General features: G+C 32.6%; 766 protein-coding genes, 10 tRNA genes, 3 pseudogenes, 2 CRISPR repeat arrays and 3 riboswitches (2 of these 784 only partly in view). Of the genes and pseudogenes, 544 read left to right on the forward strand and 235 right to left on the reverse strand.

Features of this window, described 5'->3' with window-relative positions:
- The 6 genes from HPY57_06995 to HPY57_07020 all read right to left on the reverse strand — a co-directional run.
- Nucleotides 1–7, reverse strand: partial view of a 4Fe-4S binding protein gene (locus HPY57_06995; GenBank protein NPV11519.1) — the 5' portion only. 197 nt of this gene lie to the left of the window's left edge; the window shows 7 of its 204 coding nt (coding positions 1–7); its start codon is at nt 5–7; its stop codon lies beyond the left edge, outside the window.
- Nucleotides 8–121: 114 nt separating this feature from the next.
- Nucleotides 122–901, reverse strand: coding sequence for a hypothetical protein (locus tag HPY57_07000; protein ID NPV11520.1), 780 nt, complete (start codon nt 899–901; stop codon nt 122–124).
- 120 nt (nt 902–1,021) lie between these two features.
- A complete protein-coding gene (locus HPY57_07005) occupies nt 1,022–2,962 on the reverse strand; it encodes a PAS domain S-box protein (GenBank protein NPV11521.1) in 1,941 nt (646 codons plus the stop codon).
- Between the two features lie 9 nt (nt 2,963–2,971).
- The gene (locus HPY57_07010; GenBank protein ID NPV11522.1) at nt 2,972–3,505 is read right to left on the reverse strand and encodes a lamin tail domain-containing protein; all 534 of its coding nucleotides are present in this window, start codon (nt 3,503–3,505) and stop codon (nt 2,972–2,974) included.
- On the reverse strand, nt 3,495–4,427 hold the full coding sequence (locus tag HPY57_07015) for a hypothetical protein (GenBank protein NPV11523.1): 933 nt from the start codon (nt 4,425–4,427) through the stop codon (nt 3,495–3,497). The genes HPY57_07010 and HPY57_07015 overlap by 11 nt, the downstream gene beginning before the upstream one ends.
- 9 nt (nt 4,428–4,436) lie before the next feature.
- Nucleotides 4,437–5,261 carry an MgtC/SapB family protein gene (locus tag HPY57_07020; GenBank protein NPV11524.1) on the reverse strand — a complete coding sequence of 275 codons (825 nt, stop codon included), beginning with the start codon at nt 5,259–5,261 and terminating at the stop codon, nt 4,437–4,439.
- Between the two features lie 145 nt (nt 5,262–5,406).
- On the opposite strand from HPY57_07020, the gene larE reads away from it, so the two are divergent.
- The 14 genes and pseudogenes from larE to HPY57_07090 all read left to right on the forward strand — a co-directional run bounded on the left by larE (nt 5,407) and on the right by HPY57_07090 (nt 20,969).
- Entirely contained in the window at nt 5,407–6,225 is an 819-nt protein-coding gene (gene larE, locus HPY57_07025; protein ID NPV11525.1) for an ATP-dependent sacrificial sulfur transferase LarE, read from the forward strand.
- Nucleotides 6,222–6,983, forward strand: a complete 762-nt coding sequence (larB, locus tag HPY57_07030) for a nickel pincer cofactor biosynthesis protein LarB (protein NPV11526.1) — start codon at nt 6,222–6,224, stop codon at nt 6,981–6,983. The genes larE and larB overlap by 4 nt, the downstream gene beginning before the upstream one ends.
- A gap of 12 nt (nt 6,984–6,995) precedes the next feature.
- The gene (gene glgA, locus HPY57_07035) at nt 6,996–8,465 is read left to right on the forward strand and encodes a glycogen synthase GlgA (GenBank protein NPV11527.1); all 1,470 of its coding nucleotides are present in this window, start codon (nt 6,996–6,998) and stop codon (nt 8,463–8,465) included.
- A gap of 72 nt (nt 8,466–8,537) precedes the next feature.
- Nucleotides 8,538–9,464, forward strand: a complete 927-nt coding sequence (locus HPY57_07040) for a phosphate/phosphite/phosphonate ABC transporter substrate-binding protein (GenBank protein ID NPV11528.1) — start codon at nt 8,538–8,540, stop codon at nt 9,462–9,464.
- Nucleotides 9,461–10,237 carry a phosphonate ABC transporter ATP-binding protein gene (phnC, locus tag HPY57_07045; GenBank protein NPV11529.1) on the forward strand — a complete coding sequence of 259 codons (777 nt, stop codon included), beginning with the start codon at nt 9,461–9,463 and terminating at the stop codon, nt 10,235–10,237. Before HPY57_07040 ends, phnC begins: the two co-directional genes overlap by 4 nt.
- Entirely contained in the window at nt 10,237–11,310 is a 1,074-nt protein-coding gene (gene phnE, locus HPY57_07050; protein NPV11530.1) for a phosphonate ABC transporter, permease protein PhnE, read from the forward strand. The genes phnC and phnE overlap by 1 nt, the downstream gene beginning before the upstream one ends.
- Before the next feature lie 463 nt (nt 11,311–11,773).
- The gene (locus tag HPY57_07055) at nt 11,774–11,935 is read left to right on the forward strand and encodes a hypothetical protein (protein NPV11531.1); all 162 of its coding nucleotides are present in this window, start codon (nt 11,774–11,776) and stop codon (nt 11,933–11,935) included.
- Between the two features lie 225 nt (nt 11,936–12,160).
- Nucleotides 12,161–14,221 (forward strand): methionine--tRNA ligase, encoded by a 2,061-nt coding sequence (gene metG, locus HPY57_07060; GenBank protein NPV11532.1) that lies wholly within the window; start codon nt 12,161–12,163, stop codon nt 14,219–14,221.
- 20 nt (nt 14,222–14,241) lie between these two features.
- Nucleotides 14,242–16,224: a hypothetical protein gene (locus HPY57_07065; GenBank protein NPV11533.1), complete on the forward strand. Its 1,983-nt coding sequence runs from the start codon at nt 14,242–14,244 to the stop codon at nt 16,222–16,224.
- A 76-nt stretch (nt 16,225–16,300) separates the two neighbouring features.
- On the forward strand, nt 16,301–17,092 hold the full coding sequence (locus HPY57_07070; protein ID NPV11534.1) for a peptidyl-prolyl cis-trans isomerase: 792 nt from the start codon (nt 16,301–16,303) through the stop codon (nt 17,090–17,092).
- On the forward strand, nt 17,089–18,366 hold the full coding sequence (locus HPY57_07075; GenBank protein NPV11535.1) for a parvulin peptidyl-prolyl isomerase: 1,278 nt from the start codon (nt 17,089–17,091) through the stop codon (nt 18,364–18,366). The genes HPY57_07070 and HPY57_07075 overlap by 4 nt, the downstream gene beginning before the upstream one ends.
- A gap of 7 nt (nt 18,367–18,373) precedes the next feature.
- On the forward strand, nt 18,374–19,357 hold the full coding sequence (locus tag HPY57_07080) for a MoxR family ATPase (protein NPV11536.1): 984 nt from the start codon (nt 18,374–18,376) through the stop codon (nt 19,355–19,357).
- 9 nt (nt 19,358–19,366) lie between these two features.
- A complete protein-coding gene (locus tag HPY57_07085; GenBank protein NPV11537.1) occupies nt 19,367–19,501 on the forward strand; it encodes a 30S ribosomal protein THX in 135 nt (44 codons plus the stop codon).
- 286 nt (nt 19,502–19,787) lie between these two features.
- Nucleotides 19,788–20,969, forward strand: a pseudogene (locus tag HPY57_07090) (ATP-binding protein).
- A gap of 16 nt (nt 20,970–20,985) precedes the next feature.
- Here HPY57_07090 and HPY57_07095 read toward each other — a convergent pair.
- From HPY57_07095 to HPY57_07120, 6 genes are all read right to left on the reverse strand, one after another.
- Nucleotides 20,986–22,041 carry an AI-2E family transporter gene (locus HPY57_07095; GenBank protein ID NPV11538.1) on the reverse strand — a complete coding sequence of 352 codons (1,056 nt, stop codon included), beginning with the start codon at nt 22,039–22,041 and terminating at the stop codon, nt 20,986–20,988.
- Nucleotides 22,042–22,055: 14 nt separating this feature from the next.
- Nucleotides 22,056–22,292 carry a NifU family protein gene (locus tag HPY57_07100; GenBank protein NPV11539.1) on the reverse strand — a complete coding sequence of 79 codons (237 nt, stop codon included), beginning with the start codon at nt 22,290–22,292 and terminating at the stop codon, nt 22,056–22,058.
- Nucleotides 22,293–22,299: 7 nt separating this feature from the next.
- Nucleotides 22,300–23,400: an iron-sulfur cluster carrier protein ApbC gene (gene apbC, locus HPY57_07105; GenBank protein NPV11540.1), complete on the reverse strand. Its 1,101-nt coding sequence runs from the start codon at nt 23,398–23,400 to the stop codon at nt 22,300–22,302.
- 203 nt (nt 23,401–23,603) lie between these two features.
- Nucleotides 23,604–25,601: a ferrous iron transporter B gene (locus HPY57_07110; protein NPV11541.1), complete on the reverse strand. Its 1,998-nt coding sequence runs from the start codon at nt 25,599–25,601 to the stop codon at nt 23,604–23,606.
- Nucleotides 25,602–25,610: 9 nt separating this feature from the next.
- Nucleotides 25,611–25,838: a ferrous iron transport protein A gene (locus tag HPY57_07115; protein ID NPV11542.1), complete on the reverse strand. Its 228-nt coding sequence runs from the start codon at nt 25,836–25,838 to the stop codon at nt 25,611–25,613.
- The gene (locus HPY57_07120) at nt 25,819–26,301 is read right to left on the reverse strand and encodes a transcriptional repressor (protein NPV11543.1); all 483 of its coding nucleotides are present in this window, start codon (nt 26,299–26,301) and stop codon (nt 25,819–25,821) included. Before HPY57_07120 ends, HPY57_07115 begins: the two co-directional genes overlap by 20 nt.
- A 118-nt stretch (nt 26,302–26,419) precedes the next feature.
- Between HPY57_07120 and HPY57_07125 the strand changes: the two genes are divergently transcribed.
- The 11 genes from HPY57_07125 (at nt 26,420) to HPY57_07175 (ending at nt 31,667) form a co-directional block, all read left to right on the forward strand.
- Nucleotides 26,420–26,626 carry a hypothetical protein gene (locus tag HPY57_07125; protein NPV11544.1) on the forward strand — a complete coding sequence of 69 codons (207 nt, stop codon included), beginning with the start codon at nt 26,420–26,422 and terminating at the stop codon, nt 26,624–26,626.
- Between the two features lie 17 nt (nt 26,627–26,643).
- Nucleotides 26,644–27,126, forward strand: coding sequence for a redoxin domain-containing protein (locus HPY57_07130; GenBank protein ID NPV11545.1), 483 nt, complete (start codon nt 26,644–26,646; stop codon nt 27,124–27,126).
- An 81-nt stretch (nt 27,127–27,207) separates the two neighbouring features.
- Complete coding sequence (locus tag HPY57_07135; protein NPV11546.1) at nt 27,208–27,702, forward strand: hypothetical protein; 495 nt, start codon at nt 27,208–27,210, stop codon at nt 27,700–27,702.
- Nucleotides 27,703–27,710: 8 nt separating this feature from the next.
- On the forward strand, nt 27,711–28,169 hold the full coding sequence (bcp, locus tag HPY57_07140) for a thioredoxin-dependent thiol peroxidase (GenBank protein NPV11547.1): 459 nt from the start codon (nt 27,711–27,713) through the stop codon (nt 28,167–28,169).
- Nucleotides 28,170–28,640, forward strand: a complete 471-nt coding sequence (locus HPY57_07145) for a rubrerythrin (GenBank protein ID NPV11548.1) — start codon at nt 28,170–28,172, stop codon at nt 28,638–28,640.
- Between the two features lie 42 nt (nt 28,641–28,682).
- Entirely contained in the window at nt 28,683–29,267 is a 585-nt protein-coding gene (locus tag HPY57_07150; GenBank protein NPV11549.1) for a DUF3501 family protein, read from the forward strand.
- Nucleotides 29,264–29,677, forward strand: a complete 414-nt coding sequence (locus tag HPY57_07155; protein ID NPV11550.1) for a 6-carboxytetrahydropterin synthase — start codon at nt 29,264–29,266, stop codon at nt 29,675–29,677. The genes HPY57_07150 and HPY57_07155 overlap by 4 nt, the downstream gene beginning before the upstream one ends.
- Nucleotides 29,674–30,240 (forward strand): GTP cyclohydrolase I FolE, encoded by a 567-nt coding sequence (gene folE, locus HPY57_07160; protein NPV11551.1) that lies wholly within the window; start codon nt 29,674–29,676, stop codon nt 30,238–30,240. Before HPY57_07155 ends, folE begins: the two co-directional genes overlap by 4 nt.
- Nucleotides 30,240–30,644: an SDR family NAD(P)-dependent oxidoreductase gene (locus tag HPY57_07165; protein NPV11552.1), complete on the forward strand. Its 405-nt coding sequence runs from the start codon at nt 30,240–30,242 to the stop codon at nt 30,642–30,644. Before folE ends, HPY57_07165 begins: the two co-directional genes overlap by 1 nt.
- The gene (locus tag HPY57_07170; protein ID NPV11553.1) at nt 30,641–30,961 is read left to right on the forward strand and encodes an SDR family NAD(P)-dependent oxidoreductase; all 321 of its coding nucleotides are present in this window, start codon (nt 30,641–30,643) and stop codon (nt 30,959–30,961) included. The genes HPY57_07165 and HPY57_07170 overlap by 4 nt, the downstream gene beginning before the upstream one ends.
- Nucleotides 30,954–31,667, forward strand: a complete 714-nt coding sequence (locus tag HPY57_07175; GenBank protein ID NPV11554.1) for an SDR family NAD(P)-dependent oxidoreductase — start codon at nt 30,954–30,956, stop codon at nt 31,665–31,667. Before HPY57_07170 ends, HPY57_07175 begins: the two co-directional genes overlap by 8 nt.
- A gap of 101 nt (nt 31,668–31,768) precedes the next feature.
- On the opposite strand, the gene HPY57_07180 is transcribed toward HPY57_07175, so the two are convergent.
- Nucleotides 31,769–32,272 carry a Spy/CpxP family protein refolding chaperone gene (locus HPY57_07180; GenBank protein ID NPV11555.1) on the reverse strand — a complete coding sequence of 168 codons (504 nt, stop codon included), beginning with the start codon at nt 32,270–32,272 and terminating at the stop codon, nt 31,769–31,771.
- Between the two features lie 178 nt (nt 32,273–32,450).
- Between HPY57_07180 and def the strand changes: the two genes are divergently transcribed.
- The 4 genes from def (at nt 32,451) to HPY57_07200 (ending at nt 35,243) form a co-directional block, all read left to right on the forward strand.
- On the forward strand, nt 32,451–33,014 hold the full coding sequence (gene def / locus HPY57_07185) for a peptide deformylase (protein ID NPV11556.1): 564 nt from the start codon (nt 32,451–32,453) through the stop codon (nt 33,012–33,014).
- 144 nt (nt 33,015–33,158) lie between these two features.
- Nucleotides 33,159–33,231: transfer RNA gene (locus tag HPY57_07190), tRNA-Phe, on the forward strand.
- Between the two features lie 308 nt (nt 33,232–33,539).
- On the forward strand, nt 33,540–34,289 hold the full coding sequence (locus HPY57_07195) for an SDR family oxidoreductase (protein ID NPV11557.1): 750 nt from the start codon (nt 33,540–33,542) through the stop codon (nt 34,287–34,289).
- A 54-nt stretch (nt 34,290–34,343) separates the two neighbouring features.
- Complete coding sequence (locus HPY57_07200; GenBank protein ID NPV11558.1) at nt 34,344–35,243, forward strand: phosphoribosylaminoimidazolesuccinocarboxamide synthase; 900 nt, start codon at nt 34,344–34,346, stop codon at nt 35,241–35,243.
- Nucleotides 35,244–35,262: 19 nt separating this feature from the next.
- Here the strand turns inward: HPY57_07200 and HPY57_07205 are convergent, their stop codons facing one another.
- A complete protein-coding gene (locus HPY57_07205) occupies nt 35,263–36,627 on the reverse strand; it encodes a cysteine synthase (protein NPV11559.1) in 1,365 nt (454 codons plus the stop codon).
- Nucleotides 36,628–36,850: 223 nt separating this feature from the next.
- Between HPY57_07205 and HPY57_07210 the strand changes: the two genes are divergently transcribed.
- Both HPY57_07210 and HPY57_07215 read left to right on the forward strand, forming a co-directional pair.
- Nucleotides 36,851–39,529 carry a hypothetical protein gene (locus HPY57_07210; GenBank protein NPV11560.1) on the forward strand — a complete coding sequence of 893 codons (2,679 nt, stop codon included), beginning with the start codon at nt 36,851–36,853 and terminating at the stop codon, nt 39,527–39,529.
- 9 nt (nt 39,530–39,538) lie between these two features.
- A complete protein-coding gene (locus HPY57_07215; GenBank protein NPV11561.1) occupies nt 39,539–39,811 on the forward strand; it encodes a hypothetical protein in 273 nt (90 codons plus the stop codon).
- Nucleotides 39,812–39,814: 3 nt separating this feature from the next.
- Here the strand turns inward: HPY57_07215 and rnhC are convergent, their stop codons facing one another.
- The 3 genes from rnhC to HPY57_07230 all read right to left on the reverse strand — a co-directional run bounded on the left by rnhC (nt 39,815) and on the right by HPY57_07230 (nt 42,951).
- The gene (gene rnhC, locus HPY57_07220; GenBank protein ID NPV11562.1) at nt 39,815–40,741 is read right to left on the reverse strand and encodes a ribonuclease HIII; all 927 of its coding nucleotides are present in this window, start codon (nt 40,739–40,741) and stop codon (nt 39,815–39,817) included.
- A gap of 282 nt (nt 40,742–41,023) precedes the next feature.
- Nucleotides 41,024–41,608 (reverse strand): pseudouridine synthase, encoded by a 585-nt coding sequence (locus tag HPY57_07225; GenBank protein ID NPV11563.1) that lies wholly within the window; start codon nt 41,606–41,608, stop codon nt 41,024–41,026.
- Nucleotides 41,609–41,625: 17 nt separating this feature from the next.
- The gene (locus tag HPY57_07230; protein NPV11564.1) at nt 41,626–42,951 is read right to left on the reverse strand and encodes an FAD-dependent oxidoreductase; all 1,326 of its coding nucleotides are present in this window, start codon (nt 42,949–42,951) and stop codon (nt 41,626–41,628) included.
- Nucleotides 42,952–43,142: 191 nt separating this feature from the next.
- On the opposite strand from HPY57_07230, the gene HPY57_07235 reads away from it, so the two are divergent.
- From HPY57_07235 to rplS, 46 genes are all read left to right on the forward strand, one after another.
- On the forward strand, nt 43,143–46,184 hold the full coding sequence (locus HPY57_07235) for a T9SS type A sorting domain-containing protein (protein NPV11565.1): 3,042 nt from the start codon (nt 43,143–43,145) through the stop codon (nt 46,182–46,184).
- 13 nt (nt 46,185–46,197) lie between these two features.
- The gene (locus HPY57_07240; protein NPV11566.1) at nt 46,198–48,936 is read left to right on the forward strand and encodes a choice-of-anchor D domain-containing protein; all 2,739 of its coding nucleotides are present in this window, start codon (nt 46,198–46,200) and stop codon (nt 48,934–48,936) included.
- A gap of 127 nt (nt 48,937–49,063) precedes the next feature.
- Nucleotides 49,064–49,618, forward strand: coding sequence for an RNA polymerase sigma-70 factor (locus tag HPY57_07245; GenBank protein NPV11567.1), 555 nt, complete (start codon nt 49,064–49,066; stop codon nt 49,616–49,618).
- 9 nt (nt 49,619–49,627) lie between these two features.
- Nucleotides 49,628–50,425 (forward strand): hypothetical protein, encoded by a 798-nt coding sequence (locus HPY57_07250; protein ID NPV11568.1) that lies wholly within the window; start codon nt 49,628–49,630, stop codon nt 50,423–50,425.
- A 454-nt stretch (nt 50,426–50,879) separates the two neighbouring features.
- Nucleotides 50,880–52,322, forward strand: a complete 1,443-nt coding sequence (gene sufB / locus HPY57_07255) for a Fe-S cluster assembly protein SufB (protein NPV11569.1) — start codon at nt 50,880–50,882, stop codon at nt 52,320–52,322.
- 29 nt (nt 52,323–52,351) lie between these two features.
- Nucleotides 52,352–53,116, forward strand: coding sequence for a Fe-S cluster assembly ATPase SufC (gene sufC, locus HPY57_07260; GenBank protein NPV11570.1), 765 nt, complete (start codon nt 52,352–52,354; stop codon nt 53,114–53,116).
- 16 nt (nt 53,117–53,132) lie between these two features.
- Nucleotides 53,133–54,500, forward strand: coding sequence for a Fe-S cluster assembly protein SufD (sufD, locus tag HPY57_07265; GenBank protein ID NPV11571.1), 1,368 nt, complete (start codon nt 53,133–53,135; stop codon nt 54,498–54,500).
- Nucleotides 54,501–54,502: 2 nt separating this feature from the next.
- A complete protein-coding gene (locus HPY57_07270; GenBank protein NPV11572.1) occupies nt 54,503–55,756 on the forward strand; it encodes a cysteine desulfurase in 1,254 nt (417 codons plus the stop codon).
- Nucleotides 55,756–56,208, forward strand: coding sequence for an SUF system NifU family Fe-S cluster assembly protein (locus tag HPY57_07275; protein ID NPV11573.1), 453 nt, complete (start codon nt 55,756–55,758; stop codon nt 56,206–56,208). Before HPY57_07270 ends, HPY57_07275 begins: the two co-directional genes overlap by 1 nt.
- A gap of 3 nt (nt 56,209–56,211) precedes the next feature.
- Nucleotides 56,212–56,607, forward strand: a complete 396-nt coding sequence (locus tag HPY57_07280; GenBank protein NPV11574.1) for a DUF59 domain-containing protein — start codon at nt 56,212–56,214, stop codon at nt 56,605–56,607.
- Nucleotides 56,608–56,653: 46 nt separating this feature from the next.
- A complete protein-coding gene (locus HPY57_07285) occupies nt 56,654–57,196 on the forward strand; it encodes a BrxA/BrxB family bacilliredoxin (protein NPV11575.1) in 543 nt (180 codons plus the stop codon).
- A 6-nt stretch (nt 57,197–57,202) separates the two neighbouring features.
- Nucleotides 57,203–57,691 (forward strand): Rrf2 family transcriptional regulator, encoded by a 489-nt coding sequence (locus HPY57_07290; protein ID NPV11576.1) that lies wholly within the window; start codon nt 57,203–57,205, stop codon nt 57,689–57,691.
- A 214-nt stretch (nt 57,692–57,905) separates the two neighbouring features.
- Nucleotides 57,906–58,517, forward strand: a complete 612-nt coding sequence (gene thpR, locus HPY57_07295) for an RNA 2',3'-cyclic phosphodiesterase (protein NPV11577.1) — start codon at nt 57,906–57,908, stop codon at nt 58,515–58,517.
- Nucleotides 58,518–58,544: 27 nt separating this feature from the next.
- Nucleotides 58,545–59,600, forward strand: a complete 1,056-nt coding sequence (gene recA / locus HPY57_07300) for a recombinase RecA (protein ID NPV11578.1) — start codon at nt 58,545–58,547, stop codon at nt 59,598–59,600.
- A complete protein-coding gene (locus HPY57_07305) occupies nt 59,597–60,214 on the forward strand; it encodes a regulatory protein RecX (GenBank protein ID NPV11579.1) in 618 nt (205 codons plus the stop codon). Before recA ends, HPY57_07305 begins: the two co-directional genes overlap by 4 nt.
- A 32-nt stretch (nt 60,215–60,246) precedes the next feature.
- Nucleotides 60,247–61,017, forward strand: a complete 771-nt coding sequence (locus tag HPY57_07310; protein NPV11580.1) for a hypothetical protein — start codon at nt 60,247–60,249, stop codon at nt 61,015–61,017.
- Nucleotides 61,017–61,511: a hypothetical protein gene (locus tag HPY57_07315; protein ID NPV11581.1), complete on the forward strand. Its 495-nt coding sequence runs from the start codon at nt 61,017–61,019 to the stop codon at nt 61,509–61,511. Before HPY57_07310 ends, HPY57_07315 begins: the two co-directional genes overlap by 1 nt.
- Before the next feature lie 100 nt (nt 61,512–61,611).
- Nucleotides 61,612–62,070 carry a dUTP diphosphatase gene (dut, locus tag HPY57_07320; protein NPV11582.1) on the forward strand — a complete coding sequence of 153 codons (459 nt, stop codon included), beginning with the start codon at nt 61,612–61,614 and terminating at the stop codon, nt 62,068–62,070.
- 9 nt (nt 62,071–62,079) lie between these two features.
- The gene (locus tag HPY57_07325) at nt 62,080–63,279 is read left to right on the forward strand and encodes an AI-2E family transporter (protein NPV11583.1); all 1,200 of its coding nucleotides are present in this window, start codon (nt 62,080–62,082) and stop codon (nt 63,277–63,279) included.
- A gap of 147 nt (nt 63,280–63,426) precedes the next feature.
- Nucleotides 63,427–66,945 carry a DNA polymerase III subunit alpha gene (gene dnaE / locus HPY57_07330; protein NPV11584.1) on the forward strand — a complete coding sequence of 1,173 codons (3,519 nt, stop codon included), beginning with the start codon at nt 63,427–63,429 and terminating at the stop codon, nt 66,943–66,945.
- Nucleotides 66,946–67,010: 65 nt separating this feature from the next.
- Nucleotides 67,011–67,826 carry an SDR family oxidoreductase gene (locus HPY57_07335; GenBank protein NPV11585.1) on the forward strand — a complete coding sequence of 272 codons (816 nt, stop codon included), beginning with the start codon at nt 67,011–67,013 and terminating at the stop codon, nt 67,824–67,826.
- Nucleotides 67,827–67,862: 36 nt separating this feature from the next.
- The gene (locus HPY57_07340) at nt 67,863–69,002 is read left to right on the forward strand and encodes an acyl-CoA dehydrogenase (protein ID NPV11586.1); all 1,140 of its coding nucleotides are present in this window, start codon (nt 67,863–67,865) and stop codon (nt 69,000–69,002) included.
- Nucleotides 69,003–69,019: 17 nt separating this feature from the next.
- Nucleotides 69,020–69,349: a thioredoxin gene (trxA, locus tag HPY57_07345; protein NPV11587.1), complete on the forward strand. Its 330-nt coding sequence runs from the start codon at nt 69,020–69,022 to the stop codon at nt 69,347–69,349.
- Nucleotides 69,349–70,935 (forward strand): phosphoglycerate dehydrogenase, encoded by a 1,587-nt coding sequence (locus HPY57_07350; GenBank protein ID NPV11588.1) that lies wholly within the window; start codon nt 69,349–69,351, stop codon nt 70,933–70,935. The genes trxA and HPY57_07350 overlap by 1 nt, the downstream gene beginning before the upstream one ends.
- A 114-nt stretch (nt 70,936–71,049) precedes the next feature.
- Nucleotides 71,050–72,765, forward strand: coding sequence for a T9SS type A sorting domain-containing protein (locus tag HPY57_07355; GenBank protein NPV11589.1), 1,716 nt, complete (start codon nt 71,050–71,052; stop codon nt 72,763–72,765).
- Nucleotides 72,766–72,866: 101 nt separating this feature from the next.
- Nucleotides 72,867–75,830, forward strand: a complete 2,964-nt coding sequence (locus tag HPY57_07360) for a TonB-dependent receptor plug domain-containing protein (GenBank protein NPV11590.1) — start codon at nt 72,867–72,869, stop codon at nt 75,828–75,830.
- Between the two features lie 21 nt (nt 75,831–75,851).
- Nucleotides 75,852–79,265, forward strand: a complete 3,414-nt coding sequence (locus HPY57_07365; protein ID NPV11591.1) for a T9SS type A sorting domain-containing protein — start codon at nt 75,852–75,854, stop codon at nt 79,263–79,265.
- Between the two features lie 19 nt (nt 79,266–79,284).
- Entirely contained in the window at nt 79,285–80,310 is a 1,026-nt protein-coding gene (locus HPY57_07370) for a PorV/PorQ family protein (protein ID NPV11592.1), read from the forward strand.
- 76 nt (nt 80,311–80,386) lie between these two features.
- The gene (locus HPY57_07375; protein NPV11593.1) at nt 80,387–81,751 is read left to right on the forward strand and encodes a GWxTD domain-containing protein; all 1,365 of its coding nucleotides are present in this window, start codon (nt 80,387–80,389) and stop codon (nt 81,749–81,751) included.
- An 8-nt stretch (nt 81,752–81,759) separates the two neighbouring features.
- On the forward strand, nt 81,760–82,626 hold the full coding sequence (locus HPY57_07380) for a hypothetical protein (protein NPV11594.1): 867 nt from the start codon (nt 81,760–81,762) through the stop codon (nt 82,624–82,626).
- Nucleotides 82,614–83,651: a glycosyltransferase family 9 protein gene (locus HPY57_07385; protein ID NPV11595.1), complete on the forward strand. Its 1,038-nt coding sequence runs from the start codon at nt 82,614–82,616 to the stop codon at nt 83,649–83,651. The genes HPY57_07380 and HPY57_07385 overlap by 13 nt, the downstream gene beginning before the upstream one ends.
- 23 nt (nt 83,652–83,674) lie before the next feature.
- Nucleotides 83,675–84,562 carry a M23 family metallopeptidase gene (locus HPY57_07390; protein NPV11596.1) on the forward strand — a complete coding sequence of 296 codons (888 nt, stop codon included), beginning with the start codon at nt 83,675–83,677 and terminating at the stop codon, nt 84,560–84,562.
- Nucleotides 84,559–84,915 carry a polymer-forming cytoskeletal protein gene (locus HPY57_07395; GenBank protein NPV11597.1) on the forward strand — a complete coding sequence of 119 codons (357 nt, stop codon included), beginning with the start codon at nt 84,559–84,561 and terminating at the stop codon, nt 84,913–84,915. Before HPY57_07390 ends, HPY57_07395 begins: the two co-directional genes overlap by 4 nt.
- Before the next feature lie 3 nt (nt 84,916–84,918).
- Nucleotides 84,919–85,170: an AtpZ/AtpI family protein gene (locus tag HPY57_07400; protein NPV11598.1), complete on the forward strand. Its 252-nt coding sequence runs from the start codon at nt 84,919–84,921 to the stop codon at nt 85,168–85,170.
- Between the two features lie 366 nt (nt 85,171–85,536).
- Nucleotides 85,537–86,385, forward strand: coding sequence for a F0F1 ATP synthase subunit A (atpB, locus tag HPY57_07405; GenBank protein ID NPV11599.1), 849 nt, complete (start codon nt 85,537–85,539; stop codon nt 86,383–86,385).
- 21 nt (nt 86,386–86,406) lie between these two features.
- Nucleotides 86,407–86,634: an ATP synthase F0 subunit C gene (gene atpE / locus HPY57_07410; GenBank protein NPV11600.1), complete on the forward strand. Its 228-nt coding sequence runs from the start codon at nt 86,407–86,409 to the stop codon at nt 86,632–86,634.
- Nucleotides 86,635–86,667: 33 nt separating this feature from the next.
- Complete coding sequence (locus HPY57_07415) at nt 86,668–87,195, forward strand: F0F1 ATP synthase subunit B (GenBank protein NPV11601.1); 528 nt, start codon at nt 86,668–86,670, stop codon at nt 87,193–87,195.
- 1 nt (nt 87,196) lies between these two features.
- Nucleotides 87,197–87,751 carry an ATP synthase F1 subunit delta gene (gene atpH / locus HPY57_07420; protein ID NPV11602.1) on the forward strand — a complete coding sequence of 185 codons (555 nt, stop codon included), beginning with the start codon at nt 87,197–87,199 and terminating at the stop codon, nt 87,749–87,751.
- A 21-nt stretch (nt 87,752–87,772) separates the two neighbouring features.
- Nucleotides 87,773–89,323, forward strand: coding sequence for a F0F1 ATP synthase subunit alpha (locus HPY57_07425; GenBank protein ID NPV11603.1), 1,551 nt, complete (start codon nt 87,773–87,775; stop codon nt 89,321–89,323).
- Nucleotides 89,323–90,219, forward strand: coding sequence for an ATP synthase F1 subunit gamma (gene atpG, locus HPY57_07430; protein NPV11604.1), 897 nt, complete (start codon nt 89,323–89,325; stop codon nt 90,217–90,219). Before HPY57_07425 ends, atpG begins: the two co-directional genes overlap by 1 nt.
- A 72-nt stretch (nt 90,220–90,291) precedes the next feature.
- The gene (ffh, locus tag HPY57_07435) at nt 90,292–91,617 is read left to right on the forward strand and encodes a signal recognition particle protein (protein NPV11605.1); all 1,326 of its coding nucleotides are present in this window, start codon (nt 90,292–90,294) and stop codon (nt 91,615–91,617) included.
- A gap of 21 nt (nt 91,618–91,638) precedes the next feature.
- Nucleotides 91,639–92,049 carry a 30S ribosomal protein S16 gene (rpsP, locus tag HPY57_07440; protein ID NPV11606.1) on the forward strand — a complete coding sequence of 137 codons (411 nt, stop codon included), beginning with the start codon at nt 91,639–91,641 and terminating at the stop codon, nt 92,047–92,049.
- A 70-nt stretch (nt 92,050–92,119) separates the two neighbouring features.
- The gene (locus HPY57_07445) at nt 92,120–92,356 is read left to right on the forward strand and encodes a KH domain-containing protein (protein NPV11607.1); all 237 of its coding nucleotides are present in this window, start codon (nt 92,120–92,122) and stop codon (nt 92,354–92,356) included.
- A 13-nt stretch (nt 92,357–92,369) separates the two neighbouring features.
- Complete coding sequence (gene rimM / locus HPY57_07450) at nt 92,370–92,885, forward strand: 16S rRNA processing protein RimM (GenBank protein ID NPV11608.1); 516 nt, start codon at nt 92,370–92,372, stop codon at nt 92,883–92,885.
- Nucleotides 92,875–93,525 (forward strand): tRNA (guanosine(37)-N1)-methyltransferase TrmD, encoded by a 651-nt coding sequence (gene trmD, locus HPY57_07455; protein NPV11609.1) that lies wholly within the window; start codon nt 92,875–92,877, stop codon nt 93,523–93,525. The genes rimM and trmD overlap by 11 nt, the downstream gene beginning before the upstream one ends.
- A 22-nt stretch (nt 93,526–93,547) precedes the next feature.
- Nucleotides 93,548–93,886, forward strand: coding sequence for a 50S ribosomal protein L19 (rplS, locus tag HPY57_07460; GenBank protein NPV11610.1), 339 nt, complete (start codon nt 93,548–93,550; stop codon nt 93,884–93,886).
- A 69-nt stretch (nt 93,887–93,955) separates the two neighbouring features.
- Here the strand turns inward: rplS and HPY57_07465 are convergent, their stop codons facing one another.
- From HPY57_07465 to HPY57_07490, 6 genes are all read right to left on the reverse strand, one after another.
- Nucleotides 93,956–95,140: a phosphoglycerate dehydrogenase gene (locus tag HPY57_07465; protein NPV11611.1), complete on the reverse strand. Its 1,185-nt coding sequence runs from the start codon at nt 95,138–95,140 to the stop codon at nt 93,956–93,958.
- 17 nt (nt 95,141–95,157) lie between these two features.
- Nucleotides 95,158–96,819, reverse strand: a complete 1,662-nt coding sequence (hutU, locus tag HPY57_07470) for a urocanate hydratase (protein ID NPV11612.1) — start codon at nt 96,817–96,819, stop codon at nt 95,158–95,160.
- Between the two features lie 2 nt (nt 96,820–96,821).
- A complete protein-coding gene (locus HPY57_07475; protein NPV11613.1) occupies nt 96,822–97,157 on the reverse strand; it encodes a hypothetical protein in 336 nt (111 codons plus the stop codon).
- 1 nt (nt 97,158) lies between these two features.
- A complete protein-coding gene (locus HPY57_07480; protein ID NPV11614.1) occupies nt 97,159–98,247 on the reverse strand; it encodes an adenosine deaminase in 1,089 nt (362 codons plus the stop codon).
- 193 nt (nt 98,248–98,440) lie between these two features.
- A tRNA-Pro gene (locus HPY57_07485) sits at nt 98,441–98,515 on the reverse strand.
- A gap of 113 nt (nt 98,516–98,628) precedes the next feature.
- Complete coding sequence (locus HPY57_07490) at nt 98,629–99,945, reverse strand: HAMP domain-containing histidine kinase (protein NPV11615.1); 1,317 nt, start codon at nt 99,943–99,945, stop codon at nt 98,629–98,631.
- A 477-nt stretch (nt 99,946–100,422) separates the two neighbouring features.
- Here HPY57_07490 and HPY57_07495 point away from each other — a divergent pair, with 477 nt between their 5' ends.
- From HPY57_07495 to HPY57_07535, 9 genes are all read left to right on the forward strand, one after another.
- On the forward strand, nt 100,423–101,442 hold the full coding sequence (locus HPY57_07495) for a hypothetical protein (GenBank protein ID NPV11616.1): 1,020 nt from the start codon (nt 100,423–100,425) through the stop codon (nt 101,440–101,442).
- Between the two features lie 3 nt (nt 101,443–101,445).
- Nucleotides 101,446–102,837, forward strand: a complete 1,392-nt coding sequence (locus tag HPY57_07500; GenBank protein ID NPV11617.1) for a sigma-54-dependent Fis family transcriptional regulator — start codon at nt 101,446–101,448, stop codon at nt 102,835–102,837.
- Entirely contained in the window at nt 102,834–103,562 is a 729-nt protein-coding gene (locus HPY57_07505) for a response regulator (GenBank protein ID NPV11618.1), read from the forward strand. Before HPY57_07500 ends, HPY57_07505 begins: the two co-directional genes overlap by 4 nt.
- Before the next feature lie 182 nt (nt 103,563–103,744).
- Nucleotides 103,745–103,969 (forward strand): hypothetical protein, encoded by a 225-nt coding sequence (locus HPY57_07510; protein ID NPV11619.1) that lies wholly within the window; start codon nt 103,745–103,747, stop codon nt 103,967–103,969.
- The gene (locus HPY57_07515; protein ID NPV11620.1) at nt 103,966–104,658 is read left to right on the forward strand and encodes a sigma-70 family RNA polymerase sigma factor; all 693 of its coding nucleotides are present in this window, start codon (nt 103,966–103,968) and stop codon (nt 104,656–104,658) included. Before HPY57_07510 ends, HPY57_07515 begins: the two co-directional genes overlap by 4 nt.
- Nucleotides 104,659–104,662: 4 nt before the next feature.
- A complete protein-coding gene (locus HPY57_07520) occupies nt 104,663–105,520 on the forward strand; it encodes an HDOD domain-containing protein (protein ID NPV11621.1) in 858 nt (285 codons plus the stop codon).
- Entirely contained in the window at nt 105,517–106,824 is a 1,308-nt protein-coding gene (locus HPY57_07525; protein ID NPV11622.1) for a hypothetical protein, read from the forward strand. The genes HPY57_07520 and HPY57_07525 overlap by 4 nt, the downstream gene beginning before the upstream one ends.
- Nucleotides 106,802–107,194, forward strand: coding sequence for a response regulator (locus tag HPY57_07530; GenBank protein NPV11623.1), 393 nt, complete (start codon nt 106,802–106,804; stop codon nt 107,192–107,194). The genes HPY57_07525 and HPY57_07530 overlap by 23 nt, the downstream gene beginning before the upstream one ends.
- The gene (locus HPY57_07535; GenBank protein NPV11624.1) at nt 107,191–107,847 is read left to right on the forward strand and encodes a response regulator; all 657 of its coding nucleotides are present in this window, start codon (nt 107,191–107,193) and stop codon (nt 107,845–107,847) included. The genes HPY57_07530 and HPY57_07535 overlap by 4 nt, the downstream gene beginning before the upstream one ends.
- Here the strand turns inward: HPY57_07535 and HPY57_07540 are convergent.
- Nucleotides 107,842–109,032, reverse strand: a complete 1,191-nt coding sequence (locus HPY57_07540) for an aminopeptidase P family protein (protein NPV11625.1) — start codon at nt 109,030–109,032, stop codon at nt 107,842–107,844. The genes HPY57_07535 and HPY57_07540 overlap by 6 nt on opposite strands.
- Before the next feature lie 77 nt (nt 109,033–109,109).
- On the reverse strand, nt 109,110–109,574 hold the full coding sequence (locus HPY57_07545; protein NPV11626.1) for a YbhB/YbcL family Raf kinase inhibitor-like protein: 465 nt from the start codon (nt 109,572–109,574) through the stop codon (nt 109,110–109,112).
- Between the two features lie 209 nt (nt 109,575–109,783).
- Here HPY57_07545 and HPY57_07550 point away from each other — a divergent pair, with 209 nt between their 5' ends.
- Nucleotides 109,784–110,719, forward strand: a complete 936-nt coding sequence (locus tag HPY57_07550) for a DUF4097 family beta strand repeat protein (protein NPV11627.1) — start codon at nt 109,784–109,786, stop codon at nt 110,717–110,719.
- Nucleotides 110,720–110,916: 197 nt separating this feature from the next.
- On the opposite strand, the gene queE is transcribed toward HPY57_07550, so the two are convergent.
- The 4 genes and pseudogenes from queE to HPY57_07570 form a co-directional block, all read right to left on the reverse strand.
- Entirely contained in the window at nt 110,917–111,555 is a 639-nt protein-coding gene (gene queE / locus HPY57_07555) for a 7-carboxy-7-deazaguanine synthase QueE (protein ID NPV11628.1), read from the reverse strand.
- 10 nt (nt 111,556–111,565) lie between these two features.
- Nucleotides 111,566–112,999, reverse strand: a complete 1,434-nt coding sequence (locus HPY57_07560) for a GHKL domain-containing protein (GenBank protein NPV11629.1) — start codon at nt 112,997–112,999, stop codon at nt 111,566–111,568.
- On the reverse strand, nt 112,992–113,681 hold the full coding sequence (locus HPY57_07565; GenBank protein NPV11630.1) for a response regulator transcription factor: 690 nt from the start codon (nt 113,679–113,681) through the stop codon (nt 112,992–112,994). The genes HPY57_07560 and HPY57_07565 overlap by 8 nt, the downstream gene beginning before the upstream one ends.
- A 14-nt stretch (nt 113,682–113,695) precedes the next feature.
- Nucleotides 113,696–116,594: pseudogene (locus HPY57_07570) on the reverse strand (glycosyl hydrolase).
- Nucleotides 116,595–117,509: 915 nt separating this feature from the next.
- Between HPY57_07570 and HPY57_07575 the strand changes: the two are divergent.
- The 4 genes from HPY57_07575 (at nt 117,510) to HPY57_07590 (ending at nt 123,247) form a co-directional block, all read left to right on the forward strand.
- Complete coding sequence (locus HPY57_07575) at nt 117,510–119,288, forward strand: T9SS type A sorting domain-containing protein (protein ID NPV11631.1); 1,779 nt, start codon at nt 117,510–117,512, stop codon at nt 119,286–119,288.
- A gap of 15 nt (nt 119,289–119,303) precedes the next feature.
- Nucleotides 119,304–119,693, forward strand: a complete 390-nt coding sequence (locus HPY57_07580; protein NPV11632.1) for a hypothetical protein — start codon at nt 119,304–119,306, stop codon at nt 119,691–119,693.
- Between the two features lie 131 nt (nt 119,694–119,824).
- Nucleotides 119,825–121,033: a T9SS type A sorting domain-containing protein gene (locus HPY57_07585; GenBank protein ID NPV11633.1), complete on the forward strand. Its 1,209-nt coding sequence runs from the start codon at nt 119,825–119,827 to the stop codon at nt 121,031–121,033.
- A 69-nt stretch (nt 121,034–121,102) separates the two neighbouring features.
- Entirely contained in the window at nt 121,103–123,247 is a 2,145-nt protein-coding gene (locus HPY57_07590; protein ID NPV11634.1) for a T9SS type A sorting domain-containing protein, read from the forward strand.
- A 531-nt stretch (nt 123,248–123,778) separates the two neighbouring features.
- Here HPY57_07590 and HPY57_07595 read toward each other — a convergent pair.
- The 3 genes from HPY57_07595 to HPY57_07605 are packed head-to-tail and all read right to left on the reverse strand — an operon-like array spanning nt 123,779 to nt 127,864.
- Nucleotides 123,779–125,758, reverse strand: coding sequence for an oligopeptide transporter, OPT family (locus tag HPY57_07595; GenBank protein NPV11635.1), 1,980 nt, complete (start codon nt 125,756–125,758; stop codon nt 123,779–123,781).
- A 19-nt stretch (nt 125,759–125,777) separates the two neighbouring features.
- The gene (gene radA / locus HPY57_07600; protein ID NPV11636.1) at nt 125,778–127,136 is read right to left on the reverse strand and encodes a DNA repair protein RadA; all 1,359 of its coding nucleotides are present in this window, start codon (nt 127,134–127,136) and stop codon (nt 125,778–125,780) included.
- Entirely contained in the window at nt 127,136–127,864 is a 729-nt protein-coding gene (locus tag HPY57_07605; protein NPV11637.1) for an ABC transporter ATP-binding protein, read from the reverse strand. Before HPY57_07605 ends, radA begins: the two co-directional genes overlap by 1 nt.
- A 227-nt stretch (nt 127,865–128,091) precedes the next feature.
- On the opposite strand from HPY57_07605, the gene HPY57_07610 reads away from it, so the two are divergent.
- The 5 genes from HPY57_07610 to HPY57_07630 are packed head-to-tail and all read left to right on the forward strand — an operon-like array spanning nt 128,092 to nt 137,956.
- Nucleotides 128,092–130,761: a TonB-dependent receptor gene (locus tag HPY57_07610; GenBank protein ID NPV11638.1), complete on the forward strand. Its 2,670-nt coding sequence runs from the start codon at nt 128,092–128,094 to the stop codon at nt 130,759–130,761.
- A 2-nt stretch (nt 130,762–130,763) separates the two neighbouring features.
- Nucleotides 130,764–131,966, forward strand: a complete 1,203-nt coding sequence (locus tag HPY57_07615) for a DUF4876 domain-containing protein (protein ID NPV11639.1) — start codon at nt 130,764–130,766, stop codon at nt 131,964–131,966.
- Entirely contained in the window at nt 131,963–133,477 is a 1,515-nt protein-coding gene (locus HPY57_07620) for a hypothetical protein (GenBank protein ID NPV11640.1), read from the forward strand. The genes HPY57_07615 and HPY57_07620 overlap by 4 nt, the downstream gene beginning before the upstream one ends.
- 10 nt (nt 133,478–133,487) lie before the next feature.
- Nucleotides 133,488–135,734, forward strand: coding sequence for a T9SS type A sorting domain-containing protein (locus HPY57_07625; GenBank protein NPV11641.1), 2,247 nt, complete (start codon nt 133,488–133,490; stop codon nt 135,732–135,734).
- A 14-nt stretch (nt 135,735–135,748) separates the two neighbouring features.
- Complete coding sequence (locus tag HPY57_07630) at nt 135,749–137,956, forward strand: HEAT repeat domain-containing protein (GenBank protein NPV11642.1); 2,208 nt, start codon at nt 135,749–135,751, stop codon at nt 137,954–137,956.
- A 70-nt stretch (nt 137,957–138,026) separates the two neighbouring features.
- Here the strand turns inward: HPY57_07630 and HPY57_07635 are convergent, their stop codons facing one another.
- A complete protein-coding gene (locus HPY57_07635; GenBank protein ID NPV11643.1) occupies nt 138,027–140,945 on the reverse strand; it encodes a T9SS type A sorting domain-containing protein in 2,919 nt (972 codons plus the stop codon).
- A 339-nt stretch (nt 140,946–141,284) separates the two neighbouring features.
- On the opposite strand from HPY57_07635, the gene rplM reads away from it, so the two are divergent.
- From rplM to pta (HPY57_07685), 10 genes are all read left to right on the forward strand, one after another.
- Entirely contained in the window at nt 141,285–141,725 is a 441-nt protein-coding gene (gene rplM, locus HPY57_07640; protein NPV11644.1) for a 50S ribosomal protein L13, read from the forward strand.
- Between the two features lie 13 nt (nt 141,726–141,738).
- Nucleotides 141,739–142,125 carry a 30S ribosomal protein S9 gene (rpsI, locus tag HPY57_07645; protein NPV11645.1) on the forward strand — a complete coding sequence of 129 codons (387 nt, stop codon included), beginning with the start codon at nt 141,739–141,741 and terminating at the stop codon, nt 142,123–142,125.
- Nucleotides 142,126–142,247: 122 nt separating this feature from the next.
- Nucleotides 142,248–142,997: a 30S ribosomal protein S2 gene (rpsB, locus tag HPY57_07650; protein ID NPV11646.1), complete on the forward strand. Its 750-nt coding sequence runs from the start codon at nt 142,248–142,250 to the stop codon at nt 142,995–142,997.
- Nucleotides 142,998–143,017: 20 nt separating this feature from the next.
- Complete coding sequence (locus tag HPY57_07655; protein ID NPV11647.1) at nt 143,018–143,884, forward strand: elongation factor Ts; 867 nt, start codon at nt 143,018–143,020, stop codon at nt 143,882–143,884.
- Nucleotides 143,884–144,615, forward strand: coding sequence for a UMP kinase (locus HPY57_07660; GenBank protein ID NPV11648.1), 732 nt, complete (start codon nt 143,884–143,886; stop codon nt 144,613–144,615). The genes HPY57_07655 and HPY57_07660 overlap by 1 nt, the downstream gene beginning before the upstream one ends.
- A 14-nt stretch (nt 144,616–144,629) precedes the next feature.
- Nucleotides 144,630–145,187, forward strand: coding sequence for a ribosome recycling factor (gene frr / locus HPY57_07665; protein ID NPV11649.1), 558 nt, complete (start codon nt 144,630–144,632; stop codon nt 145,185–145,187).
- A 178-nt stretch (nt 145,188–145,365) separates the two neighbouring features.
- Nucleotides 145,366–146,583: a pyridoxal phosphate-dependent aminotransferase gene (locus HPY57_07670; GenBank protein ID NPV11650.1), complete on the forward strand. Its 1,218-nt coding sequence runs from the start codon at nt 145,366–145,368 to the stop codon at nt 146,581–146,583.
- Entirely contained in the window at nt 146,580–148,244 is a 1,665-nt protein-coding gene (gene pckA / locus HPY57_07675; protein ID NPV11651.1) for a phosphoenolpyruvate carboxykinase (ATP), read from the forward strand. Before HPY57_07670 ends, pckA begins: the two co-directional genes overlap by 4 nt.
- Before the next feature lie 99 nt (nt 148,245–148,343).
- Complete coding sequence (locus tag HPY57_07680) at nt 148,344–149,447, forward strand: peptidoglycan DD-metalloendopeptidase family protein (protein NPV11652.1); 1,104 nt, start codon at nt 148,344–148,346, stop codon at nt 149,445–149,447.
- A gap of 25 nt (nt 149,448–149,472) precedes the next feature.
- A complete protein-coding gene (gene pta, locus HPY57_07685) occupies nt 149,473–151,731 on the forward strand; it encodes a phosphate acetyltransferase (GenBank protein ID NPV11653.1) in 2,259 nt (752 codons plus the stop codon).
- 87 nt (nt 151,732–151,818) lie between these two features.
- On the opposite strand, the gene porQ is transcribed toward pta (HPY57_07685), so the two are convergent.
- From porQ to mscL, 5 genes are all read right to left on the reverse strand, one after another.
- The gene (gene porQ, locus HPY57_07690; GenBank protein NPV11654.1) at nt 151,819–152,742 is read right to left on the reverse strand and encodes a type IX secretion system protein PorQ; all 924 of its coding nucleotides are present in this window, start codon (nt 152,740–152,742) and stop codon (nt 151,819–151,821) included.
- 130 nt (nt 152,743–152,872) lie between these two features.
- Nucleotides 152,873–153,919, reverse strand: a complete 1,047-nt coding sequence (locus HPY57_07695) for a hypothetical protein (protein NPV11655.1) — start codon at nt 153,917–153,919, stop codon at nt 152,873–152,875.
- The gene (locus tag HPY57_07700) at nt 153,916–155,928 is read right to left on the reverse strand and encodes a TonB-dependent receptor (protein ID NPV11656.1); all 2,013 of its coding nucleotides are present in this window, start codon (nt 155,926–155,928) and stop codon (nt 153,916–153,918) included. Before HPY57_07700 ends, HPY57_07695 begins: the two co-directional genes overlap by 4 nt.
- 98 nt (nt 155,929–156,026) lie before the next feature.
- Nucleotides 156,027–156,209, reverse strand: a riboswitch (cobalamin riboswitch).
- A 39-nt stretch (nt 156,210–156,248) separates the two neighbouring features.
- On the reverse strand, nt 156,249–157,379 hold the full coding sequence (locus HPY57_07705; protein ID NPV11657.1) for a DUF1624 domain-containing protein: 1,131 nt from the start codon (nt 157,377–157,379) through the stop codon (nt 156,249–156,251).
- Nucleotides 157,380–157,591: 212 nt separating this feature from the next.
- The gene (gene mscL, locus HPY57_07710) at nt 157,592–157,951 is read right to left on the reverse strand and encodes a large-conductance mechanosensitive channel protein MscL (GenBank protein NPV11658.1); all 360 of its coding nucleotides are present in this window, start codon (nt 157,949–157,951) and stop codon (nt 157,592–157,594) included.
- Nucleotides 157,952–158,016: 65 nt separating this feature from the next.
- On the opposite strand from mscL, the gene HPY57_07715 reads away from it, so the two are divergent.
- Together HPY57_07715 and HPY57_07720 are read left to right on the forward strand one after the other, a co-directional pair.
- Nucleotides 158,017–158,298, forward strand: a complete 282-nt coding sequence (locus tag HPY57_07715; protein NPV11659.1) for a hypothetical protein — start codon at nt 158,017–158,019, stop codon at nt 158,296–158,298.
- Between the two features lie 238 nt (nt 158,299–158,536).
- The gene (locus HPY57_07720; GenBank protein ID NPV11660.1) at nt 158,537–159,640 is read left to right on the forward strand and encodes an ATP-dependent 6-phosphofructokinase; all 1,104 of its coding nucleotides are present in this window, start codon (nt 158,537–158,539) and stop codon (nt 159,638–159,640) included.
- 2 nt (nt 159,641–159,642) lie between these two features.
- Here HPY57_07720 and HPY57_07725 read toward each other — a convergent pair whose 3' ends face one another.
- The 4 genes from HPY57_07725 to HPY57_07740 are packed head-to-tail and all read right to left on the reverse strand — an operon-like array spanning nt 159,643 to nt 164,962.
- Nucleotides 159,643–161,595: an ABC-F family ATP-binding cassette domain-containing protein gene (locus HPY57_07725; protein ID NPV11661.1), complete on the reverse strand. Its 1,953-nt coding sequence runs from the start codon at nt 161,593–161,595 to the stop codon at nt 159,643–159,645.
- A gap of 8 nt (nt 161,596–161,603) precedes the next feature.
- The gene (locus HPY57_07730) at nt 161,604–161,849 is read right to left on the reverse strand and encodes a DUF3276 family protein (protein NPV11662.1); all 246 of its coding nucleotides are present in this window, start codon (nt 161,847–161,849) and stop codon (nt 161,604–161,606) included.
- An 18-nt stretch (nt 161,850–161,867) separates the two neighbouring features.
- Nucleotides 161,868–164,090, reverse strand: a complete 2,223-nt coding sequence (locus HPY57_07735) for a hypothetical protein (GenBank protein NPV11663.1) — start codon at nt 164,088–164,090, stop codon at nt 161,868–161,870.
- A gap of 38 nt (nt 164,091–164,128) precedes the next feature.
- A complete protein-coding gene (locus tag HPY57_07740; GenBank protein NPV11664.1) occupies nt 164,129–164,962 on the reverse strand; it encodes a PHP domain-containing protein in 834 nt (277 codons plus the stop codon).
- Nucleotides 164,963–165,140: 178 nt separating this feature from the next.
- On the opposite strand from HPY57_07740, the gene HPY57_07745 reads away from it, so the two are divergent.
- Nucleotides 165,141–165,464: a hypothetical protein gene (locus tag HPY57_07745; GenBank protein NPV11665.1), complete on the forward strand. Its 324-nt coding sequence runs from the start codon at nt 165,141–165,143 to the stop codon at nt 165,462–165,464.
- Here HPY57_07745 and HPY57_07750 read toward each other — a convergent pair.
- The 3 genes from HPY57_07750 to HPY57_07760 are packed head-to-tail and all read right to left on the reverse strand — an operon-like array spanning nt 165,457 to nt 169,544.
- Nucleotides 165,457–166,239: an RNA methyltransferase gene (locus HPY57_07750; protein NPV11666.1), complete on the reverse strand. Its 783-nt coding sequence runs from the start codon at nt 166,237–166,239 to the stop codon at nt 165,457–165,459. The two genes, HPY57_07745 and HPY57_07750, sit on opposite strands and share 8 nt — an antisense overlap.
- 48 nt (nt 166,240–166,287) lie before the next feature.
- Nucleotides 166,288–167,796 (reverse strand): hypothetical protein, encoded by a 1,509-nt coding sequence (locus HPY57_07755; GenBank protein ID NPV11667.1) that lies wholly within the window; start codon nt 167,794–167,796, stop codon nt 166,288–166,290.
- Nucleotides 167,797–167,798: 2 nt separating this feature from the next.
- Nucleotides 167,799–169,544: a hypothetical protein gene (locus HPY57_07760; GenBank protein ID NPV11668.1), complete on the reverse strand. Its 1,746-nt coding sequence runs from the start codon at nt 169,542–169,544 to the stop codon at nt 167,799–167,801.
- A gap of 132 nt (nt 169,545–169,676) precedes the next feature.
- Here HPY57_07760 and HPY57_07765 point away from each other — a divergent pair, with 132 nt between their 5' ends.
- Entirely contained in the window at nt 169,677–171,899 is a 2,223-nt protein-coding gene (locus tag HPY57_07765) for a hypothetical protein (GenBank protein ID NPV11669.1), read from the forward strand.
- Nucleotides 171,900–172,070: 171 nt separating this feature from the next.
- On the opposite strand, the gene HPY57_07770 is transcribed toward HPY57_07765, so the two are convergent.
- The gene (locus tag HPY57_07770) at nt 172,071–173,120 is read right to left on the reverse strand and encodes a glycosyltransferase family 9 protein (GenBank protein NPV11670.1); all 1,050 of its coding nucleotides are present in this window, start codon (nt 173,118–173,120) and stop codon (nt 172,071–172,073) included.
- Between the two features lie 111 nt (nt 173,121–173,231).
- Between HPY57_07770 and HPY57_07775 the strand changes: the two genes are divergently transcribed.
- Genes HPY57_07775 through HPY57_07790 form a run of 4 tightly spaced genes read left to right on the forward strand, consistent with a single transcriptional unit; the run spans nt 173,232 to nt 176,918 of the window.
- Complete coding sequence (locus HPY57_07775; GenBank protein NPV11671.1) at nt 173,232–174,137, forward strand: hypothetical protein; 906 nt, start codon at nt 173,232–173,234, stop codon at nt 174,135–174,137.
- A complete protein-coding gene (locus tag HPY57_07780) occupies nt 174,127–175,077 on the forward strand; it encodes an NAD(P)-binding domain-containing protein (GenBank protein ID NPV11672.1) in 951 nt (316 codons plus the stop codon). The genes HPY57_07775 and HPY57_07780 overlap by 11 nt, the downstream gene beginning before the upstream one ends.
- Nucleotides 175,078–175,090: 13 nt before the next feature.
- On the forward strand, nt 175,091–176,305 hold the full coding sequence (locus tag HPY57_07785; GenBank protein NPV11673.1) for an acetate kinase: 1,215 nt from the start codon (nt 175,091–175,093) through the stop codon (nt 176,303–176,305).
- A gap of 22 nt (nt 176,306–176,327) precedes the next feature.
- A complete protein-coding gene (locus HPY57_07790; protein NPV11674.1) occupies nt 176,328–176,918 on the forward strand; it encodes a MarC family protein in 591 nt (196 codons plus the stop codon).
- On the opposite strand, the gene HPY57_07795 is transcribed toward HPY57_07790, so the two are convergent.
- On the reverse strand, nt 176,919–177,431 hold the full coding sequence (locus HPY57_07795; GenBank protein ID NPV11675.1) for a DUF2179 domain-containing protein: 513 nt from the start codon (nt 177,429–177,431) through the stop codon (nt 176,919–176,921).
- 513 nt (nt 177,432–177,944) lie between these two features.
- On the opposite strand from HPY57_07795, the gene HPY57_07800 reads away from it, so the two are divergent.
- The gene (locus HPY57_07800; GenBank protein NPV11676.1) at nt 177,945–178,394 is read left to right on the forward strand and encodes a hypothetical protein; all 450 of its coding nucleotides are present in this window, start codon (nt 177,945–177,947) and stop codon (nt 178,392–178,394) included.
- A 57-nt stretch (nt 178,395–178,451) separates the two neighbouring features.
- Nucleotides 178,452–179,294, forward strand: coding sequence for an amino acid aminotransferase (locus tag HPY57_07805; GenBank protein ID NPV11677.1), 843 nt, complete (start codon nt 178,452–178,454; stop codon nt 179,292–179,294).
- A gap of 11 nt (nt 179,295–179,305) precedes the next feature.
- On the opposite strand, the gene HPY57_07810 is transcribed toward HPY57_07805, so the two are convergent.
- The 3 genes from HPY57_07810 to HPY57_07820 form a co-directional block, all read right to left on the reverse strand.
- Complete coding sequence (locus HPY57_07810) at nt 179,306–180,178, reverse strand: rubrerythrin family protein (GenBank protein NPV11678.1); 873 nt, start codon at nt 180,176–180,178, stop codon at nt 179,306–179,308.
- 20 nt (nt 180,179–180,198) lie between these two features.
- On the reverse strand, nt 180,199–181,275 hold the full coding sequence (prfA, locus tag HPY57_07815; protein ID NPV11679.1) for a peptide chain release factor 1: 1,077 nt from the start codon (nt 181,273–181,275) through the stop codon (nt 180,199–180,201).
- Nucleotides 181,276–181,346: 71 nt separating this feature from the next.
- Nucleotides 181,347–182,336: a hypothetical protein gene (locus tag HPY57_07820; protein NPV11680.1), complete on the reverse strand. Its 990-nt coding sequence runs from the start codon at nt 182,334–182,336 to the stop codon at nt 181,347–181,349.
- Between the two features lie 284 nt (nt 182,337–182,620).
- On the opposite strand from HPY57_07820, the gene HPY57_07825 reads away from it, so the two are divergent.
- Nucleotides 182,621–184,438: a dihydropteroate synthase gene (locus tag HPY57_07825; GenBank protein ID NPV11681.1), complete on the forward strand. Its 1,818-nt coding sequence runs from the start codon at nt 182,621–182,623 to the stop codon at nt 184,436–184,438.
- 91 nt (nt 184,439–184,529) lie between these two features.
- A complete protein-coding gene (locus HPY57_07830; GenBank protein ID NPV11682.1) occupies nt 184,530–187,727 on the forward strand; it encodes a hypothetical protein in 3,198 nt (1,065 codons plus the stop codon).
- Nucleotides 187,728–187,747: 20 nt separating this feature from the next.
- Here the strand turns inward: HPY57_07830 and HPY57_07835 are convergent, their stop codons facing one another.
- The 4 genes from HPY57_07835 to HPY57_07850 form a co-directional block, all read right to left on the reverse strand.
- Entirely contained in the window at nt 187,748–188,032 is a 285-nt protein-coding gene (locus HPY57_07835; GenBank protein NPV11683.1) for a transcriptional regulator, read from the reverse strand.
- A 7-nt stretch (nt 188,033–188,039) separates the two neighbouring features.
- Nucleotides 188,040–188,987: a sodium-dependent bicarbonate transport family permease gene (locus tag HPY57_07840; GenBank protein NPV11684.1), complete on the reverse strand. Its 948-nt coding sequence runs from the start codon at nt 188,985–188,987 to the stop codon at nt 188,040–188,042.
- 52 nt (nt 188,988–189,039) lie between these two features.
- Nucleotides 189,040–190,080, reverse strand: coding sequence for a Holliday junction branch migration DNA helicase RuvB (ruvB, locus tag HPY57_07845; protein ID NPV11685.1), 1,041 nt, complete (start codon nt 190,078–190,080; stop codon nt 189,040–189,042).
- A 94-nt stretch (nt 190,081–190,174) separates the two neighbouring features.
- A complete protein-coding gene (locus HPY57_07850) occupies nt 190,175–190,558 on the reverse strand; it encodes a DoxX family protein (protein ID NPV11686.1) in 384 nt (127 codons plus the stop codon).
- Nucleotides 190,559–190,768: 210 nt separating this feature from the next.
- Here HPY57_07850 and HPY57_07855 point away from each other — a divergent pair, with 210 nt between their 5' ends.
- Nucleotides 190,769–192,259, forward strand: a complete 1,491-nt coding sequence (locus tag HPY57_07855) for a T9SS type A sorting domain-containing protein (protein NPV11687.1) — start codon at nt 190,769–190,771, stop codon at nt 192,257–192,259.
- A 50-nt stretch (nt 192,260–192,309) separates the two neighbouring features.
- On the opposite strand, the gene HPY57_07860 is transcribed toward HPY57_07855, so the two are convergent.
- The 3 genes from HPY57_07860 to HPY57_07870 form a co-directional block, all read right to left on the reverse strand.
- Nucleotides 192,310–193,143 (reverse strand): class I SAM-dependent methyltransferase, encoded by an 834-nt coding sequence (locus HPY57_07860; GenBank protein NPV11688.1) that lies wholly within the window; start codon nt 193,141–193,143, stop codon nt 192,310–192,312.
- Nucleotides 193,144–193,190: 47 nt separating this feature from the next.
- Nucleotides 193,191–194,210, reverse strand: coding sequence for a class 1 fructose-bisphosphatase (fbp, locus tag HPY57_07865; protein NPV11689.1), 1,020 nt, complete (start codon nt 194,208–194,210; stop codon nt 193,191–193,193).
- Nucleotides 194,211–194,419: 209 nt separating this feature from the next.
- Nucleotides 194,420–194,493, reverse strand: a tRNA-Arg gene (locus HPY57_07870).
- Nucleotides 194,494–194,610: 117 nt separating this feature from the next.
- Between HPY57_07870 and HPY57_07875 the strand changes: the two genes are divergently transcribed.
- The 12 genes from HPY57_07875 (at nt 194,611) to dnaA (ending at nt 207,538) form a co-directional block, all read left to right on the forward strand.
- The gene (locus HPY57_07875; GenBank protein NPV11690.1) at nt 194,611–196,896 is read left to right on the forward strand and encodes a TonB-dependent receptor; all 2,286 of its coding nucleotides are present in this window, start codon (nt 194,611–194,613) and stop codon (nt 196,894–196,896) included.
- Nucleotides 196,897–196,929: 33 nt separating this feature from the next.
- On the forward strand, nt 196,930–198,408 hold the full coding sequence (gene crtI, locus HPY57_07880; GenBank protein NPV11691.1) for a phytoene desaturase: 1,479 nt from the start codon (nt 196,930–196,932) through the stop codon (nt 198,406–198,408).
- Entirely contained in the window at nt 198,392–199,234 is an 843-nt protein-coding gene (locus HPY57_07885; GenBank protein NPV11692.1) for a phytoene/squalene synthase family protein, read from the forward strand. Before crtI (HPY57_07880) ends, HPY57_07885 begins: the two co-directional genes overlap by 17 nt.
- Nucleotides 199,231–199,767: a hypothetical protein gene (locus HPY57_07890; protein NPV11693.1), complete on the forward strand. Its 537-nt coding sequence runs from the start codon at nt 199,231–199,233 to the stop codon at nt 199,765–199,767. Before HPY57_07885 ends, HPY57_07890 begins: the two co-directional genes overlap by 4 nt.
- A complete protein-coding gene (locus HPY57_07895) occupies nt 199,764–200,432 on the forward strand; it encodes a lycopene cyclase domain-containing protein (protein NPV11694.1) in 669 nt (222 codons plus the stop codon). The genes HPY57_07890 and HPY57_07895 overlap by 4 nt, the downstream gene beginning before the upstream one ends.
- Nucleotides 200,429–201,904 (forward strand): phytoene desaturase, encoded by a 1,476-nt coding sequence (gene crtI / locus HPY57_07900; protein ID NPV11695.1) that lies wholly within the window; start codon nt 200,429–200,431, stop codon nt 201,902–201,904. Before HPY57_07895 ends, crtI (HPY57_07900) begins: the two co-directional genes overlap by 4 nt.
- Nucleotides 201,901–202,554 carry a hypothetical protein gene (locus HPY57_07905; GenBank protein ID NPV11696.1) on the forward strand — a complete coding sequence of 218 codons (654 nt, stop codon included), beginning with the start codon at nt 201,901–201,903 and terminating at the stop codon, nt 202,552–202,554. Before crtI (HPY57_07900) ends, HPY57_07905 begins: the two co-directional genes overlap by 4 nt.
- The gene (locus tag HPY57_07910; GenBank protein ID NPV11697.1) at nt 202,554–203,666 is read left to right on the forward strand and encodes a glycosyltransferase; all 1,113 of its coding nucleotides are present in this window, start codon (nt 202,554–202,556) and stop codon (nt 203,664–203,666) included. Before HPY57_07905 ends, HPY57_07910 begins: the two co-directional genes overlap by 1 nt.
- Nucleotides 203,633–204,271 (forward strand): carotenoid biosynthesis protein, encoded by a 639-nt coding sequence (locus HPY57_07915; GenBank protein ID NPV11698.1) that lies wholly within the window; start codon nt 203,633–203,635, stop codon nt 204,269–204,271. Before HPY57_07910 ends, HPY57_07915 begins: the two co-directional genes overlap by 34 nt.
- 289 nt (nt 204,272–204,560) lie before the next feature.
- Nucleotides 204,561–205,082, forward strand: a complete 522-nt coding sequence (locus tag HPY57_07920) for a DUF4402 domain-containing protein (GenBank protein ID NPV11699.1) — start codon at nt 204,561–204,563, stop codon at nt 205,080–205,082.
- Between the two features lie 131 nt (nt 205,083–205,213).
- Nucleotides 205,214–205,768 carry a methyltransferase domain-containing protein gene (locus HPY57_07925; GenBank protein ID NPV11700.1) on the forward strand — a complete coding sequence of 185 codons (555 nt, stop codon included), beginning with the start codon at nt 205,214–205,216 and terminating at the stop codon, nt 205,766–205,768.
- A 288-nt stretch (nt 205,769–206,056) separates the two neighbouring features.
- The gene (dnaA, locus tag HPY57_07930) at nt 206,057–207,538 is read left to right on the forward strand and encodes a chromosomal replication initiator protein DnaA (protein ID NPV11701.1); all 1,482 of its coding nucleotides are present in this window, start codon (nt 206,057–206,059) and stop codon (nt 207,536–207,538) included.
- Nucleotides 207,539–207,604: 66 nt separating this feature from the next.
- Here dnaA and HPY57_07935 read toward each other — a convergent pair whose 3' ends face one another.
- The 8 genes from HPY57_07935 to HPY57_07970 all read right to left on the reverse strand — a co-directional run bounded on the left by HPY57_07935 (nt 207,605) and on the right by HPY57_07970 (nt 217,910).
- Nucleotides 207,605–208,591 carry an NAD(P)-binding domain-containing protein gene (locus HPY57_07935; GenBank protein ID NPV11702.1) on the reverse strand — a complete coding sequence of 329 codons (987 nt, stop codon included), beginning with the start codon at nt 208,589–208,591 and terminating at the stop codon, nt 207,605–207,607.
- Nucleotides 208,592–208,602: 11 nt separating this feature from the next.
- Nucleotides 208,603–210,162: a hypothetical protein gene (locus HPY57_07940; protein NPV11703.1), complete on the reverse strand. Its 1,560-nt coding sequence runs from the start codon at nt 210,160–210,162 to the stop codon at nt 208,603–208,605.
- A 1-nt stretch (nt 210,163) separates the two neighbouring features.
- Nucleotides 210,164–212,524, reverse strand: a complete 2,361-nt coding sequence (locus HPY57_07945; protein ID NPV11704.1) for a hypothetical protein — start codon at nt 212,522–212,524, stop codon at nt 210,164–210,166.
- Nucleotides 212,500–214,068: a cytochrome C gene (locus HPY57_07950; protein NPV11705.1), complete on the reverse strand. Its 1,569-nt coding sequence runs from the start codon at nt 214,066–214,068 to the stop codon at nt 212,500–212,502. Before HPY57_07950 ends, HPY57_07945 begins: the two co-directional genes overlap by 25 nt.
- Nucleotides 214,046–215,401 carry an NAD(P)-binding domain-containing protein gene (locus HPY57_07955; GenBank protein NPV11706.1) on the reverse strand — a complete coding sequence of 452 codons (1,356 nt, stop codon included), beginning with the start codon at nt 215,399–215,401 and terminating at the stop codon, nt 214,046–214,048. The genes HPY57_07950 and HPY57_07955 overlap by 23 nt, the downstream gene beginning before the upstream one ends.
- Nucleotides 215,398–216,009: a tetratricopeptide repeat protein gene (locus HPY57_07960; protein NPV11707.1), complete on the reverse strand. Its 612-nt coding sequence runs from the start codon at nt 216,007–216,009 to the stop codon at nt 215,398–215,400. The genes HPY57_07955 and HPY57_07960 overlap by 4 nt, the downstream gene beginning before the upstream one ends.
- Before the next feature lie 10 nt (nt 216,010–216,019).
- Nucleotides 216,020–216,907: a hypothetical protein gene (locus HPY57_07965; GenBank protein ID NPV11708.1), complete on the reverse strand. Its 888-nt coding sequence runs from the start codon at nt 216,905–216,907 to the stop codon at nt 216,020–216,022.
- Nucleotides 216,908–217,097: 190 nt separating this feature from the next.
- Nucleotides 217,098–217,910, reverse strand: coding sequence for a phosphatase PAP2 family protein (locus HPY57_07970; GenBank protein ID NPV11709.1), 813 nt, complete (start codon nt 217,908–217,910; stop codon nt 217,098–217,100).
- Between the two features lie 144 nt (nt 217,911–218,054).
- Here HPY57_07970 and HPY57_07975 point away from each other — a divergent pair, with 144 nt between their 5' ends.
- The 3 genes from HPY57_07975 to HPY57_07985 are packed head-to-tail and all read left to right on the forward strand — an operon-like array spanning nt 218,055 to nt 220,596.
- Nucleotides 218,055–218,822 carry an enoyl-CoA hydratase/isomerase family protein gene (locus HPY57_07975; GenBank protein ID NPV11710.1) on the forward strand — a complete coding sequence of 256 codons (768 nt, stop codon included), beginning with the start codon at nt 218,055–218,057 and terminating at the stop codon, nt 218,820–218,822.
- Nucleotides 218,823–218,841: 19 nt separating this feature from the next.
- Nucleotides 218,842–219,318, forward strand: a complete 477-nt coding sequence (locus tag HPY57_07980; protein ID NPV11711.1) for a hypothetical protein — start codon at nt 218,842–218,844, stop codon at nt 219,316–219,318.
- Between the two features lie 21 nt (nt 219,319–219,339).
- A complete protein-coding gene (locus HPY57_07985) occupies nt 219,340–220,596 on the forward strand; it encodes a hypothetical protein (GenBank protein NPV11712.1) in 1,257 nt (418 codons plus the stop codon).
- A gap of 5 nt (nt 220,597–220,601) precedes the next feature.
- Here HPY57_07985 and HPY57_07990 read toward each other — a convergent pair whose 3' ends face one another.
- The 6 genes from HPY57_07990 to HPY57_08015 all read right to left on the reverse strand — a co-directional run bounded on the left by HPY57_07990 (nt 220,602) and on the right by HPY57_08015 (nt 226,125).
- On the reverse strand, nt 220,602–221,747 hold the full coding sequence (locus HPY57_07990; GenBank protein NPV11713.1) for a hypothetical protein: 1,146 nt from the start codon (nt 221,745–221,747) through the stop codon (nt 220,602–220,604).
- A gap of 153 nt (nt 221,748–221,900) precedes the next feature.
- The gene (locus HPY57_07995; protein ID NPV11714.1) at nt 221,901–222,671 is read right to left on the reverse strand and encodes a succinate dehydrogenase/fumarate reductase iron-sulfur subunit; all 771 of its coding nucleotides are present in this window, start codon (nt 222,669–222,671) and stop codon (nt 221,901–221,903) included.
- The gene (locus tag HPY57_08000; GenBank protein ID NPV11715.1) at nt 222,671–224,581 is read right to left on the reverse strand and encodes a fumarate reductase/succinate dehydrogenase flavoprotein subunit; all 1,911 of its coding nucleotides are present in this window, start codon (nt 224,579–224,581) and stop codon (nt 222,671–222,673) included. Before HPY57_08000 ends, HPY57_07995 begins: the two co-directional genes overlap by 1 nt.
- Before the next feature lie 2 nt (nt 224,582–224,583).
- Nucleotides 224,584–225,255: a succinate dehydrogenase cytochrome b subunit gene (locus tag HPY57_08005; GenBank protein NPV11716.1), complete on the reverse strand. Its 672-nt coding sequence runs from the start codon at nt 225,253–225,255 to the stop codon at nt 224,584–224,586.
- 280 nt (nt 225,256–225,535) lie between these two features.
- Nucleotides 225,536–225,913: a PIN domain-containing protein gene (locus tag HPY57_08010; protein ID NPV11717.1), complete on the reverse strand. Its 378-nt coding sequence runs from the start codon at nt 225,911–225,913 to the stop codon at nt 225,536–225,538.
- The gene (locus tag HPY57_08015; protein ID NPV11718.1) at nt 225,913–226,125 is read right to left on the reverse strand and encodes a DUF2281 domain-containing protein; all 213 of its coding nucleotides are present in this window, start codon (nt 226,123–226,125) and stop codon (nt 225,913–225,915) included. The genes HPY57_08010 and HPY57_08015 overlap by 1 nt, the downstream gene beginning before the upstream one ends.
- A 429-nt stretch (nt 226,126–226,554) precedes the next feature.
- On the opposite strand from HPY57_08015, the gene uvrB reads away from it, so the two are divergent.
- Both uvrB and HPY57_08025 read left to right on the forward strand, forming a co-directional pair.
- Nucleotides 226,555–228,585 (forward strand): excinuclease ABC subunit UvrB, encoded by a 2,031-nt coding sequence (gene uvrB, locus HPY57_08020; protein NPV11719.1) that lies wholly within the window; start codon nt 226,555–226,557, stop codon nt 228,583–228,585.
- A gap of 13 nt (nt 228,586–228,598) precedes the next feature.
- A complete protein-coding gene (locus HPY57_08025) occupies nt 228,599–229,453 on the forward strand; it encodes an ABC transporter substrate-binding protein (protein ID NPV11720.1) in 855 nt (284 codons plus the stop codon).
- A gap of 117 nt (nt 229,454–229,570) precedes the next feature.
- Here the strand turns inward: HPY57_08025 and HPY57_08030 are convergent, their stop codons facing one another.
- Nucleotides 229,571–231,799, reverse strand: coding sequence for a T9SS type A sorting domain-containing protein (locus HPY57_08030; protein ID NPV11721.1), 2,229 nt, complete (start codon nt 231,797–231,799; stop codon nt 229,571–229,573).
- 60 nt (nt 231,800–231,859) lie between these two features.
- On the opposite strand from HPY57_08030, the gene HPY57_08035 reads away from it, so the two are divergent.
- The 5 genes from HPY57_08035 to HPY57_08055 all read left to right on the forward strand — a co-directional run bounded on the left by HPY57_08035 (nt 231,860) and on the right by HPY57_08055 (nt 237,861).
- The gene (locus HPY57_08035; protein NPV11722.1) at nt 231,860–233,332 is read left to right on the forward strand and encodes an FAD-binding oxidoreductase; all 1,473 of its coding nucleotides are present in this window, start codon (nt 231,860–231,862) and stop codon (nt 233,330–233,332) included.
- Nucleotides 233,333–233,460: 128 nt separating this feature from the next.
- Nucleotides 233,461–234,735 (forward strand): threonine synthase, encoded by a 1,275-nt coding sequence (gene thrC / locus HPY57_08040; GenBank protein ID NPV11723.1) that lies wholly within the window; start codon nt 233,461–233,463, stop codon nt 234,733–234,735.
- Entirely contained in the window at nt 234,725–235,333 is a 609-nt protein-coding gene (locus HPY57_08045) for an NTP transferase domain-containing protein (protein NPV11724.1), read from the forward strand. Before thrC ends, HPY57_08045 begins: the two co-directional genes overlap by 11 nt.
- 3 nt (nt 235,334–235,336) lie before the next feature.
- Nucleotides 235,337–236,140, forward strand: coding sequence for a hypothetical protein (locus tag HPY57_08050; GenBank protein NPV11725.1), 804 nt, complete (start codon nt 235,337–235,339; stop codon nt 236,138–236,140).
- Nucleotides 236,141–236,253: 113 nt separating this feature from the next.
- Nucleotides 236,254–237,861: a peptidase M3A and M3B thimet/oligopeptidase F gene (locus HPY57_08055; GenBank protein NPV11726.1), complete on the forward strand. Its 1,608-nt coding sequence runs from the start codon at nt 236,254–236,256 to the stop codon at nt 237,859–237,861.
- A 23-nt stretch (nt 237,862–237,884) separates the two neighbouring features.
- Here the strand turns inward: HPY57_08055 and HPY57_08060 are convergent, their stop codons facing one another.
- A complete protein-coding gene (locus HPY57_08060) occupies nt 237,885–238,613 on the reverse strand; it encodes a rhomboid family intramembrane serine protease (protein NPV11727.1) in 729 nt (242 codons plus the stop codon).
- Nucleotides 238,614–238,737: 124 nt separating this feature from the next.
- Between HPY57_08060 and HPY57_08065 the strand changes: the two genes are divergently transcribed.
- The 7 genes from HPY57_08065 to HPY57_08095 all read left to right on the forward strand — a co-directional run bounded on the left by HPY57_08065 (nt 238,738) and on the right by HPY57_08095 (nt 248,312).
- Nucleotides 238,738–240,279, forward strand: a complete 1,542-nt coding sequence (locus HPY57_08065) for a YifB family Mg chelatase-like AAA ATPase (protein NPV11728.1) — start codon at nt 238,738–238,740, stop codon at nt 240,277–240,279.
- 234 nt (nt 240,280–240,513) lie between these two features.
- Nucleotides 240,514–243,165 (forward strand): ATP-dependent chaperone ClpB, encoded by a 2,652-nt coding sequence (gene clpB, locus HPY57_08070; protein NPV11729.1) that lies wholly within the window; start codon nt 240,514–240,516, stop codon nt 243,163–243,165.
- A gap of 287 nt (nt 243,166–243,452) precedes the next feature.
- Nucleotides 243,453–244,430, forward strand: a complete 978-nt coding sequence (gene pta, locus HPY57_08075) for a phosphate acetyltransferase (protein NPV11730.1) — start codon at nt 243,453–243,455, stop codon at nt 244,428–244,430.
- Between the two features lie 10 nt (nt 244,431–244,440).
- A complete protein-coding gene (locus HPY57_08080; GenBank protein ID NPV11731.1) occupies nt 244,441–246,039 on the forward strand; it encodes a site-specific DNA-methyltransferase in 1,599 nt (532 codons plus the stop codon).
- Entirely contained in the window at nt 246,029–246,778 is a 750-nt protein-coding gene (locus tag HPY57_08085) for a hypothetical protein (GenBank protein NPV11732.1), read from the forward strand. Before HPY57_08080 ends, HPY57_08085 begins: the two co-directional genes overlap by 11 nt.
- A gap of 9 nt (nt 246,779–246,787) precedes the next feature.
- Nucleotides 246,788–247,660, forward strand: a complete 873-nt coding sequence (locus HPY57_08090; GenBank protein ID NPV11733.1) for a 5-methyltetrahydrofolate--homocysteine methyltransferase — start codon at nt 246,788–246,790, stop codon at nt 247,658–247,660.
- Nucleotides 247,653–248,312, forward strand: a complete 660-nt coding sequence (locus tag HPY57_08095) for a corrinoid protein (GenBank protein NPV11734.1) — start codon at nt 247,653–247,655, stop codon at nt 248,310–248,312. The genes HPY57_08090 and HPY57_08095 overlap by 8 nt, the downstream gene beginning before the upstream one ends.
- Before the next feature lie 72 nt (nt 248,313–248,384).
- Here HPY57_08095 and HPY57_08100 read toward each other — a convergent pair whose 3' ends face one another.
- From HPY57_08100 to HPY57_08110, 3 genes are all read right to left on the reverse strand, one after another.
- A complete protein-coding gene (locus HPY57_08100; GenBank protein NPV11735.1) occupies nt 248,385–249,545 on the reverse strand; it encodes a DUF1460 domain-containing protein in 1,161 nt (386 codons plus the stop codon).
- Nucleotides 249,546–249,560: 15 nt separating this feature from the next.
- A complete protein-coding gene (locus tag HPY57_08105) occupies nt 249,561–249,959 on the reverse strand; it encodes a hypothetical protein (GenBank protein ID NPV11736.1) in 399 nt (132 codons plus the stop codon).
- Between the two features lie 133 nt (nt 249,960–250,092).
- Nucleotides 250,093–251,448, reverse strand: a complete 1,356-nt coding sequence (locus HPY57_08110; protein ID NPV11737.1) for a deoxyribodipyrimidine photolyase — start codon at nt 251,446–251,448, stop codon at nt 250,093–250,095.
- A 204-nt stretch (nt 251,449–251,652) separates the two neighbouring features.
- Here HPY57_08110 and HPY57_08115 point away from each other — a divergent pair, with 204 nt between their 5' ends.
- From HPY57_08115 to HPY57_08190, 16 genes are all read left to right on the forward strand, one after another.
- The gene (locus HPY57_08115) at nt 251,653–255,603 is read left to right on the forward strand and encodes a PAS domain S-box protein (protein ID NPV11738.1); all 3,951 of its coding nucleotides are present in this window, start codon (nt 251,653–251,655) and stop codon (nt 255,601–255,603) included.
- Nucleotides 255,604–255,956: 353 nt separating this feature from the next.
- Entirely contained in the window at nt 255,957–257,792 is a 1,836-nt protein-coding gene (locus HPY57_08120) for a PAS domain-containing sensor histidine kinase (GenBank protein NPV11739.1), read from the forward strand.
- Nucleotides 257,793–257,867: 75 nt separating this feature from the next.
- The gene (locus tag HPY57_08125; GenBank protein ID NPV11740.1) at nt 257,868–258,179 is read left to right on the forward strand and encodes a hypothetical protein; all 312 of its coding nucleotides are present in this window, start codon (nt 257,868–257,870) and stop codon (nt 258,177–258,179) included.
- Between the two features lie 162 nt (nt 258,180–258,341).
- Nucleotides 258,342–259,544, forward strand: coding sequence for a glycosyltransferase (locus tag HPY57_08130; protein ID NPV11741.1), 1,203 nt, complete (start codon nt 258,342–258,344; stop codon nt 259,542–259,544).
- Complete coding sequence (locus HPY57_08135) at nt 259,537–260,667, forward strand: glycosyltransferase (GenBank protein ID NPV11742.1); 1,131 nt, start codon at nt 259,537–259,539, stop codon at nt 260,665–260,667. Before HPY57_08130 ends, HPY57_08135 begins: the two co-directional genes overlap by 8 nt.
- A complete protein-coding gene (locus HPY57_08140) occupies nt 260,654–262,039 on the forward strand; it encodes an oligosaccharide flippase family protein (protein ID NPV11743.1) in 1,386 nt (461 codons plus the stop codon). Before HPY57_08135 ends, HPY57_08140 begins: the two co-directional genes overlap by 14 nt.
- Nucleotides 262,026–263,162 (forward strand): hypothetical protein, encoded by a 1,137-nt coding sequence (locus tag HPY57_08145; protein ID NPV11744.1) that lies wholly within the window; start codon nt 262,026–262,028, stop codon nt 263,160–263,162. Before HPY57_08140 ends, HPY57_08145 begins: the two co-directional genes overlap by 14 nt.
- A gap of 2 nt (nt 263,163–263,164) precedes the next feature.
- On the forward strand, nt 263,165–263,539 hold the full coding sequence (locus tag HPY57_08150; protein ID NPV11745.1) for a response regulator: 375 nt from the start codon (nt 263,165–263,167) through the stop codon (nt 263,537–263,539).
- A gap of 2 nt (nt 263,540–263,541) precedes the next feature.
- Entirely contained in the window at nt 263,542–264,933 is a 1,392-nt protein-coding gene (locus tag HPY57_08155) for a sigma-54-dependent Fis family transcriptional regulator (protein ID NPV11746.1), read from the forward strand.
- On the forward strand, nt 264,930–266,171 hold the full coding sequence (locus HPY57_08160) for a glycosyltransferase family 2 protein (protein NPV11747.1): 1,242 nt from the start codon (nt 264,930–264,932) through the stop codon (nt 266,169–266,171). The genes HPY57_08155 and HPY57_08160 overlap by 4 nt, the downstream gene beginning before the upstream one ends.
- 21 nt (nt 266,172–266,192) lie before the next feature.
- Entirely contained in the window at nt 266,193–266,531 is a 339-nt protein-coding gene (locus HPY57_08165; GenBank protein NPV11748.1) for an STAS domain-containing protein, read from the forward strand.
- A 2-nt stretch (nt 266,532–266,533) separates the two neighbouring features.
- Nucleotides 266,534–268,303 carry a hypothetical protein gene (locus HPY57_08170; protein ID NPV11749.1) on the forward strand — a complete coding sequence of 590 codons (1,770 nt, stop codon included), beginning with the start codon at nt 266,534–266,536 and terminating at the stop codon, nt 268,301–268,303.
- Nucleotides 268,303–269,862 (forward strand): response regulator, encoded by a 1,560-nt coding sequence (locus HPY57_08175; protein NPV11750.1) that lies wholly within the window; start codon nt 268,303–268,305, stop codon nt 269,860–269,862. Before HPY57_08170 ends, HPY57_08175 begins: the two co-directional genes overlap by 1 nt.
- Before the next feature lie 96 nt (nt 269,863–269,958).
- Nucleotides 269,959–270,420 (forward strand): EVE domain-containing protein, encoded by a 462-nt coding sequence (locus HPY57_08180; GenBank protein ID NPV11751.1) that lies wholly within the window; start codon nt 269,959–269,961, stop codon nt 270,418–270,420.
- Nucleotides 270,421–270,516: 96 nt separating this feature from the next.
- A complete protein-coding gene (locus HPY57_08185; protein NPV11752.1) occupies nt 270,517–271,314 on the forward strand; it encodes an inositol monophosphatase in 798 nt (265 codons plus the stop codon).
- On the forward strand, nt 271,314–271,901 hold the full coding sequence (locus HPY57_08190; GenBank protein NPV11753.1) for a phosphatase PAP2 family protein: 588 nt from the start codon (nt 271,314–271,316) through the stop codon (nt 271,899–271,901). The genes HPY57_08185 and HPY57_08190 overlap by 1 nt, the downstream gene beginning before the upstream one ends.
- Nucleotides 271,902–272,389: 488 nt before the next feature.
- Here the strand turns inward: HPY57_08190 and HPY57_08195 are convergent, their stop codons facing one another.
- Together HPY57_08195 and HPY57_08200 are read right to left on the reverse strand one after the other, a co-directional pair.
- The gene (locus tag HPY57_08195) at nt 272,390–273,070 is read right to left on the reverse strand and encodes a DUF2461 domain-containing protein (protein NPV11754.1); all 681 of its coding nucleotides are present in this window, start codon (nt 273,068–273,070) and stop codon (nt 272,390–272,392) included.
- Nucleotides 273,067–275,043, reverse strand: coding sequence for a hypothetical protein (locus HPY57_08200; GenBank protein NPV11755.1), 1,977 nt, complete (start codon nt 275,041–275,043; stop codon nt 273,067–273,069). The genes HPY57_08195 and HPY57_08200 overlap by 4 nt, the downstream gene beginning before the upstream one ends.
- Before the next feature lie 39 nt (nt 275,044–275,082).
- Between HPY57_08200 and HPY57_08205 the strand changes: the two genes are divergently transcribed.
- The 5 genes from HPY57_08205 to secG all read left to right on the forward strand — a co-directional run bounded on the left by HPY57_08205 (nt 275,083) and on the right by secG (nt 279,901).
- Nucleotides 275,083–277,119, forward strand: a complete 2,037-nt coding sequence (locus HPY57_08205; protein ID NPV11756.1) for a S9 family peptidase — start codon at nt 275,083–275,085, stop codon at nt 277,117–277,119.
- Between the two features lie 2 nt (nt 277,120–277,121).
- The gene (locus HPY57_08210) at nt 277,122–278,120 is read left to right on the forward strand and encodes an aldo/keto reductase (GenBank protein ID NPV11757.1); all 999 of its coding nucleotides are present in this window, start codon (nt 277,122–277,124) and stop codon (nt 278,118–278,120) included.
- Between the two features lie 121 nt (nt 278,121–278,241).
- Nucleotides 278,242–279,336 (forward strand): hypothetical protein, encoded by a 1,095-nt coding sequence (locus tag HPY57_08215; protein ID NPV11758.1) that lies wholly within the window; start codon nt 278,242–278,244, stop codon nt 279,334–279,336.
- Nucleotides 279,337–279,461: 125 nt separating this feature from the next.
- Nucleotides 279,462–279,535, forward strand: a tRNA-Met gene (locus HPY57_08220).
- 18 nt (nt 279,536–279,553) lie between these two features.
- Nucleotides 279,554–279,901, forward strand: a complete 348-nt coding sequence (gene secG, locus HPY57_08225) for a preprotein translocase subunit SecG (protein NPV11759.1) — start codon at nt 279,554–279,556, stop codon at nt 279,899–279,901.
- 81 nt (nt 279,902–279,982) lie between these two features.
- On the opposite strand, the gene HPY57_08230 is transcribed toward secG, so the two are convergent.
- Together HPY57_08230 and dacB are read right to left on the reverse strand one after the other, a co-directional pair.
- Complete coding sequence (locus HPY57_08230; protein ID NPV11760.1) at nt 279,983–280,924, reverse strand: hypothetical protein; 942 nt, start codon at nt 280,922–280,924, stop codon at nt 279,983–279,985.
- A 53-nt stretch (nt 280,925–280,977) separates the two neighbouring features.
- Nucleotides 280,978–282,378 (reverse strand): D-alanyl-D-alanine carboxypeptidase/D-alanyl-D-alanine-endopeptidase, encoded by a 1,401-nt coding sequence (gene dacB, locus HPY57_08235; protein ID NPV11761.1) that lies wholly within the window; start codon nt 282,376–282,378, stop codon nt 280,978–280,980.
- Nucleotides 282,379–282,434: 56 nt separating this feature from the next.
- Here dacB and HPY57_08240 point away from each other — a divergent pair, with 56 nt between their 5' ends.
- Nucleotides 282,435–283,139: an SDR family oxidoreductase gene (locus HPY57_08240; GenBank protein NPV11762.1), complete on the forward strand. Its 705-nt coding sequence runs from the start codon at nt 282,435–282,437 to the stop codon at nt 283,137–283,139.
- A gap of 12 nt (nt 283,140–283,151) precedes the next feature.
- Nucleotides 283,152–283,952 (forward strand): TIGR00730 family Rossman fold protein, encoded by an 801-nt coding sequence (locus HPY57_08245; protein ID NPV11763.1) that lies wholly within the window; start codon nt 283,152–283,154, stop codon nt 283,950–283,952.
- Between the two features lie 19 nt (nt 283,953–283,971).
- On the opposite strand, the gene rpsU is transcribed toward HPY57_08245, so the two are convergent.
- From rpsU to HPY57_08260, 3 genes are read right to left on the reverse strand one after another with little or no spacing between them, the layout of a single operon-like run.
- Complete coding sequence (gene rpsU, locus HPY57_08250) at nt 283,972–284,172, reverse strand: 30S ribosomal protein S21 (protein ID NPV11764.1); 201 nt, start codon at nt 284,170–284,172, stop codon at nt 283,972–283,974.
- Between the two features lie 12 nt (nt 284,173–284,184).
- A complete protein-coding gene (locus tag HPY57_08255) occupies nt 284,185–284,574 on the reverse strand; it encodes a hypothetical protein (protein ID NPV11765.1) in 390 nt (129 codons plus the stop codon).
- Nucleotides 284,575–284,583: 9 nt separating this feature from the next.
- Entirely contained in the window at nt 284,584–285,042 is a 459-nt protein-coding gene (locus tag HPY57_08260; protein NPV11766.1) for a universal stress protein, read from the reverse strand.
- A 168-nt stretch (nt 285,043–285,210) separates the two neighbouring features.
- On the opposite strand from HPY57_08260, the gene HPY57_08265 reads away from it, so the two are divergent.
- The 16 genes from HPY57_08265 (at nt 285,211) to HPY57_08340 (ending at nt 311,135) form a co-directional block, all read left to right on the forward strand.
- A complete protein-coding gene (locus tag HPY57_08265) occupies nt 285,211–286,221 on the forward strand; it encodes a phosphoribosylformylglycinamidine cyclo-ligase (protein ID NPV11767.1) in 1,011 nt (336 codons plus the stop codon).
- Nucleotides 286,218–287,204 carry a hypothetical protein gene (locus HPY57_08270; protein ID NPV11768.1) on the forward strand — a complete coding sequence of 329 codons (987 nt, stop codon included), beginning with the start codon at nt 286,218–286,220 and terminating at the stop codon, nt 287,202–287,204. Before HPY57_08265 ends, HPY57_08270 begins: the two co-directional genes overlap by 4 nt.
- Nucleotides 287,205–287,218: 14 nt before the next feature.
- On the forward strand, nt 287,219–289,801 hold the full coding sequence (locus HPY57_08275) for a tetratricopeptide repeat protein (protein ID NPV11769.1): 2,583 nt from the start codon (nt 287,219–287,221) through the stop codon (nt 289,799–289,801).
- 13 nt (nt 289,802–289,814) lie between these two features.
- Entirely contained in the window at nt 289,815–290,318 is a 504-nt protein-coding gene (locus HPY57_08280; protein ID NPV11770.1) for a hypothetical protein, read from the forward strand.
- A 9-nt stretch (nt 290,319–290,327) separates the two neighbouring features.
- Nucleotides 290,328–292,508: a TonB-dependent receptor gene (locus HPY57_08285; GenBank protein NPV11771.1), complete on the forward strand. Its 2,181-nt coding sequence runs from the start codon at nt 290,328–290,330 to the stop codon at nt 292,506–292,508.
- A 79-nt stretch (nt 292,509–292,587) separates the two neighbouring features.
- Nucleotides 292,588–293,595: a hypothetical protein gene (locus HPY57_08290; protein ID NPV11772.1), complete on the forward strand. Its 1,008-nt coding sequence runs from the start codon at nt 292,588–292,590 to the stop codon at nt 293,593–293,595.
- A gap of 99 nt (nt 293,596–293,694) precedes the next feature.
- Nucleotides 293,695–295,092 (forward strand): T9SS type A sorting domain-containing protein, encoded by a 1,398-nt coding sequence (locus HPY57_08295; GenBank protein NPV11773.1) that lies wholly within the window; start codon nt 293,695–293,697, stop codon nt 295,090–295,092.
- A 16-nt stretch (nt 295,093–295,108) separates the two neighbouring features.
- A complete protein-coding gene (locus HPY57_08300; GenBank protein NPV11774.1) occupies nt 295,109–298,102 on the forward strand; it encodes a TonB-dependent receptor in 2,994 nt (997 codons plus the stop codon).
- A gap of 882 nt (nt 298,103–298,984) precedes the next feature.
- A complete protein-coding gene (locus HPY57_08305) occupies nt 298,985–301,087 on the forward strand; it encodes a hypothetical protein (protein NPV11775.1) in 2,103 nt (700 codons plus the stop codon).
- A gap of 5 nt (nt 301,088–301,092) precedes the next feature.
- Nucleotides 301,093–302,076, forward strand: a complete 984-nt coding sequence (locus tag HPY57_08310) for a PorV/PorQ family protein (GenBank protein ID NPV11776.1) — start codon at nt 301,093–301,095, stop codon at nt 302,074–302,076.
- On the forward strand, nt 302,073–302,804 hold the full coding sequence (locus tag HPY57_08315) for a hypothetical protein (protein NPV11777.1): 732 nt from the start codon (nt 302,073–302,075) through the stop codon (nt 302,802–302,804). Before HPY57_08310 ends, HPY57_08315 begins: the two co-directional genes overlap by 4 nt.
- An 8-nt stretch (nt 302,805–302,812) precedes the next feature.
- Nucleotides 302,813–303,517 (forward strand): hypothetical protein, encoded by a 705-nt coding sequence (locus HPY57_08320; protein ID NPV11778.1) that lies wholly within the window; start codon nt 302,813–302,815, stop codon nt 303,515–303,517.
- A gap of 38 nt (nt 303,518–303,555) precedes the next feature.
- On the forward strand, nt 303,556–304,701 hold the full coding sequence (locus HPY57_08325) for a family 10 glycosylhydrolase (protein ID NPV11779.1): 1,146 nt from the start codon (nt 303,556–303,558) through the stop codon (nt 304,699–304,701).
- A 20-nt stretch (nt 304,702–304,721) separates the two neighbouring features.
- A complete protein-coding gene (locus tag HPY57_08330) occupies nt 304,722–306,641 on the forward strand; it encodes a family 10 glycosylhydrolase (protein NPV11780.1) in 1,920 nt (639 codons plus the stop codon).
- Between the two features lie 73 nt (nt 306,642–306,714).
- Nucleotides 306,715–309,435, forward strand: coding sequence for a DUF5018 domain-containing protein (locus tag HPY57_08335; GenBank protein NPV11781.1), 2,721 nt, complete (start codon nt 306,715–306,717; stop codon nt 309,433–309,435).
- 1,172 nt (nt 309,436–310,607) lie between these two features.
- Nucleotides 310,608–311,135: a T9SS type A sorting domain-containing protein gene (locus HPY57_08340; GenBank protein ID NPV11782.1), complete on the forward strand. Its 528-nt coding sequence runs from the start codon at nt 310,608–310,610 to the stop codon at nt 311,133–311,135.
- A 1,308-nt stretch (nt 311,136–312,443) separates the two neighbouring features.
- On the opposite strand, the gene pepT is transcribed toward HPY57_08340, so the two are convergent.
- Entirely contained in the window at nt 312,444–313,691 is a 1,248-nt protein-coding gene (gene pepT / locus HPY57_08345) for a peptidase T (protein ID NPV11783.1), read from the reverse strand.
- A gap of 799 nt (nt 313,692–314,490) precedes the next feature.
- On the opposite strand from pepT, the gene recG reads away from it, so the two are divergent.
- Complete coding sequence (gene recG, locus HPY57_08350) at nt 314,491–316,668, forward strand: ATP-dependent DNA helicase RecG (protein ID NPV11784.1); 2,178 nt, start codon at nt 314,491–314,493, stop codon at nt 316,666–316,668.
- A 132-nt stretch (nt 316,669–316,800) separates the two neighbouring features.
- Here the strand turns inward: recG and HPY57_08355 are convergent, their stop codons facing one another.
- From HPY57_08355 to HPY57_08375, 5 genes are read right to left on the reverse strand one after another with little or no spacing between them, the layout of a single operon-like run.
- Nucleotides 316,801–317,343 (reverse strand): thioredoxin family protein, encoded by a 543-nt coding sequence (locus tag HPY57_08355; GenBank protein NPV11785.1) that lies wholly within the window; start codon nt 317,341–317,343, stop codon nt 316,801–316,803.
- Entirely contained in the window at nt 317,340–318,248 is a 909-nt protein-coding gene (locus HPY57_08360) for a hypothetical protein (protein NPV11786.1), read from the reverse strand. Before HPY57_08360 ends, HPY57_08355 begins: the two co-directional genes overlap by 4 nt.
- Nucleotides 318,245–318,556 carry a DUF1844 domain-containing protein gene (locus tag HPY57_08365; protein ID NPV11787.1) on the reverse strand — a complete coding sequence of 104 codons (312 nt, stop codon included), beginning with the start codon at nt 318,554–318,556 and terminating at the stop codon, nt 318,245–318,247. The genes HPY57_08360 and HPY57_08365 overlap by 4 nt, the downstream gene beginning before the upstream one ends.
- A gap of 39 nt (nt 318,557–318,595) precedes the next feature.
- Nucleotides 318,596–320,674, reverse strand: a complete 2,079-nt coding sequence (locus tag HPY57_08370; GenBank protein NPV11788.1) for a hypothetical protein — start codon at nt 320,672–320,674, stop codon at nt 318,596–318,598.
- Nucleotides 320,671–322,578 carry an ABC transporter ATP-binding protein gene (locus HPY57_08375; protein NPV11789.1) on the reverse strand — a complete coding sequence of 636 codons (1,908 nt, stop codon included), beginning with the start codon at nt 322,576–322,578 and terminating at the stop codon, nt 320,671–320,673. Before HPY57_08375 ends, HPY57_08370 begins: the two co-directional genes overlap by 4 nt.
- Before the next feature lie 295 nt (nt 322,579–322,873).
- On the opposite strand from HPY57_08375, the gene HPY57_08380 reads away from it, so the two are divergent.
- From HPY57_08380 to HPY57_08400, 5 genes are all read left to right on the forward strand, one after another.
- Nucleotides 322,874–323,353 (forward strand): hypothetical protein, encoded by a 480-nt coding sequence (locus HPY57_08380; GenBank protein NPV11790.1) that lies wholly within the window; start codon nt 322,874–322,876, stop codon nt 323,351–323,353.
- Nucleotides 323,354–323,508: 155 nt separating this feature from the next.
- Complete coding sequence (locus HPY57_08385; GenBank protein NPV11791.1) at nt 323,509–325,269, forward strand: site-specific DNA-methyltransferase; 1,761 nt, start codon at nt 323,509–323,511, stop codon at nt 325,267–325,269.
- A 1-nt stretch (nt 325,270) separates the two neighbouring features.
- Complete coding sequence (locus HPY57_08390) at nt 325,271–326,896, forward strand: ATP-binding protein (GenBank protein NPV11792.1); 1,626 nt, start codon at nt 325,271–325,273, stop codon at nt 326,894–326,896.
- 224 nt (nt 326,897–327,120) lie between these two features.
- The gene (locus HPY57_08395; protein NPV11793.1) at nt 327,121–328,284 is read left to right on the forward strand and encodes a Fic family protein; all 1,164 of its coding nucleotides are present in this window, start codon (nt 327,121–327,123) and stop codon (nt 328,282–328,284) included.
- A 2-nt stretch (nt 328,285–328,286) separates the two neighbouring features.
- Nucleotides 328,287–330,929, forward strand: coding sequence for a DEAD/DEAH box helicase family protein (locus tag HPY57_08400; protein NPV11794.1), 2,643 nt, complete (start codon nt 328,287–328,289; stop codon nt 330,927–330,929).
- On the opposite strand, the gene HPY57_08405 is transcribed toward HPY57_08400, so the two are convergent.
- The gene (locus HPY57_08405; protein ID NPV11795.1) at nt 330,915–331,490 is read right to left on the reverse strand and encodes a hypothetical protein; all 576 of its coding nucleotides are present in this window, start codon (nt 331,488–331,490) and stop codon (nt 330,915–330,917) included. The genes HPY57_08400 and HPY57_08405 overlap by 15 nt on opposite strands.
- 434 nt (nt 331,491–331,924) lie before the next feature.
- On the opposite strand from HPY57_08405, the gene HPY57_08410 reads away from it, so the two are divergent.
- The 8 genes from HPY57_08410 to HPY57_08445 all read left to right on the forward strand — a co-directional run bounded on the left by HPY57_08410 (nt 331,925) and on the right by HPY57_08445 (nt 339,706).
- Nucleotides 331,925–332,614, forward strand: a complete 690-nt coding sequence (locus HPY57_08410; GenBank protein ID NPV11796.1) for a glycine cleavage system protein H — start codon at nt 331,925–331,927, stop codon at nt 332,612–332,614.
- 18 nt (nt 332,615–332,632) lie between these two features.
- The gene (locus HPY57_08415; protein NPV11797.1) at nt 332,633–333,409 is read left to right on the forward strand and encodes a 4Fe-4S dicluster domain-containing protein; all 777 of its coding nucleotides are present in this window, start codon (nt 332,633–332,635) and stop codon (nt 333,407–333,409) included.
- An 8-nt stretch (nt 333,410–333,417) separates the two neighbouring features.
- Nucleotides 333,418–334,596, forward strand: coding sequence for a Ni/Fe-hydrogenase cytochrome b subunit (gene hybB, locus HPY57_08420; GenBank protein ID NPV11798.1), 1,179 nt, complete (start codon nt 333,418–333,420; stop codon nt 334,594–334,596).
- Between the two features lie 8 nt (nt 334,597–334,604).
- Nucleotides 334,605–335,294, forward strand: coding sequence for a hypothetical protein (locus HPY57_08425; protein ID NPV11799.1), 690 nt, complete (start codon nt 334,605–334,607; stop codon nt 335,292–335,294).
- 12 nt (nt 335,295–335,306) lie between these two features.
- A complete protein-coding gene (locus HPY57_08430) occupies nt 335,307–335,822 on the forward strand; it encodes a cytochrome C554 (protein NPV11800.1) in 516 nt (171 codons plus the stop codon).
- A gap of 341 nt (nt 335,823–336,163) precedes the next feature.
- The gene (locus HPY57_08435; GenBank protein ID NPV11801.1) at nt 336,164–337,825 is read left to right on the forward strand and encodes a HAMP domain-containing protein; all 1,662 of its coding nucleotides are present in this window, start codon (nt 336,164–336,166) and stop codon (nt 337,823–337,825) included.
- A gap of 9 nt (nt 337,826–337,834) precedes the next feature.
- Nucleotides 337,835–339,178, forward strand: coding sequence for a sigma-54-dependent Fis family transcriptional regulator (locus HPY57_08440; protein ID NPV11802.1), 1,344 nt, complete (start codon nt 337,835–337,837; stop codon nt 339,176–339,178).
- A gap of 3 nt (nt 339,179–339,181) precedes the next feature.
- Nucleotides 339,182–339,706 (forward strand): archaemetzincin family Zn-dependent metalloprotease, encoded by a 525-nt coding sequence (locus HPY57_08445; GenBank protein NPV11803.1) that lies wholly within the window; start codon nt 339,182–339,184, stop codon nt 339,704–339,706.
- Between the two features lie 411 nt (nt 339,707–340,117).
- Here the strand turns inward: HPY57_08445 and HPY57_08450 are convergent, their stop codons facing one another.
- Nucleotides 340,118–340,420: a hypothetical protein gene (locus tag HPY57_08450; protein ID NPV11804.1), complete on the reverse strand. Its 303-nt coding sequence runs from the start codon at nt 340,418–340,420 to the stop codon at nt 340,118–340,120.
- A gap of 51 nt (nt 340,421–340,471) precedes the next feature.
- On the opposite strand from HPY57_08450, the gene HPY57_08455 reads away from it, so the two are divergent.
- The 6 genes from HPY57_08455 to HPY57_08480 all read left to right on the forward strand — a co-directional run bounded on the left by HPY57_08455 (nt 340,472) and on the right by HPY57_08480 (nt 347,214).
- A complete protein-coding gene (locus tag HPY57_08455; GenBank protein NPV11805.1) occupies nt 340,472–340,873 on the forward strand; it encodes a DUF1761 domain-containing protein in 402 nt (133 codons plus the stop codon).
- 16 nt (nt 340,874–340,889) lie between these two features.
- Complete coding sequence (locus tag HPY57_08460) at nt 340,890–342,917, forward strand: S9 family peptidase (protein NPV11806.1); 2,028 nt, start codon at nt 340,890–340,892, stop codon at nt 342,915–342,917.
- A 205-nt stretch (nt 342,918–343,122) separates the two neighbouring features.
- Entirely contained in the window at nt 343,123–344,430 is a 1,308-nt protein-coding gene (locus HPY57_08465; protein NPV11807.1) for a family 10 glycosylhydrolase, read from the forward strand.
- A gap of 195 nt (nt 344,431–344,625) precedes the next feature.
- Entirely contained in the window at nt 344,626–344,961 is a 336-nt protein-coding gene (locus HPY57_08470; protein ID NPV11808.1) for a hypothetical protein, read from the forward strand.
- A gap of 152 nt (nt 344,962–345,113) precedes the next feature.
- Nucleotides 345,114–345,785 carry a response regulator transcription factor gene (locus HPY57_08475; protein NPV11809.1) on the forward strand — a complete coding sequence of 224 codons (672 nt, stop codon included), beginning with the start codon at nt 345,114–345,116 and terminating at the stop codon, nt 345,783–345,785.
- A 130-nt stretch (nt 345,786–345,915) separates the two neighbouring features.
- A complete protein-coding gene (locus HPY57_08480) occupies nt 345,916–347,214 on the forward strand; it encodes a GHKL domain-containing protein (protein ID NPV11810.1) in 1,299 nt (432 codons plus the stop codon).
- A gap of 393 nt (nt 347,215–347,607) precedes the next feature.
- Here HPY57_08480 and HPY57_08485 read toward each other — a convergent pair whose 3' ends face one another.
- From HPY57_08485 to HPY57_08500, 4 genes are all read right to left on the reverse strand, one after another.
- The gene (locus tag HPY57_08485; protein NPV11811.1) at nt 347,608–348,423 is read right to left on the reverse strand and encodes a carbohydrate ABC transporter permease; all 816 of its coding nucleotides are present in this window, start codon (nt 348,421–348,423) and stop codon (nt 347,608–347,610) included.
- Nucleotides 348,420–349,274, reverse strand: a complete 855-nt coding sequence (locus HPY57_08490) for a sugar ABC transporter permease (protein NPV11812.1) — start codon at nt 349,272–349,274, stop codon at nt 348,420–348,422. The genes HPY57_08485 and HPY57_08490 overlap by 4 nt, the downstream gene beginning before the upstream one ends.
- A gap of 103 nt (nt 349,275–349,377) precedes the next feature.
- On the reverse strand, nt 349,378–351,591 hold the full coding sequence (locus tag HPY57_08495; protein ID NPV11813.1) for a T9SS type A sorting domain-containing protein: 2,214 nt from the start codon (nt 351,589–351,591) through the stop codon (nt 349,378–349,380).
- A 9-nt stretch (nt 351,592–351,600) separates the two neighbouring features.
- Nucleotides 351,601–352,146 carry a hypothetical protein gene (locus HPY57_08500; GenBank protein ID NPV11814.1) on the reverse strand — a complete coding sequence of 182 codons (546 nt, stop codon included), beginning with the start codon at nt 352,144–352,146 and terminating at the stop codon, nt 351,601–351,603.
- A gap of 189 nt (nt 352,147–352,335) precedes the next feature.
- On the opposite strand from HPY57_08500, the gene HPY57_08505 reads away from it, so the two are divergent.
- From HPY57_08505 to HPY57_08530, 6 genes are all read left to right on the forward strand, one after another.
- The gene (locus HPY57_08505; protein NPV11815.1) at nt 352,336–353,088 is read left to right on the forward strand and encodes an outer membrane lipoprotein-sorting protein; all 753 of its coding nucleotides are present in this window, start codon (nt 352,336–352,338) and stop codon (nt 353,086–353,088) included.
- Entirely contained in the window at nt 353,085–354,305 is a 1,221-nt protein-coding gene (locus HPY57_08510) for an ABC transporter permease (protein NPV11816.1), read from the forward strand. The genes HPY57_08505 and HPY57_08510 overlap by 4 nt, the downstream gene beginning before the upstream one ends.
- On the forward strand, nt 354,306–355,520 hold the full coding sequence (locus HPY57_08515) for an ABC transporter permease (GenBank protein NPV11817.1): 1,215 nt from the start codon (nt 354,306–354,308) through the stop codon (nt 355,518–355,520).
- Nucleotides 355,521–355,535: 15 nt separating this feature from the next.
- Nucleotides 355,536–356,222, forward strand: a complete 687-nt coding sequence (locus HPY57_08520; GenBank protein NPV11818.1) for an ABC transporter ATP-binding protein — start codon at nt 355,536–355,538, stop codon at nt 356,220–356,222.
- Nucleotides 356,206–357,375, forward strand: coding sequence for a hypothetical protein (locus HPY57_08525; GenBank protein NPV11819.1), 1,170 nt, complete (start codon nt 356,206–356,208; stop codon nt 357,373–357,375). The genes HPY57_08520 and HPY57_08525 overlap by 17 nt, the downstream gene beginning before the upstream one ends.
- A gap of 74 nt (nt 357,376–357,449) precedes the next feature.
- Entirely contained in the window at nt 357,450–358,712 is a 1,263-nt protein-coding gene (locus HPY57_08530; protein NPV11820.1) for an NAD(P)/FAD-dependent oxidoreductase, read from the forward strand.
- A gap of 89 nt (nt 358,713–358,801) precedes the next feature.
- Here the strand turns inward: HPY57_08530 and sucC are convergent, their stop codons facing one another.
- The 8 genes from sucC to HPY57_08570 form a co-directional block, all read right to left on the reverse strand.
- Complete coding sequence (gene sucC / locus HPY57_08535; protein ID NPV11821.1) at nt 358,802–359,965, reverse strand: ADP-forming succinate--CoA ligase subunit beta; 1,164 nt, start codon at nt 359,963–359,965, stop codon at nt 358,802–358,804.
- 141 nt (nt 359,966–360,106) lie between these two features.
- Nucleotides 360,107–361,657, reverse strand: coding sequence for an L-glutamate gamma-semialdehyde dehydrogenase (gene pruA, locus HPY57_08540; protein ID NPV11822.1), 1,551 nt, complete (start codon nt 361,655–361,657; stop codon nt 360,107–360,109).
- A gap of 121 nt (nt 361,658–361,778) precedes the next feature.
- Nucleotides 361,779–362,012 (reverse strand): hypothetical protein, encoded by a 234-nt coding sequence (locus HPY57_08545; GenBank protein NPV11823.1) that lies wholly within the window; start codon nt 362,010–362,012, stop codon nt 361,779–361,781.
- Nucleotides 362,013–362,031: 19 nt separating this feature from the next.
- A complete protein-coding gene (locus tag HPY57_08550; protein ID NPV11824.1) occupies nt 362,032–362,865 on the reverse strand; it encodes a hypothetical protein in 834 nt (277 codons plus the stop codon).
- Nucleotides 362,866–362,876: 11 nt separating this feature from the next.
- Nucleotides 362,877–364,010: a DNA methyltransferase gene (locus HPY57_08555; protein ID NPV11825.1), complete on the reverse strand. Its 1,134-nt coding sequence runs from the start codon at nt 364,008–364,010 to the stop codon at nt 362,877–362,879.
- Nucleotides 364,011–364,183: 173 nt separating this feature from the next.
- A complete protein-coding gene (locus HPY57_08560) occupies nt 364,184–365,440 on the reverse strand; it encodes an asparagine synthetase B (protein NPV11826.1) in 1,257 nt (418 codons plus the stop codon).
- 307 nt (nt 365,441–365,747) lie between these two features.
- The gene (clpX, locus tag HPY57_08565; protein ID NPV11827.1) at nt 365,748–367,025 is read right to left on the reverse strand and encodes an ATP-dependent Clp protease ATP-binding subunit ClpX; all 1,278 of its coding nucleotides are present in this window, start codon (nt 367,023–367,025) and stop codon (nt 365,748–365,750) included.
- 10 nt (nt 367,026–367,035) lie between these two features.
- Complete coding sequence (locus HPY57_08570) at nt 367,036–368,886, reverse strand: tetratricopeptide repeat protein (protein ID NPV11828.1); 1,851 nt, start codon at nt 368,884–368,886, stop codon at nt 367,036–367,038.
- 252 nt (nt 368,887–369,138) lie between these two features.
- Between HPY57_08570 and HPY57_08575 the strand changes: the two genes are divergently transcribed.
- From HPY57_08575 to HPY57_08645, 15 genes are all read left to right on the forward strand, one after another.
- Nucleotides 369,139–369,211: transfer RNA gene (locus HPY57_08575), tRNA-Arg, on the forward strand.
- Nucleotides 369,212–369,260: 49 nt separating this feature from the next.
- Nucleotides 369,261–369,677 carry a 6-carboxytetrahydropterin synthase gene (locus HPY57_08580; protein ID NPV11829.1) on the forward strand — a complete coding sequence of 139 codons (417 nt, stop codon included), beginning with the start codon at nt 369,261–369,263 and terminating at the stop codon, nt 369,675–369,677.
- A 19-nt stretch (nt 369,678–369,696) separates the two neighbouring features.
- Nucleotides 369,697–370,404 carry a 7-cyano-7-deazaguanine synthase QueC gene (gene queC, locus HPY57_08585; GenBank protein ID NPV11830.1) on the forward strand — a complete coding sequence of 236 codons (708 nt, stop codon included), beginning with the start codon at nt 369,697–369,699 and terminating at the stop codon, nt 370,402–370,404.
- 7 nt (nt 370,405–370,411) lie between these two features.
- Nucleotides 370,412–370,774 carry an NADPH-dependent 7-cyano-7-deazaguanine reductase QueF gene (queF, locus tag HPY57_08590; protein NPV11831.1) on the forward strand — a complete coding sequence of 121 codons (363 nt, stop codon included), beginning with the start codon at nt 370,412–370,414 and terminating at the stop codon, nt 370,772–370,774.
- 11 nt (nt 370,775–370,785) lie between these two features.
- Nucleotides 370,786–371,409, forward strand: a complete 624-nt coding sequence (locus tag HPY57_08595) for a L,D-transpeptidase (protein ID NPV11832.1) — start codon at nt 370,786–370,788, stop codon at nt 371,407–371,409.
- Nucleotides 371,410–371,464: 55 nt separating this feature from the next.
- Nucleotides 371,465–371,986: a hypothetical protein gene (locus tag HPY57_08600; protein ID NPV11833.1), complete on the forward strand. Its 522-nt coding sequence runs from the start codon at nt 371,465–371,467 to the stop codon at nt 371,984–371,986.
- Entirely contained in the window at nt 371,979–373,061 is a 1,083-nt protein-coding gene (locus HPY57_08605; protein ID NPV11834.1) for an SDR family oxidoreductase, read from the forward strand. The genes HPY57_08600 and HPY57_08605 overlap by 8 nt, the downstream gene beginning before the upstream one ends.
- 2 nt (nt 373,062–373,063) lie before the next feature.
- Complete coding sequence (locus HPY57_08610; protein ID NPV11835.1) at nt 373,064–375,154, forward strand: BamA/TamA family outer membrane protein; 2,091 nt, start codon at nt 373,064–373,066, stop codon at nt 375,152–375,154.
- 121 nt (nt 375,155–375,275) lie between these two features.
- A complete protein-coding gene (locus tag HPY57_08615; GenBank protein ID NPV11836.1) occupies nt 375,276–377,753 on the forward strand; it encodes a penicillin acylase family protein in 2,478 nt (825 codons plus the stop codon).
- Nucleotides 377,754–377,917: 164 nt separating this feature from the next.
- Nucleotides 377,918–380,386 (forward strand): leucine--tRNA ligase, encoded by a 2,469-nt coding sequence (locus tag HPY57_08620; protein ID NPV11837.1) that lies wholly within the window; start codon nt 377,918–377,920, stop codon nt 380,384–380,386.
- Between the two features lie 117 nt (nt 380,387–380,503).
- Nucleotides 380,504–381,784 (forward strand): serine--tRNA ligase, encoded by a 1,281-nt coding sequence (serS, locus tag HPY57_08625; protein ID NPV11838.1) that lies wholly within the window; start codon nt 380,504–380,506, stop codon nt 381,782–381,784.
- A gap of 135 nt (nt 381,785–381,919) precedes the next feature.
- Nucleotides 381,920–382,531 (forward strand): PorT family protein, encoded by a 612-nt coding sequence (locus HPY57_08630; GenBank protein ID NPV11839.1) that lies wholly within the window; start codon nt 381,920–381,922, stop codon nt 382,529–382,531.
- 264 nt (nt 382,532–382,795) lie between these two features.
- On the forward strand, nt 382,796–385,942 hold the full coding sequence (locus tag HPY57_08635) for a M1 family metallopeptidase (protein NPV11840.1): 3,147 nt from the start codon (nt 382,796–382,798) through the stop codon (nt 385,940–385,942).
- A gap of 223 nt (nt 385,943–386,165) precedes the next feature.
- On the forward strand, nt 386,166–387,077 hold the full coding sequence (locus HPY57_08640) for a patatin (protein ID NPV11841.1): 912 nt from the start codon (nt 386,166–386,168) through the stop codon (nt 387,075–387,077).
- A complete protein-coding gene (locus tag HPY57_08645) occupies nt 387,074–387,847 on the forward strand; it encodes a hypothetical protein (GenBank protein ID NPV11842.1) in 774 nt (257 codons plus the stop codon). The genes HPY57_08640 and HPY57_08645 overlap by 4 nt, the downstream gene beginning before the upstream one ends.
- Before the next feature lie 613 nt (nt 387,848–388,460).
- Here HPY57_08645 and HPY57_08650 read toward each other — a convergent pair.
- The 3 genes from HPY57_08650 to HPY57_08660 all read right to left on the reverse strand — a co-directional run bounded on the left by HPY57_08650 (nt 388,461) and on the right by HPY57_08660 (nt 393,418).
- Nucleotides 388,461–389,300, reverse strand: coding sequence for an aldo/keto reductase (locus HPY57_08650; GenBank protein ID NPV11843.1), 840 nt, complete (start codon nt 389,298–389,300; stop codon nt 388,461–388,463).
- 150 nt (nt 389,301–389,450) lie between these two features.
- Nucleotides 389,451–390,878, reverse strand: a complete 1,428-nt coding sequence (gene pyk / locus HPY57_08655) for a pyruvate kinase (protein NPV11844.1) — start codon at nt 390,876–390,878, stop codon at nt 389,451–389,453.
- A 32-nt stretch (nt 390,879–390,910) separates the two neighbouring features.
- A complete protein-coding gene (locus tag HPY57_08660; protein ID NPV11845.1) occupies nt 390,911–393,418 on the reverse strand; it encodes an AAA family ATPase in 2,508 nt (835 codons plus the stop codon).
- Nucleotides 393,419–393,518: 100 nt separating this feature from the next.
- Here HPY57_08660 and HPY57_08665 point away from each other — a divergent pair, with 100 nt between their 5' ends.
- The 7 genes from HPY57_08665 to HPY57_08695 all read left to right on the forward strand — a co-directional run bounded on the left by HPY57_08665 (nt 393,519) and on the right by HPY57_08695 (nt 402,433).
- A complete protein-coding gene (locus HPY57_08665) occupies nt 393,519–394,274 on the forward strand; it encodes a Mut7-C ubiquitin/RNAse domain-containing protein (protein ID NPV11846.1) in 756 nt (251 codons plus the stop codon).
- Between the two features lie 118 nt (nt 394,275–394,392).
- Nucleotides 394,393–395,523, forward strand: coding sequence for an ATP-binding protein (locus HPY57_08670; protein NPV11847.1), 1,131 nt, complete (start codon nt 394,393–394,395; stop codon nt 395,521–395,523).
- 87 nt (nt 395,524–395,610) lie between these two features.
- Complete coding sequence (locus tag HPY57_08675) at nt 395,611–396,237, forward strand: threonylcarbamoyl-AMP synthase (protein ID NPV11848.1); 627 nt, start codon at nt 395,611–395,613, stop codon at nt 396,235–396,237.
- A 139-nt stretch (nt 396,238–396,376) separates the two neighbouring features.
- Nucleotides 396,377–397,681, forward strand: coding sequence for a glycosyltransferase (locus HPY57_08680; GenBank protein ID NPV11849.1), 1,305 nt, complete (start codon nt 396,377–396,379; stop codon nt 397,679–397,681).
- A 68-nt stretch (nt 397,682–397,749) separates the two neighbouring features.
- The gene (locus tag HPY57_08685; GenBank protein ID NPV11850.1) at nt 397,750–400,281 is read left to right on the forward strand and encodes a YfhO family protein; all 2,532 of its coding nucleotides are present in this window, start codon (nt 397,750–397,752) and stop codon (nt 400,279–400,281) included.
- A complete protein-coding gene (locus HPY57_08690) occupies nt 400,278–401,927 on the forward strand; it encodes a glycosyltransferase family 4 protein (protein NPV11851.1) in 1,650 nt (549 codons plus the stop codon). The genes HPY57_08685 and HPY57_08690 overlap by 4 nt, the downstream gene beginning before the upstream one ends.
- A 284-nt stretch (nt 401,928–402,211) precedes the next feature.
- Nucleotides 402,212–402,433: a hypothetical protein gene (locus HPY57_08695; GenBank protein NPV11852.1), complete on the forward strand. Its 222-nt coding sequence runs from the start codon at nt 402,212–402,214 to the stop codon at nt 402,431–402,433.
- Nucleotides 402,434–402,515: 82 nt separating this feature from the next.
- On the opposite strand, the gene HPY57_08700 is transcribed toward HPY57_08695, so the two are convergent.
- The 10 genes from HPY57_08700 to aroF all read right to left on the reverse strand — a co-directional run bounded on the left by HPY57_08700 (nt 402,516) and on the right by aroF (nt 418,002).
- Nucleotides 402,516–405,227, reverse strand: coding sequence for a T9SS type A sorting domain-containing protein (locus HPY57_08700; protein ID NPV11853.1), 2,712 nt, complete (start codon nt 405,225–405,227; stop codon nt 402,516–402,518).
- A 115-nt stretch (nt 405,228–405,342) separates the two neighbouring features.
- Complete coding sequence (locus HPY57_08705) at nt 405,343–407,469, reverse strand: T9SS type A sorting domain-containing protein (protein NPV11854.1); 2,127 nt, start codon at nt 407,467–407,469, stop codon at nt 405,343–405,345.
- On the reverse strand, nt 407,442–407,777 hold the full coding sequence (locus HPY57_08710) for a hypothetical protein (GenBank protein ID NPV11855.1): 336 nt from the start codon (nt 407,775–407,777) through the stop codon (nt 407,442–407,444). The genes HPY57_08705 and HPY57_08710 overlap by 28 nt, the downstream gene beginning before the upstream one ends.
- Nucleotides 407,778–408,115: 338 nt before the next feature.
- Complete coding sequence (locus tag HPY57_08715) at nt 408,116–409,489, reverse strand: helix-turn-helix domain-containing protein (GenBank protein NPV11856.1); 1,374 nt, start codon at nt 409,487–409,489, stop codon at nt 408,116–408,118.
- Nucleotides 409,490–410,057: 568 nt separating this feature from the next.
- On the reverse strand, nt 410,058–412,637 hold the full coding sequence (locus HPY57_08720; GenBank protein NPV11857.1) for a hypothetical protein: 2,580 nt from the start codon (nt 412,635–412,637) through the stop codon (nt 410,058–410,060).
- A 53-nt stretch (nt 412,638–412,690) separates the two neighbouring features.
- Nucleotides 412,691–413,197 (reverse strand): shikimate kinase, encoded by a 507-nt coding sequence (locus HPY57_08725; GenBank protein ID NPV11858.1) that lies wholly within the window; start codon nt 413,195–413,197, stop codon nt 412,691–412,693.
- On the reverse strand, nt 413,194–414,432 hold the full coding sequence (gene aroA, locus HPY57_08730) for a 3-phosphoshikimate 1-carboxyvinyltransferase (GenBank protein NPV11859.1): 1,239 nt from the start codon (nt 414,430–414,432) through the stop codon (nt 413,194–413,196). The genes HPY57_08725 and aroA overlap by 4 nt, the downstream gene beginning before the upstream one ends.
- A gap of 3 nt (nt 414,433–414,435) precedes the next feature.
- A complete protein-coding gene (locus tag HPY57_08735; protein NPV11860.1) occupies nt 414,436–415,902 on the reverse strand; it encodes a type I 3-dehydroquinate dehydratase in 1,467 nt (488 codons plus the stop codon).
- 3 nt (nt 415,903–415,905) lie between these two features.
- Nucleotides 415,906–416,988 carry a 3-dehydroquinate synthase gene (gene aroB / locus HPY57_08740; GenBank protein ID NPV11861.1) on the reverse strand — a complete coding sequence of 361 codons (1,083 nt, stop codon included), beginning with the start codon at nt 416,986–416,988 and terminating at the stop codon, nt 415,906–415,908.
- Between the two features lie 3 nt (nt 416,989–416,991).
- Complete coding sequence (aroF, locus tag HPY57_08745) at nt 416,992–418,002, reverse strand: 3-deoxy-7-phosphoheptulonate synthase (protein ID NPV11862.1); 1,011 nt, start codon at nt 418,000–418,002, stop codon at nt 416,992–416,994.
- 126 nt (nt 418,003–418,128) lie between these two features.
- Between aroF and HPY57_08750 the strand changes: the two genes are divergently transcribed.
- Nucleotides 418,129–418,962 (forward strand): ABC transporter substrate-binding protein, encoded by an 834-nt coding sequence (locus HPY57_08750; GenBank protein NPV11863.1) that lies wholly within the window; start codon nt 418,129–418,131, stop codon nt 418,960–418,962.
- A gap of 67 nt (nt 418,963–419,029) precedes the next feature.
- Complete coding sequence (locus HPY57_08755; protein ID NPV11864.1) at nt 419,030–421,180, forward strand: S46 family peptidase; 2,151 nt, start codon at nt 419,030–419,032, stop codon at nt 421,178–421,180.
- 104 nt (nt 421,181–421,284) lie between these two features.
- Here the strand turns inward: HPY57_08755 and HPY57_08760 are convergent, their stop codons facing one another.
- The gene (locus HPY57_08760; protein NPV11865.1) at nt 421,285–423,966 is read right to left on the reverse strand and encodes a M6 family metalloprotease domain-containing protein; all 2,682 of its coding nucleotides are present in this window, start codon (nt 423,964–423,966) and stop codon (nt 421,285–421,287) included.
- 54 nt (nt 423,967–424,020) lie between these two features.
- Here HPY57_08760 and HPY57_08765 point away from each other — a divergent pair, with 54 nt between their 5' ends.
- The 6 genes from HPY57_08765 to HPY57_08790 all read left to right on the forward strand — a co-directional run bounded on the left by HPY57_08765 (nt 424,021) and on the right by HPY57_08790 (nt 433,038).
- Complete coding sequence (locus HPY57_08765) at nt 424,021–425,655, forward strand: NAD+ synthase (protein NPV11866.1); 1,635 nt, start codon at nt 424,021–424,023, stop codon at nt 425,653–425,655.
- The gene (gene dsbD / locus HPY57_08770) at nt 425,652–427,373 is read left to right on the forward strand and encodes a protein-disulfide reductase DsbD (GenBank protein ID NPV11867.1); all 1,722 of its coding nucleotides are present in this window, start codon (nt 425,652–425,654) and stop codon (nt 427,371–427,373) included. The genes HPY57_08765 and dsbD overlap by 4 nt, the downstream gene beginning before the upstream one ends.
- An 87-nt stretch (nt 427,374–427,460) precedes the next feature.
- Nucleotides 427,461–429,305, forward strand: coding sequence for a 2-oxoacid:acceptor oxidoreductase subunit alpha (locus HPY57_08775; GenBank protein NPV11868.1), 1,845 nt, complete (start codon nt 427,461–427,463; stop codon nt 429,303–429,305).
- 1 nt (nt 429,306) lies between these two features.
- Entirely contained in the window at nt 429,307–430,335 is a 1,029-nt protein-coding gene (locus HPY57_08780; protein NPV11869.1) for a 2-oxoacid:ferredoxin oxidoreductase subunit beta, read from the forward strand.
- Nucleotides 430,336–430,522: 187 nt separating this feature from the next.
- Nucleotides 430,523–431,530 carry a bifunctional oligoribonuclease/PAP phosphatase NrnA gene (locus tag HPY57_08785; GenBank protein ID NPV11870.1) on the forward strand — a complete coding sequence of 336 codons (1,008 nt, stop codon included), beginning with the start codon at nt 430,523–430,525 and terminating at the stop codon, nt 431,528–431,530.
- The gene (locus HPY57_08790; GenBank protein NPV11871.1) at nt 431,527–433,038 is read left to right on the forward strand and encodes a leucyl aminopeptidase; all 1,512 of its coding nucleotides are present in this window, start codon (nt 431,527–431,529) and stop codon (nt 433,036–433,038) included. The genes HPY57_08785 and HPY57_08790 overlap by 4 nt, the downstream gene beginning before the upstream one ends.
- A 34-nt stretch (nt 433,039–433,072) precedes the next feature.
- Here HPY57_08790 and HPY57_08795 read toward each other — a convergent pair whose 3' ends face one another.
- The 4 genes from HPY57_08795 to gdhA all read right to left on the reverse strand — a co-directional run bounded on the left by HPY57_08795 (nt 433,073) and on the right by gdhA (nt 439,448).
- Entirely contained in the window at nt 433,073–434,572 is a 1,500-nt protein-coding gene (locus HPY57_08795; protein NPV11872.1) for a DUF853 family protein, read from the reverse strand.
- Nucleotides 434,573–434,617: 45 nt separating this feature from the next.
- Nucleotides 434,618–436,648 (reverse strand): DNA sulfur modification protein DndD, encoded by a 2,031-nt coding sequence (gene dndD, locus HPY57_08800; protein NPV11873.1) that lies wholly within the window; start codon nt 436,646–436,648, stop codon nt 434,618–434,620.
- A gap of 2 nt (nt 436,649–436,650) precedes the next feature.
- Nucleotides 436,651–438,003: a DNA phosphorothioation system sulfurtransferase DndC gene (gene dndC, locus HPY57_08805; protein ID NPV11874.1), complete on the reverse strand. Its 1,353-nt coding sequence runs from the start codon at nt 438,001–438,003 to the stop codon at nt 436,651–436,653.
- Between the two features lie 104 nt (nt 438,004–438,107).
- Nucleotides 438,108–439,448 (reverse strand): NADP-specific glutamate dehydrogenase, encoded by a 1,341-nt coding sequence (gene gdhA / locus HPY57_08810; GenBank protein NPV11875.1) that lies wholly within the window; start codon nt 439,446–439,448, stop codon nt 438,108–438,110.
- A gap of 440 nt (nt 439,449–439,888) precedes the next feature.
- Here gdhA and HPY57_08815 point away from each other — a divergent pair, with 440 nt between their 5' ends.
- The 10 genes from HPY57_08815 to HPY57_08860 all read left to right on the forward strand — a co-directional run bounded on the left by HPY57_08815 (nt 439,889) and on the right by HPY57_08860 (nt 453,453).
- Nucleotides 439,889–443,407: an alpha-amylase gene (locus HPY57_08815; GenBank protein ID NPV11876.1), complete on the forward strand. Its 3,519-nt coding sequence runs from the start codon at nt 439,889–439,891 to the stop codon at nt 443,405–443,407.
- Between the two features lie 56 nt (nt 443,408–443,463).
- Nucleotides 443,464–444,630 (forward strand): tetratricopeptide repeat protein, encoded by a 1,167-nt coding sequence (locus HPY57_08820; protein NPV11877.1) that lies wholly within the window; start codon nt 443,464–443,466, stop codon nt 444,628–444,630.
- Between the two features lie 11 nt (nt 444,631–444,641).
- A complete protein-coding gene (locus tag HPY57_08825) occupies nt 444,642–444,971 on the forward strand; it encodes a DUF3467 domain-containing protein (GenBank protein NPV11878.1) in 330 nt (109 codons plus the stop codon).
- Nucleotides 444,972–445,105: 134 nt separating this feature from the next.
- Nucleotides 445,106–445,810: a hypothetical protein gene (locus HPY57_08830; protein NPV11879.1), complete on the forward strand. Its 705-nt coding sequence runs from the start codon at nt 445,106–445,108 to the stop codon at nt 445,808–445,810.
- Nucleotides 445,811–445,921: 111 nt separating this feature from the next.
- Nucleotides 445,922–446,236, forward strand: a complete 315-nt coding sequence (locus tag HPY57_08835; GenBank protein NPV11880.1) for a hypothetical protein — start codon at nt 445,922–445,924, stop codon at nt 446,234–446,236.
- 117 nt (nt 446,237–446,353) lie between these two features.
- Nucleotides 446,354–447,259 carry a T9SS type A sorting domain-containing protein gene (locus HPY57_08840; GenBank protein NPV11881.1) on the forward strand — a complete coding sequence of 302 codons (906 nt, stop codon included), beginning with the start codon at nt 446,354–446,356 and terminating at the stop codon, nt 447,257–447,259.
- A 54-nt stretch (nt 447,260–447,313) separates the two neighbouring features.
- Nucleotides 447,314–448,876: a hypothetical protein gene (locus HPY57_08845; GenBank protein NPV11882.1), complete on the forward strand. Its 1,563-nt coding sequence runs from the start codon at nt 447,314–447,316 to the stop codon at nt 448,874–448,876.
- 11 nt (nt 448,877–448,887) lie between these two features.
- The gene (locus tag HPY57_08850; GenBank protein NPV11883.1) at nt 448,888–450,330 is read left to right on the forward strand and encodes a hypothetical protein; all 1,443 of its coding nucleotides are present in this window, start codon (nt 448,888–448,890) and stop codon (nt 450,328–450,330) included.
- A gap of 137 nt (nt 450,331–450,467) precedes the next feature.
- The gene (locus tag HPY57_08855) at nt 450,468–451,898 is read left to right on the forward strand and encodes a hypothetical protein (protein NPV11884.1); all 1,431 of its coding nucleotides are present in this window, start codon (nt 450,468–450,470) and stop codon (nt 451,896–451,898) included.
- Nucleotides 451,899–451,971: 73 nt separating this feature from the next.
- Nucleotides 451,972–453,453 carry a hypothetical protein gene (locus HPY57_08860; GenBank protein NPV11885.1) on the forward strand — a complete coding sequence of 494 codons (1,482 nt, stop codon included), beginning with the start codon at nt 451,972–451,974 and terminating at the stop codon, nt 453,451–453,453.
- Nucleotides 453,454–453,456: 3 nt separating this feature from the next.
- Here HPY57_08860 and HPY57_08865 read toward each other — a convergent pair whose 3' ends face one another.
- The 5 genes from HPY57_08865 to HPY57_08885 form a co-directional block, all read right to left on the reverse strand.
- Nucleotides 453,457–454,548, reverse strand: a complete 1,092-nt coding sequence (locus HPY57_08865; GenBank protein NPV11886.1) for a YjgP/YjgQ family permease — start codon at nt 454,546–454,548, stop codon at nt 453,457–453,459.
- Nucleotides 454,545–455,921 (reverse strand): YjgP/YjgQ family permease, encoded by a 1,377-nt coding sequence (locus HPY57_08870; GenBank protein ID NPV11887.1) that lies wholly within the window; start codon nt 455,919–455,921, stop codon nt 454,545–454,547. The genes HPY57_08865 and HPY57_08870 overlap by 4 nt, the downstream gene beginning before the upstream one ends.
- 111 nt (nt 455,922–456,032) lie before the next feature.
- A complete protein-coding gene (locus HPY57_08875; protein ID NPV11888.1) occupies nt 456,033–457,766 on the reverse strand; it encodes an AMP-binding protein in 1,734 nt (577 codons plus the stop codon).
- A gap of 83 nt (nt 457,767–457,849) precedes the next feature.
- A tRNA-Val gene (locus tag HPY57_08880) sits at nt 457,850–457,924 on the reverse strand.
- Nucleotides 457,925–457,991: 67 nt separating this feature from the next.
- Complete coding sequence (locus HPY57_08885; protein NPV11889.1) at nt 457,992–458,642, reverse strand: hypothetical protein; 651 nt, start codon at nt 458,640–458,642, stop codon at nt 457,992–457,994.
- A 129-nt stretch (nt 458,643–458,771) separates the two neighbouring features.
- Here HPY57_08885 and htpX point away from each other — a divergent pair, with 129 nt between their 5' ends.
- From htpX to HPY57_08950, 13 genes are all read left to right on the forward strand, one after another.
- Entirely contained in the window at nt 458,772–459,626 is an 855-nt protein-coding gene (gene htpX / locus HPY57_08890; GenBank protein NPV11890.1) for a zinc metalloprotease HtpX, read from the forward strand.
- Nucleotides 459,627–459,638: 12 nt separating this feature from the next.
- Nucleotides 459,639–460,205 (forward strand): hypothetical protein, encoded by a 567-nt coding sequence (locus HPY57_08895; GenBank protein ID NPV11891.1) that lies wholly within the window; start codon nt 459,639–459,641, stop codon nt 460,203–460,205.
- A 38-nt stretch (nt 460,206–460,243) separates the two neighbouring features.
- Entirely contained in the window at nt 460,244–460,993 is a 750-nt protein-coding gene (gene bamD, locus HPY57_08900) for an outer membrane protein assembly factor BamD (GenBank protein NPV11892.1), read from the forward strand.
- Nucleotides 460,994–460,995: 2 nt separating this feature from the next.
- Nucleotides 460,996–461,490: an acyl-CoA thioesterase gene (locus HPY57_08905; protein ID NPV11893.1), complete on the forward strand. Its 495-nt coding sequence runs from the start codon at nt 460,996–460,998 to the stop codon at nt 461,488–461,490.
- Entirely contained in the window at nt 461,435–463,600 is a 2,166-nt protein-coding gene (locus tag HPY57_08910) for a VCBS repeat-containing protein (GenBank protein ID NPV11894.1), read from the forward strand. The genes HPY57_08905 and HPY57_08910 overlap by 56 nt, the downstream gene beginning before the upstream one ends.
- Nucleotides 463,597–465,264, forward strand: coding sequence for a hypothetical protein (locus tag HPY57_08915; protein ID NPV11895.1), 1,668 nt, complete (start codon nt 463,597–463,599; stop codon nt 465,262–465,264). Before HPY57_08910 ends, HPY57_08915 begins: the two co-directional genes overlap by 4 nt.
- Nucleotides 465,257–465,904, forward strand: coding sequence for an ABC transporter ATP-binding protein (locus tag HPY57_08920; protein NPV11896.1), 648 nt, complete (start codon nt 465,257–465,259; stop codon nt 465,902–465,904). Before HPY57_08915 ends, HPY57_08920 begins: the two co-directional genes overlap by 8 nt.
- The gene (locus HPY57_08925; GenBank protein NPV11897.1) at nt 465,901–466,563 is read left to right on the forward strand and encodes an ABC transporter permease; all 663 of its coding nucleotides are present in this window, start codon (nt 465,901–465,903) and stop codon (nt 466,561–466,563) included. Before HPY57_08920 ends, HPY57_08925 begins: the two co-directional genes overlap by 4 nt.
- A gap of 47 nt (nt 466,564–466,610) precedes the next feature.
- Nucleotides 466,611–467,336: a cytochrome c biogenesis protein CcsA gene (ccsA, locus tag HPY57_08930; protein NPV11898.1), complete on the forward strand. Its 726-nt coding sequence runs from the start codon at nt 466,611–466,613 to the stop codon at nt 467,334–467,336.
- Between the two features lie 59 nt (nt 467,337–467,395).
- Nucleotides 467,396–467,491, forward strand: a complete 96-nt coding sequence (locus HPY57_08935) for a CcmD family protein (GenBank protein NPV11899.1) — start codon at nt 467,396–467,398, stop codon at nt 467,489–467,491.
- Nucleotides 467,488–467,877, forward strand: coding sequence for a cytochrome c maturation protein CcmE (locus tag HPY57_08940; protein NPV11900.1), 390 nt, complete (start codon nt 467,488–467,490; stop codon nt 467,875–467,877). Before HPY57_08935 ends, HPY57_08940 begins: the two co-directional genes overlap by 4 nt.
- 15 nt (nt 467,878–467,892) lie before the next feature.
- Nucleotides 467,893–470,289, forward strand: a complete 2,397-nt coding sequence (ccsA, locus tag HPY57_08945) for a cytochrome c biogenesis protein CcsA (GenBank protein ID NPV11901.1) — start codon at nt 467,893–467,895, stop codon at nt 470,287–470,289.
- Nucleotides 470,290–470,386: 97 nt separating this feature from the next.
- Nucleotides 470,387–471,370, forward strand: a complete 984-nt coding sequence (locus HPY57_08950) for a DUF1722 domain-containing protein (GenBank protein NPV11902.1) — start codon at nt 470,387–470,389, stop codon at nt 471,368–471,370.
- Nucleotides 471,371–471,434: 64 nt separating this feature from the next.
- Here the strand turns inward: HPY57_08950 and HPY57_08955 are convergent, their stop codons facing one another.
- The 15 genes from HPY57_08955 to HPY57_09025 all read right to left on the reverse strand — a co-directional run bounded on the left by HPY57_08955 (nt 471,435) and on the right by HPY57_09025 (nt 483,631).
- Nucleotides 471,435–471,707: a YHS domain-containing protein gene (locus HPY57_08955; protein ID NPV11903.1), complete on the reverse strand. Its 273-nt coding sequence runs from the start codon at nt 471,705–471,707 to the stop codon at nt 471,435–471,437.
- A gap of 122 nt (nt 471,708–471,829) precedes the next feature.
- Complete coding sequence (locus tag HPY57_08960; protein NPV11904.1) at nt 471,830–472,387, reverse strand: hydrolase; 558 nt, start codon at nt 472,385–472,387, stop codon at nt 471,830–471,832.
- A gap of 51 nt (nt 472,388–472,438) precedes the next feature.
- Nucleotides 472,439–473,146 carry a bacillithiol biosynthesis deacetylase BshB1 gene (bshB1, locus tag HPY57_08965; GenBank protein ID NPV11905.1) on the reverse strand — a complete coding sequence of 236 codons (708 nt, stop codon included), beginning with the start codon at nt 473,144–473,146 and terminating at the stop codon, nt 472,439–472,441.
- Nucleotides 473,136–473,615 (reverse strand): hydrogenase maturation protease, encoded by a 480-nt coding sequence (locus tag HPY57_08970; GenBank protein NPV11906.1) that lies wholly within the window; start codon nt 473,613–473,615, stop codon nt 473,136–473,138. The genes bshB1 and HPY57_08970 overlap by 11 nt, the downstream gene beginning before the upstream one ends.
- Before the next feature lie 186 nt (nt 473,616–473,801).
- Nucleotides 473,802–475,226 (reverse strand): Ni/Fe hydrogenase subunit alpha, encoded by a 1,425-nt coding sequence (locus HPY57_08975; protein ID NPV11907.1) that lies wholly within the window; start codon nt 475,224–475,226, stop codon nt 473,802–473,804.
- Between the two features lie 36 nt (nt 475,227–475,262).
- Nucleotides 475,263–475,805, reverse strand: a complete 543-nt coding sequence (locus HPY57_08980) for an oxidoreductase (protein ID NPV11908.1) — start codon at nt 475,803–475,805, stop codon at nt 475,263–475,265.
- Complete coding sequence (gene hoxU, locus HPY57_08985) at nt 475,793–476,509, reverse strand: bidirectional hydrogenase complex protein HoxU (GenBank protein NPV11909.1); 717 nt, start codon at nt 476,507–476,509, stop codon at nt 475,793–475,795. Before hoxU ends, HPY57_08980 begins: the two co-directional genes overlap by 13 nt.
- A gap of 9 nt (nt 476,510–476,518) precedes the next feature.
- Nucleotides 476,519–478,114, reverse strand: coding sequence for an NADH-quinone oxidoreductase subunit NuoF (gene nuoF, locus HPY57_08990; protein NPV11910.1), 1,596 nt, complete (start codon nt 478,112–478,114; stop codon nt 476,519–476,521).
- Between the two features lies 1 nt (nt 478,115).
- Nucleotides 478,116–478,616 (reverse strand): bidirectional hydrogenase complex protein HoxE, encoded by a 501-nt coding sequence (gene hoxE, locus HPY57_08995; protein NPV11911.1) that lies wholly within the window; start codon nt 478,614–478,616, stop codon nt 478,116–478,118.
- Nucleotides 478,617–478,654: 38 nt separating this feature from the next.
- On the reverse strand, nt 478,655–479,104 hold the full coding sequence (locus HPY57_09000) for a hydrogenase maturation protease (GenBank protein NPV11912.1): 450 nt from the start codon (nt 479,102–479,104) through the stop codon (nt 478,655–478,657).
- A gap of 14 nt (nt 479,105–479,118) precedes the next feature.
- Entirely contained in the window at nt 479,119–480,408 is a 1,290-nt protein-coding gene (locus HPY57_09005; protein NPV11913.1) for a Ni/Fe hydrogenase subunit alpha, read from the reverse strand.
- Nucleotides 480,398–481,183, reverse strand: a complete 786-nt coding sequence (locus HPY57_09010) for an oxidoreductase (protein ID NPV11914.1) — start codon at nt 481,181–481,183, stop codon at nt 480,398–480,400. The genes HPY57_09005 and HPY57_09010 overlap by 11 nt, the downstream gene beginning before the upstream one ends.
- Before the next feature lie 2 nt (nt 481,184–481,185).
- On the reverse strand, nt 481,186–482,010 hold the full coding sequence (locus HPY57_09015) for an FAD/NAD(P)-binding protein (protein ID NPV11915.1): 825 nt from the start codon (nt 482,008–482,010) through the stop codon (nt 481,186–481,188).
- Nucleotides 482,011–482,041: 31 nt separating this feature from the next.
- Nucleotides 482,042–482,500, reverse strand: coding sequence for a cyclic nucleotide-binding domain-containing protein (locus HPY57_09020; GenBank protein NPV11916.1), 459 nt, complete (start codon nt 482,498–482,500; stop codon nt 482,042–482,044).
- The gene (locus HPY57_09025) at nt 482,501–483,631 is read right to left on the reverse strand and encodes a 4Fe-4S dicluster domain-containing protein (protein ID NPV11917.1); all 1,131 of its coding nucleotides are present in this window, start codon (nt 483,629–483,631) and stop codon (nt 482,501–482,503) included.
- Nucleotides 483,632–483,980: 349 nt separating this feature from the next.
- On the opposite strand from HPY57_09025, the gene HPY57_09030 reads away from it, so the two are divergent.
- Both HPY57_09030 and hydA read left to right on the forward strand, forming a co-directional pair.
- Nucleotides 483,981–484,373 carry an osmotically inducible protein C gene (locus HPY57_09030; GenBank protein NPV11918.1) on the forward strand — a complete coding sequence of 131 codons (393 nt, stop codon included), beginning with the start codon at nt 483,981–483,983 and terminating at the stop codon, nt 484,371–484,373.
- Nucleotides 484,374–484,463: 90 nt separating this feature from the next.
- A complete protein-coding gene (hydA, locus tag HPY57_09035) occupies nt 484,464–485,849 on the forward strand; it encodes a dihydropyrimidinase (protein NPV11919.1) in 1,386 nt (461 codons plus the stop codon).
- A 482-nt stretch (nt 485,850–486,331) separates the two neighbouring features.
- Here the strand turns inward: hydA and HPY57_09040 are convergent, their stop codons facing one another.
- On the reverse strand, nt 486,332–486,559 hold the full coding sequence (locus HPY57_09040; GenBank protein ID NPV11920.1) for a hypothetical protein: 228 nt from the start codon (nt 486,557–486,559) through the stop codon (nt 486,332–486,334).
- Between the two features lie 319 nt (nt 486,560–486,878).
- Here HPY57_09040 and HPY57_09045 point away from each other — a divergent pair, with 319 nt between their 5' ends.
- Nucleotides 486,879–488,234 (forward strand): TrpB-like pyridoxal phosphate-dependent enzyme, encoded by a 1,356-nt coding sequence (locus HPY57_09045; protein NPV11921.1) that lies wholly within the window; start codon nt 486,879–486,881, stop codon nt 488,232–488,234.
- 448 nt (nt 488,235–488,682) lie between these two features.
- A tRNA-Asp gene (locus HPY57_09050) sits at nt 488,683–488,756 on the forward strand.
- A gap of 604 nt (nt 488,757–489,360) precedes the next feature.
- Here HPY57_09050 and HPY57_09055 read toward each other — a convergent pair.
- The 4 genes from HPY57_09055 to HPY57_09070 form a co-directional block, all read right to left on the reverse strand.
- The gene (locus tag HPY57_09055; GenBank protein NPV11922.1) at nt 489,361–492,006 is read right to left on the reverse strand and encodes a hypothetical protein; all 2,646 of its coding nucleotides are present in this window, start codon (nt 492,004–492,006) and stop codon (nt 489,361–489,363) included.
- Complete coding sequence (locus HPY57_09060) at nt 492,003–494,597, reverse strand: N-6 DNA methylase (protein NPV11923.1); 2,595 nt, start codon at nt 494,595–494,597, stop codon at nt 492,003–492,005. Before HPY57_09060 ends, HPY57_09055 begins: the two co-directional genes overlap by 4 nt.
- 119 nt (nt 494,598–494,716) lie before the next feature.
- Nucleotides 494,717–495,814, reverse strand: coding sequence for a Fic family protein (locus tag HPY57_09065; protein ID NPV11924.1), 1,098 nt, complete (start codon nt 495,812–495,814; stop codon nt 494,717–494,719).
- 13 nt (nt 495,815–495,827) lie between these two features.
- Nucleotides 495,828–498,356: a DEAD/DEAH box helicase family protein gene (locus HPY57_09070; GenBank protein NPV11925.1), complete on the reverse strand. Its 2,529-nt coding sequence runs from the start codon at nt 498,354–498,356 to the stop codon at nt 495,828–495,830.
- A gap of 482 nt (nt 498,357–498,838) precedes the next feature.
- Nucleotides 498,839–498,945, forward strand: a riboswitch (SAM riboswitch).
- 213 nt (nt 498,946–499,158) lie between these two features.
- Here HPY57_09070 and HPY57_09075 point away from each other — a divergent pair.
- Together HPY57_09075 and HPY57_09080 are read left to right on the forward strand one after the other, a co-directional pair.
- Complete coding sequence (locus tag HPY57_09075; protein ID NPV11926.1) at nt 499,159–500,640, forward strand: hypothetical protein; 1,482 nt, start codon at nt 499,159–499,161, stop codon at nt 500,638–500,640.
- A complete protein-coding gene (locus tag HPY57_09080) occupies nt 500,628–501,107 on the forward strand; it encodes a hypothetical protein (protein NPV11927.1) in 480 nt (159 codons plus the stop codon). Before HPY57_09075 ends, HPY57_09080 begins: the two co-directional genes overlap by 13 nt.
- Nucleotides 501,108–501,393: 286 nt before the next feature.
- Here the strand turns inward: HPY57_09080 and HPY57_09085 are convergent, their stop codons facing one another.
- On the reverse strand, nt 501,394–501,552 hold the full coding sequence (locus HPY57_09085) for a hypothetical protein (protein NPV11928.1): 159 nt from the start codon (nt 501,550–501,552) through the stop codon (nt 501,394–501,396).
- Between the two features lie 891 nt (nt 501,553–502,443).
- Here HPY57_09085 and HPY57_09090 point away from each other — a divergent pair.
- Nucleotides 502,444–502,629 (forward strand): hypothetical protein, encoded by a 186-nt coding sequence (locus HPY57_09090; protein NPV11929.1) that lies wholly within the window; start codon nt 502,444–502,446, stop codon nt 502,627–502,629.
- 203 nt (nt 502,630–502,832) lie between these two features.
- Nucleotides 502,833–503,680: a CRISPR direct-repeat array (repeat unit 30 nt; unit sequence GTCTCAATTCCACTATGGTTCGATTACAAC).
- A 344-nt stretch (nt 503,681–504,024) separates the two neighbouring features.
- On the opposite strand, the gene HPY57_09095 is transcribed toward HPY57_09090, so the two are convergent.
- From HPY57_09095 to HPY57_09140, 10 genes are all read right to left on the reverse strand, one after another.
- Nucleotides 504,025–505,914 (reverse strand): hypothetical protein, encoded by a 1,890-nt coding sequence (locus HPY57_09095; GenBank protein NPV11930.1) that lies wholly within the window; start codon nt 505,912–505,914, stop codon nt 504,025–504,027.
- Nucleotides 505,915–505,919: 5 nt separating this feature from the next.
- Complete coding sequence (cas2, locus tag HPY57_09100; GenBank protein ID NPV11931.1) at nt 505,920–506,213, reverse strand: CRISPR-associated endonuclease Cas2; 294 nt, start codon at nt 506,211–506,213, stop codon at nt 505,920–505,922.
- A 300-nt stretch (nt 506,214–506,513) separates the two neighbouring features.
- Nucleotides 506,514–507,590, reverse strand: coding sequence for a type I-B CRISPR-associated endonuclease Cas1 (cas1b, locus tag HPY57_09105; protein NPV11932.1), 1,077 nt, complete (start codon nt 507,588–507,590; stop codon nt 506,514–506,516).
- The gene (locus tag HPY57_09110) at nt 507,587–508,210 is read right to left on the reverse strand and encodes a hypothetical protein (protein NPV11933.1); all 624 of its coding nucleotides are present in this window, start codon (nt 508,208–508,210) and stop codon (nt 507,587–507,589) included. Before HPY57_09110 ends, cas1b begins: the two co-directional genes overlap by 4 nt.
- On the reverse strand, nt 508,194–508,655 hold the full coding sequence (locus HPY57_09115; GenBank protein ID NPV11934.1) for a hypothetical protein: 462 nt from the start codon (nt 508,653–508,655) through the stop codon (nt 508,194–508,196). Before HPY57_09115 ends, HPY57_09110 begins: the two co-directional genes overlap by 17 nt.
- Nucleotide 508,656: 1 nt before the next feature.
- Nucleotides 508,657–509,568, reverse strand: a complete 912-nt coding sequence (locus tag HPY57_09120) for a hypothetical protein (protein ID NPV11935.1) — start codon at nt 509,566–509,568, stop codon at nt 508,657–508,659.
- Between the two features lie 248 nt (nt 509,569–509,816).
- A complete protein-coding gene (locus HPY57_09125; protein ID NPV11936.1) occupies nt 509,817–510,950 on the reverse strand; it encodes a hypothetical protein in 1,134 nt (377 codons plus the stop codon).
- Nucleotides 510,950–512,407 carry a hypothetical protein gene (locus HPY57_09130; GenBank protein ID NPV11937.1) on the reverse strand — a complete coding sequence of 486 codons (1,458 nt, stop codon included), beginning with the start codon at nt 512,405–512,407 and terminating at the stop codon, nt 510,950–510,952. The genes HPY57_09125 and HPY57_09130 overlap by 1 nt, the downstream gene beginning before the upstream one ends.
- Nucleotides 512,408–512,429: 22 nt before the next feature.
- Nucleotides 512,430–513,443: a hypothetical protein gene (locus HPY57_09135; GenBank protein NPV11938.1), complete on the reverse strand. Its 1,014-nt coding sequence runs from the start codon at nt 513,441–513,443 to the stop codon at nt 512,430–512,432.
- An 8-nt stretch (nt 513,444–513,451) separates the two neighbouring features.
- Nucleotides 513,452–513,919, reverse strand: a complete 468-nt coding sequence (locus HPY57_09140; GenBank protein ID NPV11939.1) for a hypothetical protein — start codon at nt 513,917–513,919, stop codon at nt 513,452–513,454.
- A gap of 174 nt (nt 513,920–514,093) precedes the next feature.
- Between HPY57_09140 and HPY57_09145 the strand changes: the two genes are divergently transcribed.
- The gene (locus tag HPY57_09145) at nt 514,094–514,603 is read left to right on the forward strand and encodes a hypothetical protein (GenBank protein ID NPV11940.1); all 510 of its coding nucleotides are present in this window, start codon (nt 514,094–514,096) and stop codon (nt 514,601–514,603) included.
- Between the two features lie 74 nt (nt 514,604–514,677).
- Here the strand turns inward: HPY57_09145 and HPY57_09150 are convergent, their stop codons facing one another.
- From HPY57_09150 to HPY57_09205, 12 genes are all read right to left on the reverse strand, one after another.
- Nucleotides 514,678–515,706 (reverse strand): DUF1887 family protein, encoded by a 1,029-nt coding sequence (locus tag HPY57_09150; protein NPV11941.1) that lies wholly within the window; start codon nt 515,704–515,706, stop codon nt 514,678–514,680.
- 1 nt (nt 515,707) lies between these two features.
- Nucleotides 515,708–516,010 carry a CRISPR-associated protein gene (locus HPY57_09155; protein ID NPV11942.1) on the reverse strand — a complete coding sequence of 101 codons (303 nt, stop codon included), beginning with the start codon at nt 516,008–516,010 and terminating at the stop codon, nt 515,708–515,710.
- Between the two features lie 86 nt (nt 516,011–516,096).
- Nucleotides 516,097–516,921 (reverse strand): type III-B CRISPR module RAMP protein Cmr6, encoded by an 825-nt coding sequence (gene cmr6, locus HPY57_09160; protein ID NPV11943.1) that lies wholly within the window; start codon nt 516,919–516,921, stop codon nt 516,097–516,099.
- Between the two features lies 1 nt (nt 516,922).
- A complete protein-coding gene (gene cmr5 / locus HPY57_09165; GenBank protein ID NPV11944.1) occupies nt 516,923–517,312 on the reverse strand; it encodes a type III-B CRISPR module-associated protein Cmr5 in 390 nt (129 codons plus the stop codon).
- A 1-nt stretch (nt 517,313) separates the two neighbouring features.
- Nucleotides 517,314–518,351 (reverse strand): type III-B CRISPR module RAMP protein Cmr4, encoded by a 1,038-nt coding sequence (cmr4, locus tag HPY57_09170; GenBank protein ID NPV11945.1) that lies wholly within the window; start codon nt 518,349–518,351, stop codon nt 517,314–517,316.
- Nucleotides 518,344–519,471 carry a hypothetical protein gene (locus HPY57_09175; protein ID NPV11946.1) on the reverse strand — a complete coding sequence of 376 codons (1,128 nt, stop codon included), beginning with the start codon at nt 519,469–519,471 and terminating at the stop codon, nt 518,344–518,346. Before HPY57_09175 ends, cmr4 begins: the two co-directional genes overlap by 8 nt.
- Nucleotides 519,468–520,556 (reverse strand): hypothetical protein, encoded by a 1,089-nt coding sequence (locus tag HPY57_09180; protein ID NPV11947.1) that lies wholly within the window; start codon nt 520,554–520,556, stop codon nt 519,468–519,470. Before HPY57_09180 ends, HPY57_09175 begins: the two co-directional genes overlap by 4 nt.
- The gene (gene cas10 / locus HPY57_09185; GenBank protein ID NPV11948.1) at nt 520,546–522,342 is read right to left on the reverse strand and encodes a type III-B CRISPR-associated protein Cas10/Cmr2; all 1,797 of its coding nucleotides are present in this window, start codon (nt 522,340–522,342) and stop codon (nt 520,546–520,548) included. The genes HPY57_09180 and cas10 overlap by 11 nt, the downstream gene beginning before the upstream one ends.
- Entirely contained in the window at nt 522,339–523,484 is a 1,146-nt protein-coding gene (gene cmr1 / locus HPY57_09190) for a type III-B CRISPR module RAMP protein Cmr1 (GenBank protein NPV11949.1), read from the reverse strand. Before cmr1 ends, cas10 begins: the two co-directional genes overlap by 4 nt.
- A gap of 76 nt (nt 523,485–523,560) precedes the next feature.
- Entirely contained in the window at nt 523,561–524,436 is an 876-nt protein-coding gene (cas6, locus tag HPY57_09195) for a CRISPR-associated endoribonuclease Cas6 (protein ID NPV11950.1), read from the reverse strand.
- Nucleotides 524,437–524,691: 255 nt separating this feature from the next.
- Nucleotides 524,692–525,549, reverse strand: a complete 858-nt coding sequence (locus tag HPY57_09200) for an ATP-binding domain-containing protein (protein NPV11951.1) — start codon at nt 525,547–525,549, stop codon at nt 524,692–524,694.
- 29 nt (nt 525,550–525,578) lie between these two features.
- Entirely contained in the window at nt 525,579–527,132 is a 1,554-nt protein-coding gene (locus tag HPY57_09205; protein ID NPV11952.1) for a UvrD-helicase domain-containing protein, read from the reverse strand.
- 215 nt (nt 527,133–527,347) lie between these two features.
- Here HPY57_09205 and HPY57_09210 point away from each other — a divergent pair, with 215 nt between their 5' ends.
- Genes HPY57_09210 through HPY57_09225 form a run of 4 tightly spaced genes read left to right on the forward strand, consistent with a single transcriptional unit; the run spans nt 527,348 to nt 533,472 of the window.
- Nucleotides 527,348–530,275 (forward strand): histidine kinase, encoded by a 2,928-nt coding sequence (locus tag HPY57_09210; GenBank protein NPV11953.1) that lies wholly within the window; start codon nt 527,348–527,350, stop codon nt 530,273–530,275.
- A 26-nt stretch (nt 530,276–530,301) separates the two neighbouring features.
- Complete coding sequence (locus HPY57_09215; GenBank protein NPV11954.1) at nt 530,302–531,528, forward strand: ABC transporter permease; 1,227 nt, start codon at nt 530,302–530,304, stop codon at nt 531,526–531,528.
- A 5-nt stretch (nt 531,529–531,533) separates the two neighbouring features.
- Complete coding sequence (locus HPY57_09220) at nt 531,534–532,763, forward strand: FtsX-like permease family protein (protein ID NPV11955.1); 1,230 nt, start codon at nt 531,534–531,536, stop codon at nt 532,761–532,763.
- 1 nt (nt 532,764) lies between these two features.
- Nucleotides 532,765–533,472, forward strand: a complete 708-nt coding sequence (locus HPY57_09225) for an ABC transporter ATP-binding protein (GenBank protein ID NPV11956.1) — start codon at nt 532,765–532,767, stop codon at nt 533,470–533,472.
- Between the two features lie 167 nt (nt 533,473–533,639).
- On the opposite strand, the gene HPY57_09230 is transcribed toward HPY57_09225, so the two are convergent.
- The 6 genes from HPY57_09230 to gcvT all read right to left on the reverse strand — a co-directional run bounded on the left by HPY57_09230 (nt 533,640) and on the right by gcvT (nt 541,104).
- Entirely contained in the window at nt 533,640–534,920 is a 1,281-nt protein-coding gene (locus HPY57_09230; GenBank protein ID NPV11957.1) for an MFS transporter, read from the reverse strand.
- 50 nt (nt 534,921–534,970) lie between these two features.
- Complete coding sequence (locus HPY57_09235; GenBank protein NPV11958.1) at nt 534,971–536,020, reverse strand: flippase-like domain-containing protein; 1,050 nt, start codon at nt 536,018–536,020, stop codon at nt 534,971–534,973.
- Nucleotides 536,007–536,660, reverse strand: a complete 654-nt coding sequence (locus HPY57_09240) for an outer membrane lipoprotein carrier protein LolA (protein ID NPV11959.1) — start codon at nt 536,658–536,660, stop codon at nt 536,007–536,009. The genes HPY57_09235 and HPY57_09240 overlap by 14 nt, the downstream gene beginning before the upstream one ends.
- A gap of 195 nt (nt 536,661–536,855) precedes the next feature.
- A complete protein-coding gene (locus HPY57_09245; protein NPV11960.1) occupies nt 536,856–539,306 on the reverse strand; it encodes a DNA translocase FtsK in 2,451 nt (816 codons plus the stop codon).
- Nucleotides 539,303–540,022 carry a 2-phosphosulfolactate phosphatase gene (locus HPY57_09250; protein ID NPV11961.1) on the reverse strand — a complete coding sequence of 240 codons (720 nt, stop codon included), beginning with the start codon at nt 540,020–540,022 and terminating at the stop codon, nt 539,303–539,305. Before HPY57_09250 ends, HPY57_09245 begins: the two co-directional genes overlap by 4 nt.
- The gene (gene gcvT / locus HPY57_09255) at nt 540,019–541,104 is read right to left on the reverse strand and encodes a glycine cleavage system aminomethyltransferase GcvT (GenBank protein ID NPV11962.1); all 1,086 of its coding nucleotides are present in this window, start codon (nt 541,102–541,104) and stop codon (nt 540,019–540,021) included. The genes HPY57_09250 and gcvT overlap by 4 nt, the downstream gene beginning before the upstream one ends.
- A 247-nt stretch (nt 541,105–541,351) precedes the next feature.
- Here gcvT and HPY57_09260 point away from each other — a divergent pair, with 247 nt between their 5' ends.
- From HPY57_09260 to rsgA, 8 genes are all read left to right on the forward strand, one after another.
- On the forward strand, nt 541,352–541,804 hold the full coding sequence (locus tag HPY57_09260; protein ID NPV11963.1) for an EamA family transporter: 453 nt from the start codon (nt 541,352–541,354) through the stop codon (nt 541,802–541,804).
- A gap of 98 nt (nt 541,805–541,902) precedes the next feature.
- A complete protein-coding gene (locus HPY57_09265; GenBank protein NPV11964.1) occupies nt 541,903–543,300 on the forward strand; it encodes a cysteine--tRNA ligase in 1,398 nt (465 codons plus the stop codon).
- 12 nt (nt 543,301–543,312) lie between these two features.
- Nucleotides 543,313–544,311: a N(4)-(beta-N-acetylglucosaminyl)-L-asparaginase gene (locus HPY57_09270; protein ID NPV11965.1), complete on the forward strand. Its 999-nt coding sequence runs from the start codon at nt 543,313–543,315 to the stop codon at nt 544,309–544,311.
- 68 nt (nt 544,312–544,379) lie between these two features.
- Nucleotides 544,380–545,150, forward strand: a complete 771-nt coding sequence (locus HPY57_09275) for a hypothetical protein (protein NPV11966.1) — start codon at nt 544,380–544,382, stop codon at nt 545,148–545,150.
- Nucleotides 545,151–545,326: 176 nt separating this feature from the next.
- Nucleotides 545,327–546,712, forward strand: coding sequence for a hypothetical protein (locus HPY57_09280; protein ID NPV11967.1), 1,386 nt, complete (start codon nt 545,327–545,329; stop codon nt 546,710–546,712).
- Nucleotides 546,709–547,230, forward strand: a complete 522-nt coding sequence (locus HPY57_09285; GenBank protein ID NPV11968.1) for a hypothetical protein — start codon at nt 546,709–546,711, stop codon at nt 547,228–547,230. The genes HPY57_09280 and HPY57_09285 overlap by 4 nt, the downstream gene beginning before the upstream one ends.
- Nucleotides 547,227–548,639, forward strand: coding sequence for a hypothetical protein (locus HPY57_09290; protein NPV11969.1), 1,413 nt, complete (start codon nt 547,227–547,229; stop codon nt 548,637–548,639). The genes HPY57_09285 and HPY57_09290 overlap by 4 nt, the downstream gene beginning before the upstream one ends.
- Nucleotides 548,640–548,763: 124 nt before the next feature.
- A complete protein-coding gene (gene rsgA, locus HPY57_09295; GenBank protein NPV11970.1) occupies nt 548,764–549,711 on the forward strand; it encodes a ribosome small subunit-dependent GTPase A in 948 nt (315 codons plus the stop codon).
- A gap of 15 nt (nt 549,712–549,726) precedes the next feature.
- Here rsgA and HPY57_09300 read toward each other — a convergent pair whose 3' ends face one another.
- Complete coding sequence (locus HPY57_09300) at nt 549,727–550,635, reverse strand: hypothetical protein (GenBank protein ID NPV11971.1); 909 nt, start codon at nt 550,633–550,635, stop codon at nt 549,727–549,729.
- Between the two features lie 124 nt (nt 550,636–550,759).
- On the opposite strand from HPY57_09300, the gene HPY57_09305 reads away from it, so the two are divergent.
- From HPY57_09305 to HPY57_09365, 13 genes are all read left to right on the forward strand, one after another.
- The gene (locus tag HPY57_09305) at nt 550,760–552,565 is read left to right on the forward strand and encodes a tetratricopeptide repeat protein (GenBank protein NPV11972.1); all 1,806 of its coding nucleotides are present in this window, start codon (nt 550,760–550,762) and stop codon (nt 552,563–552,565) included.
- Nucleotides 552,562–553,329 (forward strand): DUF4292 domain-containing protein, encoded by a 768-nt coding sequence (locus HPY57_09310; protein NPV11973.1) that lies wholly within the window; start codon nt 552,562–552,564, stop codon nt 553,327–553,329. The genes HPY57_09305 and HPY57_09310 overlap by 4 nt, the downstream gene beginning before the upstream one ends.
- Entirely contained in the window at nt 553,323–554,612 is a 1,290-nt protein-coding gene (locus HPY57_09315) for a peptidoglycan DD-metalloendopeptidase family protein (GenBank protein NPV11974.1), read from the forward strand. Before HPY57_09310 ends, HPY57_09315 begins: the two co-directional genes overlap by 7 nt.
- Nucleotides 554,594–555,859 (forward strand): oligosaccharide flippase family protein, encoded by a 1,266-nt coding sequence (locus HPY57_09320; protein NPV11975.1) that lies wholly within the window; start codon nt 554,594–554,596, stop codon nt 555,857–555,859. The genes HPY57_09315 and HPY57_09320 overlap by 19 nt, the downstream gene beginning before the upstream one ends.
- Complete coding sequence (locus tag HPY57_09325) at nt 555,852–556,955, forward strand: glycosyltransferase family 4 protein (GenBank protein ID NPV11976.1); 1,104 nt, start codon at nt 555,852–555,854, stop codon at nt 556,953–556,955. The genes HPY57_09320 and HPY57_09325 overlap by 8 nt, the downstream gene beginning before the upstream one ends.
- Nucleotides 556,945–558,099 (forward strand): glycosyltransferase, encoded by a 1,155-nt coding sequence (locus tag HPY57_09330; protein NPV11977.1) that lies wholly within the window; start codon nt 556,945–556,947, stop codon nt 558,097–558,099. The genes HPY57_09325 and HPY57_09330 overlap by 11 nt, the downstream gene beginning before the upstream one ends.
- The gene (locus tag HPY57_09335) at nt 558,089–559,189 is read left to right on the forward strand and encodes a glycosyltransferase family 4 protein (GenBank protein NPV11978.1); all 1,101 of its coding nucleotides are present in this window, start codon (nt 558,089–558,091) and stop codon (nt 559,187–559,189) included. Before HPY57_09330 ends, HPY57_09335 begins: the two co-directional genes overlap by 11 nt.
- The gene (locus HPY57_09340) at nt 559,170–559,874 is read left to right on the forward strand and encodes a WecB/TagA/CpsF family glycosyltransferase (GenBank protein NPV11979.1); all 705 of its coding nucleotides are present in this window, start codon (nt 559,170–559,172) and stop codon (nt 559,872–559,874) included. The genes HPY57_09335 and HPY57_09340 overlap by 20 nt, the downstream gene beginning before the upstream one ends.
- Nucleotides 559,861–561,309, forward strand: coding sequence for a hypothetical protein (locus HPY57_09345; GenBank protein NPV11980.1), 1,449 nt, complete (start codon nt 559,861–559,863; stop codon nt 561,307–561,309). The genes HPY57_09340 and HPY57_09345 overlap by 14 nt, the downstream gene beginning before the upstream one ends.
- Nucleotides 561,302–562,666 carry a hypothetical protein gene (locus HPY57_09350; protein ID NPV11981.1) on the forward strand — a complete coding sequence of 455 codons (1,365 nt, stop codon included), beginning with the start codon at nt 561,302–561,304 and terminating at the stop codon, nt 562,664–562,666. The genes HPY57_09345 and HPY57_09350 overlap by 8 nt, the downstream gene beginning before the upstream one ends.
- Before the next feature lie 69 nt (nt 562,667–562,735).
- Nucleotides 562,736–568,135, forward strand: a complete 5,400-nt coding sequence (locus HPY57_09355; protein ID NPV11982.1) for a T9SS type A sorting domain-containing protein — start codon at nt 562,736–562,738, stop codon at nt 568,133–568,135.
- Nucleotides 568,132–568,800 (forward strand): T9SS type A sorting domain-containing protein, encoded by a 669-nt coding sequence (locus HPY57_09360; GenBank protein NPV11983.1) that lies wholly within the window; start codon nt 568,132–568,134, stop codon nt 568,798–568,800. Before HPY57_09355 ends, HPY57_09360 begins: the two co-directional genes overlap by 4 nt.
- Nucleotides 568,801–568,851: 51 nt before the next feature.
- Nucleotides 568,852–570,204 (forward strand): hypothetical protein, encoded by a 1,353-nt coding sequence (locus HPY57_09365; protein ID NPV11984.1) that lies wholly within the window; start codon nt 568,852–568,854, stop codon nt 570,202–570,204.
- 230 nt (nt 570,205–570,434) lie between these two features.
- On the opposite strand, the gene HPY57_09370 is transcribed toward HPY57_09365, so the two are convergent.
- Both HPY57_09370 and HPY57_09375 read right to left on the reverse strand, forming a co-directional pair.
- The gene (locus tag HPY57_09370; protein ID NPV11985.1) at nt 570,435–571,088 is read right to left on the reverse strand and encodes an HAD family hydrolase; all 654 of its coding nucleotides are present in this window, start codon (nt 571,086–571,088) and stop codon (nt 570,435–570,437) included.
- 1 nt (nt 571,089) lies between these two features.
- Nucleotides 571,090–572,907, reverse strand: coding sequence for a PQQ-binding-like beta-propeller repeat protein (locus HPY57_09375; GenBank protein ID NPV11986.1), 1,818 nt, complete (start codon nt 572,905–572,907; stop codon nt 571,090–571,092).
- Between the two features lie 1,520 nt (nt 572,908–574,427).
- Here HPY57_09375 and HPY57_09380 point away from each other — a divergent pair.
- The 6 genes from HPY57_09380 to HPY57_09405 all read left to right on the forward strand — a co-directional run bounded on the left by HPY57_09380 (nt 574,428) and on the right by HPY57_09405 (nt 583,988).
- Nucleotides 574,428–576,143, forward strand: a complete 1,716-nt coding sequence (locus tag HPY57_09380; protein ID NPV11987.1) for a hypothetical protein — start codon at nt 574,428–574,430, stop codon at nt 576,141–576,143.
- Complete coding sequence (locus HPY57_09385) at nt 576,143–577,489, forward strand: transcriptional regulator (protein ID NPV11988.1); 1,347 nt, start codon at nt 576,143–576,145, stop codon at nt 577,487–577,489. Before HPY57_09380 ends, HPY57_09385 begins: the two co-directional genes overlap by 1 nt.
- Nucleotides 577,490–577,802: 313 nt before the next feature.
- Nucleotides 577,803–578,198, forward strand: a complete 396-nt coding sequence (locus HPY57_09390; protein ID NPV11989.1) for a hypothetical protein — start codon at nt 577,803–577,805, stop codon at nt 578,196–578,198.
- 1 nt (nt 578,199) lies between these two features.
- Nucleotides 578,200–581,136: a DEAD/DEAH box helicase family protein gene (locus HPY57_09395; protein NPV11990.1), complete on the forward strand. Its 2,937-nt coding sequence runs from the start codon at nt 578,200–578,202 to the stop codon at nt 581,134–581,136.
- 933 nt (nt 581,137–582,069) lie between these two features.
- The gene (locus tag HPY57_09400; GenBank protein NPV11991.1) at nt 582,070–582,798 is read left to right on the forward strand and encodes a hypothetical protein; all 729 of its coding nucleotides are present in this window, start codon (nt 582,070–582,072) and stop codon (nt 582,796–582,798) included.
- 80 nt (nt 582,799–582,878) lie between these two features.
- Complete coding sequence (locus HPY57_09405) at nt 582,879–583,988, forward strand: hypothetical protein (GenBank protein ID NPV11992.1); 1,110 nt, start codon at nt 582,879–582,881, stop codon at nt 583,986–583,988.
- 26 nt (nt 583,989–584,014) lie between these two features.
- Here HPY57_09405 and HPY57_09410 read toward each other — a convergent pair whose 3' ends face one another.
- The gene (locus HPY57_09410) at nt 584,015–584,164 is read right to left on the reverse strand and encodes a hypothetical protein (protein ID NPV11993.1); all 150 of its coding nucleotides are present in this window, start codon (nt 584,162–584,164) and stop codon (nt 584,015–584,017) included.
- Here HPY57_09410 and lepA point away from each other — a divergent pair.
- The 4 genes from lepA to HPY57_09430 all read left to right on the forward strand — a co-directional run bounded on the left by lepA (nt 584,129) and on the right by HPY57_09430 (nt 589,407).
- Nucleotides 584,129–585,922, forward strand: a complete 1,794-nt coding sequence (lepA, locus tag HPY57_09415) for an elongation factor 4 (GenBank protein ID NPV11994.1) — start codon at nt 584,129–584,131, stop codon at nt 585,920–585,922. The two genes, HPY57_09410 and lepA, sit on opposite strands and share 36 nt — an antisense overlap.
- 105 nt (nt 585,923–586,027) lie before the next feature.
- The gene (gene lepB, locus HPY57_09420) at nt 586,028–586,975 is read left to right on the forward strand and encodes a signal peptidase I (GenBank protein NPV11995.1); all 948 of its coding nucleotides are present in this window, start codon (nt 586,028–586,030) and stop codon (nt 586,973–586,975) included.
- Nucleotides 586,976–586,983: 8 nt separating this feature from the next.
- Nucleotides 586,984–588,969 (forward strand): S8 family serine peptidase, encoded by a 1,986-nt coding sequence (locus HPY57_09425; protein ID NPV11996.1) that lies wholly within the window; start codon nt 586,984–586,986, stop codon nt 588,967–588,969.
- Nucleotides 588,970–588,972: 3 nt separating this feature from the next.
- A complete protein-coding gene (locus tag HPY57_09430; protein NPV11997.1) occupies nt 588,973–589,407 on the forward strand; it encodes a hypothetical protein in 435 nt (144 codons plus the stop codon).
- 174 nt (nt 589,408–589,581) lie between these two features.
- Here HPY57_09430 and HPY57_09435 read toward each other — a convergent pair whose 3' ends face one another.
- Nucleotides 589,582–590,169, reverse strand: coding sequence for a YigZ family protein (locus HPY57_09435; protein NPV11998.1), 588 nt, complete (start codon nt 590,167–590,169; stop codon nt 589,582–589,584).
- An 82-nt stretch (nt 590,170–590,251) separates the two neighbouring features.
- Between HPY57_09435 and uvrA the strand changes: the two genes are divergently transcribed.
- The 5 genes from uvrA (at nt 590,252) to rdgB (ending at nt 596,044) form a co-directional block, all read left to right on the forward strand.
- Nucleotides 590,252–593,086 carry an excinuclease ABC subunit UvrA gene (uvrA, locus tag HPY57_09440; protein ID NPV11999.1) on the forward strand — a complete coding sequence of 945 codons (2,835 nt, stop codon included), beginning with the start codon at nt 590,252–590,254 and terminating at the stop codon, nt 593,084–593,086.
- A gap of 10 nt (nt 593,087–593,096) precedes the next feature.
- Nucleotides 593,097–593,603, forward strand: a complete 507-nt coding sequence (locus HPY57_09445) for a DUF3575 domain-containing protein (GenBank protein NPV12000.1) — start codon at nt 593,097–593,099, stop codon at nt 593,601–593,603.
- A gap of 137 nt (nt 593,604–593,740) precedes the next feature.
- Complete coding sequence (locus HPY57_09450; protein ID NPV12001.1) at nt 593,741–594,088, forward strand: carboxymuconolactone decarboxylase family protein; 348 nt, start codon at nt 593,741–593,743, stop codon at nt 594,086–594,088.
- On the forward strand, nt 594,085–595,428 hold the full coding sequence (locus HPY57_09455) for a 5'-deoxyadenosine deaminase (GenBank protein ID NPV12002.1): 1,344 nt from the start codon (nt 594,085–594,087) through the stop codon (nt 595,426–595,428). Before HPY57_09450 ends, HPY57_09455 begins: the two co-directional genes overlap by 4 nt.
- Nucleotides 595,429–595,441: 13 nt before the next feature.
- Complete coding sequence (gene rdgB / locus HPY57_09460) at nt 595,442–596,044, forward strand: RdgB/HAM1 family non-canonical purine NTP pyrophosphatase (protein NPV12003.1); 603 nt, start codon at nt 595,442–595,444, stop codon at nt 596,042–596,044.
- Between the two features lie 186 nt (nt 596,045–596,230).
- On the opposite strand, the gene HPY57_09465 is transcribed toward rdgB, so the two are convergent.
- A complete protein-coding gene (locus tag HPY57_09465) occupies nt 596,231–598,030 on the reverse strand; it encodes a T9SS type A sorting domain-containing protein (protein ID NPV12004.1) in 1,800 nt (599 codons plus the stop codon).
- Nucleotides 598,031–598,414: 384 nt separating this feature from the next.
- Between HPY57_09465 and HPY57_09470 the strand changes: the two genes are divergently transcribed.
- The 6 genes from HPY57_09470 (at nt 598,415) to dnaB (ending at nt 603,701) form a co-directional block, all read left to right on the forward strand.
- Nucleotides 598,415–599,290, forward strand: coding sequence for a YicC family protein (locus tag HPY57_09470; GenBank protein ID NPV12005.1), 876 nt, complete (start codon nt 598,415–598,417; stop codon nt 599,288–599,290).
- Nucleotides 599,283–599,852, forward strand: a complete 570-nt coding sequence (gene gmk, locus HPY57_09475; protein NPV12006.1) for a guanylate kinase — start codon at nt 599,283–599,285, stop codon at nt 599,850–599,852. The genes HPY57_09470 and gmk overlap by 8 nt, the downstream gene beginning before the upstream one ends.
- Before the next feature lie 100 nt (nt 599,853–599,952).
- Complete coding sequence (locus tag HPY57_09480; protein ID NPV12007.1) at nt 599,953–600,240, forward strand: DNA-directed RNA polymerase subunit omega; 288 nt, start codon at nt 599,953–599,955, stop codon at nt 600,238–600,240.
- 21 nt (nt 600,241–600,261) lie between these two features.
- Nucleotides 600,262–601,470, forward strand: coding sequence for a bifunctional phosphopantothenoylcysteine decarboxylase/phosphopantothenate--cysteine ligase CoaBC (coaBC, locus tag HPY57_09485; GenBank protein NPV12008.1), 1,209 nt, complete (start codon nt 600,262–600,264; stop codon nt 601,468–601,470).
- Complete coding sequence (locus tag HPY57_09490; GenBank protein ID NPV12009.1) at nt 601,467–602,198, forward strand: uracil-DNA glycosylase; 732 nt, start codon at nt 601,467–601,469, stop codon at nt 602,196–602,198. Before coaBC ends, HPY57_09490 begins: the two co-directional genes overlap by 4 nt.
- A gap of 3 nt (nt 602,199–602,201) precedes the next feature.
- Entirely contained in the window at nt 602,202–603,701 is a 1,500-nt protein-coding gene (dnaB, locus tag HPY57_09495; protein NPV12010.1) for a replicative DNA helicase, read from the forward strand.
- Between the two features lie 158 nt (nt 603,702–603,859).
- Here dnaB and nfo read toward each other — a convergent pair whose 3' ends face one another.
- Nucleotides 603,860–604,723 (reverse strand): deoxyribonuclease IV, encoded by an 864-nt coding sequence (gene nfo / locus HPY57_09500; GenBank protein ID NPV12011.1) that lies wholly within the window; start codon nt 604,721–604,723, stop codon nt 603,860–603,862.
- A gap of 19 nt (nt 604,724–604,742) precedes the next feature.
- Between nfo and HPY57_09505 the strand changes: the two genes are divergently transcribed.
- The 4 genes from HPY57_09505 to HPY57_09520 are packed head-to-tail and all read left to right on the forward strand — an operon-like array spanning nt 604,743 to nt 608,598.
- On the forward strand, nt 604,743–605,927 hold the full coding sequence (locus HPY57_09505) for an anhydro-N-acetylmuramic acid kinase (GenBank protein NPV12012.1): 1,185 nt from the start codon (nt 604,743–604,745) through the stop codon (nt 605,925–605,927).
- Nucleotides 605,924–606,853 (forward strand): SDR family oxidoreductase, encoded by a 930-nt coding sequence (locus tag HPY57_09510; protein ID NPV12013.1) that lies wholly within the window; start codon nt 605,924–605,926, stop codon nt 606,851–606,853. Before HPY57_09505 ends, HPY57_09510 begins: the two co-directional genes overlap by 4 nt.
- Complete coding sequence (rsmA, locus tag HPY57_09515) at nt 606,850–607,659, forward strand: ribosomal RNA small subunit methyltransferase A (protein NPV12014.1); 810 nt, start codon at nt 606,850–606,852, stop codon at nt 607,657–607,659. The genes HPY57_09510 and rsmA overlap by 4 nt, the downstream gene beginning before the upstream one ends.
- Before the next feature lie 3 nt (nt 607,660–607,662).
- Nucleotides 607,663–608,598: a phosphatase PAP2 family protein gene (locus HPY57_09520; GenBank protein ID NPV12015.1), complete on the forward strand. Its 936-nt coding sequence runs from the start codon at nt 607,663–607,665 to the stop codon at nt 608,596–608,598.
- Here HPY57_09520 and HPY57_09525 read toward each other — a convergent pair.
- Complete coding sequence (locus HPY57_09525) at nt 608,595–608,912, reverse strand: hypothetical protein (GenBank protein NPV12016.1); 318 nt, start codon at nt 608,910–608,912, stop codon at nt 608,595–608,597. The genes HPY57_09520 and HPY57_09525 overlap by 4 nt on opposite strands.
- A gap of 32 nt (nt 608,913–608,944) precedes the next feature.
- On the opposite strand from HPY57_09525, the gene ubiE reads away from it, so the two are divergent.
- The 15 genes from ubiE to HPY57_09600 all read left to right on the forward strand — a co-directional run bounded on the left by ubiE (nt 608,945) and on the right by HPY57_09600 (nt 624,245).
- Entirely contained in the window at nt 608,945–609,697 is a 753-nt protein-coding gene (gene ubiE, locus HPY57_09530) for a bifunctional demethylmenaquinone methyltransferase/2-methoxy-6-polyprenyl-1,4-benzoquinol methylase UbiE (protein NPV12017.1), read from the forward strand.
- A gap of 163 nt (nt 609,698–609,860) precedes the next feature.
- Nucleotides 609,861–610,568 (forward strand): (d)CMP kinase, encoded by a 708-nt coding sequence (locus HPY57_09535; GenBank protein ID NPV12018.1) that lies wholly within the window; start codon nt 609,861–609,863, stop codon nt 610,566–610,568.
- 110 nt (nt 610,569–610,678) lie between these two features.
- Nucleotides 610,679–612,475, forward strand: a complete 1,797-nt coding sequence (rpsA, locus tag HPY57_09540; protein ID NPV12019.1) for a 30S ribosomal protein S1 — start codon at nt 610,679–610,681, stop codon at nt 612,473–612,475.
- An 83-nt stretch (nt 612,476–612,558) separates the two neighbouring features.
- Complete coding sequence (gene mtaB / locus HPY57_09545) at nt 612,559–613,872, forward strand: tRNA (N(6)-L-threonylcarbamoyladenosine(37)-C(2))-methylthiotransferase MtaB (GenBank protein NPV12020.1); 1,314 nt, start codon at nt 612,559–612,561, stop codon at nt 613,870–613,872.
- Nucleotides 613,873–614,580, forward strand: coding sequence for a hypothetical protein (locus HPY57_09550; protein NPV12021.1), 708 nt, complete (start codon nt 613,873–613,875; stop codon nt 614,578–614,580). It abuts the gene before it with no gap.
- Nucleotides 614,581–614,585: 5 nt separating this feature from the next.
- Nucleotides 614,586–615,314 carry a tRNA pseudouridine(38-40) synthase TruA gene (truA, locus tag HPY57_09555; protein ID NPV12022.1) on the forward strand — a complete coding sequence of 243 codons (729 nt, stop codon included), beginning with the start codon at nt 614,586–614,588 and terminating at the stop codon, nt 615,312–615,314.
- Between the two features lie 5 nt (nt 615,315–615,319).
- The gene (locus HPY57_09560; protein ID NPV12023.1) at nt 615,320–616,090 is read left to right on the forward strand and encodes an SDR family oxidoreductase; all 771 of its coding nucleotides are present in this window, start codon (nt 615,320–615,322) and stop codon (nt 616,088–616,090) included.
- Between the two features lie 12 nt (nt 616,091–616,102).
- Complete coding sequence (locus tag HPY57_09565; protein ID NPV12024.1) at nt 616,103–616,546, forward strand: hypothetical protein; 444 nt, start codon at nt 616,103–616,105, stop codon at nt 616,544–616,546.
- A 1-nt stretch (nt 616,547) separates the two neighbouring features.
- Nucleotides 616,548–617,066 (forward strand): hypothetical protein, encoded by a 519-nt coding sequence (locus HPY57_09570; GenBank protein NPV12025.1) that lies wholly within the window; start codon nt 616,548–616,550, stop codon nt 617,064–617,066.
- 5 nt (nt 617,067–617,071) lie between these two features.
- Nucleotides 617,072–617,896, forward strand: a complete 825-nt coding sequence (locus HPY57_09575) for a hypothetical protein (GenBank protein ID NPV12026.1) — start codon at nt 617,072–617,074, stop codon at nt 617,894–617,896.
- Complete coding sequence (locus tag HPY57_09580) at nt 617,893–618,447, forward strand: hypothetical protein (GenBank protein ID NPV12027.1); 555 nt, start codon at nt 617,893–617,895, stop codon at nt 618,445–618,447. Before HPY57_09575 ends, HPY57_09580 begins: the two co-directional genes overlap by 4 nt.
- A gap of 9 nt (nt 618,448–618,456) precedes the next feature.
- Nucleotides 618,457–619,236, forward strand: coding sequence for an enoyl-CoA hydratase (locus HPY57_09585; protein ID NPV12028.1), 780 nt, complete (start codon nt 618,457–618,459; stop codon nt 619,234–619,236).
- Between the two features lie 349 nt (nt 619,237–619,585).
- Nucleotides 619,586–621,361 (forward strand): S8 family serine peptidase, encoded by a 1,776-nt coding sequence (locus HPY57_09590; protein NPV12029.1) that lies wholly within the window; start codon nt 619,586–619,588, stop codon nt 621,359–621,361.
- 17 nt (nt 621,362–621,378) lie between these two features.
- Complete coding sequence (locus HPY57_09595; GenBank protein ID NPV12030.1) at nt 621,379–622,545, forward strand: hypothetical protein; 1,167 nt, start codon at nt 621,379–621,381, stop codon at nt 622,543–622,545.
- A gap of 650 nt (nt 622,546–623,195) precedes the next feature.
- Nucleotides 623,196–624,245, forward strand: a complete 1,050-nt coding sequence (locus HPY57_09600; protein ID NPV12031.1) for a hypothetical protein — start codon at nt 623,196–623,198, stop codon at nt 624,243–624,245.
- Between the two features lie 60 nt (nt 624,246–624,305).
- Here HPY57_09600 and HPY57_09605 read toward each other — a convergent pair whose 3' ends face one another.
- Both HPY57_09605 and HPY57_09610 read right to left on the reverse strand, forming a co-directional pair.
- Nucleotides 624,306–626,351, reverse strand: coding sequence for a helix-hairpin-helix domain-containing protein (locus HPY57_09605; protein ID NPV12032.1), 2,046 nt, complete (start codon nt 626,349–626,351; stop codon nt 624,306–624,308).
- A gap of 7 nt (nt 626,352–626,358) precedes the next feature.
- Nucleotides 626,359–627,159, reverse strand: a complete 801-nt coding sequence (locus HPY57_09610; protein NPV12033.1) for a hypothetical protein — start codon at nt 627,157–627,159, stop codon at nt 626,359–626,361.
- Nucleotides 627,160–627,227: 68 nt separating this feature from the next.
- On the opposite strand from HPY57_09610, the gene HPY57_09615 reads away from it, so the two are divergent.
- Nucleotides 627,228–628,118, forward strand: a complete 891-nt coding sequence (locus HPY57_09615) for a DUF4835 family protein (GenBank protein ID NPV12034.1) — start codon at nt 627,228–627,230, stop codon at nt 628,116–628,118.
- Nucleotide 628,119: 1 nt separating this feature from the next.
- Here the strand turns inward: HPY57_09615 and HPY57_09620 are convergent, their stop codons facing one another.
- From HPY57_09620 to HPY57_09630, 3 genes are all read right to left on the reverse strand, one after another.
- Nucleotides 628,120–628,884, reverse strand: a complete 765-nt coding sequence (locus HPY57_09620; GenBank protein NPV12035.1) for a septal ring lytic transglycosylase RlpA family protein — start codon at nt 628,882–628,884, stop codon at nt 628,120–628,122.
- The gene (locus HPY57_09625) at nt 628,868–629,929 is read right to left on the reverse strand and encodes a GNAT family N-acetyltransferase (protein ID NPV12036.1); all 1,062 of its coding nucleotides are present in this window, start codon (nt 629,927–629,929) and stop codon (nt 628,868–628,870) included. Before HPY57_09625 ends, HPY57_09620 begins: the two co-directional genes overlap by 17 nt.
- 75 nt (nt 629,930–630,004) lie before the next feature.
- Nucleotides 630,005–631,141: an aminotransferase class I/II-fold pyridoxal phosphate-dependent enzyme gene (locus HPY57_09630; protein NPV12037.1), complete on the reverse strand. Its 1,137-nt coding sequence runs from the start codon at nt 631,139–631,141 to the stop codon at nt 630,005–630,007.
- Between the two features lie 163 nt (nt 631,142–631,304).
- On the opposite strand from HPY57_09630, the gene HPY57_09635 reads away from it, so the two are divergent.
- Nucleotides 631,305–632,297: an NAD-dependent epimerase/dehydratase family protein gene (locus tag HPY57_09635; GenBank protein ID NPV12038.1), complete on the forward strand. Its 993-nt coding sequence runs from the start codon at nt 631,305–631,307 to the stop codon at nt 632,295–632,297.
- 7 nt (nt 632,298–632,304) lie between these two features.
- On the opposite strand, the gene HPY57_09640 is transcribed toward HPY57_09635, so the two are convergent.
- Nucleotides 632,305–632,694 (reverse strand): hypothetical protein, encoded by a 390-nt coding sequence (locus tag HPY57_09640; GenBank protein ID NPV12039.1) that lies wholly within the window; start codon nt 632,692–632,694, stop codon nt 632,305–632,307.
- A 147-nt stretch (nt 632,695–632,841) separates the two neighbouring features.
- Between HPY57_09640 and HPY57_09645 the strand changes: the two genes are divergently transcribed.
- Genes HPY57_09645 through HPY57_09710 form a run of 14 tightly spaced genes read left to right on the forward strand, consistent with a single transcriptional unit; the run spans nt 632,842 to nt 647,052 of the window.
- Entirely contained in the window at nt 632,842–633,825 is a 984-nt protein-coding gene (locus HPY57_09645; GenBank protein NPV12040.1) for a flippase-like domain-containing protein, read from the forward strand.
- Nucleotides 633,822–634,970 (forward strand): glycosyltransferase, encoded by a 1,149-nt coding sequence (locus HPY57_09650; protein NPV12041.1) that lies wholly within the window; start codon nt 633,822–633,824, stop codon nt 634,968–634,970. The genes HPY57_09645 and HPY57_09650 overlap by 4 nt, the downstream gene beginning before the upstream one ends.
- A complete protein-coding gene (locus HPY57_09655) occupies nt 634,967–635,602 on the forward strand; it encodes a polysaccharide deacetylase family protein (protein NPV12042.1) in 636 nt (211 codons plus the stop codon). The genes HPY57_09650 and HPY57_09655 overlap by 4 nt, the downstream gene beginning before the upstream one ends.
- Nucleotides 635,586–636,683, forward strand: a complete 1,098-nt coding sequence (locus tag HPY57_09660) for a glycosyltransferase (GenBank protein NPV12043.1) — start codon at nt 635,586–635,588, stop codon at nt 636,681–636,683. The genes HPY57_09655 and HPY57_09660 overlap by 17 nt, the downstream gene beginning before the upstream one ends.
- A gap of 8 nt (nt 636,684–636,691) precedes the next feature.
- Nucleotides 636,692–637,693 (forward strand): radical SAM protein, encoded by a 1,002-nt coding sequence (locus tag HPY57_09665; GenBank protein ID NPV12044.1) that lies wholly within the window; start codon nt 636,692–636,694, stop codon nt 637,691–637,693.
- Nucleotides 637,693–638,550, forward strand: a complete 858-nt coding sequence (locus HPY57_09670; GenBank protein NPV12045.1) for a DUF1207 domain-containing protein — start codon at nt 637,693–637,695, stop codon at nt 638,548–638,550. The genes HPY57_09665 and HPY57_09670 overlap by 1 nt, the downstream gene beginning before the upstream one ends.
- Before the next feature lies 1 nt (nt 638,551).
- Nucleotides 638,552–639,562: a site-2 protease family protein gene (locus tag HPY57_09675; GenBank protein NPV12046.1), complete on the forward strand. Its 1,011-nt coding sequence runs from the start codon at nt 638,552–638,554 to the stop codon at nt 639,560–639,562.
- A gap of 30 nt (nt 639,563–639,592) precedes the next feature.
- Nucleotides 639,593–640,060 (forward strand): hypothetical protein, encoded by a 468-nt coding sequence (locus tag HPY57_09680; GenBank protein ID NPV12047.1) that lies wholly within the window; start codon nt 639,593–639,595, stop codon nt 640,058–640,060.
- Nucleotides 640,057–641,622, forward strand: a complete 1,566-nt coding sequence (locus HPY57_09685; GenBank protein ID NPV12048.1) for a hypothetical protein — start codon at nt 640,057–640,059, stop codon at nt 641,620–641,622. Before HPY57_09680 ends, HPY57_09685 begins: the two co-directional genes overlap by 4 nt.
- Before the next feature lie 41 nt (nt 641,623–641,663).
- Nucleotides 641,664–642,668 carry a hypothetical protein gene (locus HPY57_09690; protein NPV12049.1) on the forward strand — a complete coding sequence of 335 codons (1,005 nt, stop codon included), beginning with the start codon at nt 641,664–641,666 and terminating at the stop codon, nt 642,666–642,668.
- Nucleotides 642,665–643,564 carry a PorV/PorQ family protein gene (locus tag HPY57_09695; GenBank protein ID NPV12050.1) on the forward strand — a complete coding sequence of 300 codons (900 nt, stop codon included), beginning with the start codon at nt 642,665–642,667 and terminating at the stop codon, nt 643,562–643,564. Before HPY57_09690 ends, HPY57_09695 begins: the two co-directional genes overlap by 4 nt.
- Nucleotides 643,561–644,535, forward strand: coding sequence for a GNAT family N-acetyltransferase (locus tag HPY57_09700; protein NPV12051.1), 975 nt, complete (start codon nt 643,561–643,563; stop codon nt 644,533–644,535). Before HPY57_09695 ends, HPY57_09700 begins: the two co-directional genes overlap by 4 nt.
- A 2-nt stretch (nt 644,536–644,537) precedes the next feature.
- Entirely contained in the window at nt 644,538–645,626 is a 1,089-nt protein-coding gene (locus tag HPY57_09705; GenBank protein NPV12052.1) for a glycosyltransferase, read from the forward strand.
- Nucleotides 645,613–647,052, forward strand: a complete 1,440-nt coding sequence (locus HPY57_09710; protein ID NPV12053.1) for an oligosaccharide flippase family protein — start codon at nt 645,613–645,615, stop codon at nt 647,050–647,052. The genes HPY57_09705 and HPY57_09710 overlap by 14 nt, the downstream gene beginning before the upstream one ends.
- On the opposite strand, the gene HPY57_09715 is transcribed toward HPY57_09710, so the two are convergent.
- Nucleotides 647,041–648,177, reverse strand: coding sequence for a glycosyltransferase (locus HPY57_09715; protein NPV12054.1), 1,137 nt, complete (start codon nt 648,175–648,177; stop codon nt 647,041–647,043). The genes HPY57_09710 and HPY57_09715 overlap by 12 nt on opposite strands.
- A 77-nt stretch (nt 648,178–648,254) precedes the next feature.
- Between HPY57_09715 and HPY57_09720 the strand changes: the two genes are divergently transcribed.
- From HPY57_09720 to HPY57_09745, 6 genes are all read left to right on the forward strand, one after another.
- Entirely contained in the window at nt 648,255–648,773 is a 519-nt protein-coding gene (locus HPY57_09720) for a thioredoxin fold domain-containing protein (GenBank protein NPV12055.1), read from the forward strand.
- Nucleotides 648,774–649,195: 422 nt separating this feature from the next.
- Nucleotides 649,196–650,143 (forward strand): T9SS type A sorting domain-containing protein, encoded by a 948-nt coding sequence (locus tag HPY57_09725; GenBank protein NPV12056.1) that lies wholly within the window; start codon nt 649,196–649,198, stop codon nt 650,141–650,143.
- Between the two features lie 182 nt (nt 650,144–650,325).
- Nucleotides 650,326–651,408, forward strand: coding sequence for a hypothetical protein (locus HPY57_09730; protein NPV12057.1), 1,083 nt, complete (start codon nt 650,326–650,328; stop codon nt 651,406–651,408).
- 75 nt (nt 651,409–651,483) lie between these two features.
- Complete coding sequence (locus HPY57_09735) at nt 651,484–652,509, forward strand: T9SS type A sorting domain-containing protein (GenBank protein NPV12058.1); 1,026 nt, start codon at nt 651,484–651,486, stop codon at nt 652,507–652,509.
- Nucleotides 652,510–652,590: 81 nt separating this feature from the next.
- The gene (locus HPY57_09740) at nt 652,591–653,076 is read left to right on the forward strand and encodes a hypothetical protein (protein ID NPV12059.1); all 486 of its coding nucleotides are present in this window, start codon (nt 652,591–652,593) and stop codon (nt 653,074–653,076) included.
- Nucleotides 653,077–654,168: 1,092 nt separating this feature from the next.
- Nucleotides 654,169–654,309: a hypothetical protein gene (locus HPY57_09745; GenBank protein ID NPV12060.1), complete on the forward strand. Its 141-nt coding sequence runs from the start codon at nt 654,169–654,171 to the stop codon at nt 654,307–654,309.
- A 268-nt stretch (nt 654,310–654,577) separates the two neighbouring features.
- On the opposite strand, the gene HPY57_09750 is transcribed toward HPY57_09745, so the two are convergent.
- Nucleotides 654,578–655,528, reverse strand: a complete 951-nt coding sequence (locus tag HPY57_09750; protein NPV12061.1) for an SDR family oxidoreductase — start codon at nt 655,526–655,528, stop codon at nt 654,578–654,580.
- 4 nt (nt 655,529–655,532) lie between these two features.
- Nucleotides 655,533–655,979, reverse strand: a complete 447-nt coding sequence (locus HPY57_09755; GenBank protein NPV12062.1) for a rubrerythrin — start codon at nt 655,977–655,979, stop codon at nt 655,533–655,535.
- A 98-nt stretch (nt 655,980–656,077) separates the two neighbouring features.
- Here HPY57_09755 and HPY57_09760 point away from each other — a divergent pair, with 98 nt between their 5' ends.
- The 43 genes from HPY57_09760 to HPY57_09970 all read left to right on the forward strand — a co-directional run bounded on the left by HPY57_09760 (nt 656,078) and on the right by HPY57_09970 (nt 705,141).
- Entirely contained in the window at nt 656,078–656,917 is an 840-nt protein-coding gene (locus tag HPY57_09760) for a diaminopimelate epimerase (GenBank protein ID NPV12063.1), read from the forward strand.
- 170 nt (nt 656,918–657,087) lie between these two features.
- Nucleotides 657,088–659,256 carry a catalase/peroxidase HPI gene (gene katG, locus HPY57_09765; protein ID NPV12064.1) on the forward strand — a complete coding sequence of 723 codons (2,169 nt, stop codon included), beginning with the start codon at nt 657,088–657,090 and terminating at the stop codon, nt 659,254–659,256.
- 120 nt (nt 659,257–659,376) lie between these two features.
- Complete coding sequence (locus HPY57_09770) at nt 659,377–659,724, forward strand: hypothetical protein (protein ID NPV12065.1); 348 nt, start codon at nt 659,377–659,379, stop codon at nt 659,722–659,724.
- Nucleotides 659,725–659,792: 68 nt separating this feature from the next.
- A complete protein-coding gene (locus HPY57_09775) occupies nt 659,793–660,251 on the forward strand; it encodes a hypothetical protein (protein ID NPV12066.1) in 459 nt (152 codons plus the stop codon).
- A 47-nt stretch (nt 660,252–660,298) separates the two neighbouring features.
- On the forward strand, nt 660,299–662,482 hold the full coding sequence (locus HPY57_09780; GenBank protein ID NPV12067.1) for a TonB-dependent receptor: 2,184 nt from the start codon (nt 660,299–660,301) through the stop codon (nt 662,480–662,482).
- A 629-nt stretch (nt 662,483–663,111) separates the two neighbouring features.
- Nucleotides 663,112–663,588 carry a division/cell wall cluster transcriptional repressor MraZ gene (locus HPY57_09785; GenBank protein NPV12068.1) on the forward strand — a complete coding sequence of 159 codons (477 nt, stop codon included), beginning with the start codon at nt 663,112–663,114 and terminating at the stop codon, nt 663,586–663,588.
- Entirely contained in the window at nt 663,575–664,504 is a 930-nt protein-coding gene (gene rsmH / locus HPY57_09790) for a 16S rRNA (cytosine(1402)-N(4))-methyltransferase RsmH (protein NPV12069.1), read from the forward strand. The genes HPY57_09785 and rsmH overlap by 14 nt, the downstream gene beginning before the upstream one ends.
- Nucleotides 664,504–664,803, forward strand: coding sequence for a hypothetical protein (locus HPY57_09795; GenBank protein NPV12070.1), 300 nt, complete (start codon nt 664,504–664,506; stop codon nt 664,801–664,803). Before rsmH ends, HPY57_09795 begins: the two co-directional genes overlap by 1 nt.
- The gene (locus HPY57_09800; GenBank protein ID NPV12071.1) at nt 664,800–666,893 is read left to right on the forward strand and encodes a PASTA domain-containing protein; all 2,094 of its coding nucleotides are present in this window, start codon (nt 664,800–664,802) and stop codon (nt 666,891–666,893) included. Before HPY57_09795 ends, HPY57_09800 begins: the two co-directional genes overlap by 4 nt.
- Entirely contained in the window at nt 666,893–668,386 is a 1,494-nt protein-coding gene (locus HPY57_09805) for a UDP-N-acetylmuramoyl-L-alanyl-D-glutamate--2,6-diaminopimelate ligase (protein NPV12072.1), read from the forward strand. Before HPY57_09800 ends, HPY57_09805 begins: the two co-directional genes overlap by 1 nt.
- A complete protein-coding gene (locus HPY57_09810) occupies nt 668,383–669,753 on the forward strand; it encodes a UDP-N-acetylmuramoyl-tripeptide--D-alanyl-D-alanine ligase (protein ID NPV12073.1) in 1,371 nt (456 codons plus the stop codon). Before HPY57_09805 ends, HPY57_09810 begins: the two co-directional genes overlap by 4 nt.
- Nucleotides 669,754–669,755: 2 nt before the next feature.
- On the forward strand, nt 669,756–670,865 hold the full coding sequence (locus HPY57_09815) for a phospho-N-acetylmuramoyl-pentapeptide-transferase (GenBank protein ID NPV12074.1): 1,110 nt from the start codon (nt 669,756–669,758) through the stop codon (nt 670,863–670,865).
- On the forward strand, nt 670,865–672,247 hold the full coding sequence (murD, locus tag HPY57_09820) for a UDP-N-acetylmuramoyl-L-alanine--D-glutamate ligase (protein ID NPV12075.1): 1,383 nt from the start codon (nt 670,865–670,867) through the stop codon (nt 672,245–672,247). Before HPY57_09815 ends, murD begins: the two co-directional genes overlap by 1 nt.
- Complete coding sequence (locus HPY57_09825; protein NPV12076.1) at nt 672,244–673,401, forward strand: cell division protein FtsW; 1,158 nt, start codon at nt 672,244–672,246, stop codon at nt 673,399–673,401. The genes murD and HPY57_09825 overlap by 4 nt, the downstream gene beginning before the upstream one ends.
- Nucleotides 673,398–674,501, forward strand: a complete 1,104-nt coding sequence (gene murG, locus HPY57_09830; protein NPV12077.1) for an undecaprenyldiphospho-muramoylpentapeptide beta-N-acetylglucosaminyltransferase — start codon at nt 673,398–673,400, stop codon at nt 674,499–674,501. The genes HPY57_09825 and murG overlap by 4 nt, the downstream gene beginning before the upstream one ends.
- Entirely contained in the window at nt 674,498–674,980 is a 483-nt protein-coding gene (locus tag HPY57_09835; protein NPV12078.1) for a hypothetical protein, read from the forward strand. Before murG ends, HPY57_09835 begins: the two co-directional genes overlap by 4 nt.
- Complete coding sequence (locus tag HPY57_09840; protein NPV12079.1) at nt 674,973–676,352, forward strand: UDP-N-acetylmuramate--L-alanine ligase; 1,380 nt, start codon at nt 674,973–674,975, stop codon at nt 676,350–676,352. Before HPY57_09835 ends, HPY57_09840 begins: the two co-directional genes overlap by 8 nt.
- Before the next feature lies 1 nt (nt 676,353).
- Nucleotides 676,354–677,268 (forward strand): UDP-N-acetylmuramate dehydrogenase, encoded by a 915-nt coding sequence (gene murB / locus HPY57_09845; GenBank protein NPV12080.1) that lies wholly within the window; start codon nt 676,354–676,356, stop codon nt 677,266–677,268.
- Nucleotides 677,265–678,011, forward strand: a complete 747-nt coding sequence (locus tag HPY57_09850) for a hypothetical protein (protein NPV12081.1) — start codon at nt 677,265–677,267, stop codon at nt 678,009–678,011. Before murB ends, HPY57_09850 begins: the two co-directional genes overlap by 4 nt.
- A gap of 1 nt (nt 678,012) precedes the next feature.
- Entirely contained in the window at nt 678,013–679,251 is a 1,239-nt protein-coding gene (gene ftsA / locus HPY57_09855; protein NPV12082.1) for a cell division protein FtsA, read from the forward strand.
- A gap of 27 nt (nt 679,252–679,278) precedes the next feature.
- Nucleotides 679,279–680,652 (forward strand): cell division protein FtsZ, encoded by a 1,374-nt coding sequence (gene ftsZ, locus HPY57_09860; protein ID NPV12083.1) that lies wholly within the window; start codon nt 679,279–679,281, stop codon nt 680,650–680,652.
- Nucleotides 680,653–680,828: 176 nt separating this feature from the next.
- Entirely contained in the window at nt 680,829–681,476 is a 648-nt protein-coding gene (locus HPY57_09865) for an HAD family phosphatase (protein ID NPV12084.1), read from the forward strand.
- Between the two features lie 15 nt (nt 681,477–681,491).
- Nucleotides 681,492–682,253 (forward strand): hypothetical protein, encoded by a 762-nt coding sequence (locus HPY57_09870; protein ID NPV12085.1) that lies wholly within the window; start codon nt 681,492–681,494, stop codon nt 682,251–682,253.
- A gap of 12 nt (nt 682,254–682,265) precedes the next feature.
- Nucleotides 682,266–683,276: a dTDP-glucose 4,6-dehydratase gene (gene rfbB, locus HPY57_09875; protein NPV12086.1), complete on the forward strand. Its 1,011-nt coding sequence runs from the start codon at nt 682,266–682,268 to the stop codon at nt 683,274–683,276.
- Nucleotides 683,277–684,620, forward strand: coding sequence for a nucleotide sugar dehydrogenase (locus HPY57_09880; GenBank protein NPV12087.1), 1,344 nt, complete (start codon nt 683,277–683,279; stop codon nt 684,618–684,620).
- Entirely contained in the window at nt 684,617–685,708 is a 1,092-nt protein-coding gene (gene wecB / locus HPY57_09885; protein ID NPV12088.1) for a UDP-N-acetylglucosamine 2-epimerase (non-hydrolyzing), read from the forward strand. Before HPY57_09880 ends, wecB begins: the two co-directional genes overlap by 4 nt.
- Nucleotides 685,709–685,723: 15 nt before the next feature.
- Nucleotides 685,724–687,112: a hypothetical protein gene (locus tag HPY57_09890; GenBank protein NPV12089.1), complete on the forward strand. Its 1,389-nt coding sequence runs from the start codon at nt 685,724–685,726 to the stop codon at nt 687,110–687,112.
- A 14-nt stretch (nt 687,113–687,126) separates the two neighbouring features.
- Nucleotides 687,127–688,353 carry a hypothetical protein gene (locus tag HPY57_09895; GenBank protein ID NPV12090.1) on the forward strand — a complete coding sequence of 409 codons (1,227 nt, stop codon included), beginning with the start codon at nt 687,127–687,129 and terminating at the stop codon, nt 688,351–688,353.
- Between the two features lie 8 nt (nt 688,354–688,361).
- Nucleotides 688,362–689,537: a glycosyltransferase family 4 protein gene (locus tag HPY57_09900; GenBank protein ID NPV12091.1), complete on the forward strand. Its 1,176-nt coding sequence runs from the start codon at nt 688,362–688,364 to the stop codon at nt 689,535–689,537.
- Nucleotides 689,537–690,976, forward strand: coding sequence for a flippase (locus HPY57_09905; GenBank protein ID NPV12092.1), 1,440 nt, complete (start codon nt 689,537–689,539; stop codon nt 690,974–690,976). Before HPY57_09900 ends, HPY57_09905 begins: the two co-directional genes overlap by 1 nt.
- Nucleotide 690,977: 1 nt before the next feature.
- Entirely contained in the window at nt 690,978–692,246 is a 1,269-nt protein-coding gene (locus HPY57_09910) for an oligosaccharide repeat unit polymerase (GenBank protein NPV12093.1), read from the forward strand.
- Complete coding sequence (locus tag HPY57_09915; protein ID NPV12094.1) at nt 692,243–693,367, forward strand: glycosyltransferase family 4 protein; 1,125 nt, start codon at nt 692,243–692,245, stop codon at nt 693,365–693,367. The genes HPY57_09910 and HPY57_09915 overlap by 4 nt, the downstream gene beginning before the upstream one ends.
- 8 nt (nt 693,368–693,375) lie before the next feature.
- Nucleotides 693,376–694,542, forward strand: coding sequence for a glycosyltransferase family 2 protein (locus tag HPY57_09920; GenBank protein NPV12095.1), 1,167 nt, complete (start codon nt 693,376–693,378; stop codon nt 694,540–694,542).
- A 3-nt stretch (nt 694,543–694,545) separates the two neighbouring features.
- Nucleotides 694,546–695,949, forward strand: a complete 1,404-nt coding sequence (locus HPY57_09925; GenBank protein ID NPV12096.1) for an undecaprenyl-phosphate glucose phosphotransferase — start codon at nt 694,546–694,548, stop codon at nt 695,947–695,949.
- A gap of 257 nt (nt 695,950–696,206) precedes the next feature.
- Nucleotides 696,207–697,310, forward strand: a complete 1,104-nt coding sequence (locus HPY57_09930; GenBank protein ID NPV12097.1) for a DegT/DnrJ/EryC1/StrS family aminotransferase — start codon at nt 696,207–696,209, stop codon at nt 697,308–697,310.
- Nucleotides 697,307–698,029: a polyprenol monophosphomannose synthase gene (locus HPY57_09935; GenBank protein ID NPV12098.1), complete on the forward strand. Its 723-nt coding sequence runs from the start codon at nt 697,307–697,309 to the stop codon at nt 698,027–698,029. The genes HPY57_09930 and HPY57_09935 overlap by 4 nt, the downstream gene beginning before the upstream one ends.
- 1 nt (nt 698,030) lies before the next feature.
- A complete protein-coding gene (locus HPY57_09940; protein ID NPV12099.1) occupies nt 698,031–700,007 on the forward strand; it encodes a glycosyltransferase in 1,977 nt (658 codons plus the stop codon).
- A gap of 2 nt (nt 700,008–700,009) precedes the next feature.
- Nucleotides 700,010–700,960 carry an acetyl-CoA carboxylase carboxyltransferase subunit alpha gene (locus HPY57_09945; GenBank protein ID NPV12100.1) on the forward strand — a complete coding sequence of 317 codons (951 nt, stop codon included), beginning with the start codon at nt 700,010–700,012 and terminating at the stop codon, nt 700,958–700,960.
- Nucleotides 700,960–701,487 carry a hypothetical protein gene (locus HPY57_09950; protein NPV12101.1) on the forward strand — a complete coding sequence of 176 codons (528 nt, stop codon included), beginning with the start codon at nt 700,960–700,962 and terminating at the stop codon, nt 701,485–701,487. The genes HPY57_09945 and HPY57_09950 overlap by 1 nt, the downstream gene beginning before the upstream one ends.
- Complete coding sequence (locus HPY57_09955) at nt 701,471–701,878, forward strand: acyl-CoA thioesterase (GenBank protein NPV12102.1); 408 nt, start codon at nt 701,471–701,473, stop codon at nt 701,876–701,878. Before HPY57_09950 ends, HPY57_09955 begins: the two co-directional genes overlap by 17 nt.
- The gene (gene nadC, locus HPY57_09960; protein ID NPV12103.1) at nt 701,875–702,726 is read left to right on the forward strand and encodes a carboxylating nicotinate-nucleotide diphosphorylase; all 852 of its coding nucleotides are present in this window, start codon (nt 701,875–701,877) and stop codon (nt 702,724–702,726) included. Before HPY57_09955 ends, nadC begins: the two co-directional genes overlap by 4 nt.
- A 9-nt stretch (nt 702,727–702,735) precedes the next feature.
- Nucleotides 702,736–703,647, forward strand: coding sequence for a radical SAM protein (locus HPY57_09965; GenBank protein ID NPV12104.1), 912 nt, complete (start codon nt 702,736–702,738; stop codon nt 703,645–703,647).
- A gap of 24 nt (nt 703,648–703,671) precedes the next feature.
- Nucleotides 703,672–705,141, forward strand: coding sequence for an oligosaccharide flippase family protein (locus tag HPY57_09970; GenBank protein ID NPV12105.1), 1,470 nt, complete (start codon nt 703,672–703,674; stop codon nt 705,139–705,141).
- Nucleotides 705,142–705,233: 92 nt separating this feature from the next.
- Here HPY57_09970 and HPY57_09975 read toward each other — a convergent pair whose 3' ends face one another.
- Nucleotides 705,234–706,187, reverse strand: a complete 954-nt coding sequence (locus HPY57_09975) for a serine hydrolase (protein NPV12106.1) — start codon at nt 706,185–706,187, stop codon at nt 705,234–705,236.
- A gap of 276 nt (nt 706,188–706,463) precedes the next feature.
- On the opposite strand from HPY57_09975, the gene HPY57_09980 reads away from it, so the two are divergent.
- The 56 genes from HPY57_09980 to HPY57_10255 all read left to right on the forward strand — a co-directional run bounded on the left by HPY57_09980 (nt 706,464) and on the right by HPY57_10255 (nt 791,665).
- A complete protein-coding gene (locus tag HPY57_09980; GenBank protein ID NPV12107.1) occupies nt 706,464–713,507 on the forward strand; it encodes a T9SS type A sorting domain-containing protein in 7,044 nt (2,347 codons plus the stop codon).
- Between the two features lie 103 nt (nt 713,508–713,610).
- Nucleotides 713,611–721,770: a T9SS type A sorting domain-containing protein gene (locus HPY57_09985; GenBank protein NPV12108.1), complete on the forward strand. Its 8,160-nt coding sequence runs from the start codon at nt 713,611–713,613 to the stop codon at nt 721,768–721,770.
- A gap of 96 nt (nt 721,771–721,866) precedes the next feature.
- Nucleotides 721,867–724,698: a S8 family serine peptidase gene (locus HPY57_09990; GenBank protein NPV12109.1), complete on the forward strand. Its 2,832-nt coding sequence runs from the start codon at nt 721,867–721,869 to the stop codon at nt 724,696–724,698.
- 15 nt (nt 724,699–724,713) lie between these two features.
- The gene (locus tag HPY57_09995) at nt 724,714–726,720 is read left to right on the forward strand and encodes a M20/M25/M40 family metallo-hydrolase (protein ID NPV12110.1); all 2,007 of its coding nucleotides are present in this window, start codon (nt 724,714–724,716) and stop codon (nt 726,718–726,720) included.
- 18 nt (nt 726,721–726,738) lie between these two features.
- Nucleotides 726,739–729,528 (forward strand): T9SS type A sorting domain-containing protein, encoded by a 2,790-nt coding sequence (locus HPY57_10000; protein NPV12111.1) that lies wholly within the window; start codon nt 726,739–726,741, stop codon nt 729,526–729,528.
- 14 nt (nt 729,529–729,542) lie between these two features.
- On the forward strand, nt 729,543–732,752 hold the full coding sequence (locus tag HPY57_10005; GenBank protein ID NPV12112.1) for a T9SS type A sorting domain-containing protein: 3,210 nt from the start codon (nt 729,543–729,545) through the stop codon (nt 732,750–732,752).
- Nucleotides 732,753–732,801: 49 nt separating this feature from the next.
- Complete coding sequence (locus HPY57_10010; GenBank protein NPV12113.1) at nt 732,802–735,237, forward strand: T9SS type A sorting domain-containing protein; 2,436 nt, start codon at nt 732,802–732,804, stop codon at nt 735,235–735,237.
- Nucleotides 735,234–736,166, forward strand: coding sequence for a methionyl-tRNA formyltransferase (locus HPY57_10015; GenBank protein NPV12114.1), 933 nt, complete (start codon nt 735,234–735,236; stop codon nt 736,164–736,166). Before HPY57_10010 ends, HPY57_10015 begins: the two co-directional genes overlap by 4 nt.
- A gap of 54 nt (nt 736,167–736,220) precedes the next feature.
- Nucleotides 736,221–737,291: an adenosylmethionine decarboxylase gene (speD, locus tag HPY57_10020; GenBank protein ID NPV12115.1), complete on the forward strand. Its 1,071-nt coding sequence runs from the start codon at nt 736,221–736,223 to the stop codon at nt 737,289–737,291.
- A 95-nt stretch (nt 737,292–737,386) separates the two neighbouring features.
- On the forward strand, nt 737,387–738,520 hold the full coding sequence (locus HPY57_10025; GenBank protein NPV12116.1) for a cystathionine gamma-synthase: 1,134 nt from the start codon (nt 737,387–737,389) through the stop codon (nt 738,518–738,520).
- Between the two features lie 10 nt (nt 738,521–738,530).
- Complete coding sequence (locus HPY57_10030; GenBank protein ID NPV12117.1) at nt 738,531–739,823, forward strand: aminotransferase class I/II-fold pyridoxal phosphate-dependent enzyme; 1,293 nt, start codon at nt 738,531–738,533, stop codon at nt 739,821–739,823.
- The gene (gene pgeF / locus HPY57_10035) at nt 739,823–740,554 is read left to right on the forward strand and encodes a peptidoglycan editing factor PgeF (protein NPV12118.1); all 732 of its coding nucleotides are present in this window, start codon (nt 739,823–739,825) and stop codon (nt 740,552–740,554) included. The genes HPY57_10030 and pgeF overlap by 1 nt, the downstream gene beginning before the upstream one ends.
- A 1-nt stretch (nt 740,555) precedes the next feature.
- On the forward strand, nt 740,556–741,473 hold the full coding sequence (locus HPY57_10040; protein ID NPV12119.1) for a DMT family transporter: 918 nt from the start codon (nt 740,556–740,558) through the stop codon (nt 741,471–741,473).
- Nucleotides 741,470–741,832 carry a dihydroneopterin aldolase gene (gene folB, locus HPY57_10045; GenBank protein NPV12120.1) on the forward strand — a complete coding sequence of 121 codons (363 nt, stop codon included), beginning with the start codon at nt 741,470–741,472 and terminating at the stop codon, nt 741,830–741,832. Before HPY57_10040 ends, folB begins: the two co-directional genes overlap by 4 nt.
- Nucleotides 741,829–742,314, forward strand: coding sequence for a 2-amino-4-hydroxy-6-hydroxymethyldihydropteridine diphosphokinase (gene folK, locus HPY57_10050; GenBank protein ID NPV12121.1), 486 nt, complete (start codon nt 741,829–741,831; stop codon nt 742,312–742,314). The genes folB and folK overlap by 4 nt, the downstream gene beginning before the upstream one ends.
- A gap of 3 nt (nt 742,315–742,317) precedes the next feature.
- Complete coding sequence (locus tag HPY57_10055; protein ID NPV12122.1) at nt 742,318–742,986, forward strand: deoxynucleoside kinase; 669 nt, start codon at nt 742,318–742,320, stop codon at nt 742,984–742,986.
- Nucleotides 742,986–743,159 (forward strand): hypothetical protein, encoded by a 174-nt coding sequence (locus HPY57_10060; protein NPV12123.1) that lies wholly within the window; start codon nt 742,986–742,988, stop codon nt 743,157–743,159. The genes HPY57_10055 and HPY57_10060 overlap by 1 nt, the downstream gene beginning before the upstream one ends.
- 7 nt (nt 743,160–743,166) lie before the next feature.
- Nucleotides 743,167–744,267, forward strand: coding sequence for a glycosyltransferase family 9 protein (locus HPY57_10065; protein ID NPV12124.1), 1,101 nt, complete (start codon nt 743,167–743,169; stop codon nt 744,265–744,267).
- Nucleotides 744,264–745,892, forward strand: a complete 1,629-nt coding sequence (locus tag HPY57_10070; GenBank protein ID NPV12125.1) for a Ppx/GppA family phosphatase — start codon at nt 744,264–744,266, stop codon at nt 745,890–745,892. The genes HPY57_10065 and HPY57_10070 overlap by 4 nt, the downstream gene beginning before the upstream one ends.
- Before the next feature lie 43 nt (nt 745,893–745,935).
- Entirely contained in the window at nt 745,936–746,331 is a 396-nt protein-coding gene (locus tag HPY57_10075) for a hypothetical protein (GenBank protein ID NPV12126.1), read from the forward strand.
- Between the two features lie 36 nt (nt 746,332–746,367).
- Nucleotides 746,368–746,955: a septum formation protein Maf gene (maf, locus tag HPY57_10080; GenBank protein NPV12127.1), complete on the forward strand. Its 588-nt coding sequence runs from the start codon at nt 746,368–746,370 to the stop codon at nt 746,953–746,955.
- A 76-nt stretch (nt 746,956–747,031) separates the two neighbouring features.
- Entirely contained in the window at nt 747,032–748,006 is a 975-nt protein-coding gene (locus tag HPY57_10085; GenBank protein NPV12128.1) for a flippase-like domain-containing protein, read from the forward strand.
- A gap of 82 nt (nt 748,007–748,088) precedes the next feature.
- Nucleotides 748,089–748,508 (forward strand): gas vesicle protein, encoded by a 420-nt coding sequence (locus HPY57_10090; protein NPV12129.1) that lies wholly within the window; start codon nt 748,089–748,091, stop codon nt 748,506–748,508.
- Nucleotides 748,509–748,517: 9 nt separating this feature from the next.
- The gene (locus tag HPY57_10095) at nt 748,518–748,913 is read left to right on the forward strand and encodes a DUF948 domain-containing protein (GenBank protein NPV12130.1); all 396 of its coding nucleotides are present in this window, start codon (nt 748,518–748,520) and stop codon (nt 748,911–748,913) included.
- Between the two features lie 137 nt (nt 748,914–749,050).
- On the forward strand, nt 749,051–751,138 hold the full coding sequence (fusA, locus tag HPY57_10100) for an elongation factor G (GenBank protein NPV12131.1): 2,088 nt from the start codon (nt 749,051–749,053) through the stop codon (nt 751,136–751,138).
- A complete protein-coding gene (locus tag HPY57_10105) occupies nt 751,138–751,635 on the forward strand; it encodes an HIT domain-containing protein (protein NPV12132.1) in 498 nt (165 codons plus the stop codon). The genes fusA and HPY57_10105 overlap by 1 nt, the downstream gene beginning before the upstream one ends.
- On the forward strand, nt 751,632–752,978 hold the full coding sequence (locus HPY57_10110) for a UDP-glucose/GDP-mannose dehydrogenase family protein (protein ID NPV12133.1): 1,347 nt from the start codon (nt 751,632–751,634) through the stop codon (nt 752,976–752,978). The genes HPY57_10105 and HPY57_10110 overlap by 4 nt, the downstream gene beginning before the upstream one ends.
- Nucleotides 752,975–755,104 carry a Gfo/Idh/MocA family oxidoreductase gene (locus tag HPY57_10115; protein ID NPV12134.1) on the forward strand — a complete coding sequence of 710 codons (2,130 nt, stop codon included), beginning with the start codon at nt 752,975–752,977 and terminating at the stop codon, nt 755,102–755,104. The genes HPY57_10110 and HPY57_10115 overlap by 4 nt, the downstream gene beginning before the upstream one ends.
- An 81-nt stretch (nt 755,105–755,185) precedes the next feature.
- Entirely contained in the window at nt 755,186–757,030 is a 1,845-nt protein-coding gene (gene mutL, locus HPY57_10120) for a DNA mismatch repair endonuclease MutL (GenBank protein ID NPV12135.1), read from the forward strand.
- Nucleotides 757,031–757,045: 15 nt separating this feature from the next.
- Complete coding sequence (locus tag HPY57_10125) at nt 757,046–758,701, forward strand: methylmalonyl-CoA mutase family protein (GenBank protein NPV12136.1); 1,656 nt, start codon at nt 757,046–757,048, stop codon at nt 758,699–758,701.
- On the forward strand, nt 758,679–759,590 hold the full coding sequence (locus HPY57_10130; protein ID NPV12137.1) for a decaprenyl-phosphate phosphoribosyltransferase: 912 nt from the start codon (nt 758,679–758,681) through the stop codon (nt 759,588–759,590). Before HPY57_10125 ends, HPY57_10130 begins: the two co-directional genes overlap by 23 nt.
- Nucleotides 759,590–760,051, forward strand: coding sequence for a hypothetical protein (locus tag HPY57_10135; protein ID NPV12138.1), 462 nt, complete (start codon nt 759,590–759,592; stop codon nt 760,049–760,051). The genes HPY57_10130 and HPY57_10135 overlap by 1 nt, the downstream gene beginning before the upstream one ends.
- 1 nt (nt 760,052) lies before the next feature.
- A complete protein-coding gene (locus HPY57_10140; GenBank protein ID NPV12139.1) occupies nt 760,053–761,276 on the forward strand; it encodes an HlyC/CorC family transporter in 1,224 nt (407 codons plus the stop codon).
- Complete coding sequence (tgt, locus tag HPY57_10145; GenBank protein ID NPV12140.1) at nt 761,276–762,430, forward strand: tRNA guanosine(34) transglycosylase Tgt; 1,155 nt, start codon at nt 761,276–761,278, stop codon at nt 762,428–762,430. Before HPY57_10140 ends, tgt begins: the two co-directional genes overlap by 1 nt.
- Nucleotides 762,431–762,479: 49 nt before the next feature.
- Nucleotides 762,480–762,734, forward strand: coding sequence for a preprotein translocase subunit YajC (yajC, locus tag HPY57_10150; GenBank protein NPV12141.1), 255 nt, complete (start codon nt 762,480–762,482; stop codon nt 762,732–762,734).
- Nucleotides 762,735–762,810: 76 nt separating this feature from the next.
- A complete protein-coding gene (locus HPY57_10155) occupies nt 762,811–763,233 on the forward strand; it encodes an archease (GenBank protein ID NPV12142.1) in 423 nt (140 codons plus the stop codon).
- Nucleotides 763,230–764,657 (forward strand): RtcB family protein, encoded by a 1,428-nt coding sequence (locus HPY57_10160; protein ID NPV12143.1) that lies wholly within the window; start codon nt 763,230–763,232, stop codon nt 764,655–764,657. The genes HPY57_10155 and HPY57_10160 overlap by 4 nt, the downstream gene beginning before the upstream one ends.
- A gap of 2 nt (nt 764,658–764,659) precedes the next feature.
- Entirely contained in the window at nt 764,660–765,997 is a 1,338-nt protein-coding gene (locus HPY57_10165) for a nodulation protein NfeD (GenBank protein NPV12144.1), read from the forward strand.
- Nucleotides 765,998–766,046: 49 nt separating this feature from the next.
- Nucleotides 766,047–769,508 (forward strand): hypothetical protein, encoded by a 3,462-nt coding sequence (locus tag HPY57_10170; GenBank protein NPV12145.1) that lies wholly within the window; start codon nt 766,047–766,049, stop codon nt 769,506–769,508.
- 7 nt (nt 769,509–769,515) lie between these two features.
- Entirely contained in the window at nt 769,516–769,974 is a 459-nt protein-coding gene (locus HPY57_10175) for an NUDIX pyrophosphatase (protein ID NPV12146.1), read from the forward strand.
- A 204-nt stretch (nt 769,975–770,178) separates the two neighbouring features.
- Nucleotides 770,179–771,090 (forward strand): sugar kinase, encoded by a 912-nt coding sequence (locus HPY57_10180; GenBank protein ID NPV12147.1) that lies wholly within the window; start codon nt 770,179–770,181, stop codon nt 771,088–771,090.
- On the forward strand, nt 771,087–772,094 hold the full coding sequence (mtnA, locus tag HPY57_10185; GenBank protein NPV12148.1) for an S-methyl-5-thioribose-1-phosphate isomerase: 1,008 nt from the start codon (nt 771,087–771,089) through the stop codon (nt 772,092–772,094). The genes HPY57_10180 and mtnA overlap by 4 nt, the downstream gene beginning before the upstream one ends.
- Nucleotides 772,091–772,837 (forward strand): DNA repair protein RecO, encoded by a 747-nt coding sequence (gene recO / locus HPY57_10190; GenBank protein NPV12149.1) that lies wholly within the window; start codon nt 772,091–772,093, stop codon nt 772,835–772,837. Before mtnA ends, recO begins: the two co-directional genes overlap by 4 nt.
- Nucleotides 772,838–772,888: 51 nt before the next feature.
- Nucleotides 772,889–774,385, forward strand: coding sequence for a Do family serine endopeptidase (locus tag HPY57_10195; GenBank protein ID NPV12150.1), 1,497 nt, complete (start codon nt 772,889–772,891; stop codon nt 774,383–774,385).
- Between the two features lie 119 nt (nt 774,386–774,504).
- Nucleotides 774,505–775,161, forward strand: coding sequence for an MBL fold metallo-hydrolase (locus tag HPY57_10200; protein ID NPV12151.1), 657 nt, complete (start codon nt 774,505–774,507; stop codon nt 775,159–775,161).
- A gap of 13 nt (nt 775,162–775,174) precedes the next feature.
- A complete protein-coding gene (locus HPY57_10205) occupies nt 775,175–776,716 on the forward strand; it encodes an acyl-CoA carboxylase subunit beta (GenBank protein ID NPV12152.1) in 1,542 nt (513 codons plus the stop codon).
- A gap of 132 nt (nt 776,717–776,848) precedes the next feature.
- The gene (locus tag HPY57_10210; protein NPV12153.1) at nt 776,849–779,215 is read left to right on the forward strand and encodes a LysM peptidoglycan-binding domain-containing protein; all 2,367 of its coding nucleotides are present in this window, start codon (nt 776,849–776,851) and stop codon (nt 779,213–779,215) included.
- Nucleotides 779,216–779,232: 17 nt separating this feature from the next.
- A riboswitch (TPP riboswitch) is annotated at nt 779,233–779,337 on the forward strand.
- Between the two features lie 54 nt (nt 779,338–779,391).
- On the forward strand, nt 779,392–781,890 hold the full coding sequence (locus HPY57_10215; protein NPV12154.1) for a TonB-dependent receptor: 2,499 nt from the start codon (nt 779,392–779,394) through the stop codon (nt 781,888–781,890).
- Nucleotides 781,891–782,126: 236 nt separating this feature from the next.
- A complete protein-coding gene (locus HPY57_10220; GenBank protein NPV12155.1) occupies nt 782,127–784,448 on the forward strand; it encodes a hypothetical protein in 2,322 nt (773 codons plus the stop codon).
- A complete protein-coding gene (locus HPY57_10225; protein ID NPV12156.1) occupies nt 784,445–785,677 on the forward strand; it encodes an MFS transporter in 1,233 nt (410 codons plus the stop codon). Before HPY57_10220 ends, HPY57_10225 begins: the two co-directional genes overlap by 4 nt.
- On the forward strand, nt 785,658–786,650 hold the full coding sequence (gene dusB, locus HPY57_10230; GenBank protein NPV12157.1) for a tRNA dihydrouridine synthase DusB: 993 nt from the start codon (nt 785,658–785,660) through the stop codon (nt 786,648–786,650). Before HPY57_10225 ends, dusB begins: the two co-directional genes overlap by 20 nt.
- 5 nt (nt 786,651–786,655) lie before the next feature.
- Nucleotides 786,656–787,249 (forward strand): phosphatase PAP2 family protein, encoded by a 594-nt coding sequence (locus HPY57_10235; protein ID NPV12158.1) that lies wholly within the window; start codon nt 786,656–786,658, stop codon nt 787,247–787,249.
- Nucleotides 787,239–788,867, forward strand: coding sequence for a DNA polymerase/3'-5' exonuclease PolX (gene polX / locus HPY57_10240; protein ID NPV12159.1), 1,629 nt, complete (start codon nt 787,239–787,241; stop codon nt 788,865–788,867). The genes HPY57_10235 and polX overlap by 11 nt, the downstream gene beginning before the upstream one ends.
- A 10-nt stretch (nt 788,868–788,877) precedes the next feature.
- Nucleotides 788,878–789,399 carry an adenine phosphoribosyltransferase gene (locus tag HPY57_10245; protein ID NPV12160.1) on the forward strand — a complete coding sequence of 174 codons (522 nt, stop codon included), beginning with the start codon at nt 788,878–788,880 and terminating at the stop codon, nt 789,397–789,399.
- Nucleotides 789,400–789,486: 87 nt separating this feature from the next.
- Complete coding sequence (locus HPY57_10250) at nt 789,487–790,665, forward strand: ATP-binding protein (GenBank protein ID NPV12161.1); 1,179 nt, start codon at nt 789,487–789,489, stop codon at nt 790,663–790,665.
- A gap of 1 nt (nt 790,666) precedes the next feature.
- The gene (locus HPY57_10255) at nt 790,667–791,665 is read left to right on the forward strand and encodes a DUF1028 domain-containing protein (protein NPV12162.1); all 999 of its coding nucleotides are present in this window, start codon (nt 790,667–790,669) and stop codon (nt 791,663–791,665) included.
- A gap of 92 nt (nt 791,666–791,757) precedes the next feature.
- On the opposite strand, the gene HPY57_10260 is transcribed toward HPY57_10255, so the two are convergent.
- The 12 genes from HPY57_10260 to HPY57_10315 all read right to left on the reverse strand — a co-directional run bounded on the left by HPY57_10260 (nt 791,758) and on the right by HPY57_10315 (nt 801,376).
- Nucleotides 791,758–792,786 carry a hypothetical protein gene (locus tag HPY57_10260; GenBank protein NPV12163.1) on the reverse strand — a complete coding sequence of 343 codons (1,029 nt, stop codon included), beginning with the start codon at nt 792,784–792,786 and terminating at the stop codon, nt 791,758–791,760.
- Nucleotides 792,787–792,795: 9 nt separating this feature from the next.
- Entirely contained in the window at nt 792,796–794,028 is a 1,233-nt protein-coding gene (locus HPY57_10265) for a DUF1343 domain-containing protein (protein NPV12164.1), read from the reverse strand.
- A complete protein-coding gene (locus HPY57_10270; GenBank protein NPV12165.1) occupies nt 794,025–794,555 on the reverse strand; it encodes an NUDIX hydrolase in 531 nt (176 codons plus the stop codon). Before HPY57_10270 ends, HPY57_10265 begins: the two co-directional genes overlap by 4 nt.
- 4 nt (nt 794,556–794,559) lie before the next feature.
- Complete coding sequence (gene ndk / locus HPY57_10275; protein NPV12166.1) at nt 794,560–794,976, reverse strand: nucleoside-diphosphate kinase; 417 nt, start codon at nt 794,974–794,976, stop codon at nt 794,560–794,562.
- 10 nt (nt 794,977–794,986) lie between these two features.
- A complete protein-coding gene (sucD, locus tag HPY57_10280; protein NPV12167.1) occupies nt 794,987–795,955 on the reverse strand; it encodes a succinate--CoA ligase subunit alpha in 969 nt (322 codons plus the stop codon).
- Nucleotides 795,956–795,964: 9 nt separating this feature from the next.
- Nucleotides 795,965–797,371 (reverse strand): Asp-tRNA(Asn)/Glu-tRNA(Gln) amidotransferase subunit GatA, encoded by a 1,407-nt coding sequence (gene gatA, locus HPY57_10285; protein NPV12168.1) that lies wholly within the window; start codon nt 797,369–797,371, stop codon nt 795,965–795,967.
- A 3-nt stretch (nt 797,372–797,374) separates the two neighbouring features.
- Complete coding sequence (locus HPY57_10290; GenBank protein ID NPV12169.1) at nt 797,375–797,584, reverse strand: twin-arginine translocase TatA/TatE family subunit; 210 nt, start codon at nt 797,582–797,584, stop codon at nt 797,375–797,377.
- Nucleotides 797,585–797,596: 12 nt separating this feature from the next.
- Nucleotides 797,597–798,280, reverse strand: coding sequence for a phosphoribosylformylglycinamidine synthase subunit PurQ (gene purQ / locus HPY57_10295; protein ID NPV12170.1), 684 nt, complete (start codon nt 798,278–798,280; stop codon nt 797,597–797,599).
- Entirely contained in the window at nt 798,277–798,525 is a 249-nt protein-coding gene (purS, locus tag HPY57_10300; protein ID NPV12171.1) for a phosphoribosylformylglycinamidine synthase subunit PurS, read from the reverse strand. Before purS ends, purQ begins: the two co-directional genes overlap by 4 nt.
- A gap of 3 nt (nt 798,526–798,528) precedes the next feature.
- Nucleotides 798,529–799,266 carry a CDP-diacylglycerol--serine O-phosphatidyltransferase gene (pssA, locus tag HPY57_10305; GenBank protein NPV12172.1) on the reverse strand — a complete coding sequence of 246 codons (738 nt, stop codon included), beginning with the start codon at nt 799,264–799,266 and terminating at the stop codon, nt 798,529–798,531.
- Entirely contained in the window at nt 799,263–799,919 is a 657-nt protein-coding gene (locus HPY57_10310) for a phosphatidylserine decarboxylase family protein (protein NPV12173.1), read from the reverse strand. Before HPY57_10310 ends, pssA begins: the two co-directional genes overlap by 4 nt.
- 233 nt (nt 799,920–800,152) lie before the next feature.
- Entirely contained in the window at nt 800,153–801,376 is a 1,224-nt protein-coding gene (locus tag HPY57_10315) for a hypothetical protein (GenBank protein NPV12174.1), read from the reverse strand.
- A gap of 329 nt (nt 801,377–801,705) precedes the next feature.
- Between HPY57_10315 and HPY57_10320 the strand changes: the two genes are divergently transcribed.
- The 33 genes from HPY57_10320 (at nt 801,706) to HPY57_10480 (ending at nt 835,297) form a co-directional block, all read left to right on the forward strand.
- Nucleotides 801,706–802,032 (forward strand): YbaB/EbfC family nucleoid-associated protein, encoded by a 327-nt coding sequence (locus HPY57_10320; GenBank protein NPV12175.1) that lies wholly within the window; start codon nt 801,706–801,708, stop codon nt 802,030–802,032.
- Nucleotides 802,032–802,631 (forward strand): recombination protein RecR, encoded by a 600-nt coding sequence (gene recR / locus HPY57_10325; GenBank protein ID NPV12176.1) that lies wholly within the window; start codon nt 802,032–802,034, stop codon nt 802,629–802,631. Before HPY57_10320 ends, recR begins: the two co-directional genes overlap by 1 nt.
- Nucleotides 802,628–803,362 (forward strand): class I SAM-dependent methyltransferase, encoded by a 735-nt coding sequence (locus tag HPY57_10330; GenBank protein NPV12177.1) that lies wholly within the window; start codon nt 802,628–802,630, stop codon nt 803,360–803,362. Before recR ends, HPY57_10330 begins: the two co-directional genes overlap by 4 nt.
- On the forward strand, nt 803,359–803,940 hold the full coding sequence (locus tag HPY57_10335) for a hypothetical protein (protein NPV12178.1): 582 nt from the start codon (nt 803,359–803,361) through the stop codon (nt 803,938–803,940). Before HPY57_10330 ends, HPY57_10335 begins: the two co-directional genes overlap by 4 nt.
- Before the next feature lie 22 nt (nt 803,941–803,962).
- The gene (locus HPY57_10340; protein ID NPV12179.1) at nt 803,963–804,442 is read left to right on the forward strand and encodes a hypothetical protein; all 480 of its coding nucleotides are present in this window, start codon (nt 803,963–803,965) and stop codon (nt 804,440–804,442) included.
- Nucleotides 804,443–804,453: 11 nt separating this feature from the next.
- A complete protein-coding gene (locus tag HPY57_10345) occupies nt 804,454–805,866 on the forward strand; it encodes a phosphoglucomutase/phosphomannomutase family protein (GenBank protein NPV12180.1) in 1,413 nt (470 codons plus the stop codon).
- Nucleotides 805,866–806,747, forward strand: a complete 882-nt coding sequence (locus HPY57_10350) for an ABC transporter permease (protein ID NPV12181.1) — start codon at nt 805,866–805,868, stop codon at nt 806,745–806,747. The genes HPY57_10345 and HPY57_10350 overlap by 1 nt, the downstream gene beginning before the upstream one ends.
- Nucleotides 806,748–806,801: 54 nt before the next feature.
- Complete coding sequence (locus HPY57_10355) at nt 806,802–809,987, forward strand: response regulator (protein ID NPV12182.1); 3,186 nt, start codon at nt 806,802–806,804, stop codon at nt 809,985–809,987.
- 152 nt (nt 809,988–810,139) lie between these two features.
- Nucleotides 810,140–811,972 carry a glutamine--fructose-6-phosphate transaminase (isomerizing) gene (glmS, locus tag HPY57_10360; protein ID NPV12183.1) on the forward strand — a complete coding sequence of 611 codons (1,833 nt, stop codon included), beginning with the start codon at nt 810,140–810,142 and terminating at the stop codon, nt 811,970–811,972.
- 15 nt (nt 811,973–811,987) lie between these two features.
- Nucleotides 811,988–813,307 carry a GTPase gene (locus tag HPY57_10365; GenBank protein NPV12184.1) on the forward strand — a complete coding sequence of 440 codons (1,320 nt, stop codon included), beginning with the start codon at nt 811,988–811,990 and terminating at the stop codon, nt 813,305–813,307.
- Nucleotides 813,304–814,248, forward strand: coding sequence for a carbamate kinase (arcC, locus tag HPY57_10370; GenBank protein ID NPV12185.1), 945 nt, complete (start codon nt 813,304–813,306; stop codon nt 814,246–814,248). The genes HPY57_10365 and arcC overlap by 4 nt, the downstream gene beginning before the upstream one ends.
- Before the next feature lie 17 nt (nt 814,249–814,265).
- A complete protein-coding gene (gene argF / locus HPY57_10375) occupies nt 814,266–815,198 on the forward strand; it encodes an ornithine carbamoyltransferase (protein NPV12186.1) in 933 nt (310 codons plus the stop codon).
- A gap of 237 nt (nt 815,199–815,435) precedes the next feature.
- On the forward strand, nt 815,436–816,746 hold the full coding sequence (locus HPY57_10380) for an L-lysine 6-transaminase (protein ID NPV12187.1): 1,311 nt from the start codon (nt 815,436–815,438) through the stop codon (nt 816,744–816,746).
- Nucleotides 816,743–817,414, forward strand: a complete 672-nt coding sequence (rsmI, locus tag HPY57_10385; protein ID NPV12188.1) for a 16S rRNA (cytidine(1402)-2'-O)-methyltransferase — start codon at nt 816,743–816,745, stop codon at nt 817,412–817,414. The genes HPY57_10380 and rsmI overlap by 4 nt, the downstream gene beginning before the upstream one ends.
- A 239-nt stretch (nt 817,415–817,653) precedes the next feature.
- Nucleotides 817,654–817,899 (forward strand): hypothetical protein, encoded by a 246-nt coding sequence (locus HPY57_10390; protein ID NPV12189.1) that lies wholly within the window; start codon nt 817,654–817,656, stop codon nt 817,897–817,899.
- Nucleotides 817,889–818,998, forward strand: coding sequence for a hydrogenase small subunit (locus HPY57_10395; GenBank protein NPV12190.1), 1,110 nt, complete (start codon nt 817,889–817,891; stop codon nt 818,996–818,998). The genes HPY57_10390 and HPY57_10395 overlap by 11 nt, the downstream gene beginning before the upstream one ends.
- The gene (locus HPY57_10400) at nt 818,995–820,710 is read left to right on the forward strand and encodes a nickel-dependent hydrogenase large subunit (GenBank protein ID NPV12191.1); all 1,716 of its coding nucleotides are present in this window, start codon (nt 818,995–818,997) and stop codon (nt 820,708–820,710) included. Before HPY57_10395 ends, HPY57_10400 begins: the two co-directional genes overlap by 4 nt.
- A gap of 9 nt (nt 820,711–820,719) precedes the next feature.
- On the forward strand, nt 820,720–821,391 hold the full coding sequence (gene cybH, locus HPY57_10405; GenBank protein ID NPV12192.1) for a Ni/Fe-hydrogenase, b-type cytochrome subunit: 672 nt from the start codon (nt 820,720–820,722) through the stop codon (nt 821,389–821,391).
- 72 nt (nt 821,392–821,463) lie between these two features.
- A complete protein-coding gene (locus HPY57_10410) occupies nt 821,464–821,928 on the forward strand; it encodes a hydrogenase maturation protease (protein ID NPV12193.1) in 465 nt (154 codons plus the stop codon).
- 322 nt (nt 821,929–822,250) lie between these two features.
- Nucleotides 822,251–823,222 (forward strand): sigma-54-dependent Fis family transcriptional regulator, encoded by a 972-nt coding sequence (locus HPY57_10415; protein ID NPV12194.1) that lies wholly within the window; start codon nt 822,251–822,253, stop codon nt 823,220–823,222.
- Nucleotides 823,223–823,315: 93 nt separating this feature from the next.
- Nucleotides 823,316–823,777: a RidA family protein gene (locus HPY57_10420; GenBank protein ID NPV12195.1), complete on the forward strand. Its 462-nt coding sequence runs from the start codon at nt 823,316–823,318 to the stop codon at nt 823,775–823,777.
- 28 nt (nt 823,778–823,805) lie between these two features.
- Entirely contained in the window at nt 823,806–826,274 is a 2,469-nt protein-coding gene (locus tag HPY57_10425) for a polysaccharide deacetylase family protein (GenBank protein ID NPV12196.1), read from the forward strand.
- An 89-nt stretch (nt 826,275–826,363) separates the two neighbouring features.
- Nucleotides 826,364–826,651, forward strand: coding sequence for a 4a-hydroxytetrahydrobiopterin dehydratase (locus HPY57_10430; GenBank protein ID NPV12197.1), 288 nt, complete (start codon nt 826,364–826,366; stop codon nt 826,649–826,651).
- Nucleotides 826,648–827,217, forward strand: coding sequence for an orotate phosphoribosyltransferase (locus tag HPY57_10435; protein NPV12198.1), 570 nt, complete (start codon nt 826,648–826,650; stop codon nt 827,215–827,217). The genes HPY57_10430 and HPY57_10435 overlap by 4 nt, the downstream gene beginning before the upstream one ends.
- Nucleotides 827,214–828,344 (forward strand): mechanosensitive ion channel, encoded by a 1,131-nt coding sequence (locus HPY57_10440; GenBank protein ID NPV12199.1) that lies wholly within the window; start codon nt 827,214–827,216, stop codon nt 828,342–828,344. The genes HPY57_10435 and HPY57_10440 overlap by 4 nt, the downstream gene beginning before the upstream one ends.
- Nucleotides 828,344–828,823: a hypothetical protein gene (locus HPY57_10445; GenBank protein ID NPV12200.1), complete on the forward strand. Its 480-nt coding sequence runs from the start codon at nt 828,344–828,346 to the stop codon at nt 828,821–828,823. The genes HPY57_10440 and HPY57_10445 overlap by 1 nt, the downstream gene beginning before the upstream one ends.
- Nucleotides 828,820–830,094: a peptidase M64 gene (locus tag HPY57_10450; GenBank protein NPV12201.1), complete on the forward strand. Its 1,275-nt coding sequence runs from the start codon at nt 828,820–828,822 to the stop codon at nt 830,092–830,094. The genes HPY57_10445 and HPY57_10450 overlap by 4 nt, the downstream gene beginning before the upstream one ends.
- A gap of 2 nt (nt 830,095–830,096) precedes the next feature.
- On the forward strand, nt 830,097–831,329 hold the full coding sequence (locus HPY57_10455; protein ID NPV12202.1) for a serine/threonine-protein phosphatase: 1,233 nt from the start codon (nt 830,097–830,099) through the stop codon (nt 831,327–831,329).
- A 59-nt stretch (nt 831,330–831,388) separates the two neighbouring features.
- Nucleotides 831,389–832,201, forward strand: coding sequence for a site-specific DNA-methyltransferase (locus HPY57_10460; GenBank protein ID NPV12203.1), 813 nt, complete (start codon nt 831,389–831,391; stop codon nt 832,199–832,201).
- Nucleotides 832,202–832,810, forward strand: coding sequence for an HNH endonuclease (locus tag HPY57_10465; GenBank protein NPV12204.1), 609 nt, complete (start codon nt 832,202–832,204; stop codon nt 832,808–832,810).
- A 60-nt stretch (nt 832,811–832,870) separates the two neighbouring features.
- Nucleotides 832,871–834,184, forward strand: coding sequence for an NADH dehydrogenase subunit (locus tag HPY57_10470; GenBank protein ID NPV12205.1), 1,314 nt, complete (start codon nt 832,871–832,873; stop codon nt 834,182–834,184).
- A gap of 11 nt (nt 834,185–834,195) precedes the next feature.
- Nucleotides 834,196–834,747, forward strand: coding sequence for a BMC domain-containing protein (locus tag HPY57_10475; protein NPV12206.1), 552 nt, complete (start codon nt 834,196–834,198; stop codon nt 834,745–834,747).
- Nucleotides 834,748–834,847: 100 nt separating this feature from the next.
- Nucleotides 834,848–835,297 (forward strand): DUF2703 domain-containing protein, encoded by a 450-nt coding sequence (locus HPY57_10480; protein NPV12207.1) that lies wholly within the window; start codon nt 834,848–834,850, stop codon nt 835,295–835,297.
- Nucleotides 835,298–835,498: 201 nt separating this feature from the next.
- Here HPY57_10480 and HPY57_10485 read toward each other — a convergent pair.
- The 4 genes from HPY57_10485 to HPY57_10500 form a co-directional block, all read right to left on the reverse strand.
- Nucleotides 835,499–835,573: transfer RNA gene (locus HPY57_10485), tRNA-Pro, on the reverse strand.
- 93 nt (nt 835,574–835,666) lie between these two features.
- Nucleotides 835,667–836,812, reverse strand: coding sequence for a glycosyltransferase (locus tag HPY57_10490; GenBank protein ID NPV12208.1), 1,146 nt, complete (start codon nt 836,810–836,812; stop codon nt 835,667–835,669).
- A gap of 35 nt (nt 836,813–836,847) precedes the next feature.
- A complete protein-coding gene (locus HPY57_10495) occupies nt 836,848–838,092 on the reverse strand; it encodes a glycoside hydrolase family 1 protein (protein ID NPV12209.1) in 1,245 nt (414 codons plus the stop codon).
- On the reverse strand, nt 838,089–838,640 hold the full coding sequence (locus HPY57_10500; GenBank protein NPV12210.1) for a phosphatase PAP2 family protein: 552 nt from the start codon (nt 838,638–838,640) through the stop codon (nt 838,089–838,091). Before HPY57_10500 ends, HPY57_10495 begins: the two co-directional genes overlap by 4 nt.
- Nucleotides 838,641–838,786: 146 nt before the next feature.
- Between HPY57_10500 and HPY57_10505 the strand changes: the two genes are divergently transcribed.
- A complete protein-coding gene (locus HPY57_10505; GenBank protein ID NPV12211.1) occupies nt 838,787–841,063 on the forward strand; it encodes a glycosyltransferase in 2,277 nt (758 codons plus the stop codon).
- Nucleotides 841,064–841,100: 37 nt separating this feature from the next.
- Entirely contained in the window at nt 841,101–842,069 is a 969-nt protein-coding gene (locus HPY57_10510) for a glycosidase (GenBank protein NPV12212.1), read from the forward strand.
- A gap of 116 nt (nt 842,070–842,185) precedes the next feature.
- Here the strand turns inward: HPY57_10510 and bshC are convergent, their stop codons facing one another.
- Nucleotides 842,186–843,811 carry a bacillithiol biosynthesis cysteine-adding enzyme BshC gene (bshC, locus tag HPY57_10515; protein NPV12213.1) on the reverse strand — a complete coding sequence of 542 codons (1,626 nt, stop codon included), beginning with the start codon at nt 843,809–843,811 and terminating at the stop codon, nt 842,186–842,188.
- Nucleotides 843,812–843,935: 124 nt separating this feature from the next.
- On the opposite strand from bshC, the gene HPY57_10520 reads away from it, so the two are divergent.
- The 8 genes from HPY57_10520 to HPY57_10555 all read left to right on the forward strand — a co-directional run bounded on the left by HPY57_10520 (nt 843,936) and on the right by HPY57_10555 (nt 851,203).
- Nucleotides 843,936–844,008, forward strand: a tRNA-Ala gene (locus tag HPY57_10520).
- A 31-nt stretch (nt 844,009–844,039) separates the two neighbouring features.
- Nucleotides 844,040–844,273, forward strand: a complete 234-nt coding sequence (locus HPY57_10525) for a GIY-YIG nuclease family protein (protein ID NPV12214.1) — start codon at nt 844,040–844,042, stop codon at nt 844,271–844,273.
- Nucleotides 844,246–844,325 (forward strand) — tRNA-Cys (locus tag HPY57_10530). The genes HPY57_10525 and HPY57_10530 overlap by 28 nt, the downstream gene beginning before the upstream one ends.
- Nucleotides 844,326–844,329: 4 nt before the next feature.
- Nucleotides 844,330–844,458: a GIY-YIG nuclease family protein gene (locus tag HPY57_10535; GenBank protein ID NPV12215.1), complete on the forward strand. Its 129-nt coding sequence runs from the start codon at nt 844,330–844,332 to the stop codon at nt 844,456–844,458.
- Nucleotides 844,459–844,751: 293 nt separating this feature from the next.
- Nucleotides 844,752–846,134 (forward strand): DUF4397 domain-containing protein, encoded by a 1,383-nt coding sequence (locus tag HPY57_10540; GenBank protein ID NPV12216.1) that lies wholly within the window; start codon nt 844,752–844,754, stop codon nt 846,132–846,134.
- Between the two features lie 8 nt (nt 846,135–846,142).
- On the forward strand, nt 846,143–849,991 hold the full coding sequence (locus HPY57_10545) for a DUF4397 domain-containing protein (GenBank protein ID NPV12217.1): 3,849 nt from the start codon (nt 846,143–846,145) through the stop codon (nt 849,989–849,991).
- Between the two features lie 17 nt (nt 849,992–850,008).
- Nucleotides 850,009–850,788, forward strand: a complete 780-nt coding sequence (gene mazG / locus HPY57_10550; GenBank protein ID NPV12218.1) for a nucleoside triphosphate pyrophosphohydrolase — start codon at nt 850,009–850,011, stop codon at nt 850,786–850,788.
- A gap of 127 nt (nt 850,789–850,915) precedes the next feature.
- The gene (locus HPY57_10555) at nt 850,916–851,203 is read left to right on the forward strand and encodes an HU family DNA-binding protein (protein NPV12219.1); all 288 of its coding nucleotides are present in this window, start codon (nt 850,916–850,918) and stop codon (nt 851,201–851,203) included.
- A gap of 134 nt (nt 851,204–851,337) precedes the next feature.
- Here HPY57_10555 and HPY57_10560 read toward each other — a convergent pair whose 3' ends face one another.
- Genes HPY57_10560 through HPY57_10570 form a run of 3 tightly spaced genes read right to left on the reverse strand, consistent with a single transcriptional unit; the run spans nt 851,338 to nt 855,562 of the window.
- Nucleotides 851,338–852,516, reverse strand: a complete 1,179-nt coding sequence (locus HPY57_10560; protein ID NPV12220.1) for a serine hydrolase — start codon at nt 852,514–852,516, stop codon at nt 851,338–851,340.
- Nucleotides 852,517–852,527: 11 nt separating this feature from the next.
- Nucleotides 852,528–853,370, reverse strand: a complete 843-nt coding sequence (locus HPY57_10565; protein ID NPV12221.1) for a T9SS type A sorting domain-containing protein — start codon at nt 853,368–853,370, stop codon at nt 852,528–852,530.
- Between the two features lie 47 nt (nt 853,371–853,417).
- A complete protein-coding gene (locus HPY57_10570) occupies nt 853,418–855,562 on the reverse strand; it encodes a T9SS type A sorting domain-containing protein (protein NPV12222.1) in 2,145 nt (714 codons plus the stop codon).
- Nucleotides 855,563–855,891: 329 nt separating this feature from the next.
- On the opposite strand from HPY57_10570, the gene HPY57_10575 reads away from it, so the two are divergent.
- The 3 genes from HPY57_10575 to HPY57_10585 are packed head-to-tail and all read left to right on the forward strand — an operon-like array spanning nt 855,892 to nt 859,021.
- Nucleotides 855,892–856,524, forward strand: a complete 633-nt coding sequence (locus tag HPY57_10575) for a glycerol-3-phosphate acyltransferase (GenBank protein ID NPV12223.1) — start codon at nt 855,892–855,894, stop codon at nt 856,522–856,524.
- Entirely contained in the window at nt 856,521–857,729 is a 1,209-nt protein-coding gene (locus HPY57_10580) for a trypsin-like serine protease (GenBank protein ID NPV12224.1), read from the forward strand. Before HPY57_10575 ends, HPY57_10580 begins: the two co-directional genes overlap by 4 nt.
- Nucleotides 857,726–859,021 (forward strand): adenylosuccinate lyase, encoded by a 1,296-nt coding sequence (locus HPY57_10585; GenBank protein NPV12225.1) that lies wholly within the window; start codon nt 857,726–857,728, stop codon nt 859,019–859,021. Before HPY57_10580 ends, HPY57_10585 begins: the two co-directional genes overlap by 4 nt.
- 3 nt (nt 859,022–859,024) lie before the next feature.
- On the opposite strand, the gene HPY57_10590 is transcribed toward HPY57_10585, so the two are convergent.
- The gene (locus HPY57_10590; GenBank protein NPV12226.1) at nt 859,025–859,630 is read right to left on the reverse strand and encodes an HAD family phosphatase; all 606 of its coding nucleotides are present in this window, start codon (nt 859,628–859,630) and stop codon (nt 859,025–859,027) included.
- 125 nt (nt 859,631–859,755) lie between these two features.
- Between HPY57_10590 and bcp (HPY57_10595) the strand changes: the two genes are divergently transcribed.
- Nucleotides 859,756–860,214, forward strand: coding sequence for a thioredoxin-dependent thiol peroxidase (gene bcp, locus HPY57_10595; protein NPV12227.1), 459 nt, complete (start codon nt 859,756–859,758; stop codon nt 860,212–860,214).
- Nucleotides 860,215–860,275: 61 nt separating this feature from the next.
- Here bcp (HPY57_10595) and HPY57_10600 read toward each other — a convergent pair whose 3' ends face one another.
- The gene (locus HPY57_10600; GenBank protein ID NPV12228.1) at nt 860,276–861,814 is read right to left on the reverse strand and encodes an aldehyde dehydrogenase family protein; all 1,539 of its coding nucleotides are present in this window, start codon (nt 861,812–861,814) and stop codon (nt 860,276–860,278) included.
- Nucleotides 861,815–862,087: 273 nt separating this feature from the next.
- Here HPY57_10600 and HPY57_10605 point away from each other — a divergent pair, with 273 nt between their 5' ends.
- Nucleotides 862,088–863,857, forward strand: a complete 1,770-nt coding sequence (locus HPY57_10605; GenBank protein ID NPV12229.1) for a T9SS type A sorting domain-containing protein — start codon at nt 862,088–862,090, stop codon at nt 863,855–863,857.
- A 1-nt stretch (nt 863,858) separates the two neighbouring features.
- On the opposite strand, the gene HPY57_10610 is transcribed toward HPY57_10605, so the two are convergent.
- Both HPY57_10610 and ppk1 read right to left on the reverse strand, forming a co-directional pair.
- Nucleotides 863,859–865,184 carry a T9SS type A sorting domain-containing protein gene (locus HPY57_10610; protein NPV12230.1) on the reverse strand — a complete coding sequence of 442 codons (1,326 nt, stop codon included), beginning with the start codon at nt 865,182–865,184 and terminating at the stop codon, nt 863,859–863,861.
- Nucleotides 865,185–865,284: 100 nt separating this feature from the next.
- Nucleotides 865,285–867,417 carry a polyphosphate kinase 1 gene (gene ppk1 / locus HPY57_10615; protein ID NPV12231.1) on the reverse strand — a complete coding sequence of 711 codons (2,133 nt, stop codon included), beginning with the start codon at nt 867,415–867,417 and terminating at the stop codon, nt 865,285–865,287.
- Nucleotides 867,418–867,631: 214 nt separating this feature from the next.
- On the opposite strand from ppk1, the gene HPY57_10620 reads away from it, so the two are divergent.
- The 10 genes from HPY57_10620 to murA all read left to right on the forward strand — a co-directional run bounded on the left by HPY57_10620 (nt 867,632) and on the right by murA (nt 876,126).
- Entirely contained in the window at nt 867,632–868,441 is an 810-nt protein-coding gene (locus tag HPY57_10620) for a TIGR00282 family metallophosphoesterase (GenBank protein ID NPV12232.1), read from the forward strand.
- The gene (gene folD / locus HPY57_10625; protein ID NPV12233.1) at nt 868,438–869,337 is read left to right on the forward strand and encodes a bifunctional methylenetetrahydrofolate dehydrogenase/methenyltetrahydrofolate cyclohydrolase FolD; all 900 of its coding nucleotides are present in this window, start codon (nt 868,438–868,440) and stop codon (nt 869,335–869,337) included. Before HPY57_10620 ends, folD begins: the two co-directional genes overlap by 4 nt.
- Entirely contained in the window at nt 869,330–870,199 is an 870-nt protein-coding gene (gene deoC, locus HPY57_10630) for a deoxyribose-phosphate aldolase (GenBank protein NPV12234.1), read from the forward strand. Before folD ends, deoC begins: the two co-directional genes overlap by 8 nt.
- A complete protein-coding gene (locus HPY57_10635) occupies nt 870,200–870,427 on the forward strand; it encodes a hypothetical protein (protein ID NPV12235.1) in 228 nt (75 codons plus the stop codon). It begins immediately after the preceding gene.
- Nucleotides 870,427–871,020: an RNA methyltransferase gene (locus HPY57_10640; GenBank protein NPV12236.1), complete on the forward strand. Its 594-nt coding sequence runs from the start codon at nt 870,427–870,429 to the stop codon at nt 871,018–871,020. The genes HPY57_10635 and HPY57_10640 overlap by 1 nt, the downstream gene beginning before the upstream one ends.
- Before the next feature lie 10 nt (nt 871,021–871,030).
- Complete coding sequence (ugpC, locus tag HPY57_10645; protein NPV12237.1) at nt 871,031–872,122, forward strand: sn-glycerol-3-phosphate ABC transporter ATP-binding protein UgpC; 1,092 nt, start codon at nt 871,031–871,033, stop codon at nt 872,120–872,122.
- An 81-nt stretch (nt 872,123–872,203) separates the two neighbouring features.
- Nucleotides 872,204–873,637: a T9SS type A sorting domain-containing protein gene (locus HPY57_10650; GenBank protein ID NPV12238.1), complete on the forward strand. Its 1,434-nt coding sequence runs from the start codon at nt 872,204–872,206 to the stop codon at nt 873,635–873,637.
- Nucleotides 873,638–874,054: 417 nt separating this feature from the next.
- Nucleotides 874,055–874,339: a hypothetical protein gene (locus HPY57_10655; GenBank protein NPV12239.1), complete on the forward strand. Its 285-nt coding sequence runs from the start codon at nt 874,055–874,057 to the stop codon at nt 874,337–874,339.
- Nucleotides 874,294–874,509 carry a hypothetical protein gene (locus HPY57_10660; protein ID NPV12240.1) on the forward strand — a complete coding sequence of 72 codons (216 nt, stop codon included), beginning with the start codon at nt 874,294–874,296 and terminating at the stop codon, nt 874,507–874,509. Before HPY57_10655 ends, HPY57_10660 begins: the two co-directional genes overlap by 46 nt.
- 354 nt (nt 874,510–874,863) lie before the next feature.
- A complete protein-coding gene (gene murA / locus HPY57_10665; protein ID NPV12241.1) occupies nt 874,864–876,126 on the forward strand; it encodes a UDP-N-acetylglucosamine 1-carboxyvinyltransferase in 1,263 nt (420 codons plus the stop codon).
- A 75-nt stretch (nt 876,127–876,201) separates the two neighbouring features.
- On the opposite strand, the gene HPY57_10670 is transcribed toward murA, so the two are convergent.
- Nucleotides 876,202–876,480 carry a hypothetical protein gene (locus tag HPY57_10670; protein NPV12242.1) on the reverse strand — a complete coding sequence of 93 codons (279 nt, stop codon included), beginning with the start codon at nt 876,478–876,480 and terminating at the stop codon, nt 876,202–876,204.
- 172 nt (nt 876,481–876,652) lie between these two features.
- Here HPY57_10670 and HPY57_10675 point away from each other — a divergent pair, with 172 nt between their 5' ends.
- Genes HPY57_10675 through HPY57_10705 form a run of 7 tightly spaced genes read left to right on the forward strand, consistent with a single transcriptional unit; the run spans nt 876,653 to nt 885,627 of the window.
- The gene (locus HPY57_10675) at nt 876,653–878,281 is read left to right on the forward strand and encodes a hypothetical protein (protein NPV12243.1); all 1,629 of its coding nucleotides are present in this window, start codon (nt 876,653–876,655) and stop codon (nt 878,279–878,281) included.
- Entirely contained in the window at nt 878,278–879,729 is a 1,452-nt protein-coding gene (locus tag HPY57_10680) for an HD domain-containing protein (protein ID NPV12244.1), read from the forward strand. Before HPY57_10675 ends, HPY57_10680 begins: the two co-directional genes overlap by 4 nt.
- A 26-nt stretch (nt 879,730–879,755) precedes the next feature.
- Nucleotides 879,756–881,105 (forward strand): TolC family protein, encoded by a 1,350-nt coding sequence (locus HPY57_10685; protein ID NPV12245.1) that lies wholly within the window; start codon nt 879,756–879,758, stop codon nt 881,103–881,105.
- A 22-nt stretch (nt 881,106–881,127) separates the two neighbouring features.
- Nucleotides 881,128–882,417, forward strand: a complete 1,290-nt coding sequence (locus tag HPY57_10690) for an efflux RND transporter periplasmic adaptor subunit (protein NPV12246.1) — start codon at nt 881,128–881,130, stop codon at nt 882,415–882,417.
- A gap of 12 nt (nt 882,418–882,429) precedes the next feature.
- Nucleotides 882,430–883,146 carry an ABC transporter ATP-binding protein gene (locus HPY57_10695; GenBank protein ID NPV12247.1) on the forward strand — a complete coding sequence of 239 codons (717 nt, stop codon included), beginning with the start codon at nt 882,430–882,432 and terminating at the stop codon, nt 883,144–883,146.
- Between the two features lie 7 nt (nt 883,147–883,153).
- On the forward strand, nt 883,154–884,377 hold the full coding sequence (locus tag HPY57_10700; protein ID NPV12248.1) for an FtsX-like permease family protein: 1,224 nt from the start codon (nt 883,154–883,156) through the stop codon (nt 884,375–884,377).
- Nucleotides 884,378–884,379: 2 nt separating this feature from the next.
- A complete protein-coding gene (locus tag HPY57_10705; protein ID NPV12249.1) occupies nt 884,380–885,627 on the forward strand; it encodes an FtsX-like permease family protein in 1,248 nt (415 codons plus the stop codon).
- Nucleotides 885,628–885,931: 304 nt separating this feature from the next.
- Nucleotides 885,932–886,697: direct repeats of the CRISPR family, unit length 29 nt; unit sequence GTTGTAATCGAACCATAGTGGAATTGAGA.
- A gap of 204 nt (nt 886,698–886,901) precedes the next feature.
- Here the strand turns inward: HPY57_10705 and HPY57_10710 are convergent.
- Entirely contained in the window at nt 886,902–887,087 is a 186-nt protein-coding gene (locus HPY57_10710; protein NPV12250.1) for a hypothetical protein, read from the reverse strand.
- A gap of 608 nt (nt 887,088–887,695) precedes the next feature.
- On the opposite strand from HPY57_10710, the gene HPY57_10715 reads away from it, so the two are divergent.
- Complete coding sequence (locus HPY57_10715; protein ID NPV12251.1) at nt 887,696–887,977, forward strand: hypothetical protein; 282 nt, start codon at nt 887,696–887,698, stop codon at nt 887,975–887,977.
- A 212-nt stretch (nt 887,978–888,189) separates the two neighbouring features.
- On the opposite strand, the gene HPY57_10720 is transcribed toward HPY57_10715, so the two are convergent.
- The 9 genes and pseudogenes from HPY57_10720 to HPY57_10760 form a co-directional block, all read right to left on the reverse strand.
- Nucleotides 888,190–889,014, reverse strand: a complete 825-nt coding sequence (locus tag HPY57_10720; GenBank protein ID NPV12252.1) for a class I SAM-dependent methyltransferase — start codon at nt 889,012–889,014, stop codon at nt 888,190–888,192.
- Nucleotides 888,998–890,080 carry a glycosyltransferase gene (locus HPY57_10725; protein NPV12253.1) on the reverse strand — a complete coding sequence of 361 codons (1,083 nt, stop codon included), beginning with the start codon at nt 890,078–890,080 and terminating at the stop codon, nt 888,998–889,000. The genes HPY57_10720 and HPY57_10725 overlap by 17 nt, the downstream gene beginning before the upstream one ends.
- Entirely contained in the window at nt 890,081–891,709 is a 1,629-nt protein-coding gene (locus HPY57_10730; protein NPV12254.1) for a hypothetical protein, read from the reverse strand.
- Nucleotides 891,699–893,702, reverse strand: coding sequence for an ATP-dependent helicase (locus tag HPY57_10735; protein NPV12255.1), 2,004 nt, complete (start codon nt 893,700–893,702; stop codon nt 891,699–891,701). Before HPY57_10735 ends, HPY57_10730 begins: the two co-directional genes overlap by 11 nt.
- Nucleotides 893,681–894,274: a hypothetical protein gene (locus HPY57_10740; protein NPV12256.1), complete on the reverse strand. Its 594-nt coding sequence runs from the start codon at nt 894,272–894,274 to the stop codon at nt 893,681–893,683. The genes HPY57_10735 and HPY57_10740 overlap by 22 nt, the downstream gene beginning before the upstream one ends.
- Nucleotides 894,275–894,298: 24 nt before the next feature.
- Nucleotides 894,299–895,282 carry a flotillin-like protein FloA gene (gene floA, locus HPY57_10745; protein NPV12257.1) on the reverse strand — a complete coding sequence of 328 codons (984 nt, stop codon included), beginning with the start codon at nt 895,280–895,282 and terminating at the stop codon, nt 894,299–894,301.
- Between the two features lie 9 nt (nt 895,283–895,291).
- Nucleotides 895,292–895,813 (reverse strand): macro domain-containing protein, encoded by a 522-nt coding sequence (locus HPY57_10750; GenBank protein NPV12258.1) that lies wholly within the window; start codon nt 895,811–895,813, stop codon nt 895,292–895,294.
- Between the two features lie 158 nt (nt 895,814–895,971).
- Nucleotides 895,972–896,184 carry a cold-shock protein gene (locus HPY57_10755; GenBank protein ID NPV12259.1) on the reverse strand — a complete coding sequence of 71 codons (213 nt, stop codon included), beginning with the start codon at nt 896,182–896,184 and terminating at the stop codon, nt 895,972–895,974.
- Between the two features lie 1,272 nt (nt 896,185–897,456).
- Nucleotides 897,457–897,648: pseudogene (locus tag HPY57_10760) on the reverse strand (glycoside hydrolase).
- Between the two features lie 181 nt (nt 897,649–897,829).
- Here HPY57_10760 and asnS point away from each other — a divergent pair.
- The 10 genes from asnS to HPY57_10810 all read left to right on the forward strand — a co-directional run bounded on the left by asnS (nt 897,830) and on the right by HPY57_10810 (nt 909,009).
- Nucleotides 897,830–899,125, forward strand: coding sequence for an asparagine--tRNA ligase (asnS, locus tag HPY57_10765; GenBank protein ID NPV12260.1), 1,296 nt, complete (start codon nt 897,830–897,832; stop codon nt 899,123–899,125).
- 23 nt (nt 899,126–899,148) lie between these two features.
- Nucleotides 899,149–899,664: an NADH-quinone oxidoreductase subunit J gene (locus tag HPY57_10770; GenBank protein NPV12261.1), complete on the forward strand. Its 516-nt coding sequence runs from the start codon at nt 899,149–899,151 to the stop codon at nt 899,662–899,664.
- Nucleotides 899,661–899,963, forward strand: coding sequence for an NADH-quinone oxidoreductase subunit NuoK (gene nuoK / locus HPY57_10775; GenBank protein NPV12262.1), 303 nt, complete (start codon nt 899,661–899,663; stop codon nt 899,961–899,963). The genes HPY57_10770 and nuoK overlap by 4 nt, the downstream gene beginning before the upstream one ends.
- 11 nt (nt 899,964–899,974) lie before the next feature.
- The gene (gene nuoL / locus HPY57_10780) at nt 899,975–901,906 is read left to right on the forward strand and encodes an NADH-quinone oxidoreductase subunit L (protein ID NPV12263.1); all 1,932 of its coding nucleotides are present in this window, start codon (nt 899,975–899,977) and stop codon (nt 901,904–901,906) included.
- Between the two features lie 5 nt (nt 901,907–901,911).
- Complete coding sequence (locus HPY57_10785) at nt 901,912–903,435, forward strand: NADH-quinone oxidoreductase subunit M (GenBank protein NPV12264.1); 1,524 nt, start codon at nt 901,912–901,914, stop codon at nt 903,433–903,435.
- Between the two features lie 166 nt (nt 903,436–903,601).
- A complete protein-coding gene (locus tag HPY57_10790; protein NPV12265.1) occupies nt 903,602–904,882 on the forward strand; it encodes a citrate transporter in 1,281 nt (426 codons plus the stop codon).
- 3 nt (nt 904,883–904,885) lie between these two features.
- Nucleotides 904,886–905,251, forward strand: a complete 366-nt coding sequence (locus HPY57_10795; protein ID NPV12266.1) for a hypothetical protein — start codon at nt 904,886–904,888, stop codon at nt 905,249–905,251.
- A 2-nt stretch (nt 905,252–905,253) separates the two neighbouring features.
- On the forward strand, nt 905,254–906,681 hold the full coding sequence (locus HPY57_10800; GenBank protein NPV12267.1) for an NADH-quinone oxidoreductase subunit N: 1,428 nt from the start codon (nt 905,254–905,256) through the stop codon (nt 906,679–906,681).
- A 1-nt stretch (nt 906,682) separates the two neighbouring features.
- Nucleotides 906,683–908,269 (forward strand): NAD(P)H-hydrate dehydratase, encoded by a 1,587-nt coding sequence (locus HPY57_10805; GenBank protein NPV12268.1) that lies wholly within the window; start codon nt 906,683–906,685, stop codon nt 908,267–908,269.
- Between the two features lie 80 nt (nt 908,270–908,349).
- Nucleotides 908,350–909,009: an energy transducer TonB gene (locus tag HPY57_10810; GenBank protein ID NPV12269.1), complete on the forward strand. Its 660-nt coding sequence runs from the start codon at nt 908,350–908,352 to the stop codon at nt 909,007–909,009.
- Between the two features lie 140 nt (nt 909,010–909,149).
- Here the strand turns inward: HPY57_10810 and HPY57_10815 are convergent, their stop codons facing one another.
- The 5 genes from HPY57_10815 to HPY57_10835 are packed head-to-tail and all read right to left on the reverse strand — an operon-like array spanning nt 909,150 to nt 914,256.
- A complete protein-coding gene (locus tag HPY57_10815; protein ID NPV12270.1) occupies nt 909,150–909,491 on the reverse strand; it encodes a histidine triad nucleotide-binding protein in 342 nt (113 codons plus the stop codon).
- Entirely contained in the window at nt 909,491–910,849 is a 1,359-nt protein-coding gene (locus tag HPY57_10820) for a sigma-54-dependent Fis family transcriptional regulator (protein NPV12271.1), read from the reverse strand. The genes HPY57_10815 and HPY57_10820 overlap by 1 nt, the downstream gene beginning before the upstream one ends.
- On the reverse strand, nt 910,827–911,465 hold the full coding sequence (locus HPY57_10825) for a hypothetical protein (protein NPV12272.1): 639 nt from the start codon (nt 911,463–911,465) through the stop codon (nt 910,827–910,829). Before HPY57_10825 ends, HPY57_10820 begins: the two co-directional genes overlap by 23 nt.
- Nucleotides 911,462–913,111 (reverse strand): acyl-CoA carboxylase subunit beta, encoded by a 1,650-nt coding sequence (locus tag HPY57_10830; protein NPV12273.1) that lies wholly within the window; start codon nt 913,109–913,111, stop codon nt 911,462–911,464. Before HPY57_10830 ends, HPY57_10825 begins: the two co-directional genes overlap by 4 nt.
- Nucleotides 913,108–914,256: an acyl-CoA dehydrogenase gene (locus tag HPY57_10835; GenBank protein ID NPV12274.1), complete on the reverse strand. Its 1,149-nt coding sequence runs from the start codon at nt 914,254–914,256 to the stop codon at nt 913,108–913,110. Before HPY57_10835 ends, HPY57_10830 begins: the two co-directional genes overlap by 4 nt.
- Nucleotides 914,257–914,893: 637 nt before the next feature.
- Here HPY57_10835 and HPY57_10840 point away from each other — a divergent pair.
- The 8 genes from HPY57_10840 to HPY57_10875 all read left to right on the forward strand — a co-directional run bounded on the left by HPY57_10840 (nt 914,894) and on the right by HPY57_10875 (nt 921,523).
- On the forward strand, nt 914,894–916,120 hold the full coding sequence (locus HPY57_10840) for a T9SS type A sorting domain-containing protein (protein ID NPV12275.1): 1,227 nt from the start codon (nt 914,894–914,896) through the stop codon (nt 916,118–916,120).
- A 356-nt stretch (nt 916,121–916,476) separates the two neighbouring features.
- A complete protein-coding gene (locus tag HPY57_10845; protein ID NPV12276.1) occupies nt 916,477–917,379 on the forward strand; it encodes a T9SS type A sorting domain-containing protein in 903 nt (300 codons plus the stop codon).
- 10 nt (nt 917,380–917,389) lie between these two features.
- Complete coding sequence (locus HPY57_10850) at nt 917,390–918,421, forward strand: discoidin domain-containing protein (protein ID NPV12277.1); 1,032 nt, start codon at nt 917,390–917,392, stop codon at nt 918,419–918,421.
- Nucleotides 918,381–918,713, forward strand: coding sequence for an OmpA family protein (locus HPY57_10855; GenBank protein ID NPV12278.1), 333 nt, complete (start codon nt 918,381–918,383; stop codon nt 918,711–918,713). The genes HPY57_10850 and HPY57_10855 overlap by 41 nt, the downstream gene beginning before the upstream one ends.
- A 156-nt stretch (nt 918,714–918,869) precedes the next feature.
- Nucleotides 918,870–919,754: a T9SS type A sorting domain-containing protein gene (locus tag HPY57_10860; GenBank protein NPV12279.1), complete on the forward strand. Its 885-nt coding sequence runs from the start codon at nt 918,870–918,872 to the stop codon at nt 919,752–919,754.
- Between the two features lie 134 nt (nt 919,755–919,888).
- A complete protein-coding gene (locus HPY57_10865) occupies nt 919,889–920,470 on the forward strand; it encodes a hypothetical protein (protein ID NPV12280.1) in 582 nt (193 codons plus the stop codon).
- 199 nt (nt 920,471–920,669) lie between these two features.
- Nucleotides 920,670–921,221, forward strand: a complete 552-nt coding sequence (locus HPY57_10870; protein ID NPV12281.1) for a hypothetical protein — start codon at nt 920,670–920,672, stop codon at nt 921,219–921,221.
- Nucleotides 921,206–921,523, forward strand: a complete 318-nt coding sequence (locus HPY57_10875) for a hypothetical protein (GenBank protein ID NPV12282.1) — start codon at nt 921,206–921,208, stop codon at nt 921,521–921,523. The genes HPY57_10870 and HPY57_10875 overlap by 16 nt, the downstream gene beginning before the upstream one ends.
- Nucleotides 921,524–921,544: 21 nt before the next feature.
- Here HPY57_10875 and meaB read toward each other — a convergent pair whose 3' ends face one another.
- Both meaB and HPY57_10885 read right to left on the reverse strand, forming a co-directional pair.
- Nucleotides 921,545–922,498, reverse strand: a complete 954-nt coding sequence (gene meaB / locus HPY57_10880; protein NPV12283.1) for a methylmalonyl Co-A mutase-associated GTPase MeaB — start codon at nt 922,496–922,498, stop codon at nt 921,545–921,547.
- On the reverse strand, nt 922,495–922,746 hold the 3' portion of the coding sequence (locus tag HPY57_10885; GenBank protein ID NPV12284.1) for an NAD-dependent epimerase/dehydratase family protein. Its footprint extends 669 nt past the window's final position; only the last 252 of its 921 coding nucleotides appear in the window; the start codon falls outside the window, past its right edge — the gene reads right to left on this strand; its stop codon occupies nt 922,495–922,497. The genes meaB and HPY57_10885 overlap by 4 nt, the downstream gene beginning before the upstream one ends.

Consider the following 922,746-nt stretch of genomic DNA (forward strand, 5'->3'; position numbering starts at 1 on the left):
TTTCTATTAAAATCATAGTTTTTTATTAAAATAAAATTTTAACTAAAAATTTGAAATGTGAATAATGAGTGAGATAAAAAAGCTGCTTTCATCAAATGAATGAAAGCAGCTATGAATTTATTTATTGAACACTGGTTAGTTCAATTTCTCTGCCTAATTCGATTACACCAAAGAGATTTGATTTAACAGTGGGTTGGTACTGTTTAACCCACCAATCAATGTCGTCATTTACCCAGATGTATTGAGCCATTTCAAAGCTGTCGAGTTTTTGATTATAAGCATAAACTTCAATATTAATTGAAACTTTGACTTTATAAGCTTTAAAATTTCCAGCTGGAACAGTAATATTTTCAAAACCTTCGTTTTTGCCTTTCATTTCAAAACTTACATTTACAAATACACCGGTATCAACCTGCATTGTGTAAAATCTTTTTGATAGTATTACGTACTCAGCATTGTTACCTTTGCTGAGAAGTAAGCGTGGAAGCCATACATAATTCTGAGCTAATTTTTGTAAAGCGTTTTTAAGATTTGATTTTATATACGAGCTACCTTCAAAGAAATTAGTTGTGTCCGTATATTCATAAACGTCTTTGCCATTAACAACTCGTAAGTAAGTTGTATCAGAATAAAAGGTTGAATAATTAACTGAGACAAAAGCATCATTAACTCCGCCAATGCTTACATTCTTGGCAACGCACTTCTCAGCATAATTATAATATTGATTGGTTCTTCTGTTTAGTGAGTCTAATGAGTATTCGGTAAAGTTATAAATTTTACCAAGCTGAGGCTCAAGCATAAATTGAATGTCTGGTCCTGTGGGACCTTCGTCTTTTTTCTCACAACTTGTTAAGAAAAAGGAAAGGATAAGGATGGTGGAGATAATTAAAAGTTTTTTCATACAGATTTCTCCTAAATTTTGATCATAAATACTAAAATATATGGTAATAAACAAATAAAGAGTTTTTAAGAAATTTTTTTTGTGTTCAATTCTAATTTTTCAAGTGGTGATAGGTAAATCTTAATATTGAATTGGCAGGTAAATTCTAACGGTAGTTCCCCTGTCTATTTCCGAATCAATTTCGATTCTTCCGCCTAAAAGTTCTATCAGTTTTTTGGAAAGATATAAACCAATTCCAATTCCTTCATATTTTCTATCCAGCCCGGAAGATGCCTGAGTGAATGATTCGAAAAGTTTCTGCTTGAATTTTTCAGAGATTCCAATTCCAGTGTCGATTACCTCGATTAAACCCGAAGTTGTTTTGTCTGCATTTTCTACAATTTGAGTTATGATTTTTACACCACCTTTTTCGGTGAACTTAATTGCATTATCAATTAAATTACTTAAAACAAGAGATAATCTTTTGGCATCGGTTAGAGTAACAAAATCATTCTCGTAAATTTTCTCGAGATAAAGATTCTTTTCTTTTGCTTGATTAGTAAATGAATTTACCAGCGGATCAATAATGAGATTAATACTTATTTTTTCAAGGCTTAATTCAGATTTTGAAGATTCAATTAGAGAAATTTCAATAATGTTATCCATTAAGTTAAGAAGTCGCATACCGCCGCGTTTAATGCTTTTTGCGAATTCTGTCAGTTCAGGGAAATTGAGTGCATTTAGTTCTGAAATCAGTAATTCGCTGAAACCTAAGATTGAATTAAGAGGAGTTCTTATTTCATGACTGATATTTAATAGAAAACTGCTTTTGAGGTTATTCAACTCTTCTATTTTTTCTTTCTCTTGTTTTAATAATTCGTACATCATTTTTTGTTCAGTAATGTCTTTGTACAATCCAAAAATTCCAATTCTTTCACCTTTGTGTAAAATTGGATAACCAATTACAAGAACATCAACAATCGAACCGTCTTTTCGCATTCTTTTGGTTTCTGTGATAACCACTTCATCACTGAGAACTTTATCCGAGAGCATTAATCCTTCTGATTTTTTATCTGGTGGGACAATTAATTGATTTAAAGTAAGATTTATAACTTCATCTCTTTTAAAATAAAACAGCTCTTCAAACGCTTTATTTATATCAATAATTTTGTCATTGCGATCTAAAATAACGATGGCTATTGGTGAATTTTCAAAAAGTTGCTTGAAAAATTCTCTTTGAATTTGAAGTTGTTCTTCCGCCTGAACCTTTTCAGTAATATCAAAGATATAACCTTCGAGGTAGATTTCTTTGTTTTCTTTCTCAGTTATTGCTATACCTTGTTCCCAGACCCATTTTATTTTTCCATCTCTGGTTTTTATTCTATAGGTTAATTGAAAAGGTTTGTTCGATTTTATTGTATCGTTTATTTGAAGATAGATTTTTTCTTTATCTTCATCTAAGATTAAATCGCCGAAGTTTACTATGCCCTTAATGAATTCATCTGCCGTGTAGCCAGTAAGTTCAAAACATTTGCTGCTTATTTCAACCATTGTAAAGTCTTTATCGTTTTTGCACTTGAAAATCATCCCGGGCAGATTTTCGACTAATGTCTTAAAACTTTTTTGATAATCAATGAATTGATTTAGTATTTGAAGGTTTTCAGTTATGTCAATTCCAAATGAAAGTGTTCCAATAATTTCATTTCCTTTCTTTAGAATTGAATTCCTCCAGCTAATGAATCTTTCTTTACCATTTTTTGTCAGAATAGGATTTTCGAAAATTTCTACAATTTCACTTTTCTTTTGAAATTCCTCGAAAACTTTCCAGACCTGTGGATATTTATTTTTTGGAACAAGAGTCTCGAACCAATTTTTACCGGTTATCTCTTCTTTTGAATAACCTGTAATTATTTCAACCCCTTTATTTACGAAAACAACATTTCCCTCCTTATCCAAATGTACGATGATAACATTCGTTGTCTGCAAAATTTCATTTGTAAATGATTCGTACCAGCTAAGCTTATTTTCTAATTCTCTTATTTTATTCTGTAAAATCTCAATTTCATTTTTCGAAGCTGACATATTCCAATCTTATTGGTTGAAATTATTTGGTGTTGGATTCATAAATTTCCAGAAATTTGATCCATCAGGAAATCTTCCGAAAGATGTATCAGTTTTTTGAGGACCATAAGTTATTGTATCAATAGCTTCCAATGAAAGAGAAAAGATTCCAAGTTGTTCACCTGCAGCAGAAAGTTTAAAATTAGAATGTAAAATTCCCTGAGCTGAGTCCTCGTCACACCAGATTAGAATCCACTTTTTAGGTTGAATAGATACATTTGGCATTAGCCATTTATTTTTTCTGTTAAAATCATCGGTGAGATAGAATTGATTTAGGTTAATCGTTGTGTCTTCTCCATTGTAGAGTTCAACCCAGTCATCGTATTGATTTTTTTCATCTGCAATTGTGGATTTATTTGAAGCCATAAATTCATTAATGTAAAGTTTTAGTCTTTTGGGTTGATCTTTTTGCTCAGGTTCAGTCGATTTGTCGCAAGCCTGAATAAGTAAAAGTAAAATTATTGCAACGATTAGTTTAAACCATCTATAAAAATTAAAGGACATATGAAACTCCTATGACAAACTTATTATTAAATTTTGATGATTTATTTTCACCTAACCAATTAAGGGAGATTTTAATTGTCTTAGCTGGTTTATAATCAGTTTTTGCTTCAAAGTAGTTTGTGCTTTTCTTTTTAATGTTACTATAGAATTGGCTGAACCTTACCCCAAATATAAATTTATCCAGAGTATATTCAAGTGCGATATATTCGCCGCCGAGAAGAGAATTTGCGTTTTTCCTGCCAATAAGAAATTCCGATGAGAATTTGAGATTATTAATTAGTTCGACTTCAAAATCGAAACCATTTGCGACAAAATATTTTGATGTAAGGGAATCGAATTTTTGTGCTGAGTTAATTCCTATTGAGAAATCTTTATGATTTAATTCCAATCTCTGTACATAAGTTTTTGAATTATTATAATCACCATTTAGATCGCCTTTATTACCGTTAAAAATACCTGCCGAAAAACTGATTCTTATCGTTTTGACTTTAGTATTTAATGAGGCAATCAAACCAATATCCCTTCCAGCATAAGCTAAATCGTCAAATTCTTTCACTACCTTTGTTCTCTCAAAATATTGTATGTTCTTCACCGAAGTTAATCTTTCTCTTGAAAAAGGCATCTTCTGCCTTCCAAGAGATAAACTTAAATATTGGTTTAATTCGAAATTGATATTTGCATCTTTAATTAAATTTTTATCAAGAGGATCAAGTTCAATTTCTGTTTTTACCCAATTTGAAAATTTGCTGTTAAGTCCGATTCGAAATCGATTGATTAAAAATGAGTTATTAGGAATTTGATCGTTTGTGGGCTGCCATTCATAGATCGGCTGCACAAAGCCAAATGCATTAACAACAATATTTGAATTTTCTTGTGCAAATAATGCATTTAGAAAAACCAAAAGTAAAAAAATGAACTTCATTACTCTCATTTAATCACCAATAGATTTTACTAAAAAATAATCACTCACTTTGTCAGCTTTCTTCTCTGTCCACATTACATCAATAACTTCGAATTTTAATTCTCGTAATTTTTGTGTAATTGTGTCTTTCATATCAAGATTATCGAGTACAATTTCATAACTTAGTATAGTCTGTTCAGGGGCAGACTTCTTTTCTTTAGCAGAGACAAATTTGAAATTAAGATTTTCCTTTGTCAACAATTCATCTATATCCTCAATCAAAACTTGAGTGGCAACGCTTGGAACGGAAATCTTTAAATTAAAATTGTGCTTTATATCGAAAAACAAATTCATTAAAAAAGTTGGAAGAAGATTAAAAACATTGAATCCAATTCTAACGAAAATTGTTGCAACAATCGCAAGGGTGTAAAGACCAACTCCGCAAGCCATTCCTATTCCGAGAGAAATAATAAGTGAACTTGCTTCTCTTGGACTGCTCAGACTGTAACGATACCTAACAATTGTCGCTGCCCCCATTAATCCAAAAGCTCGTGCAATTTCTGAACCTATTATCATCATCATCAATGCAGCTGCAAATGCTAAAATGATGTGAGCCTCCATAACGGCAAGTCCATAAGCATCAATTTTTTTTCGATACGAAACAACCGCTCCTAAAAGACCAGCAAGAAGAAATGAAAAGATTGTTAATGATAAACTGTGGCTTCCACCAATTTTTGGCAGAGTATGTTCATCTTGAAAAATTTTTAATATATCATTTTGAGCAAAAGAGGTTACAGTAAGAAAAATGATAATTAAAAATATAAAGCCTGCAAATTTGGGTATGGAGTTTTTCATAATCTCAACTAAAAATTTTTCTTAAATTTATTATTGTTTGAAGTAAAAATGAAATTTTTTTGCAAATGGTTTTATTATTTTGAAGTTATATTTTTCCTTTCAGTAATTATTTATTAATAACTAAACATCATTAACTTGAGTACAAATGATAAACGAAAAAATTAAAAATCTTGAAAAGCTAATTCGATCTTATGGAAAAGTAATAGTAGGTTTTTCAGCCGGGGTTGATTCGACATTGGTTTCTTTTATTGCAAATAAGGTTCTTGGCAATAAAGCTTTGATTGTTCTTGCAAAAACTGAAACAATTTTAGAGGAAGACATCCAACTAGCGAGAGAAATTTCTCAAAAGTTCAATTTTAATTATAGAGAAATCGAATACAACGAACTTGAAATTGAAAATTATGCATCGAACCCAATCAATCGCTGTTATTTCTGTAAGTCAGAACTTTATTCGAGATTAATTCGATTGGCAGAAAATGAAAATGTAAAATACATTTTAGACGGAGCAAATCTTGATGATCTCGGTGATTACCGTCCAGGTAGATTAGCAGCCAAAGAGAAAGAAATAAAATCTCCTTTAATTGAGTGTGGATTTACAAAAAAAGATGTTCGCGAAGCAGCATTTCTATTAGGACTTCCAAATTATGATAAGCCCGCAGCTCCCTGTTTATCTTCCAGAATTCCTTATGGAACAACCATTGATAGAAAATCTCTTGAAATGATTGCAAAAGGTGAAAGATTTTTGAGACAGATGGGATTTGTAAATGTGCGTGTTCGTCATTATGGAAGTAAAGCCAAAATAGAAGTTGATAAAGAGTTGATTGAAATATTGTACCAAAACTTTGATAGAGTTAAAGAATATTTAAATCAGATAGGTTATGAAGAAATAGAAATCGATCCCGAAGGTTTTGCATCGGGCAAATTAAATCAAAACATTATTAATAAAATTGAAATACTGAAATGAAGAAAGATTTAAAAGAAATATTAAAAGATTTGAAAGACTCAAAAATAGATATTGAAGATGCATTAACTTTTATTGAACAAAACCAAAAAACGGTTGAACTTGGTTTTGCCTCACTTGATGTGCATAGAGAAAATAGAACAAACATTCCAGAGATAATTTTCTGTGAAAATAAGACCATAGATAAGATCCTGAAAATTATTAAGACAATTTTGAAAGAAAAAGATTTAGTAATTGGAAGCCGATGTTCAGAAGAAAAATTAAAATTGATCAAAAAGAAATATCCAAAGGGAATTTATTCTTTCGAAGGCCAGGCATTTTTTATAGGCAAAGTAAAAGAGAAAATTCCTGGTAAAGTTGCATTAATTTCGGCAGGAACAACGGATGTTCCAGTTTGTGAAGAAGCAAGTATTGTTTTACAGGCGCTTGGGATTGAACACGAAAAATTTTATGATATTGGCGTAGCAGGGATTCACCGATTATTATCTAGAGCGGAAAAAATCAACAAATGTGATGTTTTAATTGTTGCTGCTGGAATGGAAGGAGCTCTCCCTTCTGTTATTGGTGGAATGTTTTCTCAACCAATTATTGCAATTCCAACAAGCATTGGCTATGGAACTTCCTTGAGCGGTTTTACTGCTCTATTTGCGATGTTGACAAGTTGTTCACCGGGAATTACAGTCGTAAATATTAACAATGGAGTTGGCGCTGCTTCAGCTGCTGTTAAGATATTGAAATTAATCGATAATAAGATTAAATAAAGATTAATAAATATGAAAGTTGCCTTTGTAACTTCTGAGTTGGCGCCATTTGCGAAAGTGGGCGGACTTGCAGATGTTGCTCAGGGTTTGACCAAAGCTTTAAGTAAACTGGGATGTGATATTAAAATTTTCCTCCCCAAGTACTCCACCATCGATCCATGGCGTGACGAGCTCCATTATTGCTTTGATATAAATGAAATAAAATTAAAAATTTCTGAAAAAGAATTTTCGGTTCATACATTTAAAAAAGAAATTGAATTTAATTCGAAATACAGAGTTGAAGTTTATTTTGTCGACTCTCCTTTTCATTTTGAGCGTGATTCTATTTACACTAATGACATAGACGAAGGAGAAAGATTCCTGCTTTTTTCTAAAGCTGTTATTGAAATCATACAAAGATTAAAATGGGCTCCCGATGTTTTTCATATCAATGACTGGCCCACAGGTCTACTGCCCGTAATTCTCAATCAACATTACAGTTGGGATACTTTATTTAAGCATTCAAGATTTCTTTTTACAATTCACAATATCGAGTATCAGGGGAATTTTCAGCCTGAACTTATTTATAATAATCATCTGGATGGGAAATATTTTTACTTAGGCGGTCCTCTTGAATTTCACGGTAAAGTATCTTTTTTGAAAGCTGGTATTGAATTCTCTGATATCATTACAACTGTTAGTGAAAATTATGCAAATGAAATTTTAATGCCCGAATTTGGTGCGGGAATGGAAAATATTCTTCAAACGAAAAAAGATAAACTTTTTGGCATCTTAAATGGAGTCGATTATTCAGAGTGGAATCCAAAAACGGATCAATTCATTCCTTACAAATATTCTGAAAAATCTCTTTATCGAAAAAAATGGAATAAAATTGAACTTCTAAAAACTTTTCATTTACCGGAAGATAAAGAAACACCGTTAATCGGAATTGTCTCAAGACTTGTTTCTCAAAAAGGATTTGATTTAATAATTAATGGTATTGATGAAATTTTAAAGTTGAATTGCCGATTTGTAATTCTTGGTTCGGGTGAAATTAAATATGAAGATTTCTTCAGAAGCTTATCTTATTCTTATCCAGAGAAATTTGGTTTGAAAATTGGATTTGATAATCATCTGGCACATTTGATTGAAGCTGGTGCAGATATGTTTTTAATGCCTTCAAAATATGAGCCTTGTGGACTTAATCAAATTTATAGTTTGAAATATGGGACTGTACCAATCGTTAGAAAAACCGGCGGGCTTGCAGATACTATTCGTGATTGGGATCTATACATAGAATTGAATTTACATTCAGGCAATGGATTTACATTTAATGATTATACGGCAGATTCAATGCTTGATGCAATTAACAGAGCACTTTCGAAGTATAGGGATAAAAAAGTTTGGAAGCAGATACAATTAAATGGAATGAAAGAAGATTTTTCCTGGGATAAGTCTGCAAAAAAATATTTGCAATTGTATCAATTAGCTTCGAAAATTTAATTTTTCTCATTAAAATCCATCCTTGAATTCAAGCTCTATCTTTTCGATATTTGTAAAACCAATGGTAGAGAATTGAGATTTCTAAAATACTTCTTCTATATTCTTCCCACATTAATCTTTATTGTCTTCATTTCGATTAGGGAGACAAAAGGAACACTTGGAACTTTAAAAAATCCTGTTAAGCTTTATTTTACACCCTCAGTTGATGCTGAAAAGATTACTCTCAGCGCCAAACCGTTAATTAAATTTCTTGAAAAAGAAACTGGCTATTATTTTGAGACAGCAGTTCCAACTTCTTACATCGCAGTTGTTGAAGCTTTTGGAACAGACCGGGCAGATATTGCAATAATTAACTCGTTCAGTTATTTACTTGCTCATGAAAAATACGGCGCAAATGCTGTGCTGAGAGTAATCAGAACCGGTAATCAAGCATATTATCGTGGGCAAATAATAGTAAGAACTGATTCCGGAATTGAAAAACTTGAAGACTTAAATGGGAAATCAATTGCTTATGTTGATGCATCATCGGCTTCAGGTTATATTCTGCCAAGTGCACTCCTTCGAAAGAAAGGAATAAAGCCTTCCAGAGAAACTTTTGCGATGAAACATGACAATGTTGTGATTATGGTTTACCAGAAGCAAGTTGATGCAGGCGCCACTTTTTACTCTCCACCACATCCAGTGACTGGCGAACCTCTTGATGCACGATCAAGAGTTAAAAAACAGTATCCAGATGTATTTGAAAAAATTAAAATACTTGCTCTAACTGATTCTTTGCCAAATGATCCTGTGGTTTTTAGAAAAGGAATGCCTCGTGCGATGGTTGAAAGAATTAAAAATGCTTTGCTGAAGTTTGCTAACTCTGAAGAAGGCAAAAAGATTATGCCCGAAATTTATAGTATGGAAGGTTTAATGGAAACACAAGATTCAGATTATGATCTTCTTCGAAAACTTATCAAAGAAGCTGGATTAAATCTTGAAGAAATGGTTAAGAAATAATGAACTCAAATGTAATCGTTGAAGTACGCAACTTACACAAAGTGTATCCAAGTGGAACTCACGCATTGAAAGGAGTTTCGCTTGATGTTTATGAAGGTGAGTTTCTTGTTGTAATCGGTTTAAGCGGTTCTGGCAAAACAACTTTATTAAAATGCATTAATCGACTTGAAGAACCAACGGCAGGTACAGTTAAATTTCTCGGTAAAGATATAACGCATATTAAAGGTAAGGAACTTCGAGAAGTTAGAACACACATTGGAATGGTTTTCCAGCAGTTTAATTTGATCAAAAGAATGAGTGTACTTAATAATGTACTTGCTGGAAAACTAGGATATATGAAAACATTACCATCGATACTTGGCAACTTCCCGCCGCAATGTATTGAAGAAGCTTTAAAGAATCTTGATATAGTTGGTATAAAAGAATATGCATACGAACGAGCTGATAAACTTAGCGGTGGTCAGCAGCAGAGAGTTGCAATTGCAAGAAGTTTAATGCAATCACCAAAACTGTTACTTGCAGATGAACCAGTTGCAAGTCTTGATCCGGCAACTTCAAATTCAATAATGCAATATTTCGAAAAAGTAAATAAAGAACTTGGCGTGACTGTTGTCTGTAATTTACACTTTCTTAGTCTTGTTAGAAGATACGCAACTCGTGTGATTGCTCTAAAAGCCGGTGAGATTGTTTTCGAAGGTTATCCGAATGAAATTGATGAAAAGTGGTTCAAAAAAATTTACGGAGAAGAAGCAGAAGAAGTGGAGATTAGATAATGTTAGAACCAGAATTAGAGTTACATCCTAAGGAAAAAATTTTAAGAAAGAAAAGAAATCAAGAAAAGATTGATCTTGTAAAAGCTATCCTTTTAGATAGTTTCTTTATTTTTTACACAATTCTTGTTTGTCAAAGAGCTATTTATTACAAAGTAATCCTTGATCTTCGAGAATTACCTTTTTCGTGGTCTGAAATTCTCATCTTTGCTATCTTTTCATTAATAGTAGGATTTGTTTGGGGTTACAGCCGCACTTCACTCGGAGCTAAAATTATGGGTCTGGCGAAGGATACCAAATTCGCCAAATGGTCTTCTGAGATTTTTGCATGGACATTATTCAATTTAACCTTTATTGCGGGTTGGTTAGTTACCAAAATTTCGCTGATCGATTTATTCAGCAAAGAAGGAATTGAAGGAGCAAATAGAATATTTCACGCATTATTTACTCCTGAGTTTGGAATTTTTGATGATGCTCTCTTTGCGATAATTGAAACAATTTATCTTGCATTAGTCGCAACTTTATTATCCATTCCACCGACATTAATTATAAGCTTCTTCACTGCTCGTAATCTGATGAAGGATAATTGGTTTACTATGACTATTTATTATGTGTTGAGAATAATTTTAAATTTTGTCCGTTCGATTGAACCACTAATTTGGGCAATTATTTTTTCTGTGTGGGTTGGAATTGGACCTTATGCTGGAATGATCGCGTTACTTGTTCATACAATCGCCGCAAATGCAAAACTTTATTCTGAAGCAATTGAAAGTATTGAAGAAGGGCCAGTTGATGCAATTGAAGCAACAGGTGCGAATAAAATTCAAGTCATATGGTATGCTGTGGTTCCTCAAATAATTCTGCCGTTTTTATCTTTTACTATTTATCGTTGGGACATAAATGTTAGAATGGCGACTGTGATTGGTCTGGTTGGGGGTGGTGGAATTGGTACAATGCTTATGCAGTATCAGGGACTTGCTCAATGGCATGAAGTTGGTTTGATTGTTATTATGATTGCAATTGTTGTATGGATAATGGATTACATTAGTGCAAAGATTAGAGAAGCAATTTATTAATAAACTGAACTGAGTGTGAATACTTATACTGTTTTTGCACCATTTCTAATTGAGTAAAAATTTTTTCAATTATTCTTTCACTTATAATGTCACTCGTTACTTAACCTTTTCTTTTTGGATCTATACTAAGTTTGGCATATAAAGGGTATTGGGTTTAGAATTAAATTTTCAATGGTTATGATTAACATAAATCTTAAGAATTTGTTTTAAACTGTTGCAAAGTGTTTTTTCTTTAGCAAATAAAATTAAATAAAACAAAATCCTGAGGCATCACATGAAAAAATTAATTCTTACTGCTTTTGCTATCATTTTTACATCTTCGATTGCTTTTGGGTAATCAGTCCAAAGTGGGACCTGGTTTGCTGGAGTAAGGGAAGGATTTACTCTTGATAAAGGAAATGGGGAAAGAGTTTTAACCATTTCGGTTGATTTTCCAAATCCGTTTGAGAAAAAACCAATAGTTATGGTTGGCGTCAATCAAATTGATGCTGATAAGACGACAAACCTTCGTTATAAAGTTGAAGCAACAACAGTTTCAAGAGATGGTTTTGCATTAAAAATCACGACCTGGGGCGATACAAAAATTTTTGGGATCGGAGGATTTTGGATTGCGCATCAACCGTAACTAAAAAAATTTTTAAGTCACCCTCTATGAAATTAGGGGGTGGCTTTTTCTTTTTATTTGTTCTCATCAATTATGTATTATATCGCACTTGACTTAAAGAAATCTCTTCGGGCATTAAAGTTTCAATTAAACATTCATTAAAAAAATCAAAAAATACCTTTCTAATTAAAATTTCTCTTGTTTTAAAAATTCTCACTCATAACTTAAATTTGTCAAAAATTTTGGATGGATAACAAGACTTTCAAGCGAACCTTAGTTACAGCCGCATTGCCTTACGCAAACGGACCCATTCATCTTGGACATTTAGCAGGAGCTTATCTCCCTGCCGATATTTTTGTCCGTTTCAAAAGATTGAAGGGTGAAGATATAATTTTTATCTGCGGTTCTGACGAGCACGGCGTTCCAATAACTATTACAGCCGAGAAAGAAGGCGTTTCTCCAAAAGTTATTATTGATCGTTATCACGAAATGAACCGCAAGGCATTTGAAGATTTTGGAATGAGTTTCGATAACTACTCGAGAACTTCTCTCCCGCTTCATCATAAGACTGCACAGGAATTTTTCTTAAAGTATTATGAGAATGGAATCCTCAAACAGAAGAAAGAAATGCAGTATTATGATGAAAAAGCTAAGATGTTTTTGCCAGATAGATATCTTGTGGGCACCTGTCCGCATTGTAAGAGTGAAGATGCTCGAGGCGATCAATGTGAGAATTGTGGTAGCTATCTTAATCCCACTGATCTAATTAATCCGAAAAGTAAAGTAACAGGTGAAACTCCCGTCCTAAAAGAAACGATCCATTGGTATTTCCCTCTCGGAGCTTATCAGGAACGTCTTGAAAAATATATTGCTGAAAAAGATGCTCAGGAAGGATGGAAAGAAAATGTTTTAAATTATTGTCGAAGCTGGTTTCAAGAAGGTTTGCAGGATAGAGCAGTTACTCGTGATCTCGATTGGGGAGTTAAAGTACCAGTTGCAGGATTTGAAAATAAAGTTCTTTATGTCTGGTTTGAAGCAGTTCTCGGTTATATTTCATCGACAAAAGAATGGGCAGAAAAAAAAGGAAACCCAGACGAATGGAAAAAATACTGGCAGGATCCTGAAACAAAATATATTGCCTTCATTGGTAAGGATAATGTAGTTTTTCATTGCATCGTATTCCCAGCAATGTTAATGGCTTGGAATGATTTGAGTGAAGAAAAATACATCCTTCCAGATAATGTGCCTGCGAATGAGTTTTTGAATTACGAAGGATTGAAATTTTCAAAAAGTCGGGGTTGGGGAATTGATTTAAAAGATTTCTTGGAACATTTTCCACCAGACCCATTGAGATATTATTTAGCTTCAATTCTTCCAGAGAACCGCGACACTGATTTTTATTGGCGAGATTTTCAAGCCAAAAACAATAATGAACTTGCCGATATTTTTGGAAATTTTGTCAATCGAACTTTAACTTTTACAGCTAAACATTTTAATCTCCAGGTTCCTGAAATCAAAAAATTAAGACCGATTGATGAGGAACTCCTGAAACAAATTCCTGAATTCAAAAAAAATGTTGAGCATTATTTCGAAAAGATCAGGATCAAAGATGCTTTGACTGAGACAATGAATCTCGCTCGACTTGCAAATAAATATTTTAACGATTCTCAACCATGGAAAACAATCAAAGAAGATCCTGAAGCCTGCGCAACAACAATAAATCTTTCTTTGCAACTGATCAGAACTCTGGCTGTAATGCTTTCACCAGTTATTCCATTTACATCCGAAAAAATATTTAAACTATTGAACATTGAAAGCGAAGAATTAAAAAAATGGGATGGCTGTGAGGAACCAAAACTTCAAGCGGGGCATAAAATCAACCAGCCTGAAATTATTTTCACCAAGATTGAAGATAAAACAATTGAACCTTATCTAAAGAGTCAGGAGAAACAGGAACAGGTTGAATTGAAAAACCGGGAGAATAAAATTGAGATTGATGATTTTAAGAAAATTGAAATTCGAGTTGCAAAGGTAATTGAATGCGAGAATGTTCCTAAATCAAAAAAACTTTTGAAGCTAAAAATAGATCTTGGTTTTGAGAAACGTCAGGTTATAGCTGGGCTTGCCGAGTTTTATAAACCTGAAGAAATGATTGGAAAGAAAGTTTTAGTTGTTTCGAATCTTAAAGAAGCAAAATTAATGAATGAAATCTCACAAGGAATGATACTCGCAGTTGAAGACGAAAATAAAAAACTTAAACTTGTAACTGTTGATGATAATTTACCTCTCGGTGCAATTTTAAGATAATTTAAAAAAGTGGAGGAATGATGAAAGCTTTGAAGCAATTTTCTGTATTGTTAATCTTGATCTTATCAATATTATTGGTTTCTTGTTCGACATCTAAAAAAGAAATAGTTTTAGCTGAATTCGACAAACAAAAAATCACGGTTGATGAATTCGAAAAAGTTTATGCAAAAAACAACGGCGGTTATGAAGCAGCAAAGAAAGACTCACTTCAGAAAAAAAGAAATTTCCTTGACCTTTATGTTAATTTTAAAATGAAGGTTTATGATGCAAAACGAAGAGAACTGGACAAACTTCCAGATGTAGTCGCAGAGTATAATGATTACAAACAAAAAATTGGAGTTACATATTTACTCGAAAAAGAATTAGTTGAACCAAATATCAAAGAACTTTACGAGAAAAGAAAAGAAGAATTAAGAGTAAGCCATATAATGTTCCGGCCTGACTCAGCAGGATTTGAAGGTGCTTATCTTAGAGCTCTCGCTGTTCTTGATTCAATAAAGAATGGTGCTTCATTTGAAGAAATGGCAAAAAAATACAGTCAGGATTATTATTCTGCTCCTTACGGTGGAGATATTTTTTACATAACAGCTGGAGATATAATCCCTTCATTTGAGCAAGCTTGTTATAAATTAAAAGCTGGAGAAGTTTATCCCGAACCAGTTAGAACTCAATTCGGATATCACTTAATTAAAGTTACTGATAGAAGGCCAAGAATTCCTGAAATAAGAGCAAGTCATATTTTAATAGAACTTAAACCCGGATTCACATCTGAAGATTCAGCTAAAGCTCTTGAAAAAATTCAAAAGATAAAAGAGAAAATTAATCTTGGTGAAGATTTTTCAGAGTTAGCAAAAGAATTTTCTGAAGATGAAGGAACTAAAAGTCTTGGTGGTGATCTTGGCTTCTTTTCGAGAAGAATGATGGTGCAGCCATTTGACGAAGCTGCGTTCAATCTAGAAGTTGGTCAGGTTTCTGATATTGTCAAAACACAGTTCGGTTATCACCTGATAAAAGTAACCGACAAGAAACAATTGAAGTCTTTTGAAGAAGAAAAAGATTTTCTTAAGTCGATCTATCAACGAATTAAATATAATGATGATAAGCAGAGATTTCTTGATTCGCTTAAACGAGCATTCAATTATAAAGTGAATTCGGATTTAATTGATCAAATCGCTGCTAAGGCCGATACAATTCAGATTGGTGGACAGTACTGGGTCAGCGATTTAAAAACAGAATTTGGTGATTCAATAATCATTACCTATGCGAAGCAAAAAATTTCAGTCGATACTTTAATGGCTCGAGCTGAAAATCTTGCTGAGTTTATAAACAGACGAATTACAAAATCGACACTCGATAATATTGTTAATAGAATCTCAGAAGATTTGCTGTTAGCCGAAGCTGTTGAGTATCTCCCGGCAAAGTATCCACAATTTGCCGAATTGATGGAAGAGTACAAGAATGGAATCTTAATTTTCAAACTTCAGGAAGAAGAAGTTTGGAACAAAATTCAGATTGATGAAGATAAATTAAGAACTTATTGGGAAGCAAATAAAGAAAAATTCCAGTGGCCCGATCGAGTTGAGTATGCTGAGATATTTGTAAAATCTGATTCTCTCGCACAGGAAATTTATAAAATGTTGAAGGCTGGAGAAATTTTTGATTCTTTAGCTGCTAAGTATACAGAAAGACCAGGCTTCAAAGAAAAGTATGGGTATCATGGTATTAAACCAGTTCTTGATAATGCACTTTCACAAAAAGCCGATCAATTAAAAGAAGGCGAGTTTTCAGAACCATTTAAAAACACAAACGGTTATTCAATAGTTAAATTGATCAAAAAACATCCTGCAGGTTTAAAGACATTTGAGGAGGCTTTGCCAGAGGTTAGCGGTGCAGTTCAAGAAATTGAATCTAAGCGGCTTGAAAATGATTATATCGAATTTCTTAAATCAAATTACAAACCTCGCATTTACTACGATAAACTTAGCAAGGCTTTTATTGATTAGTCAAATTAATTCTCAGTGGATTCTTCGATCTCTCTATAGAAAAATTTTTCGAAGAATCCACTGGGAAACCTTGTTAATGATTTATCTTATTCTGCAATCGGGTTGTTCTGAAGAAAAATTACCTGAAGATTATCTTGCTGTCGTCAATGATAGAATGCTTACTAAAAAGACAGTAAGTTATCTTATCGATTCACTTTATTTTAGTGAAGAAAATCTTGAACAGTTAGTTCAAAATTGGATTGAGATGGAATTATTAACGCAGGCAGCTTTAGACGAAGGTCTCGAAGCCAAAAATGAATTTGCTGTAAGAAATGATATCAATACAAGAAGACTACTCGCTGCAGAATATTTGAAAGAAAAACTTAAAGAAGTAAATACAGTTGTATCAAAAGAAGAACTTGAAGATTATTATCAAAAACATAAGGGCGAGTTTATTCTTAATTACGATATCTACAAAGTAAATCAAATTATAACTACAAATCTTTCGAAGGCAATTGATTTGAGAAACACAACTCTATCGCAACTCGATTTTTCCAAATCAATTCAAGTTACCTTCAGACCAGAAGAAATTATTGATGAACGGTACGCTGTTTATCTCAGAGAGTTTGACGATATGCCATACGAACTTGCAAATGTAATTCAAACACTTACTCCGGGAGAAATTACTTATCCTATTGATATAGGTAATGGTGAATATTTAGTTACTCAACTAATTTCAAGCTATAAAAAAGGCGATGAGCCTTCCATTGAATTTGTAAAAGAATTAATTGAAGAAAGAATTATCTTTGAAAGACAAAAAAAGTATTATCAAGAGCTAATCAATAAACTAGCACAGGAAGCTGATATAAAGGTAAGAGAATTAAAATGAATCAAATTAGAAAAATATTTTTTGTGTTTTTAATTATTTCAATAAATGGTTTTGCTCAGGAAGTTCTGGACAAAGTCGTTGCTGTAGTTGATAATCAATACATTCTGTTAAGCGAGCTTGATTTTCAAACTCAAATTATTGCTTATCAAAGGAAGTTAAATCCCAACGATCCAAATTTGAAAAAAGCAGTTTTAAATTCATTGATTGAAGAAAAATTAATGCTTGTTCAGGCTGAACTTGATTCAATTCGCGTGACTGAAGACGAAGTTAATCGTCAGCTCGATTTTCAAATTGAAAATTTTATTCAACAATTTGGTTCAAAAGAAAAATTGGAGCAGGCATATAATCGGCCATTAGAGAAAGTAAAAAGAGAATTAAGAGATGAAATAAGAAATAACATCTTAATTCAAAAAGTTCAGGATCAAAAATTTGCTCGGTTAGAAGTTAGCCGCTTTGAAGTTGAAAAGTTTTTTGAACAATATAAAGACAGTATTGGTCTTGTGCCTGAAGAGGTTCAACTCTCTCAAATATTTATTCAAGCCAAACTTTCTGATTATGATAAAGGAATTTTGAGGAAAAAACTTCAAACCATTTTAGACTCAATTAAAAATGGCGGCGATTTTGCTGAGTTTGCAAAAAGGTACAGTGAAGATCAAGCGACCGCAAAACAGGGAGGCGATTTAGGTTTTGTTCGTCGTGGTTTATTCTTCAGAGAATTTGAAGAAGTCGTATTCACTTTGAAAGAAGGGGAATTCTCAGATATCATTGAAACTCCAGTTGGATTTCACATTGCTCAACTCGTTGAAAGAAGAGGTGAAACAGTTAGAGTAAGACACATACTTTTGAAACTTCAACCCAGTGCCGAAAGTGAACAGAAAATTATTGAATTTCTTTCAGCAATTAGGGATAGTATTCTCAGCGGAAAAAATTCATTTGCATATTACGCACGTCTTTATTCTGAAGATAAAGCTACTGCTCAATTTGGAGGTGAAATGGGCAAAGTGCCCGTTGCCGAACTTGATCCTGATTTAAGAAATTTAATTTCAAAAATGAAAGATGGTGATGTATCGCAACCAAGAAAACTAACTGTTTCTAAAGATATGTATGGTTATCAATTGATTTTGCTCGAAAAGAGAATTCCTGAACATTATCCAGACATTAATTTAGATTATGATAAAATTGCTCAGCTTGCTCTTTTACAAAAGAAACAAAAGGTGTATCGAGACTTAATTGAACAACTTAAAAAACAAGTTTATTGGGAAATAAGATTATAGGTCGTAAATGTTTAAAAGCGATATCGAAGCAGTTGAGGCTTTAAGTTCAAGCATTAAAAAATTAAAACAGGAAATTAAAAAAGTAATTGTTGGTCAGGATGAAATAATTGAAAATCTTTTAATCGCATTACTTTCAAAAGGACATTGTCTTTTAATTGGAGTTCCTGGACTTGCTAAAACTTTATTGATTAAAACATTAGCTCAGGCACTTGATTTAAAATTCAGTCGAATTCAATTTACACCTGACCTGATGCCCAGTGATATTACTGGAACAGAAATTCTTGAAATTGATCCAGCGACTAATCAAAGAGTATTCAAATTTATCAAAGGACCTATTTTTACAAACATTTTGCTTGCTGATGAAATAAATAGAACGCCGCCAAAAACTCAATCAGCCTTGCTTGAAGCAATGCAAGAACTTCAAGTAACAGCAGCAGGTAATAAATACCAACTCGATGAGCCTTTCTTTGTTCTTGCAACTCAAAATCCAATTGAACAGGAAGGAACTTATCCTTTGCCAGAAGCTCAACTCGATCGATTTATGTTCAACCTCTGGCTTGATTATCCTTCAAAGGATGAAGAAATTCAAATTGTAAAAACTACAACAGCTCAATATAGCCCTGAAGTATCCAAAGTAATGAATAAGGATGAAATAAAATATTTTCAAGAACTTGTCAGAAGAGTTCCTGTTGCAGACAATGTAATTGAATTTGCTGTTCGATTAACTAATATGTCACGACCTGTCGATGGTGCAATTAAGTTTGTTAAAGACAATGTAAGCTGGGGAGCTGGACCTCGAGCATCACAATTTATGATAATTGCTGCAAAAGCCCGGTCGGTAATGAACGGATCTTTTACTCCTACAATTGATGATGTTAAAAGTGTTGCTCTTCCAATTCTCAGACATAGAATAATTCCAACATTTAGTGCTGAAGCAGATGGTATTACTTCAGCCGATATAGTGAAAACATTACTAGAACAAATAAATTAAGGAGATCATATGGGCAAAGGTGATAGACGAACAAAAAGAGGAAAAATCTTTCGTGGAACTTTTGGTAAATGGAGACCACGAAAAAAGAAAAAAAACAAATTAACTCAAGAAGCTAAGCCCGAACAAACTGAGACTAAAGAATAGTTCTTCTTTTTTTGTTTATTTCTTAAACAAAATTTTGTTGATCAACTCCCGCAGATAGCGAATATGATTTGCGGGAGTTTTTTGTTTTTTTATGGGATTTACGGTATAGGAATTTAATAACAACAATCTAGAAATGATGTTTTTGGATTTAGTTGAATGAAAGGTTAGATGTGTTTGATATTTATCGTTTGATTTGAGTATTTATACTCAAAAGATTGAGTAAATTTACTCAATGCATTGAGTAATTTTACTCAATATCTATAAATTTAATTTTCTGGGTTTTGAGATGTATGAAAGAAAACAATTAAAACTTTTGCTTGAAAAAATTTCGTACAAAAAAATTTGACTCAGGTGATTACTGGACTAAGGCAATCCGGTAAAACTACACTTGCAACACAATTAACTAATAAAATAAAAATACCATATCATTTTGTATCGGCTGATGCAGTTCCTTCATCGAATATGATGAGGATTAAACAACAGTGGGATTTTGCAAGAATTCAATATAATCAATCAGGAAGAAATGAGTTTTTATTGTTAATTGATGAAATACAGAAAATTTAAATTGGAGTGAATTAGTTAAGAAAGAATGGGATTACGATAGAAGGCAAAAAATTAATATAAGAGTAATTTTACTTGGTTTCTCAACTCTCTTAATAAATAAAGATTTAAGTGAGTCACTTGTCGGTAGATTTGAATTGATTAAACTGCCACACTGGTCTTTTTTAGAAATGGAAGAAGCGTTCGGACTAAAACCCGAAGAATATGTATACTTTGGTGGATATCCAGTTTCGGTTGATTTTAATAATGATGAATCAAGATGAAAAGATTATATCAGAAACTCTATTATAGAAACCACGATTTCAAAAGATATCTTACAACTTACCAATATTCAAAAACCAGTACTGTTGAAAAATTTTTTCGAGTTAGGATGTATTTATTCTGGCAGATATTATCATATACAAAAATGTTAGGTCATTTAGTAGATGCTTGAAATACAACTACTTTAGCTCATTACCAAAATTTATTAAATGAAATCTGGTTATTGTGTGGAATACAAAAATATTCTGGCTTAAAGATTAAAATTCGCTCTTCGACTCCCAAGTGGTTAACATATAACACGGCACACTTATATCTGTTTATGATGATTTTAATTTTTCCTCGCTTAAGTCAAATCCTGTTGAGTTCGGTCGTCGAGTTGAACAATCAATTGGAGCGTATTTACTAAACTCGGCGCGTGTCCATAACTTTAATATTTATTATTGGCGCGATGCAAATGATGAGGTTGATTATGTAATTCAAAAAGGTAAGACTGTAATTCCAATTGAGGTTAAAATTGGGAAAGTAAAATTTCATCGGGGTTTGCGTCGATTTGCTGAACAGTTTAAAGTGAAAAAAAATTTTAATTTCGGACGAAACATTGGATTGGAAAGACTTTTTAAAAATGAACTTGAACGAACTATTCTGAAAAAAATTTGAGGTAATTATAACTTAACAATTTTGTAGGATTTATAGCCCTGGTAAATTTCTGTGGCTAAAACTCTTAAAATATTTGCAACCGGAACTGCAAGTAAAAGTCCAAGCAAACCAAATAACTCACTTCCAATCAGAATTAAAAGAATTATTACAACAGGATGAATTCTTAAGGATTTAGAATAAATCATTGGTTGAACGAAACCATTATCAATTGTATAAACTATTGCAAATAATATCAAAATGGGTAATCCAAGTGAAAAGTTTCCTACTTGATAATATGAAACAAGAATAGCAGGTACAATCCCAATTATCGGACCGAGATAAGGAATTAAGTGACCAACTCCTGCAAGCAAACCAAGCATTACAAAATTGTTTAGTCCAATAATGTAGAGACCTATCATTACACATAAGCCAACAAACATCGCATCAAAGATCCAACCACGAACGAATTTACCGAGCTCATCAGAAACTTTTTGAAAAACTTCGTAAGCCATCTCAAAATATCTGTTCGGCAGAAGATTTATAATGCCTATTTTAAGATTTCTTGAATCTTTTAAGATGAAAAAAGTAATAAATGGAACTATTAAAATAAAAGCTGCAATAGTGAAAATTTTGGGAATGAAGTTAGAAATATCAGTGACAAGATTTTCAACTCCAGTTTGAACAATTCTTGTAAAGTGTTTTGTAATTTCTCCTCTGCGGATAAATGGAAATGTATTTGAAATTTTTTTCTCTATTTGAGTAATTAAATCTTGAATTCTTAAATCTCTGAATAAAATTAAAAGATTATCAAATTGTGCAGAAATAATTGGAACGAAATAATAAATTAAAAATCCAATAAATCCAACTGCGAAAATTACTGATAATAATGCAGCATAGACTCTTGGAATTTTTAGAAATTCAAGATAGCCAACAAGAGGTTTTAAGATAAAAGCCAAAAGAATGGAAATTGCTAAAAGAATAATGATATTGATTAATTCAAGAACAAAATATATAAGAAGCCCAAATGTTAAAAATGGAAGAGCATAAAGGAGAATTTTTTTTGTAATTCCTTCTCTAAACACTTTTAACTCGGTGGTTAATCAAATACTGCTTCAACTCGTCTAATTTCAGGGATATTTCTAATTAATGCTCTTTCAATGCCGGCTCTTAAAGTCATTTGAGACATTGGACAATTGCCGCAAGCTCCAGTCAAACGGACTTCCACAATTCCATCTTTTGTAACCTGAACAAGTTCAACATCACCGCCATCAGCTTGCAAATATGGTCGAATAGATTGTAATGCATTTTGAACTCGTGTTTGGAGATCTTCCATCTTTCACCTATGAATTTAAAATTTCAATTTTGGGAATTATAGGAGCGTTAATGTTTCTAATGCTGATCTGAGCAGCCATATTTCTAGCAATTTCCATAATCTTTCGAGTCTCTTCACAATCTGGATCGGCAATCACTATTGGTTTGCCGGTATCACCGCCTTCTCGAATTAATGGATTAATTGGTATTTCGCCTAGGAATGGAATTCCCATTTCTTCTGCTGCTTTTCTGCCTCCGCCGTTGCCAAAAATATCATAACGCTTTCCAGTATCTGGCGCAATAAAGTAACTCATATTTTCGACCAGACCTAATATAGTCACATTAACCCTTTCAAACATTGTTATTGCTTTTCTTGCATCAATTAAAGCGACATCTTGAGGAGTAGTTACAACAACTGCACCCGTTAAAGGAATTGTTTGCACTAAAGTCAATTGAATGTCTCCCGTTCCGGGAGGCAAATCAAAAATTAAATAATCCAATTCATCCCACATTACATCGCTCATAAATTGTTTGATTGCACCGCTTGCCATTGGTCCACGCCAGATAACGGGTGTATTATCATCAATTAAAAAACCAATCGACATTAATTTCACGCCGTATCTTTCAAGTGGAAGAAGCTTTACATTATTAGGATCATCTCCAATCATCTTAGGCTGTTCTTTTACACCAAGCATCAAAGGAATACTTGGACCATAAATATCAGCATCAATTAAACCAACATTTGCACCGTCTTTAGCAAGAGCTACAGCTAAATTTACAGCGACTGTTGATTTTCCAACTCCGCCTTTTCCACTTGCTACTGCTATTGTGTTTTTTACGCCAGGCAAAAGTTTTTCTTTAATTTCGTTGATGTGTGTGGTTACTGAAGAACCCATCTCAACTTGAATTGAAAAATCGTTGCCAACAACTTTTTGAATTTCTCTAATACAATCATTTTTAATGTTGTCTTTTAATGGACAGGCGGGGGTGGTTAAATTTACTTTAACAAAAATTTGATTTCCTTCAATCCTGATATCTTTGACCATATTTAGTGTGACTATGTCTCTTCTTAAATCAGGATCTTGAACATTGCTTAATGCTTTCAGAATTAATTCTTTATCGACTTTCATATTTAACCTAAATTTTTTTGCTTTATTTTATAATGCAAATTATGAAAAAAGTTAAGAAAATAAAGTGACCGATTTTGCACTTCAGATTTAATCGAGATTGTAAGTTTAAAATTTTACCAAAAATTTAGAGCAGGATGTAACTAAGTTTAGATTTTTAATAATCTAAAGAGAAAAAGAAATCTTAATGGCTTCATATTGAGTTATTAGATTAAAATATGACTTAAAATTCCCCCAATAACAAATGCAAAAATCCAGGTTCCAGCCCAGATCACTAAACCTTGTTTAATGCCTCTTTCTTTTATCATTACTAAGAATGAAGCAATACATGGAACAAAAAGCGTGATAGTGACAAGCGCAACTACTGTTTGATAAGTTGTCAAACTCATATGAAATAATCCAGCAGCGCCAAAATCTCTTCGAATCATTCCCATAATGAATGCAACAGCAGATTCTTTCGGAAGCTGCAAAACTTTTGTAGTTAATGGTTCAAGCAAATTAATCCAGATGTTTATCAAGTTAGTTGTGTGAAGCAATCCAATTATTGCTGTGCCTAAAAAGAAAAGAGGAGTTGCTTCTTTCATAAATCCAAGTGTTCTGTAATAAGTTTTCCGAATAGTATTCTTCAGATCGGGAAGACTCATTAAAGGTAAATCAAGAATAAGTGGAGAAGATTGTCCAGGAACAATCTTATCTAAAATAGTGCTGGTTAAAATTAAAACTGTAAGTATAGTTAAAACATAAATTGCTATTGCCTGTGGACCTGCGGCACTGAGTAAAACAGTTATTACTGCAAGTTGTGCTGAACAAGGGATTACAAATTGAAGTAACGCAGTCGCTATAGTTTTTTCTCTTTCAGTTCCAAGCATTCTCGTTGTGATAGTAGCCATTGTTACACAGCCGAAACCGAGAATTATTGGGATTATTGCTTTTCCATTTAATCCAAGTTTGGTAAAAGTCCTGTCAGCAAGTGCGGCAAGTCTTGGCAGGTAACCACTATCTTCAAGTAAAGCGAGAGCAAAATAAAAAGAAGTTACTAGAGGAAGCAGAAGGAAAAACAGATAAGTCATAGTCATTGTAATTACACCAAACTCACCAAAAAAGAATTCAACGATTGGATTTTTAAATACGAAATTTATCTCAGTATTTTTATCTTTTAAGAAATCTTCGAATACTTGGTATTCAGCTTTTTCGTTGTTGATGCCTTTTTCGAAGATGAACTTTTTGCTTTCTATTACATTATCTTCATCGTCTAAAACATTTACTTCTATTTCAGTTGGTATCTCAAGCGCAACAAGTTTTTTAATATTGTATTCAATTAAACCTTTGCCAATTGTGTTTTCTGTGAAATCAACTAACCTCTGAGCAACAAGATCGCCAATTAGAAAATAAACCAGTGTCAGAATTAATAATAAAATTGGAATACCAGTCCATGGATTTAAAGCCATTCGACCAAGTTTTGAAAAGAAAAGTCCACCAGGTGTATCGAGGCTTTCAACTTGATCCACTATTTCTTTGACTCTGTTTCTTCTGTGGATATAAATTTCTTCACGGATGTCTTCGACTGGAATTTTGATGTTAGGATATTTCTTCTGAATTTCTCGATCACCTTCGAGGAAAAGAAGAGCTTCAGCTTGATCTGGAATTTCGTTTTTGATGAGATTTAACTTCTCCCTGATGAATTTGTCCTCTTTACCTTGATGAGCTTTTTTAATAGCGTCTTCAAGATTTTCTAAACCCTCGCCTTTTAATGCTGATGTTTCGTAAACTTCTACGCCCAGTAATTCTGAAAGCCTCTTCGAGTTAATAATAAGTTTATGTTTTCTAACTTCATCCATCATATTCAAAATGACGGAAACCCTTTTGCCCATATCAATTAGTTGCAGTGTTAGGAACAAATCTCTCTCAAGATTTAAAGCATTGACAACGCTTAAAACAATATCACTATCAAGGATAATCTCTTTAGCAACCCTTTCTTCATCATTAAAAGATGAAACGCCGTAAATTCCGGGTGTATCGAATATGTTGTAATTCTTATACCAGGCAGATGTTATTGAAACTGTTGTTCCTGGAAAATTTGAAACCTCCACATACATTCCGCTGAGGTGATTGAAAATTAGAGATTTGCCCACATTCGGATTTCCAGCAAGAACAACTTTCTTAAAATCAATTTTAGAATTTATAGGTTGAGAAGATGTATGCATAAAGAGTTTTTAATTTAACATCGTGACTTTGATTTTTTTTGCTAGTTCACTGCCTAAAGCAATTTCTAATCGGTTTTTTTTGAGAATGATTGTCCCTCCAAGAATTTTATCGAGGCAGGTAACTTTTTCTCCTTCAGCTATTCCAAATCGAATTAATTGAAGTTTATAATCATCGTCAGGTAATTGGTCAATAATTAATCTTTGACCTTTTTCGACTTTATCTAAGGTTGTTTTCATTTCCGTTATCTCTATTTAATTTACATTGTTCTGGATTTTTACAATATCCGTAGATATTAAAACTGTGATTAACAGGAATAAATCCAAATTCTTCGCAAATTTTTTCCTGTATCTTGAGAATTTCGTTATTATCAAATTCGATAATTTTCCCGCAATTAAGACAAATAAGATGATCGTGATCTGTGACTCCAAGGATTTTTTCATAGCGGGCTTCTTTGCCCATAAAGTTATGTTTGGCAAGAAGGCCGCAAGAAACGAGCAATTCAAGGGTATTATAGACGGTTGCTCTTGAGATATTTGAGCCTTCGTTTTTCATTGCAAGAAACAACTCATCGGCACTGAAATGTTTTGTCTGCTTAAAAGCAAATTCAAGCACTTCAAATCTTTCGGGTGTAATTCTGTAAGAGCCTTTCTTTAAGAAGTCAGTAAATATTTCTGTTGCGTGAGTAATATTAATAATCATTTTCAATCATTATTTAGACTAAATCTAATTTAGCAATCAAAAAAACTTTTGTCAACATAAACTTTAATCTTTACTTTTTTGTTAAGAAATGCAGAAATTTGAAAAAAAGAGGAATAATATGAGCTCAAGTTCACAATTTGAAAAGAAAATCGTTGTCGGAACGTCTACTAAAAGTATTTCCGACGCAATTGAAAGCGTTGTAAAAGCATACAACGAAAAAAATCCAGTTCTCTGGTTTGAAGTTGTTGAAATTAGAGGCAGAGTAACTCAAACTGGAGAACTTGAATATCAGGTAACAGTAAATTTAGGTCAAAAAGTAAAATAAATATAAATGGAGGAAAAATGTCCGTTAAAGTAGGTGATACTTACAAAAATTTTACTCTAAAAAATCATCGTCTTGAAGATGTAACTTTAAGCGATTTTGTTGGAAAGAAAAATATTGTTTTGTTATTCTTTCCCTTTGTAAATAGTGGTGTCTGTGAGAAGGAATTATGTCAAACACGTGATAGTCTTCAAGATTATCAACAACTTGATGCAACTGTTTTTGGAATTAGTGTAGATAGTCCGTTTGCTCAAAAGTTATGGAATGAGAAATTAAATTTCGGATTTGACTTATTGAGTGATTTTAATAAAGAAGTGTGTCAGTCTTACGGTGTACTTGATGAAAATTGGCTGGCAGGGAAATTTGGTTATAAAGGTGTAGCTAAAAGATCAGCCTTTGTAATTGATAAAAATGGTATCGTTCAATATGTTGAAGTTCTTGACGATCCAGGCAAGGAACCTGATTATCAAAAAATAAAAGAAACTCTTTCAAATCTTAAATAAAAAATTAAATGAGTGCCCATCTTTACAAAATCGTCTCGAAACTTTTACACACAATCATTATTTTTGAAATAAAAAAATAAGATGGGCATTCAATTCTTAAAATATCTGGCAAATATTTTACAGATTGTTTCAATGGTTTTCTGGACAGGTAGTTTAATGATGACGCTTTTTGTTTTTGGTTTCAGAAAAAAAATGGAAAACACTGATCAAAAGCTATTCAGAAAATTTTTAATTGATTTTTACCACAAACTTGAATATGTAATTATATTTTCAATAGTTTTTATTTGGTCAGGGATTTTAATTAACTTTCTAATCTCGGCGAGTAATCCTTTGAAATCGAAATTATATTTACTTTACATATTCCTCACGAGTCTTTTGACTATAATCTCGTTAACAAAGATTTATCTTTTAGAAAAATCAATCATCAGAACTGAAAAAAATATTAAGCTTTATCCTAAACCAGAAATGATTCAATTTCTTGAGCAGAGGATAGAGACTTATATTTCAGGTTATTATTATCTCTCTTTGATAAGTTTACTTATCGCTTTTACTATAATTCTCTTAAATCAATTTTGAGGTGAAAAATGTTAAAAGAAGGTTCAAAAGCACCAGCTTTTACATTGCCAAATCAGGATGGGAAAAAAATATCATTAAAAGATTTTCTTGGTAAAAAAGTTGTCTTATACTTTTATCCTAAGGATATGACATCTGGCTGCACAAAAGAGGCATGTGATTTTAGAGATCATATCAAACTTTTCCATAATAAAGATGTAGTTGTTCTTGGTGTAAGCCCAGATTCCGTTCAATCCCATAAAAAATTTCAAGAGAAATATAACTTGCCATTTGATCTTTTAAGTGATGAAACAAAGAAAGTTCTTGAGAAATACGGTGTCTGGAAAGAAAAAAGTATGTATGGCAAAAAGTATTTCGGCGTTGAACGAACCACTTTTATTATTGATGAAAAAGGAAAAATTAAAAAGATATTTCCACGAGTTAAAGTAGACGGACACATTAAAGAAGTCTTAGAAGCATTGGAAAATTAAATGGTTGAAAAGACACATTTAGATAAAGAAAAATTAAAACAACTTGCTAATTCAAGAACGCTTAAAAACCTTTTTGAAGGATTTGCATTAGAAAGTCAGGCAAATCGCCGTTATCTTTACTTTGCGCAAAAAGCAAAAGATGAAGGTTTTGAAGAAATTGCTAATGTGTTTCTTGAGACAGCAGAAGGAGAGGGCGGTCACGCTTTTGGGCATATAGAATTTCTTGAACCAATTGCCGATCCATTAACGGGCAAAGAGCTCGGTGATACTGAAACCAATTTAAAAGTAGCAATTGAAGGCGAGACCTTTGAATTCAGTGAACTTTATCCTGGCTTTGCCAGAGTTGCCCGAGAGGAAGGATTTGATGAAATAGCTGAATGGTTCGAATTTCTCGCAAGAGCTGAAAAGTCTCATGCTGGAAGATTACAGAAAGCTCTCGAATTATTATTGGATTTAAAAAAGAAAAAATAAATACTTCCTCTCAAGTCATACCAGAACTTTATGAGGTTTTAATTGAAGAAAATTGAACTTAAAGATATTATACCTTATCACGAATATCTAAAAGTAAGAAAAGAGTTTTTACAGAATATTATTAAGCTAAAGAAGAATCGTCGAATCCAAGTTGGTGAAAACATTACCTTTGTTTTTGAAAACAGAGAAACTGTTTTGTATCAGATTCAAGAGATGATAAGACTCGAAAAGATGTTAGATGAAAAATTGATCCAACAAGAACTGGATGTTTTTAATAAATTAATTCCTGATGAAAATGAACTTTGTGCGACCATGCTTATTGAAATTTTTGAACGACAATTCATAAAACCAATTTTGAATTCACTAATTGGAATTCAGGATAATAAAATTTTTCTGAAATTTGATGATGAAGCAATTGCTCCAAAATTCCTTGAAGAAAATCTACCCGATGGAAAGATAAGTGCAGTTCAATATTTGAAATTTAAATTCAATCAAAACCAGATAGAAAAATTTACTAATCCCAAGACCTTAGTTAAAATATCCATTGATCATCCAAATTATAAAGCTGAGACAATACTACCTGAAAATTTAAAATCAAGTTTGTTAGAGGATTTAGTTAAAAAATGAAAGTTTATATTACTAGAAAAGCTCATTTTTCAGCAGCCCATCGTTTATTCAATCCGCAGTTTACTGATGAAGAAAATGTTCGTTTGTATGGGCTATGTAATAATCCGCTTTATCATGGTCACAATTATGTGTTAGAAGTGACTGTCTGTGGTGAAGTTGATCCTGAAACTGGATATTTGATTGATCTCAAGAAATTAAAGGAAATCATTAATGAAAAAATTATCAAATATGTTGACCATAAAAATCTGAATTTAGAAGTTGAATTTTTGAAAGGAATAATTCCTACATCAGAAAATCTCGCAATGGCTTTTTGGAAACAACTTGAAAATGAAATCCCTAATGGGAAATTATATTCAATAAAACTTTATGAAAGTGAAAGAAATATTGTTGAATTTAGAGGTGAAGAATGAATATAGAAAAAACAAAAAACTTAATTCGAGAACTTTTAATTGAAATCGGAGAAGATCCTGATAGAGAGGGTCTAATAAAAACTCCAGAAAGAGTTGCAAAAGCATATGAATTTTTAACGAAAGGTTATCAACAGGATGTTGATGAAATATTGAACAAAGCTATTTTTACAGAAAAATATGATGAAATGGTGATTGTAAAAGATATCGATTTTTATTCGATGTGTGAACATCATATGCTTCCTTTTTTTGGAAAAGCTCATGTTGCTTACATACCAAACGGAAAAATCATAGGGCTGAGTAAAATTCCAAGGCTTGTGGATATTTTTGCAAGACGTTTACAGGTTCAGGAGAGACTGACCCAGCAAATCGCAGATACTTTGAATGAGTATCTTAAACCTGATGGAGTTGGTGTGGTTATTGAAGCAATGCATATGTGTATGATGATGCGAGGAGTTGAAAAACAAAACAGCATCGCGACAACAAGTGCAATGCACGGTTCATTCAAAGAAGATGAACGAACAAGAAATGAGTTTTTACGATTAATTAATTCGAGTATCAGATAATGAAAGAAGATAAAAAAGTTGTCTGGGTAACAGGCGGTTCCAGTGGAATAGGAAAAGCAATCGCCTATAACTTTGCAAAAATTAATTGCAAAGTTTATATATCCGGCAGGAGAAATTCCGAGCTCGAAAGAACAGTAAAAGAATTTGCAAAAGAAAAACTAAAGGTAAAAACTATTCCTTGTAATGTTGCATCAGAAGTAAATGTCAGTCAGGTTGTCAAAACTATTATAAGAGAAGAAGGGAAGATAGATTGTCTAGTTAATAATGCTGGAATTACTGCATTTAAAAATGTAATAGATACATCGAATAGGGAAGCAAAAGAAATCATTGATACTAATTTGCTTGGCGCAATTTACTGCACCAAAAATGTTTTGCCTTATATGATTGAAAAAAATCGGGAATGATAATTAATATAAGTTCTTTTGCTGCAAGAAAGATTTATCCCAAAAGTGCTGTTTACTCGGCATCGAAAGCGGGGCTTGTAGCTTTTGCAGACTGTTTGAGAGAAGAAATTAGAGAATTTGGAATAAAAGTCGTAAATATTCTTCCTGGTCCAACCGAAACTCCAATGTGGGATAAAGAAATTAGAAAAGCTGCTTCAGATAAAATGATGAAACCTGATGATATTGCACATATTGTAGTTTCAGCTTTTCTTCAACCCGATTCAATTGTCAGTGAGGAAATTGTAATCAGACCAATTACGGGAGATTTAAATGTCTGAACTTAATAATAAAAATGTTTTTATTTCTGGATTAAGTAAAGGAATTGGCAAAGCAATCGCAGTTCAACTTGCAAAAGAAGGATACAACATCTTTGGAGTTGCGCGAAATGAATCTGATCTTAAGAAACTAGAAGATGAACTATCACAATTCAATGTTCTTAAAAAATTTTTTCCAGTTGATGTAGGTGATTTCTACAAGCTTAAAGATGTTCTGGATAATTTTTTGAAAGAGACAAAGATTGATATTCTCGTAAATAACGCTGGAATTGGTATGTTTAAAAATTTAGTGGATTACACTTATGAAGAATTTGATAGATTAATAAAAACCAATCTCTATGGTGTGTTTAATTTAACCAGATTAATTCTTCCGTCAATGATTGAAAGAAAAAACGGAGATATTGTTTTCATTTCTTCTCTTGCTGGTAAAAATGTAAATCCCGGAGGAACTGGATATTCGGCTACAAAATTTGCTTTAACAGGATTTGCTCATTCTTTAATGTTGGAAGTTCGTCAATACAATATCAGAGTTTGTTTGGTTCATCCTGGTTTAGTTGATACCGATTTAATAGGCAATTTCAATCCTAATATTGATCGAGATAAAATATTAAAACCAGAAGATGTAGCGGAAGGAGTGCTGGCATTTTTGAGACTACCAAGAAGAGCAATGCTTTCAGAATTTGAGATACGACCTACCAATCCAAAATAATTTTTACCAAAAAAATTCTTTAAAATAAAAGAGCCTCACAGCAGGAGGTTAACTGTGAGGCTTATGGGAATTTTACGCAAGCATGGAGGTTCTATGAGCAATTACTTATCATCCCACCAGGGACCGTAACCCATTCCACAGGGACCTAAACCACGACCAAAACCTGGACGTCTTGGTAAGAATTCCTTTTTAATCTTTGGTCCCCAGAATTTTCCATCTTTGAAAAACTCACTTCGGAATTCGCGGAATTTTTCTTTTTGTTTTTCGTCAAGCAGATTATAAATATCAAACCAGTGATTTAATCTATCCTGACTCATTTTCGTTCGAATTTCATTCATTTTGTTTTGAAGAGATTCGATTTTTTTCTTGTCGGGATTTGAACTTCTCCACTCAGACCTTAAGTCAATAGCTAATTTGCTTAACTCATTTCTGTAATCAGACATTTTTTTCAAATGCTGATCTCTGAGTTTTTCGATTTGAGTAATTTGTTGATCGCTTAGATTTAATTTATCGTAAAAGTAAGGTCTTCGTGGCTGTGCAAACATGCTTCCAGCGAAAACAGCAATCAAAAGCCCGATCAATGCTAAATTAAATTTTGCTTTCATTTTTGTTTCTCCTTTTTTGTTTAATGTTTTCGTGAATTTTGACAAATAAAATTTCAATTAGGTTTAATGAGTTAAATAGATTAGTCTTAGATTTTAAAATTAATCCCCTCAATTGGAACTAATTCATTTTTTTTGTCGTTTTGCAATTGGTAAATTGAAATAAAATTAGGTGAAAAAAATGGCTATACTACCAATAAATATTTATGGTGATGAAATTCTTCGACAGAAGGCGAAGAAGGTGACAAAGGTTGATGATAAACTTTTAAGTTTCATTGAAGATATGTTTGAAACAATGAAAAAGAGCGATGGAATTGGTCTTGCTGCAACTCAGGTTGGTCAACGAGTTCAGATCCTTGTAGCTGATATTTCTGAAATTGAAGGATACGAACATACTAAACCTATGGTTGTAATTAATCCTAAGATTTTATTGACCGATGGTGAATCAGAAATGGAAGAAGGATGTTTATCACTACCGGGTTTGAGGGTTAATGTCAGAAGACCTGAAAAAATTCGCTTGAGATACAATGATCTTGATTTGAAAGAGCATATTGAAGATTTCGAGGGACTTGCTGCTCGTGTTCTTCAACATGAAATTGACCATTTGAATGGTAAATTAATAATAGACTATTTGTCGAAGACCGAAAAAGAAAAAGTTAAACCGTTACTTGATAAAATGATAAAGCGAGAAATTGAGGTTCATTATCCAATTACCGGTTATCAGGTGCTGGAAAAGAGCCGTTAGTTTTTTATAATTCTAATGATATTATAATTAAACTCAATTTGAAATTTTGTCAGTTAACAGAAATTTAAATTTAATTTCACTATTTACCTCAGCTTTAATTTTTAATTCCAATTTTATATTTTTGCATCACCAAATTGAAATTATGGGCAGATAGCTCAGTTGGTAGAGCAATGGACTGAAAATCCATGTGTCGGCGGTTCGATTCCGTCTCTGCCCACACGACCCCGAGAAATCGGGGTTTTTTGTTTTAAATTTTTCACTATCTCGAATGAAATCTTTAAAGAATTAGCTTAAGAATGCTCTTCCGGGAAAAAGTTGGTTGTCTTCATTTTATTAAGTATTAAGGATGCTTTTTTATAGGTTGCTGCTGTACGCTTTAATCGAATTATTATTTATAAATATTCACTACAATTTGTAAGATTAGTTAATGAAGAGATTTTTGCAGCTTAAAAATTATTAGCTTATTTCTCCCAATAAAAATCAAATTCTTATTTTTGAATTGAAAATAAAAAGAAAGGAATATTTATGAACAAAATTGCTCTTATTACTGGTGCAACAAGCGGAATTGGAAATGCGACTTTGAGAAAATTTATTGCAGAGGGTTTTTTTGTTGTGGGAGTTGGAAGAAATCAAAATAAATTAGATGAACTAAAAAATGAATTTGGAGATTCAATTGATGTTTATCGTGCTGATGTTTCTAAAAAAGAAGATAGAATAAATTTGGTCGAATATCTGAAATCAAAGAAATACGAACTTGATGTTCTGGTTAATTCAGCTGGTATTTTAAGAAATGGAACAATTGAAAACACATCCCTCGAAGCCTGGAATGAAATGATTGAAACAAATCTGACATCAACTTTTCATTTAATGAATCTTTGCATTCCGCTTCTTGAAAAGAAAAAAGGTTCAATTGTAAATGTGTCGAGCGTTACGGGACTTCGAAGTTTTCCTAATATTCTGGCTTATTGTGTAAGTAAAGCCGGTGTTGATCATTTAACCCGCTGCGCTGCTCTTGAACTTGCACCTAAAGGTATTCGAGTAAATGCAGTTAATCCTGGTGTTGTTGTAACAAATTGTCATCTAAATTCTGGAATGGATCAAGAAACTTACAATCGTTTTCTTGAGCACAGCAAAACAACTCATCCAATCGGTCGAGTCGGAAAAGCGGAGGAAATTGCAGATTTGATTTTCTTCCTTGCTTCTGAAAAAGCTGGATGGATAACAGGCGAGACAATTGCAATTGACGGTGGAAGACATTTAACCTGCGCCAGATGAGATAAATAATAGATTAACAAAATTTTAATTTCACTTATTAAAAATGTCGTAACAATGAAACAGGAAATAATTCTCGAAACTAATTTTGAAAATCTTAAACTACTTAAAAGAGGTAAGGTTAGAGATATTTATGATCTTGGTGAAAATTTATTAATTGTTTCGACTGACAGAATTTCTGCTTTTGATGTAATAATGAATGATGGAATTCCATATAAAGGAATTGTTTTAACAAAACTTTCAGAATTCTGGTTTAGATTTACAAACGAGATAATTGATAATCATCTTATCACAACAGATGTGAATAAATTTCCTGAAGTGTGTAAGCCGTACCTTGAACAGCTTGCAAATCGTTCGATGCTTGTCAAAAAAACAGAAGTTATTCCAATTGAATGTGTAGTGCGCGGTTATCTTTCCGGTTCAGGATGGGAAGAATACAAAAAGTCACAATCTGTTTGTGGTGTAAAATTACCTTCGGGATTAAAAGAATCGGACAGATTGCCTTATCCAATTTTTACTCCAGCAACTAAGGAAGAATTTGGTAAGCATGATATTAACATTACTGAAGAAGAAGCAAAAAAAATTGCTGGAGAAAAAGAAATCGAATTTATCAAACACAAAGCAATTGAAATTTACAAATCATGTTTTGATTATGCATTCACAAAAGGCATTATTATCGCTGATACAAAAATGGAATTCGGGTGGTTTAATGATAAAATAATTTTAATTGATGAACTACTCACACCTGATTCGAGTCGTTTCTGGCAAATTGAAAAATATCAGCTAGGAAAATCGCAAGAAAGTCTTGATAAACAATTTTTAAGAGATTATTTGATAAGCATAAACTTTAATCGTCAGCCACCTCCTCCAAAATTGCCCAGAGAAATAATTGAGAAAACAAGTCAGAAGTATTTAGAAATTTTTGAAATTATAACAGGTGAAAAATTAAGAATTTGAAATCGTCAGGGATGTCTCTTTAAGTTTCCATTAATTCAATTAAATCATATCTGGTAATTATGTCAATTATTCTACCGAATTCGCTCACAAGTACAGCGTAATCTTTTTTAAGATATTCTTTTACTTCTTCGATTCCAGTGTTTGCTTCAAGAATTTCAAGCGGTTCATCCATAACATCGCTAACTAAAGAATTTTTCAAATCAGGCTTTTCAATTAATTTCATCAACAATCTGTTTTCTCGAATTACACCAATAGATTTTTTGTCCTCAATAACAGGAAGATTTGAAAAACCACTCGATGAAATTAATTCAAGAGCTTTCTCAACTTTATCATCGGGACTTAATTTTACAAGAATCTGATATCCTCGTGATTTTTTAATTTCAGATAAATCCTTTAAGGTTTTTGGTTTATCGAAATAAATTCTATGTTCTCGAAGCCAATCATTATTGTAAAGTTTAGAAAGATATCTTTCGCCGGTATCGCATACGATGAAAACGATCAAATCATTTTCTGAAAGGTTCTCGGCAATTTTTAGTGCTGCATAGAGATTTGTTCCAGTGCTTCCACCAGCAAAAATTCCTTCTTCTCTTGTTAACTTTCTTGCCATTAAAAACGAATCTCTATCACTTACATTTATTATTTCGTCAATCACACTAAAATCAACATTCTCAGGTATACAATCCTGACCAATTCCTTCGACAAGATAAGGTGAGCCTTTAATCAATTCGCCGGTTTCTTTGTAATGTTTAAAAATTGAACCAAAAGGATCAGCACCAATAATTTTTACATCTGGATTTTGTTCTTTGAGAAATTTTCCTGTTCCACTAATTGTTCCTCCAGTTCCAATTCCTGATACAAAATGAGTTATTTTCCCATCTGTCTGATTCCAGATCTCAGGTCCAGTTGTTTTGTAATGAATTTCGGGATTTGCTTTATTGGAATATTGATAGGCAAAAAATGAATTTGGAATTTCTTGATGAAGTCTTTTTGCCAGATTCACATAATAATCTGGATCATCGGGTTCAAGCATTTTTGGAACGATGATTACTTCTGCACCAAATGCTTTTAGGTAATTTATTTTTTCATTGCTGACTTTATCTGTTACAACAAAAATACATTTATATCCTTTAACAGCAGCAGCGAGTGCAAGACCAATTCCAGTATTTCCGCTAGTTGCTTCGATTATAGTTCCACCTGGTTTTAATAAACCTTTTCGCTCTGCATCTTCAATCATTGCTATACCGATGCGGTCTTTAACGCTTCCGCCTGGATTAGCTGATTCAAGTTTTGCAAAAATTCGAGGTTTTAGTCCACGATTAATTTTGTTTAATTCAATTAATGGAGTGTTCCCAATTTGTTCTAAGATATTTTTCTTGAAAATCATTAATAAGCATCCTCAAATGTTTGTGTTCAATCCGCAATTGAATTATAGAGCAGTTGATTGGAGTAACTCTACAATTTCAATTTAATAATCGAATTCAATCAATTAAAGGTATTATTTTTGTTAGAAAATTTTTCGGCTTTGAGTTTTTTATTTTTTTAATTACGGCTAAATTCGATGCAGTTTTATTGACTTTCAAAATTCAATATGATATTATAGTTATCAAATGAAAAAATTTCTTTTTATTTTCTTTGGACTCACGGGATTAGTTGCTGCACAGATTTATAATTTTCATTATTACAATTCCTCTAAGGGATTAACAAGTGCATCAATCACCAAAATTTCGCAGGATGAGAAAGGATACATATGGATAGGTACTAATTCAAATTTATTCAGATACGATGGTTATCAATTTGAAGATGTTAGTAATTGGGATAATGCACTTAAAACAGAAATTGCAGGGATTGCTAATCTAAACAATCAAGTCTGGGTTGCCACTTCTTTTAATGGACTTTTCGTTATAAAAAATCGGAATGAAATTTTAAATGTCAATCAAAGACTTCAATTCCTTCCTAAAAAAATTAAAAAGCTAAGAAGTGAACAGGGGAGATTGATTTTAATTTCTCAGGATAATGAATTTTTTGTTGTCACCAGTGATTCTCAGGCAACTAAAATTTTAGTCGACGCAAATCTTCCACTTACAAATTTCAACGATATTGTTCCAATTGATAATGGTTATGCGATTGCATCGGATAATGGACTTTTAATTTTTCAATACAATCGAATCAAATTCACTTTCAATCAAAAAAAATCAGGTTCAACTTTTCAGGCTAAAGCTGTTGCTTTAGATAAGAATAAGAAGATAATTTTCATAACAAACGATGGAAGCATTTACAGAATTGAAAATTATCAACTTGTTGAATTACACTCTTCAAATAAATTTTACACTCGATTTACTTTAATTGTAGATCAATCAAATGCAATATGGGCTGGCACTGATGATGGAATTTTGAGAATTGAAAATTCAAGGAAAGATTACATTGGCTATGCAAATGGTTTACCGCATAAGTTTGTGACCGATATATTCGAGGATCGAGAAGGAAATATCTGGATTGGTACTCTAAATGGAATCGCAAAACTAAATTCACTTGCCATTCAAAATTATCCTTCTTTATTTCCGAAGGTTACTTCTTCAGTACACAAAATTTTCAAAGCAAAAAGCGGCGTTTATATATTTTCTGACGAAGGAATTTCAATTTTCAATCCGTTTGATAAAACCTATTCAAATATTCAATTAAATTTCTCAAATCAAAATAAAGTCAATTCGGTTTTAGAATTTTCTAATTCAGCAAAACTGATTGGAACGAACAACGGACTTTTTATTTTGCAAGGTAACCGATTAACAAATTCTCCCCTCAATTCACAAATCAAAACAAGAAAAATTCTTTCACTTGCAAAAGATTCGGATAATAATCTTTATGTCGGAACCGACTCGGGACTTTATGTTTTTCAATCCAACAGAATAAAAGATTATTATTCAATTGATGATGTCTTACCTGGCAATGAAGTTAATGCGCTGCATATTACTCAATCAAATGATATTTATATCGGTACTGATAATGGACTTGTAAAAATTTCTAACAACTCAATCCTTGTTCTTAGAACAGGAAATGGATTGATAAACAATTACATAACAGCTCTTTCAGAAGATGATGAAGGAAGGATATGGATTGGTACAAAGAAAGGTCTATCGTCTTTCAAGAATGGAAGGTTTAATAATTTTATTCCAAAGTTCGGAGGTAAAAATGCTGAAGAAATTTTAGAGGTTATTCCTGTTCAAAAAAATGAAGTCTGGATGGCTACACCTGAAGGAATTTTCATTATTAAGAATGGAGTGCAATATTCAACGATAAATTCTAATGATGGAATTCTCTCGAATTTTGTAAATGAACTTGAATACGATCCACAGTCCGGAATTGTTTTTGTTGGGACAAATTCTGGCTTAAGCATAATTGAGTTAAAGTATCTTAAAGAAAATCACTTTTCATATAAAATTTACTTCACTGGATTTTCAACTAACAAGAAATCCTATGATTTGAACAAAATCGAGGTTTCTGATGATGAGGAAATCTTCAAAATAAATGTGTCGCTATTTTCATTCTTTGATGAGAAAAAAATAATCTATCGATATCGAATAAAAGAATTTGAAGATAACTGGAACTATCTTACAGGCAGCAATACAATAACTTATAAAAATTTATCACCCGGTGATTATACTTTAGTTGTTGAGGCTTCTATTGATGGAATTAACTGGTTAAGAGATTCAGCAGAATTAAAATTTTCGGTTAAGTCAAGTTTGTTGAAATATTTAGTTTATGTGATTAGCGTCATCATAGGTTTAATTTTTGTGTACTCAGTTTTTCTGTTTGTCAGCAGCAGAAACAGAAAGAGAAATGATAAAATTGAATTTCCTGAGATAGAGAAGGAAACTAATGCGGATCAAGAAGCAGCACAATTAAAGCAACAGGACTTAGAAACATCATTCGAAATCGAAGAAATTAAAAAACGACTCGAAGAGAAAATAGAAAACTTGAAAAAAATTATTCTTGAAAAAGAGAAAGTAATTGAGCAGCTGAAAGAAGAAAATAAATTGCTGAAAGAGAGAATAGTCGACCTTGAGAGTTCTCCACAAATTAAAAACTCGATTGATGAGGAAGAATTCGTTGAGAAATCCAGAATTGAAATTATTGTAAAGAGTTCTTCGGAAGCTGAAGAGATAAAAAAGTATATAGATGCACTTGAAAAGACAAATTGGAATATACGAGCAGCGGCAAAACTTTTGAACATTCCACATTCAACATTTCATTACCGATTAAAAAAATGGAATTTGTTGAAAAATAAATAGGAGGTTTGAATGGTCACAGTGCGACGAGTTGTATTTTTTATAGTTTCAACAATTATAATTGTTCTATTTGTGAAGTGGGGTTTTGATGGCTTCGAAATCTTTACAAAAATTTATCCATCGTCTGAATTAATTGATGAAAGTACCGGAAGAGTGATTGTTCAGACGAAAAGTTCTTATAAGCTTGGACTTGATATGGTGTTAATAATTTCAATTGGACTTTCAGCGTTGGGTTTGGTAGTAATTAATTTTTTCAAAATATGGTTCGCGGCAAGAGAAGAATAAGATTTAAAGTTCATTCATCGTTTTGAAGTGAGCTTTTACATATTCATAAAGTGTTTCTCTCCCAAATTGTTCAATTATTTTCCTTGCTGTCTCTTTAACCATTTCATTTGCACCTTTCGGAATTTGCATTCCAATTCTTTCTTCGGCTTTTTTAATCCATTCAAGAAAAGCATTTCGTGCAAGAATTGATGCGGCTGCAACACCGATGAATCGCTCGGCTTTTGTTGTTTGAATAAGTTCAATCTGCTTTCCTTCTTTCATCAATGCATTTTTTATATAACTCTCATTCCCAAATTGATCGCAGATAGCAACGGGGACTTTATGTTTTGAAAGAATATTTTCAATGCATCTTGAATGTCCCCAGGCTAATAGTGTATTTAAGTTTTTAATTTTTGAATAAAGTTCGTTGTATTTCTTTGGATAGATTTGAACGATTGTGAAATAATCAGCAAACTTTTCTTTTAGTACGGATGCAATCTCAATTACTTTTTGATCTGAAAGTTCTTTACTGTCTTGAACATTCAATTGAATCAAGTCTTTCTTTATTTCTGGAGTTGTATAAAATCCTGCGATTATTAATGGACCGAAGAAATCTCCTTTTCCAGATTCATCTACACCGATGTAATAATCAGGTTCGTCTGGTTTGTCATTTTTTGAATTATCTGGTTGATTTTCAATAATTGGTGAAAAAATTTTGTTGTGAATTTCGCTGTAAAGTTGAGAATTGGGATTTCCCTGAACAACAATTTTATATCCCTTTTTGCCGTAATAAACAACCACATTTACATTGCTCTTTGGCTTCTTAATTTGAAAATTAAAGTTGTAATTACCTTTTGAGATTCCTGTCACAAAGTAATTTTCTGCTTTGAACTGCTCATTTAATTTTTGAGCAATTTGACTTGCAATTAATTCTGAATTTTTTTCTGGCATCTTAAATATCTTTTGTTTTACTAATCAAAATTAAAGGTTTAGAAGGAAAAATGATTTAAACACTTTATTTGGGTTCGCTTTCATTGAAGAAAATATGTAAAGATGAAAATTAGTGTGTCTAAATATTAAAGTTTTAGTTATTTAAGATATTGTGAAAAGAGCTATTTCAAAATAAGTTGAACTTTGTAAAACTAAAAGTTATCTTTCATGGACTATATTGAAAAAACGAAAATGAAACTCTTCAACTTAAACTAAACTTGAGTAATTGCTGATTTAAGTGCTTCACCGCAAACCACAAATTCTCTTTAACTCTTTTATTTCTTCTTCTTTCAACTCTCTAAACTCTCCAGGTTTTAAATCAAATACTTCTAAAAATTCAATTTTAATTCTGACAAGTCTAAGTGTTGGATAACCAACTGCTGCGGTCATTTTTCTAATTTGGCGGTTTCGCCCTTCAAATAATTCAATTTCGAGCCAGCTTGTAGGAATGCTTTTTCTAAATCGAATTGGTGGATTTCTTTCCCAGAGCCTGGGTTCTTCTGTTAGAATTCGAACATTTGCCTTCCGAGTCTTTTTATTTTCAATGACTACACCTTCTGATAATTTGTCAATTGCATCTGAGTCTGGTATTCCTTCAACCTGAACCCAGTATGTTCTTGAGTGACTGAATCTTGGATCAATTAATTTGTGATGAAGCAGACCATCATTGGTTAAAATTATTAATCCTTCTGAATCATAATCAAGTCTTCCGACCGGATAAACATCTTTTGGCAGAGATAAAAAATCAGAAAGGGTCAACTTCCCTTCAACCGGACTAAATTGACACAAAACTCTATAGGGTTTATTGAAAATGAAATAATATTTCATTTTAGTTTCTGGCAGATTTAAAGAGAGTTATTTTCAAAAAATTTTTTCGAGAGATTGTGTTTAATTTTCAATTGAACCTCTTTTGCTGGTACATCTCTCACTGATGATTTTTTAGATACAGAAATTGCGGCAAGTGCACCGGCTGCTTCGCCCATTGCTGCTGAAGTTGGCATTATTCTTAAAGCACCATGAGCTTTACGAGTTGCTGATACATTTCTCCCAGCGATTAATAAATTTTCAGCATCTTTAACAATCAAAGCTCTGAGAGGAATTTCGTAGTAATCATTCTCAGGCATTTCATCCAGACGGCTTTGTTCATCTTTTTGTCCATGAATATCAATCCCATAGCTTCCTCTTGCAATTGCATCATCAAATTTATGACAATGGATAATATCTTCTTCTGTCACGACATAATCTCCAATACCTCTTCTTGTTTCTCTTACACCAACTTGAATAGCGGTTTCAATCAGGTAAGAGTTTTCAAAACCAGGAATATCATTTTGTAAAACTTTAACAACCTGCCAGACTTGTTCTCTTCCAATTAATTCAGCTTTAGTCAAATCATAAGAAGTAGAACCATCGAGCCCAAGAATATTCGAAGTATTAAAAGAAGCTTCGCCTGAATTTGGCAGAGTTGTGTAAAAAATGTAATTAACATCCTCCGAAAGTCTGCCTTCTGCAATTGCTTTTTTAACTGTACTAAAGTAACCAGCTACTGAAATAATTTTGTTCAAATCGAAATCGTAAGTCATCCATGAGAAGAAATCTTCTTTATGAGTTTTTACATAATCAAGTGCTTTTATGAAATCAATTCCACCCATTCTAAAGAATAAAGTCAATGCTTGAAGTTTTCCTGTTTCTTCATCACCTTTTACATAAGGAAAATTGCCAAGATAAACCAATTGGGCATCGCCTGTTGTATCAATAAAGATTTTGCCTTCAATTTCTAATTCTTCACCAAATAAGAGACAGTGGATACTTTTTATTTTGTTATTAACTCTATTGACTTTTGTGATTATCGTATGAACCAGAACTTTAACACCTGAATTTCTTAAAAGCGTGTAAGAAGCATTTCTAAAAGCACTTGCATAGAATCCGTTATCAATCATACCGTCTCGTTTTCTCATTTCAATTTCAATTTCTTCAAAAATTCCCCGAACGAGAATTTCGTTATCAATAGAATGTTTCATAAACGGTGAAACCATTCCAGCTGTAGACATTCCACCAACGAATCCATATTGCTCAATTAATAAAACTTTAGCGCCTTCACGAGCGGCTTTAACTGCTGCAGAAATCCCAGCAATTCCTCCGCCGGCAACAACAACATCAAATGAAAGATGCATTTTTGTGACCTTTAATTTTTGAAACAAAAATTTGTAAAAAGTAAGATAAAGGCAAGGAGTCATAATAAAAAAAACTGTAATTAAATTTAGTGAATGAATTTCGTTCGATTAAAACATAAAATTTCCCCTTTTGCCTTTTCCCTCTTTTACTTAACTTGTTATTGGTTAGATAAGATAAGGAATCTTTCATCTTGCAATCTTTAATAAGGACTTTTGTCATAACTCTTTTTCTAATTTTCATAACTATTCCAGTTTCCGCGCAGACTCCCTCAGGTGATACTTATCTGCAAGGATTTTATTGGAATGTAATTCCAGGCGGTGTGTGGTGGGATTCTCTTTCTTCACTCGGATCAAAAATTAAAAGTGCAGGTTTTTCTGCGCTTTATATTCCACCGCCATCGAAAGGCGCAGGCGGTGGTTTTTCGATGGGCTATGATATTTACGATCATTTTGATTTCGGGGAGTTTTATCAGAAAGGTTCTACTGAAACACGTTTTGGAAGCAGAGTAGAACTTGAAAGAATGGTTAATATTTTAAAATCAATTGGACTTGATGTCTATGTTGATGTAGTTTTGAATCACACAGCTGGTGGAGAGCTAAAATCAAAAAACAATTGTCGAACCGATTCAGCATATCTGATTTTTAATTATCCATTTGGAAGCAAAAGATTTCCAAAGAATGCAAATTCATTCAATCCGAGTGAAAACAATAACTGCAATCAATCACCACCTTACAATGATAATTTCTTCTCATTTGCTAATGACAACTGCACAGATTGTCCAGATGTTCGAGATAGTTTGATTGTTTGGGGAGCTTACTTAAAAAATCATTTCGGCTTCAGTGGCGCAAGATTAGATGCGGTCAAACATATAAATCCAATTTTCATTTCTCAATTCGTTAATCAAACATTTCCTTCAAGTTACATTGTTGCTGAATACATAGGAAGCGGAGATGAAATTAGAAATTATTACAATCAACTCGCAGCAATGGGTGCAGGTAATGTCTCATTCTTTGATTTTCCACTTCGTTATACTTTGGCTGATATGTGTAATAATTCAGCTGGGACATTCGATATGCGATCACTTGATTATGCGGGGTTAATCTTTGGAAAAGGAATGTCTGGTTTTAATGTTTCTACTTTTGTTGAAAATCATGATTTCGATCGCACAGGCTGGGATGGAACAATTGATACTGCAGTTGGTGGACATTCGCCCGTTTTTAGAGATAAACATTTAGGTTACGCGTTCATACTTTTTTCTGAAGGAAGACCTTCTGTCTTTTTCAAAGATTATTTTGATTATGGTCTTGGACCTTTAATTGATACATTAATTTTTATTCGACATAAATTTTTAGGTGGAAGTACAACTTTAAGAAGTGGACTCGATCCTTATTACATTCGTCAAGATGGAAATCAAGATCAAAATCTTCTAGCTCAAGATATTTATGTTGCAAGAAGAAACGGCTGGCAAAATCAAATTGGAGGCTATATTGTAATAAATGATAATCCATCACAATGGATAGATGTTTGGGTAGATACGGATTTACCAGTTGGCACTGTTTATAAAGATTATACAGGTAAGGATGTAAATAAAGTTGTAGTTGGTCCCAAACCTGGCGGAACAAAAAATAGAATTAAATTGTGGGCTCCACCAAGAAATTTTACGATTTACATTGCTGATACTTCACAACAAATAAATCATTCTCCAGTACTTAATAAAGTTGATAAACTAAACGCTTTTACTTTTTCAGAACTTAAATATCAATTTCGAGCAAGTGATGTAAATAGAGATACATTGTTTTTTACATTCTCAAACCTTCCGATGTGGTTGAATTCAACTTCTCAGGGATTGATTTCAGGAATTCCACAAATTGCTGATACTGGCATTTATCAAAACATTATTGTGGAAGTTAGTGATGGAAAAGGCGGAATTGACAGAGATACTTTTTCAATTCAAGTCTATTTAAATCATTTTCCAGTTATACAAGAACTTGGTGATACAACAATTTTTATTACTGAACGATTGCAAAGACAACTTTTAGCAACTGATCCCGACAATGATACAATCTTCTTTGCTTTTATTCAGAAGCCTAATTGGCTAGGGATAGATACTCTTTCTGGAATTATAGCTGGAATTCCTTCACCTGAAGATACTGGCACTTATCAAATAATTTATCGAGCATATGACAGCAAAGGCGGCGCTGATACTTCATCGTTCAAAATTTTAGTGAAAGAGAAAAAAGATACTGTCATTTACACTTACGGTAAACCAAAGATTGATGGAATTATTTCAATCGGTCAAAACGATTGGTTGCCAGAATGGTTGATTGTTGACGATCCAATCGGTGATTCAAGATGGACGCTGGTCAATGAATTTGACGATTTATTTTTCACTTATGATGCTGATAGCTTTTACATTGGTGCAAAATACACTCTTGTAAACAATACTCTTCAAATTTTTATTGATGCTGGTCAAGAAGATGGTGAAACAGATTTTAATAGTTATCGCGGATATATGGGTGCATTTCCCAGAAATTTCAGATTCAGACAGGAAGATAATATTGATCTATTGATTGCAGCCTGGAACAGAGAAAAACCAAGAATATTCAAAATAGTTGATTCTAATTCTTACGAGATAACTTCAAGTTGCTCGAGAGCTGGCACAACACAAGCTGAAGTCGCAATTGCATGGAATAATATTTATGGACTGGGTCCGGGACTTGTTCCGCCTTACACTAAATTGAAAATTGTCGCTGTTATCTCAGGTGGTGAGAATTGGGGCGCTGGTGACGCAGCTCCATCAAATTGTGATGTAGAATTATGTCCGCCCGGAAGTGATACTCTTTATCAAGGACCTGATAGTTTAATTACTCTTTACATTGCTGAGATTGATAAAAATGGCGATGGTATTCCCGATCCAACCATAACAATTACAACAGTAAGATTTGATAGTAAATTTAATCCTCAGATTGATGGTATCTATATTTCAGAAATTTATCCTAATCCTTTCAATTCCCAATCTAAAATTGATGTAATTATTACACACGAGACAGATCTTGAAATAAAAATTTTTGATATGCTTGGAAAAGAAATTTCTACTATTACAAAAGGTAAATACAGATCCGGGACTTATTCTTTCATAATTGATGGCTCCAATCTCTCAAGTGGAGTTTATTTTCTTAGAATTAAATCAAACGATAGAACTCAAATGAAAAAAATAATATTCATCAAGTAAATGGAGGTGCACAATGAGAAAATCCACTTTATTCCTACTGACAATCTTTTTCGGTGTTTTATTTGCAACAACTTACAATACAATTATCATTGATGGTAATAATGATTTTCAATCTGACGAAACTTTCTCAACTTCATCTTCAGGTTATACAGCTTATGTAACCTGGGATGCAAACAACATTTATCTCGGTTATTCAGGTAATGATATTGGAAGTGGTCAGTCAAGTACAAAATGGATTATCTTTTATTTCGATACTGATGCTCATTTAGATCCGACATATGGTGCAGGAACATTGAACGCAATTGGATTTAATACACAAAATTGGACTTTGCCATTCAGAGCTGATTATATGATTCAAATACAAACTACAGGTGGATTTACAGCATTAAAGAGATATAATGGAACTGCATGGGTAGATGTAACTCCACACAATATGCAAATCTTTGATAACGATGCAGCGAATTTTATTGAAATAAAAATTCCAAAGGCAAGCCTGAATAATCCAGAAAAAATTTATGTTTTAGGATATTTTGTCAATGAGCAAAGCGGCGGCGAGTGGACCTACGCAAGTTTCCCTGATAACTCATTAAGAGGTGGTGATGGTTATAAAAATCCAGGTTACTTTGATCACTGGTATGGATTCGAATTAACGAATAATGTTTCTCCCAACGCTCCAGTACATTATGATAATAAAGAATTTTTGAAATGGGATATACGACTCGGTGCATCTATTACATCGGCCGGATTAACAGATAATAACAACTACGCTGGTCTTGCATTAAACGCAACTGACGGCTATGATCCAAATGTTGATTTAGCAAAACCTCCAGCACCACCATCAAATTATGTTTATCTTGCTTTCCCTCATTCAGATTGGATTAACCAGCTTGGTCCTAATTATTACAGAGATATAAAAGCAAATCGACAACTTGATACTTCAACTGTGAGCTGGGACTTTTTTATTGCAACTGATAAAACAAATTCAACAGTCACAATTTCCGTAAGTGAGTTTAATGATGTACCATCAAACTATGATATATACATAAACGATTTGACAGCAAATGTTTTACATAATGTTAGAACAAGTGGAAACTATAGTTACAATTCAGGTACTGGAGGAACGCGCAACTTCAAGCTGGTTGTTGGAAAGTATGTTCCGAATTTGCAAACAATTACAACATTAAATTTTGGAAATGTTAAGCTTGAATATGATTCAATCAAATCCTTTACTGTTCAAAACACAGGTCTTGAAGCATTAACAATTACCAATCTTCAAATCACCGGTAATTATCAGCTTGTTGGTGCAACAACTCCTATTAATATTCCTGCTGGTGGAAGCACAAATCTTACAGTAAAATTTACGCCTCTCTCTCTTGGAACAAATTCTGGAACATTAACAATCACAAGCAACGATCCTGACACTCCAAATTATTTAGTTCAGCTGACAGGTGAAGGAATAAAACCTACAATAACCAAAAAATTTGCACCAGGCTGGAATCTTGTTGGACTTCCACTTTATCCAGCCAGTCCATTAAAAGACTCTGTTTTTGGATCTTTTTCAACAAGCTATGTTCTTTTTAAATATTCAAATGGAAGTTACATACCTTCTGACTCAGTTTTAATTGGAAGAGGTTACTGGTTAGGATTAGAAGATACAATGTATTTTTCAATGACAGGTATGCCTGTACTTTCAGATACTTTAATTCCTTTAACTACTGGTTGGAATTTGATTTCACTCTTGTATCTGAAAGATCTAAGAAAATCCAATCTTCAAATAAAAAACAACACAACAATTCTTTCGCTTGATGATGCAGTTGCCCAGGGCTGGGTTCAGGGTAATTTGTTTGCATTTTCAAAGGCTACTAATTCATATGTTTCAATCGATACTATGGATCAATTCTTGGGTTATTGGTTCGCTGCACTTGTTAGTGGATTGGAATTGAAATTTGTCAAATCACAAACTATTGGATCATTGCCAAAGATTAAACAAGATTATATTGACGAAAGAAATTGGAAGTTTAATCTTGTTGCAAGTAATTCGCTCTCGAGAGATGATTTATTTTATTTTGGACTAAATGAAAATGCAACAACCGGGTTTGATAATTCATTCGATAATGCAAAACCGCCAATTAATCCAAATGATAGTGCAGTAGAGATTTATTTCAGAAGAAATAATTGGAATCCTTTATTCACCAAATATCTTTCAGATGTTCGAAGATTTTCGGCAAATCAAGTTTATTTATGGGATTTTGAATTCCACTCAAAACGAGCTGAACAATCAACGATTAGCTGGAAAAATCTAAGCGAAAATTTCCCAGCTGAATTTTTAAATCAATATTACTTCTTGCTTATTGATTCAACAAACAACCGAACTGTTAATATGAAAAACACTACCAGTTACACATTCAATCATAATGGAGATGTTACAAAATTTGCCGTAAAATTTGGAAAGCTGACTGATGTTGAGAATAATCCAATAAAATTTGATTATAAACTTTCTCAGAATTATCCTAATCCATTTAATCCAACGACAAAAGTTACTTTTTCTGTAAAAGAGAAATCTTTTGTCAATATCTCACTCTTCAATATGCTGGGTAAAGAAGTCGCAAATCTTGTTTTCGAAGAAAAAAATCCGGGTGAATATGAGATTGAGATTGATGCAAATAAACTTGGTTTAGTAAGTGGAGTTTATTTTTACAAAATGGTATCAAAAGATTTTGTTTCTATCAAAAAAATGATTTATCTGAAATAAGATCCTTTCAAGGCTGTGAAGCTAATATTTAGCGTTCACAGCCTTTCCCCTTAAATTTGCCTTAATATCCGATTTGATAATGTGAAGTAATTTTTCCAATTTTATTTAAAAATGATACAATTAATAAATGAGTAGAGAAAAAAGCTACAACCTGCTTTTCATAGATAGAATTAAGAGCGGTGATGAAGAAGCCTTCAAAGAGTTTTTCTTTGATCATTATAATGATGTGTTTCGTTTTATTTATCGGATGACGCATAATAGAGAAGTAGCAAAAGATTTAACTCAAGATACCTTTCTTAATTTTTATAATTCATTAAATAAACTTAACTCATCAATACCTCCAAATTATTATTTATTCAGGATCGCAAGGAATCTAACTTTGAATTTTTTAACAAGAAAAGAATTAGTTTCAAATTTTGACCCCGATGATGAAAATTCAATAAATGCTTTTTTTGAAAATCCAGAAAATGATTATACATATAACTTTGTTGAAGATGATATTAAAAAGGCAATTGAAACTTTGCCAAATCGTTGTAGAGCGGTTTTTGTTTTAAGCAGATATCATAATTTATCTTATCAAGAAATTTCAGAAACGCTTGAAATTTCGCTTCAAACAGTCAAAAATCAAATCAACAAAGCCATCGCAATACTTCGTAAAAAACTTTCTCATTATCTCGACTGATATTGGTTGATGCCAGAAACTATTAAGTCATTATTAAAATCACTCTCTCCTAAAACTTATAATTCTGTAAAGGGAATTATCTCAGATTATTCTTCTGGTAGTCAAGAATTAAATGAAAAAATTTTACTGTTGCTTTTAAAGTCCCGCAGTGTTAAGACGCTTAAGAATTTAATTTTGATTTTCAGAGAAGTTTTCACGCAATTTGCTGCGATTCTTTATACACTTGGCAAAGTTGAGCAAAAATTAGAAAAGAGCAATCTTGAAGATGTGAAAAGTTATATTCGAGCTCTACTTAATCAACAAGAGTTAAGAATTCAGAAGCTTTACGGTAAATTTAGAAGGAAAATTTCTAAAGGCATTCGAATACTCACTTTTTCAAACAGCTATACTTGCTTTAAGCTATTTGAAAAAATTCAATCAGAAGGATTTGATCCTGAATTTTATATTCCTGTTTCAAATCCAGGTGGTGAGGGGAAATTGCTTTTTATAAAACTAAAACAATTAGGAGCTAAATGCATTTTAATTCAGGATAAAGAAATTGAAAGAGTGATTTCTGAAGTGGATATTGTTATAACTGGTGCAGATAAAATTATTCAGAACAAATATTTTATTAATAAGTTAGGCACCAAGCGACTTGCATTACTCGCAAAGAAGCACTCCAAGCCATTTTATCTTATAGCGTTAAAAGAAAAAGTTCTGAAAGAGGGGATTTTTACTGAGAGTGAAAAAACACCATTAAGAAAGAAAGACAAAATATTATTTGAAAGAGTGGAAATAGCTTTTGTTACGGAAATTTTTATTGCTTAGAGTTGGTTTAAAAAAAGAACTGCCAAGGTGGAGGGCAAACCTTGGCAGTGTAGAGTTACGTTTTAGTGGAGGGCAATAAGGGTAACACAGATAAGGGTAGTAACTTCAACTTTTAGGAGAACTCAAATGATATTTTTAAAGGTCAATATCTGTGCCAGCTAAAAAATTGAGATTTTTTGAGAAAATATTGAGAGTTTAGATTTATAATTCTCAAATATGATAATGGGGTTTTCAAAATTGTGAGAAAATTTTAGAAATCATCATTTCAGCCAAATATTATTTCAATCTTAAATAATTGATAATTGAAGTTCAAAAAGCTAATTAATTTGATTTAGGTGACAAGATTTTGAGAACTTTTTTTGGTAGTATTTGGTTTTAATCTTGACTAAATTGTAAAGATTACCTAAACTTGAATTCCAAAACAATGAAAATTAAACCATATCCGGAGGATAAAATGCAAAACGAAACAGTTGATCTGAATCAACTAGCCCTGCAAGAATATAAATATGGCTTTTACACCGATATAGAAATGGAGACCTTTCCGAAAGGTCTTAATGAGGATATCATTAGAATGCTTTCGGAGAAAAAAGGTGAACCTGAATGGATGACAGAGTGGAGATTAAAAGCATATCGTGCATGGCTTAAAATGGAAGAACCACATTGGGCAAATGTTTATTATCCGCCAATTAATTATCAGGACATCAGATATTATGCTGCACCAAAGAAACGTCCGTTGAAAAGTCTTGATGAAGCAGATCCAGAATTACTAAAGACTTTTGAAAAATTAGGAATTCCACTCGAAGAACAGAAAAGACTTGCCGGGGTTGCTGTTGACGCTGTCTTTGATAGTGTCTCCGTTGCAACTACTTATAAAGAAAAATTAGCTGAACTTGGAATAATTTTCTGCTCAATGTCTGAAGCAATTCGTGAATATCCAGATCTTGTGAAAAAATATCTTGGTTCTGTTGTTCCACCTACAGATAACTTTTTTGCTGCTTTGAACTCGGCTGTGTTTTCTGATGGCTCATTTGTTTACATTCCAAAGGGTGTCAGATGCCCGATGGAACTTTCAACATACTTTAGAATCAATGCTAATGAAACTGGTCAATTTGAAAGAACTTTGATTATAGCTGATGAAGGAAGCTATGTTAGTTATCTTGAAGGTTGTACAGCACCAATGCGAGATGAAAATCAATTGCATGCTGCTGTCGTTGAATTAATCGCTCTTGATAATGCTGAGATTAAGTATTCAACAGTTCAGAATTGGTATCCAGGTGATAAAGAAGGAAGAGGCGGAATTTATAACTTTGTTACAAAACGAGGAATTGCAAAAGGCAAGCATTCAAAAATTTCCTGGACGCAGGTCGAAACAGGTTCCGCTATTACATGGAAGTATCCAAGTGTAATTCTTCAGGGTGACTATTCAGTAGGCGAATTTTATTCAGTTGCAATGACGAATCACCGTCAGCAAGCTGATACTGGTACAAAGATGATCCATATTGGAAAACATACAAGAAGTACAATTGTTTCTAAAGGAATCTCAGCAGGTGAATCAAACAATTCCTATCGTGGACTTGTAAAGATTTTGCCAAACGCTGATCACGCACGCAATTTCTCTCAATGCGATTCTCTTTTAATTGGAGATAAATGCGGCGCTCATACATTCCCATATTTGGAAGTAAATAATCCAACTGCTCGTGTCGAGCATGAAGCAACAACTTCAAAAATTGGTGAAGATCAAATTTTCTATTTAAATCAAAGAGGCATTTCCAAAGAAGATGCAATTAGTTTAATTGTCAATGGCTACTGCAAAGAAGTCATTTTAGAATTACCGATGGAATTCGCAGTCGAGGCTTCTAAGTTGTTAAGCATTAGTCTCGAAGGCAGTGTAGGTTAATTAATAATTAAAGAAAGGGAAAAAGAACAATGTTAAAAATTAAAGATTTAGTTGTAAAAGTTGAGGATAAAGAAATTCTTAAAGGTGTAAATCTTGAAGTTAATGCTGGTGAAGTTCACGCCATAATGGGACCGAATGGATCAGGTAAAAGTACACTTGCAAATGTTATTGCTGGTAAAGAAGGCTATGAGGTTGTATCAGGTGAAATATGGTTTAAGGATATAAATCTTTTAGAGCTTCCTCCAGAAGAAAGAGCTCGTTTGGGAATTTTTATGGCTTTCCAATATCCAGTCGAAATTCCTGGAATTAGCAATGCAACATTATTAAAAACAGCAATCAATGAAATTAGAAAAGCACGCGGTGAAGAAGAACTTGATGCAATGGAATTTCTTACATTGATGCGAGAGAAAATGAAATTACTCGAAATGACCGAAGAGATGTTGAGCCGCTCTGTTAATACAGGTTTTTCTGGCGGCGAAAAGAAACGAAATGAAATTTTCCAGATGTTGATGCTTGAGCCCAAATTAGCTGTGCTTGATGAAACCGACTCGGGACTTGATATTGACGCTCTTAAAATTGTTGCCAATGGTGTAAATCTTTTAAGAAATGATATGACAGATAGAGCAATAATAGTTGTAACTCACTATCAAAGACTTCTGAATTACATCGTTCCTGATTTTGTTCATGTTTTGTATAATGGTCGAATTGTGAAGTCAGGCATTAAAGAGCTTGCTCTTGAGCTCGAAGCCAAAGGTTACGATTGGATAAAATCAGAAGATAAAGTTTCTGTTTAATCAGGAGAATGAAAAAATGGCAGACTTAGTAATTAAGAAAAATAAAATTGAAGTCAGTGATTGGTACTTAAAAAACTTTGAAATTTTAGAAGAACACAATAATGGTTCAATTCCAGATTTTGTAAAAACTTTAAGAAAGGACTCAATTCAAAAGTTAGTTGAAGTTGGTTTCCCTACACAGAAAGTTGAGGATTGGAAGTACACAAACATTCTTCCAATTATTGAGAAGAGTTACAAACTCTCCAACTTTTCTGAAAGCTGGAAGGATGAAAGTGTAATTTTAAAAGCAAAAGAATTAATTGAAAAAGATCCTGTTATATCAGATTTGTCATCAAATCAAATAGTCTTTATTGATGGACATTATATAGAAGCATTAACCAGAATTCAGAATATTGATGAAATAAAAATTGTAAATCTTAAACTTGCACTCAAGGAAACCCCAGACTTTATCAATCAATACTTCAATAAATATAATCGAGTAGAGAATGGTTTTAATGCGCTTAATAATATTTTCTTTAATGATGGTGTATTTATTTCTGTGAAAGATAATCTGGTCGAAGATGAGCCAATCGTGATAATTTACATTCAATCAAATAAAGAAGAACAACTGATCAACCCGAGGAATCTTTTCCTGATTGGTAAAAATTCAAAAGTCAGAATTCTTGAGATCTATCTCTCGTTGGATAATTCAATAAGTTTCACTAATACAATTTCAGAGATTTTCGTTGCAGAAAATTCATTCCTTGAACATTATAAACTTCAAAATGAATCTTTAAATGGATTTCATATTGGAAAAATTCAAGCTCATCTGGAGAGAAATTCAAATTTCACTTCTCATAATTTGTCTTTTGGTTCTTCAATTGCCAGAAACGATATTAATATAATTTTAGATGGCGAAGGTGCTGAATCTCATATGTATGGACTTTACTTTGTTAGAGATAAGCAGCACATTGATAATCACACTCTTGTTGATCACGCAAAGCCACATTGTTTGAGCAATGAATTTTACAAAGGAATTCTTGCTGAAAATTCTCGCGGCGTATTCAATGGGAAAATTATTGTTAGAAAAGGTGCTCAAAAAACAAATGCTTATCAATCAAATAAGAATCTTCTCCTTTCAGGAAGTGCAAAGATAGATACAAAACCACAGCTCGAAATTTTTGCAGATGATGTAAGATGCACCCACGGTGCAACGGTTGGACAGGTTGATGATGATTCATTATTCTATTTAAGAGCACGAGGAATTGATGAGAAAACTGCACGAAGTTTACTTGTGAATGCCTTTGCAAATGATGTTTTAGATAATATGACTTTTGAACCATTAAAAGATAAAATCAGTGATTTTGTTATTCAACAGATGAGCGAAATTCTTCAAAGAAATTAATTATGACGACAAATAATATTTCTGATAAAATCACAATCAATTTTGATGTTCAGAAAATTCGAGAGGATTTCCCGATACTTAAAACTCAAGTTCGTGGAAAACCTCTCATTTATTTTGATAATGCTGCAACAACTCAGAAACCAATTCAGGTAATTGAAAGAATTCAGAAATATTATCTCGAAGAAAATTCAAATGTTCATCGTGGAGTTCATTTTTTAAGCGAACTTGCAACAAAAGAATATGAAAGTGCTCGTGTGACAGTTAAAAATTTTATCAATGCTGATTCGATTGAAGAAATAATCTTTACAAGAGGAACAACTGAAGCAATAAATTTAGTAGCTAACTCATTTGGCAAAACTTTTATAGACGAAGGTGATGAGATTATTATTTCAGAAATGGAACATCACTCTAATATTGTTCCCTGGCAGATTTTATGCGAGGAAAGAAAAGCAAAACTTAAGATTATTCCTTTCGATGACAATGGCGAATTGATTTTGGATGAATTAGAAAATTTAATTACAGAACGAACAAAACTTATTTCTTTAGTTCACATTTCAAATTCACTAGGAACAATTAATCCAATTAAAAAAATTATTGAGATTGCTCACAGTTACGCAGTGCCTGTTCTAATCGATGGTGCTCAATCTATTATGCACAATAAAATAAATGTTCAGGAATTAGGCTGTGATTTCTTTGTTTTTTCAGGACATAAAATTTACGGACCAACAGGAATTGGAGTTCTTTACGGCAAAAAAGATTTGCTTGAACAGATGCTTCCATATCAGGGCGGTGGTGATATGATAAAATCGGTTACTTTCGAAAAAACAATTTATAATGATCTTCCTTATAAATTTGAAGCAGGAACTCCCAACATCGAAGGCGCAATTGGACTTAAAGCTGCAATTGATTATTTAAATACAGTTGGACTTGATCATATCTCAATTTATGAAAATGAATTAATTCAATATGCAACTGAAAGGTTATCTCAAATTCCTCAACTAAAAATTATTGGAACTGCAAAAGAAAAAGCATCTATTATTTCTTTCATTCTCGAAAATATTCATCCTCACGATGTGGGAACCATTTTGGATTTTGAAGGAATCGCGGTGAGAACAGGACATCATTGTACACAACCGGTAATGCAGCATTTCAAAATTCCGGCAACAACAAGAGCTTCGTTATCTTTTTATAACACCAAAGAAGAAATTGATCAATTATTTAATGCAATTCAAAAAGTTATAAAGGTATTTAGTTAATGTCAGATTTAAGAGAACTTTATCAGGAAGTAATTCTTGATCATTCAAAGCATCCAAAGAATTACCACAAAATGCCTGATGCAACACATGTTGCAGAAGGTTTCAACCCACTCTGTGGAGATCATTTTTATCTTTATTTAAAAGTTGAAGATGGAATAATTAAAGACATAAGTTTTGAAGGCGCTGGTTGTGCAATTTCAAAAGCTTCGGCTTCAATTATGACTTCAATCATAAAAGGCAAGACAATCGAAGAAGCAGAGAAGATATTTAAAGATTTTCATCTTTTTGTAACCGGAAAGGCTGATAAAGATTTTGATCCAAATTCACTTGGAAAGCTCGCTGTATTCTCAGGTGTTTCTGAGTATCCAGTCAGAGTAAAGTGTGCGACTTTAGCATGGCATACTCTAATTAATGCGATTAAAAATAAAAATGAAGTTGCTTCAACGGAGTAAAAAATGGAACAAGAAAATTTGAATCAAAATCAATTAACTGAAAATCAAAATCAGAATTCTGAAAAGAATGAAGAGCAAAAACAATCATTGGATTTGAAACAACTTCAACATGATGTAATTCAAACTCTTAAGACCTGTTACGATCCAGAAATCCCAGTTGATATTTATGAGCTCGGATTAATTTACAGAATAGATATTGATGAAGAAGGTTTAGTGGAGATTGATATGACATTGACTTCACCAGCCTGTCCTGTTGCTGGTTCATTACCGCTTGAAGTTGAAAGAAAGATCCGTGATTTGCCCGGTGTAAAAGATGTGATTGTAAATGTTGTCTGGGAGCCAATGTGGAATAAAGATATGATGTCTGATGTTGCAAAAATTAAACTTGGTTTCTTTTAATAATTAATAAAATCTACTAACCCTTTAATAAAAAAGGAGACGCAAAATGTTTGAACAAACAATTCGTAAGCAGCCACTTTATGATCCTGAATCAGTTCAATGGATGAGAGATGAATTAATTTATGTCGGATTTGAAGAGATGTTAACTCCTGAAGCTGTTGAATATCATCTAAGAAAAAATGATGATGAAATAAAACTTGTTGTATTGAACTCAGTGTGTGGATGCGCCGCTGGAAGTGCAAGACCTGGAGTTTGCCTTGCTTTACAAAACGATTTGATCCCGGACAAACTTCTTACCTCTTTTGCTGGGCAGGATAGAGATGCTGTAGATTATTTGAGATCAGAATTCTTAAAAGATTATCCACCTTCTTCACCTATGATGGCTCTTTTCAAGAATGGTCAGGTTATCTACATTATGCATCGTTATCAAATTGAAGGAAGAACACCTGAACAAATTGCTACAGAATTAATCGAAGTTTTTAATAAAGTTTGCAAGAGACAGGGACCATCAATTCCAAAAGAAAAATACGAACAACTTGTTCACGCAAAAGCCTGTGGTCAGGCAATTCCATTAAACAAACAATCGTGATAGGATATGAAATTTAGTGCAGTCGAAGAATACGGTTTAAGATGTTTGATTCAAATTGCTAAAAATGGTAAAGTAAACGGAATCACAATTCCAGAGCTAAGTGAGCTTGAGGGATTATCTGAAGCTAATGTTGCTAAGATTTTAAGAATTTTAAGACTTGCCGGTATTGTCGAAGCTGAAAGAGGACAAACCGGCGGATATAGATTGACCCGCCCACCTGAACAGATTACTTTGAGAGAGATTCTTTATGTTCTGGGAGGAAAACTTTTCGAAAATGATTACTGCAACACATATACTGGCATTACAACAATTTGTACAAATTCGACAGACTGTTCAGTAAGGTCGGTCTGGAAAAATGTACAAAGAGTTATTGATGAAGTTCTGGGCAGATTAACTCTTAAAGATTTGCTTGCACCAGAAAAAGTTGTGGATAAGGTTGTAAGCGAAAAAGTTGAAAATGTAGTAAGTACGATCGAATTAAAAGTTCTTCAGTAGAAATTAATTTTATCCGGTCATTAAAATCAATTTACAATGGGGCTTTGGTTAAAATTTTCTTTTAAGTTACGAAAGTTAAGCTGTCAGGCTCTATGAACGCAGCCTGACAGAAATTTTCATTCTATTCAAATAAAAAATTCCCTCCTGAACAATTATCTCAGAAACTAATTTAGATAGATTGTATTTTTGCAATAACTAATCTCTGGACAATTTTATGAAGCTTAGACTATTCTTTGCTGTTAATTTCGATGATGAGATTAAAAGAAAGTTTTATGAAATTTCTTCGCAACTTCGAAAGTTTAATGAGCCTGTGAAATATGAACCAGTAGAGAAACTTCATCTTACTTTGCTTTTTCTTGGAAATGTGGATGAAAATTTATTGAGCGAGCTTGATAGAAAAGCTCTGGAAATATCTAAAAATTTTTCTTCATCTGAATTATTTTTTGATAAACTTGGTGTGTTCAAAAATTTTCATCAACCACGTGTAATCTGGATAGGTACAAAAGATAATCCAATTTTAAAAGAACTGTCATTTAAATTGAAAATGATGACCAACGATTTGAATATTATGACAGATGAAAAAGAATTTTCTCCTCATATCACACTTGGAAGAGTTAAAGGGAGATTGTCAGAGAAGTTCATTGACTTTTTGAAATCGTTTTCATTTGAACCATTTACTGCAAAAGTCAATTCATTTGAATTAATGGAGAGTAAACTCGAACCTTCAGGATCAAAATATTTTGTAAAAAGTAGTTATATTTTGCAGGTAAAACAAGTGCATTTAATCAGGAGCTTTTTCATTAAAATTTCTAAAAATTACAATTAAGATGAATTAAAAAGCTAAGGAGTTATTATGGCAGACGAAAGAGAAGAAAAACTTAAACTTTTAAAAGAAACACTTAATCTCATTGAGAAGACGCACGGTAAGGGTGCAATAATGAGATTGGGTGACCAACCAGCTCAAACCTACGAAGTGATTTCAACAGGTTCGATTTCACTTGACTATGCTCTTGGCATTGGAGGAGTTCCACGCGGGAGAATTATTGAAATTTTTGGACCGGAATCTTCAGGTAAAACCACAACCTGCCTCCACATAATTGCTGAAGCACAAAAGAATGGTGGAATTGCCGCTTTAATTGATGCTGAACATGCTTTCGATATTAACTATGCAAAAAAACTTGGCGTTGATACGGACAATCTAATTTTAGCTCAGCCCGATTTCGGTGAACAGGCTCTGGAGATTCTTGACTCTCTTATCAGAAGCAATGCAATTGATGTGATCGTAGTTGATTCAGTTGCGGCATTAGTACCAAGAGCAGAAATTGAAGGTGAGATGGGCGATGCACATATGGCGGTTCAAGCAAGATTAATGTCTCAGGCTTTGAGAAAAATTACTGGTGTGACTTCTAAATCAAACACTTGTGTAATCTTTACGAATCAATTGAGAAGTAAAATTGGAGTTGTATTTGGAAATCCCGAGACAACAACTGGTGGAAATGCCTTGAAATTTTATGCATCAGTAAGATTAGATATTAGAAGAATTGGTGCAGTGAAAGAAGGAAATGATGTTGTAGGTAGTCGTGTGAAAGTTAAAGTTGTAAAAAGCAAAGTTGCGCCACCATTCAAAGAAGTTGAATTCGATATTTTATTTAACGAAGGCATTTCAAAAACTGGAGAGTTAATTGATCTTGGAATTGAACATGGTGTAATTCAAAAAAGCGGAGCCTGGCTAACTTTTGATGGTGAAAGATTTCAAGGTCGGGAACAATTGAGAACAAAGCTTAAAGAAGATCAGGATTTGATGGCTAAACTCGAAAAGCAGGTAAAAATAAAATTAGGAATGATCAAGCCGGAGGAAACTCCTCAGGAAGAAACGACAAAGAAATCAAAATCTGAAAAAGCTAAATGATTTTTGTTTCAAAAGTTGAAAGAAAAGGTAACAAAATTCAGGTTACCTTTTCTGATTCAACTGTTTTAAAATTAAGCTCAGATGTCTTTAAAAAATTTCCACTCAATGCTGGAGATGGAGTTGAGAGCAGATTTATTGACTTACTAAAGAAAGAGAACGAATATTTCGAAGCGAAAAAATCAGCATTGAGGCTTTTGTCAATCAGGAATCATTCTTATCAAGAACTTTACAGGAAACTTTCAAAGAAAAAATTTTCAGAAGATATAATTAAGAAAGTGCTTGATGATCTTACAGCTCTTGGATATTTGAACGATAAAACTTTTGCTGAACAATTTTTTAAGGAACTTACTGAGAAGCTTTTTGGTCCTTTGAAAATTAAAAATGAAATGATCAAAAGAGGCGTGGCTAAAGAAGTAGTTGATGAGATTTTAAGTGAATATTTTAATAATGATGAAATGCAGAAAGAGATAATTCAAAAACTTTTAAGCAAGAATAAATTTTCCAAAAAAATATCTAATAGAAATGAGTTACAGAAAATTTATAATTATCTTGTTAGCAGAGGATTTTCCTCTGAAATTGTGATTAATAGTTTGAAGGATAAGTATGAATTTTAATCTTAAAACGAATAAACAAAACGATCTTCATTATGGAAAATAAAGGTTATCTTGAAATAGCCGTTACTGGACGAAAAGGAAATATTGAATTAAGTATTGAGAATTTTGACATCAAAGAGATTTCTTTACTTTTTGAACAGGTGGAAAAACTTCTTTTCCCGAATGGAAGAAAAGAAGGGACTGTTATTAGCTATCAAATTAAAGAAGGTTCTGTTATTAATCGTTTCCAAACGAGTTTACAGTCTATCATTGGTCTAAATGCAATTCTTCATCAGATTAAAGAATATGGTAATATTGATTTTCTTGAACCTAATACTGCGAACGCTATAGAGATCATTCAAGATTTAGCAATGAAAACAAATTATGAATTTGTAGTTTCTACATCCCTTGAAAACACTGCAACATTAAAAATCACCAATGAAACTTTTTATTTCAGAACAACTGAAAACTTTGTTGACGCGGAATTTTATCTATTCGGGAAAATTACAGGTGCGGGTGGTAAAGACAGATCGAGTATACATTTATTAACGGAAGAATATGGGACTCTTGTAATACAGGTTTCAAAGGAATATTTAATGGAACTAAAAAAGAACATTCTTTATAAAGATTACATTATCCGTGCTTCTGGTAAACAAAATTTAAAAACAGGAGAAATTGATAGACAAAATCTTAAAATGATCGAGATGATTGATTACTCAAGCGAATACAACGAAAAATATTTAAAGCTCTTACGAGAGAAGGCTATGAAATGGTTAAAGGATATTGACACCGATGATTATATCAAAAATGTCAGGGGTTATTAATGAATAAAGCTGCTTTACTTGATACTAGTTTTTTTATTCGACTTTTAAAAGAAAATGATCCGCTCTTTAAGAATGTCAATGATTATTTTAAGTTTTTTTTGAAAAACGAAATTACTCTCTATGTTTCAACAATTTCCATTGCAGAGTACTGTGTTAAAGGTAGTATTGACGAACTCCCACTAAAAAATCTTCGTGTTTTACCTTTTAATATTGATCACGCTATTATAGCAGGACAATTTGCTAATATCTTATATGAAAAACGTAAAAAAGATAATTTAATTTCAATCGAAAGACCATTGGTAATAAATGATGCAAAACTCTTTGCTCAAGCTCATAACGAACCACAAATTAATTATTATTGTTCCTCAGATGAACGAAGTTTTCAATTATACGAAGTCATTAATAATGAACTTAACTCAAAATTAAAATTTCAATTTATTAATCTGCGAGAACCTTACTCACAAGTTTTTGGATTGTTGGATTTTAAATCTTAATGACTTTTTACAGAATTTTCAGGATTTGAATATTAGCTCTAAAACTCATTAAAACTTTGGTTATTTCTAAATTAATTTTGGTGAGGATTGATTTTATTTTATGCAATCAAAAATTTTAATCAAATTCAAAAGATTGTCTGAAAAATTTAATGACATACCCTTTCCTTCTTATTCAACAGAAGGCTCATCGGGAATGGATTTAAGAGCTGCAGTTGAAGAGAAAATTACAATCAAACCTTTCGAAACGGCTCTTATCCCAACTAATCTTGCAGTGGAAATTCCCGAAGGATACGAAGGCCAGGTCAGACCTCGAAGCGGACTTGCAGCAAAAAATTTTGTAACCGTTCTTAATACTCCAGGCACAATTGATTCAGATTATCGCGGTGAAATTAAAGTCATCCTGACTAATTTTGGTAAAGAAGATTTTGTAGTTAATCGTGGTGATAGAATCGCCCAGCTCGTGATCACAAAAGTTGAAAGAGCAGAGATTGTTGAAACTAACGAACTAAATTCTACAAAGCGAAATGAAGGTGGATTTGGACATACAGGAATTAAGTAAGAGATAATTATGAAGCTTTTAAACGAACAGAGTGAAAATCTAATAACTATTTTTATTTCGCTATTAAGTTTGATTTTATTCGGATTATTAATTTACTCATCGTCAGCAATTATCTCACCGATATTTCTGTATATTCTTATCTTAATCGTTTTCGCACTGAATAAAAATCAAACTGTTGTTAGAAGTATTTTTATTTTATCAACAATAATTTTCATTGTCTGGTTTATAAATGAATTACTTGCTGTACTTGTACCTTTTATAATTTCCTTTTTAATTGCTTACATAATTAATCCATTGATTATCTATTTTGAAAAGAAAAAAATACACCGAACAACTGGAGCGTTAATTTCTGTTTTGTTGATTTTAATTATTGTTGGATTAGGCATTTCTTTCGTCATCCCGCCATTTGTTTACCAAATTGGATCTTTGATAAGTTTAGCCCCACAAAAGATCTTAGAAGTTGAAAAGTATTTTAGTGAAAACATTCTGCCTGAATTAACTCGACTTGGAATTTTTTTCCCTGATATTCAAAAAACTCTCTCTCCAGAAATTCCCGCAAAATTGCAAAGCATATTGAGCGGGCTTTTAAATGGTTTACTAAACATCTTCAGTGGAATTAGTTTTATCTTTAATCAAATTATAAATGTTGTAGTTATTCCAATTATGACATTTTATTTTCTACGGGATTATGATCGAATATTGAATGCGTTCCTTTATCTTTTTAGTGAAGATCATCGGGAAACAGTTAAAAAAATTGGTGAAAAGGTTAATAGAATTTTTGGCAATTATATCAGAGGTTATTTAATCGTTTCATTGATAAACGGAACTATAATTACAATTGGTCTGACATTGATCGGTGTGCCTTATGCGGTGGTTTTAGGAATTTTATCGGCTCTTTTTAATTTCGTCCCATACTTTGGAATGATTATCAGCGTGACGATTGGATTTTTGATTTCAGTTTTTAGTGGAATTGGCGGAATAAAGCTGCTTCTTGTACCAGTTCTTTATATTGGAGAAAATATCGTTGAAAATTATTTCATTTCACCAAAGATAATCGGAGAAAAAGTCGGGTTACATCCGCTTTTAATTTTATTTGCTCTGTTTGTCTTTGGATATTTTGGTGGATTAATTGGAATGTTAATCGGAGTACCAGTTGCAGCTTTATTGATTTCTTTTATAGATACAAGAGATTATAAAAATTCTGTTTAGAGAGCTAATCACTTTAATTTAATAAAACTGAATTTCCTATAGTCAAAAAATTTTTTTCTCATTGATGTTTTTTTTGAGATTAACTTTTTTGTAGAAAAAAATTCAGTTAAAAGTTTTAGAATTAAATTTTAGGAAGGGGTAAAGTTTATGCCTGAATTTGTTCATCTTCACAATCATAGCGATTATAGTTTACAGGATGGTGCTGCTCGTATTAAAGATCTTGTAAAAGCAGCTGTTGAAAATAAAATGAAAGCTGTGGCTTTAACAGATCATGGAAATCTTTTCGGAGCAGTTAAATTTTATAAAGAGGCAAAAAGCAACGGGATAAAACCAATCATTGGAATGGAAGCCTATATTACAATTGATGGTGATCGCTTCTCAAGACCATCAAGCTCTGATGAAAATGATTATAATGGAAAATCAAAACGACCAAAACATTACAATCATTTAATTCTAATAGCTAAAAATGAAATTGGTTTTAAAAACCTTTCTATTTTATCTTCATTGGGCTATCTTGAAGGTTTTTACTATAAACCTCGAATTGATTTCGAATTGCTTAAAAAATATAGTGAAGGATTAATTTGTCTTTCGGCCTGCGCGGCTGGAATACTCTCTTATCATCTATTAAATAACGATTATGAAAAGGCAAAAAAGATAGCTCATGATTACAAAGAACTTTTCGGGGATGACTTTTATATCGAACTTCAAAATCATTATATGGACATTGACAAAATATTACTTGAAGGTTTGCCAAAGATTGCAAATGAATTAAATATCAAAATGGTTGCTACAAACGATGTTCACTACATTAGGCCTGAACACGCAATCCCTCACAATGTTTTACTTCAGATTTCAAATTCAAGAGGAGAAAGTGATTATAAGACTCTCAGATATGGAACCGACCAGATTTTCTTTAAATCTGCTGATGAAATGGCAAAACTTTTCAAAGGTTATAAAGGTGCAATCGAAAACACACTAGAAATTGCCGAGAAAGTTAACTTCGAATTGAAAAAACAAAAAGATCATCTTCCAGAATTTAAAATCCCTGAAAACGATGAATCAAAAACACTTGATGATTATCTCACTAAATTGACCTACGAAGGTTTACAAAGGAAACTTGGCGCAATTACTCCAGAAGTAAAAGAAAGAGCAGAGTATGAATTGGACATAATTAAGAAGATGGGTTACTCAGGTTATTTCCTGATAGTTATGGACATAATTCAAGCGGCTAAGAAAAAAGGAATATTTGTTGGTCCTGGAAGAGGTTCTGCAGCTGGAAGTTTAGTTTCATACGCACTTGACATCACGAATATAAATCCACTTCGTTATGGGTTATATTTTGAAAGGTTTTTAAATCCTGATAGAGTTTCTATGCCCGATATAGATACAGATTTTGCCGATATAGGAAGAGAGGATGTTATCAATTACATTGTTGAGAAATACGGAAGAGAAAATACAGCTCAGATTGTGACTTTTAATAAACTTAGTGCGAAACAAATTTTAAGAGATGTGGGTCGTGTTTTATCGATCCCTATCCCAAAAATTGAGAGTATTACCAAGTACATTCCAAGAAAATTTGGAAAAGTTTATTCTATTGATAAAGCAATTGATGAAACACCAGAACTCCGTTATTTGAAAACAACCAATGATACCAAAGAAAAAGAGTTAATAGAATATTCAAAGGTTCTTGAAAATATGACCAGAAATATTTCTGTTCATGCTGCGGGAATCGTTATTGCTCCTCAAAAAATTACTGAATTTGCCCCCCTTTGTATAACTCCAGATAAGACAATTGTAACTCAGTTTGATAAAAACGACATCGAAGAGATTGGCCTTGTCAAGATGGATATTCTTGGCTTGAAAACATTGACCATCATTCAAAAAACACTCGAAATGGTAAAGGCCAATCATGGTGTAGAGATCGATATTGATAAAATTCCTCTTGACGATCAATTAACTTATGAACTTTTTGCACAGGGAAAGACAATTGGAGTTTTTCAATTTGATAAGCCTCACACAAGAGAGTATTTAAAAAGATTAAAACCGAATTCTATTGAAGAACTTTCTGTAATGAATGCTCTCAATAGACCAGGACCAATGCAATTTATAGATACTTACATTAACAGAAAGCACGGGAAAGAAACTGTTACTTATATTCACCCCAAATTGGAACCAATCCTAAAAGAGACTTATGGTATCATTGTATATCAGGAACAGGTGATGAGAATTGCTCACGAAGTTGTTGGTTATACTCTCTCAAAAGCTGATTTGATGAGAAAGGCAATGGGTAAAAAAGATGAAAAAATTCTTGCAGCTGAACGGAATGAATTTATTACAAAAGGTGTTGAACAGGGAATTCAACGAGAAATTGTTGAACAAATTTTTAATGAAATATTTAGGTTCAAAGACTACGGCTTTAATAAATCTCATAGTGTTGCATATTCAATTCTTGCATATCAAACTGCTTATCTTAAAGCACATTATCCGACAGAATTTTTAACTGCAAATCTATCTGTCAATAAAAATAAGACAGAAGAAATTTCTCTTTTCCTGAACGAATGCAGAAAAATGGGTATCGAGATTCTCCCGCCAGATGTAAACAAAAGCTTTGTAGATTTTTCAATTGAAAATGGAAAAATAAGATTTGGACTTGCGGCAATTAAAAATGTTGGCGAGAGTGCAGTTGAAGAAATAATTAAAACTCGACAGGAAAAACCGTTCGAAGATATTTACGATTTCTGTATTCGTGTCGATTCTAAGGCAGTAAATAAAAGAGCAATGGAAGGACTAATACTTGCCGGTGCATTTGATAATCTGCATCCAAATCGTGCTTATTTATTTGAGAACCTTGAAGAGATTTTAAAATATAGTGCAAGGAAAAAAGAAAACATTTCACAAGGTTTAATTTCTCTCTTTGGCAGTGCAGATGATAATTTAAAACCTGTCTTGAAAGAAGTCCCTCAATGGAATTCACTTGAGAGAATGAAACAAGAACACAAAGTTCTTGGATTTTTTATTTCAGGTCACCCATTACTCGATTATGAAGTAGTTGTTCGAAGTTTCAGCAATATTCAATTTGCTGATGTTGCCGGTACGAATGAAGAAACCGATGAGGAAATGGAATTTGAAAAAGGTGTGACAGCAATTCCAGAAAGAGTGGGTGTTTGTGTTGTATTGACAGAAATAGAAACTAAAATGTATCGCGATAATCAAACAATGGCTCGTTTAACTGTTTATGATTTAACAGGTGAAGCTGAGTTTATTATGTTTGATAAAGCTTATAATCAATATGGTCATCTTTTGAAAGAATATTCGCTTTTATATATGATTGGTCGAGGTGAAATTCGTGGAGATAGTTTACAGGTAGTTGTTGAGGAAGTTTATCCTATAAGTGAAGTAATTTCACTATTCGGTCAAGCTCTCTCAATTGATATTTACTCAAAGCATACCTCTCATGAAAAAATAGAACAAATAAGACAGGTCTTACATAAGTATGAAGGATTTCAACCAGTCTATATTAATTTAGTTTATTCAGATGGGAAAAATGAATTGTTTGTTTCTGATCTAAAAATAAATTTATGCAATAACATGATTTCTGAACTCTCAAAAGTTATATCAAGTGAGAACATTACCATACTTCAAAAGAACGGGAACAAACGATATTGATTAATCTTTCGATATTTTTTAAGTTATTCAAAATTAATTAACAATAAACAAATGAAAGGAAATGTATGGAAAAAGTTTGGGCACTAATTTTAGGAGCTTCAAGCGGATTTGGAGGTGCATCCGCCGTTGAGCTTGCAAAAAATGGTTACAATATTTTTGGAGTTCATCTCGATAGGCAAATCACAATGCCTCAAGTAAATCAAATAATTAAGAAAATTGAAAAAACTGGTAGGCAGGCTGTCTTTTTTAATATTAATGCCGCAGATCCAATTAAGAGGCAGGAAGTTCTTGATGAAATTGAAGAAAGATTTAAAAAAGATAAAGGTGTGATTAAGGTTTTAATTCATTCTTTGGCATTTGGAACATTAAAACCATTTATCGCCGATTCACCAAATAATGCAATAACTCAAGCGCAAATGGAAATGACCCTTGATGTAATGGCACACACACTTGTTTACTGGACTCAGGGATTGGTATTCAGAAATCTTTTCGCAAATAATGGTAGAATTTTTGCGCTTACAAGTTCCGGCTCTCACACTGTCATTCCAAATTATGGAGCTGTTTCAGCAGCAAAAGCTGCACTTGAATCTCACATTCGTCAGCTTGCTTTAGAACTTGGTCCAAGAGGAATTACTGCAAATGCTATTATGGCTGGAGTAACCGATACACCAGCTTTAAGAAAAATTCCCGGACACGATAAGATGATCGAAGCAGCTAAATTAAAAAATCCTCGCGGCAGGCTAACAACTCCTGAAGATGTGGCAAAAGCTATTGTTGCACTTTGCAGTGATAATTGTGATTGGATTTCTGGTAATGTAATTGGTGTAGACGGCGGAGAAGATATCGTGGGATTTGTAACCGATTTCACCCCAAAGAAATAATCAAACAAAAGTGGAATATGTGGGAGGAATTTAATGATTGAATTTTCGTTTACAGAAGAACAACAAATGCTTCGCGAAATGGTTCGCGATTTTACAAATAATGAAATTAAACCTCTTGCTAAAAAAATAGATGAAGAAGAGAGAATCCCGGAAGAATTAATTAAAAAGATTGCAGAACTTGGTTTGCTTGGTGCGTCATTTCCTGTTGAATATGGCGGCGGTGGATTTGGTGAGATTGGTTATTGTATAATTCAGGAAGAAATTTCGAGAGGGTGTTCTTCAACTGCTACTTTTATTGGTGCGCATCAATCAATTGGAACAAATGCTATTTATCTTGGTGGCAGTGAAGAGTTGAAACAAAAATATGTTGTACCGCTCGCTCAGGGTAAAATGATCGCAGCATTTTGTTTAACAGAGGCTCAAGCCGGTTCTGACTCCTTCAATATCAAAACAAAAGCTCATCTTGAAGGTGATTATTATATTTTGAATGGCGAAAAACTCTGGATCACTAACGCAGGCATCGCTGATGTTCTTTCTGTATTTGCAAGAACCGAAAAAGGTATTAGTGCTTTTGTTGTAGAGACAAAGTGGGAAGGAGTTAAGATTGGACCGCCTGAAAAGAAAATGGGAATTCGTGGAAGCACAACGAATCCAATTTCATTTGAAAATGTTAAAGTCCCTAAAGAAAACTTAATTGGTCAGGAAGGTCGTGGATTTTTACTGGCAATGAAAACTCTTGATGCGGGAAGGCTCGGACTCGGTGCAGCCTGTATTGGTTCAGCAAAAGAATTACTTGAACTTTCAACTAAATATGCGAAAGAAAGAATTCAGTTTGATCAACCAATTAGTAATTTCCAGGCAATTCAATTTATGTTAGCTGAGATGACTGCTTTAATTTATGCAATGGAATCAATGGTTTATCGAACTGCTGCTAAGTATGATAAAGGTGAAAGTGTAACTCGCGAAGCTGCTATAGTAAAACTCTTCTGCAGTGAAGCACTTGATAAAATTGTTGATTATGCCGTTCAAATTCATGGTGGTATGGGTTATTCGAGAGAGCTACCAATTGAGAGAATGTATCGAGATGCAAGAATTAACAGAATATTTGAAGGAACAAACGAAATTCAAAAAGGAATCATCGCAAGGGATATAATTAAAAGAAATGGTAAATTTTAAAAAAGAAAGGAGATAAAATGAAACCAGTTGTTGTAACAGATGATACTTTCCAAAAAGAAGTTCTTGAATCACCAATTCCTGTTTTAGTTGATTTCTGGGCAATATGGTGTGGACCCTGTCGTTTAATTGCACCAGTGGTTGAAGAATTAGCTAAAGAATATGATGGAAAAATGAAATTCGCAAAACTTGACGTTGATGTGAATCAAAAAACTGCAATGGAATATGGTATAAGAAGTATTCCAACTTTGCTGATTTTTAAGAATGGCAAAGTTGTTTCTTCTGTTATTGGTGCAGTTCCAAAACCACACCTTGTTAGTAGAATTGAAGAAGTATTGAAGAGCAATTAATGTCAAAAAAAATTTTAATTACAGATCCTATCGAAAAGAGCTGTATTGAAATTCTTCAATCAGCAGGATTTGAAGTATCTCATAAACCGGGATTAAAAGAAGATGAGATTATTACAGTCATTAAAGATTACAATGTGCTGATTGTAAGAAGCGGTACGAAAGTTACAAAAAAAATTATCGACGCTTCAACAAATCTTGAATTAATTGCAAGAGCAGGTGCAGGTGTTGATAATATAGATGTTAATTCGGCAACACATCGTGGAATAATTGTGATGAATACTCCCGGAGGCAATACTCTTTCGACTGCCGAACATACGATGGCTTTGCTTTTGAGTATGTGTAGAAATATTCCTTCGGCGAATAATGAATTAAAAAGTGGTTTGTGGGATAGAAAGAAATATCTGGGCACAGAACTTTTTGGTAAGACGATTGGAATTATCGGTCTTGGGAAAATAGGTAAAGAAGTAGCAATTCGTTGCAAAGCCTTTGGAATGGATGTAATTGGTTACGATCCTGTTCTGACTCAGGATGCGGCACAAAAGATTGGTGTAAAACTCGTAAGCATTGATGAAATTTTTGCCCAGTCTGATATAATTACTGTTCATGTTCCTCTTTCAAACGAAACAAAAAATTTGATTGATAAAAATGCAATAGATCGTTGTAAGACCGGAGTAAAAATTATTAATTGCGCTCGTGGTGGAATTGTAAATGAAGAAGCATTGCTGGAAGGTTTAAAATCCGGGAAAGTTTCTGCAGCTGCGCTTGATGTTTTTGAAAAAGAGCCTCCGCAATTTCCTAATGAATTAATTGAACATCCGAAAGTTGTTGTTACACCTCACATTGGTGCATCTACAAAAGAGGCTCAGGAAAAAGTTGCAATTCAAATTGCAAATCAAATAATCGATTTCTATGAAAATGGTAATCTGGTAGGTGCGGTTAACGCTTATGCACTTGAAAAAAATATAACTGATGAAATTAGACCGTTCATTGAATTATCAAAACTGCTTGGAAAATTTTTAGCTCAAATTTCTGAAGAAAATATTACCAAATTAAACTTAAAATTTCATGGTTTGCTTTTACAAAAGTATCGTGAACTTTTGACCGCTTCTTTTTTAATTGGATATCTTTCAAAGAAAATTACTGGGACAATAAATTTCGTAAATGCCCAATTGCTCGCTGAAGAAACGGGTATAAAAATTACAGAAACAAATGAATCAGAACATACGACTTATAAAAATCTTATAACAGTATCCTGTAGCCTAAATGGAGAAATAGTAACTTTAAGTGGAACAATTTTCGGAAAGAATGAAATTAGAATTGTACAGGTGAATGAATATTCAATGGATATTCATCCGACAAAATACATGTTGCTTTATGAAAACATTGATAAACCCGGAATGCTTGCATCTGTTGGTGGTGTCTTGGCAAAAAACCAAGTTAACATTGCAGGTTTATCTTTAGGAAGAAAAGAAATTGGTGGCAAAGCATTGACATTAATGAATCTTGATTCTAAATTAGAACCTCAAGTTCTTTTAGAAATAAAAATGATTGATGGTATTGGTAAAGTTTTGATGATTGAAGTGTAAGTGAAGTACTTGACAAAATTAATTTATTTTGTTATTATGATTTTAAACAAAAAAGAATAGAGAGAACTCAAATTAAACAACAACAATCAACCACAAACAAAAAAGGAGAGCGCAATGCTTAAAAAATCATTTACCTTATTTGTTTTCGTTTTAGTTTCCACATCCTTGTTGTTCGCACAATCTGCAACACAAGTATTCGATAAAGCACCGAAGCCAGTATTTGAAAATCTGGCTTTAGATAAGAATCTCCCAGGTTCTAATCCTGTACTTCCTCACAGCGTTAATGCAGTTTTAATTGGTAAAATGTGGAATGCTTATTCAACTCAAGCGTCCTACACTAACCAAATCTTTACTGATCCATTTTCAGGATTAATTTCAGTTGTTCATCGTGTTGATAGAACTGGTCCTGGAAGTGGAAGAATAGTCTATCAAGGTTCCGATGATGGTGGACAAAACTGGACTCCTCAAATTGGTCCAATGAACCTTGCACCATGGATTGCGGGAAGACATCCAAATATTGTTCTTTCAAACCCAACAAAATCAACTACACCAGGTGAACAGGTTCCAGTTGCAAGCTGGGCAGAATTAAGCTCAAGCTGGTATTGGTATCAATTCGCTAAGGATCAATCATTTGGTGCAGCTACTTTTACCCAATATATTGACAGTACATATTATCCTGGTGATGAAATGTTCGTAAATTCACAGGGTCATGTTTTTGCAACAATCGAAAATATTGATCCAATTGCTTATGGTACTGATACAGTATTTTATCATTTGTTTGTTTCAACAGATGCTGGTGCAACCTGGACAAAATATCCGCTTGCTAAAAATGGTGATGTTGATAACTATAATGGAATGAAAGGTTTCATCAATAAAAATGGTGTAGGTTACATTGTATTCGAGGCACAGCAACCAGGTTCAGGCAAATATACATTTGCATACAAGAAAACCACCGATGATGGTGCAACCTGGGATGCTAACTGGACCTGGGTTGATCCATTTACATTAGCACCTCTTGCAGGTAATGTTCATGCATTAAACTATGAAGTTGATGCAATTGTAGATGGAAACGGTAATCTCCACTTTGCCGGTACTTTCGTTGATACAGTTAGTGGTGCAAATACTGGTATTTATCACATCTGGGGCCAGGGAAATACCTGGAATGCAGAATTAGTTGCAAAGGTTAATCGAACTAGTATGTCCTTACCTGGTGGTTTATCAACTTTGAACGAAGTTGAATTTGCAACTAATTGGGATGGAACAATTGGTGTTCTGAAATTCTGTGATGTTCCAACTCCAACCGATACATTATATGATGTATTTATGACTCCGGTCTGGGGCGCACCTAAGAATGTACAGAATATTACAAATACCACGAGTGTCCATGAAAAATACTCACAAATGTCTGCATATGGATATATGCAGGATCAAACTACATTCCGTGTAGATTGTATGTATACAATCTTTGGTAGTGGCGATACTAATGATTTAAATGAATCAGAATTGTGGTATTTGTCAGGAGTTACATTCCAACTTACCTCAGTTAATGATCCAGTTGCTTCACCAAACAGATTTGAATTACAGCAAAACTATCCAAATCCATTTAACCCAACTACAACAATTAGATTTTCTATTCCAGAAAAATCAATGGTTACCTTGAAAGTTTATGATATGTTAGGAAGAGAAATTACAACCTTAGTTAACGAAGTAAAGGACGCTGGTACACATACTGTAAAATTTGCTGGAAAAGATTTACCATCCGGAATGTATCTCTATACATTAACTGCAGGCAATTATAGCGCAACAAAGAAGATGATGCTTGTTAAGTAAAATAAGAGTTCTATGTTGTTTTTTAATTCAGGGGAGCCTCATTTGAGACTCCCCTGTTTTATCTTAAATGTTGCAAGTTAAACAATAGAGAGGGAGAAATAATGAAAAAGTTTTTACTTGTCATCTGGGCAGTTTCCCTGATGTTTAACTATATTTATGCTCAAACATCGACAGGGAAATTAGCAGGTAAAGTAACCGATGCCAGAACTGGTGACCCGCTTCCTGGAGCAAATGTTTTGATTGTTGGTACAGAATTAGGTGCAGCTACAAATGCTAAAGGTGAGTATTTTATCATCAATGTTGTTCCAGGTACTTATGATGTCAGGGTTAGTTTCGTTGGTTATGCAACCCAAATTATTAAAGATGTTCGTATTGTAGCAGGAATTACAAAAGAACTAAATATTGCACTTGAAGAAGCAACAGCCGAATTAAAGGAAATTACGGTAACATCTCAAAGAACATTCTTTGAACAAAAAGCTACAAATACTGTTAAAGTAATCGATAAAGAAGAAATTTCAAGGGTGCCTGTCAGGGGCGTTCAGAAAATTGCTGCTTTGAACGCAGGTGTTGTAATGGCTGAAGGTTCAGGAGGAGTTGATGGAAATGCAACTATTAATGTGAAGGGTGGCCGTGGTAATGAAGTTCTTTATATTATTGATGGAGTTGTTCAAAACGATCCTTATTGGAACACAGCATATACACAGGTTTCAAATTCAGCAATTGAACAGATTTCTTTCCAGATAGGAGGATTTGAAGCAAAATATGGCCAAGCTCAAAGTGGTATCATCAATGTTACAACTAAAAGCGGAAGCTCTCAATATTCTGTTTTTGGCGATGTTTTAACAAGTACATTCACTGATAAATTTGGATATAACCTCTATACCTTAAACATTGGTGGACCATTTGTTCCAAATCAATCAAAACACACTTTCTTCTTATCAGCTGAAAGAGGTTGGTTCTTAGATCAGGATCCACCTGCAATTCCTATAGAATTTAAGACCCCAATTCGAACTGCTGGTGATATAGTGATCGTTGATCCCGTGACAGGAAATAAACAAGTCTGGACTCCAGGAATGGAAATTCCAGCAGGTGCAGATATAAGATGGGAAAATGTCGCTTATAGTAATGGAAAAACTTACGAATACAGACCCCACAATACAAGAGGTACCTGGAGATTTTCAGGAAAAACCTATCATGATTTAGGAATAGTTACATTACGTTTAGGCGCAATTATAAATACAATTAATCGAAGAATCTTTGATTATTCTTATGTTAAGAACAATTCCTATATGAATCCTGTTTATGAGCAGCAGAATTACTCTTATTCAGCAAGAATTAGTCAAAATCTTGGAGCAAATGCATTCTGGAACTTAAACTTTGGTTACAAGATTTTTAAAGACAAACGAACACACCCAATTTTTGGTGATGATTTAGAGAAATGGGGCGATACACTTTACAATCCGTTTATTAAATTGAATGGTTTTTATCAAGGTGCTTTCTTTGATAGTGATTCTATTGGTATTTTCTCCGATGAAGGATCTTTTGACTATGCTTATAGCAAAAACGCAAACTATTCATATCAAATAGATTTTGACTTTACTTCACAAATTGGTAAACATTTAATTGAATTTGGTGTTGGTGCTCAATTGCATGAATTACATAGATATTCAATTTCACCGATGGCTATTGCAAGAAATATTAGAGCACCGGGATTGATAAAAGATAAATTCACCCGTTATAAAGAAAGAATACCATTCTATTGGGGTTATAACATCTATGGTGATTCTTTCACAGAAGGTGACAGCGTAATTCCTCCAAAGAAGCCAATTATTGCTTATGGTTATATACAGGATCGATTTGAATTACCAGACTTAGTTATCAACTTCGGATTAAGATTTGATTATCTTAACTCTAAGAGTGATGTAATTAGAGACCCACAAAATCCATTTAAATTTGGAGATCCACAAAATCTTGATCCCGAAGATTTTGAACCCAAGAAACCAGAGTTTCACATTAGCCCACGTTTAGGCATTGGTTTCCCTGTTACAGCAACAACAGTATTCCACGCCCAATATGGAAAATTTATTCAAGCACCGAGTCTTGCAGATATATTTACCTGGCCAAGACACTTCCAGGTACTCTTGACCGATGGTAATAGATTGGCAAGAACTGGATTAATTTCAAGTGAAGTGACAACTCAATATGAATTAGGCTTCAGGCAGATTTTGGGTGACAATGTTGCTGCATTAGGTTTAACTGCTTTCTATAAAAATACTAAAGGTTTGATTAACTGGACTACAACTGTATTTTATCGACCAACGGGTGAACAAAATACATATTATGGTCCATCGAATGCTGACTTCGGTACAATCAAAGGACTTACTTTAACCCTTGATTTAGCTCGTTATCATTTTATAGCTCTTTCAGTTAATTATACTTATCAGATTGCTGAGGGTACTGGCTCATCAACAAGTTCATCTTATGTTGCAACATTTAGAAACCCGGATAACTCAGTTCCAAAAGTCATTGCTCCACTCGATTTCGATCAGAGACATACCGGAACTGTCATTGTTGATGTCTTTATACCCGAAGGCAAACTTGGAATATTTGAAAGGACTGGTTTGAATATTTTAGCTGAATTTGCAAGTGGACGACCATATACACCACTTGAAGAGCAGGATATTTCACCACAAGGTGGTGGAGAAACAAATTATGGAGATACCAAAGGTTATGTTAACAGCCGATATGGTCCGGGAAGATTCAGAATTGACATGAAATTGGAGAAAACCTTCAAAGCATTCGGAAATATGTTAATCACTCCGTATATCTGGATTGATAACTTACTTGATGCAGATAATGTTATTAATGTTTATCGTTCAACTGGCAGCCCATGGACAACAGGTTATTTGAATACTGCAAAAGGTAAAGCTGTTGCTGATAGCAAGCCATATCCAGATTTATTTAGAGCTGATTACACGACACTGGAAAGAAATCCTGATAACTTTGGTATTCCAAGGATGATAAAACTTGGTCTCAAAGTTAATTTTTCAGGAATTAAATTCTAATAAATGAGGAAGGTAAGAGCTATGAAAAACAAAAGATTAAAAGTTTTAAAATTTGCTGCTGTTTCAATTGTATTACTGGCTTTGTTCTTTGGCTTTACTTCGATTGAGAAATCTGGTGATAAATCCTCAGCTCAAAGATTGAATAAGGTAGTTGGCGCTTATTATATGAATATTAATAACCTTGAAATGCCATTGAATAATGCTGGTGTTTTTGCAGATGTAGCTATCCCACCGAAAACCGCAGGTGGTAAATTTGATGGGCATACATTCTTGTTTTCCGGTGGTTTTTGTATGTCAGGTTATGTTGACTTAGGAACACCAAACGAATTTTTATGGGCAAATGGTGTTGCTACGGCATCAAGAATTCAAGATTATCAACCTGGTCCTGTCGGTTCTGATCCAACTGATCCAAAGAATAAATTATATATTGTTCGTACAGATGAAGAACCATTTAGCGCAAGCTGGCAGGAATGGAAAGATGCTGTTGCATTAGGAGCTGATTTCTACGATGGAGATCATGATGGTAAATATAATCCAGTCGATAAAAATGGAAATGGTCAATGGGATCCAGATGAAGATCGACCTGATCTTCTCGGTGATGAGACAGTCTGGTGCGTAATAAATGATGGTATTCCAGCAAGGGACAGAAGATATACTGATGTACCACCATTAGGAATTGAAATTCATCAAACAGTTTTTGGGTTTGCTTCATCTGGTTTACTTGGAAATATGTTGTTTGTTCGTTATAAAGTAATTAATAAAAATCCAGACGGAAAAGTTCTTGATAGTGTTTACTTCTCCGTTTGGGCAGACCCTGATTTAGGTGATTACACTGATGATTTAGTAGGGTGCGATGTCCCTGCCTCTGCTTCCGGTTATGCAAAGACTCCACCAGAGGGAAGAAATGCTGGATATGTTTATAACCAGGGTTCAGATAATGAATACGGTCCTAATCCACCAACTTACTTAGTAGACTTCTTCCAGGGACCATTTGTTTATACTGGAAATTCTTCAGATACTGCATTTAATATTCGTGGTCCAGTTTTAGGTATTGACACCTTAGTAGGTTACAAGCAACTTGGTATTAGTTCGTTTTTACAGTATTTCCAGTCTCAACCTGTAGAACAGGCAGACCCTGGAAATAGAATTGAGTTAAGATATTATACTCAAGGTTACAATAGACAGGGGAGACCTTTAAATCCATGTACTTGGACATTTGGTAGTGTGGTAGGTGGAGTAAAATGTGATCAAGTAGATCCAAGATTTTTCTACTCCGGTGATCCATTTAAAAATATCGGTTGGTTGCAAACTACAGCCGCTGACGAAAGAATGATGGTGAATACTGGTAAATTCCGTTTAAGGCCATATCAAGACACCGTAGTAATAGTTGCAGCTTTAATAGTCGGAAGAGGAAAATCAGCTCTATCTAGCATTCAAGTTGCTAAAAAAACATCTGACTTTGCACAGATTATCTATGATAATAATTTTAGTTTGCCCCCAACTCCTAAGCAACCACAACCAAAAATTCAAACAACTGAGAATAAAATCAACTTTATTTGGAATACAGCTGAAGCCGTAAATTTTGCTTGGAAAAACTTTAAATTTAATGGTTTTGAACTTTGGACATTTAGAACCAAGAGCATTGCTGATGAAGTTGCTGGAATTCAGAATGCAAAATTACTTGCATCTTGGGATATTAAAGATAAAATTGATGACATACTAGAGCAAGATTTTTCAGGAGAAGTAAAATTACTCCATCCTAAAGGAATTCAGCTCGATAAAAATTTATTTGGTAATCCATTTACTGGATGGATTAATTTTGAAATAACAACTGATCCTTGGACTGGGGGTCCAATTGTCAAAGGTAAGCCATACTACTTTGCACTGATTGGTTATTCAATTAATCATGATGCAATTTCTCCGGTTGATCCAGGTGGATTAACATCTAACTATATAATCGGTGCTTATGCAGGTATTGGTGAAATGGTAAATCCTAAAAGAATTATTGAAGTAATTCCAGGTCAGGATTTAAATGATCCATATGTTTTGAAAAATGATATTAATTTAGTTGGTGTCAGTGAAGCTTCTGCTTATTTCGAAGAAATTGATAAATCAAAGTTGACTGGTAACGAATATGAAATATCATTCTTTAGAAATAAAGATTCTGTAGTCTATTTTATGAATTGGACATTGGTTAATAAAAATACAGGGGATACTCTTGTAAAAAGCTCAAATAGGTACGATAATTTAATAGAAGAAGATTTTAAATATACAATCCCTATAGTAGATGGGTTTGTCCCAAGAATAACTTGGGTACCCGCGGAGATTAAACCGGTAAAAAAATCACTAAATACAGATTGGATTGCAGCTGAACGTTCAAATATATCTGGTGTTTTTTATTTAGGTAAGGATATTATTTCACCTTATATAAGTCCATTTGCAACTCTTGGTAATGAGAGACACAATTTAATAACAGCTGATAAATTGGCTCAAATTGAGATTAGATTCCAGCCTGGAAAAGCATATAGATTTGTAAGTAATACACTTGGTACTCAATACACAAGTGCTGCAGGAACAACTACAGGTATTGGCAAACCTGGTGAATATTTTGTTGATGTTCCATTCCAGGTATGGAAGAAGGATACTCGTAAAGGGATTCAACAAAGATTAGCCTGTGCTTTTGTTGAAACAAGAACTGCCGGCGGTAACCCTGATGGTCAATGGGATCCTTATTTAGATTTGACAAAGACAAGAGAATACATTTTAATTTTTGATCAACCATACGATGAAAATGGTCAACAAATGGAGTATGTTGGTTACCTTCCAACAACTGGTACAAAAACCTATGCTAATTTGAATGGTTGGAATCCACCAGCTGCAGCAGGATTTACACAAGAACAAATTGATAGAGCCAAAGCAAAATGGTTAGGTGCAATTTATGTTGTAGGTTTTGAAAAGGTTGATTCTAACGCAACTTGGAGTTCAAATGATGTTTATACAATTCCGATTTCTTATCCATTAACAACCGCTGATAAGTTCACTTTTAGAACAACAAGAGCTGGTGAAGGTGTAACTCAGGATTATAAGAAATCATTAATGGATCGTGTAACAGTTTATCCAAATCCATTATATGCTTACAATCCAACAGTTGGATACTATTCAGATCCCAATAACCCGAAGAACGATGAGCCATTTGTAACCTTCTCTAACTTACCAACTGAAGTTACAATTAAGATTTATACATTATCTGGACAATTGCTGCGTGTCTTGACAAAGAATGATCCAAAACCATTTATGAATTGGGATCTCAAGAACAAAGATGGATTAAGAGCAGCGTCAGGTGTTTATCTGGCAGTTGTATCATCACCAGGATTAGGTGAGAAAGTATTGAAGTTCTCTATCATTCAACCTCAAAAGCAAATTAAACGATTCTAACAAGATGAGGGATAAAGACATGAAAAAGAGAAGTTTTTTAGTAGTTTTATTAGTATTCTTAGTTAATGTAGCCTTTGCGGGTGATGTTGCCCGCAAAGGTACAAATGGTGCCGAACAGTTGTTGATACCCGTTGGTGCGAAAAGTATTGCTACTGGTGGAGCTTTTATTGGTGATGTTAAAGGTGTTGAAGCAATTTATTACAATCCGGCAGGATTAGATCTTGCGGGTCGTTCGGAAGCAATGTTTAGTTATATGGATTATCTTGCAGATATAAAGGTTTCATATTTTGCTTTGAGTGCTAATCTTGGTGATTACGGAACATTCGGGTTAAGCTTCAAAACATTTAATCTTGGCGATATTCCGATCACAACATTCGATAACCCTGATGGAACAGGCGCAACTTATTCACCATCATTAATGACAGCTGGTTTAACATATTCAAAACAAATTACAGATAGAGTATCAGCTGGAGCAACACTTAAAGTAATTTATGAATCAATTACTAATGTTTCAGCAACTGGTGCTGCAATAGATTTCGGTGTTCAGTATAAATTCCCAAATAATATGAGATTGGGAGTTGCAGTTACTAACATCGGAACAAATATGGCTTATAGAGGACCAGATTTACAGGTAAAAAATCAGATACCAGATAATCCGCCAGGTGCAGGTTTTGGTGTTTATGAACCCTCAACTGAAGAATTCCAAATTCCAAGCTATTTTGAATTGAGCACATCTTATAAATATGATTTCAATCAACAAAACTACTTGATGTTGGCTGGAAAATTCACCAACAATAATTTCTATGAAGATGTGCTTTCATTCGGATTGGAATATGGTTTCTTAAATACATTTTTCTTAAGAGGTGGATATAACTATCTGCTTGGTAGCAAACCAGAAGATAATATTTATGGTTTGACTCTTGGTGCAGGTGTTAGTTACAGTTTCGAGGGAAGTGTATTCTTTGATTTTGATTATGCTTATCGTGCAGTTCGTGACTTCCCAACTGGTGCACAACATGTATTTACGATTAAATTAGGTTTGTAGTAAACAACCAACAAGCTTGAAAGGAAAGGCTACCTGAAGTTGTTTATGCTTCGGGTAGCCTTTAATTTTGTGTACTATGAGAAAGATATTAATAATTTTAATCAGCATTTTAATAGGCAACATTTTCGGTCAAAAACTGACCGAATCAAATGTCTTTTTAGACTATTCGAGATTTAAGTACAACTCAGATAGTGTTTATTTTGAACTTTATTATGGAATATCTAATAAGGCCTTGAAAGTAAGTGATAACATTAACGAAGCTGAGATAAGAGTAATTCTCAAAGATCAAAATGATAATTTAGCTGGATACAGAAATTTTAGAATAGTGAATGAAATAAACGAACAAAACTTTGATGGCGAAAAGTATTTAACTGGCGTTCTTGGATTTAAAGTTCAACCTGGACAATATGCATTAAAGTTTGATGTGATAGATTATTTTGATTCTACAAATTCTATATCAATTTCATTTCCATTAAAAATAAGTTCCATCTCGACAAAGAATTTTGCATTAAGCGATATACAACTTTGCAGTAACATCATAGAAAATTCAGACAACGAGGGCTCGTATTTCTATAAAAACACTTACGAAACTTATCCAAATCCGAGTAATGTTTATGGTGAGCAACTTCCAATATTGTTTTACTATATCGAACTTTATGATTTACTAAAAGGTGAGAATACTAATAACTTAAAATTAATTTCTAAGGTAATTGATGCTCAGGGTAGGGAAAAATATTCCAGAGAAAAACTTATTCAAAGGAAATATAATTCAATTGTTGAAGTTGGAGCAATTAACATAACCAAGTATCCAAGTGGGACTTATACACTTGCTATTTACTTAATCGATTCGCTGAATAACTTTGGACTTGTTTCATCCAAAAAGTTTTACATTTTTAACCCTCAGATAAAAGAAGAAATTGTTTCAAAAAGGACAGATGCTGACCTTCTTTCATCAGAATTTAGTGTAATGACGGAAGAAGAATTAAACTTAGCATTTGAACAATCAAAGTATATTGCTACAAGTGATGAGATAAAACGATGGAACTCACTCTCTGATCTTGATGCAAAGAAAAATTTCTTATTTAATTTCTGGAAACAACGAGACCCCGATCCAAATACTTCAGAAAACGAAAGAAAGATTGAATATTTTGAAAGAGTTAAGAAAGCTGATGAAATGTTTCGAGGTTCGAGAGAAAAAGGTTGGCGCAGTGATCGTGGTAGAGTTTATATAGTATATGGTGAACCTTCCGAAATTGATAGATATCCAAACGAAATGGATGCATATCCGTATGAAATTTGGTCATACAACAACATCGAGGGTGGGGTAATATTTGTATTTGGAGATATTACAGGAACAGGTCAAATGATTCTTATACACTCTACACACAGAGGCGAAATGCATGACGAGAATTGGTTTAGGCGGGTTCAAAAAAGTCGATAAACATTTTGATGAAAAATAAAATCGAGTATTTTTTATTAAGATTACTCTCCTTTGTAATATCAAGATTATCATTAAACTCTTCAAGAAGGCTGGCAAAATTGTTAGCCTTCATTTTTTATTATTTCATACCAATTCGTAAAGATCTTGTCTTTAAAAATTTAAAAATTGCTTTTCCCGATTTAAATGAGAATGAAACTAAGCGAATCGCAAAAAAAACTTACCAGAATTTGTTTATCGTTCTAATTGAAATTTTGTATTTGCCATTTTTGGAAAAAGTTGAAATTGAAAATTTAATCAATATAAAAAATCCAGAGTTAATACATAAAGCCCTTTCCTTGAACAAAGGATTGATTTTTGTTTCTGCTCACTTTGGAAATTGGGAAATACTCGCTTTATCGGCAGCACTTAGATTAAAAACTCAATTCTCTATTGTAACCAAACCGCTTCGAAATCCATTTGTTGATAATTTTATCAATAGCTGGCGCACAAAATTTGGGAATAAAGTTGTTCCTTTAGGTTTATCAGTGAAAAATATTTTCAAGGAATTGCTTGAGAAGAAAATTATAGCATTGCTCGCAGATCAGAGGGCTAGTCAAAATTCTTTGGAATTAAATTTCTTTAACAAACTTACGCATGTTTATGAGGGTCCTGCTGTTTTATCTATCAAAACAGGAGCGCCCTTAATCTTTGCTGTTGCAATAAGACAAAGTGATTTTACCTATACGGTTGAATTACACGAAATTGAACCGCCTGATCAAGAAAATGATCAAGAAAAAATCAAGACTATGAGTGAAAAATATATATCGCTGCTTGAAGATTACATACGAATGTATCCTGAACAATGGCTCTGGTTTCATAATCGATGGAGACATTAATTAAAAATAATTTTGAAAGGATTCTGGTAATTCAAACCGCATTTCTCGGGGATGTTCTTTTAACTTTACCAGTTGCTCATCATCTTAAAAAAATAAATCCAGCCTATAAAGTAACTTTTTTAATTAAGAAAGAATTGCATCAGGTAAAAGATATTTATAGTGGCGTTGACGAGTTTATCTTTATTGATAAATCGAAATATCTATCATCTATCTTTGAAGTAGTCAAAAAAATCGAAAACAAATATGACATTGTGATTTCACCGCATCGTTCGGCTAGAAGCGCAATAATTTCTTTTTTGAGCAAGGCAAAGATTAGAATATCTTTCGATAAATCATCATTAAACTTTCTCTATTCACATATCGTGAATTATAGGCAAGAAATTCATGAAATACAAAGAAATTTGAGTCTATTAAGTTACTTTAATCCTAAATTAGATTGGAAAGAAAAAATTAAACTCAATTTAGATGACTATATTTTCAACGATAAATTCATGTCATGGAAGTCTAATAAGGAATATATTGCTGTTATTGCACCTGGGACTGCCTGGGCGACTAAAAGATATCCGGAGTATTATTATGCTGCATTAACTAAAAAATTAATTGAAGAAGGAATCAAGATAGTTCTAATAGGTTCAAGTGAAGATTTTGAAACTGGACTAAAGATTGAAAAATATGTTAATGCCGAGAATCATCTCCTAAATTTAGTTGGGAAATTAAAACTAAAAGAAAGTATTAGCTTAATTAATTTATCTAATCTTTTAATTTGTAATGATAGTGCACCGACACACATGGGAGTTTTTACTAATACACCTGTTCTGACCATTTACGGTTCTACAATTCCTCAATTCGGATTTTATCCTTTCCGTGATATTGATAGAGTTGTTCAAATAGAAAATTTATACTGTAAACCCTGCGGAATACACGGTTATAAAAAATGCCCTGAAAGTCATTTCAGATGTATGATTGATTTGAAACCTGATATTATTTATCAAAATGCGATTGAAATGATAAAAAAGCTTAATTAAGCATTTTGTAATTTTGTATTGGTATGATGAAGATATTAAAGAAAATTTTTCGATTTGATTACGAGCTACTTTTAGTTCCTAAAGACGCAACAAAGAATCTGAAGACTTATAGATTTAATTCAGTTAAAGCTTTATTATTAATTCTGCTTGTTTTAGTCTTTTCGAATCTGGCTCTTGTGCTTCTTATTACTTATACACCACTTGGTAAAATTTTACCAGATTCACCTTACCTTTCGAAAGAAGATTACGGACAGATTGTAGAATTAAGAGAAAAAGTCCTGGCACTTTCTCGAGAAGTCGATCGAGTGCAAAAAATTAATGAACGACTTCAGTACATAATTGAAGGTAAGCCGATTCCAATTGATCCTCGAGACCTCGATACCAATTATCAAATTGAGAGGATGCGAAGAGACTCACTTAGAATTCTTGGCAAAAGCCGGTTATCAAATAATCTCTATTTTATTTTTTTGAGGTTTCTTCAGGCCTTTCAAGAAGAACAATCTAAAAATTCGAACTCTGAGAAGAATAAAAATGAAATGCTCTTCTTTATCAAACCAGCAGAAGGACTTGTAACAAGGGGTTTTAATAAAGAAATTTCTCATTATGGAATTGATTTTGGTATGCCAATTGGCTCGATTGTCAGAGCTTCAGCTTCGGGAATTGTCGTTTTTGCTGACTATACCATTAACGATGGATACAAAATAATTTTATCACATTCGAAAGGATACATTACTGTCTATAAACATTTAAGTCAGATTTTAAAAAAGGAAAGAGATTTTGTAAAACAGGGAGATATAATTGGTCTTTCGGGAAACACAGGAAAACTGACAACAGGACCGCATTTACATTTTGAAATTTGGAAATATCAAACACCACTCGACCCACAAAAAATATTGGTGGATTTAAAATGAAAGACAAAAGAAATCAAATCGACGAATTATCATTAATTGCCAAGCATATTACATTCAAAGGCAATTTAAATGGCGCTGGAGATTTAAAGATTGATGGAAAAATTGAAGGCGATATCATTCTGGAAGGAAATTTATTTTTGACGGAGGATGCTCAAATAAAAGGTAATATACAGGTAAATAATTTCCAGTGTAATGGAATTGTTGAAGGTAATATACTGGTAAAAGAAAAATTTACAATTGGTTCTAAATCAAAAATTAATGGAGATATCAAAACAAAAATATTGATAATCGAAGAAGGTGCTGAGTTAAATGGGAAATGTTTGGCATCTAAAAGTAATTCCGAATCGGAGTAAGCTTTGTCAGGTAAGTTAATTGACAATCAAAGAAAAATTTTAAATGGTTACAAGAAAGTTGGACCTTATCTTGGATTAGGAACTCAATTGGCTGCAACTGTTATTCTAATGTTTTATCTCGGTTACTGGCTTGATCAAAAATTTAGTACTTATCCTATTTTAATTATAATTTTTTCGTTTTTGGGAGGAGTTGCGGCAATCTATAACTTTATTAAATCGGTTTTGAAACTCACTTCTAAGGATAAAAAAGGTTAGGAATGATTAGTGTTTTAAGGAGTTTGTTTTTATTTAATTTTATTCCGTTCGTTATTAGCCTTTTTATAATTTCTGATTCAAAAATTAAAATGAGTGTGTTCTGGGGGTGGTTAATCGTACTAACAAGTATTGTAGTTGGAATTTTAGCTTTCGAATTATCAAAGAACAAAGACAATAGAAATTTCCTTAAAATTTATTTTGGCGGGATGATTTTAAGGCTTATTTTATTGCTTTTGTTAATATTTCTAGTTTTGAAATACATTAGCATAAGTCCAATCAGTTTCTTATTTTCGCTATTCATTTTCTATGTAATTAACCAGATTATTGAGCTAAATTACATTTCAAAGTCATTGAAAAAGACAAAATATGTTTGATACAACACAAGCATTAAAAGATACCTTGCATGCTAAGGAAAGCTCGAGCAGTAGCTGGATAATTGAGCATATTACGGACAGCAACGTACTTGATTTTGAGCCATTTGGTGTGATCCATCTTCCATCCTTTGATATAAATTTATTTGGAATACATTTTCATTTAGCTGTTACAAAACATGTTGTTTTTCTCTGGCTTGCTGGTTTGATAGTGGCTTTTTTAATGATTTATACTGCAAGGAGCTACAAAAAAAGTTTAGTTCCAAAAGGTCTTGCAAATCTTGTTGAAATGATAATTGAATTCATTAAAGATGAAATTGTTACTCCTACTATTGGTGAAAAATATATCAAAACATTCTTGCCATTTTTGGGAACAATTTTCTTTTTCATTTTAACTTGTAATTTGCTTGGACTTTTACCTTATGGGGCAACAGCCACTTCAAATATTTCTGTAACTGGTTCGCTTGCTTTGTTAAGTTTTATTATGATTCAATTTGCTGGTATGAAAAAAAATGGCGTGATTGGTTATTTCAAAGGTTTAATTCCTCACGGTGTACCAGTTTTCCTTTTGCCTATTATGTTCGTTGTTGAAATTTTAGGTTTATTTACAAAACCATTTGCTTTGATGATCCGTCTTTTTGCGAATATGACTGCAGGTCACGTTGTTATTTTAGCATTGATAGGTTTAATTTTTATATTGAAAACACCCATTATTTCACCTGTTTCAATTCTTTTTGCTCTGTTTATTTATTTACTTGAGTTACTCGTTGCGTTAATTCAAGCTTATATTTTTACAATGTTATCTTCACTATTTATTGGAATGGCAATTCATCAAGAACATTAAACAAAATATGGAGGAAAAATAATGGACCCATTATTGTTTGCATATTTAGCAGCAGGATTTGGAGCTGCATTAACAGTTATTGGTGCTGGATTCGGTATCGGTAAACTTGCCAGTGCGGCAATGGAAGCAAGTAGCCGTCAGCCAGAAGCACTCGGTGATATAAGAACATCGATGATCATTGCTGCTGCTTTGATCGAAGGTGTTTCTCTTTTTGCATTAGTTATTTGTATTCTCTTAGCACTTAAATAAAAGGAAGATAAAATGTTTTCGTTATTAGGGTTGATGAATTTTCTCCTGCTTTACAGCGGCGGTGAAAAAGGCGGTTTGCTTGATGTCAATCCAGGCTTAATCTTCTGGACGATTGTAACATTTATCATCTTGCTTGTAATTCTTAAGAAGACCGCCTGGCAGCCAATTCTCCAGGCATTAAAAGAGAGAGAAGATAATATTCGTTCCTCTCTTGAGAAAGCAGAAAAAGCTCGAAAAGAAGCTGAAGAAATTCTTGAACAGAACAAGAAAAATCTTGCCGAGGCTGAAGAGCAGGTTAGAAAAATTATTAATGAAGGCAGAGAATATGCGAATAAACTAAGAAATGATATTATCTCTAAGGCTAATGAAGAAGCTCAGAAGATGATTGAGTCAGCCAGGCTGGAAATTGAAAGCAAAAAGCAAGAAGCTCTGGGTGAATTAAAAGAAATTGTAGCTGATTTGTCAATTCAGGCAGCGGAGAAAATTCTTCAGGAGACTCTCGATAAAGAGAAACACAAGAAACTTGTCGAAAGATTAATTCAAAATCTTCCAAAAGGTTGAAATGCTGAACACAAAAGTCACAAATAGATACGCAAAAGCTTTGCTTGATTTAGCAGTTAGTGAAAATCTTCTTGATGTGATTGTTAAGGATCTTGAATTTGTCCAGAATAATGTATTATCTCTTCGAGAGCTTTATCTCCTGATTAAAAGCCCAATAGTTAAGCGTGATAAAAAGCGAAAAATATTTGCAGAACTTTTTAAAGATAAAATTTCAGAAACATCCCTGAAGTTTTGTGAACTTATTATTAATCGTCAACGTTCTGATTTGCTTCTGGATATCATCAAAAGATTCTTACAAATGAAAGATGAATATCTAAATATTAAGAGCGTTTTGGTAAGATCCGCATTTGAACTTGATGAGAAACACATTAACGAACTAAAATCGGTTCTTGAAAATAATCTTGGCAAAAAAGTTAATATTAATCTTTTGATTGATAAAAATCTTTTAGGCGGATTTATCGTTCAAATTGACGATACTTTGATAGATGCTTCATTAAAGCATCAGCTCGAATTACTTCGAAAGAAATTTTTATTCGGAACTGAAAAACTGAATTAGAAACAAAAGAGGTGAATTGCAATGGCAGAAGTTCGACCAGATGAAGTTTCAGCAATACTTAGAAAAGAACTTTCAGGTTTTGAATCTGAAGTGGATGTTTATGATGTAGGAACTGTTCTTGAGGTCGGAGATGGTATCGCCCGCATTTATGGTTTATCAAAAGTTATGGCTAGTGAACTCGTTGAGTTTCCCAATGGTGTTTTTGGAATGGTTTTAAATCTTGAAGAAGATAATGTTGGCGCAATCTTATTTGGTGATGATACCTTAATTAAAGAAGGCGATATCGTCAAAAGAACAAAAAGAGTTGCTTCGATCCCAGTTGGGGAAGAATTACTGGGACGAGTTGTTAATCCACTTTGTCAGCCGCTTGATGGCAAAGGACCAATTAAGTCTAAACAATTTTTGCCAATAGAGAGGAAGGCTCTTGGTGTGATTTATCGTCAGCCAGTGAAAGAGCCCCTTCAAACTGGTCTTAAAGCCATTGATGGAATGATACCAATTGGACGAGGCCAACGAGAATTAATTATCGGAGATCGCCAAACAGGAAAAACTGCCATTGCAATTGATACCATTATCAATCAAAAGTGGACACACACCGAAGAAGCAAAAAAATATGGTGTAAAACCAGTTTATTGTATTTATGTAGCAATCGGACAAAAAGGTTCGTCAGTTGCACAAGTAGTCGCTAAACTTGAAGAAGAAGGTGCAATGGATTATACAACAGTTATTCTTGCAAGTGCAAGTGATCCAGCACCTATGCAGTTTATCGCTCCATATTCTGGCGCAACTTTAGGTGAATACTTCAGAGACAACGGAAAACACGCTCTTGTTATTTATGATGATTTATCAAAACATGCTCAAGCTTATCGTCAGGTTTCATTATTGTTAAGAAGACCGCCAGGAAGAGAAGCTTATCCTGGAGATATCTTCTATCTTCACAGCCGTTTACTTGAAAGAGCTTCAAAGTTGAGTGATGAACTTGGTGGCGGAAGCTTAACAGCTCTTCCTATCATTGAAACACAGGCTGGTGATGTTTCAGCTTACATTCCAACAAATGTTATTTCAATTACTGATGGCCAAATTTACCTTGAACCGAACCTCTTCAATGCAGGTGTTAGACCAGCAATAAATGTCGGTATCTCTGTATCAAGAGTTGGAGGTAATGCTCAAATCAAAGCAATGAAAAAAGTTGCTGGAAGATTGAGATTGGATCTTGCTCAATATCGTGAACTTGAAGCATTTGCAAAATTTGGTTCCGATCTTGATCAGGCAACCCAAAGACAATTGAGAAGAGGTCAGAGACTTGTGGAATTATTAAAGCAGGATCAATACAAACCAATGCCTGTTGAAAAACAAGTTGTTTCCATTTTTTATGGAACAGCTGGTTATCTTGACCAGATTCCTGTTGCCGATGTCAGAAGATTTGAACAGGAAATCTTAGAATATATCGAATTGAAGCACAATGATATTTTCCTGGAAATCTTAGAAACAAAAGATCTATCAGATAAATTAATTGCAAGATTAAAACAAATCGGTGAAGAATTCTTAAAAACATTTAAGAAAAGCAGCTAATGGCAACTTTAAGAGAAATTAGAAGACGAATCATTGGAATTAAAAGCACGCAGCAAATCACGAAAGCAATGAAAATGGTTGCTGCTGCAAGATTGAGACGTGCTCAGGAAGCTATTTTAAATTTCAGACCTTATGCTAATACAATTTCTAACTTGCTAGACAATTTTGTTTCTAACATTAATGATTACAATAATCCTTTACTTCATCCAAGAGAAGTAAATCGAGTTACAGTTGTAGTTGTTACAAGTGATCGTGGACTTTGTGGTTCGTTCAATACAAACTTGCTTCGTTATGCAGAAGATTTCATTAAAACAGAATTAAAGAGCTATCTTGACACAAAAAACCTTGATATTGTTTGTATTGGAAAGAAAGGGAATGATTATTTTACTAAAAGAAATTATCCTGTTAAAAAAGGTTATGTTAATTTCTTTGCCAATCTTAATTATGAAAATGCGTTGGGTGTAATTCATTTTCTTGTCAATGAATATTTAATCGGAAATACTGATAAAGTAGTTTTTATCTATAATGAATTCAGATCAGTGATTAGTCAGGTTGTGAAACAGGTTCAAATTTTGCCAATTGTGGTAGAGAAAAAAGAAGAAACGAATCAAGAAAAATATAAACCTATAATCGAGTTTATATACGAACCAACAAAAGAAAAAATTTTAGATACTCTTTTGCCAAAGTATTTAGAAGTTCAAATGTGGCGTATTATTCTTGAGTCAAACGCATCAGAGCAAGGTGCTCGAATGACTGCAATGGATAACGCCACTGAAAATGCAAAAGAATTGCTAAAAATCTTAAGCCTATCTTATAATAGAGCACGTCAGGCGGCTATAACGAAAGAACTTCTGGAAATTGTTGCCGGCGCAGATGCTCTAAAAGAACAAGGGTAAACTTAGCTTCTACAATTATTAAAATTTCGAGCAATTCCTTAATTTTGTAGGCTTTAATCTAACTTTATTTTTATGTTTGAAGAATTAACTCAAAAACTCGAAAGCGCTTTCAAAAAGATTCGCGGTCAGGGAAAGCTAACTGAAAAAAACATCTCTGATGCCCTACGTGAAGTACGTCGTATTTTAATAGATGCAGATGTCAACTATAAAGTTGCTAAAGAGTTTATTGAGAAAGTAGAAAAGAAATCTCTCGGAAAAGAAGTTATTTCTTCGATTACTCCAGGCCAGTTGATCATTAAAATTATCAATGATGAATTAATTGATTTACTTGGAGGAACAACTTCTCCGCTTGTTTTCGCCAACACTCCGCCATCTATTTATTTACTTGCGGGATTGCAGGGCTCAGGCAAGACAACTTTCGCTGCAAAATTTGCTAATTATCTAAAGAAAGCTGGCTTAAAACCATTGCTTGTGGCTTGCGATATTTACCGTCCAGCTGCTGTTGAGCAATTAAAACAATTGGGTAAGCAAATTAATGTTGAAGTATTTCATCAAGATAAAAACGCAGTCGAAATTGCCAAATATGCAATCGAGTATGCAAAAGAAAATGGTTTTAATGCAATCGTAATTGATACCGCTGGCCGTCTTCATATTGATGAAGAAATGATGGAAGAAATTGCAAAGATAAAAGATGTAACGAAACCAACAGAGACATATTTTGTCGTTGATTCGATGACTGGTCAGGATGCAGTAAATACTGCTAAAGCTTTTCATGACAAAATAAATTATGATGGAATTGTCCTCACCAAACTTGACGGTGATACCAGAGGTGGATGCGCTCTTTCGATTCGTGCTGTTGTGAATAAACCCATAAAATTTGTCAGCCTTGGTGAAAAATTAGATTCCATTGAAGTATTTCATCCTGACAGAATGGCATCAAGAATTCTGGGTAAAGGGGACATTGTAACTTTAGTTGAAAAAGCACAAAGCGCATTTGAAGAGAAAGAAGCAAAAAAGTTAGAAGAAAAACTTCGTTCAAACAAATTCGATTTTGAAGATTTTAGAGATCAATTAAGAATTATCAAAAGGCTTGGCTCACTTTCGCAAATTCTCTCAATGATACCTGGATTATCCTCAATACAAAAAAATGTACAGGTCGATGAAAAAGCTTTCGTAAAAGTTGAAGCAATAATAAATTCGATGACAAAAGAAGAGCGACGCAATCCAAGAATTTTGAACGCAAGTCGAAAAAGAAGAATTGCTAAAGGCAGCGGAACAAGTATACAAGAAGTAAACAGATTGGTTAAACAATTTGAAGAAATGCAGAAAATGATAAAAAAGTTAAACAATATGGATTTTAATAAAGCATTTCGTAATTTTAATTTGAAATTAAATTAAGAATCATATGGAGGATAAACTTTGGCAGTAAAGTTAAGATTGCAAAGATTAGGTAAAAAGAAACAACCATTCTATCGAATAGTTGCAGCTGATTCCCGTTCACCAAGGGATGGAAAGTTTATTGAGGTTGTTGGAACATACAATCCTCGAACCAACCCACCCGAAGTGCTTATCAAAGAAGATAAAGCAATAAAGTGGTTAAAAAACGGTGCACAGCCAACTGATACTGTAAGAAGTCTTTTTAGAAAAGAAGGTATTTTGCTTAAATATCATCTAATGAGAAAAAAAGTTGAACCAGAAAAAATTGAAGAAGCTTTACAACAATTCAAAGCAAGACAGGAAGAAAAGCTTAAAAAGTTAGCAGAACAACCAAAAGCTAAAAAGAAAAAGAAAGGTGCATCAGAAGTAAAAGGTGCAGCTTCTGAGGGATAAGGCAGAAGCTGAAATTTTCTGAGCCTCTGCCTGTGCACAGTTATTGCACCCCAATTTGGAGGGAAATACAATGAAAGAATTCGTCGAAATGATGGCGAAATACCTCGTTGATAAGCCGGATGGGGTACAGGTCGAGGAAAAAGAAGTTACTGAAAATAAGATTGTCTTGACCCTTAAAGTTGCAAAAGAAGATATCGGTAAAGTTATTGGAAAGCAGGGCAAGACGGCTCAGGCAATGAGGGTACTTCTTACAGCAGTTGCTGCTAAAGATGGTAAAAGAGCCATCTTGGAAATTGCTGATAAGTAGTCTTTACTTTTAAATGATTTTAATCGGAAAAATTGTTGGTCCTCATGGTATTAAGGGGACTGTTAAAGTAAAACCTTTTACTGATTTTCTGGAAAGGTTTGAAAAAGGTAATCTTGTAAAAATTGAAATTGATAATTCGCTCTTTGAATTTTTGATTGAAGAATCTTTTCCGCATAAAAATTTTATTTGCATAAAATTAAAAGGAATTGACAGTATTGACTCTGCATTGAGGCTGAAAGAAAAAAATATTGTCATTGCTGAAGATGAATTACGAAAGCTGGATGAAGATGAATATTATATCCATGATTTGATTGGGCTTTTAGTGATTGATGAAAACGGAATTGAAATTGGTAAAATTGTGGATGTAATTTCTCTTGCTTCAAATGATATTTATGAAATAGAATTAAGAGATAAAAGGAAAGTTTTTTATCCAGCTGTTAAAGATTACATTGATGAAATTAACATCGAAAAAAAATTTATAAGAATTAAAAACTACGAAGGATTTTTTGATACAAATGATGCGATTTGATTTAATTTCTGCAGTGCCTGAGATTTTGGAAAGCCCTATCAATTATAGTATTATAAAAAGAGCAAGAGAGAAAGGGATAGTTGAAATTCATCTTCATAACTTGCATGATTATGGTATAGGAAGATATCGACAGATTGATGATAAACCTTATGGCGGTGGAAGTGGAATGGTTTTAATGCCGGAACCAATTTATAAATGCGTAAAAAAACTGCAAGCTGAAAGAAATTACGATGAGATTATTGTGACTTCAGCTAAAGGCGAAATTTTTACGCAGAAAGAAGCAAAGAGATTGTCTTTACTGAAAAATGTAATTATCATTTGCGGACATTATAAAGGGATTGATCAGAGAGTAATAGATTTATTTAATGCGAAAGAGATTTCGATCGGAAAATTTGTCTTGAGTGGTGGCGAACTTCCTGCACTGGTGATTGTCGATGCGGTTGTAAGACTTTTACCAGGTGCATTAGGTGACAGCGAATCAGCTTTGACTGATTCTTTCATTGATGATGATTATGTTGAGCCGCCGATTTATACAAGACCGCAAGATTTTTTGGGTTTGAAAGTTCCTGAAGTTTTAGTTTCAGGAGATCATAATAAAATTAGAGAGTGGAAAGAAAAATATTCAACAAAGATTGATTAAAAAATTTAATGGAGATGAGAAAATGAACAAATTAGATAAAGTTAAACAGATGCAGCTTCGGACTGATCTTCCTAAATTCAAACCTGGAGATAGAATTAATGTTCACTTCAGAGTGATCGAAGGAGATAAAGAAAGAATTCAGCAATTTGAAGGAGATGTAATTTCAATTCGTGGAAGTGGAATTGATCAAACTTTCACAGTAAGAAAAATTTCAAGCGGTGTTGGAGTGGAAAGAATTTTTCCAATGCACTCACCAAGAATTGCAAAAATAGAAATTGTCAGAGAAGGAAAAGTTAGAAGAGCAAAACTTTATTACTTAAGAAAACTTTCTGGAAAAGCTGCAAAGATAAAATCAAAGTAACCTGGTATTTAAAAAAGCAAAAGGCTATCAAATACTTGATAGCCTTTTTTGTTTTAAATGGATCAAATATTAAAGAGCTACGTGAGAGACGCTTAAGATATTTTCATTATTTTTAATTTGATTTAACAATTCCTGAGGCAATGGCTCTCTTAATTTCATAGTGCAGCACGCAACAATCCCGCCTTCGAAAATCACATTTTCAATTTCTTCAATATTAATGTTTGCCTCACGAATTATATTTAAGACAGATGCAAGAACTCCCGGTTTATCATAATGTTTAACAACAAGCTGATGCTTTGCATCAGTAATTTTAGCTCGGTTAACCCAATGAGCAATCACACCACTGGTTAAATAATCTTTAATAATTCTTACTGTTTCTTCTGCAACAGCATTTTGAGCTTGCTCGGTTGATGCACCAATATGGTGAGTTACATAAATATTTGGATTTGATTGAAGTTTTGAACTGACTGTGCCGGATTTACTTTCAGGTTCGTCTTTAAATACGTCAAGTGCGGCTCTTATCTTTTTATTTTCAACTGCCCAGAGCAGAGCATCTTCATCAACAATTTCTGCACGTGAGGTATTTATAAACAAAGCACCGTCTTTCATATAACTGAACATTTTTTGATCAAATAAATTTCTTGTCTGGTCAGTAAGTGGAAGATGAACTGAGACAACATCACACATAGGGAGTAATTGATCCATTTCGGAAAAATCTTTAATTGCTACTCCTTCAATTCTTGAAATATCTTTTCCATAAACATTCATTCCAAGAGCAAGTGCTCTTTTTGCAACTTCTTTACCGATATTACCAACACCTATAATTCCAAGTGTCCTTCCATAAAGTCCTTGAGCTTTAGAATATTTATCTTTATTCCAGATTCCATTTCTGAAGTCGATAACATTATCCGGTATCCAGCGATCAAGTGCAATCATAAGTCCAATTGTTAATTCTGCAACAGCAATTGCGTTTTTGCCGGGGCAATTACTTACATAAATTCCTTTTCTATTTGCAGCAGCAATGGCAATATTGTTTACGCCAGCACCAGCCCGAACAATTAATGAAAGGTTTTTGCTTTCGTAAATAGTTTTTTCATTTACTACCGTTGATCGAACAACTAAAATATCAACTTCTTTTGCTGCTTCTGGTAAATCGTTCTCTCCTAATTTAGGATTATAAATTACTTCAAGTCCTAAGTTCTTGAGTTCTTCAATATATTTTTCTGGAAATTTATCAGCTATAAGAACTTTCATTTTAACCTCCCAAGAATTTATTTCAACATTGGAATTTTAATATTAAATTTTTTAGCATTATCAATTGCTCTTTGATAACCTGCATCGGCATGACGAACAATTCCCATTCCCGGATCGTAAGTCAAAACTCTTTGAAGTTTTTCATCCGTTTCTTTTGTTCCATCGGCTACTATAACCATTCCAGCATGAATTGAATATCCCATTCCAACTCCACCACCATGATGAACAGATACCCAACTTGCTCCACCGATTGTATTTAACAAAGCATTGAGTATGGGCCAATCAGCAATTGCATCACTGCCATCAAGCATTCCTTCGGTTTCACGGTTTGGTGAGGCAACAGAGCCACAATCGAGATGATCTCTTCCAATCACAATTGGAGCTTTAACTTTTCCTTCTCGAACGAGTTGGTTAAATATCAATCCCATCTTTGCTCTTTCACCATAACCGAGCCAACAAATTCTTGCTGGTAATCCTTGAAACTTCACATGTTCTTGAGCGAGCTTAATCCATCTCACAAGGGATTTATTTTCTGGGAATGTATTTATGACAGCTTCATCAGTCACATAAATATCTTGCGGATCTCCTGATAATGCTGCCCATCTAAATGGACCTTTTCCATCACAGAAAAGTGGGCGAATACATTCTGGAACAAAACCGGGAATATCGAAAGCGTTTTTCACACCGTTTGCAAACGCTTCTCCGCGAATGTTATTTCCATAGTCGAAAGTTATTGCACCTTTCTTCTGAAATTCAAGCATTGCTTGAAGATGAATCACAATTGACTGCTTTGCCATCTGAATGTATCTATCAGGATCAGTTTTTCTAAGTTTTAATGCTTCTTCATAAGGAATTCCATTGGGAACATATCCATTTAAAGTGTCGTGTGCGGATGTCTGGTCAGTTAAAACATCAGGTATAATTCCTCTTCTTAAAATTTCAGGTAAAACATCAGCTGCATTTCCAAGAAGTCCAACTGATAAAGCTTTTTTTTCTTTTTTTGCTTTTAAAACCAATTCAAGAGCTTCATCAAGATTTTCGCTCATCACATCGAGATATCCTGTTTTCAATCTTTTTTCAATTCTTGCTCTATCGACTTCAACACCTAAAAACGCAGCGCCATTCATTTTAGCGGCGAGCGGTTGAGCTCCTCCCATTCCACCAAGTCCAGATGTGAGTAAAAATTTTCCACTCAAAGTTCCATCAAAATATTTTTCTGCACAGGCTGCAAATGTTTCGTAAGTTCCCTGTAAAATTCCTTGTGTTCCGATGTAAATCCAGCTTCCTGCGGTCATCTGACCATACATAATCAAGCCAAGTGCTTCCAGTCTTCGAAACTCATCCCAGGTTGCCCACTTTGGAACAAGCATTGAATTGGAAATGATTACTCTTGGCGCAAGCGTATGAGTTTTCCAAACTGCAACTGGTTTTCCTGATTGAATTAGTAAAGTTTCGTCATTGTCTAAATTTTTTAATTCGCGAACTATCGCATGATAACAATCCCAATTTCTAGCGGCTTTGCCGATCCCGCCGTAAACAACTAATTCCTCAGGTTTCTCTGCAACTTCTGGATCAAGATTGTTCATCAACATTCTAAGAGCAGCTTCTTGAATCCAGCCTTTTGTGTTGAGTTGAGAACCTCGAGGAGCTCTGATTGGTTCGTATTTAAAATTTGTCATAGCTATTGTTTGAAATGTCTATTTAAGATTGATTCATATTGTTTGAGAAGAGGTTTATAAAGCCATCGTAAAAAGAAAACAGATTTTTTAATTTTTTCTTGTAACAGCTTTGCATTTTCTTTTAATTGAAGTTCTAATCTTTTTACTTCTTCTTTAGTGAGTCTAATTGGTGATTGTGATGAAGCCAATTTGTCACTTAAGCTTTTATAAATTCTAACTTCTGCGATATATCTGTTATCACCTTCAATTTGGCGAAGGATTTGTTTGACCATTGTGGAAAGAAGTTTCTTCTCAGATGAATCAAATTCGAAATTGTAATTTTTAAATAATGGTTTCATATCACTTAAACGCCAATAATTTTTCTCTAACTTTTTGATAGCCAGGTTTAATTACATTATAGATGTAATTTATTCTTTCATTATAATGAATAAATGCGCTTTTCATAGCATTGATTGTGAGTTTTTCCATATCATCTAAAGTCAAACCAAACACCTCTGCGGCAACTTTAAATTCATTTGACATTGTTGTGTTGCTCATTAATCTATCGTCAGTGTTTAAGAAAACACGGAACTTGTTTTTATAGTAAATGCCGAAAGGATGTTGTTCTAGACTTTTTACTGCACCTGTGTGGACATTGCTCAAGAGACAAATTTCTAATGGAATTCTTTTATCCAAAACATATTGAGCTAATGTTCCCATCGCAACGAGTTCACCATCAATTACCGTCATATCTTCAATTAATCGTGTTGCATGTCCGAGTCTATGTGCGCCGCACCATTGCAATGCCTGCCAAATTGATTCTTTCCCCCAGGCTTCGCCCGCATGAATTGTTATATTGAAGTTTGCTCGTTGAATGTACTGGAAAGCCTCAATATGTTTTTTGGGTGGATATCCACCTTCTTCACCGGCAAGATCAAAACCGACTACACCACGATCGCGAAAATCAACAGCGAGTTCTGCCATTTCTAAGCTTAGTTTCATATTTCGCATTGCACAAATAATCAAACCATAACCAACGCCATATTTTTCTTTTCCTTTTTCAAGTCCATTAAGTACTGCTTGAACAACTTCTTCCCAATGCAATCCTTTTTGTGTATGAAATACTGGAGCGAATCTGGTTTCGACGTAAACAACTCCATCGTTGTACATATCTTCAATCATCTCAAACGCAACTCTTTCAAGTGCTTCTTTTGTTTGCATAACTGCGGTTGTATGTTCGAAACCTCGAAGATATTCTGTAAGGCTTCCTTTGTTTGCACCTTCGTGAAACCAGGCAGCAAGTTCTTCTGGATCGTTAGTTGGGAGCTTATTGTATTTAATTTCTTTTGCAAGTTCAATTATTGTTTGAGGTCGTAAACCTCCGTCAAGATGATCGTGTAGTAATACCTTGGGTACTTCACGAATAATTTCTAAAGTTTCTTTTCGCATAAAGCCCTCGATTTAATCTGGATTAATGTGAGATTTAATGAAGTTTGAATAAGCAATTTGTAACCTTTTATTCAAATTTAAAGAAATGATGAAGGTTTTTCAATTTAAAAGAAAAGAATCGTTTAATGACTACATTGATAAAGTTGGAATTTTATGATAGTTCGGTTTAGAAATGATGGCTTTTTTAAGAGTGTCGGGGCGGCCGGATTCGAACCGGCGACCTCCTGGTCCCGAACCAGGCGCTCTAACCGGGCTGAGCCACGCCCCGTTTTTCATCAAATAAATGAACTGATTTTTATTGTAAATCTCATTACAAATATAAAATTATTCTTTTGAAAAATTATTTGAATGATATAAAATTAAAAAGGATAAAATCAGATTTTAATTTTCAATTTCGGAAGGCTTAAGAGTGAAATAAACTCTTGTCCATTTTCCTTCTTCGCTTGCAATCCAGAAATGTTCACCGTGTTTATCAATAATTGCTTTAACAATAAGAAGACCAAGTCCAAGTCCTTTTTCACCTTTTGTACCTCGGGTAGTAAATTTTTTAGTAGAAACAAGCAAGTTCATCAAGATATCTCTGTCAATTCCAATTCCAGAATCCACTACAAGGACAACCAGTTTATTAATTTTTTCATGATAGTGCGTGTGTATTTCAATAGTGCCGCCGGGATGTGAAAATTTTATTGCATTATCCAAAATATTTTTTAGTACTTCAATTATCATAAATTCATCGCCATAAACATAAGTTTCAGGCTTAGAGTTAACTAATATTTTAACATTTTTTGCTTCCGCAATTTTTGACATAGTTTTTACAACAAAATTTATTGTCGAAGATACATCAAAATCAGTCGGATTTAATGCAAATGAAGGTGACTCATATTTTGTCCATTCAATAATTCTGTTTAATGCATTTAATTGTTGTTTGGAAAGTTCGAAAATATTTTCAGCAAATTGTTTTACTTCTTTTTTGTTTTTATACTGACCATCTTTTAGAAGCTGACAATAACCAAAAACACTATTCAAGGGTGTTCTCAAATCGTGAGAGATGATAGAAACTAATTTGTCCCGTTGAAATTTTATTTTTTCAAGTTCAGCTTTAACTTTATCCGTTTCGTTTTGTGGTTGTTCTCTTGTTATAAATTTTGCAATTACAGCCTTACCATTTGTTGGAACCTCTTTAAGATGAGACTGTGAACTTTGAGACTTTAAGATAGTTTCTGTTTCACTAAAACTCTTTTTTTGCTCTCTGGGTGCTTCACTAATTTTATTAGTTTGATGAGTGATCGGTTTAATTTCTGATGCTTTTTTCTCAGGCTCTTTGTATTCAACTGAAGCTTTTGATTGATAATTTGTGTTCTTATAAGAAGGAGAATAAAAATAAGAATTGACTTTTTGTGGAATTTTTCTTTCGTATTTTTTTGTAAGTAGAAATACAAACAATGTAAAGAATAGAATGATAGTTCCGATAAGTGAAATCAATTCAAAAGGTGAAAGTAGATAGAACCCATCCAGAAGTGGTTCAGCATTAATGAAGTCATATAATTGGAAGATGGAAATTCCAATTAGGGCAACAATAATGAAATAAAATCCACTCTTATATTCAGTTTCTTTTGAAAGAATTATTGCAACTATTGCATTAGAAAGATGAATTAAAATCGTGAAAATTATTACTAACGAATATAAATTCCAGCTCACATATATCTCCGACAAAATAGATTCATTTCAGTAACATTATCGAATTATGTCCTGTAATTTTTCAAAAAAACTATTTTAAAGTGAAGTGACCCATTACCGATAATATCGGTGTGATTAAATTACAGAAAAAGTGAAAGAATGTAAGAATTGAAGCAGAAATCTTTTGATCCTCAGTTAGAAAAATCATTTTTACCTGCAAAAAAGATCTCAAAAGATAAAAACACAATTAAAGAAATTGTTTTGTCGAGAATTGAGACAGGATTTTACCACACGGAAGCAATTCAATTAACCACCGTGGAGAAAATAATATCCGATTTGTTCAAAATTCCCTCTAACTAATTAAATTTTATTTAAATCCCACTTCGATAATTAGCGTTTTTTTATCGAAGTTTTTTATGATTTCAACCAGATATTCTAAAAATTTGTAATACTTCACAAAAACACCTACTTTTAACTTAAAAGTAATTGAACAATTAAATGAAGAACCAAGATAATCTATTAATTAAAGTTGCGATACTGGATCAGAATATCTTTATTACTGAAACGATTGAAGAAATATTAAAAAATTATCCTTGTGAGATTAAAAAATTTAAGAACTTATCAGAGGTTCGGGAGATTTGCGATTATTTTATTTTTTATCAGGAGAGTGTAAATGACAAATTTATAGATGAAATTTTCCAGCTTCCTGAGTTTGTCAAAAGGAAAGTTTTAATTTGTGATAAGAATTTTTCAATCCCAACCAGATTGCTCGAAGCTTTGCAGGATATTATTAACATCAAAGAATTGGATTTCCTTCTTAAAGAACTGATGGATTATCATATCTTAATTCATTCAGATAAAACAGCTCAGGAACAGATTGAACTTGTTCAACGATTGATGAATGATTCGTCTCATTACATAAATTCTATGCTTGTTTATTCAGAGGCTTTGAGAAATGCATTATCAAAAAGATCAGGTTTTGATCCAGAATTACTAATTAAATTTGAAAAGATTATAAAAGATTTTGAAGATGAATTTCTAAGCTTTCAAAACTTCATGTTTATTAATAAGATACCATTGCAATTTGAGGACATTAATATATTCCTACAGAGAATCTTAAGGGAGAGGGAAAATGATTTTAAGACTAAGATCAATGAACTGAAATATTTCCCCGACTACACACTTCCAATGGTTAAAATTAATCCAATAGCTCTAAGAAAAATTATTAATAATTTAATTGATATTGTTTTACTTTCGACAAAAGAAATTACGTCAATTGAAATATCAACAAAAAATTACAAGAAAAATTTATCGATAAATTTTAGTATTAATTGTTCGAATTTTGACAAAACTCTGCGCTATCAAATTTATAATCCTTTTTTCCCTCGAAGCATTTTAGAATATGCGTTCGTTAACTATTTTCGTATTAAAATTGAAAGATTACTAAAAATGTCTATTCAAAATTATTTTACTGAGAATAAACTTACTTTTGTAATCAGAATAGATTTTGGAGATTAAGGTATGAAACAAAAAATTTTAATAATCGATGATGATGAATTGGTGACCTCATCGCTTAAAAGAGCATTGGCTCAAAGTGGTTATGAAATTGAAATTGCATCGAGTGGAAAATTGGGCATTGAAAAAGTTGAAAAAGAAAATCCTGATATGGTTCTGCTTGATATTTTTTTGGGTGACCTGAATGGAATGGAAGTTTTAAAGAAAATTTTTCTTATAAATCCCGATTTGCCCGTTGTTATGATAACTGGATTTGCTGATGTTCAGACAGCTGTGAATGCAATAAAAATGGGGGCAATTGATTTTATACTTAAACCTATAAATGTTGATCAATTAGAGCTAATCATAAATAAAACCCTTAAGCATGTCGCTCTTCAAAAAGAGGTTCAAAGATTAAAGTTAATTACCAAAGAAGGTGATATTACAAGAGAAATGTTCGGACAAAGTCGTGCAATTAAATCAACACTTGATGCCGTTGAAAAAATTGCAATAAGTGAAGGCACAACAATTTTAATTGAAGGAGAGAGCGGCGTTGGTAAAGAAATGATAGCTCGATACATACATAATATTTCAAGTCGAAGAGAAGGACCTTTTGTTGCCATTAATTGCGGTGCAATTCCAAAAGAATTAGCTGAGAGTGAATTATTTGGAAGTGAAAAGGGTGCTTACACTGGAGCAAGTGAAAAAACTCGAATTGGAAAATTTGAAATTGCTGATGGTGGAACAATTCTGCTTGATGAAATTGGAGAATTGAGCCTTGAACTTCAAGTAAAACTTCTAAGAGTACTTCAAGAAAAGAAATTCTTCCGTCTCGGTGGAACAAAAGAAATTAGTGTTAATGTCAGAATAATAGCAGCAACAAACAAAGATTTGCGGCAAGCTGTGAGCGAAAAAACTTTTCGGGAAGATCTATATTATAGATTGAATGTAGCAACTATCTATGTTCCTCCTTTAAGAGAAAGAAAAGAAGATATACCATTTTTAGCAATGAACTTTGTTGATGAATTTAATAAGACGTTCAATAAACAAATCAAAAAGATTTCTCCTGAAGCTTTAGACATGATGTTGAATTATTCATGGCCCGGAAATGTTCGTGAACTTCGAAATACAATCGAAAGAGCCGTTCTTTTAATCAGTGGAGATGAACTTAAACCTGAACATTTAAATTTTATTGAAAAAGATAAATCCATACAAAAGATTATCGACGATGAATATATTTTGAAAATCCCGAAGCAAGGAATTAAGATGGATCAAGTTGTTAGAGATTTAATTATCCAAACACTTGAAATTACTGATGGTAATCAAATTCAAGCCGCTAAAATACTTGGTATTTCAAGATCAAAACTTCGTTACAGAATGGAACAACTTAAAATTGAGGTTAAAAAACAGGTAAAATGAATTCATTAACCAAAAATCCAGATTTGACGGTTCTTATAATAGACGACAATCCTCTTGAACTTGGTTTAATTCGACTTGTACTTCAAAAAAATTTTCAAAATGTAAAATGTATTGCCTTAACACGTGTCCCTGAATGGGAGAGTTTCTTAAAATCACAAAAAATAGATGTGGTGATAATTGATTATCGTTTACCAGAAAAAAATGGTATTGAACATATTAAGGAATTAAGAAAAGTGGATAAAAATGTTTATGCATTTTTGATTACTACTCTCGAAAAAGATGAAATTGATCAAGACATAACCAGTTCTGGTGCAACTGATTTTATTGTTAAAGATAGAAGTTACTCAAATTTAATCGCTAAATTAAATAATGTGATATTGAATGAATCAGTCAAACAATTCGAAGATGATCTTAATTCACTCAAATTTATCTTAAACAACCTTACAGATTTAGTTGTATTAAAAATTAATTTTTCAAATGAATGTCTTGAAATCCTGGGTAATAAAGAAAAATTTCAGTCAACCACAAAGATTGAAAATTTGCAATCGGAATGGAAAAAATATTTTGAGGTAATTTTTAACCAACTGAAATCTGAAATCGAGGCCACTGAAAAATCTTATTCTTTTAAGTTTACTGAGATTGTGCTCCAGGACAAATCTTTCAATTTTGAAGTATATCTAATTAAATCTCATTATTATTTTTATCTAACCTTGAGACTTATTTAGACCACCGAAGTTTATCAATATTCCTCAAGTGGCTAAAATTAGCCACATTTTTATTTTAAATTTCGACTTCTATTTTCCCCCTTTTCTTCTAACTTATTGTAATTAAACTACTTAGAGCGACGATATTTTTTCAATCTGATTGGCATTTCGTTTGGATTAATTAGCAAAAAAAGGATTTCGAAATGGAATTAAAGTCAAAAAACAATCAGGAGCTAATTAAGTCGCAGATGATTTCACTTATTATTTCATTCATTTTTTTTAATGCAATTCTTAAAGAGGTTGATTGGTTAGTTACAAGTTCTATCATTCTCCTGATTGTTTTGATTTTAATTGTTCGAATTTGGGGAGGTAAAAATAAAGAGGAAGCAAAATTAGTTAATTCAAATTTTTTGAGGAGGATGTCATGACTACAGCTATGCTCTGGAAAGAATATAAGAAATCTAAATCGTCTCGTTTAAAAGAAGCCTTGATAAAGCAATATCTCCGATTGGTTTATTATGTAATTCATCGAACGGATTTGAAAGGAGCTCATCTATTAAATGATCAAGACTTCTATCAATTTGGGATTCTGGGTTTGAATGAAGCGATTGAGAGATTTGACCCTAATTATGGTGTGAAGTTCGAAACTTATGCAATTCCAAGAATTAGAGGAATGATTTTAGATGAATTAAGAAAATTGGATTTTATTCCAAGATCTTATAAAGAAAATGTGAAAAGAGAACTGGATGAAGAAAACGCAAGACGAAGAGAAAATGATCAATGCGAATTGACACTCACAGATTATTTGAGAGAATATCAGAAGCTTTCACTTTCACAGCAAGTTGGTGAAGAAGAGGATACAATTCTGGATTTACTGCCGGGCGATCAGGAAACTCCCATAGATATTGTTGAAAAGGAAAATATTAAGGAGATCATTCTTCAAGAATTAAATAGACTCCCAGAAAGGCAAAAACTTGTCATTACGCTTTATTACTTTGAAGAGATGAATTATCAGGAGATTGCTGATTTAATGAATATCTCTGTTTCCAGAGTCTCTCAACTGCATACCGAAGTTATCAATCGACTAAGAAAGAAATTAAAGAAAATCTTGAGGTGATCAGATGAATGTTAATAGCAAAATAATAGGTGAACTGGTAAATACAATTGAATATATACCTGTTGATAGATCATATTTGGGATTAAATGTTCTTAATGATGATCATCTCAATCCAACTAAACTGGCAGAGATAATTAATAGAGATCAGTCGCTGGTTGCCCATATTCTTGCAATTGCAAATTCACCGATTTATGGTTTGTCGAGAAAAATTTCTACGATTGAAATGGCAATTTCTATTCTTGGTATCAAAACGATTAAAGATCTTGTCGTTGGTTTTACTGTATTCAATTCAACCTATGAAAAAGGTGATAGATACTTTTTGGCGGAGGAATTTAATCAACATTCTTATTTGTGTGGTTATGTATCTCAACTTCTTGCCAATGATTTTAATTATCCAGTAAAGAGTGAAGCGTTTATTGCTGGTCTCTTGCATGATATTGGAATACCAATCATTCATAGATATATGAATAAAGAATTCAAGTTAATCAGTGAGTTAAAATTTTATAGAAGAATAAGTCAGACCAAAGCTGAAAAATTAATTTTGGGTAAGACACATTGTGAAGTTGGTGGAATGGTTGCATCAAAATGGAATTTCCCTGAAAATCTAATCGATGTTATTCAAAATCACCATTCACCAAAAGAAAGTTTAATAAACAAGAAACTATCTGCAATTGTTCATATTGCCGATTTTATAGCAACAAAAGAAGCTCCACAATTCCTTTTAAGTTCTGAAGATGAACAGCTTGATGAAAGTGTTGTCGAAATATTAAATATCCCTGATTTAAGTTACCTGTATGATGTAATTAATAATGTTTCAGAACTAATAAAATCAGTAAAAATTTTAGAAGATCTAACGAGATGAACCAAACAGCTTATAAAATAGAATTAGAGTCTCGTGAGGTTAATAATTATAATTTGAATTATAATGGAAGATCTAATTCTTACTCCAATAACGTTAGAGACAATTATAATATCTTTGCTGAGCTTTCAAACGGTATTCTTGAGTTGATAAAATCAAATCCTAATTATGAAAGTTTTATTCAAAAATTATTATCTGTTATAAATAAAGTTATAAAAATTGAAGGGTATTCTATTTTTTCAAAAATTAAGGATGAAAAATTACTTGAAGCAAATGAAAATTTTGATCTTCAAATTCAAAAATATTTACTTGATGGAGGATTAATTCAACTTTCGTTGAATGAAAAAAGATCATTATTGATTGACTATGAAGAACAATCTGATGAGAGTAATTCAAAAAAATTACTAATAATTCCAGTCGTTTTTTCGGAAAATGCTTTTATAATCTTTTGTTTACTCGTGTTGGGCTCAAAATCTGAGATTTTTAATTCAATCTTCCCTATAATTGAAGTGCAATTTAATCTTGCAGGGGGCTATCTTTTAAATAGACTTATTGATAATGAGAATAAAAAATTGATGTCAAAACTTTCACTAGTTGAGAAGAATATTCATGAAGAATTAAGTTATTCAACAGCTGGGAAAATTTGTCTGAAGTCTTTTCATAGTTTAAAAAATAAAACGCAGATAATTGTTAGTTCGTTCAATCTTTTAACCAAGCTAATGAATGAGATTAATGACGAAAGGATAGAAAAAATTTTCGGAATTCTCAGCAAAGAAATACCTGAATTTGCCCGCAGCATAAAGTTGATTTCCGATTTCTCTAAAACATTAATTAGTAATAGTAAGCCAGTTTATTTTGAATTCGATCGTTTTGTAGATGATTTAAAAAATATTTATGAGATAACTGGAAATTCAAAAAATCTGAAAATTAATTTTGCATCAAAAATATCTCGCTCGAAATTCTTTGGATATACTCAAAAATTATTTCAGGCTTTTTTGCTGATTCTTTTTGAATTGTCATCGATTGGTATAGAGGAATTATATATTGATAATGAAGAGGATGAGAATAAATTAAGAATTAAATTAAACTTCCCGTTGATTGATGGAATTAAAGAAAATGTTAAGTGTTTGTTAGACGAAAAATCTAATGTTAAATTTGCTCGAATTAAAAATTTATTCGAACAGAATTCATGCTCAGTAATTACAAATTCTGGTAATGAATACTTTGAGATTATAATTTCAATTCCTAAGAGATCAAGTCAATTTAAGCAAAATACTTTCAGTTATGTCAAAGATTTTGATAGTTGAAGATGACCCATTTAATGTTGAGCTTTTCGATTTAATTTTGAAACGACTTGGAAATTTCGAAACAGTTGTTACAGACAATTTCGAAAAAATATTTGAAGAATTAAAAAATGGGTCAGTTGATCTGGTTGTAATGGATGTCAGTTTGGATAATACTTATTATGAAAGAAAAAAAATTGACGGAATTGTTCTTTCTCGGATGATAAAAGAGGATGAACAATTAAAACATATTCCTGTTATTATCGTAACGGCTTATGCAGGCGATGATGATATAAGCCGTATCTTAAGAGAGAGTAGAGCGGAACAATGTATAAAAAAACCAATTATAAATTATCAAGAATTTATTAATCTTATTAAAGGATATCTGAGGTGAAGGATAAAAGACAAATATTAATCGTTGAAGACGAAGAGCATACCAGATATTTACTCGAGCGTCTTCTTGTTGTTAATAATTTTACTGTACGCACTGCCGAAAACGGGATTGATGCCCTTAATACAATGACAACTTTCAAACCTGAAATTATCCTTGCTGATTGGAATATGCCTGAAATGGATGGTGCCGAGCTATGTCAAAGAATAAAAACTAACCCAGATTTAAAACACATTTATTTTATAATGATCACAGCAAAGACCTCAACTCAGGAAAAAGTAATTGGGCTTGATACGGGCGCCGATGATTACATTACTAAACCAGTTGAAAACGAAGAATTGCTTGCCAGAATAAGAAGCGGTCTAAGAATTTATGATCTACAACAAGAAATCAGACAACTTGAACACGAAAAAGCTTTACTCGAAATGGCAGCAACACTTGGGCATCAAATGAATAATCCGCTTAGCGCTGTAAATCTGGCACTTGTATCGTTAAAGAAAAATATTCAGGATAAAAATTTTAAAGAAATTGATGATGATATTAAGTTGATTCAACAATCAGTGCAGCGGATGCAGGAAATAACTCAAAAGTTAATGATGCTTAAAGATCCAAAGTTAGTTACCTATCTCGATAATCTTAAAATGCTCAAACTATGATCTTATGAGATAAATTTCTCGTTGCGGTTCTGATAAAAATTCAACTCCATTTTCTCTTACAACAACTTCTTCTTCAACTGTTGCAATTCCATAGTTTGGGATTGTCAATCTTGGTTCGAGAGTGTAAACTTCATCAATTCCAATTTTTTTGTAAGGAATATCGCCGTATCGTTCCCATCTTGGAGCAAGTATTACACCGCCATCATGAGCTTTTCTTCCTACTTGATGTCCCAGAGCATGTGGATATTCTTCATATCCATTTTCAATAATGTGATTTCGTGCAACTGCATCAACTTCGTAAGCAATTGAACCTGGTTTCATAAATTCCGCTGCCTTTTGAATTGAATCGACAATAACTTGAAAACCTTTTTTAACTTCGGGAGGAGCATCATTTTCGTTATCTCTCAAAATATACCAGGTTCTTTGAAGATCCGAACAATAACCATTGTATTTAACTCCGAAATCAATATTGAGCACATGACCTTTTTGAACCAATCTATCAGTCGGACCTGCGTGAGCACCTGCCGTATCTGGACCAGTGAAAACAGAAGGGCAATATTCTTCATCCCAAGCGGTTTCAAGTCCTCGTTTCTTTACTTCATTTAAAATAAATTCAGCGATTTCTTTTTCAGAGACACCAGGTTTGATGACTTTCCCGGTAAGATCAAAAATTTCAAGGGTAATTTTGATTGCTTTTTTCATTAATTCAATTTCAGTTGCTGACTTTCTGCCGCGCAGGAGTGAGATAATTTCTTCTGATGAAATTAATCGATCAATAAATTGCGTTCCATTAAGTTTCTCATTTAAATCCAGATACATTCCATGAGTTAGTCCATCAGCAAGGTTACTGCTTTTTGAAAAGTTAATTGCAATTTTTTGCGGATTAAGCTTTACAAGAACTTTCAGTAAATCATCCTTGATGCCCTGTACATAACCGATGACTTCGTCGAAAAGATTTTTGGATTTAATATTGGCAACATCAAGACTTCCGACAATGGCGATTGTCTCACCATTCTTTGTAATTATAAAAGCAGATTGCCAGGTGCAATTAGTCCCAAGAATTAAATCGAGTGACGGGTCTCTGATTGTCTCAGTTTCACGAACATAGGTTAGCCACATATCAATGTTTAATTCTTTCAAAATCTGGATAGCTTGCTGAATTTTTTCTTTATAAAGTGATTGCATAGAAGCTCCTTAATTTGAAAAAATTTATAGCAAATTAATAAAAGAGAATTTTATTCAATCCAGTGAATTAAAATTGATTATCTTTTTCTTTGATATTTACCCATCAGTTCGCCTTGAGCAATGATGTGACCTTTCATTGCCTCAAGCAATTGTTTTTTAGTTGCACCTGGAGCAAGGTTTAATTTGGTATCGAGTGCATAAAGTTTGAAAAAATATCTGTGAACACCAGACGGAGGACAAGGTCCACCGTAACCATATCTTTTCCAGTCATTCAATCCATGTATTGAACCATCTTTCAAAATTTTGTCTGGAGGAATATTCTCTTTTAATTCTTTCGTTTCAGGTGGAATGTTATACAAAACCCAATGAACCCAATCACCAATTGGTGCATCAGGATCGTCGCAAATTAATGCAAGTGATTTGGTCCCCTCAGGAACATTTGTCCATTTCAGTGCTGGTGAAATATCTTCTCCATCACAGGTATACTTAGATGGGATAAAATCACCATGTTTAAATGCTGGTGATTCAATAAAAATGCTCATTTTATTTATCCCCATTTTAGTTTGAGATTTTATTTCAGTTAATTGAATTGCTAATAATGAAGAGCAAATAAGAAGAAGTAAATATTTATTTATCATCTTTTCCCCTTCACTCTCTAATTAAAATTATAAAAAATTTTGAAAACTTGTTTATCGATGTTGTAACTTTACAAAGTGAAAGTCGTATTAAATTCAAAAAATGAGTTGAAAAAATGAAAACATTAATCAGATTACTAATGACCTCTCTTCTCGTATTTGGAAATTTCTCCGGATTAAAAGCTTCTAATCCTGATCTGATTAATCTTTATTTAATGAGTGATGTTATATTTAATAAGACTTTCAAAACGACTGAAGGCAAATCATTGATCTTTGAAGGTTCATCAGGTGATGTAAGAATTTATACCTGGGATAAGCAAGAAGTTAGATTAAGAATATTTGGTGACCCAGACGCACTCGATAAACTTGATCTTTTATATTATGAAACTTTATCAGGAATTAAAATAAAAGTTAAAAGAATTTCATCTATCTGGAGTTTTTTCTTTGGCAAAGTTTATGTTGATTATGAATTGACTGTTCCTAAAAAATATAATTTGAATGTTCTTACAAGTGGTGGGGATATCCTTGTAAAAAATCTTACCGGGGATGCAAAGCTAAAAACTTCCGGAGGAGATATTAAATTAGAGAGTATTTCTGGTGATCTTAATGCAACTACAAGCGGCGGGGACATTGTTCTCAAAAACATAAATGGTAAGGTTAATGCAATTACAACTGGTGGTGATATCCGTCTGGAGGAAATAGAAGGAGATGTAAACTGTACAACAACAGGAGGAGATATCAGAATTAAAGTTAGGAATGGTTCGGTTAGCGCAAAAACAACAGGAGGTGATATCATTATTGATTTATACGGTAAAGAAAAAAGAGTTAAAGCTTCGACAGTTGGCGGCGATATTCGAGTAACGCTTGACAATGATTTTCAGGGTTACTTCAGTTTATCTACAATTGGTGGTGATGTTTCTTATGATTTTCATATGACGAATATTTTTTCAAAAAGCTCATCAAAACTTGAAGCTGAGTTTGGTAAATCGGAACCAAGAATTGAATGTAAAACAACTGGTGGTGATATCAAGATATTAAAGAGAAGCAACTGAGCTTGTTGAAATTTTTTAGAATTAAATAATTTTTCTCACATCAGACTTCCATTCTTGAACTCGAAAAACTTTTGATAAGATACAAGTGACGCATAATAAGTACTTCAAATCAATAAGCTCACATTTTTAACAAATTAATATGTGGCTGAAGAGATGATTTAATTACAAAACACAGTACTGATTAGTTTATTTTAAATTTACACACCTCTTTTCTCAGGTTCCCAGATGTATTTATGAAGTTGAATTTGAAATCTTACAGGAAGGTGATCTTCAAGAATCCATGTTGCAAGTTCAAGATTTGATAGTTCGCCAAAGACACAACCCATCAAGATTTTGCATTTGTTTTTTAAGTCATACTTTTCAATAATTTCTTTTGCCCATTCATAATCTTCACGATTTCCAATTACAAATTTTACTTCGTCTTCCTGTTTTAAGAAGTCAATATTCGAGTAAAGATTTTTCTTCATCATCTTTGATGATGGGGTTTTCAAATCCATTATGATAGTAACTCTTTTATCCACATTTTCAATTGAAAGGCTTCCGCTTGTTTCAAGCAGAACTTTGTATCCTTCATCACAGAGTCTCTGCATTAAGTCGAGAGATTCTTTCTGGACAAGAGGTTCACCGCCAGTGACCTCGACTAGATTGCAATTGTATTTTCTAATTTCAGCAAGAATCTCATCGATTGTCATATCTGTTCCTTCATAAAAGGAATATTCGGTATCGCAATATGAACAACGTAAGTTGCAGTAAGTTAATCTGATAAACACGCATGGAAGTCCTGCATAAGTTGATTCACCCTGGATGCTGTAAAATATTTCATTGACTTTTAACATAACTTCACTTTCAAGCAATTTTTAAATCAAAATAAAATTTCGTTCCTTGATTAAGTTTACTTTCGACAAAGATTTTACTCTCATGTGCTTCAATTACGTGTTTTACAATTGCAAGTCCAAGACCTGTTCCGCCAGATTCTCTTGATCTTTCTTTATCCACCCGATAAAATCTTTCAAAAATTCTTGGCAGGTCTTCCTCGGGAATTCCGTTTCCATTATCTTCAACAAAAATTCTTAGAGTAGAATTCTGTTTTTGATAATAAATCTTCACTTTAGTTTTCGGTGGATTATGACGAATTGCATTCTCAATTAGATTTTCAAAAACTTGATATAGTCTTTCCTTATCTCCCCAAACCATCTCTTTGAGGTTATCGTCCGGTTGGAATTCGATGGTGATTTCTTTTTGTTCAGCCAGAATCTTCAGATTATCAACCACTCTTTGTATTAAATCGTTGATGTTGAAATATCGGAAACTGAACCGAAGTTGTTTTGATTCAATTTGTGAGATATCTATTAAATCATTTAATAGACGATTCAGCCGCTCAAGATTTTCATAAGCTTTCTTTAAATACTTTATATTAATCTCGGGATCGTTGAGACCACCATCGATCAAAGTTTCCAAATATGACTGGATAGCGAAAATTGGAGTTCTGAGTTCATGTGAAACATTCCCAAGAAATTCTGATCGATACCTTTCCAATTTCTTTAATTCATTAAAATCAGCCTCGATTTTTTCTATTAGTTTGTTTATCGATTCAGTTAAGAACTTAAATTCCTCGCTTCCTGTGATTTCAATTTTTTGGGGAACACCCGTTGCTGAATATTCTCTTAATGAATTGATGATTTGAGTAATCGGTTGAACTATCTTGTTTGTGAAACTTCTGATTAAGAAAATTCCTGCGATGAATATAAGTAAAGCAGAGATGATAATTTTGGAACTAATATCTGATGAGAAATGGTCAATGCTTGAAAGATCTGTAACTATTGTTATAAACCCGACTTCTCGAACTCCGTATGGTCTGAGATTGATGTTTACTTTTTTTGTGAGATAAATATACTTCTGAGGATTGCCTCGAAATTTTCTAATCTCGACTTTGTAGTTTCCCGACTCAGCCAGTTCAAGAATGCGATAATCACCAGAAGGTTTTTCAAATCCAGATGTGAAATCAAATAAAATATTTTTCTGCTTATCATAAAGAATTATTCTTGCTTTGAGTTGTGAAGATAATTTGTCCAGTCTATTTAAGTGATTGGAGAAATTTGCTCGATCAAGATCGGTCAAGCCAAATTCGATGATATTGACTTCCTTTTTAATTTCGTCGATTAATTGGTACTTAAGCTGATTAACAACAATGTAATTAAAGCTTACTAAGAGCAGAATGACAATAATAGTTTCAATAACGACGAAACCAAATATTAATTTTGAATTCAATGTTTTAAACATCTTCTTTCCTGAATCTGTATCCGACACCTTTTATGGTTTCAATTAAATCAGCATACTTACCAAGTTTTTCACGAATTTTTCTGATATGAACATCAATTGTGCGATGAGTCACAACCACATCATCACCCCAAACATTTTCAAGGAGCTGTTCTCTTCTCACAATTTTTCCACGATTTTTTGCAAGATAAACAAGAGTTTCAAATTCTTTTCGTGGAAATGATATTTTCTGATTTTCTATTTCTACCTGATAGTTATCGAGATCAAGTTTAATTTCTCCCAAGTTCAATTTTTCAGGTGAGGTTGCCAGTTCTTTTCTTCGCAGAACTGAATTAATTCGAGCAAGGAGCTTTTTTATGCTGATTGGTTTAGCAATGTAATCATCTCCTCCAATTTCAAGTCCTTTAACTTCATCAATTTCTGAATCACGAGCAGTCAGAAATATAATTGAGATATTTTGTGTTTCTGGATTTTGTTTCAAATTTCGACACACTTCAAGCCCATCCATGTAAGGCATCATTATATCGAGTAAAACCAGATCAACATCTGAATTTATTTTTTCCAGAGCTTCCTTACCATTATAGGCAGGAATAACTTTATATCCCTCTTTTGAAAGATTATAAACAAGAACATCGACAATATCTCGTTCATCATCACAGACCAGAATAGTCTTGTTTTTTAACATAGACAATTACCTTCTTATTCATCCTCTTTTCTTTCTGCAATTTCTAAAATTACAGAAACTTTTTCTTTACCATCGAAAATCTCCACCGTGTATTTGCCAGGAGCTAAGTAAAAATTCCCATCAGATTTTTTTTGTAAGGTATTCATCAGATTTATTCTGATATTTTTTACCTGAAAAGACTTTTAAGAGAGATGTTGAGTCTGTTGTTAGATTATATGAAAAATAATTTAATCCATAATCAGCCTTCAGTTTTTTAGAAAAGACCGGCACACCATTTTCTGAGGTTATCTTTAACTCAACATCTCTATTCTGATTTGAGTAGAAAGGAATCTTTACTTGTGGTTTAATGTAATCACTCCAGGTATAAGTTTTATTCCCCCAGTTTTTATTAAACCAAATTTTTTCTATTTCGAACAGATAAATTGATTTTGCTAATACATCCTGAGTTAATTGCTGCAAATGTTTAACATCGGCTTTGTAGATTGATCTTCCGTGCGTTGCAATGATTAATTCTTTATCTCTTGGATGGATAACCAGATCATGAACAGGGGCAAAAGGGAGATTATTCGAGATGGGATAAAAATTATTTCCTCCATCGAGCGATGCGTAGGTGCCGTGATCTGTTCCAACATAAATTAGATTTTGGTTCACTGGATCTTCTGCTACTACATTGATTGGCTCATAAGGAAGGTTTTTACCTATCTGTATCCAGCTTTTACCATAGTCAGTTGATTTGAAAAGTAATGGCTCAAAGTTGTCCCATCTATAACCATTTAAAGATACATAAACGGTTGCTGTATCATATTTCGAGGCAACGACTCTACTTACCCAGAAATTTTGAGGAAGTTGGTCAGAAATTCTTTCCCAATTATTCCCTCCATCTTTAGTTACATAAATCAAGCCGTCATCACTTCCAGTATAAATTAATCCAAACTTTAAAGGTGATTCTGAAATAGTCGTTAATGTTCCGTAAGGTACATCGCCTAATTTCCCTCCTTTTGTTAAATCGGGTGAGATTGGTTCAAAACTTTCACCTTTATTGAGTGAGCGATAAAGTCGATTTGCGCCAAAGTAGAGAATATCCTGATTATGTTTTGAAAGAAGAATTGGTGTATTCCAGTTAAATCTCAGCGGTCGTTCTCCAAGTTCATGTCTGGGTTTGATTGGTACTCGTTTACCAGTTATTCGGTCAATTCTGAAATAATTTCCGAACTGATAACCAGTATATATCGTTTTGTTATCCCTTGTATCAACTTCCACCTGCATACCATCACCGCCTAATAAATTTTGATAAGGATATCGTCCTGTTTCATACCATTCATAACTGAATTTATAATTGCTCGGACCATACCATACACCGTTATCCTGCAACCCGCCATATACATTGTAAGGTTTTTCAAAATCAATTTCGATTGAGTAAAACTGCCCAACAGGTGGTGTATTTGCTTTGAAGTAAGTTTCACCATCATCATAAGAAATATTGATACCTCCGTCATTTGCAATAATTATGTGTCCTTTTCGAAGAGGATTTATGTAAATGGCGTGATGATCAACATGAACATTTTCTTTATTGATTGACTTGAACGATCTGCCTCCGTCTGTTGAAATTAGAATAGGTACACCTAAAATGAAAATTTTGTTTTCATCATAAGGGGAAACACGAATTTGACCAAAATAATAACCATATGAATAGTAGAAATCGTCAATAAAATCTTTGTGAGTTTTAGTCCAGCTCTTCCCTCCATCAGTTGATTTATAGACTTCGGCACCAATTACATTTTTTTCGAAGAGTTGTGCATTAGCATCTTCAACGTATTCTACTAAAGTTTGAGGTGTAATCTTATTAGTCTTTACTAAAAATAAAATTGTATCAACGGAATATTTTTTAGGGAAGTTATATTCTTTTAAGTAGGATAGGATTAACTTTTTATCGAGTTTAAGAAATTCTTCTTTTGTAATTTTTCGTAAATCATCTTTGGTTAGTTTTTTTTCTTTAGTTTCCTTTTTTGGTCTTTCAAATTGATTATCTAAGATTGCATAAATGATTTCAGGATTTTTTTGAAAAATTGAAAGGCCGATTCTGCCAACTCCATCACCAGTTGGAAAGCCACTTTCTTTTGTGGAAATTAAAAACCAGGTTTCACCGCCATCTGTGCTTTTATAAATTCCTGAAGTTGAGCCAGCTTCTTCAAAGTTCCAGGCTTTTCTGGTGCGATACCACATTGCTGCGTACAAAATATCTGGATTTGATTGATTGATTTCTAAATCAATACAGCCAGTATTTTCATCGATGTAGAGAACTTTTTTCCATGTTTCACCGCCATCTGTTGATTTGAAAACGCCTCGTTCATCATTAGCTGAGTAGAGATGACCCATTGAGGCGACCCAGATTATATCTGGATTGTCTGGGTGAATAATTATTCTTCCTATGTGATGCGATTCAGAAAGTCCTTTATGTTGAAAAGTTTTACCGCCGTCTGTGCTTTTAAAAATTCCAAATCCTGAATAAGATGAACGGCTTGAGTTATTTTCGCCGGTTCCAACCCATATTAGCTCGTTGTGCTTCCAATCAATTGCGATATCGCCGATTGTCATTGTTATTTGATTATCGAAGATTGGTGTGAAAGAAATTCCATTGTTGGTTGTTTTCCACAAACCTCCAGAAGCATAAGCGACATAGAAATGTGTCGGATCTAAGGGTGAGACATCAATATCTACGGCCCGACCACTCATTATAGTTGGACCAATATTTTCAAATTGAATATTTTTAAATGGAGAAAGTTCTAAAAGTTTTAACTTTTGTTGATACCCCTCAAATCTTTTTGAAGCTGGAGTAAACTCAGGAAAATTATTCTGGGCAAGAATAAGTGGAGTTATAAAAATTACAAATATGAATGAAAGGACTGAACGCATTTCAACCTCTTAAAATTATTTCTGGCTAAACAAATTTAAAGAACTGGGAGATTATAGACTGCTTTTATGTTGGAGAAATTTTTTTTACCTGGCTGCGGGTTTTCAACTATTAAAATTAGTCCCATCAGAAAGATTAAAATTATCGCAGATTAATTTTAGATGATAATTTTATGTTTTTATTTTGACTGGTGATAAGAATTATTTTGTTATTGCAAAAATGAGTTTTATAACTGGAAGTTATTAAATATGTCATACCTTTAGGATTTTCCCGCATTCTTACTTGATAAAATTCTATAAAAATTTCATCCTTTCAGGATTTCTAGTTTAGTTGGATTGTGTAAATTTAGAATAATTTATAATCAATAATATAGCAGATTGAAAATCTATGTTGGATTTCAAATCATTTAATTTTTTGATAACCAATACAGCCCAGTTTTTGCCAAAAACAGTTGTTTAATAAAAGACTAAATTTATAATAATTTGACTTATATCATGCTTTAATAATTTTGGAAATCAATTAATCAAGCATCTGAAAAGATTTTTAGTGCAGATTAGTTATTAAGAATTTTAATTACTTGCTGCTTGAACAAAAGTAATAAACTGCACTTGACAATAAAAACTAATTTTCCTAAAATTTATTGGACTTAATACTAAAAAAATGCTGTATTTATTTGTAAAAATAATTTTAGACTTTACCTATTTTATTCTCTTATTAAACTCAAACCTGCAATACACGGGGGGGGTACTATAGAACTTGTTTACTGAGTTTTTATTTTTCTCTTTTTAATATTTTTAAGTTCATAAAAAAATTTCAAAAATCAGAAATTCTTTTTTACACAACAGGTTTTACATAAAAAGGAAAATGTATAGTTAATTTAAACGACTTCTTCCCCAAAAAATTGAGAGGATAAATTAATGTGCAATAGATTTAAATTTTGTTTTACTTTTATTCTTTTATTATTAACTACTAATATTATTAGTGGTCAGCTGATACAAAGTAAATTAGAAGATAAATCCCATTTTTTAGTTACTTCCCATCCCAGAATTGAATGCTATAAGGTTAACGATGATTTAGTCGTTCTAAAAGATAAAATAACTGGATTAAACAAGTACTTAAGAGTAAATTATCCGCAGGATACACTTTATCCTAATTTAGAAATTTATATATCTACTGTGGATACAATGCATTATGTAAATATGTTAAGGCCTTTTAAAAAGTTAATAAATATAATGCCAGGTTATTTATTAGGTGAAAAAATTATAAATGGACCAATTGGAGATATTAATAATAATGGTAGAATAGAATATTATTGTTTTTCTTTTTCGCCTATAATTTTAGAATACAATCCAATTGACTCTAACTTTAATTTAATTTATAAATATCAAAAGTATTATAATTATATATTCTTTACCCCAAGGAACTTTTTAGACTATGATAATGATGGACTAATTGAAACGTTTGTATTAGGATATGATTCTAAAAATGAAAAACATGCATTATTACAATTAAAGCAAACTAATAGATTCGATTTACCCACAAGAGTTAATTTAATCTATTTTGACTCATTATCAAGTTTTCATTCGCTTTTACCTTTTGATTTAGACGGGGATTCATTGTATGAATTAATCCATTTTTCTTTTGATGAACGTTTGATGAAAATCGCTAAGTATAGTAAAACATTAAATAATTATTATACAGTTTATAGGAGTGATAGTTTATATTTTTTTTATGTGGAGAACTATTTAGTTGATGATTTTGATAAAGATGGTAAAATTAATATTATTACTTCAGATTTTGATGGTTGGATCTATGATCATGAAATGACAGACAATTTTAATTTTAAATTTTCAAAATTTAAAATAAACGATATCAATCTTTTTGATAAATGTATAACAAAAGATTTGGATAATAATGGTTTTGATGAAATCTGGATAGCTTCTTCTTCTTATTTCATATATCCTTTTAGAACGAGATTATATCAATTTGAAGCAAATGGTAATGATAGTTATGTACTTAAATATATAATTCAAATAAATGGAGATTATAAACTTTTTTCTCGTTCAATGATGGCTTATGATATTGATAAGGATGGTAAAGAAGAGATATTGTTTATAACAGACCATATATTTTACATTTTTAAGTATTTAGAGAATGGTAATTTCGATTTATATTATTTTAAAATAATAGATGAATGGCGTCAAAATTTTGTATTTATAGAATTTTTCCTTGGGGATTTAGAAAATGATGGTATCCCAGAAATCTTTTTTGAAACCCAATACTCATATTTTATTACATATAAAAATGATTTTTTAATAAGAAATGGAGAAGAAATAAATTATAGTCCCGATACTGATGCAATAACCCAGATTTATAAGATTAATTTTTTATCTACTGATGTATTATTAGAACCGGTTAAAGAATTTACAATTTATCAAAATTATCCTAATCCATTTAATTCAAATACATTCATTTCATTTGAGCTACCGGAAGAGATATATCTTGAAGTAAAAGTTTATAATTTGATAGGGGAAGAAGTCAGGACTTTAGTTTCATCAATATATAAAGCTGGGCAATATAAAATACAATGGGATGGGAAAGATAACCAGAAGAGGGATTTACCTTCGGGAATTTATCTTATAAAATTCAATTCAAATAAATTCAGTAAAACAATTAAATCAGTTTTATTAAGGTAAATTAAGGAGGAAAAAATGAGAACATTAATTTCTATCGTAATTTTATTAATTTCATTTAATCAGTTGATTGGTCAAAACTGGAATAGTCCAATACAAACCTTTGGAATTGATCAGAATGCGAAAATATCATCATTTGTTGATGGAAGAGGAATACATATTTCTTATATATCAGCTGGTAATTTGAAATACGCATTGTTAAAATCCAATGGACAAATTGTAAAGGTTAATAAAACAGTTTTTTCTAATAATTGTAGTAATTCAGTAATAGTCACTAATGGAGAAACTATATTTGTTTTATTTAAATACGGTAATACTATAAAATTAGCAAAATCAATAAACCTTGGGGATAATTGGTCTATTGATGATGTAATTACAGATGTTAATTATACAATGGGTGATTATTAGATGCAGTTTTAGTTAAATCTATTCAAGATGAGAAGATTTATTTCGTATTAGATGATATCACTAATTATAATTCTTATTTATATTCATATTCTATTATAGGTAAAACTAAAAGCTTTCTTGATAAAGTAAATTTGGATAATGAACCTGGACGATTTCCTTCAATAGCGAGGTCAACTAATAGACTTCATATTTTATATTTTGCTTCAACCAATGCAATCGGTGATGTAAAAGTGCGAGACTTTGATCTTAATGCAAATAGTTTTTATCCTCCCACTCAAGTGCCTAGAATTAATTCAATAATTAATCCACCGGTATGGGGTGGCAGACATTATATAACTACTAACAATAATAGGGTACATATAGTTTATACCTCGTATGTTTCAACCTGGAGTAATGTTTACGAATATGTAGGTCATTTTTCAAGAGGAGTAAATGATACTATCTGGACAGAACATTATTTTAATTGTGAATCTAAAAAAGAGTTGCCTTCTTTATTAACTTCTACTAATGATAACACGATACATTTGATATATTACGACAAGACAAATGGATACTTGCATAAAAAATTTAACGGACAGAGTTGGTTCACAGTAGGTTATGTTTATTATAGTGCCAATGCTACTTTACGTCCAAATTCAAATGATTTGTATTTGCTTTCAGTAAGTCAGAACACAATTGGAAATCCAGATCCATATAGTGTTTATTTAAGGCAATATGACGCAGCGCCACTTGCACCAACAAATTTAAGCGTAAGTGCAAATAGTGGTATACCAAAACTAAGATGGACATTGAATAATGAACCAGATGTAAGAGTAAATAACAATGCTTATAGCATTGAGCGAAGATTGGATTTAATGGGTAATGGTCAATGGAATAATTGGCAATTAATTGGTACTGTGAATGGGAAGAATAATGAATTTATAGATACTTCAATTAACAGCGCAGGTTCTGGTCCAAGCTATGCACAATACAGGGTTAGAGCTCAAGATATTGGAGGAAATTACTCAGGTTATTCATCACCAGTTACCATTAATTATGGTAATGGATTGGAGAAGAGAGTTATAAAAAATTCTAATTTTCAATTAATTGGTAATTATCCGAATCCTTTTAATCCTGAAACAAAAATTGTATTTACAACACCTGAACCTGGCAGTGTTGAGTTAATATTGTATAATTTTATTGGAGAAATGGTTTATAAAACTTCGAATCTCAGTTTGGATGCAGGTGAACATTATTATACCATAAATGCGGATGAATTAGGATTAAAATCAGGAATTTATTTTTATAATGTAAAATTTAAAGGTTCTTCTAAATCTGGTAAAATGATTTTAATTAAATGAATTTATCTTATGTCGTGGGGCTGCTAATAAGTAGCCCCCAAATTATTGTTTATTAAAGTGGTAGTAGCCATGAAAAATATCATTAAAATAATTCTTTTTTATATCTTTCTATACCAAATTTTTCTTTATTCTCAAACAAGTAATTGGTTTGTTTTGAATAAATTTAATACGGGCATTCAACCGTTTTCCTATGCTCCTTCGGTTACAACTGATAAGATTATATATTTTTTTACTGGAAACGGACAATTAATTAAATATGATGGTTTAATTAAAAATATAAAGTTTAATATTCCGGGAATTCCAAACAATTCCATTAGAAAATTAATTATAGATAGATTTAACAATATGTGGTTTTTAACTTATGGTTTTGGTCTGATTAAATTTGATGGTTCTAATTTTATAACTTTCAATACATCAAACTCAGGTTTGACAAATAATGATATTAATGATATTGATTTTGACTTACAGGGTAATCTATGGATAGCTACAAGTGATGGCGGACTTTTTAAATTTGATGGAATTAATTGGGTTCGTTATTGGACAGGGAATTCAAATATACCAGATAATCAATTGACAACAGTGCATATTGATAAACTGAACAGAAAATGGGTTGGAACAAAATTACCAGCAATGGTTGCGTATTTTAACGATACATTATGGGTTACATTCAATCGTACAAACTCTGGTATAAATGGTCAAATTTTTAAAATAGTTTCTGACGATTCAAATGATGTATGGATTGCAACCGGATTGGGTATTTCAAAGTTTGATGGTATTCGGTTTCAGCATTTTTTCTACTCTCGAGGAGATGAATATAGAGATATTGCCATTGATATTCATAAAAGAATCTGGTTTGGTGGTGATAATGTAGTTATTTATGAAAACGGTAATTGGACTAATTTAAGTGATTTGTTTCCCTATTCTTTAGTTAATAAATCAATTATAAATAATTTAATTGTAAATGGTGATTCAGTTTTTTTGGTTACAAAAAATTTAGGACTTTTCAAAGTTTATGACAGTACCTTTGTCCAATTAAGCCAATTTAATACAGGTATTAAAAATAATTATATAAAGACAATTTCAATAGATAAAAACAATGACTACTGGATAGGGACATATGGGAGTGGGCTTATAAAACTTAGAGCGGATAAAGATACACTTGAATGGGATGGATTTTTAGATGATGGGATAATTTATAGTATAAGTTTTGACAGTAGCGGTTCAATTTGGGTTGGCAGTCTTTTTTCAGGTTTATTTAAATATGATGGGAACAGCTGGATTAGACTAACAACTTCAAATTCGCCTTTACCCTCAAATAATATTGTAACAATAAAAACAGATCCATATAATGTAAAATGGATAGGTACATCAAGGGGATTGGTAAAGGTAGAAGGTGATAACTGGACGGTATACACAACGCAGAATTCGGGATTGCCCGATAATACAATTGGGTCGATAGTGATAGATAATCAAAATAACAAATGGTTGGGGACAAACAATGGTTTGGTAAAGTTTGATGGATTAAACTGGGTAGTATATAATACATCTAATTCACCTTTACCTGAGGATGTTATTTTGAGTTTAGAAATTGATAGTCTGGGTAATTTATGGATAGGTACATGGAATGGTGGTTTGGTAAAGTTTGATGGAATAAATTGGACGATATTTAACAAGAATAATTCACCATTGCCGAGTAACCGGATACGAGCCTTAAAGGTGGATCATAATGGAGTTTTGTGGATAGGAACGGAGGTTAATGGAATAGTAAGCTTTGATGGGAACAACTGGCGAATTTTTAATCGATCTAATTCTGGACTTCCTGATGATTTTATTTATGATATAGAAGTTGACAGGTTTAATCAGAAGATAATTGCAACAGGTGGTGGCGTTGCGTTTTTCAAAGAGGATGGGATAGTATTGGAAAATGGAGATGAAGAGGATACAAATCCGGATACTTATGTATTATATCAAAATTATCCAAATCCATTTAATCCGATAACTAAGATAAGATATAAAATAGGAGAAGATGGAATAGTAACACTTAAGGTTTATAATCTGCTGGGTGAAGAGGTAGAGACAATAGTTAATGAATTTATGCGAGCCGGGGAATACGAAGTTGAATTCAATGCGAGTTCATTACCATCTGGGGTATATTTTTATGCACTTCAGGCTGGGAAATTTAAATCCATCAAAAAGATGGTTCTCTTGAAGTGAAAATGCGGGTCAGTTTTGAATTATTTAACGATTAATCTTTTTTATCAATATTGAATTTTAAGCTTTTACACTATAACATTTAAAACTAATAGTCATAAATGATCCCGAATAAGTTATAAATTTTTTCAAAATGGTAATATACTATTCCGAAGAGGTTATATATCTTTCCGAAGAACTAATCTATGAATCCGAAAATTGTATATTCCTTTACGAATAAGTCATATTTGTTTTCGAAACGTTAAAATGTGATTCCGAAAGGGTTATATATGGATCCGAAGAGGTTGTATTTCCATCCGAAAGGGTTATATGTGATTCCAAGTAAGTAATAAATTTCTCCGATTTAGTAATAAACATTTCAGCAAAAGTAATCTTTAATTACTGAGAATTTATAAATTATTCCTGAGTGATAATAAATGTTTTCTAAGTTAATCTAAATTAATACGAAGAAACAGTGAATTATCCCGCTAAAACAAAAAAGCCAGCCGCAGGGGCTGGCTTTTTACACGCTGAATATGAAAGAATTAATTCACTTTAATCTTCTTCTTTTGCTCGCATTGTTTCCCACATCATATAAAGAATGACTAAGGTCAGCATTACCATTCCCAGGATTTCAGCTGATTTTGTTTCAGCCCATTCGGTATTGAACCAGTTAAATCCTGCAAATCTTAGCAATGCACTGAAAACTCCGAATAAAGCTCCGCCGGCAATAAATCCACTTGCTACAAGAGTTCCTCTTGAAAAACGAGCATTGTTTAGTTTTTCGTTATTAGTTCTTGTTTTAGCCCAGTGAGCAATTAATCCACCGATTAACAGCGGAGTATTTAAATCAAGAGGAATGTACATTCCTAACGCGAAAGCCAGCGGCGAAATTTTAAGCCATGTTACAAGTAGAGCTATAACAGCACCAATGAAATAAAGCATCCATGGTGCGGGAATATTTGACATTAAAGGTTTAATCACCGCAGCCATTGCATTCGCCTGAGGAGCAACGAGTGCACCTTCACCAACAAATCCATAAGTTTGATTCAAAATTATTATTACAATTCCAACAGTTGCAGCGGAAACAATTGTACCTAAAAATTTATACATCTCCTGATTCTTTGGAGTGGTTCCAATCCAGTAGCCAATTTTCAAATCTGTGATGAAACCACCTGCCATCGAAAGAGCAGTACAAACAACTCCGCCAATTATCATTGCACTCAACATTCCTGATGCACCGCTAAGCCCAACCTGAACCAGAATGAAAGATGAGAGAATTAATGTCATTAAAGTCATCCCGCTTACAGGATTAGTCCCGACAATTGCAATAGCAGTTGCAGCAACAGTCGTGAAGAGAAATGAGATTATTAAGACAATTAGAAGTCCAACGATTGCATGGTAAAGATTGAAAGTTACTCCAGCATAAAAGAAAACAAAAATCATAAGTGCAGTAAGTATGATGAACAAAACATTGAAAGACATTTTAATATCAAGTTGAGTTCGCGGAACTTTCTGATCATCACCAGATTTTTTATGAAAGATTTCGTTATACGCAAGAGTTACAGCATTTTTAATGATGTTTGAAGAACGAATTACTCCAATAATTCCAGCCATCGCAATTCCACCAATTCCAATGTGACGAACATAATTTCTAAAAATTTCTTCAGCGCTCATTTCTGATATCAACTTTGTAGCGGTTGCACCAAGTGGTGTTGTGAGATATTGACCTATTTCGTTAAATAGTGGAATCAAAACAAACCACGAAAGAAATGATCCAGCGCAAATAATTATTGCATATTTCAAACCTACTATATAGCCAAGTCCAAGAACCATCGTTAGTGAATTGACTTTGAAAACTAATTTGTATTTATCAGCTAAGACTTCACCCAGATGAAAAATTCTTGTGGATATAACTTCTGACCACCATCCAAAGGTTGAGATAATAAAATCAAATAAGCCTCCAACTAATCCGCTGACAGCAAGCACAGAAGCCTGTTTGCCGCCTTTTTCACCTGCAACTAAAATTTCGGTTGTAGCAGTTGCTTCGGGGAATGGAAACTTGCCGTGCATTTCTTTGACAAAATATTTTCTGAATGGAATTAAAAATAAAATTCCTAAAAATCCGCCAAAAAGTGAGGCAAGAAAAATTTGATAGAAATTAACTGGAAGGTTTAAGATATAAAGTGCTGGTATTGTAAAAATTGCACCAGCCACAATTACTCCTGAACTTGCCCCAATTGACTGAATAATTACATTTTGGCCTAATGCATTTTTTTTCTTTGCAAGTGATGAAATTCCAACTGCAAGAATTGAGATTGGAATTGCAGCTTCCATCACCTGACCAATTTTCAAACCTGAGTATGCGGCAGCGGCAGAGAATAATATTGCCATCAATAAGCCCCAGATAACGGAATATGGAGTGACTTCGGGATAAATTTTATCCGGATGAAGAATTGGAATGTATTCTTCTCCCTCTTTCAATTCCCGATATGCATTTTCTGGAAGTCCATTTGAAGTTTTCGGTATTTCCATAACTCTCTCCTGTTTTATTTTATTCTAGTAATTCTTTGATAGCTTCCTTTAAGGTTTTTACCTGAGTTACTTTAATTTTTAATTCATTCAAATTGAAATTTATTTTTTGATTTGGAGTAATGATTTTCTTGAAACCAAGTTTTTGTGATTCTTGAATTCTTTTTTCAAGATTGCTGATACTTCTAATTTCTCCACCGAGCCCTACTTCACCGACTACACAGGTAAGTGAATCAGCTGGAATATCTTTGATGCTTGAAATAATTGCACAACAAACTGCAAGATCAGCTGCTGGTTCATCAATTTCGACTCCGCCAGCTATGTTCAAAAAAACATTTTGTTGACTCAGTTTGAAATTTAATCTTTTTTCAATCACAGCTAAAAGAATTGAAAGCCTTCTCGAGTCAAAACCAGTTGTAACTCGTTGAGCCATTCCATATCCCGATGGAGTAACCAGAGCCTGGACTTCTACTAAAATTGGTCTTGTCCCTTCAATAATCGATGTGACAACTGAACCTGATGCACCGTATTCTCTTTCGGCTAAAAAGACTTGAGATGGATTTTCAACTTCTTTTAATCCATCTTCGTGCATTTCGAAAATTCCAATTTCGTTAGTTGAACCAAAGCGATTTTTAATTGCTCTTAATATTCTAAATGAATAGTTTTTTTCGCCGGAGAATTGGATAACTGTATCTACTATATGTTCAAGTGCTTTTGGTCCTGCTATTAAACCATCTTTGGTGATGTGTCCAATTATGATTATTGCAACATTATTCTTTTTTGCAAAATCCATTAGAGCTGATGTGCATTCTCTAATTTGGCCAATTGTTCCGGGTGAACTTTCAAGTTCATCTCTGTAAATTGTTTGAATTGAATCAATCACTGCAATGGAAGGTTTTTCCTGTTCTAAAATTTCAATTATTTGATTGAGATTTGTTTCAGCCAGAATGTATAGATTTTCGTTTTTCAGTTTTAGTCTTGCTGCTCTTAAACTAATTTGTTCAAGCGATTCTTCACCTGTCACATAGATTACTTTTTCTTTAAGATTTGAAACAGCTTGAAGAACAAGAGTAGATTTTCCAATACCGGGATCACCAGCAATTAAAACTACACTTCCAGAAATTAATCCGCCGCCAAGAACACGATCAAATTCTTTGATATTAGTTTTGAGTTTGAATGCTTTGTTGATTGTTTTTTCATTAATAGTTGAAATATTTACAAGAGTTGTTTCAGATTTCTGTCTGGAGTTTTTACTCTTTTGCTTCTTTTCAAATTCTTCAGCAAATGAATTCCATTGACCGCAGGAGGGACACTTCCCAAGCCATTGAATCGACTCGTATCCGCAATTCTGACATACAAATTTTTTCCTGATTGAATTCATCAATAACCTGTTCGTTTAATAAAATCCTGAATGACTTGATCATCCTGATTTATGAAATCATCAAATTTCCCATCGAAATAAATTTTGCCATTGTGAATCATAGCAACGCGGTCAGAAACTTTTCTCACACTCACCATATCGTGAGTTACAACAATTGAGGTAACTTTTAATTTTTTTGATAAGTCATAAATTAATTGGTCGATAGTGTCGGATGAAATTGGATCAAGTCCTGTAGTAGGTTCATCGTAAAGTATGTATTTGGGATTTGTAACTAATGCTCTTGCAAGTCCGACTCTTTTTTTCATTCCGCCGCTAAGCTCTGCCGGTTTTTTATCATTAATACCAGATAAATTCACGAGTGCAAGTTTTTCGTTAACGATTTTCCTTATTTCGTCTCTTTTCATTTTAGTGTTTTCGATTAGAGCAAGACCGACATTTTCTTCAACAGTTAAGGAATCAAAAAGTGCGGCGCCTTGAAAAAGAAATCCAAAATTTTTTCGAAGCTCGTAAAGTTCATCTTCGGGGAGTTCATTGACAATTTTACCGTCAACCTCGACATAACCTTTGTCGGGTTTGAGAAGACCAATGATATGTTTAATTAAAACACTCTTACCGCAGCCACTTCTTCCAATGATCGCGATTGTTTCACCATCGTGAATTTCCAGATTAATTCCATTCAAGACTTTTTGTTCGCCGAATGATTTATGAAGATCTTTTATCTTAATCATAATTACTCAAATTTAACTTTAATGTAATTTATTTTTCAAAGGAAATTATAACGGAGAATTTGGTTTATCAGTTTGATCAAAATTAAATAAGCATCTTAAAATAGCAGATCGTAAGTGAAAAAATTTGATAGGGATTAACTAATTCACTTTCCAATCGTTTGAATTAACTATCAATCAAATTATATTTGTTCAGCATCGTTATTGATAATCCATCAAAGGAATAAGAGTTGAAGAGAGCAATAATCAAGTTTTCAATTTTATTTGCATTTTTCAGTCATATTCTATTCTCTCAAACGATTGTTTCTACAATCGAAGGGAAAGTTACAGATGAAACGGGTTCACCGCTTCCATTGGCAAATGTTTTTATCAAAGAAACGAATATTGGAACGACAACTGATTCAAAAGGAAATTTTCGACTGATCACGAAACCTGGCAATTATACACTTGAGGTCAGCTATGTTGGATATGAAAAGAAAAAAATTGAGATAAGTTTAAAGCCCGATCAAACACTTCATCTAAACATAAAATTAAAATCCACAACTTTTGAAATTGCTGGAATTGAAGTAACCGCAGAAAAAGAATTTATTCCACTTACTCCCGAAACAAAGTCTGTTATCAAATCTGGTGAAATAGAACACATTCAAGCATCAAGTCTTGGAGATGTGGTAAAATTGATTCCTGGAGTCGATGCAACAAATCCAACATTAAATTATGTTGAAAAAGCTTCGATTAGAAAGGGTGATGCACTTGGGACACAAATTATTATGGATGGAGTTCCAATCTCGAACAATGCCAATCTTCAAATTGGTGTTGGTTATTCAACGGCTAATTCTGGAGTAGATTTGCGTTCAATTCCTGCTGAAAATATTGAAGAGGTGGAAGTTGTTAGAGGAATTGCATCAGCTCAATATGGTGATTTCACTGATGGACTTGTAATAGTTAGAACTAAAGTAAAGCCTGAACCATTAAGGGCAAAATTTAAATACAATCCAAGATTATACGAGTCCAATTTAAGCGGCGGAATAAAATTCGGTGACTGGATAGTAAATGGAAATTTAAACATTGCTTCATCGGAACGAGATATTCGCGTTGAAGGTGATGGTTATACGCGAATAGCAGCGCAAATCTCGGCTGATAAATCTACAGATAATTACTCATTAAAAAATTTCTTTTATATCACAAGAGCATTTGATGAAAGTAAAGAGAAACCAGGATATGCACTTAGAGAAGCCTGGTACAACCGGGATGTGAACATCAAATATTCGGTCAATTACACTCACTTATTTTCATCTTTTACAAAGTTGAACTCAAATATTTCAATCTCTTACACAAAGCAGAATTCATATCAACAACAAATGGTTTCAAGGGATAATATTGTTGTAACTGATAGAATGACCGAAGGAACACAAAAGGGAATTATTGTTTTTGGTTCATATCTCGGTAAAAAATGGATTAAAGGTGATGTGTGGAATATTTATGCTGATGTAAATTATTCTTCAAAATTTTTTACAGGTGAATTTCTTAATAGTTATTTGATTGGTTTGACTTATCGAAATGATTTTAATAAAGGAGATGGGATAATATTTGATCCGCTCTTTCCACCTTCATTATCAATTCCAACTCCAAGACTTCGAAAGTACAGCGATTTACCTCAGTACAATATTTTAAGTATTTACGCTGAGGATAAAATTAATGGTCAATTGATATTTCCATTTACTTTTCAGTTTGGATTTCGATATGAAGCTTATCGACCGTATGGTATCGATTTAAAGGGAATGATTTTCAAATCAGATTTAATTAAAAGCTACAATGGAAGTTTTTTTAATCCCAGATTAAATCTTTCACTCAACTTGAGTAAAAATTCTCAAATCCGATTAGGTTATGGAACTACTTCAAAATCACCGCCAATGGGGATGATTTTCGCTAACAAAGCTTATTTTGATATTGTTGATACTGTCTCTGTAGTAAATCCAATTTATCCCGACAGCAATTTTGCTCTGGTTACGACTTACATTAGAGATCAGGCAAATCCTGTAATTAAAGGTTATATGCAGAAGAAATATGAGGTAAGTTTTGACCAGCAATTTAAAGGTTTTGGTTTTTCAATAACATTATTTCAAAACGACACAAAGAAAATGTTTGAGAGTTTTTCTCAGCCAACGGTTTTGTATAAATATTCTTTCCCGAATTATCCAGATGAATCAACAAAATTTATTAAAGACACATTGCTCGATTCATACAATCAATATCAGAACAATGGTTACCAGAAAGTAAGCGGCATAGAATTCACTTTCAGCACAGTTAGACTTCCAGTTATAAATACTATCCTGAGACTTGATGGAGCTTATTACTTTACAAGAAGCGGCAGAGAAAATGGATTTTATTTTTCATCTCAAAGATATGTAAGTTCTCTTGGGATGCGTGTAATTCCAATGTATCGTTCTTACGAAACTTATCAAAAAGATTTTTTGATTAACTACAGATTTGAAATTCAATCAAAAGAATTGGGAATGTGGGTCACACTTCATATTCAGCAAAAGCTGATTGAGATTGATGGAAGGCGAGGCTACGATGATACACTTGCTATCGGATATTTTACCACAGAAGGAAACTTAGTGATGATTGATGAACAATTTCGTGCCGATCCAAAATACAGGGAAATTCGTCGAAGCATCGAGCCTTATGAGTTAAACGAAGAAAATCGTCCGAACAAATGGTTATTGAATTTGAAAGTTACCAAGTCACTATGGAAAGGCGGAGCAATTTCTTTTTATGTTAATAATTTTTTGAATAACAGACCGCTTTACCGCAGTCAGAGGAGATCACCTTCATCACCATCTTTTGAAATTCGAAATCCTGAATTGTTTTATGGACTTGAGTTAATTACAGGATTATGATGATGAAAAGAATTTTGCAAATAAGTTTATTGTTAATTTCTTCTATTTCAATTTTCTCCTGTTCTCAAATAGTTGATTTTGAAAGCAAACCAGTTGCAATGGAGAGGAAGCAAGTTTTTAGAATTCGTCTGGTTGATCAATCCGGCTATATGATGAGTTTGTTCGGTAGTGATGCAGTAAGGAATGCTCAGGTATTTTTGAAGTCAAATCTTCTGGGTGAAGAATATAATTTGGTAACGGATACGAATGGGGTAGTTGAAATTTCAGGGATTGTTTCGGATAAATACTTAGTCTCAGCATCAAGAATAATGAGTCCTGATGAAATGGAATTGATTACAGGCTACAGAATTTCGAATCATAAACTAATGAATAAAACTGTGAAAATCGTCCAGCTTCGGGCTGATGCTGATGAAATTATTGAAGTTCCAATGGATGTTGTGATTGGTGGCTCACCAATTGTAATAAGTGAAATTTACGCCTGTGGGCCGCCGGGCTCAGGATTGTATTATCATGATAAGTATGTAGAAGTTTATAATCAAACTGATTCAGTGATTTATCTCGATGGGATTATTGTGGCTGTAGTTTATGCGAGCAGTTATCTCGGTCAAAATTATGTTGATGATCCTGAGTTTGTTCATTCTAAAAATGTCTGGATTTTTCCGGGAAATGGGACTGACTATCCGCTTTCTCCGGGTGAATTTGCTGTGTGTGCTGAAGATGCAATTGATCATAGAATTAATGCGCCAAACAGTGTTGATCTCTCAAATGTAAAATTTGAATTCTATAAAGATGATGCACCTGATATTGATAATCCTCTGGTTCCGAATATGATTAAAATTTATCAATCAGCTGGCAATGATTGGTTAATCGGCGGTGAGCAGGGCGCAATTGTAATTGCAAAAATGTCAATCGACTCGCTTCAATGGTTTGGCGATCAACTCTTAATTCCTTATCGATACGTACTTGATGGTGTTGAATATTTGAAAGATCCAATGAAACTTGAAAACAAAATCTTAAATCACTCAATTGATGGTGGCGGAACTGGCGGAATTCAGTTTTATACAGGCAAATCAATGGAAAGAATTGCTTTAAATGTGGAAGGAAGAATGGTTCTAAAAGATGATAATAATTCATCAGTTGATTTTGTTGTGATCAACAAACCTACTCCAGAATTTCACTATACAAAACCAAAGAAAAGAAAATGAAAAAAGTCTTTTACATCATTTTAAGTTTACTTTTGTTTCGTACAGAATTTTTAGTTGCTCAGAACTACATTTACGGTTTTAATCAAATTTCAGTTCAACCAGATACGAGTGTAAAAATTTTTCTTCTCAGTCAAAATCCATCTCTTTTGAATTATGATGAAGATGAAGAATTGTTATACATAAAATCTTCTCAAATTTTTTCAAATGAAAAATTCAACAGATATTTTGATCCCGAAAAAATTAACTTCTATCAGTTTCAATTTTCAGGCAAGAAAAAAATAGGTGAAAATCAAATCTTCAAGGGAGTATTTGGGTTTAATAAGCTCATAAGGAAAAATTGGAATTGGGTTTTCAGCAAAGACTACAATGAAGGAAATCCATTTTTACTTGGAGACAGTTCAAGCGGTAGCTCAACATTTAACGGAATTTTCTTCAATGCGAATTATTTTAATCAGATTTTCAGTAACTCATCAATAGGTGCTGGTATTGAATATTTTGTGGACGAAGGCTTGAAACAAGTTTCTCCCAGACCAACTTCACAACATAGAAATATCAAGTTCATCCTTGGTTTTTCACATTCACCAATTGATTTAATTCAATTTGCATTAGCAGGAATTGTTGAAGACAAAAAAGAAGAAATCTCCTATAAAGAAGATGAAGGTGCAGTATATAAGGAAGTTACATTATTCAAGTTCAGAGGTTTGGATTTTCCAGTTGTAGTGAAAAAGAAAACTGAAACAAGAATTCTCTTCCATAACATTTATGAAATTAATGGAGATTTAATAATTAAACCATCCGAATCGCTTTTAATACTTAATCGAATTGAAAAAGGAATTGAACAAACAATCTCTAAGGAAGAAATTACCAATCCAGTGAATCAGGGATATTTTCAGAACGATTACTTGAAATTTAAGATGAAATCGGAGTTGAAACTAAATAAAAAAGCAAAATACAATTTGAATATTGATTTATTTAAATCGAACAGCTGGTCAAAACATCCAGACTTTAATTCATTAATTTCAGATCAGAATCAGAAATTTTTTAGTTTATCAGGAAATTTTTCATACAGAATTAATGAATCAATAAGTATTCATTCGGGTTTAGGCTTTGGTCAATTCAACTTTAATTTAAATGACTATTACAGCAATGTTTTATTTGATTTGAAATCACAGTTAATCTCTTTTCAAACAGGTCTAAAATTTAATTTCAAAAAATCACTTTCCCTGGAGACAAACTTTTTGATAGAAAATTATAAGCCATTTTACTCATCGGAATATTTTAATAACTCTGGAATTTATTTCATCTCATTTTTAAGGAGAGATTTAGATTATTTCAAGACCGAATTTAATCGATACTGTTTTTCACTTTTATTGACAATGAAATTATTTTCAGGTGAAATTTTATTAATCGCTGATTACAATCACCTTAAAACAAAAAACAATTTGATATGGAATAATTCTTCTAATCAAGAAATCAGAACATCGATTGAATACAGAATAAAAGTTTATTAAGGAGGAGATTATGAAAAATAAGTTATTCATTTTACTTGTGCTTGTTCTTAGTTTTAATGTTTCGGCTCAGAATTTCTACACTGTTGTTTCACCTTTTGTTGAGAGCGAATTAAATGATGTATTCATGGTTAATCAGGATATTGGCTGGATTGTAGGGAATAAAGGCATCATTCTTTATACTTCAGATGGCGGTTTGAATTGGGTAAAGAAATATTCTCAATTTAATTACGACTTATTAAAAGTGTTTTTTATTGATCAAACAAAAGGTTGGATTGGAACAGCAAACGGCAGAATTTTAATTACAACAAACGGAGGAAATGACTGGACTGAAGTAGTTATTTCTCCCGACTTCACATACTTTGATGCAATTTATTTTACAACTCCTGATGTGGGGCATATATCTATTGGTAAATATAAAGCTGTTTATATTATGCGAACAACCGACGGAGGCTTTACCTGGACAAAAAAAGATTCGCTAGTTTCTGCTACAACTGCATCAAGATGGTATGATATAGATTTTTATGATGAAAATCTCGGAGTGATAGTAGGAGATAAGAAAGACGCTCAAAGATATACAACTGATGGCGGGCAGACCTGGCTTAAGTCTACTCCGATTAACGATAATTTTTTCCGTGATCAAAGAACTGTTCACTGGCTAAATTCAACAGATGTAATTTCTTTAGGTGAAGGGAATGAATTCTGGGGAGTGGTTACTCCAATTTATAAATCAACTGATGGCGGGAAAAACTGGATTAAAAAAACACAATATCCACAACCGACTTATGATCGTGTTCGTGATGCTTACTTTAAAAATTCTTCTGAAGGAATCGCAGTTGGTAGTAATGGATTCTCTTTCGCTTACATCACTCGTACAACAGATGGTGGTGAAACATGGAACGCATCTTTTTTAACTTATTCATTTGGATTGAAGGCAATTTCTGGTTATGGTGATAAATTAGTTGTTCTCGGTACAGGCTCTCATATCTTAGTGTCAAATGATTTCGGAAACAGCTGGCAGCTTTATCGTCAATTCACACCGACACCTGTTTATGCAATTCAATTTGTTGGTAATAAAGGTTTTGCCGTTACTCGTTACAGCGATTTTTATTATTCAGAAGATCCTTCAGGTGATATCTGGAATTTTAGATCAATTCCACCAATGTGGGAATCTGTGGCTATGCAATTTCTTGATGAAAACACTGGATTTATATTGAAAGAAAATCGTCATATAGTTAAAACAACGGACGGCGGAGAAAGCTGGAGAACAGTTCTCGAACCCGTGGCCTTCAATGCAAGAAATCGGGTCGGTGGAATTTCCTTTCCGACAAATCAAATTGGTTATGCCTGGATGAGTTTGAATGATTATCCTGAATATTATGTCTATAAAACCACTGATGGAGGAGAAAGCTGGTTTCAATTAAAATTATTAAATGGACCTGGATACATCTCCGGCAACATTGCATTCTTTGATGAGAACACCGGAATTATTGCAGGACCACAACGTTGGATGATGCGAACTACTAACGGCGGAATTGATTGGGATACTGTTTTTAATTTTCATTCGTTCCCTTCTCATTTAACGAAAAAAGATTTTAAAGACATTTTTGTTGTAAATGAAAATAAAGCCTGGGTAGTCGGTATTGGTTATATCTGCTATACAACCGATAAGGGTCTTAACTGGTATTATGTGAATCATAATATCAATGGAATTGATTCAAGCTTTTATACTGTAAACTTTTTTGGAGATACACTCGGTTATGTCGCTTGTTACGATGGGACAATCTTGAAAACAACGGATGGTGGACTTAGCTGGACGGTTGATCTTTCACTAAAAAATTCGGCAATAATTTTTTCTGCAGCTATTAATAATTCTGGCAGAGCGTTTTTTGGAACTTCAGATGGAAGATTGATAGCAACTGAAAAAATTACTTCGGTTAATGAGCCTTATAATGACTTAAAAGATTTTGATTTAAGTTACAATTATCCAAATCCATTTAACTCAACGACAAAAATTAGATTTACAATCCCAGCCGATGGAAACGGTATAAAGAATGTTAAGCTTGAAGTCTTTGATTTGCTTGGCAGAAGAATTTCAACTCTTGTTGATAGACAGCTTCATTCCGGAACTTATGAAGTTGAACTTAATATGGATAATCTGACTTTTTCCAGCTCAGATGAAAAGGCGTCTAATGTTTTCTTTTATCGATTGATGGTAGATAATCGAATTACCACAAAGAAAATGATTTATCTCAAATAGTAAGGTAAAATTTTATGAACAGGTTAAAATTATTTCTTGTAATCTTTATTGTTTCTTGGGGTTTTCTTTATTCACAGATTAAAGTTTTAAAACCGGGGATCAATTCAAATACTTCATTTGCCATTTTTATTGATAATCAAACTTTTGAAAAAGCTTATGATGCGGTTATCAGATATAAAAATTCTATTGAACAAGATAATCTTGCAACTTATGTTTTGATCAATAACTGGCAATCTCCTGAAGAAATAAAAAACGAAATACTTAAGCTTTACAACTCAAAACCAAAACTCGAAGGAGCTGTTTTCATTGGCGAAATTCCAATTCCAATGATCAGAGAAGCTCAACACTTAACTTCTGCATTTAAACTCGATGAGCAAAGATTTTCATGGGATAGATCATCAGTTCCATCTGATAGATTTTATGATGATTTCGATTTGAAATTTGAGTTTATCAAACAGGATTCAGTTCAAAAACTTTACTTTTATTATAGACTCTTACCCGAATCTCCACAGCGAATTGAAAAAGAAATTTATACTGCACGGATAAAACCTTCTCCAGATTCATTGAAATATGAAAAGATAAAAAATTATTTATTAAAAGTTTCCAGCTTAAAAGCCAGCAGAGAAAAGTTAAATAATGTATTGGTTTTTACCGGTCATGGTTATAATTCCGAATCACTCACATCCTGGATAGATGAAACTCAAATCTTAATTGAACATTTTCCTGAAGCATTTAAAGTCGGAGGACGATATAAAAAATATTTTTATGAAATGGATAAAAACATTAAAAAAGTTATTCTTGATGAACTTGAAAATCCTGAATTAGACATTGCAATTTTTCACGCTCATGGTGTTTCAGATGCACAATTACTCTCAAGTTATCCAAAGGCATCGAATGTTAACGAAAACATTGAAAGCATAAAATTTTATTTGCGAAGTAAGTTGAGATCAGCGAAAGAAAGTAATCGTTCGATTGAAGAGACAAAAGAATATTTCAAAAAATCTTTTGGTGTTCCTGATGATTGGTTTGATGGTGCTTTTGATGATGAAGTGATCAGAAAGGATTCAATCTTAAATTACGATCTTGATATACATATTGATGATGTTAGAAAACTATCTCCACGACCGAAATTTGTAATTTTTGATGAATGTTTTAATGGTTCATTTCATCTTGATGAATATATTGCTGGTGAATATGTTTTTGGAAATGGGAATACAGTTGCTGCACTTGCAAATTCAGTTAATGTTCTTCAAGATCTTTTTGTGAATGAACTAATCGGTTTGTTGAATTTCGGTGCAAGGATTGGTCAATGGAATCGTTTTAATAATTACCTTGAATCGCACATAATTGGTGATCCAACATTTCGATTTAGTTCAGATACAAAACTGAAAATAGATGAGTTAATTAATTCGAACGACATAAAAATGTTAACTAAATTATTAAACTCATCGAATCCTGTACTAAGAACTCTGGCTGTCAGAAAATTATTCGAAATAAAGCAAGAAGGATTTTCATCTCAACTGGTGGATATTTATTTAAATGATATTTCGCCAAATGTAAGATTAATGGTATTGAAATGTCTTGCCCAACTAAGAAATAAAAATTTTGAAGAAGTTCTTGTGAAATCAATCAATGATCCGAATGAATTAATTAGAAGGTTTTCTGTCCAATGGATGGGTTTTATAGGGAAAGAAGAATTTTTACCTTTGATCGTTCGTGCTTCGTTTGATGATGAATCGGACAGAGTTAGATATAATGCAAAGTCAGTGATGGAATTAATTAACTCATCTGAGAAAATTGAAATCATCGCTCGAGAAGTGGAAAAGATTTTAAATGAAAAGAAAAAGTATGGTTTTACAAAAGATGATTTTTTTGTGCGCATCCCGGATAAAAGAAGACAGAATGAAATTTTTGAAGTTGTTGAAAATGATACAATTAATCTTCGCAAAAGGATTTTTGAAGTTAGAACTTTCAGAAAGTACATTTATGAAGATGCTGTAGATAAGCTTATTGAAATTGCAAAAAATGTAAAGAAGCCTAAAGAATTACGAAAAGCTGTGATTGAAGCACTCGGCTGGTATTATTTCTCACCTAAAAGATTTGATATTATTAGAGTGTGTAATGAATTAAAAAACAAATCAGAGGATTTGTTAATCAGAGAGGAAGCTATCAGAACAATCAACAGACTTACGCAGGGACCAAATAATCCTTTCACACCTTAAAAATTTTTTTAAAATAAAAAAGGCTGTCTGAAGAGTTCTCAGACAGCCTTTTTGTTTTTCGGTTAATCAATTACTTAAGCAACATCATCTTTTTAATAGAAACATTCTTACCAGCTTCAAGTCTATAGATATAAATTCCTGAAGCAAGTTCGCTGCCATCAAAATTGAAAGTATAAATTCCAGCATTCAATTTTTCATCAACAAGTATTTTTACTTTTCTGCCAAGCACATCATAAAGTGAAAGCTTAACATTCGATGCTTCTGGAATACTAAATTTAATTGTGGTTACAGGATTGAATGGATTCGGATAATTTTGATACAGTGCGAAGTCATACACAATATTTGTTGGTTTAATCTTAAGATGCGTAATATTTCGATCGTTGATAATTAATTTGTCACCAGCTTTCAAAATTTGATTGAGCATTTCTCCATTAATGCAATCCATTATCTGTGCATTAAAGCCTTCCACTTTAATCACAACTGGATAACTTGCAGAATTAATTTCAATTGTCTTAAAATCATTATCAAACAATTCAGTTAATTTGTTGTTCTCGAATCTCACATCAAAAATTCCAGCGGGTGGTTTGGGCGGTAGTTCAAGTGAAGTTAATTTCTGATTTTGAACTAAATAAAGATTTGATGAATTGCCTGCATAATCAGAGATAGAAATCTTTAGTGCATCAGCGAGCAAATTTTGAGTTATATACTGCTTTTTGTTCAAAACAGTTGAGAATGTTAGAGTGCCTGGCTGACTTAATTTTATCCAATAGCCTTTGCCAACTTCCAGAACCTCAGTTGTTTTATAACCTTTATCATATTTGAAGAAAGCAGAAGCCAAAATGTCTGGAGGATTGGTGCTAACATTGCTTATTGGTACATCGAAATCAAATGGTCCAAATAAATTCCATCCTGCTGGAAGTTGTATCGAATAGTTCTGAACTTTTAATCCTATTACATTAACACTACCTGCATCATTAAATTTCAACCAATAACCTTTTCCTGTTTTCAATGTATCTTCAATATAGTAACCTTCATCGTAAGCAAATGCAGAACTGACAGCATCAGGGAATAGCGATGTCTTACGCATATCACTAGAAACGAGAGGAACTGAAAGCATATTCCATCCAGAACTGTAAGCAACCGTTCTTGTTTCCTGTGGAATTGTTGGTAAATATCCTTTTATTATTGCACCATTTGATCCTGATATAAATAGCTTATCACCGGCCATGGAACAATAAAATGAATTTGTCCCGAAAATTCTCGGAACAGATACCCAGCTATTTCCTCCATCATTTGAATAATAAACATAGCCATAGAGATCAGTAACATAAACTGTGCTCGTGTCCTTTACCGCAATACCCCAAACGCTTTGAGTACCCGGATATGTTGTTAGTGGTGTCCAAGTATTTCCCCCATCGGTTGATTTAGATACATAACCAGCGGGAGATAGATAAGAACCAATGTAACCAACATTCTGATAAAATCTAACAATAAAGTAACTTCCTGGAATGCCCACCGATAGAGCTGTCCAAGTTGATCCTCCATCGGTTGTCTTATAAGCTTTTGCACTAACTCCAACAGCAACAACAGTTGAAGCGTCAAGAATTGACATAGTATAAACCGTTGAAGTTCCAAATGGACTTGTAAGTAATGTCCAGTTAGCTCCTCCGTTTGTAGTTTTGAAAATTCTACCACTTGCCCCACAGGCATAACCAAGATTTTCATCGTAGAATTGGATATCCCACAAAGTTGTTGATGTAGTGTAAATCGTTGATTTAGTCCAGGTTAATCCACCATCAGTTGATTTAAATACTAAACTTGAACCAGCTGATGCATAGATAACATTTTCTGATGGAGCTGAAATTGCATAGAGTTGAGTTTTAAAATTATAAGGAAGTTGTGTCCAGGTTTCTCCGCCATCAGTAGTTTTAAGAACATAACCCAAAGAATCAGCAGATGAAGATGAACCTCCGCAAATAAATCCGATATTTTCATTTAAGAAGATTACTCTTCGTTGAAATTCAAGTGCCTGACCAATGTAAGAAAATTTTTCTTCCCAGGTATTTCCATTATTAGTACTTCGATAGATACTTCCTGCATCACCGACTACATAAACATTATCACCATCAATTGCAATTGCTCGGAGTGCTCTCTTTGAAGGAGTGAGATATGGAATCCAATTTAATCCGCCATCAATTGTTATAAATATATAGCCTTTGGAGTCAGATGCAAAACCAACCTGACTATTTTTGAATTTTATATCGTAGATAATATTTGAAAGAGGCATTTGTTGAAGCCAGGTTTGTCCGCCATCATTAGTAAAAAGTATTCCATTTGATGCAGTCCCGAGCCAGCCAGTGGTTTCATTTAAAAAGAATATGGAATATACAGAAGAGCTTAAAGCAGACGAAGTTACTGCAGTCCAAGAATTACCAAAGTCAGTGGATTTAGCAAGCTGTCCGCCTGAATAAGCAGAACCAATTAATACAAGATCTTTACTAATTATTTCGATAGTATAGATTGTGCTTGTTTGGTAATAAGATGTAATCCAATTATTGCCGCCGTCAGTGGTTTTAAGCACGAGTCCACTTGCACCAACAGCAAAACCAGAATCTGGATTTAAAAATTTTATGTCATAAAGTCGGCTTGTTACCCAGGAATTTTGAGCAACCCAGTTTAAGCCTCCATTAGTAGTTTTCATTATCAAGCCGTTTTCACCGCAGAGATATCCGACATATTCATTTAGAAAATGAACAGCCCAGATATCGTTCCGATTTTCATCTAAGAATTCAAGATTATAAGTATTTAAACCATCGTTTGATTTAATATTTGTACCAACAATCCCATAAATTGAAACTTTATTTGGTGCGATTACTTCAACGTCTAACAGGTTGGCTCCTGTTGGTTTTGGATTGACCCATTCAAGAGTAAATTGTTGTGAGTATAAGTAGCTCACAAAAATTAATAGGATGGTAAAAAATTTCCTCATAACGATGCTCCTTTTGTTGGTTAATTACACCTAAATTTAACCATATCCCTATTCTTTTTCAAAGTTTAAATAATCATTTTGGATGAAAATCTTTTAGTCGCTTAACACAAAACTTTAAAAAAGGTTGAGCCTTAAAATTTAGAGTAAATTCGAATTGGAGAAATTGAAATCGATTGTTGATAGAAATATTTTATTGGAAAATAACTTGTATTGAATTCAGGATGAATTAAAAAACTATACGACAAGATTTTCATCACGCTCTTTGACAAAACACTCAATTTTATTTAACTTTGTAAGCTAAATAATGAATAAAAGTATCGATTCATGGAGGATTAATCATTGAAACAGGAAAAAATCACTAAATCTGCTAAAGAAGTGGATGTTGAAAAAAAATGGTATGTAGTTGATGCAAAAGACCAGATTTTAGGTCGATTGGCATCCAAAGTTGCAAGAATTTTAAGAGGCAAACATAAACCAATATTTACTCCACATATTGATTGTGGTGATTATGTAATCGTAATTAATGCGGATAAAGTAAGGCTTACAGGTAAGAGAGAAGAATTAAAAACTTACTTCCGCTATTCAGGATATCCGGGTGGAGCAAAATTCACCACTTTTAAAGAATATATGCAGAAACATCCAGAATTTGTTATTGAACACGCTGTAAAAGGAATGCTTCCAAAAGGAAGATTGGGAAGAAGAATTGTAAAAAAATTAAAAGTTTATGCTGGTGAAAATCATCCTCACCAGGCTCAAAAACCAGAATTATTAACATTATAAGCTGGAGTGATTAATGGTTGATAAAATTGCAGTCGGAAGAAGAAAAACCTCAGTTGCAAGAGTTATAATTAGACCTGGCTCAGGAAAAATTACTGTGAACGGGAAAGATATTAATGAATATTTCCCAACAAAGTTTGATTCAATGAAAGCTATAGAACCTTTAAAGGTTGTCGATGCTGTCGGTAAATATGATTTCTTGGTCAATGTCAATGGTGGTGGAACAACTGGTCAGGTTGGAGCTATTTCACTTGGAATTGCAAGAGCTTTAGTGTTGGTAAATCCAGACTATCGTCCGACGCTCAGGAAATTAGGATATCTCACTCGAGATCCTCGAATGGTCGAAAGAAAGAAATACGGCCAACCGAAAGCTCGAAAGAGATTCCAGTTCTCCAAACGTTAATTTTATTTGTTTAATAATTAAAAGAGCATACTCGTGGATTTATCTGAGTGTGTCCCTGGAAAAAGGGATCTCAGATAAAGATGAAGCGGGTAGAAGTTTAACAACAAAAATAAGGAGTAAAAATCGTGGAAATTGGTTTGCAAGAACTTTTAGCAGCAGGTGCTCACTATGGGCATCTAACCCGCCGTTGGAATCCCAAAATGAAACCTTACATTTTCATGGAGAAGAATGGGATTCATATAATCGATTTAAATAAAACGAAAAGATTACTTGCAGTTGCTGCCGATGCAATGGAAAAAATTGCAGCGGAAGGTAAAAAAGTACTTTTTGTAGGTACAAAGCAACAGGCAAAAGATATAGTTAAAAGAGAAGCTCAAAGATGTGGAATGCACTGGGTTAGTGAACGATGGCTCGGTGGAATGCTTACAAATTTTACTACCATCAGAAAGTCCATTAAAAGACTTCAAAATATTGAAAAGATGATGACTGATGGAACTTTCGACCGAATGATTAAAAAAGAAAGATTAATTCTAACCCGTGAAAAAGAAAAGCTTGAAAAAGTTTTCGAAGGCGTGAGAGATCTTACTCGCTTGCCAGGCGCTATTTTTATTGTTGATATCAAGAAAGAACATATTGCTGTCAAAGAAGCTAATCGACTTGGCATTCCTGTTTTTGCAATTGTTGATACAAACTGTGATCCTGACGGTGTTGATTATATAATTCCTGCAAATGATGATTCAGTCAGAACAATTGATTTGATCGTTCGATTTATGGCTGATAAAATTATCGAAGGTCAACAGAGATCCAAAGAAATTAAAGCTGAAGAAGAATCTGAAGCTGATAAACAAGCAAAAATGTCTGATAAAAATTAATCTTTAAGAGGGAGTTGAAAATGGCTATTACTTCTGAATTAGTGAAGCAGTTAAGAGAAAAAACCGGTGCTGGAATGATGGATTGTAAAAAAGCACTGGAAGAAACTGGTGGCGATTTTGAGAAAGCTATCGAGTATCTAAGGAAAAAAGGTGCAGCTGTTGCTGCAAAAAGAGCAGAAAGAACAGCCAATGAGGGTCTTATTCTTACCAGAATAAGCGAAGATGGCAAAACAGCTGCTATTGTAGAATTAAATTGTGAAACAGATTTTGTCGCAAGAAGTGAAGCATTTACAGAACTTGCAAATAAAATCACAGATCTTGTCTTTGCAAATAACTTTTCAAATCTTGATGAATTGTTAAATGCCCAGATTGATGGATTAACAGTTACAGATTTAATTAACGAGGCAGTTGGTAAGATTGGTGAAAAAATACAATTATCAAGATTTAAAAAAGTTAATGTTGAAAATGGTTCAATCGTTGATTACATACACCCCGGATCAAAACTTGGTGTTCTTGTAATTTTTGAATACACAAAACCAGTACCTGCTGATTTTAAGACATTTGGACGCGATATAGCAATGCAAATTGCCGCAATGAAACCAATGACCATTTCAAGAGATGAAGTTGATAAAGAACTTATCGAAAAGGAAATTGAAATTTATAAAACTCAAGCTCGAAATGAAGGTAAACCAGAACAAGTTCTTGAAAGAATTGCTCAGGGTAAATTAGAAAAATTCTATCAGGAAGTTTGTTTACTTGAACAGGCTTTTGTTAAAGATGGATCTAAGTCAGTAGGTGAATTGATTAAGTCTTATAACGAAGCAAACAATACAGATGTAAAAGTTAAACAATTTATTAGATTTCACTTAGCAGACGAGAAAAAATAATGTCTGAAGTTGCATACAAGAGAATCTTGCTTAAACTTAGTGGTGAAGATCTTTTAGGCGAAAAAAAATTTGGTATTGATCCTAATGTTCTTTCTCGTCTTGCTGATGAAATTATCGAAGTAAAAAATCTGGGCGTTCAAATTGCCATCGTAATTGGTGGTGGAAATATTTTTAGAGGAGTAGCTGGCACTCAACAGGGTTTTGATCAGGTCACTGGCGATCAAATGGGAATGCTGGCTACTCTAATTAACTCTCTTGCTCTTCAAAGCACGCTTGAAAAAAGAAATGTTCACACCCGACTGCTTTCCGCAATACGAATCGAAGAAATAGCTGAACCATATATTCGCAGAAGAGCTATTCGTCATCTCGAGAAAGGTAGAATTATAATTTTAGGAGCTGGAACAGGTCATCCTTATTTTACGACTGATACAGCAGCTGCTTTGAGAGCCATTGAAATTGGTGCTGATGTTATATTAAAAGGCACTAGGGTTGATGGAATTTATGATTCAGATCCTGAAAAGAATGCTGATGCAATTAAATTCACCGAAATTAATTATTCAGATGTGATTAAGATGGGATTGCGGGTGATGGATTTGACAGCGTTTACACTCTGTCAGGAAAATAAAATTCCTATTATTGTATTTAATATGAATGTACCTGGCAATCTCAAAAGAATTATTCTCGGTGAAAAAATAGGAACAAAAGTAGACCTCGAAGTTAAAACTCACTAAAATTTGAGGTTATTATGATTTCCAAAGTTCTAAAAGAAGCTGAAGACAAAATGAAAAAATCCATCGAAGTTGTTCGGCAGGAATTTGCCAAAATAAGAACCGGAAAAGCGACAACGGCTCTTCTCGATGGAATTAAAGCTGAATATTATGGTTCACATGTTCCTCTGAATCAACTGGCAAATATTTCTGTTTCGGATATTCACACTCTTGTAGTTCAACCCTGGGACAAATCAGCATTACAAGCAATCGAAAAAGCAATATTGACATCAGAGTTAGGGCTCAATCCAATAAATGACGGAAATATTCTTCGAATTCCTATTCCACCTTTAACAGAGGAGAGAAGAAAAGATCTTGTAAAACTTTGCAAAAAATTTGCTGAAGATGGTAGAATTGCTGTTCGAAATGTTAGAAGAGATTCCATAGAACATCTAAGAAAACTCGAAAAGGAAGAACATTTTTCTGAAGATGAACGAAAACGGGCAGAAAACGAAGTTCAAAAATTAACAGATAAATATATAAAATTAATTGACGAACTTCTTGAGCATAAAGAAAAAGAAATAATGGAAGTTTAAGTTTATTCCCCTATTTAGTTGAATTTTTACCTGTAGCTGTAAAATTTTTATTTCTTATTTTTGCTTAGAAAAAATTTTTATTCAATTATGTGATTTGAAATTTTAAATTAAATTTTATGAAACTTTTAATTGATCCATCTAAATTTTCCCGCCTAAATAAAAAATCAATGGTGTAATTATGAGTTTAAGTTATATCGCGAAAAACATTCAAGCATCACCAACTCTTGCTTTAAATGAAAAAGCTCAGATACTTCGTGAAAAAGGTGAACCAGTTATTAATTTTAGTGTAGGTGAACCAAAAAGCAGAGCACCTATTGACGCAATTCTTGCTGCAGTTCAGAATTTGAATACAGGTGAAGTTCGTTATGTTCCACCTGATGGCATTCCTGCTTTGAAAAAAGCAATAATTCGATATACAGAGGAATTTTATAACAGATCAGTTGCACCTGAAAATGTAATTGCATCGAGTGGTGCAAAACAGGCGATAATGGTCGCACTTCAAGCAATTTTGAATCCGCAAGAAGAAGTAATTTATCCTGCACCTTACTGGGTCAGTTATCCAGAAATGGCAAAACTTTGTGGTGGAATAGGTGTCCCAGCTTACCCTGAAGATGGCTCATTTTATCCGCGAATTCAGGATATTGAGCAAAGAGTAGGAAGTTATACGAAAGCAGTAATTATTAATTCACCGAATAATCCTTCTGGTGCGATGTATTCAGAAGAATTTATTGCTGATATTGTCGACTTCTGTGAGCGAAGAGATCTTTATCTGATTATGGATGACATTTATCATCGTCTAATTTTTGATGGAAGAAAGCCAATTAATTGCTGGGAATATGCTAAGAAGAAAGATGAAAATTCAAAATTGATTATCATTAATGGTGTTTCAAAACAATATGCAATGACTGGATTCAGAATTGGTTGGGCTGTGGCAAATAAAAAAATCATCGAAGCGATGACAAATATTCAAGGACACCAAACAGGTGGACCTTCCGTGGTTTTACAACTTGCAGCCGTTGGTGCATTAAATGGAATTCAATCGAGCGTTGAAAATTTAAGAGTAACTTTGGAAAATAATAGAAATGTGATGTGCGATCTTTTAAGAACTATTGATGGAGTTAAATTCAAAGTACCTGACGGTACATTTTATTGCTTCGCTGATTTCAGTGCTTATGAAAAAAGTTCTCATAAACTTTCTCAACTTCTAATTGATAAAGTCATGGTTTTAACTGTTCCTGGTGTTGAGTTTGGAATGGAAGGTTATATTAGATTAAGTTTTGCTGGAACAATTAAAGAAATCCAGGAAGGAATTGAAAGAATTAAATGGGCTGTTGATCCAAACGCACCAAACGAACTCTATATTGGCGATAGAAAACTTGTGAGGGACTGGGCATGAGCAAATATCTCGAATTCAATACTCCGGCATCAAAAGAAGCAATGGAACTTGCTTCTGACTTTAGACTGAAACATCAGGGATTGACTTATCTTGATCGAGTTTATTGGAATTTACCCGAAGAAGCTTTGTACGAAGAAGCTGTATTTAGAAATGAAGGTAAGATAGTAAAAGGCGGACCACTTTTGGTTTTTACTGGTAAACACACTGCTCGTGCCGCTGCTGATAAATATATTGTAAAAGAAGAATCAACAGAAAAAAATATCTGGTGGGGAATTTATAACAGACCTTACAGTCTCGAAAAGTTTAATGCGCTTTTTGCACGTTTGCAGGCTTGGGCTCAAGGTGAAGAATTATTTGTTCAGGATGTTTATGCCTGTGCCGATCCTGAATATCGAATGCCGATAAGAATTATAACAGAGAAAGCCTGGCATAGTCTTTTCGCTCGAAATATGTTTATTACTATTGATAATAAAGACGAATTAAAAAAGTTCGTTCCCGAGTTTACTATTATTGCTGTCCCAGGTTTTAAAGTCGATCCAGTAATCGATGGTACTCGAACAGAAACAGCAATTATTATTAATTTCGGTGCAAGACTTGCAATTATTGCAAACACACTTTATGCCGGCGAAATAAAGAAGTCTGTCTTTACTGTTTTGAATTATCTTTTAACTTTCAAAGATGTTCTTCCAATGCACTGCTCTGCAAATGTTGGGCAGGATGGAGATGTCGCTTTATTCTTCGGATTAAGTGGAACTGGAAAGACAACTCTTTCCGCTGACCCAAAGCGAAAATTAATCGGTGATGATGAGCACGGATGGAGTTCTCAAGGCGTATTTAATTTTGAAGCTGGTTGTTATGCAAAAGTAATTCGTCTATCTCCTGAAAACGAACCAGAAATTTATTCATGTACCAAAAGATTCGGGACAATTCTTGAAAATGTAGTTTTTGATCCAGTTTCCCGCCATATTGATCTGGATGACGATAAAATTACAGAAAACACTCGTGCATCATATCCACTTGAATTTATACCAAATATTGTTCCTGAAGGTTATGTTCACTCACATCCAAAAAATATCATCTTCTTAACCTGCGATGCCCAGGGAGTTTTACCACCAATTGCAAGATTAAATCCTGAACAAGCTCAATATCATTTTATTAGCGGGTACACTTCTAAAATTGCTGGAACTGAAATTGGATTAGGAATAGAGCCCGAAATAACTTTCAGTGCCTGCTTTGGTGCACCATTTATGGTTCGTCATCCTTTCGAATATTCAGAAATGTTGAAGCAAAGAATGTTGAAATACAATGTTAAAGTCTGGTTAATTAATACTGGTTGGGTGGGTGGAAAATTTGGTGTTGGTAAGAGAATCAGCATTCGTCACACACGAAATTTACTTAACGCAGCTCTCGAAGGTAAACTTGATAATGTAGAGTACAGAAAAGATAAATTGTTCGGTTTCGAAGTTCCATTAAGCTGTCCCGATGTTCCATCAGAAGTTTTAGATCCTGCATCTTCATGGGGAGATAAAAAAGAATACTGGCGAAAATACGATGCACTTGCAGCACGATTTATTGAAAATTTCAAGCTCTATGCAAAACATTGTTCAAAAGAGGTCATCGAAGCGGGTCCAAAAAGATTAAGTCAGGTTGAGCTTGATTGAGAAAATTTTTACTCAGAAAACTAAAAAGAGAGGGACTAATTAATTAGTCCCTTTTTTATTTTAGGTGAGTTAATAAACATTCAATATTTTTATTTTGAAATGAAATTGAGTTTATTCATTGCATTATTACTGAACATTCTATGTGTTCAAAATTCTTTTGGACAAACCTTTCGTATCCATAGACCAGTTAAAGATAATATTCAGGCAAATGGTTCTTATCTTTATGGTGAACCAAATATTAAAGATCCAAACTATGCTCATCTTGGTCTTGATTACTCGATTTCTTATGATACAGTTTTCTCCGCCACAGATGGGTTAGTCTACTTTGTCGGATATAATCCAAACGATACAATCGGAGGTTATGAACCAAACGGCGGTGGGAATTACGTAATTATTCAATCTCAATTGAATGGAAAGCAATTTTACTTCCTTTATATGCATCTCAAAAGACCACTGGTTGCACAAAATCAAAGTGTATTAAGAGGACAGCCAATCGCAATTAGTGGAAACACAGGTTACTCAACAGGACCGCATTTACATTTTGAAATCAGAGCAGGGTCACCATCCTATAGCTCACCACGTTCAAGAAGAAATCCTGAATTATGGTGCGCAATTAAAGGAATGGGAGCAATCTATGGCAGAATACCAAATGCAGCAAACAGTACAAGAGTAGATATTACGCCAGATCCAAAACCGAGACCGCCTTACACAACATTTTCTTATGCATTGACTTATAATTTTAATGACCCATACATAGGCAACGATGAGGTTTATCAAGAAAACTATGCAATTGGTGATGTAAAGCCCGGAACTTATACAATTACCGCATTAAATGGTTTGTATAGAAGAGTTGTTACCGTTTTGCCCAATCAAATTGTTAACGCTGATCAGGCAACTTTAGTCGAAGAGAGTTTAATTGCTGAAAATGAGTTAACTTTATCACAGAATTTTCCAAATCCATTTAATTCATCGACTGTAATCAAAGTCTATATTCCAGAAAAATTATATCAGCCAAACCTAAAGCTTGAAATCTATGATGTTCTCGGCAGGAAAATTTTTGAATCGGATGAATTAAAAAATGGTTTTAATGAAATCTATTTTGACTTAAATCAATTAAATCTTTCATTATCAAATTCAATTTTGTTTTATAGAATAAACCTGAGTAGTTTCGCTCAGGTAAAGAAGATGATTTATTTAAAATAAAAATTAATTAATACGGGAGAGAATTATGAAAATTCACAAAGAAGATGCTCTCAATTATCACTCTCAGGGCAGAAAAGGAAAAATTGAAGTTATCCCAACCAAGCCCTGTCAAACACAATGGGATCTTTCCCTCGCTTACACACCGGGAGTTGCTGAACCCTGTCTTGAAATCGCAAGAGATGAAGAATTAGTTTATGAATATACTGCTAAGGGTAACTTGGTTGCTGTGATCAGCAATGGTACAGCTGTTCTTGGACTCGGAGATATCGGACCTCTGGCTGGAAAACCTGTAATGGAAGGTAAAGGCGTCTTATTCAAAAGATTCGCGGATATTGATGTGTTTGATATAGAGATCAATACAAAGGATGTGAATGAATTTATACGTTGCGTTCAATTGCTTGAACCAACATTTGGAGGAATAAATCTGGAAGATGTAAAGGCACCAGAATGTTTTTACATTGAAAGAGAATTGAAACGAACTATGAAAATTCCAGTTTTCCATGATGATCAACATGGAACTGCGATTATTAGCGGCGCAGCCTTATTGAACGCAGTTGAATTGGCTGGAAAAGAATTGGATAAAATAAAAGTTGTCTTTAATGGTGCTGGCGCTTCTGCAATTTCATGCGCACATCTTTACACTTTGTTAGGTGTGAAAAAAGAAAACATAATAATGTGCGATACCTCTGGAGTTATTTACAAAGGACGAAAAGAACATATGAATGAATTCAAAGAAATGTTTGCCAGCGATACGACCGCCCGAACTCTTGCTGAAGCTCTGGTTGATGCCGATGTATTTGTCGGTCTTTCAGTTGGAAATGTCGTGACAAAAGAAATGGTCAAATCGATGGCGAAAAATCCTATTGTCTTTGCTATGGCGAATCCCTATCCAGAAATTACTTATGAAGATGCAACTGATGCTCGATCGGATATCATTATGGCAACTGGTAGAAGTGATTATCCAAATCAAGTAAATAATGTTCTTGGATTTCCATTTATCTTCAGGGGAGCACTTGATGTTAGAGCAACAGCAATTAACGATGAGATGAAACTTGCAGCTTCCTACGCTCTCGCAAAACTTGCAAAAGAAGAAGTCCCCGAATCTGTTATTCGAGCTTACGGCGGAGTTGAATTGAAATTTGGTAAGGAATATATCATTCCAAAACCATTTGATCCACGCGTTTTAACTTATGTCGCTCCTGCTGTTGCAAAAGCCGCAATGGAGACTGGCGTTGCTCGTAAACCAATTACAGATTGGGACGAATATGAACATCAATTATTAGAACGACTTGGTATCTCTAAGCAGATTGTAAGAGTCGCGATTGAAAAAGCTAAAGGTAGTATGAAGAGAATTGTATTTCCCGAAGGTAATCAGGTTAAGATTTTAAAAGCTGCTGAAATTCTTGTTGACGATCATATTGCAAAACCAATTCTGCTTGGCAAAGAAAGTGAAATCAAAGAATTAATTGAAAAACATAAAATTAATTCAAGTGAATTTGAAATTATTGATCCAGAAAATTGCAAGCATTATGATAGATATGTTGAAGAATTTTACAAGCTCAGACAAAGGAAAGGAATTACCAGAGTAGAAGCTCAAAAATATATGAAGATGCCAAACTACTTCGGCGCAATGATGGTTAAGATGGGTGATGCCGATGGAATGATTTCAGGTCTAACTTCTCATTACCCAGATACAATCAGACCAGCACTCCAAATTGTAAAGACTGCACCAGGAGTAAAGAAAGTTTCTGGTCTTTACATTATGCTGGTCAAAAACGAAGCCTTCTTCTTTGCTGATACAACAGTGAATGTTAATCCAACTGCAGAAGATCTGGCAGAGATTGCAATTCTGGCAGCGAAAGCAGCAAGACGATTTAATATTGAACCCAAAGTCGCAATGCTTTCATTCAGTAATTTCGGTAATGCACCTTATCCTGAAAGTGAAAAAGTTGCAAAAGCTGTTGAGATAATTCGACAAAAAGAGCCAGATTTAATTGTCGATGGCGAAATGCAGGCAGATACAGCAGTTTACCCGCCAATTCTTGAGCAAGATTTTTCATTTGCTCGAATTAAAGGCAAAGCTAATGTTCTTGTATTTCCAAATCTTGACTCAGGAAATATTGCTTACAAATTACTCTGGCGAATTGGAAATGCCGATGCAATTGGTCCAATATTGATGGGAATGGGTAAACCGATCCATGTCTTGCAAAGAGGTTGTGATGTGAATGATATTGTCAATATGGCTGCTATTGCTGTTGTTGAAGCAAACGAATTAGCCAAATAAATTTTTTGATTGTGAAGATGATAAAAAAGCTGTCGTGGTTTTTACCGCGACAGCTTTTTGTTTTTTGTAAACTCTGTTTAGTTTGAGCTAAAATCTTGTGGAGAGATTTATTCTGTGAAGTGATCCAATTTTGCCAAATGAAGAGATGGCATAATCAAACCTGTAACCGCTTAAATTAATTCCAAGACCTAAATTAAATCCTTCAGTTCCAGTTGTAGTCCCAACTTTGAACTCCTTTCTTTTTTCATTGTTAAAACCAAATCGGAATGTTAATGCGCTTGAAGTGTAGATTTCACCACCAAGAATGAAATTATTAAATCCTGAAAATAATCCGTTATTCGTTTGATTAAGTTTTGTAAATTCTAAATATAATCTGAATGGTGTGTGTTCGAGTTTTTTGCTTAATCCTAAGCGAACATCTACCGGTAGTTTTTCTTTTGAATTATAATAGGCTTTTAATTGTGAACCAAAATTTAATACTGAAAGACCAATTGAAAATTGTTTCGGTGCATTATTATAGAGTAATCCGAAATCACCAGCAAAAGCAATTGAATTGACATTATAAATTGAGGAGTAAATAAATTTCAAGTTAAACCCATAACTTAAATTTTCTCTAACCAGTCCAGAATAATTTGCAACTAAACCTAAATCACCGGCTGAAAAGGAACCGCTGGAATTTCCAAACTCATCAAGTTCATCGAAACTACCATAATTTGTATACATTAGCCCAAAACCAAATTTGCCAAAACCTTCAAATTGCGTCGTATAGCTGGCAAAACCTGAATTGACATCTAATAGATGTTTGAGAAATCCAAAAGAAATACTATTTGACTCAACGAATTGGATTGATGAAGGATTATAAAAAATCGAGTTTGGATCGTCAACATTACTGACAAATGCACCACCCAGAGCGGCTGATCGAGCACTTGCATCGAGTCTTAAAAACTCAAATGCAGTTTGAGAGAATAGATTTGATGAGAGAAAAAGGATGATTAAAATGAACTTTTTCATTTTTGCACCTCTTTGTTTGTTGAAATCTTTTTGAGCTGTAGAAATTCTCTCATCAACCTATTCGCTCCGTTTTGTTTATAATTTTTTCTAAAACTAAAATAACTTTCTTTCAGAATAAATTAAAGCCTTTTTAACGATAAAAGTAAATTGCGCCTGGGTTAATTTTGGTATCAAACTTTTTCAGATAATTTCCATTGCGATCAAATATTTTCACTTCACCATTCTGAGTGAAGTTTTTTGGATTGCCAACATATAATTTCTGATTTATCTCATCGAAAGCGAGTGAATATGCAATTCCGTAAATATCATTTATAGTCATTCCATCAATAAGAACTGTATCAACATTTTTATTAGATAAATTAATTCTGCCAATTCCTCGATCATTTATGTAAAAAAGAAAATTATCTTTTGTCAAAGCAAAATCTTGAGGATGAGATTTCAATAAAATTGAATCAGTGATAGTGAGATTAACCGGGTCAATAAAATAATAACCGCCCAAACCTTCGGAGCTGAAAAAATCTCCCGAGCAACCAATTATAATTCGGTTATCGTTTGAAATACAAACAAATCTTGGATTTTGTCCAACTTGAATTGTTTTTACAACCGAATTTGAATTAAGGTCAATTACCGAAATAGTATTCCCATTACCAAGATCAGAATTAGCAACAAAAAGTTTGAAATTTGCATAGGCAATGCCTTCGGGATATTTTCCTACTGGAATTTCTCGCGTTATGCTGAAACTGGTAGGATTAAACTCAATCACTGAATTTTTACTGAAGCTTGTAACGAAACCACGATTTGAATTTAAGATAAAAATTTCTCTTGGACTTCCATTTTGCCCGAGATCAATTATTCCAAGCGATGATCCATCCTTTAGATCAATGACTTCGATTTTATTGCTTCCATCAACAGCAACATAGCCTTTGTTATCGAAAATGAACATACTATTTGCATTATCGCCGATTATCTTCCCATTTTTTTGAGAATAGAAATTTGTAATTGTTTGGTCTGTTGCTGGATCATAAAAAGTTATTTCACTGTTGTTTTGAAGATATAATCCTTCGTTAATGACAAATACTCCTTTTGTTATTTGTGTGACTGGTTGAGTTGAATTATCCTTTGAACAGGAATAAAAAATTATTGAAAGAAGAGCGATTAAGAGAAATTTGCTTTTCATTTTACCTCCATTTGAATTGTTAAACGATACTCTCTTCCAGGCATCGGAAAAGATTGGATTAATTGATAAGATTTATTGAATAAGTTTTGAATATAAAATTGAGTTGAGAATTTGAGATTAAAAAATTTAAAGTCATAAGAAGTCAGAATGTTTGAAATAAAAACTGGTTCAAGTGAGAATAAAACATCGTTATCTTCAGTAATAAATCTTCTGCTGTAGTAATTTGTTGTGAAATCGAAAGTAAGATTTTTATTTATGTATTGAATTGAAATTGAGGCTTTGTGTTTTGGAATGTAAGGAAGTTGTTTGTTGAATGAATTATCGCTTTCACTAAGCTTAGATTTTTTCAAAGCATTAATTAATGTATAGTTTCCGTTGAGATAAAAATTTTGAAAAAATTGGAGTCCTTCTAAATTAAATTCAATCCCACTGGAATTTATTCTTCCAGAATTTATTGGGCTGAAGAAAGCAACTCTTTGCGGCTGCCAGATGATTTTATTCCTAACATCAAAATTAAAGTATGTTAATTCAAGAGAAATTGATTTTTGCTTAAAACGAATTCCCGACTCGTAATTAATAATTTTCTCTGGTTCCAGTTCACGATTGTTTAATGAGGTCAATTTTGAAAATGTGATTTCATAAAAGTTTGGAATTCGAGTTCCAGTTCCTGCATTTGCATAAAGTGTTAGCTTAGATGAAAATGAATTAATTGAAATGCCAGCTCTCAAATTCGGGAAATGATTGAAGTGATTTAAATTGTTGGATTTATCTTTTACATAGTTCTGTGAAAAAAGGAAAGCTAAATTCAAATTAAAATCATCATTTAAAATTCTCTGGGAATAATTTGAAGTAAAATTAAAGCTGTTTACTTCTCTGAGAAATTTGTTTCTTAAACTTTCATTTTCCCTTAGTTCAAGTCTATCAAAATTTTCAAGCGTTGATATGTATCCAAAAGAAAAACTGAAATCTGATTTTATATAATTAACAAAAAGCTTATAATTAAAAGACTTTTCATTTGTCTCAAAAAATTTTGTTCTAAGATTAATGGAAAGTATTGGATCGTCAATCGAAAGTTTGTTGCTTTGAAATCCGAAAATTCCGTTAATCAGAAAATTGTCAAGAGAAACTTTTGAATTAACTGAAGTTGAAAAATTTTTTTCTCTTTCTCTTGTTCTGCTATCATTATGACGATTGGATGAAACAAAATTTGGCAATCCCATATTTTTATCAAGATAACCAATAAATGAAAGTAATTTCACAGTTTTATTAAAGACAGAAAATTGATTTATAAAAGTAGAATTAATTGATTTCTGGTTAATATCGCTGTTTTTCCTGATACCCTTTTCATTGTTGAAATAATATTCATAATCATTCTTTGCCGATTTATGTGAGAAATTAATTTTATAATAAAGATTATTAAATGAGCCGGTTGTATTTAGATTAATTCCCTTTAAATCAAAACTGCCTCTTTGAATTTTTAGTGAATATTTTGTTGTATCCGATTTTTCAAATGGATTTAATTCAATTACACCGCCAAATGAATTATTATTTAGAGGATCGAAATCATTACCTTTTTTAATAATTAGTTCAGAAATTTCATCGGAAGAAAATTTACTGAAATCAAATACACCATTTAATGAATTGTTGTAGTTTATTCCATTAATAAAGACAGAAGTATATTCCGAACCTGCTCCTCTAATTGAGATTGTTTGAAGGCTGCCCTCTGCACCATAAGATCTGGTAAAAATTCCTGATGTGGATGCGAGCAGGTTCCCGATAGATAGTGAACTTAACTTTTCATTCAAACTTAATTTTCGTGTAAAAGCACTTGAAATTTTTTTGTCAAAAAAATCTGATTTATCTGAAATGATTATTTGTTCTGTGATAAAAGTTTTAAGACTATCTCGTGCTGAAGTCGTATCAGATTTTGTTTTAAAGCTTTCAGAAAGCGCAATTGCACTGTGAAGAAAGATAAAAATGATGAGATATATGATTTTTATTTTTTTCATTTTCAATTCAAATTTTTTAAAACAAAAAACCTCTTCGAGTGAAGAGGTTTAAAAAACTCAATATGAGCTTTAGAAACCTTCCTTTCCCTCGAAGGAAAAAGTTTCGTTACTTTGCTGGCAGGTCTCCTGACTTGTGCAACGCTGCTAACGCCTTCCCATTCCGATTTTAATCGGAACAGTGGCTTTTTGTTAACAGCTATACGCACTCACAGTTGCGGGGCAGTACTGGATTTTCACCAGTTTCCCTTTTAACCAAATGGACCAGCAAAGTTTTCAATGAACTTGTGCAAACTTAAAAAATTATCTTGGTTATAAACAAATTAAGTTATCTCGCCTACAAAAATCTTTTTAAGTTTTGATTTAATTAATGGATAGAGCTGATTGTTATAATAAGTCAATGCTTCTGAAAATAAAATCATTAAAATCCACATTGTGATTACGCCAAGTATAGTTTCACCTACATTACATTTATATCCAAGAAAATCTTTCACTCCTCGATTCCAAGAACTTCCATATAGCATCATTACATGAACAACATAAATCCAGAGTGAATTTTTACTTGCATTGTATAAGAATTTTGGAATTCGTTTAATGTAGAGCGATAAAACAGAAAAAAGACTCCCAAAAATTAAAACCGTCCCAAACCGGGCGTAAAAAAGTGTTGGACTAGTTGTCCAGAATGTGCTCATTCCAAAGAATTTTATTTCAAGGAGATTAATTAGGAAAGCGGATAAAATAAAAATAATGCCAATTTTAAGTTGAATTTTTGTAAGAAGAAGCATATCTGATAAATAATTTTTACGCTGAAAATAAATTCCAACAGCACCACCTAAAAATAAATATGCACCCCAAGGAAAAAGTGGAAACAACGAGCCAGTGCTTTGCGAAAACCAGGATGAAATTTGTATCGGAAATACCTCTTCCCAATCCAAAAGTGTTGCAAGTTGTTTCCCTAACACAAAAAGAATAGAAATGATAATTAAATACCGAGCAGCATCGTATTTGAGTTTTCTTGCCAAGATTTCCATTCCAAGAAAAATGAGCAAGCTCGCACCAATTAATTGAAGAATATCAATCGCAAAAAAGAGCTGAAGCATTTGATAAGTCACATGTTCCCAATCTATAAATGTTGGTGTAGGCGATTTCATCAAGTAACCAATAAAGATTAAAAGCAATGCTCGTCGAATTGTTTTAATTTTTATCTTTCTAAATTTCTCAAGCGAATCGGTCCTTCTAAATCTAACGCCGTAAATAAAACCAGAAGCAAAAAGAAATAACGGTGCAGTTAACCCTCTAAAAAACAGCCAGGTATTAAAACCTAAAGAATCCGGTCGTCTGAATTCTTGACTAAGTAAAACATCAACTGTATGCCCATGAACCATTAAGAAGATCGCACAAAATCGAAGAAGATCTATATAAATAACTCTTTGAGAAGTTAAGTCTCTTGTCACAAAGTCTATCCTTAAATCTTAATCAAAATTAAAAAAAAGAAACTTAATGTTGAAAGTTATTAATTCGAATAGAATCCAAATCTGATGGATAGATAAATGTTTTGAATTCGAATTTTCTGTTTGCATGGAAAAATAAAAATCAAACGAGTCGCAAAGCTTATTTTGATACTTTGCGACTCGATTAGATTAAAAATGATTTAATTAACTTAGTTTTAGTTAGTTTTACTTTCTTTCTTTTCTAATTTTTCTCTCATCGTATTGATTGATTTAACCACTAAAAACAGAGCGAAAGCTATTATTAAGAAATTGATCAATGTTGTGATGAAATTACCGTAAGCCCAGACAACCGCACCAACTTTTCTTGCTTCTTCAAGTGAACTTACAGGTCCACCTTTAATTGTGATAAATAAATCCTTAAAGTCCACTCCGCCAATTAGAAAACCGAGCGGAGGCATTATTATATCATTAACAAGGGAATTAACTACTGATCCGAAGGCAGCTCCTAAAATAATTCCAACTGCCATATCAATCATATTCCCTTTTAATGCGAATTTTTTGAATTCATCTAACATCTGAACCTCCATAATTTTTTGTGGATATTTTTTTAAGTTAAGAATAAAATAAGAAAGGATTTAAAATGAGCAAAATTAAAATCATATTAATTATATCTATGCTCTTCCTTTTTGTGGGCTGTTTTCCAACACAATCAAGTGAAAGAGAAATGCCTGCTGGATTTTTTCTTGGTATCTGGCATGGCTGGATTGCACCTGTTTCACTTGTTTTTGGGCTGTTTGATCCAAATATCAGAATCTATGAGACGAACAATACTGGTTGGTGGTATGACTTCGGATTTTATATGGCTGTAATTTCTGGTTTTGGTGGACTTGCTTTGAAAAGAAGAAAAAAGTATGAGACTTAGTGTTTCTGCTGGAAATAATCTTGTTCTTTTTAATTTTGATTAGTCACTAAAAGTTATATGTAATTCTAACAGTTTATTTATTTCTTAATTCAAGTTTGTCTTTTCTGGTTAATGATGTGATGCAAATGTTGGATCTTTAAAAATAGAAGATTATATGCTGGTTAATATTTGATTTTAATAAATCAAATGTTTCTTTAACTAATTATTTAGTTTTAATTTTGAAAAAATTGGAGTTGAAATGAAAGTAAAACGAATTGGAATTTTGACTGGTGGAGGCGATTGTCCGGGACTTAACGCAGTAATAAGGGGAGTAACTAAACCAGCAATTGAAATGGGAATGACTGTAATTGGAATTGAAGATGGATTTGAAGGACTTGTTGAAGGTAAAATGCATGAATTAACTAACCGTGATGTATCAGGAATTATAAATGTTGGAGGGACAATATTAGGCTCTTCTAATAAAGGTGATCCATTTCATTGGCCCGTAGATGACGGCGAAAAAATTGTAATTGAAAATAAATCTAAACTTGCTGTAAAAAATTATAAAGGCTGGGGATTAGATTGTTTGATTGTTATTGGCGGTGATGGTTCAATGCACATATCGTCTCAATTGATGAAACTTGGATTGAATATTGTTGGTGTGCCTAAAACAATTGATAACGATTTAAATGGTACCGATTTAACATTTGGTTATGACTCAGCAGTGTATGTGGCGACAGAAGCAATAGATCGACTTCATACAACAGCATCATCGCATCATCGCGTGATGGTAATCGAAGTGATGGGAAGATATGGAGGCTGGATTGCCCTCGGTGCTGGAATTGCCGGCGGTGCAGATGTTATTTTGATCCCCGAAATTCCTTTTAAATGGGAAGATGTGGCTGAAAAAGTAATTGAAAGAAGTACGAAAGGAAAACGATTTAGTATTGTCTGCGTAGCTGAAGGTGCTAAACCTTTGGGCGGTCAAATTGTAATTCAAGAAAAAGATAAGAAAAGAACTGATCCAGTTAGATTGGGAGGAATTGGTCATCTTGTTGGGAAAAAAATAGAAGAGATGACCGGACTGGAAACACGAGTAACAATTCTTGGTCATTTGCAAAGAGGCGGCAGCCCAACTCCTTTTGATCGAATTCTTGCAACTCGTTTTGGAACTTATGCAATTGAAATTGCAGCTAAGAAAAAATTTGGTCAAATGGTCGCACTAAAAGGCGATAAGATAACTTCTATCCCAATTAAAGATGCAATTAAAAAGAAAAAGCTTGTTCCTTTAGATTGTCAGATGATAAAGACTGCTGTAAGAGTTGGTACTTCCTTCGGAAATAAAGAAATGACAAAGTGGTGATTTTAATTATCAGTTTCGTTGAAAATTTCTTTTTCAATTCTTTCATATTCGTCAGAGAGATGAGACCATTCTTCAAGATACTGGTCAATTCTCTCTGAAATTTCTTTATATTCCACAAAAATATTCCTCTCGGGAGAAACTTTATCGGGTTGAGAGAAAAGTTGTTCAAGATTTTTCTTTTGCTCTTCAAGTTTTGAAATTTCTTTTTCAAGAAAATTGATTCTTTCTTTGAAGTTCTTTGTTAACGCATAAAATTTTTGTCTTTTTTCTGCTTCAATTCTTTTCTGTAATTTTCTTTGATTAATGTTTTGTTCGTTGAGCTTACCAATAGATTTTGGTTTTCCATTATTTAATGTGTCTTCTTCAGATTTTTTTAGATGAATGAAGTCGTCTAAGTTGCCGTAGTAAAGTTTTATGTTTTTGTTTTTAACTTCTATTACTTTATTTACAATTGGATTGACAAAATCAACATCGTGAGAAACGATCACCAATGTACCATCATAATCAATAAGCGCATCTTGTAAAACTTTTTTTGATTGGCGATCCAGATGATTTGTGGGTTCGTCTAAAATCAAAAAGTTAGATTTTTTGAGTAAGATTTTTAATAAAACTAATCGACTTTTTTCGCCGCCGGACAATACGCTTACTTTTTTGAAAACATCTTCTCCTTCAAAGAGAAAACATCCGAGTAATTTTCTAACCTGAGATTGTGTCTTTTCTGGATCAACATATTCAACTGTTTCTAAAACAGTTTGATTTAAATCTAATTCTTCGATCAAATTTTGTGAATAATAACCTATAATTACGTTGTGTCCATAAGTTTTAATGCCTGAACTGATTGTTTCTACATCAGCAAGAATTTTGGCTAATGTACTTTTTCCAGTTCCGTTTAATCCAACTACAGCAATTTTATCACCGCGATCAATTTGTAAATTTAAATTTGTAAAAACTTCAACTCCATCATAAGATTTTGAAACATTTTCAAGTGTAATAACTACTTTCCCGCTTTTGGGAATATCCTCGAAATTGAAGCTAATTACTTCTTCATCGTCGGGGATTTCAATTGTTTCTATCTTTTCAAGCATTTTGATTCTGCTTTGAACCTGACGAGCTTTTGTTGCTTTGTATCTAAACCGTTCAATAAAGCGTTCGATGTGTTTAATTCTTTTTTGCTGACTTTTATATTCAAGGATTAATTGGTTGCGTTGAGCTTCTTGATATTTATAAAATTCATCAGCATTACCATTGAACATTATTACTTTACCAAAGGAAAAACCGAGAGTTTTATTTGTAACCGAATTTAAAAAATGTGTATCGTGAGAAATTACAAGCAGTGCACCACGAAATTTTTTAAGGTATGAGATTAAAAATTCAAGTGAGTCAAAATCGAGATGATTTGTAGGCTCATCGAGTAAAAGTAAGTCGGCGTTTGATAATAGTAATTTTGCAATTGCGACACGAACACGCCATCCGCCGCTAAACTCGGACAACTTTCGATTGAAATCTTTTTCGGTGAACCCAAGTCCAAGAAGAACCTTAATAATTTCTGATTTATAAGTTTCTGGATTTAGTTGGTGAAGTCGCAGTTGAACAGAGCCTAATCTTTCGATTAAGTTTTTATCTTGATGCAATTCAAGTTTTTTCAACAAATCTTTTTCAAGATTTTCAAGCTCATAAATTTCTTGATTGGCTTTATAAACCTCATCAAAAAGGTATTCATCTGTTACTTCGCTGATGTAATCTTGCGGTAGGTAACCGATTTTGATACCCTTTTGAAAATTAATTGAACCATTTTCGGGTTCAATTTCACCTGCAAGAATTCTTAGTAGAGTAGTTTTACCACATCCGTTTGGACCAACTACTCCAATTTTATCGGAAGGATTAATTTTAAAAGAAACAGAATGAAATAAGTATTCACCAGAGAATTGGACTGAAATATCTTCAACCGAGATCATCAAATAAATTAACTTTTCTTAGAATTATTTTTTTTCGCAAATTCGATTGATTCCTGAAGAGCGTTTAAGAATTTTTCAAAATCTTCTTTGTATAAAAAAATTTTAAACTTCTCTGATGTTTCTTCATTCCGTTTCTTTTCGGTAATGGTTATATAAAATTCGGATGTGTTTTTTGTAGGTCGAACATCAAAGAAATAAGTTCTTCTTCCTGCTTTAATAACCTTAGTGAATACCTCTGGATTAAATTTATCCAAGTTATTACCCTCTCACTTTTATTTTTTAATTACTGCGACTTTCCCAAGTGTTGTTTGTTCACCATCTTCACTATAAGCGACAATAAAATAAATTCCCGTTGGAACAGGATTATTATTTTTGTCTCTGCCATTCCAGAGAGCAATTCGTCCACCGGGAGTTAAAAATTCGTTAACAAAATCACCAGATGAAGTCAGAATTTTTATGGTCGAATTTTTAACTAAACCATCTATCACTAAATTAATGTTTTTTGATTCTTCTACAATAAATGGATTAGGATAAATTTTAAGTTTATCGAAACCTTCCCTGGGTTTAACAGAAAATGAGTTATAGCTTGCCATTCCGTAATCAGTGCCGATGTAAACGGTTCCAGTATTGTTATCAATTGCGATGCTTTTAATGTTGTCGTCAGGAAGCGGTGAATTCTTTGTGTTGAATTGAGCTATGAGACTTGAACCATCAGGACTCAAAACCCAAACGCCAGTTGTTGTTCCAACCCATTTATTGTTAAGTTGATCCACGGCAATGCAATTGATGTATTGAGTTCTCAAAATATAGATACTCGAAATTCTTTCAGTTGGTCTGGTTGGATCTGGAATTACATACATTCCCTGACTTGTTCCCACCCATATTTCATTTCGGAGATCAATGGCTATGCTTGTTGGAGTTGTATTCCCAAATTTATCTCTTGAAATTAATCCCCATGTAGAGGGCATCTTTCCATATTCATTGAAATAAATTAATCCTTCAACCTGTTGATATTGACCAGCTTTTTCGAGCAAGATCCATTTTGTATCGTTTTGATCAATTACAATGTCTTCTGTTACTACAAGATTTGGATTGACTTCATTAACAAAAAATTCCCATGTCGAATCTTTACTTAATTTGATCAGTGAACGATTATCACTTGCACGATAATTCAACATCCAGATATTTCCTTTAGAATCTTCAGCAAGAGAACGAATGACCACAAAGTTTGGATTTTCAATTACACCGTTTAGTCCATTCACATTTGCACGACTGAATCTAACCATTTGAGTATCATTCTTAATTCTAATCACACCATTTCCCCAGCCAAGAGCCCAGATCGTATTGTCTGAAGTTACTTTAATTTTATGAATAGCATTTGAGCTCATTTCAGGAAAATCGCTTGTTGTGAAGTTTTTCCATCCGTCTTTTGATAGACGATAGAAGCCCTTTAATACAACATCTTTACCTGATGCAGCCCAAACATTTCCTTTCTCATCAACAGCAATAGAAGGAAAGAAATTCGAATTTGGTCCCGATGGGTAAATCGTTCGTTCTTGATTACCGTCAGTTTCAATTACACCGTTATTTGAGGCTATAAAGATTTTGTTCTTTTCAACCTGAACATTTCGGAAATTCATTGAATAATTTTCTTTCACAATTGAAAGATTTCCATTGAAATAAAGAGCTAAAATGTTATCAGATAAAATTAAAAGTGAATCGCCTTTGATTTTTAAATCATTAATTTTTTTAGACTGAAAAATGTTTGTGAAGACAACCCGGAAACTGGAATTAACCAATCTTGCAACACCATTAGTCGTTCCAACATAAATTGTGTCTTTGAATTTAATAATTGTCCTGACATCGTTTGATGGTAATCCATTGACTATAGTGAAGTTCCACCAGCTGTTTGGGTCTAAATAATTTGAATATCCAGCCTTCTGAACCGCAATTCCTTTCTCCGAAGCAACCCATAAAGTATCAAGTGGGAGCACATTATAAATTTTTGAGTCGATTCCAAAGGAACCAAGTTTTGTGTAAGTATCTCCAAACGATAGAGAGTTTGCATCAATAATGCTTATTCCGAAATCAGTGCATACATAAATTTTATCACCGTTTGAGATTAGTTTATTAATTTGTTTTTGAGTTTTGTTTGAAAGGGCAATTGTTGTGATTGTTTTTAGTTCATCTTTTTCTGGATTGTATATAGATATATAACCTGATTTTCCACCAATCCAGATTTTACCAGATTGATCTTTTTCAAGTGTATTAATAATCAGGTCTTTTAAACCGCTAAGTAGGTTGAATTGCTTGAAGTAATTCTGCTTTGAATAGAAGAATACTCCGCCGGAAGTGCCAGCCCACAAACCATCGTTTGTGAGTGTAATTGAATTGACATCAGATTGGTTGGTATAGTTTTCCCATTTTCCAATCTGAGCAAAAGAAATATTTAAAAAGAATAATGAACCGAATAAGAATAAGATGAATTGACGCATTTGTATATCTCCTTAATTATGGAGTAAAGGCTGGCTCGCTAACTTCCTCTCTTAAGATTTGTAAGCTCAAATATCTTTTCCATTTGATTTAAATATAAACCAAATTTTCCAAAATTTGAATAATCATTTTTAAGTCCGCCATGAAAATCAGAACCTCCTGATTCAAGTAATGAATATTGAAGTGCAAACTTGTGTAGAAATTCCTGTCTGCTTTTTTTTATTGTTGGATGATAAACTTCAATCCCATCAAATCCTAATTTAATGAGTTCAAAAAGTTTTCCGTCTGATAAATTGTAAGGATGAGCAAGAAAAGAAAGACCACCACATGATTTGATTAATTCAATAACTACCTGAGGGGATGAATGGTGTTTTTTTTCATAAGCGTCTGAATAATCACCAAGATATTTTTGAAAAGCTTCATAATAACTTTTTACAATTTTCTTTTTAATCAAAGCAAAAGCGATGTGCGGTCTTGTAATTGGCTTGCTTTCAGAAAATTGTAAAACTTCGTCAACTGTAAGATTTACTCCGAGCTTTTTTAAATTGGATAAAATCTTCTCTGCTCTTTTTAATCTTTCTTCTTTGAATTTTTGAAGGTAAAATTTTAGATCTGGATTGTGGATATTGATGAAATACCCGAGAATGTGAATTTCCTGACCATCAATTTCGCTGCTGACTTCAACACCTGGAATGTTTTGAATTCCTTTTGCTTCGGCTAAAATAGAAGCTTCGTTTACACCATCAATTGTATCGTGATCTGTTATTGAGATTACTTTTAATCTTTTTTCAACAGCAAATTCAATTACCTCAGCAATTGAATGTTTACCGTCAGAATAATTTGAATGCAAATGTAAATCTGCTTCGATTTTCAATTTCTCTCCTCATCTGAATGATTGACTTGTCTTACATACTTTTCAAATCACAAAAATAATTTACTAATATTAAGAAAATCCTCTTCTTAAACTCTACAGCTTTTTTAGGGGAAATTTTTGTCTTTTATTTCCAATTAAATAAAATTAATTTGATATTGAAAATTAAGAGAGTAGAAAATTGGAACAGAAATCAGATAAACATTTTATGCCCTGTTTAAATGAGAATTGTAATAACTACCATCTGGTAAGCGATGAAGAACTCGAAATTTTTAAGAAAGATAATAACTACATTGACCTATTGCTTTGTGATGATTGTAAATCGAGGAGAAATGTTTTCCACATCCTGCAATGTTTGAGTTGTAAAACAATTTTAGATTTTCTGCCAACATTAGATGATGAAACTCCACAAGTAATCTATGTTGAAAAATGTATGAATTGCGGTGGGTCCATTGAAGATGAAATTAAAATCATAAGTAATCTTCACAAGCATCTCTTTATTTAATTAAATCTCTTCGTCTCAGTTCGTAAAGTATAATTGAAGAGGAAATTGCAAGATTTAGTGATTCGGCATTTCCAAATGAAGGAATTGAAATAATTTCATCACATTTTGACAAAATTTCTTGAGAAATTCCCTGAGATTCATTGCCGAATATTAAAACTAATTTTCCGGGGAAAATAAATTTGGTGATGCTTTTACCTTTAGTTGATGTTCCAATTAATTGAAAGTTATCTTTTTTAAATCTGTCCAAGAATTGAATAAAATCAATCTCGTCATAAATATCTAAATGGAAAATTGAACCCATCGAAGCTCTTATAACTTTTGGATTGGTAAGCTCGACACTATCTTTGCTCAAAACAACTGATTTAAAACCAAACCAATCAGCTGTCCGCAATATTGCACCTAAATTTCCAGGGTCTGAAATTTTTTCAAGTGCCAGAATGAAATTTTCGTATGAGTTTAAGAGCTTATTAATATTAAAATTTTTTTTCTCAACTAATGCCGCAATTCCAGATGGCGTAACCTCGCTGGAAATTTTCTTGAATTCGTTTTCTGAAAGTTCGTAAAACTTTATCCCTTTAATATCCTCATATTTTTTTAGAAGAGAGAGATTAGTCTTTGTTACAAATAATTCTTTAACAGTCCAATCAGAACGAATTGCTTCATCTATAACTTTTTCTGTTTCAATTAAAAAAGTTTGAGTTTCATCTCGATATTTTTTCAGTTTTAGTTTTGATAGCTCTTTTAAATGAGATGAAGTTATTCTCTTAATTTCCATTTCAAAAATTTTTATGATTTGATGAAGAAAAGTATTTAGGATAACGCTTCATTCTTGTTCAACTTTAATGAATTCGAAGATTTGTGATTGATAAGGTTTAACATCTAAGTAAAGTCCATTATAAAACATTTCATTGCCATCTCTTATATATTCTTCGTCGCTTAGTCTGTCTTTAATTAAAAATTTTTTACCTGTTAAATCGAAACTTTCAACTTTAACTTTGCATTGCGATTGATATGGTGAAAGATTTATAACAACTAAATCCTTTCTGAATTTTTCATCTTCATAGAGATAGATAATAAAGTTGAAAAAGCCCGGATTTCCTTCCCAGGCGGCAACTGGTTTAAGTAATTTAAAATATGCTTTTGGTATAGATGAATTTTTAATTGCGTTGAAAAGTTTCTTATAAAAATTTTTTAATTCAGAATTTACTTCCTCATTTTGAAGTCTTCTTAATTGGATTGCATGATGAAACTCTTTCCCCTCAAGCTGCCCATCATAAATTAATTTCATTGATGGTAGTGTGTAAATCAAAGTAGCTGCAGCTTTTAATTTTTCATCCGAGAAAATATGAGCTGATCTTTGTTCATCATGATTTTCAAGAAAAAGAAATCGATTTTTTTGATATGAGAAATTTTTCTTTATGTATTCGTTAATTAAATCGACACGATTATCTATTAAGAGTTCGTAAATTAATTTATCGTACACAAAATCAAACCCAAGTTCAAGTAAATCATTTTCACGATGCCAGTAAACTTCTGCGATGAAAACAAAATCGGGATTTTCTTTTTTTACTTTTGAAATTGCATCATACCAGAATTCTTGTGCAGCAGGTACATAATCTTTTGGTAAAGGATAATCTTTCCAGTTATCGAAAAATATATCTGACAACAAAAGCATAGACATATCACATCTGACACCATCACATTTCTTACTGAGTTTCAATAGCTCTTTTATCATAAAATCTCGAACAGATTTAGAGCGATAATCAAGCTGAAGTGTATCTTTCCAGACAGGGGAATAAGGTTCACGTCCATGAGCAAAAATGTATTCTTTCCCCATTATGTTGATCTTTATGTAATCTTCCGGGCATTTATTCTTTTTATCTTCAGTTGCCTGTATAAAAAATTCGGGATGTTTTTGGACAACTGGACTATCAATTGCCAGATGGTTAGGAACAAAATCTAAGATTGTTTTAAGCTTATAATTTTTTTTGATTTTTTCTCGAAATTTTTTATAAACTTCTTCACCACCGAATTCTTTTGATATCTTATAGGAAGTGATTGCATAAGGTGAACCAATAACATCGTCTTCTTTCCAATCAAGCAAAGATGTTGAATATTTTTTATGTAGCTCAGTCATTGAGATAGAAATTTCTCGACTTGCCTGACTTGGCTCGTAAATTCCAAGAAGCCAGAGAAATTCAACGCCAAGCGATTTTATTTCATCAAAAAATTCTGATGGAAGGTCAAGAAGATTTTTTATTCCTGAATTTTTTGATTTATGTCTGAAGAAAAATTCTCTAATATCAATCTGGTAAACTAACTTGTGATTCATAGCTAAATTGTAAAATATTTTGCTTCTGGATGATGAATGATTATTGCTGATGTACTTTGTTCAGGTACCATTTGAAATCCATCAGTTAAAGTTACTCCAATCCTTTCGGGTTTTAAAAGCTTAAATAGTATTAACTGATCTTCAAGATTTGGACAAGCAGGATAACCAAAAGAATATCTTGAACCACGGTAGCCCTGTTGAAAAAGTTTCTTAATATCTTTCGCATCAGCATAATCGATTTTTAATTCCTCTCTAATTTTTTTATGCCAATATTCAGCAAGCGCCTCGGCAGTTTCTACTGAAAGGCCGTGAAAAAATAGATACTCAGTATAATTATCCGATGAATATAATTGTTTGGAGTGTTCCGTTGCCTGTTCACCGACTGTAACAACATGAAAAGCAACTACATCGAATTTTCCACTTTCGACGGGTAATACAAAATCAGAAATGCAAAGGTTCCGTTTATTTATCTGTCTCGGGAAGGTAAAACGAACATACTCTTCCAACTCGCAGTTGTGTATATCAATATCCCAGATGTTATAAAGATTTTCTTCAGGGAAATTTTTGGGTTTATAAATGATTAAATCATTTTTTTCTGATTGAGCAGGGAAGTATCCATAAACTACTTTTGGAATAAGGAGATTGTTTTCTTTTACTTTTGCTTTAAGATTGTTATAGATAGGCAAAACTTTTTCTTCGACCAATTTATTATAGTCATCGTCAGAGAGTTTTCTTTTTCTGAATTGCCATTGTCCTCTAAATAAAGCGACTTCATTTACATATTTAAAAACTTCATCAAGGGAAATATTCTCAACAATTTTTACACCCCAGAAAGGTGGTTCGGGGATTTCATCAAGGATTGAAACATTTGATTTTTGGAATGCTTTTTCTTCATCAAAGAAAGCGAGTTTTGCATCACTGCCAACAAGTGTATCTAAAATTTCTTCATCATTAATATTATCAAAATTTGTTCTTGATTCGTTAATCAGTTCGTCAAGATTTTTGGATTTAATTTTCTCCATAAATTTCAATCCATCAAAGGCATCCTCTGCATACTCAACATATCCCATGTAAATTTTTTTTAAATCCTGTTCAACATATCTTCTTGTCAAAGCTGCACCGCCAAGCACAACAGGAACTTTCAAATTTCTTTCGTTAAGAACTTCTAAATTTTCTTTCATAATTAGAGTTGATTTAACAAGCAAACCGCTCATTCCTATTGCATCAGCATTTTGCTTTTCAAATTCTTCTATCATTTTTTCAATTGGGCACTTGATACCAAGATTATATACAGTGTAACCGTTATTTGTTAAAATTATGTCAACAAGATTTTTTCCGATGTCGTGAACATCACCTTTAACTGTTGCAAGAATAATTTTCCCTTTTGATTCGCCGGATTTTTTCTCCATAAATTTTTCGAGATAAGCTACAGCTGCTTTCATAACTTCTGCGCTTTGAAGTACGAAGGGTAGCTGCATTTGACCGCTGCCAAATAATTCACCAACTATTTTCATCCCTTCGAGAAGAATTTTGTTAATGATATCGAGAGGCGAATACTTCTGAAGAGCTTCATCTAAATCATCCTGTAATCCAATTTTTTCTCCATCGATGATTCTGTTTTTCAAACGCTCTTCGATTGATAGTGATTTACGATCGACTTTTTCTTTTTCTTCTTCTTTCTTGGTTGAATAATAAGCTATAAGTTCCTGTAATGGATCGTAGACTAATTTTTTTTCTTTTTCCGCCATATTCTTTCTTAATTTTTGAATAATTTAAACAAGCTTAAGCTCAAAATAAATTCAATTTGCTTATAAATAGTTGAGACTAATTAAACTTGAAGTTTATTTCATAAGGGTTCAAAAATATTTATTTTGGGTATTATGAAACGAGTTTTGTTTTTAATTATTTTTCTAGCCTTAAACTTATTTGCTCAAAACAAAGATACTCTTATCATCTTTTCGGAAGTAATGTTTTATAATTCCACTTCGATTTCCAATGGTGAGTTCATTGAGCTATTCAATACAAGTTATACAGATACAATTGATTTAGCGGGTTGGAAAATCAAATATTATACTTCAGCTGCCGATTTGATAGTAGATGCTGGTTTTGGAACAAAAATTCTGCCAAGACAATTTGCCGTAATTTTTGAGAATGACTATTCAGCTGGTTATGTAGTTCCCTCTAATGCCTTAGTTTTAAAGATCAGTGACAATAATTTTGGTTCTTCTGGAATGGCTAACACTACCGATAGGGATGTACATTTTTTGAATGCTCGTAACGATACGATCTGGTCTTATACATATTCTGCAAATAACTCGGCTGGGATTTCAGACGAAAAAATTGTCTTAATTGGGGATAATTCAAATTCGAACTGGGGTAATTCAATTGTAGTGAATGGAACGCCAGGTTCATTTAATTCAATTTCACAAAGAGAATATGATTTAAGTCTTGTGAAAATTTTAACAAATCCAATCTTTCCAAACTTAAACGATAATGTTGAAATAAAAGCGGTTATTAAGAATTTAGGTACAAAAGCAGCTAATAATTTCTTTGTTCAATTTAAATATGATCTTGAAAATGATGGTGTTTATGATTTAAGCTTTTCATCGGGGACAATTTCTTTTCTTGCATCGGGTGACTCGGTTATTATAAGTGCTGATTCTCTAATTAGAAATTTAAGTTCAGTAGTAAAAGTTTTTGCTGAGATTAGTTACTCTGTTGATGAAAATAAATTAAATGATTCCTTAAGTGTAATAATCAAACCTGGTATTCCATCAAAGTCTGTCTTGATAAGCGAAGTGATGTTTGATCCAAGGACAGGTGAGCCTGAATGGATCGAATTATTTAATAATACCAACTCAAGGATAAACTTGAAGGGTTGGAAACTTTCAGATGTTATTTCAACTCCAACAATTGTGACCATTACTAATAATGATTTTTATTTTGAACCGAATTCTCTTCTTGTAATTGCTTCTAATTCTGTGATATACAATTATTATGATTCAATCCCCGCTCCGTTAATCATTGCATCAATTCCATCCTTAAATAACGATAGAGATGGAGTTGTAATTTATGATGAACGTGGAATGGTGATGGATTCTTTATTTTACTATTCGAGCTGGGGCTCAAGTAAAAAATCGCTGGAGAGGATAAGTTATCAACAGCCAACACTTTTACAATCCAATTGGGCTGCTTCAATTGCAGATAGTGGGGGAACACCAGGTTTAATTAATAGTGTGATGAATGCTAAATCTTACCCCGCAGGTTCAGTGATTATCAACGAAATTATGTATGAACCTTTAACAGGTTTTGCTGAATACATTGAGATTTATAATGCTTCAAATGATACTATTAATTTAGCAGGCTGGGCAATTACCGAAGGTGGTGGAAAATCATTCAATTTAGTATCAAAGTCTTTTTATCTGACACCGAATGAATTCTTCCTGCTCGCTTCTGATACCTCAGTTTTTGTTTTGTTCCCTTACGTAAGAGAAACTGATTTTTCACAAAAAGTCAAAATCATAAACACATCTGACCTCTCTTTATCAAACTCAGGTGATATTATTTTACTCAAGGATTTGTTTGGAAATTTAATTGATAGCGTAGCTTATTCTCCCAAATGGCATAATCCCGAGATCGAGGATACGAAAGGTCGTTCTCTTGAAAGAATTAATCCAACTTTAAGTTCAAATGATTCCAAAAACTGGAGTACATCAGTAAATAAATCTGGCGGCACACCTTTACTCCCCAATTCAATTTTTACACCGAAACTTCCATCTCAATCAAAAATTGAAATTTCACCAAATCCCTTTTCGCCCGATAACGATGGCTTCGAAGATTTTACAATTATATCATATCAGCTCCCTCTTCAGACATCAAGTATTCGAATTAGAATTTTTGATAGTGTGGGAAGATTGGTTAGAACTTTGGTTGATAATGAACCAACTTCATCGGTTGGTTCAATAGTTTTCGATGGTCTTGATGATAATAAACAACCATTGAGAATAGGTATCTATATTATTCTATTAGAAGCAATCAATCAGCAGAATGGAGTTGTAGAGAGCGTCAAAAAGCCTGTTGTAATTGCTAAACGATTGAAATAAAAGCAGTTATCCGTTTGAGAATTTAAATCAAAAATTCGATTTTTGAGTAAAAAGGGAGAGATAATAATGAAGACGATTAAGGGTAATCCTTATAAGGAGGTTAAGCTTAGACAAACAAGATATATTATTTTTACTCTTTTAATCGTTATTGCAATTATTATTCTTTTCCAGTTAATCTTTTCTAAAACTCTTTAAAAGTAATAACTTATCAGCAAGTTCGCTTACTTTTTTCCAAGTTATAGAATTTATATTTTGATCGGGGGATTCAATAATAAATTTATTTTTGCCAATCGGAGCCCATTCATAAGCTTTATCCTTTCGAAAGAGGGAAATAAGGATAGTTTCAGTTAAGCCAGCGATATGCATTACACCTGTATCATTCGAAATGAACAAATCACATTCATTAATCAGAGCAGCAAGTTTACGGACTGGATAATTATCAATGATTAAGAAAGGAATTCCCTCGGAAATAAAAGCTTCTTTAATTTTTTCGATAACGATTTTATCCGTTGCTCCGCTGGTAATTAAAAATTTACTTTTCCATCTTTGGTAAAGAAATTTTGAAACTTCAAAAAAATTTTTCCAGTCCCAAATATTATCAATTTTCCCTGCACCAGGATGCAAGCCAATTAAAACTTGAGATTGTGAAAAAGCAGATTTAAGAAGTTCTTTTGCTTCAATTTTTTCGTCGTGAGATAGTTTAAATGTATTATTCAATGCTTCGCTTATGGTGATTTTACAATTTATTTGTTCAATTACCTCAAGGTTTCTGAAAGTTTGATGTGTTTTTTTACTTCCCCATTGGAAATCTTGTTTTATGTTTAATAAAAATGAAAATTTATTTCTTTGATTGTCGACTTTGTTTATACCAATGCGATATTTGATCCCAGCTAAAAAACTGATGATGTTTGACGTTGAAGAAAATCTTATTGTGGATGGGACAATTGCCAGATCAAATTTTTTCTGTCTTAAATTTTTTATTAATTGAAGTTGTTGGTTAATGTTAGATTTTTCATAGATAATAACTTCATCAATGTAAGGATTTAAATCTTTGAATGGTATTGGGTAATTGGTCTTCGATGCGAGTAGAGTGATCTCAGCAAAGGGAAAATATTTCTTTAAAGCATAATACATAGGGACAGATACCAATATATCACCAATTTGGTTATGCTTACGAATAACTAAAATATTTCTGATTTTCTCAGGTTTTATTGAAATCATAAGTATTTGTTAATGTCGTATTAAATTGAATGGCTGAAATAATTTAAGTAATTTTGCAAGAGAAACTTTCAAATATATTGAATATTGATTGATTAAGAGTAAAGTTATTTAATGTCGAGATTTTTTTTTGTTTTAACTATCGGGCTGCTTTTTTTATTAAGTTCTTGCTTAAAAGAAGTATCTCAGCCAATCGAACCTTCAGTACTTAAAAAGCTTCAGTTAATCCCAGCTGATCCAGTTAACGTTATTTATCTTAATTTAAAAAATTTGAAAAAGTCTAAGTATTGGAAAGATTTTTTTGTAAATGATATAGAAATTCAAAGCAAGACAAGAAGTACAATTTTAGATTCCATCGGTATTGATTTTGAAAAAGATATTGACGAAATAATAATTGCAACTGAATGGAATGGTTATAATACTTTCATAATAACTCTTAATAAACCAGCTAAAGATTTAAGATTACAAACAGAATTTAAGGATTACGGAATCTATACTGATGATAAAATTCTATTTATTTCTAATGATTTGAATCGTGTTGAGAAAGTGAAAAATGACGGAGTGGAAAATAATTTTACGAAGAATCCATTGTTTAGAAGGATAATTAACTCAATCCAGTACAAAAATCATTTTTGGTTTGTTACAAGAAATACCTCGCTTTTTTTGAATTTACTCAAAGATGGTTCACAAAATGATGAAAAAATCGAAAAACTTTTTCGATCAATTAATTTCATTAATTTCTCGTTAAAGCTCGAAAAAGATGTGAGCATTAATTCTCATTGGGAGTGTACAGACGAATATAAAGCTAATTTGTTACGAGGTGTGTTGAATGGAATTATATCAGCTATAATTTTAACTGAACCCGATGACCCTTTTGTTAAAGAATTATCCAGAACAGATATATTCTTAGAAAATAATGGAGTTGATCTTCAGCTTAAAATTTCAAGAGAAAAAATTAATGAACTAAGAAAATCAAGTATCGCAAATAAATTAAAGAGAATAACAGAATATGAGCGTTGAAGAGAAAAAAATTAAACTTCAAGATTTAATTGATGAGATGCCGCTGCCTCAAATCGAGTCAGAAAGAATTGAGTCAGTAGGCATCATCGGTGGTGGAATTATGGGCACAGGGATAGCACAAGCAGCGTCTCAAGCAGGTCTTGATGTCATTATTGTTGAAAAAGATGAGGAAAGTGCCGAACGGAGCAAAAAGAGACTTAACGAAAGTATGGATAGGGAAATTCAAAGATGGGGAATGACTATTAGCGAAAAGAAAGCAATACTTCAAAGAATTAAGTGGACTACCGACATCACTGAAGTGAAAGAATGTGATATCATTATTGAAGCAGTTGATGAAGATTTAAAACTAAAACAGGAAATTTTTAGAAAACTCGATTCGATTTGTCCGCCCGAGACAATTTTTGTCTCCAACACTTCAACATTAAGTCTCTCGAAAATAGCGGAAGGAACAAGTCGAGGTCATAAAACAATTGGAATGCATTTCTTAAATCCAGTTCCAAAAATCCCGGTGGTTGAAATTGTTCGAGGAATAGAAACTTCTGATGATACAACCAACATCGCAAAAACATTTGCGAAGAAATTGGGTAAGACTGCAGTAGAAGTTTTTGAGTATCCTGGTTTTATAACAACTCGAGTAATTGTTCCTTTTCTTAACGAAGCAATGCATATTTTAATGGAAGGACTTGCAACAGCCGAAGGTATTGATACGGCTACAAAACTTGGGTATAATCTGCCTATAGGTCCGCTTGAGCTTGCAGACACAATGGGTCTTGATGAAATCTTAGCATGGATGGAATCTCTCTGGCATGAACTTGGTGAACCGAGGTATCGTCCTTGTCCTTTACTTAGAAAATATGTTCGTGAAGGAAAGCTCGGTAAAAAATCGGGCGAAGGTTTCTTTAAATATGATGAACATGGAAGAAAAATAACCGAAAAATGAGCAGGGAATAAATATGAAAGTTCTTGTTTTGAATTGTGGCAGTTCATCCGTTAAGTATCAATTTATTTCAACGGATGATAAAAAAGTACTTGCTAAAGGTTTAATCGAAAGAATTGGTTCTTCAAGTGCAATTTTAACTCATCAAAGATATGATGGCGATACAATTAAAATTACCGGTGAAATTTTAGATCACGACATTGCAATTGAATATGTAATCGCTGTTTTATTGAGCAAGAATCATGGCGTTATCAAAGATAGAAGCGAGATTGAAGCAGTTGGGCACCGTGTAGTTCATGGTGGTGAAGATTTTTCAGGTAGTGTTTTAATTACAGATGCAGTAATTCAGACGCTTAAAGATAATATTGAGCTTGCACCTTTACATAATCCTCCAAATTTAAAAGGTATTGTTGCATGTCAAAAGCACCTGCCTGGAATTCCACAAGTTGGTGTTTTTGATACGGCATTCCATCAAAAAATGCCTCCAAAAGCTTACCTTTATGGTATTCCTTATGTACTTTATAAAAAATATAAAATTAGACGGTACGGTTTTCATGGAACATCTCATCTGTATGTTTCGAAGCGTGCTGCTGAGTTAATGAATGAACCTTATAATAAATTGAAAATTATCACCTGCCATCTCGGAAATGGATGCAGCATTGCTGCAATTGATGGCGGAATCTCAATCGATACTTCTATGGGTTTTACTCCACTTGAAGGTTTGCTGATGGGAACAAGATGTGGCGATATGGATCCTTCCATTCCTTTACATGTAATGGGAAAAGAAGAATTAACTCTTGCAGAAGTGAACACGATGCTGAATAAGCATAGTGGATTAATGGGAATTTCTGGCGTATCGAATGATATGAGAGAAATAATTAAAACGATGAACGAAGGTAATGAAAGATCTAAATATGCATTTGAGGTCTTCTGTTATCGAATAAAAAAATACATTGGTGCTTATGCAGCTGCTCTTGGTGGTCTCGATGCAGTTGTATTCACTGGTGGTATTGGTGAAAATAGTTGGGAAGTAAGAAAGGAAGTTTTGTCTAATCTTCAATTTCTTGGAATTGATCTGGACGAAGAAAAAAATTTACTGAAAGATGGAGAAAGAATTATAACAAAAGAAAATTCGAAAGTTAAAGTCTTTGTAATTCCAACTAATGAGGAACTGGTAATTGCGTTAGATACAGCCCAAATTGTAAGCGAAGTTCGTTCACAGATTAATTAATTTTTTTGATTTGGTGATATCTATGAATTTAAATGATTTTCTTTTAAGCTTTATACCCTTATTTGTTGCAATTGATATAATTGGAACCGCTCCAATTTATCTTGGCTTAACGGAACAATTTGAAAAAAAAGAAAAACGGAGACTTGTAATTCAAGCTGTCATTACTGCATTTGCTCTTGCAATGATTTTCATTGCAACAGGTAAAGTGATTCTAGATTTTATGGGAATTACATTAAATGATTTTCGTATTGGTGGTGGATTAGTTCTATTAATTCTTTCTATAAATGATCTTGTCTTTGCAAGTGATGAAAGTCGTAAACCTCAAGGAACAATTGGAATTGTACCTCTTGGTATTCCATTAATTATGGGTCCAGCGGCTCTAACAACAATTTTAGTTCTGGTGAATAATAACGGAATCCTTCCAACAGTTTTATCTGTATTTATAAATCTTGTGATTGTATTTTTTGTTCTCTACTATGCTGAAAAATTAGTCGATTTAATCGGAGAATCAGGGGCTAAGGCATTTGCCAAAGTTGCCTCTCTCTTTCTTGCCGCAATAGCGGTTATGATGATTCGAGTAGGAATTTTAGAAGTAATAAAAGAATTAAAATAATTAAGGCCTTGTTGGGATATATCCTCGAGAAGGTGTTGCTGGTTGAATGGTTATAAATGCATTTGAATCAATTTTTTCAACTATTGAAAAAAGTTCTTTTTGTCTTTTTCTTGGAATTACACTTACAATGATGGATTGACCTCCACTGCCACCTTCTGCTGGTAATATTGTTACACCAAATTTATTCTTTCTTAATTCATCAGCAATCTTATCAGTATAATATCTGGATATTATATAAGCTTGAATAAATCCCAATCCAAATTTTTGCTCAAGTGTGATTCCAATCACATTTCCAAGTCCAAAACCTGTCGAATATCCAAGAATATTCCAAAGATTATCAATGTGCAGCATTATATGCCGAATAGCGAAAATCCATACTGTAACTTCGATAAAACCAAGTATTCCAGCTATATATTTTCTTCCCTGAACAACCATTAAAGTTCTGATTGTACTTATTGTTACATCAATAATTCTCATACACATTATCATTAATGCACTTAGAAATATTTCCATTTTATCTATCCGTTTTTTTCAAAAATATGAAAAGCATCAGGAATTCTTTTTGAAATTTAAATTGGATAAAGAAAGATTCTCGATGAAATCGGATTGTGATAGACATTTACCTAATATCGATTATGAAAATTGAATTGTAAATCTGTCCGAAGATTTTTTTTATCGAATTAAAGAAAGATAAAAGGGCTTTGGAATATTTCAATAAATTATCATTCGGCCGTAAAAAAGAATGTTTATGAGCTTTTCTGGAAGTGAAGAAAGAAGAAACAAGTATAAATGAGATTAAAAAAATAATTGGAAATATAAAATTTTAGATTTTTTATGAAATTTTTAACCCATTTTCTTCGCTTAATCTTAACTCCTTAGGCTTACTAAGTGGTAAAAATTTTGTAAGGAAAAAACTACAAAATTTTTACAAAAATTTTATTGAAAAAAAGGGGGTTGATAACTAAGTTAAAATATGTTTGCATCTAAAATTTAAGGCATCAATAATTTAAATAATTAAAAAGAAAGATGAAGTTTTTTTTCAAAACGATGAATATAATATATATGGGCTTTATTGTGAGTTCACTTTTAATTGCGGGTATCTCTATATATTTATGGAATTTTGAATTGGAAATTTATACCAACCTATCAATTGCAAAAGTTTTAGTTATAATAATATTTGTTTTGTTGTCAGTAATTCTCTCTCAATATATTTATAAGAAAAATTTGAGCCGCATAAGTTCGAATGATCAATTGATTTTGAAATTGCAGGTATATCAAACAGCCTCAATTTATCGTTTAAGCATTCTTGAATTTACATTAATAATTTCAGCTTTGTTTTTCATTTTCTCAAAAATGTGGGTTATTCTGCTGCTAATTTTCACCTTGTTGATACTTATCTTCTTAAGTCGTCCTTCCAAAAAGTCATTTCTAAATTTATTTCAGATTACTGAAGAAGAGCTTAAATCGGTAGAATAAAAATCTTTTTCAATATTTTACTAAATTCATTCAGTAAAGATATTTTTTAGGCTTTAAATGGAGCAGCCTATTTATTTTGTAAAAGATAAATTTACGGAAAAAAGTAAAGCTCTTATCTCAGTTAATGATCTTGGGCTATTGAGAGCGTATGCTGTGTTTGATTATTTAAAGACTTATTTCGGTATGCCCTTCCATCTTACTGATCATATTAAGCGTCTATTCAAATCAGCTGAATATATTGGTTTAAAAATCCCTTATACTGAGGAAGGAATTAAATCAATAGTCAAAGAATTAATAAAAATAAACAGGTTTAAGGAAGCAAGTATAAGAATAATTGTAACAGGCGGAGATAGTCCTGATGGGAAAAAGAAAGGTGAGCCAAATCTTATAATTACCTGCGAGCCAAGAAATGAAATTGACAAAGAGCTTTATAATAGTGGAGTAAAGATTAAATCAGTTAAGGATTATCGGGAAACGCCAATTGCAAAAACAATTAACTATACAATGGCAATTAAATATCTTAATGAATTTTATCCACAAGGTTACTTTGAAGTTTTATATGTGCATAATTCAAAGATTACCGAATGTACATCAAGCAATATTTTCTTCATTAAAGGCAGAAAATTAATCACACCCAAAGATGAGTTATTACCAGGAATAACCAGACAGGTTGTAATTCACCAGGCGTCTAAAAATTTTGATATTGAAGAACGGGATATTTTCTTCCACGAAATTTATGATTTCGATGAGTGTTTTATAACTTCAACCGATAAAGAAGTTCTTCCAGTGGTATCAATTGATACACATGTTTTTAGAAATGGAAAAGTTGGTGAAAAGACAAAACAAGTTATGAGATTATTTCTTGATTATGTTGAGTCAGGCAGCTGGATTGAAGATTAAAATTCTCCTGATTAAACTTCGATCCCAAGTCCTTCCCTGACCAGAATGCCTATCCCAAAAGTTATTGCAGTAACTACGAGATTTAGAATTACCATTTCTAAAAATCTATGTTTAAACGATAGATCTTTTGCAATAGAGATATAATAATTGAATAAGAAAATAATTAGAATGGCTACACCAATCGTAATAGGTAAAGCAATAAATGGGTTTCCTAATAATAGATATGGAAGAACTAGTAAAATGACCGTGATAATGTATGCTGTGCCAGTATAAAAAGCAGATTTAAGATAGTTTTTATTTTCACCTTCGGCTTTCTCAGAAAGATAATTTGAAGCAGCCATCGAAAAAGAAGCTGCTATGCCGGTAATTAATCCTGCAAGGGCAATGATTGAAGTTTTCTGAATTGCAAAAGTCAATCCAGCCAGTGCACCAGTTAATTCAATCAAAGCATCATTTAATCCAAGTACAATTGAACCAGCGTATTTCAATTTTTCTTCATCCAGCATATCAATTAAAGCATTTTCGTGAGAATTTTCTTCTCCAATAATTTTCTCGGCTTCAGGTATTTGATCTATAATTGTTGAGTAAAATTTTTCAGCTTTTTGTTCACCTTTTTCCATTAGTTTTATGCTAAATGTAATTCCAAAGACACGAGCCACTAAATTGTAAAAATAAACTTTGAGTTTGTTCGGCTTGACTTCTTTTTCGGTATATTTTTTCCAGTAGTGATAGTGAGCCAATTCATCATTAGCGATTTTTTTCAATACTTCTGAATTATTCTTGTCCTTTATTACTCGAGCAAGGTAACTATAAACATAAAATTCAGTGATTTCATTTTTCTGAACGAATAAAAGCTTTTCTCTTAATTCTGGATCAATTTTCATTTGCAACTCCTATTTTAAATTCAGGTAGTTTGAAAACTTTGTTTAAGTTTTTCGGTTCGATCTGCTAATTTAAGCTGCTCGATTAATTCGTCTAAATTCCCATCTAAAATTTCCTGGAGATTATAAAGTGTTAAACCTATTCTATGATCAGTGACTCTATTTTGTGGGAAATTGTATGTTCTAATTTTATCGCTTCTATCACCTTTTCTAACCATTGATCTTCTTTGCTCAGCCATTTCTTTATTTTTTTCTTCCATCTGCAAATCATAAAGTCTCGCACGTAACACTTTCATTGCTTTAATTCGATTTTGAATTTGAGAACGTTCATCCTGACATTGAACAACAATCCCTGTGGGGATATGAGTTATTCTGACTGCTGTTTCAACTTTGTTAACATTTTGTCCGCCAGCACCTCCGCTTCTGAAAATATCAATTCTTAAATCATTAGGATTAATTTCAACTTCTACTTCTTCAGCTTCGGGTAAAACTACCACAGAAGCAGCTGATGTATGAATTCTTCCACTCGATTCAGTTTTTGGGACTCTCTGAACTCGATGCACTCCACTTTCATATTTCATGTTTCCATAAGCACCATCACCCTGAAGCATAAAAATAACTTCTTTTAAGCCGCCAATACCAGTATCATTCATATCGATCAAATCGACTTTCCAACCTTTGTTTTCTGCATATCTTGTATACATTCTAAAAAGATCAGCAGCAAAGAGTGCGGCTTCCTCTCCGCCCGTTCCAGCTCTGATCTCGACGATACAGTTTTTCGAATCGTCAGGGTCTTTAGGTAGAAGTAATAATTTTAATTGTTCCTCCAATCGTTCCAATTCTGGTTCAAGCTCATCGAGTTCAATTTTTGCAAGTTCGACAAGCTCGGGATCCACTTTTGAGTAAATAATTTCTTTATTCCCTTCAATGTTCTTTTTTACTTCTTTGTATTTTTTGTATGTATTTACAATTTCTTCAAGCTCGCTTCTTTCCTTCGTAAGTTTGATTAATTTTTGCTGGTCAGAAACTATCTCTGGTTTTGTGAGCTCTTCGTTAATTTCTTCAAATCTTTGTACAAGTTTCTCTAAATTCTCGAACATAAATTCCTCTTTTCTTACTCAAAAATAGAAAATCTGATTGGTTTATTGAATTGAAGGGTTATGAATAAAATTTACTTATTAAATTTCCTGGAAATTCTAATAATCACTGGTTTAGTATGTACTAAAATATTTGCGTTCAATTTTTCATTCAATTCCAAAATAAAAAGATATATGAATAAAGTGAAAATTATAATTGGGAAAAGAAACAAAACAAAAAACACAATTGAATTTTGAATTTTAATGCCTGTACCAAACACGGGGAATTTATTCGATTGCAAAAGAAAGATTTTATAATCATTATTAAGCCAGCGGAGTGGCGGAAGCTCATTTATTGTAAGATGTTGAATACCCTTAATGAAATATACATTATCGAATAAGGAGAAAACTGAAATATAGTAATTATCCAGTTTGATTTCGTATCTCGTCGGATTGCTATGAATTACTTTGATTGAATCAAAATTTCCTGAATGTACTAAATCGTAAATCTCATCTGAAGATAAAAAATCATTATTATCTTTAAATGAAACATTAAATGTTGGATCTGTGATTACCCATTTTTGTCTTTTCTCATCCCATATTTCAATGGTTGTATGTCTATCAAAAGCATCAAATATTGATCTGCTTATTGTGATGAGTCTTACATTGAATCCAGCAAGATGTAAAATGTAACCGTACAATTTTGCTATTTCACCGCATAACAATGATTTATTCGAAATCATATGCTTTAATAATTTATCAGGATAACGGGAGATCAAAATTGTTGTGTCTTTTCTTTCGGCAAGATTTAATAGTTGAAGTCTAATTTTAATTGCTGTTTCGAGTGTTTTTTCTGAGTTGAGATTTAGGTCGATTTTATCATTGAGTAATTCGATGAAGGCTCGATCGTATGCTTCAGAAAAATTAAAGATCGTAGATGCTGATTTTGTCTTAAACTCATCCTGTTGTATTATTCCGTAACGACTTAAAGTCATAAAATTGTAATGCTTAACAACAACTGGAAAAATTATTTCAAACAGTAAAATCGTGAATAAAAGGTTTATTAGAAATATTTTTCTTTTCATATGACTGCTTGTTTAGACTAATCAAAAGCATTATAGTTTAAACAGTAAATAAAAAATTCAAATCTTATTCCCTGATTAAATTAAAATCTTTTTTGAGTTTTGTCGCTTTATTCTCAATGACTGATAATAATTTTCATACTTGTGGAAAAATTTTCGCACCATATTTAATTAAAAGAGAATGAGAAACGACTTAAGTTTATTCTAAAAATATTTTTAATTTATCAGTAGAAAATGCATTTATAAATAATATTAAGATAAAATTTTTTACAAGGAGTTAATAATAAATGAAAAGATTTTTAGAATTACTCAATGAAAAAGTATTGATATTTGATGGGGCAATGGGCACCAATCTTCAAGCACAAAATTTAAGCGCCGACGATTTTGGTGGAAAAGAATACGAAGGCTGCAATGAATATTTAGTAATTACTAAACCTGATGCTGTAAAAAAAGTTCATCTCGATTTTTTAGAAGCCGGTGCAGATATAATCGAAACGAACACATTCGGTTCGAATGAAGTTGTATTGGCTGAATATAATCTTCAACACTTGTCTTATGAGATTAGTAAAAAAGCTGCAGCACTTGCAAAAGAACTCGCTTTATCTTTCTCAACAAGTGAAAAGCCAAGATTCGTGGCGGGATCAATTGGTCCAGGAACAAAACTTCCTTCGCTTGGGCACATTACTTTTCGTGAACTTGAGAAAGCATATTATCCGCAAATTTCTGGATTGATTGATGGTGGGGCAGATTTACTTTGCATTGAAACCTGTCAGGATATGTTGCAGGTAAAGGCAGCTCTTTCTTCTGCAATGAAAGTTTTCGAAGAAAAGAAAATTAAAATTCCAATCATTGTTTCGATTACAATAGAAACAACTGGGACTATGCTAATGGGAACTGACATCTCTGCTGCTTTAACCACTTTTGAGCCATATGATATAGTCGATGTCATTGGAATGAATTGTGCAACTGGTCCGAAAGAGATGAGCGAAAATGTTCGATATCTATGCCAGAATTCTCCAAAACCAGTTTTTGTGATGCCAAATGCTGGAATTCCAGAAAATATTGGTGGAAAAGCTTGTTATCATTTAAGTCCAGATGAACTAGTACATTGGTTATCACATTTCGTAAAGGATTTAGGCGTAAATATCGTTGGTGGTTGCTGTGGAACTACAAAAGAACATATCAAAAAGCTTGTGGAGAACTTGTCAGGACTTAAGCCTGCTGAAAGAAAATGGAATTATCAGCCTTCGGTGTCGAGTACTTTTATAAGTCAACCTTTGCACTTAGATCCAGCACCAGTTCTGGTTGGTGAAAGATGCAATGCAAATGGTTCTAAACAATTTCGTGAATACCTATTAAAAGATGATTATGAAGGGATGCTTCAAGTTGCCAGGGACCAAATTAAAGAAGGTGCACATATGCTTGACATTTGTGTTGCCTATGTTGGTCGTGATGAAAAGAAAGATATGATTGAATTCGTAAAAAGATTGAATACGCAGATTCAATTGCCATTGATGTTTGACTCAACAGAATATGAGGTAATAGAAGCAGCACTTGAACATTATGCAGGTCGGGCTGTAATTAATTCAATAAATCTTGAAGATGGAGAAGAAAGAGCATCAAAGATTTTACCTCTTGCAAAAAAATTCGGTGCTGCAGTAATTGCTTTAACAATTGACGAAGAGGGAATGGCAAAAACAGCTGAAAAGAAATTAGCAATTGCAAAAAGAATCAGAGACATAGCCGTAAATAAATATAATCTTCGTGAAAGTGATTTAATTTTCGATCCCTTGACTTTTACTCTGGGAAGCGGTGACGAGGAATTTCGAAAAAGCGCAATTGAGACACTGGAAGCAATTAAGCTAATTAAAAAAGAAATTCCAGAATCAAAAACGATTTTGGGAATAAGTAATGTTTCATTCGGTTTAAATCCAAAAGCAAGACATGCGTTAAATTCGGTTTTTCTTTACTATGCTGTTCAGGCGGGTCTTGATCTTGCAATTGTTCATGCGAGTAAAATAATGCCCTTAAATAAGATTGACGAACGTGGAAAACAACTCTGTGAAGAACTGATATTCGACAAAAGAAAATTCGAATATGTTTGAAAAACTAAATCTTTTTATTTGAATTCCGAATATATGCTGGGAGAAGGGAGAGTACATCGTACGAGTTAGATAATAACATTTAAATAAATTAATGACTGTTTATTCATTTAAAATTGCAACGAAGAATTACAGATTTGTTAAGAGCTTAATCTCCCTCTTTGCACTTCTGCTTTTTACCTCATTTCAAATCAACTCTGTAAAATATTATACCACAAGCGATGGTTTGCCTGATAATAGAATTATTGATATCGCTCAAGATAAATTTGGTCAGCTCTGGGTATTAACAGGAAGCTCAGTTTCAATTTTTAATGGAAGCAACTGGAAAAATTTCAGTACGAAGTTTCAACATTTTGATAATCCTTTCAATGATCAATTAATTGATTTTCAAAAAATTCTAATTGATGATGAAGATAATAAGTATTTTTTATCTAATGACGGAAAAATTTTAAAACTCTACAATAAAAGACTTGAAGATTTAATCTCACCACTTAACTCGAAAGGAATCCAGTTCAAAGATTTTGAATTAGTTAGAGAGGGCGAAAAACAAATATTATGGGCAGCTACAGATAACGATGGTCTTGCTTACTACGATAAAACCTGGTTTACTTTTACAACTAAAGAAGGTTTGAATTCAAATAAAATTGTAGCAATTAAAAGCGGTGGTGATTTTCTTCTTGTATTATCAGATCAAGGGTTTCAATTTATTCGTGACCGAAGGGTGATTTACACTTTTAAAGATTTTAATCTTAGAAATTTCAAAAACATTTCATTTGCGTTTGATAATAATTCAAAATTTAGAGAAGACATTAAAGCTTTCTGGATGCTCGCGGATAATCGTCTTTACAAATTTGAAAATGAGAAAGTAAACGATAAAACTTTTAATTTTTTCAATCCATATAGAGAGAATTACTTCAAAATTTTCACAAATGGCGGTGGTAAACTTTATTTGATTAGTGGGGAGTTGATAAAAATAATCAACTTATTGACTGGTGAAATGCAAGTATTAAATAAAGGTAGTGAATTAGATGGAACACCAAAAGTTCTATTTGTTGATCGTGAAAAAAATCTCTGGATTGGTACTGACAAAAGATTAACAAGAATTAACTTTACAAGTGTTTTAAGATTTTCAGAAGAAAATGGACTCAATGAACAAAAAATCACTTCGCTCTTAAAATCAGGCGATGCTTTTTATCTTGGACATCAAAGTGGAAATCTGACTTATCTCAAAGACTTTAAATTTTATCAGATAAATATTCAGAGTCAGATTAGAAATTATCTTAAAGAAATACCTTTCAATTCAATTCAAATAAAAAAGATTCAATCGGCTGGAAATAAGATTTTTTTTCTTGTAGGGCAATCTGGAATTTTTGAATTGACATCGCTTAGAAGTGTAAAACCAGTTTTTTTAATTGGCAATTCAAATGACTTTATTAATGATTTTATTACTCTGCCAGATGGTGGTTTATTACTCTGTGGAAAATTTACAGAAGGCAGAGAAGAAAAAAATATTTTGTTAATTAATTCAAGACAAATTTTACCGAGCAATGAATTATTGAAATCGATTAATCCTGAAAAATTATTTGTGTCGAGAGATGGTTCAATCTGGATTTCTTCGAACGATTCTAAATTGATGAAAATTACTAAGGGTAAAGTTGAGCATTTTAATATCAACGAAGTCTCTAATTCAGAAAAAATAAATTTTATTGGTGAAGACAGGGGCAGCAACATTTTTGTTGGACTTAAAAATGGTTTTATTGTCTTGATGAAAAATGGGGAGATTAAAAATTATAATTTAAGTGAACTCACGAACTCAAATGGAAATGTTGAAGTTTATTCTGTTTACTTTGATGAGTTGAACAATATATGGTTAATGACCAGTAAGGGATTAAAATTCTGGAACTGGAAAGAATTAAAGTCATCTTTTGAATGGAAAAACATAATTCCAGTTCGAGATAATAATCAAGCGATAAGTGAATTAAATGGTAAAATTTTTGTTGCAAGTGAAAATGGTTTATTTGTTCTTTCATCGAGTGAAGATGAGATAAAGGACATATATCCTCAAGTTTATATTCAAGAAATTATTGCAAATGGAAAATCTTATGATGGATTAACAAATATAAAGTTGAAGGGTAAAACAAATCTTTCTATTCGTTTTAATGCAATTTTACTTTCAGCCAATAATATTGAATTCTCTTATAAACTTGAAGGTTATGATAAAGATTGGTCACCGTCAACATACTCAAGAGAGGTTCACTACTTCAATTTGCCTGAGGGGAATTACAAATTTCTATTAAAAGCAAAATCAAGTTTTACTGATTGGACTCAGCCGCTCAGTACAGATTCTATTAATATCAAAATACCTTTTTATGAAAGATTTGATATTATTATTCCAATCATATCGTTTTTAGTTTTAGTTGTGGTTCTGACTTATCTTTTTGTAAATAAAAAGAAATCATTCAATCAGGATTTAATTTCATTAAGAAGACAGGTTGAGGGGCTTGAGAAACAAAATAAACAATTGCGTCAGGAATTTAATAAAGCACTTGAATTGTCAAAATCTCGAATGACTTTTCTGGCAAGTTTATCGCACGAATTGAGGACACCAATAAATTCTTTAATTGGATTTGTTGATCTTTTACTTGATTCTAAAATTAATTTGAGTGAAGAAGAACGACAGAAATATTTAAACTACATCAGTATTAGCAGTAGAAGGCTTCTAATTTTAGTAAATGATATTATTGATCTTGCTAAAATTGACTCGGGAACGATTACATTGGATTATTCTGAAGTAAATCTAAATGCTGAGGTTCGAGAAACAGTTAATCTCTTTCGTGAAAAAATAAAGTCGAAACATCTGGATTTAATTCTTGAACTTGATCCTGAGCTTGAAACTCAATATCTCTATATTGATCGTAATCGATTGCATCAGATAATTTCAAACTTAGTTACAAATGCAATAAAATTTACCGAAGAGGGTTACATAAAATTAACAACACAAAAGGATGGGGATAAATTCATTTTATCGGTTGAAGATACAGGAATTGGAATCCCCGAAGGTGAAATAGATTTTATTTTTGAAGAATTCAGGAGATCATCGAATGCAATCAAGAAAGCAATTGAAGGGACAGGACTTGGACTTTCAATTACAAAAAGATTAGTGGAACTGATGGGGGGTGAAATAAAAGTTGAAAGTCAGGAAGGAATAGGGTCGGTGTTTACTGTAATTTTCCCTTCTCTAAAAGGGTCGACTAAAAAAATAGGAAGCAATATCAATTCAATACGGAACTAATCTCCCTAATTAATAATTTTTTATTCCTCTAAGTTGATTACATCAACATCTGAAACAAAAATCATCATCGCATAATTTTTAGAGTATTTAGTTTTACAGTGATCAATAATTTTTTTGGCAGTTTCTTCGTCGCAGACTATTTCGATTTGTATATTCTGACTTAAAGAAAAGTCACCTTCTCTATTCCCTCTTTTTCCACTTCCACTTACTTCGAAGACTGTGTAACCAGATGTTCCAAGTTCAATTATTTCATCTAGTAAAATTGATTTTAATGTTATTTCCGTGATGATATTTACTAGTTTCATTTTCACCTCAAATTATAATTGAAGCCATCCAATAATAAATAGGAATACCAAAAATCAGGTTAAATGGGAATGTAATTCCTAAGGAAGCAGTGAGATAAAAAGTTGGATTTGCTTCTGGAACAGCAATTCTCATAGCTGCTGGAGCAGCAATGTATGAAGCACTGGCAGCTAAAGTTGCAAGAACAGTTGTACCACCAACTGAAAGTCCAACAATCCAACCAACTAAAGTTCCAATCGTTGCACTAATCAAAGGCATAATTATACCAAAAGCAATCAAAAATATTCCAACCCTTTTCAAATCTTTCAAACGATAAGAGGTTACCAATCCCATTTCAAGAAGAAAAAATGCAAGAAGTCCTTTGAACATATCAGTAAATAAAATTTTTACACTTGCATTTTTTTCTGGGCCGAGAAGATAACCAACAAACATTCCCATCACTAATAAGTATATACTTTTACCGAATAGAACCTCTTTGACCAATTTAGATGCAGAAAATGGTCCTTTACTAGCTTTAATTTTAGCAATTAATATTCCCACTACAATCGCTGGAATCTCAAGCAGTACGAGCAAAACAGTTGTGTAATTTTCATAACTGATTTTGAATTTATCTAAGAAAGCAATTACAACTGCGTAGGTGACAGCACTTACAGAACCGTAGTGAGCAGCAATTGCGGCTGAGTTTGCTCGATCAAATTTCCCAATTTTTCTAAGAATGGTGTAAGCAATTAAGGGTATAACTATACCAATAAAAATACAACCAAGAATGGGTAAAATGATATCGTTCAAATTTGATTCGCTTAGTTGGACTCCACCTTTTAATCCTATTGCAATTAAAAGGTAAATACTTAAAATCTCATAAATTGGTTCTGGAATTTTTAAATCTGTTTTTAAAATTCCGGCAATTAAGCCGATGACGAAAAACAGAATAACCGGATCGAGTAAATTTTCTATCATTTTAATCCCACAATAATTAATGATATTTGTAACTCTACAAGTTCAATCCAGATTAGAATAATTTTTCAGCGTCAAATAAAGTATCAGATAGTAAATCTCTCTTATTCAAATTTAAAACTTTTAGTGCAAGATCAGTTGTCTCGCGCCCTCGAGGAGTTCTTTTCAAGAAACCTTGCTGAATTAAAAATGGTTCGTAGACTTCTTCAATTGTTCCCGGATCTTCGTTTACTGAAACAGCAATTGTGTTTAACCCAACGGGTCCGCCTTTGTATTTTAAGATTATTGTTTTCAAGATTTCTTTGTCCATTTCATCAAGTCCATATTCATCAACATCAAGACTTTGCAGAGCTTTTTTTGCAATTTCAAGATTAATTTTGGTTAATCTTTCGACATCAGCAAAATCACGAGTTCTTTTCAAGAGTCGATTTGCAATTCGTGGAGTTCCACGAGCTCTTCTGGCAATTTCAAATGCTGCATCTTCATCAATTTCAATATTTAAAATTCTTGATGATCTTTTTACTATTTGAAGTAAATCTTCAGCAGTGTAATAATCGAGCCTTGAGTTTATTCCAAAACGATCTCTTAAAGGAGAAGTAAGCAATCCTGCACGAGTTGTTGCGCCAATCAATGTATATTTAGGAAGTTTAATTTGAACAGTTCGAGCATTAGGTCCAGAATCTATCATAATATCAATTTTGAAATCTTCCATTGCAGAATACAAATACTCTTCAACAACAGGACTTAAACGATGAATTTCATCAATAAAAAGTACAGAGTTCTCTTCAAGATTGGTTAAGATACCAGCAAGATCACCTGGCTTTTCTAAAACTGGACCTGAAGTGACTTTAATTTTAACTCCAAGTTCATTTGCTATGATGTGAGCTAAAGTAGTTTTACCCAGGCCAGGAGGTCCTGTCAAAAGAACATGATCGAGAGATTCTTTTCTAATTAGTGCGGCTTCGATAAAAACTTTTAGGTTGTCTACAATTTTTCTTTGACCGACAAACTCATCGAAAGTGAGGGGCCTTAAACTTTTTTCTAGTTCAAGATCTTCATTAAATCTTACTGGTGTTGTGTTTTTTGATTTTCTCATATCGAAATTTACTAAGAAATGAAATCCACTTTCAATAATTGGAAGTGAGGAACTTTGATTAATATGATTCATCTGCCAGAGCAATTTTAGAAAATTATAAACTAAAGGGCCATGGTTTTTGAATTGCAAAGAACATTAAAAGGCTGCCGACTAGAGCCATATTCTTCATAAAATTTATCATCTCAATCATTTTCATCTGTTGATCCTCGACTTTCCAGAAATTGTGCATCATAAATGTTGTAGGAATAAAAAATACGAGTAATAATATTAAGCCTGCATCCGTTTGATATCCTGTTAAGATACTTAATCCACCAAGCAGCAAAAGTAATCCTGTGAAAATGACAGCAAGCTTTGGTGCGGGAACTCCTTTAGACTGGGCATAACCAGTCATCATTGAAAGGTTTGAAAAATGATTGAACCCGTTAAAAACAAAATACAAACCGAGAATTATTCTTCCAATTAAAAATAGTGTTTCCATATTGCACCTCCATTTTTAGTCTCTAACAAAATCTCTGGCAGATGAATCTTCAATTGAAGCAAAATTAATTTTTCATTCACTCGATTGCAAGAAAGTTCTAAGAGCTCAGATACATTCTAAATTGGAAAAATCAAAGAATTTCTTTTGATTTTTTTTTGTTTAGTTTTGAAATGCAAAAATCTAAAATTTAATGAAATATTCGGAGGTCAAATGAAAAATTTATTAACAAATTTTTTTGCCTTAACTTCAATCATTCTTTTGTTTCAATGGCAAAGTGGATTTTCTCAAGTTGGAAATGAATTCCCAATTGAAGTCGGTCCTGACTCTTGTTTTGCATTAGGATATGCTAATGATGATACAAAATATATGATTGTGATGAGAAGAGAAAAAAGTTATGGTGCTGATATTGTTGTTCAATTTCATTCAAAAGCAGATCACTCATTAATTGGAAGTCCAATAGTTCTGGGTTCAACAAATATGACTTTTGAAAATTTTGAAAAATCAATTCCTCAAGTAGCTTTTGATGGGACAAGATATCTTATTGTATGGACAGACGGAAAAAACGGAGGCATAAAATATCGATTTATTCATTCGCAAACATTTGAATTAAGTCAGCTCTATAATGATCCAACTTTACCAATCTATCTTGGTGGAATTAAATCTCTTCATTATAATCCAACAACAAACAAATATTTACTTGTTGGTTCAATCGAGACACAGGGTGGAAGTCTTTATCATATCTACACTTTTATTGGAACCGATGGAGTACTTTATTCATCAAGTCAATTGGCATCTTTTGCTGTCAGGCGTGAATTAAGCGTTTCATATGCTAACGGGAAATATTTGGTTTGCTTTATTAAGAAATCTTCCAATCCTAATTTGAATGATTATGAGGTTGTTGGTCAGTTATTGGATGAAAATGGAAATTTAGTTGGCAGTTCATTTGCAATTGATACTTCACTAGCTCCAAGTGATGATCCACTTTTTGTTCTTTTTGATGGCAAATATCATGTTTGTTTTTATACAGAAGAAGAGCAAACGGGCTGGAAAATTTATGCGAAAAGAATTGATCCTAATGGGAATGTTTCTTCCTCAAGAAGTTTGATTTCAAGTGATGGTCATATTCTTCCATTTGCAATCTTAGGCAATAGTAAAATACTAGTAACCTGGACAAGATTTCCTTATGAAACAACAGTCGGAGCTATAAAAGGGAAGTTTATTAACTTGAACTTAGACCCAATTGGTGATGACTTTTTAATTTTTCAGCATTTAAATAATAAAATACCAGTTGGTTCAATGGGAGTTTTTGCAGATAATAAATTTTTTGTCTATACAACTCGATTAGAGTTGGCTACAATTCTTACGAATGGCGATGTCTATGGAGTTACAATTCTTGATCCAACTGGAGTTGAAGATGAAATTAATTCAGTCCAGACTTATGAATTATATCAGAACTTCCCTAATCCCTTTAATTCTTCAACCAGGATAAAATTTTCAGTAAAAGAAACTCAGAATGTAAGTATTAGACTAATGAATATTCTGGGAGAAGAGATTGCAACTTTATTAAATGAGAATGTTTCATCTGGAGTACATTCTATTGAATTTAATGCTGAGAAGTTTAATTTAAGTGGTGGTGTTTATTTCTACCAGATGAAGGCAGGTGATTTTATATCAACGAAGAAAATGATTTATCTCAAATAACTTCGTTGGGAAGAATTTAGAAGCCTGTCGATGTTAAAACGGCAGGCTTTTTATTTTTTAGCAAAGACATTCATATTTTGACCGGATAAAATTAAAGTAGCCGGCTTTCTAATAAATTCTTTCAACCTTGAGTACTTTGAAGTTTGAAAGTTTATATTTAGCGGAGAAGAGTTTTTTCTCATCAGTTTAAACGGACTTAGAAAAGATTTCTGAATTTTTATTTTCTCAAAGCCTTCTGATCTTAAAAGGTTTTTAATTGATCTGGGTGAGTAATGGAAAAAATGATAAGGCAAACTCCATCCATTCCAATTTTCCCCTTGAATAAATCTATCTAAACTCATCACATTTGGAAGTGAAAGCCAGAGAATTCCATTTGTGTTTAGTAAACTTTTGACTTTTCTAATTGTTTGAAGTGGAGCTGGTAAGTGTTCAAATGAATGATAAAAAGCTATCAAATCATATTTTTGGTCAGTTTGAAATTCCTGTAAATCACCATTAAAAAGTTCAATCTCAAATTTTTCTTTAGCTACTCTGACACTGTAATTTGAAACTTCAACGCCATCAGCATTATATCCGAGTTCACGAAAAGCTTTCACCAAAAGTCCAAATCCAGCACCAACATCCAGAATAGAATTAACTATCCTAAATTGATCAGATATGTAATCCAAATAATATTGAGCAGTTGATTTTACAGATTCAAGATTTATTTCATCTTCATACAAATAATTCTCAAAATATTTTTCATCGTAAAGGTTTTGAGCAGATAAAATTTCTTCAATGTTGTTTAAAAATATCACCTGACAATCTTTACATTTTAAAAGCTCAAAACTTCCAATTGTTTTGAATAAAGTTGTTCTTCGAGAGTTACAAATTTTACAGTTCATAAGTAAATATGTTTAGTTTTTCACTAGTGAATTTCACTTAATATTAGTCATAAATCTCTTTTCCCCTGAACGAATTCTTCAGCAATTCGAACATCATGCGGACTTCCAATAAATAGTGGCGTTTTCTGATGTAATTCATTTGGCTCGATATCCAAAATTCTTTGATAACCATCAGAAGCTTTACCGCCAGCTTGTTCAACTATGAAAGCAAGAGGATTACACTCATACATTAATCGAAGTTTTCCATTTGGATTTTTCTTATCACCGGGATACATAAAAATTCCGCCGTAAAGTAAATTTCGATGAAAATCAGCGACAAGAGAACCAACATATCTTGCCGAATATGGTCTGCCAGTTTCTTTATCATCTTTTTGAAGATATTTAATGTATTTTTTCAAACCATCATCCCAGTAGATATAATTTCCTTCATTGATTGAGTAGATTTTCCCTTTAGTTGGAATTCGTATGTTATCGTGACTGAGTAAAAACTCCCCAACTGCAGGATCGAGTGTAAAACCATAAACTCCGTTTCCAGTAGTATAAACTAAAATTGTACTTGAACCATAAACAATGTAACCAGCAGCAACTTGTTCAGAACCTTTTTGCAGACAGTCTTCCAATGTTCCTGGCCCATTTCCCTTGGATTTTCTTCTGTAAATCGAAAAGATGGTTCCTATGCTGACATTAACATCAATATTTGACGAACCATCGAGTGGATCGAACAGCAACACATATTTACCAATTTTATTTCCTTTTGGCAGATGAATAATATCCTCTTCTTCTTCGGATGCCATTACACATAAGTGCCCGCCATGACTCATTGCGCTTATCAGCATATTGTGTGCATAGACATCTAACTTTTTAACTTCATCGCCGTGAATATTTTTTTCACCAGTAAAACCTAAAATATCTACCAATCCAGCTTTATTTACTTCAAGTGAGATAATCTTTGCTGCAAGAGCAAGGTCGGAAAGTAAATCAGAAAGTTCACCAGTTGCTTCGGGAAATTTTCTTTCGTTTTCTATAATGTGGCGTTCAAGAGTCAAAAATCGTTTAGGAATATTCATAAGAGTTCTCCTATTTGTTAGGTGATAATTTTTTGAAATAATTAATATTCTTAGGGAATGGTAAAAGATTTGTTTGAAAATTTTTCAGGTCAGTTAAATGCAAAAAGAAGAGATTTATAATCTTAATTGAGCAATTAAAAGATTTTTGATAACGCTTCAAAAGATCAATAAATAGATGAATGAAGACTTCGACCCTCCATATTTTTTTGTACCCCCGAGAGGATTCGAACCTCCGACACGCGGTTTAGGAAACCGCTGCTCTATCCTACTGAGCTACGGGGGCAAATTTTTCAAAATTTCCAATGACAATTTAAAAAAATCACCTCTGACTAAAAATTGATTTATCGTTTGAAACTAATTAACATTCGAGGCTTGTTTTAAGAACCAAAAAAGAGGATTTATGAAAAAGTTACTATTAATTGCATTAATAATCTTAATTTCAACATTTGACAGCTATTCACAATCTCAAAACGGCGAAATTAAAGGAAAAGTCATTGAAGCAAATAATAATCTTCCTATTCCATTTGCAAATGTTTTGATTGTTGGTACAAACCTCGGAGCTTCAACTGATTTGAATGGGAATTTTTTAATTAAAAATGTACCTGTTGGTATCTACCAATTACGAGCTTCTGTTATCGGTTACACTCCTCAAGTTAAAAATGATATAATGGTTAAGCCAAATAGAATCACTGAAGTAAATTTTGAACTCGTAACTCAAGCTATAGAAATTGAAAATGTAGTTGTTCAAGCAGATTATTTTGATAAAAATTATTTGGAGCCAGTAAGTGTGAGAAAATTTTCTCAGGAAGAATTGAGAAGAAGTCCCGGTGGCTTTGAGGACGTAGTGCGAGCTTTATCGGTTTTACCTGGCATAGCGCAAGCTGATGCTGGTAGAAATGATTTAGTTGTGCGTGGTGGAGCTCCAAGTGAAAATTTATATGTTGTTGACGGTTATGAAATTCCAAATATTAATCACTTTGGAACTCAAGGTTCTACTGGTGGACCAATAAGCTTTATAAATCTAGACTTTGTTGAAGATGTAAAATTTTCTACAGGTGGTTTCCCGGTTCTATATGGAGATAAGGTTTCTTCTACTTTGACAATTAATCTCAGGGAAGGAGATAAGCAGAAATTTGGCGGTAAAGGTACTTTATCTGCAACACTTTTTGGTCTTGATCTTGAAGGACCTGTTTTAGGTGAAAAATCTTCATTCATTTTTTCTGCAAGAAGAAGTTATCTTGATTTTATCTTTAAGGCTGCAGGATTTTCTTTCGTGCCCGAATACTATGATGTATTTACCAAGTTTGATTATAAAATTGACAACATTAATTCTTTGAATTTTCTTTTTATTGGTGCATTTGATAATGTAAAATTTTTCAATGATACACCAGAGAAAAGAAACAATAATGCCCGAATTTTAGGAAGTGATCAGATACAATATATTTCTGGTATTACCTACAAAAGAGTCTTTCGAGATGGGTTTATGAATTTAAGATACTATCGAAACTTTACTGATTACAACACAAGACAAAGTGATTCGCTTCTAAACCCAATTTTCAAAAACATCTCAAGAGAAGAAGAAAATAATCTTCAACTCGATGTTGTTCATAAATTCTTCAAGAATTTAGAAATGAACTTTGGTACATCATTAAAATTTATTGAGTTCGATGCTCAAATTCTTTTTCCAACTTTTGTGACAAGTTTTAGAGATACATTACCTCAGTTAGATTTCAACCGAACTAAGAATTTTTTCAAAGGAGCAACCTATATCAATTTCAACTATAGACCATTTTCTAAACTAACTTCTAATATTGGACTGCGTTATGACTATTTTAACGCAATAAATTCAAAATCATATTTGAGCCCAAGATTGTCATTATCTTATTTAGTTAATGATTACTTCACATTAAACTTAAGTGCGGGTATTTATAAACAATTTCCATCTTTGATATGGCTGGTTGCTTATGATCAAAATAGAAACTTAAAACCTATTGATGTTAAACAATATATTTTAGGTTTTGATTATTTAATTAGAGAAGATACTCAAATTAAAATCGAAACTTTCATTAAAAATTATTCAGATTACCCAACAAGTTTGACTCGTCCTTATCTTGTTCTTGCAAATACAGGTGCTGGATTTGCAGGAAGCGATGATAATTTTAGTTCGTTTGGTCTTGACCCGCTTGTAAGTGCAGGAAGTGGTTTCGCCCGTGGTGTCGAATTTTCAATTCAAAAAAAGATGTCGGAAATTCCTCTATATGGGATTTTTAGTTTGACTTATTCTAAATCAGATTTCAAATCTCTAGATGGATTTACACGAAGCAGTAATTTCGATCAGAACTGGTTGATAAATCTCAGCGGTGGTTATAGATTTAATATGTATTGGGAAGTAAGTACAAGATTTAGATTCGCTTCAGGAAGACCTTATACTCCATTTGATGACAATGGAATTCAATATGTGAATGATTTGAATTCAAAAAGATTAAAATCTATTCACAGCTTGGATGTGAGAGTTGACAGAAGATGGATTTTCAAGAATTGGACTCTGATTACTTACATTGACATCCAAAATATTTACAATCGTAGAAATTTGAGTGGAATTAGATGGGATCCGCGCACAAGAACAGTTGATGAAACTTCATCAATTGGAATCTTACCTTCAATTGGAATTTCAGCAGAATTCTAACAAAGTTTAATTTTGAACAAATCTGTATTAAAAATGGAAAAATCGGTAATTATAGTCGGTTCAGGACTTGGCGGGCTTTCGACCGCTTTGAGGTTAACGCAGCATAATTTCAAAGTTACAGTCATAGAAAAATATCACCAGCCTGGCGGTAGATTAAATCAACTTAAACTTGATGGTTTTACTTTTGATGTCGGTCCATCTTTTATGAGTATGACTTATGAACTGGATGAATTGTTTAATTACATAAATGAAAAGAATACACTCAAGCTAGAGCCGCTCGACCCGCTTTATAATGTTTTCTTTGAAGGCAGAAAAGAACCTTTTAGATTATGGAAAAATTTGAACAAACTTCAAGAAGAATTTGCAGAGGTCGAACAGAACTTGCCCGAAAAAGTTGAGAAATTTTTAGACCGGGCTTCAAGTTTTTTTCACGATACAATCGACACTGTAGTTAAAAGAAACTTTGACAGTAAATTTGATTATCTCTTACAATTATCCAAACTTCCAAAAAAACATATTCCTTACTTAATCAAGTCAGTCTGGAATGAAGTCTCAAAAACATTTGATAGTAATGAACTTCGAGTAATCTTTTCACTTGTTGCTTTCTTTCTTGGATCGACTCCTTTTAGAACCCCAGCAATTTATACACTTCTTAATTACACAGAAATGCGGCACAATGGTTACTGGAAAATCTCTGGCGGAATGTATCGGCTTGTTGAAGTCATAATGGAAATATTAGAACGCCGAGGAGCTAATTTTATTTTTAATACTGAGATTGTTGATTTTACTTCAAAGAATGGAAGGATTGTTAATTTAATTGATCAAAATGGAAATAAGCATGAGGCGGATATTTTCGTGATAAATTCTGATGCAGCGTTCTTTCGTGGAAAAGTTTTGAAGCGAAAGGGTTTTTCAGAACAAAGACTTGATAAAATGGATTGGACTATGGCTCCTTTCACAGTCTATCTTGGTGTGAAAGGAAAAATAGAAAACTTAGCTCACCATAATTATTTTTTGGGAAATAACTTCAAAGGATACGCAAATAAAATATTTACATCTTCTATCAGTCCTCAAAAACCATATTATTATGTTAATGTTTTAAGCAAATCTGAGCCATCATCAGCACCGCCTGATTCAGAAAATATCTTTATTCTTTGCCCTGTCCCGGATTTAAGATTTAAGCCTGATTGGTCTGATAGTGAAGAATTAGCTGATAATATAATTACGGATTTATCAAATCGAGTTGAGTATGATATTAAATCAAATATTAAAGTAATTAAAATATTAAATCCAATTGATTGGCAGAATGCGTTTAATTTGTATAAAGGTTCGGGACTTGGATTGGCTCATGGAATAAATCAGGTTGGTGCATTCAGACCAAAAAATAAAGATGAAGAATTTCGAAATCTTTATTATGTGGGTGCATCAACGACTCCTGGAACAGGTTTACCAATGGTTATTATCAGTTCCAAACTTGTAACTGAAAGGATACTGAATGATAGAGCTTTATAATAAGGTTTGTTTTGAGACAAGCAAGATTTTTACAAATCGTTATTCTACTTCTTTCAGTCTTGGGATTTTGGCTTTGGATAAAGAATACAGAGACTCAATTTATTCAATCTATGGTCTTGTTAGAATCGCTGATGAAATTGTTGATACATTTCTCGATTCAAATAAGAAAGAGTTGTTAGATAAGCTAAAAGATGATACTTATAATGCGATACGAAATAAACTTTCCTCAAATCCAATATTGCAATCTTTTCAAATAACTGTAAACAAGTACAAAATACCCACCGACTTAATCGATGCATTCTTTCACTCGATGGAAATGGATATCTATCAAGGAAAGTATTCGCGAGGTGAATATGATAAATACGTTTATGGCTCCGCTGAGGTTGTTGGATTAATGTGTCTTAGGGTTTTTGTAAATGGTGATGAAAGCAGGTATAATGAATTAGTTCCTCAAGCGCGCTCGCTTGGTTCGGCTTTTCAAAAAGTCAATTTTCTTCGTGATTTAGGGAGTGATATAAACGAACGGAAAAGAATATACATTCCTGAAGTTTATGATGTAAATGCATTAACAGAAGAGCAAAAACAAAAGCTGATTAAAGAAACAGAACGCGAATTTGAACTTGCTCTGGATGGAATTAAAAAATTACCTGCTGCTGCTAAGCTGGGTGTTTATTCTGCGTATCTTTATTACCTGACATTACTAAAAAAAATTAAAAGAGAACCTGTTCTTACACTTCTAACCAAACGTGTTCGAGTTAATAATTTGCATAAGTTCTTCCTGCTCATTAAAGCTTTTGTTCAGGTCAGATTGTTGAGAGTTGTATGAGAACTCTAATCTTTTTATTAATAATTTTTGGGGGTCATCTGTTCGCTTTCGAAACTAGTGGTAAAAATGAAGTCAGAAAACTTTTTTATTACTCAGTCGAGTCTACAGACTCATTAAAAAAATTTGAGACTGAATTAAAAAAACTTAATTCAAAGATTGATGAAAATTTTTTACTTGCTTATAATGGGGCATACTTAACGCTTGTCGCTAAACACTCAATTAATCCATACACCAAATATTATAAATTGAAGGAAGGTCTTGAGCTTATAGGTAAAGCAATTCAGCGAGAACCAAATAATTTAGAATACAGATTTATTCGTCTTTCAATACTTAATTATGTTCCTTCGTTTTTAGGATTTGATGATTTATTCTTTGAAGATTTCGAAAAAGCAAATCAATTGATAAGACAAAAAGATTATTCAATCGTAGATAAGCAAACTCAAAAAGGAATAATTGAATTTCTCCTGAGAAGCAAAAAATTAAATTCAGTCCAGAAATCAGAGCTTAAAAAACTTTACAAAGACTTTGAATGAAAACTTACTTTATTCTCCTGCTTTCGAGTTTTCTTATTCCCTTTCTTTTTTCATTTGAAAGACAAATTTTTTTTATTAAGAATTTGAAATTTGTCTTCAAGTCTGTTTTTGTTGTCGCTATTCCATATTTAATCTGGGATGAAATTTTTACTTCAAACAAAATTTGGGGATTTTCTTCTGAGCATATAGTAGGATTTAAAATTTTGAATTTGCCCATTGAGGAAATTTTATTCTTTGTCGTTGTCCCTTATGTTATAATTTTTGTTTACGAGGTAATTAATTTTTACTTAAAAGATAAGGTAATTAATCTTCAGAAAAAGATATTCCTTTTTGCATCAATATTAAATTTTGTTCTTGCAATGATTTTAATTGATAAAACTTATACAGCAACTCAGTTAATAGTTACAAGTTTATTCTTTTTCTTTGCTTACTTTTTCGGCTGTAAAACTTTGGAGAGAAAAAATTTCTGGGTTTTGATTTTTATATCTTTTGTTCCTTTTTTTATAGTCAATTATTTCCTGACTTCTTTACCAGTTGTTTGGTACAATGAAAATAAAATTACAGGATTGCGAATTATTACAATCCCCATCGAAGATTTTTTGTACCATTTCACAATGACTTCATTTTACATTTTATCATATAACTACTTCAAACTGAAAAAATGAAAAAGCGAGTTGCAATTATTGGATCAGGTTTTGGCGGACTCTCAGCTGCAATTAATCTGGCTATAAAAGGATTTGATGTATCTATCTTTGAAAAAAATTCAGAATTAGGCGGAAAAGCAAGCGAATTAAGATCTGATGGATTTAGATTCGATACAGGTCCGACTTTAGTAACAATGCCATTTGTAATTGAAAAATTATTTGAAATAGCAGGTGAAAAACTTGAAAAGCACATCTCATTAAAGAAGAAAGATCTTATTTGTAAATATTTTTTTTCTGATGGTACGGTATTTAATGAATATTCTAACAAAGAAAAACTTTTTGATGAATTCGAAAAATTTACGGGGGAAAGCAAAAGCAAATTAAATCGATTCTTAAATTATTCTAAAAGAATTTATGACTTAACGGCTGATCTCTTCTTATTCAACCCATTTTTTAATTTGAATAATTTTTTTAGTCTGAAAGGATTAAGGACATTAATTAATCTTCCTAAAATTGATCCGTTTAGGACAATCCATCAGGCAAATATTTCGTTTTTCGATTCAAAAAATATTATACAATACTTCGATAGATATGCGACTTACAACGGATCAAATCCATTTAAAGCACCTGCTACTTTAAATATTATTCCTTATGTTGAACTTGAGCTTGGGGGGTATTATTCAGAAAATGGAGTTTATCGGCTTGTTGAAAAGTTATCTCATTTAGCTCGAAAGCTTGATGTTGATATATTCATTAATTCGGAAGTCAGAAAAATTTTAATCGATAAAAAAAGAGTCAAAGGATTAGAAATAAATGGAATCAAAGAAAATTATGATCTCGTAGTTTCAAATGCTGATTTGTTTTATACTTATCAAAATCTAATTGGTGATGTAAATCTTAAAGAACCAAAACGATACCTTAATCAAGAACTTTCAACTTCGGCTTTGATTTTTTATTTCGGTGTGAAAGGAAATTCAGATAATCTTGAAATGGATAATATTTTATTCTCCGAAAACTACGAAAAAGAGTTTACACAACTTTTTGTTGATAAAATTATTTCTGATGATCCAACAATTCATATTCACATTTCTTCAAAGAAAAATAGTTCAGACGCACCAGAAGGTTTTGAAAACTGGTACGTAATGATTAATGCACCTTCGACTAAAGAACTAAAGTTCGATCTAAGCCAGGTGAAAAAAATAATTCTGAAAAAAATTAAGAGAATGACCGGCCTTGATATTGAAAATCAAATTGTATTTGAAACTTGCCAGACGCCAGAAATTTTGGAAAACAGAACTTCTGGTTTATTTGGAAGTCTTTATGGTCCTTCTTCAAATAGTCGTTATTCTGCATTTCTTAGACAAAAAAATAAATCAAGTGTATATGAGGGATTATATTTTTGCGGTGGAACAGTTCATCCAGGCGGCGGAATTCCATTAACAATTTTATCTGGGAAAATTACAGCTGAATTAATTGAGCGTTATGAGAAATGATTGAGGCAAAGCACAATAAATTTCTGAGATATCTGTTTAATTTTTATATCAATAATCAATTCAAAAAATTTTTTAATAAGTTCTTTGTGGTTAGTGAATTGCCAAAGAAATTGAATAATAATTCATTGCTTGTCTTACCGAATCATTTTTCGTGGTGGGATGGTTTTTTCGTTGATTTGATTAATAGAAAGTTCTTCTCTGACTATAAAATTTATATGATGGTACTTGAGGAAACTATCAAAAGGTATTGGTTCTTTAATCACATTGGAGCTTTTTCAATTAATCAATCAAAACACAGGGATGTTATACAATCCTTCGAATTTGCAAAATACTTACTGAAGAAGAAAAAAAATTTCGTCGTTATTTTCCCACAGGGAGAATTACAATCTTATAGAACGAATGTGAATATAAAACCTGGAGTTTTTGAATTAATCTTGAAAGATTCTTACGAATTTGATCTTCTTTTTCTGGCGATGAAAATCCAATTTGAGAACGAGAAAAAACCGAATGTCTACTTTAAATTGAGTGATGTTAAGAGCTCAAAAGATTATTCATCCGACTATCAAAAATTAAAAAATGATTTTATTCAAAATTTAGTTGAACTTGAAAATCAACTGTTGATTTCACGGAAATTTGAAATAAAAGTGTAATGATTGATATTTTGTTTATTTTAATTCTAATTGCTCAAATAATTTTTTCATTTATTGTTTTCTATAATTTTTTATCGAACATCACGCTTAAAGATGATTTGAGTCAAAAATTCAATTTCGAAAAGCTTTCAATATTAATTCCGTTCAGAAATGAAGAAAAGAATGTTGAGGAATTCCTTAAAAGTCTTTTAATGCAAGATTTAGAAAATACTGAGATTATCTGTTTGAATGATAACTCAGAAGATAAAACCGGAGAGCTGCTTCAAAAATTTTCAGCAGATAAAAAAAACATTAAAGTAATTAACGGTGAACCGCTTCCAGATGGCTGGATTGGAAAAAATTGGGCTTGTCATCAACTCGCTGAAAATTCAATTGGCGACTACTTGATTTTTATTGATGCTGATGTACGACTAAATAAAAATGCGATTAAAGCTGCTTTTTTAAAAATGAACGATCTGAATGCATCTATGTTGTCTGTTTTTCCATCTCAGATTATGAAATCACTTTCTGAATTTTTAATAGTTCCTTCTATGAACTGGCTGCTTCTCACTTTTCTGCCATTAAAATTTGTATACAAGATTTCAAATCCGGCTTTTGTTGCGGCAAACGGTCAATTTATTATCATTAAACGAGATGCGTATTTCGCAATTGGAGGACACAAAAGTGTTAAAAACAAACCAGTTGAGGATATGGAACTTGCTCGTTTGCTGAAGAAGAATGGTTATAAGATTGTAACTTTACTCGGTGGTCATTTGATCTTTGCAAGAATGTACGAAAGTTTTAATGAGGCATTGAATGGATTTTCAAAAAATTTTTATCCTGGTTTTAGCACCTCTTATTTGAAATTTTCGTTTTTACTTGGAATGATTGCGCTTACATTTTTAGCTCCGTTTATTTTGATGTTTCTTTCGATCAAATATTTTTTAATTGTTGGAGCTATTCTCATACAAAAAATTCTTATTTCAAAAAAGTCAAATCAAAAAATTATACCAAATTTAATTCTTACTCCAATTCAATTATTTATTGTGATTTTTATTGGAATAAGATCAATGATTTTAAGTCATAAAGGTAAACTTGAATGGAAGGGCAGAAAATTAATCATAGGAAATTAACAATTATTTTTCTCGCGACTTTCTATATAGTTGGAATTGTAATTCATCAGTACACAAATTTTTCAAAACTTTTAAGTTTTCTTACACCATTATTTTTATTAGTCACATCGACGATTGTAATTTTTGAGGAAGTACCATCGAAAAGGTTTTTACTTTGGGTGATTGCAAGTTATATTTTTACTTTTTTAATAGAAGTTGCTGGAGTAAAAACAGGATTAATTTTTGGCCAATATCAATATGGTGAAAATCTTGGAATTAAAATTTTTGATGTTCCCTTGATAATTGGTTTGAATTGGGTTGTCCTTATTTTAGCAGCTGTTGGTTTTGTAGAAAATTTAAAGTGGTCAAGTTTTGTAAAATCTGCTTTTGTCGGACTTTTGATGTTTGTTTATGACATCTTGTTAGAAATTGTAGCTCCTAAGCTTAATTACTGGTTTTTCGATGGAGGAATTGCGCCACTACAAAATTATTTATCCTGGTTTATTATTTCTTTCAGTTTTGGATATTTATATTTTTATTTAAATATCAAAAGGTCACTTGTAATTGCCAGGTTCAATTTAATCTTCCAAATTATTTTCTTCTTGTTAATAGAAGTATTAAAATAATTTTATAAATATCTTTCTTCCAAAGTAGGCTAACACTCCATATCATTTCAATTAAAATCATACTCAAATCCAATCAAAAGGGTGAGCTTTAATTAAAAATTACTCACCCGCAAACAAGAAAATCTGTCAAACATTATTCTTCAACTGGCTAATATTAGACATCAACTTTCTGCATAACCTTTAAATTTTTGCTAATAATTAATGTTTTTTAGCTGGCATTTTGCTTGAGTTTATTTACTCAAATGTTATTTGATAATAATCGATAAAACAAAAAACAATGGAGGTTCATATGAAACGTTCAATTCTTCTTTCAGTTCTTTTAATCTTTGTTGCTTCTAATATTTATGCACAATCAAGTGCAAGCGCTACAGCAACTGTTTTAGCACAACTCAAAAAAGGACTTTCAATCTCATTAGTTGGCGGAAATCTTGATTTCGGTGAGATTATATTAAACGGAAGTCCACAAACTCCCAGCATTGCACCATCTGCTGGAGCGAATTTTAGAATTATTGGTCATCCAAATAAGAATGTAACTATTACATTTAACAATGTTACATTGAATAACAATGCTTGGGTCAGCAGCAATGGTGGAACAAACGGAACAATGGTATTCACACCATCAATTAAGCAAACAGGTTCAAGCAGTACATATGAGTCAGCTACTGATGTTGTAAGCGGAAATTCGATTCCGCTGGTAAATGTCTCAGGCGATGGCTATTTATATCTCTGGGTTGGTGGTTCTCTTTCAATTGCTGCAAACCAACCTCATGGAGATTATACAGGAACATTCAGTATTACAGTTGCTTACTAAAATAAAGTTCCTCTCGCAAAAAGCCCCATAACCCCAAGGGGCTTTTTATTTTTAAAATTCTTCAAGCTAATTGAGAAACTAAAAACGAAATAAGATTTTTTAGATGAGTATTTAAATTTTATATTCGCTTTATGAAAAGATTGAACTTAGGATGTGGTAATAAAATACTCGAAGGTTATATCAATTTGGATGTTATAGATTATGGTGGAAATTTAATTCACGATTTGAATTCATTCCCATATCCATTCGAAGACAATACATTCGATGAAATTTTAGCTAGTCATATATTGGAACATCTGCAAAATTTTAATAAAGTAATAACTGAACTCTATCGCATTTCAAAACCAAATGCTATAATAAATGTTTATGCACCTTTTTTTCTGAATACAAAATATTTTGGTGATCCAGATCACAAAATTCCATTTTCAATCAGAACATTTGATAACTACGAATACATAGAAAACAAGAAATTGAAATTTTATGAAAAATGGAAATTGAATCATCGTACGAATTATGAAACAGGTGCAAAATTCGAGATTCTGGAAAAACGTTTTAACGTATCTAATTTCGCACCTTTGAAGTGGCTAAACCCAATTGTGAATCTTGAGCCAGTCATTTATGAGCGGCTTTTTGCAGGTATACTTTCACCTGAAGAAGTCATCTTCAAACTGAGAGTCATAAAATAAATTTGCATAAGAGAGTCATCTTTATTATAATCTTTGAGATGTAAAAGTTCTTTTCAATGAGTGTGGATAAGTTGTGGAAAACGTTTCTCTGTGAAAAGTTTTCACACAATGTAAAAGACACAATAAAGTTTTCCACATCAGCCAGTGTTAATTTTGAATCTAATAAAGCCCTATTTTATTAAAATACAAAGACTTACATAGATTCTCTGATGTGGATAACTTGTGGATAAATTTTTCTTAAAGTAAAACTTTAAAAAAATCAACAAAGTGAAAAAAATAGGTTTTACTATGAGTGTGGATAACTTACAAAATCAAAAAATCCAATTAATAAGTGATAAAAAGAAATTTAATTACAAAAATTCTGAAAAAGCCAAGGAAATATGGAATAACTGCCTTGAAATAATAAAACAAAATATAAATGGATTGACTTTTAAAACCTGGTTTGAACCAATTGAACCCATAGATTTTGAAGGTGAAGAATTAACCATAAAATTACCAAATGATTTTTCATGGGATTACATTGAAGTAAACTTTAATGCTTTACTTAAAAAAGCTTTGCTTCACTCAATCGGAGAAAATGCAAAACTGAAATACATTTTCGATTCAGAAACAAGTCCTGATGAAACTCCCGAACAAAGATATATTAACTACTATAGAAGTCATTTAATTTCAAGTAAAAATTCCGGGTCAAATGGCAGTTCAAGTATAAATGTAAATGAACGAAAGGAACAAGAAGAAGTATTTGAAACAAACTTAAATGAAAAATTCACATTTGATAATTTCATCAAGGGTGAGGGTAATCAACTTGCCAGAGCTGCGGCTTACGCTGTTGCAAATTCTCCTGGTGGAACTTCGTTTAATCCATTGTTTATTTATGGCGGAGTTGGTCTGGGGAAAACACATTTAATTCAGGCAATTGGAAATTTTGTCGTTCAAAATAAAAAAGCCAGAAGAGTTTTATATACAACAGCTGAAAAATTTACGACTGAATTCGTTGAATCAATTAAAAAGGGTAATCCGAATGAATTTACAAGTTTTTATCGCAGTGTTGATATTTTAATTATTGATGATATTCAATTCTTCTCTGGTAAAGAATCAACTACCGACACATTCTTCCACATTTTTAACAGCCTTTATCAACTTGGTAAACAAATAGTTTTATCCTGTGATAAACCACCAAAAAGTTTATCTGGTCTGGATGAAAGATTAATCTCGCGTTTTCAATGGGGATTGTCAGTTGATATCCAGCCGCCAGATTTAGAAACAAGAATTGCAATTTTAATCAAAAAGAGCGAGTCTTATAATCTTGAAATTGATTTAAACATCATCGAATATATTGCGACTAACATAACAAATAATGTTAGAGAACTTGAAGGTGCGCTCATCAAATTGCTTGCAAAAGCTTCACTTGAAGGAAAAGACATTACATTAGAGCTGGCAAAAGAAGTGGTTAAATCCGTCGCAACAGAAAAAAGATCAACACTAACTCTTGATCAGATCCAAAAAATTGTAGCCGATTACTTCGGATTTTCACCAGATGTTTTAAGATCGAAAACCAAGAAAAAGGAATTTGTACAGGCGAGACAAATAGCAATGTATTTCTGTAAAAAATTTACAAATGCATCATTGAAAACAATTGGTTTAAATTTTGGAGGCAGAGATCATTCAACTGTTATACATGCAATTCAAACTGTGGAAGAATTGATGCGAGATGATTCATTTGTTGATATGTTGAGCGCAATCCAAAGAAGGATCGAATATAACTCATAAAGTATTTGGAAATTAATAAGGATCTGATCTGGCATTTAAAGCCAGATTTTTTTTTTCAATAGCAAATCAAATTACTCTACAACCAAGATAATCTTCACAAATTTTTTGCATTGCTATTCTAGTTGAGTTAAACGCCCAGTTGATTGAGCCACCTTTTAATCCTGCAGAAAGGTCACCAACCAGAAATAGTCCTGGAATGTTTGTTTCAAAATTATCTTTGAGAACAGGTTGTTCGCCATTAAATTCAATTCCAATTGCTTTAAGAAAGTTTTTGGGTGTTGTTCCGCCGAGTGCGTAAATAATATAATCAAAGATCATTGGAGGGTAATTGGCTTCTTTGAAGTATACTTCAGGTTTTCCGTTATTGTCTCTAACTTCAATGATATTCGATTCTCTTAAAATTTTGAGTTTGTTTAGTTTTTCAAGAGCCAAAATACTTTCTCGGTTTATGTCATTCATTCTTGTAAAATCTTTTCTTCGATAGCTCAAAGTAACTTCGTTGTCGTTCTGAACAAGGTATTGGCAATATTCGGAAGCTGAATCACCACCACCGACTACAAGAACTTTTGAATTCCGAATTTCTTTTTCAGTTACATCGAAGAAAATTTTATCTTTTAATGAGGCAGGTAATTTATAATCTGGTTTATTTGGTTTGCTGAGAATTCCAATCGCAACTACAACAATTCTGGAATTATATTTAGCTTTCTCAGTAAAAACAGTAAATGTATCATTTTCATTCTTTTCAATCCGATAGACAGCTTCATTATAATGAACTTGAAGATCATTATCTCGAATTGCTTTATCCAGATATGTTAAAGTTTCTTCTTTAGTTGAATCTGAGAGACACATAACGCCGAGACATTTCGCTTCCAATCCTTTGTAATTTGCACTTACAGGTTTTGAATCAGGATAAAATTTTTTGATGGTAAAAGAATGCACTTCCGCTTTTTCAAGTATTAAAATTTTATCTACTGGAACTCCTGCATGTTTGGCTTCAACCGCCATACTAATTCCCGCAGGTCCTGCACCTATGATTATTATGTCGTAGCTCATAATGTAAACCTTTAAAATCTGTTAGTTATATCAAACATTAAAAATTTAGATTTTTCATTATTTAGTTTTTGCTCAATTGTGAGTGAGAGAGATAAATTTCTAAAAATGTTTGCGTATAAACCCAGTTCTAAAAAACGATCTGTGAATAATCTTTGGGTGATATTTTGTCGAAACTCATAAAGTCGAAAATTTAGATTTACCATAAGATCATTAAAAATATTTTTAGAAAAATAACTTGAATAATTTGTACCTGTAACGAAAGGTGTTTGAATTCTATTAAAACCAAAACTTATGGAAGAATAAATTATAGGTAAATAATTAAATCCAATTGTACTTCCGTAATTATTAGATGCTTTTTGGTCACGAGATGTTTCTCTTGTTCCAAAGTGGAAGTTGACGAAAAATAAATTAAATGGTCTGATAAAAGCGGACAATCTAAGACCATGTCTGAGGACATTTTCAAAAAGTGTATCTATTGAATTTTTGAAACTCTCGAGATAATAAATGTTTTTCCTTGAATCATAGCTTATATTAAAGTTGATTTGTCGGATTGGTCTAATTGTAAGAAGAGCATTGATTGATGTTAAATTAAATTTTTTTGAAATCATCCCTTTATTTACAAGAAAGAAATCGAATTCAGTTGAAAAGAAGAAATATGTATTAGGTAATAAATCATTTCGATGCTGGAAATAGATAAATCGCCTATCGGATTTTAAATGATTCGTCTGTTCAATGAACGCAATTGAATTATCAATGGTTCTGGTGCCAAATGAATCAACCCTTGAAAAGAATAATCCACCCTGAAAGAGGTTAATATTAAACCAATAAGAAAAATAATCTGGTCTTGAGCCAAGGAATAATCCAGCCCTATTCTGATTAAATTTATAAGAGTACTGAATTCCATCAATCGAGCCGAGACTTATTATATTAGGATTTATACTTCTGCCAAATATTAAGTTATGATTTTCCCTAAAAGTATAATCAAATGAAAGTTCATAAATCTTGAGAAAGTTTTTAACATCCCTACTATTTAAAGTATTTGAACCTCTATTTGTTGTTACTATAAAATAGGAATTGAAATTTAGATTATTCGTAAAAATGTTTTCTACTGAAGAGTTAAGACTATAACGCAATCTGTTGGTAGAATTATAATTATTCAGATCACCATAACTCTGAATTGACATTCTAAGATTATAATTTTTGGTTGATTTCAACTTATTGTCTGTTGTCAAAATCCCGACGCTATCTATGCCAAAGTTCGATGTTGTATCAATCTTCTCAATATTTTCAAGCTGAACTGGTAAATTAATGAAAGCAAAGATAGTATCACCAATCTGAAGGTTATTAAGGGGTTTAGCTGCAATTGATGTAGAAGACTTGAATTTAACAATTGCTGCAATTGAACCTTTTAAATCATAAAGTGTATCGTCTATATATATTCCTTCGGTAGTACTAAATTTAATGTATTCAAATTGAGAAGATTTAAAAGTGATCACACCAAAAATTTTGCTTTTATCTTGAGCATCTAAGACAACGCATATCAAAAAAATCAAAATGATAAATTTTTTCATTTTAATTCCTTCTAAAGTTATCAATATGCATCAAATTATCACCATTAGGATGGCAGTTATAGCAAGCCTGAGAGTTGTAGACATAACCATTCACATTTCGATGTTTTTGATCCATCGTTGTTTTGTTGTGTTCGTGACAGGTAATGCAAGAGAATACAGCGAAATTACTTGGATTAGTATGACAGATGGAGCAATTAGCCCATTTGTTTTTGTGTTTACCCGAGAAGATAGGGAAATATTGTTGATCGTGATTGAAAGTAGAAGGGCTCCAACCATTTGTAGTATGACACATATCACATTGATGCGGGAATTGTAAACTCACATGATTGGGATTAGTAGTTCCATTAAAATCATTCATATGACATCCCTGACACTGGTTGGGAGTATTATTGTAATTTCCATTATGGCAGGAATTACAATTATTTCTTATTGAATTATGTTGACCTGTCAGAGGATAAAAATTATCGTGAATTGGGAATAGAGCTGGTTTCCAGTTTGGATTTGTTGTGTGACAATTTTCGCAGGTTGTTGGAAGATTAAGAGCAGTATGACTTGGATTTGTAGTTTGATTAAATTGATTTTGATGACAGCTGAAGCATTGAGTAGGAGTTCCAGTAGTTTGACCTTGATGACAATTTGAACAATTGGTTGAAGTGTGAGCACCAGTCAATGGGAAATTTGTATTAGAATGATTAAATGTAGAAGGTGTCCAGGCATTGGTATTATGGCAATTATTACATTGAGTATTTAATCCAATTTGTTGATGATTAGGATTTTGAGTTTGATTGAAGTCATCGATATGACAGGCCTGACATTCGGTTGGAGTATTATTAAAACCATTCTGATGACAGCTATTGCAACTTAAATTAGTATGAGCACCAGTCAATGGAAATTGAGTATTGTTGTGGTCAAAACTTGCCGGCTGCCATGCTTGAGTAGAATGACATTGATCACAATTAGTCGGGAAACCGAGTTGAGAGTGGTTAGGATTTGTAGTTTGATTATAATCATCTTGATGACAGCTTAGACATTGAGTAGAAGTTCCAGTAGTTTGACCTTGATGACAATTTGAACAATTAGTTGAAGTGTGAGCACCAGTCAATGGGAAATTTGTGTTAGAATGATTAAATGTAGAAGGTGTCCAGGCATTGGTATTATGGCAATTATTACATTGAGTATTTAATCCAATTTGTTGATGATTGGGATTTTGAGTTTGATTGAAGTCATCGATATGACAGGCTTGACATTCGGTTGGAGTATTATCAAAACCATTCTGATGACAGCTATTGCAACTTAAATTAGTATGAGCACCAGTCAATGGGAAATTGGTCATATCGTGATTAAAAGCTCCATCTTCACTACCATTTGGATGGCAGTTATAGCAAGCCTGAGAATTGTAGACATAACCATTCACATTTCGATGTTTTTGATCCATCGTTGTTTTGTTGTGTTCATGACAATTTATACAAGAAAATTCTGCATAATTATTTTGATTTGAATGACAATCTGCACAAGTGTTCCATTTCCCTTTATGTTTGCCTGAATAAATTGGAAAAAATTGATTATCATGATCGAATTGAGCATCTTTCCACGAAGTTATTTTGTGACAATTTTCACAATTAGTTGAAAAACCCACTTGTTGATGATTTGGATTTTGAGTTTGCTGGTAATTATCAAGATGGCAGCTGACACATTTAGTATCTAACCCCTGAAATGTTTGTTGATTATGGCAGGTATAACAATTTTTTATTTCATGACCACCAACAAGAGGGAAAAACGCGTGTGTAAAATTCCTTCCACCCCAGCCTTTGGATTCAAATGAATGACATTCTAAGCAATTTGTTGAGAAATTAGCGGATATGTGATCTGGATTTTTAGCTTGTTCAAAATCTTTTCTGTGGCAGGAATAACATTCGATACTCTTTTCTTCGAAAACCAATCTGTTTATTGATTGATGGTAGGATTGACAATTTACATTTTGGTGGATTCCTGTTAACGGGAAACGAGTTTGATTATGAATTTGTCGAATGTTTTTCACAATCCAGGTTTCTGAAGTATGACATCGTTGGCAATCTATTCCAAAAGTGTTCTGATGTACATCGTTATGACATGCTTTGCAGTCATTCTTAGCTTCTTCAAATTTCAAAGTTGAGTGACATTGGCGGCAATTAACCATTTTGTGCTGGCCCGTTAAACTAAAACCAGTTTGATCATGATTGAATTTCATTTCTGTAGATAGAATATTCCAAGATTGCTCTGAGTGACAATCATCGCATTGTAATTTTAAGTTACTTCCATGTGGAGAATTTTGTGCAAAACCTATTGTTAAAAATGTAATTAAGATAAGTGACAATCTGAACATCTTACCCTCCTTATTTTGAATAAAATGAAATTGTCACCATTATCCATCTCGACCTTTGGATGACATTTGATGCATTCTACCCTTTCGTGTGCCCCAGTAAGTTTAAAAGCAGTTTCATTATGGTTAAATAATCCTGGTTTCCAATTATCGAACGTATGACAATTTACACACTCTCCAGATGCATATTGTTTATTATGAAAGTCTTTATGGCAATCCAAACAATCTGACTTTAAGGATTTAAATAGATGAATTTTTTTATTTTGAAATTCTTTTATGTGACAACTTCTGCAATTTGTTTGAGCATGCTTTCCTGAAAGTGTAAACTTAGTTTGATTATGATCAAACTTTATAATAGACCATAAACCAGTATTGTGACAATTTTCGCAATTATTCTGCCCAGCAAATCGAGGAGATATTTCTTGATTATGAACATTGTTATGGCATCCGATACATTGGAATGAATTGAATTTGAATTTCCACTCATCATTTTTATAATGACAGCTTCGACATTCAATTGCAAGATGTGACCCAGTTAATACAAACTTTGTTCTCTGATGTTGTTCTAAAGTAAAATTTGATGGCGTAAATCCATTTTCTGAATGACAATCTTCGCAATCTCTGGGAGTATTTTTAATTGCGAATTGTCCTTTATGATAATCCTGATGACAATCAAGACATTTATTATGTTTAACTGGATCTGTTAATTTATTTTTATGGCATTCATTACATTGTACAAATTGATGCTTACCGTTTAAGGGGAAACCAGTTTTTGAGTGATCAAATCCTTGCTTTGGAACATTTTTGAAAGAGTTGTAATTATGGCATTTCAAACAATTATTCCCAAATTTGTTTTCATGAACATCTGTATGGCAATCAATACATTCAACTTTAGTTTTCGAAACAAACTTTAGAATAGTTGAATTTTCAGTCACACTTTTTTTATGACAGTCTATACAATTAACCTTTTTATGAGCGCCTATTAACTGGAATGAGGTTTTTGAATGGTCGAACTGAATATTTGATGAGAAGGAGAATGTATTATGACATTTTTCGCAATTTCTCCCGGCAGTTTGTTGATGAATATCTTGATGACAGGAAATACAGGTGTTAACTAATCCTAAGAAAGATTTTAATTTCTTCTTTAAAGATGGATCTTTTATAAATTTTTGATTGTGACATTCAGAACAATCAATTGATTTATGTTTCCCTGTTAATTCATATCCAGTTAGTCGATGATCAAACTTAGACTTATTGAATTGAATGATTTGAAAATTTCTGCCGTTATGTTCTGAATGGCAGGTCCAGCATTGTTTGCCTTTAACTTCTTTTGACGAATGGTAACCAGAATTTTTCTCTACCCGCGTTTTAATTTCTTTATGGCAATCTAAACATTTTCCGTTATCTAAACCTTCACCAATGGTATGACATTTCGTGCAGTTGCTCAATCCATCAAACTTAGCATGAAAGCTGCTCAATTCACCTGGAGAAATTTGAGCAAGAAGTATTTTGTTTAACACTAAACTAATTGCGACTAACTTTTTCATTTTTGTGTGATAGAATTACTTCACCAAATTTTTTGGTTATTTTAATTCCAATTTTCTCTAGAAATTGGTTGGGCAGTTCACCACCTATAAATACATACACTAAATCATTCGGAATTTTTAAAAATTCTGAATCATTAATTTTCAACTCAACAAAATCATCAAAAATTTCTTTAACCTGCGAATTAAAAATCACTCTAATCTTCTGTTTTGCGATTGCATCGTGAATTGCCTGAAAGTTTTTTTCTTTTAGTCTTGAAAATTTTTCACTACGATAGGATAGGGTTACATTGTTACCTTCATCGGCGAGAATTAAAGCTGATTCAATTGCTGAATCCCCACCTCCTACTACCAGGACATTTTTATTTTTAATTAATTCAGGGTCAAGAAGTTTATAGAAAACTTTTTGTTTTTCTTCACCGGGAACATTTAGTTTTCTTGGACTGCCTCTTCTCCCAATTGCCAGTAGAACTGATGCAGAAGTATAAATTTTATTATTTGTATAGACTTTAAAAACATTATCCTCCTTTTTTATATCTACAACTTTTTCATTTTCGTTTATCTTTATTGAGTACTTTTGAAATATATTATTCCAGAGTCTTAATAATTCATCTTTAGTTGTTTCGGTCAGTTTTATTTTTCCATAAAGGGGTAAATTCATTGGAGAGGTCATAATTATTTTTTGTCGTGGGAAGCTATAGACAGTGCCCCCAACAGTATCCTGTTCGAGTGTTAGATATTTTAAACCGTAACTTTTAGCAGCAAGCGTTGCCGAAATTCCTGCTGGACCTGCACCAACTATAATAACATCGTAATCTGCATTTGAATGATTACTTAATTTTTTTGAAATGTTATCAATTGCCTGTTTCCCTTGTTCGACAGCATTTTTTATTAATCCCATTCCGCCCAGTTCTCCTGCGATGAAAATCATTGGAATGTTTGTTTCAAATTCTGGTGATATATGAGGCAGTTCAACCCCTCTTTTTTCTGTTCCCATAACAAGAGATATAGCTTCAACTGGGCAAGCATGAAAACAGGCACCGTGTCCGACGCATCTCGATGCATTTATCGTTACTCCTTTACCATTTATTAATCCAAGTATATCTTTTTCTGGGCAAGCTTCAACACAGGCTCCTGTTCCAATACAGATGTCATAATTTATGACTGGATGAAGAGATACAGGTTCAAAAGTTCCAAGTTCTTTTGCCTTTTGAATTTTAGATAAGACATTTTTGTTTGAGCGCCTGACTTTGATCAAATAAATTAGAAGAACCACTCCAACTATCAAAAAAGTGAATAAGTAAAACAATCCTTCAAGCAAATTCTCTTCTGTCATTTTAATATTGCTAATAATTCTTTTGCTTTTTTTGCCTCCTCAGTTTGAGGGAAGCGGTTGATTACATCATTCCAGTATTTTTTTGCTTGTTCTTTTTCTCCCATTGAGGCATTAATTGAACCAAGATTAAAAATTGCACGATATTCATCAGGTTTCTTTTTAAGAATAAGTTTTGTTATTTCTTCAGCTTTCTTATAATTTTTCAAATTATAATAAGCGACTGTCAGATTAAATAAGGATTCGATCGATAACTTGTCTCGAAATTTTTCATAAATTTCAATTGCTTTGCTGTTATCGTGAGCGGCTAAATAAAAATCGGCAAGTTCCGTTGCACTTTCAAGATTATTTGGATTTCTCTTATACTTCATTTCAAGTTCGTGAAGTTTATTGCGAAATGTTTCAGATACATTTTCGCGAGAGGGTGGTGCATTTTGAAATATATTTCTATGAATTGAATCGTCTGGCATATTTTTATGAGGATTTTCCATCCTCATTCCCGAATTTGATATCGGTTTCTGAATTTGGTCGTTTTCTCTAACTATATAGACAACAAATAAAACAGAAATTAAAATTACCATTAAGTAAAAATATTTTATACTTACTTTCATTTTAGTCTCCTTAAAAAATCCACTTTGCTCCAAATAAAATTGCAACAATTATGTGAATGAACATCAGTATGAACATTGATAATGCAAATGGTAAATGAAAAATGTGCCAGTGTCGTAAAAGATTATCGAAGGCATTTAATAAATGTTCTTTTGTTCTTAATGCTAAAATCTGTTCGGAAATTTTTAATAGATATTTTTTGTCTTCAATAGGAATTCTTTGCTGATTTATATAAAACTTTAGTTCCTTTATCTTCTTTTTCCTGATGGAATTTTCTTTGAAAATTAATTTTAAAGAATCAGTTAATTTTTGTGTGGTGAATTCAGCTACATAGTTCTTATTTGATTTTTCATCTAATTCGACTAAAACATTAAGAACTTTTTCTTTTAAATCTGGTGACAGTTTATGAATTAAATCTGAAATATTATTTTCAATATCAGATTTTGAAAGATTTTCACCCTGAAGAGTTTTAGGTAACTGAACATAGATTACTCTTCCAACTATACCGCTTAAAACTACAATAACCATTGACCAGAAACCTATTGAAATAATGCCTCCAAACTTAAATGCAGTGTGAAAAAGCACAAGGATTGGTCCAACCGAGCACATAAAAATATGGAATTCGAGCCAGTGTTTCAGATATCCCAATTTGTTAATTTTTCTCCATCTTTTTCTAATCATATAGCTCAATACACCAATTATCATCATTAAGCTTCCAATAATTCCCAAACCATGACCTAATAATCCACTGGGTTTAAGAATTTGATGTTTCGCACTAAAAACCCTCTCTTCAATTGGTAGTTTGTAATAATCGAAACCATAGATGGACAAGAAGAAAAAACTAAATATCCCTGTAATAAAGTAAAAATATATTGTAAGTTTATGTAATGATCCCTTCATTCTTTAAAACGTAACTCTTAAGATAGATATTCTGTGTTTAATGTAATTGTTAATAACGTTAAAATCAATCAAGAAAATTGGAGATGGATATGTTAAGCCACTGACAAAAGTAAAATTTTAATTAAAATTTCAATTGTGAATTTGAAAGTGAAGAAGAGCTAATTTTTGAGTAATTAGAACTTAAAAATTTTTACTTCAAAAATTTCGAATCAAAATTAATAATTATTGAGAAAGAATTTTGATTAACCGTGTATTTAATATCTTGACTATTTGATACTTTGTGAAGTTTGGGAATAGTGTAACCAATAAGACTTCCAACAACAGCACCAGCAAGAATATCAGTGGGAAAGTGTTTGCCGGAGAAATATCTTAACAAACCAGTTGCTGAAGCGAGTGATAATGATCCAATCCAGACAAGTGTTTTCGCTTCCTCGTCTGAACTGAGCTCTGAGAAAACCGAAGAAAAGAAAACAGCAGAAGCAAAAGATGTTGATGTATGACCGGAGAAGAATGATTTTTTTGTATCGGAATCAAGTTTTTCTGAAATTTCAATTGAGTTATTATAAGCATAGGGTCTAAATCTTTGAAAAATATTTTTGGTAAGATTAGTTATTCCGTAGGTGAGAGTGAGTGTTTCAAGATACATTATTCCAATTTCAATTAAGTCATTTTTGGCTTCATTCATCACTAAAAAACTCGTGGGTAACAAAACTGATGTAATCAGTAAAACATCGCTTGCGAGGCTTAGATTTTTTGAGTAGTAATTAACAGCAGAACGATCAATGAAGTTGATATCATCTTTTTTCAACAATAAAATTTCTTGTGGAGTAATTGACAAATTTTTTTCAAGTAAAATGGAGCTGAGTAGTAAAACACTACCACTGCCAATTAGTATGCTTTCTTTTTCGATTGATGTTTGAAATTTCCCTTGAGCTGTAGCAGAACTTGAATAGAAAAGAAAATTTACAACCAAAAAACTTAAATAAACTTTGAAGTTTTTCATTTTTTTAACTCAATTTTATTTGAAAGTTAAATAAAATCTGAATTATTGAGATATGATTTTTAAGATTTCCAGTTTTGCATCTTTGTGATAAAATTTAAGAAATCAATATTTTGAACATAGAAAATTTGTTTTAAGGAGGTTTAAATGTCTGTAAATGAAATAGTCACGAGCGAAATTCAAAATAAGATTTGTACAATTAGCTTTTTTAATCCCAAAGGGAATTCTCTCACAACTTCACATTTACTCAGGTTAACAAAGGAATTTAATGATGTGAGTTACAATGAGAATATAAATGTTATAGTTCTCAAAAGTGAAGGTAATGGTGCATTTTGTGGCGGTGCTTCAATAGATGAATTGATGCGTTTTGATAGATTTGAAAAAGCTAAAGAGTTCTTTTTCGCATTTGGCAAATTATTACTTACAATGATTAGATGTACAAAACCAATCATTGCAAGAGTTCATGGGAAAATTGTGGGTGGTGGAATTGGTTTAGTGAGTGCTTGTGATTACGCAATTGCTAAAAGAGATGCTTCATTAAGATTAAGTGAACTCACGATTGGAATTGGACCTTTTGTAATAAGTCCATTTTTAATAAAGAAAATTGGTATAAGCGCTTTCACGCATTTAAGTTTAGATACTCAATGGCGAGATGCTGAGTGGGGTAAAATGTTCGGTTTATATTCAAAGGTAGTCCAGACTACCGAAGAGCTTGATAACGAAGTAAATAAATTAACAGCAGATCTTTCAATGTTCAGTTTAAAATCATTAGCTAAATTAAAAGAAATATTCTGGGAAAAAACTGATAATTGGGATCAACTCATTGATGAACGTGCTGAAATTAGTGCACGCTTAATCTTATCTGAAATTGCCAGCGGTAGGTTGCAAAAAATAATGGGGAAAAATGAGAGTTAAATTAATTTTTAGGACGAATATGAAATTTTTTTCAATTACTCTTTTTACTTTTTTCGTTTTTACTTTTTTAAGTTGTTCAAGACAAAAACAACCTTTGCCAGATGAAGTAAATTCACTAATGCTTGTTAAAACAATATCTGGAGAGGAAGCAAAGAATTATATTAATAAACTTCACTTCCAGCCTGTGACAGAAAATGAAAATCTGATCGGTTATTATGAAAATGAATCGGGCAGTGCAATTGTTTATGTGACTATTTATAAAAACGAGAAAGATGCCAGGAACGACTTTGTTAAAATGACTAAGAAAATTTCTCCGGAAAATTCTGTATTCATCTATCCACAGTTTTTTGAACACAAGGGCAATCAAATCTATAAATGTTTTGGAATGGGAATGACCCATTTTGTTTTTTCACTTAATGATAAACTATACTGGATTTCTGTGGATACTCACCTTTCAAAAAACTTTTTCAATGAGTTTTATAATAAAGTGAAGTAATTCAAATAGTCTTTTAAATATATGGACAGAATGTATTTTGTTGTAATTCTGAGGGCAGCTATTTTTTTACCCTCTTTATTTTTAATTGAATATTATTTTTTTAGAGTTTTACAAAGGGCACTTGTTGATTTAAGTATATTTAAGGATAAGCGAAAACTCCAGAGAATAATTTTATTTTTTCTAGTTTATGTAAATCTTTTTCCAGTTGCTCAATCACTTGCCGGTGTTTATTCGGCGATTTATCCTCAAACTGATTTTGAAATGCCAAAAAATTTTCTCGTCGACTATTTCTTTAGAGTGCCTTCCTGGTATGTAATTTTGATAATGGTTCAAATTATTCTTTTATTTTTACCAATTCATTTTATTTTCTTTGTCATAAAGAAAATTAGTCGTTTCAGGTATGATCAAATTAAGAAATATCTTTGGCGATATTTAGTTTTTCTTTCAATTTTCTTTGCTGCTTATGTTCCTCTAAGAGCTTACTATGATTATAAGAATGTTCGAGTTGATGAGAGGATTTATTACTTAAATACCTCTAAAAAAGATCTTAATGATTTTAAGATTGCTTTCTTTTCCGATATTCAATTTGATAGGTTTAACAAAACAGAGCGTGTGCAGAATTACATTAATAAAATAAATGATTTAAATGCAGATATAGTTCTTGCTGGCGGTGATTTTATCTCAGGTGATGATAGTAATTATATTCCAGTGGTTGCCTCACTTGCTGGAAAAATTAAATCAAATTATGGAGTGTACTCCGCTATAGGTGACCATGACTTTTCAGCTTTCAAGAAAATGTATTTTAAAAGTCTTGATTCGGTAAAGTCAGCCCTTAAAGCAAATAATGTTAATATGATAGATAATGGAAATTTGCTTCTTTATGTAAATGAGAGTCTTATAAAAATCACATTCTTATCAAATACTTACATTAAATCCTTCGATGAAAATGTTTTTGATAGCCTTGCCAGTTCAAATTTAGACGCTGATTTGAAAATTTTAGTTGCTCATCAACCTGACGAATTTGTTGCAAGAAAAGCTGCGAAATATGGTTACAATATTTATTTAGCTGGACATACCCATGGCGGGCAGGTGAATTTTATTTTTCCAATTAAAAAAATTACACCTGTTATGTTTGAGACAAAATTTATTTATGGTGATTTCTGGTTCGATGGTTTATTAATGATTGTAAATCGTGGACTTGGAATGTCCACGATGCCTATCAGATATCATTCAATCCCCGAGATTTCATTGATAAAAATCAAAACTCGGCAAGAATAAAATTGTTAGAAAAGATTGTATTGAAGAGTTAGAGCCAGGCCTAACTGAGTTTTTTGATCGCCTAATTTTTGAACTGAAGTAGTGAAGCCATAGTAAAGTTCGTTTTCAAGATAGTAGAGAAATGAAGTCTGAAATATATGATCAATTGAAATTTTTGATTGTTGGTATACTTTTTTGGAAACCAATCTATAGTTTGCAACAAAATTAATTCTATTGCTTAATTCATAAATAAAGTCAAGGTTTAGATTGGTTGTTACCTGTCGGAAAAACATAGAGTCCATTGGTGTAAAAGTTTCGAATGAACCATTGATCTGAAATCTCCATCCAAATGGATAACTATATCTGCCGGAAATGCTGAGATTTGGTGAGCCGACATTAGATTTATCAGATGTGCTTAAAACAAATTTTGAACCTACATTGATATCATAACCAAAGTATCTATTATTAACTTTTTCGTTAATATTAAATAAAACCTGACGCATTCTTAAAATACCAATTGCCCCAACATGATTACCGATTAATTTGCCTGAAGCTCTTATTTCATTCTCAATATCAAATAACCAGAAATTCTCATAGGTCTCACCATAAATATTTATGTATTCTGATTGTCTGTCAATTATGTTTGCAATTTTAATCATAGTTTCTTTTGGCAGATTATCTGTAATGATTTTTTCTCTTAACAAATGTTCCTCAATTCTAACAGCTTTAGCTAAGGCTGTTGCATCGATGTATCTCCCGTAACCAGCTCCGAGAGTAAGATTTGATGCAATTTGTTTGTAGTAATCTTGATGAGACATATCCAGACCAGCAAAAGCAAAGTAGTCCCTTTCATCCCAGATATATTTTCTGGCGCTTGTAGATATTTTTACTGAATGCTGATACTTGGCAAAGTTTTTACCTCCACTTAAATCAGCATCTAAAAACCATGCAAAGGGGAGTGAAGAATAGAATTGTCTATAAATTACTCCTGCTGCAGCTGCATTATTAATCACCGAATCACCAACTTGATTCCAGTTCCAGAAGCCGTTCATTCTCAAAAGTCTTGCTCGACTGATCGGAACCTGATAATCTTCAACTTTAACGTTTTGAGAGAAAAGTTCAGTTGAAAAAATCAAAAGAGCGATTAAACAAGTTGTAAATTTCAATTTCATTTTTAACCTATAAGTTTTGATGCAATATATAAAAGTTAATGAGCTAATTTGCATAGTCAAATGTAGTATTGAAAATTTTTAAAATTCAAGCATATAAAAAACAAAAAAGCCATCCGTTTTGGGGATGGCTTTTAATTTTGAAGTGGGTGAATGTTAATCTTCTACATTTGAGAGAAATCTTGCTCGATAAAATTCTCTATTTAATCTGGCAATGTTTGTAATTTTAATTTCTTTTGGACATTCAGCTTCGCAGGCACCGACATTTGAACAATTTCCAAATCCGAGTTCATCCATCTTTGCGACCATTTTTTGAACTCGAATTTCTCTCTCAGGGAGTCCTTGCGGCAGAAGAGCAAGATGAGAAACTTTTGCACTTACAAAAAGCATAGCTGACGCATTTGGACAGGCAGCAACACAGGCACCGCATCCAATACAGGCTGCCGCGTCCATTGCAAGCTCAGCATTTTCTTTTTTGACCGGGATAGTATTTGCTTCAGGTGCGCTTCCAGTATTAACTGAAATAAATCCGCCAGCTTGAATAATTTTATCGAAAGCTGATCTGTCAACAATTAAATCTTTGATAACTGGAAAAGCTTTTGCTCTAAATGGTTCGATATAAATTACATCGCCGTCTTTGAAATGCCGCATATGAAGCTGGCAGGTAGTAATTCCCTGAAGTGGTCCATGTGGTCTTCCGTTAATCACCATTCCACAAGTTCCACAAATTCCTTCACGGCAGTCGTGTTCATAAGCAATTGGTTCTTCTCCTTTTGCTTCGAGTTCTTCATTAACAATATCTAACATTTCAAGGAATGATGCATCGGGCGAAATGTTTTTCGCATAATAAGTGACAAATTCACCTTTTGCATCAGGTCCAGCCTGTCGCCAGACTTTCAAGGTCAAATTTAATTTTCCGCTGCTCATTACTTGTAACTCCTTGTGGATGGTTTGACATATTCGAATACAAGTGGTTCCTTGTGAAGCTCCCAATTACCAACATCTTTGAATTCCCATGCAGCAACATAGGCAAAGTTTTCATCATCACGCTTAGCTTCGCCATCTTCTGTTTGATATTCTTCTCTGAAATGTCCACCGCAAGATTCGTTTCTATGAAGTGCATCTATTGCCATTAATTCACCAAGTTCTAAGAAATCAGCTACACGCCCAGCTCTTTCAAGAGTTTGATTCAAATCCATATCATTTCCAGGGACTTTCACATTTCTCCAGAATTCTTCTCTTAAATCTCTAATCATTTGAATAGCTTTTTTCAATCCCTGTTCGTTTCGAGACATTCCAACATAATCCCACATAATCTTGCCGAGTTCCCTGTGAATATCATCGACTGTTCGTTTACCATTAATTGAGATTAATCGTTTAATTAAATCTCTTTGAGCTTTTTCTTCTTTTTCAAATTCTTCGTGATCTGTTTTCACTGGAATAAACTTTTGTGAAGCAAGGTAATCACCAATTGTATATGGTAAAATGAAATATCCATCCGCCAATCCTTGCATTAAGGCACTTGCACCTAAACGATTTGCACCGTGATCTGAGAAGTTTGCTTCACCAATTACATAAAGACCGGGAATTGTACTCATCAAATTATAATCAACCCATAAACCGCCCATAGTGTAATGTGGTGCAGGATAAATTTTCATTGGTACTTCATAGGGATTATCTCCAGTTATCATTTCGTACATCTGGAAAAGATTGCCATATCGTTCTTCAATTACTTTCTTGCCAAGTCTCTTAATTGCATCTGAAAAATCTAAATAAACTGCTTGACCAGTTTCACCAACGCCATAACCTTCATCGCACATTCTTTTTGCTGCTCGTGATGCGATATCTCTCGGAGTTAAATTACCATACGAAGGATACATTCTTTCCAGATAATAATCTCTCTCATCTTCTGGAATTTGATTAGGCGGTCGTTTATCTCCTTTTTTCTTTGGAACCCAAACGCGTCCGTCATTTCTTAAACTTTCGCTCATTAAAGTCAATTTGGATTGCTGTTCGTGATGGAGCGGGAGACTTGTTGGGTGAATTTGAGTGAAACAAGGATTTCCAAAGAATGCACCTTTTTTATGAGCACGCCAGATTGCAGTTGCATTACAATTCATTGCATTGGTAGAAAGATAAAACACTCTTGAATAACCACCAGTTGCCAGAACAACAGCATGACCTGCAAATCTTTCCATTTCACCAGTAACTAAATTTCTTGCAACAACTCCGCGAGCAAGTCCATCTATTACGACTAATCCGAGCATCTCTCGACGAGTGTAAAGTTTTATTCTTCCAAGACCAACCTGCCGACTCAAAGCGCTGTAAGCACCGAGAAGCAGCTGCTGACCGGTTTGACCTCTTGCATAGAAAGTTCTTGATAATTGTGCACCACCGAATGAACGATTGTCAAGTAATCCGCCATATTCTCTTGCAAAAGGAACACCCTGAGCAACGCATTGATCTATGATATTGTTACTAACTTCAGCAAGCCTATAGACATTTGCTTCCCGTGCTCGGTAATCTCCGCCTTTCAAAGTATCATAAAATAATCTGTAAATACTGTCATTGTCATTCGGATAATTTTTCGCAGCGTTAATTCCACCTTGAGCTGCAATACTATGAGCTCTTCGTGGTGAATCATGAAAAGTCAAAACAGTTACATTATAACCTAGTTCAGCCAATGACGCAGCAGCTGAGGCACCAGCTAATCCAGTTCCAACTACAATTATTTCATATTTTCTTTTGTTGGCGGGACTGACAAGTTTGAGATTAAATTTGTGATTAGTCCATTTTTCCTGAATTGGACCAGAAGGAATTTTAGATTCTAATGCCATAGTTAATTACCTCCATAAAAAAAGAAAAAATAAATTGGAAATGAAGCAAATCCGACTGACAAAAACAGAGCAATAAATCTACCAAGCCAGACAATAAATGGTGTATACTTTTTATGATTTAATCCAAGAGTTTGAAAGGCACTTTGAAAACCATGATGCAGATGTAAAAACAGAAAAACCATTGAAACCATATACAAAATCATATAAACCGGATCTTGAAAAGTTTTTACAACTATATCATAATCTGTAATATTCTCTGTTCTTGGTCCATATTTGAATTCATACCAGAAGTTTCTGAGGTGAATAATTAAAAATACAAGAATGATTAATGCAGAATAAATCATATTCCGGGATGTCCAGGTGGATTTTGGATCAGTAGCTTTAATGTAATATTTAACAGGACGAGCTTTTCTATTCTGCCACCAAAGTCTGAGTCCATCCCAGATATGAAAAGCAAATCCAAGTACAAGAATAATTTCAATTACACGGATAAAGTAAACAAGAGCTGTTTCATTTAAAGTATGGACATATCCATTGAAATAATCGGGACCAAAATAAAGAAAAGTATTTCCGAAAAGGTGAATGAATAGAAAGAGAATCAGAAAAAATCCGGTAAGAGCCATCAGTAGTTTCTTACCGACAGAATAATTAAAAGTCTTTAAAAACCAGCCCATTAAAAAATCTCCTTCCTTGTGTTTGAACCTTTGAGTGTGGAAAAATTATGGTGAGTATTATGGAATAGCTTCAAAAGTGTACAATTATTTTTCATCATTTTCGATTTCAAATTAGAAAAGATGTGATATAAAATCAATGAAAAGAAGAATTTGGGTTTACAGTAGAAGGTAATTTTATTAAAATAAATAATTTAAAGTTAGTCATGTATTCGATTTGATATTTGTTATAGCAATTAATATGATGATCTTTGGATTAGTATAAAACCTTTTATAGAAGTCATTAAAGGAATAGAATATCAACATCTTTTATTTTTTCAAAATCTCTATCCATTGTCACTAATTTCAGCTTATAAATCTTTGCAATACTGTACTGATAAGCATCATCAAAATCCAAATATTCATTTTTCTTAAGTTCTGCAATTTTGCCATAAAATTCTTTTGGCAACGAAAGAAGCCTTACATTAGAAATGACATCTCCAGCGAATCTTTCGAAAATGTCCTCTTTGTCATATCTGAATAGAATTACTCCTATTGAGTGCAAAGAAAAATCAGAAATATTCAAGTTATTGATGTTTTTATTTAAAAATGTTTTGCAGTTTTCTTTTTTAGATTGATTTGATAGAATTTCTAGAAATACATTAGTATCTATTAAAAACATTACCTTAACTCCGAAGCTTTATGTTGCAATTCAACGGAAGAATATTTTTCTTGTAATTCAGCTAAACCTCCTTCCCAGTCGAACTTAAATTTCTTTTCCAATTTATCCTTGATTTTATATTTATTTACGAGAAACTCTATGTAATCCAAGACTTCCCTTTGCAGATCTTCGGGGAGTTCTCGTATGATTAACTCCAATTCTTTTTCTCTCATAATTTTGTACCTCGTTTTTATGGTCATCTTAACTTTTCGAAAGCATTTTAAATGATTTATTTCTTTTTGTCAATCTCTTGTCTTCATTTTTCAAATCATCTTAATTTTTATGAATTGGTTTGAATAAGATCTGACTATGCATTTCAATTACTATTAAAACTATTATTTTTATTCTCATTCATGCATCATTAAAAATTTATCATACAAAGCTTTAATAAAAATGAAACTCGATGGATTTCATTAATGTATATAAGTATTGGGATTATGATCTTTATATTGATAATTCTAATTAATTTTAATACAAGTCTAAAGCAGAATTTGTTCGTATCTTTTTTATTGGTTCAAGATCAATCTGATGAATGTCAATATTTATTTTAAAAAAACGACTAAAAACTAAAACTTTTTATATGTAATTTTATTTAAAGAACTATGGAAAAATTCAAATTAGTCACAAACCTAAAACCGACTGGCGATCAACCTGAGGCAATTAGACAACTTGTCGAAGGAATAAAACGAGGTGAAAAATTCCAGACTCTTCTGGGTGTAACTGGAAGCGGAAAAACATTCACTATTTCTCATGTGATTGCTCAGGTCAATAAACCAACTCTGGTGCTGTCTCATAATAAAACCTTAGCAGCTCAACTTTACGGCGAGTTTAAATCTTTCTTCCCAGAAAATGCTGTCGAGTTCTTTATAAGTTATTACGATTACTATCAACCGGAGGCTTATGTAGTTGCAACTGACACATATATCGAAAAAGATTTTTCAATTAATGATGAGATTGATCGATTGAGGCTAAAAGCGACTACGGCTTTAATTGAAGGAAGGCGAGATGTAATAATTGTTGCATCTGTAAGTGCGATTTACGGAATTGGTGCACCGCACGAATATGCAAGCCAGGTTATTGTTCTAAAACAGGGAATGCGAATTAATCGAAAAGAATTACTTAAAAGGCTTGTCGATATCTTTTATACAAGAAATGATGTTGAGTTTACTCGCGGGACATTTAGAGTTCGGGGTGAGACGATTGATTTGATTCCGGCTTTTCTTGATGATCAAGCTGTTCGAATTGAGTTCTGGGGTGACGAGATTGAATCTTTGAAAATCATTGATCCATTAACGGGAAATGTTTTAGAGAAAATTAATTCTTATGTAATTTATCCAGCCAAGTATTTCGTCACGCCGAAAGATCAAATTAGAAAAGCAATAAAATCAATTGAGAAAGAGCTTGAACTGCGATTGCACGAATTAAGAAGTCAAGGGAAATTTTTGGAAGCTCAAAGACTTGAACAAAGGACGAAATTCGATATCGAGATGATGAAAGAACTTGGTTATTGTTCCGGTATAGAAAATTACAGTCGCCATCTTGATGGAAGACCGCCGGGTTCAAGACCATATACATTGTTTGACTATTTCCCTGAAGATTATCTTTTGATCATTGATGAGTCGCATGTGACAATACCGCAAATTAGAGGGATGTATAATGGCGATAGATCGAGAAAAGAAACACTCGTTGAGCATGGTTTTCGATTGCCTTCAGCACTTGATAATCGACCAATGAAATTCGAAGAATTTGAAGAAAAAATCAATCAAGTAATTTTTGTAAGTGCAACCCCCGGTGATTATGAACTTGAAAAATGTAAAGGTGTGGTAGTTGAACAGGTAATCAGACCAACTGGATTACTTGATCCGCCAATTTCTGTTCGACCAGTAAAAAATCAAATCGATGACTTGCTAAATGAAGTCAGAATAAGAGCCGCAAGAAAGGAAAGAGTTTTGGTTACAACTCTTACCAAAAAAATGGCTGAAGATTTAACAGATTATTTTGATAAGCTTGGCGTGAGAGTAAGATATATTCACTCGGATATTGATTCTCTTGAACGAGTTGAAATTTTGCGTGATCTGCGTCTCGGTGATTTTGATGTTTTGGTCGGTGTGAACCTTTTGAGAGAGGGACTTGATCTTCCTGAAGTTTCGCTCGTTGCTATTATTGATGCAGATAAAGAAGGATTTTTAAGAAGTGAAAAATCTCTGCTTCAGATTGCTGGGAGAACTGCACGAAATGTAAACGGACTTGTAATAATGTACGCTGATAAAATTACTGACTCAATGCGAAAAGTAATTGAAGAGACTGAACGAAGGAGGAAAAAACAAATCGAATACAACGAGAAGCACGGAATTACACCAAAGACAATTTATAAAACGACCGAAGAAATTCTATCTACAACTACTGTAGCTGATGTTAGAAAAGGTCGTGAAGATTATGGTAAAAGAAAAACAGGTTTTACAGTTGCACTTCAACCTATTATTAAACATTTGACCCCTGAACAGAAAAAAGAATTAATCGAACAACTGACTGTAGAAATGCACAATGCTGCAAAAGATCTTGAATTTGAAAGGGCAGCCGCAATTCGTGATGAAATTCAAAGATTAAAAGAGAGTTTGAAAATCAAAGAATAATTGAGCTGCAACTTTGTCCGAAAGAAAAATCTACAACGAAATCTTACAAAAACAATTAATCCTTCCCGAAAGGTGCGAAAGAATAATAAGTTTTAGTCCTGCAATTACTGAAGCACTATTTTTAATGGGACTTGAAGAATTTGTAAAGGGAGTTAGTGTTTACTGCGTTCATCCAGAAAAGGCGAGAGAAAAGATAATTGTTGGCTCTTATAATTCATTCAAAGAAAAGGTAATTGATGAAATTAATCCTGATATAATTTTTACTACTACAGGTTACCAACTTGAATTGATTAAAAATCTGAAAGAAAAATTTCCAATCTATCCATTAAGACTTCCACCATCTTTAGCAGAATTAATAGCTAATTGCGTTGAAGCTGGTTTAGCTGCAGGTTATTACAGTGAAGCAAGACAACTTGAAAAAATTTTGTTCGACGGATTGAATAATCTCAGATCGGTAAAGCAGTATAAAATTAAACGGCTCTATCTTGAAATTGATCTTGGCGGTCCAGTTTCTTTTGGTGCTTTCAGCTACATTACTGATGGAATTAATTTTGTCGGTGGTGAGAGTATATTTCAAAATGAATCTTGTGAGTGGTTAACTCCTGACGATAAAAAAGTATCTGAATTAAATCCCGATATCATCATTTATGAACCAAAGATGTTTTCCAGAGATCGGGATAGGAATGCAATAAAAGAAAAATTAATAAATCGATTTGGAGAAATTGATGCATTAAAGTTTGATAGACTTTTTATCACACCAGGAATTTATGATTTCTTTGCTCATCACGGACCGAGTTTTGTTCTTAAAACATTAAAATGGTTAAAAGAAATCTTAGATGAACTAAATCCAAATCTAATCAAAGCTTAATCTAACTTTAACAACAAATTGATTTTTGCAATAAGAAATTTTTCAATCAAAGCTTAGGATTTAAATTGAAGAGGATCTTGTCGTTAACAGATTTGCTCAGATCTCATCAATAATCGATCATTTCAGATAAACAATTTTGATTGTTCTGCTGAACTTTCCATAATTTAGCTTTAAGAAATAAATTCCCCCAGAAAGATTGAATTTTGATGGAGTAAATTTAATTTCATACTGACCTGCAGTCTTTGTTTCGTTAAGTAATTTTCCAACTTCCTGACCAAGCACATTAAAAATTTTTATTTCTACATTGCCATAAGTAACCTTCTCATTAACAGCTTCATCATAAAATTCTGGAAGATAAAATCGAAGGTAAGTGTAACTGGAAAATGGATTTGGAAAATTCTGATCGAACAATAATTCTTGGTTGGACGATGTAATGTTTGTGTCTTTTCGAGTAAGATTAATCAAATCAATTTTCCCATTCTGACAATATTGAAGTGCCCGTGATTTCAAATGTCCGCCATCAGTAAATTGAGTAGTCATATTTGGAATTCCTGCACCGAAGAGCAGTGAAATGATGCCCGATTTTGCAATATCAAATGGATGATCAAAAATATAATCGAGACGATTATCAGCATATTGGTTCACAATGTTTGGAAGCATTTCGTTTCCAATTGGAATTTGCCAAAGAACAATTTTCTTTTTTGTAAATATGGAAAGATAATTTGTGAACATTAAAACTCTTGAAAAGTTTGGCAGAGAAGTATTTTTCTTATCCCACCAGATTTCATCATAACCTGCATCTCGATCAGACCAATCCATAAAAATTAGATCGAAATCGGGACTTAATTTCATTAAAAAATCAGCTGTGTTTCTTGCAAGACTTTCAATGTCGAGAATTTTTTCTTCATTCTCTTTCAAACTTATAATATTTCCCCAGAGTGAAGCATGAAAGGCTATCATTCCTTTTTGCGGGCAATGTTCACGAACAATATCAATCATTCTCTGATGCATACCAGATAAATTGTTCGGATATCGCGTATCGTTTATGAAAGCTGGAATTTGTGATGGTTCTTTATTCTCTCTAATTGCTCTTTGTTGAAGATAGCCAAGCATATCAGGTTCAATATGAAAAATTACTTTTGAAGCCAGGCTTCGATTTGCTTCGTCACACATTTGAATAAAGCGGTTCCAGAATTCATTCATTAATGAAGAATTATTTATTGCACAATAAATTTTATCGTATTCATTTCCAGTGCATCCGAATTCATTTGGTGCAGTTTGAAACATATAAACTGGAATGACAGGAATATAACCGCGTCGATGAGCATCATCGCAAAATCTCTTAACAAATTCTCCATACCAGTTCCACCAACCCCAAGTGATATATTGATAACCTAAATCCCAGCAATCGTTTCCATTATTGGTTTGCCAGGAAAGATTTGATGTGGTAGTTCCTGTACCTATTGAAAGATACCTGGGCAATCCTAAGGGAATTTGAATTGAGTCAGATATTAAAACACCGACCCAGATTTCTTGAGATGCTCTTTTGCCTGATTTATCTTCGACAATAATATTGATGATCTTTTCACCATTTGAAGTATTCGATGGTATGGTAATTTCATTTCCAAAAATTCCATCGTTTTCTAAATAATCATTATGAGCTCCATCGTCGAAAAGTTGAAATTTTAATCCACTTAGTAACGAACTACAATCAACCTCAACGCTTTTGAGATCATTTAATCCATCTTCATCATTAATTCTTGCAGTGATTGAAATTTTATCTCCTGGATAGAAATTGTAACTGCTCAGATTCGTCTCTAAAATTTTTGGATTTCCAGAAATTGATGTGAGATAAATATCATCAATAAAAAATTCAGGTTGAGATTGACCTTTGTTTTCCTGAAATAAAATTGAGACGATATAAAAATTACTATCAAGAATATGTGTCAGCGGAATTTTTACCTCTTTCCATTTATTAGCTTCAATTTGAACATAATCAGTTGATGACTTTCCTTCTAAAAAATTTTTGCCGTCAGTTGAAACTTTAATCCAGAATGAATGTCCTCCACTGTTTCCTCCGTTGACCCAGAAAACAAGTGAATCGTAGCCCGATGTGTTTAGATTTGCCAGGAACAACACAAATCCCGAGTAAGCGTTTTGAAATTTTATCGAGATTGAATTTGATCCACTAAATTTTTGTGACTGATTTTTAAGATCAAATTGAGTGTTCCACGAGTGATTTGCATGCCAGTTCTTTTTTGCCAGTGAATCCGTGTAAATATAAAATGGTTGAGTAAGTGATTTTTGAATTGTTATAAATAGTAATAAAACCAGAATTTTTTTCATATCATCTTTAGACCAAGATTTTTTAATTTGAATTTGAATAAAATAATTTATGAATTCAAGATGATTGTAAAAACAGACCAGGAGACAATCCAGAATTATTTAACTGATGCATCAAATTTCAAAAGCAATGGATGTGAAGCAGTTTATATTCCTGAAAATATTGATGAACTTTCTGAATTGATTAAAAAGTTCAATAATGAAAAAATTCCTGTAACCATTTCGGGAGCGGGGACAGGACTTGTAGGCGGCAGAGTTCCTTCTGGTGGAGTGGTAGTTTCACTTGAAAAGTTTAATCAGATAATTTCTCTGGATGAAGACAAAAAATTAATCTCAGTTCAATCATTTGTTACATTAAATGAACTACAAAATTTCTTAAACGATTATAAGTTATTTTATCCGCCTGATCCAACTGAAAGAAATTGTTCAACTGGCGGAACTATTGCCACTAACGCATCAGGTGCAAGAACATTAAAATATGGATCAACAAGAAAATGGGTCAACGCAATTCTTCTAATTTTACCTGATGGTGAACTGTTTAGAATTCAGAGAAATGAAATTAAAGCTGATGGCTATGAATTTAATTTTTCAATCTCATCAGGGAAAAAATACAATTTCAGAATTCCTGAAATAGCAATTCCGAAAGTCAAAAATGCAGCTGGCTATTTTTTTGAAAAAGATATGGATTTAATTGATTTGTTCATCGGCTCCGAAGGGACACTCGGAATAATTGTCGAAACCGAATTGAAATTACTTATTCAACCCAATGATCTAATCTCGATGGTAATTTTCTTTGAGAGTTTTGATGATGCTTACAGATTTGTTGATATTTCAAGAAAAATAAATAAAGATGAAAAATATAACTTGATAAATCCACGAGCACTTGAATTTTTTGATGATCAAGCGTTGAAGTTTCTTGCTAAAAAATTTCCAAATGTAGATGGGAAAAAATTTGCAATCTGGTTTGAACAGGAAATTTATAATGAAAATAAAGATGAAATTATCTCACAACTCTCAGATTTAATTTTGGAGTGCAGCGGAAATATTGAAAATATCTGGTTTGCATTTAACGAGAAAGAAGTTAATGATATTCGTGAATTTCGGCATTCAATTTCAGCTCTTGTTAATGAATACATTTCAAGGAATGATCTGAAGAAAGTTGGAACAGACATAGCTGTGCCTTCAAATTATTTTAGAGAATTTTATTATTTCTGCTGCGAGAGTTGTAAATCTAATGCGATTGATTATGTCGGATATGGTCACATCGGAAATGACCACCTGCACTTTAATATGCTCCCGAAAGATAAAGCACAAAATGAACTTGCATTAAATCTCTATCGTGAATTTTGTAAAAAGGCTGTTCAACTTGGCGGGACAATTTCAGCTGAACATGGAATTGGAAAATTAAAAAGACAATTCTTTGAGCTTATGTATCCTGAGGATGTTTTGAGAAAAATGTTCGAAATCAAAAAAATATTTGATCCAAATTTGATTTTAAATCGTGGAAATATTTTCCCTGAAAGATTTTTCAAATGATGATTGGTGGTGATATAAATTTTTTAGTTGTAAAGTTTGACCAACTTATTGTTTATTACTTTGATAAATTCTGTGTGGTTTTAAATGGTAATAAATAAAATTAAAAGTCAATAAATTTTAAGTGAGCGATGAGCAAATACATTTATTATTGTTCAAACTGTGAAAAGGAATTCTCATCAAATTTTATTGAAGAAAATCTGATTTACCTTTGTCCAGATTGCGGAAAAGCCGATCGAAATAAACCTCTTGATGGAGTTTTGAGAATAGAATACGATTTTGATCAAATCAAAAAATCTGACTTGAAGCACAAACTTTTGAATTCTTTACCTGGCTCCATCTGGAATTTTCCAGAAATACTTCCTCTCGAGTTTGATGAAGCCAAGAATCTTTTTCCGGAAATTGATAAGAGCATCTTAAACTCATTAACACTTTCAACAAATCCTTTGATCAAATTAAATTTTGAAAACTTTAATCTTTATGCTTTTGATGATACTAGAAATCCAACTTTTTCTTATAAAGATCGAGCAAGCATATTAGTTGCGCTCAAAGCAATTCAACTTGGATTGAAAAAAATCTCAGCAGCTTCAACAGGTAATGCAGGTTCCTCGATTGCTGGAATTTGTGCACGACTTGGATTAGAAGCAAATATCTTTGTTCCAAAGACAATTCCTGAATCAAAAAGAATTCAAATTCAATCTTATGGTGCAAATCTTTTTATTGTCGATGGAACTTATGACGATGCATTCGATCTGTGTCTCGAAATTTCAGAAAAGAAAAAATGGTTTAACCGCAACACTGCTTATAATCCGTTAACTATCGAAGGGAAGAAATCAGCTGCTTATGATATTTTCATTTCGTTCAAGGGAGAAATTCCAGATAATATTTTCATACCTGCTGGTGATGGTGTAATCTTAGGCGGAATTTATAAGGGATTTTCTGAATTAAATAAACTTGGATTAATTGATAGATTACCAAAGTTAATTGCCGTTCAATCTTCAGGCAGCAATGCAATTGTGAGGTATTATCAGACACAAAAATTTGAATTTAAATCTGCGGAAACAGTTGCAGATAGTATTTGTGCTGCCGCTCCGAGAAATTTATTTATGGCTTATGAAGCAATAATTAATTCTCAAGGTTTTGCCATTGAAGTAAACGATACTGAAATCCTTGATGCACAGAAAGAGGTGATTCAAAAATTTGGAATTTTTGTTGAGCCATCGTCAGCAGCAGCTTTTGCCGGTTTCAAAAAATCAATTCGGGACGGAATGATTAATGACAATGAAAATTCTTTATTGATGTTTACAGGGAATGGATTAAAAGATCTGGATTCACTGAAAAAGTGGAATGAAGAAGTCAGACCAAAATCTTATCAACAATTACTTGAAGAATTAGATGCAAAATGATTTAAGCGCAGTTATTCTGGCTGCTGGTAAATCAGGACGAATCGGAAAACCAAAAGCATTTCTTGAATTTAATGAGAAACCATTTATTGTAAATATTTTAGAAAAACTTTTATTCTTCTCTGAGAAAATTGTAATTGTCTTTGGTTACGATGCTGAAAAGATGATTAAATTAATTTCAGATGAAAAAATTTACCGTGATAATCAAGAGAAGTTAATTCTTGAAGTCAATGAGATGTATGAAAAAGGAATGTTCAGTTCAATTCAATGTGGATTGAGACGAGTAAAAAATTCGAGCTTCGTATTGCTTCATCATATTGATCAGCCAGGACTGCCACAAAAATTTTATCCAGAATTTATTTCACAGATTGACGAAAAATTTGATTGGATACAACCTTCCTATCTCAGCAGATTAGGTCATCCAATTATCATTAACCAAAAAGTAATTAATTTAATTTTAACTGCACCTATTGAGTCAAATCTTAGATTTCTAAAAAATGGATATGAGTTTAATCAAAAAATCTGGGAGTGTTCTTACCCTGAAATTCATCAAGACATTGATACAATTGAAGATTATCAAAAACTTTCTAATGGGATTTGAACGATGAACATATTTGAAAAAATTTCTGAACTTGTAAAGCAAAACAAACCATTCGTTCTTACAACTGTTGTAAAGACTGAAGGATCAACACCTGGCAAACTCGGATTTAGAATGATAGTCGAAGATGAAAATAAAACTTTTGGAACAGTTGGCGGCGGCGAAATTGAAAGGGAAGTAATTTTTGAAGCGATGAGAAGAATGAAATCCAGAGAAAATGGAGTTGTCGAATATCTTCTTTCAGCTGATGCAATTAAAGAAAAAGAAGAAGCAAAAGTACTTAGTATGAGCTGCAGCGGTCGGTGCTGGATTTTGTACGAAGTATTTGGTGTGAAGCCAGTTGTTTATGTTTTTGGAGGTGGACATGTTGGTCAGGCATTGTTAAAACAACTAAGTCTTTTGAACTTTCATAAAATCTTAATTGATAACCGTCCTGAATTCGCAAACAAACAAACAAATCCTTATGCCGATGAAATTATTCTATCTGATTATTCTGAGTATGCTTATAGGTTTAATCCACCCGAAGATGCTTTTATTGTTATTATGACTCACGGACACAGTCACGATTTTGATGTAATAGAACAGATTTATGCTCGAAATTTAAAGGTAAGATATATCGGTGTGATTGCATCAAAAACCAAAGCTCAGAAATTAAAGAATCAAATCAAGGAAATTTTTGGTGAAGTTGATTTATCTAATTTGCATTCACCAATCGGGCTTGATATTGGAGGTGAGACACCGCAGGAGATCGCATTAAGTATAGCCGCCGAAATGCAAAAAATTTTATATGAGAAGAAAGCAGAAGTTTAGTCGGTTGTAATTATTTTATTGATAAAATTTTTCAACAATTCTACTTCAATTTTTCTATTGTATAAATCTTCTTGCTGTTATATTTTGTCTTATTCAGTAGGAATGAAAATTTTATGACATATAATCAAATTAAATTTTTACAAGAGTTTGAAGAGAAATTCCGGAATCTGTACATAAAAAGTTCCAGTGCTTACTGGGATGCTTCAATTAACGGAACGGAAGAAAATTGGAATGAAGTTACAAAGTATCAACTTGAGTTGATTAAACTTTTTAGAGATAAAAAATATTTTGAAGAGATAAAGCAGCTTTATTCAAAGATTGAGGATTTTGATCCGCTTACAAAAAGACAGATAAAAATTCTTTACAACGAATTTCTCCCAAATCAATACGACCTCAATAAACTTGAAGAGATAACAAATCTTCAGAATAAAATTGAAAATGTATTTGCAACTTTTAGGGCTAAATTTAATGGTAAAACTTTAACTGATAATGATGTAAATGAAATTTTAAAAAATGAACTTGATTCAAAAATTCTTCAAGAAGTCTGGGAAGCAAGTAAAGAAATTGGTGAGCTGATTGTTAATGATTTGAAAAACCTTGTCAAACTAAGAAACGAACAGGCAAGATCTCTTGGTTATAAAAATTACCACGAAATGAGCATTGTCCTTTCAGAGCTTGATGAAAATGAACTCGACGAAATTTTTTCCGAACTTGAATCCAGTACTAATGAGAAATTTTCTGAAATAAAAAGAAAGATTGACGCTGATCTTGCAAAAAGATACAATATTAAAGAAGATGATTTAGAAATCTGGCATTATCAGCAAAGATTTTTTCAAGAAGCACCGCCAATTTATCTTTTAAACTTCGATAAATTTTATGAAGGCAAAGATCTTGTCGAAATCACAAGAAAATATTTTACAAGCATTGGCCTCGAAATTGATGATTTGATTGAAAGAAGCGACTTATTCGAAAAGCCTGGCAAAAATCAACACGCATTTTGTATTAGCATTGATCGTTCTAAGGATGTAAGAGTTTTGTGCAATGTAAAATCAAATGTTGACTGGATGGGAACACTTCTTCACGAATACGGTCACGCCGTCTATGATAAGAACATTAATTTACACTTGCCTTTCATTCTGCGGGATGCGGCACATATTTTTGTTACTGAAGCGATTGCACAATTATTTGGTAAACTTTCAGTTCATCCAATCTGGATTAAAGAAATTTTTAAGCTTGCAAATAATAGTATAGATGAAATAAAAGATTCGGCAATTCAATTCACAAAAATGAATCAGGTAATCTTTGCTCGATGGGTTTTTGTAATGTATAGATTTGAAAAAGCTCTTTATGAAAATCCCGATCAGGACTTAAATTCACTCTGGTGGGACTTGCACCAAAAATATTTGTTAGTCAATAAACCGAAGAATAGAAATAAGCCCGATTGGACAACAAAGATTCACATTGCAACATCTCCAGTTTATTATCATAATTATCTTTTAGGCGAAGTTCTTTCTTCACAATTAAATAATTACATCCATAAAAACATTTTAAATTCAAATGATCTGTGGAATGATGTTATAATCAATAATAGAGAAGTTGGTGATTACCTGATAAAAAATCTTTTTAGATACGGCTCATCTTTACACTGGAAAGAGGTCATAAAAATCGCAACTGGTGAAGAACTAAATACAAATTATTACCTAAAGCAGTACATCAATTAAAGTTTATCAAAAAAAATTCTCGGTTATCTTTCCCACCAAAAATCTCTATAAACAGGTTTTCGACTTTTCTTCTTAAAAATGTTTACCGCAATCATTCCAAAAACAAATCCGCCGATATGAGCCCACCAGGCAACTCCGCCCGTTGCTGTTGTTTCAATTGCAAGAGCAAGCGTTCCTTGAAAAATTTGAGTAACAAACCAAAAACCGAGTACAATTAACGCCGGCAACTTTATAACATCCCAGAAGAACAAAATCGGAATGACTACAACAATTCTTGCCAGAGGATAAAGCATCAAATATGCGCCAAGAACACCTGAAATTGCACCACTTGCACCAATTGTTGGAATGTTTGATTCTGGATTTGTAATTATATGCGCACCAGCTGCAGCAAGTCCACAAAGAATGTAAAATAAAATATATCTAAAATGTCCCATTCTATCTTCAACATTATCACCAAAAATCCACAGATAAAGCATATTGCCAATCAAATGAAACCATCCACCATGCAAAAACATTGATGTGAAAAGAGGAATTATTTTTTCTTCGAGAGAAAATAAGATTACACTACCATCTTCTAATCGAACTCCAGAATAAAAATATTTAACCGGTATTACACCGAATGTTCGCACGAATGATTCTAAATGATCGCCAAGCGAAAGCTCGAAAAAGAAAACAATTACATTTAAAACAATTAGAGTTACATTAACAATAGGGTAACTACGTGATGGAATGTCGTCTTTAATTGGTATCATTTGTTTTCATCATTGGTTGTGAAAAATTTTTAGCAAAGTTAAGAAATGGAGCGGTAAATTTTTATCTAAAAATATTGTATCTACAAAATTCATTCTTTAATTTTAGAAAAATTGGAAGCATTCTATGTTTGCAAAAGTTTTTTCCGCTGCAACTTTTGGAATTGATGCACTCATTGTCGAAGTTGAAACGCACATAGAGAGTCAGATTCCTGGATTTGCAATTGTTGGTCTCCCCGATAATGCTGTGAAAGAAAGTCGTGAAAGAGTAATTGCCGCAATCAAAAACTCTGGTTATCAATTCCCAAATAAAAAAATTACAATTAACTTAGCACCGGCTGATATCAAAAAAGAAGGAAGCCTTTACGATTTGCCAATTGCTTTAAGCATTCTTCAAGCAAATGAATCGATTCAGCTTGATAACTTTCAAAACTATTTAATTCTCGGTGAACTTTCGCTCGATGGATATTTAAGACCAGTTCATGGTATTCTTCCAATTTGTATTAAAGCAAAACAATCGGGATTTAAAGGTGTAATTCTTCCAGAAAAAAATGCACTTGAAGCAAGTATCGTTGATGGCTTAGATGTCTATTCTGCAAATACATTAAACGAATGCATTGAAATATTAAGCGATATTGACTCACGGATTCCCATTAAGACAGATGTTCGTTCAATTTTTGAAAAAGCCACTGAATATCCAATCGATTTCTCTGAAGTAAAAGGACAGGAAAATGTAAAACGAGCGCTCGAAGTTGCTGCTGCAGGTGCGCATAATATTTTGATGATTGGACCTCCAGGTTCAGGTAAAACTATGTTAGCTCGACGACTTCCAACTATCCTTCCAGTTTTGACTTTTGAAGAAGCTCTTGAGACAACAAGGATTCACTCAGTAGCGGGACTTTTGAATCACGATAGTCCAATTATCACAAACCGTCCGTTCAGGAATCCACATCATACAACATCAGATGTTGCATTGATTGGTGGTGGTAGTTATCCAAAACCGGGCGAAGTTTCTTTTGCTCATAATGGCGTTCTATTTTTAGATGAATTGCCCGAGTTCAAAAAGAATGTTCTTGAAGTCTTGCGTCAACCGCTTGAGGATCGAAAAGTTACAATCAGCCGCTCTAAATTGACTTTAGAATTTCCATCAAATTTTATGTTGGTCGCTGCTATGAATCCCTGTCCTTGTGGTTATTATACCGATCCAACTAAAGAATGCACTTGTACTCTCCAGCAAATTCAAAAATATCTAGCAAAAATTTCTGGTCCACTTTTGGATAGAATAGATATTCACATTGAAGTACCAGCTGTAAAATTCAAAGAGTTGTTAGCAGCTCATCAAGGAGAAAGTTCGAAGGATATTCGAGAGAGAGTAACTCGTGCCCGTGAAATTCAACTAAAGAGATTTAAAGATTATCCCGGAATATATTCAAATGCGAGTATGAATAATAAACTTGTAAAGAAATTCTGTGTAATTGATTCGACGGGTGAAGAGTTATTAAAAAATGCAATAACAAAACTTGGACTTTCTGCAAGAGCTTATGATCGAATTTTAAAAGTCTCAAGAACAATTGCAGATCTTGAAGGAAGTAATAATATCCTTCCGCACCACATAGGCGAAGCTATTCAGTATCGCTCGCTTGATCGAAGTCATTGGGGTATAACTTAATAATAAATGATGCGTGACCTCTAAAATAAATAAGCGTAATTTTTTTGAATATAAGCCCATCGATTTTTTCGAATTAAATCTGTATAAATTTTTTGAGACTTTTATCCGCAATTTGAATCTAAATAATTAGAAATTTCTTGAAACCTTTTAATTTCCATTATAGTAAGAAGAGCGAAATTTGGGTAATTTCACATCACAAGCCCAAAAAAATTTCAAAAAGGAGGAAAAAAATCTATGAATTTTAACAAATTTACACTGAAATCTCAGGAGGCGATTGCTCAAGCTCAAGAGATTGCTCAAAATTATTCTAATCAACAGATTGAGCCTGTCCATCTTCTGGCTGCATTAATTCAATCAAGTGATGGGGTGGTGCTTCCAATTCTTCAAAAACTTGGTGCGAATGTTAATTATATAAAAATTAAGATTAACGAAGAATTGGAAAAACTGCCAAAAGTAACGGGCGCCTCAGTTGGAAATCAATATATCTCGCAAAGTCTTGCAAAAGTTTTCGATGAAGCTTTGAAAGAAGCAAACGCTTTGAAAGATGAATATATAAGCACAGAGCATCTCTTGATTGCAATTGCATCCGATCAATCAAATATTGCCAAGATTTTAAATGCTCAGGGTGTAACTAAGGAAAGTATTTTAAGAGTTTTAAAAGATATTCGTGGTACTCAGAGTGTTCGTTCTCAAAATCCTGAAGAAACTTATCAGGCTTTGAAAAAATATGGCCGCAATCTGAATGAACTTGCAAGAATGAACAAACTTGATCCGGTTATCGGAAGAGAAGATGAGATAAGAAGAGTTTTGCAAGTTCTTTCGAGAAGAACGAAAAATAATCCTGTATTAATTGGTGAACCTGGCGTTGGTAAAACCGCAATAGCTGAAGGACTTGCTCACCGAATTGTTCAAGGAGATGTTCCTGAGAATTTAAAGACAAAACAAATAGTTGCCCTTGATATGGGCGCCTTAATTGCAGGAACGCAATTTCGCGGACAATTCGAAGAAAGACTCAAAGCGGTTTTGAAAGAAGTTACAGAATCCAATGGCGAAATAATTTTATTCATTGATGAGATTCATACTCTTGTTGGAGCTGGTGCTGCGCAAGGCGCTGTTGATGCTGCAAACATATTGAAACCTGCACTTGCTCGTGGTGAATTACACTGCATAGGTGCAACAACTATTGATGAATACAGAAAACACATCGAAAAAGATCCAGCACTTGAAAGAAGATTTCAGCCCATTTTAATTGATGAACCAAGCGTTGAAGATACAATCTCAATCCTTCGTGGATTAAAAGAAAGATATGAAGTTCATCATGGTGTGCAGATAACAGATTCGGCTATTGTTGCAGCTGCTCAACTTTCATATCGTTACATTACCGATCGATTCTTGCCGGATAAAGCAATTGATCTTATTGATGAAGCTGCTTCAAAACTTAGAATTGAAATCGATTCGATGCCTGAAGAGCTTGATATACTTGATCGGAAAATCAAACAGCTTGAAATTGAACGAGAAGCTTTGAAGAGGGAAATTGATCTTGCTGGTTCTCATTCGGATGCAGCTACTAAAGAGCGTTTGGCTGATATTGAAAAAGAAATTGCCGATGCGAGAGAAGAGTTTAATGCTTTGAAAGCTCACTGGCAGAAAGAAAAAGATTTGATTAAAGCAATTCGTCAGATGAAAGAAGAAATTGAGAATTTGAAGCATCAGGCTGAAACTTATGAGCGAGAAGGTGATTACGCTAAAGTTGCTGAAATCAGATACGGAAAACTTTTAGCTATCGAAAAAGAACTTGATGCAAAAACAAAAGAACTTGCTGAAGTTCAAAAAGATAAGAAGATGCTAAAAGAACAGGTTGATGCTGAAGACATTGCAGAGATTGTTGCAAAATGGACAGGCATTCCGGTTCAAAGAATGCTTGAAAGTGAAAAGTCAAAACTCTTGCATCTTGAAGAGAGATTGCATCAAAGAGTTGTTGGTCAGGATGAAGCTGTTACTGCAGTTGCAAATGCAATAAGACGAGCAAGAGCCGGACTGCAGGATCAAAATCGTCCAATCGGTTCATTTATCTTTATTGGAACAACTGGAGTTGGTAAAACAGAACTGGCGAGAGCTTTGGCAGAATTTCTATTTAATGATGAACGAGCAATGATTAGAATTGATATGTCTGAGTATATGGAAAAACATTCTGTCAGCAGATTAATTGGTGCACCGCCGGGATATGTTGGATATGAAGAGGGTGGACAGTTAACGGAGGCTGTTCGTCGTAAACCTTATTCGGTTGTTCTGCTTGATGAGATTGAAAAAGCTCATCCCGAAGTTTTCAATGTTTTACTTCAAGTGCTTGATGAAGGTAGATTAACTGATAATAAAGGTAGAACGGTCAATTTCAGAAACACAATCATTATAATGACATCAAACATTGGCTCACATCTCATTCAAGATAAATTGCAATACCTGACAGATGAAAACCGTGACGAGATAATGGGTGAGTTAAGAATTCAACTTTCTAATTTATTAAGACAAACCATTCGTCCAGAGTTTTTGAACCGTATTGATGAAATAATTCTCTTCAAACCATTGACAAAATCTGAAATCCTTAAAATTGTCGAATTACAACTCGCTAATGTTGGTAAGATGCTTGCTGAAAAGAACATTACGCTTGAAGTTACCGATGAAGCAAAAGAATGGCTCGCTGAAGTCGGTTACGATGTGACCTTTGGTGCTCGACCATTGAAACGAGCAATCCAGAGATTGGTATTGAACCCGCTTGCTCAAGAAATTCTTAAAGGTTCAATTCAAGAAGGTGATAATGTTAGAATTGATTTAGGTGAACAGGGTAAACTTGTATTTACACCATATAAAGTCGAAGAAGTTGAATAAAGTTTATTCATAATTTTAGAAAAAGTCCTGCTGAATCTTTCTGCAGGGCTTTTTTGTTTTAAAATCAAAAATCAAGTCACTCTAACATTTTTTTAATCAAAGAGATTTAATTCATTAGTACAAAATCAAACACACTTAACTTCATAACTCAATCACGAATGTATGTTTATAAGAGTTTACTGTTCAAAACTCACATATATCAAGTCTGACCATTGGCTAACTTTCAAAATATTAAACTATATTCTTCTTAATTTTGTGTAGAAAAAAATAAAAAATGAGGATTAGTGATGAGCGGGTTAATTGAACAAATCAAAGAAAAAGCAAAACAAAGAAGAAAAACAATCGTTCTTCCTGAAGCTCATGATGAACGAGTCATTAAAGCAGCAGAGAAATTGCAGAAAGAAAATATCTGCTCTGTGATTCTTCTCGGTGATGAAAACAAAATCAGAGAAGATGCAAAAAATCTCAATGTTGACTTACAGGGTGTAAGGATTATCAATCCACTTAAATCCGATAAACTCACGGACTTCACTAACATTTATTTCAATCTGAGAAAAAACAAAGGCGTGGATTTTGAGAAAGCTAAAGAGACGATGAAAAATAATCTCTTTTTTGGCGCAATGATGGTTCGCGAAGGAATGGCAGATGGTTTTGTTGGCGGGTCTGCATCACCAACAGCTGATGTGCTGAGAGCGGGAATTCATTGTGTCGGAATGCCCGAAGGAATTTCAATTGTCTCTTCATTTTTCTTGATGGTTCTGCCTGAAAAAGTATATGCCTTTGCCGATTGTGCAGTTGTTCCAAATCCAAATGAAGAACAACTCGCTGATATTGCAATTTCAACTGCTGATAACTTCAGTAAGCTTGTCGGTGAAGAACCTTTAATTGCAATGCTTTCATTTTCAACCAAAGGCAGTGCTGAACACGAAATGGTCGATAAAGTAAGAAATGCAACACAAATTGTTAAGAAGAAAAGACCCGATTTAAAAGTCGATGGTGAACTTCAATTTGATGCTGCTATTGTAGAGAAAGTCGGTAAATCGAAAGCACCAGGGAGCGAAATTGCAGGTCGCGCAAATGTTTTGATCTTCCCTGATTTGAATGCGGGAAATATTGGATATAAAATTGCACAAAGACTAGGCGGTGCTGAAGCAATTGGTCCAATCGTACAAGGTTTACGAAAACCAATTTTCGATTTAAGTCGCGGCTGCAGTGTCGATGACATCGTAAACACAGCAGCAATTGCCTGTTTAATGGCTGATTAAGATTCAAGATATGAGTGAAAAAGGATATCCCATAAAAAGGATAAGTATAAAATCTAAAAGCTTTGTTAAAGAACAACAAAGCATTTTTGAAAAATACTTAGTCACTGAAAATTTAAATCCAAAGGTTTCTGTTTTCATCGGGGATGTGATGTCATCTTTGCGTCTCATTCCCGATGAGACTATTGATTGTATAATTACCTCACCTCCATACTGGAAACAAAGAGACTATAAACATTCTAAACAGTTAGGTCAGGAAAAAACTTATCAAGAATATATAGGAAATCTTGTTGAAGTTTTTAATCAGGTAAAAAGAGTATTAAAACCATTTGGGACTTTTTTCCTTAATGTTGGATATAAGTATCAGGACAAAGAATTACTTCTAATTCCCGAGCTACTTGCGATTGAACTTCAAAAAAGTGGTTGGGCATTAATTAATAAGATAATCTGGTACAAACCCAATGCAATGCCCTCTTCATTTGAAAGCAGATTAACCAATGTTTATGAACCAGTTTTTTTGTTTGTTAAGAAAGATTCTAAGCACAAGTATTATTTCTCTCTAGATGAAATTCGAATCTCTACAAATAATAAGAATGAGTTAAAAAATCCTTCGGAATATGTTGGTTATCCAGTCGAAAATTCCATAAAAAAGAATCAAAAGTTAAACGGGATAATAAAGAATATTTACAAAGATGCAGACGGGAATTTTTTAGCTGAAATTTTATGGGAGAATAAAGAAGTTTCGTTTGAGCTGCTCAATGATTTTAATCAAGAATCAAAAATTGAAATAAATCTTTACTGCCCCAAATGTGGATTTCAATCCAAGAACGAGTTTGACTTAGAATACCATAAAAATTGTGATGACTTTCCAATTCCATCACTCCCCGAAAAAATAAACTTAGATAAAATTACTTTAACACTTCAGCCATCTTTGTTTGATAATTCGCTTTCATTTCAATCAAGATCAAATTATAATGGTAAATTTAAATTGAGTCCAGAAAATCGGGGTGCCTCACCGGGTGCAAGAAAATCTTTATTTGGAGAATATTTTGTCATTCAAAGAAGATTTAAAGTTTATCAAAGTTTAATTGCTGATTATTTGAGATATTGGAGAGAAAAAAGAAAAATTACAATAAAAGAATTGGACAAAATCTTAGGCTATCGAGATACAGCAAGTCATTGGTTTAGAAAAGATAGTGGACATTGGGGCAAAGGAGGATCAATCCCTTCAATTGAAGATTGGTCGAGATTGAAAGAAATTCTACAATTTGATGATCGCTATGATCGATGGATTACAGAAACTCATCTGGTTCTTCAAACGGTTAAACCTCATCCTAAGGGCAAAAATCCAGGTGATGTCTGGCAAATTAAGTTACAGCCTTTTGCTGATGCTCACTTTGCTGTTTTCCCCGAAGAGTTAGTCAGGATGTGCATACTTGCTGGTTGTCCCCAAAATGGTATCGTGTTAGATCCATTTGCAGGTTCTGGCACTACAGGAAAAGTTGCTGAAGACTTGGGAAGAAGTTCAATTTTAATCGAGCTTGTTCCTGAATTTTTGGAAATAATTAAAAAGAGAGTAAAAAACATAGAGCAAATCATTTATGTTAAGTGATTTAGAACTAGAAAAAGTTGAATATGATTACTTCAAAATCATTAAATTTCACTTAACTCAAGATTTAACACATATCATTCAGGGGTTAAATTCTAGAATAGAAATACTAAACGACTGGTACAAACAATTTATCAAAACTGCTCGATCGGGTTATCAGGCATCTGATCTTGAAACTGGTGCTGAAAGAATTTTTCATCATTTCTTTGCTCCAATATTTAAGTTTCCTAATTCTTCACCTATTGGTTCCGATTTGATGTTTTGTGTACCAGATGCAATCATACATATTGATATTAAAACAGCCTTGTTAAGCAATCCTTCAGATTATAAAGGAAAGATTAATATATCTATTAATCAATCCTCGTACAGAGTGCATAATAAATTTAATCCTAATCTTCCTTTGTATTATCATCTCCAAGAAAAAGAAATTCCTTGTTTGACTTATATAATCCAAATTATTCATGAACATGCGAAACCAAACATTAAAGCGTTAGTTCTTGCTTCAATTCCAAATGGACAACTTTATCAAATTTATAAAACCTCGATTTTTAGGAGCGGGAAGGCAGGAATAAATAAATCAAAAGATTTTAGATTTAAATATTCTGAAGAACCAAGATTTATAATTTTATCAGAACATTCGAAAGAAAAAATTTATCGTGTTGAATTAGTTTATTTATCAAATGATTTAAATGTTGTTGATATTACAGCTAACAAAGAAATTCCAGTCTATCAGAAATTTTAGTTAATTCTTATGCATTTCCTTTCTAAACAGAAAGTCTGGGTTTTTGATGGGGCAATGGGGACGATGATCCAGAGTTTAGTTACTGATGAATATAAATGTCCTGAAGAATTAATTCTTTCCTATCCTGAAATAATTTTGAAAATTCATCAAGAATATGTCAAAGCCGGATCGGACATTATACAGACAAATACTTTTGGAGCAAATTATCTCAGACTTAAGAGATTTGGGCTCGAACAAAAAATATATGAGATAAATTCGAAAGCAGTTGAGCTTGCCAGAAGAGCAGCAGAAGGGAAAATTGTGGCTGCTTCAGTCGGTCCACTCGGTGAGTTGATTGAACCATTCGGTGAAATTTCAAAAGATGAAGCTTTCCAATCTTTTTATGAACAGGCAAAAGGTTTAAGTGAAGCTGACTTTATTAATATCGAAACAGTTCAATCTCTTGACGAAGCCGAGATAATTATTAGTGCAATTCGATCAAGATTGAGTCTGCCTATTTCAGTTACAGTTACATTTCAAAAAAATCCAAATGGATATTTTACAATGATGGGAGAAAGTATAGAGGATTTTGTGAATCGTGTTTCGAGTTGGGATGTGCAAATGATTGGAACAAACTGCGGAGAAGGTTTCAATCAATCTCTTGAAATAATTTGTGAAATGAAAAATCTCACAAACCTTCCTTTAATTGCAAAACCAAATGCCGGTATTCCACAATTGAAAAATGGCAGTGTGATTTATCCCGAAACTCCAGAATTTATTGAACCTTATGTAGAAAAATTTTTTAATAATTGTGTAAAAATTCTTGGAGGTTGCTGCGGAACTACTCCTGAACATATAAGAACGATTAAAAAAATAGCGAATAAAATTAATTATGATGGATGAATTGAAAGCATCAATCCTTGGCAAAATTTCTGAACTCGTGATTAATGGAAATTATAATTTAATGAGTGAGAATGTTGAAGAAGCTCTGAAATTAAACATCTCTCCAAAGGAAATTTTGGATAATGCACTTTTAAAAGGAATGGAAGTAGTTGGCATCAGGTTCAGAGATGGAATTATGTTTTTGCCTGAAGTTTTAATGTCTGCCAAAGCTTTTAAGACAGCAATGAATATGATCGAGCCTTTGCTTCTTCAAGAAACTAATTCAAGTAATTTGAAGGGAAAAATTTTGCTTGGTACAGTGAAAGGAGATATCCACGATATTGGAAAAAACTTAGTTGGAGTTATGTTGAAAGGTAATGGTTTTAATGTGGTTGATATTGGTGTTGATGCATCAACTGAAAAATTTATCGATGGGATTGAAAAAGAAAATCCTGATATAGTAGGTTTATCTGCGATGTTGACAACAACAATGTTAGCGATGCAAAAAACAGTTCAAGTTTTGAAAGAAAAATTTCAAAGTAAGCTTATAATTGTTGGCGGGGCACCAGTTTCACAAGATTTTGCAAATGAAATTGGTGCAGACGGTTATGCTAAAAATGCAATGGATGCTGTTGAATTGTGCAAAAATTTACTTGAACAGTTTAATAGCTGATTATTTAAATCTTCACAAAATTATCCAGTCTCTAATCAAAGTTTAATTCAAGAAAATCTTAAAACTTAATTTCTAATTTTCACCAAAGATTGTGACTTTAGGTGCTTTTGGTCCATCAAGCTTTTGGAGATTTTCTAAAGCATTTTCCTGTAATTCAAAAAATCTAAAACCGTAGAAAATAGGTTTAAGACCTAAAAGTTTTTTCTCATCCGGGTGGGGACTACCGTTATTACTTGCTCTTAATTGTTGATTGTATTTCAGAATTTCGGTATTCTTTTGAGCTATTATTTGATTTTCTTTCTCTCGCGTTTTGTTTAATTCGATTGAACGTTTCATATATTCGAGCAAAGGTTCCATTTTCACTTCAGGCTCAGTTGAATGAAAAAGATAAACTACACCATCAGAACCGACAGAGATTATTCCCACATGACCAACATAAACATCATCTGGAGTGTAGCCTCGAACAACATTCACGAAATCACCAGTTTTGAGATACTTTAATGCCTTAGGTACTTCTGATGCAGGAATATAGGACCAGCTTAATTCTTGAACTGGTATATCCTGACCAATTCCCCATTTCTTGAAAAAATTTGCACGATCAATTTTTGTAACGACGGATTTTGATTTTACACCAGGTAAACTGTCAGTTATATCTTTGATCAACCATGAATTGTTAACTGTCCAATCTGCTTCAGTGTAATGATTTCGAGTAAGTAATCCAATTACACCATTTTTATAACGAATCCTTTGAAGCATTGCAAAAAATTTTTTCCAGTTATTTGAAAGAGCCATTGCATAAACATGTTCGCTGAAAACAACGCAATCACTTTTATCAATTGAGTAAAGTGGCTGTGGATCATAGATCTCAAACGGAAATTCTCCCAATAGATAAATCTCATAATTCTGTCCTATAAATTTTCTTGCAAAGTGATTTACTCTTTTTCTCAAATCTGGCTCAAGTTCGTTAACAAATTTCAAGTAATCATCAATTTCTTCTGGCGTGAATTCATAGATTGGCTTCTCAATTAGTTCTTCTATTTCTTTGGAATCAATCCTTGTCTTTTTTAGAGCTTCTTTAACTTCATCAATCTCAAGTATCTTTTCAGCATCTGTGATGTTGTCGAGTTCAAACTCCTGTAAAGTGATTTCTTTTTTCTCTTCTGATTCCTTCTTTAATGGAATGGAACAAGAAACAAAAAGAATGGGCAGGAGAATTAAGAGAAAGTTTTTCATCTTTTTATCCCGATTTTATTTCTGGCTAATTCTAAGGGAATTTGATGTAAGGTAGATTCCATCTCCACGGTAAACATAAATATTATATTTACCAGGAGCTGAGAACATAATTTGGTGAGCAAATTTTTTCGACTTTGGATCGACTTCCTTGTAAATGGTCTTATCATAAATTTCTTTGCCTTTTGAATCAACTCGATAGATTTCGTAATAAACTTCATCAGTCCCTATTTCATAGCCAACATCAACAAGAAAATAAAGATATCCTCCTTTGCCTGAAATGGTGAAAGAATTTGTTGGAGTTATTGCGTTCCCTTCTTTATCAACTCCTTCACAGAAAAAAAGTGATTGCGCAAACAAATTATTAAGTAAGATTGAAGTTGAAATCAGTGATGCAAGCAGTAAAATCTTTTTCATAATCGACCTCATTAATTATTGTAATTTAGTTACCTTGAATAAAATTTAGAAATTGCGTCTCCCATTTTATTCAAAGATCAAGTTAATTTTTATTCTGAGCTTTTTACTTCTTGAAAATCACAAAGTTCTATTTTCACAGGGTAGAAAATTTTTCAACATATTTTTTTATATCAAACTTTCTTTCGAGACCTTTATCGTTCATATATCTGATTTTTCCAAAAATTTGTCTTTCAAACCATGGGCGGTCGTGGGTTCCAAAGCACCAAGAAATTCCAGCGTAACCATTTGGATCTCTTCCATCTAATTCATACTTATCGTTTAAGTAACAAGCGTAATCAAAGGCATCCTTAGGATGTTTTGTCCATTCGATTAATTTCTTCGCCCAGTACATACGCATATAATTGTGCATCTTACCGGTTTTTAATAGCTGGATTTGTGCCGCATTCCAATATGGATCGTGTGTTTTAGCAAATTCCAGTTCTTCAAGTGAGTAAATAAATTCGCGATTGTCGTTGATATGTTCTTCAAGGGTTTGTTTTGCCCAATCTGGTATTCCTTCATATTGATTATAATTTTGATTGTAAAAACAGAAATTCCTTGCAAGTTCTCGCCAGATTACGGCTTCATTAATAAATGTTTGAACATTTTCATCTTTAATATCATAATGTTTTAATATTTCCAGTAAAATTTGAAGAGTTGAAATTTGTCCAAAATGAATGTAAGGACTTAATTCAGATTGAAAATCTTGAGTTGGATCTGATCTTAATTCTTTATAACGAGGCAATTTCTTCTCAATAAAAATCTTTAAGAATTTCAAAGCATTATCATAACCGCCTTCATAATATTCTGAAACTGATTTAACCGATTTATCAATTTGAAGTTTTGAGATAAATTCGTTCGGTGTTTCGAAATCGAGACTTTCGAGTTCAATGAAATCACTCTTAAATTTTAAATCCTGATGAGAAACTGGCTCAAGAAATTGATCTAATAGTTTTAAAATTTTTGGTCTGATAGTCGCAGCATAAGGTTCTTTTTTCTGGGAGACCAATTCAATTGGTACTATCACATCAGTTTCAATTTCATAAATAGGGATATCAATTGAGTGAGCAACTTTTTCCCGCCAGTTTCTCTGAAGTTTTAAATAATTTCTATCAGTAACTAAAGCGGCTGCATTTTTAGAAATTTCAATTGAACCATTCACATAATCTGACTTACGAATGAAAAACTTAATCCTTCGCTCTTCAAAAATCTTCCTTAACTTTATTAAGCCTTCAATCATAAATGTGTAATAACGAAGATTGCTGAATTTATACTTATCGGTAAGATTATAAATTACGACCAACGGCTTTTTGTACTCATTTGAAAGCATTATGGCAAACTCGAGAGCGTGATTAAAATAAGCTCTCTGACTTGCTTCCATTACATAAGCGACATATTTGCCTGAACTATTTATTGACTTTGAGTTTACTTTCTTTATCCTTGCTTCCATAATTAATGATTTATTTTTTCATTTCAATTTAAATAAGTTTTTCAAGTTAATTCTCAAAAATTTATTGGGCTTAAAACTATATAAGACCTTGTAAAATGGATCAAAATATGTCAGTTTTTTATGACGATATCGTCAACATAGTCTTCGTTTAAACTAATCATTCTTTTCCTTATCTTTAGCCTAAGAATTTAACCTGAGGTAATTATGAAGGTGCCCGGTTATTTAAACAGAATACCAGCCATTTATATAATAATTTATTTAGTTATTTCTCTTTTGATAATTGGTTTGATTACTGATTATCTGATTAAGGATTATTACACTGTCAAAGAAGAGAAAATTAAAGAACTGAAAAATATTTCAACGGTTAAAGCTAACGAAATTTCAACATTTATAAATGAACAAGAATATAAATTATGGGAATTAGTAAACGCTGAGTTTTTTAATGAGAAAATTGCTGCTTTATTTCAGAATAAATTGAAATCTGATGATATCTTTAAATTTTTAAACCAGGTTAAATTAATTAAAAGTCTCGAGGATATAATTTTTATCAATCCTGAAGGTAAAATTCTTTTTAGTTTTCATATTCTGCCTTATGACATTGACTCGTTAACACTAAAGGTATTTTCAGATAAAGACTCACCAAAAGTTTTCATTGATTTATTTAAAGAAAAAACAACTGGAATTTTATATGCTTATCAATATCCAGTTTATGCAATCTTTAACTCAAACAAAAAATTGCTGGGATTTATCAGATTCCAGTACGATGCAATGAATACAATTATCCCAAGAATAGAATACTTAGAGCCTCAAAGCACAAGGGAAATTTTATTAGTCAAGAAGGAAGACAACTACATAATTTATTTAAGCTTCTTGCGAAAAGTTAGAATTCAACCATTTAGCTTGACGGAAAACATTGAAAACAATCAATGCTGGATCAATCTTCCTGAAAATGAAAACCTTTGTATTTATGATGGATTGGACTATGCCGGTGTTCCGGTAATAGCAGTCTTACAAAAAATTCCGAAAACCAATCTCTTATTAATTACAAAGGAAAATAAAGCGGAAATCTTTCAAGGTTTCAGGTCAAGATCATTCATTATAATTATTACATTAATTTTATCGCTTCTTTCTTTTGGAGGCTTTTTCTTGTTTATAATTTATAGAATTAATAAAAAACGAGCTCAGGAGGAATTAGAGAGAGAATTAGAGAGAGAACAGCAGAGGCAAGCCCTTCAAAAGGAATTTGAAATTGTATTTTCTCAGATAAATGACGTAATCTTTATTCTTAATTCTAAAGGTGAAATTGTAAAAGCCAACAAAGCTGTAAAAAAACTTTATGGGTACGAACCTGAAGAATTAATTGGTAAAACAATTGATTGTGTTTGTGTCGTCGATGAAATGAATGAATTATTTGAAAGATTTAAGAAAATTGAGGAATCAGAATTTTATATCTACGAATCAAAACATAGAAAAAAGGATGGAACTCTCTTTGACGTTGAAGTCAATGCAAAGGCGTATTATATAGGTAAATTGAAGTTTTTGGTCGGTTCGGTTAGAGATATAACGGAAAGAAAAAAATCCTTAATTGAACTTCAGAGAAAACTTGAAAACGAAAAACTTCTAACCGAATTAGCTTCCGAAATGATTCACCTGAATAATCAAAATTTTGATGATGAATTAGAAAAAATTATAAGAAATCTCGGTACTCATCTTAAAGTCGATCGAATTAGAATTTTTCTTAAAGATCAGGTCACTGGTTTTTATAACTGCGTTTTTGAATGGTGCAGGATGGGATTAGAATCATATAGAGATAGATTACAATTTTTAAACTTATCAGAGGAATTTCCATTTCTTTATAACATAATTTCTACTGGGAAATTATTTAAATGCAAAGACATTCAGCTTTTGCCAGCCGAAGCTGAAAAGGAAAAAACTGAATTAACAAAGCAAGGGATAAAATCAATTTTATGGGAGCCTTTATATTTCAAAGGTGAATTAAAAGGATTTTTAAGTTTTAGTTGTGTTGATCAATTGAAAGAATGGACTAATGAAGACGATACACTTATTAACATTTTTTCTGAGATTTTACTTAATGCTTTACAAAGAATTGAATTTGAAAAAGAAATTCTTGAAAGTGAACAAAAGTTCAGAAAACTTGTTGAGAATTCAAGTGATGTAACTTTGATAGTTACAAAAGACTTTAAAAATAAATATGTGAGCTATGCAACTGTAAATGTACTGGGGTACTCAGTAGATGAACGAGTTGGTCAAAATCCTCTCGAAATAATTCATCCCGATGACCTGGAGCTTGTCAAACAAACATTAGACTCACTCAAAAAAATTGGTGATAAAAAAACGATACAATTTAGAGCAAAACATAAACTCGGTCACTGGATATGGATTGAAGCAACTATTACAAACTTAATTGATGATCCTGTTATTAATGGTTATGTTGTAAATTATCACGACATAACCCCAACCTTAGAAGCCTATCAAAAACTTCAGGAGAGTGAAGAAAGATATCGAATACTTGCAGAAGAATCGGGAGATGTTCTCTACAAACTCAATTACTCCACAATGAAATATGAGTATATCAGCCCAGTCATAGTTAATTTAACTGGCTACACACCTGAAGAGATAAACAAGATTGGTTTTAGTCAAATTATTGAAGAAATTTATTTGATACTTAATCCAGAAAAATCAAAAGATGAGCTGATTATAGATAGAGTGAAAGGTGTAACTGGTGAGTACCTTGCTGATTATCTACTCAGAACTAAAAAAGGTGAACTAAAATGGGTTAGAGATCATTCATTCCCGTTTTATGATAAAGACGGAAAACTCGCCGGTTCAATTGGTATTCTTACTGATATTACTGAAATCAAAAAGAAAGAAGAAGAGATTTTAAAAAGAGAAAAGTTCCTCGATGCACTTGTACAAATTCAAAAATCCCTAATCTTCTTAAATGATTTAAAGGGATTTTATAATTATTTGGTCGAAAAACTTGGAAAACTAAGTGATGTCAGCAGATGTTATGTTTTTGAAAATTCATTAAGTGAAGATGGGAAATTACTAATGAGTCAAGTTGCTGAATGGTGTGCCGAAGGTATAACTCCTCAAATTGACAATCCAGAATTACAGAATCTTCCTTATGATATTTTAGGTTTTGATTTAATTGGTGAATTTAAAGAGAAAGGATACTGGGCAGCAATTGTTAGAGAGTTACCCGAACCAATAAAATCTATTTTAGCTGCTCAGGATATTAAGTCAATTCTTTTAATTCCAATTGTAATTCAAGATGATTTTTATGGATACATTGGTTTTGACGATTGTGAAAAGGAAAGAGAATGGAGCCAGATGGAAATTGACTTTCTAAATTCAGCTTTTGCGTCAATTGCTCTTGCAATTGAATCATTAAAACAAAAGCAGGAGATCATTCGTGCAAGAGATGAAGCATTGGAGGCAAACAGGCTGCGGAGTGGTTTCCTTTCAATCATCTCTCATGAAATTCGAACACCTTTGAATTCTATTCTTGGTTACACGGAAGTTTTGAAAGATTTATTTTATGATCCTGCAAATCCAGACTTACAGAAATATTTTGAAACAATTGAACGTGGTGGGAAGAGACTATTAAATACGATAAATCAATTAATTGAAATGTCAAAACTTGAAGCAGGATTACTTAAAACAAATATCCAGAATCTTGATTTGAAAAAATATATTATAGATACTGTCGATATGCTGAAAGTTCTTGCAGATGAAAAAAATTTGGAGCTTGTTGTAGATTTACCAGAATCAAACTTAATAGTTGAAGCTGATGATTATTGTCTGCACGGGATACTGGAAAATTTAATTTCAAATGCAATTAAATACAGTAATCAAGGTAAAATCTTAATTAAAGCTTTTGACAAAAAAGATTTTATTGAAATGATGGTAAAAGATGAAGGGATTGGAATCGCTGAAGAATATTTGAAGCATTTATTCAAACCATTCAGCCAGGAAGATGTATCTTATAAAAGAAAATTTGAGGGAACTGGTCTTGGACTTGCCATCACTAAAGGGTATGTCGAACTGATAGGCGGTGAAATAAAAGTTGAAAGCAAAAAAGGAGTTGGCTCGACATTCACTGTAAAATTTAGAAAAGCAAAGTTAGATTAGTTAAATAAAGAATTTCTGATTTTGTTGATTTATTTAACACACCTTCCTTCCCGTTAAAATAAAAACTACTCGTGGAGCGTGGGCTTCTGCCCACATAACCATGAGTGATTAACAGAATTTCTGAATTTTACAGATTAGAAAATTTTAGTCTAATAGACTGCGAATATTTACCAAAGGGTATTTCAATTTAACTTCTTGAAATTTTAAAAATTTATTTATTACACCTTTACTCTTTTAAGCTTCCTCCCAAAAGTCTCTGGCACAATTTATGACTAATATTTATTGCCCTTAAAAAATTTTGTTCATTTAAAAATCGTTTTTATTTCAAATGCTGAAAAATATCTGGTAGAATTATGGAACAAAAAATTACTGTTTTTACTGAAGAAAACCACAAAAATTCGGGAATTATTGCGGATTCTGTTGTATTTTGGACGTTCTCAGTTCCCGATCAAAAGCTGCTTTTTGTCTCTTCAAATATTGAGAAGTGGACAGGTTATAAATCAGAAGATTTCTATCTCAATCCGAAACTTTGGCTCAACTTGATACAAAATTATGAGACTACAACTCCATCAAGAAAAATTTCGGGTGATCAAATTGTTTTTGAGTCTCTTTATTCGATTAATTCAAAAAATTATGGAGAAGTAAAAGTCCAGGAAATATTAATTCCAATCTTAAATGAAAATGAAGAATTAATTCAAATCCAAGCATATTTAAAAATGAGAAAATCACAAGAAAACTTAATCGAAATAAAAGACGAAATTTTTATTCCCTACTTCGAAGCAGAATATTCAAATTCTCAATTAAAAATTTTGAAAGCCTCCAGACAATTTTTTGATTTAACGGAGCTCAGACTTCAGAATTCAAATCAATCAAGTGAAGCTTTTCAAAAATTTTTAAAACTACTTTTAGATAAAGTTTTTGACTTAAAGATTAACAATTATTCGAGATTCGAATATGAGCTAAATAATGATGATGGTGCAAGAATTTATCTTTTTGACTTAAATCTTATTGAAAAAGATAATGAGAAAATAAAATTTACTGGCGCAGGGATTGACATAACAGAATTAAAATTAAACGAGCTACGATTACAAAAACTAAATAACGATAAAAACAAACTATTAACTATAGTCTCACACGATCTGAAGGCACCATTTAATACAATTCTAAACTTCATCAATTTAATTAATGATGGCGTTGAAATTGACGAAGAGCAAAAGAAAGAATATTTAAAATACATTTATGATTCTGCTAAACAGCAAATAGAATTAATTCACGATCTTTTAGATTGGTCAAAAGTCGAAGCAGGATTACTCGAATTTTCTCCTAAGTGTTTAAAACTTCAATCAATTTTGAGCAACGTCATTTCAGGTTTTAGCGGGCAGATTTATCAGAAAGGAATTCAAGTTATCTTAGATTTTGATAAAGAAACAAAAGTTTTCTTTGATAAGAATTATCTGAAAATTGTTTTATCAAACATTATTTCAAATGCTGTTAAGTTCTCTCATAGAAATGGTAAAATAATAATCTCCGCTAAAGAGGAGAAGAATTTTACAACCATTCAAATAGAGGATTTCGGAATTGGTTTTTCAGAAAGATACTTAAGGCAGCTTACCGGCAATAGAAACTTTGACATTCAAATTGGAACAATGGGAGAAAAAGGAACTGGTTTCGGTTTGAGATTTTGTTATGATATAATTCAATCCAATCACGGTAAATTGATGATTGAAACTGAAAGTCAAAAGGGGACAAAAGTAATCATTAAACTTAGAAAACCTGCTGCTAAGGTAGTCTACTTTGATGATGAGACAAAATTATTAGAGATAAAAAATCAAATAACAAAGTTTCAACCTGAAATTTATTTTTATCTCTGTAAGGATTTATTTGATCTATTAAATTTCGTACGGGATAATTCACCTGAATTTATAATTCTTAATTTTGATTTGATTAAATCCTTCCAGAAATCCTTTATTGAAAAAATCCTTATCGAAATAAATAAAACAAGCAAATTAATCGTTCTTAGTTCTGAATTAAATGAAAACGAAGAATTAAATTTTGAGTTCAGAATTGACGCGGTAATTGATAGAAGCAGATCGAGATCATTCATATTACAATTCCTCAAATTACTGAGCCAGCAAATTCAAAATGGTAAGGAAATAAAAGATATCAAGATTAAACACTTATCATTATGAAACAATCTGGCTATAAATTTTCAGTAAAAAATTTGAAATTTTAACTGGCATTCAATTTGACAAAGATTTAATGTTATGAAAAACTTAAACATACATAAATTGATAAAAGAATTAGAAACTAAAATCTTTGAAGCTTTAATCGAACTTGAATTGAAGTCTTCAAAGGTTTTAGACAGGAAAAATCAAGAGTGTCATATTATCACCCTTAATAAACAAAAAATAAATCAACTAAGTAACTATTCCCTTCTAAGTTTTCCGCGCTCTCCTTTGTGCAGAAAAAATGCTGACGAAATAGAAGGTTCTCATTCGAGGACTTTCTATTTCAATACTGGTAAAAATCTTCTCTCTTTCCAAATTTTTGACTCACCTCTCTATCCTCTTAATTGAGTTTTTGGGACATTAAGTCCCTAAACCCCGGAACTGCAGCCTTCTACTCCCTTCCGCTGCAGTTCTCTTATCATTTTTCTCAATTTGGTTCAAATTATTTCCTTATTTTTCGATAATTTAGGGTAGAGTGTATCATTTTAAAATAGAAGATTTCAAATTTAGATGGATTTAATTACTAAAATCGTTTTCTGTATTCTTTTCATTCCTTTCTCTGTGATTTTATTTTATGAAATTATTCTATTTGCCTTAGCTTTATTCTTAGATGAGAAATCATCTCAATCTGAGAGGAAAAGAAAATTTTTAATTTTAATCCCAGCTTATCGAGAAGGGGAAATTTTAATTTATTCTTTAGATGCACTTGAAAAAATTATTTATCCCAAACATCTTTTCGATGTTGTACTGATAAATGATCAATGTGACGATAGAGTTATTTCGAAATTGAGAAATAAAATTAAAGTTCTTGATGTTTTATTATCATCTCATTCAAAAGCTGAATCACTTAAAGAAGCAATTGAACTTGCAAATGGTTATAATTTTGTTGTAATTCTTGACGCAGATAATATTGTTCATCCTGACTTCTTAATTGAACTGAATAACTCAATAACGAAAAGCACAAAAGTCATTCAAGGTTTGCGATTACCGAAAAACCTGAATTCGACTTTTGAAAAGATCGATGCAATAACAGACTATGTTTACAATCAACTTGATCGCCTGATTCCTTCAAAGTTAGGCTTATCAGGAACTTTAAGCGGTTCCGGTTTTGCAATTGAAACTAATCTATTTCGTGACTTAATACCATTGATTCAAACCAAAGGTGGATTTGATAAAATTCTTCAGTCGGAACTTTTACTTAGAAAAATTCCAGTTGAGATTTGCAGTAAAGCTATTATATATGATGAGAAGATAGGTTCATCAAAAAGTTATTTAAAACAAAGAACCCGCTGGCTTTATTATCATTTCTATAATTCAATAAAATATGGCTTAAAATTGTTGGTTAAAGGGATTTTGAATTTCAAATTCGATCAAATTCATATTGGATTAATAAGCCTCAGACCGCCATTGAATTTCATCTATTTCATATCTCTGATTTTAATAATTATTGGTTACTGGATTTGTTTACTTTGTTCAATTATCCTTTTTATTCTTTTGCTGATTTTTACACTAGTCCTTTCAAAAATATTGAAAGAAAACAAAGTCTTATCAGTCAAATTAATTTTATCACTTCCATTAATATTTATTAACCAGATTTTTTCTGTGATTAAATTTCGAGAAGCAAAAACTGATTCATTAAAAACAGAGCATCACAAATCAAGGTCCATTGAAGAAATCTTACAAAGTCAAAAGTCAAAAAGGAGAGATGAGTAGTTACAATATTTTATACATAATTAGACAGGCTGAATTTGGTGGCGGAGAAACTCACTTGAAGTATATTTTTGATTCAATTAGTAGGGTTCAATTCAAACCTGTTCTGGTTAGTTTAAGCTCGGGTTTTCTTAGTGAATATGTTCAATCAATAGGAATTAAGTTCTATCTTTTATCAAAAAAGAGAAAAGATTTTCTTTCAAATATTTTAAGAATCATAAAAATTATTCGAACTGAAAAAATAAATTTAATTCATGCTCACGGAACTAAAGGCGCCGCTCTGGCTTTACTTCCCTCTATACTTACTGGGAAAAAATTAATTTATACCGTACACTCCTGGTCTTTTCATTCTGAAATGAATTCGATTAAAAATTTTTTGCGAAAGTTGATCGAAAGAATTATTTGTGCTTTTGCTCATAAAGTAATTTTGGTTTCCCAGAGTGACTTTGAAAAAGGGGACTTTGTAAATCCATCTAAAAAGCTGTTAATTAAAAATGGAGTGGATACTTTCGAATTTTATCCAGATAAAAATTATAAACTTCGTTCAGAACTTGGTTTTAGCGATAATGATTTTGTCATTGGTTACTTTGCTCGACTCACACATCAGAAGAACCCGTTTTTTGTGATTGACTTAATTCAAACACTAAATAAGAATGATTCTGATAGTGGAAAATCATATAAGCTTTTAATAATCGGTGATGGGGACTTAAAAGAAAAAATCATAGACGAAATAGAAAAAAGAAATTTGAACAGCGTTGTAAAAATTTTAGAACCTTCTTTTGAAATTAAAAAATATTTACATGCAATTGATTGTTATGTTCTACCATCTTTCTGGGAGGGAATGCCTTATGGCGTTTTAGAGGCAATGTCTTGCGAAATTCCAGTTGTTGTTTCGAATATTCAAGTTATGAATGAAATTATCGAAAATGGAGTAAATGGCTTTTGTGAAAATTTAAATGTTGAAAACTTTGCAAGAAGAATAATTGAACTTTCAAGAGACGATAAGCTTCGTTCGAAAATTGGTGCTAATGCCAGAAGAACAATTGAAAAAAATTTTAATATTGATTTACAGATTCAAGAGCTTTACAAAATTTATGAGAAATTGAAGATCAATGACCGAAATTAAAAAATACTGGCTGCCAAATGGTGTTTACGCATTTCTGATTAACGCTGTCCTGTTTATTTCAGGGTTTGCAGGGTTTGTGTTGCTGGTGCGGTTTTATGATAAATCACAATTTGGTGCATGGGCATTATATCTTGCCGTGACTTCTTTTGCTGATGTTGCTCGAGCAGGCTTTGTTACAAATGCACTTGTAAGATATGCATCAACGCAGGAAACAAAAAGTGAATACTCAAAAGTTTTGAGTGCATCACTATTCCTGCACATTTTATTTACAATGATTTTAATGCTGCTTATTTACCTTATAGCGCCAATTGTTGGTAGAATCTGGTCAAGTTATGAGTTTTACAAATTGTTGATGTACTACCCAATATATGCATTCTGTCAGATTCCATTTCTTTACTTTTCTGCAATAGAACAAGCAAATCTCTCATTTAGAAATCAATATTACAGCAATTTGTTACGCAACACTCTTTTCATTGGGATGATAGCTTACATTGTGTTTTCAAAGTATAATTTTCCTGTTTATCATTTACCTTTCCTTCAATCTCTTGCTGTTATTATAGGTGGAGTTTATTTAATGATTGCAAATAGAAAGACTATACAGATCTCAAAAGAGATTGACTTGAAATGGCTTAAAAAATTAATCGATTTTGGGAAATATGTTTTCGGAAGCAATGTTGTTTCAATTCTTTTCACAAATATTGACCAAATTTTGCTTGGATATTTTTTCAATACAAAAGTTGTTGCCACATATAATACTGCAATGCGAATTGGAAATTTTTCAGATATCCCGATGACTTCGGTTGCGTCAGTTGTTTATCCAAAATCAGGACAAAGATTTCAAATTGTTGGCAACAAAGGTTTAAGGCACTTGTATGAAAGGTCTGTCGGGTCAATTCTTGCATTTGTAATTCCTGCTTTGATTGTACTTGAAATCTTTGCTGAACCAATAGTAAAATTTATCGCAACCGATGCCTATTTAGATACAATTCCGGCGGTTTACATTATTCTGCTTTTCAGCTTGTTCAAACCTTTTATAAAATATTTTGGGATTACAGTTGAATCGTTGGAGAAACCGCATTTCAATTTTAATTTAATGATAACTCTTTTATTGTTTAATTTGATTTTAGATTTGTTTTTAATACCAAAATATAGCCTTGTTGGAGCCGCCTTTGGCAGCTTGTTTTCACTTATAATAGGTATGATTATAAGTTTAGCGATATTAAAGAAATTACTTGATGTTAGAGTAAAAAGAATTTTTAAATATACATTCAGTTTTTATATTGAGGCGCTGGAGTTTATAATTTTCTTCAATGAGTATAAGGATTCTTTTGAAGAAAAAATTAAAAAAGAACACAGCGATGAAAACATTTGATTTAATAAAAATTCTAAACGAGGGAGTTAAAGATTACGATATGATTATTCTCACTGATAAGACCGGAAAAATCGAACTCTACAATAAAGTTTTATCTCAATTATGTAATTCGGCGAATAAAGATGAGATTTTGCTTCAGGATGTTAAAATTGATCAGTTATTTAAACCTGATAAAGGTGAGTTTAATACTGTTTTTAATTCGCTGGAAGAAAGTGCACAGTATAATGGAGTTTTGAATTTTACATTGAGCTATAACCAGCAAATTCCATTTGATGTGAAAGCTTACAAAGTAAACGGGGAGATAAATCAAAATTTTAGATATGTATTTCTCTTTAAGCTCAAAGAGATAACTGATATCGAAAAAGATCCACTTGAGCAAAAAAATTTCATTAAAGTTTTGGATAAATCTTCTTCATCAAAAGTCGATTTAATAACTTCTTATGAAGAACTAGAAAGATTGAAAGAGGATTTTCTATCAAGTGTTTCCCACGAATTAAGAACACCACTTGCTTCAATAATTGGTTTTGCTGAAACATTGAAAAATGATCCCGATTTACCAAGAGAAATTTACAAAGAATTTTTAGATATCATATTAAATGAAGGTAAAAGACTTGCCGCTACGATTAACGATTTGCTTGATGTATCTCAATTATATAGAGGAAATGCATCTCTTCAATTAAAAAATGTTGAGTTACAACAGATTCTAACCCGTGCTTATGAACAGTTCAAACCACTGGCTGCTGGTATTGAGTTTGGAATTCAATTACAGGAAAAACCAATTTTCATTCAAGCTGATGAAAACAAGCTGCAACAGGCAATAAACAATTTGATAAGTAACGCAATTAAATTCACCCCCAAAGGCGGAAAAGTGACAATCTCTCTTTACGAAACAAAAGATAATTACTTAGTTGAAGTCAGAGATACAGGTTATGGAATTCCAGAAAAAGATAAAGAAAAAATTTTTGACAGATTTTATCGAGTTGAAAGACCTGGTTTGGAAATACGAGGAGTGGGACTCGGTTTATCAATTACAAAAAAAATTCTGGACTTGCACGGTTACAAGCTCGAGTTTGAAAGTGAAATTAACAAAGGTTCAACATTCAAAATTTTAATCCCGAAGTGATTATGAAAAAAACTGTTTTATTAGTTGAAGACGAGAAACCAATTCAAGTTTTAATTACTCATCATCTTGGTAAACTCAATTACGATGTGGTTGTTAAAGAGACTGCTGAAGCTGCAATTGAGTATTTAAAGAAAAGTAACGCTCTTCCAGATTTAATAATAACCGATGTACTTTTACCTGGAATGAATGGAATTAATTTTTGTCGTCTTGTAAAGACTGATCCAAAAACACTCGATATACCAGTAATAATCTTATCATCTGTGGATTATGATTTTTACCGGCAGGGCGCTGAAGCTTCTAATGCGGATTATTTTATGACTAAACCTTTTCGAATTAAGGATTTTATTAACATCATCAATAAAATAATAACGGTATGATTATGGAAAAGAAATTAATTTTCTTAATTGATGATGAAGTTAATTTCACTCGTTTGATGGAACATTGGATTAAAGAAAGATGGAACTACAGATTAAAAATATTTAACTCAACAACTGACTACTTGAACTATGAGGGCGAAGATCCGGATTTAATTCTTCTTGACATTATGCTTCCAGGCGATTATAACGGCGTTGAATTGCTGAAAAAAATCAAATCGCAAAATTCTGATTTACCTGTGATTATGCTTTCAGCTCAAGGGAATGTTGATGTTGCAGTTGAAACAATAAAACTTGGAGCTTTCGATTATTTCTCCAAACCAGTTGATTTACAAAAGCTCGAGATTTCAATTCGAAATGCAATTAAAAATTATGAATTACAAAAACGAGTGAAGTCATTATTAGAAGAGCAAGAAAAGATTTATAAGTTTGATAATATCATTGCTATTGACGATAAAATGCAAGAAGTTTTCAAATTGATGAAAAAAGTTTTGAATACAAATGTAAATGTTTTGATATATGGTGAAAGTGGAACTGGTAAAGAGTTGATCGCACGAGCAATACACGCAAATAGTGATAGAAAAGACAAACCATTCGTCGTTGTTAACTGTGCATCAATTCCAAAGGATTTGCTTGAAAGTGAATTGTTTGGTCACGAAAAAGGTTCATTCACAGGCGCTTTTCAAAGAAAAATTGGGAAGTTTGAACTGGCTGATGGTGGAACAATCTTTTTAGACGAAATCGGTGAACTTGAATTGAGTCTTCAGGCTAAACTTCTAAGAGTAATTCAGGATAAAACTTTTGAAAGAGTTGGTGGAAACGAACCAATTACAACAACTGCTCGAATCATCTCGGCAACAAATAAAGACTTAAAAAAAGCTGTTGATGAAAAACTTTTTAGAGAAGATTTGTATTACCGACTTTCAACTTTCCCAATTCTTGTTCCTCCGCTTCGTGAAAGAAAAGGCGACATTGTAGTTCTTGCTGAACATTTTGTTAAGAAATTTTCTGAAGAAGCGAAAATTCAAACTCCATCAATTACAAAAGAAGTTATTGAAATTTTTCTAAGATATCCCTGGCCAGGAAATGTCCGTGAACTAGAAAATGTTTTGCAGCGAGCTGTTTTAATTTGTGATGATAATAAAATTAGAGTTAAAGACCTCCCATTATCTCTTCAAGCTTATCTTCCTGAAGCATTGACTGGAGAAGTCTCCACAAAAATTGTCAGTGAAAGTCATGAAATTATTCCACTTGAAAAAATCAAAGAGAATGCTCTGAGACATGCTTTGAAAGTGACAAGGGGAAATATTCAGGAGGCTGCAAAAAGATTACAAATTGGAAGAGCAACAATTTATAGAATGATGAAGGAATACAACATTAAACCCGAAAAAGAATGAATTTACTTGAATTAATTTTCTGGTTATCATTCTTCTTTATTTTTTATACTTTTATTGGTTATCCATTGCTGATGTATTTTTTATTTAGATTTGAAAGCATTCGCTATTTTATTCGTATTCCAGAAGATGCTGGTAAAGTTTTCATTAATCCAGAGTTAGGAGGCAAAATAATTTTCGATCAGCGCTTTTCAGCAAAGGAGTTTACTCCATTTGTTTCGATGATTATAGCAGCTTACAATGAAGAGAAATTTATCGAAGAGAAAATTAAAAATTGTCTGGAGCTAAATTATCCGTCAGAAAAAATTGAATTCCTTTTTGTGACAGACGGTTCTAATGATAAAACTCCTGAGATCGTTCAAAAATATTCTGAGACTTATCCTAATGTAAAATTATTTCATCAATCAGAAAGACAGGGAAAGTTGAAAGCAATTAATCGCGTGGTTCCCTATGCAAAAGGTGAAATTCTGGTTTTTTCGGATGCGAATTCATTCTATAATAAAGATGCCATCAGTTTTCTTGTTAGACATTTCCAATTTGAAAAAATAGGCTGCGTGGCTGGCGAGAAAAGAGTGATCTCTAAAGATGGAAAACTCGAAGCAGAAGGTCTATACTGGAAATATGAATCTTTCTTGAAAAAACTTGATTCTGAAATCTTTTCTATTGTTGGAGCTGCTGGTGAGATTTTCGCTATAAGAAAAGATTTATTTCTCGAATTGCCTGAAAATACAATCAACGAAGATTTTGTCATTACAATGAATATTGCAGCGAAGGGTTATCGAGTAGTTTATGAACCAAAAGCCTATGCCGTCGAAGAACCGACAAAATCAATCTTCGAGGAATTTAAAAGAAGAATACGAATTTCCACTGGAGGTTTACAGGCAATCTTTTTATTGAAAAATCTTTTTGATATAAGGAAATATAAATTTCTGACATTTCAATTTATTAGTCATAGAATTTTAAGATGGACTATTACTCCGCTTTCATTATTACTAATTTATATATCGAACTTACTGATATTCTTAAAGAGTGATTTAATTTTCTACAAAATAACTTTTTATTTTCAGACTGTATTTTATTGTTCAGCTTTAATTGGTTTTTTAGCTGAATTGGTTAAAATTAAAATTAACTTTTTTTATTTGATTTTTTCATTCATCTTAATGAATTTTGTTTCAGTCATAGCATTAATAACATATCCATTCAGAGCCAGAACAAACATCTGGCAAAAAGTCGAAAGGTAACAAAAACAAAATGAGGTGATTATGAATTTTGTTGAACAAAAAGTAGGTGATGTCCTTGTAATAGGAATAAATTTAGCAAGGGCTACTCTTCAGGAAGCAGATTCATTCAAACAATTACTTTTTAATGCAATCGAAAAAGGAGAGAGAAAAATTGTTGTTGATTTTTCTCAATCTGATTTTGTCGATTCTACATTTCTGGGGGCACTTGTTGTAAGTTTAAAGAGGATGACGCAAGCTGGCGGTGATATAAGACTTGTCGGTTTTCGTCCGGCAGTTCGATCGATGATGGAATTGACGAGAATGCATAAAGTTTTTGATTGTTATGAAACTGTTCAGGATGCAGTTAAAAGTTTTGGATAGTAATGAAATGTTTAATTTTAGGTGCAGGAATTGGTAAAAGATTACAGCCGCTTTCAAATGAAATTCCTGCACCAATGCTTCCAATACTCAATAAGCCTCTAATACTTTATATCTTAGAGCACATCAAAAATTTTGGAATAAACGAGATAAAAATATCTCTGTATCACTTACCTGAAGTGATTGACGCTTATCTTGGTGAAGGCGAAGAGCTTGATCTTAAAATTTCTTATTCGCTTGAAAAAGATTTATTGGGAACAGGTTATGCAGTCAAAAGAATCCCATCTTTTTTTGATGATACAATTCTTATTCACTATGGAAATGTTTTAAGCAACATTGATATAAATGAATTTTACCTATTTCATAAACAAAGAAAAAGCATCTTTACCTACGCAGTACTAGAGAACCGAATCGCAAAAGAGACTCCCGAAATACTTCTCGATCAAAAATCTCAGGTAATAAATTATAAATATCGAGAGAATGAAAGTCATTACCCATTCATACCTGCCGGTATATTTCTGGCTGAGAAAGAAATTCTTGACTTTATTCCCTCAAATAAAAAATATTCTCTCGAAGAAGAGCTTTTAAATGAAATAATCGAGAAAAAACTTCCCGTGTTTGCTTTTATCCACAAAGGAGATTACTACAAAATTCAATATCCGAAAGATTTACTTGAAATTAATCTTCAATTATTGAAATTTTTATCGGTTGCTGAAGGGAAATTAGTCTTTGGCTTTAAAGATGGGGTTAATAAAGAAGTTTTGAATTCGATCTCTTCCCCAATTTTTATTGGCGAAAATTCGGTAATCAATAAAAATGTCTCAATAAAAAATCCTGTTGTAATTGGTGATGATGTAATAGTTGATGAAGGTGCAACTCTATCCAATTCTTTAATCTTGAACAATACTTACATTGGTAAAAATTTAGAAATTGAAAATTCAATTGTTTTCAAAAATCTTTGCATCAATACAAGAAATGATTACGGTTTTTATGTAACAGACTCATTTATCCTGGCTCCAGTTGTAAAAGTTAAACTTGCTGATAAAATTAAAGAGATTTTGTTTAGGCTGATTGATATAATTTTATCTTCACTTGGATTAATTTTGCTTTCACCAATCTTACTCTTAATAGCTTTGGCAATTAAAATTGATTCAAAAGGTCCAGTATTCTTTAAATCAAAAAGAGTCCAGAAACCTCAATTAATTCAACAGAGTGATAAATGGTATCTTTACGAGCCTGAAAAGTCAGTTTATTATTATAAATTTAGAACAATGAGAGTAGACAATTTTAGTAAAGATGAATTTCGTAAAGAAAACATATATAACGAAGGACCTTATTTTAAATTAAAATCTGACCCAAGGGTAACAAGAGTCGGAAAATTTCTGAGAAAGACAAGCTTAGATGAGCTACCTTTATTATTTAATGTTTTGAAAGGTGATTTAAGTCTTGTAGGAGTTTGGGGACTTCCACCCGATGAAGCTCAAATTTTGCTTGAAACAGGAGTCACGAAGGAACTATATCAACTTAAAGATACAGCTCAAATAAGATTTAAAGGAAAGCTCGGACTTGCTGGTTACTGGCAATCAAGAGGAAGATCAGAACTCACGGCTGAAGAAAGGGCAATTCATGATGCAATTCAGGCTCTTGCGGATATTAAAGATGCAAAACTTAAATCAAGATTGGGAGATTATTCAAAAGCTAATTCACTTCGTGGTTATATTTCTTTAATTTTAGATACAATTAAATCGGTTATAAAAAGAAAAGGTGCTTATTGATGGAACAACCAAAACAAATTCTTGTCATAGATGATGATGCTGCAATGAGAAAATTAATCGGCTTTAATCTGAAGAAAGCTGGTTATGAAGTAATTGAAGCCGATGGACCAGGACAGGCATTTGAACATCTCGAAAAAACAACTCCTGATCTTGTTCTGTGTGATATTATGATGAGCGGAATGGATGGATTTACATTTTGCGAAAAGGTTAGAGCACAGGAAAAATACAAAGCTTTGCCTTTTATCTTTGTTTCTGCAAAAAGCTCACTTGCTGATAAGGAAAAAGCTGTTGCTCTCGGTGCTGATGATTACATAACCAAACCATTTATTCTTGATGAATTGCTTTTAAAGATAAGAGCTTTACTGAAAAGATCAGAAATTTACAAAGCTTATGGTGCAAAAAAAGTTATTGAAGAAATCACCCAAACCGCAAAGCCAAAGATTTTGATTGTTGATGATGATAAAGTTTTAACCAAGTTACTAGCCGCTGCTCTTGAAAAAAATGATTTCGAAGTAAAAGTTGCTCACAACGCCTTTGATGGATTTAACATTGCTAAGGAATTTAAACCTGATTTAATCCTATCGGACATATTAATGCCCGAAGCTGATGGATTTGAATTTAGAAATCTTTTAAGTGCTGATAAAGAATTGAAATCTATTCCATTTGTATTCCTTACTTCCAAGACAGAAGAGCAAGATATCTTAAAAGGTTATGAATATGGAGTTTATGATTATGTCCTTAAGACCGCTGGAATGAATGTGATTACAGCAAAAGTTAAAGCAATTGTAGAATCACTTCAAAAGGAAAGGAAAAAAGTTGTTGACGAAATTCAACATGCTGCCGAAACAATTAAATTAAAAGTTGTTCCAGACGCACCACCAAAATTAGATGGTTTTTTAATTGAACAATGGCATCAGACATATCAAGGAATTCCTGGCGGAGATTTTCTTGATTACATTAAACTTTCTTCTGATACTTATGCAATAGCATTTGGTGATGTAATGGGTAAAAAATGGGGTGCCTGGTATTTTGCATTTGCTTATGCAGGTTATATTAGAAGCGCAATTCGATTTGTGGCTCAATCGGGTGAAGAACATTCTCCAGCGAAAATTATGGAAAAGCTGAATCGAGCAATTTATCAGGATGCGAAAGTTTCTGAAATCTTTGCAACTCTTTCCCTTATCGTTATCAATGTTTTGAAAAATGAAATTAAATACACCGGCGCCGGTGATTTACCTTTGCTGGTTAAAAAAGCTAAAACAGGCGAAATTCTTAAAATTGAATCCGAAGGATTACTTCTCGGTTTTCTTGAAGATAGTGAATATGAAGATATTAATATTAAACTCGATTTAAATGATGAAATTGCAATTTTCACTGACGGAGTTGTAGAAGCAAAAAATGAAGATGGTGAGCAATTTGGACATACTCGAATTCAGGAAGTGTTCCAAAATTATGAAGGCGATTCATTTTTGCGGGCATTAAAAGAGAGACTTCTTCAATTCACAAATATGAAATTAGATGATGATACAACGGCTTTATGGATTAAGAGAATCAGTTAATTTTATGAAGGTAATCTAAGAAGATTATTAAAACCAGACACTGTTTATCCAATCAAAAAATTAAATCAATATCATTAGAAAATTAATGGTGTCGCTATGCCAAATTACTGGTTGTTTAAATCCGAACCGGATGTTTATTCTATTGATGATTTACAACGAGATAAAAAAACTTATTGGGATGGTGTTCGAAACTACGAAGCCAGAAATTATTTAAGAGATAAAGTTAAAGTTGGTGATTTAGTTTTGTTTTATCACAGCAATTGTGATGAACCGGGTGTTTACGGAATCTGTGAAATTGTCAAAGAAGGTTATCCTGATTTTACGCAGTTTGATCCATCCAATAAACATTTTGATCCAAAAGCAAAAGAAGACAAACCAATTTGGTATATGGTGGATGTTAAATTTGTAAAAAAGTTGAAGAAACCTGTTTTACTTGAAGATATAAAATCAAATCAAAAACTTAGCAAGATGCGACTCTTGCAGAAGGGAAATCGACTTTCTATCATTCCTTTAACTAAATCAGAATTTGAAGAAATTTTGAAGATGAGTGAGAAATAAAATTTTATTTAATCCATAACTTTTTTGGAGAGATAGGTTTTATTTCATAAATTTATTTCGAGTAAGGATGAACAAATTGAGGATAAAAAATAAATTATGGACTATCTGCAGTCGGCAGAGAAAGCAGCTCGAGAGGCTGGAAAGTATATTCTCTCAAATCTTGGCAAGGTCAAACAAATATCTTTCAAATCACTTCAATCAAATCTTGTTACCGAAGTAGACAAAAAATCTGAAGAAATAATAATCGAAACACTCGAAAAAGATTTCCCCGATTTCGACATCTTAGCGGAAGAAAGCGGAGCTTCTTCAACGAAGAATTCTGAATTTATGTGGGTAATTGATCCACTCGATGGAACGACAAATTTTGCACATGGCCTACCAATTTTTTCCGTTTCTATCGGCTTAATAAAAGGCAATGAAGTAATTGCTGGTGTTATTTACGATCCAACTCGAGATCAAATGTTTATAGCTGAAAAAGGTAAAGGTGCATTCCTTAATGGAAAGAAATTGTCTGTTTCAAAAACTAAAGATATTAAAAAGGCTTTGCTTGTAACCGGCTTCCCTTATAATGTTGAAGAAAATCCTGATCATTGTTTTGAAAGATTTGTGATTATGACCAAAAACAGTCGAGCAGTTAGAAGACTTGGCTCTGCTGCACTCGATTTCGCTTACGTTGCAGCTGGAATTTTTGATGGTTTCTGGGAGGTAAAATTAAATCCATGGGATATTGCCGCAGGACTATTACTTGTCAAAGAAGCTGGTGGGAAAGTAACCAATTTCAAAGGTGAAGAAAGTGATATCTTTAATCCACAGGTTTTAGCTTCGAATGGACACGTTCATAATATTATGATTGAACTTCTTGAAAAAGCTGAACAGGCAGAGTTTATTTTATGATAGAATTTCTCTATTCAATTGATGTTGCAGTTTTTCGTTTCATAAATTCAACTCTGGCAAATCCGTTAACTGACAAATTAATGCCTTTTATAACAGATGTTCGTAATTGGTATTTACTTTATATCTTTCTTTGGTTTCTGATTTTATTCAAAGGTGGTAGGTATCGAGTTGGGCTTGCAATTGGAATGATCTTGTTAGTTGTAGTTTCTGATCAGCTTAGCAGTGTTTTGTTGAAAAGTTTATTTGCAAGACCAAGACCTTGCAAAGTTCTTGAAAATGTTCATTTGCTAGTTGGGTGTACGGATTCGTATTCTTTTCCATCCTCGCATGCCGTGAACAATTTTGCTGCTGCGATGTTTTTCACTTACTTTTATAGACATTTGAAATGGATTTTATTTAGTGTTGCATCGGTGATGGCTCTGTCAAGAATTTTTGTTGGTGTTCATTATCCTTCAGATGTTTTAGGCGGTGCTTTAATAGGAATGGGAATTGGTTATCTAATGGCGGTGATTTATAATTTTATTCTGGTGAATATTTATTCTTTAAAAATCTTTGGTTTGAAATCGAATACTCCGAAAGGTGATTGAACAAATTTAGTTCTAAAGCTTAAGAATAATTCCATATCTCATCTCCACGAAATAATTTTTACTTTGTAGATTTCTCATATTCCTTTAGGATTGGGATGTCTTATTGACAATTTTTTTCTTGAGTACAACTTGATGCTAATCGTAATTTACTCCTTTAGAGTTTAAGAAATTATTCAAAGAAAATTCATCTTATCAAAAGCGATTTGGTCTTTTATCATTTCAATTTTGAAATCAAAACAAATCAAGACCCTTAGTCTTTTGAACATTTTATGGTTTTTTTCCTAGAACACTGAAGTGGTTTTAATTTGATTAACTTTTAATTTGTTTGATGTTTCTTGAATTCTTGTCAAAACCCAGTAAGGGTTTAATGTGAACAGATCCCAATTGTATTGGAGTAGGTGAATAAACAAAATCAAAGAACTTTGAAGTGATTCAATTTCAGAATTAAATAATTCTAAATTAAATACTTACAGACTGCCCGAACTTTGCTAACCAAGATTTTCAACAATCCACTTATGTAAGGGTATCATATCTTTCATAATTTTTTGAGAAAATTCAATTATATCTACATTCTTGAATTGCATTAAATCGTTTGTCTCGTACATCGCATAAAGTCCGCCGAATTTTGAAAGCTCTGCAAATGGATGATCTGGAGAAAAACCTGGTGGTAATTTTTTAAATTTTGTTTCCTCTATACTATACCCTTTTCGTCTTAAAGTTTGAATAATTTTATAGAGTTCAGAGTTTTTTGTTTGTTGCAATAGAACTTGTCTGTACCTTTTCAAAATCTCAGGAGGAAAAATGTAAAATCCCACTGCTACAAGAAAAGTATTTGGCTCCAAATGAAAATAGAAACCTGAACTTTCCAGTTTCTTTTTCTTTCCTTCCCAGAAATAAAGTCCGAGATTTGTTTTATATGGTTCTTTGTTTTGAGAAAATCTAACATCTCTATTTAATCTAAAAATTGATTTATTAATCTCTGGTTCGGCGATGATGTTAGGCAGATAGCTTTTCAAAAAGTCACCAATTTGAACTACACAAATTTTCGCCGGGAGTAAAAAATTTTTTTCGTACTCGTCCTTATGAGAATGAAACCACTCGCGATTATTGTTTCGTGAAAGTTTTTTAAGAAAGTCAATCGTGTTGAAAGGAAAGTTGAGTTGCTTCATAAGCTTTCTACTTCATCAGCTTTTGTTAAAATTTCTAAAGCTCTGTCAATTGCATTGTGAGTACCAAAAAGTACAAGCAAATCTCCGCATTGAATTTGAAAATCCCCAGATGGGTTAGGTATAAATTGATTGTTTCTGATTACAGAAATTACAGTAGCGTTTGTTCTGGCGCGTAGATTAATTTCTTTTAATGTTTTATTACAGACGGGATGATTATCATTTATCAAACAGGTATCTATTGTTCCCTGAGCAAGAATTTGATTTATCTGGTCAAAAGCATGTTCGGTAAAACGAACATCTCTAAACAAACCATAAGATTGAGTTCTCAATGTATTTGCCTGGGCTAAAATTACACTGTTTGGAATATGATATGATTTTAAGACTCGACTCAATATTTGAATCGATGTTTCGAATTCTTCGGGAATTACCTCGTCGGCTCCAAGTTTGACAAGTTCTTCAACATCTTTTACATATCTTGTTCGCACAATCAGATAAACATTCGGATTTAGATCTTTCACAAGCCTGACAATAATTCTTGTAGCCATTGAGTCTGAAATTGCAACAACTACAACTTTTGCGCTTCTGATATGAGTATATTCAAGGACCTCTCTTTTAGTCGCATCACCGTTTATAATTTTTTCACCTTCTTTCTTTGCATGCAAAACATTTTTGGGATTAGCTTCAACAATTACATATTGAATTCCTGTTTCTCTTAGAACTTTTGCAATATTCCTTCCATTCAAACCATAGCCAATAATTATCACGTGATTGTTAAGTTTTTCGATGTAATCCTCAATCTTTGCCTTTTCAAGATGCGGTATTTTTTTCGAGATATATGGAGATATTTTTAAAAGCAAAGGAGATAAAAACATTGTAATTAATGAAAGCGTGATAAATTCATTAGAAAAACTTTCCGTTAAAATGTTTGCTTCTTTTCCCTTTAAAACCAAAACAAAAGAAAATTCACCAATCTGAGATAAATAAAGACCTGTAAGAAATGCGATTCTAATTGGATATTTCTGTATGAGAATTATCAAAGCTATTATTATCATTTTGAAAGACATAACTGCGATCGTTAGAAAAATTAATTTAAATGGCTCATTAAGAATTAATTGTAAATTTAAAAGCAGTCCAAATGAAATAAAGAAGAATGAGGTGAAAACCTCCTTAAAAGGCACAATATCTCCAATAACCTGATGAGTGTAATCAGTTTCAGAAATAATTAATCCGGCAATAAATGCACCAATTGCAAACGAAAGTCCAAGATATTGAGTAACGAATGCGGTACCCAAACTCAGTACTATCACGCCAATGATAAAAACATCTCTCATCTGAATTTGAATTAAAAGATATAGAATATGGGGCATTAAAAATCTTGAGATGAAAAAAATTGCAACGATCAATATGAATGAGAATATTAATCTATAAATCGCATCTCCAAAAGAAGCATCTCCTGAGATACTTAAAATTGGAATTAAAAGCATCATTGGTAAGATCATTAAATCTTGAAATACAAGAATACCAGTTGCAAGTTTTCCGTGCGGAGTTTCAATTTCATCTCTATCGCTGAGCATTTTAAGTATTATTGCTGTACTTGAATGTGTAACCAAAAATCCTAAGAAAATTGATTGCTGAGCATTGAGACCAATTGTAATCCCAAAAATAAATCCAGCCAAAATTGTGATTATAACCTGTAAACTCCCGATAATTAAAATTTCCTTAAAGTTTTTAATGAAGCTATTAAAAGAAATCTCAATTCCAATTGTAAAGAGTAATAGTGCAATACCTATTTCAGCAAGCTGATTTATTCCTTGCGAGTCGGTTATGATCTTTAAGGCATTTGGACCAATTAATACACCCGTAACAATTAATCCAATAATTGACGGTAGATTTAATTTGTTAAAAAGGTAAACGATAGGAATTGCAAACGCAAGGACAATTAGAATATCTTTAAATAAGAAAATTTCGTTCATATCTTTGAGAAAAGTTTAATTAATTAATCTGGAGCTGCTATGAAAAAATTGTTTTTATTTTTTGTTCTTCTCTTCTTTATTCAAAATATCAATTTAATTAGTCAAAATAAAAGAATTTTCACTTCGGAAGATTTATGGCAGATGAAAAGACTTTCAAATCTTACCGTTTCGCCTGATGGGAAATATGGTTGTTTTGTTGTGACAGAGTATAATATTAAGGAGAACAAGGGTAATAGTGATCTTTGGTTAATCGATTTGAAAACATATCAGACAAAAAGGCTGACAACAAATTTGAATTCAGATAATTCGCCAGTCTGGCATCCTGATAGTCGAAAGATTGCTTTTATTTCAAAAAGAGAAGGTGACTATCCTCAACTTTATGAAATAGATATTGATGGAGGAGAAGCCCGCTTACTTTATGAGATGCCAATGGGAATTTCAAATCCTCAATATTCGAAAGATGGTAAGAGAATTTTCTTCGTCTCAAAAATTTTACCCGAATTTGAAAATGATCTTGACGGATTGAAGAAAGAATTAAAAGCACGCAAGGAGAAAAAAGTCTCAGCAAAAGTAACTGAAAATCGTTTCTACAGATATTGGGACAGCTGGTTAACAGATGGATTTGTTTCTCGAGTTTATGTTCTTGATCTTGAGACGAAAGAATTAAAAGACCTGATGAAGGGCTGGAATAAAATTTTTAATCTTGATGGTGGAATTTCTTTTTCAATTTCACCAGATGGGAAATGGTTAAGTTTTGTTGCAAACAGCACAGAACCACCTTATGATTCATTAAATGCTGATGTTTATCTATTAAACATTGATAAACCTGAAGAAGTAAAGAATATTACTCAGGATAACTTTCAGGATGATTCCGCTCCATATTTTTCTAAAGATGGTAAGTATCTTTTCTTCGGCAGTCAATTCGATCCAGATTACTCGGCTGATAATGTGAGATTAATGGTTTACAATCTCACAAATGGAATAACTAACAATCTAACTGAACAATATGACTTTTCTTTTTTTGGATTTACTCAAGGTGATGACTTAAATAAAATCTATATGCTCGCAGAGGATAGAGCTAAAATCTCTTTATTCGAATACGATCTTCTTAAAAATAAACTCGAAAAAATTTACACCGGCGGGTCAATTAATTCAGTAAACATTAAAAATCAAAAGGCGTATTTCCTTAAAAGTACGATCTCGGAACCGCAAGAAATTTTTGAATTTGATTTGAAGAGCAAAGCTTTGAAAAAGATTTCTAAATTTAATGACGAATTAATGAGTCAAATAAAATTTGGAAAAGTTGAAGAGCATTATTTCATTGGTGCAGAAGGTGATTCAGTCCAGTTATATCTTGTCTATCCTCCAGATTTCGATGCAACGAAAAAATATCCTCTTGTTCATTTAATTCATGGAGGTCCTCACGGTACATTTGGTGATGATTTTCATTACCGATGGAATGCCCAACTTTTCGCTGCACCTGGTTATGTTATCGCAATGGTCAATTTCCATGGTTCAACAAGCTTCGGAAAAAATTTTGGCAAATCAATAGTTGGTGCTCATGGCGATAAACCTTTTACTGACATAATGCTTTCAACAGATTTTTTGATAAGAAAATTTAATTTTATTGATTCTACAAAAATGGCTGCTGCCGGTGGAAGTTACGGAGGCTATCTTGTCAACTGGATCGCAGGTCATACCAACCGCTTTAAAGCACTAATCAGTCATGCCGGCGTTTATAATCTAATGGGACAATTTGCAAGTGATTTAACTTATGAACGAGTAAAAAATTATGATGGAGCTCCATGGCAAGGAAGATATGAAAACATCAATCGATGGAATCCAGCTTTCTTTGCTCATAATTTTCAAACTCCAATGCTGATTATTCACGGTGAAAAAGATTATAGAGTTGTTGTAACTCAAGGTCTTGAGATATATGGTGTTCTTAAAGGTAAAGGTATTCCAGCAAGATTAGTTTACTATCCTGATGAGAATCACTGGATCCTTCAACCACAAAATTCAATTTACTGGTATCAGGAAGTTCATAATTGGTTTAAAAAATATCTTGGTGAGTAAATATGAATTATAGAATTTTAGGTAAAACAAATTTAAAAGTAAGTGAGATTGGTTTTGGTGCCTGGGCAATTGGGGGGCCCGCAATGGCTGGAGATATTCCAATTGGCTGGGGAAAAACTGATGATAATGAATCAAGAAAAGCAATTTTAAAAGCAGTTGAAAGAGGAATTAACTTTTTTGATACTGCCGATTTTTACGGTCTTGGTCATAGTGAAGAATTGCTTGGCGAAGTTTTACATAACAGATGGAATGACATTATACTGGCTACAAAGGTTGGTCACGAATTACTCCCCGATGGCAGAATAAATCTTAATTATTCGAAAGATTACATTCTGAAAGCTTGTGAAAATAGTTTGAGAAGATTGAGAAAAGATGTCATTGATGTTTATCAACTTCATTCTGCAAAAGTTGAACATCTTGAAAAAGGTGAGTGCATCGAAGCGATGGAAATTTTAAGAGAACAGGGTAAAATTCGTTATTGGGGAATTTCATTGAATACCTTTAATCCGGCACCCGAGATTAAATTTTTAGCCGAACGAAATTTAGGGGACACTTTACAGATTGTTTTTAATGTTATAAATCAGATTGCAATGAAAGAAGTAATCCCGCTGGCAGTAAAGAAAAATTATGGAATAATCGCAAGGATGCCTCTTCAATTTGGTTTGCTGACAGGGAAGTTTAATGAGAATACAACTTTCAGCTCTGATGATCATCGTTCCTTCAGATTGAATAAATATCTGCTTAAAAGATCTATTGAAGCACTAAAACCTTATTTCGAACTTGTTACAAAGTATAATGTAGATCCTGCACTATTTGCTTTGAGTTTTGTTCTAAATCACAATGAAATTTCGACTGTAATTCCTGGAATACGGACTGAGGAACAAGCTTTAATGAATACGAGAGAAAAAATTCAAATAAACGAAACTGATTTAGAATTTTTACATGAATTGGGTGAGAAAGAATTTAGAGATTTAATAGATGAATTTGCAAAATATGCATAAATGATTTGTGGTTTAAAAATATATTTGTGTAAGTTTTAAATGACATAAAAATACGACAAATGACTAATTGTTAAGGTAGAGATGTTCTTTAGCTTGCGATCGAAAAATTTAAGGACACAAAATGAAAAAACAATTAACTAAAATATTAACTAATAATTCGGAGGGTCCTATGAGACTTCACTTTTTACTTTTTTCATTAATATTTTTTGTCACTTTTAATCTCTTGCAAGCTCAAACCTCTGATCTTGAGCAGACGCTTGCAAAGATTACTGGTGATGCAAGTAAAGCTTATGTTGCTCCTATTTCTTCTGCATTCGGGGCAAATTTGAATTCAGGTTGGGTTCACAGTGCACCAAAAGCGACAAAATTCAGCTTTGATTTAGAAGTTGGTTTTGTCGCTATGGCTACTCTATTCGGTTCAAGCAACCAGACATTCGCTTCGAGTGGTAGTTTTAGATTCAATTCAGCACAAGCTGAACAATTAATTCCACCGAATATTACCGGTTCAACGAGAACAAGCATAAAGAATGAAATTCTTTCTCGTGATTTCACTGTATCTATCTCGGGACCAACAATTGTTGGGAAGAAGACAGATTCAATTAAAGTTAAATTCCCTGGTGCTGTAATTCAAGGTCAAACACTTGGAGCAAAAGAACTTGTTCTTCCTGTTACTGGTTACCTTGAAGAATTACCAGCATTACCACTTGTTGTTCCTCAGGTTTCTCTTGGAACTGTGTTTGGAACTCAAGTGTCCTTGCGTTATTTACCTGAATTTGAAGTTAGTCCAGATTTGGGGAAATTCAAATATACCGGATTTGGAATCCAGCATAATCCAACAATGTGGCTACCTTTTTCACTGCCTGTGAATGTTTCAGTTGGATATTTTACACAATCACTTGAAGTAGGTAAAATCTTCAAAACATCGGCATCGATGTTTGGGGTATTTGCTTCCAAGAGATTTGGTCCCGGTGCATTGAATATTGAACCTTATGCAGGTTTCACTCTCGAAAGCTCATCAATAGATGTTGAATATGATGTGACTTATGATACTCCAACTGGTCCATCACCAGCAAAAATTAAATATTCACTTGAAGGAGAAAATTCAACGAGGATAACAATTGGAGCTACACTAAAGCTTTTACTTGTTGGTTTAAGTGTTGATTATAGCATTGCTAAATATAATACAGTTAGTGCATCCCTAAACATTAAAATTTAATCTCTCTCATAATCAAAGAGGCCTGCTTACTTTTAAGCAGGTCTCTTTTTTATTTTCCATCTCTTTGCCTAAGTTTTAAATCATTCTTATATTTGTATCCGTTCATTAATTATTTGAAACATTCTGGCGAGGTAGCTCAGTTGGTTAGAGCAGTGGAATCATAATCCACGTGTCGGGGGTTCGAATCCCTCCCTCGCTACAAATAAGAGGAGATAAAATGTTTACTTTCTTATTAATTGTATCCATATTTTTAGCGATATTGTTAATCATTGTTGTTTTAATGCAATCAAGTAAAGGTGGCGGTTTAGCTGGTACTTTTGGTGGGCCAGGTGAAATGGGCGCAATTTTCGGTGTCCGAAGAACAGCCGATTTTTTGATGAAAACAACTTGGGTTTTAGCTGTAACTTTAATGTTGCTTGCAATAGTTATAAACTTAGCTGCATTGCCTTCATCTTCGCAGGAAAAAATGAGAGAAAGCATTATTCAAAGAAAAGGAATGCAATCATTGCCTCAAAGACCTGCTTTACCTCCAACTCAATCTACCCAACCGCAGCAAAATAAGTAAATCGAGTTTATAAATTTATTTAAAAAACAAAAGGCTGTTTCGACTCTGAAACAGCCTTTTTAGTTTTAAATGTTTATTAATTTAATTTACCTTGTATGGAATTCCCCAGGTTGAACTTGAAACATTTCCTTCTACTGAAAAGATTGTCTCGTTTGTCACTGCATTAATTACAGAGTGAAATCTGCCAAATGGATGGGATACAAAAAGATTCCAATTACCCTGATAAACTTTTTCCCATTTATCGCCAATTTGAGTTGATGAAACAAGGGATAATTTTCTCTTTACACGATATATTTGTCCCGCAATCTTTCTGCCGTATGTAATGGTGACAAAATCTTCTTTTGGAGAATTACTTGTAAGATAAACTTTAAGAGTTACTTCATCGTTTTTATTTCGCATTATAAAATCTTTCATTGGATCTCCGACAAAGAAATAAGTATCCAAAGGTGAAGTTATAATTATAGGATCTCTACCGGGAATAATTGCTTCAATTTTTGTGATTTGAATATTTTTTAAAGAAGTCGAACCTTCGGGTAGGGAAATCGCCTGAATTTTCCAGCCTCGATTCCTGTCATTTCTTGAATTGGTTCTAATAAAAGTCACATTTCTCTTTACAGTTTCAACAAATGGTTTTGTTACAATCGTATCGGGTCTATAGGTTGTATCGCCTGGATTTATTTGAGTAAATTTTCCAGCTATAATTAAGTATCCTGTATATTTAGTAGTAACTGTGACTTTAGCAGAATCACCGATTACCTGTTTATCAAAAGTTTTTTCCATTTTAGTAATTCTTCTGCCCACCTTGATTGGATATAAATCGGTTTGGATCTTACCTAATTGAAATGCACTTGCATCACCATCGTCAAAGTTTTCATCGAAATTAGAAATTGATTCTTCGCTATCAATTAATGATGTAAGAACGGTGTCATCTAAATAGTCCGGTTCATTTACACTAGATTTACAGCTAATGATTAAGAATGGAATAAGTAATGCTGAAATAAAGATCAAAAGTTTTTTATTCATAAGTTCCTCCATCGTTTTTTTGATTTATTAGATTAACGAATATTTAAAAAGGTTTAATAAGAATCAGCGATCAGTGTAATTATTTTATCTTGTAATTCTCTCATTTTTGATTGATTACCTTTTCTAAAATTAAAATTTATTGCAAAGATCAATAAATCACCCGATTTAGAGACCACATAACCTGCGAGTGATGTAACGCCATTCAATGTCCCAGTTTTTCCTCTCAGTCTATCTGGCGGGAATAAATTACTAAATCTGTTGTGCAATGTTCCATCAGTTTGTGGAATTGAAAGAGAATTATAGAAATCATTAAAAACTGCAGGATTTAAATAGATTTGATGAAGAAGCTTCACCAAAGTATTGGTCGAGAATTGATTTTGTCGGGAAATACCAGAACCATCAACCATGCTAAAATTTGGTTCATAGATATTTAATGATTTTAAGTAAGTATTTATAGCTTGAGAAGCATCAAAGGGACTACCCTGTCCGCCTGCGTAATTTGCTCCAATTATTAAAAAAAGATGTTCAGCAAAGAAGTTATTGCTGTTTTTATTTATAGGTTTAAGAAATTCGGTAAGAGGAGTAGAAATAGTTGATATTCTATCTGAAAATTTTGGAACTTTTCCTTTTTTAATTTCACCCCAAAAACTTATTCCGTTCTCTCTCAAAAGTTTTGCTAAAAGATTTCCCACATAGTAGTCAGGTCTTTTGATATGTACTTTTAAGACGATTGATGAATTTTTTCTGATATTTCCAGTTATTGTTATTATTTCTTTATTATTTTCAAATTTTGATAAAGCGGAAAGACGGGTACGGGTATTAGTTGTTTTTGTCTTGTTTATTATTTCAAAGTAGTCTAATTCATCGAGCAGGGTCACATTTCCGCTTCGGCCAATTTTATTTGAACCATTAACTCTAAGAAAAATTGAATTCGAATTTACGGTAACAGAAGAAATAGGTGGAAGCGGAACAGATATATTTTCATCTTCAATCCATTCATTTCTATAGAAAGTCTCTTCAAAGAAAGAATCATCAATAATTATATTGCCAGTTACCGATTGAATGTTTGCTAGTTTAAGTTTGGTAATGAGATTTTTAAGATTCTCAGTTGTAATTGTAGGATCACCATAGCCTTTCAAAAAAAGATTCCCATTAATTATTCTATCACTCAAATCATTATCATCACAATACAGCTCGGTGTTAATTGAAAAATTAGGTCCAAGACTTAATAGAGCAACACCCGTAGTAAATAGTTTATTTGTAGATGCCGGGATTAAAGGTACCTCTGAATTAACCTTTATAATATAATCATTCTTTGAAGTCGAGAAGCAGGTCAAAGAATATTCCGAATTTTTAGGCAATGATTTTTTTAATAATTCTTTAACTTGAAACTCGATTGAGTTATCGTTGATTATAGGAAAGAAAATCAATAATAATAAATTGAAAAAATACATCGATTACATCCCATTTCGTTGCGTGCAAAATTAGTATTTGTTAAATTGAATTGAAAATGAAAGTAGCCTTAATTACTGGTGGAACTGGAAAGTTAGGGAGTGAAATTGCACTTCATTTAGCCAAAAAGAATTTTGAAGTTGCAATTACTTATCATCAATCACTCGATAGACTTGAGAAATTAAAAGAAAAGTTTTTAGTCGAAAGATTAAAGTTAACTTTCTACAAATGCGATTTTTCAACTGCAGAGAATATTAATGAATTGTTTTTATCCTTTAAAAAGAATTTCTCAAAACTTGATGTATTGATTAATTGCGCTGGTATCTTTGATAAAAATTTCTTTACCGAAACAACTCCGAAAGATTTTGATTTTTTTATAAATATCAATTTAAAATCGATTTATTTTTTGATTCAAAAATTCTCTGAATTGATGAGTGAAAACTCAGTAATAATAAATTTTTCATCGGTCGGAGGAATGATACCCTGGAAAGATAGAAGTCTTTATCACATTTCTAAAGCAGGGGTGATTGCACTGACTCGTTCACTTGCAATTGAACTTGCACCACGAATCAGGGTTGTTTCGATTGCGCCTGGATTTATTGAAATGGAAGGAGAGATTTCGGAGAAAATGCCAATCTCAAAGATTCCATTAAAAAGATACGGAGGAATAAAAAATATTATTTCAACAGTTGATTTCTTAATTCAAAACGATTACATCACTGGAGTAACAATTCCAGTTGACGGCGGAAGATCTTTAATTTAATGAGGAATTACAATGCCTGTTAAAGCTTACAAAAATCTTGATTTCTTAAATTCGCCAGATGCAAGAGTTATAAGAATAATTTCAGAATTTTTAGAACCACAGAGTCGGTTTAGTAGATTAAACATTAAAGATACTATTGTATTTTTTGGAAGTGCACGAATAGTAGATAGAAAAACCGCATTAAAAATGTATAATGAAGTCAAAAAATTAGATCCCAAAAAAGTTAAAGATTTTGCAGAGAGACTTAGAAAATCTCAAATCGCTCTTGATATGTCAAAATATTATGAAGATGCTGTTCAGCTTTCAAAAATGTTAACGGAATGGTCTTTATCACTTCCATCGGAGGGAAGGAGATTCGTTGTTTGCACTGGCGGTGGACCAGGAATTATGGAGGCTGCGAACAAAGGTGCAAAATTAGCAAAAGGTAAAAGTATTGGACTTAATATTTCAATTCCAACTGAACAATTTGTTAATAAGTACGTTGATGAAGAGCTAAGTTTTGAATTTCATTATTTCTTTATGAGAAAATTTTGGCTCGTTTATCTTGCAAAGGCGCTTGTAATTTTCCCAGGTGGTTTTGGCACACTCGATGAATTGATGGAGGTTTTGACACTTGTCCAGACGGGTAAAATATCAAAGAAGATAGCTGTGATAATTTACGGGAGTGATTATTGGAAGAAAGTTCTGAATTTTGATGTAATGGTAGAACATGGGTGTATCGATAAAAAAGACACACAAATCTTTACCTATTGCGATACACCCGAACAGGCTTTTGATCAATTAAAAAATTTTCTTACAAAAAATTATTTATAGGGAAAGGCAAATGGAAAAACTATTTTTCCATTTCTTCTTTCATAAGCTTTTGAAGCCTTCGAATTGCCTTTGCTGTTTTCATTTTTCTTCTAACAGAAGGCTTCAAATAAAAAGTTCGTTTTTTGTATTCTTTAAGAATACCCGCTCTTTCGTATTTCTTCTTAAATCTTTTTAATGCCTTATCTAAGCTTTCGTTTTCACCAATAATAATGCCGACCAAAAATTACCTCCGTTAATTTGGTTGTACTTGAAATTGTTCTAATAATTTTTTTGTTCCGTTTTTTTCAAACTCTACAACTATTGCTTTTATTCCTGACGAAGTGGTTTCTTTACCAGTGACTTTACCTACATCATCCCAATCTTTGTGATAAATAGAATCACCAATTTCATAAGAAGCAGTTGGATCGTAAATCTTGCAATCTTCAATTTTAATTGCAGAGAGATCAAGATTTTGAGATGATTTGATGTTTGAATCTACATCAAGCGCCATTGTGTGCTTACAGGTTTTGCATCGTGTCCATTTTCTTCTGTCGCCAGCAATAGCTATTTCACCAACGATTTCCATTTTTGTCATTTTGTTACAATAACTGCAAAATGCATCTACATGTTTTAATCTTGCCATTTTAAAACCCTAATTTTCTTCCTTTGTTGCTGTAATCACAAGTACTGGAACCTTCGAATACCTTATAACTTTTTCAGCTACACTTCCGAGCAATGTATGAAGTAATCCTGTTCTTCCATGCGTTGCAATCACAATCAAATCAATTCCGTTTTTGTTTGAATAATCAACAATTTCTTCAAAATCGTTTCCTTTTAATAAAACTTCTTTAACATTAACATCATTTGAAAATTTGCTCTTGAATTGATTTAATAAATTTCTTGTATCGTCTTCAAGCTTTTTAATAACCGATTCAGTTGTCATATCGAATGTTCGAATTAATGGAATTGGAGGATCTTTCTCCAAAACATGAACGAGATGGATTTCCGCTCCAAATTGCTTTGCAATTTCCTCAGCATATGGAAAAGCTTGAGCTGAAATCTCACTAAAGTCCGTTGGAACTAATACCTTTCTTATATTAAATTTTTTCATATTCAGGTTTTGCAATATAAAATTTTAATTTTTAAGATAAAAATCGGACATTTTGTGAAAATCGCTTAAAAATTCCTGATTCTATTTCACTTAGGCTCTAATTTTTTCTGCTAAAAATTTCTTCAATATTTTTGTGAACAAAGCTTTTATTAATAAATTGAAATACTTATGAAAGAATATGAAAAAGCTGGTGTAAGCATCTCCAGAGGAGATGAGTTTGTCAGGCGAATTAAGTCTTTAGTACGTTCGACTTTCTCCAAAGATAATCCAAATGCCAATAGAGTACTTTCGGATATTGGTCACTTCGGGGCTTTTTTTGATATAAATTTTAATGATTTAAAGAATCCAGTTCTTGTTTCGAGTGTTGATGGGGTTGGGACAAAACTTAAAGTCGCAATTTTGATGAATAAACACGATACAATTGGTCAGGATTTAGTCAATCATTGTGTAAACGATATTCTTTGTTCGGGGGCAAAACCATTATTCTTTCTGGATTATCTGGCTTTTGGGAAAATGAATATTGAGGTTGCCGAGCAAATTATGTCTGGATTGACTAAAGCTTGCCGTGAGAATGAATGTGCTTTAATTGGTGGTGAGACTGCAGAAATGCCGGATCTATACCAGGAAAACGATTATGATATTTCCGGAACAATTGTGGGAATAGTTGAAAGAGATAAAATTATTGATGGTAAAAAAATTTCTCCAGGTGATGTTTTAATCGGATTGAAGTCTTCAGGATTACATACCAATGGATATTCACTCGCTCGAAAAGTTTTGTTGAAAAAATTTAGAATTGATGATTTTGTCGATGAACTGGGTTGCACTCTGGGAGAAGAGCTTCTTAAAATTCATAGATCATATTTCAAGATTGTTTATCCATTGCTTGACAAGTTTCAAATCAAAGGACTTTCACACATTACAGGCGGGGGAATTATTGGGAATACCAGAAGAATAATTCCGGAAGGTTTATCGATTTGGATTGATTGGAATTCCTGGAGTGTTCCACCAATTTTTGAATTAATTCAGAAAACTGGAAATGTTTCCGACGAAGAAATGCGAGAAGTTTTTAATCTTGGGATTGGTATGGTTTTAATTGTTAATAAAATGGATGTTGAAAAGGTTCAAAATGAGTTGAAGAATTCAGGTGAACAAACTTTTATCATTGGTGAAATTAGATGAAGAAATTTCTTCTGCTTTCTATTTTCATCTTTTCAAATTTATTTGCACAAATTGTTTTTACAGGTTATGACAGACTGAATGAATCCGTTAAAGCATTTTACTTGAATCTTGAAAATGAACAACTAACAGAGCTTTCCTATGCAAATTCATATCTGCCGAGATGTTTAAATGGAAATCAAATTGTCTTAAATATTGGTAATTCGATTTTCAAAGTAGATAAATTCAGAGAGAGACAGGATTATTTTTTTGAAGGATATATGCCTGTAGTTTCAAGATCGGGCAAATTTGTTGCAGCTTACTCACAAAAGGGAATTATTGTAGCTGACTCAACCGGAAAAGTTTTATCAACTCTTGAGGTTGATTACTGGAGCAAAGTCACACCAATTTTCTCTTATGACGAAAAATCTATTTTTTATTACGATAAGAAAAGAGAAGCAACATTTAGATTTGATCTTGAAAAACAAACAAATACTTTATTTGCACACAATTTAATTCATCCAGTTTATTCACCTGATGGTGGAAAATTATTATTAAATATTGGCAAGACTGATTCAAACTTTAGAATTGGAATAGTTCAATCAGATTGGAGTGAAAATCTACCGATCAATTACATCACATCAGTTTATGAGAATGCAATTGTACCGATATGGTCTCCATCTGGAAGATATATTGCTTATATGACTTTGCTGACAAACAAGAAAATTGAGAATTCAGATCTTATTCCAGCTAATATTATTCTTTATGATACAAGAAATGGTTCAAAGCAAATCATTACCGATGATGCTGGATTTACTGAAGGTGCTTATCCGCAATTTTCTTTTAGTCCTGACGAAAAATATTTTTTCTATACTTCAATAAGAGACAATGGAACGGGAACAATCGTACAATTTGATCTTTCAAATTTTTCAAAGAAAATTTTAATTACTGATCCAGAGCTTGATGCTCGAATTCCACATTACTGCAATGAAAATCCTCAACACTAAGATTTAATTTTTATATGAAAAGAAATCTTTTGCTTCTACTTTTTCTTCAGCTCTTGTTCTTATCATGTTCTAAATCAAGTGAAGAATTAAAACTGGAGAGTGATAAACTTTTCAATCAAGCGATTGATTATTATGAGAGAGGATATTTGAATCAATCAGCTGACCTTTTTAAAGAAGTTGTAAATATCGAAACAAAACTCGGGGGAATTCAGCGGAGAGCAAATAGCTATATTTATCTTGGCTTGATTTATTATCAACTTTCAGATTTTTATCAGTCAATGGATTCCTACCAGAAAGCGTTACAAGATTTCCAATCGCTAAAAGATAAACGAAGTGAATTGCTTGTGCTGAATAATATTGCTGGAATTCACTCTTTACTGGGTGAGTATGAAAAAGCTTTGAATATATATTCAGATGTTGTTGGTAAGAGTTTGATTTTTGCTGACAAAGAATCTGAGGTTATTGCATCTTTAAATATTGGTGATGTATATCAAGAAATGTGGGATTTTGATGTTGCATTTGATTATTTCAATAAAGCTTTTGATGCTTATGAAATTCTTGGTGATTCGAAAGGGAAAATTTTTACTCTTAATAAAATAGGAGAACTCTTTATTGCATCTAAGAATTTTTCAAATGCAATAAAAAGTTTTGATATGGCTATTGAGATTCAGAATAAAAATGGAAATAATTATCTTAAGCAGGATATTTATAATAATATTGGCTTGATTTATTTTTATCAGAATCAAATTTCCAGAGCAAAGGAGTTTTTTGAAGCCGCTCTTAATATAAGTTCCGCCTCTGAAGCAAATCAATTAATCTTAATTGCAATCAGAAATAATTTGGGCGATTGTGATTTTCAATCAGGTTCTTATTCAAGAGCTATTGATAATTATAAAGAAGCTCTTGCTTTGAGCGAACAATCTTTTCTAAAATTTCTTTCCCCAATTTTGCAGCTCAAGTTAGCTATAAGCTATGAGAAATTATATTTCATTAATCATAATGACGCTGATAAAAAAAATGCAGAGCGTTTTTATCAATTTGCTATAAATCGATTTGAAGAAAATCGAGATGAAGAAAATTTAAACCGAGCCCTTTCTTCAATAGCTTCATTTTATGTTCGAATAGGTGAAAAGAATAAGGCAAAGAAATATTATGAAAAGCTTTATGAGCTCGCTATAAATATAAGTTTAAAACCCGATGAACATTTAAGACCATTTGCAATCAAACCTGATTTTGATTTTGCATTTCTTCAGGCGTTGATCGAAGAAGAAAAATTTGATCAAGCTTACAGGATAATCTATCTTAAAAAGGTCAAGGATTTGCTTGAATATTCTTTGCGTTTCCGTGATTTTAATTTTCTTGACAACACAAAAGAAACATTACAAAAATTCAAAAATGAAATTTTAGCTCTAAACAGTTATCAACAAATCTTGAGACAGGAACTTAGCCTTCCTTCTTCTCAACGAATTAAAGAAAAATATAACAAAGCTTCTAAGTTTTGTGATGAAAAATCTAAAAATGCAGAAGAATATCTTAAAAGACTTTCTGAAAAATTTATTTTTCTCAAACCATTAAAAGAGAAAAATTTCAAAGACTTAATTGAACCAGATGATAAAATTTTTGTGGAGTTTTATCCTGCAGGAGAAAATCTTATTTACTTTGTAATTGGGAAAAAAGGGATCCAGGCTAAAACATTAAAGGCAGATTTAACAAGTCTTAATTTCAATTCTAATATTATATTAAAAAACATAAACACTTTTTCAATCGACCAAGTCGTTAACTTCTCTCGAGATAACTTGAGCTGGTTAATTGACGATTTATTAAAGAGCATCGAACAAAATTTTACATCAGTAAAAGAAATTTCTTTTATGCTCAATGGTTCGGAACTTGATTTTGTACCTCATCTGATTTATTCGAAAAGATTAAATGATTTTTTAAGAGGTAAGTATTTTATCTCTTATTCATATCTCCCAATTTCAAAATCAAGTGCTGGTGATATTAAAAGTTTTGCAATTCTCAGGCAAAGTAGACTTGTCGATTTTGAAGATTTAAGAGGCAACGATAAAACTCAATTAGTCTCCAGAGAAAAATCTTTATCCGATAAATCAAAGCTTCGAGTTGGACTTAAAGATGAAAAAACTAATAAAATAAACAATGAAGATTTTGGTTTAAATAAACACTTTGATGCTGTTTTTGTTCACGATAGACTTTTTATCAACGAGACTTCACCTGAGTTGATTTATATTCAGTCTACTGCCAATGGTTCAAATTTAAAATCAAAAAGCTCAAAAAGAATATATCTAAAGGAAATTTTCCGACTAAGCCCAGGTTTAATTCTCTTAAAAAATTTTGATGTCGAAACAAAATCATCTTATTTAAATTTTTTAAGTTTATTTTCACTCTTAAAACCGGCAGTGATAATTTTCCCAATTACAAATACGGATCAGGAATTATCTGAAAACTTTTTGTATAATTACAAAGAGAGAGCGGAGAATAAAAACCTGAAAGAGGCATCGATAATATTCTGGAAAATGATTTCGGAAAATCAAAAAGAAAGTTTTAAAAATTCTCTTATTTGGATAAGCTTCAAAAATTAAGCAGGCGTTTAAGATGATAAAAAAATTTTTCATCCTATTTTTCTTCTTGATTGTTCTATTCATTGGCTGCGATCACGGAATTGCACCGAGAGTTGAACCACCGAGGACAGGATTTTCTGGCAAGATCATTTTCAAAAACAGTTGGCCCTCAGATATTTATCAAACAAGGGTTGTTGCATTTCGCGAAACTATAAGAACAGTCGCTGATTTCAATATTTTTAACATCGGTTTTATTAGCGACACAATTCCTTATGGCGTGAGCGAATTTATATATGAATCGGACAAAAATCCTTTAATCGAACCACAAGCTGGCACAGTGCTAAAATATATTGTTGTTGCTCAGTCGATTGTTCCAAATCCACTTCCAAGAAGAGAGGACTGGCGCGTTGCTGGAATTTATTTTGATCCAAATGATTCAACAAAATATGGTTCAGTTAAAATTGAAGAAGGAATATTCAAGAGAAATATAAACATTATCGTAGATTTCAATAATCCGCCCGTTCAACCACCACAATAGAGAGGTTATATGAAATCAAAATTTTTACTTTTTGTTTTTCTTTTAATCGCAATAAATCTACAGGGGCAGCAAAAAAGACAATTTGGAATTCTGGAAGGAAAAGTAATTGATGAAACAGGTCAGCCATTAATTGGTGCAAATATAAGAATTGAGAATACACTAATTGGCGCCGCTACAAATCGCAAAGGAATGTTCAGGATAATCCGTGTGCCCGTTGGCTTTCACAAAGTTAGATTCTCAATGGTAGGTTATGAACAAAAAATTATTGATGTGGAAATTAAACTTAATCAAACAACTTTTGTTGAAGTTCAATTGCAGCAAGTCGCAATTCAAACAAATGAGATATTTGTAACAGCAAGTAAGTATGAACAGAAATTGTCCGAAATTCCAATAAGTGTTAGTGCTTTGAGTTCGCAAGAACTTTCTCAAAGAAATATTAAGAGATTTGATGAAGCTTTGAGATTTGTCTCAGGAATTAATATGACATCTGACCAGATTAGCATTCGAGGTTCGAGCGGTTATACTCGTGGTGCTGGCAGTCGAGTTCTTCTTTTATTCGATGGAATACCGCTATACACTGGTGATACAGGTGATATCATCTGGCAATTGATTCCAATTCAAGAAATTGAAAGAGTTGAAGTTGTAAAATCAGCAGGTTCGGCACTTTATGGTTCACAAGCAATTGGCGGAGTGATTAATGTTGTTTCAAAAGATTTTTCTGGTACTCCTGTAACTTATTTTAAAACATTAGGTGGATTTTATGATAAGCCTTATTATAAAGAATGGAATTGGTCACCACGAACGAGATACTTCAACAATTTAACACTTTCACATACGAGAAAAATTGGTGATGTAGGATTAACGGTTTCAGCTTCCCGGTTTGAAGATGATTCTTATAAAATGAATGCTTTCACAAAGAGATATTCTTTATTTGTTAAATCGAAGTTTAATATTAATCCAACCAATAATATTTCATTTTTATTTCACGGTACAACTTATAAAAGTGGAAGTTATCTTTACTGGCAAGATTCACGAAACGCATTAATTCCGCCTGCTGGACAAATTGGTCAATGGGTAAAAACTTTGAGATACAATGTTCATCTGAATTATCAAAATCTTTACTCAGCCAATACACTTTTCAATTTTCGTAATAGCTGGTTTCACAACGATTGGTGGGATAATACAGAAGCAAACAATAGTTCAAAAAGTGAATACATAAGGAGTGAGCTATCCGTAAATTATTTCCCGAATGATATACATAAAATTGTTGCTGGCGTCGAAGGGAGTTATTCCGTTGTAAGTTCAAATATATTTTCAAATCCAACAGCTTTTGGTTTAGCTTTATTTGGACAGGATGAGTTCAGATTAATTCAGCAGTTGAAAATGACTACAGGTCTTCGAATTGATTATCAGAATGTTGAAAATACATTGAGCGAATTAAACTTTAATCCAAAGATTGCATTTAATTATGCATTGCAAGATAATTTTTATTTAAGAGCATCTGCTGGTAGAGGTTATCGTGCGCCCACACCTTCTGAATTGTTCAGCACCACTAATGTAAGTGGAATTAGAGTTGTCCCTAATCCAAACTTAAAGTCAGAATCCAGTTGGTCATTTGAAGCAGGAATGAATTACACAATTGAAGATCTTTACAAGTTTGATTTTGCTCTTTTTGATAATGAACTTTACAATTTTATTGAACCATCGATTGATCCATTAACAAGTTTTATTCAATTTAAAAATGTAACTCGAGCAAGAATTCTAGGTTATGAACTTAATTTTGCATCAGAATTCTTTAATAAAAGTTTATCAGTAAATTTAGGTTACACTTACCTTTGGGCGCGTGATTTGAAAAACAATATCTTTTTGAAATACAGACCCCGGCATTTGCTTTATGTATCTTCAAATTACAAGTATGATTTCGTTCAGCTTGGAATTGATTTTCGTTATTGGAACAGGCTTGAAACTATTGATGAAGATTTAATTAATCTTGGAATTGTAAAAGACGGTGATTTGAGGGATAAAGTTTTTTTAACGGACTTAAATCTTTCTTTTGATTTATTCCATTTCAAAATTCCTTTAAGAATATATTTCACTGTTAATAACCTTTTAAATTATAATTACATTGAGATGATAGGAAATCTTGGACCAATCAGATCATTCACAATATCGGTTGAGGGAATTTTGTAAAGTTTATTTGCCATTTGAAAATTGAAAATGATATTTGTTGAACTTAACTTAAAATTAAAGAAATCAAAAAGGAGGAAATATGATGCAAAATAAAATACTAATTTGTATGATATTTATCTCTATTACTTTATTTATGGGCTGTACAAGAGCAACATTCATGGCGATTGAAAGGCAAGGAGGTCTCGAAGAAAAGATCGTCAGTAAGGACATATTTTCTATTTTAAATCAGACTAATCCTAGATTACTTGATAAGGTTTTAGATAACTTAACATTACCTGAGAAATTGTACAGTTTAATTGGCAGGAATGATAGAATTCTAATACAAAGCCTAGAAAGGAATTATTATTCTGATAATGATTTGCAATTAGTTATTAATCGTGGGTTGATCTCAAAATTTTTGAACAGAAATATTCCTGTTTTAGAAAGGGATGAAAATATATTAATAACTGCATTGGTAGAAAATAACGAAAACTTGGGGCGTGATTGGAAAGCTTATAGTTTCAAGGCTATTGATACTCAATTCGTTTTTGAAAATAAAAATCCTTTACAAACTGCAACAAAAGTTTTTGCTTATAGAGTCTTAGAATTTGGTATTATTAATATACCAATTAATCAAGGGAATTTTATTCAAAGAGTTGGTTTTTTAGAATTGGAAATAAGACTAATTGATGTAAAAAGTTCACAAATTTTATTTATTGATCTGGTAAAATCAAATTATGTTGATAGAATATCAAATGAAGATTATAAAATAGTTAATGATTTGCATTATAAATTTATCTCTGATGCATTACCGCTTGTTCAAAGTGTTCAACCAAAAGATTTTATCTTAACAAATATGGAACAATCTTTTTATGAGGGAACTGGTTATTATAAATTAAGATTTAGAAGGGGAGATGTTGAAAGTCAAGTTAGAATAATTTATGAAAGTACAAATACTGAAGTGGCTTCGTTTGTTGTTCCTACTATAAATGAAAATTCTTCCTTTTTTGAATACGAACTCAAAATAGATCCTATTTCTGGAAAATTTAAAAAAGGAACATATGTAATTTATATTGATGGGAATTTGGTCTATAAATTTGATATTTAATTAATGAATTAAATTTTATATAAAATTGAAGTTATGTTAGTATAACATTAAAAAGTTTATTACAAACTTACAAGCCAAATTAAATCAGAGGAGAAACATATGAAATTAAAAATCATAACTCTAGTATTTTTCCTGGTAATATCGGTAGTTCTTCAAGCTCAACCTAAATGGACATATCGGTATAAAATTCAATTCCCCGAAAGCGATACAGCATTCGTTCGTCCATATCTTTGCTCAGTCGATGAAACCGGCAGACTTTATGTTATATCTTCAAAAATTGTTGATGTGAATGCACACAATGCAATCTGGTATGCTGATTCGACCGATCTTGTTATGAAAAAAATGATAGATTATGATTTAAATGGAGATTCAGATACTTTGACCGGCAATCTTTATATTCTTCGTGGAATTGCAACTCTGAAGCGAGATGTAATTATTAATGGAAGTGTACCTTTCACACGTTCGAAACCAAATACTGTTGCATCACAGTATTATTATACAAATGGCGATACAAACCTCGTTGAAAAATTTGGATTTTATCATACAGGTTCTGGTTATGGTACATATCTGAATGGATTAGCAGTATCTAAAGACTCGTTTGCATTTACGGGAATTTCTTATCAGACTTCAGTAAGATTATATAACTTTACGAAATCAATCACTTCACCTGCAAGAGGCTCTTATGTTCCGCCTGCAACTTATGGACAGGAACCAAGTGGACATGACGGAACTGGATTAAGCACAATTAGAGATGTTGCCGTTCTTCCTGATGGTGATTACAACAACACTGAAACTCCCTGGTACACTTCAAGAAATTCTAATCCACCAATTTCTGGTGGAATTGCTGTTTGGGTCGGAGGAACCCAATCAAGCCCAGGAACATATGCAGGTCAAAGAGTGATTGATCCTTATTCATATCTCTCATTTGATCGTTCGGTGCCTTACGGAATTACCGTTGACAAATTTCATCGATTGTGGGTTGCAGGAACAGATTCAACACGACGCTGGGTAAAGGCTTTTGAATTAACTGGTACTTTCGCAATTGATGTAGCCGAACTTCCTTCACAAAATAGTTCAACCAATCCAGATCCTGAAGGTGCACCGATGATTTCTCCTGCAGATGTCGCTTTAACGCCAGATGGCTTGACCGCTTATGTAACAGATCTAACTAATCGATGTGTCTATAAATTCCAGTATGGAGAATTTACGTCTGTTAGTGATAAATCTTTACCTGTTGATTTCAAACTTGAACAGAATTTCCCAAATCCATTCAATCCTTCAACATTAATTTCTTTTTCAATTCCACAGGCAATGGATGTGAAACTTATAGTTACAAACTCACTCGGTCAAAAAGTTGCAACTCTTGTTGATGAATTTTTACAAGCAGGGAAACATGTAAAGGTATTTAATGCTCAAAATCTTGTAAGCGGAGTTTATTACTACACATTAATTACAAGTAAAGGTTCTATTTCAAAGAAAATGATTTTAGCAAAATAAAAACACTTTAAAAACAATGATTAAGAAAATCTTCTTTGTCTTATTCATAGCTGCATCATTTTTAGCAGCTCAGGGTGGTAAGGGAAAAATTACCGGAAGAGTAGTAGATGACCGTACAAACGAGCCATTGGTTGGTGTGAATGTTTTTATTGAAGGAGCTTATATTGGTGCGACTACAGATGTTAATGGCAGATATTTGATTTTAAATGTCCAGCCTGGTAAATATTCCCTAACCGCAAGTATGATTGGATATGCTAAGGTTACAAAGAAAGATGTTGAAGTTTACATTGATAGAACAACAGAAGTCAATTTTAGATTAAAAGACATTTCCATTCAAATTCAGGATGTTGTTGTAGTTGCAGAGAAACCAAAAATAATCAAGGATCAAACTTCAACATCTTCTACTATTGATGATGAACAAATTAAAGTCGCAGCTATTGAAGGTATTAGAGGATTAATTGATCTAACTTCTAGCTTTATGAAAAATGCACAGGGTGATTATCAGGTTCGTGGTTCTGGTGCTTACGAAATTAATTTCCAAATTAATGGTGTAGAACAGATAAATGCCTCAACTTCGGCACCGGGTGCGTTTGCGACTAACAAAGCAAATAATTCCTGGAAATATGATGTAAACCCACTTGGCGTTCAGCAACTTCAAATGATCTCTGGTGGATTTTCTGCTGAATACGGCAATGCTCAAGCTGGTGTTGTTAAAGTTGTATTGAAAGAAGGATCACCAAGATTTAGTGGTGATGTACGAATCGAAATGCGTCCACCTGGTCAATATCACTGGGGACCTTACATTTATGATAAGAACAATTATGAATGGCGTAAGTGGGGCCCTCTTGAAAATTGGTTTAATTGGAAAGATTTAATAATCACAGAACTTAAACTGGACACTCGATATAAAGAACTTTATAATCAGGCAAAAGGTGGTGATCCTGTTGCTCAAGCAATGTGGGATTCTATTGTCACTCGTGAAATTACCTGGGCTCATAGTGTTTGGGTTAAGAATCATACTCCAAGTGAAGATAATCCTCTCGGTGTTTATGATTATCGAAACCGCTGGTATTCAAGAATATTATTTGGATTTGGTGGTCCTCTTGGTAAAGATCCTAATCTCTTAAAATTTTTCTTATCAGGTGAATACAGAAAAAGTCCAACTCGACTTCCTACCCCAGAACGAAATCAGATTTATCAGAATTATATTTTGAATATTACTTTTAGACCATATGAATCACATAAGATTAAATTTATGGGTGCATTTCAGAAGTATCGTGGCGGTATCTGGTCTGGTTCAGAAGATATAAGATGGTCGGGTCTTGCATTTACTCCACCTGGTGTATCAACAAAATATTATGTTACAGTTGATCCAGTTAGAACAGAACAGACTGTCAGTCAAAGTTTAAATTGGGTTTATACCATTAATCCAAAATCTTTTTTAGAAGCAACTATATCTCACCAACAAGAAACTTACATTCTTCCCTATGAATATCTTGCAGGTTACGGAGTTGAAGCTGATCGACTTGATAGTTTGAATGATCCAAGAGGCGTGGTTTTGAAAGATGGTGTCTGGTGGGAAAATAATTATTTCCGGCAGCCATTTAATTTTTCTACAAATTATTATCAGGATAATAGAACCAATCACTGGAGTTTCAGCTTTGATTATACTAATCAAATTATACCAACAAACTTGTTAAAAGCTGGATTGAGATTTTATTACTGGGATATGATTAACAATGGTGTTAATTCGAGTTTTCAGGCAAATACATACATCGTCAGATCGGGTTATGCTGAATATTACAGAGCTTATCCAATTGGGCTTGCTTTTTACATTCAAGATAAAATGGAATACGAAGGAATGATTGCCAATATCGGCGTGAGAGCAGAAGCATATAATTTTCAGGCAAGGGTTCCGGTTGACAAATTCAATGTGTTTTATCAAGGCGCGAGTGGACCAGGTGTAAGAGGAAATCCTCAAACTGAAGATTCAAAAACAAGATATATTATTCTGCCAAGACTTGGAATTTCTTTCCCGATTGGTGAAAACACAGCATTCCGAATCCAATACGGTCATTTTGCATCGATGCCAATTTTCTCTCAAGCGCTTTCACAGAGAACTCAGTCAGGTTGGATTGGTTTAGGAAATCCAAATCTGGAGCCGAAGAAAACGATTTCTTATGAATTTGGTTTACAACAGGTTATTGAAGAAAAACATCGTCTTGATGTTGCACTGTTTTATAATGATCGAGTTAGACAAATCGGACTTTTGAGAGTCGCTTCATTTACAGGAAGTCGTGATCGACCTGCCGGATTTACTGATGATAATATTCCGCTCTATTCTTATACGACTTTTGAAAATAATTCATTCGGTTCTTCGATTGGATTGGAAGTAATTTTTGAGAATGCAATTCGTGATAGATGGAATTACAGATTAAGCTATACATTATCTCAAACTACGGAAGGTAATTATGGACCAGAAATAATCTATCCGAATAATGCACGAAGTTATGAGACAAGAAATTTCACAGGTGAGTTTTTATCATCTTCAGATAGAACTCATAGTTTTCGTGGAATGATTCAATACAATGTTGAGGAAGGTGGTGGAATTTCAATTTTTGGTTTGAAACCATTTTCTAATTTTAATATTAGTTTGACTTACACTGCACAATCTGGAACTCCATTTACATATCGAACAACTTTTGATTTGAAAGATATTGTGAATAATAGACGATATCCGCTTGAATCAAGTTTTGATTTAAATGCACAAAAACAATTTGTTGTCTCGGGGACAAGATTTTTAATTGGATTAAGAGTGATGAATTTGTTTAATAATAAGTGGATAACGCCAATGGATACGCAGGATGATATTCGTAATTGGGTCGAAAAAGGAATTACGATGGATAATCCAGGATTGGATCCAAATAGATTAAGTTACATTGTTGCACCATTTCGAGCATATAGAAATATTCCAAGACAGGTTTTCTTTACGCTTGGTGTTGGATTTTAGTTTGGTTGAATTGTTCAAATTAAATTTTGATGTGAATTGAGTTATTAAAAATAATAGTTCGTTCTTTGAATGTTTGATTTTATAGGTCGCTCCTACGGAGCTTGATATTTTGGTTCGATGGGATGTTTCTACAAATAGGTCGCTCCTACGAAGCTATTTTTATAGAAATCATTTATCGGGCCGTGAATTAAGTCGCGTAGTGATGGTGTATTTGTAGCGAAAATGGTTGTCAGTTGAAAAGATAAGTCGCATAGTGACGGCCTATTTGTACAAAAATTAGTGAGTCGCCAAAAGAATTAAGTCGCGTAGCGCCGACCTATTTGTAGCGAAAAATAGTCGTCCGTTGAAAAGATAAGTCGCATAGCGACGGTCTATTTGTAGAAAGATTAATGAGCAGTCGAAAGAATGAAATCGCATAGCGATGGCCTATTTGTAGAAAGATTGATGAGCGGTCAAAAGAATGAAGTCGCGTAACAACGACCTATTTGTAGAAAGAATAATGAGCAGTCGAAAGAATGAAATCGCATAGCGATGGCCTATTTGTAGAAAGATTGATGAGCGGTCAAAAGAATGAAGTCGCGTAACAACGACCTATTTGTAGAAAGATTAATGAGCAGTCGAAAGAATGAAATCGCATAGCGATGGCCTTTTGTAGAAAGATTGATGAGCGGTCAAAAGAATGAAGTCGCGTAACAACGACCTATTTGTAGAAAGATTAATGAGCAGTCGAAAGAATGAAATCGCATAGCGATGGCCTATTTGTAGAAAGATTGAGAGCCGCCAAAAGAATGAAGTCGCGTAACGACGACCTATAATTAAAATATGACTAATAATTCAAAATCGAACAAATTCTTAAAAAAATTTTTTACATACGGAATGAATATGCAATTCATACACAATAAAAAAACTACTATTGTGACTTTAATAATATTATGTTTTCTCACTCAAATTCCTTTAATAGCTCAGGAAATTGAATCTCCTGCGCTGGTATTCAACCGTGGAATGTTGTGGAATAGCGTTTTCTTTGGGAAAATCGGGCCTAATTTCAGCAATTGGGGACGCAGGGGAATTGGACTCGATTGGCCCGGATTTGATGAAAGCTGGATAAGAGAAAACATTGGCGGACCTCCATCACATCTGGTTACTGGTGGTTTCTGGATTGGTGCGAAAAAATCAAAGGACTCAATTATCGCAGTTGAAGATTGGTCAATGTATGCATCTACTGTTTCCAATGAACCAGGTGCGAAATATATCGTCACAAAACATAAGCATCTTTTTAAAAATGGAGAAAATTACTGGCTTCAAAAAGATCCATCGCAGGGTGAAGAGGTAATCGAGACAATTTGGGAATATAATATCAATTACACTAAAACAGATGATATTGAACGACAACTTCCCGTTCGTGTTAGCCGAAAAGCTCACCAATGGTCAGGTTCAAAACGAGATGAAAATTATATCATCTATGAATACATAATTAAAAATATCACAGACGAGATCAAAGCAAAAGATCCAACCAGAATTAGTTACGATACTCTTTATGGTGTCCACATTCTCCTTTGTTATGCTCTGCATATCAATTCAAGATCCTGGAATGTTTTATTCCCAACTTTAACAGCTGGTGCAAGAAACAGCTGGTTCTTTTATGACCCTGCAAGAAAAATGATCTGGGGGCGAGCAGGTGATTATCTCGAAACTCCAGCTAACGAAGAATTTGGTCTTTCATATACGCAAGGTCCAATTGTAAATGGTAAACCTACAGGTGAATATCTTGCGCCCGGATTTGTTGGATTGCGTTTGCTTTATTCTTCACCTGATACATTCAAACAAGCAACACGAGTTGCAAAATACGGCTGGTCAGCAGCGAGTAATTCGATCGATCTTTCTGGTCCTTTTACAAATATTGGTACACTCGAAGCCAGATATAAAGTTTTGCAAGACCCAGCAAATGCAGCAAGTTTCCTTCAAAATCCTGCTGATACAGTTTTTATGCGCCGAAATAGAATGTGGTCGTTAATGTCTTTAGGTCCATGGACAATTCCTCCAGGTGACTCAATTGTAATTGCAATTGCAGAAATTGTTGATGGAGTGGATTACAAAATTGCAATTGATACAACTTACAAAGCATCTTACATTGGAACTCAAGGTTCAAGAATTTTCCAATCAACCGCTGATAAAGCAAAATTCACTTACGATCAATACAGGAACCCAACAACAGGTCAATTAACAGGTAATGGATTAAATCATCCAGATCCGCCGGCAGCACCAAAATTTACTGTTGATTACTATAGAGAACGTGAAAAATTCGTCGCTAACGTTCTTGAATGGGGAGATGAAGCTGAACAAATTCCAGATCCAGATGATGGATTATTCGATTTAGCTGGTTATAAAATTTACCGAAGCTGGTATTTACCAATTGGTCCGTGGGATTCAGTTGGTGTTGTTTATAAAGGCGATCCAAAAAATTATGACCCTGTAAAAAGAAAATACACTTTTATTGATTCAACTGTACAAATTGGAACGAATTACTATTACTCAATTACTTCATTTGATACAGGAAGAGCATTCTGGAATATCAATCCCTCAGCCAGATTTCCAGAAACAAATTCAAATAGAGTTCCACCACTCGAATCTTCGATTTTTGCAAATCGAACTATTTATCCATTTAAATCAACAATACCGGCATTTAATCGACTTGACGAAGTTTTAGTTGTACCAAATCCATTTATTATTGGTGCAGGATTTTCTCAGCCTGGTGCTGGAGATGAAATTCAATTTGTCAATATTCCTAACCCTTGCACGATTAGAATTTATACACTTCGCGGTGATCTTGTAAAAACAATTGAAGTCAAAGAAGGCACAGGTGCAATTGTTGGCTGGAATCAAGTAACAGATTATGGGCAGTTTGTTGAAAGTGGTGTTTATCTCTATCACATAGATGCACCGGGAATTGGAAAGAAAATCGGAAAATTTGCAATTGTCAGGTAATAAACATGAATGAAAAAATTCTTTATCGTAAAGTAACTTCAATTCAGTTTAATTTTATTCTAATTTTATTTTTCATTTTCACTTTACTCTCAGAAAGTTATTCTCAGACATTTCGAAAAACTGCAACAGCAGGATTTGTTTTTCTTGAAGTTCCTGTCAACGCTCGAACCACAGGACTTGGTGATGCAGGAATTACTCTCCCTGATTTAAATTCTGATGGAATTTTCGTCAATCCTGCAATTTGTGGCTTTACAAACAAAGCCCATAATTTTTCTTTCTTCTACTCACCTTATTTTGCCGAGATTAAACAATATGCTGCGAGTTATTCTTATAACTCAAATTTTGGAGTTTTCTCAATTGGTGCATTGATGTTCGATTATGGTTCAATGCCGAAAACCCAAAAAGTAGCAGGCCAGAGAGTTTATGAGACAATTGGAAATTTCAACTCTAATGCTCTTGCCTTTGCACTTTCTTATTCGAAAATGTTGACGGATAAATTTTCTTTTGGGATTTCTCTTAAATATGTCAATGAAAAAATTGATATTTATAATGCAAATAATTTCGTTCTTGATGGTGGAGTTTTTTATTACACAGGGCTGAAAAGCTTGAGAATTGGAGCTGTAATTCAAAACTTTGGGACAGATGCAAAATTCATAAATGACCCGTTTAAGATGCCAGCTGTTTTGAAACTCGGTGCCGCAGTTGAAATTATTGGTGATTATAGTTCTGACTATCGTTTGACTTCAATTGTTGAAGCGATACACCCAAACGATGGTGATGAACGATTAAATACTGGATTAGAAATCTCCTGGAAAAATATGTTCTCAATTCGTGGTGGATATAAATTTTTCTACGATGAAGAAACTTACTCATTTGGTTTCGGAATAAATGGTGAACCAATCATTCCTATTTCATTTGATTTTTCAATCTCTAACTATGGAAGACTTGGAAATATTCTCAGATTAACTTTGCAGGCTGGAATTTTATGAACAACAAAAAAACTTCATCTCTAATTTTAATCTTATTATTCACTCAATATTCAATTGCTCAGTTCAAACTTTCTTCAATTTCATTTTACACAGATTATTCCTATCCGCTAAAGAAGAGATTATTGGTTACAAAAATTGATGCAGTTGGAGGCGGAGCGGAAATTTCGTTTTCAATCCATAAAAATATCGAATTAAGTTTTTCGGGAGGCTATAGTCTTTTTTCTCTTCAGCAGGATAGTGCAATTCAACAATGGAACTGGAGGTTTTACACGGAAAGATACGCTGGTATTATCAGAGATAATTTAAGAGCAGACTCAACCCTTGCAGCATATTTGAATCCAATTCAGAAAATGGATCTTGTACCTTTTCAAGTTTCATTAAAAGGGAATTTTCAACCGATTAAGAATATTTACATAAAACCACAGATTGGCGCAGGAGTATATTTTTATACAAGAAGATTATATCTCGAAGAAACCTGGCGAAAGAGATTTGATGAAGCTAATTATACATTTGAATATAGTTACAGAAATTTTGCAACTAATAAATATGGAAATCCAATTGGTGTATTTGGCTCAATTGAATTCGACTATCAACCATCAGAAATTTTTTCTGTTGGAACATCTTTTGGTTACAACTATTTCATCAAAACAATTGGCAAAATGGGTTTTGATCAATTCCCAATCGATGACTACTTCAACTTTAAAATTTATCTAACATTTTTATACTGAGATGAAATATGATTAAAAAAACTTTTCTGTTATCGCTCATATTTTTCATTTCGATTAATTTAATTGCTCAGGAGAAAATTTACTTTGCAGGACTGAGCGGTTCTTATCTAATTCCTGTGGGCTCATTAAGTTACCGCTTCAAACCTGATGGCGGAGTTTCTTTATTTGCGGGCTACAAATCAAGTGAAAGTTGGGAGTGGTTCGGTAAGTTTGAATACATCAGTTTTATGAAAGAGAACCGAGATAATTTGAAAATTAAACGGAATGTAAATCTCGGTGGAACAGAAGAAACTTTAATTTTTGATTTACCAAAACTTGAAACCGACTTAAAAATTTTCGGCATTTCAGCAAATGCAAATGCTAACATTTTAGATCTCAATTTTTTCAAGAGTGATTTGACATTTGGATTTGGAATTTATCGATGGGAAAGCGGAAGGAGTGGCTACTTTGATACTTTAAGAGTTGATAGATCTGGAATTACTTATGATGCCGTTATTCTAAAGGTGCCTCCTCTTAAGCAACTTGATTGGAGCGGTGGGTTTAATGTTGGTTTAAATATTTCTACAAAAATTATTGAACCTCTCTGGTTTGAATTCAACGCAAACTACAAAGCAGTTATCGGAGAACTATGGGCAACTCTGGATCTCGACCTTGAAAATGTGAGTGTCTTTCAGATGTATGAATTAAGAGCGGGAATAAGAGCTCGTTTCTGAAAGACATTTTAGCATCAAAACAAAAATTGATTTATATCATGATCTCTAGATTTAAAAAAAATCTCGAACTAAAAACGTTTATCCTGATATTCCTTCTCCTTACTAACATAAGTTGTTTTTCCCAGAGTGAAGCAATACGGGGCGTCTGGCTAACGAATGTTGATAGTGATGTTTTAACTTCTAAGTCAAAAATTATTGAAGCAGTAAATTTTCTTGATGAACTCGGCTTTAATACCATTTTTGTTGTTGTATGGAACAAAGGAATGACCCAATATAATTCTAAAATAATGAAAGATTTTACAGGTTTAGAACTGGACACATTGCTGAAAGATTTTGATCCGCTACCAGTTTTGATTGATGAAGCTCACAAAAGAAATATGAAGGTGATTGCTTGGTTTGAATTTGGATTTGCAAGTTCATACAAACAAAATGGCGGAAAGATTTTAAAATTAAAACCTCACTGGAAAGCAATTGATGTTAACGGAAATTTAGTTTCGAAAAATGGTTTTGAGTGGATGAATGGTTTTCATCCTGAAGTTCAAAATTTTATTCTTTCATTAATTAAAGAAGTTGTGACTAATTATAAAGTTGATGGAATTCAGGGCGATGACAGATTACCAGCAATGCCTGTCGAAAGTGGCTACGATGATTACACAATTAATCTTTATAAATCGGAACACAATGGTCAAGAGCCGCCAAAAGATTTTCGTGATTCGTTGTGGGTTGATTGGCGTGCAAAGAGATTAAATCTTTTTATGAAAAAAATTTATGATGAAGTAAAATCAATTAATCCGAATTTGATTGTTTCAATGGCTCCGAGCATTTATCCCTGGAGCAAGGAAGAATATTTACAAGATTGGCCTGAGTGGTTGAAGTCTAAAAATGTGGATTTGATTTGTCCTCAATTATACAGATATAAGATAGAAGATTATCAAAAACTTTTAGTTGATATCGTTGAAAATCAAATCGATAAACAAGATTTGAGAAAATTTTATCCTGGTATTTTGCTCAAGGTTGGAAGTTATTATGCCTCACCTGAATTAATAAAAAATAAAGTTCAGCTCAATAGAGAATACGGAATTAATGGAGAAGTTTTTTTCTTTTATGAAGGATTGAAAAAATATCCAGAGTTATTTAGAGAAATCTACAAAGAAAAAGTAAAGTTTCCTGATTTTGGTAATTAAAAAATCTAAGTAAGTATAAAATGAACAATAAAATAAAAATTCTAATCTGGATTCATATAATTATCATAAGTTTCAACTTAGAACTTCACTCACAGGTTCAAGAATTAAGAGGTACCTGGATCACAAATGTCGATAGTTATGTTCTTTTTAACGATCGATCAATTGCTGAAGCAATGGACTATTTAGCTTCAATAGGAATAAACACTGTTTTTGTTTGTACATGGAACAAGGGCTACACTTTGTATCCAAGTAAAGTTATGAATGAACGATTCGGAATCCCAATCTGGCAAACATTTGCGGGAAGGGATCCATTGGAAAAAGTCATAATAGAAGCTCATCGCAATGGAATAGAAGTAATTGCCTGGTTTGAGTATGGGCTTTCGCCATGGTATGCTCAAAATGCAAATGATAGCGGTCACATCATAAAAAAATATCCGCATTGGGCATCACTTGATCGAACAGGAAAATTTGCAACTCGTGAAAGTCAATTCCCGCAGTTCATCTGGATGTCGGGAATAAATCCTGAAGTCCAGGATTTTATGATTTCTCTTTTTACGGAAGTAATAGATAAATATGATGTTGACGGTGTTCAAGCTGATGACAGATTACCCGCAATGGCAATTGAAGGTGGTTATGATTCTGTGACAGTCTCAATTTATAAAGCTGAAAACAATGGTGCCTCGCCACCTTATGATTTTCAAAACTCTCAATGGAAAAGATGGAGAGCAAATAAGCTTAATCAATTCTTCAAAAGACTTTATGATTCAGTGAAAGTTCGTGGAGATTATTTAATTGTATCATCCACACCGAGTGTTTATCCATGGGGATACGAAAATTATCTTCAAGATTCAAAAACTTGGGTTGATTCTGGTTATTGCGATACATTTATGCCTCAGCTGTATCGATATGATTTTTCATCATACTTATATGAATTAAATCTTGCTTTGAGTTATGTTCCATTATCAAAAAGACATATTTTCTTTCCTGCTGCTTTAATGAAAATTGGAAGTTGGTTGATTTCTCCCTCATATTTATTTAATGTTCTTCAAGCTAATAGACAGAGAAATGTTAAGGGAGAATCCTGGTTTTTTTATGAGGGCTTAAGAGCAAACAATAACTTTTTAGGCGATACATTAAAATCAACTTATTATTCTCAGCAAGCTCAATTACCATACAGACAGGGACAAATCTGGCGCCCAAAAGGGATTATGAATGATGATACTTCAAATACTACAATTAAAGTCGGAAAGTGGAATTCATTCCCCGCAGGTGGTCATTCGAGCGGTTTTTCAATGACAAACGATACTTCTTATGCATCAATTGAATACTTTGTCGATGTCCCTTATGATGCTTATTATCATCTGTATGTTTATATAGTAACAAACACAGTTAATACGACAAGAGCAAGATATACTGTTTATCATCAAAATGATTCATCGTTATTTTATGTTAATCAGATGACTACTGCGAATGCCGGCTGGTATAAACTTGGTGATTTTTATCTTACAAAAGGAAATAAGAGAATTCTTAAACTTGATAATTATGGAATTGAACCTGGAAAATATATTACTTCAGATGCTGTGCTTTTACTGCTTAATAGAAAACTCTCACCTGATTTAATTATTACAGCGGTTGAAGAGAAGTCATTCACGAATTCTGATAGAGAAGAAAATAAAAGTCTGGTTTCAGTCTATCCAAATCCATTTAATTCCAAAACAAAAATTCGATTTATTGTTAGAGAAAATAATCAGTTTGTTTCGCTTAAAATTTTTGATTTCACAGGCAGGGAGTTAGTAAGATTAATCAATGAAAATGTAAAGTCAGGTGAATACGAAATTGATTTTGATGCGGGCAAATTTGGTCTTTCATCCGGAGTTTATTTTGGGAATTTAATGATAGGTAATAAAAGCAGGTCATTTAAATTTCTCTACTTAAAGTGAGCTTTTTTGAGATTTATGATAAAACTATTTTTGTATAAGAAATAAATCAAATAAAAACAAAGGAGAGCGTCCTATGAGACGAACAATACTTACAATATTAACTGTTCTTTTGTGCGTTAGTCTTGCACAAACTCAATCTTTTCGCTACTCAACTATCTGGGAAAAATCCCAAGCCACAGGAACTATGCCAAGTTATATTGGCACAAGTCATACTGAACGAGGTTCTGCTTACGGTGTAGTAGATGGGCAGGAAAAATTATTTTTAGTTTCAAGATTGGGAACAACAAAAGTGTTGGTACTTGATCCTGCAACGGGAGATAGTTTAGGCGTCCTTGATATTACAGGTGTCTCTGGAGGTACATTTATTCTTAATGATGTCGAAGTTTCAGCTGATGGGAAAATTTTTGCATGCAATCTTACAACAGGAACCAATACTACCTCTTTTAAGGTGTACCGTTGGGATAATTTAACAGCTGCACCAGTAAATGTAATTGATTTTACAACTACAACGGGCTACCGTTTAGGAGATAAAATTACAGTGGTTGGAAGCACAGCAGATAATTCAATCACAATATGGGCAGCTGCTGCTTCTCAAAATAAAATATTCCGTTTCAATACAACCGATAACGGAAATACTTTCACTGCAACTGAAATTACTTTGAGTGATGGTGCACAGGGAACAGTTCCAACTGTTGCACCAAAAGGAACAGGAGCTGTTGGATTTTATTTAAATTCTGCTGGCAGAAATGTAAAAGAATATGATGCAAGTGGAAATCTTTTAGCAACTCTTCCTGGTGAAGTCGTTGCAACTGGAAGTACCGCTATGGATTATGTTGAATATGGGGCCAAGAAATATCTCGCAGTTTTTAATTATGGAACTGGCAATGAAAATATCAGACTTGTTGATGTAGCTGATGGATTAGCAAACGGAAAATTGGTTTTTGTAACTTCATCACTCGGTACAAATGCAAATACAAACGGTACAGGTGATGTTGACTTCAAAAATAATGGTGACGGAACATTTGATCTATTTGTCTTAGGTACAAATAATGGAATTGCTCGTTATAGAACAAAACTTTATGCAAATGTTACATTTAATGTAAATATGAAAGTTAAGACTGCAAAAGGTCTTTTCAATCCTGCTGAAGATTCATTGGTAGTTAGAGGAACATTCAATAATTGGAGTGGAAATGCTGATCTTTTGCTCGATAGTGATGGTGATACTGTTTATACAATTACAAAAGGATACTTAATTGCAGGTGATACAACAGAATTTAAATTCGTGATCCTAAAAGATAATCAAGAAATATGGGAAAGTATTTCTAATAGAGTAGTTGTATTCCCAGAAGGAAATGTGACTTATGATTTCTATTTTGATAATGACTCAGTAATTACAGCTCAAGCTCAGGTCACATTCAATATCAACATGCGTGTAGCAATTCTGAAAGGTAAATTCACTCCATCAAGTGATTTGGTTGTAATTCGCGGCAGTTTCAACGGGTGGAGTGGAAATGCTGATCAATTAAGCGATCCAGATGGTGACTCAGTCTACTCAATTACAAAGACATTCAATGTTGGTGATAATCTTGAATTCAAGTTTGTCATTGTAAGAGGTGGACAGGATTTCTGGGAAGATCAAATTCCAAACAGAACTTACACAGTTCAGGCAGGAACAAATGTTTATGATGGCGGCTACTTCAATAATGACAGTGTGTATGTTCCACAATTTCCAATTCAGTTTACCTTCTCCTGCAATATGGAATTAGAGCGATTAAGCGGAAGATTTAATCCAGCCACAGACACAGTTTCCGTAAATGGAACATTCAATGGCTGGACATCGAAGGCATGGATACTTACACCAAATCCATTAAATCCAGATTTGTATGAAGGAACCTGGACAATTAATGCAGGAGTAGGTGAGAGCATTGAATTTAAGTTCTGGTATACACCGAATAACTGGGAAAGCCGACCAAACAGAGTATATACATTTACACAGGATGATATCAATGCAGGAGCGGTGTTTTACAGTGGTTCATTTAACGATGCAAGCTTGGCGACTGTATTAAATCAGCCTGCAACGATTAAGTTTACAGTTAATACCAATGGAGCGATATCGATAATCAATGGACAGCCATTCCCAGTAGTTAATACAGTACACATAGCAGGAAGTGCATTGCCATTGCAATGGCCACAGGGTGGATGGCCCAATAGTGATTCGACAGTAATGATAAGATTGTATGATGATGGGACAAATGGAGATTTGGTAGCAGGCGATAAGATATTCTCGAGAGATATTACATTCCCGCAATACACAATATTGAGAGTTGAGTACAAATATTCAATCAACTTTGGAGATGCTGCAAATAATGGTGGAGGAAATGATAATGAAGCTGGCTTTGCACAAAATCACATTTTGAATATGACGAGATTTATGACAGGAGCGACAACGGTTGATACATTTGGAAGGATGGGAGATTCATATTTGACAAACATTACAGGAGTTAATGATCAGTCAGTTACAAAGCCGACGACATATTCATTATCACAGAACTATCCAAATCCATTCAACCCATCGACAAGGATTAAATTCACACTTCCAGAGATGACAAGAGTCACATTGAAAGTTTACAATGTACTTGGTCAGGAAGTAGCGACAATACTTGAGAACAAGGAATTGCCGGCAGGTTCTTATGATTATGAATTTAATGCTGGTAATTTGACAAGTGGAACCTATATTTATCGATTAGTTGCTGGCAATTTTGTTCAGACGAAGAAGATGGTTTTGATGAAGTAAAGCAAGTTTGATAATCAACGAAAAAGCCCTCTGATTTTCAGAGGGCTTTTTTGTTTTAAATGTATTATTGCTTTACAGATTTAATAATTAGATGATTTTCAAATTTTTGTTTTAATTTTTAAATAAATTTTCAACAACTGCATAAAGCTATTCATTATTATTTCCTTCATTAAATTCTTTTAATTCAATTTTATCATTAAGATTATCAGCATCAGTTTTTGTCAAGAAGAATTTATAATTATTTTTTTTATAACTATTGATTCTCTTTAATATCCTTCACAAATAATTCTTAATGGTTTAATGAAACTTCCACAAACTTAGAGTTTTGTCTATGATTAAGAACATAAAAATCAATTTTTAATTATTATTATCATCATTTGAAATTTTTTGATGAAAATATTAAAATCACAACAAGAATTTTAATAGGAGGAGTTATGAAAACCAAATTATTTGCATTCCTTTTTTTGTTTAGTAATATCTTAATAAGTCAAAATTTTGACAATCTTCTTATCAACGATTTAATACTTGATAATGAAAAAATTTTTGTTATAGGAAGTAATTACGACAACTCTCTTCAAGTTGTAAAAGTTGATATTAATACAAATCAACAAACCATTATCTTTAAAAAAAATTATATACCTGATACAGTTGTTGTTGTCGGCTATAAAACACTATTATCTGGTGATACTTTAATAATTCCTTATATACTTATTACAAACAAGCAAGAAGATTTTATATTGCATTTACATAAAGATGGTACCGTTATCAAAAATAATCGAATGCCATTTCCAATTGGTTTATTCAAATATTTAAATAAACCAATTTTAATCACCTATAATACCACCTTAAAAATTTATAGTTATCCCGAATTAACTCTTTTAAAAAGTTTCCCTGATATAAATGTAGATATAACTACCCTAGATCCCAATTCTGACTTTAACAAGATGATCATATACGACGACGGCAAACTAAATTCAAGAATTATTGTGATAAATAATTTTAATGATTCTTTAAAAATTTTTAAATTTAGCAACCAAGATTTTAGATTAAGAGGCTATTATGAAAATGGAAAAATATTTGTAGCTTCTTCAATCTTTCCCAATGATACTGTTTATGTAAATTTATATCTCATTGACTCTACTTTTTCCATATTGAAAAAGAAAGAAAAAATTATGAAAGGATTTGTTAGAGCTGTATTAAAGATTAATTTATATTACGTTTTAGTAAATGATCCTGTGACTAATTTTAGTTATATTTTAACTCTTAATGAAAATCTCGAAGAAGTAACTAGCAGAATCAAAATAGCAGGATCTGGGCACGTAATGACTAATAATAATTCACATATTTTCGTTGCAGTAAACAAACCGAGAAACCTTTATTCTTTTATTCAAAGAATTACTTTTTTTACTAATGTAGAAGAAGATAAAGCTAAAAACATTTTTCAGCTTTATCAAAATTATCCTAATCCATTTAACTTATCGACAAGGATTAAATTTACACTGCCAGAAATGACAAAAGTTACCTTAAAAGTTTATAATATTCTTGGTCAGGAAGTAGCGACAATACTTGAAAATAAAGAATTGCCATTAGGTTCTTATGATTATGAATTTAATGCTGATAATTTAGCAAGTGGAACCTATATTTATCGACTAGTTGCTGGCAATTTTGTTCAGACGAAGAAGATGATTTTGATGAAGTAAAGTGATTTGATGATCAACGAAAAAGCCCTCTGATTTTCAGAGGGCTTTTTTGTTTTAAATGGTAATGCAAAATAAACTTGAAGAAGTATTAATTGAATAACAATGAATTCCAATTGAAAAAAGAAAAAGAAAAAAAGAAACCTGTAATGGCTCAATGTGATTAATATACAATTACATTGGGGTAAGGGTACATTTATAACAATCCTAAAAATGTCTGAAACGAATAACCAATGAACTCACCAATGGATGTGGATAATAAATTAAAAAATAAAAACCCGCAGGGGTTTAATGTGAATAGTCCCCAATCGCATTGGGGGTAAATGAGAACCGCAAAACTAAGAACCCCAAAGGGGTTCAATTATAACAGAAATTGTTTTAAACGATTAAAAATATTCCATTCCATATCAATCATCAAAAAAATAAATTCTCACATTCAACCCCTTCAGGGTTGAATTTTTTATTGATATTATTTCCCCGAGTGCAACTCGGGGTTAATCATATTCAACTCCTTCGGAGTTGAGAAAATTATTCAAAATATGAGTTCGGTTTAATTTCCGCGAATAAAAAATCAAATCAAGCATGTATGAAATTCTTATAGAAAAATCAATTTTACATAAAATAACAAAATACCGAATGGGTGAAATTATTATACATAAAATTGCAAGCCAAAAAACAAAATCCTGAAAGGATGAAATTATTATAGATAAAATTGAAAGCACAACAAAAGACAAAATCCCGAAGGGATGACATTATGTCTAACATAATGAAAGAAAAAATTTCAGATAAATGGAATTTAATGTTCTTATAATGTCACTCCTTTGGAGTTTTAATTTTTTTCATATAAATTTCGTTCTATAATAATTTCACCACTTCGTGGTTAATTATTTAGCAATTGATTACAATAAAGAGGATAATAATAGAAGCCAAATAGCAAATTTAATTGAGTAGAATTTTATTCTTGTAGATTAAAATTCGCTCATTTTATCTGCCAATCAGAAAAACTAAATCCAGAATGGATGATATTATTATAGAAAAACAATTAAACATAAAACAACAAAATCCTGAAAGGATGAAATTATCTTCCACAAACTCAGGGTAAAATTCCGCTGTCATACTGAGTTCATCGAAGTATGACAGAGAGTAAACGCACATTTTCAGAAGTTACAGTCATCCTTCGACAAGCTCAGGATGACATTTCCTTTGACAGGCTCAGGATGACAATCCCTGTGACAAAATCTCAGGGCGACAAATCACTGTCAGGTTAAGCAAGATCGAAGCCTGACAAAAGAAATAAACAAAAAACATTAATTAACTTTTTTCTTCCCAGATTTGACAGAGATTAACAATTACATCAACTGCTTTTTGCATATCCTGTACTGAGATCCATTCCAATCTTGAATGAAATGCATGTTCACCCGCAAAAATATTTGGACAGGGCAATCCCATATAAGAAAGTCTTGAACCGTCTGTTCCGCCGCGAATAATATTTAACTTAGGTTTTATCCCGGCTCTTTCAACAGCCTCGAGTGCATATTGAACAACCTGTGGATGCTTATCAAGAACATATCTCATATTTCGATAAGATTCTTGAACTTCAAACTTAAAACTTGCCTTAGGATATTTCGAGACGATTTCTTCTGCAAGAGCTTTAAGAAAGGCTTCTTTTTCTTTTAGTCCTGCTTCTTCAAAATCTCGAATTAGAATTTTAATAGTTGTTACATCAACTCCTCCGTTTACAACATAAGGATGGACATAACCTTCTCTTCCTTCCGTTGTCTCGGGTGAAAGAGAATCTTTTGGAAGTGCATCTATAAAATCAGCAGCAATTTTTATTGCATTGACCAATTTATTTTTTGCATAACCAGGATGACAATTAAAACCTTGAATTGTTAGAATTACTGTGTCCGCACAGAATGTTTCGTTTTCTATTTCACCAAGTGACTCCCCATCAACTGTATAAGCGTATTTAGCACCAAATCTATCCAGTCTGATTTTTTCTGTTCCACGTCCTACTTCTTCATCAGGAGTAAAACAAACTTTGATAGGTCCATGTTTGATTTCAGGATGTTGTATTAAGTAACGCATTGCATCAACAATTTCTGCAAGTCCAGCTTTGTTGTCGGCACCGAGTAGTGTGGTTCCATCAGCAGTGATTATGTCGTTGCCGATTTGTTCTTTTAAATCTGGATGTTCTTCTGGATCAATTACTTGAGTCGGATCTGCAGGCAAAACGATTTTTCCGCCGTCATAGTTTTTATGAATAATTGGATTTACATTTGCTCCGCTTACTTCAGGGGATGTATCCATATGAGCTAAAAATCCAATCGGAGGTACATCTTTGTCTGAATTTGAGGGAAGTTCAGCGTAAACATAACCGAACTCATCGAGTTCAACATTTTGCATTCCAATTTCTTTTAATTCGTCGGCAAGAATTTGACCTAAAATTTTTTGTTTTTCTGTTGATGGAAATGTCGTTGATTCCTCAGATGATTGAGTATCGTATTTTACATATCTGAGAAATCGTTCAACAACTGTGTAATCTTTATTAGCTGTCATTTTATCCTCTTTTTTGTTTTTAATTGAAAGCAAATTATCAAGTGGAAATGTTTTATCAAAGATGCGCGCAGATTAAAGAACGATGCTTTATTACATGATTTTATCTTTCAATTGAAGTATACTGAATTAAAGAGGAAAATTAATTAAACACAGATACGCAAAGAACGCAAAGTTTCGCAAAGATTAGATATTCTAATTTTAGAAAGAAGTTGTATTTATCACTTAAAAAAATCCTGAAAGAATGGAATTATTATAAAAATGAAGATGCAACAAAAAAGTTAAAATCCCGAAGGGATGAAATTTTTGAGAAAAGAACGAACGAATAAATTAAAACGCAGAGCCGCAAAGAACACAAAGGTTCGCAGAGATTAGATATGTTAATTTTAGCAAGAAGTTATATCTATCACTCAAAAAATCCTGAAAGGATGAAATTATTATAGGAATAAAGATGCAACCAAAAAATTAAAATCCCGAAGGGATGACATTTTTGAGAAAAGAACGAACGAATAAATTAAAACGCAGAGCCGCAAAGAACACAAAAGTTCGCAGAGATTAGATATGTTAATTTTGGAAAGAAGTTATATCTATCACTCAAAAAATCCTGAAAGGATGAAATTATTATAGAAATGAAGATGCAACAAAAAAGTTAAAATCCTGAAGGAATGACAATTTTTAGAAAAGAACGAACGAATAAATTAAAACGCAGAGCCGCAAAGATTACAAAGAATCAAACCGAAAATTATTAATTACCATTCATCAAAATATTTTATTTATATTTTTGTAAAAATTTTAAGAATGTATGTTAAAGATTGAACGGGATAAACTTCCATCATTAAAATTTATAAAAGGAGTTGGTGAAGCTCGGGAAAAAATTTTAAATGCTTTAGGCATTCATACAATTGAAGATTTATTATTCTATTTCCCTTATCGATATTATGATAGAACAACTGTCATTCCCATTGTTCAAGCATACAGATTAATCCACTCCGGTTCGGAAGAAGAGGTAACTTTTGTCGGTAAAATAAAATCCATCAATAAAATTCAAACATCAAAAAGGCAGATACTACAGATCATCTTGAGCGACGGCTCGGCAAACCTAAAAATAATTTTCTTCGAAGGGATTCATCTTTTTCAAAAAATTTTTTCTGTCGGACTTGTTGTCGCTTTCTCTGGCAAAGTTCAATCGGGTTTGGATGGAGAACCAGTTCTTTACCATCCTACTTTTGATATAATTAAAGATGAAGAAGATTTTGATTTTCAGAATACCGGAAGAATTGTACCGCAGTATTCTTTGAGAGGAATTTCACAGGCAAAAGCAAATGCTTTTGGTTCTCATACTTTGAGGAAGATAATTCAGAATGCTTTAAGCAATTATTTGGCTCTGATCACAGAAACTTTGCCAGATTATATTTTAAGAAAATTTAATTTAATGAGTCTCATAAGAGCAGTTAAAAATCTTCATAATCCTGAAAATTTTGATCTCTTAAATAAGGCCCGCTATCGAATGAAATTTGAAGAGATCTTTTATTACCAGATGATTGCAGCAATAAATCGAAAAGCTCTTAAACAGCTTGATGAATCAATTAAATTCACAAAAGTAGGGGAGAATGCTCGTTACTTCATTGAGAAGAAATTACCTTTTGAATTAACTGAAGATCAGAAAAAAGTTATTAGAGAAATTTATAATGATTTTAAGAGTGGTTATCCAATGAACCGATTGCTTCAAGGTGATGTGGGAAGTGGTAAAACTCTTGTTGCATTAATTACCGCACTCATTGCAGTTGATAATGGTTTTCAAGTTGCAATTATGGCTCCAACAGAAATTCTTGCATTTCAGCATTACAATTATTTCACCAATCTGCTTAAAGACTTGCCGATTACAATAGGACTTCTTACCAGCAGCACTCCAAATTCCATCAGAAAAAAATATTCAAAGATGATTGAAAACGGTGAATTACAAATATTAATCGGAACTCATGCTTTAATTGAAGATAATGTGCAATTTCAAAATCTTGGTTATGTGATTATTGATGAGCAGCATCGCTTTGGTGTGGTTCAAAGAGCAAAGCTCAAAATGAAAGGTCGAAACCCACACTTACTTGTGATGACAGCCACACCAATTCCAAGAACTTTAGCTCTTACAATTTATTCGGATCTGGATGTTTCAATAATTAAAACAATGCCTAAAAACAGGAAGCCAATTAAAACTCATGTTATTACTCCAGATAAAAAACCAAGTCTTTATGATTTTATCCGGAAAGAAATTGCAAAAGGTAATCAAGCCTACATTATTTATCCGTTAATTGAGGAATCGGAAAAAATAGATCTGGAAGATGTGATTTCTAATTTTCAAAAGTTGAAGAACGAAATATTCAAAGAATTTAATGTTGGGATGATTCACGGAAAGCTGCCGTCTGAAGAAAAAGAGGATATAATGAATAGATTTAATGCTGGTGAAATTCAGATTTTAGTTGCGACATCGGTAATTGAAGTTGGAATTGATAATCCAAACGCGACGATTATGGTAATTGAAGAGGCACAGAGATTTGGTCTTTCACAGCTTCATCAGTTAAGAGGGAGAGTCGGGAGAAGCGATAAACAATCGTATTGTATTTTAATCTCTGAAATTGAAGTTGACGATGTCAGAACAAAAACTTTATTCGATTTAAATAATCAAACCAGTATTGCGAGAGAAAGACTCAAAGCGATGAAAAAATATTCAGATGGATTTAAGATTGCAGAGATTGATTTTAAGCTTCGTGGACCTGGAGATATTTTCGGAACCAAACAGAGCGGTATACCAGAATTTAAATTTGTAGATATCTTTTCAGATCAAGAATTAATAGAAAGAGTTCGAGACTTTACTTTTAGTTTGATAGAAGAAGATCCTGATCTTGCAAAGCCAGAACATTTAATTATCAAAGAAGTCATAAAGAAGAAATATTCAGCAAGAGAGTTTTTATCCACAATTGCGTAAGAAGTTTAATACCTGTTCAATTAAAAAATTCAAATACTTAATAAACCACTCTTATTAGTTTTTAATTAGATTCATTTGATAGCTTAAAGTGTAAGCAAACTTTTATTAATACCTTTTCCTAAAAGTTTTTTATCACTTCTCGTTAATATTTTTCAGAATATTTAATATATCTCGCTCGAGGGTTTCAGTTGGTGTCTCGATGATTCTACCAATTTCAGAATCGTTTTTATAAAAAATGAAGGTAGGAACTCTTTCAATTACAAATTGATCTATGTCGAAACCTTCTGCTTTTTTCTTCCTGTCAACACAATAAAGCTCCAAATTTTTGTAATCGAAATTCAATTCATCAAGGATTTTATAAAATCTTGGTACCTCTCTTCTGCTGTCACTGCACCAGGTTCCCATCACGCAAACAATTTTAATTGAATCAAGATCAATTAATTTTATTACTGAATCTTCAGGAGTGTAATAGTCATATTCTGCTTCGAACCACCAGGAGAAAGAAGTGTCTTTTGTTAAATTTTCTCTCGAGCATAAACCAATCAGCATCGGTTTGCTAGATTTTTCGTCTGTTATGATAGAAAATGATGATGAACTTTTATCCTGTGCATTTAAGCTAATAACTAATTGGAAAAGAAAACTTAAAACAATGAAAAATTTGAAAATGATTTTCATTTTTTATCACCTCTGTTTTGTTCTCTGATGTCAATTCCCCACATTAATTTTTCTCTCAATGTTTGGAAATAATCTTTATTTTTTCTTTTGAAGAGTTTCAAGACTTTGTCTGACTTTCTGATGATCATTTTAACAGGTGGTTTGATTTTAAAAGTTTGTTGACCATCTCTGTTAATCATCACAGTTTCATAAAAAGATTTTGCTTCAATTTTTATTTCAGAACTTGCTGGTATTACAATGGGACGAACGGTTAAAGTATGCGGACAGATTGGACTCAAGACAAAAGAATCCAATTCAGGTAAAAGGATTGGACCTCCGGCTGAAAGTGAATAACCGGTTGAACCTGTAGGCGTTGAAATTATCAATCCATCTGAGCGGTAAGTAGTCAGAAATTTACCATCAACCCATGTATCAATTTCAATAATTCTTGACCAGCCACCTTTTTCAATTACAAAATCATTAACGGCTATAAACTTTTCTGATTTATGACCAACGATTTTTCCTTCCAGAAGAATTCGTGTTTCAATCTCAAAATCATTTTTTTCGTATTCATCAAGTACATTCATTAGATCATGGTAATTTATGTCAGCTAGAAATCCGAGTTTGCCAAAATTTACACCTACAAGAATTGCATCCGAAGCAATTGCATATTGAGCAGAATAAAGCATTGTTCCATCACCGCCGAAGGAAAGGAGCAAATCAATATTTCCAGCAAATTTTTTTTCGTCGAGTGATTTTACAGATTTAAGCAATTTGTTCTTTTCGAGTTCAGATTTTACGAAGTTAAAAGTTGAACTGCTGAGAATAATTTTTCTATCTCGATGTTTAGAATTTTCTTTCAGGAATTCAACTAAAAAATTAGAAATGTCGTATTTGGTTGTGTTTGCAATTATGCCAATTCTCAAGTCTTAGCCTCTTCTTTCTTGTCCTGTTTTTCTTTGCGATCTTTTTCAAGTTCGTCAACATAATTTAATTTCAAGTCTTTGCTGATTTGAGTTAATAATCGATCTTCTTCATCAGATAAATTGCCCTTTGTTTTAGCTTTGATCATATCAAGCATATCAATTGCGAGTTTTGCTGCTTCGAGGTCTCGTTCAATTTTTTGTGTAATTGGATTTGGGAGTTTGCCAAGACCGATCCAGGCTGATGTTTGAAATTGTAAAATCAATTGAAAGAACAGCTGATCGTGAAGGTTTTTATCCTGATCTGCCATATCTTTCCTCCGTTTTTTATTTAATAAAATATAAAAAGACTAATCTTTCATCAATTTCTGGATTGTTAAACTTAACCCAACAGTAAACCAGAGCATCGTAGCTATTTCATGATCTCCAAAGTTGTATTCAAAAAGTCCGCTCGTACAAATTCCAATAAACGCTGCTAAAAGTCCTTTAGCAAGAACATTGTAAAAGTTTTTGTTCTGAGAGAGTTTTATTGTTTCGATGTGTATGAAGAAAATTTTTATTAAAAGGAGAATGAAAATTATAAAGCCGAAAATTCCGAGTGTGGCTAAGATATGAGTGTAATTATTGTGAAGATGCCCGTATGTATATTTGTCAAAAGGTTCACGATATTTTTTATACATCTCATTGAAATCAATATTCCCAACTCCAAAGATTGGATAATTTGAAAAAATTCTAAAAGCAACTTTAATTTGATTCATTCTTTCAATATTGGATGGATGATAAGGATCATAAATTGAACTTAATCTGCTTCGATAAAAGTAAGTCGCAATCCACTTATCGTTCTGTCTAATTAGTCCCGAAATTTTTTCGGTGAACTTGTGAAGTTCAAAAACATTTCCATGAATGTTTATCAGATAAATTTTGCCGCCGAAATCAGTAAATATTATATCATCACCATAAAATCTAATTATATTAGCTAAAACCTTTGTCTGAATTCCTCGAATTACTTTTGGCTTTGAAGGATTGCTGATATCGTAAATTTTTATTCCTTTGGTTCCGTCACCAATTGCAAGTAAATTACCGTCAATATGTAAAGAAGCAGGAACGCTTTCCGTTTTAATTTCATCAATCAATCTGATGTTTGAAATATCTGAAATATCAAAGACTAAAAACTTTTTATCGTCAATTAAAGCATACAGGTAGTTGTCTTTAGCCTCAAAACCGATGAACACTATTTTTGATTTACCATTTGAAAGTGAAAAAGATGTTACATAAACGGGCTTTGCCGGATTTGAAACATCGATCACTTCAAAACCATATTCACCCTCTGACATAAAGATATAATTCTTGTGAACCAAAATAGAGCGTACAACATTCTGAGGAATAATTGATGAAATAATCTGAATTGAGTCATCTTCAGGATTTAAAATTAAAACTCTCGAATCAAGCAGCAGTGCAAAAAGTAATGTGTCGCGTGTAGCTATTGCTCTTGCTGGTGAAGGTGTGTGTAATTGCCCTTTAAATATGAAAGTGGTGTCCAGCATTTTCCATCTTGTAATTCCCGCTTCATAGTCAGCTACAAAAAATTCTCCCTTTAGTGTATCAAGACCATTTGCTCTGCCTTTTGAATTGAGAACATTGAGTTGTTCTAAAGATTTTTTTGAAGGATTTATTTTGAAACTTGCAATTTGACTTGTTGTCTGAGTTAATGAGAAAAATACTCCGACTAAAACAGCAATTGCACCAACAAATACCCATCTTTTATGAAGCAAAAACAAAACAACAACACCCGCAATTGTTCCGAGCCATGCTGCTCTTGTATAACTTGAAATTAATGATGCAGTTGAAATCAGTATTGCAATAATTAAAATTATTTTGTAACGAAGCTTATTGTCTTTGAGAAACAAAAATCCAACAAGAATAATTGTCACAATGCTCATCAATCCACCGGCTGTCATCACATATTGAAATATGGAAGGACCCTTCAGTTCTTTTGAATATAATTGATAGATATAATATTGATAGGCAAAGAAAAGATAAACAGCCATCCCTAACACAGCAAAGATCAAAAACGCATAAACAATTCTTTTAAATCTTTTTTCATTCCTCAAATAATAAATTGGCATATAAACAACAGGAAGAAGGATTGCCCTCTTAAAAGTATTATGAAAAGCTTGAGCTGAATTTTGAGAAAGGATTGCTGAAATTACTTCAGACAAAATCAAAAGAATGAAAAAAACTTCGAGACCTGTTGATTGCTTTTCAAATTTTTTTTGAACCAGAAAACGAGTTAATAAAATTAGTAACGCGCCAAAATATCCGATTTGATTCACAAATATTGAGGTAGTAAGACTTGCTGCAAATATGAAGAGAAAAACAAAACCCGCTCTATCTAAAATTTCAATTGTTCTTTCTGAATTTGATTTCATTCCTGAACCTCATTAAAGCGAAATTGAAGTGAATAAAGTCGGTAATAAAGTCCATCTGTATCCTGAATTAATTCTGCGTGAGTTCCCATCTGGACAATTTTACCTTCATCAATTACGATTACTTTGCTGGCGTTTCTAACAGTGCTTAATCTGTGAGCAATTACAAATGTTGTTCTGTCTTTCATCAGATTTTCAATTGCACCTTGAACTAAAATTTCAGATTCGCTATCGAGTGCTGAAGTTGCTTCGTCTAAAATCATAATGGGTGGATTTTTCAAAAGAGCTCGTGCAATTGAAATTCTCTGTCGCTGACCACCGGAAAGTTTCAAACCTCTTTCACCAATAATTGTATCGTATCCCTGCGGAAGGTCCATTATAAAATCGTGTGCATTAGCTGCTTTTGCTGCGTTAACAATTTCTTCAAATTCCGCATCTTCCATACCATAACTGATGTTGTTTTTAATTGTATCGTTAAAAAGGATTGGATCTTGAGTAACTATTCCAATGTGATTTCTTAATGATTTTAAATCGTAATCTCGGATATCAACTCCATCAATGTAAATAGCTCCTTCGGTTACATCGTAAAATCTTGGAATTAGATCGACAAGAGTTGTTTTGCCGGCGCCGCTTGGCCCGACGAGCGCAGCAATTTCTCCTCTTTTGACTTCAAATGAGATATCTTTCAAAATGTACCTGTGACTTATATCATAATGAAAAGAAACTTTATCGAAAACAATTTTATCATTAAATGAGATGAATGGAATAGCGTTCGGTTTATTTTTAATTGTAATTGGTTCATCAATAATTTCAAAAACTCTCGATGCTGCTGCTGTAGATTCCTGAATTCGATTTGCTACATTGCTTAATTCTTTAATTGGCGGCATTATTTGAAAGATGATAAATAAAAATCCAAGAAACTCGCTTGCCTTTAATGTGTGAGATTCAAGAACCTGAATTCCGCCATACCAGATTATCAAAACACCGGCAAGGATACTGAAAAATTCAGTAACAGGCGGCGCGATATTTCTTATCCGAGTAATTCGTAAAATGATTTTGAAGAAATGATTAGTTAATGCAAAGAAATTTTCGTCTTCTTTTGCTTCCATATTGAAAGCTTTAACGATTTTAGTGCCGTAAATTTTTTCCTGGAGGAAAGATGTCAAATCAGCCATTTTACCCTGAAGCGTATAACTCTGCTTATAAAGTTTAACGCCGAGCCAGCTGATAATTGCAAGAGAAAAAGGCATCACAACAAGAGAAAGCAAAGTTAACTGCCAGCTGATAGCAAGTGCGAGTAAAAGAAAAACAATCACAAGCAAAGGATCTTTAGTAAGAGTTACAAAACTCGCTGAAATGCCTGTGTTAATCATCGTGATGTCGTTTGTAATTCTGGAAATGAGATTACCGATTCTTTCATTCGTGAAATACTTAAGTGAAAGTTTATTGAGATGAGAAAAAGTCTCATTTCTTAAATCACGAATAAAGCCCTGTTCAATGTAAGCCATCAAATAAGACTGAACATAACCGAATAGCCCTTTCAGAAAAAATGTTATAAGGATTAAACCACAAATTCTTAAAAGTGATTCTCTTTTTGATGGTCGATCAATAAATGAGTAAAGATTTTCAGATAAATTTCGTTTAATGCCTGAGAGGAAACCGCCGCTCTTAGCCTGCGTCTCTATTTTCTGACTGAGTTCAGCAGTGGGAGAAAGATTTTGTTCAGCTTTTAATTCAGTTTGAAAAAGTGTTTCAAGTAAAGGAATGGTTAAATAAATTGAAAGTCCGCTGAAAACGGTAAAGAAGACAGAAGTTATAAGAACACCAATCAGATGACGCCAGTAAGGTTTTAGATAACTTAAAATTCTGAAATAAACTTTCCTGCGGTTTAGAGTTTCATTGTCCATTATTCTTTTGAAAATTCATTGATTATCATTCAAAAATACTTAAATGAGCAGTTAAATATAAATGGAAAAGAGAATAATAAGATGTTGAAGTTTATACATTTTAGATAAAACCAATTGATTAAAATTCATTTTTTTACTAAATATGCAAAGAGCAACTGAACGGGAAAGTAATCGATAAGTAAAAATCATAAGAAAAATGTTTGTTTAATTAATAATTAAATTTTTTGCGCTCTATGTGCTTACTTTATTTATTAATTAACAAAACATTAAACATAAACAAAAAGTGGGGTTAAATATGGCATATCAAAACATCTCAGCTGAATTAAAGGATAATGAGAAGCAGGAAATTTTGGATTTAATACATCAGATTGAATCCAAATTACCATTTCTCATTAACCTAACATCAGATGAAAGGCATAGTTTGCCTAAGATGGGGGATAAGACTGTTGCTTTTGTTGATAAAGCAATAGAATTAGCCCAGCAAAATCCTGCTCTTGTACCTCCCTATGTTAATTTAGATGAACTTGCACGAGATTTTGAATTAGCAAATAAATTAAGAGATATAGTGAATGCAATTACTGTTCTATATGAAAAAATTTCCGATACTTACTTAGCAGTTGGAAGCGAAGCCTATGTAGCCGCACTTGCCTTTTACAATAGTGCTAAAGCGGCAGCAAAACTTAATGTTCCAGGAACTGATGTAATTGTTAATGAATTAGGTAAAAGATTTGTAAAGAAGACAAATTCACAAGAAAAACCTCAAAGTCAACAATAAACTTATTTGATATAAACTTTTATACCTGCCAGTTATTTACTGGCAGGTTATTTTTTTTAAAGAGATTTATATTTGCATAACATTCTTTAATGGTGATATATTAAGAAAGCATTTAAACTTATTATTGAAATTAGTTCTTTAAAGTAGGTGCCAAAATGATAAAACTTTTAGATGAATTAAAAAATGTTCTTTGCCAGAGAGAAGATTTAATAATTGATAACTCAATTGCAAAAAACAAAATAATTGAGTTAGCTCTTAAAGATGACAGTGATTTAATAAAATTATTACTGACAAATGATTTAATAAAAAATCATTTCTTCTTAGATGTTGATGGGGTTTTAATATTCTTAAAAGATAAATTCATTAAGTTTATATCTACAAAAGCATTCCTGCCTGATTCTTATACAGCTTTTAAAAATAAGATTGGTTTAATAGATGAGAAGGGGGAATTTATAAGCGAAAAGAAGGAGGTAGTTTTATCCTGGCCTTATAAGGATTGTGTTTTAGAAGGTGGAATGACAAAAGAAGATCAAAAGAGAGATGAAATTTTCTGGAACGAAATTTTAGCCCCAGATGAAATCAGCCGTTTGCTTGACCCGAAGGTCTTTACAAACGCAAAGAGAATTAATGAAAAAGGTGAGCACAAATTTGATGGATTTAAAACTGATGAAAAAGGAGATATTAAAGATAACTTGATTATTAAAGGCAACAATCTTTTAGTCCTTCATTCCCTTAAAAAGCGCTTTGCTGGAAAAGTAAAATTGATTTACATTGATCCACCATTCAATACAGGGAATGACAGTTTTAACTATAATGATAGATTCAACCATTCTTCTTGGTTAACATTTATGAAAAATAGACTTGAGATAGCCAGGAATATGCTATCAACGGATGGTAACATTTTTATTCATATTGACATTAATGAATCACACTATCTTAAAACGTTGTGTGATGAGATTTTTGATCGTAATAATTTTGTTGAAGAGATAATATGGTCATATGGCTCACCCTCGGGTGGCCGAGCAGCAGGCGCTAAACCGGTAAATATTCATAATTATATACTCCATTACGCAAAAAATTACAAAAATAGAAAGCAGAATAAGGTATTTACTCCTTATTCAGAAAAGTATATTGAGGATTGGTTTAAATTTACCGATAAAGACGGTCGGCGTTATCAACGTCGCATGCGAGGAAGAGATGAAAAGGGAAATATAATTTGGGAAAAACAGTATCTTGATGAAAGCAAAGGAGTACCGCTTACAACTGTATGGGATGATATAAAACAAGTTTATGCTGATCCACGTGCATACAAAGAAAACCAAGCTAAGTATACTGAACTGATACGTGAATTTTCTGGTCAAAAACCAGAAGCTCTGATAAAAAGAATTTTAGATATGGCATCAGACGAAGGTGATTTGGTTTTAGATTTTTTTGCCGGTACCGGAACTACAGGAGCAGTGGCTCACAAAACCAAAAGACAGTTTATTTTAGTAGAGCAAATGGATGAACAAGTAGATATTTTAATAAAGCGATTAAAGAAAACTATTGCCGGCGATCAGGCCGGAATTTCAAGAGAGGTTAATTGGCAGGGCGGAGGTGATTTCGTCTATTTAGAACTAATGAAATGGAATGAAAACTTTGCTGATGAAATTAAAAAAGCAAAAACGAAAGAAGAGTTAAAAAAATTATGGGAGATAATGAAAGAAAAAGCATTCTTGAGTTATAAAGTTGATATAAAAGCAATAGACGAACACGCAAAAGATTTTGATGATTTATCCATTGAAGACCAAAAGAGATTTTTGTATGAATGTTTAGATAAAAATCACTGGTATGTAAACTATACTGAAATTGATGATGAAACTTATCAAGTGTCGGAAGAGGATAAAAAGTTAAATAGGGAGTTTTATGGGGGATAATATGGGTAACGAATTACATTTACCCTGGAATAACGATACACTTGAGCAGTTGCTTCTTAAAATTATTAAAATAGGTGAAACAACTAAGGTTGATTTTAAAAAAACATTAAATCTTGAAACTTATGATCAAAAAGCAGAATTATTGAAAGATATTTCTGCTTTAGCAAATACATATGACGAAAATTACTTTGATTATGGGTTTATTATTTTGGGGGTAGAACAAAATCAATTTATCGGTGTAAATTTTCAACAAAAAGTTGATAATTTACAGTCTCAAATTGATGATCTTATAAAAACTTATATTGCGCCCTTTATAAAGACACATGTTTTAACATTTACTAATGATAATAAAATATTGGGAGTAATTGTAGTTCCACCGACAAGGAATGCACCACATGTTTTTATTAGAGACATTGGTAATAAACATCGTGGTGATATTTATGTTCGCAGAGGAACTATAACAGAAAAAGCTTTACCAGAGGATTTCGCTCTATTCTTTAGACATCATCTTGAAGAATATACCTACACAATGCGACAGGAAATAAAAGATATTCAGTTAAATATTGAGAAAATAAAAAAAGATTTATTTGATATAAAAAGTAGTAGAATTTCAGGGACGGTTGAAGAAAATACTGATAAAGCCGATGAGTCATTAGAAAGAAAAAGTAAACCGCACAGACAAAAATCTACTTCCTTAATACAAGAAATTGAAAAAACTTTTGCTTCCGAAGAAGATCCTATAAAATATGGCTTAATAAAAGAGGCAAAAAAAATACAGTCTTTTCTTGAGACTAATTTTATCCCATGGGATCTTCAGGTTCCGTCAAAAGAGGGAGGCAAGAAACTTTTTTCTACTATTGAAAAAGAAGCAGAAACATACTGGATTGCGTTATCAAAAATTCTTATAAGAGATGATAAAGGTAAATACGATGAGGCGATAATTCAATCATTAGGCTATCTTGCTCGTTATTATGAACCGCCATCTGGTATAACATTTACCCATTTAGGACAAAACATTCGTTATTATCCCTTAGTTGTAAGTTTATACATCATTTTTATTATTGGTGCATTTAAAAAGAAATTATCACTATTAAAAGCAATATCTAATATTGAATTAATGAGTCGGTCAGTTTATAGTGAACCTCTTTCTATTGCTTATTCTCTGTTTTTTATACGTATTGCTGGGGATATATTTCAAACACAACACGAAAATTATCCTAACTCTCGGTGGTGCGAACCAGTAGCTAGTTATATAAAAATCTTAATTGATCAAAAAGTTTATATTGATGATTACATCTGGGATAAAGATGCAAATTTTTATATTGGCGAGTTTCTCTTAAGTCTTTTACCTTTAGATATAATAGACCAAAATACCAGCAAACAAATTAATCGTATGCCTTCATCTGGCCTTTATATTTATACCAGTTCTGCTATACCTTCTATTCGTCGATTTTTGAGGAATGAACGTAGTTGGATCGAAAAAATTTTTAATCGTCCATTTGGTGATATTCTAAAAGATTTTGATGAAACGGCAATAAAAAATACAAATATATTATGTACTGCTGCCGGGTTCGTTTCAGGTGCTTTTAAGAGTGCTTTCCCAGAAATGAGAGAATTAAAGAACTAAAAATAATCAAATGATGATATATAATATTTTAATTCAATTAAAAAATTTTTTTATCTAGATTATTTTGGACTAAGCTAAAGATGCGTTTTTAAGCTATATTTAAAGCGACTTTAACGAGATGTTAAATGTTATATTTACAAAATGTTAAATGTTTTATGATATATATGTAAAAAAAATCTATAAAATAAAGGATTTTTTTAACAAGGTGTTAAATCTTATAAATTATGCATGCAAATTTTAGACATATTGATTTACGTTTAATAGATCCGCCTTTTGGTTCCAATCTTAATACTTTAATCTTAGAACTGGATTATTTACGCAGAAAACCTTTAGGTGGGACAACTCATCCAGGTATTTTTTCCCAATTAAAAGAAATTTTTCATACTCTGGAAAGTATTGGTTCTGCGCGCATTGAGGGAAACAGAACAACCATTGCCGAGTATGTGGAAAGAAAAATAGAAGGCAGGAAGACTAAGGAAGAAAAATTTTTAGAGATTGAAAATAATGAAAATGCCCTCGATTTTATTGAGAAGAACATTGAGAATAGTGAAATAAATCGTTTATTTCTTAGTGAACTTCATAAAATAATTACTCAAAATCTAACTCCTCCTCCGCAGGGAGAAGGGAGTAGAAATCCGGGTGATTACAGAAAGAATAATGTAACTATTGCTCACTCTTCTCATCTGCCACCAGATGCGTCAACAGTACCAGCTTATATGGATGAACTTTTTGATTTTATTAACAGACAGGATCCTCCTCAATATGATCTATTGAAGGTTGCGCTTGCTCACCATCGTTTTGCCTGGATACATCCCTTTGATAATGGTAATGGACGCGTTGTCCGCTTATTAACTTATGCAATGTTAATTAAATACGGATTTAAGGTAAATATAGGCGGGAGAATTATTAACCCCACAGCAGTCTTTTGCAGTGATAGAGAAAAATATTATCATTTTTTATCTATAGCTGATCAAGGGGATGATAAAAGTCTTCTAAACTGGTGCGAGTATGTATTAAGCGGCTTGAAAAAAGAGATTAATAAAATTGACAGACTTTTAGATTATAACTATTTAAATCAAAAAATTTTATTGCCTGCATTGGATTTTGCATTGGAAAGAAAATATATCACAGAAAATGAGTATAAAGTTTTATTAGTCGCAGCAAAAAAACAAGTAATACAGGCTGGAGATTTAAAATCCCTTTTTCCGAATAAATTACCAGCTGAAATTTCAAGAATTATTAGAAGATTAAGAGAAAAAAGAATGCTTCAACCTGAAAACAGAAATACCAGAAAATATATATTGAAATTTGAAAATAATTTTTTGTTACGTGGAATAATAGAAATGTTAGACAAAGAAAATTTCTTACCAATTCCTATTAATGAATAACTATGCTTTACGAAACTTTTAATTCATTAAAAGAAGCGCATGGACAGGATTATTTTACATCACGGGTTGGTGATGAGATAGTTCAGAATCTCAATCCAAGGTTTGAGTTGCGTGAGTATCAGAAAGAAGCCATTGGCAGGTTTGATTTTTATATAACTGAATATCGGCAAAGGAGATTGCCTTCTCATCTTCTATTTCATATGGCTACAGGTTCTGGTAAAACTCTTATTATGGCTGCAAATATTTTGCAACTTTATAAGAGGGGATATCGAAATTTTATATTTTTTGTTAATAGTGTAAATATCATTGAGAAAACACGGGATAATTTCTTAAATCCTTTATCAGAAAAGTATCTTTTTGCTCCCAAAATCAAGTTTGGTGAAAAAGAAGTTCTTATAAAAGAGGTTCAAAATTTTGAGGGTGTTAATTCAGATAACATAAATATAATTTTTACTACAATTCAGGGATTGCATACCAGGCTAAATCAACCAAGAGAGAATGTTTTAACCGAAGAAGATTTTGAAGGAAAAGATATTGTCTTAATTTCAGATGAAGCACATCATTTGCAAACATTAACCAGAAACAATAAAAATGAAAAGGAAATTGAAAAAAGCTGGGAATACACAGTTTTAAAAAGAATATTTGAAAAAAATCGAAAAAATATCTTATTAGAGTTTACTGCTACTGTTGATTTAAATAACCCTGATATCAGAAATAAATATCAGGATAAGCTTATATTTCAATACGATTTAAAACAATTCAGACTGGACAAGTATTCAAAAGAGATAGAAGTTCTTCAAGCATCTTTAGAGCCAATTGATAGGGCTTTACAGGCAGTTATTTTGAGTCAGTATCGCAGAAAAATTGCTGAAAAGCATAAGATACTCTTGAAACCTGTTATTCTTTTTAAATCAAAGAGTATTAAAGAATCAAAAGAGAATTATGAAAAATTCTTAACTAAGATTAAAAATCTTTCCTTAAAAGATATTGAAAAGATAAAATCAAGGTCATCTGGAACTGATCTGGGAAAGGCGTTTGAATATTTTGATAAAGAAAAAATAACACTTGATAATTTAATTAATGAATTAAAGATAGATTTCTCTGAAGAAAAGATTATGCTTTTGGATTCTGAGAATATTGATGAAGAGAAACAATTAAAACTTAATTCCCTTGAAAATCCAAACAATGAAATAAGAGCTATTTTTGCGGTCAATATGCTTAACGAAGGCTGGGATGTATTGAATTTATTCGATATTGTCAGATTGTATGATACACGGGACGGCAAAACTTTAAGAGATGGTACATATATTCCAGGCTCGACGACAATGAGCGAAGCACAATTAATAGGAAGAGGGGCAAGGTATTTCCCATTTGTTATACAAAATAATGATGATATGTATCGAAGAAAATTTGATGATGATCTTGATAATGAATTGAGAATAATTGAAACTTTACATTATCATTGTAAACATAATCCAAAATACATTTTTGAAATAAAGCAGACACTCACACAAATTGGAATTTTGCCTGAAAAGACATTTCAATATGACTTATTTGTTAAACCAGAAATAAAAAATAAAAATATTTGGAAAAGGGGATATATTTTTCAAAACGAAAGGCAAAAGAGGGATCGATCTGAAATTTTTAGTTTAAATGATATTCATATTAAAAATGAATATTATTACGAATTCCCCACTGGTCAAATTGAAGAAAGTTTTTTGTTCGATGAACAAAATGTTATTAAATCAAAAACTAATGTAACCGAAATTTATCTTAATTTTCTTGATCTTGGTATAAATTTAATAAGAGCAGGAATGGATTATCTTGAATTTTATCGTTTCAATAATCTTAAAAGATATTTCCCAAATATTAATTCGATTAATGATTTTATTTTAGATAATAACTATCTGTCAGGAATAAAGGTTAAGATTAAAGGTCCAGATTTTAGAATTAATGAATTAACACAAAAAGATAAACTAAATATAGTTTTGTATGTTTTGACAAGTATTTCGGAAAAACTCATTACAACTGATTCAGAGTATAGAGGAACGAAAGAATTTAAACCATACGAAATAAGTAAAGTCTTCTTTGATAGAAAAGTAAAGTATGATGTTTCAAATGCAGGTGGAATTAATCTTATTAGTTTCAATTATGATTGGTTTGCACAGACAAGTTTTTATGGTACATCCGAAGAAAGAAATTTTCTTGAATTTATATCAAGATTTATAAAAGAGTTAAAAAAGAAATATAAAGAAGTATTTTTATTTAGAAATGAAAGGTATGTTAAGATATATAATTTTGATGATGGATCAGCTTTTGAACCCGATTTTATTTTATTTCTCGTAGAGAAACAAAAATCCTCCAGAGGTTCAAAGAAGCGATATAAGTCAACAAAGAATGAGCGAATAATTAGTTACCAAATTTTTATTGAACCAAAAGGAGATCTATTTTTAGATGCAAATGGTACATTTGAACATTCGAAAGAAGGTTGGAAGGAAAAATTCCTATTAAGACTTGAAAATGAAGCTGAAATATTTTTAGAATTTCAAAATTCAGAATACAAACTTTTAGGCTTACCTTTTTATAATCAACAACTTGAAGAAAGATTTCGGGAATTTTTTGAACAAAAATTATTGAGTCGATAACCCATTAAAAACGATATTTTTTATCTTTAATAGTAAATTTCTATCTCTTTCAATTAACTTTATCTCTTTTTCACTCAAAATTGTCTCTTTTAACCTCATTGATGACTCTTTTCCAATAAACGATGGCTCTTTTTCACTTAACGATGCTTCTTTTTCACTCAACGATGGCTCTTTTTCAGTCAACGATGGCTCTTTTTCAGTCAACGATGGGTCTTTTAGAACCAACGATGGGTCTTTTTCATTCAAAATTGGCTCTTTTTTACTCAACGATGGGTCTTTTAGAACCAACGATAGGTCTTTTTCATTCAAAATTGGCTCTTTTTTACTCAACGATGGGTCTTTTAGAACCAACGATGGGTCTTTTTCATTCAAAATTGGCTCTTTTTCACTCAACGATGGGTCTTTAAGAACCGACGATGGGTCTTTTTCACTCAAAATTGGCTCTTTTTCACTCAACGATGGGTCTTTAAGAACCAACGATGGGTCTTTTTCATTCAAAATTGGCTCTTTTAGACCCAACGATGGCTCTTTTTCACTAAAAACCGTTAATTTTTTGTTCAAAAAAAGCTTTTTTCAGCGAGTTTTTTGGGTTTCCAGAATAAATAATTGTGCTTTAATCTTAAATTATGAAACAAAAGAGTTAATAAATTCCTACTAATTATCCAATAATTAATTTCATATCATTTTTTTTTGATTATTTTTTCCTCAATTTTTAATTCCAGAATGTTTAATATTTCTACATAACCTACTTGAATTTTTCAACACCCCTAAACATTGAAAAATCAAACAATTATAATTTTTTTAGCTTAGTATGTGATTAAAATTTCAACATTCCTTTATACAAATACAATTTTAGGTTTTCCCTTTTGTCTCTATATCTATTTGTAATTTAAGGAGTTACGCTCATAATTCATCTCAGCGTTTTTCTGGCATTGCGTTTGACCTTATATAATAGAAATAGTTGAATTAGAAACTAAAAAATTGAGAGGTTAAAAATGGTTGCATTATTTGTCTTATTAACTTTCGTTCTTATCATTTCAATAAACTTAATTGTCACGAAAGTTCGTGAAAAACGAATTTCGGTCTTTGAGGAAACTCAACCAGAGCCGGTCACTGGAACCGTATTTTCAAAAGAATCCATCTATGTCCCTCAGGGATTATATTATTCCAGAGGACACACCTGGCTCAATTTTTCTGAAGATGGTAAAATTAAACTCGGTATAGATGATTTTATCAACAAAGTATTAAAGCCAGGTAAAATATCTCCACTTAAAGCCGACGGCGATAAAATTTCGAAAGGCGAGCCGATCTTTGAAGTCTTTGCCAATGGAAGGAAAGTGAAAATTTATTCTCCTGTTGACGGCATTATTACTTCGCTAAATAAATCAATCCTCGAAAATACTCAGCTGCTTAGAGAAAATCCTTATCGAGAGAATTGGTTAATTGAAATTGAACCAGCTGATGTAAAGGAAATTCTGCCATCATTTAAGATTGGTAGAGAAGTTGTCAACTGGATGAAAGAGGAAGTAAACCGTTTCAAAGATTTGCTTGCCCATCTATCACCTAAACCATCGCTCGTCGGTGCAACACTTTATGATGGTGGAAATATCGTTGAAGGTGTTCTTAGAATGCTTGATGACAGCAGTCTTTCAAAATTCGAAGAAGAATTTCTGAAATTATCCTGAAAAACCTGAGGTAGAAAGATGAAAAGAAAAGCATTTCTGATTGATATAACCGAATGTGTCGGCTGCGGGGCTTGTTATGAAGCCTGCAAAGAACAAAACAATCTTCCTCAAACTTCTGATGACCCTTTAAGGGATTCGCTCTCTGATAAAACATATACAATTGTTGAACAGCGAGGCGATTTCTTCGTGAGAAGAATGTGTCAGCATTGTGAAGATCCAACCTGCGTTTCTGTTTGTCCTGTTGGTGCATTTACAAAGACTGAAGTTGGTGCAGTTCTTTACGATGAATCTAAATGTCTTGGATGCCGCTATTGTATGCAAGCCTGTCCATTCCAGATTCCGAGATATGAATGGGGCAGCGTGAAACCGAGAGTGCAAAAATGCATTATGTGTTATGACCGAGTTAAGAATGGAGAACTGCCAGCCTGTGCGGAAGCCTGTCCAACTGGTGCAACCTTATTCGGTGATAGAGATGAGATGATTGAGATTGCAAAACAGAGACTCGCTGAAAATCCGGAAAAGTATTATCAGCATATTTATGGGCTTGAAGAAGTCGGCGGCACATCGGTTTTATATATTTCACCAGTACCATTCGAAGAACTCGGTTTCAATACAAAGTTATTGAAGACAGCTCTTCCAAATTTCACTCACGAAGCTTTAGCGAAGATTCCAACACTGGTAACAGTCGGCGGTGTATTATTGACAGGTTTCTATTGGTTAACTAATCGAAAGAATGAAATTGCACGAGAAAAATTTGAGGAAAAGAAAAAACAAAACTTACGAGGTGAGGAATGAATCCAGCAATTGAAAGACTTCTCAAACCAACATTCTGGAAAGTTGTTGGAACTGTAATTTTTGTTCTTGGACTATATACGATCTATTTGAGATTTACAGGCGGACTTGCAGCAGTAACTAATTTAAATGATCATTTCCCCTGGGGATTGTGGATTGGTTTTGATATTCTTTGTGGAGTTGGAATGGCTGCCGGTGGTTTTACGCTTTGTGCAATTGTCTACATCTTTAATATCAAAAAATTTAAACCAATCATTCGTCCAACTATATTAACTGCTTTTCTCGGATATTTACTTGTAATATTAGCTCTTCTGATAGATCTTGGAAGACCCTGGGCAATATGGCATGCAATAATTATGTGGAACCCAAGATCGGTTATGTTTGAAGTTGCCTGGTGTGTGATGCTTTATACTACTGTTCTTTTTCTTGAATTCAGTCCTGTTATACTTGAAAGATTTAAAGTTGAAAAGCTATTAAAAATAATTCGAGGAATAACAATCCCGCTTGTAATTCTGGGAATTTTACTTTCCACTCTTCATCAATCTTCACTTGGAGCTTTGTATTTAATTGTTCCGAGTAAAATGCATCCATTATGGTATTCAACAAATCTTCCATGGTTTTTCTATTTGAGTGCGATAGGTGTTGGCTGTGCGATGATAATTTTTGAATCATATCTCAGCGCCAAAGCATTTAAGAAAAATCTTGAATTTGATCTGGTCTCCGATGTTGGAAGATGGATTGTGGTTGTAATGAGTGCATATTTAACATGGAGATTTATGGATTTACTTTTGAATGATAAACTTAATCTTTTGTTTGTAAATTCTATTGAAACATATCTCTTCTGGCTTGAGATAATTATTGGTGCAATTATTCCAATAATTTTGCTTGCTCAACCAAGAATAAGATTAAATCGTGTGGGACTATTCGTATCTGCGTGTTTTGTAATTGGTGGATTTTTACTGAATAGATTGAATGTGAGTGTGACATCTCTTCAAGCATCATCGGGAGTTTCTTATTTCCCATCGGTGTATGAAATTATAATAACATTATTCCTTGTAACCTTAGGAGTAACTATCTTTAATCTTGCAGTCCAATATCTGCCTGTTTATGAAAAAACAAAAGAAACAATTCCAATTGAATTCGAAGTTATTTCTGACGATGAACTAAAGACAGAACCAGCAACAAAATGAGTTTAAAAATGATTTCTCAAAAATGTATCTGGATGGAATGTGGTTATGTCGAGTACAAACTATGCGATAGGAATTTTGACTGCGAGAACTGTCCATTTGATAAATCAATTAAGGCTGAAAGAGGAAACCGCTTTATCTCAGATTCAATAAAAAACAAAAGGGATATCAGCGAAATAAAAATTACACCAAATCATTTATGGTTTTATAAGAATGGCAATGTTTTCACTTTCGGGCTTGATAACTTTGCTCAGAAATTTTTTAATTCTGGCTGTTCGATTCACTTGCCTTTACTAAATTCAAGACTTTTTTCTGGTAAGACTATTCTATGGATTATTGGATCATTTGGTGCAATTGGGTTTCACTCACCGGTCAATGGTTCAGTTTTATGGATTAATGAATCGATTAAAGATAATCCATCTTTGTTTTTTGAAGCTGATCCTTTTTCAATTGAACTTATAAAGGTTGAAAGCGATGACGATAAAATTGAAGGCAAAATTTATGATTTTAATGATTACAAAGATTTAGTTTATCAGGATAATCTTCTGGCTCGTGAATTCTTATTAAAAAGATTTACAATTTCTGGTGATGGAATTTCTACGCTTCCTGATGGTGGCGATTTAAAAATGGATTACTTAAAAACATTGTCCAATCAGGATTTTATTCAACTTTTAAAACTATTATTCAACAAAAAAATATAGGGAGAAACTGTTATGAAAAAACTTCTGATATTAGCACTCTCAATAATTATATGTTCTTCTTACAATCTCTTTGCTCAGAATAAATATGTTGGTGTAAAAACCTGTATGGCCTGTCATAAAGGCGAGAAGGGAAAGATGGTTTACGAGAACTGGTTGAAGACAAAACATGCTCAAGCTTACAAAACACTCGAAACACAAAAATCAAAAGACATTGCAAAGAAGATGAACTTAAAATCTGATCCAACTGAAGCACCAGAATGTTTAAAATGTCATGCAACAGGTTATTTCCCTGGTGAACAGACAATGTCTACAAATAAAAAAGAAGATGGCGTAACCTGTGAAGCCTGTCACGGACCAGGCTCTGCTTACAAGAACAAACACGGAAAAGAAAAAACTGAAGAAGGTAAAAAACTCGGTTTAGTAATAGGTACTGACGACGAAAAGATTTGTAAAAAATGTCATAACCCTGAAAGTCCAACCTTCGCTGGATTTAATTACAAAAAAGACTGGGAAAAAGTTAAACACTAAAAATTTTTTGAATGTAAGCTTAGTTTCAAATTAGTTGATTAATTTCTTTAAAATATTATGGTTTTCTCGATACAGTTCTTTAGAGATTTAATTTTAATTAGAAGTTTATCCGAGAGGTTTTTTATTTAAGGGTTAGGTGACTGTATCGAGAGAACCTTTAATTAAAATTCCCGCAGATAAAAAGTTGAATTTAAGTTCAGTAATAAAAGTAGAAAAAAAATAAATTCAGAATAGAATTAATAAATCAGACTGAATAAATCCTATCTCCGATAAAATAGTTATTAATTGTTAATTGTAACTTCTTCCCATTCTCTTTAAGTTTACAGTGAGGAGAGGAAAATGTGATGGAAGAAAAAAATAATTTCGAACAGGTGAATTCATCTCAGGGCAAGTCAGAAAATTCAAGGAAAACTTGTTTCTGCAAGACCTTAGCTTTTAAGTTATTTATAAGCCTTATCTTTTTATTCATTATAATCTTTTTTATTACAACTGTAATTCTCATCGATCAAAACAAAAAGCAGATTTTTGAAATAGTAGAGAAAAATATCATACGAACTGGTGATATTATAAAACGCTCGACAAGATACTCAATGCTTTTAAACCGAAGAGAAGATGTGTATCAAATAATCAAAACAATAGGGAATGAAGAGGAAGTCGCTGGAATAAAAATCTACAATAAACTCGGAATTGTCTCTTTTGCACACATTGATACTTTGATTAATCGAAAAGTTGATATGAATTCAGAAGAATGCTCGCCCTGTCATTCTATCAATAATCCCAAACTTTACATTACAACCGATGAAAGAATAAGAATATTTCAAAACGAAAAAGGCGAAAGAATCATTGGATTAATTATTCCTATCGAAAATGAACCTGATTGCTGGAATAGTTCCTGTCACGCCCACAATGAACAGCAAAGAATTCTTGGTGTGATCGATGTTCAAATGTCCCTGAACTCAGTTGATAAAATCATTCAAAAAAATAAAAGCAGCCTTATCTTTTATTCTATTTTAATTACAATGATTGTTTCCATTTTTAGTGGAATTTTTATCTGGTTAATGGTTCATTTAAGAGTTAAAAATTTAATAAGAGGCACAAAAGAACTTGCTAAAGGTAATTACAACTTCCGAATAAATTTAAAATCGAATGATGAGCTTGGTGAATTGTCAAAAGATTTCAACTATATGGCTGAAAATTTAAAGAAAGCTCTCGAAGAGATTAAAGCTTTGAATGAAAATCTTAATATCAAAGTAAAAGAGAAAACTCATCAGCTCAAAGAAATTTATAATCATGTTAATCAAATTGAAAGAATTGCATCGCTCGGAAAACTTTCCGCCACGGTTGCTCACGAACTAAATAACCCGCTCGAAGGAATTTTAACTTATTCGAAACTGATTATAAAAAAACTAAACAACAATGTAACGGACGAAGAAAAGAAAAAAATTATTCAGTATTTAGAATTAATTGCAGCTGAATCAGAAAGATGCGGGAATATTGTTAAAAACCTGCTTCTCTTTTCGAGATCAGGTGAAACTAAAGTCGCTCAAAATGATCTGATTAACATTATTGAAAGAGGTTTAATGCTTATAAATCATCACCTCCAGCTTAATAACATTCATCTGATAAAAGACTTTTGCTGCAATTATCTTGAATTCGAATGTGATAAAAATCAAATACAGCAAGCAATCCTGGCAATTTTAATTAATGCTATTGAAGCAATGCCGGAGGGTGGAACATTAACAGTAAAAGTTACTTGTGATGGAAGCTTGGTATTCATTCAAATTACTGATACAGGAGTTGGAATCCCCAAAGAAAATCTAGATAAAATTTTTGAACCATTTTTTTCGACAAAACCGGGTGGAAAAGGAACTGGTCTCGGATTATCAGTTGTCTATGGTATTGTTAAACAACACAACGGAAAAATTGAAATTCAAAGTGAGGTTAATAAAGGCACTACAGTTACTCTCATTTTTCCTAAAAAAGCAGTTGCAGAAATGGGATGAGGTAAAATTATGAATAATTCAGATGTAAAAATTTTAATTGTTGATGATGAACAAATTGTCAGAGAATCTCTCACTCACTGGTTTGAAGAAGATGGTTATCAGGTAAGCTCTGCTGCCGATGCGTTCGATGTGTTGAAAGATCTTCATCCAGGCAAGTATGATATTATGCTGGTCGATATTAAGATGCCAAAGATGAGTGGATTGGAACTGCTTGAAAAAGTTAAAGAAATTGATCCCGATTGCATTGTAATAATTATCACTGCCTATGCTTCAGTACCTTCTGCAGTTCAAGCTTTGAAGAATGGCGCTTTTGATTATGTAACCAAACCAATTGATCCAGATGAACTATCGCACCTGATAAAAAATGCAATCAAACAAAAAAAGTTGAAAGAGGAGAATGTTGCACTTAAAGCAAGCATTGATGAAATGTTCAGTTTTGAAGGATTGATTGGTGAAAGTCCCGAGATGAAAAAAGTTTTCGAATTGATAAAAATTGTTGCACCACAGGATACAACTGTTATGATTCGAGGAGAAAGCGGAACAGGGAAAGAATTAATTGCTCGTGCAATTCATATGAATTCACCAAGGAGGTATTATCCCATAATTCCGGTTAATTGCGGTGCATTTACAGAGACACTTCTTGAAAGCGAACTTTTTGGACACGAGAAGGGAGCTTTTACAGGTGCTCAATACCGCAGAAAAGGTAAAATTGAAATGGCAAACGGTGGGACACTTTTTCTGGATGAAGTCGGAAGTGTCTCTCAAAAAATGCAGGTAGAATTACTTCGTGTACTTGAAACAAAACAATTCACTCGTGTTGGTGGAACTGAGATTGTAAAAGTAGATTTCCGATTAATCTCTGCAACAAACGAAAATCTTGAAAGACTTGTTGAAGAAGGAAAATTTAGAGAGGATTTGTATTACCGTTTGAATGTTTTTACAATTTATGTCCCGCCGCTCAGGGAGAGAAGAAGTGATATACCTGTCCTTGCAAATTATTTTGTTCAGAAATTTGCCCGACAGATGAATAAACCAATCTTGAAAATTTCAGATGAAGCGATGGAAATACTTTTGAATCATTCCTGGCCTGGAAATGTTCGTGAACTTGAAAACGCAATTGAAAGAGCAATGGTAGTTGGAAAACCACCTGAAATAAAACCTTCCGATTTGCCTTTCCACTTAGAAAAAGTTAATTCGTTTGAGAGTGATTCCCTTGAAGAGGTAGAGAAAAAACACATCCAGAGAGTGCTGAGTAAATATGACTGGAATATCTCAAAAGCGGCTCAAGCATTAAACATTGATCGAGTAACCCTGTACAATAAAATCAAAAAGTATGGCTTACAGAAAAATTAATTTATGGATCAAGCCGCTCTAATTTTATTAAATTTTAATGCTGTCTCACTTTACGATAAAATTACAAATAACCTTAAACAACATTTCAACTTAAATTCAAGAACAATTATCCCGGATATTGATTTAAGAAAATTTTATTCAGAAGAACGTGATCAATATTATTCGACAAAGTTAATTGAGTATGCACTCTTAAATTATTCAGAATTTAAGAAGATTTTAATGATTACCGACTTCGACCTTTATGTTCCAGTCTTGACATTTGTTTTTGGTGAGGCTCAATTAAATGGAAAAGCGGCTATTGTATCAGCACACAGACTCTATCCTGAATTCTATGGTTTACCACCTAATGATGAGCTGTTTATATCAAGATTGATAAAAGAAATAAATCACGAACTTGGGCATACCTATGGTTTGCGTCACTGCTTCAATTTCGAATGCGTAATGCATTCTTCGTCAAATGTTGATGAAATCGATATAAAGTCTGAAAACTTTTGTAATAAATGTTTGGAAAAACTTAATCTCTTTTGAGTGGATCATCCCGAAGCTTTGCGTTCTTTGTATCTTCGCGTTTTAATTCATTTTCAACATTCATTCTTCAATAATATCATCCCTTCGAAATTTTAATTTTTTGGTTGTATTTTCATTCCTATAATAATTTCATCCCTTCGGGATTTTATTTTTTTTGTTGCATTTTCATTTCTATAATAATTTCATCCTTTCAGGATTTTTTGAGTGATAGATATAACTTCTTTCCAAAATTAACATATCTAATCTTTGCGAACCTTTGCGTTCTCTGCGTCTTTGCGTTTGAAAGAATTTTAGACTTTAATTCTTCAAAAATTTCATCCCTTCGGAATTTTAATTTTTTGGTTGCATTTTCATTTCTATAATAATTTCATCCTTTCAGGATTTTTTTTGAGTGATAAATAAAATTTCTTTCTAAACTAAAAAACTAATCTTTGCGAAACTTTGCGTTCTTTCCGTCTTTGCGTTTGAAAGAATTTTTGACTTTACTTTTTCAATAATGTCATCCCTTCGGGATTTTAATTTTTTTTGTTGCATTTTCATTTCTATAATAATTTCATCCCTTCGGGATTTTAATCTATTTATTGCTTCTTCATTTCTATAATAATTTCTTCCTTTCAGGATTAGACTTTTTGGGGATAAATTTTTTTCAAAAACTAAATCAAATGATCTTTGCGAAACCTTGTGTTCTTTGCGTCTCTGCGTTTGAAGAATCATTTACACTATAATCCACTCAATTCTTTATTTTAGAAAAAAAGGAGTTTAAAAATGGAAATAAATTTACTTGCAGTTCTTGTATGTTCAATCTTCACTTTCATTTTAGGCGGATTATGGTATTCAAAACTTTTATTTGCTAATCTGTTTATGAAAAATATAAACAAGACCGAAGAAGAACTAAAAAAAGGTGGAGTTGGTCTTACATTTATTTATGAGTTTATTGCAATTTTAGTAACTAACTATGTTCTTGCTGCCGTTATCCTTTTTGTTGGTGCCGCCGATTTCTGGAGAGGATTTCAAATTGGAATTATACTCTGGATTGGATTTGTTGCAATGACTCATCTTTCAACGGTTACTTTTGAAAAAAGAAATTTCAATCTCTATTTAATTCAAATCACCTATCGTTTAATTGCGATTTCAATTTCAGCAGGAATACTTGCAGTCTGGAAATAAAAACAGGAGATTAATAATGCGAAAGTTTATCATTTTTTACTTAATCATTTCTATTAATTTAATTTTTGCTCAAAGCAAGCGGGCGTTAGAAATTGATGATATGTTTAAGATTAAAAGAATTTCACAAACGACATTATCGCCTGATGACCGTTACATTGCTTTTGTTGTGACATCATTCAGTATGGAAGAGAATAAAGGGACAAGTGATATCTGGATTCTTGATTTAAAAACTGGTGAACAAAAAAATCTAACAAACTCACCATATTCAGAAAGTTCACCTGTATGGTTTCCTGACTCAAAAACTCTAGCATTTGTCTCGATGAAAACTGGTACACCACAGATTTTCAAAATGAATGTTGAAACTCAATCAGAGCCAGAACAATTAACAAATCTTTCAACAGGAGCAACTGGTCCAGTTGTTTCAATTGATGGCAAAAAAATACTTTTTGTTTCTGAAGTCTATCCAGATTGTCTTAATGATGATTGTAACAAAGAAAAAGAAGAGGCAAAAGAGAAAAGTAAAGTTAAAGCCAGAATAATTACGGAATTAATGTATCGTCACTGGGATTCCTGGAGAGATGAAAAACGAAGTCATCTCTTCTTGCTTGATCTACAGACTAAAGAAATAAAAGATATCACTGAAGGCAGTCAATACGATTGTCCGCCAATCGCGCTTGGTGGAAAACTTGACTATGTGTTTTCACCAGATGGAAAAGAAATTTGTTATGTAACCAATACAGATAAGATGTTGGCAATTTCAACTAATAACGATTTGTGGATCTCAACCCTTGATGGTAAGGTGAAACGAAAAATAACAACAAACAGAGGAAATGATAATCAACCAGTTTATTCTCCAAACGGAAAATTTATTGCATATAGACAGATGGCAAGACCAGGATTTGAAGCTGACAGACAAACATTAATGCTTTATGATCGTGAGAAAAATACAATTACAAATCTCACTGAAAATTTTGATCGTTCAGTTGAAGAAGTTTTATGGCTTCCCAATTCAAAGGAAATAATTTTCACGGCTGATAATCAGGGCAGAAGAGTTATTTATCACCTCGATATTTCTACAAAGAAAATTACAACACTTTACGATAAACATTGGAATACCGATTTAAATCTTTCAAGCGATGGCAGTTTCTTAGTCTTCAATCAAAGCTCTGTTACTCGACCAGTTGATATTTTCAAATTTGATTTAAAGAAAAAGCAATTAACCCAGCTCACTAAATTAAATGATGAATTATTATCTCAAATCGAAATGATGCCTCTTGAAGAATTCTGGTCAAAAGGCGCTGATGGTGTGATGGTGCATAGTTTAATGATTAAGCCTCCATTTTTTGATCCAAACAAAAAATATCCGATGGTGTTTTTAGTTCATGGTGGTCCTCAGGGTGCCTGGGAAGATTTATGGCATTACAGATGGAATCCAGAACTATATGCATCACGCGGTTATGTTGTTGTGATGCCAAATCCGAGAGGAAGTACGGGTTATGGTCAAAAATTTACTGATGAAATAAGCGGCGATTGGGGCGGAAAAGTTTATAAGGATTTAATGAATGCCTATGACTATGCAATTAAGAATTTCAAATTCATTGATCCGGAAAAAACAGTTGCTGCTGGAGCATCCTATGGCGGTTATATGATGAACTGGATTGCCACTCAAACAAACCGCTTCAAAGCAATTGTCACTCACGCTGGAGTTTTCAACACAGAAAGTATGTATGGAACAACTGAAGAATTATGGTTCCCTGAGTGGGAATTTAAAGGAACGCCATGGACTAATAGAAAGCTATATCAGAAATATTCGCCGCATATGTATGTTGATAAAATAAAAACGCCAATGCTTGTTACTCATGGAGCTTATGATTTTCGCGTACCAGAATCACAAGCCTTTGAGTTGTTTACATCATTGCAGAGACTTGGTGTTCCGTCCAGATTTGTTTATTTCCCGGATGAAACACACTTTGTTGCAAAACCGCAAAACTTCAAATTATGGATGACGGAAATTTTCAATTGGTTTGAAAAATGGTTGAAGTGATTTGGTAAATGTTCAAATTATTTTCAAAAGATATTTGATTTTTTAGTTGGTAAAAAAAGTCTTTAGTTGAAGCAGACTCAGAATGAAAATTAATTTTTTAAATGTCTTTTTTAGGTCTTCATTATTCCCTAAAAGACCAAAAATCAAAGTTCGAGAATGGTGAATTCAAATTGTTTCCCATTTTAGATTGAAATGAAAGTTTTGAATGGTAAAGATTATGAGAAATTCAATTATCATCGTTTTGATTCTTTTTATAACAATTTTAGAAGTTCATTCATCTGATAAACCCAAACTTCTATGGTTTGATGCGACTGCAAATTTTGAAAGGTTGAGTTACCCAGATTCAATTCAATTTTATTTAAAGAAAGCAAAGGAAACGGGATTCACTGATGTTGTGCTTGATTTAAAACCAATCACAGGTGAAGTTTTATATCAATCAGAATTTGCTCTGCAAATGAATGAGTGGAATGGTTTCTATCGTAATAGTCAATTTGATTTTCCAGCCTATTTTATTTCTGAAGCGAAGAAACTTGGATTAAATGTTTATGCATCAATTAATGTTTTTGTGGCTGGACATAATTTTTTTGATCGCGGGCTTGTCTATCAGGATAAGTCGCACTGGCAATCAATTAATTACACTGATTCTGGTTTTATTCCAATCACTCAATTAAAGCATAAATATTCAGCAATGACAAATCCAGTTCATCCAGAAGTTCAAGAGCATGAGTTGAAAATCATTTCAGAGTTAGTCACAAAGTATCCTCAATTTGATGGAATTATTTTAGATCGAGTTCGTTACGATGGAATTGAAGCAGACTTCAGCGATCTCTCAAAAGAACAGTTTGAGAAATACATAAATCAAAAAATCGAGAATTACCCTGACGATATTTATAGATGGTCTAAAAACGAAAAAGGTGAAAAATTTCGTGTTGAAGGAAAACTTTATAAAAAATGGCTTGAATGGAGAGCATCTGTAATCTATAATTTTATGACTAAAGCAAGAGAAGTCGTAAAACAAATAAATCCCGAAATGAAATTTGGAGTTTACACTGGAGCATGGTATCCAGTTTATTATGAAGTTGGTGTAAACTGGGCAAGCAAAAAATATGATCCTTCAAAAGAATTTGATTGGGCTACTGCTGATTATAAAAATTATGGCTATGCTGAACTTCTGGATATTTATACAACCGGATGTTATTTCTTTGAAGTTACAAAAGAGGAAGTTGAAAAGTTGAATGAAGAACTCATTAAGAGAAATGAAGCAGGGATGGGGAAGACAAAAGATTTCTGGTATTCAGTAGAAGGTTCAGCTGAGATTGCGAAAAAAGTAATTATGAATGTTGTGCCCGTAATCGGTGGACTTTATGTTGAACAATACAAAAATCACCCTGAACAATTCAAACGAGCAATTAAAATGTGTCTCAATAAAACTGATGGACTGATGATTTTTGATTTGGTGCATATTGTAAATTATGGCTGGTGGAATATCTTAGAGAATGCGATGAAAAACTGATTAAGAGTAAATTTTATCGATATAGAACTTTCACACTTTTTAATTTACACTTCATTTTGGCTCCTCAAAGATTAAAAATTTTTAATCTTAATTTAATTCTATTTTAATCTTGCAAATCTATTTTAGTGGTGTAGTTAGTTGAATTAAATGAATGTTCATTAACAAAAACCAAAAACAAAATGAGGAGACTCAAAAATGTTAAAACACATCTCAATTCTCGCAGCAATCTTAGTGATTGCATTTTCGTTAAACTCTGTCGTCCTTGCTCAGCAAGAGGGCCAAAAACAAGTTAAAGCACCAAAGACTGAGGTTAAAAAAGAGGTAAGTAAAGTTCCAGCTCAATCCAAAGTAACTGTTGAGGAAAAAGCCACAGCCACAAAGAAAGCTGAAGTTAAGAAAACCGAAACTGAAGCCACCCAAAAGGAAGAAATGAAAAAGGCTGAGAAAGAAAAGGCTCCCGAAGTTAAGAAGATGGAGAAAACAAAAGTTAAATCAGGAACTAAAGAATCTTCAACCAATCCTAAGAAATAATCTTTTTCAGAAAATGAGTGCCTCCTATTAATTCGAAGATTGTCATTCCAGGTTTTCTGGAATGACAATCTTTTCTTAAAAAAAATTCACTAATTTTAACCAGATTTAAATCCTTAAATATTAGTTGAAATTCAAAATATTTACCTTATAGAATGAGAATACTTCTTGTTGAAGACGAAAAGAAAGTTGCTTCATTTATTAAAAAAGGACTTGAAGAAGAATATTATACTGTTGATGTTGCGTATGATGGAAAAGAAGGCAGTAAACTTGCCCTTTCTGAAGAGTATGATTTGATAATTTTAGATTTAATGCTTCCCTATAAAGATGGAATCAATATTTTAAAAGAGATACGCGATGCAAAGCTTTCGGTACCTGTGTTAATTTTAACAGCGAAAGGATCAGTTCAAGATAAAGTAACCGGTCTCGATTCTGGCGCGGACGATTATTTGGCTAAACCATTTTCTTTCGATGAGTTACTTGCAAGAATAAGAGCACTTCTAAGAAGATATTCAACAGAAAAATCTATCTTACTAAAAGCTGATGATTTAAAGATGGATTTACAATCTCGAAAAGTTTTTAGAGGGAATAAAGAAATTCAATTAACTTCAAAAGAATTTTCTATCCTCGAATATCTATTAAGAAATAAAAATCGTATCGTGACAAGGACAAAGTTAATAGAACATATTTATGAATATAATTTTGATCCGGAAACAAATTTAATTGATGTTTACATTAATAAACTTCGAAACAAAATTGATAAAGGATTTGATAAACAACTAATACACACAATTCGCGGCGCGGGTTATATACTAAAAGATGATTAAATCATTACAGCAAAAAATTAAGGACTATTTCCGAAGCACTAGGTTTCAAACAACTCTCTGGTATTCCATAATACTTTTGTTTTTTGAAATTATTTTGGGTGCAATCATTTATATATATGTGAACAATTCGATGAGAAAAGAACTCGACCATTCATTAATAAAGCAAGCTGAAACAATTTATAATTTTGTCCAAAAAAGCGATATAAATTTAGCTGACTTTGAAGCAGATTCAATTTATGCATCACCTGATGAGTTAGTTTATGACTTAATTTTCGAAGCATTAGCATATAATCCTAAAAATACTTTTGTACAGATTAAGGTTAAAGACAAAATAGTTTTTAAAACGGCAAATCTTGTATCGACAACTTTCAATTTTAAAGATCAAAAGGAAGGACTTGAGCTTTTTGATTATAATGATCCAAACCTTTCCGATTACCTTATAAGAGTTGTTAATTTCAAAAAGAAAGAATATAACATTACAGTTGCGTATCCACTTGATTTGATATATTCTACACTAAATAATTTGTTGCAGCTTTACATTTTAATTTTTCCATTTTCATTGATAATCTCATTTGTTGTGGGTGCATTTCTTTCTTTTAGGGCTTTAGCTAGAATTGATAAAATAATTAATCGTACTGAAGAAATAGACGCATATAATCTGAATGCTTATCTCGAAGGTGAAGATGCTTCCGATGAATATGGAAGGTTAGTCAGAACTCTTAATAATATGTTGAAAAGAATAAAAAGCTCAATTGAGTATATGAATTATTTCACCGTGAGCGCATCACATGAACTTAAGACTCCGCTAACAATCCTTCGTGGAGAATTAGAACTTGCTTTAAAATCAACGAAGTCGAATGAAGAGTACCTTGAAATAATTAAAAGCAGTTATGAAGAAACTATGAGATTGATAAATATCATCGATCGATTATTCTTGATCACAAAGCTTGATAACTCAATTATTAATCTTAATATTTCTCCAATTGATCTAACGAATTTGCTAAACCGCGTCGTAAACGATTTTTCTTTTCTACTAAGAGAAAAGAAAATAAAAGTTAAATATAATTTAGACACTAATGATGACTTGTTTATAAACGCTGATGGTGAATTATTAAAACAATTATTTATTAATCTACTTGATAATGCAATTAAATATTCTTATCCAGAGACCGAAATTGTGATTAACTGCAAAAAAACTCCAGAAAACAAAGTAAGATTTGAGATTATTAATCAGAGCGAACACATCCCGGAAGATGTTCTCCCGCATCTATTTGAAAGGTTTTATCGTGTTGAATCGTCAAGAAATAGAGGACTTGGCGGGATTGGTCTTGGTTTATCCATTGTAAAGCAAATTGTTGATCTTCATAAATTTTCAATCAATTTAAAGAGCGAAAAGGAAGGTTATTTTATAGTTTCGATTATAATGTAACCTATGATTTTGATTGAGCATTGCATCGAGTCACACTACTTTAGTTAAATCGATTCTAATCATTAGTTTAAAATTGAGTTCTCCTTAGGCTGTATTTGAATATGACGATTTATTTCAATCGATAAATGTGAAATTGAGAGTACGAAAATAAAAATCAAAGAGTCAGGTCCTGTAATTAACAGTAAACGAGAAAAAACTCAAAAAACATAAAGTCTTTTTTAAATAGATATATTGAGAAGGTTTTGCAAAAAGTTTTTAGAGATGTTTCGATTCCAATTGCACATTTGACCTGCGGCATTAAAAAAAATGATTAAAGGTACATGATAATTTATAGCTTTAAAATCATAACAGAATATTATAATCAGATAAACTGCAATTAAGTTTAAAAATCTTTTATTTGATTCCACCTTCAAAAATTCCTTTTTCAAAATACTTGCTTAAAAATACAGTTAGCAAAATAGATGGAAGCATTGCCAGAAGTGAACCACTTGCAATTAATCTGAAATTATCAACAAAAGTACCGGTCATATAACTTAATCCAACTTGAAGAGTGTAATTTTCTTGAGACCTTAAGATTATTAATGGAAAAAGAAAATCGCTCCATGTTGATATGAAGACAAGCAATGCTAAAGAAATTAATGTAGGCTTTGCCATCGGTAATAAAATTTTCCAGTAAACTTTGAAAAGACTGCAGCCATCAACAATTGCAGCGTCAATAAATTCATTCGGTATGGAAATAAAAGCCTGCCGCATCATAAAAATTGAAAAACCACTAACAAGTGAAGGAAGAATTATTCCCACAAGTGAGTCAATCAATCTTAAGTTTAGAAGAATTAAATAATTTGGAATTAAAATCATCTCTTGCGGAATTATTAAAGAAACAATCACGATAAACATTAAAATTTTTTTAAATCTGAAATTAAATCTGGCAAGAATAAATCCAGTTAAAGAACCTAAGAAGAGATTTCCTATAACAACAAAAAGTGTGACAATAAATGAGTTTATGTAATATCTTCCAAAAGGAATGGCTGTCCATATCTCTTTAAAATTATTTAGCGTAAATTTTTGGGGAATTAATTTTGGGGGAATTATGAAAATTTCTTCAGAACCTTTAAATGAAGTTGAAACTAACCATAGAAAAGGAAAGACCGAAATGAAAATAAATAAAATTAATATGGTATATGTGAGCGCAGCTTTGAAAAATTTCATCTTTCTCTTTCTATTAGTTTTAGATTTAGATAAGAAAATCCGAGTGTGATGACAAATACAACTATTCCAATAGTTGAGCCGTAACTTAAATCAAATCTTTCAAAAGCTTGATGATAGAGGTAATAAACCATTGTTTTGTGACTGAGCGGTGCACCAGGAATCAAAATGTAAATTTCAGTGAAGAGTTTTATTGCCGCAGAACCGGATAAAACAAAAACGAGAGTTAGAGTTGGTTTTAATTGTGGTAAAACGATGAAAAACATCCTTCTGAAGAACCCAGCTCCGTCTAAAATTGCTGCTTCTTCGATGTCTTTAGAAATTGACATTAATCCTGCAAAGAAAATAATTAAGTAATAACCGAATCCTCTCCAGATAGTTAATATCATTATACTAAAAATATTTTCCGGATAAGAAGTCAACCAGTTAACTTTGGTATTGAAGAATGAAGAAATTACATAGTTTAAAAATCCAGAATCCTCATTAAAAATATACCGCCACATAATTCCTGAGATAATGACTGGCGTTACAACAGGCAAAAAATAAATCGTCTTAAAAAAGTTTTGTCCTCTTTGTAAATCCTTAATTAATACAGCAAGAGTAAGTGATATAAGTGCAAGAACAGGAGTGACCAGTAAATAAATAAATGAATTGATTAGTGCAGAGTAGAAATATTTATCGTAAAAGAGTCTTAGAAAATTTTTTAATCCTACAAATTCAGATTTTCCGAAAAAGTTAATTTTGAACAGGCTGATTGAAAATGCTAATAAAGTCGGTAGTGATGAAAAAAGGAAAATAAAAACAAAAGTGGGGAGCAAAAATAGAACAAGTGAACTTTTTGATGCGAGTTTCATAATGCTATAATAATGAAAGAAAAGAAGAAATTAATATTAAAAAGAAAAAGGATCACCCAGAGAAAAGCTCTGAATGATCCTTTTTATTAGGGGAATAGAACTATTATTTCAGCAAGACCATCTTTTTCGTTTCAACAAATTCAGAACCAGTTTTTAAGTTCTTTGCACTAATACGATAGAAGTAAATTCCCGAACTGACTTTCTTGCCAAAAGTATCAGTTCCATTCCATTCGATTGAATGATATCCAGCTTCCTTCTGATCATTAATCAATTTCTTTACGAGCTTTCCATTAACATCATAAATTGAAACTTCAACCTGTGATCTTGCCGGCAAATCAAATCTAATTATTGTGTTAGGATTGAATGGATTAGGATAATTTTGATGCAAGAAATATCTAACAGGTAAATTTGAAATTGAATATACATCTTCCACTTTTGTTACAAAGTTTGTGTCTGCGCAATATCTTAAAGATCTAATTAAAAGAGTATCGCAATTTGCATCACTTACCATTTCCAATCCAATTCCAAAGAAAACCGTTTTCCATTTTTTAAGTGAATTCTCACTTCTGACTGCACCAATTTTTACAGTATCAGCTGTTCCAGTTCCATAATAGTATACTTTAAATGTTTTACCATAAGCGTTTTCTGTTAATTCAAGTTGATCTTTACCTGAACCAGCCATTGGAATACTTAAACCATTTCCAATATAATCACCTGCAAAACCCCGTGCACTGAATGCAGAATTATTTGTAACAAATTTTACTCCAATATATTTCGTTAAAAGTTCATCAGTTGTGTCGGAAAATTCCGCAATATTTTTTCCAGCTAAAATTAATTTACTTCCAGATTCAAGCTGCTGGATTAAAAGATTTCTTTCTTGCTGCGAAAGATTTGATGATGAAGCACCACCAGCAACCCATAAAAATGTTAACGGTTTTGAAAATGAATTAATCAAATCATTCGAGGGTAATCCACCTTTTGCCTGAACATCCCAGCTTGAGTAAGCTACTCCCAATCTTTCAAGAGAATTGATGTATTTGTTTTTGTTAGTCGTAACAGAATCATTCAAAACAACAAAGATTGATGTCGGTTTGAGCAAGAAATTAGTAGTTAATCCAGATCCGCCAATATAAATGCTGTCAATTACAATCGTTTTTTGAAATGGTGGATCTAAGCTAATTGTCATCTTGTAATATTCTTCACCGAAGACATTGAATGCGAAATTACCATCAGAAGAAGTGGTGTAGCTCCCAACATTTACATTATCTAAAACACTTTCTAATTTAATCGTACCTTGTACTCCCTGATTTGTATTCTGATTTATCAGAGTTCCATTAAAAGTAACCTGAGGTTTTTGACTAAGCATTGCGTCGAAGTTCAATACTTCAGTTGAACCAATTCCTCCCGGTGGATTAAAGTTAATTACTGCCGAATCGGGATAGTAACCAAATTTTTCAACCTTAACTTTAAAGTTCTGATGCATTACAGCTGTTACATATTGACCAGTTGAATCAATAACCAATTCATTTACAGGAACCCCTGGTTTACTCCATCGATTTGTATAAGGTTGTTCGACTTTCCCAATTGTCGAACCGTAAGTTCCAATTAACTTAACCTTTGCACCAACAAGCGGTAAACTTGTTGAAGCGTCTAATATAGTCCCCTGCAATACCCATACTGGATATAGCGAAATTGCGCCCATTGCATCATCAAGTGTAAGATGCCGTTTCGAGGTATCACCTCGAGAATATGCATACCACATAACAGCATTCTGATTCAATGGTCCGCATCCGTTAGAACCTGATGTTGGTGATGGGGGTTGACCTGCGTGATTTAATCCAAGATGATGTCCAAACTCATGAGTAATTACAGATCTTAAATCCATCTTGTTTGGTTCACCGTTGATGCCGGGTGTAAAATCACGGCCATTCCAGATCAAATCAGAACCTACGGCTTGATAGCCACCGACATTCGTTGTAAATGTTGAAGAGAATGCAATTACATTAGGATCGCTAAAATTAACACCCTGCATATCAAAATAAACTAAGTTAACTCCATCGTTAGCTACTTGAGAGACATTTGTATTTGCACCTCTCTGAAAGACAAAGTAACAGGCTTCAATGTTTGTCCATTCATTGGCTCCTGCTTCGATTGCTGGAATAAATTCTGCTGGTGTTGATGTATGTAATTGATATACAAATGGTAATCTATTTGGGAAGTAAATTCTATAATCCCCATTTGAATTAGTGATTAAACAAAATCCCAGAAATCCGAAAAGGCTTAAAGCAAGTACAGTTGATAAAATATACTTTTTCATCTCACCCTCCTACTTCTGAGCTAAATTTTTTACTGACTGAATAAATGTATTTAACTCAAAACGATTCTCAAGTCTCGATACATCAGTTATCAATCGTTTTGTTGCTGGATCAACAAGACCAACATTATTCAAACTATTCACTGCGAATTTTTTACCATTCTCTTCGTAAACCTGGAAATGACCAAGAACAATTGAATGAATCCAGTACGCTCCTTTCCAATCTCGCAGGAAAAGAACAACTTCCTTCCCGATCTCAAGTTTTGGTGTTCCGTCAACCACCTGGGAAATGTAACCAACAGTTCCACCCAATTGTTTTACAACAATTTTTTGTGATCTGTAATCACCTTTGATTAACTCCTTAATCTCAATTGTTGTGTAAGTATAGATTGACTTATCCTCCCAGACTGAGTAGGATGATAGAACTTTTCCGTAAACAATTATTTGGGATTCTTTGGTCATTCTTTCTAGTCCGATATATTCAACTGTCAGTGCCTTTATTTGATGGACTGACAAAAAGACCAGGCTCATGAAAATTAAAAAGATGTATCTTTTCATATTGATCACCTCATTATTAGTTTTAATTATGTGTTTTTGTTTTTTATTATAAATAAACAATTAGAAAAAATCTATTTTTATTAATCCTAAAAGTTCTGGAATTTTTTCTGAAAACAAAACTTTTTTGAAAATAAGTTTCTTTATGATAAAGCTTAATTTTATTTTTGTTATGAAAAATTTTGAAATAATATGAAAACTTTCAAACTAATCCTTCCACTTGTGATCTTTTTTCTTCAGACTAAATTTTTATTCCCACAATCAGCCCTTGAAATTGTCAATAAAGCTCAGGATTTACTTTATGCAAAGAGCAGTTATGTCGAGATGACAATGACAATTGTGAAACCTAACTGGCAAAGAAAACTCGGTATGAAAGTGTGGGCACTCGAACCTGACTATGCAATGATTTACATCACCGAACCAGCAAGAGACAAGGGAACCGTGACCTTAAAGAGAAAAAATGAAATATGGAATTATCTACCATCCGTTCAAAAAATAATTAAAATACCGCCTTCAATGATGAATCAATCGTGGATGGGTTCTGATTTTACCAATGATGATTTAGTTAGATCTTCTTCATATAAAGATGATTATACTCACAATTTAATTGGCAGTGAGAAAATTGGAGAATATGATTGCTATAAAATTGAATCAATTCCAAAACCAAATGCTGGAATCGTCTGGAGCAAAGTAATCTCATACATTTCTAAAAATGGGTTTATGCAATTAAAATCAGAATTTTATGACGAAGATGGAAAATTGATTAAAAATTTTAATGGCAGTGAAATCAAAAAAGTGGGTGGCAGAACAATCCCAACCAGATGGGAAATGATTCCACTTGATAAACCAGGTAATAAAACAATAATTGAATATCAGAAAATCGAGTTTAATATCAACATCAAAGAATCTTTCTTCTCACAGCAAAATATGACTCGTGTAAGATGAAATTATATTTAAAACTTGCCTGGCGAAATATCTGGCGAAATAAAAGACGAACCATTATCGCCGCATCTTCAATCTTCTTTGCAATTTTACTTGCCATCTTTACAAGATCATTGCAGCACGGAAGCTACGACTACATGATTGATAGTGCTGTTAGATTGTACACAGGCTACCTTCAAATTCATGGCAAAGGTTACTGGGAAGAAAGAACCTTAGAAAAATCAATTGAGGCTAATGAAGAGTTTATCAATAAAATTGAAAAGACAAAGTTTGTGGAAATTGCAGTTCCCAGATTAGAAAATTTTATGCTTATTTCTTCGAATAATATTACGAAGGTTGCTTCTGTAATTGGAATTGATCCTGAAAAAGAAAATCAAATGACCAGGCTCAAAGAAAAATTGGTCGCGGGTCGTTATTTGAATGATTACGATGAAGGAATTCTTATCTCCGAAGGACTTGCTCGATTGCTTAATGTGCAAACTGGTGACAGTGTAATTTTATACGGGCAGGGGATTTATGGAATAACCGCTGCAGTTATCTCTCCAATCATTGGGATTGTAAAGTTTGCTTTGCCCGATTTGAATAATTCTTTTGTTTACTTGCCGATTAGATTTGGTCAGAATTTGTTTTCAATGGAAAATAAAATTACCACCATATCTGTGATGCTGAATAATCCTAAAAAGATTGATGAAGTTGAAATTGAATTGAAAAAACTTGCAAACAATGAATCTGAAATTATGCGATGGGAAGATATGATGCCCGAACTTGTTCAGGGTATTCAACTTGACAGCGTAAGTGGAATGATTATGCTTTTAATTCTTTACCTTGTGATTGCCTTTGGAATTTTAGGGACTGTTATGATGATGACCGCAGAAAGAACGAAAGAATTCGGCATCTTAATTTCCATTGGAGTGAAAAAATCTAAACTAATTTTGATTACCACAATAGAGTCTGTTTCTATTGCTTTGATTGGCGGACTTTTGGGTGTTTTGTTCTCTATACCTGTTGTCTATTATTTCCATAATAATCCAATCAGATTTACTGGTGAACTTGAAGAAATAAGTTTAAAATTTGGAGTTGAGCCTATCCTGCCATTAAGCATTGATCCAGGAATATTTGTCGCTCAGGCTTTCATTGTATTTTTTATTGCATTATTGAGTTCAATTTATCCATTGAATTTTATTAGAAAATTAAAACCAGTTGAGGCTATGAGATTGTGAATGTTAGCTAAACTTGCGTGGAAAAATATCTGGCGAAATAAAAAAAGAAGTTTGATCATAATTCTTTCAGCTTTGTTTGGAATTTGGGGCGGTGTTCTCTCAAATGGAATTTTTGTTGGAATGTGGGAGACTACTATTGAAGCTGCAATTAATCGTGAACTATCACACATTCAAATTCATCATCCTAATTTTAGAGATGAAAAATTAATTACTCAGTTTATTTCAAATCCTGATGATGTTGAAAGAATTTTGAAAAGCAATTCCCTCATTAAAGCTTATTCATCACGTACAATTTTAGAAGGAATGGCTTCCTCGCCAAATTCAGTTAGCGGAGTTAAAATTATCGCTATCGAACCAGAAGAGGAGAAACAGATCACTTCAATTTATCAGAAATTGATTGAAGGAGAATATTTTTCAAAAAATGATTACGAAATTTTAGTTGGCCAAAAATTAGCTGAGCGGCTCAAGCTTAAATTAAACTCAAAAGTTGTTTTATCATTTCAGGGACTTGATAATAATCTCATCGCCTCTGCATTTCGAGTGGTGGGAATTTTCAAAACTGAATCAAAAATTTTCGATGAAACAAACGTTTTTATCAAGCGAAATGATTTATTGCCAATTTTAGGGACTTCACCACCAATTCATGAGTTTGCAATTCGTGTAATATCAGCTGAGTTAATTGACAGTACTGCAAACCTTATTAAGTCCAGAGTCAATAACTTAAAAGTTGAAACCTGGAAGGAACTTGCACCAGAACTAAGTTTAACTTCTGGATTTCTTTATATGGAATTAAACATTTTTATGGGAATTATTTTATTCGCGCTCCTCTTCGGAATTTCCAATACGATGATGATGTCTGTCTTTGAAAGAATAAGAGAATTTGGAGTATTGATGGCAATTGGAATGAAAAGGCTCAGATTGTTCTTGTTAATCATTCTTGAATCAATCTTTTTACTTTTTAGTGGTGGTTTGATAGGAACATTACTTGGTTTCATATCAATTGAACTTCTCTCGAAGAATGGAATTGATCTTTCAATTTTCGCTGAGGGAATGGCAGCTTATGGTATGTCAGCAATTCTTTATCCCGCATTACCTTTTCATATGTATATCTCTTTGTTTGTAATGATGATGATCACAGCAGTTATTGCTTCAATTTCTCCAGCTCTCAAAGCAATAAGATTAAAACCAGCGGAAGCAATTAGAACTTATATGTAAACTTTTGGAGATAGAATGGCTCTGATTAAAATTATTGATCTGAACAAGGTTTACGATACAACAAAAGTATCAGTTCAAGCATTGAAAGATATCAACCTCGAAATTGAGAAAGGGGAATTTACGGCAATTGTTGGCCCTTCGGGTTCAGGTAAAACAACTTTGCTCAATATGATAGGCGGACTTGATTCTCCAACGAGCGGTAAAGTTTTTATCAATGATATTGATATATCCAGATTTAAACCAGATGAATTAATTGATTTCAGATTACGAAACATTGGATTTGTTTTTCAGTCTTTTAATCTCATTCCTGTTTTGACTGCAAAAGAAAATGTCGAATTCATTATGCTGCTGCAGGGTGTGCCAAAAGAAGAAAGAGAAAAAAGAACAATCGAATTATTAAATGCTGTTGGACTTGGTGATAAATTAGATGCTCGACCTTATGAACTTAGCGGCGGGCAGCAACAACGAGTCGCAGTAGCTCGTGCAATCGCATCTCATCCCTCATTCGTGTTAGCAGATGAACCTACCGCAAATCTTGATTCAACTGCAGCTGAAGGGCTTCTGAACATAATGGAAGAATTAAATCAAAAACTTCAAATGACTTTTATCTTTGCAACTCACGATAACAAAGTTATTAGAAGAGTCAAACGAGTTATCACTCTTGAAGATGGAAAGATAAAATCAGATGTCCGGCAAAATTAATTTTCTGATTTTTTTCATAACCTTTATATCACATTTGACTTTTGCACAAGAACTGGAAATTGGCGGTTATTCGAAATATCTCTTCAGTTTAAGTAAGTTCAAAGGGATTGATGAAAACCTGATTGATCATACAATTCATTCTCGTTTGAATCTCAAATATTATTTTAATGATGAATTCACAGTTTCAGCTGGAGTAAGAGATAAAATTCTCATCGGCAAATCAATCGAAAAATATCCAGCGATGGTTGATGGATTTACTCGAAAAGAATATTATTTCGATCTTGATGATTATTTATGGAAGAAGAAAAATTCAATCAATTTTATTGAAGTTGATCGTTTTTGGCTGGATTGGAACCTTAAAAATTTTCAAATCAGTCTTGGAAGACAGAGGATTGCCTGGGGAACAAGCTGGGTCTGGAATATTACTGATATTTTTAATCCGCTTTCGATTTTGGATTTTGACTATGAAGAAAGACCAGCTGTTGATGCATTAAGATTTCAATTTTTTCCATCAACTACTTCTAAAGTTGATATGGCAGCCAAACTTTCAGAAGAAAAGAATAATTCTTCAATTGCATTGCAATTGTTTCTGAATAAATATGAATACGATTTTTATGTAATGTTTGGTTATCACTTACAAAGATATTTTGCTGGGTTTAGCTGGTCAGGCGATATCTCAGGTGCTGGTTTTCGTGGTGAAATTTTTTTAACGGATTCACCAGATAAAATGAAATTTGATTTTCCAAATTCGTTTTCAGATGAAAAGAAAAAGCAGCTTAGCTTTGTTCTCTCCTTAGATTATACATTTGAAAATTCTTTCTACATTCATTCTGAACTTCTTTACAATAACATTGGAAAAACAAAAAGCATCGGAATTTATGCCCTCGATGCTTTGAAAATTGGACTTCTATCACCATCAAAATTAAATTTATTTTATCAAGCCGGTTATAATTTATCTGCACTATCTCGAATTGATCTGATTGCACTTCATAATCCCTATGACCAATCATTCGTCTTACTTCCAACTTTTTCATATTCACTTTTAGAAAATCTTGACCTTTCAGTTGTGTCATTATACTTTAATGGAAGAGACTTTGCTGAATATTCACCGACTGGCTTTATGTTTTTTTCTCGATTGAAATATTCATTTTAATTTTTCAACACAATTATTTTTCACTTCCTATTCTATGACTTACCTGCTCAATTCATTTAGATTATTTTTGTGATATGAAAAATAGCAAACCAAAAGTCATAATTATTGGCGGTGGATTTGGTGGACTTGCCGCTGCAAAAAAGCTAAAAAATAAACCAGTTGATGTGATATTAATCGATAAAACCAATCATCATCTTTTTCAGCCTTTATTGTATCAGGTTGCAACTGCTGGTTTATCGCCTGCTTACATTGCTTTCCCATTAAGAAGCATTTTTAGAAAATCAAAAAATGTTCGTGTGATTCTGGGTGAAGTAAAAAGAATAGATCGAAAAGAAAAGAAAGTTTATTTGAATGGTGAAAATTATTCTTATGATTTTCTGATTGTTGCTGTGGGCGCAAAACATCACTATTTCGGTAAAGATGAATGGGAGAAGATTGCACCTGGATTAAAAACTCTTCAAGATGCAATTAACATCAGAGAAAAGATTTTACTCGCATTTGAAAAAGCTGAAAGAATAAATGACCCTGAGGAGCAACAGAAATATCTTAATTTTATTGTCGTTGGTGGTGGACCTACTGGAGTAGAAATGGCTGGAGCAATTGCAGAGATTGCAAGAAAAACTTTGATTGAAGATTTCAAGAAAATTGATCCAACAAAAGCTAAAGTTTATTTAGTTGAGGCGCTTGACAGAGTTCTGCCAACTTATCCGCCGAAACTTTCACAAAAGGCAAAGGAAGATTTAGAGAAACTTGGAGTAAAAGTTTTATTAAATACAAAAGTTACTGACATTAATAACGATTGCGTGAAGTTAAATGGAAAAGAAATTAAGGCAGCAACAATTATCTGGGCAGCTGGAAATAAAGCAAATCCATTAGTTCAGCAACTCAATTGTGAGCTAGATAGAATGGGTCGTGCAATTGTTTCACCATATTTGCATTTAAAGGATGATGAAAGCGTTTTTGTAATTGGTGATGCAGCTGCAGTTTATGATGAGAAAGGAAATACATTGCCTGGAGTTTCTCCTGTTGCAATTACTGAAGGAAGATATGTTGCGAAATTTATTCTGAGAAAATTAAAGAACAAAAGTTCTAAACCTTACAAATATTTTAATAAAGGAAGTCTTGCAACAATTGGAAAAGCAAAAGCAGTCGCAGATTTTGGATGGTTACGATTTAGTGGATTCTTCGCCTGGCTTTTGTGGGTTTTCGTTCACATCTTCTTCTTAATTGGATTTAAAAATCGATTTATTGTGATGATAGAATGGATTTTTGCATACTTTACATATCAAAAAAGTGCACGATTGATTGTTGGTGAAAAGAAAATAATTGATGAATAATTCTTTTAATTCGTTTGAAAGATTTTTAAAACAAAAAATCCTGAGATTGTTAATCTCAATCTCAGGATTAGAAAAATTTAACTCTGGCTTTAGTTTTTAATTACGCTTGTAACTTTCTCGGCTGCATCTTTGAGTGAAGTTGCAACAAGGAAATTTAGTCCAGAATTTTTTAATAACTCGGCAGCTTCTTCAGCATTTGTTCCTTCAAGTCGAATTACAATTGGAACATTGACATTAACTTTTTTGGAAGCTTCAATCACACCTTGAGCAACTCGATCGCAACGAACAATTCCACCAAAAATATTGATTAAGATCGCTTTAACATTCGGATCACTGAGAATAATTCTAAATCCATTTTCAACGGTTTCAGCACTTGCACCACCACCAACATCTAAAAAGTTTGCTGGCTCACCACCTGCGAGCTTAATGATATCCATCGTTGCCATTGCAAGTCCTGCACCGTTAACCATACACCCAACATTTCCATCGAGCTTAATGTAATTTAAATTGTATTTCGATGCTTCAATTTCAAGAGGTGCTTCTTCATTTAAATCTCTTAATTCAACTATCTCAGGATGACGATATAACGCATTGTCATCAAAATTCATTTTTGCATCGAGTGCAAGGACTCTCCCTTCTTTAGTTACGACCAGAGGATTAATCTCGGCAAGTGATGCGTCGGTTTCTTCGTAGGCTTTGTAAAGTCCAAGTAAAAACTTAACAGCGTTTTTAAATTTTTCACCTTCAAGTCCGAGACCGAATGCTAATTTTCTTGCCTGAAATTGTTGAAGACCAATTGAAGGTTCAACATATTCTTTCAAAATTTTTTCTGGTGTTTCAGCAGCAACTTTTTCGATCTCAACTCCGCCTTCTGTTGAAACCATTACCACATTTTTAGAAGTACTTCGGTCTAATGTAATTCCAACATATAATTCTTTTTCAATATTCATTCCTTCTTCAATCAAAACTTTTTGAACAATTCTTCCCTCTGGTCCTGTTTGATGAGTAACGAGACGCATTCCAATCATTTGCTTGGTCAATTCATAGACTTCATCAAGAGATCGGGCAAGTTTAACGCCGCCACCTTTACCTCTTCCACCTGCATGAATTTGCGCTTTCACTACCCAGAGGTCACCACCAATTTCTTTAGCAACTTCAACTGCTTCTTCAGGTGAAAAAGCAACTTTGCCTTTTGGAACTTCTACATTAAATTTTCTAAGAATTTCTTTCGCTTGATATTCATGTATTTTCATTTAAATCCTCTTCGTTATTTGAACTTTAATGAATAAACTTTCATCATTGGTATTTCAGTTTTTGATTAAAAATTTTTACTGAAGAAAAAACACAAAAATGGGTTGTCATACATTATTCAGTATGACAACCACTGAATAAAATTAATTAATCTTTTCACTCATTACTTTTGCTTGTAAGAAGAGCAATAAATAATCTCTTCCACCAGCTTTGGAATCGGTTCCACTCATATTAAAGCCACCGAATGGATGACCACCAACTAAAGCACCAGTGCATTTTCTGTTGAAATATAAGTTGCCAACAAAGAATTCTTCTTTTGCTTTTTGAATTTTCTTCTTGTTCTTTGTATAAACAGAACCAGTTAAGCCATATTCAGTATTATTTGCAATAGCTAATGCATCATCAAAATCTTTTGCTTTAATTACTGCAAGCACTGGACCAAAAATTTCTTCCTGTGAAATTCTTGCCATTGGATCCACATCTATGAAAACTGTTGGCTCGATGTAAAAACCATCGCCTTCTATTTTATTTCCACCGCATAGAAGTTTTCCTTCGTTCTTTCCAATTTCAATATAACTTAATATTGAAAGTTGAGCTCTCTCATTAATGACTGGTCCCATAAAATAATTTTCTTTTGCTGGACCGACTTTGATTTGTTCAACTCTTTCTTTCAACATCTCAACAAATTTATCATAGACTTTCTCATCAACAATTGCTCTTGAACAAGCTGAACATTTTTGACCTTGAAATCCGTAAGCCGAAACAACAACTCCCTCAACTGCAGCCTTTAGGTCGGCTTCGCTGTCTACGATAATTGAATCTTTACCACCCATTTCGGCAATTACTCTCTTAATCCAGATTTGTCCTGGTTGATGTTTAGCTGCAAGTTCATTTATGTGAAGTCCAACATCTTTTGAACCGGTGAAGGCAATAAACCTTGTTTTTGGATGAGCGACTAATGTATCACCGACTTCACCACCTGATCCAGGCACGAAGTTTAAAACACCTTTTGGCAGTCCAGCTTTCTCCATAATTTCAGTGAATAGATAACCCATCATTGGCGAGTCGCTTGATGGTTTTAGAACGACTGTATTTCCAGTTACAATCGAAGCTGATGTCATTCCAACTAAAATTGCGAATGGGAAATTCCATGGTGGAATTACAACGCCAACTCCAAGAGGTAAGTAAACTAACTCATTGATTTCACCTTTCACTTTTGTGAGAGGTTGTTTCTGAGCATAGCGCAGCATTTCACGACCGTAGAATTCAAGGAAATCGATTGCTTCACATGTATCGGCATCAGCTTCAAGCCAGTTCTTGCCGACTTCAGAAATCATCCAAGCGTTAATTTCAAATCTTCTTCTGCGAATTATATCAGCTGCACGGAAAAGAACTTTGGCTCTTTTTTCAGCTGGGACTCTCTTCCATTTCTCAAAAGCTTCGGTTGCAACCATTATTGCCTTTTCAGCAAGTTCTTTGTTTGCTTTTGAGAAATATCCAATAACTTGATTTTTGAAAGATGGATTGATGGAAGGAAATTTGGATTCGGTGAAAATTCTTTCACCATTAATAATAAGCGGATATTCTTTGCCAAAGTTTTTTTCTACTTCGGCTAAAGCTCTTTGGAGTCTGTTAACATTTTTTTTGTCTGAAAAATCGAGGTAGGTTTCGTTAGTAAATTTTGGTCGAGCCATATTTATTCCCTTTTTAATTTGTTTTTCATTTACACAAAATTAAGAAAGGAAGGACTAAGAAACTAAGACTGGATTTTGAGTAATTTTTATAAAATTTGAGTGATCTTACTATAAAGATTAATCAAATTTTGTTAATTGCGGGATAAATGTGAAAACAATGAGTATATTCTTTTGTATTAGCTCCTCGAAAATCCCAGCTATCATCTAAGCGCTTTATTTTTTTAGAATAAACTACTTCACTTTCTTTAACTTTTTTTACCCTTGTCCTATTTACCTTATCTTTCTTCGAATTCGTCACTTTAGATTTATTAGTTGATTTACTATTTATTTTGCTGTTTTTCTTTTGATTCTTCATTCGTTTAAAAACACAAGAATCAGTTAGTTATTAAGAGTACTTTTGTTAAAGCTGTATATGTCTTATTTCTATAATTAAAAACAATTTCATCGTTTGGAGAAACTGATTCTTTGCCCAGGAAAGCATCGATTGCATTAAATACGAGATCAAAATTTCTTTTTAATTCCCAACTTTTTTCTGGATTATTTTGATCAAATAAAACTACAAATAGTCTATTATCAGCACCAAATCTTTGCTCTCCTTGATTTTCATACATCCATTTAGCTAAGTCAATGGGAGTGTTAATTGCATTTAACGGATTATAACCCTTTGGAAGGTAGGTTATTTTCAAATCAAATGGTTGCCCATCAAAAAAAATATCAATGCCTTTTATGTTTTTTATAGTTGGAATTACTTTTGGATGCTGACTTATGTGTTCTTCAATTAGCACGGTTGTCCAGTGGTTAAACCAAGTACATATTACATAGTTTGTAACCTCATTATGAAGTTTTGAAGTTACCTCATTAATTAAATCATTGTAGCGAACAAATTTCCTTACGAATTCAATTTGTATCTTTTGATCTAACTGACCTTGAACAACACCCCAGTTAAAAGATTTAACATTTAATAACTCCCGTTTTAGGTCGTTATCAGAAATAATTTGCTTACGTTTTTGAACTTTCTCATTATATTTTTGTTTGATAAACTGATCAATTTTAGTTTCATCTGGATTGCTGTTTAAAATACTGGCAATAATCTTGGATGAAGTTCCAGCATTAGAAATATTTAAATTCTTAGCAAGTATCTTTAAATGTAATGATGGAATACTTTTTAATTTTAAGTTTAATACTTCTTTTTTACTATATAGAGGCATTAAATTATTTCCTATTTTTTCTTAAATAAAAAGATATATTCATGCTTAAAAACATAAAATCCACCAACTAAAGCCCTATATCTCCATAGTTCTTTTTGACTTCTTTTACCTCTTGTCTCTTCGAAGTTTTTTACTATTATACTTTTTAAACTATAACTTCTCTTTAAGACTTCCTGCATACAATAAAATCCTAAAGGTATCCATTCACCCTTTGAGTATTTGTCACCGATAACCAAGACGAGATATCTACCTCGCTCTAAATAAGAAGTGGTGTTATCAATTACTTCACCGAACATTTCTAAAAATTTATCAACGCTAATAGCATTAGAGAGATCATTTTCTTGATTTGAAAATTTGATAATATCATGATAAGGAGGATGCATTATTATAAGTTGAAACTGTTTTATTCCATATTTATTAAGAATTCTTTTAATGTCTATTGTTCTTGAATCACCAATTATTACGTCAGTGATAATATTATATCTGTTTTCCTCTTTATTAATTAATTCTTGAGATCTTTTCGCGACTTCAGGGTTTAATTCAATTCCAATTCCATTTCTACCAAGTCTTTTACATTCAATTAAGGTTGTTCCACTACCAACGAATGTATCTAAAACCCAATCGCCTTTTTTAGTATATCTTATCATCATTTGATGCGGGATTTGAGGAATGAAATTACCCCAGTACCAACCATTATGAACTCCAGACGAATCTCTTTTATCTAATATCCAAAGACTGTCAGTAATAATATTGTCATATTCTTTCCATCTAAGAAGATTTATATCATTTATTTTACTGGTTTTAACTTTTTGAATCCCTTCTCTTAATCTGTTTATATAATATTTTGCTCTCTCTAAAGTTTGTGATTCCAAAATTTGATTTAAATCTGAAATAAGGATGTCTTTGCGAATTGATATTGTATCGCCATTCGTATCAATATTTAAAAGTCCTTCCTCATCTTTTCTAAAGTGAGTAATAATATTAATTATAAAAAAAATTTTATTTCTTATAATATCAATTTGATTCGCTTCTAAAATTTCTGACAAAATTTCTATAAACTTATCTTTATTTAATATTACCCTTACATTCTTTTTTGAATTCACATCATTATCAAAAAATAAATTGTCTGCATCAAATGACGCCATATAAAATCTCCTTGTTTCTTTGAAAAACTCCACTCAAAATTATAAACATTTTTCAATCATTTCTTTAATTTTTTTTGAACAAATATAAACTTAAAAAACCTGAATGATTTATAGGACTATTTATCTCGATTTTGGTTCTTTCAGATTTTATTTTCTTGAACAAATATAAAAGCTCAAGTCTTCTGTTTTTTCTTCTTCGCTGCAGGGAATAAAACATTGTTTAAAATTAATCTGTAGCCCGGTGAATTTTTGTAAAGAGATAAATCCGTCGGAGGATCACCGACTTGATGCTGATAATCTTCAGGATCGTGCCCGCCTAAAAAACAAAATGTTCCTCGACCATAATCACCACGAATATATTTTACTTGATCAGTCCCTTCTCTTTTCCCCATAATCGTTACATTCTTTTTAATCAATCTTTCGCGAAAAGCTGTGGTCTGACCGAGAAATCCTCGAATTACATTAACATGATTCTGCGTCAGCATTGTGGGAACAGGATCGTATTTAGCAGAGAATTCAAAGAGTGTGAAGTAATCGTTTTCAAAATTTCCAATCTCAGCAGGTTGAATATCGATATCGGAATACTCGTAAACATAAGGATTCATTTCAAGTTTAAAATCGGTAAATGCAAGTGTTTGTGAGTAATCGAGTTTCTTTTGAGCATCAGGGTCTGGCGGATCACCATCATACATTCGATCGCATATGTCAACATTCTTTGCAGCAAGTGCAATGTCATAGGAATCTGTAGCCGAACACATTGCAAAAAGAAATCCGCCATTTGCAACATAATTTTTTATGGTAAACGCAACATCTCTCATCATTTCACTGACTTTCTTATATCCATTCTTCTTCGCATTGTTTTCATACAGAGCTTGCTGCTCAATGTACCATTGGGCATTCGCAAAACTTGCATAAAATTTTCCATACTGACCTGTGAAATCTTCATGATGTAAATGTAACCAATCATATTTAGCCAAATCGCCGCGCAAGACTTCATCGTTCCAGATTTTATCGTATGGAATTTCGGCATAATCAAGCGCAAGAGTTACTGCATCATCCCACGGATTGAAACCTGGTGGAACATATACTGCAATCTTTGGTTCTTTCTCAAGTCGCACAACATCCATATTGTTGTTCTCATCTTGAACTTCAGCCAGAATTTGAGATGCAACGGAACCACTTATTTGCTCAAATTTAACTCCACGTATTCTACAAACGCTTGCTACCTCATCGGAGAAATCCATCATAAATGAACCACCTCGATAATTCAAAAGCCAATCAACAACCATTCCTTTTGTTAAGGCATAATATGCAATTCCATAAGCTTTAAGGTGGTCAGTCTGTTTTAAATCCATCGGGATTAGAATTTTACCCTGCGCAGCTAACAGGGAATAAAGCATCAATATTAAAGAGATTATTCTTTTGATCATGTCAATTTCGTTTCGATTGTTAATTAAAATTTTGTCGATCTAAAAAAAGTTCACTTCTCAGAGCATTTTGCAAATTGAAAGATAAGCTTCAGAATAAATCATTAAGTTTAATTCAAAAATTAAATTCAAGTTTGGATAATTAAACCCTCAAGTGATTTTACGCTCATTAAAAATTAAAAGAATAAAGTTAGTAAAAAATTGTGGTTGATATTTTTTGAATTCTAATTTTCAATTAAATCAATTTGATTTTAAAATTTTTTGAAAATGACTCCGTATTAATCACACATAAATCCGAGATTATTTGAATTTATTCGCTGCTCGACTGTGCTTTTGCTTCTTTGGTTTTAGATTTATAAATATAAATTGGTTCAGCATGATTTAAGACAGTCTCTCTGGTAATTATACATTTCTCGAGATTTTTTCTCGAAGGAAGATGATACATTATATCGAGCATAAAATCTTCAACAATTGATCTTAAAGCACGAGCGCCTGTTTTTCTTTCAATTGCTTTTTCAACTATTGCATCTAAAGCCTCTTCTTCAAACTCTAATTCTACATTTTCAAGCTGGAATAATTTTTTGAATTGTTTCAAGATTGCGTTTTTAGGTTCAGTTAAAATTTTCTTCAATGCATCTTTATTTAATGAGTGAAGCGGTGCAATTATGGGTAATCTTCCAATCAATTCTGGAATAAATCCAAATTTTAAAAGATCATCTGGTTGAATTTGCTCAAGCAATTCATCGGTAGAAACATCTCTTGAACCTCGGATTTCAGCTCCGAAACCTACTTTACTTTTATTAGTTCGTGCTGCGATGATTTTTTCAATTCCTTCAAATGCACCACCGCAAATGAAAAGTATGTTTTTAGTATTTATATAAATCAGTGATTGTTCAGGATGTTTTCTACCGCCTCTGGGCGGAACTCCTGCAACTGTTCCTTCAAGAATTTTCAGCAATGCTTGTTGAACTCCTTCACCTGAAACATCCCTTGTAATTGATGGATTTTCAGATTTGCGGGCAATTTTATCAATTTCATCAATGTATACGATTCCTTTTTGGGCTCTTTCGACATTATAATCTGCAGCTTGAAGAAGACGGACCAGAACGGTCTCCACATCATCGCCGACATATCCTGCTTCGGTAATTGTTGTTGCATCAGCCATTGCAAAAGGTACATCCAGGATTTTTGCAAGCGTTTGAGCAAGTAAAGTTTTACCAACACCAGTTGGTCCGACTAGCAAAATATTGCTCTTTTCAATTTCGACATCATCAAAATCATATAAAGTGGATGATGAGTTAATTCTTTTATAGTGATTGTAAACAGCAACCGCCAGAATTTTTTTTGCTTTTTCCTGTCCTATTACAAATTGATCAAGTGTTGATTTAATTAATTCGGGAGTTAATATTGCATCTTTTCTAATTTGAGGCGAAAGTGTTTCTAAATTATTTTTCAATATTTGAACTGCGCTTCCAACGCACAGATCACAAATGTAAACATCTTTACCAGCTATTATTCCACCGACTTCAGTTGCATCTCTACCACAAAATGAACATTTAATTTGTTTATAATTTCTTTTATCTGCCATTTCTTCTCCATTAAAGATTTTCTGATTGGATTCTTTTAATTAATTCTCTTACTTCTGATACAAAAATAGAATCAGGAAATTCTGTAAGCAATTTGTTGAAAGTTTGTTCAGCTCGCATCTTGTCTTTTAAGCCATAAAGATACACCTGGCCAATTCTCATTAAGGCTCGATCGGAATAAATTGTTTTTTCCTTCAATTCATAAAGATAATTTAATTGAGCCAGGGCGTTTGAAAAATCATTGGTTGTGATATAAAGTTCAGCTAATGTAAGTCTCAATTTGTTTTGAAATATAGAATAATCATCATCAAGTTTTAGTGAATTTATTTTTCGAATTGCTTCCTGATATTTTTTACTATCAATCAGCTTTTGAATCTCAAGATAAAGTTTTAGTTGGTTTGGATTGTTTTCCTGTTCGGTGATTATCATTAAGAATTCAATTGCATCGTTTGCAACATCGTTTGTATTTGTTCTTTTAATTATATTCAAAACTGATTTAGCTGAATCATAAAGACTTTTTGCAATTAAAATTTCTGCAATTTGAAATTGAGCAGAATATCTTTCTGTTTCACTTGCTCGTGAAAATGTTCTGACTTTTTCATATTGCTCAATGGCTTTGTCATTATTTCCTTCCAGATATTCGATATCACCAAGAAGTAATAAACCTCTGGCATAAAAATCAGTCAGGACATAATCATTAACTAATCTTTGAAGTAGTTGTTTAGCTTTTGAAAAATTCTGGTAATGTTCTTTATAGAAAAGAGCAGTTTTATAGATAGCTTCTGCTACGAGGTTTGGCAAAGTGTAATTTGACAAAATGATATTATAGTATTGGATAGATTCTTTAAGATTTCTATTGTTTGTATCGGCTGAAGGTTTGTAAGTTTTCCAGAATAAATCAGGTGAGTTCATTTCGTTTTCGAATAATTTTTCATATGATCTGGCAAGGCCAATTACCGACATTGCTTCCAGATCTTTTTTCTCTTTATAATTTTTTAAAATAAACTCGTAACCTTTGACAGCTTCTTCAATTACACCTTCCTGATAAGCACGATTAGAAAAATCTAAAATTTCATACCCATTGGCATTGGTTAGTTTTTCAATTTCAATTGTAAGATCGAAAGCTTTTTTGAAATCTCTATTTTGAAAATAAAGCCAGGTCAAAATTTTTAGTATTGGGAAACTTCTTCGGTCAAAATTTTTTTCAAAGATTTCGATTGAGGTTTTGAGGGCAACAGGATTGGTGATCATTTGAGCAAGTTTATTTTGAACAAAAGTGATTTGTTGTGGTTGCTTCTTGAGTAATTCGATCATTTCAGTGCAGGCTTTGGGGTAATTCATTAAGATAGAATTAATGTTTATCAAGTCGATTATGAACATCTCATTGTCTGATATTCGAGACTTACCTTCTTCGAGGACATAATTAGCATAATCAAACATCCTGTTTTGAATTAAAACATTTGAGATAAACTTATAACTCATTGGATTTTTTGGATCACGGCGAATTCCTTCACGGATATAATAATCTACCGAATCTTTAATACCTTTTCTTTCATAAAGTACTGCTATTTCGGCATAGGTATTAAAATCATTTGGATTTGCATTTAATCTTTTTTTTAATAGTTCAATAGCTTCGTCATACCTTTTTAATTGCGTCAGCATTCTATAGTAAGCGTCGTAAAATTGGAATTGTGAGGGAAATTGAAAATAAAGTTCACGATAAAGTTCAAATGCTTTGTCATAATTCCCAAGACTCTCATAACTTTGTGCAAGTCTGAACTTGTTCCAATCGTCTTGAGTTTGTGAATAAAGATTGGTTGTAATTAAAGCTAAAATTAAGATTAATATTTTTTTCGAATTCATTTCACCACGAAAATATTTTTGACAATTTAGTCACTTTAATCATTCAGAACAATAAAAAGTTTCGTTAGAGAAATAGGTTTAGGTACAGGATTTAAATTGAAATCTTTGTTGAATTATGATTTTTAATGATTGAAGTTAATGGTTTATTGATGAGAAAATTTTTATTGCATTTACAAATCAAATTGAAGAATAATTTTCTGTATGGAAAAAATTTTAAGTTAATGTTAGTTTGCAATGCGGAAAATTGTTTTTGCCCCCGTAGCTCAGCTGGATAGAGCACCGGCCTCCGGAGCCGGACGCACAGGTTCGAGTCCTGTCGGGGGTACAGTTTTTCTTTGAATTTTAAATAAGAGAGTAAATTGATGGAGAACAAAATGAAAGTATCTAAAGAATTTCATTGGGAAATGGCTCATCGTTTGCCTTTTCATTCAGGAAGATGTAGAAATCTACATGGACATTCTTACAAAGCTTTAGTCCAGTTCGAAGGCGAGTTGAATCAAAATGGAATGTTAATTGATTTCTACGATATTTTTAGTATTGTAAATCCAATTATAGATGAGATGGACCATTCGATAATTTGTGATATAAATGATAAGGAGTTAATTGAAATTGCTCAAAAAATTAATGAACGAATTGTGATTATTGATAAACCAACAACCGCTGAAAATATTTCAATTTATATTGCAGAAAATATTTTGAAATCTAAATTACCTGAAAATTTAGTGTCAGTTACTGTCATGGTTTATGAAACTTCTGATGCTTTTGCTGAATATTCAGTAAGAATTAAATAAATTCTGGAGTGAATTGCTTATGTCTGACAAAGGAGTAAATTCAAACAAAAAACTTGCTGTGGTTCTTGCAAGTGGTGGAATGGATAGTTGCGTAACTACTGCAATAGCAGCTCAGGATTATGAGCTCGCAATGCTTCATTTAAATTATGGCCAAAGAACCGAGAAAAGAGAACTTAAAGCTTTCAATGATCTGGCTGATTATTTTAAAGCAAAATATAGACTCGTACTTGATACAGATTTCTTCAGAAAAATCGGTGGCTCATCACTAACTGATCAGAACATTGAAGTAAGTCAGGCAAACTTAAATTCAACCGAAATTCCATCTTCCTATGTGCCTTTCCGAAATGCAAACATTTTGGCTATGGCAGTTGCCTGGGCAGAAGTCATTGGAGCCGAAAAAATTTTTATCGGTGCAGTTGAGGAAGATTCGTCTGGATATCCTGATTGCAGAAAAATTTTTTATGAAAAATTTAATGAATTAATTAAAGTTGGAACCAAACCTACAACAAACATAACAATTGAAACCCCGATCATCTCAATGAAAAAATATGAAATCGTGAAAAAGGGGATTGAACTTAATGCACCATTTCATCTGACATGGAGTTGTTATAAAGATGAAGATTTAGCCTGCGGAGTTTGTGACAGCTGTGCATTGAGATTGCGAGGGTTTCAATTGGCTGGTGTTGAAGATCCAATTCCTTATAGAGTAAAACCAAAATATATTTGAGGTGATTATGAACGAGAAATATAAAATTCTTGAAACATTTGATAATCAATATCCCGATCGTGATTATTTAATTACTCATGTTCAACCTGAATTTACTTCTGTGTGTCCTAAAACAGGCAATCCAGATTTTGGAAAAATTACAATTGAATACATACCAGATAAGAAATGTGTCGAGTTGAAATCTTTGAAATATTACTTCAATTCATTTCGTAATGATGGAATTTTTTACGAAAGCGTTGTCAATTTTATTTTAGATGATCTGGTAAAAGTTTTACAACCAAGATATATGAAAGTCACTGGTGAGTTTAACCCAAGAGGCGGAATGTATTCCATAGTAGTTGCTGAATATCCTTATAAGAAATCTCAATAAGTCTTATTGCGATGATTAAAACTCTAACATTATATATTGGCGGTGTGATTGTATTTTTGCTTGGAATGATTGCTTATGGAATTTTTCTTGATTTGAGAAAATCCAGTTTAGATGAATTACTAATAGAGAGGAAAATTACAAAGATCGAAAAACCGAAGCTTGTAATTAATAGAATTGATTACAAGCTTCATTTTTATGTTGATACAATTTTAATTAAGACTTATAACATTGCTCTGGGTGGAAATCCAAAATATTCGAAACAAAGCCGTGAAGATCGATACACTCCAGTTGGAGATTATTTTATTTGCTCAAAGAAAATTACGACAGGTCTTGGCAAAGTTCTAATTCTCAATTATCCTTCACTTGAAGATGCAGTAAGAGGATTGAGAGATGGTTTAATCTCGGAAAAAGAATTTCAACTCATTCAGGAAAGTTATTACAAGAAAGAATGCCCGCCAATGGATACAAAACTCGGCGGCTATGTAAAAATTCATGGTAATGGAAAATTCGATTTTATATTGAGAAATCTTCCATTTGTTTTCAACTGGACAGATGGTTCAATTGCAGTAAATAATTCAGAAATTGAGGAATTATATGAATCTTGCCCGATTGGTACTCCTGTTTACATTTATTAATCTCCTGGTTTTTGTTTCATGTTCTAAAAAAACCGAGGAAAAACCTGAGACACCTTTGGTTATTGATACAATTACAATTAAAAAGATTAACTCCGTTGCTTTTTCCGATTCTGTTTTAGATAGGAAAGTTTTAATTGCCTATTACGATGACTCTCTAAAATCTATTAATGGAATTTTTGTTGAACCAAATTATGGCGTTGGTTTTTTTATTCTAAATCCTTTCGATTCAATAAACACAATTACATTTAAGTCTCAAGTTTTAGATGGAATTCTTGAAGGTTCTGAAGTAGATACAATAAAATTAGAAGGAAATAAAAAATTACTTTATTACAACAGTGGATCAGCATTTATTGGTTCAAGCAATTTAGAGGTTTATCAGTATCTTTTTTCACCTGAAGAAAGGGTTATTTATTCTTCGTATACTTCGTTGGTTGAAAATGGAATAGTAGAAATGACTTATTCACAAAATCTGAAAGATAAATCAAAGTCATACATCGTCGATTTCTTCAAAAATCAAATTCAAAAAAATTTTATAGATGATCTTGCAGAAAGAAAAATTAAATTAAAATATGAGTAAAAACATTTTTTTAACTGGTTTCCCTGGATTTATTGCTTCACGCTTGATCCCTAAAATTCTTCAAAACAGGGAGGAGAGCAGAGCTTATTTACTTGTTCAGAAAAAATTTTTTGATACTGCAAACAAACAAATTCAAAAACTTGAAACTGAATTTAATTTTCTTAGAAACAGATTGATACCCGTTGAAGGAGATCTAACCTTACCTGAATTGGGTATTGATAAAACAAAAATTGATACTAATTCGATTTCAGAGATTTTTAATTTAGCCGCAGTTTATGACTTGAGAGTTTCAAAAGATCTTGCCTATAAAGTAAATGTGAATGGAACTGAAAATATTGTTTCATTTGCAAGTCAACTGCCGCATCTTAAAAAATTTCATCATATAAGCACCTGCTATGTTGCTGGCTGGCACAAAGGTGAATTCACCGAAGATGATTTTGACAAAGGTCAATCTTTCAAAAATTATTATGAAGAGACGAAGTTTTTATCAGAAAAAATCATTCGAGAAAATAAAGATAAGATTCCATTTGTAATTTATAGACCTTCAATTGTCATTGGGGATTCAAAGACAGGTGAAACAAATAAATTTGATGGCCCTTATCCAGTCATTTTTTTGATTGATAAACTTCCGAGAACTTTTGTGATGACTCAAATCGGAACAGGTGCTAATCCTGTAAATCTAATTTCAGTCGATTATGTTGTCGAAAGTATCGCTGCTTTATCTCAGTTGAATGATGTTTATCAGACTTATCATCTCTGCGATCCCGAACCTCTAAATCAAATTCAACTTATAAAATTATTCTCACAAACATTGAATAAAAAATTGCTGACGATTAAAGTAAATAAAGATTTTGTGAGAGCTTTGATGAAAGTCAGATTTATTTCAAATCTTACCGGTTTGTATCCAGAAATGATTGACTATTTTGACCATAATTTAATTCTTAAATGCGATAAAACCCTTCAAGCTTTGAGACAATACAATTTATCCCCGCCAAAACTTGAGAACTATATCGATAGGATTATTGATTTTGCTTTGAAAAATCGAGATGTTGTTTCTAAGAAAGGTCTTTGGTAAAAATGAAATTTTTATCTGGGATCCTTTTGATAATTCTTGTTGAAATCTCTTTTGCTCAGGATTATGAGCTATCAAATATAAAGTTTGAAGGTAATAAAAATTTTTCAAGTGGTGTATTAAAAGAAATATTGATTTCTCAAGAAACTCCCTTCTGGTTCTGGAAATTTTTAAATCGTTATGTGAAAAGTCTTGGCAAACCACCAATCTATTTCGATTCGCTCAACATTAATGAGGATATAAGACGAATTGAAAGGTTTTATCGTGATAACGGTTTTTTTGATTGCTCCGTATCGGCTCGTTATCAATTAAATGATAAAAACAAAAAAGCCGAATTAATCTTTCAAATCGATGAAGGTGAGAGATCAAGGATTAGCAGTTATAGATATTACGGGATTGATTCGGCAAAAATTGGCAGCTGGCTTTACCTGAAAATTTTAAAAGAAAAGAAAATTGAAGAAGGAAATTTTTTCCAGCGTGAAAAAATTGAAAACGATGCATCTCGAATAGTCTCTGAACTCAGAAATTTTGGATTTATGCTTGCTGATAGAGACAGAATTGTTGCAACTATTGATTCAGTTAAAAAAACAGTTGATGTGGAAATTACTTTTAAGCCGAATCGATATTTCACAGTTAGTGAAGTTAGAGTAGAGAAAAGCGGTATTGCAAAAGATAATGTCGAAGATGAGTTTATTTATAAACTGGTTGGAATTAAATCGGGGGAGAAATATAGTCATTCCAAAAATCTTGAAGGTCAGCTAAGACTTTACAGGACAGGTTTATTTACATCTTCGCTTGTTTCCGGTGTTGTTGCCGAAACAACTCACTCAACAGTACCTATTAATATCAGTGTCGATGTTGGAAAGATGAATGAACTTGGTCCAGAAATTATTGTTAATAATCAGACTAACAGATTTAATGTTGGACTTGGACTGAACTACACACGTAAAAACTTTTTTGGGAATGCGAGAAAGCTCACAATTGAGGGGACAGTTGTAACTCAAGATATTTTTAATATCAATTATAAAAATGTTTTTGGTAAAAACGGATTAAAAGATACAACATTGCTCGGATTGGTTGGAATAAATTTAAGCATCGAACAACCTTATTTATTTTATAAAGATATCAAAGGTAAACTTGAATTTTTTGCTTCGGCTGAGCAGCAGAAATTTTATCGATATTATACAGCTGGTTCAAAACTTTCTTTCCTTTTTGAATTGCCTAAATTTGTAATGTTTAATAATTACAGTTTTTACCTCGGATACGAGTCAGAAAATATCAGTTTCAAACCGCAGCTTCCTTTCGATTATATCAAAGGTATTTTAATAAATTCTGGTTTTCCAATTTCACCTGAAGATACAACTGAATCAATGATCAAAAGTGAAAGCGAATCATTTCTCGATCATTCCAACACCATTCTTGGTGTGGACTTATTCGCCAATCATGCAAATGATATTTTTTATCCGACCAGCGGTTATAATCTTCAGCTTTCGCTTGAGTACACAGGACTCCTGCCATACCTGAAAAATCTTTTGAGTGAGAAAAAAGATCGAAACATTCAATATTATAAAACTTTGGTTGGAGTGAATGTTTATACCAATCCATTTAAACCAAGTCGTGGCGCTGTAGCTTATAAATTAAGATTAGGTTACATCCAGAAAATTGAAGGTGAAAAATCTATTTCTCAAAATAAACTCTACTACGCTGGTGGAAGTAACTCTGTTAGAGGATGGCGGGCAAGAGGACTTGGTCCAACATTTAGCTTTGTAGATGATCAAGGAAAATTAATCACCATCAGCGAAATTGGCGGAAGAGTTTTACTTGAAGGTTCTATTGAAAGCAGAAATATTTTATTCGGCGATTTTGGATCGGCTCTGTTTTTTGATTTTGGCAATAGCTGGAGAGATTTGAAATCGGTCTCATTAAAAACTACAGCCTTAACTTTTGGTTTCGGTTTTAGATATTACACATCGTTTGCACCAATCAGAATTGATATTGGTACACAACTTTATGACCCATATTCTTATAGATTTATTTTCAAACGAGTTTTTCTGGATGCAATTCAATTTCATCTTGGTATTGGTGAGGCTTTCTAGTTTTATACAACTTTTATAGATCATCTTTCAAAATAGTTGAACAAAAATTTGTTTTATTCGTTGAGGATGGAAAATTCATTAAAAATCATTTCAAAAAAAATTCAAACTTTAATGGACATCGATGAAAAATTTTAAAATCATAATTGGTATTCTGATTGTCTTTATTCTCTTTATCTTTTTTTCTTTTTTCTTTGTCAATCGTATCATCAAGAAATCTTTCCCTGAAACTAAAGGAGAAATTGATTTAAAAGGACTGAAGTCAGAAGTTAAAATCTATCGCGATGATTTTGGAATACCATATATTGAAGCTGAGAATGAAGACGATCTCTTTTTTGCTCTTGGCTTCGTTCATGCTCAGGATAGGTTATTTCAGATGGATATCACTCGTCGTGCTGGAATGGGCAGACTTGCAGAAGTTTTAGGTTCAAACGCTCTCGAATTTGACTTAATGTTCAGAACAACAGGATTTAATGAAATAGCTAAAAAATTATTTGAAAATGCTTCTACTGAAAGTAAAAGAATTTGTAAATCTTATACCGATGGAATAAACGCTTTTATAGATTATGCATCTGGTAATTTTTCAATTGAATTCGACTTATTGAATTACCAGCCTGAGAAGTGGGAACCGTATCAGGTTTATTTGATTGCTCGACTAACTGCCTGGGAATTAAATCTTGGCTGGTGGGTTGATGTTGTTTACGCTCAGTTACAAAACAAACTTCCACCTGAAAAATTATCTCAACTAATACCAGATTATCCTGAAAATGCACCAACAATAATCTCGACGAAATCAAATACTGATCATAAAAATTCACCACAACAAAATTCTCAATTAGGAAAAAATATTTTATCCAAAGAACTTGTTGATTTGTTAAATCAATTTTATTTGAATAACATCAAAGCAAGACAATTTTTAGGTATGAATGAAACTTATTCGGGAAGTAATTCCTGGGTTGTATCAGGAAAACTTTCTGAATCAGGTAAACCAATTCTTGCCAACGATCCTCATTTGATGTATTCAGTTCCATCGAAATGGTATATAGTTTCGCTCAACTCACCAACTTTGAAAGTTGCGGGAGTTACAATTCCTGGTTCTCCTTCAGTTGTGATTGGAAAAAACGACAGAATCGCATGGGGATTAACAAATTTGATGTTAGATGACTGCGATTTGTATATAGAAAAACTTGATTCCACGGGAACGAAATATTTCTTCAATAATGAGTGGAAAGATTTAAAAATCAAAGTCGATACAATTAAAATTAAAGACTCATCAGATTTTATCTTTGAAATTAAATCGACACATCGAGGTCCTTTAATCCAATTTGCTAATAAATTTTTGAAGGAATCGAAATTCAATCAATCCATTTCAATGAAATGGAGTGGATTTGAAATAAGTGATGAACTTCTGACTTTTTATAAGATCAACAAAGCCCGAAGCTATAAAGAATTTAGAGAAGCACTCAGGACATTTAATTGTCCCGCTCAAAACTTTTTATGTGCTGATATTGATGGAAATATTTTTTATAAAGCTGGCGGTAAAATTCCAATAAGGAATTATTCAAATTTTCTTTCCCCACTTGATGGGACAATGCCAATCAACGATTGGAATTCATATCTAAATTTTGATTTGCAGCCAGAAATTCTAAATCCTGAAAATGGTTACATCGCAACAAATAATAACCCGCCAACAGGTGAATTCAAGAAAATAATTGGTAATCTCTGGGAACCTCACTCAAGAGCTGAAAGAATTAATCAATTATTGAAAAGCAAAAACAAATTTGATACGGAAGATTTCAAAAAATTTCAGATGGATGTTAATTCTCCATTTGCAAAAGATATTTCATTTCAAATAGTGAAAGCTTTTGAAAATGTTAATATCAAGAATAAAAATTTGAAACAGGCAGTTGGTTTATTTAAAAATTGGGATGGTGAGCTCAGAAAATTTGATCCGCTTTCACTTGTCTATAATGTTTTTCTCATCAATTTGATGAAAAACACTTTCAGAGATGAAATGGGGGATGAACTTTACAAACAATTCCTGTTCGTAGGCAATGTACCTTTGCGAGTCATCTATCAGCTAATTAATAATAATTATCCAGACTCTATTTCTGTATTTGATGATTTGAGCACAAGTAAACTCGAAACAAAAGATGAAATCATTCGAAATTCCTTGGCTCAGACAATCGAAGAGCTTGAAAAAAGTTTAGGTCAAAATTTTAATGAATGGAGTTGGGGGAATATACATCAGGTAAGATTTAAGCATTTATTCAGTGGACAAAATAAGCTCATTGATAAATTAATCGATATTGGTCCCTATCCAATTGGTGGTGACCAAACGACTTTATTAAATACAAGTTTCAAATACTATGAGCCTTATGAAAATTATCTCGGTCCTTCAATGCGTCAGATTGTTGATTTGTCCAGAATTGACAGTTCATTGATAATTATCACAAGCGGACAATCGGGGCATATTGGTCACAGAAATTACAAAGATCAAAGTTTGATGTGGTTAAGCGGCGACTATATAAATTTTGTGACTGATAAAAGTAAATTTTCAAAGTATGAGACTTTGATTCTGAAACCTGTAAGTCCAAATTAAATTCAGAAATCTGGAATCTTATATATTATTGTCTCAGTATTTTCTTCGGAATAAGAATTTCTTATAAGTTTTAACCAATTGAATTATTAACAAATTGTCTAATTGAACATCTTAAACATTATCTTTAACATTGTATTTAATTAATCAAAGAAAAAGGTGGAAAAATGAAATATCCTGCTAATGAGATTGAACTTAAATGGCAAAAATACTGGGAAGAAAAACAGATCTATAAAACAGATTTGAATAATACAGAAAAAAAACTTTATTCACTTGTAATGTTTATTTATCCAAGTGGAGCAAAACTTCACATCGGACACTGGTACAATTATGGTCCAGCAGATTCATGGACACGATTGAAGAAACTTCAGGGTTATAATACTTTCGAACCAATGGGATACGATGCCTTTGGTTTGCCTGCCGAGAATTATGCAATTAAAACTGGAATTCATCCTCAGGACAGCACATTACAAAATATTGAAGATATTCGAAGGCAATTGAAAAGAATTGGCGCAATGTATGATTGGGATAAAGAGTTGATGACCTGCGTGCCTGAATATTATAAATGGAATCAATGGCTGTTTCTTAAACTTTACGAGAAAGGACTTGCATATCGAAAAAATGCACCCGTAAACTGGTGTGAATCCTGTCAAACTGTTCTTGCAAATGAACAGGTGAAAGCTGATGGAACCTGTGAAAGATGCGACAATCCAGTCGTAAAGAAATTCTTGACTCAATGGTTCTTTAAGATCACTGCTTACGCTGAAGAGCTTTTGCAGGATCTGGATAAAATTGATTGGCCTGAAAAAACTAAGACAATGCAAATTAACTGGATCGGAAAAAGCGAAGGAGTTGAAATTGATTTTATTGCTGAAGAGACAGGAGATAAAATCACAGTTTTTACAACAAGACCTGATACACTTTTTGGCGTAACTTATGTAGTTCTTGCTCCTGAACATCCTCTCGTGGAGAAACTCACAAAACCAGAGTTTAAGAAAGAAGTTCAGGCATATATCGATAAAGTGAAATATGAAACTGAAATAGAAAGACTTTCAACCGTAAAAGAAAAAACAGGAGTCCCGCTTGGTTCTTATGCAATCAATCCAATTAACGGAGAAAAAGTCCCAATCTGGATTGCTGATTACGTTCTTGTAACTTATGGAACTGGTGCAGTTATGGCTGTCCCAGCTCATGATGAAAGAGATTTTGAATTTGCAAAGAAATTCAATCTCCCGATTAAAAAAGTAATTCTTCAACCAGGAACTAAGGAAGGAGATGAGTTAGTTGCAGCTTATGTTGAACCAGGTTTGATGATAAATTCTGGCGAATTCACTGGATTGAATTCTGAAGAAGGTATAAAGAGAATTTCTGATTATATAGAACAAAAAGGGCTTGGAAAGAAAAAAGTTAATTACAGATTAAGAGATTGGTTGATTTCTCGTCAACGATACTGGGGAACACCTATTCCAATAATTCATTGTCCTGTTTGTGGCGAAGTTCCTGTACCCGAAAAAGATTTGCCAGTTGTTTTGCCTTATGATGTGGATTTCAAACCAACAGGTGAGTCTCCATTACTTCGTCATGAAAAATTTATGAATGTAAAATGTCCAAAGTGCGGAGCTGATGCTAAAAGAGATCCTGATACAATGGATACATTCGTCGATTCATCCTGGTATCATTTGCGTTATTTAAATCCAAAGATTGAGAATGCGATGTTCGATGTAGAACTTGCGAATAAATGGATGCCGGTTGATAGTTACATTGGAGGAGCCGAGCATGCGACAATGCACCTTCTTTATGCAAGATTTATTCATAAATTTTTAAGAGATCTTGGTTTATTGAAATGCGATGAACCTTATTACAAACTTCGACATCAGGGAACAATTACGAATATGGGTGCAAAGATGTCGAAGTCAAGAGGAAATGTTGTTAATCCCGATGTGTTCGTTGAAAAATATGGCTCAGATGTTTTTCGAATGTATTTGATGTTTATGGGCCCTTACGATATGGGCGGTGATTGGAGCGACCAAGGAATAGTTGGAGTGAACAGATTTGTAAATCGTATTTACGAACTTTATCAAAAATTCTCTCCCGTATTAAAAGACCATAGAACTCTCAATCAAATTGATTTCTCCAAATTAAACGGTGATGAGAAATTTATTTATAAAAGAATTAATCTCGGTCTGAAAAAAGTCATTGAAGATATTGATACTCTTCATTTCAACACAGCGATTGCATTTTTAATGGAATTATTAAATGACTTTTCTAAGCTGAATTCAATTCAGAACAAAGATTTGATTTATTATACTCTCGAAAGATTTGCATTTATGATTGCTCCACTTGCACCACATCTGGGTGAAGAATGCTGGTCATTACTTGGCAAGGAAAAAAGTATATTTGAAGAACCTGTCTGGTTCGACTACGATCCAGCTGCTTTGGTTCAAGAAACTTTTACTTTAGCAGTTCAGGTAAATGGAAAATTAAGAGCAGCTATTGATTTCGAAATTGATACTCCAGAAGAGGAGATTAAAGCAAGATCAAAAGAAGATCCGAGAGTGAAAAAATTTATTGATGGGAAAGAAATTGTTCGTGAAATTTATGTGAAGAATAAAATCCTGAACATTGTTGTCAAATGAAATTTTCTTTGAGGAAACTTTACAATCTATGCGTGGTTGCGATTACTAAAACTACGGAAGTATTGACTCGAAAAGTTTATAAATTAAATGAAATTAATAATAAAAAAGAGGTTTTGAATGTTAGACCTGAAATTTATTCGCGAAAATCCTGAGCTCGTAAGACAGGCAATAAAGAATAAAAATGAAAAAGACAATCTAGACCAATTACTTCAACTCGATTCAAAAAGGAGAGAATTGTTAAAACAAGTTGAAGATCTAAAGTCACAAAAAAACAAAGCATCTGATGAAGTTGCCAGACTTAAAAGAGAAGGGAAAGATGCCAGTGAGATAATTCAGAAAATGAAATCTGTTTCCGACGAAATCACAAATCTTGATAAACAACTCTCAGAAATCGAAAAGCAAATTGATCAAATACTTTTATTCATTCCCAACATTCCACATTCATCTGTACCTGTTGGAACAGATTCAACTCAAAATGTAGAAGTAAGACGCTGGGCACCAGAAGGTTATTCGTATGAATTAGAAAATGGGAATTATCTTGATCATCTTGCTCTCGGAAAGAAATTAGGCATACTTGATTTTGAAAGAGGAGCAAAAATATCTGGCAGCGGTTTCCCTGTTTATGTTGGTAAAGGTGCGACACTTGAGAGAGCATTGATAAACTTTATGCTCAATTATCATATTGAAAAGCATGGTTATAAAGAAATTTTTCCGCCATTTCTTGTCAATCGTGCATCGATGATTGGAACTGGTCAAATTCCAAAACTTGAAGAAGATATGTACCATTGCGAAGAGGATGATTTGTTCCCAATTCCAACTGCCGAAGTTCCAATTACAAATTTTTACCGTGATGAAATTTTAAAAGAAGATGATTTACCAATAAAATTTGTCGGCTATTCTGCCTGCTTTAGACGAGAAGCTGGATCTTATGGCAAAGACACAAAAGGATTTTTAAGAGTTCATCAATTTAATAAAGTTGAAATGGTAAAGTTCGTTAAACCGGAAGATTCTTATGATGAACTTGAAAAACTTGTAAACGATGCCGAAGACATTTTGAAAGAATTAAAAATCCCATATCGAGTTATGCTTTTGTGTACTGGTGACTTGAGTTTTTCAGCAGCAAAATGTTACGATATTGAAGTCTGGGCTCCAGTCGAAAAGAAATATCTTGAAGCTTCTTCCTGCAGTAACTTTGAAAGTTTTCAGGCCCGAAGAGCAAATATCAGATTTAGAAGAAAAGAGGGTGGTAAACCAGAGTTCGTTCATACATTAAACGGAAGTGGACTTGCAACTTCACGATTGATGGTGGCTATTATGGAAAATTATCAAACACCTGAAGGTAAATTAATTGTGCCTAAGGTATTGCAGAAGTATACAGGTTTTGAAATTATTGATTGAAAATAAATTCACTTAATTTAAGTTTGAAAAGCTTTGAATCTGGCTGAATATTGATTGTTAAAATCACAAAAAATATTTTTGATTAGTAAACAAGTTATTATCAAAAATCATTAACAACAAAAAAGTGAGGGCAATATGAAAAAACTTTATTTTATAATTCTCTTACTTTTCTTTTCGTCAGTTGTTAATGCACAATTAAAATATGGAGTAAAAGGCGGATTTAATTTCGCCTCTTTTGGTGGTTCTGACGCACAAAACATTAAAAGTCAGACTCGATTCCAATTCGGCGGATTTGTTAATTATTCATTGCCATTTCTCTTTGGTTTTCAAGCTGAAGCTCTTTATTCAATGAAAGGTGCTCAGCAAAAAGTAACTGATAACTATGGAAATAATTGGACCTTATCATACAATGTTGATTATCTCGAAATTCCAGTTCTTGTACAGTTTAATATCCCTCTTGCTGTCCCAGTTCCTTTAACTCCTTATCTTGAAGTCGGTCCATCTCTGGGAGTAACATTATCAGCAAAAGAAAAGGCTGAAACGCAAGGTTTCAGTCAGGAAAGTGATATTAAAAATGATTTGACAAGTACAGATTTCGGTCTTGCTTTAGGTTTTGGACTTAATGTTTTAAAAACTTTCGGCGTTAACCTGCGCTATACTTTTGGATTTAATACAATTGATAATACATCGGATCCAGATGATATAAAAAATAGTGTTGTCGCTCTGACTTTGAGTTATAGCTTTTAATTGATTATCTAAAAAGTTTGAAATAAGTCAGTTAGAGACACTATCTCTAACTGACTTTTTTATTTTAAATCCACTTTGATTAAAAAAGTTAATGAAACTAGATACTTTAAAACCAATTCTTCCAATGCTTACAATTCATTTCGAGTTAAAAACTTTCTCTTAAAATTCTTTCAAGCTCCATCCAGAATCATTTTTTGTTTTGCTTCTCAAAACTAATTCTCTATTATCAATCAAAATTATATTTTGAAGAAAAAGGAGTGCAGAATGAAATACTTTTACATATTTCTATTAGTGAGTTTTACATCTCTTTTTGCGAATGATTTTAATCAGAAAGTTTCTTATAAAATTGATGCAGAGTTAATTCCAGAAAGCAAAATCTTAAAAGTAAAATCTTTAATGACTTATCAAAATAACTCACCTGATGAATTAAAAGAAATTTATGTTCACATCTACTGGAATTTGTATTCAAAGAACAGTTATGCCCGTAAGCTCGCCGAATCTCAAAAAGATTATTATTCACAAACAACAAAAGATGTAGAAATCAAAAAAGTTGTTTTGATGCAAAATGGAAAAGAGAAATTGAATGATTACGAACTTGATAATACCGTGATGCGAATTCCATTAGTTAATCCATTAAAATCTGGTGAAACATTAAATCTTGAAATTGAACTCGAAGAGGAAGTTCCGCCTGAAGGCTTAAGAATGGGATATTACAAAAGATATTTTTCAATTGCTCACTGGTTTCCATCAGTTTGTGCTTATGACAAATTTGGCTGGCACAAAGATCAGTATCTTGGTACAGGTGAATTTTATGAAGAGATCTCTGACTTCGAGGTCAATATAACTTTACCAGAAACTTTTCTGATTTTTTCCACAGGAGTTGTTCAAAATTCCGATGAAGTTTATTCTAAGGAAATTTTAGAAAGATTAGCTCAAGCAAAAAATTCTTCTCAACCGGTTCGCATATTTAATCCGCCAGATAAGATTGAAACGAATGATATAGAACTCAAGACTTGGAAAATTAAAGCTGAAAATGTTAGAACTTTTGCATTCACCGCGTATGAAGATTATCTGTGGGATGCGGCTTCAACAGGTAGTGTTTTAGTTCATACCGTTTACCCAAAATCGCTTGAATATTTTTATAAAGAAGAAGGAATGAAAGCTGCGCTTCACGCAATTAAATTTTATTCAGAAAAAATTGGACCTTATGTTTATCCTCAAATGTTTGTAACTGTGGGTGGATCAACTGGAGGAATGGAGTATCCAGGAATTGTCTTTATGGGGCGTGGACAGATCGGCGGAATTATGTCTAAAAATACTGCTTCAGTTATTATTCATGAGATTGGTCACAATTGGTTTCCTATGATGCTCAACTCCAATGAAGTTGAATATGCTTTTCAGGATGAAGGATTTAATACATTCTTTACTACTCTTGCAATGGAAGAACTTTATGGCAGAGAGAAAAATAGATTTCAACTTGATGGATCGTTAGAAAAGTTGATAAGCAACTCTGATATAAGAACCGAAGATTATGCCGAAGTTATATCTTATCAAATGACAGGCTATTCTGAACCAATTATGACTCACTCAGATCGTTATGAACAGACTTTTGCATATTTCCCAAATTCATATTCAAGAACTTCGATGAATTTGTTTATGCTTCAATATGTGATGGGCGATGATGCTTTTAATGAATTGTGGAGAGAATATTACATCCATTTTTTGTTCAAGAAAATTTATCCTGAAGATTTTTTCAATTTAGCGGAGGAGATTTATCAGAAATATCATGGAAGAAAGTCACTTCGATGGTTTTTTGATCAATGGTTCTATAAGAATTACAAACTTGATCTCGCACTTGTCAAATGTAAGTATGAAATTAAAGACGGAAAATTTTTAACAACAATCGGAATTGTGAATAAAGAACAGGCTGTAATGCCCTGTGATGTTGTAATCGAACTTGAAAATGGTTCAAAAGTTACTTTATGGTTAGATGTTGACGATTTCACAAAAGGAAGCAAATATGCTTCAAAGTCAATTTTACTCGATGCAAAACCTATAAGAGCTGAAATTAATCCTGATAAACGCCTGCTTGATATAAATCGATTAAATAACTCTTCAGGTTTTTTGCCTGAAATTCAATTTGGACTAAAACCAATCATGGAATTGAATCAATTTCCTTTTGATTATAGAATTTATTTCTATCCTACTCTCTGGTTTAATAACATTGATAAACTTAAAATTGGTGCCGGACTTGAAGGTAAATATCTTCAGGATCAAAAATATTTTGATATAAATTTTTCAACAGGAATAGGATTGAAAAAGTATTCTTTGGCAGGTGAAATAACTTTGGGCGATAGATTAAGTTTTTTAGGTCCACTTGCCTATGGTTCAATCAAGTATTTCAATCTCGAAGGAAGAAGAGGATTGAAGGTAAAAGTCGATAAAGAATTTGCTAAATACTACAATCGAAATCCAAAGTTTGATGTTTCTATCTCGGCAAACTACTTTGATGCTTTTGATGATAGATACTTTGAAAGTGAAAAATTTGATTGGGTTAAATATAATGTTTCTCCTTCGCTCTATTACAAAGAAGTGTATCTTCAAAGAAAATATTTATATCTCGATCTAAACTTCACTTACAAGAATAACTGGCAATATTTTAGAACTAAATTTGATCTTAATTACAAAAGCGGACTCGTGAGACAATATGTTTATAAATATTTAGATTTAAGTTCGTTCTGGCCACTACCTCCGAACGAGTATGATTTGGAGAAAAGGTATCTTCAATTTCAAAAGTTAAGTGTTAGCTTTTTACAGGAATTCAGACCAGAAAATTTTTTCACATCAATTAAATTAAGACAATATGTAGGTGTAACGCCTAATAAACTTCCAAAAGCAACAGAATTTTATCTGGCTACTGTTGATCCAATTGAAGAATTTGATTTGCCATTTTACCGAACTTATGGATTTATTTCGAGGAATTTCAGACAGAATCATTCTGTTCCAAACGGCGGTGGTTTTATGCGAGGTTACTATAAGAACAATTTGTCGGATGATTTGATTACAGTTCTCAACACAGAGATTAATTTTGGTAAAACTTTTTCTTATCTCGGTACTTTTGGAAAAATAATCAGTTTGCTGAATCCTTCGTTCTTCTTTGATTATGGAAATGTTTGGGCAAATCAGATGGAATTTAATTTCAAAGCTTTTAAATATGACTGGGGTCTCAGTTTCTCTTTAATTCCACAACTTGAACCAGCCGTTGAGCAAGCACTAAACAGAATTAATCCATTTAGTAGAACCGGGATTCAGGATGTGCGATTTGATTTTCCGCTTTATGTGAGTCATCCACCAGCTGGTGAGAATAAATTTCAATTCAGATGGTTGATTGGATTTAGAAGTGAGCTTTGATAAAAGTTTCCCTGAAGAAATTGAAAAAGTAAAATGAGTTGGTTTGAAAAAGTTGAACATTAATATGAAAACTTTAATTGTTTCTAAAATATTTTTGTGAGCAACTGCCTTTTAATATTATGTAGTCGTTGTGTTTATTATTTTTACGAATAAGATTTGAATTGAAAAGATTAATTCAATTAACTGAAAAAATTTAATCATTAAAAAAACCTAAAAGGATCAAATGAATAAATTAGCACTTGCACTCGGTGGAGGTGGAGCAAGGGGACTTGCACACATTGGCGTTCTCAAAGTTTTTGAAGAACAGAAGATAAAAATTGAAGCCATTTCTGGTTGTAGTATGGGAGCAATTGTTGGCGGGTTATATGCTTATTTCGGTAATGCAAAAGCCGTTGAAGAATTTGTATTTGATACAATCTCAAGCGAAAAGTATAAAGAGCTTGGAATCGATAAATTAAGCAATAGGAAGGATTCCAGCTTTAGATACCTTGAACAGTTCTTTGATTTTATTGGAACGAGTATTCAGATTTTAAAAGCAATAAATCGAAATTCTTATTTTGATGAAGAACTAACTGAAGAAGTTTTTGATTTCATTCCCGATGTTGATATCGAAACTCTGAAAATAAAATTTTTTGCAGTGGCGACAGATTTAATCTCTGGACAGGAGATTGTTTTTTCAAATGGCAGTTTGAGAAAGGCGCTTAAAGCAAGTGCAGCTATTCCTGGAATTTTTCCGCCAGTCAAATATCGCGGTTATTATTTGGTTGATGGAAGTGTGACCGACCTTGTACCAGTTACGATACTGAAAAATTCAGGCTATGAAAAAATTTTGGCAATTGATGTTGTGAAAAGTCTTGAAAATCCAGAACCTCCAAAAAATATAATTGAAGTTCTTTATCGGGTTGAAAGTATCTCTTCCTATCAACTTTCCGCATTGCAACTTAAAGATGCTGACTTTTTGATTTATCCCGATGTTAGAGAGTATGATTGGTCTGATTTTCGGTTTGCTAATGAGATAATAAAACAAGGTGAAATTGCCGCAAAATCAATTCTGAATGAAATAAAGAAACTTTATAATGCAAATATTTTCTTTTTCCGTTTAAGAAAACTATTGGATCGAATTAAAAACAAATGAACTATCCATTAATCGTTGCTCATCGCGGCTACCCATCGAAAGCTATTGAGAATACAATTGAATCGTTTCAAATCGCATTTGAAAATGGAGCTGATTTTGTCGAAGGTGATTTCTGGTTAAGTGCTGATGATGAAATTATTTGTATTCATGATGAGGATTTGGTTAGAGTGACAGATAAAGAGTCCTCACTTAATGTTAAAAGTTCAAATCTGGCTGCGATAAAAGCTGTAAATTATCTTGAAAAAAATTTTGACCAGAAATTGATTTTACCAACTTTAGAGGAAGTTCTTTTAAACATTCCATCGGGTAAAGGTTTGTTTATTGAAATCAAGGATACCCTTTTGAAATTTGTGGATGTCTTAAAATCAAAAATCGAAAAATTAAATTTCCCTGCTGAAAGGTTAAGGATCATCTCTTATCATTCGCATATTTTAAAGTATTCGAAATCGATTTTACCTGAGATTAAAACATATTTAATCTTTGATTGGTTTTTGACAAGAGAAAAATGTAAAAATAAAGTTGTCTTTACGAGATTTTTACAAATGCTGAATGAAATTACTTGCAATGGAATTGATTTGTGTTTCTCTCAAAGCATTAATATGGAATTTGTGAGTAAGGTGAAACAAGCGGGTTTTGAAATCGGAATTTATGATGTTAATGATGAGAAACAATTACAAAAAGTTATTGATCTAAATGTAAATTTTATTACGACAGATTTCCCCGATCTTGCTTATGGAATTTTATACAAGTCCAAACAATCTGAAATTTGAAATTGTAAATGACAGATTTTAGTTGAGGCTCGCGGTTTTAAAAAAGATAATTCGTTCATAAGAAAATTTTAGAATTAAGTGAATAACCTCTAATTGCATTCGGTAATTTAGTTCAAAAAAGATTATACAACCCCGAAGGATTTAAATGTGATTCGCCCCGAATTACATTCGAGGTTAAGAATAATAAATAAATCATTCAACCTTGAAGGGGTTGAATGTGAATATCTTCGATTAGCGTTCGAGTTTTTGAATGATTAGAAATTTCTTCAACCCTGAAAGGGTTGAATATGATTAGCCCCGAATTGCATTCGGGGTTAAGAATAAGAAATAAATCATTCAACCCTGAAGGGGTTGAATGTGAATAATCGCTCATAGTCTAATTAAGTTTTACTTTTATTCAATCGATTAATGGCTAATTAAATTAAAACATCTTCTAATTATCTCTAACGAACTGAGATTAATAATTTCTGATCAATAAAACAGGTTCTATTAATATTTCCCCTTTGAATGAAAAAATTGAAAACTTCTTTAAACGACTTAAATCGTTTTGAAATGGAATAAAATATTTAATCTAAATTAAAATGAGATTCAGATTTATCTCAATTAAAATAAATTACCACTTACTCTTAAACCACGCCGCTTCATCAAAGTAAGGTTTGGTTAACTCTTCTAACTCTCTCATCTGTTTTTCACTTAGCGGTTTGAAATTTTTCGCAATTCGGACATTCTCTTCAAGTTCATTTAATGTTGAAATGCCAACGATTATCGTGCTTACTGGAAGAGTTAAAACATATTCCATCGCTTGCTTCATTGAAGTAATCCCGCCTTCACGGAAGATTCTGCCTCGAGCAGGAATCTTCATCCCTATGATTCCAAGATTCTTTTGAACAGCAAAGGGGAGCAAATTGTCAATGAATGATTTATTGTGTCTATCGGCAGCATTGAGAGCCATTAAAATACAGTCAAAGTCATACTCATCGATACCTTTCTTCAAAACCCATGGATCGTAATGACCGGTAATTCCTAAATATCTTACAACACCGCTGCGTCTTGCTTCTTCAAGAGCTTTGATTGCACCATCGGAAGCAAAAATTTTCTTTAAGTCATCCTCAGTTCTGACATTATGAAGCTGCCATAAATCAATTCTATCGGTTTGAAGTTGTTTAAGACTTTTTTCCAGCATTTGCATTGATCCATCATAAGAACGATTGTGAGTTTTCGTTGCGAGGAATACTTCATTCCTTCTGTCTTTCATAACTTTACCAATGTATGTCTCACTGATTCCTTGTCCATATGCTGCCGCTGTATCAATGTAATTTACTCCAAGATCAATCGCTCGATTTATAATTTTGATGGACTCTTTTTCAGTGCCAGCTTGCTCTAAAGTTGCCTGTCCACCTAAAGAAAAAATTCCAACCTGATAACCAGTTTTGCCCAAAACTCTTTTAGGCATCTTTGTATCTTTTGCAGCTAATTCGGGAATAAGTTTCCCGGATTTTGTTAAGAAGTAGGTTCCAGCGGCTGCAATTGTAACCTTAATAAAATTTCTTCTTGAAAATTTCATTTGAGTTTCTCCTGTTTTTTCAGAGATATATTTGAAAAGTTATACCGAAACAACCTTTATTAAATTTGAAACTGATTTTTGTTTGGTTTTCAAACTTCCAACAAAAAGAAGCAAGTCATTCTTCTTAACAATTTTATTCTTAAGGAATAAATTAATTGAACTTTCGATTACCTTTTCAAAGTCTGAAATGTCTTCTAAAACTATTGCTTCAATTCCACGATAAAATTTTAATGACTTCATCGTTTTCACACTGTTTGTGATAGCAATTATTGGAGCCAATGGAAAATATTTAGCAAGAACAACTGCAGTAAATCCCGAGTATGTAATCGGAACAATCGCTTTCGATTTCAAATCGTTAGCTAACTGGCAGGATGCGAAAGCAATTGATTGAATGTGAGCTTCATCTGTTTCGATATAATCGTAGTTTAAATTATAGTTTGTTTTAATTTTTTCGGCGCGTTTAATAAGTCGAGACATAGTTTGTACAACACGAACAGGATTTTTACCAATAGAAGTTTCGGCAGTAAGAAGAACTGCATCGGTTCCATCAAGGACTACATTGGCAACATCAGAAGCTTCGGCTCGGGTTGGTATTGGATTGTTAATCATACTATCTAACATTTGAGTCGCTGTAATTACAAGTTTTCTTGATTCAATGCTTCTCCTTATAATAAATTTTTGAACTGGCGGAACTTCTTCAGGACCGAGTTCAACACCCAAATCACCACGAGCGACCATCAAACCATCAGAAACTTTTAGAATCGATTCAAAATTTTTTACTCCCTGTTTTAATTCAATCTTTGCGATTATTGGGATATCAGCTTTTTTTCTTTTTAAATAATTTTTTAGATCGAGAATATCTTGTTCGGATCGAACAAAAGACAGAGCCAAGTAATCAAGTTTATGTTCAATTGAAAAATCAACCCATCGTTTATCGATTGAAGTGAGAGAAGGAGTTTTAAGATTTGTATCAGGAACATTAACACCTTTTCTTTCTTTCAGAATTCCGCCTTCAATAACTTTACATTGAACATAGTTACTTAGCTTTTTTATAACTCTTAATTTTATCAATCCATCATCAATTAAAATTTTTTCACCAATCTTTAATTCTTTTGAGAGAGATCTATATGAAGTTGAAAATCCATTCTCATCACCTAAAATTTCTTTGTCAAGAATATTAATAATTTGACCTTCCTTTAAATCAATCTCGCCGCCTTTCAAATTTCCTACACGAATCTTTGGACCCTGAAGATCTCCAAGTATTGCTATATCTTGCCCAATTTTTTTTGCCTCATCTCTTATGGTTTTAACGAACTCACCAAAAGTTTTTACATCACCATGGGAAAAATTAAGTCTTATTCCATCAACTCCGGCTTTTATCATTCCGCGAATAATTTTCGGATCGCTTGAAGCTGGACCAATTGTTGCGATAATTTTTGTTTTTTCACCTTGAAATATTTTTAACATTTCAATCTTCCCTATTAATTAAATCTCTCGAGCTATTTTTTACTAATCACGAACCCAACTTTTTTAGTTCGTTTGCCTCTTTCTTTTTTATTCAATTCAACTGAGATTTCATAAAGTTCTTTCAGACGATTATAAACTAATTCATAAACCGTGTTCTTCTCCCACTTGCCATTTACTAATTTACCAGCTTTCACACCTGTTAGAATTTCAATCCCTTCGTCAATTGTATCGATAGCCCATATATTAAATTTGCCTTTCTTGACTGCTTCTACAACTTCATCTTTTAATAACAAATCTTTTAAGTTTCTTTTTGGAATGATTACACCCTGAGAACCATCGAGACCTTTGATTTTGCAAATTTTGAAGAAGCCTTCAATTTTTTCGTTCACACCGCCAATTGGTTGAATTACTCCTTTTTGATTTACTGAACCAGTTACAGCAATTCCCTGTTTGATTGGAATTCCACTCAGAGCTGAGAGCAAGGCATAGATTTCTGTTGATGAAGCACTATCTCCATCAACTCCCGAATATGATTGTTCAAAACAAATGCTTGCAGAAAATGAGAGAGGAAAGTCCTGACCAAATTTTTCTCTTAATAGACCGGAAATAACTAAAACACCTTTATCATAAATTTTACCCGAAAGTCTTGCCTCTCTTTCTATGTTTACAATGCCTGCGTTGCCAGCTGAAACAGCAACTGTAATTTTTGACGGTTTACCAAATGTGTAATCGTTTATAGAATAAACTGCCAAGCCATTAATTTCACCAACTTTTTCTCCAGAAATATCAATTATGATCTTACCATCTTTGATCATTTCATTAATTTTTTCTTCAATCATATCGTGACGATAGATATAATTTTCATAAGCAATTTTTACATGATCGCCGGTGACAATATCAGCACCAGAATCTTTTGCCCAGAAGTTTGCTTCACGAACAATATCAGCAACAACAGAAAATCTAGCAGTTAATTTATCTTTTGATCCAGCGTATCGAGCAGAAAATTCTGCTAACCTTGCAATCGCAGATCGATCAAAGTGAAGTAAATTTTCTTCCTGACACAATTTCCTGACAAGCCCGGCTAAGTCGTTTAGTGCCTTCGGTGTGTTTTTCATTTCATAATCAAAATCAGCACGAACTTTGAATATCTTCTTAAAATCTTCTTCGTACTCACTTAAGAGGTAATAAATCTCATCACTTCCAATAAAAATTACTTTTGTATTAATTTCGATTGGCTCCGGCTTTATATTGGTTGTATACAGAAGATATTGGCCTAAGTAATCTTGAATTTCAAGTTTTCTATACATTAAAACTCTTTTCAAAGCTTTCCAGACTCCTGGTTCTGTTAACGCATCGAAAGCATTTAAAACAAGATATCCTCCGTTAGCTCTTAATATTGAACCAGCTTTAATATTCATAAAATCAGAATACCAGGCACCACCGCCTTCATAAACTCTTTCAATAGTTCCAAAAAGATTTGTATAAGTTGGAGTTGTTTCTATAATAACTGGACATTCTTTAGTCGTTGAATTGTCTAAAATCACATTGACTCGATAAATTCTGAACGGATCTCGAATTTCTTCGAGTGCTGGTGGAAGTGGAGGTTGTGGTTGAGGCTGTTGCTGTTGTTCTGTTCTTCCAGCTTCTTTAAAATCATCCAGATTGTTTAGAATAGATTCTTTTACTTCGTCAAGATACTGATGAACCTTTGGATAGTTAAACTTTTCTTTCATATCAGTAATTACACCGGTCACAAGATTGTTAACCGCTTCTTGTTCAAGCTTTAACAATTTTTCCTGATATTCTCTTGAAAGCTGTAAACCTTTTTTGAAAAGTTCTTGTAATTGAACAGTGTATTCCTGGTACTTTTGGTAAACTCTTTCTGCCTCTTCCGGACTGATAACATTATTATTTACAAATTCGGCTACCTGTTGGATTGGAACAGGTTTACCATTAATTATTGGAAAAATTTCCGGACGGTAAAATTGACCCATCTGAACCTGACCGAGTGAGAAATTGTCTTTTTTGATTTCGTTTTCAAATTCGAGCATTAATTTTTTTTCTTCTTCAGCATAATTTTCCATTATATTTTTTCTTTTCGCTGCATAAGCTTCATCTTCAAGAACGACAGGAATTTTTTCAATAAGAAAATCAATCATTGAATCCATCGCGTTAGCAAACATTTGTGCAACACCAACCGGAAAGACAAGCAGTCTTGGCATATCAGGATTTGAGAAATTATTCACATATGCATAATCATTTAGGACAGGGCAATTTGGACTGATTCGTTCTAAAATTTTTTGAATTGTCGTTGCCTTTCCAGTTCCTGAAAGTCCTGTGACAAAAATGTTATATCCAGGTGAGTAAAGATCAACTCCAAGTCGAAGGGCTTTTAATGCCCTTTCCTGTCCAATGATTCCTTCGATCGGTTCAAGATTCTTGGTTGATTCAAATTCAAAAATTGATGGATCACAGGTCCAGGTAAGTTCAGATGGTGGTAATGGATTATATTTGGGAGCTGCTTTTAATTTCTTTGCCATGAAACATTCACCTTTTTTTGAAAATTACATAAAATGATATTTAGTTAAAAGATTATATTTTTAAGTGATAATGATTATAAATTAAATTTCATACCCGAAAATGAAATTGATTACAAAAAATGTTCACATAAAATTTTATGGAAGTTTAAAGGACTTTTTGCCTCAAAAGTTTAAGAAAGTAATTAATCATCAATTTATAGATGTAACATCAGTAAAAGATCTAATCGAAGGAATTAATGTTCCGCATACAGAAGTTGATATAATTCTGGTTAATGGTAAATCAGTTAATTTTGATTACATGATAAACGATGGTGATGAGATTAAAGTATATCCACCAGATAATAAATTAAAATCAAAAAATTTGAGACACCTTTACAAGCGCATTAGAGGAAAACCAAAATTTATTTGTGATGTTAATCTCGGAGGGCTCGCAAAAAATCTTAGAAAACTTGGACTTGATATTTTTTACTCTAACTCGATATCTGATGATGAGATTGTAAAAATTTCTATTCAATCGAAAAGAATAGTTTTAACAAAAGATATAGGAATTTTGAAACGAAAAGATGTTCAATACGGTTACTATGTTCGCAATGTTGATCCTCAAAAACAGACGATAGAAGTTTTAAAAGTTTTCTCTGTCGGTAAATACATTGAACCATTTTCAAGGTGCCTTGAGTGTGGGACAAAACTTAAAAGAATTTCAAGAGAAAAGGCAAAATCGAAATTGCCCGATCATTTTTTTGAGAAACAAATGAAATTTTATCATTGTCCTACTTGCGATAAAATTTACTGGCAGGGATCACACTTTGAAAGGATGAGTAGCCAGATAAATAAATTCCTCAGGGCGATAAAGTAGAATTTTTCTCTCCAAACCGAAATTTCTTATAAGATTTTTCGGTTGAAACCGAAATTTCTTATAAAATTTTGCGGTTCAAACCGAAATTTTTTAAATTTTGAAAAATCTTCACAGTAAAATGATAAAAAGACAAATTTATGATCAAATAAAAGCAAAGCTTTTTAAACAAAAAGCAATAATAATTAGCGGGGCAAGGCAAGTTGGTAAAACCACACTACTTAGAATGTTTATGGATGAATTCAAAAATGAGGCTTTATATCTTAATTGTGATGAATTTGATGTTAGAGAAATTCTAAGAGATGCAAACTCCTCAAAATTAAAATCAATCTTTGGTGAAAAGAAATTAATACTCATTGATGAAGCTCAAAGAGTTGAAAACATTGGGCTGACGATTAAAATAATTGTTGATAACTTATCGCAATATCAGGTGATTGCAACGAGTTCTTCTGCAATTGGTTTGATAGAAGAGGTAAGTGAACCATTAACAGGACGAAAATATGATTTTGTTTTATTCCCTATTTCATGGAAAGAATATGTTAATCATATAGGTTATTTGGAAGCTAATCGTGATCTTGAAAATCGGTTGATTTATGGAATGTATCCAGAAATAATTATGAAAAAAGATGAGCAGAGAGAATTAATTAAAAGCATTACTCAGAGTTATTTATTTAAAGATATTTTTACATACAAAGATTTAAAGAAACCTGAAATTCTGGAAAAACTTGTTAAAGCATTGGCATTACAAATTGGTAATCTTGTCTCGTATTATGAAATTTCTCAGCTTTTGAAAGTTGATGCAGAAACTATTCAAAGATATATAGAGATTCTTGAAAAGTCGTTTGTAATTTTCCGTCTTCCATCTTTTCAGAAGAATATGAGAAATGAATTAAGTAAATCGAGGAAAATCTATTTTTATGATCTGGGAGTTCGAAACGCTGTTATAAATAATTTCCTTCCAATTAATCGTCGGACAGATTTTGGAGCGATGTGGGAAAACTTCTTAATCGTTGAAAGGATGAAAAACAATTTTAATTCAAATATTACATTTAATGCTTTCTTCTGGAGAACTCATCAAAAACAGGAAATTGATTATATCGAAGAACAAGAAGGGGAATTGGTGGCTTTTGAATTTTCATTTACTCCAAATCCTAAGAAAAAAATACCAAAAACCTTTAAAGAGAATTATCCCGATGCTAAAACCTTAATAGTTGATAAATCAAACTTCGATATATTTCTGGATATAAGATAAAAATTGAAAATTATCACCCACTTCCCATCTATTGGAAATTAACCTTAAATAATCTTATTTTCACTTTGTAAAAGAAAGGAGAGAATTATGGCAGAAGTTTTACACATCCATCCCAAAAATCCACAAATGCGCTTCATCAATAGAGCAGTTGAAATTTTAAGGAATGGAGGGGTTATAATTTATCCAACCGATACAGTTTATGGACTTGGATGTGATATCTTTCAAAAAAAAGCAATTGAAAGAATTTATCAGATCAAGCCGTTTTTGAAGGACAAACCTTTAAGTTTTATATGCGCTGATCTAAAAGATATTGCGAACTATGCAAAAGTATCTACTCAAGTATATCGCTTCTTAAAATATGCTTTTCCAGGACCATACACTTTCATTCTTCCTGCAGCAAGAGAAGTTCCAAAAAAATTATGGAGTAAAAGAAAAACTGTCGGAATTCGTGTCCCCGACAATTTGATCGCTCAATCTTTAGCAAAAGAACTTGGTCATCCTATTGTTAGCACTAGTGTAACTGATGAAAATGGTGAAATCTTAAATGATGAAGAATCAATAGTAAAGCATTACGGTAAACTTGTTGATTTGATTTTGTATTCAGGTCCACTTTCCACTCTGCCTTCGACAATAATTGATTTCAGCGGCGAAGAACCAGAAATTGTTCGAGAGGGTGCAGGAGAAATAGATTTTCTGGAGATACGAGAGGAATAATCTGAAGCAATTTTTTCAGTAGCTAAAAGTCAAAGAAGGCACAATTTTGTGCCTTCTTTTTTGCAATTTTGCACTGATTAAAAAATTAATTATGAGGATACAGAGTTTACTAAAAGTTTTAGATTAGTTAAATCAAATTATGAAAAGAAAGAAAGTTTTGTTTGTTGTTTATAATTTTCCGCCGGCTGCAGGTGCAGCGACACAAAGAGTTTTAAAGTTTCTGAAATATTTGAATAAATATTATTTTCAAACTTTTGTATTGACAGTTGATAAAGTTGATTATCCTGATCTTGATTTTACTTTAATTGAAAAAATCCCACCGGAAACAAAAGTAATTAAAACAAGATATTGGACACCATTTGGAATTTATCGAAAAATAACAGGACGAAAATCTGATGAAAAGATTCCAGTCGCATTTATTAAGGATAATCATAAATCAATAACAGAGAGAATATCTGTTTTTTTAAGATTGAATGTTTTTCTTCCTGATGCAAAGATTGGATGGCTGCCTTTTGCGGTAAGAGCGGGAACTCAACTAATTAAAAATGAAGGTATTGATGTCATTATAAGTTCTGGTCCGCCGCATACAACGCATTTAATTGCAAAGTCATTAAAACGCAAAACAAAGATTAAATGGATCGCTGACTTTCGAGATCCCTGGACTGATATCGATTACTACTCAGGTATGAAAAGAACAAAAATTGCTGAGTGGATTGATTCAAAACTTGAAAGAAGCGTTTTAAAAAATGCTGATTTTGTAGTCGCAGCAAGTGAAGGTTATCTGGATATTATTAAGTCTAAAGGAATAAAAAATAACTACGAAGTTCTAACAAATGGGTTTGACCCCGATGATTTCCAGAATATTGAACAAAAATCAACATCAAAATTTATTATCACTTATACTGGTAATATGCCCTCAACACGAAATCCTGAAAAATTGTGGATTGCCCTCGAAGAACTTGTAGAAGAAAATTTAGAATTTGCTAACAATTTTGAATTTCACTTTGCGGGAGTGATGGATGATGAAATAAGACAGAAAATTAAATCAATGAAATTCTTTAAGAACTTTATTGATCATGGTTATCTTAATCATAAAAATGTTCTTGAGCTGACTTTCAATTCTCATCTTTTGATAATGATTGTGAATCGAGTTGCAACAAGCAATGAAATTCTGCCGGGGAAGATATTTGAGTACATCGCTTCAGGGAATTTCATTTTAGTGATTGGACCAGAAAGTGGAGTTTCAGCCAGACTGATACATTATGTTAAACAGGGCAATGCGGTTGATTATGAAGAAAAGGATAAAATGAAAAGTTTGATTATCGAATTATTCAATAAATGGAAGCAGAATGATCTGAAAAAAATCGATTCACCACAAAAGTATGAATTTACAAGAGAAAGAATTACACAGAAATTAATTCAAATAATTAATTCAATTACTTGAGTGAAAATAATTGGTGAGCTCACTAATTATATTTGTCTTTGAAAATCAATTTTTTGGAGAAAAAGTTTATGGCTAAACAGAAGAAACAAGTTCGAAAAGAAAATAAAGAGAATTTCTTTATCAATTTTAATCTCAACAGAATAATTCCAGAAAAATATCAGGATTATGTTTTAATAATTATTCCACTGGTTCTGCTTTACATTTTCTTTGGAGATGTCTTTTTCGGGAATTTGACTTTCATCTCAGGTGATATTACTACTTCTATGGCGATGAAAAATTATCTGGCTTATGCAAGAGAAGTTGGAACTCAACCGTTGTGGGATCCTTATATTTTTATGGGAATGCCGGCTTACATAACTTCAATAGATTTAAGAGCGTTCGATTTAATCCTTTACATTCTCCATTTTATCGAATCTATCTTTCGAGCAATTACAAATGAACAATCTGCTGGACCAACTTTTTATTTTTATATTCTTGCAGTCACCACTTATGCATTTCTCCGATACAAAAAAATTGATAGATTAACTTCACTCTTTGCAAGCATTGGGGTTACTTTCTCAACAGGAATGATAATTTTTATCCCAATTGGACATAATACTAAGATGATCACTCTTTGTATGATTCCATTTCTTTTCCTGGCTCTGGAAAGACTTCAGTATAAGATCACACTTTTCGATTTTCTATTTTTAATCGTTGTTCTCCATATACAACTATTATCAGCTCACATTCAAGAAATTTTTTATTCATACTTCGCAGTGTTGATTTATTTCGTTTATTTTATGATTAGACATCTAATCAATAAACATTCAAAAACAGCTTTTAATCTTTTAAAGGTTGGAATTATTCTTATCTTCGCAACTTTGTTTGCTGCCGGGATGTCTATCGACCAGTACTGGGCAATTTATGAATATAATCCAACTTCAATTCGTGGAACATCGAGCATTCTTGAGCAAGTGAATCCTTCAGCAAAAAAGACAACCGGCGGACTTGATTATGAATACGCAACCAACTGGTCTTTCAGTCCTGGTGAAATGTTAACCTGGATTATGCCGTCGTTTTATGGATATGGTAATTCGACTTATCAAGGTGAGCTCTCACAAAATCAACCAGTCGATGTGAACACATATTGGGGTCAGATGCCTTTTGTTGATGTTCCACAGTATATGGGAATTTTAATTTTTGTTTTTGGACTTCTGGGAATTTACTTTAACCGGAAAAATCCTTTTGTTCAATTCCTCGCGATATTGGTCATAATTTCTGTTTTGATTTCATTCGGAAGGACTTTCCCAATTGTTTATGATTTGATGTTTTACTATTTCCCATACTTCAACAAGTTTCGTGTGCCGAGTATGATTTTGAATCTCGTGCAGATTTCTTTTCCAATCCTTGCAGCATTTGGAGTTTACTCGATTTATAAATTCAAGCAAGGGGAAGAGAAAATCAATACATCGATAATAAATTATTTTCTTTATTTCTTTGCCGGACTTTTCGTGATATTTATTGTTTTCAATTCACCGATTAAAGATTGGTATATTGGACTGTTGCGAGATAGTCAGAAAGTTCATCCTCAACTTTATGATTATACTTTCAATATGTTTTATGAAGATTCATTAATTGCTTTTGCTGTCGCAATAGCTGGTCTTGGTTTGACTTTATTTTATCTTAAAGGAAATCTTAATTATCAAGTTCTGGTATTGGCTCTTGTAATTTTGACTGTGTTTGATCTGTTTAGAATTAGTTCGAGAGGAATGAGAAAATATGACGAGATGCAATTGCAAAAAGAATTTGAGACTCCAGAATGGGTGAAAGCTATAAAAAGAGATACATCAGTTTACAGAATTTTGAATTTGAAGAATGACGGTTCACTTGGAGCAATAAATCATCATTCTAATTATCATGTGACTTTTTTACTTCAAGATTTTTATGGATACAGCGGAGCAAAACCGAGAGCTTATCAGGATCTTATTGATGTTGTTGGATTACCAAATCCAACTCTCTGGCGAATGTTTAATGTAAAGTACATTATTACCGAAAAACCAATTCCAAGTCCATATTTTGAAGTTATTTATCAGGATGAGTCTACGACTGTTCATCTAAACAAACTTGCACTTCCAAGAGCATATTTTGTGAACAGATTTGAAAAAATGCCTCCCCTCGATTTCTTAAATAAAATAAAAGACAATGAAATCGAGCCAGCCGAAGTTGTTCAATTCTCTCCAGATACAAAGTTGGATTTTGAAAAGATTGATCCACCTGACTCAACTGCTTTTGTGAATATCACAAAATATGTTTTTGAAAATATTGAAATGGATGTAAATGCTTCTGGAAATAATTTGCTCTTTCTTGGAGATACATATTACAACATTGGCTGGAAAGCTTTAATAGATGGAAAAGAGACAAAGATTTACAGAGCAAATCACAACGGAAGAGCCATACTTGTTCCACCTGGAAGGCATAAAATTGAATTTCGTTACGAACCTTTGAGTTATTATCTCGGGAAAAATATTTCTCTTGGATTAAACGCGATTGTATTAGTCCTACTGGCGATAACAGGATATTTAAATTTTAGAAAGAATAAAGTAGACACATCTTCGAAATGAAAGAGACTTATTCAAAACTTCTTGATTATTTAAAGAAGAGAAATATTAAGAACGTTCTATTAATTGCATTTGAAGATTCAGAAATCATCAAGTTAGTTCAAAAGAATTTTAATTTTAATCTAAAGATTTTATCTAAATCAGATTTTGTTGGTTCTGATCTTTCAACGATTTCGAAAAAAATAAGAGAAAAGAGATACGATCTTGTCATAATCTCAAATGTTAATAGTCAGGTCAATAGATCGAGAACATCACTTAAGACACTTGCTTTAATTTCTAAATCCGCCAGTCAGTTCATTCTATTTGATGAAGAAGATTTTGCAGTCACAAATAAATTTGGACTTTTTTTTGATTTATTTCCGAAGCTTCTGTTGGGTTTAGTTTATGCAATTGTAATTTTAATTAAAACATATTTTTCATTTTATGTTTATTATCCTTTAGTGATTAAGAAAAAAAGCAAATTCAAAACAGGCAACAAGACAATTCTTTTTTTACGAACTGATCTTGCAGGTAAAATTTTTGCTGGTGGTTCTGTAACCCACATTAAGGGATTTATCAATGGAGCAAAGCAGTTAGGCTTCGATACAATTTATGCTGGAGATTTCCCTTTAATAGATCATCATCTTTCAATCTTAATAAAACCAAATCTGTTGCTTGATTTTTTTGATGAGTTTCAATTGATGGACTATCATTTCCGGGTTATTAAAAAATTAAAGAAGTGTTTTAATGATAATAATATCGGTTTAATTTATCAGAGGCATTCCATATTTAATGCGAGCGGTGTAATTCTTTCCTATTATTTAAATGTGCCCTTAATTTTAGAAGTTAATAATTCCGAGGTATGGGCAAAGAAAAACTGGAGCAGGCTCGTATTTGAAAAACTTGCGAACAAAATTGAAAAGTTCGCTCTCAAAAATGCAGATGTAATCGGAGTAGTAAGTGAAGTTACAAAAGCTCAGATAAAACACCTGTGTAATGATGAAAATAAAATTGTAATTAATCCCAATGGAGTTGACCCAATAAAATTCTCACCAGAAATTGATGGCAACCAAATCAGAAAAGAATTAAATCTCGAAAATTTTTTTGTTGTGGGATTTATCGGGACATTTACTCGCTGGCATGGAGTGGAAACTCTTTTTGATGCAGCTGTAAAAGTAATTGAGAAAAATGGCAGAATAAAATTTCTGTTAATTGGAGATGGAAACTTAAAAGTAAATCTCGAGCTTAAAACCCATCAACTGGGTTTAGATGACAAAATCATTTTTACTGGATTAATCCCGCATGATAAAGCTCCTGAATATCTTGCTGCCTGTGATGTGCTGGTTTCTCCTCATCTCGGTTTTGAAGACGGAACAAGATTTTTTGGTTCCCCGACAAAACTTTTTGAATATATGGCAATGGGCAAACCAATTATTGCAAGTGATCTTGAACAAATTGGTAAAATTATCATCGATGGTGAGAATGGCTTGAAATTTAAACCAGGTGATGTAGAAAAATTAACTGAGTTAATTTTAAAGCTGTACGATGACGAATTTCTACGAACAAAATTGGGTAAAAAAGCTCGTGAAGATGTAATTAAGAATTACACCTGGAAACAAAACGCTTATCGTGTGCTTTCGAAAGTCTTTGATCAATTATCAATTTCATGAAAAGTTTCACAATAAGGTTTTTCTCCTTTCATAAAAGTCTAAAAGGTTTTTCCAACAAAAATTTCAAAAAAGCATTAGGTAAGAATTAAACTATCAAAACATTAATGAGAGAGAACAATTCATTACCTTAGTTTCAAATAAGTCTGGATAATTTTCCAATTACCTCTTTAAGGTTAAAAATTGAAGATAAAAACACATTTATTTGTTTAGAAAAACCTTAAAATTTGCTAAAAAAGCCATTTCTGGCTTAAAAATTACCAGTTTTGAGTAAAAAAGAGCCATCAATGGGTCTAAAAGAGACATCGTTGAGTGAATTAGAGCCATCGATGAGTGATAAAGAGCCATCGTTGAATGAAAAAGAGGCAATTTTGACTGAAAAAGAGCCATCGATGAGTGAAAAAGACCCATCGTTGGGTGGAAAAGAGCCATCGTTTAATAAAAAAGAACCATCTTTGAGTTATAAAGCGCAACTGATGGGTCTTTTAATAGAAAAGATTAACGAGTAGTTGAATTCAATATTGTTTCAATATTCTTTTGCCCTGTTACAATTTCACCTTCTAATCTAAATTTATAAAGCTCAACAATTCCTTATTTAATTAAAGTAAATTTTTTGACCAAACTCTTATTGTTACTCTCAAGTCTGTAAAAATAAACTCCTGATGATAAATTAGAACCATCAAATTTTACTCGGTATATCTCTCCAGCTTTTAATTCTGAATTAACAAGCGTCACTATCTCTCGTCCAAGTATATCATACACTTTTAAAGTTACAGGATCATCTTGTTCAATTGTAAATGATATTGTTGTGCTTGGATTTGATGGATTCGGATAATTCTGATACAGGATTAATTCTTTTGGAACTTTAAGGTCGACTTCAATCTCGTTCGAGTATGAAAATGTTCCATCAATATCTATCTGTTTTAATCGATATTTAAATCTTCCACCTGAGACAGAATTATCTATGAAGGAATAATCTTTTGGTGAATTTGAATTTCCATTACCTTTCACAAGACCAATCTTTTCCCACTTCTCTATGAAGCCAGAGGCTTCAATCACTTTTCTTTCGATTTCAAATCCATAATTATTTATTTCTGTAGCTGTTGACCATTGCAGCATTACATTTTGTCCATTTGTTAATGATGCAGTAAAAGATGTTAGAGTTACTGGCAACGGATCTTCTGGATTTGTTAGACCGACAAAATAATCACAAGGTAAATTATTGAGAGCAGCTGAGAACCCTCCTCCAGCATATATTTTTGCATTGACATTTGAAATGGCTAGTGAATAAACCCAATCGTTTAAGTTTGGATTCCAGGTCGTAGCTTGTCCTGTAGATGGATTAAGAGAAGCTATACAATTTCTTGATTGTCCTCCAATAATTCCAAAACCCCCACCTACATAAACCGATGAACCTGAAACTGCAATTGCAACAACATAAGAACTTGCATTTGGATTCCAGCTTGTGGCTTTCCCAGTATTCTCATCAATGGCTGCAATATAATTTCGTGTAGAGTCACCAATATTTGTAAACAGACCGCCAGCATAGACTGTTGAACCATTGAGAGCAATTGCACGAACCCAATTGTTTGAATTTGGATTCCATCCCTTGACCTTACTTGTAACTTTGTCAATTGCTGCGATATAATTTCTTATTGAATCACCAATAGTTGTAAAATTGCCCCCCGCATAAACTGTAGAATCTGAAACCGCAAGAGTTGTAACATAATTATTTGCATCAGCTTTCCATTCGGTCGCTTTACCAGTTGTTGAATTGAGTGCCGCAATGTACCGCCTGATAGAATCGCCTATTGAAATAAAATAGCCGGCTGCATAGACCGTAGAACCAGAAACAGCTAATGCACGCACAAAATCAGAAGCATCTGGATTCCAGCTTGTGGCTTGTCCAGATGGATTAATCGCTGCAATATAATTTCGAGCAGAATCACCAATATTCGTGAACGAACCACCAACGTATACAGTAGTCCCCGAAACTGCAAGTGCACGAACAACATCGTTTGCATTTGGATTCCAACTCGTAGCTTCTCCTGTACTAGCATCTAATTCTGCAATATACATTCTAGTTTTCCCGCCAACACTTCTAAAATATCCACCAGCATATACAGTAGAACCTGACACTGCAATAGCATTAACCCAACTATATGCATAAGGATTCCAACTTGTTGCAGTTCCAGTAGACACATTAATGGCCGCAATATTATTCCTGTGCTCTCCTCCAATACTCGTAAAAAATCCACCGACATACGCTATTGAACCGGATACAACAATTGTATTCACACTTCCATTTGCGTTTGGATTCCAGCTAGTGGCATTTCCTGTAATCGCATCAAGAGCCGCAATATAATTTCTTGAAGAACCCCCGATATTCTCAAACTCACCGCCAGCATATATTGTCGAACCAGAGACCGCAATTGTTTTAACTCTATAATCTGCACTTGGATTCCAACCAGTCACATTTCCGGTGGTTGCATCGATAGCTGCGATTTTATTTCTTGGTTGTCCACCCATATAAGTAAAATCACCTCCAGCATACACAACCGAACCTGATACAGCAAGAGTACGAACAATATCATTTGCATTTGGATTCCAACTAGTGGCTTTTCCTGTGGATAAATCAATTGCAGCAATATTATTTCTTATTGAGTCTCCAATTATCCAAAAGCTCCCACCTGTATAAAGTAATGAACCAGATACAATAATTGTATACACACTCCCACCAATGTAAGGATTCCAGCTTGTCACATTTCCTGTGGATGCATCAAGCTCTGCAATACCTGATCTTGTTGAATCCCCCAAATGATAAAAATTTCCACCCACATAAATCTTTGAACCCGATACAGCAATTGCCAAAACATTACCATCTGCATTAGGATCGAAACTGACGTCGACTGTCTTATCTGATTTTATATGAGCAATCCTATTTCTTGCAATACCACCTACATATGTAAACTCACCACCAATATACCAACCGCCCGAACCGTCTGGCACTACTGCCCAAATTCTACCATTTACTTTCGGCATTGATACATCAGGTTTCCCTGTTGTGATATCGATTGTTGCACCATAACCTGTGTTTGGTCCAACGTATGTGAAATCACCACCTATATAAATTGAACTTCCATCAAAGCTTGGTTGTATTGCGTAAACTGGACCATTTGTTATCCATAAGTTTTCCTGTATCTCCTGTGCAAGAAGGGGTTGATTGGTTATAAAGATCAAGCTTGTTAAAAAATAATTTAATATCAACACAATTAATATTTTGAATAGTAATTCTTTAATCATTTTGACCTCCATAAAATGAATTTATTTAATTGACTTTTTCTGGTTTTGTATTATCCATTGATTTTAATTTTGTTAATTCTAAAATCTATTTATTCGATTTATCATTTCTGTCATCTTACTTGATAAATAACATTTTATTTGCCTTGACATACTTACCTACTGTGAGTTTATAGAAATAAACACCACTTGTTAACTGATACTGGTCTGTGGATGACTGAAATTCAACCTCGTATATTCCTGCCGGTTTATATTCATCAATTAATGTATAAATTTCGTTTCCTAAAATATCAAAGACTTTTAGGGTATGTCTGCCGCTTACTGGTGATTGCCATTTAATTTTTGTTCTCGGATTGAATGGATTAGGAAAATTCTGGTAAAGTATAAACTCATCGGGGATTAAATTACTTTCCTTCACTTCTGTCTGTGAGTCTTGAAGTTTCCATACATGAATTAAATTATCACCTTCTTGTAAAGCATCTGCTTCTACTGCATAAAGAATTTTGTTAAAGGGATCGAATGATGCGCTTTTAATAATCTTTGACCTTCCATAAAAAATTAAAGTATCCAATCGTAGAGCAGCATAAGGTTGAGGTTCATAGCTATTAATTGATCCGGAAGCGACAGCAGCAAGTTGAACTGGATCGTAAAGAATTATCATAGGAGTATAATGATTCGCTCTATGTCCTTTGCCATCGGGATCAGTTGGATAAAAATCCGGGAATGGAATATTGAACTCAATCCAGGATAATGGAGTACTTTCGCCCTGAAATCCATACCAATGATCGCCGAGTCCCTTCCTGCCAATAATCATTACCGCTGATTTATTATTTATTGAAAGCCAATCAGCTCCTTTCCAGTCATCAGCAAGATTGTAATTAAGAATTGAATTTGGATATGTTGTATCTGTTGCATTATAAACTGAACCATATTCAAGTAATTTTGAAAAATTCAGCTCAGTAAAAATTGGTGGAGGATTACCTAAATTCCAAGGAGAAATTGCATACAATGTAGGACCTAAACCACTTATTCCACCTTGTCTGGCTCTGCCAATAATTAACGCTCTCCCTGAAGTGAAGCTGTCTGCCCAGATTTGTGGAACTGAAAAAATATAATCATTTAATGCTGGATCGTAAGGAGGACTATTGCTCAACCCAATATACCAGGGACCTCCATAGGAATTTGTATCTGCTAAATTTGAAGGATTGCACCAACAGAGCGATGCCGATTTTGATTCTCCAAGTTGAAAATGATATCCCCAGGAGTGATAAAGTTTCGGGGAAGGCTGTAATCCACGTGGTGAAAGATACGCTAACCCCAGTCTCCAAACATCTACATCGGTCCAATTATTTATGCTATTCGGTCTTATATTAGTAAATGGTTGAAGATTTATTGCTGTGTTTAACTCGTCTGGATTATGTGTTGTTGATATAATCGGTGCGGGAATATTTATTTCTGCCACATAACAGAATGCAGGTTGATCAATATTATTAGAAAATAAAGAACCGGGATATCCATCAATTGAGCCGCTACCACTCTGACCTCCATCTCCTTGTGGATTGTATGCTAATGCATCACCGCCAAATTCCCACCCACTTGGAAATTTGAATGCACCTAAATAGATAAAATCAGTTGGTCTTATTAAATCGTTTCTACCTTGAAATGGCAGTGTTGTAATAGTAACAGGGTCAGATTTTTGACTTTCATTTCTAATTTGATCTAAAGCTGTTATTGTAAAGGTATATTGCTTGGAAGGTTCTAAAAAAGATACAGTAAATGAATTTGTACGTGAATAACCTTCAATCTTGTTATCTAAATAAATGAAATAATCGGTCACGCCAACATTATCAACACCTATATCCCAGTTTAGCTTAACTCGAGAATCAGATAATAATTGATAGGTAAGATTTGTTGGTTTTTGAGGGGGCAGCGTATCGGCATCTGTCATTAATTCAATCTTATCACAAATCAAATATTGTTTTAGCTCATTTTGTTCGCCCCATTCTATGTGAAGATTAATATTAACGAGAGAATGGTTCCCAGCAGCCGCGTTTATTCCTGTTCTGAATATATTAAAAACTGATTTAGCAGAAGATAAAGGTTCAATTGTTATCATTGCCCTTCTAAAATTTGTAAAGTCACGCATTGTAAACCAGGTTCCTGTAATTCCTGTATCTGGTTCATCTGGATCATTAAAACTTATTCTTGGAATAAATCTTATTTCTGGTTTGATGTGTTGTACCATGTGACTACAATTCTTTCTCCATAACGAAAATTTCTACGCGATCCACTAATACCTCGATAATCTGAGAATTCACTACAATTGGAATTAGTCTGAAGCCCTGCGGGACCTAAATTTGAATACACTTGATTGGAACTTTTTAAGACCACATTCCATCCTTCTAAGCCGTAGATGTTTTCTGATGGAGAGGATCCATAATCAACAAGAATAACACTCTGAGCCAATGATGTTCTACCTGCCAGAGTGAAAATTGAAAAAGTCAAAGTAAAAACATACAATAAAAAAGTTGATTTTAATGTATAATGTTTCATATTAATCACCTCCATTATGAAGCAATTACAATTACAGTTATTATGGTTATCGTTATTAAGATTAAAACAAGTAACTGTTCTGATTTTCTAGTTATCTCCACAAGATTAATCCTGATAAATAAAATTGTAATTATTAGAAATACTCCTAATATCCATGAGATACCACTCTGAAAAACTATGGCTAAAACGAAAATGATTATTAGACATAAAATTCCTACTAAATATGTTAGCAATCCTTTTTCCTATTTTTTTGCAAAAATAAATTGGTGAAATTGGATGATGCATTTAAATGGACGACAAAAACTTAAAAAGTAAAGAACTAAAACAGAACTGGTATTTTAGTTCATACTTTTGTCGTTTTTCTTCATAAATTCAGAGGGAGATATTCCAAAATGTTTGTGGAATTGTTTGGAAAAATAGGAAGGATTTGAAAAACCGAATTCATAAGCCGCATCAGTGACATTACCGATTTTCTTTGAAAGATAATCTGCAGCAAGATTTAGCTTTATTATTGTAATAAAATTAGTAGGCGTACAATTTAGTTCTTCTCTTACTAATCTCTGAAAAGTTCTCAATGAGATACCAATATTTTTCGCAACTTCTTCGGAAGTAACTTGTTTGTCTTTATTTAATATTATAAAATCTTTAGCTTTTTGTAATATTTTTTGATTGAATGAAAGCTCTTTGTCGTAAACTCCAGTTGAAAAAATAAATGAACTTTGTAATATCTCGTCTTTTCGAGGCAGTCTTCTTAATTTATTGAACTTTATTAATAAGATTATTATAAATACAAGAGAAATAAGAAGTGTAATTGTATAAAGAATTAACCATTTTGAACTTAATCTTTGGTTTATTTCTTCTAAAAATCCTGGTTCACCAACAAGTTGACCATTTTTCCAATACTGGGGATAGCCGAAATCACTATACCCCGACCAACTAAATGGCCAGGTGTTAGTAGATGCATAATCATTTATAATTGCTTGGTTCAATGGAAAATCTACATCATTACAGCAGAGATCAAATTTCATTTTCATGCCGGTTTTTGGTTCAATACCTAAGGATGTGAAAGGAATAACAACTTCGATAACATAATATTCATCAATGTCGGTTGAATCATTTATTGTCCCATAAACTTTAGAAAAATTTTTAATTAGAATATTCTGACCGTAGTCTTTTGGTACCGCAAAAGTATCTGATTGAAAAAATTTTCTTTCACCACGAAAAATATCAACATTATTTAGTAGATCAATTATAAATTGATAATCATTAATATCCATTCTATTCTTGCTGTCATTTTTAGAATCAATATAAATTTCTATTCCATCATTAAAGTGATGATGGGGCTTATTAGTTTCATTAATTGCTTGAGCATTAAGATGTTTATCATAGACAACAAATGCAAAACATAAATTAGTATAGTTCCAGAACCACTTAATATAAACTCTGTTTTTTGAAAGTGGTGTCTTTATTAGTGAGAAATCAAAATTGGCTGGATAGACTTTTGAAATGTTTATTCCTGGAGGGGAGTGTAAAGATTTTAGTGTATCTTCAAAAAAGAAATCAAATTTTTTATCCCATTCATCTAAAATTCCATCTAATTTCACTTCAATGTTTTTATATGGAATTTCAATAAATGAAGGATCCTGCTGTGTAAAACATAATGAAGGTATTAGAATAGTAAAAAATATTAGACTGATAATAAATCTCATCATTATTTTAAATAATTTTCCTTGATGAGACAAATTAATTTATAAATTTCGTCCAACTCTTAAATAAAGTGGTTGATCAAAAGTAAAAACTCAACCATCACTACTTTAGAAAATAGAATCATAAGAATTGTTTCTGGTGAATTATAAATCGCATAATGAAATAGATATTTTCACCGACTTTCGTTAAAGACAAATAGTAATTTTCTTACACTATATACGCAAGTTTTATTTTTCACCTAAATCTTAGCTTCTATCAGTTTTTAATGCACCCTTTTAAATTTTTAACAAATTAAATTTATGTAATTAAAATTTTTAATGTGTAATTACTAATAAATATTTTAATTGTCAACAAGAGAATTTAGTAAAGTATCCTTTTTATAGTCTAATCATCAAAAACATTCTAATATCTTTAGCTATTAATAATTACATACTCTACTTTTTTGATTTCACTCATTTCATCTTAAGTAATCAAAAAACTGAATGTTAACTTAGTTTTTCAAGAAAATTTAAAAGTTCAATTGTTTAAGTTTCAACCAAGTTTTAATCCATCTCTTATCCAAATTTTTCACTCTTACTCCAGTCCAGCTGAATGAATTGCATTGAATAAAAATTTAAAGGTTCCAAATGTTTGGTGTCTGTTTTGAACTTTGAAGCCAAGTAAAATTACATTTCCTTTTTTCTGTTTCACATTGACAATCGCAGCACGATTGTAGAGGTAATCTTCCCCAAGTAAGAAACCGGATTTGAAAATATCTTTTGTTGGATATCGGGCAACTATGCTTCTATCAAATTGTCCGAATGGTGTTGAAGTTGCAAAAGCTATGCTTTGACTAACATAACCGATTACTTCATCTTCAAAACCATAACCGATGGGATTTTTGTTGTCAACTAAAATTCTAAGAAGCGAACCAGGACAGAAAAACTCATCACTCTTTATATTTTTCAAAACATTTGTAACTCTTAATCCTAAATCTTCAATAGCAAAGTTACACGCTTCACCAATCGTTATAACACAACCTCCATCTTTCTCAACGAATGTTTTTAGGTTTTCTACTCCAACTCTGCCAATTCCGCTATCATATTCTGGCGGTTTAGGCCGATTAAATCGAGCCATCTCACCAGTGAATCTCCCTTCTTTAATTAAATCACCGCTCATATCTGGAATTATTATTACATCGAACCGATCTTTGAGTCTTTTTTGTTTGAAGTCTTTGTTTTCCATAGTTACAAAATCAAATTCAAAATTTTCTAAGAGCAATCTTGTCCAGCCTTCATCCATATTTGCAGTATAAGGTTTGTAAAGACCAACACGAACTTTTTTTAGTTGCTTCATTTTATTCTGATCAATGTTTTCAATTGCATCAATGGTGAGATGTAAATCCTCGGCAGTTTTTTTCGCAAGCGAAATTGACTTTGCATCAATTGGAAAAACGACGGAACCTTCACGATAAGTTTTATCATTTGCTTGAATTGATTCGATTAACCAGTAAACAGGAATTTTTTCTTTTTGAAGTTTATTAATTAAAGTTGAATTAACATTTGGTCCAGCTTGAGCGATAAAATATTTCCCATTTATACCAGTAACTTTGCCTACAGGATAATTTGGAGAAGAAAGTAATTTAGTTTCTAAATTAAATGGTTCATTGATTGTGTAAAATTTAACTCCCATCAGGTATGGTAAAGTCCAACCAGCAACATCATAAGGCTGAATTGGAGATTCTTTTTTAGATTTTCTTAAATCGGGATAAAATTGTTCTTCAAATAAATCCTTAACATAACGACCATTTGGTTGAGCTAAATAAATTACATAACTATTAGCAGGATAAATTACATTATCGATCTTAAATTCTTTGTCAATGAAATGAACTTCAACACCACCAAACTGAAGAACATCAATCATTTTCGAAACTGTTACAGGGTCATTTTGATCTCTTGGAATAATGAAGGCAAATGGATTTCCCTTCAAACCTTTTTCAACCGCGTCTTTGCCCATTAAGTAAAAATCATAAAGAATATCTTCTTTGAATTGCGAAGCAATTTCAATCAGACTGTAAGTTAGAGCAAGTTCATAATTAACAATATCTCTTAATCTCCACCAGCCTCCTCGCCAGGGATTTGGATAATTTGTTCTGATATCATAAGTCGTAATTTCTGGGGTAGCTTTAATCTCTGAAGGATCAATGTAAACCGGGCTTGCAATGTTGCAGCTTGCCATTTCTGAGAGAAGTGAGATTTGATTATGCCATAAACCGCAATCACTTGCAGGTCCTTGCCACCAGGCTTCAAAGATTGCTTGATCAATAATTCCATTATAGCCTTGTTTTTCAAGTTCAAGTGCGGTAATTCCACCAATTACTTTCTGCCATCTCCACAAAAATGGATGAACATTCGGATTGATAGGATCTTTGTAAGGAACTAAAAATAATCTTGCACCATTACTGCCCATTTGATGTTCATCGAGCCAGATTTGAGGAATCCATTTTCTGTATGCGATTTCAATTACATTTCTTGTTTCAGGAAGATTAAACATAAACCAGTCGCGGTTGTTATCGTGTCCCGCGTAAACATGATATAACCAGGGCATTGGACTTCCTTCATATTCGGTTCCTAAATATTTATTGTACCAGTCAACAACCATATCCAAACCGTCAGGGTTAATTGAAGGCATTAGTAGAAAGATTACATCGTTTAGTGCTTTGTTGGTTTTTTCTGATGCAGTTTTGGTTATGAGTTTATAAGCAAGTTCCATTGACATCTGAGCCGATGCAATTTCAGTTGAGTGAATATTGCAAGTTACGAGGACAACAATTTTACCTTCTTTTGCTAAAAGTCTGGCATCTTCATCAGTTAATTTTCTTGGATCGGCAAGTTTGCGTGAAATTTCTCTAAACTTTTCAAGATTTTTAATATTTTCTTCCGTGCTTATGATTGCCATAAACATATCCCGCTTTTGAACTGTCTTACCGATCTCTTCATAGACAATCATATTTGAATTTTCAGCGAGATGTTTGAAATATTTTTGTATTGTTTCATAGTTAGCGACTTTATAATCTGCCCCGACTTGAAATCCCAGAAATTCCTCTGGTGATTTTAGTTGTGAATATGAGGTTTGAAAGAAAAAAAGAGTGATAAGAAGTAAAAATTTTTTCATAAGTCACCTCGATTTAAGTTTTAAAATTTACCAGACTTTTAATTGTAAATTCATTATAAGCCGAGATATTCAATTATTTGATCAGCACATTTTTCAAGTGATGTAGTTGAAGAGTTAACTTTAAAGTCTGAATATTCTTCATAAAGAGGAATTCGGCGATTGTAAGTGACAGTTAGATCATCCTCTACATCTAAGGTAGGATTTAGCTTTGGTCTATCAGGATCATTGAGAATTCTTTGCTTAATATCTTTTAATGATGCCTGAACATAAATTATGTAACCGTTTTTTTTGAGATTATCAATGTTGGTGGGATTTTCTACTACACCTCCGCCGGTATCAATAATTGAATTCTCTACATCTGCAAGTTGTTCAATAATTTGAGTTTCCAATTCGCGGAAATATTGCCAGCCTTTTTCGGCAACAATTTCTCTGATGCGTTTACCTTCTTTTTCTTCAATCATCTTATCGATACTAAAAAGCTGCATATTTAATTTTTCTGATAAAATTTTTGCAAGGGCTGTTTTGCCAGCACCGCGAAATCCGATTAGAACAATATTCATAGTTTGTAACTTACTCTCATTTTGTTGAACTCTTTCCAGAAATTTGGGAATGATTTTTTTACACACTCAGGATTTTTGATTTGTATTTCAGGAATTTTCAGCTGAGCAATTGCAAAAGACATTGCAATTCGATGATCATTATAAGTTTTGATTACAGCAGGTTTATAGTTTTTGATTGGATTAATTTCTAAAAAATCGTCACCAGTTCTGACAATCGCTCCAAGCTTTGATAACTCATTTGCAAGTGCTTGAATTCGATCAGATTCTTTGTATCTCAAATTTTCAATATTTCTTATTAAAGTTTTGCCTTCTGCAAATAGTGAGACAACTGCAAGAGCTGGAACTGAATCAGGTGCATCGTTCATATCAACTGAGATTCCTTTTAATTTTTTCCCAGAAAGCCTAACAAAGTTTTTTCCCCATTCAACTTTACAACCCATTTTCTGTAATACGTGAATAAATTTAATATCAGCTTGTGTGGATTTTTTATTAAGTCCATTTACTTTTATACTTTTTCTTAAAACTGCTGCAGAACCTAAAAAATATGTAGCTGATGATGCATCGCTTTCAATAATAATTTTTGCTGATTTCAGTTTCAAGTTTTCTTTGAGATAAAACCTTTGGAAATTTTCGTGATAGATTTTTGTGCCGAAGTCTTTCAATGTTTGAATTGTCATTTTTACATAAGGCAGTGAAGGAAGAACTCCTTCAAGATTAATTATAAAATCTTTTCCCAAAACAGGCATAATTAACAAAAGAGCAGAAAGAAATTGGCTGCTTTTTTTTGCATTTATTTTGATTTGTGTTGACTTAAAACTGCCTCCATAAATTTTAACTGGAGGATAACCATTGTTCGATTCAACTTTTACATCAAGTTGCTTTAGAGCATCAACAAGATCACCGATTGGTCTTTCCAACATTCTTTTTGAACCAGTGAGAATTACTTCGCCATCATTGAAGATTGAAAGGGCAGTTAAAAATCGGAAGGTTGTTCCTGCATTTCCACAAAAGAGTGTAACTTTCTTTTTATTGAATTTTGCACCGGTTCCGTGAACAATTAATTCATTTTCTTTTTCTTCAAATTTTACACCGAGCTTTTTTAAGGCTCTAATCATGTAAATAGTATCTTCGCAAACAGCGTGGTTTTTGATGATCGAGATCCCATCTGTCAGAGCGGCTAAAATTAATGCTCGATTAGTGTGACTTTTAGACGGCGGGGGAGTGAAAACAAACATATCCTAAAACTGCTTTTCGTAATTCTCCAAAACAAACTTTTTTACTTTTCTCAATGAAATACTTTTACCTGTAAAAATTTTGAATTGATGAATAGCCTGATTAATAAAAAATTCGAATCCATTTATTGTTTTTATTTTATTTGTTTTGCACATAGCTAATAATCTGGATTCTTTGAAATTCAGATCAAGATCAACGACTAATTTTGGTTTTTTAATACTGGTGATCTTTTTGAAAAGATTTAAGAGAAATAGATTATTGCCAGGAGTTGTGTTTATTAAAACATCAAAATCTATATCAAACTTTTTTCGTGGATTAATTGCTGTAACTTCCATTTCGTTTGCCAGATTCTCTGCTCGATTAAATGTTCGGTTAACAACAAAAATTTCGTTTTTAAATTTCTTTAATGTATAAATTACAGTTCTTGCTGATCCGCCGGCACCAATTACCAAAATCTTTGAGTTCTGTAAAAGCTTTTCTTTTTTAACAATCTCTTTAAATCCGAGATAATCTGTATTAAATAAAATTGGTTTAGACTCTTTGAAGATAGCCGTGTTTGCTGAACCGATTTCTTTTATAATCTTTGACGAAATGTTTGGAATATTTAAGATTTCTTCTTTATATGGAATTGTAATGCTCAGTCCTCGAATGTAAGTTTTGAAATAATGTATGAATTCATCTAAATCGGTTATTGGGAAATTAAGATAAATTGCATTTGAGCCTGTAAGATTGAAACCAAAATTATGAAACAACCAGCTTTTACTTTGTTTTAATGGATTCCCAATAATTCCATAAATCCTTGTGGAAGGATAAAGCTGTCTTATCTTAAAAATTTTATTCAAGTTTTCAAGAGGAATCTGTCCTTCAGCGGTTTGTTTATTTGAATTGAAGGATACATAAAAAAAGCTCGAACCATTTTTGTAAGCTAAAAATCTGCCTGCTTTCCCATATTCACCCATACAGTGTGAGATCAATCGAATATTTTTTCTGTCTGCAATTTCAAGCAATTTTAGAATGAAATAGTTGTCGATGACAGAATTTGCAAATGTAACAATCTTGTAGTAATCAGCCGAGATTTTTCTCATATAATCAAAAATTTGAATCAAATACTTGAGCTTTGGAGTTTTCTCGTAATTGTGATAGGAGAGAATAAATTTAGTGTTTATAATTTCCTTTTTGAGTTTGTTAATGAATGATTTTCCTAAATTTATATCGACATCAATGAATTCAACATTTTGTTTTAGGGCAATACGATATTTTTTCGATGCGTCTTTAATTTTTGAGTAAGAGAATTGATTAATGCGATAAGTAAAAATTTTTGGAAGTGATTTATCGGATAAAATTTTATTCAATTCTTTTTCATTTAATTTCTCACCACGAACCTCGATCAAGTCAGCTTTGTGCTCGAGACCATATTTCAATGCTTTTCTAAATTCACGATAAGTTTTTGGCTGGTAAGATAAGACTATCATAAATTAATGATTATAAGCAAGTTCAACTAATTCTTCTTTGACAATAACATTGTAATCGCACTTTCCAATTTTGCTCAATAAAGAAAAAGTAATTTGATTATTTACTCTTTTTTTATCGTAGCTCATTTTCTCAAAAACTTTTTCGAAATTATACTTTCTTCTTTCGTATTTATCGAGCTTTAATTTATCGACAATATATTGAATTCTAAATAAATCTACTTCACTTAATCCATTTACAAGGAATGAAAGATAACTCTCAACAATAATTCCTTCCACAACTGCAAATCCGTGTTTTAGTTTGTAACCGCTTAGAGATTCAATTGCGTGTCCAATAGTATGACCGAAGTTTAAAATTTTTCTTAAGTTTTTTTCGTCAGGATCTTTCTTCACGACATTTACTTTTACTTTTATTGATTCTTCTATTAATCTTTTTATGACTTTTTCGTCTCTCAACATCAATTTGTCAAGATTATTTTCAAGGAATTCGAATCCCTCTTTTGAGGCAATTAGCATTGATTTTAAAATCTCGGCTACTCCATTGAAAAACTCTTCATCGGGCAGAGTTTTAAGAAATTCTATATCGACAAGAACCAAAGAAGGATGATGAAATGTACCAATTAAATTTTTTGAGTGCTTAGTATTGATTCCTGTTTTACCACCAATTGCACTATCAACCTGTGCAATTACTGAAGTTGGAACCTGAACATATCTTATTCCTCTTAAAATTATCGAAGCTAAAAATCCAGTTATATCTCCAACTACTCCACCGCCAATTGCAACAAGAACTGTTTCTCTCGATGGTTTAAGACTTATGATTTCATTTTCAAGTTCATCACGAACTTTCTGTGATTTGCTTTCTTCTCCTGCGGGAATTTTAAGGATGTGGAAATTATTTGAATTAACGATTAATTCAGCATTAATCTTTCGCTCGTAAAATTGAAAAACATTTTCATCGGTGATGATAATAATTTTATCTGGATGCAAATTCTTTTCAATAAAGTTTTTCAGGTTATTAAAAATTCCCTTACCTGTTCGAATTTCGTAAGAAAAGTTTTTTCTGATTTTGATTGGGAGAGTGATATTCATAAACTACAATTTTCTTCCGACTGCTTCAGCAACCTTTTTAGCTCGATTTATTAGATCATTAAATTGTTCGAGGCGAATTGCCTGCTCTGAATCTGAGTAAGCAAGTTCCGGAGTGTGATGAACTTCAATCATTAATCCATCTGCACCAGCTGCTATTGCCGCAAGACTGACGGGAATTATCAAATCTCTTTTACCAGTTGCATGACTTGGATCGACAATTACAGGCAGATGACTTCTTTGCTTGATTGCAGGAACAATGCTTATATCTAAAGTATTTCTTGTGTAATCAGAAAAAGTTCGAATTCCTCTTTCGCAGAGAATTACATTTTTATTTCCGCCCATTAAAATGTATTCAGCACTGAATAAAAATTCTTTTAATGTTGCAGAGAAATTACGCTTGAGCAGAACAGGTTTATCAGATTCTCCAACAGCTTTTAACAAATTGATATTGTGCATATTCCTTGCACCAATTTGAAGGATATCAACAACTTTCTCAAATGCAGGTAAATCGTGGTGATCTAAAATTTCTGAAATTATCAACAATCCAGTCTCTTCTTTTAATTCTCTTAAAAGTTCAAGCCCTTGATATCCCAAGCCTTGAAATGAGTAAGGACTCGTTCTAAACTTAAAAGCTCCCGCACGAATTATTCTGACGCCCGAATTTTTCAAATGTAATGCAATCTTAAAAAGTTGTTCTTTTGATTCTATTGAGCAAGGTCCAGCAATCATTACCAATTCGTTACCGCCGATTAAAACATCGCCAACTTTGATTTTTGTCTCTAAATTGTTGATGTTTTTATAAACAAGTTTGTAATCTTCGTTTACAGTAACAACATATTCTACTTTTGGAAGAGCTTTGAACAATTCTGAATTAATATCATAACTTGGCTGAGTAAGTATAACTGTGTTGTTTTCATTTTTAAGAATTGAGAACTCTAGTCCTAGTTTTTGAATGATCATCAAAACATTTTCAATCTCATTATGCTGAGCATCTTTAGTCATAACAATAATCATATCGTTTACCTATTTAATTTCAATTACTTTTATATTTGTAAAGTTAATTGATTAAAAAATTAATCAATTCATTTTAGATTTTTCGAAAATTATTAAGATTAAATTCAAAATTAAAGACAGGTTAATATGGAGAAAAAAATTTTACGAGTTGGTCACAGTCCTGATCCTGATGACGCATTTATGTTTTATGGATTAGCTTTCGACTATGTTCAAATTGATGATTATGAGATCGAACATATTCTTGAAGATATTCAATCACTAAATGTTCGAGCTATGAAAGGTGAGCTGGAAGTAACCGCTATTTCAGCTCATGTTTATCCGTATGTTCAGGATAAATATTACATTATGAGAACTGGTGCAAGTATGGGGATTGGTTATGGACCAATATTAATTAGTAAAGAAAATTATTCACTTCAGGATTTGAAAAATAAAAAAATAGCTCATCCTGGTGATTATACAACAGCTACCTTGCTTGCGAAAATTTATCTTGAAGATTTTTTGCCGGTTGCAATGCCATTTGATGAAATTATGAATGCTGTGGGAAATGGTGAGGTTGATGCTGGTGTAGTTATTCATGAAGGACAAATTACTTATGAACAGCTTGGTTTTAAGAAAATTTTAGATTTCGGTGAATTATGGCAGAAAGAAACTAATTTACCTCTTCCACTTGGACTTGATGTAGTTCGAAAAGATCTTGGACTTGAAATGGCTAAAAAGATTTCCCAAAAACTTAGAGAGTCAATTGAGTACGGATATAAAAATTTAAATGATGCCGTCAATTACGCACTTAGATTTGGCAGAGGTTTGAGTTTTGAACTTGGTGAGAAGTTTATAAGAATGTATGTGAATGAACTTACAATTGATATGGGACAAGATGGAGAAAAAGCTCTGCAATTACTTTTCTATAAAGCTTATCAGAAAAAATTAATTCCCGAAAAAGTTGAAGTGTTTCTTGTTTAGAACTTTCAATCTTTTTGCTGAATTTTTATATCAACCAAAAATATCAACAAACCAAATGGAGAGTAAAATGAATAAGAGAAACTCTATCAATCTTCTTCTGATTCTTTTTGTCTCAATATCCATTCTCGCTGGTTGTTCAAGTTCAAAAGATGCTTTATATCAAAAACAACCTGGTTATGAGAATGTGAAAGCTGGCACTTATGATAATGGTAAGATGTGGACATTCGATTTCCCGCCAATTAAATATTTCGAGAGTCAATATAATTTCAGTCCATCACAGGAATGGTTCGATAACGCAAGACTTGCTGCTTTGAGATTGCCGGGATGTTCTGCATCGTTCGTATCTGAAGATGGACTTGTGATGACAAATCATCACTGCGTAAGGGGCGCTCTTGATCAGGTTAATAGAGAAGGGGAAAATCTTCCTGAGAATGGTTTCTTTGCTCAAACTCTCGAAGAGGAAAGAAAAGTCCCAAATCTTTACATTGATCAGCTGATGTTAATTGAAGATGTAACTGATCAAGTTAAGGCAGCATTTGAATCAGGAAAAACTGATGAAGAAAAAGTCCAAAAGAGACAAGAAAAGATTCGAGAGCTTGAAAAAGAATATTCAAATAAAACTGGTTTAATCTGCAATGTTGTTACTTTCTTTAATGGCGGTAAATATTCAATGTACGGATATAAAAGGTATACTGATGTTCGTTTAGTTTTTGCTCCAGAGACTCAAGTCGCTTATTACGGTGGTGACTATGACAATTTCACTTATCCAAGATACGATGTCGATTTTGCTTTCTATCGAGTTTATGAAAATGGAAAGCCACTCAAAACAAAAAATTATTTCAAATGGAACAAAGAAGGTGTGAAAGAAGGCGAATTGATTTTTGTGATTGGTAACCCAGGAAGAACAAACAGACTTTATACAATCTCACAATTAAATTTCTTAAGGGATTATGCATATCCTTTTCAACTTGATCTATTAAAAGGTCTGGTTGACATTTATTCTAACTACTTGCAAAAACATCCTGATAAGAAATTACAATATCAATCAATGCTTTTTGGTTTTTCAAATTCACTTAAGGCAATCACTGGCTATCATGGTGGATTGAAAGATCCTTACTTAATGTCAAAGAAAATTGATTTCGAACAAAATTTCAGAAATACAATTAATTCAAATCCAGAATTGAAAAAGAAATATGGAAATATCTGGGATGAACTTGCTGAGTTTCAAAAAGAAAAAGCAAAATACATTCGAAAAGTTAATGCATTGAATTTAAGAGCGCGATCGGGAAAATCTTTGTATTTTCAAGTTGCTTCTGATCTAGTTGAGTTTGCTGAACAAGTAAAACTTCCAGATGAGAAAAGAGGAGCGAGATTTAAAGACTCTGTTCTGGCAAACACAAAAGCAAGATTTCTTCCCAAAGATATTGATCTCGAAATCCAACTTGCAATGCTTGCATTCCAGTTAGATGATTTGAAAAAAGCATTTGGAAATGAACTCAAAGCATTAAACGATTTACTTGCAGGTCAATCTCCACAAGATGCAGCAAATCGTCTTAACAATTCAACGATTGTTTTCAATAAAGACGAAGTCAATCGTTTGCTTGATAATCCTGATGAAATTCTTAAATCAAATGATCCGTTTATAAAATTTGTTCTCGATACAAAGAAATTAGCCGATGATTTGACAAAGAAATATCAAGACATTCAGCAAAAAGAGCAGGCAAAGGTTCAGCTGCTCGGAAATGCAATTTATGATGTTTATGGAACTTCACTTCCGCCAGATGCAACATTTACATTGAGAATTTCTGACGGTGTTGTAAAAGGTTATGAGTATAACGGAACAATTGCTCCACCGATTACAACTTATTATGGAATGTATGATAGATATTATTCATTCAAAGGCTATCAAGATTGGGATTTGCCAGAGAGATGGAAAAATCCACCAGCTGAATTTGATTTATCCACACCATTAAACTTTGTTTCAACTGCTGATATTATTGGCGGAAACTCTGGAAGCCCGCTTGTTAATAAAAATCTTGAAGTCGTTGGACTTGCATTCGATGGAAACATTGAAAGCTTGCCAGGTAATTTCATTTTTGATGATACAAAGAATAGAACAGTTGCTGTTCACACTGCAGGAATTACAGAAGCACTTGAAGATATTTACAAAGCGACAAGAATTGTAAAAGAATTACTTAATGGTAAGATTGTAGAATAGTCATTTCGAAGTTTAAAACTTAAAAGGTCATCCGAGGTTTTCCTCAGATGACCTTTTTTATTTATAAAAAATTTTGAAAAATTTTTAGAGTGGAATCAACTCACTTACTTCATCAGAATCATTTTCCTTGATAAAATTTTATTCCCTGTTTCAAGAGAATAGATATAAACTCCACTTGATAAATTATTCGCTTCAAGTCTGACTATATGATTGCCAGCTTCGAGTTCATTATTAAGAATTGTTTTCACCAATTCACCCAGAGAATTGTAAAGTTGAATTCTAACATTGGATTTTGATGGAAGATAGAAACTAATATTAGTCGTTGCATTAAATGGATTTGGATAATTCTGATATAGCGCAAAATCTTTTGGATTTAATTCATTATCCAGCGGAGTTGAAGTTGTGCCCATAAACCAGTTATAAACTTTGGCGAATAATTGATTTCTTTTAATTGTCGAAAGACTATCATTTATACTTTCAAATCCAAATCCGAGATAAAATAATTTTGCACCTGATTGATAAGTTTTCCATCCGCCAGTTGCATCACTGCCGTCTGTTTTAAAGGCAAGGGAAACATTAAAATCGCCGCGACTTTCAATTATATCTATACTTGTTTCATTTGCTGCGCCTTCTGTTCCATTAATTCTAAGTTGAGAGATATCTTTTCCAAACAAATCTCCTGATTTGCCATAAATCTTATTTGCAAAGATCGATGCATTTTTAATGTAGTTAATACCAAGATAATTGTGTAAGAAATCTTGATTAGCGGTATTGAGATATTCCGCAAAATTCTGTCCGCTGATAAACAATCTTCCGCCGTTGTTTAAGAATGTCTTTAATGAATCAATAAATGAATTTTCAAACAAAGTATCTTTATTTTTTCCAGTATATACAATCATAATATCTCTGCCGTAAAAGTATCTGGGCGTGTCGTTTTCTACAAATTCAAATTTTTTGTTTAGAGAATTCAAGGCATCAAAGTAATATGAACTTAATGCTGGTTTCTCTGCTCTGGAGTAGATAAGAATTTTAGGAATTCCAATTAAAACTTTGATACTGTCGGAAAATTGATTCCCGCCTGAAACTACATTGTATTTGAGATAAATGTATCGACTTTCAAAATTTGGTGAGACGAGTAATAAACTATCCAGAGAAATATTGACTTCTTCAAGACCGTTAAGAGAAATAGTTTTGGAGTTATTTAGAAATTGCAAGTCATTCGCATCGGCAAAAAGAGTGATTTGAGTTGAGTTTGAAGAAATTTGTTCGACATTTTTAAGTTTTAATGTTGCCGTAGCCAATTCTCCAGGTTCAAGTCGACCGTTTTTAATTGGTGATGCTTCCAAAAGCGATACATCTTTTGCAATTACATAAGGTTGAGTACCAATATCAAGAGTTGCAATCATATCAAGTCCACTAACTCGAATATTTCTAACAGACACATAAGTTGCTTGATTGTTGTAATCGTTACTGTTTGGATTTGAAGCAGCATCGAAGCGAGTGTTGTTTGTTGAGCCTGGGTAAGGGTCACCTGCATCGCCGCGATTTCTGCCGCGATTTAAGTCCCACAATCCATCAGCTTGAACTAATCCAACTTTATAATGATTTTCATCACGATTATTGGTTTTTGCATCATCAACATGATAAATCAATAAGCCGCCGATGTAAAGATTTTTATCAAAGCCAATTTTTTGTCTATTTTCAACCAAGAAATATTCTTGACCAATTGGTCCCATTCTCCACATTCTATAAGCAATTGGGTTTTGTTCAACATTTGGAATTACCATATTTGGATTATATCCGCCAATATCAATCACATTAATCCAGCCAAGTTGTTTTTTACACCAAACGCTCATATGAACAGGTATCTCAGGCGTATTTCCGTTTCCACCCCAGCTTCCGCCCGCCATTAAACACCAATTACCCAATCCTTCTGAAGAATTGTCTGTATCATATAAATCAGGCAGACCAAAAATGTGACCAAATTCATGTGTAAAAACACCAATTTCTACTAAATCACCTATTTGATTATTATTTCCTTCAAGCTCTGGCTGAATTGCATAATCACCATCAATTAAAACATATTTCCCTGAAACAGAATCAATATCATTTGTGCGATATGGCTGCCCATTAGTTAGCATTCTGAAATTCCAGCGATGAGACCAGATATTTTGAGCACCTGCTTCAGCTCCTGCGCCTGTATGAACAACTGCAACAAACCCAATTCTAGGATTACCTTGATTGTCGTAATATTGAATAAATTTAGAAAAGTCCAATGTTGAGTCGGCAGCTTTAATTAAATCTAGAGTAAATCTTGGACCACCATTGGCAGAAAGTCCATTATCACTGCCAACATAGGAAGCCATTGTACCAGGAACTTGGTACCAATTTGTACAATAACCTGAGAAATAAAGCTGTTGATAAGAAATTTCTCGGTAATAATCCGTGATTGTTCCAGTTGGATTTGGTCCATCAAAAAGTTTTTGTTGAAATTGCTCCCTTGAGTATCTCGGATTTGAATCAGCATATCTGCCGAGTAAAGTTAGAGCAAAAACAGTATCGGAAACTAAAGCAGATTTGGGAAGAAGTCCAGCATTTACTTTTTCTCTAAGAATTCTTCTCTCTTCAAACTTTTTCGCGTAATACCCTTCACTATAACTCTTTTGAACTTCTTCAAAAAATCTCTTCACATGATCTGGCATTTTTAAGCCCGGTTTAGGTGATTCGACTGCTAAAAGATAAGAAGTGAAAAGAAAGAACAGAAAAATTTTTGTGAAATGTTTCATTATGAGTTCTCCATTTGTTTTTGATTAGCTTTTACCATTAAGTATTTTTGAAATATGAAAATTACATTAGCAAGTATAAATCCTACAATTGGTTATCTAAAATTTAACTTTCAAAAAATTTTATTAAATATCAAGCAAGCAGAAGATGCAGGTTCAGATCTGGTAATTTTTCCTGAGCTTGCATTAATTGGTTATCCGCCGCTTGATTTGCTTGATAAAAAATCATTTGTGGATGAAGTAATTTCTTATCATGAGAAAATCGCTGAACATTCAAAAAACATTGTTGTAATTTTTGGCAGCGTCACTCGATTTGAAGATGAAATCGGGACAAATCTTTTTAATTCTGCTGTTGTTTGTATTGATGGAAAAATTAAATCAATTCATAAAAAATCACTTCTGCCTAATTACGATGTGTTTGATGAAGTAAGATATTTTGAACCATCGAAAGATATTCACTTGCTTGAATACAAAGGGGAAAAGTTTGGAATAACAATTTGCGAAGATGCCTGGAATGATAAAGATTTCTGGATGCACAGATTGTATGAATTTGATCCTGTGGAAGAAAATGTAAGATTAGGTGCTGATTTTATTATCAACATATCCGCAAGTCCATTCAGCATTGGAAAAGAAAAAATTCGAACGGAAATGTTTTCTCAAATTGCTAGAAAACATAAAAAGACAGTTCTATATGTAAATCAAGTTGGTGCAAATACTGATTTAATTTTTGACGGCGGTGCAAAAGTCTTTGATAGAAACGGCAATTTAATTCTTGCATCTAATCGTTTTGAAGAAAGTTCTGTTCTTTTCGATACTGAAATTGAATATGAACCAATTCATTATAATTTCACTTCTGATGCAGAAGAAATTTATAATGCTTTAATTTTGGGAATCAAAGACTATTGTAATAAGACAGGTTTTCAGAAAGTGGTTTTGGGGTTAAGTGGTGGAATTGATTCAGCACTTGTAGCGGTTCTTGCAACAGAAGCTCTCGGACCTGAAAATGTTTTGTGTGTTATGATGCCTTCACAATATTCTTCGGAAGGAAGTATTACTCACTCGCAAAAGTTAATTCAAAATATTGGTGTAAAGAGTACAATTATCCCGATTCAAAATTTGTTTGAAGAATTCAAAAAAAGTCTTAAAAAAGAATTTGATGATTTGCCTGAGGATATTACAGAAGAAAATTTACAATCAAGAATTCGCGGTGTTTTATTAATGGCTTTGTCAAATAAATTTGGTTATTTACTTCTTGCAACTGGTAATAAGTCCGAGCTCGCAACAGGTTATGCAACTCTTTATGGTGATATGTGCGGCGGACTTGCACCAATTTCGGATGTTTACAAGACAAGAGTTTATGAAATTGCTCACTTTATAAATCGTGACAGAGAAATTATTCCAATTGAAATTATAAACAAAGTTCCTTCTGCCGAGCTTCGACCAAATCAAACTGATCAGGATACTTTACCTCCTTACGATGTTCTTGATAAAATTCTTTACTTATACATTGAAGAGGCAAAAGAAGAAGATGAGATTGTTGAAGCAGGTTTTGATCGAGAGCTCGTGAGAAGGGTTTTAAAAATGGTCGATCACGCAGAGTATAAAAGAAAACAAGCAGCTCCAGGACTAAAAGTGACCAACAAGGCATTTGGTCCTGGAAGAAGATTTCCAATAGTTCAGAGGTGGAGATGAAAAAAATAATTTATTTAATTGTTTCGCTTTTACTAACAACTTCAGTTTACTCACAAAAAGTATTAACCATTGAAGCAAGCAAAAGTCACACAAAAATTAAATCGGGTGAAAATCTTTACTTGATACTCAAAGTTAAGATTGATCCTGAATGGCATATTAACTCAAATAAGCCAAATGAAGATTATTTAATCCCAAGTGATGTTTCAATTAATTCCGCTGAAGGTTTTTTAATCTCACAGAAAATTTTCCCGAAAGCAAAGGAACTTAAATTTGATTTTTCCGATGTTCCTGTTTCAGTGTTCGAAGGAGAATTTGAAATTCCACTGATTATCCGAATTCCCGAGAATTTGAAAGAAGGAAATTACAAATTTGAAATTGAGTTTTCTTATCAAGCCTGTAATAATCAAACCTGTCTGCCGCCGGATAAAGAAAAAGTTTTAGTTGAAATTGGTGTAGTCTCCAATTCTTCTCAAGAAGCGAAAAATTCAAATTTCAACTTTGCAGCATTTGAAAAGAAAGCTGAAGATAAAAAAGAAAGTTCTTTGTTTGATGAAGGAAATCTTTTACTTTCATTTATATTGGTTTTTTTAGGTGGACTTGCACTTAACTTGACACCTTGTGTATATCCTTTAATCCCCATTACACTTGGTTATTTTGGAGGACAAAGCGAAAGTAAAACATCCAGATTGTTTGCTCTTGCTCTTGTCTATGTAACTGGAATGGCAATTACATACTCTATCATTGGAGTCGTTACAGCTTTAAGTGGAAGTTTGTTTGGTTCTTTACTTCAAAATCCATTTGTATTAATTGGAATTGCTTTGGTGTTGGTTGCTTTATCGTTGAGTATGTTTGGTTTATATGAATTTCAATTGCCAGCATCGTGGATGGCTAAATTTGGTGAAGCTCGTTCAGGATATTTTGGTTCTTTATTTATGGGATTAACGATGGGAATTGTTGCAGCCCCTTGCATTGGACCTTTTGTTGTTGGATTGCTTACATTCGTTGGTGCAAAGGGTGATCCATTATTTGGTTTCTTTATTTTCTTTGTTTTAGCACTCGGGCTCGGCTTCCCTTACATTTTCCTTGCTGTATTTTCAGGAAAGATTAAATCACTGCCAAGAAGCGGCGAATGGATGATCTCTGTAAAGAAAATTTTTGGATTTGTATTGATTGGAATGGCAATTTATTTCTTGCTTCCACTTTTGCCTGAAACTTTCAGAGGATACATTCTTCCATCTTTTATGATCTTAAGTTCAGTTTATCTTCTTGTATTTGATAAAACAGGGAATAATCTTAAAACATTTTCTTACATTAAAAGTGCAATTCTTGTGGTGATTGCTCTAATTGGTTTATGGCTCTTAATTCCATCTGAAAAAGAATCTATTGAATGGGAGAAAGTCAGGGTCGAACAAATTAATTTAGGAAACGGACAGCCAGTTATAATTGATTTTTATGCTGATTGGTGTGTACCATGCAAAGAGCTTGATGCAATGACTTTTACAGATAAAAATGTAATTGAAGAAGCAAAAAGATTTAGACGATACAAAGTTGATTTAACTTCGACTGGAAGCGAACAAACTCAACTTGCAATGAAGAAATATTCTATTGTTGGTGTTCCCACTGTAATTTTATTTGATTCAAATGGCAACGAAGCAAAAAGAATTACTTCTTTTGTAAATGCTGAAGAATTCTTAAAAATTATGAAAGAAATAGAGTGAAAAATTTTTACATGGAAAGAACTTACATTGAAAATACTTTATAATCTCGTTAGCTTTGTAAATGAAAAATGAAAGATTAGAGGAAAAATGGAAAAGGAAATAAAAGAAATAACTCACGTAACCATTCGCTTTGCCGGTGATTCAGGCGATGGAATGCAATTAACCGGAAATATCTTCGGAGATACAACTGCTCTTGTCGGTAACGATTTAAGTACGCTACCAGATTATCCGTCAGAGATTAGAGCACCAGCTGGAACTCTTTATGGTGTTAGTGGATTTCAGCTGCATTTTGGTTCGCAGGAAATTTACACACCAGGTGATCAACCAGATGTTTTGGTTGCAATGAATCCTGCAGCATTGAAAGTCAATCTAAAGGATTTGTATCCTGGTGCAATAATTATTGTTAATAGTGATGCTTTTGATCAGAAAAATCTTCAACTTGCTCATTTCGAATCTAATCCGCTTGAAGACGGGTCATTATCACAATATCAGGTAATTTCAGTCCCCATCACCACATTGACATTAAATGCTTTAGAGGGTATGGGTCTTTCTATGAAAGAAATGACCCGTTGTAAAAACTTTTTTACACTTGGCTTAACTTATTGGATGTTTGATAGACCTCTTGAACCTACAATAAAATGGATTCACGAAAAGTTTGCTAAAAATCCAAAGATTGCTGAAGCAAATGAGAAAGCTCTAAAAGCTGGTTATTACTTCGGCGATACAGCTGAGATTTTCACAATGAGATTTTCGATAAAACCTGCTAAGCTTGAGCCAGGAGTTTATCGAAATATAATGGGTAATGAAGCTCTTGCACTTGGTTTTGTCGCTGCATCTAAAAAAGCTGGTATTCCACTCTTTCAAGGTTCTTATCCAATTACACCAGCCAGTGAGATTCTTCATGAGTTGAGTGCCTTAAGAAATTATGATGTTATAACATTCCAAGCCGAAGATGAGATCGCAGGAATTTGTACAGCAATTGGTGCTTCATTTGCTGGTGGATTAGGAATTACAACAACAAGTGGTCCGGGATTTTCATTGAAGAGTGAAGCAATGGGACTTGCCGTGATGGCTGAGTTACCACTTGTGATCTGTGATATTCAAAGAGCTGGTCCGAGTACAGGAATGCCAACAAAAACTGAACAGGGCGATTTACTTCAAGCAATGTTTGGAAGAAATGGAGAAGCACCTATTCCAATAATTGCTGCTAAGAGTCCTGCCGATTGCTTTAATGCAGCTTACGAAGCTTCTCGAATTGCTATTAAATATATGACACCTGTAATTGTAATGTCGGAAGGTTACATTGCTCAGGGCTCAGAACCATGGAAAATTCCTGATCCCGACACACTGCCGGCAATTGAAGTTAAATTTGCTAAACCAGAAGAATATCAAGAACAAAAATTTCAGCCTTATCTTCGCAATGAATTAAATGTTCGCCCATGGGCAATTCCAGGAACTCCAGGACTTGAGCATAGAATTGGTGGACTTGAAAAGAGACACATTACTGGTGAAGTTACAAGTGATCCACAGAACCATGAATTTATGGTTAAGTTAAGACAAGAAAAGATTGATAAAATTGCAGATGATATTCCTTTGCAGGATGTTTATGGAGATCCTGAAGGTGATTTGTTAGTTCTCGGATGGGGTGGAACATTTGGCGCAATTCGTGACGCGGTTAATCGTGTTCGTGAAAAAGGTTATAAAGTCTCTCAAGCTCATTTGTTCTATTTAAATCCAATGCCCAAAAATCTTGGTGAGATTTTACATAACTTCAAAAAAGTATTGATACCGGAACTTAATCTTGGTCAACTCGCGTTTGTCATTAGAGCTAAGTATTTAGTTCCAGTTTATCAGCTGAATAAGATTCAAGGTCTTCCGTTTAGATCTTCTGAAATTGAAAAGAAAATTTATGAATTGTTAGGAGTAAATTAATATGACAACAATAGCTCCAGAAGTAAAATATACACCGAAAGATTTTCAATCCGATCAGGATGTTAGATGGTGCCCGGGTTGTGGTGATTACAGTATTTTAGCTCAAGTTCAAAGAACTCTTCCGTTATTGAATATCAAAAAAGAAGACTATGTATTCGTTTCTGGAATTGGATGTTCAAGCCGTTTCCCTTATTATGTTGATCTCTATGGGTTCCACGGAATTCACGGAAGAGCTCCAGCAATTGCAACAGGAATCAAATTAGTTAATCCTAAATTGTCTGTCTGGGTTGCAACAGGTGATGGTGATTTACTCTCTATCGGTGGAAATCATTTTATTCATGCTTGCAGAAAAAATATTGATCTCAAAATTCTTCTTTTCAATAATAGAATTTATGGACTAACAAAAGGTCAATATTCACCAACATCTGAATTAAATAAGGTAACAAAGAGCTCGCCTTACGGAACAGTTGATTATCCTTTTAATCCTGTTGCTCTTGCAATTGGAACTGAAGCTACATTTGTTGCTCGTTCAATGGATAGAGATCCAAAACATTTACAAGAAATGATTTTAAGAGCTGGTCAACACAAAGGTCTTGCATTTATTGAAATATATCAGAACTGCAATATTTTCAATGATGGTGCATTCTTACATCTAACAGAAAAAGAATATAAACCTGAAAATGTCGTTTATTTAAAGCATGGTGAACCGTTGATTTTTGGTAAAGAAAATGACAAAGGAATTCGTATGGACGGAATGACGCCCGTTGTTGTCTCTTTGAAAGATGGTAAATGGTCAAAAGATGATTTGCTTGTCCATGATGAATTTAATCCCGATCCAGCTTATGCATCAATGCTTGCTCATATGAATGAAAAACCAGGTTTGCCAACTCCAGTTGGTGTGTTCCGTCAAATTTATAAACCAACCTATGATGAGATGCTGCATGATCAGATAAAGAAAGTTAAAGAGAAAAAAGGCGAAGGTGATTTACGAAAATTGTTCTTTAATGCAACAACATGGGAAATTAAGTAAACAATTTTGGTGTAATTGATATCAAGATTGAAAGTCACCCTTTGTGGTGACTTTTTTATTTTAGTTCAGTTGCTTAATTGAATTTGAAGGCAACCCTACAACTTCTAAAAATTCAAGAACGCATACTTATCTTTTCAACTTAATTTTATAAATTAGAAAACAATTAGAAATTCAAACAGGAATAAAAATGATAGATTATAACAGAATAATTGAAATTTTAAAATCAAATAATAGTTTTGTTATAACAACTCATGTAAATCCCGATGGTGATGCAATCGGAAGTGAACTTGCCCTTGCATACTTTTTACAAAAACTTGGGAAAAAAGTCTGGATAATAAATCATAGTCCAACACCAGAAAATTTCGTCTTTCTTGATGAAGAGAATCTAATTCAAAAATATGATGCAAAGCTTGATGACTATATTTTAAATGCCGATGTTTTGCTGGCGGTTGATTTTAACTCTCTTGGTCGTGCACGTTCTATGATGCAAGTTCTAGAGAAAAGTAAAGCTTATAAAGTCATAATTGATCATCATCGCAATCCACAAAATTTTGTGAATGAAATTTTCTACGATGTTGATGAACCTGCAACAGGCAATATTATTTACAAAATAATCAAAACTTATAATCCAGATTTGATTGATAAAAAAACTGCGGATGCACTTTACGCCGCAATTATGACAGATACTGGCTCGTTTCGATTTGAAAGAATTACACCTGAGTTGCATTTGATTGTCGCTGATTTAATCTCTCGAGGAGCTAATCCTTCATACATTTATAATAAGATTTATAATGAAATGAGTATTGAAAAACTAAAACTGCTTGGCAAGGCAATTACAAATATCAACCTGGAAGCTGATGGGAAAATTGCATTTATGATTTTAGATCGACAATTAATTGAAAAATATGTTAAGACAGAAGAAGAATTCGATGTTGACGGCTTTGTGAATTATTGTTTAAGTTTAAAGTCAGTTATAGTTGGACTCTTATTTTTTGAATTGAAAAATGGTGTGAAAGTGAGTTTGAGGAGCAAAGAAAAATTCCCTGTAAACTTACTTGCAGAAAAATTTGGCGGCGGCGGACACTTGAATGCAGCAGGTATTCGTCTTGATGGAATGAAGCTGGATGAGGTTTTACCAAAAGTCATTCAACAAGCAATTGAAGATTTAAAACAATATGAAGGAGAATTACAATGATTAAATTTGAAACTTTATCAACAAAAGGGAAAAAATTATTCTCCCGCTTCGAAACAATTGAAAGTTTTTCGCTCTTTTCTTTTTCAGAAAAAGAATCAATTGAAGAAACATTGACAAAATTTTCAACGCTCACAAATGAAAAGTTGCCAAAAAAACTTCAATCAATAATTGAAAGCACGGACGAAAATCCTTTTCAGTTTAATCTGAAAGATGGAAGGTTAGTTATTCTTCAAAAGGTTTGCGAAAGAAAAAAATTGAACTCCGATACTTTTCGAAGGGCTTCTGCAAGTCTTGCTAAGAAATTATCTTCTTTGAAAGTCACTGAGACTTTAGTCATTCCAGTTGATTTAAGTGATGAAGAGATTACACAAAACTTTAAAACTCATGATTATTACATTCAGACTTATCTTGAGGGCTTTAAATTAGGAGCTTACAAATATCAAGATTATCTGCAAAAGAAAAACAAATCTGAGATATCCATTAAAATTTATTATCCCGAAATAAGCGAAGACAGACTAAAAGAAATTTACACAAACACTGAAACCTTGATGAAATATGTTTATCTCGCAAGAGACCTTCAAAATAAACCTTCAAATGAATTGACACCGAAAAAATTTGTTGAAATTGTTAAAGAGTTCACCAGAACAAATAGAAATGTGAAATTAAAAGTTTTTGATTTTGAACAGATAAAGAAAATGAAAATGGGTGGACTTGAAGCTGTAGGCAAAGGCAGCGATAATCCACCATACTTTTTAATTCTTGAATATAATGGAAACTCACAGTCAAAAGATAAAACTGTTCTTGTTGGTAAAGGAATTACTTTTGATTCTGGAGGAATTAGTTTAAAACCTGCTTCTGGAATGTGGGAGATGAAAGGAGATATGTCAGGCGCTGCTGCTGTTGTTTCATCGATCTTTGCTGCAGCTGAATTGAATTTAAAGACAAATTTAATTGGACTAGTCCCGCTTGCTGAGAATATGCCGTCAGGCAAATCAATGAAACCTGGTGATATAATTAAAACCGCATCTGGTAAAACTATTGAAATAGATAATACTGACGCTGAAGGCAGATTAATCCTTGCCGATGCGCTTGAGTATGCTTCGAAATTTAAACCAAAAGTCGTAATCGATTTGGCAACATTAACTGGTGCCTGCGTAGTTGCTTTGGGACAATTCGCTGCTGGTTTGTTCACTCGTTCAGATGAGCTTGCGTGCAAATTGACAGAAGCTGGAAATTTAACTTCAGAAAAAGTGTGGCGGCTTCCATTATGGGATGATTATCATTCATTGATTAAAAGTAATTATGCAGATGTGAAAAATGTCGGCGGCAGATGGGCTGGTGCAATTACGGCTGCTTGTTTCCTTGAAAAATTTGTTGACCAGAATTATCAATGGGCTCATCTGGATATTGCCGGACCTGCATTTCAGGATGATACTATTCCATACAACTCTAAAACTATGACAGGTTATGGCGTAAGATTATTAATTGAATATTTGAAACAGAATTAGCAAAAAAATGAAGGTAGAGAAGATTTGAAAGGTTTTATTTACATAAAATTACTTCTTTTATCTCTGAGCCTATTTTAGTTAATGCTTCACCAACGTTTAGGTTGTTTACAATTTTTAAATAATATCTTGCTTGCTCTAATGAAAGTCCAAATTTTTGTTGAAGGAATTTTATTGATGAAGGGTTACAATTTAATATAAATACAAATTCTAATAATTCTAAGAAATTAAAGTCAGTATAATCAAAATCGTCAGGAGATTGCGAAAGCAATATAACAGATGCACCCTTCGACCTTATTTCTCTTATTATATTTTCAAGGGTTCTAACTCTATTTTTGTTCTTTAAAAAGTGATGAGCCTCGTCAATAACTATAATAATCTTTAATTCTCTAGAGCTAGTATATTTGTCTTCGTAGGCATCGTCTAAATTTAATAGTTCTTTATATAATTCTTCTAAGACCAAATAAACTACTAATTCTTTTAAAGCCGGTAATTTATGGATATCAATAATTAAAGTTTTGTCGATTAATGAGTCCCAGTGATTTGCTTCTCTTGAAGCAAATAAATTGTGTTCAACCAAAGGTCTTAGAATTGAAGTTAATGTATCTACTTTACTAGATATTTTTTCTAATTCTTCTTTGACTGTTAAAAAGTCAGGAAATGGATTTTCTTGATGCATTAATTTTTCGTAGGATTGTACAATAGCATTATATAGATTTTGCTCTTGTACTGTACCGATTGTTGCTTCTACTTCTTTAAAAAGATTAACTATCCTTTCAGCTGTAAATTTTATTTCTTTATAATTATTGTTTTTTAATTTAAATACATTAATAGGTAATGGTTGATCGATAATATCAAAAACAAGAGAATTTGTTTGTTTGACAAAATTTTCATCATTCGAAATATCACCTTTAGCATAATCAAAAATTATAAAGTTAGTTTTGAAATTAGTACTTTTTCTAATTTCTGTGAGTAAATATTTAACAAAAAATGTCTTACCGCTACCAGGTTTGCCTATTATGCCAACATAATTATTGGGGTGTTCTATAAAATTATTAAAATTAATATAAATGGGTTGATTAATCTTCTTGTCTACTCCAACCCTAAGTTTAATTAAATCTTTAAAACCGTGATAAGTTGGACTCTCTGAACTTTTAATTTTTGATTGAGCTTTTTTAGAATAACTCCTAATTAAGTATGCTAAATAATCAAATCCATCTAAATTTTCTGATAAATCCTGATGAATGATATATAAACCATGCTCAATATGTTTAACTAATAGATAAATATACTCATCATCATCTAATAATTTATTATAATACTGATTTAATAATGACTTTATTAATAATCCATTTTTTTGGACAAAAGTATCTATATCAATTTCTTTTCTCTTACCGGTTTTATTAGCTTCTTTGATTTCATCGGAATTATCCACTAAAAATTTTTGACCCGTTTGAAGAGATCTAGCAAAAGCTATTCTTAAAGTCCATAAATCATCTTCATTTTCTAACTTTAATTTTATTTTTACTTTATACATTAAATCTGTTGCTTGTGGATTTAATTTTAATCTTTTGCTCATATACTATTCAAAATATCCTTCCTTAATTTGAGATCTAGTGCTTATTCTTTCTATATAAAACTTTTTTGAAATACATTCTTTTATTACTTCCAATTCTTTATTTACTATTTCAGTATTTGTAGATAGTAGAATTACTTGATGGCTAGCATTGGGAAAATAGAATCTTGAAATATTTTCTCGGTGGTATGTGTCAAGTCTGCCTAAAGGAGTATCTATAACAATAGGAAGTTCTCTGTCTGCAATTCTAGTTAATGAATAAATTAAAGATATCGCTAAAATTTCTTTTTCTCCTGCTGATAATTTTGTTTTATCTATAAGATTATTGTTTTTATCATAAAGTTCAATTGTAAAATCTGTATTTGGATTAATAATGATTTTTTTTATTTGATCTTTTTTAATAGCAAGTTTATTCCACATTTCAAGAGTATAATTTTGTAATTGACTTATTTTGGTTATTCTAAGTTCAATTATATAATCTTCAATTGTATGTTTTAGTCTTTTACAGTACTCAATCTGATCTTTCATTTTAGATGTATTTTCAACTTTATTTTCATATTCAGATAATTTTCTTCTTTTAGTTTCAACTTCTTTTTTAAGTTTTAGATTTTCAGTGCTTAAGCTATTTTTTTGCTCAATTAAGATATCTTTCTCTTTTTTTAGAGCCCCTTTTTCTTCTAATAGTTTTTTTATCTCATCGTCATTTGTATTTATTCTATTAGATTTAATTTTTTTTAGCTGATTTTCTAAAAAGTAAAAGTCATTTATGTTTTTCTGGAAATTTTCTACAAAATCATCATTGTATATTTCATTGATTTGTTGTTCAATAACCATTGATTCAGATTTTGACAAATCATGTAAAATTAAAATATTTTCTTGTTGCGTTTCTAATAATTCATTTTTTAATATATTTATTAAAATATTCTTATACTTAATCTTTAAATCTTCCTGTATTTGATTAAATCTTTCAATTTCCTTGATAAATTTATCAGCAATAATTTCAATTTTATTCTTATTCTTTTCATTAATAATAATATTGTCTTTAAATTTATCCTCTTTTTTCAACTGTTCAAGAATTTCTAAACATAAATCGATATTTAATACAAATGGTAACTTTTCCTTAAGGTCACGAAAAATTTTTTCTTCTAGACTAGCTTTCTTTTGTAAATATTCTTCTTTTGTTTTTTCATATTCTTCAATCGAAGAATAATTAATGTTAGATATTCTTTTTGTTTCACTATCAATCCTTTCAATGTCTAAATCTATTTGATTTATTTGTTGATCTATTTCATCAATTTTTTCTTGATTAAGAGTTATAATTCTTTCAAGTTTTTCTATTTCACTCTCTATTTCTAAAATCTTTTCTTTTAATTCTGAATTTTCCTCATATTCTTTTGCTATTTTTCTTCTTGTTATATCTAAGTCTTCCTGAAGTTTACGAAAAAGTGATATTCCTAAAACTTTTTCTAATGATTCTGCAAATTCCCTATCTTCATCTTTAACAAAATCTTGAATTTTTTCTCCATCAAAAAAGAAAAACTGTGATATATCGTAAGGTATTAATTCCTCGATAAAATCATCCCAATTTTCCTTTGTATAAAATTCAAACGGTTCTTTTACATTATTTATTAATAAAGATATTTCTAAATTTTCATCAAATTGGGAGTTGTTGTTGAATATCCAAGTTCTATTTACAGCAATAGATTGTTTAACCCCACTTATTTCAATGTCTTTTAGTTCTATTTCAATAGACATTCGGGGGCGAAGACTATTTTTCTTTGCTTCCCTATTTAATACAGATGAAATATAATTTTGATAATCCTCTCTTTTCGCCCCTTTAGATGGCCATAAGTTTTTATTTTTCTGACCATAAAGACATAATAATATTGCTTCAAAAATAGTTGTTTTACCAGCTCCGTTTAATCCGCCAATCAAAATGATATTTTTCTTATCACTCAAATCTTTTGCTAAATCGTTAATTACAATTGTGCCTTCAAAACATTTAAAGTTTGTAATTGAAATTTTATTAATAAACATTTCTAAGTATTAGAATTATTGATGAACTTGCTTATTTTACTTTGCATATCTTTATGAATTGATGATCTTCTTAAAAATGTCAAATGTTTTTTTTCTAACTCCATTAATTCCTTTATGTGTTCAATCTTAACACTATGTTTTTCACATATTCTTTCTAAAATTTTTTCCTCCTCATGAAGTTTTTCTTCTTTAAATTTATTTTCCCCCATTAATTTTTCTCCTTTAATTTTATAATAAATATTAGCAACTGAATATTTATAATTCCCATCAAATCTCCATTGAGCTTCGATTGCCGAAATCTCAGTACGTGAAATTAAATTTAACCCTGTTTCTAACTCTATTTTTAATAATTTCTCAAGGATTTCTTTTCTTGTTTCAAAATTAAATGGCCCAAGGCCATCTTGACCATTTCTTCTCGTTTTATCTCGTCTGTTAGGTTCATTTCTTATAGTTTTTAACCATGTTCTGAATTCATACAATGGAAGCATCCAATCTTCACCGTTTTTAATCAAATTGTACATGGATTTATCTTCTTCAATAACTGTACAAACCCAGCATCCAAATCTTGAATTACCACAACTAGGTGTTGTATCATCTATAACTAATGGACAATCCATTATGTCAGATGCATTTCGATATAAATTTAATAACTTTTCATTATCAACCCCCCATGGGTTTTTATTATTTATTAAATAAGCCCAAACTTCTTGAGTAGATAAATCAGCGATTGGACTAAAAACAAATGCATTACCAAGTGAATGCTTTCTAAGGCGCATTCCAAATATTTCATATTTTTTCATAGTTTTATTTCTATTCGCTGATTCAGATTTCCGAGTTCCCAGAACTATGATTACTTTACCATTTTTATTAATTTCTTGCTTTATATATTCATTGGTAGGATTAATTTTCATTTTTTCTGTACACCATCTAAACCATCGAGTTGGTGATGGATAACCCTTCCCTATAAGATTTAACCAAAAAGTATCAATTAATTTTGGTGTGACTTTAGCTACGTTAAATAATTGTGGATTATGTGCATATAATGAGTTTTTACCTGCAATTTCAATAAATTTTAATTGTTCATCAATAAAATTAGAGATATTAGGATTCTCTACCAAAGTATCATTTGCTAAAACATGAATTTCTTTATTCCTTTTGGTAATTTCTAATTCTTTTATTGCATTAAATATTAATTGCAAAACAACAGTACTATCCTTGCCCCCTGAAAAACCAATTATCCAAGGAAAGTTATCTTCTAAATACTGTTCTTTTATTTCTCGAATTATTTTTGTAATCTTTTTATTCAAAACTTCAAAAAACTCTGTGGTTTCATTTATTAATTTTTTATCTAGCATAGTTTCTCTAATTATTTAATTATAAAAGAATAAAGTCACAGAATTAATTAATTCTGTGACTAAAATATATCATTTCTAATAATTAATTAAAAGTATTTTTAAATTTATACCAATCCTTGATCAATCATTGCATCTGCGACTTTCAAAAATCCAGCTATGTTTGCACCAGCAACATAATCACCCGGAACACCAAATCTTTCTGCAGTTGCCAGACAGGTATCGTGAATCTTTTTCATAATTTGTTGCAGTCTTGCATCAACTTCTTCTTGTGGCCAGGGCAGTCTCATACTGTTTTGAGTCATTTCAAGTCCCGAAACTGCAACTCCGCCAGCGTTTGATGCTTTACCTGGTGCATAAAGAATTCCTGCATTTTTAAATACATGATAACCTTCAATTGTTGTCGGCATATTTGCACCTTCACAAACGCAGATGCAGCCATTCTTTACTAATTCTTTTGCATCTTCTTCGTGGATTTCGTTTTGGGTAGCGCAGGGCAGAGCAATATCAACTTTTACACCCCACGGTTTTTTATTTGGATAAAATGGAACTTTAAATTCATCTGCATAATCTTTAACGACATCACGGCCGCTTGCTCGCATCTTTAACATAAAATCAATTTTCTCACCTTTAACGCCGTCTTCATCATAAATAAATCCATCTGGACCAGAAAGAGTTACTACTTTCGCTCCAAGTTCTGTTGCTTTCTTAACTGCACCCCAGGCAACATTTCCGAAGCCAGAGACCGCAACTCTCTTACCTTCTAATGTTTCACCTCTTGTCTTTAACATTTCTTGAGTGAAGTAGACAACACCATACCCAGTAGCCTCGGGTCTAATCAAAGAACCGCCCCAATTGATTCCTTTACCTGTCAAAACTCCTGTAAATTCATTTTTAATTCTTTTGTATTGACCAAATAGATAACCAATTTCGCGGGCACCAACTCCAATATCTCCAGCTGGAACATCTGTATCGGGACCAATATGACGGAAAAGTTCTGTCATAAAGCTCTGACAGAATCTCATTATTTCGTGATCGCTTTTTCCTTTAGGATCAAAATCACTTCCGCCTTTTCCTCCGCCCATTGGTAATGTTGTTAAGCTGTTTTTGAATACTTGCTCAAATGCTAAAAATTTTAGAATGCCAAGATTTACTGATGGATGGAAGCGTAATCCGCCTTTGTATGGTCCAATTGCTGAGTTCATTTCCACTCTAAAGCCGCGATTGATGTGAAACTGACCTCTATCATCCTGCCAAGGAACTCTAAAAATTATGACCCGTTCTGGTTCTACCATTCTTTCAAGAATTCGATTGGCTTCATATTCTGGATGCCTTTCAAGTACAGGTGTCAATGTCTCTAAAACTTCCTGAACCGCTTGATGAAATTCCGGTTCGTTTGGATTTTTGGCTTTAACTTCAGCTAAAACTCTTTGTGCGTATTCAGTCATAAGATTCCTCGTTGATTTGTTTTAGTTGGTTTGATTTAATCTGGGAAAATTTTAGTTGTGGTGAACTAAGAGATGAGTTAAGATTTGTTATTTTTTTGAAAAAATTAATTTCAATCATCCTTTACAAAATTAGCAAAAGGTTAAGTCTTGCTCAATTGAGTTTATTAGCTGTTTAGCAACGATTGGTTTCTCCAGCTTAAGATATTTCTTTTAAAAATTAGCCTTAAATCGCATTCGTTCATTAATTACAAGTCAACAAACTTTACTTAGAGAGAAACAAGTAAAAGTGGTTCCGCTTCAAATTTTTTAAAATTAAAGACGATTTTTCAAATTACATCGATTAAAAAACTCTTTTAATTTTCTGGTAATGGCAAATTCAATTGATTATTTTTGTTTCGTATTAAATCAATTTTAATGAACTCAAAAATTCTGGTTTGGTTATGGTAAAACTTATTCCCAAAATTTATATCCGAAAAGATTTAAAAGACTTACTTCTGGACGAAAATGTAAAGGTTTTAGATGATGGAAGTATTTCAATTCCCGATAACTTCACATCAAGACTCCTTTCACTTAAAGTCAAGGAAGTTTATGGAAAAAATATCATGCCAGCGAGATTATACTCGCTCGCTTTACTCAATTCAATTTTTGATTATGTAATTGAAAAATATGATTCACAGGAAAATCCCAACTCGATTAGTGCAGCACTTGAAGAAGTACAGAAAAATTTTAAGACCGAAGATTTTGAAAACTTTATAGGTTATTTTAATTCAATCTTTCCTGATAAGAAGATTTTGCTGAAAGAAATCTCAATTTCTCAATTCATAGAAGCACTAAGTCAGAATAATGATTTCAAAAAAACGCATACAAAAAATCAGATATTAATTTATCTTTCAAACTTAAATCCTGCTGTTGACGATATAAAATTTCTCTTTGATCACTCTGAGATAAAAGAAAAAACTATTTATGAAAAGTCAAACCAAATACTTGAAGAATTTTTCAGAAAACAAAAACCTCTCGAAAAAGTCAATAAACCTTTGCTTGATTTTCTAAAAGAACCAATCAAGTTCAATCCTTACGATCTTGAAGCACAGCTGCAATTTATAAAAGAACATTGGGCACCAATTCTACCAGAAGAATTTCTTATTCTAATTCTGAAAAGCATCGATTTTATAAAAGAGGATTCTAAAATTTTTCAATTTGGATTTGGCGGTCCAGGAGAAACAAAAGTTCCAACATTCTCAATTGAAGAATTATTGGGTTTTGGAGATAAGTTTTCAGGATTGTTAATTCCATTAAATCCACCAGAAATAGAAAAATTTACACCCGATATTGATTGGATGCCTAAAGTCGTTTTACTCGCTAAAAGCACTTATGTATGGCTGTATCAATTGTCAAAAAAATATAATCGAGAAATTAAAAGATTAGACCAAATTCCTGATGAAGAACTTGATTTGATTGCTTCATATAATTTCAATGCATTATGGTTGATAGGAATCTGGGAAAGAAGTTCCGCTTCGAGAAAAATTAAAGTCCTTGCAGGAAATCCAGAAGCTTTGGCATCGGCTTATTCAATTTATGATTATGTCATAGCTCAAGATCTTGGCGGTGAAGAAGCTTATCAGATTTTGAATCAAAAATGTTTAAGCAGAGGAATTCGACTTGCCTGTGATATCGTTCCAAATCATATGGGAATTTATTCAAAATGGATAATTGAGCATACAGATTATTTCATTCAAACTGATAAAAGCCCATTTCCTTCTTATTCTTTTACTGGTCCAGATTTGAGTGATCATCCAGATTATCAAATTCGAATCGAGGATAAATACTGGACAAGGCAGGATGCAGCTGTTGTTTTTCAGTTGATCGAAAATAAAACAGGAAGGGTAAGATACATTTATCACGGCAATGATGGGACAAGTATGCCCTGGAACGATACTGCTCAATTAAATTTGCTTTTACCTGAAGTTCGTGAAGCACTTTACCAATTAATTCTTGATGTAAGTAAAAAATTTTCTATCATTCGTCTTGATGCAGCAATGACTTTGACACAAAAACATTATCAAAGATTATGGTTTCCTGTACCTGGAACAGGCGGATCAATTCCTTCTCGTTCCGACTTTTCGATGACAACAGATGAATTCTTAAAACATTATCCCAAAGAATTCTGGCGTGAAGTGGTCGATAGAATTAATATTGACAAACCCGATACATTACTTTTAGCCGAGGCTTTCTGGTTAATGGAAGGTTATTTTGTCAGAACTCTTGGAATGCATCGTGTTTACAACAGCGCCTTTATGAATATGCTTAAGAATGAAGAAAATTATAAGTATAGAAAACTCGTAACAAATACTCTTGAATTTAATCCTGAGATATTAAAACGATATGTTAATTTTCTAAGCAATCCCGATGAAGAAACAGCTATAAATCAATTTGGTGATGGAGATAAATATTTTGGTTGTGCTGTGATGATGGTAACAATGCCCGGACTTCCAATGTTTACTCATGGTCAGATTGAAGGATTAAGAGAAAAATATGGTCATGAGTATTCAAAAGCTTATTACGATGAAAAACCGAACGAATATTTAATTGAAAGACATAAACGAGAAATCTTCCCCTTAATGAAGAAAAGATATTTGTTCAGTCAGGTCGAAAATTTTGAATTTTATGATTTTAAAAGTTTCGATGGCAGAGTAATAGAAGATGTTTTTGCCTATTCAAATCGATCGGGGAATGAGAGAGCGCTGGTTTTTTATAATAATTGTTTTAATACTTATGAGGGATACATTGACATAAGTTGTTCAAAAAATTATGGTTCAAGTGAAGATGTGTCGCAAAAAAAACTTGCAAGAAAAAATCTCGGTGAAGCTCTCGGTCTAATAAATTCGCATAAACATTTTTATATTTTTAGAGAAGCAAGAACAAATCTTGAATTTTTAAGAAGAGGCAGTGATTTCTTTGAAAACAAATTCCAACTTAAAATAAAAGGTTATGAATATTTTGTTTTTATGGATTTCGTTGAAGTTTACGACTCAACAGGCGAACTTAATGAACTTTACTATGCATTAAACTATAATGGCGTTCCTTCAATTCAAAAAGAGTTGATGTCTTTAAGATCAAATAAAATCGCACTTGAACTTACAGATCTATTCAATAGAAAAAAATTTGAAATCGTCCTAAAAGAATTTGAAAACGAAGAGACAATTCAATCATTTTTGGGAGATTTAAGAAATATAAATCGTGCTTCATCAAGTCTTAAGCTTGATCACACCAGTTTTGAAATTAATTTTATTATAGAACTCAGAACGATTATAGAATTATTAAGAAATCTTAATAAGCTGGAAAAAAGAAAAGCTAAGCCCAAATGGTTAGTAAATTTACTTGAAACTGGTTTGGCTTATGATAGAATTAAAGATTGGCTGTATCTATATTTTGTGGCTTTAATAATTAATTTGATTCAAAAAAGCTCGAATCTCGATAAAGCCTTTTTACAAATTCTTATTGATGCACTCAAAAAGATGATTTCAGAAAAATCGGAAATTCAAAACAAAATTGACTTGCTTTCAATCATAATTCTTAGAAGCGAAAATTTTGAAATCATAGATTCAAAAAATTCAGGCTTCCAAAAATTAATTTTCAATGAATTAAAATCTCTACTTAATGAAGAAAGAGTTAAAGAATTTCTTGGATTGAATAAATATCAGAACGAAGTTTATTTCAGGAAGGAAAGTTTTGAAGAGTTAATCTACCATCTAAATTTAATTTATCTTCTGGCAAAAATAAGGTATCATCAAAAATCCAGGATATCAAAAAAATCAAGCTTAAGGATTACAGAATTTATCAAAGAAATTAAGGAAATGAGTGCGGTTGGGAAAAAACTTGCAGAACTTTCAAATAAGTGCAATTACAAGTTCAATGCTTTGGTTGAAAAACTTACCTTTTTAACAGACACGACTAATTGATAAAACTTTAATATTTATCTAATTTTGAAAAAATTAACAAAACAATGGAGAAATCAATGAATAGATATTTCATTTTAGTTTTCGCAACACTTTTTATGTGGTTGACATTCAGTGCCTATCAATGTGCCTCAACCGAAATCACAAGCGCCCGTCTTTATATTCAACAGAAAAACTACGATAAAGCTGAGGAAGTTTTGAAGAAAGAAGTCACAAAAAATCCTCAAAGTGAAGAAGGCTGGTATCTTACTGGTTTCGTAAAACATGAAAAGAGAGATTATAAAGGGATGCTTGAGGCATTTAATCAGGCATTAAAAATTGGAAAGAAGTATGAGAGAGAAATCAATCAACTGCTTAAAGCAAGCTGGGCTGAAAACTTTAATGATGGAGTAAATTACTTCAATGCAGCCAATAGAAGCCAAAGTCCCGATACAGTAAAAATCTTGCGACAAAAAGCGATTAACGCATTTGAAACTGCAATTATGATGCAGCCAGATAGTAACGATACATATCGAAATCTTGTATTTGTTTATTTAAGCGCGGGTGATCTTGAAGGTTCATTAGAACCAACAAAAAGATGGGTTGACAAAGTAAAATCATTGGAAAGTTATCAGTTTATTACTGAACTCTACTACACAAAAGCTGAACAGCAATGGAATAAGTATTTAACTTCAAAAAATCCTGAAGATTCCGTTAAAGCAATTGAGTTATATCAAACTACTGAAAAGTATGCAACAGAAGGCTTGGATAAATATAAAAATGATGGAACACTAAATTCATTCTTGTTTAATACTTATATTTCACTCGGCAAAAAAGATCTTGCTCTTTCAAAAGCAAAAGCGGCAGTTGAAGCTAACCCAAATGATAAATTCGCTAACTATAATGCCGGCACTATGCTTCTTGAAGCTAAGGAATATGAAGAAGCTGTAAAATATTTCAAAAAAGCTCTGGAAATTGATCCCAATTATGAAAATGCAATTTATAACATAGCTGCTTGTTACATTAATTGGGGAATTCAGGTCAGAGAAAAAGAGGAAGAGACTAACTCAACTGAAAGAACTTATAAGAAATATTTTGAAAACGCCAAAACATATCTTGAAAAATTAGTTGAGCTTGCACCTAATGATTACAAGACCTGGGAAAGGCTCGGTCAGGTTTATGCTGTTTTAGGAATGAAAGAGAAAGCAGAAGCAGCATTTAATAAGGCAGATGAACTTAGAAAATAAAAGGTGAGATAATGAGTGAAATTAATCAACAGCCGCCACAGCAATTGAGCATTGAACTTGGTGAGAAGGAAGCTGAAGGAATTTATTCAAATCTCGCAATCATTACTCATTCACCTTCTGAATTTATTATAGATTTCACACGAGTAATGCCTGGAGTTCCCAAAGCAAAAGTTTATGCTCGAATTATTACGAATCCACAGCATGCAAAAATGTTTTTGATGGCTTTGAAAGAGAACATTGAAAAATATGAAAAGAAGTATGGTGTAATTAAAATAGAACCGCAACAGTCGGGTGGAACTTTTGGATTTACTCCTCCTGTTAAAGACGATAAAGTTAATTAATCGAAAGGGGGGAATTTCCTCCCTTTCAATATATGGTTAAATTTTGCCAAATTAAGTTTGTTCGGTTGGAGAGAGTTGTGTGGTTAACTTGATAAAAATAAAATTTTATAGTAAACGGGAAAATTCTTTAATTAATGAAAATACTGATCGAGATAATAAAAAGAATTTTGACCCTAGCGGTCATTATTTTAGCTTTACCAATTTTACTTCTTCTCTCATTCCTTTCATTTCTTGATACAGGTAAATTCCCAATTTTCGTTCAAGAGCGAGGATTAACATTAAATAAATACAGATTTAAACTTTTTAAAATCAGAACAATCAGAAATTTCCCACCAAAACACTTTGTAAAATCTGAATCTATATTGAAAAAAAGAGATTTGATTAATTATGTAAGTTCATACGGAAGTTTTTTAAGAAAAACTGGTTTAGATGAACTGCCTCAATTATTCAACATCCTATTAGGACAAATGAATTTCTTCGGACCTCGTGCATTAAGCATTGATGATCTTCAATTAATCAAAAAGAATTTTCCTGAGCTTTATGAAAGAAGAGAAAAAATAAATTCAAAACCTGGATTACTCGGTTTGTGGCAGGTGAATAAGGACATTCAATGCTCAATTCCTCACTTAATTGAACTCGATGAAGAATTCGATCGCACCAATTCGCTTAAAATGAAATTTAAAATTTTATCAAGAGCAATTGTAATAATTCTTTTTGGATATCATATTGATTCAATTGTCAATGGTGATCGACTTAAAGTATATCCACTGATTATTTACGCAACAATAATTTCAAGTCTGCTGCTGATTTTCTTTGTTATTATAAAAATAGGAGGTTGAAAATTGGGCATTTCACAAACCATTCACTCAATTAAAAATAATATAATACAGGTATCAAATAATACTTTTATAACAAGTGTAGAATTACCAGAAAATTATTGGAGCTTAACCTTGAGTCAAAAAGAAATAAGAAATGTAGAGGAAAGTGATTTAGATAGTGAAATGCAAAATTCTAATCAAAACAATTTATATTTTTTTAGTTTGGATAATCCAGTTTCTAGAAAAAGCGAAGCAAAGGATAATTTTTTGCGACCAAGAAGTGATTGGGACATTAAACAGGGAGATTACATTGTAAAACCGAAAAAAATAAAACGAAAACTTATCAAAAAACAGGAATTAAAAAGTTTTATATCTGGGTTTTGGTACATAATTTTTTCACTATTCGTTACCTACATCATAATGAATTTTTTGACTAAAATAGATTAAGCGGCTCTCACACAAGCTTGAGCTTATGTGCGAAAAGACCTTCACAAACTTTAATTGATATTCTTTAATTAAATATTTAACTTTAATTAGAAATAAAAAATAATAGTGAGGGTCGCCATGAAAAAATTAGTTTTATCCTTCCTGATACTTTTTGCTTTAAGTTATATCTCGAAAGCCCAGACTCAAGATACAATCACTGTAAGATTATACGTTGTTCAGGGCTTACAGAATATTATTGAAGTTGCAAGTGGAACAGTAGTAGAAGGACAGGAATACATAATTCCAGCCGCAACTCTAAGTCCTCCATTTAATTCTTACCAATATTATTATGATGCGATTGTAGGTTCAAAATTTTACATTGAGGACGGGGGTATCGATCATAATATATTAATAAGAATTTTATTGGAATTTCCACCTCAAATTCCATGGATAATTGATGGAAAGCGTGTCTGGTTTTTCGCAACTTTTGAGGTTGATGGAGTGGTTGGACAGGATTTCTATTTCCTGAATGATAAAGCAGCTGTACTTGAGATACCAAGAACTCCTACGTTTGATCAAATGATTCAGCAACTTGGTTTTACTCCAGGTTCACATTGGTTGTTTACTTATTACAAACAGGGTGTTGGATTTGTAAATCTGGATATTTCTACAATAAATCAAAATGATAAAGTAATTTGTAAGTTAAGACATTTTTCAGAAGTTGCTGGAAGTACTCAATCTGAATTAAGTGTTGATGAATTTGTTTCGAATGTAGTTCCATCGGTATTTGAATTAAAGCAGAACTATCCAAATCCATTTAATCCAACTACCACCATCGAATATTCAGTTCCGCAGAAGAGTTATATTAAACTGAATGTTTATAATTTATTGGGCAAGAAAGTCGCAACTTTGGTTGATGGTATTAGAGAGAAGGGATTATATCGTTATCATTTCGATGCTTCAAATCTACCTGGTGGAGTTTATTTTTATAGACTTGAGACTGAACAAACTGTCTTAACGAAAAAAATGGTTTTGATTAAGTAATTAGTTTTGTATTCTTAAAGTAAATTAAGGTACGATTGAAAGGAAAATATTTTTATGAAGAAATTATTTATAACTTTCGTTGTAATTCTTCCCTTTACCATTATCGCTTGTATTGACCAGATTAAAGAACCAGTAATGCCGAGCTGGGATGTTGAGCTCAATTTACCAATTGGTTCAAAGAAATTTACAATTGAAGATATTGCAAAAAGACAGGAACAAATTGAAATTAGCCCAGCTCGGACTTTAAAATTTTTAACCGATCCAGTCGAAGCCGATACTTCTCTTTCTTTTCTTTTTAGTAATACATTTGATATGCAGGCAGATACTTCTTTCCCCGTGATTGGGACATCTATTCAATTTAATATGATTGCAGGAAGAGACTCCGTTAGAATGGATAGCGCAGAAATTCAGGATGGTGAAGTTAAATATAGGATGAAAAACAACAATTCTTTCCCTGTCTCAGTTAGTTTTACTTTTCCGGGATTTACTAGAGTAACTGGCGGAACAATTGACACTTTCAAAATTCAAGCTGATCTTGCTGCAAATCAATCCGTTGAAGTTACAACACCGATTTCCAATTACAAATACAAGCAGCCGCCAAATCAACCATTTGGTTCTACAAGACCGGGCGTTTGGATAATTGGTAAATTATCATCATCAGTTATTGGATTTGGACAAACTGTCGAAATTAATTTTCAACTGGAAAATTTAAAGTTCAGAAGTTTTTCGGGCAGAGTTAAACCTTTCGATCTTGGTTCAAGAGCTCAGCAACTTGAGAACGCTTTGAGTGGTGAACTTAAAGATTTCATTAAAGCTGTAACTTTTAATCAAGCTTTTCTTAAGCTTACAACTTCTACAACATTTCGAGGTTTTGATGTTTTATTGAAAGATTTACAAATCGTTGGAAGATACAAAGATGGATCTCCACCTGTTTATTTGCTCTTCGATGGAAGCAACAGCAAAAATATTTTAATTCCAGCAGGACAAACTCAAACCGAAATACTTTCTACTTTAAATACAAACATTAATCAATTTATTAAAGCCACACCTGATTCTATTGAAGTAAAAGCAAAGTTGATTATGAATCCTGAATACAAACAGGGCTCGGTTAATACAGCTGATAAAATTTCATTTAAGGCAGAATTTGAAGCTTATTCGCAAATGAAAGTTGAAAATGCAGTTGTAACAGATACTTCCGAATTAGATTGGGACCAAGAAACAAAGGATAAAATTAGTCAAAGCAATGAAGCAAGTCTAAATATTGAGTTTTCAAATGCTTTGCCTTTTGATATTCAATTCGTTGGATATTTTATGGACAGGAACAAGAACAAGCTCTTTTACTTTACAAGACAGCTTGGAACAGGTGCAGCAAACGATACAGTGATTAATCTCCAAAGTGCAGCTGTAAACACATATGGTGAAGTCTCTGCACCAACGAAATCAACAATTAATATTACTTTGAATAAGACAGATTTTGAAAAATTTAAGAATGCAGCGTATATGGTTCAAAGATTTCGAATAAATTCTGCACAGAATCAATCCGTTATTCTCAAAGCGGATGATTATGTAAACGTTAAAGTTTTTGGAAGAATTAACTACAGAGTGAAAGAACAATAGGTGGTTTTAAAATGAAAAAAATAATCTTTTTATCTATTCTGATTTTTATTTCTCACACGATTTTTGCTCAGTCTTCAGGTTCTTTTGGTTATACTGATGCTAAAAGTGCTGGACTAGCTCTAACTTATGCTTCAAATGCTCTGGGTGTAGATGCGATTGGAATAAATCCAGCAAATCTTGCATTAAATGATATTTCAAAATTTTCAATGAAGACACTTTTCCCGCTTCCTCCGATTTCACTTAGTCTAACGACTCCGCTTTCAGTTGAAAAATACAATTACTTTTTCGGAGGAGTGGATGATGGAACTGGAAATACTGTCGGAAGATACCTGACGCAATCAGATAAAGATGAATTAAATCAACTTCTGGGCGAAAGCGATTTAGTCTTTAATACACAAATCAATTATCTATCTTTTGCAATTAATGTAAATGAAAAAGTAGGTGGATTCGGTTTCGCTTTTGTGGATCGAATGGGAAGTAATCTTCGTCTTTCCAAGGTTTTTACAGATTTAATTTTTTCAGGTCTTTATCCAATGAAAATTTATTCTTTCAGCGATATGGATATAAAGCTTAGTTATACAAGGGAAATATCTTTGAGCTATGGCAGAAAAATTCTGGAATTTGATAATAAATTTATTCAAAGTCTTTATGGTGGAGTAGCAATTAAATTTGTTAGAGGTTATTATTACTTGAACACTGCAAAAAATAATTCTTATTTCAAGCTTGATAATGATAATGTAATTCGCGGGAAATGGGACTATGAGATTTATCACGCTCTATCACCATCATTTGCAAAAAATTATGGAAAGGATAGTATCGTCTCGGTAGATAATTATTCTTTTTCACCTTTCCCTGATCCAGCTGGAAGCGGAACCGGATTTGATCTCGGTTTAACAGCAATCTTAAATAATCAAATGCGCGTTTCTCTTGCGATAACTGATATTGGAAGTATAACCTGGGATCAAAATCAAGCAATTATTAAAGGCAGTGGTGATTTTACTTTTGAAGGTTATTCAACAAAAGAACAGATTGATTCACTTAAAGATAAGTTCAAACAGGTTACATCAGATTTAAGAACATCATTTACAACAAGTTTACCAACAGCTTTACGACTTGGAGTTTCCTACAGATTGGATCAAGCTCCGTTTATCAATAAATTTCCAGGTCGAATGCTCATAAGTTTTGATTACAATCAAGGTTTTAATAATGAAATAGGTAATACAACAAAACCGAGATTTTCTCTTGGAATAGATTGGAAGCCTGGAAATTGGATACCAACACTACGAACTGGTATCTCGCTTGGAGGGAAATTCGGTTTTCGCTGGGGATTTGGATTAGGAATTATGGCTGGTCCGTTTGATTTTAATTTTGCAACCTCCAATTTTGAGTCTATTTTAAGTCAGAACACTGCAACAAAACTTAATCTATTTTTTGATACGAAATGGAGATTTTAAAATTTAATAAGAGGTTTCTATTATTAGCGATTAATCTTTCCTTAATATTTATTGCTTGCTCAGAGAAAGCAAAGGATATATTTAACCCAACTTTTCAAAATCAGATTGAGTTTAGTTTATCCGATAAAATTTACAAAATGGAAGAGGTTGTTAAAAGACAATCTCAAATTAAAGTTGATTCAGGTAAATATTTACTTAAATTTTCTACTGATGAAATAAGAAAAGATACGACAATAGATGCTTTTAATGCCGATTTCTTTGAAATGGATGTCGATACAATGTTTTATGTTTTAATAAGCGATACAATTGACACTCAGATGATTATTAGAAGAGATTCAGTAGGTGTTCAGGAAGCTGATTTAGCTTCGGGATATCTTCAACTTAGATTTATTAATTATACAAATAAGCCTGCCTTCTTTGAATTAACACTACCAGGTTTCACAAAGACTACCGGGCAAACTATTGATACATTAAAAATTGGTGGACTAATATCAGCTAATACAACTGAAAATTTTGAAAGGGATTTGAGCGGTTTTCAATACAAACAACCAGCAAATCAACCTTTTGGAACAACAAGGCCGGGGTTCTGGCTTAAAGGTAAAATATTTTTGCAAGGCGGTACTTTTGGTGATAGTGTCAGAGTTTATTCTCATGTACAGGATATCAAATTCAATCGAATAAAAGGTAGATTTAAACCTTTTTCTCTGGGAGTTAAAGATCAAACTTTGAAAAATGCATTAAGCTCAGATATTTCGGAGTTTATTTCAAAAGTAACTTTTGATTCGATTCGAGTGAAGATGGTTGGAATGACAACTTTAAATTTCCCAGTCAGACTCACTGATTTTAGAGTGAAAGGAATTTTTTCTTCTGGCAAACCGCCAATCTCTCTCAAATTTGGAAATAGAGATTATCTTGATACGACAATTTTCAGTAATGGTCAGATTGTATTGAACTTTGATAATACCAATACTAATATAAACACATTTCTTTCAGCGGTCCCAGACTCAATTAATATTAGTAGTGTAATGATTCTGAATCCAAATTATGAAAGCGGGGAAGTCTATGCTAATGATTCAATCTCTTTTTCATTCCAGGTAGATGCGTGGTCAAGATTTGCAGTGAATCAAGCTGAGTGGACAGATACTTTTGATATCGATATAAGCAATGATGCGCGAGAAAAAATGAAAAAAGCGGAAGAAGGCAGAATTGTGATTTACTCTACCAATGAGGTTCCTTTTGAAACAAATCTTGTTGGTCTTGTTACGGACTCGCTTTTTAATCCGCTTTTTTATTTAACCAAAGATGAAGTTACGCATAATGATACGATGGTGACTTTAAATGGTGCAATTACAAATCCTCAAGGGGAAGTAATTTCACCAGCCTATCAAACAGTAGTTATAAATTTATCGAAAGATGAAATTGAAAAACTTAGTCGAGGATATAAATTATTGCAACGTTTTTCTCTGTCTACAACGGAGGGCAGAATTGCAGAAGTAAGTGCAAAATCCAAAATGTCTCTAAGAATTTCGGGAAGAATAAAAATTCAATTAACAAGCGATGATTTCTAAAATCAGATTTTTAATTGTAATCTTATTCACTTTTTTAATTTTTGGTTGTATTGAAAAAATTAAATCCCCAGTGATGCCTATTTGGGATATATCCTATCATATTCCAGTTGTAAACAGGACTGAGACGGTAATTGATCGGATTAAAGGTGAGAAAGGAATTTTTGTTGATTCAACACAAAATCTTGTATTGAAATTTGATTCTTCTGATGTAGAAACAAAATCATTAGATGAAATTTTTTCTGACAATATCAAGTACGATGATGAATTTTCTATCTATCCACAAAATGTTGACACTTTAATATTTGAATCATTTGTGTATGATGACTCAGTTTCGCTTGATGAATTTCATCTTTACAAAGGCACCTTAAAATATAAGGTCGAGAATAGACTAGATAAAAAAGTTAATCTCAATATTACAATACCTGGTTTTACAAAAACTGTTTCTGGCTCAATCGACACTTTAAAGTTTGAAATGGTCGTTAATCCGAAAAGTTCGAATGAGAAAACGATCGATTTGAAAAATTATCATTATAAATTTATTCAAAGTCCGTTGGGTGGATCAAACTATGGATTTTATATCAAAGGCTATGCAAAAATTGACGCTGGTTATTCGGGAGACTCAATAAAAACCAGAGTTCAAATTGATAATCTCGGCTTTAATTATCTCAAGGGAAAGGTTAAACCTTACAAAGATACAATTAAACCCAAAACAGAATATCTCGATATAGATCAGGATGTAAAAGATATTCTGCCTAAAATTCAAATCTATGGAGCAAAAATTATTTTAACTCCAAATACTACAACACGTAATCTTGAAGTTCGACTGAAAAATTTTCAAGTTATTGGGACATTCAAAACTTCATCACAGAAAAAATATCTAAAAATTAAAAATCAATCTGTCATCGATACAATAATTTCACTTGATCAGCCATCAATTGAATTTAATATTGATGACATTGCAATTAACGAATTTTTAAGTCCGCAGGTACCTGATTCAATCTCTTACAGCGGAGAAATTATTGTCAACCCAAATTATAAAACGATTGATATCAATTTACCAGATTCTATAAAATTTGATGTGAGAATGGTTGGTTATTCAATTTTTAGAATTGATAATGCAAGCAGAATTGATACAGTAGATATCGATCTAAAAGATGAGGATAAAGATCAATTAGATAAAATTAAAGGTGCAAGCCTTGTGCTTGATATCGATAATGGATTACCCATCGGTTTTAAGTTAACTGGATACTTACTTGACTCGCTTAATAATAAGTTGCTTTATTTTACAAGAGAAAAAGGGACAGGAGAAATTTCAGATACAGTTTTTTCAATTACTCCCGCTTTAATCGATAACGAAGGAAAGGTTATTCAATCAGTTTCTCAAAAGAAAGTTCTCTCATTAAATAAAGATGAAATTGAGAAGCTTAAGAAGATGAAGAAAGCAGTCATCAATGTGCTTGTCTCAACTACGAATGGTCAGAGGGTTATGCTTCGTGCAAGTGATAAAATTAGATTGAAATTAACTTCAAGTTTGAGTTACAGAGTTGGTGAATAATTTTTACTTTCTCACTCTTACAATATTTACAATTGCAAAAATTGAAAATACAATATTTGCGAACCACGCTGTAAGAATTGGATTCATCAATCCATTTTTCCCAAAAGATTGACTTATTTTCATAAATGCGAGATAAATAAAAGTAAAGAACAAGTTCATTCCAAATTGAAAAGCTACCGTTCCGCTTCTTTTATCAGCTGAAAAAGGTAATCCGAAAAGAATTACTATTAAATTAGCAAACGCAAATGCAATTAAGGAATGAAAATCAATCTCGAGTTTTGTAGTATCATTTCCGCTTCTTCTTTGAGCGTCTATAACCTGTCTGATTTCAGTCAAAGTCATTTCTTCGATTCTTTTTTGCTTAATTAAGATGTCCTCAGGCCTGAACTGTAAATTATTAAATTCAAGGTTAGTGTGATAAACAATCTTATTTGTTGTATCTGAGGTAAAATGGTTTTCAATTACATCAATTCCAATCCATTTTTGTTTTGTTGAATCCCATTGCAGTTTTTCGCATTTATATCTTCTAATCAGTCGAGTTGGATTGTTATCATCCGTTAAAACAATTCCTGCTCTTGAGATGATCTGTGAAGATTGATCATAAAAACCAATGTTTACAAATCTGTTTTCTCCATCTTGAAAAAAGATATTTGCCCCTATGTAAGTCAGGTTCTTCTTCATGTATTTTTGTTCGATTTCCAATTTTTTGGCATTTGATTGCGGCACTACCCAGCCAGAGAAATAAATTGCAAAGAGCGAGATTACGAAACCGATTACTATAAATGGATACATAAATCTGTAAAGACTTATCCCGCTGGCTTTAATTGCAGTTAATTCATTGAAGTTGTTTAATTTACCAACTGTGAATAAGCAGGCAAGCAGTATAGACACAGGTAAAATCAAACGAATTATTTCAGGTAAGAAATAAAAATAATAAGCAATGATTATATTTTGAGGGACTTGCTGATCGATGAAGTCATCAAGGTTTTCCATTAGATCAACGATAACAAAGATCAATACAAAGGTCATTACACCGAACAAGATAGATAGAATAAATTGTCGAAGTAAATAATTATCTAAAATTTTCACTTTCATTGATAAACATTCTCTTCAGTTGGCGGGAAGAATGACTTTGGTAAGTATTTTTTCAGGAATGAAAAGTCAATCATAATTTGTTCTTTGTTCATTCTGTAAGTCAGGAAAATCCCAAGTGCTCCAATAATAAAATTTGCCATCCACATTCCTAAAAAAGGATTTAAGAGGCGTCTATCTGCTAATTTTTCACCTCCAATTAAACAAATCCAATAAACTAAAAAGAAAAATAAACTTATACTTGCAGCAACACCAAAACTTCCTTTTCTTGTTAAAACACCAAGAGGCGCACCAACAAGAACGAAAACAATACAAGCGAAGGGAATAGCGTATTTCTTATGAATCTCAACTTCATATTTATAAATTTCTGACTCAAAATATTCTATTCTGCTGTCAAAGTTCATTACATTAGTTAAGAATGATCTTGCAGAATTCAAAGCAAAATAGTTTGGATTTCGAGATGGAGAAGCAGTAGCAGGATTTGATGTCGTTTCAAAGTCTCCAAAAATATTTTGATTAAAACTTTTGATATTGGTTCTAAATTCATTAATCACTTCAGTTTTCAATACACTTAGACTATCAACAATTTTTTGCATATCTCCAGCACTGAGTTCACGATCCCCTCTCGGAAGTCCAGGACCGCTCTGTTCAAATGTGAATTGAGATGCATCGAGGGCAATTTTGTGTTTTCTGAAGTAAATTCTTCTGTAAGATTGATTTGTCCCACTCACTTCTTGATGAATAACGCCGTCCTCCATATCGAACAGCATTTTTTTGTTGTCGGGAGTGAAATAAATGTTAGCTTTTTTAGCCGTAATGATATTTATATTAAATGGATTAGTGTAATCATAAATCAGAACATCGTAAATCTCATTAGTAGTTTTACTCACTCTCCTTGCCATAATTGAATAATTTGGAATTTGATTTGAAAATACATTTGCTTCGAGTTTCAAGGTTGGTTTAGTTCTGCTTATATCATACATCAAAGTTTTTGCTTTGTAATTTGTCTCAGGAAGCACTGCATTGTTAAACCAGATAAGAAAAACACAAAGTAAAGTTCCAACAATAAATGCTGGAACCATTAATCGAATAAGACTTACACCGGAAGATTTTAAGATTGTAAATTCATTATCCTGGGTTAGTGAGCCATAAGCCATTAATACCATTCCGAGAGCACCCATTGGAATTGCAAGCACGAGCATCCAGGCAAGATTGTAAACAATTAATTTAATAATAATGTCTGCACTAAGTCCCTTACCAATTAGATTGTCAGCTGTTTTCATCAAAAACTGTAACAGGAAAACAAACATTATTGTAAATGACCCAAATGCAAATGGGCCAATCAACTTTCTAATTATGTAACGATCTATAATCATAATTCAAAATAAAGAATGATTGATAATCTCACAAAGAAAGAATATATAGAATATAAAAAATTAGCCAGAATGTTCTGGCTAATTTATGTCGGTTGAGATAGTTTGGTAAAGTTAATGAACACTATCTTCCTGTTTTATCAGGTATCGTTTAATTTTTTGTGTTGTGGTTTTCTCGAATTCTTGTTCTTGAATTCTAATCACACGAACTTGTTTGTAGATTGGAAGTTCTTTGTTTAATTCTCTTACTTCCTTGTTTAGAATTTCTTCAATTAGTTCCTTTGTAACTTCTTTACCAGTTTTCTGTGAATATTCAATGAATTCTTCTGCGTTTGGAACAAGAATGGCTCCAATTGTCTCGTCACCATTAATATCTTTTGCAGCGTAGACAACACATTCAAGAATAAAAGGACTTCGTTTCAAATGATCTTCAATTTCTTCAGGGAAAATATTTTTCCCGGTTTTCGTTACGATCACATTCTTTTTCCTTCCAGTGATGTGTAAAAATCCGTCTTTATCGAAGTAACCATAATCACCAGTGTAGAACCAGCCGTCTTTCAGAACTTCTTCAGTTGCTTTTGGATTTTTATAATAACCGAGCATTACATTTGGACCTTTTGCAACAACTTCACCTCTGCCTTCTTCGTCTGGATTTTCTATTCTAATTTGAACTGAAGGAAGGGGAAGTCCGGCAGCATCATCTTTAAATTTTCGAAGTCTATTTAAAGCTAAAATCGGTGAGGTTTCTGTCAAACCATATCCTTGAATAAAATTAAATCCAAAGCTTCTCATTCCTTTGGCAACTTCTGGATTTGGAGCCGCACCTCCTACAATAAAGATCCTTATTGAGCCGCCAAACTTTTTATGAATTTCTTTGAAGATTTTTTTCCTCAATCCTTCAATTCCAAAATTTTCAATCAAGGAGACAGCAGTCTTTAAAGTAGGGACTAAAATTGATTTTAGTTTATCTTCCTCAATTGCTTTTGTGATTCTTTTATAAACTTTTTCATAGAGCAATGGAACACCAAGTAAAATTGTTGCTTTAACTTTTTGAATATCTTCAACAACAGTTTTCAGAGATCTTGCGTAGTGTACCGAACAACCTGCAGAGACAGGACAGAGGAATCCACAAGTGCATTCATAAGTATGATGAATTGGTAAAACTGATAAAAATCTATCTTCGGGATAAAGTTCTACCATTGATCGCATATCAATAATATTTGAACAAATATTGTATTGTGAAAGCATTACACCTTTAGCGCTGCCCATCGTACCTGATGTAAAAATTAAGGCAGACATTTCTTTTGGATTGATAGGCGGGAAGTCATCTTTACCCTCTTCAAATTTTTGCTTTTGAATTAATTCCATCATCGAAAGAATGCCTTCGCTTTCTTCCTCTAAATCCATATCTATGTAAAAGTCAAGTCCTTTGATAGTTTTCTTATACTCTAAAAAGATCTCTCTATAATTTTCTGAGAATATAACAGCTTTCGCATCTGATTGATGTAAGATAGTTAATATTTCATTTTCTTTTAGATTTCGGTCAATTGGAACAACTACATAATTAAAAGTAGTAATTGCCAGGTAAGAAATTCCCCATTGAACTCGATTCTCACCAATTAACGCAATATGAGTTCTTTCTTTTAATCCAAGCTTGCGAAGAGCTTTACCAAATCTGATTACATATTCGTAAAGTTCTCGGTAAGTAACTCTGTTTATCGGGGTATTGTTTAAATCTTCTAAAGCGATTTTATTTTGAAATTTTGTGAAGGATTGCTTTAACATTTCCTGAAAGGATTCAAATTTTTGAACGGGATAAAGAGGATAGTCTTCGAGTAGATTTTTCATTTTTTGATCTCCCTATAATTTTTTGGTGGGCTGCTTTTGATTTGTCTTTTTATTTATCAACTCTCTTTCACCTTCAAGCTTTGTGGGCGCAGTAGGATTCGAACCTACGACCTTACGCGTGTGAAGCGTACGCTCTGGACCAACTGAGCTATGCGCCCTTATTTTCAAATTTTCAAAAACCGTTTGCAATTTAATTATTTGAGCAATTTTTATAAATCTCTTATATCAAAGAACAAAAAGCCGGTAGTAGATTAATTTTATGAATTCGGAAAAAGTAGTTGAAAGCCCCGAGTCTGTTTTCCACCAGGTTTCTTTCGTAATTCCAAGCTCCGCCGGTATCGTCGCAATTTCTACACCTGAATTTTCAAAAGCTTTCTCAAATGCAAGTTTACTTCTATATGAATGATAAGATTCACTTATTAAGATTATTCTTTTGTATCCTTTTGATTTTAAATGTTGAAAAACCTGACTTGCAAGATTTAATGTAATAGGATCTTTTGGCTCGATAGGAATTTTTTTGAAAAGTGATGTATCGGGTGAATATTCATAGATATATAAATTGATAATTTTATCGATATACTTTGGAACTTCACCTCCCGCATAAAATTTACCTGGTTCATATTTGAAATGGGTTATGTAAATGTCTTTGACCAATTTTTTTTGAAAAAGTGAATCAGCAATTCTGATCATTGTGGATTGTGGTTTTGTCCAGCATTCAATGACTACCGCATCATATTGACCTTGAATTTTATCTTCGGCAACTAAAATACTATGAAAAGACTGAAGTAACCAGTTTCCAGCAAGAAAATAAATCAATCCAACTATAAAAATTACAGTAAAAATTCTTCCTGCACAGGATTTAGGAACTATTCTCATTTCAAATTCCGTTTATTTGCAAGATAAATCAGTTGTTGGAAACTTGAAATCTCAAACTAAGTTTAATCATTCAAGTTTGATAAAACATTTAAGGTTAACTAAATTGTATAACAAAATGAGGATTGAAAGATGAATACAATAAAAACAGTTTTCTTGATGACTTTGATGATGATGCTCTTTCTTCTTGTAGGTGGACTACTTGGAGGAAGAGACGGGCTTGTTATCGCATTTATATTTTCACTTGGAATGAACTTTTTTTCTTACTGGTTCTCGGATAAAATCGTCCTTGCAATGTATGGTGCAAAAGAGATAACAGAAAGAGAAGCTCCGCAATTATATCGATTGGTAAGAAAACTTACACAAAATGCCGGCTTACCAATGCCAAAAGTATATGTTATTGATAATCCAAATCCGAATGCTTTTGCAACTGGCAGAAATCCACAAAATGCTGCAGTTGCTGTGACAACTGGAATTTTAAGAATTCTAAATGACGATGAACTTGAAGGTGTACTTGCCCACGAATTAGCTCACATTAAACATCGGGATATTTTGCTTGCAACCATAGTCGCTACTTTTGTCGGTACAATTACTTTTATTTCAAGAATGGCAGGCTGGACAATGATGTTTGCTGGTGGAAATAGGGATAGAGAAGATAGTGGAAATGTTATTGCCTCACTTGTCCTGTTAATTGTTGCACCAATTGCAGCTGTAATATTGCAACTTGCAATAAGCAGAGCAAGAGAATTTATGGCAGATGAAGGTGGAGCAAGAATTTCGGGGAAACCATTGTCTTTAGCTTCTGCTTTAAGTAAACTCGAACAGGCAGCCCAAATGGTTCCAATGCAGAATGCAAACCCTTCAACTGCACATTTATTTATAGTTAATCCTTTGAGAGGTGGAGGAATTGCAAAATTATTCTCAACTCATCCACCGATTGAAGAAAGAATTAAACGTCTGCAATTAATTGCTCAGGGTCGAATTTAATTTATTAGCTTAATGAAGATTTATTTTTTGTTAATATTCTTTTTGTTGAAAAATTTTGTCTTTGCTCAGGTTAATGATGATTTTCAAGTCCTGAACCGGCTTATTGAAAAATCTCTGATCCCGGTTCAGGATTTTTTTATTGCTGATTCAATAAAAAGTGCGAAAGTACAAATCTATTCATCTGAGCCAAAATTAAATGATTTAATTAGATTTCATCTGTTGAAAAATATTGATGAACAACCTAATTCGATTTATTCAATGGAGGTTTTAGTAAATAAGTACGAAGTTGTTCTACCAGAAGTTGTTTCTTATCCATTATTTGGTGAAGAGAAAATACAAAGAAAAAGCAGTCTTGATGTATCTTATCTTATTTCTAAAAATGGAGTAAAGATTAAGAATTTTAATTTTAGCGAGACCATTACCGATACACTAACAATTTCTCAGATTTCTGATGAAATATCACCAAAATCGTTAAAACTGCCTCAGGTACCGTTTTATAGAAAAATTATTGAGCCGGCTATAATTTCGACAGCAACGGGAATTATTGTGTATCTTTTCTTTATAACGAGAAGCAAGTAAACTTAGTTTTTAACTCGAATTAAATTTAAATTTGTATAATGAAAACGATTAAAATTTTATTAATTATTTTACTAACTCAAATCTTAATAAGTTGTTCAGGTTCAAAGGACTTATCTTCACTGAGTTCAGAGGAAAGATTTCTTCTTGCAAAGCAAAAATTCGATAAGAAGGATTATCTGGAAGCAATCTCTGATTTTGAAAGCATTATAATTCAATACTCTGGAACGGGAATAGTGGATGATGCGCAATACTATCTTGCTTACTCCTATTTCAAGAGAGAAGAATTCATTAAGTCAGCGTATGAATTCAGTAAGTTGATAAGAGATTATCCGACAAGCGAGTATGTGAAAGATGCTCAGTTTATGCTGGCAGAATCTTATTATAATCTTTCACCTCACTACTCACTCGATCAACGATTTACTGAAAAAGCGATTGAAGAATATCAAGCTTTTATTGATTTCTTTCCAGATGATCCAAGAAAATCAATAGCTGAGCAAAAGATAAGAGAACTTAACGATAAACTTGCTAAGAAAATCTTCGAAACCGCTGAACAATATCGTCGGATGAAATACATAAAATCGGCGATGATTTATTATGATCTTTTGCTTGAGAAATATCCGGATAGTAAGTATTCATCTCAAGCACTTTACACAAAAATTAAATTGTTAGTTGAAAGGTCGCGAAACAAAGAAGCTCTGGATGAAGCTAAAAGATATCTTCAGAGATTTCCAAACGGAGAGTATGCAAAAGAAATTCAAAAAATAATAAGTGAGCTTCAAAAAGGTTGAATATGAAAGAGATCATCGAAGAGGGTAGACCTTTTAAATATGTTTCCGAGTCTGAAACAATAATGACAGAGCTTGTTCTGCCAAACGATACAAATCAGCTTGGAAATTTGCTCGGTGGTCGCTTGATGCATTGGATTGATATTTGTGCTGCAACTGCAGCTGCAAGACATTCTAATAAAGTATGTGTAACTGCCTCTGTTGATAAAATTGATTTTCATCATCCAATAAAGCTTGGTGAACTTGTAATTTTGAAAGCCTCAGTCAATCGAGTCTTTAATACCTCGATGGAAGTTGGCGTTAAAGTTTATGCTGAAAATATAAAAACAGGTGAAATCAAACACACAAATTCTGCTTATCTGACTTTTGTCAGTCTTGATGAAAATGGTAAACCATGCCTTGCACCTCTTGTTAAACCTGTAACAGATGACCAAAAACGAAGATATGAACAGGCTCTCATTCGTAGAGGATACAGAATCGAACAGGCAAAAAAGAAGTAGATTACTGTTCTTGATCAGCCTTTCGATATTGTTGATCCCATTAAATGCTCTACCTCAAATTGAAAGAAATTTTGAAAAATTTTCTTTAAATGGATTTGGCAGATATATTTTCATAGACGATAAATTAAAACTCGTTTCGATTCTAACTTATGATTTTGATGGTGACGGAATAATAGATATTGGCGGACTCGATGAAAGCGGGAAAAACTTTTTCGTTTATTATGGCAAGGGGTCGAATGAATTTTCAACACCTGTTAAATACTCTCTTTCAAAAAGTTATTCTGGATTTTTGGTTAAAAAATTGAGAATTGATGGAAGGACAAATTTAATTTTATACTCAAGATTAGAAGGACAGATAAGTATCTATTCTTTTTATGGTAGAAATATCTCTCGTTCTGCAAATATTACAGTCGATTGTTGTTTTTTTAATGTTGACGCAGTTAACCTGGATAACACACCTGAATTAGAATTGGTAATCTACGGCTCTAATTTTAGGGGATTGGGAATTTTGTCATTTAGAAATTTTTACAATTACACATACAAAAAAATCGGCGAAGATATTTTTAAGAATTTGTTGGCGATTAATCTAAACGCAGATAATAAAATTGATTTTGTCGGATATAATCCGATCTCACGAGAACTTATTTTACTTCGAAATAATTCTTTATTTAATTATTCAAGATTTGTCTATAAAAAATTTGATATTCAAATTGATGAAATCCTTGAAGGAAATTTCGATGATGATTTTTTGAGTGATGTTGCACTAATCTCAAATCAATCTAAAAATTTATTTATACTCTACGGAAATGGAATTGGAAGTTATTCTAACCAAAATAGTTATAGATTGATTTCAAATTACTCCTCAACAATTGTTTTTGATTACAATCGTGATCTTATTGATGAATTTGTAGTTTACGATAAATTCAGTAAAAAATTAATCCTAAAAAGTCTGGGTGATAATAATAATTTAAAATCTCTTCCTTTAATTGAAATAGAAAACTTGTATTCAATGAATATTTACAGAACAACTACCACAAAGGGAGTTGTAGTTTCATCAAGTCAGGGTTTATTCTTAATTGTCCAATCGAATCTAAATTTTAAATCACAAAAGTTCGCTGTTTCCTCAAATCCTGTTGATTTGCAGACTTTTCGTGCCTCAAACGAGCTATATCCAAAGATAATCTTCATCGATAGAGAAAATTTGAAGTTAAATATCTTAAATCGAAATGAATTTAACTCCCCGCAAGATTTATATTCTATACCTATCAGTTATAAGTATGAGAGATTAAAAATACTTTATGAAAGTGATAATGAACTTCATATAGTTTGTTATAAACCGATGATTTATAACTTTGACTATTTTGTTATCAAACTTAATGAGGGTAAATATTTTAGGGAAATTATCACGGTTGGCGGGTTAATAAAAGAAATTAATCCTGAACCATCTCAAACCGTAAAATTTTTATTAAACATAATTGTCCAGAATAAGAATGAATTGCGGGTTATTGTTTTAAAACCATTTGATGTGAATAAAATTCTTTTGAATGAGAAATTAATTTCTCTGGATTTTCTTGATTTTGCTTATGATTATCAAAACAGATCGTTATTTACAATCAATCGTGATGGAAGTAATATTACTCTGAAAAAAATAAATTTTGATCAAAGTTTCAGGAATTCAGAAATTAGAGATATAATGAAAATAAAAGATGAGAATTACTTCTCAGCTTCACTTTCAGTTTGCGAAAATTTTAAAAATGAAAGATTTCTATATTTAAATCTTTCTAACCAGAATCAGAGCAAGATTTTAATAATAAATGCTGAAAAGCATTCTCAAAATTTTGTAATTGAAAAAGTTTTGATTGAAGATAAAAGTAGTTGTAAATGTAAAGAACGAATGAATTACTCGATTAAGGATTTCACTTATTTTAATTCAATCTCAAAAGATATTGAGGTTATACAATTTAGTGGAAGAGGCAAACCTGTAAATCTGCCTGTGAAGAGTTTACCGCTTTACAGCAGTTATGCAATTGATTATTCGCTCAAGAGAAGAGCTGAGATTGTTTATATTTCAAATTATTCAATAATAAATATTGAACAGATTAACTTATGAAGATGATTTTAGCTGTTGCGACTTTATTGTTCAATTGGAACTTAATGGCTCACAATCATTTAGATGAACAATTTATTCCTTCTGACTCAAATTACATTGCCTATTTGAGAATTAAAGGATTATTAGGCGAAGAATACAACTCTTACATAACTGATCATAAATGCGGATTCCATTTAATTAATTCTGTAAAATCAAACATTGATAAATTTACACCCGATAAAAGGGAAAAGATACAATCAGTAATGCAAAGACCAGTCAAACAAACATTCATTATCTCACCGAGCGGAAAATTCAAAATTCATTTTGATACAACTGGTATTCACGCTGTTCAGTATTCTGTGACGGAAATTGCCAAAGCAATTGATTCGGTTTATAATTTTGAAGTACTTTATATGGGTTTCCCCCCGGCTCCAGCAGATAACGGTGTGGGCGGAGATAATAGATATGATATTTATATTCACAACATTAGTCCATTATACGGTTATACTGAATTTGAAAATTCAATTGGCGCTGATAGATACACATCATTTATGGTGATTGATAATTCCTATCACGAAAGTGATTATTACACAAAAGGAATCGATGCAGCAAGGGTAACTCTTGCTCACGAGTATCATCACGCAATTCAAATTGGAAATTACCGTTACGCTAATAATGATGTGTGGTTTTACGAATTAACTTCGACCTCGATGGAAGAGTTTGTCTTTGATTCTATAAATGATTACTACGCATATATGCCAACTTTCTTCAGTCGTCCAGATAAAATCTTTACAGGTTTTGATGGTTACTCGCAGGCTGTTTGGAATATTTATCTTCATAAGATTTTTGATTATGACTTCACAATTTTTGTTCGTCAATGGGAATTGATGCGAGTTTATCCAGCTTTGGAGTGTGTTCGAAAGTCGATTGAGGAAAGAGGAAAATCTTTCAAAAGTGTGTTTTCGCAATTTTATCTTTATAATTATTACACTGGTTACAGATCAATTCCGAATAAGTATTATGAGGAGGGTTCGAATTATCCGCTCGTTAGATTTAATTACTCAATTCAGTTCATTCAACCAGGCAGGACAATTAATGGAAATTCTCAGGCTTGTGCGGCAAATTATTATGTCATCGTAGATTCAATTTTGAAATTACCTTTTCAGCCTGATACAATAGTCGTAATTTTGGTAAATGTAAATGTAGACTCGGCTCTTAATTGGTCAGGACTTTCGCGATTATTTAATTATACTTTGAGAATTTCAAGCTCTCAATCAGATCAAAACTTTAAAAAAATATCGACAAATTTATTCACAAAGTTTGAAGTAACTGATCCAGCAAATTGGAATGATATTTACATTGTAAATGATACAACATCTGCGACCGTGATAAAAGAAGCAGCAAGTTATGCTTTCCCAATGCCGGCAAATCTGAATAAACATCGTTTCATTAATATTCCTGTACCGAAAGATTGGACTGGTGAACTTGATCTTTACATATATTCAGCAGGGATGAATTTAATTTATAATTCAAAAAAAATTCCTCAACTGTTTGATGATCGTTTGGTTGTTCAATGGAATGGGATTAACAATTCGAATGAAAAAACATCTTCAGGTGTATATTTTTATTTTTTAATTAATGGTGAAAATCAATCACTTGGAAAAATCTTAATAATCAATGAATAAAGTTGAATTAAGAGTCAAAGAGCTTAAAAAGACTTTTAATAATCGTCTTGTATTTAATAAACTAAATTTTGAATTAGATTCAGGCGATAAGTTAGTTGTAACTGGAAGAAATGGTTCCGGGAAATCTACACTTATCAAAATTCTTGCAGGTGTACTGACTGAGTCGGGTGGAAAAATTGAATACTTAATAAATGATAAAAAAATTGATCGAGAGAATTTTTATCAAATTGTTGGACTTGTTTCACCTTATCTTGTAGTTTATGAAGAATTTACAGCTTTTGAAAATTTGAGCTTGTTCTCAAAGATCAGAGGATTAAAAACTTCTGACGAAGAAATTAATGAGATACTAAACAGAGTGGGACTTTTTGAAAGAAGAAATGATCTTGTCAGAACATATTCATCGGGAATGAAGCAAAGGATTAAATATGCTTCGGCAATTTTGCACAATCCTCTGGTGCTTTTACTCGATGAACCAACTTCAAATCTTGATATTGAAGGTAAAAATTTTGTTGATGAATTAGTCTCTAATTTCAGAAAAGACGGAATTGTTATTGTTGCAACAAATGAAACTCAAGACTTTAAATACGGTGAAAAGATTATAAACTTAGATGAGTACAAAAATCTCAATACTAGAATATGAAAAAAGTGTTTTATATTTTTTATAAAGACTTCTCATCTGAATTAAGAATGCGTTTTGCCATAAATGCGTTGATTATGTTTGTTGTAGTTGCAGTTAGTACGATCTTATTTGCAATTGGCAGCGAACGAGCACCTCAAAATGTTTATGCGGGAATGTTTTGGGTTGTTGTTTTCTTCTCGGCAATGTCAGGGCTTTCTCGCGCTTTTGTATCTGAAGAGGAAAGAGGAACAAATTTGATTCTTTCTTTAATCGCAAGTCCAATAACTATCTTCCTTGGAAAATTTTTCTTTAATCTTATTTTGATCTTTTTCATTAATTCAATCATTGCATTTTTGTATCTAACATTGTTTCAAGACTTTATAATTCAAAACTGGAACAGCTTTTTACTTGCTTTCATTTTGGGGAATATTGGAATTGCAGGTTCTTCCACAATAATTGCAGCTATTATTTCAAAAGCAAATGTTAAAGGAACACTTTATCCTGTTCTGGCATTTCCTGTATTGCTTCCTTTGGTTTTAATGTTAATTGAAATAACAAAATCTTCAATGGAAGGAAATCCAATAGGCGAAGTTAACGCAGAGTTTATGGTTCTCATTTCGTACGATGTTGTGATGCTTACAGCTTCGATACTGGTTTTTGACATAATTTGGAGGGATTAAATCTTTCATTGATTAAATTAATCATTACAAATATTTTTGGAGTGTATATGAAAAACATTTGGAAAATTTTATTATTTATATTGATGACAATTGTACTCTTTGCAGGCATTGTTCCACCTATTGTCGATCATCCAAAATCTTTTTTTGAATTTCCATTAATTCCAGGACTTGAAGATAAAGCTAAGATTATTTTCTTCCATGTTCCGACTGCCTGGCTAACAGTCCTGGCTTATTTAGTTGCAATGTATTATGGAATTCGATACCTCCGGAAAAAAGAAATTTATGATGATATGAAATCTGTCTCAGCAGCAGCACTGGGACTGCTTTTTTGTATTCTGGCGACGGTTACAGGTTCTGTATGGGCTAAATTCAATTGGGGTTCATTCTGGCACTGGGACCCGAGAGAGACAAGTATTTTTATTTTGTTATTAATTTATGGTGCTTATTTCGCGCTTAGAAGCGCTCTTGAAGGAGAAGAGAAGCGGGCAAGACTTTCAGCTATATATTCGATATTGGCATTTTTAACAACACCATTTTTTATTTTTATTATGCCAAGATTGATGATTGGTCTTCACCCAGGTGCACTTGAACTTGATCCAGCTACAGGTCAGGTAAAAGCAAGTGCAAATCCTGTGATTAAATTTCAAATGGCTCCAAATATGAGAATTGTTTTCTTTATGTCTTTAATTGCATTTACGATTTTATTTTTCTGGCTCTGGAATTTGACACATAGAATTCTAAAAATTGAACACAAAACCCAACAAGAAAATTAAGGAGAAGAACAGTGGAAAGTTTGTATGATTTCTTAAATCAAAACTCAATTTATATCGTAATGTTGATTGTTTTACTTGTCTGGATCGGAATTTTTCTTTTTGTTTATAAGCTTGATAAAAAAGTCAAAAAATTAGAGGAGAGAGTAAATCTATGAAAGCAAGACATTATATTGGCGGTGCAATTATTCTGGTCTTTTTAGGTTTATTATTTTACAATTTCACTCGAACTAATATTGAATATGAAAGTGATTTTACAAAGGTAATGCAAAGCGGAAAAGTGTGTAAAGCAACTGGTGTATGGGTCAAGGAAAAATCTTTTCAAGAGAATATTCAGGATAGAACTTTTATCTTTTATTTGAGAGATGCAAAGAATAACGAAATGAAGGTTGTGTATAAAGGCACAAAGCCAAATAATTTCGAAATCGCTACAAATGTTGTTGTAACAGGTAAATATGAAAATGGATATTTTCAAGCAACCGATGTTTTAACTAAGTGTCCATCTAAATACGAAGGTCAGAATATAAATACAAGTGGTTCTTAATAACAGGAGAAAGTTATGATTGGAAATATTTTAATAACAATTGCTTTTATTGGTGCGGTGTTTTCTGGTTTGATGTATTTTTTGAATTATCGCGGCTACCAGAATACTTTGAATTTTGCGAGAATAGCCTTTCATACAATGGCTACTTCAACAATTCTTGCAAGTGTCTTCTTGTTATATCTAATTCTCACACACCAATTTCAATATAAATATGTATATAGTTACAGCGACACTTCGCTTCCATTAGGGCTTTTAATTTCAACCTTTTATGCGGGACAGGAAGGAAGTTTTCTTCTCTGGGCATTATGGATGGCGATTATTGGAGTAATTCTTCAGCAATACACTGCCGTTCGAGGAGATCTTGAACCGAGAGTAATGGCAGTTTATTCACTTGTTCAATCGTTCTTACTTTTAATGATTACTCCAATGGTGAAAAATCCTTTTGCCTTGATTTATTCAGAACCTTTTATGGCTACTGCCAACACAATAAATTCTCAATTACTGAAATTACCTATACTTGCTGATTATATTTTTTCTGATAAAGCAACAGGTCAACTCTATGTAAAAATAGACCAGTCACTGGTTTCAGCCTTGCAAAGTGCAGGAATTAGCTTGAGAGAATTCATTATTAATGGGCGAGGCTTAAATCCATTATTGCAAAATTTCTGGATGCAAATTCATCCGCCTGTTTTGTTTATTGGCTTTGCTTCGATGAGTGTTCCATTTGCATTTGCATTTGCTGCTTTAATCAAGAATGATTATAAAGAGTGGATTAAACAATCATTTCCATGGATTCTTTTTGCTTCTATGGTTCTTGGATTAGGAATTATGCTTGGCGGTTATTGGGCTTATGGTGTTTTAGGTTGGGGTGGTTACTGGGCATGGGATCCTGTTGAAAATTCTTCTTTAATTCCATGGATAGTCTCAGTAGCGGCTATTCACACAATGCTTGTTCAAAAGAAAACAGCTAATGAGAATAGTATTGGCGCATTTGCTAAAACAAATCTGGTTTTAGTAATCCTTTCATTTGTTTTGGTATTGTATTCTACATTCTTAACAAGAAGCGGTGTTTTGGGTGATGCTTCTGTTCATAGTTTTGTCGATCCAGGTTATTTTGCTTACCTACTATTATTAATCTTTATGGGAACATTTATCGCACTTGGTGCGGGATTATTAATTTATCGATGGAAATATCTCCAACAAATTACACCTCCTCAAAATAAATTACTTTCACGAGAATTTGCATTATTTACAGGTTCGGTTGTTTTAGGTGCTTCTGCACTTGTGACTTTTCTTGGAACCTCAGCTCCGATATTAGGGAAATCTGTTCAGGTTGAATTTTATAATAAGATGAATCTTCCTCTTGGAATTATAATTGGATTGATTAATGGACTGAGTCTTTTAATTAAATGGAAAGAAACTGAAGGTAAAGAACTTCTAAGAAAATCAACCTTCTCGTTAGTTTCATCAATTATATTGACCATTATTATGTTTATCGCTGGTGTGAAAGATTTTAATATGATATTATTTGCTTTTGCATCAGCTTTCGCATTTTTTGTTAATGCTGAGATTGCATATAAAATCATTCGTAGAAACTTAGAAAAGGCAGGTGCTTATATTGCGCATATGGGATTGGCTCTTTTATTCATTGGAGTAATTGCCTCTTCAAAATATGACAAATCAATTGATGTTAATCTTGTGAAAAACGAACCAGCAGATGTCTTTGGATATAAAATGATTTTTACAGGTTATTCTCCAACAGAAGATGGAAAATATGCATTCAAAATTTTGATCGAAAAAGATGGAAAGCAATATGAAGCAGCACCAATAATGTATTACAGTGAATTTAATCAAGGAATAATGCGAAATCCAGATATTGTTCCTTTTGTAACCAAAGATATTTACATATCTCCTCTATCTTATGATGATGGTACTTCGTCATCTAGTTCTGAGGGAACGACTTTACAAATTAAAAAAGGGGAAAAAGTTAAATATGGAGAATCTGAGATAGAATTCGTCTCATTTAATTTTCCTCAGGATGCGATGCAAAAAATGATGGCTGGTGGTGATTTCGAGATTGGTGTAAAATTGATCGTTAGAAATTACGGTTCGAAATATGAAATAGAACCGAAATATGGAATTCGAAATGGTGAACGAATTGATGAACCAACAAGAATTAAAGATGCTAATATCCAAATTTCTGTCCAATCAATAAGCGCTAATGAAGGAGCTGTAAGTTTAACTGTTGGGCCTTATTCAAGTGAAACAAAAACAAGTGAAGTTAAAAGAGAAGTACTAGCAGTTACAGCAAGCATTAAACCTTTTGTCGGTCTTGTCTGGTTAGGAACGGTTGTAATTGTCCTAGGTTTCTTTATTGCTATGGTCAGAAGAACAAAAGAATCCAGGGTGTAATAATTAATCAAATTTTTAATGATAGTTTTAGGTTAAGTCACCTTGATAAATTTTTCAAGGTGACTTAATTTTTTTTAAAAATTTTTTCTAATTAGAAATGTCATACCATAAAATTTCTACCACTGAAAATTCCAACAATTCATTGTTATCCAAACCAAGGATAGTTTTAAGCCGATGCATTAACATTGAGCCAACAAGGTATAATGGCGGAATTGTAAGAAGTTTATTTGTTGAGGAATTGGGAAAGTATGTTGAATTCATAACAGTTTGTCCCGAAGTTGATATAGGAATGTCAGTTCCAAGACCAACTGTCTTACTTGCAAAAATTGGCGGTAAAATTCGAATGATTGAGCCAACATCTATGAAAGATTACACTGATGAAATGGAAAATTTCTCAAAAAGATTCTTGGAGAATTTAAAGGAAGTTGATGGTTTTTTATTAAAAGCTAAATCACCGAGCTGTGGTGTTAAAGATGCTAAACTCTACAAAGATGATTTAAAAAACTCACTTGGTAAAACAAATGGAATCTTTGCTGATTTTGCAATTAATTACTTCCCAAATTTACCAGTAGAAGATGAAGGAAGACTTCAGGATTTTTGGATCAGGCAGGAATTCTTAACGAAAATTTTCGCATTTGCCGACATAAGAAGATTAAAACGAACCGCTAAATCAATAAAAGATTTAATAAAATATCATCAGGATTATAAATACTTGTTAATGCTTTACTCTTCTGCAAATCAAAAGAAAATGGGCAGATTAATTGCAAATTGGGATGAATTTGGTCTAGATGTAACCTTAAATGAATATGAAAAAATCTTTAGAGAAACTTTTACAAAAAAACAATCAATACTAAAACATATAAATGTTTTGCAGCACATTTATGGTCATTATTCGGATTTTATTAAACCGAAGGAACAAAGATATTTTAATTATCTCTTGAATAAACTGAAGAATGACAGACAATATCTCAAAGTTGTTTTAGAATTTACTCGTAACTTAGTTTATAGATTTGAAGATCAATATCTATCAACTCAGAAATATCTGCATCCCTACCCGGAAGCACTCGAAGATGTTCTATAACACAAAATAAAAAGCCAGACAATGTCTGGCTTTTTTAATTTTTGAAATAACAAAAGATGGAAAATCAGGACTTGGATTTAATGTACTTTTCAGGATTATCTTTAAATTTTTTCATACATTTTTTACAGCAGAAATAGTAAGTCTCGCCTTTATATTCCATTTTTAATTCAGGGTCAGCCTCTTCACCTGTAACTACGCAGACGAGCTTTTCTGAATCTTTCAGTTTTGTTTGTGTTTCAGTTTTAGTTGTTTTGACAGCTTCTTTCTTTGATTGTTTATCCTGAAACACATTTGAAGAAAAAGCTTGATTAAAATTTCCTGCAAGGAAAATCAGCATCAAAACTGAAGAGATTATTAATTGAACCTTGTTGAATGATGTAATTTTCATTTGTTTACTCCTATGATTTAGTTATTGATTAAATTACATCATTCTAACAAAGTGAATTTGAATAAAAGTTTCTACTTAACAAGTTTTGAAATTGCTTTGAATTCATCTGACCTGCATTCTTCGAGCAATTCGAATAGAACAGATTCGGTTGAAGTGATAATTGCTCCTTCGTTACTAAACCTCATTAGTGCTGCATTGTAATCTGCTTCTTTTCGAGAGGAAATTGCATCGACCGGAACATTTACTTGAAAACCATTGGCGAGTAGGTCCAGAACTGTTTGCATTACACATACATGTGACTCAATTCCACAAACAACAATTTGATCTAACTTTTTCTCCCTTAATTGATAAAAAAGGTTTTCGGCGCCATAACAACTGAAAGTAAGTTTTTGAATTGCCTCGTGTGGTTGAAGGTTGTGAAGAATTAATTCAGTAGTTGGTCCTAAACCTTTGGGATATTGTTCGGTGTAAAAAATTGGAAGTTTGAGAATCTTAAATCCATTGATAAGCTTATTTATATTTTCAACTAATTGTTCGTGATTACGCATCACTTTTAGAATTCTCTCTTGTACATCAATAATAAGTAAAGCGGTTCTGGACTTGTTTAGAATTTTTGGATTTCTAATCATCTCGCCTCCAATTAAAATTTTGTAAGTGATGTTTTGAAATAAATATTTATATCATTTTAAATAAGGGCTAAAATCGAATTCGATTTTTTCTTCGCAGTAAAATGGTTCTCCATATTGTTTCCCGATCTGAAACCCATAAAATTCAGCTCGTGCTTTTAAGTAGTTCAAAAATTCAGGTCTCGAAATAAAGGTTTCGGGTTCTTTTGATTGGGGATTATAAAATTGACTTGAATAAGCAAGTACCGCTTCCATCTTTAAATCAAAATAGGGAGAAATATCATAAATAAATGTTGGTTCAAAAGGATAAGTTTGCATAAAATAAAATATTTTATTTGGTCGAAATGGTTGGAAAGAATTTTTTGTTTGATATTTCTTTAATCCAGCAAAGAAACAAGCTTCTTTAATTAATTGAGCTGAATTTTCATGATCTGGATGACGATCAATAAAATGTGGAGCAAAAACTATTTTGGGTCTGAATTTTCTGATTACATCAACAACTTTTGAAATTGAATTTTTATCGAGTTGAATTTCACCATCTTTTAATTTCAAATTTTCACGATAATGAATTCCTAAAATTTTGCTGGCTTTTTCTGTTTCTTTTTTTCTTATTTCGAGTGTTCCTCTTGAACTTAATTCACCTTGACTCAAATCAATTATCCCAACCTTAAAACCTTTTTCAACTAATGAAATGATTGTTCCGCCCATTGAAAGTTCAACATCATCTGGATGAGCGCCGAAAGCAAGAATGTCAAGTCTGATTTGTTTCATTTTGTTTCCCATTTTTATTGCAAGTTAAAAAATCCATTAAAATGTTAATTGCTTCGAGCATTTTGGATTTAGTTTCAGGATGGAGTTCTGTGCCAAATTTGAAATCAATGACCGGGATTTTAAGAAGATAAGCGTCTTGCTTTTTATTAAATAATTTTTCGGCAAAACCTAAAATTACTTCTGGTGATAAAAAATGAAATGTGCTTAAATCGGTATAGTCATTTTTATTTTCAATCTTTATTAACTCAACTTTATTTTTTTCATCTATTGATGCATCAATAAATATCACCTGATCATAGTTCGAAATTTTCTCGCTTAATTCCGGAAGTAATTGATGAGAGGTGTAAATTTCAGTTTCCTGTAATTCATACTTTCCTAATTCTTTAGCAAGATGAATGGCAACTCCATCATCTGAACGAATTTCATTCCCAATACAGATTAATAATGTCTTTTTCTTCATCTTAGAATGACTAATAATTCCTGTTCAAAATATAAATAAAGTTAATTATAAATAATCCAGGTTCTAATAATGACTGAATGATTTTTAAAAGATTTCAAATTGAAGTAAAGAGCAAAGTGAATATTTAAAAAAACAAGTCAGCCCTTGAAGGCTGACTAAAGATTTTCATAAAAAATTGATGAGGATTTAATTTCTAACTTTTTCAGATATCACATTACCATTTTTGTCAATTAATTGAATTTTAATCGGCATTGAACCAAATGCATGAGTAGAGCAACTCAAGCAAGGATCGTATGCGCGAATTCCAGCTTCTATTTTATTAAGTAATGGTTCAGGAATATCAAAACCATGAATAAAATTTCTTGCTATTTGCAAGATGGTTCTATTCATAGCCAGGTTATTCTGACCAGTAGCAATGATTAAATTGACAAATGTAATCAAACCATCATCATCAACTTTATAATGATGGAATAAAATCCCACGAGGAGCTTCACTGCAACCAACCGCTTCTGATCTATTCACACCAGCACGAGCTTTTAATTTGCTTGATTTTAAATCAGGATCGTCTATCATCATAAAAATTTTTTCGATACTTGCAATAATTTCAATCAATCTTGCATAATGATAAAAGAATGCAGAATTAACCGAACCAGAACCAAATTTCCTAAATGCAATTAATTCTTTATCTGCGATTTCAGTGCCAATTTCTTTGCAAATATTTAAGCGAGCCAGTGGACCAACTCTATAAATGCCCGCTGGATAACCGAGAGGTTTATAATATGGGAACTTTAGATAAGACCATTCTTCCACAGCCTCGCCGATAAAATCTTGATAATTATTTGGGTCTAAATTGTCTGCTATTATATTACCCATACTATCAACAATTCTTATCAAGCCATCGTAATGTTCCCAATTTCCTTCTTTATCAACCAAACCCATATAATATGTTAAGAAGTTACCAAACGTGTAAAATTCACTTTCGAAACTTTTAATTTTCGATTTGAAAAGCTTTAAAGCACTTTTAGCAATTTCAAGCGCTTCAGGTAATCGTGATTTGATGTAATTAATTGAATCTTGTGTAAGGCTGCTTCTTACGCCACCAGCAATTGACCAGGAAGGATGAATCTTTTTTCCACCTAAGATTTCGATAATTTCCTGACCGAATTGTCTTAATCGAATTCCATTCCTTGCCAATTCAGGATTTTCTTTAATTAAGCCAAAAATATTTCTTTTTTCTTTTGGTGTATCCCATCCAAGAATTAGATCAGGTGAACTCAAGTGGAAAAAGCTTAATGCGTGTGATTGTATAATTTGTGCAAGATTCATTAGTCTTCGTAATTTTTCTGCTGGTGCAGGAATATCAACAGAAAGAATGTTATCGCAAGCTTTTGATGAAGCCAAAATATGACTGACAGGACATATACCACATATTCTTGCTGTTAAACTGGGCATTTCTCTAAATGGTCTACCAATGCAAAATTGTTCGAAACCTCTAAACTCATTCACATGAAATCTTGCATCTACCACTTCACCTAAATCATCAAGATAAAGTGAAATTTTTGCGTGACCTTCAACTCTTGTAACAGGTTCAATGATAATTTGCTTTTTCATAAAACATTTACCACTAGTTTATTCCTCGAAATATTTTTATCCATTCTTTAAAAATTGACCTTGAAGCTCGGGAACTTCGTTATTAATTAATTTTTCAAGAAGAAATTTAATTCTTGCTGCATCAGGTGGACAACCAGGTAAGAAGTAGTCAATTTTTACTATCTCATGCAAAGGTCTTACTCTGTCGAGTAATTTTGAGATTGAGTTGTAATCAAATTCAGAGATGTTGTTAAGGTTTACCAACTTTTTGTAGCTAAGTTCTAAAGATTTATCTGCCTTTCCATGTAAATTTCTTAAAGCAGTAACATTACCATTCAAAGCGCAATCACCAAAAGATACAAGCGTTTTAGTTTTTTTTCTTATTTCTTTTAAGAAATGATAATTTTCTTCATTTGCAACTGCTCCTTCAATCAAACATAGATCAACACCATCTGGATAATCTTTATTATCCATAAAGGGACTAAAAACCAATTCAACTTTTTCAGACAAGTCGATTAACCATTCATCTAAGTCTAAAAAAGACATATGGCAACCGGAGCAACCTGCAAGCCAGACTGTAGCGAATTTTATCTTATCCATTGTTTCTTTACCCTCGCCTGAATTATAAATTCGAGATGACTTTTATCTTTCTGAAGCTCGGCTACTGAGACACCTCGCTTAAACAACGCACCAGTTGGACAAACAAGCACGCATTTACCACAAGATGTACAACTTTCCGATTCACCCCAGGGCTGGTTCATATCTGTTATTACTATTGCATTTGCGCCTCTGTTTGCAACATCCCAGGTATGAGCTCCTTCTATTTCGTCACAGACTCTAACACATCTTGTACAGAGAATACATCGATTATGATCTATTCCGAATAACTCATGAGAGATATCAACAGGTAAATTGGGAAATCTAAAATCGAATCTTACATGGTCAACACCTAAAGTCATAGCTAAATTTTGAAGCTCGCAATTCCCATTTGCAACACAAACTGAACATTGATGATTTCTTTCTGATAACAACAGCTCAATAATGAGCTTACGATACTCTTTTAATTTTTCACTATTGGACCTTACTTCCATACCTTCAGATACTTTTGTGGTGCAAGCAGGTTGAAGTTTTGATGAATTAGAAACTTCAACAAGACATAAACGACATGCACCTACGTTGGTTAGACCCGGGAAATGGCAAAGTGTTGGGATAAAAATTCCGGCATCTCTAGCTGCTTCAAGAATAGTTTGGCCTTCTTTAGCGCTTATGACTTTTCCGTCAATAGAAAAAGTTTTTACAGACATTTTTTACCTCTAAATATCTTCTTTTAAGAGACTTAAATATTCGTCTTCGAAATTCATAATTGTACTTAAAACAGGATTTGGTGCTGATTGACCTAATCCACATAGACTGGTTTCTTTTACCATTTTGCAAAGTAATTTCAATTTTTCGAAATCGTATTGAGTAGCTTCACCATTTAATATCTTGGATAAAATATTATGGATTTCATACGTTCCGGCTCTGCAAGGAATACATTTACCACACGACTCATCTTTACTGAACTCCATAAAGAACTTAGCAACTTCGACCATGTTTGTATTTTCATCCATTACAATCATTCCACCAGAGCCCATCATTGAACCAAGTTCTATTAATGATTCGTAATCAACTGGTGTATCAAGTTTACTTGCTGGAATGCATCCGCCTGAAGGACCACCAGTTTGGATAGCTTTTATCTTGCCTTTGTTTGGTACACCTCCACCGATTTCTTCAACAATTTCTCTTAAAGTCGTTCCCATTGGTACTTCAATCAAACCTGTCCTTGCAATTTTACCAGCTAAAGCAAAAACTTTGGTTCCCTTTGAATTTTCAGTTCCAATTTTTGAAAACCATTCACTTCCATTTCTGATAATTGGAACAACATTAGCAAAAGTTTCGACATTATTAATTAAAGTTGGATATCCCCACAATCCATATTCAGCAGGGTAGGGTGGTCGTGGATAAGGAGTCCCTCTCTTACCTTCAATTGATTGCATTAAAGCTGTCTCTTCACCGCAAACAAAAGCACCGGCACCAATTCTTAAATCAATTTTGAAGTCAAAATTTGCTTCAAAAATCTGGCTACCGAGTAAGCCATATTTCTTTGCTTGACGAATTGCTGTTTGTAGTCTACTAATTGCAAGAGGATATTCTCCACGGATATAAATGTAACCCTGCTGAGCACCAACAGCATAAGCTGCAATAGTCATCCCTTCAATTATTTTGTGTGGATCGCTTTCAAGAACACTTCTATCCATAAATGCACCCGGATCTCCTTCATCAGCGTTACAAACAACAAATTTTTTTTCTGCTACCGATTTTGCAACTAATGACCATTTTAGTCCAGTTGGATAACCAGCACCTCCGCGTCCTCTTAAACCACTTTTGGTAATTTCCTCGATTACTTCTTGAGGTGTCATCTCATGAAGAACTTGATAAAGAGTAATATATCCGCCGTTGGCTATATAAGATTCGATACTTTCAGGATCGATTTTACCAGAATTTTCTAAAACTATGTGCATCTGTTTTTTGTAAAATGGATCATCTGGTGAAATCTTTTCAATTCTGCATTTTTCGCCTTTTAAATCTTTGAGGATTTCTTCAACATTATCTAAGGAAACATTACAATAAAATTCACCGCTTTGAGAATTTCTAAGTAAAGGACCTTTGCTGCATAATCCTAAACACCCAACGCCTATAACATCAACCTTATCGGCTAAATTTTGATTTCTTAAAATTTCAGTTAGCTTATCTTTAATTGATTGAGAATTAGAAGAAACACAGCTTGCAGCAACACAGCAGTGTATTTCCAGTGGCTTCTTTTTTCTTCTCTCTTTTTCAGAGATTTCTAATAATTCTGCAAGATCCATATTATAACCATTCCTTTAATTTTTTTATGACAGTTTCTTTTGTTTGATAGGCAGCAACTTGATTATCATAGATTATGGCTGGTGCACTGCCACAGGTTCCAATACATCTTGCAGTTGCAATTGAAACCTTGCCGTCTGGAGTAGTTTCACCAGCCTTTATGTTCAGGAATTTTTCCATTTCAGAAAGAAGTTCAGCTGCACCTTTCACATAACAAGCAGTCCCCATACAAACTATGCAGGTATGTTCTCCTTTAGGCTTTAGAGAAAAGAAATTATAAAATGTTGCAACACCATAAACTTTACTCGGGGGAAGTTTAAGTTCTCTTGTTATATATTCAAGTGTTTCTCTGCTTAAGTATCCAAATAGCTCTTGAGCTGTATGAAGAATTTCAATCAAAGCATCGGGTTGGTAAAGATTTTTCTTTAATGCGGCGTTTAAAAATTTTAATCGATTGTCAGTTTGTTCGGTAGATTTTGTTTTGTTTTTAACTGCAGGTTCCATATGAATTCCAGATTTGTCAGAGATTTGAGGTTAATATATTAAAAGTGTTTTTTAATAATAATATCCAAAATTTTCTCTGAAGCTTCTTTAACCTTTTGAGAAATTTCTTGACCAAAAGAAAAATTACTTGAAAAAATTAAGTAAAGATATAATTCCTTTGGTAGAATATTTAATTGTTTAGCTAATCTTAATGCACTTAATAAACTAAAAGCATGAGATGAAAATAGGTTTATCTCGGAGAAATCTAAATCATCTGTAACTTTTATCTCTTTTATTCGCCCAATATCTTCAGGATTTTCTGAAATGGCAGCGTCAATAATGATGAGTTTATCGTAATTCTGAAAGTAGTTTAATAAATCAGTACCATTTCCATCACTTTCAATTATATCAAAATCCGGATAGAGTTCTTTTAATTTGCGGGCTACGATAAGACCCACTGCATCATCAGATCTGAATTCATTACCAATCCCTATAATTTTTTGCCGCATAAAACAATTTTATTTCATTCTTGAATAAATTCGATTTTCAAAAAGTGAGTTGCACAGGAAATGCAGGGGTCGTAATTACGAATTGCCTGTTCTAATTTCCATTGTAATTCATTTTTGGGGAGATTGATGTATTTATTTACAAATTCGTAAAGATCGCGTTCAATTTGTTTTTGATTTTGAGATGTTGGAGGAACAATTTTAGCGGATTGTATCAAACCATCTGGACCAACTTTATATCTATGATACAAAATTCCTCTCGGCGCTTCCGTGCAGCCGTAGCCAATACCTCCAGGCATTTCAAAGTCAATATAGGGTTTTGTATTCCAATCCATATTATCAATAATTCTGATTGCTTCATCGCAAGCGTAGACAGTTTCAACTGCCCTTGCAATTATGCTCTTAAATGGATTTGTAACCGGCGGAAGGAAGCCAACTTCTTTTGAAATTTCCTGAGCAAGCGGAGAGAGTTTATCAAAGTTTAAATTAAATCTTGCAAGAGGTCCTACAAAGTATGGTTCACCTTTTTTATTAACCGAATGCAATGCATTTGAATGAGCAATGTGTTCTTCGAAGAAATTGTTTTCATATTCTGAAATATCAATATCAAGTCCTTTGTTTGAAACAAGTCTTCCTTCATTAAATGGATATTCATCAGGATGTCGAAGAGCGACAAACTCGTAATCAAAATCAAAATCTGGGAAAGGAAGAGAAGCAGCCCACCGCACTGTTTCTAAAGCAGCATCTCGTGCCCACTTCAGTCGTTCCAGTAAGAGGAGGAATTCATTTTTTGACGGGATGCTGTAGAAACCACCTACCCGCACATTTATTGGATGAATTTCTCTTCCTCCCAGAAGATTTACAATATCATTTCCAATTTTCTTAAGTTCAAGAGCTTTCTTAACTACATCGGGATGATCTTTAGCAATTTGTAGTGCATCTTCATAACCGAGAAAGTCTGGAGCGTGAAGCAAATAAATATGAAGTACATGACTTTCTATCCACTCACCACAATAGATTAATCTTCTTAAATCTCGAATAGGTCCTTCTATCTTAACTCCTGCGATTCTTTCCATTGCATGAACTGAACTCATTTGATATGCAATTGGGCAGATTCCACAAATTCTTGCAGTAATGTCAGGAGCTTCGGTGTAATGCCTTCCAATTAGAAATGCTTCGAAAAATCTTGGCGGTTCAAAAATTTTAAATTTTAAATCTTTTATCTTATTGCCTTTTATGTTTACAACTAGTGAACCTTCGCCTTCAACACGGGCAAGGTAATCAACTTTAATTGTTTTACTTTTCATATGCTTCACTCTCCTTGCGGAATGCATCTGAGTATGCGTTAAAACCTCTAAAGGTTCTTACAATATCGTAATTTGATAACCCCATTTCTTCAAATTGATTAGAAAGAGAAGAGGTATTTGATCCTTCTTTTGGTCCATAACATCCAAAACATCCACGATTATATGTTGGGCATAAAGCATTGCAGCCAGCATGAGTGACAGGGCCCAAGCAAACTTTACCTTCGGCTACCATTACACAGGTTATTCCTTTTCGTTTGCATTCAATACAAACACTTGTGTTTGGAATATTTGGCTTTCGATTATTAATAAATGCATTTAAGACTTCAAGTAATTGATATTTGTTTATTGGACATCCACGCAATTCATAATCAACATAGACATGGTAAGAAATGGGAGTAGAATTTTGAAGTGTTGAGATAAATTTTGGATTTGCGTAAACAATATTTATAAATTCTCGAACATCCTTAAAATTTCTAAGTGCCTGAATTCCTCCGGCAGTTGCACAGGCTCCAATTGTTATTAATACTTTTGATTGCCTTCTTATTTTGTGAATTCTTTCAGCATCATGTGGAGTTGTTATTGACCCTTCGACAAGTGAAATATCATATGGACCTGATTGTATTGCTCTTGATGCTTCGGGGAAATTTGCAATTTCCACAATCTCGGCTACTTGAAGTAATTCATCTTCGCAATCGAGAAGGCTTAGTTGACACCCATCACAAGATGCAAATTTCCATACTGCTAATTTGGGTTTTTTGTTTTTTGTTGCTGCCATAATTATATCTCTCTTTTTCCAAAAAGATGTTCGATTTCTTTGTAATTAAAAACGGGACCATCTTTGCAAACGAATTCTGTACCATATTGGCAATGGCCGCAGAAACCAACACCGCATTTCATATTTCTTTCCATCGAAACATAAATATTTTCTTTTGAGAGTCCTCTTTTAATGAGCTCAACTATTGTGTATCTCATCATAATTTCAGGACCACAAATCATTGCAATTGTATTTAATGGATCAAATGGAGCTCGGGGGATTAAAGTCGTTACAACTCCCACATTTCCTGTCCAATTTTTTACTGCACGATCGACGGTTACAATTATATCAATATCCAGTCGTGATCTTAATTTTTCTAATTCTTTTCGATAAAGTATATCCTGTGGAGTTCTTGCGCCGTAGAGTAGAATTATTCTTCCATAATATTCACGATTTGAAAGAAGGTGATAGATCACTGGTCTTAATGGAGCCAATCCAATACCACCAGCGACTAAAAGAACATCATTACCAATTGCTTCTTTGACAGGCCAGGGCTTACCAAATGGACCTCGAATACCAACAATATCATCTTTTTTTAACTTAGCCATTTGCTTGGTAACTGTTCCAACTGCTCTGGTTGTGTGAACAAGAATTCCACTCTTATTTGGATCGCCGCTTATTGAAATTGGAATTTCACCAACTCCAAAAATGTAAATCATATTAAATTGACCAGGCTCAAAACTAAATCCATTTCGGCTCTCAAGAGATTTTAATTCAATCGTAAATGTATAGTGCGTTTCTTTTATAAATCTCTGAACTTTATAAGTTGATGGAAACATTACCTGCATAGCTTTTCCTTTCCCAGAACATTTTTACAAATTATTTTCTACCATAGAGATCGAGTAACTGTAGTCTCATTGCATTGATTCGTTGTTCAAAAACATTGGCAACACGTTTCATAAGTTCATAACCTAGTCTAGGATCACTTTCACATTTGTTTCTGAGGCAGGTAGCATCTAATTCAATCACCCTTGTAAGTTCTACTGCTCTTGCATCAAATCTCCACTGGTAAGGAGGAACCATCCAGGACCATCCGATTATATCACCTTCACCAAGGGTTTGAATTATTATTGAACCGACCTCTGGTGAATAAATTTCAATTGCAACTTTGCCTGAACGAATTATATAAAAATTGTTTGCTTCATCATTTTCTTTAAAGAGATATTTACCTGGCTCGAACACAGCATTTTTTGCACAGCCAACTATTAAACTGATGTGTTCGGATGGTAATCCTTCTACAAAAGGATGTTGAACAAGAATTTTTTCAAGTGATTCCATTTAGATTTCCTCCCTTGAAGTAGTTTGATATTGTGAGCTTTTAATAAATTTTGTTGCTTCTTCTGTTATGTCAATTCCTACTGGACACCAGGTAATGCATCTTCCGCAACCAACGCATCCAGAGGTGCCAAATTGTTCGTGCCAGGATGCAAGTTTATGAGTTAACCATTGTCTGTATCGACTTCCAATTGAAACTCGAACACTTCCCCCGTGAATGTAAGAATATTCTAACGTGAAACAGGAATCCCACTTCTGTATTCTTTCGGCCTTTGTTTTTTGGAGATCTGTGTAGTCTTCAACAGTCATGCAGAAACAGGTTGGACAAACCATTGTGCAATTTCCACAAGCCAGACATCTTTTAGCAATTTCATCCCAGATAGGATTTTCAAGATTTTTTAATAAAGTTTCCTTTAAATTATATGTTTCGAGATGTTTATTAATTTGAGAGATTGTTTTTTGAATGACTTGATTTTTCTTTTGTAAATCAGATTCAATTGCTTCTTTCGTGTTTAATTCATTAACGATTTCAGAACCTTTTTCACTATTTGTTTCAATTAAGAAGTAGTGCTCTTTATCGTTTATAATTTCTGTTAATAAAATATCATATCCAGATTTGACTTCCGGACCAGTTCCCATCGAAGTACAAAAACAATTGCCTTCTGCTTTAGAGCAATTAACTGCAACTATCAAAGAATTCTTTCTTAAATTTTTATATCTGTTATTTTGAAATTCACCCCCAAAGAAAACTCTATCCTGAATTTCAATTGAATTAATTTCACAGGACCTAACACCTATAAAGGCATATTTCGATTCATTTGTTTCAGCTTTTTCGATTTCGAGCTTATTGTTTTTATAATAAGCTGTAAAAATTTTTTGTACTGGAGGATATAGAAATTTTTTCCAGGATTGAGGTCCAACAACATAATTAAAGAATGCACCATTGTTTGATTTTTCCAGACGATAATAACCAGGCTTTTGTGTGTCGGTATAACCAATTGGTAATTCATTCGCTGAATTAATTTCAGAATAAATAATAGCCCCATTTTGAATGGTTGGACCTACGGTTGTATAACCTTTTTCTTTTAGTTTATTAAGAAGGTTATCAAATTCATAAATGTCAATTATTTTCATATCTAACCTTTATTAGGTTTTTTACTTATTGAGCAATGTATATGCCAGATATTAAACTATAAAATTTCGATTAAAATATAATTTGAGAAATTTTATTTCTCAAATTTGAAATTTTTTAACATTAAATTTTTTAGATATGAATTCTACTTGTTAATTATAAATATTAAAGAAAAATGTAATAAACAGAATTAAATTTTTTGGACTGATAAGCTCCTTCGGTAAAGTCCACAATAAAATATTAGATTGTTTAAAGCTTCTTCTAATTCATAACTTTAATCGCAAAAATTGAAAAACTTTTTTTGAAACTAACATTTAATATTTGCATCCAATTAATAAAAAAAGGATCAATATGTTTGAAATGGAAATTGTTTTTTCAGGTAACAAAAAAGTAGATGCAATTTTTAACGGGCAGGTGATTAGAACCGATCAACCTATTCAAGCTGGTGGAGATGGAACGGCTCCAGCCCCATTTGATTTATTTCTTGCCTCGATTGGAACCTGTGCTGGAATTTATGTTTTAGGATTTTGCCAGGCACGTGGTATACCGACAGATGGAATAAAACTCATTCAAAAAATGAATTATAATTTTCAAAAGAGACTTTTTGATAAAATTGAAGTTGAGATCAAGCTACCTCCCGATTTCCCCGAAAAATATAAAGCAGCTGTAATTAATGCTGCTGAAAATTGCGCTGTCAAGAAGCATCTTCTTAATCCACCAGAATTAATTGTCAAGGCAGTTTAAACCTTATCAGTTCTCTCCTATAGTTAAGTGGTTTGTAGATTTCTACAAGCCACTTCTTTTTTTTAATTTGTTTACAAAAAGGAATCTAAAATGACAATACTTATTAAGAACGGATTAATTATTTCTCCGCCTGATGAATTTATCGGTGATGTGTTTATTGAAAATGATAAAATTGCTTCAGTTGGTGAGCATATTTTCAAAACAGCTGATAGAGTAATTGATGCAAAAGGAAAATTTGTAATCCCCGGCGGAATTGATGTTCATACTCATCTTGATATGCCTTATGTTGATGATATTAAATCGAGAGATGATTTTTATACTGGTACGGTTGCCGCTGCATTTGGAGGAACTACAAGTATTATTGATTTTCCTACACAATCTAAGGGTGAAAAACTTAAAGATACATTCCAAAAATGGCAGGAAAAAGCTAAAGATAAAGCAGTTATTGATTATTCTTTTCATATGATAATAACTGATCTTTCAGTTCTTGATGATTCTGATTTTAAGTTTTTGGTAGAAAATGGGATCACGAGTATTAAAATTTTTACTGCTTATCCAGATAGATTAATGTTAGATGATGGAGAAATTTTTGAAATAATGAAAATTGCAAAGAAATATAATTTGCTTGTAATGGTCCATGCAGAAAATGGAATTATAATCGATAAACTGGTAGCATTTGCTCTTTCAATGGGTTATAAGTCTCCGAAGTATCATGCACTCTCAAGACCGCCAATCCTTGAAGCCGAGGCAATTAATAGAGTAATAACTTATGCGACTTTACTCGATATTCCAATTTACATTGTTCATGTTTCTTCATTCGAAGGAATGAAAGTAATAATGCAGGCAAGGGAAAGAAAAAGTGATGTGTTGGGTGAGACTTGTCCTCAATATCTTTACCTGAGTATTGATGATATATCGAAAGGAAATGATGATGATTATAAGTTTGTTTTTACTCCGCCAGTAAGGGAAAAATGGAATCAAGAATTATTATGGAATGGATTAAGTCAGAATGTACTGCAAATATTATCAACTGATCATTGCCCATTTAATTTATCGGACAGGATGATTGGTAAAGATGATTTTACAAAAATCCCAAATGGTGGAGCTGTAATTGAACATCGCCTGGAGTTATCTTTTAAAGGTGTTAAACAAAATAGAATTAATTTAAGAAGATGGGTAGAGATCAATTCCACAAATCCAGCAAAAATTTTTGGGATGTATCCGAATAAAGGAGCTATAAAAGTTGGAAGTGATGCAGATATAGTTATCTGGGATCCAGAATTTACAAAGACAATTTCTGTTTCAAATCATCATATGAATATTGATTATTCTATGTTTGAAGGTATTGAAGCTGCAGGAAAAGCAGAAATAGTGATTTCTAAAGGGGAAATTATCATTGAAGGCGATAAGTTTATTGGAAAAGCTGGAAATGGAAAGTTTATAAAAAGAAAAAGCTTTGATAAACAATTACTTTAAGCTTTATTTTCTATTAACATTTAATAAAATATTTTTCATTATCCGGCATTGCTTTACATTTTTATTACTTTTCATTATGTTCAAGTGGAGGTTCTATGGAATTCTTAATACTCATTTCGATCGTTATTGTCTCTTACTGGATTGCCTCTAAACTTTTCAAACCTGGTAAGCCCGACCCATTCCGCAATTATGATAATGACTAATCCATTTTAATCTTCTTCCATTTAGCAATCCTCAATCGCATCTCATTTAATTCCCTTACCTTTATCAAATAATACCAATTAAAACACAACTGCAAATCTAAATTTATAATTACCTCATATCTAGAAATATCGCCATCAGAGAGTCTGAATACTATTGGATCTATTCCGACCTGCACAGGTTCATAAAATGAAACTCTCAAATTAGTTAAATCTTCAAGCTCTATAATGACTCGATCATTCTCATCATTTAAGTCTGGGAAGAGTTGGTCGTATTTTTCATCAAACTACTTTTTCTGGAAAAAAATCCTTGATTATCATATTGACTTCTTCAAAATCATCTTCATTTATATCACATCTTATCCTCACTCTATCATATTCAATATTAACATCTCTAATTTTTATGTATGATCCATCGACAAAATACGTTTCGATTTCCTTGATTAAACCCTTGATAATATTTTCATTATTGACATTCTGAGTTGACTCTGCATAAAAATTAAAACTCATTTTGCCTAAAAGAATTCTATTATCCTTACCTACTTGAATAAACTAAATGATTAATTTGATTATTGAGTTCAAGAAAAAAGTTTATTGAAACAGAAAAAAATTAAAACTCTTGATTGTTTAAAAAAATTTTATAACTTGCATTTGCGATGAAACAAAAAATCTTTTTTACAAAAATTTTAAGAACTAATCTTTCCTTCTGGAATTCTCTCACCTGGTGGCCTCGCCTTGAGGCCTAAAAACTCACCTTTGCGCTAAGCGCATCTCGACATATTTTTTTCAAAAAACTAATTAACCAATAACAATTAATCTGGAGGATTTTATGGAATCAAAAAAATTTCTTTTAAATGAATCTGATATTCCAAAATTTTATTACAACATTCTTGCTGATTTGCCCGAACCTTTACCACCTGTACTTCATCCAGGAACAAAACAACCAATTACACCTGATGATTTAAAACCTCTTTTCCCTATGGAATTGATTAAGCAAGAAGTTAGTAGTGAAAGATATATCGAAATTCCCAAAGAAGTAGTTGATGTTTACAAAATTTGGAGACCAACTCCTTTGATTAGAGCATATAATCTGGAAAAGTTCTTAGATACGCCTGCAAGAATTTATTATAAATACGAAGGTACGAGTCCAACTGGAAGTCACAAACCAAATACCGCTGTGGCTCAAGTTTTTTATAATAAATTAGAGGGGATAAAAAAGTTAACAACAGAAACCGGTGCAGGTCAGTGGGGTTCCGCTTTGTCTTTTGCCGGCTCATTGTTTGGTGTGGAAGTAAAAGTCTTTATGGTTAAAGTGAGTTATCATCAAAAACCGTATAGAAAAATTATGATGGAAAGCTTTGGTGCAAAAGTAATTCCAAGTCCCAGTACAGAAACGAATTCAGGGAAGAAAATATTAAGTGAAAATCCTGATCATCCGGGTAGTCTTGGAGTTGCAATAAGTGAGGCAGTAGAAGTTGCAGCTTTAAATTCAGATACTAATTATTCCCTGGGAAGTGTTTTAAATCATGTGATGCTTCATCAATCAATAATTGGACTTGAAGCAATGAAACAATTTGAATTGGCAAATGATGAACCTGATATTTTAATTGGTTGTGTTGGCGGTGGAAGTAATTTTGCTGGCTTTACTTTTCCATTCATTGGAAAAATGTTAAGAGAAAATAAAAATTATAAAGTTATAGCAGTTGAACCTGCTGCATGCCCAAGTCTAACGCTTGGAAAATACACTTATGATTTTGGTGATACAGCTCACTTAACTCCTTTGATCAAAATGCATACGCTTGGTAGTACATTTATTCCACCAAAAATTCATGCGGGCGGATTGAGATATCACGGTATGGCTCCAACGGTGAGTTTCCTGAAAGAAAAAAATTTAATTGAAGCGAGAGCAGTTGAACAAAATGAATGTTTTGAAGCAGGTTTGATTTTTGCTAAAACTGAAGGGATAATTCCTGCACCCGAATCGACACACGCTGTTAGAGTAGCGATTGATGAGGCATTAAAGTGCAAAGAAACTGGTGAGAAAAAAGTCATTGCATTTAATTTGAGTGGTCATGGAAACTTTGATCTTCAGGCATATGATGATTATTTATCAAATAGATTATCAAATAATAAACTTGATTATAAACAGATCGAAATGAGCATAGCAGAAGTTCCTGTAGTTTAATCTGTTTTTCTTATCAAGAAAATTCATAAACTTTATTTGTCATAAAAGTTCTTAGCCCTGTAAGTTAAAATCTTACAGGGCTGTTTAAATTTATTGTTAATGAAAACACCTTAAAGATATTCGATTTATGAGAACTCAATTTTAGCTGATAGAGTAATTACAAGGACTTTACAGCGAATTCGAAGCTTATCTTAGGACTATTTGTAGAATTGGATTTGACATCTTAGAGATGAAAAAACGCATAGAAATTCAACCACTAATTTTCAAAAGATTGATTTTATATAAATAAAGAATCAAGATTTGTAATAATTGGAATTTTGAGAGTTTGAATTTTTCGTAATTGCAGATTTTAAACTTGTGAGATGTTAATTTGATTAGATAAAAAAATTTTTGTAAACTTGCATCGCTTTTGAAATCGAATAAGCAATTACGTTAGATTGAAAAGATTGGGGTCGTAGTTCAGTTGGTTAGAACGCCTGCCTGTCACGCAGGAGGTCGCGAGTTCGAGTCTCGTCGGCCCCGCTTCCTAAAGCCCTGTAAAACAATAATTTACAGGGCTTTTTAGTTTTAAAGAAAAATAGAATAAATATTTTATAAACATTCCTAATGTCTTACACTCTGAATGCGGCTGAGTAAAAAGATGGGCTCGCATCGAAAAAAATGGGTCCCATCATAAGGGAGTTACATCAAGGACTGGGTTGGAGGTAGAGGGAGGGGAGTGCAATAAACTTATCTTAATAGGTAGTTGCAAAAAAATTAAAAGTGAAGATGATATGGTTCTTAATTGTTGCCATTAAACAGGAAAGAACTGAAGTAAGATAAATTAAAGGTAAAAGCTATATTTCTTTTGCTTTTTTAATTTTAGTAAGTACTATTGTGCATTATAATGAGTTTTTTTTTTGGATGGGTATTAGATCACATATCTTTAATGATTATATGTTTACATTTATTATAATGAAATTTTAAGACATTAAAATGCTTTAATTTAAAGTCCAGACAATGTCAATCACCCGATTTATCTCTTTTTTGTAAGATTTCTCCAAATCACGGAGGTTGTCTATCACCTTCCTCGCGGCTTCAGTTTTGTCGACGATGCGCTGCTAGACTTCAAGGGGGTGGAACTATTTTATTTCACTCCATATTTATTTTTTCTTTTTTCAAATGCAGCTTTACCCCCTTCTAATATCCTGCATACATTTTCAATAATATCTTTGTTTTCAAGAGAACCAGAAAAATATGACAAACATTCATCTTCATTATTTGCTACAATGACCTGTTCTGAATCTGCTGTTACAACGAGATTAGCATTATGAGTCGATATTATAATCTGCCTATATTTTTTAAGCTCTTTAATTAAATCAACAAGTTCTTTTGTAATAAATTCATTATCCAAATCATCCTCGGGTTGATCAAAAATAAGTGGAGAAGAAAAAGCATTTGTAGCTAATTGAAGTAAAAGATACAGAGTTCCTCTTTGGCCAACGGACAGCTGGTCAAGTGTTTTATCCATAAATTTTATCTCAGGAATTACATATAGATAATCTTTTCTCTCTTTTAAATTAAAGAATAACTCGTCTAATGGTTTCTTTGTTGTTTTTTCTTTTTCACCTTCAATATATTCTGATAATTCATTTTTAATAAATTCCCAATAATTATCTAATTTTTCTATTCCAAGGTTTTCTGATAAATTTTTATGTGTTCTGAGATCTAAGTATTCTTTTAATTTTTCGTCGAACTTATTAATATCAAAGTAAATTTCACCCTCAAAAGTTATACCTTTATCTTTTAGTAGTTTTTCTATAATTTTTCTTTGTTGTTCGTCTGAGAACTTTTCTAAAAGATTCTTCCATGCCTTTTCAATTTCATTTTTTTGTCTATTATATTCATTCTTCAATCTTTCACCCAGCTCGTTTCTTTTCTTTATTTTTTCTCTTAATAGTTCCTCCTGCTTTTCAATCTCTCTTAATTTAGACTTAGCTTCTTGAATGTCTTTCTGATATTTTTCGGCATTGCTTAATAGAGTTTCTAAGTCACCTTTGTAACCTTGTTTTTCGAATTCTTTTTTAATTTTAGAATTTTCTTGTTGCTTCTGTTGTAAAATCTCGTTTAACTTATTTTGCATTTTTTCTATTGCATCAAGTTGTTCATTAAATTCAATAAGTGGTATGTATATATCTTTTATATCATTTTGTATTTTAGAATTAATATTACTTATAGTTTCGTTTGTGTTTGTCTGATATTTTTCTAAACTATCTTTTAATTCGTTTAATTCAGATAAAACATTTTTGTAATCGCTAATTTTTTTAATGTTTAATGTGTAAGATTCTAATTTTTGCCTATTTTCTTTTGTAGTTATAGTTTCCAATAATTTTTCTGCGTTTTCTTTTTTTGTTTTATTAAATTCTTTGCTGTTTATCATTTCACCTTTTTCATTTTCATATTTAAACCAATCTTTAAGTTTTTTAATACTATCTAATAGTTGTATTATTTCCATATCTAATCTTTTATCAAATTCCAAATCTTCAATTTTTAATAATTTTTTTATTTCGCTTGATAGAATTCTAAAATCGGAGATGTTTTTTAGCTTACCTTGTTCAATAAAGATAAAATCCAAATTTCCTTTATTTTGTGAGTCAAAAGTTATTATTTCTGGCGTAGGGGTGTTATTTTTTTGCCACTCTATTAAAAATTTCTCTGAATCACTAAACTTAACAGTTTTATCTTCTTTCTGATAAGCAAGAATTTTTTTATTAAAAGTATTTGCAATGTAGTTTAAAAGCAAACTTTTCCCTGTTCCCCTTCCCCCAATGATAGTCACCAAATTCTTATTTAATGGTATCTCATTTTTATCAAACTTAACTTTTTCATCTTGGAATATTTCTATAGTATCTGTAATAGTAATTTTTGAAAAAGTCGGCTTGTCAAAATTAAATTCTGGATTATTTTCTTGAATCATAACCCTTTCTTCCGGTTCATAAATTATTTGCCTTAATCCTTCAAAAGTGGGATCAGCTTTAATCCAGGTAAATTCTTTTCCGAACTTACTATTTATGTCATCAAAACTATGACAATCCGAGCCTTTCAATACTGCTTTGGGAGGTAAGTTATATTTATCACGATCTCCAACTTTATTTAGATAAAAATCCACATTATCATTATTTCCAAAAAATGCTTGGCATATTTTATCAATTTCTTTTGCATATTCAGCACCTCTCCCATCATTTGGACCAGGTCTTAGTGAGCCATATCCATTGGAAACTCCTATAATCAAATACTGGTCAATCGTAAAACTTCTTTCTAGCTGCTTTTTTAAGTCTTTTATTCTCACCATAGCCTTTTCATAACCAACCTCTCTCAAGTCGTTAGATGTACAAAACTTGTTTGTCAGATCAGTATCATCTGTTGAAACTAATTCTAATCTAATTAAAAATTGTTCCAACTTATCTTTATCAATTTCATTAGAAAAAATTACATGTATTTGAATATGTTCATCACTTCTGTTTTTTGAATCAATTCTAAATTCAATGTTTGGGAAGAATACTTTTTTTGAGTCTGGATATTTCCCTTTGAACTTTTCTATAAAAATAAAGTAATTATCAAAAGAGAAATAATCTGTTATACCAAAAACTGAAACGTCAGATGCTTCTATCTTTTCACAAAAAATATCCCAGATATTAATATCAGAGCCATACTTGTTATTGAGTTTTGTAAATGGCGTATGCAGATGTAGATCCCATTTACGCCATTCTGAACCTTTTGGATAATTGCTCATATGTTTACCTCCTTATATAATTTGTTATATTTTATACCCCCCCACACTCTATCAATCACTTTTTTAATTTTTTCTTTGTAGATTTTGATCATTTCCTTCAGGCTGTCGATTACCTTCCGCTCGGATTCGATTTTATCGACTATACGGCTCTGGACTTCAAGGGGCGGAAGGGGAATTTGAAGATTGACCATGTAATTAAAATTAACCCTTGGTAATTGCGCACCACCTAATCCTTGTAAAACCTGCTTATTAAAATTTTTTGATCTTAGAAAGCAATCAAGATATTCTGGTTTAATATTTTTTTTAGTTCTAAAAACATAAATATCTGTGGAACAGATACCAGAAAATTTTGTTAAATGAACTTTATTTAAATTAGGCCTAAGTTTTCCATATAAAATATCTTTTTCTTGGAATACATTTTTGGTGCTTTTTATATTCTCATATTGAGCTACAATGGAACCTATTAAATTCCCAGTATTTGATTCAATATGTTCTAATCCAATATATTTCACTTCTCCTTTTAAATTGTTTGGTTCAATTGTATCTGAAATCTTCTCACACACTTCCCCCAGCTTAACCATTGGCCAGCCATTGGCGAGTTCTTCCTGCTTCTCAGGGTGCTGGGCAAGGTAGGCTTTGAGTTCTTCTTCAAGGTAGGTTTCGACATCGGGCTTCCATGCGTCTATCACCTGCTTGCAGCCATCGATTATCTTCTGGTAGCCCTCTATCTCTGCCACGATCTCTTGCTGCACTTCAAGTGGCGGAAGGGGGATTTGAATTTCAAGAAAATCTGAAGCTGGTATATCTCTTCTACGACTTACTGTACCTCTCATTCTAGATTTATAGATTTCCCGTGCTTGTTTAGAACGGAATATTATTTCCAAATAGGGAATGAAGATGTTAGCTTGCTCTTTTAACTTCCAAATATCATATGCAGGACTTACAGCAGCTACTTTATATTTTGTTTGAAAACCAAGTACTCCTTCATCAATGGGGAAGCCTACTACTAATTCATCTTTATATACTTTTTTATAGTTTTCAATATTTTTACTTGCTATACGCTTTTTAAATTTTTCATCTTGATCGATTAGTCCTCTATACATTGTTATTGACATGATTGGTAATTCTTCTTCACCAACACGATCTTTTCCAGATAATTCTAAAACCTCCCCCAACCGTACCATTGGCCATTTCTGGTGTTTGCGTCTTTCTACCACGCGGTATCTATCGCCGGTGAGGTTGTATTCGCCGTTTTCGGCAAGTTTTTCTTTTTTCACCAGCAGGGCAGAACAGGGTTTTTCTTCGGCATTAAATTCATCTACTTTGCCATTTCTTACTTTATCAATGTATTCACGAATAACCTGCAGGGCATCGGGCAGATCGTTTTTGTCAATTGGGCGGCGCTGGGCACCAAGGTCAAAGCCATCGTTTTCAATTTTTACAAACAAAATGCTATCGGTCTTTTTAGCAAGTTCTTTGTCCATTATAAGGATAGAAGTTTTCACCCCAGAATATGGATTAAAAACACCAGCAGGCAGGGAGACAACAGCTATAAGAAAATTTTCTACAAGCATCTTGCGAAGCTGTTTATAGGCTCTGGCACTCTGGAAAACAATGCCTTCAGGCACAATCACTGCAGCTCTCCCCGTGGGGGTAAGATGTTCGGCAATGTAATCTACAAAAAGAACTTCACTGCGATTACTCTGTACACTGAACCTTTTATGCGGTTTGATACCTCCCTTTGGTGTCATAAATGGAGGATTGGCAAGAATAACATCAGCATATTCGTTCCACCTCTCTTCATTTGTCAATGTATCATATTCATAAATTTGAGGGTTTACAAATCCATGCAGATACATATTGACAAGCGAAATTCTTACCAAATCTGGAGAAATATCATATCCTTTAAAGTTGGTGAGTAGTTTTTTCTTTTCTTCTGTAGTAAGCAAATTTCCTATTCCATTGCCATTTCTGGAACGAAATTTTTCAGAAGTATTTTCGCGCATAATGTATTTGTATGAGGAAATTAAAAAACCAGCCGTTCCACATGCAGGGTCAAGGATAAGTTCATTTTTCTTTGGGCTGATAATTTCTACCATAAAATCAATGATATGACGCGGTGTGCGAAATTGTCCGGCATCACCCTGACTTCCAAGAACCGAAAGCAGATATTCAAAAGCATCTCCAAGTCTCTCGGAATGGTCATATGTGAATTCGTTAATTGTTTTCAAAAAGAGCTTGAGGATTTCGGGATCGCGATAGGGCAGATAAGCATTTTTAAAAATGTTTCGGAAAAGCTCGGGCAGGTTTGGGTTCTGGCTCATACGTGCAATGGCTTCTGCATACAAATTGAGCATTTCATGACCACCAAGGCGAGGGTTAAATATATTGCTCCAGCTGTATTTTTCGAAATCACCCGTGAAAAATGTCCGTTTACCGCCCATTTCAACTGCCTCTCTATCCATATCCTCCATAAATTTGTAAATCAGTGCGATGGTAATCTGTTCCACCTGACTTTTAGGGTCAGGTAATTTCCCAACAAGTATATCACGGGCAGTGTCTATTCTTCTTCTGGTTTCAGCGTCGAGCATGGCTTCTCCTCTTGAATAACTTCACTTTTTTCATCACATCTAAAAAATATGTCGAACTTTTCGTTTTTTTTCGACATATCAAACAGAACATGTCGAAATTTTGCATTATTTTCGACATGTTAACTCTTCGATAACGATATTTCTGAAGTTAAATCAAAGTTTGCAAATAACCGGAACAAAGGATCGTTAATAAAATAGTTGTTTTTCCCTATTTTTTCTTTCTTAAGCAGTCCACCTTTTGCTAATTTATCCAGATAACTCGCTGCAGTTTGTCGATGAATATTCAAATCCTTATGCAAATATTCAATCTTTGTATACGGATGTTTAAAAAGGTTATTGAGTAAATCCTGAGAATAGAATTTATACTTACTTCTGATTGTATGTTTATATTCCTTCATTAGTTTTGATATTTCGTTGATAAGATAAATTGTACCTTTCGATGTAATTTCTATACCTTTAAGCATATATAAAATCCAATCTTCCCAATTCCCTTTATCTCTTACTTCCTGAAGCAAGCGATAATAATCAGCTTTCGTTTTAATGATGTAACTACTTAAGTAAAGTATTGGTAAATCAAGCAAACCTTTCTGGACAAGATAAAGAATATTAATTATTCTTCCTGTTCTTCCGTTGCCATCGTAGAAGGGGTGTATTGATTCAAACTGATAATGAATTATTGCCATTTTAATTAAAGGATCGACTGGATGAAGGTTGTCATTATTTATGTATTGTTCGAGATTCTGCATGAGTTGGACAATTGTATCATAATCCTGAGGGGGAACATATATAGTTTCACCAGTGGATGTATTTTTAAGTTCTGTTCCAGGAAGCTTCCTATATCCTGCGTTGTTAGAAACTATAATTTCCTGGATACTTAAGATGATACTACTAGTAAGAAGTTGTTTATTTTTTAGAGCATCGTACCCCATTTTCAAAGCTTTAGCGTAGTTTTGAACTTCTTTTGCATTGGGATTTGATATAAAATTTTCAAATAGATTTTCTTTATAGATTTCTTCGTGCGTTGTAATAATATTTTCAATGGCAGAGCTATCCTTTGCTTCAAGTAACGGCAGTGTATTTATCAGGATAGCTTCATTTGGAATTGTTTTTGAAATCCCTTTCAACTCTGCCAGATAACGATGTGCCTGAGAAAGTTGTTTGAGTATCGCTCTAGTCTCAACATCAATAGTTGGTGGTAACGTATTTAGTTTACTCATTTTTTTGTATTCTTTATGCAACAAATTTATTTAGTGAAACAAAATCCTTTATATATTCTGGAATAGCTTTACGAAGTTCTGGGGATAATCGCTTGAATGCTTCACCATATGGCGAAAGATTTAAGAGAGCGAAATTACCGCTCTCTATAATGTTTCTGAATTCATCATCGAGTATATAGGCTTTAAATACTGTTTTTGCGTATTCAAAATATTCTTCTTTTGGAAGGTATCGACTGTCAAATTTATCAAACTCTTCTTCAAGGAGTTCATCTCGAGTTTTGAAGTAAGGAATTATGCCAAGAATTTTTTCAATGATTTCTCTTAATGAAATTCTGCGATCAATATTAATTGATTTTCGTAACTTTTCGAGTGTAAAATATTCTTCGGGTTTATTGAGAATATATTTTTCAAGATATGTGATCAATTCATCCCATCTTTCGGCTGCTGCTAATTCTTTTATTGTTGGATGTTCAAGCACCTTTTGTTCAAATTTTTGAAAATACATACGGTCGATTTTCATTCCATCAGAGCCAATGACGGTTTCTTTAATTAATACAATTTGATCAGGCTGAGTATTTTTATAGTATTCTATTTGAGGACTGTTAATATCGCCGCCTGTACCTGTACCGCTTGGTGAACTTTTGGGTAATTCTAAAATTTCATCGTAATTAAATTTTTCTTCGAAGTATTCACAGTTTGCAAAGAAATCAAAAATCTTGAATTTATCTTTTATCTTTTCGCCTAAATCGTTTTTGACCTTTAGATCAGTAATATCATTAGAAAAATTATATTTTCTGGTACCTCTGCCTTTAATTTGGATGAATTCTGTAGCTGAGAATATAGGCCTCATCAAGCAAAGGTTAAGAATATCCGGGCAATCATATCCTGTTGTCATCATCGCAACTGTTACGCATACTCTGGTTTTGCTTGTTTTGTAATAAGGTAAGAAATTACCATAACCGGAAAGGTTATTATTGGCAAAGTTAATAGAAAATTGTTGTGCATCTGGAATGCTTGAAGTTACCTGAACAGCAAAATCTGATTGATATTTTCCGGGGAACATTTTATCCGCTAATTCATTAAGGATTTGAGTTATTTTGGCAGCATGGTTTTGTGAGACGCAGTAAACTATTGTTTTACCGATTTCGTTGCTTACTGGATCTCTAAGAGCATTTTTCAGGAAAACTTCACAGAATGATTTATTAGTATTTTCAGAAAAGAATTTCTTTTCAAAATCTTTGTGAACAAATATTTCTTCAATCGTTTCACCATCCTCGGTCTGCATAATAACAGCGTAACCTTCATCAGAAAGTAATTGAGTTGTTATTTCCGTTCGAGCATCTGCTACAACCGGGTTTACCAGAAACCCATCTTTTACACCATCAATAAGTGAGTATCTAAAAGTTGGTTCTCCATCTTCACAACCAAATGTTTTGTAAGTATCAAGAAGTAGTCTTCTTTCCAGTTGTCGAGGATCATTTTCACCAAGTTTTGTTATATCAATGTTCTTTAAATAATTTTTCGGTGTAGCAGTAAGACCGAGTTTAAATCCAATAAAATACTCGAAAACTGCCCGACTATTACCTCCTATGCTTCTATGTGCTTCGTCAGAAATCACCAGATCAAAATCATCAGGAGAGAATGATCTTTTGTATCTGTTTTTTGAAAGGAATGTTTGAATAGTTGAGACAACAATTTCGGCTTTTCTCCAATCATCACGATTTTCTTTATAAATCACTGTTGTATAATCATTTTTAAGATATTCTCGGAAAGCCTTAAATGCCTGTTCTTCAAGTTCAAGACGATCCACCAGGAATAAAACTCGACGTGCATTCCCGGTTCTTAAAAATAATTTAATCACAGCAGCTGAAACTAGAGTTTTGCCTGTACCTGTTGCCATTTCAAAAAGGAAACGATCTTTCCCCTCATTAACCGCTTTCTGAATAGATTTGATTGCGAGTAATTGATACTTTCTTAGAAATCGTAATTTATTATCCTCTATGAAACGTTTGCGTGTAGTTTCGTTAATATATGATGGATCATTCTTGTAATCGGGCTTTTGTGTCAGAACTATATAATCATCATTGACAATTTCATTAGCTAAACGATTTCTATCAGGCTTAAAAGTTTCATATCCTTTTATTGCTTTTAATGATGGAATTTTACTTATGATATGAGGATTTCCTCTTTCCAGATCCCAGAGATAATGAATATTCCCATTAGAAAGAATTACAAAGCGACAATTTTGTGATAGAGCATATCTTCGAGCTTGTTCTTTACCAAATAGCGGATTTTTATCTTCGGACTTTGCTTCCAAAACAGCCAGTGGAAAACCGTTTTCATCAAGAAGTAAAAAGTCAATATATCCATTCTTTGTTTGTTCGAAATTTTCACCCAATTCATTTAGAGTTTCTACAGTAATTTTTGTCCTGTTTTCTAGAAGGATATTTGCTTTGCCTTCTTCATTGTCAAAAAATCGCCAACCTGCCTCTTCGAGTAACCTATTGATTTTAATTCTTGCTCTGGCTTCTTTTTCAGGCATAAATTTTTAATCTAGAGGTAATTAAATATTCATATAGATTTTATTATGCAAATAAAAATGTCTAATAAGTTTTTTGAATATCTTTGAGTTCTTTAAACCATAAATTAAATGTCATCGGAATTACTCAGGGAAACATGTTACATTAAGAAATTGAATGCACCTCATACATCATTTTACAGGCAACTTAAAAAAAATTAAGATACTCTTCAATTACGGATTGCAGAAGGAAACTTAGAAACACTAAACAATATGAGATAATAGCTTTTTTATCTGGTAAAATGTAAAGGAGAATTATTACAGGTAGGAAATTAGAAGCGGCGAGAGTTTATGAAGGGAATGTATGATTTATTTAGTGTTTTGATTATCAATACAGGGCAGGGGATTTAAAAAAGATAATTGACTACAAGTGATTTCTTTTTTTATAGAAAAAATTTATATTAGCCCCAGAATTTTTAACTATTAGTTCCTTCAAAATCTGGTACTAACTATCAAGACAGGGGGAGAGATCCGCTCGATGAACCCTGACCAACCTGTCCCGCCAGGGATAAGGTGGTAAAGCGGAATTGGGATTATCCCAAGACGATAGGAGTTGTCCAGTACAATTCCCTGTTAAATAGTTAGTGATTACTTTTTAATGTAAAATGAGCTTATGTTTTTGTTTCAATATAAAATTGAAAAAGCTCGAGTATAAGTTTTATTTTTAATTCTTTTGGGTAATCACTAATTCCGCATACATTCCAATCGAGTGAAAAATTTCCCCCTGAACAAATAAACAAAAATCAAAAAAATAGGAGGATCAACTATGATTAATTCAGAAAATCCAATTAAAATGATTCATCCAAAAGATGAATTAGGAAGATACGATTTTGATAGTTTTATCTTCAAGGATTTTGGAATTAAAGGTCTCGAAAAATTTGAGACCTTTTTCATCCATGCTTTAATTCTTAAAAAACCAATTCTAACGATTGATGTACTTGAAAAGAATATAAACCCTATTGTTTATGCTCTGGCTCATACTTTTAATTTGAGTTATATCATTTACGAAGATTACATTCAAAAATGGTGGCCAACCCTACAGGATGATCAATTATTTGAAGCAAATCAAAGGAAAGTGATAGAAGCCCTTCTTAGTCATGATCTTGTTTGTTTCAAAAATGCATCGAAATATGAAAAGTTTATAATGAAATTTCTAAAAATCTATAATGAATTGAGCGATAAATTTAAGGATACGAACAAGCTAATCTGGTTTAACAGTCCAAGTGTAATTAAAAATCCTTTCATTAATGATTATATTTATTTCTTTATAAAACCTCCAGAAATAACAGTTGATGAATGTGAAAGTTTACTTGATTGCTTGAAAAGATATCCCAAGCATCTTAATTATCTGATCGAATACATTAGAATTATGAATAAGGGATACAATGATATTGATCCTGAACTTCAAAATTTATGTGAAAAAGCTGGTGAGATTATCATAAGAGAGGTTTCAAATTTTCTTCCATACGAACAGGCCATTGATGAATTGACCAAACAAAAACTAATTGATTTAACTAAGTTACTTTTCTTTACCAGTAACAGGTTCGACCTACAGGGTATATATTATATTATCTATCACGCTTTAACATTTGAGCAACGTAAGAAAATTCAAAAGGCTAGTGATTTTGGCGATAGATTTAGCAAAGTTGAAAATGAATTAAAATCACTTGTGGAAAAACATGAGATTAAACTTTATGCTTCTGAAGTTTACTACGAAAGACAGTTTGTAAAAAAGTTTAATTTACTTTCGTATTGGTACAGCAGAGATTATTTACTTAATGATTACATTAAGTTATTCATAGAAAAAACTGAGGAATTAAGAATAAGAGATTTAAAACCTAATTCTCAATCAATATATTATCCTAAAGACTACAATCTCAATGAGTTAGAACTATACGTAGTAAATTTAATTTTTCTAATTTACATCTTCCCATTAATTATTAGAGATGTTTTACCTACAGAGCAGAATTTGTTAATTCAGGTTGCGAAAATTTTAGTGAGGTTCTATGATGTTGAGACAAACCGACTTGGTGCACATCATTCCAGGTATACTGATTTAGTTAATAAGGAAATTGTAAATGATTTTATTGTAAGTCACTTACTGGGAATAATTCTGTGTTTTTTTAATAGAGATCTGGGCATCCCAATTTTTGAATTTGTTTATGGAGAAGTAAAAGGATTATTCAAATATTTTAATTCAAATAAACTACTAAAAACAAAATTTAAGGAGGAAATATGTACTATTTAGTAAGGTATCATGCATCGTATTTTTCATATTATTATAGTAATTCATTCAAACGAATTCTGACTGCTGGTTTTAAGTTTGAAAGTGAAGAACCAACTAAGGTTATTTCTAGGTTTCTGTCAGATTTTAATTTAGAATCCATTGACCAATTAAGAGGGTTGATTGACTGTCCAACCAAAAAATATTTTGTTCACTCAATTTATTGGAACGATTATAAAGACTATATTGAGAATTGTGTTAACAAAGTAAAATGTTTTCCTGAATTTCAGGAGATGATATTCTATAAATCAGATTTAAATACTCAAAAAATTTTGAAGCATGCTTTTATACTTACTCATTGTTTCACTGATGATAGAGGATATGGTATATACGATCCAGATGCAAATGCTGAATTTTCTGACATAAGTCTCAATAGAATTGTAATGCTTTTTGATCCAGTGAATTTTTATAATTATCCATATTATGATTAACAATAAATGTAAAGAGTAAAATTTTTTTGGTAATTGTTCGATTAATTTGATTTCATGTGTGAAGTTCAATGGTTTGCTGATATTTTTGAAACAAGCATTAGGAAAACACTATAAAGTCGTCTGTAAGATTGAATAGATAAAAAATTCCTCCCCTGAATGAAATTGAAGAAGGTCAGGGGAGGAATAATATTTTTGGATAAAGAATGAAAATTAGTTGTAAAACTTAAAAATGAAACGTGTAATACTTACCAGATTAATGAAAGATTTATCGGCTTATGATTTTGGTTTATTTTTTCCCCTCATCCTCTGGATCATCGTGTATTCCTAAAAGTCTTCTGCGAAGGCTCTTTTTGATAGCTTCCCAGTCTCCGTAACCATCTTTAAAAGCTTCTAATACCTGCCCCAAAACAATAAGTAACGCCACTAAAAAAGCCGTCCACCACATTTTGTTTTACCCTTCTTTTAATTCAAAAATCAAATTCAATTTACAAAGGTTCGATTAATTTTTCGTATTCATCATTAACTTCAAGTTTATTCTATTAAAAAAAGAAAATCATGGAAACAAATTTTTTGGTAAGAAAGCAAGTTTATTATGGTGGGAATTTCTCTGGTATTTCGTTAACGAATAAAAAATTATTTAAATAGCAAAATGAGACAATGAGCTTTCAAAATATCGAGTTTAGTTTATATCAAATATTTTTCGTGAACCGGGTTCACAAAACCAATAACACCTCAAATTTTTCTGAACTTCGGTATTGTTCGACTATGAATGTTGTTTAAGTTTCTGGATTTAGATTAAAAAGCTATTTAGTTCTTTTTGTTGGTTTGATAATTTAAGAACAAATAAAAGTGAAACACTACGGCTGGCAGAGGACTGTCTTAGGAAAAGTCTTAAAGAATGTTATTTTCTTTTTTTTATGTTTCTTATCGTTTTCTTTAAACTCTGATTTTAGATCAGAGAGCAATTCTTTTATTGCCCTTAGAGCTATGAATATCATAAATAAAATAAATACAGTGTTGATAGTTTTATCTCCTGATGTATTCGAATGTTAAGTTTCAATTCTAATCAAGTTCCGCTAATGCAAAAAACTTTAAATCGATAAACTAGATCAAAATTTGATTTGTCGGGATAGGTTCGAAGCTGGAAGCTTCGACTACATTTGTCTCAATTCCACTCGAGTTCTACGTGCGATTAGGAAATTTCAATCAATCAGCGAGAACTAATCTTGATTTGTGGAGATACATTCGAAGCTGGAAGCTTCGACTACGATTGTCTCAATTCCACTCGAGTTCCATGTGTGATTAAAAAATTTCAATAAATCAGCTAGAATTATTCTTGATTTGTCGGGACAAATGCGAAGCTGGAAGCTTCGATTACGGTTGTCTCAATTCCACTCGAGTTCCGCTAACGATTAAAAAATTCAATCAATCAGCGGAACGAGATCCCGACCTGTCGGGATATGGTTCGATTATGCTTCGTCAAGCTCAGCATAAACTCGATCATAATTCTAACCCACCTTAATCATTTAACTAAATGTAAAATCAAAACTTGTTCTCAATTCCACACGAGTTCCATGTGTGATTAAAAAATTTTAATAAATCAGCTAGAATTAATCTTGATTTGTCGGGACAAATGCGAAGCTGGAAGCTTCGGCTACATTTGTCTCAATTCCACTCGAGTTCCGCTAACAAAAAAAATTTCAATCAATCAGCGGAACGAGATCCCGACCTGTCGGGATATGGTTCGATTACAACTTATTAAAGTCCAGGTAGTACCTGGCGTTTCAGTTCAAAAGTTTCAATTCCACTATGGTTCGATTACAACGGAAAGATTATTTATTGGAAAAAGCTTTTGAGTGCGTGTCTCAATTCCACTATGGTTCGATTACAACCGTTTTCGTGATCAAACTGTAATAGAAATTTGGAAACCAGGTCTCAATTCCACTATGGTTCGATTACAACGTAAAGAGGAGAACATCGACGTCAGCGTCGACGTAGAGTCTCAATTCCACTATGGTTCGATTACAACTGGTCGTATTTTTACTTGAGGGTAAGGAAATCGATGAATCAAGTCTCAATTCCACTATGGTTCGATTACAACAAATCAATGTCCTAATTGTTTCAATTTAAGAGAATCGCAGTCTCAATTCCACTATGGTTCGATTACAACCAAACACATTAATAACTAATATTTAAGGAGAAGAAAGTCTCAATTCCACTATGGTTCGATTACAACTCGTTAAAAATCGTTCTTATTATAAACGTTGTTTCATGTCTCAATTCCACTATGGTTCGATTACAACTGATATAGTTGACGACGATGTAAAGAAATTAATTACAAGGTCTCAATTCCACTATGGTTCGATTACAACTTCGATCCCAAGCTCGGCAAATATGTCGTAGCAGTCAGTCTCAATTCCACTATGGTTCGATTACAACTGGCGAGCTTGATATATTTTATAAAGACAATATGGTAGTCTCAATTCCACTATGGTTCGATTACAACTATTGAAGAATTGGCGGCATTCGCGACCAAGTGGCTGGTCTCAATTCCACTATGGTTCGATTACAACAGGTTTATTTTCTGCAATTATAATTTATTTTTGCAGAAATGTCAAGCATTTTTTCTCCGAACCTCATTTTCTTTAAAAACCCTAGGGGGTTCGGGAAAGAAATTTCTTGAAAAATTTTAAAAAATCGCAACTTTGCTCCCTTCACTCATCAACTGTCTAATTATTTGCACGGGGGTTCGGGAAAATGCTGTCAGATATTGCTTACAAGTGAATAATATATACATTTTTTTGTTCATTATTATTTAAGATTAACTGCTAAAATTTTATTGTTAATTGATTTATCTCTGATTAGAATTATAAAAATTTTAGTATTATTATTTAATGATAAATTTGGGGCGATATTTTTATTCGTTTGCTGTGAGAACTTTGAATATAAGTTGGGAATATAAGTCGGCAGATTTTCTGAGCTGGTAAATGTTGTTTTTTCCTATTTTGTCTTGATCTGGAAAGCTTTTAGAGTGTTCTTTTTTTGTTATTCCTAATTCCTTCAAAATTAGATCATCTCTCATATTTTGCAGTTCAAGAAGGATTGCTTTACAGAAAAGCAGTTCTTTTCTGTAGATTGGATTTCCATTTCTAATCAAATTATCAATTTGGTTTTCTGCTTTTTTAAATTCTTTACAAGAGAGATACGCATAGATTAATGTAATATTAATGTATTGGTCCAATCGATTTTTCTGGTTCAAGTCTTCCAGAAGTTTTATAGCCATATCAGCTTTACCTTCAAAAATGAGTGTCTGAGCCAGTAAATTTTGAATATAGAAATCTTTTTCTTTTGGATTAGTTTTCTTTAGTCGAAGAGAATTTAGAAAGAATTTTTTTGCAATTTTAAGATTGTTAATATCATTAGTGAGAAGGAATAACTCAAAATAAATTTTTCCAAGTTGATAAGATTGTAATCGAGGACTGATAAACTTTGTTGTTTTAAGAGAGTCTTCATATTCAATTACTTTGATTACATCGGCTTCTTCTTCCGGCGGTATAAATTTTTTATTAACCCATCGAATAAATTTTTCTAAATATTCAAGAGCTTTTTTGTGATTACGAATTTTATGATCAAACCCGATAATTTCATTCTCACTTACTGATTTAATAGAGGGAAATAACAAGTTTATGATTTTAGTTAGCTTTTCAGTTTTGCAACTGAGGTTATTTTGGTAAATGGATGCAAGATTGTAGAGAGTTTTTAAATAAGTATTAAAGTAAGGTTTCTTAAAGTCATCTGGGAGATTTTGGTTTTCATAGATGTTAATCACTCTTTCGAATGAATGCGTTCCCTCGGTAATTAATAATTTTCTGTCTTTGAATTTATCTGGTATTTTGTTTTTTGAATATGAGAATGAAATAATTTGGGGGAGAATGATTCCCAAAATGTATCCTTTCCTGTAATGATCATTAATTCTATTAAAATCCAGTTCGATTGCGTTTTCTAAATTATCAATAGCTTTTTGAACTTCTTCAAAAAAATTACCATCACGACGTCCACCGGGGAGGATTAATTCATTGAGATTTTGATAATGGAAATAGGCTTTACTGGAATAATATGATGGATTATGAGGGTCAAGTTCAATTAAACGATCATAAATTTTTTCGCAATTAACTCTATAATATTGTTTTTGATTTAGAAAATTTTTTCTTTTTTCTGGGTCGGGAAATTGTTTTTTAAGATTGATTGAACATTCGGATAATCGGCTAAGAGCAAATCCAAGTTTATTAAGGATTTGAGGGTTTGACCATATTTCAATTTCTTCAATTTTATCAAAAGGCTCGAAAAGTTTTGCTAAGTTTTCCCATTGAGAATCTCTTTCAAATATTTTTATTTGAGTTAAAAGTTTTTCATTTTTTAACAGATTTAGGAATTTAGTTTTTTCTACAATAGTGAAGTAAGGAGTAATTTCATTTGAACTAATATTAAATTCATTTCTTAAATAAGTTCTTAGAATTTCTTTTATTAGCGAAGAGGAAAATTCGGTTGATTTGTGGAAGTCAAATTCAATATAAATGTATTTAGAGGTTATTTTTAGTTTTTGGATATTAATCTGAATTGAGTTTGGTTCAGGATTTTCTTTTTTGGCAGAGTATTTAAAGAATATAATTCCTTCTTTTATTTGTTCCGATTTAAATTCTTTAGGAAAGAATTTTTGAAAATAGGCTGTGTACTCTTGACCGTAGGTTATTTTTCTTTTTTCGGTTATGTTTATATCGGATGTGGAAATTAAAATTATATTTTCCATCTTGTTCAAAAGAATTTTGTTATTTCGTTCTTTTCAATTCCAACAACTTTTTTGCCAATATGTTTTTGCTCTTCAGCATGATAGAAAATGATTGAATCTTGATCTTTTTTGATAACTCCTAAAAGTTCATTAACAAGTGCATGGAATTGTTTTGAATTCAGCTCGCCTTCGAAGGCGGAATTTTGAACCCAATTCATATATTTTCTAAAAATTTTTAGAACTTTGGGCAGTCTTTTTTCATCTGCTATATCATACACGGCTATGTAGAACACTTTATTTTCCGGGATTATAAATTTCATTTTTGTATTAATTCTTTTAATGCCTCGTTCATATAAGAGTTAAGGTTTAATAATTTTTCCAATTGTCTGAGTTTACAGGTTTGTGTGTGAAAATTAAAGGACGAAATAAATCTGACTTCAGTAATTTCAAAAATTGTTTTAACCGATTGAGACAAAAATTGTAGTAAGAGGCGGTGTCTATATTTAGTAATATGATAACTTAAATTTTGCTGGAATATACAGTAATCAGAATTGAACATTTTGATTCAATTTTTTATCGAACTGCCAAATGCGTAACAATTAAAGTTTCATATCCAGAGATTAACTTGCCCGATAAGGTTCGTAGGATTTAAGTTTTCCTGTCATATAGTTAATAAGGTTAAAGCATTCCATTCTAATTAAGGAACGATAAGAGATTCTTCTATTTAATCGTTTATGAGTAATAACTGTGCTTAATCTTCTTTCAAATTCCTCTATAAATTTCTGTTTTGCATTTTCTTTTAGTAGATAAAATTCATTTTTGACTTTAAAATCTTTTTCACTAATCATTTTTAGATTAATCATTTTGAAAATTACTTTGTCGGTAATAATTGGCTTAAAGATTTCTGAAATATCATAAGCTAATGAGTGTTTTTTATCGCCGGCTTCGTGAATAAATCCAATATATGGGTTGAGCCGTGTCCTGTATATTTCCGAAATACAAACAGCATAGAGGAGTGAATTGCCAAAAGAGATTAAAGAATTAACAATTCCAATTGGTGGATTTTTGATTCTTTTTTCAAATTCAAATTTTTGTTTGAATATGTTTGTCCAGCATTGGTAATAAATATTTCTAATGTTACCTTCAATTCCTCTTAGTTCATCAATAGAACTTGCGATCCTGATTAGATCAAGCAAAGAATTTATGCTGATAATTTCATCTTCAAGTTCAATTCCCTCGTAAAGATATGTATTAAGGTTATCTAAAATATTCCTTGCAGCTGCTTCGAGAATATTTTTTGCAATGTATAAACGTTTTTGATAATCAAAATAAAAACTTGACTGAACTAAGATTATTGAACCATCAGCTTCACTATCAGCTGGGATAAAACTTCCAACATAATTACCATAGTAATTAAAAATATGAAGTGGTATGGAGTAATAACTTAAGCATTTTAAGAACTGAGAATTGAATCTAACCTCTCCGAATGAATAAAAAGCTTCAATTGTTTCAGCTGGTAAATATTTTGGATCTCCATCTCCTTCATATTTAGGTGAAGGGAGGATAACTCTTTCTCTTTCATCTTCATAAATATCAATTTCATGAACTGCCTCAACATCAGAAATTTTTTCAATTTTAAAAGTATTGTTCTTTCTGCTCAGGATTGAATTTGAAAATATGTAAATATTATTTTTCATAGACTGATCCTAATATTTATTAGTGCATTTTTGATTTGCTTATCGCACTTTGCTAAAATTTCTTCAATTGATTTATTTGTCGTATCGATGACGCAGATATTATTTTGTATCAAATATTCGTTTTGGACTTCATCGAGCAAATTCTGATCATCTTCGATGAATATATCTGTAGTAAGACATTTCTTTCTTCTGTTTTTAATTCGCTCCAGTCTTGTTTTACGATCAGCAGTAAAAACAATATTTAGAAATGGTTCAGGTGGAAAAGGAGAGCTGCAAATTAAATTTTGATATTCTTCGATTAGATTTAATTTTTTGAAAAGGACTTTGTGATAAATGCGTGTTGATAAGATGTAACGATCAACTAAAAATATTTGATGCGAGTTGTCATTAATTATGTAAGAATAAACTTCCCATACTGAACTTAGATAATAAAAAAATCTTGATGAAGGATATTGATTGAATCTTACTTCGTAGAAATTTTTAACATCAGCTGCGTCTTCAAATGGACATTTTATGTAAAAATAATTGTTTAGATCAGCAAGCTTTGTTGCTAAAGTAGTCTTACCTACACCATCAACACCTTCAAAAGCTATGATGATTTTATTAGAAGATTTGTTCAATTTTAATCTCCTTATTATTTAAGAACACAATATCACCAGCTTTTTTATTGAAAAGCTTTTGACCTAATGGTGAACTTAGACTAATCAGATTAAAACTTTCTCCATCAATATTGATTGGTTCAGAAGATAAGTAACCGATTACGAAGTATTTTTTCTCGGGTGTGATTATGATTGAACCGAGCTTAACTTCGTTGTGTAATTCTAATTTCATGAGATTTAATTGTGTTAGTTGTTGATTTAATTGAATTAATTTTTTAGCGTAAGCACCAGCTTTGTATTGAGCTTCTTCTTTGAAAGTATCGTAACGGGATTCCATCGCACCTTTATGTGAATTAGCTTCTTCTTGAGCTTCGTCCATTGCTTTTTTTGTATGGTAGACTTCTTCCTGAAGAATTCTTTTACATTCGTCTATGAGTTTCTTTTTTATTAAGATTTTATCGTTCATATTAAATTTTTCCTCCTAATTTTAATTTCTCGACTAAATCTTCTTTTGAATTGTTTGAGAAGAAAAAGACATTATCTTCTCTTACTCCACAAGGTTTAATATACCATGGTGTAATTCTTATTGAATTCCAGCAGCTTTCAAGACATTTATTTCTAACCGGACACACATTACAAGCTTCTGGTCTATTGGTGAGACTTTCGGGTAATTTAATGGAGATTTTAAAGCTTTCCTTTAGAGAAAAAACAAGTCTGTTATTATCAATACTTTTATCTATGATTTGATCGGATAATTTTGATGCGATTAAATCTGCAAAACTATTTACAACATCTTCAGGGTCTTCTGCTTCAAGACGATGAAAGAATTTAAGATTAATTTTTTTTGAGAATGCGAAGGATAAAATCTTATCGATGTTCTCAATGATCTCATCATCAATGATAATGTTTAATTCCATCTGGTTTCGATTGACTTCGTCGAGCTCGCAAATCATGTTAAACCATTTTGTATCAAGATAGGCGATATGATGTAAAGAAAGGTTTATAAATGTATTCCCCATATTTAAGAACTCATCTCTAACATCTTTCAAGTATGAACCATTAGTCGTGAGTGCAATTGGCAAGTCAGGGAAATTCTTGCGGAGCTGCTCAACTTCAGACAAAAATCTTTCCTTACCTATCATTAAAGGTTCAGCATGTCCTGAAATATGTATTTTTTGGAAATGATTGTTTGTTTCTCCAATAGAATTATATATTAGTCTAATTGCATCAGTGAAAGACAGCATGAAATTTTCGTCGAAATCTGTTGATACATCAAAGTAGTCTTTATGACAATTGAAGCACTTGAGATTGCACTTAGAATTTTTACCGTTAAGAGCTGAAAAGTTTAATCGAAAATTTTTTTTGATTGTGTCTTGCATTTTGAATACTTCCCTTTTTTCTTGCCATTTTAATATGAGTGGCATTGCGTTGATTTTTCCAATTTAAGGTGGATTAAAGATATTGGAAGGAAAGGTTGTGGTTAACTTTGTTCAATAAGAGTTAGGAAGGGAAATTGGCGGTAATGTAATTTTAGATTTTATTGGTTTAGTAAATTTGTAGATAGTTTCTTAAAAAGCATAATGATGGATTTATTGAAACTCAAACCGGTAAATAATGTAATTGAAATTTACTTTTTTATTTCAATTGAAGAACCAAGTGAGTAATTAGAATATTTTTCGTATACAACTATATATTTACCAGTATTTATATAATGAACGGCTACAAGATTGGATTTATTTATAAAATATTTCATCATTGCGGGGACAAACCAGGTAGGCTTAAAATTATCAAGCAGAAAGTAACGATTACTCATTTTATCATATTTATTTAGAATATTTTTTAATGGTGTATCAATGTATTTTAATATTTCAGGTTGTAAATCGGATGAATAATTAAAATTAAGGCTGATTTTTACTGCTTTCTCACCGCTTTCAAGTTCAACCACTTCGTCTTTGAAAGAGATTTTACCAAAAAAATCTTTGGTGTTCAGCAACTCTTTGAAATTTGGGAAAAATACTTTGATGCCTTCTTCTAAATCAGAGACATACTCAATATTAATTTGAGGATACTTCTTTTCGAGCTGTAATTTTTTGCAATCTGCCGGCAAAACAATCTTTTTAATTTCAGGATATTCTTCAATTGCTGCTTCAATTTTTTCTTCAGCTCCATCAATAAAAGTGATCTTTAAATTTTCGTCTACATTTCCTGAACAAGCAATTGATATGTCAATTTTTTCATTGATTAGTGCAGAGAAGATTGCAACGCAAAGAGGATATTCGAGTGAGTTGCCGTAAAGGTTTAAATCTGATAAAGGTTCATTCAAAGGATTTAGAAATTTAAGTTCAAATTTTTTAATTAAATCGGGATAGAAATACGCTTCATCGAGATTTTTCTGGATTAATTTAGCAACATATCCGAAACAGTTTAGAAAATTATCTTTAAACGCAGTGGCTGAACCAAAAAATTTTAGATTATCAGAATTGGAAGTGTCGTCATAACCAACTTTGAGAATTAAGCAAATACTATCGTGCCCATCTTCAGAGACAAAGAGGGAATAAGTTTTACCAACTTCACTTGTCAATGGTGTGAATTCCATATCCTGCCGATTCACTAATTGATTGATTTTTTTCATCAAATCGGGATGGATTCTCTTTGCATAATCGGATGCGATAAGATCATTTAATTTATTCTTAAGAAGATAAATATGATCTGGCGTTAATAATCTCTTTATATCACGATTCAGAAAGAAAATATCGTTCATCAGTGAGCTATAATCTTAAATTTTATGTTTACAACTTTGTAATTATAAATAAAACCAATTTCGCATCCTGTAGTAAAGTCTATAATTAGGTCCATCGGGAATTTGAAAGGTATTCTTGCTAAATTATTAATAACAGGAATTTCTTCTATCATTACTGCAGCTTTACTTTCCAGATTAATGATATAGAAATCTTTAATTCCTTTAATTTTAACGTCATCAAGGAAAACTAATTCAAGATAAATATCCTCACCGTAAGCGTTTATATAAATTTGAAATTCAAGACCGTCATATAATTTGAGAGGTTCAACGGGCATTTGTTTTCTTAGCTCAAAATATTTTGCTGCAAAACGAACCTTTTCTTTATCAACCTTTAAATCATCGTAGCTTAGAACCTTCACATCATAATTTCTAAAGATTTTTTTGCGATAATCTTGATAATTAATTTCTCTTAAATCTTTGAAGTTTAATTCTTCGAATTCTTTAATGTCTACATCTCTAGTTGTCTTAACAGAAGGTTTTGTTAATTGCCTTCCAAAAATCCTATTTAGAGTACCATCCCGATCATGAAATATTATGAAATTATCTTCGTCTATTTCGACTGTCTTTTCTGTTAACCTTCGTTGTTCTCTTAAAGCTGCCTTTTCAAAATACTTAACCGATAGAGAATAAAAGACGGTTTTCGTAAACTCTATCTCATGAGATTCGGGCAATAGTTCTACAATACCTTCATCTCTTAAAACTATATCTTGAAGCTTATTCAAAATATCACGCACTTTATCATTCCAGATTTCAAATTCTTCATTCCAGTAAATTTTAGATAACTCATCTTCCAAACCGCCGCGCTTAATGGTATTGTTGTCAACAAGCGAGTAATCGTGGTGATCAGCTCTGATTACAGCTTCAAAGTTATGCGAAGACATTTCTCCTATAAAATATTCAAGCCAATCAGTAAACAGATTTGTTGCTAGATGAATGTGGGCGACCACTCCAAATTCTTTGAATGAAATTACATCTTCACTTATTAATAAGTCATACGGCTGTGAAAAGTGAGTTAAACGACTGAGAGGAATAACTCTAACATCTTTCCCGGTTACAGATCCTTCTGGTTCCTTGACAATAACAAAGAATAGTTCTTCAAGCAATTTTTTTTCATAAGATTTAACAGGCAGCTTATCCAAATTGAGCTTATAGATATTGCCTCTTGAGAACTTAATCTTCTTTGAATTCACATTTTTAATCAAATTTAACCAGGTATTCAGCTGTCTTTCACCAAATTCGAATTGATCAATTTTCCGCAATTTATCTTCTTTAGATTTCACATATTCGTACAGTTGTTTTAATTCTTCATTAATTTCAATTTCTTTTTTAAGTTTTTTGGATTTTTCTTCATCTAATTTCCCGAGCACAAAATCCACAACATCCTCGTATCTAAACTTAAGTTTATTATTCTCGCTCATAGCTTAGTCTCCTAACTGATAATTATTCAGAATCATTTTCAGAAATTTCATCAAAAACATCTTTTAATGTCCAGAGAATTTTATTTAAAAGTTGATTTAAGAAATCGAAGTGATTTATAAGATTTTGATCAAGCAGTGAAATAGTTTTCAAAAATCCCTCTGGAGTATATTGATAATTATTATTGATCTGGATTTGAATTGTCGTTGGTGAAGTGTAGCTGAGAAGAGATGCAATATCTTGAAATGTCTTTTCTTCAAAGTATCTATAATAAATTGATTTTAATATCACTCTGCCAGACTTAGAATTAGTTAATTCAAACAATTTTTCTCTATACTTTTCGCAGATTGAATTAATAATATTGACCTGTTCAGGTGTATTTATCATATCATTTTCTTCTTCTAGTATATGATCTTCATCATCGTTTTCATCTTGATCAGGATTTTCTTTATCAATGTAAATAACATTTAAACATAATTTGATTTTCAATAGATCAATTAACACTGTAAATTCAATAGAACCAACAATGTTCAAAAAATCGAGAATAACTTCTTTAATGAGCTGTTTCTTCTTTTCCGACCATTTTTCTTCTTTGTTAATTTCTGTAAAATCATAAGCATAAAATCTGTTTAATACATCATCTCTGTTCCATCGGTTTGAATTAATATCAAATCCATCAACATAATAAAACTTTCCATTATTATATGAGTGGATAATGCCGTCATTTTCCAATTCTCTGAGAATATTTTTAAGGTTTGTTATGAGTTTTTGAGTTTCTTTATCGTTGATATCTCTATGTTTAATTGAGTTTAAGACGATCGTTTTTAAGAATGCTTCTGGATTATCAATCGGATTATCATTTTTCAAATGGATATTAATACTAAGAATTACGTTTGAAATCAGATCAGATAGATCTTCGAGATCGGGTAAAGAAATGTTAGTTAAAATAATTTGCTTTATTTTGTTTGTTAGTTGATTTAATTGAGATTGAGTGAGAGAATTATTTTTGATTGCTTCAAATATCTCGTTTAAGCTCAAGTGTGTCCTCAAAAATTTATTTTATTAAGTTTTTCTAAAAGCTCTTTTTGTTTTTCGTAAGAGAGTTTACCTTTTCTTTTGCTTAAAGTTTTGAACTTATACCATCCGCGATATCTCAACAAAATTACAGAATCCTGAACAACATCTTCCTTATATCTTTCTAAGAATACGACCTCCCTTAAATTTCTATTATAAATTTTTGAAGACATTGGAACCCATTCAGTTTCAAAATTAGTCTCCTTTGATGGAGAGTTTATAACAACTCCAGGTCTAATTTTTATTGTAGAGTAATTATCTTTTTCATGGAAACCTCTAATCTTTGAATCATCAATTGTGTGAATTGAGCCAAAGACCTGAGACTTCATTAATTCAACTTCATCCCGAGAAAAAATATTTTCATAACTATAAAACTCTTTTCTTTTACGTCTGATTTTTTCGAAGACAGGATCGTCTTCGCTAAATCGTTTGCTGCTCATATTTATTTGTTCAATTTTTTATTAAAAATAAAGTTTTATCCTTTAATTCTAAAGCGTATTTGATTGGAAAATCAAGGGCTGTTTGACTCTTATATTTATGATAAAAACTAAATTCACAAAATCAAAGAGTGAGAAATAAGAAAATTTATTAAAGAAAAATAGCAGGTAATTATTATGAAAAAATTATTATACCTTCCAATAATTATTCTTACCTTCCTGATTACTTGTAATTCAAATCCCTCTCAAGAAAAGGAGCCTAAATATCTTTGGCAATATCTAACCACCACTCTCTGGTACGATGTTTATTATGATTATAAGTCGATTGGGATATATGATAATGAAATTGTTCTTTTTTTGAAATATGTTCCACTGGAGTCAGCAAAAGATAAAGTTATCTCAATGAGAAAAAGAGCTAATGTTGATGACCCAGACTTGGTGAAGAAATATGAAAATTTTGCTTATTCGATTCAGATACACTTCTGGGATTGTGAAAATAAGCTAAATGCAATCTGGGCATTCGAAGATTATGATAAGGATGATAATTTAATAACTTATCTTTATACTGAATTAGATTCACTTGTATACTTTAATGTTGAAGGTGATTTGTATGGTGAAACTATGCTCAAGGCAATTTGTAAATTAAAAGCTGAAGAAGAAAACAGAAGAAAAAGCAAGGACAAATAATACAATTTGAAAGGTCGATTATTGAATAACTTTATAAATCAGTTTAATTAATAAACCGACGAGATTAGAACAATTTAAGCTGGTTTAATTTCTAATACATTTATAACTTTAATTGATAATTCCTGAGCACGTTTCAGGAATGCTGCTGATTGCTTGTTGGCGGTTACAAAAATTCCTTTACCAAAGGTTCCGCTTGTAATATTTCGTAGAGTTTCGATTTGATAAAGGTCAAATTGATTATCTTTCTTTCCGCTCTTGCAGGAGTAAAGTATCAATCTGTAATCTTTAAGTTCTATTACATCAATTTCGTTTTCAACACCTTTTTCGTTAATTAATTTTACACCAAGTTTTAATTGCGAATTTTTGTTTTTGCTTAATAAATAATATGTGTAATATTCAAGCCAGTCGCCGCTCTTAAAATCTGAGTGAGAGATGAAAAATATTTCTTTGTTACTGGTACCGTATTCAATGAAAAATCCTTTTAAGTCTCTTGTAATTTTAATCCTCTTATCATGATTAAATTCAGTAAACTTTGGAATTTCCATGTGAATTTTCTGTCTAACCTTTTTATACATATTTACAAACGAAGCCATAAGATTATTTTTCTCAATGAAATTGAAAAAGTTAAAATATTCATCAAAGTTTATATTTTTCTCATCAATAATTTTATAACCGTAAGAACTTAAATAGTCTTCAATTGTGAGCTCAGCATTTAAATCTTCAATGTGATAAGATGGATGGATAGTAATAAGCTTTTTATGTTCAGTATCGCAATAAACTATTCTTCTATTGAATTCAGCGAATGCATCTCGTGCAGCTAAAGCCATTAATTTTGTACCGCCGGTGAGATTTAGTATTACATCGTTTCCATATTTTTTTAATTCTTCTTTTACAACTTCTCTAAATGCTTTATAATCATAAGCGTCAAGATTATCTCTTCTGTAGACTTTTATATTTTTTTGAACAAACAGTCTTTCCAGATTATTTGCACATTGTTTTTCTTCTAAAGTTGAAAGCAATAAGACATTCTTAGGTTTAAGCATAAATACAGGCAGGACATTTGCCATTGCCTGCCTTGAAACAAGACAAAACATTGTTGTCATATTAATATTCCCTGAACCGAACGAAATTAAAAGTGACTATCTTTTTACCGTCTTTTTCTTCTACGATTCTATCTGTAGTTGAGACAATTACTTTGATTTTTTTCTTCTTCAAGAGATTTACCAGATGATAGACGAAAGTAAATTCACCCATAAGATGGACTGCATTGTTTTTATCTTTGGATTGTTTCAGTGCATCAAGAATAATTTTTAAATATTTCTCTGCTTTTCGTTTCACTTGATTTGTTGATGCTTTTGGAGAAATATAGGGGAAGGGGATATCGTAAATTGATTTATATTTTTTCAAAGCGGTTTCAATCTGTTTTTTAGTCCATTTAATTTGGGGGTGATTAGAAAGGTTTATGAGCATAGGGAAGCTATCTTAAAAAATTATTATTTAAAATATCCATATCCAACAGCGGTTTTTGCTCCTACGCCTTTTTGAGTCAATGCTTCTAAAAGAAATTTTTTACCTAAGTCAAAATAATGTCCTTGAATATTGTCAATTTTACCTAAATTATTTTCCGTTTCTTTTATCCCGATGATAAATTGAAAACTTGTATTTTCAACTGTAACAAAGAATATTGGATTGGGGTTATAATAATCAGCTGGAGGTTTAGTATTTGTTTTATCGGAATAATATGGTTGATAATGAGGATTCATAACATCAACCTTTAATTTGGGTGTTTCAATAGGATAAGCATCGAAAAAAACAAGTGCACCTTGATATTCTTTATTCAGGATGCTTTCCTTGGGACAACCAAATAAATGGCAAAAAGTTTCGCTTTGATAAGCTTTTTCTTCATCTTTATTGAAATATTCTAATATAACCCAGCTACGCACTACTCCTTTAATCGATTGGCCAGGAATATATGGGAAACCATAGACCGGATGTAGATTTATTGAGGTTTCGTAGACTGATTCTGAACCGAGGCCAAGAGTTAATCGCCAATCAATTATAAGTTTTTTTACATAATTTATAGTTGGAAATAATTTTTTCGCTGCCTCAGAAATTTCTTTACAAAGATTGTTAAAATTTATTGAAGGAAAATTAAAATTTTCGACATCATTAAATATTATTTTCCCTTTATCTGTTTTAAAGAAGAGGAATTTATCCCCATCAAATCTTGCGAATTTGTGAAATTTTAACGCAAAATTTGATACTTGATTTCGATTAATTTTTTCCAAAGTCTCTTTTGGAACTAAAGAATCTGACATACTAATCTCCTTCTATTAATCCATCGGCAAAACGTTTTAACCAAGAAAGGAATGATAAAACTTCTGAAGTAATTTTTCTATATTCTACAGAAGAGATTTGAGAAATCGCAAACACCAATTCATCAAATGATCTTACTTTATCTGAATTAATCATATTTCGATAATTTAACCAATTATAAATGTCTCTACCAATTGAATTCCAGAATTTCCCTTCTTCTTTGCTCCTTTTTGAATACATAAATGCAAATGCAGCACCTAGTCCATTGGTCTTTATAAGCATTGGTAACTTCTTAACATAACTTTTATATTCTTTTCCCAATACAGAAGCATTTCTAGCACAATTAAAAGCGAATTCTATTTTTATTTGATCTGTTGTTCTTAGAAATGACATCTCATTTTCCTCCTTTATCGTTATTTTGGTTTATTTCATTAATTTTAATTATACCCTTACCAATTGTAGCGTTACCCCCTAGTTGCATTACTTCTGGAAGGTTTTTCACAAAAAATTCCATTACAAGTTCTTCTTCTTTTTTCCCATTTTGGTTAAAAATACCTTTTTTCTTTTCCTCTTTTTGAAAAATGGGGGTACTGAAAACTAAAAAATACATTATTGTTTCTGGTGGAAGATATTCTTCGTTAAACAATGCACCCTGCGCTACCGTACCTGTTAGATTATCAATCTTAGTTCTAGTAATTATTTCAGTAAATTGATTTACAAAATCTCTAAAATCATCATCATTTAAAACTACTACACGTTCTTTTAATTCATTCATTTCTCTAAATTTTGATAATATAGGATCAATATTTAAATTTTGTTGTTCGTTAAATCTGTATTCTTCTAAAACAACTGATGTATTGTTTATGGATATTTTGTTATTAGCGTAAGTAATACATTGCCCGATATCGACACTTGGAATATTTAATCTGAAATCTTTGTAACAAAGCTTCAGATCCTCAACGTATCTATTTAATACATATGGACAGGTTATCCAAGCGAAGATACCTTTTGCTGATCTTACTGGGAAAAATAAAATGCGAGCATCAGAAAAAGCAAGAGCTCCTGAAAATTCGGAATCCTCTTCAAATTCCTTTTTTATTAGTTCGTCAAGATTATCTTCATCATATCCAAATAGTAATTGAATTGAATAATCGAAACTCAATTTTAAACGTTTTTTATCATTGATATTCTCAAATCCAATTTTAGAAGAATCGTTCTTTGATATTATTTCTAAGAACTCAACTTTTTGTTGTTCTAGTTTATTTTCAAAAGCTTCTCTTATAGCTCCTTTAAGCGAAGAGCTCTCAACTTTTGGGAATGATGTATGTTTTTCCCTTTGAATGGGTAAATCCACCATTCCTAAATCATTACCACTTCCACAGTGGAGTGATGAAATTGTACGAAAATAAAATGGTTTTGCAATTCTAAACATTTTTCACCTCAATTTTAGTCTTTAAAGATTTCTGGATTATATCGTCTTTGGAGAAACTTCTTTTAATAAACTCTTTTGCTAATTCTTCGCTTTGAAAAGTTTTATAAATATATATTTTTCTATGACTCTCAAAGTAATAAATTCTATTAGGGTTATCTCCATCGTCGTAAACAAAATGCTCACCTTTTTGTTCTGTTTTGTTTTTTCTAATAATATCATTATGAAATTTTGTCGCCAATATTCTTTTAACATTTGGTTGGTTTTCGATTTCCTCTAACACTTCACGGGGTGCATAAAAAGTAAAAAATTTAGATTGATAATGTCTCCAATAAATCAAACCTAGTGGGTCAAGACTTAACAAAGAAGTTCCATCGTTCTCTATTTCATAAAGCAAATCAGAGGGAAAATCATCAAATAGATTATTCTCCTTAATGTATTTATCTTTGGGTTTTTCCACGCTTTCAGAAAGTTCAAGGAAAACCTCATAGTATTTTTCAAACAAATTATAATCAATTGTAATGGGGGACTGGGGAATATTTATTAAAAATTCACTCTCCTCAAAAATATAATATAATGGTACCTTATTAATCTGACCCCAAATAGTCAAGTAAGGTATAACACCTTTGAACCCACCAGTTATATTAAGTATTTTATCGGCATAAAACCCTCCACAGATTGCCTCTAATTTGTAAATTAATTGTGATAGGCCTTCATTAACAAATTTTTGATCGAAGGGTATAAGATTTTTTATATAATCAATCTTTACCTCAACTACGAAGTTTGGATATTTTGTATTTCTGTCGGTTAATATTTCTGAATAAATTTCGGCAGCTAAATTTGATAATATTGAATCGGAACATATAAAAGTAATTATAATCTGCTCTTCTTTGAATTTCAGAAATAATTTTTCTAAGCTTTTTAATTCAGCTGAATCTCTTTTATTTTGTGCAAACGGTAATACCAACTCTTTTATTTTTCTTTTCTCATCATAAAAATTCTTACCACTATTATTACTATAAGTTTCTTTCTCAAGTAAATCATAATAGGATTTAATATTGTTATTAAACTTAAGATAATTTGTAAATAAACTTGTGCCTACTGTTGTAATTATATTTTTCATTTTATTCTCCCTATTAGACAGATGCCATATCCTTCTTTTGAATTGAAATCTGAAATAGATTTACCGTTTAATAAATTATAAATTTCAGAAAATCTACATGATTTTGATTTTAATAAGTAAATAGAGCCACTAGGGACGGCTTTTCTCATTACTTTGGGCACTTTTTTTGCCATATCGAAACCGCCAATTAAAATTGGTTTACCAATTGAGGCAGATACTAATTCAATCTCAAGTTCTCTTAATAATGGATGATCATTAAAATCTGGTTTCCAACCATACTTAAAGAATGCTGGGGTTAATAAATAAAGTAAAAATTCCTTATCGGTTATACTATTAAGTTCATCCGTTGAAAAAAATTCATATTTATTTTCTATATTCGAATATTTGGCTGGTTTATTTTCGGCACCTAGTCTTAGTAAACCAAAATTAGAAAGTTTTAAACCTTCAAATTCTACTATTAGAGAAAATGTATTCATTTGTTTACCAAATTCTTTTTTTTCCGAAAGTCTTTTTAATCCAAGTCGGTATAATTTGCCTTCACTTGATGAACGTGTTAAATTCTCTCTACCAATACCAACTTTAGGTTCTGAAATTACAAAATCTGAGATTCTAGAATATGGAAAATTATTTCTTTCCCCATTTAAGTAACGTTTCAGAGAACTTTGAAATATTATACCATCATCAATCGATTCAACCTCTTCATTAGTAATCATACATAGTAGTTTTAATATTCTTGAATTAGAATTTAAATTACTTAAAACATTATTATCTACAACCTGTAATCTTTGAGCAAATTTTTCTTTTTTGTTTTTTATTCGAACACAATCTTTGGGAATAGGGAAATAAAAGTCATTACCTAAAGAAAAATAAATTGATTTAATAATTAAATTTTTTGTAGGATCGTTTTCTGAATTTGCAAGTTTAAATTCAGCAGGGTGCTCGCTAAAATAAGCAGATCTTAAAGCTCCAAATATTACTGAGGGTGGAGGTGGAAAAATACCATCTGCCCAAGTTTCTTCTCCCATAGAAAATGGTTTCCCATCTTTAAAAAATAATGTATCAATTGCTTCAATTTTAATTTTCATTTTTTACTCCATTAAGGTGTCTACTTATAAATTCAGCTATAAATAATGCTGATATAAGATTTTCCAAATTCAGTTTTTCATATAAAGAAATTATACATCCCATAGTATTATGAATTTTTTCTAATTTTCTCTTTATAAATTGCTCTTTACTTTCATTTATTTTTCTTTGAGGCTTGAATGAACGAATTAATAATCTTTCTAATTCTGTCTTTAGAATTTCTGATCGTAACGTAAGTCCATAAAATTCTTTTGATAGTTGATTAATAAATGAATTCGAGAATATTTCGTGGGATAAATCATAAGTGATATTTGCTAAAGTATCTATATTTTCTGTTCCATTCATTCCCCATTTTAGAATGGCTTTATTTATTTCTCCAGAATGTTTCATAACAGCAATAGCAAAAGCATTTTTGTCGTCGTCAATGTCTTTAGCCTCTTTTTCAAGTTTACGTGCCCAAGATAAAACTTCTGATAAAGGCCATTTATAATGTGCTATTATAATACCCGCCGAGAAAGTTAAATTTTTGTTTTCATTTTTAAATTCTGAAATACCATTATTGATAATATCATCGAATTTAATTCTTAATTCCCTTAAAACATCAAAGAGATAATTTAAATTGATAAAAGCTAAAAAATCTTCACCACCCGCATATACTACTTTACCTTTTTCTTCAGTGACAATATTTCGAGTTTCATATGCGAATTCGTTAAGTAATTGTGTCAATTTTTTATGAAAATCCAACAAATTAACATCTTCTCTTAAATTTGAACCCGAGAGCCACTTACCCATACTATCACCATCAAACATTACAACAGAATAATACGGAGTAATTTTGAGATTTTCTTCTTTGGCAATTTTCTTTAATTGAGCTTGAATTGGTTTAGCCTCTTCTAAAAGTTTTACTTGTATATTTTGTTTTTTAAAGTAAGCTTTCTTTAGGTTTTCTTCATATAATAATTGATAATCAAAGTAATCATCGAAAATATTTTTCATATAGTCTATTTGTTTTTTAGTTTTTTCATTACTGTCAAGATGCTTTAATGCAATATGTGCTGTTGAAGGAAACTCCTCAATTAAATAAAATCTTTTTGTAAAGCAAACCGCACAAAGTCCCTCGCTGGAATCAAAAGGATAATTTACTTCAATTATTGAATTATTAAAATCTTCTATTGTGATTTTTTCTTGTGTACTTAAAAGTTTCCAATTGGGTTTTAATTGAAATTTTGATTTATTGCCCTTTTGGCAAAATATCATATTACGTTCACCACAGATAGAGCATTTCCTTCCTGTTTCTTCAACTTGTTCAAATTCTCTAACATTTTTGATTGCTCCAAGAAGTGATTCAATTTCTTTATATCGTTTTTTATATTGTTCATCTGAAAAGGGTAATGCAACCCAATGTATTAATAAATGATTTTTTATCTGGTTATAAAAATTTGCGGGTAATTTTTCTTTATAGATTTTAGCTTCTTTGACAGCATTAATTGAAAATTCTTCAAATTTTTTTAATATTTGGTTCTTAAATTTATGCCCCAAATTTTTAACATCTTGGTCATCATTCCCTTCTAAAATTGCAATGAACCTATTGGGATAAGATTTTTCTTTGTCATTAGTCTGCTTATCAAAAAAAGGGAAGATTATTTCCTTTGGATTGATCTGACTTATTGCGAATTCAATCAAATCAGAGAGAATTCTACTGCTGTTATATAAATCTCTAGTTTTTCTCGCTTGAGCAATAAATGATTGAACCGGACTGATTGTGAATAGGAATAAGTAATTATTCATATTTTAACCTCAATGATATTAGGAAATTCACTAAGAAAGCTATGAATAATTTCATTTGACGGTACATTGACCCAAATTGGTCTTTTATTATTATTTGAAGTATCTTTTATTATTATTTTATCCCCCTTAGGAAGTAGTTCACGTTCAAAAAATACAATCATTGGATAATAATTAATTGTATTATTTTTTACAGCTAAGACTTTAAAAATTAATGGTGATGCACAACGTTCGCGTTCTTTTTTCATATGACCTTCAATCGTAACAGATTTGTTATTTAATGATCTATATCTATAATTTATTGGTAAACCAAAAGCTGCTTTTTCTATAGTATCAAAATTATTACCAGAAATTAAATAATTTTTTATGTTAGAATAATCAGGTTCTCTTCTTGACCTAAATTCTTTATATTGATTTCCCATAATTTGTAAACATTCTTCAGCGGAAGTTTCAGGATCAGAAATAAATACTTTAAAAGAAGATAAATTAGAATATGTATTATTTTTCAAATTATTTGAATTTTTTATAGTTATTTGACTTACAACTGTTTTTATGAATTCAACAAGCTCCATATTGTTTTCAATATCAATTAAGAGCTTTAAACTTGGAACTATTTTATTATCATCTAATATTTTTGTTATTATGAAATTTCCTCCACCTCGTCTTGATCTTGAGCCCAATGCTCCAAAGATTGATAAAATATAAAAAGAATTAGCAGCTTCTACTAGAACTTCTTTCTGATATGAACTTATTTCAATGGAGAAAAAAATCTTAGAGAAATAGGGACGTTGATTATCTTTTTGCATAAAAGTAGAGTATAATAAATAAGCCATTCCTTGGTATTCTTTTCGAATACTATTATTTTTTGAATCCCATATTTTATTTCTTAACGATGCTTCAAGTTTATAATTGTTCACTGAAACTTTTAAGTTAAATTTACTTCTTCCTTCATTTTCCCCGCTTCCACCAAAAATTGCAGCCTCTCTATTCTTTAATTCATGCAATTGTAAATGTGCATTTGTTGCTCTCCACCAAAAACGCATAGCGCCTTTTATACTAGGAGGTCTTAATTCAGGTGTTTTTCCATCAACTCCTGCTAAAAACATAGGGGTAATGGTTTCACATTCAAAAGTAATTTTATACATAAATAGTACCTATTTTGGTTTTTCTCTTTATTTCAAACAGATATAATTATAAATTCTTTAATATTAATTTTATACATTAATGTTTTTCTAATTGCTTGGTATTCTGAATATTAAAAATTTTTTCTTTTAATTGATCATATGTCTTTCCATTCACCTCCACAAAACCAAAGCCCATTGAATTTTTGCTTCCGAAACCACATTCGTAGCCGACTTTAATTAATTCTGGGTTTGTTCTGATCTTGAAATCACACATTATCCCTTTTATTTTACTTTCATTCTTAGAACCTTCAGCAATTGTTATAAGTTTTGATACAACTCCTTTTTTCTTTTCGATATATTCCTTATCAAATTCAAAGTAAAAATCATCAACTTTAATATCCTGTTTATAAATGAGTCTATATTTTCTTACCAGATTTTGTAATAGATTTTCTTCAATGCCTGGATCATTTATTCTTAGATAGTAAGGACTTAATCTTCCATTCCTTAATACAAGAGTTGAAAGAACCAGCGGAGAGAGCAGTCGGAAATTCATTTCGTTAGTTATTTCTGGATCAGGGATTAATTCGACATGCTTAATCACAAATCGACTAACATACTGCTTGTGTACGATGTGAACTTTTTGCTTTTCAAAAGTTCCAATGACAAAATTTTTTATAAATGACTCGACAAGCGGTGAGGAGATATAAAGGTCTATAAATGGTGAAAGAAGTTCAAAATGATTGCCTTCCAATCGATTGTTGTTTAAGATTTGATACTTTCTAAGTTTAACAGCAAAAGTGAAAAGCTTGAAATTCTTATTTTCAATTTTGTAACCATTGTTGTGTAGAAATTCAGAGAATTCGGGTGAGCCAAATTTTAAGAGGAGATATATCGCAGCGGAAAATTGATAATTATAGTTGATTGGAATTACCGCTGGTTTCGATACACACTGCAATGTAAGTTTTAGTCTCATATAATATATAGAGTTTATTAACTTTCATTTTTCCAAAATGCAGTTGGTGTATCGTGTCGTGATAATATTAATCGTTTAGCTAAGCATTAACATTTTTTCAAACAATTAACACTGTGCGAAACTTAAACAAGGATTGAAAGATTTACAAGCATTTTGATGTAGGAAATTACTTACTAAAAATATTTTATTCGAATAAAAGGGTGGAGAGAAAAATTATAATTCACGCAAATTGTTCGTGGAATATGTTTAGAGATTTTATTCTTCAATTTCAAAATGCGATTTTATCTTTTCTAAAAATGGACTCATTGAATTGTTTTTCGTAATAAAGAATAGTCTTTTCTTTGCTCTTGTCATAGCAACGTAGAGGATTCTCGCATCTTCATTTGAATTATTAGAATTTTGGTATCGAAAAACATCTCTGTTACATTCAGGAATAATCACATTTGTAAATTCTAAACCTTTAGCTCTATGAATTGTGGAGATCACTACTTTTTCATCGCCTATGACGAGATCAGGTTCTTTTAATGTCTCGTAAAGTGGAACATGTTTTCTTAAGTTTTTCTCTAGAGTATTTTCTTGACACTTTAAAGACAAATGTCTAAACAATTTTTTAAGATTAACTCCGTCTTCATCTTTAATATCATATTTGTAATTCGTTACCAGATAAATTAAAAATTCAGAGATAATATCAACTATGTTTTTAGAAGTATTAAAATAGAATTTTACTTTTGACCATAATGGATAAAATCCATTAATAAAATTCCTTAAAATTTTTTGATTATCTGTAAAAATTTTTTCCTGAACTTGAATTTTATCCTTAAGGTAGATAGATAAATATTTAACTAATTCAAATGTAGCGATTACATCATCATAAGCATTGTGAGTATTTTGAGCTTTAAGATTGAACTCTTCGATTAATGATGCAAGACTATATGATTTAAGGGTTGGAAAAATTCTTCTTGTAATAGTTATTGTATCAAAGGAAGCGGTAAATTTATTTTCATTAATAGCTATTCCATTTCTTCTACAATTTTCAATAAGCATTCTTAAATCAAAGGGAAGATTATGGGCTAAGATAACAGCGTCGTTTATAAAATCTAAGAATTCTGCCAAAACCTTTTTAGGATCTTCACCATTTTGATTTAAATAATCATTTGTAATTCCATGAATTTTACACTTTTTGATAAATCTTTGTTTGTCTTTAAATAACGATTAAACTCTCTTTTCCTTTGACCTTTTTCTATTTCTATTGCCGCAATTTGAATAATGTCATCAATTTCGGGATTTTTTCCTGTTGTTTCTGTATCGAATAAAATAATTTTATTGTTTTTAAGTATATCATTAAAAAGTTTTAATTCTAATTCAAAAAAATTTTCTTTTAGAAAATCTGTGGGATATAGTCCAGAGTTATAAAGTTTATTCACAAAATTTCTGGCTTCTTTAAAAGTGTTAATTTTTCCAAAATGTTTTAAAATTCTTGCCCAGTTTAGTCTTGAATAATCATCAATCAAACAATTCAAAAAAGCCATCACATCTTTTATTACGGCAGTTCTAAATAAATCAAAATGTGAAACTTTGAAATGATCTATACTTTGCTGATTTAATAGCCTGCTAAAATTTTTTACACTATTGTTAGTTCTTACCAGAATTGCTGTTTGAGATCTTTCTTCCTTTATTAAATCATTAATCAATTCACTGATTGTTTTATCCAGAAGAGATGGGTCAGCTACTTTAAATATTTTTAATGTTCCAGGTGGTTTTGACTGCGACTGAAAAGAAACTGGTTCCTGGTTCCATTGTGGGTTAAGATAATTCCTTGCAAAATCATTGTAAACTTTAAGCAGATAGGAAGGTGATCTAAAATTCAGACTTAATGTGTGAATCTGAAAACTCTTTTTAATATCCTCAATGTTACTTAAATCGGCTCCCAGGAATGAAAAAATTGATTGCTCAGGATCCCCGAAGTAAACTAAGTGACAATCGGGTGCAGAAATTAATCTTATAATTTCAAAATGAAGAGCATTTAAATCCTGAATCTCGTCAACTTGAATCCATGAGTATTTCTGAAATTTGATCCTGTTATCTTTGATCAGATGAAGGTAAGTCAAAGTTAAAAGATCGTCAAAATCAAGAAAGAGATTTTCCTCTTTTATTTTTTCATAATCCGAACAGATTTTTTTAATAAGTTGATCTCCAAACATGTAATAAAGTATATCTTTAGGCTTTAGAACTAAATTTTGTGGAAAGCCGAATTTTGTTTGTTTTAGATAAGAGTTTAATCGTATTAAATCATCTATGCGAGCATCAGGAGATATAGAATTTAGTCTTATATTATTTTCTTCTAAGATTTCTTTAATTAAAAGTGAGGAATCTTCTTCGTCAAGTAGAATTGTCGCATTTGGTATGAGTTTGTTTTTATTGAGAAAGTTAAGGCAAAATCTGTGAATATTTCCGATGAAAACTTTACAATCAGGGGAGTATCTTTCAACTCTTTCCTTCATTGCTTTTGCAGCACGATTTGTAAAAGTAAGACAAACCATCTCTTCGGGATTGATTCCATTTTCTATTGCAAAAAGAATTCTATGCGAAAGTAATTCTGTTTTCCCAGTCCCGGGAGGTGCCAGAACTAAGTGCTTCCCCTTTGCCAGATGAACAATGTTAATTTGTTCCTGTGATAAATTAATTTGATTATCCAATGTAAAACCAAATAGTAATTTGTAACTTTTGAAATATAAATTTATTTGCCTTCAAATTCCCAATAATCTATCATTCTAAAATTAGAAAGTTTTGCTTGAAAATTTCTAAATCTTTTATAAGTTAGAACTAAAATTAAGGTTATGAAATGAGAGTGAATAAAGATTTCAAGGTAAAAGCTCAATATGGAAGTCGATTTAGAGAATTTCAGAATTTGATGAAGATTAAGATACGGGATATTTTACTTGTCTCGAGTTTGTATGACTATTATTTGTTTGAAGAAGATGGAAGACTTTATGAACAAATTCGCGAGGAATACAGAGCTTTAAATTTAAGTCACGCACCTGAAATTACTCATGTAACCACTGCACACGAAGCTTTTGAATTTTTAAGTGATCAGAAGAAAAGATTTGATCTGGTTATCACAACATTACACATCGAAGATATGTCAGTAATTAAGTTTGTTCAAAATTTAAAATCACAATGTCCAAACTTACCAGTTATTTTACTTGCTTATGATAATCGTGAACTAAAAGAGATATCGAAGACTTATGACCTTTCGATTTTTGAAAAAGTTTTTATCTGGCAGGGGGATTATCGATTACTCATTGCAATTATAAAATATCTTGAAGACAAACTGAATGTTGAAAACGATACGAAAACGGTTGGAGTTCAATCAATCATTCTTGTTGAAGATAATGTAAAGTTTTACTCGAGTTATCTGCCAATTATTTACACAGAAATTTTCACTCAATCACAACGATTAATTTCAGAAGGCTTAAATATTTCTCATAAATATCTAAGGATGCGGGCAAGACCAAAAATTTTGCTTTGCTCAACTTATGAAGAAGCATGGGATTATTTCACCAAATATCAAGAATATATTCTTGGAGTTATTTCCGATATTAATTTTAGAAGAAACGGGGAAAAGGATCCTGAAGCTGGTTTGAAGTTAGCAGCTGAAATTAAAAGGCAGCAATCCGATATTCCAATACTTCTTCAATCAAGCAATATTGAATTTGCCGAAAAGGCTCGTGCTGTTCAGGCGTTTTTTATTCAAAAAGGTTCACCGACTTTGTTAAAGCAGGTTCGAGATTTTATTAAAGATAATCTTGGTTTTGGTGATTTTATTTTTAGAACTCTAGATGGAAGAGAAGTTGCAAGAGCTCGTAACTTAATCGAGCTCGAGGAAGTTTTGAAAACAGTTCCAGAAGAAAGTATCATCTATCATGCATCGAGAAATCATTTCTCAAACTGGTTAAAAGCACGGACTGAATTCTGGTTAGCCCATAAATTAAGACCAAGAAGGGTCAGTGACTATCCAACCATTGAAGCACTACGACAGGATTTAATCAATTCTATTCGTGAATATCGTGAGATGAGATTGAGAGGAATAGTCAGTGAGTTTGATAAAAATACTTTTGATATTAATCACAGCTTTGCACGAATTGGTTCTGGTTCACTTGGCGGGAAAGCGAGAGGATTAGGGTTTCTTAATAGTTTAATTGTCAACTATGGAATTAGAGATCAGTTTGAAAAAGTTACGATTTATGTCCCTTCAGGAGTTGTACTTGCAACGGATATTTTTGATCAATTTATTAATGATAATGAGCTCTTCAATTTTGCGCTTCAGTGTGAAGATGATAATTTGATAAAAGAGAGATTCTTCAATGCTCAATATTTCCCTCAAGAAGTTGTCAATAAATTGAGAGACTTTCTTGAATTAGTTAAAACTCCGCTTGCAATTCGGTCTTCGAGTCTTTTAGAAGATTCACAATTTCAGCCTCTTGCAGGAGTTTATGCAACTGTAATGATACCAAATAATAATCCTGACATTGAAATTAGATTAAAAGAATTACTTGATGCAATTAAACTTGTCTACGCTTCGATGTTTTTCCAGCACAGTAAAAATTATATGAAAGCAACAGCCTATCGACTTGAAGAAGAAAAAATGGCAGTGGTCATTCAAAGAGTAGTCGGGTGTGAGCGTAATGGAAGATTTTATCCAGATTTTTCGGGAGTTGCCAAATCTTATAATTTTTATCCTCTGCCGCCGCAAAAAACAACCGATGGGATTGCTCAGGTTGCTTTGGGTCTCGGCAAAATTGTTGTTGAGGGTGGAAACACAGTTAAATTCTGCCCAAAATATCCTAAACATTTAATTCAATTTTATTCAACGAAAGAAACTGTTCGAACTTCCCAGCAATATTTTTATGCAATCGATTTGAATGAAGAATTTCGTTCTGTAAAACACTCACCAGAAGAGTTTGTTAAATCATTTGATCTTTCAATTGCCGAAATTGATGGAACGCTTTACCTTCTTGGTTCGACTTATTCCCCAGAAAACGATGCAATCTACGATGGAATTTCCCGAAGCGGAACCCGAATTGTTACTTTTGCACCAATACTTAAGCATTCAGTTTTTCCATTACCAGAAATTCTTGATTTACTTTTGGAAATCTGCTCATGGGCACTTGGTGCGCCAGTCGAAATTGAATTTGCATGTAATTTGAGCTCAAACAATTGTCCGAGAGAGTTTGCTTTGTTGCAGATGAGACCATTTATAGTAAGTCATGAAATGGAAGAAGTTGAATTTGAAATTAATGATACTGAAAATTTTGTTTGTTATTCACCTCAAGTTTTAGGCAATGGAATTTATAGAGACTTGAAAGATGTGGTTGTTGTAGATATAAATAAATATGATCGTGGTAAAAGTCGGGAAGTTGTTTCAGAAATTGAATACTTCAATAAAAAACTATTAAAAGAAAATCGTCATTATATTTTGATTGGAGTGGGAAGATGGGGAAGTTTAGATCCCTGGCTTGGGATACCAGTCACCTGGGATCAAATTGGAATGGCTTCAATCATTGTTGAAGCAAGTTTTAAAGATTTGCACATAACTCCATCGCAGGGTTCACATTTCTTTCAAAATATTACTTCATTTAGAATCGGTTATTTCACAATTGATCCTTATCACAATATAGGTTTTATTGATTGGGACTGGCTGCTTTCCATTCCACCAGCAGAGGAATTAAGTTTTTGCAGGCATTTAAGATTTGAAAATGAATTAATTGTCAAAATTAATGGTCATAAGACAAGTGGAGTTATTTACAAACCAGATGCAGTAATTTCCAATCATAATTGATTACATTTCTCTATATTGAGTTTGTTATGCAGTTTATTCTTCTGATATTAAAACGATTTTTATCAATTCAAAGAAGATCAAAATTTATTTCCACAATTACTTTAATATCCATATTGGGTGTAATGATAGGAGTTATAGTCTTGGATATTGCACTTTCTGTATTAAATGGTTTTGAGAGAGAAATTGAAAATAAATTAGTCGGATTTAATCTTCATATTGATTTAGGAACGATGGAAGGGCAACTTGTTAGCTTTAATGAAAGTGAAATTGCTGAGATAAAGAAAATTGTTGGAAATGATTTAGCGGGTATTTCACCTTATGCTGGTCAACTTGCTCTTGTTCGGAGTAGAAAATTCAAAGAAGGTGTATTTATTAAAGGAATTTTACCTGAGTATGATTACACTGATTTAAGAAATAATATTATTGAAGGTGAATATCGAATTTCGAATGATAAAAATTATCCAACAATTCTTATTGGAAAAAAATTAGCCAGAAAGATTGGAGTTAAGCTTAATGATACAATCACTGCATTTTCACTACATAGTTTTGTATTGCCAATTGATCCTGAACATATTAGTGTGAAAAAATTTGTTGTTTCTGGAATTTATGAATCGGGTATGTCTGAATATGATGATGTTAATACTTTTGTTCATCTTAATTCAGCTCAAGAATTATTCGGATTTGATGATAAAATATCAGGTTACGAAATAAAATTAAAGAATCCTCAACTTGCTGATTATTACAGCTTTACACTTTCAGCCAAACTTGGTTATCCCTACCAGGCAAAATCTATCTATCAGACTTATAGAAACATTTTTAACTGGATTGAACTTCAGAAAAAACCAATTCCAGTTGTGCTTGCCTTTATTACAATAGTTGCAATCTTCAATATAATTTCAACTCTTCTAATCCATGTGATGGATAAAACAAATTCAATTGGAATTTTGAAAACACTCGGTGCAACTTCAAAACAAATAAAGACTATATTTCTTTTAAATGGTGTATTTATTGGATTTATCGGAACTGCTGCTGGGAATATCATTGCTTTAATCCTTCTTCATCTTCAATTAAACTTTAATATCATCAAAATTCCTGAAGGAATTTATTTTCTCGATAAAGTTCCAATATCAATTGAAGCTGAAAGTTTTTTGATAGTTTCGCTCTTGAGCATAATTATTTCGATTTTGTTTTCATTCCTTCCAGCAAGATTTGCGGCTAAAATTGATATCATTAAATCAATTCGGTTTTCATAAGAGAAATGAAATTAGAAAGATTTATTGCATTTAGATATTTGAAATCGAGACATAAAGTAAATTTTATCACAATAATTTCATTGCTTTCAATTCTTGGAATTACAGTTGGCGTTGCTGCATTAATAGTTGTCCTTTCAGTATTTAATGGATTTGCAAGTATTGTAACTGACATTCTGGTCAATTTTGATCCACATTTAAAAATTGAATCAAATGTTGCCGAAGGGTTTAATCCAGATAAAGCTCTTGAGAATTACTTAGAGCAAAACAAAAAAGTTGAATCATTTTCACCATTTGTTTATGGTAAGTCAGTCATTTATTCAAAAAGAGTAATTCGAATAATTAATCTTTATGGAATCAGTGAAGAAAAAAATCTTGAACTTTCGGGACTTAAAACTCATATCATATCAGGCAGTTACGATCTAAAAACAGAAAATTTACCAAAGGCATTGATAGGATTTAGTCTTGCAAATAGATTACAGGTTTCGATTGGTGATACTATTGTAATTGTCAGCCCTGAAGGATTGGAAGGATATCTTGCTGGAGTATCTGCTCCAATGAATCAAACTTTTGTAATAAGTGGAATTTATAACTCGCACAATGTCGATATTGATGCTTATAATGTTTATGTATCACTGCCATTTGCTCAAAGATTGCTTGGTTATGGTCAAAAAATCTTGGGATATGAAATTCGATTGAAAAATATTCACGAGACAAATTACCTTAAAAGAGAAATTGAAAAAAATTTTTCCGATATAACTTACTCTGTAAAAACCTGGTTTGATCTCCATAAAGATCTTTATTCAGTTATGCTGATTGAAAGATGGAGTGCTTATATCATTTTAAGTTTGATAATTGCTGTTGCAACATTTTCGATTTTTTCTTCTCTGATGATGACTGTTATAGAAAAAAGAAGGGATATTGGTGTCTTGAAAGCAATGGGACTTTCTGATAGAAGCCTTCTTAAAATTTTTCTTCTTGAAGGAATCTTAATTGGTATAATTGGTTCGATTTTGGGAGTTATACTTGGACTTTTAATCTGTTTCCTTCAAATCAAATATAAACTCTATGCACTTGATCCAAATGTTTATATCATTGATGCATTGCCTGTAAAGATTCAAATTCTTGATATTGTGTTGATTGTTTTAATGGCAATTTTTCTTTCAACAATTGCTGGATATTTCCCCGCAAAAAGAGCAGCAAAACAAAATCCACTTGAAGCAATTAGATGGGAATAAAATGAATTTAAATTCTGATAATCAAAAAGTTTTAATTAATGCAATTGAAATTAAAAAATCTTATGTGATTGAGAACAAAAATAGGCTAGAAGTTTTAAAGGGAATTTCACTTGAAATTTATGAGAATGAGATTTTAGAAATTGTAGGTGCATCGGGTGCTGGGAAAAGTACACTACTTCACATTTTAGGAACAATTGATAAACCCGACGAAGGAAAAATTTATTTTTATGGACAGGATTTGCTTTTAATGAAAGATGAAGAACTTTCACAGTTTCGAAATCAAAACATTGGTTTTGTTTTTCAATTTCATCATTTGCTTCCTGAATTTACTGCACTTGAAAATGTAATTATTCCTATGATGATCAATAGAAAAAGTTTTGACGAAGCTAAACCTAGAGCAATTGAATTGCTTGAATATGTTGGACTTGGGGAACGATTAAATCACAAGCCTTCGGAATTATCTGGAGGTGAACTGCAAAGAGTTGCAATCGCAAGAGCTTTAGCTAATAATCCGAAAGTCATTTTTGCCGATGAACCTACAGGGAATCTTGATACTCAAAATAGTCAGAATATTATTCAATTAATTCAAAATCTTAACAGAGAATTAGGTCAAACTTTTGTGATTGTAACTCACAATCCAGAAATGGTTGGTATTGCTCATCGTGTAATGGAAATAAAAGATGGAATGTTGAGCAGGAAATTAATTTGAGTTGTAAGGTCTAAAAGAGTTATTAGAATTTTAGAATAATAATTCTTCCAAAAAAATCTGTGAGTAAATTTACGCTGGCTATTGGACTTAAATTTTGATTAAAATGAAAAAGCGTTGCCATATGAGCAACGCTTTTTCTTATGGTTACTTCAATATTTGAATTTTGATTAATATTTACTCTCTTTCACAACAAACTTGCTGTAAAGTAATAATCCAATGATTGTTGCGACACCAATCAAACTGAATACAATCCATAATGTTTGTGGATCTTTTAGATTATCTACAAAATGAACATAAAGGTTTGCGCCAAGAACTCCACCAATAAGTGAACCTAAAACTCCATACAGAAATGCATAGCCGAGGTAAGTTGCTTTTTTATCTTCAGGTGCAATCAATCCAACATAACTGATGAATTTAGGATGAGCTGTCATCTCACCAATTGAAAACATTATTATTCCAGTCATAAATACCCAGATATCTGTTGAAATTGCTAGAATTGCCATTCCAATTGTTCCAAGAGAAATTCCTGTTATCATAGTTGGGAGAGCTTTCTTGTTTTTTACGATGTTCGAAACAATCATCTGAAGTAAAATAATCGTTCCTGCATTTATAACTGTCACATGTTCAACATCAAATCTCCAGTTCAAATTAATTCCAAAAATTCCTAGGAAAGAATTCACTACATTATTTAAAGAAGTTGCATCAACATAATCTTTTACATACCAGAGTACTGAATCGAACATTTGGAAATACAGTATCCAGAAACCAGAATAAATTACGATAAGGGATACAAATCGAAAATCTTTTAGAACTAAAATCATTTCTTTAAATACTTGGATTAAAGATTTAGTGCTTGCTGGTCTGGGTGGCTCTTTGTAAAATAAAATTGTTGGAATAAGCATTCCCGCAGTAAACACAGCTGACGCAATCATAACTGTATGCCAGCCGAAAGTTGCTTTTAAGTATGGGACAAGAATTAAAGGAAATAAAAAAGCTCCAAAGTTGATTGACCAGTAATAGATACCAAATGCAAGTGTACTGTTCTTTTCATTTGTAATTCGAGCGATAGTCCCCGAGATCATAGGTTTGAATGCACCTGCACCGATTCCCATAATTATTAAACTCGCAAATACAAGAACATAGTCTTTAAATTGACTGGTTAGAAAATAACCAAGCCCTAAGAATGTAAATGCAAATATTAAAGTTTTCTTATAACCGAAACGATCGCCAATTGCGCCAGCAACGATTGGTAAAATATAGAGTAACGGTTGAATAGTGCTTTTAATAACTCCAACACTTTCTTTTGAAAAGAACAATTGATCAGTAAAGTAAACTGAAAGAATACTCATCATTCCGTAGTAAGATCCTCTCTCAAAAAATTCGAACATTATTACGAGCCAGAATTGTGAAGAAAATTGAGTAAAGAAGTTTTTAATTTTTAGAAACATAAATCGCTCCGATTTTTTGAGTGATAATAATTTTCAAGATAATTAAAAAATTAGAGTGCTTGAAAACTCGAAAAAGATCTTTTTAGACCTTTGGTCAGCAGAATAATTAAACTGATAACTAAAAATGGGATTGTGTTTAATAGGTGAGTTAAAACAGCATAAGCAAGACTAATTTTAACATCGAAGCCTAAAAACATAGTTAGAACGCTTTTACAAAATGCGTGATAAGAACCAGTAGAACCAGGAATTGGAATCATAATACCAAATGTGGTTATACTCATTATTATTAATCCCGATGAAATATCCACAGGAATAATTTTGTGCATATTCAGAGCAAGGAGACCAAAATAAGATCCAACAGCATAAGTAAACCATAAAACTGGCGAAAGCAGAAATGTTAACCAATAATTCTTTCTTGTTTTTATACTATTGAAACCATCTATTACTTTTGAAGTGATTTCTGTTGCTCTGGAAAATCTATTCAATCCTAATATGTCTAAAAATTTTTCAATCCATAAAACGATCTTTGATTGGAATTTCACAACAAGATAAAGTAAGATGAAGGCAACAACTAAAATTAACATTCCAAAATAGAGAGCATTAAAAATCCACGGATATTCTTTGCTCAAACTTTCGCCGAATAACCAAACTGAAACTAAAAGTGAGACAAGAAGGAAAATTAAATCATAAACTCGCTCAACTATTATTGTTCCGAGAGCAGAACTTCTTGATATTTTTTCAGATGAACCAAGATAAAGTGACCTTGCAATTTCACCAAGTCTCGGGAAAACGACATTTACTCCATAACCAATGATAGTCGCCTCAAACAAATTTTTAAGTTTTACATCTTCTTTGAAGGATACAAGCATATATTTCCATCTAAGAGCTCTTAAAAAAGTGCCCAGAAAAATTATTAGAATAAAAACCGTCAGGTAAAAATAGTTTATGTTTGAAAGCTCATCTGCAACTTCACTAACTGAGACACCACGAAAAGTGTAAATTAAAAGTCCTATTCCAACTCCAAGAGATACGAAGTATAAAAGAATTTCTTTTAGATTTATTGATCTGAATTGAAATTTTTCCGATTTATCTGAGGTCAACAACTTTTACTCCCGATGGAATTTTGAATTTTATTAAATCGTCTTTGAGCTTTTGATTAGAATTAAAACTTAAAATAGAAAAATAGTAGATATTGCCAGCCCAGTCTTCAACCTGAATTTTTTGTATGATTTTTTCCTGAGAAATCCAGAGATACATCAACTTGAACTCTGGATTTGATGAGGCAGGTAACAAACGAAACTTAAAAACATTTTTATTGCCTAATTTTTCTTCTCCTAAAAATTCACTTTTAAAATTCTGTGGGAAGTTTGTTAACAGGTTCTCAGCAGAAAAGAAGTTTTCTTCAAACTTTGTAATTACAACTCGCTTTGCCTTCTTCGAATAATTATAGATTGTTTCACCATCGGATATAATTAATTGTCCATCGATTTCCAGTCGATATCTATTTTTGTTCAAGAAGTATAATTTACCTTTAGAAATTTGCCCACCTTTAATTACAGGAGATGAAATTTCTTTTGTGAATTCGATTACAAAATCTTCTAATTTTTTGTAATGCTGTTGAACATCCTTTAAAAATTTATCTGGATTAAACTTATCGTTTTGTGATGCTAAAACGATGTTAGTAATAATGAATATAACAGTAATAAAAAATGTTTCTCTGAAAATTCTATTCAGTTTCATTTCGCTCACTTTTAATTTCAAAAGGTATTTAATACAAATTTAGAAAAGATAATTTGAATAAATTTCACGATGATTTTAAATACAACCTTATCAAATGTTTCCATAATTTTTTATTTAGGCTTAGAAACAAATGGGAAGATTATAAAAAAGCCCTGCATTTAGTGCAGGGCATTAGGGAATAAATCCAAATAATAATTAAAAATTATACGAGCTTGTACGAGGAATATCATAAGAATCGAATATTTCATCTAATTGTTCTTGTGTTTCAACTAAAACTAATCTATTCTTGTTGCCATCTAAGGGTCCTACCACTCCAATAGTTTCAAGTTCATCCATTATTCGGGCTGCTCTTGCATAACCAAGTTTTAGTTTTCTTTGCAAAAATGTAACCGAAGCAATTTTATTTCTAAGTACTAAAATAGCTGCGTCATATATCAGTGGATCATAATCTCCTATTGCTTCACGGTTACCACGATTATTGTTAGTTACCGATGGAAGAAGGTAAGGACTTGAAAATCCTTCCTGTTTTTCTATGAAATCTAAAACTCGATTAATTTCCTGTTCCGTGATGTATGAATTTTGAACGCGTATCATATTGTCGTTATTGTTGTAAATCATATCACCGCTGCCGAGAAGTTGTTCAGCTCCGGTTTGATCAAGAATTGTTAAAGAATCTGCCCTTGAAGAAACTTTGTAAGCAATTCTGGCTGGGAAATTTGCTTTAATATTTCCGCGAATTACATTTACAGACGGTCTTTGCGTTGCAAAGATAAGATGAATTCCCGCAGCTCTTGACATCTGTGCAAGTCGTGCAATTGAATCTTCGATTTGTTTACCTGCAGTGATCATAAGATCAGCGAATTCATCAACAATTACGACTATATATGGAAGTGGATGGAATTCAACTCCATCTTTTTCTTTGATTTTCCCAGAAGCAAGTTTATCATTGAACTCTTTAATATTTCTCACATCCAATTTGCTTAGCCAATCGTATCTCAAATCCATTTCGGCCTCTAATGATTTTAAGACTGTCACAGCATTTTCAGGATTTGTGATTATTTCTTCCTTAATGTCAGGACATACAGCCAGATAATGTTTTTTTAGTTTCTTATACATTGCAAGTTCGATTCTCTTTGGATCAATTAAAACAAATTTGACTTTAGCTGGATGTAATTTGAAAAGAAAACTGTTAATGATTGTATTGATACCAACACTTTTACCTGAACCAGTTGCACCTGCAATTAACAGATGGGGCATTGATGTTAAATCTTCGATAAAGATATCACCATCGGCAGTTTTGCCCATTGCAAGAGGTAATGGATAATTTATTGTTTGATATTTTTCCGAACCAAAAATACTTGAAGCTCGAACAATTTCTGGACTGTCATTCGGTATTTCGACACCAATTGTACCTCGTCCGGGCATTGGGGCAATCAATCGAATTCCTTTTGCTTTTAATGCTAACGCAAGATCATCCTTCAACGCTGTTATCATATTTACTTTCACATTTGGAGAAGGTACAACTTCGTACAGAGTTACAACGGGACCAGGTGTGACTTTTATTTCTTGAATATCGACTTTAAAGATTTGAAGTTTCTTCTTAATCATTTCTGCTTTTTGGGTAAGCTCGCTTTGCCTTACGCCATGAACAGTAACCGGCGTCTCTAATAAATCAAGTGGGGGCAAATCAAATTGTAAACTTTCATCCCATGGTTGAATACCAGAGACTGGTTCTGATTTAATATCAGTTTCGGTTTTTTCATCCTCCGTTTCTTTTTTCTTTTCTGTTAATTTGGGTTGTTTTTGGTTATCAGCTTTAGCGGGACTTGCATCTGGAATTACAAGTTTATCTTTTACTATCTCGATTTTAGTCTCTTTCGGTTCTTCAGAATTTTCTGGGAGAGGAGTTTCTTTTTTCTTATTGACCTTAACAATCGTTTTTTCTTCGCCTTTAGTTTTTATCAGTGTGCTTTTGATTTTGAACCATATAAACTTGAAAAATTGACTAATACCTAAGATTATATTTCCAAGTAATTCTTTCAGGTCAATATTCAATAAAATTGTAGAGAGGATTAGTATCATAATAAAAATTAAGATTAACCCTCCAGCTGAACCAATCAATCTAATTAATAAAGAACCAAGGAGTGCACCAACTGATCCATAAAGCTCTTTGTTTTGTGATACTATATCCAGATTGTTTGCTAGAATTCCGACCATTGATGAAAATAAAATCCCAATGGATGCAATGACGATTGAATAAAAAAGTGATTGTCTAAAGTTATTTATACCGAATAAAATTAATATGCCCCAATAAAATAGAATGATTACAAATGCAAAAGAAAAATATCCAAATAAATCATTTATGAAAAAATTAGCGAGTATTGCACCAATTAGTCCAATCCAATTTTTTATTTTTGACGCACTCTGAGATATATCAGAGTTTCTATCTACAAGTGAAAAGAAATCTGCAGGTTTTAAATTTTGAATATAAGTATAATCACTTCGGCTATATGAAAAAATGCTGAATGAAATAATAATTGCCAAAGATAGAAGGCAAAGAGCCAAGATAGATTTCTTAATACCATAAGGTATTAAAAAGTCATCTGAGTTAATTGAGGTTTCGTTAATTTTTTTCCGTCTTCTCATAGCAAACCTATAAAATTATTAGAGTAACTTGCATTAATGTTATACTTATCAATCTGAGAGATAAAATCGATATCAGCTTCAAAGCCATTTTGTATTAGTATCTGACCGTGGTCAGTCTCTTTGAGAAATTTTCTCAAATCATTTTTATATTTTTCATAAATAACTAATGAAGTTAAACCTGCATCATTCACCTCCAAATTAGTTTGTAAATCGTTTAATTTTGATAAGAGTAATCCAGCAGCAATTGCATCAGATGCATCATAAAATCCATTGCGGCCTGAACAAATGATAAACCACTCATCTCCTAAATTGAGCATTTCTTGAACGACTGCTGAAAGATTCAAGGTAGAATAAATCAAGACATTTTGTGAATGTTTTAATAAGCTGAAAACTTTTGTTCCATTGGTTGTAGTTAAAATAATTTTTTTGTCTTTCACTTTTTCGTTGGTGAATTCTAAGGGAGAATTTCCGAGATCAAATCCTTCAATAATTTTTGTGTTTTTTTCTCCACAGAGTAAATAAGTAGATCGCTCAAAATTTTTTGCAATTTTAACTGCTTCTTCTACAGATGAAGTCGGGATGATATTTTTTGCACCATTTGCTAATGCAGTTATAATTGTTGAAGTAGCTCTCAGTAAGTCAACAACAATTACATTTTTTTGGAAGAAATAATCTTCCATTTTTTCATTTATCAAAAAAATTACTTCTACTTTCATCTTTGAATAAAAGGAATAGTTGTTAGTTTAGCCTTTAATCTTTTACCTCTGATATCGATTTCAAAAATATCCTGTTCGGAAATTGAATTGACTTCAAAATATCCTAATCCAATCGGTTTATTTAGAGTGGGTGACTGAGACCCGCTGGTTACGAATCCAATTTGCTTATCATTAAAATAGATTGGATTTCCATGCCTTGGAATGCCTCGTTCGATAAGTTCAAAACCTTTCAATTGTCGTTTAATTCCTTCTTGTTTGATTTTAAGCAGTGCATCTTTCCCGATGAAAAATTCTTTATCAAGTTTTGTAATCCAGCCAAGTCCCGCTTCAAGTGGATTGGTGGTTTCGTCGATATCATTTCCATAGAGGCAATATCCCATTTCAAGTCTTAGACTATCACGAGCACCAAGGCCGCAGCATTTGATGTCGAACTGTTTACCAGACTCTAATATCGCATTCCAGATTTTTACGGCAGTTTTTTCATCACCTTCGAAATAAATTTCGTAACCGAGTTCTCCAGTATAACCTGTACGTGAAATTATTGCTTTCGTGTCTAAAATTTTTCCTTCTTTGAAAGTATAATATTTTAATTCAAGAATATCGAAGTCAATTAATGGTTTTAATGTTTCTGCAGATTTGGGTCCTTGCACAGCAATTAGAGTTATATCGTCGCTTGTATCCAGTAGTTCGACTTGCAGATTATTAACATTCTTTTTCATCCATTCGAAATCTTTATCCTTGTTGGATGCATTCACTACCAGCATAAATCCATCTTCTAATTTGTAAACAAGGAGATCGTCAACAATGCCGCCGTTCTCATAACACATCGCTGAATACTGAGCTTTGCCAGGTTTTAGTTTGGATGCATCGTTAGTTGTGATTTTTTGAACGAAGTTAAGAGCATCATTACCTTTGATAAAAATTTCTCCCATATGAGACACATCGAATATTCCAACACTATTTCTTACAGCCATGTGTTCGTCAACAATTGAGGTGTAATAGACTGGCATTTCAAAGCCGGCAAATTCGACGAGTTTTGCGTTTAATTTTTTGTGTATCGAATTTAACTTTGTATATTTCATTGAATTCCTTTCTGCTTAGAGCTGAAGGAGAAAGGCAAAAGTGCGGTAACCTTTCTCCTTCGTTTCGTCTTGACCACAGATTTTCAGCTCCAAGCTTAAATTTTTAAAATTTTAATTGTTTGATTTTCAATGATTTACTGAGTTTATATTAAGTAAAATATTAAACAGGTGCAAGTGGAAGTTTTAATTTAATTTTGCGATTTTCTCATTAAGTCTAGAAATGTATCAACTAAAATTGAGGTTCGTTATGAAACAATACATTTTATTTGCAACTCTTGCTGGCGTTCTTTGGGGAATTGGTGGTTATTTTGAAAAAGCTGGGCTGAGAGAAATGGGAATGCCTCCAATTGCGGGAATAACTATAAGAACCCTTGTAGCTCTTCTTATTCTTGGTTTGATTTCAATTCCTTCTTGGAGTTTGATCCAGAATCCATCAAACTATAAAGCATGGTTGATGATCATTATCGGTGGTGGAATTGTTGCTGGAAGTTTTGGTATGTGGAGTTTTTATACTGCACTTGCAAAAAGTGAAAATCTCGGTGTGACTTTAGCAATTGCATTTGCAATGTCTCCTGTTGCTGGAACTCTCTTAGGTTTAATTAAAGGAACACAAGAGATAAACTGGAAGATTGCATTCGGAATTTTGTTCATTGTGATTGGGATTATTCTTGTTCAACTTTCACATAAGCCGCAAACTTGATTGATAACCTGCTTTGTGCTTAATTAAAATGCTAATAATTTATTTTCAATTAAGTTTATCATTAATTATTTTAATCAAAAAGTAAGAGAGTTATGGGAATCAGATTTTACAATACATTGACTAAAAAGATAGAAGAATTTATTCCTCTCGAACCGGGTAAAGTAAAAATTTATATGTGTGGACCGACTGTTTATGATTATTTCCATATCGGGAACGCTCGGTCATTTGTGATGATTGACATTATTAGAAGATATTTTATCTATAAAGGTTATGAAGTTAAGTTTGTAATGAATTTAACCGACATCGATGATAAAATTATAAATAAAGCCTTAAGTGAAGGTGTGACTGCGCAGGAAATTGCGTCTAAATATTCCCAAGCTTTTTTTGAGGATATAAAAAAATTAAAGATTAAGCCTGCTGATGTATATCCAAAGGCTACTGAAAATATTCAATATATTATTGAACTAACACAAAAATTAATTGAAAAAGGTTTTGCTTACCAGATTGATGGAGATGTTTATTACGATGTAACAAAATTCTCTGAGTATGGAAAACTTTCAGGAAAGAATCTTGATGAACTTATAAGCGGTGCCAGGGTTGATGTGAACGAACAAAAGAAAAATCCAGCTGACTTTGCGTTATGGAAATCGGCAAAACCCGGTGAACCATACTGGGATAGTCCCTGGGGCAAAGGAAGACCAGGATGGCATATTGAATGTTCAGTTATGTCGATGCGTAACCTGGGAGAAACATTTGATATACATGCCGGTGGAAACGATTTAATTTTCCCACATCATGAAAATGAAATTGCTCAGAGTGAAGCGGCAACCGGAAAACCTTTTGCTAGATATTGGATTCATTTCGGCTTTTTAAATATTGATAATCAAAAGATGTCGAAATCGCTTGGTAATTTCTTTACCGCCAGAGAAATTCTCGAAAAATATTCACCCGAAGCATTAAGATTGCTTTATTCACAGACAATTTATTCTGCACCTTTGAACTTTTCACTCGATTTACTCTCGAATACAGAGAATGCGGTTAAAAGGTTAGAAAATTCACTCCACCTTGTTCGAACTGCTCAATTAGTTGAAAGTCAGGAAGATTTTGATGTAACCCGATACTATCAAGCTTTTGAAGAAGCAATGGACGATAATTTTAATTCACCTGAAGCTGTTGCAGTAATTTTTGACTTTGTTAAGGAAGTTAATTCTTTTATTGCGGAAAAAAATGGATTGTCTTTGTCGAATAAAGAGAAAATTTTATCTGTTTTCAAAAATCTTGCTCAGGATATTTTTGGAATAATTGATCTCGAAAAAGGAGCAAAATTGGATAACAAATTAATTGATGATTTAATGAAAATAATTATTGATATAAGATCACAACTTCGAGCAGAAAAGCGTTTCGATTTATCCGATAAAATTCGTGATGAACTTAAAAAACTGGGAATTGAACTCGAAGACAAAAAAGGAATCACAACATACAAGTTCAATAAATAAGGGATTTAAGAAATGAAAAATTTATCCCGCAGAAAATTTATTTTATCATCAACCATACTTGGTATCGGATTCAAATTTCTAAATCCAGAAAAATTATTTTCCAGAAATTACTCCTCTCAAGGCGAGGGAACAAGGCCTGTGGTAATTTCAACTTGGGATCGAGATAGAAAACCAAATTTAAAGGCTTGGGAAATCCTTGAGAACGGTGGGAATTCACTTGATGCTGTTGAACAGGGTGTAAGAGTTGCCGAAGACGATCCTGAAAATAACAGCGTTGGTTATGGTGGACTTCCTGATGAAAACGGAATTGTAACCTTAGATGCCTGTATAATGGATTGGCGTGGAAGAGCAGGTGCAGTTGCATATCTTCAAAATATTAAAAACCCAATTTCAGTAGCTCGACTTGTAATGGAAAAAACTAAACATGTGATGCTTGCTGGCGAAGGCGCTAAAAAATTTGCATTAGCGTATGGATTCAAAGAAGAAAATCTTCTTACCGAAAAATCTCGCGAAGCCTGGATTAAATGGAAAGAGAGTATGAGTAAAGATGATAATTGGACTGGCAATGAAACTCACGATACAATCACTATGCTTGCAATTGATAAATATGGAAACATTTCAGGTGCTTGCACAACAAGTGGTTTAAGATGGAAAATTCATGGCAGAGTTGGCGATTCACCAATTGTTGGTGCAGGTTTATATGTAGATAATGAAGTAGGTGCTGCAGGTGCAACCGGAGTAGGTGAAACAATAATGAGAACTGTTGGTTCGTTTTTGGTTGTAGAAAAAATGAGAGAAGGAATGTCTCCTCAGGAAGCCTGTGAATATGTTGTTAGAAGATTAATTGAAAAAAATAAAAATATTATGAAAGAACCTTATCAAGCTGCCTTTATTGCTTTGAATAAGAAGGGTGAGATAGGTGCTTATTCTGTGATAAAAGGATTTGATTTTGTCGTATCTAAAAATGGTAAAACAGAAGGTTATAAATCTAAATTTGAACTTGATAATTGATAAAGAGAATTTATGAAATTTTTAATCAAATGGATTTTAAACTCTTTAGGAGATTTATTCTTATGAAAATGAAATTCATAAAATTTTTCCTTTTACTCGTAATCGTTAATTCACAAATTTTACTTGCTCAAGGTAGTGCGGGAACGAAATCGGACATTGAACCACGGTATTTAGTTGATATGAATACAGCAGGCATTCTTCAAAAAGGAATGTTTGCAATTACAACAGAGCAATTACCAAATGGGGTTTTCATATTAAAAATGGATGTTGGAATTTTTAACCAATTTAATTTCGGGATTTCGTATGGTGCAGCAAATTTTGTTGGTAAAGGTGAGATGAAATTCTATAAATATCCTGGCGTAAACGTAAGATTTAGATTGTTCGATGAAGAACCTTCTTTTCCGGCAATTCTACTTGGTTTTGATTCTCAAGGCAAAGGAGAATTTATTGATTCAATCAGAAGATTTGAAGTTAAATCTCCTGGATTTTACTTAGTTGCAAGCAAGAATTTTAATTTTATGGGATTACTCAGTTTGCATGGAGGATTGAATTACAGTCTGGAAACTTCTGATCAGGATAAAAATTTGAATTTAATGGTTGGTGTTGAAAAAACTGTCGGTCAGCAAATTTCAATTGTAGCTGAATATGATTTTGGACTAAACGATGATGAAAATAAAGTCGGTCGTGGTCGCGGTTACTTAAATGCAGGAATTCGCTGGTCAATTGGAAAAGGTCTCACACTCGGGTTTGACTTCAGAAATCTTGCTAATAATCGAATTACTGATACTTTTGGAGGCGATAGAGCTTTCAGACTTGAATTTGCTGCAATGATTTTTTAATCGCTTTTTGATGTATAATTTCATAAACGAAGAATTTATTTTATTAGACAAAGTTATTGCCCTGTATTCTTTCTTAAATCTTAAAAATTTTTGGATTTTGAAGAATTTTGATCTTGGAACTTATTGGTATTAACCTTGATTAAATTAATTGATTAATAAAGTGTCTGGAGGTTGATATGAAAATTAAAAATTTATATTTCTGGGTTTTTATAATTATCGGGGCTTTCTTTCTAAGTGGCTGCTATACTCAACTTAAACTTGAAGACGATGACTATGCTTATAAAAAAGAAAGGAAACGAGTTATTATTGAAAAAAGAGTAGAAGAGCGTGATGGTGAGAGTGTTGAAACCACCGACACTACCTATGAATCAACTGATGATTATGGATATGAAGAAGATGAAGACCACTATTATTATCCAAGGCATCGAAGATCTTATAAATTTTATCATCCAGGAATAACAATTGTTGTTGGTGGTGCTGTTTATTATGATCCATGGTATTTTGATTATTTCTATTATCCTTACACAATTTGCCGAACTTATTATTTGCCATGGTGGTATGGTTACTATTCTTGCTATCGAGTCTGGTATGGATTTGCTTACTATGATCCGTTCTACAATCCATTTTATGCACCGCCATATTGGTGGTATGATCCTTATTGGTACGGAGGATATTATCCGCCCATAGTTCAATATAGAAAGAATGATTATACAAGATTAAGAGATCAAGATGGAGGGCGAAGTGGTTTAGTTCGAACTGGGAATTGGGGTAGAGATCTAAACATTCAAGTTGCATCTGAAAGAACTAAGATGCGTGATATTGAAGGAAGTTCAATAAGGACTAATACTGGAAGAGAAAGAGATACACGAATAGATACTGATTTGAAAGTTCCAACAACTCGAGATAGAGGTGCAACAATAGATCGGGATACGAGAACAACTCCAAGAACTCAAGAAAAACCTAACACACGAAAAGAAAATGTGAGAGATCGTGATAACAACCGAAATTCTCCACCTTCAATTGATAGAAGTAAAACTCCAACTCGGACTCCAGATAGAACTCCCGATACTCGCCGAGAACGAATTGATGAGCGTCCAAAAAATTCTCCTGATCGAAACGAAACTCCATCATCAAGAAGATTTGATTCTTACATTCCAAACTTAGAACAGAAGGTTATTATTGAAAGAAATACTGATTATCGAAATAATGATTTACCATCAAAAAAGAATGATGATTCGAATTTGAGAAATTACAGGAATGAAAGAATTCGAATTGAGTATGAAATTCCCAGACGAGAATATACTCCAAGATTCGAGGAAAGACGAACAGAACAAACTCGTTCAAACGATTCAAATAGTGATGAGAATGTAAGAAATTCTTCACGCATTAGAAATGAAGTTCCGAGTTATAATTTACCTCGAAGAACCGAAACACCACGATACGAACCGCCAAGATTTGATCCTCCAAGCAGAACTTATCCACCTTCGTTTACGCCATCACCTCAAACTCCACCACCATCCAGAACTCCATCAACATCTGGAGATAGGGGAAGAGACAGATGAAGAAATTAACACTTTTCGGATTGATATTTTTAATTTCAATTGGACTATTTGGTTGTTATACAATTTTATCTCATCCAGTTGTAAAAAACGAGAATTCTTATCATCAAGTTAAATTCTATAACGATTGTTCATCCTGTCATTCTAATTCTGACTTGGTAAATTATGGTTATTCATATCTTGAAAGATATCCTTCAAACAACTTAGTTGAACCTTATCCGCTTTATGTAACGCCGTATTATGTTCAACCTTGGTGGATGGATATTCGAATTCCTGTTGTTGAATCGGAAATTTCCAGAAGAAATGATGAAACAAGATTACGAAATTTAGATGGCGGCAGGACATCAGCACCTTCGGAATTTTCAATTCCATCAAGAAATTCGGGATCAAACTCAGGTTCAGGCAGCAGTTCAAATGCAACGACAGGAAATTCTACAAATTCTTCTAATGAACGAAATACAAGAGATCGTGACTCAGACACTCCAAAATCCAGAAACAATTCAGGTGAGAGGAAAAAATGAAATCTAAGATTTTAGTTTTTGTTCTGTTTATAACTTCAATTTTATCTGCACAAAATTTTAACGATGCACTAAGATTAAGTTTTCAACCTTATGGAATTGGTGCAAGAGCTCTTGGTATGGGTGGTGCTTTCATCGGCGTGAGCGATGATTATACCGCAACAGCTTACAATCCAGCAGGCTTATTCCAGTTGAAGAGAATGGAATTTCATGGTGGAATTAACTATTTATCTTACGATAACAACACAACATTTTTTGGCAATCAATCGACTTTTAATACAAGTTCGGTGAAATTAACAGACCTCGGTTTTGTATTTCCATTTCCAGTTATCAGAGGCAGTCTTGTTTTTGCGTTTGGGTTTAATCGTTCAAATAATTTTAATGACGCACTCGCATTCGAAGGATTTAACAATACAAATACCTCAATGATACAGGCTCTGCTCGGCAGAGGAGATGTATCTTATTTGCTTTATCTGACCGATTCGACAGGAGATTACACGCCAATTAATGGAAGGTTATATCAATCTGGATCAATTTTGAGCAGCGGCTCTGAAAATAATTGGGTCTTTAGCGGTGCAATTGAAGTTGCAAAGAATCTTTCTATTGGTGCAACAATTGGTATTGTAAGCGGTGAGTTCGAAAGAAATCGTGATTATTCAGAGGAAGATGTTAACAATATCTATCACTCTGGAATTAGAACCGATCCTGTTGATCCAAGAACTGCAGATTTTGAATTGTTTAGATTACAAGAAACGTTGAAGTGGGAGTTAACTGGTTTTGCCGCAAAACTCGGTTTGATGTACCGAGTGAGTGATATGATGAGATTTGGAACAACAATAAAATTCCCAACCATTTACACAATCAAAGAACATTATCTTGTTGATGGGTATTCGAGGTTTGGGACAGGATTTTCTGCTGATATTGATCCACCACTTGAAAGTAAAATTGAATATGATATCTGGTCACCATTTGAGTTTGGTGTCGGCTTTTCTGTTTCAAAGTTTGGTTTGACAATTAGTGGAGATATGAATTTAATTGATTATACTCAAATGGAATTCAAAGGTCTTTCTCCATCGAAAACCGCAAGAAATAATAGAGATATAAAACAATTGTTTAAGAGTGTGATGGATTATAATCTTGGTGCAGAATATAACATTCTTCAAAGTGGCTTGAGATTAAGAGCAGGTTATTTCGTCAAAAATTCACCATTCAAAGATGATCCATCCGATTTCAATCGAAAATATCTAACTTTGGGAATTGGCTACATTACTCCTGAAGGATTTTCGTTAGATCTTGCTTATGTGAGAGGAACCTGGAAAAATATTGGCGATAACTATGATAGCGGAGTCTCAAGAACCTATCAATCATTGAAAACAACTGACATAGTTTTTACTACAAGTTTTAGATTTTAATCGATTTGCGACCCTCCAGACAAATTAAAGTCAGTCTGCGATTGCATCAAAGACTGACTTTTTATTTATTAAATTTTCTATCAAAAAAACTTTTAATTAAAATTTTTTTACTAATTTGTTAATTATGAAAGGAATAGTTTGCAGGATAGAAAGTAAGGACTATTATGTCCTTTACAATGACAAAGAAATAAGATGCTCGCTTCGAGGAAAATTAAAACTTGAAGCAGAATGGAAAAAAGAAAAACTTCTTTATACTGATTTGATTGTTGTTGGTGACTATGTAGATTTTGAACTCAATGAAGATGGAACAGGTGTAATTGAAAAAATTCCCGAACGACGAAATTATCTTTCAAGAAAAGCACCTTACATTAAAGGTGTCTCTGAAAAAGGGAAAAGATTTGAACAGATTATAGCTGCAAACATTGATTATACTTTTTGTGTTGTCTCAGTTGATAAACCCAAATTCAATAATCGAGTTCTCGACAGAATGCTTGTAACTGCTGAAAGTTGTGAGACAACTCCAATTATTGTGATCAATAAATATGATTTACTGAAAAAAAAGAAAAGAGATTATTGGTATGAATTGTACACTACTCTCGGTTATAAAGTGATTAGGACTTCTGTTATTACAGGTCAGGGTATTGATGAAATTAAAGAAGTAATTAATGGTAAAACTTCAGTATTTATCGGTCATTCGGGCGTTGGAAAGTCATCAATATTGAATCAGCTTGATCCCCGTATAAATCAAAAAGTCGGCGAAGTTTCGGAAGCATGGAATAAGGGTCGACATACAACAGTCACTGCACAACTTTTCAAATTAAATGAAAATACTTTTGTTATAGATACACCAGGTGTTAGAGAAATTGAACCTTACGGATTAACAAGGGAAGATATAACTCATTACTTTAAAGAAATTTCAATAGTCGCTCGAAATTGTAAATTTAATACCTGCACCCACACTCACGAACCAGATTGTGCAGTGAAAAAAGCAGTTGAAGAAGAAATTATTCCTTACGAAAGATATGAAAGTTATCTAAGATTAGTTGAAACTCTTGATGAAGAAAAGTTTTGATTGAAAGCTGAAGTTTTATAAGGAACTCCTGGTTAAGATAAATTCAGCCATAGACTCAATTATTTGATATACAACTTTATCTGGCACACCATCAAAATGTTTTGACTGAAATCTCATATCGCATTGATCGTTCACATAATCAATCACAATAAATTTTTGTTCTTTAGTTAATGCAATTTCTGTTGAGAAGAAATCAAGATTTGTGATTTCATTAATTTTTCTGACAATATTATCCATTTCACCAAGTTTATATTTTATAAAATCTTCTTCTGTAATTTCAGAATAGATGTGAGTAAGATCGTTCCACCAGCAATGGATTATTTTACCAAAAGCGTAAAAACTTCTGAACCAGAATCTTTTACCATCAATTTCAACTGGTTCAATTTTTTCCTGGAGAAGATATTTATCATCTTCCAGATGCTGGCGGGCTTTCAAAACATCAGCAAGGGTTTCGGCTCCTTTTACAACTCCAGTTCCTCCACCTGTTGTGTTTGCTGGTTTAATGATGAAAGGTCTGCCAAGTTTTGCAAGTTGCTCAAGTGAAAGTTCAATATCTTTTTTCTCTTTATAAGGAGAAATGATTATAGTGTAAGGTGTATTAATCCCTTTTGTAATAAATTCGAGATGCATTGTAGCTTTATCAATCGCAAATTGAACATTCGAATATTGATTGATAATGTAAGTTTTATTTTCCTGCATCAATTTAGCGAGCGGTTCAAATTCTTCAGCCACATCAGATGCACGATCTAAATAAAATTTTGCATTTATTTCTTTGTTAGAAATTTTCTGAATAATCTCATTGACATTTTCATAGATAATTTTAAGGGTGGTTAAATTTTTCTCTTCAAAAATTTTGATTATAGCTTCTACAAACTCTTCGTCATATTCCCAGGTATAAGCAATTGCAAGATCAAACTTTTCCATTTTGTTTTAATTTTTTTGCAAGTTAAAAAATAAAACGAAATTGAATTTCCATAGAATTAATAAAATTTGAATTCGTAAATTTGAACAAGATAACCTCGAACAAATTAACGGTGAAAAATAATCGATGAAGAAATTTATCCTTTTGATTTCGATCTTAGCAATTGGCTGCAGTGCTTCAAAAAAAATCGATAAACAAGAAGTTTCACAAAAAGAAAAATCAATTACCCAAAACATAGTAACCATCAAAAACCTTCAGGCTAAACAGCATTTTATTCAGGGCTTAACTTACGCTTTGCAGGAATTACCAGAAAAAGCTGTACTTGAGTTTCAAGAAGCTTTAATTTTTGAGGACAATCCGAATATCAACTTTGCACTTGCACTTCAATTATATAGATTAAATAAGCTTGATCTATCCTTAAAGTATCTTGATAAAATTTTGGCTTTGCCTGATTCTCAAATTCATCCTGACTTTTTGCTTGTTTCGGCTCAAATTTATTTAACCAAACAAGACTTACAAAAGGCGACTCAAATACTTGAACGAATGATAAAAATTGATTCATCCAATATCGATGCCTTATATAACTTTGCTCAATTGATTGAATCGAAAGATAGAAATCGTGCAAAAAAAATCTATGAAAAAATTTTAGATCTCCAGCCGGAAAACAGAATTGTACTTGAAAATCTGCTTAGCATTTATTACGAAGAAAAAGATTTAGAAAAATCAGAAGAGCTTTTAAAGAAAATAATTTATAATGAGCCATCTGATGTTGAATTACGAATGAGATTAATATCTCTCTATCGTGAGATGAATAAAGACAATGAAGCAAAAAAACTTCTGGAAGACACAGCAGAAAGATTTCCCGATGAACCACTTGCCCGGTTACAATTGATTGAAGTTTTAATTGACGAAAAAAAATATGATGACGCAATTAAAACGATAGATGAAACTTTAAGTCAGAGCGAAAATGATAAGGAATTAAAAATTTCAATTTTTGACTTCGTCACTTTAAAGGCGATAAAAGATTCAGTTTTAAGAGATTATCTTAATGATTACTTCGACAAAAGAATTGCGAAGAAAGATTCAATTTCGAATGTTTATCAATATGTATTGAAGAGTATTAAGAGCAAGGATTATGGTCAAGAAAAAACTTTAGTTAATTTGAACGATGAAATAAACAGAGATGTAATTAAAAAATTTGGTATTCAATTTTTCTATGATGGTTTAAGTGAGCAGTCAATTAATTTATTGAAAAGTGTTTATGATTATTATGAAGACGAGTTTGATGTAAATGTTATCTTAGGACAGGCACATCTATCGATTGAAGACTATAATAGCGCAGTTCACTATTTACAAAAATCAGTTGATATTAATTCACAAAATCCAGATTTACTGATCGCTTTAAGTTTTGCACTTGGAAAATTAAAGAAATATGATGAGGCAATTGCGTATTCAGAACAAGCGCTTTATCTTGATAATAAAAATCATAATGCACTTGTGAATCTCGGATTACTTTTAGATGATGCTGGATATTTTGAGAAAAGTGATTCAATTTATGAAGAAGCATTAAAGTACTATCCCGATGATCCAACTTTATTAAACAATTACGCTTACAGTCTTGCAAAACGTAAAGTTAATCTTGAAAAAGCATTGATAATGTCAAAAAAATCTCTTGAGAAGGACTCGCTTGTAGACTCCTATCTTGATACACTCGGCTGGATATACTTTCAAATGGGCGAAATTAAGGAAGCCGAAAAGTATATCAAACTTGCTATTGATCAGGGTTCACCGAGTGCAGAAATACTTGAACATATGGGTGATGTTTATCTAAAGTTGAATCAAAAAGAAGAAGCAAAAGAATACTATCGAATGGCTTTAAAGATGAATCCTGATAATCAAATCCTGCAACAAAAGTTAAAAGATATTGAATGAAAGTTTTCAAAATACTTATCAATCTTATTGTATCGAGTTTGTTTTTTGTTTCGTGTACTGCTTCAAAAAAAGTTGGAAATAATGAAGTCACTTTTGAAGAAATTCTGGAGATAAATAAATCAAATTTCGAAAAGATAGTTTCATACTCGGCAAGTGGGAAAATTGAATTGAAACTTAAAAGTCTTAGGACAGATCTTCAATTCTTAATTTCGACAATAAAACCTAATCAGGTGCTAATTGATTTGTATGGATTTTTTGGAATTGATGTTGGGACTATTTATCTCAACAACGATTCAATTTTCATTTATAATGCTTTGAATGAACAAATGATACTTACAAGTTTTTCTTCTACAAAATTTAAAGAGTTAAATTCACTTGGATTGGATAAAAATTTCTTTTATGCTTTGATTTATGCCTTTATTGATCAAGAACAATTACCAGCAGATTCATCTACATTAAATAATAAAGAGGATAAATTTGAGTTGATAAAGTTTTTTAAGGATAAAAGAGTAGAGTTTGTGTACGATAAATTTTCAAAGGGATTAAATCAAATTAAAGTATTCGATGAACTTGGTGAACCAATGTTTGAAGTTAATTTTAGAAGTACCAAAGATTACGACAGCATTGTTTTTCCAACTAAAATTGAATTCATCAACTTAAAGTCAAGTGAAAGTATATCTTTATCATTTAAAGAAATTAAATTTAATCAAGAAAGTGAAATTGATTTTCAGTTACCAGAAAATGTTGAGATTTTAAAATGGTGAATATCCTTAGGATAATATTTTTCATTAGCTTTTTATTTTTATTTGCTTATTCACAAAAGTCATCCGAAATTCAGACTAAGCGTGAAGAATTAAATCGCATACGAAAAGAAATTGAGCAACTTGATAAAAAATTAAAGGAAACTATTTCAAAAGAAAAACAAAATCTAAATATAATTGATGAGTATGATAAACAGGTCAGGCTAATCCAAAACTTGATACAAAAATTATCTGAAGAAGAAAAAAGATTGAATGATGAAATTAAAATTCGTGAGAATGAGCTCTTAAATGCGGAGAAAGAGTTAAACGCACTTCGGAGTGAATATGAACTTAATATAGTCAATCTCTATAAATTTGGAAGAAAAAATCCTTTTGAGTTATTACTCACAAGTAAGTCAGTTAATCAAGCTCTTGTTCGTTATAAGTACCTTGAAAAGTTTACAGAAGATAGAAAAAGACGAATTGAGTTAATTAATAACAAATCCAAAGAAGTAGCTGAAGAGAGATCCAAGTTAATTACTGTCTTAAATGATAAAGAAAGATTGAGGAAAGAAAAATCTATCGAAGAAAATCAACTTCAAAATAAAATTAAGGAAAAAAGAAATCTCATTAGTGAATTAAGAAAAAACAAAGAAGTTTATTTGAAAGATCTGGAACGAAAAAAGCAATCAGCTCAAAAAATTGCTGCGTTAATTGATCAATTGATTGAACAAAAACGACGGGAAGAAATCGCCGCAAGAGAACGTGAACTCGAAAGAAAGAAAAAAAGGGAACAGGAATTAAAAGAAAAAAGATCATCAATTAAAGCTCCTGATTATACAAAAAAAGAAACGACAGTTGATACAAGAGAAGAAGATTCATTTTTCAATTTGCCGCAGTTTTCATCATTCTCCAAGATGAAAGGTAATCTGCCCTGGCCAGTGAATGGCAGAATCGTAAATAAATTTGGTGAACAGCGAAATCCGTATTTAAATACAGTTACATTAAATTTTGGAATTGATATAGCAACGCCTTATGGTTCTCCAGTTCGTTCAATTGCCGATGGGAAAGTATCAATAATTCACTGGCTGCCTGGCTATGGAAATATTATCATTATATCTCATTCTGAAAACTACAGAACAATTTACGCATATTTATCAGAGGTTTTGGTAAACGAAGGGGATATTGTAAAGCGTGGTGATATAATTGCAAAAAGTGGTGAAAGTTTGACTGGCGAAATGCTTCATTTAGAAATCTGGAAAGAAAGAGAAAAACAAAATCCCGAACATTGGCTGGCAAGAAGGTGAGGGAGATTTGTAAGATCATAAAAGATTATTGGGCTTCTGGTAAATACATTTTCATTTTCAATATAATTGAAAGATTAACTTTTTTTGCTTTTTATATTTCAATTGCAAGATATGTCGAACAGGGAATTTATGGATTTATTGTATCTGTATTTTCACTTACGAATATTATTGCAACTATATTTGATTTTGGTATACCATTTTATGTTCAAAGGGAAAGTGCAACTACTGAAAATACTAAGTTGGTTTTATCATATTCATTATTTATTAAAGTTATTTCAGTTATTGTTTTTTTACCCCTACCTTTTATTTATTTTATTACTAATCTTAATTATTGGAGTATAATTTTACTTATTTCTTTGATCAATTTTTTCTTGCCAGTAAATCAAGTGTTAATTTCCTATCTAAATGGTAAATATTTATTTAATGAAAATTATCAGTCGATATTGTTGGCTCGCATTCCTTATTTGCTGTTTTTAATTTTTGCAACACTTTTAAAAATTGACTTTCATTTTTCATTAATCACAATTCTTCTTTCGTTATTAATTCAAAATAAATTATTAATTCAAAAATCTGGTTTTAGTTATGTCTATTTTATAAAGTATAAGATAGATTTTAATTCAATAAAAAATATAATTAAAAGATCACTGCCTTTTGGTTTGGGGGTTGTTTTTACTATGATTTATGATCGTATTGATGTTTTATTAATTCAGAAATTTTTATCAAATGAGGCAGTTGCTATTTATTCTGCAGCTTACTCTTTATATCGAAATTCTTCGATTTTATCGGGAATTATTCTAATAAAGGCCTACACTGATAGTTCAAAATATTTTATTATTAAAAGAAAAATGGATCAGAAATTTTTATTAGATAACTTTAAAATACTTTTTTTATTATCGATTGTTTTGGTTTTGTGCTTTAATTTATTTAGCGAAATGTTAATTCGTATTTTTTTTACATCTAAATTTATTGAATCTGCTAAGATTTTGGGGGCTATTTCTTTTGCTCTTCCGTTTTTATTTTTAAATAACCTAACTGGAGTTACATTAAATTCTATGCACAAAGAAAAGATTACTATGTTCTCAACTTTTTTTGGTATGATTGTTAATATAAGCTTGAATATCTATCTTATACCGAAAGTAGGGATAATTGGTGCAGTAGTTTCGACGATATTGACGGAAATGTCAATCTTAATTTTTCAATTAATTTATTTATTAACCTTAAATAAAAGATATACTTTTAATGAATGAGAAAAAGCAAATTCTTTTAGTTGGTCGATTTAATCCTTCTGATACATTAACAGGTCCAGAAAAATATGGAAAGAGATTACTTGAATTTTTGAGCGAAAGAAATTATGATGTGGTCTTTTTAGATTTTTTCTTTAAAGACAAAAATGTGAACATATGGAAAAGATTATTCGGGGAACAAATAGTTAACGAAAGGCCTTTGGTTATCAAGTATGGAATTTTTAGAATAATTCTGTTTTTCTTCAAAACTAAGCCTTCTATTGTTCATATAATAAATCTTGAAAGTTTTCAATTTGTCATATTTTTCTTGAAATATTTTATAAATTTTAGATTATTAACAACATTTCATGGATTATTAAAAAAAGAAATAGAAGGTTCTTTTTATAAGCGTAAATTTAATGTAAAACTTAAAATCAAAATTTTAGAGTCACTGGCATTAAAATTAAGTGATAAATTAATATTTGTCTCAAAGTTATTAGAAGAAAAATTTAAAGAAGAATATAAGATAGACATAACAAGATCTGTGATTATAAGTGGTGGCATTGATGAAGAATTTTTTCAACAAGCAAAAAATAAAAATTTTAATGAACCTTATAAATTTATTTTTTATGATCCAAATCCTGAATACGTTAATCGTGGTTTCGATCAAATTTTGAAATCTTTTGAAAAAATGAAAAGTTATGATTTTGAGCTTCATGTTATTGGTAAAGGATTTAAACACGATAAATCAAATACAAAATTTAGGGTGTTTTATTATCAACCTTTTCAGAAAGCTAAATTATTAAAATTTCTAGAGGACAAACATTTTATTGTAAAGGGCAATGCTTTTGATTCATTTTCTATTTTTGTTGTTGAATGCATGGCTTCCGGAATAATTCCAATTGTACATAGAGATATAGGTATGAGTTCAATAATTGAAAATGGTATAAATGGTTTTATATACAAATTAGATAATAACGAAAGTTTAGAAATATTATTTAAGAATTTATTTCAAGGTGATTATGATTTAGAAAAAATTTCTAGTAATTGTATAAAATCAGTTGAGTCGTTAAGGTGGAGTAATATTCTGAAAAGTTATTTAAACATTTATGCAAAATAAAAAAATCAAAATCTGTCATATTGCACACAAATTAACGGGTAAATCTGATGGGGTTTTCACACATTTAAAAATGCTTTTTGAATTGTTAGATAAAAATAAATTTGAGCAAATTTTAATGTACTCTGGTAATGAACCAATTATTGATGCATATGCCAGATCTGTTGGTGTAAAAGTTTATAATATCTCCGAGCTTAATAAAAAGTTGCCAATAAAATTATTCTTTAAAATTTTTAGAATACTGAAAGAAGAAAATGTAGATATAATTCATACACATCTAGTTAAACCTTATATTTTCGCTGGATTAATTAATATAAAATTGAGGAAAAAATTAATCTTTAACTATCATGGTGTCTTTATTTTTAGTGACTTTTACAATTTGCTTGAAAAACTTTTTCTGACTCTATTACACAAAATAATTTTAAGCCGAAGAGCGGTTAATTTATGGGTATTTCCTTCTAGGTTACTTAGGGATAAATTAATTAATAATTATGGATATAGAGGGAGCACCAGAGTCTATTATAATGGTTATCCAATGCACAAGTCCACTTCTGATTATAATTTTTCAAAATTAGTAGATGAAATCAAGAAAATTCGATTTGGCTATTTTTTAGTTGGGATAATAGGACGTGTCGATACTCATAAGAGAATTGATATCGCTTTGAAAGTATTGAAAAATTTAGTTCAAAATAAACTTAATGTATTTTTTGCCATTATTGGTGATGGGGATAAAATTGAGGAAATGAAGGAAGAAACAAAAATTTTAAATATCTCTGAACGAGTAAAATTTTTTGGTTATGTACCAGATATAAAAAATTATTTTAATTATTTTGATTTAATATTAATCACATCAGAAGCAGAAGGACTTCCTTTCGTTATCTGGGAAGCGATGTATAATGGAGTACCAGTTGTTTCAAGCGATGTTGGTGGAATTAGAGAAATTCTCGAAGGTGAGAATTGTGGGATTGTTTATCCATTTAATGATCTCGAAAGATGTGTTGAGATTATTACAGATCTGTATTACAATCGTGAAAAACTTAAAATTCTCGGTGAAAATGGTCGCAAAGCAATACTTGAGAAATATAACGAGAAACAGTTTAAACAATTTTTTGAACAGTTATATATCGATTTAGCTGATGAAAAATAGAATAAATATTTTACATATCTCACCAGATTTTAACTATGTATGTGGAGTGAGTAAGTATGTCTATTTAATATTGAAGGGTTTAAAGAAATTTGAGGAGAATGGTCAATTAAGATTATTTTTTCTCACCAATGGAGGAGATGGGCTTGAGAGATTAAAAAGTGTCGGTATTGAACCAAAATTAATGTCTTTTAGAAAAGGTTTAAAAAATGTTTTTTATTTTTATAAAAATTTAAAGCAACTCGAGAAATTTTGTCGCAATAATGAAATAAATATAATTCACACACATCACAGATATCCAGAATTATTAGCTAATACATTAAAAAGCAAACTTAATATCAAAACCATTACAACCGTTCACAGTCTAGTTGATGGATATGAAAGACTGAGCTTTAAATCTGATAAAATCATAGCTGTGAGCAAAGCAGTAGAAAAAAATTTAGTTGAAAAATTTGAGGTAAGTAAGGAAAAGATAATTCAAATATATAATCCCATAGATTTTGAAGAGTATGCTCTAAATGATAATGTAATACCAGACAAATCATTAATTGGATTACCACAAAACTCTAAAGTGTTTTTATTCGTTGGTAGATGGACTAAAGTAAAAGGTGTAGATATTTTAATTAAAGCTTTTTCTGAACTTTTTAATATTCATAAAGAATTATATCTGATCTTAATTACTGATATCACTGAAAGAGAAAAGACTAGAATTCAAAGAATTTCAGAGAAGTTTCTATTTATTAAGCCAAGGCAGGATATTCATTACTTTTATAAAATTTGTGATGCTGTTATTCTTCCATCCCGTGTTGAATCTTTTCCATATGCAATGTTGGAAGCTGGTTTATATAAAAAAATATTCATAGGAGCAGACACAGGAGGAATTAAAGAATTTATAATTAATGGTTATAATGGATTTTTATTTGAGTGTTCAAACTATATTTCATTAAAAGGGACAATTAATGATGTATTAAAATTATCAGGAAAAAATAAAATTTTTATACAATCAAATCTGTATCAAAGTATTTTGAATTTATATAATGTTTCAAATTATAGTGTTGAACTTTTGAAAATCTATGATGAGCTTAATCAATAAATTAATCTTAGATAAAAATATTTTATTAAATACTTTTGTTTCAAAGCTGGATAAAAACGAAACTTTTCTATTAACATATTTTAATGCTCATTGTTTCAATTATTATTTTGAATCACAAAAGTATAAAACTTTGCTGGACAATTTTTTTACGGTTTATACTGATGGAGTAGGGGTCTGGCTTTTAATGAAAAGATTAAATAAAAAATATAAACGCTTTAATGCAACTGATGTAAATAAAGATCTTATGAATATTTTAAAAGAAAAGAAAAGATCTTTTATTTTAATTGGTGGAAATTTTGATGAAAAGCTGATATATCAAAAAGCTCAAAAGTTGGGTTTGATAATCGAAAAATATATTAATGGTTATTTAGAGGAGGGAAAAATTGTGGAAAGCATTGATAAATGTGTTTCAAATATTTTCTTTATAGGAATGGGCGTTCCTCAACAAGAAAAGCTGGCTTATAAAATAGCAGAAAAGTATCCAAGTGTAAAAGTTATTTGTGTGGGGAATTTTTTTAATTATTACTTTGGATTTCAAAAGAGGGCACCGAAGTTATTTCAAAATTTATATCTTGAATGGTTTTATCGTTTATTGTCTGAACCACGAAGATTAATAAAAAGATATACAATTGGAAATTTTAAATTTATAATTAGAGCATTATCGATTAAAGATGAATCAAAATAGAATAAAGTATAAATACACTCTTAATTTTATTTTGAAGTCGATTATTCTGGCGTTAATTATTTTTATCGTTTTGTACGAAGTGTTTTTGAAAGATTATGTTTTAAGATTTATTCAAGGAAACGATGACCTTCTTGACCAAAATTATTATTCTGATATATTTCTTTCAGGGACAATTAGTTTAATAATTATTTTATTTCTACTCACCATCGTTTTATTATTTAAATCAAAGATTAATGAATTTTTAAATAATGTAAGTCTTAAAACTTTATTAGGGTTTTGTTTGATAATGCAAATTTTATTTCAATTAATAATATTGTTCACAATTCAAACAGTTCCTATTTCTGATTCAATATTTTATATAGAGCATGCAAAGAGATTAGCAGAAACAGGTAAGTACCTTTCAAGCTCTAATAATTACACAGCATTTTGGCCCGTTGGTTTACCAGCACTCTTATCCATATTTTATTATTTTAATTTAGATGCAATCTTTTACACTAAATTAATTAATATTTTAATGTCCTTCTTTTTACTAATTATTCTGTTCAAAATCTTTCAACTTTATTTAAAAGAAAAATCTCTTAAGTATTTTTTAATATCTTGGACATTTTTCCCTAATAACTTATTTGCATCACAGGTTATCCTAACAGAACTTCCTTTCACTTTTCTTACCTGGTTAAGTATTTTTTTAGTCTTTAAAAGTAAAAGTTTCAAGAGCAACTTAAATATCTTTTTGGCTGGTTTAACTGCATCTCTTTCAACATTTTTTAGAGCTAATGGATTACTGGTTTTAATGATATTGGGTATAATATTAATATTTGAGAAAGGATTTCAATTAAAGAAAATTCTAATTCTTTTTCTTAGTTTTTTAATTCCAATATCCTTCTGGGTTTATAGAAATTATTTACATTTTGGTAGAATAGTTATTTCGTCGACAAATGGTGGCTATATTTTTTTAATGGGGAATAATCCAGCTTCCAATGGTAAAGTAAATTTTAATTTTAGCTATGATTTCTCAAATCCAAATGAAGTTGATGAGAGTAACAAGGCATACTTAAAGGGTTTTGAGTTTATTAAAACTCATCCAAAAAAATTTTTGGAAATAGGTTTTAAAAAAATATTTTATTCCTATTGGCGTGGGGATTATAACATAACATGGGCATTAAAGAATACAAAAAACTATGTTCATCCAATCATAAGAAGTACAATTTTCTTTTTAACTAATTCGTACTTTTATATTGTTATCTTGTTGAGTTTATTTGTTTTAATTACGAAAGCTAAAATTATTTTAAAAAATAAATTTAATTATCCCTTATTTGCTTTGATGTTTTTTACACTTGCGTTAATATTTATTTATGTGGGATCAGAGAGATATATTGCACCTATCTTACCAATTCACTTTTATTTAGCAAGTTTAGTATTCGATTTCGATGACTAAGATATTACTTAATTATTTTGAAAAACCTCAAAGCATAATAATTTTTATTCTTTCGTTATTGTTTTTACTAATAGGCACTGTCCTAATAAATTTTGTCTTCCAAAATGAAATTAAAATTTATGATCCTCGATATCTTCAATTAGCAAATAATCTTTACTATAAAAATTCAATTACCATTGTTTGGGGTGTTACAGATAATCCAGATAAAATAATGATTAACCCTTACAACATACAGAAAGGAATTTATAATAATTGGTTCCCAATAGGTTATGCAATCTTTATTTATCTAATTATGAATTTAAATGAAGATTATGCCTTAATTCTAACAATAGTTCAATTTTTAATCTTCTCATTTATTCCATTAATCTTTTACAATCTCTGTCTTCTTGTCTGGCGAAACGATAGAAAGAAGTTTCTTTATTCATTTTTAGCGACAATTATTTTTATATTTAATCCATATTATATGGTGTCTCCATTTTGGAAAACTGATAGTTGGTTCAACATTCTATTTACAATTTCAGGTTTTTACTTATTTCTAAAATTGCTTCAAGATCCAACATTCATAAATTCTATATTTTTAATTTTAATTTTAGGCTTAACATTCTTTTTTCGACCTATAATTACATTTAGTTTTTTAATATACTTCATAATTATGTGTTTAATAGATAGAGAGAGAAAAAATTTAAGAAAAATTCTTAGTCCAGTTATTCTTTCCTTGACAACTATCATTCTTTTGTGGGGAATTAGGAATTTCTTGTTATTTGGCGAATTTGATTTCACAAACTCAAGTTTAGGATATAACCTGTGGTTAGGTAATAATGAATACACTAATGAGTATTTAAAAAAATATTGTGGTGATGGTGGAGCTATTGAAGATTATATAATCCCAAAGTTTGATAATAAATGGAAATTTTTAAGTAATTACTCGGAGTATGAAAAACAAGATTTCTTTAAAAATCAGGCAATTCACTTTATTATAAATAACCCATTTAAAACAATTGAAAATATGTTTTTAAAACTTTTGGGTTTTTATTCTCCTTTTAGAGTAAGAAATGGACATTGGAGCGATTCTAAAATTAAAAATTTAGCTTTTATGTTACACCAGGTACCAATTATTTTACTTGCGACTATAACAATCTTTAGGTTAATATTCTTTAAATATCGAAAAGATTATTTAAAGTATTTGTTGATTTTTCTAATTTGTTTTACAGTACCTTATCTACTTTTTTTTAGTATGTACAGGTTTAGAGCTCCTATAGATTTTATCTTAATCATTTTTTTTGTAGAGGCTTTAATTTTGATAAAAAATTTAATTAAACTAAATATTCGAAAACACAATTTGTTATCAGAACATTAAAGAGATCAGTACTGACTTTAAATGACTATTTTGAATTTTTGAAAGCAATTAAATTATTCTGAGGTGGTTATGTTTCTCAAATATTTTTATTTACTGATAATAATTTTTTGCCAGTTTGTTTTCGCTTTTGATAAAATAATAAAACGCAGTGATAATGGTTTTGAAGTTAATCTACAATTTCAGATATCTGAATTTAAGAAAGCTAAAATTGGTGTTTATGATAAATTTGATTTTTTTCTTGCAGAAGATGAAAGCAAGGCGGGACTGCCAAAACTTCCTTCTAAGGTAGTTTTTATTGCAATTCCTCCGCAATCAAAAGTTAATATTCAATTAGTGGATAAAAAATATACTGAATTTGAAAATGTTCTTGTTGAATTAAATAAAAAACCTATCTTAAAAGATACATTAGTCGTATACGAAGATTTTTCTATTCAAGAGGCTAACTATTTAAGAAATTATGAATACTATCCACAGGATGAATTTGAAGTAATCGATTACATCTGGATAAGGGATTATTACTGTGCTGTTGTTCAAATAAACACTCACCGATATTCTTTTAATGAGAAACGATTAAAAATTTTAGATGAATGTAAATTAAATGTAAATTATTCAGAACAAAGTCCTTCCTTTATTAAAAGTAATAGCCAACCAGGATTTTTCGATGATATTTTGAAAGATATAATTGTAAACTTTGAAGAAGCAAAAGATTTTCGTTCGATAAATCCAACTTTGACAAAACAGGATACAACTGATTATTGGATTGATTATTCAAAAGATTACATAAAGCTTGCTATACCTGAAGACAATATTTATAGAATTACTTATAATGACCTGGTTAGTTTTGGTGTTAATCCATCCTTAATCAATCCAAGAACTTTCAAATTATTTAGAATGGGTAAAGAGATACCGATTTTTGTAAAAGGAGAAGATGATCTTCATTTTAATCAAGATGATTATATAGAGTTCTGGGCAGAAAAGAATTATTCATATCAGGATTATAGAAGAATTGTGAATTGGCGTGAAGACTATATTAACTTTATGAATAGATATAGTGATACTTCGATAGTATGGTTAACCTGGGATGGAAATTATGGAAAGAGAGTTTCATTTGATGAAATTCCATCTATTCAAGCTCAGGATACTTTATATTCTCATATTGTAAAGCAGCATTTTGAGAAGGATGTTCGTCTATGGTATTATGATGCTCTTGAACCAAGAGTTCAAATTCCAGATTGGCAGGAAAATAAAGTCTTTACCTGGCAGGTAATTGGTAATGGTGGATCGATTGCATTTAATTTTCAGGCGAGAGATTTTTTATCAAATACACCAGTCAAAGTCATTACCAGATTAATTAGTTATGCGTCAAGTGGAAATGTGAATGCTCACAAACATGGATTAAGTTTAAATAGTACAACCCCAAAGGACACCATTACTTATAATTTTAGGCAGACAGTTAATCTGGTTGGTAATTACAATTCAAACCAATTGGTTACTGGAAATAATATCATTAGAGTTTTTGGTATTCCAACTCAAGCGAGTTTTCATCAATCTTTAATAGACTGGGTTGATGTAGAGTACTATAGGAGAAACATTGTTTTTAACGATACATTATTGATATTAATTCCAGATACAGTTCAGAAAGATTTGAGAGTAATAAAGATTGAGGGTGTGACTTTCCCTGATTCAGAATTTGTGATTTATAAAGTCAGTTCTGATTACAAAAAAATTGTTAATTCCTTAACCACAGGTTCTAACTACGGAACAATTTTTTTGATAGATAGTGTCGGTGGCGGAGATAAATATTATCTAACAAGAATTAATCGTATTTCGAAACCAATTTTCAAAGAGAAGAAACAATTTGTCAATCTTCGAAATCCAAATCGGGGTGCTGATTATATTTTATTGACTACTAAAATTTTATCACAATCGAGTGAACAGTACAAAAATTTCATAAATCAGACTTATAATTTAAGAACGGAGCTTGTATTTGTTGAAGATATTTTTGATGAATTTTCATATGGTCAGGTGGAGGCAGAAGCAATAAAAAGATTTTTGATATCGGCTTATTCTAGATGGCAAGCACCTAAACCATCATATCTTACAATAATTGGTGATGCCAATTATGATTACAAGGATGTGGTTTCACCGGCACCAACACCAAGAAAGAAAAATATGGTTACTTCTTATGGAAATCCCGTTAGTGATGTATGGTATGTGATGTGGGATTCAGTTAACGTTTATATTCCACAAATGTTTGTAGGTAGAATACCGGCAATAAATGATAACCAGGTTTTAGCATATCTTTCTAAGCATCAAAAGTATATCACCAGACGATATGATGAATTCAATAAAACATTTTTGTTTTTCAGTGGTGGAGATGGAAACAATCCATCTCAAATTGAGCAAATAAAACAAACGAATGATTTTCTATACCAGAATTATGCTATATCCAGTCCACTGTTTGGTAAAGCCACACACTTTTATAAAACAGTTAATCCACCAACCAATTTTGGACCTTACACACCAGAGCAAGTTCAGAAAGCCATTGATGAAGGTGGACTATATATTTCTTACATTGGACATAGTGGAACAAGAACCTGGGATAATAGCATATCAGAAGTTGAACATTTACAAAATAAATACACAGATAGATTTCCATTAGTTACTGATTTTGGATGTTCCACTGGTAAGTTTGCTGAGCCCGAAGTAGATGCTTTCGGAGAATTATTTGTTTCCCAATCTCCTAATGGACAGGCTTTAATTTATCTTGGAAATTCAAGTTGGGGTTATCTGTCAACATCACTAAGATTTCCAAAATACTTTTATGAACAATTAACCTTTGATTCATTGAAAGGAATAGGAAGAGCTCATTTAATATCTAAAATAAGGCAATTAAATGAAACTGGGATTAGTGATGTTAATAAAGTCTTTACTTATTGTAATCTTTTATTTGGTGATCCAATAATTGGGTTAAGATTACCTGATAAGCCAAATCTTTATATTGATAATTCAAAAATTAAACTATTAACTCAAAATCCAAATGATCAAACGGATTCATTGGAATTTTTAATTCAGTCTTCAAATTTTGGGTTATTTCAAGCTGATACAATTATATTAAAAATTCAAGATTACCATCTGGATTCACTTATTTATGAAAAAAACTTATCAATCCTGACTCCTAAACTTGTTGATTCGATCATAATAAAACTACCAGTTCAAACTATCGGGGAACACAAGCTAAAAGTAATTCTGGATGCAACTAATGTATTAAATGAAATTTATGAAGATGACAATGAAGCAGAATTAAACTTTCTGATTAACTCAACATCGATTTCAGCGATTGAGAATGATAAGTTCTATAACTCAGGAAGGGATACACTTTATTTATTAAATCCACTAATCAAAAGAACTAATTTGCCAGAAAGATTATTAGTGCAAATTTCTGATAATCCTGATTTTTCAAACTATAGAGAAATTACTCAACCATTTGATACATTAATCACAAAAGTTTATTTGCATAATTTACTCCCGAATAAAAGATATTATTATAGAGTAAAGATTGACAATCCATCCGAAGCATTTTCCGAAACTTATTCTTTTAAGCAGTTTAAACCTGGTTCAAATTTTTTAATGATAGAGCCAAATACATCGCTGTATAATATTGAAGATTCAAATGTAGAATTTGATTCGGCTCAGAGTTCGTGGAAATTATCTAACCAGGAGATGAGATTGAAAATACAATCTGCGGGTACATATGATGGCTCATTCGGTTCTATTGTTTATAATTCATACGAGCAACTTCCTAATACATATTATTGGGGGATAGTTGCAGCGTTTATAGATTCAATTACTCTAAGACCTTATGGTATCAGATATTTTAATGTGCCTGATCCAGGCGTGATGGACTCACTTGCGAATTTTGTCAACTCTCTTCAACCCGGGACTTGGGTGGCAATGGCAATTTCAGCTGATGCTCAGCAAAACATTCTTGGTGGAAGAGGTAGTCGTTCCAGAAATGCAATTAAAACTCTTGGAAGTTTGTATATCGATAGTGTACAGTATAGAGAAAATTGGTGTATTCTTGGTAAAAAGGGTGCTCCAATAGGTTCAGTTCCAGAATCTTATAAAAAACATTTTCAGGGTGTTGCAACAATTGAATTATCTAAACTTGTAACTTATGATTCGGGCTATGTAGTTTTTCCGCCAATTCGAAATTCAAAGAAATGGGATTATGTAAAACTTGAAATGGAATTACCAGAAAATACATTAATTACTAGCACTCCACTTGGAATTAAAAACACAGGCGTTGTAGATACATTTTTTAATCTTCAGACGACAGGTGATTCAATAAACTTGAACGGTGTAAATGCAGATGAATATCCTTCAATCAAAATCCTTTCGAAATTTAATGCTAATTCTTTAAAAGAAAGCCCATCGATTAAGTCCCTTTCTGCATATTTTGAAGAATTACCAGAACTGGCAGTAAATTATCAAGTCGTATCAGTTGATAAGGATACAATAATTCAGGGTGAACAAATTAATTTTAAAGCTAAAATCTTTAATGCTGGAAAATCTACAGCGGATAGTTTTAAAATATTACTTGAACTGGTAAAACCTGACAATAACTTTTATGTTTTAATTGATACAATGATCTCATCATTAAGTCCCTACACTTATATTCCATTAAACTATAAATACATTAACAAAATTTATGACGGCTACGGTGAATTTGCATTTAGACTGAAAATTGATGAAGGAAATAAAATTAGAGAATACTATAAGACAAATAATATTTTTCTCCAAAACTTTTATGTGAAGAAGGATACAACAACTTCTGTTTCTGCCGCACAAGTTCTGCTAACAATTAATGGTAAAGAAATCAAAGACTGGGAATATGTTGAACCCGAAAGTAAAATTGAATTGAAAATAAATTATCCTGTTTGGTTCCCTGCACTTGATACATCAGCTGTTCAGATGTATTTAAATGGCAGTAGAATTTATAGCGAGAATTTAATTTTTGATTATGATACAATTGACCGAAAAATTTATGTCCAATACCAAACTAAACTCGAAAAAGGCGAACATAATCTTAGAGTATATTTAAAAGATGCTTTTGGTCGTATTTCTGCTCAACCTGTTATTGAAAAATATTTTAGAGTAACTTCAAATCTTGAGTTGCAAAGAGTTTATAATTATCCAAATCCATTCTCAAACGGAACTCACTTTACTTTCATCTTAACTCAAGTCCCTGATGAAGTGCAAATTAAAATTTATACAATTGCTGGGAGGTTAATTAAGGAAATTAAGTTATCACAGGCAGAATTATCAACTAATTTTAATAAAGTTTTCTGGGATGGAAGAGATGCCGATGGCGATTTAGTGGGTAATGGTGTTTATCTCTATAAAATAATTGCTAAAAAAGGAGACCAAGTTCAAACTACAATTCAAAAATTGGCGGTTGTGAGATGAAAAATTTTTTAATCAATGTTTTTTTGCTCATAATAATTTTAGCTACATCAATTTTTGGTCAAAAATTTAATGATCAAGATATTTTACCAATCGAGCTGCTTTACTTCGAAGGCTTTGCTTTATCGAACGGGATTTTATTAAGATGGGGCACTGCCACTGAGGTCAATAACTTTGGTTTTGAGGTTCAGAGAGCTGATACTTCAAAATTTTTTGAGTATGTTGATTTTGTTCCAGGCAGCGGCAATTCAAATTCGCCCAAACATTATTTTCTTGTTGACTCGACTTTACCAGGTATGGGTTTATATTTTTACAGATTAAAACAAATTGATACCGATGGCTCTTATCATTTTTCAGATACTATTCAGGTCTATTATAATCCTTTAAGTGTTGAAAATGTAAATTCAAATTCACCGAGTATTTTTTTTGTTAAAAACGATTACGCATCGAAAGATCTTGAAATTGAAATTGATGATAAAATACTTCATTCCAGTATTGAAATTGAAATTTATTCTATCTTAGGACAGCGGATTTATAAAAGTACATTTGAACCTTTCACTAACAAAATAAAGATTAGCTATTCAAATTTTTCCAGTGGTGTTTATATCCTTGCAATTAAATCGCCACAAAAAGATTTCTTGATTTCTAAATTTATTGTTGCACATTAATTTAATTTCATTAAGCATTTTTTTAGTTTAGAAAAAAAATAAGGAGTAAATATGCGAAATATTTTTACTTTGGTTTTCTTTTTACTACTCCCTTTTTATTTATTTTCTCAATCCCTTCGTGATTTGAAGGATCCAAATCAATTTGCTGGTGGATTAGGATTAACCTGGGTTAATGGAGAGCCTTATTATCTTTTTAATGTTTCACCAGACCTGTCGTTTGGTAAATTTGGTGTGGGATTAGATGTTAATCTCCGTATCGACCGAAATGGAAATTTAAGGAAAGAAGATTTTAACACTACATCAGATATTTTAAGTTTAATTAAGTATGTAAGATATGGACATAAGCGAGATCCATTTTACATAAGAGTTGGTGGATTAGATCGTGCAATTTTAGGTCAGGGGAATATTGTTTATTACTATAATAATCGTGCTTCTTATGATAATAGAAAAATAGGCGTTGAGCTTGATATTGATTTCGGAAAATTTGGTTTTGAATCTGTTTATGGTGATTTAAGTGGTAAAGGTTTGTTTGGAATCCGTACTTATACGAGGCCTTTACAATTCACTGATTTGAGAAATGTACCAATAATTGGAAAGCTCGAAATTGGTGGAACCTATGCGACCGATTTAAATAATTATGCAGGCGTTACAAATGCAATGATTGATCCAACAACAAAGAACTTAAAGATTTTAAGTGATGAGGGGAATATCTCAATTGTTGGTTTAGACGCTTTGTTACCAATATTCAAATCCAAAATTTTAAATATTGATTTATACTCGAACTTCACAAAGATTTTAAAGTTTGGTTCTGGTGCAACAATTGGAGCTGGTTTTTCTTTCAATGGACTTGGACTTGTAAATGTTGATTTAAAATTTGAAAGATGGTTCAATGGTGATGAATTTATACCAAGATATTTTAATCAATTATATGAAGTTAATAGGTTAAGGGTTGATTCAGTGAATGGTTTTCTGGGAAGCCGTGCAAGTGAATTGAAAAACGCTCGGTCTTTAGGTAATTCCTATTTTGGTGAGTTATTGATTGATGTTTTAAACTTTGTTCAGTTATATGGTTCATATTCGAGATATGATAAAATTTCTAATTCAGGAATTTTAAGACTTGAAACCGATTTATCACCAAAAAACGCAAGCTTTGTGTTTAGAGCATATTATGATAAGGTAGGGATTCAAGATGAAAAAGATATCTTTACACTTGATGAAAGATCAATCTTGACTGCTGAACTCGGATACAAACCACTCTCATATTTACTTGTATCATTTTTATATCAATGGACATTTGCACCAGAATATGATCAATCTGATAAAGTAATTGGCTACAAAACTCAAAAAAGAATTGAACCGAGAGTTTCATTGATTTTCCCACTTGGATTTGGCGGGAAAAAGTAATTTTAAGTTATTGTTGTTGATTTAGATTTGATGTAAATAAATTAAAAAATTGATCATCACCCTGAGATTCATCCTCAGGGTGATTTTTTATTTTAATTTCAAAGCAAAATTATATAGATATTAAGATTAAGAAGTTTCGAAGATTTGGGATTAAGTGATAGAGTTAATTTCCCAGATTAAAAACTTTATTAGTGGCTTTAATATTAAAAACTAATAATCAATTAGATGTTTTATATTCTTTCAATCAACCAATTCTTGAAGTCATTCACTGTTTCAAAGTAGAGTGGATTAAGTTTTATAACTTCTTCTCTTGCATATGAGTCCCAAACGACTGATGCGATATCAATTCCAGCTTCTTTTGCTGCAATTATATCAGCTAGAGAGTCACCAACCATTAAAACTTCATTCTTATTTAGATTATAAGTTTCTAAAAACTTAAAAATTCCTTCTGGAGAAGGTTTATGATTAATCACATCATCTCCTGTAACAATCAAATCAAAGAAATCTTTAATTCCTAAAATTTCTAATGTAATCTCTGTTGTCTTTCTTCCTTTACCAGTAAAAATTGAAATGAGAATTTTTCTTTTCTTAAGTTCTTCAAGGATATCAACAATACCAGGATAAAGATCAGCCATTCTTGGATGATTTTCCCTATAAAATCTATAATATTCATCATAAACTTCTTTGAACTTATCACCATTAAACTTTTCCCTTAATATAACATCTTCAGTAGGACCAAACATTGATATAATTTCTTCATCAGAGTAAGTTCTACCTTCATATTTTTGAGCGATATGATTAAAGGTAGCGAAAATCAATTCATTCGTTGATGTGAGTGTTCCGTCTATGTCAAAAATTATTCCTTTGTATTTTTTCGTTTCCATATTAATTCACATTAATGATAAAAATTTTTCCATCCATATTAGATACAATAACCTGTGAATTGGTTATCGGAATTACTTCATTTAATCTTACTTTTTCTAAAAAGAATGATTTCAATAATTTACCTGATTCTTTTTCAAGAACATATAAAAATCCATTTTTTGCGGGAACAAAAACCCTTTCACCTTTGGTCGAGATATTTATTGGATTTGTATCCAGTCCATAACCAAGAGCAGATTTCCATTTTAATTTGGGTAGAGTATCGTTAATGGACAAAGCATAAACTGTATCAATTAGTCCTTTGATAAATAGAAAATTTTTTGTTTCATCGATCCCTATGGATTCCCAGCTGTTGTAATCGTTTGTTCTGAATAAAGTTGTACCGCTATTAAAATCAATTACAGAAATGAATTTATCAGGTGTTGAAATATAAACTCGTTGTTTGGTATCAATTACCGGGCTGCAAGCAGCAGGTGAGTAATAAAAATTTTTATTCTCTGTCCATTTCCAGAATATTGCATTTGTATCATCTGGATTGTTTTTCACAGCATAAAGATAATTATCCCAATTACCAATTATAATTTTGTTTTTATATGATAGTGGAACTGCTTCAAAATTTTTATCTGCAATTTTTTGCCGTGTGACTTTAAAATTTTTAAGATTGAGATAATTAACAAATCCATCGTTTGTAAAGACAATCAGTAAATTATTATTTAAAACGGGTGATGAAATAATTGTTGAATTAAGCGAGATACTGGAAGTTAATTTGCCATTGTTCTTTTTCAAAATATAAACATCACCATTGGTTGCACAGAAAATTACCCTGTCTTTCCAGATAATTGGTTTAGCATAAAAAGAAGTATTAAAAAATTTTTGCCAGTTAACTTTTCCTTTTAAACTAATTGAATAGACATTACCTGAGAGATCGGCAAAAAAGAGCGACCCTTTTTCGTAAACACCAGTTTTTACTAGTGTAGATTTTGAATTAAAAATCAATTTTAGATTTTTTGATTTAAAATCTAATTGAATTGTTTCTTTAGAATTTAAATTTGAGTTATCCACAGAAAGTGAGCTTTTAAGCCAGAATTTATTTTCAGAAAATTCAATTGTTTGGATCGAAACGCTGTCATTTTCTAAATATACTATATTATAACCTGGCGATTTACCTCGACTTAATGAAGAACGACCCATTGCACCTTTTATACCATTAAAATTGTAACTACGATTAGTATGTCCGTGACCAACTATTACAAATGCATTCTTAAATCTTTTAAGAGTTTCAATTACTTCATCTGAATTATCTACTTCACTATCAAGTTGATGATGAACGGTAAGAATTACTTTTGTGTTAATATCCAGTTGATTTAATCTGTTTCTTAACCAGTCAAGGACTTCGGGTGAGATATGTCCGCCGCCTCCTCGAAATGGAATTCCACTATTAATTCCGATAAAGCAATAGTCATTCAAGTAGAAAATAAATTTATCGTTGCCGAATTCATTGATAAACTTTGTGCATCCTGATTCGCTCCATTTAGTATCGTGATTGCCGGGAATAACGAAGTATGGTCTTTTAAGTTCAGAGAGAATTTTTTTCGCCTGAACGATTTCTGAGTTCAAACCTTTTTCGGTCAAATCGCCGGAGACAATTGTAAATAAAACTTCTTTGTTATTAATATCATCTACAATTTTGATCAAATCCTTATCCGCACCTGGTGAACCAATGTGAGTGTCAGTAATCCAGGCAAATTTGATTTGACCGAATAATATCTGGGAATAGAAGATTATAATGATAGGCAAAAGATTAAAAACTTTTCTTCTCATTTTTTCTCAGGATTTTTAATGCAAATTAATCAGGATGGAGATTAGAAAAAATTAATGTAATGAATGAATAATAATTTAGATTTTTGGAAAATAAATTGAATGGGTAAATACCGAAGATTAAATAAAAAAAATTTATTAAAATTGCTTAGGTCTTTGTATAGTTAGATTATCAGATAATACTTGTTAATCGAATTTGTATAAATTGAACTAAAAATATTTCAATTGGGAGTTTTGCTATGACAAAAGAGGAAAAATTTTATAATGCATTAAGAGATATTTTTATAGGTGCGAAAATTGAGGGAACTGGTGGTTTTATCAACTTGATGAAAATAAAATCAAAGTATTATAGTAAAATTGAAGAATTATTAAAAGCTGATATAGAAAGGGCATTAGAAAAATATCCTTCATTCCGAGACGAACTTTTTGACAAATTATACACTTTTTTCAATCGTTATTTTACAGAAAGCGGTTCTATATATTTTAATTCCACTCCATTCCATAATAATGTTTATGAAAGAGTTTATACGAATGATAAAGATGTGGTCCTTTTCTGGAAGACGCAAATGCTTTACTATGTTAAGACTGATAGAATATTTAGAAGTATGCCTGTAGAATTTGATAACCTTAAGTTTTTCTTTGATGCATCTACTATTGAAAACAAAAAAGCTAATGAAAAAAGAAATTTAATCTATGAATTAAAAGAAATAAGGGAAGATAATACAATTGTATTTAATGTTTTTTATTCTGAAAGAGGGAGAGTAACAAAGATTGATGAAATATTAAAAGTACTGAAGAAAAAGAACATAAATATTGATGAAGAGAGATTAGAAAAATCATTTAGGATTTTTGAAAAGCAAAGCGAGGTTGATTTCTTTATCAACAAAAACGCCAAATCATTTTTACAGGAGCAGTTTAAACTATGGAGTTATCAATACTTCTGGGAAGGAACACCCCGTCAAACTTCGTTTGCCACCCCTCTACAAGAGGGGAATAGTTGGAGTGCGGATAGAGTAAATGAATTACAGATATTAAAAGACATTGCTTTTAAAATCATTGAATTTATCTCTCAGTTTGAGGATGAACTTGTAAAGATCTGGAATAAGCCGAAGTTTGTTAAAAACTCTAATTATGTGATTACGCTGGATAGGATTGATGCTCTCCAATTCCCCTCTTATAGAGGGGATAAAGGGGTGTTAAAATGGTACGAAATTCCATACAACCCCAACCTTAAAGAAAAAGCACGTGAACTCAGAAAAGCCGGCAACTTAGCAGAAGTTTTGTTCTGGAAGAGAGTTAGAAACAGACAGTTTCTAAATCTTGATTTTGACCGACAGAAAATTGTAGGAAATTATATTGTTGATTTCTATATAAAAGAAATTGGTGTTGTTATAGAGATTGATGGCTCTTCTCATAATGATAAAGAAGAATATGATAAAGCACGCGATGAGTATTTAAAGAGTTTAGGTTTGAAGGTTATTCATATTAAAGATGAGGATGTGAAAAATAATCTGGATGGTGTGATGGAGTATTTGAGGGAGGTGTTAACACCCCTAACCCCTCTACAAGAGGGGAACGGAACACCCCTGGCCCCTCTACAAGAGGGGAAGGGAACACCCCTGGCCCCTCTAAGAGAGGGGAATTTGGTGGAGAGGATATTGAAGCATCCAAATATTGATCTGCAAATTCAAGAATGGCGGGAATTGGGAATTGTTGATGAAAACTTTACAGTGGATGATGTTTTTGAGACGGATTTAACTGGCAAACACATAGCGGAAAAATATAAACACTTACCGATAGACACAAAGTATTTCAAAGATTTAGAACTTGAGATTTTGAGTTTATTTGATGACCTTGATAACTCTTTAGACGGCTGGCTTATAAAGAGCGAGAACTATCAAGCATTAAACACAATCCTTCCAAAATTCAAAGAAAAAGTACAGACGATTTATATTGATCCACCGTTTAATCTTGATTCTTCTGACCAGTTCCTGTATCGGACAAATTACAAAGATGCTAACTGGGCAACATTGCTTGAAAACCGATTGCGAATTGCAAAAGATTGGCTGAATGAAAAAGGAAGTATTTTTGTAAGGTGTGATTATAATGGAAACTGGATTGTGAGATGTTTGATGGATGAGATTTTTGGGAAGGAAAATTTTAGGAATGAATTAGTGATAAATAAGTCAAATAAACAAGGAGCAATTGATAAAAGATTTAATCCTGCTACAGAAACACTTTTTCTCTATTCAAAAATTACTGAATCATTAATCAACCCTCAATTTAGAAAAAGAGGAAAACAGGCTGGATGGCTTGAAATGCATTCTCCAAAAGAAAATAAAGATTCTCACATCATTATTTTTAATGGCCGGCAATTTGTAGCACCTAAGGGAAGGCATTGGTCTTTTGCACAAGAAACAGTTGATAAACTTGCATCAGAAAATAGAATAAGGATAGTTAAAAAACAATATATTGATGTTTATGGAAACAATCACGACGAAATTCTTGAATACTTAATGAGTGAAAATGAAACTATAGAATCTAATTGGACAGATATACCTGGATATTCAACAACAACAGGTTTTCAGACCGAAAATTCTGAAAAGTTATTAGAAAGAGTTATAAATGCTGCTTCACAAAATTGCGATTTAGTTATGGATTTCTTTCTCGGCTCTGGCACAACAACAGCCGTATCCCATAAACTTGGCAGAAAATGGATTGGTGTTGAGATGGGAGAACATTTTTACACGGTGGTTTTGCCAAGAATGAAGAAGGTTTTGTTTTATGATAAATCTGGCATCTCTAAAGAAGTAAAAGAATATAAAGGCGGCGGATTTTTCAAGTATTACGAGCTTGAACAATACGAAGAAACTCTTGCCAATACTGTTTACGAAAATCATGATATGCTTATTATCAAAAATAAAAATCCTTATGAGCAATATGTCTTTTTGAAAGATGAAAAGATGCTTAGGGCATTGGAGATTGATTATGAGAATAAGAAAGTGAAAGTGGATTTATCGAAACTTTATGAAAATATAGATATTGCTGAGACTTTGTCTAATCTTACGGGTAAGTGGATAAAGAGGATAACACCCCTAACCCCTCTACGAGAGGGGAATGACACACCCCTAACCCCTCTAAGAGAGGGGAATTTCGAGGTGGAGTTTGAGGACGGAACGAAAATCAATACCAAAGATTTGGATTATAAATTAATAAAACCTTTAATTTGGTGGGAGTAATGAAACATACCGAAACTCAAACCATTGAATTCAAACCATCTTGGCGGGATGAGTATTTGAAATCGATTTGTGCCTTTGCTAATACTGATGGTGGTAAATTGATCATCGGAGTTGATGATAATGGCAAGCCAGTTGGAATAAAAGATTCTAAAAAACTTCTTGAGGACCTGCCTAATAAATTTAAAGACATTCTTGGTATTATTCCAAACATAAAAGTTGAAAAGAAAAAAAATAAGGATGTTGTTATAGTGGAAGTTCAACATTCTTATGCGCCAATTTCTTATCACGGAAGGTTTTATATCAGAAGTGGCAGTACAATTCAGGAACTAAAAGGCAAAGACCTTACAAGATTTTTGATTTCTAAATCAGGAAAGAATTGGGAAGAATATGTTGAAGAAAGAGCTACTATTGAAGATATAAATACTGAAACTATTGAGAAATTCAAGAATATTGCAGTAAAAAGAATTCCATTTGTAAAAGATGAAAAAGACCCTATAAAAGTTCTTGAAAAGTTAAACCTGCTTGATGATGGAAAACTAACGAGAGCAGCGATTCTCCTTTTCGGGAAAAATCCAAAAAAATTCTGGACAAGTGCATATATAAAGGTTGGTAAGTTTTTAAATGATACAGACATTGTAAGTTCTGACGATATTGAGGGGAATCTTTTTGAACAGGTTGAAAAGACAATAGAATTACTGCGCACAAAATATCTCATCTCAGAAATACGATTCGAAGGAATTTATAGAAAAGAAGAGTTAGAATATCCTGAAGAAGCATTAAGAGAAGCGATAATCAATGCAGTAATTCACAGAGATTATATTGGTCCTCATACTCAATTAAAAATTTATCCAGATAAAATAATCATCTGGAATGTTGGAACGCTTCCAAAAGAAATCAGGATTGGAGAACTTAAGAAAAATCATTCGTCATATCCAAGAAACGAATTGCTTGCAGATGTATTTTTCAAAGCCGGTTTGATAGAGGCATGGGGAAGGGGAACAATAAAAATTATTGATGAGTGCAAAAAATCGGGACTACCAGAACCTGATTTTAAAGAGGAATTTGGTGGATTTGCGGTATATTTTTATAAAGACATTTATACAGAAGAAAATTTAAGAAAGATGGGATTAAATGAGAGGCAGATAAAAGCAGTATTGTATGTAAAAGAAAAAGGGAAAATTACGAACAGAGAATACCAAGAAATCAATAAAGTATCAAAACCCACAGCGACAAGAGATTTTGAAGAGTTAATAGCAAAGGAAATTTTTGAGCCAAGAGGAAAAGGCAAAAGGGATATTCATTACATTTTAGTTAAGCCAAAAATGAGCCAAAAAGTTGATAGGTGAGCCAAAAATGAGCCAAAAAGCAAAACAAATTCCGTTTTATCTCCAACGTATTGTAACAATAAATAGGTATATTTTTAAAGTTGAAGGTAAAGGTAGGAACAGTCGCTATGTTATCAGATGATTTGGTAATTATTTGGCAAAACGAAAAGTAAGACGCCAAAACCGACAGAAAGATGCCACAAAGACGTCACATAATAACGACATGAAAAAAGGAAAAAGGTAGTCAAATGAGGCAAAAATGAGGCAAAAATGCAAATGACTCAAACGGTTCATAGAAGATTCCCCAAACAATGACAAAAAAGGTTAATAATATATGCGACTTTATTTTCAAAACATCATAATCGATATTCACTTTGAAATCTTGCCCTCCGGGCGGCATGGGTTTGCTTTTAATTGGTTTTCAAATCATAAGAATCTTCTTGATTTTCCAAAGCAGGCACTTAAAAACATATTCAAAGATTTGCAGCTTTACTTCAAAGAAAACACCTCGTCTTTTGGGGACATCACTCTACAAGAGGGGAAAGGAACACCCCTAACCCCTCTACGAGAGGGGAATGACACACCCCTGGCCCCTCTACAAGAGGGGAACAGAACACCCCTAACCCCTCTACGAGAGGGGAATTATGTGGTGGAGTTTGAAGATGGGACAAAAATCAATATAAAAGATTTGGATTATAAGTTAATAAAACCTTTAATTTGGTGGGAATGATATGGTTAGATTGTATTTACAAAATATTGTAGAAAGTATTCACTGGGATAATTTACCCGCAGAATGGATTAACTTTGACCTTGCAAGTTTTTCAAAAGACAAAACTTTGTTTGATTATCAACAAAACGCATTAAGGAACGGAATAAAAGCTCTATATAAATTTTTTATTGATTCAGAAGCTAATAAAGAAAAATTTTATGAGCTTTATAAGATCAATGGCTTCCAAGAAAATCTTGACCTTGATTTGAAAAACGGTAAACATCAAAAAATTTTTGATGAATTTATTAATGACTATAAGATTGAAGATAATAAGATTGAATTTTATCATTTTATAAATCGAATGAGTTTCTGGATGGCTACTGGCAGTGGCAAAACTTTAGTCATTGTAAAGCTCCTTGAGATTTTAGGAAATTTAATAAGCTCAAATCAGATCCCAGCAAAAGATATTTTGTTTCTTACCTATCGTGAAGATTTAATTGAACAGTTTAAAAGACATATTGAAGAATTTAACTATTCTAACAATAGTGTATTTATAAATTTATATGATTTGAAAAATTATGATTTGATAAAAAGAGAAAATAGATTAAGATATGGAAATGAATTGACTGTATTTTATTACCGAAGCGATTTAATTTCAGATGAACATAAGGATAAGATTATAGATTTTAGAAATTATGATAACTTTGGTAATTGGTATCTATTGCTCGATGAAGCTCACAAGGGAGAAAAAGAGGATAGTAAAAGGCAGCAGTATTATTCAATCCTTTCAAGAAATGGATTTTTATTTAACTTCTCTGCAACTTTTACTGACCAGATTGATTTTGCAACTTGTGTCTTTAACTTTAATCTAGAAAAGTTTATAACCAACGGATATGGAAAACAAATTTTTATTTCAAAAAGCGATATTTCAAATATCAGCAACAAAGATGACTTCTCTGATGAAGAAAAAAAGATTATAGTTCTAAAGATTTTGCTTTTATATGCTTTTATTGCAAGTCAAAAAAAATATATTGGTGATAAATTTTATCATAAACCGCTCATTATCACATTAGTAAATTCTGTTAATACTGAAGATTCTGATTTATATCTTTTCTTTAAAGAAATTGAAAGAATCGCTGTTGGGGAAGGTGATAATGAGATTTTAGAGGAAGCAAAATTAAAATTACTAATTGAAACAAATGGTACCTGTGAATTTACGAATGAAGTTATATCATTCGATAAAGATATTATTAATAGTCTTACTTATGATGATATTTTGAAGTATGTCTTTAATGCAGAAACATATGGCAGAATAGAAGTTTTAAAAATACCCAGCAATAAACAGGAAATTGTTTTTAAACTCACATCAAGCGATAAACCTTTTGGACTTATAAAAATAGGTGATATCTCTGAGTGGTTAAAAAATAAACTCACAGGCTATGAAATAATTGAAACATTCGACAACGAAAGTGTATTTACAAAACTCAATAAGGATGATTCTGATATTACTATTTTAATGGGCTCTCGCTCTTTTTATGAAGGATGGGATAGTAACAGGCCTAATATTATTCTCTATATTAATATTGGTAAAGGCAGTGATTCAAGAAAATTTGTTTTACAATCTATTGGCCGAGGTGTAAGAATAGAACCCATACCAAACCGTCGAAAAAGAATTCAATTCTTATATAATAACAATGAAATAAACAAAGAAGAATTTGATCAAATTAAGAATTATGTACAGGCTCTTGAGACATTGTTTGTATTTGGAACTAAAGCTAAAAATCTTGCAGAAGTTATCGAGACACTTAAAGAAGAAAAGCAGGAAGAATTACTTGGTGATTTATTCGAAATAAATCCAGATATAATTGATAAACTACTGCTAATTCCCGTTTACAAAGAATCTGAAAAAATCATTGCCGAAGAAAGAGAAACTATTAAGTTCTTAATTCATTCCGCAGATTATCAAAAAGTAAAAGAATATTTTAATTATTTGGGCGATAAAATTGTATTGATCAAATATCAGTGTAATGTATCCGTACTTAATGTTTTGAAAAGAGGCTTTAATGGATACGCTGATAATTACTTTAAATTAGATTCTCAAATTAGTCCAATCAAAAATCCAGATTTGTTGCTGCGCACCATAATTAGACACTTCGAAAATAAAGTAAAAGAGTTCAATACATTCAAACCATTACAAAATGAAATTATTCATTTCAAAAGTATAAGAATATCAAAAGATAAATTGGATGCTCTTAGGGAAAAGATTGAAATAGTAAAAAGGGTAAAAGACCGAGATGGATTAGTAGCTGCACTTAGAGAAAGATTTCAACGTGGTGAGATTTCTTTAGATGATTATACAAGACAAATAGAAGAGATTGCTATTAATCTAACAAGGGAAACAGAAGTTTCTTATAGCGTAAATGAAAATCTAAAAATTAAATATTTATCCAATCATTACTACATACCTGTTGCATTAATAGAATCAGATACAGCAATTTATATTCAACATATTATCAAACATCCGAGTGAAGTATATTTTATTAACGAATTAGAAAATTACCTGCAAAAGAATGATAATAAATTAAAAAATTTTGATTGGTGGTATTTTTCAAAAATTGATGAAACTTTAGATGAAGTTTTCATACCATACCATAATCCAAAATTAAAAAGGATAGTGAAATTCAAGCCTGATTTTATTTTCTGGCTAAAAAAGGATTCAAACTATTTCATTTTGTTTGTTGACCCTAAAAGTACTGAGTATACTGATGCCTTTAGAAAAATAGATGGTTATAAAAAGATTTTTGAAAGTGATAATAACTTGCGAATTTTTAATTATAATGGTTTACAAATCAAAGTTTATCTCAAACTTTTTAATACTAAGATATTAACGCCCCCTGAACAAGATCGGAGCTTTTGGTGTGACGATATTAATCAATTGTTTAATGCTATTATTAATTAAACATCTTTGATTAATTAATATTAAAACAATTATTATTCCTCGAAATAAAAATATTCTTTGATCTAACATTTTATCTGAATGTGGGGAAAGTTTATAAAGCCATAGTGAATAAAAAGAGCCACTCGGAAAACTTTCAAACCCAATTAGGATATGAGTACTCCCTCTTCGGAAACTCTACTGACCTTTTCGGAAGATTATATTACCTTTTCGGAAAGATATATAACCGTTGCGGAATGATATATAGCCGTTGCGGAATCAAATATGACCCGTTCGGATTAAAATATAACCTCTTCGGAAAGACAGATATCCTCTTCTGAATGATATATAACCATTGCGGAATCAAATATGACCTGTTCGGATTAAAATATAACCTCTTCGGAATGACATATAACCATTTCGGAAGCGTATATAACCTCATCGGAAAGATATATAACCTCTTCGGAATGACATATTACCGTTTCGGAATCGCATATAATCTGTTCGGAACGATATATAACCGTTTCGGAAGCGTATATAACCTCTTCGGAATGATATATAACCTCTTCGGAATGATGTATTTATGGGAATATTTCATAAATATCATAAAAATTTCAATTTTTTGCTGAAAATTAAAGTTTTATTAAAAAAGCCTTAAAAATCTGAAAATTTTATTGGTTTTAATTTTTAATTAATAGAAGTTGATTTTTTTTGCATATTTCATATATTTACACCAGAATTTAAGGGTAATCGAAAAAATTTATTAAAATATTCAATTAATCGAGTGAAAAAATTTTGATTTTTTGCTCGATTTTAAATTCTGTATTATCCGGGGATTGGGCAAAAAATCTATTATTAGGATTGAAAATTGATTTGTTTTTGGAGTTTTTTTGACTGTTTCTATTTGAGACAGTTATTTAATTAACTAATCAAAAACCAAATCTAAGGAGATATTCTATGGCACATTTAAATAAACGCTCAATTTCTGAGTTGTTAACTTCAGCTCAGACGGTGATATTTAATTCATTAGCCGACCCTGAAATCCTTGGATATGTATCAAAATACGGTTATACCAAGGAGAAAATCGAAGAGGGTAAAAATCTTTATGAAGCAGCTGTTGAAGCAAAAAACAATCAAACCAAGGCTGCTGGTGCCCAATATCAGGCAACAGAGGTTCTTAAAAAAATAGAAAAAATTGCTCGTGAAGCTTATCTTGATTTGGCAAAAGTTGCACGTGCTGTATTTAAGGATGATAAATCAAGACTTGCACAATTAGGAATAACCGGGAAAATGCCTCTCAAAACAGCTGACTTTCTCAACGTAAGTATGAATGCCTTTAATAATGCTTTGACCATTCCAGAAATTTTGGATTCGCTTACTCATTTTGGTTATGATGAAGCTAAATTGAATTCAGAAAAACAAAAGATAATTGATTTCGAGCAAGCTAACTTAAGACAGGAAGCAGCTAAAGGTGCAGCTCAACAGGCTACTAAAGATCAAGAAGCTGCTTTGAATGCTCTGGATAAATGGCTATCTCAATATGTTAGTATTGTAAAAGTTGCTTTGAAAGATAACAAACAATTAATGGAAAAATTGGGGATAAGAGTTTATTCAGGTAAGACAAAAGCACAGCGTGAAGGTGTAAAAAAAGCTCAAGCAACAAAGGCAAATAAAAAAGGCCAGTAAATTATAGAGTAAATATAAATGGTCAGTCGAAATTGGACTGACCATTTTTCTATTTTTTATCTAAACAATAAGGAGGTTCTATGGATAATGAAATCGGGAAGAAAGATATTCGTATAACTTTTCACACTTATGATTTTTTAGGATATTTTTTACCTGGGGCTGTGTTTTTATCTATAATTTATGTTTTTAAGAAATTAATAGAGGAATTTTATAAAGGCCCTTTTCCGCCTTTTCATTATTTAATCTCATCTTTTAAATCATACTTTTCTGGTTCTAATTCCCATTGGGCTTCTGAGGTTGTATTTCTAGTTTTATTTATTATTTTTTGTTACTCACTCGGTCATTTAATTGCGTCTCTTTCCGCTTTTTTTCTAGATAGATTATTAGTTGGTAAATGTTATAAATATCCATATGTGATTTTATTTAAAATAATTGGTAATAGTAATAGTAATAGTAATAACAAATTAAAAAGGGTTTTGTTTTTCTTGGTTTTTGTTTCGAACATATTGTTTTTAATAAATCTTTTCTTATTTCAAAAACAATTGTTCTTCATTTCATTAGCAGTAATTGTTCTGCTGGGAATTATATCATTATCTTACATAAATAAAATTCATGTAGAAGAAGAGCGCGGTCAAAATAATAAAGATAATTTTCTAATATCATTTATTATAAGAATTTTTGACACTAAGCTAATAAAAAAATTAGGGGTTATTGAAAATGTGTTAAAGTATTCATTAAATATTTACAGCACTTTTGATGATAATTTTATTAATAAATTCAAAGTTGCTTATAAAGAGGTATTTGATTCAGATTTAGAACAAGATAAAGTATTAGTTTATTGGAACTGCAGAAATTATATTTATCAAAAAGGAGGCGCTTTAAATGAAATGTTAATTAATTGGTTTAATCTATATAGTTATTCAAGAAATTTGGCCTCAAGTGTCTATTTATCGTTCATTTATATTTTAATAATTATCTTTTATCAAGCTTTCATTATTGGTGATAAAAATTTAATAACAAATTTTTCAACATTTAGCATTCATATTTTATCCTTAAAATTATTTTTATCATCGTTAATTATTATTTCAGTTTTATTCGTTCTAAGGTACTACTATCTTTATTATATCTTTTACAATAAAAATTTGTATAGAACATTCTTTTACTTGTACCAACAAGAAAAAAAGAAGTAAATCACTTTAAAATTATTACATACTTTTTAATACTGCTTTTTTAGATTTTCTCTTTCAATCTTATATTGAACCAGAATTTTTATCATTCTTTTAGTTGTTATCTTTGCAATCAGGAAAATGAAAATTAATTCAACGGAGTTATGCTGAACATCAGGAATTTTTGCATAATTGCTCATATTGATCACGGTAAGTCGACTTTGGCAGATAGATTGCTCGAAAGAACAGGAGCAATATCGGAAAGAGAACTTGTCGATCAGGTTCTGGATGATATGGATCTCGAGCGTGAGCGCGGAATTACCATAAAGTCTCACGCTGTTCAAATGAAATATAAACATACAGACGGTATTGAATATACGCTTAATTTAATCGATACTCCCGGTCATGTTGATTTCACATACGAAGTTTCGCGTTCTCTTGCTGCCTGCGAAGGTGCAATATTAGTCGTAGATGCCTCTCAAGGTGTTGAAGCTCAGACCATCAGTAACCTTTATATGGCAATTGAAGCAGGTCTCGAAATTATTCCGGTTATTAATAAAATCGATCTGCCTAGTGCAGATATCGAAAATGTTTCTCAACAAATCATTGATCTAATTGGCTGTAAAAAGGAAGAGATTATTCTTGCATCGGCAAAACAAAAAATTGGTGTCGATGAAATATTAAAAGCAATTGTTGAAAGAATTCCACCACCTGAGGATAATCGAGATAAACCTCTTCGAGCATTGATTTTTGATTCAAAGTATGATACTTATCGCGGGGTTATTACTTATATCAGAATTTTTGATGGAGAATTAAAAGAGGGTCAAAAAATAAAATTCTTCCGGACAGATAAAACTTTTATCGCTGAAGAAGTCGGCGTGCTTGAACTGAAACCAGTCAGAAAAGGCATTCTTGAAGCAGGAAATGTTGGTTATCTGATCGCTGGTGTAAAAGATGTTCACGATACAAAAGTAGGAGATACAATTACCACGGTTGATAATCCAGCGGCTGAACCATTACACGGATACAAAGAAATAAAACCAATGGTTTTCAGCGGATTGTATCCAACTAACAGTGATAAATATCAAGAATTAAGAGATGCTTTAGATAAATATGTTCTAAACGATGCTGCCTTAACTTATCAACCAGAAACTTCAGCAGCGCTTGGATTTGGTTTTCGTTGTGGTTTTCTTGGATTACTTCATATGGAAATTGTTCAAGAAAGACTTTCGAGAGAATTTAATCAGGATATTATCACAACAATTCCAAATGTTGAGTATCATGTGACCAAGAGAAACGGCGAAAAAATTGTTGTGGATAATCCTGCCTTTATGCCTCCATTAGGTGAAATTGATTTTATAGAAGAACCTTATGTTAAAGCTCAGATTGTTACTCCAGCTGAATATATCGGGAATATTATGAAGTTATGTATGGATAGAAGAGGAATTCATAAAAGCACAACTTATTTGAGTCCCACTCGTGTGGATATGCAATACGAACTTCCCCTTTCCGAAATCATATTTGATTTTTATGATAAGTTAAAATCAATCTCCCGAGGCTATGCTTCATTTGATTATGAATTCATTGGTTATCGCGAATCTGATCTTGTTAAAGTAGAAATTTTATTAAATGGTGATCCAGTTGATGCATTTTCATTTATTGTCCATCGATCTAAAGCTTATGAATGGGGGAGAAAACTTTGTTCTAAATTGAAGGAACTTATCCCTCGTCAACTTTTCGAGGTTGTAATTCAAGCAGCCATTGGTAGTAAAGTAATTGCTCGTGATGTAATCAAACCACTTAGAAAAAATGTTCTTGCAAAATGTTATGGCGGAGATGTTACTCGAAAAAGAAAACTTCTTGAAAAGCAAAAAGAAGGCAAGAAGAGAATGAAGCAGGTTGGAAATGTAGAAATTCCGCAGGAAGCTTTCCTTGCTATCCTATCTATGGAAGATTGATTAATGTTTATGTTCTTGATCTTAAGTTTTCCAATGGAACAAAATCATCTTAAAATCAAATAAGGATATAATTAAATTCATTAAATCTGATTGAGGAGAAATTAAATGATAGATTGGCTCAAAAATTATTGGCGTAAACGACAGGAAATAAAAAGGAAGCGTGAAGAAGAAAAAGCAAAAAGAACCGTTAAAGAAAAGTTTCTGGATAATTTAAGAAACTTTTTCTGGGCTGCAGTTGCTGCATTAATTCTTAAAACATTTGTTATCGAAGCATATACTATTCCAACCGGTTCAATGGAAGATACTTTGCTGCCCGGTGATTTCCTGCTTGTAACCAAATTTACACTTGGTGCAACGACACCGAGAAATATCCCATTTACAAATGTTGCTTTGCCCTATTATCAGTTTCCCAAATTAAAAGAAGTTAAACGTGGAGATATAATTGTTTTTGAATATCCTGGCGATAGGGATGAGCTTCGACATGAAGAAATTATGAATTATATCAAAAGATGTGTCGGATTACCGGGCGATACTATAACGATTGTTGATAAAGTCTTGTATGTAAATGGCGAACTCTTTCCTCCGCCTCCAAAGATGAAATTTTTAAATCCAGTTCCAACTCCAAAAGGTATAGGTAATCCGTACATCTTTCCAAGATTTTCGAATTTCAATGAAGATAATTATGGACCACTTTATGTTCCCAAAAAAGGTGATACAGTCCATCTTTCACTTGATAATATTGAGCAATATCGCACTTTAATTAATCGTGAATACGGTCGAGAGGTTGTAAGAGTAATTGGTGACCAAATAACAATTGATGGTGTTCCAGCCAAGACTTATGTGATTAAAAAGAATTACTATTTTATGATGGGTGATAATCGTGATGATAGTGCTGATAGCCGCTTCTGGGGTTATGTTCCTGAAGATTTAATTATTGGCGAACCTCTTATCATTTATTGGTCGTGGGATAAAGAACTTCCAATGTTTCCTGATGTAATTAAAAAGTTGTCTTCCATCAGGTTAAATCGTATCGCTAAGTTGATACACAATTAATCTAAGATATGACTAAGAGATTAATTTTTTTTCCAATCATTTTTATTTTTTCGCTCCAGCTTTTTTCTCAAAGTAAATATCTGATTTATTTTAAGGACAAAGGCGAAAGCGATTTAAGATATTTCAAAAAGTCAGAAATCGAATCAAAATTATTAGCTGAATATTCTCCAAGAGCAATCGAAAGAAGAAAAAAAGTTCTTGGCAGCGAAATATTTAGTTATGGAGATTTTCCGATTTATGAACCTTACATTTTGAAATTAAAAGAATTTGGAATTGAGCCCGTAAATAAATTGAAATGGTTTAATGCAGTTTCGGCCTACCTGAGTGATGCTCAATTAACTGCAATAAAAAATCTTCCTTTTATTCAAAAGATTGAAAAAGTAAAAATTTTTAAGAGTCGAAATCCAAATTACAATTCATCCTTAGAACTATTAAACAAAATTTATTCAAATAACTACGGACCTTCTTTTACTCAACTTCAATTATCAGAGATTCCAGAAGTTCATTCAAAGGGAATTACGGGTAGAAATGTGATAATTGGTTTGTTAGACTCAGGTTTTAGATGGAAATCACACGAAGCAACTGAAAATACAGATGTTTTAGCTGAATATGACTTTGTATTTCAGGATACAATCACAGCTAATCAATCCAATGATGATCCAGGACAAGATGTTCATGGTACAATGATTTTAAGCATCGTTGGTGGTAAGAAAGATGGAAAACTTTACGGCTCTGCCTATGATGCAAAATTTATTCTTGCAAAGACTGAAGATATTAGATCAGAAACAAGAATTGAAGAAGATAATTATGCTGCAGCACTTGAATGGATGGAACAACTCGGAGTTGATGTAACCAGCAGTTCACTTGGATATAGTGAATTTGATAATCCAGATGAAAGTTATACATATCGAGATATGGATGGTAAGACCACAATTGTTGCGCGAGCAGTTGATTCTGCATTTGTTCGAGGAGTGGTTACCGTCACAGCTGCGGGTAACGAATACAATTCAAATTGGAAATACATTGTCTCACCCGCCGATGCAAAATATGTCTTAGCAGTTGGTGCTGTGAATTCCGATGGTTCAATTGCATCATTTTCTTCTCGAGGACCAACAAGTGATGGTAGAATTAAGCCTGATGTTTGTGCGATGGGGACTATGGTTTACTCTGTTTCTGTTGGAAGTTATTCAAATTACACTTATGCTTATGGTACATCTGCATCGACGCCGATTGTCGCTGGAATAGCTGCTCTGCTTATTTCACATTATCCTGAAATAAATCAATATCAGGTGAGAGATGCAATAAGAAATACAGCAAGTCAATCGGATCGTCCTGATACGATTTATGGTTGGGGAATTGCAAATGCGAAGAAAGCTATTTCTTATCCACTTTTAATTCAAAGATCAGGCAAGTCCATTCTTTACAAAACCTTTTTTGAGAATTCACAAATTGACAGCGTAAGATTGGTTGTATTGACTGATTATTCTCAGTCAATTGTAGTGAATGAATTGATGAATTCTGAAATATCGGGCTTTAAGTTTTATTATGAATTGCCGGCAGCATTAAGTCCTGACGATATCTATAAATTTTATTTCAAATATTACTCAAATGGAGTTGAATATCGCGAACCACAAAGTGAGCACTTCTATACTTTCCAGATTTCTTCGTTGAAAGTTTTTCCACCAAGAAGACCATTAAATCAAGTAACTAGTTTCAAACTCGAGCAGAATTATCCTAATCCATTTGTAAATCAAACAAGATTCCGTTTCGAATTGCCCGAACAGGACTGGGTCACAATTGAAATTTATGATGTACTTGGCAGAAAAGTTAAAACTTTAGTTGATGATGTTGGACTTTCTCGAGGAGTTCACGATTGGATTGTGTGGGATGGCAGAGATGATAATGGTAATTATGTCTCGAGTGGAATTTATTTTTATAACTTTAAATCAATGAGATTTAATTCAACCAAGAAACTAATTTTATTGAGGAAATAAAATATGATAGATCCAGGATTTGAAGCCGAAAAGTTTTTGGATGAATTCAGAGCTTTCTCAAATAAAGAACTCACAAACGAAATCGATGTCTTTAATCTAATCGAAGCAGTTTATAAGAAAGATCAATTTCAATTACTAGAAGACATCGCTTTTACTTCTAAATATTGTTACGGACTTTATAAAATTTTAGGTCAAAATACTACTGAATTAAGCGATGAGTATAAAAAAGAAATATCAGATACTTTCACCGAAACGATTGTAAAAATAAAAGAACTTCTAAATCAAATAACCTCTGAATTCACTGATTTTCAACGAGAGTCATTTAAGAGTAGATATCTTGAAATGACACAATCATCTCTTAGCAATTTACTATCGTTGATCAACGATTTCAGTGAGATTAAGTTGTTTCTCAATAGCAGAAAAAGACAAGCTTATTAATTAACTTAACTTTAAATCATATTTTTGTTCAAAGGTATTAAGAGTTTTTTATTAAAGCACCCTAATCAATTTTTCTGAATTAATCTTTCCTGAATAAGTTAGGATTCTACCTCTCATTATTATCAATTATGCAATAGAATTAACGAAATCACGATATTCAATTTTTTATTGGGATTAAATTAGTGAGGTTTCTATTCCATTTTCTCTCATTAATATTTTGAATTTTTCAACAAGGTCTTCTTTTACTGAGATTTTTAATTCTATATTTTCAGTATAGATTGGTTTTAATTCATAGGGAGTAAATTCTATTAATATTTTTTTCAACCGCTCGAATTGGTTGTAAGTTAATTTGATCAGAAAAGTGACAGTAAAATATTTTTCAACAATTTTTGCTTTGTTTAAGACTTTCATACTTGCATCGAAATAAGCTTTTGCAAGTGGACCAGTTCCGAGTTTTGTCCCTCCAAAATATCGAACAACAAACATAGCAGCATAATTTAGATTTTTTATTTTTATTGCTGAATAAATTCTCAGTCCTGCTGTTCCACTTGGTTCACCATCATCATAATAATGAAAAGTTTTTTCATCAAGTTGATAAGCATAACAGATATGCCTTGCTTTGTGATGTTCTTTCCATAAACTTTTGAGAATTTTATCAAAATCTTCTTTTGAAGAAATTGGATATAAGTAGGCAATAAATTTTGAGTCTTTTACACTAATTTCATCAATAAAAACTTCTTCTATAGTAAAATATTTATCCATTTTGTCAATTATTTTATAGTTTGAAAATCAATTACAGATTATTTAATATGAAAAGATAAAATGGACGTTTTGAATTTACAATATGGACAAGATAATAATTCGTGGTGCTCGAGAACATAATCTTAAAAATCTTGATCTGGAAATTCCGCGAGATAAGCTCATTGTAATTACAGGACTTTCTGGCTCAGGTAAATCGTCACTTGCATTTGATACAATTTATGCAGAAGGGCAGAGAAGATTTATCGAAAGTCTTTCTGCCTATGCCCGTCAATTTTTAGGAAATATGGAAAAACCAGATGTTGATTACATTGAAGGATTAAGCCCATCAATTTCAATTGAACAGAAATCAACCTCTGCAAATCCGAGATCTACCGTTGGAACAATCACAGAGATTTATGATTTTCTTAGACTTTTATTTGCAAGAGTTGGTGTACCTCACTGTCCACAATGTGGTAATCCTGTCGAAAAAATGAGCAGTGAGCAAATTTATGAATCTGTATTTCATACATTCTTTGGAAAAAAGATTGATATTCTTGCTCCAGTTGTTCGAGGTAGAAAAGGTCATTATAGGGAATTGTTTGAAGATATTTTAAAGGATGGTTTTCTCAAAGCAAGAGTTGATGGAGAAATTAAAGATATTGTCAAAGGGATGAAGCTTGAACGATATAAAGTTCATAACATTGAAATTCTTGTTGATAGAGTTGAAGTGCTTCGTAAGTCAGAAAGAAGAATTCATGAATCACTTGAATATGCTTTGAATTATGGAAATGGTGTTGTTATCGTATCAGATGGACATTACGAAAAAATTTATAATAGAACATTAGCCTGTTTGAATTGCGGAATTAGCTTACCCGAGCTTGCTCCAAATACTTTTTCGTTTAACTCACCCTATGGTGCCTGTCCCGCTTGTGAAGGTTTGGGAGTTAAAAAACAAATTGATCCAAATCTTGTTATTCCCGACTGGAGTAAATCAATAAACGAAGAAGCTATTGCTCCTTATGGAAAACCAAAAGATAACTGGTTCTTTAATCAGTTAAGAGCGCTTGCAGAGGCTTACGAATTTGATTTTGATACCCCACTCGAAAAATTGCCAAAAAAAGTAAAAGATATTCTCCTCTATGGTTCCGGTAATGAGAGACTTGAGTTTAGATATAAATTAGGTTCTGGAGAATTTGTAACTTACTCCCATCGTTTCAGCGGTATCGTTAGTCAATTACAACATACATACGATACAACTTCATCAAACAGCATCAGGGAATGGATTGAAGCTTATATGTCTGTTTCGGTTTGCCCAGAGTGTACTGGCTATAGATTGAAAAAAGATGCTCTAAGTGTGAAGATAAACGGAAAAAATATTGGTGAGTTATCTCAACTTTCAATTAAGGACCTGAAGAAATTTTTTGATGAAGTTAAGTTTTCTGGAAGAGAAGAAGAAATTGCTCGACAGATTCTGAAAGAAATTAAAATGCGTTTAAATTTTCTCTTAAATGTAGGTCTCAATTATCTTACTCTCGATAGGAATGCGACAACACTTTCTGGTGGAGAAGCTCAAAGAATAAGACTTGCAACTCAAATTGGATCGCAGCTGGTAGGTGTGCTTTATGTTTTGGATGAGCCAAGTATTGGATTACATCAAAGAGATAATTTGAAATTGATTAATTCATTGAAAGAATTGCGAGATCTGGGAAATACAATAATTGTTGTAGAACACGATAAAGAAACAATTCTGAATGCTGATTACTTAATTGATCTTGGTCCAGGTGCAGCTCAAAATGGTGGTCAGGTTGTTTTACAGGGTGATCTGAAAGACATTATGAGCAATGGTGAAAAGAAATATTCAAATTCAGTAACGCTCCAATATTTATTAAACAAAAAATTTATTCCTTTTAATTTTAATCCAAGAAAAGGTAATGGAAAGTATATTGTCTTAAAAGGAGCGAAAGGCAATAATCTTAAAAATGTAACAGTTAAGTTTCCGCTTGGTAAATTGATCTGTGTAACTGGAGTAAGCGGGTCAGGTAAATCTACTTTAATTAACGATACGCTCGGAAGAATTTTGTTCAAACATTTTTATGGATCTAAGCTTGTTCCTTTACCCTATGAATCAATCACAGGATTAAAAGAGATAGATAAGGTTATCGAAATTGATCAATCACCAATTGGCAGGTCACCTCGATCAAATCCTGCTACTTATACAACTTTGTTCACTCTGATTAGAGATTTATTTGCAGAATTGCCAGACTCAAAGATACGCGGTTACAAACCTGGCAGGTTCAGTTTTAATGTTAAAGGTGGAAGATGTGAAGAATGTGAAGGGGACGGAGTCAAAAAAATCGAGATGAATTTTCTGCCCGATGTTTATGTTCTCTGTGATGTTTGTAAAGGAAAACGTTACAATAAAGAAACTCTTGAGGTAAAATATAAAGGTAAATCAATCGCTGATGTTTTAGATATGACGGTTGAAGAAGCTTTACACTTCTTTGAAGATCTTCCTCGAATTAAAAGAAAACTTAAAACTCTTTACGATGTCGGATTAGGTTATATCAGACTTGGACAGCAAGCAACTACTCTTTCAGGTGGTGAAGCTCAGAGAGTTAAACTTGCAACTGAGCTTTCAAAGGTTCAAACTGGAAAAACTTTATACATTTTAGATGAACCAACAACTGGTTTACATTTTGAAGATATCAGAATTTTACTTGAAGTCTTAAATGGTTTGGTTGATAAAGGAAACACAGTTATAGTGATTGAGCACAATCTTGATGTAATAAAATCTGCCGACTGGATAATTGATTTAGGACCTGAAGGTGGTGACGCAGGCGGTTACATCATCGCTGAAGGAACACCACTAGATTTAACTAAGGTTGAGAATAGTTATACCGGTCAATTTCTTAAAGCAGAACTTGAAAACAAAAATTAAGGAGGAAATTATGAATAAGTATTTTTATTTCTTCTTTCTAGTTTTGATGATTTCAAATTTAAATGCTCAACCTGATAAGGCCATTATGGTTAATCCACTTGGATTGTTCTGGGGTGTAATGAATGTGCAATATGAATTTAAGTACAAAAATGAAAATTCAATTGCCTTAAGAGCCAATTTTGTTGGTTATGATATCGGCTCTTTCTCTAACTCAGCTTTTGGATTGGGTGGATCATATCGCTGGTATTCAAAAACACGTCCAGTGGTTGGTTTATGGTATGGACCTTCTGCTGATTTGCTTTTCTGGTCTGCTAAAGAAAAAAATAGAGCGATGCCGTCAACTTATAGAAACTCATTTTTAGGAATTGGTGGTGATATAGGTTACAAATGGAATTTTAATCAATTTGGTTTAGAAATATTCGGTGGTTTAAGGTATTACTTCGGTGAGATAGCTGGATTATCTTTTGGCGGTGTTTCGATTATTGGCGGAGTTAGTCTTGGGTATTTATGGAAGTAAATGAATTCTTATTATTAACTGATTAACTGATTAACTGAGACATCAAAAAAATCTTTGGTTTCAATCATTTGAAATTTGCTTAATTAGATATAAAGAATTTTCTTAAACTAAATTGAAAATTTTTGAAAGGAATTACTATGAGTAAATACGATGATTTTCATAAGTTTAGAAGCGAAATGAATGATAAAATTTTGAATTCTGGTTTTAGTGACTTTAAAAAATTTTTTGCTCTCGATACAAAAGCCTATCATGATGGGCAGATACCAGCTAAGTACAAAGAAATGATGGGACTTGTTGCTTCAATGGTTTTAAGATGCAACGATTGTATTTTTTATCATATCGAACAATGTGTAAAGCAGGGAGTAACGCGTGAAGAACTTTACGAAGCAATGAACATTGCTTTAATTGTCGGTGGTTCGATTGTTATTCCTCATTTAAGATATGCATTCTCAATTATGGATGAAATTTATGAGAGATTAAAATGAAAGTAATTTCTCCGAAATACATAATCACAATGAATCAAAACTATGAGATTTTGAGTGGTCATTCAGTTTTAATTTCTGAGAATAAAATCCAGAAAATTGAAAGAAGCTCTAAACTTGAATCACTGGCCCAGGAAAACGGATGGCAAATCTTTTCATTCCCCGAATCGATTCTAATTCCAGGATTTGTTCAAACCCACATTCATCTTTGTCAGACACTTTTCCGTGGCCTTGCTGATGATCTTGAACTGCTTGACTGGCTTCAATTGAAAATTATGCCGTTCGAATTTGCTCACGATAAAAACTCAATGAAATATTCAGCTTTACTTGGTATAAGCGAATTAATCAGATGTGGAACTACTACCATCTTAGATATGGGAAGTATGAATCATTCTGATGTTGTGTTTGAACAATTAATTAATTCTGGAATTCGTGCTTTTCACGGCAAGGCGATGATGGATATAAACACTCTCTATCCAAAACTTTCCGAATCAACAAATGACTCGTTAAGGTCTTCTGAAGAACTTGCAAAAGAATTTCACAATAAAGCTGATGGAAGAATTAAGTATGCGTTTGCACCAAGATTTATTTTATCCTGTTCAGGTGAATTATTGAAAGAAACCAATGAACTTGTTAAACAATATTCAGGTACACTTTTTCATACACACGCAAGCGAAAACCGAACTGAACTCGAAAATGTCAGGAAAAGATGCGGTAAAGATAATATCGAGTGTTTTGAAGAATTAAATATATTGAACGATAAGAGTATGATCGCTCATTGTATCTGGTTAAATGAAAATGAAATTGATCTGATGAAAAAAAGAGATGCAAGAGTTCTTCATTGTCCTTCATCTAACTTGAAACTTGCATCAGGCATTGCAAATATTCCGAGATATTTGAAAGAAGGTATTTCTGTTTCTCTCGGTGCCGATGGAGCTCCTTGTAATAATTTTTTAGATATTTTCGTGGAAATGAGATTGGCATCGTTAATTCAAAAACCATTTTATGGTCCAACCACAATGACAGCCAGAGAAGTATTCGAAATTGCAACAATTGGAGGCGCACGTGCACTTCATCTTGATGCAGAAATAGGAAGTATCGAAGAAGGGAAAAAAGCTGACTTAGTTTTACTCGAACTCAATCAAGTTCATAATTCGCTTGATGTAAATGAAGAAAACTTGTATTCAAGTATTGTCTATACCTGTGACCACACTAATGTTCAAAGTGTAATGATTAATGGTGAGTGGGTTTATCAAAACCGAGAATTTAATACGCTTGACGTAAATGAGATAATTCGAAAGTCTAACGAAGAATTGAAAAAACTTCTTAAAAGAGTGAAATAGGATTTAAATTTTTATGAAGATTGTTTTAGCAACGAATAATCCAAATAAGGTCAAAGAAGTAAAAGAAATATTGAATGAACTCGGTGTTGAAGTTCTTACTCTAAAAGATCTCGGAATTGATATTGAAATAATAGAAGATCAAGACTCATTTGAGGGGAATGCTCGTAAAAAAGCACATACAATTTTTGAAATAACCAAAATTCCAACCATCGCAGATGACTCTGGTTTAATTGTGGAACAATTAAACGGCGCACCAGGAGTCTATTCTTCTCGTTATGCTGGTGAAGAACATAACTACGAAAAAAACAATCAAAAACTTCTTCAGGAATTAAAAGATAAACCAAAACCTCACCGAGCAAAATTTATTTGTGTGATAAATTATAAGTCTGAAACCGAAGATGAAATTTTCACAGGAATGGTTGATGGAGAAATTGTCGATCAACCTAGAGGAACAAATGGCTTTGGATACGACCCTCTCTTCAAACCAGATGGATTTAATCAAACATACGCTGAACTACCTTCTGAAATTAAAAACAAAATCAGTCATCGTTATAAAGCTCTTTTACAATTTAGGGATTATCTTTTTGAGAGATTTAAAAAAGTTAGTGATAATTAAATGAGTTTTTATTTTTCTGTGTTCAGAGATAAAAATTTTTAACAAATTATTTGATCTTTAATCGAAGAATACGCCTCTCAATCCTTTAAAAATTAAAGAGCTATAATTACAATATCTTTAATTACGAATCAGATTAAGATCCTTTACATTAATAGTCATTAAGTTTTTTATAACCGTAACATTTTACTACTTCACTAAAATCATTTTTCTTGTTTTTATAAATTTTCCTGCTTTTAATTGATAGAAATAAACACCACTTGTTAATCCTGATGCATCAAATTCAATCTCATAAATTCCTGGTTTTTTGAATTCATCAATCAATGTTTTTATTTCATTTCCAAGCAAATCAAATACTTTTAATGTCAGATAAGATGAGTTGGGTACCTTAAATTTTATTTTTGTTTTTGAGTTGAATGGATTTGGATAATTTTGAAATAATTCCAAGTTAGCTGGAATAACATTAAAACCATCTTCTGTTTTTGTCCCAGTCAAATTTTCGTAACAGCCGATATCTACTCCATTACCTTGAGGTCTTAAATTACCTTCAAGATCATTCGTTGGTGCACTTAGTGGATCTCCCGAATCGATACCTGGACTATTTGGTTTTAAATGATAATTACCTTCAAAACCCCATCCGACAGAATAGAATAGTGGATTCCCATATTTATTACCAGGACCAATTTGCTCGATTTCTAATGAAGTATAAGTTGTATTTCCTTTAATTAATAAACGATCATCGTTAGGGGAATAGAATAGATTATAAGTGATATTATAATTGACTGAATCACCAAGCCAGATAGTAGGTGCATTATTTCCTCTACTGCAAAAAATAGAATTTACAATTCGTACGTAGACGGGTGTTGTAGGTGAATCATACTGGACGTGCATAATGTAATTTTCACCAACTGTATCGTCGATGGTGCAATTAATTATTTCAAAATAACTATTATGGTTTTCTGTACTTATTACAAGTGGCGACCAGGGAGTTGTTGTTGCATTACCATCACCGCGGCCATAAATTAATGTGTTAACTACCCTTGAAGAATCACCCCAGAGTTTCACACCATCACAGGAATTATTTGCAACTATGCATTCATGGATATAAGTTCTCTTTGCTTTTGAATCAAGTCCATCTCCATAATTGTGCGAGGCAATTGTATTGGAAATTTCAATTGGGCCTTCCGATGCTTCAATACCAAAGCCATCGGGTCTATCATACGGGCTATTTGAACCATCTCCACCTTGATAATAGTGACCACTATAAGAAAGATTGCATCCTTTAATTTCGATAAATCTCCAACCGCCACTTTCACCGGCAGGTCCGCCTAATGCACCAAAACCGCAATACTCAATTCTTGAATCCAACAATTTTAGTGAATCAATGTCCTGAAAATTCAACCCAAACTCATCAATATGATGAATATATAAGTTTTTTAGAACAATATTTGTGGATTTATTTCCACTTATTACTATTCCATCTCTGAAAAATTTACCGTCCCCTGAAAGATTATCATTATGTGTAATCTCAAGATTTTCAATCCATATGTAATTCTTACCTGAAAGATCAAATGCAGCTCTTAGATTGTTCCCTCCAGCTATTATAGGTCTTGTTCTACCAGAACCAGGCAATACGACCAATGTATCCCCTGGTTGAATCTGCTGTACTGCAAAACTTAATGTTCTCCATGGCGATTCGAAAGAACCATTACTGCTGTCATTACCATATGGTGAAACATAATAATCACCTTTAATATTTCCACCGATTATGTATACCCAGTTCCCAGGATTACCTGAAATTGGGGATATGATGTCTTCTTCTTGGTTCAATTCATAATCATAATTTTGCAATACTCGCTGATCTTTGAACATAGTAAAGGAAAGACTGTCTGAAAAATTCTGTATCAATTGAATTGGCTCATTAAATTCTCTTGAAAAAATATTCTCATTTTGATTTGTTTCAATTGAAAGGGGTGATGCTTGGTTCATCCCTTGAGCCAGTGAGATAAAAGTATTAAAAATCAGAAATAGCGCGAAAGAAAGAAGTGTGAACTCTTTTTTGACCATAATGACCTCCCTCATTTGAATTTATTAACCCTATCTTAAATTAAATGATTCAAAGGAAAATTAAAAGAATAGGTTGAATACAAAAATTCTCAAAACATTTTCGTTCGGTCTTTTAATTTTTCAATTTGAAGTTTCTTTGATTATTGATCTTAGGATTTCAATTTCTCTAATTAATTTTTACAGCAAATCATCTTTTAATCGAGGATGAGGTCAATCTTAAATCAAATACAGCCAAACATTTTACTTCAAAATTTATAATTTAATTTCTTTTCTTTAAGTTTGTGAACTAAAAATGAGCGGTTCAAGATGATTATTAGTATGACTGGATATGGAAATGCTGAATTTGAAAAAGATGGCGTTTCCTATTCTGCAGAAATTAGAAGTTTTAATAGTAAATTTTTGGAAATCTCAATAAAGCTTCCTCGTGTTCACTCGCAGAGAGAAAATGAGATACGTGAACTCGTAAGAAAATATGTTAATCGAGGCAAAATTATTGTATCTGCTAACCTCGAGAGAAATGCAAGCTTAAACCTTCCAATAGACATAAATGAAGAAACAATTAAATATCTGAATCAGCTCTTTAAGAAGATTAAGAAGGTTACCAAATCAAAAGAGAAAATTAAACTTGATCACTTCTTAAAATTTTCGGAAATATTTCAGCACAAAGACGAAGAAATATCCGAAATCGAATTTCAGAATCTTTACAATTGCGTTGAACTCTCGATCCAGAAATTAATGGAAATGAAAATTCAAGAAGGGAAAGAATTAGAGAAAGATCTTTTGAATAGAATTGGATTAATTGAAAATAATGTTTTTGAAATTGAAAGAATCTGGTCAGAAAGGGCAGAGCTGGAATTTCAAAGATTGAAAGAAAAAGCACAGAAATTACTTGAAGGAAAAGATGTTAATGAAGAACGCCTGGAACTTGAACTCGCTTTATTGTTGGATAAAATGGATATAACAGAAGAATGCGTAAGATTGAAGAGTCACATTAAATTTTTCAAAGAATCAATAGATAAAAACGAACCGAGCGGCAGGCGTTTGAGTTTCCTTGCTCAAGAATTGTTAAGAGAAGCAAATACAATCTCGGCTAAATCAAATAGTGCTGAAATCTCACAGATTGTTGTTTTGATAAAAGAGGAAATCGAAAAAATAAAAGAGCAAATCCAGAACATTGAGTAAGCAACCAAAACTTATTGTAATCTCGGCTCCGAGTGGGACAGGTAAAACCAGCGTTATCAAAGAAATCTTAAAACTTAATCAAGATAAATTAATATTTTCTGTCTCAGCAACCACTCGACCAAAACGAGCAAATGAAATCGATGGAGTGGATTACTATTTTCTAACTGAAGACGAATTCAAAAAGAAAATTGAAAATGATGAGTTTATAGAGTGGGAAAGAATTTATGATTATTATTATGGAACATTAAAGTCAGAGATTGAAAGAGCCAGAAAACTTGGTAAAAATATTTTATTTGAACTCGATGTAAATGGCAGTCTTAAACTTAAAAAATTATACCCTAATGCTCACTTAATTTTTATCGTTCCTCCAAGCATTGAAGAGCTGGAAAATAGACTTCGTAAGCGGAATACAGAAACTCCTGAGACTCTTAAAAAACGAATTGAGCGAGCGAAAATGGAACTCGAAAAAGCAAAATATTTTGATTATGAAGTCAAAAATTATGAGCTCGAAAATGCAATAGAGGAAGTAAATGAAATAATTCAAAAAATAATTAAGGAATAATTCAAATTTTGATTTGAACTGCATTCTGAACAAAAGATAAAAATTCTTATCTTTGTAAATCAGATGGTGGTATTAATAGTTAATTAAAACGAGGATAAAAATGCCTTTAAAACCAATAGAACTCAAAGAAATTGAAAAACATAATGAAAGTATCTACGAAGCAATTATAGTTGCAGCTAAAAAAGCACGTCAAATTAACGCTGAAATGAGAGAAATATTTAATAAAAGATTATCCGAACTTCCTCCACAGGTTCAGCTTGATGATACTGAAGAAGTAGAAAATCCTGATCAAATTAGAATTAGTAAAGAACTTGAAGCTCTTGGAAAACCAACTGAGCAAGCTCTTGAATCATTGCTCAAAGGTGAAATTGTTTTCAGATATAAATAATAATTTTTTAATTGTTTTTGATTGACAGATTTAAAAAACAAAAAGATAATTTTAGGAGTAAGCGGTGGAATAGCCGCTTACAAATCCTGTTATTTAGTACGCGAACTCGTAAGGCTTGGCGCAGATGTTCGTGTTGTAATGACTCCTTCGGCTTGTGAATTTGTCACTCCACTTACATTCTCCACACTATCAAAAAACGAAGTAATTGTTAATATCTTTCCAGAGAAAAAAGAAAATACAAAAACCGCAACCTGGCATATCAATTTAGCTCAGTGGGCCGATTTAATTGTTATTGCACCTGCAACTGTGAACACAATTGCTAAGATAAATCATGGTATTGCTGATAATGCATTGACTACTTTAGTCTCAGCAAGAAGATGCCCGATGCTAATCGTTCCTGCTGCTGATGAAGATATGTATTTAAGTTATTCCAATCAGAAAAATATTTCTGAATTAAAGATGCAGGGAATTCATTTCCTTGAAGCTGAATATGGAGAACTTGCAAGTGGATTGACTGGTTACGGTCGAATGGCAGAAGTTGATTTAATCGTCGATAAAATAAAATCTTTACTATATAATTCTGATAAAGATTTTAAGAAGAAAAAAGTTTTGATTACGGCTGGTCCTACATTCGAACCAATTGATCCTGTGAGATTTATTGGTAATCGTTCAAGTGGAAAGATGGGGCACGCTCTAGCGTTGGCTTCATTATACCGTGGTGCAAATGTGACAGTTATTACTGGTCCGACTAATTTGAACTATCCTTCTGCAATTAAGTTGATCAAAGTAAGAACAGCAGAAGAAATGTTTAATGCCGTAAAAAAAGAATTTCCAAAATGCGATATTTTTATCTCAGCTGCTGCAGTGTCAGATTATCGCCCCAAACAAATATCAAAGTCAAAAATTAAAAAGACTCAATCCCATCTGGTAATTGAACTCGTTGAGAACAAGGATATATTGAAAGAAATTTCAAAGTTTAAGAAGAAAAACCAGATTGTTGTTGGATTTTCCGTTGAAACAGAAAACGAAATTGAAAATTCTAAGGCAAAGCTTGTAAAGAAAAAACTTGATATGATTGTAATCAATAATCCACTTGAAGAAGGTTCAGCATTTGAAGTTGATACCAATCAGATTTATATTTTGAAAAAAGACGGCAGCTTTCAAAAGTATCCAAAAAAATTCAAATTTGATGTTGCCAATGATATTCTTGACGAGATAAAAAAATTATGAGTAAAGATAAAAACGAACTTTTTGATAAGATTGAAGACTTTTTGCGTTATCAAGAAGAATTGAATCTTCCAATCTATGTTAATGAATCCAGTTCGAATAAAAGTGTTAAGAAACTAAATACGGAATTTATTGACTATTACTTAAAAAACATTGACGAGGATTTTGTAAAAGCTAATTCGCTTGTTGAACTGGATAAAATGATCAATCAATGTCAGAAATGCCCACTTGGAAAAACACGAACAAAATTTGTATTTGGTGTTGGCAATCCATCTGCTGATATCGTTTTTATTGGTGAAGCTCCGGGCGCAGATGAAGATCTTCAAGGTGAACCTTTTGTTGGAAGAGCTGGAAAACTTTTAACTGAAACATTAAAGAAGATAGGACTCCAGCGAGAAGAAGTTTACATTTGTAATATATTGAAATGTCGTCCACCAAATAATAGAGATCCACTACCTCAGGAAGTAGAAAAGTGCGAACCATATCTTTTGAAACAGTTGAGCTTAATTAAACCAAAAATAGTTGTGGCTTTAGGTCGAATTGCTGCAAACACTCTCTTGCGAAAGAATGAAACTTTAAGCAATCTCCGAAAAAATATTTATAACTATTACGAAATTCCTCTATTTGTTACTTTTCACCCTGCTGCTATTTTGCGAAATATGGGATGGAAAACTACTTTTGAAGAGGATTTAATTAAAATGAAGAATTACTACGATACTTTAGTGAGGTGAAAAATGGCAAAAAGAGTTTCAAATGATCGCTCGATAAAAATTTCATTCGAGGACGCAAATAAATCTATGCCCTACGCACCGGAGATTGAAAAAAGTGTTCTTGCTACAATGATTTCAGACCCTCAGTGCATTAACAGAGTTACTGAGATAATTACTGATGAAAGGATGTTTTACTCAGAAGCGAATCAAAAAATTTACCGTGTGATTAGAGATTTTACAGCTGTTAATCCTGCTGAAAATTTAAATCTTCCTATTGTTCTCGAAAAACTCAATGAAAGAAATTTAATTGAAGAAATTGGTGGTGTAAGTTACCTGCTTGAACTTTCAAGAATGGTTGAGAGCTCTGAAAATATAGAGGGAATGTGTAAAATTCTTGTCGAAAAATTTATGACAAGAGAAATTATTACTCATTGTTTAAACATCGCTTCTAAAGGTTACAGTGGGTCAACTGATGTCTTTGATTTATTAAATGATGCTGAAGCGGGTTTATTTAAGATTTCGGAATTAAAGTTTAAGAAGACTTATTTTGATTTTTCGAAGCTTGTGCAAAGGACTGTTGATTTCATAGAAAAAATGAAAAAGTCTGAAGTATCAGGAATTTCAACTGGTTATACAATTTTGAACAATTTGACAGGCGGGTTTCAAGATTCGGATTTGATAATTATTGCAGCAAGACCAGGTGTTGGAAAAACTGCACTTGGTTTATCGCTTACTTACAACATTTCAAAATATTCCAAAATCCCTGTCGGTTTTTTCAGTCTTGAAATGAAAGCAGAACAGATTGTTATTCGTTTGATAAGCATGGAATCTAAAATTGATGTTAGAAAAATCAGGACAGGGCGCTTCTCTAAGGAAGAAGAGCCAAAAATTACTAAAGCCATAAGATCCTTAGGTAATCTTAAAATTTTTATTGATGATACTCCTGCAATTTCATTGCACGAGTTAAGAGCAAAAGCAAGAAGAATGATTTCTGAAAATGAAGTTAGAATCATTTTTGTTGATTATTTGCAGTTGATGCAGGGACCCGCCGATGCTGAAAGTCGTGAGAGAGAAATTTCATACATTTCAAGAGGATTGAAAGCATTAGCCAAAGAGCTCGATATTCCAATTGTTGCGCTTGCTCAGCTAAATCGTCAGGTGGAAATTCGACAAACAAAAAGACCAATGCTATCAGACTTGCGTGAATCTGGTGCAATTGAACAGGACGCAGATATTGTTTGTTTCCTTCATAGACCCGATTTGTATGCTAAAAGTTCAGATAGTGATAAGACTGATTCTCCAGATGAACCAAAACTGGTAGAATTTATAATTGCAAAACAAAGGAATGGTCCAACTGGATCGTTTGATTTACTATTTTTCCCGCAATTCACAAGATTTGAAGAGAAAACAACTGATGATTTCAGACAGTTGGTTTCTGAAAAAACTTATATATCGGAAGATTTTGATACATATCAAGAAGATTTTGATCAGGAAGAATCACCTTCAGAGAATGCACCGTTTTAATTTTTTATAAGTTTGAAAATTTTTTTCTAAAGTCAGATCGGAATTTTTCTGGTCTGACTTTTTTTATTGAATTATGCAAAGTTCTGATAACTTTTTGAGACTTTTTTATTTGGAAATAGTAGTCAATCATTTCAAATAAATAATTCATTCCTTGTGTATTAGTGAAGGTTAGTTTTCACAAGTCTTAATAACTTTCTCATATTGATTATATCCTCTTTCATATCTTCACCTTTAGGTGTTTCTAAAATTTTGGGAATTGAAAAAAATCTCTCATCATTCATTATAAACCTGAAACCGTTTAATCCAATCTTTCCTTTACCAATATGTTCATGACGATCTACTCTTTCTCCCAGACCTTTTTTTGAGTCATTCATATGAAATGCTTTTAGATATTTTAAGCCGATAACTTCATCAAATTCTTGAAAGGTTTTTTCATAACCTTTTTCAGTCCTTATGTCGTAACCAGCTGCAAAAATATGGCAGGTATCCACACATACTGCCAATCGTTTTTTATCTTCAACAAGGTCAATAATTTTTCTAATCTGTTCGAACTTATAACCTATGCTCGTTCCTTGTCCAGCGGTTGTTTCGATCATGCATTTAACTTTGTAACCTTTTGTTTTATCGTGAGCAATATTTATTGATTCTGCTATAAGTTTAATTCCATCAAGTTCTCCCATTCCCATATGTGAACCTGGATGAAAATTTAAGTAATCAATTCCAAGCAATTCACATCGGTTAAGTTCGTCAATAAAAGCTTCTCTCGATTTTTTTAAGATTGATTTATCCTTTGCACAAAGATTGATTAAATAAGAATCGTGAGCAATTACAGGTTTTAAATTTTTGAGTTTAATAAGTCTTTTATAATTTTGAATAACCTGTTCATTTAAAGGTTTTGCATACCATTGATTACTATTCTTTGTGAAAAGTTGAAATGTTGTACAACCAATTCTGGCAGCTCGTTCAACTGCTTTATCGACTCCACCAGCAATGGAGGTATGTGCTCCAAGTAAAATTTTCATAACAAATCCATTTTTAATTATGAATAGATTAATCAAACTACAAAATAAAAAAAAGAAAATTGTAATCGGATTGATGTCAGGCACATCAGTCGATGGGATTGATGCAGCCTTAGTCGAAGTTAAAGGAAATGGTGTTAATACAAAGTTTAGAGAATTATTCTTTAAAACTTATCCATATCCTAAAGGCTCAAAAGAGTTAATTCTAAAAAATTCATTAAAAGAAACAAGCAATGTAGAAGATATCTGTAGATTGAATTTTTTAATTGGCAAATTGTTCGCCAAAGCGGCAACTAAACTTTGCAAAGATTTTGGAATTTCAATTACACAGGTTGATTTAATCGGTTCACATGGACAAACAATTCATCACTTACCTGTTGAGAAAAAACTGTTTGGTGAAAAAATCAAGTCAACATTACAGATTGGAGATCCATCAGTCATTGCAAAGTTAACTGGAGTGGTGACAGTTGGTGATTTTAGAATTGGAGATATGGCTTTGAATGGAGAAGGTGCACCGCTTGTGCCTTATTTCGATTTCTTAGCTTTCAGGTCCGATAAAACTAACAGAGCTCTTTTAAATATTGGCGGTATTTCAAACATTACTCTTCTAAAAAAGAACGCCGCAATAGATGATGTTATTGCATTTGATACAGGTCCAGGAAATATTTTGATTGATCTTCTGGTGAAAAAGTTTTTTAATAAAAAATTCGATAAAGATGGAAAGATTGCAAGTTCGGGAAAAATTGATGAGAGACTTTTCAAAAAAATTATTGAGCTGGATGATTTCATTAATAGAAAACCGCCTAAATCAACTGGAAGAGAAAGATACAATGAAGAATTTTTAATAAAAGTTTTGAATGATTTTAGAAGTTTACAACCGAAAGATATTGTTGCAACTTTTAGCGAATACACTGCATATGCGGTGTTTTATAATTATCATAAATTTTTGAAAAGATATTCAGAAATTTCAGAATTACTTGTGAGCGGTGGGGGCTCCAATAATCCTTACATTATGAAAGCGTTACAAAAATATTTTGGTGAAAAAGTCAAAGTAAAAAAAGTTGAAACTGATAACTTTTCAGTTGATTCTAAAGAAGCAGTGTGTTTTGCAATATTTGCTAATGAAACCATCTCAGAAAATCCAATCAATATTCCTTCTGTTACAGGTGCAACATCGAAAACAATTCTTGGAAAAATTTGTTTATGACAAGAATTTTAGTTACGGGTTCATCAGGTTATCTGGGTTCGCATCTATGCCGTTTATTTGATATGGATAACATTAAAGTTTTTGCGATTTATAAAAATTTAAAACCACAATTTGGAAATGTTGAACCTATACAGCTTGACTTATTGAATAGCGAAGAGCTTAACATTCTATATAGAGATTTTAAGCCCGATTATGTGATACATCTTGCAGCAGTCATTCCTTCACAAGTGATTAATCAAGATGAAAAATATGTATATCAAATGAATGTAGAATTGACCAGACAGATTGCTTCCTTATCTCACACTTACAATTCATTTTTAATTTTTACTTCATCTGATCTTGTTTATGATGAAGGTGATGATATAAAAGAAGATCACATCCTGAATCCTCTCAATCTTTATGCGCATACAAAATTAGAAGCTGAAAAATCCGTTATCCAATATGGAAAATATTATTTGATTTTAAGAGTAGCTCTCATGTATGGTTTTTCAATTTCAATGCACAAATCATTTTTTGACTTTTCATTTAAGCAATTGATGAAGGGTCAAGTAGTAAATGCTTTTTATGATCAATTTCGAAATGCTTTATTTGTAGAGGAAGCAGCAAAGTTCTTGAAACATTTTACAGAAATTAAACTTCCTGAAAGAGAGATTATGAATTTTTGTGGTTTTGAAAAGATATCTCGTTATGAAATGGTATTCAAAACTGCTGAGGTATTTGGGTTTGATTTGAGGTTGGTTCAAAAAGAATCATGCGAGAGCTTCAAAGAATATAAAATGGTTAAAAATCTTGGATTAAATTTTGATAAGATGATTAAGCTTAATCTAATTCCCAGAACTTTTCTTGAGAATCTTAAACAACTCAAAGAAAATTTTGAGTTTTACAAAAAATTTATTGAAGATGAAGAAGAACAAAAACAGGATTGACGAAAATTAAAGCAAAGAAAAAATTAGGTCAGCATTTTTTAGTCGATAAAAATATTATCCGAAAAATTGTAGAGGCATTCTCACCAAAGAAAAGTGATTTAATTCTTGAAATTGGTCCTGGCAGAGGTGCACTGACAGAGGAGCTGATTAAGTATTCTCAAAACATAATCTTAGTTGAAATTGATAGTGAACTTATACAAGAATTAAATCAAAAATTTCCTGATCTAAAAATTATCAACAAAGATATTCTTGAATGTGATTTCAAAAGTGAATTCTTCGAGAATAAATATCGGATCATAGGAAATTTACCATATTATATTACAAGTCAGATACTAATTAAAATTTTTGATAATTATGCATATATCAATGATGCTTTTATAATGGTTCAAAAGGAAGTTGCTCAAAGAATCGTTGCTTCAAAAGGAAAGAAAGATTATGGAATTTTAAGTGTCTTTGCACAATTTTATTCTGAACCTGAAATACTCTTCAATGTATCAAGAAATTGCTTTTACCCAAAACCTGAAGTTGATTCTTCAATAATTCGAATGACCATTAAACCAAAACAATATTTGAATGACTTAGAAGAAAAAGTTTTTAGACACTTAGTTCGAACAGCTTTTAACCAGCGAAGAAAGACACTTAAAAATTCTTTGCAGAATCTTTTTGATGAGAACGAAGTTGAAATAAAAAATAAATTCTTTGCATTGCAGTTTGATTTTTCAAAACGCGCTGAAGAACTCAGTCTCGATGATTTTATTTATCTTGCAAAAAATTTTTGTGGATTAAAATACACTAAGATTAAGTGAGCTATGAAAAAATATCTTAAAGTTCTCAATGTATTTGATATTTGTACCATTGTATTTTATGTTTTTTTAATCTCATTAAATATAATTTTTTATCAGCGAGTGCATCACACCTTTAATCTTCTTGTGATTGAAATATTAACTATCGTCTTAATATTTATCATCGCTTATCAAGATTACAAGGTAAACAATTCATTCTGGAAGCAATTGCATTACTGGTACCTCGCACCAATGATACTTATTACATTTAAGCAATTGTATTATATGGTTCATCCCATTCATCCAACTGATTATGATGAATTACTTATAAAAATTGATCGATGGATATTTGGTGTCGACCCAACCCATTTTTTATATCAGTTTTCGCATCCAGTTATTACCGAAATTTTACAGATTGTTTATACTTCTTTTTATTTATTGCCAATCATAGTTGGTATTGATTTGCTCAGAAATAAGAAATACGAAGAATTTGAATTTGCCGCTTTTCTAATTGTGTATGGTTTCTTCCTATCTTATCTCGGTTATTTTTCGTTGCCTGCGGTTGGACCCAGATTTACACTTCATGATTTTTTTAATATCGATAATGAGCTACCCGGATTATTACTCACCCCTTATCTTCGTGAATTTGTTAATATTGGTGAATCAATTCCGAAAGGAGTTGTAAATCCACATTTGCTTGTTCAAAGAGATGTTTTTCCATCAGGACATACGCAAATGACTTTGCTCACTATGTATGCAACAATAAAGTTTAATACCAGGACAAAATATTTTATCATTCCCACAGGAATACTCTTGATAATTTCAACTGTTTACTTGCGTTATCATTATGTAATTGATTTAATTGCTGGCGCAATATTTATGATCATTACACTCTGGACGGGAAGATTAATTTATAGGGCATGGAATAGATACACTGAAAGAAAAATACCTGACTGGATTTAATATGCTTCTCTATCAACCGACTGAATTGTTTCAACAATCAATGGGAAATATCTATCGAGACTACAATTTACATCCGCTCTTAAGTTGCAACGTTCAAAACCGCCGCGGCACTCAACACAAATTTTTTGATGAAGTGCATCAACATAATCTGACATTTTTTCGCTCTGAACCGAGTGGACAACATCAACAATTTTATCCAGATACAATTCAACTGCACAGCATTCTTCATCGGTCATTTTACAATTTCCATTATCATCGGAGTCGACACAAATTGAACAGACTTTTTCACGAATTGCTTTTAAGTATTTGTCCATAACTTAACCTATCATTTGTTTGAACAAAGATAATGAGTTACGATAAGAAATTAAATGAATTAAATTTTAGAGATAAAGAAGAAAAGAAAAAATTTGTTCGAGAAATGTTTAACTCAATTTATCGGACTTATGATTTATTGAATCATCTTCTAAGTTTTGGAATTGATATCTACTGGAGAAAAAGAGCTCTTAAAGATATTTATCTTCATAAAGATGATACCTGTCTTGATCTTGCCGCAGGGACGGGTGATTTTGGAATTGAAGTTCACAAAAAATTTCAATGTAACATAATCGGCTACGACATTGCTGAAAATTCATTGAAGGTTTTTCAAGAAAAAGTCAAAAAGAAAAAGTTTGATGAGAGTAAGTTCACCTATATTGTTGGTGAAGCTGAAAACATTAATCTGCCAGATGAAACAGTTAATTTAATCACGATCGCATTTGGTATACGAAATTTTTACGATTCTCAGAAATCACTTAATGAAATGTACCGGGTTTTAAAAAACGGCGGCAGAATTTTAATCCTTGAATTCAGTCTTCCTGAAAACAGATTTATTCGATTTATCTATAGACTTTATTTTGAAAAAATACTTCCCTTTATTGGGAAAATTATCTCTAAGGATAATTCAGCTTATAAATATTTACCTGCATCAGTAAAACTATTTGAACAAGAAAAAGATATAGCAAGTGAAATTATTAAAGCAGGATTTCGTGAGCTGAAAATAGAACCGCTGACTTTTGGAATTGTTAAGCTCTATTCAGCAAGAAAGTCGCCAGAGTATTGATTATTCATTTAATTGTAATTTTATCATTTTTATAAATTTCCAATCCTCAATTTTGAGTAAGATTATACCAATAAGTAAAAATTAATTTTTTATTTTTCGATTTTATTAAAGAGTAATTTTGCAAGTTTGTAAAGCAAAACCTCAATTAATATATTTGTGGTCAATGATAACCAAAAAAGGGATTATTATAGCTATCGATGGACCTGCTGGTGCTGGAAAAAGTACAACAGCAAAACTTTTAGCCGAAAAATTGAACTATAAGTATATCGATACGGGTGCAATGTATAGAGCCGTTACTCTCTATGCTTTAAGAAATTCTATTAAACCAGATGAAGTTGACAAATTGGTTGAACTCGTCAAGGGAATGAATTTTAGATTTGAAAATAATGGAAGCGTATTATTTGTTAATTCTGAAAATGTAAGTGATGCAATCAGAGCACCTGAAGTATCAAATAAAGTCAGCGAATTCAGTAAAATTGGAAAGGTTAGGGAGTTGCTTGTTCAAAAGCAGAGAGAGATTGGAGCTGAGGGTGGAATTGTAATGGAAGGCAGAGATATTACAACAGCAGTTTTCCCAAATGCTGAACTCAAAATTTTCTTAACGGCTGATCTTGACATTAGAGCATACAGAAGATTAATAGAATTGAAAAATAAGGGTTTGGATATAGATTTAGACGATGTGAGAGGTAATCTCGCTACTCGAGATAAAATTGACTCAAGCCGGGAAGTAAATCCATTGATGATAACGGAAGATTCCATTGTTATTGATACAACAAAATTGACAATAGATGAACAGGTCGAAGCGATTTATAACAAAGCAATGGAAATAATTAAGAGTTTTAATTTAGAAAATCAAAGCCATCGCAATTAACGAATGTTCAACATCGAACAGGTTTTTTGCTTCGATGGCGGCAAGAAACTTGTTCAAAAAACGGAGGATAAATGTCCGATTTAATAAACGAAACAAATCAAACAGGTGCTATGAGTGAAAAAAACATAGACCAAAAATTACTCAATCAGAAAAATCTCTATGATTTAGAAGGTAACTATTCTGAAGAAGAGTATAAACAACTTGCTGAACTTCTAACAAAAGATCTCACAGATTACAAAGAAGGTGAGATTGTAAAAGGAACAATAGTAGAAGTTCAGGGAGACAGGGTAATCATCGATATTGGATTCAAAGCGGAAGGTTCTGTTCCGGTTTCTGAATTTGATGATCCATCACAAATTATTCCTGGCAAACAGGTTGAAGTACTCCTTGAAAAAGTTGAAGGTACTGCTGAAGGTGAAATAGTTCTTTCTAAAAAACTTGCTGACTTCCAGAGAATCTGGGAAAGAGTTGTACAGGCCTACGATAATCAAGAAATTATTCAGGCTAAAATCTTAAAGAGAATCAAAGGTGGTTTGGTTGCTGAAATCTTCGGAATGGAATCATTCCTGCCGGGAAGTCAGATTGATATCAAACCAATTCGTGATTTCGATGCGTTTATTGGAAAAACTCTTGATGTAAAAATTGTAAAGCTTAATCATGCCCAGAAAAATGTTGTTGTCAGTCATAAAGTTCTGATCGAAGAAGAAATTAAAGATCAAAGAGAAGCTATTCTAAATAGTCTTGAAAAGGGACAGGTACTGCAAGGAACTGTCAAAGCAATTACTGACTTTGGTGTGTTTGTCGATCTCGGTGGTGTCGATGGTTTAATTCATATAACAGATTTAAGCTGGGGAAGAATTAATCATCCATCCGAGGTTGTAAAACTTGATGAAGTTATTAATTGTGTTGTGCTTGATTTTGATCCTGAAAAGAAACGAATCTCTCTCGGTATCAAACAACTTCAAGAACATCCTTGGAAAAACATTGATCAGAAATATGCAATTAATCAGCGTGTAACTGGTAAAGTTGTATCTTTAACTGAATATGGTGCATTCGTTGAGATTGAAAAAGGTATTGAAGGATTAATTCATATTTCCGAGATGAGTTGGACTGAGCACATTAAGCATCCTTCGCAGAAAGTTTCACTTGGCCAGGTTGTTGAAGCTGTTATTCTTAGCATCGACAAAGAAGAAAAGAAAATTTCACTTGGTTTGAAACAACTTGAACCAGATCCTTGGGGTGAACTACTTAAGAAATATCCTGAAGGATCAAGACACACTGGTATTGTTCGAAATCTTACAAACTTCGGTGTATTTGTTGAGCTTGAGCCGGGAGTAGATGGATTGATACATATTAGTGATCTATCATGGACAAAGAAGATTCGTCACCCCGCCGAAATCGTTAAGAAAGGTGACAAAATAGATGTTGTTGTTTTGAACATAGATGTTGAGCAGAGAAAAATTTCTCTTGGTCACAAACAGCTTGAAGAAAATCCATGGGACAAATTCGAGCGTGAATACAAAGTCGGAACTGAGGTCGTTGGTAAAGTTATCAGACATGTTGATAAAGGATTGCTTGTTGAGCTGCCATTGAAAGTTGATGGATTTGTTCCAGCTAATCAACTTTCACCAACTCCTATAAAGAATATCAAACAAGCATTCCCTGAAGGTGAAGAACTTACACTTAAAGTGATTGAATTTGATAAAGAAAATAAGAAGATCACTTTAAGCGCAATTGAAGCTTTGAGAGATAAAGAGCAAAAACTTGTTGAAGAATATCTAACCAAGCATAAACTTGAAAAAGTCACGATTGGCGATTTGTTCAAAGAAAAGGAACAACAAAGGACAAAAGCTCAAAAATCAAAGCAAGAAAAAGATAAATCCGAACCGAAAAAATCAGAAGAATAATCTGATAGATTTTAGTATTTGATTTGTCATTGCATTCCTTCTATTTTGGAATGCAATGACATTTTTATTTTTATAAAGAGACTATGAATACCAAAAAGGTTGCATTCCATACACTTGGTTGTAAATTAAATTATGCTGAGACAAGCGTAATAGGGAATTCTTTTTTAAAGAGAGGATTCTCCCTAACAGATTTTGACTCGCCAGCCGATGTTTATGTTATTAACACCTGCACAGTTACCGAAAACGCTGAAAGAGAATGCCGTCAAATTATTCGAAGAGCTTTAAGACATAATCCCAATGGCTTCGTAATTGTAACTGGTTGTTACGCTCAATTGAGACCTGAACAAATTCAAAAGATAGAAGGTGTAGATTTAGTTTTAGGATCAAAAGAGAAATTTGAGATTTTTAATTTTATAGATTCATTCGAAAAGAAAAATCTTGCCTGCGTGTATGTTTCTCCACTTGAAAAACTAAATGACTTCGGTCCAGCCTTTACTCCTCTTCCTGAAGATAGAACGAGAGCTTTTCTTAAAATTCAGGATGGTTGTGATTATAAATGTTCATTTTGTACAATTCCAAAAGCAAGAGGTTTAAGTCGCAGTCAATCTGTAGATGATACAATAAAACAACTAAGAGAGCTCGTTCAGCAAGGCTACAAAGAAATTGTTCTAACTGGTGTGAATGTTGGTGATTATGGTTCAAAGATCGGCACAAGTCTTTATGAACTTTTGAGAAAATTAATTAAAGTTGATGGTGATTTTAGAATTAGAATTAGTTCAATCGAACCAAATCTTTTGAGTGATGAAATAATCGAGCTCGTTGCTCAGGAAGCTAAATTGTGTAAACATTTCCACATACCACTTCAGAGCGGTAGTGATAAAATTCTGAAGAGAATGCAACGAAGGTATTTATCAAAATTATACGCTGATAGAATTGAAAAAGTAAAGACATTAATTCCTTCTGCTGGTATTGGTGTGGATGTAATTGTTGGTTTCCCTGGTGAAGATGAAAATGATTTTCAAACCACTCAGGAATTTATTGCTAATCTGCCGGTTTCTTATCTGCATGTTTTTACTTATTCCGAGAGACCTGGAACACCTGCTGCTGAAATGAAAGATCAAGTACCAAAAGATGAACGAAGAAGAAGAACCAATACATTAAGAATTTTAAGTGCCCGGAAAAAATATCAATTTTATCTCGAGATGCTTGGAACTGAACAGAAAGTTTTATTTGAACATCGAGATGATGATGGAACAATAAAAGGTTTTACTTCAAATTACATTCGTGTTGTATCAGATTCTCCTTATGATCTCACAAATAAATTCGCCGACTTTAGGTTAACTGATTTAAAGAATGAACTTGTTGTCGGTGAAATTCAAAAAATTTATGAGGATTAAATGAAAAAATCTCTCTTATTTGCTCTGATTTTCTTCACATCAAATCTCTTTGCACAATTCAAAAGTCAACTTAGTTTAGAGACAAATTTGAAAATCAATCGGCAGGATATTTTAAGTTTTAATCATAAAGAAAAGAGTAAAACACTTGCATTTTTTCTTTCACTTGCAGTTCCCGGCGCAGGTGAATATTATGTAGAAAGGTTTGATGTTGGAAAATATTTTCTTTTAACTGAGGGAGGACTCTGGTTAACACTCTGGGGCTTTGATTATTACGGAAAATTTCAAAGAGAAAATTACATCAATTTCGCTAAGACAAATGGCGGTGTAAATCCTTCCGGTAAAGATGAAAGATACTGGGCTGTTATTGGTAATTATATGAACATTAACGATTACAATAATGAAAAACTTTTAAATCGAGAATTTAATTCAGTCTATGATGAGGCTTATTATTATTGGAACTGGAATACAAATCAGGAAAGGAAAAGATATCGCAATCTTTGGTTATCCAGTGAAAGTGCTTTTAATAATAAGCAGTTTCCTATTGCTCTAATTGTAATAAACCATATTGTCAGCGCAATTAATGCAGCAATACTTGCAAATCGATTCAATGAAAAATTAGCGAATGGGTCTTTTCAGTTAATCCCCAACCTTGGAGTTGATAAATTTTATAATCCACAAATCTATCTAACATTCCACAGATCTTTTTAGGATTTATGCCAGTCATAAAAGGCACTGTTGAGTATGAAGGTACAAACTATTCAGGCTGGCAGAGGCAAACCAATTCAAATTCTATTCAAGAGGAGATTGAAAGAGCTTTAAGAATAATTCTTAAAGATGAAATTAAAATCGTAGGTTCGGGAAGAACTGATGCAGGAGTTCATGCACTTAATCAAGTTTTTCATTTTAAAATTTCAGAAAAAGTTGATCTAATTAATCTAAAAAAATCTTTGAATAGTTTATTGCCGCAGGATATTGCGATAAAAGACCTTTCGATTGTTAATAATAATTTTCATGCGAGATACTCGGCAACAAGAAGAACTTACCTTTATGTAATATCGAGAAGAAAAAATGTTTTCTGGGACAGGTTTAGCTGGACAATTTTTAGTGAAATTAATTTCAATGCATTAAAAGAAATTCAATCAATGGTTCTTGGTAAAAAAGATTTTTCATCTTTCTGTAAAGCCGAAGAAGAAGTTCAAAATAAAATTTGCAATGTTTCATACTCACGCTGGTTCAATAAAGATGATTTTTTGTTATATTTTATTAGTGCCGATAGATTTATTCATGGAATGGTTAGAGGAATTGTAGGACTAATGATTGAATATGCTAAATCAAAATTAAATCTTGAAGAAGTAAAGAATATTCTTGATGGAAAAGCCCGAAATAAAATATGGGCGCCATCAAAAGGTTTGATCTTGTATAATGTTGAATATAAGGAGTAAAATCTATGATAAATCTTCAAAATAAAGTTGCCATTGTCACAGGTGGTTCTCGAGGAATTGGAAGAGCTTGTGTGAAATTTTTTGCTGAGGCTGGAGCGTCAGTCGTTTTTACTTACAACAGAGCAAAATCTGAAGCTGATAAGTTAATTGAAGAACTTGCTTACACAAATCAAAAAATAAAAGCATATCAGTGCACTCTCGATAACGATGTGGAAGCCGAAAAACAAATAATTAAAATCATTCAAGATGTTATAAATGAATTTGGAAGAATTGATATCCTTGTAAACAATGCAGGAATTTGGGAATATGGTGAAGCTGATAAGATGACGCTGGAAAACTGGAATCGAACAATGACAATTAATGTAACTGGAACAATGCTTTTTACTCGAGAAGTCATTCCGCATATGAAAAAACAGGGGGGCGGAAAAATAATTATTATCACTTCAACAGCTGGACAAAGAGGAGAAGCTTTTCATTCTCATTACGCTGCAAGTAAAGGCGCTTTGATTAGTTATGTAAAATCTCTTTCAACCGAGCTTGCACCTTACAAAATTTTGGTTAATTCAGTTGCACCAGGTTGGGTTGATACAGAAATGTGCGATCCTGTTTTTAATGATCCAGAATATAAAGAACAGGTTAGAAAAAGTATCCCACTACAAAAAATTGCAACTCCGGAAGATATTGCAGGACCAGTTCTTTTTCTTGCATCCGATCTTGCAAATCACATTACAGGTGAAATTCTCAACGTAAACGGTGGAAGTGTCCTTTGCGGTTAATTTGGAGTTAAGATGGAAAAGTTTATAAGTTCATTTTCAATTAAGACTGATCTTCAGAAAATTTTTCGATTTCATCTAGATCCAAAAAATTTGAAGCTTGTTTCAACTCCAGGTATGAACTTAAAAATAATTCAGCATCAATCACCGCTTGAAAAAAATTCCGAAGTGAAATTAAAATTCGACATCTTTCCATTTATCCCGATGGAGTGGAATCTTATAATTGAAGACCTTGTTGAAAATGAACTAATTGTAGATTTACAAACGAAAGGACCTTTTAAATACTGGAGGCATCAACATCGTTTCAAGCAGTTATTTGATGGAACTGTTGTGATGACTGACGAGATCGAATATGATCTGGGTTTGCTCGGTAAAATTTTAAAGCCGCTAATAAATTGGCGCTTAAATAAAATGTTTAAGTTTAGATATAAAATCATAGAATCACTTTTTGGAGGGTAATATGGAAACTTTAGCATCTTTTCATCCTAAGGTTGTTCATTTCGCTGTTGGTTTACTTCTAACCTATGTGCTGTTTGAAGTTCTATATTTAATTTTCAAAAAAGATTTTCTGAACAAATCTGCAACTCTAATCTTATTCTTGGGAGTTCTTGGTGCTGTTGCATCATTACTGACTGGTAATCAAGCATATCATTATGCTGAATATTTGTTTGATAATTTCAATGTAAAAATTCCGCTCGGTTTAATTGATGAGCACGAAGAATATGCAAAGATCACAACATTTTGGTTTACTGGAATTTTATTAATTCGTTTCTTTTTGAACATTAAGAATAAATTTAAAGGTTTATTACAGATTGTGGTTTTAGTCCTTGCACTAATTGGTGTTTATTTCGTTTATGAAACAGGCGAGCATGGCGGTGAACTTGTCTATAAACACGGTGTTGGAACAAAGGTGATTGAACAGGGAATTACGCCAGGTCAAACAAATCAACCTGAAGTTGAAGAAGAACACGAACATTAGAAAACTTGAAGAAGAAAATTGTAACTTTAATTTTTTTGATTCTTTCGTACAATATTGTTTTCCTGCTTCAGGATTTATTTGATTCAGAGTTGCAAATATATTTATTGGGTTTTCGGTTTAACTTGTTTTTTCTTGTAAATTGTATTGTAATATACTTTCATCGCACGAGGTTAATTGAACTAAAAAAATATTTCAATCAAATTGGAAGATTAAAAGCCTGGTTCATCTCTTTTGTAATTCCTGTTTTTATATCGGCACTCACATTAATTTTAATTTACGCATTAGGATATTCTTTCAAGTTCAAGAAACCAGAATTTTTAATTGAATTCGGTGTCTCGTCATTGGTAGACCTTCCGATTTATTACATCTGGAATTTACCATTACTTCTTTCATCATTGTTTGTAATTACTTTAATTCTTGAAGACTTTAAATTTTTGAAAGTTTTTGGTGTGTGTCTGTTATTGAGTCTAAGTTTTATTTCTGCCAAGCCAGTTTTCACTTTGAGTAAATTTAATCCTGAATATTTTTCATTCCTTGCATTAGTCTTTGCTGTGCTGTTTTACAATCTGACAATCTTTAAAATTTACAATTCAATCTGGTTGACAATTTTTTCTGTGCTTATTTCTATATATTCCTTTGTTCTTGTCTTTGGTTCAAACAATACTTTTCTTATTAAGACTTTTTTCGCTCGAATGTATTCAAGTTGGAACGGTTTGTTTGTATTCAAAAAATTGGATGTTTACTTGATAGATTTGCTCTTTGCTGGACTGATGATAATTTTCGCTTTTTTGTTTTTTATATTTGATAAGAAAAAGTCTAATAATTTATGAAGAAGATCTGGCTGCTTAGTTTTTTATTATTTGCTCAGGTTTATTCACAAGAGATTTCAGGAATTTTTGTAAGTCCATTTGTTGGTGCAAGATTTCCACTTGCCGAAGCATCTAAAAAGCATAAGACTGGATTTAGTTTTGGCGGCAGTTTCGAATATGGAACTTCTGCATTGCCTTTTATAATGAAGGTTGAATTCAATTACACCCATTTCCCTCAGAAAGGTATAATTAGAGATCAATACGAAAGCAAATCAATAACAGGAGTTGGGTTTGGAATTGATTATCTTTTGTTTCCATTAATTGCATCAGAAACAATATTAACACCTTTTCTTTCGGTTGATTTAACTTATAATTACATCGAAAGACAAATTCTAACATATACATATAGATTTGAAACTTTCACAAAGCAGGAACAAAAATTTGGTTTTGCAATCGGCGGAGGTTTTAGTTTTTTCCTTGTTGAGTTTACTCTTAAATATCATTATTTAGTTTATGAACCTTACATCGGAATTGATTACCGACTTCGTTTACCAATAAGTATTTCATATTAGGAGGTTATTATGTACGAAACAATCTTATTTGAACAAAAAAACAACATTGCAATTATCACAATAAATCGTCCAGATAAATTGAATGCACTAAATCACAAAGTTCTTGATGAGCTTTTCTCTGCATTCAAACATTGCGGAGAAGTGGAAACTATTTGGGGAGTGATACTTACTGGAGCAGGTGAAAAAGCCTTCGTTGCCGGTGCTGATATCTCAGAAATTAATAAACTAAATTCGGTGACAGGAAAGGAGTTTGCTCTGCATGGTCAACGTATTTTTTCATACATTGAACAGTTCTCAAAGCCAGTAATTTGTGCAGTTAACGGTTTTGCTCTCGGCGGCGGTTGCGAGCTGGCAATGGCTTGTCATATTCGTATTGCATCTGAAAATGCAAAGTTTGGTCAACCTGAAGTAAATCTCGGCATTATTCCAGGGTATGGCGGAACGCAAAGATTGACTCGTCTTATCGGAAAAGGCAGAGCGATGCAAATGATTTTAACCGGCGAAATGATTGATGCAAATACAGCTTATCAATTTGGACTTGTGAATAAAGTTGTCCCTCAAAGTGAACTTTTAAGTGAATCGGAGAAAATGCTTTCTACAATTATCCAGAAAGGAAGGGTAGCAATTACTACTGCGATTCGTTCAATTAATGCAGCGTGTGAATTACCATTATCAGAAGGTTTAAAATTTGAGGCAGATATGTTTTCAGTTTGTTGTGGAACGGAAGATTTTAAGGAAGGTACATCAGCATTTTTGGAAAAAAGGAAACCTGAATTTAAGGGAAAGTAAAATTCTTGTAATAAGTATTTATTGGTTGATCTAAGAAGAGTTTTTGATTAGGAATTATTCAAATCTTTAGGTCAATAAAAAAGTTTTTTCAAGAAGGCTGAACAGAAATGTTTAGCCTTTTCTGTTTTGATTTAGAATTTTGAGTAAATGTTCAATCCCTGTTTGACAGATTGGAAAAAAATAATTATATCTTTTATGAGATTGAGGAGGATAAAATGAAAAATTTCAAATCAATTTTCATTTCACTTATATATATATCATTAATTTTTCCCACCTTTATTCCCAATCTAATTTTAAGTTTGTAAATTTTGAAGGCCAGCAGTTTATGGTTTCTGCGAATGAACTTTGTGTGAAATTAAAAAATGGAGTAAGTGATCAAATATTGCAAAATTATGTCGCTAAATATGGAGGAGTAGTTGACCCCAAGGATCATAATTCACCTTTAAAATGGCGTGTTGTTTATTTCCCTGAACCAGTATCGATTGAGAATATGTTTTTAACATTTAAATCCAACTCACTATTTGAAAAAGTTGAATTCAACCATGCAGGAATTTTACAGGAAATAGTTCCCAACGACCCAATGTTCAATCAACAATGGGCATTAAAAAATACTTATTACCCAGCTGCTGATATTGGATTTACAAAAGCATGGGAAATCACAACTGGAAATAATGATGTAATTATTGCAATTTTTGACTCTGGTATTCCAATGAATGATCAAGATTATTCTTTATCTCACCCTGAATTAAATGATTTAAATAAAATCATATTAGGGATTAATGTTACAAACGAAATAGACAGCTTAAGGGATAGGATTGGGCATGGTACCAAAATAGCAGGTATAATTGGAGCGAAAACCAATAATAATGAAGGTATAGCAGGTGTTTGTTGGAATTGTAAAATGTGGATAATTAAAATTTTCGAAGGCGCGGGTTATACAAAGGCAAGTTACTTAAGAAGAGCTATAGAGTATTTAGTGACTGAGAAAAATATTATTGGTACAAATAAGTCAATAATTTTAAATGCATCACTGTCTTTTAGTTATAATGACAATATTTCACAAATTTCACAAATTATAGATGCTGTTGAGCTTGCTAATAAAGAAGGTGTATTAATAAATGTAGCGATGGGAAATCATTTTGGTGTTTCTAAATATGAATTTAATTATTTAGCGTATTTATCTCTAAATTATAATAATATTCTCTCAATAGGTGCAACCGATGTTTCAGGAGATCGAGCATTTTATTCAAACACAGGGTATCATATAAGTGTTAGTGCACCTGGTGGTGGTCATCATCAAATATTAAGTACAATGCCAGATTATTTGAATAACAACGATTTTTATGGCTTTGGATATGGTACATCATTATCAACAGCTTTTGTAAGTGGATTATGCGGTTTGATTCTAAGTCTTGAAAATTATGAACCAAATCTTATCCGCAAGATTATTGAGAAGACAGCTAAAGATAAAGGTAGTCCAGGATTTGATACACTTTATGGCTTTGGAATTATAGATGCTGCAAAGGCATTAATATTAACCAAAGCTCGGCCAAAAAATCTTAGGATCACAAATTATAATAACAGACCTAAACTTATGTGGGATCTAATAGATTCTGCTATTTCATATAATATTTATCGTGGAGTTGATGATGGATATAAGACTGAATATTTTTTAATAGGTAGAACAACTTCAAATGTTAATTTTTATGTTGATTACTCACAAAGAATTGAATCGCAAACAGGTTCGCCATACTTAATGAGTTACCGAGTCACAGCTAATTTTAACAATAACTTAGAATCTGCTTTTTCTAACAAAGCAAATATTTTAGTTTCTATGCCGACCCTGGAAAAATTTAATTTTTCGAATTCTTTTAAATTACATCAAAATTTTCCAAATCCGTTTAATAATTCTACTACCATAAAATTAGAAATACCTGAACCGGGTGTTTTAGTTTTCGAAATTTATAATATTGTTGGGGAAAAGATAATGTCAATGGAAAAAACCTTTTTTAATCCTGAAGAGTATGAACTTGATTTGAATCTGAATTTACCGAGTGGCGTATATTTTTATTATGCACGAATTAATCAATTAAAAGCCTTTAGAAAGATGGTTTTAATTAACTAATTCGGGGAGATAGAAAAATGAGAAAAATTTTATTCATAATTTTTGTTCCTATTTTCTTTTTAGGTTGTCAAAAAGACGAGGTAATTACACCTGATGAATCAGGACTAAAACCACCTCAGCAAAAAAACGAGATTGATCTAATTGGTTTTGCCGGTCACGATATAAAAGCAATTGCAGTAAATGTCAAAGAACCTAATAATATATTGATTTCAACTGCCAAACCCGGCGAAAGAATCTACATAAGCAGTAATTATGGTTTAAGTTGGTCTATTGCAAAGGATTCATTCTATTCCCTTTGTTTGTCTTTTGACTTACATAAACCATCAAATATTTATATCGCACATAACTCCGGTCCTTCCTATGCTCTGATTCCTCCTTTGCTATTAAAGTCGAATGACTATGGTCAAACCTGGGTAAGTGCAGATAGTGGAATTTTAGTCGGTGCAGGGGAAAGACATATTACAACAATTTCTATGGATTATTTTAACCAGAATTTTATTTATTTAGTCGCTACGGCTAATTTTAATATTCAACCATCTAACTCATTTGCATATTTTTCTCAAACTTTTATTTCTACAAACGGAGGAGTTAGTTTTTCTCAAGACATTGACATTAACATATTAAATAGTATAGGGTGGGTGTTTGTTGGTGATTTTGCAACCAGTAATCTTAAAACAGGAACAATTTATGCCGCAATTATTGGCGACAATAATAACTATGATATAGCTGAAAGTTCAGATTTTGGTGTTAGCTGGACCGCTAAAAATATAATTGACAATTGGTATTCTGATTTTATCAGAGTTTACAATAATTTCGTTATTCTAAAGGTAACTGATTATCCCAGATTGAATAAAGAACTTATTTATAAATATAAAGGCAGAATTCTTCTAAGTAAGGATTTTGGTAATTCATTTACAATTCTAGATACTAATTTAATTGATTATTCAGATGTCAATGATATGTTAATTACGCCAGAAGGATACATTATTTTTACTGCCACATTAAATTCCGACCCATCTAAGTCAACAATCTATATTTCAAAGGATGGTGGTATTAGCTGGCAAAACTTAGTGAATAACGATTTTGACAGTAAAACACTTCTTGCCTACGATAGCAAAAACAAGTTTCTCTATGTTGTAAAGGATAGAGTGAATAAAGGTCTCTACCGAATTAAACTAAATTAAAATTCTAATTAGGAACTGATGGCTTCAAGGCTAACCAAAATTTGGTTAGCCTTTTAAGTTTCGGTTACTGACCTAAATTTAGTGAGCTCACTCTCAATCTGCTCTAGGTAATTTCTACTCGGAATAATCAGAAGCATTCTATTTTAGTTTAAAGAGTTGTCGCCAGCGTAGATAATCAGAATAATAATTTTACGAAATGCTGGTTCAATTTAATCTGTATTTTAAATTTCAGAAAGAATTAAGTTAGAAAATAAATTTTGTTTCAATAAATTGTTTGGCAGTGGGAAAATCTTTTTGCGAGAATGCAAGTTCTAATTTTATGTCTAAGGATTCTTTTGATAGAGAAATTTAAAAAGTATAAAGATCAAAAGTGATTTCTTATTTGCTGTTACAGAAAAAAATAATTATATTTCTTTTGAAATTAAGGAGGATAAAATGAAAAATTTCAAATCAATTTTAATTTCACTCATATATATATATATATATATATCATTAATTTTTCCCACCTTTATTCCCAATCTAATTTTAAGTTTGTAAATTTTGAAGGCCAGCAGTTTATGGTTTCTACGAATGAACTTTGTGTGAAATTGAAAACAAATACATTTACTTATAAAGATAAAATTGTTTTAATAAAATGAGGAGGTATTAAGATGTTAAAGTTAAATTATATCTTAATGTTTGTGATTTTTTTCATAACCGCTGGATGCAAGGATAATGAACCCGTTTCATACGAGAACCCAGAAAATAGGTTGGAACTGGTTTATAAATTTGACAATCATATAATCAATACCTTGATATTAAATAAAAAATATCCATCTCATATTGCAATGCTTTCTAATGGAGGGAAAATATTTTATTCAACTGATTATGGGAAAGAATTTGTTTCACAGCTTCATATCGGATTATGGGCAATTTCATTTGACAATGTAACCACAAAATTATACATCGGTACATCGGGCAATGGTTATGTTACACCAGATTTTGGTCAAACTCGGGTGGAATTTATTAATTATGGAGTATTATCTTTTTATCCATTAAACGATACAGTAATGTTATTCATTAAAAAGGATTATTTGGATTTATTTTACGCAGATCTATTCTGGTTAAATTTACAGGATTATAGATGGGGGCGGTTCATTGGACTTTTAGATACTTTTTATAATCTTGGTTTTCAAAATGTTCCACCCATCTATGATATATCGAATACAAATAAATCCGGTAAATTACACATATTCTTTTCAGAAAAGTATTTTGGTGGTATATGGCATACAGAAGATTACTTTAATACATTTAACTCATATCACTCTCGATCCAATAAACATTTTATTAAGCACAGATTAAGCAGTGAAGGTGGTTTAGGCCTTGCTTTAGTCGAAGATTTAGATCAATCAAAGAAGCAGCTTTACATTACCTTCGATCTATTTAAGAATATTTCATTAGTTGAAAATAGAATATTAGAGAACTTTAAGATTAATGACTTTTATATACTCAATGAAGATGAGTTTATAGTTTCTGGGGTATCATTGACTGATAATATTTCATATTTATTGTTGTTTAGGAATAAAGGCACAAGTTATGTAGAACTTTATAAATCAGAAGGGGAAGTAACGAAATTAGCTTTTGATAGTCTAAATAAATGGATTTATTTTATTAAAATTTCTGGAAACAACAGTGAGCTTTATCGTTACTCGTTGAAATAACAGGATAGATTAAGTTTGTGAATGCGAAGTATAGTCATCCTGAATTTAATCTTTAATTATTCAAAACTTCAAGTCAATTTGGAAGGTTAGTGATTTTGAAAGGTTTGTTGGAATTTGATCGTTTCCGCTTCCAAGTTTTTTCACATCATCACGATAAAGCTCAGCGTACTTTATTGAGAGATTCATTAATTGGAATAGCTTGTAATTTAATAATGCATACCATCTGATGCCTCTGCCATACAATGCCGTTGAGCTAAAGACTCCTTGAACATCGTTTTCAAATTGATAAACGCGTGAATCGTAAGACTTTGTTTGAAAGTAAGTTACTCTCCATTGCAGTTTTAAGTTTTGTAATAATCTTAAATTTAAATCTCCAAAGGCAAGCAAACCGTCTTCTGAATCGAAAATTGATTTATAATAGACATTAACATATTCAATCCTGAAGGCAACTCTGTTAATATTCCCTGAACCGAAGAACTTTTGAATTTCTAATCTTAAATTTTGTTGTTGCCTCGTATTTGAGATTTTCTTTGTTCTTCCAAATTCATCGATTGATGATGAATTGATTTCTTTAATTTCATTTTTATAACGTAAGATGTATTTCGTTTTAGAAATTAATGGTGACTCGTAGCTTAAAAGATATTCCTTGCCTGCAGAAATGGTTTTATCGTAAGTTAATGGATATAAAAATTTGAACTGATCAAAATAAAAATTGAAAGTTCCATATCGATCGGAATTTCTTATGCCTAAGTAAAATCCTTTTTCGTTATTTGTGGGGCCATTTCTTTCACCAAATCCATAACCATGGAGATTAATGAATTCAGCGGGATAGTTTCTAAAAACAGTTATGAAACTTAAATTTCTGGAAACTGAAGATTGAAAGCCTACAATAGTAGCTAAATTATTATCCTTATCCTTTGCTATCTCTCCAAATAAATTCAGATTCTCATATATGAAATTGAAATCAGATGAAATGTAATTGAATGTCCCTTGATAATTCTTGAAATAAGAATTTGGTGCAATAGGTTTGCTGAATCTTGCTTGATAGAAAGTCAATCCGATTTGATTAAGAGCAAAGAGATAAGAAATTCTTGAGCCTAATAATTTTTCATTTTCAGCATTTTTTCTTAAGAGTTCATTTGTGTTTCGGTGATAACCATCGAGGGGAGTGCTGGTGATTACATTAATGATTGTATCGATTCTTGCATCAAAACTTTTCCCGGAATAAAAAAATGTAAATTCCAAATTCTTAATCTGGCTTGAAAAAGCAACTCCTCTGAAAAATTGATTTTCATCTGTGCTTTTGTATTGTTCAATTCCTGAAGCTTTCTTTTTAATTGGATAGACTGCATCTGAACCTTTAGCAAAACCGACTTGCCGCCACATTGCTAGTCCCTGCCCAAATTCAAGAGCATAATCGCCAATTACAAATTTTTTGAATATTAAAACATCTTTTATTAATAAACTTCCACTTACAAAGTCATAAATATATTTTTCTCCAGGATCTTTTTCGGCTAATAATGACAGATAAATTTTTTTTGAATAATCTGCAGTTAGTCTATTGTAAAGCTTAAATGGTGAATTGTAATATGCGCCGGTTTCATAACCAATGCGTTTTGGAAATGTCTGATAATATCTTTGTCTGAAATTAACATTAAGCAGCTGTGTGCTGGATGTAGGTCTTTTAATTTCTGGGATTTCACCTGCTTGAGGAAGTTCTGAAAATTTACTTTGATCTATGTAAAGGAAGCGAGAGATTTTTTCGTATAAATCTTCTGTCATTCCTTGAACATTTTTTAATTCTGTTAAAGTGTAATAATACCCATAGTAGTTTCTAAATTTTACTATTTCAGTTGCAAGTGAAAGATCGATAAATGGGATTTTAGTTAAATCATCAATTGTTGCTTGATTTACTTCAATAGGATTCTGAATTAAATCTTCGATTATTTCGTTCAGTTGGGAATCTTCAGCATCACCTATTGATTCCTCGATTAGATTTTCAATTTGATCATCGATGGGGATTTCGAGCGTGTCAGTCTGTGAAAAGAGACTTATTGGTGAAATTATAAAGATTAATAAAATTTTAAATAGCAATAAATTTTTCATATCTGTTTTATAAGCTAAAATCTATTCCAAAACTATGTGTAAAACCAAGGTAGTTATTAGAAATAAATGAATAATTAAAATTAAAGTTTCTGTAAAAAATCCCAATTCCAGAAAAATAGTTGTTAGGTTCTGTGTTATAACCTGCTCTTATGGCAAAATACTTTATTGGTAAATATTCCAAACCGAATTTAAAATTAAAAGGATATCGAACTTCCTTTTCAAGCTCAAAAGCCATTAACAAATTATTTACTGGTTCATATGACAAACCGCCCGAAAATTGTTGACTTAATTTTTCTTTATTCACTCCATAAGTTGGTCGATTTAAATTCTTTGCAAAAAATCCAAGCTGAAGATTGCTGCTTAATTGCGAGAGAATACCTAAATCAAATCCAATTGCAAAGTCGTTACCATAATTTTTAATTGAGAGCGAATAGTAATTGATATTAAGACCTAATGAGAAATCGGAAAAAAGCTGATTGGCATAGCCCAGGGAAATTTTATTTTCTCTGAACAACTCAAATCCATAGGTGCTAAATGCAAAACCCGCTCCTCCAAATGAAAATGTCTTTGAAATCACCGCACTTGCATTCGAAAGTTCACTCAATCCAAATGGTGCAGGAGAATAATAAATACCTGCGGAAAGATTTTTAATTTTTGTTAATCCAGCAGGATTGAAATAGATACTCCAATGGTCATCTGCTATTGATGTAAAAGCGTAACCAATTGCAGCCTGCCTTGAGCCTTGTGGGAACTGTGCAAATAAGAGAGCATTTAAGAGAAGTGTAATTGTTAATATGTGCTTTATCATAGATTTTTCTAATTTTGTTTAAGCATATTAATTATTAAATCTTTTTTTTCAAAAATAATGAGGTAGCAATGAAAAAGTTTATTTTTCTCTTTCTTCTTATTACAACTAAATTTCTTTTCTCTCAAGAAATTGCTGCCAAAGTTAGTGTGAATTTTGAATCTCTTCAAACAGAATACAGAGAAAAACTTGAAAACTTTGCAACGCAGATTGAAGATTACATCAATAAAAACAAATGGACTGACATTAAATGGGAAGGTCCAAAAATACCAGTTTCTATTCAGGTTTATTTTAGATCGGGGAATCCTTCTAATCGTTATTCGGCACAGGTTGTAATTTCAAGTCAAAGACCGATTTATCAGAGTGAGAAGAGTTCTTTAATGTTAAAACTGATTGATCCGAACTGGGAATTTGTTTACGAGAAAAATCAAGTTTTACTTTTCAATCCTTCCTTGTTTGAGCCTCTGACGGGTCTAATTAATTATTATGTTTATATGATCCTTGGAATTGATTCAGATTCTTATGAAGAATTTGGCGGGACAAAATATTTTAATCAAGCGCTTTCAATTGCATATCAGGGTGCATCGAGTAATTTTTCAAGTGGATGGTCGCAGGGAGAAGGTTCTTTCAATCGAGTAGATTTTGCTTCCGAGTATTTGAATGAAAAATATCAAAACTTTAGAAAAGCATTTTTCGATTATCATTACAATGGACTGGATCTTGCAAGTGAAGACCCATCGTTACCTGCAAAAAAATTAATAAGTTTTATAAAGACGCTGGAGGAACTGCGAAATAAAGTATTTTCAAGAAGTATGTTATTGAAGGTTTTTTTCGATACTAAATATCTCGAATTCTGTGAAGTTTTAAAGTCTTATCCAGATAAAAGTGTTTTTGATCGTTTGAAAAAAATTGATCCTGCTCACATTTCAACTTATGATGAGTATCAGAAAAAGAGAGGTTAATTTATTTATAAGTAATGACAAAACATCCAGGATAATGTTTTTCAATTTCGAATTTTTTTAACTGAGCTTCTCTCATATTATTAAAAATTCCAACCACTACTCTATAAATTCCAGTTGATGGGTGATAAATAAAAAGCTGACTTTTATCAATATCATCTATCTGATCAAGAAAGATTTGAGCATTCTTTTGAGTTGAAAAACTCGAAAGCTGAATTAAATATCCGCTTGAAATTTCTACTTTTTGAAATTCTGAATTGTAAAGTCCAAATTCTGAAACAACTTTAGATTTTTCATATTCCGTCGGTTTGGTTCTAAATCTTAAGTAAATTTCATTTTCATCAAGCTGGGGCAGTGGAGTTTCTATCGGAACTCTACCAATATCTTGTTCAGTTTGAGATAGGGGAGGACTAACAATTTCAAGTTTAACATAGATTGAGCCTGGCCCAAGCATTCCGAGTTGTCGTGCAGCCGCGTATGATAAATCGATAATTCTGTTTTTCATAAAAGGACCGCGATCATTTACTCTAACGATCACGGATTTTTGATTTGCAAGATTAGTAACTTTCAGCCAGGTATTAAAAGGAAGATAGGGATGAGCGCAGGTTAATTTATGCATATCATAAACTTCGCCGCTTGATGTAAGTTTACCATGAAAATCTTCAGAATAATAAGAAGCAAAACCTTCAGTTTCGTAAAGCTTTTGTGCAAAGATTTGTATCGATGTAAAAATTAAAATGCAAAGAGATATATTAAATCTCTTTCTCATAAATTCTGTATTTCTTATAGAGTTCTCCTTGCATCATTAAAGCGGATCGATTCATCATTTCGTTATCTTCAAGCACCCAGCTAGCTTCGCCAAGGTATATGCCTCTTTTTGCTGCACGATGAATAATTTCGTAATAGAGCACGCCGTCAATTCCTTTTTTCTGATATTGTGGAATTATACCGAGCGTTAAAATTCTGCACCATTTAATTTTCTTTCTATCAGTAAATAAACGAATAAAACCAAACGGGAATAATCGCCCATTTAATTTTTTAAATATTTCGTTATAATCAGGCATTGTTAATGAGAAACTAACAACTTCACCATTAATTTCCGCAAACAAAACAAGCTCAGGGTCAACAATTAATTTTAAATCCGCAGCCATTGCATTTATCTCTTCATCAGTCATCGGAACAAAGCCCCAATTTGGTTCCCATGCTTTGTTATAAACATATTTTACTTTTTTAAGTTCATTATCGAAATCTTTCATATTAAGCGAAGTGATTTTTAAGTTGTATCGTCTTCTAACAACATCCTGAACTTCCTCAATTTTCTTGACCTTTGTAATTTTATCGTAAGTCAATTTGTAAGCATAAAGATCTTTAATTTTTTTCAAACCATAGTTTTCACAGAGATCGAGATAGTAAGGTGGATTATATGTCATAAGAAATCGAGGCGAATCATTGAAACCGTCAATCAACATTCCATATTCATCATTGCTTGAAGGATTTGCTGGACCGCGCATATGAGTTAATCCTTTTGACTTCAACCACTTTTCAGCTGAATCAAAAAGAGCGTTTGCAACTTCTTGATCGTTGATGGATTCAAAGAATCCGAAGAAACCGACTTTGTCATTATGAACTTGATTGTGTAAATCATTTTTAATAGCAGCAATCCTTCCAACTATTTCTCCATTCTTGTAAGCTAAAAACATTTCCATTTCTGCATGCTGATAAAAAGGATGATGCTCTCTATCAAGAATTTTTTTCCTGTCCATAATTAAAGGTGGAACCCAATATGGGTCACCCTTATAAATTTTCCATTGCATCTTGATGAATTTCATTAAATCTTTTTTTGTCTGGACGGTTTTTATTTCTATTGCCATTTTTTATTCCTTAAAGTTTTAGATTACACCCAGTTCTTTTCCAATTTTTTTGAAAGCATCAATGATGAAATCTAGGTGTTCATCTTCGTGAGTTGCCATATAAGAAGTTCTGAGCATAGCCATATTTGGTGGAACGCCAGGTGAAACAAATGCATTGACAAAAACACCGGCATCGAAAAGTTTACGCCAGAAGATAAATGTCTTCATATCATCACCAATAATCACAGGAACAATTGCCGATTGATTTTCCACAATTCGAAATCCTAAATCTTTCAGTCCAGCTCTAACTTTCTGTGCATTGTATTGAAGTTTTTGAATTCTTTCTGGTTCTTGCTCTAAAATATCAAGTGCAGCGAGGGCAGCAGCAACAGAAGCCGGTGTTGGACTTGCGCTAAATATTAATGCTGGTGCGTGATGTTTCAAATAATTTATCACTTTGCTTTCCGCAGCGACAAATCCGCCAAGTGAAGCAAAGGTTTTACTAAATGTTGCCATTGTCATATCGACTTGATCGGTAAGATTAAAATGACTTGCTGTGCCTCTTCCACCTTCACCAATTACACCGATAGCGTGAGCATCATCAAGAAGAATTCGAGCGTTATATTTTTTTGCGAGTTCAACCATCTTTGGAACATCAGGAATTGTTCCCCAGGTACTAAAAATTCCATCACTTACAATCAACTTGCCTGCTTCGAGTGGAAGTTTTGAAAGCACTCTTTCCAAATCTTCCATATCATTATGCTTATATCGGATGACTTCAGTCATCATTGCTTTTGCAATCAAATTACCGGCAACTATGCTTGCATGATTTTCTTTGTCTGAAATTATATAATCACCTTTTTGTGCAATCACGGGAATTACACCCTGCGCTGCCTGAAAACCTGTGCTGTAAAGCAGGCAGTCTTCTTTTCCCATAAACTTTGCAAGTCTTTTTTCAAGTTCAATGTGTAAGTCAAGAGTTCCGGTGAGATATCTTGAGCCGGAACATCCTGTACCATATTTCTTTATTGCATTAATAGCAGCTTCTTTTACTTTTGGGTGAGTTGTTAATCCAAGGTAATTATTGGAACCAGCCATTATAATTTTTCTTCCTTCAATTTTTACGACTGGTCCTTCATTTTCTTCTAAAGGTCTGAAATAAGGATAATATCCCATTTGTTTGACTTCATCTGCACGAGTAAAGTTGTAACATTTATCGAATAAATCCACTTTATTATCTCCTTAATAGTTCAACATATTTAAATTACTTTCAAATTTATGTAAATTCTACGAAAAATAATTTGAAGCAAAATTAAATACAATAAAATATGAGGAGTAAATGAATCAAAAATTTACATCATTGGTTACAGGAGCAAGTGGTTTTGTTGGCAGTCATCTGGTTGATAAACTACTAAGTTTAAATCATCAAGTAAGAATAATTGCTCGAAAGGAAAGTAAATTAAAATGGGTTGATCCTTCCAGAGTAGAAATATTCACTGGTGATTATAGTGATATTAATTTTTTAAGAGATGCAGTTAAAAATGTTGATTATATATTTCATGTGGCTGGTGTAATTAAATCAAAGAAGAAAGAAGGTTACTACAAGGGGAATGTCGAAGTAACAAAAAATTTATTGTCAGCTGTTAAAAAAGAAAATCCAAATTTGAAAAGATTTTTGTTTGTAAGCAGTCAGGCTGCTGCTGGTCCAAGTCCTGAAGGTTTTGCAAAAACAGAAGATATGGAATGTAATCCGGTTACTACTTACGGCAAATCAAAATTAATGGCTGAGAATGAAGTGAAGAAATTTACAGGCATAATACCATTTACAATTGTTCGTCCATCGGCTGTTTATGGTCCAAGAGATCCGGAAATCTTAATGTTTTTTCAAACATTGAAAAAAGGAATTCAACCAATGGTTGGGTTTCGAGAAAAATATGTTTCTTTAGTGCATGTATCTGATTTGATTGATGGGATTTTGCTTGCTGCCTTTTCTGATAGATCAATTAATCAAACATATTTCATTTCAAGTGAAAAAGGTTATGGATGGGAAGAGATTGGAAACATTTCCTCAGAGATTTTAGGCAAGAAAGTAATTAAAATAAAAATTCCTCACTTTGTTGTTTATCTGGTTGCTGCGATTTCGCAGACTTTAAGTCTATTTAGTAAAGAGGCAACAATTCTAAATCTTGAGAAAGCAAGAGAAATGGTCCAGAGCAGCTGGGTCTGCAGTGTTGAAAAAGCAAAAAAGGAATTAGGTTACAATCAGAAGATTTCTATAGAAGAGGGAATTAGAGAAACGATTAATTGGTATCTTGAAAACAAGTGGTTGTGATTTTTGATTAATTATTTTTTGCACCTTCAGCGACCCAGGTACGAATTGCCCGAATTTGTGTTTGTGTGAGTGGAGGTCTACCGGGAGGAGGCATTGGGAAATTTGAACGCCCTTCAATTGAAAGGACCAAAAGACTGGCATCTGGATTGCCTGGAAATACAATAGTGTAACTTGCAGTTGTATTTTGATAGCTTGTTAGACTGAGGCCAGCGCTTTTTGTCTGATCATCATGACAACCCGCAGTTGCACATCTTACATTAAATATAGGTTGAATGTGTTTGTTGTAAGAAACATTGTTTACTGGAATTTCTTCATCGGAGGGAAGATTCAGTTGATCATCACAACTTGAAAAAATCGCCAGCAAGAAAATTAAAACTATTAATAAAATTTTATTCATAATCGATTGGAATTTTTGTTCAATAATAATTCAGGCAGAAGTTTGAGTCAAACTTATTTAAATCTTTACGAGATCATAACTAAAAAATTTTATTAATTAAAGACATCTCACGAATAAATTTTTATATTTGAAAAAGTTTGAGCAAAAATGAGACATTTGATTGCTAACATCTCAACATTTATAATAAGTTGGTCGAAACGATTTGCTTTTCCAATAATAAAAATTTCTGTTGGCATTGGTCTTACAGCTTATTTGATTCATAAAATTTCACTTAAAATAATTTTTGAATCTTTAAGCTCGGTCAATGTTTTTTATTTTTCCTTTGCCATAATTTTAGCAATCATAAATGTTTACTTACAATATTTCCGATGGAAAATTTTAGTTAAAAATGAAAATCCATCCATTGACGATAAGTCAATTTTCAAGTCACTATTAATTGGTTTCAGCGCTGGGACTTTCACTCCTGCAAGAGCGGGTGAATATTTTCTTAGAATTATGACTTTAAAGAATTTAAGTTTAAGCTCTGTTATAACCTTGACTTTTATTGACAAGATGATGCTTCTTTTGAATGTTGTTTTCTGGGGTGCACTTCTAAGTTTTGGTTTAATGCTTTTCTATTATAAAGTTGACATTTATGTTATCGCTTCTTTGTTTGTAATTTTTGCGACATTCTTTTCGGCTTTATTTATGATGATTTATTCAAAAAGATTTTATAACTACTTGAGAGAGCTGAAAAGTCGTTTCAATTTTAGGATCCCTTTTTTGAAAAAGTTAATAGAACCTCTGTCAGATTTGCACAATCAATTAGTATCGAAGTTGATTTTAATTGCATTTGTTAATTACCTGATTATAGTCATTCAATTTTCACTCATTGTTGCCAGCTTTAATGTAAATACAAATTTTGAGATGCTGATGATTGCATCAATTATGGTATATTTCACAAAAACTTTAATCCCTTCAATTACTCTTGGTGAGATAGGAATTCGTGAAGGGGCTGCAATTTACTTTTTTGGTTTATTCGGTTGTAATGAAGCAGTTGCATTTAACAGCTCGATGCTTTTGTTTATTTTGAATTTGCTTCTCCCATCAATAATTGGATTATATTTCCTATTGAGATTAAAGAGGGCATGACTAATTATTTAATGTTTGATCTGCTGAAAATTGCACTTGAGATTTTTTTTGGATTATATTTTTTATTTATCGTCTTTCTTTTTATTGGCATTTTTAGACTTCGGAAAGATAGGTATAAAAATAATTTTAATGCCAGTATCATTGTTCCTTTTAGAAATGAAGGTAAAAATTTAGCTAAATGTGTTTCGTCTTTATTAAATCAAAATTTTGATAAAGATAGATTTGAAATAATCCTGGTGGACGATAATTCGACTGATAATTACATTGAATACGTTGAGGATTATCTTAAAGATCCAATTGTAAAGCTTATTAAACTTGAAAAAGATTCTGGAAAGAAAAAAGCAATAGAAGCTGGAATTAATAAGGCAAGTAATGAAATAATAGTTACAACAGATGCAGATTGCTTTCACTCCAGTGAATGGTTAAAATCACTTGTTGAATCTTTTGATGAAAAAACAGGTTTTGTCGCAGGAAAAGTTGTTTATACCAGAGCAAATAGTTTTTTTGAAGAATTACAAAAAATAGAATTCGCAAGTCTGGTCAGCATTGGTGCTGCTTTCATTGGTAATAAAATTCCATTACTTGCGAATGGTGCAAGTTGTGCTTATCGAAAAGATTTGTTTTTTCAGGTTGGTGGATTTCAAGATAATTTAAACTTAGCTTCTGGAGATGAAGAGTTTTTGATGCAAAAAATTTTCTTTGATACTAATTATGAAGTGAGATTTTGTTCTTTAGAAAACAGTGTTGCATATACTGAACCCATAAGAGGAGTTTTAAGTTTTATTAATCAACGAAAAAGGTGGGTATCCAAAGTTCCGTTTTATCGAAATAGACTGCTGCTGCCGATTCTTGTGATTTTATATTTATTTTATTTAATGAGTTTAATTTCTTTATTTGCTCTAATCTTTAGTTCTCAATTTGTGATTTTATTCATAAAAATCTTTCTCTTGAAAAATCTTGTTGATTTAGTTTTTATGTTGAAAGGTTATCATTTGCTTGAATTTTCTAAGAATAAAATTGAAGTATTAAAATTGATTATTTTATTTCCATTAGCCGAAGTTTTTCATCTTTTTTATATTTCGATAGTTCCAGTTTTGAGTTATTTAACCGGCTTTAATTGGAAAGGTAGAAATTTCAAAAGATGAGATTTATTTTTTTTATTGAACCACCAAAAATTATCAGAAGAATTTTTAAGCAATTAATCTGGGAAAATTCTGAGCGAAAAATTTGTTTAACTTTTGACGATGGACCTTTTCCAGAACCGACTGAAAAAATTCTTAGAATGCTTGAACAAAATAAATCTAAAGCTATTTTCTTTTTAACCGGCAAAAATGTGATTGAGAATATCAGTCTTGTCAATGAAATTACAGCAGAGGGACATTCTATCGCTAATCACTCATTTAATCATTCAAGAAAAATGACAAAAATGAGTTGTGAAGGAATTAGATCAGAAATTTTAGAGACTGAAAAATTACTTTCCGATAAGCAAAACTTTTTAAAAATATTTCGACCACCTTACGGAAGAATTAATCTTAAAATGGTAAAAGAATTAAAGTCATTAAATTACAAAGTAATTATGTGGTCACTTTTAACTGAAGATTATCTTGGTAACTTTGATATTGTTAAAAGAAATCTGGATAATCATCTTCGAGATAACTCAATAATTGTATTTCACAACAATCCAAAATCATCTAATATTATTGAAAAATCTCTTGACTACACTTTTAATTTAATTGATAAGAGAGGATTTAAAGTTGGAAATACTTTCAGCTTTTGAAATTCTATTTCTGGTTGCTGTGATATTTTATATCATTCAGCAAATCATCTTTCTAATTGGATTTAATAAAAAACTAAAAATCAATCCGAACTATGAACCTTCTGTTACAATTATTGTAGCAGCAAGAAATGAAGAAAAAAATATCAGGCAATGCTTGAATTCACTTGTTCAGATTGATTATCCTTCGGAAAAACTTGAGATAATAATTGTCGATGATTACTCGACAGATAAAACCGGAGAGATTATCGATGAGTTTGTTAAAAATTTTCCTAATGTGAAAAAAGTAATTCCAGAGCTTAAAATTATTCCAAAACCCGGGAAGACAAATGCGATTGTAAATGGAATTAAAAATTCTTCCGGAGAAATTATTTTCACAACCGATGCTGATTGTATTGTGAAACCTTCCTGGATTAAATCTCAGATAAAATATTTTACTGATAATGTGGGAGTAGTAACTGGTTTCACATTTCAAAAAAGTTATTCACAATTTACAGGAATGCAAAATCTCGATTGGGTTTACTTGCTAACGGTTGCAGCTGGAACAATTAATCTTGGCCTTCCTTTGAGTTGTATCGGAAATAATATGGCTTATCGAAGAGATGCTTATGATTGGGTCGGCGGATATGAAAACATTAAATTTAGCGTAACCGAAGATTTTGCTTTGCTTCACAAAATTCATAAACACACTCACTACAATGTAGTCTTTCCAGCTGAAGAAAGTGGCGTAAATTTGTCTGAACCCTGTCCTGATTGGAAAAGTCTCTACAGACAAAAACATCGTTGGGGAGTTGGTGGACTTGATGCTCCATTTATTGGATTTGTAATTATGTTCTGGGGCTGGTTGAGTCATCTTTTGATTTTACTTCAAATTATTTTTGGAAGTGTTTTTACTCTTGTTCTGACTGTAATAAAATTTTTGAGTGATTTAGTTTTCTTATTAATTCCTTTGCGAAAATTCAAGATGGTTAATCAATTAAAGTATTTCTTTGCATTTGAAATTTACTTTATTTTATATGTGCTGCTTCTTCCATTTTTTGTTTTTCTGGATAAAAAAGTTATCTGGAAAGAAAGAGAATATTGAAATTGAATATGCTTCTACTTTGTAATTATTATGTAACTTATAGATGCAACGCAGATTGTGAGTTTTGTCACTTCGGATTTTCAACAGAACTTAACAGAACTCCATTTGCAAAAGAAGAAGATGTATTCAATAATTTGCCACAGCTTCGAGAACTTGGAGTGAAGTTTATCGACTTTACTGGCGGTGAGCCGCTTCTTCACAAAAGCATTCATCTTTTTGTAGATGAAGCAAAAAAATTAAAAATGCAGACAAGCATTACAACAAATTGTCTGCTCTATCCAAAGTTTGCTGAAAAACTTGCAGGTAAAGTTAATCTCCTTCATTTCTCTCTCGATTCACCTGATGAAGAAGAACATAATCGAATACGAAGGGTTAAGTGCTTTAATTCAGTTATTGAATCAATTAATATCGCCAAGTCAATTGGAGAATTCCCAGATATCTTGTTTACAGTGACGAATGATACTTATAAAAAACTTCCGCAGATGTATGAGCTTGCAAGAAAATATGAATTAGTTTTAATCGTAAATCCAGTTTTCAGTTATTTTGGAAATCCAGGACTTTCACTCGAAGCACTCGATTATATTGAAGATTTTTGTTCTGGTAAACCAGATATTTACATTAATCCAAGTTTTATCGAATTACGAAGAAGAGGCGGTAATAATCCTGAAAAACCTTTGTGCAAAGCAGTTTCTCGTGTAATTGTAATTTCCCCGTATAATGAAGTTATTCTTCCTTGTTATCATTTTGGAAATCAAACAATAAAGATTGATCGACCTTTGAAAGAAATTCGTAATTCCGATTTAGTTAAATATTATCAATCAATGGAAGGAAGGTTTGACTTTTGTAAAGGTTGTACAGTTAACTGTTACTTCGAACCTTCGTTTGCATTTCCAACTAATTATTTCGGAATAAAAAGCGTTCCCTCAAAATTTTATTATGGTTTTCAAAAATTGGTAAAACAAAAAATTCTTAAATTTGACAATAAATTTTTTGGAGTTCGAAAGTCATAATGAAAATAAAGCTATTATTTCTTGTTCTTATTCTTTTCAGCGAGGTATATTCTCAGATTTATCTTTCAAATCGAATTTATTCGAAGACAATTTTATTTCCTGATTATCGATTATTCCCATCGAATTTCTCTGACCCGATGGAAGCGAAAACTGGAACTCAATTCTACCTCGATGCAAAAAGTCTGGAACTAAACATTGGTGCGTCTAAAGATTTAATTCATCATCAATTTAATTGGAGCAATACTCTAGCATTTGGATTAGAATTTTTCAATTGGTCACTTCTGAATCGTGAAAAGCAATTTAAATTTCCTGTAATGGCAGTTGATTATTTTTTTGGAGGATACTTAATTTTTTATCATAACAGTCGAAGCATTGACTGGGCAAATCGAATTAGAATTAGTCACATTTCCGCTCATCTTTCAGACGGTTCTTTTGACAAAAGTCAAAATCAATGGACCAATAATAACCAGCCATTTACTTACAGCCGTGAATTTGTTCAATGGACTTCTGCTTTTATTTATCGCAATCTGAATTTTTATTTTGATGCAATTTATTTATTCCACTCAATTCCTGAATGGAAATTTAATACAATCACTGGAATAGGAACTGAAGCAATTATTATTGGTTTTCCAGAATTACACACAAAAATTTTCACAGGTTTTGATCTAAAGTTTCAAAAATTTAATGGTGAAAAATTCGAAACCAATAAAAACTTCTCGGCAGGTTTTATCTTTGGAAATCAATCGACTACACATTTGAGATTGGCTTATCAATATTTTGATGGCTATAATTTTCACGGACAACTTTTTAATCAAAAATTTAAACAGTCATTTATCAATATAAGCGTAGTGATTTGAGATGGCGGATTATTATCAAATTGAAGAAGAACAACCAAAAGTTAAATCATCTTTTTTATCAGGTAAATATTCTTTTATAATTAACATAATTTTATTTGTCATCACTTTTTTTACAACAACAATCGCTGGAGTTGCTTGGATCGCTGGACCAATTGCAGCTTTTAATCTAAATAACTTTCATCTTGGTCTACCTTATTCACTATCTATTTTGTTTGTTCTTGGTGTTCATGAGTTTGGTCACTACTTTGCCGCAAAATATCATCGAGTGAAAGCAACACTTCCATATTTCATTCCATTTCCTGTTTCTGATGTATTTTTAAATTTTGGAACACTCGGTGCAGTAATTAAAACAAAATCAATTATTCCCGATAAAAAGGCAATGTTTGATATTGGTGTTGCAGGTCCAATTGCCAGTTTTTTTGCATCAATTGCAATATTAATTTATGGCTTCACTCATTTACCAGGAGTTGAATACATTCTAAAAATTCATCCTGATTACTTTAGCCCAATAAAAAATCCGGATGTGCTTGAGTTAAAATTTGGTTATAATTTGATTTACTGGACTCTTGAAAAGCTTTTCACAAATCCAGCAGTCGATTTTGTTCCGCCAATGTCTGAAATTTATCATTACCCATTTTTGTGTGTGGGCTGGTTTGGACTTTTTGTAACTGCTATGAATTTGATTCCTGTTGGTCAATTAGACGGTGGACATATTTCATACTCGCTTTTTTCAACGAGGACACACCAGAGAATTGCTGACTTGAGTTTTGTGTTTCTAATAATTCTTGGCATTGCAGGTTTTGCTTCTGAATTTTATCAGAATGAAATTCCTTTTGGCTGGACAGGCTGGCTTTTCTGGGCTTTAATTCTGAAATTTTTTGTTAAACTTTATCATCCAGAAGTTCCAGATCCATCCGAACTTGATCCGAGGAGAAAAATGATCGGCTACTTTGCGATTTTTATGTTTGTGGTAAGTTTTATTCCAGTTCCATTTTATATTAAATTGGCTTAAAGAAAATCATTAACGAAAAGAAAAAAACAAATGATTAAAAATTTTATTCTAAGATTTATCCCGATTTCAATTATTTTTTTACTTACAATTTCTGGTTGTGAAAAAGATTATTCTGAAGTAATTGATCCTGTTCAAAATGTTCCACCGATTGTTAGAAATCTTCAAGCTCCATCAGTTTTAAATTTACATCCGACTGATACATTAAAAATAATTCTCAGCATTGAAGCTTATGACCCAGATGGGCGTGAAGATATAAAGAGCGTATTTTTCAATTCTTTCCTGCCCGATGGCAGTCCTTCAAGAAGTAATCCAATTTATCTTTTTGATGATGGAAATTATCAGGCAAATGGTGATCAACAGGCAAACGATGGAATTTACTCGAGGATTATTATTCTTCCACCAAACACACCAAAAGGAACTTATAGATTTGAATTTCAAGCAATTGATAAAAAAAACGAATCAAGCAATATCATTTCACATAATTTAGTTGTACAATGAAAAAAATAATTCTATTAATCCTGTTTATTTCAGCTTCAATTTACTCTCAAAATCTTCCTGAGGGTTATTTACTTGAAAATGAAATTCAATTAAAAAAGATTTCAGCAGGTTCTCCAGTCCAGCTTGGTAATTCCATTACAGATATCGTTGTTGCAGGCGATACGATAGTTTTAGGGACAGGGAAAGGATTAAGTATTAGTTACGATCGAGGTGAAAGCTGGATTAATTTTTATGGACATCCTGCCTTTGGAAATGAGAGCATTTCTGCTGTTGCATATAAAAATGGTTATATCTGGGTTGCAACTGCTCATTCAGTTGAGAAAGATGGACAAATTTTACCCGAAGGAAGTGGATTAAGATTTTCGTCTGATGGAGGATTGACCTGGCAAAAAGTTGATCAACCAGTTGATCATAAAGATTCAAATAAAGTTATTTACGGAAATAATGTCTTAAACGCTTTACCAATTACGACAACCATTAACAACATTACTTATGATATTGGTCTGACAAGTGATGCTGTCTGGATTGCATCATTTGCGGGCGGACTCAGGAAATCAACCGATCTTGGCAGAACCTGGCAGAGAGTTGTAATCCCACCTGATAATCTCGACTCAATCAAGCCGACTGAATCATATAATTTTGATCTCTCACCAGTTAGTGGAAATCTTGGTTATCAAAGCAATTTGAATCACCGGGTATTTTCAATTTATGTTCAAAATGATTCAACAATATGGGTTGGGACTGCTGGCGGAATTAACAAATCAACTGATGGTGGAAAATCCTGGATGAAATTCAATAAACAAAATCAAACAAATCACATTTCAGGAAATTTTGTCGTTGCAATTGGTGGAACAGAATATTTAGGTAATCATTATGTATATGCTGCAACCTGGAAAGCTGAAGATTTAACAGAAGAGTATGGAATTAGTTTAACTTCCGATGGAGGACATAACTGGTCAATCTCTAATCGGGATATTAGAATTCACAATTTTGGTTTTCTTAATAAAATCGCTTATGCGGCTGGCTCAACAGGACTTTTTCGCAGTGATGATTTTGGCTCAAGTTGGATTAAAGCACCAATGATTGTTGACTCGCTTACAAAACAAAGAATCTTAACTTCAACATTTTATTCTGTTGCAACTCAGGGAAACACTATCTGGGTCGGTTCAAACGAAGGATTAGCTAAAACAACCGAAACAGGTTTTGCCTGGGCTGCACCCTGGAGAGTATATCTTGCTTTCGTTCCTGTTAGAAGTAAAGAAGAAACTTATGCATATCCTAATCCATTCGATCCCGAAGCTGATGTTTTGAAAATTAAATACACAACTGATGGAAGAGACGAAAAAGTTACAATTCGTATTTATGATTTTGGTATGAATTTAGTTAAAACAATTATTCAAAATGCGCCGAGAAGCGGTGCAGTTGATCAAAGAATTCAGCAAACTGAATTCTGGAATGGTAAAGACGAGTTCGGAAATATTGTCAGTAATGGTGTTTACTTTTATTCTGTTCAAATCGGAAATTCGGAACCTGTTTGGGGAAAAATTTTAGTTATTAGATAGCTTGAAAAAATTTTTGAATCAATAATTCAATTGGAATGAAAATGAAATTAAAATTCGTCGGAATTTATCTTTTGTTAATCACACTCGAAATTTTTGCTCAACCAAAGACATCTCAAATTGCTTCGCTACCAGGAGCTTTCTCAAGAATGGGTTTTGGTGCAAGAGGAATGGCAATGGGGAATGCAATGACTGCTAATATTGATGGCTCGATCAATGTTTATTATAATCCTGCATTAAATCCTTTTGTGGATAATAATCTTATCCAGCTCGGTTTTTCTTTTCTTTCACTCGATCGTAAACTAAACTTCGTTCAATTGAGCAAAAGTTTCACTCAATACAAACGAGATGCTGAAGGTAACAAAACTTCTGAAGTTCATTCAAAAGCGGGTGTGACCTTCGGTTTAATTAATTCTGGAGTTGATAATATTGACGGAAGAGATAACAGCGGACTTAGGACAAAAACTTATTCAACTTCTGAAAATTTATTTTTTCTTTCTGTCGGAATAAGTCCTTTAGACAAACTTAGTTTTGGTGTGACAGCAAAGTATTACTATTACTCATTGTTTGATAAAATAAACTCGGAAGCGGTCGGATTTGATTTCGGTGTGATATACAAAGTTTTGGATAATTTAACCATTGGTGGATTTATTGGTGATATAAACTCGAAATATCGTTGGGATTCAACTCCACTTTATGGTGAAGAAGGAAATAATTTCTATGATTACTTTCCAGTGATTAAAAGAATTGGTGGAAGTTTTCGCCTTCCTAAAAATTTTGGAATTGTTAATCTTGATTACGAGTGGACGAGTTATCAAACGAAGCTACTCAAAGGTGGAACAGAAATTAATTTAGATGAACATTTGAAACTACGAGCAGGAATTGACCGACTTAATCTCTCAAATTCTGATATGGTACCAAAAATTTCTTTCGGCTTCGGATTGAATCATATTTTAATGGGTAAGTATTTTGAGTTTAATTATACATTTATGACAGAACCATACGCTCCACGAGATATTCATACTTTAAGTTTAGGAATTAAAATATGAGAACAAAATTCTTAACTTTTCTATTTTTAATTACTTGTAATTTATTCGCACAAAACGCAGCAAATACGGGTTATTCATTTCTAAAAATTGGAGTTGGTGCAGGGGAAGTTGCTCAAGCTGAAGCAGTAACTGCAAAGTTCTCTTCTCCATTTTCAGTTTATTACAATCCAGCATTAATCGCTCAATCGAATTTTAGTTCAATTGGATTAATGCACAATGAATGGATTCAAGATTTACGAAGTGAATTTCTTTTTGCCAATTCATCTCTTTATGGAGTTCCAATTTTTCTCACTGTGAATTCAACAAGTATTGCGAATATTGAGATAAGAACCAGACCTGGCGATGCACAGGGATCATTCAATGCTCATTATTTTTTTGCTGGAATTGGAACGGGCTATCAGTTATTTGAAAATCTTTCATTTGGATTTCAGGTAAAATATCTGTATGAAAATATCTATGTAGATGAATCGAATGGTTATGCTTTCGACTTTGGATTATTTAAGAAAGATTTAATTACTGATTTAAATGCTGGATTAAGTTTTAGAAATTTTGGGAAGGTTAATCAACTTTCTTCTTCGAGTGCTGAACTTCCATCTGAGGTAAGGTTTGGATTGAATTACGCAGGTAATCTTTCCGTTTATAAATTTAATTTTTCACCTTCATTTGATATTCAGAAATTTACAAAAAGTGGAAATCTCAATTTCTTAGTCGGCCTCGAAACTAATTATGATAATCTTTTAAATTTTCGACTTGGCTACAATTCAATGAGAGAACTTAATCATTTTTCGTTTGGCCTTGGACTTAACTACAAATCAATCTACTTTGATTATGCTTTCTTACCATTCACAAATAATTTTGGAAGTGCTAATCTAATTTCATTGTATATAAAATTATGATAAAACTTATCGAACTCTCGCATTCAAAAATTTCTACTGATGATTGGAATCAATTTGTAGAAAAATCTGATAACGGTACGATTTTTCACCGTCTTGATTTTCTTTCATATCATCCGCCAAAAAGATTTAAGGACAATTCACTAATCTTTTTTAAAGGCGAGAAAATTTTTGCATTGTTTCCGGCAGTTGATATTGAATTAAATGGAGAAAGAATTCTTTACTCACATCGTGGTGCAAGTTACGGCTCTTTTGTTTATGAATCTTCTTTGAATATTAAGGATGCTTTTAATCTTGTCGAACTATTGATTGATTATGCACGAAAGAAAAAATTTGATAAGATCATTTTAACTCTTCCACCAATCATTTACTGCTCAAAGTTTTCAAATTACATTGACTTCGCTTTGTATAGAAATGGATTTCAATATCTTAAAAGAGAAGTTTCAAGTGTTGTATCCCTTGATTTTGAAGATGATAAATTACTCGAAACTTATAGGCCAGAAGCTCGCACGGCACTGAAAAAATCATTAAAGATGGGAGTTGAAATAGCAGAAACAGAAAGATTTCAGGAATATTATGAAATTTTGAAGAAGAACTTGAAGATGCGGCACAATGTTAATCCCACTCATACTTTAGATGAGTTGCTTAAATTGAAAAGTATCTTTCCAACCCGAATTCGATTGTTTGGCGCATTTGTCAAATCAAAATTAATTGCTGGAGTTTGTAATTTTTCTGCTAATTCAAAAGTTGTGCTCGCTTTCTATATTTCTCACGATGAAGATTATCAAGAATATCGTCCAGTCAATTTACTTTTTTATGAAATTATGAGAAGATACAAAGCAGAAGGATTTAAGTTTCTTGATTTTGGAATTTTTACAGTGAATATGGAGCCGAACTGGGGATTGGGAAGATTTAAGGAAAACTTTGGAGCAAGAGGAATTTTTAGAGATACATTTCAACTTTCATTGAAATAAATATGCTTAAGATTTTACACATCGCTGTTGAAAATTTTGCTGGCGTCCCACACTCGTTTGTTAAAATGCATCGTGCGATGGGTGATCAATCAATTCTTGTAACTTTTTATCGAACCGCACAAAATTTCCCTGAAGAACTTTCTTTGAACTTTAAAATTCATCGTAACTTTATCGCAAAAGCCTGGAGACAGTTTAAAGTCGTTCAAAACGCTGTATCAATTCAAAAAAAGGAGAAAACTTATCCATTCTATTTCGAACCTAAAAATTTTCTGGAATCACTTTATTTTGATATAAGAGAATCATTCCGCAGGAAAAAAATCTACGAATTCATAGAACAACACAAACTTTATGAATATGACATAATTCATTACGACGGTGGAATGGATTTCTTTCGTGATTCTCACATTGCTAAGCAATGGAAAATTGACGGTAAAAAAATTGTCTGTTGTTACTTTGGCAGTGACTTAAGAGCTCGCGGCTTGATGAAAGAACTAGACCGAATTTCGGATATGAACCTCACTACTGAATATGACCACCTTCAAATGCATCCTGATATTCATTACATTTTTTACCCTTACGAAGCAGATGATGTCCCAACAAGAATTCCAAATGAAACGGACAAAGTTAGAATTGTTCACTCACCAACAAACCGAAAATTTAAGGGAACTGATTTAATTTTAAGAGTAATCAAAGAGGTAAAGAAAGAGCGAAACATTGAGTTTATTTTACTTGAGAATTTACCCAGAGAAAAAGTCTTAAGTATTAAAGCTACCTGTGATATTTGCATTGATCAGGTTGGTGGAAAATTTGGCGGGACAGGTTACGGAAAAAGCGGCCTCGAAAGTCTCGCAATGGGAATCCCAACAATTACAAATATGACAGAAGATTATCAATCATTTCTAAAAGAAAATCCATTTGTTGTTGCCAATAATGAAAAGGAATTAAAAGAGAAATTAATTGAGTTAATTGATTCGAAAAATTTAAGAGAGGAAATTGGAAAGAAATCAATTGATTGGGTGAAAAAATATCATTCCTACCAGAGCGTTAACGAACAGTTGATGAATTTATATAAAAAGCATGGAATCCTCTGAAAACAGAAAAGGACTTTTCTCTCATACCTTCCTGTATACTTTTGGTAACTTAATTTCTCGCGGATTAAATTTTTTACTTCTTCCATTTTATAGTCACTATATTTCACCAGAAGATTTTGGTGTTTATTCAGTAATAGTTTCAGTTTTAACAATTGCTTCTACTGTTATTAATCTTGGCCTGCCTGGAATTTTTCTAAAAAATTTATCAAGCTCAGAATCAATTGAAGAGAAGAAAAGATTTTTATCAAATACAATTTCATTTATTACATCTGTCAGTCTCCCATTATTAATTTTGGTTATTGGATTCAGTCGTTCTTTAAGTCAAATAATCATCGGGAAGGACGAATTTTACGTTGAGATTATTTTAGGCCTAATTTCCATTCTTTCCTTGAATTATTCTTATTATTTCTCTGTCTTTTATGTTGCTGAAGAAAGGTCAAAAGAATTTGTCTTAAAAAACTCAGCCGCTTCGATTTCAAATTTTGTATTTAATTTAATCTTTGTTGTTCTTTTCAAGTCTGGAATAAATGGGATATTTTTAGCTCAGATATTAAGCTCAGTGATTTTAATTTTTTTATCTCGTGATGTTCTTAAAAAGTATTTTACTTTTACATTTGATCTAAATTATCTCAAACCAATTCTTATTGGATCTTTGCCGCTGCTTTTATCAGGAGTTTTTACGATAGTGATTGAATTAATAGATCGTTTACTTGTCTTTCAATATTTAGGTGAGACGAAAGCGGGAATTTATTCTTTTGGTTATCGGCTTGCATTAATTTTTAATCTTTACATTCTTTCTTTCAAATCTGCATGGATACCTCATTATTTTAATTTAAAATTGATTGAAAAAGACAAGGCTGATCATCTTGGCAGAATTTTTACAAAACTTGTGTATTCATCTGTCTTAATAATTTTTGTGATCAGCTATGGAGTTAATGAAGTCTTTAAACTTAAGATTGATACATTTACAATCTTTGATTTGAAATATAAAGATTCGACAAGCTTTATTATTTACCTTTTAATTGGTTACTTCTTTAGTTTATTAATGGCTTTTTATTCAATTGCTCCATTTAAATTGAACAAGCTTTATCACTTTTTATTTGCTGATTTGATCGCCATGGTATTGAATTTAATTTTTAACATTTATTTAATTCCACGAATAGGAATTGATGGTGCAGCAATAGCTACAATGATTTCATTTTTAGCCGGCGCATTTTATTTATTCATTTATAATCTGGGAAAGATTAAAATCAATTATGAGTACAAAAGTTTGTTTATAATTTTATTTGCTGGTTTTTGTGGATTAATTCTTTACAAAAAGATAGACGATATTTTTGTTGGATTTGTAATTCTTTTAATTATGATATCGATTGGGTTTATTCTCAAAATAATCAAACGAGACTGGAGAGAAATACTAAAGATTTAAACTTTCAAGTGCCCGCTTCAACTCAATCTCACAAACCGACCAATTGAAAAATTTTTCAACAGCACTTCTTCCATTTAATCCATAATTATAAATCCTATCTGTATCTTTAATCAACATTGAAATCATTTCAATAATGTTTTCCAAATCGATTGGATTAACTAATATTCCACAATTTGATAGCTCAAATATTTTTCTAATTGGTTCATAATCCGATGCGACAATTGCTTTGCCAAGAGCCATATAATCAAAAATTTTAATTGGAAGTGAGCGTTCATAAATTTTATTTGGTGGGCGAATGTCAAGACAAATATGGACTGGTTCAAGATACTTTGAAAAACTCTGATAATTAGTCCATCCGAAAAACTGAAAATTAATACCGAGCTTCTCAAATTTTTTTAGATAAATTTCTTCCTGAGGATTTTCAAATCTGCCGGCCAGCACAAAGCCAAATTTGTAATCAGGAAAATTTGAAATCAATCTTTCTAATATTTCATAATAAATTTTTAATCCACGACTTATCGAAATTACTCCTGCATAGCCAAAAATTATTTCATTGTTTTCTATTTTTTTCATTGAAGGTTTATAATATTCAAGCACTGGATAATAGGAGATTATTGAAAATTTTTTTCGGGGAGAATATTTTCTATAACGATCAAGTTTTGTCTCTTCGCCAATAAAAAGATAATCAGAAAAGTTAGTTGCTAAAAAGTTTATGAAATGTCCAAAGAAAAAAAGAAATGTTTTTTTTAATCCTTTCTTTTTCAGATAAATGTTTTCTGGGTACCATTCTGTTACATCGTAAATGATTTTTGCTGGTTTACTTTTTTTCTGAATTAAAATAAAGAAGTAGGAAAATAGAACGGGAAGTGGTTCACAATTGATAATCAAATCAGGATTTAATTTTTTCAGTTCCTTAATTATAAATTTGAATTTTTCAATAAATCTATTTTTTTTGTTTAAGTCTATTCCTTTGAATTTAATTGATGAGATATCTTTTTCGATATCAGCTGTTGTTACAATTATCGTAACTTCGAAACTGAATTTTGTTAGTGATTTGCCAATTTTATTAAAAATTCTTTCGTCAAATGGTGGATGACCTGTAGAAATAATTGCGACTTTTTTCATTTGAGTTCATCTAATATTTTGAAATAAAATATGATTTAATTCAAATTTATCCATAAAAAATTTTGGAAGGAAAGAAAATGAAAAAGAATTTAGTTGCAGTCTCAATAATCTTTGCCATAATCATTGGTTCTTACTTTACAATAAACGCAAACGGTTCTGAAAATGTTTTGAATGATGATAGCAAGGGGAAGTCTTTTGAAGAGATTTTGAAGCTTGCTCAAAAAGATAAGAAAAAAGTTGTGGTTAATGTTTATGCTGATTGGTGTAGCTGGTGCAAAAAAATGGAGAGAGAAACTTTCCCAAATCAAGAAGTGCAAAAAGAGTTAAAACGAAATTTTTACTTTTACAGAATGAATGGAGAGTCAAACGATATAGTTGAATTTGATGGACGCAAGTGGACAAAAGCTCAATTGACTAAAGCTTTTGGCATTCGAGGTTTTCCAGCAACTATATTTTTGAATTATAATTCTCAACCAATTACTGTATTACCTGGATATGTGGATGGACCAACTTTTGCAAGCATTCTAAAATACATCGGCGATGACTTGTACACTAAAATTACATTTGATGATTTTATGAAGAAAAATAAGAAGTGATTTTTGAATAACATAGAAGTTTTATCAAAGTAACTGCATAGCAATTCATATTTTATTCAGATTTCTTAGTTGTATATGATTTTTTTCGTGTAAATGAACTCATTCTTCCCAACCAGTATTGACATTTAATTTTCTATTTTTTATAATACCATCAGAAATTTAGTTAAATAAATGAACCAAAAAGATTTTTATTTTATTAATTCTGCAGGGGCATATATATATATATATATATATCACAAGCAAACATTTTAAAAACCTTTTCTCTCGGCAATCCTTAATGCAAAAATCAAAAAATTCTAATTATCAAATTTCATCGTTATCGTACTTTGAACAGATTTACCTTAACTTCAATCTTTTGATATCTTTTTTATACAATCTAAATTTTAATCTAAAGAAAAAAGAAGTAAGATAGGAGATTTATCATGAATAAAATAAAATTTATGATTGTAATTCTCTTTTTTAATTCCCTGGTTTTCGCACAATATCTCAGAAAACCAACAGGGGAAGTTTTTGGAGTTTTTACAAATAAATTGAAAGTTGGAAATATATTCGTTTATAGAGATTTTTATTGGAGATTATATGAAAGATTAGAATTATATGATACTATTTTAATAAATAATAAAGTTTATTACAAATCTAAATATCAAAATTTTAATGGGGCACCTACTTATAACAGATTTTTTACAATTAATGATGATGGTTACTATATATCATATGATAGCACAAGAAATCAAGCTACAGGTGAAATTTTTATATATTATAAGAAAAATGCAAAAGTAGGAGATTTTTGGGTTCAGAAACATATGTCGATTACTTGGAAAAAATACTATCATATTGTTTTAGATACTAATTATACTTGGGTATTTTGGGGCGAATATTTGCCTACAAAGAAAATAAAAGTAACAGATAGTATTCTAACGGAAAACTATGAGTATTGGTCGGAAGATTTTGGTTTAGTTAAATATACTTGGACAGATGACCCTTGGAGTGGCGGTGTTGCATTTTTATGGGGTTGTGTATTAAATGATTCTGTATATGGAGATACATCTTTTACTGTTTCCGTTGAAGATAAACCAGATATGAACATCAGTGATTTCGAATTATATCAAAATTACCCAAATCCATTTAATGCAGTTACAACGATTAGATACAAGATTAATAAAAGAGGATTTGTAAGATTAACCGTCTATGATGCACTTGGAAATGAAATAATTAAACTTGTAAATCAAGAAATGTCACCCGGAACTTACTGGGTAGATTTTGATTCAGAAAGATTAACTGGAAGATCAGCTTTACCAAGTGGTGTGTATTTTTATGAGTTGAGCGTAAATAATAGAAAGACCACTAAAAAAATGATATTAATAAAATAAAATGATGGAGGTAAGAGCATACAAAAATTAAAAATAATAAGGGATGGTGCGGTGCACACCATCCCAAAAAGCAAATAAAATTGAGGTAGATAAGGCTGCTCACCTTTTAATTAATCCTCTTTTTTATTTGCAATACAAAGATAATAGTTGCACCTTAAATTTTAAATTCTGAGGGATGAAAAATGAGAACCAAAATTTTAATTAATTTTTTAATATTACTTTTTTTAAAAACTAATTTATACTCTCAAGGATTTTATATTCCTTGTGATGAACCTGTTATAAAAGATCTAAGATTTAAAGCTACAGTTGGGGGACTATATAAACCCTCTTCTAATGCTCCAGGTGAATTTTTTAGGGCTTTAATAGTTTTTGCTCAATTTGGCGATGACAATACTGAAATACCAAATTGGCCCAAGAATAACTTACCAAGTTGGGCTTTTGATATAATTGATAGTGAACCATCGCAGTCTTATAGACCATATACCTTATCTGATTATTTTAAAAAAATGTCTAATGGGAGTTTTGATTTTATTGGCGATGTTTATCCATCAATTATAACAGTACCAACTATACGTAATTATTCGGTTGCTAATACCTATGTTATAAATAGATTAAACGATTTAATTGAAAATTTTACTCGTTATGATAATTGGTATTTTAATAATGGCACTTTTTATTTTTCAGAAGAGAGTGGTGATGGAATTTTAGATATGTTAATAATTATTTATAGAAATCCTAATAATAATAGTATCTTTGGTTTACCAGGTGGTGTTGCTTCATTAGATATACCTAATAGTTTTATAACGCATGATGGAATTATAATTAATGGTTATTTTGGAATTAATGGTTCAGGGATCACAAGTTCTGTCAGATATTCGATGAATGCATTTGGTTTTACTCTTCATTTAGCTCATGAATATGGACACTATTTGTTTGGTAGTGGGCATACTCAATTAAGTGGCATTATGGCAGGTGCCCCTTGGAATTATGATGAAAATTATTCAATGAGTGCATGGGAACGTGAGCGACTTGGATATATTGCAATTCCTTCAGCATATAATGGTCAAACAAAAACATTAAGAGATTATGTTACAACAGGTGATGCCCTAAGAATTAATATAGCTCAAGGTGAATATTTAATTATAGAAAATCATCAAAGATTAAGTCCTTATGATCAAATAATTCGAGGAGGAGCTTTACAGGGTTCTTTGGATCCAAATGCTCAATTAGGTAAAGGATTATATATTTGGTATATAAAAAATTGAAATACCTATCCCCCAGAAATTTATTCTATACAAGCTGACGGTGGGTTTAAGTGGCAATTTGCTGGAAGAAGGACAATGTATGGATGGAATACGCCTCCTCCAGTAGTGCCTCTTCTTGAAAGAGGAGAATTTTATAGATATTTACCTAATGACTATGTAGAAATTGGTAAATGTGATAGAAATAAATTATACTATTATGCAACTTATTTAAATAGATGGGAATATGATTATAGATGGTGGGATAGAGATCCATTAACTAAAGAGTGGGTTATAAGCAGAGATGCAATGGGGGATGAAGCAGACGCATTTAATATTAATAGTAATGATCAAATTACTCCCTGGAGTAATCCAAGTACAACTAAATTTGTAAATAATACTGAAATATTAACTGGTATTTCAGTAAAAATTCTTGCACAAAATGGTAACGATCTTATAGTAAGAGTTTATACAAGTGTTTCTGGTTCATTAAGCTTACCTCCTTCTAAACCACAAAGATTATCAGTCTCTAAAAATGCATTAAATCAAGCAGTTTTAACATGGTCTCCAAACATTGAACCTGATGTTATATCTGGTGGGAGATATAAAATTTATCGAGCTTCTAGTAATGATAATAATCCACCACAATTTTGGACTCTAATTGCTAATGTCCCTGCCTATAAAGAAGGAATCCCTGTTACAAGTTTCACAGATGTTGATGTTTATGTTGGTAGTGGGAATAGTAAATTATTTTATAGAATAACGGCTGTTGATAATACTAATCTTGAATCTAAACCTTCAGATTTTGACTGGATCAATTGGGATCAATCAATGCAGAAAACAGTGAATAGAATTTATGATTTTGAATTAAATCAAAACTATCCCAATCCATTTAATCCAGTAACAAAGATTAGATACACATTAAAAGAGACAAATCCTGTAATGATCAAACTTTATGATATAGTTGGGAGAGAAGTTGCAACACTTGTAAATGAAGTAAAAGATGCAGGAGAATATGAAGTGGAGCTTGATGCAGGAAGATTGGGATTAAGTAGTGGAGTATATTTTTATCAGATGAAGGCAGGAGAATTTACATCTATAAAGAAGATGGTTGTATTAAAATAACTAACCAAAGTAAAGCCAGCCCATTTGAGGCTGGCTTTTTTAATTAATGAAGTAAAAACAAAAAGGAAAGGAGAAATAAAAATGCCATATCAAAATATCAGTTATGAATTAAAAGACGATGAAAAAAACGAAATTGCAAATTTAATAAATCAGATAAATCAAAAACTTCCGTTTTTTATAAATCTGACGCAGGAGGAGCGAATAAATCTACCAAAGATGGGAGATAAGACAATACCATTTGTAGAGAAGGCACTTGAGTTGGCACAAACAAATCCAAATCTTGTTCCACCTTATATAAATGTTGAAGAGTTGAGAAAAGATTTTGAGTTAAGTAATAAATTGAGGGAGATATTAAATTTAGTAGGTCAATTATATGAGAAGTTAAGTGATACATATATGGCAGTTGGAAGTGAAGCATATATATCGGCATTATCGTTTTATAATTCTGCAAAGAATGCATCAAAACAAAATGTTCCTGGGACAGATGTAGTAGTAAACGAACTTGGAAAAAGATTTGTAGGACAGGGGAAGACAAAACCATCTGGGAATAATCCCAATCCACAATAAAAGATTGCTAAATTGCAAATATTAATTAAATTTAATAAACAAACGATTTTTGTCAGAATGACAAAATATCGCCAGATTGACAAAGTGTTAAAAAAATGCTAAAAACCCACCTACCTAGGTGGGGGTACCCACCTATCTAGGTATCCCCCCCCACCTATCTAGGTATACCCCCCCACCTCAAAGGTGAATTAGTTCAGGTTAGAGGTGAACTAATTCACCTAAAAGGTAAACTAATTCACCCTAAAGGTGAACCAGTTCACCTAAAAGGTGAACTAATTCACCAAAAAGGTGAAAAAGTTTAGGTAAAAGGTGAACTAATTCACCTCAAAGGTGAATTAGTTTAGGTTTAAGGTGAACAAGTTCAGGTTAGAGGTGAATTAGTTTAGGTTTGAGGTGGGTGGGATATTAAAAGGTACCTTGAGCATCCTTGCTCAAGGAGAAGTAAATATATTTGAGACTTACTAAAAAGGTAGCGGGAAAATCCCTTTTTCCGGATTTTTTCATTTCTTCAGAAAAGGTACCTTGAGCATCCTTGCTCAAGGAAAAATAAATATATTAGAGGCTTATTAAATAGGTAGCAGGAAAATCCCTTTTCCCGGATTTTTTCATTTCTTCAGAAAAGGTACCTTGAGCATCCTTGCTCAAGGGAAAGTAAAGATATTAGAGGCTTATTAAAAAGGTAGCGGGAAAATCCTTTTTTCCCGCACTCACTTTTTGTTTCAAAATATCGTCCTGTCATCCTTCGATAAACTCAGGGTGACAGTGCTTTTTTCCAGGCTGAGTTTATCTCGACCATTGGCGGATCAGTCTCGGGCTGAGAGTAGTAAGCTTTAGCTTGTGTATCAAGAACACTGCTGGTAATGGTTCTCTCGATACGCCACGAACTTCGTTCTTGGCTACTCGAGAACAGAATATATTTGGTGTTCTCCACCAATAACGTAACAACCTCAGGTTAAGAAGCCTGACAATTCGTGATAAACAATATAACATAGGCATTCCTGACTGTGGATATAAAGAATAAATCATGCATTCTTGCCTGTTATTTCCATAAAGAAGCATCGTTTAGAAATCGATAAAATATTAAAGGCGAGAATGCTTGGAGTTACAAAAACAACATTCCCGAAGGGATTGAATACGATTAGCCCTGAATTGCATTCGGGGAAAGGAATGAAAAAGGAAATTAACAATCCAGAAGTGATTGAATGTATTAAATGTTTTTACGAGAGCGGTTGAATATATTTACTACTTTGATGTAATTCGAAATAATAGCGAAATACAATTACAAATCTTTTCTTTGTGATTTTGTTTTTACCGAAATTCATAAGCGTTATTGGAAAAACTATAATATTGATTCAAGATTTTAAATTGTCCAATTTATCAAGCAAAGGCTTATTCGCTTTTAGTGAAGACTGTTTTAAAGTATGATCTTGAAGTTTTAAATAATAAAGTAATTCAATTTTAATTGTAATTTGTTTATTAAAATCTTTACTAGATTCTTTATTTATTCAATACCTAATTTTCTCTTAAAGTAATCCAGAGTAATTTTAATTCCTTCGCTTCGAGAGACTTTGGGCTCCCAGTTTAATAATTTTTTAGCGAGAGTTATATCTGGTTGCCTTATTTTGGGGTCATCAACAGGTAAATCTTTAAAAGTAATCTTGCTTTTGCTTTTTGTGTATTTCAAAACTTCTTCAGCGAATTCAAGAATAGTAATTTCATCGGGATTTCCAATATTTACAGGTTCATGATAATCTGTGTTTAGCAATCTGAAAATTCCTTCAATCAAATCGTCGACATAACAGAAGCTTCTGGTTTGCGAGCCATCTCCAAAAACTGTCAAATCTTCACCGCGCAAAGCTTGCGAGATAAATGTCGGTAAAACTCTTCCATCATCCAATCGCATTCTTGGTCCATAAGTATTAAAAATTCTCACAATTCTTGTATCAACTCCGTGATATCGATGATAAGCCATTGTCATTGCTTCGGCAAATCTTTTAGCTTCATCGTAAACACCACGAGGGCCAATTGGATTTACATTTCCCCAGTAAGATTCGGGTTGAGGATGGACTTCCGGATCACCGTAAACTTCTGATGTTGACGCAAGAAGAAATTTTGCTTTTTTTGCTTTTGCAAGTCCAAGTGCTTTGTGAGTGCCGAGTGATCCAACTTTCAAAGTTTGAATTGGATATTTCAAATAATCTATAGGTGAAGCGGGAGATGCAAAATGTAAAATGTTATCAACTCGTCCTTCGACATAAATAAACTCAGTTACATCATATTTGATGAACTTAAAATTTTCATTCCCAAAGAGATGAGCAATGTTTTCCAGACTTCCTGTAATTAGATTATCAAGACAAATTACTTTATGTCCATTCTGAATTAATTTATCACAAAGATGGGAACCTAAAAATCCGGCTCCACCAGTTACAACAGAGACAGGTTTATCAGCCATAATTTTACTTTGTATATTCTTTTAGATAACCAACAAAAGTTGAGCGATGAGATTCTTCATCGGCTAAAAGTGTAATTGCGAGATCTTGAGTTACATAGTCATTACCATCACATAATTTGATCAATTCATTATAGGTATTGATTGCGTCATCTTCGGCTTCAATCACGCCTTTAATTACGGCAACTACATCTGTCGAATCTGCCGGAGGTTGAAGTCCTTTTTGTTCTGGTTTGAATTCGAATGAACCAGGAACTTTTCCGCCTAATTCTTTAATTCTTTTTGCAAGAGTCTGAGCATGTGTTAATTCTTCTGTTACGTCTGCAGCGAGTGCCTTTTTGATTTCTTCGGCACGAACCCCGTCGAGATTAACAGAGTTGGCTAAGTAGTTTTGAACTGTTTCAAGTTCTTTCCAGTAAGCTTTTGTTAAGAGTGCAATAATTTTATTTTTCATTTGATTGCTCCTTTCTTATTTTGTTTCCTCACAAATATACTCAAGGTGAATTAATTTTTTGTTCCAAGATTAATAATTTCCAATAAAATGAGATCAAAATGAAAATTAAATTTGAAAAATACTCAGGAGCTGGAAACGATTTTGTAGTTATTTATAATTCGGATTTTGAACCGAAGCCAGAATTGATACAAAAGATTTGCGATCGACATTTCGGAATTGGTGCAGATGGAGTTTTGATAATTGAAAGGTCTGACAAAGCAGATTTTCAAGTAAGTTATTTTAACTCCGATGGGTCGGGTGATGCTCTTTGTGTCAATGGTGCGAGATGTGCAGTAATGTTCGCATTTCAAAATAAATTATGTGGTCAGAAATGCTCGTTTGAATTCATTAAAAAAATTTTTCATGCGAATGTTCTGGATGATTTCAATGTCCAACTTTTTATTGATTATTCTCCGATCATTGAACTAAATAAAGAAATTAATTTTCTTGATAAGAGATTGATCACTCATTTTGTTGATATTGGTTCACGACATCTGGTTATTAATTGGAATGATTTCAAAGATAGTTACTCTTCTTTCCTTAATGAAAAAGATTTCGAAAATTTTGATATAAATTATTATGGTCGGTTATTGAGAAATCATCGAGAGTTCTATCCCGAAGGTTTAAATGTCAATTTCATTCGACAACTTGAAAACAATAAAATTCGTGTTCGAACTTACGAGAGAGGAGTTGAGTTTGAAACATTAGCCTGTGGAAGCGGAAGCATTGCCTCTTCAATTATAGCTTACATTACATTGAAACTTAATCCTCCAATCAAAGTGATAACCACCAGTCAAAAAGTTTTTGAGATTAAATTTAAGGAATTAAATGGAGTGATTAACGATATTTCAATAACAGGGCACGCACAAAAAATTTTTGAAGGTGAGATTGAATTATAATTTCTTTTAGTTCTCAAAATTTAGTTTGTAAAGTTATCCCGCTGATATTTTTTTTGTCATTAAAGTTTAATCTCTTCACCTGTATTGAACTAAATTAGAGTATTGAATTGTTTTAATGCTGATAATTTTATCTCTAACGAAAAAAAATTAAAACAAATAATGAGGGAAATATGACCGATAAAAAATCAAATGGTAAACCTTCAATGGGCGCAAGAATTAACGAGTGGTGGCCCCATAGATTAAATCTTAAAATATTAAGACAAAATTGCCCAAATCAAAATCCGTATGGACCAGATTTCGATTACGCAAAAGAATTTGAGAGTTTAGATTTAGCTCAGGTTAAAGAAGATTTAAAGAAATTAATGACAACATCACAGGATTGGTGGCCCGCAGATTTTGGTCACTATGGTCCGCTCTTTATTCGATTAGCCTGGCATAGTGCAGGAAGCTACAGAGTTTTTGACGGAAGAGGTGGTGCAAGAACTGGAGAAATTCGATTTGCTCCGAGAATTAACTGGCCCGATAATATCAGTCTTGATAAAGCCATTAGACTTCTCTGGCCCATCAAACAAAAATACGGCAAAAAACTTTCCTGGGGTGATTTAATTATTCTTTCAGGAAATGTCGCTCTCGAGGCAATGGGAATGAAGACTTTTGGTTTTGCAGGCGGCCGTGAAGATATCTGGGAAGCTGATGAAAGCACCGATTGGGGACCTGAATTAAAAATGTTAACCGATGAAGGAAGATTTAAAGAAGGTGACCTTGAAAAACCTTACGCTGCAACTGAGATGGGTTTAATTTATGTTAATCCAGCTGGTCCAGGAGGAAATCCAGATCCAGTTGCACTGGCAAAACAAATCCGACTTTCTTTTGAAAGAATGGGAATGAATGATGAAGAAACAGTTGCCTTAATTGCTGGAGGACATGCTTTCGGTAAAGCTCACGGCGCAAGTCCAGAAAGTTATGTCGGTCCAGAACCTGACGCAGCTCCAATTGAAGAACAGGGACTTGGTTGGAAAAGTAGTTACAAGACAGGAAAAGGTCCAGATACATTTACTTCTGGTTTTGAATTAGCCTGGTCACAAACTCCGACAAAATTCGGTATTAGTTTCTTAAAGAATCTTTTTGAATACGAATACGAATTAATGAAGAGCCCGGCTGGCAAATGGCAATGGGTTGCGAAAGACGCTCCTGAAATTATTCCTGATGCTCATGACCCTAATAAAAAACATAAACCAATGATGTTGACCTCAGACCTTTCGTTAAGATATGATCCAATTTATGAAAAGATTTCGAGAAGATTTTTAGAGAATCCAGAAGAATTTGAAAAAGCTTTTGCGAAAGCCTGGTTCAAACTTGTTCATCGTGATTTAGGTCCCCGTCATTTATATCTTGGTCCCGAAGTTCCTGAAGAGGTATTTCCATGGATGGATCCTCTACCGGAAAGAGATTATGAATTAATTGATGAAAACGATGTGAACCAATTAAAAGCAAAAATTCTTTCTTCAGGATTAAGTATCAGCGAGCTTGTTTACACTGCATGGTCTTCGGCTTCAACATATCGAGATTCTGATCGAAGAGGTGGTGCAAATGGCGCAAGAATAAGATTAGCTCCGCAAAAAGATTGGGAAGTAAATCATCCTGACGAATTGAAAAAAGTTCTTTCTGTTTATGAAAAGATCCAAAATGAATTTAATTCAAATCAAAAAAATGGAAAGAAAGTCTCGCTTGCTGATTTGATAGTTTTGGGCGGTTGTGCAGCTGTTGAAGCTGCAGCCAAAAATGCTGGTTTTGATGTAAAGGTTCCGTTTGTTCCAGGAAGAGTTGATGCAGGTGAAGAGCACACCGATGTATCACTTTATTCTTTTATGGAACCATTTGCCGATGGATTTAGAAATTATATTAAAGATCCATCAAAATATTATGCTGAGTATTTGCTTGTTGATAAAGCTCATTTATTAAAATTAACCGTTCCTGAGATGACAGTTCTTGTTGGCGGACTTCGAGTTCTTGGTGCAAATTATCAGCATTCTAATTTTGGTGTATTTACAGAGAAAACTGAAACTCTTACTAACGATTTCTTCATTAACTTGCTTGATATGAATTATGAGTGGAAACCTGTTGATGAAAATAATTATCTATTTAATGGTTATGATAGAAAGACAGGTGAATTGAAATGGAAAGCAACAAGAGTTGATTTGATTTTTGGTCATCATCTGGAATTGCGTGCAGTTTGTGAAGTTTATGCAGCAGAAGATGGTAAAGAAAAATTTGTTCGCGATTTTATTGCAGCCTGGAATAAAGTGATGATGTTAGATAGATTTGACTTGAAGAAATAAAGTAATTTCATTGACTATAAGTTGCAGGAAGTGCCAGGGACAAAGAAATTTTACCTGGCACTTTTTAAATTTACAAACACAATGAAACATTTTTGATTTTTTTACATCTTATTCTTAGAGATGAACAGAATTAACATAAATAGAAAAGTTATAGCATTTACAGTTTTAATCGCCTACCTGAGTTTATTCATTTCTAATGCTTATCATTATCACAACCTAAATTATGTCATAGACAATTCAGGTCAGTTCGATAAATCAAAACCGGTAAAAGGATTTTCTCATTCTTTAGAAAATTGTATTGTTCAAACGACATTTAATTCAATTCATAATAGTTTTGTCAAGAACATAAAGCCTGAAACTTTTCTTGATACTTCCATAAGCTTACAAATTAAAAATCTTCCTCTCTTTAGAAATTCTTTTACATTAAATGAAATAAAACTAAGAGCCCCTCCAGTAAAACACTCCTGAGCCAATTAAATCAAAGTAAAAATCAAGAAAAAGAATTTTCATAACTAAAACAAAAAGGAGTGTTAAAAATGTTTAATAATAACTTTCTTAAGGTTTTACTTATTCTTATTCTGTCTTTCGCAATAATTTCATGTTCAAAAGATGAACCATTATCCCCATCAGAAGATCATTTTGAAGCCGAAGGAATGGTTTTCTTTGAATCTGGAATTAAGATCGCTGAAATTTTTAGAGGAGTAACTCAGGATACGTTTTTTGTACCTTTAGGAAATATGACTGCTCATATTGAAGTGAAATTTTTAAGTCCGGAAAGAAACCTTTTAGATCCTCCTGATCCTAAGAAAAAACCGCTCAGCTGGACGATTTCTGATACTTCAATTGTGTCAGTGTATCAACATCCCAATGGTCAAGGCAGTTATGAGTTTCATTTACAGGGTAAGAAAGCTGGTGTAACCGATATTGAATTTTTTGTCTTACATGAGGGTCATCCAGATTTCCGTTCTGGTAAAATTCCGGTTAAGGTTAGATGATGAAAATTCAACTAAAAAATTTCTTAGCAGAGAGTCGTCACTTATTTGTGACGATTCTCTTCTTATTTAATAACTTAGCTTTTGCTCAAGGCAATTCAATTTTTGTATCTGGAAGGATTCTAAATGCTGAAAATTCAGAGCCAATCGCTAATGCTGCAATTGAAATAGTTGATCAAAAAGTTTTCGCTACATCAAAAAATGATGGTACTTTTAGAATTGGTCCTATTCAATCAAATAATTTCAGAATTAAAATTACTCATGTCGCATTTCAGGAGAAGTTGATAGATTTTAAATCGTCTAAAGAAGATGAGATAAAACTTGTAGTTTATTTGTTCCCCAAAACTATCAATTTATCACCAATTGTAATACTTGATAAAAAGTCAACTGAGGTGATTGATGAATTACAACAATACAGCACAAAACTCTCAGGTAAAGAATTACATCAAAAGCTTGGTCAGACAATTGCATCAACACTAAAAAATGAAACTGGACTTGCTGTTCGTTCAATGGGACCAGCTCCATCAAGACCAGTTTTCAGAGGATTGGGCCAGGATCGAGTATTAATTACTGAAGATGGAATGAAATCAATAGATTTATCTGCCACTTCACCAGATCATGCAGTTACAGTTGAACCTTTCACATCTGAGCGTATTGAAGTTTTAAGAGGACCGAAAGTTTTAAGTCAAACTTCAACTACAATTGGTGGAATTGTAAATATCATTAAAGAAGAAATTCCCGAACAAATTCATAATCAGCCTCACTTTCTTTTGGGAAGTTATTTCGAATCCGTAAATGAAGGATTGCTTGGTGCGATTAAAAGCGAAGTCCCGCTGAAACCTTTTCAAATTAAATTTGAGGCTGCACAAAGAACGACATCTGACTTATCTACACCATTGGGAATTTTGAAAAACTCAGCTTCAAAAAATTTTTCGGGATCAGCAGGGATTAGTTATATAGAAGATTTTGGTTTTGTTGGCTCAGGTTTTAAAGTTTATAACCTTAACTATGGAATTCCTGGTGGCTTTATAGGTGCCCATCCTTTTGGTGTTAATATCGATATCAAAAAAAGAGAATTGGTATTTAAATCAAAAATTAACTTAAATGGTTTGAATGATGAAGTTTCAATCGATTTTAGAAATGATTATTACAGACATAGAGAATTTGAACATAGTGGATTAATTGGAAGTGAGTTTAGAATAATTACAAATTCAGGTAGAATAGTTTTTTCTCATTTGAATGGTGATGTACTAAAAGAACTTGAAACCGGATTTTCTTTTGAGCTGCGTGACTTTGACATAGGTGGTTATGTTTTCACTCCTCCAACTAAATCATATAATCTTTCATCGTTTATCTATTCTGATTTTCATTTAGGAAGATTTAATGTTGATGCTGCTTTGAGAATCAGTTACGATGTTGTTGACCCAAAGATCAAAAAGGTAAGCAAGAAAATTGGTGAAATTAAAAAGAGAGAATTTTATAATGTTGCGGCTTCTATTTCATTCATTTATAAGTTATCAGATATAGTTTTTATTGGTAGTAATTTCAGTCGTTCAACTCGGGTACCTACAATTGAAGAACTATTTTCTGAAGGACCACATCTTGCTGCATATTCTTACGAAGTTGGCAATCCTTACTTAAATTCTGAAAGAGGCTGGGGATTTGAATTTTTTGTTTACCATAAATTTGAAAAGTTAAATTTTAATCTTAATGCATTCTATAATTATCTGAATTCTTATATCATACCAAGAAATACTGGTTTAATAAACTATCAAACTTTTTTACCCATTTACGCAACAAGCGGGGTAAATGCAGCAATTTACGGCGTTGAAGGTTCAGTGAAATTAAATCTTGTGGATAGAATATTTTTACAATCATCTTTCAGCCAAACAATTGGTGAATTTAGAGATACCAGAAAACCACTTCCAAAAATTCCACCTGTGAAAGGATTAAATCAATTGTCGTATGAAACAGAAAAGCTTACCGCTGGTATCTCAAACGAATGGGCACTAAGTCAAAATAAAGTTGATGAATTTGAAGAACCGACTGCTGGATATTTTGTTACAAATTTATTTGTTCAAAAAATTTATCAGATAAATAAAATAGTTTTGAATTTAAGTGTAAATCTTGAAAATATCTTTAATCAGGATTATCGAAATCATCTTTCAAGAATAAAATCAATTTATCCTGAACCAGGGAGAAATTTGAGAATTATTTTGAAAATGTACTTATGAAAAATTGGGGGCAATCCAGTTTTTGAATAATATTATTCTTTCCCTTTCAGTTGAATTTCGGAAATCTTAAAAAATGTTTTTTGGATTCCAAAAAAATTTTGTCACAAAAGATATCTTGTCAAATAAACATTCACTTATTACTTGAAATATTCACAGTTCATTTGATTTGAAAATTTCAAACTATACAATGGTATTGAATAGAAACAATTAAAATTTTGTGATTCTATCGTTTAGAAAGAATTATCCTTATTGCAGAAAAAACTTTTCAAAATAATCCAGCCAAATAAAACTTAGCAATTTCTAACTTTCAAAATTAAAACAAGCTCTGAAGACAATTTCTTTTTCACTTCAAGCTTTATCTTTGATAAGTCAAATATCCGATGTTTTGAATCTTTATCTCTGGTAATTTAAGCTCAAAGTCAATTTTCGTTGCAAGGCTTGTTTCAAACTTAATTTTTTATCTCAAAGACTTGACAAATCCCATAAAAAGGTTTAGCTTTGCCATAAAAGTGGGGAATTGTGGATGAAAAGTCCAAAATTCTCCAAATTGAAATAAGCTTAGGATTTTTCAGATATGTTTAAGGGAACCCACGAAGAAAAATTAAAATCACCAATTCAGCGAGGAAAACTTGGCTGAGTTATCAAAAGGATTCACTGGAAGTTTTCGTTATTCTGTTGATGCAAAAAACAGAATAAGCATCCCAGCAAAATTGAGAAGGGAAATTTCCGTTGAGTCTGACAAAAGATTTATAATTCTATCTGACACAGATGACCGTTGTATCAAACTTTATCCTCAAAGTGTTTTCAAGAACATTATTGATGCAATAAGTAAAGCAAATCCATTTGATCCATTAAACGCTTATGCAAGAAGGAGACTGCTTTCAAGTGTTTATGAAGAAGAGATGGATGGTCAGTATAGAATAAAACTTCCAGCTGAGCTGCTCAAGAAAACAAACATTAATGGTGAATGTTTGGTTGTTGGTGTTGGTGATTACATCGAATTGTGGAATCCCGATGAGTTCCAGAAATATCTTGAAGAGTCAGCTAAGCAATTTCAAGGTGATTTTGGTGGACTACTTGCATCGGTGATGAATGCAAACAAATGAATTTCACAAGCCTGTTCTTTTAGATACTGTTCTGGATTTTTTGATAACTGACATTAATGGAATTTATTTTGATGGAACTTTAGGTGGCGGCGGTTATTCAGAAGCAATTTTGAATAAGTTGTCAAGGGAAGGGAGATTAATTGCAACAGATCTGGATGACGCCGCCATTAATTTTTGTAAAAAGAAATTTGAAAGTGAAAACAGGATTACAATTGTGAAAGAAAACTTCAAAAACATAAAACAGATTCTGGAAGATTTAAAAATCGAAAAGATTAATGGTGCTGTGTTGGATCTAGGAATTTCTTCTTATCAAATAGACACAGCTTCTGAAGGATTTTCTTATCGTTTCGAAACTGATTTTGATTTAAGATTTGATAAATCAAAAGGAACGCCTGCCTATGAAATTATCAACGACCTTGAGGCAAAAGAAATCGCTGACATTTTGAGAACTTATGGTGAAGAAAAATTTGCATTCAAAATTGCAAGAGAAATAGAAAACTACACGAAAAAAAAGAAAATAAGAACGACCAAAGAAATTGTTGAAATTGTTTCTAAGGTTACTCCGAGACATAAATTAAACGATACACTCTCACGCATCTTTCAAGCGTTTAGAATTTATGTTAATGATGAACTTGAAAACCTGAAAGAATTTTTGAATGATGTTGTTGAGCTTGTGAAATCGGGTGGAAGGATAGTAATAGTTTCTTATCATTCATTGGAAGATAGAATCGTAAAAGAGTTTTTCAACCAGAATTCCCAGGAGTGCTCCTGTCCGCCAGAATATGACAGGTGTATTTGTGGTAAAAAGCTGAGATTAAAGAAACTTACAAAAAAAATTATCACTCCATCCGATGAAGAAATAAAGTTAAATCCACGATCAAGAAGTGCAAAGCTAAGAGCAGCAGAGGTTTTATAATGAAGATTAATCAAGGTTGCATATTTGTATTTATATTTTTTGTTGCATTTTCAATCATTTTTTATGTCGCTGCTGTAGTTTCTATCAGGAACTATGCAAAAGAAATCGATAAGAAAAAAACTGAATTAGAGGTTTTACTAAATGAAAATAAAGAGCTAAGAACAATTTATGAATCTTTAATCGCAAGAGATCGAATTGTTTCCATTGCAAAAAATCAATTGGGTATGATAGAACTACGAGAGTCACCTGAGGAGTTAATCATAAGCAAAGAAAGAATTAAAAGTCTGGAGGAAAATTGATATTTAGGAGATTTATACTTCTAATAATTCTATTCTTTGCTGCCTTCGTTATTCTGGTTGCAAAACTTGCAGAGTTGCAGCTGCGACACAACGATTATTTTGTAGCTAAGACAATCGAATTAACGGAAAAAGTAGAAATCAAAAAACCACTGCGGGGTGAAATTTTTGATCGAAATAAAATCTTACTTGCTTCCTCTATTCAATTGTACAGAGTTTTTATTGATAAATCTATGATTGATGATTCGGAATATGATTCTGTTCTTAGTTATCTTACTTTGGTAACTAAGCAATCTAATCAAGACTACCTTCAAAAAATTAAGTCTTCAAAATCTAAAATTGTATATCTTGAAGATTCACTCTCATCTGAAGATTACCTAAAACTAAGAGATACTTTTTTAGTTAAAAAAATTTCCTGCTTTGGTTTCGAAGAATATCACAAAAGAATTTATCCAAAGGAGGGAATTGCAGCTCATATTCTTGGTTATGTCAGAAAAGATTCAGAAGGAGTTGATGGAGTTGAGAAAGCATACAATGAATATTTAAAAGGAAGTGAAGGCGAAGTTTATTACAGGAAAGATGCAAGTGGTAGAAATCAGGGCAGAATTAAAAATAAAGGTTTTGATCCAAAAGATGGTTACAATCTTCAACTCACTATTGATCTTGAAATTCAAAATATTTTAGAAGAAGAACTCGAGCGTGGAGTATCAGAATCAAAATCTCGATATGGTATCGGTATAATAATGAATCCAAATACAGGCGAGATAATCGCTCTTGCGAATAAACCTTCATTTAATCCATCTAGGTATTTTGAATATTCAGAAGAAATAAGAAAGAATAAAGCAATTACTGATGTTTATGATCCAGGTTCGACATTTAAGGCCGTTACACTTGCAACTGCGATTGAATTAAGTAAGGTAGATCTTGATAGACCAATCTTTGCAGAAAATGGAGTTTATCAAGTTCCAAATGGGAAAGTAATTCGTGACGATCACAAATTCAGTTACCTAACTCCCAAAGAAGCGTTTGTTTATTCAAGTAATATAATGATGGCTAAAATTTCGAAGTTGATTGGCGAAGAGAGTTATTACAATTATGTTTATAAATTTGGCTTTGGGAATTACACGGGAATTGATTTACCAGGTGAAGTTAGAGGGATTGTTGTCAAACCCAGGAAAAATGATTATAACCTTTTATGGATGGCTCATGGTTATTCAATATCTGTCACACCTATACAACTTATAACAATGTATGCGGCGATTGTGAATGGCGGAAATTTAGTCCGACCTTTTGTTGTGAAAAAAGTTTTTGATTCTCAGGGAAACATCATTGTTGAAAATAATCCAGTGATATTGAGAAAAGTTATTTCAGAAGAAACAAGCAGAATTATGCGTCAAATAATGGAACAGGTAGTGACTGATGGAACAGGTAAGAAAGCAAAACTCGAGTTGATCTCCTGTGGAGGCAAAACAGGGACAGCAAAAAAATTTATTCAAGGGATTGGCTATTCAACTAAGGATTATGTTTCTTCTTTTGTTGGTTTCTTCCCTGTTGAAAATCCCGATTATTTGATTTTTATAAAATTAGATTCACCAAAGAATGGATATTATGGCGGAGATGTTGCAGCTCCTGTTTTCAAAAGAATTGGAGATAGAATCTGGAATGCAAAACAAAATTTATTAAAGCAGATACCGGTTGTGACAGAAATAAAAAAAGTAAGCAAAGAGACAAAACAATTTCCGGATCTAACTGGAAAGTCTAGAGTGTCTGCAATTGAAATTGCAAAATCATTTGGAGCTAAAATAGAAATTGTAGGCAATGGTGATATTGTTCATAACCAGATTTATGATCAGACAAAGAATAAAATCACTCTGATCTTTGACCAGAATACAGATTATTCTCAATCAAAGTATAAAGTTCAGGTGCCGAATCTTATTGGACTATCAATTAGAGAAGCATCTACAAAATTGAAATCCACAGGAATTCGATTTACTGTTGAAGGGACAGGATATGTTGTCGATCAGAGTGTTCAGCCTGGAATGTACATAGATCAAAATACAAGTTTAAGACTAAGATGTCAGAGAGGAATTTAATGAAGTTAGAAAATTTAATTGAAGGATTACAGGTTATTCAATTAGCTGGTGAAGTTGAAAGAAAAGACATTGGATTGGTTTGTTATGACTCAAGAAAAGTAGTGAAAAATGCAATCTTTGTTGCAATCAAAGGATTTAATTTTGATGGTCATAATTTTATAATGGAAGCTATTGCAAAAGGGGCAACAGCTATAGTTCTTGAAGATGATTCTAAAATTTCAAACGATTATTTAATTCATCAAAATGTAACTAAGATTTTAGTTAAAGACTCCCGGAAGGCACTTGCACATCTTTCAAAAAATTTCTTTAAAGATCCATCAAGCAAAATTAAGGTTATTGGTGTAACTGGAACAAATGGTAAAACATCGGTCACCCATTTTATTAAATCAATTTTAGAAGCATCAGGAAAAAAGGTTGGCTTGATTGGAACTATTGCAAATTATATAGGCGACGAAATTATTCCTTCTGAAAAAACAACACCTGAATCATTCGAATTAAATCAATTACTTGATCAAATGGCAGTCGAAGGTTGTGAATTTTGTGTGATGGAAGTTTCGTCTCATTCTCTTGAACTTTCAAGAGTGTATGGAATTGATTTTAAAGCAGGTGTATTTACCAATCTAACTCAAGATCATCTCGATTTTCATCATACGATGGAAAATTATTTTCAAGCAAAAAAGAAATTATTTGATTCTTTGAGTGAAGATTCAATTGCCATATCAAATTTTGATGACAAATATGGTGAAAAGATTTTAGCAGATACAAAAGCAAAAATCATTTCTTATGGTTCAAGTGAAAGGTGTGATTATCGATATCGAAATGTTTCATTTTCATTTGAAGAAATTAGTTTCGAGCTCCTCACTAAAAATGAAAAAACAGTCATTAATTCGAATATAACTGGAACATTTAATGTTTATAATTTGCTTGCAGCGATAAGTGTTTGTATGGAATTGGGTGTTTCGATTGATGTTATTAAGTCAGCCGTTAAAGGATTAAAACAAGTTCCTGGAAGATTTGAGCTTGTTGGAAATTATCCTGTAAAAGTAATCGTAGATTATGCTCACACACCTGATGCACTTGAGAATGTTTTGAAAACAATCCGAGAACTATTGAAATCAAATAATTCGAATTCCAAAGTAATAACAGTTTTTGGTGCAGGTGGCGATCGAGATAAAACCAAAAGACCTAAAATGGGGAAAGTAGTTGAGACATTAAGCGATTTAGCAATTATCACAAGTGACAATCCAAGATTTGAAAATCCGCAACAAATCTTTGACGACATTTTATCTGGAATAGATAAGGTTGAAAAAGTTTTAGTAATTGAAGACCGAGAAGAAGCAATCCGTAAAGCAATTGAGATCGCAAATAATGGAGACATAGTCTTAGTTGCAGGTAAAGGTCACGAAACATATCAGGTTATCAAAGATCAAAAAGTTCCTTTTGATGATAGACTTGTTGCTAAAAAGTATTTAATGGAAAGATTTAGAAAATGAAGATTGCAATTTCTGACATAAAAAAATTAAATGGAGTTGAAATCTTAAATAAAAATTTATTCAAAAAGATTTCTGGAATTTCTATTGATTCAAGAAAACTAAAAGTTGGAGATTTATTCTTTGCAATTAAAGGTGAAAATTTTGATGGACACGATTTTGTAGATCAGGTAATTTCAAATGGTGCTTCAGCAGTAGTTATTGCTAAAAATTACTTTGAAAAATTTAAAGACAAAAATTATCCACTTGTGATTGTCGAAGATACAACAAAAGCACTTGGTGAGCTTGCAAGAATCTATCGCGATAAGTTCAATGTAAAAATAATTGGTTTGACTGGTTCAAACGGAAAAACAACCACCAAGGAAATGATCGCTGAAATTCTTTCAAAGAAATATAAAACATTAAAGACAGAAGGAAATCTAAATAATAACTTTGGAGTACCTTTAAATCTATTCCGACTTGAAAAATCCCATCAAGTTGCTGTCATCGAGTTAGGGATTAATCATTTTCATGAGATGAAAACTCTGTGTGAAATTGCCAATCCCGATTTTGGAATTATCACAAATATTGGAACTGCTCATATCGAGTTTCTTAAAAGTCGAGAGGGAATTGCTGAAGAAAAAGGTCGGCTTTTTGAATATTTAATTAAAAAGAATGGATTTGGATTTGTTAACTCAGATGAAGATTTAATTAAGAAAAAAGCGAAAGGATTGAAGAGGAAATTGACATTTGGATTTAATTCCCGTGCAGAGGTTCGTGGAAAAATTCTTTCCTTAAATAATCTTGCTCAACCGACATTAAAGATTTCTTATAGAAATAAAAGCGAAGTTATTAATCTGCCAACATTCGGAATTCATACTGCGCAAAACGCTCTTTGTGCAGCTGCAGTAGGATTAAAGTTTGGTGTCAGTCTGAAACAAATCAAATCAACACTTGAGAACTTTAAATCTTACGATAAAAGAATGCAGGTGATAGAAGTCGATGGATATACAATTATTAATGATGCTTACAATGCTAATCCTGACTCAATGCATATGGCAATTCAAACTATGAGTGTGATGAAAGGATATTTTCAAAAACTTGCAGTTTTAGGTGATATGCTTGAGCTTGGTGAATTCTCTGAGAAATATCATCGTGAGCTTGCTCATTATTTGAAAGAGAATGGAATTCAGAAAGTGTTCTTCTTTGGTGATTTAACAAAGATAAGTTTTGATGAAGCTCAGAAAATAAATCTGGATGCAAAACATTTTAATGATAAACAATCAATCGCTGATGAAATAAAAAAATCGATTCCGGAGGGAAGTCTGATACTTCTCAAAGGTTCAAGAAAAATGAAAATGGAAGAAGTCATTGAATTTTTGAAAGGTTAATTATGCTTTATTATCTATTTGAATTCTTAAAAAAGACTTATGACATACCAGGACTTGGAGCTTTCAAATATATCACGACAAGATCTGCCGCAGCCGCAGTTACATCACTGATTATTGCATTTTATTTTGGACCCAAAATCATTAATTGGTTAAAGAAAAATCAAATTGGAGAAGCTAAAAAGGTTGATGCTCCAAAAACTCATTGGAGCAAAGAAGGCACTCCAACTATGGGTGGGATTATCATAGTTTTAGCAATTGTCATCCCTGTAGTTTTATGGGCTGATATTTTAAGCGTTTATATCTGGATAATTTTAGGAGCAACACTATGGTTATTTGGTGTCGGTTTGCTTGATGATTATCTCAAAGTAGTTAAGAAGTATCGTAAAGGTTTGATTGAAAGATATAAATTGATTTTGCAATTCATAATTGGATTAGCTGTTGGTCTGGCAGTTTATTTTGCACCTGAGTTTGAGCAAGTTAGAACCGAAACCACACTTCCATTTTTCAAGAATTTAAATTTAGACTTTGCAGAATTTTACATTCCAGTTGTGATATTCATAATTATGGGCACAGCAAATGCGGTGAATTTAACCGATGGTCTTGATGGGCTCGCTGCAGGAACTGTGGCTATCTCAATGTTAACTCTTGCAATTTTCAGTTATGTTACAGGTAATGTTGTTTACAGTGATTATTTGAACATAATTTACCTCGCTGGCTCAGGTGAACTTACAATATTTTGTGCAGCTGCTGCTGGTGCGACTTTAGGATTCTTGTGGTTCAATTCTTATCCCGCTCAAGTTTTTATGGGAGATACTGGTTCGCTCGCATTGGGCGGTGCTCTTGGAACTCTTGCAGTTCTTGTCAAAAAGGAATTGCTCCTTCCAATACTTGGTGGAATTTTCTTTGCTGAAACTCTGTCAGTAATTATTCAAAGAAGTTATTTCAAATACACGAAAAGAAAATACGGTGAAGGCAGGAGAGTTTTTAAGATGGCTCCTCTTCATCATCATTTTGAATTGCTTGGCTGGCCTGAGCCTAAAATTGTTGTTCGCTTCTACATCATCGCAATAATCTTAGCAATTGTAAGTCTAACAACATTCAAGATTAGATGATGGAAAAAAATTTAATAAATAAAAGAATATCTGTGATTGGTGCTGCAAGGAGTGGAATTGCTGCGTCGCTTCTTGCTTCTCGAAAAGGTGCAAAGGTTTTTTTGAGTGACAGCGGTTCACCAAAAATTACTGATGAAATTTTGAATCAATTAAAATCTCTTAGTGTTGAATTTGAATTTAATGGTCATTCTGAAAGAGTTTTTAATTGTGATTTTATTATAACAAGTCCGGGTGTACCTGTTGATTCAGAAATTTTATTAAGCGCAAAGTCAAAAGGGATTCCAATTTATTCAGAACTTGAATTCGCAAGCTGGTTTGCAAAAGGAAAGATTATCGGTGTAACAGGAACAAATGGAAAAACAACAACCACTGCATTGATTTATCACATATTAAAAAATTCTGGTTTTAAAGCTTTGATTGGTGGAAATATCGGTGAGGCTTTTTCGAACATTGTTGAACAAAGTGATGATGAAACAATTTCGGTTCTCGAAATAAGCAGTTATCAGCTTGATTTAATTGATAGTTTTCATCCCAATGTTGCAATGATATTGAACATTACTCCCGACCATCTTGATCGTTATGAGAATGATTTTTCAAAATATATTTCGTCTAAGTTCAGAATAACAAAGAATCTTGGTGAAGATGATCTGTTTATTTATAACAAGGACGATGAAAACATTACCAGAAATTTACATAGAGGAAAATTTTTAACTCAGTCTTTCTCCGCTATTGATGTAAGTTTTGCAACTGCTTTTCTTTCAGATGGGAAAATTTTTGTTAGAGAAAAAGACAATATTGATTTGCCAGAAGCAGCTGCAGAAAGAATAATTTTTGTAATTGATGTTAACGAAATGCTGATAAAGGGGATTCACAATTACTACAATGCTATGGCTGCGATATTAGCCGCAAAATTCGTTGGTTGTGATTTGAAAAAAATCGCTGAAGCCTTGAAAACATTTCGAGGCGTTGAACACAGACTTGAAGTTGTAAGGGTTATAAACGGAGTTACTTACATTAATGATTCAAAAGCAACAAATGTTCAATCAACTTACTATGCATTAAAGAGTTTTGACGCAAACATAATTTTAATACTTGGCGGACGGGAAAAGGGTAATAATTACGACGAGATAAGAGAATTAGTTAAAGAGAGAGTAAAATTAATATTCGCATTTGGCGAATCAAGTGAAAAAATCAAAAATTATTTTGAGGGATTAAAACCAGTTAACGTTTGCACAACACTTGAAGAAGTCGTGACGGAAGTAAATAGAGTCGCAAGTCCAGGTGATATAGTTTTGTTCTCACCCGCATGTAAAAGCTTTGATCAATTTAATGATTTTGAACACAGAGGAAGAACATTTAAAGATCTGGTAAATAAATTATGAAGCTGATTAAATCAGAGGATTTGCAAAAAGTGCTTTATGCTCTTGTTTTATTTTTGATGATATTAAGTATGGGTGTAGTGTATTCTGCCAGTGCACGTTATTCTGAAATTCTTTCTGCAAAAAATGATGCCCATGATCTGGCTCTAAGACATGCTTCAAGAATTGTTTTTGCTCTAATTACAATGATGGTGGTTGCAAAAGTCCCATACAAAAAATGGAAAGATTATACTTTTTATTTTATGATAATTTCAGTTATTCTCTTGGTGGCTGTAATATTTTGGGGAACTGAGAAAAAAGGAGCAATTCGCGCACTTAATTTAAAATTATTTGAATTGCAGCCATCTTTTCTTGCATTACTTACGTTGATACTTCACTTTGCTAATCTTATCGAGAAAAAAGGTGAGAGAATTAGAGATTTCAAAACTGGATTTTTACCAATGATCTGCTGGATTGGTGCAATTGCATTTTTAATTTTTCTTCAACCAAATTTTTCACAGGGAATGGTCATAATCTTCGTTGGACTTAGTCTGATGTTTATAGGTGGAGCAAACTTGAAACATATTTTATTCACAATTTTGGGTGCTCTTCCATTCTTAACCGTATATGTCTTTTCGGCTGAATATAGATATCAAAGAATTATGACTTATATAGAAAGAATTTTTAATTCATCATTAACTGATCCTGATCCACAAGTACGTTATTCAATTTATGCAATTGGTTCTGGTGGACTTTTTGGAGTTGGAATGGGAAACAGCCGCTATAGAGAACTATTCATTCCTGAGGCGCATACTGATTTTATCTTCTCAATTTTTGCAGAAGAATTCGGCTTTATCGGTTCTATGATTTTGCTTACCGTTTATATGTTGATCTTCTTTATTGGAATCTTAATGATCAAAAGATTACAGGATAATTACACAAAGATGGTTACAGCTGGAATTATGATTTCTCTTCTTGTATATGTTTTTGCAAATACTCTTGTCGTAGTCGGTGTTTTGCCGACAACTGGATTGCCTTTACCTTTTATGAGTTTTGGTGGTTCTTCGCTGGTAATTTTCGCTATAGCGATGGGAATTGTATTAAACTTTGCATCGACATTGAGAAATGAACCGAAAACGAATTTTGAACCATTTACTTATCGACCTGAAATAAGATGAAAAACAAAATTTCAAAATATAAAATCTTGATTGCGGCTGGTGGAACCGGCGGTCATCTTTTTCCGGCCATTGCAATTGCTGAAGAAATAAAATCATTGATCCTGGACGCAGACATTTTGTTTGTCGGAACAAAGAAAAGAATGGAAAAAGAAATAATACCAAAGCTTGGATTTAAATTTTCAGGCACTTCGATTATTGGTTTGCCAAGAAAAGTGGGTTTTAGATTAATTGGTTTCATATTCAGTTTAATCATTGCATTTTTCGAAGCATTGGTCAGTGTGCTGAAATTTAAACCAAAAGTCGCATTAGGAACTGGGAGTTATATTTCTGTTCCGCCTTTACTTGCATCAAAAGTTTTTGGTGCAAAGATATTTTTAGTTGAGTCTAATAGTTTTCCCGGCGTTGCGACAAAGTTCCTGGCTCCAATTGCAAATGAAATTTATTTATCATTTGAGCAAAGCAAAAAATATTTTAAAGATACTTCGAAATTAGTTGTCACCGGTACTCCAGTCAGAAAAAAATTATTCGAACGCGATAGAAAGAAAGCAGCTGAATATTTCAACTTGTCTGAAAATTTAAAGACTATTGTCGTTATTGGCGGAAGTCTTGGTGCAAGAAGTATTAATGAAAAAATAAAAGAAATCTATCCTGAACTTTCCAGAAATTATCAATTAATATGGCAGACGGGAAAAAAGGATTTTGACATTTATAAAAATCTTGAAAAAAATGAACGGGTTGTTATTACTCCATTTATTGATCGAATGGATTATGCTTATTCAATTTGTGATCTCTTGATTTCGCGTTCGGGTGCATCAACTATTTCCGAAATTATTGCTCAGGGAATTCCAGCGATTTTGATTCCTTCGCCAAATGTGACTGAGAACCATCAATACTACAATGCTCTAGAACTGGTTGAAAGCAACGCAGCTGAACTTCACCTCGACAATGAGTCGTCTGAAAGTTTGTTAAAGAAAATTTTGTTTTTAATGGAAAATGAGACTCGTTTGCAGGAGCTTTCTAATAACGCTAAAGGTCTCTTTAAAATTGATGCATCAAAAGTAATAGCTGAAAGAATTTTAAAATATCTGAATGAGAAATGAACAGAAAAGTTTTTAAATACAATATGACTTTATATTATCAATCGCTTGCTGTGTATTTCTTTACTCTTGTGATTTACATTTTACTCAGGCTTCAGTTTACTGATTTTAGCTGGGAAAAGATTACTCACGACTCAATATTTTATCTCTTTGTTATAATTCTGCTTTATGTTCTGTTAACAATGATTTATTATCTGATAAAAAAGAAAGAGATAATACTCCAAGAGGATAAACTAATCATTTCGACAAAGTTCAAGAGAATTGAAATTCCGTTTGAGAAAATAGAATCAATAAAAATTAAAAGAGAGCATCGCTTTCATCTTTCAGGATTATTGAGATCAGTAAGAATTAAGATGAAAAATGGAATTAAAAAATCATTTGTAATTCGTCCGTTCGATTACGAAAACGACGAAGAATTATTAAGTGAGTTATTAAAAATTCGTGACTCAATTCAAAAATCTAAAGAGGTTGCAAATGCTTAGAAATTTTAGAAAAGTTCATATGATTGGAATTGGCGGAATTGGGATGAGCGGTATCGCAGAAGTTTTACTTGCGATGAATTTTAAAGTCTCCGGTTCAGACAGAAGTTTAAGTGAAATTACAGATCGACTTGTTTCACTCGGTGCTGAAATTTATGAAGGACATCGAGCAGAAAATTTGAAAGATGCTGACGTTGTTGTCTATTCATCTGCCGTAACGATGGATAATGTTGAAATTCAAGAAGCATTAAAAAGAAAAATTCCGGTTATTAAAAGATCTGAAATGCTTGCTGAATTAATGAGATTGAAATATGGAATTGGTATCGCTGGTACTCACGGAAAAACAACAACGACATCTATGGTTGGACTCGTGATGCTCGAAGCAGGATTTGATCCAACTGTCATAGTTGGCGGAAAATTAAGTGGACTTGGTGGAACTAATGCACGACTTGGCAAGGGTGAATTTATTGTTGTTGAAGCTGATGAATTCGATCGAAGCTTTTTGCAATTAACTCCAGTAATTGCTGCAATCACAACTCTTGAAAAAGAACATCTGGATATTTACAAAGATCTTGACGATATCAAAGCTGCATTTGTTGAATTCGCAAACAAAGTCCCATTCTATGGTTTTGTTGTTCTCTGTCTCGATGAGGAAGGTTTAAGAGAAATTCTTCCTCAGATAAATAGAAAAGTCATTACTTATGGGTTGAGTGCCCAGGCGGATATACGTGCTTATGATATTTCGTTTTTTGAGACTTATTCGAAATTCAAAGTAAGATATAAAGGGGAGACACTCGGTGAAATTGAATTAAATGTTCCAGGAATTCACAATGTAAAAAATTCTCTTGTTGCAGTAACAATTGCAAAGGAACTTGGAGTTGATTTTGAAACAATAAAATTGGCATTGAAAAAGTTTACTGGTGTTTATCGTCGATTTGAAATAAAAGCAGATATAAATAACATTTTAGTAATTGATGACTATGCCCATCATCCAACAGAAGTTGCTGCAACACTTTCAGCGATTCGAACTGGATGGGATAGAAGAGTAGTTGCTGTTTTTCAACCGCATCTTTACACAAGAACTCGAGATTTTTATCAAGACTTTGCTAAGGCTTTTCTTGATTCGGATGTTTTCATTTGTACAGATGTTTATCCTGCACGGGAAATTCCAATTCAGGGAATTAGTGGAAAACTCATAACCGATGCAGCAGAAAAGTTTGGTCATAAGAATGTGATTTATATTCCTGATAAAAAAGAAATTCCTGATCGCTTATTGCAAATTGTTGAACCTGGCGATGTTGTTGTAACAATGGGCGCAGGTGATATATGGAAATTTGGAGAAGAATTTATCAATAAACTGAAGAGTAACTCATAATATGTTTTCGGTCGAGAAAGTAAAAGAATTTTTCAAAGGTAATATTTCAATCAGTGAGCCGCTGAGCAGGTTTACTACTTTTAGAATCGGTGGTCCTGCTGATTATTATCTCGAACCGAAAGATCGTGACGACTTGTTGAAGCTCATCAAGTATTTAAAAGAAATTAATTATCCATATATCATCATTGGAAATGGAAGCAACATTTTAATAAGCGATGACGGAATTCGTGGTGCTGCAATCAATTTAGAATTTGGATTTACAAAAATTGAAGTAATGAAAAACAAAGTCTTTGCAGAAGCGGGTATTCGTTTATCAAAATTGGTTGATGTTTGTATTGAACATTCTTTGGTTGGAATTGAAAACTTAGCAGGAATTCCTGGAACTCTTGGCGGCGCAATATTAATGAATGCGGGTGCTTACGGCGGAGAAATTTCAGACTATATTAAAGTAGTTGAAATTCTGGATGGAACTGAAATTAAATTTCTCAAAAAAGAAGAATGCGGTTTCTCTTATCGGAAATCCAATCTGGAAGGAAAAATCATTCTATCAGCCGAATTCGAATTACCTTTTGGAGATAAAACAAAAGCTAAAGAAAGAAGAAAGGAATTATTGCTTAAAAGAAATCAAAGTCAACCTGTTGAGCTGCCGAATGCAGGAAGCATCTTTAAAAATCCGTCGGGAGATTATGCAGCAAGATTAATTGAACAAGCAGGATTAAAGGGATTGACGATTGGCGGTGCAAAAGTTTCGGAAAAGCATGCAAACTTTATTGTCAATTTTAATAACGCTTCTGCAAATGATGTATTAGAATTAATGAAAATAATTCAGCAGACAGTCTTTCAAAAATTTGGAATAATGCTTGAGCCAGAAATTAAAATGATTGGTTTTGATAAAGACAGGGTAAAAGTTCAATGAAGAAGTTTGGACTTTACATATTCTCGATATTATATGTTGCGCTAATCATATTCCTGATAATTCTTGCAAAAAAATATGAACCAAAATATCGAGTTGAAAATCTGGTAATCGTTAATAATAAAATTGTTCCAGTAGAGGTCTTACTTGATTTTATTAAAATTAAAGATAAGGAAACATTGAAAGAACTAACTGCAGAGATGATTCTGGATCGAATTGAAAAATATCCCTATGTCAAGGATGTTGAAGGAATGTTTATTGATACAATTACATATTTAGTTAAGATTAAAGAAGTTGAACCGTTTTTTATAGCTGTTACAAATCTTGGAAATTTTGTGGTGACCAGAGAAAACAAAATTTTACCTGAAGATCCTCGTCTGAAAATTCTTGATTTACCAGTCTTAACTGTTTCAAATAAACTAAATGCTAACGACGTGAATTCTAAAAATGAAAATTTCTTAGTCGGATTCAAATCATTTAGTAACATTTATAAAACTGATAAAGCATTGTTTGAGATAATTTCGGAAATGAATATTGATAACGAAAAGAAATTGAGTTTGTATTTAACGAAACCTAAAGGAAAAATAATTGCTGGAAATGAAGTTGATAAATCTATTGCACTTTATCTTTCTGAATTCTGGAGACAGATCATATTAAATGCACCAGATGTTAATTACGATTACATCGATTTAAGATTTAAAGATCAAATAGTTGTTAAACATTCGAATAATTCCAGAACGAGTTGATATGAAAAGAAACATTATTGCAAGTCTTGATATCGGTACAACAAAAACCTGTGCGATTATCGCAGAGAAAGATAAAGATAATCGTCTAAATATTCTTGGTATTGGAACTGCAAAATCCGAAGGGATGACAAAAGGAACAGTTGCAAACATTCTTACAATTTCTGAATCAATTAAGAAGGCAGTTACTTTAGCTGAAGAGCAGGCAAATTTAAAGATTAATGCTGTCAATGTCGGTGTAGCTGGTATATACATCAATTCAATGAGATATCGAAACTTTGTTCTTATCAATAACCCTGATTCATTAATTACAAAAGCAGATGTAGAAAAATTAATTGAAGATGTAAAAGTAAGCAGAATCCCATCAGACTATTTTATTCTTCACATAATTCCAGAACAATACATAGTAGATGGTGAGAATGTTGTTGATAATCCTGTTGGAGTAATGGGTAAAAAACTGGAAGCTACGCATCACATAGTTTTAGCCCAAAAGACTTCTACAGAAAATTTAAAAATGGCTGTCGAGAGAGCGGGTCTAAAAATTAATAAAATGATTCTTCAACCTCTTGCATCGGCTAATGCTGTTCTTCATCCAGAAGAAAAAGAACTCGGCGTTGCATTAATTGATATCGGAGGAGGCACAACTGACTTAGCTGTTTATGTTAATGGGACAATAAAACATACTCGAGTAATTGGAATTGCGGGCAGTCATGTAACTAACGATATAAGAGAAGCTTTCAATCTAATCACTGAGCAAAGCGAAAGAATAAAAATCGAATACGGTTACGCAACAAATAAAGCATTAGTTCAAGATAGTGAGATTCCAGTTAGAGTTAGTCCTGTTCGACAGGTTACAATCTCTTTGAGCATTTTAACTGAGATTATTCAATTAAGAATGAAAGAGCTATTTATAATGATTGACAACGAACTGAAGAATGCAAATCTAAAAGATAAAATAAAAGCGGGATTTGTTTTGACAGGAGGCGGTTCACAGTTGAGAGGGTGTACAGAACTTGCGGAAGAAATTTTTGGCAAGCAAACAAGAATTGGGATCCCGCTTGATCTTGGCGGTGGAATGTCGAGAAAAGTTGAAGATCCAAAATTTTCAACTGCCGTCGGTTTATTGCTCAATGGTATTCCTTCAATTCCTGATTTTAACGCAGAAAAAATTGAGTATTCATCACAGAGAATATCACTAAAAAATGTTTTACAAAAAATTTTTGATTTCTTTAAAGAATTTTAATCAACCAAACAAAATAATGGAGGATTTATGTCTCTAAATCGTCTTGACCACATACCCCCACGAAGAACTTATGCAATCTTCATTGATGAAGAACCCGAAGAACAACCAGTTGCAAAAATAAAAGTGGTTGGAGTAGGAGGCGGAGGTTGCAACGCAATTAGCAGTATGATTACACGCGGTCTTAATGGCGTGGAATTTATTGCTATCAATACAGATGTGCAAAGCTTGAATACCTGTCTTGCACCAAACAAGCTTCAAATTGGTGCTTCAATCACAAAAGGCTTGGGCACTGGAGGAAAAGTCGAGCTTGGGAAAAAAGCCGCTGAAGAAGATCGCGAGAAAATTTTAAAAGCACTTGAAGGTGCTGAAATGGTATTTATTACAACTGGTGAGGGTGGAGGTACTGGAACAGGTGCATCTCCAGTTGTGGGAAGTATTGCAAGATCAACCGGTGCATTGGTTGTTGCTGTTGTAACCAAGCCATCTGCACTTGAAGGAACTCAAAGAGGTAAAATCGCTGAGAAAGGGATTGCGGAGCTTCGTGAGTACTGTGACAGCTTAATTGTTATTCCTAACGACAACATTAAGCATGCAATTGATAAAAATGTTTCAGTTTTTGCAGGTTACGATAAGCCAAACGAAGTTTTGTACAATGCTGTCAAAGGCATTAGTGACTTAATTCTCAGAAGTGGAAGAATTAATGTTGATTTTGCCGATGTGAAAACTGTTTTGCGCGACAGCGGTGATGCAATTATGGGAATTGGCAGAGCAAGTGGTGAAAACAAAGTTATTGAAGCTTTGAATAAGGCAATTAGTTCTCCATTGCTCGAAGAAATTGACTTAAGACATTCTCACAGTGTCTTGGTTAACTTTACTGGCTCTGACTCTATGACCTTTTTCGAAGTTGATGAAGCAATGAAAAGATTGCAAGAAATGCTTAATCCGAATTGTTTCATTAAAGTTGGAGTTGTACATGACCAGGATATGGGCGATGAAGTAATGGTAACCATTATTGCAGCTGGTTATAATAAAATTCCAAAATTGCAAAAACCAGTTGATGAAACACCTAACTTAACACTTATCGATGGAAATGATATCGTTTCCGGCGGTCAACTCGTTGGTCCTGATGGTTCAGATATTACAACTGAAATTGATCTAGATTTCTTACCAGATACTACTTATAAACCAGAGAACGATAGTCAATATGAAATTCCAACTTTTAAAAGATTAAAACCTAATAATCCTGATGATAACATTAAGAAAACTGAAAAAGATCAAGAGCAAGACAAAAAGGATAAAAATGAAACCGATGATGAGTTTTTGAAAGAAATCAAAAAACAAAAAAGAAAAGATGATGATGAAAGTGATACTTCTGCTTTTCTCAGAAAGTTAATGGACTGAGTTTCCCCCCTTAACATTCCCTTAAACATATCGCTCCCTATACTTTTCTTAAGTGTAGGGAGTTTTTTTTATCTTTAAATATCAAAATTGATCTTTTCTTATTCATTCTGTAACTAACTTTTTTTGTCATTGAAAATTTTAGAAGTTCTGAGATAAAAAAATTTTAAGTGTAATCTATGATTAGAGCAATTTTATTTGATATGGATGGAGTGATTGTAGATTCGCTCCATTATCATTATCTCGCCTGGGATAAAATGTTTAGTGATCGCGGTGGTAAAGTTTCTGAACATACCGTTCTACTGCATGAGGGAAGAAATTCAAGAGAAATTTTACCAATTCTAATAGAAGAAACAAAAGTTTATATACCTGAAAATGAATGGGATGATTTCATAGATAAAAAGAGAGAATATTATCGTTCAATTGTTGAATTAAAATATTTCCCGATGGTTTTCGAAACAATTCAAGAATTAAAAAATCGAGGATTAAAAACAGCGCTGGTGACTGCTTCTGCTCGGAAAAATATGGAGAAAGCAATTCCTGAAGATAAACGAAAATTATTTGATGTAATTTTAACTGCAGAAAATTTCAGAAAGGCAAAGCCTAATCCTGATCCCTACCTCGAAGCGCAAAAAAGATTGGGTGTATCCGTAAATGAATGTGTTGTGATTGAAAATGCTCCCCTTGGTATCGAAGCTGCAAAAAATGCTGGTATGATTTGCATAGCAGTAGAAACAACTCTTGGAAGGGAATATCTCACTCAAGCAGATTTTATTATTAATTCAATTAATGAATTAATTGGTTTCTTCCCTATTTTGAAAAAATGATTATGTCAGTATTTGATGACAACTATTAAATTGATAAAATTTTTACTCATCTTTAACTTTGTAACAATGTATAGATTTTTGATTGCAGTTAGTTTTTTACTTATTAATTTCTTGACAGACTTAAAAGGGCAGCAAAGCTTGAAAGGACGCTTTGGCTTTGGATTAGGTTATTCATCTGGAATTGAACTGAGCAGCTTTGAAGTGCTTAATAGAAATTTTCTAAAATTAAATGAAAAAGGTTTAACTGATAATTTGAAACTTGGCGGATTTTCAGGTTACTTTTACTTTTTAATATTACCTGACACAAGAATTAGTCTTAATTTTTTTCAAGGTGAAAAAGAAACTCAGCCTTCGCAAGGTAGATTCTTAAAATATGAACAAGACCTCTGGAATTTTGGTTTTGAGTATACTTTCTCGATATCTCACTTAAATGTCAGCCCTGGATTTATGTTTGGTGTCGTAACAGATTATGTTGAATTAATTAATTACGATGGTTCTCAGAATTTCTCGAATTTAATTGGAAGCTTTAATCAATCTAACTACTCATCGAGTCTAATTAATTTTGAAAATAAAGCGTATCATATTTCACCAGGAGTTTCGCTGGAATACAGTTTAAGCAGATTTGTTGCAGCAAGAATTAATTATAGTTACTTAATCAGGTTAAATGAAGATTGGAAATTTTTAAGGAGGTTTTCTTTATCAAATTTTCCATCTGAAATCTTAGAAAATAATCACCTGATTAATTTTGGAATTTTAATTGGATTTATGTCTAAATAACAGGAGAGCAAATTGCAAAAAATACTTGTAACAGGCGGCTGTGGATTTATCGGCAGCAATTTTATAAGGTATGTCTTAAAAAATTCAGATTATGAAATTGTAAATATTGATAAGCTTACTTATGCAGGTAATTTGAAAAACCTCGTAGATATTCAATACAATCAAAGATACAAATTTTATAAGGGCGATATTTGTAATTACGAGCTTGTCTCTTTTATAGTTGAAAAAGAAAAAGTAGATGCAATCATAAATTTTGCAGCAGAATCCCATGTTGATCGAAGCATTCTCTCATCTCAAGAATTTATTCGGACAAATGTGACTGGTACAAACGTTCTATTGGAAATAACCAGAGAGTATGAACTAAAGAAATTTCTTCAAATATCCACTGATGAAGTTTATGGTTCTTTAGGTCCCGAAGGAAAATTCACTGAAGAAACTCCACTCTCACCGAATAGTCCATATTCAGCTTCGAAAGCGAGTGCGGATTTACTTGTGAAGGCTTACAATCACACTTATGGAATTCCCGCTCTAATTACCAGATGCTCAAATAATTATGGTCCTTTTCAATTTCCTGAAAAATTGATTCCATTGATGATAATTAATGCATTAAACAACAAACCATTACCTGTTTACGGTGATGGAATGAATGTTCGTGATTGGATTTATGTGGAAGACCACTGTGATGCAATCCTTCGAGTTTTTGAAAATGGACGAATAGGTGAAGTTTATAATATTGGTGCAGAAAATGAAAAACCCAACATCGAAATTGTAAAATTGATTCTAAGAGAACTTGGTAAGGATGAGTCATTAATTACTTTTGTAAAAGATAGACCGGGACACGATCGACGCTATGCAATTGATGCGACAAAAATAAAAACAGAACTTGGCTGGAAGCCAGCTCATACTTTTGAAACAGCCATTAAAGAAACAATAAACTGGTATATCCAAAATCAATCCTGGTGGAAAGAAATTATTTCAGGAGACTACCTTAATTATTATAAAAAATGGTACGAGGAGAGATAAATGAATAATCTTGAACAAAAAATAAAATCAAAAAAAGCAGTCATTGGAGTGGTTGGTCTTGGTTATGTTGGACTTCCACTCGCTGTTGAATTTGCATTAAAAGGTTTTAAAACTATTGGTATAGATCTTTCAAAATGGAAAGTCGAAAAAATTAATAAAGGAGAAAATTATATTCAGGATGTTAGTGATAAAGATTTAGAAAAAGTTGTAAAGAAAGGTTTATTGACTGCTTATGATAATTATATTCTCATCCCAGAAATTGATGTAATATACATTTGTGTTCCGACCCCATTTACGGAAAATAAAGACCCTGATATTACATTTATTGAACAAGCTGCGGAAGAAATTTCCAAAGGACTTAGAAAAGATCATCTTGTCATTTTAAAGAGCACAACTTTCCCAAATACAACCGAAGGAGTCGTCCAGCCAATTTTAGAAAAATCAGGACTGAAAGTCGGGAAAGATTTCTATCTCGCATTTTCACCTGAAAGAATTGATCCTGGTAATAAAGTCTGGACAACCAAGAACACACCAGTTGTAGTTGGTGGAGTTACCAAGAAGTGTACTGAACTTGCCGCACTTGCAAATGCGCAGATCATTGAAAAAGTCGTAAAAGTTTCTAATCCAAAAGTTGCTGAAATGGAAAAACTTTTGGAAAACATTTTTAGAAGTGTAAACATTGCACTTGTAAATGAAATGGCTCTGCTTTGTGATCGAATGGGCGGGATAAATGTTTGGGAAGTTATCGAAGCTGCTTCTACAAAACCATTCGGATTTATGCCTTTCTATCCAGGACCTGGAATTGGCGGACATTGTATTTTGATTGATCCTTATTACCTTGAATGGCAGGCTCGTTCTTATGACTTTGTGACTCACTTTATAAGAATTGCAGCCGAGACAAACGAAAATATGCCTTTCTATGTAAAACATATGATTTTAAGAGAAATCAGTCAGACGGATAAATCAATTCAGAATTCTAAAATTTTGTTTTTGGGTGCTGCATTCAAAAAAGATGTTGATGATACCCGTCATTCTCCTGCAATTAAAGTTATGGAATTATTATTAAAAGATTTTGACGGATTAAATTTATGTTACAATGATCCTTATGTGCCAGAAATTGAAGTCAATGGTTTAAAACTAAAATCAGTCAATCTTACTAAAAAATTACTTAAAGAAATGGATCTGGTTGTGATTACAACAAATCATTCAATTTATGATTATGACTTTATTGTTCAGAATTCAAAAAAAGTAATTGATACAAGAAATGCGACAAAAGATGTAAAGAAAAACAGAGAAAAAATTGTACTCTTAGGTTCCGGATCAAAGAAAGGATATTCAGTTTGAAAAAGATAATCTCCGTTGTTGGTGCAAGACCGAATTATATGAAAGTTGCACCAATTCATCGAGCTTTCCAGAAATATTCAGATAAAGTTCAGCATTTGATTTGTCATACTGGTCAGCACTACGATGTAAATATGTCCAAAATCTTTTTTGAAGAACTTGAACTTCCACAACCAGATTTTTATCTCGGTGTGGGTTCGGGTTCACATGCTGAACAAACTGCAAAAGTTATGATTGAATTTGAAAAAGTATTATTGCAGGAAAAACCCGATCTTGTAATTGTTGTAGGTGATGTCAACTCAACGATTGCATGTAGTCTTGTTGCTGTAAAACTTGGAATTAAAGTAGCTCATGTCGAAGCAGGGTTAAGAAGTTTCGATAGAACGATGCCTGAAGAAATCAATCGTCTGTTGACAGATCAAATTGCTGATTATTTATTTGTTACTGAAAAAAGTGGAATTGAAAATCTTAAGAATGAAGGAATTTCTGATTATAAAATTTTCTTCGTTGGGAATACAATGATTGACTCGCTGGTTAATTATTTACCAAAAATTGAAAATTCTACAATTCTTGAAGAACTAAATCTTAAGCCATTTGAATTTATCGTTGTTACTTTGCACAGACCAAGCAATGTTGATGAACCAGCAAATCTTATAAAAATTTTTGAAGAGTTTAGAAAGATTGCGGAGAAATATAAGATTGTATTCCCAATTCATCCAAGAACAAAGAAAACACTTCAATCAAGCAATGTTGATTACAATCATCCTAATATTTTATTAATTGAACCTGTTGGTTATATTAGTTTCATAAAGCTTGTTAAAAATTCATTGATTGTTCTTACAGATTCTGGTGGAATTCAGGAAGAAACTACTTTCTTGAAGATTCCATGTTTGACATTAAGAAAAAATACAGAAAGACCAATTACAGCTGAAATTGGAACGAATAAATTGATTGGAACTGAATATCATAAAATAGCGGAAGAATGTTTTAAGACTATCAATAATCCACCACAGAATTCTCAAATTCCACCACTCTGGGATGGAAGAGCCTCTGAAAGAATTACTGCAAAAATCATTGAACTTTTGAATTAATAAGAGAGAAGAGTTATGAAATCGATTAGTCTTAGATTGATTTTTGTTATTTGTTTGATTCAAATTCTTTATGGTCAATCATATCAGCAGGATAAATTGCAATCATCTATTGTTTCTGCACCTATCAGTGTGACCATAGGTGGAAATTTTGTAGTTAATGGAACTTATTCAGCCTCGGCAAATGAAAGAGTTGATCAGTTTATAACTCGTATGTTTGCAGTTGGCAGATCTCAATTAATTTCTACGGTTAATCCTCAAAGTCCAGATTATGAATATCGAGTTGCTGCTTTAATTAGGGAAATCGAAAAATATCCAAGAAGGGATATAACATTAAAAAGAGCAAATGGCGAGATTTTGAAATTAGATTTAGAAAAATTTCGTTTGACCGGTGATTTTACTCATAATCCTTATCTCAAAAACGACGATGTATTAATTTTCCCTACATATGATGAATTCAAAGATTTTATAAGAATTGAAGGGGCTGTAAATAAACCAGGGAAATTTCAATTTATGGAAGGTGATAAAGTTGAAGATGCAATTGTTTTAGCTCATGGATTAGATCCAGCATATGAAAACATTAAAGAAATGGAAATTTATAGATTAACATACGAGGGTGAACTGGATACGATTCTAAGATTAACTTTCGATCCGAAATTTAAATTGCAGAGAGGTGACAGAGTTAGAATCTTAGGCATCGCTCCACAAAAAAATGATTATACTGCATATATTGCTGGGGAAGTAAATCAGCCAGGAACGATTATTCTCCCTAAAAATGGTTTGCCTCTTCGTGAGGCTTTTAAGCAAGTTGGTGGAATTAGAGAGACTGCCGATTTATCAAGAACTGAATTAATCCGCGGTGCAAATGCCTTTCGTTCAATTTTCTTTTCAGAACAGTTCGAAGAACTTATGATGCGACGAATGGCTAATATTAAAGAAGAGGATTCATTGAACTTTATCATTGACAATAAATTAAGATTTTCTCGTGGCGTTGCTGCTTATGATTTCACAAAATTAAAATCCGAAATTGTTGATCCGGAGACTTTAATTGTTAGAGATGGTGATTACATTTTCGTCCCACCAAAGATAGAACTGGTTTATGTTTTTGGACAGGTTAATAATTTTGGTTATGTAAAATATGTTCCTGGAAAAGATTATAATTATTACATTCAGCAAGCAGGCGGTTTGGGTCAGACAGCAAAAGACGAAATTTATTTAATCAAAGGAAAATCACGAGCTTGGATAAAATTAAATGATAAGGAAAAGGCTGAAATAGAGCCTGGTGATTTCATCTGGGTTCCGAAAAAACCAATTCGTGATTTTGATTACTATGTTCAGAGAATTGGTTTTGTTGGAAGCATTGTTACAGGTATTATGACCACATTAATTTTACTTCTGAAAAAATAATTTGAGGTTTATTGATGGAAAGTAAAAACGAAGCAACAATTGGAAAATCATTTGTAGAGTTTCTTGTAGTTTTAGTTAAGTACCGAAAATTTTTAGCGATTTTTATTTTAAGTATATCTTTAATTTCAATTAGTATCGCTTTAGTTTCTCCTAAGTGGTATAAAGCAACTGTCTCAGTTCTCCCGGCCGAAAAAAGTGATTTATTTTCAACCTTAACTGGTCTTTCAAATCTAACAAAAAGCTTTGGTGCATCTCGTGCAGCTCGTGGACTTTCTGCAATAACTGGAGAACCTACTGAGCTCGACAAATATATCGCCATATTAAAAAGTGCAACTATTACAGATGATGTAATTAAAAAATTTGACTTGCGAAAAGAATACAAAATGGAAGATGACTATTACGAAGATGTTGTAAAAAAATGGCAGAAAAATTTAGAACTCGAGATTCAGGAAGAAGGGAATCTGACAATAACCGTTTATTCCAAAGATCCTAAGAAAGCTGCTGATATCGCCAATTATCTTGTCGAAAGATTGAATGATGTTAATACTCAGCTAAGTGTAACAAATGCAAAAGCAAATCGTGAATTTATTGAAAAAAGATATTTGCAGAATTTAGAAGACATCAATCGTCTTGAAACAGAAATGAAAGAGTTTCAGCAGAAATACGGCGTGATGGCAATTCCAGAACAGATCGAAGCAACCGTTAGATCAATGGCTGAAATTTATCTTGAAATGTATAAGAAAGAAGTTGAATATAATGTAGTCAAACAAAACTATGGTCAGGATCATCCACTTACAAAGTATGCCAAAACTAATCTTGATGAATTGAGAAAAAAGATCGAACAATTAAATCAAGGCACAGATGTTTCTCAGAAAGATGTAAAACTTCTAATACCATTTAAAACTGCACCAAAACTCGCAAATGAATACCTAAAGATTTACAGAAATCTGGAAATTCAGTATAAAATACTTGAGTTCATTCAACCTTTGTATGAGCAGGCAAAAGTAGAAGAGGTGAGAAATACTCCAAGTGTTCTCGTACTTGATAAAGCAGGTCCACCGGAGAAGAAAGCAAAACCACGAATTAGAATTTATTTTTTGATTGGATTTGTATCTTCACTTGTGTTAGGAATTTTAATTGTATTTACTAAAGAAATGTTTGAAAAATTAAAAGTATCTGATCCGGAAAAATATCAATACATTACAGGCTGGTTAAAGTTCGGTAAATCGAAGACATTATAATTTTTTTGATGAAAATTCTTCAGATAAATAATTACACTTATAATCGAGGTGGTGCGGAAACAGTTTTTTTTAGTTTGGTTGAGCTTCTTAGGTCTAAAAATCACAACATAATTACCGTCGGTAAATATAACGACAACAGCCCGCCCAAAGTTGATTATTTAATTTCTGAAAGCCAATTTTTTTTTAATCGCTTCTATTCTTTCAAATCAAAATTGATTTTAGAAAAGATTTTAAGTGATCAAAAGCCAGAAATAGTCCACATTCACAACATTATTGGCGGAATTACATTTTCTATTCTTCCAGTAATTAAAAGATATCGCATACCAATTGTAGCTTCAATTCATGATTTTAGATTACTATGTCCTGTTGGAATATTTGTAAATGGGAAAAAAGAAATCTGTGAAAAATGTAAAGTTGGTAAATATTATGAAGGTATACTAAACAAATGCAGTCCTGATGGATATTTGAAAAGCTCGATAGTTGTTTCTGAAAGCTATTTAAGAGATTTGTTCTTCCCGCATTCAAAATTCTTTGATGCTTATCTTTTTGTTAGTGAATTTACCAAACAAAAGTTTTTAGAATATTATCCAGAGATCGAAAGCAAATCTTATGTACTTTATAATTTCACGAATACATTTTCGTTTACTCGAAAGAGAGGAGATTATTTCCTTTACTTTGGTCGGTTAGATAGAGAGAAAGGTTTATTAACTCTTCTCAAAGCTTTTTCTCAATTGAAAAATATAAAAATAATTATTCTTGGTTCTGGTCCATTTGCTAAACTTATTGAACAATTTAATTCAAATAAAAATATTGAGTATCTGGGTTTTAAAACGGGTGCTGAACTTAGAGAGTTAATAGAAAATTCTCAATATGTAATCATACCTTCTGAATGTTATGAAACTCTTTCAATGAGTGCAGTTGAGGCACTTTCTTTATCTAAACCAATTATTACATCAGGATTAGGTGGTTTGAAAGAATTACTTGATGATGGTAACAACGGATTTATTTTTGAACCAGGAAATTTTAAAAGTTTAAAGGAAGTAATAATTAAAGCTTATTCAATTACAGATGAAGAATATTTCAGAATGAGTGAAAGTTGTTTTGAATACGCTAAAAAGCACTTTGATAAAGAGAATTATTATCAAAAACTAATTTCGGTTTATCAGTCACTGGTAAAAAATTAATGACAGTCACAACAAGGATACGCAAAAATACTTTTTATACAACGATAACGATTTTTTCCAGATTATTTGCTAATGTTTTTTTATTCTGGTTTCTTGCCCGATTTTATGGACCCGAACAATTTGGTCAATTTACATTTGCTCATGCTCTTGCGACTACATTTATAATTCTTGCCGATTTTGGTCTTGATGTTTTATTAATTACTGAGATATCAGCTCATTCAGAATCAAGAGTTGAGTATATTCAAAAACTTATTGGGATAAAGTTATTTTTTGTTGTATCAGCATTTGTTCTAATGATATTTATCTCACAAATATTCCCCTTAGGTAAAAAAGCATTTAATTTAATTTTAATTTTTGCTTTCTATCTTGTCTTTACTTCCTTAAATAATTTTTTATTTGGAATTTTTAGAGGGTATGAAAAGTTTAGTTTAGAGTCCAGAGTCTCGGTAATAATTAATTCATTACTGGTTTTTGTAACGGTTGCTCTTATTTACTTAAAATCCGATTTAGTTATTATTGCTGGAGCATTTTGCTTAACGAGATTTTTAGGAATTGTTCTTAGCTACATTTACTTAAAAAGATTGGACAGCTCTATAAAATTAAAAATTGATTTAAGCAATTTAGGTTTATTAAAAAGTAAAGCTCTAATTTTTGGTCTGCACCTTGTGTTTAGTTATCTGTTCTTTCAAATCGATACACTCCTTCTTGCTAAAATAAAAGGAGAATATTCAGTTGGAATTTATCAGTCTGTCTTTAAATTAATAATGCTGCCTTTAGTTGTACCGGATATATTGATAAATTCATTTTTACCAACACTTTCAAGATTATATGTAGAAAAAAAAGAAGATTGGTTGCGTGTTGGAAGTTCAATGGGAAGAATTTTGTTTATGGTTGTAATTCCAATTTCAATAATATTATTTGTTTATGCAGATGAGATTATTCATTTGATTTACCGGAGCGATCAATTTTTCGATGCAATAGTTGTTCTGAAAATATTCGCGTTAATTTTATTTGTTAGATTTACACTTGAACCTTTTGCACTAATGCTTACCACTTCAAACAGACAAATTCTAAGAATGTACACAGTTATTTCTGCAACTATTCTAAATGTAATATTTAATTCGATTATCATTCCAAAATACGATACTAAAGGTGCCGCAATCGTTTCATTGGTTATTAATTCATTTGTGGGTATAGTTTATTTCCTTGCTATGGCTAAAGATTTTCATAAGTGGTTAATCAACATTAAAAATTTAGTTCTTATATTTTTAAGCCTTATTGTAATAACTCTGATACTCAACTTTTTAATGATTAATTTTGTATTGCAAATTTTGATTTTCATTACATTCTATTCTTTAATCATCTTTTTCTATTTTCTAAATAAAGACGAGAAAGAATTGATACAATCGCTTGTGAATAAGTTAAGAAATTCTTTTTGAGATGGAATTAATAATTTTATTTTTGAGCATTTTAGTATTTGTGATTATATCCTTCTTATGGAAAGGGAGTGACTTATTTTCTCCTGCTAAGTTATTCACTTTCATCTGGGCAATAGTTCTTTTTCTAAGTCAATTAAAATTAAGTTATTATCAATTTGAATGGGATTCTTTCAGCTGGTTTATTGTGCTTCTTTCTTTAATATCTTTTTTGCTTGGAAATTTTGTTGTTTATACAATTTATTTCCAGACAAAAATTCAAAGCATTGCCGATGGAAGAATTCATTTAATGAAAGCAGAATCTCTCGATGAAAATAAACTTTCACTTGGTATTACTGCATTATTCCTAAGCTATATTATCTCATACTTAGTAATTTGGATGATTGTCGGTTATATTCCAGCATTTACTTATAGACCAAATATTACGAGAGTTGGTTGGGGAATTTTTGGATTTGGTCTTTTTATTCACCTTACTCCGTTAATCTTGTATTTAATCATTGTTTACTGGATTAAATTTAAAATTCAGACGAAAAGATTTTTATTTGCTGTTTATTTCATCATTACCTTTGGGAGTTTCTTTCTGCTTTATCAGAGATTTAGTCTAGTCATTGGAATAATATTAAGCTTAGTCTATATCTACTATGGAACGACTAAATTTAATCTCAAAAATTTCTTTTTAATACTTATTCCATTGATCGCTTTAATTTTTGGTTTATCTACAATTCGAGAGAGTGAGCTTTTTGTTTATTATCTCTATTACCTTTCAAATATGAAAATCAGTATTAAATATGCAGTGATTACCGAGCCGTATATGTATCTGGTTATGAGTGTAGAAAACTTTGCGTATGCAGTTTCAAAGTTGCAAGATCACACTTATGGTTTATATACTTTTGATTTCTTGACAGCACTTTCGGGTCTCAAACATACCTTGAAAGAACACTTTTTCATTTCTGATTTTCCGCATTTGCTTTCTCCATTTTATAATACTTACACTACCTTCTTTATCTTTTACAGAGATTTTGGAATTCTTGGAAGTTTCTTTTTCCCATTCGTTATTGGTTTTCTGATCTCACATTTTTACTACAGAATGAGATTGCGTCCTTCATTACATACAATCTCGGTCTATGGAATGTTTGTGATAATTGTTGTGTTCTCATTTTTTATTCCACTGATAACCTGGCTTTATTTTGTTTTTGATTTTGTCGTTATTTACATGGTTACTAAGATGATTGTATATAATTATCAGGAACGATTAGATGGAGTTTTTGCGTGAGAATTGCATTCGATTGTCGAGTACTAGAAAGGCAAATGACTGGAATTGGAAGATATTTATTAAACATTCTAAATGAAATTCCAGGATATGATAAGAAAAGTCAATACTTCTTAATTTCTAATCTAAAGCTTGCTCACATTAAAAATGATTTTTACACTTACATTAATCTTAATAAGAAATTCATCAATGGTAAAATCTTCACTCCAATCTGGTTAAATTATTTTTTGCCTCCTGTTATTAGACAAAATAAAATTGATGTATTAATAGGACCAAATATTTTAATTCCAACTACGAAAAAACTGAAAGATGTAATTCGAATTTCTATCGTTCATGATATAATGCCTTTAACTCATCCCCAATTTTTCCCATTCTTTTATAAAAATTACTTAAAGATTTATCTCCCATCTTCAATAAAGAGTTCTGATTTGATTATAACTATATCAGAGGCGTCGAAACGTGAAATTCTTAATTACTTTGATTTAGAAGAAAATAGGATAAAAATCGTATACAATACTTTTTCAGAAAAGTTTAGAAAATTAAGTGAAGACGAATTATTATCATTAATACCTAAATCAAGACTTAAATTACCAGAGAAGTTTTTGCTTTATGTCGGGGTTCTTGAGAAAAGAAAAAATATTGGATTGTTTATAAAGCTTGCGGATAAGATTAATGAAAATAAACTTGATTTTAAGATAGTTCTTGTAGGAAGACCTGGTTTTGGTTTTAATGAATTTAAAGAGGAACTGGAGAAGCGATCAAATATTATTTCCATCATTCAAGGTGCTGATGATAGTGATTTATTACTTCTTTATAACAAAGCATTTGCTTTAATTTTCCCATCGTATGTCGAAGGTTTTGGGCTTCCACCAATTGAGGCTATGGCTTGTGGAACTCCAGTTATTGCTTCAAATTGTGATGCATTAAAAGAGATTCTAAATGATGCAGCTTTACTTCATGATCCTGATGATGTTGATGGAATTTTTAATTCTATACTTAAATTGAATTCCGATCAGAGATTTTATAATGCAATAAGCGAAAAGTCAATTGAACACTCAAAACTATACTCAAGAGAGAATACTATGAATTCTTTTATGAACATAATAAACTCAATTAAAGCGTGATTTTAGTAATGCAAACTTTTCTTACATATACCTTTTTCGCTTTAATTTTACTGGTAATTAATTCTTACATATTATATCCGGTTTTCATTTACATCTTATCAATTTTATTCAAAAAGAAAATTGAAATTTCAAATGAAAGTTACCCGCAAGTTTCAATTCTAATTTCTGCTTATAACGAAGAAAAAGTTATTGAGAAAAGAGTTCAGAATATACTGAACTCAAATTATGATATGGATAAAATTGAGATACTAGTAGGATCTGATTGTTCAAATGATAGAACAAATGAAATTTTGAAGAACCTTGAAAATGCAATTCCTCAATTAAGAGTTTTTATTTTCAATGCTCGTCGTGGTAAGGCAGGTGTTTTAAATGACCTTGTTGATTACGCCAGAAACGAAATATTAATATTTACTGATGCTAATACAGAATTTCATCAGGATGCAATAAAAAAAATGGTTCAATATTTTAATGATAAAAGAGTTGGAGGTGTAAGCGGAAGATTAGAGTTGGTTGAAACTCATGAACATATTAAGGAAGGAGTTGAAGAAAAAAGATACTGGCAATACGAAACAATTCTTAAGAAGTCTGAAGGTAAATTGGGAATTTTAATCGGAGCAAATGGCGGAATATTTGCAATCAGAAAATCATTATTTGTAAAAGTACCTTTAGATAAGCCAGTAACGGACGATTTTTTTATTTCACTTAATGTGATTAAACAAGGTTATTGGCTTATCTACGAACCAGAAGCTGTCGCATTTGAATATGTTGCAAGAGATGTCAAAACAGAATTTAGACGGAAAGTAAGATTTGCAGCTACTAATTTCCAAACAATCAGTTTTTTTAGAGATTTATTATTTAATAAGAATATAATTTTGAGTTATGCATTTTGGTCTCACAAGATTATAAGATGGTTCTTGCCTTTTATTTTAATTTTGTTGTTTATCGTTAATGTTTTGATATTTGAACAACATTTATTTTTCAAATACCTGCTTTATTTACAAGTGATTGTTTATGGTTTGGGTTTAATTGGTTATTTGTTTTCAAAAATTAAAATAAGAATTGGAATAATTTCGCTTATCTCATATTTTTTAATTACTAATCTTGCTTTATTAATTGGTTATTTTAAATTCTTAAGGAAAAAGCATTCACTAATATGGCAGTCAACTCCGAGATAATTTATGTCTAAGTCAATCGAAAAAATACTTTTACTTGTTACAGATTTCATCACAATAAATTTAGCTTATATTGTTTATTTCTATTTTCGTGTTGAGACTGGTTGGTTTCAATTGATTTCAAGACCTGAGTTCTTACTCCCGATGCTTGTAATATATTTTTACTGGTTTCTTATTTTTCTTTTTGTAGGAATGTACAGAACCTGGTTTGCCGCTTCACGCTTCGATGAACTTACATTACTTTTTAAAACTTCATTTGTCGGTGTAATGATCTTATTCTTTTTAATTTTTATTGATGATCTATCGGCACCGTCGGGTTCAACTCAAAGATATTTAATTTTTATTTACTGGGGTATTTTCCTGCTTTTTGTTGGTTCGGGAAGAATTTTTGTCAGAAGCTTGCAAAGGAATCTGCTACTTCGAGGTATTGGTCGAAGGAATACAATCATTATTGGATACAACGAAAAAGCCAAAGAGGTTTTTAATGATGTGAATCGTGCTAAAGCGCTCGGTCTTGATGTAATTGGTTTCGTTCTGGTTGATGAAAATTCCGAAATAAAGGATGGAAATGGAAAAATTTTAGGAAGAATTAATGAAATCGAGAAAATTGTAAATGAATACAATGTTAAAGAAGTGATAATTGCACTCGATAAACACGAACATGAACTGATGCTTGATGTAATTGCAAAGTGTGATTTTAATGATCTGACAATTAAAATTGTCCCTGATCTATATGAAATAATCAGCGGGCAGGCGAGAACAAATCAGCTATATGGAATTCCATTAATCGAAGTAAATCCACAATTGATGCCGGTATGGGAAAGAAAGATAAAGAGATTGATGGATATCGTTTTTTCATTAATCATTTTAATTGTTACTCTGCCCATTACTTTATTAGTTGCGATTGCAATCAAACTTGACTCAGAAGGACCTGTTTTTTACAAGCAAATTCGTGTAGGGAAAGATGGTAAAGAATTTAAAATTTATAAGTTTCGTTCAATGTTTAAGGATGCTGAAAAACATACAGGTCCAGTTTGGTCTACAAAAGATGATCCAAGAATTACTCGAGTTGGAAAAATTTTAAGAAAATTCAGACTTGATGAAATCCCGCAGTTTATCAATGTACTTCGTGGTGAAATGAGTCTTGTCGGTCCAAGACCAGAAAGACCCTATTTTGTAGAAAAATTATCAAAAGAAATTCCATTGTATAAGCGAAGACTTAAAGTTAAGCCGGGAATAACTGGATGGGCACAGGTAAAACATAAGTATGATGAATCAATTGAAGATGTAAAGAAGAAACTCCAGTATGATTTATACTATATTGAAAATATTTCATTGAGAATGGATTTGAAAATTTTGTTCAGAACTATTTTTGTTGTTCTCTTTGGTAAAGGACATTTTCAGGATTGACCTTTTGTAAATGGGAAATTTGTCAGTTTGAACTTGTCGCAGTTGAAGTATGATATGCTGAGCTTGAAAGTTTTGAAAAAATGTTGTGTCGAAGGGAATGTCACCCTGAGCTTGACGAAGGGAATGTCACCCTGAGTACATCGAAGGGTAGTCTGACCTTTGAAATTATGTTTTTCACTCGCTGTCAAACTTCGATGAACTCAGATTGATAACGGAAATCTAAAATCACAATTAAAAATCAAAAAATGAGGTTTTATATGAACATTCAAATGGTTGATTTAAAAAGACAATACGATAAAATTAAATCAGAGATTGATACAGCAATCCAAGAAGTTTTAGACTCAACTCAATTTATTCTTGGAAAGAAAGTAAAAGATTTTGAAGAAGCAGCAGCAAAATATCTTGGTGTAAAATACGCTGTCGGTGTTGCAAATGGAACGGACGCACTTCAGATCGCAATGATGGCTTTAGGCATTGGTAAAGATGATGAAGTCATTACCACGCCATTTACTTTTGTTGCAACGACAGAAACTATTGTGATGCTTGGAGCTAAACCAGTGTATGTTGATATTGATCCAGTTTCATACAATATAGATGTAAAAAAGATCAGAGAGAAAATCACACCAAAGACAAAAGCAATATTGCCTGTTCATCTTTACGGAAATCCCGCAGAGATGGATGAAATTCTTTCAATAGCAAAAGAATATAATCTTTATGTAATCGAAGATTCAGCACAAGGATTTGGAGCTGAATATAAAGGTAGAAAGGTTTGTTCATTTGGAGATGTTGCCTGCATCAGCTTTTTCCCGAGTAAAAATCTTGGCTGTTATGGCGATGGTGGAATGGTCGTAACAAACAACGATGAAATTCATGAAAAAGTCAGGATGATTGCAAATCATGGTTCGAAGGTAAGATATCTTCACGAAAGACTTGGAATGAATTCACGACTTGATGCACTTCAAGCAGCAATTTTGAATGTTAAATTAAAATACATTGATGAGTGGAATAATCAAAGAATTCAAAACGCAAATTTGTATTCAGAAAGATTAAAAGGTCTTAAGCAAGTAGTTACTCCAACTTTTCCTGATTATTCAAAACATATTTTTCATCAATATACAATCAAAGTTGAAAATCGGGATGAATTGCAAAAATTTTTAGCAAGTAAAAATATCCCCACTGCCATACATTATCCAATCCCTTTGCATCTTCAACCAGCATTTAAAGGATTTGCAGATGAAGGTTCGCTTCCACTTGCCGAAGAAGCAGCTAAAAATGTAATCTCACTTCCAATGCATCCTGACTTAAAAGTTGAAGAAATTGATTACATCACAAATTCTATTAAGGAATTTTACTCAAAATGAATAAGGCAATAGTAATCATTCCGACTTATAACGAGTCAGAAAATATTAAGAAACTTATTCCAGAAATTCTAAAAAGAACTAATGGCGAGATAGATATTTTAATTGTTGATGATAATTCTCCGGACGGGACTTCTGATGTTGTTCGTAATTTCCAGAGAGAACATCAAAATATTTTTTTGATGACAAGACCAAAAAAAGCTGGACTTGGCACAGCTTATGTTGAGGGATTTAAATTCGCTTTAAGCAAAGGTTATGAATATATCTTACAGATGGATGCAGATTTTTCTCACGAACCAAAAGAGATTAAAAATTTCTTAAAAAGAATTCAGGAATGTGATCTTGTTATTGGTTCAAGATATAAAGATGGTGTTAGAGTCCTGAATTGGCCCCTTAGCAGATTATTCCTTAGTGTTTTTGCAAATCTTTATACTATGATAATTACCGGAATGCCAGTGAAAGATGCAACTGGTGGTTACAAATGCTTTAGAAGAAAAGTTCTTGAAGCGATTGATCTAGATAAAATTCGTTCCAATGGATACGCATTTCAAATCGAAATGAATTTTAAAGCTTATCGAAAAGGATTTAAAATCTGTGAGATGCCAATTGTATTTACAGATCGAGTTAAGGGTAAATCCAAAATGAGTAAAAAAATTGTAATTGAAGCCGCCTGGATGGTCTGGAAATTAAGAATTCAAAGTTTGATTGGAATGCTTCGTTAATATGAAAGAGCTTTCAATTATAATAGTTAATTATAATGTAAAAGCTTTCCTTCAGAATTGTTTGCTTTCAATTAAGAAAGCAACAGAAAAAATTGATAGTGAAATTATAGTCGTAGATAACGCGTCTGACGATGGAAGTATTGAATTAATTAAAAAAAACTTTACTGATGTAATTTTAATAGAATCAAAAACAAACTTAGGTTTTAGCAAGGCTAACAACTTAGGTCTGAAAATTTCTCAGGGCAAATTTATTTGTTTGATTAATCCTGATACAATTGTGGAAGAGAATACATTTAAAGTAATGATTGATTTTATGGAGGATCATCCAGAAGTAGGACTGGCTGGATGTCGAATTTTAAATCCTGATGGAACTTTTCAATTAGCCTGCAGAAGGAGTTTCCCAACTCCGTGGGTCGCATTCACAAAGATAATTGGATTGAGTAAACTTTTTCCAAAATCAAAACTATTTGCCAGATACAATTTGACATATTTAGATGAAAATCAATCCTATGAAGTTGATGCTGTAAGTGGTTCATTTATGTTTTTGCGGAGAGAAGTCTATGAAAAAATTGGTGGCTTGGATGAAACATTTTTTATGTATGGTGAAGATTTAGATTATTGTTATCGTGTTAAACAGGCTGGATACAAAGTTTATTATGTCCATTCAACTCAGATCATTCATTTCAAAGGTGAAAGTACAAAACGAAGCAACATTGATGAGCTGAAGCATTTTTACGATGCGATGCGTCTTTTTGTACGTAAACATTTTTCAGGCAGCTGGTTAATTGAAATTATTTTACAAATGGCTATAAACTTACGGAGTTTTTTGGCTTTTATTGGAAAAAGATCTTTGATTTTGCTGGCTATCGTAATTGATTTCATTTTATTTAATCTTTCCGTTTTGGCAGCTGAGTTAATTTACATTAAAATTTCTGGGTTCAGCGGTTTCCCGGATTATGCATATCCGACAGTTTTCATTGTTCCAGCCGGAAGTTTCATTCTAATTGCATATTTGCTTGGTTCGTATCAAATCAAAAATCTTCCTATTTCCAAACTTTATCTGTCTTTATTAATTAGTTTTTTGTTCACGAGTTCATTGACTTATTTCTTTAAAGACTATGCATTCAGTCGAGCGATACTTTTAATTACTTATGTCTTTTTGTTTTTTGTTCTGCCTGGCTGGAGAATACTCTTGAAAATTATTTTCAAGTATCCAAAAGATTCCAGGCAATCATTATTTGAAGCAAATACTTTGATTGTTGGTACAAATGATGCCGCAATTGAATTAATCAACCGATTGAGAAAATCTTACAATTATTATTATGATGTCGTTGGCTTAATTGATCGAGATAGAAAAAGAATTGGAGAAAAAATTAATGAAGTGGAAATAATTGGAAGCTTAGACACTTTGGGAAAAGTAATCCGCGAGAAAGGAATTACAGAAGTAATTTTTGCATCCGATTTTCTTCCATACAATCAAATACTTTCAATTGTCTCAGCAAATCAGAACCAGAATGTTCACTTTCATCTTGCCGATAAAAATTATGATTTTATCATTAGTAAAAAAGATGTCCTCGAATTAAATGAACTTCCTTTGATTGAAATTGAATACAATATTTCGATGCCAATTCACAGGTTCATTAAAAGAGCCTTCGATATTTCTCTCGGTTTGATTTTATTGTTTACACTTTATCCGTTTTTTTTGATTCGATATTTAGTTTCTAAGAAGTGGAATAATTTGTTATATTTATTCAAAGTTCTTGGAGGAAAATTTAGTTTTGTTGGTAGACCAATCGGGAGTAGAGAAACTAACATTTATCTTGGTAAGCCTGGACTTACTGGAATTGTCCAGATCAATGAAAATAAAAATCTGACTGAAGAAGAGATAGAAAGACTAAATATTTATTATGCGAAAAATCAAAATATCTGGCTTGATATTGAAATTCTGATTAAGACAATTCAAAATTATTTGAGGTGATTATGCCAAAAACTATACTGGATTTTGAAAAACCTATAATCGAGCTCGAACAAAAAATTCAGGAAATGAAAAAACTCTCCGATACACTTGACATTGAAGAAGAAATAAAAAGTCTCGAAGAAAAAGTTCAGCTGCTGCAGGATCAAATTTACAATAATTTAAGTCGCTGGCAGATTGTTCAAATTGCTCGGCATCCTGAAAGACCTTACACTCTAGATTATATTCAAAAAATTACGACAGATTTCATAGAACTACACGGTGATCGTAATTTTGGTGATGATAAGGCTTTAGTTGGTGGTTTTGCTAAACTAAACGGCGAGACTGTAATGATAATTGGTCAGCAGAAAGGCAGGGATACAAAATCAAATCTTTACAGAAATTTTGGAATGATGAATCCTGAAGGTTATCGAAAAGCACTGAGATTGATGAAGCTCGCTGAGAAATTTGAAAAACCAGTTATCACTTTCCTTGATACGCCGGGTGCATATCCCGGAATTGGTGCAGAAGAACGGGGACAAGCCGAGGCAATTGCAAGAAATCTTTTTGAAATGTCCCGACTTCGAGTACCAATTATTGTTGTGATAATTGGTGAAGGTGCATCAGGTGGAGCGCTTGGAATTGGAGTTGGTGATAGAATTTTAATGCTTGAGTATTGCTGGTATTCGGTTATATCGCCTGAGTCTTGTTCAAGTATTTTGTGGAGGAGCTGGGATTATAAAGAACAGGCAGCTGAAGCTTTAAAATTAACAGCAAAAGATTTAATTCAATTCAAAATAATTGACAGGATAATTCCAGAACCGAGAGGTGGTGCTCACCGAAATCCTGAACAAGCCGCACTTATATTGAAAGAAGCATTAATCGATGAGCTTAACAAATTAAAGAAAATTAAAATTGATAAATTGATCGAAATGCGCATTGAAAAGTTTTTAAATATGGGAGTATATATAGAATAATGTTCCTCATCATTTTAATTCTAATGATAATGGTGGCTGGAATCACCATTTATTTTATCGTGGATACTAAAAAGACATCCACAGTAGAGTCACCTTCATATGTACCTGATTTTCAAGATGAACAGCTACAAAAGAAAATGCAGAGAGAAGCTCAGATTTGTACTGAATCAGTGATGACAACTTTTGATATAATGCTTGATTATTCAGAGGGTAGTATTAGGATACTTGACCAGGTTATTAATGATCTGTTCAAAAAGAAATCTCTCACTCCAAATGATCTTGATAGATTGACTGTTAGTTTTGGTGCATACTTTGGTCAAACTTTTTTGAATAATCAAAGTGGAATGTGGTTTCAACATCCAAATTTTAATTTACCAATAATCTTTTCTCCAAAGGCTTTATTTGAATTTTCTCCTTTTGAGATCATTAAACAAAAGTTTCAATTTTTAGAAAGATATGATCTCTATATTGCTTATCAAGATGTAGTCAGACAATATATAAAGAGATTAAATGAGCTTCGTGCATAAAACCTATCTTCGCCCAAGGTATGCTGATACAGATCAAATGGGCATTATTCATCACGCTAAATATTTTGAATATTTTGAAATCGCAAGAACAGAACTTCTTAGAAGCTTAGGATTGCCATACGCAGAACTTGAGAATGAAGGATACCTACTCCCGCTTACAGATTGTTATGCAAAATTTATAAAGCCAATCAAGTATGATCAATTAATTAGAATTGAAACTACTCTAGAAAATTTTCAAGGAGCTCGCATCTATCTATCCTATAAAATTTATTCCGAAGAAAACAATGAGTTACTCTCAGAAGGTTATACTAAACATTCGTGGGTTAAAAAAAATAATTTAAAGCCAACAAAACCTCCTGCAAAATTTTTGGAAGCAATTAATTGCAAATGACTTACTTAGATTTAAATAAGATAAAAGAAATTTTTGAACTCGCAGTAAAAGAAGATATAGGCGACGGGGATATTACGACATCAGCAATATTCAGAGATTTTAAAAATGTTAGAGCCGATTTACTTTGTAAAGAAAATGGAATAATTGCTGGACTGGAAGTCATTAAGCTGATTACTGAAAATTTTTTAAATGATGTTGAATTCTTTTCTTTTTATTCTGATGGATATGAAATTCATTCTGGTGATTTCATTGGAACATTCACTGGAGATGTGAGAGAAATTTTAAAGTACGAAAGAATTCTTCTGAACTTCCTTCAAAGAATGAGTGGAGTTGCGACTTTAACAAATAAGTTTGTAAATCAGGTCAAAGGTACAAAAGCTAAAATTTTAGATACAAGAAAAACAATTCCTGGATGGCGTTACCTTGATAAGTTAGCTGTTAAAATTGGCGGCGGAGAAAATCATCGTTTTGGCTTGTACGATATGTTTTTGATTAAAGATAATCACATCTTTGCAGCGGGTGGAATTACTCAAGCAATAAATTTGTGTAAAGAATACAATAAAGTTCACAAGACAAATTTTAAAATTGAAGTTGAAGTCAAAAATTTAATTGAATTGAAAGAAGCAATTGAATGCGGTGTTGATAGAGTAATGCTGGATAATTTTTCAATTGACTCAATTAGAGATGCAGTTAAACTTGTGAATGGCAAAGTTGAAATTGAAGTTTCTGGTGGAGTTACACTCGATACCATCAGAGAAATAGCGGAATGTGGAGTAGATTATATATCAGTTGGTGCGATAACTCATTCAGCTAAAGCACTTGATATTTCGTTAGAAATAATCGAATAGTTTTTTGTTATGCTTCCCTCATACATTTCTGAAATCAGTTTGGAAGAACTAAAAGAAAGGCGGGATAAACTTTACGAATTTTTGGAAGCCTGTAAGTTATGTCCAAATGAGTGTGGTGTTGACAGAAGAACATCCAATAATGGAAATTGCAGGTCAGGTTATTTGCCGATGGTCTCAAGTTACGCACCTCATTTTGGTGAAGAATCGCCGCTTGTTGGGCGATTTGGTTCAGGAACAATATTTTTTACGAATTGCAATCTTGATTGTAAGTTTTGCCAAAATTATGATATAAGTCATTATGGCATTGGAAGAGAAGTTTCTATTAATGATTTAGCTGATATGATGATTTATCTTCAGAATAGAGGATGTCACAATATAAATTTTGTCACTCCAACTCATTTTACTCCTCAAATTGTAGATGCATTAATTATTGCTCGTGAAAGAGGTTTAGAAATTCCTCTGGTTTATAATTGTGGCGGATATGAATCAGTTGAGACTTTAAAATTACTGGATAAGATAATTGATATTTATATGCCCGATATAAAATATTCATCTAATGAAAATGGATTGAAATATTCTGGCATTTCCAATTATTGGGATATTGTCCGACCAGCTGTTAAAGAAATGCATCGTCAGGTTGGTGATTTGAAAATAAGCACATCGGGGATTGCGAAAAGAGGATTGCTTATTCGTCATTTGGTTTTACCGAATGATGTATCTGGGTCAAGAAAAGTTTTGGACTTTATCGCAAAAGAAATTTCAATCGATTCTTATGTGAATATTATGGATCAATACAGGCCTGTATATTTAGCGAGCAAATTCCCTGAAATTGATAGGACAATTACAAGCAAGGAATACTTTCAAGTTGTTAATTACGCCAAAGAAATTGGACTGCATCGTGGATTTGAGCTTGTATTTTAAAATTTTTCAATCAGGAGATTTTAATTGAAAAAAGAATTAAAGCAACTGGGCAAAGAAACTGCTATTTACGGTATCTCAACGATAGTTGGAAGGTTCTTAAGTTTTTTACTTGTTCCATTCTTCACAAATGTTTTTTCTCAAGCTGAGTATGGAATAATCACAAATGTTTATGCTTACATTGCTTTCTTCAATATTATTTATCTGTATGGAATGGATTCAGCTTATTTGAAATATGCTTCAACTCAAGAGCTTGGAAATGAGAAACAAACTTTCAGTACAGCTTTTAATTCAGTTTTTTTGACATCTTTTCTTTTATCCATTTTGATTTTAATATTCAAAGAGCCTTTAACAATTTTATTTGGTTTAGAGAAAAGTCAATTAACCATTGTATATTTTGTTGCTGGAATTTTATTCTTCGATGCAGTCTCAAATGTAGTTTTCGCAAGATTGAGGTTTCATAATAAAGCTTTAAGATTTGCTTCTTTTAAATTGCTCAATATCATTTCAAATGTTGTATTGAACATCGTTGGAATTTTTATCTGGAAGCTTGGACCTTTAAGTGTATTTCTTGCAGGTTTTGGTTCTTCATTGTTCACATTTGTTTTGCTTCTGCCAGATTTGATAAAATCTTATCAATCGAAAATAGATAAATCAATCCTTCAAGCATTGTTAAAGTTTGGTTTACCGTTCATTCCGGCTGGTCTTGCGTCGATTGTCACTCAAGTAATTGATCGACCTATTTTGCTTGCACTAACTGACGCAAGTACTGTTGGAGTGTATCAAGCTAATTACAAACTTGGTATCTTTATGATGCTTTTTGTCTCAATGTTTCAATACGCTTGGCAGCCGTTTTATTTGAAGCAGTCTCTAAAAGAAAATGCAAAAGAACTCTTCGCAAAAGTTTTTACATATTTTACTCTTTTTGCTTTTACAACTTTTATAATTCTCTCACTTTTCATAGAGGACTTAGTGAGAATTAAATTCTTTGGATTCTATTTGATCGGGAAAGATTTCTGGGATGGTTTATATATCGTTCCAATAGTTTTACTTGCTTATGTGTTTAATGGATTTTATATAAACTTTTTGGCGGGAATTCAAATTCAGAAGAAAACTCAATATATGCCGTTAGTCTCTGGTCTTGGCGCTATCGTTAATGTGGTTTCAAATTTTATTTTAATTCCATTAATCGGAATGTTAGGTGCGGCTTATGCAACTTTGTTGGCTTACTTTGCAATGGCTGTATTTCAGTATTTCTTATCTCAAAGGTTCTACAGAATTAAATATGAATGGAGAAAAATTTTTTTAATTGGGATTTCGTCAATTTTAAGTTATGTAGTCTTTTTGCTTGTAAATGATTTCAACCTTATTAATGCTTTACTCTTGAAAATTTTAATTATTGCTTTATACTTATTCTCTTTGGGAATATTTGGTTTAATTGAAATAAGATGGATTAGAGAATTTTATTATTTTTTATTGAAAAGAATAGAGTTGTAAAGTAAATTTCGCCCTATTGTGAAAAAGTAATTTTCACTAATCCAAATAATTTTTCTTTCAAAAAGAGTATTAGAATAAACTAAATTTCTAATCTAATTCTGATTAAAATAATCATATATAAGTCTCGCAGTCTTGGCAACAGCATTTTGAGCTTTATTATCATGTGTCCAGGATGTATCGTTGCTTTCATCAGCAAAAATTGCAATCACAAAATCACACTTTGGTGAATAAACAATGCCTACATCAATTCTTGCGCGATCAACAGCACCAGTTTTGTTTGCCACAACAATATTTTCATTCTCTTTTAATTGATCATAGGGTAAAAATCTTCTAATCATTGTATCGTCTTGTTGATTTTTCAAAATCTTTATAATCCATTCTGAATAATTTGAATCAATTATCTGATGACGATAAATCATCTCAAGTAATTGCCCCATCTCGAATGGTGTTGAATAACCCAGAGCGAATCTTTTTGCTTCGGGAGTATTTTTCTTTGTTGCGTAAGAGAAAACTTTATTAAGTAATTTAGTGTGTCGAAGTCCTAATTTCTCCATTGTTGAATTTACAGCTTCCAATTTATCATCATGTTTCTCAGCAAATTGATCGATCACTGCATTGGTTGCAGTATTATCAGAAAGAATAATCATTAATGTTGCTGCGTCTATCAGTTTTATTTTTGTATCTCCATCAAAATATTGAATTACGCCTGCACCACCAACTTTATCTTTTTCAGGAATTAATATTTCTTTGAGAATATCTATTTCTCCGTTTTTTACCTTTTCAAATAAAGTTACAAGAATTGGTAGTTTAATCACGCTTGCTGTTGGGAATAAAGAATCAGCATTAATTTTTATTTCTTCACCCGTATTTAATTTTTTTGCGTATACTCCAATGCGTCCAGAATAAGTATTTGAAAGATTGATTATTTCTTCTTCAAGTTGATACTTACTTTTTGATTTGCTGTCTTCAAGACTTTTAATTTGTTTAGTGGATGAACAAGCAATCATAAAAATTGAAAGTGATAAAACTATTACGATATTTTTCATTTTTTTCCTCTCACTCTTTTTGTACAAAATTATATGAATAATTCATAAATATCCCATATTATGACCAATGATTAACTCTATACGAATTTTTTAAAGATCATTTATTGGCGATTTGTTGACTTTAAAATTTAAAAATGATAAATTTGAATAAAAGAGATGGTGAGGATGATCAATATCTTGACAGTGGGGCTTCGTTAATAAATAGATCGATGAAAATTAAGTCTTCTTCAAAAAATTTGTTCGTAAAATAATTACAAAAATCATCAGGAGGATTTGATGAGACAAAAAATTTACTCATTGGTCTTAGTAACTTTCTTGTTACTAAATTCTTTCTTGTTTGCTCAAGATGAAGAAAGATGGAGCAAACCTTTCCTTCGATTAGAACCAGCCAAAACAGGGAATCAAGAAGAGATTAAAATTGATTTTGAAGCAATTCAAAATGAATTAAAAAATATTAAACCAATACGAACAGTTACTGCAGATAAAACTTATACGGTATATCCAAATATCCGTGTTTGGCCTAATAGTGGAATGACGCAATCAGAAGTGCACATTGCAGTCAATCCCAATAATCCTAATATTCTCTTAGGTGGGTCAAACGCTGCGAACAATTCATCCACAGTTTCATATGTCAATCAAGGTTTTTATGTGACTACTAATGGTGGACAAACCTGGTATGGAAGCGACTCATTACCAGGAATACCTTCAGGTTATTATCGTTCTGATCCTGTTGTTGCGTTTGATCAATACGGAAATATGTATTTCAATACACTTGAATACAGCAGTACGGCAGGTGATCTTGTAACATTAAAATCAACAAACAATGGATTAACCTGGCCCATTAAAGTCGCAGTACCAAATCCAGGTCCTGATGAAGATAAAAACTGGGTTGCAATTGATGTAAATCCAGCTTCACCATATTATGGATATATTTATACAGCATATACTGAGTTTGGAAGTACGGATCCAAACTACAGAAAACTTGAGTTCTCACGTTCGACAGATGGTGGATTGACATTCTCTGCACCTGTAAATATGAGTGGTACATCGGGATATTTGCACCAAGGTGTAAATTTAGCTGTCGGAACTAATGGTGATGTTGTTGCTGCATTTACTCATTATCCAACAAGTACATTAACAACTTCACATGTAGCTTTTGCTAAATCTACTGATGGTGGTTTAACCTGGACGCAACAATTAGTTGTTCAGAATATTAACGATATTCGTGGTAACTTAACGAAAGGTGGAAATTCTATTCGTGTTAATTCATTCCCATATATTGCAGTAGATCATAGCAATGGACCTCGCAGAGGATGGATTTACATCACTTATGCTGCAAGACCAGCAACTGGTCAACCACCAGATGTTTATCTTATAAAGTCAACTAATTTTGGAGCTACTTGGTCAGCACCAGTAAAAGTTAACTCCGAGCCAGCAAATCGTGACCAATGGTTCCCAGCAATAGCAGTTGACCCAGCAGATGGTTCGGTAAATATCGTTTATTATGACAGCAGAAATTATCCGAACAATGATTCAACAGAAGTTTATTTATCCAGATCTCTTGATGGTGGCAATACCTGGGAAGATATAAAAGTATCTGATAGAGCCCACTTACCAAGAGCTATTGCGGGTCTGGCATCAGGGTATCAGGGAGATTATATTGGAATAACAGCTAAAAATGGTGTTGTCTGGCCATTCTGGAATGATAATCGATTAGGATATCATCAAGCATATACAGCAAAAGTTTTCTTTATTCAAATTAATCATACAAAATTACCAAACACAGAAAATCTTAATGGGCCCTACACTGTCGCTGCTAAGATTACTGGAAGTGTAGGAATTCAAGAAGCAAAAGTTTTCTGGAGAAGAGGAACAACAGGGGCATTTGATTCTCTTCTAATGTCAAGAGTTGCAGCAGATAGTTTTGTTGCAAACATTCCAGGAAATGGGCTACCTGCGATCTATCAATATTATATTTATGCAAAAGACAGCGTTGGAAGCTTTGCAACTTTACCAGGTGGTGCACCCGGTGAAGTCTTCCAATTTGAAGCTGCAACAGATAATCAACCTCCTGTAATTACACATACTGTTTTACCAAATCAGTATCGAGAGACCTGGCCTCCTCAGGTAACCGCTACAGTTACTGATAATATTGGGGTTGATTCTGTTTGGGTTGTTTATAAAGTAAATTCAAATGGTGTAATTAGACAATTTAGGTTATATGGACAGGGTAATAATGTTTATAGTGGCGCTTTTGATATTTCATCCACTCTGTTAAATGTAGGAGATACAGTTTATTATAGGATAGGTGCTAAAGATTTAGCAACTTCACCTAATTTTGGATATCACCCGAGTTCTTCAGGATACAACAGTTTCTTAATTATTCCAGATACAGAATTTCCAGTTATTACTCATAATGCGCTCGGTGATCAAGCATTCATAAGATGGCCAGCACAAGTAAGAACAGTTGTTACTGATAATATTGGAGTTGATAGTGTTTGGGTTGAGTGGTATAAAAATACAACAGCAAATTGGAAACGATTTAACTTATCAAAAACTACAGGTAACAATTGGGAAGGTTTCTTTAATTCAGACACGACCCAAGTAGCAATCGGCGATTCTATTTTTTATAGAGTTGTTGCAAGAGATATTTCATTAAGTCAAAATATAACTTACTTACCTGCCAGTGGATACTTTAAGTTTAATATAATTCAAACGAGAGGAATTGTTCTGGTTGTTGATGATGATGTAAGTGAATTTGAGAGAATTAGTCCTGAAAAAGGGCAATTTAAAGCTGATTTGACAGCACCGCTTGGTGCATCTGCAATGTTATTCAAATCGACTTTGGATAGTGTTGGTTTTCTTGCAGATTATGTAACATTTGCAAATCTCGATACAAATACTTTAATGAATTATGATATTGTAATTCTCTCGGCTGGAACAAAGACATCTGCGATCTTTAATGATCAAGGTAAACGAGATGCAATTAGAAATTTTGCGAAGCTGGACGGAAAGAAAACATGGGTTGAAGGCGGTGAAGTTGGATATTTCTACAGATCAACGGGAACAAATGATCAATTATTCAGACAAGAAGTTCTCTTTACGGAAGCCTGGGTTAGTGATGCTTCCAGTGGATTATTGAACAAGAAAATTCCAACACATCCAATTAATAATTATCCACATTCAATCCCTGATAATATCGAGTTTACAGGAACTGGATTTGGCGTAAGGGATGCGATGAGAGTCTTGCCTGGTGCTCGTGTATTTCCAGTAAGTACCTGGTCAACACATCCGGATAGCGGCGGTATAATTATACGGGATAAAAATCCTAATCCAACAAGTGCAGATAATGTATTCTTTACATTCAGCATTGGTTCGATGACCAATCAGGAAATTGCGAAGAAATTAATAGAAAATACAGCTGAATTTTTAATGGCAAGGGAAACACCAGCTGTAGGAAGAATATCGGGAACTGTTACTCTTCAGGGCGCAACAAATCATAGTGGTGTTGTTGTCAATTTAACTGGAACAGCAAATAAATCAACTGTCACTGCAGCAGATGGTAGTTATTCATTTGATTCATTATACAACGGACCATATAGAGTAACAGCAATCGCACCAACTGGATATTTCCCCGCAAGTAAATTTGTTGATACTGTGGTAAATGATAATCAAATTTCCAATATAAACTTTACATTTGTTCCGATTCTTCCTGGAACAATTTCTGGCCAGGTTACACTTCAGGGTCAAAGTGATCATAGTGGTGTTTTAGTTCAGGTACTAAATCAACCTGGTAAACAAGCTACAACCAATGCTGCTGGTAATTATCAGATTGATAGCGTAATGCCAGGACAGGTACTTGTTAAATTCTCAAAACAAGGTTATGGAAGTAAGACAAAAGATACAGTGCTGGCTAATGGTGGAACACTTGTTTTAAATATGACATTGACACCAACTCTTGGCAATATATTGGTTATAGATGATGATGTTGCTGAAGCTGATAGAATTAACCCTGAAAAATCTACAGAAGCTGATCTAACTACACCATTAGGTGCATCGGCAACATTATTTAAGACAGTTCTCGATTCTCTTGGATATAATACCGATCTTGTAACTTTCGCAGCACTTGATACAAATGCGTTAGCCAATTATGATCTGGTTATTCTTTCAACAGGGTCAAAAACAACTAATATATTTAACGATGCAGCTAAGAGGGCCGCAATCAGAAGATATGCAACAACTATTGGTAAGACATTAGCAGAGGGTGGTGAACTTGGTTACTTCTTTAGAAGCACATCAACGACTGCAGATTCAATGTTTAGAAAAGAAGTCCTTTATACAAGTAGATGGGTAAGTGATGCAACAACTGCTGCACTGAAAAAGAAATTACCTGATCATCCAATATGGAATGTTCCAAATGTTTTACCAGATAATATTGCATTTACAGGTACAACCTATTCTATAAGAGATGCGATGAGAGTGGACTGGGAGCCAAAGACAATTTACCATGCTGGAACCTATACTACTTATCCTGATAGTGGATCAATTATTATTCATGATAAGACACCCAATCCATCAAGTGCGGATAATGTGTTCTTTACATTTAACATATCATTAATTACTGATCAATCTCTAGCTAAAAAGTTGATCGAAAATGTTGTAAAGTATTTATTTAATCAAGAAAGTGCACCACTCGGTCGAATTTCTGGTACGGTAACATTACAGGGTGCTCCAAATAGCGGTGGTGTTGAAGTAAGACTAAGTGGAACTGTAAGTAAGACAACTTATACTGCACCTGATGGCAGTTATAGTTTTGATTCATTATATGCCGGTCCTTATAGAATTACCGCTTATGCACCAACTGGATGGTTTCCATATACTCAAAAAGTGGATACAACACTTTCAAGTGGACAGCAGATTAGCAATATTAACTTTACTTTCGTCCCACTTGTAACTGGTACTGTTAGCGGTACTGTTACCTTAGATGGTCAAACTGATCATAGTGGAGTTGAAGTAAAAATTCTTAATCAACCTGATAAAGTAACAACAACAGATGCATCAGGAAATTATTCCTTGACAGGCGTAAATCCTGGTGATATTTCAGTCCAATTCAGAAAACAAGGATTTAGAACAACCAAGAAAGATACGTTACTACCAAATGGCGGCAGTTTAACAATAAATGTTTTTATGCCAACTTCATTAGGAAATGTTTTGGTTGTTGATGATGATGCAACATTAGAAGGAAGAATATCCAATGAAAAACAAGGAGCAGCTGATTTAACTTCACCTCTTGGTGTTTCAGCTAATTTATTCAAAACAACTTTAGATTCTTTAGGTTATAATACTGATTTGGTCACATTCTCTGCTCTGGATACTAATTCCTTAACAATATATGATGTATTAATTCTTTCTGCAGGACCAAAAACAGCAGTTCAATTCAATGATCAGGCAAAGAGAGATGCTATAAGAGCATTCGCTAAAACTCCTGGAAAGAAAACTTTGGTCGAAGGTGGTGAAGTTGGTTGGAACTATAGATCAACAGGAACTAACGATCAATTATTCAGACAGGAAGTTCTTTTCGTCGATAGATGGGTAAGCGATGTAAGTGGCGGAAATTTGAATAAGAAAATAGCCTCTCACCCAATTAATAGTGTTCCGAATTTGATTCCAGATAATTTAGCTTTCAGTGGAACTGGATTGGGTGAACGAGATGCTATGACTGTTCTACCAGGAGCAAGAGTGTATCCAGTCAGTACGTGGTCTACTTATCCCGATAGTGGTGGTATTATTGTGAATGATAAGAATCCTAACCCATTGAGTGCAGATAATGTGTTCTTTACTTTCAATATTGGTGGAATGACTGATCAGGCTTCAGCTAAAAAGCTGATTGAAAATACAATTAAATACCTGTTTACGGTTGAACCTCCGCCAACTGGTGTAATAGCAGGTCAGGTCACTCTAAATGGTGCACCAAATAATGCTGGCGTAACTTTGAAATTGTATCAGATGCCTGGAAGTAATTTGCTAATGTCTCAAGTGACAGATTCAACCGGAAGTTATTTATTCAGTGGATTATATTCAGGAAGCTATAGAGTAGAGGCTTCTGCACCAACAGGATTTTATCCAGCGAAAGCCTTTGTTGATACAGTTGTAGGAACTGATACAGTTTATAACATTAACTTCTCATTTGTTGATGTTAATACACCACAAACCGTTTCTTTCTGGACGACAGGTGGTTGGAATTTATTATCTGAGCCTGTAAAAACTTCTAATATGAGTAAAGGTGAACTATTCCCGTCAGCCACTTCAAATGCATTTACATTTAGTGATGATCTCGGTTATGTTAAGCACGATACATTAAAACCAGGTGTTGGTTACTGGCTGAAATTTACACAACAAGAACAACATACATTCCAGGGAATGGTTGATTATGTATTAAACATTCCAGTTAAAAAAGGATGGAATTTAATTGGTTCAGCCTATAAGTCAGTTCCAGTTAATAGTGTAACAACATCTCCAGCAGGTATAATTCAGTCGCCATTCTTTGAATACAACAATGGTTATTTACAGGCAGATAATTTGAATGTTGGTAAAGGATACTGGGTGAAAGTCAAACAGAATGGAACTCTCACTCTGCCAACTACATATCCGATGATGCTTGCAAAGGAAAGCATTTATGCTCAGAAAGTTGACGATAAATGGCCAACAATAGTAATTACAGATGCAGCTGGAAAACAGACAAGACTTTATCTTGCTGAATTAAATAGTATAAATGCAGAATATGAATTACCTCCTCTACCTCCAGCAGATGCATATGATGTAAGGTTCAATTCTAATAAATATGTAGAGGATAAAGCAGTTGGTAACTATATTGTTTCACTAAATGCTGTGAGTTATCCAATCAGAATTAGATTAGAAAACTTCAGCGATGAAGTGTATAGAATTAGTGATGGAGTAGGTGGACAAATTTATGAAGATTTGATTAGAAACGGAGAAGAGAAAGAGGTTAATGTCAAAGGTCTTAACGCATTAACATTACAAAAAGTTATTATTCCAGCTAATTATGAATTAAGTCAGAACTATCCAAATCCATTTAATCCATCTACGATTATTAAATTTGGATTACCGGAGAATTCAAAAGTATTGCTCGAAGTTTATAATGTTCTTGGAGAGAAAGTAGCAACTTTGATAAATGCAGAGCTTAAAGCTGGTTATCATTCGATTACATTCGATGCAAGAAATCTTACTTCTGGTGTTTATTTCTATAGAATCGAAACTTCGAAATTCAACGATGTAAAGAAAATGATTTTGGTGAAATAAGATGGATATAACTCAGAGAATATGTAAAGATATTTCAGTTAATAACCCGTGCATTCAATTTGAATGCACGGGATTAACAATAAAAAGCAAAAAAGGAGAGTCTATGAAACGAGTAATTTTATCACTTGTTCTTTTAGTAACTTTCTTCACAATGGCATACAGCCAGTATGCTGAGAGTTTCTTTACCTCAAATCCAAATTATAAGCAGGAATTAGAAAAAGCTGGAGTTACGAAATTTTCTATACCGGCTACGGTTAATTATAAACCCTTAGGAGTTATTAATTGGTCAGAAGGATTTGAGGGAACAACATTTCCACCTACGGGTTGGGCGGTTCACCAATTAGATGGAGGTACTAATACCTGGATAAGGTATACAACTAGCCCAATTTTTGGAACAGCATCAGCCGCAGTAAGATGGGAAAGCTCGACTTTGCGCAATGATGATTGGTTAGTAACTCCCCAATTTCAAGTAAATCCCGGTGCCTTTCTAAACTTTTATGCAAAGAGACAATCAACTTCTTATTTCGACTCTGTAGAAATTTATTATTCTACGACAGGTGGGGTTCCTCCAACTGGTTACAATTATATAACTACGATTATGCCTGCTGGAACTACTCCTGAATTATTTCAAATACCGTTAAATGCTCTAGCAGGACAGAATATTTATATTGCTTTTAGATACAAAGAATTAGAGGAATATAGATTTTATCTTGATAGCGTATATGTTGAAACTCCAGTTGCATTGGATGCAGGGATTGCTGCAATAAATAAACCCAAAAGTATTGAAACAACTCTTGGCACAACACCTCAATTTGTAGTAAAAAATTTTGGAGCTAATCCAACTGGTGCATTTCAGGCAACATTTACTATTCAACCAGGTGGATATACCCAGACAGTTAATGTTAGTTCATTAAACAGTGGTGAAAGTGTTACAATTGATTTACCTGCCTGGGTACCAGCAAATGCGGGTAATTATGTCGTGACTGCTTATACCAATTTATCTGGTGACTTAAATCCACAAAATGATACACTGCGAAAATTTGTAAGTGTAACTCAGGAACTTCCAAAAGACTTCACCTATAATGTCTCATCATTATATCCAGGGGGTGTTTCGCTTTATGGCTTGGAGTTTGATGGAAATTACTTCTATGTATCTAAATGGAATGAAAATAAAATTTATAGAATAAATAAGACAGGAACTCAACTTGACTCATTTACTATAAATGGAATAAGTTCAACTTCAGGTTTACGAGATCTTGCCTGGGATGGACAATACCTGTATGGAAGTACAACTACGACAACTGTTTACCAGATAGATGTTTCAACTTTCAATGCAACAACTGCATTTACTTCACCAATTTCAGTTAGAGGAATAGCTTATGATAAAGCTAATGATGCTTTCTGGGTATGTAACTGGAGTACAGATTTAAGATTAGTAAGTCGTACTGGAACAACTTTACAAACAATCACCGCAGCTTCCCATGGTCTGACAGGCATGTCTGGAATAGCTTATGACACTTTAACTGCTGGCGGACCATTTATCTGGGTTTTAAATGGCGGAAGTGCAACTGATGAAAAGATACTATATAAGATTCTTGCATCATCTGGTTCTAAGGTTGACAGCTTCTTAATTACTCATCATTTGCCTGAAGGTGCAATTGGAGGTGGCGTATTTGTATCTGATAAGGTTGTTCCCGGTTCAATTACTTTAGGAGTGCTTAACCAAGGTACACCTCACTTAATTAATGGTTACAGAATTGGAGGTGCTGCACTCCAACCATCTATCACAGTTGTTCATCCTAATGGTGGTGAAGTATTCAATACAAATTCAAAAGAAATTATTGTATGGAAATCGCAAAATTATAATGGAAATGTTGATATTCTTGTAAGTCTTGATGGTGGACTAAACTTCCAACCATTGGCTTTGAATGTAGCTAATACTGGATTTTATTCTACAACAACTCCTGAAATTACAACCAATAATGGTTTAATAGCTATAAGAGCTGCTGGTCAATCAAATCCATTTGATGTAAGTGATGGACCATTCAGTATAGTTTCTGCAACAAATGCACAGGTTAATTTCCCAATTGTTGTGACGGATGGAATGTTTGCGCAGAGTTTAAGAACGGGATTAGATCCAACAGCAACCGATGGATTTGATTCTAATTTAGGTGAATATGAATTACCACCTGTACCTCCTGCAACAGTATTTGATGCTCGATTAATTGGTGAAGATATTGGTGTTCCACAATTGGGTAATGGAACATATAAAGATTTCCGTCAGGGTACAAATGAGTTTAATGGACAAAAGATTCATGAAGTAAAATATCAGGTAAGTCAGGTTGCAAGACTTAATGGTAATCCAATCACTCTTTACTGGGATTTACCATCAAATGTAACCGGTAGATTACAAGATTTAGTAACAGGTTCTATTATTGATGTTCAAATGACAGGGAGTGGTTCCTACACCGTTGAGAATCCGTCATTATATAATAAATTAAAAATAACTTATACTTATACCTATACACCGCCGGTTACTGGTCAAATTAAAATTTTATATCCAAACGGTGGTGAAGTTCTGAAAAGAGGTTCTAATTTCGTAATGGCGTGGTTGTCAAATGTTCCTGGTAAATTAGATTTGTATGGTTCAACTAACGGAGGTGCAAATTGGATATTGCTTGAGGATAGTTTGGATAATACTGGAGTATATGGTGGAGATATTGGTTTCGATACACCAGAAGGCAATCAATGGAAATTGAAATTAGTAAGTCAAGCAAATCCAACAATTTTTGATGAAACTGACGGTACTTTCTCAATTCAGGGTACAAAGTTAGTCTATTTAGATAATCCTTTTGTAATTAGTGATGGTAATTCTTCTGTTGGATTGTTCTATGGAATTGATCCAAGCGCAACTGATGGACTTGATCCAGCTCTTGGAGAAGCTGAATTACCACCACCACCGCCAACCGGTGTATTTGATGGAAGATTTGTAGGTACTGATATTGGTATTCCACAACTTGGACAGGGTACTTTGAGAGATTATAGGCAAGGTGGTAGTACATTTGCTGGAAATAAAATTCATGAAATTCAATATCAAGTTGGAAGTGGAGATTCATTAAGATTATTCTGGTATTTACCACCAAATGTAACCGGTTTATTACAGGATTTCTTCGGTGGTGCATTAGTTAATGTACCAATGAATGGTGCTGGTAAATTTACCGTTCCAAATCCAGGAATATTGAACAAGTTAAAAATAACCTTAACTTATACTGCAGCCCCGGCAATGGTTCAAGTTGTTCAACCAAATGGTGGTGAAAACTTATTTGTCGGGCAAACATATCAAATTGTCTGGAATGCAAGTGGAATTAATAACGTAAAATTAGAATATTCGACTAATGGTGGTTCAAGCTGGAATTACATTGCAACAGTTCCAGCTTATACAGCAAGTAAAGTAAAACTTTCAGGTAAACATCCAAAAGATCCTGATGCAGTAATTGAAGGCACATTAGGAACCTACTCATGGGTTGTGCCAAATACTCCATCGAATCAATGCTTGGTTAGAGTTTCAGATAATGATAATCCTTCTGTATTCGATGTCAGCGATAATTTCTTTTCTATTTCTGCACCAATGTCAGAAGGTTGGGTTGTTCAAAATAGTGGAACTACAGCTGAATTGTATTCAGTAAGCGCAGTAAATGAAAATGTTGCCTGGGCTTGTGGTGCTGGTGGTGTTGTGATTAGAACCACAAATGGCGGTCAGACCTGGCAAACAGTTACTGCTCCACGAGCAGTTGATGCTTATGTAATCTGGGCACTTAGTGCAGATAAAGCATTTGTAGGAACAAGTGGTACATCTGATGCAAAGATTCATATGACAACTAATGGTGGTCAAACCTGGACAGATGTTTATACAATAGCTGGTGGCTTCTTAAATGTAATTAGGTTTATTGATAATGATAATGGTTGGGCTCAAAGTGATCCCGTTGGTGGTAACTGGGTATTACTCAAGACAACAAATGGTGGTTTAAACTGGTCATCAATGGCGACAGTACCACAGGCAGGTAGTGAATATGGCTGGAATAACTCTGGATGGGATAAATCAGGTTATATGTGGTTTGGTACAAATAATTCCAGAATTTATTATTCAACTAACAATGGAACAAATTGGTCATTTGCACCAACTACTTCAGCAAATGCTTATGCTGTAGCTTTCGATGGTAATTTAAATGGACTTTCTGGATTCGCTTCAGGTATACTTAATAAATCAACAAATGGTGGAGCCAGCTGGTTCTCAATTACCTCACCGACAAGTGCAGATGTCACTGGTATTTCTACAGTTGATAATAATGAATTCTTTGTAGCCGCAGGTGGAAGTGTATGGAAAACAACTGACGGTGGAAATAACTGGACAATGAGTTATGGCTCGGCTTCAAGTATTTATCATTTGTCATTAGTTCCAACTTTAACTGAAGCACAAGCTGCAGCAGGTTGGGCTGTAGGTGCTGGTGGATTGGTAATTAAGTACAGAAGACAAATTCAACAACCATCAGTTCATGTGGTTCAACCGAATGGTGGTGAAAACTGGCCCGTTGGTTCAACACAGAACATTATCTGGGATGCACAACTAATTTCTAATGTTAAACTTGAATATACAACAGATAATGGTGCAACATGGATTAATATTGCGACAGTTCCTGCTGCAAAAGTCAAAAAAGTTAAACTTGATGGATATTCTCCAAAAGATCCGAATGGTGTTATTGAAGGTAACTTAGGTGTTTATGCCTGGACAATACCTAATACTCCATCAACTCAATGCAAAGTGAGAGTATCGGATGCATCTAATCCTGCAGTATATGACGAAAGTGATAATGTGTTCACAATAAGTGAAGGTGTAATAGGTGAAAATTGGATTGTGCAAAATAGTGGAACAACAGCTACACTTTATAGCGTATCGACAGTTAATGCTAATGTTGCCTGGGCGACAGGTGTTGGTGGTGTTGTTATTAAAACAACAAATGGTGGTGCAACCTGGCAGACAGTAACTCCACCTCGTGCGGTTGATGCTCATGTAATTTGTGGAGTGAGTGCAGATAAAGCTCTAGTCGCAACAAATGGAACTTCTGACGCGGTAATCCACATTACAACAAACGGCGGTCAGACCTGGCAGAATGTTGTGACTGTTCCAGGTGGTTTCATTAATGTAATCATAATGTTTGATGATATGAACGGATTTGCTCAGGGTGATCCTGTTGGTGGTAACTGGACGTTATTAAAGACCACTGATGGTGGATTTACATGGACACCTGCTGCTACAGTTCCTCAGGCAGGCAGTGAATATGGATGGAATAACAGTGGATGGAATGTTGGTAATACATTGTGGTTTGGTACAAATAATTCAAGAGTATATAAATCTACAGATGGCGGTGCAACCTGGACTTATGCACCCACAACAGTTGTAAATAGTTACTCAGTTGCATTTGGTAATGCATTGAAAGGTGTTGTTGGTTCTGCAACCGGAACTGCTAACCGCTCGACAGATGGTGGTAATAGCTGGATTTCAATAACAACACCGGCAACTGGAAATATTTTAGGAATGACTTCAGTTAGTGAAAACGAATATTGGTTCACTTCAAACACATTTGTTTATTATTCAAGCGATCATGGTACAAATTGGTCGACTGGCTTTACTGCTACACAATCGCTTTATCACTTGCATTTCAAAAGCCTTGGTGGGCAGAATGCAGTAGGTTACGCTGTTGGTGCAAACGGATATGTAGTGAAATACTTTAGAGGACCAGTTACACCTCAAGTTGTAGTTGTTGCTCCTAATGGTGGTGAGAATTGGACTGTTGGTTCTACAAGACAAATTGTCTGGAATGCACAAGCAGTACAAAATGTAAAGCTTGAGTATTCGACCAATAATGGTGCAAGCTGGAATTACATTGCAACAGTTCCAGCTCTTGCAAATAAATTAAATAATGCAAATGATGCTGAAACTTCGAATAAATCAGTTGAAGGAACTCTCGGCACATATAACTGGGTAATTCCAAATACTCCATCTAATCAATGCTTGGTTAAAGTATCTGATGCTTCAAATCCAGCAGTCTTTGATGTAAGTGATAATGTCTTTACGATTAGCACTGGAGTTCCTGGACCTCAATTACAATTTAATTACGATATTTCTGCATTAGCTCCAACTGTTTATTCACTCTATGGTTCAGAATTCGATGGAGAATATTTCTATATCACAAGATGGAATGAACCTAAAATATTTAGAGTAAATAAATCCGGTACACAAATCGATTCGTTTAATGTGACAGGATTACCAAGCGGTGGTTTTAGAGACTTAGCATTTGATGGTCAATATTTGTATGGTAGTAATAACTCTACAACCGTTTATAGAATTGATAGAACTACCTTTGCTGCAACTGCTGCGTTTACATCGCCGATTGCGGTGCGTGGTATATCTTATAACGCTGCACAAAACGCTTTCTGGGTAGCTAATTGGTCAACGGATATTGTCCTTGTTAGCAGAACTGGTGCAACTTTATATACAATACCAGCTGCTCAACATGGATTTACTGGAATGTCTGGTAATGCATATGATACATTAAGTCCTGGTGGTCCATATCTCTGGGTCTTTAGTGGTGGAACAGATACTGATCCAAAAGTTCTTTATAAACTTAATCCAACCAATGGTCAAAGACTTGATAGTATTGATGTTACAGGTATTTTACCAGATGGTGCAATTGGTGGTGGTTTATGGGTAACTGATCAGTATGAGCCCAATACTATAACTCTTGGTGGTAGCTCTCAAGGAGTTCCACATAGATTATTCGGTTATAAGATTCACGAATTTGGACCTATTCCAGGAACAGTTACTGTTTTGAGCCCGAATGGCGGTGAAAAATATTATCGTGGACAATGGCAGTTAATTGTGTGGAAGTCTTATGAATTTGATAACAGAGTAAAAATTAAAGTTTCTTCTGATGGTGGTAATACATATATGGAATTAGCAAGCAACGTTCCAAATAATGGTGTATTTGCTGTTCAGGTTCCAAATGATGCTTCATTAGGAAATCAATATAAGATTAGAATAGAATCACAAAGTGATCCTACCAAGTATGATGAAACAGATGGAACTTTCGAGGTTGCAGCAGCACCACATACTCTTCCATTAGTAGATCTTCCAATGGTTATTACTGATGTTGATAAGAGCAGATTATTAAGGTTTGGTCTTGATCCTCAAGCAACAGATGGTATTGATGCTCAATTTGGTGAGGAAGAATTACCGCCAGCTCCTCCAGCTGGTGTACTTGATGGTAGATTTATAGGTGATGACATTGGCTTGCAGTTGGGTCAAGGTCTGGCATATGATTATAGAACAGGTCGAACAAATGTACCAAGCATCAAAGTACATGAATTGAAATTCCAGAAAGGTTCTGGTCCTGTAATAGAAATTAATGTTTACCTGCCAAATGATGTGACAGCAAGATTCGAATCATTTACTCCTGGTTTCGATACAACTGTCAGCGGAACTGCAAAGGTAGTAGTGTTTGACTCTACATTGAACAAACTTAAAGTAACTTTGAATTACTTCCCGGGTTCAGCACTAGGTACATTTAACCTATTTGGACCAATCAACAACGCCTTAGTAACAGCTCGACAGAATGATTCTACAGTCATAACATTTAGATGGTACAAAGCAAAGAATGCAGTATCTTACAGACTGAGAATGGGAGTTCCAACAATTCCACCATTTATGCTTGATACACCTTCAAATAATAGTGGTGCTGATTCATTGTTTACAATAAGACAATATGAGCTGTTTAATATTTTCTCTAAACCTTCTTATCCAGTTGATACAACAGTAACTGGTCAATGGGCGGTATGGGCTTATGGTGCTGGTGGTGATTCTGTAAGAAGTAATAGTGTTTATTCAATAAGATTAAGACTTGTAAAGTTCACAGGCGTTGACGAGGAATTTGAAGGTGTACCAACCAAATTCGTAGTTTATCAAAACTATCCGAACCCATTCAATCCATCGACAAAGATTAAATTTGGATTGCCTGAAGATGCCGATGTAACAATTGAAGTATTTAATGTTGTCGGTGAAAAAGTCGCAACTCTTCTGAGTGGCAATTTGAAGAAAGGTTATCACGAAGTGAATTTCGATGCAGCTGGATTGCAAAGCGGTGTTTACTTCTATAAAGTTAATGCTGGTAAATTCAGCACAGTTAAGAAAATGTTGCTAATCAAGTAATCACGAATCATTGGTTACTTGCAATGGTTCTTTTTAACGAAAGCCCGTTAATTCGGGCTTTCGTATTAATGTTTAATTAATATAGGTAAGCTGAAAATGAGAAAAATTTTTCTTTATCTGTTATTATTCCTAACTGTATCAGATTTAGTTGGAAGTGAAAAAATTGGGAAATACTTAAAAAATTATCTTGAACTAAATAATAATTCTGAACCAGTAAAAGTATGGATATACTTCACAGATAAAGGTGATAATCTTGAACGTTTCTATTTAAATCCCGAGCTTGTTGTAAGTAAAATTTCACTTGAAAGAAGAAGAAAAGTTTTACCAGAAAATAATTTAATCGATTATCAAGACTTACCTGTAAATTCAAATTATATTAATCAGATAAAAGATTATGTACTGGAAATAAAACATCCATCAAGATGGTTTAATTCTATTAGTGCAATTGTCAATCCGAACCAGATTTATGAATTGATTAATTTTCCTTTCATTAAAGAAATTGAACTTGTTGAAAGGTTTAGGAAAGCACCTGAACCTCAAACCGAAGGAGATGAGTTTCCTCAACCACCCATTGAAGTAGAGAATCTTACTGGCTTCAATTATGGTTCATCTCTAACTCAAAATCAACAAATTAATGTTGTAGCTGTTCACAATACTGGTAATTATGGACAGGGTGTTAGAATTTGTTTAATGGATGCTGGTTTCAATCGATTGTCTCACGAAGCTTTTCAAACTATGAATATCATTGCAACCTGGGACTTTGTTAACAATCGTCCATATGTAGGTGATGGACAGGGTGGAATGGGTGAAGGAAGTCATGGAACTCAAACTCTTTCAACTATTGGTGGATTTAAGGATGGTCAATTGATCGGTCCTGCGTTTGGTGCAACTTATATTCTTGCTAAAACCGAAAACACAGAAAGTGAAACTCCAATTGAAATGGATAATTGGATTAGAGCACTTGAGTGGGCTGACAGCATCGGTGTAGATGTTACCAGCACATCGCTTGGTTATCTTGAATTTGATCCACCATATCCGAGTTATAGCTGGATGGATATGAATGGCAATACAGTTCCAATAACAATTGCAGCAGATTTAGCAGTAAAAAGGGGAATTGTAGTTGTAAACTCAGCCGGCAACGAAGGATATAATTCAACGAGAAATACTTTAGTTGCCCCTGCTGATGGTGATAGTGTAATAGCAGTAGGTGCAGTTACTTCTTCTGGTTCGAGAGCTTCTTTTAGTTCTGTTGGAAACACAGTAGACGGAAGAGTAAAACCAGATGTAATGGCAATGGGGAGCGGAGTTAGAGTCGCAAGTCCTTATTCAGATAATGGCTATACATCTGCCAGCGGAACTTCATTTTCTTGTCCACTTGCTGCAGGAGTTGCCGCTTTGATTTTAAGTGAAAATCCATCATTAACTCCAATGCAAGTTCGTGATGCAATGAGAAATACAGCTAACAATGCTTCATCACCAAATCGAGAATATGGATGGGGCATTTTAAATGCATTTAATGCAGTCAATTATTTTAATATTAATTTTTCTCATACACCGCCAAACGATTCTACTAACCTAAATGGTCCTTATCGAATTGCAGTTAAGATTACTTCAAGACTCGGAATTGACCCAGCATCTGTTAAATTATATTGGGGAAGAGGTGTCATTGCAGATTCAATTTTGATGAATGAAGCTCCCGGTGATACCTTTTATGCTTTTATTCCTGGAAATGGTCAATCAGCTGTTTATAAATACTATATTCAGGCGAAAACAGCTGATGGTCAGGTCATTAAAAATTATCCTAAGCGTGCACCACAAGAACTATTGGAGTTTAGAGTTGGAAGTTTTGCAAGTGTGAATGTTTCATCAGGCTGGAACTTAATGTCTATACCTGTTCAAAATCAAAATTTACTCTTGAATGGTGTATTCCCAGATGCAATTTCGAACGCATATTTTTATGATGGAAGATATATTTCGAAAGATACTCTAATCAGTGGTTATGGTTTCTGGTTAAAATTTAATTCGTCTAAAAATTATACGATTAGCGGGACACCCTTAACTGGAATTTCAATTCCTGTCAAAGCTGGATGGAATTTAATAGGTTCACTTAATTCAAACATACCTGTATATTCAGTTATAAGTAATCCTTCAGGAATTATATCTACTCCATTTTACGGTTACAATGGCGGATATTTTAATTCACCACAGATTGAAAAGGGGAAAGGGTACTGGGTTAAGGTAAGTCAGAATGGTTATTTGATTCTAAATTTAAATTCAAAAAGCAGTCTGAATTCAAGTAATTTCTTTAATGATGTTCCAGACAAATTAGTATTTAAAGATAATTCGAATAATCAAACTGAATTATATTTAAGGAATTTGGATTTTGAAGGTGAGTTACCTCCAGTTCCTCCATCAGCAATATTTGATGTAAGATTCTCGAATTCCAGAGTTTATTCAGAGAATGGAGAAGATTTTATTCAATTGCAGGGAATAAATTATCCATTAACTGTCAGTCTCTCACCAAAATCGGAATTAAAAGTTGAGTTAATTGATCCAGTATTAAATCAAGTAATTGGTAGATTGATGCCTGGTGGCTCTATAACAATCAATGAATTAACTGGCAATATCTTAAAAATTAAAACGGTTCGAGAACAAATCTCTTACAAATTATATCAGAATTATCCCAATCCTTTTAACCCAGTAACTAATATTAAATTTCAGATTCCAAAACAAACAAGGGTAACTTTGAAATTATTTAATTTGATTGGCGAAGAAATTGCAACTTTAATTGATGAACAAAAAGAAGAGGGTCTTTATGAAGTTAAAGTTGATATGAGTAAAATTTCTGCTTTAAGTTCAGGCATTATTTTTTATCAGTTAAAAACAAATGATTACATATCAACTAAAAAAATGATATATCTTAAATAAGTGTTGAGGACTAAAATGTTTAGAGGAATTTTCAAATCGTTAATCTTCATCCTAATTTTTACATTTTCGGTTTATGGTCAATCACCTCAGATAATTCAATTAGTAAATAAAGTAAACAAAGATAGTTTATCATTGTTCATCAGACAGCTGTCAGGAGATACATCTTGTGTAATTGGAGGTGCACCATATACAATTGTGTCAAGACATAAGAATCAACCCGGTAATGATAAGGCAGCACAGTTTATTTATGAAAAATTTCAATCTTATGGTTTACAGGTTCAGTATGAATCTTTCAGTTCTACTGGTAAAAATGTAATTGCGACGAAGCAAGGACTAAATGATTCTCAGGCATATTTTGTAATATGTGCACATTATGATGATATGCCTTCGGGTACGACTGCTCCTGGAGCCGATGATAATGCCAGTGGAACAGCAACGGTCTTAGAGCTTGCGAGAGTATTTTCTCAATATAATTTTAATTATACAATAAAATTTATTTGCTTCGATGAGGAAGAGCAGGGTTTAATTGGAAGTAATTATTATGCAACGCAGGCAAGAAATAGAAATGATTCAATTATTGGTGTGATTAATCTTGATATGACTGCATATGACGCAAATAACGATGGAATGGTCGATGTTCATTCTAACAGCGTTGCTAATACATCACAAATTGCAAATGAGTGGATTAATAATATTTATCAGTATGGTGTAAATCTTACTCCGAGAACAGTTGCATCTCAACCTTACAGTGATCATTACAGTTTTCAACAGAAAAATTATGGTGCAATTTTAGTTATTGAATATGATTTAGAATTCAATCCAAGATATCATACTGTTAATGATAAATTTCAATATCTGAATATGGATTATGCGACTAAGATCGCAAAAGTTACGGCAGCAACAGCCGCTGAATATGCTCAAATACAATCTGCCAATATTGTGAATCTGTTTACTTCTTCGGGCTGGAATTTAATTTCTATTCCTATAAAACCTCAAGATGGAAGAAAATCTGTCTTATTCCCAAGTGCTGTATCTTACGCTTATTCGTATGATAATTTTTATGTCATATCAGATACATTGAATATTGGCAAAGGTTATTGGTTAAAATTTAATGCGGCACAATCACACCAATTACAGGGACAATTAGTTAATCAATTGCAGATTCCGGTTAAAGCAGGTTGGAATTTAATTGGTACCTTGAACAGCAATATTTCTACTTCATCAATATCAACACAGCCACCGAATATCATCTCTAGTTTATTCTACGAGTATAATGGTTCATATTCACCATCTAATGTTTTAAATCCAGGTAAAGGTTATTGGGTTAAATGTTCTCAGAATGGTTATATAAATCTTGTTAGTAGTTTTACCAAAATATTTGACGATGCAGCTTTTGAGATTAAAAATTATGATTATGAATTGAATTTTATCTCCAATGAAAAAACAATGAAACTTTACTTACTGTCTTTTAATACAGATAAGGAAAAATTTGAACTTCCGCCTGTCCCACCTGCTGGAAGTTTTGATGTTAGATTTTCAAATAATTCATTTGTTGAACAAACAGGCGAAGATGAAAAGATTATTAACATAAACAGCAATAATCCATTAACGCTTCAGTTGAGATCGAATAAAACAGAACCTTTGTTAATAAGTTATAATAGTTCTGGTATTGAAAAACAATTGATTTTATCTCCTCACGAAAGAATTTTACTGGATGAAAATGTAAGTTTAATTAAATTAAAAAGAATTTCTTTACCGCAACAATTGATCTTATATCAGAATTATCCTAATCCATTTAATCCAACAACACAGATAAAGTTTTATTTACCAACTGATGGTCTGGTTGAAGTAAATATCTATAATTTACAAGGTCAGTTGATACAATCATTAATAAATGAAAAACTTGATGGTGGCTTCCATTCATTGCAGTTTGATGGCAGCAAGCTTTCATCTGGCTTGTATTTTTATGAACTTAAATTTGGTCAACAAAGACTTATACAAAAAATGTTGCTTGTAAAATAAATTTAGAAAGGAGTAAAATTGAAGCATCTATTTTTACTGCTAAATTTTATTTTGATTTCCAATCTTTTTTCTCAAGAGATTCAAATTCCAAAAGGTTCAAAATATTGTTATGAAAAGAAAATAAATCAGCAAAGTCTGGTCCAATTTAATTTAATGAGTCCACCACCAACTCATTCCTTTGATGTGCTTGATTATAAGTTAGATATAGATATTTATAATTGTTTTTTAAGCCCGTATCCTAAAAATTTTAGTGGGATTGAAGTTATCACAATTAAAGCAGATTCAACAATAAATTCTGTTAAACTTGATGCCTCTAATTCTTCACTGATTATTGATGGAGTTGGTCTGGCGGGAGTTAACTTCACTCATAATTCAAATGTATTAAATATAAATTTAAATCGAACTTATATGCCTGGAGAAATATTTCAGGTTCAAGTAAAATATCGGCATCAGAATGTAAGTGACGGTGCATTTTATGTTTCAGGTGGATTTGTTTTTACTGATTGTGAACCAGAAGGTGCGAGAAATTGGTTCCCATGCTGGGATAAACCATATGATAAAGCAACCTGGAATTTGAAAGCAAAAACCCCAGCCAATGTTTTATTAGGGTCAAATGGCAGACTTGCAGATTCGATAAAAGTTGGTGATACAATTTATTATAATTGGATAAGCAGAGATCCAATTGCTACCTATTTAATGGTTATTTCAGCAAGGGTGAGTTACAAACTTGATATTATTTACTGGACAAAACCTTCAACAAATGAGCAAATACCCATTAGATTTTATTACAATCCAAATGAATCAGTTGCGTCGATAAAACCCAAAGTTCTTCAGATGATAAATCATTATTCTAATCTTTTTGGTGAACATCCTTTCGAAAAAAATGGTTTCGCTACATTGAACAGTCAATTTTCTTGGGGAGGAATGGAAAACCAAACGCTTACAAGTTTATGTCCGAATTGCTGGAGTGAAAATTTAATCTCTCACGAATTTGCTCATCAATGGTTTGGAGACATGATTACTTGCGCAACCTGGGCTGATATCTGGTTGAATGAAGGATTTGCGACATATTGTGAAGCTTTATGGTATGAATATACTTCAGGTTACTCAGCTTATAAATCTGATATCAATTCGGATAAAAATTCTTATATGTCTGGAAATCCAGGCTGGCCTATTTATAATCCTCAATGGGCAATTACAACTCCTGATATAAATACTTTATTTAATTATGCGATTACTTATGCTAAAGGTGCTTGTGTTTTACATATGTTAAGATATACACTTGGTGATTCCACTTTCTTCCATTTAATTAAGTCTTACGCAACAGATCTAAGATATAAGTTTAAATCAATTACAACTGCAGACTTCGTTAATCTTGTAAATGAAGTGACCAATCAGGATTTATCCTGGTTCTTTAACGAATGGATATACTCTCCTAATCATCCAATTTATCAAAATACTTACAGCATCTCTTCGGCAGGAAATGGTAATTGGTTCGTATCTTTTACAGCTAAACAAACTCAGACAAACACTGTATTTTTTAAGATGCCAATTGTTATAAAAGTATCGTTCAGTTCTGGTCCTGATACATTGATTAGAGTTTTTAATGATCGAAATAATCAAACTTTTAGCTTTATGTTTAATCGTCAACCAGTAAGTCTAACATTTGATCCTAATGATGATATAGTCTTAAAAAGTGCAACTACTACACAAACAACAACACTTTGTCGGGAAGTTAATGTAAATGAAGGCTGGAATATTTTATCAGTCCCATTGAATTCAAATATATTCTCGACATCTGGACTCTTTCCAACAGCAATTTCACCAGCTTATGGTTATTCAAATGGTTATTTTGTTTCTGACACTCTGCTCTTAGGTAGAGGTTATTGGTTGAAATTTTCGTCAAGTCAATCAATCCCTGTATGCGGCAGTGCATCCACAATCAATAGTGTACAGGTAAAAACAGGCTGGAATATGATTGGTGTTTACGATAAAAATGTCAATGTCTCTAATATTACATCTACACCACCTGATATAATTCTAACACCGTTCTATGGATTTGAAAATGGTTATGTAGTTTCAACCACACTAAATGTCGGGAAAGGATATTGGGTTAAGGCTTCACAGAACGGAGTAATTAACTTCAACACAACTGCGAAGAATGTTATAACCAAAAGTCAGTTCGATGAAGGTTTGACTAAATTAGTTTTCAGCGATGCAAATGGGTATAAGCAAACTCTTTACTTCACCGACGAAAATTTCAATAAAGAAAAATTTGAATTGCCACCTTCACCACCTTACTCAGTAAGTGATATTAGATTTATTGATGATTGTCTGCTCAGCAGAAATGGTGAATCGAATTATATAAAATTGCAATCAATTGTTTATCCATTAAAAATAGAATTAGTTGGTGCTGTAAATAGTCTCAAACAGCTAATATTGGTGGACGAATTAAATAATGAAAGTTATTATCTAAATTCATCATCACCACTTATTTTGAGTAAACCGGTTGAGCAATTAAAAGTAGAGTTTGAGGGAATTCCATCTACATTTAAAGTATATCAAAATTATCCTAATCCTTTTAATTCACAAACCAACATTCGTTTTGAATTACCCGAATCTGGACATGTTAAATTTTCTTTAATAAACTCATTGGGACAAAGGCTCTTGAACTTAGATAGAGAATTCACACAACCGGGTGTTTACACAGAAAGATTTTTGTTTGATGGGATGTCAGCGGGAGTTTATTTTGTTGAAATAAACTTTAAATCTTCAACTCAAAGAATTAAATGTATTTACATTAAATAAAATGTAGGTTGAATATGAAAAGAATTAACATTATCATCTTGGTTTTATTACTTTTCGTTAATTTAATTTTCGCCCAATCTGGAAAATATGCAAAAGTAAGAATCTATATTAACAATCTTTCAGATCTAAATAAATTAATTGAAACTGGTGTTGATATAGATTGTCAACTTGATCCAAAGAATATTGATAAACCTGAAATTTGGGTCTCTTATGATGAAATAAAGTTAATTCAAAACGCTGGTTTAAATCTTGAAATAGTAATTCCAGATTGGAATGCATATTATAACCATATGAAATCACTGGAGAAAGTGGAGGAGAATTACTTCAAAGAAAAATATGGTATTAAAGGTTTTGGATTTGGTTCGATGGGGGGATTTTATACTTTTAATGAAGTTGTAAATCAACTTGATTCAATGAAAATTCTTTATCCAAATTTAATTACAGAAAAACAGACAATTGGATATTCAATTGAAAACCGGCCACTCTGGATGGTTAAAATTTCGGATAATCCTGATTTAAATGAAAATGAACCTCAGGTTCTTTATACAGCTCTTCATCACGCAAGAGAACCACAAGGAATGATGACTGTTCTCTATTATATGTATTATCTTCTTGAAAAGTATGGAATTGATCCTGAAGTTACTTATCTCGTAAATAACCGAGAAATTTACTTTATACCAGTAGTGAATCCTGACGGATATGAGTATAATCGAACCACAAATCCTAACGGCGGTGGAATGTGGAGAAAGAACAGAAGAAATAATGGCGGAAGTTTTGGTGTGGATTTAAATCGCAATTATGGACCTTATGCTTACTGGGATGCACCAAATGGAGGTTCATCTACTACTCCAAGTTCTGATACATATCGTGGAACTGCACCATTTAGCGAACCAGAAACAGCAACGATCCGTGACTTCCTTTTAACAAAAGGAATTAAAGCCTGTTTGAATTATCATACTTATAGTAATCTTTTGATTTATCCTTATGGTGCACTAAGCAGAGAAACTCCCGACTCACTTATTTTCAGAGAATTCGCCAGAGATATGACTGACTTTAACGGTTATGTTTACGGGACTGATCAACAAACTGTTGGATATTCAACTCGTGGAAATTCGGATGATTATATGTACGATGGTGAACCTGTAAGTATAAGACCTAAAATTTTTGCAATGACTCCAGAGGTTGGCAGTTCATCTGATGGTTTCTGGCCCAGTCAATCTAGAATTTTTCCACTTGCAATAGAAAATTTAAGACCTAACCTTTATTATACATGGATAGTTGGGGAATATCCTTCTATTGCATCAAAAAACATTATTTCAAGTTCAGGATATATTAAAAATGGAGATACTGTTCAATTTGTGATTGAATTAAAAAATAAAGGTTTAGGGAATGCATACAATGTTAGTCTCCAATTTGAATCCCTTTCACCTCAATTAACTTTAATAGGAAATTCATTAATTCAATTAGACACTTTACCAGCACGCACATCTAAAACAAATCAATCGAATCCATTACTAATTAAAGTCGCTAACAATGTTCAAAATGGAACAAAACATAAAATCGTTGCCAAGATTTCAATCAATGGGACCGTATTGATTAAAGATACTACTTCAATTTTAGTTGGTCAGCCAACACAAGTTTTCGCGGATAATTTTGAAACGGGAACTACAAATTGGCAATTAATGAATACATGGGGACTAACAACATCAACTTATCAATCACCGATTAATTCAATGACAGACTCGCCAGTTGGTTCCTATCCAAACAATGCCAATACTTATATTATTTCAAGTCAATCAATTGATCTCACTCAATCAAATGCAGCAATGCTTGAGTTCTGGACAAAGTGGGATATTGAAGCTGGCTGGGATTTTGCTCAAGTAAAAGTTTCAACAAACAATGGTTCAACCTGGATACCGCTCAGTGGTAAATATACTAAAGCAGGTGCTGGTAAAGGTGCTCAACCAGCGGGCGAACCTGGTTATGATGGAACGCAATCGACCTGGGTTAAAGAAGAAATGGACTTATCGAATTTTCTTGGTTATAACATCAAACTTCAATTCTTGTTGAAATCTGATGGTTCAGTGACTAAGGATGGATGGTATATTGATGATATTGTTATAAAAAGTTATCAGCCAACTTCTAATGTTGTTACATCAACATTTTCAACTACAGCCGGATGGAATTTGGTTTCTGTTCCACTTGTTGTAGATGATTTTAGAAAAAATGTTTTGTTCCCAACAGCAGTTTCATCAGCTTACGCGTTTAATAATCAGTATATAATGAAAGACACACTCGAGAATGGAGTTGGTTACTGGTTGAAATTTAATGGTGATAATGAACATACTCTTTCAGGTCAGGATTTACAATCACTTACTATCAATCTTAAACAAGGTTGGAATCTGGTCGGTGTTGTTAATGGAAGTGTGCCAGTTACAAGTTTGACAACTAATCCACCAAATATTATTCAAAGCCAAATATATGGATATCAAAATGGTTATGTCCCTGTAAATCAATTGCAAAAAGGAAAGGCTTACTGGATAAAGAGCTCACAAAATGGAACTCTTACAATGAATTCTGTTTATGTAAAAGAAAACCCAGAAAATGTAATTTATGGTAATTTAATCTTCATAAATGGTGATGGACAAACAAGCAGATTGAAAATCGAGACTTCAGATAATTATGTGAGTTATGAATTACCGCCAGTTCCACCATCAAATGTTTTTGATGTGAGATTTGAAGATCAGTCATTCAACTCAAGAATTGAGAATTCACAGATAATAATTTTGTCAGGACTTATTCCACCAATTCGAATTAAGCTCGTCGATGATAACTCAATTTATAAAATTGAAGATGCACTGAATGGTAAACTAACAAGTGAAATATTAACTAAAAATAATGAAGCAATTATCAGTCAACCTATTGATAAGATTATTATTAAGAAATTGAATAAACCTGTCTATACTTTTAATTTAAGTCAGAATTATCCGAATCCTTTCAATCCAACAACTTATATTACATTCACATTACCGGAAAGAACGAATGTGAAATTAAAGATTTATGATGTATTAGGAAATGAAATTGTTACAGTTATTGACTCTGAGTTGGATGAAGGTAAGCACACAATAAAATTCGATGGAACTGATCTTTCATCCGGAATTTATTTTTACAAATTAATCACAGATAAATTCACTGATGTGAAAAAAATGATTCTACTTAAGTAGTCTTAATAAAGCCCCAGTTGTTGGGGCTTTAATATTTTAAAAACAATTTATGGTCGTACAGATGAAAAAAATTATCTTTTTAATCTCTGTAATTGCTTCAACTGTTTTTGCGCAATTTCCAAATATCAGAGTGAGTCAACCATCAAGCACGGATCCAAATGAGACAAGCATTGCAATAAATCCACTCGATACACTGAATCTTGTCGCAGGTGCGAACATTCGTTATTACTATTACTCCACAGATGGAGGTTATACATGGTTTCAAGGAAATCTATCATCACCGCTTGGTGTTTGGGGTGATCCATGTGTAGTTTTTGATTTGAATGGACATTGTTACTTTGGACATTTATCAAATCCATCAAGTGGTGGGTATTGGATAGATAGAATTGTTGTTCAGAAGTCAACAAATAAAGGAATTTCGTGGTCGAGTGGTGTTGGAATTGGTTACAATCCACCAACTAGAAATCAAGATAAAGAATGGCTGGCAGTCGATTGGACAAATAGCTCATACCGAAATAATATTTATATGGCCTGGACAGAATTTGACTCTTATGGAAGTTCGAACCCACAAGATAGCTCACGAATTTTATTTTCGAGATCAACCGACGGCGGAGCAACTTGGTCTGCTCCCGTGAGAGTAAGTGATAAAGGCGGAGATTGTATAGATGAGGACAATACAGTTGAAGGAGCAGTTCCAGCCATTGGACCCAATGGCGAAGTTTATCTTGCTTGGGCTGGTCCTCTTGGATTAGTCTTTGATAAATCAACTGACGGCGGTTTAAGCTGGGGAATTGATAAAGTTATTACCTCAATTCCAGGAGGCTGGGACTTTAATGTTCCTGGAATATATCGCTGTAATGGACTTCCCGTAACTGCTTGTGATATAAGTAATTCACCTTATCGAGGAACGATTTATGTTAATTGGTCAGATCAGAGAAACGGAACTAACAATACAGATATCTTCCTTGTAAAGTCTACTGATGGAGGAAATACATGGAGTCAACCAAAAAAAGTAAATCAAGATAATACTCAGACACATCAGTTCTTTACCTGGATGACAGTTGATCCTGCCACGGGCTATCTTTATTTCGTCTACTACGATAGAAGAACTTATACAGATAATCGAACAGATGTATATCTGGCACGCTCCACTGATGGAGGAGAAACTTTTACAGAATTTAAAATATCTCAATCGCCATTTACTCCAACTTCATCAATCTTTTTTGGTGATTACACTGGAATTACCGCACTAAATGGTAAGGTTTATCCAATATGGACAAGGTTGGAAAATAATCAGAGAAGTGTCTGGATTGCAATCTTTCAAGATACAATTAAAACTTTACCAACAACTTCTTTCTCATTAACTGAAGGTTGGAATTTGCTTTCTGTTCCTTTGAAAAAACAAAATATGTTTTACAAAGATTTATTCCCTGCTTCTAATTCTTATGCTTATAATTATCAAAACGGTTATCAGAAAGTAGATACACTTGAAGTCGGAAGGGGATATTGGTTAAAATTCCCTGCTGCTCAAAATGTTACAATACAAGGTTTGAACTTAAATGAAATCACAATTCCAATTAATGCCGGCTGGAATTTGGTCGGTGGATTAAATGGTATAATCCCTGTTACTTCAATTCAGACTAATCCTCCTGGAATATTAACTTCTCCATTTTATGAATACAATGCAGGTTATCAGACATCTAGCCAAATCACAAAAGGAAAGGGATACTGGATAAAGTCAGCATCAGCTGGTGAAATTATTTTGAATCTTTCTGGATTGGTAAGGGGCAACATAAATGAAGATTTTGAGATTGAGAAAATTGCTTCAATTGAAATTTCAGACAAAAATAATTCGATGAGATTATTTGTTACTGATAAAGTTGTTAATAAAGAATTTTTAGAATTACCGCCTCTGCCTCCTTCAAATATTTTTGATATTAGATTTGATGATAATACAAATGTGATGTTTAAATCTGAAAGAAGATTGGTTCGAATTCAAAGTGAGAGTTCTACAGCGATATTAAATTACAAATCATTTAATGATGTGTATTTGAAAATTATTTTTCTGGATGGGAAAGAATTATTAGTTAAAAGTGACGAAAGAATATCAATCGATCTCACGAAGAATAAAGAATTCTATCTTGAGATTTTAGATAAACTTTCTAATGCACAAAAAGAGAAAGAAAACTTTTTCGTAAGTGAAGTTTTTCCTAATCCATTTAATTCTACAACTAAAATCAGAATTTACATTCCTCAAGAAGTCGGTGAAGACAATAAATTTTTCGCAGAGATTAGAATTTATAATTTGCTCGGTGAATTGGTAAGTCACAATTCAAAAGTTGCAACTTCTGGTTATAACGAATTCAGAGTTGAATTTAATGAACAAAAAGTTTCGTCAGGTTTGTATTTTTGTGAAGTGATCATTCAGGATTTAAAGAAGAATTTAATTCATAGAGAGCTGAAGAAACTAAACTATATCAAATGAAAATAATTTTTTTTGGCACACCAGAATTTGCAATTCCTTCTCTAAATGCTTTGTTGGAAAATGGATATGAAATATCTGCAGTTGTAACTGTTCCCGATAAAGAGAAAGGGCGAGGTTTAAAGCCTGAACCATCACCAGTAAAAAAGTTTGCTCTTTCAAAAAATTTAAAAGTTCTTCAGCCAGAAAAATTAAAAGATGAGAATTTTTTTCATCAGCTTAAAGAAGTAAATCCCGATTTGGGAATTGTAGTTGCTTATAGAATTCTTCCTAAAGAAGTTTACACTCTACCAAAGTTTGGTACCTTTAATCTTCATGCATCACTTCTGCCAAAGTATCGTGGTGCTGCACCTATTCAATGGGCATTAATTAATGGGGAAAAAGTAACTGGTGTAACAACCTTTTTTCTTCAAGAGAAAGTTGATACTGGAAATATAATTTTGCAAAGAGAAGTTCTAATTGATGATGAAGATTATTTCCAGACTTTGCACGATAAACTTGCGCAGATTGGCGCTGAACTCGTAATTGAGACAGTTAAATTGATTGAAAACGGTTCATATAATTTGAAGGTTCAGGATGATTCAAAAGCTACACGGGCTCCAAAGATTACTAAGGAAATCTGTCAAATCAATTGGCATCAAAGAGCGCAACAAATTCACAATTTGGTTAGAGGACTTTCGCCTGTTCCTGCAGCATTCACATATCTCGGGAATAAATTAATTAAGATTTACAAAACAAAACTTACGAATGAAAATTCAGATGCAGAAGCTGGAGTAATAGAAGTTAAAAATGACGAAATTCTTGTAAGCACATCAGATTATAAAATTTCCATTCTTGAATTACAGCCTGAATCTCGAAAAAAAATGAGTGCAAAAGAATTTTTATTAGGTTATAAAAATTTAATTGATCAATACAAGAAATTTTCGTTTTGAAATCATTAAAAAAATTAGAGATAAATTTTAAGCTTTCTTAAATTTGCAAGTGAAATGAATCCATTAGGCACACAACACATCGCAGAGTTTATTGAGTGCAATAAGACTTTCTTAAACGACCCTCAGAAGTTAGAGCAAATTATTCGAAATGCAATTGAATATTCGGGACTGCATTTTGAGAAAATCATTACTCATAAATTTAATCCAGTGGGTGTAACTCTTCTTGCAATTATCTCTGAAAGTCACATTGGTTTGCATACTTACCCCGAAGCAGGTCATCTTTCGCTTGATGTTTTTACCTGTTCCCATCCGAGCAAACAAATTAAATTGATTGAATATCTACAAAAAGCTCTAAAACCTACTTCAGTTAAAATTGCAGAAATTACAAGAGGCAACCCAATTGAATTCAAACAGGATGATTGGTTAACGTCCAGGTCAGAATATGGTTTTGAGGTTAAATATCATATTCAGAAAATTCTTTATTCTAATAAATCTTCCTATCAATTTATTGATGTTATTGAAAATGAACATTTCGGGCGAATGCTTTTTTTGGATAAAGATTTACAAATTTCTGAGGTGGACTCTGAACATTATAGTCATGCAATGATTGATCCTGTACTTCAAAAAAAGAAAAAGCTAAAAAATGTTTTGATACTTGGTGGTGGTGATGGTGGACTTTTGAATTTTCTATTAAAACACAATCCTGAAAAAGTTACACTCGTCGAAATTGATGAAGAAGTAATTAAAGTTTCGAAAAAATATTTAAAGAAAATTTGTGGTAATTCCTTTAATGATAAGAGAGTAAATTTACTTATTCAGGATGCACTGCAATATCTTCAATCAACAAGAGATAAGTACGATGTTTTACTTTATGATTTAACTATGCATCCTGAATCATTTATTAAAGTTGAACGTGAAAAGTTTTTAAATGATGTTTTCTACCACATCTCAAGGATACTTAACCCCAAAGGTATAGCGACATTCCAGGTTGGTTCTGAATATGACAAATTAACACTCCGACTTGTACAAAAACTATTAAAGAAGCATTTCAAACAAGTAAATTACTCCCTCCATTTTTTAAGAAGTTATTGTGAACGCTGGGTTTTTGCTGATGTATTAAAGTAGAGGGTTTCATCTTTTTTAATGGCCAAATCAATTTTCGTAAATTTGTTTTGCAATGAATTCAAATTCATTTAATCATAAAAAATTCGAGTAGAGTTATGGGCTTTTCAACCGACGCAATTCATGGTGGACAAAAACCTGATCCTTCAACCAACGCTGTAATTCCACCAATTCACCTTACCACAACTTTTTATCAAGAGGAAATTGGTAAACACAAAGGTTATGTTTATTCAAGATCAGGGAATCCAACTCGAGATGTACTTCAAAAAAATATTGCAACTCTTGAAAAAGGCAAATATGCACTCGCTTTCTCAAGTGGATTAGCAGCAATTCACGCAATGTCAAATCTTTTAAAGAATGGTGATCACGCCATCGTTTCTAACGACGTTTACGGTGGAACATATCGTTTATTTGAGAGAGTTCTAACAAATTTCGGAATTACTTTCACTTTCGTTGATACGACAAAAGTTGAAAATGTTGAAAAAGCAATTCAACCAAATACTAAACTTGTTCACATCGAAACCCCAACAAACCCACTTCTGGCAATAAGCGATATTGCAGAGATTTCAAATCTTTGTAAATCTAAAAATTTGATTCTGAGCGTCGACAACACTTTTATGAGTCCTTATTTCCAAAATCCTCTTGAGCTGGGGGCAGATATTGTAGTTCATAGTGCGACAAAATATTTAGGCGGTCATAGTGATTTGCTTGGAGGAATTTTAATACTTAATTCTGATGAACTTTACGAGAAATTAAAATTTATTCAAAATGCAATCGGGGCTGTACTTTCACCTTTTGACAGCTGGCTTCTTTTAAGATCTGTTAAAACTTTGGCAGTAAGAATGGAACGACATAACCAGAATGCAATTAAGATTGCCGAGTTTTTGAATTCACATCCAAAAGTTAGAAAAGTTTTTTATCCAGGTCTACAATCTCATCCTCAGCACTTAATCGCAAAAAAACAGATGCGTGGATTTGGTGGAATGGTTTCATTTGAAGTAGATGATTTTGAAACTGCTAAAAATATTATTTATAAATTTCAAGTCTTCACACTCGCTGAAAGTCTAGGCGGTGTTGAAAGCCTTGTCTGCCATCCCGCGACTATGACTCACGCTTCGATACCAAAAGAAATCAGAGAAAAAAATGGTCTTACCGATGGTTTAATCAGATTATCTGTTGGAATTGAAGATATTGAAGACCTGCTAAATGATCTTGAACAAGCATTAAAATAGAGAGGTTATTATGAATTCAAATGATAAATATTCAAAAGAGACTCATCTAATTTATGGGAAAGCTTTCACTACAAAGTGGGATTATAATCATCATGTAGTTCCACCTGTTTCGTCATCAACTACATTCCGACTTGACTCAGTCGAGAGAGGGGCGCTTGGATTTTCAGAGTTCGGACATTTTTCAGAATTGCCTGACACCGAACCGCCAATTTACATTTACGATCGACTTGGTGAGCCAAATAAAGAAATTTTGGAAGAGAATCTTGCTGCTGCTGAATCAGGAGAAACAGCTGTCACATTTGCAAGTGGTATGGGTGCTATTTCTGGTGTTCTTGGAATTCTTACAAAATCGGGTGATGAAATCGTTGCTCATAAAACTCTTTATGGTTGTACTTTCTCTTTGTTAAATAACTGGTATCCAAGATATAATATCAAAACAATAAAAGTTGATTTAACCAATCCAGAAAATCTTGATGCTGCAATCTCTGAGAAAACTAAAGTTGTTTATTTTGAAACTCCTGCAAATCCAAATCTTGAATTAATTGACATCGAAGCTATTGTAAAAAAAGTAGCTGAATACAATAAAAATCGTTCTGAAGAAAATCAGATTAAAATTGTTGTTGATAATACTTTTGCAACTCCTTATTGTCAGAGACCCATCGAATGGGGAGTAGATTTTGTCGTTCATTCATTAACAAAAAATATTGGTGGATTTGGAACTGATATTGGTGGAGTTGTAATAGGTAAAAAGAAATATCGAGACATTTTAATGTTGTATCGAAAAGATTTTGGTGGTGTTCTTTCTTCAAAAAGTGCCTGGCCAATTATGGTTTATGGTTTACCATCTCTCGCTATTCGAATGAAAGTAGAAATAGCAAATGCGATGAAAGTCGCAGAATTTTTAGCTCAACATCCTAAGGTTGATTTTGTCAATTATCCTGGACTTCCTTCTTTCAAATTTTATGAACTTGCCCGAAAACAAATGATAGATTTTCATGGAAATTTTGCTCCTGGTAATATGATTTATTTTGCTTTGAAAGGAAATACTCCAGAAGAAGGACGAGAAAAAGGTAGAGCTATGATGAATTACATTGCTCAAAATGCTTATACTCTTACACTTGCTGTTAGTCTGGGACACGTTCGAACGTTAATTGAACATCCCGGTTCGATGACTCACTCTATGATTCCAGCTGAAGAACAAATAAAAGAAGGAATTGATCCTGCTGGAATTCGAATGTCAATTGGACTTGAAAATGCTGATGATATCATTAAAGATCTGGAGGATGCATTAAATCAGATTTGATGAAACCGTTAATTATTAAGAGTTATTTGCTTGGTCAGTTTAAGAATGTCGTTCACGGAATCAGCACTCGAATTGGTTCTGTGAACGACTTTAATTTTAATCTTGGAAATTTTTCCAATTCAAGCGAAAAGCAGATTCAAAAAAATCGAGATAATTTTTTTAAAGCACTAAGAATTGATAAAAATAGAGTTGTCTTTCAGCAACAGGTTCATTCCGATAAATTTTCATTCGTGACGGAACCGGGCTTGATAAAAGAAAATGATGCATTGGTAACAAATCAAAAAAATTTATTTCTTATAGTGACCATTGCCGATTGTATCCCAATTCTCTTCTATGATGATCAAAATAAAATCGCTGGGGTTGTTCATTCTGGTTGGCGAGGAACTCAATCTCAAATCCTTTTAAAAACAATTGAGTTTTGTAAAAACGAATTTAACTTAAGTTTAAAGCACACTTATTTTTACTTTGGTCCTTCAATTTGCAAAGATTGTTTCGAGGTTGATGAGGATGTTGCAGTGAAATTCGATCAGCAATTTGTAAGCAAAAAAGGAAACAAGTTTTTAGTAAATCTGCCAGAAATCAATCTTAAATATTTGCTCGATTCTGGTTTCAAAAAGGAAAACATACATATTTCTAAACTCTGTACATTTGAAATGACAAATTTATTTCATTCTTATAGGCGGGATAAAGAAAATTCTGGAAGGATGCTTGGAGTAATTGGTATGGTTTAAAATGAGCGAGAAAAAAATTTTTATTCCATTAATGTATTTTCTTATTTGTTTTTTCTGGGGCTCAAGCTGGTATGTGATAAAATTGAGTCTTGAGTACGTTACACCTTTCATTAATCTCGGATCAAGATTTTTAATATCGGCAGTTGCAATTTTAATCGTGATGAAATATACAAATACTAAACTGGATTTATCTGCCGAGTCAATCAAACTTTACTTAATACTTGGATTTTTCTCTTATAGTATTCCATTTTCACTTGTCTATTGGGCTGAACAAACAATTCCATCATCACTTGCTTCTATTCTTTTTGCGATGAATCCATTTTTTGTCGCAATTCTCTCTAGCATCTTCATCAAGGAAGAATCGTTAAGCTTAACAAGAATTGTGGGAATTATTTTATCATTTACAGGGATTGTATTTATCTTCAAAGATGGATTGAAAATTGAACTTTCCCATTATTTGCCTGGAATGATCGCTGTAATTTTTAGTGCTTTGATGCAAGCAAGCATTGCGGTAACTATTAAGAAAAAAGGTGGTCACTTAAGTCCACTAAGTATGAACTTTATCCCAACTTTAATCGCGGGGATTTTTCTTGTCTTCATTGGTTTGGCGTCTGAAAATCTGAAATCTAATCATTTTAATATCGATGCAATTTTAATGATCATATATCTGGCGGTTTTTGTGACAGTCTTTAATTTCACAGCTTACTACTCGTTGCTTAAAAAGATGAGTGTTGTAATTCTATCTCTTACCTCTTTTATCACGCCGTTAATTGCGACCTTTATTGGAGTTTTTATTGGTGGTGAGAGATTATCAAAAAATATTTCCACTGGAGCTTTCTTTGTTCTCACAGGAATTTTAATCGCAAATTGGGAAGGAATTAAAAAGTTTTATCATCAAAAGAAGGTTAAAAGCTTATGAAAGGTACATTGAAAATTCAGAACGCAGTTTTTTATGCTTATCATGGTGTAATGACTGAAGAACAAAATCTAGGTAGAAAATTTGAAGTTGATGTTGAACTAAAATATGATTTCTCTAAAGCAGCAGAAACGGATAAACTCGAATATGCTGTAAATTATGAAAAAGTCTATCAAGCATTAAGAGAAATCCTGACTGAAAATAAATTTTATCTGGTGGAAAAACTTGCAGTGATTATCGGTAAAAGAATACTTGATAAATTTATAAATGTAGAAGAAGTTAAAGTCAGTGTTAGAAAACTGCATCCGCCGATTGGTGGATTAATTGATTATGTTGAAGCCTCAATCGAGTTGAAAAGATGAGCATTGTTTTCCTTTCGCTTGGTTCAAATAAAGGGAACAGATTTCTAAATTTGATTGCCTCACTAATAAAAATTAGTCAGTTATCAAATACGAGGATTGAAAAAATTTCTTCGATATATGAAACAGAACCTTATAAAATTAAAGATCAGCAGAATTTCTTAAATCTTGTAATTTCCTTGACTACTACATTCGATCCGACTGACCTGCACAGAAATCTTTTAATGATTGAAAAAGAAGTTGGGAGGAAAACGAAAGGAGATTTTGGACCTCGCGAGATTGATATCGATATTTTGTTCTATGATGATTTAACAATTGATTTTCCAGAATTAAAAATTCCTCATTATGATTTGCACAATCGTAAATTTGTCCTAATTCCATTTGTTGAAATAGAACCCGATTTTATTCATCCTGTTTTCAAAAAAAATATAAAAGAACTACTTTCGCAATTAAATGTCAATCTAAAAGTAACCAAATTGACTTGAAATATGACAGAAAAAAATAAAAGAAAAGAATTACAATATATCGCTATAGAAGGCGTAATTGGAGCTGGAAAAACTACTCTTGCAACCTTACTCTCTGAGAGACTAAACGCCGATCTTGTTCTGGAACAGTTCGAAATTAATCCATTCCTTGAAAAATTTTATAAAGATAGAAGAAGATATGCATTCCAGACTCAAATCTTTTTTCTTGTCAATCGTTACATTCAACAGCAAAATCTTCTTCAGGCGAATTTGTTTAAGCAATATCTTGTTAGTGATTATATTTTTGAGAAGGATAGAATTTTTGCTTCGATTAATCTTGAGGGCGACGAACTAAAGCTATATGAGACGCTTGCCTCACAGCTCGAGAAAAATATTCTCAAACCCGATCTGGTAATTTATCTTCAATCTTCAGTTGATAGATTAATGGAAAATATTAGAAAACGAGATCGAACCTTCGAAAGAAATATTCAAAGGTCATACATTGAGCAATTAAACGAAGCATACAATCACTTCTTTTTCGCTTATAAATCGACACCTTTACTTATAGTTAATACAAATGAAATTGATTTCATTAATAATAAAGAAGATCTGGAAAACTTAATACAACTTATATTCAGAGAAGACAGAGCATATATTGAATATTATTCTCCAAAACCGAAAGGGTTATTATAATGTTTAGACTGATTTTCTTTTTATTTTTAATGTATCTTGTTTATAAAGCTTTAAGATTTTTTTATCGTATATTTATCGGCATTAATAATTCACAAAATATTAGCAGAGAAAAAAGAGAAGTAATTGATATTGATTATGAAGAAGTAAAAGAAGACAAAAAATCTTCTGAATAATCTTTGAATGAAGAGATTAATCATTCACCTATTAAAAGCTTTTCTGAAATCCAAGAATAAAAATCTTCCAGCTCCTTCTGAATTAATAGAAAGACTCGGAAATAAACCAAGAATTCTGGTTGTCAGGCAGCATAATCAACTTGGTGATATGCTGCTTTCAAACTCGCTTTTTCGTGCGATGAAAGAGAATTTGCCAGAATCGTTTATTTGTGTCGTTGCAAGTAAAGAGAATTATGATGCAATTATTTCAAATAAATTTATTGATTGTGTGGTTCTTTTTGACAAACAAAAATTATGGAATCCCATCAGATTAATAAAATTTTTTCATGATCTTAAAAATTTCAAATTTGATCTTGCGATTGTACCTGTTACAGTTTCGATTTCTTTTACAAGTTGTTTGATTGCTCGTTTATCTAAAGCAAAATTTACTGTCGGTCCAAAGTCTTTAGATGGAAGAACGAACAAATACTCTTTCATGTTTGATTATGCGATAGATGTTGGTTCGGACGAAAATGACAACAGACATATTTCAGAAAAAATTCAGGATATAATAAAACCTTTTGGAATTTATACTAATGACCTGTCTGAACATATTTTAATCACAGATGAAACAAGGAAATTTGCGCAGGATTTTTTTTCAATAGTGAAAGAGAAGAAAGTTGGTCTTCACATTGGTGCAGGCAAGATTCCAAATCGATGGAGTGTTTTCAAGTTCGCCGAAGTAATTAATTATCTTTATACTGAATATGACGCATTCGTTTTTTTGACCATCGGAAAATGGGATGAAGATTTATTAAAACAAATTCTACCATTATTAAAGAAGGAACCAGTGGTTCTTAAAAATTTTCCTATTCCAAAATTAGCTGCAATTATAGATGAAGCGGATCTTTTCATCTCTAATGATACTGGTATAATGCATGTTGCAGGTTCGACAAAAACTCCATTGATCGCTTTATTTGGTCCAACAAATCCTGAACAATGGGCTCCAGTTGGTTTTAATAAGTTTTATATAAGAAAAAGTACCAACATTGACGATATAGATATCGAAGATGTTATCACATTAATTGACAAGATTTTTTCTAACCAAACAATAAATGAAGGAAAATGAATCCACAACGAATTGCAGCTATTGATTTAGGAACAAATTCATTTCACTTAGTTATTGTTGAACTTAAAAATTTAGAACGCCTCCGCTCAATTGAAGAACTCGAAGCGTCAAGGAATTTTGAAATTCTATACAGACAACGAGAGATAGTTAGAATAAATTTTGGTTCTGGTAAAGAAACAGATTACTTGACCGAAGATGGGATTCAAAGAGCGCTTAAGGTTTTGAAAGAATTCAAAGAAAAAATCGATGAATATGGTGCAAAAGTTCACGCAATTGCAACAAGTGCAATTCGGGAAGCTAAAAATCGAGATGAGTTTATTTCTTTTGTAAAACAAAATCTTGGAATTGAAATCAAAATTGTCTCTGGATTTGAAGAAGCTCGATTGATTTATCTTGGCGTCTTGCAAGGATTAAATGTCTACGATAAACAAATTCTTTTAATTGACATTGGCGGAGGAAGTACTGAATTACTCGTTGGCAAAAGAGGAAAAATTCTTTATGCTGGCAGTTTTAAACTCGGCGCTGTTAGATTGACGCAAGTTTTTTTTGATGGTGGAAAAAATTTTTCTGATGATAGAAAGCGTGATTGTGAAGAATTTATTAGAAAAACTATTGATCAAAATTTGAAACCGATTAAAGATCTTGGTTTCGAATTAGTGATAGGAACATCAGGGCAAATTCAATCTATTGCAAGGTTGTTATATCTCTCTGGTACTGATGCAGAAAAATTTAAAACCTTTCATGGTCAATATTTTACATCTAAACAATTTGATAAAGTATCTAAGAAGATTTTAGGTGCAACATCACTTGAAGAATTACAAATAATTCCTCAACTCGATGAAAAGCGCGCAGAAATAATCGTGCCTGGTACTCTGATTCTAAAAGTAATTATGGATGCTCTAAAAATTGATCGAATAACAGTGAGTGCATACGCTTTAAGAGAAGGAATTATAATTGATGCAATTGAAAAATATTATAAGGAAGAACAAAAGCTAAAAGAAATTTCTGACGAAGCTGAAAAAATCAAAGAACAAAAACTGAAGGAAGTCATAGAATTTGCAAAATCATACAATGTTGATTTAAAACACTCCTTACAGGTGAAGAAAATTGCGTTAAAAATTTTTGATGAACTAAAACCTTTACATAATCTAGATGAAAATGCAAGAGAATTACTCGAGTATGCAGCAATTTTGCATGATATTGGTTACTATATTTCAGTCGCTAAGCATCATAAATATTCTTACTTTATAATTCGAAACTCAAATCTTGTTGGTTTTTCAGAAAAAGAGATAGAATTAATTGCCAATGTCGCTCGTTATCATCGAAAGGCAACTCCTAAGGAAAAACATCCGAATTTCACTCAACTTAATGAAGATGAAAAAAGAATCGTTCAGATACTTTCAGCGATTTTAAGATTGTCAGATGGACTTGAAAAAACACATTCTGCGTTAATTAACGACATTAAAATTATTCCTGACAATGGAAATAAGTCATACATTATGATTTTGAGATATTTAACTTATCCGCCCGAGACAGAATTATGGGCTGCAGAAAAAAGAAAAAAAATCATTGAGAAGTTACTGGATATCAAAATTCAATTAAAATTAGAGCAATTAAACTATTAAGTTAATTTGACATTCAGTTATTCAAGAATTAATTTTGCAGCGTATGAAAAAGGTCTTAACAACATTATTATTAATTGGTCTTACAACTTTAGTTTTTGCTGGTGCAACCCTTGAATTTTTTAGGGGCAGAAGTGAAAATGATAAAGTTATTTTAGAATGGAAGAGTCGAGAAGAGGCGGCTGTCAAAGAATATATTATTGAAAGAAAATCACTGAACAGCGATTATATTCCTCTTGCAACCGTCCAGCCAAAAGGAAACAATTCTTATTATTCATTCATTGATGAAACTGCCTTCAAATCCCTTGGTTCAATTTATTACTATCGTTTGAAAATAGTTGATTACAATGGTTCAATTTCTTATTCAAACGAGATTTCAATATTTCATAGTGTGTCAAGCGTAAAGAGAACCTGGGGAAGTATCAAGGCAATGTTCAGGTAATGCATATCTTTCATCACACCTTTTTGATTAATCGAAATGAGTTTGGAGAGACTTAAAAAATTTCAATATATTTTAGCATCTCAATCACCTCGGAGAAAACAACTTTTAAATTTGCTTGGGCTTAGCTTTAAAGTCTTCCATCCAGAAATTGAAGAAAATCACAGAGGTGAAAAACCATTAACCTATGCAAAAAAATTAGCTCAAGAAAAGGCTGAAGAAGCGAATAAAAAATTTAAAGACAAAATTATAATCGCTGCTGATACAATTGTAGTGCTCGAAAATCAAATTCTTGAAAAGCCTAAATCAAAGGCTGATGCAAAGCGAATGTTAAAAACTTTAAGTGGAAGAACTCACATTGTTTATACAGCAGTTTGTGTAATTAATCAACTAAATGGTAAAAAAATTATAGATTACGAAAAAACATTTGTGACTTTCAGAAAACTTAGTTCCGTTGAGATAGATGAATATGTCGAAACTGGAAGTTGTATGGATAAAGCAGGCGCTTATGGTATTCAGGATGATCTTGGAGCGGTATTTGTCAGTAAGGTAAATGGATGTTATTACAATGTTGTTGGATTACCCCTCCAGAAATTGTATTTAATTTTGAATTCGATTACAAAATAATTTTATATTGAGGAAAACTCCTACTTTCAAACACATTTTATAATCTTAATATAAAAAACTGAAAAGTTTATTGATTATGAAAAATCTTCAAAAGAAAATTATTCTTGGAATTGTCATTGCAGCTGTAGTTTATCTTGGTTTTTCACTTTATATTGATTTTAATAAACTTCTTGAGGCTTTCTCACTTTTTGACTTTAAATATTTCCCGATCGTACTGGCACTAAGTTTATTCAACTATCTTTTGAGGTTTGAACGCTGGCATTATTACTTAAATGTTCTTGAAATTAAAATTCCAAGAAAAATTTCTTATTCAATTTTTTTTGGCGGATTGATAATGTCCATCACGCCTGGAAAAGTAGGAGAACTTCTTAAATCATATTTAATCAAAGAGTACAATGGAACCTCTATTCACAAGTCGGCACCAGTTATCTTGGTTGAAAGACTTGGTGATTTTGTTTCATTGTTATTGGTCGCGATGGTTGGAGCAATATATTTTAATTTTGGACGAAATATTGTCTTAATTACATTGATTATCTTTGGTGCATTTTTGTTTGGATTATCATATCGTCCAATTGCTGAACCTGTTATTAAATATATGAGTCGATTAAAATTCTTACATAAGATAAGTGAAAAAATTTTAGTGGCCTATGAAAATTCATATAAATTATTAAGACCCGTTCCGCTTTTTTCTATGCTTATACTTGCAGCAATTGCCTGGGGCTTTGAAGCTTTGGGTTTGTATGTTATTCTGAAAGTATTTAATACAGATGCGAGCTTTTTCTGGTCACTTTTTGTGTATTCGTTTTCAACAATAATTGGTGGTTTATTGCTTGTGCCTGGTGGAATTGGTCCAACTGAAGGAAGTCTTACTTTATTACTTGTCAGGACAAATATTCCATTAAATATTTCCTTTGTTGCGACATTTTTAATAAGAGTTGCAACTTTATGGTTTGCGATTTTAATGGGAATTGTTGGACTAATTTATTTCCAGAAAAAAATTGTTCACAAGAAAGTTTTTGAGATAGAAACAAACGAAGAAAATGGTCTTTAAACTTTGTGTTTTTACTTGATCGATCAAATTTCTTGAAACTCAGAGTAGTTATAGTTAATTTTGAATAAAAATGGAGGAAGCAATGGCTTCTGATAAAGGCGTAGCAAAAGGATTAATAATTGGTTTTTTAGCTGGCACAGTTGTCGGCGGTCTAATTGCACTTCTCTTTGCTCCAAAAAGTGGGAAAGAATTACGAGAAGATATCAAAAACAAAGCAAACGACTTAAAAGGCGATATTGATGAAATTTATTCCCAGACAAAGGAAAAAGTACAGGAACTTATAAACGAAGGTAAAAAAAAATCAGAGACTTTAGTTCAGGAAGCAAAAGAGAAAGCTCAGAGTATTTTGGCTGAAGCAGAAAAAGTATTGCAGGAAGCAAAAACAAAAGCATCGGAGAAAGTTGAAAAAATTAAATCCGATGCCTCTAAAGAAGCCAGCAAAGTTAAGTCGGCCATTGATGCTGGAATTGAAGCATATAAATCTGAGAAAGAATCAACTTAAGATTTTGAAGTGGAATTAATTCTATCTATTCTTCTGGTTTTGGTTTATCTTGCCCTTTCGGCTTTTCTTGTCTATTTAATCTTTTTCCTGAAAGAGTTATTGAATTCCATAAAAAATATTGATAAGAATATTACCAATTCTACCAATCAGTTAAACGAAACCCTTGAACAATTTAAAGATACCCTGAATGAAGTTTCAATCCTTTCAAAAAATATCAGGCAAGAACTTGACCAACTGGATTCAGCTTTTAAAAGTATAAAAGAGACAGCTGAAGATTATAAACGAATCAAAGACAAAATAGTAAACACAATTGAAGAGCCAATTGATGAATTACAATCGAACGCAAGAGCGATTGTCAAAGGAATTAGAGTTTTCTTTCAAACTTTGTTCAAAAGGTCGAATTAAACTCGGAAATTATTTTTTTTTAATTATTCAAAAGAGATATAAAAATCTCAAAACACTTTTAAGTAAAAAATTCATTTCATTAAAATTAACCTATCAATACTTAATTAAACCCAAAACTAAAGTAGCGGAGGTGTGACTTGAAAGAGTATAAATCAAAGAATATAAGAAACATTGTTTTAGTAGGTCACGGTGGTGCGGGAAAAACTTCCTTAGTCGAAGCAATGCTTTTTACTGCCGGCGTCACCACAAGAATGGGTAAAGTAGAAGACGGAAATACTGTATCAGACTTTAAACCAGAAGAAATTGAAAGACAGATTTCAACTTCTGCTTCCTTAATGAATCTTGAATGGCAGCAAAATAAAATTAATATAATTGATACGCCCGGCTACGCTGATTTTATCGGTGAGGTGTTAAGCGGTTTGAGTGTAGCAGATACGGCAGTGCTGGTTCTGAAAGCCGTTGAAGGCATTGAAGTAGGTAGTGAAAAAGTTTGGAAGTTAATCAATCAAAATGGACTTCCAAGAATGATAGTGATTAATAAATGCGATAACGAACGAGCTGACTTTGAAGGAGTTTTTGAATCAATTAATCAAAAACTGACTCATGATGGAGTTATTGTACAATATCCTGTAAATCAAGGATTGAATTTTAATGCGGTTATAGACTTGTTGAAAATGAAACAACTTGTTTATGAAAGAAATGGAAATGGTAAATATAAAATCGAAGATATTCCCGAGAATTTAAAAACAAAAGCTGAGAGTCTAAGAAGTCAGCTTGTTGAGAAAATAGCTGAATCAGATGAAGAACTGATGAATAAGTATTTTGAAAATGGCGAATTAACCGAAGATGAAATTTTGAATGGTTTGAAGAAAGGAATATTAAATCGAACAATCGTACCTGTTCTACCAGTAGCTGCAACATCAAATGTTAATGCAGCTGGATTTATGGATTTCATTGTTTCTTACCTTCCATCTCCTGCTGATAGAAATAAAGTAAAAGCATTTCAAAATGGCAATGAAGTTGAGATTGAAATTAAAGAAGACGGTGAACCTGCATTGTTCGTCTTTAAGACAATTGCAGAATCAGCTATTGGCGAGTTGTCTTTATTCAAGGTTTATAGTGGAACCATAACTCATGGCCTTGATCTATTCAACACCTCAACAAATAAATTTGAAAGAACCAGTCAGATTTATATCCTAAATGGAAAAAACAGAACAGAAGTAGCTCATTTATATGCCGGAGATTTAGGTGCAGTTGTTAGACTTAAAGATACCCATACGAATAACACTCTCTGCTCAAAAAATCTTAATATTAAATTCAAAGAAATAATTTTCCCTGAGCCAATTATTCATTTTGCGGTTAAATCAAAATCTCAAGGAGATGAAGATAAAATTGCAAACGGCTTCCATTCTTTGCATCAAGAAGATCCAACATTTATAATGTATTACGATGCAGAACTTTCTCAAACCGTAATTGGTGGTCAAGGTGAATTACACTTACAGCTTGCAGCAAAAAAATTAAAAGATAAATTCGGTGTTGAAGTTGATTTAGTTGAACCTAAAATTCCTTATCGTGAAACAATTAAGGGAGTTTGTGAAGACGCAGAATATAAGCATAAAAAGCAAACAGGTGGTCGTGGCCAGTATGGTCATGTTCATTTAAAGCTTGAGCCTTTAAAACGAGGTGAAGGTTTCCAATTTGTTGATGCTATAGTTGGTGGTGTTGTTCCCGGCAGATTTGTCCCTGCCGTCGAAAAAGGAATTTTAGAAACAATGGCAAAAGGTGTTTTAGCAGGTTACAAAGTGGTTGATGTTAAAGTCACTTTGTTCGATGGTTCACACCATCCAGTTGACTCGGATGAATTGTCATTTAAGATTGCTGGATCTCAGGCATTTAAGAAAGGATTTTTAGCTGCTAATCCTTGTCTATTGGAACCAATTCAGGAAGTTACCATTCGTGTACCTGATGAATTTATGGGCGATGTTATGGGAGATGTATCAAGCAGGCGAGGAAAAATTCTTGGAATGGATTCAGATGGTGAATATCAAATCATTCGTGCATTAATTCCACTTGCTGAAATGTTTAAGTATGCAACTCAATTAAGAAGCTTAACTCAAGGTAAGGGTACTTATGAGATGAAGTTGTCTCATTATGAAGAAGTACCAAAGGAAATCGAAGCGAAGATTATTGCTGCAGCCGAGAAAGAGAAGGAAGAAGAAGCTTAATGCAAAGACTTTTTTCACCCTGGCGTTCTGAATACATTGAATCTTTTCAAAATCCAAAGGAAGAAGGTTGTGTATTCTGCAATGCTCAGAATGAAGATGTTGAAGATGAAAATTCTTTGCTCGTTTACAAAGGCAAAGAAGTTTTTATTTTAATGAATCGCTATCCCTACAATAATGGTCATCTGCTTATTATTCCTTATAGACACATTGCAAAAATTTGCGAGATGACTGATTCAGAACGCCTTGAAACATTTTATCTAATCGAAAAATCAATTGAAGCTCTTGAAAATACAATGTCTGCGCAGGGACATAATGTTGGTACTAATCTTGGAAGAGTTGCTGGTGCAGGAATTGACGATCATATCCATTTTCATGTTGTTCCGAGATGGAATGGTGATACTAACTTTATGCCTGTCTTAGGTGATGTAAAATTGATTTCTGAAGATATGAAAAAAACCAAACTAAGACTTTATAAATTTTTTAAGGAGAACTTATGAGAATTGCTGTAATTGGAACTGGTTATGTTGGATTGGTTACAGGAGTTTGTTTAGCTGAGACTGGTAATAAAGTTATATGCGTTGATAACAATCAAGAGAAATTAGAAAGATTTAGAAAAGGTGATCCAGTTATTTATGAGAAAAATCTTGCTGAACTTTTAAATCATAATCTTCAAAAAAATAGAATAGAGTTTACTGATGATTTAAAATATGCAGTAGAGAATTCAGAAATTATCTTTTTCTGTTTGCCGACACCTCAGGGTGAGGATGGTGCTGCTGATTTAAAACATGTTCTTGAAGTTGCTGACCAATGCGGTGAAATTTTAAATCAAATTGAGGATAAGTCTTACAAAATTTTCGTTAATAAAAGTACCGTCCCAGTTGGCACGGCTGAATTAGTCAGACAAAAGATTAAAGCAAAGGCTGGTGATTATCCCTTTGATGTTGTCAGCAATCCAGAATTTTTGCGTGAAGGATTCGCTGTCGAAGATTTTATGAAACCTGATCGAATTGTTATTGGCACCTCATCGGAAAAAGCCAGAGAAATGATGAAAACTTTATATGAGCCTTTCGTTCGAAGCGGTAATCCTATTTATTTTATGGATGAAAAAAGTGCCGAGATAACCAAATACGCAGCTAATTGTTTCCTTGCGACTAAAATTACATTTATGAATGAAATTGCAAATTATTGTGAAAAAGTCGGTGCTAATGTAGATATGGTCAGAATTGCAATGGGTGCTGATAACAGAATTGGGAAAAGATTTCTATTCCCCGGAATTGGTTATGGTGGAAGTTGCTTCCCGAAAGACATTAAAGCATTACAAAAATCTTTTAGAGAAGTAAGTGTTGACTCAAAAGTTATTGATGCTGTAATTGAAACAAATGAGAAACAGAAACTTGTCTTGATTGATAAAATTTTAAAACACTTTAATCAAGACGTTAAAGGTAAACGGTTTGCTCTCTGGGGACTTGCATTTAAACCAGAAACAGACGACGTAAGAGAAGCACCGGCATTTAAGATAATTGATAAAATTCTAGAACTCGGTGGTAAAATAGCAGCTTATGATCCAGAAGCAATGGATAATACCAAACGAGTTTATGGTGATAAGATTGAATATGCACAGGATGCACTTTCTGCCTGTAAAGATGCAGATGCATTAATTATTGCAACCGAGTGGAATGAATTTAGAACACCAGATTTTGAAGCGATGAAAAATTTAATGAAAGAATTTGTCATCTTTGATGGAAGAAATGTCTTTGACAATGAGAAAGCAAAGAAATATAAATTCGTTTACTATTCAATCGGAAGAAAACCTGTCTTAAAAGAAGACTTAGAAAAATGAAACAATTAGTTCAGAGAATTAAAGATGGGGAGATGAAAGTTGTTGATCTCCCCATTCCTTTTTTAAAACCAAAAGGCGTTCTTGTTAAAAATTATTTTTCACTTATTAGCGCTGGTACAGAAAGAACGACAGTTGAGTCGGGCAAAGAAAATCTTCTTATTAAAACATATAAAAATCCCGATGTAGTCAAACAAGTTTATCAAATAGTTCGGCGCGATGGCTTAATTCCAACAATTGAAAGAATTCTGGGTAATCTGAATGATTATAAAACTCTGGGGTATAGTTCTTCTGGCGTAGTGATAGAATCATCAAGTGATAAATTTAAACCAGGTGAGCGAGTTGCTTGTGCAGGTGCAGGCTATGCAAATCATGCTGAAATTGTTTTTGTTCCAGAAAATCTATGCGTTAAACTTCCTGATAATGTCAGTTTCGAGGAAGGTGCTTTCACAACTCTTGGAGCAATAGCTCTTCAGGGTGTGAGACTTGCAAATCCAACTCTCGGTGAAAATGTCGCTGTTATCGGATTAGGATTGCTCGGATTGATTAGTGTGCAATTACTTAAGGCAAATGGATGCAAAGTAATAGGATTAGATATTTCTGAACAGGCTCTTGATTATGCAAAAAAAATGGGCTGTGATTATGTTTTGAAGAGTTCCAAAAGTGAAAAAGAAACAATTTTAAATCTGACAAATGGAATTGGGGTTGATAAAGTTCTAATTACTGCCGCAACAGAAAGCAATGAACCTATTGAACTTTCAGGTTTGATCACCAGAGAAAAAGGAAAAGTGGTTGTAGTTGGTGCAGTAAAAATGGATATTCCTCGTGGCCCATTTTATAATAAAGAGATAGAAGTTGTTATATCAAAATCGTATGGTCCCGGTCGTTATGATCCAATGTATGAAGAAATGGGAATTGATTATCCAGTCGGATATGTAAGATGGACGGAAAACAGGAATATGCAAGCTGTTGTAGAATTAATTTCTCAAGGTAAACTTGACTTTAAATCTTTAATCACTCACAAGTTTTCTATTGATGATTATCAAAAAGCTTATGATTTGGTTTTAGGAAAGACCCAGGAGTTTTATCGTGGGATATTATTCGAGTATGCACAAGAAAAAATATCAGAGATAAAAAGTATTGATGTTTCGACAAAATCAAAACCAACCTCTAAAATTAAAATTGGATTTATTGGAGCTGGTAGTTTTGCTCAATCTTCACTTCTACCTCACCTTAAAAATTTAAATGTGGAATTGGTAAATGTTTGCACAACTGATGGACTTTCCGCAAGTAATGTTGCCAGAAAATTTGGATTTCAAAAATTTACAACCTCACCAGAGGAAATATTAAAAGACGATGAAATAAATGTTGTCTTTATCGCAACCCGTCATGATAGTCACGCGGAATATGTGAAAGAGGCACTCCTTGCAGGTAAAAAAGTTTTTGTTGAAAAACCACTTGCAACAAATTTTGACGAGTTAAAGAAAATAATTGATTTAGAAGTAGACGAAAAATTTTTATTAGTTGGTTTTAACAGGAGATTTGCAAAAAGTATTGTTGATATCAAAAATCATTTTCCTTCAGGTCCTTTTAATTTTCTTTATCGTGTGAATGCTGGCAAGCTTCCTCTTAATCATTGGACTCAATGGGAAGAGCAAGGTGGAAGGATTATTGGGGAAGTCTGTCATTTTGTGGATACATTATCATTTATTTGCAACTCTAATCCAAAGCAGGTCTTTGCTCAATCAATTTCATTAAAACAGGGTCTGGATAAGGAAGAAGATACAGTTCACATCATTTTGAAATTTGAAGATGGCTCAATTGGAACTATCATTTATCAATCAAATGCAGATTCATCAATTCCTAAAGAATATCTCGAAGTTTCAGCATTGCAGAAGTCAGCTGTATTGCACAACTTTGAAAAAGTTGACTTTTTCTCAGGAGGTAAAATTAAATCCAAAAAATATTTTGGCAAAGGACACAAAGAAGAAGTTGAAGCTTTCATAAATGCAATTAAAAATGGGGGAAAATCACCAATAGATTTGAATTCATTGTTTTTAACGACACTAACAACTTTTGCAATCATTGAGTCTCTCAGAACAAACAAACCTGTGGATATAAGTCTATAATTCATCTCTATTGATGGAATTTTTAATTGTTTGCAAATCTGATGATGGAAAGATATATTAAATTCAAAATTATCGAAGGCTATGCAGAGAATAAAAATATTACCTGAAAATGTTGCTTCAAAAATTGCAGCTGGTGAAGTTGTTCAAAGACCTGAATCGGTTGTAAAAGAATTAATCGAAAATTCCATCGATGCTAAGGCTCAACACATTACATTGATTATTAAGGATGCTGGTAAGACATTGATCCAGGTAATTGATGATGGGATCGGAATGTCAGCTGAAGACGCAAAACTAGCCTTTTATCGTCACTCTACCAGTAAAATTTCTGATATTGATGATCTTGAAAGAATTACGACACTTGGTTTTAGAGGAGAAGCTCTTTATTCAATTGCATCTGTATCGAGAGTTGAACTGAAAACGAAAACTGCGGAAGAAGAACTCGGTACTCAGCTTATTATCGAAGGCGGAAATATTTTAGAACAAAATCAGATAAACTGTGAAATAGGAACGAACATAAGTATAAAAAATTTATTCTTTAATGTCCCGGCTAGACGAAATTTTCTCAAATCAAATGCAACAGAGTTTAAACATATCTATGATACTTTTCAAAGAATTAGTTTAAGTTTTACAAATCTTCGTTTTACTTTTATCGATGATGAAAAACTTGTAGTTGAACTTCCCCCATCTTCAATTGAAAAAAGAATACAATATTACTTCGGAGAGTCATTTTTAGAATCTCTAATTCCAGTAAATTTTGAGTCTGACCAAATTAAATTATGGGGCTACATCGGTGCACCACATTTTGCCAAAAAGGCAAAAGGACAACAATTTTTATTTTTGAACGGAAGATTTGTGATTAACGAGTCTATTTCACATGCCGTTTACAGAGGCTATGAGCATTTGCTTGAGAAAGGTGAATATCCGTTTTATCTTCTTTACCTGAATCTTGATCCAAAACATATTGATGTCAATGTTCATCCTTCAAAACTAGAAGTTAAATTTGATGACGAAAATTTAATTTACTCATCAATTTATACAGCAGTTAAAGAGGCGCTCTCAACTAAAGATTTCACACCTCAGATTGAATTATCTGAGCTTGATGATTTCACAAGAACAAGATTTAAGAATCCTGTTGTCGATCCAAATAGTTTTATCGCCAGAGAAATTTATGGTGAGCCGAAAAAACCTGTTTCTTCTACAATTTCAATTCCGATTCAACCAGCTCAAAAAAAATCAGAATTAAGTGGTGATTTAGACTCGATGATTGATATTGTGGAACACACCAAACAAATAGTTAATTCCTTCTCGTTTGAAAAATCAGAAGAAGAAAAAGAAACAGTAGTAACTCGTCAGGTTTGGCAGCTTCACAATAAATATATTTTAACTCCAATCAAAAATGGTTTGATGATAATTGATCAACATATCGCTCATGAAAGAATCCTTTATGAAAAAGCAATTCAAAGTATAGAAAATTCAATTCCACTTTCACAGCAATTATTATTTCCACAGACAATTGAGCTATCAAAACCAGATTTTGAATTGGTTCTGGAATTGAAAGATTATCTGGAAAAAATTGGCTTCGATATCAGACCTTTTGGCAAAAACACTTTAATTATAAATGGAATTCCACAGGATATCAAACCTGGTAAAGAGAAAGAAATTCTTCTTGAGATTTTAGAAATGTATCGTGAATTTGCATTAACGAATGTAACCAATGAAAAAGATAATCTTGCAAAATCATTCGCATGTAAATCTGCAATCAAAGCTGGGGATCCATTGACCGAAAAAGAGATGATTTCTCTTATTGATAATTTATTCGCGACCAAAATTCCTTATGTGTGTCCCCATGGAAGGCCTGTTTTCATTAAACTCACTATCGATGAACTCGATAGGAGATTCGGCAGAACCGTAAATAAAGAAGATTAAAAAGCGAGGGTAAAAATGGGAAACAATGATTTAAAGGAGAAAAAACTCCAATGGAAAAAAGAGGCTGAATCTCAGCCAACAATTCCAATCACTTTCAACTCAATCAGCGGCAATAAGGTAGAAATTCTTTACACTCCTGATGATCTTGGAGATTTTGATTACGAAAGAGATCTTGGTTTTCCCGGTGAGTTTCCATTTACTCGTGGAATACATAAAAATATGTATCGGGGAAGATTGTGGACAATGCGGCAATTTGCAGGATTTGGAACACCTGAAGACACAAACAAAAGATTTAAGTATTTACTTGAACATGGGCAAACGGGTCTCTCTGTTGCATTTGATTTACCAACTTTAATGGGCTGGGATGCAGACGCTCCAATGTCAGAAGGTGAAGTCGGAATTTGTGGTGTTTCGGTTTCTTCACTTGTTGATATGGAAAAACTTTTTGATGGAATTCCACTCGGTGAAGTTTCAACTTCTATGACTATTAACTCACCAGCTGCAATGATTTTCGCTTTTTATCTTGCTGTTGCTGAAAAACAGGGCGTTGATTTCAAAAAATTAAGAGGAACTTTACAGAACGATATTTTGAAAGAATACATCGCTCAAAAAGAATACATTTTTCCGCCGAGACCTTCGCTTAAAATTATTGTCGATATGATTGAATACTGCACCAATGAAGTTCCACAATGGAATCCCGTCTCAATTTCAGGTTACCACATTCGTGAAGCTGGTTCAACTGCGGCTCAAGAACTCGCATTCACACTTGCTGATGGATTTGCTTACATCGAAGCGTGTATTGAACGAGGTATGGATGTAGACTCATTTGCACCACGACTTTCGTTTTTCTTTAATTCTCACTTAGATTTTTTTGAAGAGATAGCAAAATTTAGAGCGGCTCGAAGAATTTATGCTCGACGGATGAAAGAAGTTTACAAAGCAAAAAATCCGAGAAGCTGGTGGCTAAGATTTCATACTCAAACTGCGGGATGTTCGTTGACAGCTCAACAGCCTGAAAATAATATTATTAGAACAGCTTTTGAAGCACTTGCAGCTGTATTAGGCGGAACTCAATCTTTACATACAAATTCAATGGATGAGACACTCGCACTTCCCAGTGAGAAAGCTGTTAAAATCGCATTGCGGACTCAACAAATTATTGCTTATGAAACGGGTGTGATTAATACAATCGATCCACTCGGAGGAAGTTATTATATCGAAGCTTTAACAAATCGTCTGGAAGAAGAAGCAAATGAATATTTCAGAAAGATTGATGAACTTGGCGGGGTAATCCCAGCTATTGAAATGGGATTCTTCCAGAAAGAGATCGCAAATGCAGCTTATCGTTATCAGAAAGAGATTGAAGAAAAGCAAAGAATAATTGTTGGTGTTAATGAGTTTGTGGAGAAGGAAGAAAAAATTGAAATTCCAATTCTTTACATTCCGCCAGAAGTTGAAATCAAACAAAGAGAAGCTTTAGCAAAACTTCGTCAGGAAAGAAATAATGAAATTGTAAAAGAAAAACTTGAAGCATTGCATCAGGCTGCTGTTGATGAGAAAAATATTATGCCTTATGTGCTTGATTGTGCAAGAAATTATGTAACTCTAGGTGAAATGGTTGATGAACTCAAAAAAGTTTATGGTATTTATGAAGAAAGCATTGTTTTCTGAAATAAAAGATCTTTTACAGCTTATTCGTGTAAAACAGTGGATTAAAAATTTTTTCTTATTTGCACCGCTGATTTTTTCGCATCATTTGTTTCAGACTGATTATTTGTTTACAGTTATTCAGGCATTTATTGCATTCTGTTTTATTTCAAGCGTAGTTTATATAATAAATGATATAGCCGATCTTGAACAGGACAAAAATCATCCAGTAAAGAAAAATCGTCCATTACCTTCAGGCAAAATTTCTAAATCAACTGCAATTTTGATTTCATTAATTTTCTTCATTGGAATGGTCAGCCTGGCTTACAATTTGAACACGAAGTTTAAAATTGCTATCGCAACTTATTTCATTATTAATATCCTGTATAGTTTCAAATTAAAGCAGATTGTTTTGCTCGATATTTTTTTCATTGCTTTCGGTTTTATGATTAGAATAATTGCCGGTGGTTGGGTTATCAATGTTTACATTTCAAGCTGGTTAATCCTTACAACTTTATTTCTCTCATTATTTCTTGCAGTGACTAAAAGAAGAAGTGAGCTTGCTGTAATCGATAATAATTCAAGCACGAGAAAAGTTCTGGAACAGTATTCTATCAATTTTGCAGATCAAATGGCTACAATTGCAGCTGCGGGTACTGTAATCTCTTATGCGCTTTATACTGTCTCCGAAAGAACAAAAGAGTTATTCCATACAGAAAATTTGATATTTACAACTCCGTTTGTTGTGTATGGAATTTTCAGATATCTTTATTTAGTGCATAAGAAGAATCTTGGAGAAAATCCAACATATATTGTGACTTCAGATTTACCAATGATCATTAACATTCTGCTCTGGATTTTGTTTTCAATTGGCATTATATATAAACAAAAGTTTAATATTTCGTTGTGGTGATGCGAAGTTTTTTAATTTTGATTTTAATTTTTTGTGCTGGATGTTTCATAATTTCAAAAACAGAAGATCCAAAAGTCTTTGAAATAAAAAATGAACAGCTTGATATGTGGTTTGATGCAATGCCTAAAGTCGATTCAAAATCATTGTTTCGTGTCAATCTGGATTTAGAATTGAAAAATGTTTCAAGCAAAGGAGTAGAGATTGATTCAATAATTTATGAACTTGTTTTATCTAATGATCAGGTATTATCATTCAAAGATGGGAATTACTCTTCAAGTTTTTTCTTAGATTCAGGGGAAATTAAAAATCTTAAAACTTTGAAACATCTTGGACTTATTAGACAAATTCCTCAGAATGCTAGACAGGTGAATTTTTCTGTAACGATCTTTTTTAGAATGGATAGTAAGACTTACTCACAAAAATTTTTCTTAAAGTCACAGGAATTTGAGATAGTTTATTAAAATGGAGTTTGTAATTTTAATACTTGCCTTAATTGGTTCAGCATATTTTTCTGCGACAGAGATAGCTTTTATTGTTGCCAATAAAATTAAAATTGAAATAAGAGCAAAACAAAATATTGCTGGTGCTCAAGCGGCAAGAAGGATCATACAAAATCCTGAAGAGGTATTAGTAACAATTTTAGTTGCCAACAATATAGCCAACATCACATTTGCTTCGCTGTTTGGACTTTACTTACAACAGACTTTTCATCTATCTGAAATTTCAACATTATTAATTACAACATTAATCCTTTTAACCTTTGGAGAAATTATTCCCAAAGCTTTCACTCAAGAAGTAGCCGATATTGCAATTCTTTATTTTTCATATCCATTTAGATTTATTCGGTTAATTCTATTTCCGATTGTCAAGTTACTTGAAAGTGTTTCGAAACTTATTCTTCAAAAATTAAAAATCTCTTTTGACTTACCTCAAATTCTTGAAAAAGAGGATATAAAAATTTTATTGAAAGAAAGCCTTGAAGCTGGAGCAGTCGATAAAGAAGATAAAAAAATAATAGACCGAGTAATTGAACTTGGCGATCAAAAAGTCAGTCAGGCAATGCGACCAAGAACTGAAATTGTTGCCTGTGATATTAATTCAACCAAAGAAGAACTTTATCAAGTTTTTATTGAAAGTGGATATTCGAAAATTCCAATTTATGAAGGCTCACTTGATACGATTCGTGGAGTTGTTTATCTAAATGATCTTTTTACTGAATTCAATGAAATTGTCGAAATTATGCGACCTATAAATTTTTATCCTGAAACTAAACCGAGCATTGAACTCTTGAAAGAATTTTTATCAGAGGGAATTTCTATTGCAATAATTGTCGATGAATATGGCGGAACTTCTGGCTTAGTTACAACAGAAGATTTGATAGAAGAACTATTAGGTGAGATTAAAGATGAATATGATGTTGATGAAAATATCTGCAGGAAAATTGGAGAAAATACTTATTTAATCAGCGGTCGTGTTGAGATTGATGCAATTTTGGAACAGATTGGTATTCAAATTCCAGAAGGTAAATACGAAACAATTGGTGGTTACATCATCAATCGTTTGGGCAAAATTCCTATGGAAGGTGAGGAGTTTATTCTTGATACATTTAAAATTACAATCATTAAAGCCACGCCCAATAAAATTGAACTTGTAAAATTAACCGAGTTAAAGAGAGAAGAATTGTAATGTTTTTTGAATTAGTTAAGTCAGATAAAAATTCTAAGGCTCGTGCAGGAATAATTCATACTTCTCACGGAGATATATTAACACCTGTTTTTATGCCTGTTGGAACTCAAGGTGCAATTAAAGCTGTAGAACATCGTGAACTTGAAGAAATTGGTACACAAATAATTCTTGGAAATACTTATCATCTTTATTTAAGACCTGGTACAGAAATTTTAGAAAAATTTGGTGGACTGCACAAATTTATTAACTGGAATAAACCAATTTTAACTGATAGCGGCGGTTTCCAGATTTATAGTTTGTCTGAGCTTCGAAAAATTCGTGAAGATGGAGTTGAATTCAAATCTCACATCGATGGCTCATTGCATTTTTTCTCACCTGAGAAAGTTGTGGATATTCAGAGATCAATTGGTTCTGATATTATGATGGTGTTAGACGAATGCGTGGGTTATCCTGCTCAATATGATTATGTGAAAAAATCTGTCGAGCTGACAACTCGATGGGCTAAGAGAGCTTATGAATATTTCCACTCAACTTCTCCAATTTATGATCATAAACAATTCATATTTGGGATTGTTCAAGGAAGTGTTTATAAAGATTTAAGAAAGATTTCTGCTGAGGATTTAACTCAATTTGATTTTGATGGTTTTGCAATTGGAGGATTAGCTGTTGGTGAGTCAACTGAAGAAATGTATGAAATTACTGATTTCACTACCGATCTGCTGCCCAAAAACAAACCGAGATATTTAATGGGAGTTGGGCGCCCAGAAAATTTACTTGAAGCAATTGAACGTGGCGTTGATATGTTTGACTGCGTTATGCCTACTCGAAACGGAAGAAATGCTTATTTGTTTACCAGCAAAGGAGTTCTTTCAATTAAGAATAGTCAATTTAAAGATGACCCATCTCCAATTGATGATGAATGTGACTGTTATACCTGTAAGAATTTTACTCGTGCTTATTTAAGACACTTATTTATTGCGAAAGAAATTTTAGCTTTACAATTAGCTTCTATTCATAATCTTAGATTTTACTTAAATTTGATGTCAGAAGCTCGGAAAATGATTCTTGAAGATAAATTTTCTGAATGGAAGAAAGAAAAAGTTGAAAAAATTTCACAGAAACTAACAATAAATAAGGAGGAAATCATTGATTAACTCAGTATTATTATTTGCTCCGCAGCCGGGACAAGATCCAGGCGCCAGTATGTTAAGCACTCTTATAATGTTTGCGGCAATTTTCTTAATAATGTATTTCTTGATGATAAGGCCGCAGCAAAAACGAATGAAAGAAAGAGAGAAAATGCTTAGCGAATTAAAGAAAGGTGATAAAGTTGTGATGTCCAGTGGAATTTACGGCGTCATAACTCAAATAGATGATAGGACAGTTATTGTTCAAGTAGCCGATAATGTAAAACTAAAATTTGAAAAATCTGCTGTTGCAACTGTTCTAAAAGATTAAATTGAATTTATCTTTCTTATAGCCGGGAATTTTTCTCGGCTTTTTTATTTTTAAATAAAACTTTCGAATAGAAAATATGTCGTACAAATTTCTGGATCACACTTCAGATATCGGAATTGAGGTTAAGTCTTCAAGCATTCAAGAAGCATTTGTTGAATCAATCTATGGTTTGCTTGAAATAATTTTTGGTAAATCTCTGATAGAATTCGATTCCAATTCAGATTACGAAGTTTTGGAGGTTTCGAGCATTGATAGAGAAAGTCTGCTTGTCGATACTTTGAATGAAATCTTATTTTTGATTGATACAAAAAAAATAATTCCATTGAAACCAGAAATTCTTGAAATGAGTAATAATTTTTTGAAATTAAGATATAAACCTTGTCAATTTGATTATCAGAATTTCCCAATTCATCTTTATGTTAAAGCTGTAACTTTTCATCAACTTGAAATCAAAGAAATCGAAAATCAAACAGAAATTAAATTTTTCGTTGATATATGATAATCGAAAAAATCACTGACTATAAATACAGAATTCCGAAATCTAATTTCCCGTTCATGCGGGTTGACGGCATTGTTTATGCTGACGAAGACTTGCTCGAATCAATAAAAAATGATAAAACTATTGAACAAATTGCAAATACTGCATCATTGCCAGGCATTGTTGGATATTCACTTGGTATGCCCGATGCACATCAGGGTTATGGATTTGCAATTGGCGGAGTTGCTGCAGTTGATTTGAAAGAAGGAGTGGTCTCACCAGGTGGAATTGGTTACGATATTAATTGTGGTGTGCGTTTGCTTGCAACTGATCTTGAATTTGACGATGTAAAACCGAAATTAGAAGAGCTGGTTAAACAACTTTTTCACGAAATTCCTTCTGGTACAGGTCGAGGCGGTGATTTGAAATTGAGCTACGCTGAACTGGATGAAGTTATGAAACTCGGAATTGATTGGGCAATACAGAATAAATATGCAAAACCAGAGGATAAAGATTTCATCGAAGAATACGGTAGACTTCCAAATGCTAATCCCGATATGGTTTCTAATAAGGCAAAGGAAAGAGGTCGTGATCAATTAGGTACACTTGGTTCAGGAAATCACTTTGCTGAAGTGCAAATTGTTCAAGAAATTTTTGATGAAGAAGTCGCGCGCGGTTTTGGTTTACACAAAAATCAAATTGTTGTATTGATACATACAGGTTCGAGAGGACTTGGTCATCAAGTTTGTACAGATTACTTAAAAGAAATGGACGCAGCAATGAAAAACTATGGAATTAAGGTTCCAGATAGAGAGCTTGCATGCGTTCCAATTGATTCCAGAGAAGGAAAAAGATATTTGCAAGCAATGGCTTCGGCGGCAAATTTTGCATTCAATAATCGTCAATTGATTACTTTCAATGTCAGGAATGTTTTTAAACGATTATTTAAAACTGACAAAGTACGAATTGTTTATGATGTCTGTCACAATATTGCAAAAGTTGAAGAGCATAATGTTTTTGGAAAGAAGATGACAGTTTTAGTTCATCGTAAAGGTGCAACACGCGCATTTCCGAAAGGGCATCCAGCATTACCAGAAGTTTATCGTGAGATTGGTCAACCAGTAATTATTCCTGGAAGTATGGGAACTTATTCTTATGTTCTGGTTGGAACCGAGAAAGCAATGGAAGAAACATTTGGCTCAACCTGTCATGGTGCTGGTAGAACTCTTTCAAGACACAAAGCAAAAAAAATGATGTCAGCTGAAGAAGCTGTTAGTAAACTAAAAGAAAGGGGAGTTTTCATTCAAGCGACAACTAAATCGGGAATCACCGAAGAAATTCCAGAAGCATATAAAAATGTTTCCCAGGTTGTAGAAGTTGTACATCAAGCTGGCATTTCTAAAAAAGTCGCCAAATTAAAACCAATCGGTGTAATTAAAGGTTAATTATGATTAAAAGGTTTTTTCTGATTTTAACATTCTTTTCTTTCATAGCTTCATTTTCAAATGCTGAAGAAGTAAAGAGGAAAGTTTATTTGATTGACATAAGCGGAGACATTGATCTTGGCATTGCTCCTTATGTTGAACGAGTTATTAAAGAGGCAGAAGAAAATAATGCATCCGCAATTGTTTTAATGGTCAATACTTTTGGCGGCAGAGTTGATGCGGCAACTCAAATTCGTGATGCAATTATTAACACAAAGATTTTGACAATTTCATATGTTAATAAAAGAGCTATATCTGCCGGTGCTTTAATTTCAATCGCGGCAAAAAAAATTGTAATGTCTCCAGGTTCAACTATTGGTGCAACAACCGTCGTTGATCAATCTGGAACAAAAGCAACGGAAAAGTATCAGTCATATATGCGTTCAGAAATGAGGTCAACTGCAGAACGGAACGGCAGAAGACCAGATATTGCTGAAGCAATGGTCGATGAAAAAATTGTTGTTAAAGATTTTCCTGAATTAGATGACTCAACTAAATTACTCACGCTTACAACGGAAGAAGCCGTCAAAGTTGGATACTGTGATTTCGTTGCTTCGGACCTAAAAGAACTTCTAACTCATTTTGATCTTCAAAATTCCGAAATAATTTCTTCCGAAATAAATTGGGCAGAAAAAGTTGTTCGATTTCTTAGCAATCCAATTATAAGTGGAATTTTAATAATGCTTGGCATTCTTGGTTTATTGACTGAAATCAAAACTCCCGGATGGGGAATTGCTGGAACGATTGGTTTAATCTCCCTTGCATTGTTCTTTGGAACCAACTACATCCTTCAACTGGCAAACATCTGGGAAATTTTAATTTTTATCATTGGACTTGCATTGTTGTTAATTGAAATTTTTTATATACCAGGTTTTGGATTGGCTGGTATACTTGGAATAATAATGATGGTTGGAGCAATCTTTTTTAGTTTGATTGGCGATTTCCCCATAGTTTCTGAAAATGAAATTTCAAATGCCTTGATTCAGCTTGCCGCTTCACTTGTTGCTTCTGTTATTTTTCTTTTTATTCTCTGGAAATTTTTACCCGGAGTTCCTGTCTGGGGAAGATTAATTCTTTCGACATCCGAAACTCAAAACGAAGGGTTTGTTTCTAATCCTGATTTATCATTTCTGGTCGGAAAAAAAGGAAAAGCAATATCACTTCTCAGACCTGCAGGTATTGCGCTGATTGATGGGAAAAGATATGATGTTGTATCGGAAGGCGAGTTTATTAAAAAGGATGAAGAAATTATCGTGACTGAGGTTATTGGCTCGAAGATCATTGTTAGAAAAATAAATTAAGGAGAAGAAACAGGCATTCTTTTTTTTACCTTTTTAATACTTTTGAGAAATGAAATCAAAAAAAAGATTTTTAAATAAACTAATTTTAGTCTGCCTGTTTCTTTTCAGTTTTTCTTCTTTATATGCTCAATCTGAAAAAAATATTTATACCGATACCATCCAACTAAAATCAAAAACAATTTCTCTTAATGATTTTCCATTTCCTGTAGATTCAATTATTTCTATGAAAATAGATTCAATTGAGCTTCTTAAAGATGATTATGTTTTTGATAGATTAAATCAAACACTCAATGTGAATAATGACAGATACATTAATAAAAATTTGATAATTACCTACAAGGTTTTCCCGATTAAAAGAGAAATAATTAAAAAAAATTCTCCTCAAATATTTTCTGATACCATTTCTAAACGTCAAATCATAGCGATAAAAAAAACTCAATCAACAAATATTGCAGACGATATTTTTGGCTCTAAAATTGAAAGAAGCGGAGTTTTAACTCGCGGTTTTTCCGTTGGCTCGAATAAAGATTTCACTCTCAATTCAGGTTTGAGACTTCAACTTGCAGGTCAATTAAGCGATGATATTGAAGTTGCTGCTGTTCTTTCTGATCAAAGTTCTCCAATTCAACCTGAAGGAAATACTCGAAATATTCAAGAAATTGATAAAGTTTACATTGAATTAAAACATAAAAATGCTCAGGCAACTTTTGGCGATTTTCAATTCACTCAGAGAATTGGAAACTTTGGTATCGTTGATAAAAAACTTCAGGGACTGACTTCAACTGCATTTCTTAACAAAAAAAATTTTGCCAGCATTGCCTACGCAAGTGCAAGAGGAAAATTCAAATCACAACAATTTAATGGGATTGATGGTGTTCAAGGTCCATACCGATTGACAGGTGAAAATAACGAAAGGGATATAATCGTTCTTGCAGGAACTGAAAAAGTTTACATCAATGGTGAAGAAAAAGTGAGAGGTGAAAATTATGATTACATTATTGATTACTCAACTGGTGAAATTTACTTTACTCCAAGAACTGTAATCACAAATGCATCACGAATAAAAGTTGATTTTGAATATTCTGATAGAAAATTTGAGAGAAACTTTTTTGGTTCTGTTGTTAATGCGACTGCTTTCTCTGACCAAATACAAATTGGTTTAAGTTATTTCAGAGAAGGTGATAATCAAGATTTACCAATAGAATATTCAATTTCTGAAACTGACAGACAAATTCTTGCTCAAAGCGGGAATAATCGATTAGCCGCTTCGAAAAGCGGAGTTAAATTTGTCGGTTATGATTCTACTGGAAGACCAGCAGGTGTTTATCGTTTGAGAGATACTTTAATTGCAGGAGAATTGATTAAATTTTTTGAATTCAGTCCAGGTTCTGATTCAGCATTTTATAATGTAAGTTTTTCATACATTGGAGAAGGACAGGGTGATTACATTAAACTTGGATTGGGAAGATTTAAATATATCGGTCCAAATCAAGGAAATTATGCTCCTGTAATTTTACTCCCTATGCCGGAGCTTAAACAAGTTGGAAATTTTTATTCCAGTATATTCATAACAAAAAATATAAAAGTAGAAGGAGAATTATCTTTATCGTCTTTTGATCGTAATCGATTTTCATCAATTGACGACGAGAAAAATAAAGGTAAAGCTTATAATTATAAGTTATCATTTGATTCAATCGGGGTAAATATTTTTTCATTGGTTGATGGAAGTATTTCATCAAGTTATTTTGAAAGAAAAACCGAGGCAACTTATTCGTCCTTAACAAGAATTTACGAAGTTGAATACGAACGAAATTGGAATTTAGGATTAACTAATCAAATTTCAGATGAATTGTTGAGAGAGTTTGATTTTAAGTTCTTTACTAAAAATTTTGATTCGAAATTATCTTACGGAAGATTGAAGAGAGGAATAGATTTTACAAGTAATCGCTTCAATGCATCAATTAATTCAGAAGTTTTTGATCAAGTAAATTTAAATTATTTTTTCTCTGGCATTAAAACGCGAGCTAATCAAACTAATTCGAACTACCAAAAAAATTATTTTAATATTAAGTACGCTCATCAAAGTTTTACTCCTTACCTTAAAATGGAAATCGAAAATAAAATTGACAAAATTGTGAATGACTCACTTCTATATTCAAGCTTTAGATTTTATGATTTTACATTAGGGTTATTTTCATCTTTCATTAAATATTTGGATGTTAATTCAGCTTTTAATTTCAGGAAAGACTTCTTGCCATTTAATAACAGCATTGAAGAAGAAGCAAACAGTTATATCTATCAATTAGGGTTTAGATTGAAAAATATTTCCAGTATTAGTTCATCTCTTGATCTATCATTCAGACAGAAAAAATATTCTGAAGTCTTTAAATCTTCCGGCAGATTGAATAATCAATCACTTGCAATAAAATATCTTGGCAGGGGAATTTTCTTTAAGAGATTTTTTCAGACAGATCTGTACTATGAAGCTTCATCTCAAAGATCAGCTAAACTTGAAAGAATCTTTTTACGAGTTCCGAAGGGTTCAGGACAATACATTTACAAAGGTGACTTAAACGGAAATGGAATTGCTGATGAATTTGAATTTGAACCTGCTAAGTTTGAAGGTGATTACATTTTAACGACCTACCCGACTGATGAATTATTTCCTGTAATTGATTTGAAAGCAAGCATAAGACTAAAGCTTGATTTCAGAAATTTATCTTTGAATGAAAATATTTATAAGTATATAAAACCCTTGTCGACTGAAACCTATTTAAGAGTTGAAGAAAACAGTACGGATCCAAAAGAATCAAATGTTTATTTAATTCGTTTGAAGACTTTTCAAAATAAATCGACTACTATTCGTGGTAATAATTTAATTCAACAAGATATAAATCTATTTGAATATGATCCTGATTTTAATCTACTTCTTAGATTAATTGAGAGAAGAGGATTTTCTCGTTTCAGCCTGACAGACGAAAGAAGGTTTCAACAGGAAAAATTGATAAGGATAAGATGGAAATTTGTAAAGGAGTTTGCAAATCAGAGTGAAGTTAATATTACAAAAAACAATTTATACTCGAGTGCTTACTCATCCAGGAATTTTTTGATTAAACAAGTTACAATCAATTCAAAACTCTTTTACTACCCTTATAATAATGTTGAAGCTGGATTTAAAATCGAAATTGGGCAATCGAAAGATTTTTATCCACAAACGCCAACAATAATTGATTTAAATTCTCAAGAGCTGACACTGACAATAATGTACTCAATGAGGGGAAAATTTAATTTCAGCATTGAAAGAACTGAGATGATTTCAAATCAAAACCTTTCCTATTTGCCCTTCGAATTAACCCGAGGATATGTGATTGGAAAAAATTATATATGGCGTGTAAGTTTTGATTATCAAATTGCAAATAATTTTCAAGCAAGTATTGTCTATGATGGACGAGTTCAAGGTAAAAACAATCCTATTCATACAGCAACAGCAGAAGTAAAAGCATTCTTTTGAGGTGACTATGTCAAAAGTTGTATCAACTTACATCGAACTTCATATTATGAAAATTGAAAATGATCAATTAAAGTTTCTATTACTAAAAAGATCACCTAATGAAAAATATCCAAATATCTGGCAAATGGTAACTGGAAAAATTAGAGATGGTGAAAAAGCTTACGAAACGGCATTGAGAGAATTAAAGGAAGAGACAGGTTTAATTGCTGAGGAGTTATTCACAGTTCCGATTGTTAATTCTGTTTATTTATCAGAAACTGATGAAGTTTGTCTGATCCCGGTTTTTCTTTGCCGTGTGAATGAAAAATCTGAAATAAAGATCTCCGAAGAGCACTCAGAATACAAATGGTTAAATGCCGAAGAAGCTGAGAAACTTCTAAATTGGGAAGGTCAGAAAAAGTCAATCAGAATGATTAATGACTACTGGATTAATTCAAAAGAAAAACTGATAAAAATCTTTGGATAAAAAACTTTAGTTGCAAATTTTTAATTGATAAAAATTTTAAAATGCCTCTCTAATGTTAGGTAGATCCAAAATATGTAAGAAAAATTTATCTCGTTACTAACAAATTTATTAGGCTTATACGATCTCATTAAGTTTGTATAAAAAAATCATATTGAAAATTAGCTTAAATTTGTATTCAAACAGGAACAAATAGCGAGGTTAAATTTGTCAATTCTAGTAGTTGGTTCACTTGGTCTCGATACTATTGAGACACCATTTTCAAAAGTCGAAGAAGCACTTGGTGGTTCAGCAGTTTATATTTCACTGGCTGCATCTTATTTCTGTCCCGTCGTTAACCTAGTCGGAGTTGTTGGTGAAGATTTCCCTAAAAAATATATCGAACTGCTGAGAGAACATCATGTTGATTTAGAGGGACTTCAGATTGTTCCAAATGGTAAAACTTTTCGATGGTCAGGTAAATATGATTATGATATGAATTCAAGAGAGACACTATTGACTGAATTAAATGTTTTTAAGGATTTTAATCCTGTTATTCCTGAGAATTATCGAGATAGTAAATTCATAATTCTTGGCAATATCGATCCAGAGTTACAGATGAATGTCTTAAAACAACTGCATAACCCAAAGTTTATAGTTTGCGATACAATGAATTACTGGATTGAGCGAAAGAATGAAGCACTGCATGAACTTCTTAAAATGGTTGATATGCTTGTTGTAAACGACTCAGAAGCTCGGTTGCTTGCAAAGCATCCAAATCTTATTCAGGCGGCAAAAATCATTTTGAAAATGGGTCCGAAAAAACTTGTAATTAAAAAAGGTGAACATGGTGCATTGCTTATAACAAACGACACAATCTTTACAGCTCCTGCTTACCCGCTTGAAAACATCAACGATCCAACTGGTGCAGGTGATACATTTGCCGGTGGTATGGTTGGATATCTTTCGAAAGTTAATTCAATTAATGATGATGAATTAAAAAAAGCAGTTATATATGGAAGTGTTCTCGCTTCTTTCTGTGTTGAAAAATTCAGTGTCGATGGTTTACTTGATCTAAATTATTTGAAAATAAAAGATCGATTTAATCAATTCTTTCAGATAACTCACTTTGAGCAATGAGTACTGATTTCTATTCATTAAAGTTTGAAAACGACTCGTTAATTTTTATTGACCAAACAAAACTCCCTGATGAAGAGAATTACATTTCTACAAGTGATTATAATAGAATTGCTGAAGCAATTGAAAAACTTGAAATAAGAGGTGCACCACTGATCGGAATTGCAGCACTTTATGGTTTAGCTTTAGCAGTAAAAAATTCTAAATCTGATTTTGAAAAAGCATTTGATAGATTAAGACATACACGACCAACTGCCGTTAACCTCTTCACTGCATTAAATAAAGCAAGAGAATTTTTCTATTCATCAGTAGCAAACCAAAACTATCAATCTCTTCTAAATTTTGCGCGTGAATTTCATAAAAAAGATTTTGAGTATTGTAATCTGATTGCTAAAAATGGTTTTGATTTTATTTCGAGTAGTTTCAATCGAAAAGTAAGAATTCTGACGCATTGTAATACTGGCTCACTTGCGACAGGTGGAATTGGAACTGCATTTGGAGTAATTTTTGAACTTTCGAGAAATAATCTTGTTGAGATTGTTTATGCCTGCGAAGCCAGACCTTTACTTCAAGGGTTAAGACTAACTTCGTTTGAATTAAAGAAACATAATATCAATTATAAAATAATTACCGATTCCACTGCTGCTTATCTTATGCAAAAGCAACTGGTCGATTTTGTTATTGTTGGTGCTGATCGAATTGCAGCGAATGGTGATACAGCAAATAAGATTGGAACTTACTCACTTGCGGTTAATGCAAAATTTCATTCAATTCCTTTTTATGTTGCTGCACCTTCAACATCGATTGACGCTCAAATTTCGTCAGGTGAAGAAATAATTGTTGAAGAAAGAAATCCTGATGAATTGCTCACTTTTGGAAATAAAAAAATCATAAACACAGAGATTAACGCATTAAATTTTGCATTTGATATTACACCAAAGGATTTGATTACCGCTATTATTACAGAAGAAAAAGTATTTTCATCACCGTTTAATTTTTCAAAATGACAAAGATTTTGAAAGACAGGGGCTTCGTTTTAAGAAAAAGAAAATATCGTGAGACAAGCAAGTTGATTACAATTTTTTCTGAGAAGTCCGGGAAAATTAATCTGATCGCAAAAGGTGTGAGAACTCCTAAAAGTAAATTGTCTGCTGTTCTCGATCCAATTAATTTAATTGAATTTGTTTATTATGATAAGCCAACCAGAGAATTACAATATATTTCATCAGCGGATTTTATCGAAGATTATTCTAAAATCAAATCCGACTTCGAAAAATTGAAAATTGCTTATTTGATTATCGAATTGACAGATATTTTTTCGCATGAGGGCCAGGTTAATGAAGAGCTTTTTAATCTTGTTTCAAAAGAACTGAATAGTCTTAATCAAGATATTTATTCTAAGTTTTTAATTCTTAATGAATTTCTGATTGAACTTTGTGAAATAGCAGGTTACCCGATTTACACTGGAAATTGTCCGTTATGTAATCGTGTAATCAATTTTTCAGAATTAAATTTTGAATTTACAAGAAACTATGGGATTGTTTGTGGTGATTGCAGGAATTACCAAAATTCACAAATAAATCTCGGACTTGAAACTAAAAAAGTACTTGCTCTATTTTTACAAGAAAATTATTCCCTTGTAATGGAAATGAAAGAAGAAAATTTTAAACATCTTTTTATCCCTATAATTGAGTTTCTAAGATTTCATGTCAGTGAAATTCAGAAAATCAAATCCTTAGAACTTTTTTGAAACTTTGTTTTGTACGCTAAAGTAAAAAGCAAAAAAAATTAAGGAGAAAATATGGAACGAAAAAAATTATTCGCTACAATCTCGTTGATTTTTGTGGGTGTGGTTTTTGGAGTAATTTTAGCAACAGGTTTTAATTGGGTAAAACCAGGTTATGGTTTATCTCAAATTGGCGCACCAAACTCTCCTGTAAATGTTAGTCAAGAGGTTCAAAAGTTGAACGAAGCATTTATCAAAGCTGCTGAGGCAGTCACCCCAACAGTGGTCTATATTGAAACCAAAACGGATGAAAATATAGTCGATATTCCTGAACATGAATTTTTTAAGGATTTCCCATTCTTCAAAGATTTACCAAAACAACCTCAGGTGGGAACGGGTTCAGGTGTAATTATTTCTTCTGATGGTTATATCGTAACTAATAACCATGTTGTAAAAGATGCAAAATCAATAAATGTGATTCTGAATGATAAAAGAAAATTCACTGCAGAATTAATTGGAACTGATCCTTTGACTGATTTGGCAGTAATTAAAATTGATGCAAAGAATTTAACTCCCGCATATCTTGGAAATTCTGATGATGTGAAAGTTGGACAATGGGTTCTTGCCATTGGTAATCCACTAGGATTGACATCAACAGTTACGGCAGGAATTGTTTCGGCAATTGGTCGTGGTGGTTTGAGATTGATACAAGACTCATACGGCATTGAAGATTTTATTCAAACTGATGCTGCAATTAATCCAGGTAATTCTGGAGGTGCACTGGTTGATTTAAATGGCGCTGTTATTGGAATTAATACAGCGATTGCATCAAGAACTGGTTATTATCAGGGATATGGTTTTGCAATACCTGTGAATATTGTTAAAACGGTCGCAAAAGATTTAATTGATTACGGTAAAGTTAGAAGAGGTTATATTGGTGTACAAATTCGAGAAGTTGATAATGCAACAGCAAAAGCTCTCGGACTTGAAAAAACTCAAGGTGTTATTGTAGAAGGCTTAGTTGAAGGAGGCGCTGCCAAAGATGCTGGTATTGAAGAAGGTGATGTAATTCTTTCAATTGATGGTAAAGAAGTCTATAAACCGAATGACTTGCAGAGTTATGTAGCAAGTAAACATGCCGGTGATAAAGTTAAGCTTAAAATCTTCAGAAACGGAAAAACATTTGATAAGGAGATTACATTAAGACCAAGAAAGGAAGATGAAGCTGACACAAAACCGGTAAAGAAAAAAGAAGAACGTAAAATTGATGAATCAATCCAAACTAAAACTTATAAAGAAATAGGTTTGACTGTTAAAAACTTAACTTCAAGTGAATTGAAAAAATACAACGTAGAAAACGGTATTTTAATAACCGCCGTTGAACCTATCAGCTCAGCATTTGATGCAGGTCTTAGAGAAAATTTAGTAATAGTTGAAGTGAATAAGAAGAAAATAGATTCGGTTAAAGAGTTCGATGAAATCATTTCTAAGAACAAAGGCTCAGCAGTATTACTGAGAGTTAGAGACGCTCAAGGAAATGCCAGATTTATCGGTTTAGAGATCCCCAAATAACCTCCTTACCCTAACATAACGCCTCCTATAAGGTCCGGTTGCCCCGCCGGGCCTTCTTTTTTTTAAACCATTAATTTTGTTTTTATCTTGCAGAGAATTCAAAATAATTTGGAACGAGTATGAACAAACAATTAAATGTCCAAATAGAGAAATTTATTTTTAACGATTTCGAGCAAAACACTTACCTCGTTTACGATGAACAATCTAATGAGGCAATAATCATAGATCCGGGGAATTCAAATGCATTTGAAGATGATGAACTTGAAAGATTTATAAAAGAAAGAAATTTAAGATTGACTAAGATCCTGAATACTCACGGTCATATTGATCATATCTTTGGAATAGCATTTCTTAAAGAACATTTTAATCCTCAATTCTACTTTCCTTCGCCAGATTTACCTTTACTTTTAAATGTCAAATTACAATCTGAAATGATTGGAATTCCAGCACCAAAAGTTATTCAACCAGATTATGATCTTCATCAATTTCAATCAATTAAATTAAACAATTTTGAAATTGAAGTGATTAAAACTCCTGGTCATTCTCCAGGTGGAACGTGTTTATTTATTAAAGAACTTAAAAAAATATTTACGGGCGATACTATTTTTCTCGAAAGTATTGGAAGAACAGATTTGTGGGGCGGTGATTTAGAACAATTAATTCAATCTATCAGATCCAAAATCTTTACTCTGGATGATGATGTTGAAATTCTTCCTGGTCATGGGCCAACAACAACGATTGGACATGAGCGGAAATACAATCCATTTCTAAAATAAACCGAGGTCGACAATGCAAGATAAAATCAATGAATTAAAATTAAAGAATAAAATTGCCGAAGAAGGTGGTGGAAAAGATAAAATCGAACAGCAACATAAAAAGGGAAAATTAACAGCACGTGAACGTCTTGAAATTTTACTGGATCCCGACTCTTTTGTAGAGTTAGATAAATTTGTCGTTCATCAATGCAATGACTTTGGAATGGCTAATCAAAAAATCTATGGTGATGGTGTTGTAACAGGTTTTGGTAAAATTAATGGGAGAGATGTTGCTGTTTTCAGTCAGGATTTTACTGTTTTCGGTGGAAGTTTATCTGAGATGCATGCAAAAAAAATTTGCAAGATTATGGATATGGCAATGAAACTCGGTATACCAGTTATCGGATTAAATGATTCAGGTGGTGCAAGAATTCAAGAAGGTGTTTCAAGTTTAGGAGGTTATGCAGAAATTTTTTTAAGAAACACTTTGGCTTCTGGGCTAATTCCGCAAATTTCGGCAGTACTCGGTCCTTGCGCTGGTGGTGCTGTTTATTCCCCAGCGATTACAGATTTTATTTTTATCGTACGGAATACTTCATATATGTTTGTAACTGGACCTAATGTTGTCAAGACTGTAACCCATGAAGATGTAACTTTCGAAGAGCTCGGTGGGGCAGATACCCATGCAACTAAATCTGGAGTAGTTCATTTCGTTTATGATAACGAATACGATTGCTTAATGAATATTCGAAAATTGATGGAATTTATTCCACAAAATTGTGATGAAGATCCTCCAGTATTAGAATACGATGAACCTGAAAAAGAAATTCCTGAGCTTAACACGATTATTCCTGATAATCCAAACCAGCCTTATGATATGAAAGAAATTATCAAACTAATTGTCGACCATAATGAATTTTTTGAAGTTCAGGAATCATTTGCACAAAATATAATCGTAGGATTTGCCAGGCTTAGAGGAAGATCAGTCGGTATTGTAGCCAATCAACCGGCAGTTCTTGCTGGAGTTCTGGATATTAATTCATCAATTAAAGCGGCAAGATTTGTTAGGTTTTGTGATGCTTTTAATATTCCGTTAATTGTGTTTGTTGATGTTCCTGGTTTTATGCCTGGAACTGATCAAGAATGGGGTGGAATAATTCGAAATGGAGCAAAGCTGCTTTATGCATTTTGTGAAGCAACCGTGCCTAAAATTACTGTAATAACTCGTAAAGCTTATGGTGGTGCTTATGATGTTATGAATTCAAAGCATATTCGGGGAGATTTTAATTTTGCCTGGCCAAGTGCCGAGATAGCTGTAATGGGTCCAAAAGGTGCGGTTGAGATTATTTTTAAGAAAGAAATTCAATCTTCTGAGAATCAAGAAGAAGAATTAAATAAAAAACTCCAACAATATATTGAAAAATTCGCCAATCCTTACGTTGCAGCTGAAAAAGGTTATGTTGATGAAGTTATTTTTCCAGATCAAACCAGACAGAAATTGATAAAAGCTTTAGAAATTACAAGAACTAAAGTCGATAAAAATCCCCGGAAAAAACACGGAAACATTCCATTATAAAATTGTAATTGTAGTAAAAACAAAGACTTATAGTATTTATTTCAAAAAAATCTTGACATTTTATTCTTACTGACTTAAATTCAAGTCAAATAATTCAAATAAAGCGAACAGATCAAAAACTCTGAGAGGATGATGAATAAAAAAATACTTTTAATCGCCCTATTTCCATTTTTATTTTTTTCTTGTACGACTAATCCTACAATTCAGAAAAAAGAATTTGTTACTGCAGAAGTACCAAAAGAAGAGCCAAAAATTGATATCATAGAAACTTTATTAGAACAAATAAGACAGTCTTACATCAAGGCTATTAAATATGAAGAAGATAAACAGAATCTAAGTGCATTAAAAGAATATGAAAATGCAGTTGAGTTACTAAATCGAGTAAGTGAATATCCGGGAATTGAAAATTTTCCTGATTATATTGACCTAGAAAGAACAGTTATTGAAGACTACCAAAAATTAATCGATCGAGTTGATGAACTGCCGTCAGATATTTCATTATCAAGTTTACAAGAGTGGTTAAGTAAACGAATTAGCACCTTTAAGCATCCAAAATTTGAAACTCCTAAAACTGTCCAAATTCAAAATGTACCGATTGAAGTTAATTCTTACGTCCAGTCATTTATTGATTTCTTTACTGATAGAGGCAGAGGTATAACAGAAAGATGGCTTTCTCGTTCAGGTCGATATTTCCCGATGATGAGACGAATTTTTAACGAAGAAGGAGTGCCCGAAGAATTAATTTATTTAAGTGTGATTGAAAGTGGTCTAAACCCAAATGCAATTTCATGGGCTAAAGCAGTCGGATTGTGGCAATTTATTAAAGGCACAGGTAGACTTTACGGATTAGAAACAAATTTCTGGATTGATGAAAGAAGAGATCCCGAAAAATCTACTCGTGCTGCTGCAAGACATCTAAGAGATTTATATCAATCTTTAGGCGACTGGTACTTGGCTCTTGCTGCCTACAATGCAGGTGAAGGAAGAATCAGACGAGCAATAACTCGACTGGGTTCAAACAACTATTGGGAAATTATTAATTCTCTGCCTCGAGAAACCAGAGGCTATGTCCCACAATATCTCGCAATTACAATCATATTCTCTGATCCAGCCAAGTATGGTTTTACTAATATTCAATACGAAGAACCTTATGAGTATGAAACTTTTCTGGTTAAAGATCCATTTGATTTAAATGCACTTGCAAAAGCTGCAGGAGTTGACTATGATATTTTGCGCAATCTTAATGCTGAGCTAATTCAGGAATGTGTGCCTCCAAATTTTCCCGATGGTTATCCTCTTAAACTTCCAAAAGGTAATTATGTAAAAAATCTTGCTTACAACTACGATCAAATTCCACCATCGGCTAAAAAATCTTTTGTTTTTCACAGAGTAAAAAGAGGAGAGACATTAGCAACTATCGCAAGACTTTATGGGACTACTGCTGATGCAATTGCCGATGCTAATAATGTATCTAAAAGAATAAGATTAAAAAGAAATGCTCTTCTAAAGATACCGGTTCCCTATAATGACAAAAATCTTTCTTTCAACTATCCAAATTTTGAGGATGAAACCGAAGAATTTGATGAAGATTTGGCTGAAGAAAATCAATCCGAACAAGCAAATGGTAATGAAATTACAAACAATTTAAATGATCAAACTCAAAATACTGATGAAGTTACGATTAACAATAAAAACAACCTGTTGACGTACAATGTTGACGGCAAAAGCCCGGTGAAATACGATGTTCGTGTTGGTGATAATCTGACCAAAATAGCAGAAACATTCAATACAAGAATTACTGACATTCGTATCTGGAATGATATTCCTTTCGATAGAAAGATATCCGTTGGAGATACTTTAATTATTTATGTCCCAAATGAGAAATATCATTATTACAAACAATTAGCCAGTTATTCACCCATTGAGCAGGAGACAATTAAACGAGTTGCAGATATCAGCAATAATTCGATTGAGGTGAAGAAAAGGCAAATTTATCATACAGTTAAAAGAGGAGAAAGCTTAACTCTCATTGCAAATAGATACAATGTATCCGTTTCTGACTTAAAGGAATGGAATAATTTAAGATCATCTTATTTGAGGATTGGTCAACGATTAAAGATATTAAGCACAGGAGAAAAAGCCCAGTTTGCTTCAATTAATAAAGTACAACAAGATTTTTATATTGTTCGTCGTGGTGAAACTTTGAGCGATATTTCAAGAAAATTTAGAATATCGATAAGTGATTTGAAGGAATGGAATAACTTAAAAGGCGACAGAGTTATCGCTGGACAGCGAATTATTATCTCACCGGACGTTGATAAAGTTTCTAAAGGTGACAGGATTTCCAAAAAGAGAGTTTACCACACCGTAAAGCCAGGAGAAACTCTTATTTCTATTGCAAAGAAGTACAGAATGAGTGTTGCTGAATTGAAGAGAATTAATAATATTCGCACAAATAAAATTAAAGTTGGACAAAAAATTTTAGTGTCCAGTCGTTAATTGAAAAGCTGACATCTACAGACCGTTGGGGGTGCTTATAAGTCAATTGACTTATAGGCTGAGATTATACCCCTGAACCTGATCTGGGTAATGCCAGCGTAGGGAAACGGTCGCCTCCTTTAATTGGAGGTGACCGTTGTTAATAAACCGGTAACCAAAAATTAAAGGAGGAAAAAATGAAACGCTTTATTCTTTTTCTCGCCCTTATTCTCTCGCCAATCATCTCTTTTTCACAAACTGTCAGTGGTTTTGTTTATGATAAATCTACATTAAAACCGCTGGACTATGCAAATGTCTATCTGCCCGAGTTAAAAATCGGAGTAGCGTCAAATAAAAATGGTTACTTCGAGATTAACTTGACTAATATTTCAATTCCAGAAAGATTTTTAATTAGAATCTCCTATGTCGGGTACAAGACTATTTCACAAATCTTAACGAAGAATGATCTGAATAAATCTCTTAAATTTTATCTTGAACAGGATATTTTATCTTCTCAAACAATTTTAGTGACTTCTTCGGTAGGTAGAGAAAGGTTACTTCCCATAACTTACAGCAATGTTTCAAAAGTCGAAATTGAAAAAAGATTTACTATTCAGGACTTCCCTCAATTCTTATCGGAGTTTCCTTCAGTAATTAGTTATTCTGAAAATGGAAATGGACTTGGATATAATTATATGAGCATTCGTGGATTTGATCAACGAAGAATTTCAGTCACGATAAATGGAATTCCTCAAAATGATCCAGAAGATCATAATGTTTACTGGATAGATTTTCCTGATTTACTCGAGGATGTTAATAACATTCAGATTCAAAGAGGAGTTAGTAGTAATTTAATTGGTTCGCCTGCAATCGGAGGTTCAATCAATATTATTACATCACCTTTTACTCAAAAAAGAGAAATTAAACTCACATCGGGTTTTGGTTCATTTAATACTCGAAAATTGAAGTTGTCATTTAATTCCGGATTAATTGATAACTACGCTTTATACGCACGAGTGAGTAAAATAAATTCTTCGGGTTATCGGGAAAATTCGTGGGTCGATTTTTTCAGCTACTTTGTCAGTTTTATTAGATACGATGAGAATATGACTAATCAACTAAATATCTTCGGCGCACCAATTGCAGATGGACTTGCTTATACTGGACTTCCAAAGTGGACAATTTCAGATAAAACTGAAAGAAAGAAAAATTATTCCTACTGGGAAGATGCAAATGGACAATATACTTATGTTACTCCAAGAAGAGTAAACGAGATAGAAAACTTTAATCAACCTCATATTGAACTTTTAAGTGAATTTAAAATTCAAGAAAATTTGAAATTTAATAGTGCACTTTTTGCTTATTGGGGTAAAGGATTTTTTGATTATGATGGCTCTTGGGCTGATACTTCTTACTTTAGAATGACTTATGAAAATGGTTTTGCATCAACTCCCAATCTTTCCAATGCTTTAATTCGAGCTTATGTGGATAATACTCATTTTGGTTGGATCCCAAGACTGCAATTAAATTCTTCATTAGGTGACTTTATCGTTGGATTAGAATTGAGAAGACACCGCTCATTGCACTGGGGAAGTGTTTGGTATGCTCAAGGGTTGCCAGCTGGTCCGGATCAAACTTGGAGATATTATGAATATAAAGGTGCAAAAGATGTATTTGGTGGCTTTATTTTCTATCAACGAAACATCCTGACTAATTTGAAAATAAATTTAGAAAGTCAGTTAGTTTATAACCGAACCCGCCTTTATGATGAGAAATTTGTAGGAACTGACTTCACGGTCAACAACTTATTCTTAAATCCCAAAATTGGTTTTGTTTATGATTTAAATCCAAATACGAGCTTTTATGGTTATGTTGCAAATGTTTCGAGAGAACCAAGACTTAAAAATTATTACGATGCCGCTGAATCAAGTGGTGGTGAGGTCCCGCAATTTGAGTTAGATGCAAATGGTAATTACGATTTTTCTAAGCCTTTAGTTAAAAATGAAAATCTTACAAATGTTGAGTTTGGCTTTTCAAAAAAATCAAATCTTTATTCGTTTAATGTTAATCTCTTTTATATGTATTTCAAAGATGAAATTATAAAACGAGGAATGGTGGATAGATTTGGGCAGCCCAAAACTGGTAACGCAGATCGAACCACTCACACCGGAATTGAATTTTCAGGTGAGCTTAGACCAATTCAAAATGTTTCTTTGAATCTGAATTTATCTTATATGAAAAATATTGTGAACAAAGGATTTATTTACATGAAATACCGAGACCCAATTACTAACCAGAGGAAAGTTGCTCAAATTGATCTAGCTGGATTTAGAATTCCAAACTCACCAGAATTGATCGGTAATTTACGATTAACCTACGATGATGATAAATTGTTTGCAAGTTTAACTGCAAATTATGTGGGTAAACAGTTCACTGATAATTTTGACAATAAACTTAACGAACTGCTGACGAAGTATCCAAGAATGGTAAATTATAAGGACAATATTGTTCCAGATTATTTTGTTGTGAATTTTGATGCAAGATATAAATTAGAAGTTCCTTATCTGGGTAAGGTGACTTTATTTGGGCGAATTAACAATTTATTCAATCGATTATATGCTGCTTATGGAATTGGTAATGAATTTTTCCCTGCTGCCGAAAGAAACTTCTTTGGTGGAATTGAATTAAGTCTATAAGGATATTTAAAATTTATTGAAGAGTTGTCCATCTTTTATGGGCAACTCTTTTTTATTTGTATAGTTTGATTCCGTCCTTAAAATGAATGCATTTTATTAATTCAAAAAAGATTATGAAAGTTTATCATAAAAATTGAGCCTCATTATAAGTTTTAATAGAAGTATGGATAAAAGTTGATTCAAATTTTAACAACAATAAAAATTTTTTATTTTGTGAGAGAAACGCACGAATCAATATGACTGAAAATGATAAAATTTTATATGGATTTGGAGAGGTTCAGAAAATAGTAGCTGTTCAGCAGATCGCTTATGATAAAATGAGACTTTATATCCGAAATGAGGATAACCTTAATTTTATTGACAGAAAATTTTATCCATTCTTTTTTGCCTCGAGTGATTCTATTCTTACCAATTTCAATAGTAAGTACTGGAAAAAACGTTTGGAAGGTGATGGTTATTATAAATTTATATACGCTTTTGAAAGCTGGTCTGATATGTTCAGAGCTCTAAAGTCGATTGCCAGACAACTCAATTACCAAAAAACATCATTCACAGATTTAAAAGAAATTTATTTAAGATTTGAACCAATTACTCAATTTTTGCTTCAAAGCGGCGAGACTCTCTTCAAAGGAATGAAATTCGAAGATCTAAACATTCTTGCAATCAAAACTTTAATTGTCACCGATAAAAATGTGAAATTAAAATACAAAGATCAGTTCATCGCCTTTGGTGTGGCTGATAATAAAGGAACTGTAAAAATTTTTCATCAACAAGAGGGTAAAGTCTCTGAAAAAGATTTGTTAATCAGTTTGATTCAAATTATAGAGGAGAAAAATCCAGATATTATAATTGGTTACAATTTAACAGAAGATATTGCATTACTTGATGCAAGATGCAAACTTCACAGAATTGAATTCAAGATTGGGCGGGATAATTCTGAACCATTAATTGACTTAAATAATAAAATTCAGGTTGGGGATAAACAAGTTTCCGATGTAATAATATCTGGAAGACACTTCGTTGATCTGCTTGCTATGATTTCTCATTCCGACTCAATTCGAAGGGAGGTGGATGATTTTTCGCAGGCGAATGTAATGAAATATTACGGGATTAAGGAGAAATCGGAAGTTACTTTGGACGATAAAGAGCTTTTTAATTTTATTGAGGATAAAAAAATTCACAGTGTCATCACTAAAAAACTTGAGAACGATTTGAAAGAGATATTGCAATTGTCTGAAATTTTACTGCCCCCATATTTTTATCAAGCTCAATTTGTTCCAATGAACTTTAATCAAATTATCAAGACTGGAGTTTCGTTAAAGATTGAATTGTTAATGGTCAGAGAATATTTAAGAAAAAGGCATTCACTACCATCACCTGAACCAGTGCAAGCAATCTCAGGTGGTTATACTGATGTATTTCATCGTGGAGTTTTTGAAAATATTATTCACGCTGATGTTGAATCACTTTATCCTTCGATAATAATTTCAAATAAAATCAAACCAGCTTCAGATAGACTTGGTGTATTTCTAAAACTTATCACAATCCTGACAAAAGAAAGATTGAAATTAAAACGACTTAAAGAAACTACGGATGATCAAAAGCTTAAAAGGCATTACGATTCGATGCAAGCCTCATATAAAATTTTAATTAATTCCTTTTATGGTTACTTAGGTTACTTTAAAGGACTCTTTAATGATTATGAGAAAGCAAATGAAGTTACTCAAAAAGGGCAAGAGTTATTGAAAAAATTGATTAATGAATTTCAAAAAAGAAATTGTATCATTATAGAAGTTGATACCGACGGTTTGTATTTATCTCCTCAAAAAAAGTTGACAGAAGATGAAGAAAGAAAATTAATTGAAGAGGTTAATGAAACTATCCCTGAAGGAATAAATTTATCTTACGGTGGAAGATATGCACGAATGTTAAGTTACAAGAAGAAGAATTATGCACTCCTTACTTATGATAACCAATTGATCATAAAGGGAAGCGCTTTAATTTCTAAAAGCTTTGAAAATTATGCATTAAAATTTATGAGACAGTGTATTGAATGTATTTTAACTGATAAACTTGAAATGATACCTAAAATTTATCATAAATTAAGATCAGACATAGTTAATTATGAGATTGATATAAACGATTTAGCAAAAACTGAAATACTACACGAAACTTATGAGGAATATGAAGCTGCTGTAAGAAGTGGAAAAAGACAGAGAAGTGCTGCTTATGAATTGGCAATTAAATACTATGGAGATAAATATTATCCTGGGATGAAAATTTCTTACTACATTACTGGTGAAGAACCCAATGTAAAAATTTTAGAAAAGTGTGAGCTTGTAGATTTTTATAATCCAAAATTTCCAAATGTTAGTCGGGAATATTATTTGAAAAAACTTGAGGAATATGTTTCGCGATTTGAAGTATTTTTTAGCAAAGAAGATTTCGAGGCGCTGTTCCCAAAAGTAGATTTTAATGCATTGTTTCAAAAAAATATGAACATTACTTTTGAAACTAAACCAAAGGTAATTAACACACAAATATCGGAGTTCGATTGAAAAAGTCATCTGCTAATGTTGCAATAATTTTTATTGTAGTTTTAATTGATTTAATAGGCTTTGGAATTATTATTCCAATTCTTCCAAGATATAGTGAAACACACTTTGGTGCTAATGAACTTCAGATTGGAATTCTAATCGCATCTTTCTCCTTTTTTCAATTTCTCTTCTCACCAGTTCTGGGAAAGATTAGTGACCGAATTGGAAGAAAACCTGTGATTTCATTTGCGATGATTATTTCATCTTTAAGTTATTTAATATTTGCATTTGCCCCAAACTACTGGATTGCTTTGCTCTCTCGTTCGATTGCTGGAATTGGTGGTGGAAGCATCTCCGCTGCTCAAGCATACATCGCAGATGTTACAGATAAATCTGAAAGAACTAAAGGTATGGGAATAATAGGAACAGCGTTTGGACTTGGTTTTGTATTGGGACCATTTATTGGCGGGATGCTTTCAAGTTATGGTTACATTGTTCCCAATTTATCCGCGTCAGCTTTTTCATTTTTTGCATTTATTATTACACAACTATTTCTGATAGAATCATTAAAATCTAAATCAAATTTTACTTTAAACTTTGAAGATCTATCTAAGTCATTAAAAATTTCAAGATACAGTAAAGTTTTTTCAAGTGATTTTAGTGGTAAGTTTACATTGATTTTTTTCCTGGTTACTTTTTCTATCTCTAATACTTATGGAGTAATTCCAATTTTTGCATATAGATATTTACACTTTTCTGACCGAGAAATTGGTTATGTTTATGCTGTGATTGGAATAATTGGAGTAATTTTTCAAGGCTATTTAATCGGCAAATTGACCAAAATCTTTGGTGAGCGAAGATTGTTATTATCTGGAATTTTAATGCTCGCTGCTGGACTTGCTTTTATACCAATTTCTATTTCGAACATATTTTTAATCTGGTTATTTATAATTTTAATGTCCATAGGACTCGCCTTTATTAACCCGACAATACTTAGTTTAATTTCAAAGTTAACTTCGCCAGAAAGGCAGGGTGAATTTCTCGGCATAAATCAATCAATGGGATCACTTGGGAGAGTTCTGGGACCTGTTTGGGGTGGATTTGCGTTTAATATTGTCGGTTATCAATATCCATTCTGGACAGCAAGTATTTTTACTTTATTATCTTTATATCTTGCAATACAAAATTTTAGAAAAATTAACTTGAAAAAATCAGAGATATTATCTCAATATGGAATTCAAATTAGGTAATATTGTTTTGAATAAACCGCTTATGCTTGCACCAATGGAAGATGTGACTGATCCATCTTTCCGAATTATTTGTAAAAGATTGGGAGCTGATTTTGTCTTTACAGAATTTGTAAACTCAGAAGGATTGAGAAGAGGCAATGAAAAAACCAAAAAAAAATTAAAGTTATTTGACGAAGAAAGACCTGCTGGAATTCAAATTTATGGCTCTGACATCGAGGCAATGGTAGATGCAGCAAAAATAGCAGAAGAAGAAAATCCAGATGTAATAGATATAAATGCAGGTTGCTGGGTAAAAAATGTCGTTGGGCATGGCGCAGGAGCTGCATTATTAAAAGATTTAGATTACCTTGAAAAAATTGTTCGCGCAATTGTTAAATCTGTTTCCAAACCAGTTACAATAAAAACCAGACTTGGTTGGGATTTTGACTCGATTAAGATAGTTGAAGTTGCAAAACTTGTTGAAGATTGCGGTGTAAAGATGATAACAATTCATTGTCGAACAAGATCACAGGCTCACAAAAGTGAGCCAGATTGGTCGTGGATTCCGAAAGTTAAAGAAGTTGTCTCAATTCCTGTTATTTTAAATGGTGGAGTAATGACTCCCGAAGATGCAAAAAGAGCTTTTAATGAAACTGGTTGTGATGGTGTAATGATTGCTCGCGGGGCAATTAACAATCCATTTATTTTCAAACAGACCAAACAATTTTTAGAGACGGGATTTTATGATGAGATTTCGCTTGAAGAAAGAATTAAAATTTTGATTGATCACCTCAAACTAGCGGTTGAATTAAAAGGAGAAAGAACAGGTGTAATTGAATTTCGAAAACATTACTCTGGTTACTTAAAAGGATTTTATAATTCCGCAAAGTTGCGAGCTGAATTGATGCAGTTTTATACTTTGGACGAAGTAGTCAATCATATTTACAGATATCTGGAAGAAGAGAGAAAACATCAAACCGAAAAAATTTTGTGAGCAAATTGAACAGACAAAAACTGGCTCGCATAATTTCAGATATATTCATTCCACCTACATTTTCATTCTTTATGAGCATTTATCTTCCTATAATTTTAACAGAAGGGAAGAAACAATTTCTCGTAAATTTTTTGGTAATGTTTTTATCCACAGTTTTTTTACCGATTTTATATTTTATTTACAAAAGAAGGAAAGGAGAAATTATAAATCGAGATGCTGTAATTAAAGAAGAAAGAACAGATGTTTATCGCTTTGGACTTATTTTGTTTTCCCTTGCATATATTTTTGTTGTGATAATAAAAGCAAATATTTTTATCCAGATTTATTTTTTGAATTACACACTAAGCACACTCGGTGTTTTACTGATTAATAAAAAATTCAAAATTTCAATACACTCGATGACGCCGGCAGGTGTCTCAGCTTTACTATTATTCATCGATCCACTTCTGGCATCATTTGTTTTAATTATTATGTTTTTAGTGATGTGGTCAAGGCTCGAGTTGAAAGTCCATACTTTAAAGGAAGTTTTATCTGGAATGATATATGGTTTTTCTGTAACTTTATTTGTAACAATTTTGGTTCTAGCCTATGCAACTTAAAGATGCCCTTGATATACTGGAAGAAATAACTTTTTACCTTGAATTAAAAGGAGAAAATGTTTTTAAGATTAATGCGTTTAACAGTGCGATAAGGAATTTATCTCGATTTGATGTATCTCTGCAGGAAGCATTTGATAAAGGAATAATTCAGAATACAAAAGGTGTGGGCAAAACTATTCAGGGAATTTTAAACGAAATTTTAGAGAAAAATGAATCGTCATTGTTGAATGAATTACGGGCAGAGTTTCCCGCTGAAATTTATTCTTTGACTAAAATAAGGGGACTTGGTGCGAAAAAAATTAAAAAACTTTATGATGAATTAAATATCACATCAATTCAGGAACTTGAGCAGGCATGTATTGAAAATAAACTTTTGAAAATTCCAGGTTTTGGTGAAAAAACGCAGAGCTCCATTCTGGAAAACATCAATAAACTTAAAACTACAAAAGGAAAATTACTTTTACATCACGCTGATTCTATTTATGAAGAGATTGCAAAAGAAATAAAGAAGTCATACAAGGGTGAATTTAGTTCAACAGGTAATTTAAGGCTCAGGTCTCGAATAATTCCAAAAATTGAAATATTAATCATTAAAGATTCAAATAATAAAAAGTTGATTGATAGTTTTTCATGCGATGAGCTTGAAAAAAATATTTACGGTGGCACTTATAAAGACGCATCGGTCAATTTTGTTTTTGTAGATGAAGATAATTTTTATCTCGAATTATTCAAGACGACTGGACCTGAACATTTCTTAAAGAGAGTTAATCTTAATGAACTTAAAGCCAGTGCATTCAAAAGTGAAGTAGAAATTTTTGAAAAACTTAATTTACCTTACATCCCGCCACAGGCAAGAGAAAATAAAGATCTTGAATTAAAAAATTATGATTTCCCAAATTTACGCGATCTAAAAGGTCTCATTCATATCCATTCAAATTATTCTGATGGCTCAAATTCAATAAAAGAAGTTTTAGAATATGCTGAAAAGAAAAATTATGAATATGTATTGTTATGCGACCATTCAAAATCTGCGTTTTATGCAAATGGACTTGATGAAATTAGACTGCGAGAACAATGGAAAGAAATTGATGAACTTAATTCAAAATCAAAAAAAGTTAAAATCTTAAAAGGCATCGAATGTGATATTTTACCCGATGGTTCACTCGACTTTGATGATTCTATTCTAAAACAATTCGATTGCGTTATAGCCTCGGTTCATTCTAAGTTTAAGATGACTGAAGCAGAGATGACCAAACGAATTTCAATTGCGCTTAAAAACAAGTATGTCAAAATTCTGGGGCATCCTACTGGAAGACTTTTGCTTTCGAGGGATCCTTATCCTGTAGATTTAAATGAAATTATCAATGTTGCGGCAAACGAGGGTAAATCAATTGAATTGAATTGTAATCCTCATCGACTTGATCTTGATTGGGAATATCATCAAAAAGCAATTTCGAAAGGAATTAAAATTACAATCTCCCCTGATGCACATTCATTTGAGGATATGGAATATGTTCGATATGGAATTGATATGGCAATAAAAGGCGGACTTGAAAAGAAAGATATTGTAAATTGTTTATCATTAAATCAATTCTTAAAGGATTTCTGTCAGAAATAGAGGAGTCAAAATGGATCTAAAGAATTATTTTCGAATCGTTCCCGACTTTCCCAAAAAAGGAATTAACTTTATAGACATAACTACTTTGTTGAAAGACAAAATTGCATTTAATGAGGCGCTGGAACAACTTTATTCGCAAGTTTCGCAACTTCAAGTTGACAAGGTTGTCGCCATTGAAGCACGTGGATTTATATTTGGTTCTTTACTCGCTCATAAATTAAATGCTGGTTTCGTTCCTGTTAGAAAACCCGGTAAACTTCCAGCCGAGAAAATTTCAGAAACATATTTTCTTGAATATGGAACAGATACTCTTGAGATACACAAAGATGCAATTAAACCCGGCGAGAAAGTTCTAATTCACGATGATTTGTTAGCAACTGGAGGAACCGTCGATGCAGTCTGCAAAATGGTTGAGAGACTGGGTGGAGAGGTGGTAGGAATACTTTTCCTGGTCGAGTTGAGCTTCTTAAATGGAAGAGAAAAATTAAGTAAGTATAATGTTCATTCAATAGTAAAGTTTGAAAGTGAATAATATTCAGCCGAAAAAATGGAAAAATCTTAAACTCGAGTTTAATTTTAGTTCAACTTTTTTTAAAATGCACTTAAAAAATAGTGCAAAATGTACGTAGAGAGGGAATTAGCTAATTTTTTTAATGAATTAATCAAACATTTCTCACTGATCGCTCTTGTTGGTCCAAGACAGGCAGGTAAAACCACATTTCTTAAAAACAGAGCAGTTGAAAAATTAGACTATCTTTTATTTGATGATGTTGACATTAAGAGGATTTTTGATGAAGATATTAAGTCATTCGAAAGACAATTTTTGAGTAAAGATCGGATCGCAATTTTAGATGAAATCCAAGTTGTTGATGAACCGGGAAGAAAGCTTAAGTATCTAGTTGATACTGGTTACAGGTTATGGATAACTTCTTCGTCTGAAATTATTTTAAGTCAAAAGGTTTTATCATACCTTGTTGGTCGTGTAACTATTCAACGATTATTCCCATTTAATTTATTTGAATTTCTGAGTGCAAAGAAAATACAAATCCAGGATCAAATTCTAATAAATCGTGAATTAAAGGACCATATTAAATTTGGAGGATATCCAAAGGTCGTCTTAACAGATCTAATTGAAATCAAAAAAACAATCTTAAGAGATTTACTTGAGACAATTGTACTAAAAGATATTGCTTTTAATTTTTCGATTAATGATATCTTAACCCTTCAAAAAATGATCGAGTATCTCGCAGCAAATGTATGCTCCATTCTAAATTATGGTTCAATTAATCAAGCTTTAAAAATTTCTTTTCCAACCATTAAAAAATATCTTGATGCACTCGAGAAAAGTTATATCATTTATTCAGTACGACCGTTTTTTACAAATAAAAACAAAGAACTCTCAAAACAACCAAAAATCTATTTCCTTGATAATGGGATACTAAATCAAACTTTAAAAGACTATGAAATAAATGGATTAAAATTTGAAAATTACATTTTTACTGAAATACTCAAAGCAGGATTTCATCCGAAATACTGGAGGAATAAACATAAGAATGAAGTTGATTTTGTAATCGAGAAAGGCAAACAAAAAATTCCAATTGAAGTTAAACTTTCCTTTCATAATAAGATTGAATCGGGTTTAAAAATTTTTATAAATGAGTATCAACCTCAAATTGCATTTATTGTTATACTTGAAGGTGAAGAGAAAGATATTGAACTTAATGGTTGTAAAATAAAAGTTCGTTTTGTAAACAATTTTCTTAACGAGATTAAAGTAAAACAAATTAATGAGGCTTAAAATGAAAGTTAAATTTACATTACTTATTGTTTTATGTTCTTTTAATTTGACTTTCGCACAATTTTTCAATTCCAATCAACCTTTTGCTCATACATATTCAATCGTTGCGAGAGATGAAAATACAGGTGAATTGGGAGTTGCTGTTCAATCACATTGGTTCTCTGTAGGTTCAATTGTTTCCTGGGCTGAAGCAGGTGTAGGGGCAATTGCAACTCAATCATTTGTTAATGTCTCATTCGGTCCAGAAGGACTTCGATTGCTTAAAGAAGGTAAGAATGCTGAAGAAGTTTTGAATGAATTAATTTCAAAAGATGAAGGAAGAGATTTCCGTCAACTTGCAATTATAGATGTAAATGGAAATGTAGCAGCCTTTACAGGTAAATCCTGTATTGAATTTGCATCACATAGGATTGGAAAAAATTATTCTGTTCAGGCTAATATGATGCTTACAGATCGAGTTGTTAATGCAATGGCAGAAGCTTTTGAAAAATCGACAGGTCCGCTTGCAGAAAGACTAATTGAAGCATTGAAAGCTGCTGAAAAAGAAGGCGGAGATATTCGCGGCAGGCAATCAGCTGCGTTGCTGGTTGTTAGAGGTAAATCAACTGGAAAAATCTGGGAAGATAGACTGATTGACTTAAGGGTAGAAGATCATGCACAGCCTGTGGAGGAAATTGAAAGATTATTAAAAGTTTATCGAGCCTATGAACATATGAACAATGGTGATTTAGCAGTTGAAAAAGGTGACGATAAAAAAGCATTGGAAGAATACGGAAGTGCTGAAAATCTTTTGCCTCAAAATCTTGAAATCAAATACTGGGTTGCAGTTTCTTTTGCTAATCTCGGAAAACTTGATCAAGCACTTCCAAGATTTAAGTTTGTATTCGAACGAGATAAGAACTGGATTGAATTGACAAAAAGAATAGTTAAGAATGGTTTATTAAAAGTGGGTGAGAATGAATTAAAACAAATTTTGGAAGTAGTAGAAATTAAACGCTGAATTTCTTGTTATATATTTCATTTAAAATGAAAAAGCAGAGAGATCAATTTATTTTGAACTCTCTGCTTTTAGTTTTAAAATTTGTTAGTTGATCAATTTAATAATAAGAGCGAATTCTTCGTCTGTATTTTATCAATTCTTTTGTAAGTTTTTGGATTACCTTTTTGAGTCATATTTACTGTTAGTTCAAAAGTTACATCAGTCGTTGAATTACGGACACATTTTTTATCGAGATCATAATAAATTTTTCCGTAACCAGTTGCTTTTGGCTTTGCAAACTTGTAAGTAATATTTCCTTCGGTATGATCTGTCTTCCCTGCTGATTCAATACTCAATGTTCCAAGAATTTCTACGAGTTTATTACCATTGGATTCAAAGAATCTTGAGACTTTATATTTAGCAGTGTTCTGAATTTCAAAAACAGATAATTGAAGTGGGTAAGTTTGCTGCCAGGTTGAATCGACATTCACGCTGTTTTCAGGAAATTCACGGAAGACTTGTTGAATTATGGGCCTTAATAATCCAAGTTTTATGTCATTTTTTATTGCTTCTCTTTCTTCGAGTGTTGGTTTCCTTTGAGCATTTTGGAGAAGTTTTTCAACTATTGAGTCAAAACGATAAACATCAAGTACCTCACCAATTGGTGATAATCTAACTGAAAACTCGCCGTTTAGAAGTAAGTCGAAATTTTTGGCAATTTGTTTTTGAAGACTATCTGTTGGTGGATTTTCTGAATCATATTGAAGTTTTTCGCCATTGCTTGAAGAACCAGTTGCTTTGATTTTTTCACATAAAAAGTCGAGTTCAAGATTTCCGTTATCTTCTTTGTTTTTCACATTAACTTTGAAATAATAATCAACAGTTTGTTCAAAATAACCGGTAATTGTTGAGTCAAGTTGAAGTGTTTGAGTGTTTTTGCTGTAGTTTGTCAGACGAAATCTCAAGACAGAATTTTTCTTCAAATCATATTTGAGATATACATTCTCCTGAACCTGAATTGGTTTAATATTGGTTGTGTCCACAACTGCGGCAGTTTCAGGAGCCTCAGCTTTTTTCTCTTCCTTTTTACATCCAAATACGGTAAGAGAAATTAAAACAAAAAATAAAATTAATTTTTTCATAGTTCCTCTCTAATTATATAAAAGATATTTATTTCTTACTTGCTTGAATTGATTTAGTTTATCTTGATAATAACTTACAATATTTTCATAATTTGCTCCGGAATTCAAAAGCTCTGTAATCTTTTCATCACCAACGAGTAAATTCATACGTCTTTCATTTATTTTAAATTGCTCGGGATAAAGTCTTTTCAATGTTGAAATAAAAGCTAATCCAAATTGAACGGGATAAAAACTTTCAGTGTCTTTAATTCTTACTAAAATTCCATTGCAGGTTTCGTTTTTATATTTTGGATTAATGCTCATTCCTGATATATCCACAGGTACAAATTGAACTGGTTGAATTTCAACAGAATTAAAATCTAATTTTTTTAATTCTTGAGTTAGTTTTTCATTGTCAATAAAAGGAGCTCCGATTTGTAGAAATGGTAAATAAGTGCCTCTGCCTTCTGAAACATTTGTTGCTTCAAATAAACAAGTTCCAGGATAGACAAGTGCTCCTTCAAGATTAACAATATTGGGGGAAGGTTTAGTCCAATTCAGACCAGTCTTGTCAAATAATTGATCTCTTGTCCAGTTATCCATTTTTAAGATAGTTAAATCCGCCTTGATGCCTTTATCTTTTTCAATTAAATCATTGAAATAAAGTGCAAGTTCACCGATGGTCATTCCATGTTGAATTGGAAGGGGAGCTATTCCGACGAAAGATTTTAATTCGTTTTTTAAAATTGGTCCGTCAACTTTTTCACCTCCAATTGGATTTGGCCGATCGCAAACGATGAATTTAATATTGTTTTCAGCAGCGGCTTCGAGGCACAGGTAAAGAGTTGAGATATATGTATAAAATCTGGCTCCAACATCCTGGATATCATAAATCAAAATATCAATTCCTTTAAGCATTTCGGGAGTTGGTTTATTGATTTTACCATATAGCGAATAAACCGGAATTCCCGTTTTCTCATCAATTGAACTTTCAATTTTTTCACCTGCTGGGGCATCACCTCTGAAGCCATGTTCAGGACCAAATGCAGCGATAATGTTTACTTTTTTTGTTCTAAAAAGAAAATCAATTAGATGTTCACCGTTTTCTAAAACACTCGTATGATTTGCAATTATTCCAATATTCTTGCCCTCGATTAAATAAAAATATTCATTAATAAGTTTATCGTTACCAAGTCGTACTTTTGATTGGTCAAAGTTCAAGAAAAAAACGAGAAGAAAAATTGTGATTAGGAATTCTCTCATTTTGATTTCCAAAATTTATATAGTGTCCATGCTGAAATTGACATTCCATCCCAGATTTTATTTTCTTTAATCAACTTATCAATTTCATCTTCAGATATAAAGTGAATTACAAATTCTTCGGTTTCATCTGGAGTTGAATCAATTTTTTTAAGGTCTTCGGTGAAAAAAACAGAACATAATTCATCAGCAACTCCATTATAAGGAGAGAAGAAACCGATTTTAATCAGATTGTCTGATGTAAAACCGGTCTCTTCTTCAAGTTCTTTTCTGGCATTTGAAACTTCATCAAGTCCTTCTTCAATAGAGCCACAAGGAAATTCTATGCTGAACATATCATTCAAATAACGATACTGCTCAACTAAAATGAATTTGTCGTTCATTTTTGGAATTATCATTGTTGATCCTTCAGTGTGGACATAGTGATATTCGTTTATTTTTCCGTTCCCAGCATCAAAAGTATCCAGGCAATATGTCCAGTACTTATTCTTAAATAGGACCTTTGATGAAATTTTCTGCCAGCGTTTCAATTTATTATCCTAAAAGTTCGTGTCTTGAGAAAAAGTGATTTATTTCTTTTACAGCGTTTTCAGGAGAATCGCTTCCATGAACGATATTTTCCTGAATGCTTGTTGCGTAAAGTTTTCTAATTGTTCCTTCTTCAGCTTTTGCTGGGTCAGTTGCACCAATTAATTTTCTGAAATCCTCAACAGCATTTTCTTTTTCCAAAACCATTGGAACGCAAAAACCAGAAGTCATATATTCAATTAAATCGTTAAAGAAGGGTCTTTCTTTATGGACTTCATAGAAGCCGCGTGCACTTTCTTTAGATAGTCGAATCATTTTCATTCCAATGATTTTAAATCCCGCAGCTTCAATTTTTTCAATTACTTTACCAATTAAATTACGTTGAACGCAATCTGGTTTGAGAATAGCTAATGTTCTTTCCAATTTTCACTCCTCATTTTTTTGTTTTTGATTTAGCCTTTTTGGTTTTACCAGTTAATTTCTTTATTGAAGATTTTTTAGATTTATTCACACTAACTTTCTTTGATTTCACTTTTTCTAAAACCTTCTTAACAGTAATACCAATGTCAGCAGGACTTTCGACTACAGTTATTCCAGCTTTTCGCATTACTTCCATCTTTTCAGCAGCAGTTCCTTTTCCGCCGGAAATTATTGCACCAGCGTGTCCCATTCGTCTTCCGGGAGGTGCTGTTCTTCCTGCGATAAATCCAATCACTGGTTTCTTCACGTATTTCTTTATGTAAGCTGCAGCTTCTTCTTCGGCAGTTCCTCCAATTTCTCCGATCATTACAATCGCTTCAGTATTTTTATCTTCATTAAACAATTTTATGATATCAATAAAGCGTGAACCAATAACAGGATCACCACCGATACCAACGCAAGTTGACTGACCAATTCCAAGATCTGTTAACTGTTTGACTGCTTCGTAAGTTAATGTTCCACTGCGCGAAACAATTCCGACTTTACCTTTTTTATGAATAAAGCCAGGCATAATTCCAACTTTACACTCGCCTGGTGAAATGACGCCGGGACAGTTTGGTCCGATCAAACGAACATCCATATCTTTTATTACATCATAAACTTTAATCATATCTTTTGCTGGAATTCCTTCTGTGATACAAACAATGACTTTTATTCCAGCGAATGCTGCTTCCAATATTGCATCAGGTGCAAATTGTGGCGGAACAAAAATAACAGAAGTGTCTGCACCGGTTTTTTTAACGGCTTCTTCAACTGTATTGAAAATGGGGACACCATTGAAAGTCATTCCGCCTTTGCCCGGAACAACTCCAGCTACAACATTTGTCCCGTATTCAATCATTTGTGTTGTGTGGAAAGAGCCTTCACTTCCAGTAATTCCTTGAACAAGAACTTTTGATTTTTTATTTACAAGTATGCTCATAATTTATCCCTATACTTTTTTCTGGATGAAATATTTTTCTAAGAAATATGAAACTTGAAGAATTAAATCTTCTTTAAAATGATTTGCCATAAGTTGCATTCCAATCGGTAAGTTATTTGAATCAAATCCTATTGGTATGTTCATCGCAGGAATGCCAGCGAGATTTGCTGAAGTTGTGAAAATATCGCTTAAATACATTGAAAGAGGATCGTCAACTTTTTCGCCAAGTTTGAAGGCAGTTGTTGGTGTAGTTGGTGAAATTATCAAATCAACTTTTTGAAATGCGTTGATAAAATCATTTTGTATTAATCTTCTAACTTTCTGGGCTTTGCGATAATAAGCTTCATAATATCCAGCAGAAAGAACAAATGTGCCCAACATAATTCTTCTCTTAACTTCTGTTCCGAAGTATTCATCTCTGGTTTGTGTGTACATTTCTTTCAATGTTTTTGGATTCTCAATTCTCTGACCGAATTTTACACCATCGTATCTGGAAAGATTCGAAGATGCTTCTGCTGTTGTGAGTAAGTAGTAATCTGCGATGGAATATTCGAGATGGGGGAGTGAAATGTCAAAAATTTCGAAAGAATTTGATTTAAGAAATTCAACGCACTCAAAAATTTTTGATTTAATTTCAGTATCTAAGCCTTCTTTGAAGAATTCTATTGGCAACCCAATTTTTATCTTTTCTGGTTGTTGCGAAACTAATTCAGAAAAATTCGGCACTTCTAAATCTGAGCTGGTACTGTCTTTCTCATCGTAACCAGAGATTACTTCCATCACTTTTGCAATTGTTTCGGTATCATTTGCAATTGGTCCGATACAATCAAAAGAAGATGCAAAAGCAACAAGTCCATATCTTGAAACTCTTCCATAAGTTGGTTTTAGTCCAAACACTCCACAGAATGCAGCTGGTTGCCGAATTGAGCCACCGGTATCAGAACCGAGTGCAACATCACACATTTGTTTTGCAACTGCAACAGCAGAACCGCCGCTTGAACCACCAGGAACACGACTTTCATCATAGGGATTTTTTACAGGACCAAATGCAGAATTTTCATTTGAAGAACCCATTGCGAATTCATCGAGATTGGTTTTGCCAATAATAATTCCATCTTCTTGCAAAATTTTTTCGATAACGGTTGCACTGTAAATCGATTCAAAATTCTCTAGAATTTTTGAACCGCAGGTTAGTTTTTTCCCTTTGATTGCAATATTATCTTTGATGGCAAAAACCAATCCTGTGAGTTTTCCTGTTTGTTCACCCTGAGAAATTTTGTAGTCAAGTTCAGAAGCTTTAGATAATGCTTCTTCTTCATAAACTTGAAGAAAAGCATTCAGGTGATTATTATTTTTAATATTCTCTAAAAAGTTCTGAACTTTAGTTTGTATGTTCACTTTTTGTTTACCAGGAATAAATCAGGATTTTGCTTCTGAATCTTCTTTCTTTGATTCAATTTTTTCAGGTTCTTGCTTAATTTCTTCTTCAACATCGCGCATAGCTTTTTTAAATTCCCGAATTCCTTTACCAAGTCCTTGTGCAAGTTCAGGAATTTTCTTTGCACCAAAAAGAATTAGAACTACGAGCAAAATCAGAATTATTTCACCAGTTCCAATATTTCCAAACATTTTTAATCTCCTTTAATTATTTAGTATTGATTGAAAAATTTTAATTCCGTCAGTATTACCTAGAATAGCTTCACTGCATCTCTCAGGATGAGGCATCAATCCAAAAACATTTCCTTCCTTATTGCAAATACCAGCGATATTGTTTATTGAACCATTGGGATTAGATTCTAAAGTAATATTACCATAATTATCGCAGTATTTCAAAACTATCTGATTGTTATCATAAAGTTCTTTTAGTCCAGTTTCATCAATTATGAAATTTCCTTCACCATGAGCAATTGGGAAAGTTACAATTTCGTTTTCATTATAAAGATTTGTGAAACGAGTTTTATTGTTTACAATTTTAAGTGTTTGATCAAAGCATTGAAATTTTAATGAATTATTTTTTGAAAGAACTCCGGGCAAAAGTCCGCTTTCACATAAAATCTGAAATCCATTACAAATGCCAATTACTGTTCCACCCTCGTTTGCAAATTTTATTACTTCCTTCATGATTGGAGAAAATCTTGCAATAGCTCCGCATCTCAAATAATCACCGTAAGAAAACCCGCCGGGAAGAATTATTACATCACAATTGTGAAGTGAATTTTCTTTATGAAAAAGAAATTCTGTTTCAACTCTAAGAACATTTTTTAAGAGATAGTACGAATCGTAATCACAATTCGAGCCTGGAAAAATAACAATACCAAATTTCATAGCTTTTCTAATTCAAAAAAGTAATCTTCAAGATGAGGATTAGCAAGAAGTGAATTACAAATTTTTTCAATTTCTACTTTTGCTTTTTCTTCATCATCTTCATTTATTTCAAGTTCAATATATTTATCAATACGAACATTACTTACATTTTGAAAACCAAGAGATTTAATTCCAAGTTCTACTGCTTTACCCTGAGGGTCTAAAATTGTTCTTCTTCTCTTGATAAAAATTTTAGCCTTAAACATTCTCTATTTTGAAAAACTTTCTTTCAAGATATTCACGGTTGATTTAATAATCGATCTGATAAATCCGAAAAGGATATAAATTAAAAGTAGAAAAACAATTGCTTTCCCATCTGACGCTATTGCAATAATTAAAGAAAAGATCATAAATAAAGTTAGTGGTAAATTCTGCTTTAATCCTTCTCTGGTTAGTTTGGGGAAAGCTTCATAACGAACTTTGCTTACCATTAAAAATCCAATAATTATTGCGATGAAAACAAAGTAAAAACCAGAGATACCAATGAAATTTCTAATTGAATTATCATAAAAAGTTAGAACAAATGACGCAACTGTCATCGCACCTATTGGACTTGGTAAACCGGAGAAGTGAGTTTTTTCAAAACCTACAAGCTGCACATTGAACCGAGCAAGTCTGAGAGCCGCAGTGATCAGATAAAAAGCTGAAATCAGAACACCAATTTCCAGAAAGGAATGAAGTTTTATTCTGTAAATTAAAAATGCAGGTGCAATTCCAAATGAAATTAAATCAGAGAGTGAGTCTAATTCGACACCAAATTCGCTTGCAGATTTTGTAATTCGAGCGGCAAGTCCATCGAGTGCATCAAAAATTCCAGCTAAAATTATAAGAACCGATGCGTAGTAAAAATTTCCTTCCGATGAATTGATTACGGAAAGAAAACCACAAAACATATTCATTACAGTGAAAAGGTTGGGAATTAATGATTTTGTAACTCTTAGTTTCATTTTATCTTTTCAAATTCTGCTAAGATTGTTTCGCCTGAGTAAACTTTTTGACCTTCATTAACCTTTACACTTGTATTTAATGGGACATAAACATCAACTCTACTTCCAAATTTTATCATTCCAAATCTTTCGCCTGCTTTTACTTCCTGTCCAACTTTAAGTTCATTGACAATTCTTCGAGCAATAAAGCCAGCAATTTGAGTAAAACGGATTTTACCGAATTCGGAGTTTATTCCAGTCGACATTCTTTCATTATTTTCAGATGATTTTTCTTCAAATGCGACTAAATATTTGCCGGGATAATATTTCAAATACTCAACTTTGCCGGATATTGGAATTCTATTGACATGAACATTGAGAGGCGACATAAAGATGGCAATTCTAATGCATTCAGATTTTAAGAATTCATCATCAAAAGTTTTAATAATAGAAATAACCTTGCCATCAGCTGGGGAGATTACGAGATTATTTCCAGTGGGTGTTTTTCTCTCAGGATCTCGAAAGAAATTAATTGTAAAAATGAGTATTAAAAAGCCAATTATGATTAAAGAATATCTTAAATACGGATTTGTTAAAAATATCGCGATTGCGATTAGCAGAAATGATAAAATAGCGATATATCCTAAGGTCGTGTATCCATATTTTGTAATCATATCATACAAATATATCAATTTTTTGAAGGGTTATAAAAAGGAGAGAAAAGCAATATTATATGTTTTCGAAATTTTGACTAAAGCAAGTTATATTTTATTAACAGGATGGAACTATGATAAAAATTTTATTAGCAAGACTTTATAAAACATTTTAGAATTAATACAATAAAAAACAATTAAAATTAAAAGTGTGCGGATGTAGCAAATGCAACATCCGCACAAAATTTTATAAATTATCTTATCATTTTTTCAAGCAAATCTTTGTCTGCCCTTAATTGGTTTTCCAGTCCATTTAAAAAATCATTTAGTTTAGAACCAACCGCAGCTGCTGCACTACTCACTCCACTCCCTACTCCATAACCAATATTTCCAAAATCCCCAAGATTTAATCTTGAAGCAATAGTATTTCTAACAGCTGGGATATCGTAATTTAATAATGAAATAATTTTATTTTTTTCTTCAGTCATCTTTGATTTCCAAGAACTTGAGCTTCCATATCCGTAAATCAAATTTTTCATTTCGTTTGCATCTGCTACTACAGCATTAGCCAACTCATCTAACTTTGTAGCGAGGAATGATGAATAACTCACTGCATCTTTCGTTAGATAATTACTCACTGCGCTGGCAATTGCATCTCTGAGTCCAGGACCAAGAAGTTGACTTGAAGTGTTTATCCAACTAATTGCTTGAGCTAAAATCCCATTGATTTCTCCTAAAGCAGTTACCAATGCGCTTCCAGATGATAATAAATTTACACTTTCGATCCCTAGAGATATACCCAAATCACTTGCGGTTGGATTAACGAAGGACTTGCTTATATCTATAATTTTATTCATAGCATTTGTAAAATCATTACCACTCGGATTATTAGCCATTGCTCTCCAGGCATTTGCCATTTCTTTATATAAGGCTGCTCGATCATATCGTGAGCACATCCAATTATAGTAAGCATTGTTGGAAAGCACATTGGAATTTCTTGCGATCCAAATATATCCGTTTTGAATTTTTGATTTATCTCCGGACTCTGCTGACGCTTCAATTCTTAGTTTTAATACATTTGTCTGACTATTCCATGCAGGAATGTTTATAGATAAGCTGCCATTAATATCATATTTGCCCCATATTTCATATCCTTTACGTTCAGAGGCACTTCCCTGAGGTGACCAGGTAAAGTTGGCAGGATTATATGCATAAACTAAAACGGTTGCTCTCTGGCTTTTACCTAAAGCACGTGAATCATCACGGAATTGATAATCCATTCGAATTATTAAAGCATTATTTGAATGGATAACTCCCACTTTAGGGGCTAACGGTAGATACCAATCAATAGAAACATTGTTGGATACGGCACTGCTTAAATTTGAAGTGCATTTTCCAACATTAACTTCTTGTCCCATTACTGTAAATGAACAATAAAGGAACAGAAAAATAGATAGAGAAAATATTTTTTTTAGCATTATAATGCCCCTTATTTTGTTGAGCTATTCTATTAAAAATTTTTGAAAAATCAAAAAAAGTTTAATAAAATTTATTGTGTTTAATTGCTTACATAAAAAGATTTTATTGTTTAGGACTAACTTACAGTTTTATGGTTAAAATTCGCTGCTTTTATAAATAGTTATTTTCATTAAAAAAATGTATTAATAGCCTTATAAATTTTTTGAAAAAACCTGCAAAATTTTCAAAAAATTCAAGGTTTATTTGGAATCCACGAAATTTTGAATTATATTCGAGCGGCTTTTTTTATATTTTATTATGAAATAACAACTTATAAGCTGAGGAAAATATGAAACCAAATCTAAATGAGCTTCTTAAACAAGTTCAGAAAATGCAAGCTGATCTTGATAGATTTAATTCCGAATTCGGTGACAGGACATTTGAATTCGATGCAGGAGCCGGGGCAGTGAAAGTCGTAATTAATGGAAAGAAAGAAATTTTAGGATTAAATATTCAAAAAGAAATTATTAATGCTGACGATAAAGAAATCCTTGAAGATTTGGTAATTGCTGCAGTCAACAAAGCAATTCGTGAAGTTGAGAAAATATATCAAGAAGAACTTCAACAACGAACCAAAGGAATGATTCCACCAGGAATTAATATTCCGGGATTTTAATGGTAATAGCAGAGCCTTTAGAAATTGCAATTCAAGAACTGAGTAAACTTCCGGGCATTGGACGAAAAACAGCTTTAAGACTTTCGCTTTTCATTTTGCGTCAGTCTGATGAAGATGTTGAAAGACTCGTTAAAGCTATTTCCAATCTTAAAACACAATTAAAATTTTGTAAAGAATGTTTTAATCTGGCAACCGAAGAATTGTGTCCCATTTGCACTGATCCAAATAGAGATAAGAAAACTATTTGCGTGGTTGAAGATATTAATGATGTGATTGCAATTGAAAAGACTAATGAATACAAAGGCTTATATCATGTACTTGGTGGTGTTCTATCACCATTAGAGGGTGTTGGTCCTAATGAATTAAAAATTAAAGATTTAATCTCAAGAATTGAAAGACTTAATCCATCGGAAATTATTCTTGCAATGAATCCAAGTACAGAGGGCGAAGCAACTTCTTTATACATCGCAAATATTTTGAAGGATAGAAATCTAAAGGTAACCAGAATTGCTCGAGGAATTCCAATCGGTTCTGACCTTGAATTTGTTGATGAAGCAACTGTTGTAAGAGCACTTGAAGGAAGAATTCAAATAAAATGATAAAAGATTGGTTCAAACACTGGTTCAATTCGAGTTATTATTTTTTACTTTATCAGAATAGAAACGAAGAAGAAGCAAAACTATTTTTTGATCTTATCAAAAGGAGTATTCCACTTGATAAAAACTGGAATATTCTGGATTTCTGCTGTGGTTTCGGAAGATTGAGTAAAGTTATTGCACGAGAAGGTTTGAAAGTAACTGGTGTTGATTTAAGTGAAATTTTTATAAAACACGCAACTGAAGAAAGTAAAAAAGAAAATCTTGAGATTAAGTTTATCCAATGTGATGTCAGAAATTTTGTAGAGGATGAAATATATCATTTAGGTATTAGTTTCTTTACAAGTTTTGGCTATTTTTCAGACAAAGAAAATGAGTTGACATTCAATAACTTAGTGCGAAGCATTGTCAAGAATGGCTGGGTTGTATTTGATTATTTTAATCCTGACTTTGTAAGCAAGAATTTAGTTGAAAATGAAAATTTCATTAATGATCAAATTAATGTAGAGATTTTCAGGAAAATTGAGGGCGATAGAATTAATAAAGTAATTAGAATAAACTCCACTGATAAAGTAGAAGAATATATTGAATCGGTTAGAATTTATTCTTTTGAAGAACTAAGTCTTTTGTTTAAGAAAAATGGAATGAGTATTCAGAAAATTTTTGGTGATTATTCGGGCAGTGATTTCAACGAAGATTCTCCAAGAATTATAATCTTTGCAAAAAAGAAATGAGATACTTTACTCTTTTACTATTAATTTTTGTGATAAATGGTTGTGATATTTTCAGGACTAGAGAACCAGAAAATCCTGTTCAAACCAGAAATACCTGGATACCAGCCACCACAATTGAAATCCTTCTGGATAACTTAAAAAGTGCATTAAGCGAAAGATCAACTGAAAATTACTTGAGATGTTTTGTCGATTCTTCATTAACTGGAAAATCATTTGAGTTTCTTCCAACAGCTGAAAGTTATGCAAATTATTCGGTTATATTCTCTAATTGGAAATTGCAGAACGAGAGAGTTTATTTTGAAAATATGAAATCAAAGTTGAGAGATGCGGGTGGAATAACTTTATCGCTTTTTAATGAAGAAAGAGGAACTATTCAAAGTGATAGTGTCAGCTTTCTGGCTGATTATCTTTTGATAGTAGATCATTCAGTTGAAAATCTTCCAAAAGAATTTAAAGGACATCTTCAATTTACTTTATATCGAGATGTGAAAGGTGAATGGTCTATCCTGCGATGGAAGGATAATAAAAAAGATGAAAATCTTACCTGGAGTGATCTTAAAGGGAGATTTAGTTATTAGAAAGCTTTTAGTAGTTGGAAGTATTATGATTAGTTTTTCAGGATGCTTTAATCCCTTTGCACCTGCATGGGAGGAGAATCTTAACTTAAGTCAAGGATTAATTTCAGATCAAACAGATATTGAAGGAGTCTTTAAGAATTTTCAATACGCTTATACTTTTAAGGACACAACAATTTATGGCGGGCTTCTTGCGGATAATTTTGTTTTTGTTTATCGTGATTATGATAACGGTTATGATGTCTCCTGGGGAAGAGATGAAGATGTGAGAATTACTTCAGCCTTATTTAACAGCGTTCAAAAAATAGATTTAATCTGGAATAACATTGTTTCGAGTTCAATTGATTCTTCACAGGCAATTATTATTCGTGGTTTTAATTTAACATTTACATTTAATCCATCGGATATAATCCGAGTGGATGGAAGAGTAAATTTAACAATGGAAAAAAATAAAGCCACCAATAAATGGTTAATTACAAGGTGGCGGGATGAGTCTAACTTTTAATGAGGTAAAATATGCAAATTAAATTTGGAACTTCTGGTTGGCGAGCAATAATTGCTGACCAATTCACTTTCGATAATGTCATCTTAGTTACGCAGGCAATTTGTGACCTGCTCAAAAAGAACAAAGAAACAAACGCAGGAATCTTAATTTCAAACGATACAAGATTCTTAGGCGATGAATTCAAGAAGGTGGCGGCGCAAGTAGTCGCTTCAAATGGAATTAAAGTTTATATAACAGAAAGGGATACACCAACTCCTGTTATTGCATTTGAAATTGTACGAAGAAAATTAAATGGTGGAATTAGTTTTACTGCAAGCCACAATCCACCAAAATATCAGGGATTGAAATTCTTTGGATCGCACGGTGGTTCTGCTTTTACAAAAGATACTCAATGGATTGAAGCAAGACTTAAAGCTAAAAAAGTAAAAGTAGCTAAGCTCCAATCATACGAAACTCTGGTAGAGAAAAAGAAAATTGAAGTTATCAATCCACGAAGAAATTATTTGAATTATCTTGGAGATATAATTGATATCAGAGCAATTTCTAAAGCAAAATTGAAATATGCCTACGATGCAATGTATGGAACTGGCAGAGATTATCTCGATACTTTCTTGATTGAATGCGGTTGCGATGTTCGAACTTTACACCATTATGCCGATCCAAATTTTGGTGGAATTACACCAGAGCCAACACCAGAAAATCTGACCGAACTTCAACAAATAGTTGCAAACGAGAAACATTTCTTTGGAGTTGCAACAGATGGTGATGCTGATAGATTCGGTATCATTGATAAAGATGGAACTTTCTTTGATGCAAATTATTTCCTGCCAGTTTTGTTGAAATACATAATTGAAACTCGTCCAAACTGGTCGGGAAGTGTGGTTCGTTCTTTAGCAACTTCACATTTGCTTGATATCGTTGCATTCAAAAATAAAATTCGAGTCCACGAAACACCTGTAGGATTTAAATACATCGGCGAAATTATGACAAGGGAAGAAGTATTACTTGCAGGTGAAGAAAGCGGTGGACTTACTTTCTTTGGTCATGTTCCCGAAAAGGATGGTATTGCAGCCTGTCTTCTTGCAATAGAGTTGGTCGCTAAAACTGGAATGAGCCTTGGCGAACATCTCGATGTAATTTATCGTGATTATGGAATGAGAGTTAATTTGAAAGAAAAAATTCGACTCGATGAAAAAGTTGCAGCCAAGTTAGAGAAAATCTTAAAAGGTGAACCACTCAAGAAATTGCTCGGCAAGAAAATTGTCAAAACTGATGTTCGTGATGGTTTGAAGATGATTAATTCAGAAGGAGATTGGTTATTAATAAGATTAAGCGGAACTGAGCCAATAGTTCGATTATATGCTGAATCAAAAACTCACGAAAAGGCTGAGAAAGTTCTTGAAGAAGGTAAAGCTCTGATCTAATGAGAATACTTTTTTTACTCAAAGAAAGTCTGTCAGGATATAGGAGATACAAACTCTCCTTCTTCCTGACAGTTTTTTCTATTTTTATTGCGATTAGTTTACTTGGCTTTTTTTCCTACCTTTTTATAAATGCCCAGTTGCTCGTAAAAGAAATACGAAACAGAGTCCAAGTTGAAGCTTTTTTCTATACTTATGTAACTGACTCAAAAGCTGATAGTTTAGTTAAATCGCTTTATTCGATAGAAGGTATATCAAAAGTTAATTACATTTCAAAAGATGAAGCAAAAAGAAGATTTATTCGGGAAACGGGGATTGATTTCAAAGATGTTTTGAATTACAATCCTTTGCCTGCCTCAATCACAATAGAAATAAAAAACGACTTTATTAATAAGGATTACATTACTGCGCTTAAAAAATATCTACTCGAAACAAAATTGATTTCTGATGTAATTTACAATCAGGAGTTTCTTGATGAAATTGAATCAAAGACTTCAACATTTCAAAAGATACTGATTATAATATTTGCAATTGTTTCAATCTCAACTATTTTGCTTGTGTCCAATACAATCCGTCTTGCAATGCAAAATAAAATTGATGTAATAAATACGATGCGTCTGGTTGGGGCTACACATATTTTTATTGAACTTCCATTTTTAATTGAAGGAATAATTGTTGGGTTTTTAGGGAGTCTTTTTGCAGCTTTTCTTGTCTATGGGTTGCATATCCTGATTTCAAAGTTGATAATAATTGAAGTTCTAATTTCAAAGAAAATTTTAATTGTTCTATTGTTATCAGTAATCTCCTTCGGAAGTTTGCTTGGTTTTTTAGGAAGCTTCTTTACGATCAAAAGATTCTTGAAAGAAAGTGCATTCCCTAAATAGAAATTAAGTTCAATTTTTATTATAATCATTTTTAGTAGATAAGTTTTTAAGAAAATGGCAGAAAATTCATTCTCAAAGGAAGATAGAATACTCCAGACTTTAAAATTTTTTGATGAGATTAATGAACTATTAAATGCTGATTTTAATCAAGCTCTTTTCGAAGAGATTATTTCGAAAGTTGGGGAATTCTTTAAAGTAAGCAAGATTTACTACATTAAATGTTTCGGTATTAATTATTGGGAAGTTAGGCACTGCTGGAGCAGGGAAAAACAAATTTTAAAATCTCATATTAGCGGTAATTGGGAAAATCTTGTTGCTCTTTATTCATTTCTCTCCACTGGAAATGCAGTAACTGATGATATTGCAGATTATTCACAAGAACTCTCGAAATGGAAGAGTTACTTCGGGGCAAAGAATATTTTAATAATTCCAATTTTAACTGAAAAAAAATTGCAGGGGCTTTTTGTTCTCCAGGATGTTGAAAAAAAGTTTTTCTATGAAGATGAAATTTTAATCTTAAAATTAATTTTCAGCCGATTGATCAATCTTTACGATTTGAATGAAAAAATTTCCTTCCTTAGAACAACTACTTCTGAGTTAAGAAAAGAATTTGAGAATTTTAATCTGATCTTCAACTTAATTCCAGCATTAATCACACAAAAATCAGAAAACTTAAAGTATGAAAATGTAAACGAGAACTTCTTGAAACTCCTTGGTAAAAGAAAGTTTGAGGTTCTCGGCAAAAGCGATTTTGAATTTTTCCCCGAAACCATTGCGCAGGAACTTACGAAAGCCGATTTAGATACTCTCGAGAACAAAAATCAATCAACTCAAATTCATGAAATCAAGGTTGATGATAAGAAATATTATTTTATTTTTCATCGAGTTGTTTTTATTGAGCCAGAAATAAGGACAAAACATCTCTTAACTCTTGCTGTTGATATAACAGAAATCTTTGAAGAAAAAATTAGATCTGAGATTACAAGCAAAACTAAGTCTGAATTTCTGGCAAATATGAGTCATGAGCTTAGAACACCACTGAACAGTATAATAGGCTTTACTGAGTTATTGCTTCAGGAAAATTTATCGCAGGAACAGAAAGAAATTCTCTCAAATATTCGCCAGAGTTCTTACTCTTTGCTTGAATTGCTCAATGATATACTTGATCTCAACAAAATTGAAGCTGGAAAGCTTGAATTAAATCCAGTACCTGTGTTGATTTCTGATCTGCTTAATGAAGTTAAAAATTTATTTAAAGAACGCTTTGAATCAAAAAATTTAAGTCTTGAGATTTTGATTGATAAATCTGTCCCTGATGCAATTCTTATCGATCCATTGCGACTAAAACAAATTTTAATCAACCTTGTAGGAAATGCTTACAAGTTCACAGAACGAGGCGGCGTAAAAATAAAAGTTAGAAATCTGTCTGCAACTAAGGATGTAGGTAATACAGTTTATCTCGAATTTGCCGTAGAAGATACAGGCATTGGAATTCCAGCTGATAAATTAAATTTAATATTTGAAGCTTTCACTCAAGCTGAAAAAGATACAGCACAAAAATTCGGTGGAACAGGTCTGGGTCTTACGATTTCAAAAAAGTTTGTTGAGATGATGAATGGTAAAATTTCTGTTGAAAGTGAAGTTGGAAAGGGATCGATCTTTAGTTTTGTGATTCCAGTGGAAGTTGTTCAAGTTGAAAAAATTGAAAAAGCAAAAGTTGAAACGGAAAAATTTTTAGGTTCTACTTCACCTTATGCTCCTTTGATCCTGATTATTGAAGATAACCTTGAGACCGCAAGAATTATTGAAAGACATTTGAAAGAAAAAGAATTCAAACTATTGATCTCGCAAACAGCAAAAGATGGAATTTCAAATGCAAAGAAATATCACCCAGATTTGATTTTGCTTGATATATTTTTGCCCGATAAAAGCGGCTGGGAAGTTTTGCGTGAACTGAAATCTGATGTGGTTACAAAATCAATCCCTGTGGTTATTTGTTCAATTCAGAAAGAGATTAATAAAGCATTTTCTCTTGGGGCAATTGATTATTTAGAAAAGCCAATAAATGTTAAACAGCTTCAAAGCTTGCTGAATGGAATAAAAGAGAAATTCCCGATAGGAAATAAAATTTTTGTTGTTGATGACGATCACAATACATTGCGAAGATTAGATCAAATTTTATCTAAGAATGGTTATGAAGCAGAATGTTTTGATGACCCTGAACTTGCATTAAAAAAATTAAAAGAAAAAAAGAAACCTGCTTTAATTATTCTTGACCTTATGATGCCAAAGATGGATGGTTTTCAAGTTTTAACAGAGATTAGAAAAGATGATGATTTAGTTAGTGTTCCCGTTATTATCTTAACTTCGAAAAAATTACTTGAAGATGAATTAAAGTTTTTAGAGGAAAGAACAAGCGGCATCTTTTTCAAAGAGTCTTTCGATGAGAATGTATTTTTGAACAGACTTGATAAAATTCTGGATAAAATTAAACAAGCTAAAAGTGCCTCAACTGTATCAACTATAAAAGTAGAAAAAGCAGTTGAAAAACCAACAATTCCGCCTTTGCACATCCTGCTTGTTGAAGATAATCTAATGAACCAAAAATTTATGTCTCACATATTAAAAAGACTCGGTTCTACATTCGACATTGCAATTGATGGAAAAGATGCAATTGAAAAGGTCAAGCAAAATAAATATGATTTGATTTTGATGGATGTTCAAATGCCTGTAATGGATGGACTTGAAGCCACACGATATATTAGAAATGAACTTAATATGAAAGATATTCCTATTATAGCTTTGACAGCCCATGCAATGAAAGGTGATCGTGAGAAATGTCTTGCTGCTGGCTGCACTGGCTATATCACTAAACCCGTTGATCAACAAAAATTGGTATCAGAGATTATGAGCACCATTAAATCTACCGAGCCAGAATTCGAGGAAATTAGTCCTTACTTTCAAGGATTTTCTCGAGAAGAAATTATACAACTTCGCACCGATTACATCGAATCTATGCGAAAAGAGGTTGAAGAGCTGGATAAAAAACTCTCCCCAAAAGAGTTTGAAGCATTTAGATATTTCGGACATAATATTAAAGGTAACGGAGTTGCTTACGGTTTTCCAGAGATCTCGAAATTTGGTGCACAAATTGAAGAAGCAGCTAATAATCAAGATTATCCAACTCTGGTTACTGCCTTTAATGAGCTTAAAAATTACCTCTCAAATCTTAAAATTTGATTTTTTGCAAGATTAATCTTTCCTAAGTTGGTTTGAGAATTCTCACTCCCTTTATTAACTTGCATTTGTATGAAATTTCAAAAGCAAATAAAATTAATTAACGATCTCCTTCCTGACCTCTAAATAACTTACAAAAAAATAAGGGTAATAATATGTGCGGTATAATAGGATATATCGGCTCGAGACAAGCCTTACCTATTTTATTAAATGGTTTAAAAAGGCTTGAGTACAGAGGTTATGATTCGGCGGGTGTAGGAGTAATTAACAAAAAAAGAGTTACAGTAATCAAAGCCTCTGGTAAAATTTCTAATCTTGAAGATTTATTAAAAGACTACGATGAAGATACAAGATTGGGAATTGGACATACCAGATGGGCAACTCACGGGGCACCAACTGATATTAACGCTCATCCACACACAAACGGAACTTCTACAATTGCAATTGTTCACAATGGAATTATTGAAAATTATCGTTCATTAAAAACAATGCTGAAAGAAATGGGCTATCAATTTGCGAGTGAAACAGATAGTGAAGTAATAGCTCATTTAATCTCTTACTTTTATGACAAAGAAAATAATCTATTTAATGCAACTCGATTGGCTCTGCATGAAGTTGAAGGTGCTTATGGTATTTGCGTGATTTCATCACTTGAACCAGATAAAATTATTTGTGCAAGAAAGGGCAGTCCATTAATTATTGGTGTAGGAGATGGCGAACATTTTGTCGCTTCCGATGCACCAGCAATTCTAGAATACACGAACAATGTAATTTTTCTTGAAGACGGAGATATTGCAGAAGTTACAAAAGATAAATTTATAATTCGTTCACTTGATAATCAGATTCAAAATAGAGATATCGAAAAGCTTGATCTTGACATCTCAACTATTGAGAAAGGCGGTTTCCCGCATTTTATGCTCAAAGAAATTTTTGAGCAGCCTGAATCTATTCAAAATTCAATTCGTGGTAGAATAATTTTAAGTGCTGGTAATGTAAAGCTTGGTGGTTTGGAACCAGTAATTGATGATATACTTGATGCAAAGAGATTAATCATCACAGCTTGCGGAACATCCTGGCATGCTGGACTTGTCGGTGAATATATGCTTGAACAATACGCAGAAATTCCAGTCGAAGTTGAATATGCTTCTGAGTTTCGTTACAGAAATCCAGTAATTACCAAAAATGATGTAGTAATTGCAATAAGTCAATCAGGTGAAACAGCAGATACTCTTGCGGCAATTCGAGAAGCGAAGAAAAGAAATGCTCTTGTTTTAGGAATTTGTAATGTCGTTGGTTCATCAATCGCACGAGAAACTCAAGCTGGAGTTTACATTCATGCTGGTCCAGAGCTTGGTGTTGCTTCAACAAAAGCATTTACTTCGCAGCTAGCTGTTCTTGCGTTAATTTCTGTTTTAATCGGAAGAAGAAAGAATCTTCCTTTTAGTTATGGCGAAAAAATCTGTCAGGAACTTTTAAGTCTGCCTGGAAAAATTCAGCAAATTCTTGAACAAGCTGATTACATTAAATCAATTTCTGAGAAATTTGTTAATGCAAAAAATTTCTTATATCTCGGTCGTGGTTACAATTTCCCGGTTGCACTTGAAGGTGCATTAAAGTTGAAAGAAATTTCATATATCCATGCTGAAGGATATCCTGCTGCAGAGATGAAACACGGTCCAATTGCTTTGGTTGATGAAAATATGCCAGTTGTATTTATAGCAATTAAAGATTCAACTTATGATAAAATTTTGTCAAACATTGAAGAAGTGAAAGCAAGAAAAGGGAAAGTTATCGCAATTGTAAGTGAAGATGATAAACAAATTAAATCATTAGTCGATTACACAATTCCGGTTCCTAACACAATAGAAATGCTTTCGCCGATTTTAACAATTATTCCATTACAATTAATGGCTTATTACATCGCAGTTGCAAAAGGTTTGAATGTTGATCAACCCAGAAATTTAGCTAAAAGCGTAACAGTAGAATAAAAAATTGGAGGATATATGACTCGTAAACGAGTTATAATTATGGGTGCTGCTGGTCGTGATTTTCACAACTTTAATGTATTCTATAGAAACAAAGAAGAATACGAAGTTGTGGCTTTCACGGCAACTCAAATACCAAATATTGATGGTAGAATTTATCCACCTGAACTTGCAGGTAAACTTTATCCAAATGGTATCCCAATCTTTCACGAGAATGAACTAACTGATTTAATTAAAAAATATAAAGTCGATGAAGTTGTATTTGCTTACTCGGATGTAACTTTTGAGCATGTTATGACCAAAGCATCTGAAGCAAATGCAGCTGGGGCAAATTTTGTTTTATTAGGCGTTGAGCAAACAATGTTGAAAAGTTCCAAACCAGTTGTTGCAGTTCTCGCTGTAAGGACTGGATGCGGAAAAAGTCAAACATCAAGATATGTTGCCAATCTATTAAAACAAGCAGGCAAAAAAGTCGCTGCAATCCGCCATCCAATGCCTTATGGTGATTTGAATGCTCAGAGAGTTCAGAGATTTGCAACGCTCGAAGACTTGCATAAATACAATTGCACAATTGAAGAAATGGAGGAATACGAACCTCACATTGTTAATGGAACGATTGTTTATGCCGGAGTTGATTACGAAGATATTCTCCGTCAAGCTGAACAGGAAGTTGATGTAATTTTATGGGATGGCGGTAATAACGATACTCCTTTCTTCAAGCCTGATTTAGTAATCACAGTTACTGATCCACTAAGACCCGGACACGAATTAAGGTATTATCCAGGCAATACTTCGCTAAGAATTGCAGACATTGCCATCATTAATAAGATTTCATCAGCGAAAAAAGAAGATATAGAGACTGTAAGAAAAAATATCAAACAAGTAAATCCAAAAGCAGTTATAATAGAAGCAGATTCACCAATTGAAGTTGAAGATCCAGAATTAATCAAAGGCAAGAGAGTACTTGTAGTTGAAGATGGGCCCACTTTAACTCACGGCGAGATGAAATTTGGTGCAGGTGTTGTGGCCTCACTTAATAATGGTGCAAAAAAACTCGTTGATCCAAGACCATTTGCTGTTGAGTCAATTCAAGAAACTTACAGAAATTATCCAGAGATAGGTACATTACTCCCTGCCATGGGTTATGGAAAGAAACAAATGAAAGATCTTGAGGAGACAATCAATCGCACTGATTGTGATGTCGTTGTAATTGGGACTCCAATTGATTTAAGAAGAGTAATAAACATAAACAAACCAGCCACAAGAGTTCGTTATTATCTCAAAGAATTAACCAAACCAGGTATTGAGGATATTTTGCGGGAGAAAGGAATTATATGAAAAAAATTGCTGTCGTCGCTTTTGGCGGTAATGCAATCATTCGTGGAGACCAGAAAGGAACAATCGAGGAACAGGAAAAAAATACTTACGAAACCTGTCTTGATGTTATCCCTCTTTTAGAGAGAGGTTATGAATTAATTATTACTCATGGGAATGGTCCAGTGGTTGGAAATATTCTGCAGAGAAACGAGGCAGGTTGGGAATTATACAAAATTCCCAAAATGCCTCTGGATATCTGTGTCGCTGATTCTGAAGGTGGAATGGGTTATATGATTGAAATGCAAATGATGAATGCTCTAAATTCGAAAGGAATGAAAAAATCAGTTGTAACTCTAATAACTCAAGTTGAAATTGACAAGAATGATCCAGCTTTTCAAAATCCAACCAAACCCATTGGAAAATTTTATTCAGAAGAAGAAGCAAAAAAATTTATGTCCGAGAATGGCTGGATAATGAAAGAAGATCCACGGAAAAGAGGATGGCGCAGATTAGTTCCTTCTCCAAAACCTGTTAATGTGATTAAAAAGGATTTAATCAAACAACTTGCTAACGAAGGTCATATTGTTATTGCTTGCGGTGGTGGTGGAATTCCTGTCTATCGTCACCCCGATGGAAATCTTGAAGCCATCGAAGCAGTGATAGATAAAGATTTAGCTTCTGCTCTTCTTGCAAAGCAAATTAATGCTGATGCTTTTTATATCCTCACAGATGTTCCAAAAGTATCAATCAACTTTATGAAGCCCGATCAGAAAGATCTGGATGAAATGTCGACAACTGAAGCAAGAAGATATTTAGCCGAAGGTCAATTTCCCCCTGGGAGTATGGGTCCAAAGATCGAGGCAGCAATTGAATTTGTCGAAGCTACTGGAAATGAAATGATTATTACTGATGCGAGAGAACTTCATAATCCAAAATGTGGAACAAGAATTTATAAAGGATAAAAAATTAAGAGGTTTATATGGCAATAAATATGAAAGGAAAAAGTTTAGTAGAAATTCAAGATTTAAGTCTTGAAGAAATTTATCAAATTTTTGAATTGAGCTCTTCACTTAAATTAAAATTACTTTCTGGCGAACCGCATCGCTTGCTCGAAGGAAAAACACTTGGTATGATTTTCGCAAAACCTTCTACCAGAACAAGAGTCTCTTTTGAGGTTGGAATCTATCAGCTCGGTGGAATTGGAATGTACTTCGGTCCTAATGATTTACAACTAAAGAGAGGAGAGACAATCGCAGATACTGCTCGAGTTCTTTCAAGATATCTGAATGGAATAATGATTAGAACTTTCAATCATCAAGATGTAATTGATTTGGCAAAATACGCATCTATACCAGTAATTAATGGCTTAACTGATTTACATCATCCCTGTCAGGTCCTTGCCGATTTGTTCACAATTCTTGAGAAGAAGAGAAAACTGGAAGGATTAAAATTAGCTTATGTCGGTGATGGAAATAATATGGCTCATAGTCTTTTGCAAGGTTGTTCAAAAGTCGGAATGGATATTACAATTGCAACTCCAAAAGGATACGAACCACAGAAAGAAATTGTAAATCAAGCAATTGAAAATGCGAAATATTTCAATTCGAAAGTCGAGGTTTTTGAGAATCCAATTGATGCTGTAAGAAATGCAGATATCGTTTACACTGATGTCTGGGCAAGTATGGGACAGGAAGCTGAAGCTGAAGAGCGAAGAAAGAAATTTGTTCCATATCAAGTTAATTCAGAATTAGTAAAGTATGCAAAAGATGATTATCTCTTTATGCATTGTTTGCCAGCTCATCGTGGTGAAGAAGTTACAGATGAAGTTGCCGATAGTCCTAACTCTGTGATTTTTGATGAGGCTGAAAATAGGCTTCATGTTCAAAAAGCTATTATGGCTCTGGTAATGTAATTTAATTTTTTAGTTCAAGTGAGTTTGAGCTGAGCTTGTGTTAATTAAAAAATTTTACAAGCTCAGCTTTAATTTTATGTAAGAATTAGTTTAATAGCTTAATTTCGAATTGAAGGTGATTTTAATTTTTTCAAGTTACTCAAAATTGAATTCAGTATTTGCCTTAAATTTTAATAATTAATTGATTAAAAATTTCTGAATTTGAATATAAAAACCAAAACAATATAAGAAGCACAAATGAACCCCGAAACAATTCACGATTACCTTCATAAATTTCTTCAAAAAGCGGCTTTTGATATTGTCTTAGATCTGGAAAAAAGTAATCCTTCGCATCTTTATGATAAAAAACATGACCGTTACTTACTCGATATGTTTACATTTTTTGCAACAATGCCGCTCGGAATGAATCATCCTAAAATGTTTGAACCTAAATTTCTTGATAGACTTGTTAAAGTTGCTCTGAATAAACCTTCAAACACGGATTTTTTCACAGAAGAATTAGCTGAATTTGTTCAGACTTTTGAAAGAGTTGCACTGCCAGATTGGGGTAAGTATCTTTTCTTTATCGAAGGTGGTGCTCTTGCAGTTGAAAATGCTTTGAAAATTGCTTTCGACTGGAAGGTGAGAAAAAATTTTAAGAAAGGATATAAGACCGAAAAAGGGCATAATGTAATTCATTTTCAAGAAGCATTTCATGGGCGTACGGGATATACACTTTCTCTTACAAATACAGATCCAAATAAAATACAATATTTCCCAAAATTTAATTGGATTAGAATTGTCAATCCAAAATTAAAATTTCCAGTTAATTCAGAAATACTTGAGGAGACTAAGCGAATAGAAAACATCGCAATTCAGCAAATTCAAGAAGCAATAAATCAAAATAAAGATGATATTGCCTGTTTAATAATTGAACCAATTCAGGGTGAAGGAGGTGATAATCACTTTAGAAAAGAATTTTTTTTGAAGCTCAGAGAAATTTGTGATGAGAATGAAATTCTTTTGATTTTCGATGAAGTTCAAACTGGAATTGGTTTAACTGGAAAGATGTGGGCGTATGAGCATTTTGTTCAACCTGATATAATTGCGTTCGGTAAGAAACTTCAAGTTGGAGGTGTAATTTGCAATTCAAGAATAGATGATGTAGAAGAAAATGTTTTTAAGAAAGGCGGAAGAATTAACTCGACCTGGGGCGGTAATCTTACCGATATGTTTCGAGCTAAAAGATTTCTGGAAATTATTGAAGAAGATAATTTGATCGAGAACGCCAATCAAATGGGTAACTATTTACTGACCTCACTTCAAAAGTTGCAAGATGACTTTTCAGAGTTTGTTTCAAATGCACGGGGTCTTGGTTTAATGTGTGCGATTGATCTAAAGGATAAATCGTTTAGAGATGAATTAAGGAAAAAGCTTTTTGAAAATGGGATGATTATTCTTGGATGTGGAGAAAAATCAATTCGTTTTCGTCCTCGTCTCTCAATTACGAAAGAAAATATTGATGAAGCTATGGAAATTTTTCGAAAATCACTTAAACAAATAATATGAGTGGAACTTTATATTTAGTTGCAACACCAATAGGAAACCTTGAAGATATTTCAAAAAGAGCAATCGATATTCTCTCAACTGTTGATTTGATTCTTTGCGAAGATACAAGAGAAAGTGGAAAGTTACTTTCACATTACGGAATTAAGAATAATTTGATGAGCTACTACTCGCAAGTTGAAGATCAGAAAATTCCTTTAATTATAAATTATTTGAAAGAGGGTAAGAACATCGCATTAGTTTCAGATAGCGGAACTCCGTGCATTTCGGATCCTGGTTCTAAACTCGTAAGTGCCTGTGTTGAAAATGAAATCAAAGTTGTACCAATTCCAGGTCCCAATTCAATAATTCCTGCTTTAGTTTTAAGCGGCTTTGAGATAAAAAGCTTTTATTTCGAAGGTTTTATTCCGCAAAAGAAGGGTCGCAAGAAAAAACTTGAAGAAATAGCCAGCAGAAAAGAAATGACAGTTTTTTTTGAATCACCCTATCGAATTCAAAAATTGATAAATGAATTAAATGAACTTTGTCCGCAAAGAGAAATTGCACTTTGTCGTGAGTTAACAAAAAAATTTGAAGAAGTCATTCGAGGAAAAATTTCAGACATCAAAAAAAATTTGGCTTCTATAAAATTGAAAGGAGAGTTTGTAGTTATAATAAATTCAGTGAAATAAAAATTTCCCGCCACAAAGTTTAAGCTCCTCTTTTCAAACTCAATCTTAAATTTTATAAAGAAACAGTTAGTATTGATCAGATTTAAATTACGGTTTAGAAAATTTTAGAAAAGTCCCTCGAGTTGCGAAAACCCGTCAAGCATTATACGAAAATCCGCAAATAGAATAATGATAATCTCAATTTATAATTAAATATCCACTGTTTTGTTTTGGCATTTAGTTTGACTTAAAAATAATTGATGAATAAGAAGATTAAAGTCAATCTAACCGGGAAAATTTTAGAAATAATCAAGCGTCAAAACAAAAGTTTGGTTAGGATCAGTTGTGATCCCTTTATGCTGGATCTGCCCTGTCCAGAGAATTGTGATTTCAGGCTAGAAGATTATGTGGTCTTGAGTTCTGAAATCATTATTAATCAAATAATAACAAGAGAAGAATTTAATCAACAATCAAAAAACAAAATGGAGGTGCAAGATGAACGATAAACAACCTACCTACTGGGAGGTGATGGAGTCGAGAGGATATACTCGAAGGGATTTCTTAAGATTTTGTTCTTGGATGGCTGCGTTTATTGGACTTGAAGCAACAGGAATTACAAAAGTCGTTCATGCAATGGAAACAAAACCAAGATTGCCAGTTGTTTGGTTTCATTTTCAGGAATGTACCTGTTGTAGTGAGTCATTTATAAGAACATCCCACCCAATTGTGGCAGATATAATTCTTGATAAAATATCACTTGATTACACCGAAACACTTCAAGCAGCAGCTGGATTTCAAGCAGAAGAAGCTCTCCATAATACAATGAAGAAATACAAAGATGAATATGTAATGCTCGTGGAAGGATCAGTTCCAACCAATGATAATGGAATTTATTGCACAATTGGTGGACGCACTGCACTCGATATTGTTCAAGAAGCTGCTGAAGGTGCAAAGGCAATAATAGCCTGGGGAAGCTGTGCATCAAATGGGTGTATTCAATCCGCTAATCCAAATCCAACAGGTGCAAAACCTGTTCACAAAGTCATTAGTGGAAAGCCAATTGTCAAAGTTCCAGGTTGTCCGCCAATTGGTGAAGTAATGGCTGGTGTAATTGTTCACATCTTAACATTTGATCGAATTCCACAATTAGATGGTTTAGGAAGACCGAAAGCATTTTACTCAAGAAGAGTTCATGACACTTGCTATCGAAGACCAAATTATGATGCAGGTTTGTTTGTTGAAACCTTTGATGATGAAAACGCAAAGAAAGGTTACTGTTTATACAAAATTGGTTGTAGAGGACCCGTTACATATAACGCTTGTGGAGTAACAAGATGGAATAATGGAGTAAGTTATCCAATTCAATCAGGTCACCCTTGCATTGGTTGCAGTGAAGAAAAATTCTGGGATAACGGTCCATTCTATCAACATCTTGCCTCATTCCCTGGATTTGGAATTGAAACTACTGCTGATAAAATAGGAGTTGCGATTGGTGCAGCAACAGTTGCGGGAATTGCTGCTCATGCAATTTCAACAAACATTCGAAAGAGAAAACTAATTAAAGAAGAAATTAATGAAAGCAACGAAAAAGGAGGTGAACAATGACAAGAATAGTTGTTGATCCAATTACAAGAATTGAAGGTCATCTTCGAATTGAAGTTGAAGTGAAAGATGGTAAAATTGTTGATGCTTACTCTTCAGGTACGATGGTCAGAGGTTTTGAAATCATATTAAAAGGAAGAGATCCACGAGATGCTTGGGCTTTTACGGAAAGAGCATGTGGTGTTTGCACAACTGTGCACGCTTTAGCTTCTGTAAGAACAGTGGAAGATGCACTTGGAATAGTCGTTCCTCCAAATGCCGAATTAATACGTAACCTTATGTTTTGTGCTCAATATCTGCAAGATCATGTTGTTCATTTTTATCATCTTCATGCACTTGATTGGGTAGATGTTGTAAGTGCGTTAAAAGCAGATCCAGTTAAGACATCTGAAATTGCACAAAAAATTTCAAATTGGCCTAAAAGTTCACCAAAATATTTTTCTGATTTACAAAAGAGATTAACAGCATTTGTTAATAGCGGTCAACTTGGAATTTTTGCAAATGCTTATTGGGGACACCCGGCATACAAATTACCACCTGAAGTGAATTTGATTGGTGTTGCTCATTATCTTGAAGCACTCGAATGGCAAAAAGAAATTGTTAAAATTCATACTATCTTCGGAGGCAAAAATCCGCATCCGAATTATCTTGTTGGTGGAGTTCCTTGTTCAATAAATCTTGATGAAGCAAATGCAATTAATGCTGAAAGACTCGCTTATGTCGGGAAATTACTTGATGACGCTCAACAATTCGTTGAACAAGTTTATCTTGCTGATGTTTTTGCTGTCGCTCCATTTTATCTTGAATGGGCGAATTATGGTGGCGGCTTGACAAACTATTTAGCTTATGGTGACCTACCAACTGCAGGTTATAACGAAGTCTCGAAATTTAAATTCCCAAGAGGGGTTGTTCTTGATCGTAATTTAAATGAAGTTCATCCCGTTGATGGAAAAAATCTTGAAGAGATTCAGGAATATGTCACTCACTCTTGGTATGAATATTCAGTTGGTGATGATAAACCACTTCATCCCTGGAGTGGAGAAACAAAATTCAACTATACTGGACCAAAACCACCGTACGATTATTTAAATGTTGATGGTAAATACAGCTGGTTAAAAACTCCACGCTGGAATGGCAAACCAATGGAAGTTGGGCCTCTTGCAAGATTAATCGTTGGGTATGCATCTGGAAATGTAGAGATCAAAGAAGCAGTTAATGAAGCCTTGAAAAAATTAAATGTACCTGCAACGGTTTTATTCTCTACGCTTGGCAGGACAGCAGCCAGAGCCATCGAAACAAGATTAATTGCAATCTGGGCAAAAGAATTTTATCAGCAGCTTTTGAATAATATTAAGAATGGAGATACTAGAACATTTAATCCAGAAAAATGGGAACCTTCAACCTGGCCCAGTGAAGCGAAAGGTGTGGGAATGACAGAAGCGCCAAGAGGTGCTTTAGCTCATTGGATTGTTATTAAAAATCAAAAAATTGAAAATTATCAATTAGTTGTTCCCTCTACTTGGAATGCATCCCCAAGAGATGCAATGGGTCAAATGTCTGCATATGAAGCTTCTTTGATTGGAACTCCAATAAAAAATCCAGAACAACCACTTGAAATTTTAAGGACCATTCATTCATTTGATCCTTGCATAGCTTGTGCAGTTCATATTTATGATGAGAAAGGTCGTTACATTCATCAGCTTCAAACTTTTTAGGAGGATGGAATGAAAAATAAAGAAATTAAAAGAGTATATGTGTGGGAATTACCCGTTAGAATCTATCACTGGTTAAACTTTTTGGCCGTTCTCACTTTGTGCGTTACAGGATATTTGATCGGCTCACCACTAGCAATTAAAAGCGGAGGTGAAGCTTCTTTTAGTTATTGGTTTGGTACTGTTAGATTCCTTCATTTTCTTGCTGCGTTTATCTTCTTTTTTAATTTTATATTCAGGATTTATTGGGGATTTGTCGGGAATAAATTTGCAAACTGGAGAAATTTCATTCCAACATCCAGAGAACATTTTAAAGAGATAATTGATGTTTTAAGAGTAGATATTTTGCAATTAAGAATTAAACCGTTAAAATCAATAGGACACAATGCACTTGCAGGATTAACTTATTTTTTGACTTTTCTTGCTTTTCTTTTTCAGAGTATCACAGGATTTGGTATGTATTCCGCTATGAGTAACTCATTCTTACCGAAATTATTTTCTTGGATAGTTCCATTAATGGGTGGAGATTTTGCTGTTCGTCAATGGCATCATATGATGATGTGGTTTTTTATAATTTTTGCGATGGTTCATGTCTATCTCGTCTTCTATCATGATTATGTAGAAGGACGTGGTGTGACTTCATCTATGGTAGGAGGCTGGAAATTCATTGAAAAAGAAGAATAAATTCATTTTCGTTATCACCCTTTCAGTGGAGAGAGTCTTTTGGGCTCTCACCACTCTTTTTTATGTTGAATTATGAATTCAAAAATTTTAGTTCTAGGCATTGGAAATTTATTAATGGGGGACGAAGGGATTGGAATTCATATTATTCGCGAATTCGAGAAAGTTAATCCATATAAAAATCTCGTCGATGTTGTTGATGGAGGAACTGGGGGCTTTCATTTGCTTTCGTATTTTCAAGATTATAAGAAAATTATAATTGTAGATGCAGCGATAGGAGATAAACCCGCAGGGACAGTTGAACTTATCAAGCCAAAATATTCATCAGATTTTCCTAAAACGCTCACAGCTCATGATATTGGATTAAAAGACCTGATAGATTCAGCTTCCATTTTAGGTGAATTGCCCGAGATTAAGCTAATTATCGTTTATATAGATAAATTTCATGAACTTGACCTTCATTTGAGTGAGAAAATTAGGTCGATTATCCCAGAAGTTGTAAAACTAATAACCAAAGCAATAGAAGAGTATATCAATTAAGTTTTATTTGTTAATTAGTTTTTAGCTGATAAATATTTTATTCCTTACGCTGGATTGTTGTAGAATTAATTTTTCAATGAGCAAAGTTATTTTAATTTAATCGAAAGAAATAATTCGTAATTAATTTTTATTAATCAACCAAAAAGTCTCAGATAAGTATTTTCTTTTTTTTGATTTATCCATCTTAGTATTTAATTAAATATTGATCAGTCAACTTTAAGCAAATTATGTTGATCATATATTATTGAGATTAATTAAATTATTGCTAAATTTTGGGAGATAATTTATAGTTAAAAAACAGTAGGAATCAATATTTAAAATTATGAAACCTCTCGTCCTGCTTACAAAAAATCAAAAAATGCAGGATATCCTCTTTAAATTAGATCAAGTTATTGATAGTGATAGCTCTATTGTCTTGATTGGTGAAACAGGTGTAGGTAAAGAGTTGTTTGCTGAATATATTCATAGAAAAAGTAAAAGATCATTAAATCCATTTGTTAAAGTTGGACTTTCCGCAATTCCTGCTGAGTTATTGGAAAGCGAGTTATTTGGTCACGAGAAAGGAGCTTTTACTGGGGCAACATCAGAGCGAAAAGGTTTATTTGAAATTGCAAATTCAGGCAGCATTTTTCTAGATGATATCGATGATTTCCCTCTTTCCCTTCAATCGAAGCTGCTTCGAGTTCTTGAGTCAAAGGAAATTTTAAGAATTGGAAGCAATACACCAATACCGATTGATGTTCGTTTAATTACAGCTTCCAAAGTTGATCTAAAAGACCTTGTTGACGCTGGAAAATTTAGATTGGATTTATATCATAGAATAAATGTAATACCGATTTTTATTCCACCACTTCGAGAAAGGCCAGAAGATATTCCTCTTTTAATGGAATATTATTTAAAACATTATGCACCGGATAAAGACATTAAAATTTCAAATGATGCTTTAAGGCTTCTTATTCATTATCATTGGCCAGGTAATGTTAGAGAATTAAAAAACATTGCTCAACGGTTAGCGATTTTTGTAAATGAATTAATTGAACCTAAAGATTTACCAGTTGAATTCAATTCCGAAAATCCAATTCATCTTATAGTTAAAGCTTGTAAACATTGTTTTATTGGGGATGGGATGGATTTTAATCAAGTGGTTAGTTGTCTGGAAATAAATTTAATTCAAGAGGCTTTGAGAAAAACTAAAGGAAATCAATCACAGGCAGCAAAAGCATTGGGATTATCACTTTCAACTTTTAGAGATAAAGTGAAGAAATATAAAATTGATATTAATCAATTAATTTAATTTCATAGGTAATCCTTTCATTTCCAATTACTCGTCCTTCCTCTCATTTATATTCCTTAATTTTGTAATAAAAAATCTATCTATGGAGGTAAAATGAACATTGAGAAAAAAATTGAAGAACTTGGTTATAAACTCTCAACACCACCCAAACCTCTTGCAGCATATATACCTTGTGTTAAAGTTGGTAACTTAATTTTTACAGCTGGACAGGTTCCATTAGTTGAGGGTTCACTAAAATATTCTGGTAAAGTTCCTGTTGAAATTTCTGAAGAAGATGCAATAAAAGCAGCGGAACTTTGTGCACTGAATTGTTTAAATGTTATTAAAGCAGAAATAGAAGATCTTGATAAAATAAATCGAATTGTGAAAGTTACAGTTTTTGTTAATTCATCTGATAATTATACATCTCACCCAAAGATTGCAAATGGTGCATCGGAATTTTTAGTTAAAGTATTTGGAGAAGCTGGTAAACACGCAAGAAGCGCTGTAGGAGTGTCTTCACTTCCACTCAATGCACCTGTTGAAGTTGAATTGATCGCTGAAATAAAAGATTGAAGTAGTCTATTAAAAATTTTAACTGATTATGTTGAGCAAAAACTTTTTCGCTTCTTTCTTGATTCTTCTGTATCCAGTTTTTTGTTTTTCAAATTCCTGGATTAGAATAAATCAACTAGGTTATGAACCAGGCGCTGTTAAAGTAGCGGTTTTGATTAGTGAAGAAAATATTCAATTGAAAAGTTTTCAAATTCTGGATGCAGTAACTGATAAAGTTGTATTTAAATCAAACAAAGTTTTCAGTGAAGGTCAATGGCAGAAATTTCAATCAACATTTAGATTGAATTTCAGTGAGTTTAATAAAGAAGGTGTTTATTACATAAAAGTCGGAAAGATAAAATCACCAATTTTTCGAATTGCGAATGGACTTTATAATGGTTCCGCAGACTTTCTTTTACAATACATCAGACAACAACAATGCGGTTACAATCCATTTCTGAAAGACTCCTGTCATACTCATGATGGCTTTATTGTTTATCATCCAGAAAAAGAAGGTAAACATATTGACGTTGTCGGCGGCTGGCATGATGCTTCTGATTATTTGAGATATGTAACGACTTCGGCAACTACAACATTTCATTTGTTGTTTGCTTATTATAAAAATCCACAAGCTTTTCAGGATAAATATGACGCCAGTGGTAATTTTGGCTCAGACGGAATTCCTGATGTCTTAAATTCAGCTCGATGGGGAATTGACTGGCTTCTGAAGATGAATCCAGCAAAAAATGAAATGTATCATCAAGTTGCGGATGATAGAGATCATTTAGGCTTTAGATTGCCAACAGAAGATACAGTAAGTTATGGTAAAGGACTCGAAAGGCCTGTTTATTTTCTTAATGGTGAACCTCAGGGTTTGTTCAAGTATAAAAACAGAACAACGGGAGTTTCATCTACTGCAGCAAAATTTGCATCTACTTTTGCATTTGCAAGTCTATTATTTAATGAACTCGATCAACGCTTGGCAGAAGTTTTAAATACAAAAGCTATTGATGCTTATGAGTATGCTCTCCAGAAACCAGGATTTACGCAAACTGCTCCGTGCCGTGCTCCATATTTTTATGAAGAAGAGAACTATTTTGATGATCTTGAACTCGCTGCCGCAACTTTGAATTTCAAGAATAACGGAAAATATCTTGAGGATGCAATTAGATTTGGTAGAGAAGAAAAAATTACTCCCTGGATTGGAAAAGATACAGCACGTCACTATCAATGGTATCCTTTCTTAAATCTTGGCCATTATTTTATTGTAAAATCAGCAGATGAAGAATTTAATAGAGAGTTTATTGGATACATTAAGGAAGGATTGAAATTGATTGAGAAGAAATCTAGAAGTAATCCTTTTAGAATTGGAATACCTTTTATCTGGTGTTCAAACAACTTAATCTCATCAATTTTAATTCAATTTAGATTATATAACGAGCTTACCAATGATCCCGAATTCTTAGAATTAGAAGCGGCGCATCGTGACTGGTTATTCGGATGCAATCCCTGGGGAACAAGTATGATCGTTGGATTTCCCGAGTGGGGTGATTATCCCGAAGATCCACATTCAGCATTTTCTGCGATATATAGCTTCCCCATCAATGGTGGATTAGTTGATGGACCTGTCTATACATCAATCTATAAAAATTTGATAGGTATCAGATTGTATAAACCAGACGAATATGAACAATTTCAAACAGATTACATTGTATATCATGATGATTATGGAGATTATTCAACAAATGAACCAACATTAGATGGTACAGCAAGCTTGATAACTTATTTATCTTTTCTTCATAAATCGGATAAAATAAAATCGGAAAGGAATTTAATAAGAGATCAAGGTGGAATAATCCGATTTGATACAACACAGAAAAAAGTGTATTTAATTTTTTCAGCTCACGAATTTGGTGAGGGACTTGATACAATTCTAAAGAGTTTAAGAAAATTCGATATTAAAGCTTCATTCTTCTTCACAGGTGATTTTCTCAGAAATAAAAAATTTAATGGCTCGATTAAGCAATTGATTAAAGATGGTCATTATCTTGGTCCGCATTCAGACAAACATTTACTTTATTGCGATTGGAAGAACAGAGACTCGCTTTTGATTAATCAAATTGAATTTCTCAACGATTTGAAAAATAATCTTAGAGAATTAAGAAAATTCGGTATTAGCCAGAAGCAAATAAAATATTTTTTACCTCCCTTTGAATGGTATAATCAAAGAATTTCAGATTGGTCAAAAACTTTTGGATTAGAGGTTATTAATTTTACTCCGTCAACATATACTAACGCAGATTATACAACTCCTGATATGGCAAATTATAGAAGCTCTGAAATGATACTTCAGCAAATAGATCAAAAACTCAATTCAAGTTCTGATGCAATGAATGGTGTAATCTTATTAATTCATTGTGGAACTCATCCAGATCGAAAGGATAAGTTTTATAATAGACTGGATGATTTAATACTTTTATTGAAAAATTTTGGATATGAATTTGAAACGTTGAATTAATTCTGAACAATAATTTTTCAAAGCAGAAGCAAATTTAACTTTCAATAAAGTAAAAGGTTTTATAAATTTTGTAAAACAAAGGATTAATTATGGAAAAATTATCAATCAAAGAAATTGAGAATCATTTGAGTGGGATGAAAAACTGGTTTATTGAAAATGATACTATAGTTAAAAATTTCGTTTTCGTGAATTTCAAAGAAGCAATGAAATTCGTCAATAAGGTCGCTGATCTGGCAGAAGAAGTAAATCATCATCCCGATATAAAAATTTTTGGATACAGAAATGTCACAATTAATCTTTCAACACATAGTGCTGGTGGAGTAACTATAAAGGATATTGAACTCGCAAAAAAAATTGATGAGTTATATTTCTCATGACAAAAGAAGAGAAACTCGAGATATTTAAAAAAGTTGGAGCTCTTCAAGAAGGACACTTCCTTCTTAGCTCAGGACTACATAGCAACATTTATTTTCAATGTGCATTGATACTTCAATATCCAGAGTTGACAACTTTGTTTTGTAAAGAGATCGCTGACTATTTTTCAGATTTCGGATTTGAAACAGTTATATCTCCAGCAATTGGTGGAATTTTGGTAGGGCAGGAAGTTGCAAGATTATTAAATAAAAGATCTATATTTACTGAAAGAACCGATGGTCAGATGAGTCTCCGAAGAGGATTTAAAATAAAAGAAGGTGAAAAAGTTTTGATCTGTGAAGATGTAGTTACCACTGCGAAATCAACCAAAGAAGTTCTGGAAGTTGTTGAATCGTTCAATGGTGTTGCAATTGGACTTGGATCGATAGTCGATAGAACAAGAGAAAAGCCTCAACTCGGTTTTCCTTTCTTCAGCACAATTAGAATTGAAGCCGAAACTTATGAACCAGAAAATTGTCCACTCTGTAAACAAAATATTCCATTTGTAAAACCTGGGAGTAGAAAATGATTCTATTATCGATTCATAAATTTCTTGAAAACATACTAAGGGATTTGATTCTTGTTGATATATCTATTGCTTTGTTTATACTTATCGGTTCAATTTTGTTTGGGAAGGTATTGAATTTTGTTTTTAGAGTCATTCTTCGGCCAATTTTTAAAAAAACCAAAACTACCCTTGATGATCGAATTTTAGAATTATTGATAAAATTTGATAATCGGGTTTTCAGTGTTCTAGGTTTGTACTTAGGATCAGTTTATTTCCACAGCAGGATTAAAAATGAAAATGCATTAAAAAATTTAATTTCTGTTGATACTTATAATTTTCTCACTGGATTTTTTGAAATCGTATATCAGTTGCTTTTCATTGCTGCGGTAATTATTGGCATTTACATCACTTCAAAAGTATTTAATCTTATACTCGATTTTTATGTTGAAAAGAAAAATTTAGAAAAGACACGAGGCTCACTTCATGATTTTGTACCTCTTATTAGAAATGTCTTTTTAATAACGATTATTATAATTGGGCTACTAATTGTACTTAACCGATTTAATGTAAACGTGAGTGGAATTATCGCCACTCTTGGTGTAGGTTCACTTGCGATTGCACTTGCAGCTCAAGAAACTCTTGCCAATATGATTGCTGGTTTCGTGATTTTAATTGATAGACCGTTTAGAGAAGGCGATAGAATTAAATTACCCGGTGGTGAAATTGGTGATGTTTATGAAATCGGGATGAGAAGTACAAAAATTCTGGACTTTGATAATAATCTCATAATTATTCCAAACACCGATCTTGTAAAATCAAAAATCCAGAATATGACTTATCCAAATAATATCTCAAGAGTTTTTGTCGATGTTGATGTTGCTTATGACACTGATATTAATCTTGCTAAAAAGATCTTAGTAGAAATTGCAAAATCTCACCCATTAACTCTTCCCGAAGTTGAGCCAGTAGTTTTTGTTACCAATTTTGCTCAAAGCGGTATATCATTGCGTTTAATTTGTCGTACAGATGATTATAAAAATGTCTATCAGATGCAAAGTGATTTCAGAGAAGAAATTCTGAGAAAATTTTCTGAACATAAAATCGAAATTCCTTATTTGCAGGTAGTCATCAGAAATCCTCAAAGCTAATGGAAATATTCATCATATTTGTTCTAGTGTTAGTCGGTTTAATTTTGATTACACTCGAAGTTCTATTTTTACCAGGATTAATTGTTGGTGTTTTTGGTGGATTTTTAATTCTGGCTGCAATTATTTACTCAACATTAAAAATGGGATTTTTGGAAGGACTTTTGACTACAATAATTTCCGTAATTGCAAGCATAATCCTGTTCTTCATTTTCAAAAAATTAAAAGTTTGGGATCGATTTATTTTAAAGTATGCTCAAAAAGCTTCTCCATTAACAGATATGGAATTAAATGAGAGTAATCTGGTTGGGAAAACTGGCATAACGCTTACTGATCTGAAACCAGCTGGTTTTATTTTAATAGACAATAGAAAACTTGATGCTCTTTCAGAAGGGGAGTTTATTCCAAAAAATTGTAATGTCGAAATAATTTCACAACAAGGAAAAAAAATTATAGTTAAAAAAGTAGAGGAAAAACTATGAGAAAAATAATTCTTATCATTTTGGGTTTCTGCTCTCTTGTTTTCTCACAAATTAAATATGAAGATTTTTTCATCGAAAAGACTTTACGATTTGATTACTATCATGTTGGCGATGCAAGTTCGCAATTAATTGCATTCGATGAATTAAGAGAAGAACCCTATTGGGGTGGACCTAAGAAAAATCTAATTGATCCCTTCAATTTTGGAAATTACAAATATGAAGTTTATGACAAAGCAACGGGTAAATTAATTTTTTCACGAGGATATTCTACACTTTTCGCTGAATGGTTAACTACACCAGAGGCAAAAAAAGTTAAGAGAGCTTTCCACGAAACAATTGTTTTCCCTTATCCAAAGAAAGAGGTGATATTAAAAATTTATTCGAGAGATGAGAAAAATAATTTTAAGCAAGTATTTGAATTTGAAATTGATCCATCCAATCCATTTATTAAAAAAGATAAGTCGAGTAAAGTTAGTTATTTAAAATTTCTTTACAACGGAGATCCCTCTTCCAAAGTTGATATAGTTATAATTCCCGATGGTTACACGAAAGATGAGATGGAAAAATTCAAAAAAGACCTCGGAAAATTTGTGAATTCATTATTTGGGTCTTCACCGTATCGTGAAAACAAAAATAATTTTAATATCTGGGCGATTGAAGCACCATCCGAAGAAAGTGGAACCGACATACCAAAACAAAATGTCTGGAAGAGCACAGTAGTTAATACATCATTTTATACATTTGATACAGAAAGATATTTGATGACAGAAGATAACAAGACTTTACGAGATTTAGCGGGCAATGTACCTTACGATTTGATTTACATTATGGTTAATACTTCTAAGTATGGTGGAGGAGCTATTTATAATCATTACTCAGTTTGTGCAAGCGACAATGAAAATCTTGAATACTTAATAGTTCATGAATTTGGTCATGGTTTCGCTGGGCTCGGCGATGAATATTATACATCTCAGGTATCTTATGAAGAATTTTATAAAACTGACGTTGAGCCTTGGGAAAGAAATCTTACTACTCTTGTTGACTTCGACTCAAAATGGAAAAATCTTCTTGATAAAGATACACCAATTCCAACTCCACCAACAGATGAGTATAAAAACAAAATTGGGGTTTTCGAAGGCGGTGGGTATGTCCCAAAAGGAGTTTATCGTCCAATGCTTGATTGCACAATGAAGTCAAGAACTGTTGATAATTTCTGTGTCGTCTGTAAAAAAACAATTCAGGAAATGATTAATTTTTATTGTGAAAAATAACTATGGATCAAAGAAAACTTTACAGAACAATAGAAAAAATTACCAGTCAACCTGCAGAGACAGAAGAACAAATTTTAATTAATGTTTTAAAGGAAGTCGTTGCGAGTCCCGAATTCAATGTCAAAGGCGGAAGAATCTGGAAACTTACTCCATCTAAAACAAAATATAAATTGATTGCTCAGGAAGGTGCTGTTGACAAAATTAGAGATGGGTTTACGATAAATGTTTCTGACTATCCGATTTTTGAAGTTATTGCAAAAGAAAGAACTGTACTTGCAACAGAAACAAATGAATATTTAAGAAGGAAAGGAATATTTAAATATTCAGCAACTGGTGTTGGTGAAAAAGTAAAAGGTGAGAAATTTCCATTGTATCAATATCTTATGGCATTTTCGGCAGATGAGATCAATGAAGATTTATTCTATACTTTGAATATTATTGGAACTGCCGTTACTGCAACACTCCGAAATCGAAAACTGGAAAAAAGATCAAAACAATTAATTGAAGATATTGATGACGCAGCCGAACTCCAGAAAAGAATATTACCTGCTCACGATTTCAAATTTGCAGGTTATGAGATGTTTGGAATTTCAATTCCAGATAGAATTGTTGGAGGTGATTTCTTCGATTACCTTGAAGTTGGTGATGATAACGATAGGTTGGGAGTTGCAGTTGCTGATGTTGCGAATAAAGGATTTGCAGCAGCTGCCGAAGCTTTTTATGTTTCTGCAGCCTTGCGAATGGGTGTGAGTTACCAGACACAATTATCTTCTTTAATGAAAAGATTGAATAATCTTGTTTATAAAATATTTCCAAATGATAGATTTGTATCTCTGTTTTATATTGAATTAACTAGTGATGCGAGTGGCTACTGCACATATTGTAATGCAGGTCACAATAGCCCGATTCTTTTTCGTGCACGAACAAAAACAGTTGAATTACTTGAATCGACAGGACCATTGATTGGACCTGCGTTTAATTCGAAATTTAAAACATCAATAGTTAGATTGGAGAAAGGAGATTCACTTATAATTTATACTGATGGAATTTCCGAAGCTATGAATGAAGAAGGTGAGGAATATGGAGAGGAAAGACTAATTGCAAAGGTTCAAGAATTGCACGATAGATCAGCAAAAGAAATAACTCAGCTTTTAATTGAAGATGTTCAGAAGTTTAGTGCTCGCGCAAGCTACTCGGATGATAAGACAATAGTGACTTTGAAGAGAGTAGAATGAGATGATTTTTAATTCTTGGTTTGTTATGATTGAAAAGTAATTTTGAGGATTAATTTATAATGGTGTTAGTAAAGCACAAAAATGTATTTTTATCGAACGATAGAATAGCTATCATAAACGATGACTTTATCACTAGTACGGCTGTAGAAGAATCATCTATTGATTTAATCGTTACTTCACCGCCATATAATGTTGAAATAAGTTATAATGCATATGATGATAACCAATCATGTCAAGAATATCTAAAATTTACAGAAGAATGGCTTAGAAAAGCATTTAAATTATTGAAGCGAGATGGAAGATTTTGTTTGAACATTCCTCTTGATAAAAATAAAGGTGGACAACAAAGTGTATTCGCAGATATAATTACAATTGCGAAAAAGATCGGATTTAAATATCATTCTGCAATTGTTTGGAATGAACAGAATATATCACGCAGAACTGCTTGGGGCTCTTGGTTATCAGCATCAGCTCCGTATGTTATTGCTCCAGTTGAAATGATCGCTATTCTTTATAAAGAAAGCTGGAAAAAAGTCAGTGGTAGCCAACAATCAGATATTACTAAAGAAGAATTTGTTGAATGGACAAATGGGGTATGGACTTTCCCTGGTGAAAGCAAAAAAAGAGTTAATCATCCAGCACCTTTTCCTGTAGAATTACCAAAGCGTTGTATCAAATTATTTTCTTTTGTTGATGACTTGATACTTGATCCTTTTTTAGGAAGTGGTTCAACTTTGATTGCCTGTCTACAAACAAATCGAAGAGGGATTGGGATTGAAATTGATAAAAGTTACTGTAAAGTTGCTTATAATCGATTGCTTCAAGAAGGAAATCTTAGTCAATTAAAATTAGAAAAATTGTTTGGAACTTAAATGTCGGTTGACAGGCCTACCATTCGTGATCTAATTATGGAATATTTTATAAAACACCCAAATAATGAAATACCTCATGGACCTGTTGTCGATTATGTAGAAAATGAATATCTAAAATTATATAACAGAAAGCCACGAGATACCTGGCGAGAGATCAGGCTTGTACATCAAGAAGGAATATTGATTAAGGTTAAAAAAGGTATTTATAAGTATGATCCAGAAGCTGTCATTAAAAGAGAATTATACGTGTTCCCTGAGGATGTAAAACAAGAAATATTTAATAGAGATAATTACAGATGTGTTGTATGTGGACGTGGTAAAGCTGATGGTGTTGAAATTCATGCTGATCATATAAAACCTTTTGATAAAGGTGGTGATAATACCATCGAAAATGGTCAAACTTTATGCTCGGAACATAATTTCTTAAAGAAAAATTATGGTCAAACAGAATTTGGTAAGAGATTATTTAAGAGACTTTATGAAAATGCAATGAAAAATAATGATGAAAGAATGATTAAATTTTGTGAAGCGATTTTGGATGTTTATGATGAATTTAAAATTAATGGACATATAGAAGTAAAAAGAGGACGAATAAGTAAGAAAAATTAATTTTTCTTTTTTCTCTGAAAAGCCATATTTCTTAAAGTAAACTTTTAATTGAGGATAAAAATGCTTTCACAAAAATTAAAACAAATGGGTGTTGTCGGGGCTGGTGGTGCTGGCTTCCCAACTTATGTAAAAGCTCAGGCAAATGTTGAATTCGTAATTGCTAATGGTGCTGAATGTGAACCACTAATACATAAAGATCTTGAACTAATGAAACATTATCCTGAAAAAATTATTCACGGCATGAAGCTGATGATGGAAGCCACAAATGCCCGAAAGGGAAAATTTGGAATCAAAGAAAAACACACCGATGCAATTGAAGAAATTTCTAAACATTTCAAAAGTTTACCCATTGATTTTACATTTCTAGGTGACTTTTATCCATCGGGTGATGAATATGAAGTCGTTTATGCAGCAACAGGAAGATTGATTCCACCAGCTGGAATCCCCCTTCAAGTTGGCTGCGTTGTTAATAATGTGGAAACGCTTTTTAATATTTCAAATGCAGCGGAAGATAAGCCAGTTACCAAAAAAATTGTTTCCATCTCAGGTGAAGTTAAAAATCCTAAAGCATTCTGGGTTCCAATCGGAACTACTTTCAGAGATTTGATTGAACTTGCTGGTGGAGTAACTGTAAAAGATTTTGCAATAATTGTCTCCGGATTAATGATGGGATCAATAACTTTTGATCTGGATGATGTCGTAACTAAAACTACGGCGGGACTAATCATACTTCCCAAAGATCATTTTCTTGTGACTCGAAAAACTCAACCACCTGAAAATAGAAATCGTATTGGTAAATCTGCTTGTGATCAATGTAGCTATTGCACTGAGTTTTGTCCACGATATTTACTCGGTTATGAAGTAATGCCCCATAAAGTTATGAGAAGTCTCGGCTTCACTTTAACAGGAGAAGCAATCTGGAATCAATGGGCTGAGCTTTGCTGTGCTTGTGGTTTGTGCACTCTCTATGCTTGTCCGGAAGATTTATTTCCTAAGGAAGCTTGTGATAAAGCAAAATATGATATGCGTCAGGCTGGAATAAAATTTACTCAAACAAAACCAGTTGTTGTTCATCCAATGAAAGAATCTCGACGCGTACCTCAATCACAACTTCGAAAGAGATTAAAAGTTGATCAATACGATGTTGAAACTCCTTTTGAGGAAATTGATTTCATCCCTGATGAAGTAAAAATTAAATTGCAGCAGCATATTGGCAAACCAGCAAAACCTGTTGTGTCTATTGGTGATTATGTAAAAGAAGGTCAGACAATTGGAATTGTTGATGAGTCAGATCTTGGAGTTTACATTCACTCAAGCATTAATGGAAAAGTAATAGAGGTAAACCAGGAATTTATAAGAATTCAAAAATCATAAAAGAGGTTGCAATGGAAAGAAATTCAATCGGATTAATTGAATTAAGCAGTATAGCAGCTGGATTTCAAGTTACAGATGCAATGTTGAAAGCAGCTGAGGTTGAGTTGATTTTATCTCGTACAATTTGCTCAGGTAAATATATGGTTTTAGTTCGAGGTGAAGTAGCTGCTGTTCAAAGTGCGGTCGATGCTGGAGCCGAAGCTGGAAATTTCTCTGTGATTGATACCTTTGTAATTCCAAATGTTCATGAGTCAATTTTTCCAGCAATCGCAGGAACGACAAAAGTTGAAATGCTTGAAGCACTTGGAATAATTGAATCATTTTCAGTCGCTTCGTTAATTGAAGGTGCTGATGCTGCAGTGAAGGCTGCCAATGTTAAATTAATCGAAGTCCGTCTCGCAATGGCTCTCGGAGGTAAAGCTTTTGCAACTTTGACGGGTGAAGTCGCTGCAGTTCAAAGCGCTGTTGATGCAGGAGCTTATGTAATTGGTAGAAAAGGATTGCTTGTGAATAAAGTAGTCATTCCGCAACCACGAGCTGAATTATTAAATGAGATGATTTAAGAATAAAGTCTATTTTATTAGATGCTGATTTGATGGATTATTTTTTTAAGAGTATCTGTTTTGTTGTGATTCAAATTATAAAAAAACAAGAAGATCAAGAATGAAAACTTTAAAGATTAAATGGCAAAGATTAATCTCCGAAGGACAAACTTGCCCTCGTTGTAACTCAACCGAAAAAGAACTTAATAAGGCATTTCTAACTCTAAAAAAATCATTAGTACATTTTGGTATAGAGGTTATACTTGAAAAGAATGAAATATCCATTGCAGAATTTCAAAAAGATCCTTTGAAATCAAATGCGATATTGATCAATGATAAGCCGTTAGAGGATTGGGTAAATGGAAAAGTTGGAAGTACAAATTGTTGTGATGTTTGTGGTCCTTATGATTGTCGTACTATTGAGATGAATGGAGAAATTTATGAGACAATCCCTTCCGAATTGATTATTAAAGCTGGGCTGCTCGCAAGCTCTCAATTGATCGATCCGCAAACAAGTTTTGGATGCTGCGAGGGCGTGGATAACAAAGCAAATCAATCAAATTGTTGCTAAAAGAAGTCTAATTCCTTAATTGAAAAAATACTTTTCAAAATTTTCAATTTCTCTTTAGAAGTACTACGATAAAAAAATGATTAGTCGGGGAGACAGGATTCGAATCCCGATAAATCGGGATTTCGAAAAATTTCTTACGAAATTTTTCTCAACCTGCTATTCTTCTTGGAATTAATAATGAGGGATTGAGGAAGTGATTAGTCGGGGAGACAGGATTCGAACCTGCGACTTCTTGGTCCCAAACCAAGCGCTCTAGCCGGGCTGAGCTACTCCCCGATTATTTTTCAGATTTTGTGAGAACAATCTTTTCAAAATTGCGATGCAAATTTAATAAAAAATTTTATTTATGTCTATGAAGCTCAATAAAATTTAATTTCTCACCGGCATTAATTGTGAATATTTCATAACCCTGAGCTTAGTTTCACGCCAGATTATTTTGTTGTAAATAAATGGAGAAAACCAGATTAAACCCATTATCAAATCTTTTAATGGGACAAAGAGAAAATGTCTGAACTTTAGATTTGAACAAATTAGTCTTGATGTTAAGTAGTCAAAACAAATTTTTAATAGTATTGCTGAGAGAGAAATGTAATAAAAATTTTTGTAGAAGATAAGATTCAGAACTGCCAGAAGAGTTGTGTTGGTGAAAAATTCAAGAACATAAAAAAATGGATCAATTTTTAATCGCATTAATGTCCAGCGTCTGTGACGATTTACCAACTTACTTAAAGACCATCTTTCATTGATATTGTCAATTGTAATTGTTGATGTAAAAACTTTATATCCCAATTTTTTTACTTCAAGTCCCATTAAGTGATCTTCAGCCAGAACATTCTTAAATTTCACAAAACCATTCATTAATTCTAATAAATTTCTTCTAATTAAAATTGCTTTCCCAATAGTTATTTGAATATTTGCAACAGAGCTTGCCGCCTGGACTATTCCGAAAACAAATGAGTTTAGATGTAGATTTTCAAATAAAGCAAAAATATTTTTTGCACATTTTCCTTTAATTGCAGCTGTTACTAAACCAACTTTTTCATCTTTAAAGTGCTTTAAAATCTTTTTCAAAAAATCTCTCTCAACTCTTGTATTGCTATCGCTAATGAAAATTATTTCGCCATTAGCAAATGGATATATATTGTTTAAATTGTTGATCTTGGGATTTAATCCAATTTCAGTTTTATCAATAACAATCTTAGTTTTAACTTTAGTGTGCTCTTTAATAAGTCTTTCAACGATTTCAATTGCTGGATCACTTTCAGAATGAAAACCAAAGATTACTTCATAATCGGGGTAATCAAGTTCGAGAAAGGACTTGATATTTTCTTCAAGTCCATCGTCAATTCCTTTTAGTGGTTTTAATATTGAAACTTTTGGATATTTCGGGAGATCTTTTTCTGAAAAGATAAAACACTTCTCTTTTCTGACATTGATGAATGAATTAATTAAAACAATTATATGATAGGAAAGGCTGATGATTATACCTGTAAACAATACAACAAAAAATATCATATGCTTGTTTTTTCCTTCTCTAGTAATTCGAACTTTCAGGAGTAATGTTGAATTAGTTCTTTGTAAAAATAAAAACTCTCTTTCGGAATTCTCTTAAAATTATTTTCATAATCAACAAAGACCAATCCAAATCTTTTAGATTTACCGTAAAGCCATTCGTAATTATCTATTAAACTCCAATAAAAATATCCTCGAACATCAATATTTTGTTCCATCGCTTTATACATAAACTTCAAATGTTTCTTTAAGAATTTTTTTCGAATTTCCTCATTATTAATTGCAATTCCATTTTCTGTGATGATAATTGGTTTATTATACTTAGATACCATCTTTAATATTTTAAGAAGACCTTTAGGATAAATTTCCCAGCCTGTGTCTGTTTCAGGATGTTTAGTGTAAAAATGAAATGGATTATCAATGCTGAATCTAAATTTCGTAAATAATCTGTAATAATAATTTACTCCCCAGAAATCGATTTTATTGTTTAGCTCAATTTCATTTTCGAATTTTAATAGTGTAGGAAGATTTGCAATTAACCTGTTTGTAACAAAAGCATCTAAAATCATTCTATTAAAAAATTGGTCAATCCTGTTTCTGACTGCTTTATCGAGTAAAAACCAATCTCTTTCACTCTTAAAAACTATAAAATGCTTGGCTATTCCGATCTGTGAATCTTTTGAGTTCGATTTAATGAGATCATAAATTTTACCATGTGCTTTTAAAATGTTTGAAAGAGCGACCATCATTGTATCGAGATTTTTTATACCAGGTGGAAAATTTCCTTCACCGTATCCAGCCATAACCCAGACCATCGGTTCGTTGAATGTAATCCAGTATTTGATTCGATCTCTAAAGCGGGAAAAAATTTTTTCGACGTAGTTATAGAAAACTTCTATCGAATTTTCATTATGCCATGGAGAATATTCGTGAAACCAGATTGGATGTGAAAAGTGATGTAACGTTAAGAATGGTTCGATTTGATTTTCTAAAAGATAATCAATCATTCGTTCATATTGGTCGAGAGCTTCTTCAGAAAAACGATTTATCTCAGGTTGAATCCTTGCCCATTCGAATGATAATCGGTAAGCATTTACACCAAGCGTTTTTAATAACTTAAAATCTTCTTCCCACATCAACCAGTGATTTGATCCATTATCGTAAATTGGATCAAGTCCAGCTTTCTTAAATTTTCCTTCCTTTTCCCATTTAGTAAAGTCGTTTTCGATATTTCCTTCGATTTGAAAAGAAGAAGTAGCTACTCCCCAGAAAAATTGTTTCATAGAATTATGTTGATAAGTTCAATAGAAATCATTGCAATTGAAAATCCTAATTGTGAACCAATTAAAACATCAGTTGGGTAATGTAAATTTAAGATAATTCGAGATATTCCAACAAGGATAGCGTAAAGGAAGAGAATGAATGTAAAAATTGGGAAATAAATACTAATTAATGTGGCAAATAAAAAAGCAGCTGAAGTATGACCTGAGGGGAAACTGTATCTGTCTGGCGGCAGGATTGGAATGTTATTGATTTTAAGTCTCTCAAATGGTCTTAATCTTCTGATTGAATTTTTGATTGTAAAATAAAAGATTCTTTCGATTGAAAATGCTGCAGCGAAAACAAAAAATTCTTTCAAACTTAATTTTGAATTAATTAGCATTACAAAGATTATTATTGGATACAAAAAGCCATCACCGAGGCGAGTAAATACTATAAAAAAGTTTCTTATCCAATTTGTTCGTTTCAATTTATTATTAAAAATGAAGCCGCTTATATTTTGCATCAAAATATCTTCGATTATCTGAATTTTTTCTATTGCAGCTATCATAGTCTAAACCTGTTTTTTGTAAACTTAAGTTTGTAATGTTTTCATTTTGTTAAATCATTGTTAATTAATTGTAAATTCTTTTGGAACTTTAATATTTTTTTGTGAATAAAATCGCTGGAATTTCAAAGGCTAATAAAGGAGGCATTATGTTAAGAAATCAAAAAATCAAAAAAATAGCTTATATAGGAAACTATTTACCTCGAAAATGTGGAATTGCAACCTTCACTTATGACTTATATCATTCTATCCGAAATCAATACCCTGAAACTGATTCAATTGTGCTTGCTATCACAGATAAAAATCAAAGTTTTGATTACCCGCCAGAAGTAAGATTCGAAATAATAAAACAAGACATTACTTCCTATCAAAAAGCAGCTGACTTCCTGAATTATAATAACATTGACATTGTCAGTCTTCAGCACGAATACGGAATTTTCGGTGGAATTGAAGGAAGTCATATTCTTGCCTTACTTAGAAATTTAAGAGTTCCCGTAGTTTCGACTTTACACACTATACTTGAAGAACCCAATCCAGAACAAAAAAGAGTATTGAAAGAAATTATAAATCATTCATCAAAAGTTATATCAATGACTGAAAAAGGATATAAATTCTTAAGAGAAATTTACAAAGTTCCTGACGAAAAAATTGATATAATTCCCCACGGTATTCCTGATATGCCTTTTGTGGATCCAAACTTTTATAAAGATAGATTCGGTGTTGAAGGTAAATTTGTCATTCTAACATTTGGACTTCTTTCTCCAGGAAAAGGAATTGAGTATGTTCTTTGGGCTCTGCCAAAAGTAATTGAGAAATTTCCGAATGTCGTGTACATAATTTTGGGTGCAACACATCCTAACATTGTAAAAGAACAGGGTGAATCCTATCGTTTAAGTCTTGAAAGATTAGCGCACGAACTTGGAATAAAGAAGAATGTAATTTTTTACAATCGATTTGTTAGCTCAGAAGAATTAAAAGAGTTTATTGGTGCTGCTGATATTTACATAACTCCTTATCTCAATAAAGCTCAAATAACTTCTGGAACTTTATCGTATTCATTTGGTTGTGGCAAGGCTGTTATTTCAACTCCATACTGGCATGCTGAAGAATTACTTGCCGATGACAGAGGGGTTTTGGTTCCTTTCAGAGATTCTGAAGCAATTGCAAACGCAATTATTGATCTTCTTTCCAATGAAGCCAAAAGACATTCGATGCGAAAGAAGGCATATATGCTGGGCCGTGAAATGGTTTGGAGCAATATTGCTCATTTATATGTAAATACATTTCAGCAGGCGAGAGAATTAGCAGCACAAAAAATTTTATCAGTCCCAACATTAAGAACCCTTGACGATCAACGAATGGAATTACCAGAATTTAATTTAAAGCATATAATCAATCTAACTGATTCGATTGGAATCTTTCAGCATGCTAAGTTCTCCATACCAAGATATTCAGAAGGATACTGTCTTGATGATAATGCTCGTGCTTTACTTTTTACTGTTCAATTAGACGATTTAGGCATAGCCGATGAGAATGTTTTCAGACTTGCGAATATTTATTCTGCTTTCATTGATTATTCCTATAATCCTAAACAGAAAAGATTCAGAAATTTTATGAATTTTGAAAGAAAATGGATTGAAGAGGTTGGTTCAGATGATTCTCAGGGTAGAGCGGTTTGGGCACTTGGTACTGTAGTTGGAAAATCTTCAAGAAAAAATCTTCAGATTTGGGCAACTCAATTATTTAATGAAGCAATTCAAATAATTCCAGACCTTACTTCGCCACGAGCCTGGGCTTTTGGCTTGCTCGGCATAAACGAATATTTGCACAAAATGAGTGGTGATAGACTTGTGCTCTCAATTCGTGATCTACTTGTAGATAAATTGATGAAGTTATACTCTAATGTAGCCGATGCAGATTGGAAATGGTTTGAAAATTACCTGACATATGACAACGCAAAAATATCTCAGGCACTGATTGTTAGTGGTTATGATATGAGAAACAGTGAAGTGCTTTCTGTAGGAATTGAAACATTAAAATGGTTAATTAATCAGCAATTGACGGAGAAAGGCAATTTTTCTCCTATTGGTTCAGAGGGTTGGTTTACCAGAGGAGGTGAGAAAGCTCGTTATGATCAACAACCTGTATCAACCTGTGATGCTGTTTTAGCTTGTGCAGAAGCTTATAGAATTACTGGTGATGAAGATTGGTACGAACTATCGAGATTAATATTTGAATGGTTCTTCGGCAAAAACGATCTTGGTTTGCCGCTCTATGATGCAACAACTGGTGGTTGTTATGATGCTTTGCAGATGGATCGTGTTAATCTAAATCAAGGTGCTGAATCAACTCTTAGTTTCTTTATTGCACTTGCACAAATTTATCGAATTGAAAATATGGTAAAAGCTTATGAAAAAATTAAATAGGTTGAAGATTGAGTTTAAATAAAAAGAGGAGAGAAATATGAGTAATTCAAAAGTTGAATTATTCAAGAAATATAAAGATAATCCAATTATTACGATTCAAAATATACCTTACAAATCAAACTCAGTCTTTAATGCTGGTGCAGTAAAATTTGGTGATGAGACAATTCTCTTGATGCGTATAGAGGATATGAGAGGAATATCTCATCTAACAATCGCAAGGAGTAAAAATGGAGTTGATAACTGGAGAATTGATAGAAAACCAACTTTGCAACCAGAACCAGAAAAATTTCCTGAAGAAATATGGGGGATTGAAGATCCAAGGATAACTTTTCTAGAAGAACTAAATAAATATGCAATCACTTACACTGCTTATTCTCACGGGGGACCACTTGTCTCGTTAGCACTGACTGAAGATTTTGAAAAATTTGAAAAAGTGGGCGCTATACTTCCACCCGAAGATAAAGATGCAGCACTTTTCCCTGTTAAGTTTAATAATCGCTGGGCAATGATACACAGGCCTATAATTTCAACTCCTTATTCTGCGGCTCACATTTGGATATCTTTTTCACCTGATTTGTTTCATTGGGGTGAACATAGAATCTTAATTCGTGCTCGAGATGGTGCATGGTGGGATGCCAATAAAATTGGTCTTTCTCCTCCGCCAATTTTAATTCCCGAAGGATGGTTGATACTATATCATGGTGTTAAGAAAACAGCTGGCGGTTCAATTTATAGGCTTGGTCTGGCTTTGCTTGATAAAGAAAATCCTACAAAAGTCCTGCGAAGAAGTGATGAATGGATTTTTGGTCCTCGCGAATTTTATGAGAGAGAAGGTGATGTTGATGACGTTGTTTTCCCTTGCGGTTGGATTGTTGAAGGAGATGAAGTCAGATTGTATTACGGTGCAGCGGATACTTCAATTGCACTTGCGTTTGCTAATCTAAATGAATTGAGAGAATATATTCTGAATTGCCCTGAAGCTGAAGAAGCTAAAAGATGGGGCTGAAACTTTGGAGTATACAATTTTTCAATGTATTAATAATGGTGAACAGCTTTTATTAAGTGCCTTTAAGAAGATTTTAAAAAAGTCAGGTTGAATAAACTCAACCTGACTTTTTTACTTTATCCAATCTGTATTAACTGATGTTCAAATAAATTTATATCAAGGTTTTCAAAAAGATAATCAATCACATTAAGTGAATATTTATTTGCGAAGTAGATAAAATTGATCTCACGTTCCTGCAGATTTTCATCTGGGAACAGAATGTTTGATGTCTTGTAAATTTGCCTGAAGATTATTTCGTTTCTTTTCTTTTGTGCTGCCAGAGCTTTTTCTTTTAGAACACCAAGACTTTGGACTACTTTATTATGGGTGGTTTTAATCACATCTTCTAAGGTTGAATCAATTTTAACAAGATTTTCTTTCAAGTAATTAAAAGGACTTTCTATTTCCTGATAAACTTTCTCAAAAATATTTTGTACTTTTATTTCAGAATTTTTATCTGTGATATTAGTTGCAAGAGTTTCAAGATCATTAAAAAAATCCTGAAGTTTTAATTCATATTTATTTAAAATGTTCTGGACTTTTGCTTCAATTACTGTTGCACTTGCACGGGGGAAAAGAATTGGAGGAGTTAGATTATGAATTGCGTAGTAAGGATAAATTTGAGCATGATAACAAATTTCTGAAGGTCCTGCGATATAGTAAGCAGTTGGAAAAATGAAATCTTGGCAAATGGGTCGTAAAACAACATTTGGACTAAATTTTTCTGGAGTTGAATTTATCTCAGCAATTAATTGATCATAAGTAAATTTTTTTCGTTTTCCTTTTAATCTAAAATCATTACCTGCTGGTTCAATTAAATATCTTCCTCCATCCTCGAAATAAAATAAATTAATAGGTTTAATCTTAACTTGAGCATGATAATTTTCTTCGAGCTTAGCACTTCTTAAAATCAATTCTTCAGAAATAAATTGAGAGTTCTCGATATCCTTTCTAAAAATATTTTTAAGCCAGTCTTTAACCTCAATATCTTGTGGATCAAACACTATTAGACCATATTTATCAAAAAACATCTTCATTAAACCAACGAAACCAGACTTAAAACTCGCACCAGCATAATAAAATTTCTTTACCAGGTTGATTACATCTGACTTGAATTCAGTTTCTCTTAAGGAGGTCGAAATTTTTTCAATAAAACTCTCAATTGTCAAATCAAACTGATAGTTCCCCATTGGTCCGCGATTAGTTTCAGCATCAAGTCCATCTTCATATGTAATTTTTGTTAAACTGTTTTCATTATCAAGAATTTTTATCCAATTAACTTCATCGAAATCATGATCATCACCTTCCAGCCAAAAGATAGGAACGAATTTTAACTCAGGATAGAGTTCATTCAATTGTTCTGCAAGTTTGATGGATGTAATTACTTTGTAGATTGTGTAAAGAGGTCCAAGCAATATTCCAAGTTGTTGACCTGTTATTATTGCGAATGTATTCTCCGAGAGCAAAGCATCAATGTTTTGTTTTGTTTTTTCAGAGATATTTTCCTCGGCATATTGTTTTTTTATTATTTGAACTAATTTTTCTCGATGTTCTAAATCTTTATTAAAGTTTTCGAGATTTTTAATAAGTGCCTCGTTATCCCTGAAATTAGTAGGATAGAATTCTTTTACATTTTCAAAATTTTCAATGTAGTCAATGAATAACTGTAGATTGATTGGAATTTCAGAATGCTTAATTGACATTTTAACCTCAAATAAATTTACATTTTTGTTTTTCACACAAAAATAAGTATTGATCAAAAATAAAACCTGATTGAATAAAAATTTTAGAATTTGAAAATTTTTGATAACTTTGCATCGAAATTTTGGGGCCATAGCTCAGTTGGGAGAGCGTCTGAATGGCATTCAGAAGGTCGGGGGTTCGACTCCCCCTGGCTCCACAAGATGGGGGAAAAGTTTTACGTATACATATTGCACTCCTTAAAAACCAATCGATATTATGTAGGACAAACAAATGATTTAGAACGAAGATTAATGTATCACAACTCAGGTTATAATCCATCTACAAAGAGTGGAATTCCCTGGGAATTAGTTTATGTAGAAGAATATTCAAGTAAACAAGAAGCATTCAATCGAGAGCAAGAGATAAAAAAGAAGAAGAGTCGGAAGTATATAGAGGAGTTGATAAGTCGAGCTCAGTTTTGAGAGCGCTCCGATGCAATCGGAGAGGTCGGGGGTTCGACTCCCCCTGGCTCCACAAGATGGGGGAAAAGTTTTACGTATACATATTGCACTCCTTAAAAACCAATCGATATTATGTAGGACAAACAAATGATTTAGAACGAAGATTAATGTATCATAACTCAGGTTATGATTTTTTAATGAGATAGAGTTTAGTTATTCGTTTAAAATCAAAAAATGAAATGATTATATTAAATATCAATTCAAAGAAGATAAAAGGGCTTCCAATCTCCTTATATATAATCTTTTAATTCAAAAACTCCGGTGGATAAACTGAAAGTCATGATTTTAGAAGGAAGCCCTAATCTGGATTTCTTTTATAAATTCCAGAAGATTAATCATCTTCATTTCACAAATAATATTAGAACAATTCCCTAAGTTCTTATTTTCTATTGGAATATGTCTTAAATTATTTTTATTATTCAAAAAAAGAGATCAGGAAATGACAAACAGGAATGTCAGGATTTTTATTTTATTGATTCTAAGCATGTTTATGTTCACTTCTTGTGAGGACTTTCGCGGCAGATTTCCATCTGGTCCAATTGAATCTCCATTTGGGTTTGAAAAAGGGGAAACTGGAGTAAGATTTATTAACCTTTGTGTAAAATCTAATCAATTGGATTTTGTAGTTGCAACTAAAAAATTAGTTTCAGCTGCCAGATATAAATATGCAGGACAAATTTTTAATGTTGGAAGTGGAAATAGAAGCATTCAAATTAAGTCGACAGAAAATCCAAACCAAAATTTTGCTGACTTCTCACTGAATATTGATCCAGAAAAAATTTATACAATAGTAGCTTATAATAAAATTTCAGATTTTCAATATGCTGTAATTCAAAATGATCCAAAAACAATAGGTGCAGGTAGATCATTAATTAGATTTTTTCATGGAACAAAAGATATTGCTGGAACTATTGATGTAAAGATAACTAACGATGAGGGGACTAAACTTCTTCAGGGTATATCATTTGGTAATATTTCAGATTTTATTGAATTGAAATCTGGCAGTAATAAAATAATAATTACTGCAACGGGGACTAATTATATAATTATGACAAATGTTACGTATCTTGAATCAGGTAAAGTATACACAGCATTTTTAACCGGTGCATATAATGCAACAGGTGATGAAAAAATTAACTTAAATTTTTTAAATGAGAGTGATACTCGAGCACAAGTTCTTTTTAATTATGCTGAAGGAGAAGCTTCAGTTAGATTTCTTAATGGTTCGGTAGACTCACCTAATTTAGATTTTGTAATTGATGATGCTAAGGTTTTAGTTGATCAACCATTTAAACTGGCATCAGCGCTAATTAAAGTTAAAGCAGGATCAAGAACTATAAAAATATTAGAGAGTGGGGGAATTTCTCCAATATTTACAGGTTCATTTAATTTTGAACTTGATAAATCGTATATGGTGATTGCAATTAATAATTTTTTGAACCTTTCTGGATTAGTACTTGAGACTCCGTCAAAAAGTCCCGGTGGTGATAGAGCTTTCTTGAGAGTAGTTCATATTTCACCAAATGCACCTTCGGTTTATATAAAATTTTCTTCAAGTGTTGATAGACCACCAAATTATGTGACCTTGAGTTATCGTGGTGTTTCAAATTTTATAGAGTATCCAGCAGGTCCACTTGATGTTGTCATTTATCAGGCAGGAACTACTGATACATTAAAATATGGAAGAATGTTTTTGGATGGCGGTAGGGTTTATTCAGCTTATATTATTGGTTTTATTACTGGTACACAAAGTTCACCTATTAGCTTTGATTTGTTGATTGATTCTGAACCAGGTTCACAAATGTTATTTAACTGGTTTTAATTTGTAAAATGACGAATTGGAAAATTAAATATTTCATTATCATATTTTTTCAAATTTTAATTTTCTTAATGATCAATTCTTGTGGACCAGTTAAAGAATGGCCTACTGAACCGGGTAAATCGACTCTTGGTAAAGGTACAAAAGTTCGTTTTGTTAATCTTTTACTTGAAAATCCACCGATTGATATCTATATAAACAATGTAAAAGTTTATTCATATTCCACCTATAAACTAGCAACTTACTACTTTGATTTAAATCCGGGTTTACATGAGATTAAAATTTCAAGGATCTCCGAAACAGATGCTCTCCTTAAAGATACAATAAAGCTTGATTCTAATAAGTTTTATTCAATTAATTTTGTTGGTAGTGGAAATAAAATCAAATTAAAAACGATTGAAATAAAACAATTAAATCCACAGCCTGATTATGCGTTAGTAAGATTTATCCATGGATTTGATGAAATCGATAGTGTCGATATAGCAATCTACAATCAATCAGATAATTTTTTATTCACAGGAATTAATTATACAGATGCAACAGATTTTTTACGAATTTCACCTGGAACATCAAAAGTAAATGTTTTTGAGTCAGGTTTTGAAAAATTAATCTTTACCTCCACCATTAATCTTGAAGCGAATAAAATTTATTCGATTTATGTTTCAGGTAATATTAGTGCTTTAGATAGTACGGCTTTAAATGCAAACATACTTGATGAAACAAAATATACTGATCAAACATTGTTTAGTTTTGAGCAGGGTATTTCTAAGGTAAGATTTATAAATGGAATAACATCAGCACAATCTGCACAAATACTAATTGACAATAATCCTTTTAGAAGCTCAATTCCTTTCAACCAAGCCACATCATTTCAAAATCTCAAAGCAGGTGCAAGAAGAATAAAAATTAATCTAAGTTCAGGGGCTGGCTCTCTTGATACAACTTTAGTGTTTGAAGAACTAAAAAATTACACAGTTTATTTATCAAATGCTAAAAATAAAATTTCAATTTATACTTTCACAAATGAGTCAAAGACAATTCCAGGGAATCGTGCTTTACTTAGAATAATTAATGCATCAATTGATATAGAAAATGTTTTAATAAACTACAAATCATTACTTGGTCAAGGAATAAAAGAGATACAAACTTACGGCCAAGCAACGGAATACTTTGAACTCGCACCGGGACAAAATATTCTTTCATTAAGTTCGAGTGGTAAACCGAACTTACTAAGCATTTCAGCTTATCTTGAAGGCGGAAGAATTTATTCAGCATTTTTAACCGGTTCTTACACAGGTAATGATAGAAATTCTTTGATGCTTAGTTTTGTAAAGGATAATGATACACTTGGGCAGAATCTTTTTACATTTGAGCAGGTTAAATCTGCGGTGAAATTGATCAATGGTTCGCCAGATTTTAATGGTTTAGATTTAATTATTGATGAAAATAAAGTCCACTCGAATTTGAATTATAAATATGCAACTAAGTTTTTTTCGGTCAACACTGGATTTAGAACAATTCAAGTAAAGCCTTCTGATTCAAATACACCAATTTTTCAATCAACAATAAATTTAGAGATTGAAAAGAAATATCTTTTATTCTCTGTTGGAAGTTCTGTCTCGCCTGAGGTTTTAGTGCTTGAATCAACTCAAAGAACTATACCAATAGGAAATTCAAGTCTAAGATTCGTTAATGGCATCTATGATCAGAATTCTGTGGATGTTAAAATCATAAATCAAAATGGTTCTTTACCTATTAATCAAATTCCATCAAAAACTGTAACAAACTTCTATAATGTCGCTGGCGGAAAGAATCAGATTGTAGTCTATCAGTCAGGAACACAAAATGTTTTAGTCTCCTGCGAAGCAGATATTGATGTTGGTGTGTCGTACACAATTTTGTTGAGCGGATTAAGCTCGGGAAGTGTAGATAAAAGATATTCGATAGGATTTTTAAAAGAGACAGAGGACTTATATCAAAAACTTCCAGAATTTAGTTCAATCAAAACAAATGTTCGATTTTTGAATGGACTTTCTGATAATCCCATTGTTGATTTTTATGTTGATAGTGTGAAGTATGCAGGAAATATTAATTATAGACTTGCAACAGGTTTATTGAAGATACCTTCTGGCAATAATCGAAATTTAATGGTTACTCAATCTGGAAGTATAACTCAAATTTATAGTCGAGTAGCTAATATAGATTTTGCTAAAGAATACACATTTATTGTTTGCGGCGAAAAAAATTTCCCAGATGGATTTCTAATTGAAAATCCGCCAAAAACTGTTCCTTCTGGTAAGTCAAGCATTAGATTTGTGCATGCTGCACCCGGGCTCGGTAATATGACTATAAGCATTCAAAATGCTTTGGGAATTTATAACGTTCCAAATGTACCTTTCAAGACAACATCAAATTATGTTGATGTAATTGCTGGTAATAATCAGATTACCGTGACAATATCATCATCGACTGGGAATGTTATTTTAACATCGGACGCATATCTTGAGGAAAATAAAATTTACACTGTTTACATTCTTGGAAAATCCGGTAATACCGGTGTTTCAGCATTGGATATTTACTTCCTGATCGAGTCAAATCCTGGAGCTCAGCAATTATTCAAGTTTGCACCGTTGCGAAGTAAATTAAGATTTGTCAATGGTTCCACTGATAATCCAAATTTACAATTGAGTGTTGATAATGAGTTTGTCGCAACGAATGTGACTTACAAATTTGCAACTGCACTTCTTAATGTGAATTCAGGAAACAATAAAGATGTGAAAGTCTTTGAATTTGGTTCAACCACTCCATTAATTAGTCAGAGTTTAAATTTAAGCCATACAAAAGCATATACTTTTTTAGTAACAAATAGGAAAACCAATCTTGAATATATTTTATTTGAAAATCCAGTAAAGATAGTCCCTGCAGGAAAAGCGAGCCTTAGAATAGTTCATGGTGCATTTGACTTAGCACCTGTTAATATAACTTTTAATAATTACACTTCAACAACTAAAATTACAGCTTTAAGTTATAAAAGCGTTTCAAATTACCTTGATCTGAATGCAGGATTTAACGAGATAATAATTACAAAATCAGCTTCGCCGAGTCAATTGATTTTAGCTATTGATGCAACTCTTGAAGAGGGGAAACTTTACACAGTTTATTTGCTTGGAAACAATTCAGGAAATTTTGGTGAAGAATACTCACTGAACTTTTTAGATGAGACTAATCCTTCAGGTCAATCATTATTTAGCTATACACCAAGTCTTATTGCTCGGATGAGAGTAATAAATGCATCACCAAATTCCACAGGTTTCGATGTAACGCTTAATCAAACAAGTTTTGTACAGAATATTTTATTCGGAAATTCATCAGGATATCAATTTTTTAGAAGTGGGTTGAGAGAAATAAAAGTTTTCCGATCCGGTCAAACATCTCAACCTTTAATTAGTTTTAATTTCCAATTTGAAACAAATAGACTTTATTCATTTTTATTAATGGACTCAGTTTCTAATTTAACTCCAGTACTAATCGAGGATTTAAATTTCAATATAGATGAAACAAAAGCTTATGTTCGTTTTATAAATGCATCATCTAATTCACCACCATTTGATATCAAAATTGGTAACCCAAATGGTTCTATAAAACATAGCTATTTTACTTATCAGCAGATTACAAATTATGAACCTTATGACCCGCAAGTTTTAAGTTTTGTTTTTACTAGATCAGGTACATCAGAGGAATTAACTAGTCTAAGAGGTTTTTCACTTTCAGCCGGGAAGGTTTATACGATTATTGTAATGGGATTTTATCAAGGACAAATAGGACAAAATTTACAGGTTAAATGGTTTCAGGATTATTAAAACGAGGTTAATATCTAATGACCGAAAAAGAATACAAAGAACTTGAAGAGATAATTAGACTATTAAGAAAAGAATGCCCTTGGGATAGAATTCAGACTAATGATACTATCAAAGAAGCAACTCTTGAAGAAGCTTATGAAGTGGTTGAAGCAATTGATCAGAAAGATTATGACGAACTCAAGAAAGAGTTGGGTGATTTATTATTGCATGTAATTTTTCATTCTGTGATAGCTGAAGAAATGAATGCCTTTACTCTTGCGGAAGTGATTAACCTTGAAAAGGAAAAATTAATTCGAAGACACCCGCATGTTTTTGGCAATACTGAAGTAAAAGATCATCACGACGTAAAACATAATTGGGAAAAAATTAAACTTACTGAAGGACGTAAATCAGTTGTAGATGGGATTCCAAATGAACTTCCAGCTTTACAGAGAGCACATCGAATTCAGGAGAAAGTAGCTAAGATTGGCTTCGAATGGACTACAAGAGAAGAGGCTTTCAAAAAAGTTGAAGAAGAAATTTATGAACTAAAACATTCACTCGATAAAAATCTAATTGATGAAATTGAAGATGAGTTTGGTGATTTGTTATTCTCGCTTGTAAACTTTGCGAGACTTCTAAATGTAAATGCTGAAACCGCCCTTCGAAAAGCAAATAGAAAATTCATCAGAAGGTTTCAATTTATCGAAGAAAAGTTGAAATTGGAGAATAGAGAATTAAAAGACTTAAAGATCGAAGAGTTGTTATCACTGTGGGATCTATCAAAAAATATTGAAAATATTAAGCGAAATGATTGAAACTGAAAACAATTAAATGTAAATTCACATAGAAAAAAATTGCAAAATTTTTAAGTAATGAAATGAAATGTTAATCACAATCAAACAAAAACAATAAATCAACCAAAATAAAATAAAGGAAGAACAAATGGGGAAAGCATTATCAAAAACCGAAATCATTGCTAAACTTGCAGAAAAAAATGGCCTTACTAAAAAGCAAGTCAAGCAATTACTTGAAGATCTTGCAAATCTCGCTTACCAAGAAGCAAAAAATTCATTCACTCTTCCGGGGCTTGGAAAACTTGTTCTTGTTGAAAGAAAAGAAAGAATGGCAAGAAATCCACGAACTGGCGAAATGGTAAAAGTGCCAGCAAAGAAAGTTGTGAAATTTAAAGTTGCAAAAGCTTGTAAAGAAGCAATCCTCGGTTCTAAATAAATAAAATTTTTATAATCATTTTTTTTCAAGTAATGATAGGTTAAGTTTGGCTTAACCTATCATTACTTTTTGAAACTAATCAAAATTATTTCAGGCTTTGATTTATATTCAACTTATCACAAAAGCTTATTATTTCATTTCACAATCGCAGATGCGACTATATTCGCAATAGCTCTTCTCAAGGAAGCAACGTTTCCTTTTCCATCGGGATGAACTCGGTTTGTGAGAATTATCAAAAATATATTTTCTTTCTTTGATATGTGAATTGAAGTGCCGGTAAATCCTGTATGACCGAACGAACCAATTTCAAAGATGTCTCCTCTTTGCTGCATATAGGCCGAGTTTATATCCCAGCCGAGACCACGACCAGCAAATTCAACTTTGGGGTAAATAGAAGTCATCAATTCAACGGTTTTTGAACCTAAAATCCTCTTTCCTTTGTAAATTCCTTTATTTAGAATCATCTGGGCAAAAATGGCGAGATCATCGCCAGTCGAGAAAAGTCCAGCATTCCCTGAAATTCCTCCCTGTACATTTGCCAGAGGATCGTGAACTTCACCGCATAAAATTTTTCCGTCTCTAATTTCAGTTGGGGCACAGTCTTTTTTTAGATTTTCATCAGGATTATAAGTTGTCTTTTTCATACCGAGAGGAACAAAAATATTTTCTTTTGAAAATTCAGCGATGTTTTTACCAGTTATTCTTTTAATAATTTCTGCAAGAGTGATGAAACCAAGGCAGCTGTATTTAAATTCTTTTCCAGGCGGTGCAAACCTCGGCAAATTACAGATTGTCTCAATTGTTCCCTCTGGTGCAGGATAACCATATTTATTTTTGATTGAATCAGCATTTGTGTAATCGGGCAATCCTGAAGTATGAGTGAGCAAGTGATAAATTTTTGCGTGATGTTCTTTACCATTTTCATCTACGAATGGCTTAAATTCTGGAATGTATTTTCTGACTTCATCTTCAAGAGAGATAACTCCACGTTCGACTAAAATCATTATAGATGTTGCAGTTGCAATTGGTTTTGTAAGAGAAGCAAGATCAAAAATAGTTTCAATTTTCATCGGTTTCTTTTCTGGAACAAGCCATGAATTTCCAAAGGCTTTTCTATAAACAACCCCGTTGTTATTACCAATTAAAATTACAGCTCCAGGCAAATTCCCTTCATTGATATTCTTAATTACAACACTATCAATGTATTTTAATCTTTCCGAAGATAATCCAATTTCTTCTGGTGAGATCAATGATGGATATTGGGCAAAAGAGGTAGAAATGAAAAATAAAACTAAAGCTAAAATCTTTTTCATAATGCCTCCATTTATTTTAGTAAAATCATTTTTCGTGAAAGTTCATTTTCATTTTGTATCAATCTATAAATATAGACACCGCTCGAAACTCTATTGTTAAAATTATCAGTTCCATTCCATTCAACTTTGTAATTTCCAGCTTGAAGTTCATCATTAACAATAGTCTTAATTATTTGACCATTCAGATTAATAACATCTAATTTTACTTGACTACTGTAGGGGACTTTAAATTCTATAGTAGTATTTGGATTGAAAGGGTTGGGATAATTTTGTTTGAGATCAAAGCCTACAATTGGGTTGTTCTCAAGAGTTCCTGTACCAACATTTGTATTATAAACAATCAACCGATATCTCCATGAATTGATTATATCATATTCAAAAAATATCAATTCTAAAATTCCATCACCATCAATATCGTAAATTGATGGGGCAGAGTAATAATAATTTTGTGAGTTAAGTTCGAGAATAGTTTGATTATTTACGATATTTAAAATTCTTACTGATTGTCTTGTATAGGAAGATACTGTGTATTGTCCTATTACATAGAATTCAACAATATTATCGCCTGTCAAATCAACTCCTAGAGAGTATATTTGACCTCCAGCTGTAACTTCGGGTTGAGTGAAATTATATTGATATTGAACAGTTCCATTATAAACTGAAGAGTAGATCTGAAATTTTGTTGAATCGACATAATAAAATCGATATTCCCAATTTGAACCATTTTTTTTGAATGGGAACCAACCCGCTGTACTGTAATATTGAAAATATGGTGATTGATACTCAAGATTAATTTGTGCAATCAGATTTAAAGAGATAAAAAAGAATATTGCTGAAAGATAGAATGTTTTCATTTTTATTCCTTCCTTTTTGATTAACCAGTCACCTAATTTAGAATAGATTATTTTAAGTAGACAGCTTTGATTGTTTTGTTATGATGACCTGAATTTAAATTGATGAAGTAAATACCAGATGGAATTTCCGAGTTCAAGTTTTTTACATTGAAATAAATTTCGTGACTACCTGCTGGCAGCTCTTTGTCCAATAAAATTGTAATCAATTGTCCCAATGAGTTATAGACACTTACACGAACATTGCTTTGATGAGGAAGATTGAATTTTATTGTAGTAGATGAATTAAAAGGATTGGGAAAGTTTTGTTCTACTTTAAAGGTCTCAAGCAGTGGATTCTCAATTTCGACGAAAGTAGTTCCGCCATTTGTTGTTTTCAAAATTAAACCGAGATCTCCAGTTATGTAAGCAACTTGATTATTTATAATGAAAACAGATTTTAAATCTTTTCTTGTAAATCTTGGGAGTTCAATCCAATTTTCTCCGCCATCGGTTGTTTTTAAGATAATTCCTTCTCTGCCGACAGCAAATCCAAAATTTTCATCATAAAAATTAATTGACATCAATTCTTTACTCGTTCCTGAAAATTGCTCAAACCAATAAAGTCCAGAGTTAGTGGTCTTAAAAATTTTTCCTGCTTTGCCGCAAGTCCATCCTACATTTGGATTAACAAACTTAATCCAGTTTAACCAATCACCAAAACCTAAAATATTAGGATCATAGTAATTCCAGCTTTCACCGCCATTTGTTGTATAACGTAAGACCCCAGTTCGTCCTGATGCCCAACCGTAAGAGTAATTTAACATTTGAACATGAAGAGGAACCGCTGCATAGTATTGATCAGAGGGTCGCCAGATATACCAGCTTTGTCCACCGTTAGTTGTTTTAAGAAAAACAGGTTGACTCCAGTATCCGCCCACAACCCATCCATTCCATTGATCAAAGAAGTGAATTCCAAATAAATCATCCATTCGATTTGTTGAATCGTAGTGATAAAACCTCCAGTTTTCACCTCCATCTGATGTCCATCCAAAATAGCCTGAGTCGCCAATTGCATATCCCTGACTTTCATTAAACATCTGGATTGCATTAATATCGGCTGTCATAAATTGATTCCATCGATTCCAGCAAAGGACACGATACCAGCTTTGTCCTCCATTAGTTGTTTTTAAGATTGTTCCTCGATCACCAGCAACCCAGCCGTAATTTTCATTGATAAAGAATGATTTGTTAAGATATTCGTCGCTTCCTTTATTAAGCTGAAACCATCCATCACCGCCGTTTGTTGTTCTAAGGATGGTTCCCCAATCACCAATTGCAATACCAATAGATTGAGAGATAAAATAACATCCGTAAAGTGTTCGCCAGGTTGGACTCAATTGAAAAGTCCAGGTCTCGCCTCCATTATTTGTAAAAAAGATTCTTGATTCTTTTCCGACAACATAACCTCTTAAATCATCAAAAAAGAAAATAGACTTTAAATCAGATTGAGTTACATCCTGACCAATTATTTGCCAGCTTATTCCGCCATTTGTAGTTCTTAAAATTAATCCAGAATCACCTACTGCATAACCTCGAGTTGAAGAAGTAAAGTAAATATCAGAAATATTTTTTTTCACCTGTGGAAGTGGAATAGGTTGCCAGTATGAACCAGCATTGTAAGTTCTCAGCATTACACCTGAATCACCAACTATGAAACCATTATTTTCATCAATGAAAAAAACTGAATTCAGATTTCGTTGAGTCGGGGATGTTTGTTGAACAAATGTATAACCATTATCAGCATATAGAATAGTTCCATTTTCACCAACGATCCAGGCTTTATCCCACCTTAATGCAAAAACTTTTCTAAGATTGTTCATAGTTGGCGATGATTGAATTTGCCAGCTCTGAGTTCCATCAAAAGTTCGAATTATCAAACCATAATTTCCACAGATCCATCCATTATTTTCATCTGAAAAATCAATCGAATAAAGATCGTTCTCAAGTCCAAGAAAACGATGAATAACATTCCAGGTTTTACCCTGATCAGTTGAGGTAAGGATGGTTCCTAAGTCACCGACAGCATAAAGTGTTGAGTTATTAAAAAAATCTATATCACGCAAAGTATTATTTTGAATTGAAGGATTGCTCCAGAAAAATTGTGCAAAGAGATTTGAAGATATAAGGGCGAGTAAAGTTAATAGTTTTTTCATAACTCAATTTTTTCGATTTATTATCGGTTCACAATGCAAATTTATGATAAAATAGATTGTAAAATTATTTTAATTGTTTTTAGGAATCGCATTAAAAATTATAATCTGGCAAAATTGGGATAGCTCTATAACTGGATTTGTTCAGGTTTGCATTTACCAAACAGTAAGTTTTATCATATAAGATTCATTTCATCAAAGTTAATTCTGCTATTTTATTTCTCTTTAGAAGAGGATCATGCTCATTCAATACGATTTAAAATTTGACTTCGAAAATTGGAATTTTCAACTAATAAATTTTTCAATCCTGATTCTATTTCGTAATTTTAAGTATGAAAATTTTATTCATATTCCTAGTTAGTTATCTTCTCGGTTCAATTCCTACAGCATTCATTTTAATGAAATTAATTAAGGGGATTGATATCAGAAAAGCTGGTTCTGGTAATGTTGGTGGAATGAATACATATGAGGTTAGTGGTTCTAAATTGCTGGGTTTTATTGTGTTTTTTGTCGATTTCGCTAAAGGATTTTTAGCTGTTCAAATTGCAAAACATTATTTCCCCAATAATTTTTTAGTAATAGGACTTTCCACTTTTTTAGTTGTTCTTGGTCATTGTTTTTCTATCTGGATAAGTTTTAAAGGTGGAAGGGGACTTGCAACCGCATTTGGATCAACCATAACATTTGTTCCTGCTGCATTTTTTCTCTGGGCTATAATCTGGCTTTTTGTTTATTTAAGAAACAAAGACATTCATTTAGGAAATATATGGGCAACGATTTCGACTTTTATTCTTTTGATTATCAATTTTGGATTTCTAAAAAAATATCTTTACCCAATAACTGAAAATTACTTTGAATATTTTGTGGTCGTCACTCTTGTTCTTGGTGTGATCTTTATAAAACATATTGAACCTTTGAAAGAGTTGATTAGTAAAAGCAAATTAAAAAGAGAGGTTAAGAAATGAAGAGAAACATTTTCGTTATTATAGGTCTGACAATTTTAGTCTCTGTTTTAACAACTCTTAGTGTACAAAAAATCGTGAATTCAGATCATGAGAAAATTTATACTGAATCAACCGATGCAAAAATTTTACCGGCAAATTATCTTCAAAAAGAAGCAGCTAATCAGGATATCAGTAACTCAAGAGAGACAGCAATTACAAGAACAGTCCGAAAGGTTAGTCCAGCTGTTGTCGGTATAAATGTAACAGAAATTCGTGAGTATCGAGATCCATTTTTCTCTTTTTTTGATGATCCGTTCTTTAGAGACGATCCTTTCTTCCGCAGATTTTTTGGAGATAGAACTTACAAGCAAGAAGTTCACAGTCTGGGCAGTGGATTTATTATTTCACCTGATGGATATATCGTTACCAATGATCATGTGGCTGGAAATGCAAAAAAGATAGTTGTGACATTGACTAATGGTGAAAGGTACGATGCAGAAATTGTTGGAAGCGATCCACAGAGCGATATTTGCTTATTAAAAATAAATGGAAAGAATTTGCCTTATGTTGTTCTTGGTAATTCTGATGATGTAATAATTGGTGAATGGGTTATTGCGTTAGGTAATCCATTTGGACTTTTTGATATAAATAATAAACCAACTGTGACAGTTGGAGTTGTAAGTTCTACCGATTTAACTCTTCAGCCAGTTAATAATCGTTATTACAGAAAAATGATTCAGACAGATGCACCAATTAATGGCGGAAATTCTGGCGGTCCACTAGTCAATAGCATTGGTGAAGTTATTGGAATGAATACTTTAATTTATACTGGGAATACTTATTCAACTGGAAATATTGGAATTGGATTTGCAATTCCTATTAATAAAATAAAAAAGGTTGTTGATGAACTAAAAAAGAATTCAAAGATTGATCGGGATTTCTGGACTGGACTTTCAATTCAAAATGTTGATGAAAGAATTGCAAAATATTATGGACTTAAAACAAGCAAAGGTGTAATTGTAACTCAAGTTCAACCAGGAAGTCCTGCTGATAAAGCGAAGATAGAAGTTGGGGATGTGATACTTGAAATTGAAGGCGAGCAAATCAACGATGAGAATGATATTAAATCAATTTTCAATGAATTTAGAACAGGTCAGGTGATTACTCTTAAAGTTTTACATAATGATAAAATTGTTGAAAGAAAAATGAAGCTTGAAAAGAGATGATAGAAAGATATTCACGAAAAGAAATATCTGATGTCTGGTCAGAAGAGAACAAATTTAAAATCTGGCTCGAGATTGAGTTACTTGCTGTAGAAGCTCGGGTTCATCTTAAAGAAATTCCCAGATCAGTTTACAATCAGATAAGATCGAAAGCCAATTTTAATATTAAAAGAATTAAGCAGATTGAAGAGAAAGTTCATCATGATGTAATTGCGTTTATTACTGATGTTGCGAAGAGCATTGGAAAAGAGGGGAAATTAATTCATTATGGAATGACTTCTTCAGATGTTCTCGATACCTGCCTTGCTGTGCAAATTAAACAAGCATCAAAAATCTTACTTACTGATCTGGAAAAATTAAGAGACACTCTTAAGAAGCTTGCACAACAACATAAATATTTAGTTTGCATTGGAAGAACACACGGCGTGCACGCTGAACTCACAACTTACGGACTGAAGTTTGCTCTCTGGTACGATGAAATTTTAAGAAACATTGAACGATTAAAATCAGCGGCAGAGAATGCTGCAATTGGAAAGATCTCTGGTGCTGTCGGAACTTATGAGCATCTCAGTCCCGAAATCGAAGAGTACGTTTGTAATAAGCTTGGGATTAAACCTGCTCGAATATCAACTCAAATTGTTCAAAGAGATGTTCATGCTGAATATGTATTGACACTTGCACTGATTGCTTCAACTCTCGAAAAAATTGCAACAGAAATTCGACATCTGCAAAAAACAGAAGTTCGTGAAGTTGAAGAACCATTTGCTGAAGGTCAAAAAGGTTCTTCGGCAATGCCTCACAAAAGAAATCCAATAATATGTGAACGGATTGCTGGACTTGCAAGACTTATTCGAACAAATGCTTTTGCTTCACTTGAGAATATTAATCTCTGGCATGAAAGAGATATTTCTCATTCTTCAGTTGAAAGAATTATTTTCCCTGATACTACAATACTGCTTGATTATATTTTAGATAAAATGAACTTTGTCTTGTCAAATTTGAAATTCAATCCTGAACAAATCGAAAAGAACATTGAACTGACAAAAGGTTTGATTCATTCACAAAAAGTTTTGCTGGCTCTAATTGAAAAAGGATTATCACGCGAAGATGCTTATAAACTTGTTCAGACTAATGCAATGAAAGTTTGGGACGGCGAAACAGACTTTAAAACTGAATTACTTAGCGATCCCAAAATCTTAAAATATTTGAATGCTGATGAGATTGAAAAAGTCTTTGATCACTCAAGATTGATTGAGAGAGTTGACTATATTTTTAATAGATTGGGTTTGAAATAAATTTTAGAAGGTTAGTCTAAATTTTTCTAAATCTTCAAGAAGCTTTTCATTTGATTTAAATTGTATTGCATTCCATCCTAGTTGTTTTGCCGCATTTACATATTCTTCAATATCATCAATATATAATAATTCTTCTGGATAAAGTTTGATTGTGCTCAAGACATAGTTATAAATTTCTTCTTCTGGTTTTACAGCTCCAATTTCATAAGAAAGGAAAAGACGATCGAAATGTTGTAAAAAAGGGTAGTGATCCCAACCGAATTTACGGTGAATAATGTTTGTATTTGATAACAGAAAGAGTTGATAATTCTTTTTGAAAGATGGAAGCAATCGAGTCAGTTCCTGATTTTCCCAGAAGATCTCCGAAAAAATTTTTGCAATTGTAGTCTTATCGAGATTTGAATTAATATTTGTTTTTATTTCGTTCAAAAATTCTTCTTCGCTGATTTTCCCTTTTTCTAAATTTTTTATCAAAGAGTTGTTTTCTTTGAGAAATTTTGTTGTTCGAGTTCCAAGTTCGTTTTGAATATCATTTAATCTCTTTTCAGCGATTTTCCAATCAAAATAGATTAGAACATTTCCAAGATCAAAAATTAAAGCTTTTATCATAGTTTGGAATTTTAATTAATTATGTCTTGTTTTTATTGCGAAATCTTGAACAAAATTAAGGAGAAAAAATGAAAATACTTTTAATGTCATTAGTCTTTACTTCATTTTTATTCATGGGGTTCTTTATGCAAGGTGATAAACTTAAAGTTGGTGATACTGCACCAGATTTCAAATTGCAGGATGCAGATGGGAATATTTATTCTCTCTCAAGCTATAAAGGTAAAACTCCTGTTGTAGTTTACTTTTATCCAAAAGCTGACACTCCAGGTTGCACGAAGCAGGCTTGCGGAATTCGTGATAATTGGAAAAGATTTGAGGAAGCTGGAATACCAGTTTTAGGAATTAGTGTAGACTCAAAAGCAGCATTAAAAAAATTTAGAGAAAAGTATTCATTAAACTTTCCGCTGTTATCAGATGAAAGTAAAGAAGTTACAAAAGCTTATGGGGTTTTAAATTTACTTGGATTTGCAAGCAGAGTAACTTTTATTGTTGATAAAGAGGGTAAGATTGCTCATATAATTGACAAAGTTGATGTCGAAACTCATGCAAATGAAGTTTTTGATTATGCATCAAAGTTGAAATAATAAAAAAGCGAAGTGAAGATGTTTCTCTTCACTTCGCCTGATTTAATAAAATCATCTAAATTTAATCACCGATCTCGAATTTAATTCCTTGAGCGAGTGGTAAATCTGTTCCAAAGTTTATAGTATTAGTTTGTCTTCTCATATATGCTTTCCAGGCATCTGAACCCGATTCTCTTCCTCCACCAGTATCTTTTTCACCGCCGAATGCACCACCAATTTCTGCACCGCTTGTTCCGATGTTCACATTGGCAATTCCACAATCACTTCCCCATGCTGATAAAAATGTTTCTGCTTGTCGCAAGTCATTTGTGAAGATTGAAGAAGAAAGTCCCTGCGGAACACTATTTTGTAATTCGATTGCATTCTCAACTGAACCAGAATATTTTATCAAATAAAGAATAGGAGCGAATGTTTCTTCCTGAACTATTTTGTAATGATTTTCAGCTTCAACTAAAGCTGGCTTAACATAACAACCAGACTCATAACCAGGTCCACTGAGAACTTCACCACCGTAAATAACTTTACCACCTTCTTTCTTAACTTCTTCAAGTGCACGAACAAACAATTCAACAGCAGCTTTATCAATTAATGGACCCATATGATTTTTTTCGTCGAGTGGATTTCCAATTCGTAAACTTTGATATGCTTTGATGAGAGATTCTTTCACTTTATCATAAACACTTTCGTGAATTATCAATCTTCTTGTGGTTGTGCATCGCTGGCCAGCTGTTCCAACAGCACCAAAGACTACAGCTGGAATTGCAAGTTTCAAATCTGCGTTTTCAGTGATGATTATCGCATTATTTCCACCGAGTTCTAAGATTGTTCTACCTAATCTTTTAGCAACCACTTGAGCAGCATGTCTTCCAACTTCAACTGAGCCAGTGATTGAAATTAATGGAACATTTTTGTCTTCAAGCATCTTTTCACCAACCGTTGCACCACGACCAATTATCAATGAGAAAATTCCTTCTGGCAAATTGTTCTCTTTCAAAACTTCAGCGACAATTTTTTGTGTTGCAATTGCTGATAGTGGAGTTTTTGAACTCGGTTTCCAGACACAGACATCACCGCAAACTGCCGCAATCATTGCATTCCATGACCAGACTGCAACTGGAAAATTAAATGCGGTTACAATTCCAACAATTCCAAGTGGATGATATTGCTCATACATTCTATGTTTTGGTCTTTCTGAATGCATTGTGAATCCGTAGAGCATTCGTGATTGACCAACTGCAAAATCGCAGATATCTATCATCTCTTGAACTTCGCCCCAACCTTCCTGAAGTGATTTTCCCATTTCGTAGGAAACTAATCTGCCGAGAGCATCTTTGTATTCTCTTAATCTCAATCCAATTTGTCTGACAATCTCTCCGCGTTTTGGTGCGGGAACAGTTCGCCAGTATTTAAACGCCTCTCTGGCTTTTTCAATTACTTGATTGTAATCCTGAATTGATGCTTGATAAACTGTGGCTATTAATTTTCCATCTACAGGAGAGATGATTTTTAATTCACCTTCAGATGTAGTTTGCAACCAGTTCTGACCTGTAGATGCACCAAAATTTTTTTCTTCAATGCCCAGTTTTTTTAAGAAATCCATATTGACCTCATAATTTGTTTTTACAAAAATAAGAAAAGTCAAAGAGTTTGAAATTGGACAAAAATGATAGACCAAAAAGATTTTCACTTAAATCAAAATTGAACTGGTAATTCATAAAAGGTTAGTTATGAATTATAATATGAGAGCTTCCGAGCAGTTTCAAAATCTTATTTAGCTTATGGAATTTCAATTCATAATTGATTAATTTTAACTGAAAGTAAATCAGTAAGAATTTTTGTAAAATCAAAAATTTACTAAGTAGAGGAGGTAATTATGAAAGTTTCAAAATCTTCAATTTCCCTGTTAATTCTCAGCATCATTTTTCAACTTTATTTAGTTAGTCTTGCCGGAGAAATAGATGAAGCGAAAAAGAACCATTCACTCTCGCAGAGTAAAGTTAGTACGCAACGAACTTCGTATCTGATTGATGTCAATCGTCTTAAAGTTCCTTTACAAAATAATGGAGTAATGTTTGATGTTTCTGGTTATGGTACAATTCCTCAATATGATGAAAGTCAGTTAATATTCTCGGGTGGATTTTATCTTGTTGGAAAATATAATGATCAATTGTGGGCGAATGGAGTTGCAACTTCATCCAGAGTTTCAGATTATTTGCCTGGAAAAGTTGGTTCTAATCCAAATGATTCACTCAACATTATTTATGTTGTGAAATCGACTGATGCACCATTTGGGACATCTTGGCAGGAATATCGCAATGCTGTTTTACTCGGTGCAGAATTTTATGATGGGGATGGAGATGGTATTTACAATCCTGTTGATAAAAATAATAATGGTCAATGGGATCCAAATGAAGATAAACCATTCATTCTTGGTGATGTAACAGCTTATTGTGTCTACAATGATTCTCAAGTTGATTCATTACGCAGGTATCGTGGTGTTCCACCACTTGGAATAGAAATTCATCAAACAGCTTTTGCAATTGGAAATTCAAATTCTCCACTTTACAATACTGTTTTCTTTAAATACAAATTAATCAATCGTGGACTTGTAAGTAATTTACTTGATTCAGTTTATTTTCTTTTCTGGTCTGATCCTGATTTAGGTAATTATACGGACGATCTGATTGGATCTGATAGTGCATTGAATTCAGTCTATTGTTATAATAAGGGAACTGATCTTCAATATGGTTCAAATCCACCAGCAGTTTCTCAAACGATGATTCAAGGTCCAGTAGTTTATATTCCAGGCGAGACATTTATTGATAATAATTCAAATGGAATTTTTGATGCAGGAATTGATATTCCACTTGATACAGCTATAGTTAATCTCGGAGGGCTTTTAGGAGTTAAAAAATATCCTGGTGCAAAAAATCAAAGTGTAAAATCTCTTTTTTATCATTTAAATTCTAATCCACCTATTCTTGTTGATCCTGCTTATGTTTCAGATGTTTGGAATTATGCTCGAGGATTGAATCGATATGGAACTCAAATTGATCCTTGCACTTGGGGTTTTGGTTATGTATTCAATTATCCTTGCAATCAGGTAAATCCGGTTTATGTTTTTAATGGAGATCCAGTCACACAAATTGGATGGATTGATACGATTGGAGCGGATGTTAGAATGTTAGTTTCAACAGGACCATTCAAACTAAGATTAAATGAACCAGTAGAGATGTGGTTTGCAATTGTTGCTGGTCGAGGGCAATCGCATCTGAATTCTGTTTCAGTTTTGAAGCAAAATATTCTTACTGCGATGAATTATTACAAAAACAACTTTGGTTCTTTGCCGATAAAAGTTGAAGAAGAAGAAATTTCTGTGAATGATTTTCGTTTGTATCAAAATTACCCAAATCCGTTTAATCCTGAAACTGAGATTAAATTCACAATACCAGATAATCAACTTGTTACATTGAAGGTTTATGATTTGTTAGGTAGAGAAATCATCACACTTGTTAACGAGAGATTAATAGCAGGGGAATATTCTATAAAATTCAAAGCAGAAAATCTTCCATCTGGGATTTATATCTATGAGTTGAGAGCAGGAAAGAACGCTGAAGCGAAAAAGATGATTTATTTGAAATAAATCACTTAAGATAAATTACTTTTTTGGCAGCGGAGTATTTATTCAAAGAAATTTTGATGAAATATACTCCGCTGTTTTTTATTTCGGGATAAAATTCAAATATGTGATTGCCTTGATTAAAAAATTTATCCTCAATGATTTGAAGTCTCTCGCCAAGAATTGAGAAAAGTTCAATCCTCAATTTACCTGATTGTTTTAGATTAACTAAAATTTTTGTGTTTGAGTTGAAAGGATTCGGGAAAATTTCGAAATCAATGACTCTTACATTAATTGGATTTATTGATTTTATATCTTCAACTTTCGTTGAGAGAGGTGGAATGTATTTCAAAAAATATCCACTATCACAAACTGCATAACCGTGAAGCGAATCGGTAAAAATTATTTTATTAGGTTGAACTGAATCAGGAGTAGGATATTCTGTCCAATTATAACCCGAGTCAATCGTTACTAAAAATTTTCTTTCACCTTTTAAATTAAGCCAGCCTTCCTTGTCATTCCGGAAAGCGACCGAGTTTGCAATTCCAAAAATGTCAAGAGTTCGATAATTCCAGGTCAAACCAAAATCTGTAGAATGACTTACAGCAGTTCCATATTCATAATCTCCACCAACAGCAAAGACAAAATCATTATTGATGATCTGAAAATCATTAATTGGTTCGGGTCCAATTGCAAATGCATCCCAGTTTTCACCTCCATCTGTGGTTCGCCAGATCACACCAAAAATATCGATTACGCCGCCGCAACCAATGCCAAAATTGTTATTAAAAAATTTGATCTTTTTAATTGGGAAATTTGAGAATTGGATATTATTTATTTTTGCTTCACTCCAGTCTAAACCACCATTTCGTGTCCTTAATATTACGCCTGGTTCACCGCAAATCCATCCATTTAAAGAATCTTGAAAGATTATTGAATAGATAAATGTAAAATCTTTACCGTAGATTTCTGAAGTCCAGGTATCACCGCCATTTGTTGTTTTGAGAAAAGTTGTTCCAACTGGACCATACTGATTTCGGTGCCAGGTTAAAGCCCAACCAAAAAGTGAATCAAGAAAAAATATATCATGAATTGATGTATTGACTGTGCTGCTTTGTGTTGTCCAGTTATTACCGCCATCTGAAGTAAAAAGAATAATTCCAGAATCACCTGCAACCCATCCTTTTAAGCTGTCTAAAAAGAATATCGACTTTAAATTCTTGAAAGTTGGGGTTTGAGCTTTAATCCAGTTGCCTTGTGAAAATAAATTATAGTTAGTAAAAATAACTAAAGTGACAGCGAGTGGAATTAATCTATAATGCAAAAAATTTTTGATTGAATTACTTCTCATCTTAAAAATTTATTTATGTGTATCTCAAAATTTCTAATCAAAACTCTTATAAATTTTATTTTGTAATGAGAAAATGAATTAAAGATGAACCAATTAAAAATTAAAACTTCCCAACTTTGAGTCTAACAGGTTCCCAACAAATAAGATCACTTGCAGCTTTGATTTGTAAATCTTGAGAGTCAATAACTTCATCTTCGGGTTTTCTCTGCACTAATGAATATTTACCGCTGCTATCGAGTACTCTTGCATTAACATTATCTGACAATTGCAGTTTTAGAATGTTGTTCAAAATAAAACTTCCAATAACTTTTGATTTGATTGGGAAAATAACTTCAACTCTTCGATTTAAGTTTCTTTCCATCAGATCTGCGCTGCCAGAATAAATTTTTGAATTACCATTGTTGTAGAAGTAAAAAACTCTCGAATGTTCAAGAAATCTTCCAACTATGCTTATAACTTTAATATTTTCGCTAACCCCCTTAATTCCAGGTTTTAACATACATATTCCTCGAACAAGTAAATCTATTTTGACTCCTTCGCATGAAGCTCGGTATAAAGTCTGAATCATTTCGGGATCAGTAATTGAATTGACTTTAATTATGATATAACCATTTCCATACTTTTTATGTGATTGAATTTCTTCTTCGATAAGTTCAATTAATTTTTCACGCATATTAATTGGGGCAATCAGGAGTTCTTTATAATTATCCTGCTCGGAATAACCAGTTAAATAATTGAATAGTTCTGTTACATCATCAGCGATATCTTCATCACAAGTAAATAAACCGAGATCAGAATATTGTCGAGCTGTTGTTATGTTATAATTTCCAGTTGAAAGATGAACATATCGTCTAAGTCCGGTTCCTTCGCGGCGAATTACAAGTGTAACTTTACAATGTGTTTTAAGTCCAACAAGTCCATAAACAACATGAACACCAACTTTTTCCAATCTGCGCGCCCATTGAATATTGTTTTCTTCATCAAATCGGGCTTTTAGTTCAACCAGTGCTGCAACTTGTTTTCCATTTTCAGCCGCTTCGATTAAATTTTCTACAATTGGTGAATTTGAACCGACACGATAAAGAGTCTGTTTTATGGTTAATACATCAGGATCAGTTGATGCAGCTCTCAAGAAATTTATTACAGGAAGAAATGAATGATAAGGGTGACTTAAAAGAATATCGTTCTTTTTTATGGCTGAAAAGATATCATCATTTTCTTCAAAGACTTTTGGTATAGAAGGAGAAAATGGTTTGAATTTTAAATTTTGAAATGGTAGATCGTATAGGGAGATTAAATCACCGAGAGAAAGAGGACCATTCAAAATCTGAATTGATTCATCAGATATTTCAAGATTTTTCTTTAAGAGATTTAAAATTTGTGTTGGTAATTCGTTTTCAATTTCTAAACGAACGACTGCTCCAAATTTTCTTTGTCTTATATTTTCTTCGATTACTTTCAACAAATCATCGGCTTCATCTTCTTGAATTTCTATATCTGTATCTCTTGTAACCCGAAAAAGATAAGAATCAATTATGTGCATTTTTGGAAAAAGAGATTCTAAATTAGCCTGAATGACCTGCTCAAGATAAGTTAATCTTATTTTTCCACTCTGTTTTCTTCCAGAGTTCAGCTTTTCCTTAATTTGATTGATATTGATAAAGCGAGGTAAATTTTTTGGAACTTTAACTCTTGCAAAGTGTCTTTCACCCGTAGGTTTTTCGATCCTTACTCCAAGATTTAATGAAAGGTTTGAAATATGAGGAAATGGTCTGCCTGGATCAAATGCCAGAGGTGTAAGTGTTGGGAAAATCTCTTTGATGTAATATTGCTTCAAGAGATTTTGTTCGTCTTCCTCAAGATCATCGTAATTTAAAATTTCAATCCCATTTTCTTTTAGACTCGGAAGCACATCGTTTAAGTAACAATTCATATGAATTTTAAGTAATTCATCAACTCGAGCTTTTATCAGATTTAAAGCTTCAATTGGTGTAAGCCCATCAATTCCTATGTTGCTGATGCCGGCTGAGATTTGTTCCATTAAACCGGAAACACGAATCATATAGAATTCATCAAGATTGGTGCAAAAAATAGAAAGGAATTTTACTCTTTCAAGCAAAGGTAATTCTTTATCAAGAGCTTCCTCAAGAACTCTTCTGTTGAATTCAATCCAGCTTAAATCTCTGTTAAAATAATATTGAGGATCTTTAAACTTCTTGAGATTATTTTTCATAATTAATGCCAGCAAGTTTTTATCAAGAATAAGTAAAATTTTAGAAAAATTCTAAGAAGATTGGTCAATATGACTTTACTAAAATAAATTCGTTTGATTTGTAATTGTAAGTTTATTCCAGATAAAGTTTTTCATATCTATCATACAAATTATAGAAAAATCAATTTTATCAGTTGAATAAATATTTTTATTTTTCATAAAAAGAAAGGTCAAATTGAACACACTTGAGATTTTATTTATTGGTGATATAGTCGGTAAACCCGGACTTCAAATACTTCAGACATTCCTTAAAAATTTGGTTGAGAATAATAAAATTGATTTTATCATTGCGAATGGTGAAAATGTAGCTGATGGCAAAGGCATTACTGAAAAAGAATTAAAAATTTTGAACGAGCTCGGAATAAATGTAATTACTGGCGGTAATCATATTTTTGAGAAACAACAATTTCAGGAGATTGCAAAAACAGAAAAGAATGTGCTGAGGCCTTTAAATTATCCAAAAGGTACATTTGGTCAAGGATATGTTGTGATGGATCATAATGGAACTAAAATTACAGTTGCTTCACTGCAAGGCAGAGCATTTTTACCAGCAATTGATTGTCCATTTAGAACAGCCGAATGGTTAATTGCAAAAGTTAAGAAGGAATCCAATATAATTATAATTGATTTTCATGCTGAAGCTACTGCCGAGAAAATTGCTCTTGCAAGTTTCTTAGATGGAAAAGTCACCGCAGTCATTGGAACTCACACACATATCCAGACAGCCGATGAGAGAATTTTACCAAATGGAACAGCGTACATAACAGATGTTGGTATGACTGGACCTTATGACTCAGTTATTGGTATGAAAAAAGAAGCGGCGATAAACAGATTTTTATATCAGACTCCACAGAAGTATCAAACTGCTCAGGATGATATTCATCTTGCTGCAGTCATTATATCAGTTGATAAATCTACTGGAAAAGCCAAAAAAATTCGAAGAATATTTTTCCCTGAATTTCAAAACGAAATTACTGAACAATGAAAGCCCAAATTTTAGACGGTAAAAATACAGCTGCTTTAATTCGTAATAGAATTAAAGAAATAATTGAAAAAGATTTCAAACCAAGAAATTTTCAACCAGGTCTTGTCGCTATTATAGTTGGGAAAAACCCTGCTTCAAAAATTTATGTGAATTCAAAAGCAAAAGCCTGTCAGGAAGTTGGTATTTTTTCTAAAGTAATTGAACTTGAAGAATCAACTTCTCAAAATGATTTGGTCGATTTAATAAAACAATTGAACATTAATCCAAAATATCATGGAATTTTAGTACAACAACCGTTGCCACCTCATATCAATACTCAATTTGTAAATGAATCAATCGATCCCGATAAAGATGTGGATGGCTTTCATCCAGTTAATATGGGTAAACTTTTACTCGGTGAGGAATGCTTCGTACCATGCACACCGCTTGGAATAATCGAATTGCTGAAGCACTATAAAATTGATTTGAGTGGGAAAGATGTTGTTATAATTGGTAGAAGTAATATAGTCGGTAAACCGCTTGCAGCAATGCTGATGCAGAAAAATAAATTCACAAATGCAACTGTAACAATTTGTCATTCAGCTACTAAGGACATCTCTTTTTATACAAAAAATGCTGATATTGTAATTGTTGCAATTGGCAAGGCAGAATTCTTAAAAGCTGAAATGATTAAAGAAAATGCAATTGTAATTGATGTTGGAATTAATAGAGTTGAAGATTTAAATTCAGAGAAAGGTTATAGAATTGTTGGAGATGTAAAATTTGATGAAGTATCTGAGAAAGCAAGTTATATTACTCCAGTCCCTGGAGGAGTTGGACCTATGACAATAGCGATGCTTCTTAAAAATACTTTAATTGCAAGTTCAAAATATTATGGGTTGGAAGTAAATGTATAAATCATTAATCGATCGAGTAATCCAGGAAGTTCTGATTGAGCACTCACTTCAAAAAACGCTTTGCGATGATGGAGTGTGTGCAGGTTGCGGTCATTGTCTTTTTCACAAAAAAGATGCAGTTAAGAATGTAATTGACAGTGGTGCGGATAGAATTTCGACATCGATCGGCATTCCTGAGCCTGTTGAATATGATATTGCACGAATGATTGATCATACTTTACTTAAACCGGAAGCAACCCTTGATGATATTAAAAAGCTCTGTGATGAAGCCAGACAATTTCATTTTGCATCTGTTTGTGTTAATCCTGGATTTGTAAAGTTTTGTTATGAACAATTAAAAAATACAGATGTTAAAGTATGTACTGTTATTGGTTTCCCTCTCGGAGCTACAACAACCGAGACAAAAAGGTTTGAAGCTCATCAGGCGATTGAAAATGGCGCCGAAGAACTTGATATGGTGATTAATATTGGTATGCTTAAATCAGGAAAATATGATTATGTCTTCAATGATATTCAACAAGTTGTTCTTGAAGCAAAGCCAAAAAGAGTTTTGGTAAAAGTGATAATTGAAACTTGTCTTTTAACAGATGAAGAAAAAATAAAAGCATGTTTAATCGCAAAAGATGCTGGTGCTGATTTCGTAAAAACTTCGACTGGTTTCAGTAAAGGTGGTGCAACAGCTGGTGATGTTGCACTTATGAAATATGTCGTGGGTGGAAGTGTTGGAGTTAAAGCAAGTGGAGGCATTCGATCAAGGGAAGATGCAGAGTTGATGATTGCAAGCGGTGCTGACCGAATTGGTGCAAGTGCAAGCGTAAAAATTGTTCAAAATATAAAGGACGAAACAACTAAGGGTTACTAAATGAAATTTGTAATCGAGATTAAAAAAGAACTGGATGGTTATATGGCTCGTGTCCCTGCTATTAAAGATTGTGAAGTGTGGGCAGAGGAACACGAGGTAGCTTTAAGTAAGATTATCAATCTTTTAGCTTATTTCCTCAAACTGGATAAAAATTTTTATTACAGGTTAGATATAACGAAAAATTCAAAAGATTTTGTCAGCTATACCATTAATATTAGAGAACAATAATGAATTTGAATCTTAGAACAGAAGAAAGAATAAAAAAAATCACAGATGTTCTTAATCAAAAGCAACCTCATTTAACGGTAGTTTTAGAAAATATTCACGATCCTCATAATGTTAGCGCAATACTTCGAACCTGTGATGCTGTTGGAGTACTTGAAGTACACTTGCTTTATACAACCGAACAATTTCCAGAAATTTCTAAAGCAAGTTCCGTCAGTGCGAATAAGTGGATGAAACTAAAAAAGCATTCATCTTACGAAGAATTTTATCAGAAAATGAAATCCGAAGGTTTTTTAATTGCTGCATCTCATCTTGACAAATATTCCTACCTTTACGATGAACTTGATTATACCAAACCTATCGCGTTAATCTTTGGTAATGAACATCGCGGTGTTAGTGATGAACTTTTGAAATACTGTGATCTGACATTTAAAATTCCAATGCATGGAATGATTCAAAGTCTGAATGTTTCTGTTGCAGCTGCTGTGACTTTATATTGGGCTGAAAGTGTTTTGCGCCGAAGTGGATTTTATAATAAACGACAACTTGACGAGTTAACTTTTAAACAAATATTCGAAGAATGGATTCAAAAATGAGGATTTAAAAATGGCTGAAGTAAGATTAGTAAATGTTAGTAAGATTTATGATAATAACCTGGTAGCAGTTAAGGATGTGACTTTTACAGTTAATGACAAAGAGTTTGTAGTGATTGTTGGACCTTCAGGATGTGGCAAGACGACAACTTTGAGAATGATCGCTGGACTTGAAGAAATTTCAAAAGGTGAGCTGTATATCGATAATGTACTGGTAAATAATGTCCCGGCTAAAGATAGAGATATTGCAATGGTTTTTCAGAACTATGCATTGTATCCGCATATGACAGTTTTTGAGAATATGGCTTTCGGACTAAAAATCAGGAAACTTCCAAAAGATGAAATTAAAAAACGAGTTCACGAAGCTGCTCGGATTTTAGAGATAGAACATTTGCTCGATCGTAAACCAAAACAATTAAGTGGCGGACAAAGACAACGAGTTGCTGTGGGGCGAGCAATTGTCAGAAAACCTAAAGTTTTTCTTTTTGATGAACCTTTAAGCAATCTCGATGCAAAACTTCGTGTTCAAATGAGAACTGAGATTTCAAAACTTCATCAAAGACTTGAAGCGACAATCGTTTATGTCACTCATGATCAGGTCGAGGCAATGACAATGGGAGATAGAATCGTCGTGATGAAAGATGGCGTAGTTCAACAAATAGATACACCGCTCAATCTTTACAATCGGCCAATTAATAAATTTGTCGCTGGGTTTATTGGAAGTCCGGCAATGAATTTCATTGAAGGTAAACTTGTTCTCGAAAATGGTTTAAAGTTTGTTTCCAAACAGAATGGACTTTCTTTCCAAATTCCTGATAGTTTTGACTTAAAAAATGCAATAAATAAATCTGTCATTCTCGGAATTAGGCCTGAAGATTTTGTTCCAGTTTTGAATAATAATTCTTTTCCAAAAGTTGATGTGAATGTAGAGGTTGTTGAACCGATGGGCAATGAATCATTTGTTTATTTTGTTATCGATGATGTTCAGTGTGTTGCAAGGATCAGTTCCGATATTGCTGTTAAACCAAATCAGAAATTTTCCTTCTTTATAAATCCTCAAAAGTTGCATTTCTTCGATGTTGAAACTGAACAAAGATTAAATTAAGTTTGTTCAGAAAGATTTGATTAGTTAGAAAATTAACCCGGTTGGGCTAATTATCTTTTAATAAAAAAATAGGAGGTCAAAATGCAACGCTTTTCTTTTTTATTTTCAATATTTACTCTTTATTTAAGTACAATTTTTGCTCAGGATTTTCAGGTAACCAATATGAATGGTTATGTTGTCGAAAATCCGAAGTTCTCAATTGCAAATGGTAATGTTTATTTAACATTTGCGACAAATACAAAACTTTACAAATTCCCTGTTTCTGGACCTCAGACACCAATTTCGGATCCGATTAATTTTGATCCATCTTTCTGGGGACCATCAGTAGTTGATATTGCTGCATCTGGAAATTATGTTTATACAATTGTTAACGATTACAAGTATCCTTACTTTATTGAAAGAATCGGTTATTCCTCAAATGCCGCTTTAGATTGGAATAATTTTACCATTGATACCATTCAATTAACTAACTACATTCCAATAAGATGGGATGTACCAAAAGTAATTGCAAGCTCGCAGGGAAATCCATATTTCTTTTATTATGTTTTTGAAAATCAAAATGATACATCAGGACTGTACCTTTATACTTTTGGCGGCAAGAAAAAATTAGATGTTTATTCACCAACAGCAAGATATGAATATGGAATTTCACCATTTGTAATTACAAAAAACAATGTTGATCATATTTATGTTGCATACTTTATCGATTCGTCTTATTACTTTATTCATTCGAGTGATGGCGGCCAAAACTTTTCTCAACCAAAAGTAATTCAGAATTTTAAAGTGATGTGGCCCTCAGATTGGTTCAGAAACAGATTCCAGTTAGATAATAATGGTAAATTATATTTCTACTATTTTTACAGATACTTTGGGATGCCAGGACCCGGTCAACCGCCAGAAGATAAAATGTATCATCTCGTTACCAGTTCAACTGATTGGGGTACAAATTGGTCTGAGCCAATTTTGATAGATACTAATTTTTATGATCTGGATTTCAGAATTGTTGAAAATAAGTTTGTCAAAAGTTATGTCGAACAAAATAATCTTTATATTCAATCAAGCACAGACTTGATAAACTGGTCCGATAGAGTCAGAGTAAATTCAGTTGATAGTTCTGTAATGGCAGATTTCTCAACGGAGGTTTATAATAACAAACTTGCAATTGCCTGGAAGGATCATAGAACTGGTAATGATGAAATTTTTTATCGATTAATGGATATTCCAACCGATGTTGTTGAAAATACAATTCCAGCACAATTTAATCTTTATCAGAATTTCCCAAATCCATTTAATCCAATAACTACTATATCATTTACATTGAATCAAAAAGCAAAAACTTCATTAAGAGTTTTTGATATCTTTGGAAAGCTCATCAAAGAAATATTAAATGATGAGTTAGAAGCAGGGGAATATAATCTTGAATTCAATGCAAATGGTCTAAGCAGTGGAACTTATTTTTATCAATTGACCTCTGGCAATTTCAGAGAAACTAAAAAGATGATATTGATAAAATAGTTTTAATAAAATCCACAAGCCTTTCAAATAATTCTGAGTCCTGTTTACGCAGGACTTAGAATTTTTATTGTTAAGATTTATTTGATAAATACTAATTTTTGTTTGGCAATGATTCTAAATTTTTGATTTGATTTTTAAAAAATTTTTGTGAATAATAATGTAGAATTATAGAGAAATTTTTATGAGGGATTTTGATTTTATTGACGAGGGGCTGTTCAATAATTTTAATCTGCATTTTTTGATTATCAATAAGAATAAATTTGAATTCAATCTAACTTACTTAAAAAATAAATTTAATCTTTATGGTAGATTTCTCCGGTATGCAACCGAGAAATCTTTGATTTGATTTGTCAGGTATCCGTTCTTGTGATTTAAAAAAATCGATTTAGGGGTTTAATAAAAAATTAGGGAGGTTTTATGATAACTCCCGAGCTCACCGCACTTGAAGCTTTAGGCATTGCCATCCGAAGCGAAATTGATGCGCAAGAACTTTATAAAGAATTAGCAGATAAATGTAAAAATGAATTTTTCAAGGACAAACTGCTTAACCTTCATAAAGAAGAGAAAAAGCATCAAGCAATTCTTGAAAATCTCCATCAACAACTTTTCAGTGAAGTTGAATTAAAGATTCCGCCAACTGAAACTATCAAAAAAAAATATTTGGAGATTTTCAAAAACCTGAATCTATTTCGGATATTTTAAGATATGCAATTAATCTGGAAAGAAAGTCAAGAGAATTTTACCTTGACTGCGCTGAACTTGTGCAGGACCTTTCTGGAAAAAGAATGTTTAGATTTCTGGCTGATATGGAATTTAATCATCAGATGATTTTGACAAATGAACTTGAAATGATTGAAAAGTACCCTAGCTAGTTTTGGTTGTGCGACTCATTATTTTGGTGAACGACCGTTCTTTGTTCAAATATTTGATACAAATGGTGATTTGATAGATGTAATCAAAAATTAACTTAAGTTATTTAAGATGATTTAATTTTTTTTGTGAGTTAATTCTAGAGTTTGATATTAATGTGATTTAATTTTTTAGTAAAAATCTTATCCACATAGGAACTCTTTACTTGTTTCTTTCGAGCAAATAATGAAATTAAAGAAGCCGAATTCTTAATTTCAGCATATTATTATTTAAGCATTATTCCATTATTTCAAAAGACTTCAGATAAAAATTGAATTGTCTTCTTTTATTTCCAACAATCCTTCTTAAATTTGTATATGTTTAAGTTTATTATTCGAGGCGGTAAAAAATTATCTGGCGAATTAGAAATAAGCGGTGCAAAGAATGCATTGCTTGGTTTACTTCCAGCCACAATTTTAGCTGACGGAGAATATACTTTTTATAATTCTCCAGAATTGCTTGATGCATACAGTATGATAAAACTCCTCACAAATATGGGCGAAGAAATTGAGTTTAAAGATCATACTATCAAAGTAAAAAATAATGGATTAAAAATTCTTGAAGCTCCTTATGAATATGTTAAGAAAATGCGTGCTTCAATTTATGTTCTTGGTCCAATGCTTGCCCGTTATGGATATGCAAAAGTTTCGATGCCGGGTGGTTGTGCCTGGGGACCAAGACCTATCAATCTTCATATCGAAGCAATTCAAAAACTCGGGGCTAATGTTGAGATTGATCAGGGTTATATAATCGCAAAAGCTGAAAAACTCCACGGCACAAAAATAATTTTTAATATTCCAAGTGTTGGTGCAACTGTCAATACAATGTTGGCTTCTGTATTTGCAAAGGGAACAACTTTAATTTCAAACTCTGCTATCGAACCTGAAGTTACTGCAGTTGGCGAATTTTTAGTTAAAATGGGTGCAAAAATCTCGGGCATCGGTTCAAAGTTTTTAGAAATTGAAGGTGTCGATCAATTACATCCTGCTGATGAGACCATAATTCCCGATAGAATTGAAGCAGGAACTCTTCTTGTTGCCGGTGCAATTACTAAAGGAGAAATTAGAATTAAAAAATGCCGTCCCGATCATTTGGATGCAATTTTAGTAAAACTTAATGACGCTGGTTTTGAAGTTTCAACAGGAGATGATTTTGTTGAATTAAAATCTGGTGATAAAATTCTGCCTGTTAATGTTGAAACCGAAGTTTATCCAGGTTTTCCAACTGATATGCAGGCTCAATGGATAAGTTTGATGAGTATTGCTGAAGGTGCTTCTGAAGTTACTGATAATATCTATCACGATCGTTTTAATCATGTCCCGGAGTTAAATCGTCTCGGAGCTGATATTACTGTTAAAGGCAATACAGCTTTTGTCAAAGGCGTGAAAAAATTAAAAGGCGCCAAAGTAATGTCCACTGATTTAAGAGCCAGTGCATCACTCGTTCTTGCCGGATTGGTAGCTGAGGGTACAACTGAAGTTTTAAGAATTTATCATCTCGATCGAGGTTACGAGAAAATTGAAAATAAATTAAAAGCTCTGGGCGCTGATATCGAACGCGTTCAAACTGATGAGTATTAAAAATCTTCTCTTTAAATATCGCTTTATATTTTCTCCTATCTTTTTCACTCTAATCGGGTTAAGAATTTTTTTATTTCAACTGCCACTCCTCAAAAATCTTGATCTCGAAATTGCTATTGTATTCTCTCTAATTTTTTCTTTTCTGTCAGGATTTGGTGGGATATGGCTTTTAAATAGAAAAGAAAAAGTCTCAACAATTCTCAAGTTAAATCTGATTTTGATTTCATCTCTATTCGTTGTTTTTCTTCTTTTAGAATTTTTACTATTTGATTGTCCTTTGACAGAAGGTATTCTTTTCTTCCCAATATTTGTAATTTCATCTTCACTTTTTTCACTTGCTTTAAGTTCAATCACTTACTCGTTCGGTAAAATTAGGTCTGTTTTATTTCTATTCTTCATTTATTTTATTTTAATTCTTTATAGTTTGACTGCATATTACTTTGAGCCTCAACTTTTTTTGTTTAATCCATTGATGATTTTCTTTCCCGGCCTGGTTTATAATGAGGTTTTTACTATTGAAACTAGAATGGTTATTTATTCATTAGGAATTTCAATAGCCTCAATTTCCATTTTAATTGCAAAAATTTTAGATGAAAATGAACGCAGGTCAATCAAACTCAATAAATCTCACTTCTATATTTTGCCAGTCCTGATCTTTTCATTGATGTTTATTCTCAGTGATAATTTAAGATTAAGCACATCTCAAAATTTTCTTTCAAGAAATTTCCCAACCAAAATAGATGAAAAAGATTTTGAAATATTTATTGAGGATAAAAACATCTCTGAAAGAGAAAAACAACTGCTGATTTACAAAACCCAATTTCATTATCAATGGCTCACACAGCTATTTGGTTACAAAACAAACAAAGTTCAAATATTTATTTTCAAATCAAATAGTTCGAAGAAGAATTTTTTAGGCGATGAAGTTGCCGATTTTACCAAACCATGGTTAAACCAGATCTTTGTCACAGAAAAATCTTTCGATCAAACAATCAAGCATGAGCTTGCACATATTTTTTTGGGTGAGAGAACGAAAAATATTTTTAAAGTTGCTGCTGGATTTAATTTAGGCTTGATCGAAGGTGGGGCAGTGGCAGTCGAATGGGAATGGTTAGAAAACATTCCTGCTTATTACACATCAATGATTATTAGATTTTCACCTCAAATTGAAATTCAGAGTTTTTTTAATAACTATACCTTTGCAACTCAAAGAAGCAGCTTAAGTTATTTGATTTCAGGAGCATTTTGCAGGTATTTGATAGATAATTACGGTTTAGGATCTTTCTTGAAATTTTATAATGATGGAGACTTCACTAAAGTCTATGGCTTAAAGTTATCAGATGAAATAAACAATTTTCTCTCTCATTTAAATTCATTCCAATTTTCAAATGATGACAGCTTAAAATTCAAAGTGATTTTTGGCGGAGGAACTTTCTTTGAAAAAAAATGTCCCCGAGCTATCAGTCGAATAAGGCTCAAAGCTCGAAAGTTTATGGTTGAAAGATTAGTTGACAGAGCTGAAGAGATTTTCAAAAAAATTTATGACAGAACTTCCGACACCGATGCTTTTATGAATTTAATACGTGCAAAGTTTTACCAGAAAAAATTCAATGAGATTATTCGTGAGTACAACGCTTCTCTACATCATAATACAATAAATGGATTTAGTTCTATTTACTTAAAAATTTATTATTCACTTTCACTTGCGAAAATCGGTGAAAGTGAAAAAGCAAAAAAAATTATTTCAGATTTAAAACAATTAGATATTTCTTCGAATTGGAATTCATATTTCGATTTACTTCTATTTTTAATTTCCAAACCTGAATTAATAGATAGAATGATCAATAAAAATTTCTATGAATTTATTGGTGAACTGCGACAAAATTATCCTAACGAAACGGCAATACTTGTCAACGATATTGAGCGATTAAATTCTTCTCAAGTTGAAGAAGTAATCAAAAAATATGAGAGTGATTTCTGGATTTATAAAGATTGTTTTTATAGATACATAATGCTTGGTAATTTTGCAAAAGCAATTTCCCTGATTAAAAAAGTTGAAACCGAATTTTTTAATCTCAACGATGCTGAGAAATATCAACTTGAATTAATGAGGTATATTTTACAAAAGTTTAATAAGCTGCAGGAGCTTGAATGAACATTAACCAATTCCCTTCATTGGATAAGTTCAATGAAGAGTTAATTATTCGCATTGGAAAAATTGCCGATGAAAACAATTTCGAAGTTTATGCAGTCGGCGGTTATGTGAGAGGTAGAATTCTTGGAAGAGAAAGAAAAGAAATTGATCTACTTGTAGTCGGAGATGGAACAAAATTCGCCAGAATTGTAAGTAAGGAATTAAAAACAGAAGATATAGTAATTTACAGAAACTTCGGTACTGCTCTAATCAAATTTGGTGAATATAAAATCGAATTTGTTGGTTCGAGGAGAGAATCATACACCAAATATTCACGAAAGCCAATCGTTGAAGCCGGCTCATTTGAAGATGATATCCGAAGAAGGGATTTTACGATTAATACTCTTGCTTTCTCGATAAACTCAAAGAATTTTGGAGAGATTATAGATCTCTTCAATGGCTTTGAAGATATCAAAAATAAAATCATAAAAACTCCACTCGATCCATTTATAACTTTTAGCGATGACCCTCTGAGAATTATGCGGGCATTTCGTTTTGCAGCGCAGCTCAAATTTCAAATTGAAGAGAATACTTTGAAAGCTGCAGAAGAAATGCGCGAAAGACTTGCAATTGTTTCAACCGAAAGAATTGTTGATGAATTTTTCAAGATAATGATGAGCGATAAACCTTCAATTGGCTTAGCTTTAATGTATCAAACAAAAGTTCTGGAGTTCCTTTATCCTGAGATTGCAAATATGGCAGGTGTTGAACAAAGAAAAGATTATCATCACAAAGATGTTTTCTGGCATACCCTTGAAGTAGTAGACAATGTAGCTGAAAGATCTAATGATCTCTGGTTGAGACTTGCGGCACTTTTTCATGATATTGCCAAGCCTTTAACGAAAGCATACAACGAAAAAGTCGGCTGGACTTTTCATGGTCACGAAGAACTCGGTGCAAGAATGGTTCGAAAGCTTTTTATGAAATATAAATTCCCACTTCACAAAGTAGGCTACATTGAAAAGTTGATTCGTTTACATTTGAGGCCAATTGCATTAATTGATGAGAATGTAACCGATTCTGCAATCAGACGATTAATTGTAGCCGCTGGTGAAGATCTGGAAGATTTAATCACTCTTTGCCGTTGTGATATAACTTCGAAAAATCCAGAAAAAGTCAAAACATATCAGAAAAATTATGATTTGGTCGTTCAGAAAATTCACGATGTGATTGAGCGAGATAAACTCCGTGCATTTCAATCGCCTGTACGTGGTGATGAGATTATGAAGATTTTCAACCTGCCGCCTTGCAAAGGAGTTGGCATTATCAAAGAGCGAATTGAAAATGCAATACTCGATGGCGAAATTCCAAATACATACGAAGCTGCTCTAAATTATATCAATGAACATTTTGATGAGCTGAATCGTGAAGTTGAAATTTATCGAAACAATCAACAATCCAGCTCGTAAGAGACAAACAAATTAGTGAGGAACTGATGAGATTTAATTTGATAATTTTTACAATCCTTATTTTCTTTAATTCTTTGCTGGCTCAAACTACTCAAACCCTTTCGCTTGAAGATGCAATTAAAATTGCGCTTCAAAAAAATGTTTTGATTAAGCAAACAGAAAATTCACTCGAACTCAGCAAATCAGAAGTTTTACTCTCTTATGGCAGTTTAATTCCTTCACTTAATGCAAATGCTGGATTGAACTGGACAAGATCTGAAGACGAAGGTGGTGTTGTAACTTTTGGCGCTATTACAATTCCTCTTCCACCCACAAAAACTGAATCACGCTCTTACTCTGCATCTTTGAGCTCAGGCTTAACCTTATTCGATGGACTTTCAAATTTTTACTCCATCAGTCAATCAAAAGCAAACTATGAATCTAGCAAATATAAATTGCTGAGATTAAAACAGGATGTTGTCTTTCAAACTATTGTCAAATATGTTTCAGTCCTAAAAGCAAAAAAACTTTTAGATGTGCAGGAAGAAAATTTAAAGTGGAATAAGAAAAGTCTTGAGACAATCATAGAAAGAAATCGACTCGGTCAGGTCACTTTAGCCGATGTTTATCAACAACAGGTTAATTATGGTAATGCAGAGCTTCTACAAATTCAAGCAAAAAATAATTATGAAATTGCCAAAAACGATTTGCTCTATTATTTAAGTCTCGATGTCTCATTACCTTATGATGTTCAGGATTTTGATATTCAAAATTTGATTAAAGAACTTGAAAGCGAAAAGCTTGAAGGTGTTCATCTACAATTTTCAGAACTTGTAAAAAGTGCTCTTGAAAATAGATATGATTATCTGGCAAAACAACTTGAAGTCGAAGCAAATGATTATGGAATTTCAATTGCACGGGGCGGACATTTCCCGAGATTAACTGCCTCTTTATCTGCATCAACAAGATCAAACAGATTAAGTGATCTGGGAAAATCGAGAACTTATGTGGCTGGATTGAACTTGAGTGTCCCAATTTTTAATGGATGGACAGTTTCAAATCGTGTTCAATTTGCAGAAGTAAATTTGAAAAATGCTCAACTTTCACTCGATGAATTGGAAAGATCAATAAAAGTAAATCTTAGAAAGGCTCTTCTTGATTTAGATGCTTCAAAGAAAAAACTGGAAGTAAACAATAAAAATGTCCTTGCCGCATCGGAAAACAAAAAAATTAACGAAGAGAAATACAATCTCGGTGCAACCACTCTTTTGAATTTACTTATCGCAAATTCTCAGTATGTTCAGGCTCAAAATGAATTAATCAGTTCTGCATTTGATTATCTGATCATCAAAAAACAAATGGAATATTTACTCGGAACACTTGAATATAAGTACTAAAATTTTAGGAGTTAAAATGAATATGCCGGCAAATAACAAAAAGAAAAATCGTAAAAAAGTCGTTATCCTTTCAGTAATTGGTTTGCTTGTTGTTGTTTTCATTGTTCTCGCAATTCTTGGAACAAAGAAAGAAGAAATTGTTGTAGTCCAAACAGAGATAGTTGGCAAAAAAAATATAACGCAAACCGTTACAGCAACAGGAAAGATTGATCCCGAATTTAAAGTTGTAATTACACCAGAAGTCTCAGGTGAAATTGTTTACCTTCCTGTTAAAGAAGGGCAGAAAGTTAAAAAAGGAGACTTGATTTTGAGAATTAAACAAGATCAATACATTGCTCAAAGAGACAGGGCAGTTGCAAATCTTCAATCGGCAAAAGCAAATCTCGCAATTCAAAAAATTCAACTTCAAAAAATAGAATCAGATTACAATCGAGTTCAGGAGTTATTTAGAAAAGGATTATCAAGTGAAGCCGAACTTGAAGCAATAAAAGCTCAATACGAAACTGCTCGTGCTCAGGTGCTCGCTGCTGAATCATCTGTTCAACAGATGGAAGCTGCTGTTAAAGAAGCATCGGAAAATCTTGCGAAAACTGTAATCACTTCTCCAATGGATGGAATTGTCAGCCAATTAAATGTGAAAGTAGGTGAAAGAGTTTTAGGCACTGGATTTACTCAGGGCTCAAATTTGATGACAATTGCTGATCTCTCTAAAATGGTTGCAGTAGTTGATGTGGATGAAAATGATGTAGTTTTAATCTCAATTGGAGATACTGCCAGAGTTAAAGTTGATGCTTTCCCCGGAAAAGTTTTTAAAGGAATAGTTTATGAAATTGGAAACACAGCAAAAGCAAAAGGGCTCGGAACTCAGGAAGAAGTCGTAAACTTCGAAATTAAAATCCGAATTCTTAACGCTGATGTTGAACTCAAACCAGGAATGTCCTGCAATGCAGAAATCATGACCGAAACCAGAGAAAATGTTGTGGCTGTTCCAATTCAATCGGTTACAATTCGAGGTGCCGAAGCAATTTCATCTCAAGAAAATAAATCTGAAGATGAAATGGTAACCATCGAAAAGAAAAAAGAAGAAGTAGATAAAAAAGCACTCGAAGGTGTCTTCATTATCGAAAATGGAAAAGCCAAATTTGTGAAAGTTAAAACCGGAATCAGCGACGATACATATATTGAAATTATCGATGGATTGAAAGGCGGTGAAGAGGTTGTAACTGGAACTTACCGTGCAATCAGCCGCGAATTAAAAGATGGCTCTAAGGTTAGAGTTGAAAATAAAAAATCAACCAAAGCTTCTAAATAACAGGTAAAATTTATGGATGATAAAAATCCAATCATCATTGAAATGAAAAACATCACAAAGACTTACATCGTCGGTCTTGAAGAAGTTCATGCATTAAGAGGAATTTCTTTAACTGTCAGGAAAAATGAATACATTGCTGTGATGGGTCCTTCTGGTTCTGGTAAATCAACTTTAATGAACATAATTGGTTGTCTCGATACTCCAACTACGGGCATTTATCTTTTCAATGGAATCAATGTAAGCGATATGGATGATAATGAACTTGCAAGAATTAGAAACAAAGAAATTGGATTTGTATTCCAAACATTTAATTTAATTCCAAGATCAAACGCACTTCATAATGTTGAACTTCCTCTTATTTATGCCAATGTGCCTGCTCACGAACGAAAAGAAAGGGCTAAAGCAGCTCTCGAAAATGTCGGACTTGGTGATCGAATTCATCATAAACCAAACGAATTAAGCGGCGGACAAAGACAGAGAGTCGCAATCGCTCGTGCTTTGATCAATAATCCATCAATAATCTTAGCTGATGAACCGACCGGTAATTTGGACTCAAAAACTGGCGAAGAAATTATGCAGCTCTTTGAATTGCTTCACCAGAAAGGAAATACAATCATTTTAGTTACTCACGAAGAATACATCGCTGAACATGCAAAAAGAATTATCCGAATTCGTGACGGCTTAATTGAATCAGATGAAATTGTAAATGATAGAAAAGTTTATCTTTAGGTGATGTATGTTCACTTATCTTAAAGAAAGTTTTTTGATTTCATTTAATGCAATAATCGCAAATAAAATGAGATCTTTTCTGACCACTCTGGGAATTGTCATTGGTGTTTGTTCCGTTGTTTTAATGTCAACTGCAATTAAAGGTGTTGATAATTCATTTCAGCAGGGAATAAGCTCGCTCGGTTCCGATGTACTTTACATAGATAAATTTGCCTGGTTCAGCAATGAAGAATTCTGGAAAATGCGAAATCGTCCTAATATCACCTACGAAGACTTCCTGAAATTCAAATCGCTTGTAAAACTGCCTTCTGCTGTAGCCCCTCAATCTATCACTGTTCGAAATATCAAATTTAGAGATCGAACGGCGGAATCAATCTTTATCACAGGCTCAACAAGCGAATATCTTGCAACAACAAATTTCACTTTTAAATCGGGCAGATTTTTTACCGAAATGGAAAGCGAAAGCGGCAGAGATGTTGCCGTTTTAGGATTTGAGTTAGCAGAAAATTTATTCCCTAATCTTGATCCAATTGGTATGACGATCAAAATTGGCGGTTATTCTTATCAGGTTGTTGGTGTCTTGAATAAACAAGGAAGCACTTTACTCGGCTCTTTCAATCCCGATAAACAGGTTTATATTCCCATTAAGTCTTTATTCAAACACTTCGGTCTAAACTGGAGATCAATCACCATCGTTGTAAGAGCTCCCAGTTCTCAACTCCTTGAAGAAACCAAAATTGAAGCAGAACAAGTTATGAGGCAGGTCAGAGGATTGAAAGCTTACGAACCGCCAAACTTTTCAATTAATCAACAGGAAGGTCTAACCCAAATTTATGAACAAACTGTTGGAGTAATTAAAATCGGGGGATTGTTCATCACAGGACTTTCTCTCTTTGTCGGTGCAATTGGAATTATGAATATTATGTTTGTTTCAGTAAAAGAAAGAACCAGAGAAATTGGAATTCGTAAAGCAATTGGAGCTACGAGAAAAATTATTCTAACCCAATTTTTAATGGAAGCTTCCATCATCAGTATGATTGGAGGAATTATTGGGTTAATCTTAGCTGTAATTTTAAGTTATGTTGTAAATCAATTTGTTCCAACTTCTGTTCAGGTCTCAGCAGTAATTCTTGCAATAATTATTTCATTCGTAACTGGAATTATTTCTGGGTTAGCTCCAGCATACACCGCCGCTAAATTAGATCCTGTTGAATCTTTGAGGTATGAGTAATTATGGATTATAAAGAAATCATTAAACATTCTTTTTATTCATTGAAAGCAAACAAACTAAGAGCATTTCTGACAATTTTAGGAATTGTCGTTGGTATCTTTTCAATTATTGCAATTATGACCATTGTAACAATTATGCAGTCGAGCATTGAAAGCGGATTAAGTCAACTCGGAACAAACACATTTCAGATTCAAAAACTGCCAGCATTTAGAAGCGGCGATCCAAAAGAAAGAGCTAAATATGCAAAAAGAAGAAACATAACTTACGAAGAGTTTGTTCGTTTCTCCGAATTAATGAAAGATGCAAAGTATGTTGCCGCTGAAAGATGGAAATTTGGTCAAACTGCCAGATTCCTTAATCGAGAAACAAATCCAAATATTCCCGTTGCCGGCATCACACCAGAAGCAATGTTCACAAATAATTGGGTAGTTCAAAGCGGAAGGGCTATAAACTCTCTTGATATTAATTATTCTGCCGATGTCGCAATTATTGGAATTGATATTCAAAATAAATTATATCCCAATATTGATCCGATTGGTCAGGAAATTTCTATAAGCGGAAGAAAATTTGAAGTAATCGGTATACTGGAAAAACAGGGTAGTGTTTTTGGACAGAGCAGAGATAATTTCATTTTAATTCCGATTACAACATTTAATAAATACTTTGGTTCAATTGATCCTTTCAGCTGGGGCGGAAGCCTTAATATCACCGTGATGGCTTCTTCAAAAGAAACTTACGATGAAACAATTGATAAAGCAATTGGATACTTCAGAGTTGTAAGAAAATTAAATCCCGGTGAAGAAAACGACTTCGAAATTTTTTCAAATGAATCTCTTATAGGACAGGTTAATGAAGTAACGCGAGGAGTTAAAATAGGAGTTTTTGCTGTTGCCGCCATTGCATTAATTGCTGCTGGTATTGGAATAATGAATATCATGCTTGTATCGGTAACTGAAAGAACAAAAGAAATCGGAATAAGAAAATCCGTTGGCGCAACTAAGAAAGATATTTTATTACAATTTTTGGTCGAAGCAATTATACTATGCCTTGTTGGTGGTTTAATCGGAATTATATTAGGAATTACAGCAGGTAATATTGCTGCATCATTTATCGGGGGCACATTTACAATTCCGGTTCTTTGGATAAGCATTGGAATATTTCTGTGTGTCTTAGTAGGAATAATCTTTGGAACTTATCCTGCTTATAAAGCTGCAAACTTAGATCCTATTGAAGCCTTAAGATATGAATAAAATAATCTCGAGACTCAAATTATTGAAGCAGATATTTCAGAATTTAAATTCAAAACTCTTTAGATGAAGTGTAGAAAATTTTGAATAAGTATGCTTGATGTAAGCAAAATCTGACAGCATTTTCCCGAACCCCCGTGTAAATAATTAGACAATTGATGAGTGAAGAGAGCAAAGTTGCGATTTTTTTAATTTTTTCCAGAAATTTCTTTCCCGAACCCCCTAGGGTTTTTAAAGAAAATGAGGTTCGGAGAAAAAATGCTTGACATTTCTGCAAAAATAAATTATAATTGCAGAAAATAAACCTGTTGTAATCGAACCATAGTGGAATTGAGACCAACTATTTTATTATCGTACTGTTTGTTAGTGCTACGTTGTAATCGAACCATAGTGGAATTGAGACATTCGAGATTTTTCGCTAAGAATTTTACCGCTTGTTGTGTAGGTTGTAATCGAACCATAGTGGAATTGAGACAGTTACTACTGTTCTATCTGTTAAATTTACATGATACGTTGTAATCGAACCATAGTGGAATTGAGACGCAGCTTAGTAATAATATTTGGCTTAGATGGTTGCGTTGTAATCGAACCATAGTGGAATTGAGAGCAGCTTAGTAATAATATTTGGCTTAGATGGTTGCGTTGTAATCGAACCATAGTGGAATTGAGACAGTTTTTCTTTTAAGTCTGTAAGTAAATTAGTAAGTGTTGTAATCGAACCATAGTGGAATTGAGACTAATCAATGAGATATTGGTAGAAAAAGGGAATAAAAACGTGTTGTAATCGAACCATAGTGGAATTGAGACTATATATAATTGAAAGTGTCAGTCAAGTAAATCAAAAGAGTTGTAATCGAACCATAGTGGAATTGAGACACTTTTGTATCTCCGTCGCACGAGATGTTGTCCTCAGTTGTAATCGAACCATAGTGGAATTGAGACTTTAAATGACCTAATGACCGCATCTTCGAAAAGGAGTTGTAATCGAACCATAGTGGAATTGAGACATGGTCAATATGTCGTTTCCAGTTAATTCTGCTGCAGTTGTAATCGAACCATATCCCGACAAGTCGGGATCTCGTTCCGCTGATTGATTAAATTTTTTAATCGTTAGCGGAACTCGAGTGGAATTGAGACAACCGTAGTCGATGCTTCCAGCTTCGAATGTATCCCAACAAATCAAGATTAGTTTTTGATGATTAATTGAAATTTCCTAATCGCACGCGGAACTCGAGTGGAATTGAGAACAAGTTTTGATTTTGCATTTAGTTAAATGATTAAGGTGGGTTAGAAAGATGATCGAGTTTATTCTGAGCTTGGCGAAGCATAATCGAACCATATCCCGACAAGTCGGGTTCTCGTTCCGCTGATTGATTAAATTTTTTAATCGTTAGCGGAACTCGAGTGGAATTGAGCCAACCGTAGTCGAAGCTTCCAGCTTCGAATTTGTCCCGACAAATCAAGATTAGTTCTCACTGATTGATTGAAATTTTCTAATTGCACGTGGAACTCGAGTGGAATTGAGAACAAGTTTTAATTTTGCATTTATTTAAATGATTGAGATGGGTTAGAAAGATGATCGAGTTTATGCTGAGCTTGACGAAGCATAATCGAAACATATCCCGACAGGTCGGGATCTCGTTCCGCTGATTGATTGAAATTTTTGAATCGTTAGCGGAACTCGAGTGGAATTGAGACAAATGTAGCCGAAACTTCCAGCTTCGAATTTGTCCCGACAAATCAAGATTAGTTTTTGCTTATTTATTTAGATTTCCAAATCGCACGAGGAACTTGATTGGAATTTAGACTTATAAACATCTGGCTTTGGAATTTGATTTATTTTAAGAGTTAGGTGCGAATTAAATCCCCAAAAGTTTAAAACTTATTTTGACTTTTGAAATTAAATAATCAATGAATGATTGAACTTAATTGAAATTGGGACAATTGTTGAATTGATTAAATCAACCTTCAATTTTTCTGTTTTAGTCAAATGATATCCAGAAAATATTAATTAATCCTGACGATTAATTGAGACTTTTTATCTTTAACAAATTCGAGTGTGATTGTAATTATGGAAAACTTAAAATATCGAGTTGACAATTATTTAAATGAAAATCGTTTTTATGAATGGAATGGAGTTAAGTATCATCATCTTGCAACAATAGAGATGGACAATCGAAAATTTGTCGTTTATGAAGCGTTAGGTGAAAGATATATTGAAGAATTAGCTCAAAGTAATGTTAGCGATAGTCAGCTTACTCCAGATCAATTGTTATACATTGAAGATGATGAATTGTGGTTTAAGTTATTTCTAATTGCAGGCAGCGAGGGTTTGTTTGATAAAATTAAATGACAATTTCTTTTGTAGGTGTGATTAATCTCTCCTGAAGTTTATTAAAATTTTTTATAGAGAATAAGTCCTTTTCAATTTAGTGAAGTCTCTAAATCTCCATAGCAGCAACTTCAGCAAATCATATCGAGTTTATGATTTAAGGTTAATGATTAATTTAATCTCAAATTATAATTTCTTCTAAGAACTTTTCTAAGATCGATTAACTTTTGAAATCAATGGGCTTTCTTTAGTGTGAAGTAGAATGTAGGAGTGAGAAATTTATTTACAAATCCAGATTGATTGTTCGCAATTCGAAGTAAAATCTTATCAAGCTTAAGCATCTTTAAGATTTTTAATAAAGAAAGATGAAAATCCGACCAGATTATTTGCCCCGGATTATTTAGTAAAGTTTGAACAGCTTCTTTTGTATGTATTTGATAAACAAAACCAGTTTTAAAGAAAATCTTTTCTAATCTTCTTAATGATAAAAGTTCAGCAATATCCTTTCTATATTTTTCATTTTCCCTGAACAAAGGAATAAATATCTTCTTAATCAATTTTCGAGGCAGAACCGATACGAAAGGAAAGCCCCAATGTGGATCAGATAAAATATTTACCAACGAGAATTTATTCGGTGTGCTTAAATAGATTATTCCATCGTTCTTAAGATAATTTTTAATATATCTCAGAAATTGTTCGGGATTTTCAATGTGTTCAATGAAATCCTGAAGAATTATGACATCAAATTTATCATTAAAAGGAAGATCGAAAGCGTTACAATTAAATTTCTTGATTGATTTATGCTCAACCTGATTTGAAAGTTTAAATTCATCAATCTCAACAGAAAAGATTTCGTTTTTCTCGTCAAGAAAATTTTGGATTGTTCCTCCGAAACCAGAACCGATATCAAGGACTTTTATGTTTGAAGTTTGTTTGTATTTTGAAATAATGCTTTTAACGAACTTTCCACGCTCGAAAGAAATTTCTCTGCTTCGCTGCCATCTTAGATAATTTGGGTGATCGTGATCTAAATAATGCGGTTTATTTCCAGTTGACAATTCTCAACCTCGAACGAACTCCACTGAAAATTAAAATTAAACTATACAAAAATTCTGCGAAAGGTATGATGTAAAATGGATAATCAACTTTTATGATTGAACTGATTCTATTAATTGAAAGAACTTTTATGACCCAGTTGAAAAAAATAAAACTCAATAAGAATGGATCGAGAGTAATCATTGCAATTACTAAAAAAATATTAAGAGAGATATTCCCTCCATAAATAAGAGCAAGAATAATTTTAAGTTCGATCGGATAAAATTTACTTGCAGAAATGTGACGGCTTTTTTGTCTTATATAACTTTTAAAGTTTCTCGCACACTTAGTGAAAACAATTGAATCAGCATTTTCGATTAACTTTACATTTGCATTGTGTTTCAATGTGAGCTGAAGAAACAAATCATCATCACCGCTGAGCGATTTTTGAATTTTCTCAAATCCACCAAGTTTTTCAAATAAAGATTTCCTATAACTTAAATTTCTTCCATATGACATATAAGGATAACCAGCGTTGTGGAATGCAGTCATCAATATTGAGGTGAATAAATTTTCATATCGAGCTAAATAATTAACGAGAGATTTTTCAGCCACAAAAGGGGAGTAGCCATAAACTAAGTCTATATTTTCATCAAATTCATCATTAATTGATTTAATCCAGTTCTGTTTTGGAATGCAGTCAGCATCAGTGAATAAAAGAATTTCACCTCGAGCATTGGCTATTCCGGTCTTGAGTGCATTCTTCTTTCCAGGATTGAAGGCATTCTTAATTAATCTAAAGTTTGGTTTATCTGAAATCAAATTTTGAGCAAGCTTGAACGAATCATCTTCAGAGAAATCATCAACAAGGATTACTTCAAATTTATCGACTGGATAATTTTGGTTTGAAAGAGAACTTATGAGAGTTTCGAGATTAAAACTCTCATTTCTAAAAGCCACAATCACACTTATAAAATTTTCTTTCTTAGAAACAGATACCCGATTTTTTCTTTTGATAAATAGGGCAATTAAAATAATTACATTCAGAGTTGTAATGTAAACGATTAAAATCGAGATTATTGAAAGCAATTATCTCTGCCTCAAAATTTTAGATTTTTCTTTCAGTGATATTACTTCGTTAAAGAAAAATCTTGGATCCAGATTGTAATAACCAATTTCAACGAGGAATTTATCTTTAGATAACTCTCTGTTTTTTGTAAAGAAGTTCATTAGATAAGTCCTCAAATCAGAATTTTTGAACCAAACATTTCCAAATTTTTCACGAATTCTCGTTTTCATCATTGCCTCGGTAAAAATTGCATTTAACTGTTCTACCTCTGCGAAATAGTCATTTAATGATAAAAACAATCGAGCTTTGTCACCTGGCAGCAAATTGAATCCAAGAATAGAATTATAAATTTGAATCAGACTATCCGGATTTGTTTGTGATGAATCTATCATCAAATACTCAACAATAAAATCGGCACATAATTTTCGCACATTGAAAAGTTTATTAAACGATCTTTGCTTTAAGAAATTTGAAATCACTCTTGAAGAATTGAATAGATTATCTTCAAGAAATTTTTCTTCATCCAGCAGGTTTCCAAAGAGGTTGGAAAATGTAAGAGGAATTACATCTCCACCAAAATATTTAATTTCAAAGAATTCATTTTTTGTAAATAGTTCAGGTAAGAGCTTCCCACATTCACTAAAAGCTTTATAATAGCTTTCACATCCATTCGCTAAATCTAAAATTAGATTACTTTGTTCCGGAATTCTAATAGTAAAACCTCGAGTTTTTACAGGTAAGATTAATTTTGCTTTTCGTTTGTCTCTTTGTTCAAAAGCTATTTGCAAATTTGGCAGGCTATCAATCTTAAATCCGATTTGATAGAATGTTCTAAGAAAAATGTTTTGCAAACTGTCTGATTTAAAATATCTTTCATATCGTGGATCTTTAGTTAGAGAATAGATATCTGAACTATTAAAATAGTCCTGTGAATACCTTTGAATTCTAAGTAATTCATAAAGTTGTTGAAAGTAAAAATCATTTGTTGAAGAAATGAAGTCATTTACGGTTGAATAAAATTTAGAGAGATCTTCCTGACGGATCATTGAGGCAAATTGGAGATACGAACCAAAGTTTAGAGAGTCGAGGATAATTTTTTTCCTTTTTTCCAGTAATTGTATTTGAAGCTTTTGCAGATTTTCTAAACTGTTGAGATTAGAATTATAAACACTTTTTCTCAGTCTTGGATTTGATTCATTTGTGAGATATTCTTTTAAGTCATCGAGTTTAAATTTTCCCTTGCGGGTTGAGAATGTAATTTCGTTTTTAAGTCTTTCGATTTGATCTTGCAATTGTGCAGTCTCTTTTTCGACAATCTTTTCATAAATGAAAACTTTTAATCGTTCTAACCTCTCAATTCTTTCTGGCCTTTGTTCAAGTTTTAGAAGATTGTTTATCAAATCAATATCGTTCTGGCTGAAAGTCTTATCATATTTTTTATAAAGATTTGAGATTAGAAACGGTTGGTTTTGAACATAGCTCTCATATTTAAGTTGATTGTATTCAATAACAAAATTTGAAATAACATTTCTGAGAGAATCAACTTGTCCTCGATAAAATTCGAGCTCATCTCTTTTAGCTCCTGGACAACCTAAAAGATTTATTAAGACTAAACTGGAAGAAACAATTATTAAAATTTTATTCTTCATTTATTACCCATTCCTCATAATATTCTTGATCAATTGGTGCAATGAAACGAGATTTTTTGGAGTAAGTTACTCCATCGATTCTTGAAAACATAACGAGAGGATATGAAATAAATAAATTTCTTTTTGCTCTTGTGCAAGCTACATACAATAGTCTTCTTTCTTCTTCTATATCCTCGAAAGATTCAGATGCTCGGGTGTTTGGAAAGAAACCTTCAACAACTCCAATCACAAAAACCGAATGCCATTCAAGACCTTTTGCTGAATGAATTGTGCTGAGAGTTAGAAATTCATCTTCACTACCGGGACTTTCAATATCATAAACACTTTGAGTTGGCGGTTCAAGTGCAAGATCATCAAGGAATGAATTAAGCGAACGATATCTATCTGCGATTGCCTGGAAAATTTCTAAATCTTTTAATCTCTTCTGGAAGTCATCGTATTTTTCTCTTAGTATTGGTTCGTAAAAGGGGAGAATAATGTTTAATCTTTCCGAAGGAGATAGAGATTTTCCGCTTGCTTCGTTCAGTACGCTAAATAATTTGAAAACACTATCGGGTAACGATTTATCTTTGAGGAATGAATTAAAACTAAATTTATGATTATTAACAGCTTCTTCAATTTCATCTGTTAAGGCACGAGCTTTTTTAGGTCCAATGCCTGATAAAAGCTGAAGTATTCTAAACCAGCTGATTTTATCGATTGGATTATTCAGTATTCGAAGGAAGCTGATTAAATCTTTGATGTGAGCAGTTTCAATAAATTTTATTCCGCCAAATTTTCTATAGGGAATTCCAGCTTTGTTAAGTTCGATTTCAAGATCGTAAGAGATATAACCTGAGCGAAAAAGCACAGCTATATCCATTAACGAAATTCCTTCTTCTCTCAATTCTAGAATTTTATCAACAACAAATTTTGATTCGAGAGTTGTGTTTTGTGCCGCAATGATTGAAGGCAATTCGCCGAATTCATTTCTTGTATAAAGCCGTTTCGGATATTTTTCAATCATTGACGCAATAATCTGATTTGTGAAATTCAAAATAGCTTGAGTACTTCTGTAATTTTCTTCAATCGTAATGATCCTTGCATCAGGAAAATCTTTCGGGAAATCAATTATATTTTTGAAGTTTGCACCGCGAAAAGAATAAATGCTCTGAGAGTCATCTCCAACAACCATAATATTTCGTGAAGTACCGCCAAGAAGCTTTACAATTTCAGCTTGTAATTTATTTGTGTCTTGATATTCATCAACCATTATGTACTTGTAGTTTTTATGAATGTATCTTCGAAAGTCCTCATCCTTTTCAAGCAGTTCTTTTAATTTCAAAAGTAAATCATCATAATCGAGCAGAGCATTTTTCTTTTTAAATTTCTCGTATTCTTCTTTGAGTAGTTTTATATCGTCTAAAAATTCAATGAACTGTGGATATTGAGTTGAAAGAATATGTTCGATTGTAGTTTGTTTGTTTATTGCAAGGCTGATTATGTCGTAGAGAGTTTGTTTTTTTGGAAATCGTTTTCGTTGTTTATCAAAACCGAGATTTGTTCTAATTAAATTGATTACATCTTCCGCATCAGATTGGTCCAAAATTGTGAAGTTGCTCGGATAACCAATCTTCTCAGCAAATTTTCTTAGTATCATATTTGCAAAAGAGTGGAAAGTGCCGCCAGAAACTTTTTCACATCTCGAATCAATCAACGAAGCCGCACGACGCAGCATTTCCTGTGCTGCTTTTCGAGTAAAGGTGAGAAGTAAAATTGATTGTGGATTGACGCCAGATTCAACCAGTCGAGCAACACGATAAACTAAAGTTTGTGTTTTACCAGTTCCAGCACCAGCAATTACAAGTACAGGACCTTCAGTTGTAATTACGGCTTCATATTGTGCTGGATTTAAAATGTTTTTGTAATCAATTTTATAATTTACTTCCTCAGGTCTTTTGACTAATGGTTCTGTATCAGTCGAAACTCTTTTTAGTATATATTTCTTTGCCATTTAATCTTTCTCATCCTTAAAGCAATTGGTGTATCAAAAATTTCTTTGTAGATAACTGCCTTCTTAAAATCATCTATCTCGCTTAATTGGAGCGAAAATTTCTTCTCTTCTAATGTTTTATCTTCATGTTCGAATTCATATGTATCAAGTTTTGAGTAATCAAATTCATCTATATCGGTATCTGGTATTGTAGACTCATAATCATAAGCTTCAATTTGAAAATCTTGATGAATTTTTTCCTCTAAGGTTTGCTTCGGTTGTGTTGATGCTATCTCATCTTCAAATTTAGGTTGTGATTTTTTTTCAATTGTTTCAGGCTCGAAAGTTATTTGACTAAATTCTTCGTCTTCTATTTCTGGAAAAGGTTCGGGCTCTTCTGTTTTATAACCAAATAATTCTTCAATCTCTCTCAAAATATCCTGAGAAGATTTTTCTTTTTCGGATGTAGGCAATGTCTCTGGTTCAGATGTTTCTGGTTTCTTCTGAACAGGTGGAGTCCTTTTCTTTAAAATTGGCGAAAGAAATGCATAAATAATAAACAAAATTATAAGCAGGTCAAATAAATTTTCCATTCAAATTCCTTGCTTGCGATTTAATTATTCTTTTTTCTTTTCAACGCCTTTAGAGATTGATTCACGCATTTCAGTATCTGCCTGGATGTTTCTGAGAGTGTAATAATCAAGGACACCGAGCTTACCTTCTCTAAGAGCCTGTGCAATTGCTTTTGGAATTTCAGCCTCAGCTTCAATTACTTTGGCTTTCATTCTTTGAACTTCAGCTTTCATTTCTTGTTCAGTTGCAACCGCTGCGGCTCTTCTTTCTTCAGCTTTTGCTCTTGCAATTTTCAAATCAGCTTCAGCTTGATCTGTTTGAAGTTTTGCTCCAATGTTTTCGCCAACATCAACATCGGCAATGTCAATTGAAAGGATTTCGAAAGCAGTTCCTGCATCAAGTCCTTTTTCCAAAACAGTTTTTGAAATTCTATCAGGATTTTCGAGAACTTCTTTGTGAGAATTGGCAGAACCAATTGTTGTGACGATTCCTTCCCCAACTCTTGCAATTATTGTGGTTTCACCAGCACCACCAACGAGTCGATCAATGTTTGCTCTGACAGTAACTTTTGCAATCGCTCTTACCTGAATTCCATCTTTAGCAACTGCGGCAATTGCGGGAGTTTCAATTACTTTTGGATTAACGCTCATCTTCACTGCTTCCAAAACATCACGACCTGCAAGATCAATTGCAGTTGCCCGTTCAAATGTTAATGGAATGTTTGCTTTATCTGCTGAGATTAATGCATTAACAACTTTCTCAACATTACCGCCGGCAAGATAGTGGGCTTCTAATTTACCAGTTTCGACTTTAATACCTGCTTTGGTTGCAGTGATTAAACTTTTAACGATAATATGCGGTGGAACTTTTCTTAATCGCATTCCGACCAGATCAGAAAATATTTTTAACTTAACTCCCGCAAAGTATGCAGTTATCCAAAGCCCGACTGGAATGAAGTAGAGGAAAATTATCAGGAATAATATAATTGCGAAAATTATTAAAACAGCTAAACCAGTTAGTGCTTCCATTTCTACCTCTTAATTTTTGTTAGTTAATTTTTTGAGAACTTCTTCAAAAGTTTTTGAGGCATTTCCTAAAAGATAGAAGAACACCTCTTTTAGTGATTTTGCTTCAAAATTCAAAACCTCTCCAATCATAATCTCTGCACACTCATCCATTGGAAAACCTCCGACACCTGTTCCAAGTGCTGGAAACGCAACCGAAGAAAGATTTAATTTTTCACAGAGTTGAAGAACGCTACGAGTTGCTTCTCGGATGTATTTTTCATTTGTGACTAAATCCTGTCCCATCACTGCAGCATGTATTACATATTTCGCGTTAAGATTACCTGCCGTAGTTTCAATTGCACTTCCAACTGGAATTGGTCCTTTTGAGACTGCTTCGTCTTCTATAATTTTCCCGCCTGCTCTTTTAATTGCTCCGGCTACACCCGCACCCATCCACAAATGATTATTAGCTGCATTTACAATTGCGTCAACTTTTGCAGTGGTTATGTCTCCTTGAATAATCTTAATTTCTGGATGTGATTTTTGGGTCATAGTAATCTCATAAATGATTTTGTGTAAATATACGAATTGTAAAATTTTTAATGATTAATGAATTGATTGCATTCAAAAATCTTTGTTTAAATAGAGGTTGAGAAGGCTTTAAAATAAAAAACCCCACCGAAGTGGGGCTGATTAAAGTCAATCAAAAATTATTTGATAACTTTTACTTCTGCAGCTTGCAATCCTTTTGGACCTTGCTTAACTGAGAATTCTACTTTATCATTTTCTGCTAAAGTACGGTAACTATTACCAAGAATTGATTGATAATGAACGAATACATCCTCGCCATTATCTTGAGTAATAAATCCGTAACCTTTAGAACTGTTGAACCATTTAACGGTTCCTCTTCTTCGCTCTGACATATCAGAAGCTCCTTTAATAATTTGTTAATGATTTTGTTACTGAGACAGGTTTGAAGTTGATGCTTTAAGGAAGCTTTCTGAAGGTTCGAAAATTTTTGTTTCTACTACTACAGACTTACAAAACAACTGTCTGCTAATTCAATATAGGTATAATAATGTTAGAAACCTAATTTTTGGAAAAAATAATTTATTATAAATAATCTCGGTTTGATTTAGATCACAAATCTCTAATCTCCGAGTAAGATTAAAGAATAATATTAATCCAGAGATGTACTCGGTGATTAATGTCAAAAAAATCCAACCCTGATTTATTGAATGTGAGCTTCAAAATATTTTGGAAGGACTTTTGTGCAAGAGAATATTTTAGATGATTTGAAACAACTTATTTTATAAATGAAGCTCTTCATGTTTCTTTAAATTTTGCTCTCTTTCCATCAATACAATTGGAGGCTACTCGTAGTGAAACTTTTTGAGGAATTTGCTTCTTCGGTTTTCATTATTTTCAAAAAGCAATCTGTGGGAAATTATATTAAACGTTTTCTTTGATCTTTGATGATCTATCGTTGAATTAAATTTTTTGATTTGTTCTTTTATGATTTTTTATTACTAAAAATTTTAATTAATGAATGATAGTTCAAAGAGCTGAAAAATAAAAACCATGAAGTGGTGAAATTACTTTAGACCTTAAATTGATCCCACAAAAGTAAAACTCCGAAGGAGTGATATTATAAAAAATGAACGGAAAATTGGTCAATTAGTAAAATTCGATTTTTTTGTTTTGAAATCCTGTTAGATGTGTAGAACTTTAAAATTTTCTGATCCTTTTATCTTGTCTGAAAAAATTTCATCCGTTCTGAATTTTATTTTTGTATCTATGATTGTTTGTCTAAGCTTAAAATTAGAACCTTTTCACCTGCTTAATGGAGAAAATATCTTTCATTAAAAAATTAACTTTACATAGACCACTGGACTTGATAAAATAAAATCTTAAAGATAGCTTGCACAAGAAGACAACAAAAAAAATGAAAGGAAATAAAAAATGGATAAGGAAATAATAAATAAAATTATCGAGATTCTTGGTAAAGAATCTTCGCTCAAAATAGCCTGCGGTATTTCAAGAAGAGGTCCGATTGATCTTGAACTTGACAAAAATAAAATCGAACGTGCGAGAATGTTTGAGATCGTAAAACCAGACTCACTCGAATTAACTGAGATGGGTAAAATTTTCGTTGCTAAAACCATATTTGACTATACAGATAATATGGTTGATGGCGATGATGAAGATGAAGACAAAGAAAAATTAGATGATGATGAAGATTGGGAAGATGATGAAAATGATGACGATGATGATGAAGACGATGAGGAATTTTGGGAAGACGAAGACTGGGAAGAAGATGACGATGAGGATGAAGATTTCGACGATTGGGAAGAATGGGAAGAAGATGAAGACGAGGATGATGACGATTATTTTTCACCAGGAAGAAAAAGGCGAAGAAAATAACCCTTAATTAAAAATTAAATTTAAAGTTGAAGTTTTATCAACAGCGTTTTGATGAAGCTTCAACTTTTTTGTTTTAAAGTTTAAAATATTCTTTTGTAAAATCTTGAGCCTTTTTTAATTTTGTAAAAATTTTGTGAATAAAGAATGAAGAAAATCTATATAGAAGAATTAGATAAGTATATTGGACAGGAAATAGAACTTTCAGGTTGGGTAACTCATAAAAGATCAAGCGGCAAGATTCGTTTCATTGTAATGCGAGATGGTTCTGGTATTTGTCAGCTGGTGCTTGTTAAAAATTTACTTCCCGAAGAAGTATTCAATAAATTCGATGAGCTGACGCAAGAATCTTCTTTCAAAGTTTTTGGATTAGTAAAAAAAGAAGAACGTGCACCAGGCGGATTCGAAATTGAAGTTAAAGATCTCCAGATAATACATATCGCAAAAGATTATCCGATCACTCCGAAGGAACATGGAATTGAGTTCCTGATGGATCACCGTCACTTATGGTTAAGATCAAGCCGTCAACACGCAATTTTAAGAGTTCGACACGAGATTATTAATGCAATCCGAACATTCTTCAACAACAAAGGATTTATTTTAGTTGATGCACCAATCTTAACTCCAGCTGCTTGCGAAGGCACAACAACACTTTTTGAAACAGAATATTTTGATCTGGGCAAAGCTTATCTTACTCAATCCGGTCAACTTTACGCCGAAGCAGCTGCAATGGCATTTGGAAAAGTTTATACATTTGGTCCAACTTTTCGAGCAGAAAAATCAAAGACAAGAAGACATTTAACTGAATTCTGGATGGTTGAACCTGAAGTTGCTTTTGCAGATTTGAACGACGATATGGATTTAGCAGAAGAGTTTGTTGAGTACATTGTGCAAACTGTCATTAAAAATAGAAGAAAAGAATTGGAATTTCTTGAGAGGGATATTTCGAAACTTGAAAATGTAAAACGACCATTCCCCAGAATTCATTATGAAGAAGCAATTGAGATCTTAAAAAGAAATGGGATAAATTTCGAATGGGGAAATGATTTTGGTGGAACGGATGAAACAGTAATTTCAGAACAATTCGATAAGCCCGTAATGATTCATCATTATCCTGCTCAGGTTAAAGCATTTTATATGAAGCGAGACCCTAATGATGAAAGATATGCACTTGCAGTTGATATGCTTGCACCCGAAGGTTATGGTGAAATAATTGGTGGAAGTCAGAGAGAAGATGATTACGAAACACTTCTAAAACGAATTGAAGAACATAACTTACCAAGAGAAGCCTTTGAATGGTATCTCGATTTACGAAGGTATGGTTCAGTCCCGCATTCAGGATTTGGACTTGGTATCGAAAGAACAGTTGCCTGGATTTGTAAACTTGAACATGTCAGAGAAACCATTCCATTTCCAAGAATGATCTATAGAAATACACCTTAAGTTGTGGAGATAAAATTCAGATTATGAGCCTTCAACTAATCACATTTATAATTCTTGCAATCATAGGACTTGCATCAGCAATAATGCTCGTCATTCAGAAAAACCCTGTCTATTCAGCTTTGCTTTTAATTATGCATTTCTTTGCCCTCGCTGGTTTTTATCTATTATTGAATGCTCAGTTTTTAGCAGTCTTGCAAATTCTGGTTTATGCAGGTGCAATTATGGTTTTGTTTGTGTTCGTAATTATGTTATTAAACTTGCAGAATGAAGAAGCCTTGAAAGATCCTTTTAATTTGAGGAAAATTATTGCAACTATTCTGGGTGTTGTGCTTTTCTTGCAATTTGGTGTTTTCTTCTTTATCAAAGCAAAGAACGATTTGGACATAATACCTTCAAAGAATTCGGTTGAAGCTGGTTCAATTAAGAATATTGGCGAACTTTTATTTTCAACTTATTTAGTTCCGTTTGAAATTACTTCCTTTGTCCTTTTAGTTGGAATAATTGCGGCAATAGTTTTAGCAAAGAGGAAATTTGAATGATACCAATAAGTTATTATTTAATTCTGAGTGCAGCATTTTTTACAATTGGTATAATCGGTGTACTTACCAGAAGAAATGCAATTATCATTTTTATGTGTATTGAATTGATGTTGAATGCAGTAAATTTAACCTTTGTAGCTTTTGCATCATTCTTTGGTGATAGCAGCGGTCAGATTTTCGTATTCTTTGTTATGGCTGTTGCTGCTGCAGAAGCTGCAGTCGGATTGGCGATTATAATCGCTCTCTTTAGAAATAAACTTACAATCAATGTTGACGAAGTAAACATCCTTAAATGGTAAAGGAAATAATGATTACAAATTATATATACCTTGCAGTTGTTTTTCCTCTGATTGGATTTTTAATAAATGGTTTATTTGGTTCTAAAATTAAGAAAGAGAAAATAATTGGTTGGATAGGTAGCGGTGTAGTTGGGATTTCATTTCTAATTTCTTTTATTTCATTTTTAGAAGTAAGCTCTCTCCCGGAAACTCAGAGGAAGATAATTGTACCATTATTCAAATGGTTAGCTGTTGAAGGAATTGATGTATCGTTCAGCTATTTAGTTGATCCGTTGTCATTAGTAATGGCGTTAGTTGTAACTGGTGTTGGATTTTTGATTCATGTCTACAGTATTGGTTATATGCATGGTGATAAAGGTTTCTGGCGATTTTTTGCTTATCTCAATTTATTCATCTTTATGATGATGAATTTGGTCCTTGCTGATAATTTTGTTTTAATGTTTCTTGGTTGGGAAGGTGTTGGGTTATGTTCTTATCTCTTAATCGGTTTCTGGTATGATAGAAAATTCGAAAACTCTACAACTGCTGACGCTGCTAAGAAGGCATTTATCGTCAATAGAATTGGTGACTTTGGATTTTTACTTGGGATGTTTTTGATTTATAAAACATTCGGCAGTTTGAATTTTACTGAAGTTTTCACGATGGCGTCAAAAACACCTGTTGCTGAGATAACTATAACAATGATTACATTATTCCTTTTCATTGGTGCAACAGGTAAGTCGGCGCAAATTCCACTTTATGTATGGTTACCGGATGCAATGGCAGGTCCAACTCCTGTCTCTGCTTTAATCCATGCCGCTACTATGGTCACTGCTGGTGTTTATATGGTTTCACGAAGCTCAGTTCTTTTTGTGCAGTCAGAAATTACAATGACAATTATTGCAGTGATTGGTGCTTTGACTGCGATTTTTGCAGCATCAATGGGACTGGTTCAGAATGATATTAAAAAGGTATTAGCTTATTCAACAATCAGTCAGCTTGGTTATATGTTTCTTGCAACTGGAGTTGGTGCGTTTACGGCTGCAATTTTCCATCTTATGACACATGCTTTCTTTAAGGCTTTGTTATTCCTTGGTGCAGGTTCTGTAATTCATGCAATGCACGAAGAACAAAACATCAAGAATATGGGAGGTCTGAAAAAACATCTTCCAATTACTTATAAAACATTTTTAGTTGCATCACTTGCAATTGCAGGAATTCCTCCTCTCTCAGGATTTTTCTCGAAGGATGAAATTTTGTGGGAGACTTTTGCAACTGGTCATACCTTCCTTTACTTAATCGGATTAGTCACTGCTTTGATGACAGCTTTCTATGTTTTCAGATTGTTTAATCTAACTTTTGAAGGAAATCCAAGATATCCTTCGCATATTCATCCTCATGAATCACCACAAGTGATGACAGTACCATTAATCATCTTAGCAGTTCTATCGGCAATAGGTGGTTTTGTTGGAATGCCGGCAGTTTTTGTTGGTGAAAATGGTAATCTATTCGCAAATTGGTTAAAACCAGTTTATGAACCAGCCGAAACATTTATTTTGCATATTAATATTCATTCACATTCAACTGAAATTCTTTTAATGGTTTTATCTGTGGCTGTTGGTGTAACTGGAATTCTGCTTGCTCGTCACTTCTACTTGCAAAATATTAAACCAATTGAATGGTTAATTACAAGATTCAAAAAACTTTATAATCTTCTTTTCAACAAATACTATGTTGATGAAATTTACGATTTCTTAATTGTTACTCCGCTCGTTAAAGTTTCAGAAAAATTCTTGTGGAAAATCAACGATACAATGATTATCGATGGTTTTGTAAATGCAACAGCTGAGATGATTGGTGAAACAGCAAAGTTGATCAGAAAAATTCAAACTGGTATTGCTCAATTCTATGCTCTAATAATGATTTTTGGAATAACACTCATAATCTTTCTACTATTATTGTGATGCCTATGAAACATTATCTTCTTACTCTGACCATCTTTTTACCTTTAATTGGAGCAATTCTTTTACTTTTTATCAATAAGGAGAAAAAAGAACTGCTCCGTTATTTCGCGCTGATAGTCTCAACTCTGACTTTTATACTTTCGCTTGGATTATTTTTTGGATTTCGTGAAGATACAATTGGTTTTCAATTCATAACTAAGTTTACCTGGATTAAAAATCTAAATATCAGTTATCATATCGGAATTGATGGAATTTCGTTGTTGTTAATTCTTTTAACTACTTTTCTGACTCCATTAACAATACTATCAGCCTGGGAAAGTATTAAGTCTAAGGTTAAAGAATTCCTTTTCTTTTTCCTTGTGCTTGAGACGGGAATGATTGGAGTCTTTGCTTCTCTTGATTTGTTCTTATTCTATATTTTCTGGGAAGCAATGTTAATTCCAATGTACTTTATAATTGGTGTTTGGGGCGGGGAAAACAGAATTTATGCAGCAATAAAGTTTTTCCTCTATACAATGTTTGGTAGTTTATTGATGCTTGTTGCCATTATTGCTCTTGGCGTTTCTGCAATGGATAAACTTGGATATTTTACTACAGATTATACTTTGCTGAAAACTATTTCCCCAACTCTGACACATTCTACACAACTTTTAATGTTTTTAGCTTTCGCTTTGAGTTTTGCTATTAAAGTCCCGATCTTTCCATTTCATACCTGGTTACCAGATGCCCACGTTGAAGCTCCTACGGCAGGCAGTGTAATTCTTGCTGGTGTTTTATTGAAAATGGGAACTTATGGTTTGCTGAGATTCTGTTTAACTTTATTCCCACAAATTTCAATTGAGCTTGCACCATATATCAGTGTACTTGGAATAATTGGTATTATTTATGGTGCATTAGTTTCAATGGTTCAGCCTGATATGAAAAAATTGATTGCTTATAGTTCTGTGAGCCATTTAGGTTTCGTGGTGCTTGGGATTTTTGCAATGACCGTTGAAAGCTCACAAGGTGCTTTAATTCAAATGATCAATCATGGACTTTCAACTGGAGCTTTATTCTTATTAGTTGGAATGATTTACGACAGAAGACACACTCGTTTAATTTCCGAATTTGGTGGAATTGCTAAGGTTGTGCCTGTATATTCAACAATTTTGTTGATTGTCTCTTTAAGTTCAATTGGTTTGCCAGGTTTGAATGGCTTCATCGGAGAATTCTTAATTTTAATTGGTTCATTCAAATCAACTGTGTTAAATAGTTATTGGTATGCTGCATTTGCTGCATCTGGGGTGATTTTTGCGGCTGTTTATTTATTATGGATGTATCAGCGAGTTGTCTTCGGTAAATTGGAAAATCCGCAAAATAAAGATTTAAAAGATTTGAATAAGAGAGAAATAGGATTGTTAATTCCAATTCTTGTTTTTATAGTTTGGATTGGAATTTATCCGTCAACATTTCTTAGCAAATCAGAGCTATCGATAAAATCAATTTTGAAAGATGTTAATCCTCAGAAAGTTGAATTAATAAAAAGGTAAATATAAAGTGAAAAAAATCCTGTTATTAATCGCTGTCTTGGTTATTACATTAATTGTTTCTTTTCCAGCCAACGCTTATGCTGATAATGTAATCGATACAACTCAAGTTGTTCATTCAGAGCACTCATCTGAACATAATATTTTTGAAAATCCACCATCACCTTATATGGTGATTCCTTTTATTGTTCTTCTTTTGATGATCGCAACTGGACCGCTTTTTTATCGTCACTTCTGGGAACACAATTATCCAAAAGTTTCTATCGCATTAGGGTCAATAACAGTTTTGTATTATCTATTTATATTTAATGATCCTTTGAGCTTGCTTCATACACTTGAGGAATATATTTCATTTATCGCTCTTTTAACTTCTCTGTTTGTTGTTTCTGGAGGAATTTTAATCAGAATAGATAGAAAGGCGACACCAATTGCGAACGTAATTTTACTTTTTGTTGGTGCTGTAATCTCAAATTTAATTGGAACGACTGGTGCCTCAATGCTTTTGATTCGTCCTTATATAAGGATGAACAGGAACAGAATAAAGCCTTACCATATAATTTTCTTTATTTTTATTGTGAGTAACATTGGCGGCGGATTGACACCAATAGGAGATCCACCTTTATTTTTAGGATTTCTTAAAGGAATAGAATTTTTCTGGGTAATAAAACATGTCTGGTATATCTGGCTTTTAACGATTGCAATTGTATTAACTATCTTTTATCTCTTTGAATTGAAAAATTACAAAAACGATACTGATGTTGATAAAGAATTTTCTGGTAAAATTGAAATTCGTGGGAAGAAAAATTTCTTATATCTCCTGATAATAATAATTTCAGTATTTCTTGATCCAGCGGTTTTAAGCTGGGTTCCTTCGCTTGGTGAATTACCTTTTGGAATTAGAGAGATTATAATGTTTTCAGTCGCCTTCATCTCATATCATAGAGCGGATAAGGAAGCCTTGAAAGGGAATGAGTTTGATTTTGAACCAATAAAAGAAGTTGCATTTCTCTTTGTAGGAATTTTTGCGACAATGATCCCAGCACTTCAACTTGTTGCTTATGAGACACATACTTACGGTGAAAAACTAACAGCTGATATCTTTTACTGGGGAACAGGAATTCTTTCTTCAATTCTAGATAATGCACCTACATATTTGAACTTTTTAAGTGCTGCAATGGGTAAGTTTGGGTTAAATATTGATAATTTCCAGCATGTGAAAGAGTTTGAATTACACGATCCAATTTATTTGATGGCAATTTCTGTAGCTGCTGTTTACTTCGGTGCAATGACTTATATAGGCAATGGTCCTAATTTTATGGTTAAGTCAATTTCAGAAAGCTCTGGTATTAAACTTCCATCATTTTTTGGGTATGTAGTTAAATATTCAATTCCAATTTTACTTCCAGTTTTTACATTGATCTGGTTATTATTCTTTTATGGGAGAGGCTAAATTATGAGTACTATTAAAGAAGCTTTAGATAAAAAGAAGAATGGAATTTATTACAACAATCGGGTTATTCTTCCTTTTAAGTGTGAATTCTTGAAAATTATTTTTGAGGATAAAATTATCACAGATTTTTCCTCCTCAAGTTCCGAAGTTGAAATTATTGAACATGAAAATTTTACAGATATTTATTTCAAGAAATACAAAGATATTCAGAATGAATTCTCTAAGTATGAAAATATTAAACTTATAGTTTGTGAAAAATCTGATGATATATTTGACTTTTCAAAACACATTAAATTATTGCTCTATGTAGAAAATGAGCATAAAATTCGCATCGAGTTACCCGAAGAAAATCAAATTATTATAGATTAACTATGGAACTACAGAACTACTTAAATACATTGCCGGTAATTTTAGTTTCAATTGCTTTTGTAATTACTCTTTTAATTGAAGCATTTTATAAAAAAGGTGAGAATTTAATTTATTGGTTCTCGCTTGTTGTTTTGTTGTTTACAACTGTTTATTCGCTTCTCACAATAAATAAAGTCGAATTAAATTTTTATGGGACAGTTCAAAGCGGCGGAATTTCTAATCTAATTTATTTTATTCTCTCTCTTACCACATTTCTGGTTTTGATTTCATCCAGAAACTATCTTCAAAGAACAGGTTATCATCATGGAGAATTTTACATATTAATCTTGAGCTCTTTACTTGGAATGATGTTGATGACTTCTTCAAGAGATTTAGTTTTAACTTTTCTTGCTCTCGAACTTATGTCTTTAAGTTTTTATGTACTGGCAGGCTTTAATAGAAAGGTTATTTTTAACAATGAAGCTTCATTAAAGTATTTCTTACTTGGCGCTTTTGCATCAGGATTTTTATTGTATGGAATTGCGTTAATTTATGGTTCAGCTCAAACAACAAATATCCAGGCAATTATTCAAAACTTTTCTGAATTACTTTATAAGCCGCTATTCAATCTTGGTTTAGTTTTATTAATAATAGGATTTTCATTTAAAGTTGCTTCTGTTCCATTTCATATGTGGGTGCCTGATGTTTATGAAGGAAGCCCAACCGTTGTCAGTGCTTTTATGTCTACCGCAGGTAAAACAGCAGCTTTTGTAGCTTTAATTGTTGTTTTATATGGAACTCTTTCTGCTCGAGTAGTTTTTGAAGATATTTCAAAAATTATTGGCTGGCTTGCAATTGCATCGATGCTTGTTGGTTCAATTACTGCTATTGCTCAAAGTAATTTGAAAAGAATGCTTGCATATTCCAGCATTGCACACGCTGGTTATATGTTGATTGGTATTGCAGCTGCTAATAAGCTTGGAATGAGTGGAGTGATTTTTTATTTAACAGTTTATTCGTTTATGAATATAGCTGCTTTTATAATGATTTCATTTCTTGAGAGTGACTTTGAGAAGAGAGTTAGCCTTGATGACTTCAAAGGTTTAGCAAATACTCATCCATGGTTTGCAGCGGTGATGTCAATTTTGATGTTTGCGCTTTCCGGATTGCCCCCATTTGGTGGATTCTTCGGTAAGTATTATGTATTTCTTTCGGCTGTTAGAGCCGATATGACTTATCTTGCAGTTGTTGGTGTAATATCAAGTGTGATCTCAGCTTATTTTTATTTGAGAGTAGTTGTTTATATGTATTTCAAAACAAGCGACGAGAAACAAAATTTGTTCAGCTCTGCTGGGGATTATTTTGTTTTGACGATTTGTGTTTTATTTATCATTCAACTTGGTTTAACTCCTAATTTTGTTCTTGATATGATTACAAGGTTTTTATTATAACATGATTAAAGTCACGACATCAGCAGAGATCAGAAAGCTTGATCATTTAGCTACCGAGATCTTCAACATTCCTTCCTTAATTTTAATGGAAAACGCTGCTATTGGCGTAGTTGATTTTATATCAGATTTATCTAAAGAAAAAACTATAAACAATATTTTGATCCTTTGTGGTCATGGTAATAATGGCGGTGACGGATTTGCAATTGCAAGACATCTTACAAATCGTGGTTATAATGTTTGTGTAGTTTTAGTTGGTGATCTTAACAAGATCTCAGGTGATGCTAAAATTAATTTTGACATAATAAAAAAAATTTCGAGTAAAGAGGAAAATCTAAAAGTTTACATCAATCCGAAATCCTTAAATAAAATTAAAGAATATTTTGACGAACCATTTGATTTAATCATTGATGCACTTCTCGGAACTGGATTAAATTCCGAAATAAGAGAACCGTTTCGTTCCACTATTAAATGGGCTAATGAATATAAATCAATTAAGTTGTCAGTAGATATCCCCACAGGACTTTCAAGCGATAATGGTAAAATTTTAGGTGAAGCTTTTTCAGCTGATTATACATTAACAATGGGATTGCCTAAAGTTGGTTTGTTAATTAACGATGGTCCAAGAGTTTCAGGTAAAATTGAAATTGTTGATATAAGTTATCCAGATTATTTGAGTAACTCAATAGAAATTAGAAAAAATTTAATTGAAGAAATTGACGTTTACGAAAGATTACCAAAAAGACCTTATGATGCTCATAAATATTCTGTAGGAAAAGTTTTTGCAATTGCAGGCTCAGCTGGATTGACTGGCGCAGCTAAAATGTCCTGTGAAGCTGCTTTAATTTCAGGCTGCGGTGGTGTTCTTTTATTAACAACGCAGAAACTTTTAAATATTTATGCGAAAAGTCTAAAGGAAGTAATGACTTATCCTTTAAAGAATAACAATGGTAATTACTTTGTTCAAAGTGATTTTGATGAAATTAAATCGAAGATTGATTGGGCTGATGTTTTAATGATTGGTCCTGGTCTTGGTCAAAATGAAGAAACTCAAAAATTTTTGAAAAGAATTTTACTTGAATATCCCGAAAAGAAAAAAGTTATTGATGCAGATGGATTAAACTTACTTGCTAATTTTATAAATGATAAAAATCTGTCATTGAAAAATTCTATTTTAACTCCACACCTGGGTGAATTTGCGAGACTTACGAAAAAAAGCATCGATGAATTAAAAGAAAACATTTTTGAAATGGGATCAAATTTTGCGAAAAAATATAAATCGATTTTAGTACTCAAAGGTGCGCCAACGATAATTTTTGATCCTGATGGCAATTCATTTATAAATTCAACTGGCAATAGTGGAATGGCAACAGTTGGAATGGGTGATGTATTAACAGGAATAATAAGCAGTTTTTATGCTCAAGGACTTTCAGCAATTGATGCAGCAATAACTGGTGTATTCCTACATGGATTAGCAGGTGATATAGCTGCTGTAAAAAAAGGTAAGCTTAGTTTAATATCAAGTGATGTGATAAAGTCAATTCCCAAAGCAATTAAAATAGTTGAAGTCATTAATCAGGAACTTGATTAAAGAAACTAAGTTAGATAATTGAAATTTGCTAAATACTTTTTCAAGATTTATTTTCGAACCAAATTAAGAGGAAATGAAAAATGCCAGTATACAAAACACCAAAAGCTGATCTAAGGAGAAAATATACAAGGTATGTTGAGATAAGTTTAATTATCTCCTTAGCTTTATTAATAATCGCTTTTAAGTTTTTCCCAAAAGTAGAAGCAGGTGAGAAACAGGTTCAAGCAGTTCAAGAGCTTGTTAATGTTGAGGATATCGTAAAAACTAAACAGGAAAATCGTCCTCCACCTCCACCAAAACCACCAATACCAATTGAATCACCATCTGATAATGTGCTCGAAGATGTTGAGATCGGAAGTACTGAGATTGATCTAACTCAACAGATTGAAGCTCCACCACCTCCACCGAAAGAGGAAAAGAAAATAGTTGAAGAAGATATCCAGTATTTTGAAGTTGTGGAAGAGATGCCTGAACCAATTGGTGGAATAGAAGCAATTCAGAAAAAGATTGTTTATCCTGAAATTGCCAAAAGAGCTGGTGTTGAAGGTAAAGTTTACATCTTAGCTTATGTTGATGAAAATGGTAATGTGACTAAAACTGAAGTTTTAAAAGGAATTGGCGCTGGCTGTGATGAAGCAGCTGAAAAGGCTGTCCGTGAAACTAAGTTTAAACCAGGTAAACAAAGAGGAAAACCAGTCAGAGTAAAAGTTGCTGTTCCTATTATTTTCAAGCTTAATTAAGATTTGCCAGAAAAGATGAACTTGAAATAAAAAACCCCGATGCGTTCGGGGTTTTTTATTTTAAATCTCGAGTACTAAGCTTTTGGTTTAATGGATAATTCGAAATAAATAAATCTTTATCTCGCCTTTGAATTAAATAATCATCCTGGAGGCCAGGACATCATTCTGCCACCAATCAAATGCAGATGAATATGAAAAACTGCTTGACCAGCGTTTTTGCCTGTATTAAGTACAAGTCGAAAACCACTTTCATCAATACCTAATTTTTTTGCGTATTCTTTTGCCTGGAAGATTAACTCGCCAAGCAAATTGATATCACTCGATTCAACATTACTGATTTTATCAATATGTTTCTTTGGGACAAAAAGAACATGATAGGGAGCAACTGGATTTATATCATTAAATCCGATGATGTTTTCGTTTTCAAAAACGATTTCAGAATTGATCTCTTTGTTTATGATTTTGCAGAAAATACAATCCACTACTTTTCCTCCTTCTCTATTCCGTATTTTTTTATTTTATTATAGAGATGACTTCTCTGAATTCCAATTGCTTCAGCAGTTTTTGTGATGTTCCAATTGTACTGATTTAATTTCTTAATAATAAAAATTTTTTCCATCTGATCTTTAAAGTCTTGAAATGAGTCAATTGAAAAATCAATTTCCGCATCTGATTTTGAGTAAGGGAATAATTGTGCTTTAACATCATTCAAATCATAAACCTGTTTCGGATTCATTATTATGATTCTTTCGACAAAGTTTTTTAGTTCTCGAACATTACCTTTCCATTCGAGATTCTTTAAATATTCAATTGCATCGTCATTGAATTTTTTTACTGGGAATTTATTTTCTTCACAAACTTTTCTGGTAAAATGCTCAATTAAAAGGGGAATATCTTCTCTTCTTTCTCTTAAAGGTGGAACATTAATCACAATCACACTTAGCCTGTGAAATAGATCTTCACGAAATCTACCTTCTGCAATTTCCTTCATTAAGTTTTTATTTGTTGCAGCAATAATTCTAACATCTACAGGAATTTTATTTTTTCCTCCGACCCGCTCAATTGCACCTTCTTCAATTGATCTCAAGACTTTTGCTTGAGCATTCAAAGACATATCGCCAATTTCGTCTAAGAATAATGTTCCGCCATTTGCCTGTTCGAATTTCCCAATTCTCTGTGAAGTGGCTCCTGTAAATGCACCTTTTTCGTGACCAAAAAGTTCTGATTCTATTAATTCATTTGGAATAGCTGCACAGTTAACTTCGACAAACGGTTTGTTCGACCTATTGCTGTATCGATAAATTGCTTGTGCAACCAGTTCTTTGCCTGTCCCATTTTCACCAGTAATTAATACGCGTGAATTTGTTGGCGCGACTTTTCGAATTGTCTCTAATATATTTTTGATCGCCTGACTTTGCCCGATGATCTCGTATTTGCTTTCAACTTTTTCTTTGAGTTGCTTATTCCTTAATACAAGATTTGTTTGATTAACAGCGTTACGAATTGTTATTAAAAGTTTATCTCGATCGATTGGTTTTTCGATAAAATCATAGGCTCCTTTTTTGGTTGCCTCAATAGCGTTACCAAGACTTGCATGAGCGGAGATCATTATAATTGAAACTGCATCATTTATCTCTTTAATTTTTGTTATAGCTTCAAGCCCATCCATTTCGGGCATTTTAATATCGAGCAGTATGGCTTTGTAATCATTTGATTTAATTTTTTCGATCCCTTCCATTGCGTTTGATGCAGATTCAACGATGTAATTTTCATATTCAAGAATCATTTTGATTGATTCACAAATGGAGGGATCGTCGTCAATTATTAATATTTTTTCCATAACTCAAACTTTTTTCTTTTGCTAAAATAACGCTTGGAGGAATAATTTTACAACGAAGCATTTGACCAAATTCTGAACCAAGTTGATTGATTCTTAAATCTCGTTGATCTACTTTTCCATCGATCTTAAAACTTTCTTCAAATTCTTCGACGAATTCACCAAGACTCTCGGAAAATTCTTTGCCGAAAGTATAACTTAAATAAGCTGTCGAAAAAAAGTGAACAATTTTGTCTTTATCTCCAAACTCAGAATTTGGTGAGTCTTCAAATAATCTTGATGGAAGATTTTTTACTTTTCGAGACAACAAAACCTTGTCATAGTTGATAAAGACTGAAAATGGAATCAATAATTTTATAAATGGTAATTTTACTTTGAACACAGGATAAGTCATTGTACCAACACAGCAAAAAAGCAATGCATCTCCAATATTCGAATCAGCAATTGAAAGAGCAAAAGAAAAAATTGAATCGACTGCTTTTAGATTAATTTCCCTATTATCACTATTTAATAAATTTGCTGCTATAAAATCGTTCACTTTACTACCATATTCGTAGATATCTTTTACCTGTCCAGAACTTATTACGAAAGATATTAGGATCAGAAATAAAACTTTCAAGTTTGAATCACTCCTGTGATGAATGGTTTTGTGATAGGAGAATGATTTGCCATTTCAATACCTAAGGAAACTATTTTTCTGATTTCTCTTGGATCAATTATTTCATCAATCCAGAGACGGGCTGCTGCATATAACGGTTCACTTTGTTTTTCGTAACGATCAGAAATTTCTTTTAGAAATTTTTTCTTTTCTTCTTCGCTTATTTCTTTTCCTTCCTTCATCATTTGATTTATTTTAATATTTAGTAAAGTGTTGCTCGCTTGATTTCCACCCATTACAGCAATTCTGGCATTTGGAAATGCAAAGATTAATCTTGGATCATAAGCTTTACCACACATTGCATAATTCCCGGCACCGTAAGAATTTCCAACGATAAATGTGAATTTAGGTACAACAGAATTTGCAACAGCATTAACCATTTTTGCACCATCTTTTATAATTCCACCGTGCTCAGCTCTTGATCCAACCATAAAGCCAGTAACATCCTGCAAGAATACCAATGGAATTTTTTTCTGATTGCAATTCATTATGAAGCGAGTCGCTTTATCTGCACTATCTGAATAAATAACTCCGCCAATTTGAATTTCACCAGTTCGAGTTTTAACAAGAGATCTTTGATTGGCAACAATTCCAACAGCCCAACCATCGATCCGTGCGTAAGCTGTGATAATAGTTTTGCCGTAATTTTTTTTGTATTCGTCAATTTCGCCATCATCTACGATACAGCTCAAAACATCATACATATCGTAAGGAGTGATAGTGTCTGTAGGTAAAATTCCGAGAATATCTTCTGGCGGATTTTCAGGCGGCTTGGAAGCAGTCCGATTAAATCCTTCAAATCTTTGACCTGATATTTTATCAACCAAATTTCTAATTAATTGAATTGCTTCTTCATCATTCTTGACTTTGTAATCTGTCACACCGCTAATTGAGGAATGCACATCAGCACCACCGAGACTTTCATTATCAATTTCTTCACCAATTGCAGCTTTTACTAAATGACTTCCAGCAAGGAAAACACTTCCAGTACCTTCAACAATTATCGCTTCATCGCTCATAATTGGAAGATAAGCACCACCTGCGACACAGGGTCCCATTATTGCAGCAATTTGTGGAATTCCCATTGCTGACATGATAGCGTTATTTCGAAAAATTCTCCCAAAATGTTCTTTATCCGGGAAAATTTCATCCTGCATTGGGAGATAAACACCCGCACTATCAACCAGATAAATAATTGGAAGATGATTTTCCATTGCTATTTCTTGAGCACGGAGATTTTTTTTGCAGGTGATTGGAAACCAGGCTCCTGCTTTTACTGTTGCATCATTTGCAACAATCACGCATAATTTTTTCGAGACATAACCGAGACCAACGATTGTTCCAGCAGCTGGAATGTATTCGTCATAAAGATCATTGCCGGCAAAGATACCGAGTTCAAAAAATTCTGTCCCTTCATCTATCAATAACTTAATTCTATCACGAACAAATAGTTTTCCTTTTTTCTTATGAGATTCAATTGCAGACTTTCCACCGCCTTCTTTGATTTTTTCGGCTTTCGCATTAATAATTCGTAATAAATTTTTGTGATAATCCAAACGTTCGAAAAATGTCGAGTCTTTTTTTATCTGTCTGTTTAATTTGGTCATAGCTCACTCAGAATTGATTTAGCGATAATTAATCTTTGAATTTCGGAAGTTCCTTCACCAATTGTTGTTAGCTTAACATCTCGATAGAACTTTTCAACTGGAAAATCTTTTGTAAAACCATATCCACCATGGATTTGCAGAGCCTGTTCAGTTATTTTAACTGCAATTTCACTGGCATAAAGTTTAGCAAGAGAAGCTTCGTATGAAACATCTTTCCCTTGATCTTTGAGAGCAGCTGCACGGTAGACCAGTAGACGAGCTGCTTCAATCATTGTTTTCATATCAGCAAGCTTAAATTGAATTGCCTGAAATTCGGAAATTGACTTTCCAAATTGTTGTCTTTCTTTTGAATATTTTAATGCTGCTTCATAAGCTCCTTCTGCAAGTCCTAATGCCATTGCAGCAATTGAAATTCGTCCACCTTGAAGAACCTGAAGAGCATTCATAAATCCTTCATCTTCTCTGCCAAGAAGATTTTCTTCAGGAACAGTAAGATTATCAAATGAAAGTTGAGCAGTATCACTTGCTCTGCATCCGAGTTTGTTTTCTTTTTTTAAGACAATGTAACCAGGAGAGTTAGTTTCAACGATAAATGCGGAAATTCCTTTTTTGCCTTTTTCAGGATTTGTTTTTGCAAATACGACAGCAACTTGACCGACTGAGCCATGAGTTGCGAATGTTTTAGATCCATTGATTATGTATTGACCATTTTCTTTTCTTGCGATTGATTTTAGACTTCCTGCATCACTGCCTGAAGTTGGTTCAGTCAGGCACCATGCACCAATAAATTTACCTTGAGCTAAATTGACTAAATATTTTTCTTTTTGTTCTTTCGTTCCAAATAAATTAATGTGATTTGTACAAAGTCCATTATGTGCTGCAACGGATAGAGAAATTGAAGGGTCATATCTTGCAAGTTCCTCGACTACCAACGCATAATGCGTATAACCAAGTCCTGCACCACCAAATTCTTCAGGAACAAGTATCCCCATAAATCCCTGCTCACCAAGTTTTGTAAAAACATCTCTGGGGAAAATTTGATCTTCATCCCATTTCATAATGTTAGGAAGTATCTCTTTTTCTGAAAATTCTCTTATTGATTGTTGAATTAGCATGAGTTGTTCATCGAGACGATAACCGAACATTATACCCTCCGGAGTGAGTTTTTGATTTGCAATTAATATTATATGAAATAAAGGAAGCCGAATATTTGTAAGATTTAAAATTCAAATTTTGTCTCATTTATTTGAGCTGAATTTTGAAGAGAACCGTTCAATTCTATTTTGATTACTTATAACTGGAACGACTTAACTTTTGGTGCAAAATAAAAAATTGATTAGATAAAATCTTAGTTAGTTTCTTCAAAGATCTTAATGAATAATTTTGGGCAAAGGAAATTTTAGAATTTCAAAAGATAGTTTGTAAAAATTTTGATCTAAACCCAATTCTTAGTCAATTATTATTAATAAATCATAAGATTTAGGTAGCTAAAAAGTGAGCAATTACTGACATTTAAAATTAGGCATATGACTTATTTACAATTTCATACATCAAAATAAATTCGCACTGAAAATTGATTATGGATAATAAATTTTATTCCTGATCAAGTTCTTTTGTAGAGTTACGTTATCAAACAGAAAGTTAAATTAGAAGCTATTTAGTTATCCTCTAATCATCCCGCTCTTGAAAGCTTTATTTAACTTTCCGCCATAGATCTTGATTAGAAAATAAAATACAATTCAATGTTTAATTAAGTAAAACAAAAGTCAAGGAGGAACTAAAATGAAAGTCTTAATTACCTTTTTAACTTTTTTATTAGTTGCCACTGTTAATGCGCAGTGGGTTGGAGACAATGAAGGATTTCTTGGCGGTAATGTTAAAGGATTTGCAGTTATTAATAATAAATTATTTGCCGGTACAGATGCATTTGGTGGAGTATATCTGCATGAAAATTCAGTCACTTGGGTACAAAAAAATAATGGTTTGACAAATAAGCAAGTTAATTCAATAATTGCAAAAGATGGGAAAATGTATGTTGGCACAACTAATGGTGGAGTATTTGTTTCAACTGATGAAGGAGAAAGTTGGGTATCAAAAAGCATAACATCAACGACTTCAACAATTTATTCCTTGGGTGTAAATGGTCAAACTATATTTGCCGGCTCCTTAAATGGTATCTTCATTTCAACTAATGGAGGAGACAGTTGGAGTGCATCTACAAATGGTTTCCCGAATTCACCCGTTACATCAATACTTGTTAACGGTAACGAAATTTTTGCTGCGACTTATGGTGCAGGTGTCTATTATTCCAATGATAATGGATTATCGTGGGTACCTAAAAACAATGGAATAAGCATTTTAGCGTTATGGGCTATTACATCTCACAATAATTTACTGATCGTTGGTAGTAATAGTGGGTTATATTATTCAAATGATAACGGGAATAGTTGGAATTTATTTGGGATTTATAACAACCGTCCCTTTAAAAGTCTTTTAAGTTATGGAAATACGATGTTTGCAGGTAAGTCTGAGCCAGCATCAACAAATTTTCTATTTAGTACTAATAATGGTGCAATATGGCAAATATCTAGCGATGGTTTCACATCAAGCGTTTATGAAATCATTGCAATAGGTGTGAACAATGGTTATGTCTATGTTTCTACACCCGGTTCTGGTTACAGAATTCATAGAAGACCATTATCTGAAATAGTTACATCAGTTGAAAGCTTGGATGAAATTCCTACAGAATTTACTTTAAACCAAAACTACCCAAACCCCTTCAACCCAAGCACAAAAATCAGTTGGCAGTCTCCGGTTAGTGGTTATACAACATTAAAAGTTTATGATGTGCTTGGGAAAGAAGTTGGTACACTGGTTAATGAATATCTTAACGCAGGAAGTTATGAAGTTGAGTTTAATGCATTCGGTTTAAGTAGTGGAGTTTATTTATGCAGGTTAATTAACAACAGTGGATATTCAAAAACTATAAAAATGTTATTAAGTAAATAAAGGGCATTCAAATGAATTATAAATTTTCAATATCAGCATTTCTTTTCTTGATATTGTTTATTGTAGTTTATCTTAATGAAGCAAGTGCTCAGTGGATACAACTTAATACTTCCTTTGGAAAAAGGATTACAGGTTTACATGTAAGCAATTCTTCTATTTATGTTTCTACTGATTCAAATGGTGTATATTTTTCCAGTGACGGTGGATTATCTTGGGTTCAAAGAAATTCTGGCTTAACTAATTTACGAGTACTTAGTTTGACGAAGAAAAATAATACTCTTGCCATCGGGACTCGTGGAGCTGGTGTTTTTATTTCTACAAATGATGGAATTTCTTGGTCGGTATCAACTACAGGAATGGCACTGCCGTATATTTATGCGTTGCTTATTACTACACCAAATAATTATATACTGGCTGGTAGTGGTGGTTATGGCGGTTACATATCAACCGACAATGGTTCAGTATGGAGTTCAAACCTTACGACCACATGGATAGTAAGTCACTATTTTGAAACACCAGCGGGCTATTATTTGTGTACCGCAGGTCCAGTACTATTTAAGAGTACAAATGAGGGTTTGAGCTGGAACCAAATTCGGAGTGCAAGTACGAACCTGATTGCAATCGCAACTACTCCCAGACAGCCATCAGGTTTTAACATTTTCGTAAGTAGTCTAGATGGTATTTTCCGATCAACGAATGATGGTGCAAGTTGGACAGAGGTGAATAGTGGATTAGATTACCGTTGGGTAACTGCTCTTGTAAACAGTGGCATTAACTTATTCGCTGGTTCTAATGGGGGCGGTGTTTATTTATCTACAAATAATGGAACAAATTGGAGTAAGATAAACACGGGATTAACAAATCTGTTTATTACAAAACTTTTTATTGATGGTGGATTTATTTACGCAGCTACGGAAAATGGTGTGGTTTACCGAAGAACTCTATCAGAAGTGATAACATCAGTTGACCAAGAAGAGATTAATATCTCTACTTTCTCGCTGAACCAAAACTTTCCAAACCCATTCAACCCAAGCACAAAAATCAGTTGGCAGTCTCCGGTTAGTGGTTATACAACATTAAAAGTTTATGATGTGCTTGGAAAAGAAGTTGCTACACTGGTTAATGAATATCTTAATGCTGGAAGTTATGAAGTTGAGTTTAATGCTGGACAAACTCGTAATCTCTCAAGTGGAATTTATTTCTACAAATTACAGGTTGGTGAATTTGTTCAAACTAAGAAAATGATATTGGCAAAGTAAGAGGCTTAAAATGAAAAACTTGAAAACTTACTTAGGGTTTTTTATAGTAGTTCTTTTTTTAATTCTACACTACGATTGTGTTGCCCAGAATATGGTTTCAACCGAAAGTCGTACTAACGCCGTTTCATTATTCAGCGGTGCTTATATGAGGAAATATCCACCATCTTATGAAAAATCTAATCTTCAAGGAGTTGTGCAACGGTATTCACCTGAAGCATTAGTTGATGGAACTACGGAGAAAATTTGGTGCTCAGCAGAAGGATCAGTTTCTTCTCTTACATTTGAAATTGAACTTATTGAAACGTATGTAATCTCCGAATTTGAATTTAGTAACTTAGTTGAAACAAATCCACGAGGAATGTGCGCGAAAGATGTTGTAGTAGAAATCGCTTCAACATTGAAAGGTAATTTTCGAAAAGTTCTGGAAACCAAGCTTGAGGAGTATGAGAATTCGAAATTTTCTATTGAACCAACGGAAGCACGTGTTGTACGCTTGACCATTAAAAGTAATTTTGGTAATAAAGATTACACTGAACTTGCGGAGTTCAAGGCATGGGGCGAGCCGAAAAATAAAAACATTGCAACTATTAATATAAATGGTATATGGGAATCCAATTGGGGGAAAGTTGATTTCAAACAAAATGGTACGCTTGTAAGTGGTCACTATGAATTTAACCAAGGAAAAATTCGTTTCGGCGGCATTCAGCGTAATAGAGTGACATATACTTGGATTGAAGACGTAGTACAGCAAAGTGGCAATACAATTATGTTTCTTAATGAAGAGGGTGATAGACTTATAGGTATTTGGAGTTTCGGAAATGACTGGAGTAATTACGGTTTCTGGATTCTTGAACGAGAGAATGGTATCCCCTTCAATCCTATTACTGAAACGATAACTGACGAAACTCTGTCGCAAAAAGACACATTGAAGATGGATGATGTTAAAAAAGATGATGCTATAGTTGAAGAGATGAAAAAAGAATTAACATCAAAAAAAGAAGATAACTTTATACGGGGTCAACTTCAAGAAGAATTCTGCTGAAATACTTCAGGAGTCATTACCCGTTCTACAACAAGTCCTGGAAGTATTAAAATCAAGCTCGAATATTAATATTAGGATCGAGGGACATACTGACAATGTTGGCTCCGCTGAATATAATCTAAAACTTTCAAGAGAACGTGCAGATGCAGTAAAAGAATTTTTAATTAAGAATGGAATTGAACAAAATAGGATTTCCGTTATTGGAAAAGGTGAGGAATTTCCTATTGCCGATAATGAGACGGAAATCGGTCGCTCGTTAAATCGAAGAGTGGAAATTCATGTGGTTGAATAGTGGAAGTTATGTTTTTCCTATGGATTAGCTTAGACGATCTAATAATCGCAATTTAATCAGGTTTTATGGTTGATCTTTTTTCACTATGCGGTGACTTTCAATTACTAATAAAACAATATGACATTTTATTAATAATAAAGTTAAACAAGAATTAAAATGAAAGTCTTATTTACCTTTTTGACTTTTTTATTAGTTGCAAATGTTAATGCGAAGTTGGTGCAAAACAATGGACCGTACGGTGGGTTTGGGCGCGCGTTCGCCATTACTTCTAGCGGAATAGGAGATACAAGTGTTTACGCCGGGACCGATGGCGGTGTGTTCCGTTCGACTAACAATGGATCGAGCTGGACAGAGATCAGCGCCACCTCCACCATCACACGGATCACGAAAGACCGATCTCTTGCAGTGTCATTCAATGAAGCAGGCGGGACGAATATCTTCGTCGGAACTCACGCCAACGGTATTTTCCTTTCCACCAATAATAGTGAAAGCTGGACGCAGGTGAACACCGGGCTGACGAATTTAAACATTTACGCTCTTGCGACATCGGGCACGAACGTTTTCGCCGGGACGTATGGCGGTGGGGTCATCCTTTCCACCAACAACGGCGCAAGCTGGACTCCATTCAATACCGGCTTGTCGAGTCTCCACGTCATTTCTCTTACGATCTCGGCAGACAATCTCTTCGCAGGAACCGAAAACGGAGGCGTCTGGAGGAGACCACTGTCACAGATCACCGCGGTCGAGGGACAGGCTGCGGGTGTTTCTGCCGAGTTCAGTCTTGGTCAGAACTACCCAAACCCCTTCAACCCAAGCACAAAAATCACCTGGCAGTCTCCGGTTAGTGGTTATACAACATTAAAAGTTTATGATGTTCTTGGGAATGAAGTTGCTACATTGGTTAATGAATATATTAATGCAGGAAGTTACGAAGTCGAGTTTAATGCTGGACAAACTCGTAATCTCTCGAGCGGAGTTTATTTCTATAAATTACAGGTTGGTGAATTTGTTCAAACTAAGAAGATGATTTTAATTAAGTAATTTATTTCTGGTATTAAATATGACATTAAGAAGAAGAACATCTAATGTGATCGAACTTGGAAATGTTCAATTTGAAGTTTCCACTAATGAACCTATAAAAACAACAAATCAATAAACAACAAAGGAGTAAAATCATGAAGCTAAATTCATTAAAGCTCGTTCTGATAGTTTTTACACTATCATCATTATTTCTCATTGGTTGTCAGAAAAAAGAGGACAATCCTACAGGTCCCGGCGATGGAGGAAACACTCAAACCGGAGCTGGAACTATGTCTGCTAAAATTGATAATGTAAATTGGTCAGCTTCTGCAATTCCTGGTTCTCCAATACCAGCTGCCTATGCTGACTTTTCAGTTTCTGGCAGTCAGTCAGTTTTACAAATTATGGGAACTCAGATAAGTGGGTCTACTGCTTCCACAATTCTCATAAGTTTAAATAATGTTAGATCAACTGGAGAATATAGTCTTGGTGTACCAGGATTAAATTATTTTGGATATGGCGTAGTAAGCTATAGTGACGGAAGTGCTTACGGAACAGCCTATCAACCTGGTCAAGACCAATATACTGGAAAAGTGACCATAACAAAATTTGATGAAACAAATAAGATTGTCTCTGGCACATTCTATTTTACCGCAAAAGCTGCTTCAGGAAATGCGACTGGAGAAAAACGGATTACTGAAGGAAAATTTGATGTAAAGTGGGGAATATTTAATTAATACACTCTATATTTTAAGAGAAGGTGATCGAGAAACTTAAATCGTTCACCTTCTTCTTTATAAACTGAAAAAAGTATCTAATTAAATTTTTTACCTCCCTCTAAGTTAAAAAGTGATTAATAAAATTCTTCATTTGTCGTATTGAACTATTAATCAAGGATTCTAATTTGCATATGTAAAAAATTAGGGAGGTAATAAAATGAGAAAACTAATTAATTCACTTGCAACATTTTTTGTCGTGTTTATTTTGATTTTCTCGGGTTGTAAAAAAGAAGACAACCCAGTAGATGGAGGAATTAGTGGTCCTACACAAACAGGTGCTGGAACTATGAGCTGTAAAATTGATGGACAGAATTGGTCGTCTACAACTATGCCAGGTGCACCAGTTCCAGGAGCGTATGCTCAGCAAATATCAGGTAATACTTTTACTATTGTTGGAATGCAGGTGAGCGGAACAGTTACATCAGTTATTAATATCTGGTTAACAAATCTCACTGGAACAGGAGAATACAAATTAGGAATAGCTGGTGTTAATGGTGCGACTGGATATGCAAATTTATCTTTTCAACCTGGAAATGCTTATACGACCAGTTCGAGTGAAACAATCAAAGGTAAAGTTAGTGTCATTAAGTTTGATACAGCAAATAAAATAATCTCCGGAACATTTGAATTTACCGCGGAAGGACAAAATCCTTCAGATAAAAAAGTTGTAACTGAAGGTAAATTCGATGTGAAATGGGGATACTTTTAATTACTTTAAGGGGCAGGTTTAAGCCTGCCCTTATTCTTGATGATAATGAAAAATTAAAAACCCAACAAATCATATACATAATGATTGAAAGAATAAAATTCACAGCAAAAAAGTATTTCAAATCTAAATTGAGCCATTTAATACTTTTGATTTTAATATTGAATGTTGTTTTTACGAGCGGATATATTTTTTATAAATTCTTTTATACGAATGAATATGGATTTAATGATTATGCAAAATTACTTCTCAGTGGAATTCTTTTGCTGCTTTATTTTTATACCCTCATAAAAAATAAAGATTAGCTCGCAAGCAAATTTTTGAATTCATTGACCATTTTTAAAATTATCAACCAACTCACGAACTACATTCGAAACTTTCTCTCTATTCTCAAGAATTAATTGAAGTTTTTCATCAAGAATCTTTACTCTCTCGTCATTCCATAATTCTTTTTTTAGATAGTTCGAGATTAAATCTTTAATGCGGTTCTTAAATCTTTGTTCTCTCTTTAATTTTAGTTGACCAGTTTTTTCTAAAAATTCTTTATGCTCTAAAATCTTTAGATAGAGTTCTTCGATGCCTTTATTTTCTGATGCAGTTGTCTTGATAATTGGAGGTAACCAAATATTTTCATCGTGTTCTTTGAAAGAAAGAATAAATTGAAGTGAAGCAACTGCCTGATCAGCACCAGCCCTGTCAGACTTGTTCATTACAAAAATATCCCCAATTTCCATTAAACCTGCTTTCATTGCTTGAATTGAATCACCTGATTCAGGCACAAGTACAACAACAGTTGTATCTACATTATTTGCAACATCAAGTTCAGATTGACCAACGCCAACTGTTTCATAAATAGTAAAGTCAAATCCTGCAAAATCAAAAACATCACCAGCCTCTGAAGCAAATTGATTTAATCCGCCAAGGCTTCCTCTTGATGCCATACTTCTGATAAAAACATTTGGATGAGTTCCAATTTCAGACATTCTAATTCTATCACCAAGAAGAGCGCCTCCAGTAAATGGAGAAGTGGGATCTACTGCAATTACTCCAACCGAAAAATTTTTAGAGACGAGTAATTTGACGAGAGCATTTGTCAAAGTACTTTTACCAGCACCTGGGGGACCAGTGATTCCAACTCTGTATGAATGACCATATTTAGAAGAAATTCTATCAATGATTTGTTGTGCAATTTTTGTGTTGTTTTCAATCTCAGTCAGAGCTCGAGCAATTGCTTTTTTATCTTTATGTGAAATTTTTTCTATGAATTGATCAATGTTCATTTTGCAAGTGATTTATAATATTCGATAGTTTCTCTTAATCCATCTTCAAGTTTGGTGGAAGGTTTCCAACCAAATTTTTTGAATAATTTTTCAGAAGTAATAACAGACCGCATTTGTTCACCTGGCTTTGCAGGTCCATGAACTTCTTTTATTGAATTATTAAAATTTTGATTAATCAATCTGAATAATTCGTTTACACTTGTTTCGATTCCGGTTCCTACATTATAAATGTCAGATTCTTCTTCATT

The organism is Ignavibacteria bacterium, from assembly GCA_013177855.1.
GTDB lineage: Bacteria > Bacteroidota > Ignavibacteria > Ch128b > Ch128b > Ch128b.

Bases quoted from the DNA above. Each gene is read 5' to 3' on its own strand.
- HPY57_07000 (NPV11520.1), bottom strand. From the start codon at position 901: ATGAAAAAACTTTTAATTATCTCCACCATCCTTATCCTTTCCTTTTTC.
- HPY57_07005 (NPV11521.1), bottom strand. From the start codon at position 2,962: ATGTCAGCTTCGAAAAATGAAATTGAGATTTTACAGAATAAAATAAGA.
- HPY57_07010 (NPV11522.1), bottom strand. From the start codon at position 3,505: ATGTCCTTTAATTTTTATAGATGGTTTAAACTAATCGTTGCAATAATT.
- HPY57_07015 (NPV11523.1), bottom strand. From the start codon at position 4,427: ATGAAGTTCATTTTTTTACTTTTGGTTTTTCTAAATGCATTATTTGCA.
- HPY57_07020 (NPV11524.1), bottom strand. From the start codon at position 5,261: ATGAAAAACTCCATACCCAAATTTGCAGGCTTTATATTTTTAATTATC.
- larE (NPV11525.1), top strand. From the start codon at position 5,407: ATGATAAACGAAAAAATTAAAAATCTTGAAAAGCTAATTCGATCTTAT.
- larB (NPV11526.1), top strand. From the start codon at position 6,222: ATGAAGAAAGATTTAAAAGAAATATTAAAAGATTTGAAAGACTCAAAA.
- glgA (NPV11527.1), top strand. From the start codon at position 6,996: ATGAAAGTTGCCTTTGTAACTTCTGAGTTGGCGCCATTTGCGAAAGTG.
- phnE (NPV11530.1), top strand. From the start codon at position 10,237: ATGTTAGAACCAGAATTAGAGTTACATCCTAAGGAAAAAATTTTAAGA.
- HPY57_07055 (NPV11531.1), top strand. From the start codon at position 11,774: ATGGTTGGCGTCAATCAAATTGATGCTGATAAGACGACAAACCTTCGT.
- metG (NPV11532.1), top strand. From the start codon at position 12,161: ATGGATAACAAGACTTTCAAGCGAACCTTAGTTACAGCCGCATTGCCT.
- HPY57_07065 (NPV11533.1), top strand. From the start codon at position 14,242: ATGAAAGCTTTGAAGCAATTTTCTGTATTGTTAATCTTGATCTTATCA.
- HPY57_07070 (NPV11534.1), top strand. From the start codon at position 16,301: ATGATTTATCTTATTCTGCAATCGGGTTGTTCTGAAGAAAAATTACCT.
- HPY57_07075 (NPV11535.1), top strand. From the start codon at position 17,089: ATGAATCAAATTAGAAAAATATTTTTTGTGTTTTTAATTATTTCAATA.
- HPY57_07080 (NPV11536.1), top strand. From the start codon at position 18,374: ATGTTTAAAAGCGATATCGAAGCAGTTGAGGCTTTAAGTTCAAGCATT.
- HPY57_07085 (NPV11537.1), top strand. From the start codon at position 19,367: ATGGGCAAAGGTGATAGACGAACAAAAAGAGGAAAAATCTTTCGTGGA.
- HPY57_07100 (NPV11539.1), bottom strand. From the start codon at position 22,292: ATGGAAGATCTCCAAACACGAGTTCAAAATGCATTACAATCTATTCGA.
- apbC (NPV11540.1), bottom strand. From the start codon at position 23,400: ATGAAAGTCGATAAAGAATTAATTCTGAAAGCATTAAGCAATGTTCAA.
- HPY57_07110 (NPV11541.1), bottom strand. From the start codon at position 25,601: ATGCATACATCTTCTCAACCTATAAATTCTAAAATTGATTTTAAGAAA.
- HPY57_07115 (NPV11542.1), bottom strand. From the start codon at position 25,838: ATGAAAACAACCTTAGATAAAGTCGAAAAAGGTCAAAGATTAATTATT.
- HPY57_07120 (NPV11543.1), bottom strand. From the start codon at position 26,301: ATGATTATTAATATTACTCACGCAACAGAAATATTTACTGACTTCTTA.
- HPY57_07125 (NPV11544.1), top strand. From the start codon at position 26,420: ATGAGCTCAAGTTCACAATTTGAAAAGAAAATCGTTGTCGGAACGTCT.
- HPY57_07130 (NPV11545.1), top strand. From the start codon at position 26,644: ATGTCCGTTAAAGTAGGTGATACTTACAAAAATTTTACTCTAAAAAAT.
- HPY57_07135 (NPV11546.1), top strand. From the start codon at position 27,208: ATGGGCATTCAATTCTTAAAATATCTGGCAAATATTTTACAGATTGTT.
- bcp (NPV11547.1), top strand. From the start codon at position 27,711: ATGTTAAAAGAAGGTTCAAAAGCACCAGCTTTTACATTGCCAAATCAG.
- HPY57_07145 (NPV11548.1), top strand. From the start codon at position 28,170: ATGGTTGAAAAGACACATTTAGATAAAGAAAAATTAAAACAACTTGCT.
- HPY57_07155 (NPV11550.1), top strand. From the start codon at position 29,264: ATGAAAGTTTATATTACTAGAAAAGCTCATTTTTCAGCAGCCCATCGT.
- folE (NPV11551.1), top strand. From the start codon at position 29,674: ATGAATATAGAAAAAACAAAAAACTTAATTCGAGAACTTTTAATTGAA.
- HPY57_07165 (NPV11552.1), top strand. From the start codon at position 30,240: ATGAAAGAAGATAAAAAAGTTGTCTGGGTAACAGGCGGTTCCAGTGGA.
- HPY57_07170 (NPV11553.1), top strand. From the start codon at position 30,641: ATGATAATTAATATAAGTTCTTTTGCTGCAAGAAAGATTTATCCCAAA.
- HPY57_07175 (NPV11554.1), top strand. From the start codon at position 30,954: ATGTCTGAACTTAATAATAAAAATGTTTTTATTTCTGGATTAAGTAAA.
- HPY57_07180 (NPV11555.1), bottom strand. From the start codon at position 32,272: ATGAAAGCAAAATTTAATTTAGCATTGATCGGGCTTTTGATTGCTGTT.
- def (NPV11556.1), top strand. From the start codon at position 32,451: ATGGCTATACTACCAATAAATATTTATGGTGATGAAATTCTTCGACAG.
- HPY57_07195 (NPV11557.1), top strand. From the start codon at position 33,540: ATGAACAAAATTGCTCTTATTACTGGTGCAACAAGCGGAATTGGAAAT.
- HPY57_07200 (NPV11558.1), top strand. From the start codon at position 34,344: ATGAAACAGGAAATAATTCTCGAAACTAATTTTGAAAATCTTAAACTA.
- HPY57_07205 (NPV11559.1), bottom strand. From the start codon at position 36,627: ATGATTTTCAAGAAAAATATCTTAGAACAAATTGGGAACACTCCATTA.
- HPY57_07210 (NPV11560.1), top strand. From the start codon at position 36,851: ATGAAAAAATTTCTTTTTATTTTCTTTGGACTCACGGGATTAGTTGCT.
- HPY57_07215 (NPV11561.1), top strand. From the start codon at position 39,539: ATGGTCACAGTGCGACGAGTTGTATTTTTTATAGTTTCAACAATTATA.
- rnhC (NPV11562.1), bottom strand. From the start codon at position 40,741: ATGCCAGAAAAAAATTCAGAATTAATTGCAAGTCAAATTGCTCAAAAA.
- HPY57_07225 (NPV11563.1), bottom strand. From the start codon at position 41,608: ATGAAATATTATTTCATTTTCAATAAACCCTATAGAGTTTTGTGTCAA.
- HPY57_07230 (NPV11564.1), bottom strand. From the start codon at position 42,951: ATGCATCTTTCATTTGATGTTGTTGTTGCCGGCGGAGGAATTGCTGGG.
- HPY57_07240 (NPV11566.1), top strand. From the start codon at position 46,198: ATGAGAAAATCCACTTTATTCCTACTGACAATCTTTTTCGGTGTTTTA.
- HPY57_07245 (NPV11567.1), top strand. From the start codon at position 49,064: ATGAGTAGAGAAAAAAGCTACAACCTGCTTTTCATAGATAGAATTAAG.
- HPY57_07250 (NPV11568.1), top strand. From the start codon at position 49,628: ATGCCAGAAACTATTAAGTCATTATTAAAATCACTCTCTCCTAAAACT.
- sufB (NPV11569.1), top strand. From the start codon at position 50,880: ATGCAAAACGAAACAGTTGATCTGAATCAACTAGCCCTGCAAGAATAT.
- sufC (NPV11570.1), top strand. From the start codon at position 52,352: ATGTTAAAAATTAAAGATTTAGTTGTAAAAGTTGAGGATAAAGAAATT.
- sufD (NPV11571.1), top strand. From the start codon at position 53,133: ATGGCAGACTTAGTAATTAAGAAAAATAAAATTGAAGTCAGTGATTGG.
- HPY57_07270 (NPV11572.1), top strand. From the start codon at position 54,503: ATGACGACAAATAATATTTCTGATAAAATCACAATCAATTTTGATGTT.
- HPY57_07275 (NPV11573.1), top strand. From the start codon at position 55,756: ATGTCAGATTTAAGAGAACTTTATCAGGAAGTAATTCTTGATCATTCA.
- HPY57_07280 (NPV11574.1), top strand. From the start codon at position 56,212: ATGGAACAAGAAAATTTGAATCAAAATCAATTAACTGAAAATCAAAAT.
- HPY57_07285 (NPV11575.1), top strand. From the start codon at position 56,654: ATGTTTGAACAAACAATTCGTAAGCAGCCACTTTATGATCCTGAATCA.
- HPY57_07290 (NPV11576.1), top strand. From the start codon at position 57,203: ATGAAATTTAGTGCAGTCGAAGAATACGGTTTAAGATGTTTGATTCAA.
- thpR (NPV11577.1), top strand. From the start codon at position 57,906: ATGAAGCTTAGACTATTCTTTGCTGTTAATTTCGATGATGAGATTAAA.
- recA (NPV11578.1), top strand. From the start codon at position 58,545: ATGGCAGACGAAAGAGAAGAAAAACTTAAACTTTTAAAAGAAACACTT.
- HPY57_07305 (NPV11579.1), top strand. From the start codon at position 59,597: ATGATTTTTGTTTCAAAAGTTGAAAGAAAAGGTAACAAAATTCAGGTT.
- HPY57_07310 (NPV11580.1), top strand. From the start codon at position 60,247: ATGGAAAATAAAGGTTATCTTGAAATAGCCGTTACTGGACGAAAAGGA.
- HPY57_07315 (NPV11581.1), top strand. From the start codon at position 61,017: ATGAATAAAGCTGCTTTACTTGATACTAGTTTTTTTATTCGACTTTTA.
- dut (NPV11582.1), top strand. From the start codon at position 61,612: ATGCAATCAAAAATTTTAATCAAATTCAAAAGATTGTCTGAAAAATTT.
- HPY57_07325 (NPV11583.1), top strand. From the start codon at position 62,080: ATGAAGCTTTTAAACGAACAGAGTGAAAATCTAATAACTATTTTTATT.
- dnaE (NPV11584.1), top strand. From the start codon at position 63,427: ATGCCTGAATTTGTTCATCTTCACAATCATAGCGATTATAGTTTACAG.
- HPY57_07335 (NPV11585.1), top strand. From the start codon at position 67,011: ATGGAAAAAGTTTGGGCACTAATTTTAGGAGCTTCAAGCGGATTTGGA.
- trxA (NPV11587.1), top strand. From the start codon at position 69,020: ATGAAACCAGTTGTTGTAACAGATGATACTTTCCAAAAAGAAGTTCTT.
- HPY57_07350 (NPV11588.1), top strand. From the start codon at position 69,349: ATGTCAAAAAAAATTTTAATTACAGATCCTATCGAAAAGAGCTGTATT.
- HPY57_07355 (NPV11589.1), top strand. From the start codon at position 71,050: ATGCTTAAAAAATCATTTACCTTATTTGTTTTCGTTTTAGTTTCCACA.
- HPY57_07360 (NPV11590.1), top strand. From the start codon at position 72,867: ATGAAAAAGTTTTTACTTGTCATCTGGGCAGTTTCCCTGATGTTTAAC.
- HPY57_07365 (NPV11591.1), top strand. From the start codon at position 75,852: ATGAAAAACAAAAGATTAAAAGTTTTAAAATTTGCTGCTGTTTCAATT.
- HPY57_07370 (NPV11592.1), top strand. From the start codon at position 79,285: ATGAAAAAGAGAAGTTTTTTAGTAGTTTTATTAGTATTCTTAGTTAAT.
- HPY57_07375 (NPV11593.1), top strand. From the start codon at position 80,387: ATGAGAAAGATATTAATAATTTTAATCAGCATTTTAATAGGCAACATT.
- HPY57_07380 (NPV11594.1), top strand. From the start codon at position 81,760: ATGAAAAATAAAATCGAGTATTTTTTATTAAGATTACTCTCCTTTGTA.
- HPY57_07385 (NPV11595.1), top strand. From the start codon at position 82,614: ATGGAGACATTAATTAAAAATAATTTTGAAAGGATTCTGGTAATTCAA.
- HPY57_07390 (NPV11596.1), top strand. From the start codon at position 83,675: ATGATGAAGATATTAAAGAAAATTTTTCGATTTGATTACGAGCTACTT.
- HPY57_07395 (NPV11597.1), top strand. From the start codon at position 84,559: ATGAAAGACAAAAGAAATCAAATCGACGAATTATCATTAATTGCCAAG.
- atpB (NPV11599.1), top strand. From the start codon at position 85,537: ATGTTTGATACAACACAAGCATTAAAAGATACCTTGCATGCTAAGGAA.
- atpE (NPV11600.1), top strand. From the start codon at position 86,407: ATGGACCCATTATTGTTTGCATATTTAGCAGCAGGATTTGGAGCTGCA.
- HPY57_07415 (NPV11601.1), top strand. From the start codon at position 86,668: ATGAATTTTCTCCTGCTTTACAGCGGCGGTGAAAAAGGCGGTTTGCTT.
- atpH (NPV11602.1), top strand. From the start codon at position 87,197: ATGCTGAACACAAAAGTCACAAATAGATACGCAAAAGCTTTGCTTGAT.
- HPY57_07425 (NPV11603.1), top strand. From the start codon at position 87,773: ATGGCAGAAGTTCGACCAGATGAAGTTTCAGCAATACTTAGAAAAGAA.
- atpG (NPV11604.1), top strand. From the start codon at position 89,323: ATGGCAACTTTAAGAGAAATTAGAAGACGAATCATTGGAATTAAAAGC.
- ffh (NPV11605.1), top strand. From the start codon at position 90,292: ATGTTTGAAGAATTAACTCAAAAACTCGAAAGCGCTTTCAAAAAGATT.
- HPY57_07445 (NPV11607.1), top strand. From the start codon at position 92,120: ATGAAAGAATTCGTCGAAATGATGGCGAAATACCTCGTTGATAAGCCG.
- rimM (NPV11608.1), top strand. From the start codon at position 92,370: ATGATTTTAATCGGAAAAATTGTTGGTCCTCATGGTATTAAGGGGACT.
- trmD (NPV11609.1), top strand. From the start codon at position 92,875: ATGCGATTTGATTTAATTTCTGCAGTGCCTGAGATTTTGGAAAGCCCT.
- rplS (NPV11610.1), top strand. From the start codon at position 93,548: ATGAACAAATTAGATAAAGTTAAACAGATGCAGCTTCGGACTGATCTT.
- HPY57_07465 (NPV11611.1), bottom strand. From the start codon at position 95,140: ATGAAAGTTCTTATAGCTGATAAATTTCCAGAAAAATATATTGAAGAA.
- hutU (NPV11612.1), bottom strand. From the start codon at position 96,819: ATGACAAATTTTAAATACGAACCAATCAGAGCTCCTCGAGGTTCTCAA.
- HPY57_07475 (NPV11613.1), bottom strand. From the start codon at position 97,157: ATGAAACCATTATTTAAAAATTACAATTTCGAATTTGATTCATCTGAG.
- HPY57_07480 (NPV11614.1), bottom strand. From the start codon at position 98,247: ATGCGAAAAGAAACTTTAGAAATTATTCGTGAAGTACCCAAGGTATTA.
- HPY57_07495 (NPV11616.1), top strand. From the start codon at position 100,423: ATGAAGAACCAAGATAATCTATTAATTAAAGTTGCGATACTGGATCAG.
- HPY57_07500 (NPV11617.1), top strand. From the start codon at position 101,446: ATGAAACAAAAAATTTTAATAATCGATGATGATGAATTGGTGACCTCA.
- HPY57_07505 (NPV11618.1), top strand. From the start codon at position 102,834: ATGAATTCATTAACCAAAAATCCAGATTTGACGGTTCTTATAATAGAC.
- HPY57_07510 (NPV11619.1), top strand. From the start codon at position 103,745: ATGGAATTAAAGTCAAAAAACAATCAGGAGCTAATTAAGTCGCAGATG.
- HPY57_07515 (NPV11620.1), top strand. From the start codon at position 103,966: ATGACTACAGCTATGCTCTGGAAAGAATATAAGAAATCTAAATCGTCT.
- HPY57_07520 (NPV11621.1), top strand. From the start codon at position 104,663: ATGAATGTTAATAGCAAAATAATAGGTGAACTGGTAAATACAATTGAA.
- HPY57_07525 (NPV11622.1), top strand. From the start codon at position 105,517: ATGAACCAAACAGCTTATAAAATAGAATTAGAGTCTCGTGAGGTTAAT.
- HPY57_07530 (NPV11623.1), top strand. From the start codon at position 106,802: ATGTCAAAGATTTTGATAGTTGAAGATGACCCATTTAATGTTGAGCTT.
- HPY57_07540 (NPV11625.1), bottom strand. From the start codon at position 109,032: ATGCAATCACTTTATAAAGAAAAAATTCAGCAAGCTATCCAGATTTTG.
- HPY57_07545 (NPV11626.1), bottom strand. From the start codon at position 109,574: ATGAGCATTTTTATTGAATCACCAGCATTTAAACATGGTGATTTTATC.
- HPY57_07550 (NPV11627.1), top strand. From the start codon at position 109,784: ATGAAAACATTAATCAGATTACTAATGACCTCTCTTCTCGTATTTGGA.
- queE (NPV11628.1), bottom strand. From the start codon at position 111,555: ATGTTAAAAGTCAATGAAATATTTTACAGCATCCAGGGTGAATCAACT.
- HPY57_07560 (NPV11629.1), bottom strand. From the start codon at position 112,999: ATGTTTAAAACATTGAATTCAAAATTAATATTTGGTTTCGTCGTTATT.
- HPY57_07565 (NPV11630.1), bottom strand. From the start codon at position 113,681: ATGTTAAAAAACAAGACTATTCTGGTCTGTGATGATGAACGAGATATT.
- HPY57_07575 (NPV11631.1), top strand. From the start codon at position 117,510: ATGTGCAATAGATTTAAATTTTGTTTTACTTTTATTCTTTTATTATTA.
- HPY57_07580 (NPV11632.1), top strand. From the start codon at position 119,304: ATGAGAACATTAATTTCTATCGTAATTTTATTAATTTCATTTAATCAG.
- HPY57_07590 (NPV11634.1), top strand. From the start codon at position 121,103: ATGAAAAATATCATTAAAATAATTCTTTTTTATATCTTTCTATACCAA.
- HPY57_07595 (NPV11635.1), bottom strand. From the start codon at position 125,758: ATGGAAATACCGAAAACTTCAAATGGACTTCCAGAAAATGCATATCGG.
- radA (NPV11636.1), bottom strand. From the start codon at position 127,136: ATGAATTCAATCAGGAAAAAATTTGTATGTCAGAATTGCGGATACGAG.
- HPY57_07605 (NPV11637.1), bottom strand. From the start codon at position 127,864: ATGATTAAGATAAAAGATCTTCATAAATCATTCGGCGAACAAAAAGTC.
- HPY57_07615 (NPV11639.1), top strand. From the start codon at position 130,764: ATGAAAAGAATTTTGCAAATAAGTTTATTGTTAATTTCTTCTATTTCA.
- HPY57_07620 (NPV11640.1), top strand. From the start codon at position 131,963: ATGAAAAAAGTCTTTTACATCATTTTAAGTTTACTTTTGTTTCGTACA.
- HPY57_07625 (NPV11641.1), top strand. From the start codon at position 133,488: ATGAAAAATAAGTTATTCATTTTACTTGTGCTTGTTCTTAGTTTTAAT.
- HPY57_07630 (NPV11642.1), top strand. From the start codon at position 135,749: ATGAACAGGTTAAAATTATTTCTTGTAATCTTTATTGTTTCTTGGGGT.
- HPY57_07635 (NPV11643.1), bottom strand. From the start codon at position 140,945: ATGAGGAAATTTTTTACCATCCTATTAATTTTTGTGAGCTACTTATAC.
- rpsI (NPV11645.1), top strand. From the start codon at position 141,739: ATGGTTGATAAAATTGCAGTCGGAAGAAGAAAAACCTCAGTTGCAAGA.
- HPY57_07655 (NPV11647.1), top strand. From the start codon at position 143,018: ATGGCTATTACTTCTGAATTAGTGAAGCAGTTAAGAGAAAAAACCGGT.
- HPY57_07660 (NPV11648.1), top strand. From the start codon at position 143,884: ATGTCTGAAGTTGCATACAAGAGAATCTTGCTTAAACTTAGTGGTGAA.
- frr (NPV11649.1), top strand. From the start codon at position 144,630: ATGATTTCCAAAGTTCTAAAAGAAGCTGAAGACAAAATGAAAAAATCC.
- HPY57_07670 (NPV11650.1), top strand. From the start codon at position 145,366: ATGAGTTTAAGTTATATCGCGAAAAACATTCAAGCATCACCAACTCTT.
- pckA (NPV11651.1), top strand. From the start codon at position 146,580: ATGAGCAAATATCTCGAATTCAATACTCCGGCATCAAAAGAAGCAATG.
- HPY57_07680 (NPV11652.1), top strand. From the start codon at position 148,344: ATGAAATTGAGTTTATTCATTGCATTATTACTGAACATTCTATGTGTT.
- pta (NPV11653.1), top strand. From the start codon at position 149,473: ATGAAAATTCACAAAGAAGATGCTCTCAATTATCACTCTCAGGGCAGA.
- porQ (NPV11654.1), bottom strand. From the start codon at position 152,742: ATGAAAAAGTTCATTTTAATCATCCTTTTTCTCTCATCAAATCTATTC.
- HPY57_07695 (NPV11655.1), bottom strand. From the start codon at position 153,919: ATGAAAAGCAAATTTCTCTTAATCGCTCTTCTTTCAATAATTTTTTAT.
- HPY57_07700 (NPV11656.1), bottom strand. From the start codon at position 155,928: ATGAAAAAAATAAAAATCATATATCTCATCATTTTTATCTTTCTTCAC.
- mscL (NPV11658.1), bottom strand. From the start codon at position 157,951: ATGTTAGATGAATTCAAAAAATTCGCATTAAAAGGGAATATGATTGAT.
- HPY57_07715 (NPV11659.1), top strand. From the start codon at position 158,017: ATGAGCAAAATTAAAATCATATTAATTATATCTATGCTCTTCCTTTTT.
- HPY57_07720 (NPV11660.1), top strand. From the start codon at position 158,537: ATGAAAGTAAAACGAATTGGAATTTTGACTGGTGGAGGCGATTGTCCG.
- HPY57_07725 (NPV11661.1), bottom strand. From the start codon at position 161,595: ATGATCTCGGTTGAAGATATTTCAGTCCAATTCTCTGGTGAATACTTA.
- HPY57_07735 (NPV11663.1), bottom strand. From the start codon at position 164,090: ATGCGTCAATTCATCTTATTCTTATTCGGTTCATTATTCTTTTTAAAT.
- HPY57_07750 (NPV11666.1), bottom strand. From the start codon at position 166,239: ATGGAAATTAAGAGAATAACTTCATCTCATTTAAAAGAGCTATCAAAA.
- HPY57_07755 (NPV11667.1), bottom strand. From the start codon at position 167,796: ATGAATCACAAGTTAGTTTACCAGATTGATATTAGAGAATTTTTCTTC.
- HPY57_07760 (NPV11668.1), bottom strand. From the start codon at position 169,544: ATGGCGGAAAAAGAAAAAAAATTAGTCTACGATCCATTACAGGAACTT.
- HPY57_07765 (NPV11669.1), top strand. From the start codon at position 169,677: ATGAAACGAGTTTTGTTTTTAATTATTTTTCTAGCCTTAAACTTATTT.
- HPY57_07770 (NPV11670.1), bottom strand. From the start codon at position 173,120: ATGATTTCAATAAAACCTGAGAAAATCAGAAATATTTTAGTTATTCGT.
- HPY57_07775 (NPV11671.1), top strand. From the start codon at position 173,232: ATGTCGAGATTTTTTTTTGTTTTAACTATCGGGCTGCTTTTTTTATTA.
- HPY57_07780 (NPV11672.1), top strand. From the start codon at position 174,127: ATGAGCGTTGAAGAGAAAAAAATTAAACTTCAAGATTTAATTGATGAG.
- HPY57_07785 (NPV11673.1), top strand. From the start codon at position 175,091: ATGAAAGTTCTTGTTTTGAATTGTGGCAGTTCATCCGTTAAGTATCAA.
- HPY57_07790 (NPV11674.1), top strand. From the start codon at position 176,328: ATGAATTTAAATGATTTTCTTTTAAGCTTTATACCCTTATTTGTTGCA.
- HPY57_07795 (NPV11675.1), bottom strand. From the start codon at position 177,431: ATGGAAATATTTCTAAGTGCATTAATGATAATGTGTATGAGAATTATT.
- HPY57_07800 (NPV11676.1), top strand. From the start codon at position 177,945: ATGAAGTTTTTTTTCAAAACGATGAATATAATATATATGGGCTTTATT.
- HPY57_07805 (NPV11677.1), top strand. From the start codon at position 178,452: ATGGAGCAGCCTATTTATTTTGTAAAAGATAAATTTACGGAAAAAAGT.
- HPY57_07810 (NPV11678.1), bottom strand. From the start codon at position 180,178: ATGAAAATTGATCCAGAATTAAGAGAAAAGCTTTTATTCGTTCAGAAA.
- prfA (NPV11679.1), bottom strand. From the start codon at position 181,275: ATGTTCGAGAATTTAGAGAAACTTGTACAAAGATTTGAAGAAATTAAC.
- HPY57_07820 (NPV11680.1), bottom strand. From the start codon at position 182,336: ATGAAAAGAAAAATATTTCTAATAAACCTTTTATTCACGATTTTACTG.
- HPY57_07825 (NPV11681.1), top strand. From the start codon at position 182,621: ATGAAAAGATTTTTAGAATTACTCAATGAAAAAGTATTGATATTTGAT.
- HPY57_07830 (NPV11682.1), top strand. From the start codon at position 184,530: ATGACTGTTTATTCATTTAAAATTGCAACGAAGAATTACAGATTTGTT.
- HPY57_07835 (NPV11683.1), bottom strand. From the start codon at position 188,032: ATGAAACTAGTAAATATCATCACGGAAATAACATTAAAATCAATTTTA.
- HPY57_07840 (NPV11684.1), bottom strand. From the start codon at position 188,987: ATGATAGAAAATTTACTCGATCCGGTTATTCTGTTTTTCGTCATCGGC.
- ruvB (NPV11685.1), bottom strand. From the start codon at position 190,080: ATGAGAAAATCAAAAAACACAACACCAGTAAGATTTAATGAAGATCTT.
- HPY57_07850 (NPV11686.1), bottom strand. From the start codon at position 190,558: ATGGAAACACTATTTTTAATTGGAAGAATAATTCTCGGTTTGTATTTT.
- HPY57_07855 (NPV11687.1), top strand. From the start codon at position 190,769: ATGAAAAATTTATTAACAAATTTTTTTGCCTTAACTTCAATCATTCTT.
- HPY57_07860 (NPV11688.1), bottom strand. From the start codon at position 193,143: ATGAACTGTAAAATTTGTAACTCTCGAAGAACAACTTTATTCAAAACA.
- fbp (NPV11689.1), bottom strand. From the start codon at position 194,210: ATGAATATTCCTAAACGATTTTTGACTCTTGAACGCCACATTATAGAA.
- HPY57_07875 (NPV11690.1), top strand. From the start codon at position 194,611: ATGAAAAAGTTACTATTAATTGCATTAATAATCTTAATTTCAACATTT.
- crtI (NPV11691.1), top strand. From the start codon at position 196,930: ATGGAAAAATCGGTAATTATAGTCGGTTCAGGACTTGGCGGGCTTTCG.
- HPY57_07885 (NPV11692.1), top strand. From the start codon at position 198,392: ATGATAGAGCTTTATAATAAGGTTTGTTTTGAGACAAGCAAGATTTTT.
- HPY57_07890 (NPV11693.1), top strand. From the start codon at position 199,231: ATGAGAACTCTAATCTTTTTATTAATAATTTTTGGGGGTCATCTGTTC.
- HPY57_07895 (NPV11694.1), top strand. From the start codon at position 199,764: ATGAAAACTTACTTTATTCTCCTGCTTTCGAGTTTTCTTATTCCCTTT.
- crtI (NPV11695.1), top strand. From the start codon at position 200,429: ATGAAAAAGCGAGTTGCAATTATTGGATCAGGTTTTGGCGGACTCTCA.
- HPY57_07905 (NPV11696.1), top strand. From the start codon at position 201,901: ATGATTGAGGCAAAGCACAATAAATTTCTGAGATATCTGTTTAATTTT.
- HPY57_07910 (NPV11697.1), top strand. From the start codon at position 202,554: ATGATTGATATTTTGTTTATTTTAATTCTAATTGCTCAAATAATTTTT.
- HPY57_07915 (NPV11698.1), top strand. From the start codon at position 203,633: ATGGAAGGGCAGAAAATTAATCATAGGAAATTAACAATTATTTTTCTC.
- HPY57_07920 (NPV11699.1), top strand. From the start codon at position 204,561: ATGAAACGTTCAATTCTTCTTTCAGTTCTTTTAATCTTTGTTGCTTCT.
- HPY57_07925 (NPV11700.1), top strand. From the start codon at position 205,214: ATGAAAAGATTGAACTTAGGATGTGGTAATAAAATACTCGAAGGTTAT.
- dnaA (NPV11701.1), top strand. From the start codon at position 206,057: ATGAGTGTGGATAACTTACAAAATCAAAAAATCCAATTAATAAGTGAT.
- HPY57_07935 (NPV11702.1), bottom strand. From the start codon at position 208,591: ATGAGCTACGACATAATAATCATAGGTGCAGGACCTGCGGGAATTAGT.
- HPY57_07940 (NPV11703.1), bottom strand. From the start codon at position 210,162: ATGAAAAAATTTATCATTTTGATTTTTTTGATATGCGTTGTCTTAGAT.
- HPY57_07945 (NPV11704.1), bottom strand. From the start codon at position 212,524: ATGTTCAGATTGTCACTTATCTTAATTACATTTTTAACAATAGGTTTT.
- HPY57_07950 (NPV11705.1), bottom strand. From the start codon at position 214,068: ATGAAAAAGTTAGTCGCAATTAGTTTAGTGTTAAACAAAATACTTCTT.
- HPY57_07955 (NPV11706.1), bottom strand. From the start codon at position 215,401: ATGACAGAAGAGAATTTGCTTGAAGGATTGTTTTACTTATTCACTTTT.
- HPY57_07960 (NPV11707.1), bottom strand. From the start codon at position 216,009: ATGAAAGTAAGTATAAAATATTTTTACTTAATGGTAATTTTAATTTCT.
- HPY57_07965 (NPV11708.1), bottom strand. From the start codon at position 216,907: ATGAAGGGATCATTACATAAACTTACAATATATTTTTACTTTATTACA.
- HPY57_07970 (NPV11709.1), bottom strand. From the start codon at position 217,910: ATGAAAAACTTCAAAGTTTATTTAAGTTTTTTGGTTGTAAATTTTCTT.
- HPY57_07975 (NPV11710.1), top strand. From the start codon at position 218,055: ATGTCTGTAAATGAAATAGTCACGAGCGAAATTCAAAATAAGATTTGT.
- HPY57_07980 (NPV11711.1), top strand. From the start codon at position 218,842: ATGAAATTTTTTTCAATTACTCTTTTTACTTTTTTCGTTTTTACTTTT.
- HPY57_07985 (NPV11712.1), top strand. From the start codon at position 219,340: ATGGACAGAATGTATTTTGTTGTAATTCTGAGGGCAGCTATTTTTTTA.
- HPY57_07990 (NPV11713.1), bottom strand. From the start codon at position 221,747: ATGAAATTGAAATTTACAACTTGTTTAATCGCTCTTTTGATTTTTTCA.
- HPY57_07995 (NPV11714.1), bottom strand. From the start codon at position 222,671: ATGAGCAGCGGAAAATTAAATTTGACCTTGAAAGTCTGGCGACAGGCT.
- HPY57_08000 (NPV11715.1), bottom strand. From the start codon at position 224,581: ATGGCATTAGAATCTAAAATTCCTTCTGGTCCAATTCAGGAAAAATGG.
- HPY57_08005 (NPV11716.1), bottom strand. From the start codon at position 225,255: ATGGGCTGGTTTTTAAAGACTTTTAATTATTCTGTCGGTAAGAAACTA.
- HPY57_08010 (NPV11717.1), bottom strand. From the start codon at position 225,913: ATGTTTTTAATAGATACTAATGTATTTCTAGAAATTCTATCAAATCAA.
- HPY57_08015 (NPV11718.1), bottom strand. From the start codon at position 226,125: ATGAGAGAAAAAGAATTGGAGTTAATCATACGAGAACTCCCCGAAGAT.
- uvrB (NPV11719.1), top strand. From the start codon at position 226,555: ATGGAAAAATTCAAATTAGTCACAAACCTAAAACCGACTGGCGATCAA.
- HPY57_08030 (NPV11721.1), bottom strand. From the start codon at position 231,799: ATGAAAAAAATTCTGGTTTTATTACTATTTATAACAATTCAAAAATCA.
- HPY57_08035 (NPV11722.1), top strand. From the start codon at position 231,860: ATGATTGTAAAAACAGACCAGGAGACAATCCAGAATTATTTAACTGAT.
- thrC (NPV11723.1), top strand. From the start codon at position 233,461: ATGAGCAAATACATTTATTATTGTTCAAACTGTGAAAAGGAATTCTCA.
- HPY57_08045 (NPV11724.1), top strand. From the start codon at position 234,725: ATGCAAAATGATTTAAGCGCAGTTATTCTGGCTGCTGGTAAATCAGGA.
- HPY57_08050 (NPV11725.1), top strand. From the start codon at position 235,337: ATGAACATATTTGAAAAAATTTCTGAACTTGTAAAGCAAAACAAACCA.
- HPY57_08055 (NPV11726.1), top strand. From the start codon at position 236,254: ATGACATATAATCAAATTAAATTTTTACAAGAGTTTGAAGAGAAATTC.
- HPY57_08060 (NPV11727.1), bottom strand. From the start codon at position 238,613: ATGATACCAATTAAAGACGACATTCCATCACGTAGTTACCCTATTGTT.
- HPY57_08065 (NPV11728.1), top strand. From the start codon at position 238,738: ATGTTTGCAAAAGTTTTTTCCGCTGCAACTTTTGGAATTGATGCACTC.
- clpB (NPV11729.1), top strand. From the start codon at position 240,514: ATGAATTTTAACAAATTTACACTGAAATCTCAGGAGGCGATTGCTCAA.
- pta (NPV11730.1), top strand. From the start codon at position 243,453: ATGAGCGGGTTAATTGAACAAATCAAAGAAAAAGCAAAACAAAGAAGA.
- HPY57_08080 (NPV11731.1), top strand. From the start codon at position 244,441: ATGAGTGAAAAAGGATATCCCATAAAAAGGATAAGTATAAAATCTAAA.
- HPY57_08085 (NPV11732.1), top strand. From the start codon at position 246,029: ATGTTAAGTGATTTAGAACTAGAAAAAGTTGAATATGATTACTTCAAA.
- HPY57_08090 (NPV11733.1), top strand. From the start codon at position 246,788: ATGCATTTCCTTTCTAAACAGAAAGTCTGGGTTTTTGATGGGGCAATG.
- HPY57_08095 (NPV11734.1), top strand. From the start codon at position 247,653: ATGGATGAATTGAAAGCATCAATCCTTGGCAAAATTTCTGAACTCGTG.
- HPY57_08100 (NPV11735.1), bottom strand. From the start codon at position 249,545: ATGAAAAACTTTCTCTTAATTCTCCTGCCCATTCTTTTTGTTTCTTGT.
- HPY57_08105 (NPV11736.1), bottom strand. From the start codon at position 249,959: ATGAAAAAGATTTTACTGCTTGCATCACTGATTTCAACTTCAATCTTA.
- HPY57_08110 (NPV11737.1), bottom strand. From the start codon at position 251,448: ATGGAAGCAAGGATAAAGAAAGTAAACTCAAAGTCAATAAATAGTTCA.
- HPY57_08115 (NPV11738.1), top strand. From the start codon at position 251,653: ATGAAGGTGCCCGGTTATTTAAACAGAATACCAGCCATTTATATAATA.
- HPY57_08120 (NPV11739.1), top strand. From the start codon at position 255,957: ATGGAACAAAAAATTACTGTTTTTACTGAAGAAAACCACAAAAATTCG.
- HPY57_08125 (NPV11740.1), top strand. From the start codon at position 257,868: ATGAAAAACTTAAACATACATAAATTGATAAAAGAATTAGAAACTAAA.
- HPY57_08130 (NPV11741.1), top strand. From the start codon at position 258,342: ATGGATTTAATTACTAAAATCGTTTTCTGTATTCTTTTCATTCCTTTC.
- HPY57_08135 (NPV11742.1), top strand. From the start codon at position 259,537: ATGAGTAGTTACAATATTTTATACATAATTAGACAGGCTGAATTTGGT.
- HPY57_08140 (NPV11743.1), top strand. From the start codon at position 260,654: ATGACCGAAATTAAAAAATACTGGCTGCCAAATGGTGTTTACGCATTT.
- HPY57_08145 (NPV11744.1), top strand. From the start codon at position 262,026: ATGAAAACATTTGATTTAATAAAAATTCTAAACGAGGGAGTTAAAGAT.
- HPY57_08150 (NPV11745.1), top strand. From the start codon at position 263,165: ATGAAAAAAACTGTTTTATTAGTTGAAGACGAGAAACCAATTCAAGTT.
- HPY57_08155 (NPV11746.1), top strand. From the start codon at position 263,542: ATGGAAAAGAAATTAATTTTCTTAATTGATGATGAAGTTAATTTCACT.
- HPY57_08160 (NPV11747.1), top strand. From the start codon at position 264,930: ATGAATTTACTTGAATTAATTTTCTGGTTATCATTCTTCTTTATTTTT.
- HPY57_08165 (NPV11748.1), top strand. From the start codon at position 266,193: ATGAATTTTGTTGAACAAAAAGTAGGTGATGTCCTTGTAATAGGAATA.
- HPY57_08170 (NPV11749.1), top strand. From the start codon at position 266,534: ATGAAATGTTTAATTTTAGGTGCAGGAATTGGTAAAAGATTACAGCCG.
- HPY57_08175 (NPV11750.1), top strand. From the start codon at position 268,303: ATGGAACAACCAAAACAAATTCTTGTCATAGATGATGATGCTGCAATG.
- HPY57_08180 (NPV11751.1), top strand. From the start codon at position 269,959: ATGCCAAATTACTGGTTGTTTAAATCCGAACCGGATGTTTATTCTATT.
- HPY57_08185 (NPV11752.1), top strand. From the start codon at position 270,517: ATGGACTATCTGCAGTCGGCAGAGAAAGCAGCTCGAGAGGCTGGAAAG.
- HPY57_08195 (NPV11754.1), bottom strand. From the start codon at position 273,070: ATGAAGCAACTCAACTTTCCTTTCAACACGATTGACTTTCTTAAAAAA.
- HPY57_08200 (NPV11755.1), bottom strand. From the start codon at position 275,043: ATGAACGAAATTTTCTTATTTAAAGATATTCTAATTGTCCTTGCGTTT.
- HPY57_08205 (NPV11756.1), top strand. From the start codon at position 275,083: ATGAAAAAATTGTTTTTATTTTTTGTTCTTCTCTTCTTTATTCAAAAT.
- HPY57_08210 (NPV11757.1), top strand. From the start codon at position 277,122: ATGAATTATAGAATTTTAGGTAAAACAAATTTAAAAGTAAGTGAGATT.
- HPY57_08215 (NPV11758.1), top strand. From the start codon at position 278,242: ATGAAAAAACAATTAACTAAAATATTAACTAATAATTCGGAGGGTCCT.
- secG (NPV11759.1), top strand. From the start codon at position 279,554: ATGTTTACTTTCTTATTAATTGTATCCATATTTTTAGCGATATTGTTA.
- HPY57_08230 (NPV11760.1), bottom strand. From the start codon at position 280,924: ATGAATAAAAAACTTTTGATCTTTATTTCAGCATTACTTATTCCATTC.
- dacB (NPV11761.1), bottom strand. From the start codon at position 282,378: ATGTATTTTTTCAATTTATTATTATTGATTTTCTTTCCTATAATCAAC.
- HPY57_08240 (NPV11762.1), top strand. From the start codon at position 282,435: ATGAAAGTAGCCTTAATTACTGGTGGAACTGGAAAGTTAGGGAGTGAA.
- HPY57_08245 (NPV11763.1), top strand. From the start codon at position 283,152: ATGCCTGTTAAAGCTTACAAAAATCTTGATTTCTTAAATTCGCCAGAT.
- HPY57_08255 (NPV11765.1), bottom strand. From the start codon at position 284,574: ATGGCAAGATTAAAACATGTAGATGCATTTTGCAGTTATTGTAACAAA.
- HPY57_08260 (NPV11766.1), bottom strand. From the start codon at position 285,042: ATGAAAAAATTTAATATAAGAAAGGTATTAGTTCCAACGGACTTTAGT.
- HPY57_08265 (NPV11767.1), top strand. From the start codon at position 285,211: ATGAAAGAATATGAAAAAGCTGGTGTAAGCATCTCCAGAGGAGATGAG.
- HPY57_08270 (NPV11768.1), top strand. From the start codon at position 286,218: ATGAAGAAATTTCTTCTGCTTTCTATTTTCATCTTTTCAAATTTATTT.
- HPY57_08275 (NPV11769.1), top strand. From the start codon at position 287,219: ATGAAAAGAAATCTTTTGCTTCTACTTTTTCTTCAGCTCTTGTTCTTA.
- HPY57_08280 (NPV11770.1), top strand. From the start codon at position 289,815: ATGATAAAAAAATTTTTCATCCTATTTTTCTTCTTGATTGTTCTATTC.
- HPY57_08285 (NPV11771.1), top strand. From the start codon at position 290,328: ATGAAATCAAAATTTTTACTTTTTGTTTTTCTTTTAATCGCAATAAAT.
- HPY57_08290 (NPV11772.1), top strand. From the start codon at position 292,588: ATGATGCAAAATAAAATACTAATTTGTATGATATTTATCTCTATTACT.
- HPY57_08295 (NPV11773.1), top strand. From the start codon at position 293,695: ATGAAATTAAAAATCATAACTCTAGTATTTTTCCTGGTAATATCGGTA.
- HPY57_08300 (NPV11774.1), top strand. From the start codon at position 295,109: ATGATTAAGAAAATCTTCTTTGTCTTATTCATAGCTGCATCATTTTTA.
- HPY57_08305 (NPV11775.1), top strand. From the start codon at position 298,985: ATGCAATTCATACACAATAAAAAAACTACTATTGTGACTTTAATAATA.
- HPY57_08310 (NPV11776.1), top strand. From the start codon at position 301,093: ATGAATGAAAAAATTCTTTATCGTAAAGTAACTTCAATTCAGTTTAAT.
- HPY57_08315 (NPV11777.1), top strand. From the start codon at position 302,073: ATGAACAACAAAAAAACTTCATCTCTAATTTTAATCTTATTATTCACT.
- HPY57_08320 (NPV11778.1), top strand. From the start codon at position 302,813: ATGATTAAAAAAACTTTTCTGTTATCGCTCATATTTTTCATTTCGATT.
- HPY57_08325 (NPV11779.1), top strand. From the start codon at position 303,556: ATGATCTCTAGATTTAAAAAAAATCTCGAACTAAAAACGTTTATCCTG.
- HPY57_08330 (NPV11780.1), top strand. From the start codon at position 304,722: ATGAACAATAAAATAAAAATTCTAATCTGGATTCATATAATTATCATA.
- HPY57_08335 (NPV11781.1), top strand. From the start codon at position 306,715: ATGAGACGAACAATACTTACAATATTAACTGTTCTTTTGTGCGTTAGT.
- HPY57_08340 (NPV11782.1), top strand. From the start codon at position 310,608: ATGAAAGGATTTGTTAGAGCTGTATTAAAGATTAATTTATATTACGTT.
- pepT (NPV11783.1), bottom strand. From the start codon at position 313,691: ATGACAGCTAATAAAGATTACACAGTTGTTGAACGATTTCTCAGATAT.
- recG (NPV11784.1), top strand. From the start codon at position 314,491: ATGTTAAAGATTGAACGGGATAAACTTCCATCATTAAAATTTATAAAA.
- HPY57_08355 (NPV11785.1), bottom strand. From the start codon at position 317,343: ATGAAAATCATTTTCAAATTTTTCATTGTTTTAAGTTTTCTTTTCCAA.
- HPY57_08365 (NPV11787.1), bottom strand. From the start codon at position 318,556: ATGGCAGATCAGGATAAAAACCTTCACGATCAGCTGTTCTTTCAATTG.
- HPY57_08370 (NPV11788.1), bottom strand. From the start codon at position 320,674: ATGAAATCAAATTCAGAAAGAACAATTGAAATTTTAGATAGAGCGGGT.
- HPY57_08375 (NPV11789.1), bottom strand. From the start codon at position 322,578: ATGGACAATGAAACTCTAAACCGCAGGAAAGTTTATTTCAGAATTTTA.
- HPY57_08380 (NPV11790.1), top strand. From the start codon at position 322,874: ATGGCATATCAAAACATCTCAGCTGAATTAAAGGATAATGAGAAGCAG.
- HPY57_08385 (NPV11791.1), top strand. From the start codon at position 323,509: ATGATAAAACTTTTAGATGAATTAAAAAATGTTCTTTGCCAGAGAGAA.
- HPY57_08390 (NPV11792.1), top strand. From the start codon at position 325,271: ATGGGTAACGAATTACATTTACCCTGGAATAACGATACACTTGAGCAG.
- HPY57_08395 (NPV11793.1), top strand. From the start codon at position 327,121: ATGCATGCAAATTTTAGACATATTGATTTACGTTTAATAGATCCGCCT.
- HPY57_08400 (NPV11794.1), top strand. From the start codon at position 328,287: ATGCTTTACGAAACTTTTAATTCATTAAAAGAAGCGCATGGACAGGAT.
- HPY57_08410 (NPV11796.1), top strand. From the start codon at position 331,925: ATGGTTGCATTATTTGTCTTATTAACTTTCGTTCTTATCATTTCAATA.
- HPY57_08415 (NPV11797.1), top strand. From the start codon at position 332,633: ATGAAAAGAAAAGCATTTCTGATTGATATAACCGAATGTGTCGGCTGC.
- HPY57_08425 (NPV11799.1), top strand. From the start codon at position 334,605: ATGATTTCTCAAAAATGTATCTGGATGGAATGTGGTTATGTCGAGTAC.
- HPY57_08430 (NPV11800.1), top strand. From the start codon at position 335,307: ATGAAAAAACTTCTGATATTAGCACTCTCAATAATTATATGTTCTTCT.
- HPY57_08440 (NPV11802.1), top strand. From the start codon at position 337,835: ATGAATAATTCAGATGTAAAAATTTTAATTGTTGATGATGAACAAATT.
- HPY57_08445 (NPV11803.1), top strand. From the start codon at position 339,182: ATGGATCAAGCCGCTCTAATTTTATTAAATTTTAATGCTGTCTCACTT.
- HPY57_08450 (NPV11804.1), bottom strand. From the start codon at position 340,420: ATGATTCTTCAAACGCAGAGACGCAAAGAACACAAGGTTTCGCAAAGA.
- HPY57_08455 (NPV11805.1), top strand. From the start codon at position 340,472: ATGGAAATAAATTTACTTGCAGTTCTTGTATGTTCAATCTTCACTTTC.
- HPY57_08460 (NPV11806.1), top strand. From the start codon at position 340,890: ATGCGAAAGTTTATCATTTTTTACTTAATCATTTCTATTAATTTAATT.
- HPY57_08465 (NPV11807.1), top strand. From the start codon at position 343,123: ATGGTAAAGATTATGAGAAATTCAATTATCATCGTTTTGATTCTTTTT.
- HPY57_08470 (NPV11808.1), top strand. From the start codon at position 344,626: ATGTTAAAACACATCTCAATTCTCGCAGCAATCTTAGTGATTGCATTT.
- HPY57_08475 (NPV11809.1), top strand. From the start codon at position 345,114: ATGAGAATACTTCTTGTTGAAGACGAAAAGAAAGTTGCTTCATTTATT.
- HPY57_08480 (NPV11810.1), top strand. From the start codon at position 345,916: ATGAGAAAAGAACTCGACCATTCATTAATAAAGCAAGCTGAAACAATT.
- HPY57_08485 (NPV11811.1), bottom strand. From the start codon at position 348,423: ATGAAATTTTTCAAAGCTGCGCTCACATATACCATATTAATTTTATTT.
- HPY57_08490 (NPV11812.1), bottom strand. From the start codon at position 349,274: ATGAAACTCGCATCAAAAAGTTCACTTGTTCTATTTTTGCTCCCCACT.
- HPY57_08495 (NPV11813.1), bottom strand. From the start codon at position 351,591: ATGAAAAAGTATATTTTATCAACTGTACTTGCTTTAAGCCTTTTCGGA.
- HPY57_08500 (NPV11814.1), bottom strand. From the start codon at position 352,146: ATGAAAAGATACATCTTTTTAATTTTCATGAGCCTGGTCTTTTTGTCA.
- HPY57_08505 (NPV11815.1), top strand. From the start codon at position 352,336: ATGAAAACTTTCAAACTAATCCTTCCACTTGTGATCTTTTTTCTTCAG.
- HPY57_08510 (NPV11816.1), top strand. From the start codon at position 353,085: ATGAAATTATATTTAAAACTTGCCTGGCGAAATATCTGGCGAAATAAA.
- HPY57_08515 (NPV11817.1), top strand. From the start codon at position 354,306: ATGTTAGCTAAACTTGCGTGGAAAAATATCTGGCGAAATAAAAAAAGA.
- HPY57_08520 (NPV11818.1), top strand. From the start codon at position 355,536: ATGGCTCTGATTAAAATTATTGATCTGAACAAGGTTTACGATACAACA.
- HPY57_08525 (NPV11819.1), top strand. From the start codon at position 356,206: ATGTCCGGCAAAATTAATTTTCTGATTTTTTTCATAACCTTTATATCA.
- HPY57_08530 (NPV11820.1), top strand. From the start codon at position 357,450: ATGAAAAATAGCAAACCAAAAGTCATAATTATTGGCGGTGGATTTGGT.
- sucC (NPV11821.1), bottom strand. From the start codon at position 359,965: ATGAAAATACATGAATATCAAGCGAAAGAAATTCTTAGAAAATTTAAT.
- pruA (NPV11822.1), bottom strand. From the start codon at position 361,657: ATGGCTCGACCAAAATTTACTAACGAAACCTACCTCGATTTTTCAGAC.
- HPY57_08545 (NPV11823.1), bottom strand. From the start codon at position 362,012: ATGAAGAATCAAAAGAAAAACAGCAAAATAAATAGTAAATCAACTAAT.
- HPY57_08550 (NPV11824.1), bottom strand. From the start codon at position 362,865: ATGCCTCTATATAGTAAAAAAGAAGTATTAAACTTAAAATTAAAAAGT.
- HPY57_08555 (NPV11825.1), bottom strand. From the start codon at position 364,010: ATGGCGTCATTTGATGCAGACAATTTATTTTTTGATAATGATGTGAAT.
- HPY57_08560 (NPV11826.1), bottom strand. From the start codon at position 365,440: ATGATCAAAAGAATAATCTCTTTAATATTGATGCTTTATTCCCTGTTA.
- clpX (NPV11827.1), bottom strand. From the start codon at position 367,025: ATGGCAGATAAAAGAAATTATAAACAAATTAAATGTTCATTTTGTGGT.
- HPY57_08570 (NPV11828.1), bottom strand. From the start codon at position 368,886: ATGAATTCGAAAAAAATATTAATCTTAATTTTAGCTTTAATTACAACC.
- HPY57_08580 (NPV11829.1), top strand. From the start codon at position 369,261: ATGAAAGTATCTAAAGAATTTCATTGGGAAATGGCTCATCGTTTGCCT.
- queC (NPV11830.1), top strand. From the start codon at position 369,697: ATGTCTGACAAAGGAGTAAATTCAAACAAAAAACTTGCTGTGGTTCTT.
- queF (NPV11831.1), top strand. From the start codon at position 370,412: ATGAACGAGAAATATAAAATTCTTGAAACATTTGATAATCAATATCCC.
- HPY57_08595 (NPV11832.1), top strand. From the start codon at position 370,786: ATGATTAAAACTCTAACATTATATATTGGCGGTGTGATTGTATTTTTG.
- HPY57_08605 (NPV11834.1), top strand. From the start codon at position 371,979: ATGAGTAAAAACATTTTTTTAACTGGTTTCCCTGGATTTATTGCTTCA.
- HPY57_08610 (NPV11835.1), top strand. From the start codon at position 373,064: ATGAAATTTTTATCTGGGATCCTTTTGATAATTCTTGTTGAAATCTCT.
- HPY57_08615 (NPV11836.1), top strand. From the start codon at position 375,276: ATGAAAAATTTTAAAATCATAATTGGTATTCTGATTGTCTTTATTCTC.
- HPY57_08620 (NPV11837.1), top strand. From the start codon at position 377,918: ATGAAATATCCTGCTAATGAGATTGAACTTAAATGGCAAAAATACTGG.
- serS (NPV11838.1), top strand. From the start codon at position 380,504: ATGTTAGACCTGAAATTTATTCGCGAAAATCCTGAGCTCGTAAGACAG.
- HPY57_08630 (NPV11839.1), top strand. From the start codon at position 381,920: ATGAAAAAACTTTATTTTATAATTCTCTTACTTTTCTTTTCGTCAGTT.
- HPY57_08635 (NPV11840.1), top strand. From the start codon at position 382,796: ATGAAATACTTTTACATATTTCTATTAGTGAGTTTTACATCTCTTTTT.
- HPY57_08640 (NPV11841.1), top strand. From the start codon at position 386,166: ATGAATAAATTAGCACTTGCACTCGGTGGAGGTGGAGCAAGGGGACTT.
- HPY57_08645 (NPV11842.1), top strand. From the start codon at position 387,074: ATGAACTATCCATTAATCGTTGCTCATCGCGGCTACCCATCGAAAGCT.
- HPY57_08650 (NPV11843.1), bottom strand. From the start codon at position 389,300: ATGCCTAAAAGAGTTTTGGGCAAAACTGGTTATCAGGTTGGAATTTTT.
- pyk (NPV11844.1), bottom strand. From the start codon at position 390,878: ATGTTAAAAATATTTCAAGGTGAAAAAACAAAAATTATCGCAACAATT.
- HPY57_08660 (NPV11845.1), bottom strand. From the start codon at position 393,418: ATGGCAAAGAAATTAAAAGCAGCTCCCAAATATAATCCATTACCACCA.
- HPY57_08665 (NPV11846.1), top strand. From the start codon at position 393,519: ATGAAATTGATTACAAAAAATGTTCACATAAAATTTTATGGAAGTTTA.
- HPY57_08670 (NPV11847.1), top strand. From the start codon at position 394,393: ATGATAAAAAGACAAATTTATGATCAAATAAAAGCAAAGCTTTTTAAA.
- HPY57_08675 (NPV11848.1), top strand. From the start codon at position 395,611: ATGGCAGAAGTTTTACACATCCATCCCAAAAATCCACAAATGCGCTTC.
- HPY57_08680 (NPV11849.1), top strand. From the start codon at position 396,377: ATGAAAAGAAAGAAAGTTTTGTTTGTTGTTTATAATTTTCCGCCGGCT.
- HPY57_08685 (NPV11850.1), top strand. From the start codon at position 397,750: ATGGCTAAACAGAAGAAACAAGTTCGAAAAGAAAATAAAGAGAATTTC.
- HPY57_08690 (NPV11851.1), top strand. From the start codon at position 400,278: ATGAAAGAGACTTATTCAAAACTTCTTGATTATTTAAAGAAGAGAAAT.
- HPY57_08695 (NPV11852.1), top strand. From the start codon at position 402,212: ATGGGTCTAAAAGAGACATCGTTGAGTGAATTAGAGCCATCGATGAGT.
- HPY57_08700 (NPV11853.1), bottom strand. From the start codon at position 405,227: ATGATTAAAGAATTACTATTCAAAATATTAATTGTGTTGATATTAAAT.
- HPY57_08705 (NPV11854.1), bottom strand. From the start codon at position 407,469: ATGGTACAACACATCAAACCAGAAATAAGATTTATTCCAAGAATAAGT.
- HPY57_08710 (NPV11855.1), bottom strand. From the start codon at position 407,777: ATGAAACATTATACATTAAAATCAACTTTTTTATTGTATGTTTTTACT.
- HPY57_08715 (NPV11856.1), bottom strand. From the start codon at position 409,489: ATGATGAGATTTATTATCAGTCTAATATTTTTTACTATTCTAATACCT.
- HPY57_08720 (NPV11857.1), bottom strand. From the start codon at position 412,637: ATGAAAAAATTTTTACTTCTTATCACTCTTTTTTTCTTTCAAACCTCA.
- HPY57_08725 (NPV11858.1), bottom strand. From the start codon at position 413,197: ATGAATATTGTTCTAATCGGATTTCGCGGTGCTGGCAAAACAGCCCTT.
- aroA (NPV11859.1), bottom strand. From the start codon at position 414,432: ATGTTTGTTTTCACTCCCCCGCCGTCTAAAAGTCACACTAATCGAGCA.
- HPY57_08735 (NPV11860.1), bottom strand. From the start codon at position 415,902: ATGATAGTCTTATCTTACCAGCCAAAAACTTATCGTGAATTTAGAAAA.
- aroB (NPV11861.1), bottom strand. From the start codon at position 416,988: ATGAATATCACTCTCCCAATCAAAATCAGAAAAAACTTTTCTTACGAA.
- aroF (NPV11862.1), bottom strand. From the start codon at position 418,002: ATGATTATTGTTATGACTAAAGATGCTCAGCATAATGAGATTGAAAAT.
- HPY57_08750 (NPV11863.1), top strand. From the start codon at position 418,129: ATGGAGAAAAAAATTTTACGAGTTGGTCACAGTCCTGATCCTGATGAC.
- HPY57_08755 (NPV11864.1), top strand. From the start codon at position 419,030: ATGAATAAGAGAAACTCTATCAATCTTCTTCTGATTCTTTTTGTCTCA.
- HPY57_08760 (NPV11865.1), bottom strand. From the start codon at position 423,966: ATGAAACATTTCACAAAAATTTTTCTGTTCTTTCTTTTCACTTCTTAT.
- HPY57_08765 (NPV11866.1), top strand. From the start codon at position 424,021: ATGAAAATTACATTAGCAAGTATAAATCCTACAATTGGTTATCTAAAA.
- dsbD (NPV11867.1), top strand. From the start codon at position 425,652: ATGAAAAAAATAATTTATTTAATTGTTTCGCTTTTACTAACAACTTCA.
- HPY57_08775 (NPV11868.1), top strand. From the start codon at position 427,461: ATGGAAAAGGAAATAAAAGAAATAACTCACGTAACCATTCGCTTTGCC.
- HPY57_08780 (NPV11869.1), top strand. From the start codon at position 429,307: ATGACAACAATAGCTCCAGAAGTAAAATATACACCGAAAGATTTTCAA.
- HPY57_08785 (NPV11870.1), top strand. From the start codon at position 430,523: ATGATAGATTATAACAGAATAATTGAAATTTTAAAATCAAATAATAGT.
- HPY57_08790 (NPV11871.1), top strand. From the start codon at position 431,527: ATGATTAAATTTGAAACTTTATCAACAAAAGGGAAAAAATTATTCTCC.
- HPY57_08795 (NPV11872.1), bottom strand. From the start codon at position 434,572: ATGTATAAAGTAAAAATAAAATTAAAGTTAGAAAATGAAGATGATTTA.
- dndD (NPV11873.1), bottom strand. From the start codon at position 436,648: ATGTTTATTAATAAAATTTCAATTACAAACTTTAAATGTTTTGAAGGC.
- dndC (NPV11874.1), bottom strand. From the start codon at position 438,003: ATGCTAGATAAAAAATTAATAAATGAAACCACAGAGTTTTTTGAAGTT.
- gdhA (NPV11875.1), bottom strand. From the start codon at position 439,448: ATGACTGAATACGCACAAAGAGTTTTAGCTGAAGTTAAAGCCAAAAAT.
- HPY57_08815 (NPV11876.1), top strand. From the start codon at position 439,889: ATGGTAAAACTTATTCCCAAAATTTATATCCGAAAAGATTTAAAAGAC.
- HPY57_08820 (NPV11877.1), top strand. From the start codon at position 443,464: ATGAATAGATATTTCATTTTAGTTTTCGCAACACTTTTTATGTGGTTG.
- HPY57_08825 (NPV11878.1), top strand. From the start codon at position 444,642: ATGAGTGAAATTAATCAACAGCCGCCACAGCAATTGAGCATTGAACTT.
- HPY57_08830 (NPV11879.1), top strand. From the start codon at position 445,106: ATGAAAATACTGATCGAGATAATAAAAAGAATTTTGACCCTAGCGGTC.
- HPY57_08840 (NPV11881.1), top strand. From the start codon at position 446,354: ATGAAAAAATTAGTTTTATCCTTCCTGATACTTTTTGCTTTAAGTTAT.
- HPY57_08845 (NPV11882.1), top strand. From the start codon at position 447,314: ATGAAGAAATTATTTATAACTTTCGTTGTAATTCTTCCCTTTACCATT.
- HPY57_08850 (NPV11883.1), top strand. From the start codon at position 448,888: ATGAAAAAAATAATCTTTTTATCTATTCTGATTTTTATTTCTCACACG.
- HPY57_08855 (NPV11884.1), top strand. From the start codon at position 450,468: ATGGAAGAGGTTGTTAAAAGACAATCTCAAATTAAAGTTGATTCAGGT.
- HPY57_08860 (NPV11885.1), top strand. From the start codon at position 451,972: ATGCCTATTTGGGATATATCCTATCATATTCCAGTTGTAAACAGGACT.
- HPY57_08865 (NPV11886.1), bottom strand. From the start codon at position 454,548: ATGAAAGTGAAAATTTTAGATAATTATTTACTTCGACAATTTATTCTA.
- HPY57_08870 (NPV11887.1), bottom strand. From the start codon at position 455,921: ATGATTATAGATCGTTACATAATTAGAAAGTTGATTGGCCCATTTGCA.
- HPY57_08875 (NPV11888.1), bottom strand. From the start codon at position 457,766: ATGAAAAATCTACTCGAAGACTATCCTCTTTATCCCGTTCAAAAATTT.
- HPY57_08885 (NPV11889.1), bottom strand. From the start codon at position 458,642: ATGAGAATAGTTCCTAAATCCTGTGCAGGAAGAATTTTTACTGTAATT.
- htpX (NPV11890.1), top strand. From the start codon at position 458,772: ATGAATACAATAAAAACAGTTTTCTTGATGACTTTGATGATGATGCTC.
- HPY57_08895 (NPV11891.1), top strand. From the start codon at position 459,639: ATGAAGATTTATTTTTTGTTAATATTCTTTTTGTTGAAAAATTTTGTC.
- bamD (NPV11892.1), top strand. From the start codon at position 460,244: ATGAAAACGATTAAAATTTTATTAATTATTTTACTAACTCAAATCTTA.
- HPY57_08905 (NPV11893.1), top strand. From the start codon at position 460,996: ATGAAAGAGATCATCGAAGAGGGTAGACCTTTTAAATATGTTTCCGAG.
- HPY57_08910 (NPV11894.1), top strand. From the start codon at position 461,435: ATGAACAGGCTCTCATTCGTAGAGGATACAGAATCGAACAGGCAAAAA.
- HPY57_08915 (NPV11895.1), top strand. From the start codon at position 463,597: ATGAAGATGATTTTAGCTGTTGCGACTTTATTGTTCAATTGGAACTTA.
- HPY57_08920 (NPV11896.1), top strand. From the start codon at position 465,257: ATGAATAAAGTTGAATTAAGAGTCAAAGAGCTTAAAAAGACTTTTAAT.
- HPY57_08925 (NPV11897.1), top strand. From the start codon at position 465,901: ATGAAAAAAGTGTTTTATATTTTTTATAAAGACTTCTCATCTGAATTA.
- ccsA (NPV11898.1), top strand. From the start codon at position 466,611: ATGAAAAACATTTGGAAAATTTTATTATTTATATTGATGACAATTGTA.
- HPY57_08935 (NPV11899.1), top strand. From the start codon at position 467,396: ATGTTGATTGTTTTACTTGTCTGGATCGGAATTTTTCTTTTTGTTTAT.
- HPY57_08940 (NPV11900.1), top strand. From the start codon at position 467,488: ATGAAAGCAAGACATTATATTGGCGGTGCAATTATTCTGGTCTTTTTA.
- ccsA (NPV11901.1), top strand. From the start codon at position 467,893: ATGATTGGAAATATTTTAATAACAATTGCTTTTATTGGTGCGGTGTTT.
- HPY57_08950 (NPV11902.1), top strand. From the start codon at position 470,387: ATGTCATACCATAAAATTTCTACCACTGAAAATTCCAACAATTCATTG.
- HPY57_08955 (NPV11903.1), bottom strand. From the start codon at position 471,707: ATGCTGATTTTCCTTGCAGGAAATTTTAATCAAGCTTTTTCTTCAAAT.
- HPY57_08960 (NPV11904.1), bottom strand. From the start codon at position 472,387: ATGATTAGAAATCCAAAAATTCTAAACAAGTCCAGAACCGCTTTACTT.
- HPY57_08970 (NPV11906.1), bottom strand. From the start codon at position 473,615: ATGAAGAAAAAGACATTATTAATCTGTATTGGGAATGAAATTCGTTCA.
- HPY57_08975 (NPV11907.1), bottom strand. From the start codon at position 475,226: ATGAAAAAGCAAATTATCATTGAACCTGTTACAAGAGTTGAAGGTCAC.
- HPY57_08980 (NPV11908.1), bottom strand. From the start codon at position 475,805: ATGGATAAGATAAAATTCGCTACAGTCTGGCTTGCAGGTTGCTCCGGT.
- hoxU (NPV11909.1), bottom strand. From the start codon at position 476,509: ATGTCTGTAAAAACTTTTTCTATTGACGGAAAAGTCATAAGCGCTAAA.
- nuoF (NPV11910.1), bottom strand. From the start codon at position 478,114: ATGGATCTTGCAGAATTATTAGAAATCTCTGAAAAAGAGAGAAGAAAA.
- hoxE (NPV11911.1), bottom strand. From the start codon at position 478,616: ATGGAACCTGCAGTTAAAAACAAAACAAAATCTACCGAACAAACTGAC.
- HPY57_09000 (NPV11912.1), bottom strand. From the start codon at position 479,104: ATGCGGCAAAAAATTATAGGGATTGGTAATGAATTCAGATCTGATGAT.
- HPY57_09005 (NPV11913.1), bottom strand. From the start codon at position 480,408: ATGAAAAGTAAAACAATTAAAGTTGATTACCTTGCCCGTGTTGAAGGC.
- HPY57_09010 (NPV11914.1), bottom strand. From the start codon at position 481,183: ATGGCAGCAACAAAAAACAAAAAACCCAAATTAGCAGTATGGAAATTT.
- HPY57_09015 (NPV11915.1), bottom strand. From the start codon at position 482,010: ATGCAGGTAATGTTTCCATCAACTTATAAAGTTCAGAGATTTATAAAA.
- HPY57_09020 (NPV11916.1), bottom strand. From the start codon at position 482,500: ATGGAATCACTTGAAAAAATTCTTGTTCAACATCCTTTTGTAGAAGGA.
- HPY57_09025 (NPV11917.1), bottom strand. From the start codon at position 483,631: ATGAAAATAATTGACATTTATGAATTTGATAACCTTCTTAATAAACTA.
- HPY57_09030 (NPV11918.1), top strand. From the start codon at position 483,981: ATGTTTGAAATGGAAATTGTTTTTTCAGGTAACAAAAAAGTAGATGCA.
- hydA (NPV11919.1), top strand. From the start codon at position 484,464: ATGACAATACTTATTAAGAACGGATTAATTATTTCTCCGCCTGATGAA.
- HPY57_09040 (NPV11920.1), bottom strand. From the start codon at position 486,559: ATGAGTTTTAATTTTTATGCAGAGTCAACTCAGAATGTCAATAATGAA.
- HPY57_09045 (NPV11921.1), top strand. From the start codon at position 486,879: ATGGAATCAAAAAAATTTCTTTTAAATGAATCTGATATTCCAAAATTT.
- HPY57_09055 (NPV11922.1), bottom strand. From the start codon at position 492,006: ATGAGCAATTATCCAAAAGGTTCAGAATGGCGTAAATGGGATCTACAT.
- HPY57_09060 (NPV11923.1), bottom strand. From the start codon at position 494,597: ATGCTCGACGCTGAAACCAGAAGAAGAATAGACACTGCCCGTGATATA.
- HPY57_09065 (NPV11924.1), bottom strand. From the start codon at position 495,814: ATGAGTAAACTAAATACGTTACCACCAACTATTGATGTTGAGACTAGA.
- HPY57_09070 (NPV11925.1), bottom strand. From the start codon at position 498,356: ATGCCTGAAAAAGAAGCCAGAGCAAGAATTAAAATCAATAGGTTACTC.
- HPY57_09075 (NPV11926.1), top strand. From the start codon at position 499,159: ATGATTAATTCAGAAAATCCAATTAAAATGATTCATCCAAAAGATGAA.
- HPY57_09080 (NPV11927.1), top strand. From the start codon at position 500,628: ATGTACTATTTAGTAAGGTATCATGCATCGTATTTTTCATATTATTAT.
- HPY57_09085 (NPV11928.1), bottom strand. From the start codon at position 501,552: ATGTGGTGGACGGCTTTTTTAGTGGCGTTACTTATTGTTTTGGGGCAG.
- HPY57_09095 (NPV11930.1), bottom strand. From the start codon at position 505,914: ATGGAAAATATAATTTTAATTTCCACATCCGATATAAACATAACCGAA.
- cas2 (NPV11931.1), bottom strand. From the start codon at position 506,213: ATGAAATTTATAATCCCGGAAAATAAAGTGTTCTACATAGCCGTGTAT.
- cas1b (NPV11932.1), bottom strand. From the start codon at position 507,590: ATGAAAAATAATATTTACATATTTTCAAATTCAATCCTGAGCAGAAAG.
- HPY57_09115 (NPV11934.1), bottom strand. From the start codon at position 508,655: ATGAACGATAAAATCTTAATAAAAAAGAAACTCATAGACGAATGTAAA.
- HPY57_09120 (NPV11935.1), bottom strand. From the start codon at position 509,568: ATGCAAGACACAATCAAAAAAAATTTTCGATTAAACTTTTCAGCTCTT.
- HPY57_09125 (NPV11936.1), bottom strand. From the start codon at position 510,950: ATGAACGATATTTTCTTTCTGAATCGTGATATAAAGAGATTATTAACG.
- HPY57_09130 (NPV11937.1), bottom strand. From the start codon at position 512,407: ATGAGCGAGAATAATAAACTTAAGTTTAGATACGAGGATGTTGTGGAT.
- HPY57_09140 (NPV11939.1), bottom strand. From the start codon at position 513,919: ATGAGCAGCAAACGATTTAGCGAAGACGATCCTGTCTTCGAAAAAATC.
- HPY57_09145 (NPV11940.1), top strand. From the start codon at position 514,094: ATGAAAAAATTATTATACCTTCCAATAATTATTCTTACCTTCCTGATT.
- HPY57_09150 (NPV11941.1), bottom strand. From the start codon at position 515,706: ATGACAACAATGTTTTGTCTTGTTTCAAGGCAGGCAATGGCAAATGTC.
- cmr6 (NPV11943.1), bottom strand. From the start codon at position 516,921: ATGTCAGATTCTTTAGTTCCAAAAGAGACTTTGGAAAAAATTAATCGA.
- cmr5 (NPV11944.1), bottom strand. From the start codon at position 517,312: ATGTCATTTCTAAGAACAACAGATCAAATAAAAATAGAATTCGCTTTT.
- cmr4 (NPV11945.1), bottom strand. From the start codon at position 518,351: ATGTTTAGAATTGCAAAACCATTTTATTTTCGTACAATTTCATCACTC.
- HPY57_09175 (NPV11946.1), bottom strand. From the start codon at position 519,471: ATGAAAAATATAATTACAACAGTAGGCACAAGTTTATTTACAAATTAT.
- HPY57_09180 (NPV11947.1), bottom strand. From the start codon at position 520,556: ATGAAAATTAAAATTGAAGCAATTGATACATTATTTTTTAAAGATGGG.
- cas10 (NPV11948.1), bottom strand. From the start codon at position 522,342: ATGAATAATTACTTATTCCTATTCACAATCAGTCCGGTTCAATCATTT.
- cmr1 (NPV11949.1), bottom strand. From the start codon at position 523,484: ATGTATAAAATTACTTTTGAATGTGAAACCATTACCCCTATGTTTTTA.
- cas6 (NPV11950.1), bottom strand. From the start codon at position 524,436: ATGAGACTAAAACTTACATTGCAGTGTGTATCGAAACCAGCGGTAATT.
- HPY57_09210 (NPV11953.1), top strand. From the start codon at position 527,348: ATGAAGATTAAGATACGGGATATTTTACTTGTCTCGAGTTTGTATGAC.
- HPY57_09215 (NPV11954.1), top strand. From the start codon at position 530,302: ATGCAGTTTATTCTTCTGATATTAAAACGATTTTTATCAATTCAAAGA.
- HPY57_09220 (NPV11955.1), top strand. From the start codon at position 531,534: ATGAAATTAGAAAGATTTATTGCATTTAGATATTTGAAATCGAGACAT.
- HPY57_09225 (NPV11956.1), top strand. From the start codon at position 532,765: ATGAATTTAAATTCTGATAATCAAAAAGTTTTAATTAATGCAATTGAA.
- HPY57_09230 (NPV11957.1), bottom strand. From the start codon at position 534,920: ATGTTTCTAAAAATTAAAAACTTCTTTACTCAATTTTCTTCACAATTC.
- HPY57_09240 (NPV11959.1), bottom strand. From the start codon at position 536,660: ATGAAACTGAATAGAATTTTCAGAGAAACATTTTTTATTACTGTTATA.
- HPY57_09245 (NPV11960.1), bottom strand. From the start codon at position 539,306: ATGAGAAGACGGAAAAAAATTAACGAAACCTCAATTAACTCAGATGAC.
- HPY57_09250 (NPV11961.1), bottom strand. From the start codon at position 540,022: ATGAAAGTAGAAGTAATTTTTTTGATAAATGAAAAAATGGAAGATTAT.
- gcvT (NPV11962.1), bottom strand. From the start codon at position 541,104: ATGAAATATACAAAGTTAAATTCGATACACAAAAAATTAAACGCAAAA.
- HPY57_09260 (NPV11963.1), top strand. From the start codon at position 541,352: ATGAAACAATACATTTTATTTGCAACTCTTGCTGGCGTTCTTTGGGGA.
- HPY57_09270 (NPV11965.1), top strand. From the start codon at position 543,313: ATGAAAAATTTATCCCGCAGAAAATTTATTTTATCATCAACCATACTT.
- HPY57_09275 (NPV11966.1), top strand. From the start codon at position 544,380: ATGAAATTCATAAAATTTTTCCTTTTACTCGTAATCGTTAATTCACAA.
- HPY57_09280 (NPV11967.1), top strand. From the start codon at position 545,327: ATGAAAATTAAAAATTTATATTTCTGGGTTTTTATAATTATCGGGGCT.
- HPY57_09285 (NPV11968.1), top strand. From the start codon at position 546,709: ATGAAGAAATTAACACTTTTCGGATTGATATTTTTAATTTCAATTGGA.
- HPY57_09290 (NPV11969.1), top strand. From the start codon at position 547,227: ATGAAATCTAAGATTTTAGTTTTTGTTCTGTTTATAACTTCAATTTTA.
- rsgA (NPV11970.1), top strand. From the start codon at position 548,764: ATGAAAGGAATAGTTTGCAGGATAGAAAGTAAGGACTATTATGTCCTT.
- HPY57_09300 (NPV11971.1), bottom strand. From the start codon at position 550,635: ATGGAAAAGTTTGATCTTGCAATTGCTTATACCTGGGAATATGACGAA.
- HPY57_09305 (NPV11972.1), top strand. From the start codon at position 550,760: ATGAAGAAATTTATCCTTTTGATTTCGATCTTAGCAATTGGCTGCAGT.
- HPY57_09310 (NPV11973.1), top strand. From the start codon at position 552,562: ATGAAAGTTTTCAAAATACTTATCAATCTTATTGTATCGAGTTTGTTT.
- HPY57_09315 (NPV11974.1), top strand. From the start codon at position 553,323: ATGGTGAATATCCTTAGGATAATATTTTTCATTAGCTTTTTATTTTTA.
- HPY57_09325 (NPV11976.1), top strand. From the start codon at position 555,852: ATGAATGAGAAAAAGCAAATTCTTTTAGTTGGTCGATTTAATCCTTCT.
- HPY57_09330 (NPV11977.1), top strand. From the start codon at position 556,945: ATGCAAAATAAAAAAATCAAAATCTGTCATATTGCACACAAATTAACG.
- HPY57_09335 (NPV11978.1), top strand. From the start codon at position 558,089: ATGAAAAATAGAATAAATATTTTACATATCTCACCAGATTTTAACTAT.
- HPY57_09340 (NPV11979.1), top strand. From the start codon at position 559,170: ATGATGAGCTTAATCAATAAATTAATCTTAGATAAAAATATTTTATTA.
- HPY57_09345 (NPV11980.1), top strand. From the start codon at position 559,861: ATGAATCAAAATAGAATAAAGTATAAATACACTCTTAATTTTATTTTG.
- HPY57_09350 (NPV11981.1), top strand. From the start codon at position 561,302: ATGACTAAGATATTACTTAATTATTTTGAAAAACCTCAAAGCATAATA.
- HPY57_09355 (NPV11982.1), top strand. From the start codon at position 562,736: ATGTTTCTCAAATATTTTTATTTACTGATAATAATTTTTTGCCAGTTT.
- HPY57_09360 (NPV11983.1), top strand. From the start codon at position 568,132: ATGAAAAATTTTTTAATCAATGTTTTTTTGCTCATAATAATTTTAGCT.
- HPY57_09365 (NPV11984.1), top strand. From the start codon at position 568,852: ATGCGAAATATTTTTACTTTGGTTTTCTTTTTACTACTCCCTTTTTAT.
- HPY57_09370 (NPV11985.1), bottom strand. From the start codon at position 571,088: ATGGAAACGAAAAAATACAAAGGAATAATTTTTGACATAGACGGAACA.
- HPY57_09375 (NPV11986.1), bottom strand. From the start codon at position 572,907: ATGAGAAGAAAAGTTTTTAATCTTTTGCCTATCATTATAATCTTCTAT.
- HPY57_09380 (NPV11987.1), top strand. From the start codon at position 574,428: ATGGAGTATTTGAGGGAGGTGTTAACACCCCTAACCCCTCTACAAGAG.
- HPY57_09385 (NPV11988.1), top strand. From the start codon at position 576,143: ATGAAACATACCGAAACTCAAACCATTGAATTCAAACCATCTTGGCGG.
- HPY57_09390 (NPV11989.1), top strand. From the start codon at position 577,803: ATGCGACTTTATTTTCAAAACATCATAATCGATATTCACTTTGAAATC.
- HPY57_09395 (NPV11990.1), top strand. From the start codon at position 578,200: ATGGTTAGATTGTATTTACAAAATATTGTAGAAAGTATTCACTGGGAT.
- HPY57_09400 (NPV11991.1), top strand. From the start codon at position 582,070: ATGGCACATTTAAATAAACGCTCAATTTCTGAGTTGTTAACTTCAGCT.
- HPY57_09405 (NPV11992.1), top strand. From the start codon at position 582,879: ATGGATAATGAAATCGGGAAGAAAGATATTCGTATAACTTTTCACACT.
- lepA (NPV11994.1), top strand. From the start codon at position 584,129: ATGCTGAACATCAGGAATTTTTGCATAATTGCTCATATTGATCACGGT.
- HPY57_09410 (NPV11993.1), bottom strand. From the start codon at position 584,164: ATGAGCAATTATGCAAAAATTCCTGATGTTCAGCATAACTCCGTTGAA.
- lepB (NPV11995.1), top strand. From the start codon at position 586,028: ATGATAGATTGGCTCAAAAATTATTGGCGTAAACGACAGGAAATAAAA.
- HPY57_09425 (NPV11996.1), top strand. From the start codon at position 586,984: ATGACTAAGAGATTAATTTTTTTTCCAATCATTTTTATTTTTTCGCTC.
- HPY57_09430 (NPV11997.1), top strand. From the start codon at position 588,973: ATGATAGATCCAGGATTTGAAGCCGAAAAGTTTTTGGATGAATTCAGA.
- HPY57_09435 (NPV11998.1), bottom strand. From the start codon at position 590,169: ATGGATAAATATTTTACTATAGAAGAAGTTTTTATTGATGAAATTAGT.
- uvrA (NPV11999.1), top strand. From the start codon at position 590,252: ATGGACAAGATAATAATTCGTGGTGCTCGAGAACATAATCTTAAAAAT.
- HPY57_09445 (NPV12000.1), top strand. From the start codon at position 593,097: ATGAATAAGTATTTTTATTTCTTCTTTCTAGTTTTGATGATTTCAAAT.
- HPY57_09450 (NPV12001.1), top strand. From the start codon at position 593,741: ATGAGTAAATACGATGATTTTCATAAGTTTAGAAGCGAAATGAATGAT.
- HPY57_09455 (NPV12002.1), top strand. From the start codon at position 594,085: ATGAAAGTAATTTCTCCGAAATACATAATCACAATGAATCAAAACTAT.
- rdgB (NPV12003.1), top strand. From the start codon at position 595,442: ATGAAGATTGTTTTAGCAACGAATAATCCAAATAAGGTCAAAGAAGTA.
- HPY57_09465 (NPV12004.1), bottom strand. From the start codon at position 598,030: ATGAACCAAGCATCACCCCTTTCAATTGAAACAAATCAAAATGAGAAT.
- HPY57_09470 (NPV12005.1), top strand. From the start codon at position 598,415: ATGATTATTAGTATGACTGGATATGGAAATGCTGAATTTGAAAAAGAT.
- HPY57_09480 (NPV12007.1), top strand. From the start codon at position 599,953: ATGCCTTTAAAACCAATAGAACTCAAAGAAATTGAAAAACATAATGAA.
- HPY57_09490 (NPV12009.1), top strand. From the start codon at position 601,467: ATGAGTAAAGATAAAAACGAACTTTTTGATAAGATTGAAGACTTTTTG.
- dnaB (NPV12010.1), top strand. From the start codon at position 602,202: ATGGCAAAAAGAGTTTCAAATGATCGCTCGATAAAAATTTCATTCGAG.
- nfo (NPV12011.1), bottom strand. From the start codon at position 604,723: ATGAAAATTTTACTTGGAGCACATACCTCCATTGCTGGTGGAGTCGAT.
- HPY57_09505 (NPV12012.1), top strand. From the start codon at position 604,743: ATGAATAGATTAATCAAACTACAAAATAAAAAAAAGAAAATTGTAATC.
- HPY57_09510 (NPV12013.1), top strand. From the start codon at position 605,924: ATGACAAGAATTTTAGTTACGGGTTCATCAGGTTATCTGGGTTCGCAT.
- HPY57_09520 (NPV12015.1), top strand. From the start codon at position 607,663: ATGAAAAAATATCTTAAAGTTCTCAATGTATTTGATATTTGTACCATT.
- HPY57_09525 (NPV12016.1), bottom strand. From the start codon at position 608,912: ATGGACAAATACTTAAAAGCAATTCGTGAAAAAGTCTGTTCAATTTGT.
- ubiE (NPV12017.1), top strand. From the start codon at position 608,945: ATGAGTTACGATAAGAAATTAAATGAATTAAATTTTAGAGATAAAGAA.
- HPY57_09535 (NPV12018.1), top strand. From the start codon at position 609,861: ATGATAACCAAAAAAGGGATTATTATAGCTATCGATGGACCTGCTGGT.
- rpsA (NPV12019.1), top strand. From the start codon at position 610,679: ATGAGTGAAAAAAACATAGACCAAAAATTACTCAATCAGAAAAATCTC.
- mtaB (NPV12020.1), top strand. From the start codon at position 612,559: ATGAATACCAAAAAGGTTGCATTCCATACACTTGGTTGTAAATTAAAT.
- HPY57_09550 (NPV12021.1), top strand. From the start codon at position 613,873: ATGAAAAAATCTCTCTTATTTGCTCTGATTTTCTTCACATCAAATCTC.
- truA (NPV12022.1), top strand. From the start codon at position 614,586: ATGCCAGTCATAAAAGGCACTGTTGAGTATGAAGGTACAAACTATTCA.
- HPY57_09560 (NPV12023.1), top strand. From the start codon at position 615,320: ATGATAAATCTTCAAAATAAAGTTGCCATTGTCACAGGTGGTTCTCGA.
- HPY57_09565 (NPV12024.1), top strand. From the start codon at position 616,103: ATGGAAAAGTTTATAAGTTCATTTTCAATTAAGACTGATCTTCAGAAA.
- HPY57_09570 (NPV12025.1), top strand. From the start codon at position 616,548: ATGGAAACTTTAGCATCTTTTCATCCTAAGGTTGTTCATTTCGCTGTT.
- HPY57_09580 (NPV12027.1), top strand. From the start codon at position 617,893: ATGAAGAAGATCTGGCTGCTTAGTTTTTTATTATTTGCTCAGGTTTAT.
- HPY57_09585 (NPV12028.1), top strand. From the start codon at position 618,457: ATGTACGAAACAATCTTATTTGAACAAAAAAACAACATTGCAATTATC.
- HPY57_09595 (NPV12030.1), top strand. From the start codon at position 621,379: ATGAGAAAAATTTTATTCATAATTTTTGTTCCTATTTTCTTTTTAGGT.
- HPY57_09600 (NPV12031.1), top strand. From the start codon at position 623,196: ATGTTAAAGTTAAATTATATCTTAATGTTTGTGATTTTTTTCATAACC.
- HPY57_09605 (NPV12032.1), bottom strand. From the start codon at position 626,351: ATGAAAAATTTATTGCTATTTAAAATTTTATTAATCTTTATAATTTCA.
- HPY57_09610 (NPV12033.1), bottom strand. From the start codon at position 627,159: ATGATAAAGCACATATTAACAATTACACTTCTCTTAAATGCTCTCTTA.
- HPY57_09615 (NPV12034.1), top strand. From the start codon at position 627,228: ATGAAAAAGTTTATTTTTCTCTTTCTTCTTATTACAACTAAATTTCTT.
- HPY57_09620 (NPV12035.1), bottom strand. From the start codon at position 628,884: ATGAGAAAGAGATTTAATATATCTCTTTGCATTTTAATTTTTACATCG.
- HPY57_09625 (NPV12036.1), bottom strand. From the start codon at position 629,929: ATGCAATGGAAAATTTATAAGGGTGACCCATATTGGGTTCCACCTTTA.
- HPY57_09630 (NPV12037.1), bottom strand. From the start codon at position 631,141: ATGGGATATTATCCTTATTTCAGACCTTTAGAAGAAAATGAAGGACCA.
- HPY57_09635 (NPV12038.1), top strand. From the start codon at position 631,305: ATGAATCAAAAATTTACATCATTGGTTACAGGAGCAAGTGGTTTTGTT.
- HPY57_09640 (NPV12039.1), bottom strand. From the start codon at position 632,694: ATGAATAAAATTTTATTAATAGTTTTAATTTTCTTGCTGGCGATTTTT.
- HPY57_09645 (NPV12040.1), top strand. From the start codon at position 632,842: ATGAGACATTTGATTGCTAACATCTCAACATTTATAATAAGTTGGTCG.
- HPY57_09650 (NPV12041.1), top strand. From the start codon at position 633,822: ATGACTAATTATTTAATGTTTGATCTGCTGAAAATTGCACTTGAGATT.
- HPY57_09655 (NPV12042.1), top strand. From the start codon at position 634,967: ATGAGATTTATTTTTTTTATTGAACCACCAAAAATTATCAGAAGAATT.
- HPY57_09665 (NPV12044.1), top strand. From the start codon at position 636,692: ATGCTTCTACTTTGTAATTATTATGTAACTTATAGATGCAACGCAGAT.
- HPY57_09670 (NPV12045.1), top strand. From the start codon at position 637,693: ATGAAAATAAAGCTATTATTTCTTGTTCTTATTCTTTTCAGCGAGGTA.
- HPY57_09675 (NPV12046.1), top strand. From the start codon at position 638,552: ATGGCGGATTATTATCAAATTGAAGAAGAACAACCAAAAGTTAAATCA.
- HPY57_09680 (NPV12047.1), top strand. From the start codon at position 639,593: ATGATTAAAAATTTTATTCTAAGATTTATCCCGATTTCAATTATTTTT.
- HPY57_09685 (NPV12048.1), top strand. From the start codon at position 640,057: ATGAAAAAAATAATTCTATTAATCCTGTTTATTTCAGCTTCAATTTAC.
- HPY57_09690 (NPV12049.1), top strand. From the start codon at position 641,664: ATGAAATTAAAATTCGTCGGAATTTATCTTTTGTTAATCACACTCGAA.
- HPY57_09695 (NPV12050.1), top strand. From the start codon at position 642,665: ATGAGAACAAAATTCTTAACTTTTCTATTTTTAATTACTTGTAATTTA.
- HPY57_09700 (NPV12051.1), top strand. From the start codon at position 643,561: ATGATAAAACTTATCGAACTCTCGCATTCAAAAATTTCTACTGATGAT.
- HPY57_09705 (NPV12052.1), top strand. From the start codon at position 644,538: ATGCTTAAGATTTTACACATCGCTGTTGAAAATTTTGCTGGCGTCCCA.
- HPY57_09710 (NPV12053.1), top strand. From the start codon at position 645,613: ATGGAATCCTCTGAAAACAGAAAAGGACTTTTCTCTCATACCTTCCTG.
- HPY57_09715 (NPV12054.1), bottom strand. From the start codon at position 648,177: ATGAAAAAAGTCGCAATTATTTCTACAGGTCATCCACCATTTGACGAA.
- HPY57_09720 (NPV12055.1), top strand. From the start codon at position 648,255: ATGAAAAAGAATTTAGTTGCAGTCTCAATAATCTTTGCCATAATCATT.
- HPY57_09725 (NPV12056.1), top strand. From the start codon at position 649,196: ATGAATAAAATAAAATTTATGATTGTAATTCTCTTTTTTAATTCCCTG.
- HPY57_09730 (NPV12057.1), top strand. From the start codon at position 650,326: ATGAGAACCAAAATTTTAATTAATTTTTTAATATTACTTTTTTTAAAA.
- HPY57_09735 (NPV12058.1), top strand. From the start codon at position 651,484: ATGTATGGATGGAATACGCCTCCTCCAGTAGTGCCTCTTCTTGAAAGA.
- HPY57_09740 (NPV12059.1), top strand. From the start codon at position 652,591: ATGCCATATCAAAATATCAGTTATGAATTAAAAGACGATGAAAAAAAC.
- HPY57_09745 (NPV12060.1), top strand. From the start codon at position 654,169: ATGCTTGGAGTTACAAAAACAACATTCCCGAAGGGATTGAATACGATT.
- HPY57_09750 (NPV12061.1), bottom strand. From the start codon at position 655,528: ATGGCTGATAAACCTGTCTCTGTTGTAACTGGTGGAGCCGGATTTTTA.
- HPY57_09755 (NPV12062.1), bottom strand. From the start codon at position 655,979: ATGAAAAATAAAATTATTGCACTCTTAACAAAAGCTTACTGGAAAGAA.
- HPY57_09760 (NPV12063.1), top strand. From the start codon at position 656,078: ATGAAAATTAAATTTGAAAAATACTCAGGAGCTGGAAACGATTTTGTA.
- katG (NPV12064.1), top strand. From the start codon at position 657,088: ATGACCGATAAAAAATCAAATGGTAAACCTTCAATGGGCGCAAGAATT.
- HPY57_09770 (NPV12065.1), top strand. From the start codon at position 659,377: ATGAACAGAATTAACATAAATAGAAAAGTTATAGCATTTACAGTTTTA.
- HPY57_09775 (NPV12066.1), top strand. From the start codon at position 659,793: ATGTTTAATAATAACTTTCTTAAGGTTTTACTTATTCTTATTCTGTCT.
- rsmH (NPV12069.1), top strand. From the start codon at position 663,575: ATGCAAACAAATGAATTTCACAAGCCTGTTCTTTTAGATACTGTTCTG.
- HPY57_09795 (NPV12070.1), top strand. From the start codon at position 664,504: ATGAAGATTAATCAAGGTTGCATATTTGTATTTATATTTTTTGTTGCA.
- HPY57_09805 (NPV12072.1), top strand. From the start codon at position 666,893: ATGAAGTTAGAAAATTTAATTGAAGGATTACAGGTTATTCAATTAGCT.
- HPY57_09810 (NPV12073.1), top strand. From the start codon at position 668,383: ATGAAGATTGCAATTTCTGACATAAAAAAATTAAATGGAGTTGAAATC.
- HPY57_09815 (NPV12074.1), top strand. From the start codon at position 669,756: ATGCTTTATTATCTATTTGAATTCTTAAAAAAGACTTATGACATACCA.
- murD (NPV12075.1), top strand. From the start codon at position 670,865: ATGGAAAAAAATTTAATAAATAAAAGAATATCTGTGATTGGTGCTGCA.
- HPY57_09825 (NPV12076.1), top strand. From the start codon at position 672,244: ATGAAGCTGATTAAATCAGAGGATTTGCAAAAAGTGCTTTATGCTCTT.
- murG (NPV12077.1), top strand. From the start codon at position 673,398: ATGAAAAACAAAATTTCAAAATATAAAATCTTGATTGCGGCTGGTGGA.
- HPY57_09835 (NPV12078.1), top strand. From the start codon at position 674,498: ATGAACAGAAAAGTTTTTAAATACAATATGACTTTATATTATCAATCG.
- HPY57_09840 (NPV12079.1), top strand. From the start codon at position 674,973: ATGCTTAGAAATTTTAGAAAAGTTCATATGATTGGAATTGGCGGAATT.
- murB (NPV12080.1), top strand. From the start codon at position 676,354: ATGTTTTCGGTCGAGAAAGTAAAAGAATTTTTCAAAGGTAATATTTCA.
- HPY57_09850 (NPV12081.1), top strand. From the start codon at position 677,265: ATGAAGAAGTTTGGACTTTACATATTCTCGATATTATATGTTGCGCTA.
- ftsA (NPV12082.1), top strand. From the start codon at position 678,013: ATGAAAAGAAACATTATTGCAAGTCTTGATATCGGTACAACAAAAACC.
- ftsZ (NPV12083.1), top strand. From the start codon at position 679,279: ATGTCTCTAAATCGTCTTGACCACATACCCCCACGAAGAACTTATGCA.
- HPY57_09865 (NPV12084.1), top strand. From the start codon at position 680,829: ATGATTAGAGCAATTTTATTTGATATGGATGGAGTGATTGTAGATTCG.
- HPY57_09870 (NPV12085.1), top strand. From the start codon at position 681,492: ATGACAACTATTAAATTGATAAAATTTTTACTCATCTTTAACTTTGTA.
- HPY57_09880 (NPV12087.1), top strand. From the start codon at position 683,277: ATGAATAATCTTGAACAAAAAATAAAATCAAAAAAAGCAGTCATTGGA.
- HPY57_09890 (NPV12089.1), top strand. From the start codon at position 685,724: ATGAAATCGATTAGTCTTAGATTGATTTTTGTTATTTGTTTGATTCAA.
- HPY57_09895 (NPV12090.1), top strand. From the start codon at position 687,127: ATGGAAAGTAAAAACGAAGCAACAATTGGAAAATCATTTGTAGAGTTT.
- HPY57_09900 (NPV12091.1), top strand. From the start codon at position 688,362: ATGAAAATTCTTCAGATAAATAATTACACTTATAATCGAGGTGGTGCG.
- HPY57_09905 (NPV12092.1), top strand. From the start codon at position 689,537: ATGACAGTCACAACAAGGATACGCAAAAATACTTTTTATACAACGATA.
- HPY57_09910 (NPV12093.1), top strand. From the start codon at position 690,978: ATGGAATTAATAATTTTATTTTTGAGCATTTTAGTATTTGTGATTATA.
- HPY57_09920 (NPV12095.1), top strand. From the start codon at position 693,376: ATGCAAACTTTTCTTACATATACCTTTTTCGCTTTAATTTTACTGGTA.
- HPY57_09925 (NPV12096.1), top strand. From the start codon at position 694,546: ATGTCTAAGTCAATCGAAAAAATACTTTTACTTGTTACAGATTTCATC.
- HPY57_09930 (NPV12097.1), top strand. From the start codon at position 696,207: ATGAACATTCAAATGGTTGATTTAAAAAGACAATACGATAAAATTAAA.
- HPY57_09935 (NPV12098.1), top strand. From the start codon at position 697,307: ATGAATAAGGCAATAGTAATCATTCCGACTTATAACGAGTCAGAAAAT.
- HPY57_09940 (NPV12099.1), top strand. From the start codon at position 698,031: ATGAAAGAGCTTTCAATTATAATAGTTAATTATAATGTAAAAGCTTTC.
- HPY57_09945 (NPV12100.1), top strand. From the start codon at position 700,010: ATGCCAAAAACTATACTGGATTTTGAAAAACCTATAATCGAGCTCGAA.
- HPY57_09950 (NPV12101.1), top strand. From the start codon at position 700,960: ATGTTCCTCATCATTTTAATTCTAATGATAATGGTGGCTGGAATCACC.
- HPY57_09955 (NPV12102.1), top strand. From the start codon at position 701,471: ATGAGCTTCGTGCATAAAACCTATCTTCGCCCAAGGTATGCTGATACA.
- nadC (NPV12103.1), top strand. From the start codon at position 701,875: ATGACTTACTTAGATTTAAATAAGATAAAAGAAATTTTTGAACTCGCA.
- HPY57_09965 (NPV12104.1), top strand. From the start codon at position 702,736: ATGCTTCCCTCATACATTTCTGAAATCAGTTTGGAAGAACTAAAAGAA.
- HPY57_09975 (NPV12106.1), bottom strand. From the start codon at position 706,187: ATGAAAAATATCGTAATAGTTTTATCACTTTCAATTTTTATGATTGCT.
- HPY57_09980 (NPV12107.1), top strand. From the start codon at position 706,464: ATGAGACAAAAAATTTACTCATTGGTCTTAGTAACTTTCTTGTTACTA.
- HPY57_09985 (NPV12108.1), top strand. From the start codon at position 713,611: ATGAAACGAGTAATTTTATCACTTGTTCTTTTAGTAACTTTCTTCACA.
- HPY57_09990 (NPV12109.1), top strand. From the start codon at position 721,867: ATGAGAAAAATTTTTCTTTATCTGTTATTATTCCTAACTGTATCAGAT.
- HPY57_09995 (NPV12110.1), top strand. From the start codon at position 724,714: ATGTTTAGAGGAATTTTCAAATCGTTAATCTTCATCCTAATTTTTACA.
- HPY57_10005 (NPV12112.1), top strand. From the start codon at position 729,543: ATGAAAAGAATTAACATTATCATCTTGGTTTTATTACTTTTCGTTAAT.
- HPY57_10010 (NPV12113.1), top strand. From the start codon at position 732,802: ATGGTCGTACAGATGAAAAAAATTATCTTTTTAATCTCTGTAATTGCT.
- HPY57_10015 (NPV12114.1), top strand. From the start codon at position 735,234: ATGAAAATAATTTTTTTTGGCACACCAGAATTTGCAATTCCTTCTCTA.
- speD (NPV12115.1), top strand. From the start codon at position 736,221: ATGAATCCATTAGGCACACAACACATCGCAGAGTTTATTGAGTGCAAT.
- HPY57_10025 (NPV12116.1), top strand. From the start codon at position 737,387: ATGGGCTTTTCAACCGACGCAATTCATGGTGGACAAAAACCTGATCCT.
- HPY57_10030 (NPV12117.1), top strand. From the start codon at position 738,531: ATGAATTCAAATGATAAATATTCAAAAGAGACTCATCTAATTTATGGG.
- pgeF (NPV12118.1), top strand. From the start codon at position 739,823: ATGAAACCGTTAATTATTAAGAGTTATTTGCTTGGTCAGTTTAAGAAT.
- HPY57_10040 (NPV12119.1), top strand. From the start codon at position 740,556: ATGAGCGAGAAAAAAATTTTTATTCCATTAATGTATTTTCTTATTTGT.
- folB (NPV12120.1), top strand. From the start codon at position 741,470: ATGAAAGGTACATTGAAAATTCAGAACGCAGTTTTTTATGCTTATCAT.
- folK (NPV12121.1), top strand. From the start codon at position 741,829: ATGAGCATTGTTTTCCTTTCGCTTGGTTCAAATAAAGGGAACAGATTT.
- HPY57_10055 (NPV12122.1), top strand. From the start codon at position 742,318: ATGACAGAAAAAAATAAAAGAAAAGAATTACAATATATCGCTATAGAA.
- HPY57_10060 (NPV12123.1), top strand. From the start codon at position 742,986: ATGTTTAGACTGATTTTCTTTTTATTTTTAATGTATCTTGTTTATAAA.
- HPY57_10065 (NPV12124.1), top strand. From the start codon at position 743,167: ATGAAGAGATTAATCATTCACCTATTAAAAGCTTTTCTGAAATCCAAG.
- HPY57_10070 (NPV12125.1), top strand. From the start codon at position 744,264: ATGAATCCACAACGAATTGCAGCTATTGATTTAGGAACAAATTCATTT.
- HPY57_10075 (NPV12126.1), top strand. From the start codon at position 745,936: ATGAAAAAGGTCTTAACAACATTATTATTAATTGGTCTTACAACTTTA.
- maf (NPV12127.1), top strand. From the start codon at position 746,368: ATGAGTTTGGAGAGACTTAAAAAATTTCAATATATTTTAGCATCTCAA.
- HPY57_10085 (NPV12128.1), top strand. From the start codon at position 747,032: ATGAAAAATCTTCAAAAGAAAATTATTCTTGGAATTGTCATTGCAGCT.
- HPY57_10090 (NPV12129.1), top strand. From the start codon at position 748,089: ATGGCTTCTGATAAAGGCGTAGCAAAAGGATTAATAATTGGTTTTTTA.
- HPY57_10105 (NPV12132.1), top strand. From the start codon at position 751,138: ATGCAAAGACTTTTTTCACCCTGGCGTTCTGAATACATTGAATCTTTT.
- HPY57_10110 (NPV12133.1), top strand. From the start codon at position 751,632: ATGAGAATTGCTGTAATTGGAACTGGTTATGTTGGATTGGTTACAGGA.
- HPY57_10115 (NPV12134.1), top strand. From the start codon at position 752,975: ATGAAACAATTAGTTCAGAGAATTAAAGATGGGGAGATGAAAGTTGTT.
- mutL (NPV12135.1), top strand. From the start codon at position 755,186: ATGCAGAGAATAAAAATATTACCTGAAAATGTTGCTTCAAAAATTGCA.
- HPY57_10125 (NPV12136.1), top strand. From the start codon at position 757,046: ATGGGAAACAATGATTTAAAGGAGAAAAAACTCCAATGGAAAAAAGAG.
- HPY57_10130 (NPV12137.1), top strand. From the start codon at position 758,679: ATGAAGAAAGCATTGTTTTCTGAAATAAAAGATCTTTTACAGCTTATT.
- HPY57_10135 (NPV12138.1), top strand. From the start codon at position 759,590: ATGCGAAGTTTTTTAATTTTGATTTTAATTTTTTGTGCTGGATGTTTC.
- HPY57_10140 (NPV12139.1), top strand. From the start codon at position 760,053: ATGGAGTTTGTAATTTTAATACTTGCCTTAATTGGTTCAGCATATTTT.
- tgt (NPV12140.1), top strand. From the start codon at position 761,276: ATGTTTTTTGAATTAGTTAAGTCAGATAAAAATTCTAAGGCTCGTGCA.
- yajC (NPV12141.1), top strand. From the start codon at position 762,480: ATGTTAAGCACTCTTATAATGTTTGCGGCAATTTTCTTAATAATGTAT.
- HPY57_10155 (NPV12142.1), top strand. From the start codon at position 762,811: ATGTCGTACAAATTTCTGGATCACACTTCAGATATCGGAATTGAGGTT.
- HPY57_10160 (NPV12143.1), top strand. From the start codon at position 763,230: ATGATAATCGAAAAAATCACTGACTATAAATACAGAATTCCGAAATCT.
- HPY57_10165 (NPV12144.1), top strand. From the start codon at position 764,660: ATGATTAAAAGGTTTTTTCTGATTTTAACATTCTTTTCTTTCATAGCT.
- HPY57_10170 (NPV12145.1), top strand. From the start codon at position 766,047: ATGAAATCAAAAAAAAGATTTTTAAATAAACTAATTTTAGTCTGCCTG.
- HPY57_10175 (NPV12146.1), top strand. From the start codon at position 769,516: ATGTCAAAAGTTGTATCAACTTACATCGAACTTCATATTATGAAAATT.
- mtnA (NPV12148.1), top strand. From the start codon at position 771,087: ATGAGTACTGATTTCTATTCATTAAAGTTTGAAAACGACTCGTTAATT.
- recO (NPV12149.1), top strand. From the start codon at position 772,091: ATGACAAAGATTTTGAAAGACAGGGGCTTCGTTTTAAGAAAAAGAAAA.
- HPY57_10195 (NPV12150.1), top strand. From the start codon at position 772,889: ATGGAACGAAAAAAATTATTCGCTACAATCTCGTTGATTTTTGTGGGT.
- HPY57_10200 (NPV12151.1), top strand. From the start codon at position 774,505: ATGAACAAACAATTAAATGTCCAAATAGAGAAATTTATTTTTAACGAT.
- HPY57_10205 (NPV12152.1), top strand. From the start codon at position 775,175: ATGCAAGATAAAATCAATGAATTAAAATTAAAGAATAAAATTGCCGAA.
- HPY57_10210 (NPV12153.1), top strand. From the start codon at position 776,849: ATGAATAAAAAAATACTTTTAATCGCCCTATTTCCATTTTTATTTTTT.
- HPY57_10215 (NPV12154.1), top strand. From the start codon at position 779,392: ATGAAACGCTTTATTCTTTTTCTCGCCCTTATTCTCTCGCCAATCATC.
- HPY57_10220 (NPV12155.1), top strand. From the start codon at position 782,127: ATGACTGAAAATGATAAAATTTTATATGGATTTGGAGAGGTTCAGAAA.
- dusB (NPV12157.1), top strand. From the start codon at position 785,658: ATGGAATTCAAATTAGGTAATATTGTTTTGAATAAACCGCTTATGCTT.
- polX (NPV12159.1), top strand. From the start codon at position 787,239: ATGCAACTTAAAGATGCCCTTGATATACTGGAAGAAATAACTTTTTAC.
- HPY57_10245 (NPV12160.1), top strand. From the start codon at position 788,878: ATGGATCTAAAGAATTATTTTCGAATCGTTCCCGACTTTCCCAAAAAA.
- HPY57_10250 (NPV12161.1), top strand. From the start codon at position 789,487: ATGTACGTAGAGAGGGAATTAGCTAATTTTTTTAATGAATTAATCAAA.
- HPY57_10255 (NPV12162.1), top strand. From the start codon at position 790,667: ATGAAAGTTAAATTTACATTACTTATTGTTTTATGTTCTTTTAATTTG.
- HPY57_10260 (NPV12163.1), bottom strand. From the start codon at position 792,786: ATGAAAAAATTAATTTTATTTTTTGTTTTAATTTCTCTTACCGTATTT.
- HPY57_10265 (NPV12164.1), bottom strand. From the start codon at position 794,028: ATGAGAGAATTCCTAATCACAATTTTTCTTCTCGTTTTTTTCTTGAAC.
- sucD (NPV12167.1), bottom strand. From the start codon at position 795,955: ATGAGCATACTTGTAAATAAAAAATCAAAAGTTCTTGTTCAAGGAATT.
- HPY57_10290 (NPV12169.1), bottom strand. From the start codon at position 797,584: ATGTTTGGAAATATTGGAACTGGTGAAATAATTCTGATTTTGCTCGTA.
- purQ (NPV12170.1), bottom strand. From the start codon at position 798,280: ATGAAATTTGGTATTGTTATTTTTCCAGGCTCGAATTGTGATTACGAT.
- purS (NPV12171.1), bottom strand. From the start codon at position 798,525: ATGTTTAAGGCTAAAATTTTTATCAAGAGAAGAAGAACAATTTTAGAC.
- pssA (NPV12172.1), bottom strand. From the start codon at position 799,266: ATGAAACTAAGAGTTACAAAATCATTAATTCCCAACCTTTTCACTGTA.
- HPY57_10310 (NPV12173.1), bottom strand. From the start codon at position 799,919: ATGATTACAAAATATGGATACACGACCTTAGGATATATCGCTATTTTA.
- HPY57_10315 (NPV12174.1), bottom strand. From the start codon at position 801,376: ATGCTAAAAAAAATATTTTCTCTATCTATTTTTCTGTTCCTTTATTGT.
- HPY57_10320 (NPV12175.1), top strand. From the start codon at position 801,706: ATGAAACCAAATCTAAATGAGCTTCTTAAACAAGTTCAGAAAATGCAA.
- recR (NPV12176.1), top strand. From the start codon at position 802,032: ATGGTAATAGCAGAGCCTTTAGAAATTGCAATTCAAGAACTGAGTAAA.
- HPY57_10330 (NPV12177.1), top strand. From the start codon at position 802,628: ATGATAAAAGATTGGTTCAAACACTGGTTCAATTCGAGTTATTATTTT.
- HPY57_10335 (NPV12178.1), top strand. From the start codon at position 803,359: ATGAGATACTTTACTCTTTTACTATTAATTTTTGTGATAAATGGTTGT.
- HPY57_10345 (NPV12180.1), top strand. From the start codon at position 804,454: ATGCAAATTAAATTTGGAACTTCTGGTTGGCGAGCAATAATTGCTGAC.
- HPY57_10350 (NPV12181.1), top strand. From the start codon at position 805,866: ATGAGAATACTTTTTTTACTCAAAGAAAGTCTGTCAGGATATAGGAGA.
- HPY57_10355 (NPV12182.1), top strand. From the start codon at position 806,802: ATGGCAGAAAATTCATTCTCAAAGGAAGATAGAATACTCCAGACTTTA.
- glmS (NPV12183.1), top strand. From the start codon at position 810,140: ATGTGCGGTATAATAGGATATATCGGCTCGAGACAAGCCTTACCTATT.
- HPY57_10365 (NPV12184.1), top strand. From the start codon at position 811,988: ATGACTCGTAAACGAGTTATAATTATGGGTGCTGCTGGTCGTGATTTT.
- arcC (NPV12185.1), top strand. From the start codon at position 813,304: ATGAAAAAAATTGCTGTCGTCGCTTTTGGCGGTAATGCAATCATTCGT.
- argF (NPV12186.1), top strand. From the start codon at position 814,266: ATGGCAATAAATATGAAAGGAAAAAGTTTAGTAGAAATTCAAGATTTA.
- HPY57_10380 (NPV12187.1), top strand. From the start codon at position 815,436: ATGAACCCCGAAACAATTCACGATTACCTTCATAAATTTCTTCAAAAA.
- rsmI (NPV12188.1), top strand. From the start codon at position 816,743: ATGAGTGGAACTTTATATTTAGTTGCAACACCAATAGGAAACCTTGAA.
- HPY57_10390 (NPV12189.1), top strand. From the start codon at position 817,654: ATGAATAAGAAGATTAAAGTCAATCTAACCGGGAAAATTTTAGAAATA.
- HPY57_10395 (NPV12190.1), top strand. From the start codon at position 817,889: ATGAACGATAAACAACCTACCTACTGGGAGGTGATGGAGTCGAGAGGA.
- HPY57_10400 (NPV12191.1), top strand. From the start codon at position 818,995: ATGACAAGAATAGTTGTTGATCCAATTACAAGAATTGAAGGTCATCTT.
- cybH (NPV12192.1), top strand. From the start codon at position 820,720: ATGAAAAATAAAGAAATTAAAAGAGTATATGTGTGGGAATTACCCGTT.
- HPY57_10410 (NPV12193.1), top strand. From the start codon at position 821,464: ATGAATTCAAAAATTTTAGTTCTAGGCATTGGAAATTTATTAATGGGG.
- HPY57_10415 (NPV12194.1), top strand. From the start codon at position 822,251: ATGAAACCTCTCGTCCTGCTTACAAAAAATCAAAAAATGCAGGATATC.
- HPY57_10420 (NPV12195.1), top strand. From the start codon at position 823,316: ATGAACATTGAGAAAAAAATTGAAGAACTTGGTTATAAACTCTCAACA.
- HPY57_10425 (NPV12196.1), top strand. From the start codon at position 823,806: ATGTTGAGCAAAAACTTTTTCGCTTCTTTCTTGATTCTTCTGTATCCA.
- HPY57_10430 (NPV12197.1), top strand. From the start codon at position 826,364: ATGGAAAAATTATCAATCAAAGAAATTGAGAATCATTTGAGTGGGATG.
- HPY57_10435 (NPV12198.1), top strand. From the start codon at position 826,648: ATGACAAAAGAAGAGAAACTCGAGATATTTAAAAAAGTTGGAGCTCTT.
- HPY57_10440 (NPV12199.1), top strand. From the start codon at position 827,214: ATGATTCTATTATCGATTCATAAATTTCTTGAAAACATACTAAGGGAT.
- HPY57_10445 (NPV12200.1), top strand. From the start codon at position 828,344: ATGGAAATATTCATCATATTTGTTCTAGTGTTAGTCGGTTTAATTTTG.
- HPY57_10450 (NPV12201.1), top strand. From the start codon at position 828,820: ATGAGAAAAATAATTCTTATCATTTTGGGTTTCTGCTCTCTTGTTTTC.
- HPY57_10455 (NPV12202.1), top strand. From the start codon at position 830,097: ATGGATCAAAGAAAACTTTACAGAACAATAGAAAAAATTACCAGTCAA.
- HPY57_10460 (NPV12203.1), top strand. From the start codon at position 831,389: ATGGTGTTAGTAAAGCACAAAAATGTATTTTTATCGAACGATAGAATA.
- HPY57_10465 (NPV12204.1), top strand. From the start codon at position 832,202: ATGTCGGTTGACAGGCCTACCATTCGTGATCTAATTATGGAATATTTT.
- HPY57_10470 (NPV12205.1), top strand. From the start codon at position 832,871: ATGCTTTCACAAAAATTAAAACAAATGGGTGTTGTCGGGGCTGGTGGT.
- HPY57_10475 (NPV12206.1), top strand. From the start codon at position 834,196: ATGGAAAGAAATTCAATCGGATTAATTGAATTAAGCAGTATAGCAGCT.
- HPY57_10480 (NPV12207.1), top strand. From the start codon at position 834,848: ATGAAAACTTTAAAGATTAAATGGCAAAGATTAATCTCCGAAGGACAA.
- HPY57_10490 (NPV12208.1), bottom strand. From the start codon at position 836,812: ATGATATTTTTTGTTGTATTGTTTACAGGTATAATCATCAGCCTTTCC.
- HPY57_10495 (NPV12209.1), bottom strand. From the start codon at position 838,092: ATGAAACAATTTTTCTGGGGAGTAGCTACTTCTTCTTTTCAAATCGAA.
- HPY57_10500 (NPV12210.1), bottom strand. From the start codon at position 838,640: ATGATAGCTGCAATAGAAAAAATTCAGATAATCGAAGATATTTTGATG.
- HPY57_10505 (NPV12211.1), top strand. From the start codon at position 838,787: ATGTTAAGAAATCAAAAAATCAAAAAAATAGCTTATATAGGAAACTAT.
- HPY57_10510 (NPV12212.1), top strand. From the start codon at position 841,101: ATGAGTAATTCAAAAGTTGAATTATTCAAGAAATATAAAGATAATCCA.
- bshC (NPV12213.1), bottom strand. From the start codon at position 843,811: ATGTCAATTAAGCATTCTGAAATTCCAATCAATCTACAGTTATTCATT.
- HPY57_10535 (NPV12215.1), top strand. From the start codon at position 844,330: ATGGGGGAAAAGTTTTACGTATACATATTGCACTCCTTAAAAACCAAT.
- HPY57_10540 (NPV12216.1), top strand. From the start codon at position 844,752: ATGACAAACAGGAATGTCAGGATTTTTATTTTATTGATTCTAAGCATG.
- HPY57_10545 (NPV12217.1), top strand. From the start codon at position 846,143: ATGACGAATTGGAAAATTAAATATTTCATTATCATATTTTTTCAAATT.
- mazG (NPV12218.1), top strand. From the start codon at position 850,009: ATGACCGAAAAAGAATACAAAGAACTTGAAGAGATAATTAGACTATTA.
- HPY57_10555 (NPV12219.1), top strand. From the start codon at position 850,916: ATGGGGAAAGCATTATCAAAAACCGAAATCATTGCTAAACTTGCAGAA.
- HPY57_10560 (NPV12220.1), bottom strand. From the start codon at position 852,516: ATGAAAAAGATTTTAGCTTTAGTTTTATTTTTCATTTCTACCTCTTTT.
- HPY57_10565 (NPV12221.1), bottom strand. From the start codon at position 853,370: ATGAAAACATTCTATCTTTCAGCAATATTCTTTTTTATCTCTTTAAAT.
- HPY57_10570 (NPV12222.1), bottom strand. From the start codon at position 855,562: ATGAAAAAACTATTAACTTTACTCGCCCTTATATCTTCAAATCTCTTT.
- HPY57_10575 (NPV12223.1), top strand. From the start codon at position 855,892: ATGAAAATTTTATTCATATTCCTAGTTAGTTATCTTCTCGGTTCAATT.
- HPY57_10580 (NPV12224.1), top strand. From the start codon at position 856,521: ATGAAGAGAAACATTTTCGTTATTATAGGTCTGACAATTTTAGTCTCT.
- HPY57_10585 (NPV12225.1), top strand. From the start codon at position 857,726: ATGATAGAAAGATATTCACGAAAAGAAATATCTGATGTCTGGTCAGAA.
- HPY57_10590 (NPV12226.1), bottom strand. From the start codon at position 859,630: ATGATAAAAGCTTTAATTTTTGATCTTGGAAATGTTCTAATCTATTTT.
- bcp (NPV12227.1), top strand. From the start codon at position 859,756: ATGCAAGGTGATAAACTTAAAGTTGGTGATACTGCACCAGATTTCAAA.
- HPY57_10600 (NPV12228.1), bottom strand. From the start codon at position 861,814: ATGGATTTCTTAAAAAAACTGGGCATTGAAGAAAAAAATTTTGGTGCA.
- HPY57_10605 (NPV12229.1), top strand. From the start codon at position 862,088: ATGAAAGTTTCAAAATCTTCAATTTCCCTGTTAATTCTCAGCATCATT.
- HPY57_10610 (NPV12230.1), bottom strand. From the start codon at position 865,184: ATGAGAAGTAATTCAATCAAAAATTTTTTGCATTATAGATTAATTCCA.
- ppk1 (NPV12231.1), bottom strand. From the start codon at position 867,417: ATGAAAAATAATCTCAAGAAGTTTAAAGATCCTCAATATTATTTTAAC.
- folD (NPV12233.1), top strand. From the start codon at position 868,438: ATGAAAGCCCAAATTTTAGACGGTAAAAATACAGCTGCTTTAATTCGT.
- deoC (NPV12234.1), top strand. From the start codon at position 869,330: ATGTATAAATCATTAATCGATCGAGTAATCCAGGAAGTTCTGATTGAG.
- HPY57_10635 (NPV12235.1), top strand. From the start codon at position 870,200: ATGAAATTTGTAATCGAGATTAAAAAAGAACTGGATGGTTATATGGCT.
- HPY57_10640 (NPV12236.1), top strand. From the start codon at position 870,427: ATGAATTTGAATCTTAGAACAGAAGAAAGAATAAAAAAAATCACAGAT.
- ugpC (NPV12237.1), top strand. From the start codon at position 871,031: ATGGCTGAAGTAAGATTAGTAAATGTTAGTAAGATTTATGATAATAAC.
- HPY57_10650 (NPV12238.1), top strand. From the start codon at position 872,204: ATGCAACGCTTTTCTTTTTTATTTTCAATATTTACTCTTTATTTAAGT.
- HPY57_10655 (NPV12239.1), top strand. From the start codon at position 874,055: ATGATAACTCCCGAGCTCACCGCACTTGAAGCTTTAGGCATTGCCATC.
- murA (NPV12241.1), top strand. From the start codon at position 874,864: ATGTTTAAGTTTATTATTCGAGGCGGTAAAAAATTATCTGGCGAATTA.
- HPY57_10675 (NPV12243.1), top strand. From the start codon at position 876,653: ATGGTTATTTATTCATTAGGAATTTCAATAGCCTCAATTTCCATTTTA.
- HPY57_10680 (NPV12244.1), top strand. From the start codon at position 878,278: ATGAACATTAACCAATTCCCTTCATTGGATAAGTTCAATGAAGAGTTA.
- HPY57_10685 (NPV12245.1), top strand. From the start codon at position 879,756: ATGAGATTTAATTTGATAATTTTTACAATCCTTATTTTCTTTAATTCT.
- HPY57_10690 (NPV12246.1), top strand. From the start codon at position 881,128: ATGCCGGCAAATAACAAAAAGAAAAATCGTAAAAAAGTCGTTATCCTT.
- HPY57_10695 (NPV12247.1), top strand. From the start codon at position 882,430: ATGGATGATAAAAATCCAATCATCATTGAAATGAAAAACATCACAAAG.
- HPY57_10700 (NPV12248.1), top strand. From the start codon at position 883,154: ATGTTCACTTATCTTAAAGAAAGTTTTTTGATTTCATTTAATGCAATA.
- HPY57_10705 (NPV12249.1), top strand. From the start codon at position 884,380: ATGGATTATAAAGAAATCATTAAACATTCTTTTTATTCATTGAAAGCA.
- HPY57_10715 (NPV12251.1), top strand. From the start codon at position 887,696: ATGGAAAACTTAAAATATCGAGTTGACAATTATTTAAATGAAAATCGT.
- HPY57_10730 (NPV12254.1), bottom strand. From the start codon at position 891,709: ATGAAGAATAAAATTTTAATAATTGTTTCTTCCAGTTTAGTCTTAATA.
- HPY57_10735 (NPV12255.1), bottom strand. From the start codon at position 893,702: ATGGCAAAGAAATATATACTAAAAAGAGTTTCGACTGATACAGAACCA.
- HPY57_10740 (NPV12256.1), bottom strand. From the start codon at position 894,274: ATGGAAAATTTATTTGACCTGCTTATAATTTTGTTTATTATTTATGCA.
- floA (NPV12257.1), bottom strand. From the start codon at position 895,282: ATGGAAGCACTAACTGGTTTAGCTGTTTTAATAATTTTCGCAATTATA.
- HPY57_10750 (NPV12258.1), bottom strand. From the start codon at position 895,813: ATGACCCAAAAATCACATCCAGAAATTAAGATTATTCAAGGAGACATA.
- HPY57_10755 (NPV12259.1), bottom strand. From the start codon at position 896,184: ATGTCAGAGCGAAGAAGAGGAACCGTTAAATGGTTCAACAGTTCTAAA.
- asnS (NPV12260.1), top strand. From the start codon at position 897,830: ATGAAGAAAATCTATATAGAAGAATTAGATAAGTATATTGGACAGGAA.
- HPY57_10770 (NPV12261.1), top strand. From the start codon at position 899,149: ATGAGCCTTCAACTAATCACATTTATAATTCTTGCAATCATAGGACTT.
- nuoK (NPV12262.1), top strand. From the start codon at position 899,661: ATGATACCAATAAGTTATTATTTAATTCTGAGTGCAGCATTTTTTACA.
- HPY57_10785 (NPV12264.1), top strand. From the start codon at position 901,912: ATGAAACATTATCTTCTTACTCTGACCATCTTTTTACCTTTAATTGGA.
- HPY57_10790 (NPV12265.1), top strand. From the start codon at position 903,602: ATGGTGATTCCTTTTATTGTTCTTCTTTTGATGATCGCAACTGGACCG.
- HPY57_10795 (NPV12266.1), top strand. From the start codon at position 904,886: ATGAGTACTATTAAAGAAGCTTTAGATAAAAAGAAGAATGGAATTTAT.
- HPY57_10800 (NPV12267.1), top strand. From the start codon at position 905,254: ATGGAACTACAGAACTACTTAAATACATTGCCGGTAATTTTAGTTTCA.
- HPY57_10805 (NPV12268.1), top strand. From the start codon at position 906,683: ATGATTAAAGTCACGACATCAGCAGAGATCAGAAAGCTTGATCATTTA.
- HPY57_10810 (NPV12269.1), top strand. From the start codon at position 908,350: ATGCCAGTATACAAAACACCAAAAGCTGATCTAAGGAGAAAATATACA.
- HPY57_10820 (NPV12271.1), bottom strand. From the start codon at position 910,849: ATGGAAAAAATATTAATAATTGACGACGATCCCTCCATTTGTGAATCA.
- HPY57_10830 (NPV12273.1), bottom strand. From the start codon at position 913,111: ATGACCAAATTAAACAGACAGATAAAAAAAGACTCGACATTTTTCGAA.
- HPY57_10835 (NPV12274.1), bottom strand. From the start codon at position 914,256: ATGTTCGGTTATCGTCTCGATGAACAACTCATGCTAATTCAACAATCA.
- HPY57_10840 (NPV12275.1), top strand. From the start codon at position 914,894: ATGAAAGTCTTAATTACCTTTTTAACTTTTTTATTAGTTGCCACTGTT.
- HPY57_10845 (NPV12276.1), top strand. From the start codon at position 916,477: ATGGCACTGCCGTATATTTATGCGTTGCTTATTACTACACCAAATAAT.
- HPY57_10850 (NPV12277.1), top strand. From the start codon at position 917,390: ATGAAAAACTTGAAAACTTACTTAGGGTTTTTTATAGTAGTTCTTTTT.
- HPY57_10860 (NPV12279.1), top strand. From the start codon at position 918,870: ATGAAAGTCTTATTTACCTTTTTGACTTTTTTATTAGTTGCAAATGTT.
- HPY57_10865 (NPV12280.1), top strand. From the start codon at position 919,889: ATGAAGCTAAATTCATTAAAGCTCGTTCTGATAGTTTTTACACTATCA.
- HPY57_10870 (NPV12281.1), top strand. From the start codon at position 920,670: ATGAGAAAACTAATTAATTCACTTGCAACATTTTTTGTCGTGTTTATT.
- HPY57_10875 (NPV12282.1), top strand. From the start codon at position 921,206: ATGGGGATACTTTTAATTACTTTAAGGGGCAGGTTTAAGCCTGCCCTT.
- meaB (NPV12283.1), bottom strand. From the start codon at position 922,498: ATGAACATTGATCAATTCATAGAAAAAATTTCACATAAAGATAAAAAA.